At 66.7% G+C, this 903,434-nt stretch carries 830 protein-coding genes, 12 tRNA genes, 3 rRNA genes, 1 other RNA gene and 5 pseudogenes (2 of these 851 running past the window's edge); 462 read left to right on the plus strand and 389 right to left on the minus strand.

Annotation, left to right across the window (positions count from 1 at the left end; all coding sequences use genetic code 11):
- Nucleotides 1-61 (minus strand) — tRNA-Arg (locus ACM1PE_RS18735) (it extends 16 nt beyond the left edge of the window).
- An 82-nt stretch (nt 62-143) separates the two neighbouring features.
- Nucleotides 144-938 (minus strand): IclR family transcriptional regulator domain-containing protein, encoded by a 795-nt coding sequence (locus ACM1PE_RS18740; RefSeq protein ID WP_059372072.1) that lies wholly within the window; start codon nt 936-938, stop codon nt 144-146.
- Between the two features lie 96 nt (nt 939-1,034).
- Here ACM1PE_RS18740 and ACM1PE_RS18745 point away from each other — a divergent pair, with 96 nt between their 5' ends.
- On the plus strand, nt 1,035-1,916 hold the full coding sequence (locus tag ACM1PE_RS18745; RefSeq protein ID WP_059372070.1) for a TauD/TfdA dioxygenase family protein: 882 nt from the start codon (nt 1,035-1,037) through the stop codon (nt 1,914-1,916).
- Between the two features lie 24 nt (nt 1,917-1,940).
- A complete protein-coding gene (locus tag ACM1PE_RS18750; protein WP_059372063.1) occupies nt 1,941-2,903 on the plus strand; it encodes a Bug family tripartite tricarboxylate transporter substrate binding protein in 963 nt (320 codons plus the stop codon).
- A 7-nt stretch (nt 2,904-2,910) separates the two neighbouring features.
- On the opposite strand, the gene mnmH is transcribed toward ACM1PE_RS18750, so the two are convergent.
- The 7 genes from mnmH to cysS all read right to left on the minus strand — a co-directional run bounded on the left by mnmH (nt 2,911) and on the right by cysS (nt 9,958).
- The gene (gene mnmH, locus ACM1PE_RS18755; RefSeq protein ID WP_419340657.1) at nt 2,911-3,972 is read right to left on the minus strand and encodes a tRNA 2-selenouridine(34) synthase MnmH; all 1,062 of its coding nucleotides are present in this window, start codon (nt 3,970-3,972) and stop codon (nt 2,911-2,913) included.
- 152 nt (nt 3,973-4,124) lie between these two features.
- Nucleotides 4,125-4,217, minus strand: a tRNA-Ser gene (locus ACM1PE_RS18760).
- A gap of 86 nt (nt 4,218-4,303) precedes the next feature.
- Nucleotides 4,304-5,569, minus strand: coding sequence for an aspartate kinase (locus tag ACM1PE_RS18765; RefSeq protein ID WP_059372055.1), 1,266 nt, complete (start codon nt 5,567-5,569; stop codon nt 4,304-4,306).
- A gap of 141 nt (nt 5,570-5,710) precedes the next feature.
- Complete coding sequence (gene tilS, locus ACM1PE_RS18770) at nt 5,711-6,685, minus strand: tRNA lysidine(34) synthetase TilS (protein WP_251882089.1); 975 nt, start codon at nt 6,683-6,685, stop codon at nt 5,711-5,713.
- 151 nt (nt 6,686-6,836) lie between these two features.
- Nucleotides 6,837-7,802, minus strand: a complete 966-nt coding sequence (locus tag ACM1PE_RS18775; protein WP_059372051.1) for an acetyl-CoA carboxylase carboxyltransferase subunit alpha — start codon at nt 7,800-7,802, stop codon at nt 6,837-6,839.
- A 36-nt stretch (nt 7,803-7,838) separates the two neighbouring features.
- Nucleotides 7,839-8,483, minus strand: a complete 645-nt coding sequence (locus ACM1PE_RS18780) for a DNA-3-methyladenine glycosylase family protein (protein ID WP_059372813.1) — start codon at nt 8,481-8,483, stop codon at nt 7,839-7,841.
- Between the two features lie 20 nt (nt 8,484-8,503).
- Nucleotides 8,504-9,958 carry a cysteine--tRNA ligase gene (gene cysS / locus ACM1PE_RS18785; protein WP_419340658.1) on the minus strand — a complete coding sequence of 485 codons (1,455 nt, stop codon included), beginning with the start codon at nt 9,956-9,958 and terminating at the stop codon, nt 8,504-8,506.
- 337 nt (nt 9,959-10,295) lie between these two features.
- On the opposite strand from cysS, the gene ACM1PE_RS18790 reads away from it, so the two are divergent.
- The 3 genes from ACM1PE_RS18790 (at nt 10,296) to ACM1PE_RS18800 (ending at nt 12,389) form a co-directional block, all read left to right on the plus strand.
- Nucleotides 10,296-10,979 carry a tetratricopeptide repeat protein gene (locus tag ACM1PE_RS18790; RefSeq protein ID WP_059372045.1) on the plus strand — a complete coding sequence of 228 codons (684 nt, stop codon included), beginning with the start codon at nt 10,296-10,298 and terminating at the stop codon, nt 10,977-10,979.
- A gap of 134 nt (nt 10,980-11,113) precedes the next feature.
- A complete protein-coding gene (locus ACM1PE_RS18795; protein WP_059372043.1) occupies nt 11,114-11,623 on the plus strand; it encodes a peptidylprolyl isomerase in 510 nt (169 codons plus the stop codon).
- Nucleotides 11,616-12,389: a UDP-2,3-diacylglucosamine diphosphatase gene (locus ACM1PE_RS18800; protein WP_059372039.1), complete on the plus strand. Its 774-nt coding sequence runs from the start codon at nt 11,616-11,618 to the stop codon at nt 12,387-12,389. Before ACM1PE_RS18795 ends, ACM1PE_RS18800 begins: the two co-directional genes overlap by 8 nt.
- 87 nt (nt 12,390-12,476) lie before the next feature.
- Here the strand turns inward: ACM1PE_RS18800 and ACM1PE_RS18805 are convergent, their stop codons facing one another.
- The 3 genes from ACM1PE_RS18805 to azu form a co-directional block, all read right to left on the minus strand.
- Nucleotides 12,477-13,340, minus strand: coding sequence for an undecaprenyl-diphosphate phosphatase (locus ACM1PE_RS18805; RefSeq protein WP_059372038.1), 864 nt, complete (start codon nt 13,338-13,340; stop codon nt 12,477-12,479).
- 18 nt (nt 13,341-13,358) lie between these two features.
- Entirely contained in the window at nt 13,359-14,942 is a 1,584-nt protein-coding gene (locus ACM1PE_RS18810; protein ID WP_059372036.1) for a TerC family protein, read from the minus strand.
- Nucleotides 14,943-15,137: 195 nt separating this feature from the next.
- A complete protein-coding gene (gene azu / locus ACM1PE_RS18815; RefSeq protein ID WP_059372035.1) occupies nt 15,138-15,587 on the minus strand; it encodes an azurin in 450 nt (149 codons plus the stop codon).
- Nucleotides 15,588-15,920: 333 nt separating this feature from the next.
- Here azu and ACM1PE_RS18820 point away from each other — a divergent pair, with 333 nt between their 5' ends.
- The 7 genes from ACM1PE_RS18820 to ACM1PE_RS18850 are packed head-to-tail and all read left to right on the plus strand — an operon-like array spanning nt 15,921 to nt 24,650.
- Complete coding sequence (locus ACM1PE_RS18820; protein ID WP_419340659.1) at nt 15,921-18,131, plus strand: 4Fe-4S binding protein; 2,211 nt, start codon at nt 15,921-15,923, stop codon at nt 18,129-18,131.
- 54 nt (nt 18,132-18,185) lie between these two features.
- Nucleotides 18,186-20,102, plus strand: coding sequence for a TAT-dependent nitrous-oxide reductase (gene nosZ / locus ACM1PE_RS18825; RefSeq protein ID WP_059372033.1), 1,917 nt, complete (start codon nt 18,186-18,188; stop codon nt 20,100-20,102).
- A gap of 29 nt (nt 20,103-20,131) precedes the next feature.
- Nucleotides 20,132-21,403 carry a nitrous oxide reductase family maturation protein NosD gene (locus ACM1PE_RS18830; RefSeq protein ID WP_306636515.1) on the plus strand — a complete coding sequence of 424 codons (1,272 nt, stop codon included), beginning with the start codon at nt 20,132-20,134 and terminating at the stop codon, nt 21,401-21,403.
- Complete coding sequence (locus ACM1PE_RS18835) at nt 21,400-22,302, plus strand: ABC transporter ATP-binding protein (RefSeq protein WP_419340660.1); 903 nt, start codon at nt 21,400-21,402, stop codon at nt 22,300-22,302. The genes ACM1PE_RS18830 and ACM1PE_RS18835 overlap by 4 nt, the downstream gene beginning before the upstream one ends.
- Nucleotides 22,299-23,129 carry an ABC transporter permease gene (locus ACM1PE_RS18840; RefSeq protein ID WP_419340661.1) on the plus strand — a complete coding sequence of 277 codons (831 nt, stop codon included), beginning with the start codon at nt 22,299-22,301 and terminating at the stop codon, nt 23,127-23,129. Before ACM1PE_RS18835 ends, ACM1PE_RS18840 begins: the two co-directional genes overlap by 4 nt.
- Nucleotides 23,126-23,626: a nitrous oxide reductase accessory protein NosL gene (locus ACM1PE_RS18845; protein WP_059372025.1), complete on the plus strand. Its 501-nt coding sequence runs from the start codon at nt 23,126-23,128 to the stop codon at nt 23,624-23,626. Before ACM1PE_RS18840 ends, ACM1PE_RS18845 begins: the two co-directional genes overlap by 4 nt.
- Before the next feature lie 25 nt (nt 23,627-23,651).
- On the plus strand, nt 23,652-24,650 hold the full coding sequence (locus ACM1PE_RS18850; protein ID WP_419340662.1) for an FAD:protein FMN transferase: 999 nt from the start codon (nt 23,652-23,654) through the stop codon (nt 24,648-24,650).
- A 67-nt stretch (nt 24,651-24,717) separates the two neighbouring features.
- Here ACM1PE_RS18850 and ACM1PE_RS18855 read toward each other — a convergent pair whose 3' ends face one another.
- Nucleotides 24,718-25,503 (minus strand): inositol monophosphatase family protein, encoded by a 786-nt coding sequence (locus ACM1PE_RS18855; RefSeq protein ID WP_059372021.1) that lies wholly within the window; start codon nt 25,501-25,503, stop codon nt 24,718-24,720.
- A gap of 131 nt (nt 25,504-25,634) precedes the next feature.
- Between ACM1PE_RS18855 and ACM1PE_RS18860 the strand changes: the two genes are divergently transcribed.
- The gene (locus ACM1PE_RS18860) at nt 25,635-26,426 is read left to right on the plus strand and encodes an RNA methyltransferase (RefSeq protein WP_419340663.1); all 792 of its coding nucleotides are present in this window, start codon (nt 25,635-25,637) and stop codon (nt 26,424-26,426) included.
- Between the two features lie 66 nt (nt 26,427-26,492).
- Here the strand turns inward: ACM1PE_RS18860 and ACM1PE_RS18865 are convergent, their stop codons facing one another.
- Nucleotides 26,493-27,482 carry a Bug family tripartite tricarboxylate transporter substrate binding protein gene (locus ACM1PE_RS18865; RefSeq protein ID WP_013395179.1) on the minus strand — a complete coding sequence of 330 codons (990 nt, stop codon included), beginning with the start codon at nt 27,480-27,482 and terminating at the stop codon, nt 26,493-26,495.
- A 159-nt stretch (nt 27,483-27,641) separates the two neighbouring features.
- Between ACM1PE_RS18865 and ACM1PE_RS18870 the strand changes: the two genes are divergently transcribed.
- Nucleotides 27,642-28,403, plus strand: a complete 762-nt coding sequence (locus ACM1PE_RS18870; protein ID WP_059372016.1) for an IclR family transcriptional regulator — start codon at nt 27,642-27,644, stop codon at nt 28,401-28,403.
- A 73-nt stretch (nt 28,404-28,476) separates the two neighbouring features.
- Here the strand turns inward: ACM1PE_RS18870 and ACM1PE_RS18875 are convergent, their stop codons facing one another.
- The 5 genes from ACM1PE_RS18875 to ACM1PE_RS18895 form a co-directional block, all read right to left on the minus strand.
- On the minus strand, nt 28,477-29,310 hold the full coding sequence (locus tag ACM1PE_RS18875) for a mechanosensitive ion channel family protein (protein ID WP_054453202.1): 834 nt from the start codon (nt 29,308-29,310) through the stop codon (nt 28,477-28,479).
- Nucleotides 29,311-29,461: 151 nt separating this feature from the next.
- Entirely contained in the window at nt 29,462-30,577 is a 1,116-nt protein-coding gene (locus ACM1PE_RS18880) for a DUF1513 domain-containing protein (RefSeq protein ID WP_419343849.1), read from the minus strand.
- Nucleotides 30,567-31,655, minus strand: coding sequence for an imelysin family protein (locus tag ACM1PE_RS18885; protein ID WP_419340664.1), 1,089 nt, complete (start codon nt 31,653-31,655; stop codon nt 30,567-30,569). Before ACM1PE_RS18885 ends, ACM1PE_RS18880 begins: the two co-directional genes overlap by 11 nt.
- Nucleotides 31,655-33,163: a di-heme oxidoredictase family protein gene (locus ACM1PE_RS18890; protein WP_419340665.1), complete on the minus strand. Its 1,509-nt coding sequence runs from the start codon at nt 33,161-33,163 to the stop codon at nt 31,655-31,657. Before ACM1PE_RS18890 ends, ACM1PE_RS18885 begins: the two co-directional genes overlap by 1 nt.
- Nucleotides 33,160-34,458, minus strand: coding sequence for an imelysin family protein (locus ACM1PE_RS18895; RefSeq protein WP_059372005.1), 1,299 nt, complete (start codon nt 34,456-34,458; stop codon nt 33,160-33,162). The genes ACM1PE_RS18890 and ACM1PE_RS18895 overlap by 4 nt, the downstream gene beginning before the upstream one ends.
- A gap of 219 nt (nt 34,459-34,677) precedes the next feature.
- Here ACM1PE_RS18895 and ACM1PE_RS18900 point away from each other — a divergent pair, with 219 nt between their 5' ends.
- The 4 genes from ACM1PE_RS18900 to ACM1PE_RS18915 all read left to right on the plus strand — a co-directional run bounded on the left by ACM1PE_RS18900 (nt 34,678) and on the right by ACM1PE_RS18915 (nt 38,559).
- Nucleotides 34,678-35,604, plus strand: a complete 927-nt coding sequence (locus ACM1PE_RS18900; protein ID WP_118934140.1) for a LysR family transcriptional regulator — start codon at nt 34,678-34,680, stop codon at nt 35,602-35,604.
- Nucleotides 35,605-35,711: 107 nt separating this feature from the next.
- Nucleotides 35,712-36,512 (plus strand): class II aldolase/adducin family protein, encoded by an 801-nt coding sequence (locus ACM1PE_RS18905; RefSeq protein ID WP_419340666.1) that lies wholly within the window; start codon nt 35,712-35,714, stop codon nt 36,510-36,512.
- A gap of 81 nt (nt 36,513-36,593) precedes the next feature.
- Nucleotides 36,594-37,553, plus strand: coding sequence for a Bug family tripartite tricarboxylate transporter substrate binding protein (locus ACM1PE_RS18910; protein ID WP_059371999.1), 960 nt, complete (start codon nt 36,594-36,596; stop codon nt 37,551-37,553).
- Nucleotides 37,554-37,563: 10 nt separating this feature from the next.
- Nucleotides 37,564-38,559: a D-2-hydroxyacid dehydrogenase gene (locus ACM1PE_RS18915; RefSeq protein WP_419340667.1), complete on the plus strand. Its 996-nt coding sequence runs from the start codon at nt 37,564-37,566 to the stop codon at nt 38,557-38,559.
- 55 nt (nt 38,560-38,614) lie between these two features.
- Here the strand turns inward: ACM1PE_RS18915 and ACM1PE_RS18920 are convergent, their stop codons facing one another.
- From ACM1PE_RS18920 to ACM1PE_RS18930, 3 genes are all read right to left on the minus strand, one after another.
- Nucleotides 38,615-39,934, minus strand: coding sequence for an MFS transporter (locus ACM1PE_RS18920; protein WP_118934136.1), 1,320 nt, complete (start codon nt 39,932-39,934; stop codon nt 38,615-38,617).
- Between the two features lie 45 nt (nt 39,935-39,979).
- On the minus strand, nt 39,980-40,651 hold the full coding sequence (locus ACM1PE_RS18925; RefSeq protein WP_118934134.1) for a DUF4286 family protein: 672 nt from the start codon (nt 40,649-40,651) through the stop codon (nt 39,980-39,982).
- A 126-nt stretch (nt 40,652-40,777) separates the two neighbouring features.
- On the minus strand, nt 40,778-41,689 hold the full coding sequence (locus ACM1PE_RS18930; RefSeq protein WP_059372806.1) for a LysR family transcriptional regulator: 912 nt from the start codon (nt 41,687-41,689) through the stop codon (nt 40,778-40,780).
- A gap of 293 nt (nt 41,690-41,982) precedes the next feature.
- Between ACM1PE_RS18930 and ACM1PE_RS18935 the strand changes: the two genes are divergently transcribed.
- From ACM1PE_RS18935 to ACM1PE_RS18960, 6 genes are read left to right on the plus strand one after another with little or no spacing between them, the layout of a single operon-like run.
- Complete coding sequence (locus tag ACM1PE_RS18935) at nt 41,983-42,990, plus strand: ABC transporter substrate-binding protein (RefSeq protein ID WP_059371990.1); 1,008 nt, start codon at nt 41,983-41,985, stop codon at nt 42,988-42,990.
- 3 nt (nt 42,991-42,993) lie between these two features.
- On the plus strand, nt 42,994-43,809 hold the full coding sequence (locus ACM1PE_RS18940; protein WP_059371988.1) for an ABC transporter permease: 816 nt from the start codon (nt 42,994-42,996) through the stop codon (nt 43,807-43,809).
- Nucleotides 43,809-44,630, plus strand: coding sequence for an ABC transporter ATP-binding protein (locus tag ACM1PE_RS18945; RefSeq protein ID WP_059371984.1), 822 nt, complete (start codon nt 43,809-43,811; stop codon nt 44,628-44,630). The genes ACM1PE_RS18940 and ACM1PE_RS18945 overlap by 1 nt, the downstream gene beginning before the upstream one ends.
- 24 nt (nt 44,631-44,654) lie before the next feature.
- A complete protein-coding gene (locus ACM1PE_RS18950) occupies nt 44,655-44,837 on the plus strand; it encodes a DUF4089 domain-containing protein (protein WP_059371982.1) in 183 nt (60 codons plus the stop codon).
- Complete coding sequence (locus ACM1PE_RS18955; RefSeq protein WP_251881951.1) at nt 44,834-46,222, plus strand: AtzE family amidohydrolase; 1,389 nt, start codon at nt 44,834-44,836, stop codon at nt 46,220-46,222. The genes ACM1PE_RS18950 and ACM1PE_RS18955 overlap by 4 nt, the downstream gene beginning before the upstream one ends.
- Nucleotides 46,223-46,244: 22 nt before the next feature.
- Nucleotides 46,245-46,952 carry a GntR family transcriptional regulator gene (locus tag ACM1PE_RS18960; protein WP_118934130.1) on the plus strand — a complete coding sequence of 236 codons (708 nt, stop codon included), beginning with the start codon at nt 46,245-46,247 and terminating at the stop codon, nt 46,950-46,952.
- Nucleotides 46,953-46,972: 20 nt separating this feature from the next.
- Here the strand turns inward: ACM1PE_RS18960 and ACM1PE_RS18965 are convergent, their stop codons facing one another.
- Nucleotides 46,973-47,512 (minus strand): antibiotic biosynthesis monooxygenase, encoded by a 540-nt coding sequence (locus ACM1PE_RS18965; protein ID WP_059371977.1) that lies wholly within the window; start codon nt 47,510-47,512, stop codon nt 46,973-46,975.
- 213 nt (nt 47,513-47,725) lie between these two features.
- On the opposite strand from ACM1PE_RS18965, the gene hpxZ reads away from it, so the two are divergent.
- Together hpxZ and ACM1PE_RS18975 are read left to right on the plus strand one after the other, a co-directional pair.
- Nucleotides 47,726-48,100: an oxalurate catabolism protein HpxZ gene (hpxZ, locus tag ACM1PE_RS18970; protein ID WP_419340668.1), complete on the plus strand. Its 375-nt coding sequence runs from the start codon at nt 47,726-47,728 to the stop codon at nt 48,098-48,100.
- 130 nt (nt 48,101-48,230) lie between these two features.
- Complete coding sequence (locus tag ACM1PE_RS18975) at nt 48,231-48,785, plus strand: NADPH-dependent FMN reductase (protein ID WP_059371972.1); 555 nt, start codon at nt 48,231-48,233, stop codon at nt 48,783-48,785.
- An 858-nt stretch (nt 48,786-49,643) separates the two neighbouring features.
- On the opposite strand, the gene ACM1PE_RS18980 is transcribed toward ACM1PE_RS18975, so the two are convergent.
- Complete coding sequence (locus ACM1PE_RS18980; protein WP_042794506.1) at nt 49,644-49,859, minus strand: dodecin; 216 nt, start codon at nt 49,857-49,859, stop codon at nt 49,644-49,646.
- A 188-nt stretch (nt 49,860-50,047) separates the two neighbouring features.
- On the opposite strand from ACM1PE_RS18980, the gene ACM1PE_RS18985 reads away from it, so the two are divergent.
- Nucleotides 50,048-50,554, plus strand: coding sequence for a DUF6496 domain-containing protein (locus tag ACM1PE_RS18985; protein WP_419340669.1), 507 nt, complete (start codon nt 50,048-50,050; stop codon nt 50,552-50,554).
- A gap of 16 nt (nt 50,555-50,570) precedes the next feature.
- Here ACM1PE_RS18985 and ACM1PE_RS18990 read toward each other — a convergent pair whose 3' ends face one another.
- On the minus strand, nt 50,571-51,473 hold the full coding sequence (locus ACM1PE_RS18990; RefSeq protein ID WP_118934129.1) for a LysR family transcriptional regulator: 903 nt from the start codon (nt 51,471-51,473) through the stop codon (nt 50,571-50,573).
- 111 nt (nt 51,474-51,584) lie between these two features.
- Here ACM1PE_RS18990 and ACM1PE_RS18995 point away from each other — a divergent pair, with 111 nt between their 5' ends.
- From ACM1PE_RS18995 to ACM1PE_RS19005, 3 genes are all read left to right on the plus strand, one after another.
- Nucleotides 51,585-52,379, plus strand: coding sequence for an SDR family NAD(P)-dependent oxidoreductase (locus tag ACM1PE_RS18995; RefSeq protein WP_419340670.1), 795 nt, complete (start codon nt 51,585-51,587; stop codon nt 52,377-52,379).
- Between the two features lie 15 nt (nt 52,380-52,394).
- Complete coding sequence (locus ACM1PE_RS19000) at nt 52,395-53,408, plus strand: zinc-binding alcohol dehydrogenase family protein (protein WP_419340671.1); 1,014 nt, start codon at nt 52,395-52,397, stop codon at nt 53,406-53,408.
- 152 nt (nt 53,409-53,560) lie between these two features.
- A complete protein-coding gene (locus tag ACM1PE_RS19005) occupies nt 53,561-53,806 on the plus strand; it encodes a hypothetical protein (RefSeq protein ID WP_280016431.1) in 246 nt (81 codons plus the stop codon).
- 60 nt (nt 53,807-53,866) lie between these two features.
- On the opposite strand, the gene ACM1PE_RS19010 is transcribed toward ACM1PE_RS19005, so the two are convergent.
- The 3 genes from ACM1PE_RS19010 to ACM1PE_RS19020 all read right to left on the minus strand — a co-directional run bounded on the left by ACM1PE_RS19010 (nt 53,867) and on the right by ACM1PE_RS19020 (nt 56,185).
- Nucleotides 53,867-54,223, minus strand: a complete 357-nt coding sequence (locus ACM1PE_RS19010; RefSeq protein ID WP_054453246.1) for a hypothetical protein — start codon at nt 54,221-54,223, stop codon at nt 53,867-53,869.
- A 75-nt stretch (nt 54,224-54,298) separates the two neighbouring features.
- The gene (locus ACM1PE_RS19015; RefSeq protein WP_419340672.1) at nt 54,299-55,207 is read right to left on the minus strand and encodes an aldose 1-epimerase; all 909 of its coding nucleotides are present in this window, start codon (nt 55,205-55,207) and stop codon (nt 54,299-54,301) included.
- An 87-nt stretch (nt 55,208-55,294) separates the two neighbouring features.
- Nucleotides 55,295-56,185 carry a LysR family transcriptional regulator gene (locus tag ACM1PE_RS19020; RefSeq protein WP_059371955.1) on the minus strand — a complete coding sequence of 297 codons (891 nt, stop codon included), beginning with the start codon at nt 56,183-56,185 and terminating at the stop codon, nt 55,295-55,297.
- Nucleotides 56,186-56,315: 130 nt separating this feature from the next.
- Here ACM1PE_RS19020 and ACM1PE_RS19025 point away from each other — a divergent pair, with 130 nt between their 5' ends.
- The 6 genes from ACM1PE_RS19025 to ACM1PE_RS19050 all read left to right on the plus strand — a co-directional run bounded on the left by ACM1PE_RS19025 (nt 56,316) and on the right by ACM1PE_RS19050 (nt 63,900).
- Complete coding sequence (locus ACM1PE_RS19025) at nt 56,316-57,104, plus strand: 3-hydroxybutyrate dehydrogenase (RefSeq protein WP_118934123.1); 789 nt, start codon at nt 56,316-56,318, stop codon at nt 57,102-57,104.
- 84 nt (nt 57,105-57,188) lie between these two features.
- Nucleotides 57,189-58,499 carry a fumarylacetoacetase gene (gene fahA, locus ACM1PE_RS19030; RefSeq protein ID WP_419340673.1) on the plus strand — a complete coding sequence of 437 codons (1,311 nt, stop codon included), beginning with the start codon at nt 57,189-57,191 and terminating at the stop codon, nt 58,497-58,499.
- 71 nt (nt 58,500-58,570) lie between these two features.
- On the plus strand, nt 58,571-59,530 hold the full coding sequence (locus tag ACM1PE_RS19035; protein WP_419340674.1) for a Bug family tripartite tricarboxylate transporter substrate binding protein: 960 nt from the start codon (nt 58,571-58,573) through the stop codon (nt 59,528-59,530).
- Between the two features lie 65 nt (nt 59,531-59,595).
- Entirely contained in the window at nt 59,596-62,265 is a 2,670-nt protein-coding gene (gene mutS, locus ACM1PE_RS19040) for a DNA mismatch repair protein MutS (RefSeq protein WP_347881386.1), read from the plus strand.
- On the plus strand, nt 62,262-63,455 hold the full coding sequence (locus ACM1PE_RS19045; protein ID WP_419340675.1) for a JmjC domain-containing protein: 1,194 nt from the start codon (nt 62,262-62,264) through the stop codon (nt 63,453-63,455). The genes mutS and ACM1PE_RS19045 overlap by 4 nt, the downstream gene beginning before the upstream one ends.
- Before the next feature lie 217 nt (nt 63,456-63,672).
- Nucleotides 63,673-63,900, plus strand: a complete 228-nt coding sequence (locus tag ACM1PE_RS19050; RefSeq protein ID WP_118933176.1) for an endopeptidase — start codon at nt 63,673-63,675, stop codon at nt 63,898-63,900.
- A gap of 239 nt (nt 63,901-64,139) precedes the next feature.
- On the opposite strand, the gene bamC is transcribed toward ACM1PE_RS19050, so the two are convergent.
- The 4 genes from bamC to ACM1PE_RS19070 form a co-directional block, all read right to left on the minus strand.
- Nucleotides 64,140-65,264, minus strand: coding sequence for an outer membrane protein assembly factor BamC (bamC, locus tag ACM1PE_RS19055; RefSeq protein ID WP_059371942.1), 1,125 nt, complete (start codon nt 65,262-65,264; stop codon nt 64,140-64,142).
- 17 nt (nt 65,265-65,281) lie between these two features.
- Nucleotides 65,282-66,187, minus strand: coding sequence for a 4-hydroxy-tetrahydrodipicolinate synthase (dapA, locus tag ACM1PE_RS19060; protein ID WP_059371940.1), 906 nt, complete (start codon nt 66,185-66,187; stop codon nt 65,282-65,284).
- Nucleotides 66,188-66,274: 87 nt separating this feature from the next.
- On the minus strand, nt 66,275-66,922 hold the full coding sequence (locus ACM1PE_RS19065) for a site-2 protease family protein (protein WP_059371937.1): 648 nt from the start codon (nt 66,920-66,922) through the stop codon (nt 66,275-66,277).
- Between the two features lie 69 nt (nt 66,923-66,991).
- Nucleotides 66,992-67,618, minus strand: a complete 627-nt coding sequence (locus ACM1PE_RS19070; RefSeq protein ID WP_059371935.1) for an L-threonylcarbamoyladenylate synthase — start codon at nt 67,616-67,618, stop codon at nt 66,992-66,994.
- A gap of 86 nt (nt 67,619-67,704) precedes the next feature.
- On the opposite strand from ACM1PE_RS19070, the gene ACM1PE_RS19075 reads away from it, so the two are divergent.
- From ACM1PE_RS19075 to ACM1PE_RS19085, 3 genes are all read left to right on the plus strand, one after another.
- A complete protein-coding gene (locus tag ACM1PE_RS19075) occupies nt 67,705-68,559 on the plus strand; it encodes a neutral zinc metallopeptidase (RefSeq protein ID WP_059371933.1) in 855 nt (284 codons plus the stop codon).
- A 183-nt stretch (nt 68,560-68,742) separates the two neighbouring features.
- Nucleotides 68,743-69,279: a hypothetical protein gene (locus tag ACM1PE_RS19080; RefSeq protein WP_054453268.1), complete on the plus strand. Its 537-nt coding sequence runs from the start codon at nt 68,743-68,745 to the stop codon at nt 69,277-69,279.
- The gene (locus ACM1PE_RS19085) at nt 69,276-70,040 is read left to right on the plus strand and encodes a DUF1828 domain-containing protein (RefSeq protein ID WP_419340676.1); all 765 of its coding nucleotides are present in this window, start codon (nt 69,276-69,278) and stop codon (nt 70,038-70,040) included. The genes ACM1PE_RS19080 and ACM1PE_RS19085 overlap by 4 nt, the downstream gene beginning before the upstream one ends.
- A 7-nt stretch (nt 70,041-70,047) precedes the next feature.
- Here the strand turns inward: ACM1PE_RS19085 and ACM1PE_RS19090 are convergent, their stop codons facing one another.
- The gene (locus ACM1PE_RS19090; protein ID WP_054453716.1) at nt 70,048-70,320 is read right to left on the minus strand and encodes a hypothetical protein; all 273 of its coding nucleotides are present in this window, start codon (nt 70,318-70,320) and stop codon (nt 70,048-70,050) included.
- Between the two features lie 271 nt (nt 70,321-70,591).
- The gene (locus ACM1PE_RS19095) at nt 70,592-71,329 is read right to left on the minus strand and encodes an ArsR/SmtB family transcription factor (protein ID WP_419340677.1); all 738 of its coding nucleotides are present in this window, start codon (nt 71,327-71,329) and stop codon (nt 70,592-70,594) included.
- A gap of 88 nt (nt 71,330-71,417) precedes the next feature.
- Between ACM1PE_RS19095 and ACM1PE_RS19100 the strand changes: the two genes are divergently transcribed.
- A complete protein-coding gene (locus ACM1PE_RS19100) occupies nt 71,418-72,686 on the plus strand; it encodes an MFS transporter (RefSeq protein ID WP_419340678.1) in 1,269 nt (422 codons plus the stop codon).
- On the opposite strand, the gene ACM1PE_RS19105 is transcribed toward ACM1PE_RS19100, so the two are convergent.
- The 3 genes from ACM1PE_RS19105 to ACM1PE_RS19115 all read right to left on the minus strand — a co-directional run bounded on the left by ACM1PE_RS19105 (nt 72,646) and on the right by ACM1PE_RS19115 (nt 74,110).
- Nucleotides 72,646-73,278 carry an FMN-binding negative transcriptional regulator gene (locus ACM1PE_RS19105; protein WP_251882136.1) on the minus strand — a complete coding sequence of 211 codons (633 nt, stop codon included), beginning with the start codon at nt 73,276-73,278 and terminating at the stop codon, nt 72,646-72,648. The two genes, ACM1PE_RS19100 and ACM1PE_RS19105, sit on opposite strands and share 41 nt — an antisense overlap.
- Nucleotides 73,279-73,374: 96 nt before the next feature.
- On the minus strand, nt 73,375-73,863 hold the full coding sequence (locus tag ACM1PE_RS19110) for an N-acetyltransferase family protein (protein WP_419340679.1): 489 nt from the start codon (nt 73,861-73,863) through the stop codon (nt 73,375-73,377).
- A gap of 52 nt (nt 73,864-73,915) precedes the next feature.
- Entirely contained in the window at nt 73,916-74,110 is a 195-nt protein-coding gene (locus ACM1PE_RS19115) for a hypothetical protein (RefSeq protein ID WP_054453278.1), read from the minus strand.
- Nucleotides 74,111-74,381: 271 nt separating this feature from the next.
- On the opposite strand from ACM1PE_RS19115, the gene ACM1PE_RS19120 reads away from it, so the two are divergent.
- From ACM1PE_RS19120 to ACM1PE_RS19155, 8 genes are all read left to right on the plus strand, one after another.
- A complete protein-coding gene (locus tag ACM1PE_RS19120) occupies nt 74,382-75,077 on the plus strand; it encodes a DUF3313 domain-containing protein (protein ID WP_059371924.1) in 696 nt (231 codons plus the stop codon).
- A gap of 209 nt (nt 75,078-75,286) precedes the next feature.
- Nucleotides 75,287-75,454 carry a hypothetical protein gene (locus ACM1PE_RS19125; protein WP_165867876.1) on the plus strand — a complete coding sequence of 56 codons (168 nt, stop codon included), beginning with the start codon at nt 75,287-75,289 and terminating at the stop codon, nt 75,452-75,454.
- A gap of 105 nt (nt 75,455-75,559) precedes the next feature.
- Nucleotides 75,560-77,203, plus strand: coding sequence for a hypothetical protein (locus ACM1PE_RS19130; protein WP_419340680.1), 1,644 nt, complete (start codon nt 75,560-75,562; stop codon nt 77,201-77,203).
- 69 nt (nt 77,204-77,272) lie between these two features.
- Entirely contained in the window at nt 77,273-78,175 is a 903-nt protein-coding gene (locus ACM1PE_RS19135; protein ID WP_059371919.1) for a LysR family transcriptional regulator, read from the plus strand.
- A 189-nt stretch (nt 78,176-78,364) separates the two neighbouring features.
- Nucleotides 78,365-79,303, plus strand: coding sequence for a hydroxymethylglutaryl-CoA lyase (locus ACM1PE_RS19140; protein WP_419340681.1), 939 nt, complete (start codon nt 78,365-78,367; stop codon nt 79,301-79,303).
- Between the two features lie 53 nt (nt 79,304-79,356).
- The gene (locus ACM1PE_RS19145) at nt 79,357-80,535 is read left to right on the plus strand and encodes a CaiB/BaiF CoA transferase family protein (RefSeq protein ID WP_419340682.1); all 1,179 of its coding nucleotides are present in this window, start codon (nt 79,357-79,359) and stop codon (nt 80,533-80,535) included.
- 123 nt (nt 80,536-80,658) lie between these two features.
- Entirely contained in the window at nt 80,659-81,621 is a 963-nt protein-coding gene (locus tag ACM1PE_RS19150; protein ID WP_118933184.1) for a Bug family tripartite tricarboxylate transporter substrate binding protein, read from the plus strand.
- A gap of 491 nt (nt 81,622-82,112) precedes the next feature.
- Nucleotides 82,113-82,409: a hypothetical protein gene (locus ACM1PE_RS19155; RefSeq protein ID WP_419340683.1), complete on the plus strand. Its 297-nt coding sequence runs from the start codon at nt 82,113-82,115 to the stop codon at nt 82,407-82,409.
- Nucleotides 82,410-82,541: 132 nt separating this feature from the next.
- Here ACM1PE_RS19155 and ACM1PE_RS19160 read toward each other — a convergent pair whose 3' ends face one another.
- The 21 genes from ACM1PE_RS19160 to ACM1PE_RS19260 all read right to left on the minus strand — a co-directional run bounded on the left by ACM1PE_RS19160 (nt 82,542) and on the right by ACM1PE_RS19260 (nt 96,751).
- Nucleotides 82,542-82,700 carry a hypothetical protein gene (locus tag ACM1PE_RS19160; RefSeq protein ID WP_419343850.1) on the minus strand — a complete coding sequence of 53 codons (159 nt, stop codon included), beginning with the start codon at nt 82,698-82,700 and terminating at the stop codon, nt 82,542-82,544.
- Nucleotides 82,642-83,043 (minus strand): hypothetical protein, encoded by a 402-nt coding sequence (locus ACM1PE_RS19165; protein WP_419340684.1) that lies wholly within the window; start codon nt 83,041-83,043, stop codon nt 82,642-82,644. Before ACM1PE_RS19165 ends, ACM1PE_RS19160 begins: the two co-directional genes overlap by 59 nt.
- Nucleotides 83,040-83,450: a M15 family metallopeptidase gene (locus ACM1PE_RS19170; RefSeq protein ID WP_419340685.1), complete on the minus strand. Its 411-nt coding sequence runs from the start codon at nt 83,448-83,450 to the stop codon at nt 83,040-83,042. The genes ACM1PE_RS19165 and ACM1PE_RS19170 overlap by 4 nt, the downstream gene beginning before the upstream one ends.
- Before the next feature lie 34 nt (nt 83,451-83,484).
- A complete protein-coding gene (locus tag ACM1PE_RS19175; protein ID WP_059371904.1) occupies nt 83,485-83,793 on the minus strand; it encodes a hypothetical protein in 309 nt (102 codons plus the stop codon).
- Between the two features lie 52 nt (nt 83,794-83,845).
- Nucleotides 83,846-84,766, minus strand: a complete 921-nt coding sequence (locus ACM1PE_RS19180; RefSeq protein WP_280015134.1) for a gp53-like domain-containing protein — start codon at nt 84,764-84,766, stop codon at nt 83,846-83,848.
- Nucleotides 84,756-85,430 carry a DUF2612 domain-containing protein gene (locus tag ACM1PE_RS19185; protein WP_059371898.1) on the minus strand — a complete coding sequence of 225 codons (675 nt, stop codon included), beginning with the start codon at nt 85,428-85,430 and terminating at the stop codon, nt 84,756-84,758. Before ACM1PE_RS19185 ends, ACM1PE_RS19180 begins: the two co-directional genes overlap by 11 nt.
- Nucleotides 85,427-86,638 (minus strand): baseplate J/gp47 family protein, encoded by a 1,212-nt coding sequence (locus ACM1PE_RS19190; RefSeq protein WP_419340686.1) that lies wholly within the window; start codon nt 86,636-86,638, stop codon nt 85,427-85,429. The genes ACM1PE_RS19185 and ACM1PE_RS19190 overlap by 4 nt, the downstream gene beginning before the upstream one ends.
- 7 nt (nt 86,639-86,645) lie before the next feature.
- A complete protein-coding gene (locus tag ACM1PE_RS19195; protein WP_419340687.1) occupies nt 86,646-86,996 on the minus strand; it encodes a hypothetical protein in 351 nt (116 codons plus the stop codon).
- Nucleotides 86,993-87,724, minus strand: coding sequence for a hypothetical protein (locus tag ACM1PE_RS19200; RefSeq protein ID WP_059371893.1), 732 nt, complete (start codon nt 87,722-87,724; stop codon nt 86,993-86,995). Before ACM1PE_RS19200 ends, ACM1PE_RS19195 begins: the two co-directional genes overlap by 4 nt.
- Nucleotides 87,717-88,598 (minus strand): baseplate hub protein, encoded by an 882-nt coding sequence (locus ACM1PE_RS19205; RefSeq protein ID WP_419340688.1) that lies wholly within the window; start codon nt 88,596-88,598, stop codon nt 87,717-87,719. The genes ACM1PE_RS19200 and ACM1PE_RS19205 overlap by 8 nt, the downstream gene beginning before the upstream one ends.
- On the minus strand, nt 88,595-88,894 hold the full coding sequence (locus ACM1PE_RS19210) for a phage baseplate plug family protein (RefSeq protein ID WP_419340689.1): 300 nt from the start codon (nt 88,892-88,894) through the stop codon (nt 88,595-88,597). The genes ACM1PE_RS19205 and ACM1PE_RS19210 overlap by 4 nt, the downstream gene beginning before the upstream one ends.
- Nucleotides 88,891-89,535, minus strand: a complete 645-nt coding sequence (locus ACM1PE_RS19215; RefSeq protein WP_118933195.1) for a phage baseplate protein — start codon at nt 89,533-89,535, stop codon at nt 88,891-88,893. The genes ACM1PE_RS19210 and ACM1PE_RS19215 overlap by 4 nt, the downstream gene beginning before the upstream one ends.
- On the minus strand, nt 89,535-91,202 hold the full coding sequence (locus ACM1PE_RS19220; protein WP_419340690.1) for a phage tail tip lysozyme: 1,668 nt from the start codon (nt 91,200-91,202) through the stop codon (nt 89,535-89,537). Before ACM1PE_RS19220 ends, ACM1PE_RS19215 begins: the two co-directional genes overlap by 1 nt.
- 168 nt (nt 91,203-91,370) lie before the next feature.
- Nucleotides 91,371-91,805 carry a hypothetical protein gene (locus ACM1PE_RS19225; RefSeq protein ID WP_118933197.1) on the minus strand — a complete coding sequence of 145 codons (435 nt, stop codon included), beginning with the start codon at nt 91,803-91,805 and terminating at the stop codon, nt 91,371-91,373.
- 1 nt (nt 91,806) lies between these two features.
- Entirely contained in the window at nt 91,807-92,238 is a 432-nt protein-coding gene (locus tag ACM1PE_RS19230) for a phage tail fiber protein (RefSeq protein ID WP_419340691.1), read from the minus strand.
- 9 nt (nt 92,239-92,247) lie between these two features.
- Entirely contained in the window at nt 92,248-93,726 is a 1,479-nt protein-coding gene (locus ACM1PE_RS19235) for a DUF3383 domain-containing protein (protein WP_419340692.1), read from the minus strand.
- Nucleotides 93,727-93,730: 4 nt separating this feature from the next.
- Complete coding sequence (locus tag ACM1PE_RS19240; protein WP_419340693.1) at nt 93,731-94,264, minus strand: phage neck terminator protein; 534 nt, start codon at nt 94,262-94,264, stop codon at nt 93,731-93,733.
- Nucleotides 94,265-94,581: 317 nt separating this feature from the next.
- Nucleotides 94,582-94,842 (minus strand): hypothetical protein, encoded by a 261-nt coding sequence (locus ACM1PE_RS19245; RefSeq protein ID WP_306636456.1) that lies wholly within the window; start codon nt 94,840-94,842, stop codon nt 94,582-94,584.
- Nucleotides 94,839-95,195 (minus strand): hypothetical protein, encoded by a 357-nt coding sequence (locus ACM1PE_RS19250; RefSeq protein WP_118933200.1) that lies wholly within the window; start codon nt 95,193-95,195, stop codon nt 94,839-94,841. The genes ACM1PE_RS19245 and ACM1PE_RS19250 overlap by 4 nt, the downstream gene beginning before the upstream one ends.
- Nucleotides 95,188-95,931, minus strand: coding sequence for a hypothetical protein (locus tag ACM1PE_RS19255; RefSeq protein WP_419340694.1), 744 nt, complete (start codon nt 95,929-95,931; stop codon nt 95,188-95,190). The genes ACM1PE_RS19250 and ACM1PE_RS19255 overlap by 8 nt, the downstream gene beginning before the upstream one ends.
- On the minus strand, nt 95,918-96,751 hold the full coding sequence (locus ACM1PE_RS19260; RefSeq protein ID WP_419340695.1) for a YdaU family protein: 834 nt from the start codon (nt 96,749-96,751) through the stop codon (nt 95,918-95,920). The genes ACM1PE_RS19255 and ACM1PE_RS19260 overlap by 14 nt, the downstream gene beginning before the upstream one ends.
- 109 nt (nt 96,752-96,860) lie before the next feature.
- Between ACM1PE_RS19260 and ACM1PE_RS19265 the strand changes: the two genes are divergently transcribed.
- A complete protein-coding gene (locus ACM1PE_RS19265; protein ID WP_419340696.1) occupies nt 96,861-97,952 on the plus strand; it encodes a S24 family peptidase in 1,092 nt (363 codons plus the stop codon).
- Nucleotides 97,953-98,003: 51 nt separating this feature from the next.
- Here the strand turns inward: ACM1PE_RS19265 and ACM1PE_RS19270 are convergent, their stop codons facing one another.
- The 3 genes from ACM1PE_RS19270 to ACM1PE_RS19280 are packed head-to-tail and all read right to left on the minus strand — an operon-like array spanning nt 98,004 to nt 101,013.
- Nucleotides 98,004-98,621, minus strand: a complete 618-nt coding sequence (locus ACM1PE_RS19270; protein ID WP_280015220.1) for a LamB/YcsF family protein — start codon at nt 98,619-98,621, stop codon at nt 98,004-98,006.
- Entirely contained in the window at nt 98,621-100,012 is a 1,392-nt protein-coding gene (locus ACM1PE_RS19275) for an arylsulfatase (RefSeq protein ID WP_419340697.1), read from the minus strand. Before ACM1PE_RS19275 ends, ACM1PE_RS19270 begins: the two co-directional genes overlap by 1 nt.
- Before the next feature lie 14 nt (nt 100,013-100,026).
- Nucleotides 100,027-101,013 carry a Bug family tripartite tricarboxylate transporter substrate binding protein gene (locus tag ACM1PE_RS19280; RefSeq protein WP_419340698.1) on the minus strand — a complete coding sequence of 329 codons (987 nt, stop codon included), beginning with the start codon at nt 101,011-101,013 and terminating at the stop codon, nt 100,027-100,029.
- Between the two features lie 170 nt (nt 101,014-101,183).
- On the opposite strand from ACM1PE_RS19280, the gene ACM1PE_RS19285 reads away from it, so the two are divergent.
- A complete protein-coding gene (locus tag ACM1PE_RS19285) occupies nt 101,184-102,152 on the plus strand; it encodes a LysR family transcriptional regulator (protein WP_419340699.1) in 969 nt (322 codons plus the stop codon).
- Between the two features lie 44 nt (nt 102,153-102,196).
- On the opposite strand, the pseudogene ACM1PE_RS19290 reads toward ACM1PE_RS19285, so the two are convergent.
- From ACM1PE_RS19290 to ACM1PE_RS19300, 3 genes and pseudogenes are all read right to left on the minus strand, one after another.
- Nucleotides 102,197-102,319 (minus strand): annotated as a pseudogene (locus ACM1PE_RS19290) (type II toxin-antitoxin system Phd/YefM family antitoxin); the annotation flags it as partial.
- A gap of 232 nt (nt 102,320-102,551) precedes the next feature.
- Nucleotides 102,552-103,580: a sensor domain-containing diguanylate cyclase gene (locus tag ACM1PE_RS19295; RefSeq protein WP_306636444.1), complete on the minus strand. Its 1,029-nt coding sequence runs from the start codon at nt 103,578-103,580 to the stop codon at nt 102,552-102,554.
- 258 nt (nt 103,581-103,838) lie between these two features.
- A complete protein-coding gene (locus tag ACM1PE_RS19300; RefSeq protein WP_419343875.1) occupies nt 103,839-104,102 on the minus strand; it encodes a hypothetical protein in 264 nt (87 codons plus the stop codon).
- Between ACM1PE_RS19300 and ACM1PE_RS19305 the strand changes: the two are divergent.
- A pseudogene (locus ACM1PE_RS19305) lies at nt 104,016-105,103 on the plus strand (IS3 family transposase). The gene ACM1PE_RS19300 and the pseudogene ACM1PE_RS19305 overlap by 87 nt on opposite strands.
- A 72-nt stretch (nt 105,104-105,175) precedes the next feature.
- Here the strand turns inward: ACM1PE_RS19305 and ACM1PE_RS19310 are convergent.
- Together ACM1PE_RS19310 and ACM1PE_RS19315 are read right to left on the minus strand one after the other, a co-directional pair.
- Nucleotides 105,176-105,832, minus strand: a complete 657-nt coding sequence (locus tag ACM1PE_RS19310; protein ID WP_419343851.1) for a DUF7424 family protein — start codon at nt 105,830-105,832, stop codon at nt 105,176-105,178.
- 754 nt (nt 105,833-106,586) lie between these two features.
- Nucleotides 106,587-106,662: transfer RNA gene (locus ACM1PE_RS19315), tRNA-His, on the minus strand.
- 184 nt (nt 106,663-106,846) lie between these two features.
- On the opposite strand from ACM1PE_RS19315, the gene cls reads away from it, so the two are divergent.
- Nucleotides 106,847-108,304 carry a cardiolipin synthase gene (cls, locus tag ACM1PE_RS19320; RefSeq protein WP_059372791.1) on the plus strand — a complete coding sequence of 486 codons (1,458 nt, stop codon included), beginning with the start codon at nt 106,847-106,849 and terminating at the stop codon, nt 108,302-108,304.
- A 13-nt stretch (nt 108,305-108,317) separates the two neighbouring features.
- On the opposite strand, the gene ACM1PE_RS19325 is transcribed toward cls, so the two are convergent.
- A complete protein-coding gene (locus ACM1PE_RS19325) occupies nt 108,318-108,746 on the minus strand; it encodes a PaaI family thioesterase (protein WP_059371872.1) in 429 nt (142 codons plus the stop codon).
- A gap of 159 nt (nt 108,747-108,905) precedes the next feature.
- On the opposite strand from ACM1PE_RS19325, the gene ACM1PE_RS19330 reads away from it, so the two are divergent.
- The gene (locus tag ACM1PE_RS19330) at nt 108,906-109,778 is read left to right on the plus strand and encodes an NAD(P)-dependent oxidoreductase (protein ID WP_059371871.1); all 873 of its coding nucleotides are present in this window, start codon (nt 108,906-108,908) and stop codon (nt 109,776-109,778) included.
- An 83-nt stretch (nt 109,779-109,861) separates the two neighbouring features.
- Here ACM1PE_RS19330 and ACM1PE_RS19335 read toward each other — a convergent pair whose 3' ends face one another.
- On the minus strand, nt 109,862-111,124 hold the full coding sequence (locus ACM1PE_RS19335; protein ID WP_419340700.1) for an MFS transporter: 1,263 nt from the start codon (nt 111,122-111,124) through the stop codon (nt 109,862-109,864).
- Nucleotides 111,125-111,395: 271 nt separating this feature from the next.
- Here ACM1PE_RS19335 and ACM1PE_RS19340 point away from each other — a divergent pair, with 271 nt between their 5' ends.
- Entirely contained in the window at nt 111,396-112,280 is an 885-nt protein-coding gene (locus tag ACM1PE_RS19340; RefSeq protein WP_118933215.1) for a DMT family transporter, read from the plus strand.
- On the opposite strand, the gene ACM1PE_RS19345 is transcribed toward ACM1PE_RS19340, so the two are convergent.
- Together ACM1PE_RS19345 and ACM1PE_RS19350 are read right to left on the minus strand one after the other, a co-directional pair.
- On the minus strand, nt 112,277-112,765 hold the full coding sequence (locus ACM1PE_RS19345) for a cupin domain-containing protein (RefSeq protein ID WP_118933216.1): 489 nt from the start codon (nt 112,763-112,765) through the stop codon (nt 112,277-112,279). The two genes, ACM1PE_RS19340 and ACM1PE_RS19345, sit on opposite strands and share 4 nt — an antisense overlap.
- A gap of 52 nt (nt 112,766-112,817) precedes the next feature.
- Nucleotides 112,818-113,474: a GntR family transcriptional regulator gene (locus tag ACM1PE_RS19350; protein WP_059371867.1), complete on the minus strand. Its 657-nt coding sequence runs from the start codon at nt 113,472-113,474 to the stop codon at nt 112,818-112,820.
- Between the two features lie 176 nt (nt 113,475-113,650).
- On the opposite strand from ACM1PE_RS19350, the gene ACM1PE_RS19355 reads away from it, so the two are divergent.
- The 3 genes from ACM1PE_RS19355 to ACM1PE_RS19365 all read left to right on the plus strand — a co-directional run bounded on the left by ACM1PE_RS19355 (nt 113,651) and on the right by ACM1PE_RS19365 (nt 120,091).
- Complete coding sequence (locus ACM1PE_RS19355; protein ID WP_419340701.1) at nt 113,651-114,625, plus strand: Bug family tripartite tricarboxylate transporter substrate binding protein; 975 nt, start codon at nt 113,651-113,653, stop codon at nt 114,623-114,625.
- Nucleotides 114,626-114,650: 25 nt separating this feature from the next.
- Nucleotides 114,651-116,246 carry a gamma-glutamyltransferase gene (gene ggt / locus ACM1PE_RS19360; RefSeq protein WP_419340702.1) on the plus strand — a complete coding sequence of 532 codons (1,596 nt, stop codon included), beginning with the start codon at nt 114,651-114,653 and terminating at the stop codon, nt 116,244-116,246.
- Nucleotides 116,247-116,683: 437 nt separating this feature from the next.
- Nucleotides 116,684-120,091 carry an autotransporter outer membrane beta-barrel domain-containing protein gene (locus tag ACM1PE_RS19365; RefSeq protein ID WP_419340703.1) on the plus strand — a complete coding sequence of 1,136 codons (3,408 nt, stop codon included), beginning with the start codon at nt 116,684-116,686 and terminating at the stop codon, nt 120,089-120,091.
- Here ACM1PE_RS19365 and ACM1PE_RS19370 read toward each other — a convergent pair.
- From ACM1PE_RS19370 to ACM1PE_RS19390, 5 genes are read right to left on the minus strand one after another with little or no spacing between them, the layout of a single operon-like run.
- Nucleotides 120,079-121,569, minus strand: a complete 1,491-nt coding sequence (locus ACM1PE_RS19370; RefSeq protein ID WP_419340704.1) for an ArnT family glycosyltransferase — start codon at nt 121,567-121,569, stop codon at nt 120,079-120,081. The two genes, ACM1PE_RS19365 and ACM1PE_RS19370, sit on opposite strands and share 13 nt — an antisense overlap.
- Nucleotides 121,560-122,585, minus strand: coding sequence for a glycosyltransferase family 2 protein (locus ACM1PE_RS19375; RefSeq protein WP_419340705.1), 1,026 nt, complete (start codon nt 122,583-122,585; stop codon nt 121,560-121,562). The genes ACM1PE_RS19370 and ACM1PE_RS19375 overlap by 10 nt, the downstream gene beginning before the upstream one ends.
- Before the next feature lie 21 nt (nt 122,586-122,606).
- Nucleotides 122,607-125,777 (minus strand): CusA/CzcA family heavy metal efflux RND transporter, encoded by a 3,171-nt coding sequence (locus ACM1PE_RS19380; protein WP_419340706.1) that lies wholly within the window; start codon nt 125,775-125,777, stop codon nt 122,607-122,609.
- Nucleotides 125,778-125,790: 13 nt separating this feature from the next.
- Nucleotides 125,791-126,975 (minus strand): efflux RND transporter periplasmic adaptor subunit, encoded by a 1,185-nt coding sequence (locus ACM1PE_RS19385; protein WP_059371860.1) that lies wholly within the window; start codon nt 126,973-126,975, stop codon nt 125,791-125,793.
- Between the two features lie 15 nt (nt 126,976-126,990).
- Nucleotides 126,991-128,253 (minus strand): TolC family protein, encoded by a 1,263-nt coding sequence (locus tag ACM1PE_RS19390; protein WP_059371859.1) that lies wholly within the window; start codon nt 128,251-128,253, stop codon nt 126,991-126,993.
- A 227-nt stretch (nt 128,254-128,480) separates the two neighbouring features.
- On the opposite strand from ACM1PE_RS19390, the gene ACM1PE_RS19395 reads away from it, so the two are divergent.
- The 4 genes from ACM1PE_RS19395 (at nt 128,481) to ACM1PE_RS19410 (ending at nt 131,445) form a co-directional block, all read left to right on the plus strand.
- Complete coding sequence (locus tag ACM1PE_RS19395) at nt 128,481-128,822, plus strand: DUF4148 domain-containing protein (protein WP_419340707.1); 342 nt, start codon at nt 128,481-128,483, stop codon at nt 128,820-128,822.
- A gap of 153 nt (nt 128,823-128,975) precedes the next feature.
- The gene (locus ACM1PE_RS19400) at nt 128,976-129,665 is read left to right on the plus strand and encodes a heavy metal response regulator transcription factor (protein ID WP_054453490.1); all 690 of its coding nucleotides are present in this window, start codon (nt 128,976-128,978) and stop codon (nt 129,663-129,665) included.
- Entirely contained in the window at nt 129,665-131,014 is a 1,350-nt protein-coding gene (locus ACM1PE_RS19405) for a heavy metal sensor histidine kinase (protein ID WP_419340708.1), read from the plus strand. Before ACM1PE_RS19400 ends, ACM1PE_RS19405 begins: the two co-directional genes overlap by 1 nt.
- Before the next feature lie 71 nt (nt 131,015-131,085).
- Nucleotides 131,086-131,445 carry a DUF4148 domain-containing protein gene (locus tag ACM1PE_RS19410; protein ID WP_419340709.1) on the plus strand — a complete coding sequence of 120 codons (360 nt, stop codon included), beginning with the start codon at nt 131,086-131,088 and terminating at the stop codon, nt 131,443-131,445.
- A 39-nt stretch (nt 131,446-131,484) separates the two neighbouring features.
- Here the strand turns inward: ACM1PE_RS19410 and ACM1PE_RS19415 are convergent, their stop codons facing one another.
- Nucleotides 131,485-132,456, minus strand: a complete 972-nt coding sequence (locus tag ACM1PE_RS19415) for a Bug family tripartite tricarboxylate transporter substrate binding protein (RefSeq protein ID WP_054453494.1) — start codon at nt 132,454-132,456, stop codon at nt 131,485-131,487.
- A 130-nt stretch (nt 132,457-132,586) separates the two neighbouring features.
- On the opposite strand from ACM1PE_RS19415, the gene ACM1PE_RS19420 reads away from it, so the two are divergent.
- The 9 genes from ACM1PE_RS19420 to ACM1PE_RS19460 all read left to right on the plus strand — a co-directional run bounded on the left by ACM1PE_RS19420 (nt 132,587) and on the right by ACM1PE_RS19460 (nt 143,176).
- Nucleotides 132,587-133,531, plus strand: coding sequence for a LysR family transcriptional regulator (locus tag ACM1PE_RS19420; protein ID WP_419340710.1), 945 nt, complete (start codon nt 132,587-132,589; stop codon nt 133,529-133,531).
- Between the two features lie 124 nt (nt 133,532-133,655).
- Nucleotides 133,656-135,731 carry a hydantoinase/oxoprolinase family protein gene (locus tag ACM1PE_RS19425; RefSeq protein WP_419340711.1) on the plus strand — a complete coding sequence of 692 codons (2,076 nt, stop codon included), beginning with the start codon at nt 133,656-133,658 and terminating at the stop codon, nt 135,729-135,731.
- A gap of 10 nt (nt 135,732-135,741) precedes the next feature.
- On the plus strand, nt 135,742-137,478 hold the full coding sequence (locus tag ACM1PE_RS19430; protein WP_419340712.1) for a hydantoinase B/oxoprolinase family protein: 1,737 nt from the start codon (nt 135,742-135,744) through the stop codon (nt 137,476-137,478).
- Entirely contained in the window at nt 137,475-139,160 is a 1,686-nt protein-coding gene (locus ACM1PE_RS19435) for a thiamine pyrophosphate-dependent enzyme (RefSeq protein ID WP_419340713.1), read from the plus strand. The genes ACM1PE_RS19430 and ACM1PE_RS19435 overlap by 4 nt, the downstream gene beginning before the upstream one ends.
- Nucleotides 139,157-139,459: a (2Fe-2S)-binding protein gene (locus tag ACM1PE_RS19440; RefSeq protein ID WP_419340714.1), complete on the plus strand. Its 303-nt coding sequence runs from the start codon at nt 139,157-139,159 to the stop codon at nt 139,457-139,459. The genes ACM1PE_RS19435 and ACM1PE_RS19440 overlap by 4 nt, the downstream gene beginning before the upstream one ends.
- Entirely contained in the window at nt 139,450-140,838 is a 1,389-nt protein-coding gene (locus ACM1PE_RS19445) for an FAD-dependent oxidoreductase (RefSeq protein ID WP_419340715.1), read from the plus strand. The genes ACM1PE_RS19440 and ACM1PE_RS19445 overlap by 10 nt, the downstream gene beginning before the upstream one ends.
- Nucleotides 140,835-141,953 (plus strand): NAD(P)/FAD-dependent oxidoreductase, encoded by a 1,119-nt coding sequence (locus ACM1PE_RS19450; RefSeq protein ID WP_419340716.1) that lies wholly within the window; start codon nt 140,835-140,837, stop codon nt 141,951-141,953. The genes ACM1PE_RS19445 and ACM1PE_RS19450 overlap by 4 nt, the downstream gene beginning before the upstream one ends.
- Nucleotides 141,954-142,287: 334 nt before the next feature.
- Nucleotides 142,288-142,848 (plus strand): DUF4142 domain-containing protein, encoded by a 561-nt coding sequence (locus ACM1PE_RS19455; protein ID WP_419340717.1) that lies wholly within the window; start codon nt 142,288-142,290, stop codon nt 142,846-142,848.
- Between the two features lie 94 nt (nt 142,849-142,942).
- Nucleotides 142,943-143,176 (plus strand): hypothetical protein, encoded by a 234-nt coding sequence (locus ACM1PE_RS19460; protein ID WP_059371848.1) that lies wholly within the window; start codon nt 142,943-142,945, stop codon nt 143,174-143,176.
- A gap of 3 nt (nt 143,177-143,179) precedes the next feature.
- Here ACM1PE_RS19460 and ACM1PE_RS19465 read toward each other — a convergent pair whose 3' ends face one another.
- The 4 genes from ACM1PE_RS19465 to ACM1PE_RS19480 form a co-directional block, all read right to left on the minus strand.
- Complete coding sequence (locus tag ACM1PE_RS19465; RefSeq protein WP_059371847.1) at nt 143,180-143,386, minus strand: hypothetical protein; 207 nt, start codon at nt 143,384-143,386, stop codon at nt 143,180-143,182.
- Nucleotides 143,387-143,428: 42 nt separating this feature from the next.
- Nucleotides 143,429-143,644 carry a hypothetical protein gene (locus ACM1PE_RS19470; protein WP_419340718.1) on the minus strand — a complete coding sequence of 72 codons (216 nt, stop codon included), beginning with the start codon at nt 143,642-143,644 and terminating at the stop codon, nt 143,429-143,431.
- A 5-nt stretch (nt 143,645-143,649) separates the two neighbouring features.
- Nucleotides 143,650-145,461 (minus strand): hypothetical protein, encoded by a 1,812-nt coding sequence (locus ACM1PE_RS19475; protein ID WP_419340719.1) that lies wholly within the window; start codon nt 145,459-145,461, stop codon nt 143,650-143,652.
- 80 nt (nt 145,462-145,541) lie between these two features.
- Nucleotides 145,542-145,940, minus strand: a complete 399-nt coding sequence (locus tag ACM1PE_RS19480; protein WP_059371844.1) for a PRC-barrel domain-containing protein — start codon at nt 145,938-145,940, stop codon at nt 145,542-145,544.
- Nucleotides 145,941-146,201: 261 nt separating this feature from the next.
- Here ACM1PE_RS19480 and ACM1PE_RS19485 point away from each other — a divergent pair, with 261 nt between their 5' ends.
- The 4 genes from ACM1PE_RS19485 to ACM1PE_RS19500 all read left to right on the plus strand — a co-directional run bounded on the left by ACM1PE_RS19485 (nt 146,202) and on the right by ACM1PE_RS19500 (nt 149,455).
- Nucleotides 146,202-146,552 carry a hypothetical protein gene (locus ACM1PE_RS19485; RefSeq protein ID WP_419340720.1) on the plus strand — a complete coding sequence of 117 codons (351 nt, stop codon included), beginning with the start codon at nt 146,202-146,204 and terminating at the stop codon, nt 146,550-146,552.
- A gap of 183 nt (nt 146,553-146,735) precedes the next feature.
- Entirely contained in the window at nt 146,736-147,692 is a 957-nt protein-coding gene (locus tag ACM1PE_RS19490) for a glycosyltransferase family 9 protein (RefSeq protein ID WP_419340721.1), read from the plus strand.
- Nucleotides 147,667-148,785, plus strand: a complete 1,119-nt coding sequence (locus ACM1PE_RS19495; RefSeq protein WP_280015166.1) for a glycosyltransferase family 4 protein — start codon at nt 147,667-147,669, stop codon at nt 148,783-148,785. Before ACM1PE_RS19490 ends, ACM1PE_RS19495 begins: the two co-directional genes overlap by 26 nt.
- A 64-nt stretch (nt 148,786-148,849) precedes the next feature.
- Nucleotides 148,850-149,455, plus strand: coding sequence for a hypothetical protein (locus ACM1PE_RS19500; protein WP_419340722.1), 606 nt, complete (start codon nt 148,850-148,852; stop codon nt 149,453-149,455).
- Nucleotides 149,456-149,506: 51 nt separating this feature from the next.
- On the opposite strand, the gene ACM1PE_RS19505 is transcribed toward ACM1PE_RS19500, so the two are convergent.
- Nucleotides 149,507-149,896, minus strand: a complete 390-nt coding sequence (locus ACM1PE_RS19505) for an OsmC family protein (RefSeq protein ID WP_419340723.1) — start codon at nt 149,894-149,896, stop codon at nt 149,507-149,509.
- A 396-nt stretch (nt 149,897-150,292) separates the two neighbouring features.
- Between ACM1PE_RS19505 and ACM1PE_RS19510 the strand changes: the two genes are divergently transcribed.
- From ACM1PE_RS19510 to ACM1PE_RS19520, 3 genes are read left to right on the plus strand one after another with little or no spacing between them, the layout of a single operon-like run.
- A complete protein-coding gene (locus ACM1PE_RS19510; RefSeq protein ID WP_054453532.1) occupies nt 150,293-150,766 on the plus strand; it encodes a (2Fe-2S)-binding protein in 474 nt (157 codons plus the stop codon).
- Nucleotides 150,763-153,054, plus strand: a complete 2,292-nt coding sequence (locus ACM1PE_RS19515; RefSeq protein WP_419340724.1) for a molybdopterin cofactor-binding domain-containing protein — start codon at nt 150,763-150,765, stop codon at nt 153,052-153,054. Before ACM1PE_RS19510 ends, ACM1PE_RS19515 begins: the two co-directional genes overlap by 4 nt.
- A 2-nt stretch (nt 153,055-153,056) precedes the next feature.
- Nucleotides 153,057-154,097, plus strand: a complete 1,041-nt coding sequence (locus tag ACM1PE_RS19520; protein ID WP_419340725.1) for an XdhC family protein — start codon at nt 153,057-153,059, stop codon at nt 154,095-154,097.
- 304 nt (nt 154,098-154,401) lie between these two features.
- Here the strand turns inward: ACM1PE_RS19520 and ACM1PE_RS19525 are convergent, their stop codons facing one another.
- Entirely contained in the window at nt 154,402-155,367 is a 966-nt protein-coding gene (locus tag ACM1PE_RS19525) for a Bug family tripartite tricarboxylate transporter substrate binding protein (RefSeq protein ID WP_419340726.1), read from the minus strand.
- A 147-nt stretch (nt 155,368-155,514) separates the two neighbouring features.
- Here ACM1PE_RS19525 and ACM1PE_RS19530 point away from each other — a divergent pair, with 147 nt between their 5' ends.
- The 4 genes from ACM1PE_RS19530 to ACM1PE_RS19545 all read left to right on the plus strand — a co-directional run bounded on the left by ACM1PE_RS19530 (nt 155,515) and on the right by ACM1PE_RS19545 (nt 160,429).
- Nucleotides 155,515-156,471: a helix-turn-helix domain-containing protein gene (locus tag ACM1PE_RS19530; RefSeq protein WP_419340727.1), complete on the plus strand. Its 957-nt coding sequence runs from the start codon at nt 155,515-155,517 to the stop codon at nt 156,469-156,471.
- A 107-nt stretch (nt 156,472-156,578) separates the two neighbouring features.
- Nucleotides 156,579-157,946 (plus strand): glycolate oxidase subunit GlcF, encoded by a 1,368-nt coding sequence (gene glcF, locus ACM1PE_RS19535; protein ID WP_419340728.1) that lies wholly within the window; start codon nt 156,579-156,581, stop codon nt 157,944-157,946.
- A 7-nt stretch (nt 157,947-157,953) separates the two neighbouring features.
- Entirely contained in the window at nt 157,954-159,480 is a 1,527-nt protein-coding gene (locus ACM1PE_RS19540) for an FAD-binding oxidoreductase (protein ID WP_419340729.1), read from the plus strand.
- A gap of 448 nt (nt 159,481-159,928) precedes the next feature.
- Nucleotides 159,929-160,429 carry an acyloxyacyl hydrolase gene (locus ACM1PE_RS19545; protein ID WP_373429139.1) on the plus strand — a complete coding sequence of 167 codons (501 nt, stop codon included), beginning with the start codon at nt 159,929-159,931 and terminating at the stop codon, nt 160,427-160,429.
- Nucleotides 160,430-160,637: 208 nt separating this feature from the next.
- Here ACM1PE_RS19545 and ACM1PE_RS19550 read toward each other — a convergent pair.
- The 7 genes from ACM1PE_RS19550 to ACM1PE_RS19580 form a co-directional block, all read right to left on the minus strand.
- Nucleotides 160,638-160,714, minus strand: a tRNA-Arg gene (locus ACM1PE_RS19550).
- A 95-nt stretch (nt 160,715-160,809) separates the two neighbouring features.
- Entirely contained in the window at nt 160,810-161,394 is a 585-nt protein-coding gene (locus ACM1PE_RS19555) for a helix-turn-helix domain-containing protein (protein ID WP_042794587.1), read from the minus strand.
- 12 nt (nt 161,395-161,406) lie between these two features.
- Entirely contained in the window at nt 161,407-162,699 is a 1,293-nt protein-coding gene (locus tag ACM1PE_RS19560; protein ID WP_059372781.1) for an NAD(P)/FAD-dependent oxidoreductase, read from the minus strand.
- A gap of 11 nt (nt 162,700-162,710) precedes the next feature.
- Nucleotides 162,711-163,400 (minus strand): amino acid ABC transporter permease, encoded by a 690-nt coding sequence (locus ACM1PE_RS19565; protein WP_059371832.1) that lies wholly within the window; start codon nt 163,398-163,400, stop codon nt 162,711-162,713.
- 2 nt (nt 163,401-163,402) lie between these two features.
- Nucleotides 163,403-164,095 carry an amino acid ABC transporter permease gene (locus tag ACM1PE_RS19570; protein WP_419340730.1) on the minus strand — a complete coding sequence of 231 codons (693 nt, stop codon included), beginning with the start codon at nt 164,093-164,095 and terminating at the stop codon, nt 163,403-163,405.
- 4 nt (nt 164,096-164,099) lie between these two features.
- Nucleotides 164,100-164,891, minus strand: coding sequence for an ABC transporter substrate-binding protein (locus ACM1PE_RS19575; protein ID WP_059371830.1), 792 nt, complete (start codon nt 164,889-164,891; stop codon nt 164,100-164,102).
- Nucleotides 164,892-165,033: 142 nt separating this feature from the next.
- Nucleotides 165,034-165,783, minus strand: coding sequence for an amino acid ABC transporter ATP-binding protein (locus tag ACM1PE_RS19580; RefSeq protein ID WP_059371829.1), 750 nt, complete (start codon nt 165,781-165,783; stop codon nt 165,034-165,036).
- A gap of 149 nt (nt 165,784-165,932) precedes the next feature.
- Here ACM1PE_RS19580 and ACM1PE_RS19585 point away from each other — a divergent pair, with 149 nt between their 5' ends.
- A complete protein-coding gene (locus tag ACM1PE_RS19585) occupies nt 165,933-167,435 on the plus strand; it encodes an aldehyde dehydrogenase family protein (RefSeq protein WP_118934003.1) in 1,503 nt (500 codons plus the stop codon).
- 137 nt (nt 167,436-167,572) lie between these two features.
- A complete protein-coding gene (locus ACM1PE_RS19590; RefSeq protein ID WP_419340731.1) occupies nt 167,573-168,865 on the plus strand; it encodes a phospholipase A in 1,293 nt (430 codons plus the stop codon).
- Between the two features lie 34 nt (nt 168,866-168,899).
- Here ACM1PE_RS19590 and pdxK read toward each other — a convergent pair whose 3' ends face one another.
- From pdxK to ACM1PE_RS19620, 6 genes are all read right to left on the minus strand, one after another.
- Entirely contained in the window at nt 168,900-169,733 is an 834-nt protein-coding gene (gene pdxK / locus ACM1PE_RS19595; RefSeq protein ID WP_419340732.1) for a pyridoxine/pyridoxal/pyridoxamine kinase, read from the minus strand.
- Nucleotides 169,734-169,768: 35 nt separating this feature from the next.
- Nucleotides 169,769-170,131 carry a cupin domain-containing protein gene (locus ACM1PE_RS19600; RefSeq protein WP_059371825.1) on the minus strand — a complete coding sequence of 121 codons (363 nt, stop codon included), beginning with the start codon at nt 170,129-170,131 and terminating at the stop codon, nt 169,769-169,771.
- A 44-nt stretch (nt 170,132-170,175) separates the two neighbouring features.
- Nucleotides 170,176-170,730: a helix-turn-helix domain-containing protein gene (locus ACM1PE_RS19605; RefSeq protein WP_059371824.1), complete on the minus strand. Its 555-nt coding sequence runs from the start codon at nt 170,728-170,730 to the stop codon at nt 170,176-170,178.
- A 93-nt stretch (nt 170,731-170,823) separates the two neighbouring features.
- The gene (locus tag ACM1PE_RS19610) at nt 170,824-171,606 is read right to left on the minus strand and encodes an aldolase (protein WP_059371823.1); all 783 of its coding nucleotides are present in this window, start codon (nt 171,604-171,606) and stop codon (nt 170,824-170,826) included.
- A gap of 28 nt (nt 171,607-171,634) precedes the next feature.
- Complete coding sequence (locus ACM1PE_RS19615; protein WP_059371822.1) at nt 171,635-172,276, minus strand: glutathione S-transferase family protein; 642 nt, start codon at nt 172,274-172,276, stop codon at nt 171,635-171,637.
- 2 nt (nt 172,277-172,278) lie between these two features.
- Complete coding sequence (locus ACM1PE_RS19620) at nt 172,279-173,247, minus strand: tripartite tricarboxylate transporter substrate binding protein (RefSeq protein ID WP_059371821.1); 969 nt, start codon at nt 173,245-173,247, stop codon at nt 172,279-172,281.
- 589 nt (nt 173,248-173,836) lie between these two features.
- Between ACM1PE_RS19620 and ACM1PE_RS19625 the strand changes: the two genes are divergently transcribed.
- The 3 genes from ACM1PE_RS19625 (at nt 173,837) to ACM1PE_RS19635 (ending at nt 176,758) form a co-directional block, all read left to right on the plus strand.
- Complete coding sequence (locus tag ACM1PE_RS19625; protein WP_419340733.1) at nt 173,837-174,583, plus strand: lysozyme inhibitor LprI family protein; 747 nt, start codon at nt 173,837-173,839, stop codon at nt 174,581-174,583.
- A gap of 182 nt (nt 174,584-174,765) precedes the next feature.
- Nucleotides 174,766-175,047, plus strand: a complete 282-nt coding sequence (locus tag ACM1PE_RS19630) for a hypothetical protein (RefSeq protein ID WP_419340734.1) — start codon at nt 174,766-174,768, stop codon at nt 175,045-175,047.
- Nucleotides 175,048-175,375: 328 nt separating this feature from the next.
- Nucleotides 175,376-176,758, plus strand: coding sequence for an MmgE/PrpD family protein (locus tag ACM1PE_RS19635; RefSeq protein ID WP_419340735.1), 1,383 nt, complete (start codon nt 175,376-175,378; stop codon nt 176,756-176,758).
- A gap of 30 nt (nt 176,759-176,788) precedes the next feature.
- On the opposite strand, the gene ACM1PE_RS19640 is transcribed toward ACM1PE_RS19635, so the two are convergent.
- Nucleotides 176,789-177,517 (minus strand): IclR family transcriptional regulator, encoded by a 729-nt coding sequence (locus tag ACM1PE_RS19640; protein WP_240633390.1) that lies wholly within the window; start codon nt 177,515-177,517, stop codon nt 176,789-176,791.
- 161 nt (nt 177,518-177,678) lie between these two features.
- On the opposite strand from ACM1PE_RS19640, the gene ACM1PE_RS19645 reads away from it, so the two are divergent.
- From ACM1PE_RS19645 to ACM1PE_RS19670, 6 genes are read left to right on the plus strand one after another with little or no spacing between them, the layout of a single operon-like run.
- On the plus strand, nt 177,679-179,121 hold the full coding sequence (locus ACM1PE_RS19645) for an FAD-binding oxidoreductase (protein WP_419340736.1): 1,443 nt from the start codon (nt 177,679-177,681) through the stop codon (nt 179,119-179,121).
- An 18-nt stretch (nt 179,122-179,139) separates the two neighbouring features.
- Entirely contained in the window at nt 179,140-180,504 is a 1,365-nt protein-coding gene (purB, locus tag ACM1PE_RS19650; protein ID WP_419340737.1) for an adenylosuccinate lyase, read from the plus strand.
- Nucleotides 180,505-180,543: 39 nt separating this feature from the next.
- On the plus strand, nt 180,544-181,548 hold the full coding sequence (locus ACM1PE_RS19655) for a tripartite tricarboxylate transporter substrate binding protein (protein WP_306636142.1): 1,005 nt from the start codon (nt 180,544-180,546) through the stop codon (nt 181,546-181,548).
- Nucleotides 181,549-181,585: 37 nt separating this feature from the next.
- Nucleotides 181,586-181,927: a carboxymuconolactone decarboxylase family protein gene (locus ACM1PE_RS19660; protein WP_006391254.1), complete on the plus strand. Its 342-nt coding sequence runs from the start codon at nt 181,586-181,588 to the stop codon at nt 181,925-181,927.
- 13 nt (nt 181,928-181,940) lie between these two features.
- Nucleotides 181,941-182,804: a sulfurtransferase gene (locus ACM1PE_RS19665; RefSeq protein WP_419340738.1), complete on the plus strand. Its 864-nt coding sequence runs from the start codon at nt 181,941-181,943 to the stop codon at nt 182,802-182,804.
- A 7-nt stretch (nt 182,805-182,811) separates the two neighbouring features.
- Nucleotides 182,812-185,148, plus strand: coding sequence for a molybdopterin guanine dinucleotide-containing S/N-oxide reductase (locus tag ACM1PE_RS19670; RefSeq protein WP_059371812.1), 2,337 nt, complete (start codon nt 182,812-182,814; stop codon nt 185,146-185,148).
- Between the two features lie 187 nt (nt 185,149-185,335).
- On the opposite strand, the gene ACM1PE_RS19675 is transcribed toward ACM1PE_RS19670, so the two are convergent.
- Nucleotides 185,336-185,797: a transposase gene (locus ACM1PE_RS19675; protein ID WP_419340739.1), complete on the minus strand. Its 462-nt coding sequence runs from the start codon at nt 185,795-185,797 to the stop codon at nt 185,336-185,338.
- 337 nt (nt 185,798-186,134) lie between these two features.
- Between ACM1PE_RS19675 and ACM1PE_RS19680 the strand changes: the two genes are divergently transcribed.
- From ACM1PE_RS19680 to ACM1PE_RS19690, 3 genes are all read left to right on the plus strand, one after another.
- Nucleotides 186,135-186,290 carry a hypothetical protein gene (locus tag ACM1PE_RS19680; RefSeq protein ID WP_419340740.1) on the plus strand — a complete coding sequence of 52 codons (156 nt, stop codon included), beginning with the start codon at nt 186,135-186,137 and terminating at the stop codon, nt 186,288-186,290.
- The gene (locus ACM1PE_RS19685; protein WP_251881330.1) at nt 186,265-186,438 is read left to right on the plus strand and encodes a hypothetical protein; all 174 of its coding nucleotides are present in this window, start codon (nt 186,265-186,267) and stop codon (nt 186,436-186,438) included. Before ACM1PE_RS19680 ends, ACM1PE_RS19685 begins: the two co-directional genes overlap by 26 nt.
- Nucleotides 186,439-186,724: 286 nt before the next feature.
- Nucleotides 186,725-187,099, plus strand: a complete 375-nt coding sequence (locus tag ACM1PE_RS19690) for a hypothetical protein (RefSeq protein WP_419340741.1) — start codon at nt 186,725-186,727, stop codon at nt 187,097-187,099.
- On the opposite strand, the gene ACM1PE_RS19695 is transcribed toward ACM1PE_RS19690, so the two are convergent.
- Together ACM1PE_RS19695 and ACM1PE_RS19700 are read right to left on the minus strand one after the other, a co-directional pair.
- Entirely contained in the window at nt 187,086-188,093 is a 1,008-nt protein-coding gene (locus tag ACM1PE_RS19695) for an NADPH:quinone reductase (protein WP_419340742.1), read from the minus strand. The two genes, ACM1PE_RS19690 and ACM1PE_RS19695, sit on opposite strands and share 14 nt — an antisense overlap.
- Before the next feature lie 71 nt (nt 188,094-188,164).
- The gene (locus ACM1PE_RS19700) at nt 188,165-189,598 is read right to left on the minus strand and encodes a PLP-dependent aminotransferase family protein (protein ID WP_059372779.1); all 1,434 of its coding nucleotides are present in this window, start codon (nt 189,596-189,598) and stop codon (nt 188,165-188,167) included.
- Nucleotides 189,599-189,992: 394 nt separating this feature from the next.
- Here ACM1PE_RS19700 and ACM1PE_RS19705 point away from each other — a divergent pair, with 394 nt between their 5' ends.
- On the plus strand, nt 189,993-190,409 hold the full coding sequence (locus ACM1PE_RS19705) for a hypothetical protein (RefSeq protein ID WP_059371810.1): 417 nt from the start codon (nt 189,993-189,995) through the stop codon (nt 190,407-190,409).
- Nucleotides 190,410-190,463: 54 nt separating this feature from the next.
- Here ACM1PE_RS19705 and ACM1PE_RS19710 read toward each other — a convergent pair whose 3' ends face one another.
- The 3 genes from ACM1PE_RS19710 to ACM1PE_RS19720 form a co-directional block, all read right to left on the minus strand.
- Complete coding sequence (locus ACM1PE_RS19710; protein WP_059371809.1) at nt 190,464-190,976, minus strand: hypothetical protein; 513 nt, start codon at nt 190,974-190,976, stop codon at nt 190,464-190,466.
- A 213-nt stretch (nt 190,977-191,189) separates the two neighbouring features.
- On the minus strand, nt 191,190-191,879 hold the full coding sequence (locus tag ACM1PE_RS19715; protein WP_059371808.1) for a phosphoribosyltransferase family protein: 690 nt from the start codon (nt 191,877-191,879) through the stop codon (nt 191,190-191,192).
- A gap of 88 nt (nt 191,880-191,967) precedes the next feature.
- Complete coding sequence (locus tag ACM1PE_RS19720) at nt 191,968-193,068, minus strand: NAD(P)-dependent alcohol dehydrogenase (protein ID WP_118933818.1); 1,101 nt, start codon at nt 193,066-193,068, stop codon at nt 191,968-191,970.
- Nucleotides 193,069-193,375: 307 nt separating this feature from the next.
- Here ACM1PE_RS19720 and ACM1PE_RS19725 point away from each other — a divergent pair, with 307 nt between their 5' ends.
- Nucleotides 193,376-193,621: a hypothetical protein gene (locus tag ACM1PE_RS19725; RefSeq protein WP_419340743.1), complete on the plus strand. Its 246-nt coding sequence runs from the start codon at nt 193,376-193,378 to the stop codon at nt 193,619-193,621.
- A 59-nt stretch (nt 193,622-193,680) separates the two neighbouring features.
- On the opposite strand, the gene ACM1PE_RS19730 is transcribed toward ACM1PE_RS19725, so the two are convergent.
- A complete protein-coding gene (locus ACM1PE_RS19730; RefSeq protein ID WP_059371805.1) occupies nt 193,681-194,514 on the minus strand; it encodes a universal stress protein in 834 nt (277 codons plus the stop codon).
- Nucleotides 194,515-194,560: 46 nt separating this feature from the next.
- On the minus strand, nt 194,561-194,986 hold the full coding sequence (locus ACM1PE_RS19735) for an Hsp20/alpha crystallin family protein (RefSeq protein ID WP_059371804.1): 426 nt from the start codon (nt 194,984-194,986) through the stop codon (nt 194,561-194,563).
- A 261-nt stretch (nt 194,987-195,247) separates the two neighbouring features.
- Here ACM1PE_RS19735 and ACM1PE_RS19740 point away from each other — a divergent pair, with 261 nt between their 5' ends.
- From ACM1PE_RS19740 to ACM1PE_RS19795, 12 genes are all read left to right on the plus strand, one after another.
- Entirely contained in the window at nt 195,248-195,673 is a 426-nt protein-coding gene (locus ACM1PE_RS19740; protein ID WP_166738309.1) for a universal stress protein, read from the plus strand.
- A gap of 11 nt (nt 195,674-195,684) precedes the next feature.
- Nucleotides 195,685-198,150, plus strand: a complete 2,466-nt coding sequence (locus tag ACM1PE_RS19745; protein WP_419340744.1) for a cation-translocating P-type ATPase — start codon at nt 195,685-195,687, stop codon at nt 198,148-198,150.
- Nucleotides 198,123-198,971 carry a L,D-transpeptidase gene (locus ACM1PE_RS19750; RefSeq protein ID WP_419340745.1) on the plus strand — a complete coding sequence of 283 codons (849 nt, stop codon included), beginning with the start codon at nt 198,123-198,125 and terminating at the stop codon, nt 198,969-198,971. The genes ACM1PE_RS19745 and ACM1PE_RS19750 overlap by 28 nt, the downstream gene beginning before the upstream one ends.
- Nucleotides 198,972-199,041: 70 nt before the next feature.
- Nucleotides 199,042-199,500 (plus strand): universal stress protein, encoded by a 459-nt coding sequence (locus ACM1PE_RS19755; RefSeq protein ID WP_059371800.1) that lies wholly within the window; start codon nt 199,042-199,044, stop codon nt 199,498-199,500.
- A gap of 15 nt (nt 199,501-199,515) precedes the next feature.
- Nucleotides 199,516-202,062: a magnesium-translocating P-type ATPase gene (gene mgtA, locus ACM1PE_RS19760; RefSeq protein WP_419340746.1), complete on the plus strand. Its 2,547-nt coding sequence runs from the start codon at nt 199,516-199,518 to the stop codon at nt 202,060-202,062.
- 132 nt (nt 202,063-202,194) lie between these two features.
- Nucleotides 202,195-202,632 carry a CBS domain-containing protein gene (locus ACM1PE_RS19765; protein ID WP_240633388.1) on the plus strand — a complete coding sequence of 146 codons (438 nt, stop codon included), beginning with the start codon at nt 202,195-202,197 and terminating at the stop codon, nt 202,630-202,632.
- 19 nt (nt 202,633-202,651) lie between these two features.
- Nucleotides 202,652-203,170 (plus strand): flavodoxin family protein, encoded by a 519-nt coding sequence (locus tag ACM1PE_RS19770; RefSeq protein ID WP_059371798.1) that lies wholly within the window; start codon nt 202,652-202,654, stop codon nt 203,168-203,170.
- 125 nt (nt 203,171-203,295) lie between these two features.
- The gene (locus ACM1PE_RS19775) at nt 203,296-204,384 is read left to right on the plus strand and encodes a PAS domain-containing sensor histidine kinase (protein WP_059371797.1); all 1,089 of its coding nucleotides are present in this window, start codon (nt 203,296-203,298) and stop codon (nt 204,382-204,384) included.
- Complete coding sequence (locus ACM1PE_RS19780) at nt 204,381-205,034, plus strand: response regulator transcription factor (protein WP_059371796.1); 654 nt, start codon at nt 204,381-204,383, stop codon at nt 205,032-205,034. Before ACM1PE_RS19775 ends, ACM1PE_RS19780 begins: the two co-directional genes overlap by 4 nt.
- Before the next feature lie 194 nt (nt 205,035-205,228).
- Nucleotides 205,229-205,963 carry a helix-turn-helix domain-containing protein gene (locus ACM1PE_RS19785; RefSeq protein ID WP_223283457.1) on the plus strand — a complete coding sequence of 245 codons (735 nt, stop codon included), beginning with the start codon at nt 205,229-205,231 and terminating at the stop codon, nt 205,961-205,963.
- 146 nt (nt 205,964-206,109) lie between these two features.
- Nucleotides 206,110-206,523, plus strand: coding sequence for a hypothetical protein (locus ACM1PE_RS19790; protein WP_059371795.1), 414 nt, complete (start codon nt 206,110-206,112; stop codon nt 206,521-206,523).
- Nucleotides 206,516-208,261, plus strand: a complete 1,746-nt coding sequence (locus tag ACM1PE_RS19795; RefSeq protein WP_419340747.1) for a PHA/PHB synthase family protein — start codon at nt 206,516-206,518, stop codon at nt 208,259-208,261. The genes ACM1PE_RS19790 and ACM1PE_RS19795 overlap by 8 nt, the downstream gene beginning before the upstream one ends.
- A 37-nt stretch (nt 208,262-208,298) precedes the next feature.
- Here the strand turns inward: ACM1PE_RS19795 and ACM1PE_RS19800 are convergent, their stop codons facing one another.
- The 4 genes from ACM1PE_RS19800 to ACM1PE_RS19815 form a co-directional block, all read right to left on the minus strand.
- Nucleotides 208,299-208,913, minus strand: a complete 615-nt coding sequence (locus ACM1PE_RS19800; protein ID WP_059371793.1) for a hypothetical protein — start codon at nt 208,911-208,913, stop codon at nt 208,299-208,301.
- A 68-nt stretch (nt 208,914-208,981) separates the two neighbouring features.
- A complete protein-coding gene (locus tag ACM1PE_RS19805; RefSeq protein WP_419340748.1) occupies nt 208,982-209,416 on the minus strand; it encodes a hypothetical protein in 435 nt (144 codons plus the stop codon).
- The gene (locus tag ACM1PE_RS19810) at nt 209,413-210,396 is read right to left on the minus strand and encodes a zinc-dependent alcohol dehydrogenase family protein (protein ID WP_059371792.1); all 984 of its coding nucleotides are present in this window, start codon (nt 210,394-210,396) and stop codon (nt 209,413-209,415) included. Before ACM1PE_RS19810 ends, ACM1PE_RS19805 begins: the two co-directional genes overlap by 4 nt.
- Nucleotides 210,397-210,427: 31 nt before the next feature.
- Complete coding sequence (locus tag ACM1PE_RS19815; RefSeq protein ID WP_125471106.1) at nt 210,428-211,075, minus strand: BON domain-containing protein; 648 nt, start codon at nt 211,073-211,075, stop codon at nt 210,428-210,430.
- Nucleotides 211,076-211,368: 293 nt separating this feature from the next.
- Here ACM1PE_RS19815 and ACM1PE_RS19820 point away from each other — a divergent pair, with 293 nt between their 5' ends.
- Complete coding sequence (locus ACM1PE_RS19820) at nt 211,369-211,827, plus strand: universal stress protein (protein ID WP_118933806.1); 459 nt, start codon at nt 211,369-211,371, stop codon at nt 211,825-211,827.
- Between the two features lie 15 nt (nt 211,828-211,842).
- Entirely contained in the window at nt 211,843-213,639 is a 1,797-nt protein-coding gene (locus ACM1PE_RS19825; protein ID WP_419340749.1) for an adenosylcobalamin-dependent ribonucleoside-diphosphate reductase, read from the plus strand.
- A 122-nt stretch (nt 213,640-213,761) separates the two neighbouring features.
- Here ACM1PE_RS19825 and ACM1PE_RS19830 read toward each other — a convergent pair whose 3' ends face one another.
- The 5 genes from ACM1PE_RS19830 to ACM1PE_RS19850 are packed head-to-tail and all read right to left on the minus strand — an operon-like array spanning nt 213,762 to nt 218,512.
- Nucleotides 213,762-214,859 (minus strand): SDR family oxidoreductase, encoded by a 1,098-nt coding sequence (locus ACM1PE_RS19830; protein ID WP_419340750.1) that lies wholly within the window; start codon nt 214,857-214,859, stop codon nt 213,762-213,764.
- Nucleotides 214,860-214,866: 7 nt separating this feature from the next.
- Nucleotides 214,867-215,838, minus strand: coding sequence for a Bug family tripartite tricarboxylate transporter substrate binding protein (locus ACM1PE_RS19835; RefSeq protein ID WP_419340751.1), 972 nt, complete (start codon nt 215,836-215,838; stop codon nt 214,867-214,869).
- A 57-nt stretch (nt 215,839-215,895) separates the two neighbouring features.
- Complete coding sequence (locus ACM1PE_RS19840; protein ID WP_059371787.1) at nt 215,896-216,813, minus strand: SMP-30/gluconolactonase/LRE family protein; 918 nt, start codon at nt 216,811-216,813, stop codon at nt 215,896-215,898.
- An 11-nt stretch (nt 216,814-216,824) separates the two neighbouring features.
- Nucleotides 216,825-217,151: an AtuA-related protein gene (locus ACM1PE_RS19845; RefSeq protein ID WP_419340752.1), complete on the minus strand. Its 327-nt coding sequence runs from the start codon at nt 217,149-217,151 to the stop codon at nt 216,825-216,827.
- A gap of 2 nt (nt 217,152-217,153) precedes the next feature.
- On the minus strand, nt 217,154-218,512 hold the full coding sequence (locus ACM1PE_RS19850) for an acyclic terpene utilization AtuA family protein (RefSeq protein ID WP_419340753.1): 1,359 nt from the start codon (nt 218,510-218,512) through the stop codon (nt 217,154-217,156).
- Nucleotides 218,513-218,622: 110 nt separating this feature from the next.
- Between ACM1PE_RS19850 and ACM1PE_RS19855 the strand changes: the two genes are divergently transcribed.
- On the plus strand, nt 218,623-219,516 hold the full coding sequence (locus ACM1PE_RS19855; RefSeq protein ID WP_059371784.1) for a LysR family transcriptional regulator: 894 nt from the start codon (nt 218,623-218,625) through the stop codon (nt 219,514-219,516).
- Here ACM1PE_RS19855 and ACM1PE_RS19860 read toward each other — a convergent pair.
- Complete coding sequence (locus tag ACM1PE_RS19860) at nt 219,513-220,208, minus strand: FadR/GntR family transcriptional regulator (protein WP_059371783.1); 696 nt, start codon at nt 220,206-220,208, stop codon at nt 219,513-219,515. The two genes, ACM1PE_RS19855 and ACM1PE_RS19860, sit on opposite strands and share 4 nt — an antisense overlap.
- Nucleotides 220,209-220,528: 320 nt before the next feature.
- Here ACM1PE_RS19860 and ACM1PE_RS19865 point away from each other — a divergent pair, with 320 nt between their 5' ends.
- The 10 genes from ACM1PE_RS19865 (at nt 220,529) to ACM1PE_RS19910 (ending at nt 229,985) form a co-directional block, all read left to right on the plus strand.
- The gene (locus ACM1PE_RS19865; protein WP_306636096.1) at nt 220,529-221,605 is read left to right on the plus strand and encodes a cupin domain-containing protein; all 1,077 of its coding nucleotides are present in this window, start codon (nt 220,529-220,531) and stop codon (nt 221,603-221,605) included.
- Nucleotides 221,606-221,616: 11 nt separating this feature from the next.
- Nucleotides 221,617-222,753, plus strand: a complete 1,137-nt coding sequence (locus tag ACM1PE_RS19870; protein ID WP_419340754.1) for an LVIVD repeat-containing protein — start codon at nt 221,617-221,619, stop codon at nt 222,751-222,753.
- A gap of 1 nt (nt 222,754) precedes the next feature.
- Nucleotides 222,755-223,132 carry a RidA family protein gene (locus ACM1PE_RS19875; RefSeq protein WP_419340755.1) on the plus strand — a complete coding sequence of 126 codons (378 nt, stop codon included), beginning with the start codon at nt 222,755-222,757 and terminating at the stop codon, nt 223,130-223,132.
- A 39-nt stretch (nt 223,133-223,171) separates the two neighbouring features.
- On the plus strand, nt 223,172-223,774 hold the full coding sequence (locus ACM1PE_RS19880) for a glutathione S-transferase family protein (RefSeq protein WP_059371779.1): 603 nt from the start codon (nt 223,172-223,174) through the stop codon (nt 223,772-223,774).
- 20 nt (nt 223,775-223,794) lie between these two features.
- Nucleotides 223,795-224,598, plus strand: coding sequence for an ABC transporter ATP-binding protein (locus ACM1PE_RS19885; protein ID WP_280015199.1), 804 nt, complete (start codon nt 223,795-223,797; stop codon nt 224,596-224,598).
- Between the two features lie 92 nt (nt 224,599-224,690).
- Complete coding sequence (locus tag ACM1PE_RS19890; protein ID WP_223283454.1) at nt 224,691-225,419, plus strand: ABC transporter permease; 729 nt, start codon at nt 224,691-224,693, stop codon at nt 225,417-225,419.
- A gap of 23 nt (nt 225,420-225,442) precedes the next feature.
- Nucleotides 225,443-226,456, plus strand: a complete 1,014-nt coding sequence (locus tag ACM1PE_RS19895; RefSeq protein ID WP_419340756.1) for an ABC transporter substrate-binding protein — start codon at nt 225,443-225,445, stop codon at nt 226,454-226,456.
- 9 nt (nt 226,457-226,465) lie between these two features.
- Nucleotides 226,466-227,962, plus strand: coding sequence for an aldehyde dehydrogenase family protein (locus tag ACM1PE_RS19900; RefSeq protein ID WP_059371776.1), 1,497 nt, complete (start codon nt 226,466-226,468; stop codon nt 227,960-227,962).
- Nucleotides 227,959-229,572: a GMC family oxidoreductase gene (locus ACM1PE_RS19905; RefSeq protein WP_419340757.1), complete on the plus strand. Its 1,614-nt coding sequence runs from the start codon at nt 227,959-227,961 to the stop codon at nt 229,570-229,572. Before ACM1PE_RS19900 ends, ACM1PE_RS19905 begins: the two co-directional genes overlap by 4 nt.
- A complete protein-coding gene (locus tag ACM1PE_RS19910) occupies nt 229,572-229,985 on the plus strand; it encodes a hypothetical protein (RefSeq protein WP_124260416.1) in 414 nt (137 codons plus the stop codon). The genes ACM1PE_RS19905 and ACM1PE_RS19910 overlap by 1 nt, the downstream gene beginning before the upstream one ends.
- Before the next feature lie 64 nt (nt 229,986-230,049).
- On the opposite strand, the gene ACM1PE_RS19915 is transcribed toward ACM1PE_RS19910, so the two are convergent.
- From ACM1PE_RS19915 to ACM1PE_RS19935, 5 genes are all read right to left on the minus strand, one after another.
- On the minus strand, nt 230,050-232,821 hold the full coding sequence (locus tag ACM1PE_RS19915; RefSeq protein WP_419340758.1) for an autotransporter outer membrane beta-barrel domain-containing protein: 2,772 nt from the start codon (nt 232,819-232,821) through the stop codon (nt 230,050-230,052).
- A 119-nt stretch (nt 232,822-232,940) separates the two neighbouring features.
- Nucleotides 232,941-235,631 (minus strand): hypothetical protein, encoded by a 2,691-nt coding sequence (locus tag ACM1PE_RS19920; protein WP_419340759.1) that lies wholly within the window; start codon nt 235,629-235,631, stop codon nt 232,941-232,943.
- A gap of 253 nt (nt 235,632-235,884) precedes the next feature.
- Nucleotides 235,885-236,805, minus strand: a complete 921-nt coding sequence (locus tag ACM1PE_RS19925; RefSeq protein WP_419340760.1) for a bestrophin family protein — start codon at nt 236,803-236,805, stop codon at nt 235,885-235,887.
- A gap of 6 nt (nt 236,806-236,811) precedes the next feature.
- Entirely contained in the window at nt 236,812-239,100 is a 2,289-nt protein-coding gene (locus ACM1PE_RS19930; protein WP_118934984.1) for an FdhF/YdeP family oxidoreductase, read from the minus strand.
- A 96-nt stretch (nt 239,101-239,196) separates the two neighbouring features.
- Nucleotides 239,197-240,117 carry a LysR family transcriptional regulator gene (locus ACM1PE_RS19935; protein ID WP_251881288.1) on the minus strand — a complete coding sequence of 307 codons (921 nt, stop codon included), beginning with the start codon at nt 240,115-240,117 and terminating at the stop codon, nt 239,197-239,199.
- Nucleotides 240,118-240,315: 198 nt separating this feature from the next.
- Here ACM1PE_RS19935 and ACM1PE_RS19940 point away from each other — a divergent pair, with 198 nt between their 5' ends.
- Nucleotides 240,316-241,740, plus strand: a complete 1,425-nt coding sequence (locus ACM1PE_RS19940) for an NfeD family protein (protein ID WP_419340761.1) — start codon at nt 240,316-240,318, stop codon at nt 241,738-241,740.
- Between the two features lie 46 nt (nt 241,741-241,786).
- Nucleotides 241,787-242,596 (plus strand): slipin family protein, encoded by an 810-nt coding sequence (locus tag ACM1PE_RS19945; RefSeq protein WP_059371768.1) that lies wholly within the window; start codon nt 241,787-241,789, stop codon nt 242,594-242,596.
- On the opposite strand, the gene ACM1PE_RS19950 is transcribed toward ACM1PE_RS19945, so the two are convergent.
- The 8 genes from ACM1PE_RS19950 to ACM1PE_RS19985 all read right to left on the minus strand — a co-directional run bounded on the left by ACM1PE_RS19950 (nt 242,593) and on the right by ACM1PE_RS19985 (nt 251,060).
- Entirely contained in the window at nt 242,593-244,254 is a 1,662-nt protein-coding gene (locus tag ACM1PE_RS19950; protein WP_419340762.1) for a long-chain fatty acid--CoA ligase, read from the minus strand. The genes ACM1PE_RS19945 and ACM1PE_RS19950 overlap by 4 nt on opposite strands.
- Before the next feature lie 40 nt (nt 244,255-244,294).
- Entirely contained in the window at nt 244,295-245,449 is a 1,155-nt protein-coding gene (locus tag ACM1PE_RS19955; protein ID WP_419340763.1) for an acyl-CoA dehydrogenase family protein, read from the minus strand.
- A 13-nt stretch (nt 245,450-245,462) separates the two neighbouring features.
- Entirely contained in the window at nt 245,463-246,287 is an 825-nt protein-coding gene (locus ACM1PE_RS19960; protein ID WP_059372763.1) for an SDR family NAD(P)-dependent oxidoreductase, read from the minus strand.
- Between the two features lie 19 nt (nt 246,288-246,306).
- Nucleotides 246,307-246,726, minus strand: a complete 420-nt coding sequence (locus tag ACM1PE_RS19965; protein WP_306636072.1) for a MaoC family dehydratase — start codon at nt 246,724-246,726, stop codon at nt 246,307-246,309.
- 9 nt (nt 246,727-246,735) lie between these two features.
- Entirely contained in the window at nt 246,736-247,179 is a 444-nt protein-coding gene (locus ACM1PE_RS19970; protein WP_306636070.1) for a MaoC family dehydratase N-terminal domain-containing protein, read from the minus strand.
- Nucleotides 247,180-247,189: 10 nt separating this feature from the next.
- A complete protein-coding gene (locus ACM1PE_RS19975; RefSeq protein WP_059371763.1) occupies nt 247,190-248,374 on the minus strand; it encodes a lipid-transfer protein in 1,185 nt (394 codons plus the stop codon).
- On the minus strand, nt 248,371-249,903 hold the full coding sequence (locus ACM1PE_RS19980) for a class I adenylate-forming enzyme family protein (RefSeq protein ID WP_419340764.1): 1,533 nt from the start codon (nt 249,901-249,903) through the stop codon (nt 248,371-248,373). Before ACM1PE_RS19980 ends, ACM1PE_RS19975 begins: the two co-directional genes overlap by 4 nt.
- Before the next feature lie 107 nt (nt 249,904-250,010).
- Nucleotides 250,011-251,060, minus strand: a complete 1,050-nt coding sequence (locus ACM1PE_RS19985; protein ID WP_419340765.1) for an AraC family transcriptional regulator — start codon at nt 251,058-251,060, stop codon at nt 250,011-250,013.
- A 190-nt stretch (nt 251,061-251,250) separates the two neighbouring features.
- Here ACM1PE_RS19985 and ACM1PE_RS19990 point away from each other — a divergent pair, with 190 nt between their 5' ends.
- A complete protein-coding gene (locus ACM1PE_RS19990) occupies nt 251,251-252,420 on the plus strand; it encodes a CaiB/BaiF CoA transferase family protein (protein ID WP_419340766.1) in 1,170 nt (389 codons plus the stop codon).
- A gap of 58 nt (nt 252,421-252,478) precedes the next feature.
- Nucleotides 252,479-253,471 (plus strand): Bug family tripartite tricarboxylate transporter substrate binding protein, encoded by a 993-nt coding sequence (locus ACM1PE_RS19995; protein ID WP_059371760.1) that lies wholly within the window; start codon nt 252,479-252,481, stop codon nt 253,469-253,471.
- Between the two features lie 8 nt (nt 253,472-253,479).
- On the opposite strand, the gene ACM1PE_RS20000 is transcribed toward ACM1PE_RS19995, so the two are convergent.
- Nucleotides 253,480-254,376 (minus strand): LysR family transcriptional regulator, encoded by an 897-nt coding sequence (locus ACM1PE_RS20000; protein ID WP_251881277.1) that lies wholly within the window; start codon nt 254,374-254,376, stop codon nt 253,480-253,482.
- 71 nt (nt 254,377-254,447) lie between these two features.
- Here ACM1PE_RS20000 and ACM1PE_RS20005 point away from each other — a divergent pair, with 71 nt between their 5' ends.
- The 3 genes from ACM1PE_RS20005 to ACM1PE_RS20015 all read left to right on the plus strand — a co-directional run bounded on the left by ACM1PE_RS20005 (nt 254,448) and on the right by ACM1PE_RS20015 (nt 257,221).
- The gene (locus tag ACM1PE_RS20005) at nt 254,448-255,695 is read left to right on the plus strand and encodes a CaiB/BaiF CoA transferase family protein (RefSeq protein ID WP_280015215.1); all 1,248 of its coding nucleotides are present in this window, start codon (nt 254,448-254,450) and stop codon (nt 255,693-255,695) included.
- Entirely contained in the window at nt 255,692-256,168 is a 477-nt protein-coding gene (locus tag ACM1PE_RS20010; protein ID WP_059371758.1) for a MaoC family dehydratase, read from the plus strand. The genes ACM1PE_RS20005 and ACM1PE_RS20010 overlap by 4 nt, the downstream gene beginning before the upstream one ends.
- A gap of 87 nt (nt 256,169-256,255) precedes the next feature.
- A complete protein-coding gene (locus ACM1PE_RS20015; protein WP_419340767.1) occupies nt 256,256-257,221 on the plus strand; it encodes a Bug family tripartite tricarboxylate transporter substrate binding protein in 966 nt (321 codons plus the stop codon).
- 77 nt (nt 257,222-257,298) lie between these two features.
- Here ACM1PE_RS20015 and ACM1PE_RS20020 read toward each other — a convergent pair whose 3' ends face one another.
- From ACM1PE_RS20020 to ACM1PE_RS20040, 5 genes are all read right to left on the minus strand, one after another.
- A complete protein-coding gene (locus ACM1PE_RS20020; RefSeq protein WP_054451217.1) occupies nt 257,299-257,673 on the minus strand; it encodes a tautomerase family protein in 375 nt (124 codons plus the stop codon).
- Nucleotides 257,674-257,793: 120 nt separating this feature from the next.
- On the minus strand, nt 257,794-259,053 hold the full coding sequence (locus tag ACM1PE_RS20025; protein ID WP_059371756.1) for a quaternary amine ABC transporter ATP-binding protein: 1,260 nt from the start codon (nt 259,051-259,053) through the stop codon (nt 257,794-257,796).
- Nucleotides 259,050-259,907, minus strand: coding sequence for an ABC transporter permease (locus ACM1PE_RS20030; protein ID WP_054451215.1), 858 nt, complete (start codon nt 259,905-259,907; stop codon nt 259,050-259,052). The genes ACM1PE_RS20025 and ACM1PE_RS20030 overlap by 4 nt, the downstream gene beginning before the upstream one ends.
- A 235-nt stretch (nt 259,908-260,142) precedes the next feature.
- On the minus strand, nt 260,143-261,144 hold the full coding sequence (locus ACM1PE_RS20035; protein WP_054451214.1) for an ABC transporter substrate-binding protein: 1,002 nt from the start codon (nt 261,142-261,144) through the stop codon (nt 260,143-260,145).
- Nucleotides 261,145-261,660: 516 nt separating this feature from the next.
- Nucleotides 261,661-262,923, minus strand: coding sequence for a class I SAM-dependent methyltransferase (locus ACM1PE_RS20040; protein ID WP_419340768.1), 1,263 nt, complete (start codon nt 262,921-262,923; stop codon nt 261,661-261,663).
- A 155-nt stretch (nt 262,924-263,078) separates the two neighbouring features.
- On the opposite strand from ACM1PE_RS20040, the gene ACM1PE_RS20045 reads away from it, so the two are divergent.
- From ACM1PE_RS20045 to ACM1PE_RS20070, 6 genes are all read left to right on the plus strand, one after another.
- Nucleotides 263,079-264,278, plus strand: coding sequence for a Bcr/CflA family multidrug efflux MFS transporter (locus tag ACM1PE_RS20045; protein WP_262480430.1), 1,200 nt, complete (start codon nt 263,079-263,081; stop codon nt 264,276-264,278).
- A gap of 368 nt (nt 264,279-264,646) precedes the next feature.
- Nucleotides 264,647-264,883, plus strand: a complete 237-nt coding sequence (gene rpmB, locus ACM1PE_RS20050) for a 50S ribosomal protein L28 (protein ID WP_006385639.1) — start codon at nt 264,647-264,649, stop codon at nt 264,881-264,883.
- A gap of 37 nt (nt 264,884-264,920) precedes the next feature.
- Complete coding sequence (gene rpmG, locus ACM1PE_RS20055) at nt 264,921-265,088, plus strand: 50S ribosomal protein L33 (RefSeq protein WP_003810296.1); 168 nt, start codon at nt 264,921-264,923, stop codon at nt 265,086-265,088.
- 180 nt (nt 265,089-265,268) lie between these two features.
- Nucleotides 265,269-266,492: an ABC transporter substrate-binding protein gene (locus tag ACM1PE_RS20060; protein ID WP_419340769.1), complete on the plus strand. Its 1,224-nt coding sequence runs from the start codon at nt 265,269-265,271 to the stop codon at nt 266,490-266,492.
- Nucleotides 266,492-268,381, plus strand: a complete 1,890-nt coding sequence (locus ACM1PE_RS20065; RefSeq protein ID WP_059371753.1) for an ABC transporter permease — start codon at nt 266,492-266,494, stop codon at nt 268,379-268,381. The genes ACM1PE_RS20060 and ACM1PE_RS20065 overlap by 1 nt, the downstream gene beginning before the upstream one ends.
- Nucleotides 268,378-269,142, plus strand: a complete 765-nt coding sequence (locus ACM1PE_RS20070; RefSeq protein ID WP_251881268.1) for an ABC transporter ATP-binding protein — start codon at nt 268,378-268,380, stop codon at nt 269,140-269,142. The genes ACM1PE_RS20065 and ACM1PE_RS20070 overlap by 4 nt, the downstream gene beginning before the upstream one ends.
- A gap of 19 nt (nt 269,143-269,161) precedes the next feature.
- On the opposite strand, the gene ACM1PE_RS20075 is transcribed toward ACM1PE_RS20070, so the two are convergent.
- The 4 genes from ACM1PE_RS20075 to ACM1PE_RS20090 form a co-directional block, all read right to left on the minus strand.
- Complete coding sequence (locus tag ACM1PE_RS20075) at nt 269,162-270,919, minus strand: SulP family inorganic anion transporter (RefSeq protein ID WP_059371751.1); 1,758 nt, start codon at nt 270,917-270,919, stop codon at nt 269,162-269,164.
- Nucleotides 270,920-271,047: 128 nt separating this feature from the next.
- Nucleotides 271,048-271,920: a phosphonopyruvate hydrolase gene (locus ACM1PE_RS20080; RefSeq protein WP_419340770.1), complete on the minus strand. Its 873-nt coding sequence runs from the start codon at nt 271,918-271,920 to the stop codon at nt 271,048-271,050.
- An 81-nt stretch (nt 271,921-272,001) separates the two neighbouring features.
- Nucleotides 272,002-272,550 (minus strand): hemerythrin domain-containing protein, encoded by a 549-nt coding sequence (locus tag ACM1PE_RS20085; protein ID WP_118934666.1) that lies wholly within the window; start codon nt 272,548-272,550, stop codon nt 272,002-272,004.
- 12 nt (nt 272,551-272,562) lie between these two features.
- Nucleotides 272,563-273,723 carry a D-alanyl-D-alanine carboxypeptidase family protein gene (locus tag ACM1PE_RS20090; RefSeq protein WP_118934668.1) on the minus strand — a complete coding sequence of 387 codons (1,161 nt, stop codon included), beginning with the start codon at nt 273,721-273,723 and terminating at the stop codon, nt 272,563-272,565.
- Nucleotides 273,724-274,027: 304 nt separating this feature from the next.
- Here ACM1PE_RS20090 and ACM1PE_RS20095 point away from each other — a divergent pair, with 304 nt between their 5' ends.
- The 9 genes from ACM1PE_RS20095 to ACM1PE_RS20135 all read left to right on the plus strand — a co-directional run bounded on the left by ACM1PE_RS20095 (nt 274,028) and on the right by ACM1PE_RS20135 (nt 283,608).
- Entirely contained in the window at nt 274,028-274,498 is a 471-nt protein-coding gene (locus tag ACM1PE_RS20095; RefSeq protein ID WP_054451206.1) for an HU family DNA-binding protein, read from the plus strand.
- A gap of 156 nt (nt 274,499-274,654) precedes the next feature.
- Nucleotides 274,655-275,167, plus strand: a complete 513-nt coding sequence (locus tag ACM1PE_RS20100) for a MarR family winged helix-turn-helix transcriptional regulator (RefSeq protein ID WP_118934670.1) — start codon at nt 274,655-274,657, stop codon at nt 275,165-275,167.
- A 41-nt stretch (nt 275,168-275,208) separates the two neighbouring features.
- Nucleotides 275,209-276,429, plus strand: a complete 1,221-nt coding sequence (locus ACM1PE_RS20105) for an MFS transporter (RefSeq protein ID WP_419340771.1) — start codon at nt 275,209-275,211, stop codon at nt 276,427-276,429.
- Between the two features lie 85 nt (nt 276,430-276,514).
- A complete protein-coding gene (leuS, locus tag ACM1PE_RS20110) occupies nt 276,515-279,172 on the plus strand; it encodes a leucine--tRNA ligase (protein WP_059371747.1) in 2,658 nt (885 codons plus the stop codon).
- 11 nt (nt 279,173-279,183) lie between these two features.
- Nucleotides 279,184-279,846: an LPS assembly lipoprotein LptE gene (gene lptE, locus ACM1PE_RS20115; protein ID WP_059371746.1), complete on the plus strand. Its 663-nt coding sequence runs from the start codon at nt 279,184-279,186 to the stop codon at nt 279,844-279,846.
- Nucleotides 279,847-280,902 carry a DNA polymerase III subunit delta gene (gene holA, locus ACM1PE_RS20120; RefSeq protein ID WP_059371745.1) on the plus strand — a complete coding sequence of 352 codons (1,056 nt, stop codon included), beginning with the start codon at nt 279,847-279,849 and terminating at the stop codon, nt 280,900-280,902.
- A 115-nt stretch (nt 280,903-281,017) separates the two neighbouring features.
- Entirely contained in the window at nt 281,018-282,298 is a 1,281-nt protein-coding gene (locus ACM1PE_RS20125; RefSeq protein WP_059371744.1) for a glutamate-5-semialdehyde dehydrogenase, read from the plus strand.
- Between the two features lie 139 nt (nt 282,299-282,437).
- A complete protein-coding gene (locus ACM1PE_RS20130; RefSeq protein WP_280016886.1) occupies nt 282,438-282,815 on the plus strand; it encodes a hypothetical protein in 378 nt (125 codons plus the stop codon).
- A gap of 4 nt (nt 282,816-282,819) precedes the next feature.
- On the plus strand, nt 282,820-283,608 hold the full coding sequence (locus ACM1PE_RS20135) for a fumarylacetoacetate hydrolase family protein (protein WP_059371742.1): 789 nt from the start codon (nt 282,820-282,822) through the stop codon (nt 283,606-283,608).
- Nucleotides 283,609-283,661: 53 nt separating this feature from the next.
- Here ACM1PE_RS20135 and ACM1PE_RS20140 read toward each other — a convergent pair whose 3' ends face one another.
- Together ACM1PE_RS20140 and ACM1PE_RS20145 are read right to left on the minus strand one after the other, a co-directional pair.
- Nucleotides 283,662-285,077 (minus strand): amidase family protein, encoded by a 1,416-nt coding sequence (locus ACM1PE_RS20140; protein ID WP_059372748.1) that lies wholly within the window; start codon nt 285,075-285,077, stop codon nt 283,662-283,664.
- A 90-nt stretch (nt 285,078-285,167) separates the two neighbouring features.
- Nucleotides 285,168-286,037 (minus strand): LysR family transcriptional regulator, encoded by an 870-nt coding sequence (locus tag ACM1PE_RS20145; protein WP_059371741.1) that lies wholly within the window; start codon nt 286,035-286,037, stop codon nt 285,168-285,170.
- A gap of 114 nt (nt 286,038-286,151) precedes the next feature.
- On the opposite strand from ACM1PE_RS20145, the gene ACM1PE_RS20150 reads away from it, so the two are divergent.
- The gene (locus ACM1PE_RS20150; protein ID WP_419340772.1) at nt 286,152-287,552 is read left to right on the plus strand and encodes an MFS transporter; all 1,401 of its coding nucleotides are present in this window, start codon (nt 286,152-286,154) and stop codon (nt 287,550-287,552) included.
- Nucleotides 287,553-287,598: 46 nt separating this feature from the next.
- Here ACM1PE_RS20150 and ACM1PE_RS20155 read toward each other — a convergent pair whose 3' ends face one another.
- The gene (locus ACM1PE_RS20155) at nt 287,599-288,231 is read right to left on the minus strand and encodes a hypothetical protein (protein WP_059371739.1); all 633 of its coding nucleotides are present in this window, start codon (nt 288,229-288,231) and stop codon (nt 287,599-287,601) included.
- Nucleotides 288,232-288,350: 119 nt separating this feature from the next.
- On the opposite strand from ACM1PE_RS20155, the gene ACM1PE_RS20160 reads away from it, so the two are divergent.
- The 4 genes from ACM1PE_RS20160 to ACM1PE_RS20175 all read left to right on the plus strand — a co-directional run bounded on the left by ACM1PE_RS20160 (nt 288,351) and on the right by ACM1PE_RS20175 (nt 290,894).
- Nucleotides 288,351-289,301, plus strand: coding sequence for a 3-hydroxyacyl-CoA dehydrogenase NAD-binding domain-containing protein (locus ACM1PE_RS20160; RefSeq protein ID WP_419340773.1), 951 nt, complete (start codon nt 288,351-288,353; stop codon nt 289,299-289,301).
- Nucleotides 289,302-289,396: 95 nt separating this feature from the next.
- Entirely contained in the window at nt 289,397-289,669 is a 273-nt protein-coding gene (locus ACM1PE_RS20165; RefSeq protein WP_059371737.1) for a GNAT family N-acetyltransferase, read from the plus strand.
- 21 nt (nt 289,670-289,690) lie between these two features.
- Nucleotides 289,691-290,095, plus strand: a complete 405-nt coding sequence (locus tag ACM1PE_RS20170; RefSeq protein ID WP_419340774.1) for a YchJ family protein — start codon at nt 289,691-289,693, stop codon at nt 290,093-290,095.
- 58 nt (nt 290,096-290,153) lie between these two features.
- Nucleotides 290,154-290,894, plus strand: a complete 741-nt coding sequence (locus tag ACM1PE_RS20175) for an aldolase (protein ID WP_419340775.1) — start codon at nt 290,154-290,156, stop codon at nt 290,892-290,894.
- A 155-nt stretch (nt 290,895-291,049) separates the two neighbouring features.
- Here ACM1PE_RS20175 and rrf read toward each other — a convergent pair.
- The 4 genes from rrf to ACM1PE_RS20195 all read right to left on the minus strand — a co-directional run bounded on the left by rrf (nt 291,050) and on the right by ACM1PE_RS20195 (nt 297,295).
- Nucleotides 291,050-291,162, minus strand: a 5S ribosomal RNA gene (gene rrf / locus ACM1PE_RS20180).
- 199 nt (nt 291,163-291,361) lie between these two features.
- Nucleotides 291,362-294,244: ribosomal RNA gene (locus ACM1PE_RS20185) — 23S ribosomal RNA — on the minus strand.
- Between the two features lie 342 nt (nt 294,245-294,586).
- Nucleotides 294,587-296,117, minus strand: a 16S ribosomal RNA gene (locus tag ACM1PE_RS20190).
- Together the 16S, 23S and 5S rRNA genes form the textbook arrangement of a ribosomal RNA operon.
- Nucleotides 296,118-296,989: 872 nt before the next feature.
- Nucleotides 296,990-297,295: a hypothetical protein gene (locus ACM1PE_RS20195; RefSeq protein ID WP_419340776.1), complete on the minus strand. Its 306-nt coding sequence runs from the start codon at nt 297,293-297,295 to the stop codon at nt 296,990-296,992.
- Nucleotides 297,296-297,415: 120 nt separating this feature from the next.
- Here ACM1PE_RS20195 and ACM1PE_RS20200 point away from each other — a divergent pair, with 120 nt between their 5' ends.
- Complete coding sequence (locus ACM1PE_RS20200; RefSeq protein WP_059379513.1) at nt 297,416-298,360, plus strand: LysR substrate-binding domain-containing protein; 945 nt, start codon at nt 297,416-297,418, stop codon at nt 298,358-298,360.
- A gap of 130 nt (nt 298,361-298,490) precedes the next feature.
- On the opposite strand, the gene ACM1PE_RS20205 is transcribed toward ACM1PE_RS20200, so the two are convergent.
- The gene (locus tag ACM1PE_RS20205; protein WP_419340777.1) at nt 298,491-300,008 is read right to left on the minus strand and encodes an acetyl-CoA hydrolase/transferase family protein; all 1,518 of its coding nucleotides are present in this window, start codon (nt 300,006-300,008) and stop codon (nt 298,491-298,493) included.
- Nucleotides 300,009-300,248: 240 nt separating this feature from the next.
- Here ACM1PE_RS20205 and ACM1PE_RS20210 point away from each other — a divergent pair, with 240 nt between their 5' ends.
- Both ACM1PE_RS20210 and ACM1PE_RS20215 read left to right on the plus strand, forming a co-directional pair.
- Nucleotides 300,249-301,169 (plus strand): LysR family transcriptional regulator, encoded by a 921-nt coding sequence (locus ACM1PE_RS20210; RefSeq protein ID WP_419340778.1) that lies wholly within the window; start codon nt 300,249-300,251, stop codon nt 301,167-301,169.
- A 233-nt stretch (nt 301,170-301,402) separates the two neighbouring features.
- Nucleotides 301,403-303,811 (plus strand): DUF3772 domain-containing protein, encoded by a 2,409-nt coding sequence (locus tag ACM1PE_RS20215; RefSeq protein WP_419340779.1) that lies wholly within the window; start codon nt 301,403-301,405, stop codon nt 303,809-303,811.
- Nucleotides 303,812-303,866: 55 nt separating this feature from the next.
- Here the strand turns inward: ACM1PE_RS20215 and ACM1PE_RS20220 are convergent, their stop codons facing one another.
- Together ACM1PE_RS20220 and ACM1PE_RS20225 are read right to left on the minus strand one after the other, a co-directional pair.
- On the minus strand, nt 303,867-304,541 hold the full coding sequence (locus tag ACM1PE_RS20220; protein WP_059379517.1) for a hypothetical protein: 675 nt from the start codon (nt 304,539-304,541) through the stop codon (nt 303,867-303,869).
- Between the two features lie 44 nt (nt 304,542-304,585).
- Nucleotides 304,586-305,050, minus strand: coding sequence for a hypothetical protein (locus ACM1PE_RS20225; RefSeq protein ID WP_059379518.1), 465 nt, complete (start codon nt 305,048-305,050; stop codon nt 304,586-304,588).
- Between the two features lie 454 nt (nt 305,051-305,504).
- On the opposite strand from ACM1PE_RS20225, the gene ACM1PE_RS20230 reads away from it, so the two are divergent.
- On the plus strand, nt 305,505-305,795 hold the full coding sequence (locus tag ACM1PE_RS20230) for an antibiotic biosynthesis monooxygenase family protein (protein WP_059379519.1): 291 nt from the start codon (nt 305,505-305,507) through the stop codon (nt 305,793-305,795).
- Between the two features lie 30 nt (nt 305,796-305,825).
- On the opposite strand, the gene ACM1PE_RS20235 is transcribed toward ACM1PE_RS20230, so the two are convergent.
- From ACM1PE_RS20235 to ACM1PE_RS20260, 6 genes are all read right to left on the minus strand, one after another.
- Nucleotides 305,826-306,185: a nucleotide pyrophosphohydrolase gene (locus ACM1PE_RS20235; protein ID WP_059379520.1), complete on the minus strand. Its 360-nt coding sequence runs from the start codon at nt 306,183-306,185 to the stop codon at nt 305,826-305,828.
- A gap of 8 nt (nt 306,186-306,193) precedes the next feature.
- Nucleotides 306,194-306,811 carry a PolC-type DNA polymerase III gene (locus ACM1PE_RS20240; protein WP_373429068.1) on the minus strand — a complete coding sequence of 206 codons (618 nt, stop codon included), beginning with the start codon at nt 306,809-306,811 and terminating at the stop codon, nt 306,194-306,196.
- 4 nt (nt 306,812-306,815) lie between these two features.
- A complete protein-coding gene (locus ACM1PE_RS20245; protein ID WP_059379521.1) occupies nt 306,816-307,040 on the minus strand; it encodes a DUF1653 domain-containing protein in 225 nt (74 codons plus the stop codon).
- A gap of 104 nt (nt 307,041-307,144) precedes the next feature.
- On the minus strand, nt 307,145-308,584 hold the full coding sequence (locus ACM1PE_RS20250; protein WP_306636030.1) for a methyl-accepting chemotaxis protein: 1,440 nt from the start codon (nt 308,582-308,584) through the stop codon (nt 307,145-307,147).
- A 182-nt stretch (nt 308,585-308,766) separates the two neighbouring features.
- Nucleotides 308,767-309,477 carry a glutathione S-transferase gene (locus tag ACM1PE_RS20255; protein ID WP_059379523.1) on the minus strand — a complete coding sequence of 237 codons (711 nt, stop codon included), beginning with the start codon at nt 309,475-309,477 and terminating at the stop codon, nt 308,767-308,769.
- A gap of 62 nt (nt 309,478-309,539) precedes the next feature.
- Complete coding sequence (locus ACM1PE_RS20260) at nt 309,540-310,595, minus strand: GlxA family transcriptional regulator (RefSeq protein WP_280015456.1); 1,056 nt, start codon at nt 310,593-310,595, stop codon at nt 309,540-309,542.
- A 152-nt stretch (nt 310,596-310,747) separates the two neighbouring features.
- Between ACM1PE_RS20260 and ACM1PE_RS20265 the strand changes: the two genes are divergently transcribed.
- Genes ACM1PE_RS20265 through ACM1PE_RS20285 form a run of 5 tightly spaced genes read left to right on the plus strand, consistent with a single transcriptional unit; the run spans nt 310,748 to nt 315,546 of the window.
- Complete coding sequence (locus ACM1PE_RS20265; protein WP_118934482.1) at nt 310,748-311,800, plus strand: ABC transporter substrate-binding protein; 1,053 nt, start codon at nt 310,748-310,750, stop codon at nt 311,798-311,800.
- A 13-nt stretch (nt 311,801-311,813) separates the two neighbouring features.
- Nucleotides 311,814-312,863 (plus strand): ABC transporter ATP-binding protein, encoded by a 1,050-nt coding sequence (locus tag ACM1PE_RS20270; RefSeq protein ID WP_419340780.1) that lies wholly within the window; start codon nt 311,814-311,816, stop codon nt 312,861-312,863.
- Nucleotides 312,860-313,708, plus strand: a complete 849-nt coding sequence (locus ACM1PE_RS20275) for an ABC transporter permease (protein WP_419340781.1) — start codon at nt 312,860-312,862, stop codon at nt 313,706-313,708. The genes ACM1PE_RS20270 and ACM1PE_RS20275 overlap by 4 nt, the downstream gene beginning before the upstream one ends.
- Nucleotides 313,705-314,496: an ABC transporter permease gene (locus tag ACM1PE_RS20280; protein ID WP_419340782.1), complete on the plus strand. Its 792-nt coding sequence runs from the start codon at nt 313,705-313,707 to the stop codon at nt 314,494-314,496. Before ACM1PE_RS20275 ends, ACM1PE_RS20280 begins: the two co-directional genes overlap by 4 nt.
- Nucleotides 314,497-314,532: 36 nt before the next feature.
- Entirely contained in the window at nt 314,533-315,546 is a 1,014-nt protein-coding gene (locus ACM1PE_RS20285; RefSeq protein ID WP_059379528.1) for a proline racemase family protein, read from the plus strand.
- A gap of 112 nt (nt 315,547-315,658) precedes the next feature.
- Here ACM1PE_RS20285 and ACM1PE_RS20290 read toward each other — a convergent pair whose 3' ends face one another.
- The 4 genes from ACM1PE_RS20290 to ACM1PE_RS20305 are packed head-to-tail and all read right to left on the minus strand — an operon-like array spanning nt 315,659 to nt 319,944.
- Entirely contained in the window at nt 315,659-317,257 is a 1,599-nt protein-coding gene (locus tag ACM1PE_RS20290; protein WP_419340783.1) for a GMC family oxidoreductase, read from the minus strand.
- A gap of 5 nt (nt 317,258-317,262) precedes the next feature.
- A complete protein-coding gene (locus ACM1PE_RS20295) occupies nt 317,263-318,084 on the minus strand; it encodes a shikimate dehydrogenase family protein (RefSeq protein ID WP_059379530.1) in 822 nt (273 codons plus the stop codon).
- A gap of 15 nt (nt 318,085-318,099) precedes the next feature.
- Nucleotides 318,100-319,086 carry a transketolase family protein gene (locus tag ACM1PE_RS20300; RefSeq protein ID WP_419340784.1) on the minus strand — a complete coding sequence of 329 codons (987 nt, stop codon included), beginning with the start codon at nt 319,084-319,086 and terminating at the stop codon, nt 318,100-318,102.
- Entirely contained in the window at nt 319,087-319,944 is an 858-nt protein-coding gene (locus ACM1PE_RS20305) for a transketolase (RefSeq protein WP_118934490.1), read from the minus strand.
- A 127-nt stretch (nt 319,945-320,071) separates the two neighbouring features.
- Between ACM1PE_RS20305 and ACM1PE_RS20310 the strand changes: the two genes are divergently transcribed.
- Both ACM1PE_RS20310 and ACM1PE_RS20315 read left to right on the plus strand, forming a co-directional pair.
- On the plus strand, nt 320,072-320,776 hold the full coding sequence (locus tag ACM1PE_RS20310) for a GntR family transcriptional regulator (protein ID WP_059379533.1): 705 nt from the start codon (nt 320,072-320,074) through the stop codon (nt 320,774-320,776).
- A 21-nt stretch (nt 320,777-320,797) separates the two neighbouring features.
- Nucleotides 320,798-321,868 (plus strand): iron-containing alcohol dehydrogenase, encoded by a 1,071-nt coding sequence (locus ACM1PE_RS20315; RefSeq protein ID WP_059379534.1) that lies wholly within the window; start codon nt 320,798-320,800, stop codon nt 321,866-321,868.
- Between the two features lie 39 nt (nt 321,869-321,907).
- On the opposite strand, the gene ACM1PE_RS20320 is transcribed toward ACM1PE_RS20315, so the two are convergent.
- Genes ACM1PE_RS20320 through ACM1PE_RS20330 form a run of 3 tightly spaced genes read right to left on the minus strand, consistent with a single transcriptional unit; the run spans nt 321,908 to nt 324,574 of the window.
- Nucleotides 321,908-322,843, minus strand: coding sequence for a 3-keto-5-aminohexanoate cleavage protein (locus ACM1PE_RS20320; protein ID WP_013395474.1), 936 nt, complete (start codon nt 322,841-322,843; stop codon nt 321,908-321,910).
- Nucleotides 322,836-323,792 carry a 3-hydroxyacyl-CoA dehydrogenase gene (locus ACM1PE_RS20325; RefSeq protein WP_419340785.1) on the minus strand — a complete coding sequence of 319 codons (957 nt, stop codon included), beginning with the start codon at nt 323,790-323,792 and terminating at the stop codon, nt 322,836-322,838. Before ACM1PE_RS20325 ends, ACM1PE_RS20320 begins: the two co-directional genes overlap by 8 nt.
- Complete coding sequence (locus ACM1PE_RS20330) at nt 323,792-324,574, minus strand: SDR family oxidoreductase (protein WP_054457818.1); 783 nt, start codon at nt 324,572-324,574, stop codon at nt 323,792-323,794. Before ACM1PE_RS20330 ends, ACM1PE_RS20325 begins: the two co-directional genes overlap by 1 nt.
- Nucleotides 324,575-324,899: 325 nt before the next feature.
- Here ACM1PE_RS20330 and ACM1PE_RS20335 point away from each other — a divergent pair, with 325 nt between their 5' ends.
- The 6 genes from ACM1PE_RS20335 to ACM1PE_RS20360 all read left to right on the plus strand — a co-directional run bounded on the left by ACM1PE_RS20335 (nt 324,900) and on the right by ACM1PE_RS20360 (nt 331,360).
- The gene (locus ACM1PE_RS20335; RefSeq protein WP_118934496.1) at nt 324,900-326,099 is read left to right on the plus strand and encodes an ABC transporter substrate-binding protein; all 1,200 of its coding nucleotides are present in this window, start codon (nt 324,900-324,902) and stop codon (nt 326,097-326,099) included.
- Between the two features lie 118 nt (nt 326,100-326,217).
- Nucleotides 326,218-327,084, plus strand: a complete 867-nt coding sequence (locus tag ACM1PE_RS20340) for a branched-chain amino acid ABC transporter permease (RefSeq protein WP_054457820.1) — start codon at nt 326,218-326,220, stop codon at nt 327,082-327,084.
- A 22-nt stretch (nt 327,085-327,106) separates the two neighbouring features.
- The gene (locus ACM1PE_RS20345) at nt 327,107-328,888 is read left to right on the plus strand and encodes an ABC transporter permease subunit (RefSeq protein ID WP_419340786.1); all 1,782 of its coding nucleotides are present in this window, start codon (nt 327,107-327,109) and stop codon (nt 328,886-328,888) included.
- Nucleotides 328,881-329,585, plus strand: coding sequence for an ABC transporter ATP-binding protein (locus ACM1PE_RS20350; RefSeq protein ID WP_054457822.1), 705 nt, complete (start codon nt 328,881-328,883; stop codon nt 329,583-329,585). Before ACM1PE_RS20345 ends, ACM1PE_RS20350 begins: the two co-directional genes overlap by 8 nt.
- Nucleotides 329,586-329,600: 15 nt before the next feature.
- Nucleotides 329,601-330,596: an NAD(P)H-quinone oxidoreductase gene (locus ACM1PE_RS20355; RefSeq protein ID WP_059379539.1), complete on the plus strand. Its 996-nt coding sequence runs from the start codon at nt 329,601-329,603 to the stop codon at nt 330,594-330,596.
- Nucleotides 330,593-331,360 (plus strand): SDR family oxidoreductase, encoded by a 768-nt coding sequence (locus ACM1PE_RS20360; protein WP_059379540.1) that lies wholly within the window; start codon nt 330,593-330,595, stop codon nt 331,358-331,360. Before ACM1PE_RS20355 ends, ACM1PE_RS20360 begins: the two co-directional genes overlap by 4 nt.
- Before the next feature lie 45 nt (nt 331,361-331,405).
- Here the strand turns inward: ACM1PE_RS20360 and ACM1PE_RS20365 are convergent, their stop codons facing one another.
- The 3 genes and pseudogenes from ACM1PE_RS20365 to ACM1PE_RS20375 form a co-directional block, all read right to left on the minus strand.
- The gene (locus ACM1PE_RS20365; protein WP_059379541.1) at nt 331,406-332,065 is read right to left on the minus strand and encodes a thiopurine S-methyltransferase; all 660 of its coding nucleotides are present in this window, start codon (nt 332,063-332,065) and stop codon (nt 331,406-331,408) included.
- 91 nt (nt 332,066-332,156) lie between these two features.
- Nucleotides 332,157-332,894 (minus strand): annotated as a pseudogene (locus ACM1PE_RS20370) (YoaK family protein); the annotation flags it as partial.
- 129 nt (nt 332,895-333,023) lie between these two features.
- Entirely contained in the window at nt 333,024-334,070 is a 1,047-nt protein-coding gene (locus ACM1PE_RS20375) for an aldo/keto reductase (RefSeq protein ID WP_059379543.1), read from the minus strand.
- Between the two features lie 320 nt (nt 334,071-334,390).
- Here ACM1PE_RS20375 and ACM1PE_RS20380 point away from each other — a divergent pair, with 320 nt between their 5' ends.
- From ACM1PE_RS20380 to ACM1PE_RS20420, 9 genes are all read left to right on the plus strand, one after another.
- Nucleotides 334,391-335,353 carry an AraC family transcriptional regulator gene (locus ACM1PE_RS20380; RefSeq protein ID WP_059379544.1) on the plus strand — a complete coding sequence of 321 codons (963 nt, stop codon included), beginning with the start codon at nt 334,391-334,393 and terminating at the stop codon, nt 335,351-335,353.
- A 117-nt stretch (nt 335,354-335,470) separates the two neighbouring features.
- The gene (locus ACM1PE_RS20385; RefSeq protein WP_059379545.1) at nt 335,471-336,772 is read left to right on the plus strand and encodes an alanine racemase; all 1,302 of its coding nucleotides are present in this window, start codon (nt 335,471-335,473) and stop codon (nt 336,770-336,772) included.
- Nucleotides 336,773-336,775: 3 nt separating this feature from the next.
- Complete coding sequence (locus ACM1PE_RS20390; RefSeq protein ID WP_419340787.1) at nt 336,776-337,444, plus strand: amino acid ABC transporter permease; 669 nt, start codon at nt 336,776-336,778, stop codon at nt 337,442-337,444.
- An 11-nt stretch (nt 337,445-337,455) separates the two neighbouring features.
- A complete protein-coding gene (locus ACM1PE_RS20395) occupies nt 337,456-338,106 on the plus strand; it encodes an amino acid ABC transporter permease (protein WP_054457830.1) in 651 nt (216 codons plus the stop codon).
- The gene (locus ACM1PE_RS20400) at nt 338,093-338,833 is read left to right on the plus strand and encodes an amino acid ABC transporter ATP-binding protein (protein ID WP_118933730.1); all 741 of its coding nucleotides are present in this window, start codon (nt 338,093-338,095) and stop codon (nt 338,831-338,833) included. Before ACM1PE_RS20395 ends, ACM1PE_RS20400 begins: the two co-directional genes overlap by 14 nt.
- 24 nt (nt 338,834-338,857) lie before the next feature.
- Nucleotides 338,858-339,643 (plus strand): transporter substrate-binding domain-containing protein, encoded by a 786-nt coding sequence (locus tag ACM1PE_RS20405; protein ID WP_419340788.1) that lies wholly within the window; start codon nt 338,858-338,860, stop codon nt 339,641-339,643.
- Nucleotides 339,644-339,665: 22 nt separating this feature from the next.
- Nucleotides 339,666-340,013: a RidA family protein gene (locus ACM1PE_RS20410; RefSeq protein ID WP_059379548.1), complete on the plus strand. Its 348-nt coding sequence runs from the start codon at nt 339,666-339,668 to the stop codon at nt 340,011-340,013.
- A 66-nt stretch (nt 340,014-340,079) separates the two neighbouring features.
- Nucleotides 340,080-341,114: a deacylase gene (locus ACM1PE_RS20415; protein ID WP_419340789.1), complete on the plus strand. Its 1,035-nt coding sequence runs from the start codon at nt 340,080-340,082 to the stop codon at nt 341,112-341,114.
- Between the two features lie 25 nt (nt 341,115-341,139).
- Nucleotides 341,140-342,228, plus strand: a complete 1,089-nt coding sequence (locus ACM1PE_RS20420; protein WP_059379550.1) for a LacI family DNA-binding transcriptional regulator — start codon at nt 341,140-341,142, stop codon at nt 342,226-342,228.
- A gap of 31 nt (nt 342,229-342,259) precedes the next feature.
- Here the strand turns inward: ACM1PE_RS20420 and ACM1PE_RS20425 are convergent, their stop codons facing one another.
- Nucleotides 342,260-343,078, minus strand: a complete 819-nt coding sequence (locus ACM1PE_RS20425) for a 2-keto-4-pentenoate hydratase (RefSeq protein WP_059379551.1) — start codon at nt 343,076-343,078, stop codon at nt 342,260-342,262.
- 107 nt (nt 343,079-343,185) lie between these two features.
- Here ACM1PE_RS20425 and ACM1PE_RS20430 point away from each other — a divergent pair, with 107 nt between their 5' ends.
- From ACM1PE_RS20430 to ycaC, 3 genes are all read left to right on the plus strand, one after another.
- Complete coding sequence (locus tag ACM1PE_RS20430) at nt 343,186-344,133, plus strand: LysR substrate-binding domain-containing protein (protein ID WP_419340790.1); 948 nt, start codon at nt 343,186-343,188, stop codon at nt 344,131-344,133.
- A gap of 115 nt (nt 344,134-344,248) precedes the next feature.
- Nucleotides 344,249-344,926 carry a hydrolase gene (locus tag ACM1PE_RS20435; RefSeq protein WP_054457838.1) on the plus strand — a complete coding sequence of 226 codons (678 nt, stop codon included), beginning with the start codon at nt 344,249-344,251 and terminating at the stop codon, nt 344,924-344,926.
- A 58-nt stretch (nt 344,927-344,984) separates the two neighbouring features.
- Complete coding sequence (gene ycaC, locus ACM1PE_RS20440; protein WP_118933728.1) at nt 344,985-345,611, plus strand: isochorismate family cysteine hydrolase YcaC; 627 nt, start codon at nt 344,985-344,987, stop codon at nt 345,609-345,611.
- 79 nt (nt 345,612-345,690) lie between these two features.
- Here the strand turns inward: ycaC and ACM1PE_RS20445 are convergent, their stop codons facing one another.
- Nucleotides 345,691-346,839: a sterol desaturase family protein gene (locus ACM1PE_RS20445; RefSeq protein ID WP_419340791.1), complete on the minus strand. Its 1,149-nt coding sequence runs from the start codon at nt 346,837-346,839 to the stop codon at nt 345,691-345,693.
- Nucleotides 346,840-347,095: 256 nt separating this feature from the next.
- Between ACM1PE_RS20445 and ACM1PE_RS20450 the strand changes: the two genes are divergently transcribed.
- On the plus strand, nt 347,096-347,320 hold the full coding sequence (locus ACM1PE_RS20450) for a YdcH family protein (protein WP_013395499.1): 225 nt from the start codon (nt 347,096-347,098) through the stop codon (nt 347,318-347,320).
- Nucleotides 347,321-347,487: 167 nt separating this feature from the next.
- Here the strand turns inward: ACM1PE_RS20450 and ACM1PE_RS20455 are convergent, their stop codons facing one another.
- On the minus strand, nt 347,488-348,411 hold the full coding sequence (locus ACM1PE_RS20455; RefSeq protein ID WP_059379555.1) for a LysR substrate-binding domain-containing protein: 924 nt from the start codon (nt 348,409-348,411) through the stop codon (nt 347,488-347,490).
- Between the two features lie 248 nt (nt 348,412-348,659).
- Here ACM1PE_RS20455 and ACM1PE_RS20460 point away from each other — a divergent pair, with 248 nt between their 5' ends.
- The 8 genes from ACM1PE_RS20460 to ACM1PE_RS20495 all read left to right on the plus strand — a co-directional run bounded on the left by ACM1PE_RS20460 (nt 348,660) and on the right by ACM1PE_RS20495 (nt 357,872).
- Complete coding sequence (locus ACM1PE_RS20460; RefSeq protein WP_059379556.1) at nt 348,660-349,634, plus strand: ABC transporter permease; 975 nt, start codon at nt 348,660-348,662, stop codon at nt 349,632-349,634.
- An 11-nt stretch (nt 349,635-349,645) separates the two neighbouring features.
- The gene (locus ACM1PE_RS20465; RefSeq protein WP_223283369.1) at nt 349,646-350,530 is read left to right on the plus strand and encodes an ABC transporter permease; all 885 of its coding nucleotides are present in this window, start codon (nt 349,646-349,648) and stop codon (nt 350,528-350,530) included.
- Nucleotides 350,531-350,538: 8 nt separating this feature from the next.
- On the plus strand, nt 350,539-351,522 hold the full coding sequence (locus ACM1PE_RS20470; protein WP_059379558.1) for an ABC transporter ATP-binding protein: 984 nt from the start codon (nt 350,539-350,541) through the stop codon (nt 351,520-351,522).
- Nucleotides 351,519-352,541, plus strand: a complete 1,023-nt coding sequence (locus tag ACM1PE_RS20475) for an ABC transporter ATP-binding protein (RefSeq protein ID WP_419340792.1) — start codon at nt 351,519-351,521, stop codon at nt 352,539-352,541. Before ACM1PE_RS20470 ends, ACM1PE_RS20475 begins: the two co-directional genes overlap by 4 nt.
- On the plus strand, nt 352,538-354,142 hold the full coding sequence (locus tag ACM1PE_RS20480) for an ABC transporter substrate-binding protein (protein ID WP_118933725.1): 1,605 nt from the start codon (nt 352,538-352,540) through the stop codon (nt 354,140-354,142). Before ACM1PE_RS20475 ends, ACM1PE_RS20480 begins: the two co-directional genes overlap by 4 nt.
- The gene (locus ACM1PE_RS20485; RefSeq protein WP_419340793.1) at nt 354,139-356,019 is read left to right on the plus strand and encodes a CocE/NonD family hydrolase; all 1,881 of its coding nucleotides are present in this window, start codon (nt 354,139-354,141) and stop codon (nt 356,017-356,019) included. The genes ACM1PE_RS20480 and ACM1PE_RS20485 overlap by 4 nt, the downstream gene beginning before the upstream one ends.
- Nucleotides 356,020-356,114: 95 nt before the next feature.
- Nucleotides 356,115-357,131 (plus strand): porin, encoded by a 1,017-nt coding sequence (locus ACM1PE_RS20490; RefSeq protein WP_419340794.1) that lies wholly within the window; start codon nt 356,115-356,117, stop codon nt 357,129-357,131.
- 138 nt (nt 357,132-357,269) lie between these two features.
- On the plus strand, nt 357,270-357,872 hold the full coding sequence (locus ACM1PE_RS20495) for a LysE/ArgO family amino acid transporter (protein ID WP_419340795.1): 603 nt from the start codon (nt 357,270-357,272) through the stop codon (nt 357,870-357,872).
- Between the two features lie 27 nt (nt 357,873-357,899).
- On the opposite strand, the gene ACM1PE_RS20500 is transcribed toward ACM1PE_RS20495, so the two are convergent.
- The 11 genes from ACM1PE_RS20500 to ACM1PE_RS20550 form a co-directional block, all read right to left on the minus strand.
- Entirely contained in the window at nt 357,900-358,214 is a 315-nt protein-coding gene (locus ACM1PE_RS20500; RefSeq protein ID WP_419340796.1) for a hypothetical protein, read from the minus strand.
- Between the two features lie 13 nt (nt 358,215-358,227).
- Nucleotides 358,228-358,938 carry a GntR family transcriptional regulator gene (locus ACM1PE_RS20505; protein ID WP_118933721.1) on the minus strand — a complete coding sequence of 237 codons (711 nt, stop codon included), beginning with the start codon at nt 358,936-358,938 and terminating at the stop codon, nt 358,228-358,230.
- Between the two features lie 188 nt (nt 358,939-359,126).
- Nucleotides 359,127-359,531, minus strand: coding sequence for a PaaI family thioesterase (locus tag ACM1PE_RS20510; protein ID WP_419340797.1), 405 nt, complete (start codon nt 359,529-359,531; stop codon nt 359,127-359,129).
- An 8-nt stretch (nt 359,532-359,539) separates the two neighbouring features.
- On the minus strand, nt 359,540-360,547 hold the full coding sequence (locus tag ACM1PE_RS20515; RefSeq protein ID WP_306635993.1) for a zinc-binding dehydrogenase: 1,008 nt from the start codon (nt 360,545-360,547) through the stop codon (nt 359,540-359,542).
- A complete protein-coding gene (locus ACM1PE_RS20520) occupies nt 360,544-362,088 on the minus strand; it encodes a class I adenylate-forming enzyme family protein (protein ID WP_419340798.1) in 1,545 nt (514 codons plus the stop codon). Before ACM1PE_RS20520 ends, ACM1PE_RS20515 begins: the two co-directional genes overlap by 4 nt.
- Nucleotides 362,085-363,182: a M14 family metallopeptidase gene (locus tag ACM1PE_RS20525; protein ID WP_419340799.1), complete on the minus strand. Its 1,098-nt coding sequence runs from the start codon at nt 363,180-363,182 to the stop codon at nt 362,085-362,087. The genes ACM1PE_RS20520 and ACM1PE_RS20525 overlap by 4 nt, the downstream gene beginning before the upstream one ends.
- Before the next feature lie 20 nt (nt 363,183-363,202).
- On the minus strand, nt 363,203-363,985 hold the full coding sequence (locus tag ACM1PE_RS20530; protein WP_419340800.1) for an ABC transporter permease: 783 nt from the start codon (nt 363,983-363,985) through the stop codon (nt 363,203-363,205).
- 11 nt (nt 363,986-363,996) lie between these two features.
- On the minus strand, nt 363,997-364,830 hold the full coding sequence (locus ACM1PE_RS20535; RefSeq protein WP_118933717.1) for an ABC transporter ATP-binding protein: 834 nt from the start codon (nt 364,828-364,830) through the stop codon (nt 363,997-363,999).
- A gap of 18 nt (nt 364,831-364,848) precedes the next feature.
- Nucleotides 364,849-365,946, minus strand: a complete 1,098-nt coding sequence (locus ACM1PE_RS20540) for an ABC transporter substrate-binding protein (RefSeq protein ID WP_118933716.1) — start codon at nt 365,944-365,946, stop codon at nt 364,849-364,851.
- A 63-nt stretch (nt 365,947-366,009) separates the two neighbouring features.
- Nucleotides 366,010-366,954 carry a VOC family protein gene (locus ACM1PE_RS20545; protein WP_251881195.1) on the minus strand — a complete coding sequence of 315 codons (945 nt, stop codon included), beginning with the start codon at nt 366,952-366,954 and terminating at the stop codon, nt 366,010-366,012.
- A gap of 254 nt (nt 366,955-367,208) precedes the next feature.
- On the minus strand, nt 367,209-368,120 hold the full coding sequence (locus ACM1PE_RS20550; protein WP_118933714.1) for a LysR family transcriptional regulator: 912 nt from the start codon (nt 368,118-368,120) through the stop codon (nt 367,209-367,211).
- Nucleotides 368,121-368,382: 262 nt separating this feature from the next.
- Here ACM1PE_RS20550 and ACM1PE_RS20555 point away from each other — a divergent pair, with 262 nt between their 5' ends.
- From ACM1PE_RS20555 to ACM1PE_RS20585, 7 genes are all read left to right on the plus strand, one after another.
- Nucleotides 368,383-369,159 (plus strand): 5-oxoprolinase subunit PxpA, encoded by a 777-nt coding sequence (locus ACM1PE_RS20555; RefSeq protein ID WP_419340802.1) that lies wholly within the window; start codon nt 368,383-368,385, stop codon nt 369,157-369,159.
- Between the two features lie 38 nt (nt 369,160-369,197).
- A complete protein-coding gene (locus ACM1PE_RS20560; RefSeq protein WP_013395528.1) occupies nt 369,198-369,440 on the plus strand; it encodes an acetyl-CoA carboxylase in 243 nt (80 codons plus the stop codon).
- A gap of 8 nt (nt 369,441-369,448) precedes the next feature.
- Nucleotides 369,449-370,849: an acetyl-CoA carboxylase biotin carboxylase subunit gene (locus ACM1PE_RS20565; protein ID WP_059379574.1), complete on the plus strand. Its 1,401-nt coding sequence runs from the start codon at nt 369,449-369,451 to the stop codon at nt 370,847-370,849.
- Complete coding sequence (locus ACM1PE_RS20570; RefSeq protein WP_419340803.1) at nt 370,846-371,718, plus strand: 5-oxoprolinase subunit B family protein; 873 nt, start codon at nt 370,846-370,848, stop codon at nt 371,716-371,718. Before ACM1PE_RS20565 ends, ACM1PE_RS20570 begins: the two co-directional genes overlap by 4 nt.
- Nucleotides 371,711-372,700 carry a biotin-dependent carboxyltransferase family protein gene (locus ACM1PE_RS20575; protein ID WP_419340804.1) on the plus strand — a complete coding sequence of 330 codons (990 nt, stop codon included), beginning with the start codon at nt 371,711-371,713 and terminating at the stop codon, nt 372,698-372,700. Before ACM1PE_RS20570 ends, ACM1PE_RS20575 begins: the two co-directional genes overlap by 8 nt.
- Nucleotides 372,701-372,835: 135 nt before the next feature.
- Entirely contained in the window at nt 372,836-374,167 is a 1,332-nt protein-coding gene (locus ACM1PE_RS20580; protein WP_118933710.1) for a purine-cytosine permease family protein, read from the plus strand.
- A 90-nt stretch (nt 374,168-374,257) separates the two neighbouring features.
- Nucleotides 374,258-374,908, plus strand: a complete 651-nt coding sequence (locus ACM1PE_RS20585; RefSeq protein ID WP_419340805.1) for an HD domain-containing protein — start codon at nt 374,258-374,260, stop codon at nt 374,906-374,908.
- A 1-nt stretch (nt 374,909) separates the two neighbouring features.
- On the opposite strand, the gene ACM1PE_RS20590 is transcribed toward ACM1PE_RS20585, so the two are convergent.
- The 9 genes and pseudogenes from ACM1PE_RS20590 to ACM1PE_RS20630 all read right to left on the minus strand — a co-directional run bounded on the left by ACM1PE_RS20590 (nt 374,910) and on the right by ACM1PE_RS20630 (nt 417,938).
- Nucleotides 374,910-375,722, minus strand: a complete 813-nt coding sequence (locus ACM1PE_RS20590; protein WP_419340806.1) for an efflux RND transporter periplasmic adaptor subunit — start codon at nt 375,720-375,722, stop codon at nt 374,910-374,912.
- A gap of 1 nt (nt 375,723) precedes the next feature.
- The gene (locus tag ACM1PE_RS20595; protein WP_059379579.1) at nt 375,724-377,706 is read right to left on the minus strand and encodes a preprotein translocase subunit SecA; all 1,983 of its coding nucleotides are present in this window, start codon (nt 377,704-377,706) and stop codon (nt 375,724-375,726) included.
- A 1-nt stretch (nt 377,707) separates the two neighbouring features.
- A complete protein-coding gene (locus tag ACM1PE_RS20600) occupies nt 377,708-379,861 on the minus strand; it encodes a hypothetical protein (RefSeq protein WP_419340807.1) in 2,154 nt (717 codons plus the stop codon).
- A 10-nt stretch (nt 379,862-379,871) separates the two neighbouring features.
- The gene (locus tag ACM1PE_RS20605; RefSeq protein WP_419340808.1) at nt 379,872-381,695 is read right to left on the minus strand and encodes an HlyD family secretion protein; all 1,824 of its coding nucleotides are present in this window, start codon (nt 381,693-381,695) and stop codon (nt 379,872-379,874) included.
- Nucleotides 381,688-413,601, minus strand: a complete 31,914-nt coding sequence (locus ACM1PE_RS20610; RefSeq protein ID WP_419340809.1) for a DUF4347 domain-containing protein — start codon at nt 413,599-413,601, stop codon at nt 381,688-381,690. Before ACM1PE_RS20610 ends, ACM1PE_RS20605 begins: the two co-directional genes overlap by 8 nt.
- 147 nt (nt 413,602-413,748) lie before the next feature.
- Complete coding sequence (locus ACM1PE_RS20615; RefSeq protein ID WP_419340810.1) at nt 413,749-415,410, minus strand: TolC family outer membrane protein; 1,662 nt, start codon at nt 415,408-415,410, stop codon at nt 413,749-413,751.
- A complete protein-coding gene (locus tag ACM1PE_RS20620) occupies nt 415,403-416,272 on the minus strand; it encodes a hypothetical protein (RefSeq protein WP_059380150.1) in 870 nt (289 codons plus the stop codon). Before ACM1PE_RS20620 ends, ACM1PE_RS20615 begins: the two co-directional genes overlap by 8 nt.
- Before the next feature lie 16 nt (nt 416,273-416,288).
- Entirely contained in the window at nt 416,289-417,059 is a 771-nt protein-coding gene (locus ACM1PE_RS20625; protein WP_059380151.1) for a SapC family protein, read from the minus strand.
- 258 nt (nt 417,060-417,317) lie between these two features.
- Nucleotides 417,318-417,938, minus strand: a pseudogene (locus ACM1PE_RS20630) (aldehyde dehydrogenase family protein).
- On the opposite strand from ACM1PE_RS20630, the gene ACM1PE_RS20635 reads away from it, so the two are divergent.
- Complete coding sequence (locus ACM1PE_RS20635; RefSeq protein ID WP_419340812.1) at nt 417,937-418,647, plus strand: TetR/AcrR family transcriptional regulator; 711 nt, start codon at nt 417,937-417,939, stop codon at nt 418,645-418,647. The pseudogene ACM1PE_RS20630 and the gene ACM1PE_RS20635 sit on opposite strands and share 2 nt — an antisense overlap.
- Nucleotides 418,648-418,737: 90 nt before the next feature.
- On the opposite strand, the gene ACM1PE_RS20640 is transcribed toward ACM1PE_RS20635, so the two are convergent.
- The 6 genes from ACM1PE_RS20640 to ppk1 form a co-directional block, all read right to left on the minus strand.
- Nucleotides 418,738-418,814, minus strand: a tRNA-Pro gene (locus ACM1PE_RS20640).
- Nucleotides 418,815-418,901: 87 nt separating this feature from the next.
- The gene (gene pstB, locus ACM1PE_RS20645; protein ID WP_006221056.1) at nt 418,902-419,678 is read right to left on the minus strand and encodes a phosphate ABC transporter ATP-binding protein PstB; all 777 of its coding nucleotides are present in this window, start codon (nt 419,676-419,678) and stop codon (nt 418,902-418,904) included.
- Nucleotides 419,679-419,728: 50 nt separating this feature from the next.
- Nucleotides 419,729-420,583: a phosphate ABC transporter permease PstA gene (pstA, locus tag ACM1PE_RS20650; RefSeq protein WP_118932910.1), complete on the minus strand. Its 855-nt coding sequence runs from the start codon at nt 420,581-420,583 to the stop codon at nt 419,729-419,731.
- 26 nt (nt 420,584-420,609) lie between these two features.
- Nucleotides 420,610-421,626: a phosphate ABC transporter permease subunit PstC gene (pstC, locus tag ACM1PE_RS20655; RefSeq protein WP_059380153.1), complete on the minus strand. Its 1,017-nt coding sequence runs from the start codon at nt 421,624-421,626 to the stop codon at nt 420,610-420,612.
- 155 nt (nt 421,627-421,781) lie between these two features.
- Entirely contained in the window at nt 421,782-422,822 is a 1,041-nt protein-coding gene (gene pstS, locus ACM1PE_RS20660) for a phosphate ABC transporter substrate-binding protein PstS (protein ID WP_419340813.1), read from the minus strand.
- Between the two features lie 287 nt (nt 422,823-423,109).
- Nucleotides 423,110-425,185: a polyphosphate kinase 1 gene (ppk1, locus tag ACM1PE_RS20665; RefSeq protein ID WP_059380154.1), complete on the minus strand. Its 2,076-nt coding sequence runs from the start codon at nt 425,183-425,185 to the stop codon at nt 423,110-423,112.
- A gap of 220 nt (nt 425,186-425,405) precedes the next feature.
- Here ppk1 and ppx point away from each other — a divergent pair, with 220 nt between their 5' ends.
- The gene (ppx, locus tag ACM1PE_RS20670) at nt 425,406-426,893 is read left to right on the plus strand and encodes an exopolyphosphatase (protein ID WP_118932911.1); all 1,488 of its coding nucleotides are present in this window, start codon (nt 425,406-425,408) and stop codon (nt 426,891-426,893) included.
- 182 nt (nt 426,894-427,075) lie between these two features.
- On the opposite strand, the gene ACM1PE_RS20675 is transcribed toward ppx, so the two are convergent.
- From ACM1PE_RS20675 to ACM1PE_RS20695, 5 genes are all read right to left on the minus strand, one after another.
- Complete coding sequence (locus ACM1PE_RS20675; RefSeq protein WP_059380156.1) at nt 427,076-427,882, minus strand: GNAT family N-acetyltransferase; 807 nt, start codon at nt 427,880-427,882, stop codon at nt 427,076-427,078.
- Between the two features lie 211 nt (nt 427,883-428,093).
- On the minus strand, nt 428,094-429,437 hold the full coding sequence (glmM, locus tag ACM1PE_RS20680) for a phosphoglucosamine mutase (RefSeq protein WP_419340814.1): 1,344 nt from the start codon (nt 429,435-429,437) through the stop codon (nt 428,094-428,096).
- Nucleotides 429,434-430,279, minus strand: a complete 846-nt coding sequence (gene folP, locus ACM1PE_RS20685; protein WP_059380158.1) for a dihydropteroate synthase — start codon at nt 430,277-430,279, stop codon at nt 429,434-429,436. The genes glmM and folP overlap by 4 nt, the downstream gene beginning before the upstream one ends.
- 18 nt (nt 430,280-430,297) lie before the next feature.
- Nucleotides 430,298-432,184, minus strand: coding sequence for an ATP-dependent zinc metalloprotease FtsH (gene ftsH / locus ACM1PE_RS20690; protein WP_054451363.1), 1,887 nt, complete (start codon nt 432,182-432,184; stop codon nt 430,298-430,300).
- A 214-nt stretch (nt 432,185-432,398) separates the two neighbouring features.
- A complete protein-coding gene (locus ACM1PE_RS20695; RefSeq protein WP_054451364.1) occupies nt 432,399-433,031 on the minus strand; it encodes an RlmE family RNA methyltransferase in 633 nt (210 codons plus the stop codon).
- Between the two features lie 18 nt (nt 433,032-433,049).
- Between ACM1PE_RS20695 and ACM1PE_RS20700 the strand changes: the two genes are divergently transcribed.
- The gene (locus ACM1PE_RS20700; RefSeq protein ID WP_419340815.1) at nt 433,050-433,649 is read left to right on the plus strand and encodes a YhbY family RNA-binding protein; all 600 of its coding nucleotides are present in this window, start codon (nt 433,050-433,052) and stop codon (nt 433,647-433,649) included.
- Between the two features lie 129 nt (nt 433,650-433,778).
- Here the strand turns inward: ACM1PE_RS20700 and greA are convergent, their stop codons facing one another.
- Nucleotides 433,779-434,255, minus strand: coding sequence for a transcription elongation factor GreA (gene greA, locus ACM1PE_RS20705; RefSeq protein WP_054451366.1), 477 nt, complete (start codon nt 434,253-434,255; stop codon nt 433,779-433,781).
- A gap of 649 nt (nt 434,256-434,904) precedes the next feature.
- On the opposite strand from greA, the gene ACM1PE_RS20710 reads away from it, so the two are divergent.
- Nucleotides 434,905-436,524: a methyl-accepting chemotaxis protein gene (locus ACM1PE_RS20710; protein ID WP_059380160.1), complete on the plus strand. Its 1,620-nt coding sequence runs from the start codon at nt 434,905-434,907 to the stop codon at nt 436,522-436,524.
- A gap of 52 nt (nt 436,525-436,576) precedes the next feature.
- Here the strand turns inward: ACM1PE_RS20710 and ACM1PE_RS20715 are convergent, their stop codons facing one another.
- Complete coding sequence (locus ACM1PE_RS20715) at nt 436,577-437,887, minus strand: solute carrier family 23 protein (RefSeq protein ID WP_059380161.1); 1,311 nt, start codon at nt 437,885-437,887, stop codon at nt 436,577-436,579.
- Nucleotides 437,888-438,025: 138 nt separating this feature from the next.
- On the opposite strand from ACM1PE_RS20715, the gene ACM1PE_RS20720 reads away from it, so the two are divergent.
- The 6 genes from ACM1PE_RS20720 (at nt 438,026) to ACM1PE_RS20745 (ending at nt 444,372) form a co-directional block, all read left to right on the plus strand.
- Nucleotides 438,026-438,454 (plus strand): hypothetical protein, encoded by a 429-nt coding sequence (locus ACM1PE_RS20720; RefSeq protein ID WP_280015489.1) that lies wholly within the window; start codon nt 438,026-438,028, stop codon nt 438,452-438,454.
- A gap of 129 nt (nt 438,455-438,583) precedes the next feature.
- A complete protein-coding gene (locus ACM1PE_RS20725; RefSeq protein WP_419340818.1) occupies nt 438,584-439,909 on the plus strand; it encodes an ABC transporter substrate-binding protein in 1,326 nt (441 codons plus the stop codon).
- An 86-nt stretch (nt 439,910-439,995) separates the two neighbouring features.
- On the plus strand, nt 439,996-441,708 hold the full coding sequence (locus tag ACM1PE_RS20730) for an ABC transporter permease (RefSeq protein WP_059380164.1): 1,713 nt from the start codon (nt 439,996-439,998) through the stop codon (nt 441,706-441,708).
- Nucleotides 441,705-442,790, plus strand: coding sequence for an ABC transporter ATP-binding protein (locus ACM1PE_RS20735; protein WP_059380165.1), 1,086 nt, complete (start codon nt 441,705-441,707; stop codon nt 442,788-442,790). Before ACM1PE_RS20730 ends, ACM1PE_RS20735 begins: the two co-directional genes overlap by 4 nt.
- A gap of 10 nt (nt 442,791-442,800) precedes the next feature.
- Nucleotides 442,801-443,709 (plus strand): LysR family transcriptional regulator, encoded by a 909-nt coding sequence (locus ACM1PE_RS20740; protein WP_059380166.1) that lies wholly within the window; start codon nt 442,801-442,803, stop codon nt 443,707-443,709.
- 18 nt (nt 443,710-443,727) lie between these two features.
- On the plus strand, nt 443,728-444,372 hold the full coding sequence (locus ACM1PE_RS20745) for a histidine phosphatase family protein (protein ID WP_419340820.1): 645 nt from the start codon (nt 443,728-443,730) through the stop codon (nt 444,370-444,372).
- 4 nt (nt 444,373-444,376) lie between these two features.
- On the opposite strand, the gene ACM1PE_RS20750 is transcribed toward ACM1PE_RS20745, so the two are convergent.
- The 3 genes from ACM1PE_RS20750 to carA all read right to left on the minus strand — a co-directional run bounded on the left by ACM1PE_RS20750 (nt 444,377) and on the right by carA (nt 449,635).
- A complete protein-coding gene (locus tag ACM1PE_RS20750) occupies nt 444,377-445,141 on the minus strand; it encodes an SDR family oxidoreductase (protein WP_059380168.1) in 765 nt (254 codons plus the stop codon).
- Nucleotides 445,142-445,230: 89 nt separating this feature from the next.
- Complete coding sequence (gene carB, locus ACM1PE_RS20755) at nt 445,231-448,470, minus strand: carbamoyl-phosphate synthase large subunit (protein ID WP_118932916.1); 3,240 nt, start codon at nt 448,468-448,470, stop codon at nt 445,231-445,233.
- 10 nt (nt 448,471-448,480) lie between these two features.
- On the minus strand, nt 448,481-449,635 hold the full coding sequence (gene carA / locus ACM1PE_RS20760) for a glutamine-hydrolyzing carbamoyl-phosphate synthase small subunit (RefSeq protein ID WP_059380170.1): 1,155 nt from the start codon (nt 449,633-449,635) through the stop codon (nt 448,481-448,483).
- Nucleotides 449,636-449,854: 219 nt separating this feature from the next.
- Here carA and tal point away from each other — a divergent pair, with 219 nt between their 5' ends.
- Entirely contained in the window at nt 449,855-450,808 is a 954-nt protein-coding gene (gene tal, locus ACM1PE_RS20765; RefSeq protein WP_059380171.1) for a transaldolase, read from the plus strand.
- Between the two features lie 65 nt (nt 450,809-450,873).
- Here tal and ACM1PE_RS20770 read toward each other — a convergent pair whose 3' ends face one another.
- The 13 genes from ACM1PE_RS20770 to ACM1PE_RS20830 form a co-directional block, all read right to left on the minus strand.
- Complete coding sequence (locus ACM1PE_RS20770; RefSeq protein ID WP_054451379.1) at nt 450,874-451,401, minus strand: carboxymuconolactone decarboxylase family protein; 528 nt, start codon at nt 451,399-451,401, stop codon at nt 450,874-450,876.
- 12 nt (nt 451,402-451,413) lie between these two features.
- A complete protein-coding gene (locus ACM1PE_RS20775; protein WP_059380173.1) occupies nt 451,414-452,211 on the minus strand; it encodes an ABC transporter permease in 798 nt (265 codons plus the stop codon).
- 150 nt (nt 452,212-452,361) lie between these two features.
- Complete coding sequence (locus ACM1PE_RS20780; RefSeq protein WP_059380174.1) at nt 452,362-453,171, minus strand: ABC transporter ATP-binding protein; 810 nt, start codon at nt 453,169-453,171, stop codon at nt 452,362-452,364.
- The gene (locus ACM1PE_RS20785; protein WP_054451384.1) at nt 453,164-454,204 is read right to left on the minus strand and encodes an ABC transporter substrate-binding protein; all 1,041 of its coding nucleotides are present in this window, start codon (nt 454,202-454,204) and stop codon (nt 453,164-453,166) included. The genes ACM1PE_RS20780 and ACM1PE_RS20785 overlap by 8 nt, the downstream gene beginning before the upstream one ends.
- Before the next feature lie 11 nt (nt 454,205-454,215).
- Nucleotides 454,216-455,475, minus strand: a complete 1,260-nt coding sequence (locus ACM1PE_RS20790) for a CaiB/BaiF CoA transferase family protein (protein ID WP_059380175.1) — start codon at nt 455,473-455,475, stop codon at nt 454,216-454,218.
- Between the two features lie 70 nt (nt 455,476-455,545).
- Nucleotides 455,546-456,154, minus strand: a complete 609-nt coding sequence (recR, locus tag ACM1PE_RS20795; protein ID WP_059380176.1) for a recombination mediator RecR — start codon at nt 456,152-456,154, stop codon at nt 455,546-455,548.
- 19 nt (nt 456,155-456,173) lie between these two features.
- On the minus strand, nt 456,174-456,500 hold the full coding sequence (locus ACM1PE_RS20800) for a YbaB/EbfC family nucleoid-associated protein (protein WP_013395612.1): 327 nt from the start codon (nt 456,498-456,500) through the stop codon (nt 456,174-456,176).
- 45 nt (nt 456,501-456,545) lie between these two features.
- The gene (locus ACM1PE_RS20805) at nt 456,546-458,720 is read right to left on the minus strand and encodes a DNA polymerase III subunit gamma/tau (protein WP_059380177.1); all 2,175 of its coding nucleotides are present in this window, start codon (nt 458,718-458,720) and stop codon (nt 456,546-456,548) included.
- 213 nt (nt 458,721-458,933) lie between these two features.
- Nucleotides 458,934-459,031: signal recognition particle sRNA small type (gene ffs / locus ACM1PE_RS20810), an RNA gene on the minus strand.
- A 238-nt stretch (nt 459,032-459,269) separates the two neighbouring features.
- A complete protein-coding gene (locus tag ACM1PE_RS20815) occupies nt 459,270-462,719 on the minus strand; it encodes a UvrD-helicase domain-containing protein (protein WP_419340824.1) in 3,450 nt (1,149 codons plus the stop codon).
- 3 nt (nt 462,720-462,722) lie between these two features.
- Nucleotides 462,723-465,386 (minus strand): PD-(D/E)XK nuclease family protein, encoded by a 2,664-nt coding sequence (locus tag ACM1PE_RS20820; protein WP_419340826.1) that lies wholly within the window; start codon nt 465,384-465,386, stop codon nt 462,723-462,725.
- 88 nt (nt 465,387-465,474) lie between these two features.
- Entirely contained in the window at nt 465,475-465,639 is a 165-nt protein-coding gene (locus ACM1PE_RS20825; protein ID WP_165867845.1) for a hypothetical protein, read from the minus strand.
- Nucleotides 465,640-465,646: 7 nt separating this feature from the next.
- The gene (locus ACM1PE_RS20830; RefSeq protein WP_419340827.1) at nt 465,647-466,846 is read right to left on the minus strand and encodes an MFS transporter; all 1,200 of its coding nucleotides are present in this window, start codon (nt 466,844-466,846) and stop codon (nt 465,647-465,649) included.
- A gap of 309 nt (nt 466,847-467,155) precedes the next feature.
- On the opposite strand from ACM1PE_RS20830, the gene ACM1PE_RS20835 reads away from it, so the two are divergent.
- Both ACM1PE_RS20835 and pbpG read left to right on the plus strand, forming a co-directional pair.
- Nucleotides 467,156-467,230, plus strand: a tRNA-Arg gene (locus tag ACM1PE_RS20835).
- Nucleotides 467,231-467,604: 374 nt separating this feature from the next.
- Complete coding sequence (gene pbpG, locus ACM1PE_RS20840; protein WP_059380181.1) at nt 467,605-468,801, plus strand: D-alanyl-D-alanine endopeptidase; 1,197 nt, start codon at nt 467,605-467,607, stop codon at nt 468,799-468,801.
- Nucleotides 468,802-468,894: 93 nt separating this feature from the next.
- Here pbpG and ACM1PE_RS20845 read toward each other — a convergent pair whose 3' ends face one another.
- Nucleotides 468,895-469,281, minus strand: a complete 387-nt coding sequence (locus tag ACM1PE_RS20845) for a ribbon-helix-helix domain-containing protein (RefSeq protein ID WP_054451398.1) — start codon at nt 469,279-469,281, stop codon at nt 468,895-468,897.
- Between the two features lie 224 nt (nt 469,282-469,505).
- Between ACM1PE_RS20845 and adhP the strand changes: the two genes are divergently transcribed.
- The gene (gene adhP, locus ACM1PE_RS20850; protein WP_054451403.1) at nt 469,506-470,531 is read left to right on the plus strand and encodes an alcohol dehydrogenase AdhP; all 1,026 of its coding nucleotides are present in this window, start codon (nt 469,506-469,508) and stop codon (nt 470,529-470,531) included.
- Between the two features lie 69 nt (nt 470,532-470,600).
- Here the strand turns inward: adhP and ACM1PE_RS20855 are convergent, their stop codons facing one another.
- The 4 genes from ACM1PE_RS20855 to ACM1PE_RS20870 all read right to left on the minus strand — a co-directional run bounded on the left by ACM1PE_RS20855 (nt 470,601) and on the right by ACM1PE_RS20870 (nt 473,751).
- A complete protein-coding gene (locus tag ACM1PE_RS20855; protein ID WP_054451405.1) occupies nt 470,601-471,179 on the minus strand; it encodes a DJ-1/PfpI family protein in 579 nt (192 codons plus the stop codon).
- Nucleotides 471,180-471,314: 135 nt separating this feature from the next.
- On the minus strand, nt 471,315-471,803 hold the full coding sequence (gene ybaK, locus ACM1PE_RS20860; protein ID WP_118932766.1) for a Cys-tRNA(Pro) deacylase: 489 nt from the start codon (nt 471,801-471,803) through the stop codon (nt 471,315-471,317).
- Nucleotides 471,804-471,845: 42 nt separating this feature from the next.
- Nucleotides 471,846-472,829, minus strand: coding sequence for a site-specific tyrosine recombinase XerD (xerD, locus tag ACM1PE_RS20865; protein WP_251881141.1), 984 nt, complete (start codon nt 472,827-472,829; stop codon nt 471,846-471,848).
- A 16-nt stretch (nt 472,830-472,845) separates the two neighbouring features.
- Nucleotides 472,846-473,751 (minus strand): LysR substrate-binding domain-containing protein, encoded by a 906-nt coding sequence (locus tag ACM1PE_RS20870; protein ID WP_192353351.1) that lies wholly within the window; start codon nt 473,749-473,751, stop codon nt 472,846-472,848.
- A 185-nt stretch (nt 473,752-473,936) separates the two neighbouring features.
- Between ACM1PE_RS20870 and ACM1PE_RS20875 the strand changes: the two genes are divergently transcribed.
- From ACM1PE_RS20875 to ACM1PE_RS20885, 3 genes are all read left to right on the plus strand, one after another.
- The gene (locus ACM1PE_RS20875) at nt 473,937-475,619 is read left to right on the plus strand and encodes a thiamine pyrophosphate-binding protein (RefSeq protein WP_419340828.1); all 1,683 of its coding nucleotides are present in this window, start codon (nt 473,937-473,939) and stop codon (nt 475,617-475,619) included.
- Nucleotides 475,620-475,732: 113 nt separating this feature from the next.
- Nucleotides 475,733-476,926, plus strand: coding sequence for an acyl-CoA dehydrogenase (locus tag ACM1PE_RS20880; RefSeq protein ID WP_054451413.1), 1,194 nt, complete (start codon nt 475,733-475,735; stop codon nt 476,924-476,926).
- A 224-nt stretch (nt 476,927-477,150) separates the two neighbouring features.
- Nucleotides 477,151-478,137: a TRAP transporter substrate-binding protein gene (locus ACM1PE_RS20885; protein ID WP_059380184.1), complete on the plus strand. Its 987-nt coding sequence runs from the start codon at nt 477,151-477,153 to the stop codon at nt 478,135-478,137.
- A 10-nt stretch (nt 478,138-478,147) separates the two neighbouring features.
- Here ACM1PE_RS20885 and ACM1PE_RS20890 read toward each other — a convergent pair whose 3' ends face one another.
- The 5 genes from ACM1PE_RS20890 to ACM1PE_RS20910 form a co-directional block, all read right to left on the minus strand.
- The gene (locus tag ACM1PE_RS20890; RefSeq protein WP_059380185.1) at nt 478,148-478,591 is read right to left on the minus strand and encodes a MaoC family dehydratase; all 444 of its coding nucleotides are present in this window, start codon (nt 478,589-478,591) and stop codon (nt 478,148-478,150) included.
- A gap of 69 nt (nt 478,592-478,660) precedes the next feature.
- Entirely contained in the window at nt 478,661-479,896 is a 1,236-nt protein-coding gene (boxA, locus tag ACM1PE_RS20895; protein WP_419340829.1) for a benzoyl-CoA 2,3-epoxidase subunit BoxA, read from the minus strand.
- 54 nt (nt 479,897-479,950) lie between these two features.
- Nucleotides 479,951-481,378: a benzoyl-CoA 2,3-epoxidase subunit BoxB gene (boxB, locus tag ACM1PE_RS20900; RefSeq protein WP_419340830.1), complete on the minus strand. Its 1,428-nt coding sequence runs from the start codon at nt 481,376-481,378 to the stop codon at nt 479,951-479,953.
- A 57-nt stretch (nt 481,379-481,435) separates the two neighbouring features.
- Nucleotides 481,436-483,094, minus strand: coding sequence for a 2,3-epoxybenzoyl-CoA dihydrolase (gene boxC / locus ACM1PE_RS20905; protein WP_419340831.1), 1,659 nt, complete (start codon nt 483,092-483,094; stop codon nt 481,436-481,438).
- A 143-nt stretch (nt 483,095-483,237) separates the two neighbouring features.
- Nucleotides 483,238-484,146, minus strand: a complete 909-nt coding sequence (locus ACM1PE_RS20910; protein WP_059380188.1) for a helix-turn-helix transcriptional regulator — start codon at nt 484,144-484,146, stop codon at nt 483,238-483,240.
- 176 nt (nt 484,147-484,322) lie between these two features.
- On the opposite strand from ACM1PE_RS20910, the gene ACM1PE_RS20915 reads away from it, so the two are divergent.
- From ACM1PE_RS20915 to ACM1PE_RS20950, 8 genes are all read left to right on the plus strand, one after another.
- Entirely contained in the window at nt 484,323-484,793 is a 471-nt protein-coding gene (locus ACM1PE_RS20915) for a DUF4863 family protein (RefSeq protein WP_059380189.1), read from the plus strand.
- A 68-nt stretch (nt 484,794-484,861) separates the two neighbouring features.
- Entirely contained in the window at nt 484,862-486,421 is a 1,560-nt protein-coding gene (locus tag ACM1PE_RS20920) for a benzoate-CoA ligase family protein (RefSeq protein ID WP_419340832.1), read from the plus strand.
- Nucleotides 486,418-487,242: an alpha/beta fold hydrolase gene (locus ACM1PE_RS20925; RefSeq protein ID WP_419340833.1), complete on the plus strand. Its 825-nt coding sequence runs from the start codon at nt 486,418-486,420 to the stop codon at nt 487,240-487,242. Before ACM1PE_RS20920 ends, ACM1PE_RS20925 begins: the two co-directional genes overlap by 4 nt.
- A 36-nt stretch (nt 487,243-487,278) precedes the next feature.
- Nucleotides 487,279-488,439: an ABC transporter substrate-binding protein gene (locus ACM1PE_RS20930; RefSeq protein WP_419340834.1), complete on the plus strand. Its 1,161-nt coding sequence runs from the start codon at nt 487,279-487,281 to the stop codon at nt 488,437-488,439.
- Nucleotides 488,440-488,464: 25 nt separating this feature from the next.
- Entirely contained in the window at nt 488,465-489,346 is an 882-nt protein-coding gene (locus ACM1PE_RS20935; protein WP_042794742.1) for a branched-chain amino acid ABC transporter permease, read from the plus strand.
- Nucleotides 489,347-489,348: 2 nt separating this feature from the next.
- Nucleotides 489,349-490,425 carry a branched-chain amino acid ABC transporter permease gene (locus ACM1PE_RS20940; RefSeq protein WP_419340836.1) on the plus strand — a complete coding sequence of 359 codons (1,077 nt, stop codon included), beginning with the start codon at nt 489,349-489,351 and terminating at the stop codon, nt 490,423-490,425.
- Nucleotides 490,418-491,182, plus strand: a complete 765-nt coding sequence (locus ACM1PE_RS20945; RefSeq protein ID WP_419340837.1) for an ABC transporter ATP-binding protein — start codon at nt 490,418-490,420, stop codon at nt 491,180-491,182. Before ACM1PE_RS20940 ends, ACM1PE_RS20945 begins: the two co-directional genes overlap by 8 nt.
- The gene (locus tag ACM1PE_RS20950) at nt 491,179-491,889 is read left to right on the plus strand and encodes an ABC transporter ATP-binding protein (protein WP_419340838.1); all 711 of its coding nucleotides are present in this window, start codon (nt 491,179-491,181) and stop codon (nt 491,887-491,889) included. The genes ACM1PE_RS20945 and ACM1PE_RS20950 overlap by 4 nt, the downstream gene beginning before the upstream one ends.
- On the opposite strand, the gene ACM1PE_RS20955 is transcribed toward ACM1PE_RS20950, so the two are convergent.
- The 7 genes from ACM1PE_RS20955 to ACM1PE_RS20985 all read right to left on the minus strand — a co-directional run bounded on the left by ACM1PE_RS20955 (nt 491,886) and on the right by ACM1PE_RS20985 (nt 499,101).
- Nucleotides 491,886-493,442 (minus strand): acetolactate synthase large subunit, encoded by a 1,557-nt coding sequence (locus ACM1PE_RS20955; RefSeq protein WP_059380196.1) that lies wholly within the window; start codon nt 493,440-493,442, stop codon nt 491,886-491,888. The two genes, ACM1PE_RS20950 and ACM1PE_RS20955, sit on opposite strands and share 4 nt — an antisense overlap.
- Before the next feature lie 159 nt (nt 493,443-493,601).
- Nucleotides 493,602-494,354 (minus strand): amino acid ABC transporter ATP-binding protein, encoded by a 753-nt coding sequence (locus tag ACM1PE_RS20960; RefSeq protein ID WP_059380197.1) that lies wholly within the window; start codon nt 494,352-494,354, stop codon nt 493,602-493,604.
- Between the two features lie 4 nt (nt 494,355-494,358).
- Nucleotides 494,359-495,051 (minus strand): amino acid ABC transporter permease, encoded by a 693-nt coding sequence (locus tag ACM1PE_RS20965; protein WP_059380198.1) that lies wholly within the window; start codon nt 495,049-495,051, stop codon nt 494,359-494,361.
- Nucleotides 495,052-495,081: 30 nt separating this feature from the next.
- The gene (locus ACM1PE_RS20970) at nt 495,082-495,870 is read right to left on the minus strand and encodes an ABC transporter substrate-binding protein (protein ID WP_059380199.1); all 789 of its coding nucleotides are present in this window, start codon (nt 495,868-495,870) and stop codon (nt 495,082-495,084) included.
- 42 nt (nt 495,871-495,912) lie between these two features.
- The gene (locus tag ACM1PE_RS20975; RefSeq protein ID WP_059380213.1) at nt 495,913-496,821 is read right to left on the minus strand and encodes an arginase family protein; all 909 of its coding nucleotides are present in this window, start codon (nt 496,819-496,821) and stop codon (nt 495,913-495,915) included.
- A 270-nt stretch (nt 496,822-497,091) separates the two neighbouring features.
- Nucleotides 497,092-497,958, minus strand: coding sequence for an IclR family transcriptional regulator (locus ACM1PE_RS20980; protein ID WP_059380200.1), 867 nt, complete (start codon nt 497,956-497,958; stop codon nt 497,092-497,094).
- 120 nt (nt 497,959-498,078) lie between these two features.
- A complete protein-coding gene (locus ACM1PE_RS20985) occupies nt 498,079-499,101 on the minus strand; it encodes an amino acid ABC transporter substrate-binding protein (protein ID WP_118932778.1) in 1,023 nt (340 codons plus the stop codon).
- Nucleotides 499,102-499,436: 335 nt separating this feature from the next.
- On the opposite strand from ACM1PE_RS20985, the gene ACM1PE_RS20990 reads away from it, so the two are divergent.
- Genes ACM1PE_RS20990 through ACM1PE_RS21005 form a run of 4 tightly spaced genes read left to right on the plus strand, consistent with a single transcriptional unit; the run spans nt 499,437 to nt 502,632 of the window.
- Nucleotides 499,437-500,438: a Bug family tripartite tricarboxylate transporter substrate binding protein gene (locus ACM1PE_RS20990; RefSeq protein WP_059380202.1), complete on the plus strand. Its 1,002-nt coding sequence runs from the start codon at nt 499,437-499,439 to the stop codon at nt 500,436-500,438.
- 18 nt (nt 500,439-500,456) lie between these two features.
- A complete protein-coding gene (locus ACM1PE_RS20995) occupies nt 500,457-501,137 on the plus strand; it encodes a 3-oxoacid CoA-transferase subunit A (RefSeq protein ID WP_059380203.1) in 681 nt (226 codons plus the stop codon).
- 26 nt (nt 501,138-501,163) lie between these two features.
- Nucleotides 501,164-501,805 (plus strand): 3-oxoacid CoA-transferase subunit B, encoded by a 642-nt coding sequence (locus ACM1PE_RS21000; RefSeq protein WP_419340839.1) that lies wholly within the window; start codon nt 501,164-501,166, stop codon nt 501,803-501,805.
- On the plus strand, nt 501,805-502,632 hold the full coding sequence (locus tag ACM1PE_RS21005) for an IclR family transcriptional regulator domain-containing protein (RefSeq protein ID WP_059380205.1): 828 nt from the start codon (nt 501,805-501,807) through the stop codon (nt 502,630-502,632). The genes ACM1PE_RS21000 and ACM1PE_RS21005 overlap by 1 nt, the downstream gene beginning before the upstream one ends.
- A 52-nt stretch (nt 502,633-502,684) precedes the next feature.
- Here ACM1PE_RS21005 and ACM1PE_RS21010 read toward each other — a convergent pair whose 3' ends face one another.
- The 6 genes from ACM1PE_RS21010 to ACM1PE_RS21035 all read right to left on the minus strand — a co-directional run bounded on the left by ACM1PE_RS21010 (nt 502,685) and on the right by ACM1PE_RS21035 (nt 508,001).
- On the minus strand, nt 502,685-503,737 hold the full coding sequence (locus ACM1PE_RS21010; protein WP_419340840.1) for an L-threonylcarbamoyladenylate synthase: 1,053 nt from the start codon (nt 503,735-503,737) through the stop codon (nt 502,685-502,687).
- Between the two features lie 12 nt (nt 503,738-503,749).
- Complete coding sequence (locus ACM1PE_RS21015) at nt 503,750-504,940, minus strand: 5-(carboxyamino)imidazole ribonucleotide synthase (protein WP_118932781.1); 1,191 nt, start codon at nt 504,938-504,940, stop codon at nt 503,750-503,752.
- A gap of 5 nt (nt 504,941-504,945) precedes the next feature.
- The gene (purE, locus tag ACM1PE_RS21020) at nt 504,946-505,467 is read right to left on the minus strand and encodes a 5-(carboxyamino)imidazole ribonucleotide mutase (protein WP_054451468.1); all 522 of its coding nucleotides are present in this window, start codon (nt 505,465-505,467) and stop codon (nt 504,946-504,948) included.
- A gap of 103 nt (nt 505,468-505,570) precedes the next feature.
- Nucleotides 505,571-506,143, minus strand: a complete 573-nt coding sequence (locus ACM1PE_RS21025; RefSeq protein ID WP_059380208.1) for a disulfide bond formation protein B — start codon at nt 506,141-506,143, stop codon at nt 505,571-505,573.
- Nucleotides 506,144-506,153: 10 nt separating this feature from the next.
- Nucleotides 506,154-506,312, minus strand: coding sequence for a DUF5993 family protein (locus ACM1PE_RS21030; RefSeq protein ID WP_013395673.1), 159 nt, complete (start codon nt 506,310-506,312; stop codon nt 506,154-506,156).
- Between the two features lie 807 nt (nt 506,313-507,119).
- The gene (locus ACM1PE_RS21035) at nt 507,120-508,001 is read right to left on the minus strand and encodes a phosphoribosylaminoimidazolesuccinocarboxamide synthase (protein WP_059379453.1); all 882 of its coding nucleotides are present in this window, start codon (nt 507,999-508,001) and stop codon (nt 507,120-507,122) included.
- A 263-nt stretch (nt 508,002-508,264) separates the two neighbouring features.
- Between ACM1PE_RS21035 and ACM1PE_RS21040 the strand changes: the two genes are divergently transcribed.
- The gene (locus tag ACM1PE_RS21040; RefSeq protein WP_419340841.1) at nt 508,265-508,720 is read left to right on the plus strand and encodes a GFA family protein; all 456 of its coding nucleotides are present in this window, start codon (nt 508,265-508,267) and stop codon (nt 508,718-508,720) included.
- 97 nt (nt 508,721-508,817) lie between these two features.
- Here ACM1PE_RS21040 and fba read toward each other — a convergent pair whose 3' ends face one another.
- Nucleotides 508,818-509,882: a class II fructose-bisphosphate aldolase gene (gene fba, locus ACM1PE_RS21045; protein WP_059379455.1), complete on the minus strand. Its 1,065-nt coding sequence runs from the start codon at nt 509,880-509,882 to the stop codon at nt 508,818-508,820.
- A 202-nt stretch (nt 509,883-510,084) separates the two neighbouring features.
- On the minus strand, nt 510,085-510,984 hold the full coding sequence (locus ACM1PE_RS21050) for an SMP-30/gluconolactonase/LRE family protein (protein WP_419340842.1): 900 nt from the start codon (nt 510,982-510,984) through the stop codon (nt 510,085-510,087).
- Nucleotides 510,985-511,338: 354 nt separating this feature from the next.
- On the opposite strand from ACM1PE_RS21050, the gene ACM1PE_RS21055 reads away from it, so the two are divergent.
- Complete coding sequence (locus tag ACM1PE_RS21055; protein WP_419340843.1) at nt 511,339-512,637, plus strand: dicarboxylate/amino acid:cation symporter; 1,299 nt, start codon at nt 511,339-511,341, stop codon at nt 512,635-512,637.
- 150 nt (nt 512,638-512,787) lie between these two features.
- Entirely contained in the window at nt 512,788-513,165 is a 378-nt protein-coding gene (locus ACM1PE_RS21060) for a hypothetical protein (protein WP_419340844.1), read from the plus strand.
- Nucleotides 513,166-513,189: 24 nt separating this feature from the next.
- On the opposite strand, the gene ACM1PE_RS21065 is transcribed toward ACM1PE_RS21060, so the two are convergent.
- The 9 genes from ACM1PE_RS21065 to phnG all read right to left on the minus strand — a co-directional run bounded on the left by ACM1PE_RS21065 (nt 513,190) and on the right by phnG (nt 520,121).
- Entirely contained in the window at nt 513,190-513,624 is a 435-nt protein-coding gene (locus ACM1PE_RS21065) for a hypothetical protein (protein WP_054451475.1), read from the minus strand.
- A gap of 137 nt (nt 513,625-513,761) precedes the next feature.
- Complete coding sequence (locus ACM1PE_RS21070; RefSeq protein WP_059379500.1) at nt 513,762-514,304, minus strand: MOSC domain-containing protein; 543 nt, start codon at nt 514,302-514,304, stop codon at nt 513,762-513,764.
- A gap of 23 nt (nt 514,305-514,327) precedes the next feature.
- Nucleotides 514,328-515,527 carry an alpha-D-ribose 1-methylphosphonate 5-triphosphate diphosphatase gene (locus tag ACM1PE_RS21075; protein ID WP_059379457.1) on the minus strand — a complete coding sequence of 400 codons (1,200 nt, stop codon included), beginning with the start codon at nt 515,525-515,527 and terminating at the stop codon, nt 514,328-514,330.
- Entirely contained in the window at nt 515,527-516,249 is a 723-nt protein-coding gene (gene phnL, locus ACM1PE_RS21080) for a phosphonate C-P lyase system protein PhnL (RefSeq protein ID WP_059379458.1), read from the minus strand. Before phnL ends, ACM1PE_RS21075 begins: the two co-directional genes overlap by 1 nt.
- 2 nt (nt 516,250-516,251) lie before the next feature.
- Nucleotides 516,252-517,028, minus strand: coding sequence for a phosphonate C-P lyase system protein PhnK (gene phnK / locus ACM1PE_RS21085; RefSeq protein ID WP_059379459.1), 777 nt, complete (start codon nt 517,026-517,028; stop codon nt 516,252-516,254).
- A complete protein-coding gene (locus ACM1PE_RS21090) occupies nt 517,025-517,918 on the minus strand; it encodes an alpha-D-ribose 1-methylphosphonate 5-phosphate C-P-lyase PhnJ (RefSeq protein ID WP_059379460.1) in 894 nt (297 codons plus the stop codon). Before ACM1PE_RS21090 ends, phnK begins: the two co-directional genes overlap by 4 nt.
- Nucleotides 517,915-519,030 (minus strand): carbon-phosphorus lyase complex subunit PhnI, encoded by a 1,116-nt coding sequence (locus ACM1PE_RS21095; protein WP_059379461.1) that lies wholly within the window; start codon nt 519,028-519,030, stop codon nt 517,915-517,917. The genes ACM1PE_RS21090 and ACM1PE_RS21095 overlap by 4 nt, the downstream gene beginning before the upstream one ends.
- Before the next feature lies 1 nt (nt 519,031).
- A complete protein-coding gene (gene phnH / locus ACM1PE_RS21100; RefSeq protein WP_059379462.1) occupies nt 519,032-519,649 on the minus strand; it encodes a phosphonate C-P lyase system protein PhnH in 618 nt (205 codons plus the stop codon).
- Between the two features lies 1 nt (nt 519,650).
- A complete protein-coding gene (phnG, locus tag ACM1PE_RS21105) occupies nt 519,651-520,121 on the minus strand; it encodes a phosphonate C-P lyase system protein PhnG (RefSeq protein ID WP_088142251.1) in 471 nt (156 codons plus the stop codon).
- 185 nt (nt 520,122-520,306) lie between these two features.
- Between phnG and phnF the strand changes: the two genes are divergently transcribed.
- From phnF to phnN, 4 genes are all read left to right on the plus strand, one after another.
- Nucleotides 520,307-521,029, plus strand: a complete 723-nt coding sequence (gene phnF, locus ACM1PE_RS21110) for a phosphonate metabolism transcriptional regulator PhnF (protein WP_059379464.1) — start codon at nt 520,307-520,309, stop codon at nt 521,027-521,029.
- A 103-nt stretch (nt 521,030-521,132) separates the two neighbouring features.
- Nucleotides 521,133-522,332: an alpha-D-ribose 1-methylphosphonate 5-triphosphate diphosphatase gene (locus ACM1PE_RS21115; RefSeq protein ID WP_118932790.1), complete on the plus strand. Its 1,200-nt coding sequence runs from the start codon at nt 521,133-521,135 to the stop codon at nt 522,330-522,332.
- Nucleotides 522,333-522,334: 2 nt separating this feature from the next.
- Nucleotides 522,335-523,078, plus strand: coding sequence for a DUF1045 domain-containing protein (locus ACM1PE_RS21120; RefSeq protein ID WP_118932791.1), 744 nt, complete (start codon nt 522,335-522,337; stop codon nt 523,076-523,078).
- On the plus strand, nt 523,075-523,653 hold the full coding sequence (gene phnN, locus ACM1PE_RS21125; protein WP_059379467.1) for a phosphonate metabolism protein/1,5-bisphosphokinase (PRPP-forming) PhnN: 579 nt from the start codon (nt 523,075-523,077) through the stop codon (nt 523,651-523,653). The genes ACM1PE_RS21120 and phnN overlap by 4 nt, the downstream gene beginning before the upstream one ends.
- Nucleotides 523,654-523,662: 9 nt before the next feature.
- On the opposite strand, the gene ACM1PE_RS21130 is transcribed toward phnN, so the two are convergent.
- A complete protein-coding gene (locus tag ACM1PE_RS21130) occupies nt 523,663-524,628 on the minus strand; it encodes a LysR family transcriptional regulator (protein ID WP_419340845.1) in 966 nt (321 codons plus the stop codon).
- A 105-nt stretch (nt 524,629-524,733) separates the two neighbouring features.
- Here ACM1PE_RS21130 and ACM1PE_RS21135 point away from each other — a divergent pair, with 105 nt between their 5' ends.
- Genes ACM1PE_RS21135 through ACM1PE_RS21145 form a run of 3 tightly spaced genes read left to right on the plus strand, consistent with a single transcriptional unit; the run spans nt 524,734 to nt 528,108 of the window.
- Entirely contained in the window at nt 524,734-526,569 is a 1,836-nt protein-coding gene (locus ACM1PE_RS21135; RefSeq protein ID WP_419340847.1) for a gamma-glutamyltransferase family protein, read from the plus strand.
- Nucleotides 526,570-526,624: 55 nt separating this feature from the next.
- Entirely contained in the window at nt 526,625-527,599 is a 975-nt protein-coding gene (locus tag ACM1PE_RS21140; RefSeq protein WP_059379470.1) for a tripartite tricarboxylate transporter substrate binding protein, read from the plus strand.
- Nucleotides 527,596-528,108 carry a GAF domain-containing protein gene (locus tag ACM1PE_RS21145; protein WP_419340848.1) on the plus strand — a complete coding sequence of 171 codons (513 nt, stop codon included), beginning with the start codon at nt 527,596-527,598 and terminating at the stop codon, nt 528,106-528,108. Before ACM1PE_RS21140 ends, ACM1PE_RS21145 begins: the two co-directional genes overlap by 4 nt.
- 33 nt (nt 528,109-528,141) lie before the next feature.
- Here ACM1PE_RS21145 and phnE read toward each other — a convergent pair whose 3' ends face one another.
- The 3 genes from phnE to phnC form a co-directional block, all read right to left on the minus strand.
- On the minus strand, nt 528,142-528,936 hold the full coding sequence (gene phnE, locus ACM1PE_RS21150) for a phosphonate ABC transporter, permease protein PhnE (RefSeq protein ID WP_088142243.1): 795 nt from the start codon (nt 528,934-528,936) through the stop codon (nt 528,142-528,144).
- 81 nt (nt 528,937-529,017) lie between these two features.
- Nucleotides 529,018-529,998, minus strand: a complete 981-nt coding sequence (phnD, locus tag ACM1PE_RS21155; protein ID WP_419340849.1) for a phosphonate ABC transporter substrate-binding protein — start codon at nt 529,996-529,998, stop codon at nt 529,018-529,020.
- A gap of 30 nt (nt 529,999-530,028) precedes the next feature.
- Nucleotides 530,029-530,865, minus strand: coding sequence for a phosphonate ABC transporter ATP-binding protein (gene phnC / locus ACM1PE_RS21160; RefSeq protein WP_059379474.1), 837 nt, complete (start codon nt 530,863-530,865; stop codon nt 530,029-530,031).
- 195 nt (nt 530,866-531,060) lie between these two features.
- Between phnC and ACM1PE_RS21165 the strand changes: the two genes are divergently transcribed.
- The 5 genes from ACM1PE_RS21165 to ACM1PE_RS21185 all read left to right on the plus strand — a co-directional run bounded on the left by ACM1PE_RS21165 (nt 531,061) and on the right by ACM1PE_RS21185 (nt 533,635).
- Nucleotides 531,061-531,492 (plus strand): GFA family protein, encoded by a 432-nt coding sequence (locus ACM1PE_RS21165; RefSeq protein ID WP_059379501.1) that lies wholly within the window; start codon nt 531,061-531,063, stop codon nt 531,490-531,492.
- A 53-nt stretch (nt 531,493-531,545) separates the two neighbouring features.
- Entirely contained in the window at nt 531,546-531,911 is a 366-nt protein-coding gene (locus tag ACM1PE_RS21170) for an ArsR/SmtB family transcription factor (RefSeq protein WP_059379475.1), read from the plus strand.
- On the plus strand, nt 531,904-532,443 hold the full coding sequence (locus tag ACM1PE_RS21175; protein WP_059379476.1) for an SRPBCC family protein: 540 nt from the start codon (nt 531,904-531,906) through the stop codon (nt 532,441-532,443). The genes ACM1PE_RS21170 and ACM1PE_RS21175 overlap by 8 nt, the downstream gene beginning before the upstream one ends.
- A 488-nt stretch (nt 532,444-532,931) precedes the next feature.
- Nucleotides 532,932-533,195, plus strand: a complete 264-nt coding sequence (infA, locus tag ACM1PE_RS21180) for a translation initiation factor IF-1 (RefSeq protein WP_013395703.1) — start codon at nt 532,932-532,934, stop codon at nt 533,193-533,195.
- 152 nt (nt 533,196-533,347) lie between these two features.
- Nucleotides 533,348-533,635: a hypothetical protein gene (locus ACM1PE_RS21185; protein WP_059379477.1), complete on the plus strand. Its 288-nt coding sequence runs from the start codon at nt 533,348-533,350 to the stop codon at nt 533,633-533,635.
- 36 nt (nt 533,636-533,671) lie between these two features.
- On the opposite strand, the gene ACM1PE_RS21190 is transcribed toward ACM1PE_RS21185, so the two are convergent.
- Genes ACM1PE_RS21190 through mog form a run of 3 tightly spaced genes read right to left on the minus strand, consistent with a single transcriptional unit; the run spans nt 533,672 to nt 535,578 of the window.
- Nucleotides 533,672-534,541 (minus strand): peptidoglycan DD-metalloendopeptidase family protein, encoded by an 870-nt coding sequence (locus tag ACM1PE_RS21190; protein WP_059379502.1) that lies wholly within the window; start codon nt 534,539-534,541, stop codon nt 533,672-533,674.
- Between the two features lie 5 nt (nt 534,542-534,546).
- Nucleotides 534,547-534,885: a hypothetical protein gene (locus tag ACM1PE_RS21195; RefSeq protein WP_059379478.1), complete on the minus strand. Its 339-nt coding sequence runs from the start codon at nt 534,883-534,885 to the stop codon at nt 534,547-534,549.
- A gap of 60 nt (nt 534,886-534,945) precedes the next feature.
- Entirely contained in the window at nt 534,946-535,578 is a 633-nt protein-coding gene (gene mog / locus ACM1PE_RS21200) for a molybdopterin adenylyltransferase (protein WP_419343852.1), read from the minus strand.
- A 280-nt stretch (nt 535,579-535,858) separates the two neighbouring features.
- Between mog and ACM1PE_RS21205 the strand changes: the two genes are divergently transcribed.
- The 4 genes from ACM1PE_RS21205 to ACM1PE_RS21220 all read left to right on the plus strand — a co-directional run bounded on the left by ACM1PE_RS21205 (nt 535,859) and on the right by ACM1PE_RS21220 (nt 539,456).
- A complete protein-coding gene (locus ACM1PE_RS21205) occupies nt 535,859-536,986 on the plus strand; it encodes a D-alanyl-lipoteichoic acid biosynthesis protein DltD (RefSeq protein WP_059379479.1) in 1,128 nt (375 codons plus the stop codon).
- A 13-nt stretch (nt 536,987-536,999) separates the two neighbouring features.
- Nucleotides 537,000-537,125, plus strand: coding sequence for a hypothetical protein (locus ACM1PE_RS21210; protein WP_262422096.1), 126 nt, complete (start codon nt 537,000-537,002; stop codon nt 537,123-537,125).
- A 104-nt stretch (nt 537,126-537,229) separates the two neighbouring features.
- Nucleotides 537,230-538,705, plus strand: coding sequence for an inorganic phosphate transporter (locus ACM1PE_RS21215; RefSeq protein ID WP_059379480.1), 1,476 nt, complete (start codon nt 537,230-537,232; stop codon nt 538,703-538,705).
- A 97-nt stretch (nt 538,706-538,802) separates the two neighbouring features.
- Nucleotides 538,803-539,456 (plus strand): DsbA family protein, encoded by a 654-nt coding sequence (locus ACM1PE_RS21220; protein WP_118932799.1) that lies wholly within the window; start codon nt 538,803-538,805, stop codon nt 539,454-539,456.
- 16 nt (nt 539,457-539,472) lie between these two features.
- On the opposite strand, the gene ACM1PE_RS21225 is transcribed toward ACM1PE_RS21220, so the two are convergent.
- From ACM1PE_RS21225 to ACM1PE_RS21245, 5 genes are read right to left on the minus strand one after another with little or no spacing between them, the layout of a single operon-like run.
- Complete coding sequence (locus ACM1PE_RS21225) at nt 539,473-540,087, minus strand: glutathione S-transferase family protein (RefSeq protein WP_059379482.1); 615 nt, start codon at nt 540,085-540,087, stop codon at nt 539,473-539,475.
- A 42-nt stretch (nt 540,088-540,129) separates the two neighbouring features.
- The gene (locus tag ACM1PE_RS21230; RefSeq protein WP_059379483.1) at nt 540,130-540,477 is read right to left on the minus strand and encodes an AzlD domain-containing protein; all 348 of its coding nucleotides are present in this window, start codon (nt 540,475-540,477) and stop codon (nt 540,130-540,132) included.
- The gene (locus ACM1PE_RS21235; protein ID WP_059379484.1) at nt 540,474-541,187 is read right to left on the minus strand and encodes an AzlC family ABC transporter permease; all 714 of its coding nucleotides are present in this window, start codon (nt 541,185-541,187) and stop codon (nt 540,474-540,476) included. The genes ACM1PE_RS21230 and ACM1PE_RS21235 overlap by 4 nt, the downstream gene beginning before the upstream one ends.
- Nucleotides 541,188-541,242: 55 nt before the next feature.
- A complete protein-coding gene (locus ACM1PE_RS21240) occupies nt 541,243-541,560 on the minus strand; it encodes a chaperone modulator CbpM (RefSeq protein ID WP_059379504.1) in 318 nt (105 codons plus the stop codon).
- 2 nt (nt 541,561-541,562) lie between these two features.
- Nucleotides 541,563-542,507: a DnaJ C-terminal domain-containing protein gene (locus ACM1PE_RS21245; RefSeq protein ID WP_059379485.1), complete on the minus strand. Its 945-nt coding sequence runs from the start codon at nt 542,505-542,507 to the stop codon at nt 541,563-541,565.
- 192 nt (nt 542,508-542,699) lie between these two features.
- Between ACM1PE_RS21245 and ACM1PE_RS21250 the strand changes: the two genes are divergently transcribed.
- From ACM1PE_RS21250 to fabI, 8 genes are all read left to right on the plus strand, one after another.
- Entirely contained in the window at nt 542,700-543,191 is a 492-nt protein-coding gene (locus ACM1PE_RS21250; protein ID WP_059379486.1) for a GNAT family N-acetyltransferase, read from the plus strand.
- Between the two features lie 53 nt (nt 543,192-543,244).
- Nucleotides 543,245-543,574 carry a DHCW motif cupin fold protein gene (locus ACM1PE_RS21255; protein WP_419340854.1) on the plus strand — a complete coding sequence of 110 codons (330 nt, stop codon included), beginning with the start codon at nt 543,245-543,247 and terminating at the stop codon, nt 543,572-543,574.
- A gap of 101 nt (nt 543,575-543,675) precedes the next feature.
- A complete protein-coding gene (gene yfcF / locus ACM1PE_RS21260) occupies nt 543,676-544,311 on the plus strand; it encodes a glutathione transferase (RefSeq protein ID WP_059379487.1) in 636 nt (211 codons plus the stop codon).
- 17 nt (nt 544,312-544,328) lie between these two features.
- Nucleotides 544,329-544,724: a VOC family protein gene (locus ACM1PE_RS21265; RefSeq protein ID WP_059379488.1), complete on the plus strand. Its 396-nt coding sequence runs from the start codon at nt 544,329-544,331 to the stop codon at nt 544,722-544,724.
- A gap of 182 nt (nt 544,725-544,906) precedes the next feature.
- On the plus strand, nt 544,907-547,288 hold the full coding sequence (locus ACM1PE_RS21270; protein WP_059379489.1) for a DUF3141 domain-containing protein: 2,382 nt from the start codon (nt 544,907-544,909) through the stop codon (nt 547,286-547,288).
- The gene (locus ACM1PE_RS21275; protein ID WP_059379490.1) at nt 547,285-548,229 is read left to right on the plus strand and encodes a phosphate acetyltransferase; all 945 of its coding nucleotides are present in this window, start codon (nt 547,285-547,287) and stop codon (nt 548,227-548,229) included. The genes ACM1PE_RS21270 and ACM1PE_RS21275 overlap by 4 nt, the downstream gene beginning before the upstream one ends.
- 175 nt (nt 548,230-548,404) lie before the next feature.
- Nucleotides 548,405-549,589, plus strand: a complete 1,185-nt coding sequence (locus ACM1PE_RS21280; RefSeq protein WP_059379491.1) for an acetate/propionate family kinase — start codon at nt 548,405-548,407, stop codon at nt 549,587-549,589.
- Nucleotides 549,586-550,359, plus strand: a complete 774-nt coding sequence (fabI, locus tag ACM1PE_RS21285) for an enoyl-ACP reductase FabI (protein ID WP_306635883.1) — start codon at nt 549,586-549,588, stop codon at nt 550,357-550,359. Before ACM1PE_RS21280 ends, fabI begins: the two co-directional genes overlap by 4 nt.
- 36 nt (nt 550,360-550,395) lie before the next feature.
- Here the strand turns inward: fabI and ACM1PE_RS21290 are convergent, their stop codons facing one another.
- From ACM1PE_RS21290 to tkt, 4 genes are all read right to left on the minus strand, one after another.
- Nucleotides 550,396-552,084 (minus strand): SulP family inorganic anion transporter, encoded by a 1,689-nt coding sequence (locus ACM1PE_RS21290; RefSeq protein WP_251881101.1) that lies wholly within the window; start codon nt 552,082-552,084, stop codon nt 550,396-550,398.
- A 158-nt stretch (nt 552,085-552,242) separates the two neighbouring features.
- Nucleotides 552,243-553,439: a phosphoglycerate kinase gene (locus ACM1PE_RS21295; protein ID WP_118932804.1), complete on the minus strand. Its 1,197-nt coding sequence runs from the start codon at nt 553,437-553,439 to the stop codon at nt 552,243-552,245.
- 95 nt (nt 553,440-553,534) lie between these two features.
- A complete protein-coding gene (gene gap, locus ACM1PE_RS21300) occupies nt 553,535-554,545 on the minus strand; it encodes a type I glyceraldehyde-3-phosphate dehydrogenase (protein WP_013395726.1) in 1,011 nt (336 codons plus the stop codon).
- 14 nt (nt 554,546-554,559) lie between these two features.
- Nucleotides 554,560-556,596, minus strand: coding sequence for a transketolase (gene tkt / locus ACM1PE_RS21305; RefSeq protein ID WP_059379495.1), 2,037 nt, complete (start codon nt 556,594-556,596; stop codon nt 554,560-554,562).
- Nucleotides 556,597-556,758: 162 nt separating this feature from the next.
- Between tkt and ACM1PE_RS21310 the strand changes: the two genes are divergently transcribed.
- Nucleotides 556,759-557,490 carry a 16S rRNA (uracil(1498)-N(3))-methyltransferase gene (locus ACM1PE_RS21310; RefSeq protein ID WP_059379496.1) on the plus strand — a complete coding sequence of 244 codons (732 nt, stop codon included), beginning with the start codon at nt 556,759-556,761 and terminating at the stop codon, nt 557,488-557,490.
- 10 nt (nt 557,491-557,500) lie between these two features.
- On the opposite strand, the gene ACM1PE_RS21315 is transcribed toward ACM1PE_RS21310, so the two are convergent.
- The 4 genes from ACM1PE_RS21315 to ACM1PE_RS21330 all read right to left on the minus strand — a co-directional run bounded on the left by ACM1PE_RS21315 (nt 557,501) and on the right by ACM1PE_RS21330 (nt 562,496).
- Nucleotides 557,501-557,968 (minus strand): barstar family protein, encoded by a 468-nt coding sequence (locus tag ACM1PE_RS21315; RefSeq protein WP_059379497.1) that lies wholly within the window; start codon nt 557,966-557,968, stop codon nt 557,501-557,503.
- Entirely contained in the window at nt 557,965-559,197 is a 1,233-nt protein-coding gene (locus ACM1PE_RS21320) for a patatin-like phospholipase family protein (protein WP_223283379.1), read from the minus strand. Before ACM1PE_RS21320 ends, ACM1PE_RS21315 begins: the two co-directional genes overlap by 4 nt.
- On the minus strand, nt 559,178-561,466 hold the full coding sequence (locus tag ACM1PE_RS21325) for an NADP-dependent malic enzyme (RefSeq protein ID WP_419340857.1): 2,289 nt from the start codon (nt 561,464-561,466) through the stop codon (nt 559,178-559,180). The genes ACM1PE_RS21320 and ACM1PE_RS21325 overlap by 20 nt, the downstream gene beginning before the upstream one ends.
- Before the next feature lie 142 nt (nt 561,467-561,608).
- A complete protein-coding gene (locus ACM1PE_RS21330) occupies nt 561,609-562,496 on the minus strand; it encodes an FAD-binding protein (protein ID WP_280016066.1) in 888 nt (295 codons plus the stop codon).
- A gap of 42 nt (nt 562,497-562,538) precedes the next feature.
- Between ACM1PE_RS21330 and ACM1PE_RS21335 the strand changes: the two genes are divergently transcribed.
- Nucleotides 562,539-563,699, plus strand: coding sequence for a pyridoxal phosphate-dependent aminotransferase (locus ACM1PE_RS21335; RefSeq protein ID WP_118933874.1), 1,161 nt, complete (start codon nt 562,539-562,541; stop codon nt 563,697-563,699).
- Nucleotides 563,700-563,766: 67 nt separating this feature from the next.
- Here the strand turns inward: ACM1PE_RS21335 and ACM1PE_RS21340 are convergent, their stop codons facing one another.
- Nucleotides 563,767-564,585: a lytic transglycosylase domain-containing protein gene (locus ACM1PE_RS21340; protein ID WP_059380216.1), complete on the minus strand. Its 819-nt coding sequence runs from the start codon at nt 564,583-564,585 to the stop codon at nt 563,767-563,769.
- A gap of 82 nt (nt 564,586-564,667) precedes the next feature.
- Here ACM1PE_RS21340 and ubiD point away from each other — a divergent pair, with 82 nt between their 5' ends.
- The gene (gene ubiD / locus ACM1PE_RS21345) at nt 564,668-566,212 is read left to right on the plus strand and encodes a 4-hydroxy-3-polyprenylbenzoate decarboxylase (protein WP_059380217.1); all 1,545 of its coding nucleotides are present in this window, start codon (nt 564,668-564,670) and stop codon (nt 566,210-566,212) included.
- A 45-nt stretch (nt 566,213-566,257) separates the two neighbouring features.
- Here the strand turns inward: ubiD and ACM1PE_RS21350 are convergent, their stop codons facing one another.
- The 10 genes and pseudogenes from ACM1PE_RS21350 to ACM1PE_RS21395 all read right to left on the minus strand — a co-directional run bounded on the left by ACM1PE_RS21350 (nt 566,258) and on the right by ACM1PE_RS21395 (nt 575,535).
- Complete coding sequence (locus ACM1PE_RS21350; protein WP_419340858.1) at nt 566,258-566,419, minus strand: hypothetical protein; 162 nt, start codon at nt 566,417-566,419, stop codon at nt 566,258-566,260.
- A gap of 4 nt (nt 566,420-566,423) precedes the next feature.
- The gene (locus ACM1PE_RS21355; RefSeq protein ID WP_059380219.1) at nt 566,424-566,792 is read right to left on the minus strand and encodes a hypothetical protein; all 369 of its coding nucleotides are present in this window, start codon (nt 566,790-566,792) and stop codon (nt 566,424-566,426) included.
- Nucleotides 566,793-566,795: 3 nt separating this feature from the next.
- The gene (locus ACM1PE_RS21360; RefSeq protein WP_419340859.1) at nt 566,796-567,212 is read right to left on the minus strand and encodes a phage holin family protein; all 417 of its coding nucleotides are present in this window, start codon (nt 567,210-567,212) and stop codon (nt 566,796-566,798) included.
- A 69-nt stretch (nt 567,213-567,281) separates the two neighbouring features.
- Nucleotides 567,282-567,599 carry a DUF883 family protein gene (locus tag ACM1PE_RS21365; protein WP_013395739.1) on the minus strand — a complete coding sequence of 106 codons (318 nt, stop codon included), beginning with the start codon at nt 567,597-567,599 and terminating at the stop codon, nt 567,282-567,284.
- Between the two features lie 83 nt (nt 567,600-567,682).
- Complete coding sequence (locus ACM1PE_RS21370) at nt 567,683-568,408, minus strand: hypothetical protein (RefSeq protein ID WP_373429137.1); 726 nt, start codon at nt 568,406-568,408, stop codon at nt 567,683-567,685.
- Nucleotides 568,409-568,536: 128 nt separating this feature from the next.
- Complete coding sequence (locus ACM1PE_RS21375) at nt 568,537-571,266, minus strand: molybdopterin-dependent oxidoreductase (RefSeq protein WP_419340860.1); 2,730 nt, start codon at nt 571,264-571,266, stop codon at nt 568,537-568,539.
- 21 nt (nt 571,267-571,287) lie between these two features.
- Nucleotides 571,288-572,490 (minus strand): annotated as a pseudogene (locus tag ACM1PE_RS21380) (NAD(P)/FAD-dependent oxidoreductase); the annotation flags it as partial.
- Nucleotides 572,491-572,498: 8 nt separating this feature from the next.
- Complete coding sequence (locus ACM1PE_RS21385) at nt 572,499-573,374, minus strand: ABC transporter ATP-binding protein (protein ID WP_419340861.1); 876 nt, start codon at nt 573,372-573,374, stop codon at nt 572,499-572,501.
- A gap of 4 nt (nt 573,375-573,378) precedes the next feature.
- On the minus strand, nt 573,379-574,209 hold the full coding sequence (gene ntrB / locus ACM1PE_RS21390; RefSeq protein ID WP_059380223.1) for a nitrate ABC transporter permease: 831 nt from the start codon (nt 574,207-574,209) through the stop codon (nt 573,379-573,381).
- A gap of 24 nt (nt 574,210-574,233) precedes the next feature.
- Nucleotides 574,234-575,535 carry a CmpA/NrtA family ABC transporter substrate-binding protein gene (locus ACM1PE_RS21395; protein ID WP_118933869.1) on the minus strand — a complete coding sequence of 434 codons (1,302 nt, stop codon included), beginning with the start codon at nt 575,533-575,535 and terminating at the stop codon, nt 574,234-574,236.
- Between the two features lie 395 nt (nt 575,536-575,930).
- Here ACM1PE_RS21395 and ACM1PE_RS21400 point away from each other — a divergent pair, with 395 nt between their 5' ends.
- Together ACM1PE_RS21400 and cysG are read left to right on the plus strand one after the other, a co-directional pair.
- Nucleotides 575,931-576,515 carry an ANTAR domain-containing response regulator gene (locus ACM1PE_RS21400; RefSeq protein WP_059380225.1) on the plus strand — a complete coding sequence of 195 codons (585 nt, stop codon included), beginning with the start codon at nt 575,931-575,933 and terminating at the stop codon, nt 576,513-576,515.
- A gap of 103 nt (nt 576,516-576,618) precedes the next feature.
- Complete coding sequence (gene cysG, locus ACM1PE_RS21405; protein ID WP_419340862.1) at nt 576,619-578,034, plus strand: siroheme synthase CysG; 1,416 nt, start codon at nt 576,619-576,621, stop codon at nt 578,032-578,034.
- 70 nt (nt 578,035-578,104) lie between these two features.
- Here cysG and upp read toward each other — a convergent pair whose 3' ends face one another.
- The 3 genes from upp to ACM1PE_RS21420 form a co-directional block, all read right to left on the minus strand.
- Nucleotides 578,105-578,743 carry a uracil phosphoribosyltransferase gene (gene upp / locus ACM1PE_RS21410; protein WP_054451547.1) on the minus strand — a complete coding sequence of 213 codons (639 nt, stop codon included), beginning with the start codon at nt 578,741-578,743 and terminating at the stop codon, nt 578,105-578,107.
- 186 nt (nt 578,744-578,929) lie between these two features.
- Nucleotides 578,930-580,378, minus strand: a complete 1,449-nt coding sequence (dacB, locus tag ACM1PE_RS21415) for a D-alanyl-D-alanine carboxypeptidase/D-alanyl-D-alanine-endopeptidase (RefSeq protein ID WP_419340863.1) — start codon at nt 580,376-580,378, stop codon at nt 578,930-578,932.
- Between the two features lie 99 nt (nt 580,379-580,477).
- Complete coding sequence (locus ACM1PE_RS21420; protein ID WP_059380228.1) at nt 580,478-581,635, minus strand: ABC transporter substrate-binding protein; 1,158 nt, start codon at nt 581,633-581,635, stop codon at nt 580,478-580,480.
- A gap of 237 nt (nt 581,636-581,872) precedes the next feature.
- Between ACM1PE_RS21420 and ACM1PE_RS21425 the strand changes: the two genes are divergently transcribed.
- From ACM1PE_RS21425 to tgt, 3 genes are all read left to right on the plus strand, one after another.
- Nucleotides 581,873-582,688 (plus strand): IclR family transcriptional regulator, encoded by an 816-nt coding sequence (locus tag ACM1PE_RS21425; RefSeq protein ID WP_059380229.1) that lies wholly within the window; start codon nt 581,873-581,875, stop codon nt 582,686-582,688.
- Between the two features lie 135 nt (nt 582,689-582,823).
- Complete coding sequence (gene queA / locus ACM1PE_RS21430; protein WP_419340864.1) at nt 582,824-583,882, plus strand: tRNA preQ1(34) S-adenosylmethionine ribosyltransferase-isomerase QueA; 1,059 nt, start codon at nt 582,824-582,826, stop codon at nt 583,880-583,882.
- The gene (tgt, locus tag ACM1PE_RS21435; RefSeq protein ID WP_419340865.1) at nt 583,879-585,015 is read left to right on the plus strand and encodes a tRNA guanosine(34) transglycosylase Tgt; all 1,137 of its coding nucleotides are present in this window, start codon (nt 583,879-583,881) and stop codon (nt 585,013-585,015) included. Before queA ends, tgt begins: the two co-directional genes overlap by 4 nt.
- A gap of 35 nt (nt 585,016-585,050) precedes the next feature.
- On the opposite strand, the gene ACM1PE_RS21440 is transcribed toward tgt, so the two are convergent.
- Nucleotides 585,051-585,845, minus strand: coding sequence for an IclR family transcriptional regulator (locus ACM1PE_RS21440; RefSeq protein WP_419340866.1), 795 nt, complete (start codon nt 585,843-585,845; stop codon nt 585,051-585,053).
- A 174-nt stretch (nt 585,846-586,019) separates the two neighbouring features.
- Here ACM1PE_RS21440 and ACM1PE_RS21445 point away from each other — a divergent pair, with 174 nt between their 5' ends.
- From ACM1PE_RS21445 to secF, 10 genes are all read left to right on the plus strand, one after another.
- A complete protein-coding gene (locus ACM1PE_RS21445) occupies nt 586,020-587,633 on the plus strand; it encodes an acyl-CoA carboxylase subunit beta (protein WP_419340867.1) in 1,614 nt (537 codons plus the stop codon).
- Nucleotides 587,634-587,662: 29 nt separating this feature from the next.
- On the plus strand, nt 587,663-588,826 hold the full coding sequence (locus ACM1PE_RS21450) for an acyl-CoA dehydrogenase family protein (RefSeq protein ID WP_419340868.1): 1,164 nt from the start codon (nt 587,663-587,665) through the stop codon (nt 588,824-588,826).
- A gap of 6 nt (nt 588,827-588,832) precedes the next feature.
- Nucleotides 588,833-589,690 carry an enoyl-CoA hydratase/isomerase family protein gene (locus ACM1PE_RS21455; RefSeq protein ID WP_419340869.1) on the plus strand — a complete coding sequence of 286 codons (858 nt, stop codon included), beginning with the start codon at nt 588,833-588,835 and terminating at the stop codon, nt 589,688-589,690.
- Nucleotides 589,691-589,697: 7 nt separating this feature from the next.
- On the plus strand, nt 589,698-591,728 hold the full coding sequence (locus ACM1PE_RS21460; RefSeq protein WP_419340870.1) for an acetyl/propionyl/methylcrotonyl-CoA carboxylase subunit alpha: 2,031 nt from the start codon (nt 589,698-589,700) through the stop codon (nt 591,726-591,728).
- Entirely contained in the window at nt 591,725-593,524 is a 1,800-nt protein-coding gene (locus ACM1PE_RS21465; RefSeq protein ID WP_419340872.1) for an acyclic terpene utilization AtuA family protein, read from the plus strand. Before ACM1PE_RS21460 ends, ACM1PE_RS21465 begins: the two co-directional genes overlap by 4 nt.
- Before the next feature lie 68 nt (nt 593,525-593,592).
- Nucleotides 593,593-594,567, plus strand: coding sequence for a Bug family tripartite tricarboxylate transporter substrate binding protein (locus tag ACM1PE_RS21470; RefSeq protein WP_419340873.1), 975 nt, complete (start codon nt 593,593-593,595; stop codon nt 594,565-594,567).
- Nucleotides 594,568-594,570: 3 nt separating this feature from the next.
- Nucleotides 594,571-595,791: a CaiB/BaiF CoA transferase family protein gene (locus ACM1PE_RS21475; protein WP_419340874.1), complete on the plus strand. Its 1,221-nt coding sequence runs from the start codon at nt 594,571-594,573 to the stop codon at nt 595,789-595,791.
- A 190-nt stretch (nt 595,792-595,981) separates the two neighbouring features.
- Nucleotides 595,982-596,326: a preprotein translocase subunit YajC gene (gene yajC, locus ACM1PE_RS21480; protein ID WP_054451553.1), complete on the plus strand. Its 345-nt coding sequence runs from the start codon at nt 595,982-595,984 to the stop codon at nt 596,324-596,326.
- A 111-nt stretch (nt 596,327-596,437) separates the two neighbouring features.
- Complete coding sequence (gene secD / locus ACM1PE_RS21485) at nt 596,438-598,318, plus strand: protein translocase subunit SecD (RefSeq protein WP_059380232.1); 1,881 nt, start codon at nt 596,438-596,440, stop codon at nt 598,316-598,318.
- A gap of 53 nt (nt 598,319-598,371) precedes the next feature.
- Nucleotides 598,372-599,307 carry a protein translocase subunit SecF gene (secF, locus tag ACM1PE_RS21490; RefSeq protein WP_054451555.1) on the plus strand — a complete coding sequence of 312 codons (936 nt, stop codon included), beginning with the start codon at nt 598,372-598,374 and terminating at the stop codon, nt 599,305-599,307.
- 45 nt (nt 599,308-599,352) lie between these two features.
- On the opposite strand, the gene ACM1PE_RS21495 is transcribed toward secF, so the two are convergent.
- Nucleotides 599,353-599,688, minus strand: a complete 336-nt coding sequence (locus ACM1PE_RS21495) for a hypothetical protein (protein ID WP_419340875.1) — start codon at nt 599,686-599,688, stop codon at nt 599,353-599,355.
- 120 nt (nt 599,689-599,808) lie between these two features.
- On the opposite strand from ACM1PE_RS21495, the gene ACM1PE_RS21500 reads away from it, so the two are divergent.
- The 5 genes from ACM1PE_RS21500 (at nt 599,809) to ACM1PE_RS21520 (ending at nt 602,638) form a co-directional block, all read left to right on the plus strand.
- Complete coding sequence (locus tag ACM1PE_RS21500; protein WP_118933863.1) at nt 599,809-600,123, plus strand: ArsR/SmtB family transcription factor; 315 nt, start codon at nt 599,809-599,811, stop codon at nt 600,121-600,123.
- The gene (locus tag ACM1PE_RS21505; protein WP_419340876.1) at nt 600,120-600,479 is read left to right on the plus strand and encodes an SRPBCC family protein; all 360 of its coding nucleotides are present in this window, start codon (nt 600,120-600,122) and stop codon (nt 600,477-600,479) included. The genes ACM1PE_RS21500 and ACM1PE_RS21505 overlap by 4 nt, the downstream gene beginning before the upstream one ends.
- A gap of 44 nt (nt 600,480-600,523) precedes the next feature.
- Nucleotides 600,524-601,129, plus strand: coding sequence for an ATP-dependent Clp protease proteolytic subunit (locus tag ACM1PE_RS21510; RefSeq protein ID WP_054451559.1), 606 nt, complete (start codon nt 600,524-600,526; stop codon nt 601,127-601,129).
- A 70-nt stretch (nt 601,130-601,199) separates the two neighbouring features.
- Nucleotides 601,200-601,877 carry a VOC family protein gene (locus ACM1PE_RS21515; protein WP_419340877.1) on the plus strand — a complete coding sequence of 226 codons (678 nt, stop codon included), beginning with the start codon at nt 601,200-601,202 and terminating at the stop codon, nt 601,875-601,877.
- 50 nt (nt 601,878-601,927) lie between these two features.
- A complete protein-coding gene (locus ACM1PE_RS21520) occupies nt 601,928-602,638 on the plus strand; it encodes an alanyl-tRNA editing protein (protein WP_059380237.1) in 711 nt (236 codons plus the stop codon).
- Nucleotides 602,639-602,682: 44 nt separating this feature from the next.
- Here ACM1PE_RS21520 and ACM1PE_RS21525 read toward each other — a convergent pair whose 3' ends face one another.
- Nucleotides 602,683-603,444, minus strand: coding sequence for a phosphatase PAP2 family protein (locus ACM1PE_RS21525; RefSeq protein WP_118933859.1), 762 nt, complete (start codon nt 603,442-603,444; stop codon nt 602,683-602,685).
- Between the two features lie 168 nt (nt 603,445-603,612).
- On the opposite strand from ACM1PE_RS21525, the gene miaB reads away from it, so the two are divergent.
- The 5 genes from miaB (at nt 603,613) to lnt (ending at nt 609,200) form a co-directional block, all read left to right on the plus strand.
- Nucleotides 603,613-605,046 carry a tRNA (N6-isopentenyl adenosine(37)-C2)-methylthiotransferase MiaB gene (miaB, locus tag ACM1PE_RS21530; protein WP_054451562.1) on the plus strand — a complete coding sequence of 478 codons (1,434 nt, stop codon included), beginning with the start codon at nt 603,613-603,615 and terminating at the stop codon, nt 605,044-605,046.
- Nucleotides 605,043-606,068, plus strand: a complete 1,026-nt coding sequence (locus ACM1PE_RS21535) for a PhoH family protein (RefSeq protein ID WP_059380239.1) — start codon at nt 605,043-605,045, stop codon at nt 606,066-606,068. Before miaB ends, ACM1PE_RS21535 begins: the two co-directional genes overlap by 4 nt.
- Nucleotides 606,058-606,531, plus strand: a complete 474-nt coding sequence (gene ybeY, locus ACM1PE_RS21540; RefSeq protein ID WP_059380240.1) for an rRNA maturation RNase YbeY — start codon at nt 606,058-606,060, stop codon at nt 606,529-606,531. The genes ACM1PE_RS21535 and ybeY overlap by 11 nt, the downstream gene beginning before the upstream one ends.
- Before the next feature lie 153 nt (nt 606,532-606,684).
- Nucleotides 606,685-607,575 (plus strand): HlyC/CorC family transporter, encoded by an 891-nt coding sequence (locus tag ACM1PE_RS21545; protein WP_118933857.1) that lies wholly within the window; start codon nt 606,685-606,687, stop codon nt 607,573-607,575.
- Complete coding sequence (gene lnt, locus ACM1PE_RS21550; protein ID WP_419340879.1) at nt 607,572-609,200, plus strand: apolipoprotein N-acyltransferase; 1,629 nt, start codon at nt 607,572-607,574, stop codon at nt 609,198-609,200. The genes ACM1PE_RS21545 and lnt overlap by 4 nt, the downstream gene beginning before the upstream one ends.
- A gap of 7 nt (nt 609,201-609,207) precedes the next feature.
- Here the strand turns inward: lnt and ACM1PE_RS21555 are convergent, their stop codons facing one another.
- Nucleotides 609,208-610,263 (minus strand): aldo/keto reductase, encoded by a 1,056-nt coding sequence (locus tag ACM1PE_RS21555; RefSeq protein WP_118933855.1) that lies wholly within the window; start codon nt 610,261-610,263, stop codon nt 609,208-609,210.
- A 355-nt stretch (nt 610,264-610,618) separates the two neighbouring features.
- Here ACM1PE_RS21555 and ACM1PE_RS21560 point away from each other — a divergent pair.
- From ACM1PE_RS21560 to ACM1PE_RS21600, 9 genes are all read left to right on the plus strand, one after another.
- A tRNA-Ala gene (locus ACM1PE_RS21560) sits at nt 610,619-610,694 on the plus strand.
- Between the two features lie 39 nt (nt 610,695-610,733).
- Nucleotides 610,734-610,809, plus strand: a tRNA-Glu gene (locus tag ACM1PE_RS21565).
- A gap of 64 nt (nt 610,810-610,873) precedes the next feature.
- Nucleotides 610,874-610,950: transfer RNA gene (locus ACM1PE_RS21570), tRNA-Asp, on the plus strand.
- A gap of 103 nt (nt 610,951-611,053) precedes the next feature.
- Nucleotides 611,054-611,129: transfer RNA gene (locus ACM1PE_RS21575), tRNA-Ala, on the plus strand.
- A 39-nt stretch (nt 611,130-611,168) separates the two neighbouring features.
- Nucleotides 611,169-611,244 (plus strand) — tRNA-Glu (locus tag ACM1PE_RS21580).
- A gap of 71 nt (nt 611,245-611,315) precedes the next feature.
- Nucleotides 611,316-611,392 (plus strand) — tRNA-Asp (locus ACM1PE_RS21585).
- A gap of 213 nt (nt 611,393-611,605) precedes the next feature.
- Nucleotides 611,606-613,099 carry a PAS domain S-box protein gene (locus tag ACM1PE_RS21590; RefSeq protein ID WP_059380243.1) on the plus strand — a complete coding sequence of 498 codons (1,494 nt, stop codon included), beginning with the start codon at nt 611,606-611,608 and terminating at the stop codon, nt 613,097-613,099.
- 246 nt (nt 613,100-613,345) lie between these two features.
- Complete coding sequence (gene bioB / locus ACM1PE_RS21595) at nt 613,346-614,365, plus strand: biotin synthase BioB (RefSeq protein ID WP_118933853.1); 1,020 nt, start codon at nt 613,346-613,348, stop codon at nt 614,363-614,365.
- Nucleotides 614,362-615,237, plus strand: a complete 876-nt coding sequence (locus ACM1PE_RS21600) for an EamA family transporter (RefSeq protein WP_165867922.1) — start codon at nt 614,362-614,364, stop codon at nt 615,235-615,237. The genes bioB and ACM1PE_RS21600 overlap by 4 nt, the downstream gene beginning before the upstream one ends.
- A gap of 16 nt (nt 615,238-615,253) precedes the next feature.
- On the opposite strand, the gene ACM1PE_RS21605 is transcribed toward ACM1PE_RS21600, so the two are convergent.
- Together ACM1PE_RS21605 and ACM1PE_RS21610 are read right to left on the minus strand one after the other, a co-directional pair.
- A complete protein-coding gene (locus ACM1PE_RS21605) occupies nt 615,254-616,636 on the minus strand; it encodes an MFS transporter (protein ID WP_059380246.1) in 1,383 nt (460 codons plus the stop codon).
- Nucleotides 616,637-616,722: 86 nt separating this feature from the next.
- Nucleotides 616,723-617,226 (minus strand): peroxiredoxin, encoded by a 504-nt coding sequence (locus tag ACM1PE_RS21610; protein WP_054451571.1) that lies wholly within the window; start codon nt 617,224-617,226, stop codon nt 616,723-616,725.
- A 245-nt stretch (nt 617,227-617,471) separates the two neighbouring features.
- Between ACM1PE_RS21610 and ACM1PE_RS21615 the strand changes: the two genes are divergently transcribed.
- The gene (locus ACM1PE_RS21615) at nt 617,472-617,894 is read left to right on the plus strand and encodes a hypothetical protein (protein ID WP_118933850.1); all 423 of its coding nucleotides are present in this window, start codon (nt 617,472-617,474) and stop codon (nt 617,892-617,894) included.
- A 97-nt stretch (nt 617,895-617,991) separates the two neighbouring features.
- Here the strand turns inward: ACM1PE_RS21615 and ACM1PE_RS21620 are convergent.
- The 3 genes from ACM1PE_RS21620 to ACM1PE_RS21630 form a co-directional block, all read right to left on the minus strand.
- Nucleotides 617,992-619,172 (minus strand): IS3 family transposase gene (locus ACM1PE_RS21620; RefSeq protein WP_419340881.1). Its coding sequence is split into 2 segments (ribosomal slippage): nt 617,992-618,917 and nt 618,917-619,172, totalling 1,182 coding nucleotides; the frame shifts between segments, so codons are not numbered across the junction.
- A 967-nt stretch (nt 619,173-620,139) separates the two neighbouring features.
- Complete coding sequence (locus tag ACM1PE_RS21625; protein WP_419340882.1) at nt 620,140-621,018, minus strand: dienelactone hydrolase family protein; 879 nt, start codon at nt 621,016-621,018, stop codon at nt 620,140-620,142.
- Between the two features lie 63 nt (nt 621,019-621,081).
- A complete protein-coding gene (locus ACM1PE_RS21630; RefSeq protein ID WP_419340883.1) occupies nt 621,082-624,720 on the minus strand; it encodes a DUF748 domain-containing protein in 3,639 nt (1,212 codons plus the stop codon).
- Between the two features lie 170 nt (nt 624,721-624,890).
- Here ACM1PE_RS21630 and moaC point away from each other — a divergent pair, with 170 nt between their 5' ends.
- The 5 genes from moaC to glp are packed head-to-tail and all read left to right on the plus strand — an operon-like array spanning nt 624,891 to nt 627,828.
- Nucleotides 624,891-625,379, plus strand: a complete 489-nt coding sequence (moaC, locus tag ACM1PE_RS21635) for a cyclic pyranopterin monophosphate synthase MoaC (protein WP_042794830.1) — start codon at nt 624,891-624,893, stop codon at nt 625,377-625,379.
- Nucleotides 625,360-625,611 carry a MoaD/ThiS family protein gene (locus ACM1PE_RS21640; protein ID WP_059377940.1) on the plus strand — a complete coding sequence of 84 codons (252 nt, stop codon included), beginning with the start codon at nt 625,360-625,362 and terminating at the stop codon, nt 625,609-625,611. The genes moaC and ACM1PE_RS21640 overlap by 20 nt, the downstream gene beginning before the upstream one ends.
- A 5-nt stretch (nt 625,612-625,616) precedes the next feature.
- Nucleotides 625,617-626,084: a molybdenum cofactor biosynthesis protein MoaE gene (locus ACM1PE_RS21645; protein WP_059377938.1), complete on the plus strand. Its 468-nt coding sequence runs from the start codon at nt 625,617-625,619 to the stop codon at nt 626,082-626,084.
- Nucleotides 626,085-626,097: 13 nt separating this feature from the next.
- A complete protein-coding gene (gene moaB / locus ACM1PE_RS21650; protein ID WP_054451576.1) occupies nt 626,098-626,619 on the plus strand; it encodes a molybdenum cofactor biosynthesis protein B in 522 nt (173 codons plus the stop codon).
- Nucleotides 626,620-626,622: 3 nt separating this feature from the next.
- A complete protein-coding gene (gene glp / locus ACM1PE_RS21655) occupies nt 626,623-627,828 on the plus strand; it encodes a gephyrin-like molybdotransferase Glp (protein WP_419340884.1) in 1,206 nt (401 codons plus the stop codon).
- Here the strand turns inward: glp and mobA are convergent.
- Genes mobA through ACM1PE_RS21670 form a run of 3 tightly spaced genes read right to left on the minus strand, consistent with a single transcriptional unit; the run spans nt 627,813 to nt 630,638 of the window.
- The gene (gene mobA, locus ACM1PE_RS21660; protein ID WP_059377964.1) at nt 627,813-628,361 is read right to left on the minus strand and encodes a molybdenum cofactor guanylyltransferase MobA; all 549 of its coding nucleotides are present in this window, start codon (nt 628,359-628,361) and stop codon (nt 627,813-627,815) included. The genes glp and mobA overlap by 16 nt on opposite strands.
- Nucleotides 628,362-628,419: 58 nt before the next feature.
- Nucleotides 628,420-629,523 carry a GTP 3',8-cyclase MoaA gene (gene moaA / locus ACM1PE_RS21665; RefSeq protein WP_059377934.1) on the minus strand — a complete coding sequence of 368 codons (1,104 nt, stop codon included), beginning with the start codon at nt 629,521-629,523 and terminating at the stop codon, nt 628,420-628,422.
- Nucleotides 629,524-629,558: 35 nt separating this feature from the next.
- A complete protein-coding gene (locus ACM1PE_RS21670) occupies nt 629,559-630,638 on the minus strand; it encodes a substrate-binding domain-containing protein (RefSeq protein WP_059377931.1) in 1,080 nt (359 codons plus the stop codon).
- A gap of 140 nt (nt 630,639-630,778) precedes the next feature.
- On the opposite strand from ACM1PE_RS21670, the gene ACM1PE_RS21675 reads away from it, so the two are divergent.
- The 8 genes from ACM1PE_RS21675 to ACM1PE_RS21710 all read left to right on the plus strand — a co-directional run bounded on the left by ACM1PE_RS21675 (nt 630,779) and on the right by ACM1PE_RS21710 (nt 640,779).
- The gene (locus tag ACM1PE_RS21675; protein ID WP_419340886.1) at nt 630,779-631,336 is read left to right on the plus strand and encodes a formate dehydrogenase subunit gamma; all 558 of its coding nucleotides are present in this window, start codon (nt 630,779-630,781) and stop codon (nt 631,334-631,336) included.
- A complete protein-coding gene (locus ACM1PE_RS21680) occupies nt 631,333-632,904 on the plus strand; it encodes a formate dehydrogenase beta subunit (protein WP_419340888.1) in 1,572 nt (523 codons plus the stop codon). The genes ACM1PE_RS21675 and ACM1PE_RS21680 overlap by 4 nt, the downstream gene beginning before the upstream one ends.
- A gap of 13 nt (nt 632,905-632,917) precedes the next feature.
- A complete protein-coding gene (fdhF, locus tag ACM1PE_RS21685; RefSeq protein WP_059377926.1) occupies nt 632,918-635,794 on the plus strand; it encodes a formate dehydrogenase subunit alpha in 2,877 nt (958 codons plus the stop codon).
- 29 nt (nt 635,795-635,823) lie between these two features.
- Entirely contained in the window at nt 635,824-636,645 is an 822-nt protein-coding gene (fdhD, locus tag ACM1PE_RS21690) for a formate dehydrogenase accessory sulfurtransferase FdhD (protein WP_059377923.1), read from the plus strand.
- Between the two features lie 18 nt (nt 636,646-636,663).
- The gene (locus ACM1PE_RS21695) at nt 636,664-636,921 is read left to right on the plus strand and encodes a formate dehydrogenase subunit delta (protein ID WP_419340889.1); all 258 of its coding nucleotides are present in this window, start codon (nt 636,664-636,666) and stop codon (nt 636,919-636,921) included.
- A 110-nt stretch (nt 636,922-637,031) separates the two neighbouring features.
- The gene (locus tag ACM1PE_RS21700) at nt 637,032-638,699 is read left to right on the plus strand and encodes an OFA family MFS transporter (protein ID WP_059377919.1); all 1,668 of its coding nucleotides are present in this window, start codon (nt 637,032-637,034) and stop codon (nt 638,697-638,699) included.
- Nucleotides 638,700-638,815: 116 nt separating this feature from the next.
- Nucleotides 638,816-639,934 carry a methyltransferase gene (locus tag ACM1PE_RS21705; RefSeq protein ID WP_251881058.1) on the plus strand — a complete coding sequence of 373 codons (1,119 nt, stop codon included), beginning with the start codon at nt 638,816-638,818 and terminating at the stop codon, nt 639,932-639,934.
- Nucleotides 639,935-640,113: 179 nt separating this feature from the next.
- Entirely contained in the window at nt 640,114-640,779 is a 666-nt protein-coding gene (locus ACM1PE_RS21710; protein ID WP_419340890.1) for an imm11 family protein, read from the plus strand.
- Nucleotides 640,780-640,931: 152 nt separating this feature from the next.
- Here the strand turns inward: ACM1PE_RS21710 and ACM1PE_RS21715 are convergent, their stop codons facing one another.
- From ACM1PE_RS21715 to ACM1PE_RS21725, 3 genes are read right to left on the minus strand one after another with little or no spacing between them, the layout of a single operon-like run.
- Nucleotides 640,932-641,618 carry a DUF1345 domain-containing protein gene (locus ACM1PE_RS21715; protein WP_059377911.1) on the minus strand — a complete coding sequence of 229 codons (687 nt, stop codon included), beginning with the start codon at nt 641,616-641,618 and terminating at the stop codon, nt 640,932-640,934.
- A gap of 33 nt (nt 641,619-641,651) precedes the next feature.
- Nucleotides 641,652-642,176: a chromate transporter gene (locus ACM1PE_RS21720; RefSeq protein WP_059377909.1), complete on the minus strand. Its 525-nt coding sequence runs from the start codon at nt 642,174-642,176 to the stop codon at nt 641,652-641,654.
- The gene (locus ACM1PE_RS21725; RefSeq protein ID WP_059377906.1) at nt 642,173-642,751 is read right to left on the minus strand and encodes a chromate transporter; all 579 of its coding nucleotides are present in this window, start codon (nt 642,749-642,751) and stop codon (nt 642,173-642,175) included. Before ACM1PE_RS21725 ends, ACM1PE_RS21720 begins: the two co-directional genes overlap by 4 nt.
- 126 nt (nt 642,752-642,877) lie before the next feature.
- Between ACM1PE_RS21725 and ACM1PE_RS21730 the strand changes: the two genes are divergently transcribed.
- The 4 genes from ACM1PE_RS21730 to ACM1PE_RS21745 all read left to right on the plus strand — a co-directional run bounded on the left by ACM1PE_RS21730 (nt 642,878) and on the right by ACM1PE_RS21745 (nt 645,660).
- Nucleotides 642,878-643,798 carry a LysR substrate-binding domain-containing protein gene (locus tag ACM1PE_RS21730; protein WP_059377903.1) on the plus strand — a complete coding sequence of 307 codons (921 nt, stop codon included), beginning with the start codon at nt 642,878-642,880 and terminating at the stop codon, nt 643,796-643,798.
- Between the two features lie 46 nt (nt 643,799-643,844).
- Nucleotides 643,845-644,648 carry a glutamate racemase gene (gene murI / locus ACM1PE_RS21735; RefSeq protein WP_419340891.1) on the plus strand — a complete coding sequence of 268 codons (804 nt, stop codon included), beginning with the start codon at nt 643,845-643,847 and terminating at the stop codon, nt 644,646-644,648.
- 141 nt (nt 644,649-644,789) lie between these two features.
- Nucleotides 644,790-645,215, plus strand: a complete 426-nt coding sequence (locus ACM1PE_RS21740) for a universal stress protein (RefSeq protein WP_251881048.1) — start codon at nt 644,790-644,792, stop codon at nt 645,213-645,215.
- 16 nt (nt 645,216-645,231) lie between these two features.
- Nucleotides 645,232-645,660 (plus strand): universal stress protein, encoded by a 429-nt coding sequence (locus tag ACM1PE_RS21745; RefSeq protein WP_059377897.1) that lies wholly within the window; start codon nt 645,232-645,234, stop codon nt 645,658-645,660.
- 16 nt (nt 645,661-645,676) lie between these two features.
- Here the strand turns inward: ACM1PE_RS21745 and ACM1PE_RS21750 are convergent, their stop codons facing one another.
- From ACM1PE_RS21750 to ACM1PE_RS21760, 3 genes are read right to left on the minus strand one after another with little or no spacing between them, the layout of a single operon-like run.
- Nucleotides 645,677-647,047 (minus strand): sensor histidine kinase, encoded by a 1,371-nt coding sequence (locus ACM1PE_RS21750; protein WP_280016580.1) that lies wholly within the window; start codon nt 647,045-647,047, stop codon nt 645,677-645,679.
- Nucleotides 647,044-647,706, minus strand: coding sequence for a response regulator transcription factor (locus ACM1PE_RS21755; protein ID WP_059377893.1), 663 nt, complete (start codon nt 647,704-647,706; stop codon nt 647,044-647,046). Before ACM1PE_RS21755 ends, ACM1PE_RS21750 begins: the two co-directional genes overlap by 4 nt.
- Nucleotides 647,706-648,005, minus strand: a complete 300-nt coding sequence (locus ACM1PE_RS21760) for a PepSY domain-containing protein (RefSeq protein WP_223283490.1) — start codon at nt 648,003-648,005, stop codon at nt 647,706-647,708. The genes ACM1PE_RS21755 and ACM1PE_RS21760 overlap by 1 nt, the downstream gene beginning before the upstream one ends.
- Before the next feature lie 220 nt (nt 648,006-648,225).
- Here ACM1PE_RS21760 and ACM1PE_RS21765 point away from each other — a divergent pair, with 220 nt between their 5' ends.
- The 6 genes from ACM1PE_RS21765 to ACM1PE_RS21790 all read left to right on the plus strand — a co-directional run bounded on the left by ACM1PE_RS21765 (nt 648,226) and on the right by ACM1PE_RS21790 (nt 655,130).
- Entirely contained in the window at nt 648,226-648,537 is a 312-nt protein-coding gene (locus tag ACM1PE_RS21765) for a PepSY domain-containing protein (RefSeq protein WP_419340892.1), read from the plus strand.
- Between the two features lie 74 nt (nt 648,538-648,611).
- Nucleotides 648,612-649,955, plus strand: a complete 1,344-nt coding sequence (locus tag ACM1PE_RS21770) for a ferric reductase-like transmembrane domain-containing protein (protein WP_419340893.1) — start codon at nt 648,612-648,614, stop codon at nt 649,953-649,955.
- A gap of 63 nt (nt 649,956-650,018) precedes the next feature.
- Nucleotides 650,019-651,353: a PQQ-dependent sugar dehydrogenase gene (locus ACM1PE_RS21775; protein ID WP_419340895.1), complete on the plus strand. Its 1,335-nt coding sequence runs from the start codon at nt 650,019-650,021 to the stop codon at nt 651,351-651,353.
- 19 nt (nt 651,354-651,372) lie between these two features.
- Entirely contained in the window at nt 651,373-652,077 is a 705-nt protein-coding gene (locus ACM1PE_RS21780) for an SDR family oxidoreductase (RefSeq protein WP_059377879.1), read from the plus strand.
- 99 nt (nt 652,078-652,176) lie between these two features.
- Nucleotides 652,177-653,742 (plus strand): DUF1800 domain-containing protein, encoded by a 1,566-nt coding sequence (locus ACM1PE_RS21785; protein ID WP_419340897.1) that lies wholly within the window; start codon nt 652,177-652,179, stop codon nt 653,740-653,742.
- A complete protein-coding gene (locus ACM1PE_RS21790) occupies nt 653,739-655,130 on the plus strand; it encodes a DUF1501 domain-containing protein (protein ID WP_419340899.1) in 1,392 nt (463 codons plus the stop codon). Before ACM1PE_RS21785 ends, ACM1PE_RS21790 begins: the two co-directional genes overlap by 4 nt.
- Nucleotides 655,131-655,152: 22 nt before the next feature.
- On the opposite strand, the gene ACM1PE_RS21795 is transcribed toward ACM1PE_RS21790, so the two are convergent.
- Together ACM1PE_RS21795 and ACM1PE_RS21800 are read right to left on the minus strand one after the other, a co-directional pair.
- Complete coding sequence (locus tag ACM1PE_RS21795; RefSeq protein WP_059377871.1) at nt 655,153-656,790, minus strand: acyl-CoA synthetase; 1,638 nt, start codon at nt 656,788-656,790, stop codon at nt 655,153-655,155.
- Between the two features lie 36 nt (nt 656,791-656,826).
- On the minus strand, nt 656,827-658,116 hold the full coding sequence (locus ACM1PE_RS21800; protein WP_419340901.1) for a hypothetical protein: 1,290 nt from the start codon (nt 658,114-658,116) through the stop codon (nt 656,827-656,829).
- Between the two features lie 101 nt (nt 658,117-658,217).
- Here ACM1PE_RS21800 and ACM1PE_RS21805 point away from each other — a divergent pair, with 101 nt between their 5' ends.
- The 17 genes from ACM1PE_RS21805 (at nt 658,218) to ACM1PE_RS21885 (ending at nt 672,492) form a co-directional block, all read left to right on the plus strand.
- The gene (locus tag ACM1PE_RS21805; RefSeq protein ID WP_059377868.1) at nt 658,218-659,063 is read left to right on the plus strand and encodes a GntR family transcriptional regulator; all 846 of its coding nucleotides are present in this window, start codon (nt 658,218-658,220) and stop codon (nt 659,061-659,063) included.
- A gap of 73 nt (nt 659,064-659,136) precedes the next feature.
- A complete protein-coding gene (locus ACM1PE_RS21810; RefSeq protein ID WP_059377866.1) occupies nt 659,137-660,318 on the plus strand; it encodes an ABC transporter substrate-binding protein in 1,182 nt (393 codons plus the stop codon).
- A gap of 66 nt (nt 660,319-660,384) precedes the next feature.
- Nucleotides 660,385-661,314, plus strand: a complete 930-nt coding sequence (locus ACM1PE_RS21815) for a ferritin-like domain-containing protein (RefSeq protein WP_059377863.1) — start codon at nt 660,385-660,387, stop codon at nt 661,312-661,314.
- Between the two features lie 15 nt (nt 661,315-661,329).
- A complete protein-coding gene (locus tag ACM1PE_RS21820) occupies nt 661,330-662,235 on the plus strand; it encodes a hypothetical protein (RefSeq protein WP_059377861.1) in 906 nt (301 codons plus the stop codon).
- A 26-nt stretch (nt 662,236-662,261) separates the two neighbouring features.
- Nucleotides 662,262-663,140, plus strand: coding sequence for a branched-chain amino acid ABC transporter permease (locus tag ACM1PE_RS21825; protein WP_251881025.1), 879 nt, complete (start codon nt 662,262-662,264; stop codon nt 663,138-663,140).
- An 11-nt stretch (nt 663,141-663,151) separates the two neighbouring features.
- Nucleotides 663,152-664,168, plus strand: a complete 1,017-nt coding sequence (locus tag ACM1PE_RS21830) for a branched-chain amino acid ABC transporter permease (RefSeq protein ID WP_059377856.1) — start codon at nt 663,152-663,154, stop codon at nt 664,166-664,168.
- The gene (locus tag ACM1PE_RS21835; protein ID WP_059377849.1) at nt 664,161-664,940 is read left to right on the plus strand and encodes an ABC transporter ATP-binding protein; all 780 of its coding nucleotides are present in this window, start codon (nt 664,161-664,163) and stop codon (nt 664,938-664,940) included. The genes ACM1PE_RS21830 and ACM1PE_RS21835 overlap by 8 nt, the downstream gene beginning before the upstream one ends.
- On the plus strand, nt 664,933-665,646 hold the full coding sequence (locus ACM1PE_RS21840; RefSeq protein ID WP_059377847.1) for an ABC transporter ATP-binding protein: 714 nt from the start codon (nt 664,933-664,935) through the stop codon (nt 665,644-665,646). Before ACM1PE_RS21835 ends, ACM1PE_RS21840 begins: the two co-directional genes overlap by 8 nt.
- A gap of 18 nt (nt 665,647-665,664) precedes the next feature.
- Nucleotides 665,665-666,534, plus strand: a complete 870-nt coding sequence (locus ACM1PE_RS21845) for an alpha/beta hydrolase (RefSeq protein ID WP_059377845.1) — start codon at nt 665,665-665,667, stop codon at nt 666,532-666,534.
- Between the two features lie 19 nt (nt 666,535-666,553).
- Complete coding sequence (locus tag ACM1PE_RS21850) at nt 666,554-666,946, plus strand: RidA family protein (RefSeq protein WP_088142360.1); 393 nt, start codon at nt 666,554-666,556, stop codon at nt 666,944-666,946.
- Nucleotides 666,947-666,980: 34 nt separating this feature from the next.
- Nucleotides 666,981-667,742, plus strand: coding sequence for an SDR family NAD(P)-dependent oxidoreductase (locus tag ACM1PE_RS21855; protein WP_306635820.1), 762 nt, complete (start codon nt 666,981-666,983; stop codon nt 667,740-667,742).
- A 14-nt stretch (nt 667,743-667,756) separates the two neighbouring features.
- Nucleotides 667,757-668,980 (plus strand): acyl-CoA dehydrogenase family protein, encoded by a 1,224-nt coding sequence (locus tag ACM1PE_RS21860; RefSeq protein WP_118933790.1) that lies wholly within the window; start codon nt 667,757-667,759, stop codon nt 668,978-668,980.
- On the plus strand, nt 668,977-670,020 hold the full coding sequence (locus ACM1PE_RS21865) for a phosphotransferase (protein WP_059377828.1): 1,044 nt from the start codon (nt 668,977-668,979) through the stop codon (nt 670,018-670,020). Before ACM1PE_RS21860 ends, ACM1PE_RS21865 begins: the two co-directional genes overlap by 4 nt.
- Before the next feature lie 178 nt (nt 670,021-670,198).
- Nucleotides 670,199-670,663 (plus strand): GNAT family N-acetyltransferase, encoded by a 465-nt coding sequence (locus tag ACM1PE_RS21870; RefSeq protein WP_054451612.1) that lies wholly within the window; start codon nt 670,199-670,201, stop codon nt 670,661-670,663.
- A gap of 100 nt (nt 670,664-670,763) precedes the next feature.
- The gene (locus tag ACM1PE_RS21875; RefSeq protein WP_059377825.1) at nt 670,764-671,132 is read left to right on the plus strand and encodes a hypothetical protein; all 369 of its coding nucleotides are present in this window, start codon (nt 670,764-670,766) and stop codon (nt 671,130-671,132) included.
- 30 nt (nt 671,133-671,162) lie between these two features.
- Nucleotides 671,163-671,675, plus strand: a complete 513-nt coding sequence (locus ACM1PE_RS21880) for an RNA polymerase sigma factor (protein WP_419340908.1) — start codon at nt 671,163-671,165, stop codon at nt 671,673-671,675.
- Nucleotide 671,676: 1 nt separating this feature from the next.
- The gene (locus tag ACM1PE_RS21885; protein ID WP_419340910.1) at nt 671,677-672,492 is read left to right on the plus strand and encodes an anti-sigma factor family protein; all 816 of its coding nucleotides are present in this window, start codon (nt 671,677-671,679) and stop codon (nt 672,490-672,492) included.
- Here the strand turns inward: ACM1PE_RS21885 and ACM1PE_RS21890 are convergent.
- The 3 genes from ACM1PE_RS21890 to atzF are packed head-to-tail and all read right to left on the minus strand — an operon-like array spanning nt 672,489 to nt 678,738.
- Complete coding sequence (locus ACM1PE_RS21890; RefSeq protein WP_419340912.1) at nt 672,489-673,238, minus strand: GntR family transcriptional regulator; 750 nt, start codon at nt 673,236-673,238, stop codon at nt 672,489-672,491. The genes ACM1PE_RS21885 and ACM1PE_RS21890 overlap by 4 nt on opposite strands.
- Before the next feature lie 2 nt (nt 673,239-673,240).
- Nucleotides 673,241-676,873, minus strand: a complete 3,633-nt coding sequence (uca, locus tag ACM1PE_RS21895; RefSeq protein ID WP_419340914.1) for an urea carboxylase — start codon at nt 676,871-676,873, stop codon at nt 673,241-673,243.
- Nucleotides 676,874-676,917: 44 nt separating this feature from the next.
- Nucleotides 676,918-678,738: an allophanate hydrolase gene (gene atzF, locus ACM1PE_RS21900; RefSeq protein WP_419340916.1), complete on the minus strand. Its 1,821-nt coding sequence runs from the start codon at nt 678,736-678,738 to the stop codon at nt 676,918-676,920.
- A 368-nt stretch (nt 678,739-679,106) separates the two neighbouring features.
- Between atzF and urtA the strand changes: the two genes are divergently transcribed.
- The 10 genes from urtA (at nt 679,107) to ACM1PE_RS21950 (ending at nt 690,294) form a co-directional block, all read left to right on the plus strand.
- Nucleotides 679,107-680,360, plus strand: a complete 1,254-nt coding sequence (gene urtA / locus ACM1PE_RS21905) for an urea ABC transporter substrate-binding protein (protein ID WP_059377801.1) — start codon at nt 679,107-679,109, stop codon at nt 680,358-680,360.
- 20 nt (nt 680,361-680,380) lie between these two features.
- Nucleotides 680,381-682,012, plus strand: coding sequence for an urea ABC transporter permease subunit UrtB (gene urtB, locus ACM1PE_RS21910; RefSeq protein WP_419340918.1), 1,632 nt, complete (start codon nt 680,381-680,383; stop codon nt 682,010-682,012).
- On the plus strand, nt 682,009-683,136 hold the full coding sequence (gene urtC / locus ACM1PE_RS21915) for an urea ABC transporter permease subunit UrtC (RefSeq protein WP_059377789.1): 1,128 nt from the start codon (nt 682,009-682,011) through the stop codon (nt 683,134-683,136). The genes urtB and urtC overlap by 4 nt, the downstream gene beginning before the upstream one ends.
- A complete protein-coding gene (gene urtD, locus ACM1PE_RS21920; RefSeq protein ID WP_059377787.1) occupies nt 683,133-683,972 on the plus strand; it encodes an urea ABC transporter ATP-binding protein UrtD in 840 nt (279 codons plus the stop codon). Before urtC ends, urtD begins: the two co-directional genes overlap by 4 nt.
- Nucleotide 683,973: 1 nt before the next feature.
- On the plus strand, nt 683,974-684,672 hold the full coding sequence (urtE, locus tag ACM1PE_RS21925) for an urea ABC transporter ATP-binding subunit UrtE (protein ID WP_059377784.1): 699 nt from the start codon (nt 683,974-683,976) through the stop codon (nt 684,670-684,672).
- A gap of 75 nt (nt 684,673-684,747) precedes the next feature.
- Nucleotides 684,748-685,161, plus strand: coding sequence for a DUF2946 domain-containing protein (locus ACM1PE_RS21930; RefSeq protein ID WP_251881010.1), 414 nt, complete (start codon nt 684,748-684,750; stop codon nt 685,159-685,161).
- Between the two features lie 187 nt (nt 685,162-685,348).
- Entirely contained in the window at nt 685,349-687,550 is a 2,202-nt protein-coding gene (locus tag ACM1PE_RS21935) for a TonB-dependent receptor (protein WP_059377781.1), read from the plus strand.
- Between the two features lie 23 nt (nt 687,551-687,573).
- Entirely contained in the window at nt 687,574-689,103 is a 1,530-nt protein-coding gene (locus ACM1PE_RS21940; RefSeq protein WP_419340922.1) for a PepSY domain-containing protein, read from the plus strand.
- Between the two features lie 65 nt (nt 689,104-689,168).
- Nucleotides 689,169-689,597, plus strand: coding sequence for an arsenate reductase (glutaredoxin) (gene arsC, locus ACM1PE_RS21945; protein ID WP_419340924.1), 429 nt, complete (start codon nt 689,169-689,171; stop codon nt 689,595-689,597).
- Nucleotides 689,598-689,688: 91 nt separating this feature from the next.
- Nucleotides 689,689-690,294 carry a phosphatase PAP2 family protein gene (locus ACM1PE_RS21950; RefSeq protein ID WP_059377774.1) on the plus strand — a complete coding sequence of 202 codons (606 nt, stop codon included), beginning with the start codon at nt 689,689-689,691 and terminating at the stop codon, nt 690,292-690,294.
- Between the two features lie 13 nt (nt 690,295-690,307).
- On the opposite strand, the gene ACM1PE_RS21955 is transcribed toward ACM1PE_RS21950, so the two are convergent.
- The 4 genes from ACM1PE_RS21955 to ogt all read right to left on the minus strand — a co-directional run bounded on the left by ACM1PE_RS21955 (nt 690,308) and on the right by ogt (nt 694,283).
- Nucleotides 690,308-691,288, minus strand: coding sequence for a Bug family tripartite tricarboxylate transporter substrate binding protein (locus ACM1PE_RS21955; RefSeq protein ID WP_251881005.1), 981 nt, complete (start codon nt 691,286-691,288; stop codon nt 690,308-690,310).
- A 119-nt stretch (nt 691,289-691,407) separates the two neighbouring features.
- Complete coding sequence (locus tag ACM1PE_RS21960) at nt 691,408-692,493, minus strand: tartrate dehydrogenase (protein ID WP_059377770.1); 1,086 nt, start codon at nt 692,491-692,493, stop codon at nt 691,408-691,410.
- A 202-nt stretch (nt 692,494-692,695) separates the two neighbouring features.
- Nucleotides 692,696-693,661 (minus strand): DUF3829 domain-containing protein, encoded by a 966-nt coding sequence (locus ACM1PE_RS21965; RefSeq protein ID WP_419340927.1) that lies wholly within the window; start codon nt 693,659-693,661, stop codon nt 692,696-692,698.
- A 73-nt stretch (nt 693,662-693,734) separates the two neighbouring features.
- Nucleotides 693,735-694,283, minus strand: coding sequence for a methylated-DNA--[protein]-cysteine S-methyltransferase (gene ogt / locus ACM1PE_RS21970; RefSeq protein WP_118934820.1), 549 nt, complete (start codon nt 694,281-694,283; stop codon nt 693,735-693,737).
- A gap of 147 nt (nt 694,284-694,430) precedes the next feature.
- On the opposite strand from ogt, the gene ACM1PE_RS21975 reads away from it, so the two are divergent.
- On the plus strand, nt 694,431-695,876 hold the full coding sequence (locus tag ACM1PE_RS21975) for an AlkA N-terminal domain-containing protein (protein WP_419340929.1): 1,446 nt from the start codon (nt 694,431-694,433) through the stop codon (nt 695,874-695,876).
- A gap of 13 nt (nt 695,877-695,889) precedes the next feature.
- Here ACM1PE_RS21975 and ACM1PE_RS21980 read toward each other — a convergent pair whose 3' ends face one another.
- The 9 genes from ACM1PE_RS21980 to ACM1PE_RS22020 form a co-directional block, all read right to left on the minus strand.
- Nucleotides 695,890-696,795 carry a LysR family transcriptional regulator gene (locus ACM1PE_RS21980; RefSeq protein WP_059377762.1) on the minus strand — a complete coding sequence of 302 codons (906 nt, stop codon included), beginning with the start codon at nt 696,793-696,795 and terminating at the stop codon, nt 695,890-695,892.
- A 47-nt stretch (nt 696,796-696,842) separates the two neighbouring features.
- Nucleotides 696,843-697,325 carry a YajQ family cyclic di-GMP-binding protein gene (locus tag ACM1PE_RS21985; protein ID WP_059377757.1) on the minus strand — a complete coding sequence of 161 codons (483 nt, stop codon included), beginning with the start codon at nt 697,323-697,325 and terminating at the stop codon, nt 696,843-696,845.
- A 79-nt stretch (nt 697,326-697,404) separates the two neighbouring features.
- Complete coding sequence (locus ACM1PE_RS21990; protein ID WP_059377754.1) at nt 697,405-698,193, minus strand: heme ABC transporter ATP-binding protein; 789 nt, start codon at nt 698,191-698,193, stop codon at nt 697,405-697,407.
- On the minus strand, nt 698,190-699,134 hold the full coding sequence (locus ACM1PE_RS21995; RefSeq protein ID WP_118934840.1) for a FecCD family ABC transporter permease: 945 nt from the start codon (nt 699,132-699,134) through the stop codon (nt 698,190-698,192). The genes ACM1PE_RS21990 and ACM1PE_RS21995 overlap by 4 nt, the downstream gene beginning before the upstream one ends.
- A 37-nt stretch (nt 699,135-699,171) precedes the next feature.
- A complete protein-coding gene (locus ACM1PE_RS22000) occupies nt 699,172-700,005 on the minus strand; it encodes a heme/hemin ABC transporter substrate-binding protein (protein ID WP_059377748.1) in 834 nt (277 codons plus the stop codon).
- An 18-nt stretch (nt 700,006-700,023) separates the two neighbouring features.
- On the minus strand, nt 700,024-701,070 hold the full coding sequence (locus tag ACM1PE_RS22005) for a hemin-degrading factor (protein ID WP_419340932.1): 1,047 nt from the start codon (nt 701,068-701,070) through the stop codon (nt 700,024-700,026).
- A gap of 79 nt (nt 701,071-701,149) precedes the next feature.
- The gene (locus tag ACM1PE_RS22010; RefSeq protein ID WP_419340934.1) at nt 701,150-703,765 is read right to left on the minus strand and encodes a TonB-dependent hemoglobin/transferrin/lactoferrin family receptor; all 2,616 of its coding nucleotides are present in this window, start codon (nt 703,763-703,765) and stop codon (nt 701,150-701,152) included.
- Between the two features lie 112 nt (nt 703,766-703,877).
- The gene (locus tag ACM1PE_RS22015; RefSeq protein WP_419340936.1) at nt 703,878-704,891 is read right to left on the minus strand and encodes a FecR domain-containing protein; all 1,014 of its coding nucleotides are present in this window, start codon (nt 704,889-704,891) and stop codon (nt 703,878-703,880) included.
- Complete coding sequence (locus tag ACM1PE_RS22020; protein WP_118934836.1) at nt 704,870-705,379, minus strand: sigma-70 family RNA polymerase sigma factor; 510 nt, start codon at nt 705,377-705,379, stop codon at nt 704,870-704,872. Before ACM1PE_RS22020 ends, ACM1PE_RS22015 begins: the two co-directional genes overlap by 22 nt.
- Before the next feature lie 136 nt (nt 705,380-705,515).
- On the opposite strand from ACM1PE_RS22020, the gene ACM1PE_RS22025 reads away from it, so the two are divergent.
- Nucleotides 705,516-705,983 carry a CopD family protein gene (locus ACM1PE_RS22025; RefSeq protein ID WP_059377732.1) on the plus strand — a complete coding sequence of 156 codons (468 nt, stop codon included), beginning with the start codon at nt 705,516-705,518 and terminating at the stop codon, nt 705,981-705,983.
- A 143-nt stretch (nt 705,984-706,126) separates the two neighbouring features.
- Nucleotides 706,127-706,987, plus strand: a complete 861-nt coding sequence (locus ACM1PE_RS22030; RefSeq protein WP_059377730.1) for a hypothetical protein — start codon at nt 706,127-706,129, stop codon at nt 706,985-706,987.
- Here ACM1PE_RS22030 and ACM1PE_RS22035 read toward each other — a convergent pair.
- On the minus strand, nt 706,984-707,940 hold the full coding sequence (locus tag ACM1PE_RS22035; protein WP_059377956.1) for a LysR family transcriptional regulator: 957 nt from the start codon (nt 707,938-707,940) through the stop codon (nt 706,984-706,986). The genes ACM1PE_RS22030 and ACM1PE_RS22035 overlap by 4 nt on opposite strands.
- Nucleotides 707,941-708,102: 162 nt before the next feature.
- Between ACM1PE_RS22035 and ACM1PE_RS22040 the strand changes: the two genes are divergently transcribed.
- The 4 genes from ACM1PE_RS22040 (at nt 708,103) to ACM1PE_RS22055 (ending at nt 711,342) form a co-directional block, all read left to right on the plus strand.
- Nucleotides 708,103-709,113, plus strand: a complete 1,011-nt coding sequence (locus ACM1PE_RS22040; protein ID WP_187774082.1) for a tripartite tricarboxylate transporter substrate binding protein — start codon at nt 708,103-708,105, stop codon at nt 709,111-709,113.
- Complete coding sequence (locus tag ACM1PE_RS22045) at nt 709,110-710,081, plus strand: hypothetical protein (RefSeq protein WP_059377728.1); 972 nt, start codon at nt 709,110-709,112, stop codon at nt 710,079-710,081. The genes ACM1PE_RS22040 and ACM1PE_RS22045 overlap by 4 nt, the downstream gene beginning before the upstream one ends.
- Before the next feature lie 76 nt (nt 710,082-710,157).
- Complete coding sequence (locus ACM1PE_RS22050) at nt 710,158-710,850, plus strand: helix-turn-helix transcriptional regulator (RefSeq protein WP_059377724.1); 693 nt, start codon at nt 710,158-710,160, stop codon at nt 710,848-710,850.
- Nucleotides 710,851-710,928: 78 nt separating this feature from the next.
- Nucleotides 710,929-711,342, plus strand: a complete 414-nt coding sequence (locus ACM1PE_RS22055; protein ID WP_059377722.1) for a VOC family protein — start codon at nt 710,929-710,931, stop codon at nt 711,340-711,342.
- 81 nt (nt 711,343-711,423) lie between these two features.
- Here the strand turns inward: ACM1PE_RS22055 and ACM1PE_RS22060 are convergent, their stop codons facing one another.
- Nucleotides 711,424-712,830 carry an amino acid permease gene (locus ACM1PE_RS22060; RefSeq protein ID WP_059377720.1) on the minus strand — a complete coding sequence of 469 codons (1,407 nt, stop codon included), beginning with the start codon at nt 712,828-712,830 and terminating at the stop codon, nt 711,424-711,426.
- Between the two features lie 77 nt (nt 712,831-712,907).
- The gene (gene kynU, locus ACM1PE_RS22065; protein ID WP_059377717.1) at nt 712,908-714,158 is read right to left on the minus strand and encodes a kynureninase; all 1,251 of its coding nucleotides are present in this window, start codon (nt 714,156-714,158) and stop codon (nt 712,908-712,910) included.
- Between the two features lie 138 nt (nt 714,159-714,296).
- Here kynU and ACM1PE_RS22070 point away from each other — a divergent pair, with 138 nt between their 5' ends.
- The gene (locus tag ACM1PE_RS22070; protein WP_419340939.1) at nt 714,297-714,770 is read left to right on the plus strand and encodes an Lrp/AsnC family transcriptional regulator; all 474 of its coding nucleotides are present in this window, start codon (nt 714,297-714,299) and stop codon (nt 714,768-714,770) included.
- A gap of 19 nt (nt 714,771-714,789) precedes the next feature.
- Here ACM1PE_RS22070 and trhA read toward each other — a convergent pair whose 3' ends face one another.
- Both trhA and ACM1PE_RS22080 read right to left on the minus strand, forming a co-directional pair.
- Entirely contained in the window at nt 714,790-715,419 is a 630-nt protein-coding gene (gene trhA, locus ACM1PE_RS22075) for a PAQR family membrane homeostasis protein TrhA (protein WP_059377703.1), read from the minus strand.
- An 85-nt stretch (nt 715,420-715,504) separates the two neighbouring features.
- The gene (locus tag ACM1PE_RS22080) at nt 715,505-716,548 is read right to left on the minus strand and encodes a P1 family peptidase (protein WP_059377950.1); all 1,044 of its coding nucleotides are present in this window, start codon (nt 716,546-716,548) and stop codon (nt 715,505-715,507) included.
- A 236-nt stretch (nt 716,549-716,784) separates the two neighbouring features.
- On the opposite strand from ACM1PE_RS22080, the gene ACM1PE_RS22085 reads away from it, so the two are divergent.
- From ACM1PE_RS22085 to ACM1PE_RS22095, 3 genes are all read left to right on the plus strand, one after another.
- Nucleotides 716,785-717,567 (plus strand): amino acid ABC transporter substrate-binding protein, encoded by a 783-nt coding sequence (locus tag ACM1PE_RS22085; RefSeq protein ID WP_059377702.1) that lies wholly within the window; start codon nt 716,785-716,787, stop codon nt 717,565-717,567.
- Nucleotides 717,568-717,651: 84 nt separating this feature from the next.
- Entirely contained in the window at nt 717,652-718,332 is a 681-nt protein-coding gene (locus ACM1PE_RS22090) for an ABC transporter permease subunit (protein WP_054452260.1), read from the plus strand.
- Nucleotides 718,329-719,084 (plus strand): amino acid ABC transporter ATP-binding protein, encoded by a 756-nt coding sequence (locus ACM1PE_RS22095; RefSeq protein WP_059377700.1) that lies wholly within the window; start codon nt 718,329-718,331, stop codon nt 719,082-719,084. Before ACM1PE_RS22090 ends, ACM1PE_RS22095 begins: the two co-directional genes overlap by 4 nt.
- Before the next feature lie 6 nt (nt 719,085-719,090).
- Here ACM1PE_RS22095 and ACM1PE_RS22100 read toward each other — a convergent pair whose 3' ends face one another.
- A complete protein-coding gene (locus ACM1PE_RS22100) occupies nt 719,091-719,774 on the minus strand; it encodes a M23 family metallopeptidase (protein WP_059377697.1) in 684 nt (227 codons plus the stop codon).
- A gap of 264 nt (nt 719,775-720,038) precedes the next feature.
- On the opposite strand from ACM1PE_RS22100, the gene ACM1PE_RS22105 reads away from it, so the two are divergent.
- The 10 genes from ACM1PE_RS22105 (at nt 720,039) to cyoD (ACM1PE_RS22150) (ending at nt 728,331) form a co-directional block, all read left to right on the plus strand.
- Entirely contained in the window at nt 720,039-720,410 is a 372-nt protein-coding gene (locus tag ACM1PE_RS22105) for a DUF2946 family protein (protein ID WP_262422095.1), read from the plus strand.
- Nucleotides 720,411-720,471: 61 nt separating this feature from the next.
- Complete coding sequence (locus ACM1PE_RS22110; protein ID WP_059377692.1) at nt 720,472-721,095, plus strand: SCO family protein; 624 nt, start codon at nt 720,472-720,474, stop codon at nt 721,093-721,095.
- A 28-nt stretch (nt 721,096-721,123) separates the two neighbouring features.
- Nucleotides 721,124-721,618 (plus strand): copper chaperone PCu(A)C, encoded by a 495-nt coding sequence (locus ACM1PE_RS22115; RefSeq protein WP_419340941.1) that lies wholly within the window; start codon nt 721,124-721,126, stop codon nt 721,616-721,618.
- A 246-nt stretch (nt 721,619-721,864) separates the two neighbouring features.
- Nucleotides 721,865-722,224, plus strand: coding sequence for a DUF4148 domain-containing protein (locus ACM1PE_RS22120; RefSeq protein ID WP_059377687.1), 360 nt, complete (start codon nt 721,865-721,867; stop codon nt 722,222-722,224).
- A gap of 233 nt (nt 722,225-722,457) precedes the next feature.
- Entirely contained in the window at nt 722,458-723,660 is a 1,203-nt protein-coding gene (locus ACM1PE_RS22125) for a HAMP domain-containing histidine kinase (RefSeq protein WP_059377685.1), read from the plus strand.
- A 5-nt stretch (nt 723,661-723,665) separates the two neighbouring features.
- Nucleotides 723,666-724,217 (plus strand): response regulator transcription factor, encoded by a 552-nt coding sequence (locus ACM1PE_RS22130; protein ID WP_042794894.1) that lies wholly within the window; start codon nt 723,666-723,668, stop codon nt 724,215-724,217.
- 258 nt (nt 724,218-724,475) lie between these two features.
- Entirely contained in the window at nt 724,476-725,384 is a 909-nt protein-coding gene (gene cyoA, locus ACM1PE_RS22135) for a ubiquinol oxidase subunit II (RefSeq protein ID WP_054451657.1), read from the plus strand.
- A gap of 2 nt (nt 725,385-725,386) precedes the next feature.
- The gene (gene cyoB / locus ACM1PE_RS22140; RefSeq protein ID WP_054451658.1) at nt 725,387-727,363 is read left to right on the plus strand and encodes a cytochrome o ubiquinol oxidase subunit I; all 1,977 of its coding nucleotides are present in this window, start codon (nt 725,387-725,389) and stop codon (nt 727,361-727,363) included.
- 3 nt (nt 727,364-727,366) lie between these two features.
- On the plus strand, nt 727,367-727,981 hold the full coding sequence (gene cyoC / locus ACM1PE_RS22145; protein ID WP_042794897.1) for a cytochrome o ubiquinol oxidase subunit III: 615 nt from the start codon (nt 727,367-727,369) through the stop codon (nt 727,979-727,981).
- On the plus strand, nt 727,981-728,331 hold the full coding sequence (cyoD, locus tag ACM1PE_RS22150; protein WP_054451659.1) for a cytochrome o ubiquinol oxidase subunit IV: 351 nt from the start codon (nt 727,981-727,983) through the stop codon (nt 728,329-728,331). Before cyoC (ACM1PE_RS22145) ends, cyoD (ACM1PE_RS22150) begins: the two co-directional genes overlap by 1 nt.
- 85 nt (nt 728,332-728,416) lie before the next feature.
- Here the strand turns inward: cyoD (ACM1PE_RS22150) and ACM1PE_RS22155 are convergent, their stop codons facing one another.
- A complete protein-coding gene (locus tag ACM1PE_RS22155) occupies nt 728,417-730,927 on the minus strand; it encodes an ankyrin repeat domain-containing protein (RefSeq protein WP_419340945.1) in 2,511 nt (836 codons plus the stop codon).
- A 170-nt stretch (nt 730,928-731,097) separates the two neighbouring features.
- Here ACM1PE_RS22155 and ACM1PE_RS22160 point away from each other — a divergent pair, with 170 nt between their 5' ends.
- The gene (locus ACM1PE_RS22160; protein ID WP_251879485.1) at nt 731,098-731,730 is read left to right on the plus strand and encodes a nitrogen fixation protein NifQ; all 633 of its coding nucleotides are present in this window, start codon (nt 731,098-731,100) and stop codon (nt 731,728-731,730) included.
- Nucleotides 731,731-731,739: 9 nt separating this feature from the next.
- Here the strand turns inward: ACM1PE_RS22160 and ACM1PE_RS22165 are convergent, their stop codons facing one another.
- The gene (locus ACM1PE_RS22165; RefSeq protein WP_419343853.1) at nt 731,740-733,824 is read right to left on the minus strand and encodes a TonB-dependent receptor domain-containing protein; all 2,085 of its coding nucleotides are present in this window, start codon (nt 733,822-733,824) and stop codon (nt 731,740-731,742) included.
- A 78-nt stretch (nt 733,825-733,902) separates the two neighbouring features.
- Between ACM1PE_RS22165 and ACM1PE_RS22170 the strand changes: the two genes are divergently transcribed.
- The 3 genes from ACM1PE_RS22170 to ACM1PE_RS22180 all read left to right on the plus strand — a co-directional run bounded on the left by ACM1PE_RS22170 (nt 733,903) and on the right by ACM1PE_RS22180 (nt 735,303).
- On the plus strand, nt 733,903-734,118 hold the full coding sequence (locus ACM1PE_RS22170) for a SlyX family protein (protein WP_059377677.1): 216 nt from the start codon (nt 733,903-733,905) through the stop codon (nt 734,116-734,118).
- A 299-nt stretch (nt 734,119-734,417) separates the two neighbouring features.
- The gene (locus tag ACM1PE_RS22175) at nt 734,418-734,774 is read left to right on the plus strand and encodes a DUF4148 domain-containing protein (protein ID WP_042794901.1); all 357 of its coding nucleotides are present in this window, start codon (nt 734,418-734,420) and stop codon (nt 734,772-734,774) included.
- Nucleotides 734,775-734,922: 148 nt separating this feature from the next.
- Nucleotides 734,923-735,303: a hypothetical protein gene (locus ACM1PE_RS22180; RefSeq protein ID WP_118934919.1), complete on the plus strand. Its 381-nt coding sequence runs from the start codon at nt 734,923-734,925 to the stop codon at nt 735,301-735,303.
- Nucleotides 735,304-735,414: 111 nt separating this feature from the next.
- Here the strand turns inward: ACM1PE_RS22180 and ACM1PE_RS22185 are convergent, their stop codons facing one another.
- The gene (locus tag ACM1PE_RS22185; RefSeq protein ID WP_419340947.1) at nt 735,415-737,715 is read right to left on the minus strand and encodes an NADP-dependent malic enzyme; all 2,301 of its coding nucleotides are present in this window, start codon (nt 737,713-737,715) and stop codon (nt 735,415-735,417) included.
- Between the two features lie 107 nt (nt 737,716-737,822).
- Between ACM1PE_RS22185 and ACM1PE_RS22190 the strand changes: the two genes are divergently transcribed.
- The 5 genes from ACM1PE_RS22190 to ACM1PE_RS22210 all read left to right on the plus strand — a co-directional run bounded on the left by ACM1PE_RS22190 (nt 737,823) and on the right by ACM1PE_RS22210 (nt 741,858).
- Nucleotides 737,823-738,791, plus strand: a complete 969-nt coding sequence (locus tag ACM1PE_RS22190) for a LysR substrate-binding domain-containing protein (protein ID WP_419340948.1) — start codon at nt 737,823-737,825, stop codon at nt 738,789-738,791.
- Nucleotides 738,792-738,897: 106 nt separating this feature from the next.
- Complete coding sequence (locus ACM1PE_RS22195; protein ID WP_118932981.1) at nt 738,898-739,446, plus strand: hypothetical protein; 549 nt, start codon at nt 738,898-738,900, stop codon at nt 739,444-739,446.
- Nucleotides 739,443-739,937 carry a hypothetical protein gene (locus tag ACM1PE_RS22200; protein WP_118932980.1) on the plus strand — a complete coding sequence of 165 codons (495 nt, stop codon included), beginning with the start codon at nt 739,443-739,445 and terminating at the stop codon, nt 739,935-739,937. Before ACM1PE_RS22195 ends, ACM1PE_RS22200 begins: the two co-directional genes overlap by 4 nt.
- Before the next feature lie 82 nt (nt 739,938-740,019).
- A complete protein-coding gene (locus tag ACM1PE_RS22205) occupies nt 740,020-740,826 on the plus strand; it encodes an AraC family transcriptional regulator (protein WP_280014657.1) in 807 nt (268 codons plus the stop codon).
- Nucleotides 740,827-740,907: 81 nt separating this feature from the next.
- The gene (locus tag ACM1PE_RS22210) at nt 740,908-741,858 is read left to right on the plus strand and encodes a DMT family transporter (protein WP_251879479.1); all 951 of its coding nucleotides are present in this window, start codon (nt 740,908-740,910) and stop codon (nt 741,856-741,858) included.
- Here ACM1PE_RS22210 and ACM1PE_RS22215 read toward each other — a convergent pair.
- Entirely contained in the window at nt 741,845-742,327 is a 483-nt protein-coding gene (locus tag ACM1PE_RS22215; RefSeq protein WP_059378842.1) for a MarR family winged helix-turn-helix transcriptional regulator, read from the minus strand. The two genes, ACM1PE_RS22210 and ACM1PE_RS22215, sit on opposite strands and share 14 nt — an antisense overlap.
- A gap of 130 nt (nt 742,328-742,457) precedes the next feature.
- Between ACM1PE_RS22215 and ACM1PE_RS22220 the strand changes: the two genes are divergently transcribed.
- Nucleotides 742,458-743,861 carry an MATE family efflux transporter gene (locus ACM1PE_RS22220; RefSeq protein ID WP_059378840.1) on the plus strand — a complete coding sequence of 468 codons (1,404 nt, stop codon included), beginning with the start codon at nt 742,458-742,460 and terminating at the stop codon, nt 743,859-743,861.
- Here ACM1PE_RS22220 and ACM1PE_RS22225 read toward each other — a convergent pair.
- Nucleotides 743,858-744,757 (minus strand): LysR substrate-binding domain-containing protein, encoded by a 900-nt coding sequence (locus tag ACM1PE_RS22225; RefSeq protein ID WP_059378838.1) that lies wholly within the window; start codon nt 744,755-744,757, stop codon nt 743,858-743,860. The genes ACM1PE_RS22220 and ACM1PE_RS22225 overlap by 4 nt on opposite strands.
- A gap of 124 nt (nt 744,758-744,881) precedes the next feature.
- Here ACM1PE_RS22225 and ACM1PE_RS22230 point away from each other — a divergent pair, with 124 nt between their 5' ends.
- Both ACM1PE_RS22230 and ACM1PE_RS22235 read left to right on the plus strand, forming a co-directional pair.
- Entirely contained in the window at nt 744,882-745,295 is a 414-nt protein-coding gene (locus tag ACM1PE_RS22230; RefSeq protein WP_059378836.1) for a tetratricopeptide repeat protein, read from the plus strand.
- Nucleotides 745,292-746,062: a sulfite exporter TauE/SafE family protein gene (locus ACM1PE_RS22235; protein ID WP_419340951.1), complete on the plus strand. Its 771-nt coding sequence runs from the start codon at nt 745,292-745,294 to the stop codon at nt 746,060-746,062. Before ACM1PE_RS22230 ends, ACM1PE_RS22235 begins: the two co-directional genes overlap by 4 nt.
- Nucleotides 746,063-746,083: 21 nt before the next feature.
- Here ACM1PE_RS22235 and ACM1PE_RS22240 read toward each other — a convergent pair whose 3' ends face one another.
- Together ACM1PE_RS22240 and ACM1PE_RS22245 are read right to left on the minus strand one after the other, a co-directional pair.
- The gene (locus ACM1PE_RS22240; RefSeq protein ID WP_419340953.1) at nt 746,084-746,899 is read right to left on the minus strand and encodes an SDR family NAD(P)-dependent oxidoreductase; all 816 of its coding nucleotides are present in this window, start codon (nt 746,897-746,899) and stop codon (nt 746,084-746,086) included.
- Nucleotides 746,900-747,081: 182 nt separating this feature from the next.
- On the minus strand, nt 747,082-747,231 hold the full coding sequence (locus ACM1PE_RS22245; protein ID WP_419340955.1) for a hypothetical protein: 150 nt from the start codon (nt 747,229-747,231) through the stop codon (nt 747,082-747,084).
- A 245-nt stretch (nt 747,232-747,476) separates the two neighbouring features.
- Here ACM1PE_RS22245 and ACM1PE_RS22250 point away from each other — a divergent pair, with 245 nt between their 5' ends.
- Nucleotides 747,477-747,809 carry a hypothetical protein gene (locus ACM1PE_RS22250; protein ID WP_059378829.1) on the plus strand — a complete coding sequence of 111 codons (333 nt, stop codon included), beginning with the start codon at nt 747,477-747,479 and terminating at the stop codon, nt 747,807-747,809.
- 34 nt (nt 747,810-747,843) lie between these two features.
- Here ACM1PE_RS22250 and ACM1PE_RS22255 read toward each other — a convergent pair whose 3' ends face one another.
- Nucleotides 747,844-748,380, minus strand: coding sequence for a GNAT family N-acetyltransferase (locus tag ACM1PE_RS22255; protein ID WP_419340957.1), 537 nt, complete (start codon nt 748,378-748,380; stop codon nt 747,844-747,846).
- 7 nt (nt 748,381-748,387) lie between these two features.
- A complete protein-coding gene (locus ACM1PE_RS22260) occupies nt 748,388-748,960 on the minus strand; it encodes a helix-turn-helix domain-containing protein (protein ID WP_419340959.1) in 573 nt (190 codons plus the stop codon).
- Nucleotides 748,961-749,057: 97 nt separating this feature from the next.
- Here ACM1PE_RS22260 and ACM1PE_RS22265 point away from each other — a divergent pair, with 97 nt between their 5' ends.
- The 6 genes from ACM1PE_RS22265 (at nt 749,058) to ACM1PE_RS22290 (ending at nt 754,413) form a co-directional block, all read left to right on the plus strand.
- Nucleotides 749,058-750,602, plus strand: a complete 1,545-nt coding sequence (locus ACM1PE_RS22265) for a phospholipase D family protein (protein WP_059378826.1) — start codon at nt 749,058-749,060, stop codon at nt 750,600-750,602.
- 6 nt (nt 750,603-750,608) lie between these two features.
- Nucleotides 750,609-751,277, plus strand: coding sequence for a DNA oxidative demethylase AlkB (gene alkB, locus ACM1PE_RS22270; protein WP_059378824.1), 669 nt, complete (start codon nt 750,609-750,611; stop codon nt 751,275-751,277).
- A 95-nt stretch (nt 751,278-751,372) separates the two neighbouring features.
- Nucleotides 751,373-752,365, plus strand: a complete 993-nt coding sequence (locus tag ACM1PE_RS22275; protein WP_059378820.1) for a formylglycine-generating enzyme family protein — start codon at nt 751,373-751,375, stop codon at nt 752,363-752,365.
- Nucleotides 752,362-753,156, plus strand: coding sequence for an AraC family transcriptional regulator (locus tag ACM1PE_RS22280; RefSeq protein ID WP_059378818.1), 795 nt, complete (start codon nt 752,362-752,364; stop codon nt 753,154-753,156). Before ACM1PE_RS22275 ends, ACM1PE_RS22280 begins: the two co-directional genes overlap by 4 nt.
- A gap of 97 nt (nt 753,157-753,253) precedes the next feature.
- A complete protein-coding gene (locus tag ACM1PE_RS22285; protein WP_059378816.1) occupies nt 753,254-753,622 on the plus strand; it encodes a cupin domain-containing protein in 369 nt (122 codons plus the stop codon).
- A 44-nt stretch (nt 753,623-753,666) separates the two neighbouring features.
- Entirely contained in the window at nt 753,667-754,413 is a 747-nt protein-coding gene (locus tag ACM1PE_RS22290) for an SDR family oxidoreductase (RefSeq protein ID WP_419340963.1), read from the plus strand.
- Nucleotides 754,414-754,429: 16 nt separating this feature from the next.
- Here the strand turns inward: ACM1PE_RS22290 and ACM1PE_RS22295 are convergent, their stop codons facing one another.
- The gene (locus tag ACM1PE_RS22295) at nt 754,430-754,948 is read right to left on the minus strand and encodes an MgtC/SapB family protein (RefSeq protein WP_118932967.1); all 519 of its coding nucleotides are present in this window, start codon (nt 754,946-754,948) and stop codon (nt 754,430-754,432) included.
- Nucleotides 754,949-755,087: 139 nt separating this feature from the next.
- Between ACM1PE_RS22295 and ACM1PE_RS22300 the strand changes: the two genes are divergently transcribed.
- The gene (locus ACM1PE_RS22300; RefSeq protein ID WP_419340964.1) at nt 755,088-755,861 is read left to right on the plus strand and encodes an SDR family oxidoreductase; all 774 of its coding nucleotides are present in this window, start codon (nt 755,088-755,090) and stop codon (nt 755,859-755,861) included.
- 23 nt (nt 755,862-755,884) lie between these two features.
- Here the strand turns inward: ACM1PE_RS22300 and ACM1PE_RS22305 are convergent, their stop codons facing one another.
- The 4 genes from ACM1PE_RS22305 to ACM1PE_RS22320 all read right to left on the minus strand — a co-directional run bounded on the left by ACM1PE_RS22305 (nt 755,885) and on the right by ACM1PE_RS22320 (nt 759,548).
- On the minus strand, nt 755,885-756,574 hold the full coding sequence (locus tag ACM1PE_RS22305; RefSeq protein WP_251879455.1) for an HAD family hydrolase: 690 nt from the start codon (nt 756,572-756,574) through the stop codon (nt 755,885-755,887).
- A 79-nt stretch (nt 756,575-756,653) separates the two neighbouring features.
- The gene (locus ACM1PE_RS22310) at nt 756,654-757,589 is read right to left on the minus strand and encodes an alpha/beta hydrolase (RefSeq protein WP_419340965.1); all 936 of its coding nucleotides are present in this window, start codon (nt 757,587-757,589) and stop codon (nt 756,654-756,656) included.
- Nucleotides 757,590-757,591: 2 nt separating this feature from the next.
- Nucleotides 757,592-758,464, minus strand: coding sequence for an alpha/beta fold hydrolase (locus ACM1PE_RS22315; RefSeq protein ID WP_059378805.1), 873 nt, complete (start codon nt 758,462-758,464; stop codon nt 757,592-757,594).
- A 28-nt stretch (nt 758,465-758,492) separates the two neighbouring features.
- The gene (locus ACM1PE_RS22320; RefSeq protein ID WP_251879453.1) at nt 758,493-759,548 is read right to left on the minus strand and encodes a sugar phosphate isomerase/epimerase family protein; all 1,056 of its coding nucleotides are present in this window, start codon (nt 759,546-759,548) and stop codon (nt 758,493-758,495) included.
- A 135-nt stretch (nt 759,549-759,683) separates the two neighbouring features.
- Between ACM1PE_RS22320 and ACM1PE_RS22325 the strand changes: the two genes are divergently transcribed.
- The 3 genes from ACM1PE_RS22325 (at nt 759,684) to ACM1PE_RS22335 (ending at nt 763,911) form a co-directional block, all read left to right on the plus strand.
- Complete coding sequence (locus tag ACM1PE_RS22325; protein WP_419340966.1) at nt 759,684-760,280, plus strand: TetR/AcrR family transcriptional regulator; 597 nt, start codon at nt 759,684-759,686, stop codon at nt 760,278-760,280.
- Between the two features lie 95 nt (nt 760,281-760,375).
- A complete protein-coding gene (gene acnA, locus ACM1PE_RS22330) occupies nt 760,376-763,018 on the plus strand; it encodes an aconitate hydratase AcnA (RefSeq protein ID WP_419340967.1) in 2,643 nt (880 codons plus the stop codon).
- Nucleotides 763,015-763,911, plus strand: coding sequence for a GntR family transcriptional regulator (locus tag ACM1PE_RS22335; RefSeq protein WP_118932963.1), 897 nt, complete (start codon nt 763,015-763,017; stop codon nt 763,909-763,911). The genes acnA and ACM1PE_RS22335 overlap by 4 nt, the downstream gene beginning before the upstream one ends.
- Before the next feature lie 142 nt (nt 763,912-764,053).
- Here the strand turns inward: ACM1PE_RS22335 and fhuE are convergent, their stop codons facing one another.
- The 4 genes from fhuE to ACM1PE_RS22355 form a co-directional block, all read right to left on the minus strand.
- Nucleotides 764,054-766,405 (minus strand): ferric-rhodotorulic acid/ferric-coprogen receptor FhuE, encoded by a 2,352-nt coding sequence (fhuE, locus tag ACM1PE_RS22340; protein ID WP_419340969.1) that lies wholly within the window; start codon nt 766,403-766,405, stop codon nt 764,054-764,056.
- Between the two features lie 211 nt (nt 766,406-766,616).
- Entirely contained in the window at nt 766,617-767,615 is a 999-nt protein-coding gene (locus tag ACM1PE_RS22345) for a FecR family protein (protein ID WP_419340971.1), read from the minus strand.
- A complete protein-coding gene (locus ACM1PE_RS22350; protein WP_059378861.1) occupies nt 767,612-768,115 on the minus strand; it encodes an RNA polymerase sigma factor in 504 nt (167 codons plus the stop codon). Before ACM1PE_RS22350 ends, ACM1PE_RS22345 begins: the two co-directional genes overlap by 4 nt.
- A gap of 103 nt (nt 768,116-768,218) precedes the next feature.
- Complete coding sequence (locus ACM1PE_RS22355) at nt 768,219-768,461, minus strand: hypothetical protein (RefSeq protein ID WP_054451693.1); 243 nt, start codon at nt 768,459-768,461, stop codon at nt 768,219-768,221.
- A gap of 246 nt (nt 768,462-768,707) precedes the next feature.
- On the opposite strand from ACM1PE_RS22355, the gene ACM1PE_RS22360 reads away from it, so the two are divergent.
- Entirely contained in the window at nt 768,708-770,813 is a 2,106-nt protein-coding gene (locus tag ACM1PE_RS22360) for a PTS sugar transporter subunit IIC/EAL domain-containing protein (protein WP_059378793.1), read from the plus strand.
- On the opposite strand, the gene ACM1PE_RS22365 is transcribed toward ACM1PE_RS22360, so the two are convergent.
- The gene (locus ACM1PE_RS22365) at nt 770,806-771,687 is read right to left on the minus strand and encodes a prohibitin family protein (RefSeq protein ID WP_118932958.1); all 882 of its coding nucleotides are present in this window, start codon (nt 771,685-771,687) and stop codon (nt 770,806-770,808) included. The two genes, ACM1PE_RS22360 and ACM1PE_RS22365, sit on opposite strands and share 8 nt — an antisense overlap.
- 292 nt (nt 771,688-771,979) lie before the next feature.
- Here ACM1PE_RS22365 and ACM1PE_RS22370 point away from each other — a divergent pair, with 292 nt between their 5' ends.
- From ACM1PE_RS22370 to ACM1PE_RS22380, 3 genes are all read left to right on the plus strand, one after another.
- Nucleotides 771,980-772,453 (plus strand): anti-virulence regulator CigR family protein, encoded by a 474-nt coding sequence (locus ACM1PE_RS22370; protein ID WP_118932957.1) that lies wholly within the window; start codon nt 771,980-771,982, stop codon nt 772,451-772,453.
- A gap of 148 nt (nt 772,454-772,601) precedes the next feature.
- Nucleotides 772,602-773,666, plus strand: a complete 1,065-nt coding sequence (locus ACM1PE_RS22375) for a M4 family metallopeptidase (RefSeq protein WP_419340973.1) — start codon at nt 772,602-772,604, stop codon at nt 773,664-773,666.
- Complete coding sequence (locus ACM1PE_RS22380) at nt 773,663-773,992, plus strand: protealysin inhibitor emfourin (protein ID WP_059378788.1); 330 nt, start codon at nt 773,663-773,665, stop codon at nt 773,990-773,992. The genes ACM1PE_RS22375 and ACM1PE_RS22380 overlap by 4 nt, the downstream gene beginning before the upstream one ends.
- On the opposite strand, the gene ACM1PE_RS22385 is transcribed toward ACM1PE_RS22380, so the two are convergent.
- Complete coding sequence (locus ACM1PE_RS22385; protein ID WP_419340974.1) at nt 773,916-775,202, minus strand: MFS transporter; 1,287 nt, start codon at nt 775,200-775,202, stop codon at nt 773,916-773,918. The genes ACM1PE_RS22380 and ACM1PE_RS22385 overlap by 77 nt on opposite strands.
- Nucleotides 775,203-775,284: 82 nt before the next feature.
- On the opposite strand from ACM1PE_RS22385, the gene ACM1PE_RS22390 reads away from it, so the two are divergent.
- Nucleotides 775,285-776,082, plus strand: a complete 798-nt coding sequence (locus tag ACM1PE_RS22390) for an AraC family transcriptional regulator (RefSeq protein ID WP_118932953.1) — start codon at nt 775,285-775,287, stop codon at nt 776,080-776,082.
- Here ACM1PE_RS22390 and ACM1PE_RS22395 read toward each other — a convergent pair.
- The gene (locus ACM1PE_RS22395; protein ID WP_419340975.1) at nt 776,075-776,452 is read right to left on the minus strand and encodes a DUF4148 domain-containing protein; all 378 of its coding nucleotides are present in this window, start codon (nt 776,450-776,452) and stop codon (nt 776,075-776,077) included. The two genes, ACM1PE_RS22390 and ACM1PE_RS22395, sit on opposite strands and share 8 nt — an antisense overlap.
- 270 nt (nt 776,453-776,722) lie before the next feature.
- On the opposite strand from ACM1PE_RS22395, the gene ACM1PE_RS22400 reads away from it, so the two are divergent.
- From ACM1PE_RS22400 to ACM1PE_RS22410, 3 genes are read left to right on the plus strand one after another with little or no spacing between them, the layout of a single operon-like run.
- A complete protein-coding gene (locus ACM1PE_RS22400) occupies nt 776,723-778,240 on the plus strand; it encodes an MFS transporter (RefSeq protein WP_419340977.1) in 1,518 nt (505 codons plus the stop codon).
- A 15-nt stretch (nt 778,241-778,255) separates the two neighbouring features.
- A complete protein-coding gene (locus ACM1PE_RS22405; RefSeq protein ID WP_251879426.1) occupies nt 778,256-779,311 on the plus strand; it encodes an HlyD family secretion protein in 1,056 nt (351 codons plus the stop codon).
- Nucleotides 779,308-780,774 carry an efflux transporter outer membrane subunit gene (locus tag ACM1PE_RS22410; protein ID WP_419340979.1) on the plus strand — a complete coding sequence of 489 codons (1,467 nt, stop codon included), beginning with the start codon at nt 779,308-779,310 and terminating at the stop codon, nt 780,772-780,774. Before ACM1PE_RS22405 ends, ACM1PE_RS22410 begins: the two co-directional genes overlap by 4 nt.
- On the opposite strand, the gene tam is transcribed toward ACM1PE_RS22410, so the two are convergent.
- Together tam and ACM1PE_RS22420 are read right to left on the minus strand one after the other, a co-directional pair.
- Nucleotides 780,749-781,522 carry a trans-aconitate 2-methyltransferase gene (gene tam / locus ACM1PE_RS22415; RefSeq protein WP_059378777.1) on the minus strand — a complete coding sequence of 258 codons (774 nt, stop codon included), beginning with the start codon at nt 781,520-781,522 and terminating at the stop codon, nt 780,749-780,751. The genes ACM1PE_RS22410 and tam overlap by 26 nt on opposite strands.
- Nucleotides 781,523-781,648: 126 nt before the next feature.
- Nucleotides 781,649-782,647 carry a TerC family protein gene (locus tag ACM1PE_RS22420; RefSeq protein ID WP_059378776.1) on the minus strand — a complete coding sequence of 333 codons (999 nt, stop codon included), beginning with the start codon at nt 782,645-782,647 and terminating at the stop codon, nt 781,649-781,651.
- 107 nt (nt 782,648-782,754) lie between these two features.
- Between ACM1PE_RS22420 and ACM1PE_RS22425 the strand changes: the two genes are divergently transcribed.
- The 3 genes from ACM1PE_RS22425 (at nt 782,755) to ACM1PE_RS22435 (ending at nt 784,814) form a co-directional block, all read left to right on the plus strand.
- The gene (locus ACM1PE_RS22425) at nt 782,755-783,648 is read left to right on the plus strand and encodes a LysR family transcriptional regulator (protein WP_059378774.1); all 894 of its coding nucleotides are present in this window, start codon (nt 782,755-782,757) and stop codon (nt 783,646-783,648) included.
- Nucleotides 783,649-783,732: 84 nt separating this feature from the next.
- On the plus strand, nt 783,733-784,131 hold the full coding sequence (locus ACM1PE_RS22430; protein ID WP_088142529.1) for a hypothetical protein: 399 nt from the start codon (nt 783,733-783,735) through the stop codon (nt 784,129-784,131).
- Between the two features lie 53 nt (nt 784,132-784,184).
- Complete coding sequence (locus ACM1PE_RS22435; protein ID WP_118932947.1) at nt 784,185-784,814, plus strand: hypothetical protein; 630 nt, start codon at nt 784,185-784,187, stop codon at nt 784,812-784,814.
- Nucleotides 784,815-784,820: 6 nt separating this feature from the next.
- Here the strand turns inward: ACM1PE_RS22435 and ACM1PE_RS22440 are convergent, their stop codons facing one another.
- Entirely contained in the window at nt 784,821-785,222 is a 402-nt protein-coding gene (locus ACM1PE_RS22440) for a hypothetical protein (protein WP_419340982.1), read from the minus strand.
- Between the two features lie 146 nt (nt 785,223-785,368).
- On the opposite strand from ACM1PE_RS22440, the gene ACM1PE_RS22445 reads away from it, so the two are divergent.
- A complete protein-coding gene (locus ACM1PE_RS22445; RefSeq protein WP_059378769.1) occupies nt 785,369-785,950 on the plus strand; it encodes an XAC2610-related protein in 582 nt (193 codons plus the stop codon).
- 109 nt (nt 785,951-786,059) lie between these two features.
- Nucleotides 786,060-787,103 (plus strand): histone deacetylase family protein, encoded by a 1,044-nt coding sequence (locus ACM1PE_RS22450; RefSeq protein ID WP_419340985.1) that lies wholly within the window; start codon nt 786,060-786,062, stop codon nt 787,101-787,103.
- A 12-nt stretch (nt 787,104-787,115) separates the two neighbouring features.
- Here ACM1PE_RS22450 and ACM1PE_RS22455 read toward each other — a convergent pair whose 3' ends face one another.
- Nucleotides 787,116-788,438, minus strand: a complete 1,323-nt coding sequence (locus ACM1PE_RS22455; protein ID WP_059378767.1) for an MFS transporter — start codon at nt 788,436-788,438, stop codon at nt 787,116-787,118.
- A 222-nt stretch (nt 788,439-788,660) separates the two neighbouring features.
- Here ACM1PE_RS22455 and cyoA (ACM1PE_RS22460) point away from each other — a divergent pair, with 222 nt between their 5' ends.
- The 8 genes from cyoA (ACM1PE_RS22460) to ACM1PE_RS22495 all read left to right on the plus strand — a co-directional run bounded on the left by cyoA (ACM1PE_RS22460) (nt 788,661) and on the right by ACM1PE_RS22495 (nt 796,691).
- Complete coding sequence (gene cyoA / locus ACM1PE_RS22460; RefSeq protein ID WP_059378858.1) at nt 788,661-789,701, plus strand: ubiquinol oxidase subunit II; 1,041 nt, start codon at nt 788,661-788,663, stop codon at nt 789,699-789,701.
- A 73-nt stretch (nt 789,702-789,774) separates the two neighbouring features.
- Nucleotides 789,775-791,778 carry a cytochrome o ubiquinol oxidase subunit I gene (gene cyoB / locus ACM1PE_RS22465; RefSeq protein WP_059378766.1) on the plus strand — a complete coding sequence of 668 codons (2,004 nt, stop codon included), beginning with the start codon at nt 789,775-789,777 and terminating at the stop codon, nt 791,776-791,778.
- Nucleotides 791,771-792,412: a cytochrome o ubiquinol oxidase subunit III gene (gene cyoC / locus ACM1PE_RS22470; RefSeq protein WP_059378764.1), complete on the plus strand. Its 642-nt coding sequence runs from the start codon at nt 791,771-791,773 to the stop codon at nt 792,410-792,412. The genes cyoB (ACM1PE_RS22465) and cyoC (ACM1PE_RS22470) overlap by 8 nt, the downstream gene beginning before the upstream one ends.
- On the plus strand, nt 792,409-792,813 hold the full coding sequence (gene cyoD, locus ACM1PE_RS22475; protein ID WP_059378763.1) for a cytochrome o ubiquinol oxidase subunit IV: 405 nt from the start codon (nt 792,409-792,411) through the stop codon (nt 792,811-792,813). Before cyoC (ACM1PE_RS22470) ends, cyoD (ACM1PE_RS22475) begins: the two co-directional genes overlap by 4 nt.
- Nucleotides 792,813-793,592, plus strand: a complete 780-nt coding sequence (locus tag ACM1PE_RS22480) for an SURF1 family protein (protein ID WP_118932944.1) — start codon at nt 792,813-792,815, stop codon at nt 793,590-793,592. Before cyoD (ACM1PE_RS22475) ends, ACM1PE_RS22480 begins: the two co-directional genes overlap by 1 nt.
- 113 nt (nt 793,593-793,705) lie before the next feature.
- Nucleotides 793,706-794,812 carry a porin gene (locus ACM1PE_RS22485; protein ID WP_059378761.1) on the plus strand — a complete coding sequence of 369 codons (1,107 nt, stop codon included), beginning with the start codon at nt 793,706-793,708 and terminating at the stop codon, nt 794,810-794,812.
- A 134-nt stretch (nt 794,813-794,946) separates the two neighbouring features.
- Complete coding sequence (locus tag ACM1PE_RS22490; RefSeq protein WP_059378760.1) at nt 794,947-795,330, plus strand: hypothetical protein; 384 nt, start codon at nt 794,947-794,949, stop codon at nt 795,328-795,330.
- A 35-nt stretch (nt 795,331-795,365) separates the two neighbouring features.
- Nucleotides 795,366-796,691, plus strand: a complete 1,326-nt coding sequence (locus ACM1PE_RS22495; RefSeq protein ID WP_419340988.1) for a ParB/Srx family N-terminal domain-containing protein — start codon at nt 795,366-795,368, stop codon at nt 796,689-796,691.
- Nucleotides 796,692-796,714: 23 nt separating this feature from the next.
- Here the strand turns inward: ACM1PE_RS22495 and ACM1PE_RS22500 are convergent, their stop codons facing one another.
- Nucleotides 796,715-797,320 (minus strand): glutathione S-transferase family protein, encoded by a 606-nt coding sequence (locus ACM1PE_RS22500; protein WP_306635733.1) that lies wholly within the window; start codon nt 797,318-797,320, stop codon nt 796,715-796,717.
- Nucleotides 797,321-797,438: 118 nt separating this feature from the next.
- Here ACM1PE_RS22500 and ACM1PE_RS22505 point away from each other — a divergent pair, with 118 nt between their 5' ends.
- The 4 genes from ACM1PE_RS22505 to ACM1PE_RS22520 all read left to right on the plus strand — a co-directional run bounded on the left by ACM1PE_RS22505 (nt 797,439) and on the right by ACM1PE_RS22520 (nt 800,488).
- Nucleotides 797,439-798,422 (plus strand): helix-turn-helix transcriptional regulator, encoded by a 984-nt coding sequence (locus ACM1PE_RS22505; RefSeq protein WP_059378755.1) that lies wholly within the window; start codon nt 797,439-797,441, stop codon nt 798,420-798,422.
- A 99-nt stretch (nt 798,423-798,521) separates the two neighbouring features.
- Nucleotides 798,522-798,938 (plus strand): gas vesicle accessory protein GvpU, encoded by a 417-nt coding sequence (gvpU, locus tag ACM1PE_RS22510; RefSeq protein WP_187523982.1) that lies wholly within the window; start codon nt 798,522-798,524, stop codon nt 798,936-798,938.
- Between the two features lie 164 nt (nt 798,939-799,102).
- The gene (locus ACM1PE_RS22515) at nt 799,103-799,753 is read left to right on the plus strand and encodes a response regulator (protein ID WP_059378753.1); all 651 of its coding nucleotides are present in this window, start codon (nt 799,103-799,105) and stop codon (nt 799,751-799,753) included.
- A gap of 39 nt (nt 799,754-799,792) precedes the next feature.
- Nucleotides 799,793-800,488 carry a pentapeptide repeat-containing protein gene (locus tag ACM1PE_RS22520; RefSeq protein WP_118932941.1) on the plus strand — a complete coding sequence of 232 codons (696 nt, stop codon included), beginning with the start codon at nt 799,793-799,795 and terminating at the stop codon, nt 800,486-800,488.
- On the opposite strand, the gene ACM1PE_RS22525 is transcribed toward ACM1PE_RS22520, so the two are convergent.
- From ACM1PE_RS22525 to ACM1PE_RS22535, 3 genes are all read right to left on the minus strand, one after another.
- Entirely contained in the window at nt 800,456-801,463 is a 1,008-nt protein-coding gene (locus ACM1PE_RS22525) for a bifunctional helix-turn-helix transcriptional regulator/GNAT family N-acetyltransferase (protein ID WP_419340989.1), read from the minus strand. The two genes, ACM1PE_RS22520 and ACM1PE_RS22525, sit on opposite strands and share 33 nt — an antisense overlap.
- Before the next feature lie 86 nt (nt 801,464-801,549).
- Nucleotides 801,550-802,194 (minus strand): DNA-3-methyladenine glycosylase I, encoded by a 645-nt coding sequence (locus tag ACM1PE_RS22530; protein WP_251879410.1) that lies wholly within the window; start codon nt 802,192-802,194, stop codon nt 801,550-801,552.
- Nucleotides 802,195-802,202: 8 nt separating this feature from the next.
- Complete coding sequence (locus tag ACM1PE_RS22535) at nt 802,203-802,613, minus strand: lysozyme inhibitor LprI family protein (protein ID WP_059378742.1); 411 nt, start codon at nt 802,611-802,613, stop codon at nt 802,203-802,205.
- A gap of 99 nt (nt 802,614-802,712) precedes the next feature.
- Between ACM1PE_RS22535 and ACM1PE_RS22540 the strand changes: the two genes are divergently transcribed.
- Nucleotides 802,713-803,531, plus strand: a complete 819-nt coding sequence (locus ACM1PE_RS22540) for a metallophosphoesterase (protein ID WP_419340990.1) — start codon at nt 802,713-802,715, stop codon at nt 803,529-803,531.
- On the opposite strand, the gene ACM1PE_RS22545 is transcribed toward ACM1PE_RS22540, so the two are convergent.
- The 3 genes from ACM1PE_RS22545 to ACM1PE_RS22555 all read right to left on the minus strand — a co-directional run bounded on the left by ACM1PE_RS22545 (nt 803,521) and on the right by ACM1PE_RS22555 (nt 807,495).
- Nucleotides 803,521-805,710: a TonB-dependent siderophore receptor gene (locus ACM1PE_RS22545; protein WP_419340991.1), complete on the minus strand. Its 2,190-nt coding sequence runs from the start codon at nt 805,708-805,710 to the stop codon at nt 803,521-803,523. The genes ACM1PE_RS22540 and ACM1PE_RS22545 overlap by 11 nt on opposite strands.
- Nucleotides 805,711-805,822: 112 nt before the next feature.
- The gene (locus tag ACM1PE_RS22550) at nt 805,823-806,254 is read right to left on the minus strand and encodes a YciI family protein (RefSeq protein ID WP_059378736.1); all 432 of its coding nucleotides are present in this window, start codon (nt 806,252-806,254) and stop codon (nt 805,823-805,825) included.
- A 191-nt stretch (nt 806,255-806,445) separates the two neighbouring features.
- On the minus strand, nt 806,446-807,495 hold the full coding sequence (locus ACM1PE_RS22555) for an NADP(H)-dependent aldo-keto reductase (RefSeq protein ID WP_059378734.1): 1,050 nt from the start codon (nt 807,493-807,495) through the stop codon (nt 806,446-806,448).
- A 160-nt stretch (nt 807,496-807,655) separates the two neighbouring features.
- Between ACM1PE_RS22555 and ACM1PE_RS22560 the strand changes: the two genes are divergently transcribed.
- Nucleotides 807,656-808,432 carry a hypothetical protein gene (locus tag ACM1PE_RS22560; RefSeq protein ID WP_118932937.1) on the plus strand — a complete coding sequence of 259 codons (777 nt, stop codon included), beginning with the start codon at nt 807,656-807,658 and terminating at the stop codon, nt 808,430-808,432.
- 29 nt (nt 808,433-808,461) lie between these two features.
- Here ACM1PE_RS22560 and ACM1PE_RS22565 read toward each other — a convergent pair whose 3' ends face one another.
- From ACM1PE_RS22565 to ACM1PE_RS22585, 5 genes are all read right to left on the minus strand, one after another.
- Entirely contained in the window at nt 808,462-809,466 is a 1,005-nt protein-coding gene (locus ACM1PE_RS22565; protein ID WP_419340992.1) for a Dyp-type peroxidase, read from the minus strand.
- A 90-nt stretch (nt 809,467-809,556) separates the two neighbouring features.
- Nucleotides 809,557-810,345, minus strand: coding sequence for an alpha/beta fold hydrolase (locus ACM1PE_RS22570; RefSeq protein WP_059378728.1), 789 nt, complete (start codon nt 810,343-810,345; stop codon nt 809,557-809,559).
- 71 nt (nt 810,346-810,416) lie between these two features.
- Nucleotides 810,417-810,725 (minus strand): DUF1634 domain-containing protein, encoded by a 309-nt coding sequence (locus tag ACM1PE_RS22575; protein WP_419340993.1) that lies wholly within the window; start codon nt 810,723-810,725, stop codon nt 810,417-810,419.
- The gene (locus ACM1PE_RS22580) at nt 810,722-811,579 is read right to left on the minus strand and encodes a sulfite exporter TauE/SafE family protein (protein ID WP_419340994.1); all 858 of its coding nucleotides are present in this window, start codon (nt 811,577-811,579) and stop codon (nt 810,722-810,724) included. The genes ACM1PE_RS22575 and ACM1PE_RS22580 overlap by 4 nt, the downstream gene beginning before the upstream one ends.
- Nucleotides 811,580-811,589: 10 nt before the next feature.
- The gene (locus ACM1PE_RS22585; RefSeq protein ID WP_059378721.1) at nt 811,590-812,333 is read right to left on the minus strand and encodes a GntR family transcriptional regulator; all 744 of its coding nucleotides are present in this window, start codon (nt 812,331-812,333) and stop codon (nt 811,590-811,592) included.
- 138 nt (nt 812,334-812,471) lie between these two features.
- Here ACM1PE_RS22585 and ACM1PE_RS22590 point away from each other — a divergent pair, with 138 nt between their 5' ends.
- Nucleotides 812,472-812,981, plus strand: coding sequence for a DUF1993 domain-containing protein (locus tag ACM1PE_RS22590; RefSeq protein ID WP_419340997.1), 510 nt, complete (start codon nt 812,472-812,474; stop codon nt 812,979-812,981).
- Between the two features lie 43 nt (nt 812,982-813,024).
- Here ACM1PE_RS22590 and ACM1PE_RS22595 read toward each other — a convergent pair whose 3' ends face one another.
- The 5 genes from ACM1PE_RS22595 to ACM1PE_RS22615 form a co-directional block, all read right to left on the minus strand.
- The gene (locus ACM1PE_RS22595) at nt 813,025-813,786 is read right to left on the minus strand and encodes a class II aldolase/adducin family protein (RefSeq protein WP_059378717.1); all 762 of its coding nucleotides are present in this window, start codon (nt 813,784-813,786) and stop codon (nt 813,025-813,027) included.
- A gap of 159 nt (nt 813,787-813,945) precedes the next feature.
- Nucleotides 813,946-814,938 (minus strand): Bug family tripartite tricarboxylate transporter substrate binding protein, encoded by a 993-nt coding sequence (locus tag ACM1PE_RS22600; protein ID WP_419340998.1) that lies wholly within the window; start codon nt 814,936-814,938, stop codon nt 813,946-813,948.
- A gap of 114 nt (nt 814,939-815,052) precedes the next feature.
- Nucleotides 815,053-815,964: a LysR family transcriptional regulator gene (locus ACM1PE_RS22605; RefSeq protein WP_059378714.1), complete on the minus strand. Its 912-nt coding sequence runs from the start codon at nt 815,962-815,964 to the stop codon at nt 815,053-815,055.
- A 39-nt stretch (nt 815,965-816,003) separates the two neighbouring features.
- Nucleotides 816,004-817,140, minus strand: a complete 1,137-nt coding sequence (locus tag ACM1PE_RS22610) for a CaiB/BaiF CoA transferase family protein (protein ID WP_419341000.1) — start codon at nt 817,138-817,140, stop codon at nt 816,004-816,006.
- Nucleotides 817,140-817,934 (minus strand): enoyl-CoA hydratase, encoded by a 795-nt coding sequence (locus ACM1PE_RS22615; protein ID WP_059378711.1) that lies wholly within the window; start codon nt 817,932-817,934, stop codon nt 817,140-817,142. The genes ACM1PE_RS22610 and ACM1PE_RS22615 overlap by 1 nt, the downstream gene beginning before the upstream one ends.
- Nucleotides 817,935-818,084: 150 nt before the next feature.
- Here ACM1PE_RS22615 and ACM1PE_RS22620 point away from each other — a divergent pair, with 150 nt between their 5' ends.
- The 11 genes from ACM1PE_RS22620 (at nt 818,085) to ACM1PE_RS22670 (ending at nt 827,824) form a co-directional block, all read left to right on the plus strand.
- Entirely contained in the window at nt 818,085-819,017 is a 933-nt protein-coding gene (locus ACM1PE_RS22620; RefSeq protein WP_419341001.1) for a LysR family transcriptional regulator, read from the plus strand.
- Nucleotides 819,018-819,170: 153 nt separating this feature from the next.
- Entirely contained in the window at nt 819,171-820,133 is a 963-nt protein-coding gene (locus tag ACM1PE_RS22625; RefSeq protein WP_118932931.1) for a tripartite tricarboxylate transporter substrate binding protein, read from the plus strand.
- Nucleotides 820,126-820,500, plus strand: a complete 375-nt coding sequence (locus ACM1PE_RS22630; RefSeq protein WP_118932930.1) for a Zn-ribbon domain-containing OB-fold protein — start codon at nt 820,126-820,128, stop codon at nt 820,498-820,500. Before ACM1PE_RS22625 ends, ACM1PE_RS22630 begins: the two co-directional genes overlap by 8 nt.
- Nucleotides 820,497-821,663 carry an acetyl-CoA acetyltransferase gene (locus ACM1PE_RS22635; protein WP_419341003.1) on the plus strand — a complete coding sequence of 389 codons (1,167 nt, stop codon included), beginning with the start codon at nt 820,497-820,499 and terminating at the stop codon, nt 821,661-821,663. Before ACM1PE_RS22630 ends, ACM1PE_RS22635 begins: the two co-directional genes overlap by 4 nt.
- A 12-nt stretch (nt 821,664-821,675) precedes the next feature.
- A complete protein-coding gene (locus tag ACM1PE_RS22640; RefSeq protein WP_419341004.1) occupies nt 821,676-822,581 on the plus strand; it encodes an SDR family NAD(P)-dependent oxidoreductase in 906 nt (301 codons plus the stop codon).
- A 7-nt stretch (nt 822,582-822,588) separates the two neighbouring features.
- On the plus strand, nt 822,589-823,464 hold the full coding sequence (locus tag ACM1PE_RS22645; protein WP_419341005.1) for a MaoC/PaaZ C-terminal domain-containing protein: 876 nt from the start codon (nt 822,589-822,591) through the stop codon (nt 823,462-823,464).
- The gene (locus tag ACM1PE_RS22650) at nt 823,464-824,132 is read left to right on the plus strand and encodes a 3-oxoacid CoA-transferase subunit A (protein ID WP_118932926.1); all 669 of its coding nucleotides are present in this window, start codon (nt 823,464-823,466) and stop codon (nt 824,130-824,132) included. Before ACM1PE_RS22645 ends, ACM1PE_RS22650 begins: the two co-directional genes overlap by 1 nt.
- On the plus strand, nt 824,129-824,797 hold the full coding sequence (locus ACM1PE_RS22655) for a CoA-transferase (RefSeq protein WP_118932925.1): 669 nt from the start codon (nt 824,129-824,131) through the stop codon (nt 824,795-824,797). The genes ACM1PE_RS22650 and ACM1PE_RS22655 overlap by 4 nt, the downstream gene beginning before the upstream one ends.
- Before the next feature lie 12 nt (nt 824,798-824,809).
- Entirely contained in the window at nt 824,810-825,985 is a 1,176-nt protein-coding gene (locus ACM1PE_RS22660; RefSeq protein WP_419341006.1) for an acyl-CoA dehydrogenase family protein, read from the plus strand.
- Nucleotides 825,978-826,934 carry an acyl-CoA dehydrogenase family protein gene (locus ACM1PE_RS22665; protein ID WP_059378694.1) on the plus strand — a complete coding sequence of 319 codons (957 nt, stop codon included), beginning with the start codon at nt 825,978-825,980 and terminating at the stop codon, nt 826,932-826,934. Before ACM1PE_RS22660 ends, ACM1PE_RS22665 begins: the two co-directional genes overlap by 8 nt.
- Nucleotides 826,935-827,083: 149 nt before the next feature.
- Entirely contained in the window at nt 827,084-827,824 is a 741-nt protein-coding gene (locus tag ACM1PE_RS22670; RefSeq protein WP_419341008.1) for a hypothetical protein, read from the plus strand.
- A gap of 24 nt (nt 827,825-827,848) precedes the next feature.
- Here the strand turns inward: ACM1PE_RS22670 and ACM1PE_RS22675 are convergent, their stop codons facing one another.
- The gene (locus ACM1PE_RS22675; RefSeq protein ID WP_054451758.1) at nt 827,849-828,457 is read right to left on the minus strand and encodes a LysE family translocator; all 609 of its coding nucleotides are present in this window, start codon (nt 828,455-828,457) and stop codon (nt 827,849-827,851) included.
- Nucleotides 828,458-828,594: 137 nt separating this feature from the next.
- A complete protein-coding gene (locus ACM1PE_RS22680) occupies nt 828,595-831,060 on the minus strand; it encodes a carbohydrate-binding family V/XII (RefSeq protein ID WP_251879384.1) in 2,466 nt (821 codons plus the stop codon).
- A 513-nt stretch (nt 831,061-831,573) separates the two neighbouring features.
- On the opposite strand from ACM1PE_RS22680, the gene ACM1PE_RS22685 reads away from it, so the two are divergent.
- The 4 genes from ACM1PE_RS22685 to ACM1PE_RS22700 all read left to right on the plus strand — a co-directional run bounded on the left by ACM1PE_RS22685 (nt 831,574) and on the right by ACM1PE_RS22700 (nt 834,239).
- The gene (locus tag ACM1PE_RS22685; protein ID WP_419341010.1) at nt 831,574-832,752 is read left to right on the plus strand and encodes a phage tail sheath subtilisin-like domain-containing protein; all 1,179 of its coding nucleotides are present in this window, start codon (nt 831,574-831,576) and stop codon (nt 832,750-832,752) included.
- On the plus strand, nt 832,749-833,336 hold the full coding sequence (locus ACM1PE_RS22690) for an AAA family ATPase (RefSeq protein ID WP_419341012.1): 588 nt from the start codon (nt 832,749-832,751) through the stop codon (nt 833,334-833,336). Before ACM1PE_RS22685 ends, ACM1PE_RS22690 begins: the two co-directional genes overlap by 4 nt.
- Nucleotides 833,333-833,539, plus strand: a complete 207-nt coding sequence (locus ACM1PE_RS22695; RefSeq protein WP_251879378.1) for a hypothetical protein — start codon at nt 833,333-833,335, stop codon at nt 833,537-833,539. Before ACM1PE_RS22690 ends, ACM1PE_RS22695 begins: the two co-directional genes overlap by 4 nt.
- A gap of 160 nt (nt 833,540-833,699) precedes the next feature.
- Nucleotides 833,700-834,239 carry a hypothetical protein gene (locus ACM1PE_RS22700; protein WP_059378681.1) on the plus strand — a complete coding sequence of 180 codons (540 nt, stop codon included), beginning with the start codon at nt 833,700-833,702 and terminating at the stop codon, nt 834,237-834,239.
- A 25-nt stretch (nt 834,240-834,264) separates the two neighbouring features.
- On the opposite strand, the gene ACM1PE_RS22705 is transcribed toward ACM1PE_RS22700, so the two are convergent.
- Complete coding sequence (locus ACM1PE_RS22705; RefSeq protein ID WP_059378680.1) at nt 834,265-835,122, minus strand: IclR family transcriptional regulator; 858 nt, start codon at nt 835,120-835,122, stop codon at nt 834,265-834,267.
- Between the two features lie 326 nt (nt 835,123-835,448).
- Between ACM1PE_RS22705 and ACM1PE_RS22710 the strand changes: the two genes are divergently transcribed.
- From ACM1PE_RS22710 to ACM1PE_RS22740, 7 genes are all read left to right on the plus strand, one after another.
- Entirely contained in the window at nt 835,449-836,204 is a 756-nt protein-coding gene (locus ACM1PE_RS22710; protein WP_059378678.1) for a substrate-binding periplasmic protein, read from the plus strand.
- 54 nt (nt 836,205-836,258) lie between these two features.
- Nucleotides 836,259-836,918 carry an amino acid ABC transporter permease gene (locus ACM1PE_RS22715; protein WP_054451769.1) on the plus strand — a complete coding sequence of 220 codons (660 nt, stop codon included), beginning with the start codon at nt 836,259-836,261 and terminating at the stop codon, nt 836,916-836,918.
- Nucleotides 836,915-837,646: an amino acid ABC transporter ATP-binding protein gene (locus ACM1PE_RS22720; RefSeq protein ID WP_419341016.1), complete on the plus strand. Its 732-nt coding sequence runs from the start codon at nt 836,915-836,917 to the stop codon at nt 837,644-837,646. The genes ACM1PE_RS22715 and ACM1PE_RS22720 overlap by 4 nt, the downstream gene beginning before the upstream one ends.
- A gap of 10 nt (nt 837,647-837,656) precedes the next feature.
- Complete coding sequence (locus ACM1PE_RS22725) at nt 837,657-838,955, plus strand: NAD(P)/FAD-dependent oxidoreductase (protein WP_059378676.1); 1,299 nt, start codon at nt 837,657-837,659, stop codon at nt 838,953-838,955.
- Nucleotides 838,956-838,982: 27 nt separating this feature from the next.
- Entirely contained in the window at nt 838,983-840,251 is a 1,269-nt protein-coding gene (locus tag ACM1PE_RS22730) for an NAD(P)/FAD-dependent oxidoreductase (RefSeq protein WP_419341018.1), read from the plus strand.
- 162 nt (nt 840,252-840,413) lie between these two features.
- Entirely contained in the window at nt 840,414-841,397 is a 984-nt protein-coding gene (locus ACM1PE_RS22735; protein ID WP_419341020.1) for a Bug family tripartite tricarboxylate transporter substrate binding protein, read from the plus strand.
- A gap of 22 nt (nt 841,398-841,419) precedes the next feature.
- A complete protein-coding gene (locus ACM1PE_RS22740; RefSeq protein WP_175208776.1) occupies nt 841,420-842,610 on the plus strand; it encodes a M24 family metallopeptidase in 1,191 nt (396 codons plus the stop codon).
- On the opposite strand, the gene ACM1PE_RS22745 is transcribed toward ACM1PE_RS22740, so the two are convergent.
- The gene (locus ACM1PE_RS22745; RefSeq protein WP_059378672.1) at nt 842,603-843,568 is read right to left on the minus strand and encodes a LysR family transcriptional regulator; all 966 of its coding nucleotides are present in this window, start codon (nt 843,566-843,568) and stop codon (nt 842,603-842,605) included. The genes ACM1PE_RS22740 and ACM1PE_RS22745 overlap by 8 nt on opposite strands.
- A gap of 95 nt (nt 843,569-843,663) precedes the next feature.
- Here ACM1PE_RS22745 and ACM1PE_RS22750 point away from each other — a divergent pair, with 95 nt between their 5' ends.
- Together ACM1PE_RS22750 and ACM1PE_RS22755 are read left to right on the plus strand one after the other, a co-directional pair.
- Entirely contained in the window at nt 843,664-844,194 is a 531-nt protein-coding gene (locus ACM1PE_RS22750; RefSeq protein ID WP_059378853.1) for a GAF domain-containing protein, read from the plus strand.
- Nucleotides 844,191-845,162: a Bug family tripartite tricarboxylate transporter substrate binding protein gene (locus tag ACM1PE_RS22755; RefSeq protein WP_419341022.1), complete on the plus strand. Its 972-nt coding sequence runs from the start codon at nt 844,191-844,193 to the stop codon at nt 845,160-845,162. The genes ACM1PE_RS22750 and ACM1PE_RS22755 overlap by 4 nt, the downstream gene beginning before the upstream one ends.
- 49 nt (nt 845,163-845,211) lie before the next feature.
- Here the strand turns inward: ACM1PE_RS22755 and trpA are convergent, their stop codons facing one another.
- The gene (gene trpA / locus ACM1PE_RS22760; RefSeq protein WP_059378669.1) at nt 845,212-846,012 is read right to left on the minus strand and encodes a tryptophan synthase subunit alpha; all 801 of its coding nucleotides are present in this window, start codon (nt 846,010-846,012) and stop codon (nt 845,212-845,214) included.
- Nucleotides 846,009-847,217, minus strand: coding sequence for a tryptophan synthase subunit beta (gene trpB / locus ACM1PE_RS22765; RefSeq protein WP_419341023.1), 1,209 nt, complete (start codon nt 847,215-847,217; stop codon nt 846,009-846,011). The genes trpA and trpB overlap by 4 nt, the downstream gene beginning before the upstream one ends.
- A gap of 110 nt (nt 847,218-847,327) precedes the next feature.
- Here trpB and ACM1PE_RS22770 point away from each other — a divergent pair, with 110 nt between their 5' ends.
- The 7 genes from ACM1PE_RS22770 (at nt 847,328) to ACM1PE_RS22800 (ending at nt 856,297) form a co-directional block, all read left to right on the plus strand.
- On the plus strand, nt 847,328-848,206 hold the full coding sequence (locus ACM1PE_RS22770) for a LysR substrate-binding domain-containing protein (protein WP_419341025.1): 879 nt from the start codon (nt 847,328-847,330) through the stop codon (nt 848,204-848,206).
- Nucleotides 848,207-848,273: 67 nt separating this feature from the next.
- Nucleotides 848,274-849,011: a hypothetical protein gene (locus ACM1PE_RS22775; protein ID WP_419341027.1), complete on the plus strand. Its 738-nt coding sequence runs from the start codon at nt 848,274-848,276 to the stop codon at nt 849,009-849,011.
- A gap of 140 nt (nt 849,012-849,151) precedes the next feature.
- Nucleotides 849,152-851,233 carry a PIG-L family deacetylase gene (locus tag ACM1PE_RS22780; protein WP_419341029.1) on the plus strand — a complete coding sequence of 694 codons (2,082 nt, stop codon included), beginning with the start codon at nt 849,152-849,154 and terminating at the stop codon, nt 851,231-851,233.
- A 108-nt stretch (nt 851,234-851,341) separates the two neighbouring features.
- Nucleotides 851,342-852,259 (plus strand): GAF domain-containing DNA-binding protein, encoded by a 918-nt coding sequence (locus tag ACM1PE_RS22785; RefSeq protein WP_306635688.1) that lies wholly within the window; start codon nt 851,342-851,344, stop codon nt 852,257-852,259.
- Nucleotides 852,260-852,397: 138 nt separating this feature from the next.
- Complete coding sequence (gene ampH, locus ACM1PE_RS22790) at nt 852,398-853,543, plus strand: D-alanyl-D-alanine-carboxypeptidase/endopeptidase AmpH (RefSeq protein ID WP_419341031.1); 1,146 nt, start codon at nt 852,398-852,400, stop codon at nt 853,541-853,543.
- On the plus strand, nt 853,540-854,712 hold the full coding sequence (locus tag ACM1PE_RS22795; RefSeq protein ID WP_240633171.1) for a hypothetical protein: 1,173 nt from the start codon (nt 853,540-853,542) through the stop codon (nt 854,710-854,712). Before ampH ends, ACM1PE_RS22795 begins: the two co-directional genes overlap by 4 nt.
- A 7-nt stretch (nt 854,713-854,719) precedes the next feature.
- Nucleotides 854,720-856,297, plus strand: a complete 1,578-nt coding sequence (locus tag ACM1PE_RS22800; protein WP_419341033.1) for a serine hydrolase — start codon at nt 854,720-854,722, stop codon at nt 856,295-856,297.
- A 26-nt stretch (nt 856,298-856,323) separates the two neighbouring features.
- Here ACM1PE_RS22800 and ACM1PE_RS22805 read toward each other — a convergent pair whose 3' ends face one another.
- Both ACM1PE_RS22805 and ACM1PE_RS22810 read right to left on the minus strand, forming a co-directional pair.
- Entirely contained in the window at nt 856,324-862,488 is a 6,165-nt protein-coding gene (locus ACM1PE_RS22805; RefSeq protein WP_419341034.1) for an autotransporter outer membrane beta-barrel domain-containing protein, read from the minus strand.
- Between the two features lie 113 nt (nt 862,489-862,601).
- Nucleotides 862,602-863,021: a RidA family protein gene (locus ACM1PE_RS22810; RefSeq protein ID WP_118931292.1), complete on the minus strand. Its 420-nt coding sequence runs from the start codon at nt 863,019-863,021 to the stop codon at nt 862,602-862,604.
- A gap of 67 nt (nt 863,022-863,088) precedes the next feature.
- Between ACM1PE_RS22810 and ACM1PE_RS22815 the strand changes: the two genes are divergently transcribed.
- From ACM1PE_RS22815 to ACM1PE_RS22835, 5 genes are all read left to right on the plus strand, one after another.
- A complete protein-coding gene (locus tag ACM1PE_RS22815) occupies nt 863,089-863,697 on the plus strand; it encodes a class I SAM-dependent methyltransferase (RefSeq protein ID WP_059378657.1) in 609 nt (202 codons plus the stop codon).
- Nucleotides 863,698-863,853: 156 nt separating this feature from the next.
- Nucleotides 863,854-864,735 carry a ribose-phosphate pyrophosphokinase gene (locus ACM1PE_RS22820; RefSeq protein ID WP_059378655.1) on the plus strand — a complete coding sequence of 294 codons (882 nt, stop codon included), beginning with the start codon at nt 863,854-863,856 and terminating at the stop codon, nt 864,733-864,735.
- Nucleotides 864,736-864,760: 25 nt separating this feature from the next.
- Entirely contained in the window at nt 864,761-867,124 is a 2,364-nt protein-coding gene (locus ACM1PE_RS22825) for a xylulose 5-phosphate 3-epimerase (protein WP_419341037.1), read from the plus strand.
- Between the two features lie 17 nt (nt 867,125-867,141).
- Nucleotides 867,142-868,500: an MBL fold metallo-hydrolase gene (locus tag ACM1PE_RS22830; protein ID WP_059378850.1), complete on the plus strand. Its 1,359-nt coding sequence runs from the start codon at nt 867,142-867,144 to the stop codon at nt 868,498-868,500.
- Nucleotides 868,497-870,014: a thymidine phosphorylase family protein gene (locus ACM1PE_RS22835; RefSeq protein ID WP_059378652.1), complete on the plus strand. Its 1,518-nt coding sequence runs from the start codon at nt 868,497-868,499 to the stop codon at nt 870,012-870,014. Before ACM1PE_RS22830 ends, ACM1PE_RS22835 begins: the two co-directional genes overlap by 4 nt.
- A 25-nt stretch (nt 870,015-870,039) precedes the next feature.
- On the opposite strand, the gene ACM1PE_RS22840 is transcribed toward ACM1PE_RS22835, so the two are convergent.
- Nucleotides 870,040-871,482 carry a M81 family metallopeptidase gene (locus tag ACM1PE_RS22840; RefSeq protein WP_419341039.1) on the minus strand — a complete coding sequence of 481 codons (1,443 nt, stop codon included), beginning with the start codon at nt 871,480-871,482 and terminating at the stop codon, nt 870,040-870,042.
- Between the two features lie 450 nt (nt 871,483-871,932).
- Between ACM1PE_RS22840 and ACM1PE_RS22845 the strand changes: the two genes are divergently transcribed.
- The 7 genes from ACM1PE_RS22845 to ACM1PE_RS22875 are packed head-to-tail and all read left to right on the plus strand — an operon-like array spanning nt 871,933 to nt 880,369.
- Nucleotides 871,933-873,372 carry a M81 family metallopeptidase gene (locus ACM1PE_RS22845; RefSeq protein WP_118931422.1) on the plus strand — a complete coding sequence of 480 codons (1,440 nt, stop codon included), beginning with the start codon at nt 871,933-871,935 and terminating at the stop codon, nt 873,370-873,372.
- Between the two features lie 57 nt (nt 873,373-873,429).
- Complete coding sequence (locus ACM1PE_RS22850; protein ID WP_059371473.1) at nt 873,430-875,013, plus strand: ABC transporter substrate-binding protein; 1,584 nt, start codon at nt 873,430-873,432, stop codon at nt 875,011-875,013.
- A gap of 34 nt (nt 875,014-875,047) precedes the next feature.
- Entirely contained in the window at nt 875,048-875,983 is a 936-nt protein-coding gene (locus ACM1PE_RS22855; RefSeq protein WP_059371472.1) for an ABC transporter permease, read from the plus strand.
- Nucleotides 875,984-876,002: 19 nt separating this feature from the next.
- Nucleotides 876,003-876,896, plus strand: a complete 894-nt coding sequence (locus ACM1PE_RS22860; RefSeq protein WP_059371471.1) for an ABC transporter permease — start codon at nt 876,003-876,005, stop codon at nt 876,894-876,896.
- 16 nt (nt 876,897-876,912) lie between these two features.
- Nucleotides 876,913-877,983 carry an ABC transporter ATP-binding protein gene (locus tag ACM1PE_RS22865; protein ID WP_059371470.1) on the plus strand — a complete coding sequence of 357 codons (1,071 nt, stop codon included), beginning with the start codon at nt 876,913-876,915 and terminating at the stop codon, nt 877,981-877,983.
- Nucleotides 877,980-878,987 carry an ABC transporter ATP-binding protein gene (locus ACM1PE_RS22870; RefSeq protein WP_306635663.1) on the plus strand — a complete coding sequence of 336 codons (1,008 nt, stop codon included), beginning with the start codon at nt 877,980-877,982 and terminating at the stop codon, nt 878,985-878,987. Before ACM1PE_RS22865 ends, ACM1PE_RS22870 begins: the two co-directional genes overlap by 4 nt.
- Nucleotides 878,984-880,369 (plus strand): amidase, encoded by a 1,386-nt coding sequence (locus tag ACM1PE_RS22875; RefSeq protein WP_306635661.1) that lies wholly within the window; start codon nt 878,984-878,986, stop codon nt 880,367-880,369. The genes ACM1PE_RS22870 and ACM1PE_RS22875 overlap by 4 nt, the downstream gene beginning before the upstream one ends.
- 31 nt (nt 880,370-880,400) lie before the next feature.
- Here the strand turns inward: ACM1PE_RS22875 and ACM1PE_RS22880 are convergent, their stop codons facing one another.
- Nucleotides 880,401-881,264 (minus strand): LysR substrate-binding domain-containing protein, encoded by an 864-nt coding sequence (locus ACM1PE_RS22880; RefSeq protein ID WP_419341043.1) that lies wholly within the window; start codon nt 881,262-881,264, stop codon nt 880,401-880,403.
- A gap of 119 nt (nt 881,265-881,383) precedes the next feature.
- On the opposite strand from ACM1PE_RS22880, the gene ACM1PE_RS22885 reads away from it, so the two are divergent.
- The 3 genes from ACM1PE_RS22885 (at nt 881,384) to ACM1PE_RS22895 (ending at nt 884,334) form a co-directional block, all read left to right on the plus strand.
- Nucleotides 881,384-882,007 carry a glutathione S-transferase family protein gene (locus ACM1PE_RS22885; protein WP_059371506.1) on the plus strand — a complete coding sequence of 208 codons (624 nt, stop codon included), beginning with the start codon at nt 881,384-881,386 and terminating at the stop codon, nt 882,005-882,007.
- 98 nt (nt 882,008-882,105) lie between these two features.
- Nucleotides 882,106-883,065: an LLM class oxidoreductase gene (locus ACM1PE_RS22890; RefSeq protein WP_419343854.1), complete on the plus strand. Its 960-nt coding sequence runs from the start codon at nt 882,106-882,108 to the stop codon at nt 883,063-883,065.
- 51 nt (nt 883,066-883,116) lie between these two features.
- Nucleotides 883,117-884,334 (plus strand): hypothetical protein, encoded by a 1,218-nt coding sequence (locus tag ACM1PE_RS22895; RefSeq protein ID WP_419341045.1) that lies wholly within the window; start codon nt 883,117-883,119, stop codon nt 884,332-884,334.
- 12 nt (nt 884,335-884,346) lie between these two features.
- Here ACM1PE_RS22895 and ACM1PE_RS22900 read toward each other — a convergent pair whose 3' ends face one another.
- The 5 genes from ACM1PE_RS22900 to ACM1PE_RS22920 form a co-directional block, all read right to left on the minus strand.
- Nucleotides 884,347-885,567, minus strand: a complete 1,221-nt coding sequence (locus ACM1PE_RS22900) for a hypothetical protein (protein ID WP_419341047.1) — start codon at nt 885,565-885,567, stop codon at nt 884,347-884,349.
- 125 nt (nt 885,568-885,692) lie between these two features.
- Entirely contained in the window at nt 885,693-886,670 is a 978-nt protein-coding gene (locus ACM1PE_RS22905) for a Bug family tripartite tricarboxylate transporter substrate binding protein (RefSeq protein WP_419341049.1), read from the minus strand.
- A gap of 18 nt (nt 886,671-886,688) precedes the next feature.
- The gene (locus ACM1PE_RS22910) at nt 886,689-888,314 is read right to left on the minus strand and encodes a GMC family oxidoreductase N-terminal domain-containing protein (protein ID WP_059371463.1); all 1,626 of its coding nucleotides are present in this window, start codon (nt 888,312-888,314) and stop codon (nt 886,689-886,691) included.
- Nucleotides 888,311-888,916: a thiamine pyrophosphate-dependent enzyme gene (locus ACM1PE_RS22915; protein ID WP_059371462.1), complete on the minus strand. Its 606-nt coding sequence runs from the start codon at nt 888,914-888,916 to the stop codon at nt 888,311-888,313. The genes ACM1PE_RS22910 and ACM1PE_RS22915 overlap by 4 nt, the downstream gene beginning before the upstream one ends.
- A gap of 2 nt (nt 888,917-888,918) precedes the next feature.
- Nucleotides 888,919-889,437, minus strand: coding sequence for a thiamine pyrophosphate-binding protein (locus ACM1PE_RS22920; protein WP_419343855.1), 519 nt, complete (start codon nt 889,435-889,437; stop codon nt 888,919-888,921).
- Nucleotides 889,438-889,550: 113 nt separating this feature from the next.
- On the opposite strand from ACM1PE_RS22920, the gene ACM1PE_RS22925 reads away from it, so the two are divergent.
- Together ACM1PE_RS22925 and ACM1PE_RS22930 are read left to right on the plus strand one after the other, a co-directional pair.
- A complete protein-coding gene (locus ACM1PE_RS22925; RefSeq protein WP_059371460.1) occupies nt 889,551-890,513 on the plus strand; it encodes a LysR family transcriptional regulator in 963 nt (320 codons plus the stop codon).
- Nucleotides 890,514-890,650: 137 nt separating this feature from the next.
- Nucleotides 890,651-891,310: a glutathione S-transferase family protein gene (locus ACM1PE_RS22930; protein ID WP_059371459.1), complete on the plus strand. Its 660-nt coding sequence runs from the start codon at nt 890,651-890,653 to the stop codon at nt 891,308-891,310.
- A 19-nt stretch (nt 891,311-891,329) separates the two neighbouring features.
- Here ACM1PE_RS22930 and ACM1PE_RS22935 read toward each other — a convergent pair whose 3' ends face one another.
- Genes ACM1PE_RS22935 through ACM1PE_RS22965 form a run of 7 tightly spaced genes read right to left on the minus strand, consistent with a single transcriptional unit; the run spans nt 891,330 to nt 899,221 of the window.
- The gene (locus tag ACM1PE_RS22935) at nt 891,330-892,076 is read right to left on the minus strand and encodes a citryl-CoA lyase (RefSeq protein ID WP_054451836.1); all 747 of its coding nucleotides are present in this window, start codon (nt 892,074-892,076) and stop codon (nt 891,330-891,332) included.
- A gap of 52 nt (nt 892,077-892,128) precedes the next feature.
- A complete protein-coding gene (locus ACM1PE_RS22940; RefSeq protein ID WP_419341053.1) occupies nt 892,129-894,264 on the minus strand; it encodes an acetate--CoA ligase family protein in 2,136 nt (711 codons plus the stop codon).
- Entirely contained in the window at nt 894,261-894,758 is a 498-nt protein-coding gene (locus ACM1PE_RS22945) for a MaoC family dehydratase (RefSeq protein WP_054451838.1), read from the minus strand. The genes ACM1PE_RS22940 and ACM1PE_RS22945 overlap by 4 nt, the downstream gene beginning before the upstream one ends.
- Nucleotides 894,755-895,504, minus strand: coding sequence for an SDR family oxidoreductase (locus tag ACM1PE_RS22950; RefSeq protein ID WP_059371457.1), 750 nt, complete (start codon nt 895,502-895,504; stop codon nt 894,755-894,757). Before ACM1PE_RS22950 ends, ACM1PE_RS22945 begins: the two co-directional genes overlap by 4 nt.
- Before the next feature lie 60 nt (nt 895,505-895,564).
- Nucleotides 895,565-896,530: a Bug family tripartite tricarboxylate transporter substrate binding protein gene (locus tag ACM1PE_RS22955; protein WP_419341056.1), complete on the minus strand. Its 966-nt coding sequence runs from the start codon at nt 896,528-896,530 to the stop codon at nt 895,565-895,567.
- 22 nt (nt 896,531-896,552) lie between these two features.
- Nucleotides 896,553-898,016, minus strand: coding sequence for an aldehyde dehydrogenase family protein (locus ACM1PE_RS22960; RefSeq protein ID WP_419341058.1), 1,464 nt, complete (start codon nt 898,014-898,016; stop codon nt 896,553-896,555).
- Between the two features lie 11 nt (nt 898,017-898,027).
- Nucleotides 898,028-899,221 carry an iron-containing alcohol dehydrogenase family protein gene (locus ACM1PE_RS22965; RefSeq protein WP_059371454.1) on the minus strand — a complete coding sequence of 398 codons (1,194 nt, stop codon included), beginning with the start codon at nt 899,219-899,221 and terminating at the stop codon, nt 898,028-898,030.
- An 80-nt stretch (nt 899,222-899,301) separates the two neighbouring features.
- Here ACM1PE_RS22965 and ACM1PE_RS22970 point away from each other — a divergent pair, with 80 nt between their 5' ends.
- From ACM1PE_RS22970 to ACM1PE_RS22985, 4 genes are all read left to right on the plus strand, one after another.
- Nucleotides 899,302-900,123 carry an IclR family transcriptional regulator gene (locus tag ACM1PE_RS22970; protein WP_251879314.1) on the plus strand — a complete coding sequence of 274 codons (822 nt, stop codon included), beginning with the start codon at nt 899,302-899,304 and terminating at the stop codon, nt 900,121-900,123.
- Nucleotides 900,120-901,139 carry an NAD(P)H-dependent flavin oxidoreductase gene (locus ACM1PE_RS22975; protein ID WP_419341061.1) on the plus strand — a complete coding sequence of 340 codons (1,020 nt, stop codon included), beginning with the start codon at nt 900,120-900,122 and terminating at the stop codon, nt 901,137-901,139. The genes ACM1PE_RS22970 and ACM1PE_RS22975 overlap by 4 nt, the downstream gene beginning before the upstream one ends.
- A gap of 257 nt (nt 901,140-901,396) precedes the next feature.
- A complete protein-coding gene (locus tag ACM1PE_RS22980; protein ID WP_059371451.1) occupies nt 901,397-902,368 on the plus strand; it encodes a Bug family tripartite tricarboxylate transporter substrate binding protein in 972 nt (323 codons plus the stop codon).
- Nucleotides 902,369-902,372: 4 nt separating this feature from the next.
- On the plus strand, nt 902,373-903,434 hold the 5' portion of the coding sequence (locus ACM1PE_RS22985) for an acyl-CoA dehydrogenase family protein (RefSeq protein WP_419341063.1). 90 nt of this gene lie beyond the right edge of the window; the window shows 1,062 of its 1,152 coding nt (coding positions 1-1,062); it begins with the start codon at nt 902,373-902,375; its stop codon lies off the right edge, out of view.

Consider the following 903,434-nt stretch of genomic DNA (forward strand, 5'->3'; position numbering starts at 1 on the left):
ATTCGAACCTACGACCCCCTGGTTCGTAGCCAGGTACTCTATCCAGCTGAGCTACGGGCGCATTTGCGTTTAAAAGCAAGCCTTGAATAATAGCGTTATTTCATGAAGCGCGCAAGTCGAGTGGCTATCCAAAGCATGATGATTCACGCCAATGCCTTGCTGATCTGATCCGCGGTGTCGCGCAGTTGCGGCAGGAACTTGCCGACAATCTCGTCGCGCTCGTGCCTTGCCAGGTTCAGGCTGGTCGTCAAGGCAGCCACCACCCGCCCCCTCTCGTCCTTGATCGGCACCGCCAACCCGCAAATGCCCAGCTCCAGGTGTTCGCTGGCCAATGCGTATCCCGTCCTTGCCGCGTCATCAACTGCCTGACGCAAAGGCGCGGCCTCGACCAAGGTGTATTGCGTATGCCGCGCGAATGGGGCCTTGGCAATGAAGGCTTCGCGCTCCTCGACGCTTACGCCCGCCAACAGCACATGTCCGCTCGACGTGGCATGCGTGGGCAGGCGTTCGCCCACGCCCAGACGCCGTGAAAGCGGGCTCGGCATTTCCGCGCGTGCCACATAGACCACGTCTGCGCCGTCCATCACCGACACCGTGCAGATTTCGCCCGTCTCGCGCATGAACTCCTCGACCGCATACCGCGCGATATCGCGCCAGGACAGCGACGACAGGTAGGCATAGCCCAACTCAAGCACAGCCGGCGCCAGGCTGAACTTGCGCTCGTCGTTGCGCGCATAGCCGAGCGTCACCAGCGTGTACAGCAGCCGCCTGGCGCCCGCCGGCGTTAGGTTCGCGCGTTCCGCCACTTCGCTCAGCGTCAGCGCCTGATGGCCAGGCCCGAACGCTCTGATGACGGCCAGGCCGCGCGCGAAGGCCTCGACGAACTGATCGCTGCCCTTGGGTAAACCCCAGGTTCGTTCGCTCGGATTATTGGGCATGATTATTTCGATATAAGAAATATTTTTCGATAGTCGAAAAATAATAGCACGCCAGTCGGTGCATTTGCATAGATGGCATGCCATCGGAGGAATCGAATGATGGAAATCACCCCCGTCCACGCCGGCTTTGTCGCCGAAGTGGCCAACATCGACTTACGGACTGCCTTGCCGGCAGACGACATCGAGGCGTTGCGCGATGCCCTGGATCAATTTGCAGTGCTCGTGGTGCCAGACCAGCCGCTCGACGAAGCCGGGCAGATGGCCATCGCGCGCCATTTCGGCCCCCTGGAAACGTCGGTAGGCGCGTCGGTTTACAACGCCCATCGTCCCCGCAGGCTGAACCATGCCGAACTCTCCGACATCTCCAACCTCGATGAACGCGGCGGCATTCTCGATCAGGGCGACATCCGCCGCCTGATCAACCTCAGCAACCAGCTCTGGCATACCGACAGCTCCTTCAAGCGCACACCCGCCAGCGTGTCCTTGCTGTCCGCCCAGGAAATTCCGCCCGTCGGCGGCGCCACCGAATTCGCCGACATGCGGGCAGCATGGGATGCCCTGGACGAAGCGCGACAACAACGCCTGTCCCCGCTGATTGCGGTGCACGACTACTTCCACTCTCGCGGCCTGACCGACTTCGACGTGGGATCGGTGCCACCCGCGTGGCGCGAACTCCAGCCGCCGGTGCGACAGGTATTGGTGCGCCAGCACGTCGCCACCGGACGCCGCTCCCTGTACATCGCATCGCATATCAGCGGCATAGAAGGGATGGACGACGACGCCAGCCGCGAACTGATAGACGAGCTCATGGCTTTCGCCACCCAGCCGCAATTCGTCTACCGGCACCGCTGGCGCGCCAACGACCTGGTTCTTTGGGACAACCGCTGCACCATGCACCGCGGCGCCGGCTTCGACGAGAAGTACCGCCGCTCGATGCGCCGCGCAACGGTGCAGGACATCGGCCCGACCGTCGCCTGAACCCACACCAGCGAGACCCCCAAAATGTCCAACACGATGAAGCAACTGGCCGCGGCGTTCGCCATGGCGGCCGCCTGTTTGAACGCCAGCGCCGCATTCCCCGACAAGCCGATCAATATGGTGGTTCCATTCGGCGCCGGCTCGGCAACCGACACGCTGGCGCGCGGCGTCGCCAAAGGCCTGAGCGAAAGGCTGGGCCAACCCGTCACGGTGGAAAACAAGCCCGGCGCCGGCGGCGGCATAGGTGCCGCGTATGTGGCCCGCAGCGCGCCCGACGGCTATACGCTGCTGATGGGCACCAACGGCCCGATGGCGGCCAACGCCAGCCTCTACCAGCATTTGCCTTATGACCCGGTCAAGGACTTCGCGCCCGTCGCGTTGATGGGCCGCCTGCCCATGATCCTGATCGGCAACAACGGCGCGCAGGCAAAGACGCTTCCGGAACTGGTCGCCGCAGCCAAGGCGCAACCCGGCGCGATCAATTTCGGCGCCAGCAACACCACCGCGCGAGTCTGGGTAGAACTGCTCAAGCGCATGGCGGGCATCGACGTGACGACCGTGCTTTACAGCAATGTCGGCGGCATGATGACCGACCTCATGAGCGGACGCATCTCCTACGCCTTCGAGAACGTCGGCCCCTCATTGCCGCAGGTCGCCGCGGGCAAAGTCCGAGCCCTGGCCGTGACCACGCCGCAGCGCGCCCCTTTCGCCGCCGACATTCCAACGGTGGCCGAGAGCGGCCTGGACCAGCATGAGCTGGTGGTGTGGTTCGCGATGTTCGCGCCGCGCGGCACGCCTGCTTCCGTGGTCGAGCGCATCAATGCCGAGGTCAATCAGGTGCTTGCCACCGCCGAACTGCGGCAACTCTCCTCGCAGATCGGAATGACGCCAGCCGGAGGCGGCCCTGCGGATCTCAAGACCTACCAGGAAGACGAGGTCAAGAACTGGCGCAAGCTGGTCGACATGACCGGCGTGCGCATCGATTGAACGCGGCTCAGGCGCTGCCCGCCCCATCCAGCCGCGCCAGCAGCGCCCTTGCCTGCTCCACCACGTCGCCATCATTGGGCCGGAACTCAAGCCGCAGCGCCTGCGGCAGTTGCGTGAAGTGCGCATGGCAGCTGCGCGCGTAGGCCGGATCGTAGTGCCGGTCTATCAGTTCCTGCGCCAGCTCGGCGCGCGCGCCGCTGTCGACCAAGGCCAGCCAGCCGTTCACGCGCTCGCGGCTGTGCAGGCCTATCATGCGTTGCAACTGCGCCTTGAGCGATTCGGGATCGTCGAACAGATGCGCGTAATCCTGCTGCAGAAAGGCAGCGCGATCCTCGCGGCTGGAGCGGACCTCGACACACGGACTGGCGTGCACAGCAGCCAATAACGCGGCGGGCAAGGCGACCGCGCCGATCTTGCGGCTCTCCGCTTCAACAAACACAGGCCGCGACGCGTCGAACGCGCGCAGGCGCTGCGCCAGCCGCGTGTCGAAGCCCTTTTGCGAGGGCTGCGCGACACCGGCCCAGGCGCCCAGCAATGACCCGCGATGCGCGGCCAGTCGCTCCAGGTCCAGCGTCTGCGCGCCGGCCTGCTCCAACGCGCTCAACAAGCGCGTCTTGCCGCTGCCGGTGGGCCCGGCCAGCACGATGTAGCGCAAGCCCGCCGGCAGGCTATCCAGCGCGTCCAGCGTGGCCTGGCGATAGGTCTTGTAGCCGCCGTCCAGTTGCCGCGCGCGCCACCCTATCATGTTGAACATCGTCGTCATGGAGCCGGAGCGCGTGCCGCCGCGCCAGCAATAGATCAACGGCCGCCAACCCTGGCGCCGGTCGGCGAAGGTCGTGTCCAGATGCGCGGCGATGTTGCGCGCCACCAGCGCCGCGCCGACGCGCGAAGCCTCGAAGGGCGAGACCTGCTTGTACAGCGTGCCCACCACCACGCGCTCTTCATTGCTCAGCACAGGCGCGTTGATCGCGCCGGGAATGTGGTCATCGGCGAATTCGAGCGGCGTGCGCACGTCGATGACTTCATCGAAGTCGTGCAGCCGGTCAAGGGGAGCAAGCAGGTGCTTCAAGGGATCTGCGCCACAAAGGGAATCGGGAATTTTCTCATGCGACGCAGGCTCGCTCACGAGCGCGCTTGGCGCCCATGAAAAAACCCGCAATCACTTGCGTGATTGCGGGTTTTTTATCTCCGGTGCTGACCGAAGCCAGATCGGAGAGAATCTGGCGGAGATGGTGGGATTCGAACCCACGATGCAGTTTTTAGCCACATACTCCCTTAGCAGGGGAGCCCCTTCAGCCTCTCGGGCACATCTCCGAAGAGAACGAGATTCTAGCACGACTTTTTTCACTCTTGCCCGTTATCGGGCACTTATTGAAAAAAAATCGTGCCGGAGTCTTGAATCAGGCCTTTTCGGCAGGCGCCTGGTCCAGGCCGAAGGCCTTGTGCAGCGCGCGCACGCCCAGTTCCATGTACTTGTCGTCGATGATCACCGAGGTCTTGATCTCGCTGGTGCTGATCATCTGGATGTTGATGCCTTCTTGCGAAAGCGTCTGGAACATCAGGCTGGCCACGCCCACGTGCGAGCGCATGCCGATGCCGACGATGGAGACCTTGGCGACCTTCTCGTCGGTGGACAGTTCACGCGCGCCCACGGCGGGGATGACTTCGCGCTTGAGCAGATCGACGGCGCGGGCGAACTCGTTGCGGTTGACCGTGAACGAGAAGTCGGTCGTGCCAGCCACGGACTGGTTCTGCACGATCATGTCGACGTCGATGTTGGCGGCGGCGACCGGCCCCAGGATGGAGAAGGCGATGCCGGGCTTGTCCGGAACGGCCAGCAAGGTGATTTTGGCTTCGTCGCGGCTGAAGGCGATGCCGGAGACAACGGCGGCTTCCATTTTTTCGTCTTCCTCAAAAGTAATCAGCGTGCCCGAGACCATTTCTTCTGCGAGCGGGATAAGCGGGTCGGTCAGCGAGGACAGGACCCGGACCGGCACACGGTATTTGCCGGCGAATTCAACCGAACGGATCTGCAGGACCTTGGAGCCCAGCGATGCCATTTCCAGCATTTCCTCGAAGGAAACGACGGCCATGCGGCGCGCTTCGGGCACCACGCGCGGATCGGTCGTATAGACGCCGTCCACGTCGGTGTAGATCAGGCACTCGTCGGCCTTGATGGCGGCCGCCACGGCCACGGCCGAGGTATCGGAACCGCCGCGGCCCAGCGTGGTGATGTGGCCTTCCGGGTCGACGCCCTGGAAGCCCGTAACGATGACCACGCGGCCGGCGTCCAGATCGCCGCGGATGCGCTCGTCGTCGATCGACGTGATGCGCGCCTTGGTGAACGACGAATCGGTGCGCACGGGCACTTGCCAACCGGCATAGCTGCGCGCCGGCACGCCTTCGGCCTGCAGCGCGATGGCCAGCAGGCCGCTGCTGGCCTGTTCGCCGGTGGCGGCGATCATGTCGAGCTCGCGGCTGTCGGGCTGCGGCGTAATCTCGCGCGCCAAGCCGAGCAGGCGATTGGTCTCGCCCGCCATCGCCGACGGAACAACGACAACCTGGTGGCCGGCAGCGTGCCACTTCGCGACGCGACGCGCCACGTTCTTGATGCGCTCGACCGAGCCCATCGAAGTACCGCCATATTTGTGAACGATCAGGGACATCTCGTACTCTGGCTGGGAACCCGCCGCAAAAGGTTGACGGGCAAAGCCGTATATTCTAGCGCGGCGGTAAAAATTTGCGCAGCTTGTGCAAAATTCTGTCCACGCCGCGATTTTTTGGGGACATCGGCGGCGCTGATCCGCCTATTCCCGGGGTTCGACCCAGACCCTGCCCCGGTGGCAGCGGATGACGTGGCCGGCCTGCTCCACCCGCAACTGGCGGTCATGGCCCAGGCTATGCAGCCCGCGCAGCTGCCGCAGCAGATCGCGCATCCTGGCATCCGTCGGCATGCGGGCGCCATTGCGTTCCAGCCAATGGCGCAGCACGTGCGCCTGGCGCGCCTCGGACAGCCCGCGCCACGCCTGCAGCGAAAAGCTGGCGCCGTCCGCGGAAGGATCGAGCGTGGCGAAGTCGTCGCGCGCCACCTCGTCCAGGATCTCGGCCGCCTCGCCCATGTGCCGCGCATGACGCGCGACGATGGCGCGCCACCCGGGCCAGCGGGCATCGAGCGCCGGCGCCAGCAATTCGCGCAGGGCGGCGCGGGTGTAGTGGGGATCGGTGTTGGTGGGGTCCTGCACCGGACGCCAGCCGCTGGCTTGCGCCACGGCGTCCGCCGCATGCAGGATCGCCTCGCGGCCGATTTCCAGCCAGGGTCGCAGGTAGACCAGTCCATCGCGCCGGGACAGCGGCGCCATGGCAGCCATGCCAACCAGCCCGGTGCCGCGCAGCAGACGCAGCAGGACCGTTTCCGCCTGGTCGTTGCGATGATGGGCCAACAGGATATGCGTCACGCCCTGCTCTTGCGCCAATTGCGCCAGCGCCGCGTAGCGGGCGTCGCGCGCGGCCGCCTCGATGCCCTTGCCCGCCGCCTGCGCCACCTGCACGCGCGCGACCGACAGCGGCAGCGCGAGCATGTCCGCCAGCGCACGCGCATGCTGCGTCCATGCGTCGGCCGCGTCCTGCAAGCCGTGGTGCACATGAAACAGCGCCAGATCCATGCCCAGCTCGCGCGCCACGGCGGCCGCGTGCACGGCCAGCATGGCCGAATCGGCGCCGCCGCTCAACGCCACGGCGATGCGCGCCGGACGTTCGGGCAAGGCCTGCAAGGCGCGGCGCAAGGCCGCGGCCAGCTCGGCCGACACGGGAAGGGAATGAACTACGCCCGCCACGGTCCGATGCGGAGTATCGGACGCTGGGCGGGCGTTCATGGTGGGATGGCGCGTGGCGCTAGGCCGCGGCGCCGGCAGGCACGCCGGCGCCCTGCCTGCTTCAGGCGCGCACTTCCTGGTAGGCGCCGTAGGACAGCAGGCGCTGGACGCGCTGCTCCACGAGCTGCTCGGGCGTCATGCCCTGGAGCTGGCGCAGGGCGTCGCCCAGCGCGCGGCGCAGCAGCCGGGCCATGACGCGCGGATCGCGATGGGCGCCGCCCACGGGTTCGTTGACCACGCGGTCCACCAGGCCCAGGTCCTTCAGGCGCGGCGCGATGATGGCCAGGGCTTCGGCGGCTTCAGGCGCCTTGTCGGCGCTGCGCCACAGGATCGAGGCGCAGCCTTCCGGGGAAATCACGGCGTAGGTCGCGTATTGCAGCATCAGCACGGCATTGCCCACGGCGATGGCCAGGGCGCCGCCCGAGCCGCCTTCGCCGATGATGGTGCAGATCACGGGGACCTTGAGCTCGGCCATGGCATAGAGGTTGTGGCCGATGGCTTCGGACTGGCCGCGCTCTTCGGCGCCGATGCCGGGATAGGCGCCCGGAGTGTCCACGAACGTGAACACGGGAATGCCGAACTTCTCGGCCAGGCGCATCAGGCGCAGGGCCTTGCGATAGCCTTCCGGGCGCGGCATGCCGAAATTGCGGGCGGCGCGTTCCTTGGTGTCGCGTCCCTTCTGGTGGCCGATGACCATGCAGGGCGTGCCGTTGAAGCGCGCCAGGCCACCGATGATGGACTGGTCGTCGGCGTACATGCGGTCGCCGTGCAGTTCATGGAAGTCAGTGAACATTTCGCGCACGTAGTCCAGCGTGTAGGGGCGCTGGGGATGGCGGGCGACCAGGGCCGTCTGCCAGGGCGTGAGCTTGGCGTAGATTTCCTTGGCCAAGGTCTGGCTCTTCTGCTGCAGACGTCCGATCTCGTCGGAGATGTCTACGGCCGAATCGGCCTGCACGTAGCGCAGCTGCTCGATCTTGTTCTCAAGCTCGGCGAGCGGTTGTTCGAATTCCAGAAATGTATTGCGCATGTAGTGTGGTTCCGTAGATGGGCTGCCTGGCTTGCGTCAGTATTGGACCGGAGTCGGATCCAGACTGCGCCACAGATACCAGGTGGCCACGGTACGCCAGGGTTGCCACGCCAACGAGACTTCGCGAGCCTCGAAGCGAGAGACAGGCTCGCCGCTGAAATAGTGTAGCGAGATTGCCTTGAGCAACCCAGGATCATCCAGCGGCAGAACATCAGGCCGCTGCAGATTGAAAATCAAAAACATCTCCGCCGTCCAGCGGCCTATGCCCCGGATGGCGGTCAATTCGGAAATGACGGCTTCGTCGTCCATTGCCGCCCATTTCTCGGGATGAACGCGGCGCTCGCCGAAATGCACGGCCAGGTCCAGCACGTACTCGGCCTTGCGCTGCGACAGCCCGGCCGCGCGCAAGCCTTCCAGGCCGACGCGCAGCACGGCGACGGGCGTGGGGCGCTTGCCCACGGCCTCGATGAACTGGGTCCAGACGGTGTCGGCCGCCTTGCTGGACACCTGCTGCCCGATGATCGCCCGCGCCAGCGTCACGAATGGCGTGCCGCGCGAAGTCAGCCAGACTTCGGGATGCTGGGGGATGACCTTCTTCAGGATGCGGTCGCGCCGCATCAGATGGGCTACGGCGGCTTCCCAATACTCGGGCTTGGGAATGTCGAGGTCGGCGGTGGACATGGCGGGCGGGTCCTGCGGGTTCAAGCCCGACGCCATTGCGTCACGCCGCCCGGCTTGTCGTCGAGCTCGATGCCGGCTTCGCGCAGCTCCACGCGGATGCGGTCGGCTTCGGCGAAGTTGCGTGCGGCCTTGGCGGCCGCACGCGCGTCGATCAGGGACTGGATCGCCTCGGCGTCCAGCGCGCGGCGCTCGCCCTGCTCCATGGCTGCCGCCGAATAACGGGTGGGCGATTGGAAATAGGCTGCGGGATCCTGCTGCAGCAGGCCCAACAGGGACGCCAGCGCCTTCAACTGGCCGGCGCTGCGCGCGCTCTTGTTGCGGTTGGCGTGGGAGGCCAGTTCGAACAAGGCCGCGACCGCGCCCGAGCTGTTGAAGTCGTCATCCATGGCCGCCTTGAAGGCCTGGGCCTGCGGCTCGTTCCAATCGATGCCCTGGGTGTCGGCAGGCACGTTCTGCAGCGCCTGGTACAGGCGGTCGAGCGCGTTCTGCGCGTCGATCAGATTGTCCGGCGTGTAGTTCTGCGGGCTGCGGTAGTGGTTGCGCACAATGAAGAAACGCACCATTTCCGCTTCGCGCGGGTTGACGTCATAGACGGCCTGGTCGGCGGTCGGCTCTTGCCGGGCGATGGTCTGGCGGATGGTGCGGAAATTGCCCAGGGACTTGGACATCTTGTCCGAGTCGACCATGAGCGGGCCGCAATGCATCCAGATGTTGGCCAGCACGCCGCCGAAAGCACCCTCGGTCTGGGCGATCTCGTTTTCATGGTGCGGGAACTTCAGGTCCGGACCGCCGCCGTGGATGTCCAGCGGCAGGCCCAGCAGCGACTTGCTCATGGCCGAGCACTCGATGTGCCAGCCCGGACGGCCCAGGCCATACGGCGATTCCCACTTGGTGTCGGCCGGCTCGTCCGCCTTGGCGGACTTCCACAGCACGAAATCCAGCGGATCGCGCTTGGCCGAACCCACCGCCACGCGCTCGCCGGCGCGCAGGTCGTCCAGCGTCTTGCCGGACAGCTTGCCGTAGCCGGGAAAGCCGCGCACGGCGTAGTTCACATCGCCATCGTCGGCCTGGTAGGCCAGGCCGTTCTGCTCGAGCTTGCCGATGATGTCCAGCATCTCGCCGACGTACTCGGTCGCGCGCGGTTCGCGGTCCGGCGTCTGGACGCCCAGCGCGCGCTCGTCGGCGTGCATGGCGTCGATGTAGAACTCGGTGACTTCGCCGATGCGGCGGCCGGTCTCGACGGCGCGGCGGATGATCTTGTCGTCGATGTCCGTGATATTGCGCACATAATCGACCGCCAGGCCGCTGGCGCGCAGCCAGCGCTGCACGATGTCGAACGACACCAGCATGCGGGCGTGGCCCAGATGGCAAAAGTCATAGACGGTCATGCCACACACGTACATGCGCACCTGACCAGCCTGGGCCGGCTTGAACGGTTCTTTGGTACGCGACAACGTGTTGTAGATTTGCAGCATGGCGCTTATAGGCTTTATCTAAGTTTTCCGTGGCGGTTGCGGAAAGTTGCTGCCGAAGGAAAATACCTTCGGCGCGTGCCGCCGGGTCGGATGTCGATCCCGCCGATTTCGATCCTGCGATTTCGATCCCGATCTCGGCTTCGGGCCATAATCTCACTGGCGCCGGCCGTTCCGAACCCGCATTTCGAGCCCGCATTCCATCAACGATATCCTGGGGCTTCGTCCCCGATGTCGAGCCAAAACTCAACCGGGGCTAAAATGGCGGTCGTCAAGTATAGCAAGCGGCCCGGTCGCGCGCGTAAGCGTCGGCCTGCCAAGACTTTTAACGGATGCCCAAGTGACTATCAAGCCGCGCTTTCGCGTCGCCCTGCTCGCCCTGGCCCTTGCGGGCGCGCCGGTTGGAGCCTCTCTGGCCCAGTCGATGGCCGGCGGCGGTGGAACCAACCCCAACGCCAACCGCACCACCCTGGATCCCATCCCGCCCGAGGGCGGCTGGGATAGCCTGGCCAAGCTGCTGGAAGCCGCCAAGCCCAGCGTCGACACCCGCCTGACGCCCTCGGCCTCGCAGATCACGACGCACATCGAGCGCCTGCTGAACCACGGCGACAACGCGGAAGCGCTTGCCATGATCGAAAAGCGCCAGGAGCAGATCAAGGACCAGCGCGGCACCGACGTGCAGCTGATGTTCCAGCACGCCCGCGCGCTGGCGGCCCTGAACCGCACCAGCGAAGCCATCGACGTCTACACCGAGATGACCAACCGCTTTCCGGAGCTGCCGGAACCTTGGAACAACCTGGGCGCTCTATATGCAGGGCGCGGCGAACTCGACCGCGCACAGGACGCCCTGTCGATGGCCCTGCGCGCCGACCCCAACTATGCCGCCGCCCGCGCCAATATGGGCGATCTGCAGCTTCTGCAGGCCTTGAACACCTACAAGAAGGCCGCCGCCGACGGCGTGCCCGGCATGCAGGAAAAGGTCCGAGAAGTCGAAACCATGCTGAAGGATAAACACGGCAAATGATGTCCCGCTACTCCCCCCTACACCTGCTGCGCCTGACGGCGTGCTCGTTCGCGCTGGCTGCATTCGCCCCAGCGCTCGTCAGCGCCGCCCCTGCGGCCAATTCCTCCACCTCCACCTCTGAAGGCACAAAAGCCATGAGCACCAACCCCCGCGTCAAGCTTCAAACGAACCAAGGCGACATGGTCATCACCCTGGATGCCGCCAAGGCTCCCAAGACCGTCGAAAACTTCCTGACCTACGTCAAGGAAGGTTTCTACAACGGCACGGTGTTCCATCGCGTGATCGATGGCTTCATGATCCAGGGCGGCGGCTTTGAGCCCGGCATGAAGCAGAAGCAGACCCATGCCCCCATCGAAAACGAGGCCAACAACGGCCTGAAGAACGACAAGTACACCCTGGCCATGGCCCGCACCAGCGATCCGCACTCGGCCACGGCGCAGTTCTTCATCAACGTGTCCAACAACGACTTCCTGAACTTCACCGCGCCCACGCCCAACGGCTGGGGCTATGCCGTGTTCGGCACCGTGACCGAAGGCACGGACGTGGTCGACAAGATCAAGGGCGTGAAGACCGGCAACAAGGGCTTCCACCAGAACGTGCCGAACGACGACGTGATCATCGAGAAGGCCGAAGTTCTTGAATAAGATCACGCTGTCCGGCCCCATCTGGCTGGCGTCCGACCTGCATCTGGGACCGGCCACGCCGGCCACCTCGGAGGCCTTCCTGGCCTTCCTGGAGGCCGCGCGGGAGGAAGCCGGCGCCCTGCTGCTGCCGGGCGACATCTTCGATGCCTGGATCGGCGACGATGTGATCCGCGCCGCGCCGCCGTGGCTGGCCACGGCGCTGACGGCGCTGCGCGACACCGCCAGCCGGATTCCGGTCTGGCTGGGCCGCGGCAACCGTGACTTCCTCATCGGGGAAGAACTGGCCCAGGCCCTGGGCGCCAAGCTGCTGCCCGAACCGGCGCTGCTGGAAACGGACTATGGGCAAATCCTGCTGACCCATGGCGACGAGTTCTGTACGGACGATGCCGCCTACCAGCAGTTCCGCAAGATGGTCCGCGATCCGCGCTGGCAGGCCGAATTCCTGGCCAAGACGATCCCCGAACGCCTGGCGATGGCACAGCAGGCCCGCGGCGAAAGCCAGGCTGCCAACCAGATGAAGTCCATGGAGATCATGGACGTCAACGCCGCCGCCATTGAATCCGTCTTCCGCGAAACCGGCGTGCGCGTGCTGGTGCATGGCCATACCCATCGCCCCGCCCGCCACGTGCTGGAAGTGGACGGCAAGAAGCGCGAGCGCTGGGTCCTGCCCGACTGGGACTGCGACCATGTCTCGCCCGCCCGCGGCGGCTGGCTGGTCATCGACCAGGACGGCCTGCAGTTCTACGACCTGGAAACGGAAGCGTAGCCCTCGGGCGCGCCGCCACGGAAAACAGCAAGGGCCGCGCAAGCGGCCCTTGTCATTGCTGCAGCCGGCGCCATGCCGGCCGTGCCATCAGCGCGTGAAGATCCAGGCCGCGACGACGCCGCCGAAGATGATCCGGTACCAGGCGAACACGCGGTAGGTATGGTTGGCTACGAAGCGCAGCACGGCGCGCACCACCACCATCGCGCTCAGGAACGCGGCCACGAAGCCCACGGCAATGCCCGCCAGATCGTGCTGCGTGAGCAGATCCATGTTCTTGTACATGTCGTAGACCGCCGCGCCCAACATCGTGGGCATCGCCAGGAAGAACGAGAACTCGGTGGCCGTCTTGCGCTGGATCCCGGCGATCATGCCGCCGATGATGGTGGCGCCCGAACGCGAGGTGCCCGGGATCATCGCCAGACATTGCGCCACGCCCACGCCCAGCGCCTGCTTCCAGGAGATCTGCTCCAGCGTGCGGGCCGTGGCGCGCTCATCCGAGGCGGTATCGTCGGCCGCGCCCGGCATGTCGCCCGGCGTATGGTGCGTCTTGCGCTCCACGTACAGCATGATCAGGCCGCCCAGCACCAGTGTCACGACCACCACGGCCGGGTGGTAGAAGACGCTCTTGATGGCCTTGATGAAGATCGCCCCGATGACGGCGGCCGGCAGGAAGGCGATGATCAGGTTGCGGGTGAAGGCCACCTCGCTGGGCACGCCGGTCAGGGTGCCGCGGATCAGCGTCAGGAGGCGGGCGCGGAACACCCACATCACCGCCAGGATGGAACCCAGCTGGATCACTACCTCGAACACCTTGCCCTGGCTGGATTCGAAATTGATCCAGTCGCCCACCAGGATGAGGTGGCCGGTGCTGGACACGGGAATGAATTCCGTCAGGCCCTCGATGATGCCCAGGACGAAAGCTTTGATCAGGTATAGGGTGTTTTCGGTCACGATGGTAGGTCGGTCCAGTTAGTCGTTGGCTAGGGATTCGTCGTCCGCAAGCATTTCCTGCGGCCGCTTTTCGACGCGCACCAGCGCGATGCGGCGGCCGTCCATTTCCAGGACTTCAAAGCGGAAATGCTCGTGGTGGATTTCGTACTCGCAGACGTCGCCCGGCTTGGGCAGGTGCCCGAAGCGCGACAGCAGGTACCCCGCCAGGGTTGAAAAATCCTGGGCGTCATCGACCAGGCCCTCGGTTTCCAGCACTTGCTCGACATGGTGCAGGTCGGCCGCGCCGTCGATTTTCCAGGTGTTCTCGCCGTCGGCGACGATGTCGGGCAGTTCGTCCTCGTCGGGGAACTCGCCGGCGATCGCCTCGAAGACGTCGATCGGCGTCACCAGGCCCTCGATGGCGCCGAACTCGTCGGCCACCAGCACCAGCTGGCCGCGAGAACGCTTGAGCGTGTCCATCAGGCGCAGGATGCCGATGGACTCGTGCACGATGATGGGGTCGCGCAGACGGTTGCGGCGCACCCTGCCCTCGGTGATCAGGTCGGCCACCAGGTCCTTGGCGCGGCCGATGCCCAGCACCTCGTCCAGGGAACCCCGGCAAACGGGGAAAAAGCTGTGCGGCGCCTCGGTCAGCTGGCGGCGGATGGTTTCCGGGTCGTCGTCGATATTGATCCACGACACATCCGTGCGCGGCGTCATGATCGAACGGATCGACCGCTCGGCCAGCGTCAGCACGCCGCTGACCATATTGCGCTCCTCGACCCCGAAAGCCGGGATGGCCGGACCGTTCGCGCTGGGCAGGTCGGGTTCGTCGGCGGGCGGGCGCTTGCCCAACATGCGCAGCACGGCGGAAGCGGTACGTTCGCGCATCGGCCGGCGCGCATCCAGCTTGAGCAGGTTGCGGCGCGCCACCTGGTTGAGCGCCTCGATGGCGACCGAGAAGCCGATGGCCGCGTACAGGTAGCCCTTGGGCACCTTGAAGCCGAAGGCTTCGGCCAGCAGCGAAAAGCCGATCATGAGCAGGAAGCCCAGGCACAGCACCACCACCGTGGGGTGGGCGTTGACGAAGCGCGTCAGCGGCTTGGACGCCAGCAGCATGATGCCGATGGCGATGACCACGGCGATCATCATGATGGCCAGATGATCCACCATGCCGACGGCGGTGATGACCGAGTCCAGCGAGAACACCGCGTCCAGCACCACGATCTGCGTGACGATCACCCAGAAGCTGGCGTACACGCGCGGCCCCGATGAGCCGCCGTGCTGGGAGCCCTCCAGGCGCTCGTGCAGTTCCATGGTGCCTTTGAACAGCAGGAACAGCCCGCCGATCATCAGGATCAGGTCGCGGCCCGAGAACGACAGCGGGCCAATGGAAAACAGAGGGGCGGTCAGCGTGACCAGCCATGACATGACCGACAAAAGGCCAAGACGCATGATGAGCGCCAGGCTCAGGCCCATGATGCGCGCGCGGTCGCGTTGCGCAGGGGGCAGCTTGTCCGCCAGGATGGCGATGAAAATCAGGTTATCGATCCCCAGGACGATCTCAAGGATGACCAGGGTAAGCAAGCCGACCCACGCAGTAGGGTCCAGCAGCCACTCCATCAGGAGCTCCAGAAGTTACACGACCGGTAATCGTACATGGAAAATCCGTGACACGCCGGTGACGAACCCCGTCCTTATGCCTGAGACGCAGGCGGTTTAGGCCTGTAGAACCAGGACATCCGAGGTCTGGCGCCGCAGTCGGAACGGACGAAAAAAAACCGGCTCCCAGCCGGTTTTCACATCCGGGACAGCCGATCAGTCGCTGAGCTTGAGCGTGCCCTTCATCATGGCCCAGTGACCCGGGAATGAGCAGAAGTAGGCATAAGCCTCGCCCGGGGTGAGCTTGGAGACGTCAAACGTAACCGAATCCGACTCGCCGCCGCCGATGACCTTGGTGTGGGCGATGACGCGGGTGTCGCCCGCCTTGACGTAGTCCTGCGGCAGGCCGGCGTTCATGCCGTCGGTGGCCACGGCCGTCTTGTCGGCCTCCTTGGTCAGCACCCAGTTGTGGCCCATGGCGACCTTGGGCATTTTGCCGACGTGCTTGAGGTGAACGGTGAATTGCTTGCAGCTTTTGTCGACGACCATTTCCTTCAGGTTGTACTGCATGGCGTCGTTGCTTTCTATGGTTGCTTCGCACTGAGCGGCCAACGCGGGCAGGCTGGCTGCGGACAGAGCGATGGCGAGGGTGGCTTTTGCCAGCATGGAGATTCTCCGTAAACGTTGGCGGCTCTTCCGACACGCGTGAGGCACATGCCTCGCGTCGCTGCCGCCACGCACAAGTCTATGGCGCAGCGCAAAGCGCGCTATTGACCGGCATCAATAGCGCCTCGTTCAACCCCTCCAAAACGGGGATATCCCCTACGCCGCATGCGGGTATTGCCCGCCAGCGGTCCGCGCGCGAACGCCGATTGACAAACCGCAATACGACCGATGCCGAGCATTCTTAGGATGCCTGCAAACAAACACAATCAGCAGAGTACGAAAATGCGAGGCAGTAAAGCGGCGGGGCGCGGGTTCAGTCGGTACCAGTGGTTCGTGCATGCAGTCTTTCTAGTCTTGCTGCTGTGCGCACAGGCCTTCAGCGCCGCCCAGGCCCAGCGCCTGCCGGACTTCCTGGGCGGCATCCCCATCGGACAGATCTTCCCCGGCGCCGACCGCGCCGATCCTCCCGCCGGCAAGCCCATGGTTGCCAAGGTCTATGCGGGCACGCGCCAACTGGGCGTGGTCTATCTGACTTCCGACGTCGTCAACACCCGCGGCTACTCCAGCAAGCCCATCGACGTGCTGGTCGGCCTGGCGAACGATGGACGCATTGTCGGCGCCCGGCTGGTGGAACACCACGAACCCATCGTGCTCATCGGCATTCCGCAATCCAAGGTCGACCATTTCATCAGCGGCTATGTGGGGCTGAACTTCGTCGACTCCCCTCCCCGCCATGGCGCCCCGCCGCCGGTGGACATCATCAGCGGCGCGACCGTCACCCTGATGGTGATCGGCGACAGCATCACGCGCTCGGCCATCGCCGTGGCCCGCGCCCACGGCATCGACAAGACCGCCGCAGCGGCGCCGCAGGCCGCGCCCGTTGCCGCCCGCGTCGTGGACGATGCGCGCGATGCCGTCCAGTCCTGGCAGGATCTGCTGGATGCAGGCGCGGTGCGCAACCTGCGGCTGAGCCCGGAGGACGTGAACCAGGCATTCTGCGCATCGGGAAGGAACGACGCCGCGGCCAATACGGAAGGCAGCGCCGACGCAGACGGCTTCATCGACCTGTACGCCGCGCTGGTCAGCGTGCCTGCCATCGGCCGCAGCCTGCTGGGCGACACGGAATGGCAGCGCCTGAAGGAAAGGCTCAAGCCCGGCCAGCAGGCCGTGCTGGTGGCCGGCAACGGCGCCTACTCGTTCAAGGGTTCGGGCTACGTGCGCGGCGGCATCTTCGACCGCATCGAGATCATCCAGGACGAAAGCAGCTTCCGCTTCCGCGACCGCAACCACCAGCGCCTGGCCGACGTGGCCGCGCAGGGCGCGCCCGCGTTCCGCGAGGTAGCCCTGTTCGTCGTGCCCGAGGACGCCACGCTGGATCCGGTCGCGCCCTGGCGCCTGCAGCTGATGGTACAGCGCGTGCTCAGCGTCAGCGACAAGGCCTTCGTGACCTTCGATCTGAGCTATGAACTGCCGGCGGCCTATACCCGGCCGGTGCCAGGCGCGCAGGCATCCGCCGCGCCCTCGCCGGCTGCCGCTCAAGCCGCCCCGGCCCAGGCTGCTCAGGAAGAAGACGCCGCGCCCGCGCTATGGAAACAGATCTGGCGCGGCAAGGCCGGCCAGGTCGCCGTGCTGACGGTGGCGCTGCTGGTGCTGGTGGGCGTCTTCTTCTTCCAGGACCAGCTTGCCAGCCGTCCGCTGCTGCATGACCGCCTGCGGTTGGCGTTCCTGGCGTTCGCGCTGTTCTGGATCGGCTGGTACGGCCAGGCCCAGCTTTCCGTGGTCAACGTGCTGACCTTCTTTTCGGCAATGCGCAGCGACTTCCGCTGGGAGTACTTCCTGATGGACCCGCTGGTGTTCATCCTGTGGTGCGCCACGGCCATCTCCATGGTGTTCTGGAACCGGGGCGCCTTCTGCGGCTGGCTATGCCCCTTCGGCGCGCTGCAGGAACTCAGCAACCGCATCGCCCGCCGCCTGGGTGTGCGCCAGCTCAAGATCAGCCATGGCGTGAACCAGCGCCTGTCGACCCTGAAGTACGTGATCTTCCTGCTGCTATTCGGATTTTCGCTGTACGACCTGGCGCTGGCCGAGCAGCTGTCCGAGGTCGAACCCTTCAAGACCGCGATCATCCTGCGCTTCATGCGCTACTGGCCCTTCGTCGCGTTCGCCGTGGCGCTGCTGGCGGCCGGCCTGTTCGTGGAGCGCTTCTTCTGCCGCTATCTCTGTCCGCTGGGGGCCGCGCTGGCGATCCCTGCGCGGTTGCGCATCTTCAACTGGCTGCGCCGCTACCGCGACTGCGGCAATCCCTGTCAACGCTGCAACCTTGAATGTCCGGTGCAGGCGATCGACCCCACCGGCGAGATCAATCCGAACGAGTGCATCCAGTGCCTGCACTGCCAGATGCTCTACCACCACGAGCAGAAATGTCCGCACCTGATCCAGAAGAAGGCCAAGCGGGAGCGCCGCCGCGCGCCCGCGGCCGAACCCACCGAGCAGGTCATCATCATGCACCGCGCGCCGAATCCGAATAGCGAACCTGGCGCCTGATCCCGCTTTCCGCACCGCGGCGCCCGGGGCGCCGTTCCTACCAAGGAGTTATCCATGTCAGACAAGAATCCCGACAAGGCCGGCCTCACCCGCCGCAGCTTCCTCGGCACCGCAGCCATCACGGGCGCAGCCGGCCTGGTGGCGGGCGCCCAGATCACCACCGCCCACGGCAAGGATGCGAAGGGCGGCGCCAATGGCGTGCTGGGCCACGTCGCGCCCGGCGAACTGGACGAATACTATGCCTTCAACTCCAGCGGCCAGTCGGGCGAGGTGCGCGTGCTGGGGCTGCCCTCCATGCGCGAACTGGTGCGCATCCCCGTCTTCAACCATTGCAGCGCCACCGGCTGGGGCCGCACCAACGAAAGCCGCAAGATCCTGACCGAGGGCCTCACGCCCGAAACCCGCGAGTACCTGAAGGACAAGGGCGGCGTCTTCATCAACGGCGATGCGCATCACCCCCATCTGTCATTCACCGACCGCACCTACGACGGCCGCTACCTGTACATCAACGACAAGGCCAACAACCGCGTCGCCCGCATCCGTCTGGATGTGATGAAGACCGACAAGATCACCGAACTGCCCAACGTCTCCGGCGTGCACGGCCTGCGGCCGCAGCGCTACCCGCGCACGGGCTACGTCTTCGCCAATGGCGAGCACATCATCCCGCTGCCCAACGACGGCAAGGTGACGGACGATCCCAAGAAGAACTTCTTCGCCATCTACACCGCCCTGGACGGCGACACCATGAAGGTCGCCTGGCAGGTGCTGGTCGACGGCAACCTGGACAACGGCGACGCCGACTACCAGGGCAAGTACTCGTTCTCCACCTGCTACAACTCGGAGAAAGGCGTCACCGTGGAGGAAGCCTCGGCCAACGAGCAGGACTGGGTCGTGGTGTTCAACATCAAGCGCATCGAGGAAGCCGTCAAGAATGGCGACTTCAAGATGATGGGCGGCGTGCCTGTGGTCGACGGACGCCATGGTTCCAAGTACACCCGCTACATCCCGGTGCCGAACTCGCCGCACGGCTGCAACGCCGCGCCCGACGGCATCCACCTGGTGCTCAACGGCAAACTGTCGCCCACCGTCACGGTGCTGGACGTGCGCACGCTGGACGATCTGTTCGACGACAAGATCAAGCCGCGCGACTGCGTGGTGGCCGAACCCCAGCTGGGCCTGGGACCGCTGCACACGGCGTTCGACGGCCGCGGCAACGCCTACACCACGCTGTTCATCGACAGCCAGATGGTCAAGTGGAACATCGATAAGGCCAAGCGCGCCTACAAGGGCGAAAAGGTCGATCCCATCATCCAGAAGCTGGACGTGCACTACCAGCCCGGCCACAACCACTCGACCATGGGCGAGACCCGCGAAGCCGACGGCAAATGGCTGGTATCGCTGAACAAGTTCTCGAAGGATCGTTTCCTGAACGTCGGCCCGCTCAAGCCCGAGAACGACCAGTTGATCGACATCTCCGGCGACGAGATGAAGCTGGTGCATGACGGCCCCAGCTTCGCCGAACCGCACGACATGTGCCTGGTGCACCGCTCCAAGGTCCATCCCGTGAGCGTCTGGAAGCGCGACGACCCGATGTGGGAAGACGCCCGCCAGATGGCCAAGAAGGACGGCGTTTCGCTGGACGACGCGGCCAAGGTCGTGCGCGACGGCAACAAGGTGCGCGTGTACATGATGGCGGTCGCGCCCATGTTCAGCCTCAAGAAGTTCGAGGTCAACCAGGGCGACGAGGTCACGGTGGTTGTCACGAACATGGAAGTGATCGAAGACCTGACGCACGGCTTCACGCTCGAAGGCCACGGCATCGCCATGGAGATCGGGCCGCAGGCCACCTCCTCGGTCACCTTCACGGCGGACCGGCCGGGCGTGTACTGGTACTACTGCCAGTGGTTCTGCCACGCGCTGCACATGGAGATGTCCGGCCAGATGGTCGTCCATCCCAAGAAGACCGCGTAGCGCTTATGAAGCTCGCCGCAATCCTTGGGATGAGCGCAAGCAGGGCCGTCGGCGCCGCGCTGCTTGCGGCCGCCGGGCTGGCGCTGCCGGGCGCGGCGCCCGCGGCGACCCTGGAGATCGCCGCGGGCGCCGACCTGGCGGCGGCGATCGCTTCCGCCGCGACCGGCGACCTGCTGCGGCTGGCGCCCGGCTCCTACGCCGGCGGCATCGTCATCGACAAGCCGCTGACGCTGGAGGGTCCGCCCGACCGCTCTGCCATCATCGCCGGCACGCGCCAGGGGCGCACCGTCTGGGTCACGGCCGCGGACGTGTCGCTGCGCAACCTGACTGTCACGCGTTCCGGCCTGAGCCTGTCCGACATGGACGCCGGCATCTTCCTGGACCGCGAGGCGCACCGCGCACTAGTGGAGCGCAACGACGTCCTGGACAACCTCGTGGGCGTGCACGTCTGGGGGCCGGCCGACGCCACCGTCCGCGGCAACCGCATCGTGGGCAACAAGGAGCTGCGCGTGGCCGAGAGAGGCAACGGCGTGACGCTTTGGAACACCCCCGGCACGCGCGTGCTGGACAACGACATATCCGCCGGCCGCGACGGCATCTTCGTCAACACCAGCAAGCTCAACACGTTCAGCGGCAACCGTTTCCACGACCTGCGCTATGCGGTGCACTACATGTACACCAACGACAGCGAGATCAGCGGCAACGTTTCAACCGGCACCGACATCGCCTACGCCATCATGTATTCGCACCGGCTGGTGGTGCGCGACAACGTCGCGCTGGACAGCCATGAGCAGGGCCTGATGCTGAACTATGCCAACCATTCCACCATCGCCAACAACACGGTGGACCGCGCCGGGAAATGCGTGTTCATCTACAACGCCAACCGCAATACCTTCCTGGACAACCGTTTCTCCAACTGCGACATCGGCGTGCATTTCACCGCCGGGTCCGAAGGCAACCGGATCTCGGGCAACGCCTTCATCAACAACCGCAATCAGGTGAAGTACGTGGGCACCCGGACGCTGGACTGGTCGGTGGACGGACGCGGCAATTACTGGAGCGACAACACCGCCTTCGACCTGGACGGCGACGGCATCGCCGACACCGCCTACCGGCCCAACGACGTGGTCGACCAGCTGCTGTGGCGCGCGCCGGCGGCCCGCATCCTGCTCAACAGCCCGTCGATTTCCATCGTGCGCTGGGCCCAGTCGCAGTTTCCCGCCATCCTGCCCGGCGGCGTGATCGACAGCGCCCCGTTGATGCAGCCCCCGGCCACCGCAAGCACCAAGGAATCCCCATGAGCACCGACCTGGTGGCGCTTACCGGCGTCAGCAAGCACTATGGCTCGCAGCGGGCCATCGACGGCCTGGACCTGCAGCTGCGCGAAGGCGAATGCGTCGCGCTTGCCGGACACAATGGCGCCGGCAAGAGCACGATGATCAAGCTCATCCTGGGCCTGATACGCCCCACCCGCGGCCGCGTCGCGATCTTCGGCCAGGACGCCCACAGCCCCGCCGCGGCGCGCCTGCGCGGCCGGATCGGCTACCTGCCCGAGACCGTGGCGCTGCATCCGTCGATGACCGGCGAGGAAACCCTGGCGTTCTACGCCAGGCTCAAGCGCCAGCCGCTGTCGGGCAACGCCGCGCTGCTGGAGAAGGTCGGCATCGCCGGCGCCGCGCGCCGCCGCGTGGGCGGCTATTCCAAGGGCATGCGGCAGCGCCTGGCGCTGGCCCAGGCCCTGCTGGGCCAACCCCGCGTGCTGCTGTTCGACGAGCCCACCACGGGCCTGGACCCCGCCTCGCGCCTGATGTTCTACGACATCGTCCACGAACTGCGCGCGGCCGGCGCCACGATACTGCTGAGCACGCACGCCCTGTCCGAGCTGGCCGGACATGCCGACCGCATCGTCGTGATGAAGGCCGGAAAAAAGATCGCCGACGGCGCCATGTCGGCGCTGCGGAGTTCCACCGGGTTGCCCATCCGCATCCGCCTGACCTTTGCCGATGCCAGCGCGCCGCCTCCCGGCGGCGATTGGCGCCGCATTGATGCCGGACGCTTTGAACTCGCCTGCCCCGAGAGCGGCAAGGTCGAAGCGATCCGCGGCATCGGCGCGCTGTCGCCGGCCATCGCCGACCTCGACATCCAGGTCCCGGGCCTGGACGACATCTATGCACATCTGCTTGAACGGGAAGACGTATGAACGCGGTATGCACCATCATCGGCAAGGAAATCCGCGACGGCCTGCGCAATCGCTGGGTGCTGGCGACCGCCCTGCTGCTGGCCGCGCTGGCGCTGGCGCTGGGTCTTTTGGGCAGCTCGCCCACGGGCACGGTCAAGGCCGAACCGCTGACCGTCACGGTAGTCAGCCTGTCCAGCCTGTCCATCTTCCTGGTGCCGCTCATTGCCATGCTGCTGGCCTATGACGCCGTGGTCGGCGAAGTCGACCGTGGCACGATGGCGCTGCTGCTGAGCTATCCGGTGTCGCGCGGGCAGGTGCTGATCGGCAAATTCATCGGCCACCTGGCCATCCTGGCGCTGGCCACGGGCGCGGGCTACGGTTCGGCAGGCCTGGCACTGCAATGGGCCTACGGCGGCCTGGACGCCAGCGCATGGCAGCCGTTCGCCCTATTGATCGGCGCCAGCGTGCTGCTGGGCGCGAGCTTTCTCGCCATGGGCTATCTGATCAGCTCCCTGGTGCGTGAGCGCGCCACCGCGGCCGGCATTGCCGTCGGCGTCTGGCTGTTCTTCGTGGTGATCTACGACATGGCGCTGCTGGGCGTGCTGGCGGCCGACCAGGGCCGCCACATCAGCCCCGGCCTGCTCAACGCGCTGCTGCTGCTCAACCCGTCCGACGTATACCGCCTGCTCAACCTGACGGGCTTCGAGAATATTTCGCTGTATGCCGGCATGGCGGGCGTGAGCGACCAGGCCAGCCTGCCGCTCGCCGCGCTGGTCGCCGCGCTGCTGCTGTGGATCGCCGTGCCGTTCCTGCTGGCGACCGCGGCCTTCAGGAACAAACCGCTATGAAACGCCTGCGACTCCTCCTGGCTGTCTCCACCTTGCTGCTGACCGCGGCCTGCGGCAGCGGCGCCGCGCCAGAAACCGCGCCCCCGCCGCAGGCCGTGACGACGGAGTCCGTCGGCCATTACTGCGGCATGGCGCTCAACGAGCACAACGGCCCCAAGGGACAGATATTCATCAAGGGACAGGCCGCGCCGGTCTGGTTCTCTTCGATCAAGCAGGTCTTCGCCTACACCCTGCTGCCCGAAGAACCCAAGGGTATCAGCGCCATCTACGTCAACGACATGTCCACCGCGGGCGCGGGCGGCGCGCCGGACCCGTCCGCCTGGATCGACGCGCGGCAGGCTTACTACGTCATCGAAGGCCGCTATATCGGCGGCATGGGCGCCGAAGACGCCATCCCCTTCTCCCGGCGCGATCATGCCCAGGCTTTCGCCGATACCCACGGCGGCCGCGTCGTCACCTTTGCCGACGTGCCGGAAAGCTATGTCTTCGCCCAATAGTCCGCGCCTCTACAGGCCTATCGCCATGAACCCTACCCGCCGCCGTTTCATCGGCATCGCCGCCGCAGCCAGCGCGCTGGCGCTGACGCCCGTCGCCGCGCGCCGCGCCGCCGCCTCGATCGCACCCGCCACCTGGCAAGGCACGGCGCTGGGCGCCGACGCCGAGCTGCGCCTCTACCATCCCGACATCGGCACGGCCCAGCGCCTGATCGCCCAGTCCTTGCAGGAACTGCGGCGGCTGGAAGCCATCTTCAGCCTGTATCGCGACGACAGCGCCCTCTCTGTCTTGAATCGCCAGGGCTTCCTGGACAGTCCGCCGGCCGACCTGCTGCGGCTCCTGAGCGAAAGCCGGCGCTACAGCGAACTGACCTCAGGCATGTTCGATCCCACCGTGCAGCCCTTGTGGCAGCTATATGCCGAACACTTCTCGCAGCCGGACGCTGCTGCTGACGGTCCCCCGCCCCAGGCCATCGCGCAGGCGCTGTCGCGCGTGTCCCATGCCGACGTGATGCTGGATGGCAACCGCATCGAACTGCTGCGGCCCGGCATGGGCATCACGCTCAACGGCATTGCCCAGGGCTACATCACCGACCGCGTCACCGACCTGCTCAGGCGCGGCGGGCTGGAGCGCGCACTGGTGGACATGGGCGAAATACAGGGGCTGGACAGCCGCGCTATCCCGCAAGCGTGGAAGGTCGGCATCGCCGATCCGCGCGACCCGGCGCGCCTGCTGGCAAGCGCAAGCATGACGAACCAGGCCCTGGCGACTTCCGGCGGCTATGGCACCGCCATCGACCCGGCGGGCCGGTACACGCATCTGTTCGATCCCCGCACCGGCCGCGCGCGGCCGCGCTACCAGAGCGTGTCCGTCATGGCGCCTTCCGCCACCATGGCCGATGCCCTGTCGACGGCTTTCTCGCACATGCCGCTGGAAACGACGCAGGCGGTGGTGCGGGAGCTGGGGCTGCGTGCGTGGTTTGTGATGGAGGATGGGCAGTTGGTATTGCAGGGGCAGGCTGGCTGAGCCTACGCCCGCACATGAAAAAACCGGCCAATGGCCGGTTTTTTCATTCTGGCGGCAGCGTTCCGCTTCAAGCCGCCGAAGGCGGATTCAGCGAGGACAGCATCTGCGTGAAGATCTTGGGGCTGGCGGCCAGCACGTTGCCGCTGTCCATCCAGCCTTGCTCGCCGTCGAAGTCGGCGACCAGGCCGCCGGCTTCCAGCACCATCAGGCTGCCTGCAGCCAGGTCCCAGGCCTTCAGGCCCACGCCGCAGAAGCCGTCCAGGCGGCCGCAGGCCACGTAGGCCAGGTCCAGCACGGTGGAACCCAGGCGGCGCACGCCGGTGCTGCCTTCGGCCATCTGGCGGAAACGCGCGGAGCCTTGTTCCGGATCGCCGGAGTTGGGCCAGTGCGCGCCCAGCAGGGCTTCGTGGTAGCGGGTACGGCCCGAGACGCGCACGCGGCGGTCGTTCAGGAAGGTGCCGCTGCCACGGCTGGCCGTGAACAGTTCGTTGCGGCTCGGGTCATAGATGACCGCCTGCGTGACCTGGCCGCGTTGCGTCAGGGCGATGGACACGGCGTAGTTGGGCAGGCCGTGGATGAAGTTCGTGGTGCCGTCCAGGGGATCGATGATCCACTGGAATTCGGCCTGATCGGGGCCTTGCAGGCCGAATTCCTCGCCCAGCACGGCGTGGTCCGGGTAAGCCGCGCGCAGCGTCTCGACGATGGACTCCTCGGCGGCGCGATCGACTTCCGTGACATAATCCCGCGGCCCCTTGCGAGCCACGCTGAGTCGTTCCAAATCCATGCTGGCACGGTTGATAATGGTGCCGGCACGCCGGGCCGCCTTGATGGCGATGTTGAGCATCGGGTGCATAAAATTCCGTACGAATGCGATGAGTTGGCTTGATGATAGGCCGCTTGCCGCCCCCCGGTCCGCCGTTCCCCGACAGGGGGGAGATCGACCCAAAAAACCAGGAAGGCACTAAGCCAAACGTGCCATTTTAAATGACTCAAGCATTTTCACGTGTTCGCTTCGTTATGGTGAACCCCAGCCACCCCGGAAACGTGGGTTCGGCGGCCCGCGCCATCAAGACCATGGGCTTCTCCGAACTGGTCCTGGTCGAGCCTAAATTTCCAGATGTAACAAGCCAGCCGGAGGCCGTGGCGCTTGCCAGCGGCGCGCTGGACGTGCTGGAAAATGCCCGCATTTACGCATCCCTGGAAGAAGCGCTGGCGCCGGTCACCATGGCTTTCGCGCTGACCGCCAGGGTGCGCGACCTGGGCCCCCCGCCCTGCGACATCCGCCAGGCGGCCGAACTGGCCCGCGCCCACCTGGGCGAGACGGCCGAGGGCGTCGCGGCCGTGGTGCTGGGCACCGAACGCGCGGGGCTCACCAACACCCAGATCGCCCTGTGCCAGCGCATCTGCCATATCCCCGCCAACCCCGAGTACAGCTCGCTGAACGTGGCCCAGGCCCTGCAGTTGGCCGCCTGGGAGCTGCGCTACGCGCTGCTGGTGGACCAGGGCGCGGCGCTGCTGCCGGCCTCCACGGCGCAAGAGGCGCCCCGCGGCGCGGCGCCTGCTTCCAGCGAGGCGGTGCAGGCCTTCCTGGCGCACTGGGAAGAAGCGCTGGTCGGCGTGCAGTTCCTGGACCCGGCCCACCCCAAGAAGCTGATGCCGCGCATGCGGCACCTGTACTCGCGCCTTGCGCTGAGCCGCGACGAGGTGGACATGATGCGCGGCGTATGCACCGCCATGCTGGCCACGGCGCGCCGCAACGGCGGGGCAAAAAAATAGGGGCGCAGGCTTACGCCTGTCCCCCAGCAAGGTTTGCCGGGCGGCTTGCCGCCCGGAAATCGAAAATCAGTCCACCTTGGCGCCCGAGGCCTTGACCACCGGGGCCCAGCCTTCCACTTCCGACTTGATGAACTGGCCGAATTCGGCCGGCGTCGTCTTCACGCCCACGGCGCCCAGCTTCTCGAAGCTGAGCTGCACTTCGGGCTTGTCCAGCGCCTTGACCATGGCCGCGTTGAGCTTGTTCACGACTTCCGGCGGCGTGCCGGCGGGCGCGATCAGGCCGAACCACGACGACACGTCGAAGTTGGCGAAACCGGATTCCTTCATGGTCGGCACGTCAGGCGCGCTCTTGGAGCGTTCCGTGGTGGTCACGGCCAGGGCGCGCAGCTTGCCCGATTGCACGTGGGGCCAGGCCGACGGCATGTTGTCGAACATGAACTGCACCTGGCCGCCGATGAGGTCGGTCACGGCCGGCGCGCTGCCCTTGTACGGCACGTGCAGCACGTCGATGCCGGTCTGCATCTTGAAAAGCTCGCCCGCCATGTGGATGGACGTGCCGCTACCGGACGAAGCGAACGCCAGCTTGCCGGGATTCTTCTTGGCGTAGTCCACCAGCTCCTGCACCGACTTCACGGGCACTTGCGGGTTCACCACCAGGATGTTCGGCACCTTGGCGCCCAGCGCCACCGGCGTGAAATCCTTGGTCAGGTCGAAATTGACGTTCTTGTACAGCGTCTGGTTGATGGCGCTGGTCACGGCCACGAACAGCAGCGTGTAGCCGTCGGGGTCTGCGCGCTTTACCTGGTCGGTAGCGATGTTGCTGCCGGCGCCGGGCTTGTTCTCGACCACGAAGGACTGGCCGAGGCTTTCAGTCAGTTCCTTGGCCATGATGCGGGCGATCACGTCAGTAGTGCCGCCGGCGGAAAAACCGACCACGATGCGGACGGGCTTGTCAGGGTAGGCGGCATGGGCCGAGCCCATTGCGAATGCGCTTGCGGCGGTAGCCAGAAGGGTGGCGGCGATACGCCGCAGTCCAGGCTTTTGACCTGTAGTCATAGAGTCTCCGTGCAGGTACTGTCCATCAAGTGGACGATTTGAATTGTTCGATGCAGCATTCTGAGCTATACACATGCACTGCATCAAGGTAGAGTCCACAGTACGGACAGTGGTTTTCCCTTGAATATTCCGTAATAACCCGAGTTTTCAGAGATTTTCATGCAAGATAGCGACGCCGCGGCCGCGGGTCCACGCACATTGCGGCGCGGGCTGGCCGTCCTGGCCGCCCTGCGCGACCAGGGTCCCGATGGCCTGAGCGTGACCGATATCGCCCGCCTCACGGGCATACAGCGCCCCACCATCTACCGTCTGCTGGCCGCCTTGCTGGACGCCGGACTGGTGCTGGCCGTGACCGGCACCAAGAAATACCGCGCCCAGCTGGCGGTGGACCCGGACACGCGCTCGCGCGATCCGCGCGTGCGCCAGTTGCTGCCCGTGCTGCGGCGCCTGGCCGACCGCACCGGCGACGCGGTCTTCCTGGTCGTGCGCGAAGATGACGATTCCATCAGCCTGCATCGCGAGATCGGCAGCTATCCGGTGCAGATCCTGGCCACCTACGCCGGCAAGCGCCAGCCGCTGGGCGTGGGGTCGGGCGGCATGGCCCTGCTGGCCGCCCTGCCCGACGACGTTGCGCGCGGCATCGTCGAGCGCAACTCGGGCCGGCTGGACGAATATGGCGGCATGACACCGCAAGAGATGTACCGCCTGATCGAAAACACCCGCGCCCGCGGCTATTCCGTGGTGGGCAACCACGCGGTGCGCGGCGCGCTGGGCGTGGGCTGCGCGCTGCTGGATGCCCAGGGCGCGCCGATCCTGGCGGTCAGCGTCACGGCCATCATCGACCGCATGCCTGCGCAACGCCAGCGCGAAATCGCCGGCTGGATCAAGAACGAACTCGCGCGCCTGTCGATGCAGGCCTGAGGTCTGCTGCCGCCAGCAAAAAAATGGGCGCCCATCGGGCGCCCATTGTCATTCCAGTGCAGACCGGCCTGCTTCAGGCCGCGGCGCCCGGCTTGGCATTCTGGATCTCGCGCATTGGGATCGGCGGCTGGAAGCCCGCATCTTCCAGCGACTTGCGGATGTCCTGGTACAGGCCCCAGCGCAGGTCCCAGTACTTGGCAGACTCGGTCCATACCCGCACGTTCACGACGACGCCGTTTTCCTTGTAGTCGACCACCTTCACCAGCGGTTCAGGATCCTTCAGCGTTTCCGGACGCGCATCGACGATCGCGCGCAGCTTGGCCACCACGACTTCCAGGTTGTCGCCATAGCGCACCGGCACCGGGATATCCAGGCGACGCGTCTTGTTGCGGCTGTAGTTGGTGATGGTGGCGTTCCACACCGTGCTGTTGGGCAGGGTCAGATGAATGCCGTCGACCTGGATCAGGCGCGTCAGGAAGAGACCGACCTCTTCCACCGTGCCGTCCACGCCGGTGCTCAGCGCCACGTATTCGCCCGCGCGTATCGGGCGCAGGATCAGCAGCATGATGCCGGCGGCGATATTCTGCAGCGTGCCTTGCAAGGCCAGACCCACGGCCAGGCCGGCGGCGCCCAGCACCGCGATCAGGCTGGCCGTCTGCACCCCGAAACGCGCCAGCACCGCAATCACGGTGAAGATGCGCACCGTCCAGACCACTGTGCTGTAGAACATGGGCACGATGGTGGGATCGATCTTCTTGGAGCGCGTGGCGGCGCGGCGCACCCAGCTGCCCAGCAGGGACGACACCCACCAGCCGATGATGAGGATCAGCAGCGCAACCGCCAGATTGAGGCCCAGGTCGACCAGCTTGGGAGCCCAGGCGTTAAATTCTTTCAAGGCTTCTTCCATGGATACTCCTGCGGAAAAGTTGAGGCCGCGCAGCGTCCCGGCAACGGGCGCCTGGCGGCCTGAAAAAAGCAGCCGAAAACTTTATCAGATGGCGCTTGCGATAAGGGCCGCATCGCGGCCCCGTTGTGTCAAGCTTTGTAAGCAAACGGGATCAGACCCGCGCCGGGATCTTGCGGAAATGATTGTCCCAGGACACCTCGCGCGACGGCGCCAGCACGGGCTGCTCCTTGCCGGACGCGTCGATGCGCAGCATCGCTCCCAGGCCGCTGCTCAGCAGGAAGCCGTCTCCGGCGGCCGGCGCCACGCCGCAGCCGTCGGCCAGTTCGGTCGTGCCCAGGCAACGGCCGCTGGCCGCGTCCCAGTAGATCACCTGTCCGCCTACCGGGCTGGACGTGGCGACCACGGCGCCCGCGGTATCCACGGCCACCGAGCCGACGTAGTTGCGCATCTGGCGCAAGGCCTGCGCCGGCCCTTCGAACAGTTCCAGCTGCGCGCCGCGCCTGTGCCGACCCACCAGCGCCGGCCGGTCCGCGGCCGGACCCATGTACTGGCAGCCGAACCAGACGCAGCCGTCGGCAGCCAGCGCGAGGTGGCGGATGGACAGGCGATGCAAAGCGGGCTCCAGCTCCACTCTCTCCAGCAGCTCGCCGCTGGCCGCGTCGATATAGGCCAGCGAGGGCCGCATCGTGTCCAGGTTGAGTTCCAGCTTGCCGTAGTCGGGATGCGTGAGGATGCCGCCATTGGCGACGCATAGCGTCTTGCCGTCGGGCATCAGCACGACCTCGTGCGGACCGATGCCGCCGCTGTCGAATTCGCCGATGCGGCGGTACGCGCCGCCGGGCGAGGCATCGTACAGGCCCAGCACGCCCCGGCCCGCTACAAAATCGTTCTCGGTGGCGGCCAGCAGCCGGCCGCCGTCCACGTAGGCGCCATGGCCGAAGAAGTGGCGCTCTTCGTGCATGGGCAAGGCCTGGGGCTCGCCCCCGCGCAGCGAAAACGCCAGCGCGAAGAAGCCCGGCTGGCGGCCGAAGACGACCGCGCGTTCCCCCGCGGCATCGATGGCGAAGCTGTGGCCGCGCGCGGGCATCGGCACCACCAGCCGATCGTGTCCCGCTTCATCCAGCAGCGCGGTTTCGTCGCGCCCGCCGCGCTTGCGCGCGCTCAGGTACAGGACATCGCCGTCCTTGGGCGCAGCCGCCAACGCAGCCGCCGGGGCCAGGCCCAGCGCGGCCGCGAGCGACAGGAAGCGGCGCCGGTCAATCACCATCGAGTGCATTGAAGCCGATCGTGACGCCCAGGGCCGGCGCCAGATTCTCGTCAACGATGGCCTTGGCGTTCTTGAGGGTCAACGCCGCCAAAGTCAGTTGTTGGCGCCCTTCTTCCTGCGCCAGCGCCTGCTCCAGCGGCTGCTGCACGTCCAGCAGCACGCGCGCCGCGCTCGCCAGTTCACCGCGCACGGACTCGGCCATCCAGGCGTCGCCCTTGGGCAGCGCATAGGCCCCCGCCTGATAGAAAGCCTGCAGCCCGTCCAGATTGGCCGCCAGCAGGCGCGTGGACAGTTGGCTGCGCCAGAATGCAGCGCGCTTGGGCCGCGCCGCTTCCGGCGTATCGCCCAGCACGGGCAGGATCTTCACGTCGCGCGCAAACTGCAGCCCGGTGGATAGGGACTTCATGGCCTCGGCCGCGATTTCCTGTTGATCGCGGTACAGGTCGTTGCCCGCCTTGGGTTGCGCAAACTGCCGGCCGAAATCGCCCTCGGCGCTCCAGGCCTGGGCTACATCGCGCGTGATCTGCCTGACGTTGGCGGCCACCGCCCGGGCGTAATCGCAGGCGTAGGCGTCGACCTGCCCGCCATCCTGCCGCAGCAAGGCCGGCTCGCCGTACAGCACGTATTCCAACGCGGGCAGGCCCTGCACGGCCACGCTGCGTCCCGCCAGGGCGCCGGGCACGAGCAAGGCGCCGTCCTGCGCGGCGATCAGCGCCTGCACCTGCTTCGGCATCACGCCGCGCGTATCGGGCCAGAAGGCCAGGCGCTCGTAGCGGTTGGCCTGCACCAGAGGGCCAAAGCGCAGGAACTCGACGCCCGACCAGGCCAGCGCCAGGTTCTCGAACGCCTGCTTGACGCGCGCCGCGCTGGCCGCGCCGGGCTGCGCGCACCAGCCGCCCAAGGCGCCGTCCAGCGCCGAGGCCGCGTCCGCCATTTTCGCTACCGCCGGCCGCGCGTAATCGCGCGCCAGACGCTCGCCAAGATCCGCGGGCGGCGCGGCCTGCGCGGCCCAGGACGTAATGCCGCCCAGCGCCGCAGCCGCGGCCAGTTTCAATACACGCGGGGCTATTGCAGCCATCACAGCGACTCCAGGAAACGGATGAGATCGGCGCGTTCTTCCGGCGTCATTGCCACCACGCGGTCGCGCGCGGGCTTGGCCTCGCCACCATGCCACAGCACGGCCTCCAGCAAGGTGCGCGCGCGTCCGTCATGCAGCCAGGTGGCATTGGGGTTCACGGTCTTGGTCAGGCCTATGCCCCACAGCGGCGGCGTGCGCCATTCGCGGCCGTTGGCCAGGCCGTCCGACACGCCGTCGGCCAGATCGTCGCCCATGTCGTGCACCAGCATGTCGGTGTAGGGCCAGATCAGCTGGAAGCGGTGCTCGGGCTGCTTGGCGTTGCGGCTGGTGACGTACTTGGGCACGTGGCAGGCGACGCAATTGGCTTCGTAAAACAGCTTCTTGCCGGCCAACACCCGCGCATCGTCGGCGTCACGGCGCTGCGGCACGGCAAGGTTGGTGGAATAGATAGTGACGAAGTCCATCAGCTTTGCCGGCACTTCCTCGGGGCCGAAGCGCGGCTGCGCGCCGTGCGGCATGTCCAGGCACTGCTTCTGCGAGGGCGTGCAGTCGCCGGAATGCCGGGGAAACAAGGGCGTGGACAGCCCCATGTCGTTGGAGAACGCCGCGGCGCTCTGCTGCTCGACCGTGGGTTGGCCGGCCTTCAGGTTGAAGCGCCCCAGCACACGCGCGCCGGTGCGCACGTCGGTGACCCAGTTGGCCTTGCCGACGATGCCGTCGCGCTTGTCCGCGCCCACGTTGGCCAGGATGTCGGTCTCGTGGATGGATTCCAGCAGGCCCAGGCCTATCATGGGTGGCGCCAGGCGCGGCGAGATCTGCGTGTCCGCGCGCATCGGGCCATAGCCGAGATTCTCGATGCGGTAGGCGGGCTTCATCAGCGTGACGGTTTCACCGCCGTTGAGCGCGACCGGGACCGGCTGGTACTCGATCTCCATGCGGCCTTCGGCGGGCAGGCCCGCGACCGCGAAGTTCTGCAGCTGCACGCCGTAAACGGGTTCGGGCAAGGCCGCGATCTCGCCCGGCGCGAGCTTGGGGTGACCGCGATCGGCGCCCTGCGGCACCGCCAGGCGCAGCAACAGCGCCACCGCGTCGGTACGTTCCAAAGGATCGAAGCCCGGCACCGTGCCGCGTCCGTCCTTGGTATGACAGGCCTGGCAGGAACGCGCATTGAACAGCGGCCCCAGGCCGTCCGAGGCTTGCGTGGAAGCCGGCGCCGAGACCCAGTCCTTGCGGAACAGGCCGTTGCCGACCTGGAATTCCTGGCGCCCCTCAAAGCTCATGTTGGCCGACGGTTGCGAAAAAATGTCGGCGTTGATGAGCTTGTTGGTGGTGGCGGCGCCCGCCTGCATGGTCTCGAAGGTCTCGACCTTCGAGAAATCGCGCGTGGGCGCGGTGATGGCGGTCACGCGCTTCAGGTCTTCGGGCGTGAGGTCGTCACGCCCGGTCGGAGCGGCGGCGGCGCCGGCATGGGCCGACGCCGCCAGTACGGCGGCTAAAACGAGTTTCACTTGAATACGGCGTCAGGTTTGTCCAGGCTGTCGGAACCTTCGATGGCGACCTTGCCCAGGTCCAGCAAGGCGATCACGCGCTCCAGGCTGCGGGTCTGGTCGACCAGGCGGTCGATGGCGGCCTGCACCACGGCATTGCCTTCCTTGTTGCCGTCCGAAATCATCTGGTCGTAGGTTTCGACCGTTTCGGCGCGCGTCTTCATCGCCTGCATGGCGGCCACGGTGGCGTCCAGCTTGGCGCGCACTTCGGCGTCCAGCTTGGGATCGCGGGCCTTCACCAGTTCCGACAGGCTGGCGCCCGAGACGGTCTTGCCATCGATACGGGTGTAGCTGCCCAGGTAGACGTTGCGGATGCCGATCTGGTCGTAATAGTGCGAGTTGTGCGTGTTGTCCGAGAAGCAGTCATGCTCTTCTTCGGGATCATGCAGCATCAGGCCCAGCTTCATGCGTTCGCCGGCCAGCTCGCCGTAGGACAGGCTGCCCAGTCCGGTCAGCATGGCGATCAGGCCCGCCTTGGGATCTTCTTCGACGGCCTTGCGCGCGGCGCCGTCCTTCTTCCAGTTGCCGACCATCTCTTCCAGGTCCGTCACCAGCAGGTCGGTCACGGCCTTCAGGAACTGCACGCGGCGCTCGCAATGGCCGCCCGTGCACTGCTTGGGATCGAAATCGGTGTGCGGACGGTTGCCGGCGTGGCGTTCCTGCGGCGTGCCCTTGCGGTCGGCGGGCGCGGGGCCGGTGCCGTTCAGGTCCTGGCCCCACAGCAGGAATTCGATGGCGTGGTAGCCCGTGGCCACGTTGGCTTCGTTGCCGTCGGCTTCGTGCAGCACTTCAGACAGCAGCTGGGGCGTGATCTTGCTGACGTCGACGGTCTTGCCGCCCACCGAGATCTTGGAATTGGCGATGACGTTGACCGCGTAGTAGGCGTTCTCGTCGTTTTCCGTGCCATAGGACGCGTCGACGTAGTCGATCAGGCCTTCGTCCAGCGGCCAGGCGTTCACGCGGCCTTCCCAGTCGTCGACGATGGGGTTGCCGAAGCGGTAGGCCTCGGTCTGCTGGTAAGGCACGCGCGCCGCCAGCCAGGCCTCGCGCGCGGCCTTCAGCGTGTCGGCGCTGGGCTTGGCGATCAGGGCGTCGATGGCGGTGCGCAGGGCCCGGGCGGAAGTCAGCGAGTCTTCGTAGCCAGCCAGCGCCAGATCCGAATACGTGGCGACCACGGCCTTGGGCTCGGCCGCAGCCTGGGCCGTCCCCCCGAACACCGCAGCGGCCAAAACCGCTCCCAACAGCAACTTGCGCATCGACTTTCTCCCGTAACTCGAACGGCACCCGCCCCCACGGCGGTCCGCTCAACCTCGAATTTTGAGGATGAGAGTGTAAACAATTTTCGTTTGTCATTCAGAATAAAGTCAGATACCTGACATTTCTTTGAACCGCCAGCCCCGTTTTCCCGAAGGCGGCAAGGCCGCATGCGCGCGCCGCTGCGACTACTATCCCCTACTCCCCTCCCGTCATGCGCCATGGAACTCCGCCAACTCCGCTACTTCGTCCGCGTCGCTGAACTGGGCAGCATCGGCCGCGCCGCGCGCGAGCTGGAGGTGGTCGCCTCGGCGCTCAGCCAGCAGATCAGCCGTCTGGAAAGCGAGCTGGCCACGCGGCTGCTGGTGCGCACGCCCACTGGCGTAGTGCCGACGCCGGCGGGCACGGCATTCCTGCGGCAGGCGCAACTGACCTTGCGGCACGCGGAAAACGCAGTGACGGCCGCGCGCGAGGCGCGGCTGGCCGGCATGGTCAGCGTCGGCTTCGCACCGACCACCGCATCGGTGCTGGCCAGGCCCTTCTACGCGGCCATGGCCGAACGCTATCCGAACGTGCGGCTGCATCTGGTCGAGGGCTTGTCGGGCAACCTGGGCGAACTGCTGACGGGGCGGCGCCTCGACCTGGCCGTGCTGTTCCAGAACGACAGCAGCCAGGGCCGCAGCGCCATCCCGGTGCTGGACGAACGGCTGTTCCTGCTGGCGCGCCGCGGCATGGTCGCCCTGCCCGACGGCGAGCCCATCACCATGGCGCAACTGGGCAGCCTGCCGCAAGCCGTAACCAGCAAGGCCCACGGCCTGCGGGCCTGGGTCGAGGCCGCCTTCGAACGGGCCGGCGTCGAACCCTGGATCGGCGTCGAGGTCGACGGCCTGACCACGCTGATGGATCTGGTGCAGGCCAACGCGCTGGCCACCATCCAGCCCGGCGCGGCGGTGGCCCGGGTGGAGTCCGGACTGCTGAGCATGCACCCCATCGACGATCCCTTCCTGTTCCGCCGCAACCTGGTGTATTGCATCAACGACGAGGAACTTTCGCCGGCGGCACTGGCCGCGCGGGTGGTGCTGCTGGACGTGATGCGCGCCCTGGTGCGCAACGGCGGCTGGCCGGGGGCAACCCTTCTCGATTCGTGATGCCCCCATGCCTGGGCCGGGGCTAGGCCCGCCCCCATCCCGCCGATAAATTGCCAGGCATGGATGCCGCGGCATGGTGCGGCGGCAATGGAGCTTCACGAATTCCGATGACCACTGACACTCACGCCGGGGGACGCCTGCGTATTGCCTCGATGCGTCCGCATTGCACCGAGGCGGAATGGAAGGCGCGCGTCGACCTGGCGGCCTGCTACCGCCTGGTCGAGATCTACGGCATGGCCGACATGATGGCCAACCACATCTCGGCGCGCGTGCCCGGCGAAGACAACGCCTTCCTGATCAACCCCTACGGCATGATGTACGAGGAGATCACGGCGTCCAGCCTGATCAAGGTGGACCTGGACGGCACCATCCTGGCCCGGCCCGACTTCAGCGAGCTGGACTACGGCATCAACAAGGCCGGCTATGTCATCCACAGCGCGGTCCACGCCCATCGCCACGAAGTGGACTGCGTGATCCACACCCACAGCTGGGCCTCGATGGCCGTGTCCTCGCTGGAATGCGGGCTGCTGCCGCTGACCCAGACCGCCATGCGCTTCCTGAAGATCGGCTATCACGACTACCAGGGCGTTGTGCTGGGCGTCGAGGAACAGGCCTCGCTGCTGGCCGACCTGGGCCAGGGCGAAGCGCTCATCCTGCGCAACCACGGCGCCCTTACCGTGGGACGCACCGTGGGCGAAGCCTTCAACTGGATGCACCGCCTGGAACTGGCCTGCCGTTCGCAGCTGGCGGCCATGGCGACGGGATCGCCGCTGCAGGCCGTGGCCGCGCCGGTTTTGCAGGAAACCTGGAACAACTACCAGCCCGGCACGCGCCGGCCCTATGGAGTGATGGAGTGGCCCGCCTTGCTGCGCAAGCTGGACCGGCAGGACCCGAGCTACCGCGACTGAGTTTTTCGGTTCAACAGGCGCCGGCCGGCGTGGCGGCACGGCGCCATCGAAAACACCACTACGCCCACGCGAGGAGACATCATGAACACTGCACGAGCCCTGCTCGCTTCCGCAGCGCTGGCTGGCGCCTGTACGCTGGCGCCGCCCGCGGCCGCGGACTATCCCGACCGGCCGGTGAAGGTCATCGTGGCGTTCTCGCCCGGCGGCACCACCGACACCCTCACCCGCAGCGTCACCAATACCCTGACCCAAAAGCTGGGCCAGCCTTTCGTGGTCGAGAACAAACCGGGCGCGGGCGGCAACATCGGCACGGAATACGTCGTGCGCGCGGCGGCCGACGGCCACACGCTCATCGTCAACTCCGTGGGGCCCATCGCCGTCAACCCCTCGCTGAACAAGCTGCCCTATAGCCCGCTGACCGATCTGGTGCCCATGGTGCAGATCGCCACGGTGCCCAACGTGCTGGTGGTGCCGCCGGCCTCGCCCGCCAAGGACATCCAGGGATTCCTGAAGTACGTCAAGACCGCGCGCCAGCTCAACTACAGCTCCACTGGAGTCGGCACGTCCTCCCACCTGTCCAGCTACATGCTGATGGACGAGCTGGGCGTCAACGCCACGCACGTGCCGTACAAGGGAGCGGACGCGGTCAACGACCTGCTGGCCGGGCGCATCGACTTCATGTTCGCCACCATCCCTTCCGTGATCGGGCACATCCGTTCCGGCAAGCTGCGCGCGCTGGCGGTCAGCACGTCGCAGCGTTCCGCCACCCTGCCCGAGCTGCCCACCATCGCCGAATCCGGCTACCCCGGGTTTGACGCGGGTTCCTGGTTCGGCTTCTTCGCGCCCAAGGGCACGCCGCAGCAGGTGGTGGACGTCGTCAACCGCGAGGTCAACGCGGCACTGCCGGGGCTCAATGAACAGATGCTGCGCGAAGGCGCCGAACCGGTAGGCGGCACGCCCGCGCAATTCGGCGCCTTCATCAAGCGCGAACATGACAAGTGGGCGCTGCTGGTGCGCAAGTTCGCCCCCGAAGCCCATTGAACCCGCCGCCATGACGCAAGGCTCCGACATCCGCATCCTGTGCTCGCCCGCCGAAGCCGCGCCGCTGCGCCTGGCGCTGGACCGCAGCCCGGCAGCGGGCCGCTATGCGCTGGTCCACCCCGTTGCGGGCCAGCCCATGATGGCCGAGACTGCGTTCGTCTCGCGCGACATCACGGGGCATTCGACCAAGTTCGAGATCCAGCCATCGACCGCGCTGTACTACGAGGCCATGCGAAACGCGCCGGCGCTGCGCTGGGTGCATGTGCACTCGGCCGGCGCCGACCGCGAGATCTACCAGCGCCTGCACGAGCGTGGCGTCGCGGTCACGACCTCGCAAGGCGCCAGCGACCCGGTGGTAGCCCAGAGCGCCGTCGCCGGCGTGCTGGCGCTGGCGCGCCGCCTGCCGCTGCTGGCCGCCGATCAGCGCGACCGCGCCTGGCGGCCGCTGCTGGACGAGCGCACGCCCAGGGACCTGGCCGGCCAGCATGCCGTGGTGGTGGGATGGGGCGGGATAGGACAGCGTATTGGCGCGCTGCTGGCCGCGCTCGGCCTGAAGATATCGGTCGCGCGCCATAGCGGCGCGCCCGTGCCGCAGGCCCGCCACACCGTGGGTTACGGCGAACTGCCGTCCCTGCTGCCCGCGGCCGACTGGCTGGTATTGGCCTGCCCGCTCACGTCCGCCACGCGCAACCTGATCGGCCGCGATGCGCTCGCCGCGCTGCCCGCGCATGCGATGGTGGTCAACGTGGCCCGCGGCCACGTGATCGATGAGCCCGAACTGATCGCGGCGCTGCGTGCCGGCCGCCTGGGCGGCGCCTTCCTGGACGTGTTCCAGCACGAGCCGCTACCGCCGGATTCCGCGCTGTGGGACCTGCCCAACGTCATCGTCACGCCGCACAGCGCCGGGTTCTCGGACGGCAATGCCGCGCGCGTGCGGGCCCTGTTCGTCGACAACCTCAACCGCTGGCTGGCCGGCGAGCCGCTGGCCAATCGCAGCATCGCCTGAATGGCCTGTCGCCGCCCGGCCGCGAGGCCGGACGGCGACAGGCATGCTCCGCGCCTCAGCGCTGCAACGGAGACTTGGCCGTTTCCCTGGCGGCCAGCACCGCCACCGCCGTCACGACCAGCGCCGCCGCCACGTACAGCGATATGGCGAAGGTCGAATTCCAGGACTTGAACAGGCTGGCGATGATCAGCGGCGCGAAGCCGCCGCCGACGATGCCGGCCAGCGTGTAGGCCAGCGAGGAACCCGCATAGCGCACGCGGCCCGGGAACTGCTCGGTGATGAAGGCGGCCTGCGGGCCGTACATCAGCGCGTGGATCAGCAGGCCCACCACGACGGCCGCGCAGATGGCGATGGGATGCGCGGTGTCCATCAGCACGAAGAAAACGAAGGCCCAGATCATGCCCAGCACCGCGCCCGCCAGGTACACCGGACGGCGGCCGATCTTGTCCGACAGATGCCCGCACAGCGGCACCGCGATCGCATTCAGCGCGGCGCCCAGCATGGTTGCGGTGAGCGCCATGGGCCGCGACAGGTGCAGCACCGTGGTGACGTAGGTCAGCGTGAACACGACCACCAGCGCATAGAGCACGTCGGAGCCGATGCGCGAGCCGCCCGCGACCAGCAACTGCCGCCAGTACTGGCCCAGCACTTCCTTGATGGGCGTGGCGGCGGTTTCACGCTTCTGTTCCATTTCCAGGAACACGGGCGTCTCCTCCACGCCGCGGCGCAGCCACAGGCCGAACAGCACCAGCGCCACGCTGGAGACGAAGGGCACGCGCCAGCCCCAGGCCTGGAAGTCCTCGGGGCTCAGAAAGGCCGAGACCACGGCGATGAAGCCCGTGCCTATCAGCGTGCCGCAGGACGGACCGATCTGCGTGAAGGAGGCGTTGCGCCCGCGCTGGTCGGGCTTGCCGTGCTCCATCGACAGCAGCACCGCGCCGGCCCATTCGCCGCCCAGGGCCACGCCCTGCACGAAGCGCAAGGCCACCAGCGCCACGGGCGCCCATACACCCCAGGACGCGTAGGTCGGCAACAGCCCCATCAGGCCGGTGGACACGCCCATGATGACCAGGGTGGCGACCAGGACAAACTTGCGCCCCAGCCGGTCGCCCAGATGGCCGAAGACGAAGCCGCCCAGCGGCCGAGACACATAGCCCACGGCATAGGTGGAGAAGGCCAGGATGGTGCCCGTCAGCGGGTCGAAGGACGGAAAGAAGATGGAATTGAAGACCAACGCCGCCATCAGGTTGTAGATGGTGAAGTCGTACCACTCCAGCGTGGTGCCGACCGAGCTGGCCAGGGCCAGCCTGCGCATCTTGTTGGGCGCGGCCGCGGTCTTCACCGGCGCGGCGCCATATAGCGTTTCTTCAGCCATGGGATTCCCCTTGAATTGGATGTTTGGTGACTGGCCGCGATGGGCTCAGCGCAGGTCGGCTGCCGTCAGTTTCCAGCCCAGTTCCAGCAGCCAGGCCTGTGACGGATCGGTATCGAATGCGCTGCAAGCCCGATCGCGCAGGACGCGCGCGGCGGCCGCGGAACTCGCTTCCACCACGAACAGCGGCGCCAGCACGCGGTTGTCGGCGGACTCGCGCGGCAGCGGCGTGCTGAGCCCCGCGTCCGGCACCAGCAGATAGGACTGCACGAAGCCGTCCGCCTGCGCCAGTTCAGCGCCCAGCGCCTGCGCCCGGGCCACCAGCGCTTCGCTGTCATTCGTCGCCGGCAGAGGCAGGACCGCGATCTCGCTGCCGGAGCCAAAGCCCGTCACGGCCCGCACGGCGCACACGCGGCGCATCGGGTCGCGCATGCGGTCCAGGTTGGTCACCGACCATACGGTCTGGCGCTCGAACGCCTTGCGATAGTCCGCCGTGGTGAAGGCGGCCAGCGATTCGGTGCGGTACAGGCCCAGATACTTGCGGCCGCCTTCCCGCGACAGGTAGCGCGCGCCCGACAGGAAGCCGGGAATGCGCACGCGCTCTTCCACGTGCTCGCGGTCGTACCAGCGGTTGAAATCGGCTTCGTGGGCGGGGTCGGCGTCAGTGGCGACGAACAGCAGGCCGTGCGGCGGGAGGGAGGATTCGGTGTGCGTGCTCATGGGCGGAAGACAGGAAATTCCTTCGATTACGGAAGGCTCCATCTTCAGCCGGCCGGTTGCCCCGGGACAAACGAGTAATTCTTCTGCGCGGCAATAAAATTACTGAAAGACGCCCTAGGGATAACACTATTGCGCCGAACCCAATCGCGGCGCAGCGACCGAGGACGTGAACTGGTCCGACGCGCGGCTGGCAAGTTCGGCCACCAGCCGGATCGCGTCCGAGCCGGCGCTTTCCAGATAGCTCACCACCAGCAGCTGGGGCGGCACCGGAATGTCGCAGCGGATGATCTGTACCTCGCCGCGCGCCACGTATTCGTAGATGGGCGGCAGCGGCACCAGCGCCCGGCCGAAGCCGCTGCGCACCAGCCGCGCCAGCGCGGAGATCGAGCTGACGCAGTGCACCTTGCCTTGCGGCATGCCGACTTCGCGGTACAGGGCCTTGAGCGCTTCGTGAGGCTGCGATCCCGGGCTCATGGTCAGCACCGGTTCGCTCAGCAGTTGCTGCGCGCTCAGCGCCTCCTCGTCGCCGGCCGGCCCGACCCAGCCCATCTCCATGGGCAGGCAGGCGTTGCTGATGATGCCGCTATCGTTCAGCAGGTCCGTCTGCAGCGCGATGTCCAGCGCGCCTTCGCGCAGGCCGCGGTGCAGCGCGCGCGTGGTCTCGGAGGTGAGCTGGACCTCGATGCCCGGATAGGTGGAGCGCAGATTGGTCAGGAAGCCGATCAGCCAGGTGTGCACCACGGTTTCGATGGCGCCGATACGCACCAGGCCAAAGACCTCGTCGCCGCCCTTGCCCAGCGACAGGATCTGCTGGCGGATCTCCAGCAGCCGTTCGCCATAGTCCAGCAGCCGGGTGCCGGTGGCCGTCAGCCTGAGCTCCTTGGCGTCGCGCTCGAACAGGCGCGCGCCTATGTCCTCTTCCAGCGAGGCGATGCGATTGGCCACGGCGGCCTGGGTGATGTGCAGGCGGTCGCTCGCCGCCCGGAAACTGCCCAGGCGCGCCGACCACAGAAAGGCTTCGACAAAACGCGTATTCATCTCGGTATGACGCGGCCAGGCGTCGCGCAAGGGTTCACAAGTCCGGAGCGGCACGCTCCGATCCGCCCACATGCTACCGCCATCGCGCGCAGCGCGACACGGGGGCCGGTTACGTCCCCTTCATTGGTGCGCCGTGCACCAATGTGGTTCAGGCGAGGCACCAGCGCGAGGCCGGCCCGCCAGGCGCACTGGGCGCATGCCGCCCCGGAAGAAGTTGGCACGGCTCTTGCTTGATGCCTGGTATGCCAGCTTGTCTACAAGCGCCACTTTCCTTGCACACCAGGAGTTCCTCCATGATCTACCGCAACGCGCCCCACGCCTTCAACGCCACCCGCCGCCGGCTGATCCAGGGCGCCGCGCTGGGCGCCGCGACGCTGGCCGCGCCGGCGCTGGTTCGGGCGCAAGCGGGACCCGTGATCCGCATCGGCTTCTGGCCCGTGGCGGCCGGCCTGCCGTTCTACGCGGCGCTGGAAAAAGGCTATTTCAAGGAGGCCGGACTGAACGTCGAGCCGCTGAAATTCGCGGGCGCGCAGCAGGTCATGGAAGCCATGCTGGCCGGCCGCGCGGACGGCAGCGCCAACGGCACCGGCTCGGCCAATCTGGCCATCGGCGAGATCGCTTCGCCCGGCCTGTTCAAGATTTTTGCGTCCAATCCCAGCAACGCCAAGCACGTGCTGGACGAGTTCATCGTCGCGAAAGACAGTCCCATCAAATCCATCGCAGACCTCAAGGGGAAAAAGGTCGGATCTGGACCCGGCATCCAGAACGCCACGCTGGCCAAAGCAGTGCTGGAGCGCGCCGGCGCAACCGGGGCGACCGTGGTCGAGCTGGCGATAAGCCAGCACGTCGCCGCGGTCGCCGCCGGCCAGTTGGACGCCTGCTACACGCTGGAGCCCACGGGCACGGTAGGCAGGCTGAATGGCACCACCCGCGTGCTGGAGTCCGGCGTCATCTCCAAGTACGTGCTGGGCGATCCGATGGCGCCGTGGTTCGGCGGGTCGGCATCGCTGACCACCGCCTTCCTGAAGAAGCATCCCGAGGAAAGCAGGAAATTCATCGCCGCCTATGCGCGCGGCATCGAACTGATCCGCAGCAAGCCGGAAGAGGCGCGTCCCTACCTGAAGGGCTACACCGCCATCGAAGGTCCGATGACCGAGGAAGTGCCGCTGGCCGCCTACACCCTCTACAACGAGTTCACGCCCGGCGATATCCAGCACTTCCAGAAGTTCTTCGACCTGTTCGCCGACAAGGGCGTCTTCGCCCAGAAGGTCGACGTCTCGACCATGCTCTACAAGGGCTGAGCCATGACCGCAACCACTGCAACAACCACGGCCGGCCCGGCCGCGACAGCGCGGCCCCCACGCAAATTCGACACAAGCCGCCTGCTGCCGCTGATCGGCCCGCTGGCGCTCTTCGTGGTGTGGGACCTGGTGGTGCGCCTGCAACTGGTCAGCCCCGTGCTGCTGCCCACGCCCAGCGCGGCGCTTGCGGCGCTGGTCAAGGGCATGGCGGGCGGCCCGCTGCTGGCGGACTTCCTGGCGTCGCTGAACCGCACACTGCAGGCCTTCCTCATCGCGGGCGTGATCGGCGTGCCGCTGGGCGTGCTGCTGGGCAGCAACGAAAAGGCGTATCGCAGCGTGGAGTTTCTGATCGACTTCTTCCGCTCCACGCCCTCTTCCGCGCTGATCCCGCTGTTCCTGATGATCTTCGGCGTTACCGACATGAACAAGATCGCCATTGCTGCCTTCGCGGCGGTGCTGGTGATCCTGTTCAACAGCGCCTATGGCGTCATCAACGCCCGCAAGCAGCGGGTCATGGCGGCGCGCGTGATGGGCGCGTCGCGCTGGCGCATCTTCAAGGACGTGCTGATCTGGGAAAGCCTGCAGCCCACCTTCGTAGGCCTGCGCAGCGGCGTGTCGATGGCGCTGGTCATCGTGATCGTGGCCGAGATGTTCATCGGTTCGGACAGCGGCCTGGGCAATCGCATCATCAACGCGCAGCAGGTGCTGAACGTGCGCGACATGTACGCGGCCATTCTTGCCGCCGGCGCGCTCGGCTATGTGTTGAACATACTTTTTCTCGTGCTGGAAAAGCGCGTGGTCCACTGGAGCGGCCGCTGATGTCCACCGTCCTCAATCCCATCATCGCCCCCGGCCCCGCCGCCGCCCCGTTCGAGCCCGGTCCGCTGGGCACCCACATCACCATACGCGGGCTGACCAAGTACTTCGCCGGCTGGCCGTTGTACGAGGACTTCAACCTGGACATTCCCAAGGGCAAGATCGTCTCCGTCTTCGGCCCCAACGGCTGCGGCAAGTCCACGCTGATCAACATGATCGCGGGCCTGATTCCCATCGACTCGGGCGAGATCCTGTTCGACGGCAAGTCGCTGGCGCAGACCAAGATCGGCTACGTCTTCCAGAACTACCGCGAAGCCATGTTCCCGTGGCTGCGCACCATCGACAACATCGCCTATCCGCTGCGCCTGGAAGGCCGCAGCAAGGCCGAGGTGGATGCGCGGGTCGCAGAGCTGGTGGCCTCGTTCGACGTCAAGTTCGACCTGAACCGCTACCCCTACGAACTGTCCGGCGGACAGCAGCAGACCGCATCGATCATGCGCGCGCTGGCGCCTGGCCCCGAGGTGCTGTTCCTGGACGAACCCTTCTCCGCCCTGGACTTCGAGATGACGCTGTTCATCCGCGAAAAGCTGCAGGAGGTCTTCATGCAGACCGGCACCACCATGCTGCTGGTGTCGCACGACCTGGAGGAAGCCGTGTACCTGGCCGACCAGGTGCTGCTGCTGACCAAGCGGCCCACCCGGGTCGCCGAGATCCTGGATTACCGCGACGCGCGTCCGCGCACGGTGGCGACGCTATCGGAGCCCAGCTTCATCGAAATGAAGAAACTCAGCCTGGAAATCTTCCAGCGCGAAGTGCGCAAGTAAATCACCCGTACCGGAGAGTCCGCCATGACCCAGGAAACCATCGACCAATACGTACGCAGCGCCCTGGCGCTGGCCGGCTATGCCTTGCGCGAGCAAACGGTGGCCGACGTCGCGCAGCAATTCGCGCGCATCCAGGACATCGCGGCCGGCTTCGTCGACGAGCCGCTGGCCGTGGAGCTGGAATCGGCCGCGGTGTTCCGTCCGTGAGCGGCCCCGCGCAGGATATCGCGCGCCAGGTCCGCGCCGGCGAACGCAGCGCCATGGCAGTGCTGGACGCCACGCTGGCGCGCGTGCGTGAACGCGACGCACGCTACAACTGCTTTACCGCCGTCACCGAAAGCCGGGCGCGGCAGGAAGCGGCGGCCATCGACGCGCGCCGCGCCCGCGGCGAGCCGCTGCCGCCGCTGGCGGGCGTGCCGTATGCGGTCAAGAACCTGTTCGACATCGCCGACGAAGTCACCCTGGCCGGCGCGCGGGTCAACGCCTCCAACCCGCCCGCGCGGCGCGACGCCAGGCTGGTCGAGCGCATGCGCGAGGCCGGCGCGGTGCTGGTCGGCGCACTGAACATGGACGAACACGCCTACGGATTCACCACGGAAAACAGCCACTACGGCGCCTGCCGCAACCCGCACGACACCACCCGCATCGCCGGCGGCTCCTCCGGCGGCAGCGCCGCCGCGGTCGCGGGCGGCCTGGTGCCGCTGACGCTGGGCTCGGACACCAACGGTTCGATCCGCGTGCCGGCATCGCTGTGCGGCGTGTTCGGCCTGAAACCTACCTTCGGCCGCTTGTCGCGCGCCGGCTCATTTCCGTTCGTCGGCAGCCTCGACCACCTGGGACCGTTCGCGGCCAGCGCCAGCGACCTTGCCGCCGCCTACGACGCGCTGCAGGGCGCGGACGCCGAGGACGTGGCCTGCGCCGGACGTCCCGCCGAAGCCGCGTTGCCGGCGCTGAACGCGGGCATGCGCGGACTGCGGGTGGCGGTGCTGGGCGGCTACTTTTCGGAATGGGCCGGACCGCAGGCCCGCCGCGCCGTCGAGATCGCGGCGCGTGCGCTGGACGCCACGGCCGTGGTCGAACTGGCGGGAGCCGCCCAAGCTCGCGCCGCGGCCTTCGTCATCACGGCGGCGGAAGGCGGCGCCCTGCATCGCCGCAGGCTCGTCACGCACTACGACTACTACGAACCGCTGTCGCGCGACCGGCTGGTCGCAGGCAGCCTCGTGCCCGCGGCCTGGGCGCAGCAGGCGCAGCGCATCCGCCACCGCGTCTATCGCGAAGCGCTGACGCTGTTCGAACACTACGACGTGCTGATCGCCCCTGCCACGCCAGTGCCGGCCACGCCCATCGGTTCGGACTGGCTGACGTTGGCCGGCCAGCGGCTGCCGGCGCGCGCCAGCATGGGGCTCTTGACGCAGCCGGTGTCATGCATCGGCCTGCCCGTCTGCGCCGCGCCGGTCTGGCCCGAAACCGGACAGGACGATCACCTGCCGCTGGGCGTGCAGTTGATCGGCGCGCCATGGCGCGAAGCCGATTGCCTGCGCGCCGCGCACGCGCTGCAGCAGGCCGGCATTGCCCGCCTGCGCCCCCTTTGAACCACCGCTCCGAGGCCACCACATGGAAACCGCCTTCGCCGTCATCGACATACCGCGCACGCTCGCCGACACCGCCTACGGCACGCTGAAGCGCGACATCCTGGACTTCCGGCTGGCGCCGGGCGACCGCTTCACCGAAACCGAGATCGCCGACCGCCTGCAGGTCAGCCGCACGCCCGTGCGCGAGGCCCTGTTCCGCCTGGAGCGGGAAGGCTATCTGGAGGTGCGGCAACGCAATGGCTGGCTGGTCAAGCCGCTGGACTTCAACACGCTGGACCACTTCTACGAACTGCGCAGCGTGCTGGAAGCGGCCGCGGTGCAATCGCTGTGCGCATCGGCCAGCGCCGCCGAGCGGCAGCGCGCGCTGCGCCCGCTGGCCGATATCTGGCTGGTGGACCCAAGCGAACGTTCGGGCGACTGCGAGCGGCTGGCGAATCTGGACGAGCGCTTTCACATCGACCTGGTGACCGCCGCTGGCAATCCGGAGATCGCCCGCGTGCACCGCGCAGCCACCGAACGCATCCGCATCGTGCGGCGGCTGGACTTCACCCTGCCCGAGCGCATCGGCAAGACCTACGAAGAGCACGCGGCCATACTCGAAGCCGCGCTGGCCGGCGATGCGGCGCGCTCGGTGGCGCTGCTGCACGCGCATATCCAGGGCAGCCAGGCCGCGGTGCGCAAGATCACGCTGCACCGGCTGTATTCCTCCCGCGGCGCGCGCGCGGCCTGAACCGGCCGCGCCTGCCTGCTTCAGCCCGCCCGCAGCCAGCGATGCAGCATGCGCGCCACCAGGGGCATGCAGATGAACACCATCACCGGCGTGAGCGCTACGCTGGTGATCAGCACACGCCAGAAAACCGGCAAGAGGCTCAGCGGTTCGCTAGCCAACACGGAGAAAACGAGCAGCACCGGAAAGTAGGCCAGCCAGATGCTGACGGCCTGCTTCCAGCGCGGCGGCGCGCTGGTCCTGGGCGCGAACCAGTCGTCCGTGCCGCTGACGCGGCGCTCGTGGCTGGCGCGCACCAGCGACGCGCCGCGCTCCAGCCACATGCGCCGCGGCAGGGAGTTTTCCCAGCGGGCGAGGCTGGCCGCGTCGGCAAAACGCAGGACGATCTGGTACTGGTCGCCGCCTTCCGCGGGTTGCAGCACGCCGGACCCGAGAAAGCCCGGGAAACCTGCCGCGAGGATTTCCCCCTGGCGCATCCAGGACAGGAAATCGCCATAGCGTTCGGGGGTGATGTGCCGGGTGACCAACATGGTGACCGGGGCGGAAACGGCGGAACTGGACATGGCGGAACTCCTGGGACGGCGCGCAGCTTGTTATGCAGCATCTATGCAGTATTTACCCTAGCAAGCGGCATGCCAGGATCGCCACGCCGCGCTCCTCCCGACGAGGTCGAGAAACCGCCGCTCACGGGACGGAGCCGCCGCACCGCAGGACACACCATATTGGTGATTACCCCTAGATTTCGCACCATAACGGTGCCAACTGGAGCAGCACGCATGGATATCAATCTGCCCGACGTCGTGGCGGAAGTCACCGCCGCCCTGGACCGCTACGAAACCGCCCTGGTGAACAACCAGGTGGAGGTTCTGAATGCGCTGTTCTGGAACAGCCCTCACACGCTGCGCTATGGCGCGGGCGAAAATCTCTACGGCTACGATGCCATCCGCGCCTTCCGCGCGGCGCGTTCACCGCAAGGGCTGGCCCGGCGCGTATTGCGCGCGGTCGTCACCACCTATGGCCAGGATTTCGCAACGGCCAATCTGGAATTCCAGCGCGACGGCAGCGACCGCATCGGCCGGCAAAGCCAAACCTGGATGCGCACGCCTGAGGGATGGCGCGTGGTCGCTGCCCATGTCAGCCTGATGAGCTGACGCGCCAACCCGCGCGCCGCCGACATCAGCGCGTCATGATCATGAATAAACATATCCGCGATCGTGATTGAGCGGGCTTGCGTACAGGTCTACACTGACAATCCCGTCCACCCCTTGGAGCCTGCGCCCCATGAGCACCTACAAGATTGCCGTTTTCGTCGGAAGCCTGCGCGCTGCCTCGTTCAACCTGCGGCTGGCCCGCGCGCTGGAAAAGCTGGTGCCCGCGGACTTCAAGTTCGAATACGTGAGCCTGGGCGACGTGCCGCTCTACAACCAGGACAACGAGAACAACCTGCCCGCCCCCGCCGCCAAGCTCAAGCAGCAGATCGCCGACGCCCAGGGCATCCTGTTCGTGTCGCCCGAGCACAACCGCTCCGTGCCCGCCGCCATCAAGAACGCCATCGACTGGGGTTCGCGTCCCTGGGGCCAGAACTCCTGGACCGGCAAGGCCGTCGGCATCGTCGGCACTTCGCCCAGCGCCGCCGGCACCGCGTTGATGCAGCAGCACCTGCGCAACATCCTGGCCGCCGAGGGCGCCAACGCCCTGACCACGCCGGAAGTCTTCCTGCAATACACCGAAGGCCTGGTCGACGACCAGTACAACATCACCAACGAAGGCACCCGCAAGTTCCTGCAAGGCTGGGTGGACCGCTACGTGGACTGGATCAAGAAGTTCAACCCCTGATCGCCGCCGCTGCCGGCGCGGGCTCCTCCCGGCCGGCAGAGATCGCCCGTCTACCTCCGGGCGATCCAGCCCCCCGATACGTCGGGGGGCTTTTTTTTGCGTGCGACCTCCCATGAATCCCGCATCCTTCCTCGACCGGAGAATGCGGCGGCCATTGTGCGCAGCCAGCGCAGCTCGAGCGCCGGCCCGCCGCCGGGCCGCCCCAAGGCGGGCCAGCCCCCTCGGGGGGCAGCAAGCACGCGCAACGTGCGCGGCGTGGGGGCATTCACTTATCCCCGCCAACTGTGGAGAAGGTTGAGGACAGCCTTGGGGCATAGTGAAATTCCCCTGTCCCGCCAAGCACTTGCGAGGGCCGGTCAAAAATTGCGCAATCATCCTTTTGGATGATTTTTGACGCACTTATCCACTGAAACCACGATGACCGCGCGGACTTGCGCGGCGGCTGCGCCGAAATGTGGATTTGTCCCCGCGTTCTGTGGAGAAGCATGAGGACAGTATGAGGGCAGGTCGAAAATTCCCTTGCATATCAAGCGCCTGGAAGGGGTGGTCAAGAATGGCTCAAACGCCGTATCGAAGCGCCCAGGTTGTCCCCGCCAAATGTGGATAAGCCTGAGGACAGTATGAGGGCAGCATGCAAAAAGCCTTATGCACCAAGCACTTGAAGCAGCCGCTCAAGAAACGCTCAATGCCGGCGGGTTCACGATGCCACCGCGGATCGCGATGACGGCAGGCGCAAGGCAAGCAAGCTTGTCCCCACCGAATGTGGACAAGCCTCTGAACAGTCGGATAACAAGCGGGAAAAATCCTTATCCGACAATCACTTGGAAGGGGTGCTCAATAAAGAAGCAGCAAGCGGACTCACTCGTTCCCTTCCAGCCGCATGCCTATCTTCAAGCCGACCTGCCAGTACGCCACCTTGCCGTCCTTGATGTGGCCGCGCACTTCGGTCACTTCGAACCAATCGAGGTTGCGCAGCGTCTCGGAAGCGCGCGCGATGGCCTGGCTGATGGCGTCGTCGGTGGACTTGGTGGATGAACCCACCAGTTCGATTTGCTTGTAGACATGATTCGACATAGCTCGTCTCCGCTAAGGGGGTGAGTCGTGCATCGTCGGTCTGGCGGCGGTGTTCCGGCGCTTACGACCGGCAATCCATTCGAACACACAGCATACGCCCACGGCGCTAGAGTGGTGTTACGAGTTCCGTCGCACCGGCGTCGGCGTGGCGGAGCGCGTTTTCGCAACGCAAGCAAGGAGGTGTCGTCATGCCTGAACGAAAAACCCTGGAACGAGCGGCGCGCGACAAACGGCAAGGAAAATCCGCATCCACGCAGGCCGGAGAATTCGTGCGCGAGGAAATCGAACACGTGCGCGAAGGCAAGCATGGCGTGCGATCCACCAAGCAGGCCATCGCGATCGGACTGTCCAAGGCGCGCCGCGCCGGCGTGGCCCTGCCCGCGCCGAAGAAGGCCAGCGCGGCGACCAAGCGCCGCGCAAAGCAGGACAGCGACGCAGCCCATGATGGGCATGCCAAGTCCGCCACACGCGCCAAGGCCACCACCACCGCCATGAAGAAGGAAAGCGCCAAGCCCGCTACACGCACCGCGTTGTCGCGGCAGGCCAGCGCATCGGCCTCCAAGCGCAGCGCCGCCGCCCGCTCGGCCGCGGCCAAGAAGGCTGCCGCCACCAAGGGCGCCGCAGGCCGTTCCGCAGCCGCGAAGAAAGCCGCCCGCACGCGCGCGGCAAACCAACGGGCCAGCCACGCGCATTGAAGCGCACAAAGGCCGGCTAGCCCGCCTCGAACGCCTTGAAGCGTTCGTGCAGGAACTCGCGCAGCCGCTTTACCGCCGGCGACAGCAGCATGCGGTGCACGCACAGCAGGTATAGCGGCGACGGTTCGCTGGTGTAGTCGGCCAGGACTTCGATGAGCCTGCCCGCCCGCAGGTCGGCCAGCACGTCAAAGCGCGACTTGTAGGCCAGGCCATGGCCAGCCAGGGCCCAACGGCGCACGAGTTCGCCGTCATCGCCGACGCGGTCGCCCTTGACCGGTATGGTGAGCGCGGCGCCTTCGTGCCGGAAGGCCCAGCGGTCGTGCAGGGTTTCGCCCAGCACGAAGGACAGGCAGTTGTGGCGGCGCAGGTCATCGGGCACCTGCGGCACGCCATGGCGCGCAAGGTATGCGGGCGAGGCGCACACCACGCGGCGGTTGTGCTCGGATAGCGGCAGGGCCACCAGTCCAGAGTCGTTCGGAGTGCCATAACGCACCGCAAGATCCACCGGCTGCCGGTACAGGTCGGCCAGGCGGTCGCTGATGCGCACCTGGAAGTTGACGCGTGGATGCCGTTCCTGGAACTCATCCAGCCATGGCAGCAGCACGTGGCGGCCCAGGTCGGACGGGATCGACAAGGACAGCGTGCCGGAGATCTCCGTCTTGTTGCGCGCCACGGCGTTCCTGCCCGCGTCCAGCGCCGACAGCGCAGCGCGGGCATGCTCCAGATAGCGTGCGCCGTCGCTCGTCAGCCTGAGGCTGCGCGTCGTGCGCACGAAGAGGCGCGCGTCCAGGACCTGCTCCAGCCGCTTGAGCGCGGCGCTGGCGACCGCTGGCGTCAGGTCAAGCTCGCGCGCGGCGGCGGAAAAGCTGCCCTGGTCCGCCGCCGCCATGAATATCCTCAGATCCTCGAACCGCACCATGCCGGCCTCATTTTCAAAAAATTATTGAAACTGACTGCGATGCTAGCCGCTTTTTCGCTGGTTTGGACTGGGTAATCATGGCTCCATTCCCCGACACGCAAGGAGTCCCCCATGAAAATCGAACTGAACGGCACGAAGGCCCTGGTCACCGGATCGTCCGGCGGCATCGGCCTGGCCATAGCCGCGGGCCTGGCCGAGGCCGGCGCCGAAGTCGTGCTGCACGGCCGCAACGCCGACAAGCTGGCGCAGGCGGCCGCGTCGCTTGCCCAGCAGTTTCCCGCCGCGCGCGTGAGCACCGTGCAGGCCGATCTCGCCACCGCCGACGGCGCGGCCTCGATCTCGGCCGCCCATCCCGACGTCGACATCCTGATCAACAACGCCGGCTACTTCGCCCCCAAGTCCTTCACTGAAATCACGGACGACGACTGGCAGTACATGCTGGACATCAACGTCATGAGCGGCGTGCGCCTGTCGCGCTACTACCTGCCGCGCATGCTGGCCGCCGGCTGGGGCCGCATCGTGTTCATATCCAGCGAATCCGGGGTCCAGATCCCCGCGGAGATGATCCACTACGGCGTCAGCAAGACGGCCCTGCTGGGCGTGTCGCGCGGACTGGCCGAGCTGACCGCCGGCACCGGCGTCACCGTCAACGCGGTGCTGCCCGGCCCCACGCGCTCGGAGGGCGTGTCGGACTTCTTTGCCGAAATGGCCAAGGAACAAGGCGTCACGCAGGACCAGATGGAGCGCGACTTCATCGCCCAGCACCGTCCCACTTCGCTGCTGCGCCGCCTGGCCACCGTGGAAGAAGTGGCCAACATGGTCGTCTACGCGAGCTCGACGCAAGCCGCCGCCACCAACGGCGCGGCGCTGCGCGTGGACGGCGGCGTGGTGCGTTCCATCATCTGATCCCGGCAAGCAACCATGAAAGCCATCGCCTATTTCAAGAACCTGCCCGCCGATCACCCGGAGGCGCTGCAGGACATCGACATCGCCGACCCGGTGCCCGGCGACCACGACCTGCTGGTCGAGGTCCGCGCCATTTCGGTCAACCCGGTGGATGTGAAGATCCGCGCCAATCGCAAGCCCAAGGACGGCCAGCCCGAAGTCATAGGCTGGGACGCCGCCGGCGTGGTGCGCGCAGTGGGTGCAAAGACCAGCCTGTTCAAGCCGGGCGACCGCGTCTGGTATGCGGGCGCGCTGAACCGCCCTGGCGCCAACAGCGAGCTGCACGTGGTGGACGAGCGCATCGTCGGCCGCATGCCGGCCAGCCTGGACTACGCCCAGGCCGCGGCGCTGCCGCTGACCACCATCACCGCCTGGGAGCTGCTGTTCGACCGCCTGCGCGTGCTGGACAACGCCGCCCCCAGCCAAGGCAGCCTGCTGGTCATCGGCGCCGCGGGCGGCGTGGGATCCATTCTGGTGCAGTTGGCGCGCCAGTTGACCGGACTCACGGTGATCGGCACCGCCTCGCGCCCGCAAACCCAGGCCTGGGTGCGGGAACTGGGCGCGCATCACGTGATCGACCACAGCCAGCCGCTGGCCGCCGAACTCAAGCGCATCGGCTTCGGACACGTCAGCCACATCGCCGGCCTGACCCAGACCGACCAGCATTTCGCGCAGATGGCCGAAGCGATTGCGCCGCAAGGCAAGATCGCCCTGATCGACGATCCCGCAGCCATCGACGTGCGCCTGCTCAAGTCCAAGTCGGCATCGCTGCATTGGGAGTTTATGTTCGCGCGTCCGCTGCACGGCACGCCCGACATGATCGCGCAGCATGAACTGCTGAACCAGGCCGCCCGCCTGATCGACGAAGGCACGCTGCGCACCACCCTGGGCGCGCACTACGGCAAGATCAACGCCGAAAACCTGCGCCGGGCGCACGCCTTCATTGAAAGCGGCAAGGCGCAGGGCAAGATCGTGCTGGAAGGGTTCTAAGGCGCGTAGGCCATGCCTCGCCGCTCGCGGCGGCGGGGCGTCTCGCAATTGCAGGCAGAAAGCAGTACAAACTCGACTGCGCGCAAACACATGCGCGACACCATCGGGAGTCTCTTCTGCTCGACCACATTCTCAATCAGGCGCTTGAACCCGTGCTCTGGGGGATGGTGGCCTTCACCCTGCTGATGCTGCGGCTGGCTCCCTTGCAAGGATGGAAGGCCGCCATCGTCGCCGGCATCACGGCCGGACTGGTCTTCGACACCGTGCAGTTCCGCGTGGGTCCGCCGCGCCTATGGGACTTGCAGGTACTGGGTTCGGTGCTGGCCGCCCTGCTGGCGGCCGCCGTCTTGGAAGCGCTATTCCTTCTGGTGCGCCGCTCGCGAGCCGAGCGGGCCTGAGGCGTGGGGCCGGCATCCGGTCCGAACTGCGACACATGATGCGCCGGCAATGCGCCCGTTCTAGGCGCGCCCTTCCCGCTTGGCGCGGGCGTGGGGATCATTGATCTCGGCTTCCAGCTCGGCGATCAGCCATTCCAGCCAGCCGTTTTCGCTGCGCGCGTAGACCACCGCGGCGGGCGTCTTGCCCGTGCGCCAGCCAGGCTGGTGCGCATCCATCCACGCGCCCAGGCTTTTGTGCGGCGCCAGCAGGCCTGACAGCCACGACCACAAATAGTCGGGCACGTTGCGGCGGAATCCTTGCGCGCAGGCATAGAGGGTGGGCTCAAGCGGCAAGTTGCCGGCGCGCGCCAGCCTCGCCTGCACGCGGCGCAGCGTCTCGGCCGCAGCCTGCAATTGTTCGGTGCTGAGCTTTTTCATCGAAGGACTCCTGGACTTGGTTTGCCCGGATTATCGCCGCAGGCGGCGGCGCTTTCAAAGCGCCGCTTGCAGGCATCAGGAACGCGCCGTTCGGGGCGGCTCCAGGCCGAACAGCGCGGTCGCGGCAAAGCGCGCGCCGGGCTCGAGCGTCCGCATGCCGGTACGGGCTTCGCCCGCCGCCGCAAGGTTGAACGCATCGGCCACGTTGGTGACCGGCTCGACGCACAGAAAATCCGAACCGCCCGCCGTGTAGACCACCAGATGCGCAAACGCCGGGTCGGCGTGCAGCGACAACTGATGCCCGTCGGGCCAATGCAGGGTGGCTCGCCCTTCCCACTGCGACAGATAGGTATCGCAGCCGCTGGCCGAACGCCGCAGTTCGCGCACATGAACGGCCTTGCTGCCGGTGGGCAGGCCGTCGGCGTCCGCCGCCCACTCGCGGCGCGCATGCAGCGTGACCCGCTCGGCCGTGAAATAGGGATGCAGGCCCAGGCCGCAAGGCATGGGCGTGTCGCCGAGATTGACGATGGCAAGCGCCACGCTCAGGCCGCGCGCGTCCAGCTGATAGCGCTGCACGCATTCGAAGGGCCAGGGCCAGCCCAGCACGCCGGCGGGCTGCTCCAGCACCAGGTCGACGCTGTCCGGACTGTGGCTGCGCACGCGCCACGGCTGATACAGGCCTGCGCCATGGATCGCATGGGGCCGGCCGGGTACGGACTGCAATGCGTGCCTGGCGCCGTTGAAGGTGAACACGCCGTCGCGGATGCGGTTGGAGTAAGGCGCCAGCGGATAGGAGCCCGCCCGCGGCCAGCGTCCGGCGGGCCACTGCGTGTCGGTCAGGGGCACGATCCAGTCATGCGCGCCGGTGGACAACCGGGTCAGGCGGCCGCCGCCGCCCGGCGCGAATTCGGCCTGGTGCGCGCCGCTGGTGATGGTGATGCGCTCGCTGGCGTCCAGCGTGGCCGGGACGGATAGAACCTGCATGGATAAGAGACTCCGGCGGCGGAAACAGGGCCGCGCGCTGCGATTGTGCCGTTTGCGGACGGCCGGGAGCAAGCGCGGACAGGCCCCCTATCCCGCCACGCCCCCGACGCCGCACAACGCCAACAGACGCCCCAACGCCGGATTCTGGTTGGTCTCCAGCCAAGCAATGCCGTGCTGCAGCTTAGGGGCGTCCGCCGGCAACGGGCGGAACATCACGCCCTCCATGTTGAAGGATTCGATGTCGCGCGGAATGATGGCCACGCCGGTGCCAGCCGCGACCAGGCACAGCAGGGTTTGGGACGCCTCCGTTTCCCGCAGCACGCGCGGCAGGAAACCCGCCTCCAGGCAGATCGCATCCATGGCGTCGCGCAAGTGGAAGCCCTTGCCCGAGGGATAGGCGATGAACGGTTCTTGCGCCAGATCCGCGACACGCAATTCGGCCTTGGCGGCCAATGGATGCGCGTCTGCCAGCGCAATGGAAAACTCGCTGAGCATGAACTCGTGCGACGCGATGTGCTTGCCCTCCAGGGGCAGAAAGCACAGCGCAGCATCCAGCGTGCCGTCCAGCAGCTTCAAGCGCAACTCGCCCGTGGGCAGCGGCCCCTGGATGTCCAGCGCGATATCGCTGTAATGGCGCCGGCAATCGCGCACCAGCCCCGGCAGGCGCACATGGCTGGCGCGTCCGGTATAGCCCAGCCGCAGGCTGCCGGTCTCGCCCCGGCCAGCCTTGCGGCAAGCCTCCACGGCGCCGTCGAGCTGCCGGAACATGGGCTGGATGCTGTCCAGGAACACGCGGCCCGCCACCGTCAGCGTCACCTTGCGCGTGCTGCGGTCGAACAGCTTCACGCCCAGCTCGTCTTCGAGTTCGCGGATGCGCTGGCTCAAGGGCGGTTGGGCGATGTGCAGGCGCAAGGCGGCCCGCGTGAAGTTCAGCTCCGTGGCGAGGACCATGAAGCTCTGCAGATGGCGCAATTCCATGAGCGGTTCTGAGGGTGCCGGTTATTAATATCCTACGAATATAAATCATGCATCGATAATAAATTGGACGACTCAATCCCCACGCCCTAACCTGCCACGCATTCCATAACGACACAGCGTGGAGACAAGCATGGCTGATCTTTCGGGGCGGGTGGCCCTGGTAACCGGTTCGACCAGCGGCATCGGCCTGGCGGTAGCGCGGCGCCTGGCGCGCTCCGGCGCGACCCTGGTGCTCAACGGCCTGGCCGACGCTTCGGCGGCCGACGCGCTCTGCGCCGAATTCCGCGATACCTATGGCGTGCCGGTCCGTTTCCAGCCCTGCGACCTGCGCAAGCCGGCCGAGATCGAGGCCATGATGGCCGAGTTGAACCAGGCCTACGGCGCGCTGGACATCCTGGTCAACAACGCCGGCATCCAGCACGTCAGCCAGATCGAAGCCTTTCCGGTCGACAAGTGGGACGACATGATCGCGGTCAACCTGTCCGCCAGCTTCCACACCATACGCACCGCGCTGCCTGCCATGCGCGCACGCAACTGGGGCCGCATCGTCAACATGGCATCCATCAGCGGCTTGCGCGGCCGCGCCGGCAAGACCGGCTACAACGCCACCAAGCACGGCTTGATCGGCCTCACCAAATCGGTGGCGCTGGAAACCGCGCAGACCGCCATCACCTGCAACGCCATCTGCCCCGGCTGGGTACACACGCCGCTGGTCCAGAAGCAGATCGACGCACTGGCCGAACGTGACGGCCTGGACAATGCCGCAGCCACCAACAAGCTGTTGGGCCTGCGCCAGCCTTCGGGCAAGTTCGTCACCCTGGAGCAGATCGCCGGGCTGTGCGAGTTCTTCTGTTCGCCCGACGCCGACGAAGTCCGTGGCGTGGCCTGGGCCATGGACGGCGGCACGACCGCGGCCTGAAGCGGCAACGACGACCTCACGAACATGCGCGCAGGCCGGGCAGCGGCGCGCAGCCATACCGATAATGCCCGCGAGGAGTACACGATGCTGGACCACACCCACGCGCCCACCGCCCAGAGCTGGGTCAACGGCGCCGACGGCCATCCGGATTTCCCGGTGCAGAACCTGCCGATGGGCGTGTTCCGCCGCGATGGCGGCGCACCACGAATCGGCGTCGCCATCGGCGAACAGGTGCTGGATGTCCAGGCCGCCGTGGAACTGGGCCTGCTGGACGGACTGGACCCGGTCGCACGCCAAGCGCTGTCGGCGCGCAGGCTCAACGACTGGATGGCTTTGCCCGGCCCCACCCGCAAGGCTGTGCGGCACGCGCTGTTCGCCCTGCTGGACGCCGCACACCCCGGCCGCGCGCGGCATGAGGCCCATGCCGCGCGCCTGCTGCACCCGCAAGCGCAGTGCGAACTGCTGCTGCCCGCGGACGTGGGCGACTACACCGATTTCTATGCGGGCATCCATCACGCAAACCACGTGGGCAAGCTGTTCCGCCCCAACAACCCGTTGATGCCGAACTACAAGCACGTGCCCATTGCCTACCATGGCCGCGCGTCCTCCATCTGCTCGTCCGACACGCCCGTGCGGCGGCCCCGCGGCCAGGTCAGGATCGCGGCCGGCGTCGATACGCCGGCCTTCCGGCCCTCGGCGCAATTGGACTTCGAACTGGAACTGGCCATCTGGATCGGCCCCGGCAATGCCCTCGGGGAGCCGGTGCCGCTGGAGCTGGCCGCCGGCCACATCGCCGGCTACGGCCTGCTGAACGACTGGTCCGCGCGCGACATCCAGGCCTGGGAATACCAGCCGCTGGGGCCCTTCCAGGGCAAGAACTTCGCGTCCACGGTTTCGCCCTGGATCGTGACCAGCGAGGCGCTGGCCCCGTTCCGCCGCGCCGCGATGGCGCGCGGCGACGCCGATCCCGAACTGCTGCCCTACCTGCGCGACGCCAGGGATGCCGCCACCGGCGGACTGGAGATCGCGCTGCAGGCGTGGCTATCCACGCCGCTCACGCGCGAACGCGCGCAGGCGCCGCGCCAGCTGTCGGCATCCGACGCCCGCCACCTGTACTGGACGCCCGCGCAGATGGTGGCGCAGCACACGCTGGGCGGCTGCAACCTGCGCCCCGGCGACCTGCTGGGCTCGGGCACCATCTCCACGCCCGACGACAGCGGCCACGGCAGCCTGCTCGAACTGACGCACGGCGGCACGCAACCCATTACCCTGCCCTCGGGCGAAACCCGGCTGTTCCTGGAGGCCGGAGACGAAGTCACCCTGACGGCCCATTGCAGCCGCGAGGGTTTCCAGCGCATCGGCTTCGGCGCAAGCCGCGCGCGCATCATCGATTGACGTTCAATACCAGGCATCCCGCTAGACCTGGAGACGGCCGGCAAGCCGGCGGCACACAAAGGAGGAATGACATGAAGAAGATCCTGGCAGCAAGCATGATGGTCCTGACAAGCGCAGGCAGCGCCCCCGCGCTGGCACAGGACTTTCCCAACCATCCGATCCGCCTGATCATCCCGTACTCCGCCGGCGGCGTCACCGACGTGGTCGGGCGCGCCCTGGCCGAGCAGTCCGGCAAGCGCCTCGGCCAGACCGTGGTGGTCGAGAACAAGACTGGCGCCAACGGCACGCTGGGCGCGACCCAGATGCTCAACACCGCGCCCGACGGCTATACCGTCACCATGGTGCCCATCGGCATCTTCCGCATGCCGCACATCACCGGCACGCGCTACGATCCGGTCAAGGACCTGACCTACATCTCGATGATCGCCGGCTACAACTACTACGTCGCCGTCGCCTCGGACTCGCCCTGGAAGACGCTGGACGACCTGGTCGCCTACGCCAAGTCCAAGCCCGACACGATTTCCTACGGCACGCCGGGCGCCTACAGCAGCCAGCACATCGCCATGGTGCAGCTGGGCGAAGCCGCCCAGGCCAAATGGACCCACGTGCCCTACAAGGGCGACGCCGACGCGCTGACCGCCATGCTGGGCGGCCACATCCAGGTGCTGGTCGGCGCCAGCACGATCCTGCCCTACGTCGCCTCGGGCAAGGTCCGCATCCTCGCGTCGCTGGGCGACAAACGTTCCCCCGACCTGCCGGACGTCCCCACCCTGAAGGAAGCCGGCTATCCCGTGGTGCACACCTCGCCCTTCGGCATCGCCGGTCCCAAGGACATGGACCCGGCCGTCATCGCCAAGCTCGACGGCGCCTTCCGCGACACGCTCAAGGACGAAGCCTTCCTGGCCCTGCTGCGCCAGTCCGGCGTATCGCCGCAGTACATGGATACGGCGAGCTACACCAAAGCCGCCCACGCCAGCGCGGAAACCGAACGTGAGGTGATCAAGAAGTTGGGGAATATCATGAACAAGTGAGGTCCGGACAAAACCAGCATCCGTCCCTCCCCGCAGCGGTTCACGCGCCCGATACAATCACGGGCATGAATTCCGCAACGCAAAACACCGCCGCCGACGCCCACCCGGGCCACACCCCCATGATGCAGCAATACCTCCGCCTGAAAGCGGAGGCCGGTCCCTTGCTGCTGTTCTACCGCATGGGGGACTTCTATGAAATGTTCTACGAAGACGCGGAGCGCGGCGCGCGTCTGCTGAACCTGACGCTGACCAAGCGCGGCTCGTCCAACGGCACGCCGATCCCGATGGCCGGGCTGCCGGTGCATGCCATGGAGCAATACCTGGCGCGGCTGGTCGCCATGGGCGAGTCCATCGCCATCTGCGAGCAGATCGGCGACCCGGCGACGTCCAAGGGTCCGGTCGAGCGCCGCATCGTGCGCATCGTCACACCCGGCACGCTGACGGACGATGCGCTGCTGCCGGCCAAGGCGGACCGCGCGCTGGCCGCCGTGTTCGTGGGCGGCACCGCGCGCGCGCCCCGCGCGGGGCTGGCCTGGCTGAACCTGGCCAGTGGCGAATTCCGCGTGACCGAATGTGCGCCGGCGCAGCTGGAATCCGAGCTGCACCGCATCGCGCCGGCCGAGATCGTCTGCGCCGACAGCGCCGAATTCGATTTCCCGTTCGAAGGCGCGCGGGCCCGCGTGCCCGATTGGCACTTCGAAGCGGACAGCGCGCGCGCGCACCTGCTGGCGCATTTCAAGACCGATACGCTGGCGGGCTTCGACATCGAAGACATGCCGGCCGGCATCTGCGCCGCGGGCGCGCTGCTGCGCTACGCCGCCCGCACCCAGTCGCAGGCCCTGGCCCACGTGCAGAGCCTGTCGGCGGAACGCCCCGGCCAGTACGTGCTGCTGGACCCGGTCACGCGCCGCAACCTGGAGCTGACGCAGACGCTGTCGGGCGAAGATTCGCCGACGCTGTTCTCGTTGCTGGACGGCTGCCGCACGCCCATGGGCAGCCGGCTGCTGCGCCGCTGGCTGCACCATCCGCTGCGCGAGAACGAACAGGCGCTGGCGCGCCAGCAAGCCATCTCGGCGCTGTTGGCGGGCCGCATGGACATGGAGCAGACCTTCGGCGCGGCCGGCTTTGGTTCGGCCGGCCTGCTGGAGTCCTTGCGCAGCGCATTGAACGCCTTCCCGGACATCGAGCGCATCGCCGCCCGCCTGGCGCTGCGTTCGGTGCGCCCGCGCGAGCTGGCCAGCCTGCGCGACGCGCTGCAAGCCCTGCCGGCGCTGCGCGACCAGGTCGAGCCGATGGCGGATTCGCCGCGGCTGGGCGAACTGGTCTCGCACCTGTCGGTGGACCCGGCCCTGGCCGCCCTGCTGGTGCGCGCCATTGCCGCCGAGCCTGCTGTCGCCATCCGCGACGGCGGCGTGCTGGCGGCGGGCTTCGACGCCGAACTGGACGAGCTGCGCGGCCTCGCGGCCGACGGCGGCGACTTCCTGGTGCAGCTGGAAGCCCGCGAGCGCGAACGCACCGGCATCAGCAACCTGCGCGTGGAGTTCAACCGCGTGCATGGCTTCTACATCGAAGTCACCAAGGGCCAGACCGCCAAGGTGCCGGAGGACTACCGCCGCCGCCAGACGCTGAAGAACGCCGAACGCTACATCACCCCTGAACTCAAGACCTGGGAAGACAAAGTGCTGTCCGCCCAGGACCGTTCGCTGGCCCGCGAGAAATGGCTGTTCGAGCAATTGCTGGACGTGCTGGCCGAGCACGTGCGGCCGCTGTCGGACTGCGCTGCCGCCTTGGCCGAACTGGACGCGCTGGCCGCCCTGGCCGATCACGCGCGCCGCCACGACTGGATCGCGCCCGAACTGTCCGAACAGGCCGACATCGACATCGATGCCGGCCGCCACCCGGTGGTGGAACACGCCATCGAGCGCTTCACCCCCAACGGCTGCCGTCTGGAGCCGGCGCGCCGCATGCTGCTGATCACCGGCCCGAACATGGGCGGTAAATCGACCTACATGCGGCAGGTGGCGCTGATCGTGCTGCTGGCGCGCATCGGCAGCTTCGTGCCCGCGTCGCGCGCCCGCATCGGCAAGATCGACCGCATCTTCACCCGCATCGGCGCGGCCGACGACCTGGCGGGCGGCCGCTCGACCTTCATGATGGAAATGACCGAGGCGGCCGCCATTCTGTCGGCCAGCACGCCCAACAGCCTGGTGCTGATGGACGAAATCGGCCGCGGCACGTCCACCTATGACGGCTTGGCGCTAGCCTGGGCCATCGCCTGCCGCCTGCTGGCCCACAACCGTGCGCTGACGCTGTTCGCCACCCACTATTTCGAGCTGACCCGCCTGCCGGCGGAACAGCCGGCCTCGGCCAACGTGCACCTGGCTGCGGCCGAATCGGCCGGCGGCATCGTGTTCCTGCACGAAGTGCGCGAAGGCCCGGCCAGCCGCAGCTACGGGATCCAGGTGGCGCAGCGCGCGGGCGTGCCCGCCGCCGTGATCCGCCAGGCCTCGCGCGAGCTGGAGCGCCTGGAGGCCCAAGGCGCACCCACGCCGCAGCTTGGCCTGTTCGCGGCCGCGGCTGACGCCGACGCCCAGGCCTATGCCGAAGCCGACCGTTCCGACGACCTCGACGCCCTGGACGCCCTGCGCGAGGAACTCGCCGCCATCGACCCCGACAGCCTGACCCCGCGCGAAGCGCTGGACGCCCTCTACCGCCTGAAGAAGCACCTGCAATGAACCTCGATCATCCCTTGGCCCTGCTGGGCAACCACAGCCCAAACGACTTCATGCGCCGCTACTGGCAGCGCAAGCCCCTCTTGATCCGCCAGGCCATCCCCGGCTTCAAGCCGCCGGTCACGATCGCCGCCATCAAGAAACTGGCGCGCCGCGACGACGTGGAGTCGCGCCTGATCTGGCGCGAGAACGGCGAATGGCAAATGGAGAACGGCCCGTTCGCGCGCCTGCCCAAGGACAACGAAGGCGATTGGACCTTGCTGGTGCAAAGCGTGGACCTGCACAGCGATGCCGCATCCGAACTGATGCAGCTGTTCCGCTTCATCCCCGACGCGCGTCTGGACGACGTGATGATCAGCATCGCCAGCCATGGCGGCGGCGTGGGTCCGCACTTCGACAGCTACGACGTGTTCCTGCTGCAGGCCGCCGGCGAGCGCGAATGGCGCTATGGCCGCCAGAAGGACCTGTCGCTGGAGCCGGGCCTGCCGCTGAAGATCCTGAGCCGTTTCGAACCCGAAGAGACGGCCGTGCTGGCGCCCGGCGACATGCTCTACCTGCCGCCGCAGGCGGCCCACGACGGCGTCGCGGTGGGCGACGGCTGCATGACCATCTCCATCGGTTTTCGCGCGCCCACGCAGGCAACGCTGGCGCGCGGGCTGCTCGAAGCGGCCGCGGACCAGGTCATGGCGCGCGTCGGCCTCCTGGGCGGCCCCTATGGCGAGCCCGCCCTGCCCGGTCCGAAGCTGTCGGCCGTCTATCGCGACCCCGGCCAGCCCGCGGTCGACACGCCCGCCGCGCTGCCGGACGCGCTGGTGGCCGCCACGCTGGAAACCGTGGAAAAGCTGCGCTTCGACGATGCGCTCGCCTCGCGCTTCCTGGGCTGCTGGCTGACCGAGCCCAGCAATCTCAGCGTGTTCGACGCTCCCGAAGGCATGGACGTGGACCTGGAAGAAGACTGGCCTGCCGCGGGCCGGCTGGTGCTGGACCGGCGCAGCCGCATGCTCTATCGCGGCAAGCAGCTCTTCATCAATGGCGAGACTGCCATGGTGCCCGCGGACGCCGCCCTGCGTACGCTGGCGGACGCGCGCAGCCTGGATTGTTCGGATCCGTCCTGCGCCCGCCTGACCGACGAAGCGCGCTCGTGCCTGGCGGATTGGCTGGATTCCGGCTGGATCCGCTACGTCGCGGCGTAGCATCCCGACACGGCCCCGTATCAGTCCTGTACAGAAGGAAATCAGGTCTGATACGCGGGACACATCAAGAAAGAGATAACACGAAGCTGAAAGGTTTGTTGCCGTTGGGATGCGACCTTTTTAAATTTCATACGCGTTGCGCCCGCGTGTTCCTGTAGCCTGACTTCTGGTTTCCCCTAATGGGGTTTCAAGAGTCGTCATCTACAGGAGTCTAAAAATGATGAGCAAAACCTTGATTATTGCCTCGGTGCTGGCCGTCGCGCTGAGCGCCTGCAACAAGAAGGAAGATGCCCCGGCGCCCGCGACCAACCCCGCTCCGGGCGCAAGCACGCCCGCCCCCTCCACGACGCCCCCGGCCACCTCGCCGGCTCCGGCGCCCACGCCCAACACCACGCCGGGTGGCGGTTCGACCACCCCGGGCGGCTCGACCACGCCCGCGTCCTAATAAAAACTCAGCGACGAACCCCCGCTCTGAGGACGCAAGAAAAAGCCCCGGCTTTGCAGCCGGGGCTTTTTTGCGCCCGGAGGGCATATGCGCAAGGTGCGGCAAACGCACGCCCTCGCGGCGCGAAGCTCGCCCTCCCTGCGGCACGCAAGAGCCTCAAAGCGTGTCCGACAAAAAAAGAGGCCCCCGCAGGGGCCTCTCTTGTGCGGGCCTGCGCGTGAGCGCAGAACCGTCTGGTCTTACATCTTGTCCTTCAGCACGCTCAGCAGACGCTGGGCGGTGGCGCTATTGTCGCGCGCGCCATTGGCATCCAGCACGGTCACCACGGTCTGGTCGCCGCTGGCGGCCAGGTGGATACGATACTGAGGCGCCTCGGCCTTCTTGTCGCCCGAGAACATGCGGCTGAAGAAGCCCGGCTGCTCCATCTTTTCGCCCGTGTCGGTGTCGACATAGCGGACGAAGTAGTCGCCAGCCGAGCGGTCGCGGTCGTCCACGGCGAAGCCGCCGCCATCCAGCGCCACGCCGACACGGCGCCAGGCGCGGTCGTACGATTCGGCAACGAGCAGCGAGGCGCCCTGGGCGCGGACGTCCTGCTGCACGGCGGGTTTCTGCGGCGCGGCCTCGGCCTGCTGCACCAGCTTGCGGGCGTTGTCGACGTCGGAGCCCAGATAGACCATCATGCGCGCCAGCATGGCGGCGTTCAGGCCCGGGTCTTCCTTGCCGTTCTGCCATTGCACCTGCATGCCGTCGGCGCCGACGCGCTTCTCAAGCATCTGGCGATGGCTGACGTAGACCTCGGTGTGGCCGTTCACGCGTTCGACGCGCGTACGGAATTTCTCGCGCTCGCCGCTGTCCCAGGCCGACTCCAGCACCGCGCCCAACGCTTGGCGCAGCCAGCTTTCCGGGATCTTGGCGCGGTTTTCCGCCCAGTCGGTTTCGATCAGGCCTGCGCTCGGGTTGTTGCTTGCCACGGTGAAACCGCTTTCGGTCCAGAAGTCCACCAGACGCGGGAACACGTCTTCGGGAGCACGGTCCACGACCAGCCAGCGCAGGTCGCCGTCACGCTCGACACGCATGTCCTGGCGGCCGGGGAGCACGTTGCTGGTCTTGGGCTGGGAAGCTTGCGCCTGGCCCTGTTGCTGGAACTGCGAATAAGTGGTGGAGCCCGAAGCGGGCGCGCGATAGCGCGGATCGCTGTTGGCCTGGGTCAGGTCGGGGGGAATGCTGAGCGGCTCCCCACGCTGGGTGACGGCGCTCTTGTAGTTGACGGACTCTTCATTGCCCAGGAATTGATTGACCTCACTGCAACCGGCCAACAACACCAGAGACATCAATGCCGACAAACCGGCATGACGCTTGTTCATACGTATCCTCACGATATTTAGAGCAGGCCCGTTTCCTGGAGCGCGGCGCGCACGGTCGCGTGGTGCTGCGCCCCCAGTTCAACCAGCGGCAGCCGGTAGCCCAGTGCGCTGCGGCCCATTTCGGCCAACGCCCACTTGACGGGGATGGGGTTGGCTTCCACGAACAAAGCCTTGTTCAGACGCGCCAGGTACGCGTTAAGTTCACGCACCTTCGGCACATTGCCGGCCAGGGCGGCGGCACAGAGCTCACGCATGAGCTTGGGCGCCACGTTGGCCGTAACGGAAATATTGCCGCGCGCGCCCAGCAGGATCAGGGCGGCGGCGGTGGGGTCATCGCCGCTGAAGACCTGGAAGCTGGCCGGCGCTTCGCGCAGCAGCAGGCCGCCGCGGGCGATATCGCCCGTGGCGTCCTTGATGCCGATGATGCCCGGCACCTGCGCCAGGCGCAGGACCGTTTCGTTGCTCATGTCGGCAACGGTACGGCCCGGCACGTTGTACAGGATGGTGGGCAGATCGACGGCTTCCGCGATGGTGCGGAAGTGACGGTACAAACCTTCTTGCGAGGGCTTGTTGTAATAGGGAACGACCGACAGGCCAGCCTGCGCGCCCACGGCCTTGGCGTGGCGCGTCAGGTGGATGGCTTCGTCGGTGGAGTTGGCGCCCACGCCGGCGATGACCGGAATGCGGCCCGCAGCGTGTTCGACCGCAACGCGGATCAGCTCCGCATGTTCTTCCATGGAGACCGTGGGCGACTCCCCGGTGGTGCCGACCACCACCAGTGCGTCGGTTCCTTCCTGGATATGCCAGTCAATCAGCGACCGGTAGGCCGCGTAGTCCAGACTGCCGTCGGGCTGCATGGGAGTGACCAGAGCCACCATGCTGCCTTGGAAATTAACGCCTGCGGCGGTTGCAGGGGATGCCATAAATGTAGGGCTCCAAAACCCCGTGGCGGGATGCCCCAGGGCCAGAATCAAAGAAACCGTTAAGTTTAACGGATATTGGCTGAAATCCTACAGAAACCACTGGACGATGGTCGTCCCCAGGGAGAGTACCGGCCGCATCAATAGCCAGAGCACATCCGTCACCAGCAAGATGACGACGATCACCAGACCATACGGCTCTATTTTCGAGTATTGCCAGGCCAGGCGGTTGGGCAGCAGGCTGAAGAGGATGCGTCCCCCGTCCAACGGCAGGATGGGCAGCAGGTTCAAGGCCATCAGCACCAGGTTGACGTTCACGCCGGCCACGGCCATTTCGAACCAGAACGACTCCTGCAGGCCGGACTCCAGGAAGATGCGCAGCGAAAACGCCCACAGGACGGCCATGAACAGGTTGGCGGCGGGTCCCGCCAGCGCCACCCACAGCATGTCCTGCTTGGGCCGGCGCAAGCGGCCGAAATCCACCGGCACGGGCTTGGCCCAGCCGAACAGCATGCCCGGACTGCCCAAAAGCTTGGAGGCCAGCAGGATCGCCACCGGCACCAGCAGCGTGCCGACCGGATCGATGTGCCGCGCGGGATTCAGGCTGACGCGTCCAGCCTGATAGGCCGTGGGGTCGCCGAACATCCGCGCGACGTAGCCGTGCGCGGCTTCGTGCAAGGTGATGGCGAAGATGACCGGTATCGCGTAGACCGCAATGGTTTGGATGATGTCATTCATGGCGAACCGGATTGTAGATGAGCCGCGCGCCGGCGCATGCCGGCGTGCAGGTCGGCGCGGCGGGCGCGCTCAGGCAAGACCGAGGGTGGCAGGATCGCCGCGTCCGACGCGCACAACCACCGGGTCGTCGCCGGTGAGGTCGATCACGGTGGTGGGCGATTGCGGGCAAGCGCCCGCGTCGATGATGGCCGCCAGGGAGTGCTCATAGCGTTCGCGGATTTCTTCCGCGTCGTTCAACGCTTCGGTCTCGTCCTTGGGGATGAGCGTGGTGGACAGCAAGGGCGCCCCCACCTGCTCCAGCAGGCCCAGCATGACGGGATGGTCCGGCACCCGGATGCCGATGGTCTTGCGCGACGGATGCGAAACGCGGCGCGGCACTTCCTTGGTGGCTTCCAGGATGAAGGTCCAGGGTCCCGGCGTCGCGGCTTTCAGCAGGCGGTACTGGCGGTTGTCGACGCGCGCGAAGTGGCCGATTTCGGCCAGATCGCGGCACAGCAGCGTGAGATGATGGCGTTCGTCCAGGCCACGCAACCGCCGCAGTCCGTCGGCGGCGTTCTTGTCGTCCAGCCGCGCGACCACGGCATAGCTCGAATCGGTAGGCACCGCGACCAGCCCGCCATCGGCCAGCCATTGGGCCGCCTGCTTCAGCAGGCGCGGTTGCGGATTCGCGGGATGAATATCGAAATACAAGGCCATGGGTTTATCCTAACACTCTTGAAGGCCGCTCAGTACAGAGCGGCGATGCAAAATGGCGGGAACGCCGACCCGCCCGGAGAAACAGTATGCGCCTTGATGACTCGCGCGAAAGCGACAATGTGGAAGACCGCCGCGCAGGCGGCCCACGCATCGGCGGCCGCGGCACCATCGGCATAGGCACGATCGTGCTGGCCCTGGTCGCCATGTATTTCGGCGTGGATCCCAGCGTGGTCCTGCAAATGGCCGAAGGCCCGCCCGTGCAGCAACAGCAGGGCCCCGCCACCCGTCCGCCCGCCAACGACAAGCAGGCAGTGTTCGTCTCGAAGGTGCTGGGCGAAACCGAAGACACCTGGAGCGCCATTTTCCAGAAGGACCTGAACCGCCAATATGTGGCGCCCAAGCTGGTGCTGTTCCGCGGCGCCACGCCCACGGCCTGCGGCACCGGACAGTCGGCCATGGGGCCGTTCTACTGCCCGGGCGACAGCAAGGTGTACATCGACCTGGCGTTCTTCGACGAATTGCAGAACCGCTTCAAGGCGCCGGGCGATTTCGCCCAGGCCTATGTCATCGCGCATGAGGTCGGCCATCACGTCCAGCATCTGCTGGGCATCTCGGACCAGGTGGACAATCTGCGCCGCCGCAATCCTGCGCAGGCCAATGCCCTGTCGGTGCGCATGGAACTGCAGGCCGACTGCTTCGCCGGCCTGTGGGCGCAGCGCGCCAACGCGGCGCGCAACATCCTGGAAAGCGGCGACGTGGAAGAAGCCCTGACCGCCGCCACCGCGATCGGCGACGACCGCCTGCAAAAGCAGAGCCAGGGCTATGTGGTGCCCGACTCCTTCACCCACGGCTCGTCGGCCCAGCGCGTGCGCTGGTTCAAGCGCGGGCTGGAGAGCGGCAGCATCAAGCAGTGCGACACGTTCGGCGCCAGCTCGCTATAGCCGCGTGAACAAGCCCCGATGCGCCGCTGGTTGCGCTGTATATCCATACAGCACAACGAGCGGCGCAGTCTTCATCTTGTAAGATTACGCCCCCTCGCAGTGTTGCGCGTGCGCCCGCCGCCGCGCGGCGTTTGCCAGGCGCGCTGCCCGGCGCGCGCATTTCCAAGACCCTAGATCAGTTCCATGGCCAACAAGTTCGAACCGTTAATCACCGTTGATGAGGTGCAAGAGATTCTTGCCGAACCCAAGGAAACCGTAAAACCGATCGCCTGGGTCCCCAAGCCCGCCGCCAGCAATCTCCAATGGATGGAATTCGCCTGTGCCTGCCGGGTCAAGGGTGAAGTGCGCGAAGACGTGATCTTCCGCGCCACCTATCGCGGCGCGCGCACGGCAGTGCATGGCCAGGCCACCATTTTCCTGGCCGAGGCGTTCTGCGCCAGCCTCTTCGTGGGTCCGCACCGCGTGTTCGGCGTGGACACCGACGACTCCTTCCATACCAGCCTGGTGGGCGAAGGCCGGCCACAGTACCGCAAGCCGCTTGCGGACCGCAGCCATGAACACATCTGGGTGGACGATGGCGAAGGCTACGCCGAGCCCATCGTGCCTGCCCTGCAGAATATCGGCGCGCTGATGCAATACTTCCTGCCGCGGGCGAACCTGACGCTCACCGGCGGATTCGCGCATCCCCTCAAAGGCCGCCAAATCGAACTGATCCTATGAGCACTTTCCTGGAAGCCTCCGGCTGGACCGTCCTGCCGGCGGGCGAGCACGCCATCCGCGCCATATCGCCCATGACCCTGGGCCTGGACGGGCAGCATGCGGCCTTCTTCATCGCGCATCCCGACGAGTCCACGTTCCACCTCACCGACGCCTGTGAGACCGCGATGCACGCGTCCAGCTATGGCATCGACCTGGCGGCCAAGCGCATCGACATCCTGAATGAAACGCCGGGCGTCAGCCTGGCGCACTTCGACCGCGACGGCGCCATCGTCGCCAGCGGCCCCAACGAACAGCTGCAGGAAGCGCTGTGGGACGCGGTCAAGCTGGCGATGGCCCTGTCGTTCCAGTGCGCCAAGTGGATGCCGAAGTTCAGCCAGCTGCGCTTCCGCGCGCAGGTCGGACGGGCATTGACGGCGGGCGTGGGCGTGAACCGCATGGTCAAGGGCGCGCGCGCCAAAGGCAGCAGCGGCCACACGGCCGATTTCGCCTTCGCCGTGCGCGCCGCCAGCAGCACCGCGCTGACGTACATCGAACCGATCGCCCTGAAGGCCGGCAAGAAAATGGACTGGACGCAGGTCTACCAGACCCACGGCAAGATGTCGGACGTGAAGATGGCGGACGCGCGCAACTCGCGCATGGTCATCCTGGAGGACGGCGCCTCGGCCGAGGAATTCAAGAAAGCCGTGACCATCCTGGAACAGTCCGCAACCGTGCAGACGCTGGCCAAGACGCGCGATTGGCGGGAAGTCTTTTCCGGCTAGGACGGCGTCAGGCTGGCAGGTTGGTCAGGCCGTCGACGATTTCGCGGCCGTGCAGGATCGCTGCATGCACCGCTTCGCGCGGACTGTAGACAAAGCCGCCCTCGGCAAAACGCGGAACCGGATATTCGTCGCCGCCTTCGAGCACGGCGCCAGCCTGGACCACCATCACCGACGCTATGAATACGGGGCCGCTGGATTGCGCCTGAACCTCGGCGTCTGCGCCCCGGGACACTTTGGCCGTCAGCCGGTATCCCTTGTAGATCAAGTTGTTCTGATGCACTTCGGATGCCCTCTTTCTGCGACCCAGCATACCCCGCTTGTCCATGACAGTTCGGATATGTTTTGTAACGTGGGCAGAAAATAGAAACACTGTTGCAGCGCAAGAATTGTGTCCCCGTTTTTTGAGGACGCTGCGCGCGAAGCACCTGCGCACCGCATGGCCAGGGTTGGCGCGGCTTGCGGCGCGACGCGGGATGCTGTCGCAACCCGTCGCCGCACAGGTTCACGGGGATTTCCCTAGATCTGTTGCATATGCACACCTTGTTGCGGCTTCAAGCCGCAACATGGCGGTCCTGCCGCGCAGTCGCCGCGGCCGGCTGCTCACCGGCCGGTCCAAAGAAAGCGGGAAACTGCTTTTCGCCCTTTTTCGTGACGCTCAGCGCACGTGAATCCAGATCCTTGCTGATCCACCCCCGGCGCGTCAGCGCCTCCAACAGCGCCGCGCCCAAGGCGCCGCCCAGATGCGAGCGGCGCTCGCTCCAGTCCAGGCAGGAACAGGCGAAGCGCCGCCGGCGTTGGCGCGCCTGCGACACGTCCACGCCTATCTGCGCCAGCGCCGCCTCGCCCAACGGCGTCAGCAGGTAATCGCGCCCGTCCGCCGTAAGCCATTGGCGCGACAGCATGGCGTCATGGATGCGCACGGCCAGCGTGCCCGCCATGTGGTCATAACAGGTGCGCGCCTCCCGCAGCGCCGACGGCGTGCTGGGTTTGAACGGCACGCGTTCCGCGCCAGCCACCACCAGCAAGGCCTCCAACGCGTGTCCGACCTCGCTGTTGGCCAGGCGGTAGTAGCGGTGCTTGCCCTGCACGGCCATTTCCACCAGCCCTTGTTCCCGCAGGCGCAGGAAATGGCTGCTGGCGGTGGAGGCGCCGATGTCGGCGGCAGCCGCCAGTTCGGTCGCGGTGCGCGCGCGGCCGTCCAGCAGCACGCACAGCATGCGGGCGCGGGCCGGATCGGCGATGGCGCCAGCCACGGCGGAAAGATTGATGTCGGCGAACTCGGATTCCATGATTCGTCACAGACCAAAGTGTTGTGTGCAGAGTCAAGCATACTGCGACTCAACACAACAAGACAGCAGCCGGCCTGCCCGGACACCCATGCCCGCATCCCGGAAATTCTTCGGCTGGACAGTGCTTTACGCCACCTTCGTGCTGGCGATCTTCGGCTGGGGCGTCGGCTTCTACGGCCCGCCCGTCTTCCTGCATGCCGTGGCGCAGCGTACCGGCTGGGGCGTGGCCCTGGTATCCGGCGCCGTCACGCTGCACTTTCTTTGCGGCACCGTGGTGGTCGCCAACCTGCCGCGTCTGTACCGGCGCTGCGGCGTGCCGGCAGTCACGCTGGGCGGCGCCGTGCTGCTGGCGTTCGGCGTGGGCGGATGGGCCACGGCCGCGCAGCCCTGGCAGCTCTACGCAGCCGCGCTGTTCTCGGGCATGGGCTGGGTGACGTTGGGAGCCGCCGCCGTCAATGCGTTGATCTCACCCTGGTTCGTGCGCCGCCGCCCCGCCGCGCTGGGCATGGCCTACAACGGCGCCAGCGTCGGCGGCATCGTCTTTTCGCCCTTGTGGGTTTACCTGATCGGCCAGGCGGGATTTGACCAGGCGGCCTTGTGGGTGGGCGCGGCGATGGTGGCGGTGATCGCCGTGCTGTCGCGCCAGGTGTTTGCCCTGACACCGCAACAGCTCGGCCAAGAGCCGGATGGCGCTTGCGCTGCGACTCAGGCGCCGGCGGCTGCGGCAGGCATCGCCCCGCCCGCGCCGGTGGCGGACCTGTGGCGCAACCGCGCCTTTATCACCTTGGCTGCCGGCATGGCGCTGGGCCTGTTCGCCCAGATCGGTCTGATCGCGCATCTGCTGTCCCTGCTGGCGCCGCTGCTGGGTGCGCAGACTGCCGGCCTGGCAATGGGCCTGGCCACGGCCGCGGCCATAGGCGGGCGCACGCTCGTCGGTTGGCTGATGCCTGCCGGCACGGACCGGCGCAAAGTCGCCTGCCTGGCCTACGCCATCCAGATCGCCGGTTCGTTGATTCTGATGTTGGCCGCCGAGCACGCCTGGGCCATCTGGTTGGGCGTTCTGCTGTTCGGCTCAGGCATAGGGAACGCGACCTCGCTGCCGCCGTTGATCGCGCAGACAGAGTTCGCCCGCGAAGACGCGCAACGTGTGGTCCCGCTGATCGTCGCCATGTCGCAAGGCGCCTACGCCTTCGCGCCCGCGTCGTTCGGCATGCTGCGGGCATGGTCCGAACAGGCCGGACAGCCGCTGCTCTGGTTCCTGGCGGCGGCGGCCTGCCTGCAGGCTGCCGCCATCGCCAGTTTCGCGTGGGGGCGGATTACTCCAGCCCGCCGCGGCGGGCAACCAGCCCGGCCATGACCGCATCGCCGTTTTCCGCCGCCAGGCCTTCGGCCACGCCGCGCCTGTCGGCAAGCGTGCGGTTTTGACTGACCTTCCATTTGCCTTCGATGCGCGCAATGGGGATCTCCACGCCGACGATGGCACGCATCTGGGCGGCGATGAAATCCGCAGGCGCGTCGGCCACGCGCCAAGGCTGCGCGCGCGCCCTTTCCTGGCTGTCGGTCAGCGCATCCAGCTGGGCCCGCAGCCAGGCCGGATCATCCTGGATCACCGGCACGCCCCAGGCGTGCACGGCAACGAAGTTCCAGGTGGGCACGACCTTGTGCGTCTCGGCCTTGGTCGGATACCAGGACGGCGTGACGTAAGCCTGCGGCCCATGGAAGACGACCAGGCATTCGCGGCCTGCAGCCAGGTCGGCAAGCTGCGGATTGGCGCGAGCCACGTGCAGGCGCAATACGCCATGCGGCCCCTCGGGATAGAGCAAACAGGGAATGTGGTTCGCCATCAGCCCCCCATCCCCGCTGGTCGTGAGCACGCCCAGGGGGTGGGCGCGGATGAATTCGTGCTGGACTTCGGGCGAGTCTTCGCGAAAGGCGGACGGCAGATACATGGCGGGTTCGGCGGTAGCGGCTGAAAACCACAACATACCGCCATCGTGGCTCCATTTCCAGGACCAGCCAAGGCTATTTTCATGGAGCCAGAAGCATCAGACCGGCAAGGGCTTTTCCAGCAGGACGGTAGTGAAGCCGCTGTTCCATTCCTCGTCAGGATAGGTATCGATCTCGGCGTAGCCGTGCTTGCCATAGAACTGGCGGCTGCGCATGTTGAAAGAATCAGTCTCCAGCCGCGCGCGTGCGAATCCCGCGCCCTGAATCGCCGCTTCCATCCATGCCAGCAAGGCGCCGCCAACGCCCTGCCCTTGTCTTGCGGGATGCACGTGCAAGGCCCAGATGAAGTCGTTCTCCCAATCCGCCATGCCTGCCAGCACGCCGTCGATTTCGCACACCATGAAAAGACTGCCCCTGGCGCTCACATACTGGGCCGTCTTGCCGCTGGCGCGGAACTGCTGGTCCCTTTCCGCCGTCATTTCCGGCATCCATGTGCTTTCGTAGGTGCGCATCAGCAGGTCTTCGAGCATGACTGCGTCCTCAGGCCGGGCCGGCCTGATCATGAATTTCTGTTGTTGGTCCGTCATGCGCGGCAGTGTAGCAATGCCCGCCGCGGCCGCCGGGCAAAGATGCGCGCGCTTATCGTCGCACGCGCTCGTATGCCTGGTTCATGCGATCCCGCGCCCCGGTTTCGTTGGCGTAGGCGCGATCATAGTTGTCCAGGCAATCCTGGGTGGGATTCGGCCACTTGATCGCGGCGATCGCGGCGGTGAGCTCGTCGCGGGCCCGTTGCCAGTCCTTGACGGCGGCATACCATTGCTTGGCAGTGTCCATAGTTGTCTCCCTATGTTCACTCGTCCATCGTAGTCCCGCGGCGGCTTTCCGCGGCAGCTATTACGGCTTACCCGCTATGGAGCCTTCGACGCCCCCTCGATCCTTTGTTTCAGTTTTCCCAAAATGGAATTCTGCTTTGCAACGAAACGGGGTGTCCATCCGAGCCAAAGCGGGAAATCCGGCGCGAAACGGGGCAATAATTGGGCCGCCCGCGGCGCGCGCACGGTCTTTCCATCTGCAGCCCGGGTGCCATTTTCAGGAAGAGAAGAATATGAAGATCCGTCTCGCTCTGGCCGCCTGCTGTGCAGTGATCGGCCTTGCCGGCTGCACCAACCTGCCCAAGCCGCAGAACTATTCCACGTCCCTGGGTGAAAACCAAAGCCGGCTGAAACAGGATCCCGACTGGAGCGCCGGCATGGTCTGGGTTCGCCCCGGCCCGCCCATCGGCAGCCAGTACCCGAAAAAAATCATCCTGGAGCCGGTGCAATACATCCAGGGCGACCGGCCGGACGAGCTGGACCTGAAGGCCGACAGCGCCATGCGCGAGCGTGTGCTGGCCTACCTGAATGAAGCGATACGGCGCGAGTTCGAGCAAGCCGGCTATCAATTGCTGACCCGGCCTGCGCCGCACGCGCTGCGCCTGAGCGCGGCCATCACCGGCACCTTCCGCAACGAGCGCGACCCCAGGATTACCGAGTACATCCCCATCGGTTTCGTGATCGGCCAGACCGTCAAGGCGGCCGGTTACCGCGATCAGTCCGCGCGCCTGCTGCTCGAAGCCGCGCTGCGCGACGCCAACACCAACGAACTTCTGATCACCTCGCTGGGCACCGTCACGGGCGGCAATCTGCCCGCTGACCGCAAGCCCACCGTGGACGACGTGCGCAGCGCCATCGACGATTGGGCGCACCACGCGCGCGAACAGTTCGACCGCATCTGGCTTGAGGACAGGCCCGAAGCTGGCTAGACCGCGCATCAGCACAGGAAGGAGTGTCCTATCAGCTATCAGTGTTGATGGGCCCTGATCCATCAGGGCGGAACAGAACGGGCTAAAGCGGGTCGAATCCATCGCATTTTTCACCTGAAAATCACGATGTGATGAATATTGACGTCAACCCTCACTTACCCAGTGCCACGGCTAATGCTACTGTTCCGCCTGTGCAAGGAGTACATGCAATGGATCAGAAAACCAAGCCCTGGGCTTTTCCCAAGCCGCATCCGGAAAATACCCCGCGGGGCGAACGCAACAAACAGGAGTTCGACGCTCCTGCCCAAGACCCGAAACCCGCGCCCAAGCCGCGCGCGAAGAAGGAGACGCCGGCCGCCAGCCGGGCTCGCACATGAGCCCGGCCGGGCGCCCCGACCCGCTCCTCGAATAAGCTTATCCCGCCTGCCCATGGCCCTGCGCCCGCATTCGCGATCGACGGCGCTCGTATCGCGGAATCCAGCATGGCCATGATCGCCGATACGCCGCTGCGAGGCAGCGGCAAGATTACCGGAGTGTTCTTCGACCCAGCAGGGGAAATCGCGGCCGTGGCCTCCGAGTTTCCCCTGCTCGCGCACCCTCGCGCCCGCGCGGCCTATGGCGGCCAAACGCTGCGCTATCGCGTGGCGCTGTACCGCCGCGGCAGCCCCATCCCGTTCGCGGCGTTCGACGAGCTGCGCCATCCCGTCAACCACGTCGCGTTCCATCCCGACCAATCGGTGGTCGCGATCGGCACCGGCCGTTATGACGGCGGCTATCTGTTCGAAGGCGACCTGCAGGTCTGGGACTGGCGCAGCGGACTCTCCCGCCGGTTCTTCCACGACATCCCCGAAGTTGCGCATTGCGCCTTCGACCCCGCGGGCGACGGGATCGAGGCGTGGGTGCGGCCCTGGGACGAGGAATGGGAAGGCCTGCCCGACGATCCGCCCGACGCCGCGTTCAGCACGCTGTATGTCGTGCGCGCGCCCTACGGCGAAGCAACCTGGTCCGATGCCGGACCGCGCGAACTGGAACTGTCGAGCGACGCCATCGCGCCGGCAGCAGATTCCCCCGCGCCTGCGCCTGAATCCCGCCTCGCGCAATGGCTTGGGCTGCCGCAACTGGCGAGCCGCAACGCCATCCACGATCTTGCGTGGTTGGACGCCAAGCGCATCGCGGTGGCGCATGGCGGCTGCCTGCTGGAAATCCACGGCGTCGAAGACGGCTTGATCGCCGCATACTCCGGCGCCGGCCATGGCGCCGAGATCATCCGGGCGGCAGGCATCCATGTACACGTCGTGGAGCCCTCGACGCGGCCCGACATGAAGTGGCGCCAGGACTCCCGGCTGTATACGCTGACGGACAAAGGACTGGACCTCGTCGGCGAATACGACGGCGAATACACGTTCTCGGCCTCGTCACAAGGCGTAATGCTGGGCCGCAGAAACCGCATCCCCGCTACCAGAGGCGCACGCGACCTGCTGCGCGACCTGGGCTCGGGCGCCGAACTGCGCGTGGACCTGGGCCATTACGACTGCTTCAATCACTACATCCGCATCAGCGGCGCGCCGTCGCCGTTCTGTGTGCAGGGCACGCCTGCAAGCTCCCATGAGGCCAAACGCCTGTGCATGGTCATGCCCGACGGCCAGATCAAACCGCTCTGGCCGGTGCTCAAGGCCAATGGCAAGCCCGACAGCCACGCCATGGAGCTCAGCGGCTGCTATGTCGAAGACGCGCAAGGCGCGGGCCTGGTCATCAGCGGGCGGCACTACTCTCCCGCCGTCAGCGCCGCCTGCGCCGGCTTCATCTATCGCAAGCCGCTGGACCGTGACCGCGAACGCTGGCGGCATCCCACCACCGCCTCGGCCAGCGCGGTCGTCTTCATGCCCGGCCCCGGGCTGGTCGCCGCCTCGTTCCTGGACGGCGGGCTGCTATTGCTGGATGCCGCTTCGGGTGAAATCCAATTGCGCGCCCGGATGCGGCTGGAAGGCCTGCCTACGCTGGTCTTCGCCCTCGATGCCCACGAGGAAAAGCTGGCTCTGGGAACGGCCGATGGCCGGATCGCCGTCATCACGGTCGGCGAACTGCTGGCGCGCGGCGCGGCGCAGGAATGGGTGGAAATCGGCTAAGCGTAATCCCCTAGGCCGGCGGCGCTAGACTGCCGCTATCCTCGCGGACGTGTATCTCCGCGACTCCCCATGACCCCTCGTCTGGATCTGTATACCCTGCAGGTGTTCCTGGCCGTGCTGGAAGAAGGCAGCATCGCCGCCGCCGCCGCGCGCGAACATATCGCGCCATCGGCGCTATCGAAGCGCCTGTCCGAACTCGAACGCGTGCTGGACGTGCCGCTGTTCCAGCGCCATGCGCGCGGCGTGGAACCGACCAGCGCCGCACGCGCATTGGCGCGGCGCGCACGCGCGCTACTGCATCAAACCCAGGACCTGGCCGCCGAAATCCGCGACTACTCCGCCGGCCTGCGCGGCCGGGTGCGCGTCGCGGCCAACCTGTCTTCGATCGCGCAGTTCCTGCCGATGGAACTGCGCCGCTTCCTGACCCAGCACCCCAACGTGCAGATCGACCTGGAAGAATCCGTCAGCGCCGGCGTCACCCGCGCGGTGATCGACAACGCCGCCGACATCGGCGTCTATACCCAATCCGACGACGAAAACGGACTGGACATATTTCCCTACCACCGCGACGTCATGGCGCTGGTGGCGCCATCGGGGCACCCCTTGTCGCGGCGCCGGCGGGTCTCTTTCGCCGATACGCTGGATTACGACCACGTCGGCATGCACCGGGGCAGCGCCGCGAACTATCTGTTCACGCGCGAAGCCGCTTCCATGAACCGTTCCCTGCGGCTGCGCTTCCAGGTCACCTCCTACGACGCGCTGGTGTCCATGGTGCGCGCGGACCTGGGAGTCGGCATCGTGCCCACCGAGGCCCTGTCCGCCTATGTGTGCGACGAGCTCTGCATCATTCCGCTTACCGACGCCTGGGCGCAGCGCCAACTGAAGTTGTGCGTGCGCAGCAATGAATCGCTATCGGGTGCCGCCCGGCTGCTGCTGGATCATCTGATCGCCGAAGCCGCAAAGCAGCAATAGGACGCGCGGGCCGGCCCGGGCGCGACGCCTGGATCCCGAGCCATCGCGTTTCGCGATCCCCCGCCGAAGATTCACGATTTGTCCTGCCTGGGTCCATCGCAGAAGATGGAGGCCGACCACCCATATCCCGGACATCGCCGCGCAAAGCCCTCGCGGGCGCAGGATCCGGATGCCAGGAGACGACCAGCCATGAGCCTTCCAGACCGAGTCGAAATCGTGGAAGTGGGCATGCGCGACGGATTGCAGATCGAATCCGAGTTCGTGCCCACCGACACCAAAATCCAGATCCTGAACGCGCTGATCGACGCAGGCGTGCGGCACTTCGAAGCCACCTCCTTCGTTTCGCCCCGCGCCGTGCCGCAGATGCGCGACGCGCAGGAAGTCCTGCAGGGCGTGCGCAAACGTCCGGGCGTGGTGCTGGGCGCGCTGGCGCCCAACCGCAAGGGCGTCGAACGCGCGCTGCAGTCGCAGGCCGACGAGGTCGTCGTGTTCCTGTCCGCCACGGAAAGCCACAACACCAAGAACCTGAACCGCCCTGTCGAACAGTCGCTGCGCGACATCGAGGACATCGCGCAGCTGCTGAAAGAACACCCCATCAAGCGCAAGGGCGCCATTGCCGTCGCTTTCGGCTGCCCCTTCGAAGGCGACGTGGACCTGGGCCGCATCCGGACCATCTTCGACCACTTCGCGCGCCAGGGCTTCGATGCCGTGACCTTGGGCGACACCACCGGCATGGCCACGCCCCGGCTGGTGCGTCACACGGTCGAGATGCTGCGGGCCGATCATCCCGGCATCAAGATCTCGCTGCACTTCCACAACACGCGCGGCATCGGCCTGGTGAATGTGGTGGAAGGTCTGCGCGCCGGCGTGACGTCCTACGAATCCTCACTGGCGGGGTTGGGCGGCTGCCCGTTCGCGCCGGGCGCCACCGGCAACATCTGCACCGAAGACCTGGTCTACCTGCTGGACGAGATGGGCGTGGACAGCGGCATCGACCTGGGCGCGCTGATCAAGGTGGCCCAACGGCTGGAAGGCATCGTCGGCCGCGGCCTGCCCGGCCAGTTGATGAAGGCGGGGCCGCGCCTGCGCCTGCACGACTACGCCGTGGCCGCCGGCGCGATCGGCTGAGCCAAAACGGGATCTTCGGGATAGCCAGAACAATAACCACGCACCAATACGCCATGCCACTTACCGGAATCCGCATCCTGGACCTGACACGTATCATCTCCGGGCCGTACTGCACATCCATACTGGCCGACATGGGCGCCGAAGTGATCAAGATCGAGGCGCCCGGCGAGGGCGACCCGATCCGCCGCCAAGGCGTGATCCGGGACGGCCTGAGCTGGTATTTCGCCAACTACAACCGCAACAAGCGGTCGGTGACGCTGGACCTGTACAGCGCCGAAGGCAAGGACATCCTGCGCCAGCTGATACCCCACTGCGACGTCGTGATCGAGAACTACCGGCCCGGCATCATGGACAAGATGGGCTTCGGCGACGAGGCGCTGAAAGCGTTGCGGCCGGACATCATCCATTGCAGCATCAACGGCTTCGGCGCGTCCGGCCCCTATCGCGACCGCCCCGCGTTCGACTTCATCGCCCAGGCCATGAGCGGCTTCATGAGCCTGAACGGCGGCGAAGACGATCCGCCCATGCGCGCGGGGCCCCCCATCAGCGACCTGGCCGCAGGCCTGAACGGCGCGCTCGGCGTGGTGGCTGCGCTGCTGCGCCGCGAACGCACCGGCCGCGGCGACTCCATCAGCGTCAGCCTGCTGTCCAGCATGATCGGGCTGCTGAGCTTCCAGGCGTCGAACTACTTCGCCAGCGGCGAGCTGCCTCCCCGCACCGGCAACGACCACGGCATCGTCGCGCCTTATGGGCTGTTCGAGACCGCCGACGGCCAGGTCGCGATCGCGCCGTCCAACGATGCCATGTACGAAAAGCTCCTGGACGCGCTGGAGCTGCCCGAACTGCGCGCGCATCCGGAATTCCAGGCCAACGCCGACCGCATGCTGAACCGCGCATCCATCAAGTCCGCCATCGAAGCCCGCACCCGCCAGAAGGACAGCCACTACTGGATCGAACGCCTGAACCGGTACGGTGTGCCCTGCGGACAGGTGCTGAACCTGCAGGACGTGTTCGACGACCCCCAGGTCGCGGACCAGCAGATGGCCATGGACGTTGCGCATCCCGATGGCCAGCAGGTGCGCATGCTGGGCTTTCCGATCAAGTTCGCCGAGGCGCCCTGCCAGATCCGCAGCCCTGCGCCCGAGCTGGGCGCGGACACCGAATCGGTCCTGGAGGAACTGGGCCTGTCGCACGACCGGATCCGGGAACTCCGCGCGAAAGGAACCGTCTAGCCAACCAGGGACCTGAACCCGCCCGCCGCAACCGAACCCGCAGTACGCGTCAGCAGCATCCGCAGCAACCGACGTCTGGCGATCACGACCGGACGCGCCCACCAAGGAATGGAGACCACAATCATGCTACGTGCCCTAATGTTCTCGGCCTGCGCGCTCGCCGCCTGCGCCCCCGCCGCCGCGCAGCAGTACCCGAACCAGCCCATCCGGGTCATCGTGCCGTTCACCCCCGGCGGCGGCACCGACTTCCTGTCGCGCACCGTCGCCGCCAAGCTGTCCGATTCGGTCAAGTGGAACGTCGTCGCCGAGAACCGGCCGGGCGCCGGCGGCACCATAGGCATCACCACCGCCGCGCGCGCCAAGCCCGATGGCTACGAGATCGTCATGGGCCAGGTCGACAACCTGGCCGTGGCGCCTTCGCTCTACACGAAGCTGGCCTATGACCCGGTCAAGGACTTCGAACCCATCGGCATCGTCGGCGAAGCGCCGCTGGTGGTCGTCGCCAACAAGAACGGCCCGTACAAGTCCCTCAAGGACCTGATCGCCGCCGCCAAGAAGGCGCCCGGCACGATCAACTACGGCTCGCCGGGAGCCGGCACCATCACGCACCTGGCCGCCGAACTGCTGCAACTGCAGGCGGGCATCAAACTCGTGCACGTGCCCTACAAGGGATCGGGTCCGGCCATGGCCGACCTGCTGGGCGGGCAGGTCCCGGTCATCTTCACGTCCATCCCCTCGGCCGCGCCGCAGATCAAGGCCGGCAGCGCCGTGCCGCTGGCCGTGACCTCGCTCAAGCGCAGCCCGGCCATGCCTGACGTGCCCACCATCGCGGAATCCGGCTATCCCGACTTCGACGTGCGCGTCTGGTATGGGCTGCTTGCTCCCGCCAACACGCCCAAGCCCATCATCCAGACGCTGAACACGGAACTGAACAAGATCCTCGCGCTGAAAGACGTCCAGGATGCGCTGGCCGCGCAAGGCGCGACCGCCATGCCGACCACCCCTGCCCAGTTCTCGCAGACCATCGCAGCGGACTACAAGAAGTGGCGGTCGGTCATCCAGTCCGCCAACGTGAAGCTCGAATAGCATCCGATCCAGGCCTTGCGGCTGCCATAAGTACCACTGACCGCCGCTGAATTTCAACGCACGCGCGGCTTTGAGAACAGCCTAGACCAAACGCATGCATCGTCTCATGCGTATGCACGACACTCCCCTCGGAAGCGTCGCGCATACGCTTGGATGATGGACCGCAGCAGCATTGACAGGGAAAGAGCCAGTCGAGACGATGACCTCAGCGCCACAGGTTTCACCATGGCGCAAGTGAAGGAGGCTCATCATGTCAATCTCATGCAGACGACTGGAGGATGTGATTGCGGTCTCGGCAGCAGGAGACCAGTACCGGATCGAGCGACATATCATTCAAGAACCCGCGACGGACGACAGTCCCGATCCGCACATAGTGCTGCAATGCCGCCTGTCCACCGGCGGCGCCGTGATCTGGGAGGGGAAAGACGTGTACAGGCTGAAGTCAGGCGAAATCCTCAGGCCAGTAAATCGGCGGAAGAAGAAGAGTCCATTTGAAGGGTAGCGAAGAAAAGCCCGCGGCTTGCGCCTGCGGGCTTTTGTTTGGGCTACGCCGCCAATGCGGTTTCCGTTTCAGCTTCGAAGATGTTGGTCCAAAAATCGTCCCACGCAGCCTTGCTTCTTTCATAACCTATCCGGATTTCCTGCTCTCATTCCGGCGATTTTCTGATTTCCTCGTCTATGGCTGCGCGCAGGCGCAATCGATGCTGGATATCGACTTCACCGATGAGCATCTCCCAAAAACGCCAGTTGCCGAGATGGTTTACGAGCCGCACGCTCAGCATGACTGAAGCCGGCAAGGGCGCCGCCGCGCCGACAGCGCCGAAATCCACTTGGTCATCAACACTTTTCTACCTGGGTCAAGTAAAAAAAATGGTCTGCCCTTTAAGAATGAACGGGCGCTGAAACATGGTCGAGGCGCGCTAGGTTTTCTCCCATGCCTGCACCACAGCGCGCTGCCTTGCCGCGCACTCCCCATATAGCGCCGCCAGGAAGATATAGCTGCGCGCAAGATCGTCCCAGCTATCGCTCGTCACCTCGGGCACTTGCGGACACTGCTGCGCCAGGTTGGCCGGCAGAATTGGCCAGGCGACCGACTTCGTTGATGTGCCGCAGCCGCTCAGCGTCAATGCGGCAGCCAGCAGGCAAAGGACTCTGGACTTCGACACGGGTGTACCTCTCGATGATCTTCGGGCTGGCGCCGCGCAACGCGGTAAGCGCGCCTTCCAGGGATTCGGATATCCCGCCCAGGCGCGTCGTCTGACGCTGGAACTCGGTGAGCTCGGCCAGCGTGTAGTCGGCATTGGCCTGGTCTATTCCGGCGCGGTACTGAACGGCGCCATACCAGCGCACACACAGGAAGGCGGCGGCCACCAGGACGGCGCCGATCAGATACGGCGCCAACGCGCGCAGCGATGCGTTCATGCGCGTCCCTTCCAGCCGCGCGGGATCTGGAAGTGCGGGCCGTCCTTGAGCGTCTTCCAGTCGCCGCCCCATTCCACCGGAACGCCGAGCTCGGTCGCGCAGGCCTTGACCACCTGCGCCAGGCCGGCGAAGGCCTGCCAGTTGCTCCAGGGAATCACCCCATCAATCAGCGGCGCCAGGTCAACGGCATGGCTCAGGCCGTCCGCCTGCGGCAAGTGGTAGCTGTCCATCGTCTGGCTGGCGCCACGGGCGACGTACTCGCGTTGCCGCTCAAGGGTGCGAACGCCTTCCACCACAGTGAAGTCGACCGTCGTGCGTTGAATCGCCAGTTGGACGATCTCGGCCAGGTCGGGATGCACCCCGACCAGGCGGTCCAGGCTGCGTTGGGATAGTTGGAAAGTACTCACGGATGAAGTCTCCGCATGAATGAAACGATGCGCCTCATGCCCCTCTGCCGCGCACTCGGTCGATCACGGCCTGCCACAACGCGCCGATGGGAACGGTCTGCACAACCTCCCATCCTCGGGAGACGATGGCCATGCCGAACATGCCGGTCAGAAAACCGGCCAGGCCTTCTGGAATCTCCAGCAGCAGCGACAGATAGGGAGCCGCGTAGTACGCCACCAACGAGCCGCTGGCAGCCATGCTCAGCCGGGCTGGCCATGATCCTTGCAGATAGCGCATGGAAACCGCTGCGCCCAGAACGCCGGCGAGCTTTGCGGCAAGGGCGTCGAAATCTTGGATGTTCAATTTCGCCCCTCATAGACAAAGAAAAGCCGCCTTGTTCGGGGTTTCAGTCATGCTAGTTTCCTATGGCGATGAAATAGAATTCCGGCGCCTGGCCCGCTTCGTAGCTGGTGCAGCCCAGTACCTGAAGCGTCGAATTGTTGAACGAGGCGACGCTGATGCTGTCCATCACATTCGGACTGTTTTGGATTTGCGGTATCGCCACCCAGGCGGCCGTCGGAAACGTCAGCGGAAACGAAACAGCGGCAGATCCGTAGTGATAGTTTCCGGCCGCAGTGTTCATATTCACAGTGCCGCGCCCCCACTGAAGAATGACACCGCCAAGCCAGGAAGGCAGCGCCAGGTATCCATTGATACCGAGCGACATCGCCACGCCAAACCTGAGCTTTTTCGGCGTCACGATGGTGGCATCGTCGGCGCCGGCGTTCGTCTGCGACTGCGTGGCAACCTTGGCGACGCCGAGCACGCCTTCTGTGGCCTGCATCACCTTTCTCGCAATAGCCTGGAATACCTTCAACGGCGTCATCGCTTTTTTGTCATCCGTGCCGGTCTCCGCCTCCGCCGTGGACGCAATCCCCGCGGGTAGAGCAATCCAATTCGCACCGCCGCCATCCGGATTCGAGGTGTTGTTTTCGGCAAGATTCAACCAGTAACCGCCACCAGATGATTGCTTCAGCATTGCGCCCTGTGGATACCCGCCAATGGCTGTGCTGAACGCGGCGTCGTAGGGATAGGCGCCCCCAGCCTGTTGCCAGCGCGCGGCAGCACTGAGAAAGTTGAGGATGCCATTGAAGTCGGCGCCATAAGGTGGAACGCCTCCCGCGGCCAACGGCGTCATAGTCAACGGCGGAAATCCATCAGTAAACGACGCCGCCCCCGGCGTCACGCCGATCTGCGACGCAACCGGAATAGTGTTCTTCGTCCCGCTTTCCGCAAACGGGACGGCCGATTTGATAGGTGCATTGCTAGCTTGCATTGATAAGCCCCGAAGAAGTGAAAAGTACGCCCGAGCCGAACGGCTGCATCAGCGCTTCGTTGAATCCGAACGTAGTAGAAAGATCGACCTGCAGGATGTTCGCCAGAACCGCGGCCGGTTTGGGTATCGCGCCTGATTGAGTCAGGATGGCGATTTCATGCGGCGCCAGCGCGAACTCGAACACGTAGCGGAATTCCATCCTCCCTGTGTCCGACACATAGCAACGCCCGCGCCCAGCGAACAGGTTCGACAGCAGCCGGTTCAAACTGGGCGAAGTGCAATCCGAGATGTTGGCCAGCGCCTTGACCAGGATGAGCGTGCGATACGCGTCGTCGGCGAGCCGATACGTCTGCGTGGCCTGCTCGCCTGTGTAGAACGGCGCCTGGTTGAAGGGCTGCCAGTTCAGCGCCTCGTCAAATCCCAGATAGGTGACGTCTCCCGGCACCGTCAGCATCCGGCCGACGTCGACGATCCTGCCCCAGATGTCCAGCCCGAAACCCTGCGCGGTCTCGACGTTCCAGACGAAGTCATGGAAAGCGTCGAAATCGGCGTCGGGGTTGATGTAGTCGTCCATGTTGTTGATCAACTGGACGAGCGTGGGGCTGTTGGCGTACTGGCTGATGAGGGTCCGGGCCGCCAGCCCCGGCTTAGGCACGACGCTCATATCAATGTCACCGCAATATCGCTGGCCGTGATCGTGGGCCGGCGGTTGATCGGTACGGCCAGGCTGGCGCCCGACGGCGTGTCGGAGCCCAGCAGCAAGGACAGGATGGAGACCACCGGGCTCAGCACCGAAATGGGTGCGTAGAAGCGGCTGGCATAAATGGTCGATCCAATCCGCGCGCGCTGCCCGCCATCTCCGCCGTTGAAGGCGTCCATGATCGCCTGCTTGATCAAAGCCACAATGTCCGACGGCAGCGCGGGGTTGTCCGCGAGCTGCACCGCGAAACGCACGGGCAGCGCTGCCGGGGTTTCCCAGGTCACGACATACGACGGGTAGGGATAGGCATATCCCTCCTTGTCCTCCACGGTATAGGAGGTATTGCCGTTGTAGTCGGAGCCATTGCTCTTCTTGCGCCAGATGGCATCTGCGATGTCCGCCGCCTCGCCGCCCGTCACCGCGACCCAAATGGAGTGCGGACGCAGGACGACGCCGCCGACCGTCTTCGGTACGGAGAGATCGTTCTCCGTCACGTAGGCGTCGATGACGCCCTCCACGTTCGCCACGTTGGCGTAGATCGCCGGGATCGAGCCGCGGGCGTTCAGCGCCACCGACTGCCGCCGGCGCTCCTCGAACTCGGCCCGGCTTTCCACATGGCTGCCCACCGTTGCGGCATCGGCGTTCGATACCGAGTCCCAACCGGGAATGGCCTGATAGATCTGGTTCAGTGCGCCTGGCGCGCAATCCACCGGCCCATCGACCGAGCAAGCGAATGGCAGGTCGACGCGTCCGCTGGCCGGTATCGTTCCCGCCTGGGTGCACAGATACAGATTGCCATCCACCGCCTGGGCGCGCGCGCCCACGGGTATCGTCACGCCCGCCAGGCCCGTGCAGGTGGCGATGACAGCGGTAGGCGTACCCGGCTTGCGGTCCAGGAAGTAGATCCGCCCGATGGCGTCCTGCATCCGCCCTTGCGCATACGCCGGGTCGACCTGGTTCACGTAGGTCGCGAACTCGTTGTTCTTGTCGCCGATGATGGCGGTGGTGCTGGAGGCCAGCTGGCCCTGGGGCGTTTCCAGCGCGGGATTCAGCCCGCCACCGAAGGCCGCGTCCATGTCGGACAGGACGCCGGCGAGGATGGCGGATTCGTTGGGCAGCACCAGCCCTTCCGGCGTGAACTGCACGCGCGGCACTTTCGAGTTGTTCGGCATGGTTTCCTCAGAAGCTGACGGTTTGCGTCGTTCCGTCTTGCTGGGTGATTGCGACGTAGCCCGCCAGGGCGCGGTCGGTATAGGAGGTCAGCGTGCAGACCGCGTCGGCCACGTCCGGGACTGTCAGCGCGGCTCGCCGGACGTGCTCCCGCACCAACGCCAGCGGCGGTTGATGGCCCAGGAATTCTTCCCAATACGGAACGCCTGGGGTGGTGTTGTAGAACAGCTCCCCCTTGAACAGCTTGATGGCGCTGGCGACGTCTTGCGCCACGGCGTAGGGCTTGGTCGCCAGCGCGATGTTTCCCGCGGCATCGAGCACCAGGTCCCAAGCCGTCCGGTCTAGCAGCAACGTGTTCAATTGGGCGCTCCTGTGTTTGCCGGCCCGCTCTGCACGCCGGAATGCGTGTGGGTGCTGCCCACGTCCTTGCCGTTGTTGCGCAGCGTACCCAGCGTGTGCATGTCGCCCTGCCAGGTAGACGTGCCGCCGAAGGATCCGCCGCCTTGCTGCACCGTCCCGTTCAGCACGATCCGGGGCGAATTCAATGCGCACTGCGCGCTGGCGTTCAGTTCGATATTGGGCGCGGCCACCGTCACCTTGGAGGGCGACACGACGTTGATGCCGTCCGCCGTGAACTGCACGTACTGCACCGGGGTTCCATTCAACAGACCGCCGAAATACAGCCCGTCCGCCATGTCGTGGGAACGCCAGGAACCAGGGTTGTTCTGCGCCTTCGAGGTCTTCACCAGCGAGATATCCCGATTCGCGAAAGCCGCCATCCCGATATCCCCGACCTTCGGGTCCAGGATGACAGCGTCCGCTCCGCCCTGAAGGCGAAAGTAGGGAAGACGATGCAGGACCCCATGCGGCACGGCATTCCCGGCGCCATCGAGCTGGTTGACGAGCGGCTGCACATCGACGAAACCCACCGGAGACAGTCCGCCTGCATTCGTCACCGACACCACCTTGACCAGCGTCGCCGTACTGACTCGATTCAGGGCCTGGCTGATCAGGAACTGCAAGGCCCCGAACTCGCTGTCGCCCTGGCCGGCTTGCGCCAGCCCTGCGTATCCGTATTGCTTAGCCATTGAGATTCCTTTTGCATACGGCCACCGACTGCCAGACGCCACCAGGCACCTCTGCCTCCAGCTTGTGGGACAGACTCACAATGATCCACTCGCCATGCGCGGGTTCGACGGTGCTGATGACCTGCACTCTTTTTCCCAAGCCGAGGTGCGGGTTGTAGAGCGTCGTCAGTTGCAGTCCCTTGCTCGTAAAAGCCGGATATCCGATCAACCCCGTTTCCGGCGCCACGAGAATCGGATCGCCCTTTCTATATCCACCCTCCGGCCAGACTGACAGGACGCCGCGGTCTATCGTGAAATTGACCCGGGCGGCCTTCGCGCAACTGCGCAATTGGTCCATGTCGGTTCCGGAAAAATAGGGGTCGGCCAACACATAGTCCTCCCCGCTTTTTTCGCCCTTGTATCCCATTGATTTGGCGATATCGCACATGATTTCCTGCGCCTTTTTCGCGCCGGGAAACGACCTGGCGGATGCGGGCTTTACCTGCTTGGCCCCAGCCACCTCGGTCTTGACTGTGAATACGCCCCCCGCGGCCGCTTTGCCCTCTGCCCCCATCCCGTAACCACCCCAGGCCTCGACGATGTCTCCTTCGTAGACCACGCAGGGAACACCCGAGTCTCCCGCTGCCTCGATCCGGACAAGATTCTTTCCCCGGCGCTCCGTCATGACGGGTCCTATCGTCGTCAGTTTGTTCATCAGGTCTTGATTCAGTCCGTGGATCTGCAGGGTCATTGGACTGTTTTCGAATACGGTATGGAGAGGAATATCCACCGTCATCCTGTAGCCGCTGAGCGTCACATCCGGCCCCTGCTCATCGCCGAACTCCCCCTTGCCCAGGCTGATGGTCACGTTCAGCCGGCGTTTGATGAAGCTCATGGTTCCAAAGGCTCCAGGTATGCCAGGACGAAACGCGAACCGAGATGCCGATGCTGCGGGTCGACGTGGCCCTGAGTGTCCACAAAAGCCAGATCGCCGACGAAGCCCAGGTAAGCTGACCGCACCAGCCGTACCCGGTCATGGCAAAGCACCGTGGTCACGATGGGCGCATTGTCGAGTTCAAGATCCAGATAGAGTCCGGTCGACTTCTGGTAGACGGCGATCTGGCAGTTCTGCCCGGACAGCACGACGCTGAGCGTTTGCGCCGGCACGGGTCTTAGGGGAATTCTCTTCATTGGATGGGCTCCAGATCCGCCACCTTGTTCTGGTCGCGCCGGGGATAGGCGTCAATCTCGAACGCCTGCACCTGGCCATTGCTCACTTCATACGCGCCGCTGGGGTCCTGCGTGGCCGGCGATAGTTGGACGGCCGTCTGCCGGACTTCCTGCAGCGTCAGATCGACGATCAGGAGGCTGGAGCCGTTCTTGTCTGCGCGGGTGTACGAGTACTTCACCAGGTTGGCCGACGGATAGACGATCTCGGGCGTCACCACTGAGTACAGTTCCGTGCTGCCGACAATGCGCTCCAGCACGGACAACATGATGTTGCGCGACGCCGGATCACCGCCATGCGCCAGCTTGATGGTCGCCTCGAATGGCGCATCGACCTTGTTGAAGGACGAGAATCCGCCCTGCTCCGAGGGATAGCTGGATATCTGGCTGCCCTGATTGAAAGCAATGCTGAGGAACGTCTCGAAGACCAGCATCTGCCGCCCATCGACGCCATACAGCCCCCAGCGAGGAGGACCGAAGATCCTATCGGTCAGCGCCGCAAGTTCGAAGCTTGCCGGTTCGAAGACCGAAGGAAGCGTCGCCGCGCGGAAGACCGCGGGGACGCCCGGACCGCTCGGGACATCGGGAAAAGGAATAAACGGCATCAGAACATCCCCGTATTGCCTTGTTGGACGAGATTCTGGGAGCGTCCCACACGTCCCAAATCGCGGGCGACTCCCTCGCCATCCGTCGCTTGCGTCATAACCGTAATGGGGCCGTGGATATGAGTTTCGGACGTATTGCTGGTGGTTGCCGTGCTGCTCGGGATGGCGGCAGCGCTGGCTTGGGCTGCCGCGACCGTCGTAGCCGCAGCCGCGGCGCCTCGTTCCTGATCTTCGAGGAAAAGCGTCCCATAGATTGCCGCGGCAGCGGCGGCAAGCTTGCGCTCTTCGCTTGAGCTATCCCCTTCGGACTTGTTCAATCCAAAGTGGCGGTACACGGCCACGCTGGCCTGGGCCGGGGTGGTGGCGGCGGCCAGATGTACTCCCGCCCTACGCCTGGTGCTCTCCAGCTCGCTGGCGACGAAATCCAGCTGTTGTTCAACCGTGGACTCGCGCAGGTCCATGCCATATATGCGCTTGAACTCGGCCTGGCGTCGCGGATTCCATAGTCCGATGCCGGCGGAAGCGCCATCAGCGCCCACGGCCCTGGGGTCCAGGTTGCTTTGGGCCTGCAGGTTGGCCACCAGCCCCACGGCCGCCTCCCGGGTGTAGCCCTTCTTGGACTCGAAGTACCTGACCGCATCGAGAACCTCTTTACTCCTTAGCGCGGGATTGTCCCTTGCTGCCAGGAATTCGGCCTCGCCTACGTTCGTGTCCCTGCTATTGAACAACAATGCGATGCCTGCCGCGACAGGTCCTGCCGCTCTCAACGCCGCAGGACCCAAGCCTCTCAATGCACCCAGTCCACGCGCCGCACCGGCGCCACCAAGTGTTCCGAGAGCCGTAGCCACGGCCCCCAAGGCAGATGCCAGGCTCAGCAGCGAATTCGCCCAGGACAGAATCTTGAGCGTCCCCAACGCCAGCAGGACGTTTTGCCATCCTCCCACCGCCTGCGCCGCCGAATCGACTGCATCGACGAACTTCACGATAACCTGCGCCGCTGCGTCGACCCACTCGACGATCTCGTCGCGGTTCTCAAGCAGATAATCGCCCCAACCCTGGGCTAGCGAGATAAGCCGCTCGAACGCCGGCATGAGCGCCAGCAGCACCTTGACGCTCACCGATTCAAAGGTATCGCGCAGGTCCAGGTAGCGGTCACGCAGCTGCGCGGCCGCTTGCGCATCGTTGCCGGAGATGGCTGCACGTTTCTCCTGGACCTGAAGCATCCGTTCGAGCTCGTCGGGCCCGCGCTTGAACAGATTGAACAGGCCCTCGCTGATGCCCATGTCCTGGGCGGCCAGCGCGGCCTGAGCCCTGTCCTTCTGGTAAAGATCGGCAATGATCCTCGACCTGGCCAGCAGGTAGGTGTTCCCATCCTTGAGGTCGCCGACATTGCCGCCGTTGCGGAAGAACGCGGGTAGCGAGTCCGTGGCGGATCCGCGGTTGAATCTGGCTACCTCGCCCGAGGATTCCCTCAATTGGGCGGAAATGGCTTCCGCGGTTCCGCCAGCCCGCTCGGCCGCCATCTGCCAGGCAGACAGCCGCTCCGTGCTCATGCCCAGGTTCTCGGCCATTTGCCCCAGGCCGGCCGCGCCGGTGATGGTATCCGCCGCGAAACGCTTCGGATCGAAACCCGCAGTCACGAGCAAGGCATCGGTGATGGTGGCCATGCAATTACCTCGGTTCAGCTAGGACGCGCCTGTTGTGTGCGTCCACCGCAATCACCTCAAGCAGGTTGTACAGGTCTTCGGCGCCGTAGGCCGTCTGCAGGTCGTGCAGCAGGCCCGGGTGCCGGGAAATCACCAAGCCAATACTCCGGGGAATATTGGCGTAGCGAATCAGGCGCGTGCCGCCGTTGTGGACTTGGAGCCCGAAGTCGATGGGACGGCGGCCGTAAAAAAATCCAGGTGCAAGCCCAGGACTTTCTTGCGCAGCGCGAACAGGGTCGCCACCTCCTCGACATCGCCAGACATGAGCTCGCGCGTCACACTTGGGCTGGGCTGGATCTGCACGCAATCCATCATCTTGTCCAGCAAGGGCTTGGCGCTGTCGAAAGGCAGCTTGGCGAGAGCCTTCATGCCCATGGCGGCCACGCCGGCCAGTCCTGCCTCGGCGATGTTGTCCGGAATTTCCACCCCGGCGTTCATCAACGAAAACAGCGCCCGGCCGGCCCATTCCTCGGCGTCGTAGGCAGAAAGCTCCGTCAGGATGAACACCTTGCCCTTGTCGCGCCCTTCCGCGCCGATGGTCAGGGTTATCTGCTTTCTGGCCATGTCACACCAGCGCCGGAGAGACGTTCTGCCAGGTGATCTGGAACGCCATGGGTTGGAGCATCGCCTTGGCATCCGGCGCCGGCGGAATCTGCGTCAGCACGCCGCGGGTCAGCGTGTACTTGCGGTCGATCGACGGGATGTTGAGGGTGCCGTTTGCATAGAACACTTCCCGGGCCGTTTCGCTGGCCGCCATCCAGATCTCGAAGATGCGCATGGACGGGGAGTCTGGCTGGATCGTGATGGTCTGCACGCAGGGGACCGGCACGTAGCCGGCCGACATACGGCCGTCCACGCCCATGGTTACCTGCGCAGGCTTGGCAGCGTCGAAGGTGAAGGCGCTGTCGGAAGCGTAGCCCTCGATTTTCTGCGGCACCGGAAAAACGCCGCCCACCGTAAGCATCAGAACCGAGTTGGCACTGGTCAAAGTCGCCATGTTGAATCCTTAAAGAATGGCCAGCGAGGCCAGGGTGATCTGCTGGACGGAACCGCCGTCCAGGTACCAGAACGTCATGGGCGGGGTGCCGCGAGCCTCTCGCACCTGCGGCGTCGCGTCCTTGATCTGCAGATACCAGCCGCGGGTCTGGAGCGTGTCGGAGATATCCACGCCGGCCTGGCTGTTGATCTGCGCCTTCTGCTGGCTCGACAGCGTCACGCCGGCGCGGATGGCGCCGAAGTTGACCGCGGCGTTGATCGGGTCCAGGCAGGCAGCGTCGATCAGCGTGTAGCCGTCGATGTTGTAGGGAATGGCGTTCACCTGGGTCAGCAAGCTCATCAGCGCCTGCTGGAACGCCGCGTTCAGCCAGATCTGGTTGACGTAGGTGTCGACCCATTTCCAGTTGCCGCTGATCTGGCCCGGATACAGGAAGCGGAAGCGGTCGTTGCTGGTGGCGTAGTCGCCATAGAAGTTGTAGCCGTTGTCGATCAGCGTCTGAGCGGTCGTGGCGTCGGTCACCGAGAACTCCAGGCCCGACTGGCCTTTGAACGCCAGCGTGGCGCGGCCGTTGGTGCGTTCGAAGTCCAGCGACGCCACCGCGCCCAGGACAAAGCCTGCATGCAGGATGTCCTTGTAGACAGGCACGGAACCCGAGTACTCGTTGGCGCTTACGACAGCAGCCCAGTTGGACGTATTGCCCTGCTGCGTGGCGGTGACATCGGTGTCCCAGCCGACGTAGGCATAGCGGTCGCCCTGGGCATTGGTCCACGCCGAAAACGCCACCTTGCCGGCCGTATCGGGCTCGAAGGTCGTCATGAACGCCGCCCAGTTCTGGGTCAGGTCGGTAATCCGGCCCATGTCCACCGCCGGGACGCCGGCCGCAGCCCCATGCGACACCAGGGCGCCTGCGGCCTGCGTCAGCTTCAAGCCCGATGCGAGGGTGCCGCTGCCATAGGAGACCGTGCTGGCGGCGCCGTCGGTCGCCGAGGTGATCACGAAAGCGGCGCGCTGCGCGTCATAAGCGCAGGTCGCGCCCATGGCGGTGAACGCCGCTTCGATGATCGAGGCGGCGTTCGAAAAGCCCGTTGCCGTCGACAGGTCGATGCTGGAGGAAGTCTTGGCCACGCCATCCACGCTGACCGTCAGGATGCCGGACAGCGCCTGCAGCTGGGCCAGCGTCACGGCGGCCATCGAGCCGCCACGCAAATAGGCGGAAACCGCTGCCGCCGGATATTGGGCATACAGCAGATTGCCCGGCTTGCGGGTCGAGTTGTCGAAGCCGTTGAAGTAGACGTCGGCCAGGGCGGCTTCGGTCGAGGAGGGACCGAAGAAGCGCTGGACGTCGCGCGCAGTCGCGAAGCTCTGGACGGTGCCGATGGGGACGGCAGTATCGTGGGTCAGGATCAGGCCGTTCAAATCGAGCGCCGATCCGCCGGCGGCGATCACGCCAGGCACGACCTGGACGATTTCACTGGCGGGAATGGACATAGGATTAAGCTCCCGTAGGGTAGGTGGTGTCGGCCTCGATGAGGCCCACGTGAAGGTGGTCCGCAAACTGCTGCGGCACGCTGATGGAAGGGTTGAACTGCAGGACGGCGTCGAACGACCACCGCTCGAAGGTCTGGCTTTCTCCGCTCTCGAAGGGCAATTGCTTGAGCTCGCCCGCGTATAGCGGTTGAGTTCTTCCCAGCTTTCCCAGGAACTCGCACCCGTACTGGCTGCGCAAGGCAATCGACAACGTGAGCGCCAGGTCCAGGGCCCGCGCCCCGTAGCCATCCACCCGGGCAGACCAGTGCGTGGCCTGGGTCATGATTCGTTTCCCCGCCGCAGTCGACGGATCGGCATAGGTCATGACCGGCACGGAAAGGCCCTGCGCCGCCAGCGGAGTAATGACGACGCACTCGCGCGGTGGCGCGGGAACCCAGCCAGGCAAACCGCGGACAACGTCGCAGTCGACCAAGGTCTTGAAGAATGCGGCGAGGTCCTCTACCAGCTGGTTTTCAGTGATGCTGATCTGAACGCTCATGGAGTTGGATTCCTGCTGAAGAAGACAGGCGCCGAAACATCGCGCCCAAATGCAAAAGCCCCGGCACGTGGCCGGGGCTGTATTTCGGGGTTGCATTTGTCAGGGGCGCAATGCCCCGGACCAATTGTGATCGATTGCGTGACCGATGGGGCGAGGTCTTGTGACGGAATCGTCACACGCTGTGCAAAGAAGTTCGCCCCCTGCCCCGCCCATAAAAACCGAAGCCATGCGCCGAAAACAAAAAGCCCCGGCACGTGGCCAGGGCTGCATTTGCTTGGGGCGCAATGCCCCGGACAAATTGTGACCGATTGCGTGACCTATGGGGCGGGGTCTTGTGACGGAACCGTCACACGCCATGCATAGGTACGTCCGTGCCCGCCTTGCTGGGGCTCTTGAATCAGCACGCTGCCGGTATCCTGCAGCGCATCCATGGCGCGCTGGATGCCTCTTTGCAGGCGTGTCTTTTCAGGAACAGAAAGACACCGGCCGCGTGACACATGACGGACCAGCTCCATCAAACGGAATGAGCGGCCGGGATAGCAGGCCATCAGATCCATCACCTCGTGCGCGTACTTCACGCCAGCCTCCTTTCCACCAGGCCGCGAAAAAGGCCCAGGTACAACTTGTATTCGGTTTCGGTCAGGGCCACGCCGGTCGTGTCGGCAATCCAGACCAGCGCCTTCGCGCGGCGCGCCCTGCCGTCCAGCTGGCCGAACATCACGTTCTTCTGCGGATATTCGGCAATGATGATCATGCGCTCATGCCAAGGCAGCGCGGCGTGCATCGCCTCGACCTCCATGGCGTGGTGATGGTTGATGGGCCGGTAGTCCTCCTCTTCGGAGAGATACACCTCCATGTTTCCCACCGTAGCGCCGGACCAGGTCCATCGGGCCCAGTTCCAGATCAGATCGTCACCCGTCAATTTACTCATCAGCCACCTCGCATTGTTTACCTGTCTTGCCGTTGGAACCGTTCTTCAGACGGCCCTCCGTATCCTGGCTTTCGCCCTTGGCGCGCTTGAGCATGTCGGCGATGCCCTTGCTCGGGTGGTCGCCGCGCGCGATGCGCGCCTCCCACTTTTCGATCCAGCTCCGGGGCGGACATCCACGGTCCCTCAGAACCTTCTGCGCGCCCATTTTCTTGAGCGCCGCCTCGGCCTCGGCGCGCGTGGCCAGCGTCTGGCCGGGCGCCGGCAGCGCTGGGCGAGGCAGCGGGATATCCGCCCACACGCCCTTCGCCAGTTCCTCGTTCAGCGTCTTCTCCCAGCGCGCCTTGATGGCCCCGTAGGTGCAGCCCAGCAGATCCACCGTGCTCACGCCCACCGCAGCCCAGTACACCGCCGGATGCGACCAGGCGCCGCGCTCGCCGCGCCTGCGCGCGGACAGGCCGCGCACGGCCTCGTGATACGCCACTTCAGGGACCATCCACGGGCAACATAATTTGATGAACTGCGGCAGCGTCGGCGGCCATTCCTGAGTCAGGCAGGCGACCAGGCCGCGGCGCACGTGCACCTCGTCCAGGCCCGCCAGCTTCTGGTTCCATGAATCCTTCAACTCGCGGGCGGTCAGGCCCTGCCATTGCTGCGCGAACTTGGCGCCGTACATCAGCAGCATTTCGTTCACCACCAACGCACCCATGGTGGCGGAAGGGATGTCAGCGGGTTGCATCGATCGTCCCCATGAACCGCTCGCGCGGCCTGCCATCGTCGGCCAGTACTTCTCGCAGCTCCTCGGTCCAGTCGGCCAGGCGTTGCGCCCTGCCTGCCGGTTGTTGGCCGGCTGTAGCGGATGTCCGCGGCGGGAAGAGGCCCTGATACCCGCCCGCGATGCTGTTTGCGATCACGGCGCCTGGCCGGTGCCCTGCGGCCAGATAGGCGGCAAGCTGTTGCAGCTGGCGCCTGGCGCCCTCCTGCGTCACCGGCTTTTTACGGGCCTTGCGGTCGGCGATCCAGCTGACCCAGTCCTCGCGGTCCAACCAATCCGGCAGTTCGATCACGGAAGCATCGAATCCGCTTCCCCGCTTGCGGGAGGCCTGTTCTGTTGGTTCCTGGTTCTTGGTTCCTGGTTCTTGGTTAGCTTCCGATCCGCCTTCTGCCGGGCCATGGCCGGGTTGCTCGTCGAAACCCATGGGAAACCCGCTGGGTTGTTCCGGATTGCGCCCGCCCTGCCTGGGCCGGCCGCCTCGCCTGCCGTTGGCCTTGGCGGTCTCGGCCTTGACGTGATACGCGGCAATCTCCACGTCCGCCCGCTTGTTGTGCCAATGGCCATCGCGCAGGACGAAGAACTCGGCCAGCACCTGCGCGGCCGCCTCTCTTTCTTCTTCGCTACGGGCGCCCACCCACCGGAATACCTGCTGCAGGTTGTCCACGATGGGCTGCTCTTCGGCGTAGTACCGACGCAGCAGGCGGCTGTAGATGGCATCCTCGAGCAGGCTCAGATGCGCCGTAGCCTGTGCGTAGTCACCGATGTTGTGGCTGTAGTAGTTCATGCGTGTTTTTGCATCCCCGCCAGTCTTACCTCGCTATCATTCTTAAATCTTAGAATGCTAAGATTCTAAATGCAAGCCAACTAAGATTGTTTTTGTTTAGCATCCTAAGATGACCTTTCAGAAGCGAATCACACAGGCGTTCAACGAGGAAGCGGCCCGCCGGGCGGACGCGGCCGAGCCACGCCTTACCAAGACAGACCTATGGAAGGCCGCCGGCGCCTCTTCCGGCGCCGCGACGCATTGGTTCAATGGGTCCAACGGCATGGACATGGCGACCTGCATCAAGGTCGCCCCGCTGCTGCGCGTGAACGCGCAATGGCTGTATGACGGCACCGCCCCGAAACTGCCTGCGCGCGATGGATCCCTGGCCGCAGCGGTGCTGGCCCCCCCTCCGTGGCCCTTCCCGGGCATCCCGGAAGAACAGGTGCGGGCATTGCCCCCGGATCAGCTGAACAAATTGCAAGGCGCGCTTGCGCTGGCGATCGCGCAATTGAAGCTGGGGATTGACGTATCCCCTGGGACTGCCGCGCCGCAAATGCCGACGGTCCTGCGCAGCGATACGCTGGTGGACAGCTATTTGTCCCGCGACGAGTTCCCCATGCGCGTCGATTGCCCGCCCGCGGCCCCCTGGGAAGGCGGCAAGACCACGCGCCAGACAGAGCGCGAAGGCCGGGTCCGGATCAGCACCCAGACAGGCGTGGTCGCCAACGTAGGCGTGGGCGAACCGCCCGCGGCCAACGACAGGTTCGAGAAGGTCCCGGAACTGGCCGACGTGCGGCTGGCGGCGGGCGACCCCATCGAGAACCACGCCGAAGAGCAGACCGGCATGATCCAGTTCCGCAAGTCATTCCTCAGATCGGTAGGCGCGGACAACGGCCGGGGCCGAGTCGTCTACGCGAAGGGCGACAGCATGGAACCCGTCATCCGTGACGGCGCTGCCTTGCTGGTGGTCCCCAACGAAAGCCTGACGCTGCAAGACATCGCCGCCGGCGGCGTCTATGCCATCAACTACGACGGCAAAATGATCGTCAAGACGGTGGCCAGGGAACGGCTTACCGGACAATGGGTGGCGCGCTCGTTCAATTCCTTGCACGATGACATACCGCTGGAGAACGGGGCATCGGTGCGGGTGTTGGGGCGGGTTGTGTGGGCCGGTGCAAGGTTGCGGGATGATGAGGCGGGGCGGTGGCGGGTTGAGTGATGGCCCCTCGGAGCCTCGCTCAGCACATCGCGATGTAGCCCGCCCAAACCATCACGCCGGGGTGAGGGCAAGCGGCGCGCAATACCGCACGCGGTAGCGGTCGACGCGAGACGCTATTGCAACGCCCTCGCAGCGGTACGAAGGGGCGACGACCTCGTCATGCCAGGCTTCGCGAACCGCACGCACGCCGCAGTGATGCGCAACCGCAATGCCGCGACTTCCCGCGGCGACTGCGAGGGAAAGCGCGGCGTCGAAATGCTGCACCGAGCGCGCCACCACCTGCGTCGTGCGCTCGTCGTCGGCCACATCCAGCGCGAGCGCGCCATGACAGCCTACCGTGGACAGCTTCAGGCCCTGGCGCGCAGCTATGGTGGCGAAGGCAGTCAGCCGGAACAGCAACGCTTCCCGCAGCAGCACATCCGCCGGCGCCGCGCCTGACCGGCGCGGATCCAAGCCGTCCGGATAATCCAGGCTAATGCCCAGCATGGCCTGCACGCCACGCATCGCTCGCATGCAGGCTTCGAGGACCGCGGGGTCGGTGTCGACGAGATAGATGACATCGAAACTCGGAAATACCTTCGCCAACCCGGCGGTCGCGTCACCGGCCGTATCGCCGGCAGCGAGAATGGCCGGGTCGATATGGCAGGCGGCTTGCGCCTCGCGTGTCATCAAGATGCACCGCCGGCATTTTCCTGATTCGCGGACGTCATGCCATACGAAGGCACGTAGTCATCCGGCGCGCCCGGCGGTATGGGCGCGTGCGTCTTGAGCGAGTCCTGGAAGGCATTGATCATGCGGCGGATGGGTCCGCGCACCCAGCCTTGCGTGCTGTTGACGTCGGTCTCTTCCTTCGGATCCTGCACCAGGTTGAACACGTAGGGCGTCTCCAGGTGATTGGGGCCGGCGTTGGGTTCGACCTCCCAAACAAAGTGCATCTTCCAGTCGCGCCATTTGGCGGCGCGCAGCTCGGTCTTGATGTAGTAGACGAAGCCCTCGCGCGCCGATTTTTCCTGCTTGCCCAGCAGAAAGCCGGATTGGTCAACGCCGTCGATGGGTCGGTCCGAGGGGACTTCCAGGCCGGCGATGCGGGCCAGGGTGGGAAACAGGTCCACGACGTGCACAATCTCATTGGTCTGGCGGCCGGCCGGCACCTGGCCGGGCCAGCGCACGATCAGTGGCACGCGCAGCGAGCCCTCCATCGAGGTATGGTACGTGCCTGTCCACATGCCGGCGCTTCCGCGCCAAGGGCGCCGGTACTCCGGGCCGTTGTCGCTAGCGAAGATGAACACGGTGTCATCCTCTATGCCGCCATCCCGCACGGCGTCGAGAATCTGCCCGACGCGGGCGTCCATCTCCACCAGCGAATCGGCGAAATCGCCCTTCCCGGTACGGCCTTCGAAGCCGCGGTGAGGAATGGTCGGGAAGTGCAGCTGAGTCAGCGGCACGTAAAGGAAGAAGGGGGTATTGCCGGCGTGGCGGCCGATGAACTCGCAGCTGCGTCGGGTCAGTTCCTCGTCGATGCGGCGGCGCATTTCCAAGTCGTATAGTTCGCGCTTTTCGGCGCGCTGGCCCTTGCGCCCTTCCATGACGTACGGCACTTCGACCTCTTCAGGATCAAAGCCCACGGCGTCTAGAAACATGCTTTCGTTGGTCGTGCGGGGAATGCCGTACCACTCGTCGAAGCCCTTGTCCTTGGGATAGCGTCCCTCCTTGTCGCCAAGATGCCACTTGCCATACATGGCAGTGGCGTATCCTTGCGCCGAGAAGGCCTCCGCCAGCGTGCGTTCCCAGGGAATGAGGCCTTGGGGAAGCCCCGCGGGCACCGACTGCATGGCGCCCGTGCGCACCGGATGGCGACCGGTCATCAAAGCCGAGCGCGTGGGCACGCAGTCGCTTTCAACGTTGAAGTTGAGCAGTTGGGTGCCTTGCGCGGCCAAGGCGTCTATGCGCGGCGTCGGCGCGCCGCGGATGGCGCCGCCGCCGTAGCAGCCCAACTCTCCCCAGCCGAGATTGTCGGCCAGAATCAGGACCACATTGGGCTGTTGTTTCGCTTGCGGCATGTACTGTCTCCGGATCAGTCGAGCTTGATATGCAGTTGGGTGACCAGACTTCCATAGTCGGCCACTTCTTTGTGGATGAAGCCATCGAACGTGGCGCCGTCCATGGGGTTGGGAGTGACGCCAATCTCCATCAGCTTGGCCTGGATGGCCGGCTGGCGAACGATGTCGCCGACTGCGTCAGAGAGGCGCTTCACGATGGCGGGCGGCGTGCCGCGCGGCGTCACTACGCCCACCCACTGGGAACGGGTGATATCGGAGTAGCCAAGCTCCTTGAGCGTCGGCACCTCGGGCGTGGCGGGATTGCGCTCTGCGGTGGTGATCGCGACGATGCGCACGGCGTGGTTGCGCGCCTGCGCCAGCAGCGGCGCGAATCCCAGCACGGCGGCGGGCGTGTTGCCCGCCACCAGGTCAGTGACGGCCTGGCCGCCCCCCTTGTAGGGCACGTGGATCATCTGCACGCCGGCCAGGTGCGCCAGCCATTCGCCGATGATGTGCTGCGAGGTACCCAGGCCAGATGTACCGAAGGCGACGGTGTCGGGCTTGTCCTTGGCGGCCGAGATCAACTGCGCCAGGCTGCGGTATTCGGACCGGGCGGAGACGGCCACGGCCATGGGCTGTACACCGACCAGGGCCACGCCCATCATGTCGCGGTCCAGCCGCCAACCCATCTTGCGCGTGGCGCTGAGGACGGCCGCCGTGTCGGAAGCAATCGCCAGGGTGTAGCCATTGGCCGGCGAGCGCGCCGCGGCTTGCATGCCGATGGCGCCGGACGCGCCGGGCTGGTTTTCCACCACCACGCTTTGACCCAGGGCCTTGCCGAGTTCGACGCCGATCAGCCGGGCGACGGTGTCGTTGGTGCCACCGGCGGCCTGAGGCACGATGACCTTGATGGCCTGGTCCTCGGGCCACGCCGCGTGGACGGCGCCGGCGCCAACCAATCCCGTGCCGAGCAGGATGGCGGCGAGCAGAGTGCGCCTGGCGGCGCGCGAGCGTGAATTCATGACGTTCCCCGTGTGTTGGTCGGTTTCTTGAACCTGTGGGGAAAAGTGTAGTGAGCTGCGTTAAAAGTTAAAATTCAATAATTCCTCTTATGTGATAGGTATTGGTTTTCACATGGGACGGCTTGGGGCCCTTGCTTCGGCCTCCTCCACGCTTCCATGGCGCACTCCTGATGACCCAACGCTCGCGCGCAGCCCTCTCGCACTTGAAATTCCGCCACCTCGCCCTGATCGAGTATCTGCTGCAGGACGGTACCCTGCGCAAGGCGGCGCGGCGCCTGAGCATCAGCCAGCCGGCTGCCACCGCCATGCTTACCGACGTCGAGACCTTGTTGGGAGTGAAGTTGTTCACGCGTGACCGCCAGGGCGTGGCGCCGACGCCGCAGACCCTGGCGCTGGCCCCGCGTTTGCGCGTCCTGCTGAACGACTTTGACGAGCTGGGCGCGATGCTGGACCGGCTCGACACCGGCGAGAACGAGGTGCTGCGGGTGGGAGTCGTGCCGCAGGCGTTCACGGTGCTTCTGCCCCCTGCCGTCGAGCGCTTCCGCCAGGCGGGCGGCTGCTATCTGCGTACCAGCGAGGGCAGCGCGCAGGACCTGCTGGAGCGCCTGCTCGCGGGGGATCTGGACTGCGTGTTGGGCCGTCTGCCGCCGGACATGGCCGCACAGGGGCGCGACGCGGCGTCGCTATCCTTCATCAACCTCTACGAGGACGACGTGTGCGTAGTCTGCGGGCCGGATCATCCGGCGACCCGCTTGAAGAAACCCGGGTATGCCAGCCTGGCGCAGTGCGACTGGGTATTGCAGCGCCCCAGTTCAAGCGTTCGGCGCGCGCTTACCGAGGCGTTCCTGCGCCAGGGCCTGGTATTGCCGCATCCCGTGGTGGAGACGCCCACCTATATCCAGGCCCTGGACATCGTGGCATCGGCGAAGCTGCTGACGGCCGCGCCCAGGCGAACCGCTATGGCGTATGCGGACACGGGTCGCGCGCGGGTGCTGGATCTGGCGCTGCGCGTTGCGCCGATGCAGGTCTGCCTAATCGTGCGCAAGAGCGCGGAACAGCACCCCCAGATCGTGCGCTTCCGCGCGGCTTTCGAAGAGGCGGCCACGCGAACGACAAGGGAGGAGGTGGATCGGACATGAACAGGACTTTTGCCATGACGGCAATCGCACCGGCCGATATCAGGTACCCGCAGCGCGGGCTTACCGTGGTCGGTCACGACGATAGGCTCGCACCTGGCTTCGACCTGCCGAAACAGTTCAAGCCCCCGCGCTTTGAACTCGGATTTCGACACTTGCTGGGGGTGCATAACGCCCTGCTGCGCCTGCACCAGGTGCCTTGAAAATAAAGGTGTCAGACTACAACTCGCTCGCTAAATTGTAGTCAGACACCGTTTTTCTCTAATTTAGATCGGTACTAAAAAACTGGGTTAGGGTCACGTTCTGACCAAGGCGGACGGACTGGACACAGAGTGCGATATGGGTAACAGAGCATGCAATTGCAGCAAGAAGCACTACCTCGTCGCATGCTCTCGACGCATGCTAGCCATTGATTGCGGAGGCCAGCTGAACACGATTCCGCCCATTGGCCTTCGCCTCATACAAGGCTACATCTGCACTTTTGTAAGCTCGATCCATCCCGGCATCTGGGGCCAGTACTAACACAGCGCCAATGCTAGCCGTGACAGATACCTGCCCACTGAGATGGTTGACAACAGATTTGCCTAAGGCAATACGAAATCGTTCAAGCGCACTTCGCATTCCCGCCTCGTCAACATCCTGCATCAAAATACAAAATTCCTCGCCCCCGAACCTGGCGACAAAGTCGTCTCCACGGAAAAAGTCTTTCATCATTTTTCCGACGAATGCCAGAACGACATCTCCCGCATCATGGCCGTGTGAATCGTTGATCTGCTTAAAATGATCGATATCGACCACGGCGAATCCAAATCCGAATCCGGGCCCAACAGCACGACGGCGCCCTTTTGCCCGGCTGGCTTGGAAGTGCTCAGTGAATGCCCTCCGATTCATGATCTGCGTGAGAGGGTCGGTTTGGGAAAGATAGGTCAGCTCTTCCACTTGCAGATGCACTCGGACTAACGCCGCAATCCAAATCGCCAAGGCTTCGAGCTTGCGACGATCGGCATGAGTAAACGCATTCCGACCTATACGGCCGACGTTGATCGTTCCATAGCAGTGCGGACCACAACGCAATGGAGCGTCAAGACAAGAGCCTAGACCCTTAGACGCAAGGATTAGACAATCCAAATCGGCTGACGCAGCAAGGTCATCGCAAATTTCCGCTTGTGCTCGACTGAAGACGCGGCCGACCATAGTTCCGCCAATCGGAACAGTCATATCTAAGTCGATAGCTCGATTGCCATCGAGCGCCACCACGCGAAGTTGAGAATTGTCTTTCGGCAAAGTGATAGATGCACGATCCGCCTCGAACATCTCTTTGAACCACTTTGCCACGACAACAAGGATCTCTTGAAGAGATTCTGTTTTGCCTAGATCATCAATAAACTCGACTGGCAATTGAAGTGACAAGTGCTTTTTCTTAGGTGCCATCAAATTTCCCGCCACTTCATGTTCCCAGTCGCTTCCATTTCTTGGAACTCCGAAGTTCAATGCGCGGGGGAAGACTCGCCTCATTGGTCACCCCCCTTTTTTCCGAGTCAAGATTACCCTTGCACGATCTATGCACAAAGAAAAATCTACTCAGTGTGGCGAAACTAACGCAATGCTTCCCTCCTCATGTAACACATCGTGTGTCCGCTAGCATGCCGACTCTTCCCTGTGCGTGTCTCAAGCCCACTACATCTAAAGCTATCTTGACCATGCATCAACCGTCGCGCGATGCCTGGCGGCACACTCGGCATATTGCAGGGTCAGAGCCGTATAGCTGCGCGCAAGCTCGTCCCAGCTATCGCTCGTCACCTGGTAATCCCCCCGCAAAAGCGATGAGGTCAGTAGCAGAATTTTCTCGTTGAGGAGTTCTACCGCATGAAGAAGTCGGGATTTACGGATAGCCGGATCATTGAAGCCATCAAGCGCGTGGAGGCTGGTCTTGCCGTTCCTGAGCTGTGCCAAGAGCAGGGCATCAGCTCGGCTACGGTCTACAAGTGGCGTTCCAAGCATGGCGGCATGGATGTATCGCTGATGGCGCGCATGACGGAGCTGGAGGCCGAGAACGCCCGGCTGTGCAAGATGTACGTCGAGGAGAAGCTCAAGACCGAGATCGTGACGGAGGCGCTAGAAAAAAAGTGCCGAGGCCCTCTCGCCGCCGCGAGATGGCCCTACGCGCCGTGCAGAATCGCGGCGCATCTATCCGGATGGCCTGCGAGGCGTTCAGGGTCAGCCAGACTTGTTATCGGTACGTCGCCAAGGCGGACGCTGAGAACGAAGAGATCTCCAACTGGCTGCTGCGTCTGACCGACAACCACCGCAACTGGGGCTTCGGTCTGTGCTTCCTGTATCTGCGCAATGTTCGAGGCTTTGGCTGGAACCATAAGCGTGTGTACCGGATCTATCGCGAACTCGAACTGAACCTGCGGATCAAGCCGCGCAAACGGCTGATTCGGCAAACGCCTGAGCCACTGACCGTGCCGACCAACGTGAACCAGGTATGGTCGATGGACTTCATGCATGACCAGATTGCCGATGGGCGCAGCATCCGGGTGTTCAACGTGATCGACGATTTCAATCGCGAGGCACTGGGCATTGAGGTTGACTTCTCGCTGCCGTCCGAGCGCGTGATCCGCACGCTAAAGCAGATCATCGGCTAGAGGGGAAAGCCCTTAGCCATTCGGTGCGATAACGGACCCGAATACTTGAGCGCGGCAATTGTCGAGTGGGCCGGGGCATAGGGCATAAAGCTCGAATATATCCAGCCGGGCAAGCCACAACAGAACGCCTACGTCGAACGGTTCAACAGGACCGTGCGCTACGAATGGCTGTCCCAATATCACTGGGACAATCTGGACCACGTACAGCGCGTCGCCACGCAGTGGATGTGGTCCTACAATCACGAGCGCCCAAATATGGCTCTGGGTGGATTTACCCCAAAACAGCGGTCGGCCATGGCCGCGTAGCGTTCCTACTTCTGGCAATCGCTAAAAATGGGGGGATTACCAACACCGCTTGCGCAAAAACAGAGAGGAGCACTATTCCGACTTGTGCAGCAAAACCAATGCGCCCCCATTGTCAACGGCGGCTTTCGCCGAAACGTCTGATAGCGTCACGACGAACGCCCCTCCCGCCTTGGAGGTCAACGTACTGAACACATGCGGCGCTTGATCAATGAAGACCGCAAGGGCGAAAAACGCGAAGTCTTTACCCGTGTCATTCCTGACCTTGATGGTGAACTTCAAGTCCTGGGCGCCGATCGGAGAATTTTTTTGAGCAGCGACAATCTTGGCCTTGATTTTCTGAGGAACGCCGACCGACAGTAGCCCCTCCTCATTGGATCCCAAGTTGATGTGCGAATCCGACGCGAGCTTTCCGTCCCTGTCTTTGTCGAGAAAAATCGGCAATGAGAATCGTGCGAATGAATTGAACCCCTTCCGGTAACACTCCGCGTACTTGGCATCGGAAAAAATGCCTGGAACGGCTTGCTGCACGTCCAGCAAGACCTCCGAGGGCTGGCGCGAATCCTCAAGACTTTCGCAGGCTGGAACCTCCACCAGTAGATTGCCTGCGAGTTGCTTGGTCGGAGAGGTAAGCAGGTCGGATAGGCTGACCTCAGTCTCAACCGTTGTTTTGCAACCAGCGATCAAAGCCGTGGCAAAGGCTAACAAGGCGGCATTTTTTACTCTCGACATTTTTTCTCCATATGCGATGTCGACGCCCACTTGTGCGTGCAATTGGGGGCAAGCCTTCTCACTTTAACAATCTCCAACGATCTGTATCCGAATCGCTGCAGGTCAGTTGCCCGCCTCGAGCGGGCTTTTTTTGGCAATAGCCGGTCACATGGAGCCGAACCGCTAGGACGCCTCGGCGGCAGACGTTATCGGGTTCAGGATTTCGAGAACTGTTCGTGCCATTGGGACGCTTCTTATGCGCCTTAGTGGACGCGCCTTTGGCGCTCGCTTCGAACAGTTCGGAGACGGCAAGCTTCGCTCAATCGCCTACGGCGACTAAATCGCCCTCGCGCCGTGAAACAGTTCGGCCGTCCGCTGCACGAAACGCAGCGGCATCAACATCGAAAGCAGATGCACTATGCCGTGTCCGGAATTCCTAGGTACAGGCGGGAAAAACGTGGTCGCTAGTGCGCAGTGAGTAGGATGTGAGGAGACCCGACAGGAGATGTGCCAAGGCGCCGGTACGCGCGCATGGGGAAATCGCCCTACTGGCAATCGCGTTCCAATTCGGCATTGAACACGGCTATGCCATAGCGAATCTGGACCGCAAAGCGCGAGACGGAAAGTCGGCAAGCCCCGAATCAATGATCGTCTTCATCAACCGGGACGGACAGTCCTACACCGCGCCCTGCCGCCACCCCGAGTTCTTGCCCCCAAAGAGTAGGCGGCACAAAAGAAAATAGCCGCTTTAAGCGGCTATTTTCCAAGGAAATTTTGGGGTGGCTGATGGGGCTCGAACCCACGACAACCGGAATCACAATCCGGGACTCTACCAACTGAGCTACAGCCACCTCTGATACTGCTTTTCTTCTTTGCCGTGCTGCTTTCGAAAGCTGCTCAACAACGAAGAGGCCGAATTCTAGCACGTTTTTTTAATCCGTGTGAAACCAGCCCCGCCGCCCCTCTTGCCAGCGCGGGCCACCTTGCTATCCTTCGCCATTGATCATCTACGGAGGCCGCGCTTACGCCATCGCCATGGACCGCATACACGCAATCTTGATCGATTATTGGCCCCATCTGGTATTTGCCATCAGCATCGTGGCCGGGACGGGCGCGGCGGTGCATGCCGCGATGACCAAACAGGACGTGCGGGCGGCCATAGGCTGGGTGGGGGTGGCGCTGTTTTCGCCGCTGTTCGGCGCGCTGTTCTATTTTGTGGCGGGCATCAACCGGATCCGCAAGACGCGGCTGTCGCAGCAACGCGACGAGGCGATGGTGGTGGATGCGGAGCAGGTCGAGACCGCGCCGGTGGATGTGGCGCCGATCTCGGGCCAGCAGTTCGCGTCGCTGAAGGTGCTGGGCGACCGCGTCAGCCGTTTCCGCCTGCTGGGCGGCAACGCGGTGCGGCCGCTGGCGGGTGGCGACGAGGCCTATCCGGCGATGCTGCAGGCGATCCGCGAAGCGCGCCACGCGGTGGCGATGCAGAGTTATATCTTCGACAACGACGCGATCGGGCGGGAGATGGCGCAGGCGCTGATCGAGGCGCGCGAGCGCGGGGTCGAGGTGCGGGTGCTGATCGACGCCATCGGCTCCAAGTACTCGCGCCCGCCCATCGTGCGCATGCTGTCGCGCGGCGGGGTGCCGGTGGCGCGCTTCATGACCAATCCGCTGGGCGTGCTGCGCATGCCCTATGCCAATCTGCGCAGCCACCGCAAGGTGCTGGTGGTGGATGGACGCCTGGGCTTTACCGGCGGCATGAACGTGCGCGCGGCCTTCGTCAGCGCGTTGGCAGGCGACGACACCAACCGCGATACGCACTTCCGGGTGGAAGGACCGATCGTGACGCAGCTGATGTCGGTGTTTGCGCACGATTGGAACTTCACGACGCACGAATCGCTGCCGGCCAGGCCCTGGTTCGACCCCGAGGCCTTGCCCCCCACGGGCGACGTGCCGATGCGCTGCGTGCCGTCCGGCCCGGACCGCGCGCTGGGCAGTACGCACAATATGCTGCTGGGCGCGCTGGCGGTGGCGCAGCGCCATGTGCGCATCCAGTCGCCCTATTTCCTGCCCGACCAGACGCTGATCGGCGCGCTGGCCACGGCCGCGCGGCGCGGCGTGGTGGTGGACATCGTGATTCCGGGCAAGAACAACCTGCGGCTGGTGGACTACGCGATGACGGCCCAGCTGGACCAGGTGGTGCGCACGGGCTGCCGGGTCTGGCGCTCGCATGGCGCGTTCGACCACTCCAAGCTGATGACGGTGGACGACGCCTGGGCCTATGTGGGTTCGTCCAACCTGGATCCGCGCAGCCTGCGGCTGAACTTCGAGCTGGACACCGAGATCTACGATCCCGGCGTGGCGCGCTGGATCGGCGCGCGGGTCGACGGCCTGATCGCGCAGGGCCAGCGCGAGACGCTGGAGAACCTGCTGCGCGCGCCGTTCGCCAAGCGCCTGCGCAACAAGGTGATCTGGCTGGCTACGCCTTACTTGTAGCCCCCAAAGAAGCTCAACCGTCGGAAGCCGGCGCGGGCGCGGCGCGCACCGCGAAGACCGCGTTGGCCTTGAGCATGACGCGGCCTTCGACCTGCAGCAGGCAGGTGGCGTAGATCAGCCGGCGGCCTTGCTTGTCGATGCGGACATGGGCTTCGAGCCAATCCCCGGGCTTGACCGGGTTCAAATATTCCACCGACATCTGCACCGTGACCACCGAGGCCTGCGCCTGCTCGGCGATGGTGTGGCCCAGCGCGCTGTCGGCCAGCGTGGCCAGCAGGCCGCCATGGGCGATGGCGTGCATGTTGGTGTGCGCCTGCCCTACGCGCAGCGCCAGGACGCAATCGGCGTCGCGCTTGTAGAGCGCGCCGAGCTCCGCCAAGTGCTCCATGAAGGGGCTGCTGGGGCGCCATGGCGCGAAACCGGAAGGAATGGAGTCTGTCATGCTCAAGCCTGGTTTTTTCACGCGGAATACCTCAAGTATCGCAAAGAAGACCGCGGCCGGCACCGCTACCCGCAAACCTGTGATCGCGGCGCGGACGATCCGCAAGTCAGAGTAAGATTTACGCCATAACAAACCCCTACATGGCAGGAGCAGTGGAAGATGGCGAAAGTCGGCATGGTTGGTATCGGCCTCATGGGCCATGGCATTGCAAGCAATCTGGTCAAGCATGGTCATGCGCTGACCGTGCTGGAACATCCGGGCAACCAGCCCCTGGACGCGTTGAAGGCAGCGGGCGCGACCAGCGTGACCGATGGCGCCACGCTGGCGGCCCAGTCTGACGTGATCATCCTCTGCGTTACCGGCAGCCCGCAGGTCGAAGCCGTGTTGCTGTCCGAAGGCGGCGTGCTGGCGGGCCTGCGTCCGGGCACGGTCATCATCGATTGCTCGACGGCGATCCCCTCTTCCACCGTCAAGGTGGCGCAGGCCGTGACGGAATCCGGCGGCCGCTTCCTCGATGCGCCGATGACGCGCACCCCCAAGGAAGCCGCCGAAGGCCGGCTCAACCTGCTGGTGGGCGGCGACGCCGCGCTGTTCGAGGAATGCAAGCCGCTGCTGGCCTGCTTCGCCGAAAACATCACGCACGCCGGCCCCATCGGCGCCGGCCATCGCATGAAGCTGCTGCACAACTACGTGTCGCTGGGCGTGGTCGCGCTGCTGTCGGAGGCCGCGGCCTGCGCGCTGCGCGCGGATATTGACCCGGCGGTGTTTGCCGAAGTGTTGGCCAAGGGCGGCGGCGGCGGCGTGGCGCTGGAACGCATCAAGCCCTACCTGCTGGAGCAGGACCCGTCCTCGCTGCGGTTCTTCATGTCGAATGCGCAGAAGGATCTTTCCTACTACAACACCATGGCCGCGGAAACGGGCGCGGTGCGGGAAATCGGCGCGGCCGTGCAGCACACGTTCGATCAGGCCGTCACGCAAGGCGGCGGCGACCGCTACGTGCCGGAACTGGTGTCCTTGCTGAAGGACCGCTAGGACGGCCTCAGAGGCCATCGCGTCCGGCGTCACGGACGCGATGGCAGACGCTGCGGGCAGCATCGGCCTGCAGTCCGCGGGGCTCAACGCCCCGCCACCGCCACCCCGCGCGGCAAGCCCCGCGCCGGCAGGCGCAGGGAAATCAAGGCGGCCGCCAGCAGCAGCGTCCCCGACGAGCCAAAGGCCACCCAATGCGTGCCGAAGGTTTCGTAGGCCCAGCCGCCCAGCCATGAGCTGATCATGCCGCCGACCTGATGGCCCAGGTAGACCAGCCCGTAGAGCACGCCCACCAGCCGCACGCCGTAGACGTCCGCAAGAATGGCCGACGACAAGGCGATGCTGCCGGCCCACGCGATGCCGCCCAGGGTAGCCGCGGCGTACAGCTCCCAATGCGCCCCCACCATGACCAGCGCGAAGAAACCCAGCCCGCGCACCAGGTAGATCGCGGCCAGGATGGCGCGCCGTTCGACCTGGTCGGACATGCGCCCCAGGACCAGGGTGCTGAAGATGGCGACCAGGCCGATCAGGCCTATGCCCAGCGAACTGGTGGTGGCGTCAAAGCCATGGTCCATCAGCATGGGCACGCCATGCGTGCCCAGAAGGTTCATGCTGAAACCACAGGCGAACAGGCCCAGCGCCACCTGCCAGAACGGCAGCGAGTTCAGCGCCGCGCGCACATTGGGCGCCGGCTGCTTCGCCGCGGTTTTGGCCCGCCCGGCCTTGTCGATGATCTGGTGCGGTAGCAGATCGGTGTGCTCGGGCGCTTCATCGCGCATGACGAAGAGCGCCATCGGCACGGTCAGCAGCGCGAACAGCGCGGCGAAGCCCAGCAGGGTTTCCCGCCAGCCCACGGCGGAGATCGCAAAGGTCAGTGTCGGCGTCATCAGAGCGATGCCGGCCATGGAACCGGTGGACAGGAAGAACAGCGCCATGCCGCGCTGGCGCGTGAACCAGCGGCTGATCACCGGCGTCAACGCCACCGGGCTGGTGAAGCCCAGGCCGATGGACAGCGCCACGCCGAAGGACAGCAGGAACTCGATGGGCCCGCGCGCGTAGACCGTCCAGATGATCGACAACACGACGATGGCGGTGCCGGTAAGCAGCACGAAGCGGGTGCCGCGCGTTCCGACCAGATACCCCGCCAGCGGCATGGCCAGCCCGTAGCAGAGCATGCCGAGCGCGACGATGCTGGAGAGCGTGCTGCGCGTAAAGCCCAGGGTGTCCGCGATGGGCAGGAAGAACGGCCCAACCCCCATGCGCAGGCCGACCGTCAACAGGGTGAGTACCGTAGCGGCGCCTACGATGTTCCAGCCGAAATACCAGCCGCCCGACTCTTGCTTCTCCACTTGCGCTTCTCCTCGATATCTTCTTGTGGCCGCTATGCGCGCCCAGATTCGCCGTCGCCGCCCAAAAGGCGCGGCGGGAGCGAGAAGAACGAGGCGTGTACCGGCTTGTCGTTACCAGCGGCCTGACGACGCCGGACGCGTCATATTACTCCTGGCTATATGCCTGCTCCGCCCGGAATCCCGGAATCTGTTCGGTGAGCGGTCACCGAAGCGCTGTATAGTGCTCGCCATTTCGTAGCGCCCGAAGCAGACCGTGAAGTCCAAGACCTCGATGTTCGCCCTGTCCCGCCAGGAAATCGCGCTGGTGCTGGTCACCATGCTGTGGGGCAGCACCTTCCTCATCATCCACATCGCCATGCAGCACAGCGGACCGCTGTTCTTCGTGGGCGTGCGTTTCACGATCGCCGGCCTGATGGCGCTGCTGATGTTCCGCAAGCACATGGCCGCCATCACCCGCCAGGAGGTAGGCGCCGGCATCGCCATCGGCTGCGCCCTGTTCCTGGGCTATTTCCTGCAGACCTACGGCTTGCAGACCATTACCAGCAGCCAGTCCGCCTTCATCACGGCGATGTACGTACCCATCGTGCCGCTGCTGCAATGGGCCGTGCTGAAGAAGCCGCCGGGCCTGATGAGCTGGGTGGGCGTGGCGCTGGCATTCGCGGGCCTGATCCTGCTGGCGGGTCCGCAAGCGGGCGCGCTGAATTTCAGCGTGGGCGAAGCGGCGACGCTGGCCGGGGCCGCGGCGATCGCCGCGGAGATCATCCTGATCGGCCACTATGCCAAGAAGGTCGACAGCCGCCGCGTCACCTTCGTGCAGCTCTTGACGGCCGGCCTGGTGTCGTTCGCACTGATGCCGGCGATGGGCGAGGCTGTGCCGGAATTCTCGTGGCTGTGGGCGGGCGCGGCGATCGGCCTGGGACTGGCCAGCGCCATCATCCAGCTGACCATGAACTGGGCGCAAAAATCCGTATCGCCCACCCGGGCCACCGTGATCTATGCGGGCGAGCCCGTGTGGGGCGGCATAGTCGGACGCCTGGCCGGCGACCGGCTGCCGGCGCTGGCGCTGGTGGGCGCCGGCCTGATCGTGGCGGGCGTGCTGGCGAGCGAGGCCAAGTTCACCCGCAGGAAAAAGCCGCAAGCGCAGGGCGCCGATTAGCGGGCCAGGCGCGCGATCAGGCCTGCCTGCGCGGGGTGCAGCCGTTGCAGTTCGGCGGCGTCGGCCAGCTCGAACTCGCTGAACTCGAAGCCCGGCGCCACCGTGCAGCCGGCCAGCGCATAGCTGGCCTGGTCGGCGAGCTCTGCCGCGAACCAACTGCCAGCCGGCACGACCGCCTGGAATGCGGCATCAGGATCCTTCAGCGCGTCGCCCAGCCGCAAGCAGCGGTAGGCGCCATCCGGCGTCAGCACATGGACAAGCAGCGCGTCGCCCGCATGGAAATGCCAGAGTTCGTCGGATCGGATGCGATGCCAGGTCGACCAGGCGCCGTCGCACAACAGGTAGTAAATGGCGGTGCTGGCCGAGCGGCGCGCGCCGTCGCCGCGCGTCACGGCATCGGCGGCGCGATAGGTTTCGCGGTAGTAGCCGCCTTCGGGGTGCGGCAACAGGTCCAGGCGGCGGATGAGGTCGGCGGATGCGGTCATGGCGGGACGGGCGCGTGGAGGATGGCGCCAGTCTAGAGCAAAGCCGCGCGTCCTAGGCCGCCTGTTCCAGAAACGCCTGCAGGGCCGGCACGGTATTCAGCACATGCTGGCGCATGGCCGCTTCGCAGCGCGCCGGGTCGCGCGTCTGCAGCGCGGCGATCAGTTCCTGGTGCGATTCGCGCACGCGCAGGACGCGGCCGGGCTGGGCTACCCACAGGCGCATGTAGGGTTCGACGACGGAATGCAGCTCCGAGATCTGGCGCAGCAGGCGCGGCTGCTGGCAGAAGCTGCACAGGTATTCGTGGAATTCGCGGTGCGCGGTGATCCAGTCCAGATGTTCGCCCGGCCCCTGCTCCAGCTGTTCCAGCAGCAGCGACAGGCGGCGGATGTGTTCGGCGCCCATGTGCTGCACCGCGTTGCGCATGGCCAGGCCTTCCAGTACGGAACGCATTTCGAACACTTCCAGCATTTCCTGCTGGTTCAAGCCGCGCACCACCGCGCCGCGGTTGGCGCGGATCTCGACCAACCCCTCGGAAGCCAGCCGGCGCAGCGCGCCGCGTACCGGCATGCGGCTGGTGCCGATTTCGGCCGCGACCACCTCGGGCACCAGGCGCTGGCCGGGCGCATAGCGGCCCAGGCGGATTTCGCGCTGCAGGTGCAGGTAGGCCTCGTCTTCGGCGCTGATGGCTGTCTTCTGGAATTGCAGCATTGGAGTCCCGGGGGGCTAGGGCCGATGGATAGGCCCACGAAAGCCGCCATGATAGATAACCGCAAAAATAACACAAATTGGATCCAGTGATCCATGGATGCAAATACTAATAGCCCCGCACCGCCCGCTTGCGTCTAATCCCTGCACGCACTCCATAACGCGATCAAGGGGAATTCATGAAGTTTCGTTTCATCCGGGCGCTGGCAGGCGCCGCCGCCGTGGCCTTTGCCGCCCAAGCGAGCGCCCAGGCAACCGACTGGCCGCAGCATCCGGTGCGCATCGTCGTGCCGTTCCAGGCCGGTTCCGCCACCGATCTGATTTCGCGCCAGCTGGGCGCCGCGCTGTCGACGGAACTGGGCCAGCCCTTTGTCGTCGAGGCCCGTCCGGGCGCCGCCGCGGCCATCGGCAGCGCCTCGGTGGCACGCTCGGCCCCCGACGGCTACACGCTGCTGATGGGCGGCCCTGCCGCCATCGTCACCAACCGCTTTCTGCAAAAACGCCTGGCCTACGACCCCGACGCCTTCGCGCTGGTGTCGATGGTGGCGTACACCCCCAACATCCTCCTGGCCAACCCGTCGCAGCCGTTCAAGACCCTGCCGGAAATGGTGGCCTACGCCCGCGCCAACCCGGGCAAGCTGACCTACGCCTCGTTCGGCACCGGCACGACCTCCCACATGGCGGGCGAAATGCTCAAATCCGTGGCCGGCATCGACATCCTGCACGTGCCGTACAAGGGCGCGGGCGAAGCCATCCCCGCCCTGCTCAGCGGTCAGGTCTCGATGTACTTCGACACCATCATGACGGGCCTGCCCCAGGCCAAGAGCGGCGCGCTGCTGGCGCTGGGCATGTCCAATGCCAAGCGCTCGGCGCTGGCGCCCGAGATCCCCACGATTGCGGAACAGGGCTACGCCGGCTACGACATCGCGCCGTGGTACGGTCTGGTCGCCCCCGAAGGCACGCCCGCCCCGGTGCTCGACAAGCTCAACCGCGCCGTCAACAAAGTACTTGCCGATCCGGCGCTGCGCAGTAAGCTCGCGGAAGCCGGCGCAGAGCCCCGCGGCGGCAGCCGCGAGGAATTCGCCGCCTTCATCAAGGCCGAAATCCCGCGCACCAAGCAGCTGATCGATCAGGCCGGCATCACGCCGCAGTAATTTTCACTACGAGTTTCCCGTTTCCATGTCCTTACCCTTCGATTGGTCTTTCCCCTACGCCTCCCGGAAGATGCCGGTCCTGGCCACCAACGCGGTCGCCACCAGCCAGCCGCTGGCGGCCCAAGCCGGGCTGCGCATGCTGCTGGCCGGCGGCAACGCCGTGGACAGCGCCATCGCCACCGCCATCGCGCTGACGGTGGTCGAACCCGTCATGAACGGCATCGGCGGCGACATGTTCGCGCTGGTCTGGCATGACGGCCAGCTGCACGGCCTGAACTCCAGCGGCTGCGCGCCCGCCGCGTGGACGCCGGAGTACTTCGCCGGCCGCGACGCCATGCCCGGCACCGGCTGGGGCACGGTGACCGTGCCGGGCCAGGTCGCGGGCTGGAAGGCGCTGTCGGAACGGTTCGGCAAGCTGCCCTTCGCGCAGCTGTTCGAACCCGCCATCGCCTATGCCGAGGAAGGGTTCGCGGTATCGCCCACCATCGCCCGCCAATGGGCCACGCAGGCGCCCAAGCTGGCGCAGGAGCCGGGCTTTGCCGCCGCCTTCCTGCCAGAGGGCCGTGCACCCCAGGCCGGCGAATGGTGGCGCTTTCCCGCGCAAGGCAAGACGCTGCGCGCCATCGCCGAAAGCGGCGGCGATAGCTTCTACCGTGGCGAGCTCGCCCGCAAGATCGCCGACTTCGCCCGTCAGACCGGCGGCGCGCTCAGCGCCGAGGATCTTGCCGAGCACCGCCCCGAATGGGTCACGCCGATCTCGCAATCGTTCCGCGGCTACGAACTGCACGAGATCCCGCCCAGCGGCCAGGGCATCTCGGCGCTGATGGCGCTGGGCATGCTGGAACAGTTCGACCTGGAAAGCATGGGCCGCGACAGCGCGGACTACTACCACGTCAGCATCGAAGCGATGAAGCTGGCGTTCGCGGACCTGCACCACCACGTCGCCGATCCGCGCCACATGCGCACCAGCGCCGCCGCCCTGCTGGACCGCAGCTACCTGGCCGAGCGCGCGCGCCAGATTTCCATGGACCGCGCCAGCGTGCCGGTCGCGGGCACGCCCGCCACCGGCGGCACCGTTTACCTGACGGCGGCCGACGCCAGCGGCACCATGGTGTCCTTCATCCAGTCCAACTACCACGGCTTCGGTTCCGGCGTGGTGGTGCCCGACACCGGCATCAGCCTGCACAACCGCGGCCTGAACTTCGTGTTGACGCCCGGCCACGCCAATCAGGTCGCGCCGCGCAAGAAGCCGATGCACACCATCATTCCGGCATTCGTCACGCGCGGCGGCCAGCCGCTGATGTCCTTCGGCGTGATGGGCGGATCGATGCAGGCCCAGGGCCATCTGCAGATGGTCACGCGCCTGGCGGCGTTCGGCCAGAACCCGCAGGCCATGAGCGACGCGCCGCGCTTCCGCGTGGAAAAAGGCCCGGTGGTCAACGTGGAATCGCACCTGCCGGCGGACGTGGTCGACGCGCTGCGCGCGCGCGGCCACAACGTCGCGGTGGCGCCTGCCGACAGCCTGGAATTTGGTTCGGCGCAACTGATCTGCCGCCTGCCGCAAGGCGGCTACGTGGCCGCGTCGGATTCGCGCCGCGACGGCCAGGCCGTGGGCTTCTGACCCGCTCCGGCCAGGCGCCACGCCTGGCCGGATTCGACGCTTCAAGCATCGCCGCCGCTTCGGGCGGCGATGCGCTTTTGGCCGCCAGGAACACGTCGGACGACGCCATGTTCAGGCCCGCTACGCGCGTTGCGGCAGCATCAACGCATACTGCCCTACGGCGGAACAAGCGCAGCCGCTGCTGCAAATCGCACCTGACGCACCAACGCGGCTTCTTCAGCCATGATCCAGCACTGTGCCGAAAACGCCAGCGTGATTGCCGAGGCTTGCACGCCCTAGGCCTTTCGAGAAAATTCTCATTCTTTTGCACCTCCCCACCAACCAAGATTGCGGGATCCACAGCAACGCGCCAGCCTCCTCGGCAAACGCCGGTACAACGCCAAGCCCGCGAAGGCGGCATGTATCGGACGCCTCGGCTGCAAGCACGCGAGATCCCCATGAAATTCCGCGTTACCCCACTCGTGGCAAGCCTGCTCACCGCTACGCTGCCCGCCCTCCCAGGAATCAGCCGGGCCGCGGAGCACAGCCAGATCAGGCTGCATGATCCGGACGGCAAGGGCCATATCATTCTGGCGCCCGGCAGTCTCATCCCCCATGCCGGCAACGATCCGGCCATCGATGTCTCCGGCGCGGGCAACATCGTCGAAGGCGACCAGGTCACGATCAGCGCCGAGCCGGCCTCACAATCCGCCAGCGTGCGGGCCAGCGCGGGCGGTCGCGTGACGCTCACAAACAGCACGGTCACGGCCAGGAACAACCCACAGGGGCAAGGCTCCCACGCACTGCATGCCCAGGGAACGGGCAGCATCATCAATGCCAGCGACACCAACCTGTCCTTGAACGCCAGCTACTCTCATGGCGCCTACGCGCAGGATGGCGGCAAGATCGTGCTGAGGGTCGGGACCGTTTCGACCGGGGGCGGCAACGCCTCTGCCCTGCATGCCAACGGGCCGGGCAGCACGATCGAGGCAGGCAGGCTGACAATCGCCACCAGCGGCGATCTCGCTTCCGGAGCCGTGGCGGAACGAGGCGGCTCCATCACGCTGGTGAACACCCAGATCAAGGCCACGGGGGATACCGCCCACGGTGTGCAAACGCGGGAACGCGACGGGTTTGTTTCGGTGCGCGACACCGACATCAGTGCGGCGAACGGCTCGGGCGCCTATCTCGAAGGAGGAAGACTCGAGATGCACGGCGGCACGCTGACCTCGGCCAAGCAGGCCGTTCGACTGACGTCGACATACCAGGGACAGGCAGCGACCGCCAGCATCCGCAACGCCAGGCTGACTACCACGGGCGACTTTCAATATGCAATCGACCTCAGAGCCCCCGGCACCGCGATAGATCTCGAAGACACGACTGTCTTGGCTACCGGTTCGGAGGGCCGCGGCATACAGCTCGTCGGTAAAAACACGGCCTTTTCCGCCAATCGCTTTGCCATCGCCGCCAGCCACGTCGGCATTGACAGCCGGGCCGGCAAAGTCACGCTAAACCAAGGAACGGTCGCAACCCGGATAGCCCACGGCCATGCCTTGTATGTCTCGCGCGAACTCGGCGACTCCGCCACCCTGGAGGCCAACGCAGTCCGGATCGAAACATCGGGCGCCGGGGCCATTGGCGCGCTGGCCCAACGGGCCGGCGCGCAAATCCATTTGCAAGATTCATCGGTGATCACCAATGGCGCAGGCGCCCAGGGCTTGGCCGCCATGGAAGGCGGCGGCAGGCTGTCCGCGCGGAACTCCACGATAACCACCACGGGCGCCAGCGCCGACGGACTGCTTCTGCGCAACGGAGGCGATGCCCTGCTGGACAACACGCAGTTCGACATCACGGGACTCGGAGCATCTGGTATGCGGAGCACGGGCTCCGATCCCGGCATGACCAACAGCGTGATTCTGAAGAACGGCTCACGCATCACCACACGAGACGGCGCCGCCCTGCGGATAGCCGGGGGCAGCCATATATTGACGCTGGAGAACGCCACGGTCACTGCAAGCGCGGGCGGCCAGGAAAACACGGGAATCCTGCTGCATTCAAGTGCGCTCCCCGTCATCGACCTGGGCGGAGGGAGTCCGACTATGGTGGAAGCCCGACAGATTCGGCTCTCCGCGGCCCGCTCGGTGCTGACGGGCGACATCATGATCAATAGCGGCGCCGCAGACGTCTCCCTGCGAGACGGGTCCGTCCTGACCGGCGCGGTCATCCAGCGCGACAAAGGCCGCGTCAACAGCCTGACGCTGGACAAATCCAGCGCCTGGCATGTGCGCAACGACTCCATGCTGCGCGCACTGAACAACGACGGGACAGTGCTGTTCGCAACGCCAGCGCAGAGCGGAGAATTCAAGACCCTGACGGTCAACAACTACTCGGGCGGCGGAACGTTGGTGCTCAAGACCCGGCTGGGCGACGACGCCTCTCCGACCGACCGTCTCGTGATCGACGGCGGCGCCGCATCGGGCGGCACGGCGCTGCGTATCCTCAACGCGGGCGGCGCGGGCGGCCAGACGCAACGGGGCATACGCGTCGTGGCGACCATCAATGGCGCCGTCACGACCCAGGACGCCTTCCGCCTGGATGCCGGCTCCAGCGGCTATCGCGCCAGCTCGGCCACCCTTGCGCTGAACGGCTATGACTACAGCCTGGTCCGTGGCGGTAACGGCGGCGCAGCCTCCGACTGGTACTTGAAATCGGACGGCGGGCCCCAGCCGCCTGTGATTCCGCCTGTGATTCCGCCTGTGGTCCCACCAGTGATTCCGCCCGTGGTCCCGCCTGATCCTCCTCCCAAGCCGCCGGTCACGCCGCCCGAGGTCGTGTTGCCGCCTCCCCCGCCCGAGGTCGTGTTGCCGCCTCCCCCGCCCGACGCCAGGAACGTGTCGCCGGAAAGCGGCGCCTATGCCGGAAATCTGCTCGCCAGCATGCAATTGTTCGCCCACGGCCTGCACGACCGGGCTTCCGACGAAGCCGGCGAACAGCAGGACACGGGGGAGCGCCGGTTGTGGACCCGGATCAGCGGCCGCCACGACAGCGGCCTGCGCATGGCTGAAGGCCGAGTCGACATCGACACCGACGCCGCGGTCCTGCAACTTGGAGCAGGCCTGCTGCGCATGCCGGCGGGCCAGGCCGCAGCCATGTACGCTGGGCTGATGGGCGGCTATGGCGACGCGCGCATCCGCTCCACCTCGTCGCTGAGACTGCCTGGCGCTCTCTCATCGATGCAGGTACGGGCCCGCGGCAAGGTTTCCGGCCATGCTGCCGGCGCATACCTCACCTACTACTCGAACGATGCCACACGCCTGGGAGCCTACGCCGACGTCTGGATGCAATATGGACGCTATTCCAACCAGATCAGCAGCGAACTCGGCACGGCACGGTATCGCTCGGACCTGTGGTCGGCCTCCCTGGAGTCGGGTTACGCGCTGATGCCCTTCCCTGCCGGCTCGCCGCTGCGCGGGCTGGTGGTGGAGCCGGCCGCGCAGCTGGTCTATGGCCGTTATCAGGCCCGCGACGCCACGCTGCAAGGCACTCTGATGCAAAACGACAAAGACAAGACCTGGAACAGCCGCGTGGGCGTGCGCCTGTATCCGCGCGCCGCGGCCGGCGCGGCAACAGCGGCGTTGCAGCCGTTTCTCGAAGCAAACTGGCGGCGCGATGGCGGCAGAGCATCCGTGCGCATGGGAGACAGCACGCTGAATGCGGCATCCGCGCGCAATGCGTTCGAATTGAAGCTGGGCGCGGAGGGCCGGCTCGGCAATGCCTTGTGGCTGTCCGGGCACATCTTTGGCAAGCTCGGCAGCGGCGATCAGCGCGGCTACGGCGGCACGCTGAGGGCGGACTATCGCTGGTAGTCTCCTGCCCTACCAGCCTCACCCTGCGCCGATCCAGCCTGGGGCTGAGCGGCGGAGCCGGCCATCAACAAGGTGTAGCGCCGGCTCGAATAGACGGGCGCCAGCGCTGCCCCCGTCTGCTCGCGCAGCCGCCGCACGTCCGATTTCTCCACCGCCAGCAACACTCTGCCGCCGCGCGGCGGCAGCAACGCGGTTACGCCGTCCAGAGACACCCGCCCAGCCGCGCCCCGCGAGTAAAAGCGCGCCGAGAACGGCAGGCTGTCGACGAAATAGAGCGTTTCGCCGGCAGTCATCAGCGCATCGGCCCGGGCAATCAGGGTTTTTTCCGTTTTCAGCCGTTCCGGATTGGCCAGCTGTAAGCCACAGAAGACGATCACCGCAATCGGCCCCAACGCCATGCAGGCCGTCGCAACGCGGGCTGGCGCCGCGGTGCGGGCGCGGCTCAGGCACGCGCCTATCGCCAAGGCCAGCGGCGGCAAGGCCGGCAGCGCGTAGGTCCACAAGATATTGCCCGACAGGGTGAAGAAGAGCGGCGTAGCCGCGCCCCAGGCCAACAGGTAGGTCCAGCGCGGCCGGCGCAGCCATCTCCCTGCCCGCCGCGCCGGCCCGCGCCAGCGGCGCGCAAGCAGCCAGACGCCGAACACGCCCCAGGGCAGCGATGCCACGATGCCGTCCAGCCAGATGGCGCCGTAGCGCCTGCTGTGCGCCGAGCCGTAAAGGTCTCCGCTCCAGCCCGGATCCACGAAGCGCAAGAAATGCTCGCCAACGATGAAGTACTGGATGAAGCCCGGCGTCTTGAGCTCCGCCGCCACGTACCAAGGCAGCACCAGCGCCGCCAACATCACGCTTCCCGCCGCCCATGGCAGGCGCCACAGGCTGGTCCGGACGTTCCGGTGCCACAGCATCCAGGGCACGATGGCACCCGCCACCAGCACTACGGCCAGTGGTCCTTTGGACAACAGGCCGATCGCCAGCCCCAAAAAGAAGCCGTAGCGCCATCGCCCCGCCCCTGCCCCGCGCGACAGGATGAATGACGCCATGCTCAGCGTGACGCCCAGGGCCAGGAACGGATCGGTCAGCACCGCCCCGGCCGCGACCAGGGGCAGGAACATGGAAGCATAGGCCAGCACGGCCCAGCGGGCCGCCTGCACCGAGTACAGGCGGCGGCCCAGCGCATAAAGAATGGCGAGCGTCGCCGCCGTGGCCAGCAGCGATGGGAATCTGATGCTGAATTCGCTCAGCCCCAGCAGCCGGATCGACAGCGCCTCGGCCCAGAATCCCAGCGGGGGCTTGCCCCAGAACGGCACGCCCGGCGCGAACCAGGGCGTGATCCAGTCGCCCGTTTCCGCCATCAGCCTGGCGATCTCCGCATAGCGCGGCTCGGACGTGTCGGCGAATGGCACCAAGACCATCGCCAAGAGGCGCACGCCCAGTATCGCCGCCAGGGCGGCGGCCATGGTCCGGGCGCTCAGTTGCACGCGGCATCCTCCCCATGGCCGCATGCCGCGCTATCCGCGGGTCCGCTGTGCTGCACGTCGCGCACCAGATAGACCGGCCGCTGCTTGCTTTCCATATAGGTCTTGCCCACGTATTCACCCAACAGGCCGATGGTGATGAGCTGCACGCCGCCCATGAAGGTCATCATCGCCATCAGCGAGGGATAGCCTGCGACGTCATCGCCGAACATCAAGGTCTTGAAGATGATGGCGGCGCCGAACACTGCGCCGCCCAAGGCGGCGACCGCGCCGAGTCCCGTCGCCCAGCGCAGGGGCGCGGTGGAAAACGAGGTGATGCCTTCCATGGCCAGGCGGAACAGCGCCAGGTAGCTCCATTTGGTGGTGCCGGCGGCGCGGGGCTCGCGGTCGTAGTCGACGATGCGCGTCGGCATGCCCACCCAGGCGTACAGGCCCTTCATGTAGCGGCAACGTTCGGGCAGCTGCATCAGCGCCGTCACAGCACGCCGGCTCATCAGCCGGAAGTCGCCGGTATCGGGCGGGATCGCGGCCTTGCTCAGCCGGCTCAACAAGCGGTAATAGGCGTAGGCGGAAAGCCGCTTCAGCACGCTTTCCCCCGCGCGGCTGCGGCGCCGCATGCTGACGACGTCGGCGCCCTCTTTCCAGGCGCGGACCATGGCGGGGATGGCCTCGGGCGGATCCTGCAGATCCGCGTCCAGCAGGATGACGGCGGCCCCGGACGCATGTTCGATCCCCGCCGTCATCGCGGCCTCCTTGCCGAAGTTCCGGCTCAGCCTGACCAGCTTGATGCCGCGTTCCTCGCGCAGCAGCGTCTGCAGGTATTCGGCGCTGCCGTCGCTGCTGCCGTCATCCACGAACACGATCTCGTAGGACAGCCCCAGCGTATTCAATACCCGCCGCAGGCGCTCGTGGCAGGCGGGCAGCACCTCCCTCTCGTTTAGGAACGGAATGATGACGGACAACTGTATCGGGCTGACCGCGCCCAACACAGCGATATCGATATCGGGTCTGGCATTCATCGGATCGGCTCCGTAGGGGACCTACTCCCGGGCCAAGGCCGGTTTCGACAGTTCAAGTTCGTCGGCGTCGTCGTTCCTGTGCGCCAGGCGGTAAAGGGCCGGCAGGACCAGCAGCGTGAGAATGGTGGAAGAAATGATGCCGCCGATCACCACGGTGGCCAGCGGGCGCTGGACCTCGGCGCCCGTGCCGGTGGCGATCGCCATCGGCACGAAGCCCAGCGAGGCCACCAGCGCCGTCATCAGCACCGGACGCAGCCGCGTCAGCGCCCCGATCCGCACGGCCTCGGCCACGGACTTGCCCTCTACGCGCAGGCCGCTGATGAACGACAGCATCACCAGGCCGTTCAGCACCGCCACCCCGCACAGCGCGATGAAGCCCACCGCCGCGGTGATGGACAGGGGGATGCCGCGCATCCACAAGGCGATCACGCCGCCCGTCAGCGCGAAGGGGATGCCGGTGAACACCAGCAGCCCGTCCTTGACGTTGCCGAACATCGCGAACAACAGCGCGAACACCAGCACCAGCGCCGCCGGCACCACGATCTGCAGGCGCTTGGCAGCGGATTGCAGCTGCTCGAAGGTGCCGCCCCAGGAGGTCCAGTAGCCCGCGGGCACCTGCACCTTTTGCCCGATGGCGGCAGTGGCCTCGGACACGAACGAGCCCAGGTCGCGGCCGCGCACGTTGGCGCTGACCACGATGCGGCGCTTGCCGTCCTCGCGCGAGATCTGGTTGGGGCCCGGCGCCAGGTCGAAGGTGGCGACCTCGCTCAGAGGGATGTAGGCGGCCTGCGCCTGCCCGTCCTGTTTGGGCAGGGCTATGGGCAGCTTCTTCAATGCGGACAGGTTCTCGCGCACGGCCTCGGGCAGGCGCACCACGATGTCGAAGCGCCGGTCGCCCTGGAAGAAGGTTCCCGCCTCGCGGCCGCCCACGGCGATGGCCAGGGTGTCCTGCACGTCCGCCATGCTCAGCCCGTAGCGCGCGGCCCGGGCGCGGTCGATGTTGACGGTCAACATCGGCAGCCCAGTGGTCTGCTCGACCTTCACTTCCGAGGCGCCTGGTATCGTCTGCAAGACCTCGGCGATCTCCGCCGCCGTACGGTTCAGCACGTCGTTGTCATCGCCGAACACCTTGACCGCTACGTCGCTGCGCACGCCCGAGATCAGCTCATTGAAGCGTAGCTGGATGGGCTGGGAGAACTCGTAGTTGTTGCCGGGAACCTGGTCGGCTTCCTTCTGGATCGCCGCCAACAGCTCGGCGCGGGTCTTCCTGGGGCTGGGCCACTGGTCCATCGGCTTGAGCATGATGTAGCCATCGGAAATGCTGGGCGGCATGGCATCGGACGCGATCTCGGCTGTGCCGGTGCGGGCGAACACGCGCTCGATCTCCGGGAACTTCTGCTTCAACCGGGTCTCCAGCTGCTTCTGCATCTCGACGGACTGCGTCAGGCTGGTGCCGGGGATCCGCAATGCCTGGATCGCCATGTCGCCTTCGTTCAGGTTGGGAATGAACTCGCTGCCCATGCGCGCCGCCAGCACCCCGCTCAACACTACGAAGACGGTTGCTCCCGCCAGGATCAGCGGCGTACGGCGCAGCGCCACGTCGAGCAGGGGCTCGTAGCGGCGCTTGGCCCAGGCCATCAGGCGATTCTCCTTTTCAGAGACGTTGTTCCCCATGAACAGCGCCACGGCGGCGGGCACGAAGGTCACGGACAGGATCATCGCCCCCAGCAGCGCCAGCACCACGGTCAGCGCCATGGGATGGAACATGCGCCCCTCCACCCCGGTCAGGGCGAAGATCGGCAGGTACACGACCATGATGATCAACTGGCCGAACAGCAACGGCCTGCGGGCCTCGCGCGCGGCCGCGAACACCTCGTGGAAGCGTTCGCTGCGCGTGAGCGGCCTGCCATGGTGCGCCCGCGCGTGGCTCAGGCGCCGCACGCAGTTCTCCACGATGACCACTGCGCCGTCGACGATGATGCCGAAGTCCAGCGCGCCCAGGCTCATCAGATTGGCGCTGACCTTGTAGGTCACCATGCCGGTAAAGGTGAACAGCATGGACAGCGGGATGATCATCGCCGTGATCAACGCCGCGCGGATGTTCCCCAGGAACACGAACAGGATGACGATGACCAGCGCCGCGCCTTCCAGCAGGTTCTTCTTGACGGTGGCGATGGCCTTGTCGATCAGGGTGGTGCGGTCGTAGACCGTCACTGCCTGCACGCCAGCCGGCAAGGACTTGTTGATGGCCTCCAGCTTGACGGCTACCGCTTGGGACACCGAGCGGCTGTTCTCGCCCAACAGCATGAACACGGTGCCCAGCACCACTTCCTCGCCGTTGCTGGTGGCAGCCCCCGTGCGCAGCTCGCGCCCGATGGACACCTCGGCCACGTCGCGTATCCGGATCGCCTGGCCCTCCACGGAGGCCAGCACCACGTCGCGGATGTCGTCCATGGACCGGACCTGCCCGGGCGCCCGGATCAGGTACTGCTCGCCCTTGCGTTCGATGTAGCCTGCGCCGATGTTGGCGTTGTTCCTGTCCAGCGCGGCCATGATGTCGGTCAGCGCCAGTCCGTAGGAGGCCAGCTTCTCGGTGCTGGGCGCCACCTGGTATTCCTTGGCGTAGCCGCCGATGGCATTGATCTCCGTGACGCCTGGAATGTTGCGCAGCTGCGGCTTGATGATCCAATCCTGGATCTCGCGCAGGTCCGTGGGGGTGTAGGGCGAGCCATCCGGCTTCCTCGCGTCGTCCCGCGCCTCCACCGTCCACAGGTAGATCTCGCCCAGGCCCGAGGATATCGGCCCCATCATGGGCGTCACGCCCTCGGGCAGGTTCTCCTTCGCTTCCTGCAGGCGCTGGTTCACGAGTTGGCGGGCGAAATAGATGTCGGTGCCGTCCTTGAAGATGACCGTCACCTGCGACAGGCCGTAGCGCGACACCGAACGCGTCTGCTGCAGCCCCGGCAGGCCGGCCATCACCGTCTCTATCGGATAGGTGACGCGCTGTTCGGTTTCCAGCGGCGAATACCCCGGCGCGCCGGCATTGATCTGGACCTGGACGTTGGTGATGTCCGGCACCGCATCGATGGCGAGCCGGGAATAGTTGTAGACGCCGATGGCGGCCATGCCCAGGGTGACGAACAGCACCAGCCAGCGCTGCTCGATGGCGAAACGGATCAGACGTTCAAACATGTTCCGCTCCGCCTCAGTGCGCGTGCTCGGCGCCGGCCTTGCCCAGCTCCGACTTGAGGACGAAGGTGTTCTCGACCGCATAACGCGTGCCGGGGTCAAGCCCCGACAGCACCTCGACCCGGTCGTTCGAAGCCTTGCCCAGCTTCACCGGCTGCACCACAAAGCCGCCAGGCACCTCCACGAACACGGCAGGCTCGTTGTCGATGGTCTGGACCGCGTCGGATGCCACCGTCACCGCGGCGTCCGACATCCGCGTGACCACGTCGACGGAAACGAAAAGCCCTGGACGCCAGGCCATGTCCGGATTCTCCAACGTGACGCGCGCGGTGGCCGTACGCGTCTGCTGCCCCAGCAGCGAGCCGATGTATGACACCGTGCCCTCGGCCTTGCCGGCGAAGGCGGCGGAGCTCACGCTGGCCGCTTCGCCTACGCGTACATCCTGCAAGTCCTTGGGCGCGATCACGAATTCGGCCCAGACGGTGCGCAGGTCCGACAAGGTGAAGATGCTGGCGTTGTCGGGCAAGGCCTCGCCCAGCGCGATGTGCTTCTCCACCACCACGCCGTCAAAGGGCGCGCGGATCTCCAGGCTGCCCAGGTCCTTGGAGCGCGGCTCGGCGCCCACGGTGCGCAGCTTCTGCTCCGCGTTCTGCACGGCGATTTCCGCCTCCTGCAGCGCGGTGCGCGCCGCCTGGTAGTCCTGTTCGGCGGACACCTTTTCCTGCCACAGGCGCAGTTCGCGCCTGTGGGTCTGGGCGGCCAGGTCGCGCCGCTTGGCCGCCGCCAGCCATTCGCTGCGCAACTCGGACAGCGCGGAGCTGGACAGGACGGCGAGCAGCTCGCCCTTCTTGACCTGCTGGCCCAGGTCCGCCGATACGCTTTGCACCACGCCGGCCATGCGCGGCACCACGTGCGCGGTCCGGTCCGCATTGAACTTGATTTCGCCGGGAAACTGCACCGATGTCGCCAGCGCGGCAGGCGCGGCAACCTCGGACTTGATGCCGGCCACCGCGACCTGCTCGGGCGTGAGCGCGATTTTTTCCTGTTCCTGCGGCGCCTCCGCGCCTTGTTCCGTCTCGGCATGACCATGGTCGGCCTCGCCCGCCGCCTGCGCCGGATACAGGGGCGCCAACAGCAGCGCCGCGCACAGGCCGGCCGCGGTCCACATCTTGGGGGGTTGCTTGTTCTTGTGCTTTGCCATTTTCTTATGCTCGTTTCAACGTCCGAGAATGCGGTCGATATCCGCGGAAGCCTGGTACACGGATGCCAGCACCGCCAGGTAGGCGATGTTTCCGTCGGAGAGGGTGCGCTGCGCGTCCAGCACTTCCAGGAAGCCGAACTTCCCGGCTTCGAAACCCTTGCGCGCGGCGTCATAGGCTTGGGTGGCGCCAGGCAGCACCGCAGTCCGGTACTCGCGCGCCGAACCCACCGCCAGATCGAAGCGGGTCACTGCCTGCAGCAGCTCTCCCATCAAACCGGACTCCAGCTCGCGGTACTGGTCCTGCGCCTTGTAGGCCTGCATGGTGGCGGCGTAGACATTGCCCTGATTGCGGTCGAAGATCGGCAGCGGAATGGACACGCCGAGCTGGGCCTTGTCGCGGCCCGCTTCGTTGTCGCGGGCCACGCCGGCGCTCAACGTAATGTCGGGGTAACGCTTGCTCTTCTCGACCTCCAGCTGCGCCTGACCCAAGTCCACGGCAAGCTTGCCGCCCTGCATCCTGGGCGATGCAGACAGGCCCGCGCGCAGCTCGTCTATCGAGGCTCTTTCCGGCAACGTGTTCAGGTCTGCCCCCACGCTGGCGAAATCCGGCTCCGCCACGCCCCAGAGCAAGCCGAGCTTGCGACGCGCGCCCAGCAGCGCAGCCTCGGCCGCGCGCGCCTCGATGCGCGCATTGGCCAGGGCGACCTGGGCCTTGCTGCCCTCCAGCGGCGGCGCCTTGCCGGCGGCCACGCGCCTCTCCGCCAGCCGCAAGGCGCCGCTGGCGATATCCACGGTGCCGCGCGTCACGCGCACGGACTCCTGCGCCACCGCCACATCGAAATAGGCCGCGATGACTGCCGCCCGCAGGCCGGCCCGCGTGTCCGCCACGCCCTGGCGTGCCATGTCCCTGGACAGCCCCGCCGCCTTGACCCGCGCGGCGCGCTTGCCGCCGGTTTCCAGCGGGACGTTCAACATGGCGGTAGTGGTGCGCGTGGCCGATTGCGTGTCGTCCACGCTCACGTCGATGGAAGGGTTGGGCAGCACGCCCGCCTGCTTGAGCAGGCCCTCGCTCGCCGCGGCCTCATTCTTCGCCGCGGAAAATCCGGGATTGCGCTCGAGCGCCGCGGCCAGGGCGCGCTCCAGCGTCAGCACGCCGCCATTCTGGCTCTGCTGCGCCGGCGCAGGCATTCGGGCCGCGGCCGCGTCCTGGGCGGACGCAGAAGCAGACGCGGCAATCATCAGGGCCGCCAGGGTCAGCGGCAGGACGGATACATGCATGGTTCAACCAAGAAAAGGGCGAGCCGGCAATGTATCCAGGCGGGTTCGTCAATCGAGCGACAGAAAAATGACATTTCCGTAAGGTTCGCGGCCTTACGAAAACGTAATCAGGGCGTCGGCGAATTGACGGGCATGGGTCCGTAGAGTGTCACCGTCGCTACACAAACAGCGTGTATGCGCCTGACGCAACACCGCGACCGGCGCCGCGCTCAACCTGGGAGATATCCATGAAGATCAAAATCGTTTCCGCTGTCCTCGCCCTGGGTTCCGCCCTGGCCCTTCCCTTTGCCGCCAGCGCATCCAGCACCTGGCACCAGACCAACACCGAGATCGGCTACGCCATCGCGCCGGATCACGCCGCCAGCGGCAAGACGCGCGACGAAGTAAAGACCGAACTGGCCGTGGCCAAGTCCGACCCTAAGCAGTGGTTCCTGACCAATCTGAACGCCGCCAAGCCGGGCTGGGCCAAGCAAGGCACCTCCCGCACCCGCGCCGATGCCATGGCGGAGCTGGAAGCCATGACGCCGGCCGAACGCGCCCGCCTGGACGAGATCTATACCCCGGGCTGAGCGCCGGGCCCGTGGCGCACGCGCTCCGCGTGCCCGCCAGCGCTGCGCAGGGCGGCTGGGCCGCCCTGTTTGCGTTTATTCCCGCAGAACGATTCCGCCTAGAATAGACGCAGCATCCGAGGACTTCCGCGCACTCTTTTTATTTCCGCTGACATGAAAGTACTCGTAATCGAAGACGAAAAAAAACTCGCCGAGTACTTGCGGCGAGCGCTGACCGAACACAACTACGTGGTCGATGTGGCCCAGGACGGCGTCACCGGACTGCATCTGGTGCGTGAAAGCCAGTACGACCTGGTCCTGCTGGACGTGATGCTGCCCGCCATGGACGGCTTTTCGGTGCTGGCCGAGATCCGCAAGACCAGCCGCGTCCCGGTCCTGATGCTGACCGCGCGCGATAAGCTCGAAGACCGGGTCAAGGGCCTGCGCGACGGCGCCGACGACTACCTGGCCAAGCCTTTCGCCCTGTCGGAACTGCTGGCTCGCGTGCTGGCGCTGGGCCGACGCAGCGGCCACGGCCAGACCGAGACCATTGCCCAGAACGTGCTGCGCATCGACGGGCTGGAACTGGACCTGCTGCGCCGGCGCGCCAGCCGCGACGGGGTGCGGCTGGACCTGACCGCCAAGGAATTCACCCTGCTGGCCCTGCTGATGCGCAAGCAGGGCGAAGTCCTGTCGCGACTGGAACTGGCCGAACAGGTGTGGGACATCAACTTCAACAGCAACACCAACGTGGTTGAAGTCGCGATCCGCCGCCTGCGCGGAAAGGTCGACGAACCCTTCGACAAGAAACTGCTGCACACCGTGCGCGGCATGGGCTACGTGCTCGAACCGCGGAGCGACTGATGCCCGGGCAGCGCCCCAAATCGCTGCACCGCTGGCTGTCGCGCTGGCTGGCGATCCAGACCTTCATTGCGCTCGGCCTGGTATGCGTGGCGGTCTATTACGCGACCAACCTCAACCTGGCCAGCCGCCAGGAAGCGCTGCTGCAGCAGAAGGTCGAAGTCGTACGGCACCTGGTCGAGGAAAACGCCGCCAGCCAGGACTCCACCCGCCTGCGCCACAAGCTCAGCGACTTCTTCTATGGCCGCCCCGACTTCTCGCTGGTGCTGGAGATCGACGGCGAAAAAGTCTATTACGGCAGCCCCATCGCCGGCGACAACGACTTCACGCATGAGCGGCGCATCGCCTTCACGCTGCCCTTCCCCGGCGGGCCCGGCGACGCCATGAACGCCGAGCTGGTGCTGGACATCTCCAGCGATATCCTCCTGCGCAAGGCGCTGGCCTGGACCCTGTTCGCCTGCGCCCTGGCCGGCGCCATCGTCGTTGCGGCGGTCGGAACCCTGCTGGTGCGCAGAGGGCTGGCGCCACTGGATGCGCTGGGCAAGCAGGCCGCGCAACTGTCTCCTGACCGCATCGGCGAACGGCTGGACGAAAGCGGCCAACCCTGCGAGATCCGGCCCCTGGTGCGCCAGTTCAACGCGGTGCTGCAGCGGCTGGAGCGCGCCTACGTGCAGATGGAGGGATTCAACGCCGACGTGGCCCACGAGATGCGCACGCCGCTGGCAACGCTGATCGGCGAGACCGAGCTGGCGCTGAGCACGCGCCCGTCGCCGCAGGCCTTGCGCGAAACATTGGGTTCCAACCTGGAAGAACTGCAGCGCCTGTCCAGCATCGTCAACGACATGCTGTTCCTGTCGCAGGCCGACCGCGGCGCGCAGGCGCGAGGCAGCTGGCAAGCCAGCCTGGCCGCCATCGTCCAGGAGGTGACGCAGTACCACGAGGCCGAGGCCCTGGACGCGGGGGTCGATATCGCGGTGGTAGGCGATGCGTCGGCGCAGGTCGATCGCACCCTGTTTCAGCGCGCCGTGTCGAACCTGGTCTCGAACGCCGTACGCTATGCCGCTCCGGACAGCGTGATCGAGGTCGAGATCACGCCCGGCAGCGCTAGCGAAATCCTGATCTCGGTGCGCAACGCGGGCGAACCGATACCGGAAGAACATCTGCCGCGGCTTTTCTACCGCTTCTACCGCAGCGACAGCGCGCGCGAGTTCGATGCCAACCATCATGGCCTGGGATTGGCGATCGTCGCCGCGATCGCGCGCATGCACGGCGGCCGCAGCTACGCCAGGTCGGCCAACCGGACCACCACCATAGGCTTCAGCATCGCGGCGGCCGACATTACAGAAACCTAATCCGCCTGCCCGGATTCTGTCGACGCCCCTTGCCTAGAATTTCTCCACGCCCCTCGAAGCATGGAGAGAATATGAACCGTCTGACCCTGTTGATCCTCGCCGTTTCCTTCGCGGCCCCGGCCGTCCAGGCCGAGCCGATGACCCGTGAACAGGTCAGGCTCGAGTTGGCGCAGGCAAAGAACGCCGGCCTCGTCACCTATGGCGACCTGGACTACCCGCCGTCCCCGCCCGCCGCCGCGTCCAAGACCCGCGCGCAAGTGCGCGCCGATCTGGCGCTGTGGAAGCGCTCGGGCATGGCAGATCTCTACCGCGGGTCGCAGAAACCCGATGTCTTCAGCCTCAAGTACCGCCAGCGCCACGCCGAATATGTGAGGATGCGCACGGGCGCGGAATACCGGCAGCAGCTGGAGATCGAGAACGGCAGGCAATAGGCCCTGCGAACGCGCGGCGCAATGCCGCGCGTCCGGAGGTCACATCGGCTTGAGATCGACCTCTTTGGCGATCTTGCCGAAGGTTTCCAAATCGCTCTTTACGCGCGCCGTGGTTTCAGCCGGCGTCGACACGCGCGGGATCATCGCCAGGTCCAGCAGGCGTTGCTTCATTTCCGGCTTGGCGAACTCGCGCGCCAGGGCCTGCTGGATCTTGTCGACAATCTCGTCCGGCGTGCCCTTGGGCGCGGCCAGGCCGAACCAGGCGACCGCGGAGAACCCAGGCAAGCCGGCTTCTGGCGCGGTGGGCACATCGGGCAAGGCCGCCACGCGTTCCGGATTGGTGACGAACAAGGGCCGCACCTTGCCGGCCTTGATGAAGGGCGTTTGTACACCCGTGTTGTCCAGCACGGCATCGATATGGCCGCCCAGCAAATCGTTCATGGCCGGGCTGCTGCCCTTGTAGGGCACGATGTTGACCTGCATGCCGGCGGCACGCGCGAACATGAGCTGGGTCAGGTGCTGCTGGGTGCCCAGGCCGGCATTGCCGAAGGTGATCTTGTTCGGGTTCTTGCGGCCGTAGTCGATGAATTCCTTGAGATTCTTGGCGGGGAATTCATTGTTCGTGACCACCACGAAAGGCAGGTCGACCAGCACCGTGATCTGCTTGAAGTCTTCCAGCGGCTTGTAGCGCAGCTTGTAGACGTAGGGATTGACGGCCATGGTGCCGCTGGCGGTCAGCGCCAGCGTGTAGCCGTCCGGCTCGGCGCGCGAGACGAACTCGGTACCCAGCACGCCGCCCGCGCCCGGCTTGGCCTCGACGATGGCGGGCTTGCCCAGCTCGGTCTGCAGGGCTTGCGCGGCGAAGCGCGCCAGCATGTCGGCCGACCCGCCCGTTGCGTAGGGCAGGACGATCGTGATCGGCTTGCTGGGATAGGCGTCCGCGGCCATCGCGGGCGCGGCGATCCCGGCCGCCAGACAGGCAGCGGCCAGAGTTTTCAGATGCTTGACCATCAATGATTTCCCCTCGTGGTGTATCGACTGCGCTTGCACCGGGGGAAGATTAAGCGGTCCCGCGTTATATGGCTAATCAACAATTAAAATAGATCTCTATCACCAATGTTGATAATCACCTGAGACTGCGATGCTGACCTCGATGGACTTGAACCTGCTACGCATCTTTGATGCGGTCATGACCGAACGCAACGTCACGCGTGCGGCCTCTGCGCTGCACATGACGCAGCCCGCAGTCAGCAATGCCATCAACCGGCTGCGCCTGACTTTGAAGGACCCGCTGTTCCTGAAGATACAGGGCGGCGTGCTGCCCACGCAGCGCGCCGAACTCCTGTGGCCCCCGATCCGCGACGCGCTGGCCCGCATCGCCGACACACTGGAACGCAACGATTTCGATCCGGCGCGTTCCGAGGCCGTGTTCCGCATGGCCATGTCCGACTACGTGGCGGATCAGGTCATCCGGCCGCTGTTCGTGGAGCAGCAGACGGTGGCGCCCAATGTCCGCATCCATCTGCATCCCTACTCGCTGGACAACGCCGGCGTGTTGCTGGAAAAAGGCGAAGTCGATATGGCCGCGGGCGTGTATTCGAACTTCGGCTCGTCCCTGCGCACCCTGCCGCTGGAAACGCTGACCTACGTCTGCGCCATGCGCAAAGGGCATCCGCTGCTGGCGCTGCCGCGCTTCACGCTGGACAGCTTCCTGCGCGCGCGGCACCTGATGGTCAGCCTGCTGGGCACGCCGACCCTGATCGACCATGAACTCGCGCCCCATGGCTACAAGCGCAATGTGGTGCTCACCATCAACCAGTTCGCGCTGGCGCCGCGCTTGCTGGCCGAAACCGACCTGATCTGCGTGGTGCCCCTGAACACCGTGCGCAACAGTCCCTACAGCCATCTACTGGAAGCCGTCGAGGCGCCCTTTCCCTTCGCGCAGCGAACCGTCAACCTGATCTGGCACGAACGCTCGGACAATATTCCGGCGCATCGCTGGCTGCGCGAGGAAATCCTGAAGGTTTGCCAGGCGCAGGGGATGGTGTTCGACCAGGCGCAGCCGGCGGAGTCCCATCCGTACTGATAAATTATTCACGCCAGTGATAATCACTGATACCAATCTTTGATTGGACCGAATGATGGTGCATCAATAGCATTCTGGTCATCCCACTCCCGGCGCCTTGTGCGCCAGCATCCTGGAGACCAGCGTGACCCAGACCGCATCCGCCCCGGGCGCCCGCCGTTTTCGCGTCGGCTTCGACGTAGGCGGCACGTTCACCGATTTCACCCTGCTTGCCGAGCACTCCGGTGAACTGCACTATTTCAAGGTGCCCTCCACGCCGCACGATCCGGCCGAGGCCATCCAGACGGGCCTGGCCCATCTGATCCGCGAACACGAGATCGCCGGCTCCGAACTCGCGCACGTGGGCCACGGCACCACGGTGGCCACCAACATGGTCATCGAGCGCAGGGGTTCGCGCTGCGCTCTGGTCACCACGCGCGGCTTTCGCGACGTGCTGGAGATCGGCCGGCAGACACGCCCCCATCTCTACGACTACAACGTCACCAAGCCGCAGCCGCTGGCGCCGCGCGAGTGGCGCTTCGAAGTGACTGAACGCGTCGGCGCGGATGGTTCGGTGCTGCAGGCGCTGGACGAAGACGAGGTGGTGGCAGTGGCGCGCGAGCTGGCCGCAGCCCGCGTCGAATCGGTCGCCATCTGCTTCATGCACAGCTACCGCAACGATGCGCACGAACGCCGCACCCGCGACATCCTGGCCGAGCACCTGCCGGGCGTCTACCTGAGCGTTTCCAGCGAAATTCTGCCGGAGTTCCGCGAGTACGAGCGCATGTCCACCACTGCGCTCAACGCCTATGTCGGCCCGCGCATGGCCGGCTACATGCGCAGCCTGGTCAGTTCGGTACGCGCCATGGGCGTGGCAGCCGAGCCGACCACGGTGCATTCCAACGGCGGCCTGATGTCCGTGGAATCGGTGCTGACGGCGCCGGTGCGCACCTGCGTGTCGGGCCCGGCCGCTGGCGTGATCGGCGCCACCGAACTCGGCCGCGTGGCGGGCCTGCCCAACCTGATCACCTTCGACGTGGGCGGCACCAGCACCGACGTGTCGCTGGTGGCCGAGCTGCGGCCGCTGTTCACCTCCAGCCGCCTGGTGGCCGACTATCCGGTCAAGACCCAGATGGTGGACGTGCACGTCATCGGCGCGGGCGGAGGCAGCATCGCGCGCATCGACGACGCGGGCGCGCTGAAGGTCGGCCCGCAGAGCGCGGGCGCGGTCCCTGGTCCCATCGCCTACAACCGCGGCGGCCAGGTCGTGACCATCACCGACGCCCACGTCGTGCTGGGCCGACTGAACCCGGTCGCGCTGTTGGAAGGCCGCATGGCCGTGCATGCGCGCCAGGCGCGCGAGGCGCTGGAGGCGCAGATCGCCCGCCCGCTGGGACTGAGCGTGGAGGAAGCCGCCTACGGCATTCTGCGCATCGCCAACTCCAACATGGCGCGCGCGGTGCGCGCGGTCTCCACCGAACGGGGTCACGACATCCGCAAGTTTGCCCTCTGCGCCTTTGGCGGTGCCGGCGGCCTGCATGCCGCCGAACTGGCGCGCGATTGCGGCATCGGCACCCTGCTGATCCCGCAAGAACCCGGCACCATGTGCGCGCGCGGCATCCTGCTGTCCGACATTTCCATGGACTTCGTGCAGACGCTGATGGCGCACGCCACCGCGAACGGCTGGACCGCCGTGCGGCAGGCGCTGGAAGCCCTGGCCGGCAAGGCGCGCGCCTGGCTGTCCAGCGAAGGCGTGGGCGACTCGGAGCAGCGCCTGTCCGCCGTGATCGACGCACGCTACCAGGGCCAGAACTTCGAGATCGCCGTGCCGCTGGACGGCATGCAACTGATGCCGCTGGATGCGTTCGTGGCGGCATTCAGCGCGGCGCACGTGCGCGAGTATGGCTATGACGCCGCCGGCCGTCCGGTGGAGATCGTCAATTGCCGCGTGCGCGCCACCGGCCTGGTGCCGCGCGCGCCCCTGGCCCGCGTGCAAGGCGGCGAAAGCGTGGCCGGCGCCTTGAAGGAACGCCGCAACGTGTACTTCGAAGGGGAGGGCTGGATGGACACGCCCATCCTGCGCCGAGCCCTGCTGCCGGTGGGCGTGCCCCTGGACGGGCCGGCCGTGATCGAGGAAATGAGCTCGACCACCGTCGTGCTGCCGGGCCAGCAGGCGCGCGCCGACGAATACGGCAACCTCGTCGTCAACCTCAACAGCTAAGGCGTACGCCATGACCAATCGATCGACTTCCGCCGCCGGCACGGACACCTTCGACCCCATCGAAATGGAGGTCTTCAGCAACCGCCTGCTGTCCATCACCGAGGAAATGGGCAATACGCTGATCCGCTCGTCCTTTTCCACCAACATCAAGGAACGCAAGGACTGCTCCGTGGCGCTATTCGACGCCGCCGGCCGCCTGGTGGCGCAGGCGGCCCACGTGCCGGTGCATCTGGGATCGCTGTCCGGCGGCATAGACGCCGTGCTGCGGCGCTACGGCGCGGCCGGCGTGCGCCCGGGCGATGCGTTCCTGTGCAACGACGCCTATCTGGCGGGCGGTACGCATGCGCCCGACATCACCGTCATTACCCCCATCTTCCACGAGGGCGTGCTGCGCTTCTTCGCGGCCAACATCGGCCACCACACCGACGTCGGCGGCGCCGTTCCCGGCTCGACCTCGCACCACCTGAAGACGGTGTGGGAGGAAGGCATCCGCCTGCCGGCCATGCGCATCGTGCGCGAGGGCGAGCTGGACATGGACCTGCTGGAGATGATCGCGCACAACACGCGCGAACCAGACAACCGGATGCACGATATCCGCGCCCAGATCGCCACCAACGACAAGGGCGCCAGGCTGATGCTGGAACTGGTGCAGCAGTCCGGTCTGGAGATCCTGCTGTCCGCCATCGACAGCATCATGCTGTATACCGAGAGACGCCTGCGCAACCGCATCGCGCAACTGCCGGCTGGCACCTATACCTTCACCGAGCGCATGGACGACGACGGCATGGGCGGCGATCCCGTCACCATCCAGGCCAACGTCGAGGCGCGCGACGGCCAGCTCCATGTCGATTTCACCGGAACCAGCAGGCAGGCGCGCGGCGCCTTCAACCTGCCCGCCAGCGCCCTGAACGCCAGCGTCTACTTCGCGGTGAAGGCCATGCTCGATCCCGAGCTCATGCCCAACAACGGCCTGTTCCAGCCCATCACCATCACCGCCCCCGAGGGCACCATTACCAACCCGCGCTTTCCGGCGGCGGTGGGCGCGCGCGTCACCACCGCGCAGCGCGTGGCCGGCACGGTGATCGGCGCACTGGGCCAGCTGTTGCCGCCAGACCGCGCCATGGCCTCGTGCAACGACGTCATGCCTTCCATGCTGTTCTCCGTGCCCATGCAGGACGGCAAGGGCACCTTCGTCTACCTGGAAACACTGGGCGGCGGCGCGGGCGGACGCGCGCAGGGCGACGGCATGGACGGCATCCAGGTACACGTGACCAATACCTCCAACCTGCCCGCCGAGGCGCTGGAGATCGAGTACCCGCTGCTGGTCGAGGAGTACGCGCTGGTCAACGACAGCGGCGGCGCGGGCCGCCATCGCGGCGGCATGGGCATCGCGCGCCAGATCCGTTCGCTGCATGACCAGCTGGTCTGCACCATCCGCTGCGACGCCGCGCTGTTCGGCGCGGCCGGCCTGAACGGCGGCCTGACGGGAGGCACCTCGCGCGTGATCCAGAACCCCGGCCGCGCCGACGAGCAGCGCCTGCCCAACAAGATCGCCGGCCACGGCTTGGCCAGCGGCCAGTCCGTGCGCCTGGAAACGCCCGGCGGCGGCGGCTACGGCGCGCCCGCTGACCGTAGCGCGGCCGCCATCCGCAACGACGTGCTGGGCGGCAAGGTCAGCCGGACCGCGGCCGAACGCGACTATGGCGCGGAACGCGTGGCGCTGGCGCTGCGAGGAGACGCGACATGAGCGCGCCGGCCCCGGCCTCCCGCAGCGGCGGCGAACTGCTGGTCGCGCAGCTGCAGGCCTATGGCGTGGAGCGCGTGTTCATGGTGCCGGGCGAGAGCTTCCTGCCTTGCATCGACGCGCTCTATGCCCGGCACGACGCGATCGAAGCGGTGGTCTGCCGCCAGGAAGGCGGCGCCGCCTACATGGCCGAAGCGCATGGCAAGCTGACCGGCCAGCCGGGCATCTGCTTCGTCTCGCGCGGCCCGGGTGCCACCAATGCGGCGATCGGCGTGCATACGGCAAGGGAAGACTCCACGCCCATGATCCTGTTCATCGGCCAGGTCGGCGGCGACACCGCCGACCGCCAGTGCTTCCAGGAGGTGGACTACCGCGCCATGTACGCGCCGCTGGCGAAATGGGTCGCGCAGATCGAGCGGGCCGACCGCATTCCCGAATACCTGGCGCGCGCCTGGGCGATCGCCACGGGCGGACGCCCAGGACCGGTGGTCCTCTCCCTGCCAGAAGACATGTTGTCCGGCGTCGCCGACGTGGCCCTGGCCGCCGCGCCACAGCCGCCCTGCGCCCGTCCGGCCGACGCCGACATGCTGCGCCTGCGTGAATTGCTGGAAGCGGCAGAGCGGCCCTTGCTGCTGCTGGGCGGCTCGCGCTGGCCGCAAGCCTCGCGCGAGGCCATGCGCGACTTCGCCCTGCGCTTCGACCTGCCAGTAGCCACCGCCTGGCGCCGCCTGGAGCTGTTCGACAACGACCATCCCAATTTCGTCGGCCAGGTCAGCGCCAGCATGCCCGCGCACCAGAAGCGCGCCGTCATGGACAGCGACCTCGTCATCGCGCTGGGCACCCGCCTGTGCGAGCCGACAACCATCAACTATGAGTGGCTGGCTTCGCCCACGCCGCGCCAGACGTTGATCCATATCCACCCGGACGCCAACGAGATCGGGCGGCTGTGCACGCCGGCGCTGGGCATGGTCGCCAGTGTGGATGGTTTCGCCCGGGCCGCCGCGGGACTGGAGCCGACGCCGGGCTGGCAGCCGCGCCGCCGCGGCGCTGTAGCGGCCGCCGCGGCGCCTGCGCTGCCGCCCACGCCCGGCCCGCTGGACCTGAACGCGGCGGCGCGCCACGTCGCGGCCACGCTGCCGCGGCATTCCTGCGTCACAGTGGGCGCGGGCAATTACGCGCTCTACGCGCACCGGCACATCGCCTTCAAAGGGCCGGGCAGCCAGCTTGCACCCGCCGTCGGCGCGATGGGCTACGGCCTGCCTGCGGCCATCGCGGCCAAGCTGCGCGACCGCAACGCAGCCGTGGTCTGCTTCGCCGGCGACGGCTGTTTCCAGATGACCATGCAGGAGCTGGCCACCGCGGCCCAGTATCGGTTGGGCATTGTGGTGCTGGTCTTCAACAACGGCCTGTTCGGTACCATCCGCCTGCATCAGGAACGCGCCTATCCCGGACGCGCCCTGGCGACGGAACTGGTCAACCCCGATTTCGCGCGGCTGGCGCAAAGTTATGGCGGCTACGGCGCCGCGGTCGAGCGCACGGAGGATTTCGCGCCGGCCTATGACGCCGCGCTGGCATATGCCCGGGAGCATCGCATGCCGGCCATCGTGGAGCTGCGCTACGACGCAGACATCATCCTGCCAGACCGCACTCTGTCCCAGCTGCGCCGCGCGGAGACCGCCGCATGAAACCGCTGCTGCGCCGCGTCTCGCTACCTGCCTCGGCGCCGTTGCGCCTGACCTGGAACGGCTTGGCGCTGCAAGCCCATGAGGGCGACACCGTGCTGACGGCGTTGCTGCTTGCCGCGCAGCAATTGCGCGTCACCTTGGGCGAAGGCGCGCCGCGCACCGGCTTCTGCCTGATGGGCGCCTGCCAGGATTGCTGGGTGCAGACGGCGGACGGAGCACGCCTGCGCGCCTGCTCCACCGCGGTCGCAGACGGCATGGAACTGGTCAGCGCCCAGCCCGGAGAACTCGCATGCAAGTGAACCCTCCCGGCGCCGATGGCGCGCCGCGCATGGTGGTGGTGGGCGCCGGTCCTGCGGGCGTGCGCGCCGCGCAGACGCTGCTGCGCCACGGCGTGCGCCCGGTGATCGTGGACGAAGCCGCCTTGCCTGGCGGCCAGATCTATCGCCAAGGCGCGGCCCCTCGCGGCTCCGCGCGCCAGCGCTATGGCTTCGAATGGAAACGCGCGCAAGCCATCCACACGGCGGGCGCGGACCTTGCCGCGCGCGCCGACTACCGCGCCGCCACCGCGGTGTGGAATGCCGCCCCGGGCAGCCTGGACCTGGTCCGCCACGGCGAACTGGAAACCCTGCCCTACTCACGGCTGCTGCTTGCCACCGGCGCCACCGACCGCGTCCTGCCCTTCCCGGGCTGGACACTGCCCGGCGTCTATACGCTGGGCGGCGCGCAGATCGCGCTGAAGAGCCAGGGCTGCACGTTTGGGCCGCGCATCGTGTTCGCCGGCACCGGCCCCCTGCTCTACCTGGTCGCCTACCAATATGCGCGCGCCGGCGCCCAGGTGCAGGCGGTGCTGGACTGCGCGCCGCCAGGCAGCCAGGTCCGCGCCGCGCCGGCACTGCTGAGCCAGCCCGGCATGCTGGCCAAGGGCATGTACTACCTGGGCTGGCTGCGCGCCCGCGGCGTGCCGGTGCATCACGGCGCAAGGCTGGATGCGGCCGAGGGCGCAGGCCGCGTCGAGCGCACGCTCGCGACCCTGGGCGGCAAGCAGCGCGCCATTGCTTGCGACGCGCTGGCAATCGGCCACGGACTGCGCGCGGAAACGCAGCTTGCCGACCTGCTGGACTGCGCCTTTGAATTCGACACGGCCCAGCGCGCCTGGCTGCCGCGCCGCGATCCCGAAGGCCGCAGCTCGGAGGCCGGCGTCTACTTGGCCGGCGACGGCGCAGGCATAGGCGGCGCCATCCTGGCCGAGCTTGCGGGCGAACGCGCCGCGCTGGCCATGCTGGCAGACAGCGGCATCGACGTCAGCGCCGCCAGGGTGCAGTGGCTGGCCCGCCGTCAGGCGCGCTGGGCGCAATTCCGGCGCGGCCTGGATCGGGCCTTTCCCCTGCCCGGCGCGGATGGCGCCTGCGACGATTCCGTCATGGTCTGCCGCTGCGAGGAAGTGCGCGCCGGCACGTTGCGCGCCGCAGCCGCGCAATACGCCATCGACGACCTCAACCGCTTGAAGGCGCTAACGCGCATCGGCATGGGCCTGTGCCAGGGACGCATGTGCCAGGCAGGCGCGGCCGAACTGCTGGCCGACTGCCGTGGACTGGCCCTGGCGGACATAGGCCGGCTACGCGGCCAGGCGCCCGTCAAGCCCCTGAATCTGTCCATGCTCGGCAAGGTGGAGCCATGAACCCGCTGCACACGGAAGTCGCCATCATCGGCGCCGGCCTGGTGGGCGCCAGCGCCGCCCTGGCGCTGCGCCGCATGGGCATCGCCACCGCGCTAATCGACAGCGGCGCAAGCGGCGCACGCGCCAGCGGCGTCAACTTCGGCGGCGTGCGCAGGCAGGGACGTTCGATCGAACAGCTGTATCTGGCGCAGCGCGCGCACGGCATCTGGTCCCGCCTGCCGGAACTCATCAGCACCGATGCGGAGTACGTACGCAGCGGCCACCTGAAGCTGGCGCGCTCCGAGGCCGACCTGGACAAGCTTTGTGCCTACCGCGACAAGGTCGGCGACTTCGACCTGGGCCTGGAGATCATCGACGCCGCCGAGCTGCGCCGCCGCTTTCCCGCGCTGGGTCCGGGCATTGCCGGTGGCTCGCTATGTCCGGAAGACGGCCAGGCCAATCCGCGCCTGGTCGCGCCCGCCTTCGCCCATGCCGCCGCGCGCGCCGGCGCCAGCTTGCTCGAACATTGCGCCATCACGCAGGCGGACACCCAGGGTAGCGGCTTCCTTCTGACTGCCGCCGACGGCCGGCGCGTACACGCCGACACCGTCATCAATGCGGCTGGCGCCTGGGGCGCGGCGGTAGCCCGTTGGTTCGGCGACGACCTGCCCCTGCAGGTCAAGTATCCGACCATGCTGGTCACCGAGCCGCTCACACCCCAGATCGGCGTGTCGTTGGGCGTGGAAGGCGGCGGCTTCTACGCCCGCCAGGTCGCGCGCGGCAATGTGGTCATGGGCGGCGGCTACGGCAGCGCGCTGCCGGGAGACCGCAGCCGGCCGGGTCGCGCCGCGCTCGCCGAACTCGGCCGTACCGCTCCATCCCTCTTGCCCGCGCTGGCCTGCGCCAGCGTGATCCGCTGCTGGTCCGGCATCGAAGGCTATTTCAGCGACAAGAACCCGGTCATCGGCTTCAGCCCCAGGGTGCCGCGGCTGTTGCATGCCTTCGGCTTCTCGGGCGGGGGCTTTCAGATCGCGCCCGCGGTGGGCGAAGTCATCGCCGAAATGGCAATGGGGTACGGCAGTTTGATGATGGCGGAGAAGTTCTCGGCCAGCCGCTGGGAGGCAGCGCAGGCGTGATCGCCACCGCCGCGCAGGCGGGAGGCGTTGCTGAAGACGCCCGACTGCGGTCCAACACCATACAGGCTGAAACCTGCCTGGGCGTGATCCAGCACAGCAGCTTTGCCGACAACTACGGGCGTCACCGACGCGGTCGACGATGAGATTCCTGCCGGCACGCAGTGCTATGCCTGGGTCTTCAAGACTGGCCAGGCCGACGCCACGCCGGCGACCTACGCCGAACTGACGGGCAAGCCCAAGCCCTTTGAAGCCGCCGACGGGCGGGAACAGCGATTGCTGCTGGATGCTGGCTTCCCACTCAAATGGCGCCCGGCGCCCCTATCTGGAGGTTTCCATGAAAATCCGCTATCTGACCGCCACGGTCCTCGCCTCGCTGACATGGGCTGCGGCCCCTGCAGCGCAGGCGCAGACGGCGCCCGCCGCGCGCCCCTCGGCCGCGGAAGCGAAATTGGACAGCGCCGACCGCGACTTCCTGGAGAACGCAGCCCAGGCCGGCAATCTCGAAGTCGCCGGCAGCAAGCTCGCCCTGGAGAAAGCCCGCGACCCCGACGTGAAGGCATTTGCCCAGAAAATGATCGATGACCACGGCAAGGCCGGCCAACAGCTGGTCACGCTCGCGCAAGGCAAGGGCTACCAGGCGCCGACCGAGCCATCGCTGGTCCAGCAGGCCAAACTGAAGGCGCTGGGCTTGCGCGACGACAGCTTCGACAAGGCCTATGTGGACGAGATCGGCGTATCCGCGCACCAGGACGCGGTGAAGCTCTTCGAGAAAGCCTCGAACGATGTGAAGGATCCCGACGTCAAGCAATTCGCAATCGAGACCCTGCCGGTGCTACAGCAACACCTGGAAATGGCGACAAGCATGCAGCAACGCATGGACGCCGCCAAGAAGTAGGAGCCATTCCCCGGGTTTTCGATACCCGCGAAGGAACAGATGCGCATACCTGCGGGCACATCTGCAACCAGTACGCTTGCTGCGGAACATGCATATGGATCGCGAGGAACTATTGGCACAAATGATCGCCACGCCAGCGGTCGACCGGGACTTCCATGAATGGCCGGAAGTATTGGCCAACTATGCCGAATGCCTGATCGCGCTGCAGCCCATGCTGCGGCCGGAGGAACTGGAAAGGCTGATACGGGTCGGCGCGGATTTTTACCGCACGCTGGCGCGCGCCGAACAGTATCGGCACACGTCAGTCTGGGACGACCCGCAGCCGTAACGCTCAACCATAGGCGCCGTATGAGCGCCTGTGGTACGCCTGCCTGACGTAGCGCTGGAGTTCCGCCTCAACTGAAGAGACGGCGGCGGCAGGTTCCGCCTGCGGGTCCAGCAAGCGCCGCGCAGCTTCGAGCGTGCGCCGCGCCCTCTGTTCACCTTCACTCAAGATCTCGGCGGGTGCCGCCGTCGTATCGCGGTCGAACTTGTCCATGACGCTGCTCCTGAAGGCGGACGGAATGCCGCCACATCGCCATCAGCAAACCACGTGCCCGCATGCGTGCGGCACGGCAATTGCTGCGTTGCGGCTTTCCTCTGAATCGGCGCCCCACTGTCCTGCAGCGTAAGCAACGCCCAGCATCTTGAGTTCGTGCTGCCGACGCTTCAGCTGGTCCTGCGGCTCGACCGGGCAGTCGAGGTCGGCCTCGATCATGCCCTGGCCGCGCCCGCCCGGCAGGACGGCGACGAGCAAGGCGGCTAGCTGACGTCCGTTGAGACCAACGCGCGGACCAGCAGCGCAGCAAGGCGGGAGAGTCCTGCCTCCACCGGCCCCGCGATGTGTACGCGCAAGCACGGCCGGCCCCGCGAGGCCAACTCCTCCATGTCGCCCAAGGCCTGCGCGCGCTGCATGGCGGCGAAGCCCAGGGCGTGGCCGGGCGCTTGCAGCTCCTCCCCGGCGTCCGCGGTAATGAACAGGAATCGTCCGCCCGCGGGGCCGCCTTTGTGCAACTGGCCTATGGAATGCAGGTAGCGCGGACCGAACCCGACCATGGTTGCAACCCCGGTCGCCTGGCGCAGCCGGCAGCGCATCGCGGCGAGGCGCGCCTCGTGGACCGGATTCCGTGCGACATAGGCCAGCAGCGACACGTAGTCGCCCTGGTCCATTCCCGCAAAGTACGACGCCAGCAGTTCGATCGCGGTCGCCCCCTGGGCCTCGCCATGGAAGGCCAGCGCGCCTTCGACTAGCCGGGGCATAGGATCGGCTCCCCCGATGCCGGCTTCGTGACGCGCCGCCAGGGCCTGCGTGCGCGCCTTGCTGGCTTCGACGTCCGGTTGATCGAACGGGTTGACGCGCAGCACGGCGGCGGCCACGGCGGTGGCCATTTCCCAACGAAAGAACTCCTGGCCCAGCGACTGGGCTGACGGCAGCTCGCAACGCACCACCGGGAATCCCACAGCCGCCAGCCGCCGCATACGCGTGTCCAGGTCCGCGCCAGGCGTATCGCTGTGCGCAAGATGGACGAACATGCGGTCGCGGCCATAATCGCATGCATCCCCGGCCGGCTCGTGGGCTACGGGAATGATGCCCCGCCCATTCTTGCCGGTGGATTCGGCCAGCAGTTGCTCGAGCCAACACGCCACGTACTCCAGCCCGGGCGCGGCCAGGATGGTGAGCTTGTTGCGGCCGTCCAATGCGGCCTCGCCCAGCAGCGCTCCCAGAAGCAACCCCGGATTGACGCGCACTTGGGCCTGCGCCGCGCATGCCCGCACCATGGGGCGGGCGCTGCGCAGGAATGCCGCGGGATCGTGCCCCAGCAGCGCCAGCGCGACCAGTCCGAAGGGCGACAGCACGGAGTAGCGCCCGCCCACGGACGGCTCGCCCTCGAAGACGGCGGCATAACCGTCCGCCCGTGCGCGGTCCAGCATCGGAGACCCAGGATCGGTAATGGCGACAAAGCGCTGCCCCGCTTCCTGCCGTCCAAGCCGCCGCGCCACCTGTTCATGGAAGTAGGCAGCGAGCATGCGCGATTCCAGGGTCGATCCGGACTTGCTGCAGACGATGAACAGGCAACGCGTGAGATCCACCGTGGACTGCACCGCGCGCACCTGGGCTACGTCGGTCGAGTCCAGCACGTGCAGGCGCAAGCCTCCACTGGCCACGCCCAGCGTGCGGGCCAGTGCTTCGGCGCCGAGGCTGGCGCCTCCCATGCCCAGCAACACCGCATCCGAGAACCCGGCCACGCACAACCTGCGGCAGATTGCCGTCATGCGGCCGAGCGCCCGGGGCGTCACGCCCGGCTGCAGCCAGCCCAGCCAGCGATCCTCATCGGTCCCCGTCCACAGCGTGGCGTCGCGTTGCCACAGACGCGCCATCCAGTTTTCGCTTTCCGCCTGGTCGATACGATGCCGGACCCGCGCTGCCAACTCGGCCGGCGCCTGGAAGCTGAATCCGTTGAGCCCCGCCGCCTCGCGGCGCAGGGCAATGGGAGTCCGCCGGCCTGCGTGTTTTCCCGAAAACTTGACCGAGCGTAGCGCCAGGCCGGCATCGTGGCTAAGAGGGGTGTGCATAGGAAAAGCCGGCCGACCGGCATGGAAAGAACGGGATGACTGAAAAAGGGCGGCTCGGGGCCGCCCTTCAAAGCTGCGCGTTACCAGTACGGATCCTGGTTGTAGTACTTGTGCACGCTGAGCGCCCAGCTTTCGTCCGCCATCCTGGGCCAGTCGTCCTTGTCGAACCCCGGCGCGTTCTTCAACACCTCCTTGTCCACGTTCAGGATGAAGCACTTGCGGTCCGTGTCCAGGGTCAATGCCGCCCAGGGAATGGCAAAGAGCTTGTCGCCCATCCCCAGGATGCCGCCGCGCGACAGCACCGCATACGCGACTCGTCCGCGCGGCACGTCGATCATGATGTCCTTGATGGATCCCAGCCCTTCTCCCGCGGCGTTGACGACATCGTTGCCCTCCAGGGTGTCCGCGGCCATGACTTCAGGGCCCGGGCCCGTCGCCGAACTTTTGGGTCCGCCAACAATATTGGTTTGATGCTCCATGCGTTTCTCCTGTGCGGGGCCTATCCCCACGTTGAACTCCGGCAACGGCGGCGTCTCGTGCGCCGATCCGGACTGCCCCATCCAGCAAGCGTCGTGCCCACCGCCCCCTGAACATCTGGCGCGAAGCCAACTGCAGCGCTTGCGCGCAGATATTCCACCGATCGGCATTTTTTTCCGGCTCTTGTGACGCTCTCCCCGGCGGCTCAGCCCGGGCATGGCGCTTGCGGATCGCATCCCGCTATCTCACATAGGAGCGTACTCATGAAATTCCGAGCCTTCACCTACGCACTGGCCTTGTCCGCCGGACTGGCTTCGGCCGGTGCGCTGGCGCAGTCCGCCATGCCCACCTCGCCGTCCAACACGCCGAACGACGGCACCGCCGTGCCCCCCAACCAGCCCGTGCCGCCCGGACAGAAGCCGCCCGCGCCGAATGCGACGCCGAACACGCCGACCACCCCGCCCAATCTGAACAAGGGCGACCACGCCCGGTCCGACATGCACAAGACCGACAAGCAGAGCCGCCACCGCGAGGCCAATGACAACGTGCCCGGCACCAAGGGCGGCGGCGCTACGCCGCCTCCGGGCTATCCGAACTCCGGCGGCTCCAAGTAGCCGCGCAACGACGACGTGAACCAAAACCGCAGAAGGATGTAGTTGTTTAGTTGTGTTAACCACGTCCGGCAGCTTCTTCACATTCCTTAAAAAACCTCGGAAAGATTCATTCGACAGGATCGATACATTGCGCGGCAGCAGTCTGCGGACTCCAAGAAAACTGCCGTGCAAACGAGGTTGCCCATGTCGGAAGTCGTCGTATATGTCAGAAGCCAGCCCCAGCTGGGCGACCAGATCGTCGCCCTGCCGGCGCTCTATCAACTGAAAACCTGGTGGGCCTCGAGGCGGATCCGGGTGGTCGCCCGCGACGACCTCGCCGGCTTCTACCGGGGCGTGCCCTGGGTCGACGAGTTTGTCCGGGCCGCCACGTTCGGCGACTATCTGCGCACGCTCAAGAAGCACACCCCCGTTTGCGTCAGCCTGCACCACAGCAGCGAACGCTTCGGCCTGATCAACCTGCTGCGCCGGCCCGCCTTGCGGTTCGGCTTTCACAACGCGCGAATGAGCGACCTGGCCTGGACGCACTCCCATCGCAAGAGCCTTGCCGAGTACATCGGCTTGGCGAATCTCCGGCTGCTGGCGTCGTACCGGCAGTTCGACGCCGAGACCGCGGCGCGCCGTTGCTTCCAGACGCTAGCCCACCCGCATCGGCACGAGGGACCAGGGGCCGACGTGGTCCTGATCCCTGGCGGCGGCTCCGGCGCGTTCAAACGCTGGAGCCTGCTGAACTATCTGCGCCTGGCCGAAAGGCTAAAGCTGCTGCTGGGCCAGGACACCCGCTTCCTGTTCGTGCTGGGAGAACAGGAGGTCATCGAACGCGACCAGCTCGAAGCCATGCGGCGTCCTGAGTTTTCCATCGCCTACTGCCGCTCGGTGCCGGAGCTCAGCGCCCTCATGCTGCGTGCGCGCCTGATCGTGGCCAACGATTGCGGCCCGTCGCATATCGCTCAGGGCGCCTGCGTGCCCTACGTGGGCGTCTTCAACGAGTCCAACCCGGAATGGTTCTGGGACCGCCCCTACTCCGCCGCGGTCGTGCCCCGCCATCCCCGCGACGGCATCAATTCCGTCACGCCCGACGACGTGCTGGGCGCCTGCCGCAAAGTCCTGGAGCATCATGCGCATCCTGCATACGCTGGCTGAGCGCAGCCTGGGCGGGCTGGAATTCCGCGTCCTCGAGCAATCGGCATGGCTGCAACGCCATGGCTACGAAGTGGCGATCGCCGCTCCGGCGGACAGCGAAATCGGGCGCGAGGCGCGGCAGCGCGGCCTGCGCGCGGTGGACATGGACTTCGACGCCGCCTACTCGCCGGCCACGGTCCTGAAGCTGCGGCGCGCGGTCAAGACGCTGCGCATCGACCTGATCGACAGCCACAGTCGCGCGGACGGCAAGACCGCTGCGCTGTGCCGCGACCTGTGCGCCGTCGTCAGGACGCGCCACTTCGCCAAGCCCATGCCCTCCTCTCCACGGCGGCGGCTGGAATGGAAAATCGGCTGCGACCACGTCATCGCGACCAGCCTGCTGGGCAAGCAGGAAATCGTCGCGGCGCGCCTGGCCCGCGCGCAGCGGATCAGCGTGGTGGGAGAATGGGCCGCCGACGAATTCTTCCAATCCGCCGACACGCCGCAGTCACGCCTGCGCACCCGGCAGGCCTTGGGCATCCGAGCCCCCGACAACGCCTGGGTCATCGCCACCATAGGCATGCTGCGTCCCGAGAAAGGCCAGGCCGACCTGTTGCGCGTGGTGCAGCGGCTGCGCGGCCTGGGCCTGCCCGCCATCGCGCTGGTGGTCGGCATGCCCACGGCCAGCACCAAGCCCTATGCCTATGCGCTGCACCAATTGACCGTCGACCTGGGCATCTCCGAGCATGTGGTGTTCGCTGGTCATCGCAACAATGTTGCGGAGATGATCCGCGCCGCCGACGTGGTGCTGGTGCCTTCGGCCACCGAAGCCTGGTCACGCGTCGTGCCCGAGTCGTTTGCCGCGCGCCGCCCGGTGGTCGCCAGCGATGTCGGCGGATTGCCGGAAATCGTCACGCCGGGCCAGACCGGTTGGCTGGCCGCGCCGGGCGACGTCGCAGGCTACACAGACCGCATCATGCAGATCCGCGGCGATCCCGCGCAAACCGCAGCCGTGATCGACAACGCCCGGACCTACGCCGACGCCAATTTCCGGCTCGCGGGCAAGATGTTCAGCACCTTGGAAGCGTACAAGCGGGCGTTGCGTCCCGCTTGACGCAGGAGCGCCGCGGCGGAAGGGGTATCATGGTGCCCCCGATTTGTTTACCCGATTCAGTACCGTGACCAAGCCCGCCCTATTGCTCGTTCTGGCAATCGCCTTGACGGGTTGCTCCAAGCAGGAAGAAACACCCTGGGAACGGCTTCAAGCCGCCACGCCGCAACTGCAGCTGGCCGCCAACACCCCGGAAGCGGCGGTGAAATCCTGGTGGCAGGTGCGCGACGCGCATGGCCGCTACACCGCCACCGCCTGCAAGGAACTGGTCGAGCTGTACCGCCCGCTCAACGCCGCCGAAGACTCCCTGAGCACCGCGCCGTTGCAAACCTGGCAGAACGCCGACCAGAAATGCAGCGTCGAAACCTACGAGCGCAGCGTCGTCAACGTCGACGTCCAATCCGACACGCGCGCCTTCGTAGTCGCCCAGATCCGCAACACCACGCCCTCCACGCCCGGCTTTCCGGTGGACAACGACGAGCGCGACCGCAAGGAGCGAGGCGTGCGCATGCAGTACCTGCTGGAACGCGCCGACAAGACCCAGGACTGGAAGATCGCCCAGGTGTATGGCCGCAACCGCTATTGCGAAGTGACGCCGGTCAATGGCTGGTGCCCGCTGTACAACCGCGCGGCGGGGTCGGCGAATAGTTATGTGTTTGAGTTCAGCCAGTAGGTAAGGCGCGGGCAGAAGCGCGTTCTGCCCGCCTCCGGACGCGCATCCTCTTCAGGCCGTCAGGATTGCAGCAGGCCGCACCCGCACCGTCTTGCCCAACGTGCGCGCGACTGGCGATGCCTGCACCGCCCCGCGAACCAGATCCTGCTGCGCCGCCGTCAGCGCCGCAGCGAAGCGCAAACTCACCTCGAATCCGGTTTCGTCATCCTGACGATCGATGGCCACCTGCACCGTCGCCTCGGGCAACGCAACGCCGGCGCGGTCCGCGACCATGCCGATGGACATGCAGACACAGGCCGCGAGCGCGCTTTCAAGGAGTTCGTGCGGCCGCATGCCCGCGGCTCCTCCTTTGCCGTCTTTTTGCGTGTCGGAAAGCAGGACATTCCTGCCGTTCGTTACCTCGACGCCATAGGGCTCGCCCAGCCGTTTCGCCTTTACCATGCGGGTCTCCTGTCGAGAATGAAAGAGACGACAGGCTAGGCCTGGATCGGGGACCGGGGAAGGCCAGCGGAGATGCTGGTATGGGATGTGACAGGGTAGACGTCACTGCAACGCAACCGAAAAAATGGGGCTGCACGCGACCTGGCAGCACGGCTACACCGTGCTCACCGACGGGGCGGCCGAAGGCGTAACATCCTCGGGGCTGCCCCTCGGCGATCCGAAGGAGCCGTTCGCGTCGGCTCTTGGCACCAGCTCTGGTTCGTCGCCCTTAAGTTCTGTCTGGAACAATTAGGCAGAATTATTGAATTTTTAGGCAGAATTCCGATTTGAAAAAATGATTCACTCACGGTTCAGGCAAGCTTTCGCCTGCCATGCCCGCCCACCAAGGATTCCTCCATGACCCAACTTCAAATCAATGGCCAGGCCAAGGATATCGACGTCCCCGGCGAAACGCCCCTGCTCTGGACCTTACGGGATGAACTCGGCATGACCGGCACCAAATTCGGGTGCGGCATGGCGTTGTGCGGCGCCTGTACCGTGCACATGGACGGCGCGCCAATCCGGTCCTGTGTCACCCCGCTCTCCGCCGTGGCAGGCCACAGCATCACGACCATCGAAGGGATAGAGGCGGATGCGGTCGGCCGGGCGGTGCAGCAGGCCTGGATAGAACAGAACGTTGCCCAATGCGGCTACTGCCAGGCGGGCCAGATCATGACGGCGGTAAGCCTGCTCAAGGTCTCGGCGCAGCCGACCGACCAAGACATCGAGGACGCCATGAGCGGCAATATCTGCCGTTGCGGCACCTATCCTCGCATCCGCGCAGCCATCCAGCAGGCGGCCAGGCTCCTCGCCCAGGGAGGCAAGCAATGACGCACATCGCTCAACTTTCCCGGCGCGGCTTTCTGCAGGGCGCCCTGGGCGCGCTCACCCTGACGGTCACGGCCAGGGGTTTGATCACGGCAGCCTGGGCCGCCGAGTCCCCCGCCCAGAAGTACGGCGCTGACAGCATGCCCGGCGGCACCGTCGACGACCCGCTGGTTTTCGTCAGCATCGCCGCGGACGGCACCGTCACCATCGTCGCGCACCGCGCCGAAATGGGCACGGGCGTGCGCACCAGCCTGCCCATGGTGGTGGCCGACGAAATGGAAGCGCGCTGGGACCGCGTCAAGGTCATACAGGCGCAGGCCGATGAAGCGCGCTATGGCAACCAGAACGTGGATGGCTCGCGCAGCGTGCGGCACTTCCTGATGCCCATGCGACGCGTCGGTGCGGCCGCCCGCCAGATGCTCGAGGCAGCGGCGGCAGCGCGCTGGTCGGTTCCTGTGGCCGAGGTCAAAGCGGTGCAGCATGAAGTGCTGCACCAGCCCTCCGGGCGCCGGTTGACTTATGGCGAGTTGGCTGCGGACGCGGCCAAACAGCCGGTTCCCGCGGGCGATGCCCTCAAGCTCAAGGATCGGGCCGAGTTCCGCTATATCGGGAAGGAGCACGTGCGCCTGGTGGACCTGGAGGCCATCGGCAAGGGCCAGGCTAGCTACGGCATGGATATGCGCCTGCCCGGCATGGTCTATGCCGTCGTCGCACGTCCTCCTGTCGTCGGCGGCAAGCTGCGCCGTCTCGACAGCGCCAAGGCGCTGGCCGTACCCGGCGTGCTGAAGGTCGTCGAGATTCCACCGATGCAGGGGGCGCCCGCGTTCCAGCCCCTGGGCGGCGTCGCAATCGTCGCGCGCAACACCTGGGCGGCCCGCCAAGGCCGCGACGCGCTGCAAATCGAATGGGACGATGGCCCCAACGGCAGCTACGACTCAAGCGCCTACCGCCAGACGCTGGAATCGGCAGCGCGCAAGCCCGGCAAGACCATGCGCAGCCAGGGCGATGCCGCGCAAGCCTGGGCCAAGGCGCCCGAAGCCGAGCGCGTCGCCGCGGAGTACTACGTTCCCCATCTGGCCCATGCCTCGATGGAACCGCCAACGGCCACCGTCCGGATCAAGGATGGCCGCGCCGAGGTCTGGACGTCGATCCAGAACCCCATCGCCGCGCGCGACGCCGTCGCCGCCCGGCTGAAACTGGAGCCCGCCGACGTCGCGGTCAATGTCTTGCTGCTGGGCGGCGGGTTCGGCCGCAAGTCCAAGCCCGATTTCGTGGACGAGGCAGCCATCGTCGCCCGCGCCATGCCCGAAGGCACGCCAGTCAAGCTGGTGTGGACTCGCGAAGACGACATTCATCATGACTATCTGCATACCGTGTCGGTCGAACGCCTGGAGGCCGTTCTGGACAAGAACGGCCAAGTCCAGTCCTGGCTGCACCGCAGTGCCGCCCCCACCATCGCCTCCCTCTTTTCGGAAGGCGCCAAGGGCCAGCAGCTCTTCGAATCGGCCATGTCGGCCATCAACATGCCGTACCGCATTCCCAACGTCCGGGTGGAAACGGCCGAAGTGGAGGCCCATGCCCGTATTGGCTGGTTCCGCTCGGTAGCCAACATTCCGCACGCCTACGCTGCCCAGTGCTTCATCGCCGAGTTGGCCCACCGCGCGGGCAAGGACCCCAAGGATTTCGCGCTCGACCTCATCGGCCCGGCGCGCAGGATCGACCCGGGCACAATGGCCGACACTTGGAACTACTCAGAATCCCCCGAGCGCTATCCCTACGACACGGGCCGCCTGCGCGGCGTGATCGAAGCGGCCTGTAAAGGCGCGGAATGGGGCAGAACACTGCCCCAGGGCCACGGCCTCGGGCTGGCATTCTGCTACAGCTTCATGAGCTACACCGCCACCGTGGTCGAGGTGGCCGTGGATGCAAAGGGCGAGGTACGCGTGGTGGCCGTGGACATGGCGATGGACTGCGGGCCGCAAATCAACCCCGAACGCATCCGCGCGCAGATGGAAGGCGGCGCCATCATGGGCCTGGGACTTGCCCTTGCCAGCGAGATCACGTTCGAACGCGGCCGCGTGAAGCAGAGCAACTTCCACGACTATGAAGTGCTGCGCCACAATGCCTCGCCACGCGTGATCCGCACGCATCTGGTCAACGACGATCACACCCTGCCTCCTGGCGGCGTGGGCGAGCCCCCGGTGCCGCCCGTGGCGCCCGCGCTGTGCAATGCCATCTTTGCCGCCACCGGCAAGCGGATCCGCAGCCTGCCGGTGCGCAGGGTAGCCTAGGCATGGAGACGGTCGACGTCCGCGTGTTGCGCGAAGCCCGCGCCTGGCTGGCGGACGGGCACAGGCTGCTGCTGGCCACGGTGGTCAAGACCTGGGGCTCCTCCCCGCGTCCCGTCGGCTCCATGATGGCGCTGCGCGAAGACGGACGCTGCGTCGGCTCTGTTTCGGGCGGGTGCATCGAAGACGACCTGATTCATCGATACACCCGCGCCTATGGCACAGGCGCCATCGCGCAAGGCGCGCCTGAACTGGTGCGCTACGGGATCGAAGCCGACGAAGCGCGCCGGTTCGGACTGCCTTGCGGTGGCACGCTGGAGCTGCTGCTGGAGTTCCAGCCGGACTACGAAACGCTGGATGCCCTGGTCCGACGGCTCGAATCCGGCCAGTTGGTCCAGCGCACCGTTGACGTAGCCACCGGAGCGGTGACATTGGCGCCGGCCTCGACGCCCGCCACAGTGCAATTCGACGGCGCGACGCTTTGTTCCACGCTGGGGCCGCAGTACCGGATGCTGCTCATCGGCGCAGGCGCGTTGGCGGAATACCTGGCCACCATGGCCTTGTTCAACGACTTTGCCGTGACGATCTGCGATCCGCGCGGGGAACAAGTAGGCAGCTGGTCCGTGCCCGGCGTGCACATCACCCGGGAAATGCCCGATGACGCCGTGCTGGCCCTCGTCCCCGACACGCGCACCTGCATCGTCGCCTTGAGCCACGATCCCAAGCTGGACGATCTCGCGCTCCTGGAAGCGCTGCACAGCCCGGCGTTTTACGTGGGCGCCATCGGTTCACGCCGCAATACGGGCATCCGCAGGCAACGCTTCATGGAGCATTTCGGCGAAACCGCCGCATCCCTGGAACGGCTGCATGCGCCAGTCGGCATCCATATCGGCAGCAGGACGCCCGCGGAAATCGCGGTGAGCATCATGGCGGAGATACTTGCTGTCAAGAACGGGGTTGTATTGCCTGCCATCGTCGATGGTTCTTGCCGGGGGCTACCTGCAGCACACCGTCCCGTGGCGATGACCCAACCCCTGACGCCATGAGCATCGCGCCCTGGGTAGTGAAAGGGTAAATAAAAAGCTCCGTGCAAGATATAGCTCGGAGCACTCAGGTGTGTATGGCACACACCTGGACAGCAAGGAACTGATCAAATAGCTAGAGCGGTCCGGGTGGAAACTGGGAGGAGGTCAGCACCAGCAGTCCCCATAAGTGCCCCTGTATATCTTGCGGGATCATATAGGTCATCGAGTCAGCACCTATCACTCATAGCCGGCGGACGGCCAGCTTCCGCCTGTCGACAGTTGCAGTAAAGCAAAGGACAAATTCGGACAGGTCGGCTCCGCACACCTACTGCACTGGCGACAGGTTCGCCTCCTTGGCGGCCGCGGCATACATCGGAATCTCCCGGGCCATGGTGTCGGCCAGGACTTGCGGTGCGCTGCCTACGGGATCGATGCCCAGCTCCAGCAAGCGGTCGGCCACGGCGGGCTCTCTCACGGCGGCGGATACGGTGTTCTGCAACTTGTCGATGACGGCCTGCGGCGTGCCTGCCGGGGCGTACAGGGACGACCAGAACGACATTGCGAAATCCGGTGCGCCGGACTCCGCGACGGTGGGCACGTCGGGCAACAACGTAAAACGCTTCGCCCCCGTGACGGCCAGCGCTTTCAGCCGGCCGCTGCGGATCTGGGGCAGCACGGCCGCGGTGTCGATCAGCGCAAAGTCGATCTCATTGGCCAACAAGGCCGCAACCACGGCGGAATTCCCTTTGTAGTTGACCACCTCCGCTTCCAGGCCGACGCGCTTGGCGAAGAGTCCGGTGGCGAGCTGGAAGGAGTTGGCGCCCGAGCCTGCGAACAGCGGCTTGCCGCTATTCTTGCCCTGAGCAACCAGATCGGCCACCGAGCGCGCCGAGCTTTCAGCCTTGACGGTCAGGATCATGGGAATGTCCCCGACAAGGGAGATCGGCGCGAAATCGGCGACCGGGTCGTAGTCCAGGTTGTTGTAGATGGCCGGATTGACGGTCATGCCGCTGCTTGGCCCCACCAGCAAGGTGTAGCCGTCGGCCTCGGCCCGCTTGACGGCGCCGATGGCAATGGCGCCGCTGGCGCCCGGCCGGTTCTCCACGATGAAGGGCTGGCCCAGCCGGCGCTGCAACTGCTCGGCCATCAGGCGGGCCAGGATATCGTTGCCGCCGCCAGGCGCGAAGCCCACCATCATGCGCACGGGCCGCGCCGGATACTCTTGCGCCGCGACACTGAAAGCCGACAACGCGAGCACTGCACCTGCCCACAAAGATAGAAACCGTTTCATGCCACGCTCCATACGTTGAACTCAGTGCGCCGTTACTGGGGAATGCACGGATGGCCCATTCTCCCCTGCCTCGCTACATTGGGCACGACCCAACGTGCCAGCCGATGCCGCTGGCAGCGACAGCACGCAACGGACCCCGGAGCCGAAATGGCGCCTGAATGGCACAACTGGAGCACCCACGATCACGGCCAGCACGCCCTGGCGTTCTGGCAGGATGCGGTCTGCGCCGGTGTGCTCGACTCCGAATTCCGCGCCGAACCCGACGCCGGATTCGCAGGCACCATGTCCAGCCAGAACCGCGCGGGAGTCCGGCTCGTGAACTTCGCGAGTTCCCCGCACATGATCCGGCGTTCCCAGCGGCAAGTCAGCCGTCTCAATGGCGATCACATCATGCTCAGCCTGCAATTGCAGGGCAGCGCCTTGATGTCCCAGGGCGACGAGCAGTTGTGCCTGCGGCCCGGAGAATTCGGGCTGCTCGACACCGGATCCGCGTTCGACATCACGTTCCCGGAAACGACCTCGCGCCGGCTGGTCCTGCTGCCGCGCCACGCCTTGAGCGCGCGCGCCCCGGGCATGCGGCGGCTGCGCGCGCCGGCCAGCCTGCCGGCCGACATGCCATTCGCGCCCGTGCTCACCGAAGCCATGCGCCTGCTGACCGATACGACGGTCAAACTGCAGGACCGCACCGTCGACACGCTGCTGGATGCCGTCATCGAGATCGTCTCGTTGCATTGCGCATCCCTGGCGGACGCCGCGGCGCCCCCGTCCACCGAACTGAGCTTCGTCGGCGTGAAGCGCCACATCGATACGGCGATCGCCAACCCGGACCTGTCGCCCGCGACGGTGGCCACAGCCTGCCGCATATCGGTCCGCACCCTGCACCGCCTGTTCGCGCGGCATGCCGCCTCGTCGTTCGAAGCCTACGTGGTGCAGGCCCGCCTGACGCTCGCGCATGAGCTGCTGGCGGCTGGCAAAACCCGCACGGTCAGCGAGGCGGCCTTCGCCTGCGGCTTCAATAATCTCTCCCACTTCACGCGGCGCTTCTCCGAGCGATACGGCGAGTTGCCCGTACATCTGCTCAAGCAGGGGCAGACCCGCGGCTGACTGACGCCGTGGGCGGCGTCCGCTGACGCGCTGGGCACAGCCCCGCGCAGCGCCTGGCGGCAGAATGAGCTTCATCCCGGCCCTGGCCGGCAAGCTTACGTCGCACCATGCCCAAGACCATCACCATTCACCGCCCCGATGCGGTCCGCGCCGCCGCCGAGAGCTGCGTGCATTTCGGCTTCTGCACCGCGGTCTGTCCTACCTACGTGCTCGATGGCGAAGAGCTGGATTCACCTCGCGGCCGGATCGCCCTGGCGCGCGAGATGCTGGACAGCGGCGCTGCGCCCAGCCCGGCCGCTGTGCGCCACCTGGACCGCTGCCTGTCGTGCCTCTCGTGCGAAACCACCTGCGCGGCCGGCGTCTCGTATCACGCCATCATCGACGGCGCGCGCGAGCATATCGAGAAGAGCAAGGTCCGCCCGTTGACGCAGCGCCTGCTGCGCTCGGCGCTGGCCCGGGTACTGACGACCCCCACGCTGCTGCGCCCCGCCGCGGCCGCGGGCCGGTTGCTGCGCGGCGCCGCCGGCCGCCTGGGCGGGCCGTTGGGCGCGTTGGCCTCCCTATCCAGCGCCCCCGCACTCGCGGCGTTTGCGCCGCGCGCCGAAGCCGCTCCACAGCCGCCCGCCACCCCCACGCGCCGCGTGGCGCTGCTGGACGGCTGCGCCCAGTCGGTGCTCGGCGCCGAGATCAACGCCTCGGCCAAGCGCCTGCTCATACGCGCCGGCATCGCCGTCGTCGACGTGCCCGGCGTGCAATGCTGTGGCGCGCTCGAACTGCACATGGGACGGCGCGAGGCCGCCACGCGGCACATGGAACAGGCCGTCCGCAGCTGGTCGGCCGCGCTGCAGGCCGGGCATATCGACGCCATCATCAGCACCACCTCGGGTTGCGGTTCCGTTATCAAACGCTATGAGGAACTGCTTTCCGACCGCCCCGAACTGTCGGCGCAGGCGCGCCTCGTGGTCGAGGCCACCCAGGACATCGCGCAGATCACCGCCGGCCTGCCGTTGACATCCACCGGCTCGGCGTCAGGCCTGGCCGTTTCCTATCACGACTCCTGTTCACTCAAGCATGGCCTGAAGATCGAACGGCCGCCGCGCCGCGCGCTGGGCAAGCTGGACATGGAGGTGCGCGATATCGCGGAATCGCATCTGTGCTGCGGCTCGGCCGGGACCTACAACATCCTCGAACCAGCCATCTCGGACCGCCTGGGACAACGCAAGGCGGCCCACGCCTCGGCCGGCCGGCCTGACGTGATCGCCGCCGGCAACATGGGATGCCTGGTGCAGATCTCACGCTTCACGCCCGTGCCAGTGGCGCACACGGTGCAGTTGCTGGACTGGGCCACCGGCGGCCCGCCGCCCCGCGGTCTCGAAAACTACCGGCCCAAGCCGCCGCAGGCGGCGGCCGACGCTCCAACGCCGGCGGCCACGCCGGTTCCGACAACCGCCGGCAGCGGCGATCTTCTGTGGTGAAAGACGTATGCCTTCCAATGACCCTATCGTAGATTTCGCCCATGCGGCGGCGGCCGAGCTTGGCGCGGACGCCATCGCGCTGGGTGACGACGTCCTCGGACGCTACGGCGAACATACCCTGCCCTGCGCCGATGTGCGCCCCGGCGCGGTCGCCTATCCGGACTCGACCGAGGCGGTGCAGACGCTGGTGCGCCTGGCCAACCGCTTCCGCGTTCAGCTCTATCCCATCAGCAATGGCCAGAACATCGGCCTGGGCACCCGCTCGCCCATCCGCCCTGGCCAGGTGGTGGTGGACCTGGGGCGGCGCATGAACCGCATCCTGGAAGTGAACGAGACGCTGGGCTATTGCGTGCTCGAGCCCGGCGTGAGCTTTCGCGCCATGCACGACGAGCTGCAGCGCCGGGAAAGCAAGCTGATGATCTCGCCGACCGCAGGCCCGTCGCAGGGCAGCATCCTCGCGAACGCGCTGGACAAGGGCGGCGGCAGCGGCGCCTACGCCGATCATTTCGGCATGAGTTGCGGCATGGAGGTCGTGCTCGGCAATGGCGACGTGATCCGCACCGGCGACGGCAGCCTGGCCGGGTCCTCGCATCCCAACTGGCACGTTTCCAAATACAGCTTCGGCCCTACGCTGGACGGCCTGTTCTCCCAATCGAACTTCGGCATCGTCACCCGCGTAGGCATGTGGCTCATGCCCCGGCCGCCGCATATCGAACCCTTCTTTTTCACGTTTCCCGACGACGAAGATCTGGGGGAGATCGTCGAACGCATCCGTCCGCTGAAGCTCAGCAATTTCGTGCCGACGCTGATCCGCGCCACCAATGACCTGTATCTGCTGTCCTCGGCCGCCACCAACCCGGAATACGCGGCCAGCGGCGGCAAACGCTCGATGTCCGACGAGGGACGCACCGCGCTGCGCAGGCAGTATGACCTGGGATCCTGGACGGTATCAGGCGCCGTGTACGGCGCCAGCCGTGCCGCCGTGCAACCCCACATCGACCGCATCGCCCAGCACTTCCTGGCCTCGGGCAAGGGACGCCAGATTCCCATGGAGGAAGCCGAGGACATCGGCCCCCTGCACATCGCCATCAACTCCAACACCGGCGTGCCGACCGACAGCGAATTGAAGATGCTGGGCTGGCGCCCGGGCGGCGGCGCGATCTGGCTGTCGGCGGGCTCCCCCGTCGCCGGCGACATCGTCAACGCCCTGCAAACACAGGCGCGCCGCATTTGCCACGAGCACGGGCTGGAATACCTGCTGTCGAACGTTTGCGGCGCCCGATTCGCCCGCGCCATCCACGCGATCATCTACAACCGGGAAGACGCCGACGAAACCGCGCGCGCCGACGCCTGCTACCGGGCGCTGGCCAGGCTGTTCGCCGATCGCGGCATTTTCGTGGGACGCGCGCCAACCATGTATCACGAGTTCCACCAGGCCCAGCGCATGCCTGAGCTGGTGCGTGCTTGCGCATCGATCAAGGCCGCCTTGGACCCGAATGGCGTGATCGCGCCAGGGAAGTACGGGATCGAATGAGGAGGGGCGTGTCCGGGGCGGCTGCGCTCCGGACGCCCGTGAGCCGCCGGCCGCGCGGGCTTGGGCGGCGGCTATCTGTAAGACGTTGAATTTTCGTGGGATGTTGGCGCGGCAGGAGGGGCTCGCCCCCCCGACCCTGGGGACACAGATCCGGACCAGGAGTACGCACTTCAGACCCTTCCGAGACGACTCACTCAACAATACTCAAAACTTCACAGAACTTTATATTTCTTATTTGAACGATCTATACAGTGAAAGGGTAATTGGGCAGTACCACTTGAAAATCGGAATTGAGGGCGACTTTCACCCCACTTCTAGGGCATTCGTTCCGACGGACAAACTCTGCTCCTCCTCACCCTTCCTATCTCAGCGCATGAACACCAACAGCAAAAAAACCATTAAGGCACAGTTTCACCTGCAACGGCTCTTGCCGGCGGTGCTCAGTCTAATGCTCGCAGGCATGGCCGACTCAGCACTGGCAGATACCAGTGGAACGCAGGGCGGTATTAGTGTTCACTACGGCGTAGGTAAGCAATACAAGCGCTACACACTGAACTATGAAGCAGCGTCGGTCTGGACTACCAAGTTCAGTGGAAACTGGGGGCGCCTGGATTTAACGCCCGAAATCGGCGTTTCCTACTGGACAGCCGATGGCTCTCGCTCGCCCAGTCAAGCCTGGCAATTTAGCGCGATCCCCATGTTCCGCTGGTGGACTACCGAACGCTTCTACATCGAAGCGGGCATTGGGGTCACAGCGCTTACTCGCACTCGGTTTGCAGACAAGAACATCGGATCTGCCTTCCAGTTTGGTGATCATATCGGTGCGGGTTTTCTACTCACGCGCCACGACCGTATTGGTCTGCGCCTTTCACACTTTTCCAATGCTGGCATCAAGCGACCGAACCCTGGTCTGGACACCTTGCAATTGACATATACGTATCAGTTTTGATCACAACGAAGATCCAAAACCGTGACCACGATGCGTATGATTTCGCCGCGCATGCGAACCCGGCGACGACGCACGAACACTACGACAGACGGGTGGTGAAGAAGGCCATCGCGCCAGAGTAAAGTTCCAACGCAGGCATTTTTATTCTGATAATTGCCTTGTTAACGGCTTTTGGCATTACACAATAGCTTGATTTACTTAGCTATTCTGGCGCGGCAGGAGGGGCTCGAACCCCCGACCTCAGGCTTAGAAGGCCCGTGCTCTATCCAGCTGAGCTACTGCCGCGCGGTGTGGTGATGGCCCGGAAAGGATCCGGGCGCCGCATTTTACCTTGTTGCGGGCGGCTTGGGCGGCCGGCCCGCAACACGGGCCTATAAACCCTACTCTTCGCCTATGTCCGCATGGGTCGACACCCACAGCACCAGGGCGTCGTCCGGACTCAGGCTGATCACGCGATGGCCCATGCGGCTGTCTATGTAGAAGCTTTCCCCGGCCTTCAGGCGGGCGGGTTCGTAGAACTCGGTGTAGAGCTCGACCTCGCCTTCCAGCACATAGACGAATTCCTCGCCGCGGTGGCGGCTCCAGTCGTGGAATTCGTCGAAGGAGCGGGCCTTGACGCGGGTGTGGAAGGGCATCATGCGCTTGTGCGACAGCGCGGTGCACAGCAGGCGGTGGTCGTAGTACGGGGTTTCGTACTGGCGCCCTTCTCCCTGGCGGCTGAGGCTGCGGCGGCCGGTGCCCATGTGGGCGTCGGACGCGGTGAAGAGCTCGGCCACGTCCAGCTCCAGGCCCGCCGCGATCTTGATCAGGTTGTCATAGGTGGGCGACAGCAGGCTGTTTTCGATCTTGGACAACGTGGACGCGGACACGCCGGTGGCCGCGGCCGCCTGCTTCAAGGTCCACGCCCGCGCCTGGCGCAAGGCTCGCAGCCGCTGTGCCAACACGCTTTGTTTGTTGCCTTCCATCTATGCACCCTGTCATGCCCGCGACCGCCGCTCCCGCCACCAGTCGCGCGCCTGGTAAGACCAATAAGTAAGTTGCACCGCTGCCGTGCCGAGACCGCCGCCGTTCCAGGCCAGCCCGAACGGCGCGTACAGCTTGTAGCGCTGGGTGTCGCCGGCGATCCCTTCGGCGACGACCCGGCCGCCGATCGACGCGGTGTTCATGCCGTGTCCGCCGAATGCCGTGCAGTACCAGACATCCGGCGAGAGCTGGCCGATCTGCGGCATCAGATGCCGCGCGTAGGCCATGCGTCCCGACCACGCCGTTTCCACGCGCAGTCCCTGCAATTGGGGATAGACGGAGAGGAGTTCGCGGCGCAGCGACTCCGCCAGATCGGGCGGGTCGTCGACACGGGTGGTGATTCTACTGCCCCAGCCGATGCGCCCGCCATCGAGCACGCGGTAATAGTTGCCGGCGCGCCGGTCGTCGCCGATGGCGGCGGTGGTGCGTATGGCTTCCTGCACCCGGTCGCCCAGCGGCTCGGTCAGCATGATGTAGGTGGCGATGGGCAGCATCGCGCGGCGCAGCGCGGGGACCACTCCCTCGGTATAGCCGCCGGTGGCCAGTACCACGGTGCGGGCGTCGATCTGGCCATGCTCCGTTTTCAGGCGCTTGACCGCGCCGTCCAGCGACGCCTGCACAACAGGCGAGTCTTCGTGGATGCGCACACCCAGGCGCGCGCATTCGCGGGCCAGCGCGCGGGCGTAGTTCAGCGGGTGGAAGTGGAAGGACGTGGGGTCCTCCACGCCCTGGAAGTAAACGTCGGACAGCAGGCGTTCGCGGACCTGGCCGCGGCTCAGCAGACGCACGTCGCGGCCGAAGTCACGTTGCTGGCTGTCGCACCACTGCCGCAGGGCGTCGGTCGCCTCGTAGCGCACCACGCGCAGCCGGCCGTCGACCTTGCGGGCTTCGGTGATGTCCAGGTCGCGGATGTTGTTGCGGATGATCTCCACGCCTTCCATCGACAGGCGGTAGAGCTTGCGGTAGTGGTCTTCGTCGACGTGCTTTCTGATGGCGTCGGCCCCGGCGGAGTATGCCGGCGAGACGGAGCCGCCGTTGCGACCGGACGCGCCCCAGGCGATGCGCCGCCCCTCCAGCAAGATGACGTCGCGGCCGCGGCGGGCCAGTTCCAACGCGGCGGACAAGCCGGCCATTCCGGCCCCGACCACGCAGACGTCGGTGCTGGCCGCGCCTGACAGCGGCGCATAACGGGTGTCGCCGTCGGCCAGCGTGCGCTTGTAGTAGGTGTCGATGTACTCGGAAGCCATGGTGGTCGGCATCAGTTCAGGCCTGCGCCCTGCAAGCCGCCCGTCAAGCGCTTTTCCAGCCAGTTGGCCAGTCGCAGCAGCGGGTAGCAATAGATGAAGTAGATGGCGGCGATCATGCCGTAGATGAACAGCGACTTGGCCGGAAAGGTGATGATGAAGACCTCGCCCTGCCGCGTCAGCTCGGTGATGCCCACCACGGACAGGATGGCCGTGCTTTTGATCAGCATGACGTAGACGCCGCTCATGGGCTGCACGATCAGGCGCATGGCCTGCGGCAGGATGACCAGGCGCAGGATCTGGAACGGCCGCAGACCCAGCGTCATCGCGCCTTCGGTCTGGCCGCGCGGCACGGCCTGGATCGCGCCCATGACGATTTCGGCGACATAGCAGGACGTGTAGACCGACAGCGACACGAAGGCGGCGGTGCCGGAATCCCAATGCAGCATCTCGATGCCCGAGCTGGGCAGCACGAAATAGAAGATGTAGAGCTGCACCAGGAACGGCGTGCCGCGCAGGATGTGGATGTACAGGCCCAGCAGCTGGTGCACGCCGCGGATGCGGTAGCTGCGGATCACGCCGATCACGAAGCCCAGCAGGGACCCCGCGATGATGGCCACGAAGGAGATCTTCAAGGTCTCCCAGAAGCCCTTCAGCAGGAACGGCAGCACCACGCCGGCAGTGGAAATATAGGAATCCAGCATGCTTACCTCGCGTTCCAGGCGGGACCCGCCAGCCAGATTCTCACCCCGCGCGACAGCAGCAGCATGCAGGCATAGATCAGCAGATAGCCGGCCGCGATGGTCAGGAAGCTTTCGTTGGGCACGATGCGGTCGCTGTTCATCTGCACGCCGGCCGCGACCAGTTCGAATACCGTGATCAGCGACAGCAGCGAGGTGTCCTTGATCAGCACGGCGGTCTGGCCCAAGAGCGGCGGCAAGGTATTGGCGAAGGCTTGCGGCAGCACCACGTAGCGCAGCCGCTGGCGGTAGTTCATGCCGCAGGCCTTGGCTCCTTCGATCTGGCCGCGCGGCACGGATTCGATCCCCACGCGGATGATTTCGCTCATGTAGGCCGCATGGTGCAGCGTCATGGCGAGGATGCCCAGCAACATCTCGCTCCAGCCCTTGGCGCCCGGCACCAGCATGGGCACCGCGTAGTAGACCAAGTAGATCTGCACCAGCAAGGGCGTGGAACGGATGAATTGCACATAGGCCGCCACCGGCCGCCAGACGGCGGCGCGGGGCGACATATGGGCAAGCGCCAACGGGATGCCGGCCAGCACCGACAGCACCAGGCTTGCGCCCGCCGCGATCAGGGTGTTGGCCAGGCCGGTGGCGAACTGGCCGGTGTACTGGCTGACGATGCGCCAGTTATAGAAATCGAGCAGCCAGTCCATGGGCTCAGTGGTCTTTCTTCCAGTCGGTGGAGTACCAGTACTTCACCTGTTCTGGCAGCGTGTTGTCGGCCGTCTTCAGCGTCTGCCAGTTGTCCAGCCAGAACTTCAGGCGGAAGGCGTTGGGACCGACGGCGAAGGCCAGCGGTTCGCGCACCATGATGCCGTCCAGCACGCGCAGGTTGCCGAAGTCGACCAGGAACTGGTTGGCCGTGGACAGCGACATGATGCCGGCGTCCAGGCGGCCGCTGGACAGGGCCTGCCCGACCGGCGCGCTGCCGCCGGAGAATTCCTTCATGGTGGCCTTGGGCAGCATCTTCTTGCCCACTTCCGCATAGGTGCTGGCGCCCAGCACGCCCACGGTCACGCCGTCCTTGTTGAGTTCCTCGTACGACTTGTAGGGTGAATCCTTGGGCACCACGGCCACGGTGTCGGCGTAGAACATGGGGGTGGAGAACAGCACCTGCGCGGCGCGCTGCGGGGTCGGCGTCATGTCGGCAGCGACCATGTCGGCCTTGCCGGACAAGAGCGCCGGGATCAGGCCCTTCCACTCGTAATCCTGCAGCACCAGCTTCACGCCCAGGTCGTCGGCCATGCGCTTGGCCACTTCCACGGCCAGGCCGGTGCGCTTGCCGCTCTTGTCCATGAAGCTCATCAGCGGCCCCGAGGTCTGCACCGCGACGCGCAGCTCGCCGCGCTTGAGGATGTCGGCCAGTTCGTCGGCCTGTGCGGGCAAGGCGACGGTGGCGGCCGCCAGGGCGATGCCGGCCACGCCCAGCCATTGTTTGATTTTCAGCATTTCCTACCCCTTGTGGTGAATGGACTCACGTCATTCCGGGCAAAGCACAGTGCGCCGGCAGCGCCCGGATCAGCCGGACCGGCCCTGGTTACCGCCGGGCGCCGCACATGCGGACGACCCGTTGCTTCCTTGCTGCTAGGAACTACAGAATCTTTTCCAGGAAGGCGCGGGTGCGCGCTTCCCTGGGGTGGCCGAACACCTCGTCCGGCGTGCCCATTTCCACGATGCGGCCGGCGTCCATGAAGAGTGCGCGGTCGCCCACATCGCGCGCAAAGCCCATCTCATGGGTCACCACCGCCATGGTCATGCCGTCGCGCGCCAATGCGCGCATCAGTTCGAGTATGCCGCCCACGGTTTCGGGGTCGAGCGCCGACGTGGCCTCGTCGAACAGCATCAATTTGGGGTCCATGGCCAGTGCGCGCGCGATCGCCACACGCTGCTGCTGGCCGCCGGAGAGCTGGCTGGGATAGCGCGCGCCGTATTCGCCCATGCCGACGCGGCCCAGCAATTCGCGGGCATAGCGTTCGGCGTCGGCGCGGGAGCGCCCGCGCACCACGCGCTGGGGTAGCGCGACATTGTCCAGCGCAGTACGGTGTTGGAACAGGTTGAAGTGCTGGAACACCATGCCGACTTCGGTGCGCCAGCGGTTGACGTCGGTGGCCGGGTCGGTGAGCGACACGCCGTCCACGCGGATGGCGCCGCTGTCGATGCTCTCCAGGCCGTTGAGCGTGCGCAGCAAGGTGCTCTTGCCGGATCCGGACGGACCGACCACCACCATGACCTCGCCTCGGCCGAGCTCGCAGTCGATGCCGTCCAACGCCAGATGCGGGGCCTGCCCGTCGCGTTGATAGGTCTTGGTGACTGCCTGGACTACCAGCAGAGGTTCCGCCACGGATCCACCTTCGTATGAGTGCTGCCTTGGTTAAAAAGGTTTCGCAATTCACGCTGGAGTTTCGTATAGTAAATTTTTTTCCAGAATCGCCACTTAGGCATAACCCTTAAGCGAAGACAGGTTCTTCGCAGGCAACCCAAGGAACCGGCATGGACACTCCCCAAGACATCCTGCGCGCGCTCGGGCTGAACCCGGAATCGCTCACGGGCGGCACGCTGCGCGCGCGCAGCCCGATAGACGGCGCCGAACTGGCTCAGGTGCATGAGCACACGGTGGCCCAGGCCCATTCCGCCATCACCCGCGCGCGCCAGGCCAGCCTGGCGTGGCGCGACGTGCCGGCGCCGCGCCGTGGCGAGTTGCTGCGCCTGTTCGGCGAAACGCTGCGCCAGCACAAGCGCGAACTGGGCCGCCTGGTCAGCCTGGAAGCCGGCAAGATCGTCGCCGAAGGCGAAGGCGAAGTGCAGGAAATGATCGACATCTGCGACTTCGCCGTGGGCCTGTCGCGCCAACTGTACGGCCTGACTATCGCTTCCGAGCGCCCCGGCCACCGCATGATGGAAACCTGGCATCCGCTGGGCGTGGTCGGCGTGATCAGCGCGTTCAACTTCCCGGTGGCCGTGTGGTCCTGGAACGCCGCGCTGGCGTTGGTCTGCGGCAATGCCGTGGTCTGGAAGCCGTCGGAAAAAACCCCGCTGACCGCGCTGGCCTGCCAGGCGCTCTTCGCCCAGGCCGCACAGCGCTTCGGCGACGCGCCCGCCGGCCTGTCCGAAGTGTTGATCGGCGGCCGCGACATCGGCGAGGCGCTGGTGGATTCGCACGCCGTGGCCCTGGTGTCGGCCACCGGCTCGACCCGCATGGGCCGCCAGGTCGGCCCGCGCGTGGCGCAGCGCTTCGGCCGCGTGCTGCTGGAGCTGGGCGGCAACAACGCCATCATCGTCGGCCCCACGGCCGATCTGGACATGGCCGCGCGCGGCATCGTGTTCGGCGCCATCGGCACGGCCGGCCAGCGTTGCACCACCACGCGCCGCCTGATCGTGCACGAGAGCGTGGCCGACGACCTGGTGCAGCGCCTGCACAAGGCCTATGCCAGCGCCACCATCGGCAACCCGCTGGACAGCGCCACGCTGGTCGGTCCGCTGATCGACCGCGTGTCCTATGACGCCATGCAGGCGGCGCTGACGGCGGCGCGCGAACAAGGCGGCAAGGTCACGGGCGGTGAACGCGTGCTGGCCGAGCAGTATCCCGATGCCTGGTACGTGCGCCCCGCCATCGCTGAAATGCCGGGCCAGACCGACGTGGTCTGCCACGAGACCTTCGCGCCCATCCTCTACGTGATGCGCTACGCCGACTTCAATCAGGCGCTGGCCTTGCAGAATGGCGTGCCGCAAGGCCTGTCGTCGGCCATCTTCACCAATGACCTGCGCGAAGCCGAGACCTTCCTGTCGGCGGCGGGCTCGGACTGCGGCATCGCCAACGTCAACATCGGCACCTCCGGCGCCGAGATCGGCGGCGCCTTCGGCGGTGAAAAGGAAACCGGCGGCGGCCGCGAATCGGGCTCGGACGCCTGGCGCAACTACATGCGCCGCGCCACCAACACGATCAACTATTCGCGCCAGCTGCCGTTGGCCCAGGGCATCAAGTTCGGCGAATAAGCCCGCACGCCACGCTGTCCACGCAAGCCCCCGCCCTGTGCGGGGGCTTACGCTTTCTACATACGATTAGCCTGCCTTACAAACTGTAGCGGGGGTCGATGCTACATTTCCTGGTCACAAAACTACGTTATGACCCGATGACCATCAGCCGTCCTGCACGATCCGCCCTCCCCCTGCGCACCCTGGTCGCCGCCCTGGCCATGGGCTTGGCGGGCGCAGCCACCGCGGGTGTGTCGTACCGGCTGGATCGCCCCTCGGCCGCCCCCGGCGAAACCGTCACCATCGAGGCGGTGTACTTCAACGAAGGCACTTCCCGCTCCACCTGGGAAGCGCCGCCGGAACTGGTGCTGCAGTGGCGCGGCCAGGACGGCCAGATCGTGCGCAGCCTGGCCAAGCTGCGCGGCGGCCCGGCCAGCTTCAGCGTGCCGGTCAACAATTTCGCGCGCATGGCGTGGACCGCCGTGGTACCCGCCACGGCCCAGGGCCTGCAGGCCGTGTCCATCGAAGGCCAGCCCGCGATGATGGCGCTGGACGCCACCGGCCGCGACAGCGGCACCCTGGCCAGCACGCCCGCGCGCGGCCCGGTGGTGGACGCCAGCAGCGGTGAACCCGTGCCCGCCGCGGCAGTGGCCGCGGTCGGCGCATCGCCCGAAGGCGGTCCCTCGCCCGACGCGTCCGTCGTGCCGACCGTGCAACAGCAAACCGCGTTCGACCGCTTCCGCAGCTCCATCTCGGAGTACAAGCCGGTGTACTTCGACGTCGGCACCCGCGGGCAGACCACCGCGCGCTTTCAGATCAGCGCCAAGTATCGCCTCTTCAGCCCCGCGGGCGACCGCCCCGCGACCTGGGACGAGAATTTCTACCTGGCTTACACGCAGACCTCGCTGTGGGACCTGGAAGGCGATTCCATGCCCTTCATCGACACCACCTTCAATCCCAGCGCGTTCTGGCTGTCCGACAATATCTGGCAGTCCGCCAGCCAGAACTGGCGCTTCGGCATGAACACCGGCGTCGAGCACAACTCCAACGGCAGGGACGGCGCGGATTCGCGCTCGGTCAACGACGGCTATATCGAGCCGCGCTTCCATTACCGCTTCGACGGCGGCAGCACGCTCACCTTTGCGCCGCGGGTCAAGGCCTACTTCGGCGTCGCCAGCGAAAACAGCGACTACGCCGACTACGCCGGACACGTCGACTGGCAATTGCGCTGGGCCCAGGACAACGGCGCGGTGGTGTCCGCCATGTACCGCCAGGGCGATCAGAAGCGCCGCACAACCCAGCTGGATTTCGCCTGGCCGCTGCAGCGCACCTGGCTGAACATGAACGGCTACCTGCATCTGCAGTACTTCAACGGCTACGGCGAAACCCTGCTGGGCTACAACCAGCGCAACGAATCGCAGTTCCGCGTCGGCCTGTCGCTGGTGCCTTGAACGAGGCGCGCCGCCAGGCGCGCGCGTAGGCGCCCTAGCCTTCCACCGCCAGCTCTTCCCAGCCCAGTTCACGGGTGCGCTCCAGCGCCACCGTAACCTGGGCGGCGGCAGAACGCACCGCCTCGACCAACGCCTGCCCATTCAGCAGCCGCGCCGTGACACCGGCCATGAACACGTCGCCGGTGCCGTGCACCGAGGGCGGTATCGCAATCTCCGGATGCGTCACGACGGTGGCCTGGTCCCGCGTCACCACCGCCAGCTGCAAGGTGCCGGCCGCGGCGGCCATGGGCGCCGCGCTGGTCACGACGATCCAGTCCGGACCGCGCGCGATCAGTTCACGCGCCGCCGCCACCACCTCGTCGATCGACGACAAGGCGCGCCCCACCAGCAGTTCCAGTTCGAAATGGTTCGGCGTCATGCCGTCAGCCAGCGGCACCAGCAAGTCCCGGTATTGCTCGACCAGCCCCTCGTTCACGTACAGCCCGTCGTTGCGGTCGCCCATGACTGGGTCGATGTGCACCTTCAGATCGGGCCGCGATGCGCGCAGCGCAGGCAGCCAAGCGGCCAGCAGCCCGGCCTGCCCGGGTTGGCCCAGGTATCCGCAGACCACCGCGCGCGCCGTCCGGGTGACGCCGCGCTCGTCCAGGCCCTGCAGCAGCCCTTCAAACCAGTCCAGCGGCACCGCGCCGCCATGCAAGGTCGGATAGTGCGGCGTGTTGCTCAGGATCACGGTAGGCACCGCGATCGCGTGCAGGCCCGCCTTGCGGAAGACGGGCATGGCGGCGTTGTTGCCGACGCAGCCGTACACGACCAGGGATTGGACGGAAACGATATCCACCTGCGCGGTAACGGCGGGGATTGCGCTCATGGGGCTGCTCCTGGGCTGCCGCGGTCTACGCGGCGCTACATGCGGGTGATGAAATAGATCTTCTTGACGAACTGGTCCACTTCCCAGCGGCCGGTATAGCCTTCGGGCATGACGAAGGCTTCGCCCACGGTCAGTTCATGCACGGTGCCGTCCGGATCGACCAGGCGCGCCGAACCTTCCACGATGTAGCCGAACTCGATGTAGCCCGTGGTGTTGGACTGGAACACGCCCGCGCTGCTTTCCCAGACGCCGGCCTCTGCCTTGCCGCCATTGCCCTCGAACGCGGTCACGGTGCGGAACGCCGCGTCGCCCGAGATCGGGCGGCGGGGCTTTCCTGGCACCGGATTCTTCATGGGGCCTGCATCGATGCGGACGAGCCGCGATTGATCGTTCTTCATGGAAGTTCCTGTATGCGGATAAGGTAATGAGTCCGGCGGCCCACTTAGTGGGCGGCCACCACCAGCACTTCGGCCATGGCCCGGCTGACGGTGCGCATGCGGTGCGGCAGTTCGGAGTCGAAATAGACGGAATCCCCGGTCTCCAGGCGGAACTGGCGTTCGCCCACATGGACCTCGATGGCGCCCTTGAGCACCAGCAGGAATTCCTCGCCGGGGTGCGGAAACACCGCGGTCGCATCGGGAAAGTCGCGGGGCGGATGCACCACGAAAGGCTCCATCGCCTTGACCTTGCGGCGGCCGGCCAGCGACTCGTAGTGATACTCGCTGCCCAGCCCCCGGCGCTGCAAGGCCTCGCGGTCCGCCACCCGCACCACGCTGACCACTTCTTCCTGCGCGGCATCGTCCGTGCCCACCAGTTCCGATACGCCCAGGCCATAGGCTTCCGCCAGCCGCAGCACGGTGGAAATGGAGGGTTCGCTCAGGCCCCGCTCCAGCTTGGAGAGGTAGCTCTTGGTCAATCCGGTGCGCTGCGCCAGCTGTTCCAGGGACAGGGTTTGCTGGCGGCGCAGGGCGCGCAGGCGGTGCGGCAGGTCTATCATGGGCGGGGTTGCGGAAATACAGTCGCGGAATACGACCGGTAAGCATGCCCTAATCCGGCCCCGCCGTCGAGCCGGCCCCGCCCGCGGCCGCCATCAGGCCAACACGTCGGGATGCGCCCGCAGCGCACGCCGCGCATAGTAAGAGAAGCCGACCTGCGACCGCTTGGGCGTCAGGATCCAGTCATGCGCCTCGCGGCCCAGCGCCGGCGGAATGGGCTGGATCTTGCCGGCGGCCATGGCCAGCAGCTGCATGCGGGCGGCGCGCTCGAACTGCAGCGCCAGCACGCAGGCCTCTTCCACCGAACCCGCCGCGATCAGCATGCCGTGGTGCGACAGCAGGATGGCGCGCTTGGAACCCAGCGCGGCCGAGATGATCTCGCCTTCCTCGTTGCCCACCGGCACGCCGGGCCAATCCTTCAGGAAGGCCACGTCGTCGTACAGCGGGCAATTGTCCATGTGCGAGATTTCCAGCGGCACCTCCAGCATCGACAGCGAGGCCGCGTGCAGCGGATGCGTGTGGATGATGCAGTTCACGTCCGGACGCGCGCGGTAGACCCAGGAATGGAAGCGATTGGCCGGATTGGGCATGCCGCCGCCTTCCTGCACCCGCAGATCCTCGTCCACCAGCAGCAGGTTGCTGGCGCTGATCTCGTCAAAGCCCAGGCCCAGGCGTTGCGTGTAGTACCGGTTCGGCTCCGGCGCGCGCGCCGTGATCTGCCCGGCCAGGCCGGAATCATGCCCGCCGTCGAACAGAATGCGGCAGGTCAGCGCCAGGCGTTCGCGCAGGCTCCATTCGGGCGTCTCGAACTGGCGCTGCATTTCGGCTTTCGCCCGCGCGATCAGTTCGTCCTTGCCCAGATGCATCGTATCGGCCATCGTCGTCACTCCTAAGATAGTGTCTCTGTCATGCCGCTTCGAGCAGCGGCGTAAAACCCGGCAAGGCGCGCATGCGCGCCACCCAGGCGTCGATATGGGCGAAGCCGGACAGGTCGTAGCCGCCCTCGGCCGCCATGCTCGTGTAGGGAAACAGCGCGATGTCGGCAATGGTCGGCGCGCTTCCCACCAGATAGTCGCGACCCGCCAGATGCGCATCCATCAGCGCGGCAGCCTTCATGCCGATCTCGCGCCATGCCCGCATCGCCGGGTCATCCACCTGCGCGGTGTTGCGCAGATGGATCAGCAGGCGCGGCTGCGCAAAGGCGTGCATGTGCTGGGTCTGCTCGAAGCTGAGCCAGCTGCTGACCTGCGACTGCTCCAGGCGGCCGCCAGGCAGCCAGGACGTGCCCAGCCCCAGATACCAGAGGATGGCCTGCGACTCGGCCAGCCACTCGCCTTCCGGCGTCAGCAAGGCCGGCACCTGGCGCCACGGATTGATGCGCGCGAACGCGTTCGTCTCCAGGTCGCCCTGCACGATGTCGAAGGTGCGCCGCTTGATCGGCAGGCCCATGTAGCCGCAGGCCAGCCGGATCTTCCAGGCGTTGCCCGAACGCAAGGTATCGGCCAGTTCCAGCGGCTTGCCCGCCAGCGGATGCGGTGTCTGGTTCATCGTCAGTCCATCTTGATGTTGGCGCGTTTCACGATCTCGGTCCACTTGGCTTTCTCGCCGGCGATGAAGCGCTGATACTCGTCCGGCTTGCCCGTATACAACTGCGTACCCTGCGACGCCAGCCGGTCCTTCAGTTCCGGCGACGCCAGGGTCTTCTGCAGCGCCGCGTTCAGCTTTTCCATCACGTCGGGCGGCGTGCCGGCGGGCGCGAAGAACGCGTTCCACGAGCTGATCTGCAGGGCCGCATCGCCCACCTCGCTGCTGGCAGGCACGTCGGGCGCGGAAGGCAGGCGCTTGTCGGCGGCCACCGCCAGCGCGCGCAGCTTGCCGGACGCCGCATGCGGCATGATCACCGGGCTGGCGTCCATCACCACGTCGACCTGCTCGCCGATGGCGGCGTTCACGGCTTCGCTGCCGCTCTTGAACGGCACATGCACGATGTCCACGCCCGCCGTCAGCTTCAACAGCTCCAGGCCCAGGTGCGGCGAACTGGCATTGCCCGCCGAACCGAAGTTCAGCTTGGCCGGGTTGGCCTTGGCATAGGCCACGAACTCGCCAAAGGTCTTGGCCGGCACGCCCGCACGCACGGCCAGCAGATACGGCGATCCCGACACCATGCCCACCGGCGCGAACTTGTCCGCGTCATAACTGAGCTTGCTGTAGATCAGCGGGTTGACCACCTGCGTGCCTACCGTGCCCATGAAGATCGTATAGCCATCGGCCGGCGCGGTGGCGGCCACCTGCGCGGCGATCACCCCGCCCGCGCCCGGCCGGTTCTCGATCACGATGCTCTGTCCCAAGGCGTCGCCCATGCCCTTGCCGACCTGACGCGCCACGATGTCCGTGATACCGCCCGCGCCGAACGGCACCACCAGCCGGATCGGCCGGTCTGGATAGGCCGCCGCCTGGGCGCTACTGGCCGCCATTGCCGCTACCAATGCCAGCGCGCCGGCAATTCCCGAAATCTTCATGTCATCCCCCTACGGGCGCCGCCTATCGGCACCATCATGACACGAAGTGTCCTATAGGAGATTGATTTTCCGCAAGGAAAACCAGATTAGGTAAAACCCTGAGCAGCAGCGTCTACGACGGCGGCGCCGAACCGGCCGCGCTATGCAGTTCTGGGCGGGCCCATATTGGTTTCTGACCATCCCCTTCGGGCTGGTCGCCTTGATCCGCCTGCTGCTCACCATGGCAGGTGGCTTCCTGCGCTGGCTTTCGTATTGATGCAAGCGCCCGGCGCCGTGGCCTGCCGAGGTGCTGGCCAGCATGGGGCCGGTACTTTCAACCACCGAACTGGCCCAGCTTAAAGTAGCGATGGCTCATCCGAGAAGATTGTGATGGAGCCGCCGCTTCAGTTGGTAAAGGCACGGGCGTCAGCTTAGATCTGGTAAAAACTGAGCCGGGTATTGGAATAAGAATGCCTCTGATGCTCCGGCAACAAGATTACAAGACCAGAGACGTGCATTAGCTCGGTTAAGCTGATTTGAGGTGTCACGAGGGAGAGGTGTTGTGCTGTGCGCAAGACATCATCGACATACAACTTGAGAAGATAGGATCATGACCCAGCCGCATTCAACACGCCCACCCGCTTACGCACTGAAGATGCGGTATGCACCTGCGATGAAGCTTCTCTTTACGTTGGGCCTTGCAACTCTATGGGCTGGCGCCCAAGCCGCAAGTTTTGATTGCAACAAGGCCGTGAGCGCTACGGAAAGGTTGATCTGCAGCGATGCCGAGACATCCGCGCTGGATGGAAAATTGCAAGGGGCCTATAAAACAGCACTAGCCGCAACCGATGCCTATGGCAAGAAAGAGTTGGCTAAAGAACAGCGCAACTGGATTAAATACGCTCGTGACATTTGTCAAGACAGCGCCTGCCTGCAGCAAGCATACACAACCCGCATCGCCATGCTGGCGCGCAATGAGAAACGTATTGCCAATGGCGAGGTGTACTCGGACTGCAAGCTGCCGGGCAACCAAACCGTCAGTGGCGAATGCGTTAATGTTGTGTCGATTCGTGATCCCAACTCCCGTGTTGAATCGTTCAACCAATCGTTGGCGCATCAGAAGCAAAACGGCCGAATCATCGGTTGTAGCCGGCTGATTGATCTACCGGTTGGCGTCGCTGGGAGTAATCACAGTTTTGGCGGCTCCTGCGTATTGCAGGAAGGTACGCAGCGCAAGAACGTGAGGATCTGCAACGACGATATGTTCGGGCATTTCCAAGTAGAGCCGTCCACGCCACAGGATGCCTCAGACAAGCGCTTGGTCGACTTTACTTACGCGCAATGCTATGGCGGTTGATGGTAAGCGCCCGGGCCTATCCGTGATTTTGTGTGCGAGGCGGGATTTGGTGCCGAACACATGTTCCACCGTGCGCCGCCGCACCTTCATCGCTTCTGGCATTCGGTCTGGACGGCGCTGCGCCGCCTCATGCACGGCCTCATGTTCCCATCTACCGATGCGCCGATACGCGCCAGGTGTGCATGTATATCGGTACGCGTCATAGTTCCGCAGGCTTGAGCCGCCTGCGCGATCACCTGTTCCAGGTATCTTCGGGCACGAAATCTAAACTTGAAGAGGTCCGCAATATTGTGCGCGCGGGCGCACAGGTCGGCGTAACGCTCATCTTGGTTAAGCCTGAGTCACTGCGCCTTGCGGTGGAAGAGGAATTGCTGCAGGCGAATTCCAGATACATCTGCCAGCTCCCTTGGAATAAAAGAGGTGTAGTCGCACGGCGCAAGCGGTTGGCATTTCCGAAGGCATGATCAAGCGTCGCGAGATGCGGCCTTGCTCCTGCCCATCGGCGCGCCCCCGGCCGGACACGACCTGCCGGCCACGATGCTCATCACGCCCGAGGTGGCTCGAGGCTATCGCGGTTGCCAGCGAAGAGCGCGTTCACGGGCTGGCGACGCTGCGCCGTGACTGGTGGCCGAGTGCTGTGACGCTTGGTGACGATAGGTCCCGCTGCGCCTGGGCGGCACCTCCGACCTGTTAGGCGCGGACGCTGGAACCGCAGCGAGGGATCACCCGCACCACTTGACAAACCCATACAAGTTTCGTTGAATGAAATATATTCCATTCAACGAAACAACAATGACTTCCTCCGCTGAGCACACCCTGGTGACCCACCTGGCCGATCTGCAACGGCGCCAGATCTCCCCGACCACGCGCGCGCGGCTGGCGCAGGCGCTGCTGGACTGGTTCACGGCGGGCTGGTCCGCCGCGGGCACCCCGGCCGCGGCCGGCTATCGGCGCGTGGCGCTGGACTGCCAGCCGGGCGCGGGACCGGCGCCCGTCTTCGGCGGCCCGGTGGTCAACGCCAATGGCGCAGCCTTCGCCAATGCCGCCATCGCCCATATCCGCGAAATCGACGACGCCCACCGTGCCGCCATGCTGCACCCGGGCGTGGTGTCGGTCACGCCAGCGCTTGCTCTCGCGGCGGATGGCGGCATGACGCAGCGGCAGGTCGCGGATGCCATCATCGCCGGCTACGAAGTTTCATTGCGCCTGGGCGAGGCCCTGGGCACGCGCCACGCGGCGGGGTTTCATGCCACCGCGACGGCGGGCGCGGTGGGCGCGGCCGCCGCTGCCGGGGTGGCCCTGGGGCTGGCGCCGGCGCCCCTGCACCACGCGCTCGGCATCGGCGCCACCCAGGCGGCGGGGCTGTGGCAACTGGTGGACGACAACGCGCACGAAGCCAAGTCGCTGCATCCGGCCTTCGCGGTGCGCAACGGCCTGGCCGCGGCCTATGCCGCGCGCGCCGGCCTGCCGGGCGCGCAACGCTTCGCCACCGGCGCGCGCGGGCTGTACGCGCTGCTCGCGGGCGACGGTCCGCTGGACGCGCTGGCGGGCGGCCTCGACGCCAGCGAGCGGCTGAACACCGCCACCATCAAGGCCTGGCCCTGCTGCGCCCAACTCTTCACGCCGCTGGATGCCACCCGCGAGCTGTTGGACGCGCACGCGCCGACGCCCGACGAAATCGAATCGGTCGACATCGAGATATTCACGCATGCGCTGAAGATCGCCGGCGTCGACTGGCCCGCCACGCCCGCGCAGACCTGCTTCTCGCTGCGCTACGTGGTAGCGCGGCTGCTGCTCACCGGCGGGCTGGGCATCGAAGACATGGAGTCCACGGATCTGCAGGCGCCCGACCTGGTGGCGCTGGCGCGCCGCATCACGGTGCGCACCAGCGACGCCTTCCAACGCGAATTTCCGCGCCTGCGGCCATGCCGGGTGACCCTGATATTGAAGGATGGGCGCCGGCTGAGCGCGTTGCGCCAGTTGCGGCGCGGCGATCCCGAAGACCCTTACGACTGGCCCGCGCTGCAGGCGCGCATGCGCGCCTTTGCGCCGGCCATGGATGACGCCACCGCCCGCGCCATCGTGGCCTGGTGCGAACGCTTCACGGACGAGGGCAATGACGCGCGGGCGTGCCTGCCAGAGCCCGCGCTGTTCGGCTGCGCGGCGCCGCGCTAGGCGACGCCGCGAGGCGCCCGCCCGGGCGCCTCATTCGGATGCGGGCGGCGTCCAGGACGCGGGCGGCGCGGTGCGAAAGCCCTGCTGCGCCAGTTCGTGGCGCGCGATCTCGACCGCCTTGCGCTGCGCCGCCTCGTTGTGGCGCGACGCCAGCCCCAGCACCACCAGCGCGCCGACGAAGGTATCGTCGGCATCGAACACCGGCACGGCCACCGACGCCATTTCCGCGACCCGCTCGGAGCGGGTCATGGCATAGCCCTTTTCATGGATGTCGCGCGCCAGCGGCGTGGCGCCGCCGGTGAAGGCGCGCAGCACGTGCGCCGACGAACCGCCGTCCTTCAGGCTGATGCGCGTGCCGACCTCGACGTGGTGGCGCACTTCCTTGGTGGTGTTCTCGCGGTACAGGCAGATGCGGTCGTCGCCGCTGCGCACGTACACGGCCACGGTCTCGCCGGTCTGCGCGACGATGTTGCGCAGCGCCGGCTGCAGGCGCGAGCCCAGGTCGAAGGTATCGCGATACAGCATGCCCATGTGCAGCAACGCCGGTCCCAGCGCGTAGGTGCTGCTGTCGTAGCGATAGATCATGCGCGCCTTGATGAACACGCCCAACAGGCGCAGCAGCGTGGCCTTGTCCAGGCCGGTGCGGTCGGCCAGGTCACGCAGCGAAAGGCGCAGATGGTCTTCGCCAAAGCACTCCAGCACGGAGATGCCGCGTTCGAGCACGCCGACGGGCGGCTTAGGGGAATTCTCGCTTGACACGGTTTCGGATGCTTCCTATAGTTTTGTTCAATAAAACGTATTTTAATCAATGAAACGAAAGACGGCTACCGGACCAGGGAACCGCCGTCCGGGTTTCAACCCAGGAGACAAGCGTCGCGCGACCCGCGAGCCTTACGCCCGCCGCCGCGCACCGTAGCATTATGCCGAATCAGATCGATGCACTCGCCGCCGCGCTGGGCGCCATCGTCGGGCCGTCCCACGTCCTGACCCATGCGGCCGACACGGCCCGCTACACGGCGGACTGGCGCCGCAATTTTCCCGGCGCCGCGCGCGCCGTGGCGCGCCCGGCCGATACGGCCGAAGTCTCGCGAGTGGTGGCGCTGTGCGCGGCGCAGGGCGTGGCGGTGGTGCCGCAAGGCGGCAACACCGGCCTGGTGGGCGGCTCGACCCCCGACGCCTCCGGCCGCGAAGTGGTGCTGAGCCTGGACCGCATGACGGCGGTGCGCCGGGTCGACGCGCTGGACAACAGCATCACGCTGGAAGCCGGCTGCACGGTGCTGGCCGCCCAGCAGGCAGCCGCCGAGGCTGGCCGGCTGTTCGCGTTGTCGCTGGCATCGGAAGGCAGCGCCACCATCGGCGGCGTGGTCTCCACCAACGCCGGCGGCGAACAGGTGCTGCGCTATGGCAATACCCGCGAACTGACGCTGGGGTTGGAAGTGGTGCTGGCCGACGGCAGCGTACTGCCGCAACTGGGCACGCTGCGCAAGGACAACACCGGCTACGACCTCAAGCAGCTCTTCATCGGCGGCGAGGGCACGCTGGGCGTGGTCACCGCGGCGGCCTTCCGGCTCTACGCCCTGCCCCGCAAGGTGGTGACGGCCTGGGCCGCGGTGCCGACGCCGCAGGCGGCGGTGGACCTGTTGGCGCGCCTGACCGACGCGGTCGGCGAGCGCGTCACGGCCTTCGAACTGATCGGTCGCCAGACGCTGGAACAGGTGCTGGCGCACCCGCTGGACGGCATGCGCGATCCGCTGGCGCAGCCCTCGCCCTGGACCGTGCTGTTCGATGTGTCCGAGACGTCGGCCTTGATGGACCCGGAACCGGCCGTCGAGGGCGTGCTCGAGGCCGCGATGGAACACGGCGGCGTGACCGATGCGGTGATCGCCGCCTCCGGCCGCCAGGCGCATGAACTGTGGGCGCTGCGTGAGCACGTGCCGGAGGCGCAGCGGCTGGACGGCCCCTCCATCAAGCACGACATCTCGGTCGCGGTGTCGCGCATTCCCGAATTCATCGCCACCGCCGGCGCCCGCCTGCAGGCCCTGATGCCGGGCATCCGCATCGTCTGCTTCGGCCACGTCGGCGACGGCAACCTGCACTACAACCAGAGCAAGCCGCTGGCGATGGACGACGCCGCCTTCCGGGCCCAAGAGGACGCGGTGCACGACATCGTGCACGACGTCGCCGCGCGGCTGGACGGCTCGATCTCGGCCGAGCACGGCATCGGCCGCCTCAAGCAACACGCCTTCCTGCAATACAAATCCGCCGTCTCGGTGGACGTCATGCAACGCATCAAGCACGCGCTCGACCCGCGCGGCACGTTCAATCCGGGCCGGCTACTGCCCCGCCCGGCCCATCACTCCTAAGCCTCCAGGACCCGCACCATGCCCGTTTCCGTCTTCGACATGCAATCGCTCCAGCACCTGTGGAGCACCGATGAACTGCGCGCCATCTTCTCGGAAGAGAACCGCGTCCAGCAATGGCTGGATTTCGAGGCCGCGCTGGCCGAGGCCCAGGCCGAGCTGGGCATCATCCCGGCCGCCGCCGCCGCGCGGATCCGCGCCCAGGCGACGGTGGCCAATATCGACATCGCCGCGATGTCGGCCGAGATCCGCCGCATCAAGCACTCGCTGGTGCCGGCGCTCAAGCAATTGCAGGCGGGCTGCGGCCCCGACCATGGTGAGTGGCTGCATTACGGCGCCACCACCCAGGACGTGGTCGACACCGGCGTGGCGCTGCAGCTCAAGCAGGCCCATGCCGTCTTCATGCGCGACCTCGCCGCCATCGGCCGCGAGCTGGCGCGCCTGGCGCAAAGCCATCGCGACACGCCCATGGCAGGCCGCACCCATGGCGTGCAGGCGCTGCCCATCACCTTCGGGCACAAGTGCGCGGTGTGGCTGGACGAACTGTCGCGCCATCACGAGCGCCTGAAGGAATGCGAGGCGCGGGTGCTAGTGGGCATGGTGGTCGGCGCGGTCGGCAGCCAGGCCTCGCTGGGCGAACAGGCCGCCGAGGTCGAGCGCCGCACGCTGGCCAAGCTGGAGCTGGAGACGGCGCCGATCAGCTGGGCGCCGGCGCGCGACCGCTTCACCGAATACGCGCTGGTGCTGGCCATGATCGGCGCGACGCTGTCGAAGATCGGCAATGAACTGTTCAACCTGCAACGCAACGAATTCGCCGAAGTCGAGGAAGCCTTCTCGGAAGGCAAGCTGGGCTCGTCGACCATGCCGCACAAGCGCAACCCGACCTCGGCCGAGAACCTCGCCGGCCTGTGCCGGCCGCTGCGCGCCAATGCGACGCTGATGCTCGAAGGCATGGTGCAGGAAGGCGAGCGCGACGGCATTGCCTGGAAGATCGAATGGAAGGCGCTCCCCGAATGCTGCCTGATCGCCGGCGCCATGCTGTTCCAGGCCAAGAACCTGCTGGCCGGACTGCGCGTGGACGCCGACGCCATGGCGCTGAACCTGGACCGTATGCGCGGCTACCTGCTGTCCGAACACGTGATGCTGGACCTGTCCGAGCGCGTCGGCAAACAGACCGCGCACGAATGGATCTACGAAGCCTCGATGCACGGCATCACGCACAAGCTCGATTTCGCCCAGGCGCTGCGCCAGCACAAGGATCTGGCCAACCTGCTGGGCGAGGAAGAAATCCTGCGCCTGACCGATCCCGCGGGTTACCTGGGACAGTGTGCCGCCTCGGTGGACAGGGTGGTGCAGCGACATCAAGCCGGCTGGCTGCAAGCCTGACGGTTCCCCTTGATAAAAAATACACAGGAGACAAACACCATGGGCATTTCCTTCGCAAGCGGCGCCATGCGCCGGCTGGGCCGGCGCGCCGCCCTCGTCGCGGCGCTGGGGCTGGCGGCGCTGGCCGGCGGCCAGGCGCAGGCGGCATTTCCCGAGCGTCCCATCACCCTGGTGGTCGGCTTTCCGCCGGGCGGCGGCGGCGACCTCTATGGCCGCCTGATCGCCACCGCCATGGGCAAGACCCTGGGGCAGACCGTGATCGTCGAGAACCGGCCGGGCGCGGGCGGCAACATCGCCGCCGGCCTGGTTGCCAAGGCCGCGCCCGATGGCTACACCATCCTGCTGGCCATGAGCGGCAACCTGGCGGTCTCGCCGGCGCTCAAGCCGCAGAGCCTGCCGTACAAGGTGCCGGACGACTTTGCCCTGATCGGCCTGATCCTGGAGGCGCCGCACGGCCTGTTCGTGGCCACGCCGTCGCATTTCAAGACGGCGCGCGAAGTGATCGACGCCGCCAAGCAGAAGGAACTGACCTTTGCCTCCACCGGCACCGGCGGCGCCGCCCACATCGGCATGGAGACCATCAAGGAACTGGGCCACCTGAAGCTCCTGCACGTGCCGTACAAGGGCTCCGGCCCCGCCATCACCGACATGCTGGGCGGGCAGATCGACATGTTCTTCGCCACCGCATCGCCGCTGGTGCCGCAGGTGCAGCAGGGCCAGTTGCGCGTGCTGGCCCTGACCGGCCGCCAGCGCAGCCCGATCCTGCCCGACGTGCCGACCTTCAAGGAGCTCGGCATCGACATGACCATGACGCAGTGGTACGGCCTGGCGGCGCCGGCCGGTACGCCGCCCGCGGTGCTCAAGGTGCTGTCCGAGCACCTGTCGCGCGCGCTGGCGGACCCCACGGTGCAGAACACGATCCGCAAGGACGCCGCGATGGAGCGCGACCTGCCGATGGACCAGTTCAAGCAGTACATCCTCGAAGACATCGCCAACTACCGCAAAGCCGCCACCCCCGACCTGCTCAAGCAGATCGGCCAATGACCCAATCCGACTGAACCGATTTTCAGGAGACCCCACCATGTTGCAGAACTGGACCGACACCCTCGCCAACAACCGCAAGGCCGGCGAGGCCCTGGGCAAGCACAACCCGCAGCTGCTGACCGCGTTCCGCGCCCTGAACCAGGCGCAGGGCGCCACCGGCACGCTGGACGCCAAGACGCGCGAGCTGATCGCGCTGGCGGTGGCCGTCACCACGCGCTGCGACGGCTGCATCGCCGCGCACGCCGACGCCGCCCGCAAGGCCGGCGTGACGGAACTGGAGCTGAGCGAGGCCTTGAGCACCGCCATCGCCCTGAACGCGGGCGCCGCCTATGTATATTCGTTGCGCGCGATGGACGCGCTGACGGCGGGTCAGGGTTGAGCGGGAGCCACGCATGTACACCACCCTGATCAGCGCGGACGAACTGGCCCGCGCCCTGCAAGACCCGCAACACCGCGACATCGTGGTGCTGGACTGCGGCTTCGAGCTGACGGATCCGCAGGCGGGCCGCCGCCATTACGATGCCGGCCACCTGCCGGGCGCGTTCCACGTGCATCTGGAAGACACCCTCAGCGGCCCCAAGACCGGCCGCAACGGCCGCCACCCGCTGCCCGACCGCGCCGCGCTGGCGCGGGCCCTGGCGGCGCTGGGCGTGAACGCGGACACCCAGGTGGTCGCCTACGACAATGCCGGCGGCATGTACGCCGCGCGCCTGTGGTGGCTGCTGCGCTGGATCGGCCACGAGGCCGTGGCGGTGCTCGATGGCGGCGAAGGCGCCTGGAAGGCCGCGGGCCAGCCGTTCACGACCGATGCGCCGGCGCCGCGCCCGGCGGGAGCCCTGGCCGTCGGCGAGGGCCGCCAAACCACGCTGGACTACCCCCAGCTGCGCCAGGCGCTGGCCGCCGACGCGCGCCGGGTGCTGGACGCGCGCGCCCCCGACCGCTACCGGGGCGAGAACGAGACCCTGGACGCGGTGGGCGGACACATCCCCGGCGCCCGCAACCGGTTCTTTCGCGACAACCTCGGCGCCGACGGGCGCTTCCTGCCCCCCGCCGCGCTGCGCCAGGCCTTCCTGGCGCAGCTCGATGGCCTGGCGCCGGACGCTGTGGTGTGCCAATGCGGTTCCGGCGTCACCGCGTGCCACAATCTATTGGCCATGGAAATCGCGGGCCTGTCCGGCGCGGCCCTCTACCCCGGCTCGTGGAGTGAATGGAGCGCGCAACCCGACGCGCCCGTCGCCACGGGCGCCAACCCCTGATCCGCCCATGATCGACGCCTCTTCCCACCCTCCCCGTCCCGACAGCGGCCGCCTGTCCCATAGCGCGCACTGGGGCGTGTTCTCGGCCGCCTGGAAAGACGGCGCGCTCGACGTCCGGCCGCATCCGGGCGATCCCGACCCCAACCCGCTGATCCAGAACTTCACCAACGCGCTCGACCATCCGGCGCGCGTCACCACGCCGATGGTGCGGCGCGGCTGGCTGGAACGCGGGCCGGGTCCGGACGCGCGCCGGGGAAGCGACGATTACGTGCCGCTCGGCTGGGACGACGCGCTGGACCTGCTGGCCGCCGAACTGCGCCGGGTGCGCGACCAGCACGGCCCGCAAGCGGTGTTCGGCGGTTCGTATGGCTGGTCCAGCGCCGGCCGCTTCCATCACGCGCAGAGCCAGGTGCACCGCTTCCTGAACACGGCGCTGGGCGGCTACGTGCGCTCGGTCAACAGCTACAGCGCGGGCGCCTCGGCCGTGATCCTGCCGCACATCCTGGGCAGCATGGACGACGTGGCGCGCCGCAACGTCACCTGGGAACAGATCGTGGCGCACACCGACGTGGTGCTGGCCTTCGGCGGCATGGCGCTGAAGAACTCGCGCGTGGCCAGCGGCGGCATCAGCCGGCACATCGAGCGCGACTCGATGCGCCAGGCCGCGCGACGCGGCTGCCGCTTCCTGAACATCAGTCCGCTGGCCTCCGACCTGCCGGCGGACGCGGCGGCGCAGTGGGTGCGCGCCGTGCCCGGCACCGACGTGGCGCTGATGCTGGCGCTGGTGCATGAGCTGGTGGCCAATGGCTGGCATGACCAGCCATTCCTGCGCGACTTCTGCGAAGGCTGGGATGGCTTCGAGGACTACCTGATGGGCCGCGCGGACGGCCAGGCCAAGGATCCGGCCTGGGCCGCGCCGATCTGCGGCGTGCCGGCCGCGGACATCGCGCGGATCGCGCGGTTGCTGCCGGGCAAGCGCGTGCTGGTGACCGTGGCGCATTCGCTGCAACGCGCCGAACATGGCGAACAGCCGGTCTGGATGGGCGCGGTGCTGGCCGCGGCGCTGGGGCAGCTGGGATTGCCGGGCGGCGGCTACGCCTACGCGCTCGGCACGCTGGCGCACTACGGCAAGCGCAGCAACGCGGTGCCGGTGGCGTCGTTGCCGCAGGGCGTGAACGGCGTCAAGGCGTTCATCCCCGTGGCGCGCATCGCCGACATGCTGCTGCATCCTGGCAAGCCGTTCGACTACAACGGCAAGCGCATGGACTACCCGCACATCCGCCTGGCCTATTGGGCGGGCGGCAACCCGTTCCACCATCACCAGGACCTCAAGCGCCTGTCGCGCGCCTTCGCCACGCTCGACACCTTCGTGGTCCACGAGATCGGCTGGACCGCCACCGCGCGTCACGCCGACATCGTGCTGCCCTGCACGATGACGCTGGAACGCGAGGACATCGGCGGCGCGCCCACCGATCCGCTGCTGGTGGCCATGCACCGCATCGCCGCCCCCAACGGCCTGGCGCGCGACGACTACGACATCTTCGCCGACCTGGCCGAACGGCTGGGCACGCGCGAGGCCTTCACCGAAGGCCGCAGCAGCGGCGAATGGCTGCGCCACCTGTATGAAAGAACCCGCGCGGCCCTCGAGGAAAAAGGCCTGGAGGCGCCGGACTTCGACCAGTTCTGGACGCGCGGCGAGTTGACCCTGCCGCAGCAGGACGACGACGGCGGCATCCTGCGCGCGTTCCGCGACGATCCCGCCGGCAAGCCGCTGCCCACGCCCAGCGGCAAAGTCCAGATCAGCTCGCCGACCGTGGCCGGCTTCGGCTACCCCGATTGCCCCGGCCATCCTGCCTGGCTGACGCCACAGGACGCGCCGACGCCGGCGCATCCGCTGTTCCTGGTCGCCAACCAGCCCGCCACCCGCCTGCACAGCCAGCTGGATTTCGGCGCCCACAGCGCGTCGCAAAAGCGTCAGGGGCGAGAAGTGTGCACGCTGCATCCCCGCGACGCCGCGGCCCGCGGCATCGGCGAAGGCGACATCGTGCGGCTGTTCAACGACCGCGGCGCCTGCCTGGCCAGCGCCACGCTCAGCGACCGCATCATGCCCGGCGTGGCGCAACTGCCCACCGGCGCCTGGTACGACCCGGTGCGGGACGAGCGCGGCGAGGTGACGCTATGCGGCCACGGCAATCCCAACATCCTGACGCGCGACGCCGGCACCTCGTCGCTGGCGCAAGGTTGCAGCGGCCAATTGACGACGGTGCAGGTCGAGCTCCATGACGGACCATTGCCGCCGATCCGGGCCTTCGAGCCCCCCCTCACGGCAGCGTCCGCGCGCTGATGCCGCGCCCCCCGGGGCTGGCGAGCGGCACCGCGCCTTCCACTTCGACGCCATGCGCGAACTGTGCGAAGTCATCTGCTCGACCGGGCTATATCCCCATGTCCAGGGCGCCCAGCGCGGCACCTTCCCAAGGCCGGCGCCCCTCCCCCGAGGATGCCCGATAGCGGCTTTGGGTAGCGACCTGGGGTCAAGCCGGCACACCCCGGCTCGCCAGCGCTTGGCGGGGGTCGGCGGAATCTAGTTCTTCACGTAGTACGCCGCGGGCTTGAACAAACAGCGATCGATGGACTGCTTCGCGCGAAACACACATGATCTTTCCGTCAGGAGAATGACGCTTCAGCCATCCTAAAATTTGTTCTGGTGACCAGTCAGCCTCCAACAGGCGTATCACGATACTGCGCAGCTGCGGTTCACGGGACAGCAGGTAAGGCTTCGGTCGCAGACCACGCTTGAGGAACTGCTTTTCAGCATCGTACGCTCGGCACTTCCCTGGTCCACCATTGCGGCCGACCTCTCTCGAGATCGTCGATGCTGAGCGACCTAACTGGCGACCAATAGCTCTACGGGGTGAGTGCTGATGACTGTTATCAGCCTGAAGCGGTCGCTTGGTTAATTCTATTGATGACCGATCATGGCCGAGAACGGCCATAGTCTAGGGCTAGCAAGTCGCCGGCCGACATGCCGCATGGATCGGACGGCGCCGTCAAGAAGGCGAACTTTATTCCTGCCACTCAAACCCTGCGCTGCGGAAACGGGGTTCTCCCTTTTCGTTGAAGTTCGCGTATCGGCGTGGAGATTTGACAACACCAAGAGCCTTAGCCTGCGACAAGAGGTCGCACCCAAGACCTGTTTGCAGCTTGCGCAAGCCAGAATCGCAGTACAAATCGAACAGTTCAACGATTTGCATGAGGCCTGGCGGTAGAATCCGACCGTGCATCGGGAACATGGCGCCCGCCGCGCTGAGCTTGCCGGGACGCGGAGAGTCCATGTTCCACACCCCCACAGCGCAAGGTGAAATCCGGCAGCCCGATCTCACACTCGTCGGAACCGGGCTGATGCGTTTCGTGGCCTTCGCGGCTATCGCTCGTTTGTCTTTGCCCGGCCCACGAGTAGTAAATGAAGCTGCTGAAGCAGCGTTTTGAGGAAATGATGAATTTTTGGGTCCCTGTAGTCTTCGGTACGTTCAAGCTCCTCGTGTTGGGAACAGGCATGTTTCTCGCCATCAAGTCCCATTACGATGGAGAAAAAAAGGAGAAGAAGGAAAAGGAGAAGGAGATGAACGCAACGTAACGGGGACCTCGTTGCTATTGGGGACATCCTGATCGCGGCGCTCGATGCAGCGGGATCGCGATGCCAGATGTTCTCGTCCAGATCGTCGAGCTGCACCGCTCGTGAAGGACCGCTATACGGAACGCGGTCCGGCGAAGCGAAGGATTGCGGGGCCGCAGGGAGCAGTCAGCGCCTATAGACCATGTAGGCAATGCCGAGCATTCCCATTACCGTGCCGCCGACTATGAGCGCGACGCTTTCCGTCAGCTCGGAGCCGTGCACGTACAACAGCAGGCACGTCACCGCGATGAGCGCGATCGATGAAACCAACAAGAACAAGCGCCACTGGGTTCGTATCGCTCGCCATGCTTCACTCAGCGAAAATCCGCAGCTACGCATGGACCGTGACGCCAAACAAAAGCCTGATTCCGATTCCGCCAAAAATTCCGCCCTGCAAAAATCCACTCCGTATATTCCACTGATTTCGCCTGCTCCAAAGGCGACGGCCCCCCGCTGCCGCCTCAATGCGGAGCGCCAGAGGCGTACAGGCGATTCAGGCGAGCAACGACGGAAAGAGGCTGGCGAGGATTACTCGCGTCAGGAAATGAGACTAACAGCGTCGCATGTCATCACGTTGCCCACCCAATCCCCGTCGGACATGGGCAGGGCTACGGTTTTATGATCAGGCGCACCCCTCTTGCCGCCCCGCTCTCGAGGCGGCGATGCGCCTCTGCAACTTCGGACAGTTGCAGTATTTCCAGGTTTCGCGGTTTCAGCGTGCCTTCTGTCAGCAGCTGATTGACATGGTTGGCCGCCATTTGCAGGTCTGCGCTACTGGCGTTGCTGATCGCAAATCCGACCAGGCGCGCATCACGGGTGTACAGCGCCCCGACCGGGAGTTCCGGACGAGCCTTCAACCCGGCCATCAGGACCACTCGTCCACCATGGGCGATCAGGCCAACCGCCTTGTGGAGGTCATGGCGGCCCGATGTGTCGAGATGGACATGGATGCCCTCAGGCGCCGCGGCACGGATTTCGTCCACAAGATGCTCATCGCTATAGTCGAGCACCACGTCCGCGCCCAGCCTGCGGCAATAGGCCTGATCGGCCGCCGCCGCGGAGGTGATGACTCGCGCGCCGGCACGCGCGGCGGTGACGATCGCTGCGCTTCCCACATGGCCAGCGCCGCCCGCGATGTAGACGGTCTCGCCTGCCTGGGCCTGCCCATGCTTGATGATCGCCAAATAGGCTGAGGCCGCGGGGTGGAACGACCCGGCGGCAACTTCAGGCTTCACGTCGTCCGGCAGAGGGTAGAGACGGTCGGCCGCCACTACCGCATACTCGGATGTACAGCCTTGCCGGCCGGCATGCCCCAGACTGTTGGACCAGACGGCGTCGCCAATCTTGAAGGGACTTGCGCTGGAGCCCACCGCCGCGACGGTTCCCACCAGATCCCTGCCGACCACGAACGGGAACGGCAGCGGCGTCATGTATTGGCCAGATCTCACGAATGTGTCGATCGGGTTTACCGCCGCGTACTTCACTTGTACAAGTACGTCCGTGGGACCAGGTTCTGGCACACGGATCGGCTCAATGCGAATTTGCTCCGCGGGGCCACGTTGATCGATCCACGCGGCGCGCATTGTGCTACGAATAGAAGACATGCTTGCGATCATGGACCATTCGCCGGAGGGAAGAAAGGTGCAAGAACTGGCGAAATCAATGGGACATGCTCGCCAGCCCTAGATCAATCATCCAGATCCTGCAGCGCGGCCTTCAGCCGCCGCACCGATGCCAACGCCTCTTCGGGCGTGGCGAAATTGGCAAACCCCATCAACAGGCCACTGTCTTTTCCCTTGCGCATGCGCCAGTTGCTCAATGCGTGAACAGGAAACCCCTGAGCATGCGCGGCGGCGGCCAGCGCCTTGTCGTCTTGCGGGTGTTTAAGACGAGCGAGAACGTGCATGCCGCCCACTTGCGGCTGTACCTGCACGCGGTCGCCGTATGTCTGGACCAGCGCATCGACCAAATAACCGTGCCTTTTGCCGTATAAGGTGCGCATCTTGCGCAGATGCCGGGCAAAATGGCCTTGCTCGATGAAGTCCGCGACCGTGGCTTGACGCAAGATGGAGCCCGGACCCGACAGGTTGTATGCCATGTCCTGAAACTTGCCGACCTGGGAGGCTGGCACGACAAGATACGCGAGGCGCAAGCCTGGAAACAGGACCTTGCTGAACGTGCCGCTGTAGAGTACCCGTTCGTCGCGATCGAGGTATTTCAATGCTGGCAACGGCCGGCCGTGGTAGCGGAATTCGCTGTCGTAGTCGTCTTCAATGATCCACGCCCGGTTGCGCCTGGCCCAATCCAACAGTTCCAGCCGCCGCGACAGCGACAGCGCTACGCTGGTCGGACTTTGATGGGTGGGCGTGACCACCGCAAAACGCGCCAGCGGCGCTCGCCGCTCGCCTGCGCCGACATCCAGACCTTCTTCGTCGACCGGAACCGGTGTCAGACGCATGCCGGCGCACTCCAGGCACCAACGAGCGTTGATGTAACCCGGATCCTCAAACCAGCCCTGGTCCCCTGCGCGCAACAACGTGCGGCACACCAGTTCCAGCGCCCCGCGGTACCCCGTAGTCACGAATACCTGCTGGGGCGAACAGGTGATGCCGCGCGAGATACCCAGATAAGTGGCAATGGCATCCCGCAAAGGCATGTACCCAGCCGGATCGGGGGCGGTCATCGCCGCCGTCTCCAAGGTACGCACGTTGCGCCCCGCCAACCGCGCCCACACCTTGCGCGGAAAAGCATCCAATGCGGGAAGACCTAGTTGAAATGGCAAGGCCACGCCGAGCGACGCGTGCGACGAACGCAAGGACTCGCGCTCAGGGTTTGCCACGACTTTCGCCTTGCCCGGATCCCGCAAATTCCTCAGCCTGGGAGACACGATAGTGCCTGCCGCACCGCGCGCAACGAAGTAGCCTTCGCTGGTCAACATTCCATATGCAGATTCGACAGTGCCTCGCGCCAGGTTCAATTCACTGGCCAGGCTGCGCACCGACGGGACACGATCTCCCGGCTTGAGCTTGCCGCTGGCGATCGCCTCGCGATAACGCCGATACAGCTGTAAATAAACCGAGTCGCCTTTCCCTCGGCTGGGCGTCAGGTATTGAGCCACCATAGCCATGTCCCACTAATTTAAAAAACTCTTGCACCTTCTTGCTAGGGCATGGGTGTCCTACATTCGGATGGACCGACAAAGGAAAGCACGTGTCCCTCTTCGATTCATCCTTCTCGAAAACGACCATGATTTTTCAGGCCGCTTTCGCCGTCACGCGCGAATTGCGTCCACATCCGACAGATGCCGCAGCAATCGCGGCTCCAGTATATCGCCTAGCCAAGTAGGGCTTGCATGCCCAAGGGTATGCACTTAGGCCAGCCGCCATGGCCCGCACGCCTGCGTGCGCGCCGGCAAAACACGCCAGTTCACCCACAGAAGCCGGCCTTTGCGGCATCCCCATCACGTATGCGCGAATGACGCAGGGGCTTCATCAAACGATTCAGGAAGCACAGGAATGGAATGCATCTCCCAAGCAGTTGTGAAAATCTCGGAAGCGAAGGTCAATCGCCATATGGGAGAATGGCGCCGGCAGCACAGGATGGGACTGGACCGCGGCAGACGCCTGGTCATCGGCGGACTGGTCGTCAGTGAATTTCGCTACCTCCTGGCGGATTACAGCGATGGCGAGCTGTCGAGCTTTGAAGATTTCCAGGCGATCGCCGACGCGGCCGATGCTCTGACGGCAGGGTGTGAAGCCGATTTCTTGAATCCACGCCAGTATCAGAATCTCAACATCGGGCTGTCTACCGCGCAAGCCAATCTGAAGGATCTGATGATGATCATCCGGACGATCGCGCAATACGTGCAAGAGTGCCATGAGCAAGGGTGCGAGGAGCGGATTGCGCTGGGACCGCAGTTCAACGGAAAGTAGTTGGCGTCCTTATGAAAGGCCGCGGGCAGCCATGCTGCCGGCGGCGATCCATGTTCACCGGTTCGGGGCGCCGCCGTTGAGTTGCTGCTGCATCATCTGTTCCATCATCCGCTGCTGCATACCCATGTACTGGTCCCTCATGTACTGGCGTTCCCTGATCTGTTCGGGACTCTGATTCGAGTAATTCCCCCGCATGGCGCCCCATCCCATCATTGGACCTCCCTGATGGTGGCGCCCGCCGCCGTCCGCCGCGCAGCACCCCATCGCGCCGCCGTTCCACATCTGACCCATCATGCCCATGGTCTGCTGCATCAACGCCTGATGCTCTCGAAGCAGCTTCTGACGCTCGGCCGGGTCGCTGGTCTTTTGGATCTGGTTCATCTGCTGCTGCATCTTCTCCAGATTTTCCCTGGCTTCGGCAGCCTTCTTGTCAAATTGTTCGATGTTCTCGGTCGATTGCGCAGCCTGCGGCGCAGCAGCGGGTTGCTCCTTCGGGGCCGCGGCGCCCGCCAAGGCGGGAAGCAATGAGGCAAACAATGCGTATAAGGCCAGCTCGCGCATCTTCATGATCGGTCTCCATGTGGTTGGTATCCCCAACGGCTTCGGCGCTGAAAGGATGATCAGAGCCAGCGTATATCGGTCTGTATGATGCACATTGACAATCGTCAACATACTGGCCGAACCTGTCGGCGACACGCCGCGGCACGTGCGTCGCCGATCTTCTCGAGCAAGCATCGCTTGTCGCTTCCATGGTCTGTCTGCCTTGGGCCCGAACGGGCATCAGCCGCGATGCGGCGCAGAAGCCGCGGTCCATGCGGAAAGCGGGTGGCTACGCTCCGCTTCCCGCAGCAGCCGTATGACCTCGTCATCCCCGGTCTGCTCGAAGTCCTCGTACCATTGCCCCACGCCATAGAACGGAACCGGCGTGCCGATGCAGATCATTTCATCCGCTTCGTCCGCAAGCTGCTGCCGGGTCTCGGCAGCGGCGACCGGCACCGCGACCACGATTCTTGCCGGTCCCGCCTTGCGTATGGACCGCAGGGCCACGCGCATGGTCGAGCCGGTCGCAAGGCCATCATCGACCAGTATGGCGATCTTGCCCTGCAACTGCAGCGGCGGTCTCCCCGCGCGATACAAGGCTTCACGGCGCTCGATTTCCTTGCGCTCGCGCAGAACGATAGGTTCTATCGCGCCCGGCGAGATGCCGTAAGCCTCGATGGCCTCGGATTGAAACAGAGTCTGATCGCCGCTTATCGCGCCGATCGCATACTCGGGATACCCGGGCATTCCGATCTTGCGCACCATCACGACATCAAGCGGCGCGTCCAGCGCCGCGGCGACCTGGAACCCCACCGGCACGCCGCCCCGTGGCAACGCCAGCACGATCACGTCTGGACGGCCTGCGTACCGCATCAGCAGGCGCGCCAGCAACACGCCGGCCTCCCGCCGGTTCTTGAAGGAAATATTCATCAGAGCACCTACGCCGCAGACTGCTGCATTCCGGGCCGGCATGCCGTTATCCCGCGGCGTCCGTACCCGGGCCGGGAACGAAGAGCATTCAAGAAGGCTGGATGGCGACCTTCAACACGTTATCGCGCTGGTTTGCGAAGAGATCGTAGGCGTCCGCAATCTGGTCGAGGGTATAGCGGTGCGTGACCATTTTTGCGAGGTCCAGGCGGCCTGATTCCAGAACGCTCATGAGGCGGCGCATGCGCTCCTTTCCGCCGGGGCAGAGCGCGGTGTTGATCCTGTGGTCGCCCAGTCCAGCCGCGAACGCGGACACCGGAATCTTCAGGTCGCTGGAATACACGCCCAGGCTGGACAGCGTTCCTCCCGGCTTCAATACGCGCAAGGCGGATTCAAAGGTGCTCTGCTGTCCCAACGCTTCAATGGCGGAATCCACCCCTTTGCCGCCTGTCAGCCGCAAGATTTCCTCCACGACGTCGCAGTCATGGAAGTTCAGGACGATGTCCGCGCCCCACGAGCGCGATATTTCCAGGCGCTGCGCATTGCCGTCCACGCCGATGACAGTGGTCGCCCCCAGCAGCCGGGCGCCTGCGGCCGCGCAAAGTCCTATCGGGCCTTGCGCGAACACGGCCACCGTGTCGCCTATGCGGATGTTGGCGTTCTCGGCGCCTTTGAATCCGGTGGACATGATGTCCGGGCACATCAGCACCTGCTCGTCGCTCAAGCTGTCCGGCACCGGCGCCAGGTTGGCCTGCGCGTCGGGAACCAGCAGGTACTCGGCCTGGGCGCCATCGATCATGTTGCCGAACCGCCATCCCGCGGTGGCGCGGTATCCGTGGCATCCGCACATGCCGCTGGCCACCAGATAGCTGCCGTCCTGGGAAGGGGCGCCGTCCTGGGCGGCGTATGAATTGAAGTTCGGACAGATTGCGCCGGCGATCACGCGCTGGCCCTCGGCGTAGCCCGTCACGGCGCTTCCCAGTTTCTCGATGACGCCTACTGGTTCGTGGCCGATGGTCAGGCCAGGCTTTACGGGATACTCGCCCTTGACGATATGGATATCGGTGCCGCAAATGGTCGTGGTCGTGATCTTCAGCAGCGCGTCGTTCGGGCCGACGTCCGGAATGCGCTTTTCCCGTATTTCGATGTGATCCTTCCCGGCAAACACGACTGCTTTCATCATGGAGGTCATGGCTTATCTCCTGCTCTGAAACGACGATGGTTCAATTTTCGGCGCGCGCGAGGGTACGCCCCTGTCGCCATCGGACCGCGAGACGTGCTTTCAGCTTAAAAGACGGAACCGGGGGAAACTTGACCGAGGTCAATTTTCCCGCGCATGGGGCATGTATCTTGACGCTGTGCCACTGGCCATGGCCCCTGCAAGGCGGCACTCATATCCCCGCCCGGTCATTGGCGGCCTGCAGCACTCACGGCGACGCGATCCTGGCCTTCCCATCATCGCCTCTGCCAGGAAGCCCCACTCGTTCCAAGGAGAACCCGTGATCACGCCAACCCGCTCCCGAAACGCCATCGCCGTCATCGCCGTTGCCGCGGACGGAACCACCTACAGAATCGAACGACGCAGTCAGCTGCGGCCGCAGGAAGCGCCTGCGAACACGTTCTTTTACTGCTGCCTGCCCGACGGGCAATTGGTCGACCAGATCGGATCCGGAACCTACCAGCTTCCCGACGGAACGATCGTCAGAATGCGCCGGCGCCGCGATCTCCAGGAGAACGGAATCTAGCCCGGCGCCGCTCGCTTCCTGGCCGCTGCCGGGGAGCGCATATGCGTTCCCCGCAAGCCTCAGTGGGAGAACAGGACCGGAACCGTCATGGCGGCGAGCAGCGAACGCGTGGCGCCACCCATCACCCATTGGCGCATGCGGCTGTGTCCATACGCGCCCATGACGATCAGATCCGCGTTGAAATCGGCGGCTGTGCTCAGGATGACGTCACCCACGTCTACCTCGTTCGTGCTGCGGGATTGGTGTTCCGGCAAAGGAAAGCCATGGCAGGCGCAGTACGCCGCCAGGTCTTCGAACGGCACTTGCGCGCCCCCGCTGGCATCCAGGTCGTCCGTCGTCAGGACCGCCAGGGCGTTCGCATTGCGCAGAAGCGGAGCCGCGTCGGCGATCGCACGAGCGGCCTCCCGGCTACGGTTCCAGCAATACAGCACCCGGGCGCCCGCCCCATTGAACTTGCCGGCCGAGGGCAACACGATGACGGGCCGCCCCGCGGACATCAAGACCTGCTCCACGAAGTAATTGCCGACAGCCGCGTCCACGTCGTTTCGATTCTCCTGACTGATGACCAGGACATCGGAACAGCGGGCATGGGTGACGACACATTCCGCAGGCGCGTCCTCGCCCTGCCGCCATGAAGCCGCCACGCCGCTCTCGCGTGCGGCCTGACTGAACGTCAGCTCGACAGCCGTGCGCCCTTTCTCGTTTATCTGCTTGGCCATGTCCATGGAACGGACCCACAGGCCTGCCTCATCGTAGAAATAGCCGGGCGAGATGTAGCTGGCAAATATCCCGGTCAGATGAGCGTCATTGGCGCGGGCGAGTTGCAGGGAGAATTCGACCCGGCGAGAACAATCGAATCCATGGTCTAGATGAACGGCAATTCGGCGATACATGATTACCTCTACGGAAAGCGAAAGGACTTGCCGGGCGAAATGCGCTTCATTCGATCTGCAGCGTCTTGTTCCGGCTTCCAGCCGCCTTGGGCAGGGTCAGGATCAGCACGCCGTTCTCGCAGACCGCCTTGGCCGCCGCCTGGTCTATGGGGCTGGCCAGCGATACCGAGCGTTGGATCCGCCCCCAGAAGCGCTCCTGGCGGACGACGTTCCCCGCCTCTTTCGTTTCGCTGCTCTTTTCCTTGTTGGCCGAGATCATCACGGTGTTTCCATCGATCTCCACCGAAATGTCCTTCTTGTCTATCCCGGGAACCTCTGCCTTCAGGACATACTTGTCGCCCGCCTCGGTGACGTCGATATCCATCCGTGGAGTCTGTTCATCCAGGTTCTGTCGAATCGGCCGCAGGAACGCCTGGAATACGTCCGACAACGGTTCACTCATGAATGGGCTGTATTGCGTCAATCGCGACATGGTTATCTCCTTTCTATGATGATGAGAGGCGGGCTCAGGTACACCCGCCTTTCCATGTTGCTCCAGCGTGCGGCGCCCAAGTTGACCTTTGTCATCCAGAAAACGGGGACAAGAGTTCCGCCCATGGGCAAGCCTCGCCGGCTGCGTTGAAGCAATCGGGCGACAACTTGACCGGCGTCAATTTCAACTGCGGGATGCGCGCGATGATGGCAATAAATGCGGGGCCATGCGGCCCGGGCATCCACTTCTATCGGAGGCGCCGTGAAAAACGTACTTATTCCCGTGGATGGATCGGGCAACTCCCTGCGCGCCGTGCGCTATATGGTCGACCATGTGCGCGAACACGGCCCTTGCTCCATACACCTGCTGAACGTGCAAATGCCCATTGTTTCGGGAACGGTATTGGCCTTTTTTGAGCCGGAGGCGATCCAGGAGTACTACGACGACGAATCGAAGATGGCCCTGGCGGAGTCGGAGGTCCTGCTGGACCGGTCAGGAATCCTCTATCAAAGGGCGACACGGATCGGCAACGTCGCCGAGTCCATCAAGGCCTATGCCACCGAGCAGGGATGCGACCATATCGTCATGGGTTCGCGCGGACTGGGCGCCGCCGGCAGCCTGTTGCTGGGTTCGACCACCTTGAAGGTGCTGCACACGGTTCACATCCCGGTGGTGCTGGTCAATTAGGCCGATGAGCCATGGCCCCGCCGGATCATCAGCGCACGCTGATCTCGATCAGCCTGGACCTGATCAAGGATCCAATGTTCGCCCTGCTGCTTGCGGGGGGAGGGCTTTATGCGATTCTGGGAGCCTGGCATGAAGCCGCCTTGTTGCTCCTCTTCGTGCTGGTCATTTTCGCGCTGACGGTCGGGCAGTCCCTGCGTACGGCGCACGCATTGGAAGCGTTGGGACGCCTGGCGGCGCCTCGCGCCCTTGCGTTGCGCAACGGCAAGCGGTACTGGGTCGCATCGGCGGAACTTGCACGCGGCGACTCTGTGCTGCTGGCGGAAGGGAACCGCGTCCCGGCGGATGGTCAGCTCATCGACGGCGAAGGCCTGCTGGTCGACGAGTCCGCACTCACCGGAGAGTTCCAGCCGGTATTCAAGCGCATACAGGCCACACCCGGAAGCGGCGCCGAAATGCTCTGCGGGGCGTTGGTGCTGTCGGGAACGGGCGTCATGCGCGTGGATGCCGTCGGGGACGACACCAGATTGGGTGCGTTGGGTCAGGCCATGCGGCAGCTGACGCCTGAACGCGCGCCCTTGGAATCGCAGACCCGCCATTTCATCCTGCGGTTCATGTGGGTGGGCTTCATCCTTTCCCTGGCCACATGGGCCTTGTATGTCCACATGCGGGGAGGATGGTTCGAAGGGCTGTTGGCAGGCATCGCGCTGGCGATGAGCCTGCTCCCGCAGGATTTCCCGGTCATCGTGACGATCTTCTCCGCGATGGAAGCCAAGCGCATAGCGGGCGACGGCGTACTCGTCCGGAAGCTGAGCGTGGTCGAAACCCTGGGCAAGACGACTGTGCTGTGCGCCGACAAGACGGGCACCATGACAACGACCACGATGGCCGTGCGCCAGCTGCATGTCGGATCCACGAGCCTGGACACATCCGATCTCGTGGGCGCAACCGGCGCCAACCCAGCACCCGAGGTCTGGAATCTGGCTGAAACGCTGGCGTTGGCGAGCGTGCCCGATTCCGGGGACGCGATGGAGGACGCCTTCCGCAGCTTCGCTGCGGAACTTGCCGTCCGTCCGCCCACGCCAAGCTCCCTCAAACTGACAAAAGCCTATCCATTCTCTTCCGCGCGACTGGCAGTCGTCCACGCCTGGACGGCCGCGCCAGAGAACTTCATCCGGATTGCGTGCAAAGGCGCTCCGGAAGCGGTGTTCAAGCTTTGCCGGCTGACGCCGGACCGCCAGGCGGAACTGGAGGCCGAGGTCCGGCGCATGGCCGGGGAAGGCCTGCGGGTCCTGGCGGCAGCCAGCGCACGCTGGCCGGATTCGCCGCTACCCGATAATCCGGAAGATATACCTCTGCAGTTTGCCGGTCTGGTCGGGCTGGAAAACCCGCTGAAGGAAGGCGTGAGCCGTTCGGTCGCCGCTTGCGATGACGCGGGCGTGCGCGTGCTCATGCTGACGGGCGACCACCCGGCGACCGCCATGGCCATCGCCCGCCAGGCAGGCATACCGGCCGATCTCGTGGCCGAAGGCGATGTCCTGGAGCGGGAAAGCGACGAACGCCTGTCCGAACTGGTCAAGCGCGTATGCGTTTACGCGCGTGTGAAGCCTGAGCAAAAGCTGCGCCTGGTCCAGCTTCTGAAACAGCAGGGGGCCATCGTCGCAATGACCGGCGACGGCGTCAACGACGCGCCCGCCCTGCGCGCGGCGCATGTCGGCATCGCCATGGGCGGGCGCGGCACCGATGTCGCGCGGGAGGCCGCAGACCTGATCCTCACCCGCGATGATTTCTCCGACATCTTGAACGCGATCCGGCAAAGCCGGCGATTGTTCGACAACCTGTCCAAGGCGATCGTCTATATCGTCGCGGCGCATGTCCCGATAGCGGGACTGGTGATTCTGCCCCTGCTGTTCGGCTGGCCGGAACTGCTGCGCCCAGCCCACGTGGCATTCCTGGAGATAGTGATCGGTCCCCTGTGCGGGTTGGCGTTCGAATCGGTCGCGGGAGAGCCGGACCTCATGCACCGCCCTCCTCTGCCCGTGGCGAAGCCGCTCTTTTCATTGAGGACGTTCCTGCTCGGCTTTGCCCAAGGGTTGGCGCTGCTGGCAGCGGTGGGGATGCTCTATGGCGGGCTGCAACAAATGCAATCGCCTGCGGATAGCGCCCGAGCCACCGCCTTCTGCGCCCTGGTGCTGGGCAATCTGGCCTTGATGATCAACAACCGCGCGCCCCACCGGCGCCATACTGGCATGTGGGACGGAGCGACCCGACTGGCGATAGCGTCAACGCTGGCCCTGCTTGTGTTGACTTTGGAATGGCCAGCCCTGCGCCGTCTGTTCGAATTCGGCCCGCTGGACGTCAGAGGCTGGGCCGCCGCCTGGCTCGTGGCGGCAACGGTGTGGCTGGTCGCCCGGGGACTACGTCCGCTGGGCCAGCCGCTAAGGACGCAAAAATGGCTGCACTGCAAGACCGCACGATGATTCCCGGCGCATCCGGACTTGCCGCCCGCGCGGTACGCACCGTCGCAACCACGCTCCTGTGCGCGGCCGCGGCATCCCAGGTGTCGGCCCAGCCCACGCCCGAGGACGTGGCCCGCGCCTTTCGCCTGGAAGTCATGCCCGCGCTCCAGGTGTCCGCCGGCGACCAGGCGCGCTATGGCGGCCTGGCGCTGCAGGCCCTGGCCGATGCCGGCGTCGGTCTGCTTGGCTCGCAGTATGTCCTGCTGGTCGACAGGAACGCCAGGGTCCAGGCCGCGCTGCTCTATTGGCTGCCCGCGGCCGGTCCGCCCGTCTATGTGGGCGCCTCCTCCGTCTCGACCGGAAAGGTCGGCCAGTTCGACCATTTCGAGACGCCCACCGGCGTGTTCGCGCACTCCTTGGCGAACCCCGACTTCCGCGCCCTGGGCACGAAGAACGCGAACGGGATACTGGGCTACGGCGCGAAAGGCATGCGGATCTATGATTTCGGCTGGCAGCAGGCAAACCGGGGATGGGGCAATAGCGGCGCCAGCACGATGCGCCTGCAAATGCACGCGACGGACCCGGTCCTGCTCGAACCCAAGCTGGGAACGCCGCAGTCCAAAGGCTGCATCCGCATACCGGCCACCCTCAACCGCCTGCTGGACAGCTACGGCCTGCTGGACGCCGACTATGAGCTTGCGGCGGACCTGATCTCTCGTCCCTGGGTGCTGCTGCGCGACAGAACCCCGGTCCCTGGCGCCGGGCGCTACCTGATCATCGTGGACACCAAACGCGAGGACCGGCCGGACTGGTCCGCCCCTGGGCGCGCTGTCGCAAAGTGACTTGACTCCGGTCAAGATCCGCCGCTTCCAAAGGCCGATACTTTGCGCATCCCCTCTTCCGGAGACAGTCATGTATCAACGCATATTGGTACCCATCGATGGCAGCGCCACCTCGGACCTGGGTCTGAACGAAGCGATACGCCTGGCCCAGCTCACTCATGGCAGCCTGCGCCTGATTCATGTAATCGATGAGCTGTCGTTCGCCCTGGCTGTGGACTCCTATGGCTACTATGCCGGCGAGTTGCTGGATCTGCTCCGGAAAAGCGGCGCCGAGATCCTTGAAAAAGGCATGGCTGCGGTCCGGGAGCAAGGCATCATCGTGGAAGGCGTGCTCTATGAAAACCTGGACAAGACCGTGCAGCAGCGCGTGATCGCGGAGGCGGAAAGCTGGAAGGCCGATCTGATCGTCATCGGCACGCACGGCCGCCGGGGCGTGCGCCGCATGGTTCTGGGCAGCAGCGCGGAAGGAATCCTGCGGGGAGCCCCCGTGCCCGTCCTGCTGGTGCGAGCCCCCGCCGGCACCGCGTGACCGCGCGGAGGTTCGATGGATGAACGGCCTGACGTCTATCCCTGGTGGAACGAGGACGAGCAGGCGCTCTACGCGCGCCTGGGCTGCACCAGCCAAGGCCTCGACTCCCAGGAGGCATCCCGCCGGCAGGCATTGGCGGCGCCCAAGCCGCGGCTTGCCCGCCTGCGGGAGGGCGCCGTATTTCTTCTGCGCCGATTCGCAAGCCCGCTGGTTCTCATCCTCCTGATCGCCGGCGCCGTCTCGGCGTCCCTGGGAGAACTCGGCAACGCCCTGATAATCGCGGGCATCGTGCTGGTGAGCGTCACGCTCGACGCCTACCAGGAAAGGCGCAGCGCCCAGGCCGAGTTGAAGCTCCAGCAATCCGTCGCGCAAAAGGCCACCGTGCTGCGGGACGGCCGCAGCATTCGCATCCCCGCCACGGCGGTGGTTCCGGGCGATCTGCTCGCGCTCGAGGCCGGGGACATCATCGCAGCGGATGCCTGGCTGGTTTCCAGCCGCCATCTGCAGGTCAATCAGGCCTTGCTGACCGGCGAGTCCTTCCCCGTGGAGAAAAGCGCCGCCACCACCGATATCGAGACGGATCAGGCTATCGATGCGCCGCGCGCTGTCCTGGCCGGCACGGCCATCCACAGCGGCAGCGCGACAGCCATCGCGGTGCTCACCGGCGCGCAAAGCGAACTGGGCAGGATCGGCGCCGACATCTCCAGGCGCGCAAAGCCGACGACGTTCGACCTGGACATACAGCGCTTCGGCTACCTGATCCTGCGCCTGACGGTGTTCCTGGTCCTGTTCGTCCTGCTGATCAACGCTCTGTTCCATCGGCCATGGCTGGAGTCCTTTCTTTTCGCCATCGCCCTGGCCGTGGGACTGACGCCGGAACTGCTGCCCATGGTGGTGTCGGTGACCCTGGCCAGAGGGGCGATCAGACTGGCGCGCAAGCACGTCATCGTCAAGCAGCTTCCGGTCATCCAGAACCTGGGCACCATGGATGTGTTCTGCACGGACAAGACCGGGACGCTCACCGAAGCGCGGATACGCCTGGACCGGACCGTGGATGTGGAGGGCAGGCCCAGCGCAAGCGCGGCTGCCCTGTTGCAGGTGAACAGCCGTTACCTGGCGGGCGCCAAGAACGCCCTGGACGAGGCGGTGCTGTCCGCCAGCGGCGCGCCCCTGGACGCTTGGACCCTGCTGGCCCAGCTGCCGTTCGACTTTGACCGGCGCTGGGCGGGAACGCTGGTGCAAGGGCTGCCCGGCGTCCGCCTGATCGTCAAGGGCGCTCCGCAGGACGTGCTGCGCCTTTGCTCGGCCTATGCGCCCGGCGGCGACGCCGCGCCCGCGCCCTTGACCGAGGCCGTCCGGCAAACGGCCGGACAGACCCTGCACGACATGGAAAGCAATGGATTCCGCGTGCTCGCGATCGCGTCAAAAGCGATGCCGGCCGTCGGGACCTCGGTGGACAACGACGATGCCTCGGACATGGTGCTGCACGGCTACGCCGCGTTCGCGGATCCGCCGAAACGCGGCGCCGCGTCCGCGCTGAAGGCGCTGCGCGCGCGCGGCGTGCAGGTCAAGGTCATTTCGGGCGACAGCGAACTCGTGACCCGGCATGTCTGCGCGCAACTGCAACTGCCCGTCGAGGGCGTCCTGACCGGGACGGAACTTGCCGCCATGGACACGGCGACCCTGCGCGGCCTGGTAGAGAAGACCACGCTCTTCTGCCGCATGACGCCGGCGCAGAAGGAGCGCGTGGTGCTGGCCTGCAAGCAGCTCGGCCACACGGTCGGCTACATGGGCGATGGAATCAATGACGCCCCGGCCCTGCACGCCGCGGACGTCGGGATATCCGTGGAGTCGGCGACGGACGTGGCGCGCGAAGCGGCCCGCGTCATCCTGCTCAGGCGCAGCCTGGGAGTGGTGCATGACGGCGTCATGGAGGGCCGCCGCACCTACATGAACGTGTTCAAGTACATCATGATGGGTACCAGCTCAAACTTCGGAAATATGTTCAGCATGGCCGGCGCGGCGCTGTTCCTGCCCTTTCTTCCCATGCTTCCGGTGCAGATCCTGCTGAACAATATGCTGTACGACCTGTCGGAATTGCCCATTCCCCTGGACAACGTGGACGCGGAGGACATCTCCTCCCCGCGCCGCCTGGATATCGGCCTGATCCGCCAGTTCATGTTCGTCATCGGGCCGGTCAGTTCCGCTTTCGACTTCATCACCTTCTATCTGCTGCTGCATGTGCTCAAGGCCACGGAAGCCGAGTTTCAGACCTGCTGGTTCGTGGAATCGCTTTGCACGCAGGTGCTGGTCATCTTTGTCATCCGGACCCGGCACAATCCGCTGCGCAGCCGGCCGCAGGGCGCGCTGGCGGCAGCCTGCTTCCTGGTCGTGGCCGCGGCGCTGTGGCTGCCACTGGGGCCGCTGGCCGGCTTCTTTTCCTTCGTATCCCCTCCGCCGCTCTTCTACCTCATGCTCGCCCCCCTGGTCGTCTGCTACCTGGCCGCCGTCCATGAGATCAAGCGCCGGTTCTTTCTTGCGCGGTTCGCGCGCCGGGAATAGCGCCGCGACGCAGCGCATGCTTGATCAATGTCAAGGAGCGCCGGCTCGGCAGGCCCAATATGGAAACGTCGGACTCGACCTACGAGTTGCGCCTTTGACGTCCTGGAGAGCAACATGCGCGCGCGGAATCTTATGACCCCAGACCCCTATTGCGTCACGGCGAGAACGCCGGTTTCCCAGATCATGCGCGCGATGCTGGACAAGAACATCAGCGCGGTGATGGTGCTGGGCGACGATGGCAAATTGATCGGGCTGGTCAGCGAAGGCGATCTGGTCAGGCGCCAGGACAGCACGCATCAGAAAAAGGTCGACCACTGGCTGGCCCTGCTCGCCGAAGGCGAGGCCTTGAACCTGGAGTTCCTGCACAGCCTGCAACTGGGTGAGCAGACGGCCGCCTCTGTCATGAGCAGTCCTGTCATCACGGTGGAAGAAGACACGGAACTGGCCCAGATCGCCGACCTGATCCTCAAGCGCGGCATCAAACGCGTCCCGGTTACCCGCAGCGGCAAGCTGGTCGGCGTGGTCAGCCGCAGGGACATCCTGCGCGCGCTGCTGGACCAGGAAGGCTGAGCACCCGAAGGGAGGCATCATGGAGCGCATCGGAATCTTCTTTTATTCGCGCACCGGCACCGCCCGCGCGACGGCCGAGCGCCTGGCCTCCCTGAGCGGTTGGCCGGCCTATGAGATCCGCGATGCCGTCCCCAGATTCGGCCTGAGCGGCGACTGGCGCTGCATCGTCGACAGCCTGCTCAAACGCTGCCCGGACGTGCGCTATGAAGGCCCGGCCCTGGATAGCTTCGACCACGTCATCCTGATTGCGCCGGTCTGGCTGCGGTCGCTGGCGGCGCCCATGCGGGCCTTCCTGAAAATGCAGGGACGCTTGATCAAGGCCTACTCCGTCATCTGCGTCATGTCCGGATTCGGCGGCTTTCGCGCCGTGGACGACATTGCCACCCTGGTCGGGTCCAAGCCGCGCTCGATCCTGCTCCTGAAACAATACGACGTGCTGGCCGAAGAGTGCGACGCGTCCCTTTGCCGCTTCCGGGAGCAAATCCGGGCGGCGGCGCCGGCGGCATGGGACGACCCGGTATTGCCCGCCGTCGATTGATCGCTCCCCTTTTACAAGGGCTAGTGCGTTCGTATTACCTCGCTCTCACCAGTAGCGCGGCGCGGGAATGTGTGCTGCAATAATTTTCTATCCGCCTCAGGGCTGGCTCCTCGCACGTTCCCGCAATGAAGCACACGTTCAGCGCGCCGCCACTGCTCGACATCATCCAATCCGCCACCGAGCCGATTATCACGATAGACGAGCGCCAGCGCATCGTGATGTTCAACCCGGCCGCCGAGCGCGTCTTCCTTTGCCTTGCGGACGACACCATAGGGGCGAACCTCGACACCCTGATTCCCGTGCGGTTTCGCACCGCCCATGCCCGGCACGTCGACCGATTCAAGCTCACTGGAATTTCCGAACGCCAGATGGGTCTGGGCGGACCGCTATGGGGCCTGCGGTCCAACGGCGAAGAATTCCCCATGGAAGCCTCCATTTCCCAGACCAGGACGGAGGCAGGCGTATTCCTCTCCATCTTCCTGCGGGACATCACCGAGCGCCAGCGCGTCGATCAGGCGCTGCGCGCGTCCCGCGACGAACTGACCCGTCTTTCGAACGCCTTGCTGCACGTGCGCGAGCAGGAGAAAAAGCACATTGCCCGGGAGTTGCACGACGATCTGGGGCAGACCCTGACCGCGCTGACCATGGAACTGTCCCAGCTGGAAGCCGGCTTCGCCCCCGACGACAACGACATGCGCGCCCGCGTGCGCGCCATGCGGCGCCTGATCAAGAAAACCTTCGCTTCGTTGCGGCGCATCGCTTCCGACCTGCGCCCGGTCATGCTGGACGATCTGGGGCTTGCCGCCGCGGTCGAATGGCTGGTGGCGAATTTCGTTTCCCGATACGGTATCGACGTGGAAGCGCAAATCGACATCGGGCCGGCCGAGCCCGGCAAGCCGGTGGCCACCACGCTGTTTCGCGTGGTCCAGGAGGCGCTGACCAATATCGCCAAGCATGCCCAGGCCACCAAGGTGCAACTGCGGCTGCGCTGCACGGAATCGACGTGCGAGCTGACCGTCCAGGACAACGGCGTGGGCGCCGCCCCGGAAAGCCTGGCCAAGAAACTGCCCTTGTCGCTGGGACTGCAAGGCATACGCGAACGGGTCCGGCTGCTCAACGGCGAGGTCACGATACACACTCGGAAAAAAGGGGGCTTCCGCCTGCATGCGCAGATGCCCGCGCACCCCCCGGAATCCGGCTGGGAGGCCGCGTGATCACCGTCATTCTGGCCGATGACCACACGCTGCTGCGCGCCGGGCTACGACGCCTGCTGGAACATGCCGGCGACATCTCGGTGGAAGGCGAGGCCGGCAACGGATCAGAAGCCTTGAAGCTGATGGCCCAGCGCCCGTGGGACCTGCTGGTGCTGGACATGTCCATGCCCGGCCGTGACGGCGTGGACCTGATCCGCCAGATCCGGCATGAGTACCCGAAAATCCCGATACTGGTGCTGACCATGCATGGGGAACAGCAGTATGCCGTGCGCGCGATCAAGGCGGGAGCAGCGGGATATCTGACCAAGGACAGCGCCGCCGAGGAGCTTGTGGAAGCGGTGCGCAAGGTTGCGGGTGGAGGCCGGTACCTGAGCCAGTCCCTGGCCGAGAGCATCGCTTTCGAACGGCACGGCGATACAGGCGCCCTGCCCCACCTGTTGCTGTCCGACCGTGAACTGTCGGTATTCCGGCATCTGGCCTCGGGCCTGAACAACTCGGACATCGCCCGGCTGCTGTTCCTGAGCGTCAAGACCATCAGCACCTATAAATGCCGCATCCTGGTCAAGATGCAGCTGCGCAACCAGGCCGACCTGGTGCGCTATGCAATCCGGCACCGGTTGATCGACGACAAGGACAGCCCGGACGCCTGAACCCCCGCTGGGGCGCGGCAGTCAACCCAGGTAGGAATATTCCTACAGCCGTAGGTAAACACCACGCCAATCTGGCGGGATGCGCCGATAGCGCGAAGCGCCACGGCCACGCATACTGGGTCCGTACATCCGCGGGGCATGCGCCCGCCTGCCCCACGCGGATTTCCGGCAGTCCGACTCAGTGAGGCGCCATCATGGATACCCTCTCGCCGTTTTCCGCAACCCGATTGCCATTACGCGCCGAGGTGATGGGCGATTGCGAAGTCTGCCCTCTCGCCCGTATCTGCCACGCCGGCACAGACGCAGGCCTGGCGCCTGCGGCCACGCCCCACGCCCGCCGGCTGGTCCATCAGGGCGAGGCCATCTATCGCGCAGGCGACCCTTTGCAGAATCTGTACCGGCTGCGCTCCGGGTCGGTGAAAATCCGGGCCACCAATCCGTCCGGCCTGGAACAGATCACCGCCTTTCCCGTCGCTGGCGCCGTGCTGGGACTGGACGCGATCGAGACCGGTACGCACACCAGCGATGCGATCGCCCTGGAGGATTCCCTCGTCTGCATCCTGCCCTTCTGCGAACTGATGGGAAACTGCCGGCAGGACTTCATCGCCGCCCAGCAGTTCAACCGGCTGATCTCCCATGACATCAATGAAGGCCGCGAGCTGCTCATGGCCCTGGGGTGCATGACCACCGAGGAACGCGTCGCGCACTTCCTGATAGGCATATCCGAGAGAATGGTGGCAAACGGGTACTCGCCCCGCGAGTTCATTCTGAAGATGACACGCCAGGACATCGCCAATCATCTGGGCATGAAGGTGGAAACGGTGTGCCGGGTCTTCGCACGCATGCAGGATGCAGCCCTGGTCAGCGTGCGTAGAAGGCAACTGGAAATCCGCAACATCGAAGCGCTCCGCAAGATCAGTTGCGGATGAGCGCAGGCGGACGCGCCGCAACCCCGTAAAGTTGGCCGCGAATTGAGTTTCGTCAAGCCGGTCCGGGCAGGAGATCCTATTCTGAACAGGTCGCGCCCGGCGGACGCCGTTGCGGCGCTCCCTCTACCCTCGCGGAGGAACTCGTCATGCAACCGGATTACGAGCCCTATGTGGCACTGTACAAGTATGGCCTGAATACTGCGCTGGCCATGGCCGAGAACTATTTCGACAGCGCCCGGCAGCTACGCGCCCTGCAGCTGAAGACCGACAAGGAAATGCTCGCCTTCGCGCAGCAGGCGCACGCCGAAATGGAATCCATGTCCACGGTAGCCGCAATTTGTTCCTATCAGCAGAAGCTGGCCGCCGATCTGCTGGGGCGTGAACTGGACTACCTGCGCGAGATCGAGAAGATCGCCCGCGCGGCATCCGCCTCTGCGTCCGCCACCTTGAGGGACAGCAAGAATCCGTGGCAGGAGCGGGTCTCGGAGGTCGCGTTCGACGTCGGCCAGTTTCTCGCCAACGGCAACGCGATGAGTTCCGCCGGCGGCAAGAATGCGTAGCGTCAGGAATTGGCAAACTGAAGAAGGTCCGTTCCAGGCGCTGAACCATTGGAAAGAAGCGCTGATCGCGCAGGCTACGGGCGGAGGCTCGCCGGCCGCGTTCGCGCTCGCGCTCGCCGATTGGTGGATGCACCTTTGCACCGCGCCCGGCAAGCAGCTCGAACTGGGGTTGAAATGCGGCACTGAAGCCGCGGCGCTGTGCCGGCACGCCGCCCTGCCCTGGACCGGCGTGAACCTAAGCGCTTCCACGCCCGCGGCCGACAGCGCGCAAGCGCCGCCGGCCTGGCAGCGCGAACCCTTCAGCCTGTGGTGGCACGCATTCCAATCGGCGCGGCTATGGTGGATGGACGCCACCAGGGATGTACCCGGCGTCGCCGCCCACCACGCGGATCTGGTGTCGTTTTGCGCGGCCCAGTGGTGCGATATGTTCTCGCCAGCCAACTTCGCGTGGTCCAATCCCGTCGTGCTGGAACGCTCCCTGGCCGAAGGCGGCCGCAACCTGATTGTCGGCCAGATGAACTTTCTTGCCGATCTGCAGCGCAGGCTGAGCCACGCCCCCGAGGAAGGGACGGAGCGCTTTCAGGTAGGCACGGACGTGGCGGTCACGCCCGGCGCGGTCGTCTTCAGGAATCATCTCATCGAATTGATCCAGTACGAGCCGTCGACCGCCACGGCGCACCCCGAGCCGATACTCATCACCCCTGCGTGGATCATGAAGTACTACGTGCTGGACCTGTCGCCGGGAAACTCCCTGATCCGGCATCTGGTCGCGCAGGGTTACACGGTGTTCTGCATCTCCTGGCGCAATGTGGATTCGCGGGACCGGAACCTGTCCCTGGACGATTACCTCCACATGGGCTTCATGGCTGCGCTGGACGCCGTCTGCCGCATCGTGCCAGGCCGCCGCGTGCACGCCGTGGGCTACTGCCTGGGCGGTACCCTGCTGTGCATCGCCGCCGCCGCGATGGCGGGAAAAAAGGACGACCGCCTGGCCACGCTCACGCTTCTGGCGGCGCAAACCGACTTCACCGAACCGGGCGGACTGGGACTGTACATCGATGCCAGCGAGGTGTACTTGCTGGAAAGCCTGATGTGGGCGCAGGGCTACCTTTCAGCCGGCCAGATGTCCGCCGCGTTCCAGGCGCTGCGGCCCGTCAGCGATACGGCCGCGCGCGCCGTGCGCAGGTATCTGCTGGGCGAGCATACGGCGCCCAATGACCTGATGGCATGGAACGCGGACTCCACCCGCATGCCTTACCGCATGCATGCCGAGTATCTGCGCAAGCTCTTCCTGAACAACGAGCTGGCGGAGGGCCGCTACCAGGTCGACGGCCGCATCATCGCCCTGCGCAACATCCGCGTGCCCATCTACGCCCTGGGCACCGAAAACGACCGGATCGCGCCGTGGCAGTCCATCTACAAGATCCACTACCAGACCGACGCCGACATCCGCTTCGTTCTCGCCAGCGGCGGACATAACGCAGGCGTCGTCAGCGAGCCCGGGCATCCCGGGCGCTGGCACCGCGTAAGGGAAGGCGAAATGGACAGGCTGCGCGTCGGTCCGGACGAATGGGCGGCCGCCAGCACCCTGCGCCCCGGATCTTGGTGGCCCGATTGGCATGCCTGGCTCGATGCCCACTCCGGTCCCGCGCAGCCGGGCCTGCGGCCCCTGGGCGAGCCCGGGGCCATCGGCGCCTCCTTGACGCCTGCCCCAGGGCGCTTCGTGCTTCAGAATTGACCAGCAGGGTTGCCGCGGCGGCGCACGATCAAGATCTTCAGGGCGCGGCGTCGCAAGCCCCGTTCTCCTGTGCGCACATGAAGACAGGCACCTTGATGAAAAGAATGCCTTTCAGCGCGAGCCCCCGCACCAGCCCGGCGTCCGACAGGATAAAACCCGCAATCGGCTCGATGACCAGATTGCGTCCCGCCATGGCGGTCTCGTCCAGGACCTGGATGGTTCCGCTCACGCCCTCCACCCATCCGGGGGCAGCCTGGAACGCCCGCAACGCCTCGTAGTTGGAGAAAAACAGGATCAGCGCCTTTCCGTCCAGCCCAAGCACCGAACCCGGGGGGCTGGCCATGGCGTTGTAATAGCTGCGCCCTCCCACCGCGTCGATCAGCACGCCACGGCCATAGGCCATCCCCAGGATGCCGCCATCCGCATGCAGCGCAGGCACGACCAGCACTCCAAAGGAACGCGCAACCAGCGCCTGCGCTTTGCGCGATTGAAGATAGAGACGCGATAGCGCCGCCTCCGCCTCCTGGTCCACCCGCTTGAGTACGGCGGGAGACACCGACGAGAGCGAATCCGCCGGCTGTCCAAAGGCGATTTCAACCGGCACGATGGCCAGGAGGAGTTGAAGCCATATGGCAAGGACGCGGGTCTTCATGAGTCCTCCAGGGTTGCGGCGCATTCCGGCTCGCGGCTGCGCGGTTCATCACGACGCCCGCCGGCGTTTCAGCGTGCGCCCTTGTGGTCCTTCTGGCCGGTATTCTTGTGCCGCCCCAACAACTCGGCCGTTTCGGCCTTCTGCCGCTGTTGCTCGGCGTTTTCCTTGGCATCCGAACGCGCCTTTTCCTGTTTGGCGGGCGGGGTTTTGGCAGGCTGTTGCATGTTGGTCTCCTGGACATCGGGGCGCGCCGACTGGGCGGCACATTGATAAAGGCGTAGATGAAAACTGCGGACATCGCCGCTAGGCATCCCCCGCCGGCAGGCCGCGGGCATGTATCCCATCTTGAGCCTTCCACCGGCGTTCTTGTTGACCAAAATCACAAACTCGATGCCGACGCGGCGGCGACCGGCCGGACCGCACAGGGTACGGAGCGGGTCGGATCGGCACGCCGCTGAACAGGCGGCAGCTCGCCCAGCGTGATAGGCGTCGAGGCCTTTCAAGGAATCAAGACTGCCGTTGCTTGGATACGACCCATGCGGACATCGTCCAACGCCGCGTTCGCCTCTTCAAGAGGATATATGCGCACGTCGCACTGCACGTCGGAGGCGATGGCAACATCCATGAACTCCCGCCCATCGGCACGGGTCAGGTTGGCCACGGATACAAGCTGGCGCTCCTCCCATAGCAGTCGGTACGGAAAGGACGGAATATCCGACATATGAATGCCGCCGCACACTACGCAACCTCCCTTGCGTACCGCTTTCAGCGCCGCAGGGACGAGATCCCCCACTGGCGCGAAGATGATGGCGGCATCCAGTTGCTCCGGCGGGTCACTCATGCTGTCTCCCGCCCATACGGCGCCGAGCGCGCTGGCCTGCTGTTGGGCAGGAAAATCCCCTGCCCGCGTAAAGGCGTAGACGTGCCGGCGCTGCCAGGCGCAGACTTTCGCCACTATCTGGCCCGCGGACCCGAATCCATAGATGCCAAGCCTCTGCGCTGGCCCCGCTGCCCGCAACGCTCGCCAGCCGATCAGCCCCGCGCACATCCAAGGTGCCATTGAGGCCGCACTCCGGTCCCGAGGCACCGGAAATATGTATCGTGCGTCTGCGATCAGGTGCGAGGCAAAGCCGCCAGCCCGCGTATAGCCGGTGAATTCCGCGAAATCGCAAAGGTTTTCTCGCCCCGACAGGCAATAGCCGCATTGGCCGCAAGTCTTCCCCAGCCACGCGGCGCCTACGCGCAGCCCCACCACGCCCGGGTCGACGCCTGCGCCTGCCTGCTCTATGACGCCGATCACCTCGTGCCCGGGCGTGACCGGATAGCGCAGGCCCGGCAGCTCGCCATCCACCACGTGCAGATCGGTACGGCAGACGGCGCACGCCTCGACCCTCAGCCTCACCTCGCCGCCGCCCGGCTCGGGCGTGGCGCCGTGCTCCAGGGTCAGAGGCTCGCCCGCGGCCCGTTGCACCATGCTTTTCATGGCGGGCGCCCTGGTCGGCCGCGGCGTCGGCCTAGCCGACCGCCAGCTTGTCCTGCACTTCGACCACACCGGGCACCGCCCAGGCCGCCCGCTCCGCGGCGCCACGTTCGACCCAGCTATTGACCCGGCCGCTCAGTACGACCTTATGGTCATGCACGCTGACTTCCACGCGGTTGGCCTCGACCAGCGCACTGTTCAGCAGCGCTTCCTCGATCTTCCGCTTGACGTCGCCCGCGTGCACGGAGGGCGTCACTTCGATCAGGTTCGATATGCCAGTCACGCCTGAAAGCTTGTGGACGGCGTGCGCCGCCGCTTCGCGTTGATAGAACCACTCGACGGAGCCATTCAACGTCACCCAGCCCTTGTGCACGGACACCTGGACCTTGCCATCGGGAATCGTCGAATCCCAGGCAATGATGCTGAGTGCCCGCGAGGCGATCTGGTCGTCCGCAAGCTGCTTGTCCGCAGCCATCCGCACCTCGATCTCCTGAGCGATTCCGCGGACTCCCTTGACGCGTTGAACCGTTTCCTCGGCGGCCAGTTTCTGCGCGAAAGTGCTGACATGCCCCGTCAACGTCACTACGCCGTTCTCCGCCACCACGCCTATGTGCAGATTATTGACGCTGGGCTCGAATTCCAGCGCCCTCTGCACCCTGTCCCGCAGTTCCGCATCGATCATGATGCTCTCCTGAATGCTCGCAGTTGAACCAAGTCCAGCCCAATTCGGAATCGCCGAGCCCGGTTGCGGCCATATGATGATTCCCCATTCTTGGCCTGGGCCTCCCGGACATATTGATCCATGCCCGCGGGCTCTCGTTGATTTTTGTCATGCAAATATGGGGGCAAAACCGCGGCGGCTGCCCGTCCCGGGTCAACACGCCTCGCCTCGCGCCATTCTTGACAACGGTCAATATTCCGGACGCGCACCCTCCGATACTGAGTATCCGTTCCCCCACTACGCGGAGCTCCAGCATGTATCAGAAAATTCTTGTGCCCATAGACGGCAGTCCGACGTCCGAGCTGGGCCTGAAGGAAGCCATACGAATCGCGCGCGCCACGGGCGCCAGCCTACGCTTGATTCATGTCATCGATGAACTCTCGTTCGCCTTTACCGCCGACGCGTACAGCTATCGCGCGGGCGAGCTGTTGGACCTGGTCCGAAAGAACGGCGCAAAGGTGCTCGAAGCGGCGCTGGAGAAAGCCAAGGCAGCGGAGGTGGAAGCAGACACGGTGCTATATGAAAACCTCGACAGGACCGTTAAACAAAGGGTGCTGGACGAAGCCTTGGCGTGGAAGGCGGACTTGATCGTCATCGGCACGCATGGACGCCGGGGACCGAGCCGCCTGGTGCTGGGAAGCAGCGCCGAGGGCATCATGCGCGGCGCCGCCGTACCTGTGCTGCTGGTGCGCGCCCCCGAAGGCGGCGCGTAGGTCCCAGGGGCTCCTGTGCGCTTGCCGCAGGAAATCTGTGCGCGAGTGATGGCCGACCGCTATGCCGGGCCGGACGAGGTCTCGGCGCGGCAGATCTACCGGCGGGTGGCTCGCGCATTGTCCAAGGCCGAGCCTGCGGAGCAGCGCGCCGCCATCGCGCAAGCCTTTCTGCGGAACATGACGCTGGGCGCGATCGGCGCCGGCCGCATCATGGCCAACGCCGGCCGGGACATCCACGCGACCATGGTCAACTGTTTTGTGCAACCGGTCGGCGTCGGCGCACCCGGCCTGTCCTTCGAGGCCGGTCTGGATGAGGCCTGCAAGACACTCGCCATGGGCGGCGGAGTCGGCTATGACTTTTCGGCGTTGCCGCCAGCATCGGCCGATCCAAAGGCCCGGTACTCCACGCCCGGCGTCTGCGCCGCGATCGACAGGTACAACGCGGCCTGCGCTGGCCTGACGTTTCAAGGCAGCAGGCGGGGCGCGCAAATGGCGGTGCTGGCCTGCAATCACCCCGATATTCTCGAATTCGTGCGCGCCAAGCATGGCCGCACACGATGGTCGACATTCAATATTTCAGTCGCAGTGACCGATGCGTTCATGACCGCCGTCCAGCAAGACGAGGCATGGCGCTTGCTGCACCCTGCGCTACCCGATGCGCGCAGCATTTCCTTGGGTGCAGCCAAGCTGGCCTGCGGGCTATGGCGGTATGGCCAGGTACCCGCCCGCACGCTCTGGCGCGCCATCGCCGGTCAGGCCGTGCACAGTTCGGAGCCCGGCATCCTGTACATCGACACCATCAACCGCGCCAACAATCTGCGCGCAATCGAAACCCTACGGGCCACCAACCCCTGTGGTGAACAGCCTCTGCCGGACTATGGCGGCTGCGTGCTGGGTCCGATCAATCTCACCCGCCTGGTCAGGCATCCGTTCGGCCTGGGCGGGCAGCCGACGGTCGACCTGAAACGATTGGGTCAGATGGTTCGGACACAGGTACGCATGCTGGACAATGTGATTGATTTGACCGAATGGCCGCTTCCCGCTCAGGCGGCGCAAGCGCATTCCAAGCGTCGAATTGGGATAGGAGTGACCGGCCTGGCGGATATGCTCGCCATGATGAAACTGCGTTACGACGGCGAACCCGGACGATCGGCAGCGAGAGCCGTCGCACGCTGTATTCGTGACCATGCCTACGCGGCATCTGCTGCGCTGGCCGCGCAGCGAGGGCCATTTCCCCTGTATCGCCCCAACGATTACCTGGCCGCGGACGCGATCGGCAGCGCACTCCCTGTGGCGGTCCGGCAAGCGATTGCCGCGCATGGCTTGCGCAACAGCCACCTGGTTTCATTCGCACCTGCCGGCAGCGTCAGCCTTGCCTTCGCGGATGGCTGCTCCAGCGGCATCGAACCCGCCTTCGACTGGGCATATCGGCGGCGCCTTCAATTGCAAGACGACAACACAGCGGAAATGATCGTGGAGAACCATGCATGGCGGCTTTGGAAAGACTCCCAGCCTCCCGGCTCGCCAATTCCCGAGTACTTCCAAAAAAGCGCGGATATCGCGCCGGCAGACCACCTGCTCATGTTGGCGGGCATGCAACCATTCGTAGATGCCGCCATCTCAAAGACCGTCCCAGTACCCGGCAATTATCGTACGGAGGACGCGCAAGAATTGTTCATGCTGGCTTGGAGAATGGGGTTGAAAGGCCTGACAGTGTTCCGGCCAGATGCGCATTTGGCCGCGGTAATGACCTCCACGGTCAACGTATCAGCATCTGAATGTCCAACGCGTAGTCCCGATACCTGCGGCTAGCGCAGCCACATGGCTCCGTAGACCACGAGCTCGGTCACGCTCGAACCGTGCGCTGGCGGTATTGATCGGCGCATGCAACAGGAGGGCGCGCGCGCCCTCCCCCGCGCAACCCGCCCTTTTCGCTACGCTCCCCCCAGGGAGGATGGAATGATCTTGCGTTCCATCAGCACCCCCAGCCAGTGCTTCACGCATGCCTCGGTGTCATAGGTCTGCGTGAAGCCCGCCTGCTTGATCTTGACCGTACTGACAAATGCGGGCGCGGGTGGGGTCTTCAGGCCATAGCCGAAACGGGCGTCGGCCGAGTAATGGGATTCGCCAAGGATCTGCGCCATGCTCAGGGGCCGCAAGCCATGCTGCTTGACGATCTCGTCCCACAGGGTTGCCCGGCTGGGCAGGTATTCGGCCAGGCGGACAGGCTGGTCCGGGCCGGCTTCGACGCCCAGGAACTCCGCCAGGGACGGCCACAGGTCGTGCCAGCTGAACACTTCGCCGTTGGTAAGGTTGTAGTGCTCGTTCCAGGACGTCGGATGCTCCGCCGCCCAGACGCCCGCATCGCCGATCAGACGCGCATCCACGGCCTCACGCGGATAGGAAATGTGGCCGGGATAGCAGAACGGCTTTCCTTCGGCGCGGCACACCGCCGCGTAGACGCCGATGACCGGCACGGTATTCATCGCCACGCCCACATTGGGGCCCAGCACGATGGTGGGCCGGAAGATCGTCCAGCCAAAGCCGCTCTGTGCGGCCTTTTCCCGGATGTAGTCTTCCTGGAACCAGTATGAGTTCGGATGATCGTCGCGAGGCTGGCGTTCACGCGCCGGCGTGCGGATGGGATGCAGGTGCACGCCATAGGCCTTGGTGCCCTGCAGCACGCTGACATGCCGCAGCGTGCCGCTGGCGGCCAGCGGCTCGATGACGTTCCTGATCATGCTCAGGTTGGTGGCCATCTGCTCCGGGTCCCGCCAGCCGGCGATGAGGCCAGGCTTCTCATAGACGGCCGCATAGAACACGTGCGTGGCTTCTGGCATGTCCCCAAAGGCGCGACGGCACGCCTGCGCGTCCTGCAGATCGACCGGCAGATGGGTGTACGGCCGTTGGCTGATGATCTCCGGACGCCGGCGGGAAACCGCGACGACGTCCCAGCCCGCGTTCAGGAATGAATCGACGGCAGCGGAGCCGACCAGCCCGCTGGCGCCAGTAACGATAACGGTGCGTGACATGATTCCGTCAATCCATGACCAGGTTGATCTGCTTGAACAATTCCTTGAAACGGACGTACTCGTCCGCCATGCGCTTGCCGAAGTCCGCCCGGCTGTCCGCTGAAGGAACGATACCCAGGCCGGCGAATTTCTCCTGCGTTTCCGGGTTGTTCACGGCCTTGACGATCTCATCGTGGAGACGGTCCAGGATCGCTTGCGGCGTGCCGGCGGGCGCGACGATGCCGTACCAGGCGACGCTTTCCGCGCCTGGCAGTCCGGCTTCGGCGACAGTGGGGACGTCCGGCAGCAAGGGCGAACGCTTGGCATCGGCCACGGCCAGGGCGCGCAACTGGCCGGACTTCACGAACGACAGGATGGGCGGCACGCCGCTGATGACCATCTGGGTGCGCCCGCCCAGGGTGTCGGTGATCGCATCGCTGTTGCCCTTGTATGGCACGTGCAGGATTTCGGTCTTGGACAGGTGCTGGAACAGCTCGCCGGCGATATGACCGCTGGTCCCGACGCCAGCCGAGGCGTAGTTGACCTTGTTCGGATTGGCCTTGATGTAGGCAATCAGCTCCTGCAGGTTCGTCACCGGAATCGACGGGTTGACCAGGATGACGTTCGGCCCCGTGGCCACCAGGGCTACCGGCGCCAGATCCTTGAGCGGGTCATAGGGCATTTTGCTGCGGGCATTGGGATTGACCGTGATCGGCCCCGCGGAAGCGAAGCCGATGGTGTAGCCGTCCTTGCCGGACTTGGCGACGATGTCGGTGGCCAGGTCGCCGCCGGCGCCCGGCTTGTTCTCGACGATCACCGGCTGGCCCAGCTGCTCGGCCAGGGGTTTGGCCACCAGGCGCGCGATGATGTCGATGGAACTGCCGGGGCCGAAGGTGGCGATCAGGCGTACGGGGCGCGCGGGGTAGCCATCGGCGGCCTGCGCGCCCGTGACGGCGGCCAGGCTCAGGGCCAGGCCGGCGATCAATCGGAAAGGAATCATGATGTTGTCTCCCATGGATGGTGGTTTTTTATGTGGATCGAATTCGTGGCGCGCGGCTCAGTCTCTGTGCGAGTACATCCGCTTGCCGGGATGCGGCAGCCGGGCGCGCAGAATGACGCCCTGCTCCGCTTCGGTGATGAACAGGGAACGCCCGTCCTCGCCGCCGAAAGCAACGTTGGTGGTGCGCAGGCCCGCGCAGGAACGGATGCGATAAAGGGGTTCGCCCAGCGGGCTGAACAGCCACACGGTGCCCGCCTGTGCGTGGACGATGGCCAGGTTGCCGGCCTCATCCAGGGCCATGCCGTCCGGCCCGGCCGTGCTGCCCGATAGCTGGATGAAACGGCTGGCCTTCTTCATCTGGCCGTCCGGTTCCAGCCGCAGCGCGTAGATAGCGTTGTCGTGCGTGATGGCCACGTAGAGCACGTTCTCGGCCTTGTTCATGACCAGACCGTTGGGGCCCGCCAGACCTTCCATGATGAGGTCCACCGTCTTGCCGTCGGCGCGCAGGCGGAACACGCGGCCGGTGGGGTTTTCCAAGGCGCTTTCACCTTGATCGGTGAAGTACAGGTCGCCGTTGGAGGCGAAGAACAGATCGTTCAGGCCCTTCAAGCCTTCCCGCCGCACATGCTGCAGGTAGGGCCGGATGCTGCGGGTCTCGGGATCCAGAAGCATCAGGCCATGCAGATGGTCAGCGACGAAGATGCGGCCGTCGCGATGGATCTTCAGACCATTGGGTTCGCCTTCGTAGGTGACGACGACCTCGAAATTGCCTGCCGGATCCACGCGCAGGATGCGCCCATGCGCCAGATCGACGCACCAGAGATTGCCCGAGCGATCGAAAGAAGGCCCCTCCAGAAAAGAGTGCATCTTCACGTGGCGCGCGGCGAGCCAGGTCGAGGCCTGGTCGGTCAGGTGCAGGGATTCGGGCAGCCGGGCGTAGACCTCGGTGCCCATGGGTTCAGCGGGAGGGTACATTGCGGTTCCTTTCAGGATTGCGGTGGGCAGGCCGGAAGTTCGATCCCCAGCATCAACGAACTAAGCGACTTGCCATGGGGATCCAGGCGCAGCGAGCGCGTGACGCCGCCCGACAGTACGTTCGGAATGACGAAGTTCAGCGCCCTCAGGCTTTCGACCTCATAGCGCCTCACCTTCCCTGCTCCCAAATGGGCAAAGGCCTGCTCTACGCGTTCGGCCGTGAGCGCCTGGCGCAGCAGGCGCCAGGCGTCCTCGTCGTAGGCAATGACGGCGATGCTCGAGGTATTGCCCTTGTCGCCGGCGCGCGCATGCGCCAGGTCATGAACCAGAATGCGCATGCTCAAGCTCCCACCGTAATGACTTCGGGCGTGACCCAGTCGCGCGGAATCAACAGGGCATCCACGGCTATGACTTCCTTGGCGCCCAGGTTGACTGGACCGCCCGCGCCATAAGGCCCTTGCATGTTCAACTGCCGCACGTGGTCCCCCAACAGGTGGGCGCTCTTTTTGTCTGGACAGCGCGCCGACACGCGCAACCGGACTTCGTAGGGGGGGCTGGCGACGGCCTCCGGATGATCGCCATGCAGGCTGCTGATGCCGATCAGGTCTACCTGGATCTCGCTGGCCGCGCCGCCGTCAAGCCGGAACCGCTCTTTCACCGTGTCGGCTGCCAACCGCGCCCGCGCAATCGCGTTCACGCCCGCATAGGCCACCTCGCCGGTGCCTATCCACCCATCGAAGTAGCCGACCACGACCTTGTAGCGATCGGTCCGCGGCGCGGCGCGTATGCCGCGCACGGCCACCCGGTCCGCGTGCTGCTCCTCAAAATGCAGGCCTTCCAGGCTCAGTACGCAATCTGGCGTCACGTAGGCCGCGGGATCATGGATTTCGTACAGCGCCTGCTCGGTGCAGGTCATGCGGTCGAGGCGGCCGCCCGAGCCAGCCGGCTTGCCTATGTACAACTCGCCGTCGCCGTAAAGATCGGCATAGGGATAAGCCAGTTCGGCCAGGCGGGGAACGTCTTTCTTGCCTGGGTCGGCGAAGTAGCCGCCGGTGATCTGCGCCGAGCACTCCAGCAGATGGCCCATGATGGTGCCCGCCGCCAGCTTGGGCAGGTCCTGGTAGCTCCAGCCGTGATGATGCAAGGCCACGCCCAGAAACAGCGAGGGATCTGCGACCCGGCCCGTCAACACCACGTGCGCGCCGGTGGCGAGCGCATCGCGGACCACGTCGGCGCCCAGGTAGGCATTCGCCGACGCCAGTTGCGGCAGGATCGCCTCCAGCGGCAGATCGCGATCCAGCAGGCGCAGTTCGGGATGCAGGCGCACGCGGTCGGCCACGTCGTCGCCGACTACGGCGGCACACTTGAGATCCTGCCATCCCAAGGCCTGACCGATGTCCAGCGCGGCCTGCGCGGCGCCGGCCGGGTTGGCCGCGCCCATATTGGACACCAGCCGTACGCCTTTCTCCCGGCACGCCGGCAGGAAGGCGCGCATGCGCTCCTCCAGCATCGGGTTGTAGCCGTGAGCGCCGTCATGCTTGCGCGACAGCGTTTCGCGCGCGATGGTCCGTTCGGCCAGGCATTCGCACACCAGGTAGTCGATATCGCAGTCTTCCAGCAGCGGCATGGCCGGACCGATGCGGTCGTCCGCCATGCCGGCCCCTACGCCGATGCGCAGCCGCTTGCGCGGTTCATTCATGTCTGTCTCCATCCGTATTGCTACTTTGCGGCTTAGTATGCTGCGGCCAGTCTGATCTGAAAATTGATATATTTATATCTTCGTAATAACTCAAACGCATCACGCCGGCCATGACCCTGACCATTTCCGAACTGGAGGCGGTGCTGTTGGTGGCGGAAACGCTCAACTTCCGCATGGCCGCCGAACGCGTGCCTATTTCCCAGCCGGCGCTCAGCCGGCGCGTGCAGGCGGCGGAACAGAAGCTCGGCGCCAAGCTGTTCGACCGCGACAAGCATGGCGTGGCGCTGACCTCCGCCGGTGCGGAACTGGTACCGATTGCGATGCGGATGCTGTCGGAGTTCCGCGATTCGCTTAGCGATCTTTCCGAATTCATCGCGGGCCGCCGGGGCAGCATCAACATCTGGGCGCTCCCCTCCGTCGCCTCCGCCCTGCTGCCCGCGGCGACGCGCGCCTTCCAGAAGTCGCACCCTCAGGTGCGCCTGAACATCCATGCGGTTTCCGCGCGCCAGATCACGCAGGCCGTATCGGAAGGCAATGCCGACATCGGCATCTCCATCGAGGTTCCCGACCAGCCGGCCAGCGTGCAATTCACGCAGCTACTGAAAGAGAACTTCGTGCTGATCTGCCCGATAGACGACCCGCTGGCGCAACGCAAGCGCGTGGATTGGAGCGTTTTCGCCGACAGGCCTTATGTGGCGAGCGGCCCCGCCAGCAGCATCCGCCAGGTCACCGACCAGATTCTGGCCGCCTCCGGCCGGCTGCCGGAAATGAACTACGTGTCCGACAATATTTCTGTCGTGGGCGCAATGGTGGCGGCCGGCGTGGGCATAGCGGCGGTGCCGCAGCTGGCCCTGCGCCTGATGGACACCTCGCGGCTGTGCAGCGTGGCGCTGCACTCGCCCACCGCGTCACGCAACATCGGCATATTGCTCAAGAACCAACGGTCCCTGTCGGCGGCGGCGCTGCGCTTCCTGGACACTTTGCGGCGGACGGATCCGAGCTAGGAGCGCGGCGCCAGCTGGGTCTGCACACCCGTTCCGACCGGATTCAAACGATCCGCGATCTCGCGCTGCACACGCCACAGATGGACACGCATGCTCTGCTCGGCCGCATCCGGCGATCGACTCGCAATGGCTTCCGCGATTGCGCGGTGTTCCTGGTCACGCATCTGTATGCGCTCCCGCGTGGTTTGCGTCGTGGCGGGAATATGCAGGCGCTGGTCCGCGCCGACATGGCGCAAGAACGCATAAAGGCTTGCCGCCAGTTGGTTCCCGGAGCTGTCCGCCAGCAATTTGTGGAACGCGATATCCCCGGTCGAGCGCGCAACCCCTGACGGCGTTGTGGCGGCTTCCAGGATTTTGGCGATCTGTACCGGCGAGGCCCGGATTGCGGCCAATCGCGCGATTGCCGGCTCCAGCACCATGCGCAGTTCGATCACCTCAAGCGCATTCGTCTCCTGGACCACGACATCGCCTTTGAGGATGGGCGGATCGTTGCGACGAATGGCCGGCCGCGGCAGTTCGGACGCCTCGCGCATCTTGTCCAGGGCAAGGCGCAAACGATGACGATTGACGTCCAGTTGCCCGGCGAGAACCCGCTCGGAAGGCAGTTCCTCCCCCTTGCCCAACAGCGCTCGAATCTGCGTGATCAACCTGCGTATGTCATTGGAAACCTCGGGTTGGCGGGTGCGTGCCATTGTTCCCTCGCGTCATGTTTTCGCAACCATCTTAGATTCGAAAACGGTTGAATCGCAATAAAAATAAACAACCGGTTGATAATTTTGATAAATCGAATTTTTCCAAATAAGCCATTGTTTTATATAGTTTTTTTATAAATAAAAAGTACGACAAGCGGAGACCTTAGGGGTTTTCCATATCGAACCACAAATACCGTTTACACAACCATTGGTTGTTATTAGATTTGTTCCGCCATGTGGTTAATCAATAACTTTCAAGGGGAACATGTATGCACGGAACCCGTCCCGTCAGCGGCACTCGCGAAGCGGATTTGTTGGCCATGTATGAGCAGATCGAGCGGAGATCGATGTTTCCGTTCTGGGCGCGCGAGAACGAGGCGCACGACGACATCAAACAGCTCGTCAGCGGCCCCAAGGCCGTGCCCTTCCGCTGGTCGTACAAGGAAGACATCCAGCCCCTGCTTGCCGAATCGGCGCGGCTGATCTCGACAGAAAACACCGACCGGCGCTCACTGATCCTGGTCAATCCGGGCCTGGCCCCACGCCGCGCGACTGTGTCGACCCTCTACACCGCGTACCGTCAGAACGATCCCAACGAGATCATGCCCCCGCACTCGCACACTGCGAGCGCCATCCGCTTTGGACTGACAGGCCAGCAGAACTTTACTGGCGTAGAGGGTGAAGACATCACTTTCCTGCCGGGCGACATGGTGCTCACGCCGCGCGACACCTGGCACAACCATGGCAATCTCGGCAACGAGTCCGCCATCAACCTATCGGTGCTTGACTACCCGCTGGTCGAAAACCTCAACGCGCTGAGCTTCAAGCACGACTACCAGGAGAACGGCGCAGTCGTGCGCAAGCAGAGCGCCCGCTTCCAGACCGAGTATTCGCGCACGGTCTATGGCGTGGGAGGCCTGACGCCCCGCTTTATCGACCATCGGCGCGGCGGCGGCGACTCATCGCCCATGTTCGTATATCGCTACGACGCCATGCGCGAGCTGCTCTACCGCTTCCGGGACTGGGACGAATCGCCGCACGAAGGCTTGCTCATTGAATACACGCATCCGTTGCGGGGCGGCCCGGTGTACCGAACGATGACCTTCTTCATGCAAATGGTCCGCCCCGGAGAGCAGACCCTGCCGCTGAAGCAGACGGCCAATCTCCTGGTGGCTCCGTTTTCCGGACAAGGCGCGATGACGATCGGCGACGAGAGCTTCCCGCTCGAGCCCTTTGATACCGTGGCCGTGCCCAGCGACACCTGGGTCCAGTACCGCAACGACCACACCGAACCATTGATCCTCTTCATCGCCAGCGACGAGCCGGCGCTGCGCGCAATGGGGCTTTTCCATCAGTGGGGCCGCACCGCGCAGGGCGACCTCATTGAGTTGGTCTGAGGAGACCCGTCTTGGCTAAAGCTTGGAATACCTCGTTGGTGGCCCATGTGGACTGCGAGGGCGGCGGGCAGGTTTGGGTGGAAGGGAACACGATGTTCGTGTCCCATATGCGGCCACCCTATGGCACCTCCATCTATGACGTGGCGGATCCGCGGCGGCCCCGGCTGCTGGCCTCGCTCGAGGTGCCGATGGGATGGCATTCGCACAAGGTCCGGGCCAAGGACGGCCTGATGATCGTCAACTATGAAAAGTTCCGCACCGGCGCGGACGATTTTGGCGGCGGACTGGGCATCTACGACGTCAGCCGTCCGGACCGCCCCCGCCTCATCAAGCACTGGAAGACGGGAACGGAGGGCGGAGGCGTGCATCGCTACGACTTCGATGGCCGCTATGCCTACATTTCGCCCACGGCTCCCGGCTTCGTCGGCAATATCGTGAAGATACTGGACCTGCAGGAACCATCGCGTCCCGAAGAAGTGGGAAGCTGGTGGATCCCTGGCCAGAACATGCAGGCCGGCGAGGACTATCCGTGGGACAACTATGTTCCGCCCCGCTGCCACCACCCGCTGCGCATGGGGAACCGGCTGTACGTGTCCTATTGGCACCACGGCATGTTCATCCTGGATATCGAGGACTTGTCGCGCCCCAAGCTGGTATCGCAATTCAACACCGGCCCGGCGCATCCTCATCCGACGCACACGGCCCTGCCGATTCCCATGCTGTTGAAAGGCCGGCAGATCCTGGTCGTCGCCGATGAAGACGTCGCCAAGCTGCGCCCGTCTCCACCAGCCTTCACCTGGCTGTTCGACATCACCGACGAACGCCAGCCCATTCCGGTCTCGACGTTCCAGGTCGATGGCGTCGATCCGGACGGCACACCCAAAGAGCCCATGTCGGGCTGTCACCAGCCCGCCGAACGCTTCACGGGCAGCGTCCTGCCCTTTGCGTGGTTCGCGCGCGGCTTGCGGCTGGTCGACATCAGCGATCCCTTCAGGCCCAGGGAGGTCGGCTATTACGAGCCTGACACGCCCGCCGGGTTCGAGCGGGTCTCGTCGAACGACGTTACGACCGACTCGCGCGGCCTGCTCTATCTGCTGGACAGGCAGCGCGGGCTGGACATCATCGAAAGCTCCGTCTACGGAAACTGACATGACATATCTACAGCAAGCCTTCGGCAAGAAGAATCCCAACCTCCCCTTCCATCCAGCCGTGCGTGCGGGTGACTTCGTCTTCGTGTCCGGCCAGGTCGCCAAGGATGAGAACGGAATCATGCAGGAAGGGACCATCGAACAGCTGACTCGCAGCACGATCGAAGCAATGCGCCGCGCCTTGCAGAGCGCCGGCTGCGACCTGGCGGACGTCGTCAAGGTCACGACCTACCTGGAGGATGCGCGCGACTTCGGCCGCTACAACGGCGTCTTCAAGGAGTACTTCCCAGACGGCATGCTGGCGCGCACCACGGTGGAAGCGCGCGCCGTCATCGACACCAAGATAGAGATCGAATGCATGGCCTACAAGCCGCTTTGACCGCAATCGGACAACAAACACACTCAAGGGAGTTGCATCATGTTGGAAGTTCTCGGCCGCGCCACGTCCGGCAATGTTCAGAAAGTACTGTTCCTGCTCGAGGAGCTGAAGGTTCCCTACGTGCGCAAAGACTACGGCAAGACATTCGAAGGCACGACGCTCACTGGGGAATACAAGGCCATCAATCCCACGCAGAAAGTGCCAACGCTGCGCGACGGTGACCTCCACATCTGGGAATCGCACACGATCCTGCGCTACATCGCCAACACGCACGAGGGCGAAACCCTGTACCCCGCCGACCCGGCGGCCCGCAGCCAGGTCGAGCGCTGGATGGACTGGACTTTGGCATCGCTGAACGTCGCGTACCTGGCGGGTTTCAAGGAAGCCAAGCTGCCTCCCGAAGAGCTGACCGAGGCCGCGGCGAAACTGTTGAGCGCGGAACTAACCCTGCTCGATGGCCACCTGGCGGGCAAGACCTGGGTGGCGGGCGACGCGATCTCCCTGGCCGACATCTGCCTGGCCCCGCTGGTCCGGCGCTGCCTGAAGTTCCCGCACGCCAAACCCGAATTGCCCAACCTGAAGGCATGGATGAAACGGGTCGAGGACAGACCGGCCTTTGCCACGGCCGTCGCGGCCGGTTGAGGTCGGCCATGGAGACCGGCATGCACAAACCGCCAGACGCCTCTCAGATCCGGGCGCGCGGACTGACTGTCGACTTCGACACCCGCGCCGGACGTGTGCGGGTGCTCAACGACATTGACGTCGACATCGCGAAGGGATCCTTCACCTCCATCATCGGCCCATCCGGCTGCGGCAAGAGCACCCTGTTGAAGGTCTTTGCCGGATTGGTGCCGCCCACCGGCGGCGACGTCCGCGTGGCCGGCGTCGCGCCCACGGAAGCGGTGCGCCAGCGCCGCGTGGGCATGGTCTTCCAGGAAGCCGCGCTCATGCCCTGGCGCACGGCGCTGGAGAACGTCTGCTCGCTGATGCACCTGGTGCATGCCCGGCCCAGGCAGGAAATTCTCCAGCGCGGGCGCGAAATGCTGCGACTCGTCGGGCTGGAGTATGCGGCCGACCGCTATCCCAAGCAGCTGTCCGGCGGCATGCGCCAGCGGGTTTCCATCGCGCGGGCCTTGGCCCTGGATCCCGAGGTACTGATGATGGACGAGCCGTTCGGCGCACTGGACGCCATCACCCGCGAAACCATGAGCGACTTCCTGCTGGAAATCTGGCAGCGCACCGGCAAGACCATCGTCTTCGTCACCCATTCCATCGATGAAGCCGTTTACCTCTCGGATCGGGTCTATGTCATGGCCACCAATCCCGCTCGCATCGTCGACTGTCTGCCGGTCGCGCTGCCGGGTCCGCGCAGCGAGGCCACGTTCGCCAAGCCCGAATTCCACGAGAAGTCCTATCAGCTTCGCCAGCTGCTCAAAACGGGCCACGCCCAGGGGAGCGCATCATGACGGCGGGTAGCACCATGAAAGCCAAAACACAGCCGCAAGTCCCAGCCGTTCCCCGGTTGCCGGGAAAGATCCGCCAAGCGCTCGGCGCGGCCATGCCCAGCATCGTGCTCGTGCTGATCGTCCTGGCGGCCTGGGAGGCCTGTGTCCGCATTCTGCAGGTGCCCGCGTTCGTCGTGCCCGCGCCGACGGACATCGCGGCCGTCCTGGTGGAACGGCAGGCGGAGCTCTTCCAGGCCTCGCTCGTCACGGGCGCGGAGATCCTGTACGGCTTCCTGTACTCGTGCCTGGTGGGCATCGCGATTGCGCTGCTGGTCGACCGCTACGCCTGGTTTGGCCGCGCAAGCTACCCGCTGATCGTGCTGTTCCAGAACGTGCCGAAGATCGCCCTGGCGCCGCTGCTGATTCTGTGGTTCGGGTACGACCTGCTTCCGAAGATCGCCCTGATCGTGATCATGGCCTTCTTCCCGGTCACGCTCAACATGCTGGTCGGCCTGCGGTCGGCCGATGCCAACCTGGTCGCGCTGCTCAGGTCCATCGGCGCGACGCCGAACCAGATACTGCGCCAGGTGAAGATCCCAGCTTCGCTTCCCGCCCTGATGGCGGGAATGAAGGTGGCCATCACGCTGAGCGTCATCGGAGCGATCGTGGGCGAATTCGTGGGCGCTTCGGCCGGGCTGGGCTACATGATCCAGTTCGCATCGAGCCAGATGGAGACGGCGCTGGTATTTGCCGCCCTGGTCCAGATCTCGGTGCTCGGCGTCTTTTTCTACTACGTCATCGAATTGATCGAGCACAGATTTCTGGGTTGGGCCACTCACTAAGTCGAATCAACAAGGGGAAAAACATGAGATCGAGTTGGAGATTCAGCGCGCTCTTCGGAGTGCTGGCACTGTTCAGCGGCGTCGTCCACGCCAAGGACGCAGTCACCGTGCAACTGGACTGGGTCGTGCGCGGCAATCACGCGCCCTTCTTCGTCGCCAAGGAGAAAGGCTACTTCGCGGACCAAGGCATCGATGTGACGGCGATCCGCAAGGGAACGGGGTCCACCGACGCCTTGCGGCTGGTGGCTAACGGGAACGCCGACTTCGGCTTCTCCGACCTGCCGACCCTGATGGTCGGAAGATCGCAGGGCGTGGCCAATTCGGCGCTGCTGGCGGTAAACCAGAAAACGCCGCTGGCGATCATTTCGCTGAAGAAGAACTTCGATCTGCAGAACGCCAAGCAGCTGAAGGACGCCAACATTGGCGTGCATCCCAGCGGTTCGACCTACATCTTCCTGAAGGCCGCACTGGCCAAGAACGGCCTGGCGCTGGCGGACATCAAGCAGTCGACCGTATCGCCGCCTTACGAAAACCTGTTGCTGCTGAACCGGGTAAACGTGGTGCCGGGCTACATCGACGCCGAGGTTCCCGAGCTCGAACACAAGGCGGGAGGGCCGGGTTCCCTGTCCATCCTGCACGGCGAGGACCTGGGCATCCAGAGCTACGGCTCGGGTGTATTCACGTCGGACAAGAACATTGCTCAGCGCCCGGATCTCGTCCAGAGGTTCGTGACGGCCTATGCCAAGGCCTTCGCCGACGTGATCCAGAACCCGGAAGCGGCCGCCGACACGCTGATCAAGAACAACCCCGAGTACAAGGGCAAGAAGGAAATGCTGGTGGCGCAGTTGCGCGCAGATCTGGACTTCACGTTCTTCAGCGAGCACACCCGGACGCATGGCATCGGCTGGATCGATCCAGCCCTGTGGCGCTCATCCGCGACGCTCTTCAAGGAGCAAGGCGCGCTGTCGCCTTCCTTCGACGAAACCCAGGGCTTCGACACGCGCTTCCTCGAAAAAGCGCAAGCTCTGAAGCAGTGAGGCGAGATCATGGCAGGAAAAACTCATAAGACCGCCTCGGGCGATGTCCAGCTGCCCGCCAACAACGGCGTCTACTATGACGGCGGCTGGCACGCTCCCGTCAACGAACGTTGGACCGACATCACGGCGCCAGGAACCGGCGAACGGCTGATGGCCGTGGCCGATGCGGGCGCCGAAGACGTGGCGCGCGCGGCCCGGGCGGCGCGCGCCGGAGCCCGCGCATGGCGCCGTACGGCCCCGCTGGCCCGGGCCGCCACCTTGCGCAAAATGGCTCAGCGCTTGCGGGACAACGCAAGGGAGCTGGCGCTCCTGGACGCGCTGGACTGCGGCAATCCGGTATCGGAGATGGGGTCCGACGTCATGGTCGCCGCGGCGCTGCTGGATTTCTTCGCTGGCCTCGTGACGGAACTCAAGGGCGACACCATCCCGATGGGACACGACGCGCTGGACTACACCGAGCGGGAGCCCGTCGGCGTCGTGGCGCGCATCGTTGCGTACAACCATCCGCTGCTGTTCGCCATGGGCAAGCTGGCCGCCCCGCTGGCGGCGGGAAATGCCGTGATCATCAAACCGCCGGTGCAGGCGCCTCTGTCTGCCCTGCGTTGCGCGGAGCTGATCGGAGACCTCTTGCCTCCAGGCGTATTTTCGCTGATCCCCGGCGGCGCCGACGCCGGGGCCGCACTGGCCGCCAGTCCGGACGTCGACATGATCGGCCTGGTGGGCAGCATTCCCACCGGGCGCAGGGTGATGCAAGCCGCGGCGACGCGGCTCAAACCCGTGGCGCTGGAACTGGGTGGCAAGAACCCGTTTATCGCCTGCCCGGATGTCGACCCCGCGCTGGCGGCGCGCGCGATCGTCGACGGCATGAACTTTACGTGGTGCGGACAGTCCTGCGGGTCCACCAGCCGGGCCTTCGTGCACCGGTCCATCTATGAGGAAGTCTGCGCCAAGGTGGCGCTGGCTTGCGCCGCGTTCGTGCCGGGAGACCCGACCGATCCCGCCACGACCATGGGCGCGATGATCAGCCGCGAGCACCGCGACCGCGTCAAGCAGGCGATCGACGCTGCCGTGGCGCAAGGCGCCCGCCTGATCGCGGGCGGAGGCATCCCCCGGAACGGCGTCCCCGCAGGCGGCTTCTATCTGGAACCGACCGTCTTTGCGGACGTGGCCGTCGCCTCGCCATTGGCCACCGAGGAATTCTTCGGCCCCGTACTGGCGCTCATTCCGTGGGATGACGAGCAAGAGATGCTTTCAGCAGTGCACAGCCTGGACGTTGGTCTGACCGCCGCAATCTGGACGGCGGACCTGGCGCGCGCCCACCGGCTCGCCCGTGAAATCGATGCGGGATTCGTCTGGATCAATGAAGTCGGCAAGCACTTTCTTGGCGCGCCGTATGGCGGGGTCAAGCAATCAGGCATCGGCCGCGATGAGTGCATCGGCGAGATGATCTCGTTTACCCGGGAAAAGAATGTCCACATCAACTTCAGGCCAGTGAGCCCGACATGAAGGCGGAATACGACTACATCATCGTCGGCGCAGGCTCCGCGGGCTGCGTGCTGGCCAATCGTTTGAGCAAGGACCCGGCAGTCTCGGTGCTGGTCATCGAAGCGGGCCCCTGGGACCGAGACCCGCTCATCCACATTCCCCTGGGATGGGGCAAGATCCTGCAGCAACGTTTGCATGACTGGGGCTACGACGCCGAGCCTGCCCCGCATGCCGATGGCCGCGCCATCGAATGCGCACGCGGCAAGGTTGTAGGCGGAAGTTCATCGACCAATGCGATGGCGTTCGTGCGCGGCCATCCCAAGGATTACGCACGCTGGGCGCGGCATTACGATCTGCCCGAGTGGAGTTTCGAGGAAGTCCTGCCCTATTTCCGCCGCCTGGAGGACTGGGAGGACGGACAGACCGGTGACCGCGGCGCTGACGGCCCCCTGCGGGTGCAGCGCTGCCGCTACCAGGATCCGTTGCTCGACGCCTTCTCCACGGCCGCCCGCCAGGCCGGGCACCCCTGGCTCGACGATTACAACGCCTCGCCGGCAGGCGGCTTCTCGCGCCTGCAGATGTCGATCCGGCGCGGACGCCGATGCAGTGCCGCCACGGCCTATTTGCGCCCCGCATTGCGCCGCCCCAACCTGACCGTGGTCACGCTGGCACATGTCCTTGGGGTGGACTTCGACGGCAGCCGCGCGGTCGGCTTGCGCTTTGCCAGACAGGGCCGCACCACGGCCGTCAGGGCTCGCCATGAGGTGATTCTTGCCGCAGGGGCCATCAACACGCCCGCGATCCTGATGCACTCGGGGATCGGCCCCGCTCAGACATTGCGCGATGCCGGTATAGGCGTCAGGCTGGAGCGCGCCGGAGTGGGTGAAAACCTGCAGGACCATATCTCCGTCATCGTCACAGCACGCCGCCGAGAGCCGGGCCCATTCGTGCACGGCATGCGCCTGGACCGCATCGGCGTCTCCATGGCGCGCGCCTATCTCGGCGGCGAGGGCTTTGCCGGCGACGTTCCAGGCGGCATAGTGGGATTTGTGCAGCCAGACGGCGCGGATACGCCGGACCTGCAATTTCTCCTGACAGCGGCGCCCTTCAACGCTCATCCCTGGCTCAATCCGGTACGCAAGCCTTTCGCCGACGGGTTTGCCGTCCGAACGGTGCTGCTGCACCCCCATAGCCGCGGCAAGATCACCGTATCCAGCGCGGACCCGTTGGCACCGCCCCGGATCAACCAGAACTTTCTGGCGAACGACGCAGACCGGATCAGGGTACGCGAGTCGGTGCGTATCGCGCGGACCTTGCTGGACCAGCCTGCGCTTGGTGATTACGTCGCCACCGAGCTTGCGCCGGGCGGCGGCGTAATCGATGACGCGGCGATCGACGCATTCGTCCGCAAGACTGCCATCACGGTTCACCATCCCGGAGGCACCTGCAGGATGGGAGGCGAAAACGACCCAATGGCAGTCGTCGACAGCCGTATGCGCTGCATCGACGTTCCAGGCCTGCGCATCGTCGATGCCTCGGTCATGCCGGACCTGACCTCGGGCAACATCAACGCGCCCGTGCTCATGCTGGCGGAGCGCGCCTCGGACTGGATACTGGAGGAGGCGCGTTGATGCGACTTTCATTGCAGCGTCATCGCTGCGTCAGCCTGCTGCCGCTGGCACACACCGCCCACCAGCGGCTGGACGATTTCTTTTCCGTCGAGTACTGCAACCCTGCCGACGAGCTCCCCCCCGACACGGCCGCGCTGATCGTCGGCGGGGCAAGCCTGGCATCCCTGCAAGTGGGGCTGCCGGCTCGGATTCAGTCCGTGACCGTGGTGGGCAGCGATGCAGTGCCGCCGCAATTCGTGGAACAGATGAAAGCCAAGCGCGTGCTGGTGACCTGGCCGCGGGTCGCCGGCGCCGAAGACGAGCGGGAAGCGATGGAGATATGTCACGACGTGATGGCGGCATTCGGATTCGGCCGCATGGGGTCGCGGCCGCGCAACGTGGTCAACGATGTCTTGCTTTGCGATTGCTGTTGACTGAGTATCCGCGTGACGGCCCTGGCGCCGGCAGAAGGGGGGTCTGCCGGCCGCCATCATCCCCCTAGAAAGACATCCTGAAACCCGCGGTCGCGGTGACGATATGGCTGCCGGAAAAATCCGTGTCCGCGTCGACCTGGCCGTAGATCGCATAGCGCTCGCCCCAGCCGTAATTCACGCCTGCCCCCACGCTGCCCCAGGTTCGAGCCATGCGACTGGCGATCTGCGTGTCAGCCACGCGTACACGCGTTCCGTCCAGGAATTCATGTTTCACGTTGACGACGCCATAGACGTTCGATTCCCGCTTCACGCCGGCCGTTTGCCAATTGCTTTTGTAGTCCAGCGCGATACCCAAACGGCCCAGCAGGCTGTCGCCCTTGTCGCTGGCGACGCGCGTGCCGAATTTGTCGTTGAAGCTGTCGAAGCGGGTCGATACGTATGTCAGCTGCGCCTGCGGGATCAGGGCCACCCCCTCGGTTAACCCGAAAGCCTTGCCCGCTTCGATACCCAGCCCATAGCTCTGGGCCTTCTGGCCGCCCTTCAACTTGCCGGCCAACCGTGAGTTCAGGTCGCTGTCGAACCAGGTCGCCTGGGCCTGGGCATCGATATAGACGCCATTATTGCCGTACCAGGTCAAAGTCGGCGTCAGGCCATAGGCAGTGGTGTCGATGGTGCCGTCGCCATACACCGACGACAGACGCGTGTCGGCCTTGCCATAGTGAAAGGCCAGGCCGCCCACCAGACGGGAGCCCTCTTCCTGGCCCGCCAGGACGCGGTCAACGCCGAATTGCGCCTTCCAGCTATCGACTTTCTGGCTCACGCCCGTGGTGGACGACGCAGGGTCGAGCCGAGCCGTCGAGCCCTCCACGCGGCTCCATACGCCGTTGCGGCCGGCGTCCGCCGGATCATAGAGGCGATTGCCGACTCGCTGGCGCAGGGTAGGCAGCTGGCTCAGGTGCAGCAGCGTATTGGCATAGGCTTCATAGACAGGCACGCCGGGTTGATAGAGCAAGGGCGGTTCGGCGCCCGGCGTACCGCCGCCGGGCGAGGGTGTGCCGGGATCGGTCGGAGTCGTGCCTGGATCGGTTGGAGTCGTGCCTGGATCGGTTGGAGTGGTGCCGGGATTGGTCAAGGAGGATCGCAAGTACCAGCCGCCATCGGCCGAGTCCTGTTGCAGCACATAGCCATAGGCGCCAGCCACCAAGGCCGGACGCCCCCCGATGACGTAGTCGCCATTGGCCAAATCGAATCTTCCCGCCGACAGGCCATGGACCTGCACGACCTGTATGCCCCGTTGGGTCTGCGCGCCGGCGCCTCCCATGTTCTTCACCGTGACCGGTGTCGTGCCAGCGCTGTCGCCCGTGATCACCAGCTTGTCCGTCGGCGAGTCATCGGCGCCAAGCTGCGTGCGGATCTCCAGGCTGCCGCCCTGCGCCGCATAGTTGCCGGCGATCGTGAGGGTGCCGAAGCCGCTACGCGGCCCCGGTGCGATGGTGCCCTGGTTGACCGTCGCGCCGACGCGTCCCGTGCCGCTCAGCCGTGCCGCCGCAAGCACATTCACCGGCCCGCCGAGGATGCCATCCACCTGCAGCGTTCCTGCCTGGATATCGGTGGTTCCCGTGAACGCCGCGCTGTTGCCTGACAAGGTCAGCGTGCCCGCGCCCTGTTTGTTCAAGCGCGACGTCCCCGAGAACGCGGTGGACACGCCCACGTCGTGGCCGTTCGTGTCGAACCAGGCGCCGCCGCTGCCCACGGCCTGCGTGACGAAGCCATTCAGGAAATTATTCTCGTCACGATTGGCCCGCAGGATGCCGCCGTCCAGGTTGAAGGTGCCGTTGCCCGCGCCCTTGATGACCGAGCCGGTCTCCAGCACGCCGCGGCCGCTGGCATCGCCGGTCAGGTTCAGCGTGCCGGTGGAAGTGCCGGCAGGGGCAAGCCACGTGTCGCGGACGGCGACCGCAACCCCGCCCTTGGTTATGGTCAGCGTGCCCGTGCCTTCCGAACCGATTTCGATGCGGTCGCTCGCGGTGAGCGTCGAGATATCGGCCGTCGCGCTCGATACGGTCACCGTGCCGACGCTGCCCACGCTCTTCCCGATGTAAACCGCTGCCGCGGCGCCAGGCCCGGTCGATCCGACCGTGCTCACGCTGGCGCCATCCAGGACGTGCAATTCGCCGGTTCCTTCAAAACCCACGTATATGTTGTTCAGCGGATCCCAGACCGCCTTCGGGCCTGATACCGTGACGCTCCCCTCGGCGCCGGCGACCCAGCCGATGATCGCCTGGCCGCTGTGCACGACGCCGTTGTCGATCCGCAGCGTGCCCTTGCCGCCCGTGCCGATCTCGAACGCGCCGACGGTGTTGAGATTCCAGGTCGACCCCACCCCGGAAACAAGAACGTTCCCGACGCTGCCATTGTCGACGCCGATTCTGGCCGAATCGCTATTCGCCACGCCGCCGTCCAGGATGCTTAGCGTGCCGCTGCTGCCGGACTCGCCCCCGATCAGCACCGGGCCGGCGCTGGTCCAGGTGGACGCCGTGCCAGTGCCGTCACGGCCCTTCACCGTCACGGCGCCTGGAGCGCCATTGAAACTTCCAACGTAGGCCCAGTCGTTGTTTACCGAACCGCCCGCATCGATGACCAACTCCCCGGCAAGGGTATCTCCGACCGTCAGATCGCCCCCCACCGTCCAATGCGGCGTCTGGACGGAACCCGGCAGGACCTGGCCAGTGACGGAAACCGATTGGGCATTGGCGGGATTGGCGACGTTTGCCGCGTAGAAAACGAGGGCAGCCGATTTCAGCCATCCTGGGCGTAGGCAACTCCTGGCGACCATGAAGAATCCTTTTTTTGAGTAGACGCGACCTACTTTCGATACGGCATGCTACCTGGATTTCTTAATAGGTTATTTCACCTATCCATGGGGTTCCGGCGGTCGTTCGCGAACGTCCATCTTCAGTCGATCCGCAAAGTGATGGCTCTCAGCTTGCCGGCCGCGGTGCGGACTGGCTCCGGCATCGGCGCTTGAGTCAGTCCGGCATTGCGGACACACACGGGGCAGAACCCGTAGCTTCGCGACTCGGACCGATGAAAATAGTTGCTGTAGGACGCTTCCATCGGCGCATGGCCGGGTATGCCGCAAGTAAAGCGAATGCGCGCCTTCGTGGTCGAGAATTCGCCACGCCCTCCAAAGCCTTCGGTGACGAGTGTTGCGGTTGGCGGCTTCATGGCGGCCGGCTTCAGGTGTGGCGGAGTGATCGCCAATACCGTCGCGCGCAGGATTTCCATCCGCGAAACCGTATCTGCCAAGGTTTTCCCGCGATGGTTGGTTGTACCAGCCTCCAGTTTGCAAGACAGGCAGAGGTGCCGATCGCCCAGTTTTTTCGCGTACCTGAGGAGATTGCGAAAAGAGATAGAGAAGGGCGAGTGGGGCGTTCCATCAGGACCGTTTCGTCCACAAGAGAATGTTTCCCTGTTCCAGCCCGTTGCGTCGAAGCCTGCGAGGTAGGAGATCTCCGGGTACATGCCCTCCAGTACGTACAGACGATGGTGCAGGGTTCCCATGAGCTTGAGCGCTTCGGTGACATCGACGCCGGGATATGCGCAGTCCGGGCAAGCCGAGGGTACTACGCTCATATCCGTCAAGCTCGTGTTCTTGCGTATCCGGTGCAACAAGGAACGGTCAATCAATCGCTCGTGGCCAGCGGGACAGCGCACTTGAGCTGTGAGCTGGCCCGCTTCGTACCTGGGTGAACCGAGCACGGCAAACTTGAACCCCGCGAGCGCGTCGGAAAAATCCTTGACATACTCAGGAAACAACGTCGCATGGTTGACCGCGACGCCAGAACGGGCACTGATGCATGCCGGGCAATTGAAGACGCCGGCGCTGACATGCCGCAGGGCGGACGTGCAACTATGCAGGATGGTCAAGTGATCGGCCTCGCAGCGATACAGGTAGCGGTTTGAATCATCGAACTCCATCCGGTCAATCACCGAAGGGGGCAGGCCTTGAGCAACCCATGCGCTGAGCGCCTCAGCCCGGCGTTGTTGGGAAGTGACCGCGTCCTTGCATAGGGGGCAGTACTTGCGCACCCTTCCCGCAACCAGGCCCTTCGCCCGAGCAGTGTTCAGTTCGTTGCAATGGCCGCATTGATATACGACCATGCAGTCCTTGTTCACCTTTGCAATTTCGTGCGAAACCAGCTTGTGATGGCCAAGATTCCTTAGCAACGCCTGCTGAAATTCTTCGAGAGGATTCGCGCAAATCTCATTCCAACGGCTAGTGATCAGCTCCAGGCTTGGATTGGGAACCGTGGGCACGAGTCCTGCCTGGCCGACGAGCTCCTGGATACAGGAAAGGAAGGCTGCTGGAGCCAACGGTCTATCTTTCATCTCGATCAGCGTTACGCCTGCCTCTACGCACCGCGTCCGCTTCTCGGCGTCCCGCTGAACCTGCCCGACATGGGCTGCCAGGTCCTCGGCGCTCTGAGAGCGCGGCTTGTAGTGGTGCATGCCGTGATATTCGAGAGCCAGCTGCTGACTGGGGCTGTAGGCGTCAAGTTCAAGTCGATGCCCGTTATCTCTCAGGAGGAAAGCCGGGCGAGAGGTGCGTAGCCAGTCATGGGCGGGGAACAAGTGGGAAATGACGATGAGAGCGAGTGACTCGCCGCGCCGAAACCCAGATTGCCCCCATGCCTTCTCCTCGGCGCGCCATCGCGTGTCGAGATGATAGAAACCCGTGCGGCTACGGTAGAAAATCAAAAATCCGCCACCTTTTCCTGGACTCCATTCGAACGAGACCTCTGTTGCCATGTGCTGCTTTGCTCGTTCGAGGAGGTGGGCGCGGAGTATCGAATCCTTGTCCTCTTGAAGCACTGCCTTGCGTACTGCTGCACGCGACATGCAGCTATCCTCAAAAGGTGCACGCAGTAGCCGCGGCCCGGTCTTCATGCAGAAGAATGGACCTGGCGACGTGTTCTCTGGATGTTGACGATGGGCGAACCGAAGCGTCCCCAAAGGGAAGGCACGCGTGAATTCTGAATGCAGTTCCACGAAGTCCTGATAACGACCCTGCACCGCCTCATTCGGCAGACGATGTCGCCGCAGCGCGCTCCTGACGGCCGCGATACCGATTGAGGGCATGGTCCACTCGAAATCTTCAGGCAAGGCCCATATCAAGGGCCGCACGTTGAACCTCAATCCAGCGGGGTTGGGAGGACCGCTTTCAGGCGTGCACAACGTCAGCGTGTGGTCGGAGAACGCCGATTTGAATTGGTCGATCAGGCGGTCGACGCTTTTGCAGACTGGGCAGCCTTGCGGCGACAGGCGCACGTTGTCGTAATAAGTAATCCAGCTACCGTCCTGGCCCGCTCCGCAATCCAAGCACTCTACCGACAACCTGCGCTTCGATCCGCGTTCCGCAGGTTCACGGTCATGCAAGCGAAGTCGTCCGGATCTGCCTGGCTTGCCATCGAGTGCGGCGAGGACCCGGTTTCTAGCGTCTCGCCAAGCATCCCAGTTGGCGGGGCTTGAACGAAGCAGGCGCGGCTTTTTCGATGTACATCTCGTGCGCTCGATACTTTCCGGCATTTTTTTATTCGCGGCAAAGGGTCTGTCGAAAGTGCTTTCGGTGCTGAACGAATGCATGACTGTTGGAGCTGCTGATACGCCGCCAGGCGGCGCGGTTGCCCGCGGGAAATTATAGGGATACGGGAAACCACGCCAGCCTCGCAGCTGCAATTATCGCTAGTCGCGCGCAAGCACCGTTGACCGCGGCGTGGCAGCCACGGAGGGCCTTGGGCAAGGGGACTGTCAGCTGGCCACGACGCATTCTTTTCATGCCTGTTCAGCTGTTGCGCGGCCAGCGCCGCACCCCGTACCAGATCGGAAAAGATGACAGCTAGAACAGCACGCCATCCTGCGGCGACAACGGCGGCGGCAGATTCTTGTCGCCCAGCAACTCCCCGACGTTGATCTCGATGCCGCGGCACAGGGCATCCAGGGGCAGGTTGTTGGGCAGGCGGTCGAAGGGTTCCTCGATCTGTTCGCCCAGGGCGTCCAGCCCGAAGAACGTGTAGGACAGCACGCCCACCATGAAGGGCGTCACCCAGCCTATGCTGCCGACCAGGCAGAACGGCAGCAGCAGGCAATAGATGTAGACGGTCCGGTGCAGCAGCAGGATGTAGGCAAAGGGAATCGGCGTGCCGCGTATCCGCTCGCAGCCGCCGCCTATGTATGACAGCCGCGTGATCTGGCCATCGATGTCCGCGAGCAGGATGCTGTCCAGCCGCCCTTCTCGCCGCAACTGGGCATAGGCCTGGCTCAAGTCGCCCAGAAGCACGCTGGGCGGATTCGCCGCATGCATGATGTGGGCCGCAGTAGCGGCGGGCAGCCAGCGCTGCAGGTCTTCCTTGGGATCGCTCTGCCTCAGCATGTGCCGCAAGGCATGGGCATAGGCGATGAGGCCATGCGCCAATTCACGCTGGCGCGCGGCGGGCAGGCCGTCGGGAAAACTCAGCGTCTGCCGCGTCAGGTTGCGGATGACGATGAGCAGCTCGCCCCAGAGCTTGCGCGCCTCCCACCAGCGCTCGTAGGCCACGCTGTTGCGGAACCCCAGGAAGATGGCCAGGGTCAGCCCGACCAGCGTCAAGGGCACGGCGCCCAGCCCGACCCCGCTCAAGGGCAGCCGGTGCTCCGCCAGCACCACGGCGGTGGCCAGCAGCATCATGGCGACGACACGCTTCCAGATGATGGAGACAATGGATCCCTTCAGCGTGAACAGCAGCAGCCAGGGAGAGCGCGAGGCGGGGCGGACGATCATGACGGCTTACGCTTGGGCGCCCCCCTGCGCGGCTTTGCGGATGCGCACCGGTATCGACTTGTAGGAAGGCGTGCCGCATTCCTTGTCGATATAGTCCAGCGGAACCAGGACATTGGCCTCGGGATAGTAGGCCGCGACCGAACCTCGCGCGATGCTGTATTCAATCGCGGTAATGCCTGCCAGCCGCAGCGTCCGGTTCCGCGACACGGTTTCTATGTCCACCAGATCACCGTGTTCCAAGCCCTGCGCGGCCAGGTCTTCCGGATGCATGAAGAGCACGTCGCGGCGGCCGAAGACGCCGCGGTAGCGGTCGTCCAAGCCGTAGATCGTGGTGTTGTACTGGTCGTGGCTGCGTATGGTCACCAGCCGCAACACCTCGTCCGGCCAGGGCTCATAGCGCTCGCGCACGCCGGGGAACACCGAGAACATGGCCTTGCCGGTGGGCGTGTTCCACTTGCGCTCGGTCGGCGGCAAGGGCATGCGAAAGCCGCCGGGCACGCGGATGCGCGCGTTGTAATCGTCGAAGCCCGGAATCGTGCGCTCGATCAGGTCGCGGATGCGATCGTAGTTTTGCACCAGCCCCAGCCAGTCCACCTTGCTGTGGGGCAAGGTCGCCCGGGCCATGGCGGCGACGATGGCCGGTTCCGAGCGCAGCTCGGCGGATGCCGGCTTCAGCTTGCCCGCCGAGGCGTGGACCATGGACATCGAGTCCTCCACCGTCACTGATTGCGGGCCGTCGGCCTGGACGTCCAGCTCGGTGCGCCCCAGCACCGGCAACAGGAAGGTCTCGCGCCCAACCAGCAGGTGCGAGCGGTTGAGCTTGGTGCCCAGATGCACGCTCAGCGTCAGTTCCTTCATGGCCGCGAAACAGAGTTCGGGATCGGGCAAGGCCACGGCGAAGTTTCCGCCCAGGCAGATGAGCGCCCGGGCCGAGCCGTCGACCATCGCTTCCATGGCCTGCACCGCGTCATGGCCGTGGCCCTGAGGCGGCGTGAAGCCGAACTCCGCTTCCAGCTTTGCCAGGAACTCCGGGCTGGGCTTTTCCGTGATGCCGACCGTGCGGTTGCCCTGCACATTGGAGTGACCGCGCAGCGGGCAGATGCCGGCGCCGGGCTTGCCGAAGTTGCCGCGCATGAGCAGCAGGTCGGCGATCAGCTTGACGTTGGCCGTGCCCGTGTTGTGCTGGGTGATCCCCATGCCGTAGGTGACGATGGTGGCGTTGGACTTGGCGTAGGCCTCGGCCACGTGCTCCAGGTCCGCGCGGTGCAGCCCGCTTTCGGTTTCGATGTCGGCCCAGGAGGTTGCCTCCAGGTCCGCGGCCAGCGCGTCAAAGCCCAATGTGTGTTGCGCGATGAACTGGCTGTCCAGGACGTTCCCGCGCTGCGCTTCGAGCGCCAGCAGCGCTTTCATGATGCCCTTGAGCGCGGCCGCGTCGCCGCCCGCCCGGACCTGATAATAGGTCGAGGCGATATTGGTCGAGCTGAAGGTCGCCATTTCCACGATGCTCTGCGGATCGGCGAAGCGTTCCAGCGCGCGTTCGCGCAAGGGATTGAAGACGATGATGGGAACCTTGCGGCGCGCCAGTTCGTGCAGCGTGCCCATCATGCGCGGGTGATTGGTGCCGGGATTGTGGCCAATGGAGAGAATGAGCTCCGCATGGTCGAAGTCCTCCAGCGAGACCGTGCCCTTGCCGATGCCGATGGACTGCGGCAAGCCCACGCTGGTCGCCTCGTGGCACATGTTGGAACAGTCCGGGAAATTATTGGTGCCGAACTCGCGCGCAAACAGCTGAAACAGATAGGCCGCCTCGTTGGAGGCCCGTCCCGAGGTATAGAACTCGGCCTGGTCAGGCGCGTCCAGGCTGCGCAGCGCCTCGCCGATGCGTTCGAACGCGGCATCCCACGACACGGGAACGAATTTGTCGGTGGCCGCGTCGTAGGTCATCGGGTGAGTCAGGCGGCCGAAGTCCTCCAGTTCATAGTCCGACAGCGCCAGCAATGAAGACACCGTGCGCTGGGCGAAGAAATCCGGCGTCACGCGCTTGCTGGTCGCCTCCCAGGTGACCGCCTTGGCGCCGTTCTCGCAGAACTGGAACGTGGAGCGGTGTTCCTTGTCCGGCCACGCACAGCCTGGACAATCGAAACCCGCGGGCTGGTTGGTGCGCAGCAGGACGACGGGCGCCTCCACCACTTCCATCTGTTGCCGCACGGCCTGGGCCGTCGCCTTCAATGCCCCCCAGCCGCCCGCCGGCCCGTCATAGGGACGGATGCCAGGTACTTCACGTCGTTGTTTCATGGCTGGTCTCCTTCAAGCGCCCAATTCCCGCCAGCATGCGGCAACGACAAGAATTGATCTAATTTTTCCTGTGAACCTTTTGATAATCCATGGTTATCAAGGCTTCGTCGCCAGCGATTGGTTGAGGACGGCTTCCAGGTCCAGCTGGCCGGCGATCTGCCAGGCGGCGTTCGACAAGGCAGGCGGCGTGTCGCGCCGCAGCCTGACCAGGCAGACGTCCTCGGCGTGCTCCGGAGTGATGGGGTGCGCCAGCAGCCCGGCCCCTTCGTACTGGGCGGGCAAGGCGCTCAGGGGCATGATGGAGAACGCCCGCCCGCTCTGGCATTCCGCCAGCAGCACGCGGATGTCGTTGCTTTGCAGCACCACGCGCGGCTTGGCTTCCACGCTCTCGAAACATTTGTTCAAGGTCTGGCGGTTCTGCATGTCCGGGCTGAGCAGGCAGAGCGGAAGCTCGCCCACTTCCGACCAATCCAGCTGGCGCGGCAAGGAGGCCTGCTCGTTCGCCACCAGCACGTAGCGCTCTGCGTACAGCGGCATCACGTCGAAATCGGCGCTATCGAGCACGGACCGCTCATAGAGGATGCCCAACTGGATTTCCTGGGCCTTCAGCCGGCGCAGGATTTCCGGCGTGCTGAGCGAGGTGACTTCCAGCGTCAGCTGCGGAAGGATCTCCCGGTACTGGGCGCTGAGCAGCGTCGCCGCATGGTTGGCAGTGGGAATCGCGCCTATCGCCAGGTGGCCTTGCGGCACGCTGCGCACCAGGTTGGCCTCCTGCCGCAGCCCCTCCAGCGAAGCCATCACCTGCCGCACCCACTGGATCACCCGTTCGCCTTCAGGGGTAATGCCTTCGAAGGTCCGGTTGCGCTTGACGATGGTGATTCCGAGTTCGCGCTCCAGTTCGCGGATGCCATTGGACAACGCCGGTTGCGAGACATGGCAGCTTTCCGCCGCCCGTCCGAAATGCCGGTACTTGTCCAGGGCCAGGAGATAGGAGAGCTGACGGATAAACATAGACATCCCTGCATTTCATCGTCCACGGTAACGATCTATTTTGCAGAAAATCCGGGCCATCTCAAAGACATCGCGCACGCCGCCGCCTTGACGCCCGCGCTACCGCGCCGGCAGGTCTCCGAATGCCGCGGCAAAAGTAGTACGCTGGATTCAGCAGCGCCGGCGGCCCGCCGCCACGCGTTGCGTGTCGGAGGAAAGCAGCTCATGACCGCCCCGATCCTGAGCCTGATGTCCGGAACCTGTTCAATGCTGCGCAAGCTGCGCCGCGCGGCGGCGCTGTTGGCGGCCGCGGCGTTCGTCGCGGGCGGCGCAGGCGCGCAGCCGGCCGGGGGCCAGCCGGCCGCCCTCTTGCTGACCCTGGACGGCATCGTCGGCCCCGCCACGGCGGACTACGTGATCCGCGGCCTGGCCGCCGCGCGTGAACAGAATGCCGCGGCGGTGGTGCTGCGCATCGATACGCCGGGCGGACTCGACGCTTCCATGCGCGACATCATCCGCGCGATCCTGGCCTCGCCCATTCCCGTGATTTCCTATGTGGCGCCCAACGGTGCGCGCGCCGCCAGCGCCGGCACCTATATTCTTTACGCCAGCCATGTCGCGGCCATGGCGCCCGCGACGAACCTGGGCGCGGCGACCCCGATTTCGCTGGGCGGCTCCTCCAAGCCGGCAGAGCCGCCAGACAAGCAGCCGCCCCCAGGTCACGAGGGCAGTCCTGGACGAACCGGGCAAGATCCGGCCGAAGCCAAGGCGATCAACGACGCCGTGGCCTACATCCGCGCGCTGGCCGCGCTGCGCGGCCGCAATGCCGACTGGGCGGAACAGGCGGTGCGCGGCGCGGCCAGCCTCACGGCCGGCGAAGCGCACGCGCGGAACGTGATCGACCTGATCGCCGACGACCTGCCGGACCTGCTGGCCAAAGCGGAAGGACGCAGCGTCCGTGTCGGCAACGGCATGGTGACCTTGCACACCAAAGACCTGCGAGTGCTGGCCAGAGACCCCGACTGGCGCACCCAGGTGCTCAGCGTCATCACGAATCCCAATCTGGCGCTGCTGCTGCTGATGGCCGGCATCTATGGACTGATCTTCGAATTCATGACTCCCGGCGCCCTGTTTCCGGGCATCTTCGGCGCCATCTGCCTGTTGGTCGGACTCTACGCCTTGTCGGCGCTGCCGCTGACCTATGCCGGGATCGCGCTGGTCCTGCTGGGCATCTCGCTGATGGTGGCGGAGATATTCGCGCCGACGCTGGGCGTCCTGGGCATTGGAGGCGCGGTGTCCTTCATCTTGGGCGCCCTCCTGCTCATCGACACCGATACGCCCGCCTTTGGCGTTTCCATTCCGCTGATGGCTGGCATCGCCGCGGCCAGCCTGGGAATGACCTTCCTGGTCGGCCGGCTGGCCCTGCGTTCGCGCCAGGCTCCCATCGTCAGCGGCGCCGAGTCGCTGATCGGCCAGCGCATCAAGGTGTTGAGCTGGGCGGACCGGCAGGGCTACGTGGCGGCCGCGGGCGAACGCTGGCGAGCGACGGGTCCGGCGGGCCTGGCTGCCGGCGATGCCGTCGTCATCACCGCCGTCCGCGGCGTGACCTTGCAGGTACGGGCGGACGCCGGCCCGCCGCCGTCGGGATGACGGCGTCCGCGACCTGAGCCCTCGAACCCTCCATGCGGAGCCTGCCATGTTGATGAACCTCGCCTTTTACGCCCCCATCCTGGCGCTGGCCGTCGCGCTGTTCGCCCTGTCGGTCCGAATCCTGCGCGAGTATGAGCGCGGCGTGATCTTTACATTGGGACGTTTTACCGGCGTCAAGGGTCCCGGATTGATCCTGCTGATCCCGCTGGTCCAGCAGATGGTAAGAGTGGACCAGCGCACCGAGGTCTTCGATGTTCCCAGCCAGGATGCCATCTCCCGGGACAACGTGTCCGTCAAAGTAAACGCGGTCATCTACTTCCGCGTGATCGATCCCGAGCGTTCCGTGATCCAGGTCGAAAACTTCCGCCAGGCAACCAGCGAACTGGCGCAGACGACGCTGCGTTCCGTGCTGGGCAAACACGATCTGGATGAACTGCTCTCGGAACGCGACAAGGTGAACAGCGCGGTGCAGGAAATCCTCGACGCGCAGACCGACGCCTGGGGCATCAAGGTGGCGAACGTCGAGATCAAGCACATCGATCTGAATGAAGGCATGGTGCGCGTCATCGCGCGACAGGCCGAGGCGGAACGCGAGCGGCGCGCCAAGATCATCCATGCCGAAGGCGAACAGCAGGCCGCGCAGATGCTGCTGAACGCGGCGCGCACCCTGTCGGAGCAGCCCGAGGCGATGCAGCTGCGCTATCTGAGCACGCTGGCCATGATAGGCGCGCAGAACAGCTCGACCATCGTCTTCCCCTTCCCCGTGGAACTGGGCCGCCTGCTCCAGGGCCTGGCGGGCAAAGGTCAGGAACCGCCTGCGGCCGCCGCCAGCCAAGCCGACCCGGGGACGCGCTAGGCCGCCGCCTTGCCCTCTTCCTGCAACTGCCGCCACAGGATTTTGCCGGTGCTGGATTTGGGCAAGGCGTTCACGAACTCGACGATGCGCGGCGCCTTGTAGGCGGCCATGCGCGTCCGCGCCCAGGCGATCACGTCTTCTTCGCGCACGCTGCCGCGCGCCTCGTCGCGCAAGACCAGCAGGGCCTTCACCGTTTCACCGCGGCTGGCGTCCGGCACGCCGATCACGCAAGCCTCGTGCACCGCGGGGTGCCCGTACAGCGTGTTCTCCACCTCCGCCGGCCAGACCTTGTAGCCGGACACATTGATCATGCGCTTCAAGCGGTCGGTCACGTAGAAGTAGCCCTCTTCGTCCACCCGGCCCAGGTCGCCGGTACGGAAGTAGCGCTGCCCGTCCAGCATGAAGAAGGCTTCGTCGTCGGCCTGCGGATTGTTCCAATACCCCAGCATGACCTGCGCGCCGCGCGTCACGAGTTCGCCGGTTTCGCCTTGGGGCAGTTCAGCCAGCGTGGCCGGGTCCACGATCCGCGTGTCCACGCCGAAGGTGGGGACGCCTATGCATTGGCGCTTGTTGCGGTCCAGCGGATTGCAGTGCAGGAACGATGCGGTTTCCGTCAGGCCGTATGCCTCGTTGTAGGTAATGCCGTAGCGGCTGCCCAGCATGCTCGCGACCGCCTCGGGCATGGGAGCTCCGCCGCCGCACAGCTGCGCCAGGCTGGAAAGGTCCAGCTTCTGGATGCCGGGTTGCGCGAAGAAATCCACGACCATCGCCGGCGGCGCGGCCCAGACGCTGACGCGATGACGCGCCATCAGCCGCCCGGCCGCTTCGCGGTCCCAGCGCGGCAGCACCACCACCGTGGCGCCCAGCAAGATGGGCGTGTTCATGCCGCTCTGCATGCCCAACAGATGGAACATCGGCGCCACGCCCATGATGACCGCCTCGGAGGTCAGGCCGCGCCATAGCTGCGAGCCGGCCAGGGATGCGTTCATGGTGCCGTGGGTGTGGCGGCAGCCCTTGGGCCGGCCGGTGGTGCCCGAGGTGTAGGGCAACAGACAGAGGTCCTTCGCCCCCGCCCGGTGCGGCGACGGCTGTGCGTTGACCGCCAGCGCGCCATACCAAGGCACGCCGCCGCGCACATCAGGTGCGCGCCGCGGCGCGGCGACCCAGTCGGGCGCGTCAGGAGCCGGGCCCTGCAAGTAGTCCGAATAGGTGTGGACGATGACGCGCTCCAGGCGTCCGTCAGCGGCGAAGCCGTCCAGCCGCGCGCACAGTTCCTGGGCCGCGAAGGCCACTCGCGCGCCGCTGTCCGCCAGGTAATGCGCCAGCTCGTCCGGCGTGCTCATCGCGTTGACCGGCACCACCACCGCATCGGCGCGCAGGATCGCGTAGTACGCGATGACGAACTGCGGACAGTTCTGGCTCAGCAACAGGACGCGGTCGCCCGCCTTCACGCCCGCGCTGTGCTGCAGGTAGCCGGCCATGGCATCGACCTCGCGCTTTAAGCGCGCGTAGTCGAGCACGTTGTCGTAGAACACGATGGCGGCCTTGCCCGGATAGCGCGCGGCGGACGCCTCCAGGTTGAAGTACAGGCTGGACTGCGGCGGGCTGATCTCCTTCGGCAAGCCCTTGGGCCAGTACCGATAATGCGCTTGGTGCATCTTGTCTCCTCATCGTTGTTCTGACTGTCTGCCATGCGCTTCAGGCGGTCATGGCGCGCGCGATGATTTCCTTCATGATCTCGTTGGAGCCGCCGTAGATCTTGCCGACCCGCGCATCCGCGTACATCCTGGCTATCGGGTATTCAAGCATGTAGCCGTAGCCACCGTGCAATTGCAGGCACTCGTCGATCACCTGGCAGTTCATCTGCGTGGTCCACCACTTGGCCATGGCTGCGGTGGACAGATCCAGCGTGCCGGCCAGCTGGCGTTCGATGCAATCGTCAACGAAACGCGCCGCAATGGTGGCGACCGTCTCGCACTCGGCCAGCGTGAAGCGCGTGTTCTGGAGTTCGATGAGCGCCTGGCCGAAGACCTGCCGGGCGCTGGCGTAGGCCACGGTTTCCTCGATGGCGCGACGCATGGTGGCCACGGCGCCCACCGCGATCAGCAGCCGTTCGCGCGGCAGCTGCTGCATGAGCTGGGCGAAGCCACAGCCCTCGACGCCGCCCAGGAGGCAGTCCTCGCCCACGCGCGCGCCGTCGAAGAACAGCTCCGCCGTGTCCAGGCTTTTCTGACCCAGCTTCTCCAGCAGCCGCCCGCGCCTGAAGCCCGGCAGGCCCTGCGTTTCCACCATGATCAGCGACACGCCCCTGGCTCCGGCCTGGGTATCGGTCTTGGCGACCACGCAGACCAGGTCCGCGTGCAGGCCGTTGGTGATGAAGGTCTTGGATCCGTTGAGCACGTATTCACCACCTTCCTTGACGGCGGTGGTGCGCACGCTCTTCAGGTCGGACCCCGCTCCCGGTTCACTCATGGCGATGGCGCCCACCAGTTCGCCCGTGGCCATGCGCGGCAGCCAGCGACGCTTCTGCTCTTCCGTGCCGTAGTTCAGGATGTAATGCGCCAGGATGGCGCTGTGCACGTTGTTGCTGAAGCCATGCACCATGGCGCGCGCCTGTTCCGCCGCCACGATGGCCTCGTGGGCGAAGCTGCCTCCGCCTCCGCCATAGGCTTCGGGCATGCTCACGCATAACAGGCCCAGACGGCCGGCCTTGTTCCAGACCTCGCGGTCCGCGTGCTGCTGCTTGCGCCAGCGTTCTTCGTCGGGCACAAACTCCCTTTCGAAAAGACGCCGCGTCGAATCCTGGAACAGCGTCAGGTCTGCGTCCATCCAGCCTTGCCGTGGCGTGTCCATTGCGCTCCCCCTTTTAAGGACGGCCGCCGCCGACGACCAGGACCTGGCCGCTGACGTAGTTGGACTCGGGCAGGCAGAAAAGGTACACCGCACCCGCGGCTTCCGCCGGCGTGCCGGCTCGGCCGATGGGGATCAGGCTTTCGGCGTTCTTCAGCACTTGCGGATTGACGCCCACCTTGATCTGCCGGCCTTCGATGTCCAGCGTGGCATCGCCGTCGGCCGGCGCTTCGGTCAGGCGCGTCTTGATCAGCCCGAAGGCCACGCTGTTGACGTTTACCTTGTAGCGGCCCCATTCCTTGGCCAATGCGCGCGTCAGGCCGTTGATGCCCGCCTTGGCCGCCGAATAGTTGGCCTGCCCGGCATTGCCCATGACGCCGGAAGTCGACGAGATGTTCACGACCTTGCGAAACACTTCCCTGCCTTGCTCCGCCTCGGCCTTGGCCGCCACCCGGATGAAACCGGAGGCCGCCCGCAGGATGCGGAACGGCGCGGACAGGTGCACCGCCAGGATGGCGTCCCATTGTTCGTCCGTCATCTTCTGGATCACGTTGTCCCAGGTGTAGCCGGCATTGTTGACGATGATGTCCAGGCCGCCATAGGTATTCACGGCGGTGCCGACAAAACGTTCGGCGAAGCCCGCTTCGATCACGCTGCCCGCGCAGGCCTGCGCCTGGCCACCCGCCCTGCGGATCAGCGCCACGGTTTCTTCCGCCGGCCCCGCGTCCAGATCGTTCACCACCACGCTGGCGCCTTCGCGCGCAAGCTTCAGCGCGATCTCCTGCCCGATCCCGCGCCCCGCGCCCGAGACCAGCGCGACCTTGCCTTCCAATGTGCCCATCGTCATCTCCTTTCCTGGGTTACTGAATTGCCAGCACCGCCACGCCGCTCAGGCGCGGTTCGCCGGTCTGGCTGCGCGCATGCAGTTCCACCCGCAAGCGGGTTTCTCCCTGCGCTTCAAAGCGTTCCACGACGCTGCCGGAGCAGCGGACCTCATCGCCCACGTGCGTGATCGCCACGAAGCGCACGGCATACTCGCGCAGCGCCGATTGCGGCGCCCAGTTCGTCAGCAGCCGGGCCAGATAGGCGGCCGACAGCATGCCGTGGGCGAAGACGTCGTCCATGCCCGCGGCTCGCGCGAAATCCAGGTCCACGTGTATCGGGTTGTGGTCACCCGAAGCGCCGCAATACAGCGCCAGCCCCAATCGGCTGACCGGCCCCGCGGTAAAGCCGGGCAGCTGGTCGCCGGCCTTGGCGTCATGATTCATGGCCGCAGTCATTCCCGTCTCCTAGGCGTTGCGCACGACGGTCGTCGCGCGCAGTTCGGCGACCAGGCGCCCGGCGGCGTCGGTCACCCGGGTTTCACGGACGACGAACTCCAGCGCGCCGCCTTTCTTGGCGTAGATGTCGGCGATGCGCGGCTCGAAGCGCAATTCGTCGCCTGCGTACGCCATGGCGTGGTAGACGAAGGCCTGTTCGCCGTGCAGCACCCGCGCGATGTCTATGCCCAGCAGTTCACGCATGGCGGCGGGCCGTGGACTGTCCATTTCCAGGCAGAAGAAGAAGGTCGGCGGCACCGGCAGTCCCGGGTAGCCGGCCGCCAGCGCGGCGGCCTCGTCGGTATAGACCGGGTCGTCCTGGCCGGTGGCCTTGGCAAAGAAGCGCAGGCGGCCCGCCTCCACGCTAGCGCTGAACGCGGGCAGGGCGGCGCCGATATGGCTGGTGTCGAGCATTGCGTTCCCCTCAGGCCGCCTGGTACAGCGTCACCACGCAGGCGCCGCCCAGTCCCAGGTTGTGCTGCAGCGCCAGCCTGGCGCCTTCGACCTGGCGCAAGTCCGCCTGGCCTCGCAGCTGCCACACCAGCTCGGTGCATTGCGCCAAGCCGGTCGCGCCCAGAGGGTGGCCCTTGGACAGCAGCCCGCCGGACGGATTGGTCACGACCTTGCCGCCGTAGGTGTTGTCGCCTTCCAGGATGAACTTCTCGGCGCCGCCCTCGGGTGTCAGGCGCAGGCCTTCGTAGGTGATCAGCTCGTTGGCGGTGAAGCAGTCGTGCAGTTCGACCACGTCCACGTCGTCAGGGCCGATACCGGCGGCCTCATAGACTTGGTCGGCCGCGGCTCGCGTCATGTCAAAGCCCACTACTTTGCGCATGTCGCCAGCGCCGAAGGTGGACGGCGTGTCCGTCGTCATGGCCTGCGCGGCAATGCTGACGGCGGGCGCCAGCCGGTGGCGGCGCGCAAACTCGTCCGAGCACAGAATGGCGGCCGCCGCGCCGCAGGTCGGCGGGCAGCATTGCAGGCGCGTCAGCGGATCGAAGATCATGGGCGCGGCCAGCACCTCGTCCAGCGTGACCGGCTGGCGGAACACCGCGTAAGGATTGCGCGCGGCATGCTGGCGCGCCTTGACCGCGATGCGGGCGAAGAGGTCGGCGCCGACGCCGTGCTCCTTCATGTAGTCGCGGCCCGCGCCGCCGAAGAACTGGGCTGCGCGCGGCTTGGCCGTGTCATAGCCCTGCATTTCACTCATCGCCGAGACGAAATCCTGCAGAGGCGACGGGCGGTCTTCGTACACGCCTTTCAGCGCGCCAGGCACCATCTGTTCGAAGCCCACCGCCAGCGCGCACTCCACGGCCCCGCTTTCCACCGCCTGCCGCGCCAGGAACAGGGCCGACGAACCGCTTGCGCAATTGTTGTTGACGTTGAACACCGGAATGCCGCTGAGCCCCACGCCGTAGACCACCGCCTGGCCAGCGGTCGAATCGCCGTAGACATAGCCCGCGTAGGCCTGCTGGACCGCGTCGTATTGCAGTCCGGCGTCCCGCAGAGCCTGGCGCACGGCGCTGGCGCCCATCACGGTATATGCCTCGCTGGCGCCGGGCTTGCTGAAGGGAATCATGCCGACTCCCGCCACCCATACTTTCCGATTCATGTCTGACTCTCCTGATGAGCGGGCGCGGCGACAGCCGCGCGCCTGGATTCATGGTCTTGCCTCAGCACGGACTTCAGCACCTTGCCGGCGGCTGACATGGGCAATTCGCTGAGGAACTCGTAGGTCTTGGGGCACTTGTAGGCGGCAAGCTGCAGGCGGCAATGCCTGTCCAGAGCATCGGCGTCGGCGGCCATGCCCGGACGCGGCACGATTACCGCGTGCACCGCCTCGCCCCACCGCGCATGCGTCACGCCGATGACCGCGCAGCGCGCCACTAGCGCGTGGCGGGCCAACACGCCTTCCACTTCAGCGCCGTAAACGTTTTCGCCACCGCTGACGATCATGTCCTTGAGGCGGTCAACGATATACAGGTATCCGTCCTCGTCCTGGCGGGCCGCGTCGCCTGTCAGCAGCCAGCCCCGGTCGAATGCACGGCGCGTTTCTTCGGGCCGGTTCCAGTAACCCTGCATCACCATGGGTCCGCGCACCAACAACTCGCCGACCGCGCCGGGCGCCGCCTCGCTGCCGTCGGGCGCGAGAATGCGCGTCTCCACGCCTACCGCAGGCGGTCCCGCCGATTCGGTGCGCGCGCCGCCCTGGCGCACGTCTGCATTGATGGCGACCGTGGCGGCGGTTTCGGTCATGCCGTAGGCATGGACGAACTCCGCTTGCGGAAAGGCCACCAGCGCCCGGTCGAGCAAAGCCCGGGAAATCGGCGAGGCGCCCCAGATCACCCGCCTCACGCCGTCCAGCCTGTACTGCGCGAACCCGGGTTCGTCCAGCAGCATCTGGATCATGCTGGGCACCAGCAGTACTTCGGTTACGCCGTCGTCCTGCAGGGCCTGCAATACCGCGCGGGGCTGGAAGCCGCGCTGGACCGCCACCGATGCGCCCGCGACAAACTGTCCGATCAATCGTCCCAAGCCGGCAACATGAAACAGCGGTGCGACCAGCAAGGTGCGGCTGTCGGGCGGCGTGAGGACCGTAGCCATCCTGGCCACCGCAGCGCTCCAGAGATTCGCGTGTGTCAGCATGGCGCCCTTGGGCGCGCCGGTCGTGCCGCCGGTAAAGAGAATCGCGGCCAGCGCGTCGCCGCCCGCACGGATATCCTCCAGCGGCGCAGCCGCGGCGGCGTGCGCTTCCAGCACGTCGGCGGACAGCGGCGCCGTGCTGGCGGGAATGTCCACATCGGCCATGCGTGGCGCCATGGTCTCGTCCACCAACAGCAGGCGCGGACTGCAGTCGGCCAGTGCCTGCGCAAGCTCTGGGCTGCTCCAGCGTGTGTTCAAAGGCAGCACGGCCGCTCCCAGCCACCAGCATGCCAGGATCCACGACACATAGTCTGCGCCGTTGGCGCTCCAGAACGCCACGCGGTCGCCGTGCAGTACTCCATGGCCGCGCAGCACGGCGGCCTTGCGTGCGGTCCAATCGATCAGCGCCGCGTAAGTCCAGCGGCGTACGTCTTCGCATAGCGCGATCTTGCCGGGGTGCAGCCGGCCTGCGCGATGCAGGCCTTGTGTCAGATACATGGTGCTCGTCTCCTGCGGCGCCGCGCTCCTTGCGCGGAGCAGCGTGCGTTCGTCCTCGAGCCCCTAGCTTCCCCCTTGGGGCAGGATCGCGGCAATGGCCGCAGGCGTCAAACCGATAGGCCAAAAGTGTCAGCGGCTTGCCGGCCTTCGGGGCCGCAGACCAGGCGGTTGCGGCGGTATTCTCCCGGCGACACGCCGGTCCATTTCTTGAAGGCGCGGTGGAAGGTGCTGGGTTCGGAAAAACCCAGGCGCTCGGCGATGTCCATCAGGGATAGCTCGTGGCGGCCCAGGTATTCGACCGCGGCATCGCGCCGCAAATCATCCTTCAGGGCCTGGAAGCCCTGCCCCTCTTCACGCAAGTGCCGCCGCAGCGTCTGCGGCGTCATTGCCAATTGCGCGCTGACCTGAATAAGCGACGGCAACTCCTTGGACAGATCGTTGCGCAACAGGCGGCGGATGCGATCAGTCAGGGTGGTGCGGTCCTGGTACTTCACCAACAGGTCGAACGGCGCATTGGCCAGAAACGGCTTTAGCGTCTGTTCGTTCTGCACCACCGGCAAGGCCAGCCAACGCGACTCCAGCCACAGGCCCGTCACCGGCTGGCCATAGCGCACCGGTGCATAGAACAGCCTGTGCGCATCGGCGCTGCGCGCGCCGCTGCTGTAGTCCACGCCCAGAATGGGAATGCGCCGCGCCGCCAGCCAATTGGCCACGCCAAGCGTGAAGAACAGAAAGGAGCGTTCACCATACCAGCGCGCACAGCTGCTGGGCGCGCGCGAGTCGAGCACGATGCGCGCGCGCTCGCCGCTCACGCACAGGCGGGCGGTGAAATCCCGCAGCACGCCGTGGTAGTAGCGGAACGCCGCGCGCAGCGCCTGCCCGACCTTGTCTTCCTGCAAGGCAAGCCGGCAGGCATGGTCGAACGCCCCCATGGGAACCGGATGCTGGCCCATGCCCAGGAAGTCATCGCGGGTGGCCCGGCGCAGCGTCCGCATTATCTGTGCGAGCTGCGCCTGCGATACCCGCGCCATCGGCGCCTGCAACAGGGACGGCGGCACGCCGGCGCGCGTCAGGACCCGGTCCACGTCCACCCCCCGGCTGCGCGCGCCTTGCAGGATTTGGGCGATATGTCCCACGGCAATGGTGTGATGGGTCATGAGGATATCCAGCGGCTGGCGTACGCCGATGGATCGATGGTAGCCAAAGCCTGCGCGCGCAGGAATGGCTGGCGTGAGCATTCTCGCCAAGCGCAATCAGCGAATCCGCCATTGGTCGGCCGGAAAGCCGCGCCTAGACTGGCGCGAGCCCCAGGCGGGCATGCCACTTCGTATTTACGGGAGTCCCTCTTTGGATACACCGAACACCGCTCCGCTCGCGGGCGTCAGGATCCTGGACCTGTCGCGGCTGCTGCCCGGTCCGCTGGGCGCGCAATACCTGGCCGACCTGGGAGCCGACGTCATCAAGATCGAGGATACGCAGGCGGGCGATTATGCGCCGCCGCCCCTGCGCGCCATCTGCAACCGCAACAAGCGCGGGCTGCGGCTGGATCTCAAACATCCCGAGGGACAGGCAGCGCTGGCGGCGCTGGCGCGCGGCGCGGACGTGGTGATCGAGAGTTTCCGTCCGGGCGTGGCCGCGCGGCTGCAGGCCGACTACGCCACCCTGGCGCGCCACAATCCCCGGCTGGTCTACTGCAGCATCACCGGCTACGGCCAGGATGGCCCGCAGCGCGACGCCGCGGGCCACGATCTGAACTACGCGGCCTGCGCCGGAGTCGCCGATCAGATGGGCTGCGGGCCCGATCTGCCGGCGCTGTCGAACCTGCCCGTGGCCGACATCCTTGGAGGCTCGCTTACGGCGGTAATGGGCATCCTGGCCGCGCTGTACGACGCCCAGCGCAGCGGGCTCGGACGGTACATCGATATCGCCATTGCCGACGGCCTGCTGGCTGGCGCCGTCGTGCCGCTGGCCACGCTCAATGCCCGCGGCGACACGCGGCCGGCGGGCGCCGATACCCTGTCCGGCGGGCTGGCCTGCTATGGCCAGTACCGCGCCGCGGACGGACGCTATTTGGCGGTCGCCGCGCTGGAATTGAAATTCTGGGAAACGCTGTGCCGGCGGCTGGATCGTCCCGATCTGGCGCCGCTGCACCGCAACGGCGACGCGGCGCAGCAGGCGCGCGTGCGCCGCGAATTGCAGCAGATCTTCGGATCGCGCCCGCTGGCGCATTGGCTGGAACTGTTTGAAGGCGCCGACTGCTGCGTGTCGCCCGTGCTCAAACTGGCGGAAGGCCTGACGCATCCGCAGTTCGTCGCCCGCGGCATGTCGCTGCAGACCGAGCACCCGGTCTACGGCCGCAACACCCATGTGGCCAGCCCGGTGAAGATGTCGGGCTTCCAGTTCGCCATACATCGCCAGGCCCCGCTGCCCGGCGAACACACCGATCAGATCCTGCGCGAGGCCGGCTACAGCGAGCCGGACGTCGCCAGCCTGATCGGGCGCGGCATTGCGCTGTAGGCACATACGGCCAGCCCCGCCCGCCCCCCAAGCGACCATAACCAGGACGGAGACAATCATGAACGATCCTCATCGCAGCCTTCCCTCGCCCCTGCGCCGCAGCCTGCTCAAGCTGGGCGCGGCCCTGCCCGCCACGCTGGCCTTGCCGCGTCCGGCCAGCGCCACGGGCTTTCCGGCCCGCCCTGTCACGCTCATCGTGCCATTTCCGGCTGGCGGCGCGACCGATACGCAGATGCGCGCGCTGGCGATCGCGGCCTCGCGCGAACTGGGCCAGACGGTCGTCATCGCCAACCGGCCGGGCGCGGGCGGCACACTGGGCCCGGCAGCCATGGCGCAGACCGCCGCACCCGACGGCTATACGGTGTCGGTGGTGGTCGGCACCTTGTTCCGCTACCCCTTTCTGCAGCAGGTCAATTACGACCCGCTCAAGGACTTCACCTACGTCGCCTGCATGACCGCCTATTCCTACGCCATCGTGGTACGCGAGGACGCGCCCTGGCGCACGCTGGACGAGCTGATCGCGGACGCGCGCGCCCATCCCGACAAGATCAGCTACGGCGGCACCGGCACCGGCGGCTCCGGGCGCATCGCGATCGAACGCCTGTCGCGGCTGACGAACACGCGCTTCAATTTCATCCCCTACAAGGGCGCGGCCGAAGAGACCACCGCGCTGCTGGGCGGCCATATCCAGATGATCTCGGACGCGGGTTGGGGGCCGATGATAGACACCGGCAAAGCCCGCTTGCTGGCGGTGCTGGGCGAAGCCCGCGCCAAGCGCGTGCCGGACGCGCCCACGCTGACGGAACTGGGCTATCCCATCGTCGCGGCCAATCCGGTCGGCATCGCCGGACCGAAGGGCATGGATCCCGAGGTCACACGCATCCTGCAGCAAGCCTTCCACCGCGCGTCCCGCGATCCGGAGTACAACCGCGCGCTGGAAACCGCCGACCAGCCCCACATGCTGATGGACAGCGCCGCCTACACCGACTTCGCAGTCCGCCAAGTCGCGGAAGAAAGGAAATTCGTTGCCGAGCTGGGCCTGAAGAACTAGCCGCGCCTTCAGCCTGCGGGACTCAGCATGGAGTCGCGCAGGCGCAGCACCGACGCGCAGGACGTGTCGCGATGCGTCACCAGCGACAGGGACAGCGCATCGTGCGCGTCGGCGTCGGTCAGCGGCACGAAGGCCACGTGCGGGGTCGAATACGCGCGCGTCACGCCCGGCACCAGCGCCAGGCCCATGCCGCTGGCGACCAGGCTGATCAGCGTCTGCACCTGTATCGCCTCCTGGCTGATGCGCGGCGAAAACCCGGCCTTGAGGCATAGCGCCTGCGCCACGCCGTGCAGGCCCGGCACTTTCAGGGGCGAATACAGCACGAAGTTCTCGGCGCGGGCGCGCTCCAGGCTGACCGGCCCGCCCGCGGCCAGCGGATGCCCCGCCGGCACGGCCAGGATGAGGTCGTCGCGCTCCACCACCCAGGAGTCCAGCGCCGCGTCTTCCGCCAGCGGACCGCGCACCAGGCCTGCATCGATATCGTTGGCGCGCAGCATCGCGACCAGGCCGACCGTGCTGTCCTCGCGCAGGTCCAGCTGCACGTCCGGATACTGCGCGCGAAAGACCGGCAGGCAACGCGGCAGCAGCATGTAGGTAGCCGAGCCCACGAATCCCAGCCGCAGCGTACCCCACTCGCCCAGCGCCACGCGGCGGGCAGCCTGGCGCGCCTGGTCGGCGTGGAACAGCGCGCGGCGGGCGTCCGCCATCAGCGCCTGGCCCGCAGGCGTCGGCGTCACGCCCTTGGGGCCCCGCACCAGCAGCGGCGCGCCCACCGCGTGTTCCAGTTTCTGGATCGAGACCGACAGCGCCGGCTGCGCAATATGCAGCGTGTCCGCGGCGCGCCGATAGCTGCCCAGCTCCGCGATGGTGACGAACTGCCGGAGCTGCCGCAAATCGATAGCCATAATAAATTCCATATCGCCCAATACCGACGCCATATTAGACGTGTATGCCGACGGCCGATAGGATTTCCGCCATGACAGCCACTCCCCTATCCCAAGCCAGCGCATTGGGCGGCGTGCGCATCCTGGACCTGACGTCCGTGGTGTTCGGCCCCTACGCCTCGCAGATACTCGCCGACTACGGCGCCGACGTGATCAAGGTGGAATCGCCCGCGGGCGATTCGACGCGGCATACCGGCCCCGCCCAGGAACCCGGGCTGGCCGCCATCTTCCTGGGCCTGAACCGCAACAAGCGCAGCATCGTGCTGGACCTGAAACAGGCCGCGGCGCGCCAGACGCTGTTGACGATGGTGGACCAGGCCGACGTGCTGATGCACAGCATGCGCCCGGCCAAGATGGCCGCGCTGGGACTGGATCCGGACACGCTGTGCGCGCGCAACCCGCGGCTGGTCTACGCCGGCCTGTACGGCTTCGGCGCGGGCGGCGCCTATGACGGCCTGCCGGCGTACGACGACATCATCCAGGGCCTCTCGGGCCTGGCCGACCTGGTGGACCGCCAGACCGGCGCGCCGCGCTACCTGCCCACCGTGGCCGCCGACAAGACTTGCGGGCTGATCGCGGCGCACGCCATCCTGGCCGCGCTGTTCCAGCGCGAGCGCACCGGCGCGGGCCAACAGCTGGAAGTGCCCATGTTCGAAAGCATGGCGTCCTACGCGCTGGTCGAGCATTACTACGGCAGGCACCTGGCCGACGAGCCCGGCGAGGCCGGTTATCCGCGCGTGCTCACGCCCTGGCGCAAACCGTGCAAAACCGCCGACGGCCATGTCTGCCTGATGCCGTATACCGACGCCCACTGGCGCGACTTCTTCATCGCCGCGGACCGCCCCGATCTGGCGCAGGACGCGCGCTTTGCCGACATCGCATCGCGCACGCGGCACATCGAAACGCTCTACGAACTGCAAGCAGGCATCGTGGCCGGGCGCGATACCGCCTACTGGCTGGCGCTGTGCGCGCGCCTGGAAATCCCCGCCGCGCCCATCAACCGCCTGCAGGACCTGGAGGCCGACCCGCACCTGCAAAGCGTGGATTTCTTCGCGCCGCTAGCAAGCGCTTCCGGCAGCCGCTACCGCTTTCCCCGCAACCCGGTACGTCTGCAGCATTCCCATGTGCCGGCCGCGATGCCGCCGCGCCTGGGCGAGCACACGCTGGACGTGCTGCGCCAGGCCGGCCTGGACGACGCGCAAATCGCCGGGCTTCTGGAATCGGGCGCAGCCCGCGACGCGCATCCCTCAACCCCGAACAACCGCAAGGACCCCGCATGACCGCAGACCGCAACGCCGCCGACATCAAGCAGCTTGGCCAGGGCTATTACTGGCAGGACCTGGCCGTGGGCCAGCGCTTTCAGACGTTCCGCCGCACGGTGACCGAAACCGACATCGTCAACTTCATCAGCGTGACCGGCATGCTGGAGACGATCTTCATCGACGCCACCTATGCCCATGGCGCGATCCAGGGACGCCCCGCCCCCGGCGGCCTGACCTACGGCCTGATCGAGGGGCTGATCATGCAGGGCATGGTGCAAGGCACCGGGCTGGCGCTACTGGAAGTCCACAAGAAAATGCTGGCGCCCGTGGTCGCGGGCGACACCATCTGGGCGGAGATCGAAGTCACCAGCATACGCCCCACCTCGCAGCACAACCGGGCAGTGGTCGCCTCGGTGATCGAAGTACGCAACCAGAACGGCAAGCCGGTAATGGCCTACACGGCCACGCGCATGCTGGCCGGCAGGCCCTGAACTTTCATCAGGCGATCAAGCGCCCCATAGAGGGCGCTGGCGCCGGGACGCCATCCGCGTCACAAGAACAGCACAAGGAGACAAGCAATGAAGAAAGCACTGCTGGCAGGCAGCCTCGCCATTCTCGCGCTGGGCGCCGCCGCAAGCGCCCACGCCGCCTGGCCCGAACGCCCCATCACCATGGTGGTGCCCTTCCCGCCTGGAGGGCCGACCGATCTGGTCGCCCGGGTGCTGGCCAAGCAGCTGACCGACCAGTTGGGCCAGACCGTCGTGGTCGAAAACAAGGGCGGCGCCAACGGCAACATCGGCATGCAGTACGCGGCTGCCGCCAAGCCCGATGGCTACACCGTGCTGTACAACACCTCCTCCATCGCGCTCAGCCCCAATCTGTACCGGTCGCTGACCTTCGACCCGGTCAAGGACTTCGCGCCGGTGTCCTCCACGGCGGTGATCCCGCTGGTGCTGCTGGTGCATCCTTCCGTGCCGGCGCCGGACACGCGGACCTTCGTGCAGTATGCGCGCGAGCATCCCGGCAAGCTGTCGTATGGGTCGGCCGGCGCCGGCAACGTCACGCACCTGGGCGCCCTGCTGCTGTTGCGCTCGCTCGAGATCGACGCGGTGCACGTCCCCTATCGCGGCAGCGCCCCGGCCATGACGGATCTGGTCGGCGGGCAGGTGCAGCTCATGACCAATACGCTGAACGATTCGCTGGGCTTCATCCGCGAAGGCAAGCTGCGCGCGCTGGCCGTGACCAGCGGCACGCGCAGCGAGCAATTGCCCGACGTGCCGACGGTGGCGGAAACGGTGGCGCCCGGATTCGAGATGGGCGCCTGGCAAGGCGTGGTGGTACCGGCAGGCACGCCAGCGCCGGTCATCGACAAACTGAACGCCGAAATCCGCCGAGCGCTGCAATCGCCTGAAATGACCAGGCAGCTCAAGGCACAAGGCGCGCAGGCGCTGGGTTCCACGCCGCAGGAATACGCTGCCTACATCAAGAGCGAAATCGCGCGCTGGGGAGAAGTGGTAAAGGCGGCCAATGTGAAGCTGGACTGACGGTTGCTGAAGGCAGGTGCAAAAACGCCCGCGAATCGCGGGCGCTTCTTTCTGAGCTGCCAGGCGGACGGCAAATCTCAGCGGCCGTTGGCCTTGGCTGTGATGCCGTTGGCCGCGCCCATGTCGGTATTGGGCACGTCGCGCAGCAGCACGCGCACGTCCTGGCCGGAGATGCCGATGCTGGCGCACACCGCCTGGTTCAGCGCCGCGATCAGCGCGGCCTTCTTGGCTTCGTCGCGGCCCGAGATCAGCGCGACGTCGACACGCGCCATGGCCTTGCCGATTTCACCGCCCACGATCACATGCGCCGCCGGCACTTCCTGCAGCACGATGCGCACGCTGGGCAGCGGCGCAGCGATGCTTTCAACCACCGCGTTGGATGCGGCCTGCAGCAACGCAGCCTTCTGGGCGGCCGTGTGGCCTTCCATGATCTGGACATTCAAAATTGGCATGACTGATTCCGATGTTCCGAAAAAGGAGAAACCGGCCCAGGCGGCCGGCAAACCATCATATCCGGATCGGGGCGCCGCGGACGGCCGCGCGGCCCCAATCCGGATTAGGGTTTCTCCCTGTCAGGCCGCCTGGTCGCGGCGCTCGGGTTCGGACTGCTCCTGCGCGTCGGCGGCAGCGGCGGCTTCCGCCGCGGGCGCCGTTTCGGCCAGGGCCGGCGTCACCAGCTCCACGACCTTCTTGCGCGACAGCATGCCGATGAACTCATCGTCTTCGCCGGTCACCGCGACCGGCTGGTCGCTGTGCACCAGCTGGGCCAGCACTTCGCCCAGGCCGGCCGTGGCCGGCACGGAAGCCAGATCCTCGACGTAGCGCGAGATATCGCGCGCGCCTTCCTCGATGGCGCGCGTGGCGGCCTCGGCGGTCAGCACGCCGGCCAGCCGCTTGCCGTCCAGCACCGGCGCATATTCGTAGCTCAGGGCGCGCATGCGGTCCATGGCATGGGCGGGACGCGAACGCATGGTCAGGGTCAGGCGCGCCGGGTTCACGGCGTGCGTGGCGTTGAGCACCTTGGTGCGGTTCACGTCCTGCAGGAACGACTGCACGTAGTCGTTGGCCGGGTTCAGCAGGATGTCCTCCGGCGTGCCTTCCTGCACCAGTTCGCCGTCCTTGAGGATGGCGATGCGGTTGCCCAGGCGCAGGGCTTCGTCCAGGTCGTGGGTGATGAAGACGATGGTCTTGTTGAGCTTGGCCTGCAGCTGCAGCAACTGGTCCTGCATCTCGCGGCGGATGAGCGGATCCAGCGCCGAGAAGGCTTCGTCCATCAACAGGATTTCGGCATCGGTGGCCAGCGCCCGGGCCAGGCCGACACGCTGTTGCATGCCGCCCGACAGTTGGTGCGGGTACTGGTTTTCAAAGCCCGACAGGCCCACCTGGTCCAGCCATTCGCGGGCGCGCTTTTCGCGTTCGGCACGGCCCACGCCCTGTACGGTCAGGCCGTAGGCGGCGTTGTCCAGCACGGTGCGGTGCGGGAACAGGCCAAAGCGCTGGAACACCATGCTCATCTTCTTTTGGCGGAAGACTTCCAGGTCGCGCTTATTCAGGCTGACCACATCCACGCCATCGACCAGGATGTGGCCGGCGCTGGGTTCGATCAGGCGGTTGAAGTGGCGGATCAGCGTGGACTTGCCGGAACCCGACAGGCCCATGATGACGTAGATGCTGCCTTCTTCGATCGACAGGCTGATGTCGCGCAGGCCCAGCGTGTGGCCGCTCTCGGCCAGCAGTTGTTCCTTGCTCATGCCGCCCTGGGCGGCTTCCAGCCATTTCTTCGGATGCGGGCCGAAGACCTTGTAGATGTTCTTGACCTCGATCTTGCTCATCGCTGGCCTCCCATGCGCATGCGCTGTCCATACGATTGCGTGATCCGGTCGAACAGCACGGCCAGCACCACGATACCCAAGCCCGCCAGCAGGCCGCGGCCTACTTCAAGACGGTTGATGCCGAGCAACACTTCATAACCCAGGCCGCGCGCGCCGATCATCGAGGCGATCACCACCATCGACAGGGCCATCATCGTGGTCTGGTTGATGCCGGCCATGATGTTGGGCAGCGCCAGCGGCAGCTGCACGCCGAACAGCTGCTGGCGCGGATTGGCGCCGAAGGCGCGCGAGGCTTCCAGCACTTCGCGGTCGACCAGGCGGATGCCCAGGTCGGTCAGGCGGATCAGCGGCGGCACGGCGTAGATCACGGTGGCGATGATGGCCGGGATCTTGCCCAGGCCGAACAGCATGACCACGGGAATCAGGTACACGAAGCTGGGCATGGTCTGCATCACGTCCAGCACCGGCAGCATGATGGAGCGCAGCCAGTTGACCCGCGCCATCAGCACGCCCAGCGGGATGCCGATGATCACCGACAGGCCGGCCGCCATGATCATGAGCGCCAGCGTCTGCATGCCGGCGTCCCACAGGCCCAGCACGCCGATCACGCACAGCAGCGCGCCCATCGCCAGACTCAGGCCGATACGGCGGCTGACGCCCCAGGCGATCGCGATCGTCACCGCGACCACCGCCCACCAGGGCGAATTGCGCAGCAGCTGCTCCAGCCACACCAAGGCATGCAGGACGGGCTGGGACAAGGTCTCCAGCGTGTCGGCATAGTTGGTGACCAAGTGATCGACAAAGCCGTCGATCGCCCCCCGGACCTGCCGGGCGGGAATAATTTCAGGAAACATTCGTTCTACTCCATTCTGGCGCACTCACCGCCCGGACCGCGCCCGCATGCCCAGGAATCGGGCGATGCGGCGCAAGCTTGCGGCTTCCAGCTAGAAAACGGCCGGCCATCCCGGCAGCGCCAGCGCATCTCGGTCCGGGCGCGAGCGCCCGGCCGGCGGCCATCCTGGCAAAGGAAACCGGCCCCATGAAGGGCCGGAGCGCGCCGCGACGGCGCGCAGCCAGGCACATGGCGGGTTACAGCGCGCTTTGGACGCGCCCGGCGACGTCGGCGGGGACCCACTTGGTCCAGACGTCGGGTTTGTTCTTCAGGAACCACTTGGCCACGGCGTTGGCTTCGTCGCCGGACTCTTCCATGTGGGCCAGGGTTTCGTTGATCACCGGCAGCGGCACCGAGACCTTGGACAGGAATTCGGTGAGCTTGGGCGCTTCCTCGGAGAACTTGGTGTTCACCGCCGTGAAGACGGGGTTGTCGGGATAGGCGCTGGGTTCGGGCTTGGCGCACTTGGGCGACGTCAGGCACTTGTGCTTTTCGGCGTCGTAGGGCGGCATGTCCAGCTTGACCAGGTCCATCGAACCCACCAGCGGCGTGGGCGACCAGTAGTAGAAGACCACGTTCTGCTTGCGCTTGTAGGCCGACATCAGGGCCGCCTTCTGCGCCGCGCCCGTGCCGGGCGAATACAGGGTGTAGCTGTCGTCCAGCTTCAGGGCGTGGAACAGGTTATTGCTGGTGATCTCGCAGCCCCAGCCCGCCGGGCAGCCGTAGAAGCGGCCTTTGCCGGGCTCTTCCGGATCCTTGAACTTGTCCTTGAACTTCGGCAGGTCGGCCGCGGACTTCAATTCGGGCAGGCGTTCCGCCGTGTAACGCGGGATGTACCAGCCCTCGGCGCCCATGTAGAGATCGCCGATGCGCTTGACCTTGCCGGTCTTCTCGGCGCGGTCCCAGGGATCGGCAACGCTGTTCAGCCAGATCTCGGTATTGATATCCAGGTCGCCGCGCTCCAGCGCAGCCAGGGCGGGCAGCGTTTCGGTCGGCAGGGTCTCGGTTTTGCAACCGTAGCCCTTTTCCATGATGAAACGTTCGACGTCAACCAGGACCAGATTGGATTCCCAGTTCATCGCGCCGAAATTGACCGGGCGCTTGATTTCGCACTGGACGGCATCGGCGGCTTGGGCCGCGCCGGCGAAGGCGAAGAACACAGCCGCGGCGGCCAGGGTCTTGACAGGGGTAAAACGCATTGGCTTTTGCCTCCATAGGTTCAGGGACACACGCCAGGCTTGGGCCCGGAGGTGCCATGGAGCTAAGGGGGTTGTGCGGAAGACGGGCAGAACCGCCAATACAAACCGACACTAGCAACAAGACGGTCCGCGAGGGTGCGGCATCTTGCAAGACAGGAGCTTCAAAAACGCAGTTTTTGAAAACCCACAGAAAGTGAACAAACTGAACGAAGAAGCCAGCATCTTAAACGAAATTGATGCTCAACCCAACCCCACCCCGGAATGAATCAGATACATTTCCCGAAAAAATGGTCCGGGATTACCCGCAAGCGCAAGGAGTGAAACAGCGACTTTACCTAGGGGATTTTGATTCAGACGAACAGATACATTCAGTAAACAATAAATTCATATCCATACGCTTTAGCCGCTTCAAACGGGCCGGAAATCGCGGTTCCGGCCAGTGGATGGACGCGTTTCGGACAGTTTTCCGTCGCCAATTGCATTGAAACCGACCATCCTGCGGACATCTGCCGGCCGCTACTCGTTCTTGGCGTACATGTAATCCCTGCGCCAGGGGTAGGCAAGGTCCGGCGGATTGTCCAGCTCGTCGGAGCGTCCTGTCGCCGGGTGCTGTCCCAGGATCTGGTGCAGCGCAATCCAGCCGTGCTCGAACGCCATGGCGCAGCCAGCCAGGTACAGCCGGTAGGCGCGCAGCGAACGCTCGCCCTGCTCGCCGCCCAGGATGCGCGCCGCTTCAGGCAGGCGCGCCTCCAGCGCATCGCTCCAGGCCCACAGGGTGCGCGCGTAATGCGGCCGCAGGTTTTCCACGTCCACCTCTTCCAGGCCGCCGTTGGTCAGGGTTTCCATCACCACGCTGACGTGGGTCAGCTCGCCGCCCGGGAAGATGTATTTCTCGATGAATTCGCCCATGCCGTTGCCCAGCTCGGCGTTGTAGACGCCGGCCGCGGTAATGCCATGGTTCATGATCAGTCCGCCCGGCTTGAGCAGGCGGCGCAGCTTGGCGAAATAGCCTTCGAGCTGGGCCCGGCCCACGTGCTCGAACATGCCGACCGACGCGATCTTGTCGTAGGGCGCGGATTCGTCCAGCTTGCGGTAGTCCAGCAGCTCCATGCGGACCCGGCCTGCAAGCCCCTTCTCCTGGATCAGTTTGCTGACATGGGCATGCTGGTTGCGCGACAGGGTGATGCCGGTGGCGTCCACGCCATAATGCTCGGCGGCCCACAGCAGCAGGCCGCCCCAGCCCGCCCCCACGTCCAGGAACCGTTCGCCCGCACGCAGGCGCAGCTTGCGGCAGATGTGGTCCAGCTTGGCCTCCTGGGCCTGGGCCAGCGTCATGCCCGGTTCGCGGTAGTAGGCGCAGGAATAGACCCGGCGCGGGTCCAGCCAGAGGGCGTAGAAGCCATCCGACAGGTCGTAGTGAAATTCGATCTGCTTGGCGTCGCGCTCGACCGAATGGCGCCAGACCGACACCACCTTGCGCACCAGCTCGGTCAGCCAGCCGCCGCGAGCCGCGTCCACCGGCGACCCCGGCAGCAGCGCCGAAGCCGCGGCCATCACATCGCGCATATTGCCCTCGATGTCGATGCGGCCTTCCACATAATCCTGCCCCAGCACGCCCACCGCGCCTTCGGCCAGATGCGCCAGGGCGGTCTTGTCGTGCGTGACGAAACGGACACGGGGTTCGGGCGGCCCCAGCACGGCGCCGTCGGGCAGAACCAGCTGGACCGGGACCGGCAGGGCCTGGAGTTTGCGTTCCACAACAGACAACAAAGGATTCACGACTTCTCCTCTGGAATACGTACGGACCGCAATGACTTTATCGGAAAAAACTTGCAATTTGCTTGTAAGGTTGCCCGTGATACAGTCGTTTACTTGGCCCAAACCGTGCAACAAACCGCATCCGGGCCCTGCCACTGCGCTACCCCGCAATCGACATGCCCCCTTCACAGTCTTTCCGCAGCAGCCTGCCTGGCTGGCTGATACTCATGGGCGCGCTGACCGCGATCGGTCCGTTCGCCATCGACATGTACCTGCCCGCCTTCCCCACGATCGCGGCAAACCTGGGCGTGTCCCGCGGCGACGTCGAACGCACGCTGGCCGCCTACCTGATCGGCCTGGCGATGGTGCAAGTGTTCTATGGCCCGATGGCCGACCGCTACGGCCGCAAGCCGCCGTTGCTCGTCGGCCTGACGCTGTTCATGATCGGTTCGCTGGGGTGCGCGCTGTCCGGATCGGTGGAAGCGTTGACCGGCTGGCGCGTGGTGCAGGCCATGGGCGGCGCCGCCGGCATCGTGATCCCGCGTGCGGTCATCCGCGACCATTACGAAACCCATGAAGCCGCCCGCGCGATGTCGCTGCTGATGCTCATCATGGGCCTCGCCCCCATCCTCGCGCCCTTGGCCGGCGGCCAGTTGCTGGCCATCACCTCGTGGCGCAGCCTGTTCTGGGTCATGCTGGCCGGCGGTGCGATGCTGATGGCCGCCGTCATCCTGATCATGAAGGAATCGCTGGCGCCTGAACGCGTGGTGCCGCTGCGCTGGCACACCATACTGCGCAACTACCGCGACCTGTTCGCGCACCGCGGCTTCATGGCGCACAGCCTGGCCGGCGGCTTCGGCCAGGCTGGCATGTTCGCCTACATCATCGGCTCGCCGCGCGTCTTCATCGAACTCTACGGCGTGCCGCCCCAGTACTACGGCCTGCTGTTCGGCACCAACGCGCTGTCGCTCATCATCTGCTCGCAGATCAGCGCGCGCCTGCTGCGCGCCTACACGCCGCGCCAATTGCAGCGCCGCGCGCTGACCTCGCTGGCCTGCGCCAGCCTGGCGGCGGTCGCGCTGACGCTGGCCGGCTGGATGAGCCTGCCCCTGCTGATGCTGTGCCTCATCTGCTACATGGGCAGCCAGGGCTTCGTCAATCCCAACTCGGCGGCGCTGGCGCTGGCGGACCAGGGCAAGCGGCTGGGCGCGGCTTCCGCACTATTGGGGACGCTGCAATTGTCCTGCGGCGCGCTGGCCGGTTTTGCCGTCAGCGCCTGGCAGACCGACAGCGCCCTGCCCCTGACGACCACGCTGGCGGCCTGCGCCTGCCTGTCCTGGATCTCGGGCCGCGTGGCGCAATCGCACACCACATAGCGTCGCCGCTTGATTTAATTAGGCTTTTCATATTAGAATCTAAGTCTTCACATGAAGTTTCCCGTGCTGAACTACTATGCTTTGTAGTTCAGCACTCTGACCCCAACCGCGCGATGTCTGGCGATTCCCTCCGGGATTTCCAGAAATTCTTACAAGAATTCAGCGGGTGGCAGGCAGCGGGTATAAGCACTGGGGCGGACCAGACTGGGCTTTGATGGCCATTCCGATCCCCCCTCATCCACTAAGACTGGGTGGCCGGCGTAGGCAAGGTACAGCAGCAGCGTACGAAGCCTCTACAGCCCGGCGGCTAAAACCCTGTCTACCCCCCAAGCGATGCGCGCAAAAGAACGACCTAAAGAGGTGCATCCATGGCACGCGTATGCCAAGTGACCGGCAAAGGCCCGATGGTGGGCAACAATGTTTCGCACGCGAACAACAAGACCAAGCGTCGCTTCCTGCCCAACCTGCAATCGCGCCGGTTCTGGGTTGAAAGCGAAAACCGCTGGGTCCGCCTGCGTGTTTCGGCCAAGGCCATCCGCACGATCGACAAGAACGGCATCGACGCCGTGCTGGCCGAAATGCGTGCCCGCGGCGAACTGGCTTAATCAGCCTCCCCGCCAATCTACATACTAGGAGCACGACATGGCCAAAGGTATCCGCGAAAAGATCAAGCTCGAGTCGACTGCCGGCACGGGTCATTTCTACACGACCACCAAGAACAAGCGCAACATGCCCGAGAAGATGCTGATCAAGAAATTTGATCCGGTCGCTCGCAAGCACGTTGACTACAAGGAAACCAAGCTGAAGTAATTCAGCCGGTTTTCCCGCAAGACGAAAAGGCCCTGCACCGCAGGGCCTTTTTTCGTTTCCGGGCGGGCGCTGCGCGCCGCGCCTGTCTATTGCCCCGGGGCGAAGGCCCATGTTCCAATTGGGCCGCTGTCATCCGCCGCGCCTGCTGGCGCCAGATTCCTTCTCCACGCGATACCTGACATGTTCCGTCCCTGCCTCACTCTGTTGCGCCGCGCCGTGGCGCCGGCACTCCTGGCCCTGGCGCTGACTTCCGCCGCCTCGGCCAAGGACAAGGAGCCGCCCATCCGCATCGGCGAGATCAACAGCTACAAGGCCATCCCCGCCTTCCTCGGCCCCTACAAGAAGGGTTGGCAGCTGGCGCTGGAAGAGGTCAATGCAAGCGGCGGCGTGCTGGGCCGAAAGCTGGAAGTGATCTCGCGCGACGACAACGGCAACCCCGGCGATTCGGTGCGCGCGGCCCAGGAATTGCTGGCCAGCGAAAAGGTCGAGCTGCTGTTCGGCGGCTTTCTTTCAAATACCGGCCTGGCGCTGACGGATTTCGCCAAGCAGCAGCAGGTGTTCTTCCTGGCGGCCGAACCCCTCACCGACAAGATCACCTGGCAGGACGGCAACCGCTACACCTACCGCCTGCGCCCCTCCACCTGGATGCACGTGGCGGCGCTAGCCCCCAAGGCGCTGGCCTTGCGCAAGAAGCGCTGGGCCATCGTCTATCCCAACTATGAATATGGCCAGTCCGCCGTGGCCACCTTCAAGGCCATGATGACTTCGTTCCAGTCCGACGTGGAATTCGTCGCCGAGCAGGCCGTGCCGCTGGGCAAGGTCGATGCCGGCGCCGTGGTGCAGGCCCTGGCCGACGCCAAGCCCGACGCGATCTTCAACGTGCTGTTCGCCGCCGACCTGACGCGCTTCGTGCGCGAAGGCAATACCCGCGGCCTGTTCGAGAACCGCGCCGTGGTGTCGGTGCTGTCCGGCGAACCCGAATACCTGGAGCCGCTGGGCGCCGACACGCCCACTGGCTGGATCGTCACCGGCTACCCCTGGTACGCCATCGACACCCCGGCCAATAACGCCTTCGTCGAAGCCTACAAGAAGCGCTACAACGAAACGCCCAAGGTCGGCTCGGTCGTGGGCTACGCGTCCCTCATGTCGATCGCCCAGGGCCTGAAGGCGGCGGGCGAAGTGGACACGGAAAAGCTGGTCGACGCGTTTGCCGGCCTGAAGGTGGACACGCCCTACGGCCCCATCCAGTACCGCAAGATCGACCACCAGTCGACCATGGGCGTGTACGTGGGCGTGACCGCGGTGGAAGACGGCAAGGGCATCATGAAGGATTTCGCCTACATCGACGGCGCCCGCCTGCAGCCGCCTGACGAGCAAGTGCGCAAGATGCGTCCGGCGCACTGATGAGCCTGTCCGGGCTGCTGCTGCAGCTGCTCAATGGGCTAGCGGACGCCAGCGCGCTGTTCCTGGTCGCCGCCGGCCTGTCGCTGATCTTCGGCGTCACGCGCGTGGTGAACTTCGCGCACGGCTCGTTCTACATGCTGGGGGTCTACCTGGCGTGGACCTTCACCAACTACTTCGGCGACGGCGCGGGCTATTGGGCCGGGCTGCTGCTGGCGGCGCTGGCCACGGGCCTCATCGGCGCGGCCGCCGAATGGCTGGTGCTGCGGCGCCTGTACCAGGCGCCCGAACTGTTCCAGCTGCTGGCGACTTTTGCGCTGGTGCTCATCATCGGCGACGCCGCGCTGGCCATCTGGGGGCCGGAGGACCTGTTCGCGGCGCGCGCCCCCGGCCTGTCCGGCGCAGTCCAGATCCTGGGCCGGCGCTATCCCGAGTACGACCTGCTGCTGATCGCCGCCGGCCCCGTGGTGCTGGGCCTGCTGTGGCTGCTGCTGATGCGCACCCGCTGGGGCCGGCTGCTGCGCGCCGCGGCGGAGAACCGCAAGATGCTGGCCGCGCTGGGCGTGAACCAGGCCTGGCTGTTCACCTCGGCATTCACCCTGGGCGCGTTCCTGGCCGGCCTGGGCGGGGCGCTGGCGGCGCCGCGCGTGCCCGCCACCCTGGGCCTGGACCTGGAAATCATCGCCAGCGCCTTCGTGGTGGTGGTGGTGGGTGGCCTGGGTTCGATTCCCGGCGCCTTCCTCGCCGCCCTGCTGATCTGCTCGGTCAAGGCATTGTTCGTGTTCCTGGGGCAGGTGCAGATCGGCCCCTGGCTCTTCAATCTGTCCAAACTCACGCTGCTGGCGGAATTCGCCGTGATGGCCGTGGTGCTGGTCGTGCGGCCCTGGGGCCTGCTGGGCAAGCCGCCCGAGCCCGCGGCGCACGCCGCCGCGCCCGAGCGCCCGATCGCCCCGGCCGGCCGCGGGCTGCGGCTGGCCTATGGCGCGCTGCTGGCGCTCCTGCTGCTGGCGCCGGTGGCGGCCGCGCACAGCCCCTATCTGGGCATCCTGCTGACCGAAATCCTGATCGCCGCGCTGTTTGCCGCCAGCCTGCATTTCCTCACCGGACTGGCCGGCATGACCTCGTTCGGCCATGCTGCCTGGTTCGGCCTGGGCGCCTATGGCGCCGCGCTGCTCCTGAAGCTGGCGGCCGTGCCGATGGAAGCGGCGCTGCTGCTGGGCCCCTTCGCCGCGGCATTCGGCGCCCTGCTGTTCGGCTGGTTCTGCGTGCGCCTGTCCGGCGTGTACCTGGCGATGCTGACCCTGGCGGTGGCGCAGATCCTCTGGGCGCTGGCCTATCAATGGGATGACGTGACGGGCGGCAGCAACGGCCTGATCGGGCTGTGGCCGTCGGCCTGGCTCGCCCAGGGCCCATGGTTCTATTACCTGACGCTGGCGCTGTGCGTGGCCGGCATCGCCTGGCTGCGCCGCCTGGCGTTCTCGCCGCTGGGCTATGCGCTGCGGGGCGTGCGCGATTCGGCGCTGCGCGCCGAGGCGCTGGGCATGGATACCCGGCGCGTGCAATGGGCGGGCTTCGTGGCCGCGTCCTTTGCCGCCGGCCTGGCGGGCTCGCTCTACGCGTTTTCCAAGGGCAGCATCGCGCCCGACACGCTGGCCGTGAGCCGCTCCGTGGACGGACTGGTCATGGTGCTGCTGGGCGGGTTGCAGACGCTGGCCGGCCCGCTCGTAGGCGCGGCGTCCTACACCTGGCTGCAGGATGCCGCCGCGCGCAGCACCGAGTACTGGCACGCGGTGCTGGGGCTGGCCATCCTGGCCCTGGTCATGGCCTTTCCCGAGGGGCTGGCCGGCGCCGCCGCGCGCCTGGCCGCGCGCTGGAACAGGGGGCGCGCATGAATACCGCCCCCTTGCTGCAAGTCCGCGAACTGCGCAAATCGTTCGGCGGCATCGACGCGTTGGCTGGCGTGTCATTCACGCTGGAAGCCGGCCGGATGCTCGCCCTGATCGGCCCCAACGGCGCCGGCAAGTCCACCTGCTTCAACGCGCTGGGCGGGCAACTGCGGCCCGACTCGGGCTCGGTGCTGCTGGACGGCCGCGAACTGGTGGGCTTGTCGGCGGGCAAGATCTGCCGGCTGGGCGTGGGGCGCACCTTCCAGACCGCCGCCACCTTCCGCTCCATGACGGTGCGCGAAAACGTGCAGACGGCGCTGCTGTCGCGCGACCGGCTGCTGCTGAACCCCTGGCGCCGGGCCACCCGGCACGCGGCCGAGGAGGCCATGGCGCTGCTGTCGCAGGTGCAGATGGCGGACAAGGCGCAGGAGCACTGCGGCACGCTGGCCTACGGTGACGTCAAGCGGGTGGAACTGGCGATGGCCCTGGCGCACCAGCCGCGCCTCTTGCTGATGGACGAACCCACGGCGGGCATGGCCACCAATGAACGCCATGCGCTGATGCGGCTGACGCGCACGCTGGCGGACACCCAGCGCATTGCGGTCCTGTTCACCGAGCACAGCCTGGACGTGGTCTTCAAGCATGCCGACCGCATCGCGGTGCTGGTGCGCGGCAGCCTGCTGGCCGAGGGCGAGCCCGCACAGATTGCGGCCGACGAGCGGGTCCGCGCGGCCTATCTGGGCACGGAAGCGCCGCAGCCGGCCTGAGCCGGCCGCGCACGCGGCCTCAGTCGTTCCTCAGCCCGTTGGGCTGGCATTCCCAGAAGATCTTGGCCTGGCATCCCTCGCAGATGCCACGGTCCAGCTTGGCGTAGATCGTATGCAGCGCGGTGGCCTTGTCGGGAAAGACATGGTCTTCGCCCAGACGCTGCAGGAAGCCCGTGCGGCGCCACATGTCCAGCACTTCCGGCCGCGGGCGGTGGAAGTACAGATCGCCGCCCATGGCCCGCCTGGCGGCAAGCTCGTCTTCCCAGACCTGCGCGCCGGCCATGTCGATGAAGTTCATGCTCTTGGCCATTACCAGCAGATGGCGCGGCGCCCCCGGGGCCGCGCGCAGCTCGTGCAGGCGCTGCGCCACGTGCGTGGCGGCGCCGAAATAGACCGAGCCCTCCATGCGCAGCAGCTTCAACTGCGGGCATTCTGGCAAGGCGTCCTGCGCATGCTCCAGCACCACGAAGCGCCGCTCCAGTCCGCGCGTATCGAAGCCCATGGTGCGCATCGCGGGCCGCGAAGTGCGGTGCAGATAGACCATCAGCGACAACACCGTGCCCAGCAGGATCGCCACTTCCATGCGTATGGTGATGGTGGCGGTCAGCGTGGCGGCGGCGATGACCGCTTCGCCGCGCTGGGTCCGGATCAGTTGCCGCCAGCGCGGGATATCGAACAGGGTCCAGGCCACCAGCAGCAGCAGCCCGGAAATCGCGGCGTGCGGGATCATGGCCAGAAGCGGCGCCGACAAGGCCACCAGCGCCACCAGCAGCAGGGCCGAGAACACGGACGCCAACGGCGTCTTGGCGCCAGCCTCGTAGTTGGGAATGGACCGGTTGAGCGACCCGCAGGACAGGTAGCAGGAGAAGAATCCGCCCACGATATTGGACAGCCCCTGCCCCACGAATTCGCGGTTGGCGTCGATGCGCTGGCCCGAACGCGTCGCCACGGCCTTGGCGATGGAGATGGATTGCGCCAACGCCACGATGGTCAGCGCGAAGGCCACGCTCAGCAATTCGGGCAAGGCGCGCCAATCGACGCTGGGAATATGGAAAGGCGGCCAGGGCTGGGCCAGCGCGCCCAGCACGGACACCGGCGCGCCATCGGTCAGCGCGTTGAAGGCGGCGGCCGCCAGCGCCCCCGCCGCCAGGCCCGCGAGCATGTAGGGCTTGCGCTTGTCGAGCCGCCGCACCAGCAGCGCCACGGCCAGGGTGGTCAGCGTCACCAGCAAGGCGCCCCAGTGCACCTGCGCCAGATTCGCGGCCAGGCTGGCCAGCAAGGCGCCCGCGCCATGCGCGTCCGGCGCCGGCATGCCCAGCGCGTCCTTCAGCGCATGCACGGCGATCAGCAGGGCCGCGCCGCTGGTGAAGCCGAACAGTGCCGATGGCGAGATGAAATGCGCCAGCGAGCCCAGCCTGAGCGTGCCCACCAGCCATTGCATCAGCCCGACCAGCACGGTCACGGCCAGCGCCAGCTGGATGTAGCCCTGACTGCCGGCGACCGCCAGCGGCGTCAACACCGCATAGAGCGCCAGCGAGTTGGCATTGGTCGGGCCCGACATGACATGGCGGCTGGACCCGAAGAGCGCCGCGACGATACAGGGCACGATGGCGGAATACAGGCCGTACTCGGGCGGCAGGCCCGCCAGCATGGCGAACGCCACGCCTTGCGGCAGCACCAGCAGCGCGCCCAGCAGGCCCGCCGTCGCATCCGCGCGCAAGGTCCGCGCATTGACCTCGTCCACCCACGAGCCGAACAACCGGCGCGCGACGCTCATCCCCCCCTGCATCATTCTTTCTTGTCCCTCGGCATCTGCTTTCTGATTGGTTCCGCCTGCGGCGCACAGGGCTGGCGGCGGGTCGCCTAGCGTAATCGCTAGCGCCCCTTGCGCGCAACGCGTCCCGCTTACTTCAGGTAACGGCGTTCCAGCTCCCGCATGTGGGCGTCGCCCTGCAGCGCAATGATCTCCTTGACCGCCGGCAGCGCCGCGTCCACCTGGTGGATGCCGCCATCGCGGCGGATGCGGGCGAACACGTCCCGCATCGCCCCCACCGCGGCGCGGATGGCGTGGTTGCCATAGATGACCAGGCCTACCTTGCCCAGCGCCTGGATATCGGCTTCGCGCAATTGGGGATAGGCGGTAGGCACCAGCACCAGCGGCGCGCGCCCTTGCCATGCGGCCACGAACGACAGGATCTCGTCGGGCGTGTTCTGCTTGGAATGAATCAGGATGGCATCCGCTCCGGCGGCTTCATACGCGCGGGCGCGGGCCAGCGCCTCCTGCTCGCCAGCGCCCGCGATCAGGGCCTCGGTCCGGGCGATCACGCAGAAATCCGCATCGCGGCGGGCGCCGCGGGCGGCTTCGATCTTGCCCTGGAATTCCTCGACCCGCACCAGTTCCTGCCTGCCGGCCGCGCGCAGGCTGGTGTCCTTGGGAAAGGTCTTGTCCTCCATCACCACCGCCGACACACCCGCGGCTTCATACTGCGGCACCATGTACGCGACATTGATCGCGTTGCCGAATCCGGTGTCGATGTCGGCGATGACGGGCACGTCCACCGCGGCGGCGATCGCCCGCATCATGTCCAGATGCTGTGAGGGCGAGAGTATGTTGGCGTCGGGCACGGCATAGCTGGCCGACAGCTCGAAGCCGCTGCCCCAGATGGCATCGAACCCGGCCTCCGCCGCCAGCCTGGCGGACAGCGGGTTGTGCGCCGACATGGCGTGCATCAGGCGGGGATCCTGCAATTTCTGGCGGAAACGGGCGTTTCTGTTCATGGCGGGCAGGTAGGCGAAAACCCGGCGCGCCGCGCGCCGGCTGCGGCCATCGTAGCGCCAATCCCCGCGTTGCCCGAAACTTCAGCCGGCCTCGCCGCCGCGTCGCGCCTTCATGGCCTGCCCGATGCCGGCCAGCGCATCGTCCGGGATCAGCCGCGCCGCCATCGGCAGCAGTTCGCTTTCTTCACGCTGGATATGCGCGGCGTAGGCATCGGTGAAGTCCTGCACCTGCCCCGGGGGCAGATCGGCCTGGCGGCCCGCCGCGATCTCGGCGAGCACCCGGCGCAAGGGCTCCCAGCGCTGCGCCAGCTGCCGGTGCTCGGCCACCAGACCGTCCACCAGCGCGTGCAGACAGACGGCGTCGGAGCCGGCCATGGACTCGATCAGGGCCGGGAAGAGGTCCTCTTCCTCGTCCTCGTGGTGGTGCGCGGCCGCGGTATCGAAGTAGCGCATGACGCTGGCCGCCGCGGTTTGCGCCGCGGCGTCGCTGCCATGCACCGGCAGGTGCGCGGCAAGGCGTCCCAAGGTCGCGCACTGGCGGGAAATGCGGCCGTGGCAGGCCGACAGCAATGCCAAGGGATCATCCGCGCCCGGCGCCGGGGCCGGACCTCCAGGAAAGCTCACCGCCATCGCACACCTCCGTTATCCGGCGTGGCCACGCCACCACAAGCGGATGGAATCCCACGCGCGTCCCGCGAATCCGGCCTCGGCCACCGGTTCCAGCGCCACCACCGGAAACTGCATGGCGGGTTTGCCGTCCACCAGCACACGCACCGCGCCGACTGCGGACTGGGCCGCGATCGGCGCAATCAGCGGATCCTGCGGCGTCCAGACCGGTTCGACCTTGGCGCCCGCGGGCACCGTCACGTACGCATCGCGCGCGAATCCGGCCTTCAGGCTGTCCTGCTCGCCCTTCCAGACCTCGGGCGTGGCGACCGCCTGGCCGCGCGCGTACAGCTTGATGGTATTGAACCCCTGAAAGCCCCACTCCAGCAACTCGCGGCTTTCCTGCGTGCGCAGCTTGTCCGACGCCGTGCCCACCACCACCGTGATGAGGCGGCGCTGGTCAGCGCCGTTGGGCCGCTGCGCGGTGGCGACAATGCAAAAGCCGGCCGATTCAGTGTGCCCGGTCTTCAGGCCGTCCACGCTGGGATCCAGCCACAGCAAGCGGTTGCGGTTCGGCTGCGTGATCTTGTTGTACGTGAAATGCTTGGCCGAATCGTAAGTCTTGTAGAGCTGGGGAAAGTCGCGGATGTAGCGCGTGGCCAGCACGGACAGGTCGCTGGCGGTGGAGTAGGTCCCGGGATCCGGCAGGCCGTGCGGGCTGGCGAAATGCGTGGCGTGCAGGCCGAGCCTGGCGGCGGTTTCGTTCATCCGCGCCACGAAGGCCTCGACGCTGCCCGACACGGCCTCGGCCAGCGCGATGGCCGCGTCGTTGCCCGATTGGATCATCAGGCCGCGCAACAGATCGTCCACCGACACTTTCGAGCCCGGCTCCAGGAACATCTTCGAGCTGCCCGCCGGCACCTTCCAGGCGCGGGTCGACACCGTGACCATTTGCGCCGCGGACAGCTCTTTCTTGCTGAGCGCCTCGAACACCACGTAGGCCGTCATGATCTTGGTCAGGGACGCTGGCTCGATGCGGGTCGTCGCCGCATGCGACGCGATCACCTGTCCGCTGGTCTCGTCCAGCAAGAGCCAGGCCTTGGCCGACAAGGCCGGCGCGGGCACCGTTTGCGCCACGGCGCCCGACATGCACGCGGCCGCGACGATCAGGCTCGCCGCCAACTTCTTCATCAACATATAACTGCTTCGCTTCCATGCTTGGTTTTTCCCGCGCGGGTCTCGCGCAGGGCACGCAATTGGAACACGCTCGACGCAGTTGGTTCAGTGCCGCAGGCATTTGAAAAGATGCGCGATGAATGTCACGACATCTTGCTGGAGCCCTTCTACAAAGCACTTTCTGTGTCGAAAACAACAAACAAGGGCCAAAAACCCGCTAGAAAACCGCATTAATCGCCACTCTTCCGCTATCATCGGCCGCGTAGCGTCAAACGCCGATACCCGGCACGCGCTGCTCCATGACCTCAACATACGGATTTTGACCATGGCCACGAAAGCAAAAGCTCCTGCCAAGAAAGTCACCAAGCCCGCCGCCAAGGCGCCCGCAAAGAAGGCAACTGCTGCCAAACCCGCTGTGAAGCCCGCTGCAAAGCCGGCCGTCAAGAAGGTCGTCGCCGCCAAGAAGGTCGCTGCTGCCCCCAAGGCCATCAAGGCTGCTCTGAACAAGACCCAGCTCATCGCCTACATCGTTGAGCAATCCGGCGTTGAAGCCAAGTCGGTCAAGGCCGTCCTGGCCAGCCTGGAAACCTCGGTGCTGGGTTCCGTGGACAAGAAGGGCGCCGGCGAATTCACGCTGCCCGGCCTGTTCAAGGTTGCCGTGCAGAAGGTTCCCGCCAAGGCCAAGCGCTTCGGCAAGGATCCGTTCACCGGTGAAGAGCGCTGGTTCCCCGCCAAGCCGGCTTCGGTCAAGGTGAAGGTTCGCCCGCTCAAGAAGCTGAAGGACGCCGCGCAGTAATTCGCGCGTAGTTCCGGTCAAGCCGGAAGGGCCCGCCTCGCAAGAGGCGGGCCCTTCTTTTTTGGGCTGCGGCCGGCGCGCGTGCGGCGCATGGGCCTGCCCTCTCAATTTATCTTCATGTTAAGATACTTCACGTAAAAATAAATCCCCAAGCCCATGAATGACCTCGTCGATCTGGTGATCTCGCAATGGACTGCCGAATGTCCCGCCCAGGACTTCGCCGCCATGTCCGTCGTCACCCGCGTATTCCGCCTGAACGCGCTGGCGGCACGCAACGTGAACCGCAGCTTCCGCAACTATGACCTGCACCAGGGCGAATTCGACGTGCTGGCCACGCTGTACCGCAGCGGCTCGCCCTACGCGCTGAATCCGCAGAAGCTGGTGGAGGCCCTGCTGCTGACCTCCGGCGCGATGACCAACCGGCTCGACCGCCTGGAGCAGGCCGGCCTGCTCACGCGCAGCCCCAATCCGGAAGACCGGCGCGGCGTCATCGTGTCGCTCACTACCGAGGGCTTGCGCACCATCAAGCTGGTGCTGAAGGACTATCTGAAGGACCTCAACGAACTGCTTGAACCGCTGTCCGCAGCCGAGCGCAAGCAACTGGCCGGCCTCCTCAGGAAGCTGCTGATCAAGCAGGACCAGGAAACGCCTGGCGGCATCGGCGCCTGAGCCGGGCCTTCTTCCGCAGCCATCATCCCCGATCCAGATCCATGACTTCCGCTACCCAGTCCTCCCAGACGCCAGCCCTGACCGCGCCCATCCTCCTGCTGATGTCGGTCGCCACCGGCCTCGCCGTCGCCAGCAACTATTACGCGCAGCCGCTGCTGCATACGATCAGCGAGCAATTCTCGCTGTCCAGCGCCACGGCGGGCAGCATCGTCACCACCGCGCAACTGAGCTATGCGGTGGGCCTGATGCTGCTCGTGCCCCTGGGCGACATGTTCGAGCGGCGCAGCCTGATCGTGCTGATGAACCTGCTGTCCTCGGGCGGACTGCTGATTTCCGCCTTCGCCCCGAACATCGGCGTGCTGATCCTGGGCACGGCGCTGACGGGCATGCTGTCCGTGGTGGCCCAGATCCTGGTGCCTTTCGCCGCGACGCTGGCCGCGCCGCACGAGCGGGGCAAGGCCGTGGGCACCGTCATGAGCGGACTGCTGCTGGGCATCCTGCTGGCCCGCACCGTCGCCGGCGCGCTCGCCGACGTGGGCAGTTGGCGCACCGTGTACTGGGTGGCCGCCATCCTGATGCTGATCATGTCCGCGGCCCTGTGGCGCCTGCTGCCGTGCCACCAGAGTCCGGCCGGGCTGAGCTATCCGCGCCTGCTGGGCTCCATCCTGCGCATGTTCGTCGAGGAACCGCTGTTCCGCGCCCGTTCGCTGCTGGGCGGCCTGCTGTTCGCGGCCTTCAGCATGCTGTGGACTCCGCTGACCTTCCTGCTGGCCAGCCCGCCCTATCAATACAGCAACACCACCATCGGCCTGTTCGGCTTGGCGGGCGCCGCCGGCGCCTACGCCGCCAATCGCTTCGGCCGCCTGGCCGACCGCGGCCTGGGCAACCTGGCCACCCGCGTCGGACTGCTGTTGCTGCTGGGTTCCTGGGGACTGATCGCATTCGGCCAGGTGTCGGTGCTGGCCTTGCTGGCCGGCATCCTGGTGCAGGACTTGGCGATCCAGGGCGTGCACGTCACCAACAGCAGCGCCCTCTACCGGCTGCGCCCCGAAGCGCGCAGCCGGCTGACCGCCGGCTATATGACCAGCTACTTCATCGGCGGCGCATCCGGTTCGCTGGTATCGTCCTGGCTGTACGCCCATTTTGGCTGGCCCGGCGTGGTCACGGCGGGCGCCGTTCTCGGGGTGATTACGCTGGCTTATGGCGCCCTTGCGCCCAGCGCGCGCATCCCCGAAACGGCTCCGTCCCCTGCCCGCGCCTAGCACCTCCTATAATCAGGGGTTTTGGCCGCCTCCGCGCCCGCGCGGCGAGGCGGCTCACCCTTTTTTTGCCATCGTGCACGAGCCCATGCAGGAACGTTACCTCCCCAATACCGTCGAAGCAGCCGCCCACCAAGACTGGCAGGCCCGCGACGTCTACCTGGTCCACGAACACGCCAAGAACGCCGACGGCTCCGAAAAGCCGAAGTTCTACGCCTGCTCCATGCTGCCCTACCCCAGCGGCAAGCTGCACATGGGCCACGTGCGCAACTACACCATCAACGACATGATGGCCCGCCAGCTGCGCATGCGCGGCTATAACGTTCTGATGCCCATGGGCTGGGACGCCTTCGGCATGCCGGCGGAAAACGCCGCCATCAAGTCCAAGGTGCCGCCGGCGAAGTGGACGTACGACAACATCGCCTACATGAAGAAGCAGATGAAGGCGATGGGCTTGGCGATCGACTGGTCGCGCGAAATGTGCGCCTGCGATCCCCAGTATTACAAGTGGAACCAGTGGCTGTTCCTCAAGATGCTGGAAAAGGGCGTCGCCTACCGCAAGACCCAGGTCGTCAACTGGGACCCGGTGGACCAGACCGTGCTGGCCAACGAACAGGTCATCGACGGCCGCGGCTGGCGCTCGGGCGCGCTGGTCGAAAAGCGCGAGATCCCCGGCTACTACCTGCGCATCACCGATTACGCCGACGAACTGCTGGGCGCCGTCCAGAACGACCTGCCCGGCTGGCCCGAGCGCGTGCGCCTGATGCAGGAAAACTGGATCGGCAAGTCCGAGGGGCTGCGCTTCGCCTTCCCGCACCAGATCGCCGGCCAGGACGGCCAGTTGATCCAGGACGGCAAGCTGTACGTCTTCACCACCCGCGCCGACACCATCATGGGCGTGACCTTCTGCGCCGTGGCGCCGGAACACCCCCTGGCCACGCAGGCCGCCCTCTCCAATCCGCAACTGGCCGCGTTCATCGAGCAATGCAAGCTGGGCGGCACGACCGAGGCCGAAATGGCCACGCGCGAAAAGGAAGGCATGCCCACGGGCCTGTACGTCACGCATCCGGTCACGGGCGCCGAAGTCCAGGTCTGGGTCGGCAACTACGTGCTCATGACCTACGGCGATGGCGCCGTGATGGGCGTGCCGGCGCATGACGAGCGCGACTTCGCCTTCGCCAAGAAATATGACCTGCCCATCGTGCAGGTCGTGGACGTGGCGGGCAAGGAATACTCCACCAACGCCTGGCAGGAGTGGTACGGCGACAAGCAGGCCGGCCGCACCATCAATTCCGGCAAGTACGACGGCCTCTCCCACAAGGAAGCGGTCGACGCCATCGCCGTCGACCTGGGCGCGCAAGGGCTGGGCGAAAAGCAAACCACCTGGCGCCTGCGCGACTGGGGCATCTCGCGCCAACGCTATTGGGGCACCCCCATCCCCATCATCCACTGCGCGGATTGCGGCCCGGTCCCGGTGCCGGAAAAGGACCTGCCGGTGGTCCTGCCCGACGACCTCATCCCGGACGGCAGCGGCAACCCGCTGGCCAAGAACGAGGCTTTCCTGTCCTGCTCCTGCCCCAAATGCGGCAAACCGGCGCGCCGTGAAACGGACACGATGGACACCTTCGTGGACTCGTCCTGGTATTTCATGCGCTATACCTCGCCGGGCAACGACCAGGCCATGGTCGACGCGCGCAATGACTACTGGATGCCGATGGACCAGTACATCGGCGGCATCGAGCACGCGGTGCTTCACCTGCTGTACGCCCGCTTCTGGACCAAGGTCATGCGCGACATGGGCTTGCTCAACTTCGACGAGCCCTTCACCAAGCTGCTGTGCCAGGGCATGGTGCTGAACCATATCTACTCGCGCAAGACGCCGCAGGGCGGCATCGAGTACTTCTGGCCGGAAGACGTCGAAAACGTCTACGACGACCGCGGCGCCATCGTCGGCGCCAAGCTGAAGTCGGACGGCTCCGCCATCACCTACGGCGGCGTGGGCACGATGTCCAAGTCCAAGAACAACGGCGTCGATCCGCAATCGCTGATCGACACGCTGGGCGCGGACACGGCTCGCCTGTTCGTCATGTTCGCCAGCCCCCCGGAACAGACCCTCGAATGGTCGGACTCCGGCGTCGAAGGCTCCAACCGCTTCCTGCGCCGTCTCTGGTCCATCAGTTACGGCCAGCGCGAGGCCATCGCGCGCGGCCTGGCCCATGGCGCCGATTGGGCGCAGGCGCCGGCTCCGGTCAAGGATCTGCGCCGCGAAGTCTACGGCCTGCTCAAGCAAGCCGACTACGACTACCAGCGCATCCAGTACAACACCGTCGTGTCGGCGTGCATGAAGATGCTCAACGCCATCGACGACGCCAAGCTGCCCGAAGGCGCGGCCGCGGACGCCGCCTACGCCGAAACGCTGGGCGTGCTGCTGCGCGTGCTGTATCCCGTGGTGCCGCACATCACCTGGCACCTGTGGCGCGACCTGGGCTACGCCCACGAGCTGGGCGACCTGCTCGACGCGCCCTGGCCGCACGTGGACGAGGCGGCGCTTGTCGCCGACGAGATCGAGCTGATGCTCCAGGTCAACGGCAAGCTGCGCGGCTCCATCCGCGTGGCCGCCAAGGCCGCCAAGGAAGACATCGAAAAGCTCGCGGCATCCCAGGAAGAGGTCGCCCGCTTCCTGGAAGGCCGTCCGCCCAAGCGCGTCATCGTGGTTCCGGGCAAACTGGTCAACGTCGTAGGCTGATGAGGTCAAGCATGCACTTCGCCGGGCAACAAACGCATTCCCCCCGCCAGTCCTGGCTGCTGCGCGGCGCCTGCCTGGCGCTGTTCATGCTGCTCTCCGCTTGCGGCTTCGCCTTGCGGGGCGTCACGCCGATGCCGTTCGACACCTTGTATGTCGGCATTCCCGACACCACGCAGTTCGGCGCCGACGTGCGCCGTGCGCTGCGCGCGGCCTCGCCGGACACCAAGATCGTGTCCACGCCCAAGGAGGCGCAGGCCATCCTGCAGCAAGTGGCCGACACCCGCACTCTGCGGGAGGTGTCGCTGAACGCCCAGGGCCGCGTCGAGGAATACGAACTCGGCATCAACTACACGTTCCGCCTCATCGACGCCAAGGGCCGCGCCCTGATCCCGGACACCACGCTGTCGATCTACCGCGAAATGCCCTATGACGACCAGGTCGTGCAGGCCAAGCAAGGCCAGATCGAAACGCTGTACCGGGCCATGCAGCGCGACCTCGTATCCCGCCTGCTGCGCCGCATGACCGCGCCGGAAGTGCGCCACGCATTCGAAAATGCCGAAGAGCGCGCGGAAGACGGCGAGACCCCGCTGTACGACCCGACCACGCCGGATCAAAAGCGCACGCCCACACCGTGGCAGACGCCGTCCACCACCGACCCGGCCATCCTGCGTTAAATGGCACAGCCCCTGGACGCGGATCGCCTGGCCGAGCACCTGCAGCGGCCAGGCAACCGCCTGGCGCCGCTCTATACGGTTTCGGGCGACGAACCCCTGCTCGTGACCGAGGCCGTGGACGCCCTGCGCGCGGCGGCCCGCAACGCGGGCTACACCGACCGCCTGTCCATGGTGATGGACGCGCGCAGCGACTGGAGTTCGGTCACCGCCGCCACGCAAAGCGTGTCGCTGTTCGGCGACCGCCGCATCCTTGAAATCAAGATCCCGACGGGCAAGCCCGGCAAATCCGGCGCCGACACCCTGACCAAGCTGGCCGAACAGGCCGAGAAGCAGGCGGATCCGGACACGCTCGTGCTGATCGCCCTGCCCCGCCTGGACAAGGCCACCCGCGAAAGCCGCTGGGTGCAAGCCCTGAGCCGCGGCGGCATGATGGTCGATATCGCCAACATCGAACGCGGCCGCCTGCCCGCCTGGGTCGGCATGCGGCTGGCGCGCCAGAACCAGCGCGCCGACGGCGCCACCCTGCAATGGATGGCCGACAAGGTGGAAGGCAATCTGCTGGCCGCGCACCAGGAAATCCAGAAACTGGGCCTGCTCTACCCCGAAGGCCAACTGGCCGCGGAGGACGTGGAGCGCGCGGTGCTGAACGTCGCGCGCTACGACGTCTTCGGCTTGCGCGACGCCATGCTCGCCGGCGACACCGGCCGCACCATCCGCATGATCGACGGCCTGCGCGCCGAAGGCGAAGCCCTGCCGCTGGTGCTGTGGGCGGTCGGCGAGGAAATCCGCCTGCTGGCCCGCATCGCCGAAGCGCGCGCCCTGGGCCAGGACGTCAACGGCCTGATGCGCCGTCTGCGCATTTTCGGCGCGCACGAACGGCTGGCGCTGCAGGCGCTGAACCGGGTGCAGCCGAACGTGTGGCCGGCCGCCGTGCAGCATGCCCATGAGGTCGACCGCCTGATCAAGGGCCTGTCGGTGCCGGGACGCCTGTCCGATCCCTGGGAAGAAATGACGCGGCTCGCGCTGCGCGTCGCCGCCGCGGGCGGACGACCGTGAAGGCGGCATAGCCGCCGCCTTCGCCTCTCCCTCCGGCCCTGCGGCTGGAGTTCGCCCGGCCTAGCGGCCGGATATACACTGAATCTCCAGGCGGCGTCCGCGCCGCCCCATTCTCATGATCGACGCTGCCATGTCCACGTCCTCCATCGAACAAGCCATGCTCACCCTGGGCGAAAACGCCCGACGCGCCTCGCGCGCCATGATGCGCGCCACCGGCGCCGCCAAGAACCAGGCCCTGCTGGCCATGGCCGACGCCCTGGCCGCCAGCCACGACGAACTCAAGGCCGCCAACGAGAAAGACCTGGCCGCAGCCCGCAGCAACGGCCTGGAGCCGGCGCTGCTGGACCGCCTGACGCTGTCGGACAAGACGCTGGCGCATATGGCCGAGGGCCTGCGCCAGATCGCCGCCCTGCCTGATCCCATCGGCAGCATCACCGCCACCAGCGTGCGCCCCAACGGCATGCGCGTGGCGCAGATGCGCGTGCCGCTGGGCGTGATCGGCATCATCTACGAATCGCGTCCCAACGTGACCATCGACGCGGCCGCGCTGTGCCTGAAGTCCGGCAACGCCGCCATCCTGCGCGGCGGCAGCGAAGCCCTGCATTCCAACATCGCGCTGGGGCGCATCGTGCAGACTGGCCTGGCCGCCGCGGGCCTGCCGCAAGACGCGGTGCAGGTCGTCGCCACGGCCGACCGGGCCGCCGTCGGCAAGCTCATCACCATGACCGAGCACATCGACGTCATCGTGCCGCGCGGCGGCAAGGGCCTGATCGCCCGCCTGTCGCAGGAGGCCCGCGTGCCGCTCATCAAGCACCTGGACGGCAACTGCCACGTCTATATCGACGCGGCGGCCGATCCGGACAAGGCGCACGCCATCGCCTTCAATGCCAAGACCTATCGCTACGGCATCTGCGGCGCCATGGAAACGCTGCTGGTCGACGCGGTCGCCGCCGTTTCCATCTTGCCCAGCCTGGCCGCGGCCCTCACCGAACATGGCGTCGAATTGCGCGGCTGCCCGCGCACGCTGGCCCTGCTGCCGCACGCCAAGCCGGCCACGGAAGAAGACTGGGCCACCGAATACCTGGGTCCCATCCTGGCGGTGCGCATCGTCGACACGCTGGACGACGCCATCGAACACATCGCGCGCTGGGGCTCCGGCCATACCGACGCGATCGTCACCGAGGACCTGTCCGCCGCGCAACGCTTCCAGCGCGAGGTCGACTCCAGCTCGGTATACGTCAACCTGCCGACCTGCTTTGCGGACGGCTTCGAATACGGCCTGGGCGCCGAGATCGGCATCTCCACGAACCGCCTGCACGCGCGCGGCCCGGTCGGCCTGGAAGGCCTGACCACGCTGAAGTGGGTGCTCAGCGGCGAAGGCCAGGTGCGCGGCTGACCCCAAGGCGCCGCGCTGCGCGCAGACTGACGCGGCCCTGAACACGGGGCCGCGGCAAGCCTTCTACAATACGGTCAGCGATTTTCCGCAGGCTTTCTTTTCATCCGAACGCGGCGCGCCGCGTCTTCCTGAGATCCCCATGTACTCACCCGCGATGGCCATGGCCTTCAGCCTCTTCCTGCTGTGCTTCATCACGTGCACGCTCAGCGGCATCGTGCTGTTCTTCAAGAGCAAGCAGATCAACGCCGCGCTGAAGCACCCGTACCTGCAGCACCGCCCGTTCAACCAGTATCCGCTGGCGATCCAGGCGTCCATCATGCTGGATTATTTCTTCCGCCTGATGTTTCCCGGCACGCGCTTCTGGCTGATCGGCAACGCCAACGACCTGCTTACCCACGTCGATCCGAAGAAGACGCCGCTGTCGCTGAAATGGCCGATCGTCGGCTTCTGGGGTTCGTGCTGGCTCGGCCTGATCGCCATGATCGTCCTTTGGATCATGCTGTTCCTGGGAGCTTGAACCCATGCAGATCAGAATCGAAGACTATCCCGGCAGCCTCGAGGCTGCCCGCTATCTGGTCGCCGCGCGCGAATCCGGCGTCGCCGGCCCGCGCTTGCCCGCCGACTGCCGCCCCCAATCGCTGAACCAGGCCTTCGCCGTGCAGCAACGCACCGCGCAGCTGCTGCTTGAGAAGCATCGGGACGACATCGGCGCCTGGAAGAGCGCGTTGCCCACGCCCGAGAAAAGCGTGGTCGCGCCGATCTACGCCTCGACCGTCGCCTACGCCGAAGCCGGCCCTGTTGCGGCCCCGACCGAGACCGTGCGCATCGAACCCGAGATCGCGTTCGAAATTGCGCGGGACCTGCCCGCCCGCCCCGAGCCCTACACCGAAGCCGACGTGGACGCGGCCATCGGCGGCGCGCGCCTGGCCCTGGAAGTGCTGGGCTGCCGCTATGCAGCCCCGGAACATGCCAGCCTGCCCGAGCTCCTGGCCGACCATATGTTCAATCAGGGCCTGGTGCTGGGTCCGCGCATCGCATCGCCGCACGATGCGCCCGGCGCCTTGAGCATCACGCTGTCCGTGGACGGAGTCGAAACCGAGCAGCACGCGGGCATCCACCCGAACGATCACCCCAAGGCCGGGCTCTACTGGCTGGCCAATTTCCTGCGCGAACAGGGCCTGGGACTGCGCGCCGGCCAGCACGTCATCACCGGCTCCTACGCCGGCTTCCTGGACGTACCCGCCAACCGCGACCTGGAACTCGCCTACGGCGACCTCGGCGTCCTGCGCCTGCGGTTCAGCAAGCCCTAGCCCGGCCGTACGCCGAGCTTGCGTCCCATGCCCGCCTTGTCCGCTCTCGCGGACTAGCGGGCCGCTGGCTGCGCGATATCGATGGGCGCTGCGCCCGCCTCGATGATTTCCCCCACATCCAGACACAGGTCCTCGCGGTAGCGTCCCGCCAGCACCTGCACGCCGACCGGGCTCGCGCCCGCCTCGCTCATCGCGCTCCCCATCGCCACCGACAGGCCCGGCAAACCCATGAACGGCACGCCGATCTGCGTCATCTGCGCGCGCCAGACGCGCGCATACGCGGCATCGCCTTGCAGGTCGAGCTTGTCCGGGAACGGCAGCTCGGCCGACACGGGCAACAACAATACGGGATACTCGGCGAAGAACTGTTCCCACAGGCGGGTCAGCGTGGCGCGCCGCGTCAGCGTGGCCGAAAAACTGGCAAGGTCGGCCCCGGCCGCCCTGTCGCGCTGGCCTGCAAGCGCCACCAGCGCGCCGCGATCCCCTTCTTTCTCGGCGGCGGCCACCATGGCGTCGTAACCATCGGCCAGCCACATGCGGATCTGCAGGTCCGCCGCCTCCTGCATCGGCGGCACCGCATCCAGCGTGTCCACCGTCCAGCCTGCCTCGCTGAGCCGGCGCGCGGCTTCCTGCAAGGCCTTGACCACGGCGGGCTGGGTGTCCATGCCGTCCGGATTCAGGCACAGCGCGGCCCGTCGCGGCGCCTCGGCTCCCACCAGGGGAGCAGGCACCCACCAAGGATCGCGCGCATCCCGCGCCGCCAGCGCGGCCAGGCCCAGCCTCAGGTCGGCGATGCTGCGCCCCAGGGGCCCGGACACCGCGGTCAACTGGCCGCCGATCGAGCGTTCCGGCAGCGCGGCGTTGTAGGCCGCCACGCGTCCCAGGGACGGCCGCAGGCCGTGCACGCCGCAAGCATAGGCCGGATAACGGATGGAGCCGGCGATATCCGTGCCATGCGCCAGATGCCCGATGCCGGCCGCCACCGCGGCTGCCGCGCCTCCCGACGAGCCGCCGGGCGTCAGCGCAGGATTGCGCGGGTTCAAGGTATCGCCATGCAGCGCATTGCCGGTGAACCAGCGCAAGGAAAACGCGGGCGTGTTGGTGCGGCCCAGGATCACGGCCCCCGCGCGCAGCAGATTGTCCACGACAGGGCTGTTCTGCGCCGCGATCAAATCCTTCTGCAGCTTCACGCCATTGGTCGTGGCGTAACCCGCCTGGTCCACGTTGATCTTCACCGTGACAGGCACGCCAGCCAACGGCCCCGGGTCTTCGCCACGCGCAAGCATCGCATCCACTTGCGCCGCTTGGGCCAGCACATCGTCCGGGCGGTGGTCCACCACGGCATTGATCGCGGGATTGACGGCATCCAACCGGCCCAGCGCGCTTTGCGCGGCCTCGCGGGCGGACACCTCGCGCTTGCGGATGCGGGCGGCAAGCTCAACTGCGGACAAACGCCAAAGATCGGACACGCGCGACTCCTGAATCATGGTTGCATTGAAGGATCAGGCAAACCTTAGCGCCTGCCGCGCCTGCCCACAAGCCGCCCCCGGCCAGGAACGCTACTCGTCTTCTTCGAAGACCTCGACTATTGCGTCGGCCACGGCGCGCACGCGGGCCGTGCGGTTCAGGTCGCCGTGCATCACCAGCCACAGGTCGTAGGGTTCGCTGCGCGTCGGCCAGATGCGTACCAGCTCCGGATATCCGGGCGCCATGTGCGTAGGCACCTCGCCGATGCCCAGCCCGGCCGCGACCGCTTCGAGAATCATCAGGCCGGAGTTCAGCTCCATGCCGATGCGGCCGTTGCCCGTGGGTTCGCCGCAGAAGGTATCGGACCATCCCGGCAGCACCGCCTGCTGGTACGTCACCAGCGTGTGGCCCGCGAACGCCGTGCCCGGCCGCGGCTCGCCATGCGCGGCCAGGTAGGCCCGCGAAGCGTACAGGCCGACCTCCTTGCGCGTCAGGTGGCGGTGGATCAGATCCGGATTGTCCGGCTTGATGTTCCGTATCGCCAGGTCGGCTTCGCGGCGCGTCAGGTTGCTGATCTGGATGGCCGTGGACAGCACCACGCGGATGTCGGGGTGTTGGGCATGCACGCGCCGCACCGCTTCCATGATGTAGTAGCTGGCCACGGTTTCCGAGGTCGCCACGCGCACCACGCCGGACAGGCGATGATCCAGCCCCTGCATCTGGCGCTGCAATTGGTCCGCCGCCTGCTCCATGCGTTCCGCAGCCGCGAACGCCAGTTCGCCGGCCGCCGTGGGCACGTATCCGCCCGGCGTGCGCAGGAACAGACGCGCATCCAGCGAGGACTCCAGCGCCGCCAGTCTGCGCCCGGCGGTGGCCTGGTCGATCTGCAGCAGCGCGGCGGCGCCCCGCAAGGTTCCTACCCGGTAGATGGCCAGGAAGATCCTGGCATTGTCCCAGTCCATGGCGATCTCTCCATCTATGCATTTTTGCATCACTGTAAAGCAATTATTCGGCTTTTTTGCATCAAAGCGCAGGTCTAAGCTTCAGTCCTCGACAGCCCTGCCATACCACCAGCCATGAGTTCCGCCTGCCCCAACCTCTCCGCGCCCTCGCTGGCCGCCAGACCCGCCGCGGCCGGCCTGCTGCCGCTTGTCACGCTGGCCATCGGATTCGTCATGGCCATGCTGGACGTCACCGTCGTCAACGTCGCCTTGCCCAGCATCGCGGTGCAGTTCACCGTCCCCCTGACGGACCTGGTCTGGATCGTGGATGGCTACACCCTCACTTTCGCGGCCCTGCTGCTGGTGGCCGGCGCGCTGGCCGACCGCTATGGCGCCAAGACGATCTATCTGGCCGGCTTGGGCGTCTTCACCCTGGCGTCCCTGCTCTGCGGCCTGGCGCCCAACGCCGACATGCTGATCCTGGCCCGCATGCTGCAAGGGCTGGGCGCTGCCCTGTTCATGCCCAGCTCCCTCAGCCTGCTGACCCATGCCTACGACGACGATCAGGTGCGCAACCGCATGCTGGCCGCCTGGTCCGCCATCGTGGCGGTGGCGGGCGCCGCCGGCCCGCTCCTGGGCGGCGTGCTGATCCACCAATTCGGCTGGCGCGGGATCTTCCTCATCAACATCCCGTTGGGGCTGGGCGGCTTGTGGCTGGCGCGCCGCCGCATCCAGGCGGCCCCACGCCGCCCGCGCGCACTCAATCCGCTGAGCCACCTGCTGGGCGTGATCGCCTTGTCCTCGCTGTGCTTCGTGCTGATCCAGGGCAATGCCTATGGCTGGTCCTCCAACCCCATCCTGGTCACGATTGCCCTGTGCGCGGCCGCTGCCCTGTTGCTGGTGCGGCGCGAGCGCCGCCATGCCGACCCCATCATCCCGCGCGTCCTGTTCGCAACCCCGCAATTCGCGGCCGCCAACGGCGTCGGCTTTCTGATCAATCTGGCAGCCTACGGCCAGCTGTTCTTGCTCAGCCTGTTTCTGCAGCATGCGCGCGGCGCGGATGCCCTGGAGACCGGCCTGCAGCTGGTACCCATGCTGGCCGTATTTTCCTTGGGAAATCTGCTGTCCAGCCGGGTGTCGGCGCGCTGGAACGTGTCGACAGCGCTGCTGGGCGGGGTGTCGCTGGCCGCGGCCATGAGCGCCGCGGGGATCGTCATGTTCTCGCCAGACATGGCCTACTGGCCGTTCGCCATCATCGTCGCAGTGGCCAATCTGGGCGTGGGCGTCGCCGTCCCCGCCATGACCAGCGTGGTCATGCAGGTATCGGGCAAGGGCCACGCCAACAGCGCCGCCGCCGCCCTGAATGCCAACCGCCAATCGGGCGCGCTGGTAGGCGTCGCGCTGATGGGTACCATTCTGCATCTGCTGCCGCAGTGGAGCGCCAGCCTGCCCGCCGCCTACGTCGTCATCACCTCAGGCTATCTGCTCGCTGCCGTGCTGGCATGGCGCTATCTGCAACGCGCGCGCAACGCCTGAACGCGGGCGAGGCGGCGGCCGTCACAGGCCATGAAGGCCGCAGCGCTCAAGCGTGCGCGGCCGGGAGTATCGCCACGCCGCGCCCCGCGAAGAATTCGTCGAAGACGGCCAGCGGCAATTCGACATCGGCCTGCGTGCCCGGCTCGCCCGAAGGATTGTGGAAGGTCACCGAGTCCGCCGTTGCACGCGTCACCAGCACCAGGTGCCCGCCCTTCCTGGGCGGTTGCCGCTCGGGCCAGCGTATCCAGGGATGCACGGACGCCATGAAGTAGGCGGCCTGCGCCATCAAGCCAGGCAGTTCTTCCGCGCGCAGATCGACATGCACCCGCGCCGCCAGGCCGAATGCCTCGTCCACGTAGCGCACGAACGGCGCGTAGATCATGCCCTTGATCTGTTCGCCTTCCACGGTATAGGCGCCGTAAGGCAGGCTGCCCCGCGCCAGCTCCAGCGTCGGATAATGCCGCCCGTCGCGCGCAGCCAGCACCATCTTCAGGCAGGCCATGCCGCAGACATGGCTGGCCCAGCGCGCGTACTCATCCACGTCGCGCGCGCCCGAGCCCCGCCAGGCCGGATCATCGGCCAGGGCCAGCTTGCCCTGGATGATTTCGCTGGCCAGATGCGCCGACTCCCATTGGCAAAAATACGGCACGGCGGATCGGGAGGCTGGCGTCGCGTTCATGCTGAACTCCTGGATTCTGCAGGTCGAAGAGAGCCGCTATCTTGCCCGCGCGCCCTGTGCGTGGCAACCAGTCGGCGTTTGCTTCACAATGCTCCTATCCGTGCTCACAGGAGACCCGCATGTCCAGCCCTGCCACGTCCAACCCGCCCGCCATCCGCCGCGTCGCCATTGTCGGCGCAGGCACCATAGGCGCCAGTTGGGCTGCGCTGTTCCTCGCTCGCGGCCTTGAGGTCGTGGTCAGCGATCCCGCCACCGACGCCGAAGCGCTGACGCGCGCCCGCGTGCAAGCGGCATGGCCCGTGCTGGCGGAACTCGGACACGTGCTGCCCGGCGCCTCTGCCGAGGCGCTGCGCTTCGAACCGGACCTGGAGGCTGCGCTGGCCGGCGCAGACTTCGTGCAGGAAAACGCGCCCGAGCGCGAAGACTTCAAGACCACGCTCTTTGCGCGCATGGACGCCGTGCTGCCGCCGCAGGTCATCGTCGCATCCAGCTCGTCCGGCCTCATCATGAGCCGCCTGCAATCGCAGTGCCGCCATGCCTCGCGCTTCGTCATCGGGCATCCGTTCAATCCGCCGCACCTGATTCCGCTGGTCGAAGTGGTAGGCGGCGAACAGACCTCGGCCGACACCATCGATCGTTGCATCGCCTTCTACCGCGGCCTGGGCAAGTACCCCATCCGCTTGAACAAGGAAGTCCCCGGCCACATCGCCAACCGGCTGCAGGCGGCCCTGTGGCGCGAAGCGATACACCTGGCGGCCGAGAACGTCGCCAGCGTGGCCGACATCGACGCCGCCGTGTCGCAAGGCCCGGGCCTGCGCTGGGCGTTGTTCGGCCCGCACATGACCTTCAATCTGGGCGGCGGGGCGGGCGGGCTGGCAAACTTCATGGATCACTTGCTGGGCCCAGTCCAAACCTGGTGGGACGATCTTGGCGCACCTGAAGTCACCCCAGACCTGCAGCAGCGCCTGATCGCAGGCGTCAACGCCGAAGCCGGCGAGCGCAGCATCGCCGACTTGGTGCAGACGCGCGATGCGCAATTGACCGCGCTGCTGAAAGTGCTGCAACGCTGAACCCGGGCTGCAGCCCGGTTCAGGCCAAACGGCCGGCATCCTCCGCAACCGGCAGGCAACGCCGCCTGCCCACTTCCATAGCAGGACTCCTCCGAATGATCTCCGTCACACACGACAGTTCGCTTTCCCGCTACACCGCCACCGTCGATGGCGTTCTATGCGTGCTCGACTACCAGTTGCAAGACAACACCATGGCGATCACGCACACCGGCGTGCCTAGCCAGGTAGGCGGCCGCGGCATCGCCGCGGCGTTGACCCAGTACGCGCTGGACGATGCGCGCGCCCGGGGTTGGAAGGTGCGGCCCTTGTGCTCGTACGCCGACGCGTATATCCGCCGGCACCCTGAATACAACGATCTGCTGGCCTGAGCGTCCTGGGCTTTTCGCATCGTGACCAAACCCTCCAAGCGCCCGGCCTCGGCCTGTCCTTGCGGCAATCCCAAGCCCTACTCCGAATGCTGCGGCCGCTGGCATGAAGGCCCGCAAGCCCTGCAGGCGTCCAGCGCCGAGGCGCTGATGCGCTCGCGCTACAGCGCCTTCGTGCTGGACAAGCTGCCCTATCTGTTGGCGACCTGGCACCCCAGCACCCGCCCCAGCGCGCTCGAACCCAATCCGCCCGACCTGAAGTGGCTGGGTCTGGCGATCAAGCAAACAGCTAGCCAGGACTCTGAACACGCCACCGTGGAATTCGTCGCCCGCAGCCGCCAGGCCGGCCGCGCCCACCGTCTGCACGAACTCAGCCGCTTCGTCCGCGAAGGCGGCCAGTGGTTCTACGTGGACGGCGACCTGTACTGACCAGGTCCGGCACTTTCGGACCTGGCCCTTCCCAACCCACACACAAGAAAAGGCAGACATGAACCAGGATTCTCGCCACGCCGAAGCGCTCTTTCACGCAGACTCTGTCGCGGCACTGCGCGCCGATCTTGCGCTCGCATTGCGAGCCGCCGCAGCGCATGGTCTGGGCGAAGGCGTCTGCAATCACTTCAGCGTGGCCTTGCCGGGCGACTCGGAGCATTTCCTCCTCAATCCTCGCGGGCTGATGTGGCATGAAGTGCAAGCGGACGACATCGTGCTGATCGATGCCCAAGGCAACAAGCTCGCGGGCCGCCATGCAGTCGAACCCACGGCCATGTTCATCCATGCCGCCATTCACCGCATCGCCGGCAAGGCCTGTGTGCTGCACACGCACATGCCCTACGCCACGGCCCTGACACTCACCTCGGATCGCGCGCTCGACACCACGCTGTCGCAGAACGCCATGCGCTTTCACGGCCGCCTGGCGATCGACGAACGCTACAACGGCCTGGCGCTGGACGTCAGCGAAGGCGAACGCATCGCCCATGCAATGCAGGGCGCGGACGTGGTCTTCCTCGGCAACCACGGCGTCGTGGTCTGCGGGGAACGGCTGGACTATGCCTATGACGACCTGTTCTTCCTGGAACGCGCCTGTACCGCCCAGGTGCTTGCGCAATCGACGGGACGCCCGCTAGTGCCAGTCGATCCTGATCTGGCTGCCAAGGTTGCCGCTCAGGTCCAGAGCGAACGCCTGCAATCCGAGTTGTTCTTCGCCGCCTTGCGCCGTCAATTGCCTTAACCGCTGTCTTTGACGGGAAAAACAAAAGCCCTCGCAGGAGCATCCTGCGAGGGCTTTTTCATTGGAGGCTGCGGACCGCATGAGTCTAATCATCGACGCGGCGCCACAAAGACAAAACCCCACAGGGGTTACCTGTGGGGTTTTGCGGAATAAAAGCTTGACGATGACCTACTTTCACAGACGTCCGTCCACTATCATCGGCGCAAAGTCGTTTCACTGTCCTGTTCGGGATGGGAAGGAGTGGGACCAACTCGCTATGGTCGTCAAGCGTAACTGGTTGAGCGGTTGCGGTTGAGGCAACTGCTCCAATCTTGGAAGAAACACAACGCGTGGCGATCAGAGTCAGACTCGATGATCACGCACGATGGGGTGTAATTGGTGTTGGCTGGCTGCCGACGGTGCAGCCAGATTTTGTATTGAACGACACTTGGAACGCTACATCACCAGGTCATAACCATCAGTGTTATAGGATCAAGCCTCACGGGCAATTAGTATCGGTTAGCTTAACGCATTACTGCGCTTCCACACCCGACCTATCAACGTCCTGGTCTCGAACGACCCTTCAGGGGGATCAAGTCCCCGGGATACCTTATCTTCAGACGAGTTTCCCGCTTAGATGCCTTCAGCGGTTATCTCTTCCGTACTTAGCTACCCGGCAATGCCATTGGCATGACAACCGGTACACCAGAGGTACGTCCACTCCGGTCCTCTCGTACTAGGAGCAGGCTCCGTCAAGTATCCAACGCCCACGGCAGATAGGGACCAAACTGTCTCACGACGTTTTAAACCCAGCTCACGTACCTCTTTAAATGGCGAACAGCCATACCCTTGGGACCGGCTACAGCCCCAGGATGAGATGAGCCGACATCGAGGTGCCAAACACCGCCGTCGATATGAACTCTTGGGCGGTATCAGCCTGTTATCCCCAGAGTACCTTTTATCCGTTGAGCGATGGCCCTTCCATTCAGAACCACCGGATCACTATGTCCTGCTTTCGCACCTGTTCGACTTGTCAGTCTCACAGTCAAGCACGCTTATGCCATTGCACTATCAGCACGATTTCCGACCGTACCTAGCGTACCTTCGAACTCCTCCGTTACACTTTGGGAGGAGACCGCCCCAGTCAAACTGCCCACCATGCACTGTCCCCGATCCGGATAACGGACCAAGGTTAGAACCGCAAACAAACCAGGGTGGTATTTCAAGGATGGCTCCACGTAATCTAGCGACTACGCTTCAAAGCCTCCCACCTATCCTACACAGGCCGGTTCACAGATCAATGCAAAGCTACAGTAAAGGTTCATGGGGTCTTTCCGTCTAGCCGCGGGTAGATTGCATCATCACAAACACTTCAACTTCGCTGAGTCTCAGGAGGAGACAGTGTGGCCATCGTTACGCCATTCGTGCAGGTCGGAACTTACCCGACAAGGAATTTCGCTACCTTAGGACCGTTATAGTTACGGCCGCCGTTTACCGGGGCTTCGATCAAGAGCTTGCACCCCATCACTTAACCTTCCGGCACCGGGCAGGCGTCACACCCTATACGTCGACTTTCGTCTTTGCAGAGTGCTGTGTTTTTAATAAACAGTCGCAGCCACCGATTCTCTGCGACCCCATCATGCTAAGCGCGCAGGCGCTTCACACTACCGGGGTATACCTTCTCCCGAAGTTACGGTATCAATTTGCCGAGTTCCTTCTCCTGAGTTCTCTCAAGCGCCTTGGAATATTCATCCCGTCCACCTGTGTCGGTTTGCGGTACGGTCTCGTACAGCTGAAGCTTAGAGGCTTTTCTTGGAACCACTTCCAATCACTTCGCAAGCAATGCTCGCTCGTGCCACACCCTTGATTTACGCGCCCGGATTTGCCTAAGCGCCATCTTCGATGCAGCAACAGGGACATCCAACACCCTGATGATCTTCCGCGATCCGTCCCCCCATCGCACTGTACGACGGTGCTGGAATATTAACCAGCTTCCCATCAGCTACGCATCTCTGCCTCGCCTTAGGGGCCGACTCACCCTGCGCCGATGAACGTTGCGCAGGAAACCTTGGACTTACGGCGAGGGGGCTTTTCACCCCCTTTATCGCTACTCATGTCAGCATTCGCACTTCTGATACCTCCAGCAGCCTTTACAAGCCACCTTCGCAGGCTTACAGAACGCTCTCCTACCGCGTGCACAAAGTGCACACCCGCAGCTTCGGTTTATCGCTTAGCCCCGTTACATCTTCCGCGCAGGACGACTCGATCAGTGAGCTATTACGCTTTCTTTAAAGGATGGCTGCTTCTAAGCCAACCTCCTGACTGTCTATGCCTTCCCACTTCGTTTCCCACTTAGCGATAATTTGGGACCTTAGCTGGCGGTCTGGGTTGTTTCCCTCTTGAGTCCGGACGTTAGCACCCGGTGCTCTGTCTCCCAAGCTGTACTTGCGGGTATTCGGAGTTTGCCATAGTTTGGTAAGTCGCCATGACCCCCTAGCTATAACAGTGCTCTACCCCCCGCAGTAATACTTGAGGCACTACCTAAATAGTTTTCGGAGAGAACCAGCTATTTCCAGATTTGTTTAGCCTTTCACCCCTATCCACAGCTCATCCCCTAATTTTTCAACATTAGTGGGTTCGGTCCTCCAGCACGTGTTACCGTGCCTTCAACCTGGCCATGGATAGATCATCTGGTTTCGGGTCTACACCCAGCGACTGAATCGCCCTATTCGGACTCGCTTTCGCTACGGCTTCCCTATTCGGTTAACCTTGCCACTGAATGTAAGTCGCTGACCCATTATACAAAAGGTACGCAGTCACCCCACAAGGAGGCTCCTACTGTTTGTATGCATACGGTTTCAGGATCTATTTCACTCCCCTTCCGGGGTTCTTTTCGCCTTTCCCTCACGGTACTGGTTCACTATCGGTCGATCACGAGTATTTAGCCTTGGAGGATGGTCCCCCCATCTTCAAACAGGATTTCACGTGTCCCGCCCTACTTTTCTTACGCTTAGTTCCACACACAAGATTTCGCCTACAGGGCTATCACCTGCTACGGCCGGACTTTCCATTCCGTTCGACTATCTTGCATGCTAAAACGTAAAGGCTCTTCCGATTTCGCTCGCCACTACTTTCGGAATCTCGGTTGATTTCTTTTCCTCGAGCTACTGAGATGTTTCAGTTCACCCGGTTCGCCTCCACTGGCCTATGTATTCAGCCAGGGATACCGCATTGCTGCGGTGGGTTTCCCCATTCGGACATCTACGGATCAAAGCTTGTTTGCCAGCTCCCCGTAGCTTTTCGCAGGCTACTACGTCCTTCATCGCCTGTGATCGCCAAGGCATCCACCATATGCACTTAGTCGCTTGATCCTATAACGCTGTAGGCTATAGGACCTGAGTATTAGCGTTTGTGCCGTTCATAAGTTTCAAAGCAGTCTGAGGTTTTCACCCCAGTCTTGAGAACTTGGAACAAAATTAATGCAATCACAACCCGTACTTATCTTCATCGACTTGCGCCGAGTACTTGATAAGTACATTTTCGTTGTGCTTCTTCCAGATTGTTAAAGAACGAATATAGCTGTTGAGTAAAACCCAACTCATAACACTGCGAGCAGCGCTATGAGTTAGCCTCTACACGGCATCAAAAACATTGACACCAGCTACATCAAACAACCGATAAGTGTGGACGCTTAACACGAGCACTAAGCTCTGAAAGGAGGTGATCCAGCCGCACCTTCCGATACGGCTACCTTGTTACGACTTCACCCCAGTCATGAATCCTACCGTGGTAATCGCCCCCCTTACGGTTAGGCTAACTACTTCTGGTAAAACCCACTCCCATGGTGTGACGGGCGGTGTGTACAAGACCCGGGAACGTATTCACCGCGACATGCTGATCCGCGATTACTAGCGATTCCGACTTCACGCAGTCGAGTTGCAGACTGCGATCCGGACTACGATCGGGTTTCTGGGATTGGCTCCCCCTCGCGGGTTGGCGACCCTCTGTCCCGACCATTGTATGACGTGTGAAGCCCTACCCATAAGGGCCATGAGGACTTGACGTCATCCCCACCTTCCTCCGGTTTGTCACCGGCAGTCTCATTAGAGTGCCCTTTCGTAGCAACTAATGACAAGGGTTGCGCTCGTTGCGGGACTTAACCCAACATCTCACGACACGAGCTGACGACAGCCATGCAGCACCTGTGTTCCGGTTCTCTTGCGAGCACTTCCAAATCTCTTCGGAATTCCAGACATGTCAAGGGTAGGTAAGGTTTTTCGCGTTGCATCGAATTAATCCACATCATCCACCGCTTGTGCGGGTCCCCGTCAATTCCTTTGAGTTTTAATCTTGCGACCGTACTCCCCAGGCGGTCAACTTCACGCGTTAGCTGCGCTACCAAGGCCCGAAGGCCCCAACAGCTAGTTGACATCGTTTAGGGCGTGGACTACCAGGGTATCTAATCCTGTTTGCTCCCCACGCTTTCGTGCATGAGCGTCAGTGTTATCCCAGGAGGCTGCCTTCGCCATCGGTGTTCCTCCGCATATCTACGCATTTCACTGCTACACGCGGAATTCCACCTCCCTCTGACACACTCTAGCCCGGTAGTTAAAAATGCAGTTCCAAAGTTAAGCTCTGGGATTTCACATCTTTCTTTCCGAACCGCCTGCGCACGCTTTACGCCCAGTAATTCCGATTAACGCTTGCACCCTACGTATTACCGCGGCTGCTGGCACGTAGTTAGCCGGTGCTTATTCTGCAGGTACCGTCAGTTTCACGGGGTATTAACCCATGACGTTTCTTTCCTGCCAAAAGTGCTTTACAACCCGAAGGCCTTCATCGCACACGCGGGATGGCTGGATCAGGGTTTCCCCCATTGTCCAAAATTCCCCACTGCTGCCTCCCGTAGGAGTCTGGGCCGTGTCTCAGTCCCAGTGTGGCTGGTCGTCCTCTCAAACCAGCTACGGATCGTCGCCTTGGTGAGCCGTTACCCCACCAACTAGCTAATCCGATATCGGCCGCTCCAATAGTGCAAGGTCTTGCGATCCCCTGCTTTCCCCCGTAGGGCGTATGCGGTATTAGCTACGCTTTCGCGTAGTTATCCCCCGCTACTGGGCACGTTCCGATACATTACTCACCCGTTCGCCACTCGCCACCAGACCGAAGTCCGTGCTGCCGTTCGACTTGCATGTGTAAGGCATCCCGCTAGCGTTCAATCTGAGCCAGGATCAAACTCTTCAGTTTAATCTCTGTATTTGTTTCGTATTTCTTAACCCCCGAAAGGGTCGAGCCATACGTCGCTACTCAAAGGAAGTGAGGTATGTTCTTAAACTTGACGTCTAAGGTACTTCACTTCTAGTGAGCACTTGATTTCATTGTGCTTGTGACCGAAGTCACGCTGCACTCGCATCAAGCGCCCACACTTATCGGTTGTTTAATTGTTAAAGAGCGGTACTGCTAAATTCTGTACTACTTACTGCCTGCTCGCTTCGCTACGCCGCTTTCGCTGGCGCCGCGTTGTTTGCAGCAGAGAAACGAGATTATGAAGAAGTTTTTTTCGCTTGTCAAGTCAGCGTCACATACTGCGTTTCGCTTTCTTGCTTGCGACCTCTTCAGGTCCGCCTCTCTTAGCAGCTATCGAAATATCAGGGTTAACCCTAAGTTTTCGGCAACTGCCAAGCCCAAGACTATAACACGATTTTTGCAGATTGTGCAACTGGCTTTTGCCTAACTTGCTGCAATCCTTGCAATAACCGCGCGGCGTTCATTTCTGACTGCTTTGCGGCAGGCCCTGGCTCGAATCTTCTTGCCCGACCTGTTGTGCTTGCTTGGCTTCGCGCTTCAGAACTGTCCGAACTGCGAAGGAGCGAGACTATAGCACAAGTTTTCCGTCTGTCATGCCGTGCGGCCAAATATTTGTTCCAGATGCATCCACCATCTGCGACGCCTCGCCAGCCGCGCACCCTAGCGTCCTCCGCCTCGCTATATATAGAGAGCTAGAGACAGGCCATCTTCCTGGCAAGCGCGCGGCCCCGCTCCTGCCTGATATAGGAGACGGGGCCGCGAAGGGGAATCGGCAAGGACGCCGGGCCGCTTACCAGAGGCCAAAGCCCCACCTACCAGCGCAGGTAGTCCATGTCGCGCAAGCGCGCCAGGTCGCGCTTGACCGCGACCTCGTTCATCAGCCATCCGGGCGCGCCCAGATCCTGCAGCATGTGCTCATCCAGATCGGCAGCCAGTTGGCGCAGGCGCGCTTCATTGCGGCGCTTGCGATAGGCGGCCGCAAGCATCGCGATGAATCCCGCGCGCGGCGCCGCCAGCTCGGCGGGCTGCGCCGCGACCGGCTGTGCGGGGGACTGTTGGCGATCCCTGGCAATGGCGGCCAGGGCGGAAGAAGACGGGGTGCAAAGCTGTGCAGACATGATGGGCTCCAGGTATTTATGCACTTTGGTAAGCGTAGTCGCCCAATACCTCGCTGAAAATCGAATTGTTTTGGGGGTATCGGTAAGCTATGATGACCAATCTCTCCCTAGGTCCCCATCATGCGCCTGCCGCTCAGTACCCTCCCCGCCTTCCGTGCCGTGGCCGAGCTGCAAAATCTGCGCGCGGCCGCCGAACGGCTGCATCTGACCCACAGCGCCGTCAGCCAGCAGATCAAGGTGCTGGAAACCCAACTGGGCTTTCCCCTGTTCGAGCGCAGCGGCCGGGGCATCGTTCTGAATTCGGCCGGCGCCGCGCTCTTGTGCAGTGTGCAGGGCGCCATGGCGCTGCTGGATGAAGGGACGATGGCGGCGTCGGCCGCAGCCTCTGGCAGCGAGCAGCGCTTGCGCGTGTCGGTACTGCCCTCTTTCGCGCAACGCTGGCTGTTGCCGCGCATGGCGCGCTGGCGCGAGCGCAATCCGGGTCTGACACTGGAAATCGAAACGTCGCAGCAGGTGGTGGATCTGTTGCGCGACGGTTTTCACGCCGCGCTGCGTTTTGGGCGCGGCCCCTGGGCGGGCGTGGAATCGGAACCTTTGTTCAACACGCCGCTGCCCCTGATCGCCCTGGCGTCGCCCGAAACCGCGGCGGCGCTTCCAGACTACTCGCCCCAGACGCTGGCGCGCCAACCGTTGCTGGGCGAGCGCGAGCTCTGGCAATCGTGGTTCAGCGCCGCCGGGTTGGACACGCCCGTCACGCCGGTGGCTTCCTTCAACGATGCCGGCATGATGATGCAGGCCGCCGAGCAAGGGCTGGGCATCACGCTGGGACGCCAACTGCTGGCCGCGGACGCGCTGTGCTCAGGCCGGCTGGTGCAGATTTCTCCGATCAGCATCGAGTACGAACAGGCGCAGACCTATCACCTGGTCTACCGGCCCAGCCTGCGCGACTGGGCGCCGCTGGTGGAACTGAAGCAGTGGCTGCGCGACGAGCTGGAGATGTCGCGCGAAAACCTGACCATCCCCAAGTCCGGCCCCGGCAAGAAAACCCAGGCAAAAAAAAGGTAAGACAGCCTCCGCTGCCTTACCTCTACCAAATCGCGACGCCAGCGAAAACCACGATCCGCAAGCCGGGATGCGCTACGCACGCGGACCCGGCAGGCGTCGCGGCGGCGGCAGGCTCGCGTCGCGGCGGACCTCAGGCTACCTTGCGCGCAGCCGGGCTGGCCGGCCGCATCGTGTCGGTTTCATTGAAGCGCTGGTGCCAGGAGAACGCTTCCTCCAGCAGATGCGGCGTCTGGCCGCCGCGTTCGCAGGCACGGTCGAAATAATCCTGCAGGGCGTCGCGGTAGGACGGATGCACGCAGCTCTGGATCACCGCGCGCGCGCGTTCGCGCGGCGCCAGGCCGCGCAGGTCCGCCAGGCCGCATTCCGTGACCAGCACATCGACATCGTGCTCGGTGTGGTCGACATGGGACACCATGGGCACCACGCTGGAGATGTCGCCGTTCTTGGCCATGGACTTGGACACGAAGATCGCCAGGTGCGCGTTGCGCGCGAAGTCGCCCGAACCGCCGATGCCATTCATCATGTGCGTGCCGCCCACGTGGGTGGAATTGACGTTGCCGTAGATGTCGAACTCCAACGCCGTGTTGATGGCGATGATGCCCAGACGGCGCACGATCTCGGGCGCGTTGCTGATCTCTTGCGGGCGCAGCACGATGCGCTCGCGGTAGTGCTCCATGTTGGCCAGGATCTTTTCGTACACGGGCTTGGACACCGTGATCGAAGAGGCCGACGCGAACGCGAGCTTGCCCTGGTCCAGCAGTTCGATGGCGCTGTCCTGCAGCACTTCCGAATACATCGTCAGGTTCTCGAAGCTGGACGACTCGAAGCCGTGCAGCACCGCGTTGGCAATGGTGCCGATGCCGGCCTGCAAGGGCAGCAGCTCGTTGGTCAGGCGGCCGGCGTCGACCTCGCGGCGCAGGAAGTCATTGATGTGGCCGGCGATGGCATTGGTTTCCTCGTCGGGCGGCAAGGCGTTGGACGGACTGTCCGGCTCTTGCGTGATGACGATGGCGGCGATCTTGGCCGGATCCACTTCGATGCAGGACTGGCCGATACGCTGGTCGGGGGAAACCAGGCCGATGGGCTGGCGCGCCGGACGGGCTTCGGGCACGTAGATATCGTGCAGGCCCTCGATGGCGGCGGGCACGCCCATGTTCAATTCAATGATGATGACGTCCGCCTGCTGCGCAAAAGAGGCGGAGTTGCCTACCGACATGGTCGGCACGATGGCGCCGGTCTCGGTGATGGCGGCGGCCTCGATGATGGCGACGTTGATGGGGCCGATGTGGCCCGCGCGCAGCTGTTCGACCGTTTCCGACAGGTGCTGGTCGATGAAGGCGATTTCACCTTGGTTGATCTTGCGGCGCAGGGTCGTGTCGACCTGGAACGGCATGCGGCGCGCCAGCGCGTTGGCCTGCGCCAGCATCTTGTCCGTGTCATGGCCCAGTGATGCGCCGGTGATCAGGGTGATGGAGAGCGGCTCGCGCTCGGCGCGGGCCGCCAACGCCGCCGGCACCGACTTACAGTCGCCTGCGCGGGTGAAGCCGCTCATTCCGACGGTCATGCCGTCCTGAACCAGCAAAGCCGCCTGATCGGCGGAAGTGATCTTGGCGCGCAGCCCAGGGTGGCGGATACGGTCGAGATGCATGGTGTCTCCAGATTCAAGGGCCTACGTGCGGCGGGGCGCGGCGTTGCCGCTGTGCGCCCAGGCGCCGTCTGACGCGGCGTTTCCCGAGGTTCCCGGGCCGACTCGAAGCGGTCCGGGAACGAATTTTCGGCAGTATAGGAAGGCCGGCTCAAATCTCGTAATGACTTAAAATCATCCAAATAAGTCATTTTTTTCATCGTTTGAGAGTTTTGCGCATAACGCGCGAGGGAGTCCCGGTCCATGGACGTGCGCGCATTGCGGTACTTCGTCGAAACCGTCAAGCACGCCAGCTTCACACAGGCGGCCAAGACGCTGTTCGTGACGCAGTCGACGGTAAGCAAGATGATCCGCCAGCTGGAGGAAGAGGCCGGCACGCCGCTGCTGATCCGCGACGGCCACACCGCCCGCCCCACCGACACCGGCCGGGTCATGTACCAGCGCGGCCTGCAGGTGCTGGAAACGATGCGCCAGCTGTCCGAAGAATTGCGCCAGACCGCGGACCTGCGCCGCGGCGCGCTCGAGGTCGGAATTCCGCCCATGATCAACTTGCTGTTCACGCCTGTGGTCAAGCGCTTCCGTGAACTGCATCCGGGCATCCACCTGACCCTGCGCGAAGGCACCGGCCAGGCCGTGGAAGGCCTGGTCGCCAGCGGCGAACTGGAGGTGGGCGCGACCATTCTTCCCATTGCGCCAGACGGCGGCCTGGCCGCCCAGCCCTTCGGCAGCTACCCGATCTGGGTGATCGGCCCGCCCGACGCGCCCTGGGCCGGCAAGACCTCGCTGCCGCTCTCCGCCCTGCGCGATGCGCGCCTCTTGATACCCACGGACGACTTCGCCATCACCCGGCGCTTGCGTCAGGCGTTTGCCGATGCCGGCTTCCAGCCCGGCATCGCGGCCCAGAGCGCGCACTGGGACTTTCTGGTGGCGATGGCCTCGGCGGGCCTGGGCGTGGCGCTGCTGCCGGAGCCCCTGATGCAGCGCATGAAGACGCGCGGCCTGAGCACCACCAAGCTGGCCAAGTCCGGCATGCAATGGGAGGTCGGCCATATCTGGCAGCGGTCCGGCTATTTGTCGTATGCCGCCCACGCCTGGCTGGAGGTATGCGACGCGGTGCTGGGCAAGCCGAAAAAGCGCGCCGCGCCGAGCGCCCGTCCTGATTGAGTTGAATCCAAACGTTGGCCGCGTAAATAGGGTTTGCGGACGCCGCCCGCAGCAGAGCCTGCCCGCGGCGTCCGATCGCCTATCCGGCCCTATTTCTACCCTGGGTCCGCGCCGCCACAACGGCCGTCGGGCGCATCAAAAAAAATAGGGCCGCAGCGCTCGTTTTTGTTGCAACGGATGAGGCGGCGGCTTGCTATGCTCCCGCCTCGAATGCGAGCGACTCGCCCCAGAACATGACACAGACTTCCCTAACCCTGCGCGCGCAACCTCGCCGCGCCCGCGCCTCCATTTTCACTGCGCTGATCGCGGCGCTGCTGCTAGTGCTTGTCCTGCTGCCGGCCCATGCCGCGGCGCCGCCCACGCCGGCGGACACGGAAGCGGCGCTGGCGACCGCTCGCAAGCAGATCGACGACATCCGCAAGCGCGTCGCCGACGAAACCGATGACGCCACCCTGGTGAAACAGCGCAGCGACGCGTTGGACATCCAGTCCAAGGCCGACGCCGCCGCCGAGGCCCTGACGCCTCAGCTGGCCAGCGTGACGGCCCGGCTGAGCGAGCTGGGCACGCCGCCCGAAGGCGTCAAGGAAGCCTCCGACGTCGCCGCCCAGCGCATGCAGCTGGACAAGACCAGCCGGGCGCTGGACGCGCAGATCAAGCTGGCCAGGCTGCTGTCCGTGGACGCCGGGCAAACGGCCGAGCAGATCTCGGCGCAGCGGCGCAAGCAGTTCCAGGCGCGCTTGGGCGAGCGGCGCGATTCCTTCCTGTCCGACCAATTCTGGACCGAGTTCCGCGAGGAGTTCCCGCGCGACCTGGAACGCCTGGAAGCGCTACGCGACGACCTCGCGACCGCGGTCGGACAGACGCCGAAATGGGGCTGGCTGCTTTTGGGCGCGGCGATCGCGCTGACGATCGCCCTGCGTGTCGCCATCGGCCGGGTGCTGCTGCGGATAACCGCCACACGCGTGCCGCCGGGCCGCCTGCGCCGCTCCTTTCTAGCGGTTACGCATGTGGTCCTGGCCGTCGCCACGCCGGGTGTGGTCGCGCTGTTGATCCATATGGGGCTGGACTGGAATTCGCAGCTGAGCGACAACACCTCGTCGCTGCTGGCCAACCTGGTGGGAACGGTGTGCTTCGGCGGCTACGTGTCCGGCCTGGGCTATGCGCTGCTGTCCGCGAACCGGCCGTCGTGGCGCCTGCCGCCCGTCAGCGACATTGTGGCGACGCGGCTGCGCTGGCTGCCCGGCGTGCTGGGCGTGCTGGTGGTGATGATCTGGCTGGCCGAACGCCTGCCAGTGCTGTTGAACGCCAGCCTGACCACCACCATCACGCTGACCGGCATCGTCGCGGTCCTGACCATGGCGACGCTGGGCGCGGTGCTGGCCATCAGCCGCCGGCTGCGACGCCAGGCCATGCAGGAAAACGAGGCGCCGATCCCCTTCTGGGTGTCGCTGCTGCTGGGCGCGGTCTGGACCGTGCTGATCCTGAGCCTGGCCAGCCTGCTGGCGGGCTATGTGGCGTTCGGCAGCTTCATGGTCAAGCAGGTGCTGTGGGTGCTGATCGTGCTGGCCTCGGCCTATCTGCTGTCCACCTTGATCGAGGACGGCTTCAGCACGCTGCTGGGCACCTCGCACCGCGACGGCGGCGAGCACGAAGCGCCCAGCATGCGCGACCAGGCTGCCGTGCTGCTGTCGGGCGTGGGCCGCGTGGCGGTCGGCCTGCTGGCCGTGATCCTGCTGCTGGCGCCCTTCGGCGAAGCGCCGATGGACCTGCTGCAGCGCTTCGATCAGTTGCGCAAGGGGCTCGCCATCGGCGAAGCCCAGATCCGCCCCGGCGCGGTGCTGCAGGCGCTGATGGTGCTGGGGCTGTCGCTGCTGGCCGTGAAGATGCTCAAGCGCTGGCTGTCCAACCGCTACCTGCCCACGACCGAACTGGATCCGGGCATGCAGTTGTCGGCCGCCACGCTGTTCGGCTATGCCGGCTTCGTGATCGCCGTGGCGCTGTCGCTGTCGGCCGCGGGCATAGGACTGGAACGCGTGGCGTGGATCGCGAGCGCACTGTCGGTGGGTATCGGTTTTGGCTTGCAGGCGGTGGTGCAGAACTTCGTGTCCGGCCTGATCCTGCTGGCCGAGCGCCCGGTCAAGGTGGGCGACTGGGTGTCGCTGGGCGGGGTCGAGGGCGACATCCTGCGCATCAACGTGCGCGCCACGGAAATCCAGATGGGCGACCGCTCCACGGTGATCGTGCCGAACTCGGAGTTCGTCACCAAGACCGTGCGCAACGTGACCCGTTCGAATCCGTTGGGGCTGGTGCAGATCAAGCTGCCCTTGCCGCTATCCACCGATGCCGAGCAGGTGCGCGAATTGATTCTACGAGCCTTCTCGGACCACGAGGACGTGCTGGACACGCCCGCTCCCAACGTCTTCCTGGACGGCATCGAAGGCGGCAACCTGATCTTCAACGCCAAGGGCTACGTGTCCTCGCCCCGGGCGGCCTACGGCGTGCGCAGCGCCTTGCTGTTCACCCTGCTCAAGCGCCTGCATGACGCGGGCCTGGAGGTGTCGTCGCCACCCACCATGCTGCTGGCCTCGGCCCCGCTGCCGGCGTCGGCCCCTCTCGCCGTCCCGCCGCCCGCGCAATCCTAGCGTCCACACATCCTGGCTTCGTCCCGCCCCGCGCGGGACGCACAGGACTCCCGCCTCAGCCCGGCGTATACAGATCGGTATAGGTGCGGTTGCGCAGCGGCGGAGACGCCAGCGCGGCGCTCTGCACGCTGCGCACCGGATAGGCCTGCGCCTCGGGCGCGGGAGGCGCGGGCGGCGCAGGCCGGTCGGCCAGCACCGGGCCGCCTGCGGGCGGCGCCGCCTGCGCCACCGCGTTGCTGTCGAAACGGTGATCCGCCGTCGTCAATGCGGGATTGGTGCACAGCCCCTGCGCCACCAGCGCCGCCTTGGTGCGGTCGTCGGTCTGGCACAGGATGTCGATGGCCGCGGTCTCCAGACGGCGCGAACGGTCCGCATCCTTGGTCGAGGCGGCCGCCTGCATGGTCCGCTCGAAGTTGCGCCGCAGGCTGCACTTCTGGTCCTCGATCGGAATCGCAACGTTCATGCCGAAGCCAACCACGGCGCCGCCCCCGCCCGCCGAAACCATGCAGCTGTCGGACGAGAATGAACCGTAGAAACTCTGTCCGCCCAGCGGCGGCACGCTGCGCAGCGTGCTGGTCCCGCTGTTGCTGGAGTTGAGCGTGATGCCCTGATTGTTGCCGGCGTTGGTCGATCCCGAGGACGCCGATGTCGTCGCGCTGGAACTGCTGGTCTGGGCGCCGGCGGACACCGCCGCCAGCGACAGGGAAATGGCAAGCACTATGGTCTTCATGATGTCCCCTCGCCCGGACGGCCGAAGCCGTCCGGATAACTGGGTCAGTGATTGAAACCGCCGACATGGCCCACCGGGCCGATGCCGTGTATCGACCCGAACGCACCCACATTCACCGCATGGAAGGAGCCCGTCGCCGAAGCGCTGGTATCCGTCTTGGCGAACGTGGCGCCGCCATTGGCGATGCTGTCGCCCACCATGATGGGCGCATTGCCCGAGACATGGCCGTACGAATCGCTATTGGCGTACTGTCGCGTGCTGGTGACCACTTGCGTGCCATCGCGGCTGAAGGTACCCCCCACCTCCGCAACGCCGCCCGTCATGCCGAACGACACCTGGGTGGATGAACCGTAGCCATTAATCTGGGTGGCGGCCACGGAACTGCCCGTGGAAATGGATGACGCGGTGCCATTGATTGCCCCCGCGTGACCCGTGATTGAGCCACCAGGGTCCGCATAGGCCGAGACAGCGAACAAGGACAACGCGGCGACTGCCATGAGCTTTTTCATTTCAGCTCCTCCTGCTCCGTGCATGCACGGATTCACGATTACCGGCGACCGACCGGCGCGGACCGTTACCGCTCAGCGCCACGCCTGGACAATGACGAAAGGCGTGGGACTTTCGTATTGGTACGGAATGATTGCGCCGTCCTAGGCAAGTCGATATCGCCTAAACGGGCGACCGGGTCCCGATGGACGACGCCTGGCTGTAAAACAATCGGCCAGATTTGCGGCAATCTTGCGCGGCGCCCGTGCGTATGGACGAGGGAAACCGCGCCTGCCGCGCCGCGCGCGCATGCGGGTTCAACTCTATGGATGGGAATGAGCGTCGCCGCCTCGGGCAATTTCCCTAACGCGCACAACTGAAGCGGCAGGGTCCTGGGCGCGCCCGGTCCGGGAATTTCAGCGATACTACGGCGGCCGGCCGGGCGCTACTCGGCCTCATCTGTTTGGAGACCAGACCATGATCCAGGAGATTGCCAGCATCCATGTCCGCGAAGGACAGGAAGCGCTGTTCGAAGCAGGCGTCGCGCAGGCGAAACCGCTGTTCTTGCGGGCCCGCGGCTGCCACGGCATGGAGCTATACCGCAGCATCGAACAACCGCAGCGCTATACGCTGGTGGTGGACTGGGAAACCGTCGAGAACCACATGGTGGATTTCCGCGAATCCAGCGATTTCCAGGAATGGCGCAAGCTGGTGGCGGGCTTTTTCGTTGAACCGCCGCAGGTGCATCACGAGCAGAAAGTGCTCTGAGGCGGCCGGCCTGGCCGCGCCGCGCGCGAGTCAGGGCTGTTCGGGCGGATCGTCGTACTTGCGCGCGCTGCCGCGAAAACGATCCGCCGGATACTTCCGCGCATTCTTGACCATCTTGCCTGCGACCGCGTCGGCGATATCGATGCCGAGCTGGTCGGCCAGGGCCACCAGGTACATCTGCACATCCGCGATTTCGTCCGCGGCATCCGCCAGTTTCTCCGGCGGCATCTGGCGCGACTCGGCCTCGCTCAGCCACTGGAACAGGGACACGAGTTCGCCCGCCTCTCCGGCCAGCGCCATCGCCAGGTTCTTGGGCGTATGAAAGGGCTGCCACTCCCGCTCTTCGGTAAACCGGCGCACGGCCAGCCGGATCTGTTCCAGGTCGGACATTGAAACTCCTAGCCCGCGGCCAGGCGGGAACTCGCCGCCAACGCCACGGCCACGGTGGTGTGCACGTCGGCCAGCGCGCGGTGGGTGGGATCCGAAGCGCCCACATGGCGCGCCAGGATCTCCAGCTTATGCGAGGGCAGCTCCGGCCATGCGCGCCGCGCCAGCGCCAGCGTGCAATGGGTCGAGTTGGCAAACGGCAGGCCGGTCAAATCCGCCGCCGCGCCCAGGAAACGCCGGTCGAACGAGGCATTGTGGAAGAACACCGGCAGGTCTTCGACGAAATCCAGGAAGGAGGAAAACGCCTGCGCCACCGGCACGCCGTCGCGGTCGACCTCGGCCTGCGTGATGCCGGTCAGGCGGCTGATGAAGGGCGGCACCGGCCCACGCGTGCGCACGACCTGCGTGTATTCCCGCTCAAGCGCGCCTGCCGCGCCCACGCGCACCGCCGCAAACTCCAGGATCTCGCAGGTGGAGGTGGACAGGCCGGTGGTTTCCAGGTCGGCCACGATGAACGGACCGCGCAATGCCTGCAACGCGGCGGCCAACGCCTCGCCGCCCGCCTTGCCGCCCGTCGCGCGGGCAGGCGCAGCGCCGCTTGCGCGCGGCCGCCGGTAGTAGAACGCCACGGCCTTACTCCGCCGGCCGCAAGGGCGCGAAGCGGGGCGTGCCGTCGGGCAGCTGACCGAAGAACATATCGGCCGGCCGCACCCACAAGCCCCGCTCGTGAGGCCAGAGGTGTTCATAGACCACCAGGGATTCCTCGGTTTCGGAGTGGCGGGCGGTGCCCACATAGAGGTAGAGGCCGCCCTTGTAATGGCGGTGCGAGGCGAGAGCCAGTGCTTCGGATTCGGTCATGGACGGTGGCTGCAAATGACGCGGCCCGGGCAGAGGGTCCCTGCCCGGGCCTGCGGGTTCAGATCAATACCGTCTTTATAGCGCATCGGACCGGCGGCGCCGGCTCAGTAGCGCACGTACTGCCGCTCGGCCTGCGGCTGCAGCGGTCCATTGGCGGCCGGCCTGGCCCGCAGCGCTGGCGCCACGGGCCTGACCGCGGCGGCCGCCGGCGCCGCGCCGCGCGCAGCCTCTCCCGCCCGCTGCGTGATGTCCTCGGTGACTTCGCCTAGCCTGGCGGACTGGGCCAGCGACACCTCCACCACCTCCGCCATGATTTCAGTCACGCGGCGCGACGATGCCACGATATCGTCCATGGTAGAGCCTGCCGACTGGACCTGGCGCGCGCCGCTTTCGACCTGCTGCACCGAGGAAGTGATCAGGTCCTTGATCTCCTTGGCTGCCGCCGCGCTGTTCTGCGCCAGGCTGCGGACCTCGGCCGCGACCACGGCGAACCCCTTGCCGTGCGAGCCGGCGCGCGCGGCCTCGACCGCGGCGTTCAGCGCCAGGATGTTGGTCTGGAAGGCGATGCCGTCCATGACTCCGATGATTTCCGAGATGCGGCGCGAGCTCTGGGTGATGCCGCCCATGGTCTGCACCACTTCCTGCACGGTATGGCCGCCCTGCTCGGCCACCCTACAGGCGTCCAGCGCCAGCGTATTGGCCTGGCCCGCGCGCTCGGCGTTTTCGGTCAGGCCCTGGACGGCGACGCGCAAGGTCTGCGCGGCGGTGAAACGCCGCGTGATGTCGGTCGCGTATTTGACGACTTTGACCGGGCGGCCCTCGGCATCGAAGATCGGGTTGTAGCTGGCTTCGATCCAGACCTGGCGACCGCCCTTGCCGATGCGCAGGTACTGCCCGGTGTCATGTTCGCCGTTGCGCAGTCTGCGCCAGAATTCCTTGTATGCCTCGCCGCGCGCCTCTTCAGGCGGGACGAACATGCTGTGGTGGCGCCCTTGGATCTCGTCCGCTCGATAGCCCACCGCGCCCAGGAACAGATCGTTGGCGCGGATGATGGTGCCGTCGAGCTCGAACTCGATGATGGCCTGCACCTTGGAGATCGCGGCCAGCTGGCCTTCCACGTCCGCCTGCCGCTGTTGCTGCGCGGTGATGTCCACGGCGTACTTGACCACTTTCACCAGCCGGCCGCGGCGGTCGTGAATCGGGTTGTAGGACGCTTGCAGCCAGACGTCGCTGCCGTCCTTGCGGATGCGGCGGTAACGCCCCGCATCGCGCCCGCCTTGCCGCAGGCGGCTCCAGAATTCCGCATAGGCGGCCGATGCACGCTCTGCCGGATCGACGAACATGCGGTGGTGCTGCCCCGCGATCTCGTCCAGCGCATAACCCATGGTGTTCAGGAAGTTCGGGTTCGCCGCCAGGACGTGCCCGTCCAGGTCGAACTCGATGACGGCCTGGGCGTTGTGGATTGCCGCGACCTGCCCAAGCATGTCGGCCTTCTGTATGCCACGGTCCATGCGCAGCAGTTGGCTGAGAGTGATCCATTTCATCTTGACGTCTCCTGCCCGGAGTCCGGGTGGTTTGATGCCGTTCGACCTATCTGCCGCGAGACAAATGGAAATATTTATTAAACAATTTGCAAATATTTAATCTTAAAAATGAGCGGGACTCAAGATTTTCAAAAGACCGATCAAAAAAATCGGGATTCAGCAACACCAGGGTTTGTCCGGACTCAAGCCGCGTCCAATTCGCGATATTGGCGAAAGATCCCTTCCCCGAAAGGCAAGCGCCTGCCGCTGTCAAAGTAAGGCTGCAATTCCGCCAGCGCCGCCACGCGCGCATGCAGCGCCATGACGTTCGGATAACGCACGGCCAGGGTCGCCATGCGCTTCGGAAAGGCGTAGAGCAGGCCATCCACAAGGTGGAACAGCGACAGGTCCACGTAGGTCCAGCGCTTGCCGCCCGCCAGCCAGGCCTGCGGCCCGCCCAGCACGCGTTCGAAATAGCCCAGGAACTTGGGCATGCGCTCCTCGCGAAAGCTGCGCGCTCGGCGCGCGGCCTCGACCTTCTGGTCTTCGTAGTATTCGCTGGCGGATATCGGATGATGCGTGTCGTGCGCTTCGGCCACCATGTCGGCGATGGTGAGCTGCAGCTGGTTCACCCACAGCCGCCCTTCCAGCGAGTCCGGCGCCAGGCCGTGCTTTTCGCCCAGGAACAGCAGGATGTTGGCGGTCTGCCCCAGCGTCATTTTGCCCGCGACCAGATACGGCGGCGCGAACGGCGGATGCTTGCGCGCCGAACTCAGGTCCGCGGCCAGCGTGCCTTCATCCGCGCCGGGCTCGCGCGCGCATTCGCGATAGGGAATGCCGCCGGCCTCCAGGGCCAGGCGCACGAACTCGCCGCGCCCGGGGATGCCGTCCCAGTACCAAAGGTCATAGGTCATGTCGTCTCCTTCCGTTGATAAGCCCATGGCTTGCCGGCGCCGGAACGAGCCGTGCAGAAGCCTCAGGCGGGAAACACGCTGACTCCGCCGTCGCGGCCGGCGGCCTGCTGATACTGGCGCGGCGACTGGCCGAAATGCGCGCGGAAATCGCGCGAGAAATGCGCGCCATCCGCAAACCCGCAGTCCAGCGCGATCTGCGTGATGCTGCTGGGATTGTTCAAAAGCAGCCAGCTGCCGTATTCCAGCCGCAACTGCCGCTGGAACGCCATCGGCGACATGCCCGTGGCCATGCGGAAGGCGCGTTCCAGCTGCCTGCGCCCGACGCCGACGTAGCGCGCGATCGCATCCAGCGGTGGCGGATTGTCGATGCGCTGCTCGATGAAGTGCGCGGCCTGGCGCACGCGCAGATCCTGGATGCCCGACAGGTCCGTGTGGAAATGCGCCTGCGGCACGCGCCCCGGGCGCACGCCTTGCAGCATCATGTGCCGCATCGCCTGCTGAGCCTTGTCGCGCCCGCAGTGCCGGGCCACCAGGTACAGCGCCAGGTCGATTGCGGCCGTGGAGCCCGCGCAGGAAATCAGGTCGCCTTCATCCACGAACAGCCGGTCCACCACCGCCCGGGCCTGCGGAAAGCGTTCGCGGAAAGTATCCAGCACGTTCCAGTGCACGCAGACCGTGCGCGGCCCGATGACGTCGGCCTGCGCCAGCGCAAAGGTGCCCGTACAGATGCCCAAGAGCCGCACGCGCTGCGCCGCCGCCAGCCGCAGCCAGTCGCGCAGGGGCTCGGGCAGGCGGCCATTGAAGTAGTCGTTGCCGCCGCAAACCGCCACGTAGTCGAACTGGGTCGGGTCTTCGGGCAGGCCGTCGGCCACGTCTATGGTCAAGCCCGCACTGGAGCAGCGCGGCTTGCCGTCCCAGCTCATGACGCGCCAGGCGGTATGGATCTGGCGGCTGCGTCCGCCGTGGTCGCCCGCCAGCCGCAAGACGTCCACCAATCCGGCAAAGGCGGCCAGCGTGAACTGGTCCAGCAGCACAATACCTACGGTCAGTGCGGGTTTCCCCTGAGGCAGGCCGCTGTACTCATCGTCATAGGAGAAAGACGGTGCAGCGGCGGACATAGCGGTTTCCATGTCGCAATTATTCAAGTTTTTGTCCCAGGCCTTCAAGCTGGTTTTCCCGGGGATCGCCCAAGATGCGCCTATGGCACCGTCCCGCAGCGCCCCCCGGCGCAGGCCGATCGGAGCCGATAAATCGACAAGGGGAATCCGACATGGCAACACCTACCCGCCGCGCCCTGCGCGCCGCATTGCTGGCAGCCGGACTGCTGAGCGCCGGCCAGGCGCTGGCCCAGCAGCAGAAGATCACTGTCGCCTGGTACGGCGGCAACTGGGGCGACGCGTTCCGCGCCTGCGTGGCCGAGCCCTACACCAAGGCCACCGGCGTGACCGTGGTGCCGGAAGTGGGCACCTCCACCACCACGCTGGCCAAGCTGCAGCAGCAGAAGGACGCGCCCACCATGGACGTGGCCTGGATGGACGGCGGCATCAGCGAACTGGCCGCCGCAGCCGGCGTGCTGGACGCGCTGGATCCCGCCGGCATACCCAATCTGAAGAACGTCATCGACCAGGGCGTGTACCGCAATGGCGGCAGCGCCTACGCGGTCAGCACCGGCTACTACTCGCTGGGCATCGCCTACAACACCAAGGAAGTGCCCCAGCCGCCGACCAGCTGGAAGGACTTGTGGAAACCCGAGTACGCCGGCGCCGTGGCCATACCCTCGCCGGCGAACTCGTCGGGCGTGCCGTTCATCTTCTTCCTGGCGCGGGTGTTCGCGGTCGACCCGTCGAACCTGGAGCCGCTGTACGCCAAGCTGGCATCGCTGGACACCGCGCTGTTCTTCGACAGCTCGGGCGCCGCCACCAACGCCTACCAGAGCGGCGAGGCCATCATCGGCGCGCACTTCAACGTGGGCGCCTGGGATCTGATCGACAAGGGACTGCCCATCGGCTTCGCCGTGCCCAAGGAAGGCGCCTGGGCCACGGATGCCCGCCTGCATCTGGTGAAGAACGCGCCGAACAAGGCCGCCGCGCAGAAGTTCATCGACACCGCGCTCACGCCGGATGCCGCCGCCTGCCTGGCCACGCGCCTGTACCTGGGCCCCGCCGTCAAGGATGTGCAGGTGCCGAAGGACGTGGCGCGCAAGCTGCCCTGGGGCGCGGAGGGTTCGGTCAAGAACCTGAGCCTGTTCGACTGGAACCTCATCAACAGCCGCCGCGCCGAGGTCACGGACGCCTGGAACCGCCAGGTTGCCCGCAAGCGCTAGACCGGGATCGAACATGTCCGCTTTGCTTACCATCGAAGGCGTGTCGATGCGCTTTGGCGCCTACCAGGCGCTGGACCGCATCGACCTGGAGATCCAACAGGGAGAGTTCGTGGCCCTGCTTGGTCCCAGCGGCTGCGGCAAGACCACCCTGCTGCGCTCGATCGCCGGATTTCTCAGGCCCGAATCGGGCCGCATCCTGATTGAAGGCCAGGACATCAGCCGCCTGGCCGCGCACCACCGGCCGCTGAACACGGTGTTCCAGAACTATGCGCTGTTTCCGCACATGAGCGTGCTGGAAAACGTGGCCTACGGCCCGCGGCGCCAAGGCGCATCGAAGCAGGCAGCCGCCCAACGCGCCCGATCGGCGCTGGACATGGTGGGCCTGGCGGACTTCGGTACGCGCTATCCTCGCGAAATGTCCGGCGGACAGCAGCAGCGCGTGGCGCTGGCGCGCGCCATCGTGAACCAGCCCAAGCTGCTGTTGCTGGACGAGCCGCTGTCGGCGCTGGACCTCAAGCTGCGCAAGCGCATGCAGCTGGAACTCAAGCACCTGCAGGCCAAGCTGGGCATCGCCTTCATCTTCGTCACGCACGACCAGGAAGAAGCCATGACCATGGCCGACCGGGTGGTGGTCATGCATGCGGGCAAGATCGAACAGGTGGGCGGCGGGACCGAGATCTACCGGCATCCCGCCACCCGCTTCGTGGCCGAGTTCATCGGCGACGCCAACTTCATGCCCTACACGGCCAGCGGCGATGCGCTGCAGCTGGATGCCCAGGGACTGCGCGTGCCGTTCCCCGGCAAGGCCGCGCCCGCGCGCGGCGTGGCGGTGCTGCGGCCCGAGGATTTGCGCCTGGCCGATGAATCGGCGGCGCATGGGTTGAACGGCACGGTCACCGACGTCATCAACGTGGGCAGCCACTGCATGATCCACGTGGACATCGGCGGACAGATCCTGGTGACGCGCCACGGCGGCATTGCGCCATCGGGCCTGGGCCCCGGCTCCGCGGCCCGCCTGGCCTTCGCGCCGGAGCGCCTGCACCTTATCGGTGAATCGTCATGAGTTTGCGCACCTGGCGTTCGCCCTGCCTGCTGCTGGCGGCTCCCGTACTGTTCTTCGCGGCCTTCTTCCTGGCCCCGCTGGCGGTGGTGGCGCTAGCCAGCATCACCGGCGGCCCCGATGGTTTGACCCTTACCCCGCAGCAATACCTGCGCGTGCTGGGCGACCAATACCACTGGGACGTGATCCTGGTCACCTTCCGGCTGGCTTTCTTCACCACGATCGCCTGCGTGATCCTGGGCTATCCGCTGGCCTGGTACCTGGTGCGCGTGGTGCGCTGGCAGGCCTGGCGGCGCTTCTGCGTGATCCTGCTGGTGGTGCCGCTGTTCACCAGCAATATCGTGCGCGCCTTTGGCTGGATGGTGCTGCTGGGCCGCAACGGGCTGGTCAACCAGGCCCTGGTGGGCGCGGGCATCGCCGACCGTCCGATGCGTTTCATCGGCACCGAGCTGGGCATCCTGATCGGCATGGTCTACGTGCTGCTGCCTTTCGTGGTGCTGGCGGTCGGCAATGCGCTGGCGCGGGTCGATCCGGCCTGCGAACAGGCATCCGCCGACCTGGGCGCCAGCCCCGCTGCCACCTTCTTCCACATCACCTGGCCGTTGACGCTGCCCGGCGTGGTGTCGGGCGCCATCATGGTCTTCACCCTGGCCGTCAGCGCCTACGTGACGCCTGCGCTGCTGTCCGGCGGGCGCGTGTCGGTGCTGTCGATGCTGATCTTCCAGCAGTACAGCACGGTGTTCGACTTCCATTACGGTGGCGCGCTGAGCATGGTGCTGCTGGTGTTCACCCTGATCCTGGTGGCGCTTGCCAACCGCGCCGCCGTCCTGCCGGGAGCCGCGCGATGATCGCCCGCAACCTGATCCGCCTGGTCGCCCTGGGAGTGCTGGCCTACCTGGCCCTGCCGCTGGTGGTGATCCTGGGTTCCTCGTTCACGTCCACGCCCTATCTGGCGTTTCCGCCCAAGGGCTTTACGCTGGAGTGGTACCGCACGCTGCTGATCGAGGCCGGCTACGTCGCCGCGTTCACGACCAGCACGGTGCTGGCCCTGGCGGCGACGGCCGCGGCCGTGCTGCTGACGGTGCCGGCCGCGCTGGCGGTGGCGCGCTACGAGTTCCCGGGCAAGGCCGCATTGACTTCGGTGTTGATGTCGCCGCTGGTGCTGCCGCACATCGTGCTGGGCGCGGCGCTGTTGCAGTACGGCGCCTACTTCGGCCTGACGCGCAGCTTCCTGTCCCTGCTGATCGGGCACATCATCATCATCGCGCCCTTCGTGCTGCGGTCCACGCTGACCCTGCTGACGCCCGAACAGCGCGCGCTGGAGGAGGCATCGGCCGACCTGGGCGCGAATCCCTGGACGACCTTCTTCCTGGTGGTGCTGCCTCAGATCCGGCCTGGCATCGTCACCGGTTCGATCTTCGCGTTCATCTCTTCGTGGATCAACGTGGAGCTGTCGATTTTCAACACCACGGCGGACCTGAACACCATCCCCGTGAAGCTCTTCAACTACGTGCAATACACGATAGATCCGACCATCGCAGCCGTATCGGGCGCCACGATCGTGGTTGCGGTGATCGCCATCGTCATCCTGGATTTGACCGTCGGGCTGGACATGCTGTCCGAACGCGGCAAATAACCTTTCTTCCCTACCTTACTGTCTGGAGCCACAGTCATGCGCAAGCAAGACGCGTTCGATGTCATCTATACCCATACCGAAGGCGAGCCCCTGTGCATCGTGCACAGCGGCATCCCCTACCCCGCCGGCTCCACCATCCTGGAGAAGCGCGCCTTTCTGGAACAGAACTACGACTGGCTGCGCAAGGCGCTGATGCGCGAGCCGCGCGGCCACAAGGACATGTTCGGCGTGTTCCTCACGCCGCCGTCCAGCCCCGAGTACGACGCCGGCCTGATCTACATCGACGGCACCGAGTACTCGCACATGTGCGGCCACGGCACCATCGCGGTCAGCATGGCCATGGTGGCCAATGGCCTGGTGCCGCGCGGCAAGGACGGCATCACCAAGATCCGCTTTGAAACCACCGCCGGCCTGGTGGTGTCGGAAGTGGCGTCCGAGGGCGACAACGTGCTGTGGACGCGCTTCGAGAACGTGCCGGCCTACGTGGCCGCGCAAGACATTCCGGTGGAACTGCCCGGCTACGGCAAGCTGTCCGCCGACATCGTCTGGGGCGGCAACTACTTCGGCATCGTCGACCTGTCGGGCTGCGACCTGCGCATCTCGCCGGACAACGGCACCGAGCTGTCGCGCATGGGCCTGATCGTGCGCGAACAGCTCAATGCCCGCCACCGCATCCAGCACCCGACCGAAGCGCACATCAACAACCTGAACTTCATCACCTTCTGGCACCAGCCGACCATCGAAGGCGCGTTCTACAAGAACGTGCACGTGTTCAGCGCCGGCCAGCTGGACCGTTCGCCCGGCGGCACCGGCACCAGCGCGATGATGGCCATGTTCGAAGCGCGCGGCAAGATGGGCTTGAACCAGCCGATCAAGTCGGAAGGCCTGTTGGGTAGCGGCGTGTTCGAAGGCTGCCTGCTGGGCGAGGTGGACCTGAACGGCACCCGCGCCGTGCGTCCCACGGTCAAGGGCACGGCCAGCATCCTGGGCACGGCGCGCTGGGTGATCGACAAGAACGACCCCGTCGGCGCCGGCTTCCTCATCCGCTGAAGGGTGTTGCCCCCCACGCCGCGCGCACTTCGTGCGCTAGCTGCCCCCCAAGGGGGGCTCTTTCGCCTTGGGGCGGCGCGGCGGCGAAAGGCCCCTCGCGCGGCTGGCTTACCTATTGCCGAGCCGCGTCCTCCAGGATCATCTCGGCCCCCCGCTCGGCCACCATCATGACGGCACCCTGCGTATTGCCGGACACCATCTTCGGCATCACCGAGGCATCCACCACGCGCAGGCCGGACAGGCCGTTCACCCGCAAGCGCACGTCGGTGACGGCGGCAGCGTCGGAGCCCATGCGGCAGGTGCCTATGGGATGGTAGATGGTCTGGCCGTTGCGCCGCGCGAAGTCCAGCCATTCGTCGTAGCTGTCCACCGCCGCGCCGGGGCTGATCTCCGATTCGACATAGCGCCGCATGGCCGGCTGGCCGACGATGCGACGGGCCGCCTGCATGCCACCCACCAGGCTGTCGCGGTCCACCTGGGCCGACAGGAAGTTGGGCCGGATCGCCGGTCCGGCCTGCGGATCCGCCGACTTGATGTGGATGGATCCGACCGACTCGGGACGCAGTTGCGCCACGCCTATCGTCATGCCCGGCTGCCGGTCGAGGATACGTTCGGCCGCATTGGCGTAGCTGGCGTGCACGAAGAAGTACTGCACGTCGGGCGCCGGCAGGTCTGGCGCGCTTTTCACGAAGCCGTGCACCAGCCCCGTGCCCAGGGTCAGGATGCCCTTGTGGCTGGCGTAGTAGCGCGCCACCTGCTGCGCCAGGCGCCAGCCGCGCGACATCTCGTTGAGCGTCACCGTGCCTTTCACCCGCCAGTTCATGCGGGTCGCGAAGTGGTCGATGTAGTTTTCGCCGACCTGCGGCTGCGCCAGCACCGGCGCGATGCCGAACGCTTGCAGCAAGGCGGGATTGCCGACGCCGGACAGTTCCAGCAACTGCGGCGACTGCACCGCGCCCATGCACAGCAGCGTCTCGCGCCGCGCGCGCACGATGTGCTCCTGTCCGTTCTTGCGATAGGCCACGCCCACGCAGCGCTTGCCCTCGAACACCAGCCGCGTCACGTGCGCGCCGCATTCCACCGTGAGGTTCTTGCGGCCGGCAGCGGGTTTCAGGTAGCCGTCCACCACGCTCCAACGCCTGCCCCGGTGCTGCAGCACCTGGTAGTAGCCCACGCCCTCCTGGCTGCCGCCGTTGTAGTCGGGATTCAAGGGCTGGCCGTCCTCTTGCGCCGCCTTCAGGAAGGCATCCGATATGGGAAAGCGTTCGGACACCTCTTCCAGATGCATCGGGCCGCTCTTGCCGCGGCTGGCGTCGCCGGGTTCGTAGCATTCGATCTTGCGGAAGATGCGCTCGGCCTGGCTGTAGCCCCAGCCGGTCGCGCCCGCCGCCTCCCAGCCGTCGTAGTCCTGCGGCTGGCCACGGACGTAGATCATGCCGTTGATGAGCGTCGACCCGCCCACGCCCTTGCCGCGCGGCACGGCAATGGTCCTGCCGTGGACGTTATCTTCCGGCTCGGTGGCGAAGCGCCAGTTGTATTCCGGGTTGACCAGCAGTTTGGAAAAGCCCGCCGGGATCGAGATCCACATGCTGCGGGCCTCATGTCCGGCCTCCAGCATCAGCACGCGATACTTGCCGTCGGCGCTCAGGCGGTTGGCCAGGATGCAGCCCGCCGTGCCGCCCCCGGCAATGATGAAGTCGTAGTCGCTCATACGGATCAGCGTCCCGCGTCGGCCGGCTTGTCCGCCGCCACGCCCAGCATTTGCGCCATCAGTTCGATCTGGCAGGCCAGCATCGGCGCGCCATAGTGCACCTTGCAGCCGCGGGCCTGCGCCGCCAGCAGCAAGGCCGTGTCCTTGGGCTGCATGATGACTTCACAGACCAGTTGGTCCGGCGTCAGGCGGCTGGCGTCCAGCGGCAAGGCGTCGTCCGGCTTCATGCCCAGCGAGGTGCCGTTGACCACCAGGTCGTGCCCCGAGGGGTCGGCCGTGCCCACGTCGATCCGGGCGCCGGGATGCAGCGACAGGATGCGCGCCTTCAGATCCTCGGCCTTGGCCGTGGTGCGGTTGGCGATGGTCAGCCGCGACACGCCGGCCTGGACCAGCGCGAAGCCGATTGCATTGGCCGCGCCGCCCGCCCCCGCCAGATAGGCGCTCTTGCCCTGCGGCGACACGCCTGCGCTTTGCAGCCCGCGGACAAAGCCTTCGCCGTCCAGCATGTGCGCCACCAGCTTGCCGTCCGCCTCGCGGCGCACCACGTTGGCTGCGCCGATCTTGCGCGCAACCGGAGTGGCGTCGTCGACCAGCTCCAGTATCGCGGTCTTGTGCGGCACCGTGACGATGACGCCGCCCAGGTTTTCCAGCCGCCGCAGTCCAGCGACCACCTCGGCCAAGTTATCCGGCCGGGCGTGGAACGGCACGCACACGCCGTCGAAGCCAATGGCGGCAAAATGCTCATTCATGCGCTGCGGCGTCTTCACGTGGTGAATGGGATCGGCCAGGATGCCGAACAGGCGCGTGGTGCCGGTGATTTCCTTCATGTTTGTCTCCGTGTCTCAGGGCTGGAGCGTGGCGCGCGCGACGTCGGCGATGCCGTCCGCGTCCAGCTTGTAGTGCGCATACAGGGTGGTGGGCGGCGCGATCAGGCTGTATTCGTCGTAGATGCCATGGCGGCGCAAGCGCGTGCCTGTGCCCGCGTCGGCCAGCACCTCGGCCACGGCCGAACCCAGCCCGCCCAGCACGTTGTGCTCTTCCACCGTCATCAGCACGCGGGACTTGCCTGCCGCGGCCAGCACGGCGTCGCGGTCCAGGGGCTTGATGGTGGGCATGTCGATCACGCCCACCGACAATCCTTCGCCGCGCAGTTGTTCGGCGGCCGCCAGGGCCGCGTGCACAGTGATGCCGCAGGCGACGATGTTCAGGTCCGAGCCGCTGGAATGGACAATGGCGCGGCCGAACTGGAAAGGCGCGCCGTCTTCATAGACCTGCGGGTCGCGGCCGCGGCCGACCCGGAAGTAGATCGGCTCGGGCCAGTCCACCGAGGCCTTGATGGCGGATGCCAGCTGCGGGCCGTCGGCGGGCGAGACCACCGTCAGGCCGGCCAGCGCCCGCATCGTCGAGATATCTTCAGTGGCGTGGTGCGAGGTGCCGTAGAAGCCCAGGCTGATACCGGTGTGGTGGCCGATCAGGCGCACGGGCAGCTTGGTATAGGCCACGTCCATGCGGATCTGTTCGCAGCACAGCAGGCCCAGGAAGGACGCGAAGGTCGCGACGAAGGGCATCATGCCGGTGGTCGCCAGGCCTGCCGCGGCCGACACCATGTTCTGCTCGGAAATGCCGAACTGGACATAGCGGTCGGGATAGGCCTGGGCAAAGCGGTTCAGGCCGTTGGAGTACTGCAGGTCGGCCGAACCGGCGACCACCGGATGGCCGGCCGCAGCCAGCTCGATCAGCGCGTCGGAAAGATAGGACAGCCCGGGGTTCACCGCATTCAGCGCGCGGTACTGCCAGGAATCGGGAGAGAGGACTTGTGCCTGTGCCATTCAGATCTCGCGGGAAAGGATTTCTTCAACGGCGCTTTGCGCGTCTTGCGGCGCCAGGTAGCCCAGATGCCAGCCCGGCTCGGTTTCCATATAGGACACGCCCTTGCCCTTGATGGTCTTTGCGATCACGCAGGCCGGCCTGGCGCGCGACTCGTCCGCGCGCAGGCGGCGCAGCAAAGCGGTCAGTTCCACCAGGTTGTGGCCGTCCACCTCATGCACTTCCCAGCCGAAGGCCAGCCATTTTTCCTTCAACGATTCCACGCCCATGACCTCGTCGACCTTGCCGTCGAGCTGGTAGCCGTTGCGGTCGACGATCGCAACCAGGCGCGACAGGCGGTTGTGGGCGGCGAAGAGCGCCGCCTCCCAAACCTGGCCTTCCTGCATCTCGCCGTCGCCCAGCAGCACGAAGACGTTGAAGTCGCGCCCGCTCATGCGCCCGCCCACCGCCATGCCCACGCCGTTGGACAACGCGTGGCCGATGGAACCCGAGCTGAAGTCCACGCCCGGCACCTTGCTCATGTCGGGATGATCGCCCAGCGGGCTGCCCAGGCGGGTGTAGCCGTCCAGCAGCTCGCGGGCGATGAAGCCATGGTCCGCCAGTACCGGGAAGAGACCCACGGCGGCATGGCCCTTGCCCATCAGGAAGCGGTCGCGGTCGGGCCACTGCGGCTCGCCCGGACGCAGCCGCATCACGTCGTAGTACAGCGCGGCGAAGATTTCCGCGCACGAGAACACCGAGCTGTAGTGCCCGACCTTGGCGATCTCGATCAACCTGATGGTCTCCAGCCGGATATGGCGGGCCTTTTCCCGCAGCAGCCCGACCTCCCCTTCGGTGGGGACCTCCCTGTCACTCCTCATGGCGCTTCCTTTTCGCTGTTAGGATATATGATATATAATATACCCATCGCGCTCGAATTTGCCATGGCGGGATAGAATTCATCCCGAATCCACCCGCCCCCATCAATACAGCAAGCCTGAGCCTGTCATGTCCAGCCTTAAACCGGTAAAGAAAGAGAACCTCTCCGTCAGGGTCTACAACGAAATCCGCAATGCCCTGATCAACGGGCAGTACGAACCCGGCGAACGCCTGATCATTGGCGAACTGGCCCAGGAAATGGGCGTCTCCATCACGCCTGTACGCGAGGCCATCTTCCGGCTGATCAGCGAGCAGGGACTGGAAATGCAGGCGGCCACCGCGGTCTACGTGCCTTACGTCAATTCGGAAAAGCTGCGTGAAATCCAGCAGATCCGCTTCCACCTGGAAGGCATGGGCGCGGCCGAAGCCGCACAGAACATCACGCGCAAACAGCTGGACAACCTGATCGCGCTGCAGCGGGATTTCATCTCCTGCACTTCCAGCGATCCCAAGCGCGCCAGCTACCTCAACCGCAAGTTCCACTTCGGCATCCTGGAAGCCAGCAACAAGCCCATCCTGCGCGCCACGGTGGAATCGTTCTGGGTGATCACCGGCCCCATCCTCAAGGTGTTCCACGTCAAGACCTCGGGGCTGGACTATTCGCAGAACGAGCACCGCCACGAAGCGGTATTGGAAGCCCTGGAAGCGCGCGACTCCGAAGCCGCCAGGCAGGCCATCCAGGCCGATCTGGTCTGGGGCGGCAAGATCATGATCGACTGGCTGGTCGAGCGCGAAAAGGAACTCGACTACCGCCCCCCCGCTGCCCGCAAGTAGGCAAATCCGAAGGAATCCCCCATGCTGAAGATTTTTGGCGCGCCCAGCCGCTACATCCAGGGCGCCGGCGCCCTGGACACTCTGGGACAGTACGCAGCCCTGTTCGGCCGCCGCGCCGCCCTGGTCATAGACAGCTATGTGCATGGCGTGCTGGGGCCAAGAATCGAAGCCTTGTGCGCGGCGCATAACGTGTCGCTCGCGCCGCTGATCGTCGAAGGCGACCTGACGCCCGCGGCGATCACGCAATTGCGCGCGCAGGCCGCGCCTGCCGGCATCGACATGGTGATCGCGGTGGGCGGCGGCAAGGCGCTGGACGCGGGCAAGGCCGTGGCCAAGTCCTCGCACTGCCATCTCATCACCGTGCCGACCGTCGCCTCCAACGACGCGCCCACCAGCAAGAACTACGTCCTGTACGACGCCCATCACAACCTCCTGGCGGTGGAGCACATGCTGTTCAACCCCACCATCGTGCTGGTCGATACCGCCGTCATCGCCACCGCGCCAGCGAATTTCTTTCTCGCAGGGCTGGGCGATGCGGTCTCGAAGAAATTCGAGGCCGAGCAATGCAGCCGCAACAGCGGCCGCAACATGTATGACGGCGCGCCGCCCCTCACCGCCCAGTTCATCGCCGACGGCTGCCTGCGCACCCTGCTGGCCGACGGCGCGGATGCCGTGGCGGTTGCCGGCAGCGGCCAGCCCACGCCGGCCTTCGAACGCGTAGTGGAAGCGATGATCCTCATGAGCGGCCTCGGTTTCGAAAGCGGCGGCCTGTCCATCGCCCACTCGCTGACGCGCGGGCTGCCCAGGATCAGCGGCCTGGCGAGCGCCCCGCATGGCCTGCAGGTGGCGGTCGGACTGCTGGTGCAGCTGGACCTGGAAAACCGGACGGACGGCGTGCTGGCCGAGCTGACCCGCTGGTATGCCCAGGTGGGCCTGCCCACCACCTTGCGCGAACTGGGTGCGGCCGACATGCCGGACGACACGGAACTGCGGCTGGCTGCGGAGCTGAGCCTGAAGGCCCGCCACGCCGCCAACTTCGACCGCGCGCTCGATACCGACACGCTGGCCGCCGCGCTGCGCCGCCGCGCCTGACGCGACAAGGGGCCGGATAGCTGCCGGCCCCTGGCCGCATCAGAACGCCACGTTGTCCTTGCCCTTCAAGTCGAGCTTGGCGCGCGCCTCTTCGGGCGTGGCGATTTCCAGGTTCAGCGCCTCCAGGATGGTGCGGATGCGCTCCACCTGGACCTGATTGGATTGCGCCATCTCGCCCGGCCCGATCCACAACGAATCCTCCAGCCCCACCCGCACGTTCGAGCCCATGGCCGCGCCTATGGTGGCCAGCGGGATCTGGCCGCGGCCGGCGCCCAGGATCGACCATTCATAGTCGTTGCCGAACAGGCGGTCGGCCGTGCGCTTCATGTGCATCAGGTCTTCCGGGTGCGGGCCGATGCCGCCCAGGATGCCAAACACCGATTGGATGAAAGGCGGCGACTTGACCAGGCCGCGGTCCACGAAATGCGCCAGGTTGTACAGATGGCTGATGTCGTAGCACTCGAACTCGAAGCGGGTGCCGTTGGCGTTGCCCAGCGCGAGGATGGACTCGATGTCCTGGTAGGTATTGCGGAACACCAGCGAGCGGCTGTTTTCCAGATGTTCGCGTTCCCAGTCGTGCTTGAACTCCTTGAAGCGGCCCAGCATCGGGTACAGGCCGAAGTTCATGGACCCCATGTTCAGGGACGCCAGCTCCGGCTTGAAGGTGGTGGCCGGACGCATGCGCTCTTCCACCGTCATATGCGGGCTGCCGCCGGTGGTGATGTTGATGATGGCGTCCGTTTCCCGCTTGATCCGCTCCAGAAAGGGCTTGAACAGCGCCGGGTCCTGCGACGGCTTGCCGGTCTGCGGATCGCGCGCATGCAGGTGCAGCACCGCCGCGCCCGCCTTGGCCGCGCCGATGGCCGCTTCGGCGATCTCGTCGGCCGTCACCGGCAGGTGCGGCGACATGCTGGGCGTATGGATGGCGCCCGTCACGGCGCAAGTGATGATGACTTTCTGCTTGGGCTTAGCCATTGTTGTCTCCGTTGTCCTGTTTATGGCGCATGAGGCGCATCAGTTTTTCATCGCGCCAGAAGCGGCGCTTGGCAAGATCTTCCTGCGGCAGCAGGCCGCGGCGTTCCTCCGACAGCGCGTCGACCAGCGCGCCGTCCCAGGCGACGGGTTCGCCCTGGGTCGCGGCGATGGACTGGTACAGCCCGCCGTAGCGCGCGCAATAGTCGGCAATGCCGCCGGGTGCGTTGAGGTCTATGGTTTCGAACGGCCCCATGAACGACCAGCGCAGGCCCAGGCCGTCCTTCACCGTGGCGTCGATGTCCTCGGCGCTGGCGACGCCCGCGCTGGCCAGGCGGAACGCCTCATGCAGCAGCGCGCCTTGCAGGCGATTCAGGATGAAACCTTCGATTTCGCGCCGCACCAGCACGGGTTTCTGGCCGATGCCGGCCATGACGGCGCGGGCGGAATCGACGGCCTGCGGGCTGGTCCAGGGCGCGGGGCACAGTTCCACCACCGGGATCAGGTACGGCGGATTCACCGGGTGCGCCACCAGGCAGCGGTGGCGTCCGGGCAGATGCCCGGTGAATTCGCTGGCGGGGATGCTGGATGTGGAGCTGCCGATGATGGCGTCGGGTTCGGCCGCCGCGTCCAGTTCAGCAAACAGCGCCCGCTTGATTTCCAGATTCTCGGGCGAGTTCTCCTGGATGTAGCGGGCGCCCTTCAAGGCATCGGCCAGGCTGCTTGCCACATGGACGCGTCCGCCTATGGCTTCGGCGTCCGTCAGCAAGCCCTGGGCTTCAAGTTCGCGCAGCTGCCGCAGGATCAGGCCGCGGGCTTCGGCCAGCATCGCGGCATTGACGTCATGCAGGCGCACTTCCCAGCCCATGCGGGCGAACACGATGGCCCAACCCTGGCCTATCAGGCCGGTTCCGATGATGGCGGCGCGCTGCGCCTTGGACCCGGCGTCCATCAGTAGAGCTTCTGCGTGAAGCCGTCCACCACGATGGCCTGCCCCGAAACGCTGCGGGCGGCCTCGCTGGCATTGAACAGCACCATGTTGGCGATATCGCGCGCCGTGACCATGCGGCCCAGCGCGGCCTGGTTCTCGTACTGCGCGGCGATCTCCTCCACCGGCCGGCCCAGCGTATCCGCCTTGGCCGCGATGACGGCGCGGATGCGCGGCCCTTCCACCGCGCCCGGCAGGATGGCGTTGACGCGGATGCCATAGGGACCCAGCTCGATGGCCAGGGACTTGGTAAAGCCGATCACCGCCCACTTCGAGGCGGAATAGACGGAGCGCCCGGCAAAGCCGAGATGGCCGGCCGCGGACGACAGATTGATCATCACGCCGGCCTTGGACTCCTTGAGCAGGCCGATGGCCTGGCGCGCGCACAGGAATTGCCCGGTGATGTTCACGGCCAGCGTGCGGTCCCAGTCCGCCTTGGACAGGGTTTCGACGTAGCCGGTGGGACCGGCCACGCCCGCGTTGTTGACCAGGATGTCCAGGCCGCCCAGCTTGGCGCGGACCTGGTCGAACAGCGCGGCGACGCTGTCTTCGTCCGAGACGTCGGCCAGGGCCGCATGCACGCCGGGCAATTCAGCCGGCAGCGCGGCCAGGCGCTCCTGGTTCACGTCGCATACGAACACGGAGGCGCCGGCATGGCGGAACACCTTCGCCATCTCCAGGCCCAGCCCGTCCGCGCCGGCGGTGATGAGCACCTTTTTCCCGGCGAAATCCACTTCCTCGAACATGCCTCTGTCTCCTGATTCTTATGAAAAACGGCCGATCGATGATATACGATATATGAAAAAAACAGCTATTTTCTAGCGTTTGTTGCAACCGTTGCAGCCACCGGAATGCTTCATCCCAAAGCCGTAAAACCCCCGCCATTTGTTTGATATCAGCCCGCTAAGTCTTTATTCATGCGGCTTTAGGGAATTCCCCGATTCGGCGGGTTACGGCCCCAACTAGAATCCAAGGCGGGGTTTGCTACCCGCCCGGCCGATATATCATATATTTAAAAAAACGGACCAAACAAGAAAGTCCGCATCCCATACCGACAAAGGAGCGTAGACAGTGTTCAAGTTCAACAAAATTGCTTTGGCGCTGGGCCTGTGCGGCGCGCTGGCAAGCGGCACCGCAGCGGCCGACATGAAGGTAGGTGCCCTCTTCCCGTTCAGCGGCGCGCTCGCGCTTCTGGGACAAGAGAGCTATCGCGGCCTGGAACTGGCCGTCAATGAGATCAATGCCGCCGGCGGGGTCAACGGCGAAAAGATCGAGATCATCAAGGCCGACGCCGTCGATCCGACGCAAGCCGTGTCGGAAACCAAGCGCCTGATTTCCTCCAACGTGGTCGGCGTGTTCGGCAGCTACGCTTCCGGCATCTCCTATGCGGCCTCGCCCGTGACCGAGCTGGCCGGCGTGCCCTATTTCGAACTGGGCGCCACCGCGCACAAGATCACCACCCGCGGCTACAAGTACCTGTTCCGCAGCAACCCCAACACCGCGCTGTACGGCGTGTCGGTGGTCAACGCGCTGCACGACACCATCGCGCCGGGCATGGGGCTGAACCCCAAGGACATCAAGATCGGCATCATCCACGAGGACGGCCCCTACGGCACCGACGTGGCCGCCACCGAGAAGAAGCGCGCGCAGGAGCTGGGCTATACGGTCGCGGAAGTGCTGCCGTACTCGGCCAAGACCGTGGACCTGTCCTCGCTGATCCTGCGCCTGAAGGGCGCCAAGGTCGACGTGGTGCTGCAGACGGCCTACCAGAACGACGCCATCCTGTTCTTCAGCCAGGCGCGCGCCGCGGGCTTCAAGCCCAAGGTCGTGATCGGCGCGGGCGGCGGCTATTCGCTGGCGGACACCGCCAAGGCCGTGGGCGCCGACATGAACGGCGTGTTCGACCTGGACTTCCCGCAATCCTCCATCAACCCCGCGGGCGCGCCCGGCCTGGACAAGTTCCTGGAAGCCTACAAAGCCACCTACAAGAGCGACCCCCAATCCGGCCACAGCCTGACCAACTACGTCGGCGCCAAGGCCTTCTTCGAAGCCATCGGCAACGCCAAGTCCACCGACAAGGACAAGATCCGCGCCGCGGTCCTGGCCTACAAGAAGCCGGCCGGCCAGACCGCGAACGGCTGGGCCTTCGACTTCGGCGAAGACGGCCAGAACAACGCATCCACGTTCTACGTGATGCAGTGGCAGGACGGCAAGCTGGTCACCATCGCACCCAGCAACCTCGCACTCGGCAAGCCCGTCTTCAAGAAATAAGCGCCACGCCAGTGCTCAGGCGCTCGGGGGCGCCTGACGTTTCCCGGGGTCCGCGCGCCCCGGTTCGGCCGACGACACGGCCGGGCCGGGGCCGCCACCCGTTCTAAGAGGTTGCAACATGGAACTATTCATTCAACTGGTCATCAACGGCCTGTTGCTAGGCGGCGCGTACACCATCATCAGCCTGGGGCTGACGCTGATCTTCGGCGTGGTGCGCGTCGTGAACTTCGCGCACGGCGAGTTCCTGATGATAGGCATGTACATGGTCTATCTGATCGCGGCGCAATTCGGCGTGCATCCCTATGCCGGCCTGGTACCCGTCGCCGTCATCCTGTTCGCGCTGGGCGCGCTGACGCAGAAGGGCATCATCCAGCCGCTGCTCAACGCCGACCAGCACATCCAGATCTTCGCCACGGTGGGCGTGTCCACCATCCTGCTGAATCTCGCCCTGGTGATCTTCGGCGCCAACGTCTACCGCGCGCCGGTGGAGCTGGGCACCAATGCCATCGACATCGGCCCCTATTCGATGGTGACCGGGCAGCTCGTTACCTTCGTGATCGGCCTGACCCTGGCGGTGCTGCTGCACCTCTTCATGCACCGCACCTACCTGGGCCGCGCGCTGCGGGCCGTGGCGCAGCACCGCTACGCCGCGACCCTGATGGGCGTGAACGTCAACAACGTCTACGCCATCGCCTTCGGCCTGGGCACGGCCTTCGTCGGCATCGCCGCCGGCCTGCTGGCGCCGCAATATCCGGTGTTTCCCACCGTGGGCACGTACTTCGTGCTGACGGCGTTCGTGATCGTGGTGCTGGGCGGCCTGGGCAGCCTGTACGGCGCGGTGGCCGGTTCCATGATCATCGGCATCGTGGACACGCTGGCCGGCTTCTACATCGCCCCCGACCTGAAAGAGGTCGTCTATTTCGGGATCTTCCTCTTGATCCTGGTGCTGCGTCCGAACGGCCTGTTCGGCGTCGGCACAGAGTGATCAGAGCAACAAGGAGCGAGATGTGTTTCCCGATATCCGACACCCCAAGACCTACGTCAGCCTCATCCTGCTGATCGCGATGTTCCTTGTGCCCGTGATCATGGGCACGCCATTCTGGACCAACCTGTTCGTGCTGCTGTTCGTGTTTTCGGCCCTGTCCGTGGCCTGGAACATCGTCGGCGGCTACGCCGGCCAGCTGTCCCTGGGCCACGCCGTGTTCTATGGCATCGGCGGCTATACCGCCACGCTGCTGACGCAGAACTTCGGCATTTCGCCGTGGTTCGGCATGCTGGCGGGCGCGGTGATCTCGGGCGCGGTCGCCATCCTGATCAGCTACCCCACCCTGCGGCTGCGCGGCCCGTTCTTCGCGCTGGCCACCATTGCGATCCTGGAAGTGGTGCGACTCCTGGTGATCCACGAGGAAAGCTGGACGGGCGGCTCCAGCGGCATCAGCCTGCCGCTGAACATAGGCTGGACCTGGATCGTGTTCCGCGAGAAGGTCAATTACGTGATCATCGCCTTTGGCCTGTTCCTGCTGGTGACCTGGGCCTCCTGGTACATCCGCAAGTCGCGCATCGGCCACTACCTGATCGCGATCCGCGAACGCGAGGACGCGGCGCTGGCGGTCGGCATCCATACCGTGCGCATGAAGATCATCGCCGCGGTCGTGTCGGCCATGCTGACCAGCATCATCGGCACCTTCCACATCACCTACCTGACCTTCGTGGACCCCAGCTCGGCGTTTTCGCTGGAACTGTCGATCCAGGTGGCCATGTTCGCGCTGATCGGCGGCCTGGGCACGGTGGCCGGCCCCATCGCCGGCACCTTCCTGGTGCTGCCCATCGCCGAACTGGCGCGCGGCTGGCTCAGCAGCGTGGGCAACGGCATGCACGGGCTGATCTACGGCCTGATCCTGGTCGCGGTGGTGCTGACCATTCCGCGCGGCCTGGCCGGCGCCTTCGGCCCGGCCATCGAACGCTGGCTGTCGCGTCTGCCCTATCTGGGCGCACCTCGCGCCAAGCTCAAGCTGGCCGATGAACTGCGCCTGCACAACGCCGATCGCACGGATCAGCCGGTGCTCAAGGCCGACAAGCTGTTCAAGAGCTTCGGCGGCCTGCGCGCCACCAACGACGTGTCGCTGACGCTGAACCAGAACGAGATCCTGGGCATGATCGGCCCCAACGGCGCGGGCAAGACCACGGTGTTCAACCTGCTGTCGGGCTTCCTGTCGCCGGACAAGGGCGGCATCACCATGCTGGACGCGCAAGGCAAATGGGTCACCTGCAAGACGCCCGACGAGTTCGCGCACCAGGGGCTGGGCCGCACCTTCCAGATCGCCAAGCCGTTCACCGGCCTGACCGTGCTGGAGAACATCATGCTGGGCGCCTTTATCCGCACCTCGAACCGGGACGAGGCCGAACAGATCGCGCTTAAGGTCGCCGAGCAGACCGACCTGGTGAAGTACCTGGACATCGAGGCGCGCAACCTGACCGTGGGCGGCATGAAGCGCCTGGAAGTCGCCCGCGCGCTGGCGATCAAGCCCCGCATCCTGCTGCTGGACGAGGTGATGGCCGGGCTGAACCCCACCGACATCGAGAAGTCGATCCAGATGATCCGGCGCATCCGAGATTCCGGCGTGTCGGTGCTGCTGATCGAGCACATGATGCAGGCCACCATGGCGCTGTCCGACCGCATCATCGTGCTGAACGAAGGCGCGGTGCTGGTCAGCGGCGCGCCCAAGGACGTGGTGGAGAACCCCGCCGTCATCGAGGCCTATTTGGGCAAGGAGTACCAGGATGCTTAAGGTTTCGAATCTGTCCTCGGGCTACGGCAAGAGCCAGGTCCTGAACGGCCTTAACTTCGAGGTCCATGCGGGCGAGATCGTCACGCTGATCGGCGCCAACGGCGCCGGCAAGACCACCACCTTGAAGACGCTGTGCGGCGTCATCGCCGCCATGGAAGGCAAGGTCGAGTTCGAAGGCCAGGACCTGACCAACCGCAAGCCCTACGACATCGTCGACGCGGGCATCACCATGATTCCCGAAGGCCGCCAGCTGTTCCCGCACTTCACGGTGCGCGACAACCTGCTGATGGGTTCGTACAAGCGCGCCGCGCGCCCCATCGTGCAGCGCAAGCTGGACGAGGTGCTGGGCATCTTCCCGCGGGTGCAGGAACGCTTGAACCAGTACGCCGGCTCGCTTTCCGGCGGCGAACAGCAGATGGTGGCAATCGCCCGCGGCATGATGGCCGATCCCAAGCTGCTGGTGTTCGACGAACCCTCGCTGGGCCTGTCGCCGCTGCTGGTGCAACAGATGTTCGACATCATCCGCGGCGTCACCGCGCACGGCGTGACCGTACTGCTGGTGGAGCAGAACGTGTTCCGCACGCTGCGGCTGGCGGACCGCGGCTACGTGCTGGAGAACGGCGCCATCGTGCGCACCGGCACCGGCGCGGAGCTGCTGAGCGACCCGCATGTGAAGAAGGCCTATCTGGGCCATTGATACCAAGGATTCCTTATGTCTTTACGCTGCACATACATCGACCACGGCCAGGGCGGCGCGCCCGACTGCATGCGCCTGGCCGAACGCGACATGGAAGCGCCCGCCGGCCGCCAGGTGCTGATCGAGGTCGCCTACGCCGGGGTCAACCGCCCCGACGTGCTGCAACGCTCGGGCTCCTATCCGCCGCCTCCGGGCGCCTCGCCCCACCTGGGGCTGGAAGTGTCCGGCACCGTCATCGCCGCCGGACCCGACGCCAGCCTCTGGAAAGTCGGCGACCAGGTCTGCGCGCTGACGCCGGGCGGCGGCTACGCCCAATACTGCCTGGCGGACGAACGCCATTGCCTGCCCGTGCCGCGCGGCCTGGACTTGCTGACGGCCGCCGCCATCCCCGAGAACTACTACACCGTCTGGACCAATGTGTTCGACCGCGCCCGTCTGGCGGCCGGCGAGCGCTTCCTGGTGCACGGCGGTTCCAGCGGCATCGGCCTGACCGCGATCCAGCTGGCGCGCGCCTTTGGCGCCGAAGTCTGGACCACGGTGGGCAATCAGGAAAAGGCCGACGCCTGCCTGGCCGCCGGCGCGCACCATGCCGTGCTGTACCGCGAGGCCGACTTCGAGGCAGCGGTGCGCCAGGGCAGCGGCGGCGCGGGCGTGGACGTGATCCTGGACATGGTGGGCGGCGCCTACATGAACAAGAACCTGCGGCTGCTGGCGCTCAATGGCCGGCTGGTGCAGATCGCTTTCCTGGAGGGCAGCAAGGCCGAGATCGACGCCATGCCCATCATGCTCAAGCGCCTGCAATTCACCGGCTCCACATTGCGCCCCCGCTCCGACGAGGACAAGGGTGCGATCACCCGCAAGCTGGCGGAAAAGGTGCTGCCGCTGATGGAACAGGGGCAATGCCTGCCGCGCATCCACAAGGTGTTCCCGCTGGCGGAAGCGGCCCAGGCGCATACGCTGATGGAAAGCAGCAAACACATCGGCAAGATCATGCTGAAGGTGGCCGCATGAGCGGGCGCTTCAAGGACCAGGTCGCCATCGTGACCGGCGCGGTCGGCGGCATAGGTTCGGCCATCGTCGAAGGCTTCCTGGCCGAAGGCGGCCGCGTGGGCCTCATCGATTTCAATGCGCAGGGCGGCCAGGCTTACGAAAAGGAACTGCGCAAGCGCGGCCACGGAGTCTGCTTCGTGCACGCGGACGTCGCGCGCTTCGAGGAGTGCCAGGCGGCCTACGAACGCATCAGCGCGGAGCTGGGTCCGGCCACCATCCTGGTCAACAACGTCGGCATTTCACCGAAGACCGATGGACGCGCGCTGAAGGTCTGGGAGATGCCGCCCAGGGAATGGGAGAACGTGGTCGCCGTCAACCTGAACAGCGTGTTCTACATGACGCACCTGGCCACGCCGCACATGGTGCGCGAGCGCCAGGGCCGCGTGATCAACATGTCGTCGGTGGCCGGCCGCGCCTATTGCGACATCGTGGCGGCGCATTACGCGGCCACCAAGGCTGGCCTGATCGGCCTGACGCGCCACTGGGCCGCCGAACTGGGCGAGCACCAGGTCACGGTCAACGCCCTGGCGCCGGGACGCATCAGCACGCCCTTGCTGAAAACCGTGCCCAAGGAGATCAATGACGCGGTCGCGCAGGTGACCGCGCTGCGCCGCCTGGGCACGCCGGAGGAAGTGGCGGATGCCTGCCTGTTCTTCGCGTCGGACCAGGCCCGCTTCGTCACCGGCCAGGTGCTGGACGTGGCCGGCGGCTGGCTGATGACCTGAGAGCATCGCAGGCAGCGCCCGCCCGAACGCGGGCGGGCGCTTTCTTCACTCCTGCGCGCCCAGGTGGTAGACCACCGTGTCCAGCCGGCTGACGCCGGCTGCCAGGAACTTCGGTTCCTTTTCCAGGATGTCGCGGCGATCGATGATCCTGGCGGGCGACACGCCCGCAAAGATGTTCTGCACTTCGCTGTCCACGACAGAGAACGGCGGCCCCGGCATTTCTTCCTGCGGATAGTCCAGCGTGATCAGCAGTCCCTGGTAGGCGGGCGACAGATTGCCGTAGACGTGGCGCACGTAGTCCGCGCGCATGGTATCGGGCAACGCCACCAGCGCAGCGCGGTCATAGGCGCCCACGCAATGCGACAGCAGTTGCGCGTCCAGTTTGAAGATGTCGCCGCAGATGATTTCGATGCTGCCCGCCACGTAGTGCTTGCCGTAGACGGACACGTGCGTGAGCGGCTTGAGCTCGTTTTCCTCGAAGAACTGTTCGACCGCGAGCTGCGACAGTTCGACGCCCAGCACGGAATGCCCCTGGGCCGCGATCCACACCATGTCCAGCGACTTGCCGCAAAGCGGCACCAGCACCCGGCCGTCCTTGGGTACGCCCAGCGTCGGCCAATACTTCTGCAATAGCGGCGTGACCCGCGATTGATGAAAATGCGTGCGCCCTTCGCGCCAACGCTCCAGCCAGAATTCCGCGTCCATGCCCGGTCTGCCTCCTGTGTATCGGTGCGGGGCATTGTAGTTCGCCGGCGCGGCGGCGGGCGTCCCGGCCCTACATGCGCGGCAGCAGGCTGCGGATGTCGTCCACGATGGGCACCGCGGCCAACGCCATGAGCATCAGCGCCAGCGGCACCGTCGAGCCGAACCCGAAGTTGAAGAAGGAATACGCGCCCGTCACGCCGCCGACGAAGAACAACGACACCAGCACGGTGAGCACGACAAGCTTGCTACGGTCCGCGCGCACCGGCCGCATGGATGCGGGATCCCCCTTGGCCATGTTCCAGTAAAACAGCTTGCCCAGTTCTATGCCGATATCGGTGACCATGCCCGTCACGTGCGTGGTGCGGATCTCGGAGCGCGACAGCTTGGTGATCATGGCGTTCTGCAGACCCATGATGTAGCAAAGCAGCATGACGGTGCCCGGCACATAGAACCAGCGCAGCGTCTCCAGGTTGGCGCCCAGCAAGCCGAAGCCCAGCAGCAGCACGGCTTCGTATAGCAGCGGCATGGCGTATTCGCTGGTCAGGCGCGAGCGGCGCCCGAAGTTGATCAGGAAGGCCGAGCTGGCGGCGCCGGCCAGAAAGGACAGCAGCGCCGCCAGGCCCTGCAGCACCACGATCACCCCGCCCAGCGCCAGGTTATCGGCCATCATGGAGACGATGCCGGACATGTGCGAGGTGTATTGCTGCACGGCCAGGAAGCCGCCGGCGTTGACCGCGCCGGCGGTAAAAGTCAGGACGTAAGCAAGGTGCCTGTTGGCCTGGGGGCTGCGGCTGACGGCCGTCAGGCGGCGTAGATACGGAATGGCCACGCGTGTCCCTTCAAGACAAGAATCCATACACAGCAAAGTGCATGACATTCTAGTCGCCGCGGCACGGCGCGAGGTCCGGCGCGCCGGACGCCAGCCATGCCGGCGGCGGCCCCGCCCGCCTCCGGCGTTTTACACCGCGCCGGATTCGCTCAGCTGCTTGCGCCGGTATTCGCCCTGGCGCACATGCATCCAGCCCGGATACTCCGGCGGCAGGGCGCTGACCTGGTCGAGTTCGGCCAGTTCGTCCGCCGTCAGGCGTATCGCCGTGGCCGCCAGATTGTCGTCCAGCTGCTCCACGCGCTTGGCGCCGATGATGACGCTGGTCACGGCCTGCTGGTGCAGCAGCCAGGCCAGGGCCACCTGCGCCACCGATACGCCGCGCGCGCCGGCGACGCGCCGCAGGACCTCGATGCTGTCATAAGCGCGTTCCTGGTCCACCGGCGGGAAGTCGAAGGCGGCGCGGCGGCTGCCGGCTTCGGCCTGCCCGTCGCGGCTGTACTTGCCGCTGAGCAGGCCGCCCGCCAGCGGACTCCATACCATCAGGCCCACGCCTTCGCTTTGCAGCATGGGCACGATCTCGCGCTCCAGGTCGCGGCCGGCGATCGTGTAATAGGCCTGCAGCGATTCGAAGCGCGCCAGCCCCAGGCGTTCAGCGATGCCCAGCGCCTTCATGATCTGCCAGGCGGCCCAGTTGGACACGCCGACATAGCGCACGTGTCCATGCTGCACCAGATTGTCCAGCGCCCTGACCGTTTCTTCCACCGGCGTGGCGGGATCGAAGCCATGGATCTGGTAGAGGTCGATATGATCCAGCTGCAGGCGCGACAGGCTCTTCTTGACGCCGTCCATGATGTGCGAGCGCGAGTTGCCGCGCGCATTGACGCCGGCGCCCGTCTGTCCGAACACCTTGGTCGCGATCACGACGTCCTCGCGCGCCACCTTCAGGTCGCGCAGCGCCTGCCCGGTGATGACCTCCGAGCGGCCCTCGGAGTACACGTCGGCCGTGTCGATGAAATTGACGCCGGCATCCAATGCGCGGCCCACCAGCCGGTTGGCGTCTTCCTGCTGCAGGCTGCCGATCTTGCTCCACAGTTCGCCTTCGCCGCCGAAGGTCATGGTGCCCAGGCAGAGTTCCGACACGAACAGGCCGGTGCTTCCGAATTTCTTGTACCGCATGGTTGCGCTCCTTCAAGGGCTGGGCGGGAGCCGGCGCTCCGGGATGGAATGGCCGCGGCCCGCCTGCCGGGATGAAGGCAAGTATGCGTCCAGGGGCCGGCGCGGACGCTGCTTGATCCTGCCCTTTTTTTGCCCAATCCTGCAGCGCTGCCCCGCCTGTGGCGCCTGGCCGCTCATTCCTCCGAGTTTTCTGCCCATTTCTCCATGAAAAGCGCCGCCGCCTGGACGCAGGCTCGCTTAGGCATACACTGAAAGCCACCCAATCCTCCGACTTTCCGCCGCCCTATGCCTACCCGGCACGGCGCGCCACGGGAGCCCCCATGACCATCACATCCGCACTTGCCGCCAGCGTCGCCGTCCCGGCCCTGGACGTCGCCTATGAGCCGGCGCGGCGCGAACTGCTCTGCACGCTGGAACGCATGACCGGAGACCTGGAGGGTTCGCTGGACACGCCCATCGAGGGCCTGTTCCTGCACCGCATTTCGCAGCCCACCGGCGCCAAGCCCGGACTGCAGAAAGCCGCCCTGGGCGTCATCGCCCAGGGATCCAAGCGCCTGCTCATCGGCGATGAAGCCTACGAGTACGACCCCTTCCATTACCTGATTTCCTCGGTGGATCTGCCGGTCGTGGCCAAGGTGTCCGTCGCCAGCCCGACCCTGCCCTATCTGGGCTTGCGGCTGGACCTGAACGTAGAGGAGATCACCGCGCTGATCAGCGACGACAGCCTGCCGCCGCAGCCGCCGGCCGAAGCCGCGCGCGCGCTTTGCGTCAATCCGCTGGGCGGCGCGCTGCTGGACGCGGTGCTGCGCCTGTTGCGCCTGCTGGACACGCCGCGCGACATTCCCATCCTGGCGCCCCTGGTCAAGCGCGAACTGCTGTACCGCCTGCTGATGAACGGCCAGGGCGCGGTGCTGCGCCAGTCGGTGCTGCAGGACAGCCAGCTCAACCGCGTGGCCAAGGCCATCCGCATCCTGCGCGACAACTATGCCCTGCCCCTGCGCGTGGAAGAGATCGCGCGCGACGTGCACATGAGCGTGTCCTCGCTGCATCATCATTTCAAGCAGGCCACCGCCATGAGCCCGCTGCAATACCAGAAGCACCTGCGCCTGCAGGAAGCGCGGCGCCTGATGCTGACCGATGACGCCGGCGTGGCGCTGGCGGCCCATTCCGTGGGCTACGAAAGCTCGTCGCAATTCAGCCGCGAATACAGCCGCCTGTTCGGTTCGCCGCCCTTGCGCGACAAGCAGCGCTGGAAGGACGAAACCGCCTCGGCGCCAGCCTGAGCCGCCGGTCCGGCATCCCTAGGGGATTGCCCTAATCCTAATTTGACAACGTTACCATTAGACTGCCGCCATCAAATGACAACGTTGTCATAACCCTGATTTTTCTTCGGCGGCCACATGAATCCCTTCCTGGAAACCCTGCTCGATACTCCACTGGACGACACCTACCGGGGCATTCCTCCGGGCGAACCCGCCGTCCCGCTGCGCGGCGTCGCAGCCCGGGGCTGGCAGCCCAGGAGCGGCAACATGGCCCTGCCCGTCCTGACGCTGGATGAGGCCGCCTTCGCCCACAACGTCGAGCAGATCTTCCAGTACGCCCGCAGCCACGGCGCGGCGCTGGCGCCGCATGCCAAGACGCCGATGTCGCCGCAGATCGTGCAGCGCCTGCTCGACGCAGGCGCCTGGGGCGCCACCGTCGCCAACCTGCAGCAGGCCGCCGTGCTGTTGCGCGCCGGCGTATCCCGCCTGATGCTGGGTAACGAGATCGGCGGCGCGGCCAGCGGCGCCCGCCTGGGCAAGCTGCTTGCAGGCTACCCCGACGCGCGCCTGCTGGCGTTCGCGGACTCCGCCGACACCGTGCGTTCGCTGGCCGCCGCGGCCGCTGAAGCCGGCCGGCCCGTGGAGGTGCTGGTGGAAGTCGGCGGCGGCCGCGCGGGCGCGCGCGACGATGCCGCGGTCGCGGCCATCCTGGCCGCGATCCGCGAGCAGGGCGACAAGCTCGCGCTGGCGGGCGTGGCCACCTACGAAGGCGCCGTCGCGAGCTCGGACGCGGCGCTCACCGCCAGCAATATCGCCGCGCTGATGGAGCGCGCCGCCCGCGCGTTCAAGGCAGTGCGCGCGCTGGCGCCGCACGCGCCGCTGGTGTTCACCGCGGGCGGCTCGGCCTTCTTCGACCATGTCACGCAGGCGGCCAAGGGCTGGCTGGCCGAGGACGGCAATGCCCAGCTGGTGCTGCGCAGCGGCGCCATCTTCTTCCATGACCACGGCACCTACCAGCGCGCGCTGCAGGCCATGGACGCCCGCGCGGGCTTCCAGGTCGACGGCCAGGCGCGCAACGCCGCCGCCGACTTCCGGCCGGCCCTGCGCCTGTGGGGCGAAGTCCTGTCGCGCCCGGAACCGGGCCTGGCGATCTGCGGCTTCGGCATGCGCGACGTGTCCTACGACCAGGACCTGCCCGCGCCGCTGGCCGCCTTCCGCGGCGGCGCGGCCTTGCCCGGCTGGGATATGCAAGCCCGCGTCACGCGGCTCAACGACCAGCACGCCTTCCTCGCCATCGCGCCGGACAGCGAGCTGGCGCCGGGCGACGTGATCGAGTTCGGCATCTCGCATCCCTGCACCTGTCTGGACCGCTGGCGCGTCTTCTTCGGCCTGGACGCGGACGGCCGCGTGCAGTCGGCCTACCGCACGTTCTTCGGATAAGCCATGCAACAGCTGAACTTCCAACAGATCTGGCGCTACCGCGAACAGCTCTGGGACGGCATCCAGGTCACGCTGGAGCTGACCGTCATCGCCGTGGTCGCGGGGCTGGCCATCGGCCTGGCCGGCGCCCTGCTGACGCGCCATGGCCCCAAGCCGGTCAAGCTGGCGCTGCGCGCCTATGTCGAGGTGTTCCGCAACACGCCGTCGCTGATCCAGCTGTTCGTCGTGTTCTTCATCCTGCCGGGGCTGGGCCTGCGCATGCCGCCCTTCGTGGCCGCGGCGCTGGCGCTCAGCCTGTATTTCGGGGCCTACGCCATCGAGATCCTGCGCGCCGGCCTGGACTCCATTCCGCGCAGCCAGATCGAGGCCGGCCATTGCCTGGGTCTGAGCACCTGGCAGGTGTACCGCCACATCGTGCTGGCGCCCGCCTTGCGCAACGTCTACCCCGCGCTGGGCACGCAGCTGGTCATTCTGCTGCTCGGCACCTCGCTGGCCTCGCAGGTATCGGCCGAGGACCTGTTCCATGCCGGCAGCTTCATCGAAAGCCGCACCTACCGCAGCTTCGAGGTCTATGCCGTGATCTGCGGCATCTATTTCACGCTGGTGCTGATCACCAAGGCCTTGCTGGCCCTGGCCGGCAGCCTGGCCTTCACCTGGCCCGTGCGCCGCTAGGAGTCGCGAGCATGCGTACGTTTACCCTGAGTGATTTCGCCTCCCTGCTCAGCGCGCTGCAATGGACCGTGGCCCTGGTGCTGATCGCGCTGGCCATCGGCGCCCCGCTGGGCCTGGGGCTGGCGCTGCTGCGCGGCCACCGCTCGGCGCCGCTGCGCTGGCTGGCCGCGGCCATGCAGCAACTGGTCCAGGGCGTGCCGCTCCTGGGCCTGCTGATGTTCTTCTACTTCGGCATGCCGGTGTTCCTGGGCATCGAGGTGCCCGCGCTGACCGCCGTCAGCGTCGCCTTCATCATCTACACGGCGGCCTTCCTGGGCCAGATCTGGTACGGCGGCATCCAGGCCGTGAAGCACGAGCAATGGGAAGCGGCCGCCTGCCTGGGTCTGTCCAAGTGGCACCAGTTCCGCCACGTGATCGCGCCGCAGGCGTTCCGCCTGTCGCTGCCGCCCACCGTGGGCTTCCTGGTGCAGCTCGTCAAGGGCACCTCGCTGGCCTCGGTGGTGGGCTTTGTCGAACTGGCGCGCGCCGGGCAGATCGCCAGCGCGGCCACCTTCCAGCCCTTGCTGGTCTATTCCTGCGTCGCGTTGCTGTACTTCGCGGCGTGCCTGCCCCTGACGATGTGGGCCCGTAACCTGGAGGGCCGCTTCCATGGCGCTCGTTGAAGTCTCCAACATCCACAAACGCTTCGGCGCCAACGCGGTGCTCAACGGCGTCTCGCTCGAGGTCAACGAAGGCGAGATCGTCACCATCATCGGCCGCTCCGGCTCGGGCAAGTCCACCCTGCTGCGCTGCCTGAACGCGTTGGAGACGGTGGACGACGGCGACATCCGCATCGGCGGCGAACGGATCCACGCCGGCATGCCCGGCCTGCGCCAGTTCCGCCAGCGCGTGGGCATCGTGTTCCAGCAGTTCAACCTGTTCCCGCACCTGAACGTGGAACGCAATATCACGCTGGCGCCCACGCTCAACGGCAAGATCGCCAAGTCGCAGGGCCGCGCGCTGGCGCTGGACGTGCTGCGCCGCGTCGGCCTGGCCGAAAAGATCGACGCCTATCCGGCCCTGCTGTCGGGCGGCCAGCAACAGCGCGTGGCGATCGCGCGCTGCCTGGCCATGGCGCCGCAACTGATGCTGTTCGACGAAGTCACCTCGGCGCTGGACCCCGAGCTGGTGGGCGAGGTGCTGAAGGTCATGGAAGACATGGCGCGCCAGGGCATGACCATGGTGCTGGTGACGCATGAAATGGCCTTCGCCCGCAACGTCGCCTCCAAGGTCGTGTTCATGCACCAGGGCCGCGTCTGGGAACAAGGCCCGCCCGCCGAACTCTTCGCCAACCCCCAAACCCCCGAGCTGCGCCAATTCATCGGCACGGCCGCGCCTTCCTCCCACTAAGTCATCCGCCACTGGAGTCATTGCATGAAACTGTTCGCCAAGCTGGCCGCCGCCGCGGCCGTCTGTCTCTCCCTGGCCGCGCCCGCCTCGGCCGCCGACAAACTGCAGGACGTGCTGGGCGCGGGCAAGCTGCGCGTGGGCGTGCTGATGGACGCCGCGCCCTGGGGCTTCAAGGACGCCAAGGGCGAGGCCGCGGGCCTGGACATCGACCTGGCCAAGCTCATGGCCGCCGACATGGGCGTGAAGCTGGAGCTGGTGCAGGTCACCGGCGCCAGCCGCATTCCCAGCCTGCTGGCCGGCAAGGTCGACGTGCTGATCGCGGCCGCCGGCGCCACCCCGGAACGCGCCCAGCAGGTCATGTTCTCGCAGCCCTATGCCGCAGTGAACCTGGGCGTCTACGGCGGCGCCAGCATGCCGCAGGCCAAGACCGTGGACGAACTGAAGGGCCACAGCATCGCCGTCGCCAAGGGCTCCACGCTGGACATCTGGCTCACCGACAACGCGCCGGGCGCCAAGCTGGTGCGCTTCGAGGACACGCCTTCGGCCGTGGCCGCCTATCTGGCCGGTCAGTCGGAGTCGTTCGCCGAGAACAGCGCCATCGCGCTCAAGGTGGCCGAGGACAACGCCGCGAAGGCGCCCGAACTCAAGTTCCTCATCCGCCAATCGCCCGCCCAAGCCGCCGTGCAGCAAGGGCAGCAGAACCTGCTGAACTGGATCAATACCTTCCTCTTCACCAACCGCCTGAACGGCAAGCTGCCGGCGCTGCAGCAAAAGTGGTTCAAGGAAGCCCAGACCCTGCCGCAGATGTAATCGGCTTCATCAAAGGACTCGCATGATCAAACGCTACAAATCCGGCTCGCGCATGAGCCAGGCCGTCTCGTACAACGGCTTCGTGTTCATCGCCGGCCAGGTGGCCGACAATCGCCAGGGCTCGCTGGAATCGCAGACCCGCGAAGTGCTGGCCAAGATCGAAGCGCTGCTGGCCGAGGCCGGCAGCGACAAATCGCGCCTGCTGGCCGTGGACGTGTTCCTGCCCGCCATCGGCGACTTCGACGCCATGAACAGCGTCTACGACGCCTGGGTCGACCCCGCCAATCCGCCGGCCCGCGCCTGCGTCGAGGCCCGCCTGGCCGACCCCGACCTGCGGGTCGAAATGACCGCGGTCGCCGCGCTGCGCTAAGCGCGCCTTGCTGCGGCCTTCCGATCCCTCTTCGCGCCGCCTCGCGCGGCGCTGTTGTATCTCCCCATGCATACCGGCCTGTTTCACGACATAGATTTCGATGCCGACGGCAAGGCGCTCAGTTTCCTGGGCACCCCCTACTCGGTGGACCGTTCGCCTTACTACCAGATCAAGACGCCCATCTGCCGCATCCGCAACGGCAGCGGCCCGCGCGTGCTGCTCATGGCGGGCAACCATGGCGACGAATACGAAGGCGAAGTCGCCCTGGGCCGGCTGATCCGCCGCCTGGATCCCGCCCGCATGCGCGGCGAAGTCACCATCCTGCCGCTCGCCAACCTGCCTGCTGTGATGGCGGCGCGGCGGCGCTCGCCGCTGGATAACGGCAACCTCAACCGCGCCTTCCCGGGCGTGCCCGGCGGCACCCCGACCGAGCGCCTGGCGCACTTCCTCGAACACGAACTGTTCCCGCGCCACGACGTGGTGTTCGACATCCATTCCGGCGGCACCTCGATGGCGCACCTGCCCACCGCCCTGATCGAGCGCCAGGACTCGCCCGAGCGCATGGCGCGCGCGCTGGACCTGATGGGCTCGCTAGGCATGGGCCACGCCTTCGTCGCCGCCAATGGCCGCGATGCGCCCACCTCCATGGCGGCGGCCGCGCGCGCCGGCGCGATCGGCATCAGCGGCGAGTTCGGCGGCGGCGGCACGCTGACGCCCGCCACACTGGCCGCGACCCAGCGCGCCATCGACAACCTGCTGCAGAAGCTGGGCGTGACCGACGCGCCCGTGCTCGGCCCGCACCAGCCCGGCGCGCCCGCCATGCAGCTGCTGGAACTGGACAGCCACGAACAGAACATCTTCGCCACCCGGCGCGGCTGGTTCGAGCCGGCGGTGGACATCGGAGCCAGCGTGCGCGCGGGCGACGTCGCGGGCTACTACCATGACCTCAACCAGCTGGACGCGGAAGAGGAAGTCCTGCGCTTCCGGGTATCGGGTATCGTGATTTCGCGGCGGCTGCATACCGACTGCGAATCCGGCGACAGCCTGATCCAGGTTGCGCGTCCCGTCGGCCAGGCTGATATCCTGACGCCTGCCGCCTGATCCCGGAACAATCAAAAGAAACCGCATGACCCACCGGCCCGCGCCTCCTTCCGCCCCCACCTACGACGACGTGCTGCGCGTGCGTCCCGAGGGCGCCGCCGCGCCCGCGCGCGCGGCCGCCCCCGCCAAGCCGCCGCGCATCGAGGAAGTGGCCAGGCTGGCGGGCGTATCGCCCATCACGGTGTCGCGGGCCTTGCGCCAGCCCGAGAAAGTGGCTCAGGAAAAGCGCGACCGCATCCTGCAGGTGGTGGCGCAGACCGGCTATGCCTCGAATCCGCACGCGCGCGCCCTGCGTTCCGGGCAGTCCAGCGTGGTGGCGGCGTTCGTCTCCAACATCCTCAGCCAGCAGTTCGCGCTGGCCGTGCAGGGCTGCGCCGAAGTGCTGGAGCCGCAGGGCTATCAATTGATGGTCGGGCAGACCTCGTATTCCTACGCCAAGGAAACCAGCATGATCGCGTCGCTGCGCGCCTTGCGGCCCGCGGCGGTGCTGTTCACCGGCGTTATCGAGCTCGAGGAAAACCGCCAGTCGCTGCGCGAGCTGGGCATCCCCATCATGGAGACCTGGGCCTATCCGCGCGACCCGATCGATATGCTGGTGGGCTTTTCCAACTATGACGGCGGCGTCATGGCCGCGCGCCATCTGGCCGAACGCGGCTATCGCCGCGTCGCCTTCGTGGCGCGCCAAGGCGGCCGCGGCGAACTGCGGCGCCAGGGTTTCAATGCCGCCGCTGCCGAACTGGGCCTGCAGGTGGTGGCGGAACTGGCCGTGGACAATGCGCAAACCATCGCCGACGGACGCGCGGCCCTGGGCCGGTTGCTCGCCATGGGCCAGGCCTTCGACGCCGTGTTCTGCGCCAACGACCTGCTGGCGGTGGGCGCGCTGTTCGAGGCGCGCGACCGCAAGCTGGCGATTCCGCGCGACATCGCCATCCTGGGTTTCGGCGATACCGACATCGCCCGCGAAATCGAGCCCGGCCTGAGCACCATCGGCGTGGACAGCCGCAAGCTGGGCGCCCGCGCTGGAGAACTGCTGCTGCAACGCCTGAATGGCGGCGCGCCCGCCGCGCGCCAGGAAGTGTTCCCGCTGACCTTGAACCAGCGCGCCAGCGCCTAGCGTCCCCTGCGCGTCGGCAACCGGCGCGGGCTCACTCGTCGAACACGATGCGCAGGCCCGGCAAGCCGATGCCGTCGAGCCTGGTGCTCCAGGTTTCGCCCGCGTGCACCGGATAGGCCTTGGTCAACGTGCCGGTCGTGACCAGTTCGCCCGCCTGGATCGCCTCGTCGGCCGGGCGTTCCCCGACCACCTCCAGCAGATGGGCCAGCGCCGCCAGCGGACTGCCCAGCACGTTGGCGCCGGTACCGGTTTCACGGCGGATGCCGTTGCAGGACAGCTCCACCCGGAAGTCCGCCAGCCGTTCGATCAGGCCCGGGCCGAGCTCGGCCGGCTCCATCAGCGGCCCGATGTACAGCGCGCCATGCAAGGCGTTGTCCGCCACGGTATCGGCGGCCTGGAACTGCCAGGCGGGGTAGTGCGACTGCACCAGTTCGAACCCATGGGCGATCCAATCCACGCATTCCAATATGGCGGCCGGCTCCCGCGTGCGCGGCGGTGCACAATGGAAATGCAGCACGATCTCGGGTTCGATGCGCGGCTCGACATAGCGGCCCAAGCGGCAATGGACTTCGCCGGTGTCGTCATAGACCGCGCTGTGTTCATAGACGCGCCCCCACACCGGAAATTCCACGCCCAGCGCCGCCCACATCGCGGCGTTGGTGAAACCTATCTTGCGGCCGACCAGCAGCGCGCCTTCGGCCAGCCGCGCCTGATGGATGCGAGCGGCCACGTCATAGGCGGCATCGAGGTCGAAGCGCGGACGCCGTGCCGTGACCGGCGCAATGTAAGAGGCATGGTCCTGCGCCGCCTTGATTTCGCGGGCAAGCGCCGCGAGGTCGGAAGCTGGCATGGTGGCTCCTGAGGGTACGCTCAAATGTAAAAGAAAACCTGCCCGCACGGCGCCGCAGCCGTTATATGCTCCCCTTGACGTCCTATTTTCAGAACAGCGGGGAAGCAATGCATGACTTGAATGACCTCTATTACTTCGTCCAGGTCGTCAAGAACGGCGGCTTCGCACCCGCAGGGCGAGCGCTGGGCATACCAAAATCCCGCCTGAGCCGGCGCATTGCGCTGCTGGAAGACCGGCTGGGCGTGCGGCTCATCCAGCGTTCCACGCGCAGCTTCGCCGTGACCGAATTGGGTCAGGAATATTACGAGCAATGCCTGTCGATGCTGGCAGGCGCGGAAGCCGCCCAGGAAGTCATCGACCGCACCCGCGCCGAACCTGCCGGCACCATACGCTTGAGCGCGCCGCCTGCGCTGATCTACTACTTCCTGGGCGACCTGGTGGCCCGCTTCATGGTCCGCTGCCCCAAGGTCCACGTTTACCTGAAGAGCTTCAGCCGCCCCGTCGACGTGCTGCGCGAGGGCTTCGATATCGCCGTGCGCGTGCGCTTCGGCCCCATCGAGAGCAGCGACCTCATCATGAAACCGCTGGGCATGAGCTGCCAGTGCCTGGTGGCCAGTCCAGCGCTGGCGCGCAGCATCAAGCTGCCTGCGGATCCGCAAGCCCTGAACGAACTGCCCACGCTGGCCTTGGGCACGGAACAGCGCGAATCCCATTGGCGGCTGGACGGGCCGGACGGCGCGCGCATCGTCGTGCCGTTCACGCCGCGGCTGGTGACGGATGACATGCTGGCGCTGAAGCAGGCCGCCTTGCGCGGCGTGGGCGTGGTCGCCCTGCCCCTGCTGATGATCCGCGAGGAACTGGACGCGGGCACCCTGGTGGACGTAGGCGCCCCCTGGCAGCCGGAAGCCGGCAGTGTGCACGCTGTCTTCCCGTCGCGCCGCGGCCTGCTGCCCGGCGTGCGCGAGCTGCTGGACTTCCTCAGTTCGGAGTACCAGGAAGTGGCCAGGCGCGAACACGACACGCAGGTGCGCCACAAGGTGCCCACCCTGAAGTAGCTGCGGGCGCGCTCGCAGCGTCCGACGAGTGGGACGCAGAAACCCATTTCTCCCGCCTACCCAGCGGCGGGCGTTGCTCCTAGCATGGTTAGCCCCACGTCAACAGGAGCACACCATGAGCGTCCCCGCCAACTTCAATGGCCAGCGCCCCGTCATCGATCCCAACGATGCGGTCATGTTGCTGATCGACCATCAAAGCGGCCTGTTCCAGACGGTTGCCGACATGCCGATGACCGAGCTGCGCTCGCTCGCCGGCGCGCTGGCTTCCATGGCCACCCTGGCGAAGCTGCCTGTCATCACCACGGCCTCAGTGCCGCAGGGCCCCAACGGCCCGCTGATTCCCGAAATTCATGAAAACGCCCCGCACGCGAAATATGTCGCGCGCAAGGGCGAAATCAATGCCTGGGACAATCCTGAATTCGTTGCCGCGGTCAAGGCGACCGGCCGCAAGACCCTGATCATTGCCGGCACCATCACCAGCGTCTGCATGGCGTTCCCCGCCATCAGCGCGGTGGCCGAGGGCTACAAGGTCTTCGTGGTGGTCGACGCCTCGGGCACCTACAGCAAAATGGCCCAGGAAATCACCCTGGCGCGCGTGGTCCAGGCCGGCGTCGTGCCCATGGACACGGGCGCCGTCGCGGCCGAGCTGCAAAAGACCTGGCACCGCGAAGACGCGGCCAAGTGGGCCGAGGTCTACACCAAGATCTTCCCGCCCTACCAGTTGCTGATCGAAAGCTACAACCGGGCCCAGGAAGTCATCAAGAAGGGCGAACAGCTCGACTCGCAACGTTGAGTCCGCCCGGATGTTCCCCGCGCGCCGCAGGGCGCGCAATTCCCTCATGGAGTACGCAATGACCAAGCCCTATGTGAAACTCGACAAGACCCAGGCCGCGGTGCTGCTGGTCGACCACCAGGTGGGCCTGCTGTCCCTGGTCCGGGACTTCCAGCCCGACCAGTTCAAGAACAACGTCCTGGCGCTGGCCGACCTGGCCGACTATTTCAAGCTGCCCACCATCCTGACCACCAGCTTCGAAGACGGCCCCAACGGCCCGCTGGTACAGGAACTGAAGGACAAATTCCCCAAGGCGCCCTACATCGCCCGCCCGGGCAACATCAACGCCTGGGACAACGAAGACTTCGTCAAGGCCGTCAAGGCCACCGGCAAGAAGCAGCTGATCATCGCCGGCGTCGTCACCGAGGTCTGCGTGGCCTTCCCGGCGCTGTCGGCCCTGGAGGAAGGCTTTGAGGTGTTTGTCGTGACCGACGCGTCCGGCACCTTCAACGAGGTGACCCGCAATGCCGCCTGGAGCCGCATGGAACAGGCCGGCGCGCAGCTGATGAGCTGGTTCGGCGTGGCCTGCGAGTTGCACCGCGACTGGCGCAACGACATCGAAGGCCTGGGGACGCTGTTCTCCAACCACATTCCCGACTACCGCAACCTGATGGCGGCCTACTCCACCGTCAAGGGCAGCAGGTAAGGTCCCCGCCGGCCGCGCCCAGGCGCGTGACCGGCTGGCGCGGACTTCCACGGCGGCGCGCACCGGGCGCGCCGCCGTTTCATTTCTTGCGGGCGAACGGGTAGGCCTGCTGCGCCAGGAACGTGCCTGGCATGTCGTTGTCCAGGATGCCGTAGTTCTCGGGCAGGCGCTTGCTCACGCCGCGCACCGCCGTGCCGAACGCGTAATCGATGAACGAGAAGTGGGCGGCGTAGTTGCGGTCGATGGCCTCGGTATCCGAGGAGTGGTGCCAATGGTGGAAGTCCGGCGTCACGATGATGTAGCGCAGCCAGCCCCAGGGCAGCCTCACGTTGGAATGGATCAGCACCGCCTGGAAGCCGACGATGATGATGTAGGCGTCCAGCACCGGCTTGGAAAAGCCCAGCGCGAACAGCACGCCCAGCACCGCGACCCGCGTGATCAGCAATTCGACGATGTGCAGCCGCGAACCGGCCAGCCAGTCCAGGGTGCGGGTGCTGTGGTGCACCGCATGGATGCGCCACAGGAACGGCACCTCGTGATAGGCGCGATGCGCCGCGTACTGCACCAGGTCAGCCACCAGCACGGCCAGGAACAGCTCCACCAGGTAAGGCAACGACACGATGGCCTGTTGCAGCGGCTCGTAGGCCGCCCAGGAAAACAGCCGGTGCACGAAAAAGTTGATGCACAGCAGCACCGCCCCCACCGACAGGTGGTTGAACAGGAAGTGCTTCATGTCCACCTGCCATTCGCCGCGGAACACCGGCTGGCCCGGGTACAGCGGGAACAGCTTCTCGAAAATGATGAAGACGGTGCTGGAAGCCAGCAGGTCCAGGATGAACCAGTCCAGGCCCAGGTAGGGATGGTGGCCGGTGTTGGACGTGGTCACCACCACGTTGCTGCCGCCGCCGGCCACCGCGCCGCACACCAGCACGAAAGCGGCGATGTTCAGCCAGCGCTGCCGGCCCAGCACGGTGTTGGCTAGCGCGATGGTGCCCGAAATCAACAGCGCGGTGAACAGCAGGCCCCGCATCACGTCCACGTTGTAGAAGCTGCGCAGCTCCGGCGTGGTCAGGTAGGCGGGGAAGTGAAACGCCAGGACGCCCAGGACCGCCAGGATCGCCAGGAACAGCGCGATCACGCCGCTCATCATGCCCGTACCCGGGTGGATCCTCCCGTCCTGCTTGAAAAGCTGTAAGACCTGGCGAAGGATGGACGCGCGCTGATTCATTTCAAATTTATGGCAGACCACGGGGAAGCGAGTTTATCGCCGGGGACGGATCTCAATGTAATAAAACGTGATCAGGCGCGACAGAATGGCGTCCCTGCCCCCACTTTGCGCGGTATCAATTCTCAGACGGAAGGCATGCACCCGGATGGTTGACAAGGGCGCGGGGTTGGCGTGTCATGGAATCGAAAGCTTTATGGATCATCAGGTTCCCCGGTTTCCCGCAGTGCCCATCAACCGGTTCTTTAAAGAGGCCCCTATGTTCCCTGAATACCGCCACCTCATTACCCAACTGAAATCCGAAAACGCGCATTTCTCCGCGCTGTTCCAGCGTCACAATGACCTGGACCAGGAAATCAAGAACATGGAGGCCGGTATCCAGCCGGCGTCGGGCAACGAGGTCGAAGTGCTCAAGAAGGAAAAACTGCACCTGAAGGACAAGCTGTACGGCATCCTGCGCGCTGCCGACCAGGGCGGCAGCTGAACTGTTCCACACCGGCGTCAATCCCGCCCCCTTGACGACCGCCGCGTACTTCGCCATTTCTGTCCGGAAGTACGCGACCGTCTGCTCTGGCGGCATCAGGACGATCCTGTTGTTCTGAGCCGCCATCGCCAGCCACACCTCTGGCGAGTTGACTGCGCCCCGCCCGGCTAGGGCTCCACCAGCGTAAAGGCGTCGCTGCCCGCCATGCGCGACATCTCGTCGATAATGCGGCGCGACAATTCCAGCACCAGCGGGCTGCGCGGCTCGCCCGCAATCGTGACCATGCCCAGGCTGTAGCCGATGCGCGGCGCAAAGGGCTTGCAGATCACGCCCATGTCCTGGCACAGGCGCGCGAACAGGCCGTTGACCACCGACACGCCGATGCCGCGCGCCACCAAGCGGCAGGCCATTTCCACCGCATGCACTTCGGCGCGGATCTGCGGCACCATGCCGCCCTGGCGGAACACCTGGTCGATCTGCTGGCGCAAGAGGCGCTGGCGTCCCAGCAGCACCATGTCGACGCCGATGAGATCGCCCGGCCCGACCTCGGACAAGGCTTCCAGCGCATGGCCCGGCGGCACGATGCACACGGCATCCGTGTCCAGGCGCGCCACCGTTTCCAGCCCCGAATTAAGGGTTGGCGAACGCACCAGCGCCAGATCGGCCTCGCGCCCCAGCACCGCGGCCTCGCTGGTTTCGTAGGTGCCGACCAGCACTTCCAGCGCCACATCGGGATGATCGTTCAGAAAGGACTCGGCCACGGCCGGCATGACGGTCTGCGCAACCGAACTGGGCAATTGCACGCGCATCAGCGTGCGCCGCAGTCCGCCCAGGCGCAGCTGGTTGACGTGGCGTTGCAGTGAATTGGCATCGAGGATCATGTTCTGCACATCCGGCAGCAAGGCTTCGGCCTCGCTGCTCGGATGCAGGCGCCCCTTGCGCCGCAGGAACAACGGCAGCCCCAGATCGGACTCGAACTGGCTGAGCAGGCGGCTGACCGCTGGCTGTGACGTTCCCAGCCGCTGCGCGGCCTCTATGGTCGATCCGGTGGTCATGAAGGCCACGAAGGCCTCTAGCTGCTTGAAATTCATTGTTGTCGCGGGCGCGCCGGCGGCGACGCGTTGCCCAATACCTAGGGTTAGCACCAAATTTGGCGAAATTCACATAGACGCATGCCGGCCCGGCATACGGTTGCCAAGGCCCCATGTTGATTGGAACATGCCGGCAACCGCGGATTCTGCCCATACACGAATCCGCAATCAATCCGTATTAGCGCCGAATCGCAAGGAGCCAAAATGCGCGCTGCTGTCCCACGCCCCTCCTGTCGCCGCGCCGCGCCATGACCGCGTTCATTATCCGCCGGCTCTGCCAAAGCGTCGTGATCCTGGCCTTGACGTCGCTCATCGTGTTCGCCGGCGTCTATGCCATCGGCGACCCCATCGAAATCCTGGTGCCGGCCGACGCCTCGCAAGCAGAAATCGCCCAGGCCGTGGCGTCGCTGGGCCTGGATCTGCCGCTCTATCAGCAGTACCTGAAATTCGTCGGCAACGCGCTGCATGGAGACCTGGGCACGTCCTTCGTCTACAACCAGCCCGCCATCCAGCTGATCCTGCAACGGCTGCCCGCCACGCTGGAACTGGCCTTCGTCGCCCTGCTGCTGGCCCTGGCCATCGGCCTGCCGCTGGGCCTGGTCGCGGGCCTGAAGCCTGACTCGGCGCTGGACCGCGGCATCATGACCGGCTCCATCCTGGGCTTTTCGCTGCCCAACTTCTGGCAGGGCATCATGCTGGTGCTGATCTTCTCGGTGACGCTGGGTTGGCTGCCATCCACCGGGCGCGGTCCCACCGGCGAACTGCTGGGCATCCAGACAAGCCTGGCATCCTGGGACGGCATCCGCCACCTGATCCTGCCAGCGCTGAATCTGGCGTTGTTCAAGATCGCTCTCATCGTGCGCCTGACGCGCAGCGGCGTGCGCGAGACCATGCCGCTGGACTACGTGAAATTCGCGCGCGCCAAGGGCCTGCGCGAATCGCGCGTGATCTACATGCACGTGCTGAAGAACATCATGATCCCCATCGTGACCGTCGTCGGCATGGAGTTCGGCTCGATGATCGCGTTCGCCACGGTCACCGAGACCATCTTCGCCTGGCCGGGCGTGGGCAAGCTCATCATCGACAGCATCATGAAGCTGGACCGCCCCGTCGTGGTCGCCTATCTGCTCATCGTGGTGACCATGTTCATCCTGCTCAATCTGCTGGTGGACATCATCTACTCCGTCCTCGATCCCCGTGTCCGCGTGGGGGCCGCCGAATGAAATCCGCCGTCATGAAACTCAACCGCGAAACCACGCTGGGCCAGGCCCTGTACGGCGTGCTCGACAGCCGCGCCGCCAGCATCGCGGCCGCGATCCTCGGCGTGCTGGTCCTGGCCGCGCTGTTCGCCAGCTGGATCGCGCCGCAAAACCCCTACGACCTCGCCGCCATCACCATCCTGGACGGCCGCCTGCCGCCTGGCAGCGTCGGCGTCTACGGCGACACCTACTGGCTGGGCACCGACGCGCAGGGGCGCGACATGCTGTCGGCCATGATGTACGGCTTGCGCACCAGCCTGGGCGTGGGCGTGCTCAGCGGCCTGTTCGCCATGGTGGTCGGCACGGTGCTGGGGCTGGCCGCCGCCTACTTCGGCGGCCGCGTGGACACCCTGATCATGCGTCTGGTCGACCTGATGCTGGGCTTTCCCACCATCCTGGTCGCGCTCATGATGCTGGCGATCCTGGGACAGGGCCTGGACAAGGTCATCTTCGCCCTGGTGGTGGTGCAGTGGGCCTACTTCGCGCGGGCGGTGCGCGCCACCGCCGTGGTCGAACGGCGCAAGGAATACATGGAGGCCGCGCTCTGCCTGGGCCTGAGCCACCGGCGCGCGCTCTTCAGCCAGTTGCTGCCCAACTGCGTACCGCCGGTCATCGTGATCGCCATGATCCAGACTGCCAACGCCATCGCGGCCGAGGCTACGCTCAGCTTCCTCGGCATCGGCCTGCCCGTCACCGAGCCCTCGCTGGGCCTGCTGATCGCCAACGGCTACCAGCAGATGCTGGCCGGCCTGTACTGGATCAGCGTCTATCCGGGCGTCCTGCTGCTGACGGTGGTCTTCACCATGAACATCGTGGGCGATCGCATCCGCGAAGCGCTCAATCCCCGCCTGCAGAAATAGGAAGTCCCATGAATCCGGCAATCCCCACGCTTTCCGTCAGGAACCTGCGCACCTGGTTCCACACCCGAGCGGGTGTGGTGCGCGCGGTCGATGACGTGAGCTTCGACGTCCACCCGGGCGAGATCCTGGGCCTGGTCGGCGAGTCCGGTTCGGGCAAGTCCATCACGGGCTTCTCCGTGCTGGGCCTCATCGACCCGCCAGGACGCATCGACGGCGGCCAGATCCTGTTCAAGGGCCGCGACCTGGCCACGCTGTCGGCCGAGGAACTGCGCGAACTGCGCGGCAACCGCATCGCCATGGTGTTCCAGGACCCCATGATGACCCTGAATCCGGTGTTCCGCATCGAAACCCAGATGGTCGAAACGGTGCAGGCGCACGAGCGCTGCAGCCGCAAGGCCGCCTGGGCCCGCGCCCGCGACACGCTGGCCGCGGTCGGCATCCCCGCGCCCGAAGAACGCCTGAAGGCCTACCCGCACCAGCTCTCCGGCGGCATGCGCCAGCGCGTGGCGATCGCCATCGCCATGCTGCACAAGCCCGACCTCATCATCGCCGACGAGCCGACCACCGCGCTGGACGTAACCATCCAGGCGCAGATCCTGGCCGAGATGCAGAAGCTCTGCGCCGAAACCGGCACCGCCATGGTCTGGGTCAGCCACGACCTGGCCGTGGTCGCCGGCCTGGCTGACCGCGTCTGCGTGATGTATGCGGGCCGGGTGGTGGAGTCCGGCCCCACCGCAGACATTCTCGACCATCCCCGCCATCCCTACACCGTCGGCCTCATCGGCTCGGTGCCCAGCAACGACCAGGGCGGCGCGCGCCTCTATCAGATTCCCGGCATGGCGCCCTCGCCGCTCGCGCTGCCGCAAGGCTGTGCCTTCTCCCCGCGCTGCGCGCACGCCACGCTGCGTTGCCGCGAAGAACAGCCGCAGATCACGGCCGGGCAGGAACGCACGCTGCGCTGCTTTCATCCCCAGACAGGAGCCCTCTCTTGAACACGCCCATCCTGATGCAGGCCCAGCAGGTATCGCGCCTGTTCGTGAAGCGCCCCGACTACGCCGAAAGACTGGCCGGGCTGCTGGGCGCGCGCGTGGCGTCGCACACCGTGCACGCGGTGGACGGCGTGGACCTGGCCATCCATGAAGGCGAAGTGGTGGGCCTGGTCGGCGAGTCCGGCTGCGGAAAATCCACGCTGGGCCGCGTGCTGGCCGGCATCCTGCCGCCCACCTCCGGCACCCTGCTGACGCCGGCCGGCGAGCTGTCCTCCCTGACGGGGCAGGCCGCGCATGCCCAGCGCATGTCCACGCAGATGATCTTCCAGGACCCGATGTCCTCGCTGAATCCGCGCAAGCGCGTGCGCGACATCATCGGCGAAGCGCCGCTGGCCCACGGCATCGTGGCGCGCGCCGACTACGACGACTACGTGGTCGAGGTCATGCGGCAGGTGGGCCTGAACCCGGATTTCCGCAATCGCTTTCCGCACCAGTTCTCCGGAGGCCAGCGCCAGCGCGTGGGCATCGGCCGCGCGCTGGCGGTCAAGCCGCGCTTTCTCATCTGCGACGAATCCATCGCCGCGCTCGACGTCTCGATCCAGGCCCAGATCCTGAATCTCTTCATGGACCTGCGCGAGACGCTGGGACTGACCTATCTCTTCATCAGCCACGACCTGGGCGTCGTGCAGCGCATCAGCGGCCGCACCGTCATCATGTATCTGGGCCGCATCGTCGAATCCGGCCCCACCGCCGAGATCTTCAAGACGCCGCTGCATCCCTACACCCAGGCCCTGCTGGAAGAGGTTCCGCGGCTGACCAACCGCAAGCGGCGCTTTCACGCCATCAAGGGCGAAATCCCCTCGCCGCTGAACCCGCCGCCCGGCTGCCATTTCCATCCGCGCTGCCCCCACGCCATGGCGCGCTGCAAGACCGAGCAGCCCGTGCTGCTGGAGCAGGGCAATGGCCGCCGCGCCGCCTGTCATCTGCTGGATGCGCCAGCACTAGGAACGATCCGCCCATGAAAGCCGCAAGCCTCAAATCCTCCCTGCTGCGCAGCGGCCTGCAGGCCCTGCTCGCCGCTGCGCTGCTGGCGGCGGCCGCGGGCGCCTACGCCCGCCCGCTGCTGACCATCGGCCACTCCAGCGAGCCCTCGTCCATGGACCCGCTGTTCTCGCGCACGGGCAACAACCAGGCCGCGGCTGAAAACATCTTCGAGCGCCTGGTATCGACCGACGAGAACATGCAGATCCGCCCCGGCCTGGCGGTGTCGTGGAAGGCGCTGGAGCCGACGCTCTGGGAAATCCAGCTGCGCCCCGGCGTACGCTTTCATGACGGTACGCCGTTCACGGCCGACGACGTGGTGTTTTCGCTGCAGCGTGCGCCCAAGGTGCCGAACAGTCCCGCGCCCTTCACCGGCGCGGTGCGCTCCATCGCCGGCATCGAGGTCGTGGACCCGCTGACGCTGCGCATCCGCAGCAAGCAACCCACCCCCGACCTGATGGAGCAGATCGGCCTGGTCTACATCCTGTCGCGCCGCGCGGCCGAAGGGCGCAGCTCGGAAGACTTCAATGCCGGCCTGGCCGCCATCGGCACCGGCCCCTACAAGTACAAGCGCTGGCAACCGGGCGACAGCCTGGAACTGGAGCGCAACGAGCAGTATTGGGGCAAGCGGCCGGATTTCGACCGCGTCGTGATCCGCTATATTTCCAACGACGCCGCGCGCCTGGCCGCCTTGCTGTCGGGTTCGGTCGACCTGATCGACAGCGTGCCACCCACCGACACGAAGAAGCTGCGGAGCCGGCCCGGCTATGTCCTGTACCAGTCCGCCTCGGCCCGCCTGATCTACCTGGCGCTGGACTCGGCGCGCGACAAGAGTCCGTACGTCACCGACGCCCAGGGCAAGCCCATGGACGCCAACCCGCTGAAGGACCTGCGGGTGCGCCGCGCCATCTCCATGATGTTCATGCGCGAGCCCATCACCGACCGCCTGCTCAGCGGCGCCGGCGCGCCCGCGGGCCAGATGGTGCCTGAAGGACTCGGCGGCTACTCGCCCGCGCTGGCGCCGCCCGCCTATGACCCGGAAGGCGCGCGCAAGCTGCTGGCCGAGGCCGGCTACCCCAAGGGCTTCGGCCTGACCGTGCATTCCTCCAACGACCGCTTCGCTAGCGACGGCGACCTGGCGCAGGCGCTGGCGCAGATGATGGCGCGCGCCGGCCTGCGCATCAACGGCGTGGTCACCCAGCCCTACAACGTCTATGCCGGCGCCAGCAGCAAGCAGCAGTACAGCGCCTTCATCTTCTCGTACGGCAACAGCACCAGCGATTCGTCCAATGGATTGACCAACGTGCTGGCCACCTATGACAAGGCCGCCGGCACGGGCGCCTTCAACCGCGCGCGCTACTCCAACCCCGAAGTGGACCGCCTGCTGGCGCGCGCTGCCACCGAATTCGACAAGAACGCCCGCAACCAGCTGCTGCGCGAAGCCGCCGAGGCCGCCTTCAACGACGTGGGCATCGTGCCGCTTTATTTCCCGGTGGTCTTCTGGGCCGCCCGCGACGGCATCGTCGTGCGCGCCAACAAGCTGGAACGGACCTCCATGGTCTACATACAGGAAGCAAAATGAGCCCCTCCCGCCCCCTCGCGGACCTGCCCAACCAGAAAGTGCGCATGCGCGACGGCGTGCTGCTGGCCACCGACGTGTACTTCCCCCCGGGCTACCTGCCCGGCACGAGCGCGCCCCTGCCCGTAATTCTTGAGCGCACGCCCTACGGCAAGGCCGATATCTCCCGTTCCGAGCAGATCGACGGCGTGCAAGGCCAGCCGCGCCCCGGCATCGCGCGCTATTTCGCGCAGCACGGCTTCGCCGTCGTGTTCCAGGACTGCCGCGGCCGCTACGATTCCGAGGGCCAGTTCACCAAGTACCTGTCCGAAGGGCCGGACGGCTACGACACGATGGCGTGGATCACCGCCCAGCCCTGGTGCAACGGCAAGGTGGGCACCATGGGCCTTTCCTATGGCGCGCACACGCAGATGGCGCTGGCCTGCATGAACCCGCCGGGCCTGGCCTGCATGGTGCTGGATTCCGGCGGCTTTTCCAACGGCTACCAGTGCGGCATCCGCCAATCCGGCGCCTTCGAGCTAAAGCAGGCGACCTGGGCCTACAAGCAGGCCAAGCTCAGCCCGGCCGCCCAGGAAGACCCGGTGGTGCTCGCCGCGCTCGAAGCCCAGGACATCCGCCAGTGGTTCGCGCGCATGCCCTGGCGCCCAGGCCATTCGCCGCTGTCGGCCGTGCCGGAGTATGAAGACTATCTGTTCGAGCAATGGCGCGCCGAGTCCTTCGACGAATCCTGGCGCCAGCTGGGCATCTATGCCCAGGGCTACTATGACGCCATCCCCGACATTCCGGTGGTGCTGATGTCCAGCTGGTACGACGCCTACGTGCGCACCACCATGGAGAACTTCGAGGGGCTGGGCGCCGGCAGAAACGCGCCGCTACGGCTCATCATGGGCCCCTGGCTGCATGGCGACCGCAACATCACGCATAGCGGCGACGCCGAGTTCGGATCGGCAGCGGCGTTCGACGGCCACATCGCCCGCAACTGGCTGGAGTTCCGCCTGTCCTGGTTCCGCCGCTGGCTGCAGCAGGACGCCAGCCCCGCCGCTTGCGACCCGGTCGCCCGCCTGTTCCTGATGGGCGGCGGCAGCGGCCGGCGCGATGCGGCGGGCCGCTTCGAGCACGGCGGCCAGTGGGTGCAGGCCGAGACCTGGCCGGTGCCGCAGGCCCGCGCCACGCCCTACTTCCTGCATGCGGACGGCAGCTTGCGGCTGGAACCGCCGCAAGCCGCGCACGCCAGCATCCGCTACCAGGCCGATCCGCGGCGTCCCGTGCCCACCATCGGCGGCGCGCTCACGTCCGGCCAGCCGGTGTTCGTGGGCGGCGGCTTCGACCAGCGCGAGGATGCCCGCTTCTTCGGCATCGAGCAGGCTGGCCTGCCGCTGGCCTCGCGCGATGACGTCGTCGTGTTCCAGACCGACCCGCTGGAGCAGGATCTGGCCGTCGTCGGCCCGGTCACGGTCAAGCTCAGCATCTCATCCGATTGCCCCGACACCGACTTCACCGCCAAGCTCATCGACGTCTATCCCGCCAACCCCGACTATCCCGAAGGCTATGCCCTGAACCTGACCGACGGCATCTTTCGCTGCCGCTTCCATGAGTCCTGGGAGAAACCGGCGGCGCTGGTGCCTGGCAAGGTCTATGAAATCAAGATCGAACCCTTCGCCACCTGCAATCTGTTCAAGCGGGGGCACCGGATCCGCCTGGACATATCCAGCAGCAACTTTCCCAAGTACGACGTCAATCCCAATAGCGGGGAAACGGCGGCCGATGCCCGCGAGAAGCGCATCGCCCTCAACGCCCTGCATCTGTCCTCGGTCCATGGTTGCAGCCTCACGCTGCACATCGCCGATCCGCAAGCGCTGACGCCCTTGCCGGCGCCCTGACCCGGCCACCCGTGTTTTACCCCCTGCCATCCGCGCACCGCGCGGGCGGCAGAGGTCGTTCGTCCATCCGCAACACAACATCAATGGGGATCACCTTGAAAAAAAAGCTGAGACAACGCAAATTCCTGGGCGCGGCGCTGGCCCTTTCCTGCATGAGTCCGGCGCAGGCGGCCGAAACCAGCACGGTCACGCTGTACGGTCTGGTCGACCTGGGCATGCTCTATGAGCGCAAGGATGGCGAATCCAGCCTGCGCCAGAAGAGCGGCAACCAATCCGGTTCGCGCTGGGGCCTGCGCGGCAGCGAAGACCTGGGCAACGGCTACAAGGCGGTCTTCCGCCTGGAAAGCGGCTTCAATGCCAACAACGGCACCCAGGCGCAAGGACGCATGTTCGGACGCTGGGCCTACGTCGGCCTGGCGGGCGGCTTCGGTGAAGTGCGCCTGGGCCGCCAGTGGGTCTACGGCTTCGAGTGGGCTGGGGTAGGTTCGCCCTTCGGCACCGGCTGGAGCCAAAGCTCCAACAACGCCGTGCTGGGCTACAACGACGGCGATTTCGGCGCGGGCGGCCGCGTCAACAACGCAGTGTTCTACGCCACGCCGCGGATGAACGGCTGGCAGGCCGGACTGGGTTACAGCTTCGAAGCCAACGACGGCAACGAATTCGCCACGGACAACCACGACCGCGTCCTGACTGCAGGCCTGCGCTACAACAAGGGCCCCATCGTCGCCGCGCTGACCTATGAACGCCTGAACCCCAACGCGCTGCAGCCCAGCAAGAAGAACGCCACCAATTTCCAGGCCGCGGGCTCCTATGACTTCGAGTGGATCACCCTGCACGGCACCTACGGCAATCTGCGCAATGCCAACAGCGGACCCTCGGCCGGCTATGACAACGTCAACTCCTACATCGCCGGCGTGACCGTACCCACGGGCACGGCCGGCAAGGTGATGGCCTCCTACCAGCGCGCCACGACTTCCGACATCACCGGCTGGGCGCTGGGCTACCAGTACGACCTGTCCAAGCGCACCAACCTCTACGCCTACGTGAACCGGCTGGACATCCGGGAATCCCATACGCTGCAGACTTCGGCGGGCATCCGCCACATGTTCTAAAGCCTGAGGGATCAATGCGCCCGGCACCTTCCGGGCGTGTCCACCGGCAAATTAGAAGAACTGAATATGGGTTAGGATAATTAGCTGTCCTAATCATCCAGACAAGGCTAGTCTGTCGCCCTACGTTCAAGGGTATCGATGACCACCGCCTACATTCCCGGATTCCTGCTCGGCCTGAGCCTCATCATGGCGATCGGCGCGCAAAACGCGTTCGTACTGCGCCAAGGCCTGCGCCAGGAACATGTCTTTGCCGTCTGCCTGACCTGCGCCCTGTCCGACGCCATCCTGATCAGCGCCGGCGTGGCCGGCTTTGGCTTGGCGGTAGGCGTCCTGCCCTGGCTCGAGTCCGCGCTGCGCTACGGCGGCGCGCTATTCCTGTTCGTCTACGCCGCGCGCAGCCTGATATCGGCGCTGCGCGCCCGCCACGACAGCCTCACGCCCTCATCCACCCAGACCGCGGGACGCGCCGCCGCGCTGGCGACCTGCCTGGCCCTGACCTGGCTCAATCCGCACGTGTATCTGGACACCGTGGTGTTGCTGGGCTCGGTCTCCAGCCAGTACGACGGCCACAAGACCGCCTTCGCGCTGGGCGCGATATCGGCGTCGTTCGCCTTCTTCTTTGCGCTGGGCTATGGCGCGCGCCTGCTGCGGCCGGTCTTCGCCAATCCCAATGCGTGGCGGGTGCTGGACGGCTGCGTCGCCGCGGCCATGTTCGCGATCGGGCTGAAGCTGGTGCTCTGAACGCAGGGGCCGCGGCCCCTGCGCGGCCTAGCGGCTCTTGCCGGACCCGGCGGACGCGTTCACATAGTCCTTCACCGTGCGGTCCTGGTTGAAGATCACGGTCAGCGTCTGCTGGTTGTCCATCGCGCCATAGGCGCTGTTGTCGAAATAGAACCACGTGGCCGTCGTCAGCCCATCGCGGCCGACGCCCTGCGAGCGGGGCGGGCCGTAGTCCCGCACCATCTCTTCGTAGGTGGTGACGTTGAGCTTGATGTCGGCCACCTTCGATTCGGTCAGCAGGTCGCTGGAACCGCTGGCGCAGCCCGTCACGATGGCGGCCAGGAAAAGCAAGGATGTTCTCATTGTGTGTTCCTTTTCAGGCGTCGTGCAGGTCTTCGACCCCGTCCAGGTAGATCCGGGCCAGCCCTTGCGCGATCGATTCCTTGATCTGTTCGGTACGCTTGGAAATATGGCTGCGCAGGTTCCGCTGCGCGGCGGCGAGATCGCCCGCGCGCAGGGCGGCCAGTATCGCAACATGCTCAGCCTGGGTCTTGTCGCGCCCTATGCGTTCCATGTTGATCCAGCGGATGAAACGGATGCGTTCGTTCACGTTGCCCAACACCCGCTGCAATTCCAGATTGCCCGACATCTCCGCCAGCATCTGGTGGAAAGTTTCGTCCAGGTGCACGAGCTGCGTGACCGGCAGGTCCGGCGACTTGCTGCGGCTGTCCGCCAGGAAAGCCTCCAGCGCATCCAGCTTCTGCGGCGTGGCGCGCTCGAAGGCCAGTTGCAGACAGGCGAGTTCCAGCACCTCGCGGGTCTCGTAGAGATCGATCATTTCCTTGAGATTCAGCTGGCGCCGCACATAGCCGCGTCCGGCTTCCTCCAGGAAACCGTCTCGCGCCAGCAGATGCAAGGCCTCCCGCACCGGCGTGCGGCTGACGCCCAGGCGTTCGGCCAGGGCGACCTCGTTGAGGCGTTCGCCGGGTTTGATTTCATAGGAAATCACCATCTCGCGCAGCTTCTCCAGCACGTGCGAGAAAGCGCGTCGACCTTTTTCCGCCGGTTCAATGCTTGTCATGTTCATTGTTTTCGTCTTGGGCTGCGGAAGCCTGCGCCGGCCGCCGGGCATCACGGCGGGAGACGGCGCGGCGGCGAGCGGATCACGTTCGCCGCGGCTGCGAATTCGGCCTCGATCAGAGGGGGGCAAGCGTTGATGATTGTAATGGCTCCGGACGCATCGCGGCCGGCGGCCCGGCGGGCCGCCGGCCGCGTTCAGGATGGCGTGGCGTAGTTGGCGCGGCCTACCGCCACCAGCTTGTCGGCATCGTCGCGCACCTCCACATCCGACACGCATATGCTCTTGCCCATGCGCAGCACCCGGCCCACGGCGCGCAGGCTGGTGTTGGTGGCCGGACGCAGATAGTCCGTGCGGAAGTTGATGGTCGCCAGCGGCTTGCCCAGCATCATCATCAGCACGTACTGGCCGACCGCGTCTATCATCGCCGCGATCACGCCGCCATGAAATTGCCCGCTGCCCGCCATGCGCTCGAATTCCGGACGCAGCTTCATCTGCATCACGATCTCCTGCCTGTCGTAGTCGGCGGACAGCACGGTAAGCCCCATGAAGCTGTTGAAGGGGGCCCGCTGCAGACGCTGCTGCATTTGTTCGATCGTCATCACTTCGCTCATGGCGTCACCACCACTTTGCCCATGACTTCGCGGTCCTCGATCAGGCGCAGCGCCTCGCCCGCCTCATCCAGGGTCAGCACGCGGTCCACCGGAACCTGCATCTTTCCCGACTGCACCAGCGCCAGCAAGGCATCCAGATCCTCGCGCATCCAGCCGTTGGAGCCGCGGATGTTCAGCTCGAAGGTCCAGATGAAACGCAGATCGGTCTGCGGGTCGTAGCCCGCGGTGGCGCCGCAAGTCAGCAGCCGGCCGCCGCGCCGCAGGCAGCGCATGGACTTGACCCAGGTATCGCCGCCGGTGAAGTTCACGGCGACGTCGACGCCGCCATCGAACTTGCGACGGTGCGGCTTGCCATAGAGTTCGTAGATGGCGCGGGCGAAATCCGCCTGCGAGTAGTTGATGACATGGTCGGCGCCCAGTTCGCGCAGGCGCTGCATCTTGGACTCGCTGCTGGCGCAGGCGACGACCTCGGCACCCGCAATCTTCGCCAGCATCACGCAGCCCACGCCCACGCCGCCGCTGGCGCCCAGCACCAGCACTTTTTCCCCGGCCTGGACCTGTCCTATGGTGTGCATCATCCGGTAGGCCGTGCCGAAGGCCACCGGCAAGGCCGCAGCCTGCTCGTAGCTCACCCCGTCCGGGATGCGGATCAGCTGGTGCACGCGCGCCTTGCACAGCTCCGCCAGGCCGCCGTGGACGGTTTCCCCCATCAGGCCGCCCTCGGCGCGGTTGATGGGATCGACCAGCACCCGGTCGCCCACCGCCCAGCCCTCGACGCCCGGGCCGACCTCGACGATCTCGCCGGCCACGTCCAGGCCCATGATGACCGGAAAATCCAGCTTGATGCCCGGCATGCCCCGGCGCGTGAAGACGTCGTGATAGTTGATCGACGTCGCCTTGACCCGCAGGATCACGTCGCCCTCGCCCGCCTTCGGATCGGGGAACGCGGAGTCATATTGCATGACCTCCGGACCGCCATGTCCGTGAATGACTACTGCCTTCATGGATGCTCCTTGCTCTGATTGAGGATGGTTGGGTTGAACATCAGCTCGGCGGCCAGCTGCGCGGCCGCCTTGCGGTTGACCTTGCCCGTGCTGCTGACGGGCATCTCGTCGACAAAGCGCACCGCCCGCGGGTGCTGATAGGCCGGCCCATGAGCCAGCGCGTGGTCCTTGACCTCCCGTTCGGACAAGACCGCATCGGGACGCAGCACCACCAGCGCAACCGGCTTCATGCCCTTGAGCGCATCGGGCAGCGGCACGACGCAAGCCTGGAAAATGGCGGGATGACGCTCCAGCATCTTCTCGACCTCGCCGGGATAGATGTTTTCGCCGCCGCAAACGAACATGTCATCGGCCCGGCCCACGAAGTAATGGAAGCCGTTCTCGTCGCGACGCATCACATCGCCGGTGATATAGAAGCCGTCCTCCGTCATGGCCGCCGCGGTCTGCTGCGGCAAGGCGTGATAGCCCAGCATCAGGGCCGCGGAGCGGACTTGCAACACGCCTGCCGCGGCGTCGAGGTTGTCGCCGTCGGCCAGCCTCACCTGCACCGCCGGGTGCGGATACCCGACGGACAACACCGGCTGTGCCAGCCCGTCGGGATGCGGGCCGAACACCAGCGCGCCGGTTTCGGTCGCGCCGTAGCCGTTGCCGATGGCCGCGCGCGGGAACATGGCGCGCGCGCTGTCGGCGATGCGTTGCGTAAGCGGCTCGGACCCCAGCCGCACCATGGCCACCGAGGACAGGTCCGCCTGCGCCGCCAGCGCGGTCTCGCGGGCCAGCAACGCGATCATGGTGGGTATCGCGGTCAGCCAGGTGCAGCGGTAGCGCGGTATCGCGTCCAGATAGCCCGCGGGTTCGAACTGCGGCATCAGCACCAGGCTGCCCCGGCCCGCGAGCGCCAGCTTGACGGTGTTGAGCGCATTCATGTGATACAGGGGCGCCGCCACCAGGAAGCGGTGACCTGAGTAATCCGTCGCCGCGATGCGCTGGCGCACCGTCCAAAGGTAGCCAGCGTGCGACAGCATCACGCCCTTGGGACGACCGGTGGACCCGGACGTGTAAAGGAACAAGGCGGCCTGCCCCAGGACCACGGGCTCTGCCTCCCAGGGGCCAGGAACAAGGAACGCGGCATAGCCTTCAGGGCCGTCCGCCCCGAACTCGACCATCGGCAATTGCGCCGTGCAGAGTCCGCGCCGCAACGCGTCGCAGAACACCAGGCTGGCGCCGCAATCCTGCAGGATGAACTCGATGCCTGCCGCTGGCAGCCGGTGGTTCACCGGCACCGCGACCAAGCCGGCGCGCATGATTCCCAGATAGGCAGCCAGGAACTCCATGCGATTGGCCGACAGGATCGCCACCCGCGCGCCCGGGGCCAAACCGCGCGCCCGCAGCCCGCGCGCCACGCCGTCGGCCTGCGCATCAAGCTCGCCATAGGTATAAGTGCGCGGTCCGGCCTCGCCGCCCAGGTCGATCAGGGCGACGGCGCTCGCGTCGTGGTCCGGCGAAAACAGCACGCCCAGGTTGGCGGATGCGGCCATCATGCATCCATCCAGCCCGTCAGCCCCTCCACCGCCTGCCGCGTGATCTCCTGCGAGTGGCGCAGCGTCCCTTCGCGCCAGATCTGGTCCACCGGGCAGAACGAGTCCAGCAGGTCCGCGCGCAGCATCTCGTAGCGCTCGCTCTCCGGGTCCGCCTTGAATTTCAGCCACAGGTCCAGACGCAGCAAGCGGCGCATGTGCCAGCCGCGCGTGCCGAACTCGATCACGGCGCCGCACATCGGCACGTCGCCCAGGAAGGATTGCACGCCATAGAACAACAGGCCTTGATAATTCGGGCGCGACTTGCCGTGCGGCCGCTGGCCGACGATGCGCTCCTTGCCCCACCACTGCACCGCCAGGTCATGCAGCGGCCCGCCCTCCTCGTTGAAGCACAGGAAGAACGGCTCGCCGTATCCGCCTATGCCCGTATGCCAATCGATCAAGGCGACCTTGGCCGCGCCGGCCAGGTGGTCGCGGACAATGCGCTCCAGCGTCAGGTTGGACCATTCCCGTCCCTTGCCGCCGTAGTTCAGGCCGTCCGGATGGGAGTACTGGCCGCGCGCCAGCGTGTCGTACAAGCGATCCTCGCCATGGCTGGCCGCGAAATCCTCCATGGCCTGCTGCGCGGCCGCAACCTCCGCGCGGCTCCATTCGTCGCGCAGCAGCAGCGGATGCAGCAGCGCATAGTCGGGGTTGGCGGGCGGCGCTCCCTCATGTCCGATGAAGTTTCGATTCAGGTCCACGTTGTTTTCAGTGGTGCGGCTCAGGTGCGCGAAGCCCCAGGGGTTGATGGCATGCACCATGACCACCGCCACGTCCGGGTCGAGCGCCGCGGGGCCGCCGCCCAGCATCCACGCGATCTGCGCGGCCGAGCCGAAGAAGCCCTCGAGTCCGTGCGTGCCGCTGATCACCAGCAGGCGGCGCGGCGCGTCGGCGCGGCCGAAGCAGGCCACGTCGGTCACCAGCGCCGTGCCGCCCGGCGCCCGCGCGCCGGCGTGCGTGTACTCGGCCAGGCGTCCGCCTGCGCCCGCGGCTGCCGCCCGGAACTTGTCGCGCGCCCGGCCATAGTCGAGCGCGTAGCATTGATGGAATTCCATGGATGAGTTCTCCTGTGCGCCTACTCGGCCTGCACGGTGGCCGAGGTCGATTTGTCCCAGAACACCAGCTTGCGGTGCAGGTAGCGGATCAGGTTGGTGCCCGTCAGGCCGATGAACACCAGGCTGAACAGGCAGGCGAACATGGTGGCAACGTCCATGTTGACCGAGGCCGACTGGATCAGATAGCCGAGCCCCTTGCTGGACGAGATGAACTCCGACACCACCGCGCCGATCAGGCTGAGAACCACCGAGATCTGCAGGCCGGCGAAAATGTGACCCGAGGCCGCGGGCAGCTTGACGTGGAAGAACACGTGGCTGCGCGAGGCGCCAAAGGCCTTCATCAGATCCAGCATGGCCGGGTCGGCCAGGCGTATACCCACCACCGTGTTGATGAACATCGGGAAAAAGCTCATCAAGGCCACCATCACGACCTTGGAGGCCATGCCGAAGCCGAACCAGACCAGCAGCAAGGGCGCGATCGCCACTTTCGGCGTGGACTGCAGGGCGATGATGTAGGGATAGATGAACTGCTCGAAGGTCTCGGACTCGGCCAGGATGGTTCCCACCACCAGAGCCAGCCCGCAACCTATCAGGTAGCCGTACACGGTGCTTTGCAGCGTGAACAGAAAGTGCGGCCAGTACTGGCCGTCGATATAGCCGGTCTTGAGCGCCAGCAACACGGATTCGGGCGCGGGCAGCAGGTAGTTGGGCACCGAGAACACGCGGATGCTGACGAACCACAGGATCACCAGCAGCACCCCGGTGATCAAGGGATAGAGTATGGATTTGATGGATCGGGACACGAACGCCTCCGCTAGTCGAACTTCACCAACTGATCGAACAGTTCCCGCAGTTCGGCGCACAGGCGCGTGAACTCGGGGTCGTTAAGCGTCGCCAGCGTCCGCGGCCGCGGCAGGTTCACGGAAATCTCGCGGATGATGCGCCCCGGGCGCGCCGACATCACCACGATCCGGTCCGACAGGAACACCGCTTCGGCAATGCTGTGCGTGATGAACAAGGCCGACTTGCGCGTGGCCATCCAGATGCGCTGCAGCTCTATGCTCATGCGGTCGCGGGTCATGGTGTCCAGCGCGGAGAACGGCTCGTCCATCAGCAGCAGCGCGGGGTCATGCACCAGGCCGCGGGCGATGCCGACGCGCTGCTGCATGCCACCCGACAGTTCGCTGGGGTAGTTGCTCGCGAACTTTTCCAGGCCCACCAGCCGCAGCAGTTCCAGCGCCCGGGCGGTGCCCGCCTCGGTATCCTTGCGCAAGGCGCGGATCGGCACCAGCACGTTGTCTAGCACCGTTTTCCAGGGCAGCAGCGTGGGTTGTTGAAACACGATGCCGACGTCGCCGCGCGGCTTGTCGATAGGCGTGCCGCTGAGCAAGGCCTTGCCGCTGGACGGCGTCAGCAGACCGCTGAACACCTTGACCAGCGTGGACTTGCCGCAACCAGACGGCCCCAGCACCGACACGAATTCACCAGCGCCCAGCTGCAGCGACAGATTGTCGACGGCGGTGATCGGTCCTTTGCTACTGCGGTAGACCACGCTCACATTGTCGGCCGTCAGCAAGGGGCGGCCGGCGGCGTCCGAACGCGCTGACGAGCGCCCGCCTTCAACCAGGGATAGATTCAGGGAGTTCATAGGGATTCCGGCTCGCATCTACTTGAGCTGCTGGGCCGCTGCCACCACGGCCGCGGCGTCGAAATCATTGATGTCCTTGACGAACTCGTTGGTGTAGAGCGGCTTGACGTCCACGTTGCCGGTGCTCAGCTGTCCGCCTTCGTGCAAAACCTCTACATAGTCCTTCCAGGACTGCTCGGTGTAGTAGCCCATCTTCCCGGCGCCCTGTTCCGGCAGCATGGTGGCCAGGCGCACCTTCAGGATCTGCACGGCGTCCGCCAGCTTTTTCTCCTCGCTCCCCTCGGCCGGCTTGGTGGCCGGATACAGGGTCCAGAAGTTCTTCACGCAGGCTTCCGGATTGGCGTTGCAGGCGACCACGCCCTTGGCCGCGGCGCGCGCGAACGCCACCACCAGTTGCGGCTTGTCGCGCAGGGTATCCTCGTGCGCGATCCAGCCGCTGGAGAACAGTTCGCGATAGTTCTGGCCCATGGGCAGGCGGCGCAGCTCGACGCCCATCTGTTCGATCTGCACGTGGAAGGTATCGAACAGATTCAGCGCCTGCACCTTGTCATCGCTGACCGCGCGCAACGCCGTCGCGCCCACGCCCACGGGCACGAACTCATAGTCGCGCTGCAGTTCCAGCCCGATCTTCTTCATCATCGCCTTGGTGACCGCCAGGTTGCCCCAGGACATGGCGCCCACGCCGATCTTCTTGCCTTTGAGGTCGGCAAGCGACTGGACCGGACTGTTCTTGGTGACGACGACGTCGAATGGCGACAGGTAGATGCCGTTGTAGAACATCTTGACCGGCAGGGGATCGCGGCCCGGCTGGCGCGAGATCACCAGCGGATCCGGTGTGATCCAGCCGAAAGTGATGTGCTTCTGCGTGACCTGCGGCAGCATCACCGCGGCCCCCTGAAAGAAGGTCGCCTGTACGTCCAGGCCCGCTTCCTTGAAGTAGCCCATGCCCACCGCCATCAGCGTGGGAGCGTTGGAAAGCGAAATGTTGGTGCCGTAGGCGAACGTGACTTTCTCCGCCGCGTTCGCCGCGCCGCCAGCGGCGCTCAGCGTTACCAGCGCTGCGGCTGCCAGGATCCCCCGCCGGACGCGGCGCTTCGGATTTGCGATACCTATCATGCTGCTGCTCCTGTTTTATTTGAAGTACTAGCTGGATATCGGTACTGCAGACTGCCCGCCGGATCAGCGCCCCGCGCAATCCCAGGGCAAGGCCGCGCCGGCGCCGGCGCAGAAAATGAGGCTTGCGCCGCCCGCATGTTCGGCCGCCACCCGCAATTGATCGTTGGCGCGGAGGTAGGGAACGCGATTGGCCTCGAGCACGGCAGCGGTGCGGGACAGGTCGGCCACTTCCACGGCAAGCGCGGCCGGGCGCGGCAGCACCGGAATCTCGCATCCCGGCAGGCGCGAGCGCAGCGCGTCGCGTGTTGTCAGCCCCAACCATCCCGAATGCAGTCGGAACCAGGCCTCGCCCTCGCGCCGCGTGCTGGCCACGCCCAGATAGCGCTCATAGCGCGCCGCCGCCTCGTCCAGATCCTCCACCGCGACGATGGCCGCCGCCAGCGCGCGGGCGCCGTTGGGATGGGACAGGTAGCGTTCCTGCCAGAGCAGTTCGGGAGTCTCGTGGCGCAGGGTCAGGATCAGGCCTTCAGGCATCGCGTCGCGCGACGTGCGCACCTGGCTGAACCGGGCCAGTTTGGGGCCTTGCGGCGTGCCTATGTAGCGTTGCAGCACGCCGGGTTCGGCCGCAAAGCCGGCCTCGCGCAGCGCGGCGATGCGCTGCTCGGGCTGGGCAGTATCGAAGGCGATGATGTGCATGCCCGCATAGCGGGCCAAACCGTCGGGAATACCGCGCAAGTCCAGCGCCGGGTCCACCACCGCGACCAACTCGATGTAGCCGTGGCCGAGCATGGCGCAACGGTTGGCGATGCCGGCCTTGACCACTTCGCGCGTGACGGCGTGGGTGCCGGAGTGCTGTGACAGCGGCGTCAGCTGAAACCCCAGCCGTTCGTACAAGGCGGCGGCCGCCCCCATGTCGTGCGCGTACAGCCCCACGTGATCCAGTCCGACCGGATCCGGGCCTGCCGATTCCGCGTTCGCCCGGATGCGGGCGCCGTGGAGCTGCGTCATGGATATTCCTTCTTCTCTCTGAATGGGCGGGAACCAACTCGGGAAGGCAAGAAGCGGCACGGGCAGGCCCGACTTCTGTTCACATCAATGCATACATTGATATATACATCAGTGAATATTCAAACGGCAATCGTTTTACGGCCTGTCCGCATGAGGGATTTCACGGGGTCGCGCAGGCATGCGCAGCCCCTGCCGCGAGGCGCCGGCGGCCTGGCGGATCGATTTGGAAGATGGTTCGAACCGTTGGCGTGGGCTCAGCCCGCCCCGCCCCGCTGCGCCATGTACGCATGCCGGAAATAGTCCCGCACCGCCTGCATCGCGGGCGATACTTCCGCGCCCCGGCGCCAGGCCAGCCCCACGTTCATGGGCGGGATCGGGTCCTTGAGCTGGACCGTTTCTATGCGCCGGCCTTCCAGCGACCAGGGCCGGTAGACCATGTCCGACAGCAGGGCCACGCCGCTGCCGTTGGCCACCATGCTGCGCACCGCCTCGACGGATGAGGTGCGCAGCCTCACGTCGGGCTTGAAGGGGGTTTCGTTCCAGTAGCGCAAGGCGGTGTAGGCCGCCTCGTCCACGGTCAGCATGATGAAGGGTTCGCGCGAAACGTCCTCCAGCGTCACGGCATCCGCCGCCAGCAAGGGATGCCTGGCCGGCAGCCACAGGCGTCGCGGCGAGCCGAAGAAATGCTCCACCGCCAGATCCGGGTTGGCGACGTTCGAGGTCAGCAGCACCGCCATGTCATAGCGGTTCGCGATCAGGCCTTCCTCGATGGCGCTGCGGTTCAGTTCGTGCAGCTGGATGTCCAAACGGGGATACAGCTGCGACAGCCGCTGCAGGTGATACGGCAGGAAGTAGCCGATCACCGTATAGGACGCCGCCAGCAGCAGGCGGCCCGATACCTCTTCCGCCGCCGCCGGCATGCGCAGGGCTTCGTCGACCGAGGACAGAATGTTGTAGGCGTGGTTCAGGAAGGTGCGGCCGCTGTGGGTCAGCGTCACGCCGTGGGCGCCGCGCTGGAACAGCGCCGTGCCCACCGTTTCCTCCAGTTCGCGGATGGCGCTGGTGATGGCCGACTGGGATATCGCCAGCTGGATCGCCGCCTGCGAAATCTGGCCCAGTTCGGCCGCGGCGATGAAGTATTTGAGCTGGCGTAGGGTAATCGACATGTCTAGCCTTATCTGTTTAATCGATATCTTCCCCTCAGGATATCTGCATATTCTTTGCGCATCCCCATCCGCCCCATCAGGGGTATCCCTTATTTTTCATAGAGAAATCTTCGAAACGCGGCCGCCAACGGGACGGACGCTTATCTAAAAAACAGATATCCATAGATCAATAAAAAGATCTTTTTATCCCCTTGAGGCTTGGCTAATGTTCACGTAACACGCCGCGCCGGATGCGGCGAGCGACAAGAAGGAGCCTCCCGCAATGAGCAAGCGCAGCATCGACCTCAACTCGGACATGGGGGAAGGATTTGGCCCATGGACCATCGGGGACGGCGTGGACGAAGCGATCATGCCCTTGATCAGTTCGGCCAACATCGCCACGGGCTTCCATGCCGGCGACCCGCGGATCATGAACCGCACGGTGCTGCAGGCCCGCGAACACGGCGTCTGCATCGGCGCCCATCCCGGTTTTCGCGACCTGGTCGGCTTCGGCCGGCGCGACATGCGCGAAAGCGCCGAAGCGCTGGTGCACGACATCGTCTATCAGCTGGGCGCGCTGCGCGAATTCGCCCGGCTGCACGGACTGCGCCTGCAACACGTCAAACCGCATGGCGCGCTGTACATGCAGGCCGCCCGCGACGAAGCCCTGTCGCGCCGCCTGATCGAAACGCTGCAGGAACTGGAGCCCACGCTGGCGCTGTACTGCATGGAAAGCTCGGTCACCTACCGCCTGGCGCGCGAACTGAACCAGCCCGTGGTGCGCGAGTTCTACGCCGACCGCGACTACGACTCCAGCGGCTCCATCGTCTTCACCCGCTACACCCAGCCGCTGGACCCCGCCCAGGTCGCCGAAAAGGTGCTGCGCGCCTGCACCGAGGGACGTGTGCGCACGGTCGAAGGCAAGGACATCGCCATCGACTTCGATTCTGTCTGCATACACAGCGACACGCCCGGCGCCCTGTCCCTGGTGCGCGCCACCCGCGAGAAGCTGGAAACCCATGGCATCCGGATCGCGCCGCCCAGCGTGACCGGCCCCTGAACCGCCTGCCGCCCAAACAACATTCCAAGGAGAAACCCATGCCGTTGCACGATATTCCCAGCCCCCTGCCCGGAACCTTCTATCGCCGCCCCAGCCCCGACGCGGCCCCCTTCGTGGAGCCTGGCGCCACGGTCGCCGCCGGCGCCGTGATCGGCATCGTCGAAGTCATGAAGCAGTTCAACCAGATCGAAACGCCCACCGGCGGCGTGGTGGCGGAAATCCTCGTCGAAGACGGCGAACCGGTGGAAGCCGGGCAGCCCCTGCTGCGCATCGAGGGATAGGCCGCGCCATGTCCGATATCCATCTCCCCTACCGGCCGCGCCACATCCACAAGGTGCTGGTCGCCAACCGCGGCGAAATCGCCTTGCGCATCATCCGCGCCGCCCGCGAACTGGGCATGCGCACCGTCGCCGTGTACAGCGAGGCGGACCGCGACGCGTTGGCCACGCGCATGGCCGACGAGGCGGTGCTCATCGGCCCCGCGCACGCGACGCGCAGCTATCTGAATACCGAAGCGCTGCTGGACGCCGCCCGCAGCACCGGCGCCCAGGCGGTACATCCCGGCTACGGCTTCCTGTCGGAAAACGCGGCATTCGCGCAGGCCGTGAGCGAAGCCGGCCTGATCTTCGTCGGGCCCGATGCCGCCACCATCCGCACGATGGGCGACAAGGCTGCAGCGCGCGCCTGCGCCCAGAAGGCCGGCGTGCCGACGGTACCGGGCAGCGAGGGCGTGCTGTCATCGCTGGATGAAGCCCTGACCCATGCCGCCGTCATCGGCTACCCGCTCATGATCAAGGCGGCCGCGGGCGGCGGCGGGCGCGGCATCCGCGTGGTGCGCGACGAAGCCGAACTGCGCGCGCAGATGCCGCAGGCCCAGGCCGAGGCACAGGCGGCCTTCGGCGAAGCCGGCGTGTACCTGGAACGCTATCTGCCGCGCGCCCGCCACATCGAAGTTCAGGTCCTGGGCGACGGCAGCAACGCCGTCCACCTGTACGAACGCGAATGCTCCCTGCAACGGCGCCGGCAGAAGGTGCTGGAAGAAGCGCCCTCGCCCGCCCTGGCCCCCGCCACCCGGCAGAAACTGTGCGAATCGGCGGCGCAACTGGCGCGCTCGGTCGGATACCGTGGCGCAGGCACGCTGGAGTATCTGTATGACGACAGCCGCGGCGCGGGCGAGTTCTATTTCATCGAGATGAATACCCGCATCCAGGTCGAGCACCCCATCACCGAAGCCATCACGGGCGTGGACCTGGTGCGCGAAATGCTGCGCATCGCCGACGGCGAGCCGCTGCGCTGGCGCCAGCAGGACATCGCCATCCGCGGCGCGGCGATCGAATGCCGCATCAACGCCGAAGACCCCACGCGCAACTTCGCGCCCAGCCCGGGCCGGGTCGAACACGTGCGCTGGCCCGGCGGACCCGGCGTGCGCGTGGACTCGATGCTGTATCCGGGCTGCGCCGTGCCGCCCTACTATGACTCGCTGCTGGCCAAGCTGATCGTCTGGGACGAGGACCGCGCGGCGGCGCTGGCGCGCATGGCGCGCGCGCTCGACGAAGTCGAACTCGCCGGTGTGCATTCGACGCTGGCGCTGCACCGCGAGCTGCTGGAGGATGCGGACGTGCTGGCGGGCCGCTACCACACCAATTATCTTGAGGCCTGGATGCAAAGGGACCGGGAGGACAACCAATGAGCTTGCGCTACACCCACGGCGGCGACGAGTTCATCTTCGTCGAGATCAGCGAGGACATGTCGCTGGAATCCTTTTTCAAGGGCATGGCGATCACGCGGGCGCTGCGCGAACGCGCGGTCGACGGCGTGACCGAGATCTGCCCGGCCAATGCGTCCTACCAGGTGCGGTACGACCCCGACCGCATCGCGCCGGACGCCCTGCTGACCTTGCTGCGCGAACTGGAGGCGGGCATGGACCTGGCCAACCTGACGCTGGCGACCCGCATCATCGAAGTGCCGGTGTATTACAACGATCCCTGGACCCACGAGACCCTGATGCGGTTTCGCGAAAGGCATCAGGATCCGGCGTCCACCGATCTGGAATATGCGGCCCGCATCAACGGCCACGACTCGGTGCAGGGCTTCATCGACGCCCATTCCCGCTCGCCCTGGTTCGTGTCCATGGTGGGCTTCGTGGCCGGGCTGCCCTTCATGTACCAGATGGTGGAGCGCGAGCGCCAGCTGCAAGTTCCGAAGTACCTGCGCCCCCGCACCGACACGCCCAAGCACACGGTGGGACACGGCGGCTGCTTCGGCTGCATCTACTCGGTGCGCGGCGCGGGCGGCTACCAGATGTTCGGCGTCACGCCCGCGCCGATCTTCGAGCCGGCCCAGCGCCAGGCGCATCTGCGCGATTCCATGGTGTTCTTTCGCCCGGGCGACATCGTGAAGTTCAAGCCCATCACCCGCGACGAGTACGACCAGGCCGCGGCGCAGGTCGAGGCTGGCAGCTTCGCGCTGCGCATCCGGCCCGTGTCGTTCTCGCAGGCCGAGTTCCAGCGCGCCCCCGATGCCTGCAACGCCCAACTGCTGGAGACGCTCCATGCCTAACGATCCCATCATCGAAGTCATCAAGCCCGGCCTGGCCACTTCGGTGCAGGACACGGGCCGCCAGGGCTACTACCACCTGGGCATACCGCCGTCCGGCGCGCTCGACCAGTACGCGCTGGCGGCCGCCAACCTGCTGGTGGGCAACGCCGCCGACGCCGCCGTACTGGAATGCACGCTGCTCGGCCCCGAATTGATGTTCCACCGCACCGCCGTAATCGCCGTGACGGGCGCCAGCATGATCCCCAAGATCGACGGCGTGGCGCAGGCCTGCAACGTGGCGCTGGCGGTGCAGGCCGGCAGCCGGCTGTCGTTCGACTTCGTGCAGGCCGGCGCCCGCGCCTGCCTCGCGGTCGCCGGCGGCATCGACGTGCCTGTGGTCCTGGGCAGCCGCTCGACCTATGCGCTGGGCGCCATCGGCGGCCATGAAGGCCGCAAGCTGCAGGCCGGCGACTGGCTGGCGGTGGGCCGGGCCTCCATCCGCACGCGCGTGGGCCGCGAACTGCCGGCCGCGCTGGCCGAAGCTCCGCCCAAGACGCAAACGCTGCGCGTGCTGCCGGGCCTGTACGACCACCGGCTGGAGCCCGAGTCCGCCGCCGCCTTCTATGAAGACGTCTGGACCGTGACCTCGGAAGCCGACCGCATCGGCTACCGCTACAAGCAGGGCCGCCCGCTGCGCTTTCGCGCCCGCGAACAGCCTTTCGGCGCGGGCGCCGACCCGTCGAACATCGTCGACGCCTGCTATCCCATCGGCTCCATCCAGGTGCCTGCTGGCGTGGAGCCCATCATCCTGCACCGCGACGCGGTGTCCGGCGGCGGCTACGCCATGATAGGCACGGTCATCAGCGCCGACCTGGACAAGGTCGGCCAGATGCAGCCCAACCAGAGCGCCCATTTCGAGCGGGTGACGCTGGAGCAGGCGGTGGCCGCAAGGCGCGACTACCGCGCCCGCTTCGAGCGGCTGCATCAGGCGCTCAGCGGCTGACACCCGGGGCGCGGCCAGGCCGCGCCCTTCCCCCGTTTTCGTGTATTCCGGCCTCGCCCACTGGCAAGGCCGGTGGGCGACGCGCGCCCGTTCCGCAGTCGAACCGCAGCATCCGATCCCGCCAGGAGATCCGACATGGCCAACATGACCTCACGCAAACCGTCCGATGAGACGGACAACTCGCTGCACGCCGTCGCCGACAGCGACCGCATGCCCCGCTACGCCCTCACCATGGCCTGGTGGGCCGTGTGCAGCGCCGTCTTCTACATCGTCGTCGGCGCCACGCTGGCGCTGAAATACGGCGCCCGCAACGCCATCATCGGCATGGTGCTGTCGGTGATCAGCTACGGGCTGATCAACGGCGTCATCAGCCGCTATGCCATCCGCAGCGGCCTGTCGGTGGCGCTGTTCTCGCGCCGGCTCTTCGGCACCTCGGGCGCGGCGCTGGCCACGCTGATCTTCTTCGCCACCGCCATCTACTACGCGGTGTTCGAAGGCGCGGTGATGTCGGTCGCGGCGCATCATCTCTATCCGGCCGTGCCGTACTGGCTGGTGGCGCTGGTGGTGGTCATCTACAGCGTGCTGCTGATCTTCGGCAGCGTGCAAAGATGGCTCGACAAGTTCAACGGCGTGCTGCTGCCGTTCTATCTGCTGGGCCTGCTGCTGGCCGTGGTGATGGCGACGCAGGAATACGGCTACAGCGACGCCTGGCTGTCGTTCGGCCCGCCCGAAGGGCCCGTCCCGGGCGGGTGGTGGGACGCCTTCGTGTACTACATGGGCGTGTGGGTCCTGATGATGTTCACCTTCGACTACGCCCGCTTCGGCAAGCGCGAGGACCAGACTTACCATAGCCGCTACAACTTCGGCATGCCGTTCTACCTGGTGACCTTTCTGCTCAACGGCGTGGCCGGCATCTATCTGGTCAGCACGATTCCCAGCGACGCCGCGCTGTCGGAAGTGTCGGTGGTGCTGGCGCTGCTCAAGCTGATGGGCCTGGGCGGCTTGCTGTTCGTCTGGATCACGCAGACCCGCATCAACACCGCCAACTACTACCTGGCCACCATCAACATGCAGGCGTTCTTCGCGCGCTGGCCGGGCATGCGCTGGCCCAAGGCGATGTGGGCGGTCATCGTGGGTGCGGTGACCTATGCACTGATGCTGCTGGACGTGTTCTCGTACCTGCTGCAGGCGCTCGCCTACCAGGGCATCTTCGTGGTGTCCTGGGTGGCGGTGGCGCTGGTCCACATCCTGGGCGGCCAGGAATCCGCGGCGCCAAACGAAGGCGGCGCGGCCTTCAACCGCGCCGGCCTGGCCGGCTGGTTCGCGGGCGCGATCTGCGGCCTCGCGCTGATGCATACGGCCGGCTTCGCGGCGACGCTGGCCGCGCCGGCCAGCTTCGTGGTGTCGGCGCTGGTGTACCGGATCTGCTCCACGGCTGCGGGACGGATGCAGGCGCAGGGCGGCTGATGCCGCACCCGGGCCGCGCGGCAAAACCCGCGGCCCGGCCCGAAGTGTCCTGTGTACACTTTCCACTGATCCCCAGGCAGGTGGCAGGAAATGAACATGCGCGTAGATTTGGCGGCATTGCGGCCGCAGCTCATACAGATCGCCCGGAACGCGGATACCGGCGACGGCGCGCATGACCTGAGCCATCTGGAACGCGTATGGAAAGCCGCGGCCGGCATGCTGGCGCACCACCCCGAGGCCGACGCCGTGGTGGTCATGGCCGCCAGTTACCTGCATGACTTGGTCAACCTGCCCAAGAACCATCCTGACCGGGCACGCGCCTCGGCCATGGCGGCTGACCAGGCCGTGCGCGAGCTGCGGGCGGCCGGATATCCCTCAGCCAAGCTCGAAGGCGTCCATCACGCCATCGAGGCCCACAGCTACTCCGCCAACATCCCGCCGCGGACCATCGAGGCCCGCATCGTGCAGGATGCCGACCGCCTGGATGCGCTCGGACCGGTGGGACTGGCCCGCATGTTCCACGTCGGCGGGCAGTTGGGACGGGCGCTGGCGCACCCCGACGATCCCATGGGCGCGCATCGGCAACTGGACGACGGCATCTATACCCTGGATCACATCGAATTGAAGCTCGCCAGCATTGCGGGAACCATGCAGACGGAAGGCGGCCGCGTGCTTGCGGCCACGCGGCTGGACTGGATACGGCGGTTCCGCGACGAGTTCGTGGCGGATTGGTCGGCCTGATTCAGAACTTCACCGAGCAGCGGATGCCCGACGGAATCACATTGCCCTCGTTGGGCACGCGCAGCAGCACGGTAAAAGTGCCGCTGGCCGCGTCCATCACCCGGTCGATGCGCCAGACCTTGGCTTGCAGCGGCTTGTCGGTGATCGCCTGATTGACGCTGACCTGCGCCTGCGCATCGGCCTTGATCTGGCCATACAGGCCTTCCGGCACCACCACCCGCACCAGCAAGGGATTGATCTGCGCCAGCTTGACGATCTTGTTGTCATTGACGCGGTCGCCCGGACCGGCATAGCGCTCGGCGACGACGCCGTCGAAGGGGCTCTTGATGCTGCGTTCGGCCAGAATCGCCTGCTGCAGCGCCACCTGTAGCTGCGCCTGGCGGCTGCGCGAGGTCATTTCGTCGTAATCCCCCGCAGGCAGCAGCTGGCGCTTGAACAGATCGGTGTTGCGGTCGACGACGCGGCTCAGGTAGGCCGCCTCGGCGCGGCGCAGCCCCAGCGTGGCCTCGTCGACGCTGGTGTTCAGTTCGGCCACCACCTGGCCTTTCTTGACCACGTCGCCGCGCTGCACCAGCACGCTGCTCAGCACGCCGGCCGACGCGCTGCCCAATTCGGACACCTGGAAGGGTTCCATCAGGCAGGCCATGGGCGCATGCAGATTGCCGGCCTGCGCGGACAGCGCGGGCTCGGCCAGCACCGGCAGGCGGGCATCGGGCGGCAGCCCCTGCGCGCCTGCGGCAGTGGCGAACAGGCAGGCCAACAGGGCCGGGCGGACAAAGCGATGGCGGGTCGTCATGGGATCGGGTCTTTGCATGTCAGTCGCCCTGCCCCGAGAAGGACAGGGAATTCTCAAGTTCTTCATCCGCGGCCACCATCTGGCGGCGCTCGCGGGCCAGTTTTCGTTCGGTGCGGGCCTGGGCGAAACGCAGCCAGCGCGCCGCCAACCCGTTGCGGTCCTGCCCGCGCCGTGCGCGCAGCAGCCGCGAAAGGGCGGCCCAGACGCCGCTGGCGACACTGTCCAGCACTGAGTCTTCCAGCGACAGGATGGCTTCGACATGGCCGGGATCGCCCTGGCGGCCGCTGCGCCCTTCCAATTGGCGGTCGATGCGGGCGGATTCATGCCGCTCGGTCAGGATGACGTGCAGGCCGCCGGCCTCGCGCGCGGCCTCCGACAAGGGGATATCCGTGCCCCGGCCAGCCATGTTGGTGGCGATCATGATGCTGCCCAATTCACCAGCGCGCGCGATCATATCGGCCTCGTCGGCGTCCTGCTTGGCATTGAGCACCACGGCGGGCAGGCCGGCCTGGGCCAGCACCTGGGCCACCTGCTCGGACGCGGCGACCGAACGCGTGCCAATCAGGATGGGCACCCCTTGCCGATGCAGGGCGCGCGTGCGGTCGCGCACGGCGGCCCACTTTTCTTCCAGAGTGGGGTACACGGCATCCGGCGCATGTCGCCGCCGCGACTTGCGATGGGTGGGAATGCGGACCACCGGCAGGTCGTAGACGCGGCCCAGTTCGGCGCGAATTTCCGCGGCCGTGCCCGTCATGCCGGACAGCAGCAGATAGTGCTTGAAGAAGCGCTGGTAGCTGATGCTCTTGAGGGTGGCGCGCGGTTCGCTCAGTTCCAGCCCCTCTTTGTGTTCCAGCATCTGGTGCAGGCCCTGGCCCCAGGACCGGTCCGGCATCACGCGTCCGGTGAACTCATCGACCACCATGATCTTGCCGTCGCGGATGATGTATTGCTCGTCCAGCCGGTACAGATGCAGCACGGTCAAGGCGCTGAGCATCAGCTCTTCGCGCCGGAACGGGATACTCCACGGCGCCGGCAGCGCGGCGCACAATCCGCGCAGATGCTCGCGCCCCAGTTCGGTCAGGATCGCGCGGCGTTCGCCGCGGTGCAGGCGGTAGTGTTCGGGCGTCAAGCTTGCGGCCAGTTCCATGGCCTGGCGCGTCACGTCGGCGGTGTCGTCCTCCTGCACGCCGGAAATGATGAGCGGCGTGCGCGCCTCGTCGACCAGCACGCTGTCGGCCTCGTCCACGATCGCGTAGCACAGGCCGCGCAGGTACAGCTGGGATAGCCTGCCCTGCTCCCCCCGCAGCCGTTCCAGGCGCAAGGCGTCTTCGTCCTTGTCGCTGTCCAGCACGATCAGGTCGCGCAGGTAGTCGAACACCAGGGTCTTGTTGGAGCAGTACACCACGTCCGCCTGATAGGCCTTGCGCCGCGCGGGTATGTCCATTTCCATGCTGACCCAGGCCACCGACAGGCCCAGCGCTTCGTAGATGGGCCCCATGATCTGCGCATCGCGCTCGACCAGGTAGTCATTGGTGGTGATGACATGCACCGGCAGGCCGGCCATGGCGACCGTGGCGGCCGGCAAGGTCGCCGTCAGCGTCTTGCCTTCGCCCGTGTTCATCTCTGCCACCATGCCTTGCAGCATGGCCCAGCCGCCCAGCAGCTGGACGTCGAAATGCGCCTTGCCCAACGCCAGCCGGCCCGCCTGGCGGATCAGCGCAAAGGCGCGCGCCGCGCTTTCCTGGTTGATGCCGTTGGCGCGCAGGTCGAACGCGATCTCGTCGGCCCGCCGGCGCACGCCCGCCAGGTCGATGTCGCCCAGCGCCTGCGTTTCGCGCCGCACCCGCGCCAGGATGCGGCGGGTGCGCCACAGGGGCTGGCGGCGCTTGCGGCTCAGCCAGCGCAGCGCAGCCGTGCCCCATGCCTCCAGCTTGTTGGCATGGCGCTCGCTCTCCTTTTCAGGATAGAGCGGGTCGGGGTGGAGAGCGTCGAAGGCGCGCATGTCAGAGGCGGAACTGGCGCAGCACCATCTGCCGCACCGCGTCGTAGGCCTGCAACGCCAGCGGCCTGGGCTCGTGCGAGAACTTCACGTAGACCCGGGCGCCAAGATAGGCGCGCGGCGCATCCTGGGGCAGCGCCAGATCCATCACGAACAGGTTCTCCGCGGATTTGGCGCGCCCTTCCTGCGACTTGCGCGGATCCACGCCTATGCTGCCCCCGCCCTGCAGGCTGAGCGCCAGGCTGGGCAGTTCATCGGTAGCGGCCGGCACCTCGCGCGAGATCACCGCCTTGAACTCCTCGCCGCTGTCCTGCACCAGCCGCACGCGCACGTTCTTGAGCGAGCGGTGGATGCGCTCCAGGCTGGATTGCGGCACCACCACGCGCACGGTTTCGGCGTCGGTCAACACATAGCCCAACAGTTCGCCGCGCTGCACGTAGCGGCCCGTCATGTCCTCCGGCTGCGCCGGCACGTAGCGTCCGGCGTGCGGGCTGCGCACCTGCTGCGCCTGGACCTGTTCCTGGATCGCCCGCCGCTCGGTCTGCAGGCTGGTCCATTGATGACGCATGATGGCCGCCTGCACCTGGTTCTGCGCATAGGCCTGCACGTAGCGCGCCTGGTACTCGTCGACCTGGGCGGCCAGCATGGCATCGCGGCGCAGCAGCTCGTCGTTTTCCAGCGTCAGCAGCGGCGCGCCCTGCCCCACCGGCGCATCGTCGGCCGCCTGCCGCGCACGCACGAAGCCGGCCACCGGCGCCCTGACCTGGGCGGAAGGCGGCACCCAGACCACGCCCTCCGTATCGGTGGACGAGGGCAGCGGCAGCGCGCCCGCCAGGCCAACCGCGCCCAGCACGCACAGCCCGCAGATCAGATAGGAGCGCAAGCGGTGCGCCTGAATCTGCGGGTCGGCATAGAACTGCCGGCCCAGGCGCCACAGCGGCATGACGATGGTGTTGAACAGCGCCCACATGGCCAGCAGCACGCCGAAGAAGAAAAACTGCCCCGCCATGATGAAGATGGCCAGGAACATGATGAACATGCGGTAGCAGAAGGACAGCACGGCGTAGCTCGCGAACCAGGCGCGTTCGCCCGGCGTCGCGCGCGGCGCTTCCACGCCGCGCAGGCCCAGCGCATAGCGCTTGAACAGATAGCCCAGATAGCCGTTGGCCCGCTGGCCCAGGTTGGGTATCTCGATGGCGTCCGACAAGACGTAATAGCCGTCATAGCGCAGCAGCGGATTGCCGTTCATGAACAGCGTGGAAACGCCGCACAGGACGATGACGGTATAGGCCAGCGAACGCCCCAGCCCGGGATCCAGCTGGGTCCAGACGATCATCGCCACGGCCGCCAGGAACAACTCGACCAGGATGCCGGCCCCGCCCGCCAGCATGCGCCAGCGCTTGTCGGCAAAGGCCGAGGCCGCCGAGGCATCCACGTAGGGAATGGGCACCAGCAGCAGGAACATCAGGCCGATCTCGTGCACCTCGCCGCCGCGCGCCTTCACGGCGCAGGCGTGGCCGAGTTCGTGGATGGCCTTCACCACCGGATAGACCAGCGCCATCGCCAGCACATTACCCGTGGAGAACACCTGGTCCCAGATATTGTGGGTCAAGGCCTGCCAATGCATGGCGCCCAGCGCCGCGCCCACGCCCACCACGCCCAGCCAGAGCAAGGCGCCCAGCCAGGTGAACAGCCAGCGGTAATACGGCAGCGCCCGCGTCAGCCAGCGGTCCGGATCCAGCAGCGGCATCTTCAGCGCGCTGGGATTGCCGATGTACTGCTTGATCTTCTGCATGCGCTGGCGCTTGCGGCGCTCGACCAGGTCGCGCACGTCCGGCGCGCGGTCGGTGGTCAGCACATCGGCCCGGTGCAGCTGGGCCATCAGGCGGATGACCTCGTCCTGCGGCATGGCGTCGCCCTCCAACTGGCCGCAGGCGATCTCCCAGATCTCCTGCACCGTGCGGCGCCCGTCCATCAGGCTGATCATCAGATTGGCCTCGGGCGTATAGCGGTGGAACTCGCCATTGCTCTGGTCCTGCATCACATACCAGACCTGCCCCCGGTAGACGTGGCGATGGATATGGATGTGCGAGCGCAGCCGCGGGCGCAGCGCGCTGACCCGGTGCCAGGAATTGCTATAGAGCGCGGTACCAGACATCTTCTGCTCTTCAGCCGAACCAGGCCCACCATTTCAGGCGGAGCCAATCGAAAAACCCGTGCGTCCAGATCCAGGCGTAGCGGCGCTCGTCGATATCGATGCGGCCCACGCCTTCCATGCCTGGCCGCAGCGCGGGCGCCGCCTTCTCATCCAGGCTGGCCTCCAGCCGGAACACCGTCTTGCCCTCCTGCACCTGGGCCAGCGGCACGATGCGCGTGACCGTGAAAGGAATCTGCCGGTCGGGCATGGCGGCAAGAGCCACCCGCCCCGTCTGGCCAACTGCCACGTCATCGATCAGCCGGTCTTCCACGTCGAGCCACAGCCGGTAGCCGTCCGGCGGCGACAGCTTGAACAGCTCCTGCCCGCGCTTGACGGCTTCGCCCAACTGTTGGCTCAGGTCGCCGCTGACTATCGTGCCATCGAACGGCGCACGCAGCGTCGAGCGCTGGATCTGTTCACGATGGAACTGCATCTGCGCCATGGCCTGGCGCGCCTGCGCCTGCGCAATCGCGGCCGCCGCGCTATCGCCGCGCGCCGAGGCTTCTTCGGCCTGGCGGCGGTACTGCACCTCCAGATTGCCCGCGCGCAGCAGTTCGAGCTCGGTTTCGCGCGTGTCCAGGGCGGCCAGGGCGTCGCCCTGCTTCACCTCGTCGCCAGCGCGGCGCGTCGCATCGCTGATGTAGCCGTCGAACGGGGCCGCCAGCACGCGCTGCACCACGCCCTGCACGGTGGCGGTCGCGCTGATGCGGTACGGCCCGTGCGCAAACACGCCCAGCGCTACAACGGTCACCAGCGCCAGCGCGGCCAATTTCCGCCCGATGTAGCGCGGTCCCAGCAGACGGCCCGCTTCGCGCAGCGCGCCATCGCGCCACTTGCGCCAGAAGGGGCGCTCCTGCTGCAGGCGCTGGTACAGCACGCGGCCGGCCAGCAGCACCACGCTCTGGCATAGCTCGACGCTTTGCCGGTCGAAGGGATGCTCGTCCGGTCGTTCGAACACCAGGGCGCCGCGCGCCTCGTCCTCGGGCGCGAACGGCACGGTCAGCACATTGCCGTTGCCAAACTCGCGCGCCAGCTTCTGATGCGCGCGCAGCTGGATCGTGCGCGCTTCGTCTTGCGGCAGGCACAGCGTGGTGTTCTGGTCGATGGCCTCGTCCATGGCCTCGGCCACGGCGCGCATCAGATTCATGTTCTGCACCAGCCGGCTGCTGTGCGACAGCGCATACACCTTGGAGCGGCCGTCCTGCCGAAAGCCGATGCTGACGCGGTCGCACTCCAGGCGGGTCGCCAAATCCGTGACCAGCGTCAGCGCCACATCCTTGAACTGCCCTTCCTTGAGCGCTCGCGCCACGCTGTTGATCACCACCATCAGCCGCTCGACCGTCTGCGCGCTGTCGGCTTCCTGCCGCTGCAACAGCCAGAGCTCCAGCACGCCCGCGCCCCAGCGCAACGCCTGCACCAGCGGCTCAGGCGCCTGCATGGCGGTCTCGAATGCGGCCACGCCATGGATGCGTCCATCGAGCACGATGGGATAGGCGACCACCAGTCCGAGCGCGTCGGCCGACACCGCGACCTCCCGTCCCTGCAGCGATTCGTCGACTGCGCCATAGAACGCCGCGCCGGCCCGGCTGCCCGGCGGGTACTGGGACGCCGCCTCGAAGGGGCCGGCATCCGGTTCACCCAGGATCAGCGCCGCATGACGCACACCCGTCAACTGGCCGGCCTGCAAGGCCAGCCAGGCGTCCAGGAAGGACTGGCGGTCGCTGGCGGCCGACAGCGCCGACCACCAGGCCAGGTCCGCGCGCTTCACCTGCGCGGGCACGACTGCATCATTCATCCTCGCTTCCAGTCTCCGTCAGCTCGGGTTCCCGGCGGCGCACGCTCAGTCCGCGCTTGCGGGCTGCCTTGGGTTCCCACGTGTTGGTCTTCGAATTGAACACGACCGTACCCTTGGAGGCCGCGCCCAACGCCCCGCTCAAGCCCAGCAAGCCCACCCCTGCGGCCAGTGCCACCCGCTCGGCCGCTGATGAACCGGACAGCGGCGCTTGCGCATCCGCCCCGGCGTCCGGCTGCTCGGCTTGCGCCGCGCCCTCGGCTGCCGGCGCCGCGTCCGGCGGCACGGCATCCTCGACCGGCGCCGAAGTCGGCGACGCAGCCTGGGCGCCGCCGGCATAGCCTTGGCCCCCGTCCTGCACAGTCTGATCCGTGCGCATCGACACCTGGTGCGGCGCGGCCGACGAAGCATAATCGGAAAGCCCGCCGTCGTGGCGCTCGATTACGATGTCGGGCCGAGCCACGCCCAGGCTGACGCGGGCGGCCAAAGCATGCCCCTGCGCATCCGTCTGGCCATCCGCCGCTCCCCAGCCGGCCAGCGCACCGAACGCGGGCCGCGGCCAATCGCCAAAGTTGCCGTTCCAGGAGAACAGGTTCTCCATGGCGCGCGTGATCAGGTCGGGCGTATTGCCGCCCTGGCCGAAGCGGGTCAGGTTGATGACGCGGCCGCTCGCCGGGTCGATGTAGATCGCCGCGAAGTCGCCCACCATCACATCCTTGGAGAAGTCGCCGCGGAACTTGTCGGCGCCCAGGCCGCCCAGCATGTAGTTGCTGCCGGTCCCCGCCAGCAGGATGTCGTCGCCGCCGAAAGCGATATCGGTGGTTTCGATCAGGCTGACACGGTCGTTGACGAAGGCCACGCGGCCGTTGTCGCCCAGCATGACGTTGTTGCCCGCGCCGCTTTCCAGCTGGTCCGCGCCCATCCCGCCCAGCATCACGCCCTCGCCATTGTTGTAGAGGCTGTCCCGGCCGCCCGTCGACGGGTACGAGGTTTCGAACATGGCGATGCGCCCGGCGGCGGTGTACAGCGCCCGCGCGCCGTCACCGGCGATCAGATTGAAGCCGCCTGCGCCCGTCGCGCGGATGACGTCCTCGCCCATGCCGCCGAACAAGGCATTGCGGCCCGCGCCCACGGTGATGGTATTCAGCCCGCCCGCCGGCAGGTTGATCGTCTCCAGCATCCGCAGTCCGGCGCCCGCCAGATAGCGCGCACCGGCGCTCGGCGCCGCCGTATCGATGAAGTCGCCGCGGTCGCGCAGGTAGTTCACCGGGTCCACGGTCACGATGCGGCCAAAGTTGGCGAACACGATGTTGTTGCCGTCGCCTGCCATGATCGTGTTGCCGCCTGCCGCCAGCCTGTCCGCCGACCCGCCCACGGCCAGGCCTGCGGCCTGCTGCGGCGTCAGCACCAAGGTCAGCGCCGCCAGCGATTGCAGATCCGCCCGCGCCGCGGCGCCCATGTCCATCGGCGCGCCCAGGTCTATGTTCATGCCGGCATTGCCGAACACGATGTTGTTGCCCTGGCCCGCGTCGATGACATTGCTGCCGCCGCCGCCCGCGATCAGGTCGTTGCCCAGGCCGCCCAGGATGCGGTCATTGCCCGCGCCGCCGTACAGGATGACACCCTGCGTGGTCGTGCGCGCATCCAGCACGTTGTTGCCGGCCGCGCCGAAATGCAGCGCCTGGCCCGCCTGGCGCTGGCCGGGCAGTGCGGTGTAGTAGGAGTCGTCCTGGCTGGTCGAGCCGAACAGCAGCACCGGACGGTCGGCGCCGCCCACCGTGCCGCCCTCGGCCACCAGCAGATTGTTGCCGCCGCCGCCCTGCACCAGCGTCACCGTGCCGACCGTGGCGTGACGCACCGTGTAGGTGTCGTCGCCCTGGCCCAGCATGGTGTTGACCGACTGCACGCCATGGAAAATGACGCCGCGGTCGTACACGTGAGTGCCGGCCTGGCCGGACAGCGACACCGTGCCGCCCGCGCCGCCCAGTCCCGGCGTCATGCCCAGCCCGGTGATGCGGCCGAAATCGGCCGCCTGCGCGTTGCCGTACAGACGGCCCAGTCCGCTCAGGTTGTCCACCTGGTCCTGCATGCCCGTCTTGCCCGCCGTGGCGCCGTCGTCGAAGATCCGAATGCGGTCATTGACGGGCGCCGTCGAGACCGCCCCCTGATCGCGCGCGCCCAGGACGCCATCCGACTCGCTCGGCAGGCCCACACCCGCGTGCAACGCACTGTCGTAGCCCGGGCGGTCCAAGGTTGCGCCTTCAATCAGCAAGCTGCCCTGGATGCCCGATACGTCGTGCGGCTGATCGCCATAGTTGGCGTAGCTGACGCCCGTGGCCGGATCCACCGTAATGACGGGCTGATCGGTGGCCCGCGGGCTGCGGACCTTGCCCGGCTCGTTGGCCGCACCGGCATAGGCCGGATCCGCCACCCGCACCAGGATGGGCGGCAGCGCCACATCCTGCAACCCCGGCAGGGTGGTGAAGAGCGAGGCCGACAGATGCAGGTCCAGGCCGGCCAGGCTCACGGGCGGCAGGCCGACGCCGGCTCCGCCCTCGACCTTGATCAACACTTGCTGCGCCGCGCCCCAGGCGTGCGCGCCTGCGCCATTGGCGTCGAAGGCCAGCACCACGCTCTGATGCCAGGTCTGGCCGCCGTCGGTCGACAGCAGCACGCCGCGCCCTTGCAGACCTTGCATGGCCGCAGCCAGCGCATCGGCAGAAGACAGGCCCGCGCCCTGCGACACCGACCCGTACAGCGCGGATGCCACCATGGCGCTGCTCAGGGAAACGTAGGCCTGGCCGGATGCTGGGCGCGGCAGCACGCTGGCGTCCAGGCTCACCGACAACGACAGGGTATTGCCGCCATCGGCGTCCAGTTCGCCCGGCTGCGCCGTGATACTGACCGGCTGCGCGCCATCGAACACGTCGCGCGAACCGCCGCGGCCCGTGACGATGGTATTGCCCGCCACATCTCCCGACAGATCGAAGGTATCGCTGCCGCTGCCACCGATCAGCGTCGTGATGACGTTGCTGCGGGTCGACAACACGTAGATGTGGTCATTGCCTTCGCGCGCATCCAGGTTGACGCGCTGGATGTTCTGGTAGCTGGTGTTCAGCCCCGCGCCGCGTATGCCTTCCTGCGTCAGCGCAAACGCGTCGGCGTCCTCGGAACCCAGCATGGTGTAGGTATTCAGGCCCGCACCGCCGTCGATGGCAACCGGCCCGTTCACGACATAGCCGCGCCCGCCGTCCGCCTGCGCCTGCGCTTGCTTGAAGGCATAGACCATGAACTCGTCGTCGCGCTTGCCGCCATGCAGGGCCAGCGGCGCGGCGTTGCTGTAGACGCGGAACACGTTGCTGCTGTTCTCCGCGCCGTACAGCGTCATGCCGTAACTGTTGCCGCGCGACAGATAGCCCTGCGTCGTCAGCACCGTGCCGATCTGGTCGCCGGCAGCCACTTGCGGCAGTTGGCGGTCCAGCGCGTACAGTTGTCCGACCTGGTACTCGTTGTGCTTGGCCGGATCGCTGCCCAGGCCGCCGTCGATGACCACGTGGGTGCCGGTGTCGTCGATATAGAAGCGGTTGCCGCCATCCACCGCATTCAGGCGCAGTCCGCCCGTCATGCTGCGGTCGTAGTTCACGCGCTGGACCGAATCGGCATAGCCCGCGCCTTGCGGCGTGATCTTGGCGACATGGTTGGCGCGGACCAGGAAGCTCTCGTCCTGAGCCGTGCCGTTGATGGTCAGCTTGTTGACGTCGGCCAGATTTTCGCGGCCGTGGTCGTCGGAATCGTGAACGTTGACGATGATGGAGGTCAGCGCCGCGTTCAGGTTCACGACGATGTGATCGGCGCCGCGGCCCCCATCCACGTCCACCCGGTCCGTCACGCCTGGCGAGCCTTGCTGGCTGGTCAAGGAAGGCAGTTGATCCAGCACGATGAGATCGTTGCCGTCGTTGCCGCGCAGCGAAATCCCGCCCGCCAGCGCGCGCGCCGACAGGTAGATGTAGTCGTCGCCCTCTCCGCCCTGCACGGCGGCGCCCCGCGCCAGCAGGATGCGGGACATCCAGATCTTGTCGTCGCCCGCGCCGGCATCCACGGCCAGATGGCCCAGGAAGTCCGACTCGGATAGGGTGATCAGGTCGGCGCCGGAACCGGTCGTGATGACGGTATTGCCGCCCACGGTCGCGCGGTCCAGCAGAACGCTGTTGCCGCCATCGCCTGCGTCCACCGTCAGTTCGCCGGTCAAGCCGCTGGCCAGCACCGTGATCTGGTCGGCACCGGAACCGGTCGTGATGACGGTATTGCTACCCACGGTCGCGGTGTCCAGCAGAACGCTATTGCCACCATCGCCTGCGTCCACCGTCAGTGCGCCGGCCAAGCCGCTGGCCAACACCGTGATCTGGTCGGCACCGGAACCAGTCGTGATGACGGTATTGCCGCCCACGGTAGCGCGGTCCAGCAGAACGCTGTTGCCGCCATCGCCTGCGTCCACCGTCAGTGCGCCGGCCAAGCCGCTGGCCAGCACGGTGATCTGGTCGACGCCGGAACCGGTCGTAATGACGGTGTTACCGCCCACGGTCGCGCGGTCCAGCAGAACGCTATTGCCGCCATCGCCTGCCTCCACCGTCAGTGCGCCGGTCAAGCCGCTGGCCAGCACCGTGATCAGGTCGGCACCGGAACCGGTCGTGATGACGGTATCGCCGCCCACGGTCGCGCGCTCCAGCACAACGACGTTGCCGCCATCGCCTGCGTCCACCGTCAGTCCGCCGGCCAAGCCGCTGGCCAGCATGGTGATCTGATCAAAACCAGAACCGGTCGTGATGACGGTATCGCCGCCCACGGCTGCCGCTTCCAGCAGCACCGTGTTGTCGCCAGCGTCTGCCAGCACGGTCAACGCGCCCGCGATCCGCGTATTCAACACGGACACCGCATCGTCGCCCAACCCGGTCTGCACCAGGGCGTTGCCGCGCAGATCGGATGCATCGAACACCACCGCGTCGTCGCCGTCCAGGGTGCGCACGACGGTGTCCTGCTGGTCGATCAACTGCGCCCGCAGCGTTACGCGGTCCCGGCCAGAACCGCCGGTGACGTCCAGCAAGAGGCCTTGGACCAAGGCCCCATTGCCATCCACCCCGCCGCCGATCTCGGCGCTGGCGCCGAACGTGATGGCGTTGTCGCCCGTTGCACTGCCGTAGACATGCACCTGCGGCGCCAGCAGGCGGCCATTGATGTCCGCCACCGCGGCTTTGCCGTAGCCCGCCTGGCCACGGTCATCGCGGTCCACGCGCAGATTCATACGCTGGCCCGCCTGGATCAGCGCGCCCGGCATGAGGCCGCTGCGGCCCGCCACCGACAGGTTGTTGCCCGCCAGCAGGCTGAGCGCGCCCATGACGCTGATCACGGAGTCCGCCGCCAGGACGATGTCGCCCGAGGCCGCCGTCTGTCCGCCTTCGTGGCGCGCCACCAGCCATGCGTTGTTCGCCTCGATGCGGCCGATGTTCATGGACAACGCCTGCGACACGCCTTGCGCGTCAGTGGCAGCACCCGCCTGCACCAGCGCCACGTCGCCGCCCGCCAGGGCGTTGATCGTCGCCTGCGGCCCGACTGCCGCCACGATCAGGGCATCGTTGACCTGCACGCCGGCGACGTCGGACTGCGCATAGCCGCCAACCGAGCCGCCCGCCGTGAAGTACAGGCTGCCGCCCGTCACGACCGCGTCCGTCCGGCCGCTGGAAACTCCCGGATGCGCCGTCTTGTCGTTGACGATGCTGGCCTGGCTGGCCAGATGCACCTCATCGCGCGAGCGCGACTCCACACGAGACAGCGTCAAGTCATGGACGCCCAACTGACTGAGCGATATCGAGCCTTGAGCCGAGGCCACCAGATGGCCCGACAGGTCCGTCAACAGCGGCGAGCCCAGCTCGCCTATCGTGCCGGACAGGGTTTCCAGCCACACGTTGCGCGCCGTGACGGCGGCCTGGCCGGACGGCGTGCCGTTCAGGATCGAATCCAGCGCATAGATGCGCGCATCCCCGCGAACCCCGTTGGTATCGACCACGTCGATGCCGCCCAGGCGCAGGCTGTGCATGCCGTACAGATTGACGCCTTGCGCCGCCGAGGCGCGCACCACCGCCTGCGCGTCGCTCTGCGAGATGCTGATCAGCAGCGGTGTGCCCTGCTGCGACAGGTCCGCGCCCAGCTGGCCCACGGACTGGCCGGCGATCAGGACCACCTCCCGCGTGTAGCCCAAGGCGGCGAGGTCCGCCGCGCCCAGATCCGACAGCACCACGTTCGCATACTGCCGCTGCCCTTGGGCCGTGGCGTTCAGGATCGATTGCCCCGCCTGCAGCGTCACGCTGCCGGCCGACACCACCTGGCCGACCAGCAGATTGGCGTCCGCCTGGTAGGACGAACCTCCTGCCGCCGTGCCCTTGGTGTGCGCCAGGACCAGGTTCAGGTCCTGCGCGCCCACCTGCGACACCCGCGCCACGCCGCCCGCTTCCACGTACAGGGAATGGCCGGCGGCGAGATTCAGCTGCAGGTGCTTGGCGCCATCGTATTGATAGATGCCGTTGGCGTCGCGCGTGCTGCCCACGACGTCCTTGTCCGCCACCAGGCTGACCTGGCCGGCGCTTTCCAGCGTGCCGGCGTCGGTGCCGATGATGGAGCCGCCCTGCGCGCTGACCGTGATGGTGATGCCTTCCTTGGCATGGATGTCGCCCAGGCGGATGCTGCCCTGCGGCGAGTCCAGGCCCACCGTGGTGTCGCTGTATGCGGACACCACGCCGTTGACAGCTTGCACGGCGAGCGAGCGCGTCAATTTCAGCGTCAGATAGCGCGGGTCGCGCATATCGCCCACCAGCATGCCGGCGCTCAGCGCCTGCGGGCTGGCGCCATCCTGCGCCATGTACGGCACGCTGATCTGGCTCCAGACCGGATCCAGGAAGCCGCTGCCGATATCCACCACCTGCACGCCGCTGGCGCGCGCGGCATCGATATTGGCCTGCAACTGGCTGCGCTGGCCCGCCGTTGCGCCTTCCAGCATCTTGCTGTTGTAGATGAAGACGTCGCGGCTGTTCTGGTACAGGTCGAAACGCTCGGCAAACAGGAACTGCACGGCGCTGTTGGCCGCCAGCGTCCTGCCCAGCATCAGCGAGGCATCGTTGGAGAACAGCGGTTCAAAGCGCTGCCACAGCGACGTATCGGAGAAATCGACGCTGGCGCGGTCCAGCGGCATGGTGCCGGCCGGGCCGATGTAGCGGTAAAGCGTGTGGTATACGCCCGCCAGGTTGACCGCGTTGGCGCGCGACAGGATGGCCTTGTCGGCCTCCGGCAGCGAGTCGAACACGTTGGCGCGGTCGGCTTCCGACAGTCCGCCCAGGTTGGGCAACTGCAAGGTGTAGTCGCCGAGTTCGGCGCCGATCGAGCCCTGGCCGGAAGTTCGCAGCACGATGTCCGCGCCCGCCTTCACGTTCAGGAAGCGGTCGGCGGGCGGCGCGCCCTCGCCGCTGACCTCCAGGTCGAAGACCTGTTCGTTGATGGCCGCCGACACCGGATACAGCAGGTTGTTCTCGATATTGCGCAGCGTCGCCGTCGAGAAGTAGAAGAAATGGCCCGCGTCATAGGTCTGGCCGTACAGGGCGATCTCCTGCGCGGTCTGCGGCGGCGCGTCGGCGCGCACCGAGTAGACGCGCGTATACGCCTCCACCCCTGCCCCATTCAGGCTGGACGCGTCGAACGCCAGCGTGATGGCCTGGCCCAGGTTCGGGTACAGGGCCAGCAAGCCGTCATTCTGCCCTGCGCCGGTCTGGTAGAGCATGGCGTCGGCCAGCGATGCCGCCAACCGGATCGTGCCGTCCGCGCCCACGATGGCGTAGTAGGCCGTATCGGCCCGCACGTCGCCCACGGAGTGCCGGAAGTAGATCTCGTCGCCGGTGCGCAAGGCGCGCAATTGCCCGCTGCCGTCGTCGACGATGTTCATGTCGGCCAGCTTGAAACTGCCATCGGCCACGGCCGTCAATCCGGAGACCGCGGTTCCGGCAACGGATTCCAGCCTATCGCGCCAGTAGTTGTGATACTCGGCCGTCTGCGCCAATTCCTTGTCGACCACGTAGTCGTAGACGACCTGGTTGCGCGTCGACTTGACCAGGTCCTTGGCCGCGGCAATGTCCAGCGCGGCCGGCAGGTAGTTGGGGTCGAAGCCCTGGTTGCGCAACTGTTCATGCAACGCTTGCAGCTGGGCGCTCAAGCCTTCGGTGGAGCCCGCCGCCTGCGTCTGGAACAGGTGCGTGGAGACGGTGAACATGCCGCGCACGTCCGCCGCCGCGAAGCCGCGCAGCAGTTCGCCGGTTATGCCGGCATCCGTGAACAGCGCCTTGGCCAGCGCCTGTCCCTCCGCCGTCTGGTTCAGCGCCTGGATCTGCTGGTACAGCACCGCCTGTTCCTTGGAGGCGAACAGCTGGATCGTATTGTTGGCGCCGACCAGCACGTAGTAGGCCACGTTGGTCTGCAGGCTGGACACCTTGCCCGTCTGCAGGCGCACGTCGTTCAGGTACACGCGGTCGAAGTCCTGCAAGGCGCGATAGCCCGTCACCTGGCCGCTTGCGTCAGTGACCGGCACGATGTTCATGTCGGTCAACGTAATGACGTTGTCGGCCTGTACCGAAGCGCCGCTGGCGGCTGCGTCCAGCAGCCTGACGGTGACCGCTCCAGGAGAATTGCCCGCGAGCGCAAGGATCTTGCCGACGGTGACAGGGTCGCCGCCATTGAAGGCGCCGTCGACGCTGTCGGACAGGGTCACCACGCGGCCGTTCACGCTCTGCACGTAATAGATGACCGTCTGCGTCGAATTCGCGAAGCTCAGCTCGATGCGCTGGCCCTGCACCAGGCGGTCGGTCCCCGGCAATGTCAGCGTGGCCACGCCGAACTGCGTCAGGGACTGTTGCGCGAAGCCCGAGTCGACCAGGCGGATGCCGGCGTTGACGGTCTTGCCCTGCAAGGTCGGCGTATAGGCGCCGGTGGCAACCGGGTCGTGGACGTTGGTGTTCTTGTAGACGTCCAGGTCCATCAATTGCGACTTCTGCGCGTAGACCTTGCCGCTGAAGGTGATGCGGCCGGTCAGCCAGTCGCTGTCGGAGCTGGCGGCCGTCAGCGGATTGCCGTTGGCATCGACGATGGTCAGGATGTGCAGCGTGCCGTTGTCGTAGACGCCCAGCTCATGGCCCTGCAAGGCGCCGTTCTGGTTCGTCATGTACAGTTCCAGGCCCGCCAGCGAGATCGATTGCCCGCTCTGCAACAGCGCCTTGATGCTGTTGGCCAGCTGCGTGCGCGCGCTGTCGCTCAAGCCCGCGCCGGTCAGATCCCAGCTGAAGCTGTTGCCCATGTCCACGTACTCGGCGTAGCCCGCGCCGGCGCCCGACTTCTCCGTGTAGGTGTGGAAGGGCAACAGGTTGCTGCCGTACCAGCCCCAGTAGGACGTCGGGGTGTCCGACGTCAGCACGCCCTGCTTGAGCGCCGACGCGCCGAAGCCGCGCTGCACCGTGTACGCCACGGCCAGCGTAGCCGCACCCGAACTCGCGCCCTTGCCCAGGCCGGTCAAGCCGTACGCCAGTTCCGTCGGCAAGCGGGTCGAGACCACCGTACCCGCGCCGTTGCGGATGTAATAGTTCTTCGTCTCCACCGCCGTGCCCGAGAAAGTCACGGACACGTGGTTCTGCGAGTTGTACAGGCTGGTGGCGGGCGAACCGTCCGCCTGGACCAGGCTCAGGGACTCGATGCGGCGCGTGTAGCTCACGCCGTCTATCGTGAAGGTGATCTCGCTGCCGATCAGCCCGTTGCCGGCATTGTTCATCCACTGGTTGTAGGCTGCCACCGAGGAGACGCCGCCTGGCATGCTCCAGCCCAGCTGCGTGCCGGAAAGCAGCAGCTGATTGGAGACAACGGAGCGTTCGATGACGGACCATGCGCTATTCGGCGCGGTGGAGGTCAGGTTCGCGTACAGCGAGCCCGCGCCCGTGGCGATCTGGTCGTTCGGGTTCGCCAGGTTGTGCTGCAGGATCGCGTTGACGATGGCCGAGCTGATGTCCTGATCGCCCGCTTGCGGCGTGCCCACGGCGCCCGCGGCCGGCACAGCGGGCCGCACCGTGTCGGTGGTTCCGGTGTAGCTGGCGGCCCCGGCCGTATCGGCGCCATTGCTCAGCACGATGTTCAGTTCGCGATGGCCATTGGGATCGGCGGTGGTCAGATCGCCCACATACGGCGACTTGAGCCGGATGAGGACGGTATCGAAGCTGTTCGACCCCCACCACGATTCCGTGGGCAGGATCTGATCGATCGCCAGCACCTGCCCGCCCACCAGTATGCTGGTGTAGCTGCGCATTCCCGCCAGCACGCGCTGGGCGTAGTCGACGATGGACGGATCCGCCTTGGCGGCGAACTGCGTCATCTGATCGGCGGTGAGCTGCAGGCGCAGCGTATCGGAACCCTGCTGCGTGGTCAGGGCGCCCGTGGGCAGCGTGAAGCTGATCGGCAGATTGGCGTTGGACTGCTCCGTTGCGCCCGCAAGCGCATACGACGGTCCGTACAGCACGCCCTGGCTGCCGGCGGTATAGCCCAGCGAGGCCAGCGACACCGGGCCCGCGCCCGGGTTGGACGGATCGTACAGCGTGAAGCTGAACCGATAGACGCCATTCGCGCCGCTACCCGCCACCAGCCCCAGATATCCCAGGATCTCGGTGCGGGCGTTGCCGTTCAGGCTGTTGTTGTACGCCAGGCGCACCAGGCGATGGCCGTCGACCGCCGCCTGCAAGACCGCGGCATACTCATCGGCCGTCATGCCGATCGCCAGATACTGGCCGCCCTCGGCCTGCGTGCTCAGGTAGGTGCCCGCGCCGCCCAGCGTCACGGTGGCGGTTTGCAGCGAGCGCACTCCCGACCAATAACTGTCGTACTGCGCCAGTTGCGCGCTCAGTTCGGCCAGGATCTTGGCCGTGACCGTGGGGTAGGCCTTTTCCGTCGCGGTGCGCGTGTCCGCCAGTTCGCCGTCCAGCAGCGAACCGCCGTTCAGGCTGATGTGCACGCCACCCAATTCCGCGTACACGGCGGCCTGCGGGTTGCTCCAATTCACCGGCTTGACCAGGGTCAGGTCGGCGTTCAGGACGTTCTGCGCCAGATAGATGCTCTTGTCGGCGCCAGCGGGTCCGCCCGCCAGGCCCGCCTGGGCCGCGAAGCCCTGGCGCGCATGGATGACCAGCGCCTTGGACGCCGTGCCAATGGCGCCGTAGCCTGCGTTCAGCTCGATCCGGTTACCCGAGACCACCGTGTCGTTGCCCGCGGACGCGTGGCTGAAGATGCCGTTGAGCGCTTCGATGTAGACCGTGCCCGCGGACGAGGCGACCTTCTTCAAGGAAGCCCAGGAGCTGGCGCCGCCATCCGAGAAGTAGTTCAGGCGGATGTCGTTGCGCGCCTCGGCCCGGGTGTAGCCGCTGGAACCCATGATGTTCAGGTTGATCGCGCCACCCAGCGCGATGGCGTCGACATTGACCACGGCGGATGCGCCGGACGGCATCTGGCCGTTGGCATCGCGCGCCATGATGCCGACCTCGCCCTGCATCGTGATGGAGGTCGGCGTGGAGGCCGACACGGCCTCGATACGCACGGTCTTGCCATTGCCGACGATCAGGTTGCCAGCCAGCGTCACGTTGCCGTTGCTGCGGATGTAGATGGCGTTATCGCTGTTGCTGGAGCCCATGAAGCTCAGCGTGATCTCCTGCGATGCCGGCACATAGAAGGTGAACAGCTCCTGCTGCTTCTTCTCGACCACTTGCGTGAGCGTGGTGGTCTTGGTGCGCAGCCAGCCGCCCCCGCTGGTGTGCGGGCCGTCGTTGCGCACGATCACGCCGGTATTGAACTTGCGGTAGGCCACGCTGAACGCGGACGTGTCCAGCGCCGTGCCGCCCGACGATTCCAGGCGGTAGTGCTTGCCGTCGGGGCCGACTATGTCGCCGTTGGCGTCCTCGACCAGGCTCTGCGTGCCGCTGCCCTCGATCGTGGACGGCAGCAGCGCTTCGTTCAGCTTGCCGCTGGCCGCCAGCTGCTGCTTGAGCGCATCCGGCACCGAATTGATGCCGTCGTAGGCAAGCACCGTGGATACCAGCACCGGGCGCGGCGTCTCGTAGACCGTCACGGGGCCGGACTTGGTGGTGTCGTTGTCGGTCAGCCAGCCCAGCGGATCCCAATCCCCGAACAGGTTGAAGCGCTTGGTGGTGTAGACCGTGGTGGTGGTCTCTCCCGAGGTCCAGCCCATGACCCACACCATCATCTGGCCAGTCTGCGGCTTGTATGAAAGGGTCAGCGTGCGGCCGTCCTGCAGCGTGCCGGCGGAATTGCTCAATCCGCCAGCATCGCGCTGGCCGGCGGCGTTCTCGTAGACCCAGATCCAGCTCAGCGCCAGCGGATCCGCCGGGTCCGGCGTGACCTGCACGAACTTGTTCCAGACCGTGTGCACGACATTGTTCAGGCCCTGCAGTTCATACAAGTCCTTCTGCCCGCGCGACGTATCGATGATTTCGATGCGGCCGCGGCGATAGGTGCTGACGTCGATATCGTGCGTCACCAGCGCGTAGGTGGTCTGGTTGTCGATATGGACCGAGGCGTAGCCGTTGGCCACGACCAGGTTGCCGTTGCCCACCGACACGATCTGCCCGGTCAGCGAAATGCTGCCGCCCGCCAGCCTGACCGGATCCAGGATGATGGTCTGCGTGGCGTAATCGAAACGGCCCGTGATGGCGCCATAGCGGTTCAGGGAACCGTCCGCGCTGAACGACACGCCGTTGATGGCGTAGCCGTTGCCATCCTGCAAGGCCTTGTCCTGATCGCCGCGGAAAGAGCTGTCGATCTTGATGTAGGCATCCGTGACGCCGCTCTGGATCTTGCCGTCGATGTTCAGCGTCAAGGCTGAAATGCTGATCGCGCCCAGGGCGAAAATGCGCGAATCCCGCGCCGCCGGGTTGTCGTTCAGGTATTTCGAGAAAGGCTCAAGCTTGGTATAGCCCCACTTCAGCAGCACGTTCTGCATCGTGTCGTCGATGCCGGTGCTGGCGCCACTGTTCTTCAGCGCGTTGATGACGTTCTGCCACTTGTCGTTCAGGAAGGTGGGATCGGCGCCCGAGTTGTACCAGCCCTCGCTCTGCAGGCTGAAGTTGCCCTTGGCCACGATGTCCAGGCTGAGCGCCTGGATGGTTCCCGACACATTGATGCTGCCCAGCGCGTTGATCACCGACACCTTGCCCAGCGGGTTGACCACCGCGCCCATCAGGCTCAGGTCGACCGGCGCGTTCGCAATCATCTTCGCCACGCTGTTGGTCGGATCGTCTGGGTCGTTCAAGGCGCCGCCGAACGGGTCCGCGGCCCAGCCGTTCTTGATCTGGCTGATGCTGACCTCGGCCGTGTCGGCGCCCGACGCGCCCTTCACGGACACGTCGTTGACGTACAGGTGTCCGGTCTTGAAGACCTTGAGCTGGCCGTCGGATCCCGGGCGGATAATGGTGCCGTCCAGCACCACCGCGTCCCGGACGTTCATCAGCATCGGCGAATCGTTGACGATATTGATCTGGGTGTTGGCGCGGGCATCGATGCCCGACCGGTACACGCCGCCGGTATCGGTCGCGTTCACATAGACCGAGCCGCCGGACGCGTACATGTCCGGCATGTCGATGAAGAAGGTACTGAAGGAATCCAGGTAGCGGATCTGGCCATTCTGCAGCTTCACGCCCATCTGGATGCTTTGCAGCTGCTGCTGCAAGGCGGCGATATTGGCCTGATAGCGCGCCACGGCCTGCGGATTCGACGCATGCTCGGCCTGCATCCGCGTCAACGTGCGGATCTGCTCGCTGATGACGTTCTGCTGGCTGGCATAGCGCAGCGTGGGCTGGGCAATGTCCACCGTCTTCAGTACGAAGTACAGCTTGCCGACGTTGCCGGCGGCAAAGCTCCCGAAGTTCGACTTCATGGCATCGCCGACCTGGGCGGCCGTCGGATTGCCCAAGTACATCCAATAGCTGCTGTTGGCGTAGTCCTCCGCCGCCAGGTCCAGGTCGCGGCTGTTGGGACTGTTGTAGCGGTAGTAGCTGCCGTTGTGCTCAATGATCATCCCGGCCGTGACGTTGACCTTGATGTCGCTGGCGCTGAACGCGGTCAGTTCATAGCGCACGTCGATGTTGACCGTGCCTGGCGCTCCGTCCAGGCTGGTCTTGCCCGCGCCCAGCAGCTTCTCCAGGATCGCCCTGACCGCGGGTGAATTCGAGTCGAACCGCAGCGGCGCTCCCGCAGCGGGCAGCGTGGCGCTGGTGTAGCCCAGTTCCTCCAGCAGTTCGGCCGGGATAACGAACAGGTTGGCCGCATTGTTCACGCCCGCGATGATGCGCGTGGCGGCGCCCGTGGCCACCTTGCTCGACGTGGTATCCACCACGCCCTCGGCCAGCTTGACCGTGGGATTCAGGTTCAGGCCGATCACCTGCACCGAACCGTTCACGCGCGCCTGGTCCAGCTTCGACGGATTGGTCTCCAGCCGCACGTTGCGCTGCGCCTTGAGCACCGAACCGTTGGCCGCCACCCCGTCGATCAGCACGGTGTTGATCTGGCGCGCCTTGGCGCCGCTGTCCACCGCCGGCACCTGGGCGATGCCCACCAGGGTGAACGACACGTTGTCGTTGGCCAGCAGATAACCGGTCGACAAAGGATCGGTCGCCTTGCCGTTGCCCGCCAGCGCCAGGATGTTGTCGCCTTCAATCGAGGCGTTGTCGATCTGGATGGCGTTGCGCACCGTCAGATTGTTGTTGCTGTCCGACTTGCTGAAGCTGGACACGGAAACCACCAGCAGATCGCTGATCGTGGTCGTCACGCCGCGCGTGTTGGCGGCCATGACCACGTCGCCGAAGGCATTGCGCAGGAACGCGCCGTTCACCTTGACCTGGGCCAGCGCGCCGTCGGTGCTGAGCTTGTTGGTCGACAGCGTCACGGACACGCCCGCCACGCCGGTGATCTTGTTGCGCTGGGTGTAGATGATGTCGTTGGTCGCGACCAGGTCCAGCATGCCTGGCGTATCGAAATTGCCCCGCGCCTGCACCACGGTCATGCCGGCCGTATCGAGGGTGCTGTTGGCCTGCCGCGCGCCGGTAACGGTGATGCTCGACTCCGGCTTGATCGTGACCGTGTGCTTGCTGACGTCGGCGCCCGCCACCCTGACCGAATAGCCGCTCAGGGTAGAGGTGCCGCGCACGGTATTGTTGCTGCGGATATCCAGCTTGTTCCCGATCACGTGCGCGCCGCCGCCGATCTCGATGGCGGACTTGCCGCCCAGATCGACGTCTATCTTGCCTTGCCGTCCCGCCACCAGCGCGATCGTGCCGGCGTCCATCTTGACGTCCACGGACTGCACCTGGTCCGCCGTGATGCTCAGCAGGGTGCCGTCGATGCGGGCGTTGTTGCCGATCTGTACGCGCGTGTCCAGCGAGGTCGTCAGCGAGGCGCTATCTATCGATACCGTCACGCCGCCCACTTCCAGCGAACGGGCCTCGGCCAGCAGGCCGGCCTCGCCATTGCGCTCCGTGGTTCCCTTCGCGGTCACGCCGATGATGGCGCCCTGCAGCGTCGCGTTGTCCACCGATGCCTTGAGCGAGCCGCCCAGGCGGGTTTCGGCGTTCATCACGCCCACGCCGATCACGCCGCCGGTGATCGCCTTGGAATAGGCCCGGCCGTAGTACGTGCCCTGGGCATTGATATTGACCATGCCCGGGGTTTCGCCCAGGCCCGGCGTGGTAACCGACAGGCCCTGCAAGACCGCGCCGTTGCGCGCTTCGGCCAGCGTCGTCGTGGCAATGTCCACCAGCGCCTTGTTCACGTTGACGGCCAGCCCGGTGGTGGCCGCTACGCCGGCCGTCTGGGTCTGGCTGAAGTCCACGCTGACCAGCGCGTTCAGGTCCACCAGCGGCGCGCTGACGGTCGTGGCGTCCACGGTCGCCGTGGTCGTGTCGCGCGCGATGTTTTCGGCAATGCCCACGCCGATCGCCGCGCCCACCATGCCCACCGCCACGCTGACTTGCGTCAGGTCGATATCGGCGCGGACCTGGGTATCGGCCTTGACCTCTACCTTGCCCAGCGCCCCCACCTTGCCTGCGCCCGAGACCCGGGCGCTGACGGTATTGCGGGTGTTGTTGGTCACGCGCACTCCCGCGCCCGACGCCGCGATACCGCCGCCGACCGCCACGGAGGCTGTGACCGCGTCCAGACCCTTGAATTCGGTTTTCTCGACCGCCACGACCGAGACTGCATCCTGCGCGCCGACGTTCTTGCCGTTGGCCGTATTGATATAGGCGCTGACCTCGTTGGCCGCCACGCTATCCACCAGCGTCACGGCCAGGGCCAGATTCAATCCAAAATTTCCCGGCACGGGCAGCGACGCCGCCACGGCCACGCCATAGGCGCCGGACTTCAGGATGGTGCTGCTGTCCTGGGCGCGCACGTTCACCGAGCCCGCCCCGCCGATGATGCCGGCGATGGCTTCCGAGCCCTGGATGTAGGCGGAGGTGGCCGTCGCAAAGCGGTTGCTGACCTGCACTCCGGATCCGGCGGCCGACCCGCCGAAGCCCGCCACCGCCACGCTGCCGGCGAAGTTGACGCTGGTCAGCGTTTCGCTGGACGTGGCCAGCACGTCCACATTGCCCTTGGCGACCGAGATCGTGCTGTTGTCGATATAGGCCAGCGCCCGGTTGGCGCGGTTGACGCCGTCGTCCGAATGGACGCCGAACGTGTTCTTGGCGATTGTCACGCCGATGCTGGCGCCCAGGCCCGCGCCCGTGGCGCTGACCGACACCGCGCCAGCCACGGCCGAGATGCTGGAGGTATTGTCCGCCTTGACCGACACGCCGGTACCCGCCGTGACCGTCGAGCCGCTGATGTAGCCGCCCACGTCGTTGGCGACAGTCTGCGTGCTCTCCGCCCCCGCTCCCGACACCGCCACGCCCCCAAAGCCCGCGGCAACCGAGGCCGCGACCGACACGCCGTCCAGCGTCGCGGTTTCCTTGGCCGACACCGCCACGGCGTCCGACACGTTCAGCGTCGATCCGGTCACGGACGACTGCACGCTCATGGCTGCCACGTTGCGCGCCACCGACGCGCCCACGGACAGGGATCCGCCCTGCATTGCGAACGCCAGCGACGCGCCGATGGCCTTGGCCTCCAGCGTCGTCGTGTCTTCGGCCGTAACCGTCGCCCGCGTCATCTGCACGCCTGCGCCGGCGCTCAACACCGAGTTCGACAGCGCCGCCTCGACCGCGCCCAGCGCCTTGTTGCTGGCCAGGGCCACGCCGACCGACAGCGCCAGCCCCTGGGAGGTACCCGCCAGACTCGCGCCCGCGGCGGTCGCCTTGAGCGTGGACTTATTCGACGCCTTGATGTTCAGGCTGGCCGCGCCCCGCACATTGGGGTCGATCTGCGTCAGGCCGTTGACCTCGGCGCGCGTGACGGCGCGCGAGGTGTTGTAGGCCGACGACCCGGCGGCCGCCAGCGCCAGCCCCTGGTAGGCGATGCCCACCGCGCCCGCCACCACCACCGCTTCCAGCGTCTGCACGGTATCGGCGGTGACGTTGATGGCGCCCAGGTTGGACACCTGCGTATTGGCGAGGCTGGCGCGCGCGCCCGCCGCCTGCGTAATCTCGTTGTCGGCCAGCGAGGCGCCGATGGCCAGCGAGCCGCCCGCGGCCGTGAAGGCCACGCTGGCGACCACTACCGTGGCCTTGATGGTGCCGCTCATGTCGGCGTCTATCGTCAGCGCGTTGGCGCCGTTGCCGCTGACGCGCGAGTTTTCCATGATCGCCACCGCGGACGAGCCGATCACGTTGCGCGCATCGGCGCCTCCGCCCGCCAGCGAAACCCCGCCCAGGCTGACGCCCGCCGCGATCGACACCGCCACCGCCACGGTGTGGATGTCGGCCTTGCTGTCGGCCTTGACGGTTATGACCGGCGCACCGGTGAAGTTCACGCCATCCACCTTGGCCAGCGTGTCGTTGGCGACTTCGTTCTGCGCCAGCGATACGGCCACCGACAGCGACGCGGTCGCACCCAGCGACACCGCCACCGAGATCGCCACGGCGGCGATCGTGCTGTCTATGCGTGACTGGTCTGTCGCCGTAACGGACACGCTGCCCGCATCCCAGGCATGCGCCTGGCCCTGGTCCGTAATGCTGGCGGTGATGGAGGTCTTGATCTTGTTGACCGCCCTGGCGCCGGCGCCGGCGCCCGAGACCGCCAGGCTGGCGCCGTCGACGATGGGCGGCGCATAGGCCACCGACACCGCCACCGCGCCCGCCACCACCACGGCGTCTATGCTTTGCTGCTGGTCGACGCTGCCGTCGGCCTTGAATTTCACATTGCTCGCATCCACCGTGACCGCGCCCGCGATGACGGCGCTGCGGTCGATCGACGCCGCGATCTCGTTGACCGGCCTGCCCACGCCCAGCGCAACCACCTGGCCGGCGCTATTGACGTCGTAGCCGATGACGTTCTCGGCCATGGCCACGCCCACGGATGCCGACGCGGCCGCGTAATGGCTGACAGAGACCGACGCCGACATGCCCAACACCACCGCATCGATCTGCGACAAGCCCAGCGCCCGCACATCGAGCGCGCCGCGCGCCCCGCCCGCGTCCCGCGTATCGATGACGGCATCGGCAATACCCGCCTTCACGCTGGCCGATATGACGTTGCGCGCCAGCGCGCCGCCGCCGCCAATGGCGGCGTTGGCGCTATCGCCCACCGACACCGCCACCGAAGCGCCCAGCACCACCGACAGGATGTCGGCCTGCTGGATCGCGCTGACCGACAGCCTGGCGCCGCCAGTCTCGATGCGCCCGCCCCGGATCTCGGCCTGCACCGTGTTGAAAACCTTGTTGACCGCGACGCTGGTGCCGACCGCGATCGCCACGCCGGCGCTGCCGGCCTGCACGCTGACCGCGCCACCCACCGCGATGGCGGTGATGGCGGCGCGATCCGACGCCGACACCGTCACGCCCTGGCTGCCGCCGCGCGTGCGGAGGATGGAATCGTCGACCCGCGCGCGCACCGTCGTGCTGATTTCGCTGATGGCCACCGATACGCCCACCGAGGCGCCGGCGCCCATGCCGCCCGCGGATACCGCCACCGCCAGCGCGCCCGCCACGGTCACGATGGTTCCCGTGTTCTCGGCGTTGACGCGCACATCGCCGTCCAGATAGCCATTGTTCAGCGGCGACACGTTCTTCAACGTGGCTTCCACCGACCCGCCTATGGTGTTGCCGCTGCCCGCGCCGGCGCCCGCGCCGGCAAAGCCCTGCCCCACCGCGACCGCCGCCGCCACGCCGATCGATACCGACACGATGCGCGAGTCATTGATCGCGTCCACCGCCAGGCCATTAGCCGAACCGATCTCCGTACGCAGGCTGCCATTGCTGGCGCTGCTGCCGTCGATATAGGCCCGGGTCTGGTTGTTGACGGTGTTGTGGGTGGCCGACACGCCGGCCGCAATGCCCGCGCCGCTGCCCGGCGACACCGCCACACCCAGCCCGCCCGCCACGGCCAGCACGTAGCCGTCGTCGCGCGCCTGCACGGCCACGCCCGGCGCGCCGCCCGCCGACAGCGCCTCGACCAGGCGCGCGTTGCGGATGCCGGCCTCGTTCTTGCTGTTCAGCCGGTTCACCGACACCGCGCCGCCCACCGACACCGCCGCCGTGCCCACGGCCACGCTGCCCGCCACGGTCACGTTATGAATCTGCCCCTTGAAGAGCGAAGCCACCTGCACGTGCGCGCCGCGCACGGCGCCCTGCGTATCGCGGATCTGCGCCGAGATCGAGTGTTCGCGCGCGTTGCCCGCGGGCGCGCCGCCCAGGTAGTTATAGGACAGGCTGGCGCCCACCGCGACGCTCGCGCCCTGCGATCCCAGCCCCAGCGCCACTGCGCCCGCCAGGCTGTTGATCGTGGATTCATCGCTGGCCCGGACCACGATATCGCCGCCCGCCGTCACGTCCTGCCCGGCCGCGGTCTCGCCGATCTCGGCCTTGATGCTGTTGGCGATCCAGTTCAGGACTGCCGATCCACCAAAGCCCACATTGGCCCCAGACCCGCCGGCCGCGACCGCGCCGCTGACCGCCATGGCCGAAATCTGCGCGTTCAACCCGGGCGACAGGTCATCGGGCTTGGCAAAACTGGCCAGCACCACGATATCGCCCGTGGCGGACAGGGACGAACGCAATGCGCCCGCGTACACCGTGTCGAATATCTGGTTGACCGCGAATGCCATGCCCGCGGCCACGCGGCCGCCCACGGAGACCGCCACATTGCCGGCCAAGGCCGCGATGCTGGCCACGTCGCGCGCGGCGATGCGGATATCGCCCGAGGTCGCCGTCACCGACGAATCGCGGATCTGCGCATGCACGGTGTTCTTGATCGTGTTGACGGCCAGCGATCCGCTCACCGCCACGCCCGCGCCGCCGGCCAGGCCGACCGACACGTTGTAGATGCTGGCGCGCTCCTCGGCGCGCACTTGCACGGCCTGGGCCTCCACGGTCGCTTGCGCGATCGCCGCGCGCACGTCGTTGCGCATGTCCGCCACGCTCACGGACGCGCCAATGGCGGCCGATGCGCCCTGGGTAGTGGAGATGCCCAGCGCCCCCGTGGCCGTCACGATGCGGCTGGCATCCTGTGCCGATACCGACACCGCGCCGGCCTCGGCGCGCACTTTCTGTCCCGCCGCCGCACCCGTGTTGTCGATGATGGCGCTGACCTCGGAACGCGAGATATTCACGCCGACGGCGCCCGCGCCGCCCAGCGACTTGCCGCCCGCGCCCGCCACCGTGATGCTCAACATGCTGTTGCTCAGCGCATGGCCTTGCGTCAGCGTACCGATATCCAGCGAGATCAGCCCTCCGGACGTAATGCGGTCCACCGCCTTCTGCAGGCTGATGCCACCCGTACCCGTGGCCGCGCCCAGCTTCATGGCGATGCCGTCGCGGGCGTTGTCCAGCGAGCTCGCCAGCTGGTAGCGGAAGGCGCCGCCTTGCGAGGCGTTGATCACGTAGTAGCGCTGGCCGTCCACCAGGCCGGCGATGTTCGCGCCCTGGCTGCGGTAGATGACCACGTCGCCCGTCGCCAGGCCAGCATCGCTGGCGAAGGAGAAGCTGTTTTCGCCGATGACCTGGCTCTGGGCCGACGAAGCCGACAGCGTCGCATCGGTCGGCGTACCCTGGGTGATGCTGGTGTTCTGGGTGCCGTCGCTGCCCGTGCTGGTCGAGGTCTGCGAAGTCTGGCGCACCAAGGCAACCTGCGTGAACGCGATCATCGCGTCCGGGTTGACCGAGATCGGCTTGTTCTGCGCGTCCAGCAGCTTGACGCCGTTGGCGTCCGCCAGGAAGTACTCGTAGCGCTTGGTGCCCGCATTGAACTCCGACACGTAGCCCAGCGTCCCCAGCGCCACCGGCGTGCCGTTCACGTCCTTGAAGCGCAGCGTGGTGCTGTTGACCACTTCAACCACATAGACGTGGTCATTGGACAAGCCAGTCAGCACGCCGTTTGCCGCCAGATTGACGACCACCTTGTCGCCCGTGGCCAGGCCATGGGCCTTGGGCAGCGTCAGGCTGCCGTCCGGGTTCAGGGCTGCGCCTGCGGGATTGTTGACGCTGAAGCGCTGCAAGGCGCCGCCCACGGCCGCGCCGCTGAAGTCGACCAGATTGCCCTGGCCGTCGCGCAGCTGGAACGAGCGCTGGTCGGCGCTCAGGTTGAACACGTAATAGGTGACGCCGACCTTCAGCACGTCCTTGCCTTGGGCCAGGATGCGGTTGGCCAGCACGTCCTCGATCTGGCCGTTGCCGCCGACAGAGCCGCTGTAGACGATGGCCGAGCCCTCCTGCACGCCCGCGAACGGCTGCGTCAGGGTCAGCGTATGGGTGGCGGCATTCACCGTCACGCCAGCGTCCACGCCGTGGAAGGGCTGCAGGTTGACGCTGGTGGCCTCCTGCATGCGCACGTGCGCAAAGCCGATGGCCGCCAGGTTGGCGACGCTGCCGAATTGCAGCGCCTTGCCGCGCAGCGCGTCTTCCTGGGTATCCGCCAGCTGGATGATGGCCTGGCCGTCGGGGGCCGCGCGCCGGATCACGTAATACACGCGGTCGTTGCGCAGGGCGGAGCCGTCGGCCAGCGTGATGTTGCCCGCGCCCGAGCTCAGGTAGACGCCGTCGCCGGTCTGCCAGCCTGAAAACTCGCCGCCCGCAGCGCCGGTTTGCGCCGGCATGCCGGCGTTGCCGCTGTCGTCCTTGGCGCCGTTGATGACGGCCGCCGCATCGCCCGTGAAGGTCAGCGTGCTGCCGCCCTGGTCCACGCGGATGTCGCCGTCGCCCACCGGCAACTGGCTGCCGCCGTTGAGCTGGGCATTGCCTCCCGCGGCCATCGGGTCCACCAGGCCGGCAAATACGTTGACGTTGCCCTGCACCGCATGCACGTCGCTGCGCAGGATGGCAGCCGCGACCTTGGGATTGGCGGCCGCGCCGCCGTTGTCGGCCACGCCCACCGTGGTGACGGCCGCGCCCGAATCGGCCAGCGTGGTGTTGTCGAAGGCCAGCAGATTGCGGTCGAAAGCCGTGTTGCCGCCCATGATGTTGACGGCCACGGCCAGTCCTACCGCCGCGCCCTGGGTCGCGATCGCGCCCGCCACCGTAATGGCATAGAGCGCCGAGGCGTCCGAGGCATTGACGCGCACGGCGTCGCCCGTGAAGCCTGCCCGGCTGCCCGCCTTGACGGTGCTGTCGCTGATGCGGGCCTCGGTGGCCGCGCGCATCATGTTGACATTGACCGCGCCGGCCAGCGCGAACTTCTTGGACAGCGCGCCCGCCGCCCCCACCGACACCAGCAGCGGCGACGAATGCGCCGACACGTCCACCTTGCCGCTAACGTCCACATCCGCGTACTCGATCAGCGCGCTGGTGCGAGAGCTGAATTCGTTGACGCTGACCGACGCGCCCACGGCCACCGAACCGCCCGCCGTAACCGCGACGCCGCCCGTCACCGCGACCAGCGTATTGTTCTCTGTCGCCTCGACCGTCAGCGACGTGGCGTCGATGCGGCTGCGCGCCGTGACCGCGCCGTTGCCGTCGCGGCTGGGCAGCACATAGGCAGCCACCGCGGAGCCGACGCGGTTGACCTGCACCGAGCCCGCGCCCGCGAACTTCGCCTCGCCCATGCCCACGCCCACGCCGACCGCCCCGCCGCCCAGGGACGAGGTATCTTTGGCGCTGACCTTGACCGCGCCATGCCCGCCAGTATCCACGGTCGAACCCTGGATGCCGGCCATGACGGCGTTGCCGATCTCGTTGTAGCTGACGGCGATGCCCACGCCCGCCTTCTTGCCTACGCCCGCGGCGCCGGTCACCGCAACCAGCGTGGTCTTGTCCTGCGCCCGCACAGTCACGTCGTGGCTGCCGCTGGCGGCGCCGTTGTAGACGATCTTGCTGTTGACCAGATAGCTTTCGATGCGGTTGGACATGACATTGACGGATACCGATCCGCCCGCGCCCGTCCCATCGCGCGCCGCGCCCAGCGCGCCCGCGAAGCCCACCGCGACCTGGGTGGATTCCGCCGACACGTCGACACGGCCCGTGTACAGCAGCTCGGTCACCTGGCGGATGCCCGCCTCGACCTTGCTGCTGCTGACATTGACCGCGACCGCCGCGCCCACCCCCGCCTTGCCGTCGGAACTGGCGACCGCGCCCGCCACGGTGGCCAGCACGCTCAGGTCGCGGGCCTCCAGCGTCACGTCGCGCGCGCTCACCTTGGCCGCATTGCCCAGCAAGGCAATGTTGGCGTAGTCCGCCACGCCGACGGCGGCCGAACCGGCCACCGCCACGCCCTTCTGCCCCTTGGCGCCGGCCATCCCTGCGGCGATGGTCACGGCCACGCCGGTGCGCCGCGCCGCCAGCGCAAGATCCGCAGCCACCAACAGCTCGCCCACGGCCAGCACCTGGGCGCGCGCCTCGCCGCCCATCATGTTCATGCTGTAGGCGCCCGCCACGGCCACATTCGACTTGGCCGTATCCGATTGCGCCAGCGCGGCCGAGCCCGACAGCGCCAGGCTGTGGGTGCCGTTCAACGCCTCGATCTTGGCGTCGCCGCCGATCGTGATGTTCATGCCGGCCGCGTTGATGTAGCCCTGCGCGAAGTCATTGACCATGTTCACGGCCACCGCGCCGGAAATCGCCACGCCCGCCTTGGACTGCTGGCTGGCGCCGCCTGCCGGCGCCGGACTGCCTGGCGCCGCGCCCGCGTCCTGGGTCAGTTGCGTGGCTTGGCCGCTCAGGCCTTCCAGCTTGGAGCCCAGGCTCGTGGCCGGCGCAGGCGCGGGATCGTTCGCCCCCGGAGCCGCGTCGCCCTGGCCGGTGGGCAGCTTGATGTCATCGATGCTGGTGCCCGTGCCTCCCGCGCCGCCCGTGCCGCCGGCGCCCGTGCCGCCGGCGCCCGCGCCGGTGCCGCCGCCCGCGCCCGCCACCGGGCTGGACACGCGCGAACCCGCCACGGCCAGATTGCCGACGAAGCCCTTGTTCTCTGCGCGGATCGTCAAGGAAGCGGCCGAGAACGAGCCTACCGGCAAGCCGGTGGGTGCGCCATCGGCCACGCGCAGCGTGTCGCCGATCAGCGCCTGCGTCCAGCGGTTGACGTCATTGATGGACACGCTCATGCCCACGCCCACCGCCTGCGATCCGGCGGCGGCGCCCGCCACCGTGCCGACCCAGGTCGCGTCCGTCGCCTGGATGTCCGCCGCGCCCGCGGCCGCGATCCGCGCGCCCCGGCCGACCTGGGCCAGGGTGGTCGCGCTGGTGGAGTTGACCAGCACCACGCCGTTGAGCGCCAGGCTCTTGGCCTGGCCGCCCGATGCGCCCAGCGTGACCGAGATCAGTTCATTGTCCGCAGCGACCGTCAGCTTGCCCGAGTTGATCTCGGCGGTGTCGCTGACCACGGCGCGCGTATCGTGCTTGGCCGCGTTCACGTACACCGACACGCCGATGGCCGAGCCTTCCTTGGAGCTGCTGCCGTAGTCGAAGCCCTGGAATTTCGGTGTCAGGAATCCCTTTACCCGGTCCTTGCCATAGCTGTAGCGGCTCTCGGCCGCGCCGCGCGGCGCGGCCTGCTGGAGCGACTTGGCGCCGCCCAGGGAAATCGACGGCAGGATGATGTTGCCCACCAGGTTCAGGCGCTGCGAGGAGTTCTCCGCCTGGACGGTCACATCGCCCGCCGTGCCGCCGGACAAGGTCGTATTGATCTTGCCCGCCACCTGCGCCTGCGTCTTGGTGTCCTGCACCAGCACCGTGAATGCGCCCGACAGGGCCAGTTTCTTGCTCTTGGCCGTGGCGCTGGCCCAGCTGCTGAAGCTGGACGAGATGCCGCCCGTGCTGGTCAGCGTGGCCTGCAGATTGTTGAGGAAGGACGCGGCCGCCTTGCCGGCAACCTCGGCCTTGGCCTTGGTGCCGTCGGCGTCATTCCACTTGGCGTTGATGCCGTCGAAGGGCGCGTACAGATTGACCAGCCACAGCTTCATCGGGTCGATCTGGTTCAGGGTGCTGGCGGTAACCGCCACGTCGCCGCCCTGGGTATTGATCGCGGCCAGCTGGCTGACGGTCGCTCGCGTCGCAACGTCGTCGATGCCAATGACCACGGCCGCAGCCGCGCCAAAATCGGAACCGTCCGGCCCGGGCGCTCGCTCGGGCTGATTGGTCGTCAGGTTGTTCTTCTTGTTCAGGAACGCCTGCTTGTCCGCAATCGCCTGATCGTCCACCCCGCTCATGATGGTGAGCCGGGTGTTGTATTGCGTCTGTGCCTTGACGGTGACGTCGCCGCCCGCGGTGTTGACCGTGGCCGCCACCACGCCGTTGCCGATGCGGGCGGTCGTGGTGATGTTGTTCATCGCCATGCCCAGCGCCGCGCCCACCTGGAACTCGGTGGAGGGATTGTCGATTTCCTTCTGGATGTCCGAATCGTACTTGGCGCGATCCTCGAAATCCTTCTCTTGCTTGATTTCCTTGATCTTGGCGCCGAACTTGCCGCCCCGGCTTTCCGACACCAGCGCGCTGAAGAAACTCTTGACGTACTGCACGCCCGTCCCGAGGCCGCCCAGGGCGCCGCCCACGATGGGGCTGACGGTCTTGGCGATGGCCGCGTTCTTGGCTTCGGTCTGCGCCGACGTCAGGAAATCGCTGCCGGTGGCCGCGCGGCCGCCCAGGATGGTCTTGACGGCAATGGCGCTGCCGGCGTCCTGCGCCTTTGCCTCGACCGTCACCTTGCCCGCATTGCGCGTCACCACCGTGCCGTCCATATAGGCCTCGGTGGTCAGCTGGTTGTACGCGAATCCCACCGCCACGCCGACCTTGGCGTAGCCAGCCTTGTACTTGCCCGTCTCCTTGGACGGATCGATCTTGCCGTCGGCCCCGGTCACCGGCTTGGTGTCGTCGCTTTCGGCCATGGCACCCGCGGCCGATATCGAAATCGTGCTCTTGTGGCTGGTCAGCGCCTGGATCGTGACGTCGCCGCCCACGCCGCTGACGGTGCCGGTATCCGGATTGGCGGTATGCTGCAGCCCCGTTTCCAGCCTCGCGCCCGTGCCTATGTGCACGCTGGATTCGCTGATCACCACCGCCACGCCCACGCCTATCACCGCCGGAACCGCGCCTATTTGGCCCGGCAGCAACGCGATCTCCATCTCGTTGGTGAGGTCGGACTTGATCGTGATCGAGCGGGACGCGATCACCGTGCCCTGCACGTCGATAGTGGACTTGTTCTGCAGGACGCCCACGGCAATGCCGGCGATCTTGGCTACCAGCGGACTGAGCTTGACCGTGGCCGACGTGGTGGACGTGATGGTCACGTCGCCGTTGGACACCAGGCGTGCCTGCGCGCCGACCTTGATCGACGAGTTGTATTCAATGCCGGCCCAGGCCGCCATAGCGCCGGCGCCGTCCAGGAACTTCATCAGGGCGTCGAAGGCCGAGTTCACGCCGCCCGCCAGCGTGCCCAGCACGCCGCCCTGGTTCGCGCCGTTCTTGATCAGCGGATCCAGGTCGTAGTCCTTGCTGTCGATCTTGCTGCTCAGGCTGACGCCGGATCCGCCCGTGTCCTTGGCCCACAGGGTCGCGTTGTTGATCGTGATGGCGGCGTCCAGCTTGTAGATCTGGGCCACCGCGCTACGCCACGGACGGTAGCGCTGCGCCGCCAGCTCGACCGCTCCCGCGGCCAGCACGATGTTGGCGCCGCTCGTGGCGCCGACGGTGATCTTCTCGCCTTCCAGACGCAGGGCGTAGCCCGCATCCAGCGTGATGTTGTGCAGCACCGAATACGACTGGCCGCGGATGATCACGTTGCGGCCGCTGACCGTCAACGCCTGATCGAGTGCGCCGCTGCCGATGTCCAGCACATAGTCCAGCTTGTTCGTATTCGCGCCCAGCGTCACGCCGGCGATCGTGCCGGTGGTGGAGATGAGGTTGGACAAGGCGGCGCTGCCGCCCAGCGCCATCACCTGCAGGCTGTTGCCGCTGCCGCTATTGGACGCCAGCGTTACGGTCACGGTGCCGCCGGCGGTGTCCGCCGGTTGCGTCACCATGAAGGAAACGTTGTTGGTGTTGCCCTTGAGCGTGTCGTAACCGCCGCTGCTGCCCAGGGTGACGGCCTGGGTCCAGGCGCTGGCATCCAGCGTGGTCGCGCCGGTGGAGCTGGTGGAGATGACGGTGGCGTCCGCGAACACGCCGCCGTTGAGCGCCACCTGGCTTGCGGCCGAGCCGCCGCTGACGAAGTGGACGTTGGTATTCGACAGCACTGCGCCGACGCTGGTGTTGACCACCAGGCTGTTGCGCGCGCCGGCCTGCGCGGCGATGCTGTTGCCTGCGCCGGTGTTCAGCCCGCCCTGGCCGTAATTCACGACGAAGGTGTTGTCGCCGCCGCCGGAGCGGATCGTCGAGTTGGACCCCGCCAGCACGAACTGCGTCTGATGGCCGATCGCCAGCGCCGCGCCGGTCAGCACGCCCGCGCCATCAGAGCTGCTTTGCACCTGTCCGGCCGCGATCAGGCCCAGCTTGTAGGCCGCATCCGACAGGCTGACCGTGGAGTTCGACACCGTGCCGTCGGCGTTCAGCGCCGCCTGCATGCCGGGCGCCAGCGAGAACGCGCCGGAATAGCCCGCCGCGATCGCGTCCTGGCTGTACCGGATCTGCAGGCGGCCCTGCGCGTCCAGGCTCGCCGTCAACGCATAGAGATAATCCCAGGGCGTGGTGCTGTCGCTGGCCGGAATCAGCTTGCCGGCATTGGGGCCGCCGACCGCAATGCGCAGCGGCTCGCCCGCCGCGTTGACCATGATGCCGGCGCCGATGGCGTCCAGCAGATCCTGGATGGTGCGCACGCCTTCCAGGCCGACGTCGACCCGCGCATTGCCGTGATTGGGAAACACGAACGCCAGCGCAGGCCCTTCCGCCGGCGTGTAGCCCGAGGTCAGATCCGACAGATAGGTCCGCGTGGTCACGCCCGTGTAGGCCGTGGTATCCACGGTATTGGCGCTGCTGCCCTGCACCACGAAGCGGAAGTCCTTGACGTTGGTGTGGACGCTGCTGATCTGCGCCCCGCCCGAACCGATCTTCACCTGGCTGTTGTCCAGCGCCACGCTCTTGCCGCCCGTGGACAGCTCTATCGTGTTCGACCCGGCGGACCCGATCACCTGGGTGGCATAGGCATTGCTGATGATGAAATAGTTGGACAGGCCGGCAATGCCGTCCAGCACCGCCGTCCCGGCAAAGCGAGAGGTATCGATCCAGTTGCCATACTCGCCGCTGATCACGCGCACGCTGGAGATGCCGGCATAGGTGGAAGCGGTGGCCTGGGTCTCGTTGGCCGTGCGCTGGATCCAGCCCGTGGCGCCCGTCTGCTGGAATGACACATAGCCCACGCCGCCGCTGGCCGCCATCTGCGACTGGTAGCCTGCGCCGTCCGTGCCGGTCAGGCCGTCCGCCGCCACCACCAGTTCGGTGGCCGCATTGGCGCCCGTGCCGCCATACAGGTTGTAGCGCCCGCCCAGCAGCATGAGCTGGTGCCGGGTGTTGTCGCCCGAGCCCGCGCGGATCACGCCGCCCGCCATGAGCCCGCTGACCAGCACCGTGTTGCCGCTGAAGGCCGAGGCGTCGATCAGGGTGGAACCCAGGCCGCCGTTCAGGCGCGCGTCGCTGAAAGCGCCGTTCAGCGTGTTGCTCAGGGTCGGGACCGGCACCCCGGCGCCCAGCGGAGTGCCGTCGGAGGCGTAGCTTGCCGACAGCTGATTGTTGGTGAGCGTGAAATTCCACTGGCCGTTTTCGTCCAGCGTGTTGCTCTGCGCGCCCGCCTGCGCCCACAGCTGGTTCGCGCCCTGGTAGCCGGTAAAGGTATTGTGGCCCAGGCCGCCCAGCAGGACGTTGGCGCCCGCGCTGCCGATCAAGGTCAGGTCGCCGCGGTAATTCGTGCCGTCCAGCGTGACGCTGGTGGCGGCGTGATAGGCGCTGCCCGCCGCAGCGGCGGCGTCGATGGTGCGATAGTCCTGCAAGGTCACGGCGTTCACGCCGCGCAGGGTCACCGTGCTTGCGGCGCCCGCGCCCAGAGGCGTGTTCGTCAACGTGGCCGAGGTCTTGTCGCCACTGAGCGAGGCGTTGCTTTCCACGCCCGCGATGTATTCGGTTGCGCCGCCCGCGGCCAGGTTGCCGATCACCAGATCGTTGCCGCCGCCGCCGCTGATGCGGTTCTGTCCGCGGCTATTGGCCACGGTGATGATGTTGTCGCCCAGGCTGCCGACGATGTCGTTGCCATAATCGCCGCCCGCGCCGATGACGTTGCTGATGTTCAGCACTCCGCCCAAGCCGCTGGCATCGTAAAGGCCGGTATTGCCGTCCTGGAAGTTCAGGTTGACGGTGACGTTGTCTTCATAGGCCGAGTAATCCAGCGTGGTCCTGCCCGCCACGCCGAAGAACATCTGCACGTCGAGATTGCTGACCAGCGCGGCCGCCAGGCCGTTGACGCTGCCGTCGGCCGCCACGCCCGCGCCCATGTATACGCTGATGCCCCCGCCGGTCTGCACGCGGGCCGTGACGTCTGCGCCGAATTGGGAAAGGTCCAGTGTGTTGCCGCTCTGGCCGGCCTGCTGGGTCAGGTTGAAACCGAGGGTGCCGGCGGCGGCGATGTAGGTGTTGCCGCCGCCGCTGCCCTTGATGATGTCTTGCGAGCTGTTGATCGTGACCGTGGTGTCGCCCACCACCGTGATCCTGTTGCCGCCCTGCGTGGAACCCTTGACGCCGCTGATCGCCCGCACATAGCCGAACCCGGTCGGCGGCGGCGGCGGAATCTCTTCGCCATTGGCGTCCGCCGTGGGGCCGGACAGGTCCACCGTCACGCCGGTGGCGTAGCCGCTGTAGTCCAGTATGGTCTTGCCGCTTTGCGCCGTGCCGATCAGGTTGAAGGTCTTGTCGCCGATCTTCAGGCTTTGCGAGCCGTCGGCGGACTTGAACACCACGTTGACGACGCGCTGGGTCCAGTTGTTGCCGGCGTCCACCGTCGAGTACGTGATCTGATAGGCGTCGTTGTTGCTGATGATGGCCGTGACGTTGCCGCGGATGCCCGAGAAATCCAGCGTGTTGTTGCTGTTGTCGTCGTCCTCGTTGCGCACCCAGACGCCGTTATCCAGCTTCATGCCCTGGCGCACTTCGATCGTCGTCACCGCCGCGGTCGAATTGTTGTCGAACACGAAAGTGTTATTGCTGCCGTAGCCGATCAAATGATCATTGACCGCCACGCCCTGCAGGGTCGAACCGCCGCTTTGCAGGCCGGTGGCGCTGGCCATCACGCCGTTCCAGCTGGCGACCGTCACCGTGCCGGCCTCGATCGCGCCGTGACGGTAGTCCAGCACCCAGTCGCCGCCCAGCGCGGCGCTGCCCACGGTATGGGTGGCCGCCGCCACGTCGGCGCGCGTAATCGCCGCGAGGCTATCGACGAAGGCGATGCCGCCGCGGCCGGCCGCCACGTTGCAGCCATAGAGCAGGATGTCGCCGTCTTCCGACATGGCGTCGCCCCAGGCGCGCAGCTGGTCCTTGTAGGCATCCAGCTGGCCCGAACCCAGGGTGGCCGTGCCCAGCTTCAGGGATCCCACGCTGCCGTGGCTCATGATCTGCACCGCCGCCAGATCCTGGTGCTGGCCCAGCACCTGCGTAATCTGGTCCACGCCGTCGTAGCGGCCGTCCAGCACGATGATCTCGGTGTCGTGGCTGCGCAGCACCTGCAATTGCGGGCCGTCGCCTGTGGGCCTGGCCAACCCGTCCAGGCCTTCGGTCTTGCCGCTGATCAAGCCATACAGGCCCTGGACGATCTGCTCGGCATTGTCCACCGCCGGATCCACGAAGATGATCTGGCGCACCGGCGTCTGTTCAGAGTTTGTGGTGTAGCCGGGGATGTTGGCGGCCGGCTTGGGCTGGCTGGCTTCCTGCCCGGGCAGCCAGGCCTTGGCGTCGCCCTGGCGCGTGGCGTTGGCCTTGGCGTACTGCTCCAGCGTCAGCATCTCGCTGTGCTGCGTGACGGCCTTGAAGGCCGCCCGTTCCACCAGGTACGGATGCGAGCCGGGCGCGCTGGGTTTCTTGCCTTGAGCGCCGGCGGCGGGATCGGCGGGCGCCACCACGGGAGCCTGATCGCTTGCGGGCGGCGGCGGCGGCACCAGCAGTTCGGCCGACATGAGATAACGGCGCTCCAGCGCCTCGAAGAGCGGCCGCCTGCGGAACAGGGACTGCTGCACCTCGCGGGAGGAACGGCCGGTCCAGAGTTTGCGCGCCAGTTTCTTCATGCTCATATCGTCGCTCGACATTTCTTGTGCGGGCGCTGGAAACGCCCTGATTTAAACGATTCCGAGCCATCCGGCTGATCGCCGGATAGCTCCGCTGTGGTCTTGCCTGCGTACTGCCCGGCCTGCGCGTCGTGGCGCAGGCCCCCTCCGGTCCTACAGCATCTGCTGGCTGATCGCCGCGATGTCCGCCGCGTTCAGCGTGCCGGCAGCCTGCTTGAGCTTCAGGCCGTCCAGCAAAAAGTTGTATCCAGCCTCGGCCTGCTGGCGCTTGGCGTTGTACAGGTTGCGCGTCGCGTCCAGCACGCTGACGATGTCGTTCAGCCCTGCCTGGAAGCCCTCTTCCTTGAGCTTCAATGCCAGTTCGAACGACTCCACCGAGCTGTTCAGCGCCTTGATCCGATCCATGCCGATCACGATGTTCTGGAACGACGAGAACACCTGGCGCTGCACCTTGCGCCGCGTCAGGCTCAGGTCGGACGAGGCCGCGCTCAGGCGGCTGGCCGCCGCGTGACTCATGCCGTAGGTGTAGCCGCCCTGGAAGATCGGCACCGACAGGTTCACCGTGAAGCGGGTATCGGCCACCGTGCTGCCGCCGCCGAACAGGCTGCCGCCCGTCTCGTTGCGGCCGGTAGAGGCGCGCAGATTGACGCTGGGGTAGTAGCCCGCCTTCTGCACCGACACTTCCTTTTCCGCCACCGCCACGCCGGCCGAAGCCGCGCGGATCGACCAGTTCTGGTCCAGCGCGGTGCGCAGCCAGGCCTGGGGATCGTTGGGCACGGGCAGCGTCATGGGCAGGTCCTTGCGCACCGGACGCAGCTTCAGGTTGCCGTAGCCGACGATCTCCTGCACAGCCTGTTGCTTGTCCAGGTAGTCGTTCTTTGCCAGCAGCGTATTGGCATCCTGGATATCCAGGCGCGCCTGCACTTCGCTCAGGCCCACGCGGGTTTCCTGGCCGCTGTGAAAACGCGCCTGCACCAGTTCCTGCTGCTTCCGCGTGGTGCGGCGCTCGGCCTCGGTCAGCTCGATCTGATCCTGCGCCGCCAGCACGCTGAGATAGGCGGTTGCCGTGCGCAGCATCAGGTCTTGCTGCGCGTAGGCGTAGCTGGCCACTTCCTTGCGCTCGGCCTCCTGCGACTGGCGCCACTTGTGATACGCGCCCAGTTCGAAGATCGGTTGGTTCAGGGTCAGCGCCCAGCCGTTCTCGGCCCAGTTGGCGCGGCCGGTCTGGTAGACGGTGTTTTCGCTGTCGACCACGTTCTGGCGGACGCGGCTGCGATTCATTTCGCCGCTCACGCTGGGCAGCAGGCCCGCGCGCGCGGAGATCACGCCATAGCCCACGGCCTGCAGTTCCTGGTAAGCGCCTTGCATCTGCGGATCGTTCTGCAGCGCCATCATGTAGACCTGGTCCAGCGTCATCGGATCGCTCTGGTCCGGCAACTGTGCGCCGTTGTACGCCGGCATGTCTTGCGCCAGATAGGACGCCGGCGCCGGAAACACGGTGTTCTCGTCAAAGCGCGGCGCGGGCGCGGGGGCCACGTCGTCCATCTGGGCGCTGGGCGTGGTCTTGCCGAAGCCGGAATCCTCCTGGGGAGTGGACTGCCCCAGCTTGAGCGGGCCGCTTTCGGTTTGCGGCGCCGTCGCGGCAGCGGCCGGCGTGGAGGCGGCCGGCGTGGAGGAAGCCGACACGGACGTGGCCGGCGTCCCCTGGCTGGACGAGGCGCAGCCCGCCACGTTCAATGCGGCCATAACCGCCGCCGCCAGCATGCCCTTGCGCGCGAACGCCGGAGGAAAGTGAAGCTTGTTGTAGTCAGTCATAGTAGACAGTCAGGAACTCGTGCCCGTCCCGCGCTGCGCCCGCAGCCAGGCTATAGAGGCTGCGGGGTTCGTCGGGCAACAGGAAACCAAGAACATCGCTTTCCGCCAAAGCGAGACTGGCGGCCAGACGCAGAAGATCGGGGATGAACGCCCGCAACGGCAGTTCGGCCCCACGAAAAGTCACCGTGAACGAATCGCGCCGGGTGTCGGCCTCGTCCACTTCCAGGAACATGAAGCCGGCCGGATCGGCCTGCCCGCAAGCCTGCGCCACGATGCGCTGCGCAACCTGCCGCAACACCGGGTTGCCGAGCCGGGCCAGATAAGGCTCCAGGTGCGCATCGAACGCCGCGCGGTCTTGCAGATGACGCATGCGGTAAGCCGTCACCGCCGCCTCGCGCTGCGTCGCCGGGTGCCATTTGTAGCCGCAGCCCAGGGGCAGCACGCCATGCTGGCGCAGTGCCTCCGGCGTGGGCATGAACTCCAGATAGACGCGGTACGTGCCGGCCGCGCCATCGGGTTCATAGGCGAAGAACATGGCGCGCGCATGCTCCATGTCCTGCGCCACCCGCATCCATAGCGCCTGCGGCATGGCAAGCGCGCGCGACAAGGTGGCCAAATCCAGCTGACGCCAGTTTTCGCGCTGTATGCCCAGCATGAAGCGGTTGCCGACCAGGCCTGCGGCCGAGAACTTCATCGACCATTCGACCCCGTCGATCTGCCGGTTCTTGAAGACCGACAGCAAACGGTCTGCCCAGATCCGTTGCTCCCCCCGCAGCGTGTGCAGGGGGATATGGATCTCGGGTTCGGCGCCGGCTTGGCTGGGGGCCTGGCCGATCGCGGGAGTCAAGGTTGCGGTCAGCATGGCCCTGCGGCGGGAATCAGGCCGCGGACTCGGCGGGCGCGGCGTCCTGCTGCAGCGCCTTCAGGCGGCGCTGCTCGTCCAGCTGCATGGCCAGGCGCTGGACGTTACCCAGCGACGCGCGATGCAGTTCGATCAGGCGCAGAATGCCGGCGCGATGCAGTTCGAGCACGCGGGCATCATCGATGCCGGCGAACTTCTGCTCGTCCACGACCCAGAAGCCGCTCAGATAGCGGTCGCCGTCGGCCTGCGAAATCGTGATCGTCTTGGCCGTGAGCAAGCCCAGCTCGTTCAGGCGCTGGGCCATGTTCTTGGTCAGTTCCATTTCGCCCTGGAACACGCGCAGGAATTCCATCATCTGCGTCAGATAGCCGGTTTCCTTGCCGTCCTCGAACAAGGCCACGCCCTCCGCGGCATTGACGCCGGGATAGGACTCGTCGATGCACACGGCCAACCGGTCGGCCTCGGCCGTGGTGCCCAGCACGAAGGGATAGCGGCGGGCAAAGGCGGGAACGTAGGTATCGGCCTTCCAGGTGCCCAGCTCGGTCACGAACAGATTGGACTTGTCTTCCAGTCCCAGCAGCACCGCCACGTGGAAGTTGCCAGCGTCGTCGCCCACGAACACGATCGGATAGTGGCGGCCGGCATCGGCGAATTCGCTGGCGGCGATAGGCAGAGCATTCGTGTCCTGCGCAAATGCGTAATGATCCGGCTGAATCTGGATCTTGGTGTCCTGGTGCGCTGCCCGATCCAGCGCCACAGCCCGTTCATAAAACACAGTCGCTGACATGCCTCTAGCCCTCCTTGCCTTTTTCCAGTTACGGACCCGAGCATCATGTAAAGCTTGCACACACTGTTGCTGATATGCCGGCTTTTTCGCTCAAGTCAATGCATCATTTTGTCTATTGACTGCAAGCATTAGACGATGATTGAAACTCTTCGTCTATACCTGAAACTAGGTATATCTTCTTATGGCGAAAGGGAATTTTCTGGGTTACAACTGATAACATCGCAATAAATTGATGTATTTCGCATTAATGCGAAGGCTTCACGGCGGACCGATAGCTGCCAGGCGGTGCCCCTGGCTGCGCGTACCCTCAAACAAGCGCTTCAGCCGCTTGAACTGACGGCGATTCCGCACGGGGCCGAGCTGGATGCCCTCGACGTTGCCGGCCCCGAGCCGGGTTTCACGCGCCAGCCTCGCCAGCGCCTGCGCCATCCGGTCGTAAGCATCTTCATGGATGTACAAGCGCTTGATGGCCAGGCAGCACTGCGCGCTGTTGGTGAATGCCCCCCCAGAATATAAGGGGCGCAATCAGGTCGATATCGGCATCGGCCATGACGATGGCCGCGTCGTTTCCGCCGAGAACTCAAGTATCAGCCGCTTCAGATTGCCTGCCGCGCTAGCCATCACGACGCGACCGGTTTGGATCGATCCGGCGAAGCTGATCTTGTCGATGCCCGGATGCTCAGACATCAGCGGACCCAGCGCGTCGAACCCGCTGACGACGTTCAGCACACCCGCGCCAGGCAAAGCGCCCGTTACGGCCGTTCCTTCGACAACCGGCGTCAGCCATAAGAAAGAGAGCAGTGACCCCGCTTGATTGTTAAGAGAGATATCGCCTGCTACCGCATAATGTTGCGCTTCAGGTTGGATAGATGTTGCCATGGCCACCTCTCGATCACAGAAAGCAATTACCAAGACGACACGCGCCTCCGGGGAGCGCAAGGCTCCCCGCGCGGCTCCGAAATCACCAGCCGCTCCCCGCCCTCCCCAGCAATTGCGCAGCGAGGAGTCGCTGGCCAAGATGATTCGCGCTGGCAGAGAGTTGATAGAACGACATGCGAACCTGGACCTGGTGCTGATCAATGACGTAATACGTCTGGCGGGCACATCCATCGGCGCGTTCTATGGCCGCTTCCAAGACAAGGAAACCTTTCTTGCGGCAGTCCTGGACGCCGCGGTCGCGGAAACCCAGGCGGAAGCCGACAACCTGGTCTGGCAGGACGCCGTCTGGACCGAAGGCACCGCCTCCGATATTGTCGCGGCCCTAGTCGATTACTACGTCCGCGGCTGCCGCCAAAACCGGGGAATCTTCCAGGCTCTGCTAAAGGTTTTTTCGATGGACCGCCGGGAATCGAGTCCGCTGGTCGCCCTGAATCGCCATATGAGTGCCCTGTTCATACCCGCTCTGGCGCGAAAAATGCCGGTCCGGGCAGGCGAGGATGTCGAATTGGATATCAAGATCGCCATGCAGATGCTGTCGGGAACGCTCAGCGTCATGATGCTGACGGACCCGGGGCCGCTGCACCTCGCGGACGATGCAATCAAGCAGCAATTGACGGAAAGGATGCGGCGGATACTGCGCTTGGCCTGAAGACGGCCGCTTCGTGCGGCAGCCCCGCCGCACGCCTGCGCCAGCAGCAAAAAGGCCGTCAGCGACATGTCGTTGACGGCCTTTCTTTATTGGTCGGGGCGGTGGGATTCGAACTCACGACCCTCTGCTCCCAAAGCAGATGCGCTACCAGGCTGCGCTACGCCCCGAAGGGTGGCAACTATACCAGATCTCGGCCCGCCTGGCCTATGCCTGTCTCTGGCCGTGCGTCCGGCGACGGCCCGTCTCGCTGGCGATCAGCCGAAACGGCCCGTGATGTAGTCTTCCGTTTCCTTGCGCGAAGGCTTCACGAAGATCTGGTCGGTCTGGCCGAATTCCATCAGCTCGCCCAGGTACATGTAGGCGGTGTAGTCCGAGCAGCGCGCGGCCTGCTGCATGTTGTGCGTCACGATGACGACGGTGTAGTCGTTCTTCAGTTCGGCGATCAGCTCTTCGATCTTGGCGGTCGAAATCGGGTCCAGCGCCGAGCACGGCTCGTCCAGCAGCAGCACTTCGGGCTTGATGGCCACGCCGCGCGCGATGCACAGGCGCTGTTGCTGGCCGCCCGACAGGCTGTTGCCGCTCTGGTGCAACTTGTCCTTCACTTCGTTCCACAGCGCGGCCTTGCTCAGGGCCCATTCCACGCGCTCGTCCATTTCACCCTTGGACAGGCGCTCGAACAGGCGCACGCCGAAGGCAATGTTGTCGTAGATGCTCATGGGGAACGGCGTGGGCTTCTGGAACACCATGCCGACCTTGGCGCGGATCAGCGAGATGTCGGTCTTGGCCGTCAGCAGGTTTTCGCCGTCCAGGATGATTTCGCCCTCGGCGCGCTGGCCGGGGTAGAGCTCGAACATGCGGTTGAAGGTGCGCAGCAGCGTGGACTTGCCGCAGCCCGACGGGCCGATGAAGGCGGTGACCTTCTTCTCCTGGATCGACATGTTCACATTGCGGATCGCATGGAACTTGCCGTAGTAGAAGTTCAGGTTCTTGACCTCGATCTTGTTCTTGACGGCGGTAGCGGTGTTTTCCATTTGGTTTCCCTTGGCTCCGGCGCGCCCCAGGCGCGCCGGCAAAGCGATCTTTACTTGCGGAACATGTTGCGGGCGATGATGTTGATGCCCAGCACCAGCAGCGTAATCAGCGTGGCGCCGGCCCATGCCAGGTTGTTCCAGTCCTTGAAGGGGCTGGCGGCGTACTGGTAGATCACGACCGGCAGGTTGGCCATCGGGCCGTTCATGTTCAGGGACATGAACTGGTTCGACAGCGCGGTGAACAGCAGCGGCGCGGTTTCACCCGAGATCCGGGCAATGGCCAGCAGCACGCCGGTGATGATGCCGGTCTTGGCGGCGCGATAGCACACCATGGTGATCATGCGCCACTTGGGGCAACCCAGCGCGGCAGCCGCTTCGCGCAGGCTGTTGGGCACCAGCAGCAGCATGTTGTCGGTGGTGCGCACCACCACCGGGATCACCAGGATGGACAGCGCGATGGCGCCGGCCCAGCCCGAGTAGTGCCCGACCTGGGCCACGTACACGGCATAGATGAACAGGCCGATGATGATGGACGGGGCCGACAGCAGCACGTCGTTCAGGAAGCGCGTGGCCGGCGCCAGCCAGCCGCGCTGGCCGTATTCGGCCAGGTAGGTGCCGGCCAGGATGCCGACGGGCGTGCCGATGAGCGTGCCCACGCCAGCCATCATCACGCTGCCGAAAATGGCGTTGATGAGACCGCCGGTCTGTCCGGGCGGCGGCGTGATCTCGGTGAAGAGCGTGTACGACAGCGCGGGCGCGCCCTTCATCAGCAGCGTCAGAATGATCCAGAACAGCCAGAACAGCCCGAATACCAGGGTGCCCAGCGAAATGGTCAGCATGATGCGGTTGACCACGCGGCGCCGGCGATAGGTGCCGTTCTGCATATTGAGTACGGATACAGCCATGATGTTTTCCTTGTGCTCGCGGCGCGTCAGGTTTTCTTGCCTTCACTGGCGGACAAGCGGACCAGCAGCATCTTGGCCAGGGCGAGCACGATGGTCGTGATCAGGAACAGGATCAGGCCCAGTTCCAGCAGCGCCGACTTCTGTATGCCGCCCGCCTCATTGAATTCGTTGGCCAGAGCGGAAGCGATCGAGTTGCCCGGCGAGAACAGCGAACCGGACCACTTGAAGGCGTTGCCGATGACGAAGGTCACGGCCATGGTTTCGCCAAGCGCGCGGCCCAGGCCCAGCATGATGCCGCCGATGACGCCCGACTTGGTGTAGGGCAGCACCACGCGCCACATCACTTCCCAGGTCGTGCTGCCCAGGCCGTAGGCGGACTCCTTGAGCATCGCCGGCACCAGTTCGAACACGTCGCGCATGACCGCGGCGATGAACGGGATGATCATGATCGAGAGGATCAGGCCGGCGGTGAAGATGCCGATGCCGAAAGGCGGCCCCGCGAAGATGCCGCCGATCACGGGCAGGCTGCCCAGCGTCGCGATCAGGAAAGGCTGCACATACTGCTGGAACACGGGGACGAAGACGAACAGGCCCCACATGCCGTAGATAATGGACGGAATCGCCGCCAGCATTTCGACCGCGGTGCCCAGCGGGCGGCGCAGCCAGGTGGGCGACAGTTCGGTCAGGAAGATGGCGATGCCGAAGGACACGGGCACCGCGATGATCAGGGCGATGGCCGAGGTCAGCAGCGTGCCGATGATGGGCACCACCGCGCCGTAGTTGGAATTGACCGGATCCCAGTCGTTGAGCCAGAGGAACGACAGGCCGTACTTGGCCAGCGATTCGCGGCTGCCGTAGATCAGGGAAACAAGAATCGCCGCCAGCAGGATGAACACCAGGAAGGCGAACAGGCGGGTCAGGTTCTTGAATAGCGCATCCATCAGCGCGTTTTTATTTTGCTTCATAGGCGAAGGCGTGCCGGTAGTCACGGAGTCCGCCACGCTGGGCGAAAGCGGCACACTATTATCCATTACCGCGCTCATGGATGGACTTTCCTTAGGAAACCAGGGGAGAAACTGCGAAGGTCTTGCGGCGGACCGCCGCCGGCATTCCGTACCCGGAACGCCAGCGGCGGCCGCTGTGGATTGCGCGCGACGGAGATTGGCATTGTCAGCCGGCCTCCCTCGCGCTCAAGCCTTTATTGCCAGACGGCCTTGCCGTCGGCGGCCTTGACTTCGCCCCAGGCGGCGCGGATTTCCTTGGTCACGGCTTCCGGCAGCGGCACGTAGTCCATGGCTTCAGCCGACTTGGCGCCGTTCTTGAAGGCCCAGTCGAAGAATTCCAGCACGGCCTTGCCTTGCGCCGGCTTGTCTTGCGACTTGTGGATCAGGATGAAGGTGGCGGCGGTGACGGGCCAGGAATCGGCGCCCGGCTCGTCGGTCAGGACCACGCCCATGCCCGGCGCGCTCTTCCAGTCGGCGTTGGCGGCCGCGGCGGCGAAAGCCTTCTGTTCCGGCTGGACGAACTTGCCGTCCTTGTTCTGCAGCTGCGTCCAGGCCAGCTTGTTCTGCTTGGCGTAGGCGTATTCCACGTAGCCGATCGAGTTCTTCAGCTGGCCGACGTAGGCGGCGACGCCTTCGTTGCCCTTGCCGCCCTGGCCCACGGGCCACTTGACGGCCTTGCCTTCGCCCACGGTCGACTTCCAGTCCGGCGACACCTTGGACAGGTAGTTGGTCCAGCCGAAGGTGGTGCCCGAGCCGTCCGAACGGTGCACGACGATGATGTCGGCGGCCGGCAGCTTCAGGTCGGGGTTCAGCGCCTTGATGGCGGCGTCGTCCCACTTCTTGATCTTGCCCAGGAAGATGTCGGCCAGGACCTTGCCCGACAGCTTCAGCTTGCCGGGTTCGACGCCGTCGATGTTCACCACGGCAACCGTGCCGCCGATGACGGCCGGGAATTGCAGCAGGCCGTTCTTTTCCAGATCGGCAGCCTTCATGGGATCGTCGGAAGCGCCGAAATCAACCGTCTTGGCGATGATCTGTTGCTGACCGCCGCCCGAACCGATGGACTGGTAGTTGACGGCGCTATTGGTGGCGGCCTTGTAGTCGGAGGCCCACTTGGCGTAGATCGGGTACGGGAACGAAGCGCCGGCGCCGGTCACGTCGGCGGCCTGGACGGCAAACACGGCGGCGCTCAGCGCGACGCCCAGGGAAACTTGTTTGAAGACACGTTTGAACATCAGGGTTCCTTCTGTGCTCGTTGGAGGAGTCTGGCAGGCTTGGAAAACTGCCTGTCTTTCAGCGACCCTCGAATATTAGAAGCCCTACATGACAGGATAGTGACAGTCATGATCCCGCCCCGAGGCGCTGCGCGCCTCCCCCCAGGGGGCGCCGGTGGCGGACCGGCGGAGCCGGATCCGCGCGGCCTGGATCTGGGGAGGATTTGCCTCGAACGCCGCCTTCTTAAAGGGGGCGGAACATACAGGAGGCCTTGCTTCCGAAGCCGCCCCGGGCGGGGCGGCGGACGTTACACGCCCAGCTTCTGCATCAGGTACTGATGCACGTTGAAAGGCTCGCGGCGGCTCTTGACCCGGGTGTAGTCGCCGTCGGGAAGCTGTTGCCAGGCCAGCTGGTTGTCGCGCAGGGCGTAGGTGAAGGCTTCGTCGATGACGCGCTTCTTCAGGGTCTTGTCGTAGATCGGGAAGGCGATCTCGACCCGGCGGAAGAAGTTGCGGTCCATCCAGTCGGCGGACGACAGGTAGACGGTCTCTTCGCCCTCGGCATAGAAGTAGAAGACCCGCGAATGCTCCAGGAAGCGGCCGACGATGGAACGCACCCTGATGTTCTCGGACAATCCCGGCACGCCGGCGCGCAGCGCGCATACGCCGCGCACGATCAGGTCGATCTTCACGCCAGCCTGGCCCGCCTTGTAAAGCTCTTCGATGATCTGCTCTTCCAAGAGCGAGTTCATCTTAGCCATGATGCGCGCACGCTTGCCGGCCTTGGCCGCGCGGGCCTCGGCGCGGATCAGCGCCACCATGCCGTCGTGCATGGTGAAGGGCGACTGCATCAGCGCCTTGAGCGAGCGGCGCGCGCCCAGCCCGGTCAGCTGCGCGAACACCTTGTCCATGTCCTCGCACAGCTTGGGATCGGCCGTGAGCAGCCCGAAATCGGTGTACAGCCGCGCCGTGCGCGGGTGGTAGTTGCCGGTGCCCAGGTGGGCATAGCGGCGCAGGCGCCCTTTTTCGCGGCGCAGCACTACGGCCATCTTGGCGTGCGTCTTGTGCGCCACCACGCCGTACACCACGTGCGCGCCCACCTCTTCCAGCTTGGAGGCCCAGTTGATGTTGGTCTGCTCGTCAAAGCGCGCCATCAGTTCCACCACCACCGTCACTTCCTTGCCGGCGCGCGCCGCGGCCAGCAGGATCTTCATCAGCTCGGAGTCCTCGCCGGTGCGGTAGATGGTCTGTTTGATCGCCATGACGTCCGGATCCAGCGCGGCGGCGGTCAGGAAGTCGATAACGGGTTGAAACGACTGGTAGGGATGGTGCAGCAGGCGGTCCTGCTCGGCCACGGCCTCGAACAGCTCGGCCGGCTTGTCGCCCACACGGTCGAACGGCGCCGGCACGGGGGCGCGGTAATCCGGGAACAGCAGGTCCGGCCGCGAGTCCGAATTGCACAGCTGCATCAGGCGCGACAGGTTCACCGGCCCCGGCACGCGGTAGGTGTCCTCCGCCTTGAGCGAGAACTCGCGCTGCAGGAAGTGTTCCAGTTCGACCGGCGTCAGCTTGTCGATCTCCAGGCGCACGGCAGCGCCGAAGTTGCGCTGCGACAGCTCGCCCTGCAAGGCATGGCGCAGGTTGGTGACTTCTTCCTCGTCCACGAACAGGTCGCTGTTGCGCGTGACCCGCCACTGGTAGCAGCCCAGCATTTCCAGCCCCGGAAACAGTTCACCCACGAAGGCCCGCAGCAGCGAGGTCAGCAGGATGTAGCCCTCGGGCTGGCCCGACAGCTCCTGCGGCATCTTGATCAGGCGCGGCAAGGCGCGCGGCGCCTGCACCACGGCGATCGAGGCCTGGCGGCCGAAGGCATCGGCGCCCGACAGCGACACGATGAAATTCAGGCTCTTGTTGTAGACCCGCGGAAACGGATGCGCCGGATCCAGCCCGATCGGGGTCAGAAGCGGCATCACGTCGCGGTTGAAGACCTCGCGCGCCCATTCCTGCTGCTGCGGATTCCATTCCGATGCATGGTGCAGCGAGATGCCCTCGGCGTGCATGGCCGGCAGGATCTCGTCGTTGAGCAGGTTGTACTGGCGATATACCAGCGCATGCACCGCCTGCTGCACGTTGTCGAACGCCTGGTCCGGCGTCATGCCATCGGGTCCCACCAGATTCGGCGACTGGCGCTGCTGCTCCTTCAGGCTGGAAATCCGGATCTCGAAGAACTCATCCAGGTTGGAACTGACGATACAGACGTAGCGCAGGCGTTCCAGCAAGGGAGTCTTGGGATTCTCCGCCATCGCCAGCACGCGTTCGTTGAATTTCAGCAGCGACAACTCGCGGTTCAGAAGCAAAGGCTCGGCAGGAGGGCGTGAGGGCATACCGGGTTCCATACGTAGGGAGAGCGTGGAGTTTTACTGCAAAAAGGTGACGGTTCCATGACACGGCAGCAAATACGTAGCGTACGCCAAAACCGGGACGCATAGCAGGCCGATCAGATGCCGCAAACCCCTGTTCCATAAGAAAAAAAGCGCGCGCGGAAGCGCTGTCACATGGGATCTCTATAATCGGGCCACCTCTCAGACAATATTTACGAGCCGCATGGATCAACTTCTGGCCGCGGTGGACCTCGGGTCCAACAGCTTCCGCCTCTCCATCGGACGCATCGTTCAACAGGACGGTACGCCCCAGATCTATCAGATTGACCGCCTCAAGGAAACCGTCCGGCTTGCGGCCGGCCTGGACTCCGAAAAAAGGCTGGGCGACGAGGCCATCGACCGCGCCATCGCCGTGCTGGAACGCTTCGGCGACCGTCTGCGCAGCTTCCACCCCAACCGGGTCCGCGCCGTCGCCACCAACACTTTCCGTGTCGCCCGCAACACCCGCGACTTCCTGCCGCGAGCCGAAGCCGCCCTGGGCTTTCCCATCGAAGTCATCGCCGGCCGCGAAGAGGCCCGCCTGATCTTCTCGGGCGTGGTCCACACCCTGCCCCCTTCGCCCAACAAGCGCCTGGTCATCGACATCGGCGGCGGCTCCACCGAAGTCATCATCGGCAAGAGCCATGAGCCCGGCCTGATGTCCTCGCTGTACATGGGCTGCGTCAGCTACAGCCGCCAGTTCTTCTCGGACGGCGTGGTGGACGCGCACCAGATGAAGCAGGCCGAGCTGGCCGCGCGCCGCGAGATCGAAGTCATCGCCAAGCAGTACCGCAAGATGGGCTGGAAGGAAGCCTACGGCTCTTCCGGCACGGCCAAGGCGCTGTTCGCCATCCTGACCGAATGCCGCTTCTCGGACCGCGGCATCACGCGCGCCGGCCTGAACAAGCTGAAAGACCGCATCATCCGCTCGGGCCGCGTGATTCCGTCCGAACTGCCCGGCATCAAGATCGAACGCTCGGACGTCCTGCCGGGCGGCCTGGCCATCATGAGCGCCCTGTTCGACGAGCTGGGCATCGACGTCATGCACACCGGCGACGGCGCGCTGCGCCTGGGCGTGCTGTACGACCTGCTGGGCCGCGACGACGAGCATGACAAGCGCGATGAATCGGTGCGCCAGTTCATGAAGCGCTACCACGTCGACGTCAACCAGGCGCGCCGCGTACACCACGCCGCGCTGACCCTGTTCGACGCCATGTTCCCGGACGGCCCGGAACGCGCCGAGCTGCGTCCCGCGCTGGGCTGGGCGGCCGACCTGCACGAAGTGGGCCTGTCCATCGCCCACAACGCGTACCACAAGCACACCGCCTACGTGCTGGAAAACGCCGACATGCCGGGCTTCTCGCGCGCCGACCAGCAACTACTGGCGCTGCTCGCGCTCGGCCACCAGGGCAAGCTGACCAAGCTGGAACCCCTGGTACGTTCGCGCGCTCAATGGAAGGCCATCCTCAGCCTGCGCCTGGCGGTGCTGCTGTTCCGCCGCCGCAATGAAATCGAACCGCTGCCGCTGACCGCGTCGGTGCGCGACAACTCCATCGTGGTGCGGGTCAACCGCGAATGGCTGGCGCAGCACCCCCTGAGCGACTTCACGCTGCGCGCGGAAGAAGCTGAGTGGAACAAGGTGGGCTTTTCATTCGAACTGCTGGAGTTCTGAGGAACCAGCCGGGCGGCGCGAGCGTGCCCGCCCTGTTCCGGCCCCGCGCTGCGGGGCCGCTGCACTAAAACGGCGACAGATCGGTCTCGCGATCCAGCCGCTTTAGCTCCATGCGCAAAGGCCTGGTGGCCCGCCGTATCAACCTGATCTTCATGCGGCGGAACAGGCGGCGCATGGTGGCCTCAGCGCTGGGCAGTGGCGGTTGCGGGCTGATCCAGCCCGAAATGGCGGCGGTAGCGCTCGTCCATGCGGTCCATTTTCAGCAGGACCGGGAAATCCGCGGCGTTGAAATCCGGGTCCCAGGCGGGCTCGCCACAGACCTTGGCGCCCAGCTTCAGGTAACCCTTGATCAGCGGCGGCACGCGCGCCGGCAAGGTGCTGTTGAGCTTCTCCACCGGATAGCGATGCAGCGGCGTCACGCGCGGCTCGTCGCCCTGCGGCAGCTGCTTGGAGATGGTGCGCCACACTTCGGCGGCGGTAACGCCGTCGTCGCGCAGGCTGACGCTGGCGCAACCCAGCACGTACTGATAGCCGCCGCGGCGCAGGTATTCGGCCAGGCCCGACCACAGCAGCATGATGACGCCGCCGCTGCGGTAGTCGGGGTGCGTGCAAGAGCGGCCGACTTCGACCAGCTCGTCCTGGATCGCTCCCAGCCCGGACAGGTCGAACTCGGACTGCGAGTAGTAGCCGCCAGCCTCCCGCGCCTTTTCCGGCGTCAGGATCCGGTAGGTGCCGACCACGCGGCCCGTGTCCAGCTCGCGGACCATCAGATGTTCGCAGTACGGATCGAAGCGGTCATGCTCGATGCCGTCCTGGGCGTCGGGAAACACCGCGCCCATGTCCTCGGTGAAGACGTCGTAGCGCAGGCGTTGAATCTGCTCGATTTCTTCAGCGGTGCGCGCCAAGCCCACCACCAGCACCTTGGCGGCGGCGCCGGTCCAAGGTTCTGCGGCATTACGGCTCGGATTGATGCGTGCTAATTCCAGCATTGCGCGAAGCTCCTAGAGAGTCCAGCCAGTGTGGACGCCCTGTATGTCAAAGACTTGACCAATATGTTACGTGACTATGAAGTTTAGTCCGGAGCGGATAAATCAATCTTCCGCCCAAATCGACAAAACTTTACAAATCTATACAACCCTTGAACAAACAAGGCCACCCGTCACGCGCCGGGTGGCCTTGTTCGAAATCGCAGGTCCGCGTTTATCCCAGGCTGGCCGCAAGCTTCTCGGCGCAGGATACGGCCAGGGCTTCATCTTCGGCTTCGACCATGAGGCGCAGCTTCGGCTCAGTGCCCGAGGCGCGGATCAGGATGCGGCCGCGGCCGTCCAGCTCGGCTTCGACGGCCTTGCGCGCGGCGCTCAGGCCGGCGTGCGTCTTCCAGTCCTGGCCCGGGGTCAGCGGCACGTTGATCATCTTCTGCGGATACATGCGCAGATCGCTCACCCACTCCGACAGCCCGACCGAGTTGCGGCGCAGCGCGGTCAGGACCTGCAGCGCGGCGACGATGCCATCGCCGGTCGAATGGCAATCCAGGCACAACAGGTGGCCAGAGCTTTCGCCGCCGTACAGCCAGCCGCGCGCCTGCATCTGCTCCAGCACATAGCGGTCGCCGACATTGGCGCGCTCGAAGCCCACGCCCAGGCGCTGCATTTCGCGTTCGAAGCCGAAGTTGGTCATCAGCGTGCCGACCACGCCGTCCACCTTGCCGCGCTGCATGCGTTCGCGGACGATGGCGTACATGAGTTCGTCGCCGTTGTAGATGCGGCCTTCGCCATCCACCATCTGCAGGCGGTCAGCGTCGCCGTCCAGCGCGATGCCCAACTGGGCGCCGCGGGCGTGCACTTCCTTGGCCAGCAGCTCGGGATGCAGCGCACCCACGCCCTTGTTGATGTTGAAGCCGTCCGGATTGACGCCGATGGCGTGCACTTCGGCGCCCAGCTCGCGGAACACGTGCGGCGCGATGTTGTAGGCGGCGCCGTGGGCGGCGTCCACCACGATCGTCATGCCATTCAGGTCCAGATCGTTGGGGAAGGTGCTCTTGCAGAATTCGATGTAGCGGCCCTGCGCGTCGCCCATGCGGCGCGCGCGCCCCAGGGCCTCCGACGCGACACAACCCAGCGGTTCGTCGAGGGCGGCTTCGATGGCGGCCTCGATCTCGTCGGGCAGCTTCATGCCTTGCGCCGAGAAGAACTTGATGCCGTTGTCTTGGTACGGATTGTGCGAAGCGCTGATGACGATGCCCGCCACCAGACGCAGCGCGCGGGTCAGGTAGGCCACCGCGGGGGTGGGCACCGGCCCTGCCAGCAGCACGTCGATGCCTGCCGCCGACAGGCCGGCTTCCAGCGCCGACTCCAGCATGTAGCCGGAGATCCGCGTGTCCTTGCCGATCACGACCTGCGGGCGGCTGCCGCCGCGTACGGCGTGCTCACGCGCCAGGACGCGGCCGGCCGCGTAACCCAGACGCAGCGCGAATTCGGCGTTGATCACCGGACCGCCGACTTCGCCGCGGACCCCGTCGGTACCGAAATATTTACGTCGAATCATGAACTGAGTGCTCCTTGTTCTGCCGCGTGCCATACCTTGAGCGCGTCGACCGTGGCCGCCACATCGTGCACCCGCACGATGGAAGCGCCACGCGCCACGCAGGCAAGCGCCGCGGCGATGCTGCCGGGCAACCTGCCGTCCACGGGCCGGCCGGTAGCCTGGCCGATCATGGTTTTGCGCGACAGGCCGATCAGCAATGGATAACCGGCGCTGCGCAGGCTCGACAGCCGGCGCAGCAGTTGGAAGTTCTGGTCGCCCGTCTTGCCGAAGCCGAAGCCCGGGTCCAGCACGATGCGGCGAGGATCGATCCAGGCCGCGCGCAGCTTGTGCGCGCGAGCCCCCAGGAAAAGCCCGATTTCACCGATCAGGTCGGTGTACTCGGGCGGGGCGGCCTGCATGGTGCGAGGCTCGCCCTTCATGTGCATCACGCACAGCCCGCAGCGCGTATGGGCCACCGCCTCGACGGCGCCCGGCTGCCTGAAGCCATAGATGTCGTTGATCATGTCCGCGCCGGCATCCAGCACGGCGCGCATGACTTCCGGCTTGAAGGTGTCGATGGACAGGGGCACGCCGCAATCGCGCAGCGCCTCCACCACCGGCAGCAACCGGGCCAGTTCGTCGGCCACTGAGACCGGGTCGGCCCCGGGACGCGTGGACTCGCCGCCCAGGTCCAGGATCTGGGCGCCTTCGGCGATCAATTGGCGCGCATGCGCCACTGCGGAATCCGTATCGTCATGCTGGCCGCCGTCGGAAAACGAGTCCGGCGTGACATTGACGATACCCATGACAAGCGGGCGCTCGAGATCAAACTCGAAGCGCCCGCAAAGGAAGTTATTTGCCATAACTCAGGATGAGCAGCCTCAGACAGCGGCAGCCGTATTGCCACCTGCCGCCAGGCCCGTGGGCGGCGTGTCGGACGTATCCGACGGCCCCTGAGGCGTCTTCGGGGGACGCGGAGGACGGCCCTCGATGATGTCGTTGATCTGGTCGGCGTCGATGGTTTCCCATTCGAGCAGCGCGGAGGTCATTACTTCGACCTTGTCGCGGTTGTCTTCCAGGATCTTGCGGGCAACGCTGTACTGCTCGTCGATGATGCGGCGGATCTCGGTGTCCACCTTCTGCATGGTGGCTTCCGACATGTGCGTGGTCTTGGTGACGCTGCGGCCCAGGAACACTTCGCCTTCGTTCTCGGCATAGACCATGGGACCCAGCTCGTCGGTCATGCCGTAGCGCGTGACGATGTCGCGGGCGATGGCGGTGGCGCGTTCGAAGTCGTTCGAGGCGCCCGTCGTCATCTGGTCCATGAAGATTTCTTCGGCGATGCGGCCGCCGAACAGCACGGCAATGGTGGACAGCAGACGGCCCTTGTCCATGCTGTAGCGGTCGGTCTCAGGCAGTTGCATGGTCACGCCCAGCGCGCGGCCGCGCGGGATGATGGTGACCTTGTGGACCGGGTCGGTCTTGGGCAACAGGCGGGCGACGATCGCGTGGCCGGACTCGTGGTACGCGGTGTTCTTGCGTTCCTCTTCGGGCATCACGATGGAGCGGCGTTCCGCGCCCATGATGATCTTGTCCTTGGCCTTTTCGAAGTCGGACATGTCGACCGTGCGGCCATTGCGGCGGGCGGCGAACAGCGCGGCTTCGTTGACCAGGTTGGCCAGGTCGGCGCCGGAGAAGCCCGGGGTGCCGCGCGCCAGCACGGTCGCATCGACGTTGGGCGACAGCGGAACCTTGCGCATGTGGACCTTCAGGATCTGCTCGCGGCCGCGGATGTCGGGCAGAGGCACCACGACCTGACGGTCGAAGCGGCCCGGGCGCAGCAGCGCAGGATCCAGCACGTCGGGACGGTTGGTCGCGGCGATGACGATGACGCCCTGGCCGGACTCGAAGCCGTCCATTTCCACCAGCATCTGGTTCAGCGTCTGCTCGCGTTCGTCGTTGCCGCCGCCCAGGCCGGCGCCACGCTGGCGGCCGACCGCATCGATTTCGTCGATGAAGATGATGCAGGGAGCGTGCTTCTTGGCGTTTTCGAACATGTCGCGCACGCGGGCCGCGCCCACGCCGACGAACATTTCAACGAAGTCGGAACCCGAGATGCTGAAGAACGGCACCTTGGCTTCGCCCGCGATGGCCTTGGCCAGCAGCGTCTTGCCGGTACCCGGCGAGCCGACCATCAGCACGCCGCGGGGGATGCGGCCGCCCAGCTTCTGGAACTTGCTGGGGTCGCGCAGGAAATCGACCAGTTCCTGGACGTCTTCCTTGGCTTCGTCGCAGCCGGCAACGTCGGCGAAGGTGATCTGGTTGGTGTTCTCGTCGAGCATGCGGGCGCGCGATTTGCCGAAGCTGAACGCCCCGCCCCTGCCGCCTCCCTGCATCTGGCGCATGAAGAACACCCAGACGCCGATCAGCAACAGCATGGGGAACCACGACACGAAGATGCTCATCAGCAGCGACTGCTCTTCGCGCGGCTTGCCCGACACCTGGACGCCGTACTTCAGCAGATCGGAGACCATCCAGAGGTCGCCCGGCGAAGTCAGCGTGTAGGCGCGGCCCGCGTCAGGGGTGACGTACAGCACGTCGCCCTGGACGTCGACCTTGCGGATACGTCCCGCCTTGGCGTCGTCCATGAACTGCGTGTAGGTCACGCCGTCCTGGGTCTGAGCGCGTCCGTCGAACTGTTTGAAGACGGTGAACAGCACGAGGGCTATCACCATCCAGACAGCGACTTTCGAAAATGAATTATTCAAGGTCGATCTCCTGCTTTCGATTCCGACCGGCGACCGCGCACCCGCATATGGCACAGTCACAAGTATGTCAATAGCTCATTCTACCCTGTCAGACCAGATTGCGTCCCGGGATGCCTGAGCCCCTCTGAGTTTTGTCTTATTCGCGAATTTTCTGGTCGTTGTCCCGGCAGGCTGTAGGTTTTTCGAATCCGAGGCGGCGCGCCCCGGACCCGGGCTACTTCAGATCGCGCGCAACCAGAAAGGTTTCGGAGGATTTGTCCCGCGATGCCTTCGGCTTGCGTTCGACCACCCGCTTGAAGCGCTGCTTGAAGGATTCCACGATCTGCGAAAAGCCGCTGCCGTGGAAAGCCTTGACGATCAGCGCCCCGTTGGGCTTGAGATGGGCGCAGGAGAATTCCATCGCCAACTCACACACATGCTGGATGCGCGCGGAGTCGGCAATACCCACCCCTGACAAGTTGGGGGCCATGTCGGAAATAACAAGATCCACCGCGCGCGATCCGACCATGTCTTCCAATTGTTTCAAAACTTCATCTTCGCGGAAGTCGCCCTGGATGAATTCAACGCCCGCCACGGGCTCCATGGGCAGGATATCGAGCGCGATGATGCGTCCGTCCACGACCCCGCCCGGCCCCGCCAGGCGCTCGCGCGCCACTTGGGACCAACTGCCGGGCGCCGACCCCAGGTCGACCACGAGGTCGCCCCGGCGCATCAGCTTCTCGGTATCCAGGATCTCGATCAGCTTGAAGGCGGCGCGGGCCCTGTAGCCCTTCTGTTGCGCCAGCTTCACATAGGGATCGTTGATGTGCTGGTGAATCCAGTCTTTGGAGAATTTATTCTTGGCCATTACCGTACAATTCCACGCATGCCTATATTAGAACTTACCTCTCGTGAGCGCAGCGACCTTCGGTCCGCCGCTCACCCTCTGCGCCCCGTCGTCCTGATCGGCGACAACGGCCTGACCGAAGCCGTGCTCAAGGAAATCGACCTGGCGCTGACTTCGCACGGCCTCATCAAGGTGCGCGCCGGCGGCGATAACCGCGAGGCCCGCGACGCAATGCTGTCGACCATCTGCGACACGCTTTCCTGCGCCCCCGTGCACCATCTGGGCAAAACCCTGATCCTGTTCCGCCCGCTGGCCGGCAATATCAAGCCCGCCGCGCTGGCCGCCATGGAACCTGAACGCCCCGCCAAGCGCCGCGCCTCCGAGCCGCACACGCCCAAGAAGCTGGCCGCCGAAGGCAAGACCCTGGCCAAGCGTCCGCGCCGCAGCGAATCCGAAGAGCCCAAGCCGAAGACGCGCTTCGTGCCCCAGGACCAGCTCAACAAGAACGGCAAGCCCATGCGCCCTGGCACCAGGAAGACCACCGCCAGCGGTCACGGCATTCCCCGCCGCGCCGGCAGCGCGCTCAGCCTGCGGGCCGGAGCACGCAGCGGCACCAGCCGCAAGACGACGAAAAGGTAAGTGCGGGCACAAAAACGGGCGCTTTACGCGCCCGGTCCACCATAGCGATCCGCATTAAACCGCGGAATTCAGTCGAACGCACGGTTCGGACTATGGTGTTTTGACAACTTCCAGCTTACTACGTCGGCGTCAGATGTAGCGCACGCCCAGGACTTCATACTCGCGAACGCCAGCCGGGGCCTTGACCTCGACCACGTCGCCTTCGCTCTTGCCGATCAGCGCGCGGGCCACCGGGCTCGACACGGAAATCAGGTTCGACTTGATGTCGGCTTCAACGTCGCCGACGATTTGGTACGTCACACGATCGCCCGAATCCAGGTCCTCGATGTCGACGGTGGCGCCAAACACGGCGCGGCCTTCGGCATCCAGGGCGGTAGGATCGATCAGGTGGGCGTTGGAAAGCGTGCCTTCAAGCTCGGCAATCCGGCCCTCGATAAAGCCTTGGCGCTCGCGAGCAGCATCGTACTCGGCATTTTCCGACAGATCACCCTGCGCACGCGCTTCAGCGATCGCGTTGATAACGGCAGGACGTTCCACGGTTTTCAGCCGCTGGAGCTCTTCTTGCAAGCGCTCGGCCCCGCGCACGGTCAAAGGAATGGCAGACATGTCGTTTCCCAAACAAAAGTAGAAAACGCCCCGGACGGAGCGTTCTCGGTGAAGGTCGGAATCCTGGCGCGCGCAGGCAGCCGAGTGAAAGCAAAACTGGCAAGCGGCGCGGACGACCAAAACAAAACCCCGGCTCGGGTCGGAACCGGGGCAATCAAGGTCATATTGTGGTCAAAGTCCACGGGAATTGCAAGCCGCCGGAGAAACCGCCGTTTTCGCCGCATTTCGCCGCTGTAACCCGCTAAAACCCGTCATTTTTTCCAATTTTTCCGATCCGATCTTGGACCGGATCGCGCAGGCCCGTCGCCGCGATTCCTTGGCGCACGTGTGGCATAAAAACTACTCTTCGATAGTTTTTTGCAACAACCAGGGATTACCTCCAAAAAACGCCAGCAAAAACGGACTGAATCAGTATAAAACAACAAATTGTGTCATTCATGACAATTTAATACATTCAACCGGATACCGTTTGGCTGCAGCTTGCAGACCGCAAGCACTGGCCACGCGCAGGAGTCTTGTTTTTGCGGGTAGTTGCAGAGGAGGCGGACGCATCGCAGCCACCCGGCGCGACGTTCGCCGTTCCGCCGCGCAGCGGGCGGCCTGGGCCGTTCCCAACACGGCGGATCGCGTTCAAGAACGAGGAGCTCTCATGCTGGAAAAATTGAAAGTCCGTACTGGAATGCTGTTGGTGCTGGGCTGCTTCGTCATCGCCCTGGCGCTGGCTTGCGGCTTGAGTTGGATGAACGCCGAGAAAAGCGTGACCGAGATCAAGGATCTGAACAATGTCGCGGTCCACCAGGTCGACCCGCTCTACGAAGCCAACGCCGCCCTGCTGCGCGCGCGGCTGGCGCTCGGTGCGGGCATGGCTGCCATGCAGGCCGGCGGCATGGACCAAGCCGGGCTGGCCGGCGAGGAAGCCGCCAGCCATCTGAAGCAGGCGCGCGAGCGTTTCGCCCGCTACATGGCCGTGCCCAAAAGCCCGCGCGGCCAGGAGCTGGCCCAGACGCTACAGGGCCGCTTCACCGAATACGCCGCCATCCTGGACAGGCTGGAAGCCGACCTCAAGGAACGCGCGCCTGCCAAGTTCCGCCAGGACGAGGGGCGGCTGCCCCAGGCCGACGCCTACTTCATGAAAGACATGCAAGCCTTCCTGGCCCGGGTCCAGGAGCGCAGCGACGGCGTGCTGGCAAGCTCGGAGCAAACCTACTCCACCGCCCGGATCTCGGCGGTCGCGCTGATATCGGCTGCGCTGCTGCTGACGGCGCTGTGCTGGACCTTCATCCGGCGCGCCGTGCTCCGTCCGCTGCAGGAGGCTGGCAGGCACTTCGACCGCATCGCGGCGGGCGACCTGACGAACCGCGTGGAAACCCGCTCCAACAATGAGATCGGCGTCCTCTTTGCCTCGCTCAAGCGCATGCAGGAAGGTTTGACCCGCACCGTCACGTCCGTGCGCCAGGGGGTGGATGAAATCAACGTGGGCGCGGCGGAAATCGCTGCCGGCAACTCCAACCTGTCAGTACGTACCGAAGAACAGGCCGCGGCGCTGGAGGAAACCGCATCCACGATGGAAGAGCTGGCGGTGACCGTCAAGCAGAATGCGGAAAACGCCGCCCAGGCCAATCAGTTGGCCTCGGTCAGCATGGACGTGGCGCAGCGTGGCGGCCAGAACGTGGAACAGGTGGTAGCCACCATGCACGGCATCTCGGACAGCTCGCGGCGCATCTCCGACATCGTTTCGGTGATCGACAGCATCGCTTTCCAGACCAACATCCTCGCGCTGAATGCCGCCGTCGAAGCCGCGCGCGCTGGCGAACAGGGCAAGGGCTTTGCCGTGGTCGCGGGCGAAGTCCGTTCGCTGGCCCAGCGCGCGGCCCAAGCCGCCAAGGAGATCAAGACGCTGATCGAGGCCTCGGTGGACACCGTGGCGGCGGGATCGGCCCAGGTGGCTGCCGCCGGGCAGACCATGCAGGAGATCGTGGATTCCGTGCAGCGGGTGGCGGCGATCATGGCCGAGATCTCAGCCGCCTCGGCACAGCAGGCCGGCGGCATAGACCAGGTCAGCCTGGCGATCTCGCAGATGGATGAGGTGACGCAGCAGAACGCCGCGCTGGTCGAGGAAGCTTCGGCCGCGGCGGCCGCGATGGAAGAACAGGCGCGGCGCCTGGCCGAAGCCACCTCGGTATTCAAGACGCAATCAGGACAGGTGATCGAGGCGGCGCCGGTGGCGCTGACCGGCACGGCCGCAACCTCGCGGCTGTCGCGCACCTAGGCGCGCCAGCCGGCCATGCGCGCGACGCCAGGTCCGCGCATGGCCGCGCCGCTTACTTCCTGCGGCGCAGCAAGGCGTACAGGATGATGGCGCCGAAGGTAGCGGTGCCGATGCCGCCCAGCGTGAAGTTACCCAGCTTGACCGTGAAGTCTCCCGCGCCCAGCACCAGCGTGACCGCAGCCACGATGAGGTTGCGGTTGTCGCTGAAGTCCACCTGGTTGACCACCCAGATACGGGCGCCGGCGATGGCGATCAGGCCGAACACCACCACCGACATGCCGCCCAGCACGGGCGCCGGGATCATCTGGATCAGCGCGCCGAACTTGGGCGAAAAGCCCAGCACGATGGCAATCAGGGCGGCCACCACGAATACCAGGGTGGAATAGATGCGCGTGACGGCCATCACGCCGATGTTCTCGGCGTAGGTGGTGACGCCCGTGCCACCCACGGCGCCGGACACCATGGTAGCGACCCCGTCGCCGACGAAGGCGCGGCCCAGATAACGGTCCAGGTCCTGCCCGGTCATGGCGCTGACAGCCTTCACGTGCCCCAGGTTCTCGGCCACCAGGATGATGGCGACAGGCACGATCAAGCCCATGGCCTCGGCCTTGAACACCGGCGCGGCGAAATGCGGCAGGCCGAACCAGGCTGCGGCCGCCACGCCGGAGAAGTCGATGGGTTTGCCCAGCCCCATGCCGTTGGCGAGGATGCCGTACACCACGCAGGCCAGGATCATGCCGACCAGGATCAGCAGGCGCTGCACCATGCCCTTGGTGAACACGGCGATGCCGCCCACGCAGAGGATGGTGACCATGGACATCACGCTGTCGAAGCCCGACGCGCCCATCGCGCCCTTGGCCGCGATAGGCGCCAGATTCAGGCCGATGACCGCCACCACCGCGCCGGTGACGACGGGCGGCATCAGCGTGTCGATCCAGTTCGCGCCGCCCCCGGCGCGCGCGTTGACGAACCAGACAATCAGCCCGATCAACGTGTAGGCCAGGCCGCAGGCGATGATGGCGCCCAGCGCCACGCCGATATTGGCGTTCGCCCCGCCGCCGGCATAGCCGGTCACGGCGATCACGCCGCCGATGAAGGCGAAGCTGGAACCCAGGTAGCTGGGGACCCTGCCGCCCACGAACAGGAAGAAGATCAGCGTGCCGATGCCCGACATGAGGATGGCGACGTTGGGGTCGAAGCCCATGAGCAACGGGGCCAGCACGGTGGAGCCGAACATGGCGACCACGTGCTGGGCGCCCATGGCCACGTTCTTGGGCCAGGACAGCCTTTCGTCGGGCGCGATGATGACGCCGGGCTCGGCGTCGTCCGCCAGGCGCCAGCGCGGAAAGTAGGAATTGGACATGGATATCCCAAAGTAGGTGTCGGGTGTGAGCGGGCGCCAGTGTAAAGGGGGCTGCAAACGGGGAGCAATGCTTAAGTTCGCCGTCAGAATGCCGTACTAGTGAAAACCCCGAAATCCTCATAGGCGGCAGGAGCAATCATGGCGATCGATCCCATCAGCGGCAATTCCCGAATCAACAGCCTGGCCGACCTCTGGGCGCAGAAGATCCGCGCCAACAAGGAAGCCAAAAGCGCCTCGGACGCGGAAACGAGCACGGTGTCCGCGGACGGCAAGATCCGCGTCAACAACCCCGGCGGCCTGAAAATGGGCAAGGTGCAGGAAGCCAAGGAAACCGAAGACTCCAGCAACGACGACGCCTACACGCGCCAGATCAAGGAACTGCAGAAGCAACTCAAGCGCGTGATGGACCAGATCGCCAAGGTCAAGGCCAGCGGCATGCCGGCCGAAATGAAGGCCCAGCAACTGATGGCGCTCAATGCCCAGGCGATGCAGATCCAGCAGCAGATCACTGCAGTGATGGAGAAGCAGGCCCAGGCCATGAAACGCGGCGTATCCGCCACGGCCTAGCGGGCAAGGCACGGCGCCCCGCCCGGCCGGGGCGCCCGCATTGATGGCGCGCATCAAAATTTGTGATTGGACGCTGCCTGGACCGGCCAGTACTGTCTCCGAACAAATCTAAAACTACGGAGACAAACCATGCATGCAATGCGCACAGCTCTTGCAGGTGCGGTGCTGGCCGTTTGCGCGGCCCCTGCCCTGGCAGGCACCGTCACGGTGATCACGTCGTTCCCCAAAGACCTCACCCAGGCCTACAAGACGGCCTTCGAAAAGGCCAACCCCGGCATCACGCTGGAAATCCTGAACAAGAACACCGTATCGGGCATCGCCTACGTGCGCGAAACGCCCGCCGGCCAGCGTCCCGAGGTGTTCTGGGCCAGCGCGCCCGACGCCTTTGAAGTGCTGGGCCGCGACAAGCTGCTGGCGAACTCCGCCGACGTGGCCAACAAGCAGGTACCGGACAAGATCGGCAACTACCCCATCAACGATCCCGGCGGCATGTACCTGGGCCAGGCCCTGGCCGGCTACGGCATCATCTACAACACCCGCTACATCGCGGCGCACAAGATCCCCGCGCCGGTGGAATGGAAGGACCTGCTGTCGCCGCAATGGTTCGGCCATGTCGGCATCACCTCGCCGTCGCGCTCGGGCACCATGCACCTGACGGTGGAAACCATCCTCCAGGGCGAAGGCAGGGACGAAGGCTGGAGCACCTTGCTGCGCATGTCGGGCAACAGCAGCGCCGTCACCGAGCGTTCTTTCGGCGTGCCGGACGGCGTGAACAACGGCCAGTTCGGCGCCGGCCCGGTGATCGACTTCTTCGGCCTGTCCAGCAAGTATTCCAAGTTCCCGGTCGAGTTCGTCTACCCCTCCGAAACCGCCATCGTGCCGGCCAATATCGCGCTGATCGAAGGCGCGAAGAACACCGAGGAAGGCAAGAAGTTCATCGCCTTCACCCTCAGCCAGGCCGGCCAGGAACTGCTGCTGGAACCCAAGATCTCGCGCCTGCCGGTGCTGCCCTACACGGCGCTGGCCGGCAAGATTCCCCAGGGCTACCCCGACCCCGCCGAGATCGCCAAGCGCAGCAAGGTGCAATTCAACGCCGACCTGTCGCAGTCGCGCTACTACGTCGTGCAGTCGCTGTATGACCAGACGGTCACGTTCCGCCTGAAGGAACTGCAGGCCGCCACCAAGGCCATCTACGAGGCCGAAGCCAAGTTGGGCGACAAGGCCAAGAGCGGCAAGGCTGCCGAGCTGCTGGCGCAGGCCCGCAAGCTGACCTGGGCGCCGCTCGTGGACGGCAAGAAGGCCTCCGACCCGGCCTTCCTGGCGATCTTCGCCGGCAACAAGAAGGACGCCGCCGTGAACCAGCAAATCACCCAGCTGGAAGGCGAATGGAACGGCCGTTCCAAGGCGAACTACGAAGAAGCCGTGAAGCTCGCCAAGCAGGCCGCCGCGCTCTAGGCCGCTACACCCGCAGGACGCGAGGCGGACGGGCCGGTCCCGTCCGCCGCCGCGGCTTTCCCCTGGCAACGATTTCGGGAATCTCGATGAATTCTTCGGGCCACTCGCGCCTGCCCGTCGGCCCCCTGCTGACGGCGCTACTGGTGTTCGGTTTTCTGCTGCTGTTCCTGGCCGTGCCGGTCGGCACGGTGTTCTACACCGCCTTCGTGAACGCCGACGGCAGCTTCACCATGGGCCACTTCGGCGCCTTCTTCAACCAGCCGCTGATGAAGGAAGCCTTCTTCAACAGCCTGTACGTGGCGGGCTGGTCGGCGCTGCTGGCGTCGCTCATCGCCGTGCCGCTGGCGTACTTCACGGTGCGCTTCGATTTCCGCGGCGCGCTGCTGATCCAGACCCTGGGCGTGCTGCCGCTGATCATGCCGCCCTTCGTCGGCGCGGTTGCGATGCAGCTGATCTTCGGCCGCTCGGGCAGCGTGAACCTGCTGCTCAACGACTGGTTCGGCTTCACCATCCCGTTCATGGAAGGCTTGAACGGCGTCATCTTCGTGGAATCGCTGCACTACTTCCCCTTCATCCTGATGAACCTGGTGGTGGCGCTGCGCAACATCGACGGCGCCATGGAAGAGGCGGCCTTCAACCTGGGCTCGCGGGGCTTCCGTCTGTTCCGCCGCGTGATCTTTCCGCTGGCCCTGCCCGGTTATGTGGCCGGCACGTCGCTGGTGTTCGTCAAGGTGTTCGACGACCTGGGCACGCCGCTGGTGCTAGGCACCACCAACATGCTGGCGCCGCAGGCCTATCTGCGCATCACGCAAGTGGGCCTGGAGGATCCGCTGGGCTATGTGATCAGCGTGATCATGGTGGGCTTTTCGATACTGGCGTTGTGGCTGTCGGCGCGGGTGCTCAAGGGCCGCGATTACTCCACCCTGCAGAAGGGCGGCAGCTCCATCCAGAAGCGCAAGCTGCGCCCGGTGGAGAGCGTACTGGCCTATGGCTGGATCATCCTGGTGCTGCTGCTGGTGCTGTCGCCGCATATGGGCGTGCTGCTGCTGTCGCTGGCCAGCGTCTGGAGCTTCGCGCCGCTGCCCGACGGCTACACGCTGGCGCATTACGCCGCGGTGTTCTCCGAATCGCAAGGCATGATCGCCAACACCCTGCTCTATTGCGGCCTGGCCGCGGGCGTGGACGTGATCCTGGGTACCGCCATCGCCTATCTGATGTTGCGCACCCGGCTGCCGGCGCGCCAGTGGCTGGACTTCCTGGCCTCCGCCGCGCTGGCGATTCCAGGTATCGTGCTGGCCATCGGCTTTCTGCGCACCTTCCGCGGCATCGAGCTGCCCGGCACCGGCACGCTGCTGACCTCGTCGTGGATCATCATCATGATCGCGTACTCGGTGCGGCGGCTGCCCTACGCCCTGCGATCCTGCGTGGCCTCGCTGCAGCAGATCAACATCTCGCTGGAAGAGGCGGCGCAATCGCTGGGCGCGACCCGCATGAGCACGATACGCCGCGTGGTGGTGCCGCTCATGGCGGGCGGCATGCTGGCCGGCTTCGTGACCAGCTTCGTGACGGCGGCCGTGGAACTGTCGGCCACCATCATGCTGGTGACCAAGGACAGCCAGGCGCCCATGAGCTACGGCATTTATCTGTACATGCAGAGCGCGGCGGGCCGGGGTCCCGGCGCCGCGCTCGGCGTCCTGGCGGTGGCCGCGGTGGCCATCGGCACGTATGTCTCGCACCTGCTGGTGGAGCGCGCCCAGTCGCGCCAACAGCCGGCCCGCAATGAAGGGGAATCCGCATGAAGAAAGTCAGCGTCGAATGCCGCAACATCCGGTTGTCCTACGGCAAGACGGAAGTGCTCAAGGACGTCAACATCAGCATCGAGCCCGGCGAGTTTTTTGCGCTGCTCGGACCGTCCGGCTCCGGCAAATCCACCTTGTTGCGGCTGATCGCCGGCTTCAACCGGCACAGCGCCGGGCAGCTGCTGGTGGACGGCAAGGACATCAGCGGCACGCCGCCCTGGAACCGCAACATCGGCATGGTGTTCCAGAACTACGCCCTGTGGCCGCACATGACGGTCTGGGACAATGTGGCCTTCGGCCTGGTCGAACGCAAGCTGCCGCGCGCCGAGATCCACGCCAAGGTGGAGGCCGCGCTCGATCTGGTCGGCCTGTCCCAGTACGGCAAGCGCCGCCCCAACCAGCTTTCCGGCGGGCAGCAGCAGCGCGTGGCCCTGGCCCGCACCATCGTGATCGAGCCGCAGGTGCTGCTGCTGGACGAGCCTCTGTCCAATCTGGACAAGAAGCTGCGCGTGCAGATGCGCCAGGATCTGCTCAGCCTGCAGCGCCGGCTTGGCATCACCACCATCTTCGTCACCCATGACCAGGAAGAGGCCATGACCACCGCCGACCGCATGGCGGTGCTGGACCACGGCGTGGTCCAGCAGATCGGCGCGCCCAGCACCTTGTTCGACTATCCGGTCAATCGCTTCGTCGCCAACTTCGTGGGCACGATGAACGTGCTGGAAGGCGACGTGCGCGAACGCACCAGCGGCAGCGTGGTGCTGGCGGTGGAAGGCGTGGGCGACCTGCAGCTGCCGCTCACGGGCGAAGCGCCCGCCGCTTCCCGGCTGGCGGCCAGCTTCCGCCCGCACACGGTGCAGATCGAAATGGCGGACGGGCTGGGCGACGCACGCTATGTCTGGCTGCCCGGCATCGTGGAAAGCAGCGAGTTCCTGGGCGAATTCACCCGCTATCAGGTGCTGATCGGCGAGCAGCGGCTGACCGCGGACCAATCGCATCTGGCCGGGCTGTCGCCCTTCCCCGTCGGCGCTCCGGTTTCCATCGGCCTCGAACCTACCCAAGTGCGGCTCCTGGCGGCCTAAACTCGGGGCCATGGAAATCTATCAGATCCGCGCCTTCGTCACGGTCGCCCGGCTGGGCAACCTGACGAAGGCGGCCGAGGCGCTGTCGCTGACCCAACCCGCCGTGACCGCGCAGATCAAGGCGCTGGAACAAAGCCTGGGCGTGGCCTTGTTCGACCGCAGCGGCGGCCGGCTGGCGCTGACCAAGGCCGGCGAGGTGCTGCTGCCCACCGCCGAGTCGCTGCTGGTGCTGGGCGCGCAGTTCAAATCCGAGGCCCAGCAGCTGCAAGGCAGCCTGCATGGCGCGGTCGAGCTGGGCGTGCCCAGCGAAAAACCGGATTTCCTGCGCCTGGGCGAACTGGCCTCGGCCGTCACCCAGCGCCTGCCGCTGGTCGAGCTGAAGACCCAGACCCTGCCTGCCGCCGCGCTGGCCGAACAGGTCAGCACCGGCCGCCTGCCTGCGGCGCTGATCATTGCCGCCAATCCGCCGCGCGGCGTGCTTTGGCAGCCCCTGCGCAGCGTGCGCTACCGCATCGCCATGCCCCGCGAGCATGCCGCCGTGCTCAAACGCGGCGGCTGGCGCGAGGTGGCGCAATTGCCTTGGCTGGACGGTCCTTCCGGCAGCCACACGCACCTGCTGTTGCGCGACATGTTCGAACGCCATGGCCTGTCGCCGCGCGTCGTGATGCAGAACGACGACCAGGCCAACCTGGACGCGCTGGTGCGCGCGGGCGCAGGCTGCGCCCTGTTGCGCGAGGAAGCCGCGCTGGCGGGCGCGGCCTCGAACGACTTCATCGTCTGGGGCCAGGCGCGCGTGGACGCGATGCTGGGATTCATCCTGCCCTACGAGCGCGCTAGCGAGCCCGCGCTGGTCGCGTTAAGCTCGATCATTCAAACCATCTGGAAACCGCGCGCGCCCATCGCGTCCGCCCAGCTCTAAACCCGCATCAAGATCGTAATGACTGAAATCTGGTTCATCCGCCACGGCGAAACCGACTGGAACCGCCAGCGGCGCCTGCAAGGCTGGCAAGACATCCCTCTGAACGAATTCGGCGCCAACCAGGCTGGCCTGCTGGCCGCGCGCTTGCGCGAGGAGGCCCGCCATACGCCCATCCACGCCATCTACAGCAGCGACCTGCAGCGCGCCCACGCCACCGCCCTGCCCGTGTCCGAACAGCTGGGCTTGCGCGTGCGCGTGGAGCCCGGCATCCGCGAGCGCGGCTTCGGCGTGCTGGAAGGCCTGGACCACGAGCGCATCGACGTGCTGGCCCCCGAAGCCGCTGCCGCCTGGAAGAGCCGCGACCCGCTGCGTCCGCTGGACGGCGGCGAAACGCTGGGCCAATTCCAGTCCCGCGTCATTTCGACCGTGGACGACATTGCCAGCCGCCACGACGACGAACGCATCCTGATGTTCACGCACGGCGGCGTGCTGGACATCATCTGGCGCCATGCCTCCGGCGTGCCGCTGAACGGGCCGCGCGACGCTTCGCTGCTGAACGTCAGCATCAACCGCGTCGGCGTGCAAGGCCGCCAGTGGCAGGTGCTGGACTGGGGCGACGTAGGCCACGTGACCGACGAAGTCGGCAACGACGTGGTGCCTTGAGCGCTTAGCGCGCGCGGCGCGGCTTGCGCGGCGCGTTGCGCGCCAGCCTGTCGTAGACGGCGTTGGGCAACAGGCGCATCAGCTTGGCCACGATGCCCATCTGCCACGGAATCACCACATAGGACGCGCCCCGCCCGATCGCGCTGCGCGCGCGGCGGGCGAAGGCGTCCGCTTCCATCAGGAAAGGCATGGAATACGGATTGTGGGCCGTCATCGCCGTCTTGATATAGCCGGGCGCGATCGTCACCACGTCTATGCCTTCGGCGGCCAGTTCCAGCCGCAGGCTTTCGCAATAAGTCACCACCGCGGATTTCGACGCGCTGTAGGCGCCCGCGCCTGGCAGGCCCCTGACTCCCGCCACGCTGGCGATGCCCACCAGCCGGCCCGACCCAGCCTGGCGCATGGATGCGATGAAGGGTTCGAAGGTCGCCACGGTGGCCAGCAGATTGGTGTCGACGATGGCCTTGAAGACGTCGTAGTCCTCGCCGTGCTCGGTCAGGGTGCCGGCGCTGATGCCGGCGCTGGCGATGACCACGTCCACCCGCCCCTGGCAGAACCCGATGAAATCCAGGGCCGCGGCATGCAGCGCCTGGCGGTCGCGTACGTCCACCGCATAGCAGCGGTGCTCGCCGGGCAGGCTGCCGGCCAGCTCGCGCAGCGCGTCTTCGCGCCGGCCCAGCAGGCCCAGCGTGGCGCCCGTGGACGCGTATTGCTGCGCCAGGGCGCGTCCCAGGCCGCTGCTGGCGCCGGTGATGAAGACTCTTTCCATGTGTGCCTGTTGCCTGTGGTGACGTTGCGGAATCGCGTTGCAAAAAAATAGGGCACGCTTTCGCGTGCCCTATTGTGTCGCTTGCCGGCTTAGGCTTGCAAGGAAGCGTGCAGATCCTGCAGCGGATAGACCTGCAGGCCCAGGCCTTGGCGCAGGTATTGCATGCCTTCGACCGCGGCGCGGGCGCCGGCGATGGTCGTGAAGAAGGTCACGCGGGCGGCCAGCGCCTGGGTGCGGATGGTGCGCGAGTCCGCGATGGCGTTGCGGCGCTCTTCGACGGTGTTGATGACCAGCGAGATCTCGCCGTTCTTCACCATGTCGACGATATGCGGACGGCCTTCGGTGACCTTGTTCACCAGCTGCACCGGGATGCCGGCGGCTTCGATCTCGGCGGCCGTGCCGCGCGTGGCGACCAGCTTGAAGCCGAGCGCGTGCAGGCCGCGCGCCACTTCCACCGCCAGGGGCTTGTCCTGGTTCTTGACGCTGATGAACACCGTGCCGGATTCCGGCAGGCGCACGCCGGCGGCCAGCTGCGACTTGACGAAGGCTTCGCCGAAGCTCGTGCCCACGCCCATCACTTCACCGGTCGACTTCATTTCCGGACCCAGGATGGTGTCCACGCCCGGGAACTTCACGAACGGGAACACGGCTTCCTTGACCGAGAAGTAAGGCGGCACGACTTCCTTGGTGATGCCTTGCGCGGCCAGGGTCTGGCCGGCCATGGCGCGCGCGGCGATCTTGGCCAGCTGCAGGCCGGTGGCCTTGGAAACGTAGGGCACCGTGCGCGAGGCGCGCGGGTTCACTTCCAGCACGTAGACATCGCCGCCCTGGATGGCGAACTGCACGTTCATCAGGCCGCTGACGTTCAGCGCCTTGGCCATCATGGTGGTCTGGCGCTTGATCTCGGCGATGACTTCCGCCGACAGCGAGTACGGCGGCAGGCTGCAAGCCGAGTCGCCCGAGTGCACGCCGGCCTGCTCGATGTGTTCCATGACGCCGCCGATGAAGACGGTTTCGCCGTCGGCCAGGCAGTCCACGTCCACTTCGGTGGCGTTGTTCAGGAAGCGGTCCAGCAGCACGGGCGAGTCATTGCTGACCTTCACGGCCTCGCGCATGTAGCGCTCGAGGTCCTGCTGCTCGTGCACGATTTCCATGGCGCGGCCGCCCAGCACGTAGCTGGGGCGAACGACCAGGGGATAGCCGATTTCGGCGGCGTGTGCCAGGGCCTCGCCTTCGGTGCGCGCGGTGCGGTTGGGCGGCTGGCGCAGGCCGAGCTTGTTGAGCAGCTTCTGGAAGCGCTCGCGGTCTTCGGCCACGTCGATGGATTCGGGGCTGGTGCCGATGATGGGCACGCCGTTGGCCTCCAGGGCGCGCGCCAGCTTCAGCGGGGTCTGGCCGCCGTACTGGACGATCATGCCGACCGGGTTTTCCTTGTGGACGATCTCGAGCACGTCTTCGAGCGTCAGCGGCTCGAAGTACAGGCGGTCCGAGGTGTCGTAGTCGGTGGACACGGTTTCCGGGTTGCAGTTGACCATGATGGTCTCGTACCCGTCGTCGCGCAGCGCCAGCGCGGCATGCACGCAGCAGTAGTCGAATTCAATGCCCTGGCCGATGCGGTTCGGACCGCCGCCCAGCACCACGATCTTCTTGCGGTCGGTGGGCGCGGCTTCGCACTCTTCCTCGTAGGTCGAGTACATGTAGGCCGTGCGGGTGGCGAATTCGGCGGCGCAGGTGTCGACGCGCTTGTAGACCGGACGCACGTTCAGCTGGTGACGCAGCTTGCGCACCTCGGATTCCGAGGAATCCAGCAGGAAGGCCAGGCGGCGGTCGGAGAAACCGCGGCGCTTGAGTTCCCACAGCGTGGCGTAGTCCAGGTCGGCCAGCGTCTTCTGTTCCAGCGCCAGTTCGATGTCGACGATTTCCTTGATCTGCGACAGGAACCACGGGTCGATGTGCGTGATGTTGTGCACTTCGTCCAGCGTGAAGCCTTGCGCGAAGGCATCGCCCACGTACCAGATGCGTTCCGGACCGGGCTCGCCCAGTTCGACCTGCAGCTTTTCGCGGTCGGTGGTCTTCTGGTTCAGGCCGTCCACGCCCACTTCCAGGCCGCGCAGCGCCTTCTGGAAGGATTCCTGGAAGGTGCGGCCGATGGCCATGACTTCGCCCACCGACTTCATCTGGGTGGTCAGGCGCGCGTCGGCGGTGGGGAATTTCTCGAAGGCGAAACGCGGCACCTTGGTGACCACGTAGTCGATCGAGGGTTCGAACGAGGCAGGCGTGGCGCCGCCGGTGATTTCGTTCTTGAGCTCGTCCAGCGTGTAGCCCACGGCCAGGCGCGCGGCGACCTTGGCGATGGGGAAGCCGGTGGCCTTGGACGCCAGCGCCGACGAACGCGACACGCGCGGGTTCATCTCGATGACGATCATGCGGCCGTTCTTGGGATTGACGGCGAACTGCACGTTCGAACCGCCCGTATCCACGCCGATCTCGCGCAACACCGCGATCGATGCGTTACGCATGATCTGGTATTCCTTGTCGGTCAGCGTCTGGGCCGGCGCCACGGTGATCGAGTCGCCCGTGTGCACGCCCATCGGGTCCAGGTTTTCGATGGAGCAGACGATGATGCAGTTGTCCGCCTTGTCGCGGACCACTTCCATCTCGAATTCCTTCCAGCCCAGCAGCGACTCTTCGATCAGCAGTTCGCTGGTGGGCGAAGCTTCCAGGCCGCGGCGGCAGATGGTTTCGAATTCTTCGGCGTTGTAGGCGATGCCGCCGCCCGAACCGCCCATGGTGAAGCTGGGGCGGATCACGGCGGGGAAGCCGGAGGTGCCGACTTCGGCCGCAATGCGGCGCTGCACTTCCCAGGCTTCGTCCATGCTGTGGGCGACGCCCGACTTGGCCGATTCCAGGCCAATGTCGGTCATGGCCTGCTTGAACTTCTGGCGGTCCTCGGCCTTTTCGATGGCGTGCTCGTTGGCGCCGATCAGTTCGACGTTGTGCTTCTTCAGCACGCCGTGGTGGGCCAGGTCCAGGGCGCAGTTCAGCGCGGTCTGGCCGCCCATGGTGGGCAGCAGCGCATCGGGCTTTTCACGCTCGATGATCTTTTCGACGGCTTGCCAGGTGATGGGCTCGATGTAGGTGACGTCGGCCGTTTCCGGGTCCGTCATGATCGTGGCCGGGTTGCTGTTCACCAGGATGGTGCGGTAGCCCTCGGCCTTGAGCGCCTTGCACGCCTGTGCGCCGGAATAGTCGAATTCGCAGGCCTGCCCGATGATGATGGGGCCGGCGCCGATGATGAGTATGCTTTTTAGGTCTGTACGCTTGGGCATGATGCAATCTTTACTTTTGGCCGGACATCAGGGCGATGAACTTGTCGAACAGTTCAAGGATGTCGTGCGGACCCGGGCTGGCTTCGGGGTGACCCTGGAAGCAGAAGGCCGGGCGGTCGGTGAGCTCGAAGCCCTGCAGCGTGCCGTCGAACAGCGAGACGTGCGTCACGCGCGCGTTGGCCGGCAGGCTGGCCGCGTCGACCGCGAAACCGTGGTTCTGGCTGGTGATGAACACGCGCTTGGACTGGAGGTCCTGCACGGGGTGGTTGGCGCCATGGTGGCCGGTCTTCATCTTGAGCGTCTTGCCGCCCAGCGCCAGGCCCATGATCTGGTGGCCCAGGCAGATGCCGAACACCGGCAGCTTCTTGTCCAGGAAGGCGCGCGTGGCCTCGATGGCGTAGTCGCAGGGCTCGGGGTCGCCGGGGCCGTTGGACAGGAACACGCCGTCGGGGTTGAGCTTGAGGACTTCCTCGGCGCTGGTCTGGGCCGGCACCACCGTCAGGCGGCAGCCGCGGTCGGCCAGCAGGCGCAGGATGTTGGTCTTGATGCCGAAGTCGTAGGCCACGACGTGGAACTTGGACTGGTCGGGCTTGGAGAAGCCCTCGCCCAGCTGCCAGGTGCCTTCGGTCCATTCGGCGCGATCCTTGAGCGACACCACCTTGGCCAGGTCCTGGCCGGCCATGCCGGCAAAGCCGCGGGCCAGTTCGACGGCGCGCTCGGCGTCGGTGCCGACGAAGATGCAGGCGCCCTGAGCGCCCTTTTCACGCAGGATGCGGGTGAGCTTGCGGGTGTCGATGCCGGAAATGGCGACGACGCCTTGCTCGGAGAGGTACTCAGGCAACGATTGCGTGGAACGGAAGTTCGACACGCGGGCGGGACAGTCACGGACCACCAGGCCGGCGGCAAAGACGCGCTTGGCTTCCACGTCTTCGGCGTTGACGCCGGTATTGCCGATGTGCGGATAGGTCAGCGTGACGATCTGGCCGCTATAGCTGGGATCGGTGAGAATTTCCTGGTACCCGGTCATCGCGGTGTTGAACACCACTTCGGCAACGGTATGCCCAGGCGCACCGATCGACACGCCTCGAAAAATGGTACCGTCCGCCAGAGCCAGAATTGCAGGAGGGAAGCGGTTGATCCCCTCGGGAAAGAGTTGCGGCAGCACAGTAAACCCCGGTTTTAGAATCGATAATCAAACCTTCGGATTATACCTTGAGCGGCCGTTTTTCTCGGGGAACCGCGCCAAATAAGGCCGGAAACGGGGTTTTGGGCTGTTTTTCCGCGTCCCGCCGCCCCCCTCCACCGTCCGGCCGGCAGCGCGCCTGCGGCCTCAGTGATACGCTAGGACACCTTCAACCCTAGCCTGCAGCGAGCCGTACCGTCCATGTCCAGCCAACTTGACGCCCTGCGCAACCACACCACCGTCGTCGCCGACACGGGGGATTTCGAAGCGATGAAGGCGTTGCGTCCGACCGACGCCACCACAAACCCGTCCCTGATTCTCAAGGCCGTCCAGCAAGACGCCTACCGCCCCCTGCTGGAAAAGACCGCGCGCGAACACCGCGGCGCGCCCACCGCCGAACTGATGGACCGCCTGTTGGTGGCCTTCGGCCGCGCCATCCTGGACATCGTGCCCGGCCGCGTATCGACCGAGGTGGATGCCCGCCTGTCCTTTGACACCCGCGCCACCATCGAGCGCGCCCGCAGCCTGATCGCCCTGTACGAAGCCGCCGGCGTGCCGCGCGAGCGCGTGCTGATCAAGATCGCCTCGACCTGGGAAGGCATCCAGGCCGCCCGCGCCCTGCAATCGGAAGGCGTGCGCTGCAACCTGACCCTGCTGTTCTCGCTGCCGCAGGCCGTGGCCTGCGCCGATGCCCGCGTGCAGCTGATCTCGCCTTTCGTCGGCCGCATCTACGACTGGCACAAGAAGTCCGCCGGCGCCAGCTGGGTCGAGGCCGACAATGCCGGCGCGCGCGACCCCGGCGTGCTGTCCGTCACGCGGATCTACCAGTACTACAAGCACTTCGACATCCCCACCGAAATCATGGGCGCGAGCTTCCGCAACGTGGGCCAGATCCTGGCGCTGTCGGGCTGCGACCTGCTGACCATCAGCCCCGAGCTGCTGACCAAGCTGGCCGGCACCGAGGGCGACGCGCCCGCGCAATTGCGCGCCGACGACGTGCCCGCCAACCTCGCCCGCATCGGCGCGGACGAAGTCACCTTCCGCACCCTGCTCAACGAGGACGCGATGGCCAGCGAGAAGCTGTCGGAGGGCATCCGCCTGTTCGTGGCGGACGCGGTCAAGCTGGATACGTTGATCGAGGCGCAACGCGCCTGATCAGGGCGGGCGCCGCGGCGCCCGCGCAGGCAAGGGAATGCGCGGCCCGCGGCCGCGCGCCTGCCTCAACGATGATCGTGAGAGTGCACCTGCAGCGCTTCCAGGAAGCGCGACACCATGTTGTAGGCCGCCACCGTCGCGGTCAGCTCCACGATGAGCTTTTCGGAACCCATCGCCGCCTTCGCCGCCTGGAACACGGGTTCCGGCACCTGCACCTGGCGCGTCATGGCGTCGGTATAGGCCAGCACCGCCCTTTCGCGTTCATCGAACAGGTCTGACGCCTCCCAGTCATTCAGCGCGTCCAGCTGCGCCTGCGAAACGCCTTCTTTCAGCGCGATCGGCGCGTGCTGGTCAGCCTCGTAGGGCGCGCCGTTGATGGCCGCCACGCGCATGATGACCAGCTCGCGCAGATCCCCCGGCAAGGTGCTGAGCTGGCGGATCGAGGTCAGGTAATTGAGCCAACCGCCCGCCACCGCGGGACTGTGCAGCAGCATCTGGTACAGGTGCAGGACGCTGCCGCGTTCGGCGACGATGCGGTCGACCAGGGGCTTGGCTTCGGGATGGGTCAGGTCGGCGTAGGGGAGACGGGCCATGGAAAACTCCGGTCAGATCTTTTCGGTTTCGCCGGACCTGGGCTGCCATTTCATCAGCCGCTTTTCGCCCATGCCGACGATGGCGTCCAGCACCAGCGCAAAAGCCGTGAGCACGATGATGCCCGCGAACACGGTGTTGACGTCGAACGTGCCTTCGGCCTGCAGGATCAGATAGCCCACGCCGCTGGCAGAGCCCAGGTACTCGCCCACCACCGCGCCCACGAAGGCCAGGCCCACCGAGGTATGCAGGCTGGAGAACACCCAGCTGGTGGCAGACGGCAGGTACACGTGACGCAACAGCTGGCGGCGGCGCGCGCCCAGCATCCTGGCGTTGTCCAGCAAGGTGGGACTGACTTCGCGCACGCCCTGGTAGACGTTGAAGAACACGATGAAGAACACCAGCGTCACGGCCAGCGCCACCTTGGACCAGATGCCCAGGCCGAACCACATGCCGAAGATGGGCGCCAGGATGACGCGCGGCATCGAGTTGGCGGCTTTGATGTAGGGATCGAGGATCGCGCTTGCGCCGGGCGACAGGCCCAGCCACAGGCCGAAGGCCAGACCGGCGATGGTGCCGATGAAAAACGCCAGCACGGTCTCGGTCAGCGTCACGCCCAGGTGGGTATAGATGTCCGCATTGGTGACGAACCAGGCCCAGATGCGGCCCCACACCTTCAAGGGCTCGCCGAAGAAGAAGGCCACCTTGGGATCGCGCGACGCGAAGTGCCAAACGAGCAGAATGATGACGAGCAGCAGCAACTGCCAGAAGCGCAGGCTGGCCGAACCGGGTTTGATCAAAGACTTCGACATCTCACCACTCCAGGGCGCTTGCACGCCTCGTTCTGCTTAGACAGCAGGCATACGCCAAGCCCGGCCGCCGCGGATCCGGCTTCGCCGGTCCGCCTGCGGCGCCCCCTTGAGGGGGAAGCGCCAAAGGCGCTTCGGGGGTGGGCCTCATCTTTAGGCTCGCTTCTGTTGGGCGTAGCCCTTTAGGACTTCTTCGCGCAACACTCCCCAGATGGCGGAGTGCAATTCAACGAAGCGCGGATGCGTGCGCACTTCGGCCACGTCGCGCGGACGCGGCAGGTCGATGGCGAATTCGCCGATGGGGTGCGTGCCCGGCCCGGCCGACAGCACCACCACGCGATCGCTCATGGCGATGGCCTCGTCCAGGTCATGCGTGATGAAGAGCACGGCCTTGCGCTTGGCCATCCACAGGTCCAGGACCTCGTTCTCCATGAGCTGGCGCGTCTGGATATCCAGCGCCGAGAACGGCTCGTCCATCAGGATGATGTCGGGATCGCGGATCAGCGTCTGCGCCAGCATCGTGCGTTTGCGCATGCCGCCGGACATCTGGTGCGGATAGCGGCTTTCGAAGCCGCCCAGGCCCACGCGGCGCATCCATTCGCGGCCGCGCTCCAGCGCCTGCTGCCGAGGCACGCCGGCAAAGTCCAGGCCCGCCACCACGTTGTCCAGCGCGCTGCGCCAGGGCAGCAGGGCCTCGCCCTGGAACATGTAGCCGGCGCGCTCATTGATGCCGGATAGCGGCTGTCCGAACACCTTCACGCTGCCCGAGGACGGCGCCAACAGGCCGGCGCTGACGTTGAGCAGGGTGGACTTGCCGCATCCGGTCGGGCCCACCACCGACACGAACTCCCCTGGCGCGATGGCCAGGGTCGTGTCGCTGACGGCGGTGTAGCGCTGCGAGCGGTCGTCGCGGGAGACAAAGGTGCAGCTGATGCTTTCCAGCGACAGCGCAGCTTCAGCCATTGGGGTACTTCTCGTTGGCGCGGCGCGCGTAGTCGTTGGTCCAGACCTTGGACGGGTCGATCTTGGAACCGTCGAAGTCCGCCTGGTAGGCGGCCAGCGCCTTGAGCGCGGTGGCCGCGCCATCCTCGGGGATCAGGCCGTCCGGCGACAGGCCTTCCAGGCTCTTGGCGATGGCGGCCTTGTAGACGGCCGGATCGCCCAGCAGATAGGTTTCCGGCACGACCTTGGCGATTTCGTCGGCGCCAGCCTTCTGGATCCACTTGTCGGCGCGCACCAGCGCATTGGCCAGGGCCTGGGTGGTGTTGGGGTTGGCATCGAGGAAGGCTTGCGGAGCATACAGGCAGCCCGCCGGCATGTTGCCGCCGAAGATTTCCTTGGTGTCCTTGAGCGTGCGCGTGTCGACGATGATCTGGATGTCGCCCGGCATTTCCAGCATCGACACCACGGGGTCGGTGTTGGAGATGGCGTCGATCTGGCCGCTGCGCAGCGCGGTCACGGCGCCCGCGCCGGCGCCTACGCCGATGATGGACACGTCCGAGGCCTTCAGGCCGTGCTTGGCCAGGAAGAAGCTGACCACCATGTTGGTGGACGAACCCGGCGCGGTCACGCCGATCTTCTTGCCCTTCAGGTCAGCGGCGCTCTTGTAGTTGGGCAGGTTCTTCTTGGACACGCCCACGCCTATCATCGGCGCGCGGCCCTGCAGCACGAAGGCGCGGTAGGCCTGGCCCTTGGACTGCATGGACAAGGTGTGTTCGAACGCGCCCGACACAATGTCGGCGCTGCCGCCCACCACGGCCTGCAGGGCCTTGGAGCCACCCGCGAAGTCGGCGATGCTGACGTCCAGCCCTTCGTCCTTGAAGTAGCCGCGGGCTTCCGCGATGGACAGGGGGAGATAGTAGATCAGCGGCTTGCCGCCGACTGCGATCTGGACCTTGGTCTTCTCCAGCTTCTGCGCGCGCACGATGGCGGGCGCCATGCCCATGACGCCGGCGGCGCCGGCCATCTTGAGCAGATCACGGCGAGTGACTGACATGTGCTTGTCTCCTAGTTGTCGGGCAGACCGATAGCGCCGGTCTTTGCCAGCTCTTCTATAGCCGCTGAATCATACCCCAGCGATTTCAGGACTTCCTCGGTATGTTCCCCTAATACGGGGCCCACCCAGCGCGTCTCGCCAGGCGTCTCCGACAGCTTGGGCACGACGGCCGGCAGCTTGACCGGCGTGCCGTCCGGGAAGCGGTGCTGCTCTATCATGCGGCGCGCCAGGAACTGCGGATCGCTGAACATGTCGGCCACGCTGTAGATCTTGCCCACCGGCACGTCCGCGCCCTTCAGTGCGCCCAGCGCCTCTTCGATGCCGCGCGCGCCGCACCATTGCTGGATGGCGCCGTCGATCTCGTCGACGCGTTTGGCGCGGCCGTCGTTGCGCACCAGTCCCGGATCCGTGGCCAGGTCGTCGCGGCCGATGGCGCGCATCAGCCGATGGAAGATCGCGTCGCCGTTGCCGGCGATGACGATGTTCTGCCCATCGCGGGTGGTGTAGGTATTCGAAGGCACGATGCCGGGCAGCGCGCCGCCGGTGCGCTCGCGCACCACGCCGGCCACGTCGTACTCGGGCACCAGGCTTTCCATCATGTTGAACACGGCCTCGTACAGCGCCACGTCCACCATCTGGCCCTGCCCCGCCTGGCACTCCGCGCCCTGCTTGCCGTTCCAGCGCCCGCCGGTGGCGTCGCGGTGCCGCAGCGCCATCATCGCGCCGATCACGCCGTGCAGCGCGGCGATCGAATCGCCGATGGAGATGCCCACGCGCAGGGGCGGCCGGTCGGGATGGCCCGACACGTAACGCAGCCCGCCCATGGATTCGCCGATGGCGCCGAAGCCCGGCTGGTCCTTCATGGGCCCGGTCTGCCCATAGCCGGACAGGCGCACCATGATGAGCGCGGGGTTGATCGCGCGCAGCTGCTCGTAGCCCAGGCCCCACTTTTCCAGCACGCCGGGCCGGTAGTTCTCGACCACCACGTCGGCGTCCAGCGCCAGCTTGCGGGCGATGTCGCGTGCGCGCGGATCTTTCAGGTTGAGAGCGATGGATTGCTTGTTGCGGGCCTGCACCGTCCACCAGAGAGAGTTGCCCTCGCGCAGATGGCGCCAGCTGCGGATGGGGTCGCCGCCGCCCGTGCCGTCAGGCCCGTGGGGCGTTTCCACCTTGATGACGTCGGCGCCGAATTCGCCGAAGATGCGCGCGGCGAACGGGCCGGCTATGAGCGTGCCGAGTTCCAGGACCTTCAGTCCGGTCAGCGCTGACATGGTTTGTCTACCTCACTGTTTTGCCGTTGCCGATACATTGCCGGCAAGGCGTTCTGGTACTACTGCGGAATCAGGTGGTCTTGCGCTCCATCAGGGCCCAGGCGATGGTGCCGGCGTCGACGTATTCCAGCTCGCTGCCGGCGGGCACGCCGCGCGCCAGCCGCGTGACCCGCAGACCGCGCTCGCCCAGCGCTTCGCCCAGGAAGTGGGCGGTGGTTTCGCCTTCGGCGGTGAAGTTGGTGGCCAGGATGACCTCCTGCACCACGCCGTCGGTCGCGCGCTTGATCACCCGCTCGAAATCCAGCTCGCGCGGACCGATCCCTTCGAGCGGCGCGACGCGGCCCATCAGCACGTAATACAGGCCGCGATAGCCGTGGCTGGACTCGATCATGTTCTGATCGGCCGGCGTCTCGACGATGCACAGCAGCGAGGGATCGCGCTTGGGATTGACGCAGGTGCCGCAGACTTCCTCTTCCGAGAAGCTGTTGCAGCGGGCGCAATGCTTCAGGTCCCGCACGGCACCCGCCAGCGCCTGCCCCAGCATGTCCGCGCCTTGCGGGTCATGCTGCAACAGGTGATAGGCCATGCGCCGGGCAGAGCGCACGCCCACGCCGGGCAGGCGCCTCAGCGCCTCGATCAGCGAGACGAGCGGCTCGGGTTCAGGCAGTAGCGGGTCCATTGCGGCCTTGGGGCTGCGTTCAGAACGGCAGCTTCATGCCCGGGGGCAGCGGCATGCCGGCGGTGACCGAGGCCATCTTTTCCTGCGAGGTGGCTTCGGCCTTGCGCAGCGCGTCGTTGAACGCGGCGGCGACCAGGTCTTCCAGCATGTCCTTGTCGTCGCCCAGCAGCGACGGATCGATGGCCACGCGCTTGACGTCGTGGCGGCAGGTCATGGTGACCTTGACCAGGCCGCCGCCGGAGGCGCCTTCGACCTGGATGTCGGCCAGCGCGTCCTGCGCCTTCTTCATGTTTTCCTGCATTTGCTGCGCCTGGCGCATCAGGCCGGCCAGTTGTCCTTTCATCATGATCGATGCTTCCTTGAACGAGGGGAATGAGAGATGGCCGCCGCTTCAGGCAGCGGCGGCCGGGGAATCGACATGGCGGATCGAGCCGGCGACGACCTGGCCGCCGAAATCGGCGACGAGCGCCTGTACGAACGGGTCGACCGCGACCGCCTCTTCGGCGGCCTGCTGGCGGGCGGCGCGTTCGGCCTGGGCCACGGCATGCGCCGTCGCCTCGCCCGTCACGCCGACCTCGACGTCCAGCCGTATGCCCTGGCCGAAATGTTCGCACAACACCGTCTGCAGACGGACGCGGCTTTCGCTTTCGGCCAGCGTCTTGACGGCCACGCGCAGGATGACGGCATCGCCCTGCACGCCGGCCCATGCGCTCTGGCGCGCCAGTTCCGCCGCCAGGCCGGTGACCGGCAGGCGGGCGGCCAGCTCGGGCCAGGTTTCCGACGTCATGTCCGTCAGGCGGGCGCGCGACGACTGCCGCTTGCGCGCGGGCGCCGGACCTTCGCGGCGGGCCGCGGGGGGCGGCGCGGCCGAAGGCGCGCTGGCCAGGGTTTCGAAATCATCGTCGTCGGGGTCCGACGTAAAACCATTGTCCGGTGCGAAGCCGCCTTCGGCTTCGAACGGGATTTCTTCGTCGACCCAGGCGGGCGGGCCGTCGCCGTCATCGGCTTGCGGCGCGGGCGCGATGGCTGCGGCGGTGGCGGGCGTGACGGCCAGCGCAGCCGAGCCAGCGGTCTTGCCTGCTTCGGCTTCAGACACGGCCGGCGCAGCGGCCGGCAGGTCTTCCCAAGGCGGCACGCTGCCTGGCTGAGCGGCTTGCGGAGCTTGTTCCGGCGCAACCGGTTCGGGTTCCGCAGCGGCCGGAGCCGGTTCGGACGCCTGCGCGACGGCTGCAGGCGCGGCGGGTTCGACCGGCTCGGATGCCTGCGCGGCCACGGGCGGCGCGGGCATCGCGGCGGCGGGGGCGAGCTGCGCGGCGGGCGCCGCAACCGGTGCGGCTGCGGCAGCCATCTGAACGGCTGCGGGGGCGGGCTGGGGCTGCGCCGCGGCGGGCGCAGGCGCGGCGACTGCCGCCGGCGCTGCGGCCGCATCGGCCGTCTGGCGGGCCGGCGCGGCGGGCGCTTCGAGCGCGGTCTGCGGGCCGGCGTCGCCATTGAGCGCCAGCATGCGCAGGCAGGCCATGATGAAACCCGCGTATTCGTCGGGCGCCAGGGTCAGTTCGCTGCGGCTGTGCACCGCCACGGAATAGAACAGTTGCACGGCGTCCGGGTGCAGGGCCAGCGCCAGCCGGGCGATATCGCCGGCCAGCGGATCCTCGGCGGGCGTCACGCCGCGCACGCGCTGCTCGATGGCCACGCGCGACAGCAGCACGGCCAGGTCGGCCAAGGCGCCGGCATAGGACAGGCCGCGGATGGCCAGTTCATCCGCCACCGCCAGCACGCCCTTGGCGTCGCCGGCGGACAGCGCATCCAGCAGGCGCACCAGATGCCGCTGGTCGATGGTGCCGAGCATGCCGCGCACGGCGTCCTCGGTCAGGTTGCCGGCGCTGTAGGCGATGGCCTGGTCGGTCAGTGACAGCGCGTCGCGCATGGAACCCGCGGCCGCCTGCCCGATCAGCCGCAGGGCCGGCACGTCGAAGCCCACCGCTTCCTGGCCGAGCACGGCCTGCAGGTGGCCGACGATGGAGTCGGCCGGCATCTGCTTCAGATTGAACTGCAGGCAGCGCGACAGCACCGTCACCGGAATCTTCTGCGGGTCGGTGGTCGCGAGGATGAATTTGACGTGCGGCGGCGGCTCTTCCAGCGTCTTGAGCATGGCGTTGAACGCATGCCCGGTCAGCATGTGGACTTCGTCGATCATGTAGACCTTGAAGCGCCCCGCTCCCGGCGCGTACACCGCCTGTTCCAGCAGCTGCGTCATTTCCTCGACGCCGCGGTTCGAAGCCGCATCCAGTTCGAGGTAGTCGACGAAACGTCCGGCATCGATCTCCGTGCAGGCGCGACAGACGCCGCAAGGCTTGGAGGTGATGCCGGTTTCGCAGTTGAGCGACTTCGCCAGGATGCGCGACAGCGTGGTCTTGCCGACGCCGCGGGTTCCCGTGAACAGCCAGGCGTGATGCAGGCGTTGGGTGTCGAGCGCATGCGTCAGCGCGCGCACCACGTGATCCTGTCCCACGAGGGTATCGAACGATCTCGGCCGCCACTTGCGGGCCAGTACCAGATAAGTCATGGGTGGATTGTAGAGCCTGTTTCGCAAGCTGGCCCGAAATGGCCGGTCCAGCTGCCGGGGTTCGGCGCGGCGCATGGCATCCATGCTCCGCGCGGCCTGAAACGCAAAGGGGACGGGCTTATTCCCGTGGAACGTATCCTTGGAAAATAACCCCGTCCCCCTTGAAAGCGACGACATCATGGATAGTCATGACGCGTTGCTTTGAAGAATCCGGTTGGCGAGCCTTACTCCGGCACTGACCCTAAACGACTATGGCTGCTTCGTTCCCGACCTGACCAGGTTCACCGCCGAACCATGCGGAGGGGCCCGCCAGCCGAGATTCTAGCAGAGCTGCGCTTCGCTTGCTTGCTAGCCTCTCGGCTGGCGGGCCCCGGGGGGCTGAATGTGCGCCCCCTCCCCGGCCCTCCCCCCGAGGGGGAGGGGGTGAGGACGTCGCTTCGCTGGTCCTGTCGGCTCGCTTCGCTTTGCCTTGCTGGGCTGGCTCGCTGCGCTTTGCTTGCTGGAATTTCTTACTGATTTGAAGGCCTTGGGGTTTGCGTTACCTCCGTGCTATTCCTTTAGGTCGATCCAGGCGCGTGCTCTTGGGAAGTAGAGGGCGGCGCGGGCGGTGCGGCCGTCCAGGGCGGTGACTTGGGCGCAGTAGCGCAGCAGTTGGTCGCCGTGGCGTTGGCGCATGCGGGCGGCGAAGGCGGTGGGGGGTTCGCCGGGATGCGGGCGGCCGGTTTTGTAGTCGACGATGAGCCAGCCGTCCTCGGTGCTGAGGGCCAGGTCGATGACGGATACCTTGCCGGCGGCGTCGATCAGGGGCCATTCGCGGCGGGCGCCGGATTGGGACAGCAGCCACAGGCCGCGCTCGTCGGCGAGGGTGGCTTGCAGGGTTTCGAGCACGGCTTCGGAGGCGGCGTCGGCCTGGCTGGCCGGGATGCCTGCACGCGTCAGCTGGCGCCGCATGGCGGGCAGGCGTTCGGCCAGCGCGTCGGCGGACCAGGCCTGCACGCCGTCCTGGCCGATGCGCGCCAGCCAGGCATGCGACAAGGTGCCGATGGCGGCGTCGTAGCCGGCCTCCAATTGCCAGGCGGGATGTTCACCGCCATCGCCCCAGGCGCCGCGCGCCGCGGCGCCGAAGCCGGGGCTGACCGCTACGTCCGCCACCCGCGCCAGTTGAGCCAGGCCGGCGCGGTCCACGCGCCGCAAGGGTTCGCCTTGCCACTCGGGGCCGTCGGCCTCCTGCACTACCGCCGCGCCATCCAACGATGGCGGCGTCGGTATGGCCAGGCAAGGCCACAAGCGGCCCAGCAGGCTGGCGGAGGACGGCGTCTTGACCTGGCCGCTGGCTTCGTCCACCGACACGTGGCCCACGAGGTGCAGGCGCTTGCGCGCCCGCGTCGCGGCCACGTACAGCAGGCGGTCGATTTCGTAGGAGGCGCGGCGCGCCTCGCGTGCGCCCAGGTAGCGCGACAGGGGATCTGCCTCGGTTTCGGCGCGCGGCTTGACCGGGCCGAACAGCACGCGGCCGCCGCTCTGCTCAAAACGCACCAGCGGCGCCTGGTCGCCGCGCGGCGCGCGGTGCAGGCCGTACAGGATGACGGTTTCGAACTGCAGGCCCTTGGACTTGTGCATGGTCATGATTTCGACCGCGCCCGTGTCTTCGTCCGCCGCGTCCGGCGCCGCGAACAAGCGCGCGATGCCGGTGTCCAGCGCCGCGACGTCAATGGCGCCGTGCGGCGCCAGGCGCTCGACCAGTTGGAACAGGCTTTCCGCGTCGTTGGCGACAGAGAGGCCGGCATACAGAGCCGGGCCGCCCAGGCGGCGCCACAACGACTCCACCCAGGCCGCGAAAGGCATGGCGCCCGAGGCATTGCGCTTGTCGAGCAGGATGCCCGCCACCTGACGCAAGCGCTCGAACTCGTCGGCACCAAGCACGCTCTGCGCCGACGGCGTGTCCGGCGCTTCGGGCGCCGCATCGAACAATGAGCCCTGCGGCGCGTTGGCCGAGGCCACCGGCATGGTCTGCGGCGGGATCCGCAACGCGCGTTCCAGCAGCACCGGAACCGGCGTGATGTGGTCGTCGCCGAACAGGCGCTGCAAAGAGGTCAGCGTCAAGCCGCAGTACGGCGCGCGCAGCACCGACAGCCAGGCCAGACGATCGCCGGCGTGCGACAAGGCCCGCACCAGCTGCACCAGGTCCGCCACCACCGGCCGCAGGGCCAGCGGCACCAGGTCCACCGCGCGGCAGCGTATGCCTTCCTGCGCCAGGCGGCGGGTCAGGTTGCCCAGATGGCTGCGCGCCCGCACCAGCACGGCGACGGGGTGCTTGGCGCCCTTGTGGTCGATCAGCGCCTGGCGCACCAGGTCCACCGCAATGTCTTCGGCCTGCGTTTCCGCGGGAGCCGCGCCCTCGCGCGACCAGGCCGGGTGAAAACGCACGGCGGGTTCCGGCAGCGCTTCATGGAAAGCGGTGGACGGGCTGTAGGCGATGGCGCCCGCCGCCGCGTCGCTGCGCCGGGGCAGCAATTGCGCAAACGACTGGTTGACCCATTCGACGATACCCGCCTGCGAGCGGAAGTTGTCGGTGAGATTGAGAAAGTCCGGCTGCAGTTCGCCCACGCCGATGTCGGCGACTTCCAGGAACAGGCCCACTTCCGCCTTGCGGAAACGGTAGATGGACTGCATCGGATCGCCCACCAGGAACAGGCTGCGGCCGTCGCCCTGCTGCCAGCCCGAGGTCAGCGTGCGCAGCAGGTCCAGTTGGGTCTGGCTGGTGTCCTGGAATTCGTCGATGAGCAGATGGCGGATCGAGGCGTCCAGCTTCAGCAGCAGTTCGCCCGGATCGTCGGCGCTGCCCAGCGCGGCCGCGGCGCGCTGCGCGATTTCGATGAAATCGACCTCGCCCGTATCGGCAAAGCGCAGCCGCAATTGCGCCACCGCCAGCGCCAGCGTCATCAGCTGCGCGCCCAGCACTTCCCATTGCGCATCGGTGAAATGCGGCGCGGGCACGTCCCGCACCGCATGCAGGCGGCGCACCCAGACTGCATCCGGGTCGGCGGCTTCCAGCCACGCCACGAACGGTTCCTTATGCGCGCACTTGGCGGGAAAGCCCTGGTTCTTGTTGACGGTCTTGCGCAAGGTGCCGGTGCCTGTCAGCAGCAGATGCGCCACGGCTTGCCAGAGTTCCAGCGCTTCGGCGTCAGGCGGCGGCTCTTCCGTCCAGTCCAGCAAGGCCAGCAGCTTGTTTTCCGCCTCTCCATCCTGCAGATTGGCGGCAGCCAGCCGCGCCGGGCCGCACAGCGCGTCGGCCCAGCCATAGGGCATGGCCTCGCTGAGCGCGTCCAGGTCTTCGCCGATGGCCTCGGCCAGCATGGCTTCCATGCCCTCGCGGTCGGAGCCGTGGCGCAGCAGCGGCAGCCACTGGTCGCGTTGGCCCAGCATGTCGGCGATGGCTTCCTTGGCGGCCTGCACGTCCACGTCCAAATGCTTGAGCAGGATGCGCACGGCCTCGTAGTCGTCGGCGAGGTCCAGGGTGGCGCGCGCCGCCGCCTCGTAGTGGGTGCGCGCATCATCCGTGATCTCGGGCATGCCGCCCAGCTCAGACAGCCATGGCATGCTGCGCACCAGACCCGCGCAGAACGAGTCGATGGTGCGGATGGCCAGCCGCGCGGGATGGTCCAGCAGATGCCAGCCCTGCTCGTCGTTGCGCGCCAGCGCGGCGCGCGCAAGTTGCCAGCTGCGGCGCTCGTGCATGGCTTCCGGCGGCGCGTCCAGTCCGCGGCGCAGCTTGCTCAGCACGCGCGCATGCATCTCGGACGCGGCCTTGCGCGTGAAGGTGATGGCGACGATTTCTTCCGGACGGTTCACCGTGGCCAGCAGCGCCAGGATGCGGTCCGTCAGCAGCTCGGTCTTGCCGGAGCCAGCCGGCGCCTGCACCAGGAACGAACGGGTCGGATCCAGCGCCTCGGCGCGCGCCATGTGGTCGTGCGGCAAGCGTTCTTGTTCAGCCATGGCTCATGCGTCCTCGTCGTCCAGATGCAAACGCAGGAACGGCAGTGCATCGCAATATTTCAGGTCATCGCGGCGATACGCGACGTTGGCCGCGTAGCCCGCGGCGTACTCGTCGGCCAGCGCTTCGATGGCCGTGCGCCAGCGCTGCCGGATATCCGGCCAGGACAGCCCGTCGAAGTACTTGCTGTCGCTGGCCAGCGTGACGCCGGGCACGCCCAGGTCTTCGTCGGCCAGGCCCTGCGCGGCGACCTGCCGCGCATGGATCTGCGCCAGCACCAGGCCCGCCACTTCGCCGCCCGCGGCGTCCGCCAGCACCGAGGCATAGAACGGCAGCTGCACGTTCACGGGGCGGCTGCGCGACCAGTCCGGTTCGGGCTTGGCCGCCGCCACGCCGGTCTTGTAGTCGACGATGACGTTGCGGCCATCGCCGAGGGTGTCGATGCGGTCCAGCCGCAGCTTCAGGTTGAGCGCGCCGCGCTGCCATTGATGGTTCTTTTCCACCTGGGCCACCGCGAAAGGCAGGCGCTGCGCTTCCATGTCCAGCCAGGACGCCAGCACGGTCTGGGCGCGCTGGCATTCCAGCGTGCGCAAGGCGGGCGCGTAATCTTTCAGTTCCTCGTCCGCGGCTTGCGCCACCGCCTGTTCCAGCAAGGCAGGCAGGCGGCCCTCGGCCATGATTTCGTGCAGCGCGTCCTGGTCGGGCATCATGCCCCACACCAGTTCCAGCGCCTTGTGCAGAAACTGGCCGCGCACGTTGACCGTGGCCGCATCCGCATAGGGCGCCATTTCGCGGCCGCCCAGGCGATGCCGCACGAAGGCCCACAGCGGATTGCGCGCCTGCGTGTCCAGCACGTCCAGGCCGCCGCCGCCACGATTGCCGGCCGCCAACGCGGGTCCTTGCGCATCGTCCAGCGATTCCTGCGGCAAAGCCGGCAGCGCTTGCGCCGAGGCGGGCGCCCAGTCCGTCAGCGCTGCCGCCGCGATCAGCGGCGACGGACGCAGCTCGCGCTCGCCGTCCATGTGCGCATGGCTGACGATGATCTCGGGCGCGCAACGGCACAACGCCGCGTACATGCCCTCGGCCCATTCGCGTTCGCGCTCGGGCGTGGCGCGCGGCGCCTTGGCCTGGCGCAACACGGCCAGCGGCAACAGCGGATTGGGCTTGGGCGAGGCCGGCAACACGTCGTCGGTCAAGCCCAACACCCAGACGCCGTCCCAATAGCCGCCCTCGGCTTCCAGCAAACCCAGCACGTCCAGGCGCGCCTGCGGATCGCGTTGCGGCTGAAACGAGGCGGAACGCGCCACGCTTTCCAGCAGGTTCACGGCGGCCACGCCGCCCAGGCGCCCGGCGGCCGGCGCCAGCGCCGAAAAACTGCCCAGCGCATCGCCCAACGCCCCCATCACCTGATAGCCAACGCTGTCCAGCACGCCTTCGCCGGGAAAGCCCAACGCCATCAGCGCGGCCTTCATGCGCAACATCCACACGTCGCAAGTGGCCTGGCGGCCGCCCTGCGTCCAGATTTCCATGGCCTGATTCCAGGCCTGCGCCAACGCGGGCAGGTCCGCCAGCAGCTTGCGCCAATCCTGCGGAGTGACGTGCAGCTGGGCTTGGCGACGCCAGCGCGCGTCGATCGAGGCCAGCCGAGCGCGGTCGCGCACGTCGCCCGCGCAATGCCCGCCCAGCAGGGCCGCGCCCAGCACCTCGACGCCGCAGCCCTTGCCCGGCGCGCATTCGGCCAGGGCGCGCAACCAGGCAAGCGCGGCGCGCGCCATCGGCCATTCGTTCAACGGACGTCCCACGGCCACGTTGAAGGCGTACGCGGCTTCGCCGCCGCGCCCGGCCAGGGCCTGGCTCAACACCCGCCGCGCGAAAGGCGATTCCGCCTCCAGCTGGGGCGAGACGATGGCGTAGCGGCCCTGCGGATGCGCCTTCAGGCGCTCGGCCGCCCAGGCCGCGGCGGCGCGCCACTCCGCGCCTTGATCCGCAGCCTCGAATCTGCGCGCCGGCGTTTCAACGCGCTGCGCGTCGCGCCACTGCGCGACGGCCGCGCCCTGCTCTTCAAACGCCTGCAAGAGCCGACGAAAGCGCGGCGACATATCCGTGAATCCGGCCAGCACCAGTTGGCGCGGCACGGGCAGGCGTCCGTCCTCCAGCGCCCGCAGCACGCGCGCGTAGCCCTGGTTGGCGTCCTCGGCGTCGATGCCGGCCAGCGCCTGACGGTAACGCACCCGCCATTTCGCAAAGCCGCGATATTCGTCGGTATCCGCGCCCGAAGGCACATGCAGCTGCCATTCGTCCATCAGCAGGTCCGCGTCCATCGACAAACGCGCGGCCTGGCTCGCATCCAGCAGCACGCGCTCGGCTTCTTCAGCGCGGATCGCCTCGGTCCACACCAGCTGCGTGGCGAAACTGTCCAGCCGATAGGCAGGCACATCGCCATCCGTCTCGAACGCGAGTTCATTGGCGGCATCGGCCAGCCAGGCGGACAGCGGCAATATGCGCGGCAATTCGCTGACCTGGCGTTCCTGGCGCAGCAGGCCCGCCAGCTCCAGCGTGAGCCGGCGCGACAGGCGGTTGTTCACCGTCAGCACCAGCGTATCGGCGGCAGGCATGCCGCCGATGTCCGGCAGCGATAGATCGGGATAGGAGGGCGATGAGTCCTGCATGGGCATCCGTGGCGCCCGCCCGCGGGCGGCGCGCGATGAGGGAAGAAATACCGCCGTAGGATACCGCGAGGCCGAGCGGAAGAAGCGCCTAGAAGCCGCAGAGCGCGGCCAGGTTTTCCCAGTGGATCTGCATTTCCGGCGTGGTGTAGCCCCAGAACGCCAGGCCCAGGACGGCAACCAGGGCCAGCGCGCCAGCCGCGCGCCAACCGCGATGGCGGCGGGCGGCGGATGCGGAGCGAGTCGCAGGGTTCATGGACGTCTCAGGCCGTGGCCGGCTGGGCAACCGGCTGCTCGCGCACCGGCAGGCACAGCAGCGCCGCGATAATGGCCAGCGCCACGCCCAGCCACCAGACGGCATCGTAGTTGCCGGTCTTGGCGTAGGCATATCCACCCAGCCACACGCCGATGAAACTGCCCAGCTGGTGTCCCAGGAAGACGATGCCGGACAGCGTGGCCGCATAGCGCAGGCCGTAGATCTGGCCGATCAGGCCCTGCGTGAGCGGCACGGTCCCAAGCCAGAACAAGCCCATCCACGCGGCGAAGGCGTACAGCACCCAGGGCGACAGCGGCATCCAGAGCAACAGCAGGATGCCGAAGGCGCGCATGCCGTACACCACGGCAAGGAGCCGCTTCTTGCTGTACTTGCCGCCCAGCTTGCCGGCATAGAACGAGCCCAGCACGTTGAACAGGCCGATCAGCGCAATGGCGGTCGCGCCCTGCCCCGCGCTCAGGCCGCCGTCCGTGACGTAGGCGGGCAGGTGCAGCGTGATGAAGGCGGTGTGGAAGCCGCAGACGAAATAGCTCCAGAACAGGAAATGGAACGAGGGGTGGCGCACCGCCTGCTTGACCGCCGAGGCCAGCGACTGCTGCGACCCGGTATGGGCTTGCGGACGACCGCGCAGGAAATACGCCAGGGGCGCGCCGCAAGCGACGAACAGCGACAGCACCCACAATGCGCCCGGCCAGTCCAGGCCGCTGATCAGCACCTGCCCCGTGGGCACCACGGCGAACTGCCCCAGGGAGCCGCCAGCGCTGGCGATGCCCATCGCCGTGCTGCGGTAGGCGGGCGGCACCGCGCGCGCCACCACGGGCAGGATCACCGGAAAGGTCGTGCCGGCCTGTCCCAGCCCGACCAGCACGCCGGCGGTCAGATAGAGCGTGGCTTCATCGGTGGCGAAGCGCGTGCCTATCATGCCCAGCATGTACAGCACCGCGCCCAGGGCGATGGTGCGGCCCGAACCGTAACGGTCGGCCAGGATGCCCATGAAGATACAGGCCACGCCCCACACCAGGTTCTGCAGCGCGAAGGCCATGGAGAACACTTCGCGTCCCCAGCCCTGCGCCAGCCCCATCGGCTGCATGAAGAGCCCGAAGGTGGCGCGCACCCCCATCGCGAGCAGCACCACCAGCGTGCCCACGATCAGGGTACGGGTGAAATTCGTATCGGTTTGGTTAGACATGAAACCCGTTTTTCGTTGTTTTGGTTCGCCGCCCCCTCCACGGGACGGTCCGGCGCGCAGCGCAGGACCCGGACATCATATACAAATAGCCTCCGCGCTCCGGCAATAGCCCCGTTGGGCGCCGGGTCCGGCGGGCCGGGTTGCGGACAGCGGATTTGGGGCTTGCGCCGGCTGCTGATAGACTTGCGTCCTGCGCCGAAGCCCGTGCCCCCAGTGATAAACTCAGGGCCGAAAGATTCGTAGCGATATCAAGGCCTTAGCAAGCAAACGCGGTCACTCGACCGGCCTTGCCGCCTGATCAGCAATAGTCTCGCCGTAGTTAAATGGATATAACCGGCCCCTCCTAAGGGTCAATTGGTGGTTCGATTCCACCCGGCGAGGCCATCTCTGGCGTCGGTTCCGACGCCTTCCTTCCCAGCCCCCCCTATTCGCCCGAAGCCTTGCCCTTTGTGAGCACGTCTTGTCCTGATCTGCCCATGGACAAAAACCTCGCGCGTTCAGCCAGATGAGGGTTAATCCGGGCTACGCTCACGCGCGGCCTGCCGTTAGCTTCTCGAACTTGTCTTGTGACGAATTGAAGCTGCGTCAATACGTCACCATTATTTTTTTGGACGATGATAGCAAATCGCCTTGCGCACAACTTGAAATTGCTGTTTAAATTCGACGCGTAAGCCTCTAATTCATCTGGACTTTTTCTGGCCCGACGAAACGCCGGCTTAAGAAACATTTACTGACAGACTGACAAGCCAGCTCAAACCATGGCATTTCCCTGGAAACGTGCGATTGCGAACGCGATAGCGCCTGTGGCGCTGGCGGTGTGCGCGCTCCTGCCCCCCGCCGCGCAAGCCGCGAAGAATACGGACCCTTGCAAGACCAACGCCAAATCGTCGGCCTGCAAGGCGCAACAAGCGAAGAAGGCTCCGGCCCCCAAGGCCAGCTCCGGCAAGAGCGCCTCGGGCAAACAAGCCGCCTCCTCCGCGAAAACTCCCCCCAAATCCTCCTCCGGCAAGAAAGCCGCCGCCCCCAAGGGCGGCAAGCAGGTCGCCGCCAAGGGCACGCCGCCCAAGAAGGGCGCGGCCGCCGGCAAGAGCGGCAAGCCGAACAAGCCGTCGCGCGCGCAACGCGCCGCCGCTGCTGCCGCGGTCGGTTCGGCCGCCATGCCGCCGCCCGCCTCCTCGGTGCGCGCCGAAGCCGCCGCCCTGCGTTCCACTACCGCCTATGTGCAGGATCTGGAAACGTCCACGGTCATCTTCGCCAAGAACGAAAACGTGGTGCGCCCCATCGCTTCGATCTCGAAGCTGATGACCGCGGTCGTCGTGGTCGACGCCAACCTGCCCATGAACGAAATGCTGGAGATCACCGACGAAGACGTCGACGGCCTCAAGCACACCACCTCGCGTCTGCGCGTGGGCACCAAGCTGTCGCGCGGCGACATGCTGCACCTGGCGCTGATGTCGTCCGAAAACCGCGCCGCCAACGCGCTGGGCCGCCACTATCCGGGCGGCCTGCCCGCCTTCGTGGCCGCCATGAACGCCAAGGCGCAGGCGCTGGGCATGACCAGCACCCGCTTCATCGAGCCCACCGGCCTGTCCAGCGACAACGTCTCGTCGCCGCACGATCTGGCCCGACTGCTGCGCGCCGCCTCCCAGCGCCCGTTGATCCACCGCTACTCCACCGATACCGAGTACGACGTCGAGGTCAACAACCGCACGCAGACCTTCCGCAACACCAACCTGCTGGTGCGCAAGCCCGACTGGGACATCAAGGTGTCCAAGACCGGCTACATCAACGAAGCGGGCGAATGCCTGGTCATGCTGGCCCGCATCAACGGCCGCGACCTGGCCATCGTGCTGCTGGATTCGCAGGGCAAGCTCTCCCGCATCGGCGATGCGGTGCGCATCCGCCGCATCGTGCAGAACGAAGTGGCGATGGCGTCGATCCAGTCTGGCGGCTGAACACCCGCCGCGCTACGCTGCCACATGAGCAAAGGGCCCGAAAAATTCGGGCCCTTTGTTTTTTGGCGCCGCGGCGGCGTCAGTGTTGGCGGCCTACGCGGCCTTGCGTTTGGGGCGCAGGGGCTGGGCGTCGTACAGCGTGGGCGGCAGGCCTTCCAGCACTGCTTGCGGGTTGAGCGAACGGATCGGCACGGCCGCGTCCAAGGGGATTCGGCCCTCTGCCTGCAGCAGTTGGTAGCGCAGGCAGCACACGCGCAGAAATGAGGTGAAATTGGCGGCCTCGCCGCGATACTCGATCAGTTCGTCGTACAGACGTTCGATCAGCTGCGTCACGCGCATGCCGTCGCGGCCGGCGATTTCTTCCAATACTTGCCAGAACAGCTGTTCCAGCCTCAGGCTGGTAGCCACGCCATGCAGCCGCAGCGAACGGGTTTCGGGCGCGTAGGACTGCTCGCTGGCGCGGATGAAGATTTCACACATGGGAGCTCCTGGAACTCGGGACTGGGCCTGGGGCCTGGGCCGGGATGCCTACGGCTGACTGTACGCCGTTTGCCGCGGCCCGGGCAAGCTGCGGGAGGCCGGCCTCTTTCTGCAACCACACGTTTCCGGCATCGGCGGGCAGCCCCCTCGGTTGATATAAATCATGGTCGGGAAAGCGTCCACGTTCGAGCATAAGGAATCTTGATCAGACTTCGGAGGCAGTGATGGATAAAACCATGAAAGCAGCGGTTGCACGAGCATTCGGCAAGCCCCTGGCAATCGAAGAAGTCGCGGTGCCGCGCCCGGGTCCGGGCGAATTGCTGGTAAAGATTGAAGCCTGCGGGGTCTGCCACACCGACCTGCACGCGGTCGAAGGCGACTGGCCCGTCAAGCCCAACCCGCCCTTCATTCCCGGCCACGAAGGCGTCGGCCACGTGGTTGCGGTGGGCGCGGGCGTGACCCATGTGAAGGAAGGCGACCGCGTCGGCATTCCCTGGCTGTATTCCGCCTGCGGGCATTGCGAGCATTGCCTGGGCGGCTGGGAAACGCTGTGCGAAACGCAGAAGAACGCCGGCTACTCCGTGAACGGCGGCTTTGCCGAATACGCGCTGGCTGATGCCAACTACGTGGGCCTGCTGCCCAAGAACGTCGGTTTCGTCGAGGTAGCGCCCGTGCTGTGCGCCGGCGTGACCGTGTACAAGGGCCTGAAGATGACGGACACCCGTCCGGGCAACTGGGTGGTGATTTCCGGCATCGGCGGATTGGGCCACATGGCGGTGCAGTACGCCAAGGCCATGGGCCTGAACGTCGCGGCTGTGGACATCGACGACGCCAAGCTGGACTTCGCCCGCCGCTTGGGCGCCGAGGTCACCGTCAACGCCAAGACCACCGACCCGGCCGCCTACCTCAAGCGCGAGATCGGCGGCGCGCACGGCGCGCTGATCACGGCGGTATCGCCCAAGGCCTTCGAGCAGGCGCTGGGCATGGTGCGCCGCGGCGGCACCGTGGCGCTTAACGGTCTGCCGCCGGGCGACTTCCCGCTGTCGATCTTCGACATGGTGCTCAATGGCGTCACCGTGCGCGGCTCCATCGTGGGCTCGCGCCTGGACCTGCAGGAATCGCTGCAGTTTGCCGAAGAGGGCAAGGTGCACGCCACCGTCGCCACCGAAAGCCTGGAGAACATCAACGACGTGTTCGACCGCATGCGGCGCGGCCAGATCGAAGGCCGCATCGTGCTCGATTTCGCCTGATATCCAAGCCGCAAGGAAAAAGCGCCAGGGCCGCAAGCTTGCGGCCCTGGCGCTTTGTGGCTTGGAAGATCAGGGCGTGATCTTCGTGCCCAGCACCGCCAGGAATTGCGACATCCAGGCCGGGTGCGCGGGCCAGGCCGGCGCCGTCACCAGATTGCCGTCGGTGTAGGCCTGGTCGATGCCGATCTCGGCATAGGTGCCGCCCGCCAGGCGCACTTCCGGGGCGCACGCCGGATAGGCGGAGCAGGTGCGGCCCTTCAGGATCCCGGCCGCGGCCAGCAGTTGCGCGCCGTGGCAGACCGCCGCGATGGGCTTGCCGGCCTTGTCGAAGGCGCGCACGATGTCCAGCACCTTTTCGTTCAGCCGCAGATACTCCGGCGCGCGGCCGCCCGGAATCACCAGGCCGTCGTAGGACGACGGCTCGACGCGGTCAAAGTCATAGTTCAGCGCGAAATTGTGGCCGCGCTTTTCGGTGTAGGTCTGTGCGCCTTCGAAGTCATGGATCGCGGTGGCGATGGTGTCGCCCGCTTTCTTGTCCGGGCATACCGCGTGCACCGTGTGCCCCACCGTCAGCAGGGTCTGGTACGGCACCATGGTCTCGTAGTCTTCGGCGTAGTCGCCGACCAGCATCAACAGTCGCTTGCTCATGTTTGTCTCCCAGGGATGGCGGAAAGCCGGTTCGGGCCACGTGGCCGGGTTCCGGTTCTTGATCTACGCCCCTATTGTGACGCCGCCATCGGCCAGGGTGGTGGTATGGGAATACCACGCCCACGCAAGCCCGCCTTACTCCAGAGCGACGGACACGCCCTTGGCGCCCAGCAGCGTGACCAGCACCTTGGGATCTATGCCGATCAGATACCCGCGCCGCCCGCCGTTGATGTAGACCACCGGGTAGTCCAGCACTTCGGCCTCGACCCACACCGGCATCTTCTTGCGCGTGCCGAAGGGCGAGGTGCCGCCCACCTGATAGCCCGAATGGCGCTGCGCCACCTCGGGCTTGCAGGGCTCCACCCGCTTCAAACCGGCTTGGCGCGCCAGGTTCTTGGTGGAGACTTCGCGGTCGCCGTGCATGACCACGATCAGGGGCTTGGCGGACTCGTCCTCCATCACCAGGGTCTTGACCACCGCATGCGGATCCAGGCCCAACTGGCGCGCGGCTTCGCCCGCGCCGCCATGGTCGACGTAGTCATAGGTGTGCTCCGTGTACGCCACCTTGTTCTGCTTGAGGAACTGGGTGGCGGGCGTCTCGGAAACGTGGCGGGCTTTGCTCATGGTTATGCGTGAAAGAGGAATTTCGAAGCGGCGCGTGCAGCGCTAGCCGCGAGGATGGTGCGTCGCGTGCAGCGCCTTCAGGCGTTCGCGCGCGACGTGCGTGTAGATCTGCGTGGTGGAAATGTCGGCGTGGCCCAGCAGCATCTGCACCACGCGCAGGTCGGCGCCGTGGTTCAGCAGATGCGTGGCGAAGGCGTGCCGCAGCACGTGCGGCGACAGCGGCGCGCGCACGTCCGCCAGCAGGGCATATTTCTTCACCAGTTGCCAGAACGCCTGGCGCGACATGGCTTCGGCCCGGCCAGTGATGAAGAGCGCATCGCTCACGCGTCCAGCCGCCAGCTCCGGCCGCGCGGACTTCAGGTAGCGGTCGATCCAATGGGCCGCCTCGGCGCCCAGCGGCACCAGCCGGTCCTTGCCGCCCTTGCCCAGCACCACCCGCACCACGCCTTCGTTCAGGCTCACGTCCAGCGTGCGCATGCCCACCAGCTCGGATACCCGCAAGCCCGTGGCGTACAGCGTTTCCAGCATGGCGCGGTCGCGCAGGCCGCGGGCCTCCTCCAGGTCGGGCGCGCGCAACAAGGCGTCCACCTGCTGCTCGGACAGAGTCTTGGGCATGCGCGGCGGCTGCTTGGCGGCGATCAGCGTCAGGCAGGGATCGCGCTCGGCGCGGTGTTCGCGCAGCGCCCAGGCGTAAAAGCGGCGCAACGCGGCCAGCCTGCGGTTGGCGGTGGTGGCGCGGGTTTCTTCGTGGCGGAAGGCGAACCAGGCTTCGATGTCGGCCTTGCCGGCATCGCGCAGAGCTTTGGCGGGTCCGGCGGGCAGGACGTGGGCCTGCGCCGCATCGCCGTGGCGGTCGGCCATTTCGCGCGCGTAGGCTTCGGGATCTTCCAGCCAGCGGGCAAAGCCCGTCAGATCGCGCCGGTAGGCCGCCAGGGTGTTGGCCGACAGGCCGTCTTCCAGCCAGACGGCATCGATGAAGGCGTCGATATCGGCCTGGGATTCAAGCGGGGGGCGGATTGCGGACATGGCTGGATTCTACGGCTCAGCGTCCGCCCACGCCTGCGGCGGCGGACTTCAGCCAGCTCTCGAAGAGCTTGAGCGCCTCGGAGCGTTCGCTGCGCTGCGGATAGCCGAAGTAATAGCCCTGGCTGACCGATAGCGATTGCGGCACAGGCATCGCCAGCGTGCCTTGGTCGAGCGCGGGCTGGGCCAGGAAACGCGGCATCAGCCCGACTCCCAGGCCGGCCTGCACCGCCGCCATCACCATGGTGAAAAGCTCGTAGCGCGGCCCGCCGGCGGCGTGCGGACCATAAAGATGGCTGTTGGCCGCGTACCACTGGCGCCAGGCGTCCGGCCGCGAAGCCAGGTGTAGATGGGTCATGCCGGACAAGGCGCTGGCCCCCGGTTCCGCCGCCCGCGCCGCCAGCTCTGGCGCGCAAACCGGCACCAGTTCGCGCTCGGGGAACAGCAGCACGCCCTGGGTGCCTGGCCACAATCCGTCCCCGTGATACAGCGCGCCGTCGAAGGGCTGGTCCTTGAACTGGAACGGCAGCGTGCGCACGGACAGGCTGACCGTGATGTCGCCGTGCTCGCGCTGGAAATCCGCCAGGCGCGGGATCAACCAGGTCGTCGCCAGGGTGGGCACCACGGCGATATGGATGCTGCGGCCCATGCCCGTGCGGCTGACCAGGCCGAAAGTGTCTTTTTCGATCTGGTCCAAATGGTGGCGGATGCGGCCGGCGTACTCCGCTCCGTGATCGGTCAGCACGATGCGCCGGCGCACCCGCGTGAACAGCTGCACGCCCAGGCGCGCCTCCAGGCTGGCCACTTGGCGGTAGACGGCGCTATGCGTCAGGGACAATTCCTCGGCGGCGCGGGAAAAGCTGCCCAGCCGGGCCGACGCTTCAAACGCCTGCAGGGCGCTCAGGTTGGGAATGCCGTTTCTCATATCGCGGGAACCGCCAGGTGCCGGCGGGCGCCGCCGCTGCTGCGCCGCTCGGATCTTGCCGCGGCGCAGCATGGCAGGTCGTGCCGGTGGGTCAATAGATTGTGCAATTTTATCAATTGCATTGTGCGATCAAGGAACATTATGCTCGGATGTCCTAACCTCGGCTCATCATGACTACCACCCCCATGTCCCAGCAAGAATCCCGCCTTGGCGGTCACATCCTGGTCGACCAGCTGGTTGCGCAGGGCGTCAAACATGTTTTCTGTGTTCCCGGTGAAAGCTATCTGGCGGTGCTGGACGGCCTGCACGATGCGGACATCAAGGTCACGGTGTGCCGCCAGGAAGGCGGCGCGGCCATGATGGCCGACGCCCATGGCAAGCTGACCGGCGAACCTGGCATCTGCATGGTGACCCGCGGCCCGGGCGCGTCCAACGCGCTGGCGGGCGTGCACATCGCCAAGCAGGACTCCACCCCCCTGATCCTCTTCGTCGGCCAGATCGAGCGCGGCATGCGCGAACGCGAAGCCTTCCAGGAAATGGATTACCGCGCCGTGTTCGGCACGCAGGCCAAGTGGGTCACCGAGATCGACCAGGTCGAACGCATCCCCGAACTGGTTTCGCGCGCCTTCCACATCGCCACCTCGGGCCGTCCCGGCCCGGTCGTGATCGCGCTGCCCGAAGACATGCTGGTCGAAGCCGCCAAGGTCGCCGACGCGCCACGCTACGAAGTCATCGATTCCGCCCCCACCGCCGGCCAGCTGGCCGACCTGGAAAAGCTGCTGGCCGAGGCCAAAAATCCGGTCGCCATCCTGGGCGGCACGCGCTGGGACGCCCGCGCGGTGCAGCAGTTCGCCGATTTTGCGCAGCGCCACGCGCTGCCCACGGCCGTGTCCTTCCGCCGCCAGATGCTGTTCCCGGCCGACCACCCCTGCTTCATCGGCGACGTGGGTCTGGGCATCAACCCCGCGCTGCTCAAGCGCGTCGCCGATGCGGACCTGATCCTGCTGGTCGGCGGCCGCATGTCGGAAAACCCCAGCCAGGCGTACACCCTGCTGGACATCCCGGTACCCAAGCAGAAACTGGTGCACGTGCACCCCGACACCGCCGAGCTGGGCCGCGTCTACCGCCCCACCCTGGCCATCAATACTTCGCCCGCCGCCTTTGCGCAGGCGCTGGGCGGCCTGAAGGCGCCGGCCCAGCCCGCCTGGGCCGCCGACACGCAGGCCATGCGCGAGTCGTATCTGAAATGGAGCGATCCCAGCGCCATCACGACGCCGGGCGCGCTGCAAATGGGCCAGGTGATGGCCTATCTGGAAAAGACGCTGCCGGCCGATGCCATCATGACCAACGGCGCCGGCAACTACGCCACCTGGCTGCACCGCTTCCACCGCTTTACGCGCTACGGCACGCAGCTGGCGCCGACGTCGGGCTCCATGGGCTACGGCCTGCCCGCCGCCGTGGGCGCCAAGCGCGTGTCGCCCGACAAGACCGTGGTCTGCTTCGCTGGCGACGGCTGCTTCCTGATGCACGGCCAGGAATTCGCGACCGCGGTGCAATACGACCTGCCCATCGTCGTGGTGCTGGTGGACAACGGCATGTACGGCACGATCCGCATGCACCAGGAAAAGCACTACCCCGGCCGCATTTCCGCGACCGATCTGAAGAATCCGGATTTCGCCGACTATGCGCGCGCCTTTGGCGGCCACGGCGAACGCGTCGAGACCACCGAGCAGTTCGGCCCGGCCTTCGAACGCGCCCTGGCCAGCGGCAAGCCGGCCATCCTGCACTGCTTCATCGATCCGGAAACCATCACCCCGGGCACGACCCTGGAAAAGATCCGCGACGCAGCGCTCAAGGCGCAGCACTGAAGGCGGGACGGAACGGCGGCGCCGCGCGCCGGCCGTTCCATTCGCCGCTTGCCGCCCGAATTATTTTAGGTTTAAACTTTCTAGCATTCCGAAATCCATAGCGGAGACCCAGCATGTCCTCGAATCCTTCCTTTCACTGGCAAGACCCCCTGTTGCTGGACCAGCAACTGACCGAAGAAGAACGCATGGTGCGTGACGCAGCCTACGCCTATGCGCAGGACAAGCTCGCCCCGCGCGTGCTGAACGCGTTCCGCAACGAACAGACCGACCCGGCCATCTTCTCCGAAATGGGCGAACTGGGCCTGCTGGGCGCCACCATCCCCGTCGAATACGGCGGCGCCGGCCTGAACTACGTCAGCTACGGCCTGATCGCCCGCGAAGTCGAACGCATCGACTCCGGCTACCGCTCCATGATGAGCGTGCAGTCGTCCCTGGTGATGGTGCCGATCAACGAATTCGGCAGCGAAGCGCAGAAGCAGAAATACCTGCCCAAGCTGGCCCGCGGCGAATGGATCGGCTGCTTCGGCCTGACCGAACCCAACCACGGCTCCGACCCCGGCGGCATGGAAACCCGCGCCGTCAAGACGTCCGACGGCTACAAGATTTCCGGCAACAAGATGTGGATCACCAACTCCCCCATCGCCGACGTCTTCGTGGTGTGGGCCAAGTGCGTCGGCGGCGACTTCGACGGCAAGATCCGCGGCTTCATCCTGGAAAAGGGCATGAAGGGCCTGTCGGCCCCCGCCATCCACGGCAAGGTCGGCCTGCGCGCCTCGATCACCGGTGAAATCGTCATGGACGAAGTGGAAGTGTCCGCCGACCAGATGATGCCCGGCGTGTCCGGCCTGAAGGGTCCGTTCACCTGCCTGAACTCGGCCCGCTACGGCATCGCCTGGGGCGCCGTGGGCGCCGCCGAAGCTTGCTGGCACACCGCCCGCCAGTACACGCTGGACCGCAAGCAGTTCGGCCGCCCCCTGGCCGCCAACCAGCTGATCCAGAAGAAGCTGGCCGACATGCAGACCGAAATCACGCTGGCCCTGCAAGGCTGCCTGCGTCTGGGCCGCATGAAGGACGAAGGCACCGCCGCCGTCGAAATCACCTCCATCATGAAGCGCAATTCCTGCGGCAAGGCGCTGGACATCGCCCGCCTGGCGCGCGACATGCTCGGCGGCAACGGCATCTCCGACGAATTCGGCGTGGCCCGCCACCTGGTGAACCTGGAAGTGGTCAACACCTACGAAGGCACCCACGACGTGCACGCCCTGATCCTGGGCCGCGCGCAGACCGGCATCCAGGCGTTCTATTGATCGTCTGACTGGTTGCAAGCCCCAAAAGGCCGCCCCTCGGGGCGGCCTTTTTATTCGCCGGCGCCACATGGCCGCCGATACGCCCCGCGCATTGCCGAAAGCCCGTATAGGCGAGCCGTGGTACTCGCCGTACGCTTTGCGGCATCGGCCAGGCACCGGGCCGGGCGCTCCCGCGCCTTGTCGCGTGTCCCGACCAGGTTTCCCCCCAAGCCCAGGAGCCGCGCATGCAAAGCTGTCCCACCCTCCGCCTGATGACGGGCATCGCCATGGCGTTCATGGCCCATGGCGCCTACGCCGTCACCACCCTCACGATGACCACCGAGTACCCGGCCACCTCCATGCCCGGACAAGGCGTATCCACCTTTGCCGAGCTGGTCCGCGCCAAGACGGCGGGCAATGTCGTCATCGACGCCAGCTACGACGCGTCCAAGGGGATCAAGTCGGCCGACATGATCGATGCGGTGCAAGCGCGCAAGGTGGATGCGGGCGACGCCTTCGCCGGCGCGCTGGCGGCCAAGTATCCCTTGTTCGGCGTGTCGTCCCTGCCCTTTCTGGCGGACTCGCTGTCCAAGGCCCGCAACCTGAACAAGGCCGCCCGCCCCGCCTATGAGAAGCTGTTGGCGGCGCATGGGCAGAAGCTGCTCTACACCACGCCGTGGCCCGCGTCCGGCATCTGGTCCAAGCAGAAACTGGACAGCGTCGCGGCCTTGAAGAAGCTGAGCATCCGCACCTACGACGCCACGTCGCAGGACGTCATGCAGAAGGCCGGCGCACGCGCGCAGAACATCTCCTTCGCGGACGCGATGCCGCTGATCGCCTCGGGCGAGGTCAACGCGGTGCTGTCCTCAGGCGACGGCGGCGCGGGCCGCAAGCTCTGGGAGCACCTGCCCAACTTCGCGGAGATCAACTACGCCATGCCGATCTCGGTGGCGACGATGAACCTGCAGGCTTACCAGGCGCTGGATGCGCGCACGCGCCGCGCCATCGACCAGGCCGCGGCGCAGACCGAAACCGAACAATGGAAGCGCATCGACGGCCGCCTGCAGCAGAACTACGCCAACATGCGCAAGAACGGCGTGGCAATCAATACGTCGGTGCCCCTGCCCGTGCAGCGCGCGCTGAAGGATGCAGCGGCGGACTCGGTCAAGAACTGGAAGGCAGCGGCCGGTCCTGAAGCCGCCGCCATCCTGAAGCAGACAGGCAAGCGCTAGACGGCCATCCTCAGTTTTCGCCGGACAGATCGAACAGGCTGGTCGCGTCCAGTTCCAGCACGCCTTCGTCGTGCTGGTTCAGGACCGTCCAGGCCCAGGTGATGATGCCCAGGTCCGGACGCGACGACGAGGTGCGCACGCCCTGCACGCGCGCTTCCAGGCGCAGGGTGTCGCCCGGACGCACCGGCGTGCGCCAGCGCACCTCGCCCAGGCCGGGCGAACCAAAGGATTCGGAATCGTGCAGCGCCGCGTCCACGGCCATGCGCATGGCCAGCGCGCAGGTATGCCAGCCGCTGGCGATCAGCCCGCCCCAACGGCCTTCGGAGGCGCGCTTGGGATCCGTGTGGAACCACTGGGGATCGTACTTGCGTGCGAACTCCAGGATTTCGGCTTCCGTCAGGGTGACCGGACCGCCCTTGATGACCATGCCGTCCTTGAACTCGGCGAACTTCATTTTGTGGATTCCCCCCGCAAATGCAATCGGCGCGCCAGCGCGCGCCGATTGCCACGCATGTTTGTGGATTCAGTACGTTTCGAAATGCAGGCGCCCTTCGCGGCGCAATGCATCATGCAGGATAGACCAATCCTGGCCCGCCTGCATCGTCACGTCGCGCAGGGCGTCCAGCACGCCCACTTCCATGCCCTTCAAGCCGCACACGTAGATGCAGGTATTGCGGTCCGCCAGCAGTTCGCGCACCACGCCCGCGCGGTCGCGGATCAGGTCCTGCACGTAACGCTTGGGTTGCCCGGCTTCGCGCGACAGCGCCAGATTGATGTCGATGAAATCGCGCGGCAGCTTCATCAACGGCCCGAAATACGGCAGCTCGCGCTCGGTGCGCGCGCCGAAGAACAGCAGCAGCCTGCCGTTCTCGCCGGTCTCGATGCGGCGGCGGTAGCGTTCCGTCATGGCGCGCATGGGCGCCGAACCCGTGCCGGTGCAAATCATGATGAGATTGGCACGGGGGTGGTTGGGCATCAGGAAAGTATGGCCGAACGGTCCGATCACCTGCACCTTGTCGTTCTTGGCCAGGTCGCACAGGTAATTCGAACATACGCCGTGCGCGGCGGCGCCCGCATGATCCTCCGTGACGCGTTTCACCGTCAGCGAGAGATTGTTATAGCCGGCCCGTTCGCCGTCGCGCGGACTGGCCAAAGAATACTGGCGCGCGTGATGCGCCCGGCCCTGCGCATCCACACCCGGCGGCAGGATGCCGATGGACTGCCCTTCCAGCACGGGAAACGGCAGGTCGCCGAAGTCGAGCACGATATGGTGGATATCGCTTTCCGTGTCGGCGCCGGTCACGCGGTAGTTGCCGACCACGGTGGCAGTCATGGGCGTCTTGTGCGTGTACAGGTTGACGTAGGGATGGGCGGCGGACCACGGCGGGACCGTCGCACCGGGCGCGGTTGACGGCGCGGGCGCGACAGGCTGCTGCGCATCAGGCTCGCCGCCGGCGGGCGCGGCGGCGGCCGTTTCCGGCAATGCCTTCTCTCCCGGCAGTTCTTCCCAGCCCAGCTGTTCCTGCACGCCGTAGGCTTCGGCGCGCACCATCAGCCGCCAGTTGTCGATGGCCCCGGTGGGGCAAGGCGGCACGCAGGCCATGCAGCCGTTGCAGATCTCGGGATCCACCACGTAGTTGTTCGAGTCGTGGGTGATCGCCTTGATAGGACAGGTTTCTTCGCAGGTGTTGCAGCGGATGCAGATCTCGGGATCGATCAGGTGCTGCTTCAGGACTTCTGCTGGTAAGGGAGCGTTCATCTCGGTCTTCCCCATGCTCCGGTAGGCGGCCGCGAATGCGGCCGCCGCCCCGCTTTAGTTGAAACGGACGTACTCGAAATTCACCGGCTGGCGGTTGACGCCCATGACGGGCGGCGCGATCCAGTTGGCGAACTTGCCCGGCTCGGTGACGCGGCCCATCAACGACGCGACGAAGGCGCGGTCCTCGGGCGTGGGCAGCCATTTGTGGCTGTTGGCCTGCCATTGCGATTCGGACAGGATCTCGCCTTCGGGCGACATGCGGATGCCGGCCAGCGTGCCGATCTGGCGGTTGAAGGCCTTGTGCGGCACTTGCAGGCGGAACGGCAAGCCGCTCTTTTCGATGACCTTGTTCCAGCGGCCGATGCCAGCGACCGAGTCGCGGATGAAGTCGTCGCGCAGCACTTCGTTCAGGGCGTTCAGCATCGGCACCTCGATCTCGCGCAGCTTGCCGTTTTCCACGGTCAGCACGCGGTAGGTGTCGTTCTTCAGCTGATGGTCGTCGGTGCGCTTGCTCTCTTCATAGCGGCCCTTCAGGCCCGAGCCGTAGAAGATGGCGGCGTTGGACGACTGGTCCGCGCCGAACAGGTCGATGGTAACGCTGTAGTGGAAGTTCAGGTAGCGTTGGATGGTGGGCAGGTCGATCACGCCAGCCGCGCGCACGCTGGCCGGATCATCGGTCTTCAACTGGTTCATGACCTCGCAGGTGCGCTGGATGACGCGAGAAATGCCGGATTCGCCCACGAACATGTGGTGCGCCTCCTCGGTCAGCATGAACTTGGTGGTGCGCGCCAGCGGATCGAAGCTGGACTCCGCCAGCGCGCACAGCTGGAACTTGCCGTCGCGGTCGGTGAAGTAGGTAAACATGTAGAAGGCCAGCCAATCAGGCGTCTTCTCGTTAAACGCGCCCAGGATGCGCGGGTTGTCGGAATCCCCCGAGCTGCGCTGCAACAGCGCGTCCGCCTCTTCGCGGCCATCCCGGCCGAAATAGCGATGCAGCAGGTAGACCATGGCCCACAGGTGGCGGCCTTCCTCGACGTTGATCTGGAACAGGTTGCGCAAGTCGTACTGCGAGGGCGCGGTCAGGCCCAGGTGGCGCTGCTGTTCGATCGAGGCCGGCTCGGTATCGCCCTGCGTGACGATGATGCGGCGCAGGTTGGCGCGGTGCTCGCCGGGCACGTCCTGCCAGACGTCGCGGCCCATGTTCTCGCCGAAGTGGATCTTGCGCTGGCCGTCCTGCGGCGCCAGGAAGATACCCCAACGGTAGTCCGGCATCTTGACGTGGTCGAAGTGCGCCCAGCCGTCGGGCTGCACGCTGACCGCCGTGCGCAGGTAGACGTCGAAACCATGGGAGCCGTCTGGCCCCATGTCCTGCCACCACTGCAGGTAGTTGGGCTGCCAGTGTTCCAGCGCGCGCTGCAAGGTGCGGTCGCCGGACAGATTGACGTTGTTGGGGATCTTATCGGTGTAGTTGATGCCAGACATGTCTCGCTCCTGTTCTTTGGGATGGCCGCGGTCGCGCGGCGCGGTGTCGCGGGGCCGTCAGACCCGGTTCCAGTCGAATGCGGCTTGCTCGCCCTTGCCGTAGAGCTTGAGCGCGCCCTTGTCGCCGGCGGCGTTGGGGCGATTGAAGATCCAGTTCTGCCAGGCGGTGAGGCGGCCGAAGATGCGGGTCTCCATCGTCTCCTGTCCGCCGAAGCGCAGGTTGGCTTCCAGTCCGGTCAGGGCGTCGGGCGACAGCGCGCGGCGCTCCTCCAGCATCATGCGCACCTCGTCGTCCCAATCGATGTTGTCCGGCGCATAGGTGATCAGGCCCAGATCCAGCGCATCGGTGGCCGACAGCGGCTGGCCGGCGCGCGCGCGCACCGCTTCCAAGGGCGCTTCTTCTTCGTAGAAGCGGCGCTGCAGGCGGCTCTGGCCGTTGACCAGCGGATAGGCGCCGAAATTGCGTTCGCCCACCACGATCTGCGCGGGCGCGGATTCGTCTTCGTTGTCCAGCATGTAGCTGCGGTCGGCGGCCAGCGCCAGTTCGAGCAGGGTGCCGGCAAAGCAGGAACCCGGCTCGATCAGCGCGAACAGGCTGCGCGAGGTCACGTCCAGGCGCGCCAGCGTGCGGCGCAGCATGCCGGCGGTTTCGCGCACGAACCAGTGGTCAGCATGCTGCTGCAGAGCGGCATCGGCAGCCAGCACCAGCGCGGCATCGCCCTCGGTCTTGATGATCCAGGTGCCGATGTCCAGCTCGTTGGTGCGCATCGACAGGATGGCGTCGTCCAGTTCGCGCGCCATCTGTAGCGGCCACCAGGCCGCGCCGGCCGCGACTATGTCCTGCAGTTCGGTCTGCACCGCGCCCTCGGGCGCGCGCACCGTCCAGGTGGCCTGGCGCCTGTCGCGGTCCAGTTGGATATCCACATAGCGGTAGGACAGGCCGTCGGCGCTTTCCGTGCGCTGCACCGGCGTCAGCGCGATGCCCTGCTCGCCCGCCGGGCGGTCGCTGCCCTGCGCCAGCGCCTGCGCGCGTTCGCGCACGGCCTCCTCGAAGCGGGCCGGCTTGACCACGTCGTCCACCAGGCGCCAGTCCTTGGCGCGCTGGCCGCGCACGCCTTCGACCAGGGTGCAGAAGATGTCGGCGTGGTCGTGGCGCACGCGGCGCTTGTCGGTCACGCGGGTCAGGCCGCCGGTGCCGGGCAGCACGCCCAGCAGCGGCACCTCGGGCAGCGCGACCGCGGACGAGCGGTCGTCGATCAGCATGATCTCGTCGCAGGCCAGCGCCAGCTCGTAGCCGCCCCCGGCGCAGGCGCCGTTGAGCGCGGCGATGAACTTCAGGCCGCTGTGGCGGCTGGAATCTTCAATGCCGTTGCGGGTTTCGTTGGTGAACTTGCAGAAGTTCACCTTCCAGGCGTGCGAGGACAGGCCCAGCATGAAAATATTGGCGCCGGAACAGAAGATCCGGTCCTTCATGCTGGTGACGACCACGGTGCGCACTTCCGGGTGTTCGAAGCGGATACGCTGCAAGGCGTCATGCAATTCGATGTCCACGCCCAGGTCGTAGGAATTCAGCTTGAGCTTGTAGCCGGGACGCAGTCCGCCGTCCTCGGCAACATCCATGGCCAGCGTGGCGACCGAGCCGTCGAAGCTCAGGCGCCAGTGGCGGTACTGCTCGGGGTCGGTCCGGAAATCAACCCGGTTGAGGGTGCTGCTCATAGTGTGTCTCCTCGAACGCCTGCCAAAACAGGAAAAATACTGCGCTACATGAATTATTGTGCAGATTAGAGGACAAAAAAAGCCCCGTCAAGCGGGGCATGCATAAAAATGCATATTGCCGGTCTGGCCAGCATCGAATCCGCCTATAGCGGCAGGCCGCAGGCCTTGCGTACCTGGGTGCGCAGGCCGGCAAAGCTTTCCTGCACGTCCAGGTTGCTGGTGACCCACGTGAGATCGGCTTTGGCGTAGAAGGCTTCGCGCCCGGCCAGGATGCGCTTGAGGTCGGCCATGGCCTCGTTGTTACCCGACATGGGACGGAAATCGCCCTGCGCCATGACCCGGCCCATGTGCTCCTCGGGGGTGGCGCGCAGCCATACCGTGTAGCAATGCGCCAGCAACAGGTTCAGGGTGGCGGGCTCGGACACCAGCCCGCCCGGCGTGGCCAGCACCATTTCCGGGTAGATCTGCACGGCCTCTTCCAGCGCCCGCCGTTCGTAGCGGCGGTAGGCGTTGGGGCCGTACAGATTGTGGATCTCCAGGATGCTGCACCCGGCCACGCGCTCGATCTCGCGGTTCAGCTCCACGAAGGGGTAGCCCAGGTCATCGGCCAGCATCTGGCCCAGCGTGGACTTGCCCGCGCCGCGCAAGCCGATCAGCGCCACGCGCTGCGTGCGGTTGGGACGCTGCGCCCCCGCCCCTACGCCGAACAGCTGGGTCAGGGCCTCGCGCGCGCGCTGCAGGTCGGATTCCGTGCGGCCGCTGAGCAGCTCGCGGATCAGCAGCCAGTCGGGCGATTCGGTGGTGACGTCGCCCACCAGTTCGGCCAGTGCGCAGTTGAAGGCTCGGGCAATCTGCAGCAGCACCAGGATGGACGCATTGCCCACCCCATGTTCCAGATTGGCCAGGTGGCGTTCCGATACGCCTGTCACCTGCGACAGGCCTTTGCGGGTCATGCCGCGTATGGCCCGCAGGCGGCGCACCCGCTCGCCCAAGGCCACCAGGAACGCTTCCCGCCTGGGTTCGGATGGCGCCGCGTCTAGCGCTTGATTCATGTTTACGTGACTCCGCAAAAACCCTGATTACCACGTTTTATGCACTATAGTGCTTGACCATAATCAATGGAAGCACTATTTTTCCATTCAATCAGTCCAAAGCGCCTCATGTGCAAAAAAGCAGCAGTCGATTTCATGTCGATTCTGAAGCGCCGACAGTGTAAAGGAGGAGCCCGGTGAGTACGCCTGATCAATTCCATGCCCTGATGCGCGAGGTCACGCGCCTGACGCAAGGCCAGCCGCTGGACGCGGCGCTGCAGGAAAGCCTGAACCGCGAGGCCGGTCCGCAAAGCGCCCTGTTCCAGGAGATATACGCCACCTGCAGGCAGGGCGTGGCCGAGGGCTGGATGTGCAGCCGGGAAGGCGGCGGCATCCGCTACGGCCGCGTCATCAAGCCGGCGCCCGACCTGGCGGACTGCTCGGTGGACGTGGTGGACATGAACGATCTTGCCGGTCCGCACCACGCGCACCCCAATGGCGAGATCGACATGATCATGCCGCTGACCGAAGGCGCCAGCTTCGACGGCCACGGCGCCGGCTGGCTGGTCTACGGCCCCGGCAGCGCACACAGCCCAACCGTGAGCGGCGGCCGCGCGCTGGTGCTGTACCTGCTGCCGGGCGGCGCCATCGATTTCACGCGGTCCTAGCGCCCGCCCCGCCGCCAGAAAAAAACACATAGCGCGGCTTCCACCCCACAGGACATCAGGAGACAACCGTGAACGCCTGTCCCGCCGAACTCAACTTCGCCAGCCACCTGGCGGCGCTGAATGCGCCGCGCGCAGCCAAGCCAGCCTACATCGACGACACGCGCCAGATCAGCTACGGCGAACTGGCGGAACGGGTGGCGCGCATGGCCGGCATGCTGCGCCAACTGGGCCTGCGGCGCGAGGAGCGCATCCTGCTGCTGATGCAGGACACCGTCGATTGGCCGGTAGTGTTTCTAGGCGCGCTGCATGCGGGCGTGGTGCCGGTGGCCGTGAACACCCTGCTCACCGCCGACGACTACGCCTACATCATCGGCCACAGCCGCGTACGCGCCGTGTTCGCATCGGGCGCCTTGCTGCCCGTGGTGCAGGCCGCGCTGGCGCAGGCCCCCGCCGACGTCGAGCACCTGGTGGTGTCGCAGCCCGCCGGCCCCTTGCCCGAGGGCGCGCGCGAATTCGAAGCGCTGCTGGCCGCCGCGCCCCTGGCGCCGGCGGCGCGCACCCTGTCCGACGAGATTGCGTTCTGGCTGTATTCGTCCGGCTCCACCGGCAAGCCCAAGGGCGTGGTCCACACCCACGGCAATCTCTGGCACACGGCCGAACTCTATGCCAAGCCCGTGCTCGGCATACGCGAGGACGACGTGGTGTTCTCGGCCGCCAAGCTGTTCTTCGCCTACGGCCTGGGCAACGGCCTGACCTTCCCGCTGTCGGTGGGCGCGACCGTGATCCTGATGGGCGAACGCCCCACGCCGCAGGCGGTCTTCAAGCGCCTGACGCAGCACCGGCCCACCGTGTTCTACGGCGTGCCCACGCTGTATGCCAGCATGCTGGCCTCGCCCGACCTGCCGGCGCGCGAACGGGTCGCCATGCGCATCTGCACGTCCGCCGGCGAAGCGCTGCCGCGCGACATCGGCGAACGCTACACGCGCCACTTCGGCTGCGAGATCCTGGACGGCATCGGCTCCACCGAGATGCTGCACATCTTCATTTCCAACCAGACCGGGCAGCTGCGCTACGGCACCACCGGCAAGCCCGTGCCGGGCTATGAGGTGCAGCTGCGCGACGAGAACGGCGCCCTGGTGCCGCCCGGCGCCATCGGCGACCTCTACATCAAGGGTCCCAGCGCGGCGCTGATGTACTGGAACAACCGCGACAAGACGCGCCAGTGCTTCCTGGGCGATTGGCTCAAGAGCGGCGACAAATACACCTGCGACGCGGACGGCTACTACACCTACGCCGGGCGCAGCGACGACATGATCAAGGTCAGCGGCCAGTACGTGTCGCCGGTGGAGGTCGAGAACATCCTGGTGCAGCACGAGGCCGTGCTGGAAGCGGCCGTGATCGGCGTGCCGGACCACGACGGGCTGGTCAAGACCAAGGCCTATGTGGTGCTGCGCCCCGGCTTCGAGCCCAACGCGCAGACCGGGGCCGCGCTGCAGAACTACGTGAAGCAGCATCTGGCGCCGTTCAAGTATCCGCGCCAGATCAATTTCACGGAAGAACTGCCCAAGACGGCCACCGGGAAGATACAGCGCTTCCGCCTGCGTCAGCTGGAAGAGGCCACGCTATGAACGCCTGTGCCGTGGCCGAGACCGTGTTCGCCGAATTCCATGCCGGCGGACGAGACCTGCGGCTGGAATGCCAGTGGATCGGGGCCGATCGCCCCGGCGCCCCGCTGCTGATATTTCTGCACGAAGGGCTGGGCTCCGTGTCCATGTGGAAGGACTGGCCACTACGCGTCTGCGAGGCAGCCGGTTGCCGCGGACTGGTGTACTCGCGCTACGGCTATGGACTGTCGACACCGCGGCCGCACGCAGAAAAGCGGCCGGCGGACTTCATGCACACCGAGGCGCGCGACGTGCTGCCCGCGCTGCTGCGCGCACTGAGCGTGGACGCCAGGCGCGACAAGCCGGCGCTGTTCGGCCACAGCGACGGCGGCTCGATCGCCCTGCTGTATGCGGCGATGCATCCGGACGCCGTCGCCGGCGTGGTCGCCGCCGCGCCCCATATCCTGGTCGAAGACGTATCGGTCGCCAGCATCGCGCAGGCGCGTCAAGCCTACCTGGACACGGACCTGCGCGCCCGGCTGGGGCGCTATCACGCGGACCCGGATTCGGCGTTCTGGGGCTGGAACGACATCTGGCTGGATCCGGCTTTCCGCCGCTGGAATCTGGACGACTACCTGTCCCGCATCGCCTGTCCGGTGCTGGCCATCCAGGGCGTGGACGACGAATACGGCACCTTGGCGCAGATCCGCGGCATACGCCGGCTCGCGCCCCAGACCGAACTGCTGGAACTGCCCGACTGCGGCCACTCGGCGCACAAGGATCAGCCGGCCCGCGTTATCCAGGCCGTCGCCGGTTTCGTCGGCGGCCTGGCACAACCCCGCTGACCCCGCGTCGGCCCATAACAAGCACGGAGACTAACCATGAACCACGCCCTGACCCGGGCTGCGCTCGCCGCGGCTCTGACGCTCGCCGCCACCGGCGCCCAGGCCGCCGACAAGATCAAGGTCGGCTTCATGCTGCCCTACAGCGGCACCTATGCCGCGCTGGGCAACGCCATCGAGAACGGCTTCAAGCTGTATGTCGCGGAGCAAGGCGGCAAGCTGGGCGGACGCGAGATCGAATACTTCAAGGTGGACGACGAGTCCAACCCCGCCAAGGCCGCCGAAAACGCCAACCGCCTGATCAAGCGCGACCAGGTGGACGTGCTGATCGGCACCGTGCACTCGGGCGTGGCGATGGCGCTGGCCAAGGCCGCCAAGGATGCCGACACCACGCTGATCGTGACCAACGCGGGCGCCAACGCCATCACCGGCCCGCTGTGCGGCCCGGGCATCTTCCGCACCTCGTTCACCAATTGGCAGCCTGCGTACGCCATGGGTCCGGTGGCCTTTGCCAAGGGCCACAAGACGGCCGTCACCATCACCTGGAAATATGCGGCCGGCGACGAGGCCATCGGCGGCTTCAAGGAGGGCTTCGAGAAGGCCGGCGGCAAGGTCGTGAAGGAACTGAGCCTGCCGTTTCCCAACGTGGAATTCCAGCCGCTGCTGACCGAGATCGCGGCGCTCAAGCCCGACATGGTGTTCACGTTCTTTGCGGGCGGCGGCGCCGTGAAGTTCGTGCAGGACTACCATGCCGCGGGCCTGGGCAAGACCATCCCGCTGTATGGCTCGGGCTTCCTGACCGACGGCACGCTGGAGGCCCAGGGCGCTTCGGCGCAAGGCCTGCTGACCACGCTGCATTATGCCGACGGCCTGAACACGCCGCGCGACAACGCCTTCCGCGCCGACTACAGCAAGGCCTACAAGGCGCAGCCGGATGTCTACGCGGTGCAGGGCTATGACGCGGCGCAGCTGATGCAGTCGGGCCTGGCCGCGGTGAAGGGCGACTTCGCCAAGAAGGAAGACTTCCGCAAGTCCATGCGCGGCGCCACGGTGGACAGCCCGCGCGGCCCCTTCACGCTGTCCAGCGCGGGCAACCCCGTGCAGGACATCTACCTGCGCCGCGTCGACGGATTGGAAAACAAGGTCGTGGATGTCGCCGTGAAGAAGCTGGCCGATCCGGCCCGCGGCTGCAAGCTCTGACCACAATCCGCCACAGGGAGGCCCCATGGACATCAGCATCCTGCTCATCCAGAGCCTGAACGCTTTCCAGTACGGCTTGCTGCTGTTCCTGGTGGCCAGCGGACTCACGCTGATCTTCGGCATCATGGGCATCATCAATCTTGCCCACGGCAGTTTCTACATGATCGGCGCGTACATGGCGTTTGCGCTGGGACCGGCCGTCGACCGCTGGCTGGGCGGCGGCTTCCTGGCCACGCTGGCGGTCTGCGTGCTGGCGGCCGGCGCCCTGGGCTACCTGCTGGAAGCCGCGTTCTTCAGCTACCTGTACAAGCGCAACCACTTGCAGCAGGTGCTGATGACCTACGGCCTGATCCTGGTGTTCGAAGAGCTGCGCAGCATCCTGGTGGGCAATGACGTGCACGGCGTACCCCTGCCCGCCTGGCTGCAGGGCAGCATCGCGCTGGGCGACGTCATGACCTATCCGGTCTACCGGCTGTTCATCTCGGCCGTCGGCATCGCGGTGGCGCTGCTGCTGTACTGGGTCATCACGCGCACGCGGCTGGGCATGATGCTGCGGGCCGGCGCCAGCAACCGCGAGATGATCGGATCGCTGGGCATAGACATCAACAAGCTCTACCGCCTGGTGTTCGCGGCGGGCGTGGCGCTGGCGGCCCTGGCGGGCAGCATCGCCGCGCCGGTGTCCTCGGTCTACCCCGGCATGGGCAACGGCGTGCTCATCATCTGCTTCGTGGTGGTGGTGATCGGCGGCATCGGCTCGATCCGCGGCGCCTTCCTGGCCGCGATGCTGGTGGGCGTGGTGGAAACCTTCGGCCAGGTGCTGTTCCCGTCCGCGGCGGGCGTGCTGGTGTACCTGCTGATGGCCTTCATACTTCTTTGCAAGCCCGAAGGGCTGTTCAAGCAGGGCTGACCATGTTGAACCGACTCTTGCCCATTGCGGCGCTGCTGGCTTTGGCCGCCTTTTCCTGGAGCGGCAGCGACTACTACACCGGCCTGGCGATCAAGATCATGATCTATGCGATCTTCGCGCTCAGCCTGCAGCTGCTGGTGGGCGGCGCGGGACTGGTCAGCCTGGGCCACGCCGCCTTCTTCGGCATCGGCGCCTACGTGGCGGCGCTGCTGTCGCCGGAATCGGAGGCCGCCGGCCTGTGGTGGCTGCTGCCGGCCGCCCTGCTCGCCGCCGCAGCCTATGCGCTGGCGACCGGCGCGCTGGCGCTGCGCACCCGCGGCGTGTACTTCATCATGGTGACGCTGGCCTTCTCGCAGATGGCCTACTACGTGTTCCACGACACCAAGATCGGCGGCGGCAGCGACGGCATCTACCTGTACTTCCGGCCCGAGCTGTCCCTGGGCGGCTGGCTGCCGTTCGACCTGGGCGATGCCCGGACCTTCTACTTCTTCGTGCTGGCCTGCCTGGCGCTGACCTGGGGCTTCCTGGCGCTGCTGCGGCGTTCGCCCTTCGGCGCCGCGCTGGCCGGCATCCGCATCAACGAACAGCGCATGCGCGCGGCCGGCTACTCCACCTATCCGTACAAGCTGGCCGCCTATGTCATCGGCGCCACGCTGGCCAGCCTGGCGGGCTTTCTGTTCGCCCTGAAGGACGGCTTCGTCACGCCCGAGCTGCTGGCCTGGGAACAATCCGGCCTGGTGCTGCTGATGGTGATCCTGGGCGGCATGGGCAGCCTGGGCGGGGCGGTGCTGGGCACCGTGGCGCTGGTGCTGCTGCAGGAACTGTTCCAGTCGCAGGAGATTTTCGGCGAGTACGCGCGCCACTGGCACCTGCCGCTGGGCATCGCCATCATCGCGCTGGTGGCCTTGCTGCCCAATGGCCTGGCGGGACTGCCGGCGCAACTGCGCCAACGGCGCGCGGCGCGCCTACCCGGCGCTGGCGTCGACGCCGCCCGCGCCGCGCCCAAACCGGACGCTGCCCATGCCGGCCGCCAGCCCGCCTCCGCCCGCCTGCCCATCCAGGGAGAGCCCCATGTCTGACGTCCTGCTTGCCGCAAGCGCGGTCACGCGCCGCTTCGGCGGCCTGATGGCGGTGAACGGCGTGTCGCTGCAATTGCAGCGCGGCCAGGTCCACGCCGTCATCGGCACCAACGGCGCGGGCAAGTCCACGCTGATCAACATCCTTTCGGGCGAACTCGCGCCCAGCAGCGGCCAGGTCATGCTGGGCGGGCGCGACATCACGGCCTGGCGCCAGCCCGACCGGGCGCGCGCGGGCCTGGGCCGCAGCTACCAGCGGTCCACCATCTTTCCCGAACTGAGCGTGTTCGAAAACTGCAGATTGGCCGCGCAGGCGCGCCGCCAGCGCTTCTGGCACTGGTGGCGCTCGGCCACGGAATGCCGCCACAGCGCCGAGCTGGCGCGCCACGCGCTGGAACGCACCGGCCTGGCCGATGACGCCACGCGCGAGGCCGGGCTGCTGCCGCATGGCCGCAAGCGCCAGTTGGAGATCGCCATGTGCCTGGCGGGCGAGCCGCAAGTGCTGCTGCTGGACGAACCCCTGGCCGGCATGGGTCCCGAGGAAACCGACCGCATCCTGGAGCTGCTGGACGCGCTCAAGCCCGGCCACGCCATCCTGCTGGTGGAGCATGACATGGACGCGGTCTTCCGCGTTGCCGAGACCATTACCGTCATGGTCAACGGCGCCGCCATCGCCAGCGGCACGCCCGCCGCGATCCGCGCCAACCCGGACGTGCGCACCGCCTACCTGGGCGAAGACAGCCATGGAGCCAGCGTATGACCGCATTGATCGAAACGGGCGGCCTGCACGTCTATTACGGCGCCAGCCACGTGCTGCGCGGCATAGACATGCATATCGCGCCAGGAGAATCCGTAGGCCTGGTGGGCCGCAACGGCATGGGCAAGACCACGCTGATCCGCAGCCTGATGGGCCACGTCAGAAGCGCCCATGGCATCGTGCGCGTGGACGGCCGCGACTGCACCCGCGCGCAGCCGCACTCCATCGCCCGCATGGGCCTGGCCTACGTGCCCGAAGGGCGCGGCATCTTTCCCAACCTGAACGTGCGAGAGAACCTGCAGGTGGCCGCGCGTGCCGGCCGCGACGGCCGCCAGGACTGGACCTACGCCCGCGTGCTGGAAGTATTTCCGCGCCTGCGGGAACGTCTGGGGCATGGCGGCCAGCAGCTATCGGGGGGCGAACAGCAAATGCTGGCCATCGGCCGGGCCCTGATGACCAATCCCGAACTCCTGATCCTGGACGAGGCCACCGAGGGGCTGGCGCCGCTGATCGTGGCCGAAATCTGGAAAATCATCCGGCAGATCCGCGCCAGCGGCATGTCCACGCTGATCGTGGACCGCAATTACCGGGCGGTGCTGGAACACACCGACCGCTGCCTGGTGATGGAAAAAGGCCAGATCGTGCAAGACGGCGACAGCGCGTCGCTGGCCCGGCAGCCCGAGCAGCTGACGCGCTATCTGGGGGTTTAGATCACCGCTTCGATCAGGAACGGGCCGCGGCGCTTCAGGCCTTCCTGCAGCGCGCGCGCGAATCCTTCCACCGTATCCACGCTGACCGCTTCCACGCCCATGCCGCGCGCCAGATGCGTCCAGTCCAGGTACGGTTCCTCCAGGTCCAGCATGCGGCGGGCGTTGCGTCCGGGTTCCTGCACGCCCACGTTCTTCATTTCGCCGTGCAGCGTGGCATAGGAACGGTTGGCCAGGATCACCGTCAGGCAATCCAGGTTCTCGCGCGCTTGCGTCCACAGCGCCTGCAAGGTGTACATGCCGCTGCCGTCGGCTTGCAGGGTGACGACCTTGCGGTCCGGGCAGGCGACGGCGGCGCCGGTCGCCAGGGGCAGGCCGATGCCGATGGCGCCGCCCGTCAGCATGAGCCAATCGTGCGGCGCGCTGTTGACGCTGTAGAGGGGGAATTCGCGGCCTTGGGTGATGGACTCGTCGCAGACGATGGCCTGCTCCGGCAGATGGTGTGCGACCAGGATGTTGACGGCGGCGCCGGTCAGCTTGCCGGACTGCGGCACCTCGTAGCTGGCGGGAGCGGCGGCCAGGCGCGGCGCGTCCTGGGCGATGCCGAGCTCGTCGGCCAGCCACTCCAGCGCATGCGCCAGGTCCTGCTCGGGCGTGCCCAGCACCACCTGCTGGCAGTCGGGCGGCGCCAACAGGCTGGGCTTGCCGGGATAGGCGAAAAAGCCGACAGGCGCTTTCGCCCCGACCAGCACCAGATGGCGTACGTCCTTCAGCTTGGCCACCGCCAGGTCGATCGGATACGGCAGGCGGTCCACCGGCGTCCGCGAGCCGCCGCGTTCGATGCGGCGGTTTGAGGTTTCCGACACCAGCCGCACGCCGGTGGCGCGCGCGATGCGGCCGGCGGCGTTCAGCGCGCGCTCGCGCAACGCGGAACCGCCCAGCATCAACGTCGTGACTTCACCCGAGCGGATCGCGGCAACCGCCGCGCGCACCGCCTCGGCCGAGGTCTGGGCCAGGGCCTCGCTCTTGGCCAGCACCGGCGCAGTGTTGTCGGGCAGGTCCGTCCAGGCCGCGTCGGCGGGCAGGATCAGCGTGGCGATGTTGCCCGGCGAGCGGCGCGCCACGCCCACGGCTTCGGCGGCGTCGGCGGACAGGTCGGCGGCCTTGGTGGTGCGCTTGACCCAATGCGACATCGGACGCGCGACGCCTTCGACGTCGCTGGTCAGCGGCGCGTCGTATTGGACGTGATAGGTGGCGTGGTCGCCCACGATGTTGACCATGGGCGTGCGGGCGCGTTTGGCGTTGTGCAGGTTGGCCAGGCCGTTGCCCAACCCCGGCCCCAGGTGCAGCAGCGTGGCCGCGGGCTTGTCAGCCATGCGCGCATAGCCGTCGGCCGCGCCCGTCACCACGCCTTCGAACAAGCCCAGCACGCAACGCATCTTCGGTTTGCGATCCAATGCCGCGACAAAGTGCATTTCCGATGTGCCGGGGTTCGCGAAGCAAACGTCCACATCGTTGGCCAGCAAGGTATCGCAAAGACTATCAGCGCCGTTCATCGTTTTTCCCTGATCATTTTCCATTGGCGGTGCATGGGCGCATGCGCGCCCGCGTGACATGCATGATAGGTAGCGTAGCCGAAACCGGCTAGAGCCATTTCAGGCCGCCGTCATGGAACCATTCCACAGGTTCCGCCAAACGGAATTTGAAGGACCCGGTCAACCCAGTATCTGCCCCAGGAAGGCCTGCGCGCGTTCGGTGCGCGGCGCGCGGAAGAAATTGTCCGGCGTGTCGGCCTCGACGATGGCGCCCTGGTCCATGAAGACCACGCGGTCGCCGACTTCGCGCGCGAAACCCATTTCATGCGTCACACAGACCATGGTCATGCCGTCGCGGGCCAGCGCCACCATGGTGTCCAGCACTTCCTTGACCATTTCGGGATCCAGCGCCGAGGTGGGCTCGTCGAACAGCATGATCTTGGGCCGCATGCACAGCGCCCGCGCGATCGCCACGCGCTGCTTCTGGCCGCCGGACAACTGGCCCGGATACTTGGCGGCGTGTTGCGGGATCTTGACGCGCTCCAGGTATTCCATGGCGCGGGCCTCGGCTTCCTCGCGCGGCACGCCCTTCACCAGCATCGGCGCCAGCGTGCAGTTGTCCAGCACGGTCAGGTGCGGAAACAGGTTGAAGTGCTGGAACACCATGCCGACCTCGGCGCGGATGCGCTCGATGTTCTTCAGGTCGTCGTTCAGTTCGATGCCGTCGACCACGATGCGGCCTTGCTGGTGTTCCTCGAGCCGGTTCAAGAGCCGGATGGTGGTCGACTTGCCGGAACCGGACGGCCCGCACAGGATCAGCTTTTCTCCCGGCAGCACCTCCAGCGCCAGTTCGTCCAGCACCTTGAAGTCGCCATACCATTTGCAAACGCCCTGCATCGTGATGATAGGGGCGGCATAGTTCAATCCATCCATCGCATCAGGCCTTGGAAATGTCATGGTTTTCGCCCGCGCCGCTCCAGTAGCCCGGCACAGTCAGGCGCTTTTCGGAACGGCGGAACACGTAGGACAGCACGCTGCACATGGCGAAGTAGATGACGCCCACCATGGTGTAGACGGTCAGCGCCTGGAAGGTGGCGCCCGCCAGCATTTCGCCCGCGCGCATCAGCTCGTAGACACTGATGACGGCCACCAGCGAGGTCTCCTTGATCAGCACCAGCGCGTAGTTGCCCAGCGCCGGGAACACGGTGCGCAGCGCCTGCGGCAATACGATGCGGCGCAGCCGCTGCACTTTGCCCAGGCCCAGCGCGCGCGCCGCCTCGTACTGGCCGCTGTCGACCGACTGGATGCCGCTGCGGAACAGTTCGGCCAGATAGGCGCCGAAGTTCAGCGTCAGCCCCAGCACGCCGGCGACGAAGCCATTGATGACCACGCCCATCTCGGGCAGGCCGTAGTAGATGTAGAACAGCTGCAGCAGCAGCGGCGTGCCTCGTATCACATCGATGTAGAAACGCGCGCCGCGGCTGAGCAGCCGCGACGGCGACAGGCGGCACAGACAGACGACCAGGCCCAGGGCCACCGCCAGGAATGCCGAACAGAAAAACAGCGCCAGGGTCCAGACGGTGCCCTCGGCCAGGGGGGTCAGGTACATGCGCAGGGTCGCGAGATCCAAGTCGTACTCCTTATCCGTGCCGGTGCGGCGTCATTTGCTCATCAGGTCGGCCACGCCCCACTTCTGCCCGATGGCGGCAAGCTCGCCGTTCTGCTTCATCTGCGCCAGCGCGCCGTTGACCGCCTCCAGCAGCGCGGCGTTGCCCTTCTGCACCGCCATGCCCACCTGCCACTTGCGTTGCGGCTGGTAGCCCGTGTCCAGCTTCACGCCCGGGATGTTCTTGGTCTTGATCTGGTAGATGATGCTGGGCGGGTCGACGATGCCCAGGTCGATGCGGCCGGCGCGCACGTCGGCCAGCAGCGTGGAATAGTCCTGGTACGTGGACACCTTGGTGCCGGGCATGTCCTTGATCATGTTGAACTGCACCGAGTCCACCAGCACGCCCACACGCTGGCCCTTCATGTCTTCGAACTTGGCGTATTTCTTGTCTGCCTTGTCGCTGACCACGACGCCCTCGCCCCATTCATAGACCGGCGCCGAAAAATCGATGGCGCGGGCGCGTTCCTCTGTGATGAAGAGCGGCGCGGACATCACGTCGGCGCGGCCCGAGGTCAGCGTGGGAATCAGGCCGGAGAACGGCACATCGGACAGCTTGTCCGACACCTTCAAGTGCTTGGCCACGGCCGCGGCCACGTCCACCATGATGCCCTCCAGCTGGTTCGACTTCGGATTCTTGAAGCCGTGCGGCGGCGCGGACGCCGTGGTGACTACATTCAGGCTCTGATCCGCGCGGATCTCGTCCAGCGTGCGCGCCTGCGCGCCGCCCTGAGCCAGCAGGCCGGCGACAGCCAGGCCCAGCAGAATGGATTTGAGTTTCATCGTTTTCCCCTTGGATGAAGTTGTCGGCGTGGTGAACCCGGCTCAGGCCGGACGCCCCTGCGGATACTGCTGCACCGCGACCGCCGCCAGCGCGCAGAATTCCTGCATGACGGTGGCTGCCAGGAAGGCCGTGGCCCCCTGCACGTCTTGCGGCGGCGACACGGTGTTCACGTCGAATGCCACGAAGTTCAGGCCCGCGAGCTGGCGCAACAGCGCCAGCCCTTCCTTGGCCGTGAGCCCACCCCACTCCGGCGTGCACACGCCCGGCGCGCAGGAGGGATCGAAGATGTCCATGTCGAAGCACAGGTACACCGGACGCTCGCCGATGCGCTGCTTGATGTCGGCCAGCGCGCCCTTCTGGTCCTGGTCGAAGTCGTCATAAGGCAGGATCGTGTAGCCGACCTCGCGGCCGAACTCCAGCACGCCCGGCATGAAGGAGCTGCCGCGCGTGCCGACGTGAAAGCTGGAGGCCACGTCCAGCAGCCCTTCTTCGGCGGCGCGCGTGAACGTGGTGGCGGTGTTGTAGCCGGGGATGGGATAGGTGTCGGTGTGCGAATCGAAATGCAGCACAACGAAATCCGGATGGCGGCGCGCCACGGCGCGCAGCTGCGGCAAGGTGACCGCGCCGTCGCCTCCCATGGAGATCGGAATCGCGCCCGAGTCCAGGATGGCGCCGATGCCGGCCTCGATCAGCGGATAGGACGCGTCCGGATCGCCCGGATGGCAGGCCACGTTGCCCACGTCGATGGCGCGCAGGAATTCCGGCGGGTTGTCGATGCCGTGGCGCCGGAAGATGTCCACCGGCCGCAGCAGCCTGGACTGCTCCCGTATCGCGTCCGGCCCCTGGCGCGAACCGACGCGGAACGGATGCGTGCCGCAATCGAATGGAATGCCGACCACGCAGGCGCGCGCCGCGCCCGTGCCGGCGGCGCGGACGGCGGGCAGGCCCATGAACCCGGCGACGGGATGAAAACAGACTTCGGCTGGCTGCTGCACAACTCGGCTCCTGTGTGACGACCGCTGCCATGAACTAGGCCGGGATCACTATTTAGATTCGATCAAATCGCTGTGCGATATTATCGTGTCGAAATAAGAGTAGCGTGCGTACAAGCAACCGGCCAATTAGGGAGTTTCCCCTAATCGGCGGTTTTATATCCGACTAAATTAGTAAGAATAGCAAGCACGCTAGCCTGGCGCGCCTGCGCCCCGCGTGCACTGGAATCAGGCCTCGTCGCCCGCGAGCGGCATCGCGTCGCGCAGGGCGCCGCCCGGCGGCTCCATTTCATAAAAGGGGCGGGACCGCCCCAAGGTGCGCGACGCGCTGATGGCGTGCGCCGTTTCCACCACTTGCGGACCGAACACCGCCTGCGCCTGCTCGAACGACCAGCGGCTGGACGGCACCGACACGTTGACGGCCCCTACTGGCGTGCCGCCGGCATCCAGCACCGCGGCGCTGACCGTGATGTCGCCCGGATAGAACTCGCCGTTGGAGCGCGCATACCCGTGACGCCGGGCAAACTCCAGCTCGCCCTGGAGCTCGTCCATGCCGGTGATGGTGGCGGCCGTGTAGGCCTTGCGGTCGCAGCGTTCCAGGAGATCGCGCGCGACTGCGGGATCCAGCCTGGCCAGCACCGCCCGGCCCGCCGCCGTGCAGTACAGCGGCAGGCGCATGCCCACCGGCATGTTCACGAACATTTCCTTGTGGGTGGCAAAGCGCGCCACGTACACCATATCCAGGCCGTCGGGCTCGGCCAGGCTGCAGGTCTCCTGGCTGTTGCGGTTGAGCGTGTGCAGGAAGGGATTGCCGCCCAGCACCAGCGGGCTGGTCTGCACGTACTTCATGCCCAGCTCCAGCGACCAGGGTCCCAGCGAGAACTTCTTGCTCAAGGGATCCTTGCGCAGGTAGCCCAGGGTCCACAGCGTGTGGGTGAAGCGCTGCACCGAACTCTTGCTCAGCCCGGTCGCTTCGGCCAGCTCTGGCAAGGTCATGGCGGGCTGCCCCTCGCTGAAGGCGCGCAGGACGGAGACGCCGCGCGCCAGCGCGGCGATGAACAGTGGGGAATCCTCGGCGTTTCGGGTCTGCGTCATGGCGCGTTGGGGCGTCCAGTGGAAAGCGCATAGCGTACCGTAATACGGTGCGAACGTATCGCGTGGCGATGCCATAAAAAAACGGCCCGGAAATCCGGGCCGCCCTGGCTGGCGGGAACCTCAGCGGATCGGCCAGGGATACATGGCGCCGCCCTTGTTCCACAACGCATTGGTGCCGCGTTGCAGGCCAAGCTTGCTGTCCTTGCCCACGTTGCGCTCGAACACTTCGCTGTAATTGCCCACTGCCTTGATGGCGTTGTAGGCCCACTTCTCATCCAGCCCCATGTTCTTGCCCGCGCCCGGCGTCACGCCCAGGATGCGGGCGATGTTGGGGTTGTTGCTCTTGAGCATTTCATCCACGTTCTTCTGCGTGATGCCGTATTCCTCGGCTTCCATCAGCGCGAACAGCGTCCAGCGCACGATGCCCAGCCAGTTCTCGTCGCCCTGGCGCACCATGGGACCCAGCGGCTCCTTGGAGAAACGTTCCGGCAGGATTTCGTAGTCGTCCGGCTTGGCGACCTGCGTGGCGCGCACCGCGGCCAGTTGCGAGGCGTCGTCGGTGAAGGCGTCGCAACGGCCCGACTCGAAGGCGCGCACGACCTCGGTCACCTTGTCGATCACCACCGGCTTGAACTCGATGTTGTTGGTGCGGAACCAGTCGGCCAGGTTGAGCTCCGTGGTGGTGCCGGGCTGCACGCAGACCGTGGCGCCGTTGAGTTCCTTGGCGCTTTTGACGCCCAGCTTCTTGTTCACCAGGATGCCCTGGCCGTCGTAGAAGCTGGCCGCCACGGCTGCCAGGCCCAGCGAGGTGTCGCGGGTCTGCGTCAGCGTGACGGTGCGCAGCAGCACATCCACCTCGCCCGATTGCAACGCCGTGAAGCGCTGCTGGGTGGACAGCGGCGTGCCCTTGAATTTGGTCGGATCACCGAACACCGCCGCCGCGACCGCGCGACAGATGTCCACGTCCATGCCTTCCCATTCGCCCTTGCTGTTGGTGGCCGAAAAGCCGGATACGCCGTCGGTCAGGCCGCACTGCACGAATCCTTTTTTCTTCACGGCATCGAGGGTGGGCCCCGCCACCGCCGCCTGGGATGCGCAAGCCAGGGCAATGGCGCCGGCTGCAAACAAGATGGACCGCTTCATGATCGCTTCTCCTGAGATGGATGCCGCGCTGGCTTGTAAGCCGGCTGCGGTTGAAACCGAGCCCTGCCTTACTGGGCCGGCCGCCAGATTAAGGCATGTCCACGGCGTGAACAACGCGAAGAAGCCTAGTGGAAACCCGGGGTACCGGCCGCGATTCCAGAAGGTTGCAGACCTGTCCGGTGAACGAACTTTATCCGCCTGCCAGCCCGCGATGGCCGCTTGCCTTGGTGCCATACTTTTTTCGCGTCCCGGGCCCGCCGCTGCCGGCGCCGCGATCTCTCAAAAATAACGGCCGCGACTACGCCAGCGGCCGACTCATGGAGGAGACTCAACCCATGACCCGTGCAAGCCTCTTGCAGTCCCGCCGCAGCATCCTCAAATCCCTGCTGGGCACGGCCCTGACGGCCGCCGGCCTGGCCGCCGGCGCCGGCGTCCACGCAGCGGATGACTGGCCCAGCAAGCCGATCAAGATCATCGTGCCGTACACGCCGGGCGGCTCGACCGACATCGTCACGCGCATCGTGATGGACAAGCTCGGCCCGCGCCTGAAGCAAACCATCATCATCGAGAACCGCCCCGGCGCCAACAGCAGCGTGGGCGCCGCCATCGCCGCGAAGGCGGAGCCGGACGGCTACACCTTTCTTTCCATCCTTCCGGCCTACATCATCAATTTCCATCTATACAAGCTGGGCTACAAGCCCGCCGACCTGACGCCCGTGGTGCAGATGGCGGACCTGCCCCTGTTCCTGTTCGTGGCCGAAGACATACCCGTGAAGACGGTGGCCGAACTGGTCGACTATGGCCGCAAGAATCCGGACAAGCTCACCTATGCCTCCAGCGGCAACGGTTCCAGCGCGCACCTGACCGGCGCCGACTTCGCGCTGCAAAGCAAGATCACCATGACGCACGTGGCCTACAAAGGCAGCGCCCCCATCCTGGCCGACCTGCTGGGCGGCCGCGTATCGATGGTCTTCGACCCGATCCTCGTGCCCATGCAGTACGTCAAGCAGAACCGGCTGAAGGCGCTGGCGTTCACCGGCAAGCAGCGCTGGCCGACCGAGCCCTCGATCCCGACCATGGAAGAAGCCGGCCTGCCCGGCTTCGTCACCGGTTCGTGGGCGGGCCTGATGGCGCCGGCCGGCACGCCTGCGCCGGTCATCGAGCGCATGGCGCGCGAGATCAGCGAGATCGTCAAGGAACCCGACGTCAGGCAGAAATTCCTGGACGCGGGCTTCCTGCCGGCCAGCGGCACCACCGCGCAATTCGCGGAGCTGATGAAGACGGACTCGACGCGCTACGCCGGAATCATCAAGCAGGCCCGCATCACCTTGGACTGAAGGCGCAGGAGCCCCGCCATGATCGACAAGTTCTACGACACTCCCGAAACCGCCGTTGCGGACGTCCACGATGGCGCGACCGTGCTGATCAGCGGCTTCGGCGGCGCCGGCATGCCCACCGAACTGATCCACGCGCTGATCGCGCAGGGCGCGCGCGAACTCACCGTGGTCAGCAACAACGCCGGCAACCACGAAACCGGCCTGGCCGCGCTGATCAAGGCCGGGCGCGTGCGCAAGGTGATCTGCTCGTTTCCCAAGGCCTCGCACTCCTGGGTCTTCGACGAGTTCTACCGCCAGGGCCGCATCGAACTGGAATGCGTGCCGCAAGGCACCATCGCCGAACGCCTGCGGGCGGCCGGCGCCGGCCTGGGTGGGTTCTACACGCCCACGGCCTATGGCACCGAACTGGCGCGCGGCAAGGAAACGCGCATGATCGACGGCCGCGGCCACGTCTTCGAACATCCCTTGCATGGCGACTTTGCACTGGTGAAGGCCGACCTGGCCGACCGCTGGGGCAATCTCACCTACAACAAGAGCGCGCGCAACTTCGGTCCCGTCATGTGCATGGCGGCCAAGACCGCCATCGTGCAGGTGCGCGCCAAGGTCGCGCTGGGCGAGCTCTCGCCCGAGGCCGTGGTGACGCCGGGCATCTTCGTCAAGCGCGTCACCCAGGTGGCCAACGCCGCCTTTTCCAGCTAGGGCTGGGCGAATCCAAAGGAGTCCGCATGTTCCAACCCCTGACCCGCGAGGCCATGGCGCGCCGCCTGGCCCAGGACATCCCCGACGGCAGCTATGTCAACCTGGGCATCGGCATGCCGGTGCTGGTGGCCGCCCACCTGCCCGCCGGCCGCGAGATCGTGCTGCACAGCGAGAACGGCATCCTGGGCATGGGCCCGCCGCCCGCCGAGGCCGACATCAACCTGGACCTGATCAACGCCGGCAAGCAGCCCGTGACCCTGCTCGAAGGCGGCGCTTATTTCCATCATGCGGATTCGTTCGCGATGATGCGCGGCGGCCATCTGGATATCTGCGTCATGGGCGGCATGCAGGTCGCCGGCAACGGCGACCTGGCCAACTGGTCGCTGGCCAAACCCGGGGAGGCGCCGGCCGTGGGCGGCGCGATGGACCTGGCGGTGGGCGCGCGCAGCGTCTACATCATGATGGAACACAACAGCAAGAGCGGCGAACCCAAGATCGTCGAACGCTGCACGTATCCGCTGACGGGCGCCGGCGTGGTGGACCGCATCTATACCGACCTCGCCGTCATCGAGATCACGCCGGACGGGCTGCTGGTTCGGGATATGATCGACGGCATGACCCTCTCAGCCCTCCAGGCGCGCACTGGCGCGCCATTGCGCGCAGCCTGATGCGGCCCAACCTTCCCCCGCCCGGCTATGCCGCGCCGCTCGCGGCGGAAGATCATCCGGACCAGTTGCGCGGCGATCCGGACTACATGCTGACGCTGGCGCGCGGCCTGCATGTGATCCGCGCCTTCGGCACCCGCCGCCATCCGCAGACCGCGGCCGAACTGAGCCGCCGCGCCGGCCTGCCGCGCGCCGTGGTGCAGCGCTGCCTGCACACGCTGATCCTGTTGGGCATCGCCGAACAACACGGCAGGCTCTATGTGCTGACGCCGCGCATCCTGGGCCTGGGCTACGCCTATTTCTCGTCCACGCCCTTCGTCTCGCTGGCGCAGCCGGTACTGGAAGAACTCAGCGCCACGATCAACGAGACCTGCGCCCTGGCCATCATGGAAGGCCACGAAATGCTGTACCTGGCGCGTTCCGAGGTCACTCGCCTGCTGGCCACCTCGATGGGGCTGGGCAGCAGGCTGCCGGCGTACTGCACCTCCATCGGGCGGGTGCTGCTGGCGCAATTGCCGGAGCCCGCGCTGGCCCGCTACTTCGCCGCGACCGAGCTGCAGCCATACACGGAATTCACGCTGGTCACCGAGGAAAAACTGCGCGCCGAACTCGCGCGCATCCGCGCACAGGATTACGCCGTCGTCGACCAGGAGCTGGAATTGAACGTGCGCGCCATCTCGGTGGCGGTGCGCTCGGCCAGCGGCAAGGCCTGCGGCGCGGTCAACGTCAGCGTCAAGGCGGCGCGGGTGCCGTTGAACCGGCTGACGGAGGAGTTCCTGCCGCCGTTGCGGCAGGCGGTGGAAAGGATCGGCGAATTTCTGGCGGCGTAGGATGGGTGAAGCACGCGAGTCCTTACTCAAGAACTACCGCGCTTCACTCATCCTACAAGTCCGTCGTGTCCAAGACGAAAGCCGCTGCGGCGCGGCCGATGCGGTCGTTGACGGCGTGCCAGTCATCGGTAGCCGGCGGCGCCTGCACGATGATGCGCGCATAACCCTGCTTGTCCAGATCGCGCAGCAGGCCATAGAGCGCCTGGGCGTAACGCGCCGGATCGGCGGGCACGGCCTGCCACTGCACCCGGGCGTCGAGCGCGGCCGGACGATCGCCGTAGGCGACCACCACGACCTTGCCCTCGGGCAGGCCCTGCCCCTGCACCACGTCGCGCAGCCGCGCGTCCGAGGCCAGCTCCAGCGCCGTGCGCGGCGCGTAGTGCGCCTTCAGCGTGCCCGATGCCCTGGGCGCGGCGGCGTCGGGCGCGAAGACCTGCACGCCCAGCACGGCTTCGATCTGCGCGGCGCTGATGTGGCCGGGACGCAGTAGCACGGGACCGGCGCCGCGGTCCAGGCGCGACAGGTCGAGGATGGTGGACTCGATGCCCACCTCCGACGCGCCGCCCTCCAGCACCGGCATGCCGGCCGCGACTTCCTCGGGGAACTCGCTGCGCACGTGCTCGGCGCGCGTGGGCGACACCTGGCCGAACTTGTTGGCCGACGGCGCCGCGACGCCGCCCTGCCCGTTGGGCTTGCCCCCGGCAAAAGCCGCCAGCAGCGCCTGCGCCACCGGATGCGAGGGACAGCGGATGCCGATGCTGTCCTGGCCGCCGCTGACCGTATCGGCGATGTGCGGCGCGCGCTTGAGGATCAGCGTGAGCGGACCGGGCCAGAAGGCGTCGATCAGCAGGCGCGCCTCTTGCGGCACTTCCGCCGCCCAGTACGACAAATCGCCTTGCGGCGCGATGTGCACAATGACGGGATGGTTGGAAGGCCGGCCCTTGGCGGCATAGATCTTGGCGACCGCTTGCGGGTTTTCCGCGTCGGCGCCCAGGCCGTAGACGGTCTCGGTCGGAAACGCGGCCAGCTCGCCGTCCAGCATGCGCTGCGCGGCGTGGGCGATCTCCGCGGCGCTGGCGGACGCTGACGGGGGCAAGGAAGTCATGGAATCCGCGCTTTACTCGGGAGCCTGCATGCCCAGCGCCGCCGCCACGCGGGCGGCGTCGTCACGAGCCTGCTGCAAGGTCGGCGCCACGATCGTGATGTGGCCCATCTTGCGGCCGCGGCGCGCTTCGCGCTTGCCGTACAGATGCAGCTTGGCAGTTGGCACGGCCAGCGCGGCGGCCCAATCGGGTTCGCGCTGCGCCGTGGCGGTGGCCGACGGATACCAGATGTCGCCCAGGATGTTCAACATGACGGCAGGCGCCAGCAGGTCGGAGCCGCCCAGCGGCAGGCCGGCCATGGCGCGCGCCTGCTGCTCGAACTGGCTGGTCAGGCAGGCGTCCATGGTGTAGTGGCCGCTGTTATGCGGGCGCGGCGCGATCTCATTGACGATCAGGCTGCCGTCCTTGAGCACGAAGAATTCCACGCACAGCACGCCGTGGTAGCCCAGGCCTTGCGCGATGGCTTGCGCGGCCTGCGTGGCGCGGGCCTGGCGTTCTGCGTGGGCTGCGTCCTGCTGCACCGGCGCGGCGGTCGACACCGCCAGGATGCCGTCGCGGTGCACGTTGCGCGCCACCGGGAACACCACGCTCGCGCCGTCGAAACCGCGCGCCAGCACCACGGAAATTTCGTAGTCCAGCGGCATCAGCGCTTCCAGCACGCAGGCCACGCCGCCGAATTCGGCGAAGGCGGCCAGCGCCTCCTCGCGCGTGCTGATGCGGGCCTGGCCCTTGCCGTCGTAACCCAGGCGGGCGACTTTCAGGATGCCCGGAAACAGCCCTTGGGGCGCAGCGCGCAGGTCGGCTTCGCTGCGGATCGCGGCGTGCGGCGCGACAGCAATGCCCTGCGAGGCAATGAAGGTCTTTTCGGCGATGCGGTCCTGCACGATGGCGACGGCATCTCCGGCCGGGCTGACGCGGCAGCGCGTGGCCAGGGTGCGCAGGCTGTCCGCGGGCACGTTCTCGAATTCGGTAGTGACGGCCTGACAGGTCTGGGCCAGGCGCTCGAGGCCGGCTTCGTCGTCATAGGCCGCCTGGATGTGCAGGTCGGCCACCATGCCCGCCGGGCATTCGGCGGCCGGATCCAGCACCGCGACCTTGTAGCCCAGGCTCTGGGCCGCGTGGCAGAACATGCGGCCCAGTTGGCCCCCGCCCAGCAATCCCAGCCAGCCGCCGGGAGCAATCATGAAAGCAGTCGATTGAGTCATTCTGATCAGGCCTCGGGCGGAACCTTCATGTCGCGCGCGGCTTGCGTCTGGCGGGCGCGGAACGCCACCAGCTTCTTGTGCAAGCCCGCGTCCGTGCCAGCCAGGGTGGCGATCAGGTGCAGCGCGGCATTGGCCGCGCCGGCTTCGCCGATCGCGAAGGTGGCCACCGGCACGCCCTTGGGCATTTGCACGATGGACAGCAGCGAATCCTCGCCGCGCAGGTACTTGGACGGCACCGGCACGCCGAACACCGGCACTTCGGTCAGCGCGGCCATCATGCCCGGCAGGTGCGCCGCGCCGCCGGCGCCGGCGATGATGCCGCGCAGGCCGCGGGCATGCGCCGCCGCGCCGTACTCGGCCATGTCCTGCGGCATGCGATGTGCGGAGATCACGCGCGCCTCATGGGGAACGCCAAAATCCTCCAGCATCGTGACCGCGTGCTTCATGACCTCCCAATCGCTGGAAGAACCCATAATCACGCCCACCACGGGGGTGGCCTCTGCCGCTGCGGAAGTCTTGGCTGTCATAACCGGTGTCGTAGAGTTGAGACCGCGGCGCAGGGCCGCGGAAAGTCAAAGGACCGCGGACGGATGCCGCGAAACCCGGTATTTTACCCGGCGCCGGCAAGGGCTATGTCGCGGAGGCGGAATCCAGCCATTGGTAGCTGGCGGGGTTGTCCGGACAAGGCCCGAAACCGCACTCCAGCGTGGTGCTGCCCACATTGGCCAGCGCCACCAGGAAAAACAGGGCCATGACCAGCACGCCCAGCACCGACACCGGCTTGCGCAACATGTTGTCGCCCCATTTGCGGTCGACCGCCAGCATCACGGCGCAGAACACGATGATGGCGGCAAAGGCGATGAACGCCCAGGTGTAGAAGTGCAGGCCCAGCAGGGGCGAACCGTAGCCCGGATCGCCCGGCGCGATGTGCAGCAGCACTTGCCGGCCGGCGGCCAGCATGCCGCCCAACGCGGCCGCGATGCTCATCGCATAGTGCATGGGCGAAGGCCCCAGCCGCATGTTCAGCAAAAAGCCCACGCCCGCTAGCAACAGCGCCACGCGCTGCAACAGGCACAGCGGACAAGGCAGTTCGTCGTAGGCGATCTGCCAGAAGAAGGCCATGCCCAGGGCGCCGGTGACGCCCAGCAGCGCCAGGCCATTGAGGACGCGCGAGCCGCGCGCGGGATTGCGGGAGAAGATCATCGCCCCGCCCTCAGAACGACAAGGCCAGCGGGCTGGTCATGTGGTACTGGCACCAGGCGGCGAACAGCGCCAGCGTCAACAGCCAGAAAGTCACGCAGGGGCGGCGCCTGCCTAGCATGCCAAACCACACCGCGATCAGGCCAGTCAGGAAAGGCAACATCATTACCATGCTGGGAGCTCCTTTCTGGGGAACGTCCCCATGCAAGCAGCCGGGAATTATAACGTCACAATTCGCAATAAATCTTATCGAAAGCCCTGATAACCCTTGCAGGGCAGGCGCTTTCAGGTCGAAAAAGCCGCTCCATCTGAACCGTCCCGCGGAAATTGCATGTAAGGGCAACTTCCGGGGGGGAGCGGCAGGGCTTCTAGCTTGCGGATGTCAGGGTTCTTTAGCCGCCGAGGCTGCCCTGCGCCATTCCGATGCTCGCCCCAATGGGGCTGCGCTTCGGATGGCTCCGGGTCCTCGGCTGGCAGTCGCCTAATGCGTAGGTTTCGGACTCCGCTCACGGGCAGATGTCGTGAGCCGGTGGCCGGGCGGAGGGATCCGAAGCGCAGCCCCACCGGGGCGAGCATCGGAATCCCGCAGTCCAGACGCCGGCGGCTCAAGAACCCTGCTTCACCAAACCGAAGTACGGTGCGGCAGGGCTTCGAGCTTGCGGATGTCAGGGTTCTTTAGCCGCCGAGGCAGCCCTGCGCCATTCCGATGCTCGCCCCAGTGGGGCTGCGCTTCGGACGGCTCCGGACCACCTCGGCTGGCAGTCGCCCAATGCGTTGGTTTCGGCCCCCGCTCACGGGCAGATGCCGTGAGCCGGTGGCCGGGCGGAGGGATCCGAAGCGCAGCCCCACCGGGGCGAGCATCGGAATCCCGCAGTCGGGACGCCGGCGGCTCAAGAACCCTGCTTCACAACACCGAAGTGCGATCCGGATTTTCGTCATCCGGACGCCCTAGGAGCGGGTTTTCCTTGGCCGTAAGCGTTCAGGCGACCAGGCGGTCCAGGGCTTCGCGGTACTTGGCGGCGGTCTTTTCCAGCACGTCCTGCGGCAGGCGCGGCGCGGGCGGGGTCTTGTCCCAGGTCTGGGTTTCCAGCCAGTCGCGAACGAACTGCTTGTCGAACGACGGGGGGCTGATGCCCACGCGGTAGCCGTCGGCCGGCCAGAAGCGCGAGGAATCCGGCGTCAGCACTTCGTCCATCAGGTACAGCGTGCCATCGTCGTCCAGCCCGAATTCGAACTTGGTGTCGGCGATGATGATGCCCTTGGTGGCCGCGAACTTGGCCGCTTCGGCGTACAGCTTGAGGGTCACGTCGCGGATGCGCTCGGCCATTTCCTGGCCGACTTCCTTGACCACGTGGGCAAAGTCCACGTTCTCGTCGTGCATGCCGAATTCGGCCTTGGCGGCGGGCGTGAAAATGGGTTCGGGCAGCTGGCTGGCCTGTTGCAGGCCGGCGGGCAGCTTGATGCCGCAGACGGCGCCGGTGGCCTGGTAGTCCTTCCAGCCCGAGCCGATCAGGTAGCCGCGGGCCACCGCTTCCACCAGGATGGGCTTCAAGCGCTTGACCACCACGGCGCGGCCGCGCACCTGGTCGATTTCGTCCGGCGCGACCACGTCTTCGGGCTTGATGCCGGTGGAGTGGTTCGGCAGGATGTGGGCCAGCTTCTGCAGCCAGAACTCGGTCAGTTCGGTCAGCACCTGTCCCTTGCCGGGGATGGGGTCGTCAAGAATCACGTCAAATGCGGAGATGCGATCCGATGCGACGATCAGCAACTTGTCGTCGCCCACCGCGTACATGTCGCGCACCTTACCGCGGCCCAGCAGCGGCAAGGACTTGATGCTGGATTGATGCAAAGCAGAAGTCACGGGAATGGCCTATGGCAATAATGAAGATTCCCGCCTCGGGCAGGCGCCAGGGCGGGAAGTAGAACGGAATCCGGGAACCGCGTGCAAGGCCGGCGCGACGCGCGTGGGTCTTGCGAAGCGCATAGGTTACTGCAAATGGACAGGTTTTGCCGGGCCTCCCCTCGACGCCGCCCGGCGGCCGGGTTAGGCTCTTGCCTCCCCTATGATGCGCGCCGGCCGCCTCTGGCGTCACGGCGCTGACCCCAAGCTGGAGACAGAGCCGTATGCAGGATGCTTCCCCCAAACGCAGCGCCCACGCCGACGCGCAAGTGCACCTGACTGGCGGTTGCCAATGCGGCGCCATCCGCTACGCCATCACCGATGAACCGATCATGGCGGCGACCTGTCATTGCCGGGACTGCCAATATTCCAGCGGCGGCGCCCCGGCCCATGCCCTGATCTTCCCCTCCGGCTCCATCACGCTCCTGCGCGGCAACCCCAAAGAGCACCGCTACCGCGGCGAATCCGGCCATACCGTGATGCGCAGCTTCTGCGCGGACTGCGGCACTCCGCTGTTCGGCAATTCGGCGGGCATGGGCTATGACATCGTGCGGGCCGGTTCGCTGGACGATCCGGAAGCCTTCCGCGCCCGTGCCAGCCTCTGGACCGACTCGGCTCCGTCCTGGCACCACGTCGACCGGACCGTGCCGCACTTTCCCCGCAACTCGCCTGCGCCCTAGCGGCGGCGCAGGCAAAAAAAAGCGGTCCGCATGCGCGGACCGCTTTTCATTGCGCCCGGGCGCCGGACGCCTCAAGCGTCCAGCCCCGCAGCTTTGCTTACTGCACCACTTGAGCCAGCTTGCCCGACGCGTATTGCGCGGCAATTTCGGTCAGCGGCAGGGCCTTGATCTTGCTGGCGTTGCCGGCGGTGCCGAATTCGGTGTAGCGAGCCACACAGATCGCCTTGGCGGCGGCGCGGGCCGGCTTCAGGTATTCGCGCGGGTCGAACTTTTCCGGGTTTTCAGCGAAGAAGCGGCGGATCGCGCCGGTCATGGCCAGACGGATATCGGTGTCGATATTGATCTTGCGCACGCCGTACTTGATGGCTTCCTGGATTTCCTCGACGGGCACGCCGTAGGTTTCCTTCATGTTGCCGCCGAATTCACGGATCTCGGCCAGCAGTTCCTGCGGCACGCTGGAGCTGCCATGCATCACCAGGTGGGTGTTGGGCAGGCGAGCGTGGATTTCCTTGATGCGGGAGATCGACAGAATGTCGCCGGTGGGCTTGCGCGTGAACTTGTAGGCGCCGTGGCTGGTGCCGATGGCGATGGCCAGGGCGTCCAGTTGCGTGCGGCGCACGAAGTCGGCCGCTTGTTCCGGATCGGTCAGCAGCTGATCCATGGTCAGCTTGCCGTCGGCGCCGTGGCCGTCTTCCTTGTCGCCTTCCATGGTTTCCAGGGAACCCAGGCAGCCCAGTTCGCCTTCGACCGTCACGCCCAGCTTGTGGGCGGTGTCCACGACCTTCTTGGTGACTTCGACGTTGTAGTCGTAGTCGGCGATGGTCTTGCCGTCTTCCTTGAGCGAACCGTCCATCATGACGCTGGAGAAGCCCAGGTCGATGGCGCCTTGGCAGATCTTGGGCGACTGGCCGTGATCCTGGTGCATGACCACGGGGATGTGGGGATAGGATTCCACGGCGGCCTGGATCAGGTGCTTCAGGAAGCCTTCGCCCGCGTATTTGCGCGCGCCGGCCGAGGCCTGCATGATCACCGGGCTGTCGGTCTCCGCAGCGGCTTCCATGATGGCCTGGACCTGTTCCAGGTTGTTGACGTTGAAAGCGGGAATGCCGTAGCCGTGCTCGGCGGCGTGGTCGAGCAACTGGCGCATGGAGACTAGGGCCATGAGTGGTCCTCCTTAGGTACTGTCTATTGAAAGATGATTGAAGACTTGCTGAATGGGGTGATTTTACGGGGGATTCGACGAAAGGTCTTGCAACCGCCCGTATCCGGTCCATTCAGATGAGCACGAAAGGCTCAGGCCAGCCTTCGACTCGCCCGAAGGACCGATGGCGCGGCGGGGCGCGCCGCGCCAGAAGCCGCGGCGTCTACGGCCGGCCGGCGTGCGGCACGTCCACCCGGGTCATCAGGATGCAGCCTTGGTGCTTGGCGCGCCGGTTGGCCTCGATGAAGTCGGGCGCGGCCGCCATGAACAGGGTCCGCCCATCCGGCCCGCCCAGGGCGGCGGCGAAGATGCCGAATTCGCCGGTGTCGATCTGCTCCAGGATCTTGCCGCCGCGCGCCACGCGCACGATGCGCTTGCCGATGGCGTCTGCCACCCACAAGGCGCCTTCCGCGTCCAGCGCGCCGCCGTCGGGCCCGATGGCGGAGGCGGCGATCAGCACGCCCAGGTCGTCGCTGGCCGGCAAGGGGCCGAAATCGGCCCAGTCGCGGCGCGGCCCCAGCCCGCCATCGGCCAGGACGTCGAACTCGGAAATGCGGTTGCCGAAGGTTTCGTTGACGATCATGGTCTTGCCGTCCGGCGTGATGAACGAGCCGTTGGGAAAGCAGAGCCCTTCGGCCACCTGGCGCGCCGAGCCGTCGGGATCGACGCGCACGATGCCGGTATTGCGGACCGGCTCGCCCGCCATCAGGTCGAAACCGAAATTGCCCACATAGGCCCGGCCTTGCGCATCCACCACCATGTCGTTGACCGGGCCACCGGTGTACGCCGACAGGTCGGCGTGCACGGCCAACGTGCCGTCCGTCTCGCGCCGCAGCAGCTTGCGGTCCTTCATGGACGCAATCAGCAGGCGGCCGTCCGGCAGCCAGCCCAGCCCGGAAGGCTGCTGCGGCACCTTGCAGATCTGCTCGACCTTGCCCTCCAGGTCCACGGCGATGACCTGCTCGGTATAGAAGTCCGACGCCCACAGGCGGTTTTCGTGCCAGCGCAGCCCCTCCAGATAGGTGTATCCGGACGCCAGCACGGACAGTTCGCGTTTCGGCATTGCCTAGTCTCCTCATGCGGCCCCGCGCAGGGGCCTGTTGTTCGTGTGTTGCCCCGGGCTCGCGGGCGCTGGGGCTGAACCATTCTGGCATGGCGGCGAGCGATAGCGCAGCCGTTCCAAATTGATACATCTTCGCTATCGCCTGCTATTTGCCGTCGCCCCAGGAAGCGGCGCCATCCGTCCCCAACCTGACAACTGCGTGTCAGGTGCGCGGCGTTAAGATCGCGCCCCAAGGGTAAACCCGGGCCTCGCGGCCTACCCTGGCATCCCCTCTCCGGATCCTCTTGCCCGCCCTCATGCCGGCGCGCCCGCCCTGCCGGGCCAGGCAAACGATCCCTGTTTTCCGTTTTGATCATGAACACTAAGAAGCTGACGCGTTACATCGGCATCGCCATGGTGCTGGGCATCGTGGTGGGCTATTTCTGCCACAACTACGCGCAGAATGAGAAAGAGGCGTTGCAGATCGCCTCGTACTTCAGTCTCGTCACCGACATCTTCCTGCGCATGATCAAGATGATCATCGCCCCGCTGGTCTTCGCCACCCTGGTGACCGGCCTGGCCAGCATGAGCGACGCCAGCGCCGTGGGCCGCATCGGCATGCGCGCCATGGTCTGGTTCATCGCCGCATCGGCCCTGTCGCTGCTGCTGGGCCTGGCACTGGTCAACATCTTCCAGCCAGGCGCGCACATGAACCTGGCGCTGCCGGACGCGGGCCTGACCTCGGGCCTGAAGACGGGCGACTTCACGCTCAAGGCCTTCATCACGCACGTGTTCCCGCGCAGCATCGCAGAGGCCATGGCCAACAACGAGATCCTGCAGATCCTGGTGTTCTCGCTGTTCTTCGGCGCCGCCCTGTCCTTCATCCGCGGCAAGGGCCACAACGCGATCTACAACCTGATCGACGAACTGGCCAAGATCATGTTCCGGGTGACGGACTACGTGATGCGCTTCGCGCCCCTGGGCGTGTTCGCCGCCATGGCCGCCGCCATCACCACCGAGGGCCTGGGCGTGCTGGTCAGCTACGGCAAGCTGATAGGCGAGTTCTACCTGGGCCTGGCGCTGCTGTGGGCCATTCTGTTCGCCGTGGGCTACCTGTTCCTGGGCAAGTCGACCTTCCGCCTGGGCGGTTTGATCAAAGAGCCCACGCTGCTGGCGTTCTCCACGGCCAGCAGCGAATCCGCCTACCCCAAGACCATCGAGGCGCTGACCCGTTTCGGGGTGCCCAAGCGCATCTCGGGCTTCGTGCTGCCGCTGGGCTACTCCTTCAACCTGGACGGCTCGATGATGTACCAGTCCTTCGCGGTACTGTTCATCGCCCAGGCCTACAACATCCAGATGAGCTTTACGCAGCAGCTGACCCTGCTGCTGGTGCTGATGGTCACCAGCAAAGGCATGGCCGGCGTGGCGCGCGCCTCGCTCGTGGTGGTGGCCGCGACCCTGCCGATGTTCCACCTGCCGGAAGCAGGCCTGTTGCTGATCATGGGCATCGACCAGTTCTTCGACATGGGCCGCACCGCCACCAACGTGGTCGGCAACAGCCTGGCCACCGCCGTGATCTCCAAGCTGGAAGGCAATCGCGAGGACACGGCCGATACCGAGTCCGTCGCAGCCGGGGAAGCCTCCCCGGGACAGGCCGCAAACCAGAACGCCTGAAACAGCAGGCAATGAAAAACGGGCCGCATGGCCCGTTTTTTTCATGGCTTGCGCCAGCTTGACCGGCGCCATGGCCGGGAGCAACATATAAAACCCTTCGCTCCCCATCCCGGCGCGGCACGCATGGGCGCCGCGCTCAGTTCTCATGCCATGAAACGCCTTAGCCTGCGCTGCGCCCTGGCAGCCGCGGCCCTGATGTCCGCCGCGCCCGCCTCCTACGCCTGGACCCGCATTTCCTGCGAGCTGGGCGGCACCGTGGCCAACCTGCCCGTGGTGATGCGCCAGTACCGCACCGACGGCACGCAACTGACGCAACTGATGTTTCGCTTGAAGGTCAGGAACGCGGACATCCCCGATGGCGCCCGCGCCGATACCGACTGCACCGAATTCGTCGGCCGCGAGATCGACGTGGTGCTTGAGAACACCGCGGCCGACACTGTGCGCAAGGGCAAGTCCCTGAAGATGCTGTACCGCTACGACGATTCGCTGGGCCAGAGCCAGGCGACGAAGTTCGAGCTGGATCGATAAGCACGCCCCTGGGGCCTGCGCGCCTCAGTCGTTGACCGAGCACGAGACGGGCGCGCCGTCCTCGAATTCCACGTCGTAGGTATGCACCGGATCCCAGGGCAGCGTGAACCACAGTTCATAGCCGTCGCCGTCTTCGTCGAACAGCCACAGCGCGCGCAGCACGGCATGCTGGGCCATGGCTTCGGGGGTTTCTTCCTGCAGCAGCTGGTTGTCGTCCAGGCCGAGCTTCTTGTAGTGCTCGTAGGAGTAGTTTTCCAGCAGGAACTCGGCCGCGGCCAGGATCTGGTCGTCGAGATCGTCGATGATGGCCTTGACCACCTTGGACGCGCTGCTGTCGGGCTCTTCGCCGTCAGTCTGGATCATCACGTGGATGGGCGGGCGGCCCTTGCCTGCGGCGACGTTCTCCGCGGCCCACAGATCGGGTTCCTCGGGATCCTGGGTGAAATTGAATCGTGCCATCGCAAACTCCGGAAAAAGGGCCGGCGCGCCGCGGAAATCGCGGCCGCGCCTTTCCCGTCATTTAACCAGATGCGCGGCCTCCCGGCTGCGCATGCCGGCGATGTTTTTGCGACAGGCCGGGCCTGCGCAGAAGGTGTTCAGACACGCTCCAGCGGCAGGTGCGGCAATTCGGGCAGCGCCACGCGGATCGGATCGCCCGCGCTCACCGCCCCGCCCTCGATCACGATGCCCATGATGCCGGCGCGGCGCATCAGGCTGCCGTCCGGATGGCGGCCCAGCACCGCGGCGGTCAGACCCTGCTGGTAGTTGTCGAGCTGGGAACACGGATTGCGCAGGCCGGTGATCTCGACCACCGCCTGCGCGCCGATATGCAGGCGCGCCCCGCGCGGCAGGCCCAGCAGGTCGATGCCGCGGGTGGTGATGTTTTCGCCCATGGTGCCTTCGGCCACGTTGAAGCCGGCAAGCTGCAGCTCGTCGTGCAGCTCGCCGTGGATCAGGTGGATCTGCCGCAGATTGGGTTGCGTCGGGTCCGCCTTGACGCGGGAGCGGTGCTTGACCGTGACGCCCATGTGGGCGTCGCCTTCCACGCCCAGCCCCTTCAACAACATGATGGCCGGCACCACCGGCTTGCTGAACCCGTGCGTCGGGCTGCAGGCCACGGCTGTCACGATGGGATGCAACACATCTCTCTCCAGGAACCGGTTCAGGCCGCCACGGCCTGCGTTTCGGACGCCCGTTGCTCGCTCGCGCGCACAGACGGATAGTGCGCCGAGAATACCAGCCGCCCCGCCGACCAGGTATGGCTGATCAGCGGCTGCGTGCCCACTTGCGCCACCGCCACCAGGTCCGCGCGCAGCCCCGGCGCGATGCGCCCGCGGTCGGACAGGCCGCAAGCCTGCGCCGGATTCAGCGTCACCAGCGCGACCGCCTGCGGCAGCGTCAGGTCCGTCTGCGCGGCCACCGTGTAGGCCGCCGCGATCAACGCCGACGGCTGGTAGTCGGAGCACAGGCAGCTGGCCACGCCCGCGCGGATGGCGTCGATGGCGCGCATGGAGCCGCTCTGGCTCTGGCCGCGCAACACGTTGGGCGCGCCCAGGATGGTAGGCAGCCCGCAGGACACCGCGGCGCGCGCGGTATCCAGGGTGATCGGGAATTCGCTCATGGCCACGCCCAGGTTGCGCATGGTGGCGATGCGATGGATCGAATCGTCGTCATGGCTGGCTGTCGGTATGCCCAGCCCCTGCGCATGCGACAGCAACGCCTCCACCCGCGCTACCGCGCCGTCCTTGGCGCGCGTCTTGGCCTGCGCGGCCTCCTCGGCCTGTTCGCGGCTCATCGCATGGTTGCCCATCATGTATTGCAGATAGGACTCCAGCGTCTTGAACTGGCCCTGGCCGGGCGAATGGTCCATGACCGACAGCAGGTCCACCGCGCCCTCGTCCATCAGCGCGCGCAGCACATCGACCGAGGTCGCGTCGGTCACTTCGTAGCGGCAATGGACGCGGTTGTCCACCAGGCTGTGCTGGCCGAAGGCGCGCACCGTGCGCACCACTTCCGCCGCCGTCTGGTTGTTGCGCACGCCCCACTCGCTGTTGGCGAAGGACAGCGCGTGATACGGCGTGGTGATACCGGCCGCGGCATTGCGGCGGTCCACCTGAGCCACCGCGAAATCCAGCGGAAACAGCACCCGCGAACGCGGCTCGGCTTCCTTTTCGATGGCGTCGCAGTGCAGGTCGATCAATCCCGGCAGCAAGGTCTGGCCGCGCAGGTCGATCTCGTAGTCCGCGCGTGCCCCGGCAGGTTCGATGGCGACGATGCGGCCATCGTCGATCAGCACGGCGCTGTCCTCCAGGACGCGGTCCTGCAGCACCACGCGGGCATGGGTGAGATAGGTGCTCTGCATCATTGCTCCAGGTCGGCCAGGGCGGGTTGGGCGGGACGCAAGGCCAGGGTCTGCGTGGCGACGGCATCGCGCACTTCGGCATCGTGGAAGATGCCCAGCAGGCAGCGGCCTTCGGCCATTGCCTCGCGGATCAGCGCGATCACGACCTGGCGGTTGTCGGCATCCAGCGAGGCGGTGGGTTCGTCCAGCAACAGGACAGGATGGCGCGCGATGAAGCCGCGCGCGATGTTCACGCGCTGCTGTTCGCCGCCCGAGAACGTGGCGGGCGCCAGACCCCACAGGCGCGGCGGCACGTTCAGGCGCTGCAGCAGGGCCGCTGCGCGGGAACGGGCCTCATCGGCCTCCACGCCCGCCGCGCGCAGTGGCTCGGCCACCACGTCCAGCGCCGACACGCGCGGAATCACGCGCAGAAACTGGCTGACGTAGCCGATCACCTCGCGCCGCAACGCCAGGATGCGCTGCTCGGGAGCGCCGGCCAGCTCCACCCATTCGTCGTTCCAGCGCACCCGGATGCTGCCCTCGGTCGCCAGATAGTTGCCGTAAAGGCAGCGCAGCAAGGTGCTCTTGCCGGTGCCGGACGGTCCCGCCAGCACCAGGCAGTCACCGGCGGCCGCGTCGAAGTCGACCGACTCCAGCACGGGCAGGCGCATGCCGCCCTGGTTATGCAGGGTGAACATCTTTCCGAGGCCCCGCACCTCAATCATGGGAGTCTTTTCAGGCATGGTCAGCTCTGCAAAATGGAAGACACCAGCAACTGGGTGTAGGGATGCTGCGGATCGTCGAGGATCTGGTCGGTCAGGCCGCTTTCGACGACTTCGCCGCCGCGCATGACCAGGGTCCGGTGCGCCAGCAGGCGTGCCACGGCCAGGTCGTGGGTCACGACGATGGCGGCCAGGCCCAGGTCGGCCACCAGCTGGCGCAGCAGGTCCAGCAGGCGCGCCTGCACCGACACGTCGAGCGAAGCCGTGGGTTCGTCCATGAACACCAGGCGCGGATGGGTCACCAGGTTGCGGGCGATCTGCAGGCGCTGCTGCATGCCGCCCGAGAACGAGGTGGGCCTGTCGTCCAGCCGGCCCGCGTCGATTTCCATCTTTTGCAGCCAATTGCCGGCGGCCTGGCGCAGGTCGCCATAGTGCCTGTCACCCACCGCCATCAGCCGCTCGGCGATGTTGGCGCCCGCGCTGACCTGCATGCGCAAGCCATCCCTGGCGTTCTGCCGCACGAAGCCCCAATCGGTGCGCGACAGCAGGCGCAGGCGCGCCCCGGGCAGCGCGGCCAAATCGGTAAAGCCCTGGTCGCGGGTGTCGTACCAGACGCTGCCCGCGTCCGGCCGGGTCTGGTACGACACGGCCGACAGCAGCGTGCTCTTGCCGGAGCCGGACTCGCCGACCACGCACAGGACTTCGCCCGGATACAGATCGAAGTTGACGTTGCGGCAGCCATGCACGCCGTCCCAGGTGCGCGTCATGTTGCGCACCGAAAGCAAGGGTTGGACGTTCATGCCGCGGTCTCCTGGTTGGCTTGTTGCGCACCCTGCTGCGCCTGGCGGTCGTTGCAGTACTCGGTGTCGGAGCAGACGAAGCGGCGCGTGCCGGCGTCGTCCAGAATGATTTCATCCAGATAGCTATCGCGCGATCCGCACAGGTCGCAGCACTCGCTCCAGGTCTCCACCCGGAACGGATGGTCCTCGAAGTCCAGGCTCTTCACCTGGGTGTAGGGTGGCACCGCGTAGACCCGCTTTTCTCGGCCCGCGCCGAACAGCATCAGCGCGGGACTGCGGTCCAGCTTGGGGTTGTCGAACTTGGGGATGGGCGACGGCCGCATCATGTAGCGCCCGTTCACGATGACCGGGTAGTCATAGGTGGTGGCGATATGGCCGTGCTGCGCGATGTCTTCGTACAGCTTGACGTGCATGCCGCCGTATTCGGCCAGCGCGTGCATGGTGCGCGTCTCGGTTTCGGAAGGCTCCAGCCAGCGCAGCGGTTCAGGGATGGGCACCTGGAACACCATGATCTGCCCCTCCGCCAGCGGCGTCTCGGGGATGCGATGGCGGGTCTGCACGATGGTGGCGGCAGAAGTGGATTCCGTCGTCGCCACGCCCGTGACCCGGCCGAAGAAGCGGCGGATGTTGATCGCGTTGGTGGTGTCGTCCGAACCCTGGTCGATCACCTTGAGCACGTCGTTCGCGCCGATGATGGACGCCGTCACCTGGATGCCGCCGGTGCCCCAGCCATAGGGCAGCGGCATTTCGCGGCTGCCGAAAGGCACCTGGTAGCCGGGGATGGCGACGGCCTTGAGCAAGGCGCGGCGCAGCATGCGCTTGGTGGATTCGTCCAGATAGGCGAAGTTGTAGTGGTCGTCGCGTTCGACCGTTGCGTATTGCGTCGTCATGGGGAAACCGCCTCGTCCATCAGATCGTTGCGCGCGGCCTCTGGCGCGGCGCGTTCGGCGCGCATGCGCCGCAACAGTTCCAGGTTGGCCTGGAAGTCCACGTAGTGCGGCAGCTTCAAATGCTGCACGAAACCGGAGGCTTCGACGTTGTCGCTGTGATAGAGCACAAACTCGTGGTCGTTGGCCGGGGAATCGGCGCGTTCGCCCAGGTCGCGCGCCTTCAGCGCGCGGTCCACCAGCGCCATCGACATGGACTTGCGTTCGCCATAGCCGAAGGTCAGGCCGTAGCCCCGGGTGAACTTCGGGCCTTCCTCGGCGCTGCCGGCGAACTGGCTGACCATCTGGCATTCGGTGATCTCGATTTCGCCCACGGTGACGGCGAATCCCAGTTCCTCGATATGCATTTCCACCTCCAGCGCGCCGTAGCGGATCTCGGCGGCGAAGGGGTGGGTGTTGCCATAGCCGCGCTGGGTCGAATAACCCATGGACAACAGAAAGCCTTCGTCCGCGCGCGCCAGGTTCTGCAGGCGGGCCGCGCGCGAGGCCGGGAAATCCAGCGGCTGCCGGGTCAGGTCGAAAGGTTCGGGATCGCCTTCGGGCACGGCTTCCGCGTCGATCAGGTCGTCATGCGCCAGCAGGTCGGTAACGCGCGGCATGGCGCTGTCCAGCGCCTCGCCGCCCGGCGGCAAGGCGTCGGCCTCGCGCTGCGCTTGTAGCGAAAAGTCCAGCAGGCGTTGGGTGTAGTCGTAGGTCGGCCCCAGGATCTGCCCGCCAGGCACGTCCTTGAAGGTGGACGAGATGCGACGCTGCAGGCGCATGCGGCCGGTGTCGATGGGCTGGGTATAGCCAAAGCGCGACAAGGTGGTGCGGTAGGCGCGCAGCAGGAACACCGCTTCGATCAGGTCACCCGCCGCCTGCTTGATGGCCAGCGCCGCCAGTTGCGGATCGTAAAGCGAGCCCTCGGCCATGACCCGCGACACCGCCAGCGGCATCTGTTCGCGGATCTGGTCCAGGCTCAGCTCGGGTACTTCGCGGTCGCCGCGCCGGTAGTCGTCCAGCATGCGGTAGGAATTGAGGATGGCGCGTTCGCCCCCTTTCACGGCTACGTACATGTCAGCTCTCCTTGCGCGTGCTGCGCGGCAGCGCGCAGATCCGCCGCTCCTGCGTCAACAACACATCGACGCCAAGCGGAAACCGTTGATGATTGAGGCGCCATTCGCGCCAGAAGCCCTCGGGCAGCCCTGCCGCATGCAGGAGCTGCTGGCTCTTGATCCCCGGACCGCTGAGGATGGCGGGTTCCCCGCCCGACAGGGATTCGACCTCGATCAGCAAGGTGGTCGACAGATCGGGATAGGCCGGATCACCCTGGTGGCAAGCCGAAAGCGCCGGCGCCTTGCTGCCAGCCGGCACCGCGGCGAAACGCGCCAGCGAGGGCGACGGCACGATGGGGCAGGCGCAATGAAATCGCAGGAAGGCGATCGCGTCCGCGCTAACGGTTTCGGGCAGCCACAGCGGCGTGTCCACGTCCACCAGCGTCAGCAGCAACGCGGTCATGGCGGGCGACAGGCCCGTCGGCACGCCGGTTTCGATCAGGATTTCATGGATGCGCCCGGGGTGGGCCATCGCGTCGAGCGCGGCGCGGAACGTGGTCTGCGCGTCGCCGACGGGATCCGCGAATCCGGGGAGCAGCGCCCGGCCCGAGGCCGCGGCGGCTTGTATCTGTTGCTGCATGTCAGTCCTCGCCTCGCACCATCGTGAAGAATTCCACCTTGGTCTGCGCCGCCACGCGGGCCTGGCGCTCGACCCGTTCGGCATGCAGGCGGGCCAGCGGCTGGATCAGCTGGGCCTGCACCGTGTCATGCCATTCCGGCAGTTGCAGCAGGGCGTCGGCCACGGCGGCCTGCTCGGCATGGCGCTGCGAGCGGCCCTGCACGTAGGCCACGCCGACCACGCCCTCGCCCATCGTCACCGCGCAACGTGTCACGCTCATTTCGCCCAGATTGAAGCGGGCCCCGGTGCCGCCGCTGCGGGCGCGCACCATGGCCATGCCGGTCTGCGCGGGGCGCAATGTCTGGTGTTCCGGCTTGCCCGCCAGCGCGCAAAAGGCGCCATCCAGCGCGGCCGGATCGGCCAGCGCCAGCACGCGCATCCAGGCGGCGCGTTGGGCGCCCGCCGCATCCTGCCCTGTCTTGGGGTGATCCATCTTTTTCCTCTAAACGTCTAGACGACCGGATGGAGTATGATCGCTCTGAAAACGAAGTTCAACAGCCTGGCGTGAATTTTTGATGACAGTTGCAGCGTGCCCGCAGCGCCTTTGCGGCTGCCGTCGCATGGTGCACAATCACTGCCATTCTTCATTAAGCTGATGTGACAGCACGAGCACACCCTATGGTCGAAAGAGGTTCCGGCATCGCCGTCTGGCGGCAAATCGGCGAAGCGCTGGCGGACGATATCCGCAACAAGCTCTATGCGGCAGGCGAACAGCTGCCGTCCGAGCCCGAGCTGGCCGCCAAGTTTTCCGTCAACCGCCACACCATCCGCCGCGCGATGGGCGAACTCGAACAAGGCGGCCTGGTCCGCATCGAACAAGGCCGCGGTACCTTCGTCCAGGAACACGCGATCGACTACGCCATCGGCAAGCGCACGCGCTTTTCCGAGAACCTGCGCAGCCAGGGCATGCTGGGCCACCAGGAAGTCCTGGGCAGCCAGAGCCTGCGCGCCGGCGACATCGCCAAGCACCTGGGCCTGAGCCGCGCCGCGCCGCTGCTGCGCGTGCAGATCGTGGGCAAAGCCGAGAACCGCCCCATCAGCGTCTCGGAACATTTCTTCGACGAAAAGCGCTTCCCCGACTTCGCCGACCGCCTGGCGTCCCTGCGCTCGATCTCCAAGGTCTATGCCCACTATGGCATCGGCGATTACACGCGCAAGTGGTCGCGCATCACCGCCGCCCTGCCCACGCCCGAAATCGCCCGCCTGCTGGGCCAGCCCAAGACCCGCCCCATTCTTCAGGTGGAGGCCTTAAATGTGGACCAGGAAGGCTCGCCGCTGCAATATAGCGTGGCGCGCTTCGTGGGCGACATGGTCCAGCTGATGGTGACGGACGACAGCTGACGCCAGGCCGCCGCCTGCGCGCGCAGGCGGCGCGGAAGGCTCCGACTAATGGATTAACTCATCTAGACATCTGGTTGTAATGCAATCCCACTAACGTCACGCCATGAACACACACACGCACGCCCCCTCGCCCCTGGCCGGTGTCACAGGCCAACGCATCCTGACGCCGCGCGGCGTCGAACAGGCCAGCTTGCGGTTCCATGGCGGACTGATCGAAGGCTCCGCCGCCGCGGCGCCGCGGGGCGCGCCCTGGTTCGACGCCGGCAATCTGCTGGTGCTGCCCGGCATCGTGGACCTGCACGGCGACGCCTTCGAGCGCGCCGTCATGCCGCGGCCCAGCGTGACGTTTCCCTACGACAGCGCCCTGTTCGACGTGGACCGCCAACTGCTGGCCAACGGCATCACCACCGAGTTCCATGGCGTGACCCTGTCCTGGGAAGGCGGGCTGCGCGGCGAGGCTTACGCCGAACGCATGTTCGACGCGCTGGAAAGAATGCGCCATCTCATGGGCGCGCGGCACTATGTGCACCTGCGCTTCGAAACCCATCACGTGGGCGGCCTGGAGATTGCCCAGCAATGGATACGCGACGGCCGCGTGCGTTTCCTGGCCCTGAACGACCACCTGCCCAGCATGGCGCGCCGTCTGGGCGACGAGCGCAAGCTGATGCAGTACGCCAACCGCGCCGAGTGCGACCTCGACGTCTTCCAGGACCGCATCCGCGCCGCCATGGCTGCCGCCGACGCGGTGGCCGATGCCATGCGCGAGCTGACCGGCTGCGCGCAGGAAGCGGGCCTGAAGGTGGCCTCGCACGACGATCCGGATGCCGCCACCCGCCGCTACTACCACCAGCTGGGCTGCGGCGTGGCGGAGTTTCCGCTGACCCGCGAGGCCGCCGGCGTGGCCCGCGACCTGGGTGATTCGGTGGTCTTCGGCGCGCCCAACGTCGTGCGCGGCGGCAGCCACACTGGCGCACCCGGCGCCACCGAAATGATCCGTGCGGGCCTGTGCGACATTCTGACGTCCGACTATTACTACCCTGCCCCGCTGGCCGCCGTGATGAAGCTGGCCAACGACGGCGTGCTGCCGCTGGCGCAGGCCTGGGATCTGGTGTCGCTGAATCCTGCCCGAGCCGCCGGCCTGAAGGACCGCGGCGCACTGGCGCCGGGGCTGATCGCCGACGCCATCGTGGTGGACGACCAGGTGCCGGGCCTGCCCCGCGTCTGCGCCGCGATCGTGGGCGGCGAACTGCGCTATGCCACGCGCGCCTTCGGCGACAGCCATAGCCAGCGCATGGCGGCCTGACCATGCCGCTCGCCCATCGCTACGCCCTGTACCTGGCGCCCACCGGCCCCTGGCGCGAACACGGCAGCCGCTGGCTGGGCCGCTGCGCCGACACCGGCCTGGCGCTGCCGCCGCTGCCGGGCCAGAACGCGGCGTCGCGCGGCTGGACCGAAGCGCCGCGCCACTATGGCTTGCATGCGACGCTGAAGCCGCCCTTCCGGCTGAATCCGGGCGCCAGCCCCGAACAAGTCGACGCGGCCGCCCGCCAGTTGGCCGCAGGCGGCACGCCATTCTCGCTGGAACTGGAGTGCGAACCGCTGCGCGGCTTCCTGGCCTGGCGCATCGCTGCATCCGACACGCAGGGACGCGCGCGCATCCAGGCCCTGGCCGAAGCCGCCGTGCGCGACCTGGACTCCTTGCGCGCACCGCCCACGCCTGAGGAAACCGCGCGCCGCCAACCGCAATCGCTCAGTCCGCCGCAGCAATCCATGCTGGCGCGCTGGGGCTATCCGTACGTATTCGATACCTACGTCTTCCACATCACGTTGACCGGCAAGCTGCACGGCGAGGCGCTGTCGCAAGCGCAGGCTGAAATCGCCGCGTTCGCCGATCCCTTGCGCGGACAGCCCATGGCCGTTCCCGGAGTCAGCGTCTACGTGCAGCCCGCGCCAGGCGCGGACTTTGTCGCGGCACGGCACTACGGCTTTGACGGCACCAGCGCCGATGCGGCCGGGGCCGGCTATCTGCAAGGGCCGGCGGCAGCATGAGCACCTCGGTTCCCGCCGACGGCACCAGGCTGATCTACCTGATGGGCGCATCGGGCAGCGGCAAGGACACCTTGCTGCGCCTGCTGCGCGCGGAACTGCGCGGCGACGAGCCCGTGCTGGTCGCGCATCGCTACATCACGCGCGACAGCGGCGCCACCGAAGACGCGCTATGCCTGACCGAAGACGAGTTCGGACGCCGCGCCGCGCTGGGCTGCTTCGCCCTGCGCTGGGCCAGCCATGGCTTGCATTACGGCATCGGCATCGAAATAGACGCCTGGCTCTCCTGCGGCGCCGCGGTCATCATCAACGGCTCGCGCGCGCACCTGGAACAGGCGCACTCGCGCTACCCGGCCTTGACCGCCGTGGAGGTCACGGTCGATCCCGGCCAGCTCGTCCGCCGCCTGGCGGGACGCGGCCGGGAAAGCGCGGAACAGATCGCGCAGCGCCTGGCGCGCGCGATGCAGGCATTCCCCGTGCCGCAACAATGCCGGCTGCTGCGCGTCAGCAACGATGCTGCCCCGGAAACCGCTGCCGCCGCACTGTTGAACATCGCCCGCGACAAGCTCAACGCCTAGCGCCGCCGGTCAACGCGGATCGCCCTGGCCCCAGGGCGCGGCGGCGTCGCCGCACAGATCCAGCAGGATCTCCGAAAAGCATTCCTCCGCCGCCAGCGGCTGTTCGCGCTTGCGCCGTATCAGGTTGATGGGCGGCAATTCCCAGCCGAAGTCCCAAGGCACCATGCCCAGCTTGCCGCGCTGGCAGAGTTCGCGCGCGATGTCCTCCGGCACCACGGAGATGAGGGTCTCGTTCACCGTCAGCATGCCTTCGATCACGTCGGTGGAGTACGCCTCCAACACTGGCGATGGCGGCTGCAATTCGGCGCGGATGAAGTGCTCCACGATCAGTTGCCGCGTCGGCGTGTTGGCCGCCGGCAGGACCCAGTCCATTGCCGCGACGGCGGCCCAGTCCGGCTTGCGCCGCGCCAGCCGCTGCGCAAGCCGGCCATGCGCAATCAGGCGCGGCCGTTGGCGGTACAGCACGCGGTGGATCAGATCCTCCGGCGCCACGGTCGAAGTGGCGCGGCTGATGATGCAATCCAGTTCATGCTGGCGCAGCATGGGCACCAGATGGTCGGTGGTGGCGCGGTGCAGGCTGAGCGTCACGCCGTGGCGCTGGTGCAGGCGGCTGATGGCCGCCGTCAGCAAGGCGCTGGACACGTAGGGCACCACGCCCACCTGCAGATGCGCGGAACGGCCGGCGTGCAGGGCCTCGACCTCGCGCGCCCACAGGTCCAGGTCGCTGAGCATGTGGCGCGCGCGCACCAGGGCCAGGTTGCCCAGCGGCGTGGGTTGCAGGCCGCGCCCGGTGCGCGTGAACAACGGCGCGCCGAAGATGTCCTCGATCTCCGTGAGCGCCTTGGTGACGGCGGGCTGGCTGATGCCGGCCGCGGCGGCCACGCGCGTGAGCGAGCCGTGCCTGGCGATTTCGATCAGCAGCGCCAGGTGGCGATGCTTGAGGCGGTTGGCGAGACGGGCTGCATCCCAGGTCACGATCTTTCCTATAACCAATTGGTTATTCAATTATGCCAACAAAGGAAAAAACAGTTATTTCATGACCCTATACTGCAACCATCCCCTGCTGCCCGGACCGGCCTCATGAGCGCATCCTTCACTACCCGCCCCGAAATACGCGGCACTTTTGGCGTGGTTTCCTCCACCCATTGGCTGGCCTCGCAAGTGGCCATGAGCGTGCTGGAGCGCGGCGGCAATGCCTATGACGCGGCGGTCGCGGGCGGCTTCACGCTGCAGATCGTGGAACCGCACCTGAACGGCCCCGGCGGCGAAGTGCCCATCCTGTTCTGGAGCGAGCGGGAACAGCGCATGCGCGCGCTCTGCGGCCAGGGCCCCGCGCCCGCGCTGGCCACGCCCGCCTATTTCCACAGCCTGGGCCTGGAACTGGTGCCCGGCATCGGTCTGCTGCCCGCCACGGTACCCGGCGCTTTCGGCGCCTGGCTGACCCTGCTGCGCGACTACGGCACCTGGGAACTGGCCGACGTGCTGCGCCCGGCGATCGACTATGCGCGCAACGGCTTTCCGCTGGTGCCGCGCATCTCGCAGGCCATTCTGGCGGTACAAGCGCTGTTCCGCGACGAATGGACCAGTTCGCGCGACGTCTGGCTGCCCAGCGGCCGCGTGCCTGCGCCTGACGAACTGTTCCGCACGCCCGCCATCGCCGCCACCTACACCCGCATCCTGGACGAAGCGCATGCCAGCAGCACCGACCGGCGCGGCCGCATCGACGCCGCGCTGGAGCTCTGGTACCGCGGCTTCGTGGCCGACGCGATCGACGACTACTACACCCGGGCCGAGGTGCGCGACACCACGGGCCAGCGCAACCGCGGCCTGCTGCGCAAGTCCGACCTGGCCGATTGGCGCGCCACCTACGACGAGCCCCTCACCGTGCAGTACGGCCGCTACACGGTGGCCAAGTGCGGGGTCTGGTCGCAAGGCCCGGTCCACCTGCAGCAACTGGCGATACTGCGGCACCTGGGCCTGACCGGACTGGAACCGACCTCGCCTCAATTCGTGCACTACGTGGCCGAAGCCGCCAAGCTGGCCTTCGCCGACCGCACGGCCTGGTACGGAGACCCTGACCACACGCAAGTACCGCTGGCCGCTTTGCTCAGCGATGAATACGCCCGCTCCCGCGCGGCAGGCATCGGCGCGCGCGCGTCGTCCGAGTTCCTGCCTGGCTGCCCGGGCGGCCAGGCGCCGCGCCTGCCCGACCTGGACGCAGCCGTGCGCACCCTGGCTGCCTCCGACCCCCGCTTCGGCGTGGGCGAACCGACCTTCGCCGCGCTGCCGCCGGTAGCCGAATGGGCGGCGCGCGAGATATTCGTGGGCGACACCTGCCAGATCGACGTCATCGACCGCGACGGCAATATGGTGGCCGCCACGCCGTCGGGCGGCTGGCTGTCATCCAGCCCCGTCGTGCCCGGCCTGGGCTTCCCGCTGACCACCCGCCTGCAGATGACCTGGCTGGACGAAGGCGTGCCGGGCCAGCTGCAGCCGGGCAAGCGTCCCTGCACCACGCTGTCGCCGGGTCTCGCGCTGCGCGACGGCCAGCCTTACATGGCATTCGGCACGCCAGGCGGCGACCAGCAGGACCAATGGACGGTGGCGTTCTTCCTGCGCCATGTCATGGGCATGAACCTGCAGGAGGCGATCGAAGCGCCCTCCTGGCATATCGATCACTTCCCGGGCTCGTTCTGGCCGCGCAGCCTGACCTTGAACCGGCTGACCGTGGAATCGCGCATGCCGGCCGCCACGCTGGAGGCGCTGCGCGCGGCGGGCCACGAGGTCAAGGTGGGGCCGGACTGGTCCGAAGGCCGCATCAGCGCCTGCACCCGCGAGCCTGCCGCGGGCGGCGGCCTGCTGCTGCGCGCCGGCGCCAACCCGCGCGGCATGCAGGGCTATGCCGCCGGCCGCTGAACCTGTTTCATTCAACCGGCACACAGACCGGACATCAAGCAAAGGGGTAAACACCATGAAACTGCAATTCAAACGACTGCTGCGCACGTGCGCGCTGGGACTGGCGCTGGCCGCGCCCGCGCTCACCCACGCCGCGTGGCCCGAAAAACCCATCACGCTGATCGTGCCGTGGGCCGCGGGCGGCTCCACCGACATCCTGGCGCGCGTGCTGTCCGAAGGATTGACCCAATCGCTGGGCCAGCCCGTGATCGTGGAAAACCGCTCGGGCGCGTCCGGCAACATCGGCACCACCTTCGTGGCGCGTGCCAAGCCCGACGGCTACACCTTGCTGGTCGGCTCGATGAGCACGCACACGATGAACCAGGCGCTCTACTCCAGCATGCCGTTCGACGGCGTGAAGGACTTCACGCCCATCGCCGAACTCGCGCTGGTCACCAACACCCTGGTGGTGAACCCGTCGGTCCCTGCGTCCAACGTGAAGGAATTCATCACCTACCTGAAGGCCAATCCCGGCACCGTGGCCTATGCCTCCGCCGGCCAGGGCTCCACCAACCACCTGAGCGCCGCGCTGTTCGAGAAGGCCGCCGGCGTGAAGATGATGCACATCCCCTACCGCGGCGGCGCGCCCGCGGTGCTGGACACCGTGGCCGGCCGCACGCAGGTGCTGTTCAGCGCCGGCACGCAGACCCTGCCGCACGTGCAGAACAACAAGCTGAAGCTGCTGGCCGTCACCGAGGAAGCGCGTTCGCCGCTGCTGCCCGAGGTGCCCACGGTGGCCGAGACCTTGCCGGGCTACGAGCTGTCGGTCTGGTACGGCGCCTTCGGCCCGGCAGGCATGCCGCCCGAACTGACCGCGCGCCTGAACCGCGAGATCAACCTGATCCTCAAGCGTCCCGAAGTCATCAAGAAAATGGGCGACATGGGCGTGCTGCTGACCGAGACCACGCCGGAGCAATTCGGCCAGATCCTGGCGCGCGATGCCGACAAGTACGGCAAGCTGATCAAAGAACTGGGAATCACCGCCGAATGACCGTAAGCATCCGTTCCGCTGCGCCGACGCAGGCCGGCGTGGCCGCCATTGTCCAGGCATACGCCGCCGCCGATTCCACGGCGGCCTTCCGGGCCATCGACGCCCATGCGCATGCCGCGCTGGCGCACACGCTGTGCACGGTCAACCGCTATGACGCGCAGGCCATGCGGGTGCTGCGGCTGTATAGCTCCAACCCCGAAGCCTATCCGCCCGGCGGCAGCAAGGACAAGAGCGGCACGGCCTGGGGCCGCCACGTCCTGCTGGAAAAAAAAGTGTTCGTAGGTGAAGGCGAAGAGGCGATCCGCGAGTTCTTCAACGACCATGACGCGATCCAGCGCCTGGGCCTGCGCTCCGTCATCAACGTGCCGGTGGTGTACGGCGAGGTCTGCCTGGGCACCGTCAACTTCCTGATGCCGCGCGCGGTGGTGTCGGAAGCCGATGTGCAGGCCGCGCAGCTGGCGGGCCTGCTGGCGCTGCCTGCGTTCCAGGCGCTGCTTCCGCAGGCCTGAGGCCGGCGGGGCCCGCCCGGGCCCCGCGCAGGCTCAGATGAGCGCGCGCCGGATACGCGCCGACGCCATGTCGATGATGACCACGAAAGCCACGATGATGATCATCACGGCGCAGGTTTCGGCGTAGCGGAAACTGCGGATGATTTCCCACAGCACGGTGCCGATGCCGCCCGCGCCGACGATGCCGACCACCGAGGCCGAGCGCACGTTGGATTCGAAGCGGTACAACGAATACGAGATCCACAGCGGCAGCACCTGCGGAATCACGCCGTAGACGATTTCCTCCAGCGCATTCGCGCCAGTGGCGCGCACGCCTTCCACCGGACGCGGATCGATGGCCTCGACCGCTTCCGAGAACAGCTTGGCCAGCACGCCGGTGGTGTGCACCCACAGCGCCAGCACGCCGGCGAACGGGCCCAGCCCGACCGCCACGATGAACAGCATGGCGAACACCATTTCATTGATGGCGCGGCACGCGTCCATCAGGCGCCGCATGGGCTGGTACACCCAGGCCGGCACCATGTTCGACGAACACAGCAGCCCCAGCGGCACCGCCACCACGATGGCCAGGAAGGTGCCCCAGACCGCGATCTGCACGGTGACGATCATCTCGTCCAGGTACATGCGCCAGTCGCGGAAATTCGGCGGAAAGAAGTCGGCGGCAAACTGGGCCATGTTGCCCGAATCGCGCAGCAGGTCCAGGGGCCGCATGTCGGCGCCCTGCCACGACATGACCAGCAGCGCCAGCACGACGGCCCATACGAGCAGGACTGGCAGCGACGAGCGCGGCGCGGCGGAAAGGCGGGAGGTCTGCATGGCTACGTTCATAGGAAAAGGCGATCCGCTGGTTGGGTTTCAGTTGCGGGCAAGCCGGCGCGCCCGCGGCGCACCGGCTTGCCGCTTGCAGGCTTATTGCTTGGCGGCAGGCTGGCCCAGGCTGGCCAGCTTGCTGTCCAGTTCGGCCAGCTGTTTCTGCTTTTCGGCCTGGCCCAGCGTGGCGTCGGCTTCGACCTTGGCCTTCTCGCGCGCCAGCTCGATCTGACGGATCGGCACCAGCTGCTGGTTGTCGGAGACGCGGAAGCCCTGATAGGTCAGCGCCTTCAGATTGGCCATTTCACGCTCGGCGTCCTTGCCCTTGCCGTAGTTGACGAAGAAGTCGCGGATGCGGGCCTTCAGGTCGGCCGGCAGGTCGCTGCGCATGACCAGCGGGTCGGCGGGGATCAGCGGCGACTTCCACAGCACGCGCACGCTGTCGTTGGCGTCCTTGCCCGTGTTCAGGCGATAACGCTCCAGCGCCTCGGTGTTGTTGACGGCCACGTCGACCTGCTTGTTGATGACCGACAGCAGATTGGTTTCGTGATTGCTGGCGCGCACCGTCTTGAAGAAGGTCTTGGGTTCGATCTTGTTGGCGGTCCACAGGTAATAGCCGGGCACGGCCGTGCCCGAGGTCGAGTTGGGATCGCCCGCGCCGTAGCTCAGCGTGCCGCCGCGCTTGAGCACGTCGTCCAGGGTCTTCAGGTTGCTGTCCTTGTTGACGATCAGCAGCGACCAGTAGCCGGGGTTGCCGTCCTTGTCGATGACGGAAGCGAACACTTCGCCCTTGGCGCGGTCCACCGCCTCGATTGCGGACTTGTTGCCGAACCAGCCCATCTGCACCTTGTTGAAGCGCATGCCTTCGATGATGCCGGCGTAGTCGGACGCGAAGAAGGGCTTGACCGGCACGCCGATCGCGCGGCTCAGGTCGTCGATGACGGGCTGCCACACGGACTTCAGGTTGGTCGACGATTCCGTCGAGATGATGCCGAAATTCAGGGTTTTGGCGTCTTGCGCGTAGGCCTGCGTGGACAGGGCCGCGGCGGCGATCAGGGTGACAAAGGTTCTGCGTAGCATGGAAGGCTCCGGGGAAAATGGGTCGGGGTATCAGGCGGCTTGCGCCAGGCGGGACAGCGGCGCCATGCCGGGCATGGCCGGCGCTTGCGGCGCATATTCGGGAAGCAGCTCGCTCAGTTCGGAGCCGTACAGGTCGCTCAGCATGGCAGGCGTGAGCGCGGCGGAGGGGCCGTCGTAGACCACCTTGCCGTGGCGCAGCGCCACCACCCGCGGGCAATAGCGCAAAGCCACGTCCACCTGGTGCAGCGACACCACCACGGCTACCTTGCGGCTGCGGTTGATCTGGGCCAGCGTGTCCATCACGCGGCGCGAGGATTCCGGATCCAACGAGGCAATGGGTTCGTCGGCCAGGATGACGCGGGCGTTCTGCACCAGCGTGCGGGCGATGGCCGCGCGCTGCTGCTGGCCGCCGGACAGCGTCGAGGCGCGCTGAAATGCGTAGTCGTCTATACCAACCTGGGCAAGCGCTTCAAGGCCCTGCTGCACTTCGCCGCGCAGGAACCAGCGCGTCAGGCTGCGCCACAGCGGCACGCGCGGCAGCAGGCCGGTCAGCACGTTGGTGATGACGGGCAGGCGGCCCACCAGATTGAATTGCTGGAACACGAAGCCGATGCCGGCGCGCGCGGAGCGCACGTCGCGGCTCAGGCGGCCGTCGCGCTGGATCATGCGGCCGTTGACGGCCACGCTGCCCGCGTCGCCGGCCACGAAACCCGACAGATGACGCAGCAGCGTCGACTTGCCCGAACCCGAGGCGCCGAGCAAGGCAACCATCTCGCCGTCGGCCACTTGCAGGTTCACGCCGTCCAGCGCCTTGGCGCCGGCGTGGAAGCTCTTGCTGAGCCCTTGTACTTCGATGGCGTAGGTCATCGTTGAGTCCCCTTGGATGTGTTCATGGCGGCATTCTGTTTTCGCGGCATGACAACACGATGACCCGGGAATCGATTCATTTGGCTGAAAATAGGGACACTGGAACGATCTGAAAGACGTTCGTCACAAAGGCCGCCTCCAGCCCGGCGCGCCACAGGTATATTGGGGATATTCCCCACCAGCCTGGCGTTCATCATGATCAAAGGTTCCTGCCTGTGCAGCCGCGTCGCCTACGAGATCACGGGTCCGCTCACCGACGCCCTCAACTGCCATTGCACGATCTGCCGCAAGGCGCATGGCGCGGCATTCCGCAGCCGGGCGACGGTCCAGGCCAAGGACTTCGCCTGGACCCGCGGAGAAAACCACGTCACCTGGTACTGCTCGTCTCCGGGCAGCTACCGCGGCTTCTGCGAAGCCTGCGGCACGCCCCTTCTGACCCGCTTCGACCAGACGCCGGACGTCTACGGCTTGCCTCTGGGTCCGCTGGACGACGACCCGGGCATCAAGCCGGCGGCCCACTGCCACGTGGCCAGCAAGGCGCCCTGGTTCGACATCACCGACGGCCTGCCGCAGTACCCCGATGCATATGGGGCGATGGAAGAAGATCATCCGCAGGCGGTTACATAAAAATTCAACCAACTAGTTGAATTAATTCGCGAGGCAGGACTATATTCAACCTCATGGTTGAATCGATCCCCTCCCCCGCCCTCGATGCCGTCTTTCGCGCGCTGGCCGACCCCACGCGCCGCGACATGCTGCGCAGCCTGGCCCGGGGCGAACAGACCATCGGCGAACTGGCGGCGCCCCACAGCATGAGTTTCGCGGGCGCCTCCAAACACGTGCAGGCCCTGGAACGCGCCGGTCTGGTGCGGCGCTCCATCCGCGGCCGCACGCATGTATGCAGCCTCAATCCCGAACCCATGGCCGAGGCCATGCAATGGCTGCGCTTCTATGAACAATTCTGGTCGGGCAAGCTGGGCGCGCTGGAAGCCGCGCTCGCCGCCAGCCGGTCCCCGGCCGCGTCTTCTGGAGAACCACATGAGTGATCACGGCGTCGTTCTGGACCCCACCTCCATCCGCTTTACGCGGATACTGCCCGCCAGCGTCGACGAGGTCTGGGCTTTTCTCACCGAATCCGAAAAACGCGGCCGCTGGCTGGCATCCGGCGACATGGAGCTGCGCGAAGGCGGCGGCGTGACGCTGCGCTTCATGCACGCGGACCTGTCCTCGGTGGCCGAACCGGTGCCTGATGCCTACAAGCCGTACGAAGGCGGCGTCACCACGCAAGGCGTCATCACACGCTGCGAACCGCCGCATTTGCTGGCTTTCACCTGGGGCGGCTCCCCCGGCCATCCTTCCGAGGTCACCTTCGAGCTGTCGCCGGAAGGCAAGGAAACGCGCCTGGTGCTGACCCACCGCAAACTGTCCTCGCGCGACGGCATGGTGGACGTGGCCGGCGGCTGGCATGTGCACCTGGGCGTGCTCGAAGCCCGCCTGGCCGGCCGCGCCCCGGGTCCGTTCTGGTCCGTGCTCGGCCGGGTGGAAGCTGAATACCGTGAGCGGATACCGGCACGCTAGAGTCGTTGAACAGCAACTATCGCAGCGCGGCCACAGATAAATACTGGCTAAATATTGCGCTTTGCAGTACCATAAGTCCGTGATTTTTCCGCAAAAACCGGGCTTCGGTCACTCTGCGTGCCAACCTGTACCGCCTGCGGGCAATGCTCGGGGCAACCCAGGACGTGCTTGGTTTTTCCGGAAAAACCCCTCCGCCACCGGGCGCGCCTCCACCTCCATCGTTGCGCGGCCTGGCAGCACAAGCTCCACCCCGCTTCTTCCGGCGATTTGCGCAAAAGGCGCCGCCGCGACCAAGCCGCACACTGCCCACGCGGCGCGAGTATCCGTCATTTCAGACATCCGCTTCGGATGCCGTGGCCCTTACCCGCGCTTGCCCGGACGTTTTACGTTCAAACCGCTGGACCCGCCCGTTCGGGTCCGACGCGCTTGCCGCTACGCGCGGCGCGCCATGCCGTCGGTATGGCTGCGCGTTTTGATAGGAGAAAAGAATGGCTAAAGAAGAACTCATCGAACTGGACGGCATCGTTGACGAAGTGCTGCCCGATAGCCGCTACCGTGTGAAGCTGGACAACGGCATCGAAGTCGGCGCCTACGCCTCCGGCCGCATCCGCAAGCACCGCATCCGCATCCTGGCTGGCGACCGCGTCACCCTGGAAATGTCGCCGTATGACCTGACCAAGGGCCGCATCAACTTCCGCCACAAGGACGAGCGCGGTCCCGCGCCGCAGCGTCCCCAGCAATTCCGCCGCTAAGCCAGGGCGACAGGGCCGGCCCCGCGCCGGCTCCCTTTTCGCGCCAGCCTTAAACCTGGGCCGCGCGATGCCGTAATGCGTGGAGCGCCCGTTCATGAAAGAATGGCGCCCTCTGCCCGGCGCGACGCCCGGCAGGACGAGCATGAAGCAAGATGGACCTGACACAAGATCTGCAAGCCGCCGCTGACCAGCTTGCCCTGGCGCGAAGAAAATTCGTCAAGGGCGAGGAAGGCCTGCGCCTGCTGCATCAGTCGCGCGAGTCCTTCATCAACAGCCTGCGCAATACCGGCCTGACCTACGCCGAGGCCAAGACCAAGTACGACAACTGCCTGGACGAGCAGGAAGCCGAGCAGTTCAACGTGCGGCAGCATATGGACTATGCCGAACGCGTGCACCAGCATGTGCTGCAACTGATCGCGCAGCAGGCCGCCACGGCCTGAGGGCGCGGTTCCGCGCCCCCAAATCCCGGGACAGGATCAGGGCTTGAACGCCCCGATGAAGATGGCCGGATCGACGCGCGCGTCGTTCAGGCTGACGTTCCAGTGCAGGTGCGGGCCGGTCGCGCGGCCGGTCGCGCCGACCTTGCCCACCAGTCCGCCGCGCGGCACTTCGTCGCCGACCTTCACGTCGATGGCCGACATGTGGCAGAACATGCTGACGAAGCCCTGGCCATGGTCCAGGAACACCGTCTTGCCATTGAAGAAATAATCCCCCACCAGTACGACCACGCCAGCGGCCGGCGCCTTGATCGGCGTGCCCGACGGCACGGCGAAATCCAGTCCCGAATGCGGATTGCGCTCCTCGCCATTGAAGAAACGGCGCAGGCCGAAGGGGCTGGACAGGCGGCCGCCGTTCACCGGGCGGTCCAGCAGCAGGTTGCTGGGCGTGACGCCTGCGCGGTAGGCGCGGTTGGCGGCGGCCTGCTCGGCCTGCTCGCGTTCGATGCGCTTCATGTCATCCGGATCCGGATTGACCTGGCGCGGATTCTTCAGCGTGATGTGCTGGGCCTTGTATTCCTTGGCGCCGACCTTGAAGGACTGTGAGCGCTTGCCTTGCGCATCCTTGATTTCCACCTGCTGCTCGCCCGGCTTCACGCTGAGCGGGATGCCGACCACGGCGATCCACTGCTTGCCCTCTTCTCGCACGACCAGCACGCGCCGGCCCAGGAAGCTGACCTCGGGCGCGCGTTCGGCATTGCCCAGGCCCAGGACGGCGACGCCGCCTGGCACGGGGACGTTGAGCTTGCGGCTGATGAAGCCGCTCTGCTGCTGCGCGCGGGCCGGCAGGCCCAGGCAGAGGGCGGCCGCGGCCAGGCCCAGCCGCAGGACGTCGCGACGGTGCTGCATGGCGTTCACAGGCACAGGTTGGCGGGCTCGATGATGCTCTGGTCGCGGCGCGCGATGCGCGTGGACAGGCGCGCTTCGGTCTTGCCCTTCCAGTGCGTGGTCGTCAGCACGGCTTCAACGCCCAGGCTGTCTTCCTGGATCAGTTCAAAGCCGTTGCGCACAGCCTTCTGTTGGAAATTGACGCCCAGGTTCTTCCAGGATTCCGCCACGCAGGCCGTGTAGTCCTCGGGTGTGCGCTGGGTGGAGCCGTAGAAGACCGGATCGCGGTCGCGCACGTCTTTGACGTTGGCGCAGGCCGACAAGGCTGCCAGGACAGTAAGGGACAAAGCGGTGCGAACCTTCATGGCGATGGAACTCTCAAGCGGTTGGAGGTGGATGGGCGGCCAATATAACGCAGCGCCGGATCAGGCCTGCGGCGCGCGGCGGGCCGATTTGGGGCGGAAGGCCGCGATGACTTCCGGCCGGGTTTCGGCGTACGGGCCGCCGATAAGATCGATGCAATAGGGAATGGCGGCGAAGATGCCCGGCACCAGCACGGATCCGTCCTCGCCCTTCAGCCCTTCCAGCGTTTCGCGGATGGATTTGGGCTGGCCGGGCAGGTTCACGATCAGGGCGGCGTGGGCGGGCGTTTCCCGGATGACGGCCACCTGGCGCGACAGGATCGCCGTGGGCACGAAGCGCAGGCTGATCTGGCGCATCTGTTCGCCGAAGCCGGGCATTTCCTTGGTGCCGACGGCGAGCGTGGCTTCGGGCGTGACGTCGCGGCGCGCCGGACCGGTGCCGCCGGTGGTCAGGACCAGGTCGCAGCCGCAGCCGTCCACCAGTTCGATCAGCGTCTCGGAAATGCGCGCGGGTTCGTCGGGGATCAGGCGGTCCACCGCCTGCCAGGGCGAGGCCAGGGCGCCGCCCAGCCATTCGCGCAGCGCGGGCAGCCCCTGGTCCTGATAGGTGCCGCTGGAGGCGCGATCGGAAACGGACACCAGGCCCACGACCAATTCGTCGGGGTGCTTGCGGGCGATACGGGTAGTGGCGGTCATGGGCTGCGCAATCTTGGTGAGGAACATTCGGGCGGCGCGGATGCGGCCGCGGGCGGGGTCAATCATGGAAATCCAGAAGAGGCCCGCCAGAGCGATGCTATCGCATTCCTTCCCTGCGGGATTGGCGGCGGCGGGCGGCGCGCGAGCCGCGGACCCTGTGGCAAAAAGGCGAATTGCGCTCTGGCCCCGCTTTCCCGCGCTTGTTCCGGCCATGCCCGCTCGATAACATCCGCTAACAAACCTGTCCAATAGAGAGGGCCCCGCGCGGCATTGGTTCCCCATGTTCAAACGCACACTACGGCAGCATGCGCTGGCGGCGGCGCTGGCCCTGGCCGCGGCGGCCGCCGCCGGATGGGGCGCGCTGCACTCCCTGGCGCTGAAAACAGAACCCGTGCCGGCGGCCGCGCCAGGCATCTACATCCCAAACCTGGGCAACACGCTGCAGGAACAGACGCGCAACCTCTCCCGCATGAGCCAGGCCCTGCGCACGGGCGACCGGCTGGTGATCCTGGGTTCGTCGGAGCTGACCAGCAACGACCTGCGCTTCGTGCCCTACCGCTACCTGGCCGACGAATTGCAGATGCCGGTCCTGGCCTATGGCCATTCGGGCTTCCAGTCGCTGGGCATGCAGCTGGTGCTGGCGGCGATGGCCGAGGACCTGTCGCCGGCCTCGCGCGTGGTGGTGATGCTGTCGCCGGGCTGGTTCGACGGTGAAGGCGGACTGGGACCCGACGAGTTCAAGGAGCACGCCAATCCGCTGCTGCCGCGCCTGCTGCGGCAGCCCGAAGGCCGGGCGGAGGTGGTCCGCTGGCTGCAGGCCAAGGGCGACGCGGGCGTCGCCTGGTCCATGGCGGCGGAACAGGCCTACGTCTTCCGCCAGCGCCTGGTCGACCTGTGGGCGCCCGCTGCCCATGCAGCGCCTGCCCCCGAACGTGAACGCGAGGGGCCGCCCGCGGCCGCCCGCGTGGTGGATTGGGAAGCGCTGGCCGCCGAGGCCCAGGGCGCCGAACAGGCCCTGATGGGCGGCAACCGCTATGCCGTGCGCGACGAGTTCTTCAATAAGTACCTGCGCAGCATCCCCGAAGGCGGCAAGACCGCCTATCTGCCCCAGCCGCTGACCGGCCGCGACGAGCTGCGCGAGCTGGACGCGCTGATGGCGCTGCTGCGGCAGCGCGGGGTCAACGCCTTTTTCGTCATGCAACCGCTGCATCCCCTGGTGTTCAAGGACCTGGACCGGTTCGGCCCCGTGCAGCGGGAAGTGGCGGCGCTGTGCCAGCGCTACGCCATGCGCTGCATGGACATGTACAGCGCGCCCTTCGAAGTGGGGACGCTGCGGGACGTGCAGCACCTGGGCGAACTGGGCTGGCTGCGCGTGAACCAGAAGATCGCGGAAGTTTTCTACCCATGAAGGAGGGCCGGCAATGAAACGAACCCTATGGCTGTGCCTGCTCTATCTGGGCGTCCTGGCGGTGATGATGATCCAGGCGGATACCTCGGCGAACCTGGGCAAACCGATGGAAATCGAGTTCCAGTATTCGAAATTCTGACCCCGGGCGGGGTTGGCTGGCCGCACTTGGTAGCCGCAAGCAACCAGTGACAGGTCACAAATCTGCAATAATCGGCTCCTCTCGCCGGAACCTCCCCCGCCTCCATGTTCGACCTCTTCCACGGCCTAGACCTCTGGGTTGGCCTCAGCCTTGCGCTGGCCCTGACATTCGTCCTGGCCTTCGAATTCATCAACGGATTCCATGACACGGCGAACGCCGTGGCCACGGTCATCTACACCAAGGCCATGCCGCCGCATCTGGCGGTGGTGCTTTCCGGCATATTCAACTTCCTGGGCGTGCTGCTGGGCGGCGTGGGCGTAGCCTATGCCATCGTGCATCTGCTGCCGGTGGAACTGCTGATCAACGTGGATACCGGCCGCGGGCTGGCCATGGTGTTCGCCATGCTGGCCGCGGCCATCGCCTGGAACCTGGGCACCTGGTACTTCGGCATTCCGGCGTCCAGCTCGCACACGCTGATCGGCTCGATCCTGGGCGTGGGCCTGGCCAACGCCCTGATCACCGACCTGCCGCTGGCGGACGGCGTCAACTGGGGCAAGGCCATCGACATCGGTCTGTCGCTGGTGGTGTCGCCGGTGGCCGGCTTCCTGGTGGCGGGCGGCCTGCTGCTGGCGCTCAAGCGCTGGCTGCCGCTGTCGAAGATGCACAAGACGCCGGAACAGCGCCGCGCCATCGACAACAAGAAGCATCCGCCCTTCTGGAACCGTCTGGTGCTGGTGCTGTCCGCCATGGGCGTGAGCTTCGTGCACGGCTCCAATGACGGCCAGAAAGGGATCGGCCTGATCATGCTGGTGCTGATCGGCATCGTGCCCGCCAACTTCGTGCTGGACACCAACAGCACCACCTACCAGATCGAGCGCACCCGCGACGCCGCCAACCACCTGAACGTGTTCTACCAGCGCAATGAAGCCATGCTGGGCGAATACCTGGCGCTCAAGCGCGTGGACGCGACCACCGAGCTGCCGCGCAACTTCCGCTGCGATCCCGAACTGACCATGCCGACCATCGCCGCGCTGCAGGCCGATCTGCACGGCGTGTCCAACTACGCCGACCTGCCGGCCGAGAAGCGCATCTCCGTGCGCCGCTACCTGCTCTGCCTGGACGACACGGCCAAGAAGGTCGCGCGCATCGAAGGGCTGCCGGCCCGCGAACGCGCCGACCTGCAACGCCTGCGCGCCGACCTGACGGCCACCACCGAATACGCTCCCTTCTGGGTGATCGTGGCAGTCGCCCTGGCGCTGGGCGCGGGCACCATGGTCGGCTGGCGCCGCGTGGTGCTGACGGTGGGCGAGAAGATCGGCAAGCAGGGCATGACCTATGCGCAGGGCATGTCCGCGCAAGTCACCGCGATGGGCGCCATCGGCATCGCCAACGTCTTCAGCCTGCCGGTGTCCACCACCCACGTGCTGTCCTCGGGCGTGGCCGGGACCATGATCGCCAACAAGAGCGGCCTGCAGGGCAGCACCGTGCGCAACATCCTGATGGCCTGGGTGCTGACCCTGCCCGCCTCGATGCTGCTGGCCGCCGGCCTGTTCTGGGTCGGCGTGCAGATCGCCGGTTGATATTGAGCGGCCGTGCAGGCAATCTGCACGGCCGATGCAACACTCTGGCTACCCCGCCAGGCTTTCTCCGGGGCAGGCCCGCGTCTACCATGACGCCATGGCTACCTCAAATCCCACCCTGCATTACATTTTCGACCCGCTCTGCGGCTGGTGCTATGGCGCCGCGCCGCTGGTGGAGGCGGCTCGCGCCGTCCCCGGCCTGGACATCGCGCTGCATGGCGGCGGCATGATGACGGGCGGCAACCGCCAGCCGGTCACCGACAGGCTGCGCCGCTACGTCATGCCGCATGACGAACGCATCGCCGGCCTGACCGGCCAGCCCTTCGGCGACGACTACTACAACGGCCTGTTGCGCGATGAGGGCGCGGTATTCGATTCCGAGCCGCCCACCACCGCCATCCTGGCCGCGCAGACGCTGGCCGGCCGCGGGCTGGACCTGCTCAAGCGCATCCAGCGCGCGCACTACGTGCAGGGACTGCGCATCGCCGATCCCGCGGTGCTGGCCTCCCTGGCCGCCGATATCGGCCTGGACCCGGAAGCCTTCCGCGCTGCCTACGCCGCGGCGCAGGGCGCCGAAACCGCCGCGCACATCGCCGCCAGCCGCAGGCTGCTGGCGCAGGTCGGCGGCAGCGGTTTTCCCACCCTGGCGCTGGAACGCGATGGCATCTGCGAAATGCTGGAGCCCAGCCGCTACCTGGGCCGTCCCAAGGAATGGCAGGCAGACCTCAACGCCCGCATCGGGCGCGGTTGAAGCCTGAAGCGCCGCTTCAGGCTTCCTCGATGTCCCCGTCGCGCTGCAGGGCGCGATGCATGGCTGGCCGGTCGCCCAGCCGTTCCGCATAGGCGGTGAACACGGGCGTCTCGGGCATGACCTTCACCTGCATCATGTATTGCAGGGTGCCGCCCAGCACGATGTCCGCCGCCGAGAACCGGTCGCCCAGGAAGAACGGCCGCGCCTGCAAGACCCGGGTCAGCACCTGTTCGACCTCCTCGGCCGAACCCCAACCCAGCGCGCCGCCCGGATGCGGCGTCTTGAAGGCGCGCTCGGCCATGGCGGGCTCGAATACGCCGGTGGAATACGCCAGCCAGGTCAGGTAGGGACCGCGCAGCGGATCTCCCACCACCGGACCCAGCCCCGCTTGCGGGAACAGATCGGTCAGATAGAGGGCGATGGCGGGCGTCTCGAACACGGGCACGCCGTCATGCACCAGGGCTGGCACCTTGCGGTGCGGGTGGATGTCGATGTAGTCCGAGGGCATGTGGCCCGCGCTGTCGGTGCCGCGGATGGACACCATTTCGGTGTCGTAAGGCACGCCCAGTTCTTCGAGCAGCCAGAGTATCCGGAACGAGCGCGAGCGCGGCGCATGATAAAGCGTAAGCATGGTCGGCCTCCGTGGAAGTCCGACCATTTTGCCCCGCTGGCCTTACGCCGCCAAGGCCAGCAACACCCCGTATCCCGCCATGCCCAGCAACACCGCGACGCCAGCATTGCTGACCAGGCGGGCCGCCACGGCGGTCACGACCAGACCGCCCACATAGGGACCGAGGTTCGCCGCCTGGTCGCCGGCGGCCAGGAGATCAGGCACGATCACCGCCGCCGCGATTCCCGCCAGCAGCGATGGCCCCAGGGCCGCCAGCGCCGAGCCTTCGCGCGACAGGTGGCGCAGCAGGCGGCTGCGCTCGGACAGCATGAAGGGCAAGGCGCGCGTCAAATAAGTGATGGCCGCCATGGCGATCACCGCGCCCCAGAAACCCAGTCCGTCAGTGTTCATGCGGACCTCCTCAGCCGATACGCCGCGCAGCCGATGACCGCGCCGGCCAGGATCGCCAGGCTGGTATGGCCCAGCGCGGCCACGGCCCCGGCTCCGGCTACTGCCGCGACGATGGGCAGGCCCATGCCGCGCTTCGCGCTTTGGCATACCAGGGCCATGAACAGCGCGGGCAGCGCAAAGCGCATCACCTGGGACAGCATGGGGTAGTGGCGCTCCAGGCCGTCTCCCGCGTAGACGCCGACGGCCGTGCCGGCGATCCAGGTCAGCCACGCGCCCAGCCCCAGCGCGATCATCCAGCGCTGGCGGCCCGCGGGCTCCACGGTCTGCAAACGGTTGAAAGCCGTGGCGAAGACTTCATCGGTGAGCAGGAAGGCGACCTTCAGGCGCTCATTCAGCCCCGCCGGCAGGAATCGCGACAACAGCGGGCCGTACAGCAGATGGCGGGCATTGAGCAGCGAACACAGCGCCACCACCCACAGCCACGGGGTGCCGGCCTTGATGGAAGCGAGCAGCAGGAACTGGCTGGCGCCGGCATAGACCAGCACGGAAATCAGTACCACTTGCAGGGGCGACAGGCCCGCGGCCACGCCCGCGATGCCGAAAGTCACGGCCACCGGGAAGTAGCCGATCATGACGGGCAGGCAGGATTTCAGGCCGTCGATGCGGGCGCTGCCCGCAAGCGCGGGCGCGGGGGCTGGAGGGGTCTGCAAGATGTTCCGCTGGGCTTCTTCAACAACCAGCTAGTTTACCTACCCGTGCGCAGCCCTACTTGTCCTCCAGGCCCAGCGCGCGCAGTTGCGCCTTCAGGCGGCGGACTTCCTGGCTCAGGTCCAGGATCAGCGCGGCGGCGTCCAGCCCGGCGCCGTAATCCCGCACCAGGCGGCGCGCGTCCAGCGCCCGCTGCAGGTCGGTGCTGTAGAAGCGCCATTCGGCGGGGCCCTGGCCGCTGGCGCTGACGATGCCCACTTCGACCAGCCGCACGACCCATTCGACTTCCTCGCCGCAGGCGCGGGCCAGGTCGTCGGCGGAAAGCGGCCGGGACTTGCCCACGACCGTGGCGGTGGTGACGACTATTTTTTTCATGGTCATACCCCCAGGTGGCGCCGCGGATTGAAGGGCAGGTCCTGCCGCAGCTTGCGGTAGGCCTCCTTGGCCGCTTCGCTATCGGCGGGCGGCAACACCAGGTCCAGCACCAGGTAGAGATCTCCGGGGGGATCGCCCGGAATGCCGCGGCCGCGCAGGCGCAGCTTGCGGCCGTTGGCGGACCCCGCGGGGATCGACACTTCGACCGTGCCGCCGGGCGTGGGCGCATGCGCGCTGGCGCCCAGCGCGGCTTCCCATGGCGCCACCGGCAGCGTCATGTAGAGGTCGCGGCCGTCGACGCGGTAGCGCGGATGCGGCTTGAAGCGGACTTCCAGATAGAGGTCTCCGTTCTCGCCGCCGCCATAGCCAGGCATGCCCTGCCCGGCCAGCCGGATGTACTGGCCTTCGCGCACGCCGGCAGGAATGCGCACGCTGAGCGTGCGGGTCTGCATGTGGGGACGGCCCTGCTCGTCCATCTGCATGGAACGCAGGCTGATGTCGCGCGTGGCGCCCTTGAGCGCGTCCTCGAGGTCCACCTCGATCGCGGCGTGGTGGTCCTCGCCGCGCGCGCGGAATTCCTGTTGCCGCTGCGCCCCGCCGCGCCGGTTGCGGCCGCCGAACAGCGAAGAGAAGAACTCGCTGAACTGCGCCTCGTCGCCGGGCGCGGCGCCGCGGTGGAACTCGAAGCCTTCGTCCCAGCCGGGGGGCGGCTGGAAGCTGCCCTCGGGCGAGACGCCAGCGGCCAGATTGTCGTAGGCCTGGCGCTTTTCCTTGTCGCGCAGCACGTCATAGGCTTCGTTGACGTCGCGCATGCGCGTTTCGGCGTCGCTTTCCTTGCTGACGTCGGGATGGTACTTGCGAGCGAGCTTGCGGTAGGCGCGCCGGATGTCGTCTTCTGAGGCGTCCCGCTCCACGCCCAGCATGCTGTAGTAGTCCTTGAACTCCATGTGCAGCCCTTGGCAAAGCGTTGCGGCCGCCTCCGGTTGCGCCGGGTCCGGCCTGGGATATCAAGAAGATAGGGGTTATGGCGCGATTTTTCAATGCGCCTTGTCAGGCGTCCGGCATCGCGCATAATGTCCGGTTGCCGGCGCTTGCAGGCGCCCGCCCCGATCACGGCTAGCCCACAGGAACAAGAGATCGTGCTGGAAATCATCGACGCAGACTTCAACGACCCCGAACACGGCCGCCAGGTGCTGGCCATGCTGAACGAGTACGCCAGCGGCCCCATGGGCGGCAACGCCCCCCTGCCCGCCTACGCGCAGCAGAACCTGATCGCCGAGCTGGCTCGCCGCCCCACAGCAAGGGCGCTGCTGGCCCGCATCGACGGCGAAGCCGCGGGCGTGGCAATCTACCTCGAGGGCTTCTCCACTTTCGCCTGCCGCCCGCTGCTCAATCTGCACGACCTGGGCGTGGCGGAAAAATTCCAGGGCCGGGGCGTGGGCAAGGCCCTGCTGTCGGCGCTGGAAGAGCGGGCGCGTGATCTGGGCTGCTGCAAGATCACCCTGGAAGTGCTGGAAGGCAACGCGGTCGCCCAGGGGCTGTACCGCAAGCTGGGGTTCGAAGGCTATGCCCTGGACGAAACCACCGGCCGCGCCATGTTCTGGCAGAAGAAGCTGCCAGCCCTGGCGTAGTCTCTGTTCCTTACCGGACGCCATCGCGTCCGCACCACCACGCAGGAATCACCATGAAGATGAGCAACATTCCCTTCGGCACCACCGACTGGTCCGAGGTCGAGCGCACCGAGCACGCCGGCGAGACCGGCATGGCCTATTGGCGCACCCGGCAGTTCGGCGACCTGCGCGTGCGCATGGTCGAGTACACGGCCGGCTACCTGGCCGACCACTGGTGCAGCAAGGGCCACATCCTGTTCTGCCTGGAAGGCGAACTGCACACCGAACTGGAAGACGGCCGGCAATTCGTGCTGACGCCCGGCATGAGCTACCAGGTCGCCGACCAGGCCGAGCCGCACCGCTCCTCCACCACCACCGGCGCCAAGCTCTTCATCGTCGACTGAGGCCCCGCCGCGACAGGCCGGCCGCAGATGCGTTACGCTTTGACGTATCCGCGGCCTGCTGCCGCGGCGCATGTTGTTACTGTCAGACCGGAGACTAGATTTTGGGCGCCCCGCTTACGCTATTCGTCGATTCCCTGTTCCTCAGCCCCTACGCCATGTCGGCCTATGTGGCGTTGACTGAAAAACAGCTGCCGTTCGAGGTGCGCCCCATCGACCTGGAAGCCGGCGAGCAACGCATGCAGCCCTACCAGAGCCGCGCGCTGACTTCCCGGGTGCCGGCATTGACGCATGCGGATTTCAGCCTGACCGAATCGACCGCCATCACCGAATACCTGGAAGACGCCTTTCCCGCCCCGGCGCACGCCGCGCTGTATCCGCGCGACCTGCGCCAGCGCGCCCGCGCCCGCCAGTTGCAGGCCTGGCTGCGCAGCGACCTGGGCGCGCTGCGCCAGGAACGTCCCACCGAAACCGTGTTCTACGGCGCCGCCGGCCTGCCGCTGTCGGATGCCGCCCATGCCGCCGCGGCCAAGCTGATCCACGTGGGCACCCATCTGCTGGGCGCGGGCCAGACCTCGCTGTTCGATGAATGGTGTATCGCCGACACCGACCTCGCGGTCATGATCAAGCGCCTGTTCCAGGACGACCTGCCCGACGCCCTGCGCGCCTACGCCGAGGCCCAGTGGCAGCGTCCCTCCGTCCAGAAATGGCTGGAGCACAACACCGCCGCGCGCTCCTGAACCGCCCGGGAGGCGCGATGCAACTGCTGGATCACGTCTCCATCGCCGTTTCCCGCCTGGACGCCGCCCGGCCCTTCTATGACGCCGTCATGCTGGCCCTGGGCGCGGCCAAGGTCTATGACCGCCCCGACGCGCTCGGCTATGGCGAACGCTGCCGTGCCGGCAGCAGCCAGCACAGCTATCTCTCCGTATTCGCCGACGACGCAGCCGCCCCTGCGGCGCGCCGGCACTGGTGCTTCAAGGCGCCCAGCCGCGCCGCCGTCGACGCCTTCCATGCCGCCGGCTTGGCGCACGGCGGACGCGACGACGGCGCCCCGGGCTTGCGCGAGCACTACCATCCGCAGTACTACGCCGCCTTCCTGCTGGACCCTTGCGGCAACCGCATCGAAGCAGTCTGCCACCACCCTGATTGAACCGCTGCCCGGCTGACCGGTCCTAAAGGGGACGGATAAATCGGCCATGGGTTGACCTGCATCAAGACGCTTGATGTTGCACCGCAACAACCGTTGCGGTGTAATGGGGAGGTCAACTCGGCCGGTTCCACTCTGAATCGGCGCGGCGGTCCGCCGCCGCAAGCAACCTACAGGAGATCGCCATGGCCGGATCCGGCAACGATCGCGTACCCGCCCCACCCTTCAACCCCTGGACGGCCGCCTACGAATATGCGGTGGACGCCTGGCAGCGCGGCGTGCTTTACGCCGATGTGATGCGCCAGCGCGGCAACCAGTACCACGAGCACATGGCCAAGCGCGCGCCCAACGTGCTGAGCATGGAGTCCGAACTGGTGATGGACGGCCGCTGTCTGCCGCGCCCCGTCAACTACGGCCTGCTGCGCATCAAGCCGCCGGAAGGCGTGGAAACCGACCCGATCAAGCGCCCCTTCCTGGTGGTCGATCCGCGCGCCGGACACGGCCCCGGCATCGGCGGCTTCAAGCCCGAAAGCGAGATCGGCGTGGCGCTACGCGCCGGCCATCCCTGCTACTTCGCCACCTTCCTGCCGCAGCCCATGCCGACCCAGACCGTCGAGGACGTGATGATGGCCGAGGCGCGCTTCCTGGAAGAGATCATCGCGCTGCACCCCAACGCCGAAGGCAAGCCGGTGGTGGTAGCCAATTGCCAGGCCGGCTGGCAGATCATGATGACCGCCGCGGTCCGCCCCGAACTGTTCGGCCCCATCATCGTGGCGGGCGCGCCACTGTCCTACTGGGCGGGCTGGCGCGGCATGAACCCCATGCGCTACGCCGGCGGCCTGCTGGGCGGCAGCTGGCTCACCGCCCTGACCAGCGACCTGGGCGACGGCAAATTCGACGGCGCCTGGCTGGTGCAGAACTTCGAGAACCTGAATCCGGCCAACACTCTGTGGTCCAAGCAGTACAACCTGTACTCCAACGTCGACACCGAGGCCAAGCGCTACCTCAGCTTCGAAAAATGGTGGGGCGGCCACGTCTTCCTGAACGGCCCGGAAATCCAGTACATCGTCGACAACCTGTTCGTCGGCAACCGCCTGGCCACCGCCGGCCTGGTGACCTCGGACGGCATCCGCATCGACCTGCGCAACATCCGTTCGCCCATCGTGGTGTTCTGCTCCAAGGGCGACAACATCACGCCCCCGCCGCAGGCGCTGGGCTGGATCCCCGACCTGTACCAGAACGAATCCGAAGTGCTGGCGCACGGCCAGACCATCGTCTATGCCGTGCATGAAAGCATCGGCCACCTGGGCATCTTCGTGTCCGGCAGCGTGGCGCGCAAGGAGCACCAGGAGTTCACCTCCAACATCGACATGATCGACGTGCTGCCGCCGGGCATCTACCAGGCGGAGATCGCCGACAAGACGCCCGACACGCCCAACGCCGACCTGGCCTATGGCAACTACGTGCTGTCGTTCGAGCAGCGCAGCCTGGACGACGTGCGCGCCATCGTCGATCGCAACGAAGAGGACGACCGCCGCTTCGCCGCCGTCGCCCGCATTTCCGACATCAACCTGGGCATGTACCGCAGCTTCGTGCAGCCCTGGCTGCGCGCCCTGGTAACGCCGCAGTCGGCGGAATGGTCGCAGCGCCTGCATCCGCTGCGCCTGCCCTATGAGCTGATCTCCGACCGCAATCCTGCCATCGCGCCGATTGCGCAAGTCGCCGAACAGGTACGCGAACACCGCCAGCCGGTATCGGCCGACAACCCATTCCTGATGGCCCAGGAAATGTTCTCGAACCTGATCGAGACCAGCCTGAACATCTGGCAGGAGCTGCGCGATTCCGCCGACGAACGCACCTTCATGGGCGTTTACGGTTCGCCGCTGGTGCAGGACCTGGCCGGCCTGGGCGCGCGTTCCGGCCCGCCGCGCAAGCATCCGGGCGTATCGCCCGAGCACCGCCGCTTCATGGAAGAGCGCGCCGCCGAGCTGCGTTCGCTGATGCTGGAAGGCGGCCTGCGCGTGGCCGCGATCCGCATGCTGCTGTATGTGTCGGGCGCCGAAGGCGGCCTGGACGAACGCAGCTATGCGCTGATCCGCAAGATGCGCGCCGAATCCGACACCGCGCTGTCGTTGCAGGAGTTCAAGGACATCATCCGCGATCAGGCCTTGATGATGACGCTGGACGCGGCCGGCGCCATCCAGGCCATACCGCATCTGCTGGAAGGCGCGCCAGCCTCCGCGATCCGCGAAACGCTGGACACCATGAAGCACGTGCTGGAGGCTGCCGAGCCCCTGAGCGAGGCCGCCCGCATCAGCCTGGACGAAATGGAACGCATCTTCGAGTACGCCGAGCGCCGTGCGCAGAAGCGTGACGAGGCTCAGCAGCCCGCGCCCAGGAAAACGCCGGCCGTTGCGCGCAAACCGGTGCGTGCGGCGGCGGCCAGGCACGAAGCGCCCTCGGCCGCGGCCGAGCCGGCCGTCCCGGTGCGCGCCAAGAAGCGTAGCGCCTCCGCCAAACCCGCCGCGCGTCCCGCGCGCAAATCCGCCAAGGCGAAATCCGCATGACGCTGCCCCCCACCACCCATTACGACAGGCTCATCGCGCGCGCGCAGACGCTGACGCCCGCGCATTGCGCCATTGCACATCCCTGCGACGAACCCTCGCTGTCGGCCGCGCTCGAAGCGCGCGACCTGGGCCTGCTCAAGCCCATCCTGGTGGGCCCGGAGCAGAAGATCCGCGCCGTCGCCGCCGAGCACAAGCTCGACCTGGGCGATGCGCGCATCGTCGACGTGCCGCACAGCCACGCGGCGGCCGAATGCGCCGTCGCCCTGGTGCGCAGCGGCGAGGCCGAATTGCTGATGAAGGGCAGCCTGCACACGGACGAACTCATGCATGAAGTGGTGGCGCGCAACACCGGGCTGCGCAGCAGCCGGCGCATCAGCCACGTCTTCATCATGGAAGTGCCGACCTACGCCGAACCGCTCTTCATCACCGACGCGGCCATCAACATCTTCCCGGACCTGGAAACCAAGGCCGACATCATCCGCAACGTCATCGACCTGCACCACGGCCTGGGCCTGGGCGAGCCGCGCGTGGCGATCCTGTCCGCGGTCGAACAGGTCAATCCCAGCATCCCCAGCACCATCGAAGCCGCCGCGCTGTGCAAGATGGCCGACCGCGGCCAGATCGAGGGCGGCCTGCTGGACGGCCCGCTGGCGCTGGACAACGCCATCAGCCCGGACGCCGCGCGCATCAAGGGCATACGTTCGCCGGTGGCCGGCGTGGCCCAGGTGCTGGTGGTGCCCGACCTGGAGGCCGGCAACATGCTGGCCAAGAACCTGACCTTTCTGGCCAACGCCGAGGCCGCCGGCATCGTGCTGGGCGCGCGCGTACCCATCATCCTGACCAGCCGCGCCGACAGCCCCCGCTCGCGCCTTGCGTCCTGCGCGGTTGCGGCGATCTACGCGCACCACCTGGCCCAACAGCAGGCCCGCCCGCTGGTGTAATGGAACCCACCCCCTACCCGCTTGCGCGGGCCCCCTCAAGGGGGCGGCGCAGGCGGACCGGCGGAGCCGGATCCGCGGCGCCCCGGATCAAGACCGGCACACATAGCGCGGGCTGCGGCATTCTTCTCGCCGTTAAGTACGCGTACAACTTGCCTCAACACGGAATCACAGCGACATGAGCGACACCATCCTCGTCATCAACGCCGGCAGTTCCAGCATCAAGTTCTATCTGTACGACATCGACGGCGCGCAGGAGCTGGCCCCGCGCCTGGGCGGCCAGCTCGAAGGCATAGGCACCTCGCACCCGAAGCTGAAAGTGCGCGACGCCGCCGGCCAGACCCTGGTCGAACGCGAGATCGCGCCCAGCCACGCGCCCGACGTGCCCAACGGCCAGGAAGTCGTCGGCACCTGGCTTAGCGGCCACCTGGGCGGCGCCCCGCTGGCGGTAGGCCACCGCGTGGTGCACGGCGGCCCCGATCTGTCCGAGCCGGTGCTGATCGACGACGCCATCCTGGCCAAGCTCGACACCTTCACGCCGCTGGCGCCGCTGCACCAGCCGAACAACCTGGCGCCGATCCGCGTGATCCGCGAGCGCCGGCCCTGGATTCCGCAGGTCGCCTGCTTCGACACCGCGTTCCACCGCAGCCACTCCGACGTGGCCGACCGCTACGCCCTGCCGGAACGGCTGTACCAGGAAGGCGTGCGCCGCTACGGCTTCCATGGCCTGTCCTACGAATACATCGCGCAGCGCCTGAAGAAAGCGCTGCCGGACATCGCCGACGGCAAGATCATCGCGGCCCATCTGGGCTCGGGCGTTTCGGCCTGCGCCATGCAGCACGGCAAGAGCGTGGACAGCACCATGGGCTTCACCGCGCTGGAAGGCCTGCCCATGGGCACCCGCCCCGGCCGCCTGGACCCGGGCGTGGTGCTGTGGATGATGGAACGCGGCATGACCCACGACGAGATCGAGCATCTGCTCTATCACGACTGCGGCATGAAGGGCCTGTCCGGCATCAGCAACGACATGCGCGAACTGCTGGCCAGCGACGCGCCCTCGGCAAAGCTGGCGCTGCAGTATTTCGCCTGGCGTGTGGCCGAAGGCATGATAGGCCTGGCCTGCGCCATGAACGGCGTGGACGGCATCGTCTTCACCGCCGGCGTGGGCGAGAACTCCGCCGAGATCCGCCAGGCCATCAGCGAGCACTGGGGCTGGCTGGGCATCAAGCTGGACCCGGAACGCAACGCCCGCCATGGCCCCCGCATCTCCGCCGACGACAGCCGCATCGGCGTCTACGTGGTGCGCACCAACGAGGAACTCATCATCGCCCAGCACACGCTGGAACTGGTGAGGCAGCGATGAGCGCGCTCCTGCCGCTGGCGGGCAAGCGCGGCCTGGTGACGGGTATCGCCAATGCGGATTCGATCGCCTGGGGCTGCGCCAAGGCGTTTCACGCCCTGGGCGCGGAATTGGCCGTGACCTACCTGAACGACAAGGCCTTGCGGCATGTGGAGCCGCTGGCCCGCCAGGTGGCAGCGCCCCTGCTCTTGCCGCTGGACCTGATGCGCGAAGGCCAGCTGGAGGCCGTGTTCGACAGCGTGGCCGCCGAATGGGGTCAGCTGGATTTCGTGCTGCATTCCATCGCCTTCGCCCCGCGCGACGATCTGCACGGCCGCGTGACCGACTGCTCGCGCGAAGGCTTCCTGCAGGCCATGGACGTGTCCTGCTGGTCCTTCATCCGCATGGCCAAGCTGGCCGAGCCGCTGATGCGCAACGGCGGCGCGTTGTTCTGCATGAGCTACTACGGCTCGCAGATGGTGGTCGAGCACTACAACATGATGGGGCCGGTAAAGGCGGCGCTGGAGTCCGCCACCCGCTACCTGGCGGCGGAACTGGGCCCGCAGGGCATACGCGTGCACGCGATATCGCCGGGGCCGCTGAAGACGCGCGCCGCTTCGGGCATCGCCGAATTCGACGCGCTGCTGGACCGCGCCCAGGCCAAGGCGCCCACGCGCAGCCTGGTGTCCATCGACGATGTGGGCGAAGCCACCGCCTGGCTCGCCACCGATGCCGCCCGCCGCATGACCGGCCAGACGATCTATATCGACGGCGGCTATCACATCATCGATTAAGGGGGGCGCCTGCCCGGGGCGCCTTGGCTGGGCGCGCTAGCCCAGCGCCGCGGGCGGCGCCTGGCGCCAGCGTTCGATCGCTTCCACGGCCTGCTCGGGGCTGCCGAAGATCTTGTCGCGACCGATCTTCTTGACCAGGCCGGAGCGCTCCAGCGCGGTGCGGAACTGGCCATGTCCGCCCGCCACCAGCAGCGTGATGCCGCGCTCGTCCAGCTCGTGCTTCAGTTCATACAGCGCCTCGACCGCGTCGGCGTCGGCCTGGGTCATGGCTTCGGCGTCCAGCACGAACCAGCGCACGTCGCCCGCCTGCTCGATGACCTCGCGCGCGCGGCGGCGGAAGGCGTCGGCGTTGAAGAACCACACCGAGGACTCGAACAGCCAGATCACCGTACCCGGCACCGGCTGGGCTTCGGGATTCAGGTGCAGCTTGCCCAGCACCGTTTCCCCGGGCAGCCGGCCCAGCAAGGCATCGCGCGGATTGCCCGACACATACATCGCATACAGCAGCGTGGCGCCGACCGACACCGCCACGCCCTGCAGCACGCCAAAGCCCACCACGCCCACCGCGGCCAGGATGCCGAAGGCCAGCTCGATGCGCGAAATGCGTGCCAGGCGCATGAAGGCATGGCCGTCGAACAGGCTGATGGCGGCCAGCAGCAGGATGGCCGACAGCACGGCCTGCGGCAGCCAGAACAGCGGCCCGCTCAAAAGGCTCACCACCACTGCGAGCGCCACCGCCGCGGTGACGCTGACCAGCGGCGAGGAACCGCCCGCCACCAGCCCCACCGCCGTGCGCGAGTCCGCGCCCGTCACCACGAAGCCCTGGAACAGGCCCGCCGCCATGTTGGCCGCGCCAAAGCCCACCAGCTCGCGGTTGGGATCCACGTGTTCGCCCGTGCGCGCGGCAAAGCTGCGCGCCGTCACGATGCCGCTGGAAAAGCTGACAACGAGCACCCCCGCTGCGCCCAGCAGGATGCCGTCCACGCCCTCCAGGCGCACCGGCAGGCTCAGGGCCGGCAAGCCCGCAGGCACCTCGCCCACGACGGCGATGCCCAGGCCAGGGAAGTTGAACAGCCAGGACAGCACGCAGGCCAGCACCACCAGCAGGATGGGACCGGGCCAGTTCGGCCGCCAGCGCTTGACCGCCACCAGCAGCGCGCAGGACGTCAGGCCCAGGATCAGGGTCGGGATCTGGATTTCGGGCAGGCGCCGCGACAGCTCCAGAAAGGGATGCACCAGGCCGCTGTTGCGCAGGCCCACGCCGGTCAGGCCGCTCAACTGCGACAGCGCCAGCGTGATCGCCACGCCCGCCATGTAGCCGATCAGCACCGGCCGCGACAGCAGGTTGGCCAGCACGCCCAGCCGCAGCGCGCGCGCGATCAGGCAGCCCACGCCCACCGTCAGGGCGATGCCGGTGGCGGCCACCAGCCGCTCTTCCGGCGTGGTCAGCGCCATGCCGGTCAGGGTGGCGGCGATCAGGGTGCAGGTGGCCGTATCCGGCCCGACGATCAAGGTGCGCGACGAGCCGAACAAGGCGTAGCCCAGCATCCCGGCGATGGCCGCCCACAGGCCCGCCACCGGCGGCACGCCCATCATGGCGGCATAGGCCAGGCCCACCGGCAGCGCCACCGCCGCCACGCTCAGGCCGGCGGTGATGTCGCGCCGCGCCGATTCCCGGGTGATGCCGCGGAAATTGTTGAGGCCGGGAATGAAGCGTAGGTTCATGGTGCTGCGGAGAAATCGGGGATGAAGCGAGCGCGGGGCGCGCCAGATTGCGCCAAGGCTACACCAAGCCAGCCGAACCGGGGCGGCCGGGATCAAGGCGCCGGCATAAAAAAAAGCCGCCCCATCGGGGCGGCTTCGGTCTTGCATGGCTAGCCGTATTACTTGGCGTAGCGCGCTTCCAGCACGGCCACGGCGGGCAGGGTCTTGCCTTCCAGGAATTCCAGGAAAGCGCCGCCGCCGGTCGAGATGTAGCCGACCTGCTCGCCGATGCCGTACTTGGCAATGGCGGCCAGGGTGTCGCCGCCACCGGCGATCGAGAAGCCTTCCGATTCGGCGATCGCGCGCGCCACTACCTCGGTGCCGTTGGCGAACTGGTCGAACTCGAACACGCCCACCGGGCCGTTCCAGACGATGGTGCCGGCCTGCTTCAGGATATCGGCCAGTTGCGCCGCGGTCTTGGGGCCGATGTCCAGGATCATGTCGTCGTCGGCCACGTCTTGCGCCGCCTTGACGGTGGCTTCGGCGTCGGCGCCAAAGGACTTGGCGCACACCACGTCCACCGGAATCGGCACGGCGGCGCCGCGCTGCTTCATGATGTCGATCACGGCGCGCGCCTGGTCGACCTGATCGGGTTCAGCCAGCGACTTGCCGATGGACAGGCCGGCAGCCAGCATGAAGGTGTTGGCGATGCCGCCGCCCACGACCAGCTGGTCGACCTTGTCGGCCAGCGACTGCAGGATCGACAGCTTGGTCGATACCTTGGAGCCGCCAACGATGGCGACCAGCGGACGCTTGGGTTCGTGCAGCGCGCGGCCCAGGGCTTCCAGTTCGGCGGCCAGCAGCGGACCGGCGCAGGCCACGGGCGCAAAGCGCGCGATGCCGTGGGTGGTGGCTTCGGCGCGATGGGCGGTGCCAAACGCGTCGTTGACGTAGACGTCGCACAGCGCGGCCATCTTCTTGGCCAGCGTTTCGTCGTCTTTCTTTTCGCCGACGTTGACGCGGCAGTTTTCCAGCAGCACGACTTGGCCATGATCGACCTGGACGCCGTCGACCCAGTCGCGCACCAGCTGCACCGGCATGCCCAGCAGTTCGGACAGGCGCTGGCCGACCTTGGCCAGCGAATCGGCTTCGGTCAGCACGCCTTCCTTGGGACGGCCCAGGTGGGAGGTGACCATGACGGCGGCGCCGGCGTCCAGCGCCATGCGGATGCCAGGCACCGAGGCGCGGATGCGGGTGTCTTCGCTGATGCGGCCGGCGTCGTCGAACGGCACGTTCAGATCGGCGCGGATGAACACGCGCTTGCCGGACAGGGCGCCGGACTTGGCCAGCGCGGACAGAGTGTTGACCTTGGACATATTTGGATTCCTACGATGGGCGTACAAAGGGGACGAACCCATTTTCCGCGTACGCGGAAAACAAATCCGTCCCCTCTATGGACTAGCCGTGTTGCTTACTTGGCCGACATCAGCGCGACGGTGGTGTCGAGCATGCGGTTCGAGAAGCCCCACTCGTTGTCGTACCAGGACGAGACCTTGACCAGGCGGCCCGAAACCTTGGTCAGCGACGCGTCAACGGTGCTGGAGGCCGGGTTGTGGTTGTAGTCCACCGAAACCAGGGGCTCGGTGTTGTAGTCCAGGATGCCCTTGAGCTCGCCTTCCGAGGCGGCCTTCAGGATGCCGTTCACTTCTTCGGCGGTCGTGTCGCGGCTGGCCACGAACGACAGGTCGACCAGCGACACGTTGATGGTCGGGACGCGGATGGCGTAGCCGTCCAGCTTGCCGTTCAGTTCCGGCAGCACCAGGCCCACGGCGGCGGCAGCGCCGGTCTTGGTGGGGATCATGCTCATGGTGGCCGAACGCGCGCGGCGCAGGTCTTCGTGGTAGACGTCGGTCAGGACCTGGTCGTTGGTGTAGGCGTGGACGGTGGTCATCAGGCCGTTTTCCAGGCCCAGCTTGTCGTTCAGCGGCTTGACCAGGGGGGCCAGGCAGTTGGTGGTGCACGAAGCGTTGGAGATGACGGTGTCGGTAGCCTTCAGCACGCCGTGGTTCACGCCGTACACGATGGTGGCGTCGACATCCTTGCCGCCGGGGGCCGAGATGATGACTTTCTTGGCGCCGCCCTTGATATGCGCGCCGGCCTTTTCCTTGGTCGTGAAGAAGCCCGTGCACTCCAGCACCACGTCGACCTTCAGCTCGCCCCAGGGCAGCTCGGCCGGATTGCGGTTGGCCAGCACGCGGATCTTGTCGCCGTTGACGACCATGAAGTCGCCGTCGACTTCGACGGTGCCCGGGAACTTGCCGTGGGCGGTGTCGTAGCGCGTCAGGTGAGCGTTGGTCTTGGGATCGCCCAGGTCATTGATGGCGACGATTTCGATATCGTGCTTCTTGCCACCTTCGTAGTGGGCACGCAGGATGTTGCGGCCGATGCGACCGTAACCGTTGATGGCGACGCGAATGGTCATGACTAAGCTCCTTTTTACAAAACTTGCTTGACGGTCTCGGCCACCTTGTCGGCGGTCAGCCCGAAGAACTTGAACAGTGCGCCGGCCGGCGCGGATTCACCGTAGCGGTCGATGCCGACGACGGCGCCTTCCAGGCCCACGTACTTGTGCCAGAAGGCGGTAACCCCGGCTTCGACAGCCACCCGCGGCAGGCCCTTGGGCAGCACGGATTGCTTCCAGGCGGCGTCCTGGCGGTCGAACACGTCGGTGCTGGGCATGGAGACCACGCGCACGGCGATGCCTTCCTTGGCCAGCTGCGCCTGCGCGTCCAGCGCGATGGCGACTTCCGAACCGGTGGCGATGATGACGGCGCGGGCGCCTTCGGCATCGCGCAGCACATAGCCGCCGCGGGCGATGGCGTCCACGGTGGCGGCGTCGCGCGGCACGAACGGCAGGTTCTGGCGCGACAGCAACAGGGCCGTGGGGCCGCCGTCGTGCACGTCCATGCCGATGCTGGTCGGGCGCGTCACGGCCGCGTTCCAGGCCACGGCGGTTTCAGCCGTATCGCAAGGACGCCACAGCGACAGGTTGGGGATCAGGCGCAGGCTGGCCGCGTGCTCGATGGACTGGTGGGTCGGGCCGTCTTCGCCCAGGCCGATGGAGTCGTGGGTGAACACGTGGACCACGCGCTGCTTCATCAGCGCGGCCATGCGGATGGCGTTGCGCGAGTAGTCGGAGAACGTCAGGAAGGTGCCGCCGAACGGCAGGTAGCCGCCGTGCAGGGCCACGCCGTTCATGATGGCGGCCATGCCGAATTCGCGCACGCCGTAGTTGATGTGGCGGCCGAACTGGATGCCCTTATCGCCGGCGCGGACGGCGGCAACGCCCTTCCAGTCGGTGAAGTTGGAGCCGGTCAGGTCGGCCGAGCCGCCCAGCATTTCCGGCAGCAGCGGCGCCAACGCGGTGATGGCGAACTGCGACGCCTTGCGGGTGGCGACGGTTTCGGCCTTTTCCAGCGTGGCGTCCAGGAACGCCTTGAACTGTTCGGCGTAGCCGGCGGGCATTTCGCCCTTCATGCGGCGCTTGAATTCAGCGGCTTCGGCGGGGAACTCGGCGGCGTAGGCGTCGAACGCGGACTGCCATTCAGCCTGGGCGGCGGCGCCCTGCTTGCGGCCATCCCAGCCGTCGTAGATGTCTTGCGGAATCTGGAACGGTTCCGACGACCAGCCCAGCGCGGCGCGGGTGGCGGCAATCTCGTCCTTGCCCAGCGGCGCGCCGTGCACGTTGTGCGTGCCGGCCATGTTGGGCGAACCCTTGCCGATGACGGTGCGGCAGACGATCAGCGTGGGCTTTTCCGATTGCGAGCGCGCGGCCTTGATGGCGGCGTCCACGGCGGCGACGTCATGGCCGTCGATGCCGCGGATCACGTTCCAGCCGTAGCCTTCGAAGCGCTTGGCGGTGTCGTCGGCGAACCAGTGTTCGACGTGGCCGTCGATGGAAATGCCGTTGTCGTCATACAGCACGACCAGCTTGCCCAGCTTCAGCGTGCCGGCCAGCGAGCAGACTTCGTGCGAGATGCCTTCCATCAGGCAGCCGTCGCCGGTGAAGGCGTAGGTGTGGTGGTCGACGATGGCGTGGCCGGGCTTGTTGAATTCAGCAGCCAGCAGCGCTTCGGCCAGCGCCATGCCCACGGCATTGCCCAGGCCCTGGCCCAGCGGGCCGGTGGTCGTTTCCACGCCCGGGGTGATGCCCACTTCGGGGTGGCCCGGCGTCTTGGAATGCAGCTGGCGGAAATTCTTCAGCTCTTCGATCGGCAGGTCGTAGCCGGTCAGGTGCAGCAAGGCGTAGATCAGCATCGAGCCGTGGCCGTTGGACAGCACGAAGCGGTCGCGGTTGGCCCAGGCGGGATCCTTGGGATTGTGACGCAGGTTGCCGGCCCACAGGGCTTGGGCGATTTCCGCCATGCCCATGGGAGCACCCGGATGCCCGGAGTTCGCTTGTTGCACGGCGTCCATCGCGAGGGCGCGGATGGCATCCGCCAAGGCAAGTTTAGGGGCGGTCGGATTGCTCATTCGGAAGGCTCTTTGAAGCTGGCGGGCCTACGGTCAAAATAGGGGCCAGTTGAGTAGGTTGCGAAGCATGGGATTTTAGCATCCAGGGGTTTCCCCGACGCCATCGGCCATAAGGCGGCCCGTGCTAGGCTAGCTTTCTGAATAAAAGAACCATAGATGTCCATGTCAGCCCCCCGCTTCTTCTGCGATATCCCCCTGAGTACCGGCGCCCGCGTGGCGCTTCCCGAAGCCCTGGCGCACCATGCGCTGCGCGTGCTGCGCCTGCGAGCGGGCGAGGCCGTGGCGCTGTTCAACGGCCGGGGCGGCGAGTATCCCGCCACGCTCGAAGTGGAAGGCAAGGCTGGTTTTGCCCAGTTGGGCGAATTCCTGCCGCGCGAGGCCGAACTGGGCGGACGCGTCACCCTGGTGCAGGGCCTGCCTTCCGGGGACAAGATGGACTGGGTGGTGGAAAAGGCCGTGGAGCTGGGCGCCGCGCGCGTCAGCCCCATCGCCGCCCAGCGCAGCGTGCTGCAGCTGTCCGGCGCCCGGCTGGACAAGCGCGTGGCGCATTGGCAGCGCATCGCGCAGTCCGCCAGCGAACAATGCGGCCGCAACCGGCTGATGGCGGTGGACGCGCCGGTCACCCTGGCCGAATGGCTGCAGCAGCCCACGGACGGCCTGCGCCTGCTGTGCCACCCGGAAGCGCAGGACGATCTTGCCGGCGCGCTGCGGGCCGCGCCCGGCCTGCAGGCGCTGACCCTGCTGGTGGGACCGGAGGGAGGATGGTCGGACAAGGAATTGGCCCAGGCCCGCGAGGCGGGCGTGCAGGCGGTGCGATTCGGCCCCCGGGTGCTGCGCACCGAGACCGCGGGGCTGGCGCTGCTGTCGGCGGCCAGCGCGCTGCTGGCCTGGTAAAACAACCGGATCAGTGGTCTTCGCCGTAGGGCGCTGCCGCCACCCCGGGCTCGGGGTCCGGATGGCGTCCGGCGTGTTCGATGACATACGCAAAAACGCGGCCGTTTTCGCGGGCGAAATCGGCCGCGTCGGAGCAGACGGTTTCAATGCGGCCCGAGTCTTCTTCCAGCGCCGGGTCGCCCGAATGCAGCTTGTACAGCCACAGCACCACGCCGGTCTTGTGGTCCAGCACGGTATCGCACAGGCAGTCGTAGAGGGCGTCGAGGTTGCCGCCGAAGTATTCGGGGAAATCCACTGCCTTGACGATGGCGCGCAGCACGGCGGAACGGCTGCGGGCAGGATCGCAATTGGCGACGAACAGGGCCAGGCCAAGCTCATGGGCGGCGTCCACCACGGCCTTCTTGTCCAGCCCGTCATGGGCCAGCGCACCGCCGCGCATCAGCTGCCGCTGCAGAGTAGATTGGCCATTGCGCGTCATGCCTGAGCCCCCTTGAAAAAGGCGATCACTTCGTCGTTACGCTGCATCGTATCGGCATAACCCAGTTCAATCAATCGCTTGGTGTAGCTGGATTCAAATAAGAGGTAGGACATCAGCGAACCGCCGCCGGGACGGTCTGGATCGGACGATACACCGAGTACGCGGAAAAGAGCACGGGCCTGGGTCGGCATATCCTGCAAATGTTCCAGCGCCATGACGTCCAGCGACTGGCTGGGCGTAATCGTCAGGACCTCGATGCGGCGCGCATGCCCGTGCTGCGCCCCTTCCGGGCCGGACTGATCCATCAGGAAGTTGATGCGCTCCAGGCGCTCGACGTCCGCCGACAGGCCGTCCAGGAAGATGCTGGCCAGCGCATGTCCGCCGACCTGGGCCAGCGAGGGGTAAGGCGGCGAATCCTCGCGGTTTTCCGGGTGGGTTTCGTCGCGGAAACCCGTGCCGATTACCAGCACGCGATGCGCGCCCAGGTGGATGGCAGGACTGATGGGCGCAAGCTGGCGCATCGAGCCATCGCCGCACCACTCCCCCTTGCCGTGCACCTGCACCTGCCGGGCCGGAAAGACGAACGGAATGGCGGACGAAGCCATCAGGTGGTCGATGCCGATGGGCGTGGGCAGCGCCAGGCGCAGATAGCGGTGCCAGGGCTCGATGGGCGTGTGCGCCTGGTAGAAGGTCAAGTGCTCGCCGCTGGTATAGCCCGAGGCCGTGATCGCCAGCGCCGACAGCGCGCCGGTTTCCAGGTTGGTGCGCAGATGCTGGAAGTCCAGCACCCGCTCCAGCAGAGCCTGCATGGGGCTGTTGTCCAGCAGCGAATGGGGCCGCTTGCGCGTCAGGCCCGAATACATCCACCCCAGCGACAGCAGCCCCAGCCAGCGCACGCCGGTGCGGATCAGGCCGGGCGCGTCGGCCCGGTAGATCATGTCGGTATTCAGTGAAGACCACAGCCGGCGGATGCGGCGCACGCCCAGATGGGGCCGGTCGGCGCGGCAGGCCAGCGCGGCGGCGTTGATGGCGCCGGCGGACGTGCCGCAGATGATGTGAAAGGGATTCTGGAAACGCGAATGCCAGTCAGGATCCAGCAATTCCATGATGGCGCTGAGCACGCCCACCTGATAGGCGGCGCGGGCGCCGCCACCGGTCAGGACCAGGCCGGTCGGCGTGCGCGGGCACGCCGGACCGGGTGGCGTCACGTCAACGCGGTGTATTGACATCGACCACCGTCATCGCGGTCATGTTGACGATGCGGCGCACGGTGGAGCTGGAGGTCAGGATGTGCACCGGTGCGTTGGCGCCCAGCAGGAACGGACCCACCGCGACGTTGCTGCCGGCGGCGGTCTTCAACAGGTTGTAGGCGATGTTGCCCGAGTCCACGTTCGGGCACACCAGCAGATTGGCCTGGCCCTTGAGCGTGGAGGACGGCAGGATGCGCATGCGCAGCGCCTCGTCCAGCGCGCAGTCGCCGTGCATTTCACCGTCGATCTCAAGTTCCGGCGCGGCCTCGCGCACCAGTTCCAGCGCGCGGCGCATCTTCGCGCCCGAGGCCGAACTGCCCGAACCGAAGTTCGAACGCGACAGCAGCGCGACCTTGGGCGCCAGATACATGCGGCGCATCTCGTTGGCGGCGGCGATGGTGAATTCGGCGATCTGCTCGGCCGAGGGTTCATCGTTGACGTGCGTGTCCACCAGCACCACCGTGCGCTCGTTGAGCAGCAGGATGTTCATGGCGGCGTACACGTTGTGGCCAGGACGGCGGCCGATGACCTCGTCCACGAAGCGCAGGTGGTCGTGATACGCGCCCACCGAACCGCAGACCATGCCGTCGGCGTCACCCAGGCGCACCATCATCGCGCCGATCAAGGTCATGCGGCGGCGCATTTCCACGCGCGCCATTTCCTTGGTGATGCCGCGGCGGCACATCAGCTCCCAATACGTGGTCCAGTACTGGTGGAAGCGCTCGTCATATTCGGGATTGGTGACTTCGACGTCTTCCCCGAGGCGCAGCCGCAGGCCCAGTTTTTCGATACGGGTCAGCAGCACCGACGGACGGCCCACCAGGATGGGACGGGCCAGGCCTTCATCGACGATCACCTGCACCGCGCGCAGCACGCGCTCGTCCTCGCCTTCGGCGAACACGATGCGGGCCGGACCGCCTTCGCGCACGATGCGCTTGGACGCCGAGAACAGCGGCTTCATGAAGGCGCCCGAGTGGTACACGAACTGCTGCAGCTGCTCTTCGTAGGCTTCCAGGTCCGCCAGCGGGCGCGTGGCCACGCCGCCTTCCATTGCGGCCTTGGCCACCGCCGGGGCGATGCGCACGATCAGGCGCGGATCGAAGGGCTTGGGGATCAGGTATTCGGGGCCGAACGAAATGTCAAAGGTGCCGTAGGCCGCGGCCACCACTTCGTTCTGCTCTTCCTCGGCCAGCTCGGCAATGGCATACACCGCCGCCTTTTCCATTTCGCGGGTGATGGTGGTGGCGCCCACGTCCAGCGCGCCGCGGAAGATGTAGGGGAAGCACAGCACGTTGTTGACCTGGTTCGGGTAGTCCGAACGGCCGGTCGCCATGACCACGTCATCGCGCACCGATTGCGCCAGTTCCGGCAGGATCTCGGGCGTGGGGTTGGCCAGCGCCAGGATCAGCGGGCGCGGACCCATGGCCGCAACCATTTCCGGCTTGAGCACGCCGCCGGCCGACAGGCCCAGGAACACGTCGGCGTCCTGGATCACTTCGGCCAGCTTGCGCGCGTCGGTCTTCTGCGCGAAGCGCGCCTTGTCCGGGTCCATCAGCACGGTGCGGCCTTCGTAGACCACGCCTTCGATGTCGGTGACCCAGACGTTTTCCAGCGGCAGGCCCAGGTCCACCATCAGGTCCAGGCAGGCCAGCGCGGCGGCGCCTGCGCCCGAAGTCACCACCTTGACCTGCTTGATGTCCTTGCCCACGACCTTCAGGCCGTTGATGAAGGCGGCGGACACACAGATCGCGGTGCCGTGCTGGTCGTCGTGGAAGACCGGAATCTTCATGCGCTCGCGCAGCTTGCGTTCGACCGTGAAGCACTCCGGAGCCTTGATGTCTTCAAGGTTGATGCCGCCGAAAGTGGCTTCCAGGCCGGCGATGATCTCGACCAGCTTGTCCGGGTCGGTCTCGTTGATCTCGATGTCGAAAACGTCCAGGCCGGCAAACTTCTTGAACAGCACCGCCTTGCCTTCCATCACCGGCTTGGAGGCCAATGCGCCGATATTGCCCAGGCCCAGCACCGCGGTGCCGTTGGTGATCACGCCCACCAGGTTGCCGCGCGCCGTGTAGCGGTACACATTGGCCGGATCGGCCACGATTTCTTCGCAGGCCGCCGCCACGCCGGGCGAGTACGCCAGGGCCAGGTCGCGCTGGTTGGTGAGCTGCTTGGTCGGCGTGACCGAGATTTTGCCGGGGCGTCCAAGCTCATGGTATTCAAGGGCGGCTTTGCGGAGATTGGCATCCATAGTGGCGGCTACTGGCTAGAGTGTGTGACACGAAAGGGGGGAATTCTATTCCGATGACGGACGCCGCGATACCTCGGCAATGCCCGCCTGCCCGTTGGATAAGCAGACGCGTCCCATGTTAGCGCCAGCTTACAAATTGTCGCTATTCCGCGATGTGGAATAAGGGGAAACGTCCATCCGGGTCGAACAGGGCCTTCACCCGGGAGTCCAGCCGGGTGGTGGCCAGACCAGGCGGCTCCTCCCGCTCCGCCCGCGGCTGCGGCGCCGGCGCAGCGTCGGCCAGCGTCACCGACTGCACCCAGGCCAGCGTGCCGCCATGCCCCAGCAGCAGATGCGCCAGGTTGACGGTGGCGGGCGCGTCGGGCTTGAGCGCGTCCAGCCGGTAGCGGCCCAGCCAGCGCTCCCCGTCCCGAGTGGCGAAGGCATCGCCGCCCGAAGCCAGCTGGAACAGCGCCGGCACCAGACGCTGCACGGTGGCGGAACGCAGCGGCTGGACGTCCGACTCGCCGAACGGCCCCAGCGTTTCCTCTATGCCGTCGGCCAGCATCACCTCCAGCGCCAGCACGCCGGAGTCGGCGCAGCGCCCGGCGGGCCAGTTGGCCTTGGCCGCCAGCCACTCGGCCAGCGTCATGTTCCCGGGCAGGCCGGCGAACTGCCGCAGCCCTGCCTGGGCCAGCGCCGCTACCGGCGTGCCCGGCTGCGCGCGCCAGCGCCCGCTATCGCCGGACAGGCGCACCAGGCCGGTCAGGGCGGATGGGTCCACCCTGAGGACTGGTCCATGAGCGGTCTCGAAAGGTCCTTCAGCCCCGTGCAGCGCCAGCGTCACGCGATATTCGGCACACAGCGTGCGCGCATGCGCCACATCCGCGTCGCGCGCCGGCGTCAGCAGGCCCCGCGGGCCGCCCTCTCCCGCCTCGCCCAGATCTCGAACGGAACCCTGGCAGAGCAGGCCCAGCCGCTCGATGAAGGCCGACCACGGGCTGCGGACCGGACGACGGCCCATGAGGAAAGCGCGCCGGGATGGCTGCATGACTACAATTCCTTTTTCGCTACAAACGCCTTCGAGAATCCGATGCCCCGCCTTGCCCATCGCACCAACGACTTCCTGACCTTCCAGGTAATGGAACTATTCAAGCAGGCGCAAGCGCTGCAGGCGGCTGGCAAGGACATTATCAGCCTGGGCATCGGCGAACCGGACTTTACCGCGCCCCCCCAGGTCGTGGAAGCGCTGGAGCGCGCAGCCCGCGCCGGCCTCAGCGGCTACAGCCCCTCGGCCGGCCTGACGCCGCTGCGCGAGGCCATCGCCCGGTTCTACCACGAACAGTTCGGCGCCCGGATCAATCCGGCCCGCGTCATCGTCACCGCGGGCGCCTCCGGCGCCCTGACGCTGGCCTGCGCGGCGCTGGTCAACCAGGGCGGCGAAGTGCTGATGCCGGATCCCTCCTACCCCGCCAATAGCAACTTCGTGCTGGCGGCGGGCGGTGTGCCGCGTCTGATCCCGAGCACGGCGGCCAAGCGCTTTCAGCTGTCGGCGCAGGATGTGGCCAGCCACTGGACGCCCGCCACCCAGGGCGTGCTGGTCGCCTCGCCCAGCAACCCCACCGGCACCTCGATCGACCACGGCGAGCTGGCCGAGCTGCTGGCTCAGGTCCGCGCCCGCGACGGCTTCGCCATCGTCGACGAAATCTACCTGGGGCTGTCCTATGAAGGCCAGCCCCGCTCGGCCCTGACGCTGGACGACGACGTCATCGTCATCAACAGCTTCTCGAAGTACTTCCACATGACGGGCTGGCGCCTGGGCTGGATGATCGTGCCCGAGGACATGGTGGCGCCGGTGGAGAAAATCGCCGCCAGCCTGGCGATCTGCGCGCCCACGCTGGCGCAGCACGCCGCGCTGGCCTGCTTCGAGCCGGGCGCGATGAAGACCTTCGAGCACCGCCGCGAGGCCTTCAAGCAGCGCCGCGACTACCTGCTGCCGGAATTCGAGCGCATGGGCATCCAGGTGCCGGTGAAGCCCGACGGCGCCTTCTATATTTATGCCGACATCGCCAACCTGGGCATGGATAGCGCCGCGTTCTCGCAGCGCCTGCTGCTGGAGGCCGGCGTGGCGGCCGTGCCGGGCCTGGACTTCGGGCCGGCCCATGGCAGCCACACCATGCGCTTTTCCTATGCCACCGGCCTGGACCGCCTGGAAGAGGCGGTCGCCCGCATCGGCCGGCTGCTGCAGGGCTGATCTTGAACACCCCAAAAAACAAAGCGCGTCCCAAGGGACGCGCTTTGCATTCGGGCCATTACGGCGATCAATCGCGCGCCAGCGCGATCCCGGAAGCCAGCGCCAGGCGGCGGCGTTCCGCCTGCACCTTGGCGCCGTAGCCATTGTCGTCCGGTCCCGTGGCGCCGACGTAGCATGCCAGGCCGCCATCGATCGAACCGCGGCGATTGATGCAATCGCGCAGGATCGTGGCTCCGACCCCGATATTTGCGGCCGGGTCTAGCGCGGTCTTGCCGACCGCGTCGAATTTTTCCTGGTGCACGCTGGTCATCACCTGCATCAGCCCCTGCGCGCCCACGTGGCTTTCGGCCAGCGGGTTGTAGCGGGACTCGATGGCGATCACGGCCAGCACCAACAACGGATCCAGCTGCTTTTCGCGGCTGACCTTGTACACCACGTTCAGCAGCGGGCCGGTGGCGTCATAGGCGACCTTGTACTTGCGCGAAATATAGTTGCGCAAGGCTTCCGCCTGCGGACCGGTGGCGGTCATGGCGACAGGCTTGGGCGCCGGAGGGGCGACGCGGGCTGGCCCCAGCATGCCGGTGGCGTTGCTGGCGGGGGCGTTGGGAACGGCCATGGCAATTGCCGACGACATGTCGGAACCCAGTTCGGAACCGGCTTCGGATTCGGTGCCGGTTTGCATGGATGAAGGCGCTAGGGCGGTCAACAAGGCTTTGTGCACTTGCAATGCCTGGTCGCGCAAACCAGGCAGGGCGAATCCCATGCTTACCGTCACAATGACCGCAATGCCCAGATAAACGGAGCAAATGCGCAGGGACTCGGCAAGATATTGGTGCACTCCTTGGGCCAGGCTTCGGAACAGGCTGGCCACTGACGCATCGGGCATAAAACCTCCTGCGTTAAAAAAGAGGGAGTCAATGTTAACCTCTCTGTCTACCCAATATGTAACCAAATAGCTGGGATCTGTAGTGAAATACCGCGACCTTAGAGACTTCATCGCCCAACTTGAACGCATGGGCGAGCTCCGACGCATCGCTGCGCCGGTGTCCACCCGGCTGGAAATGACTGAAATATCCGACCGAGTCCTGCGCGCGGAAGGGCCTGCCCTGCTGTTCGAAAACGCGCGGCACAATGGCCAGCCGGCGCAGATGCCGGTGCTGGCCAACCTGTTCGGCACCCCGGCCCGCGTGGCCCGCGGCATGGGGGCCGACGACGTCAGCGCCCTGCGCGACATCGGCGAACTGCTCGCCTCGCTGCGCGAGCCCGAAGCGCCCAAAGGCCTGCGCGACGCGCTGGCCAAGGTCTCGATGCTGAAGTCCGCGCTGTGGGACATGAGCCCCAAGAACGTCAAAAGTCCCGCCTGCCAGGAAATCGTCTGGGAAGGCAAGGACGTGGACCTGAACCGCCTGCCGATCCAGACCTGCTGGCCCGGCGACGTGGCGCCGCTCCTGACCTGGGGCCTGGTGATCACGCGCGGCCCCAACGCCCGCCGCCAGAACCTGGGCATCTACCGGCAGCAATTGCTGGGCCCCAACAAGCTGATCATGCGCTGGCTGTCGCACCGCGGCGGCGCGCTGGATTTCCGCGACCACGCCCTGGCGCATCCCGGCACGCCCTTCCCCATCGCCGTGGCCTTGGGCGCCGACCCGGCCACCACGCTGGGCGCGGTCACGCCGGTGCCCGACAGCCTGTCCGAATACCAGTTCGCCGGCCTCTTGCGCGGCTCCCGCACCGAGGTCGCGAAAGCGCTGGGCAGCGATCTGTCCGTGCCGGCCTGGGCCGAAATCGTGCTGGAAGGCCATCTGCTGCCGTCCTCCGACCCGCGCGCCATCGCGCCCGTCGTGCCCGAAGGCGTCAACCCGCCGCCGAACACCGATTACGAAATGGCGCTGGAAGGCCCCTACGGCGACCACACCGGCTACTACAACGAGCAGGACTGGTTCCCCGTCTTCACGGTGGAGCGGATCACGATGCGGCGCAATCCCATCTACCACTCCACCTACACTGGCAAACCGCCCGACGAACCGGCCGTGCTGGGCGTGGCGCTCAACGAAGTCTTCGTGCCGCTGCTGCGCCGCCAACTGCCCGAGATCGTGGACTTCTACCTGCCGCCGGAAGGCTGCAGCTACCGCCTGGCGGTGGTGTCGATCCGCAAGCAGTACGCCGGCCACGCCAAGCGCGTCATGTTCGGCCTGTGGAGCATCCTGCGCCAGTTCATGTACACCAAGTTCATCGTGGTGGTGGACGAGGACATCAATCCGCGCGACTGGAAGGAAGTGGTGTGGGCGATGACCACCCGCATGGACCCGGTGCGCGACACCTTGCTGGTGGAAAACACGCCCATCGACTATCTGGATTTCGCCTCGCCGGTCTCCGGCCTGGGCGGCAAGATGGGCATGGACGCCACCAACAAGTGGCCCGGCGAAACCAATCGGGAATGGGGCACTCCCATCACCATGGATGCGGACGTCAAGAAGCGCGTGGATGAGATGTGGGGGCAGTTGGGCTTGTAATCCTGCCCAGCCTCTCGTATCGGGACCGGCGTTATCGCGGCAGGATCAGGAAGCGCTGATGAGCGCGTCGATCAATAGCGGGCGGTACTGCAATGTGTGGGGCATGGTGCCAGGCTCGGCCTGGCTCGAACAGCACAGCGTAGCGCTGAATCCAGGCATAAAAAAACCTGCCTTTTTCAAGGCAGGCTTCTTGTTGGGCAACGCCATAGCTTCAGCGCCTGTCATCTGGCGGATCATCATCGCGGCGCGAGTTCTGCCAGGCTTTGAACAGTTGCCAGCCGACAAAGGCGCCGCCGGCGATCTTCAAAAGCTTGGAGCGCTTGCCGCCGCGCATGATCATGGCGGACAGCGATGAACTGACGATGGGATAGCGGCGCGCCAGGCTGATCGCCTGCAAGGCCCAGCGCGATGCGCCGCCCGAAGCCAGGCCGGGCAAGAGCCCCTTGAGGAGCGCGGCCGGTTCCAGCTTGCGTCCGGTGGCCGCGATGCTCTGCGCCAGCGATTCGCGTTCGATGGCGGCGCGGGCGCGCAGCAGCTCGATGCGCACGGCGCGGTCGACGGTGGGAGACCTTTTCGTCATGTTTCAGCCCTCCTCGCGCCGGCGCGCCTGCGCTTCGTCGTCGTCTTGCGCGTCGCGCACCTGCTCCAGCAATTCGGCGTCGCGCCCGAGTTCCTCGAGCGTGGCGGCGAATGGCGGCGCGCCGTAGACCAGCCCGCGGCGCACTGCAACCAGCAAGGCCACACCGACCAGGCCATAGAAGCCCGCCAACAGGCCCAGGGCCAGGTAGCGGTCTTCAGTGGGCCAGAACGCCACCGCGACCGTGACGGTGAAGACCAGCACCGCCAGCGTCAGGAACAGCAGCGCAGCAAACGCCATGCCCAAAAGCTTGAGCAAGCGCGCTTTTTCATCCGCCGCTTCCAGCGCCAGCAGTTCCAGGCGCGTGCGCAACAGCCCGACCACGCTGGAGGCAACGCCGAAAACAGATTTTCGTAGACCCATGGCTGAAAAGGACGCCGGGCGGGAAGCGCGGTCTTGCGCCCGCGCCGCCCGCCCGGATGTCCTGCCCTATCAGCGGCGGCTGATCAGCAAGCCGAGCAGCAGGCCGGTCACGCCTGCGATGCCGATGGCTTGCCAGGGATTGTCGTGCACGTAGTCGTCGGTCGCGCGGGCAGCCTTGCGGCCGCGTTCCAGCACGGCGTCCTGCGCTTCGTACAGCGCTTCGCGCGTGCGCTTCAAGGACGTCAGCGCGCGGTCGCGCAATTCGTTGGCCTTGTCGCCGGTGCTGCTGGCGGCTTCGCGCAGCAGGCTTTCGGCGTCATTCAGGCTGGACTTGACACTGTCGATGAGTTTTTCTTTTGCGACTTCTTCGGATTTTCTCGTGGCCATTATTTGAGCTCCTGTTGTGTGTCAATGACGGAACCATCATACCAGCCGCCATGCGGGAGACACGGCGCGCTTGCTACGGTGTGCTACTTGATTTGCGTAATCTCAACGGCGGATTTGACGCCGCCCTGATCGATGTCCTGCTTCATCACCAGATTGATCGCCGGACAGTACCAGTCCGTCACGGTGGTGTTCATGCCCGGGATGGGGATCGTCAGGCCCTGAAACGTGGCCATGGTGGGATCGGAATTGCGGGTGTAGGTGATCGGATGGCAAGACTGCGAGCCCAGCGCGGTATTCACCGCAGCCTTCTGCCCCACGGTCTTCTCACCGATGCGCACCGTGGTGCTGGGCTGGCCGCCGACGGGCGCTTCCTTGCCGATCTTCAGGCGGAACGACGAGCCAGGCAATTTTTGGCCGGCGCTGAGCTTGCCGTCATAGGCGAAGAGACCCAGCATGCGCAGGTCGAACTGGCCTTCGGAAGGCTTGGGGGCCTCGCCCGCGGTGGCATAGCGCAGGAAGGTGGCCTGGCCGCCCTTGACCGTCATCAGGTAATCCAGCTTGGACTTTCCCGGGGGCAGGCCCGCATAGCTGAACGTGGCCACGCCCTGCACGCGCGCGCGGCAGTTGTCGCCATTGCTTTTTGTAACTTCGGCGAAAGACAGGTCGGCGCCCAGCGCCAGATTGCCGGTGCCGGTCAGTTGCACCGTGCCGCCGTCATGCATGAACTGCGCATCGCACACGCCGGCCTGCGCCGCGGCGGCCGCGCCCAGCGCGCCCGCCGTAAAAATCAGGGATGCCATTTTTCGCATCGTCACAAGCCACTCCATGAATCCGGATGAAAACCGCCCGCGCCTGGCGCATGGCTGGCTTGATACTACACCGGTTGCGAGACGCGGCGCGTGTCGGAACGTGTCGGCCGCGACCACGCTGGCAGCGGCTACGCCGGCGCGGCGGCGGGCGCGGCACGGCCGATCAGGACCTGGATCTCCGGCACGCAGGAACCGCAGCCAGTGCCGCAGCCCAGCGCAGTCTTCAAGGCCGCCAGATCGCAGCCCCGGGCGATACCGGCAAGAATCGCGGCCTCGCTCACGCCGTTGCAGACGCAGACCGCGCGCGAGCGGACCGCGCCCGCAATCCGTCCGGTCAGCAGCGCCGCCACGCTGGCCGGCGCGTCGCCGCCGCCGGCCCAGGACAACAGCGCATCCTGCGCCCGCAGATCACCTGTCAGCAGAAAGCCGCGCAAAGCGCCTTGCTCCACCCTCACCCTGCGCATCTGGCCGCGCGCGGGATCGTCGAAAGCCACGTCGGGCAGGTGCAGGTCCAGCGCATCCGCCATCGCATCCAGGACCTCTGCTGGCGGCGCGGCGCAGGCCGCCAGGCGCATCCGCACGCCACCCGCGCCCGCCGGCAGGACCACCGCGTAATCGAAGCGTCCCAGCCAGGGCGCCAGCCGCGCGCGCAACATGGCGTTGTCGCCCTGCAGCCAGCCCGCGGCCTGCCATGGCAGGCCTGCCGGTACGGCCGACACGGCGCTGTGCTTGAGTTCCGGCTGGCGCGAAATGGGATCGGCGGCCGGGTTGGTCAACGCGTTCACTCCCAGCCCCGCCATGTAGGCGCTGCCCCAATGCATGGGCAGGAACACCTGTCCCGGCGTCAGCGTATCGTCCGCCTGCACGGGTAGCACCACACTACCCCGGCGCGACGCCAGCCTGGCCAGCGCGCCCGGGTCCAGCTTGAGCCGGCGCATGTCCTCGGGATGCATGGACACCCAGGGTTCCTCGACATGCTGCGTCAGCACGCGGGCCAGCGAAGTGCGCGCCATGGTGTGCCAATGGTCGCGCAGGCGGCCGGTGGTGAGCCGCAGCGGATATTCCGGGGTAGCGGCTTCGGCGACCGGACGGTAATCCACGTCGCAGAAACGGGCGCGTCCGCTGGCCGTGGGAAACACGCCATCGGCATACAGGCGCGCCGTGCCCTGTCCTTGCCGATACGGCCATTGCTGCGGTCCGTGCGCATGCAGCGTTTCGTAATCCAGCCCGCTGTAGTCCAGGTCCCGGCCCGCCGTGGTGCGGGCATGCTCGGCAAAGACCTCGCTTTCATCCCGGTAGTCGAACAGCGCCGCCTTGTGCGGGGCCATGCGGGCAGCCAGGCGCAGCGCGACCGCCTGCGCCAACCGCCAATCCGGCTGCGCGTCGCCGGGCGGATCGATCGCCGCGCGCACCCGGCTGATGCGGCGCTCCGAGTTGGTCACGGTGCCGGACTTCTCGGGCCAGGTGGCAGCGGGCAGCACCAGATCGGCGTAGGCCAGGGTTTCGGTGCCCGCGTACGCCTCCTGCACGATGACAAACTCGGCGCGCTCCAGCGCAGCGCGCACCCGGGCCTGATCCGGCAGGGACTGCGCCGGGTTGGTGGCCGCGATCCACAGCACCTTGATGCGACCTTCGCGCGCCGCGTCGAACATATCCAGCGCGGTGGCGCCCGGCGCCCGCGGCACGGCGTCCACGCCCCACAGCGCGGCGGCCGCCTCGCGGTCGGCCGCCGACGCGGGATCGCGATGGCCCGGCAGCAGCGTGGCCATGCCGCCCGCCTCGCGCCCGCCCATCGCGTTGGGCTGCCCCGTCAGCGAAAACGGCCCCGCGCCCGGCTTGCCGATCTGCCCGGTCGCCAAATGCAGATGTATCAGGGCGGCGTTCTTGTCGGTGCCGCTGGCCGACTGGTTCAAGCCCATGGTGTAGAGCGACAGCGCCGCGCCGGCCGCGCCGAACCAGCGCGCCGCCTGGACGATGTCCTCCGCCGGCACGCCGCAGATCTCCTGCGCGGCTTGCGGGGTGTACCGCCGAGCGCGCGCCATCAGGGGCTCGAAGCCTTCCGTATGCCGCTCGATGTAGCCGTGGTCCAGCAGCCCCTCCTGCTCCATGACATTGAGCATGGCGTGGAACATGGCCACATCCGTGCCCGGCGCCAATTGCAGGTGCAGGTCGGCGAAGGCCGCGGTGTCGGTACGCCGAGGATCCGCGACAATGACCTTCATGCCTGGACGCCGCGCCCGCGCGGCCTCCAGCCGCCGGAACAGCACGGGATGCGCATAGGCCATGTTGGAGCCAGCGATCAGCACCGTGTCGGCCAGGTCCAAGTCCTCGTAGCAGGCCGGCGGCGCGTCCGCGCCCAGCGTGCGCTTGTAGCCCGAGACCGCGCTGGACATGCACAGGCGTGAATTGGTGTCGATGTTGTTGGTGCCGGCCAGCGCGCGGGCCAGCTTGTTGAAGACCGCGTAATCCTCGGTCAGCAACTGCCCCGACAGGTAGAAGCCCACGGCGTCCGGGCCATGCCGCGCAATGGTGTCGGCCAGCTTGGCCGCCGCGATATCCAGCGCCTGGTCCAGCGCGATGGCGCGCTGGGGGTGGGCGCGCGTCTCGCGCCATTGCGCCGACAGCACGCGCGCGCCGTCGCGCCGCACCGTGTCCGCCAGCGCCAGGCCCTTGCTGCAGAGCTTGCCATGGTTGGCCGGATGCTGCTCGTCGCCGCGCACGCGGAGCACCGCGCCATCGCGCGTTTGCACCCGCACGCCGCAGCCGGTGCCGCAATAGCAGCACACCGACGCCACTTCGCGCACGCCTTGCGGCGCCGCGTCCACGCTATCGATCAGGCGAGCCATGGGCGCATCCATTTCCTATTCCTCCGCGGCGCCTTCGCCGTGCATGAGCCGCTCGCGCAATGCGCCGATGCGCCGGCCCTCGCGGATCAGGCGCACATACCAGGCGCTATCCGCCGTGTCGCCGTACAGGCAGGCGCCCACCAGCTTGTCGTCGCGGATCACCAGTTTCTTGTAGACGCCGCCTGGCGTATCGGCCAGCGTGATCGACTCGGTCTGCTGCCCGCCGACAAAATCGCCAGCGGAAAACAGATCGATGCCGGTGACCTTGAGCCGCGTCGACGTCACGCTGCCTTCGTAGCGGCCGATGCCGTGCAGCGCCAGATGGTTGGCCGCCACCTTCGCCTGTTCGTACAGGGGCGCGACCAGGCCGTAGGCGGTGCCGCGATGGCTGACGCATTCGCCCACCGCGTAGATGCGCGGGTCATAGGTCTGCAAGGTGTCGCTGACCACCACGCCGCGGTCCACATGCAGGCCGCAGCGCTCGGCCAGTTCAGTGTCGGGCCTGACGCCCACCGCCATCACCACCAGGTCCGCCGCAATCTCTTCCCCGTCCGCGAAGCGCAGCGCGCGCACCCGCCCGTCGGCCCCGCCCAGGATCTCGCGGGTCTGGCGCCCCAGCAGGAACTTCAGGCCGCGCGCCTCCAGCCCGCGGCGCAGCATGGCCGCGGCGCCGCCGTCCAGCTGCCGGTCCAGCAGCGATGCCCCCAAATGCACCACGGCCACATCCATGCCGCGCGCAGCCAGGCCGTTGGCGGCCTCCAGGCCCAACAGGCCACCGCCTATCACCACCGCGTGCCGGTAGCGCGAGGACGCCTCTATCATCTGGTTCACGTCGCCGATATCGCGAAAGGCGACGACGCCGTCCAGGTCGCTGCCCGGCACAGGCAGGATGAACGGCTTCGAGCCGGTGGCCAACAGCAGCCGGTCGTAGGGCGTCTCGGACCCATCGTCCGCCAGCACGATGCGCCGGGCGCGGTTGACGCCCACGACCTTGCGGTTCAACAACAGGCGGATGCCGTGGCGGAGGTACCAGTCCTCATCGTTGAGCACGATATCCCGCAAGCTCTGTTCGCCGCTCAGCACTGGCGACAGCAGGATGCGGTTGTAGTTCGGATGCGGCTCGGCGCCGAATACCGTGATCTCGTACAGATCGGGCGTCAGCTTCAGCAGTTCTTCCAGCGTGCGTATGCCCGCCATGCCGTTGCCGACCACCACCAGCTTCTGCTTCGCCTCCATGACGGCCCCTACGCAGCTGCGCGCGATGCCCCGGCCTCGGCCAGCGGCTGCGGGTCGGCATCCAGCGCCGCGTTGGCCTGGAGCGCCGCCTGCGAGCGCTCGGGGTTGCCATGGCGGCGGTGCAGGAAGTCCACCACCGCGGCCCGGCACGCCAGATAGGCCGCGTCATTGGCCAGCCGCACGCGGTCGCGCGGACGGGACAACGGCACGGGCAGGATTTCGCCGATGGTCGCGGCCGGACCGTTGGTCAGCATCACGATGCGGTCGGACAACAGCACGGCTTCATCGACGTCGTGCGTGACCATGACGGTGGTGGTGCGCGTCTTGGCGACGATCTTCAGCAGTTCGTCCTGCAGGTGCGCGCGGGTCAGCGCGTCGAGCGCGCCGAAGGGCTCGTCCATCAGCAGCACGCCCGGCTCGATCGCCAGGGCGCGCGCAATGCCCACGCGCTGCTTCATGCCGCCGGAAATCTCGCGCGGCAGCTTGTTCTGCGCCGGCAACAGGCCCACCAGGTCCAGCGCCGCGCGTGTGCGCTCGACCAACTGCGAGCGCTTCTCCTTGGCGCCGAACACCCGCTCCACCGCCAGATATACGTTCTGGAAGCAGCTCAGCCAGGGCAGCAGCGAATGGTTCTGGAACACCACGGCGCGGTCCGGGCCGGGGCCGGTGATCTCGCGCTCCGCGCACAGCAGCACGCCGCTGGTGGGACGGGTCAGGCCGGCGATGAGATTGAGCAGGGTCGATTTGCCGCAGCCGGAATGGCCGATCAGCGTGATGAACTCGCCCTGCTCCACGGTCAGGTCTATGTCGCGCAGCGCCACGAAGGCGCCCTTGCGGGTATTGAACGTCTGGCCCACGCGCTCGATGCGTACGTATTTCTTCATGGCGCTATTCCTCGGTGTAGGTGTAGCGGCGGGCCAGGGCAACCAATAGAGTTTCCAACAGCAGCCCGACGATGCCGATCACGAAAATGGCGATGACGATGTGCTCCACCTTCAGGTTGTTCCACTCGTCCCAAAGCCAGAAGCCGATGCCCGTGCCGCCCGTCAGCATCTCCGCGGCCACGATCACCAGCCACGCAGTGCCGATCGACAGGCGCACCCCGGTCAGCATGTAGGGCAGCACGGCAGGCAGCAGCACCTTGGTGGTCACCTTCCATTCCGACAGGTTCAGCACCCGCGCCACGTTCAGATAGTCCTGCGGCACGCGCGCCACGCCGACCGCGGTGTTGATGATCATCGGCCAAATCGAACAGATGAAGATGGCCCAGATGGCGGCCGGGTTGGCCGCCTTGAACAGCAGCAGCCCGAGCGGCAGCCAGGCCAGCGGCGACACCGGCCGCAGCAGGCTGACGATGGGCGAGAACATCGCCCGCACCGCCGCATAGCGGCCGATGGCGAAACCCGCCGGGATGCCAACCAGCGCGGCCAGGCCGAAGCCGAGCGCCACGCGCTGCAGCGATGCCAGCAGGTTCCAGCCTATGCCTTTGTCATTGGGGCCGTTGTCGTAGAACGGATCGGAAAACAGTTCCACGGCGGCGCGCCAGGTCACGCCCGGCGTGGGGATTTCCGGTATCCGCATCGCCACCACCTGCCACACCAGCACAAACAGCGCGAAGCCCGCCACGGGCCCCACCACGGCCCGCAGCGCGGACTCCAGACGTTCGCGCCAGAGGGCGAGGAGTTCATCGCCGCGGCTCATACTCGTTGCGTCAGACATTGCATGCCCCTTTTGTATCGGCGCTCAGGCCCGGACCTTGAATCCGTCGGCGTAGGCGGCAGGATTGCTGCCGTCCCAGACCACGCCGTCGATGAGTTTCGAAGTGCGCATCTCGCTGGGCGGCAACGCCGCGCCGGCGGCCTGCGCGGCCTGCTTGTAGAGGTCGATCCGGTTGATCTGTTTCGCCATCGCCAGATAATCGGGATGTTCCTTCAGCAGCCCCCAGCGCTTGTGCTGCGTCAGGAACCACATGCCGTCGCTCAGGTATGGGAAATTGGCGGCGCCGTCGGCGTAAAAGCGCATGGCGTGCTCGTCCGTCCAGCTTTTCCCCAGCCCATCGTCGTAGCGGCCCAGCATGCGGTCGACGATGCCGCTGGCGTCCGTATTGACATAGGACTTGGCCGCGATGGTCTCGGCGGTTTTCTGGCGGTTGGCGGGCGAGGCGTCTATCCACTTGCCGGCCTCAAGAATGGCGGCGGTCACCGCGCGCGCCGTGTTCGGGTGGCGCGATACGAAGTCGGCGCTCGTGCCCAGCACCTTCTCGGGGTGGTCGGTCCAGATGCCCTGCGAAGTGACGGCGGTGTAGCCGATCTTGTCCAGGATGGCGCGCGCGCCCCAGGGCTCGCCCACGCAATAGCCGTCCATGTTGCCCACGCGCATGTTGGCGACCATCTGCGGCGGCGGCACGGTGATGACCTTGGCGTCCTTCATGGGATGGATGCCGTAGGTCGCCAGCCAGTAGTACAGCCACATCGCGTGCGTGCCGGTGGGAAAGGTCTGGGCAAAGGTGTATTCGCGCTTGTCGGACGCCATCAGCTTGGCCAGCGATTCACCGTCGCGCACGCCCGCCGCCAGCAGCTTGTTCGACAGCGTGATGGCCTGGCCGTTCTGGTTCAGGCTCATCAGCACGGCCATGTCCTTCTTCGGCCCGCCTATGCCCAGGTGCACGCCGTAGACCAGGCCGTACAGCACGTGGGCCATGTCCAGCTCGCCGTTCATGAGCTTGTCGCGCACGGCGGCCCAGGACGCTTCCTTGGACGGCGTGATCGTCACGCCGTGCTTCTTGTCCAGGCCCAGTACCGAGGCCATCACGACCGAAGCGCAATCGGTCAGCGGAATGAAGCCGATCTTGACCTCGGTCTTCTCGGGCGCGTCGGTGCCGGCGGCCCAGGCGCCGGCCCGCACCAGCGGATCGACCAGCGACAGCAGGCTGGCGCCGGCCACCGCGCGCGCCGTGCCGCAAAGCCACTTGCGGCGTGCGGCGTTGGCGCTGAGATCCCCGCCCGCGGCGGCGTCGGTGGAGGGGCTATGGGTCGATGGCGTCATGCATGGCTCCTGGCAAAAAAAAACGTCCCGCGCGCCATGGATTTCCATCCAGTGGCGCTGCGGAACGTCGTTGTCCCTTGCCGCTGATTGCGGCGCGTTGCGTGGGCCGACCTTCGTTGGCCGCCCGCTTCCACTGAAGCAAATGGCGTGCCAGAAAGAATGGGATATTGCCTGGCTCGCCGCCAGGCCGCGCCTGCACTAGCGCTGCTCCGCATCGCGCCGGGCCAGCGGGCAAGGCATGAAACGGGGTGCGAACCAACTTGGTGCACCGTCGGTTGCGGCAGCGCACCATCCATGTGCCAGGCGCGCTCCGGCGCTGTGCGCACCGACTGGCCGTCGTCGAAGAATGCGATGGCATGGAACTTGCATGACAGGAAGCATCAGAGGGGAATCTCATGCTCAAGGTCATGCTGCTCAACGATGGCGAAGGACGCGCGGCGTCGCTGCGGCAGACGCTGGCCGCAGCGGGCGTACATGTCGTGGCCGAAATGGCGCCGGACATGGATCTGGCCGCCGCCATCGCGCAGGCCGCGCCCGACGTGGTGCTGATAGACAGCGACGCCCCCGGCCGCGACACGCTGGAGAACGTGTGCGTCGCCAGCGAACACAGCGACCGCCCGGTCGTGATGTTCACCGACAACGGCAACCGCGAAACCATACGCAGCGCCTTGCGCGCCGGGGTCGCCGCCTACGTGGTGGGCGACGTGCCTGCCGGACGCATCGAGCCGCTGCTGACGGTGGCGATCGAGCGCTTCGCCATGGAGAAGTCGCGGCGCGAAGAACTGCGCGACGCGCAATTGCGCCTGGCCGACCGCCAATGGGTGGAAAAGGCCAAGGGCATCCTGATGAAGGCGCGGTCGATTTCCGAGGATGAGGCCCACGGCCTGTTGCGCCAGCGCGCCATGCAAAGCCAGAAGCGGCTGGGCGAGGTCGCCCGGGAGGTCGTGGAGATGAGCGCCTGGCTGGGCAAATCCACTTAATAAGCTTTGGTTATATGGAACAAAGAAATCAAAAGTTGTGGGGATGAAGCCCCCTTCCTATGATCCAACGACACTATGCCGGGTACGCCCGAGGCGGGCATTCATGAAGCTTTTCCCGATTTTTGCCGATCTGAAAGACAGGCTGGTCCTGGTGGTGGGCGGCGGCGCCGTCGCCGAACGCAAGACGCTGTCGCTGCTGGAAGCCTCCGCCGAGGTGCTGGTGGGCGCGCCGGAACTGACGCCCGCCCTGGCCGCGCTGGCCGCCGAAGGCCGCATCCGCCATTTGTCCGGCCGCTTCGATCCCGCCTGGCTCGACGAAGTCTGGCTGGCGGTCGCGGCCACCGACGACCGCGAGACCAACGCCGCCGTCTCGGAGGCCGCCGCCGTCCGGCGCATCTTCAGCAACGTGGTGGACGATCCCGAACTGTCGTCCTTCCAGGTGCCGTCCATCGTCGACCGCTCGCCGGTCATCGTCGCGATTTCCTCGTCCGGCGTGGCGCCGGTGCTGGCGCGGCGCATCCGGGAACGCATCGAATCACTGTTCGACCACACCCTGGGCCAGTTGGCCGGGCTGGCCGCCAGCTATCGCAAGCGCATCCGCGCCAGTCATCCCGACCTGGGCGCGCGCCGCCGCTTCTACGACTGGCTGCTGGATGGCCCGGTGGCCGGCTTCCTGCGCCAGCAGCAGCCGGCCCAGGCCGAAGCCGCGCTGGCGGCGGCATTGGCGGCGCCGCGGGCGCCCGACGCCGGCAGCGTGGTGCTGGTGGGCGCTGGCCCCGGCGACCCCGGCCTGCTGACGCTGAAGGCATTGCGCGCGCTGAACGAGGCCGACGTGATCCTGCATGACCGCCTGGTAAGCGCCGACGTCATGTCGCTGGCGCGCCGCGACGCCGAGCGCGTATCGGTCGGCAAGCTGCCCGGCGAGGACCACAACGCCACCCAGGCCCGCATCCACAGGCTGATGGTCGAGCACGCGCGCGCCGGCCGCCGCGTCGTGCGGCTCAAGGGGGGCGATGCCTTCATCTTCGGGCGCGGCGGTGAAGAACTGGAATACCTGCGCGCGCACGGCGTGCGCTATGAAGTAGTGCCCGGCATCACCGCCGCGCTGGCCTGTGCCGCCTATGCCGGCGTTCCGCTGACGCACCGGGAACACGCCCAGTCCGTGCGCCTGGTCACCGCGCATTGCCGCGAAGACGAGGACAACCTGGACTGGCCCGCGCTGGCCCGTGAAAAACAGACCCTGGCCTTCTACATGGGCGTGGGGCAGCTGGATCTGCTGACCAGCCGCCTGCTGGCCCACGGCCGCTCGGCGGACACGCCGTTCGCGCTGATCGAGAACGGCAGCCGGCCCGAGCAACGGGTGTTGTCTGGCGCGCTGGATCAATTGCCGGCGTTGGCCGCCGAGCACGCGATCCGTTCGCCGGCGCTCTTGATCGTGGGCGAGGTGGCGGGATTGGCTTCGCAATTGCAGTGGTTCGGCCAGCACCTGGACGGACGCATGGAGCGTCTGGCGGCCTGAGGGGCCGTGGGCCCGATGCAAAACGCCAGCCTGCGGGCTGGCGTTTTTGTTCGTGGCCGTACCCCGGCCGCTATTCCGTCTTCTGCGTCGTGCCGAAAATGCGGTCGCCGGCGTCGCCCAGGCCCGGCATGATGTAGCCGTGCTCGTTGAGGCCGTCGTCGATGGACGCGGTGTAGATGTGCACGTCGGGATGCTTGGCCAGAACCGTATCGATACCGACCGGCGCCGCTACCAGCACCAGGGCGCGGATTTCCTTGCAACCGGCGCGCTTGAGCAGATCAATGGCGGCGACCATGGAGCCGCCGGTGGCCAGCATCGGGTCGACGATCAGGGCCAGGCGCTGGTCCAGTTCACCCACCAGGCGTTCCAGGTAGGTATGCGCTTCCAGCGTTTCTTCGTTGCGGGCCACGCCCACCACGCTGACCTTGGCGCCCGGAATCAGGCTGAGCACGCCGTCCAGCATGCCGATGCCGGCGCGCAGGATGGGCACCACGGTGACTTTCTTGCCGGCGATCTTTTCGACCTGCACCGAGCCGCACCAGCCCTCGACGGTGGCGGGCGCCAGCGGCAGGTCCTTGGACGCTTCGTACGTGAGCAGCGCGCCCACTTCCTGCGACAGCTCACGGAAGCTCTTGGTGCTGAGGTCGGCGCGACGCATGATCCCGAGCTTGTGGCGGATCAGCGGATGGCGGATTTCGTGCACGGGCATGTGCGTAACTCTCCAGAGTATTGATAGACAGGGTATTCGCCTCAGGCGGAACCATGACGGCGCGGCGCGCTTTGCATCGCCCCGCCGTCGAGCCACATTTGAGGATCGTAAACGGTTTGGAAGGGAATTGTTATTGACCGCCCGCAGGATGATCCGAAGATTCGCGCCGGCGAGGCGCAGGCATGGTCATTGTTCAGCGAGCCAGGCGATCAGGGCGTCGTCGAAGGCGCGCACGGCGCCGGCCTGTTCGTGGTTGACAATGCTGACCACCACGTAGCGCTTGCCGCTGGCGCCCAGCACGTAGCCTGCGATGGAACGCACGTCGCGCAGCGACCCGGTCTTCAGGTGGGCCATGCCCAGGGTGCCATCGCCCTTGAGGCGGCGGCGCACCGTGCCATCCACCCCCGCGATCGCAAAGGATGAAATGTACTCGGGCATGACCGGCGAGTTCCAGGCCACAGTCAGCATCGACGCCAGGCTGTCGGCCGACACCCGCGCGTCGCGCGACAAGCCGGCGCCGTTGTCGATGACCAGCTCGGGCATATCCAGGCCCTGCTTGGCCAGCAGCCCCTTGGCCACGGCCTCGCTGCTGGCGACGGTGGCGGGCCGACGGCCGCGCTCGGCGCCCAGGGTCAGCAGCAAGGTGCGCGCCATGACGTTGTTGCTGCGCTTGTTGATCTGGCGGATCGCCTCGGCCAGCGTGGGCGAATCGTGCGAGGCCAGCACCACCGCGTCAGGCGGCACCATGCCGGAACGGACCTGGCCCTTGAAAGTGCCGCCCAGCTCCTTCCAGAGCATGCGGAACACTTCGGTGGCGTAGTCGGGCTGCGACAGCGCCAGGCGGTACAGGCTGAATTCGCCGCAGGAGCCGGCCACCTTGCCGTTCACGCGGATCGTGACGCCCTGCTGGGTGATCAAGGGTTCGGTCGTCACCACGGGAGGCCCGGGGCAGCGGGCATCGCTCCATTCGACGCGGCCCTCGATCTTCAGGCCCGGCAGCGGCGGATCGATCAGCGACACCCATTTGTTGGCGGCGGGGTCCGGCGTGAACAGCAACCGCATTGCGCCAAAACCCACCATCAGGGCATCCGGGCTGGCGTTGTAGGCCCGGTCCGGGGCGCCGTCGAAGGCGCCTGGGTCGGTCGCGACCTGGCCGAAGATGCTGCGGTCGATGACCAGGTCGTTGATCTGCTTGACGCCGCGCAGTCGCAGTTCGCGCAGCAGCACCCACAAGTCCTGCAGCAGGAATTGCGGATCGCCGCCAGCCCGCAGGTATAGCGGGCCGCTCAGCACGCCCTTGGCATCGGGCCGCGCGCCGGGCGCCGTCATGAATTCGGTGCGCCAGACGTAGTTGGGTCCCAGCTCGGACAGCGCGGCCCAGGTCGTGACCAGCTTCATCACCGAGGCGGGATTGCGCGAGTCCTTGGCATTCAGCGCCACCAGGCGCGGCCCGCCCACTTCCTGCACCACCAGGGACAGGGAGCTGTCGGGCAGCTTGCTGGCTTTCCAGGCGTTCACCACGTTGGGCGGCAGGCCGGGCACCTGCGCCCAGGCCGCGCCCGCCACCGCGGCCAGCAGCCCGCCGGCCAGCCATCGCTTCAGCCCGCCCCTACGCTTATATGCTTGTCCCGTCATGCCACGCCCACCCGGTTGCTCGTCCTGCAAAACCGAGAGCATACAAAACCTGGGGCGCTTGCGGGCGGCGCGGGCCCGCAAGCGCTCCCGTGGAGCGCTTTATTTTTGAAGGCGCCACTTGCCGGAAGCCACGGTCGCCATCACCAGCGCCCGCTCGTCCAGCCCGTTGTGGTCTGTGGGACTCATATTGACCACGCCTGTCGCGGTGGGCAGGTTTTTGACGTTCTCCAGCGCGTCGCGCAGCGCCGCCCGGAATTCGGGCGTGCCGGGCTTGGCCGTCTTCAGCGCCACCGGGATGGCCTGCTGCAGCAGGAGGCCGACGTCCCAGGTGTAGGCGGCGAACAGGGACACGCTGCCCGCGCCGTTGGCCGCCTCATACTTCTTGGCGAAGGCCTGGGCGGTGGACTTGACCGGGTTGGTATCCGGCAGCAGGTCGGCGACCATTACCGGCCCCACCGGCACCCAGGCGCCCTCGCAGGCGTCGCCACAGACCCGCAGGAAGTCGTTGTTGGCCACGCCGTGGTTGAAGTAGATCTTGCCCTTGTAGCCGCGTTCGCGCAGCGCCCGCGCCGGCATCGCGGCGGGCGTGCCGGAGGCCCCGACCACCACGGCGTCCGGCGCCGCGCCGATCACCTTCAGGGTCTGGGCCACGGCGGACGTGTCGGTGGGCGCGAAGGCTTCCTTGCCCACCACCTCGATGCCGTGCTTCTTGGCCGCCTTCTCGATTTCCACCCAGAAGGTCTCGCCCAGCGCGTTGTTGAAGCCGATGAAGGCCAGCTTCTTCACGCCATTGGCCGCCGCGTGGCGCGCGATGCCCTCGGCCATCAGCGAATCGGAGTGCGGCGTCTTGAACACCCAGCGGCGCTTGTCGTCGACCGGCTCGATCAGCCGCGCCGAAGAAGCCAGCGTGATCACCGGGGTGGCGCCGCTGGCCACCGTGTCCAGCATGGCCATGGTGTTGGGCGTGGTAGTGGACCCGACGATCAGGTCCACCTTGTTCTCCGAGATCAGCTTGTGGGAATTGCTGACGGCGCGGGTGGTGTCGGAAGCGTCGTCCAGCACCACGTACTCGACCTTGACGCCCCCGATCTCGGTGGGCAGCAGGCTGATCGTGTTGCGTTCGGGGATGCCCAGCGAGGCCTGGGGACCGGTGGTGGACAGCGTGGCGCCGATTTTCACCTGGGCCAGCGCGGGCGTGGCGCCCGCTGCCAGCAGGGCGGCCAGCGCGGCGGCCATGAGGGTACGACGAGGGGTCATGCGGAGTCTCCTTGGATACGCGGATGTCTTATGCTTTGCGCCGATCCGCTACGGCGTGGAACTCTTGTTTATACGGCGGGGAACCCGGCGGGCGGGCACCTCGGGGGGCCCGCTGCGGGTTTGTCCGCACGGCCTCGCAGCGCGGCGCGGCTGCGTTCTTGCTGGTCTCCACGTTGCCAGTGACTGGCAAGCACTGTATTTTTTAGTGATACACGTATTCTAATAAGAGACAAACTCATGTCAACAGATAGCAGCACGGGGATCCAATCAGCCGAAATCGCCCTGGACGTGCTGACCCGGCTGGCCGAACTGGGCGGCGCCCTGTCCGTGTCCGAGCTGGGTCGCAGCCTGGACATGCCGCGCGCCAAGGTGCACCGCTACCTGGTGTCTCTGGAGCGGCGCGGCTATGTGGAACAGGACGCGGCCAGCGCCCGCTACCGGCTGGGCCCGCAGGCGCTGCACACCGGACTGGCGGCGCTGGCCGAAGTGGATTTCGTGAAACTGGCGGCCGGCAGCCTGGACGGCCTGAGCGCCGCCATCGGCCAGACCGTGTTCATCGCGGTATGGGGCCAGCACGGCCCCACCATCGTGCAATGGCGCGACGCGCGACTGCCGGTGACGGTCAACGTGCGGGTGGGCTCGGTGCTGCCGCTGCTCAACAGCGCCACCGGCCGGGTCTTCGCCGCCTGGCTGCCCGAGGCCCTGGCCCTGCCGCGGGCACTGTCCGAATGGGAGGCGCTGCAGGCGCATGATCCCGAGGCCGCCCGCATGCTGGATGCGGCGGAACCGCCCGCCGATCTGGCCGCCGCGCTGCGCCGCCAGTGGCAGGCGACCCGCAAGCGCGGTTACGCCAGCGTCAGCGGCCACCTGCTGCACGGCATCAATTCGGCCTCGGTGCCGGTGCTGGATGCGCAGGGCCATCTGGCCGGCGCGATCACCAGCCTGGGACTGCACGGGGGATTCGACCTGTCGGCCGACGGCGAACCGGTGCGGGCGCTGACGGCGGCGGCGGCGGATTGCTCGCGCCGGCTGGGCTGGAGCCCGGCGCGCTGAACGCAGCCGGAGCGGCCATCCGTCCCCGGGGCCGGGCAGCCCGATCCTGCGGCCGCTTTACAATACAGGGTTGCCCCGGGCCCGCCTGGCCCGTTTTCGCCCTCTTTTTGCCGCCCTTGCCGGACGGATAGCCGCGTGACCCAGTCCCTCACCGTTGCCGATTTCAATTACGAACTGCCGCCCGAGCTCATCGCCCAGGCGCCCGCCGCCGAACGCACCGGCAGCCGCCTGCTGCACCTGGACGGCGCCGGCCAGCTGCACGACCGGCAGTTCGCCGACTTGGCCTCGCTGCTGCGTCCGCAAGACCTGCTGATCTTCAACGACACCCGCGTCATCAAGGCGCGCCTGAACGGCCACAAGATCACCGGCGGCAAGATCGAAGTGCTGGTCGAACGCATCACCGAACCCGACCGCGTCCTGGCCCACGCGCGCGCCAGCAAGTCGCCCGGTCCGGGCATGGTGCTGCGCCTGGCCGACGCCTTCGACGCCACCGTGCTGGGCCGCGAGGGCGAACTCTTCGACATCCGCTTTCCCGGCCCCGTGCTGGATCTGCTGGACGCGCACGGCGCGACGCCGCTGCCGCCCTACATCACGCACGAGGCCGACAGCGGCGACGACGAACGCTATCAAACCGTCTACGCGCGCGAACCCGGCGCGGTGGCCGCGCCCACCGCCGGCCTGCACTTCGACCAGCCCACGCTGGATCGCCTGGCGGCGATGGGCGTGGAACGCGCCTTCGTCACGCTGCACGTGGGCGCGGGTACCTTCCAGCCGGTGCGCGTGGACAATCTGGCCGATCACATCATGCACGCCGAATGGTTCACCGTGCCGCAAGCCACGGTCGACGCGATCGCCGCCGCCCGCAGCCGCGGCGGCCGGGTCATCGCCGTCGGCACCACCAGCGTGCGCGCCCTGGAATCCGCCGCCGCCCAGACCGAAGGGCGCACCGCCCCCGGCCTGCCGCTGGCCGCCGCCCAGGGCGACACCCGCCTCTTCATCACCCCCGGTTACCGGTACCGCGTCGTCGACGCCCTGGTCACCAACTTCCACCTGCCCCAGTCGACCCTGCTGATGCTGGTGTCGGCGCTGGCCGGCGTAGAACCGATACGCCGCGCCTACGCCCACGCCGTCGCCGAGCGCTACCGCTTCTTCAGCTATGGCGACGCCATGTTTATCGAGTCCCCCGCCCCATGACCGGACTGAATTTCGAACTGCTCGCCACCGACGGCGGCGCCCGCCGCGGCCGCATCACGCTGAACCACGGCGTGGTCGAGACGCCCATCTTCATGCCTGTCGGCACCTATGGCAGCGTCAAGGCCATGATGCCGCACGAACTGAAGGAGATCGGTTCGCAGATCGTGCTGGGCAACACCTTCCACCTGTGGCTGCGCCCAGGCACGGAAATCATGGAAAAGCACGGCGGCCTGCATGGCTTCATGCAGTGGGACAAGCCCATCCTGACCGACTCCGGCGGCTTCCAGGTGTTCAGCCTGCAAGGCATGCGCAAGATCACCGAGGAAGGCGTCAAGTTCGCTTCCCCGATCGACGGCACGCGGCTGTTCCTGACGCCGGAAGAATCCATGCGCATCCAGCGCTCGCTGAATTCCGACATCGTCATGGTGTTCGACGAGTGCACGCCCTATGAAATCGACGGCCGCCCCGCCACCGTCGAAGAAGCGGCCCGCTCCATGCGCATGTCGCTGCGCTGGGCCCGCCGCTCGCGCGAGGAATTCGACCGCCTGCAGAACCCCAACGCCCTGTTCGGCATCGTCCAGGGCGGCATGTACGAAGCCCTGCGCGACGAATCCCTGGCCGGGCTGCAGGACATCGGCTTCCACGGCTACGCCATCGGCGGCCTGTCGGTCGGCGAGCCCAAGGAAGACATGATGCGCATCCTGGCGCACGTCACGCCCAAGCTGCCGGCCCAGGCGCCGCGCTACCTGATGGGCGTGGGCACGCCGGAAGACCTGGTCGAAGGCGTGAGCCGCGGCGTGGACATGTTCGACTGCGTCATGCCGACCCGCAACGCCCGCAATGGCTGGCTGTTCACGCGCTTTGGCGACGTCAAGATCCGCAACGCCAAGTACCGCGACGACACCCGCCCGCTGGACCCCAGCTGCAGCTGCCATACCTGCGCGAATTTCTCGCGGGCCTACCTGCACCACCTGCAGCGCGCCAACGAAATCACCGGCGCGCGCCTGAACACCCTGCACAACCTGCATTTCTATCTGACCATCATGAAGGAAATGCGCGAAGCCATCGCCGAAGGCCGCTTCGACGCCTGGCGCGCGCAGTTCGCGGCAGACCGGGCGCGGGGGGTGGATTAAAGCCCGAGCAGGGTTATTTTCGAGGTGATCAGCCCCTAACGCCGGGGGCCGACCTCGAATCGCCGCAGCTCCTCGTCGATGGCCCGGGCCAATTCCGCGCCGCGGCTGCGCGGCATGCGGTGCGTCGGCGCAACAATCCCCAACGCGGCGGTGCCGCTGGCGCCGACCGCAAACGCCACGCCCACGCCTCCGACTCCCTGGCCGCTCACCTGGGTATAGCCTTGCGTTCGCGCCTGGCGTACCCAGCGCAGCAGTTTCGACAGCGACAGGTCTTTCGCCTGGTACTGCCGGCGGTGGCGTTCGAAATGCTCGCCGATCCTGAGATCGTCCCATTGCGCCAGCAATGCGAAGCTGGGAATGCCCAGGCCCAGCAGGCGCGCCCCGCCGACGTAATCCGCGTAGGACCGTATCGGGCGCGAACCTTCCTCCAGATGCAGGCAGTGGCTGTAGTCGCCACTGCGCACCACCAGGAACGTGTGCTCATCCGAGCGCCGCGCCAAGGCCTTCATGACGGGCAGGCATATCTGCGTCAGCGGCGCCTGCGCCAGCGCCGCCAAGCCCATCCCCATTGACTCCAATCCCAGGCAATAGGCGCCGCTGACCGCATCGCGTCTTGCATAGCCAGCGGATACGAGCACCGACAGCATGCGGTACGCCGTCGTCCGATCCAGCCCCGAACGCGCCACCAGATCACGCAGCGCCATGCCGCCCGGCTGTTCGACGCTCAATAGCCGCAGCAGGTCCAATGCCCGGCCGATGCTCTGCCCTCCGCGCACGGAGCGGGAAGTCGTAACGGAGGAAGAGGATCGTGTAGCGGTTGCTCGCGGCATGGTCGGTATTCCAGGGAGTCTCGTCCGGATGCGCCGATCATAGCGAGATTGCCGGCGGGTCAAAGATGTGTACATGGTGCACACACCAGCAAATAGTCGTTGCCGTGCTTGCCTGGCTGGCCTGGAATGTCTCCACAACGGCCTGCGGCCACGAAAAAACAACCGCGACGAGACATGACTCCCTACGAATCCCGCCTTCCCGCTGGTTCCCCTGCCTTCATCGAACAACGCTCCGGCATGCTGGCCCTGATCGCGGAAATGCGTGCGCTCGAACAACGCGCCCGCGACGCGTCCGAGCGCGCCGCGCCTGCCTTCGCCCGGCGCGGCGCGCTGCTGCCGCGCGCGCGCCTAGACCGCCTGCTGGACCCGGGCCGTCCCTTCCTGCCTCTGGCGACGCTGGCGGGATACGGCATGGACGGCGCCGATCCGCACGCCTGCATTCCGGGCGGATCGCAGATCGCCGGCATAGGTTATGTCAGCGGCGTACGCTGCATGGTCATTGCCACGGATTCGGGCATAGAGGCCGGCGCCCTGACGGAAGCCGGCAACCTGAAGCTCATGCGCTGCCAGGAGATAGCGCTCGAGAATCGCCTGCCCTTCGTGCACCTGGTGGAGTCCGCCGGCGCCAACCTGCGCAAGTACCGGGTCGACAAGTTCATCCGCGGCGGCGGCATGTTCTACAACCTGGCGCGGCTGTCGGCCGCGGGCCTGCCGGTCATCACCGTGGTGCATGGTTCCTCGACCGCGGGCGGCGCCTACATGCCGGGCCTGTCCGACTATGTGGTCATGGTGCGGGGACAGGCCAAGGCATTCCTCGCCGGGCCGCCGCTGCTCAAGGCGGCGACAGGCGAAGTGGCCAGCGCCGAAGAGCTGGGCGGCGCGGACATGCACGCCCGCATCAGCGGCCTGGCCGAGTACGTAGCGGAGGACGACGCGCACGCCATCGCCATCGCCCGTTCGGTCCTGGACGCCCTGCCCTGGCCGCGCGCCGCGGCGGCACCCGCCGCCTCGCCGCCTCGCCTCGATCCGGACGAGCTGGCCGGCGTCATGGTGCTGGAGCACCGCCGGCCCATCGACATGCGGGAAATCATCGCCAGGCTGGTGGACGATTCGCGTTGGCTCGACTTCAAGCCGGACTATGGGGAACAGACGGTCTGCGGACATGCCCGCATCGACGGCCACGCGGTAGGAATCATCAGCAACAACGGCCCCATCGATCCCGCCGGTGCGGCCAAGGCCACGCAATTCATCCATCTCTGCAACCAATCGGGCACGCCGCTGCTGTTCCTGCAGAACACCACCGGCTTCATCGTGGGCCGCGCCTCGGAGGAGGCCGGCATGATCAAGCATGGCTCGAAGATGATCCAGGCCTTGTCCAACTCCCGCGTGCCGCAGATCACCATTTATTGCGGCGCCTCTTTCGGCGCGGGCAACTACGGCATGTGCGGACGCGCGTTCCGGCCTCGATTCTGCTTCTCATGGCCCAATGCGCGCACCGCGGTCATGGGCGGAGAACAGGCGGCGGGCACGCTGGAGATCATCACCCGCCAACAGGCCGAACGTACTGGCCGCCCGGTGGACGAGACCGCCCTGGCCGCGCAGAAGGCCGAGGTCATCGAGAACTTCGAACGCCAGGCCCGCGCGTTCTACACCAGCGGCCACTTGCTCGACGACGGCGTGATCGACCCGCGCGACACCCGCGCGGTGCTCGCATTCGTGCTCGCCACCATCGCCGAAGGCCAGGCGCGCTCGCCGCAATCAATGCAATTCGGCGTGCCCCGCTTCTAAAAAAAGACAACCAGACCCACGGAGACGACATGCTCTACACCCAGGAACACCGCGAACTGATGGACAGCCTCAGGCGTTTCATCGCCGCCGAGATCGACCCCTACGTGGACGAATGGGAAGCGGCCGAAATCTTTCCCGCGCGCGAACTGTTCAAGAAGATGGGGCCATTGGGATTCCTCGGCATCACCAAACCCGAGGCCTACGGCGGCCAGGGGCTGGACTTCTCATACGCAATGGCGGCCTCCGAAGCCATGGGATACGCCCGTGCCCAGGGCGTCGCCATGGGGATCGGCGTGCAAACCAACATGGCCACCCCGGCGCTGGCCGCGTTCGGATCCGATGCGCTGCGCCGGGAGTTTCTGGCGCCGGCGGTTGCCGGCTTGGCGGTCGCGTCCATCGGCGTGTCCGAACAGGGCGCGGGCTCGGACGTGGCGTCCCTCAAGACCCGGGCGCGCCGCGACGGCGACGACTATGTCATCAGCGGCTCGAAGATGTGGATCACCAACGGCACCCAGGCCGACTGGATCTGCCTGTTGTGCAATACCTCGGAGGGCAATCCGCACAAGAACAAGTCGCTCATCGTGGTGCCGCTGCGGGAGAACGGCAAACAGGCGCGCGGCGTACAGGTGCAGAAAATCCGCAAATTCGGCATGTGGAGTTCGGATACCGCGCAGATCTTCCTGGATGAGGTCCGCGTGCCCGTGCGCAACCGCATCGGCGAGGAGGGCATGGGTTTCATCTATCAGATGAAGCAATTCCAGGAAGAACGCCTGGACGGCGCGGCGCGGCGCCTGGCCGCCATCATGTGGATCCAGGAAACCGTGGATTATCTGCGGCAACGCCAGGCCTTCGGCCGCCCGCTATTGGACAACCAATACATCCAGTTCAAACTGGCCGAACTAAAGACCGAACTGGAGGCGCTGCGCGGGCTGATCTATCTCGCAACCCAGACCTACATCGAAGGCGGCGACGTGGTCGAACTGGCATCCATGGCCAAGCTGAAGGCCGGACGCCTGTCGCGCGAAATCACCGACTGGTGCATGCAGTTCCAAGGCGGCATGGGCTACACCTGGGACAACCCGGTTTCACGCGCCTATCGCGACTACCGCCTGTGCTCCATCGGCGGAGGCGCCGATGAAGTCATGCTGATGGTCATCGCCCGCCACATGGGCCTCATGGCCAAGAACGCCTGAGGCCCCATGGAACCCGTCTACCAGCATCTCATCGTCGCGCGCCTGCGCGGCCTGCTGTTCGTGACGCTCAACCGTCCTGAAACGCGCAACGCGCTGGGCGCCGAGGTCGTGGCCGAAATGGACCGCGCCATCGCCGGCACACCTGGCGCACCGCCGCCCCGGGCCCTGATCCTGCGCGGCAACGGCGGTTTCTTCAGCGCCGGCGGCAACGTCGGCGGCTTCGCCGCAGACCTTGGCGAGCCCGCCCCCCACCCCGATCCCGTGGCCGCGCGCAACCGCGAATTCGGCCGTTTCATGGAACGCCTGGCGGCGCTGCCCATGCCTGTCGTCGCCGCCGTGGAAGGCGCGGCGATGGGAGGCGGCATGGGCCTGGCCTGCGCGGCGGACATCGTACTGGCGACGCGCGATGCACGCTTCGCCCTGAGCGAAACACGGCTGGGCCTGATTCCCGCGCAGATTGCCCCCTTTGTCGTCGCGCGGCTGGGTCTGCGCGTCGCGCGCCGCCTGGGACTCAGCGGCGAACGGATTCATGGCGACACGGCCCTGCATCTAGGCATGGCCGATGAGCTGGCCGACGACAGCGCAACGCTCGACGCGTTGCTGGCCCGCTGGCTGACCGCCATCTGCGCCTGCGCGCCGCGCGCCAACGCGCTGATCAAGCCCCTGCTGGCTGAATGCGCCGCCCCGTCCAAGGCCACGGGCGACGCCCTCGACCGCGCAGCCGCGCTGTTTTCGCGCTGTCTGCGCGACGAAGGCGCGGCAGGCATCGATGCGTTCCGCCAGCGTCAGCCCGCAGGCTGGGTGACAGCCATCAGCGCCAACGACGTGCGCCAGGCTTGCGCCGGCCTGTCGGCCCCATTGTGAGAACCCCATGACCTCCTCCAAGCTTGTCCGCCCATTCCACACCCTGTTGATCGCCAACCGCGGCGAGATTGCCCGCCGCATCATGCGCGGCGCTCGCAAGCTGGGCTACCGCGCCGTGGCCGTCTACTCGGACGCCGACGCCGACAGCCTGCATGTGCGCGAAGCCGACCTCGCCGTGCGGATCGGTGGACCCGCGCCCGCCGACTCCTACCTGAACATCGACGCGCTGCTGGCGGCGGCGCGCGCCAGCGGCGCGGACGCGGTGCACCCCGGCTACGGCTTTCTGGCCGAGAACGAGGCATTCGCGGCCGCCGCCGAGCAGGCCGGGCTGGTCTTCGTCGGCCCGCCGGCCGCGGCCATCGGCGCCATGGGCAACAAGGCGCGGGCCAAGGCGGCGATGGGGCGGGCGGATGTGCCATGCATTCCCGGCTACCAGGGAACCGAACAGGGCAACGAAGCCTTCGTCCGCGCCGCCAGCGAAATCGGATTTCCCGTCATGGTGAAGGCGGCGGCCGGCGGCGGCGGACGGGGCATGCGTCTGGTGCGGAGCCCGGACGCGCTGCCGGCGGCGCTGGCCTCCGCACGCTCGGAAGCCGCGACCGCGTTTGGCTCCGACGAGCTGATACTCGAAAAGGCCATCGAGCGCCCCCGCCATGTCGAAATCCAGGTATTGGCCGACAGCCACGGCAATGTCATCCACCTGGGCGAACGCGATTGCTCCGTGCAGCGCCGCCATCAAAAGATCATCGAAGAGGCTCCCTCCCCCGCGGTGGACGCGGCCCTGCGCGCATCGATGGGACAAGCAGCCGTGCGCAGCGCGCGCGCGCTCGGCTACCAGGGCGCGGGCACGATGGAATTCCTGCTTGCGCCCGACGGCCGCTATTACTTCATGGAGATGAACACCCGCCTGCAGGTCGAGCACGCCGTGACCGAGGCAGTCACCGGCCTGGATCTGGTCGAATGGCAACTGCGCGTGGCAGCGGGCGAAATGCTGGACATTGCGCAGGCAGCAGTGCGCATCGACGGCCACGCCATGGAACTGCGCCTGACCGCCGAGGACGTGCCCGCCGGCTTTCTGCCGCAGACTGGCGTCATGCGGCGCTGGCGTCCTCCCCAGCACATGCCGGGATTGCGGGTCGATCACGGCTTGATGGAAGGCGGCGCCATCCTTCCCTACTACGATTCGATGATCGCCAAGCTGGTCGCCCACGGCCGCACCCGCGAAGAAGCCTGCCGCAAGCTGAGGCGGGCCCTGGAACAATGCGTCGCCCTGGGTGTCCCGACCAACCAGTCGTTCCTGGCGGATTGCCTGAACGACCCGGTCTTCGCCGCCGCTTCGGGCGTGCATACCGGGTTTGTCGAAGAACGCTTCGGCGCCAGCCTGACCGCGCGCCCGGTCCCCGACGCGGCGGCCGTGGCCTGGGCCGCCTTCGCCGTCCATGCCTGCATGATGCAAGCGGCCGGCGCGGCCCTCGCGCCGCCTCAGCCCGCGCCGCGCCCCTGGCACGTCGTCCTGGCGTTGGACGCAGGCCGCTGGGAAGTTGCGCTGACAGCTCACGCCGATGCCTGGCTGATCGACGTGACGCCCTCCCAAGGCGACACGGGACCGGCACGGTTCGAGATGCGCCGGGCCTATTGGGCAGGCCCGGACCACGGCAGCCTGGAAGCCGAATTGGACGGTATCCGGGAAAACGTCTCGATCTCCCCCGGCCCGAACGCGATGGGCCTGTTCCACCGCGGACGGCCCTGGGAATTCCAGCTGCCGCCGGCGCACCGGTCGCGGGCCGGCGCACTGGCCAGCGGCACGGTCACCGCCCCCTTCACGGGACGCATCCTGCATATCTCGGTGGCTGCCGACGCCCACGTCAACGCGGGCGATCCGCTGATCATCATGGAGGCCATGAAAATGGAACACACCCTGTACGCGCCAGTTGCGGGCCGTGTCGCCGATCTGGCGGCCCTGCCCGGCAGCCAGGCATCCAAGGACCAGCCTCTGCTGCGCATCGCCCAGGAAGCGGCCTTGGAGACCGCGCCATGAGCGCCGTGCGCATCGGCAGCGCCAGCGGATTCTGGGGCGACTCCGCAACCGCCACACCGCAACTGCTGAAGGTGCCGGGCATGCAGTACCTGGTGTACGACTACCTGGCCGAAACCACCATGTCGATCCTGGCTCGCGCGCGCAACAAGGATCCCGCCTTGGGATATGCCACGGACTTCGTCCATGCCGCGATGGCGCCGCACATGGGCGCCCTCCTCGAACGCGGCATACGCGTAGTGGCCAACGCCGGCGGACTGAACCCCGTGGCCTGCCGCGACGCCCTGGCGCAGGCCGCGGCGCGCCTGGGCCTGGCGCCGCGCATTGCCGTCGTCAGCGGCGACGACATCCTGCCCTTGCTGCCCCGACTGCGCGAATCTGGCATCGCCGGCTTGCCCGAAGCGCCGTATTCCGCCAACGCCTACACAGGGGCGCGCGGCATCGCGCAAGCGCTGGCCCAAGGCGCTCAGATCGTCATCACCGGCCGATGCGTCGATAGCGCCATGGTACTGGGCGTGCTGGCCCATGAGCACGGCTGGGCCTGGAATGATTGGGACAAGCTTGCCGCTGGCACGCTTGCCGGCCACGTCATCGAATGCGGCGCGCAGGCGACCGGCGGCCTGTATACCGATTGGCAGTCGGTGCCGGGTTGGGACGACATGGGCTACCCCGTGATCGATTGCGCGGCGGACGGCAGCTTCGTTCTTTCCAAGCCCGCCGGAACTGGCGGCCTGATTGCCGCCGGCTGCGTCGCCGAGCAGGTTCTATATGAAATCGGCGATCCCGCCAGCTACCTCATGCCCGATGTCACCTGCGATTTCCGGCAGGTTAGCGTGGCACAGCTCGACGCAGACCGCGTCTGCGTCCGCGGCGCCCGCGGCCGCGCCCCCACTGACACATACAAAGCCAACGCGACCTGGCGCGATGGCTACCAGCTCGCCACCATGCTGGCCATCCGTGGTTCCCAAGCCCACGCCAAGGCCGACAAGACCGCCGCGGCGCTACTGGACCGGACCCGGCGAATGCTGCGTGAAAATGGCCTTGCGGACTATCGGGAAACCTGCGTGGAAATGCTGGGTTGCGAGGCCCTCTATGGACCTCATGCCCGGCCGCTCCCCACGCGCGAGATCATCCTGCGCATCGTCGTCCGGCATGAATCGGCCGCAGGCCTGGGCTTCCTGCAACGCGAGTGCGCTTCCGCCGGCACTTCCATGGGGCCGGGCACCCGCTCATCATTCCAGGGGCGCTCGGACATACAACCGGTAGTGCGGGTCCACTCCTTCCTGTTGCCCAAGTCGCTCGTCCGCGAGCAAGTGCTGCTGGAAGAAGTCGTCACCCCGGTGCCGGCCCCGGCCGCCGAAGCGCCGGCCGGCCCGCCATTGCGCGCCTGCGCCGCGCCGGAAACCGGACAGGAAGAAGATGGCCCGCCGCAGCATGACGGCCCTCTGGCGGTCGTGACGCTGCAGGCGCTGGCCTGGGCGCGCAGCGGCGACAAGGGCGACACAGAGAATATCGGCGTCATCGCGCGCCGTCCCGAGTTCCTTCCATTGATCCGCCGGCAATTGGGCGCGAAGCAGGTTCAGGCGTACTTCGCACATTTGGCGCATGGCCCGGTCGAGCGATTCGACGTGCCGGGCCTGCACGCGGTGAATTTTGTGCTGCATGACGCGCTGGGCGGCGGAGGCATGTCCAGTTTGCGTTCCGACCCTTTGGGAAAGTCCTATGCCCAAATGTTGCTGGACCATCCCGTGCAAGTCCCGCGGAGCTGGGTCGAGCGCGGCTGGATCGCCCCGCCCTAGCGTCGCAACCTGGCCCTGACCCAGCCGCAAATCACGCATCCCCATAAAAAGCAGAGGAGACACACAGCATGAGCCGGATCATCAGTAGGAGCATTGCCGCGCTTGCCATGGCGGGCATACTTGCAGGCACGGGCAGCGCGGACGCCGCATACCCGGAAAAGCCGCTGCGGGTCGTGGTGCCATATACCGCGGGCGGCGTATCGGACGCAGTCGCGCGGCTGGTCACCCGCAAGCTGAGCGAGGAGATCGGGCAACCGATAGTCGTCGAAAACCTGGGCGGCGCCAACGGCCAGATCGGCTCGGCCGCCGTCGCCCGGTCCGCGCCCGACGGCTATACCTTCCTGGTCGTCGTCATGGCGCACGCCATCAATCCCAGCCTCTACAAGAACATGGCCTACGATCCGCTGCGCGACTTGCGCGGGGTCAGCCTGTTCGGCCGAATCCCTTTGCTGCTGGTTTCAAGCGCCCGGCTACCGCCGCGCAACCTGGAGGAATTCCTGCTCTGGGCGCGGGCCAATCCGGACAACGCGACGTTCGCCTCCAGCGGCGCGGGTTCAGGCGCGCATCTGGCTGCGGCCGAGTTCGCCCAAGTCAGCGGCCTGCGCATCACCCATGTGCCTTACAAGGGTGTGAGTCCTGCACTGCCTGATCTCTATTCGGGACAAGTCGCCGCCATCTTCGACTCGGTACAGACCATGATGCCGCAGGTCAAGGCGGGTAAATTGCGTGCGCTTGCCATGACCAGCGCACGCCGCTGGCCTGGCGCTCCCGACGTACCGACCATGGCGGAAGCCGGGGTGCCCGATTTCGTGGCGGGCAGCTGGATCGGCATGCTGGCGCCCGCCAAGGTGCCGGACGAATTCGCCGAACGGATTTCCGCAGCCGTCCAACGGGTCCTGGACCAACCCGACGTGCGCGCCCAATTGATCGACTACGGCATCGACCCGGTTGGCGGCAAGCCCGCGGAATTCGACCGTTTCATCGCCGACGAAGCCCGGCGCTGGGCCGACGTCATCGCCAAAGCCGGTATCCGCCTGGAGTAAGCCATGAGCCCCCGCATTCTGGAAGGCGTCAAGGTACTGGACCTGACACGCGTGATCGCCGGACCGCTCTGCACGCAGATACTGGCCGACATGGGCGCCACGGTCTACAAGATAGAGCGTCCGGGCGAAGGCGACGATACCCGCCGCATGGGCCCATTCCTGCCCGATGGACAGGGCGGCGACAGCAACGACTCCGCGCTGTATCTGGCCTACAACCGAGGCAAGCACTCCGTGACCGTGGACATCTCCACACCCGAGGGCGCGGAACTGGTGCGGGACCTGGCGCTGCGTTGCGACGTGTTCATGGAAAACTACAAGGTCGGAACGCTGGCCAAGTACGGACTGGACCACGCCGCGCTGGCCGCGGCCAAGCCTGCGCTGGTCTACTGCTCGCTGACCGGCTTCGGGCAGGACGGCCCGTATGCGCGGCGGCCCGCCTACGATTTCATCCTGCAAGGGCTGGCTGGCGTGATGAGCACCTGCGGACATGCCGAGGGCGAGCCCGGCGGCGAACCCATGCGCACGGCCATCCCCATCACGGACGTCGTCACCGGCCTCTACGCGGCCATCGCCATCCTGGGCGCGGTGCTGCATCAACGGCAATCCGGCATGGGCCAGTTTGTGGACGCTTCCATGCTGGACGCTTCCGTCGCTCTCAACGGCCACCTGGCGGTGGGCTACCTGATGTCGGGACGGTTGCCCGGCAGACAGGGCAACACCAATCCCATCGCGGCGCCTTCCGAAGTGTTTGCCTGCACAGACGGCCGCATGATACTCGCGGCCGGCAACGACACGCAGTTCCGGGCCCTGTGCGAGATCCTGGAACGGCCGGGGCTGGCAAGCGATCCTCGTTTTCTTACCAACGCCTCACGGGTGGCGCACCGAATCGAATTGAGGGATCTGCTGGCGCCGTTGCTGGCCGGACGGCGGCGCGCCGACCTGTTTCCCATGTTCGACCGGGCCGGCGTGCCGTCCGGCCCGATCAATGACCTGTCCCAGGTTTTCGAAGACCCACAGACTCGCCACCGCCAGTTGGTCCTGTCGCAGCCGCACGCCCGCGGCTGCGATGCCCCCATGCTGCGCAGCCCGCTGGATTTCTCGGCCACCCCTGTACGCTACGGCCCGGCCCCCATGCTGGGCCAACACAGCCTGGACGTCCTTGGGCGCGAACTGGGCCTGGACGACGCGCGGCTGGCCGATCTGCGCGCCCGCGCTATCATCTGAGGAAAGCGGAGCGGCCCGGCGCTGGTCTTGCCGCGCGCCGCCCCTTGTCTTTTTCCGAATGGCCCTTAGTTAGGGCTCGCGCATAACCTCGCTACAATAGTCGGCTTGCCCTATCCATGGCTCGCGCGGGGATGGGCGCATAAAAACACTAGATACAAACACCCAAACAGACTAAACGCAGGAGAATTCAATGTCCGTTATCGATACCGCCAGCCTCGTCGTGGCTCAGGCCGCCGCCCCCGAGGGTAACGCGCTGATGGGCATGCTGCCCATCATCCTGATGTTCGTGATCCTCTACTTCCTGATGATCCGTCCCCAGATGAAGCGCCAGAAGGAACACCGCAACCTGATCGCCGCCCTGGCCAAGGGCGACGAAGTGGTCACCGCCGGCGGCATGCTCGGCAAGGTCACCAAGGTCAACGACAGCTACGTCACCGTCGAAGTCTCCGAACTGGCCGACAAGCCCGTCGAAGTGATCATGCAGAAGTCCTCGGTCTCGACCGTGCTGCCCAAGGGAACCATCAAGGCCCTGTAAGCGTCCCACAGGAGCCCCCATCGGGCTCCTGTTGCTTGATGGCCCTGTCGCCGCCCGCCGCGCTTGTCGCCCGGGCGGCCCTTTCATCACTTTTACATGAAGTAGCCGGCAATGAACCGCTATCCCCTTTGGAAGTACATTACGGTCCTGGTCGCGGTCATCATCGGCCTGCTGTACACGCTTCCCAACTTCTACGGCGAATCCCCGGCCGTCCAGGTTTCCAGCGCCAAGGCCACGATCAAGGTCGATCCCGCCATGCTGAGCCGGGTCGAACAGATCCTGACCGACGCCAAGATCCCCAATGAAGGGGTCTATTACGAACAGAACGGCACGCTCGGCACCGTGCGCGCCCGCTTCACGTCGACCGACCTGCAGTTGCAGGCGCGCGACCTGATCGACAAATCCCTCAACACCGTCGCCGGCGACCCCCACTACACGGTCGCGCTGAACCTGCTGCCCGCCTCGCCCGCCTGGATGCGCGCCCTGGGTTGGTTCGCGCCCAAGCCGATGTACCTGGGCCTGGACCTGCGCGGCGGCGTGCACTTCCTGCTGCAAGTGGACATGCAGGGCGCCCTGACCGCCCGCTACGACTCCCTGGCCGCCGACGTGCGCTCCGTGCTGCGCGACCAGAAGGTCAACGTGGCCGGCGTCGAACGCTCGGGCCTGGCCATTGCCGCCACCTTCGCCGACACCGACGACCGCGACCGCGCCATCTCCACCCTGCGCAGCCGCCTGCCCGACCTGGAGTTCACCGAGCGCACGGAAAACGGCAAGCCGTTGCTGATGGCCGCGCTGAACCCGGCCGCCGTCACCCGCGTGCAGGATTCCGCGCTCAAGCAGAACATCAACACGCTGCATAACCGGATCAACGAACTGGGCGTGGCCGAACCGGTCATCCAGCAGCAAGGCGCCGACCGCATCGTGGTGCAGCTGCCCGGCGTGCAGGACGTGGCCAAGGCCAAGGAACTGCTGGGCCGCACCGCCACGCTGGAAATCCGCATGGTCGACGACTCCCCCGCCGCGCAGGCCGCGCTGCTGGGCGGCAGCGTGCCTTTCGGCCTTGAACGCTACAACGACCGCGACGGCCGTCCCATCCTGGTCCGCCGCCAGGTCATCCTGACCGGCGAAAACCTGCAGGACGCCCAGCCCGGCCGCGACTCGCAGACCCAGCAGGCCGCGGTCCACCTGACGCTGGACTCCAAGGGCGCCCGCATCTTCCGCGACGTCACCCGCGACAACATCGGCAAGCGCATGGCCATCCTGCTGTTCGAAAACGGCAAGGGCGAAGTGGTCACGGCTCCGGTCATCCGCGGCGAAATCGCCGGCGGCCAGGTGCAGATCTCGGGCAGCATGAGCTCCGAAGAGGCCGCCGACACCGCGCTGCTGCTGCGCGCCGGCGCCCTGGCTGCGCCCATGTCCATCATCGAGGAACGCACCATCGGCCCGAGCCTGGGCGCGGACAACATCGCCAAGGGCTTCTACTCGACGCTGTACGGCTTCCTGGCCATCGCTGCCTTCATCATCCTGTACTACCACCTGTTCGGCGTGTTCTCCACGATCGGCCTGACCATGAACGTGCTGCTGCTGCTGGCGCTGCTGTCCATGCTGCAGGCCACGCTGACCCTGCCGGGCATCGCGGCAATCGCGCTGACGCTGGGCATGGCCATCGACTCGAACGTGCTGATCAACGAACGGATACGGGAAGAGTTGCGCGCCGGCGCCAGTCCGCAACAGGCCATCCATCATGGCTTCGAGCGCGCCTGGGGCACCATTCTCGACTCGAACCTCACCACGCTGATCGTGGGCCTGGCGCTGCTGGCCTTCGGTTCGGGCCCGATCCGGGGCTTCGCGGTGGTGCACGTGCTGGGCATCCTGACCTCGATGTTCTCGTCGGTGGTGGGCGTGCGCGCGCTGGCCAACCTCTGGTACGGCCGCAAGAAGAAGCTCACGTCGATCTCCATCGGTGAAGTCTGGAAACCGAAGACCAACTGAACATGAGCGCGGGCGGCCCGGCCGCCCGCCACAGATAAAGCCTAAGGCGAAAAATGGAATTTTTCCGTATTCACCGCACCATCCCGTTCATGCGCCACGCGCTGGTGCTGAACATCATCAGTCTCGTCACGTTCCTGGCGGCTGTTTTCTTCATCGTCACGCGCGGCTTCCACCTGTCGATCGAATTCACCGGCGGCACGGTCATGGAAGTCAACTACGCTCAGACGGCGCAGCTTGAAAACGTGCGCGGCGTGGTCTCCAAGCTGGGCTACACCGACTTCCAGGTGCAGAACTTCGGCACCTCGCACGACGTCATGATCCGCCTGCCGCTGCAGGAAGGCCAGACCTCGGCCACCCAGAGCGAAACCGTCATGGCCGCGCTGAAGACCGCCGATTCCGGCGTCGAGCTGCGCCGTGTCGAGTTCGTGGGCCCGCAAGTGGGCCAGGAGCTGCTGCACAACGGCCTGATGGCCCTGCTGGTCGTGGTCATCGGCATCATGGTCTACCTGGGCTTCCGCTTCGAATGGAAGTTCGCCGTCGCCGGCGTGATCGCCAACCTCCACGACGTGGTGATCATCCTGGGCTTCTTCGCCTTCTTCCAGTGGGAATTCTCGCTGTCGGTGCTGGCGGGCGTGCTGGCGGTGCTGGGCTACTCCGTGAACGAATCCGTGGTCATCATGGACCGGATCCGCGAAAACTTCCGCAAGTACCGCAAGGCGGACGTGCACGAAGTCATCAACAGCGCCATCACGCAGACCATCTCGCGGACCATCATCACCCACGGTTCCACGCAGATGATGGTGCTGGCCATGCTGTTCTTCGGCGGCCCCACCCTGCACTACTTCGCCATGGCCCTGACCATCGGCATCTGGTTCGGCATCTACTCGTCGGTGTTCGTGGCCGCGGCCCTGGCCATGTGGCTGGGCGTCAAGCGCGAAGACCTGGTCAAGCCGGTCAAGAAGGAAGGCGAGGAAGGCGAAGCCGCCTGATCCGTTTCCGCTTGAAGAGAAACCCGCCGCATTGCGGCGGGTTTTTTATTGCGCGGCGCTTGCCGCCTTGCGCCTGGCCAGGAACCGCAGGGCCAGACCGCCGGGAACCACGGCGAACTGGAGCAAGCCGGCGTAGAGCCAGGCCCAGGTCCAGCGGAAACGCCACGGAATGAATTCAGGCACCCCGTTGTCGTCGAAATACGGGTCATGAATGACCAGCGCCAGGCCGCCCAGATACGAAAGCACAAGACATCCCGCCACGAACAGCCATCGCCGCGTGGCCAGGGCCGTCCAACCATGACGGCGGCCGTGCACGGCGCTGGCCGCCAGGCTGATCAGCAGGCTGGCCGCGAACAAGACGGGGAATAAAAGAAAAGCCACGGCATCGCTCCCGGCTGCAGGTCCGGCGCCATTGTGCCAGCCGCGATCGCAAACGGCTCGCGGACGCGCACAGGATGCCTTCCGCTTGACCAATACATAAGTATTTACTAATGTATTGTCATGCTCGAAAACGACATCTTCAAGGCGCTGGCCGATCCGACCCGCCGCGCCATCTTCGAAAAGCTCGCCACCGGCGGCATGAACGCCAGCGCCCTGCGCGTGGGCATGGAGATCAGCCAGCCAGCCATGTCGCAGCACCTTTCCGTGCTGCGCAAGGCGCGCCTGGTGCGCGAGGAAAAACAAGGCCGTTTCGTGAACTATGAAGTCGACCCCGACGGACTCGCGCTCATTGCCGGATGGCTGGCGAAGTACCGCGCCTACTGGCCGGCCCGCATCGAAGCCCTGAACGCCCTGCTCAAGGACATGGACCAATGAAGCCGACCGCGCCGCAAGACCCGCCCCAGGACATCGTGCTCGAATACGAACTCGACGCGCCGCCCGAAAAAGTCTGGCGCGCCATCAGCATCCCCGAATTCCGCGAACAATGGCTGCCTGGACGGGCGCTGGCCAGCGCCGAACCCGCGGACGCGACGCCAGCTGAAGAAATCCGATACCGCATGCGCGACGAGGAACCGCCTTTCCTCGAAAGCCTGGTGACCTTCCAGATCCGGCCCGTCGCCGACGGCCGCACGCTCCTGCGCATCATCCACGTGCTGGACGACGCGCGGCTGGAGCGCCGAGGGCGCCTCGCCGCCAACGACGCCAGCCCCTTCCTCATGCGCGCCGCCTGAACCCGGCCCAAGCGCAAGGCAATCCCAACCCAGGAGATTCGTCCATGCAGGACGTGATGCAATACGTACCCATGGTGGTCGAGCAATCCGGCCGCGGCGAGCGGTCCTTCGACATCTATTCGCGGCTGCTGCGCGACCGCATCATCTTCCTGAACGGCGAAGTCAACGACTCGGTGTCGGCGCTGGTCTGCGCCCAGCTGCTGTTCCTGGAATCCGAGAACCCGACCAAGCCCATCCATCTCTACATCAACTCTCCTGGCGGGGTCATCACCAGCGGCCTGGCCATGTACGACACCATGCAGTTCATCACCGCGCCGGTGCACACGCTGTGCATGGGTACGGCGCGCTCCATGGGCTCGTTCCTGCTGATGGCGGGTGAACCCGGCGAACGATGCGCGCTGGCCAATGCCAGCGTGCACGTGCATCAGCCTTTGGGCGGCTTCCAGGGCCAGGCCTCGGACGTGCTCATCCACGCCGAGGAAATGCGCAGGACCAAGGACCGCGTCACGCGCGTCTACGCCCAGCACTGCGGACGCAGCTACGAAGACGTCGAGCGCACACTGGACCGCGACTGCTACATGAGCGCAGAAGAAGCGCTGGAATGGGGCTTGATAGACCGGGTGCTGAAGCGCCGGGACCTGGGCGTCTGACACTGTACCGCCGCCCCCCGTCGCGCTGTACGGGTACGGATCCGCGCGGATTCGCTACCATAGCCGCACCATGAAACTCGTCATCGATCACCTCGTCATCGCCGCCGCGGACCTGGACAGCGGCGCCGAATACGTCGCCAGACTGCTCGGCATGGCCCCCTCGGGCGGCGGCGCGCATCCGCGCATGGGCACCCACAACCGGGTGCTGGGCATGGCCGGCGGCATCTACCTTGAAGTCATTGCCATCGATCCGCAGGCCCCAACGCCTGCGCGGCCGCGCTGGTTCGGGCTCGATCAGGACGCCGTCCGCGCCCGCATCGCCCAGGGTCCCTACCTGGCGCATTGGGCGGCACGGGTCGAAGCGCCGCACGATCTGACCCGCATGCAGGCCGAGCATCCCGCGCGCATTCCGCCCGCCATCCCCATGGAGCGCGGCCATTTGCGCTGGCGGCTGACGGTGCCGGACGATGGCAGCCTGCCCGCCTGGCGCGAAGCCGGCCACGCGGCTGGCGACGGCCTGCTGCCCACGCTGATCCAGTGGGACGTGGCCGACTACCCTGGCGTCAGCCTGCCGCGCCAGGACCTCGTCCTCAAGCAACTTTCCGGCAGCCACCCGCAGGCCGGACTGCTGCGCCAGGGGCTGGTCTGGCTGGGCGCGGATCACCTGATCCAGCTGGAACAGACTGACGGCCCGCCGCGCCTGAGCGCGCAGATCGAAACAGCCGACGGCCTGAAGATCCTGGCCTGACTGTCCGCCCCGCCTTGCAAAAAAACCCAGAACATCCGGAGACCCTTTACATGCATTCCACCCGCAAGCGTTTCGACGAAGACCCTTATCTGGACCGGTGCGAGGCCACCGTGATCGCGGTCAGCCCCGAGGGCGTCGAACTGGACGAGACCGTCTGCTACGCGCGCAGCGGCGGCCAGGCGGGCGACAGCGGCACGCTGACATTGGCCGACGGCCGCGCACTGACGCTCACCGACACCGTCTACGCCGAAGACCGCAAGCGCATCCTGCACGTGCTGGAAGGCGACATCGCGCCGCAAGTGGGCGAGCGCATTTCGGTGGCCATCGACTGGCCGCGGCGCCACCGCCTCATGCGCCTGCATACCTGCCTGCACCTGCTGGGCTCGCTGGTGCCCGCGCCGGTGACCGGCTGCAATATTTCGCCCGATTCCGCCCGCATCGACTTCGACCTGCCCGAATCCACGCTGGACAAGGCCGACCTGACCGAACGCCTGAACGCCCTGATCGACGCCCGTACCGGCGTCAGCATCAACTGCATCACGCCCGAGGAACTGGCCGCGCAACCCGATCTGGTGCGCACCATCGGCGCCGCGCCCCCGGCAGGCACGGCCAGCATACGCATCGTCGAGATCCCCGGCGTGGACCGCCAGCCCTGTGGCGGCACGCACGTGGCCAACACGGGCGAAATCGGCGCCGTAGCAGTCACCAAGATCGAAAAGAAAAGCCGCACGAACCGGCGCGTGGTGGTGAACTTCGCGTAAGCCGCCGCCTGAAGCCGGCTCATGGCCGGCCGCCTGGACCAGGCTTACTTCTTCCACCAGCGCCAGGGCGCGCGCAGAGGCCATTGGTAGCTGGCGCCCAGCACCCGGGGCGCCAATACGTGCCCGACCAGCACCGCGATACCCGCGGCCGTCATCACGTCCGACAGATAGTGGTCCAGGTTGACCAGCCGGCTCATCGCCACCAGCGCCGCCAGCAGCAGGAAGACCCAGCGCCAGCGCGGCGCCAGGATGCCCAGCACCACCGCCACGGCAAATGCCGCATAGGTGTGGCTGGAAGGGAAGGAGTTGTACAGCTGGGCACGGGAGAAAGACTCGCCCAGCCCGTAGATGCCCTTCTCGAAGAAGAGCTCGGGGCGCGCCCGCGCCACCGAACGCTTGAGTACCAGCACCACCAGCCCGCCGACCGCCATGGTCGACAGCATCAGCAGGCTGCCGCGCGCCATGCTGGCGTAGCTCATGCGCACCGGGTTGCGCCAGCCGCGCGCCAGGCCGACCAGGCCGATCACGTAGAAGGCCAGCGCCACGCCGATATAGGGGCCGCTTTCGCCGAGTTCGCCGATCCATTCGAAGGATTCGTTCACGCCTTCGGACACCGACTGCTTGATCCACACCGCCAACGGCAGGTCCACCCATAACGCGCAGGCGCTGGCGGCCAGCGCCAGCGCGCAGCCCAGCAGCACCCAGGTCAAAGCGGAAAACGGGTTGCGGAACTGGTCGGGCGCGGAACCGGCCGCGGCGTCGGATACGGGAGCGGCCGCCGAAGGCGTCAGGGGGTTGCTGTTCATCGGTACCGCTGTCGGGAAATGAGAAATATTCTGGACTGTGGAATCAGCCCGGCACGCTATCGTAACGGCCAGCGCGCGCCAGACCAAGAAGCAAATTCGGGCAAGGGTTAAAATCCCGGGTTTCCTACCATTCTGCCCCCGGGATCTACACCCGTCACGGCGACCATCATGCAAGAAACCACCCTCAAGCGCGCCGACGCCGCGCCCGACGGCGCCAGCGCCGCCCTTCCCGCCGCCGACGCCGGCTCCCCCCGCAAGCTGTACATCCGCACCTTCGGCTGCCAGATGAACGAGTACGACTCGGACAAGATGGCCGACGTGCTGCGCGGCGACCAGGGCCTGGAGCTGACCGACAACCCCGAAGACGCCGACGTCATCCTCTTCAACACCTGTTCGGTGCGCGAGAAGGCGCAGGAAAAGGTCTTCTCGGACCTGGGCCGGGTGCAGCACCTGAAGAAAACCAATCCCAACCTGGTGATCGGCGTGGGCGGCTGCGTGGCCAGCCAGGAAGGCGAAGCCATCGTCAAGCGCGCGCCCTACGTGGACGTGGTGTTCGGTCCGCAGACGCTGCACCGCCTGCCGGACCTGATCAAGCGCCGCCGCGACGAAGGCCGCTCGCAGGTGGACATCAGCTTCCCCGAGATCGAAAAGTTCGACAACATGCCGCCGCCCCGCGTGGACGGCGCCACGGCGTTCGTCTCCATCATGGAAGGCTGTAGCAAGTACTGCAGCTTCTGCGTCGTGCCCTACACGCGCGGCGAGGAAGTCTCGCGCCCCTTCGAGGACGTGCTGGTGGAAGTCGCCGACCTGGCCGACCAGGGCGTGAAGGAAGTGACGCTGCTGGGCCAGAACGTCAACGCCTACCGCGGCCGCATGACGGACAGCGACGAGATCGCCGACTTCGCCATGCTGCTGGAATACGTGCACGAAATCCCGGGCATCGAGCGCATCCGCTACACCACCTCGCACCCCAAGGAAATGACCCAGCGCATGGTGGACGCCTACGCCCGCCTGCCCAAGCTGGTGTCCTTCCTGCACCTGCCGGTGCAGGCCGGCAGCGACCGCGTGCTGGCGGCCATGAAGCGCGGCTACACCACCCTGGAATTCAAGTCCGTGGTGCGCCGCCTGCGCGCCGCCCGCCCGGACCTGACGCTGTCCTCGGACTTCATCGTGGGCTTCCCCGGCGAAACCGAGGAAGACTTCGAAAAGACCATGAAGCTGATCGAGGACGTCGGTTTCGACACCTCCTTCTCGTTCGTGTATTCGCGCCGCCCGGGCACGCCCGCCGCCGACCTGCACGACGACACGCCGCAGGACGTGAAGTTGCGCCGCCTGCAGCGCCTGCAGGCGCTGATCAACGAGCAGGCGGCCACGATCGCCCGCAACATGGTCGGCACGCGCCAGCGCCTGCTGGTCGAAGGCCCCTCGCGCCGCGACCCGAACGAGCTGATGGGCCGCACCGAGAACAACCGCATCGTGAACTTCGCCGCGCCCGCGCGGCTCATCGGACAAATGGTCGACGTCATCATCACCGAAGCGCACACCAATTCGCTGCGCGCCCGGGTCGCCGACGTGGACCGCACTCCCCAAGAGGCCGAATGACCACTCCCCGCTCCCGCGCCCGTCGCAGCATGCCCATCGTCGTCACCCTGGACGGCGACAACACCCATCTGGCCAACCTCTGCGGCCCGCTGGACGAAAACCTGCGGCAGCTGGCCGACGGCATGAACGTCAAGCTCTCGCGCCGCGGCAGCCGCGTCACCATCGAAGGCGAACTGGCGGAGCTGGCCGGCCGGATACTGCGCCGCTTCCACGAGCAGGCCGTGCACCGCGCCCTGTCGGTCGACGACATCCAGCTCGGGCTGGTGGAGATCGGCGTCGGGCGCCAGGAACAGGAACTGAAGGAAGAGCAGGCCCGCGAGGCCGACCCGCTGCCCGCCCTGGACGACGAAAGCGACAGCATCGCCCTGCGCACCAAGCGCAGCGACCTGCGTCCGCGCACGCCGCGCCAGCGCGACTACCTGAACAACATCCTCAAGCACGACATCACCTTTGGCGTCGGCCCCGCCGGCACCGGCAAGACCTGGCTGGCCGTGGCCTGCGCCATCGACGCGATGGAGCGCGACACGGTGCAGCGCCTGGTGCTGACGCGTCCCGCGGTCGAAGCCGGCGAGCGCCTGGGCTTTCTGCCCGGCGACCTGGCGCAGAAGGTCGACCCGTACCTGCGCCCGCTGTACGACGCGCTGTACGACCTGATGGGCTTCGAGAAGGTGCAGCGCCTGTTCGAAAAGCAAACCATCGAAATCGCGCCGCTGGCCTATATGCGCGGCCGCACGCTCAACCATGCCTTCGTCATCCTGGACGAAGCGCAGAACACCACGCCGGAACAGATGAAGATGTTCCTGACGCGGATCGGCTTCGGCAGCAAGGCGGTCATCACCGGCGACCCGTCGCAGGTGGACCTGCCGCGCGGCCAGGATAGCGGCCTGGCGCATGCGGTGAAGGTGCTGCACGACGTGCAAGGCATCGCCACCACCCGATTCACCAGCCGAGACGTCGTGCGCCATCCCTTGGTCGCCCGCATCGTCGACGCCTACGACCGCGCCGCCGAAGATGAAGCCTGAACTGTCCCTGTCCGTGCAATACGGCGTCGAGGAAGCCCGCCTGCCCCGCTGGCGCCTGCGCCGCTGGGCCGAACGCGCGCTGGCGGGCGCGGCCGAGGACGGCCTGGTCACGTTTTCGGCCGCGGAACTGAGCCTGCGGCTGGTCGGCGCGGCCGAAGGCCGGCGCCTGAACCGCGACTTTCGCGGCCGCGACTACGCCACCAATGTGCTGACCTTCGAATACGGCGTGGATCCGCTGGGCGTTGCGCGCGGCGACATCGTCATGTGCGTGCCGGTGCTGGTGCGCGAGGCCCGCGAACAGCGCAAGGCGCTGCTGGACCACGCCGCCCACCTCACCATCCACGGCGTGCTGCACGCGCTGGGCTACGACCACATCAAGGCCCGCGACGCCAAGCGCATGGAAGCCCTGGAGACCGCCACGCTGGCCGCCATGCGCATCGCCGATCCTTACGTCGAGGCATGACGCGCGGACTCGGGTCAACCCTGAGAAATTGGCTGAAAATGGCGTCCAGCAAGGCGCAGATGGCGGCGGTTCCCCTCATTTTGGGGACCGCCGTTACAAATTGCAGGCCAGTATCGGTTATGCTGGCCCCTCCATAACTTGTCCTCCCGGACGATGTCTGACCCTTACCCTGCTCCCGAAGCGACGCCTGCTCGCTCCTCCAAACCCGCCGCCAAATCCCTTCTAGACCGCCTGCTTTCCCTCGTGCGCCGCGAGCCCGAGGACCGCGAAGGCATCAAGGCCGTTCTGGAAGCCGCGCACGAACGCCAGCTGCTCGACGCGGAATCCTACAAGATGATCAAGGGCGCGCTCGCCGTGTCCGAAGGCACCGTGGGCGACATCATGGTCCCGCGTTCGCGCATGGATCTGCTGGACGTCACGCAGCCCATCCCCTACCTGGTGGCCTCGGTCATCGAGACCGCCCACTCGCGCTTCCCCGTCTACGAGGGCGACCGCGACAACATCATCGGCATCCTGCTGGCCAAGGATCTGCTGCGCTGCATGCTGGAACCCGGCATCGAAGTGCGCACGCTGGTGCGGCCCGCCGTGTTCATCCCCGAATCCAAGCGCCTGAACGTGCTGCTGCACGAGTTCCGCGCCAGCCGCAACCACCAGGCCATCGTCATCGATGAGCATGGCGGCATTTCCGGCCTGGTCACGATGGAAGACGTGCTGGAACAGATCGTTGGCGACATCGAAGACGAATTCGACGAAACCGAGGAAGACTCGATCTTCCCCGAAGGCGAGAACCAGTGGCGCGTCCTGGCCGCCACCGACATCTCGCACTTCAATGAAGTGTTCGGCTGCCAGTTGCCCGACGACGAGTACGACAGCGTCGGCGGCTGGATGGGCGGACAGCTGGGCCGCATCCCGCGCCGCGGCGACACCGCCGAATTCGACGGCCTGCGCCTGGAAGTGGCCCGCGGCGACGCGCGCCGCGCCATCTGGCTGCGCGTCAAGCGCAACGCCCCGTCCCAAGCCTCCCGCCCCTCCGACGAAGCATGACCCAAACCCCGCGCAGCCGTAATCTGCGCGGCGCCGCCGGCCTGGTGCTGGCGGGCGCCGCGCACGCCTTGACGTTCTCGCCCGGCCCCCTGCCGGATTGGGCGTTGGCGGTGACCCAGGTCCTGATGCTGGCCATCGCCGCGCGCGTCACCCTGTACGCCCCTTCGGCCAAGCAGGCCTGGCTGCGCGGCTGGCTGTTCAGCTTCGCTAGCTACTCGTTGGGCTTGTACTGGATTTTCATCAGCCTGCACCGCTACGGCGACCTGGCCGCGCCGCTGGCCGTGGCCGCGGTGCTGGCGCTGTCGGCCTTCCTGGCCCTGTTCCCGGCCGCCGCCAGCGCGCTGGCGCGCCGCTACGCGCCGCTGGAGCCGGGCTCTCCGCCCTCCCGCATCCTGTCGGGCACGCTGGCCTGGGCCGCGATGTGGGCCGCATTCGAATGGCTGCGCGCCGTGCTGCTGACCGGCTTTCCCTGGCTCAACATCGGTTACGCGCAGGTCGATAGTCCCATCGCCGGCTGGGCGCCGCTGCTCGGCGTGCATGGCATGGCTTTCCTGGCCGCCTTCGTCGCCGCGGCCCTCGCCAGCTTGTGGCAGCCCTCGCGCAAGAGCGGCACCGGCTCGCGCCACGCCCTGGCCGCCGGCATCGCGCTGGCCCTGGCCGCCGCCGGCTGGCCGCTGTCCCGCATCGACTGGTCCACGCCGTCCGGCGATCCGCTGAACGTGCGCCTGGTCCAGGGCAACATCGGACAATCCCAGAAATTCGACCCTGCCCTGCTCGACCAGAGCCTGACGCGCCACCTGGACCTGGCCGCCATGCCGCCGGCGCCGGGCGTGCCCGCGCCGCAGCTGATCATCCTGCCGGAAACCGTACTGCCGATTTTCCAGGACCAATTGGATCCGCGCGTCTGGGCGGTCTGGCGCGACCTGGCCGCCCAGCGCAACGCCACCATCGCCATGGGCGTGCCGCTGCACGACCGCGTCAACGGCCGCGACCGCTACACCAACAGCGTCATGGGCTTTGACGGCAATACCCCGGTCGAACAGCTCGTGGCCGGCAGCACCGCCATGCGCTACGACAAGCGCCACCTGGTGCCCTGGGGCGAATACGTGCCGCCCGGCTTCCACTGGTTCGTGGACATGCTGAACATTCCGCTGGGCGACTTCGACCGCGGCGCGGTGCGGCAGACGCCCTTCGCCGTCGGCGGCCAGCACATCGCATTCAACATCTGCTACGAAGACCTGTTCGGACCCGACCTGCTGCCCGCGCTGCAGCCCGGCCCCAACGGCGAACCGGGCGCGACCATACTGGTGAACGTCAGCAACCTGGGCTGGTTCGGCGACTCCTGGGCCTTGCGCCAGCATCTGCAGATCGGCCGCCTGCGCACCAAGGAAACGGCGCGGCCGATGCTGACCTCCACCAACACCGGCATCACCGCCGCCATTGACGCCAAGGGCCGCGTCGCGGCCCAGCTCGCGCCGCTGCAGGCCGGCGTGCTGCCGGTGGCCGTGCAAGGCATGACGGGGCTGACGCCCTACGCGCGCTTCGGCGACAAGACGGCGCTGGCCCTGATCGGCCTGGCGCTCATCGCCGCGTTCGGCAGCGGCCGCAAGACGCGCCGCGCCTGAGGCGTCTTCAGGCGAACAGATTGGCCGGCAGCGCGCCGCTCTCCTCCGGCGGGCGCAGCGGCCCGCTGCCGGCGCCGGTGCGCTCGATCGCGTCCGCGATGGCGTCCATATCCTCGCCATCCAGTTCCAGCGACGCCGCGCCCAGCAATCCATTCACCTGGGCCGCGTTGCGGGCGCCCACGATCGCGCCCGTCACGCCCGGCCAGGCCAGGGTCCAGGCCGCTGCTACCGCCGCAACCGTTGCGCCGTGGCGTTCGGCGATGGGCTTGAACGCATCGGCCAGCGCCAGGTTGCGTTCGATGCCCGGAGAGGCGAATTCCGCGTTGCGCGCGCGCCAATCATCCGCCGGCAAGGCGCGGGCGCGTTCCACGCTGAAGGCGCCGGTCAATAGGCCGGACCCCATCGGGCTGTAGACGATCACGCCCGTGCCATTGCGCTCGCACCACGGAATCAGCTCCGCGCCCGCGGCGCGCTGAATGGCCGAAAACGGCGGCTGCAGCGTATCCACGTGGCCCAGCATTTCGGCCTGCTGCAGTTGCGCGAGATTGTGGTTGGACAGCCCCACCGCCCTGACCTTGCCCTCTTGCTTCAGATCCAGCAGTTCCTGCCAGTACACCTCCAGGGGCGTGCCGTCGCCCGCCGGCCAGTGCATCTGATAGAGATCGATGCGCTCGACGCCCAGCCGGCGCAACGAGTCCTCGACTTCGCGCCGGATGCTGGCTGGCGCGCCGGTGCGCCGCGGCATCGCCTGGGGCTGCTCCGCCGACCAGGTCAGGCCGCATTTGGTGAACACGTAAGGCCGGGCGTCCGGCGTCATCTGCGCCAGCGCCCGGCGCACGATTTCCTCGGAATGCCCCAACCCGTACACCGCGGCGGTGTCGATCCAGTTGATGCCGCGCTCGACGGCGCGGCGGATCGCCGCCACCGAATCAGCATCGTCCTGCGGCCCCCAGCCCACCGCCCAACCGCTGCCGCCGATGGCCCAGGCGCCCAGCCCGATCCGGGTGATGTCCATGCCGCTCTGGCCCAGCGGCCGTGTGGGGAACGAAGTCTTGCTGCTCATGGCGATGTCCGTGCGTGCGGGTCCGGCGCAGAAAATTCTCCGGATCGGCGAAAAAATTTTTCGCTCACGATACCATTCTCACAAGTCTTTGATTTACTTGATTTCTGCATCAATCATGCTGGCCCACTCTGAGCAAAAAAAGAGCAAAATCGGGAGAAAATCGCCTTCCACCCCCCTTTTTTTCCCGACTTTTTTGCTTTTTGCCGCCAAGCGACTTGCACACCAAATTTAGTTCGTGCATAATCTCGTTTCTTCGCCAACGGCACTAAACAAAACCGGCAACGAACTACGAAAAAGCACTCGGTAAAACGTGTGTTCGATTTCGTAAAACGTTGAACGGGTTGATTAGAAAGACGGGGGTATAGCTCAGCTGGGAGAGCGCTTGCATGGCATGCAAGAGGTCAGCGGTTCGATCCCGCTTACCTCCACCAGTCAACGGCGAAGGATGCAGTACCAGTTTGCAAGTCCAAGTCCCCTTCGTCTAGAGGCCTAGGACATCACCCTTTCACGGTGAGTACAGGGGTTCGAATCCCCTAGGGGACGCCAGTTCTTCTGGCAGCAGTATGTAGTGATGCAGTTGAAGTGACAATGTAGTTGAGTACGCCGCTGCGGAGCGGTAGTTCAGTTGGTTAGAATACCGGCCTGTCACGCCGGGGGTCGCGGGTTCGAGCCCCGTCCGCTCCGCCAAAAGCTCTCGCTCAGAGTCTTTCAAGAGCTCCGTTTTCGGGGCTTTTTTGCTTTATATAGTGTGAGACCTTGTTGTCTGAAGTTTGGGACATCGAGGATCCTGGGGGGTATAGCTCAGCTGGGAGAGCGCTTGCATGGCATGCAAGAGGTCAGCGGTTCGATCCCGCTTACCTCCACCAGTAAGCAGTACGGTAGTAAAGTTGTTCTGTTTTGTTCAGGTCCCCTTCGTCTAGAGGCCTAGGACATCACCCTTTCACGGTGAGTACAGGGGTTCGAATCCCCTAGGGGACGCCAGTCTTTCTGGCATGTAGTACCAAACTGCCTTGACACCGCAGTGCATTGAAGAAGTCAGAGTAAACCGCTGCGGAGCGGTAGTTCAGTTGGTTAGAATACCGGCCTGTCACGCCGGGGGTCGCGGGTTCGAGCCCCGTCCGCTCCGCCAAGCACATCACGCAGTTCGCAAGCGCGCTAGCCTTGCCAGCCATAGAAAGCTCCGGTTTCCGGAGCTTTTTGCATTTCTGCCCGCATCATCTGGCGGCAGCCATCTTCCCCCCCATCCCCCCTACGCTCAGACTCGTCCATTTCGCCATCTGGACAGGCTTTCAGTGCGCCTTCATTCTCTTTGCGTCGTGCCCAGCGAAAAGAAGAGGACTACGTGACCGCGAACGCCGCCGCTCCCCATCCGCACCGCCAGCATCTGCAACGCATCATCGCAGGCCTGAACGAAGGCATCATCCTGCTCGAAGCGGACGGCGCCATCGCCTGGGCCAATGCCAGCGCGCTCAGGCTGCATGGCGCCGATAAGCTGGATGAACTCGGCGGCACGCCAGCCGGCTACCGCAAGCGCTACAGCCTCAGCTACCGCAACCATCAACGCGTGCCCGCGCGCCAATATCCGCTGGATCTGCTGGCTGCGGCCGAGCCGTTCGACGAACTGCTGCTGGACCTGGAACGCAAGGACGACGACGCGTTCCTGCGCAATGTGCGCGCCAGCGGCCTGAACCTGGACGGTAGCGACGGCGCCGACTACCGCGTCCTGATCCTGCATGACCAGACCGAGCAGATCAACGCCGAAGTACGCTTCGAGCGCACCTTCGGCGCCAACCCCGCGCCCGCCCTCATCTGCCGCCTGTCCGACCTGCGCTATGTGAAGGTGAACCAGGGCTTCCTGGAGATGACCGGCTATGCGCGCGACGTCATCGTGGGCAAGTCAGCCTATGAACTGGACGTGCTGGACGGCGGCGACGACAAGGACAACGCGGTCGCCAGCCTCAACGAAGGACAGACCATTGCGCAACGCGAGGGCGTGTTGAAACTTGCAGACGGCAGCGTGAAATTCGTCATCGTCGCGGGCCAGCCCATCGACATGCAGGGCGAACCATGCATGCTGTTCACCTTCATCGACCTCGAAGCCCGCAAGCGCACGGAGCTGGCCTTGCGCGAAAGCGAGGAACGATTTTCCAAGACGTTCCGTCTGGCGCCCGTTCCCATGGCGGTCTGCGAGGGCGAGACCCTGCTCGCGCTGGACCTGAACGACGCCTTCGCCACGGCCGCGGGCGCCTCTGCGCAGGACGGCATAGGCCGGACGCTGACCGGATTGGGGCTCCAGCTCTCCGATGAACTGGAGGCCAGCCTCAAGCGCGGCGAAAGCGCCCGCAGCCGCGAGGTGGCATTGGCGGCCACGGACGGCAGCCGGCTGGATTGCCTGTTGTCGGCCGACCCCGTGACCCTCGGCGGCCAGCAACGCGTGCTGCTGGCGATCCAGGACATCACGGAACGCAAGCGCTCCGAGGGGGAATTGCTGACCGCGATCGAGGCTGTCATGCAGGACACCTCCTGGTTCAGCCGCAGCGTCATCGAGAAGCTGGCGCAATTGCGCGAGCCCGCGCCCGCGACGCGCGACGTGGCCGAACTGGCGCAGCTCACCTCGCGTGAACGCGAGGTGCTGAGCCTGATGTGCCAAGGCCACGACGACGAGGGCATCGCCCGGCAACTGAAGCTGTCGCGCAACACGGTGCGCAACCACGTGGCCACCATTTACAGCAAGATCGGCGTGCACCGCCGCAGCGCGGCCATCGTGTGGGCGCGGGACCGCGGCATTACCGGGCACGAGCGCGTGCGGACGCGGGACAAGCTGGCCAAGGGCTGATCCCCCTCTAAAAATTTACAATTAGATGCAAAATAATCAACACCTCGGCGTCCCCGAAGATGTCCGCCACTTAGTAGCCCGCAACCCCAAAAATCTTTCATTTCCCATAAAAACCACCGTAACAGGCTGCTAATTTCTGCCTGGCGGCCTGCATTGCGCAAACCCTGCGCAGCTTCTTACGATCCGCCGATCCTGCCCTTGCCCGACAAGCGGCGCGATCCCCGCAAGACCGAAAGGAGCCCATCCATGCAGACCGCCTACGTCCCCGTCCCGACCATCGCCAAGCCGGCCGCCGCCCCCGCCTGGAGCGCCGCCGACATCATGGCGCTCTACGAGCTGCCGTTCATGGATCTGGTGTTCCGGGCGCAGCAGACGCACCGCGCCCACTTCGATCCGAACGCCATCCAGCTGTCCAGCCTGCTGTCGATCAAGACTGGCGGCTGTCCCGAAGACTGCGCCTATTGCCCGCAGTCCTCGCACTACGACACCGGCCTGGACGCCGACAAGCTGATGCCCCTGGCGGACGTGGTGGCCGCGGCCCGCAAGGCCCAGGAGGGCGGCGCGCAGCGCTTCTGCATGGGCGCCGCCTGGCGCAGCCCCAAGCCGCACCACCTGGAGGCGGTGGCCGAGATGGTCAGCGCGGTGAAGGCCCTGGGCCTGGAGACCTGCGTCACGCTGGGCATGCTGCGCGAAGGCCAGGCCGAACAGCTCAAGAGCGCCGGCCTGGACTACTACAACCACAACCTGGACACCTCGCCCGAGTTCTACGGCAAGATCATTTCCACCCGTACCTACCAGGACCGGCTGGACACGCTGGACCGGGTGCGCGACGCCGGCATCAACGTGTGCTGCGGCGGCATCGTCGGCATGGGTGAATCGCGCCGCGAACGCGCCGGCCTGATTGCCCAGCTGGCCAACATGGAGCCTTATCCCGAATCCGTGCCGATCAACAACCTGGTGCAGGTGGAAGGCACGCCGCTGGCCGGCGTGGAAGCCCTGGACCCGTTCGAATTCGTGCGCACCATCGCCGTGGCCCGGATCGCCATGCCGCGCGCCGCCGTGCGTCTGTCCGCCGGCCGCGAAGCCATGGATGACGCGCTGCAGGCCCTGTGCTTCATGGCGGGCGCCAACTCGATGTTCTACGGCGACGCCCTGCTGACGACCGCCAATCCGCAGATGGAAGCCGACCAGCGCCTGCTGCAGCGCCTGGGCATGCGCATCGACGCAGCCCAGCACACGCACCACGACGCCACGGCATGCCGTTGACGCCCGGCCTCCTCTACCTGCTGGCCAGCGTCGCCTGCAGCGTCACCGTGGCCGTGCTGCTGAAACTGGCGCGGCGCTACCAAGTGGACGTGCGCCAGGCTATCGCCATGAACTATGCGGTGGCCGCCCTGCTCTGCTGGGCCGTGCTGCGCCCGGACCCGGCGACGCTGCTGACCCCGCAAACGCCGTGGCTGGTGCTGGCCGCGCTGGGCGTGCTGCTGCCCAGCGTGTTCCTGGCGATGGCCGCGGCCGTGCGCCATGCCGGCATCGTGCGCAGCGACGCGGCGCAGCGCCTGTCCCTGTTCATCCCGCTGCTGGCGGCCTTCCTGCTGTTCGGCGAACCGGTAAGCGGCCGCAAGCTGGCCGCGACGCTGCTGGCCGCCAGCGCCTTGTATTGCCTGCTGCGCCGTGCGCCCCGCGTGCAGGCGCCGGGCGAGGACACGGTGGCCAACAGCCGCGCCATGTGGCTGTGGCCGCTGGTCGTCTGGGTGGGCTATGGCGTCATCGACATCCTGTTCAAGCAGATGGCGCGCGCCGGCACGGCTTTCGCGGGCGGGCTGCTGCTGGCCTTCCTCATCGCCGGGGTGTTGATGCTCTGCTACCTGCTGTGGCGGCGGGTGCGCTGCCAGCTTCGGCACCTGGCCGCGGGCGCGGCGCTGGGACTGGCGAACTTCGGCAACATCCTGACCTACATCCGCGCGCACCAGTCGCTGCCCGAACATCCCGCGCTGGTATTCGCGTCCATGAACATGGGCGTGATCACGCTGGGCACGCTGGTCGGCGCGCTGGCTTTCCGCGAACCGCTGACCCGGCTGAACCTGCTGGGCATCGCGCTGGCCCTGGCGGCCATCGTGCTGATGGCGCCCTGGTAAGGGCGCCATCCCGGCCTCAGGTGCCGGTGCGCATCTGGCGTTCGTCTTCTGCGGCGTCGTCCGCCGTATCCTTGGCGGCGTCGCCTGGCGGTTCCGCGGCGGGCGGTTCGGCCGCCGCCACGGGCGCAACTTCGGGCTGCACCATTTCCATGGCGATGTCGGTGGCCGGATCCACGCGCGGATCCAGCACCGCCGCGGCGGGCGAGCTCTGCAGCGTGTCCGGCATGGGCACGAAATGCGTGGGCGCCTCTTCCACCTGATGCGCGCCGGTGACGCGGGTGGGACGCACCTGCCAGACCAGGATCAGGGCGCAGGCGGAAATGAAGACGTAGTACATGCTGGGGCCGGCCAGGGACATCAGCACCCCGGCGATCATCGGCCCGACACATGCCCCCACGCCGTAGGTCATGAGCAGCACGGCCGACAGGCTGACCCGGCGCTCGGATTCCACGTGATCGTTGGCGAACGCCGCGCCCAGCGGGTACAGCGTGAACTGCAGCACGCCGAAGACACAGGACATGGCGACCAGCGCCCAGTACGGCAGCACGATCCAGCCCCACATCACCACCGGCAGCAGCACCAGCAGCAGCGCGTTGAAGCGGATCAGCCCGGCGCGGTTGATGCGGTCGGACAGCCAGCCCATGGGCCATTGCGACAGCAGGCCCGCGGTCACCGCGGCGGCCACGAAGATCGCCGCCTGCGAGGTCGACAGGCCATGCTTGGCGCCGTAGACGGCCGCCAGGCCGTAGAAAGCGCCGGAAAGGTTGCCGGCCACGAACAGCACCGTCATGGACAGCGGCACGCGCCGCATGAAGAAGCGTATATCCAGCGGCGCCGGGAGCGGCGTGGGCGGGTGCGAACGCGCCGTGACGGCGATCGGCACCAGGCACAGCACCAGGCACATGGCCACCAGCGTCAGGGGCCGCAGGTCCAGCGTGGCATAGGCCGTCAGGGCCAGTTGACCCAGCACGGTGCCCAGGCCGGACACAACCATATAGACCGAGAAGACGCGCCCGCGCTGGTGGTTTTCGGTCTGCTCGTTGAGCCAGCTTTCGATGACCATGAATTCGGTCACCATCACGATGCCCGAAATGACGCGGAACACCAGCCACAGCGGCATGGAGTCGACCAGCGTCTGGGCCAGGATCATGCTGGTGGCCACCGCCGCACAGGCGACGAACGCCCGGATGTGGCCCACCCGGATGATGAGTTTGTGCCCAAGGCGGGCGCCGCACACCAGGCCCAGGTAGTAGCCGGCGATCAGGGCGCCGATCCATACCTCGCTGACAGACTGCGCTGTCAGCCTGAGCCCCATATAGGTGTTGAACAGACCCGTGCCGATGAGCATCAGCAAGGTCGCGAAGTAAAGCGACGAAAAAGAGGAGATGGTGGCGAGCATGGCGTCGGCAACCGCTGCTGGCGGCAACGCAACAGGCCGCGAAAGCGGCCCGCTGCGCTAAGCGGTAAAACAGGAACTGCGTGGGATCAGACTTGCGACAGCATCGTGGCGGCGTCGCTGACTTCGAACTTGCCGGGGCCCTCGACGTTCAGCTGCTTGACCACGCCATCGACGATCAGGGCAGAGTAGCGCTGCGAGCGCACGCCCATGCCGCGCTGGATCAGGTCCAGCTCCAGGCCCAGTTCCTTGGTCCACAGGGCGGAACCGTCGGCCAGCATGCGGACCTTGCCTTCGGTCTTCTGCTCGCGGCCCCAGGCGCCCATGACGAACGCGTCATTGACCGACACGCACCAGATTTCATCGACGCCCTTGGCCTTCAGGGCCGCGGCCTGTTCCACATAGCCCGGCAGATGCTTGGCCGAGCAGGTGGGCGTGAAGGCGCCCGGCAGGGCGAACAACGCGATGGTCTTGCCGCGGGTCAGGTCGGCGACCTGGAACGCGTTGGGACCCAGCGAGCAGCCGGCGGTTTCGGTTTCGATGAATTCGGTCAGGGTGCCGTCCGGCACGCGATCGCCGACTTTGATCGTCATGTAGATCTCCAGGAGGAATAGGGACAATGCACTGGGGCAGGAGCGCCCCACAGGCTCCATCATAGTTCCTGCGCGGCCGCCTTGCTGGCCAGCCGGCGTCCGGGAAAGAAAGATGCACAGTCTGAAACGACTCCACACCATGGCTACACGGGCTCGAAACGGCTGATTGCCATAATGTTGTGGTTGCAATCACCGCCCGCGCACGCCGCGCTGCCGGCTGGCGGGCATCTAGCGGAGATTCATCGATGCGCAAGATCTTGACCGGCCTGGCCCTGACGCTGGCCTCGGCCACCACGGCCTGGGCGGCTCCCGATGCCGCCGAACAGGCCCAATACGACTCCTTCGTCATCGCCGCCGGCGCCTCCAACGGCGCCGCCCGCGCCTGCGGGGCGTCCGAACCCGACCTGGCCCAGCACCAGGCCACGGCCCGCAAGAACCTGCTGCAGTATGCGCAGGAATATGGCTTTTCTTCGGGCGGGTATGACGGGCTGTTCCAGAAAGGACAGGGCCAGGGGACGGCGATGATGGAAGAGATGAAGCGCTCGGGAGTGGATGGGTGCCGGGGGGTGCTGGGCGGGTTTCAGAACGAGAGGGTGATGGAGTATGAGGAGATGAAGAGGGCGTTGGCTGAGGTTAGTGATGGGTTGCCGGGGGAGAAGGCGCAGTAGGTTTTGATGGGTGATGGCTTGATGGGCGACCGTTGTGTTCTTGAGACGCCTGACGCGGCGCGGGCCTGGGGCGCGCGGGGCAACGATTGTGTAGTGGTCAAGTTTTAGTGGACACCTGCATAGGTAGTTTTGGGGCTTGGCTGCGTTCATACGCAGCCGGCGCCCGATAGCCCAACTTGGAGTGCAGCCGCTGGGGGTTGTAGAAGTTCTCTATGTAGTCCTGGATGTCGTGCTGTGCTTCGGCACGAGTGGCATAACGGTTCTTCCACAGGCATTCGACTTTCAGGCTGAGGAAGAAGCGTTCCATGACGGCGTTATCCCAGCAGTCACCTTTGCGGCTCATGCTGCATTGGATACCGTGCTGCGTTAGCACGGCTTGATACTCCGCGCTGGCGTATTGGAAGCCCCGATCCGAGTGGAGTAACAGCCCTCGGGCGGGATGACGCTGGCGGATCGCCATCTCCAGGGCCTGCCTAACCAGAGGCGTATGCGTGGTGGGTGCCGTTGCCCAGCCGACCACGCGGCGTGAGTAAAGGTCCAGGACGGCTGCCAAGTAAAGCCAGCCCTGGGTCGTCTGGATATAGGTCACATAGGACACCCAGGCGAGATTGGGTTGGTCCACGTCAAACTGCCGGTCCAGGACATTCTTGAACACCGGCTTACCTAGGCCAGCCACAGTGGTCACGACGAACCGGCGCTTCCATACTGGACGCAGTTGCGCTTGGCGCATCAGAGTGCGCACCCGATGCCGTCCAACTATGATTCCTTGGGCTCGTAGCGCATGGGAGATACGACGGCTGCCATAAGTGGATCCGCTAGCCCTAAAGGCCGCTGCCACATGAATCTGTTCACGCAACGCCTTCGGTTGCACCCGCCTGGTGCACCGGGCGTAGTAGCCAGAGCGGCTTACGCCGAGCACCCGGCAGATGTGGCTAACGTGATAGGCCTTCCGTTGCAAATGCGCCACCAGGGCAAAGCTCACTTGAGCTCGCGGGCAAAGAAGGCCGAGGCTTTTTTTAAGAGTTCGTTGTCCAACTTCGCTTGCCGAAGCTCGATCTCTAGCTCTCGGATGCGCTGTTGCTCAGGGGTGATTGGCTTGCCTGGTCCCCGCTTGCCCAGTAGGTCCGCCTCGTACTGAACCAGCCAGCGCCGTAACGCTGTCTCGCCAATCCCCACTGAGGCGCAGACCTCGGGCACGCTGAAACCCTTGTCCTTGACCATCCGAACAGCTTCCAGCTTGAACTCGGCGGTAAACACGCGTCTTCTAATCTTGGTCATGACCCACCTCCTAGGTTCAACCTATCTGGGTGTCTACCAAAATTAGACCACTACATTGCGGTCCGGAGCGTTCGCTCCGGACTTCCCCGTCCTCATCCTCGTTGCCGCCTACGGCGGCTGCCTTCGGATTCCGTCGGGCTTATCGACGCCCCGCGCACCCCAGGCCCGCGCCGCGCCAGGCTCCGTCATTTGAAACTTGACGTCAGCTGGGACGAACGGTGTGCTTAGGGTTCTCGCCGCCGTTGGGGTATGGCGATGGATCTTGCGGGGCCCGCCCCCGGCCGGCCGCGCGGGCGGCCTCTGGGGGCTTACGCGGTGTCTTGCGATTCCCGATGGCGCTGCGCGCTGGTGAGGAGCGCTCTTGGATGTCACGGGCAATTTTTCGTGACGGCCCATCAAAGCGCGTTGGCAGGTCAATCGCCACTTGAACTCCAATGCCGGATGGGTGGCGCGCGTACTGGTCTTCATGCGCAAACAGCTGCCCGCCGCGCGCCACCCATCACCACCCCTCCCCCCTTGACGGCGACGCCAGAAGAAATCCAATCGGCGCATGCGCTCCAGCGATCACCATCACACTTAAAACGATGACGTATGTATTAATCGGCCGCCCGCGCGGCCGATTAATACGGGCGCCCAAAACTCGCCCCCGACCACGGCTCCAGCAGCGCAACAAGCCAAGACGCACGTAGCCCGTCGGCGCGGGCGGCGTGGCGGCTCGCAACCTCGATGCGCCCGAGGGAATCTGAAGGAAAGGCCGCAGGCCTTGACGAAGATGACGACGGGGGGGGGGCCGCCGAGGCCAGTCCGGAGCGAACGCTCCGGACCGCAATCGTGGGCGCGAGCCGCCACGCCGCCCGCGACGACGGGTGACCTACGAAGACTCGGGCGACCTACGAAGACTCGGGGAACCTACGAAGACTCGTGCGAACCCATAGCGTCCAAGAAGACCCAAACGAACCTACGAAGATCAAAGCCCGTTCTGCTTGAACCAATCCAACATCCGCGTCCAAGCCTGCTCCGCCTCAGCCTTCCGATAAGAAGGCCGATAATCCGCATGAAACGCATGCGGCGCGTCCGGATACACATCGATCCGTGAAGCCTTCGCCGCCGCCGGCCCCTGCGCCAGCTCCAGCCGCATCTTGTCCACGTCGGCCATCGAAATCCCGGCGTCCTTGCCGCCATAAGCCCCCAGCACCTTCGCCTTCAGGTCATTCACCTGGCTCAGCACCGATTTGGGCTTCAGTTCCGAAGGCTGCCCGCCCAGTTGGCCGTACCAGGCCGCGCCGGCCTTGAGCTTCGGGTTGTGGGCCGCGTACAGCCATACCTGGCGACCGCCCCAGCAGAAACCCACGATGCCCAGCCGGTCCGGATTGCCGCCGTTGGACGTGGCCCAGGCCGCGGTCGAATCCAGGTCGGTCATCACCTGAGCGTCCGGGACCTTGCCGATGATTTCCGCCTGCAGCTTGGGGATCTCGGTGTATTTGGACGGATCGCCCTGGCGCGCGAAAAGTTCGGGCGCAATGGCCAGATAGCCCTGGTGGGCCAGCCGCCGGCACACGTCCTGGATGTACTCGTGCACCCCGAAAATCTCCGACACCACCAGCACCGTGGGCAAGTCCTTCTTGCCCTTGGGCGCCGCGCGGTATGCCGGCATCTTGCCGTCCTTGACCGGGATGTCCACCTTGCCGGCCACGAGGCCGCTGGCGTCCGTGGTGATCGTCGTCTGCGCCACGGCCTGGCCGGCCGCCAGCGAAAACCCCGTCGCCACCGTGGTGGCCATGAAACCCCGCCGGTTCAGCCGCAAGGGCGGAAGCAGGCTGTCGAAGTGCGCGTCCTGGTCATTCATCGAGAATCTCCTGGCAAAAAGCTGGCAGGGGCGGCTGGGCGCCGCCTCCCGGACCAGCCTGGTTCACTTCAGGGAGAAGTCCACGCGCGAGGGTTGCCCCTCGTCCTTGATGCCATCCGCGTCCAGTTGCGGCGCAACGATGAACACGCGATCCGCGAGTCCTTCCTGGGCTTGCAGCTTCTCATACACCGCCTGCGCGCGCGCATCGGCCAGTTGGCGCAACTGCTCGTCGCCCACCGGCGCCACGCTGCGCAGCATCTCCTCCATCTGCGCCGCCGGCACTGACTTGGACATGCCGATGAAATTGCGAGGCTTGTCCTTGATGTCCGTGTCGTCGTAGACCTCTTCCAGATACTTGGCACGCTCCGCGCCAGAGACCTCGACGCCCGCCGGGTTCGGCTTCTTGCCGCGCGGCGTGGTGGCGGCGGCCTTGGCGGCGCGGATCTTGGCGTCGACCCAGGCCTGGCGCAGGCCTTCCATGTCGGTCTTGGGATCGGCGCGGCCGCTGATGTCCATCTTCAGCGCCGGACGGTCCGTCAACGCCTTGGTCAGCGTGTCGATGCGTTGCAGGCTGTCCTCGGTCAGCGCCGCGCTGCCCGGCGCGAATTCCACGTACGACAGCTCCTCGCCGCCGCCAAAGGCCGAGGCCAGCAGGCTGAAGGGCGACGTAACCGCCTTGACCACCAGGTTCAGCAGCACGCGCACCACGATGCCGCCCACCGAGAACTCCGGATCGTCCAGCGAGCCGGAAATCGGCAGGTTGATGTCGATGTTGCCGCGCGAGTCCTTCAGCAAGGCCACGGCCAGCAGCACCGGCAGCTTGGTCGCGTCGGGGCTGTTGGTCTTGTCGCCGAAAGTCAGCTGGTTCAGCACCACGTGGTTGGTGGCCTGTAGCGCACGGTCCTTGATCTTGTATTCCAGGTCCACCGAGAGCTTGCCGCGCTTGATCGGGTAGCCCACGTACTTGGCCGAATAGGTGTTGAAGCGCGGCAGGTCCACGCCCTTGGCCGAGGCCTTCAGGTCCAGCGACAGGTACTTGGCGAAAGGCTGCACCACGCCGCTGATCGACAGCGGCGCGGTGGTGTAGACGCGGCCGGTGACCTTGACCTTGGCGGGCTGGGGATTGGTGGACGACACCGCCGTGATCGAGCCTTCGATGCTGGACAGCTCGGCCACGTAGTTGGGCTTGACGAAGCGGTCCGTGAAGGTCATGCGGCCGCGGTTCAAGGTGACGCTGTTCACCGAGATGTCCGGCATGCCCCCGCCCCCCTTGGCGGCGGGCGCCGCGGGTGGCGGCGCGGCGCTGCGGCCGGGGGTCTGCGTGTCCTGGGTGATGGAGCCGCCGGCCTGGCCGGGAGCCGCCACCAGGTCCATGACGTTCAGGCGGCCTTGCGCATTGAGCAGCACGCGGCCGTAGAAATCCTCGAGCGCGATATCGCCCAGCTTGGCGCCGATCTTGTCGCCGGCCACCGAGATATCCATGCCGGTAAAGCCCAGGCGCTTCCAGTTCAGGAAGTCATCCTTGTTGACGCGGTCCTGCAGGTCCACGCCGGTGACTTCGACGCCGCCCTTCCAGCTGGCCTTCATCGGCGCCGAGCCAGCCGCGGCGGCAAACTCCGCATTGCCCTTGGCGCCCAGCGTGATGGCGCGCACCGTGGCATTCAGGCTGGAGGCCGCATAGGGCGCAAAGGACGCGACATTCAGTTCCGACAGGTCCACCGAGGTTTTCACCGTCAGCGGCTGCGGCGTGAATGCGCCCTTGAGATCGAGCTTGCCATTGCCCTGGATGCCGGCGGCGGCCAAGGTGAAATTGCTCTGGCCCGGACCCATGGCCAGGCGGTCCGCGGTCACGCGCAGGCTTTGCAGCGCGATGTCCAGGGCGGGCTTGAGGGATTCGTCGCGGGCCTTGAATTGCGTCAGGTCGGCCTGCACGGCGCTGGCCGATGCGTCCACCGCGCCGTTCGTTTCCTTCACGTGGACCTGCGCGCTGGCGGCCAGGCGGCCGTCCAGCAACGTGATCGGCGCCGCATTGCGCACGGCCGGCGCCAGGGGCGCCAGCGCGATGTTGCCCAGGCGCACGCCCAGTTCCAGCGACAGCGGCTTCAGGACCAGCGGCCCCTTGGCGCGCAGCCAGCCGCCGTCGGTGCTGTTGTCCATGGTCAGCCACAAATTGATGGGCTGGCCGGACACCTGCGGCAGGGCCACGCCCTCGACCGTCGCGGCCAGGCCGGTCATCACGTAGTCCAGCTTGCTGACCGCGTCGGTGACATAGACCTCGCCTTCGTGCAGATTGAAGGCGTCCAGCTCGACCTTCCATTCGGCGGGCGCGGGTGCAGGCGCAGGCTGGGGCGCGGCGGCGTCCGCGGCTGGCGTTCCTGCCGCAGCAGCCGTGGCGGAAGGGGCGGCGGGCGACCCCGCGGCGGGCGATCCCGCGGCGGGCGATCCCGCGGCGACAGGGGCCGCGGCGGCTGCCGCTGGCGCAGCGCCCTTGGCGGCGGCGTCCGCCGTTGCAGCCGGCGCGCCCTGGGCCGGCGCAGCGGCCGTGCCAGCCTTGCCGTCCGCTTTGGCGGGATTCAGGCCGCTGGCCTTGCGCAGCTTGTCGGCCACCGGCGTGGCGGTCGGCTCCACGCCGCCCAATCGTTTCAACCCGGCAACCACGTCCAGCCAGTTCAGGTTGGCATTGGCGTAGCGGCGCACGTGGATCTGCGGCGCCCACAGGCCCACCTCGCCCACATAGGCGTGGCGCGCAATGGGTTCCAGCTCCAGGCGGGTGACGGTCAGCGCGCTCCAGGCGGCGAGATTTGCCCCGGCGGTGTCGCGCAGGTCCAGCCGCCGCAGGCCCAGGTCGCCGACCACGCGGATCTTGGGCGGCGCGTCCTTGGGCTGCTCGAACACCACTTGCAGGTTGGAATCCAGCAGCGCGCTTTCCACCTTGAACGGCAGCGGCATGGGCCAGACGTCCGCCCACTTTTCCAGCTGCAGGCCATTGAAGGCCACCCGCAGCGTGGACGAAGGCACCTTGTCGAAGGGGCGCGCCACGCCGTTCAGATCGAAGGGGCTGCCGTTGATGCGCAGATGCACGCGCGGCTGCACGTCGATGTCGGTGGCGTAGCCGAAGGTGGAGATGAACGGCACGCCCACGCCCAGCTCGTCGACCACCTGCTTGCGGCCGGTGACCTTGTCATCCAGCGTGATCGTGCCGTTCTCGATCACCATGTTATTCAGCGAGAAGCGCGGCAGCCCTGCGTCCGGCTTGGGCGGTTCCTCGGGCTGGGCGGCCGTCAATTCGGCCACTCGTTGCTGAATATCAGAAAAATTGAAGCGCGTGACGTCCTCGCGGACGATGGCGATGTTAGGCTCGCGCAGCGTCATTCGATCGACGACCGGCGCAAACCAGAACAGGGAGGTCCAGGCCGCGCTGACGTCCAGCTCGGCCAGCGTCAAGAGCGGCGTCTGCGAATCGGGCTGGGCCACGGCCAGGTCGCGCGCGCGGACCGTCAGCGTGAAAGGATTGAAGCTGATGTCGCCGACGGAAACGTCCCGCCCGATCATCTTGGAGACGTCCTGCACCAAGACGTTGTGCAGCACTTTGGGGACTTGCCAGGCGGCAACCCCGAAAAGGACCAGTACGAATGCCGCAATACCCAGAAGAATCTTGCCGACCCGGCGGGTTAACCGAAGTTTGGGCATCCGCAAGGGCATTGCGCGTCTCCTGATACGTGTGAAGGACGAGCGTTTCCGTCCTTCTAATGACTACAGGCGCGATTATCGCGCCCCCTGCACCGCTCGTCTATCATAGGCGTATCGATGGGCCGATCCGGCCAGCCGGGACCGCCCTTTTCAATCATTAACAATTATCGCTCCCGATTCCCATGTCCACGCCCACCCCAACCTTGAGCCACCTGGATGAAGCCGGGCAGGTCCGCATGGTCGACGTCATCGCCAAGACGGACACCGAGCGCGTGGCGATCGCCACCGCCAGCGTGCGCATGAACGCCGTCGCCTATGGCCTCCTGACCCAGCCGGGCCAGGGCAAGGGCGAAGTCCTCAACACCGCCCGCGTCGCCGCCATCCTGGCCGCCAAGCGCTGCGCCGACACCATTCCGCTGTGCCACAGCCTGCCGCTGGCCTTCGTCGGCGTCGAGTTCGCGCTGGACGACGCCGAACACCGCATCGACGTGCTGGCCACCTGCCGCACCAGCTACAAGACCGGCGTGGAAATGGAAGCCATGATGGCCTGCAGCGTCGCCGCGCTGACCATCTACGACATGTGCAAGGCTGCCGACAAGGGCATCGTCATCGAGCAAGTTCGCCTTAAGTACAAGGCAGGAGGAAAAAGCGGTGAATGGCGCAACGATTAATCTTCTCTACTTCGCGCGCGTGGCCGAACTGGTCGGCAAGCGCTCCGAAGCCTGGCCCCTGGAAGGCGAGTCCACCGGCGCGCAGCTGCTTGCCGCGCTGGGCGAACGCTACCCCCAGCTGGCGCCCTCCGCGCGCCTGAAGCTGGCCATCAACCAGACCCACGCCAAGCCGTCCGCGCCCATCCGGGCGGGCGACGAGGTCGCGGTATTCGAACCCGTCACCGGAGGTTGAACGCCATGATCAGCGTCCAGGAAGCCGACTTCGACGGCGCCGCGCTCACGGCCGCGCTGCGTGAGAGCGCCGGCCCGGGCGTGGGCGGCATCGTCACGTTCGTGGGCTATGTGCGCGACTACGCGCCCGACACGCCCACCGATACGCTCTTTCTCGAACACTATCCGGGCATGTGCGAACGCGAGCTGGAAGAGATCGCCGCGACCGCCCGCGCGCGCTGGAACCTGGCCGGCACGGTCATCGTGCACCGGGTGGGCGCGCTGCATCGCAACGCCCAGATCGTCTTCGTGGCGGCGGCCAGCGCCCATCGCGGCGACGCCTTCCGCGGCTGCGAATACATCATCGACGCGCTCAAGACGCGCGCGCCCTTCTGGAAGCGCGAGACCCTCGCGGGCGGCAGCAGCTTCTGGGTGGAGCAACGCCAATCCGACCAGGACCGCACGCAGTCCTGGGATGAAGACACCACCGTCTAGAAGAGGAGAATCCATGAGCGACGAAAGCCTTGTTTCGCTGGCCTGCGCCGTACTGACGGTCAGCGACACCCGCAGCGCGGGCGACGACACTTCCGGCAATCTGCTGGCCCACAGCCTTGCGCATGCCGGCCACCAGTGCGTGCGCCGCGACATCGTCAAGGACGACATCTACCAGATCCGCCGCATCATGAGCGACTGGATCGCCGATCCCGAAGTGCAGGTGATCCTGACCACGGGCGGCACGGGCTTCTCGCATCGCGACCACACGCCCGAGGCCATCATGCCCCTGCTGGACCGTGAAATCCCCGGCTTCGGCGAACTGTTCCGCCAGATCTCCTACACCGAAATCGGCAGCTCCACCATCCAGTCGCGCGCCTTTGCCGGCTCGGCCAACCAGACGCTGATCTTCTGCCTGCCCGGTTCCAACAACGCCTGCGAAACCGCTTGGGCGCAGATCATCCGCGAGCAGCTGGACAGCAGCCACCGCCCCTGCAATTTCGCCACCCATTTCAAGCAACGCGAAGAAGACAACTGACCCATGCTGGATTTTGATCAAGCCCAGACCCTGCTGGCCAATGCCGCAGGGCCGCTGCAACGCAGCGAAGAGGTGAGCCTGGCCGATGCCGCCGACCGCGTGCTGGCCGCCGATCTCACCGCCACCGTGGACATACCGCCCGCCGACAACAGCGCCATGGACGGCTACGCGTTGCGCGTGGCCGACTGGGGCGCCGGCGTGCGCCTGCCCATCCAGCAGCGCTGCTACGCGGGGGAAATGCCGGAACCGCTCAAGCCCGGCCACGCCATCCGCCTGTTCACCGGCAGCCTGATCCCGGAAGGCGCGGATACGGTTGTGATGCAGGAAGACACCGCCGAAGCCGACGGCCAGGTGGAAATCTCGCGCGCGCCCAAGCCCGGTCAGCACATCCGCCGCCGCGGCGAAGACACCATGGCCGGCGCGCCGCTGCTGGCCGCGGGCACCGTACTTGAAGCCGCCCACGTGGCGCTGATGGCTTCGCAAGGCCTGGCCCGCGTGCGGGTCGTCGGCCAGTTGCGCGTGGGCATCCTGACCACCGGCGATGAGCTGGTGCTGCCCGGCCAGCCGCGCGCGGCCGAGCAGATCTACAACTCCAACGGCCCCATGCTGGCCGCGCTGGCGCGCGGCATGGGCGCCCTGCCTGTGCACGTGCTGCACGCCCGCGACACCGAGGCCGACCTGCAGGCCGCCTTCAAGACGCTGCTGGCCGATTGCGACCTGGTGGTGAGCGTGGGCGGCGTGTCGGTGGGCGAACGCGATCTGGTCAAGCCCGCGCTGGCCTCGCTGGGCGGCGAACTGGCGCTATGGAAGGTGCGCATGAAGCCGGGCAAGCCGGTGGCGCTGGCGCAGATCGACGGCAAGCCCGTGGTCGGCCTGCCCGGCAACCCCGTATCGGCCTACGCCGTGTTCACCCTGCTGGTGACGCCGCTGATGCGCCGCATGCAGGGCCGCGACACGCTGTTCCCGCCGACCAGCCTGCTGCCCCTGCGCACCGAGCATCCGCGCCAGGACGGCCGCGAGGAATTCCTGCGCGTGCAGCGCCGCCTGGCCGAGGACGGCAGCGCGGAACTGGTGCCCTACGGCCATCAGGGTTCCGGCGTGATCAGCTCGCTGCCCTGGGCGACGGGTCTGGCGCGCCTGCCGGCCGACGTGCAAGTGCAGGACAAGGACCGGGTCGCCTACTACGACCTGCGTCACTGGCTGGCGTAGCGCTCGGCCCGCGCCAGTTCATCTGGCGTGTTGACGTTCATGAAGGCATCGGGCGCGTCATCGAAGCAGGCTTCGACCGCGCCCGTTCTCGCCTGCCACAGCCCCACCTTGCGGTCCCCGGCCCGCAGGTACGCCAGCAGATCGGGCAATAGCGACGTGCGCAAGGCCATGCAGGCCGAATGGCGCTGTCCGTCCGCCACCGCATAGGCCATGGGCGCATTGGCCGACTCGGCCGCGCGCACCAGGCGCGCCGCCAGATCCGCGGGCAGGAACGGCGTGTCGCAAGGCGCCACCACCAGCCAGGCCTCCCGCTGCGCGGCCGCCAAGCCCGCGGCTATGCCCAGCAGCGGCCCTTGCCAGGCGCCCAGATCGGCTTCGCCGTCCCGCACGACGTCGCCGTAGCGGGCATAAAGATCCAGATGACGGTTGGCGCTGACGATCAGGCGCGACACCTGCGGCGCCAGGCGGCGCGCCACGTGCGCCACCATGGGTTCGCCGCGCAGCACGACCAGGCCCTTGTCCTGCCCGTGCATGCGCGCGCCCTGGCCGCCCGCCAGGATCAGCCCCGCAATTCCCTTGCTGGCAGGCGCTTCAGCCACCGATGTAGCTCATCTCGATCTTGCGCGCAGGATCAGCCATGTTGCGGCCGCGCAGCTCGGAATAATGGTCGTTGCGCCCCGCCCAGATGCCCGCGATGATGGCGGCGAGCTCGGCATCGCTGGCGCCGTCGCGCAGCGGCGCGCGCAGGTCGTAGCCGTCGTGCGCGAACAGGCACAGGAAGAGCTTGCCTTCCGGCGACAGGCGCGCGCGCGTACAGCCGCCGCAGAAGGCGTGCGTGACGCTGGAGATGACGCCGATCTCGCCGCCGCCGTCCAGGTAGCGCCAGCGTTCGGCCACGCGGCCCATTTCGCCGCTGGCCACGGGTTCCAGCGGATAGGCCGCGCCGATGCGGTCCAGCACTTCCTGGCTGGGCACCACTTCGGCAAGATTCCAGCCGTTGGTATTGCCCACGTCCATGTATTCGATGAAGCGCAGGATGTGGCCGGAATGGCGGAAGCGTTCGGCCATGGGCAGGATCTGCCCGTCGTTCAGGCCGCGCCGCACCACCATGTTGACCTTGACCGGCGCAAGTCCGGCCTCGGCCGCGGCGTCCACGCCTTGCAGCACGTCGTCGGGCGTGAAGCCGCTGTCGCTCATGCCCTGGAACATGGCCGGGTCCAGCGCGTCCAGGCTGACGGTGACGCGCGTAAGGCCGGCGCTCTTGAGGGCCGCGGCCTTGCGCGCCAGCATGCTGCCGTTGGTGGTCAGGGTCAGGTCCAGCGGACGGCCGGCGGGGGTGCGCAGGTCGGCCAACTGGCCCACCAGGTTCTCGATATGCTTGCGCAGCAGCGGCTCGCCGCCGGTCAGGCGGATCTTCTCCACGCCCAGTTGCGTGAAGATGCCGGCCAGGCGGCTGATTTCCTCGAACGACAGCAGCGCCGAATGCGGCATGAAGGTGTAGCTGCTGTCGAAGACCTCGCGCGGCATGCAGTAGGTGCAGCGGAAGTTGCAGCGGTCCGTGACCGAGATCCGCAAGTCGCGCAGGGGACGCGCGCGCTGATCCAGCGCGGGCTGTCCGTGCGGCGGCAGTTCGCCGGGCGCCAGCGGGGCCAGCGGCCCGCTGCGGCGATCGGCAAGAAAGATCACTTTGCTCATGGGAGCATCATATCCCGGCGCATCGCGTTTCGCGCTCATGGAAAGGCCTCCTGCAACGACTGCAACCGGCCGGTGTCGCGGGCGTCGTAGCCCGCCAGCTGGCCGACGTAGCCGACGTAGTCCGGGCTGCGCATGATGGACAGCAGGTCGCGCATGGCCGGCGTCTCCAGCGAGGACTTGCGGATGGCGAAGAAATAGCGCTCCCGCACCAGCGGAATGAAGTCCAGTCCGAAGCGGCAGGCGGCCGTTTCCACCCCCACGCCCGTATCGGCCATGCCGCTGGCGATGTGCGCGGCGATGGCCATATGGGTGAATTCATTGGTTTCGTAGCCCTGGACCTCGCTGATCGAGACCCCCGCCCGCTGCAGCATCAGGCCTACCAGATAGCGCGTGCTGGAGCCGATCTGGCGGTTGACGAAACGCACGTCGGGCCGCGCCAGATCAGCCATGCCGCGTATGTGCTTGGGATTGCCGGCGGTGACGAACAGGCCGGCATTGCGCACCGCCAGATGGATCAGCATGTACTCGTCCGCATGCAGCCATTGGGCGTAGCGCTCCATGATGGGCGCTTCGAAATCGCCCAGCGGCACCTGGAAGCCCGCCAGGTCGCACTCGCGCCGCTCCAGCGAGGCCAGCGCCTCGATGGCGGTGCGGTAGCGCAGTTCCAGGCCCGGCTTGCGGTTGCCCATGTGCTGCATCAGCGACTCCACCGCGAAGCCGTGGCTGGCGTGCAGCCGCAGATGCGGGCCGCTCTCGGGCAGCAGGCGCTCCAGCTCTTCCTGCAGTTCCGAAGCCATGCTGTCCAGCGTGGGCATCAGCCGGGCCTCGATGCGGCGGTTGGCCCACAGCAGGCGCTGCGCGAACGGCGCCAACTGCGTGCCTTGCCGGCGGTTGGTGATGAGCAACTGCGTGCCGAAGATGGCCTCGAAACGGCGCAGCACGCCCCAGGCATGCCGGTACGACAAGCCACAGGCGCGGCAGGCCCCGGCAATATTGCCAGTGGCGTCAATGGCCGACAGCAGCGCCAGCATGTCCTGCAATGGCACCGGCGCCTGGTCGTCGTCTCCGCCCAGAGTCCATTGCGGCCGCAGGCCGATACGGAACTTATATGTCATTTATTTCTTATTGAAGACGGTGAATTACCCCGTTAGAGTACACAAATAATGCGGCTGGAGGGGTTTTTATATGCTGTTAAAAACATATAAACCCAAATAGCATCCAGCCCGGTACAACAGCAACGCAGGAGGAGACCGACGTGCATCAGCGCGAGGCAACATCCGATCTGGCATCCAGCGGCGGCGCCCGCGGCGGCCAGATGGCCCTGGACGCGGCCCAAGCGTCCCCCACCCCGGCCATCGCGGCCACCGCCCGCATACTCGCCCGGCTGAAGGACCAGCCCGGGCCCCTACTGCCCGTGCTGCATGCGGTCCAGCATGAACTGGGCTGTATTCCGGCCGCGGCGGTGCAGACCATCGCCGAGGCCCTGAACCTGTCCCGCGCCGAGGTCCACGGCGTCATCACCTTCTACCCCCATTTCCGCAACGAACCCGCGGCGCGCCACACCCTGGAGGTCTGCCGCGCCGAAGCCTGTCAGGCCATGGGCGGCGAACGCCTCGCCGCCCATGCGCGCACGGCGCTGGGCTGTGATTTCCACGCCAACAGCAAGAACGGCGATTTCACCCTGGAACCGGTGTATTGCCTGGGCCTGTGCGCCCAGTCGCCGGCGGTGATGATCGACGGCCTGCCCCATGCCCGCGTCACGCCGGAAAAACTGGACCGCCTGCTGGCCCGCACGCTGGAGGGTCAATCATGAGTTCCCCCATCGTCATCTACGTGCCGCGCGACGCCGCGGCGCTGGCCATGGACGCCGACACGGTGGCGCGCGACATCGAACGCGCCGCCGACGCCCGCCGCCTGTCGGTGCAGATCGTGCGCAATGGCTCGCGCGGGCTGCTGTGGCTGGAACCCATGGTCGAAATCACTACCCCGCAGGGCCGCGTCGCCTACGGGCCGGTGCAGCCCGAGGACGTCGCCGCGCTGTTCGACGCCGGCTGGCTAAGTGGCGGCGAGCATCCGCTGCGCCTGGGCCTGACCGAAGAAATCCCCTACCTGAAGCACCAGGAACGCCTGACCTTCGCCCGCGTCGGCGTGACCGATCCGCTGTCCCTGCAGGACTACGCCGCCCATGGCGGCCTGCAGGGCCTGCAACGCGCCCTGGCCATGGAGCCGGGGCAGATCGTCGACGAAATGGTGGCCTCGGGCCTGCGCGGCCGCGGCGGCGCGGCATTCCCGACCGGCATCAAGTGGAAGACGGTGGCAGGCACCCCCGGCGACCAGAAGTACATCGTCTGCAACGCCGACGAGGGCGACTCCGGCACCTTCGCCGACCGCCTGCTGATGGAAGGCGACCCCTATGTGCTGATCGAAGGCATGACCATTGCCGGCCTGGCGGTGGGCGCCACCTACGGCTATATCTACGTCCGCTCGGAATATCCGCAAGCCATCGACACCCTGGAAGCCGCCATCGCGCGGGCGCGCAGCGTGGGCTGGCTGGGCGATGACGTGCACGGCAGCGGCCGCCGCTTCGACATGGAAGTGCGCAAGGGCGCGGGCGCCTACATCTGCGGCGAGGAAACCTCGCTGCTGGAAAGCATCGAGGGCAAGCGCGGCGTGGTCCGCGCCAAGCCGCCGCTGCCGGCGATCTCCGGCCTGTTCGGCAAGCCCACGGTCATCAACAACGTGATTTCGCTGGCCACCGTACCCATCATCCTGGCCAAGGGCGCTGCCTATTACCGCGACTACGGCGTGGGCCGCTCGCACGGCACGCTGCCGTTCCAGCTGGCCGGCAACCTCAAGCACGGCGGCCTGGTCGAGAAGGCCTTCGGCCTGAGCCTGCGCGACCTGCTCTACGGCTTCGGCGGCGGCAGCGCTTCCGGCCGGCCGCTGCGCGCGGTGCAGGTGGGCGGCCCGCTGGGCGCCTACCTGCCGGAATCGCAATGGGACGTGCCGCTGGACTACGAAGCCTACATCCAGATATCCGCCATGGTCGGCCACGGCGGGTTGGTGGCCTTCGACGACACCGTGGACATGGCGCGCATGGCGCGTTACGCGATGGAGTTCTGCGCCATCGAATCCTGCGGCAAATGCACGCCCTGCCGCATCGGCTCCACCCGCGGCGTGGAAACCATAGACAAGATCGTCGCGGGCGGCCCCGGCCGCGAGCAGCAGGTACATCTGCTGCGCGACCTGTGCGACACGATGCTGGGCGGATCGCTGTGCGCGCTGGGGGGCATGGCGCCCTACCCGGTGCTGTCCGCGCTGAACCACTTCCCGCAGGACTTCGGCATCGAGTCCTCCCAGTCTGCCGCGCACGCGGCCTGAACCCGAGACCGACATGCTAGAAACCGTCATCAAGCGCGATCGCGACCTGGGCACGCCGGCGCGCGAGTCCGCCGTAACCGTCACCCTGACCATAGACGGCCAGGAAATCACGGTGCCCGAAGGCACCTCGCTGATGCGCGCGGCCGCCGAGGCCGGCATCAACATTCCCAAGCTGTGCGCCACCGACAGCCTGGAGCCCTTCGGTTCGTGCCGGCTGTGCCTGGTCCAGATCGAAGGCCGCCGCGGCTATCCCGCGTCGTGCACCACCCCGGCCGAGAACGGCATGGTGGTCTACACCGAAACCCCCAAGCTGCACGACCTGCGCCGCGGCGTGATGGAGCTGTACATCTCCGACCACCCGCTGGACTGCCTGACCTGCCCGGCCAACGGCGACTGCGAACTGCAGGACATGGCCGGCGTGGTGGGCCTGCGCAACGTGCGCTACGGCTACGACGGCGCCAACCACCTGAAGAGCGAAAAGGACGAGTCCAATCCGTACTTCACCTATGACGCCTCCAAGTGCATCGTCTGCAACCGCTGCGTGCGCGCCTGCGAGGAAACGCAGGGCACCTTCGCCCTGACGATCTCCGGCAAGGGCTTCGAATCGCGCGTGTCGCCGGGGCAGGACCAGCCCTTCCTGGATAGCGAATGCGTGTCCTGCGGCGCCTGCGTGCAGGCCTGTCCGACCTCCACCCTGCAGGAAAAGACCGTCATCATGATGGGCCAGGCCGAACACTCGGTCGTGACCACCTGCGCCTACTGCGGCGTGGGCTGCGGCTTCAAGGCCGAGATGAAGGGCCAGGAAGTGGTGCGCATGGTGCCCTGGAAGGACGGCCAGGCCAACCGCGGCCATTCCTGCGTCAAGGGCCGCTTCGCCTGGGGCTACGCCACGCACAAGGAACGCGTGCTCAAGCCCATGATCCGCAAGCACATCACCGACTCCTGGAAGGAAGTGTCCTGGGACGAGGCGATCAACTATGCGGCCTCCGAATTCCGCCGCATCCAGGGCCAGTACGGCCGCGATGCGGTCGGCGGCATCACCTCCTCGCGCTGCACCAACGAAGAAACCTGGCTGGTGCAAAAGCTGGTACGCGCCGCCTTCGGCACCAACAACGTCGACACCTGCGCGCGGGTCTGCCACTCGCCCACCGGTTACGGCCTGAAGCAGACGCTGGGCGAATCCGCCGGCACCCAGACCTTCGATTCCGTCATGCACACCGACGTGGTCATCGTGATGGGCGCCAACCCCAGCAGCGGCCATCCGGTGTTCGCCTCGCGCCTGAAGCGCCGCCTGCGCCAGGGCGCGCGCCTGATCGTGATCGATCCGCGCCGCATCGAACTGGTCAGTTCGCCGCACATCAAGGCCGACTTCCACCTGCAGGTGCGCCCCGGCACCAACACCGCCCTGCTGTCCTCGTTGGCCCATGTGATCGCCACCGAAAACCTGATCGCCGAGGACTTCGTGGCCGAGCGCTGCGAAGCCAAGGCCTTCAAGGAATGGCGTGACTTCGTCTCGCTGCCTGAGAACTCGCCGGAAGCCATGGAAGAAATCACCGGCGTGCCGGCGCAGGCCGTGCGCGGCGCGGCGCGCCTGTATGCCACCGGCGGCAACGGCTCGATCTACTACGGCCTGGGCGTGACCGAACACAGCCAGGGCTCCACCACCGTCATGGCCATCGCCAACCTGGCCATGGCCACCGGCAACATCGGCCGCGAAGGCGTGGGCGTGAACCCGCTGCGCGGGCAGAACAACGTGCAGGGCTCGTGCGACATGGGCTCGTTCCCGCATGAGCTGCCGGGTTACCGCCACATTTCCGACAACACGGTGCGCGCGCAGTTCGAGCAGGACTGGGGCGTGACCCTGCAGCCGGAACCCGGCCTGCGCATCCCCAACATGTTCGAGGCCGCGCTGGGCGGTTCGTTCAAGGGCCTGTACTGCCAGGGCGAGGACATCGTGCAGTCGGACCCCAACACGCAGCACGTGGCGGCGTCCCTTGCGGCCATGGAATGCATCGTGGTGCAGGACCTGTTCCTGAACGAAACCGCCAAGTACGCCCACGTGTTCCTGCCCGGCTCCTCGTTCCTGGAAAAAGACGGCACCTTCACCAACGCCGAACGCCGCATCTCGCGCGTGCGCAAGGTGATGGAACCCAAGAATGGCAAGTCCGACTGGGAAGTGACGGTGGCGCTGTCCAACGCGCTGGGCTACCCCATGAATTACAAGCATCCCAGCGAGATCATGGACGAGATCGCGCGCCTGACGCCGACCTTCACCGGCGTCAGCTATGAAAAGCTGGACAAGCAGGGCAGCCTGCAATGGCCCTGCAACGACGAAGCGCCCGATGGCACGCCCATCATGCACATCGACGAATTCGTGCGCGGCAAGGGCAAGTTCATGATCACCAAGTACGTGCCCACGGACGAGCGCAGCACGCGCCGCTTCCCGCTGCTGCTGACCACGGGCCGCATCCTGTCGCAGTACAACGTGGGCGCGCAGACCCGGCGCACGCCCAACGTCATGTGGCATGGCGAGGACGTGCTGGAACTGCATCCGCAGGACGCCGAGGACCGCGGCGTGAAGGATGGCGACTGGGTCGGCATCCAGAGCCGCGCGGGCGAGACCGTGTTGCGGGCCACGCTGACCGACCGGGTGCAGCCGGGCGTGGTATACACCACCTTCCATTTCCCCGAGTCCGGCGCCAACGTCGTCACCACCGACAGCTCCGACTGGGCCACCAACTGCCCCGAGTACAAGGTGACGGCCGTGCAGGTCACGCGCGTGTCCCAGCCTTCGGAGTGGCAGCGCCAGTGGTCGCGCTTTGCAGACATCCAGCAAAAGCTGCTGCGCGAGCGTTCGCGCGAAAGCGAGGCGGCGCTGACCGGGAAATAACCCTCAGCCCGAACCGCCAGGACGCCGCCATGCCCACGCCCCCGCCTTCCCGCCCCGACTGCACGCAGGTACAGGTCACCCGCGTGCGGGGCGGCGCCCTGGTCCCCGGGGTCGAAGCCGACTCCGTGGCCGAGGAAACGCCGGTCGCGCTGGAGTTCAACGGCATCAGCCACGCCACCATGCTGGCCACGCCGGCCGACCTGGAAGACTTCGCGGTGGGCTTCGCACTGTCCGAGGGCATCATCGACGGCGTCAGCGACGTGCGCGGCATCGACCTGCTGCCGCAATGCGACGGCATCGTGGTCCAGCTGGAAATTTCCACCGCCTGTGAAGTGCGGCTGAAGTCGCGCCGCCGGGCCATGGCCGGGCGCACCGGCTGCGGCCTGTGCGGCGTGGAAACGCTACCCGAAGTGCTGCGGCCGGTGGCGCCCGTCACCAACGGCTCGCCCGTGCGCATCCAGGCCGTGCTGGCCGCCATGCGCGAAATGCGGGCGCGCCAGGCGCTGCACGACATCACCGGCGCCACCCACGCCGCGGGCTGGGCCGGCGCCGACGGTACCGTCGCGCTGGTGCGCGAGGACGTGGGGCGCCATAACGCCCTGGACAAGCTGGTCGGCGCCCTGGCGCGCCAGGCCATGCATGCCGGCGACGGCATCGTCGTGGTGTCCAGCCGTGCCAGTTTCGAAATGGTGCAGAAAACCGCGGCGGCCGGCGTGGCCGTGCTGGCCTCGGTGTCCGCGCCCACGGCGCTCGCCATCCGCCTGGCCCAGGACGCCAATGTCAGCCTGCTGGGCTTTCTGCGCGGCGACGACGCCACGCTGTACACCCACCCATCACGCATCATCCCCTGAACCGGACCTGACCCAAGCATGGAAATCGGCAATCTGATCCGCATGGCCAACCGCATCGGCCAATTCTTCGAAGCCATGCCCGACCGGCCCGAGGCCCTGGAAGGCGTGGCCAACCATATCCACAAGTTCTGGGAGCCGCGCATGCGCAATGAGCTTCTGAACTTTCTCGAAAGAAGTCCGGACGGCAATGCTGGCGAGGAACGCCTGCACCCGCTGGTGCTGGAAGCGGTCACGCAGCACCGCAAGCGCCTCACGCCGCTCGCCCGTGTGGCGTAACGCCATAGCGCCCGGCAAGACGACAGAAACACCACAAGAGAGAAAGGCGGCGGGACCGGCCGGATGCCGGACCACGCACGCCAATGAGCGGCGCCAAAAGAGGAGACAACATGCAAAGCACTGCCACGCTGGACCTCCCCGGTTCAAAGCCGGGATTTTTCGATAAGGAACGCACCATCGCCGGCCCGGGTTTCTCGCGCTGGCTGGTTCCCCCTGCCGCCCTTGCCATCCACCTGTGCATCGGCATGGCCTATGGCTTCTCGGTGTTCTGGCTGCCGCTGTCCAAGGTGGTGGGCGGCGCCAAGCCGCTGGCCTGCCCCGCGGACATGAGCCTCGTCGCCGAGCTGTTCGCCACCAATTGCGACTGGAAGATTTCGACCATGGGGTGGATGTACACCCTGTTCTTCGTGCTGCTGGGCTGCTCGGCCGCGCTGTGGGGCGGCTGGCTGGAACGCGCGGGCCCGCGCAAGGCGGGCGTGGTGTCGGCCCTGTGCTGGTGCGGCGGCCTGGTCATCTCCGCCATGGGCGTGTACCTGCACCAGATGTGGATGCTGTGGCTGGGCTCGGGCGTCATCGGCGGCATCGGCCTGGGGCTGGGCTACATCTCGCCCGTGAGCACGCTGATCAAGTGGTTCCCCGACCGCCGCGGCATGGCCACGGGCATGGCCATCATGGGCTTTGGCGGTGGCGCCATGATAGGCGCGCCGCTGGCCGACCTGCTGATGCGCCACTTTGCCACGCCTGAATCGCCGGGCGTCTGGCAGACCTTCCTGACCATGGCCGCGGTGTACTTCGTCTTCATGATGTCGGGCGCGCTGGGCTACCGCGTGCCGCCGACCGGCTGGAAGCCCGAGGGCTGGACCGCGCCGGCCAAGCATGCCGGCAACGCCATGATCACCAAGGGCCACGTCCATGTGCAGCGCGTCTGGGGCGTGCCGCAGTTCTGGCTGGTGTGGTGGGCGCTGTGCCTGAACGTCACGGCCGGCATCGGCATCCTCGGCATGGCCTCGCCGCTGCTGCAGGAAGTGTTCGGCGGCGGCCTGATCAACCAGCCTGAGCTGGGTTACTCGCAGCTGGACAAGAACCAGCTGGCGGCCATCGCCGCCATCGCCGCCGGCTTCACCGGCCTGCTCAGCCTGTTCAATATCGGCGGCCGCTTTTTCTGGGCCAGCCTGTCCGACAAGCTGGGCCGCAAGACCACCTACTTCATCTTCTTCGTGCTGGGTTTCGCGCTGTATTCGGCCATCCCCTGGACCGCGCACATCGGCGCGCTGGCTCTGTTCGTGGCCGCTTTCTGCATCATCCTGTCCATGTACGGCGGCGGCTTCTCCACTGTGCCGGCGTACCTGGCCGACCTGTTCGGCACGCAGATGGTGGGCGCCATCCATGGCCGGCTGCTGACGGCCTGGTCGGCGGCGGGCATCTTCGGGCCGGTGCTGGTGAACTACATCCGCGAATACCAGCTGTCCATCGGCGTGCCGCGCGCCCAGGTGTACGACATCACCATGTACATCCTGGCGGGCATGCTGGTGCTGGGTTTCCTGTGCAACCTGGCGATCCGGCCCGTGAATCCCAAGTACTTCATGAATGACGAAGAACTGGCGCGCGAGAAGGCGCTGGCCCACGAACGCGCGGTCGCCACGGAAACGCACGGAGTCGGAACATCCGCGTTCCGCACGCCGGCGGCGCTGGTGGTGTTCGCCTGGGCCTGCGTGGGTATCCCCCTGGCCTGGGGCATCTGGATCACGCTGCAGAAGGCGGTGGTGCTGTTCCACTGAGCCAGGCGGGTGCCGCGACGGGGCGCGAAGCTGCTACATTGGCAGCCCGCGCCCCTTCTTTTTGCTTTCTCCATGACCACCCTGCCCCGCGCGCCCCGCCTTGCTGGAGCGACACGTTGACCGTCCCTGAAATCCGCTGGGAAGAAAACCAGACCCCGCACGCCGCCCGCTGGCGCTCCGAATCCGGCGCCGCGCCGCCCAAGCGCGTGGTGGTGGCGGACGACACCATGACCGCCGACATGGCCTACCGCCAGGCCTGCGAAGGCGTCGGCCTGCTGTGGCGCGGCGATTTCCAGAATGCGCGGCAATTGCTGCAAGCCATCACGCGGCGGGTCGACAAGCGTCCCCGCAAACCCGTGGACAGCCTGCTGGACGCCTTCAACCAGCACCGCCAGATCCAGTCGCAGCGCGCCCGCATCCTGGGCATGCTGCTGATTCCGTTCGACGCCGGTCACGGCATTCCGCTGCGCCGCGCGCCCGACGCGCGCCTGGCCTGCGAGGAAGCCCACGGTCCCGCCGCCGAGCCCTACGTCGCGTCGCTGCGCGAACTGCTGGGCCTGATCGGCGCCTTCGAATGGCGCAAGAAAGGCGTGGAGATTCCCGCGCTGAATGCCCGCATCCATCCGCACTACGGCGTGTTCTCGCCGCTGCGCGGCGAGTACGTTGACCTGGTGGCGCGCACCCCGATGCCGCGCGGCAGCGTGGCCTTCGACATCGGCACCGGCACCGGCGTGCTGGCTGCCGTGATCGCGCGCCGCGGCGGCAAGCGCGTCATCGCCACCGATATGGATCCGCGCGCGCTGGCCTGCGCCCGTGAAAACCTGGAGCGCCTGGGCCTGTCCAAGCAGGTCGACGTCGAACAGACCGACCTGTTCCCCGAAGGCCGGGTGTCGCTGATCGTCTGCAACCCGCCCTGGCTGCCCGCCCGCCCCAGCTCGCCCGTGGAGCATGCCGTCTACGACCCCGACAGCCGCATGCTGCGCGGCTTCCTGAATGGACTGGCGGCGCATCTGACGCCCAACGGCGAAGGCTGGCTGATCCTGTCGGACCTGGCCGAGCATCTGGGCCTGCGCAGCCGCGAAGCGCTGCTGGAGATGATCAGCCAGGCCGGCTTGCGCGTGATCGAGCGCATCGACACGCGTCCCACTCACGGCCGCGCGCAAGACGCGAGCGACCCGCTGCATGCGGCGCGTTCGAAGGAAGTCACGTCCTTGTGGCGCCTGGGCGCGGCCTGACGCGGCCCGACCTGACGCAAGACCCAGGGGCGCGGCCCCAGCGCGTGCTATGAACTTTGGAGTAGGTCGGCAGCATTTCCCAGCATCGGCATGCTGAAGACCACTTCGACGGAACTTGTGGCTGCGCCCAAGCCCCGCCAGCATCGGCTCAACCGCATTCCCGTTCTGCCCCCGCATCCGTGATGGAAGCCACCGTGACCGAACCGACCGCCATTGAAGTTTCAGCCGAAGCCGCATCTCATAAGGGCGAATTTTTCCTGATCGACACCAGCTTCTTGGGAAACGGCAGCGTTCCCGGCATCGAGATCGCCAACGAAGAGAAGCTGATCGATCCGGGGATGAATGTCATCTCGCGTCCTGATGGCATGCCGGATCAGTATCCGGAGCGTCCCCGCCTGGTTCATGTACCGGAGAAGGGCGGAATGCCACGCGATCTGGAAGAGCTCGCTGGCATATGGATTGTGTCGGAGCCGTTGAAGCAACTGTTTGAGCAGTTGGACGCCGAGGCGTTTGCATTTGTGGCATGCGACTTCAGCCTTGCTGACGGCAGCCCCGCCCCTCAGTACTACCTAGGCAATGTGCTGCGCAGACTCGATGCCCTGGATGAAGCCTCTTCTCGCGTGAGGATCAAGCTCGACCACAATTATCAGACCGGCGAGGACGAGAAACTTTATAGCCTCGTCGGCGGAGCCAGCTTGGTGTTCAAACAGGATGTTGTGGGAGATGCCCATATCTTCCGCCAGGATCGCATGGGAGCACCTCCCATCTGCGACCGCGCGATGTTTGACGCATTGAGTGCGGCCAACTTCTCCGGCGTACGGCTGCGCGATGTAGCCCATATTTAGAGCGTGTTATGAACTGTGGAGCAGGTTGGCAGCATTTCCCGGCATCAGCATGCTGAAGACCACGAAGCGAAGCCCCGCCAGTCTGTTGGCTAAGGGCGGCAGGCTGTCACCCAACTACGGTCGGGCGATCGCGGCAAAGTTCATGACACGCTCTAGGCCCGCCCCGCCGCCACGTTGACGCTGATGGCGATGATGAAGACGTTGAAGAAAAAGGCGATGACGCTGTGCGTCAGCGCCGTGCGGCGCAGGCGCCGGTTCACGATCTGCACGTCCGACACCTGGAACGTCATGCCCAGCACCAGCGCGAAATAGGCGAAGTCCCAGTAGTCCGGATCTTCCGTGCCGGGAAAATCCAGCCCCTTGTGCATGGCGTTGCGATGGCCGTAATAGCCATGCGCGTAGTGCAGGGCGAAGATCATGTTCATGTAGAGCCACGACAGGATGATGGTCGCGGCGGCCGCCAGCATGGCCAGCACGCTGCCCACGCCGCTCTCCCCCCGCAGCTCCACCCACAACGCCATCATCACCATGCAGGACAGCGCCACGCTGCTCCACAGCACGCCGGTGCGCCCCACGTCCTGCTGCTGCGCATGCTGGCGCATGGCCGCCGCGCTGGTTCGGCCGAACACCCGCGCCGTCATCAGCAGGAACACCAGCGCCCCCGCATCGAATCCCAGCAATAGCGCCAGGACCCAGGTCACGCCCAGGGCATACAGGCCGCCCGCCGTGACCAGCAGCAGCGCGGCGCAGCCGACCAGGCGGCGATGCGCATGGAAGAACGGCAGGGCGGCGCCGGCAGCGGAATCGTCCTCGGGCTCGAAATCCTTGAGCGGCGGCATGCGGCGCTCCTTTTGGTGTGAGCAGCCCTAACGCTAACCGATGCCGAGCAAACCGACCAGTGCGCCGCCGAACAGCAGCCACAGCGGATGGATGCGGGTGAGGCTGCCCAGCAGCGCCACCACCGCGGTAATGACGCCCAACAGCCAGGTATGCACCGAGGCCTCGGTGATAAGCGCCGCGCTGGCCGCCACCAAGCCCACCGTCATCGGAAAGATGCCCGCCTGAATGACGCCGCGCCAGGGACGGTCCTTGAAGCGTTCCCACAGGCCCAGCGCGATCACGGTAATGATGGACGACGGGCCGAACTTGGCGATGGTGGTGACCAGCATGCCCAGGCCGCCCGCCACATGCCAGCCGACCAGCGTGACCACCATCAGGTTGGGGCCCGGGGCGGCCTGTCCCAGGGCGAACAGCGCGGAGAAATCCGCCGCGCTCATCCAGCCGTGCACTTCCACCACCTGGCGCTGCATCTCGGGCAGGATGGTATTGCCCCCGCCGAACGCCAGCACGGACAGCTCGGAGAAGATCAGGGCCAGGGCGATCAATGTATGGATCATCGACGTTGCCTCCAGACCATCAGGATGCTCAGCGGCGTCAGCACCGCCATGGTGGGCAGAAGCGGAATGCGCAGCACGGCGATGGCGATGAAGCAAGCCGTGGCCACCACGCCGGCCAGCCAGTCGCGGCGCTTGACCACCGGCAACCCGATCTTCACCGCCATGGAAATCAACAAGCCCGCGGCGGCGGCGGCCAGCCCGGCAAACAGGTGCTGGATGTGGGGATCGTTCTGGAAGCGGTCGTACACCATGCCCAGCAGCACCACGATGGCGGACGGCGCCAGGATCAGGCCCATCAGCGCCGCGAACGCGCCGCGTGGGCCGCGGAACTTCATGCCCAGCGCCACCGACAGGTTGATGATATTGCCGCCGGGCAGGAACTGGCACAGGCCCAGCAGGTCGGTGAACTCGGCGCCGCTGAGCCAGCGGTGCTTTTCGACGACCATGCGGCGCGCCAGCGGCAAGGCGCCGCCGAAGGCCGTCAGGCCGAGCATCAGGAAGCCATAGAACAATTGCCCGCAAGTGGGCGCGGGCCGCAAATCGGCCTCGGAGATGGAAGGTGCCGCATTCATCATTTTCATGCCGGCGCCGGGGAAGCGGCGCGGAGTGGGACCGGGGGGAAGGACAACGAGATTGCAGCCTACTCTCCGCCTTGGATAATGTCTAATATATGACTAACTATATATTCATATCGGTTGAATATGGCATCCGTAGATTTAAGACTGCTGCGCTACTTCCTGGCCGTGGCCGAGGAATCCCATCTGACCAAGGCCGCGGCGCGGCTGGGCATCCGCCAGCCCCCGCTCAGCCAGCAGATCCGCGTACTGGAGCAGGAGCTGGGGGTGACGCTGTTCCACCGTCTGCCGCGCGGCATGGAGCTGACCGAAAGCGGCCGCGCGCTGCTGGACGACGCGCGCAACATCGTGGCCCTGGTGGACCAGGCCGTGGAAGGCGTGCGGCGCGTGTCGCAGGGCGAGGCTGGACGCCTGACCGTGGGCTTCACCGGATCGGCGGCCTTCCATCCCTTTGTGCCCTCCGTCATCCGCCGCTTCCGCGAAGCGGCGCCCAACGTGCGGCTGGTGCTGGAGGAAAGCAGCACCGGCGAACTCATGGAGGGCGTGGCCGCGGGCCGCGTGGACGTCGCCTTCATCCGCGGCCCCTATGGCCTGGACCCCGGCGTGGTGGTGGAAACCGTGCTGGAAGAACCCATGCTGGCCGCGTTTCCGGCCGACCACCCTGCCGTCAAGGGCCGTGCGCGCAAGCGCATTGCGCTGGCCGAACTGGCCGATGAATCCCTGATCCTCTACCGCCGCCACAGCGGGCCGGGCCTGTACGACGCCATCATCGCCGCCTGCGGCGCCGCCGGCTTCAGCCCGCGCGTGGCGCAAGAAGCGCCGCGCATGCTGTCCACCCTGAGCCTGGTCGCGGCCGGCCTGGGCGTGTCGCTGGTGCCGGCGTCGTTACGCCGCGTGAACATCGAAGGCGTGGCCTACGTCAACCTGGCCCATCCGGCGGAACTGCGCGCGCCGCTGAACCTGATCTGGCGCGACGAAGCGCTCTCCGGCGCAGCCCGCAAACTGATCGGCGAGGCGCGGCGGCAGCGCGAGGAATCCCTGGCCTGAGCGCGCGGCGCTACACTGCCCGGCACCCGCACTCCGCATTGCAGCCATGACTCCAGATTCACCCATAGGCATCTACGACTCCGGCGTCGGCGGCCTGAGCGTGCTGCGCGCCATCCGCGACGCCCTGCCCCACGAATCCCTGCTGTACGTAGCCGACTCCGCCCACGTGCCCTATGGCGAAAAAACGCAGGACTACGTCGAGCAGCGCGCCAGCACGATCGCCGATTACTTCGTGTCGCGCCAGGCCAAGGCCATGGTGGTGGCCTGCAATACGGCCACCGCGGCCGCCATCGCCCAGCTGCGCCTGCGCCATCCGCAGCTGATCATCATCGGCGTGGAGCCGGCCATCAAGCCCGCCGCGCACCTGACCACGAGCGGCGTGGTCGGCGTGTTCGCCACCACCGGCACCCTGGCCAGCCCCAAATTCGCCGCCCTGGTCCAGCGCGAGGCGCCCGAAGTCCGCATCCTGTTCAGGCCTTGCCCCGAGTGGGTGCGGCTGGTGGAGCAAGGCGCGCTCAGCGGCCCCCAGGCCGAGGCCGCGGTGCGCGCGCCCGTGGCGGAATTGCGCGGGGCCGGCGCCGACGTGCTGGTGCTGGGCTGCACCCACTTTCCCTTCCTGCGCGACGCGATCCAGGCGGCCGCCGGCGCCGATGTGCCGTTGCTGGAAACGGGCGCCCCGGTGGCGCGCCGGCTGCGCCACCAGCTGCAGGAGCGCGGCCTGCTGCGCGCCAGCGGCCCGGGCGGACTGCGGCTGGAGACCAGCGGCTCGGCCGAGGCGCTGGGCGCGCTGGCCGTCCGCCTGCTCGGGCAGGCTGCCGACGCGCACGTCCTGGAGCCGCGCTGGCGCTGACTTTGCGTCGGGTCCGCCGCCCGGTGGCGCGGGCTGATTGCGCCTGGTTTGATCCCGCGCATGACGCGCCTGTCCGAATCGGCGAATAATTCGGATACAGTGGACTACAACGCCGCCCGCGGCGCACACAAGGAGACGCTCATGAAACGCATCCTGATTCCCGTGGACGGCTCGCAGCCCGCCGTCCATGCGGTCCAAGCCCTGCTCGACGCCCGCAGCTACGATCCCGTCGAACGCGTGGAGCTCCTGACGGTCCAGATCCCCCTGAAAGCCGGCAAGATCGGCCGCGGCCTGTCGCAGGCCGAGATCGACGCCTATCACGAGGAAGAAGGCCGCAACGCGCTGCAAGCCGCCAGCGAATTGCTGACCCGGGCCGGCGTGCCCTTCCAGACCCACATCGAAGTAGGCGCCGCCGCCGAGACCATCGTGCGCGTGGCCGACGAATCCGACGCGGATGAAATCTACATGGGCTCGCGCGGGCTGGGCTCGGTGTCGTCCTGGTTCCTGGGCTCGGTCGCGACCCGCGTCCTGCATCTGACGGAGTTGCCCGTCACCCTGGTCAAGTAACCGTCAAGGAGCATCCATGCTGAACATCCTGGTCCCTGTCGACGGCTCCGACAACGCCAACCGCGCCGTCCTGTACGCCCGCCAGCTCGCCCAAGGCGCTGGCGCCGCGCGCATCCATCTGCTCAACGTCCAGACGCCCGTGCAAGGCCGCGCCGGCCTGTCGCGCCTGATCACGCAGGACATGATCGACGAGTTCTACCTGCGCGAAGGCCAGGAAGCCGCGGACGAGGCGCGCAAGCTGCTGGATGTGACCGGCGCCGACTACACCAGCCACGTGGCATTTGGCCATACGGCCACGGAAATCGCCGGATACGCCCACGATCATGGCTGCGTCCGCATCGTCATGGGCACGCGCGGCAATGGCTCGCTGACGAACATCCTGATCGGCTCGGTCGCCAATCAGGTGCTGCAACTGGCCGAAGTGCCGGTCACGCTGGTCAAGTAAGCCCCGGAGGCCGGCCTCAGGCGGCCGGCAGCCATAACGACACCCTCAAGCCGCCCAGCGGCGAGCGCTCGGCGCGCGCCTGGCCGCCATAGGTGCTGGCCAGGTCGCGCACGATATCCAGGCCCAGGCCCGATCCGGGACGCTGTTCATCCATGCGCACGCCGCGCAGGAAGATGCGTTCGCGCTCGTCGTCGGCAATGCCGGGGCCGTCATCGTCGATCTGGATGAGCAACTGACCCGGCCCGGCGGCGCTGGCGCTCACCTGCACGTGGCGCTCGGCCCATTTGCAGGCATTGTCCAGCAGGTTGCCGACCATCTCCTGCAGATCCTGTTCTTCGCCGCGGAACACCAGGCCGTCGGCGAACGCCGGCATTTCCAGTTGCAGGCCGCGCTGCGCATACAAGCGCTGCATGACCCGCAGCAGCCCCTCGATGGGCTTGCGCAGCGGCGTGCGGCTGTCTGCCGCGCCGGACGCGGCGGCGGCGCGGGCGCGCGCCAGGTGATAGTCGATCTGGCGGCGCGCCATGCCGACCTGCTCCTGCACCAGCGCCGCCAGCGGCCCTTCCTCGCGCGCCGCGGCATTGCCCAGGATCGTCAGCGGCGTTTTCACCGCGTGCGCCAGATTGCCGGCCTGCGTGCGCGCACGCTGCACCATGTCGGCATTGACGGCCAGGACGCGGTTGAAGTCGTCGACCAGCGGCTGGATTTCGCTGGGAAAACGGCCTTCGATGCGCACGCTGGCGCCCCCTTGCTGCCCGGCGAGCTGCCGCCTGAGCTTGGCCAGCGGCCGCAACCCGACCAGGACCTGGACCACGGCCGCCAGCGTCAAGCCTGCAGCCAGCGCACCCAGCGAAATCAACAGCATATGGTTGAAGCGTTCGATCGGCTCGGCCAACACCTGGCTGTCGGCCGCCACGATCAGGCGCAGCGGCGCTGCCTCGGTCTCGGCCGGTTCCAGCGTGCGCGTCAGGGCCGTCAGGCTATGCTTTTCCGGCCCCGCGATTTCATACGCCCCGTCGGCGCTGTCCGCGGCGGGCAGCGCCAGCACCTGGTCCCAGAGCGACCGCGAGCGCGCCGCGCCCACGGCCACCGCGCGGCCCTGTTCGTCGAGCCGGTCGATCTGCCAGTACAGGCCGGACAGCGGCTGTTCCAGCCGCGGGTCGCTCAAGGGCGGCGACACCACCAGGCGGCCATCCGGGCTGGTGTTTACCGCGGCTGTCAGCTGGTTCAGGTGCAGGGTCAGTTCGGCGCGCAATTGTTCGGTAATGTGCTGGCGGAACAGGCTGCCCAGGCCCCATCCGGCCAGCACCACCGTGACCAGGATCCAGGCCAGCGTGCCGGCCAGCAAGCGCCAGCGCAGCGAGCCCGGCGCGCGCTGCGGCATCATGCGCCGCCGGCCAGGCGGTAGCCCAGGCCGCGCACGGTTTCGATGGTGTCGGGCGGCAGCTTCTTGCGCAGCCGCGCGATGAACACATCGATGGTGTTGGAATCGCGGTCGTGGTCCTGGGCGTAGACATGCTCGGTCAGCTCGCTGCGCGAAATCACTTCGCCCGCGCGCTGCATCAGCACGGCCAGCACTTTGAATTCATGGCTGGTAAGGGACAGCGCCTGCCCGTCCACCGTGACCTTGGCCAGGCGCGTGTCCAGCATCAGCGGGCCGCAGCGCCATTGCGCGCTGGCGTGGCTGCTGGAGCGGCGCAACAGCGCCCGCACCCGCGCCAGCAACTCTTCCATGTGGAAGGGCTTGGTCAGGTAATCGTCCGCCCCGGCATCGATGCCGGCAACCTTCTCGTGCCAGTTGTCGCGCGCCGTGAGGATCAGCACCGGCATGCCCTGGCCGCCGGCTCGCCACTGCTTGAGCACCGTCAGGCCGTCCATCACCGGCAGGCCCAGGTCCAGCACCACCACGTCGTAGGCCTCGACCGCGCCCATGTACTGGGCCGTTCCGCCGTCCGCGGCGGTGTCGACGGTATAGCCGGCCTGGCGCAAGGCGTCGGCCAGTTGCGTCGCCAGCGTCGGTTCGTCTTCCACTACGAGTATGCGCATCAGTGCTTGTCCCGGAATTGGATGTCGCGTCCCTTCACGCCCAGCACCTTGCCGTCGCGCGCGTCGATCTTCAGCTTGACCAGCCGGCCGCCGCTCTGCAGCAGCCGGATCTCGTAGATGAACTCGCCGTCGTCCTCTTCGAATTCGACCTTGACCACCTGCCCCGGATAATCGCGCTCGACGATGTCCAGCACCGAGCGCAGGGGCAGCACCTTGCCGGCCTGCAAGGCCTGGCGCGCCTGTTCATGGTCGCTTTCATCGGCCAGCCCCGCGTTGGGGCCCGCGGCCAGCGCCAGCATCAGCGCGCCGCAGGACAGCCAGATTCGGGTACGCGTTGCTCGGGTCATGTTTCCTTTCGCAATTCGGAGTTCGCCATGAGCGGCGATTGTCCGCCCATTTATAGCGCCTGGAAAATGAACGGCACGTGAACGGCAGCTTCAGAATTGGTTCATCCGCACACCCGAATAATGCGGTCATGGTCGCCATTCCGGCAACCCGCAACAACCTAGGAGCCATTCCATGACCGCAATCCGCAACACCCTGGCCGCCCTGGCGCTTGGCGCCGCAACCCTGACCGGCACCGCCGCCGTGCACGCCCAGACGCCCGCCCCGGCGCCGGTCCAGCCCGCCGCCACGGCGCCCGCCAACGCGACGCTGACCGTGCGCCAGATCTACGACACGCTGACCGCCGCCGGCTATCGCAACATCACCGAGATCGAGCTCGAGCACGGCCGCTACGACGTCAAGGCCGACAACGCCCAAGGCCAGCGCGTGAAGCTGCGGGTCGATGCCCAGAGCGGCGCCGTCCTGCGCAGCCGCATCAAGGACTGAAGCGCCGGCGCCCGCGCGCCTTTCCACGCTCCGCCCGCATCCGGCGGGCCGAGCGCCCCAACACGGATGCCATCATGAAACCGATAGGAACCGGCGCCGCCGTAGGCGGCTTCTTGCTAGTCCTCACCCTGGCCTGGGGCCTGGACGCGTTCATCCTGCAGCCGCCGGCCGCCGGCGCCTGGTACTGGGTGGCGCGCCAGCAAGGCCTCTACCTCACCGGCGTCTGGTCCATCGGCCTGATGGCCTTGATCATGCTGCTGGCGCTGCGGCCCGCGTGGCTGGAGCGTCCGCTGGGCGGCATGGACAAGATCTACCGGCTGCATAAATGGGCCGGCATCCTCGCCGTGTCAGCAGGCGCCGCGCATTGGTTGCTGAAGCTGGCCAGCGGCCCGTTGAAAAGCCTGGCGGACGCGGGCAACCGCCCCGCCCGCGACGTCGTGCTGACGCTCTTTGAAAGCTCGCGCGGCCTGGCCAAGGACCTGGGCGAATGGTCGATCTACCTGCTGCTCGCGATGCTCGCAATCACCTTGTGGCGGCGCTTTCCCTACCGCGGATGGCGTCTCCTGCACCGCGCAATGCCTGTGCTGTTCCTGGCGTTGGCGTTCCACACGGCGGCGCTGGCGCCCGCGCGCTACTGGAGCGGCCCCGTCGGCCTGCTGCTGATTCCGCTGCTGGTCGCCGGTTCCTATGCCGCGCTGGTGGCGCTGCTGGGACGCGTGGGCAGCGGCCGCCGCGCGCAAGGCAGGATCGTGTCGCTGACGCACCAGCCAGGCGGCATCCTGGAGGTCAGCTGCGAACTCGACGGCAACTGGCGGGAGCATCAGGCGGGACAGTTCGCCTTCGTCACGTTCGACCGCAAGGAAGGCGCCCATCCCTACACCATCGCCAGCGCCCCGCATCAGGGCGAACGCCGCGTCACGTTCCAGATCAAGGCGCTGGGCGACTACACCCGCAGCCTGGCGCGCACGCTGCGCATCGGCCAGCCGGTAACTGTCGAAGGCCCATACGGGCGCTTTCAATTGACCCCGGACGCGGCCTCGACGTCGCAGGTCTGGGTGGCGGGCGGTATCGGTGTCACGCCGTTTCTCGCATGGTTGGAGGCGCTGCAGGACCGGCAGGCCCCAACGCCGCGCGTGTGGCTGCACTACTGCGTGCGCGACGCTGCAACCGATCCCTTCGTGCCGTTGCTCAAGGAACGCTGCGCAGCGCTGGACGGCGTGACGCTCGCCATCCACAGCGCGCGCGACGGCGACACGCTGACGGCCGGTACGCTGGCGCAGGGCGAGGTGGCGGCGGGCCGCGTCGCCGACGTCTGGTTCTGCGGGCCCGCCGGCCTGGCCGACGCGCTCAGGCGCGGCCTGCGCAAGCTGGGCGCCCAGCCCGTGCGCTGGCATCAGGAAGCGTTCCAGATGCGCTGATCGCCCCAGGGTCCGCGGAGGTCCAAGCGTATGATGGACCTCACCGCCCCCGGAACATGCGTCATGCCTACACCCCGCATCCTGCTGGCCGCCGTGATGGCCGCCGCCACGCTCAACGCCTGCGGCGAAATGGCCACGCTGCCGGTCGAAGCCGGCATGGGTCCGTCGCCCCAGCTGCCCGCCCCCAATCCCACCGCCATCCCCACCGTGAAGACCGCCAAGGCCGTCGGCTGGCCCGCGGGTGCGCATCCGGTGGCAGCCAGCGGCCTGGCGGTGACGCAGTTCGCCAGCGGCCTGGACCACCCACGCTGGCTGTACGTCCTGCCCAACGGCGACGTGCTGGTGGCCGAGACCAATGCGCCGCCCAAGCCCGAATCGGCTTCCGGCGGCCTCAAGGCCTGGGTCGCCGGCCTGGTGATGAAACGCGCCGGCGCCCGGACCCCGAGCGCAAACCGCATCACCCTGCTGCGCGATGCCGACCACGACGGCGTCGCCGAAACGCGCAGCGTCTTGCTCGACGGCCTGAACTCGCCCTTCGGCATGGCCTTGATCGGCAACCAGCTGTATGTCGCCAATGCCGACGCCGTGCTGCGCTTTCCCTACGAAAACGGCCAAGAACGCATCAGCGCCCCCGGCGTCAAGGTCACCGACCTGCCGGCGGGCCTGAATCATCACTGGACCAAGAACCTGCTGGCCAGCCCCGACGGCCGCAAACTGTATGTGTCCGTGGGATCCAACAGCAATGTCGGCGAAAACGGCATGGACATCGAAGAGGGCCGCGCCGCCATCTGGGAAATCGACGTGGCCAGCGGCAACAAGCGCCTGTACGCCACCGGTCTGCGCAACCCCGTGGGCATGGCCTGGGCGCCCGACGGCAAGACGCTGTGGACGGCCGTCAACGAGCGCGACGAACTGGGTAGCGACCTGGTGCCCGACTACATGACCTCGGTGCAGGACGGCGGCTTCTACGGCTGGCCCTACAGCTATTTCGGCCAGCACGTCGACACCCGGGTCCAGCCGCCGCGCCCCGACCTGGTGGCGCGCGCCATCGTGCCCGACTACGCGCTGGGTCCGCACACCGCCTCGCTGGGGCTGGCCTGGTCGGGCGGGTCGCGCCTGCCCGCGCCCTACACGGACGGCATGTTCGTGGGCCAGCACGGCTCATGGAACCGCGATCCGCGCAGCGGCTACAAGGTCATCTTCGTGCCCTTTCGCGACGGCAAGCCCGACGGGCCGGCGCGCGACGTGCTGACGGGCTTTCTGAACGAAAGCGGCGAAGCCCAGGGCCGGCCGGTAGGGGTGGCGATAGACCGCCAGGGCGGCCTGCTGACCGCCGACGACGTCGGCAATGTGGTGTGGCGGGTCGCTCCCGCTTCTACAATGGCCGCTCCCAAATAATTCAAGACCAGGAGTGAGCATGAGCACGGAAAAAGTGGCGATCGTCACCGCCGGCGGCAGCGGCATGGGCGCGGCGGCGGCGCGCAAACTGGCGGCCGACGGCTGGCGCGTGGCCATCCTGTCCTCCTCCGGCAAGGGCGCAGCCCTGGCGCAGGAACTGGGCGGCCTGGGCGTCACGGGGTCCAACCGCTCGCCCGAGGACCTGGCGCGGCTGGTGGACGCCACCCAGCAGAAATGGGGCAGGATCGATGCCGTGGTCAACAGCGCCGGCCACGGCCCCAAGGGCCCGCTGCTGGAGATCAGCGACGAGGACTGGCACCTGGGCATGGAGTTCTATCTGCTGAACGTGGTGCGCATCGCGCGCCTGGTCGCGCCGGTGATGAAACAGCAGAAGTCCGGCGCCATCGTCAATATTTCGACCTACGCCACCTTCGAACCCGAAGCGCTGTTCCCGACGTCGGGCGTGTTCCGCGCCGGACTGGCCGCCTTCACCAAGGTGTTCGCCGACGAGTACGCCGCACACAATGTGCGGATGAACAACGTGCTGCCCGGCTTCATCGACAGCCTGCCGGAAAAGGAAGACCGCCGCGCGCGCATTCCGATGGGCCGCTACGGCACCGCCGAAGAAGTCGCCGACCTGATCGCGTTCCTCGCTTCCGACGCTTCTTCCTACATCACCGGCCAGAACATCCGCATCGACGGCGGCATCACGCGCTCGGTCTGAAGCTCATGCTTTAGGACTAGTCTCTCGTCCGAATGACGGTATTGAAGCCCGCCCGGGGCTTCAGTACCGTAGGTTTTCGCATTCGACGAGGTGCCGCGCATGTCCGCTACGCCGTCAGCGGCTGCGCCGCAGTCCGCCGATACTTCCCCTGCAAAGCCGACCCCGGGCCAGGCTTCCCGCTTCCTGGCGCAGGCCACGTTCGGCCCCACGCCCGCCGACATCGACGCAGTGGTGCGCGACGGCTACGCGGCCTGGCTGGACGCGCAGCTGGCCATGCCGCCGTCGCAGACCCATTTCGACTGGCTGCTGCAGCAGCGCAAGAACACCGAGGAATTCAAGGGCAACGGCATCAACGCGCCGCTGGAATCCACGCTGTGGCGCAAGTTCATCTCCGCCCCGGATCAGGTCCGCACGCGGGTGGCGTTCGCGCTGTCGGAGATCTTCGTGGTGGGCGTATCGTCCATCACCGCGTCCTGGCCGCTGTTCGGCGCCGCGGGTTTCATGGACCTGCTGGCGGAACATGCCCTGGGCAATTACCGGCAGCTGCTGACGGCCGTCACCCAAAACCTGTCGATGGGCTGCATGCTGACCTATCGCGGCAACCGCAAGGAAGATCCCAAGACCGGCCGTCATCCGGACGAGAACTACGCCCGCGAGGTCATGCAGTTGTTCAGCATCGGCCTGTTGGAGCTGCAGGCGGACGGGTCCGTCCGGATGGTCAACGGCGCACCCGTCGAGACCTACACCAACGCCGACGTGCAGGGACTGGCCAAGGTGTTCACCGGCTGGGACATCAACGGCCCGGAAACCGACGTCGAATTCCACCGGCGCCCCATGGCCCTGAACAACGCGCTGCACTCGCTGGCTGAAAAGCGCTTTCTGGGCGCGGTGGTGCCGGCGGGGACCGACGGCCACCTGTCGCTCAAGCGCGCCATGGAGGTGATCTGCGCCCATCCCAACGTGGGGCCCTTCATCGGCACACAGTTGATCCAGCGGCTGGTCACCAGCAATCCCAGCCGCGCCTATGTCGCGCGCGTGTCGGCCGCCTTCGACGACGACGGCAGCGGCACGCGCGGCAACCTGAAAGCCGTGGTGCGCGCCGTCCTGCTGGACCCCGAGGCGCGCAACCCGGACCTGGCCGCGCCCGGCTGGGGCAAGGTGCGCGAGCCCATCGTGCGCTTCGCGGCCTGGGCGCGCGCCTTCGGCGCCACCTCCAACAACGGCGCCTGGGCCATGCCGGACACCACCGACAACACGATCCGGCTGGCCCAGAGCCCGATGCGGTCGGCCAACGTCTTCAATTTCTTCCGCCCGCGCTACGTGCCGCCTGTGACCGAGCTGGCGCGCCGGCATCTGGTCGCGCCGGAACTGCAGATCACCGACGAAACCAGCATTGCCGGCTACCTGAACTTCCTGGCCATCTATGTGGACCGGGGCTGGGAGGATCTGCAGACGCCCTACGCCGCCGAGATCGCGCTGGCGCAGGATCCGGCCGCCCTGGTGGCGCGGGTGGCGCTGCTGCTGGCGGGCGATGCCTATTCCGCCGAGACCGCCGGCAGCATCGCGCGCGCCGTAGCCACGATACCCGCGGGCCGGCCGCGCGACCGCGTGCGCGCCGCCATCATGCTGGTGGCCGCCAGCCCCGAATACCTGGTGCAGAAATGAAGAATTCCCGCCACGACGCGCAAACCAGCCGCCGCGAATTCCTGCTGCGCGCCTGCGCGCTGGGCGCCACGGGCGCCGCCGCGCCGCTGGCGCTGAACCTGGCTGCCCTGGGCGCGGCCGCGGCGCAATCGGCGCCGGCCTCCTCGTACAAGGCGCTGGTCTGCGTGTTCCTGTACGGCGGCAACGACCCCTACAACTCGCTGGTGCCCTATGACACGGCCGCCTACAAGGCCTACGCCCAGGCGCGCACCGACATCGCCTTGCCGCGCAACACCCTGCAGGCCACGGCGCTGCGCGGCAAGGAGCCCGCGCCCGGCGGCGCCCAGTTCGCGCTGGCGCCATCGCTGGCGCCGCTCAAGCCCTTGTATGAAAGCGGCGACATGGCGGTGCTGCTGAACATAGGCCCGCTGGTTGTACCCACATCCAAGCAGGAATACATAGGCGCGCGTGTCCCCCTGCCGCCCAAGCTGTTTTCGCACAACGACCAGCAGTCGTACTGGCAGGCGCTGGCGCCGGAAGGCGCGGCGTCGGGCTGGGCCGGAAGGCTGACCGATCTGTTCGCCGACGCCAACGCGCAGCGCACCTTCACGGGCATCACCGCGGGCGGCAGCAGCGTGCTGCTGGCCGGACGCAAGATCGCCGGATACCGCGTAGGCATCCACGGCTCCACGCAGATAGACCTGCTGGGCCGCGACATGTATGGATCCAGCGCCTGCACGGCCTTGCTGCGCCAGCTGATCACGCAGCCGCGCGAACACCTGATGGAGCGCGAGATGTCGCGCATCGCCGCCCAGTCCATCGACGCCGACGGCCGCCTGCGCGCAGCGCTCGCGGATGTAGCCGTGCCGGGCGACTTCTCGTCGCCCCTGGCGCAACAGCTGAAGATCGTCGCCCGCATCATCGCGGCCAGGCAGGCGCTGGGCGCGCGCCGCCAGGTTTTCTTCGTCTCGCAGAACGGCTACGACAACCACTCCGGCTTGAACGACACCCACCCGGCGTTGCTGAAGGAACTGGGCCAGGCACTGGCCGCGTTCCAGCAGGCCTTGTCCGCGATAGGCGTGGCGGACAAGGTGACCACCTTCACCGCCTCCGAGTTCGGCCGCACCCTGGGTTCCAACGGCAACGGCTCCGACCATGGCTGGGGCTCGCACCACTTCGTGCTGGGCGGGGCGGTCAAGGGCGGACGCTACTACGGCAGCCACCCCGAAATCGCCCTGGACGGCCCCGGCTTCGTCGACAACGGCCGCCTGTTGCCTACCTTGGCCGTGGATCAGCTCGGCGCGTCACTGGGCGGCTGGTTCGGCGCCAGCCGCGAGGACCTGGGGCTGGTGTTCCCGAACCTGCGGCGCTTTGATGCGCATGCGCTGGATTTGCTGCAGCGCGCGTAAAGCCACGCCGGCGGCGACGAATTCACAGCTGTCGCGCCTGTTCGCGCAGCAGATACTTCTGGATCTTGCCCGTGGCGGTCTTGGGCAACGGGCCGAACACGAAAGTGCGCGGCACCTTGAAGCCGGCCAGGCGGCCCCGGCAGAAGCTGGCCAGCTCCTCTGCCGTCGCCGCGCCGCCCTCCTTCAGCGTGACGAAGGCGCAAGGCGTCTCGCCCCACTTGGCGTCCGGCCGCGCCACCACGGCGGCTTCCAGTACGGCGGGATGCGCGTACAACGCATCCTCGACCTCGACGGTCGATATGTTCTCGCCGCCTGATATCACGATGTCCTTGGCGCGGTCCTTGATCTGCATGTAGCCGTCGGGGTGCACCACGCCCAGATCGCCGGTGTGAAACCAGCCTCCCGCGAAGGCCTCGGCCGTGGCCTGCGGATTCTTCAGATAACCCTTCATGAGCGTATTGCCGCGCATCATGATCTCGCCCACGGTAACGCCGTCCGGCGGCACCGGTTCCATCGTGGCGGGATCCAGCACGCGGACCTGTTCCATCGTGTGCTTGCGCACGCCGATGCGGGCCTTGAGCGCCGCCTGTTCATCCAGCGGCAGGTCGCTCCAGGCTTCATGCCAGGCGCAACTGATCGACGGACCGTAGCTCTCCGTGAGGCCGTACAGGTGCGTGACGTCTATGCCCAGTTCGTCCATCGCCGCGATGACGGCGGCCGGAGGCGGAGAGCCGCCGGTGAGCACCTGCACCGGCCGGATCGCGCGCCGCTTGATTTCGGGCGGGCTGTTGATGAGCATGCCCAGCACCACCGGCGCGGCGCAGAAATAATCGACCCCATGCGCCTGGATGGCGTCGAAGATGGCGCCGGCCTCGACCCGCCGCAGGCAGACATTGGTTCCCGCCAGCAGCGCGATGGTCCAGGGAAAGCTCCAGCCGTTGCAGTGGAACATCGGCAGGGTCCAGAGGTACACGGCATGCTGGCGCATATCGCAGGCCAAGGCGTTGCCCATCGCATTCAGATAGGCGCCGCGATGGTGGTACAGCACGCCCTTTGGGCTGCCAGTGGTGCCGGAGGTGTAGTTCAGGCACAGCGATTGCCATTCGTCCTCCGGCCACGCAAATTCGGCCGCCGCGTCGCCCATCTCCAGCAGCGCTTCGTAGTTCATTTCGCCGATCGGCTCGCCAGGCCCGCCGTATTCGGGATCGTCGATGTCCACCACGCGGATCCGCCTGCGGGTCTTGGCCAAGGCCTGCGCCATGACGGGCGCGTACTCGCGGTCCGTCAGCAGCACCGCCGCCGCGCCATGCTCCAGGATGAAGGACAGCGTCTCCGCGTCCAGCCGGGTGTTCAGGGCGTTGAGCACCGCGCCCGCCATGGCGACGCCGAAATGGGCCTCGTACAGCGCCGGGATGTTGGGCGCCATCACGGCCACCGTATCGCCGGGCCGCACGCCCAGGCGCGCCAGCCCGCTGGCCAGGCGGCGGCAGCGCGCATAGGTTTCGCGCCAGCTCTGGCGCAGCGCGCCGTGGACGATGGCGGTGCGTTCCGGATAGACCTTCGCCGCGCGCTCGATGAAGGTCAGCGGCGAAAGCGCCAGATGGTTGGCGCTGTTGCGTTCGATATCCTGCGCATGATGGTCGTGGGTGTCGGCGGGCATCGGAGTCTCACAGAAGCGAAACGCTCACCGCGCCCTTCAGGCGTCGGCTAGCGGGGTCAGGCCGCGCAGCGTCGCGCGCAGCAGGGAATCGCTCAGGTCCGCGTCCGCCTGCATCAAGCGCTGCAGCAGGCGGTCGGGACTGTCGCCGGAAGTTTCCAGATGCCAGCCATACAGGTGCAGCCCGTTCAGCACATAGGCATCGTCCAGGCCCTCCAGCACGGCATGCCGGCGCGGCGCGCGCGCGGACGGCGGCAAGGCGTTGTCGGCGCAGTCCGCGACCAGGATGGACGTGGGCCGGGAAAAGTAATCCGCCACCCGCACGCGGGCGTCTTCCAGCCGGCGCAGCGCCGCGGCGTCCAGCGGCTCGTCCGCCAGGCGCACTTTGAGCAGCAGGTTGCGCTGATCGAGTTCGACGATGTGCAGGTCTTTCTCTACCCAGTCCGCATGCACTGGCGCGCTCTTGCGGCGGAAGACTTCCGCGGCCGCCAGCCCCGCTCCCAGGCCTTCGCCGGCAAGCAGCTGCTTGAAGAAGTCCCGTTCGGCCATGGCGCGGTCCAGTTCCTGCAATTCCAGGTCGAGCGCATGGCGCTCGCGCAGGCATTGCGCGCGGCGGGCGTGCAATTGCTCGTCTGCCGGGCCGCGCTGCAGGTCCAGCCACCCCGCCAGACGCACGCCGCTGCGCTGGCCCAGGCGTTCGATGCAGCGGCGCAACTCCTGCAGGAACAGCGCCGAGCCGGCCTCGTCCTGCGCCAGATCGGAGGCCAGCGCCGGGAGCAGCAGCAGGCGGCCCGGCGGTTCGCTGGCATAGCTCGCCAGCGTCATGCCCTGGCCATCCTCGAGGATGCTTGCGCCCGGCGCCTCGGCCAGTGTCGCGCAGGGCTGGAAACAGCGCGCGGCTTCGGTGAAGAGCGTGCGGAAAGGCTCGCCCGCCTGGCGCGGCAGCGCATCGCCATCTATCGGCTGGCTGCGCACCGTCCGCGGCCAGAGCGGATCGGACCAGTCGTAGGGAAGGATGTCCTGCAAGGTGTGCACGCCCACCGTGCGCGGCGCGGGCACCAGCACCGCCAGCGTGCCGCCCGCGGCCAGCAGGCGCTTGAATTGCTCGCGCCAGTGGCGGCTGGTGGCCAGCAGCCATTCCGACGCACCCACGCCCAGCACCGGCGGATCGGCGCGTTCGCAGGCCGCCACCAGCACGGGGTACAGGCCGGCGGGATTCCATATGAGTACGTCCGCCCGGTCCAGCGAGGCGGGCTGATCAAAGGACAGAACGGCATCCAGGCTATGCGGCGCAAGCGCCAGCGCAAGGTCGAGCGTAGAAATATTCATATCGCTAATCCGTACTTGACTTTCGAAATCAATATATCATAAAGTCTAGTTAACTAGACAAATATACAAATCCTATATACATATTCCGGAAACCAGCTGTCATGTCCACTCTTACGAACGTCCGCAGCGAGTCCCCCGTCTCCAGCAGCCCCGTGGCGCTGGACCGCGACTCCCCTCTGCCGCTCTATGTGCAGATCAAGCGGCGCGTGCTGATGATGATCCTGAACTGGCAGCAGGAAAGCGACCGCTTCCACACCGATCACGAACTGAGCGAACAATTCAACGTCAGCCGCATGACGGTGCGCCAAGCCATCCAGGAACTGGTGGACGAAGGCTATCTGCGGCGGGTGCGCGGCTCCGGCACCTTTGTCTGCGCCCCCAAGATCGACGAGCAGTTCAGCCCGGCCATGGATTTCATCGACCAATGGTCCGCCCATGGCCGCCCCCTCAGCCTGCGGGTGCTGCATTGCGCGCAGGAACCTGCCTCGGCCGCCGTGGCGCGCGAACTGGACGTGGCGCCCGGCACGCCGGTCTGGAGCATCCTGCGCCTGCGCACGGTCCAACAGGTGCCGATCTCGATCGACTACCGCTATGTGCGCACCGACCGCATCCCGCACATCGACGCCCGCCAGGCCGAAGCCGGCTCCCTGCTCGAGCTGATCGGCCGTCAGGTCGAACTGGCCTACGGCAACCTCAAGATCGAGGGCGGCGCGGTGCAGGCCGAACATGCCGATTACCTCAGTCTCTTGCCCGGCGATCCGGTCCTGACGCGGCACCTGGTGTATTTCGATAAACAGGACCGGCCGGTCATGTCCGGCCTGTCGCATTACCGCGCGGACCAGGTCCGGTACTCGGTGCGCGTGCCGCTGCTGAACGGCGCAGGCAAGACGGACCAGGTGTCGGACTCGCTCGAGTTCCGCAACCCACCCGGCGCGACGGAGAACTAGACCGCCGACGTTTTCGCTGTTCGTGGAAGTTGCTGCACCCCTCTAATCCCGCATCAGGCACAGGAGTAGCACCATGACTTGCATTAAGACGTTTCTGGAGTTCTCGCGCCGCGCGGCCATTGCGCTGCCGGCCGCCGCGCTGATGCTGGGCATGCACGCCGCCAGCGCGCAGGATACGGTGCGAATAGGATCCATCCTGTCCGTGACCGGTCCCGCCGCCTTTTTGGGCGAAGACATGAAGGCCGGCATGGAAATGGCCATCGACGATATCAACGCCGCCGGCGGCATCGGCGGCAAGAAGGTCGAATGGGTGTTCTACGACGCCGAAAGCCAGACCGCCAAGGCCATCAACGCCACCAAGCGGCTGCTGTCCCAGGACAAGGTGGACATCATCGTCGGCGGCGGCAACATGAGCGGCATCGCCATGGCCATGGTGCCGATGGTGGACAAGGCCGCCACGCCCTTCATCTCCACCGAAGGCTCGATGCAGATCGTGATGCCGGTGGCGGAACGCAAGTATGTGTTCAAGAGCACCGTGGACGACGACCAGGTCATCGACCGGGTGCTGGACTACTTCGACAAAAAGGGCATCAAGCGCGCCGCCCTGCTGGCCGACAACAGCGGCTTCGGCCAGAGCGCCGTCGAACAGATGAAGCGGCTTGCCGCCAAGCGCGGCATCGACATCACGTATGAATCCTTCAACCCCGCCGACACCGACCTGACCCCGCAGCTCACGCGCATCAAGAATGCATCGGTGCAGGCCATCATCTGCTGGACCGTCACCCCGGCTGGCGTGGTGTTCATCAAGCAGGCGCAGCAGCTGGGCCTGGACAAGCTCACGCTGGTGCACAGCTACGGCTTCGTCGACCAGCGCTACATGAAGCTGGCCGGCGACTCGGTCAAGGACCTGCTGCTGGTCAGCGTCAAGTTCCCGGTGGGCCAGGACCTGCCCGACGCCGATCCGATCAAGACGCGCATCATGGATCTCAGCAAGCGCTTCGAGGCCCGCTACAAGCGCAAGCCCAACCAGTTCGTGGCCCAGACCTACGACGCCATCATGCTGGCGCGCGCCGCCCTGGACAAGAGCGGCGGCGACAAGGAAAAGACCCGCGAACAGCTGACCGCCATCACCGGCTACCAGGGCGTGGGCGGGGTCTTCAATTTCTCGCCCCAGCGCCACTCGGGCCTGGATAAGGACGACATCGTCATGCTCGGCTACCGGGACGGGCAGTTCCGGCTGGCCGACTACAAGTAAAGCAGTTCCATCTCCGCAACCTCCACTCACGCGCGCCGCGGGCGCTGCAAACCAGGGAGTGCAGTCATGAACGTAGCAAGCGCCGAGCCGCGTACGATCCTCGACGATCCAGAGAGCATCTTTCCGCTGGATCTGGACACCCGGATCCCCAAGATCCGCGATCTCTACCACCTGGCAACGGTCAAGCAGTGGGACCCGCGCACCGACATCGACTGGCATCTGTTCGACGCTACGCAGTACACGCCCGAGCAGCGCTACGCGGCCCGCCAGTACTGGAGCCGCCGCGCCTGGAGCGAATACGGCGCCATCTCGGAAAGCCCGGCCCTGCAGATCCGCTTCTGCCACGACAAGTGCGAACCCGACCTGCGGCTGTTCTTCACCATCCGCTCGCAAGAGGAAAGCCGTCACGCCGAAGCCTGCTACCGCATGGCCGAAGCGCTGGGCGGCTACATGGAGCAGCCTGCCCAAGCCGCATACCAAGGTTCCGTCGCCACTCATGGCGTGCGCAAGATGGCGCTGGACCCCGAAGTGTCGGTCGAGGCGATCCTTGCCGCGCTGGTCTGCGCCGCCGAGGAAATCGCGTTCGACGTCTTCCGCCACCTGGTCGAGATCACCCGCGACCCCGTCGCCAAGCAGATCTGCGCCCGCATCATGCGCGACGAGGTGCGGCACTGCGCGTTCGGCTGGCGCTTTCTCGACCACCGCATTCCGCAGATGTCCGCCGCCGAAATCAAGGTGGTGGAAAACGCGGTGATCAACATGATGGAAAAGGTCGAGCTCAACGGCTATCACAGCGCCTGGCTGGCGCCCGACAACCCGGCCTCCCGCGCCGAAATGGAAGTGGACCGGCTCACCTGGGAAGCCGGCCTGGGCTCCACGGTTGAAGAACTGGAAAAACCCCTGTTCGTTGAAACGGTGCAGCGCGTGCGCCGCCAGATGGAGCCCTGGGGCGTGCACCTGCCCCTGCTGCACCACCCGAAGATCGGCGAATTCTGAATCCGAGGACCCGTCATGAACGCAGCTACGACCAGAATTCCCGTTGAGCGCCGCTTCCCGCTGACGCTCAAGCAGTCCATTACCTCGATCCGCGAACTGTACGAAACCGGCAAGCAGCAGCGCTGGGCGCCGGAGACCGATATTCCCTGGGCCAGCCTGGACCTCGGCGCGCTCGATGCGCGGGTTCGCGACGCGGCCCGCCTGACCTGGAGCCGCCGCGCCTGGGTGGAATACGCGGGCCTGAGCGAAACGCCGGCACTCCTGGTGCGCCTGTGCCTGGAGAGCGGCCGCGAGTCCGACCCCAAGTACTTCCTCACCGTGCGCAACACCGAGGAAGCCTGGCAGATCGAGTGCTTCCACCGCTACGCCACGCTACTGGGCGGCTACCTGAACCGCCCGCCCAGTCCGCAGCAGGAAGCCATCTTCAACCAGTGCCGGCATCGCCAGGTGCTGGATGCCGCCTGCAATGCCGACGCCTTCTTCGCCACGCACGCCGCGGTGGAAGACGGCTTGGAGCTGGAACTGTTCCGGGCCTACCTGGAGAACGCCCGGGAACCGGTTGCGCGCCGCATCCTGGAACAGTGCGTCCAGGCGAAGGAGCGCCATGCCACCTTCGGCTGGCTCTATGTGGCCGAGCGCGCGGCAGCCTGGTCAGACGCTGACCGCGCCGCCGTGGCCCAGGCCGTGTCGGGCTATCTGAACGATATCGAACTGCGTGGCTATCACTGCCCCTGGCTGGCGGAACCCGACGGCCCCGAAAGCCAAGCCAGCGCGCTGACGGCCGAGGCCGGCCTGGGCGCCGCGTCCGCCGACCGGGAGTACGAGGTCCTGTGGTCGTATCTGGAGACGGTGACGCGGCGCCTGGCCGAGTTCGGCGTCGAACTGCCGGGCATCGCGCTTTCCACGCGCCGTCCCAACTGAGCCGGCGCCGGGGCCTTGCCATGGACATGTCCGCGCAAATCATCCAACTGCTGGTCGCCGGAATCACCACCGGCAGCATCTACGCCATCGTGGCGGTGGGATTCAACGTCATCTTCAAGAGCACCGACGCCATCAACTTCGCCCAGGGCGAATGGGTCATGATGGGTGGCATGGTGGCGGCGGCCTGTTACGCGGTCGCCGAACTGCCGTTATGGCTGTCCTGCCTCGCGGCGGTGGCCCTGGTGGCCTTGGCGGGCGGCCTGTCCGAACGCCTGGTGATCCATCCGCTGAAAAAACCCGCGCCCTTGCTGGTGACGCTGCTCAGCATCGGCCTGGCCATCTGTACCAAAAGCCTGGTGATGCTGGGGCTGGGCAAGACCCCCATGGGCTATCCCGCATTTTCCGGCGACGCTCCGGTGCCGTTGGCCGGCGCGCAGATTCCGCCGCAGAGTTTCTGGGTGATGGGGGTGGCGCTGCTCTTCATGCTGGGCACGCACTTCTTCTTCGAGCGCACGCTGCTGGGGAAGACCCTGCGCGCCACGGCCATCGACCGCGATGCAGCCGCCCTGGTCGGCATCAACGTGCGGCGCTCGGTGACGGTGGCCTTCGTGCTGGCGGCGTTGGCCGGCGGCATCGCGGGCGTGATCATCGCGCCGCTGACCTTCACGTCCTATGACCACGGCACCATGCTCGGCTTCAAGGGCTTCAGCGCGGCGATGCTGGGCGGCCTGGGCAGCCTGCAAGGCGCCTTGCTGGGCGGCGTGCTGCTGGGCGTGATCGAAGCGCTGGGCGGCGGCCTGATTTCCTCGCAGTACAAGGACGCGCTGTCTTTCATCGTGCTGCTTCTGGTGCTGTTCTACCGTCCCCAGGGCTTGCTGGGCAAAGCCGAAATCAACAAGGTCTGAAGGGGGTGACGATGAAATCCGAAATCCATCCGCCCGGGGACGGCGCGCGCCACGATCTGCGCATCCTGCTGGCGCTGTGGGGCCTGTTCCTCCTGTTTCCGCTGGTGGCGCCGAACAGCTATGCCGTGGGTCTGGCGGTGACGTTCAGCATCAACCTGATGCTGATCGCCAGCCTCAACCTGTTGATGGGCTACTGCGGACAAATCTCCATGTGCCAGGCCGGCTTCTTCGGCCTGGGCGCCTATGTCAGCGGCGCCTTGTCGGCCAAGTACGGCCTTCCCGCGCTCGCCTCCATCCCGGCCGCGCTGGCGATCGCAAGCACGGCGGCGCTGTTGATCGCCCTGCCCGTGCTGCGGCTGCGGGGGCACTACCTGGCAATGGCAACGCTGGGATTCAACGCCATCCTGTCCGTGCTGTTCGTCGAATTGGTGGACTTCACGGGCGGCCCCAACGGCCTGTCGGGGGTTGAGCCCATCACCATCGCGGGCTATGCCTTCGATACCGACCGGCGCTTCTTCTACCTGGCCTGGGCCGCGGGCCTCTTGCTGATGTGGGGCTTCCTCAACCTGACCCGCTCGCGCATCGGCCGCGCCATGATCAGCGTAGCCGGCAGCGAGGTCGGCGCGGCCAGCCTGGGCATCAACACCTATGCGCTCAAGGTGGCGGTATTCGTGCTCTGCGCCGCGGTCGCGGCCCTGGCGGGCACGTTTTATGTCCACTTCAACCAGTTCGCGTCGCCGGAAACCTTCAGTTTCTCCGCGTCGGTGCTGCTGCTGGTCATGGTCGCGGTCGGAGGCTGGGGCAAGTACTGGGGACCGCTGTTCGGCGCGCTGGTCTACACCGCGGTGCCGGAACTGCTGCGCGCCTTCCACGACGTGGAGCTGCTGCTGTTCGGGCTGGGCATGATCCTGGTCCTGATGTTCTTCCCGGGCGGGCTGGCGGGGCTGGCGCAGCGGCTGTGCCGGCGCTCCGCAAGCCTGCCGGCTTCCCCTGTTGCGGCAACGAAGGGAAAGGTGCGCCATGGCTGATCACGATTTCCTGTCGGTGCGGGACCTGGGCATCAATTTCGGCGGACTGGCCGCGCTTGCCGACCTGTCCTTCGACCTGAAACAAGGGCAGATCAAGGGCCTCATCGGCCCCAATGGCGCGGGCAAGAGCACCTTGTTCAACATCGTCGCGGGCCTGCTGCTGCCGGGGAGCGGCGACGTACGCTTTCGCGGCCGCTCGGTGCGGGGCCTGCCGCCGCACCAGCGCGTCAGGCTGGGCATCGCCCGCACTTTCCAGAACCTGCAGATCTTCAAGGACTTGACGGTGCTGGAGAACGTCATGGTGGGCTGCCATGCGCGCTTCGGCTCCGGCCTGTGGGCCTGCATGCTGCGCACGCCGCGCCAGCGCCGCGACGAACGGCAGATGCGCGACATCGCGATGCAGCGGCTGGAACAGCTGCATCTGGCCCGCCACGCCGATGTGCTGGCCGCGGACCTGAGCTTCGGCCAGGCCAAGATCCTGGAAATCGCCCGCGCCCTGGCCGCCGATCCCACCTTGCTGCTGCTGGACGAACCGGTCGCGGGCGTGCCGCATGCCGAAGTGGCGCAGGTGGCCCAGGTCATACGCGAAGTGAACGCGAGCGGGGTGACCGTGCTGCTGGTCGAGCACAACATGAGCTTCGTCATGCAGCTGTGCGACGACATCCTGGTCCTGAACTACGGCCGCAAGATCGCCGAAGGCCAGGCCGACGCGGTGCGCGTCGATCCCCTGGTCCTGAAGGCCTATCTCGGGGAGGACATGCCCGATGCTTGAAATCACCAACCTGTGCGCCTCGTATGGCGCCGGCGACGTCTTGCGGGAAACCAGCCTGGAGATTCCCGCCGGGCAGATAGGCTGCCTGCTCGGCGCCAACGGCGCCGGCAAGACCACCGTCATGCGCAGCCTGAGCGGCCTGCTGCGCCCCCTGCGCGGCAGTGTGCGCTTCGAAGGCGAAGCGATAGAGACGCTGTCGGCGGACCGCATCGTCGACCGCGGCATCGTCCTGGTGCCCGAAGGCCGGCGCGTGTTCGCGCCGCTGTCGGTCAGCGAAAACCTGGAAATGGGCGGCTACAAGCTGCTGAAGCAACGCCGTCAGTCGGAATTCCGCCGCAATCTGGACTTCGTCCTGGACCTGTTCCCGCGGCTGTCCGAACGCGCCCGCCAGGCTGCGGGAACGCTGTCCGGCGGCGAACAGCAGATGGTCGCGATCGGCCGGGCCCTGATGAGCAGCCCGCGCCTGCTGATGCTGGACGAACCTTCCATGGGCCTGGCGCCCCTGGTCGTGAAGGACATCTTCCTGTCGCTGCGGCGGCTCAAGCAGGAAGGGCTGACACTGTTCATCGCCGAACAGAACGCCAGGCTGACCTTGAGCGCCGCGGACTACGGCTACGTGCTGCAGGAAGGCCGGGTGGCGTATTCGGGCAGCGCCCAGGCGCTGCGCGACGATACACGGGTACAGGCTGCCTATCTGGGCGCCTGACAGGAGACAGGTGAAGCGATGACATGTTCTTCCCAGGAGCAGGCGATCGATCCGGAGCAGGAAGCGCAGTACAACCTGCGCGCCCGGCATCCCGAACGCGAGGAGATCTACTTTACCTATGCGCGCCGCAGCGCGGACACGCGCCGCCGGCGCGAGGCGCGCCTGGACCTGCGCTTCGGCGAACGGCCCTCGAGCGTGCTGGACCTGTTCGTTCCCGACGTGCCAGCGCCGCCGCTGCTGGTCTTCATCCATGGCGGCTATTGGCGCGCGCTGGACAAGCACGGCTTTTCATTCATCGCCGACGAGTACCTGGCGCGCGGCGTCGCGGTGGCGCTGCCCAACTACACGCTGGCGCCGCACGCAAGCGTCTCCGCGATCGTCGACGAAGCCTGTACCGCCGTCTCCTGGCTGACCGCGCAGGGCGAACGCCACGGCTACGACGCCAGCCGCATCGTGCTGTCCGGCCACTCCGCGGGCGGGCACATGGCCGCCCGCGCGCTGTGCCGCGACCTGGTTCCCGCACTGGCGGGCAGGATACGCGGCTATGTGGGCCTGAGCGGCCTGTTCGATCTTGAGCCGCTGCTGCGCACTTCCATCAACCGCGATCTCCACATGAGCGCGGCCGAAGCCCGCAGCCTTGGGCTGTACCAGCGCGCCGCGCTGTACGAAGTGCCCATGGTGTTCGCGGCCGGCGCCCTGGAAACCGAGGGCTTTCGCGGGCAAAGCCGGGACTTCTCGCAGCATTGCGCCAGCCATGGCTACGCGGTCGAAAACCTGGTGGTGCCGCAGCGCAACCATTTCGATCTGTTGACCGATTTCGCGGGCGGAAGCTATCCGCTGTTCAACAAGACGCTCGATCTGCTGCTGCCCGGCGCGGGCCGGGCCTGATCTTTCACGAGGAGTCCTTATGGCAGGCCAACCACTCAATCCCGCGGGCGTCTGCGCCCCGCTGGGCCCCTATAGCCAGGGCGTGCTGACCGAAGGCGCCGGACGCTGGCTGCACATTGCCGGCCAGGTGGGAGTATCGTCCGAAGGCGCGCTCGCCCAGGGCTTCGAAGCCCAGGCCCATGCCGCCTGGCGCAACATCCAGGCCATGCTGGAGGCCGCGGGAATGCATGCGGGCGATCTGGTCAAGGTCGTGACCTACATCACGGACGAGAGCCAGCTGCCGCTGCTCGGCCCCGTCAGGCTGGCCTATCTGGGCGAGGCCCGCCCCGCCGCGACGCTGGTCGTGGTGCGCGCCCTGGCCCGGCCCGAGTGGCTGATCGAAGTGGAAGCGTCGGCGTACAAGCCTGCCTGACCCGCGCGGCGGCATCGCCCGAAGGAGAACAAGCATGTTCGAGGACCTACGCAACAAGCGGGCCCTGGTGACCGGCGCCTTCGGCGGCCTGGGCGCGGAGTTCGCGCGCACCCTGTCCGCGGCGGGCGCGCATGTGGCCCTGGCCGGACGCAGGCTGCAGGCCGGCGAGCAACTGGCCGCGGAGCTGGCCGCCCCCGACCGGCGGGCATGCGCCATCGCGCTGGACGTGACCCGGCCCGACAGCGTCGCCAGCCTGTTCGATGCCGCATCCGAGCGCCTGGACGGCGCCATCGACATCCTGGTCAACAACGCCGGCGTCACGGCCACACGGCCGGCGCTGGAACACACCGAAGCCGATTGGATGGACGTGATCGACGTCAATCTCAACGGCACCTGGCGCGTGGCGCAGGCAGCCGGGCGCCACATGCAGGCGCACGGCGGCGGCAGCATCATCAACATCGCCTCCATCCTCGGGCTGCGGGTGGCCCAGCAGGTGCCCGCCTACGCCGCCTCCAAGGCCGCCCTGATCCAGCTGACGCAGGCCCTGGCGCTGGAATGGGCGCGCCACGGCATCCGCGTCAATGCGCTGGCGCCGGGCTACATCGAAACCGACCTGAACCGCGAATTCTTCGCCAGCGACGCGGGGCAGGCGCTGATCCGGCGCGTGCCGCAGCGCCGGCTCGGGCAGGCGCGGGAGCTGTCGGCTCCCCTGCTGCTGCTGGCTTCCGACGCCTCTTCCTTCATGACCGGGTCGGTCCTGGTGGTGGACGGCGGACATCTCATTTCCACGCTTTGACTCCGGGACGCAACATGGACTTCAGCCTCACGCCAGAAATCGAAAGCTATCGCCGGCGCATCAAGGACTTTGTCGAGACGCATATCCTGCCGGTGGAGGCGGACCCGTCCTCCTACGACGAACACGAGAACATCCGCGAGGAAGTCTTGCAGCCGCTGCGCCGCCGCGCGCGCGAAGCCGGGCTGTGGGCCCTGCAGATGCCGCGCGAACGCGGCGGCCAGGGCCTGTCGCGCGTCGGCATGGCGGCCTGCTATGAAGAAATGAACGTGTCGATCTTCGGGCCGGTGGTGTTCAATAGCGCGGCGCCCGACGACGGCAACATGATGGTGCTGGAAAAAGTCGCCACCGAGGCGCAGAAGGCGCGCTGGCTGCAGCCCATCGTGGATGGCAAGGTGCGCTCCTCGTTCGCCATGACCGAACCGCATCCGGGCAGCGGCTCCGACCCGTCCATGATGCGCACCACCGCCACCCTGCAGGACGGCAAGTGGCGGGTGCATGGCAAGAAGTGGTTCATCACCGGCGCGGGCGTGGCGCAACACTTCATCCTGATGGCCAAGACCTCGGACGATCCGCGCAAGGGCCTGACGGCCTTTCTCTTCGACGCGGACCAGCCCGGTTGGCGCATCGAACGGCGCATCCCCATCATGGGTCCGGAGGAACACGGCGGCCATTGCGAACTGGTGTTCGACGGGCTGGAGATCCCCGACGAGAACCGCCTGCTCGGCGTGGGCGACGGCCTGAAGGTCACGCAGATCCGGCTGGGGCCCGCGCGGCTGACGCATTGCATGCGCTGGCTGGGGCTGGCCCGCCGCTCCCTGGCGATCGCGCGCGACTACGTCGCAACCCGCCAGAGCTTCGGCACCGCGCTGGCCGAACGCGAAGGCGTGCAATGGATGCTGGGCGAATGCGCCATGGCGATCGAGATCGGCCGCCTGCTGACGATGCGCGCCGCGGTCGCCTTGGACCAGGGCAGCTACGCGCGCAAGGAGGTCTCGATGGCGAAGATCGTCGTCTCCGAAACGCTGCACAAGGCGGTCGACACCGCCATCCAGCTGACCGGCGCGCGCGGCTATTCGCGCGATACGGCGCTGGCCTGGATCTACCGCTACGCGCGCCAGGCACGGCTGGTCGACGGCGCCTCGGAAGTGCACAAGATGGTGCTGGCGCGGTTCCTGATGGACGAAGGCGACGACTTCTGGCATTGGCAGGCGCAGGACCCGGCCGGGGCGCAATCGTGACGGGCGCGGCAGCGGACGTCCTCGACGGCCAGGACGCGCTGGCCGCCTATCTGGTGCGCGCGGGGTATGCGGGGCGGGCGGAGGAAGTGGCGTTGCGCCGCCTGGCCGGCGGCCAGTCGAATCCGACCTACGTCGTAACCACAGGTGGCGGCCAGTACGTGTTGCGCAAGCAGCCCGCGGGCAAGCTGCTGCCCTCGGCGCACGCCATCGACCGCGAGTTCCAGGTCATGCGGGCGCTGGCGCGCAGCGAGGTGCCCGTGCCGCGCATGCTGGACTATTGCGCCGACGGCAGCCTGCTCGGCACGCCGTTTTACCTGATGGACTACGTGCAAGGCCGCAGCTTCGTCGACCCGAGCCTGCCGGGGCTGGACCGGGCCGAACGCGGCGCCATCTACGCGGAAACCAGCCGCGTGCTCGCCGCCCTGCACGAGTTGGACTACGCGGCGCTGGGCCTCGAAAGCTATGGCCGTCCCGGCAACTATTACGCCCGCCAGATCTCGCGCTGGACGCGGCAATACCGCGAAAGCCGGCCGGCGGCCGACCTGCCCGCCATGGAATCGCTGATCGACTGGTTGCCCCGCAACATTCCCGCCAGCGACGAGACCCGCCTGGTGCATGGCGATTTCCGGCTGGACAACCTGATCTTCCATCCCACCGAGCCCCGCGCGCTGGCCCTGCTGGACTGGGAGCTTTCCACCCTGGGACACCCGCTGGCGGACCTGGCCTATTACTGCATGTGCTGGCGCGTATCGCCGCAGCTATGGCGCGGCGTGGCCGGATCCGATCTCGGCGCGCTGGGCATCCCCACCGAAAGCGAGGCCGTGGCCGCGTATTGCCAGGCGCGCGGGCTGGCGGGCGTGTCCGACTGGGGCTTCTACCTGGGCTACAGTTTCTTCCGCATGGCCGCCATCCTGCAGGGCGTTGCCGCGCGCGCCTCGGGCGGCAACGCCGCGGCCGACGACGCCCAGAGCATGGGCGCCAAGGTGGAACCGCTGGCCGAGCTGGGGTGGGAGTGCGCGCGCAACGGCGGCGCGGCCTGAAAGGCCGGTTCAAAGGGCCGGTTCAAAGGGCTGGCTTGAAGGACCAGCTTGAAGGACCGGGTCGAGAGGCCTGGTCAACGCGGCGGGCGCCAGCGGGCTGGCGTCCGCCGCGCAACCGCTCTATAACCTGATAATCGCGTCGGCGCGGCAGCCGGACGCCCCTACCTCCTCCGCTTCCATGACCCAGACCTGCTCCCTGGCGTTGCAACCCGCCACCGAAGACGACCTGCCCTTCCTGCTTACCCTGCGCAAGACCACCATGCAGGAACACCTGCAGCGCGCGGGCGCGCCGCTGGATGACGACCACCACCTGGCCCGCATCCGTTACCGCTTCGAGGACGCCCGCATCGTCTGGCTGGACGGCCGGCCCGCCGGTCTGTTCAAGCACGGCCGCGACCCGGCCGGCTGGCGCATCGTGCAGATCCAGATCGACCCCGCCTTCCAGGGCCGCGGGCTGGGCCGCCGCCTGCTGGAAGGCGTGCTGGACGAAGCCGACGCCGAAGGCGTCCCCGTCACCCTGAGCGTGCTCAAAGGCAACCCTGCCCGGCGTCTCTACGAAGCGCTGGGCTTCATCCCCGTGGAGGAGACCGACCTGGAATATGAAATGCGTCACGAGCCCGGCGCGGTCCGGCCGGCCGGCTGACCCTTTGCAACTTCTTTCAGCCCGGCTGGAATAAAGCCGGGACCGGCAGCGTCTGTAGGGGGCAGTCTCCCAATTTCCCTATCTACGTACGAGGCACACCATGCGCAAACACATCGCCGCAGCCCTGGCCATCTCCGCCGCCGCCCTGTTTTCGGCCGGCGCCCAGGCCCAGGCCGTCAAGACCCAGGACGGCGTGCTGGTCAACAGCGCCGGCATGACGCTTTACACCTTCGACAAGGATGCCGGCGGCAAGAGCGCCTGCAATGACCAGTGCGCCAAGATCTGGCCGCCCGTCATGGCCAGCGCCGACGCCAAGCCCATGGGCGACCTGACCATCATCACCCGCGACGACGGCACCAAGCAGTGGGCCAGCAAGGGCAAGCCGCTGTACACGTTCTCCAAGGACGCCAAGGCGGGCGACAAGACGGGCGACAACTTCAAGGAAATCTGGCACGCCGCCAAGCCCTGATCCGGTGTCCGCCATCCAACGCAGCAATCCATGCGCGCCGAAGACGAAGCCCTGATCCTGGCCTGCATCCCCAGCCTGCGGCGTTACGCCCGCGGGCTGACGGGCGACCCCCATCGGGCCGACGACCTGGTCCAGGACACGCTGGAGCGCGCATGGAGCCGCTATTCGCGATGGCAGCGGCGCGGCGAGTTGCGCGCCTGGATGTTCGGCATCATGCATAACCATTTCATCGACGGCGTGCGCGCCAGCAGCCGGCGGCCCGAACAGACCGCCCCGGGCGACCTGCCCGACGCCCCGGTGCGCGCCACGCAGACCGACCACCTGGAGGTGCGCGACCTGGACCGCTGCCTGCAAGCCCTGCCCGCCGAACAGCGGGAAGTGCTGTTGCTGATATGCGTGGAAGACCTGTCCTATCAGGAAACCGCCCGGATACTGGACGTGCCGATGGGCACGGTCATGTCGCGCCTGTCGCGCGCGCGCGAGAAGCTGGGCGCGCAGATGCAGGCGCGCGACACCGTCAGCAGGCTCCATCGCGTGAAATGACATGAACGAGAAACGCCTCCATGCGGTGCCCGGCGCGGGCACCCCGATTACCGAAGCCGACCTGCATGCCTATGCGGACGGCCAGTTGCCGCCCACGCGCCATGCCGAGGTCGAGGCCTTCCTGGCCGCGCATCCGCAAGACCAGGCCCGCGTCGACGAATGGCGCGAGCAACGGCGCCTGCTGCACGCCATGCTGGACCCGGTGCTGGACGAACCTCTGCCGCTGCGCCTGCCCCTGGCGCGGCCCGCGAACCCCTGGCCCTGGCGCGCCCTGGCCGCCTGCGTGGCCATCGCCGCCGTCAGCGCCAGCGCCGCCTGGATCACCCGCGGCGCCATGGACGCCCGCCAACTGCAGGCGACGCTTGCGACTGCCGCGCCCGAGCGCATCGCGGGCGGCTATGCCCAGCGCGCCGCCATCGCCCACGCGGTCTACGCGCCCGACATGGGCCGGCCCGTGGAAGTCGGCGCCGACAACGAAAAAGGCCTGGTCACCTGGCTGACCAAGCGCATGGGCGCGACCATGCGCCCGCCGTCGCTGTCGCAGGCCGGCTATGAGCTGGTGGGCGGCCGCCTGCTGCCCGGCGGCGCGGGACCTGTCGCGCTCTTCATGTACGGCGCGGCCGACGGCCAGCGCCTGACGCTGTACGTCACCCGCGAAGCCGCGGGCGGGCAGACCGCGTTCCAGTTCACCCAGGAAGGCCCGGTGCGGGTGTTCTACTGGGTCGAAGGACAGTTCGGCTACGCGCTGTCCGGCGCGGTCAGCCGCGACGAGCTGCTGCGCGTGTCGCAGGAGGTCTACCAGCAGTTGCAGGACTAGTCCGGCGACGCCACGCCTTGCCCGCCAGCGTGCTCGCGCGCCTGGTGCAGCATGTGCAGCGTGATCTTGCGGACCTCGGCGCGGCTCATGCCGATGTGCGAACGCAGCATGCGCGCCGCCTCGTCGGCGCGGCGGGCCAGCACGGCCCGCAGGATCGCCGCGTGTTCGTCGTAGGTGGCGTCCACGCGGAAATCCTTGGTGAAGTCCAGCCGCCGCACGATGCGTATCTTCTCGGTCACGTCGCGATGGATCTGCGCCAGCTCCGGGTTCCCGGCCGCCGCCACCAGCGAACAATGAAAGGCCTCGTCCAGCTGCGCCACCAGCCGGCCGTCCAGGACCCGCTGCCGCGGCGGCGTCAGCCACACGTCTTTCAGTGCGCCCAGGATGCCGGCCTGGTCCATGTGCTCGCGCGCGCACAGCCGTTCCACGGCAGCCTGTTCCAGCACCACGCGCACGTCGTACAGCGCCTCGAAGCGTTCGAAGTCGAAGGGCCGCGCCTGCCAGCCGCTGCGCGGACGCGGCAGCACGTAACCTTCGCGCTCCAGCCGCGCCAGCCCCAACCGCACCGGCGTGCGGCTGACGCCCAGCCGCGCCGCCACCTCGGCCTCGGTGAAGCGCTCGCCCGGCAGCAGGCGGAAGTCGAACAAGTCGTCTTTCAGGCGCTGATAGACCTGATCGGCCAGCGAGCCGGCCAGGGCCGGCGCCTGGCGGATGGCCGGAGCGGCCTGTGCGGATTCCAGGCGCATGCTCAGGCCACGGGGCAGGTCGCGTCTTCGGCCAGCACGATGAGCGGATCGCCCGCGTTCACCGGTTTGCCGGGCATGCAGCGGATCGCAACCACCGTCCCCGAGGCCGGCGCGATGACGGACAGCTCCATCTTCATGGCCTCGACCACCACCAGCGTATCCCCGGCCGATACGCTCTGGCCCACCTGCACCGGGATCTTCCAGATGTTGCCGCACATGTCGGCGCTGACCAGGCTTTCGCCTTCGCGCAACGCCGCCTCGGCTTCGGGTTCGCGCCCAGCGGCCGCTTGCTCCACCGCCGCGTCCTCGCTTTTCCACAAGGCCACCTCGGCGTCGAAGGCGCTCTTCTGGCGCGTCTGGAACGCGGCGATGCTGTCGGCCTCTTCATCCAGGAAACGCTGGTGCGCGGCGAAATCGAACACCTCTTCCTCGATGCGGACCGTGGCCCGGCCTTCGCGGAAGTCCTCGCGCAGCACATCGAGTTCGGCTTCCGTCACCGGATAGAAGCGCACCTGATCGAAAAAGCGCAGCAGCCAAGGCTTGCCGTCCTGGAACACCGGATTCTTCAGGAACTTGTTCCAGATGGGCAAGGTGCGTCCGACCAGCTGATAGCCGCCGGGCGAATCCATGCCGTAGATGCACATGTAGACCCCGCCTATGCCTACCGTGCCTTCCGCCGTGTAGGTGCGCGCCGGGTTGTACTTGGAGGTCAGCAGACGGTGGCGCGGATCTATCGGCACCGCGCAGGGCGCGCCCAGATACACGTCGCCCAGCCCCATGATCAGATAGCTGGCGTCGAACACGATGTCGCGGACCTGCTTGCGGCTGGCCAGGCCGTTGATGCGCTGGATGAAGTCCACATTGTTCGGCAGCCACGGCGCACTGGCGCGCACGGTTTCCTGGTAGCGCTGCACCGCGCCCAGCGTGGCCGAGTCCTCGAATGCCATGGGCAGATGGACCACGCGCGTAGGCACCTTGAGCGTGGCCACGTCGGCCAGGCCCGCCTCGATTCGCAACAGCCGTTCTATCAGCGCGCCCTGCAGGATGACGCGGCTGTCGTAGCGGATCTGCAGCGAGCGCACGCCCGGGGACAGCTCCAGCACGCCGGCGATGGGATCGGCGTCGAGCGCACCCATCAGCAGATGGATGCGCATGCGCAGCGCCAGGTCCAGCACGTTGTCGCCGTATTCCAGCAGCAGGTAGCCGTCGCCCGCCTGGCGGTACGAGACCGCGGGCCGCGCGCCCTGCGCCGGCAGCGCCGCCACGATGGGTTCCGCCACGGCGGCTGGCGCCGCGGCTTGCGCGGGCTGCGCGGGCGCCGCCAGTTCGGCCACGCAACGGTCCTGCGCCGCCTCCAGCGCCACCGCCTGCTGATAATCGATGCGCACGAAGCGGATCCGGTCGCCCGGCTTGACCTGCCCGACCTTCCACAGTTCCGCGCGGGCGATGGTGACGGGGCAGACGAAGCCACCCAGGCTGGGACCGTCGCGCGTCAGGATGACGGGGCTGTCGCCGGTGAAGTTGATGCTGCCGATGGCGTATTCGCAATCGTGGATGTTGGACGGATGCAGGCCGGCCTCGCCGCCGTCCTCGCGCGCCCAGGTGGGCTTGGGGCCGATCAGGCGCACGCCCAGCCGGTTGGAGTTGTAGTGCACTTCCCAGTCCGCGGCGAAGAAGGCTTCGATGGCTTCGGGCCGGAAGAAGTCCGGCGCGCCATGCGGGCCGTAGAGCACGCCGATTTCCCAGGTGTTGCCGTAGGCTGGAATCAGCGCGGCGGGCGCCGCCTGCGGCTCGGACTCGGGCGCGGCGGCGTCATCGGCAAGCTCGGGCCGGATCAACGGCAGCATGTCGCCCACGCGCAGCGTGCGGCCCGCATGGCCGCCGAACTGGCCCAGCGCGAAGGTGGAACGGCTGCCCAGGTAGACCGGCACGTCCAGGCCGTGGCGCACCGCCAGGTAGCTGCGGCAGCCCGACAGCGCGCGGCCGGTGGCCAGCACCTGGCCCGAACGCACCGCCACCGGCGTCCACATGGGCACGGGTTCTCCGTCCAGCGTGGCGGCGCAGGTCGCGCCCGTCAGCGCCACGACGGCATCGCCATGAAAGCGCAAGGTCGGGCCGACCAGCGTGGCCTCGATGCCCGCGGCGTCGGACGCGTTGCCGACGATGCGGTTGGCCATGCGGAAGGCATAGTCGTCCATCGGCCCCGAGGGCGGCACGCCGATGTCCCAATAGCCCACCCGCCCCGGATAGTCCTGCACGCTGGTGTAGGTGCCGGCGGCCAGCACCTCGATCGCCGCGGGCCGGTAGGCGAAACTCTCCAGAAAGCGCGTAGACAGGTCGCCTGCGCGAAAACGCGCGTCACCCACGATCTGTCGCAGATAGTCCAGGTTGGTGGCAATGCCGTGCAGGCGTGTGCGGGCCAGCGCGTGCGCCAGCTTGTCCAGCGCGGCCTCGCGCGTATCCGCATGCACGATCAGCTTGGCCAGCATGGGGTCGTAGAACGCCGGCACCTCGGTGCCGGTCGCGACCCAGCCGTCCACCCTCACCCCTTCCGGAAAGAACACCTCGGTCAGCACGCCCGGCGAAGGTTGGAACTGGCGCAACGGATCTTCGGCATACAGGCGCACCTCGATCGAAGCGCCTTGCGGCGCGCGCGACATCGCGGCGTAGTCCAGCGGTGCGCCCGCGGCCACGCGCAGCATGCACTCCACCAGATCCAGGCCGGTGACGGCTTCCGTCACGGGGTGCTCGACCTGCAGGCGGGTATTGACCTCCAGGAAATAAAAGCTGTCGCGCGCCGGGTCGTAAATGAATTCCACCGTGCCAGCCGAACGGTAGTTGACCGACTCGCCCAGCCGCACGGCGGCGGCGTGCAGCGCCTGGCGCGTGGCGGCGGGCAGCAGCGGCGCGGGCGTCTCTTCGATGACCTTCTGGTTGCGGCGCTGCACCGAGCAATCGCGCTCGCCCAAGGCCAGCACGCGGCCGGCGCCATCGCCGAAGATCTGCACCTCGACGTGGCGCGCGTTGTCGACGTAGCGCTCGATAAAGGCGCCGCCGTCGCTGAAGAAATGCTCGCCCATGCGCTGCACGCTATCGAAGGCCGCGGTCAGCTCGGCCTCGTTGTCGCAGCGCGAAAGTCCGATGCCGCCGCCGCCCGCCGTGCTCTTCAGCATCACCGGATAGCCGATGCGTTCGGCCTGCGACAGCGCGGCGCCCAGGCTGTCCAGCAGGCCGGTGCCGGGCGTCATCGGCACGCCGGCCTCGGCCGCCAGTTCGCGCGAACGGTGCTTCAGGCCGAACTCGCGGATCTGCAGGGGCGTAGGGCCGACGAACGCGATGCCGGCGTCCTCGCAGGCCTGCGCGAACTCGGCGCTTTCGGACAGGAAGCCGTAGCCGGGATAGATGGCCTGCGCGCCATGCTTGCGGGCGGCCGCCAGCAACAGGTCCATGCGCAGGTAGCTGTCGGCGGCCTTTTCGCCGCCCAGCGCCACGGCCACGTCGGCCGCGCGCACGTGCGCGGCATTGCGGTCCGGGTCGGAGTAAACGGCCACGCTGCGGATGCCCAGCCGCTTGAGGGTGCGGATGGCGCGGACGGCGATCTCGCCGCGGTTGGCAATCAGAACGGTATCGAACACGGTGCGACTCCCTGGTGTCTTGCGGGGGTTATCGAAAGCGGAGATCAAGCCAGGCTGGCCAGATAGGCGCGCCAGCCGCCAAACTCCGTGATGTCGCGCGCGCCCTCCAGCCCGCGCGGCTCGCAAATGAAGCCCTTGACCTGGCGGCCATCCGCCAGCTCCAGCGTGCCGATGCCCAGCGGCGCGGGGATCTCGGCCACGAAGGCGCCGAAGGCAGCCAGCGGCACATCCCAGAGTTCGACCTCGATGGGCGCGCCGCTCGCGGACTTCACCAGGCCGGGCTTGGGCGGCGTGGTATTGGCCAGGGCATACAGGCGGTAGTCGTCCGAGGTGCGCGCCGCCTCGACGAACACGGCGCGGCGCGAGGTCAGTTGGTGGTTCAACGGCATGCCGCGCAAGTGCGCGCCCACCACCGACACCCGCACCGTGTCGCGCGCGGGCGGGGCCGCATGCCCGGCCGTGGGCAGCGGCGCGCCGGTGGCGCCCAGCGGCAGCGCCAGGCGCGCCTGCCACTGGCGTCCGAACTGCGCCAGCGCGTGGTCCTGCCAGGCCATGCCGATCAGCGTGATGCCTGCGGGCAGGCCGTCGCCGCGCATGCCCGCAGGCAGCGCCAGCGCCGACAGGTCGGCCAGGTTGGTGAAGTTGGTGTAGGTCCCCAGCCGCGAATTCAGCGTCACCGGATCGGCTTCGAGCTGGGCGATGGTGTAGATCGAAGGCGTCGTCGGCACGACCAGCGCATCAAAGCCCGCCAGCGCCTGATGGATGCTGCGCGTCAGCTCGGCGCGCCGGTACTCGGCCTTGAACGCGTCCAGCGCGCTGTAGTTGGCGGCCTGTTCGACGATGCCGCGCACCACCGGATGGATGGCGTCAGGGCTCTGCTTCCACAACGCTTCCACGGCGGCAAAGCGCTCGGCCACCCAAGGCCCTTGATACAGCAGCGCCGCCAGCTCGTTGAACGGCGTGAAGTCGATGGGTTCGACCGTTGCGCCGCCCGCCTTAAGGTCGCTCACGGCCTGGTCGAACGCCGCCGCTGCCTGCGCATCGCCAAAGAACTCCAACTGCGCGGGAATCGCCAGCCTGGGTTGCGCCGGCCAGGGATGTCCGCTGCCCACAGGCTGGGCGCGCGAATAGGGATCGCGCGCATCCCAGCCTGCCGCAATGTCGGCCACCAGTTCGGCGTCGTCCACCGTCAACGCGAACACCGACACGCAGTCCTGCGTGCGGCAGGCCGGCACCACGCCTGCCGCGCTGAGCCTGCCCTTGGTGGGCTTGAGGCCGACGATGTTGTTGAAGCCTGCCGGCACGCGGCCCGAGCCCGCCGTGTCGGTGCCCAAGGAGAAAGCGGCCAGGCCGCGCGCCACCACGGATGCGGAGCCCGAACTGGAGCCGCCGCTGACGTAGTCCGGATTGAACGTATTAGGCACGGCGCCCAGCGGCGAACGCGTACCCACCAGTCCGGTGGCGAACTGGTCCAGGTTGGTCTTGCCCACCAGGATGGCGCCGGCCGCGCGCAGGCGGCGGACCACGGTCGCATCTTCCTCGGGCGTATACGCGAACTCAGGGCAGGCCGCCGTGGTGGGCCAGCCGGCGGCGTCGATGTTGTCCTTGATGGCGAACGGCACGCCGTACAGCGGCAGCCGCGTCAGGTCGCCGTTGGCCGCTTCCAGCAGCCCCTGCAGGGCATCGAGCTGCCGCACCAGCAGGGCGCCGTCCACGCGCTTGATCCAGGCCGTGTCCGGCGGGCTGCCGCGTTCGGCCCAGGCCGCCAACAAGGTCTCGGGCGTGGCGCCCTCGTTGCGATAGGCGGCCTGCCACTGCGCGATCGTCCAGGCGACGGGGCCTTTGTGCGTTGCTACGGCGTTCATGCTGGAATCCTTTCTTGTATACAAGTACGGATTCCCAAGCAATCGGCGTGCCATGTTGGCCGCCGCTGCGCGCACGCCCCTGTTCCCTGCGGCAACGCGCCGCTTGCGGCCTGAAGCCATCACGGCGGCGCGGCACGCGCGCACCGCCAGCGGGCGGCGCCCGCACCCATGTTGTGCATACGGCACCAGATCGGCCCCAGCCCGCTCCCGCGCTGTTATCGCCGGCGTCCGTCTTGTTTTCCCCCCTTCATATAGCGAACCGCGCGTAGGCGCGCAGCTGGCATGCCTTTTGCTTTTAGGTCTTCGTTGTCGTGTGTTTTCAGATCGTTCTCGCCGGCACGGCCGGCCCATTCCATTCAGGAGTCACCATGAAACGCAGACTAGCCCTTAAGCAACTGACCGCCGTGAGCCTGTTGGCCATGTCCGGATGGATGCCGCAGGTATACGCCGCCGAGGACACCATCAAGGTCGGCATCCTGCATTCGCTGTCAGGCACGATGGCGATCTCGGAAACGTCGCTCAAGGACGTGGCCCTGATGACCATCGACGAAATCAACGCCAATGGCGGCGTGATGGGCAAGAAGCTCGAAGCCGTGGTGGTGGACCCCGCGTCGAACTGGCCGCTGTTTGCCGAGAAGTCGCGCCAGCTGCTGTCCCAGGACAAGGTGGCGGTTGTCTTCGGCTGCTGGACCTCGGTGTCGCGCAAGTCCGTGCTGCCGGTGTTCAAGGAACTCAACGGCCTGCTCTTCTACCCCGTGCAATACGAGGGCGAGGAACTGGAGAAGAACGTGTTCTATACCGGCGCCGCGCCCAACCAGCAGGCAATACCCGCCGTCGAATACCTGATGAGCGAAGACGGCGGCGGCGCCAAGCGCTTCGTGCTGCTGGGCACCGACTATGTCTACCCGCGCACCACCAACAAGATCCTGCGCGCCTTCCTGCATTCCAAGGGCGTCAAGGACAGCGACATCGACGAGGTCTATACGCCCTTCGGCCATTCCGACTACCAGACCATCGTCGCCAACATCAAGAAGTTCGCCACCGGCGGCAAGACCGCCGTCATCTCCACCATCAACGGCGACTCCAACGTGCCCTTCTACAAGGAGCTGGGCAATGCCGGCCTGAAGGCCACCGACGTACCGGTGGTGGCATTCTCGGTGGGCGAAGAGGAACTGCGCGGCGTGGACGCCAAGCCGCTGGTGGGCCACCTGGCGGCGTGGAACTACTTCCAGTCGGTCAAGAACCCCGTCAACGACGCCTTCATTCAGAAATGGAAGGCCTATGCCAAGGCCAAGAACCTGCCCAACGCGAATACGGTGGTGACCAACGACCCGATGGAAGCCACCTACATCGGCATCCACATGTGGAAGCAGGCGGTGGAACAGGCCAAGACCACGGACGTGGACAAGGTGATCGCAGCCATGGGCGGCCAGAAATTCAACGCGCCCGACGGCTACACCATCGAAATGGACAAGACCAACCACCACCTGCACAAGCCGGTCTACATCGGCGAGATCAAGGCGGACGGCCAGTTCAGCGTGGTGTGGAAGAGCAAGGGTCCGATCCGCGCCCAGCCCTGGAGCCCGTACATCCCGGGCAACGAAGGCAAGCAAGGTCTCTAACGCACCGGGAACAAGCAGCCATGCGCATCGCGGCATTCGCACTCTACTTGCGTCGTTTCCTGCTGGCATGGCTGGTGTCCCTGCCGCTCGCGGCCGCCCCGGCGGCGGCAAGCGGCGTGGACCCAGCCCTGCTGGCGCCGCTGGCCGGCGACGACACGGACGCCAAGCTCCAGGCGATTGCCGCGCTGGGCCAGTTGCCCGAACCCGAAGCGGCAGCGGTGCTGCAGGCGCTGGGCGAGGACCGGCTCTATGCCGCCAATGACGGCCGCGTGCTGATCGGCAAAGGCGGCACGCGCGCCATCGATGCGGCGACGGGCGCCGCCGCGGAGCTGCCCGCGGACGCGGGCGCCATCGGCATCAACAACCGCCTGCGCCGCGCCATCGAGGCCGCGCTGGCGGGTTCGCGCCTGTATTCCGAGCAGCCCGCCGAGCGCCTGGCTGCGGCGCGCCGCCTGCAGCAGACCGGCGACCCGGCGCGCCTGCCCATGCTGGAAAAAGCATTGGCATCGGAAAGGAACGAAGCCGTGCGCGACGCGTTGCTGATCGCGCAGGCCAACCTGGAGTTGAAAAGCAGCGATCCCGCCAAGCGCCGCCATGCGGTCGAGGTGCTGGGCGCCACCCGCAACGCCGCGTTTCGTCCCACCCTGGCCGCGCTGGCCGAGGCGCGCGACGGCGTTTACGCCGAACCCGATGCCGGCGTGCGTGAAGCTGCCGGCCGCGCGCTCAAGCAGATCGACCGCCACCTGGCCACCATCGAATGGGCCGGCAATCTGTTCTACGGCATCAGCCTGGGCAGCGTGCTGCTGCTGGCGGCGCTGGGCCTGGCCATCACCTTCGGCCTGATGGGCGTCATCAACATGGCGCATGGCGAACTGCTGATGATAGGCGCCTACGTGACCTACGTCGTGCAGACGGCGTTCCGCGCCTGGCTGCCGGGCTGGCTGGACTGGTATGTGCTGGCGGCGCTGCCGCTGGCCTTTGCCGTGACTGCGCTGGTCGGCATGGCGCTGGAGCGCACCGTCATACGCTGGCTCTATGGCCGGCCGCTGGAAACGCTGCTGGCCACCTGGGGCATCAGCCTGATCCTGATGCAGGGCGTGCGCACGCTGTTCGGCGCGCAGAACGTGGAGGTGGGCAATCCCGGCTGGATGTCCGGCGGTGTCACGGTGCTGGGCGGACTGGTGCTGAGCTACAACCGCCTCGTCATCATCGGCTTCGCCTTCTTCGTGGTGTTCCTGGTCTGGGCGCTGCTGAACCATACCCGCCTGGGCCTGTTCGTGCGCGCCATCACGCAGAACCGCCGCATGGCCGACTGCGTGGGCGTGCCCACCGGCCGCGTCGATATGCTGGCCTTCGGCCTGGGCTCCGGCATCGCCGGGTTGGCCGGAGTGGCGCTGTCCCAGCTGGGCAATGTGGGGCCGGACCTGGGCCGCGGCTACATCGTCGATTCATTCATGGTGGTGGTGCTGGGCGGCGTGGGCCAGTTGGCCGGCACCGTCATCGCCGCGCTGGGCCTGGGCGGCGTCAACAAATTCCTGGAGCCTTACGCGGGAGCCGTCATGGCCAAGATCACCATCCTCGCGCTCATCGTGCTGTTCGTCCAAAAGCGGCCGCAAGGCCTGTTCGCCCCCCGCGGCCGGAGCGTCGAATGAAACAGAACGCGCTGACTGACCTGAATCTGCTGACCCGCCGCCCGCTGTACTCGGGCCGGGTCTGGGCGGCCCTGGCCGCGGCCGTGGCGCTGCTGGCGCTGCTGCCCCTGCTGAATCTCGCTTTCCCGCCTGGCCATGCGCTGCATGTGTCGGCCTATGCCGTGGCGCTGCTGGGCAAGTTCATGTGCTACGCCATGGCGGCGCTGGCGCTGGACCTGGTGTGGGGCTATGCCGGCATCCTGTCGCTGGGACACGGCCTGTTCTTCGCGCTGGGCGGCTATGCGCATGGCATGTACCTGATGCGCGCCATCGGCCGCGACGGCGTCTACCAGAGCGACCTGCCCGACTTCATGGTGTTCCTGGACTGGAAGAGCTACCCCTGGTACTGGTCCTTTACCGAGCACTTCTGGTACGCCATGCTGCTGGTCGTGCTGGCGCCTGGCGTGCTGGCCTTCGTGTTCGGCTACTTCGCCTTCCGCTCGCGCATCAAGGGCGTGTACTTTTCCATCATCACGCAGGCGCTGACCTTCGCTGCGATGCTGCTGTTCTTCCGCAACGACACCGGCTTTGGCGGCAACAACGGCTTCACCGACTTCAAGCGCATCCTGGGCTTCGACATTACCGCGCCCGGCACGCGCGCGGCGCTGTACTGGATCACGCTGGCCGCGCTGGCGGGCGCGCTGGTCCTGGCGCGCGCGGTCACGCAGAGCAAGCTGGGCCGCGTGCTCACCGCCGTGCGCGACGCCGAGAGCCGGCTGCGCTTCATCGGCTACGACCCGCTGGGCTTCAAGCTCTTCGTCTGGACCCTGTCCGCGGTGCTCTGCGGCATCGCCGGCGCGCTCTACGTGCCGCAGGTCGGCATCATCAACCCCAGCGAGATGTCCACCGAGACCTCGATTGAAATGGTGATCTGGGTCGCCACCGGCGGACGCGGCACGCTGGTCGGCCCCATCATCGGCGCGGGCGCCGTCAACGGCCTGAAGACCTGGTTCACCAGCGTGCTGCCGGAATTCTGGCTGTACGCGCTGGGCCTCATCTTCGTGCTGGTGACGCTGTTCCTGCCCACCGGCATCGTCGGCCTGGCGCGCCGCATCTCCGCCCGCATCCAGGGGAACAAGGCATGAGCAGCACGCACATCGAATCCGCCGCGCTCGACGGCGGCCCCAGCGGCGATGCCGGCTACGGCCGCGTCAGCCCCAAGGGCCTGGACACCAGCCACGGCGCCATCCTCTACCTGGAAGGCATCACCGTCAGCTTCGACGGCTTCAAGGCCTTGAACGACCTGACGCTGGACATAGGCGTGGGCGAGCTGCGCTGCATCATCGGCCCCAACGGCGCGGGCAAGACCACGATGATGGACGTCATCACCGGCAAGACCCGGCCCACGGCGGGAACCGCCTACTTCGGCCAGAGCATAGATCTCACCACCCTGAACGAAGCCCAGATCGCGCATGCCGGCATCGGCCGCAAGTTCCAGCGGCCCACGGTGTTCGAGCAGCACAGCGTGTTCGAAAACCTGGAGCTGGCGATGAAGACCGACAAGCGCGTGCGGCCCACGCTGTTCGCGCGGTTGAGCGGCGAACAGATCGATAAGATCGGCGAGACGCTGGACCTGATCCGGCTGCGGCCCGAGGCGGCGTTGCCCGCCGGGCTGCTGTCACACGGACAGAAACAGTGGCTGGAGATCGGCATGCTGCTGATGCAGGAGCCGCAACTGTTGCTGCTGGACGAGCCGGTGGCGGGCATGACCGACGCCGAGACCGAACGTACCGGCGAGCTGCTCAACGAACTGCGCGGACGCCATTCGCTGATGGTGGTGGAACACGACATGGACTTCGTCAACCAGATCGCGGGCGACGGCAAGGTCACGGTGCTGCACGAAGGCTCGGTGCTGGCCGAAGGACCGATGAGCAAGGTGCAGGCCGATCCGCGTGTCATCGAAGTCTATCTGGGGCGCTGAGATGCTGGACGTGAACGCGATCGACCAATACTACGGCGGCAGCCACACGCTGCGCGGCGTCTCGCTGTCCTTGCGCCAGGGCGAATGCCTGGCGCTCTTGGGGCGCAACGGCGTGGGCAAGACCACCCTGCTCAAATGCGTGATGGGCGTGCTGCCGGTGGCGCACGGCAACATTGCCTTCGACGGCGCGGACGTCACGCGCCTGGCGCCGCACCAGCGCGCCGCGCGCGGCATGGCCTATGTGCCGCAGGGCCGCGACATCTTCGCCCGGCTGACGGTGGAAGAGAACATCCTGATGGGCATGGCGACCAAGCCGGCGGCGCGCGCCCGCCGCATCAAGGAAGAGGTGTACGAACTGTTCCCGGTGCTGCGGACCATGCTGTCGCGCCGCGGCGGCGACCTGTCCGGCGGCCAGCAGCAACAGCTGGCCATCGCCCGCGCCCTGGTGGCCGAGCCCAAGCTCATCATCCTGGACGAGCCCACCGAAGGCATACAGCCGTCCATCATCAAGGACATCGCCCGCGTCATCCACATGCTGCGCCAGCGCGGCGACATCGCCATCCTGCTGTGCGAGCAGTACTTCGACTTCGCGCGCGAACTGGCGGACCATTTCGTGGTGCTGTCGCGTGGCGTCGTGGTGGCGCGTGGAGACCGCGCCGCCATCGACGGCGAGGACGTGCGGCGGCATCTGTCGGTCTAGGACGGATACGAAATCGCATTTTTCACCGAGGGTCTCTGGACGGCGGCCCCAACTGCTCCGATATAATCGGGCGCCATGTGCTCCGCTGCCTACCTGACCCGCCCCGCCGTGTGGATCGCGCTCGTCGCGATCCTGTGGGCGTCGTTGGCGCCGTCGCTGGCGAATGCGCTGAGCCTGTCTCCGGCCAGCCACAACGCCCATCGCATCAGCGTCGACTTCTGCACCAGCGAAGGCGCGGGGCAAGCCTCCCTGACCCTGGAGGTGCCGGGCGGCAACGATAACGGCACCCAGGCGGACAGTCACGGCGACAGCCATCACTGCCCGCTGTGCCGCAACCCCAATGCCGACGTGGGCATACTGCCCACGCCTGTTCCCGTCGTGCCTGCTCCTCTCGGGCGCGCCATCACCTATCCGCCGCTGTTCTTCCTTGCGGCGCATCCTCTTCATGCCTGGAGCGCGGCCCAGCCGCGCGCACCGCCAGCGGTCTGAGCCTGCGCGCCCCGTCGCCTGATGGCGATCGCTGCGCGCCGGTACGCCGTCACCCCATCGCCACGTTGCGTCCGCGCCTCCCGCGCGTGCGCACGCGTGCCGCCATTCAGGCTCATGCGCTCCGGCCAGTCCCGTCCGTTCCAGGCGGGGACTTCCTGGCGCGCGGGCCGGACCACCGGTTCCAGACATGAAAAAAACCACGACCTACACCCTGCTGCTGGGCGCGCTCGCCAGCGGCTCCGCCCAGGCCCTGACCACGGAACCCGCCGTGCCCACCCTGGCGCCCACCACCGTGCACGGCGCCGCCGCCGAAGAGCCCGCGCCCAACGGCCCCATCGACCTGAACGTACGCGACAGCACCGGCAGCCGCCTGGGCCTGACCCTGCGTGAAACGCCGGCCAGCGTCACCGTAATCTCGCGCGAACAGATCGAGGCGCGCGGATCCTTGAACACGCAGGAGATCGCCCGTGGCATCCCTGGCGTGGACAATGCCTCGCCGCCCGGCAACGCGGGCGCGGTCAGCTACCGCGGCTTCGCTGGCGGCCAGGTCTCGCAGCTGTTCAACGGCATTTCCGTGCAGTACGACTCCATCGCCGCGCGGCCGGTGGACAGTTGGATCTACGACCGGGTCGAAGCCATCGGCGGCCCCTCTACCTTCCTGTTCGGCGCGGGCGCGGTGGGCGGCGCCATCAACTACGTCACCAAGCTGCCCGAGCGCGACACCTTCTACGACGGCCAGCTGCGGGTGGGATCGTTCGACAGCCGCCAACTGTCGGTGGGGCTAAACCAGCAACTGGCGGGCGAACCCGGCGGCCGCGGCCACTATCTGCGCATCGACGCCAACACCGGTTCCAGCCACGGCTGGGTCGATGGCAACCATTCCCGCGCCAGCCAGGTCGCCGCCTCGCTGCTGTCCGACCTGGGCGCGGACGTGACCCAGACCTTCGCCTTCGAGTACCAGCGCGAACAGGTCGACCGCCCCTACTGGGGCACGCCGCTGAAAACCGACGCCAACGGCGTGGTGCAGGGCACGGGTCGCATCCTCGATGGCACGCGCTTCAAGAACTACAACGTCAACGACGGCCTGTACGAGCAGTCGGTGCTGTGGGCGCGGTCGCTGACCGAATGGCGCGCCGGCTCCAATCTGACCTTCAAGAACACGCTCTACTACTACCGCGCCGAACGCGATTACCGCAACCTGGAAAACTACCGGCTGAACGCCGGCAACAGCCTGGTGCTGCGGTCCGGGGCGCTGTTGCAGCGCCACGAACAAAGCCTGATCGGCAACCGCGTGGAAGGCCTGTACCGCTCCACCCTGGCCGGCCTGCCCAGCGACTGGTCCTTCGGCGTGGACGTCAGCCAGAACAAGATCACGCGCTATCCCACCAGCCTGCCCGGCCAGGTCGACGCGGTCGATCCCTACGACTTTTCGCCCGGCGATTTCTACGACATCCCCGGCATGAAGCGCGGCCACGTCGCCGACCGCGACAACCGCATCCGCACGCTGGCGCTGACCATGGAAAACCGCACCACGGTGCTGCCGGGCGTGGCCATCGTATCGGCATTGCGCAAGGACTTCATCGACCTGGACCTGACCAATCGCCGCGCCGTCACCGCGGCCTCGCCCGCCAGCGCGCAGCGCAGCTACTCGCCGCTGACCGGGCGGCTGGGCGTGAACTGGGAGCTGAGCCCGGAGGCCTCGCTGTATGCGCAGTACGCCACCGCGGCCGATCCCCCCTCGGGCATCCTGGCCACCGCCTCGTTCGCCGACGTGCTGAACAATGACAAACTCACCACCGGCAGGCAGGCGGAAGTCGGCGGCAAGTTCAACTTCTGGGACGGCCGCGGTTCGGCCACCGTGGCGCTCTACGAGATCAAGCGCAAGAACATGGCGACCTCGGACCCGAACAACCCCGGCGTGAGCGTGCCCGTGGGCGCGCAATCGGCGCGCGGCATCGAACTGGCCGGCGGCCTGCAGCTGACGTCCCAGCTGTCCTTGCAGGGCAACGTCGCCTTCGTCGATCCCAAGTACGACGATTTCTCGCAATCCGTGGGCGGCGTGGCGGTCTCGCGCAATGGCAACGTGCCCACCAATACGCCGCGCCGCCTGGCCAACGTCTGGCTGGACTATGCCTTCCTGCCCGACTGGACCGCCAGCATGGCCGCGCGCTACGTGGGCCGCATGTACGCCGACGCCGCCAACAGCGTCTGGACGCCGTCCTACACCGTGTTCGACGCGGCGCTGTCGCACCGCATCAACCGCAACCTCAGCGTAACGGCCCGCGTGCGCAACCTGACCGACAAGGTCTACGCCGCGAACGCGACGCCGACCATGTACTACCTGGGCGCGCCCCGCTCGTTCGAGCTCACCTTGCAGGCCCGCTTCTGAGCGGCGTGCCAGGACAGACCGCCATGAACACGACGCTCCCCCCCTCGACCCGCCATCGCGCCGGGCCGCCGCTGTCGGCGCGCGCCAAGCGCTGGCTGTACCTGATCCATCGCTGGGCAGGCATCGTGCTGTGCCTGTTCTTTGCCATGTGGTTCATCTCTGGCGTGGTGATGATGTACGTGGGCTATCCCAAGCTCACGCCGCAGGAACGCCTGGCGCACCTGCCCGCGCTGGATTCCGCGGCGATCACCGTCACGCCCGCGCAGGCGCTGGCGGCGGCGGGCGCCAAGGACGCCGCCGGCATGGTGCTGGCCGCCGCGCGCGGCGGCGCGCCGGTCTACGTGATTCCCGGCGAGGCGCGGCGCGCACCCAGGATGGTGGACGCCGCCAGCGGCGCGCTGTTGCCCCCGGCCGACGCCGCCACCGCGCTGGCCACGGCGCAGGCCTGGTCCGGCGGACAGCACGCCGCCCGCTATCTGGGCACGGTGGACGAAGACGCCTACACCCATTCGCGCGCGCTGGGTCCGGACCGGCCGCTGCACCGGGTGGACCTGGACGATCCCGGGCATACGCGGCTCTACATCTCGTCCGCCACGGGCATGGTGGTGCTGGACGCCACCCGCGCCGAGCGCATCTGGAACTACGCCGGCGCCTGGATCCACTGGCTGTATCCATTCCGCGGCAATGCGCTGGACGGCTGGTGGCACGACATCGTGGTGTGGCTGTCGGTCGCCGGGGTGCTGCTGGCCTTGACGGGCACGGTGGTCGGCATCCTGCGCTGGCGCTTCTCGCGGCCCTATGCCAGCGGCAGCCGCTCGCCCTACCGCGAAAACATGATGCGCTGGCATCATTTGAGCGGCCTGCTGTTCGCGGTCATCACCATCACCTGGATCTTCAGCGGACTGATGTCCATGAATCCGTGGAAGCTGTTCAGCACGGGCGCGCCGCCCTTGGCGCAGGCGGCCTATGCCGGCGCGCCGGGGGACACGCTGGCCGCGCCCGGTGAGCTGATCGCCGCCCTGCCGGCGGCGCCGCGCGAATTGCGCTGGGCCCGCGCCGATGGCCAGGACGTAGTGCTGGCGCGCAGCGCCGCTGGCGCCCCGCTGGTGCTGTCGGCCGGCAACGCGCAGCCCCATGCGTTCGACCCGGCGGCCTTGCGCGCCGCCGCCGCCCGGCTGGTCCCCGGCGCCCGGCTCGCCAGCGCCGAAACGCTGCAGGCCTACGACTTCTATTACTACGCCCGCGACGAACACGCGATGCTGGGCCATGTCGAGAAGCCGCTTCCCGTCTGGCGGCTGGCCTATGACGATCCCCAGGCGACCTGGGTCTATCTGGACCCGCGCACGGGACAGATCGTGAGCCGGCAGGACAGCGGCGCGCGCACCAGCCGCTGGCTGTTCGCCTTCCTGCATAGCTGGGACTGGACCGGCCTCCTGGCGCGCCGCCCGCTGTGGGACGTCCTGCTGGTGTTCCTGAGCCTGGGCGGCGCGGCGCTCAGCCTGACAGGCGCGGTGATAGGCTGGCGGCGGCTGGGCAAGAAGCTGCGCGCCTGAAGCGCGGGCGCGGATGCACTATGCTCACAGCCTTGCATGACGATCTACCGGAAAGAGGAGCTTCCATGTCCGACGTAACCATCTATCACAACCCCAAGTGCGGCACCTCGCGCAACACCCTGGCCATGATCCGCAACGCCGGCATCGAGCCGGAAGTCGTGCTGTATCTGGAAACGCCGCCCTCGCGCGCCACCCTGAAGGCGCTGTTCAAGAAGGCCGGCGTCAGCGTGCGCGAGGCCCTGCGTGAAAAGGGCACGCCCTATCAGGAACTGGGCCTGGACGACACGTCGCTCTCGGACGATGCGCTGCTGGACGCGATCGAGCAGCACCCCATCCTGCTGAACCGTCCCTTTGTCACGACGCCGCTGGGCGCGCGCCTGTGCCGCCCGTCGGAACTGGTGCTGGACATTCTGCCGGCCCCGCAGCAAGGCGCCTTCGCCAAGGAAGACGGCGAAGCCGTGATCGACGCGCAGGGCAAACGCATCCAGAAGTAAAAGGACGCGGTCCGCGGCCTTTTGTAAGCGGACTGACGGCTGGGATCATTACCATCGCGGCAATCGTTTCATTACGCCGCGATGACAATTCATGAATTCCCTTGAAAGCCTCAACCAGTCCCTTTTTCTTTCGATCAACGCCGACCCGGCCACCCCGATCTGGCAGATCCACGCCGCCATGCTGGTGGCGAACCGGCTGATCCTGCTGGTGCCGGCCGTACTGGCCGCCCTGTGGCTGTGGGGCGGCCGGCCGCAGCGCGACATGGCGCTGAAGGCGTTGGCCAGCATCGCCTTGGCGCTGTTCGCAAGCTACCTGTGCGGCGCGCTCTGGCCGCACGCGCGCCCCTTCGTCCTCGGCCTGGGACATGCGTTCTTCCCGCACAAGGCGACGTCCTCGTTTCCCAGCAATCACACCATCATCATCGCCACGCTGGCGTTCGCGCTGATCTACGACCGGCGCTGGGCCGGATGGGGCTGGCTGGCGCTGGCCGCGGCCGTCCTGGTCGGTGCCTCGCGCGTCTACCTGGGCGTGCACTTCCCGCTGGACATCCTGGGCGGACTCCTGCTGGCGCCGCTGGCCGCCGGGCTGACCGCCATGGCATGGCGCCGCTGCGGCGAGCCCCTGACAGGCGCGGCGCAGGGCCTGTACCGCAAGGCGCTGGCCCTGCCGATCGCGCGCGGCTGGATCCGCGCCTGAAGGCGCGCCGCGCTCAGTTGATCGCGACCTTGGCGTCCTTTACCAGCTTGGCGTAGTTCTCGGTATCCGCGCCGATGCGCGCCTTCATCTCGGCAGGCGTATCACCGATAGGCACCGCGCCTATTTCCGCCATCCGCCGCGAGAAGTCGGGCGAACGGATGATCTTGACCATCTCGGCATTCAGGCGCCCGACCACGTCCGCCGGCGTGGCCGCCGGCGCCAGCACGCCGAACCAGGTCCCCATGTTGAAGGGTTTGAGGCCGGCTTCCTCCATGGTCGGCACATCGGGCAGCGCGGCCGAACGCTGATTGGTGGTGACCGCCAGCGCGCGCAGCTTGCCGCTCTGGATGTGCGCCAGCACCGGCGTCACGGTGTCGAAGGACATGTCGATCTGGCCGCCCAGCAGGTCGGTCGTCAGCGGGCCGCTACCCTTGTAGGGCACATGCAGCAACTGCACATGCCCTTCCTTTTCGAACTGCGCGCCGATCAGGTGTTGTCCCGTGCCCATGCCGTTCGAGCCATAGGTCAGCTTGCCCGGCTGGCCTTGCGCCAGTTTCAGCAGCGACTTCACGTCCTGCGCCGGCAGCTTGGGATTGACCACCAGCACGTTGGGCACCAGGGCCACGGTAGTCACCGGCGCGAAATCCTTCTGGAAGTCGTAATGCAGGCTCTTGTAGACGCTGGTGGCGATGGTGTGATGCACGGCGCCCATCAGCAGCGTATAGCCGTCGGGCGCAGCCTTGGCCACGTAATCCGCGCCCAGGGTGGAACCCGCGCCCGGCTTGTTCTCCACCACCACGGGCTGGCCCAGGCTCTTGGCGAGCTCCTGGCCCAGCGCGCGCGCCAGCACGTCGGTGGTGCCGCCGGCCGGAAACGGCACCACCAGGTTCACCGGCCGGGCCGGATAGCCCTGCGCCTGCGCGCCGCCGGCGATGGTCAGGCCCGCCAGGCAGGCCAGCGCCAGGACGCGCGCGGGTATCGTTCTCTTGTGCATGCTTGTCTCCTCGGTACGAATGGAATTCGCTTGTTGTCGTGGATCCCACGGCGGGCCTGGGGTCTCGCGCCCCGGTCCCGCTGCGGGTCTGCTTCGGGTCTGCTGCGGGTCTGCTACGCCTATGCGGCCTTGGCCCTGCCCGCAGCCGCCAGCTTCGCGCACACGGCTGCCGTGACCTGCTCCGTGGTGGCGGTTCCGCCCAGGTCGCCCGTATGCAGAGAGGGATCGGCGGTCACGCTTTCGATCGCCTGCATCAGCCGCGCCGCGGCCTGCGTCTCGCCCAGGTGCTCCAGCAGCATGACCACGGACCAGAAGGTGCCGACCGGGTTCGCCAGGCCCTTGCCCATGATGTCGAAGGCCGACCCGTGGATGGGTTCGAACATGGAGGGATAGCGGCGTTCCGGGTCGATGTTGCCGGTGGGCGCGATGCCCAGGCTGCCGGCCAGCGCCGCCGCCAGGTCGCTCAGGATGTCGGCGTGCAGATTGGTGGCGACGATGGTGTCCAGCGATGCCGGGCGGTTCACCATGCGGGCGGTGGCCGCGTCGACCAGTTCCTTGTCCCAGGCCACGTCCGGAAACTCGCGGCTCACCTCCAGGGCGATCTCGTCCCACATGACCATGGCGTGGCGCTGCGCGTTGGACTTGGTGACCACCGTCAGCAGCTTGCGCGGACGGGATTGCGCCAGCTTGAAGGCGAAGCGCAGGATGCGTTCGACGCCCGCGCGGGTCATGATGGACACGTCGGTCGCGGCTTCCAGCGGATGGCCCTGGTGCACCCGGCCGCCCACGCCGGAATATTCGCCCTCGGAGTTCTCGCGCACGATGACCCAGTCCAGCTGGCCCGGCGCGCAGCGCTTGAGCGGCGCGTCGATGCCGGGCAGGATGCGCGTCGGGCGCACATTGGCGTACTGGTCGAAGCCCTGGCAGATCTTCAGCCGCAAGCCCCACAGAGTGATGTGGTCGGGAATGTGCGGATCGCCGGCCGAACCGAACAGGATGGCGTCCTTGCCGCGCAGCGCGTCCAGGCCGTCGGCCGGCATCATCACGCCGTGCTTGCGGTAATAGTCGCCGCCCCAGTCGAAATCCTCGAACTCGAAGCTCAGGCCGCCGTCCCGGGCCAGTTCCTGCATGATGCGCTGTCCGGCCGGAATCACTTCCTTGCCGATGCCGTCGCCGGGGATGGTTGCGATGCGATAGGTCTTCATATGCCGACTGGGCTCCTTGCTGGTGGGATGCTGTCGGCACTGTACTGACGCCCGCGAGCGGCGGGCGCAATGGAATTCAAAACATCTTTTACCTGGAGTTGAAGGTGGCGCACGGGCGGGAAAAGCGAACGCGCAAAAAAACAGCGCCCGCATGTGGCGCTGTTCCAGGTAGCGGCCATGACCGGCCGCAGGCATGCAGCAATCAGCAGCGGCCGATGTTCAGGTCGGAGATCAGGTTGTTGAAATTCTGGCGCAGACTGTTGGCGTCGTCCTCGATGGTGGGACGCATCATCTTGAACGCACCGGTGCGCGCCGCGTCTTCCTTGTAGCGGCCATTGTTGGTGTGCTCCAGAATCTTGCGGCCGGAGGCCAGGAAGCCGTTGACGTTCATCATCATGCCGGTGCAGCCCTTGGCATCGGCCTCGCGCGTCTTCTTGTCGAAGCCCAGCGCCATTTCGTTCATCTTGTCCAGCTCCTGCTTGAAGGCCTCCTGGTCGGCGCCCAGGCCCTTGCCCTCGAACACGCCCGACGCCTTGTCCATCGTAGCCTTGCCGTAATAGACCATGCCGGCGCGGTAATAGGCGACCGTGTCCTTCTTGGCCTTTTCAAAGGCTTCCTTGGTGTTGGCCGTGTCCTTGATGGAGATGCCGCGGTAGAAGCCGTTTTCCGCCTTCACGACTTCGGTCAGCGCCGCGACGTAGGCCGGGCTCTTCTCGCGCGCCAGCGCGCCGTTGTCGGACAGGAAGGTCTTGGTTGCAGCATAGTTCTGCAGTTCATGGCTCAGCGGCGCCAGCTTGCCCAGCGCATCCGAGAACGCCTTGGCGGGCGCGTCAATCTCGGCGATAGGCGTCGACATCGCCAGCGCGCGATCGAGCTTCTCCTTGGTGCGCTGGATCGTCGAGTCGTTGCTGATGACGAAATCCTTGAGCGGCTTGCCTTCCTTCAGCGCCGGGACGGCGTAGGCCTCGTAGCGTTCCAGCGCCTGCTCGAACGTCGTGGAAATGCTGTTGGCGGTGTCGACGTACTGGTTGTACTTGATGATCTCGGACTGAGCGGTAGTCGGCTCGGACGCTTTCGCTTCCTTCTTGGCGCTGTCGTCGCCGCACGCGGCGAGCGCCAGCGTGACGGCCAGAACTGCGAACATGCGCAAGGGGCGCGGCATAAACATCTTTGATTCCTGTTGCGGGTTGCTCTGAAGGGGACGCATGATATGCCCTCCAGATGCTTAACACGCTACAAATCTATTCAACCCTGTCACAAGAATTTTCAAGCCATCTCTGCTCGTGATCCAGCAACCAGCGCTTGCGGTGCAAACCGCCGCCGTAACCGGTCAGGGCAGCGTCCGCGCCCACGATGCGGTGGCAAGGCACGACGATGCCGATGGGATTCGCCCCGTTGGCCGCGCCCACCGCGCGCACGGCGGCGGGACGCGCGATGCGGTGCGCCAGCGCGCCGTAGCTGATCGACTGGCCGCCCGATACTTCCCGCAATGCCCGCCACACCGCGCGCTGGAAATCGGTGCCGCCGGTGGCCACGTCCAGCGCGTCGATGGCGCGCACGTCGCCGTCGAAGTAGTCCAGCAGCGCGCGCCGCGCGGGCGACGCCTGGACCGCATCGCGCAATTCGACCTGCTGCTTGCGGTACTGCCTGCGCAACAGCAGGTGCATGCGCGCTTCGTAGTCTTCCCAATCGACCGCCCGCAGGCGCCGCTGCTCGTCGCTCAGGACCAGCATCAGGCCGATGGGCGTGGGAACGCGCTCAAGAAAGAAAGCCTGGGTTTGGACGGGCATGGCGGACTCCAGCGTAGGTGATCGACCGAAGCACTATAGGCGTTGACGCGGGCTCTGCGCTGGCGGTTTTCGGACAAGAATGCCGCATCCACAACACTGTCCGAAAACCGCTAGATCCAACGCTCGCCGCGGCGTTAGCATGATCTCATGGACCTGAACCACGACGCCTGCTACAGCGCCATCCAAGTGCGCGACTCCCGTTACGACGGCCGCTTCTTCACCGCCGTGAAGACCACGCGCATCTATTGCCGTCCGGTCTGTCCGGCACGCACCCCATTGTCGAAGAACGTCACGTTCTATGCCACGGCGGCAGCGGCGCAAGAGGCCGGCTACCACCCCTGCCTGCGCTGCCGGCCAGAGACCGCGCCGGAGGTCGGGCCGGGGCATGAGCTGCCCGATGGCGTGGCCCGCGCGCTACAGCTGATCGAACTGGGCGCGCTGGACGAGGACGGCGTGGACGTGCTGGCGCAGCGCCTGGGCGTGGGCGAACGCCAGTTGCGGCGCCAGTTCCGCCAGCACCTGGGCGCCTCGCCCGTGGCCGTGGCACAAACGCGGCGCGTGCTGCTGGCCAAGCAGCTGATCCACGAGACCCGGCTGCCGATGGCGGAGATCGCCTTCGCATCGGGCTTTGGCAGCATCCGCCGCTTCAACGAGATCTTCCACGACCTGTTCGCGCGCGCCCCAGGCGACCTGCGGCGCTCCGGCAAGCCGGAAGTGTCGGCGGCGCAAGAAGGCGAGATCAAGCTGCTGCTGCGCTACCGCCCGCCCTATGACTGGGACGCCATGCTGGCCTTCCTGCGGCTGCGCGCGATTCCCGGCATCGAGCAGGTCACGGACGACAGCTACGCGCGCACCGTCCTGCTGGACGGCTGCCAAGGCACGGTGACGGTGCGCCCGGGCCGCGGCGATGCGCTCGAGGCCACGGTGCGCTTTCCCCGGCTGCAGGCGCTGCCGGCCATCATCGCGCGCCTGCGCCGCGTCTTCGACCTGGCCAGCGATCCGGTCGCCATCGCCGCGCAGTTCGCCAGCGATCCCGTGATGACCGAGCTGATCAGCGCGCGGCCTGGCCTGCGCGTGCCCGGCGCCTGGGACGGCTTCGAGCTGGCCATGCGCGCCGTGCTGGGCCAGCAGATCACGGTGGCCGCGGCCATACGCCTGGCCGGCAAGCTGGTGGCCGCGCACGGCGCGGCCATGGCGCGTCCAGAAGGCGCGCTGACGCATGTATTCCCCTTGCCTGAAGCCGTGGCGGCGGCCGAGCTGGCCTCGCTGGGCATGCCGCGCAGCCGCGCAGCAACCTTGTCGGCGGTCGCCGCGGCGGCGGTGGCGGACAGGCATCTGTTCGATGCCGCCGGCGGCCTGGAGGATGCGGTCCGCCGGCTGCGCACAATACGGGGCGTGGGCGAATGGACGGCGCAATACATCGCGCTGCGCCAGTTGCGCGAGCCGGACGCGTTTCCGTCCGCCGACATCGGCCTGATCCGGGCCTTGGAAAGGCTGGAAGTGCGGACCTATACGCCCGCGCAATTGCTGGCCCGCGCCGAAACCTGGCGGCCCTGGCGCGCCTACGCGGCGCAGCACCTGTGGACGGCCTGAGCGAAGGCCGGGCTTACCACCGGTCTTCCGCGCCCTTCCTGAAATACGCCACCAGGAAGTCCACGAACACGCGCACCTTGGCCGACAGATGGTGCCGTTCCGGAAAGACCGCGTAGATGTCGGCTTGCGGCAAGGCGTAGTCCTCCAGCACCTGCACCAGCCTGCCGCTGCGCAGATAGCGCGCCAGGTCCCATTCGGCGCGCTGCAGGATGCCCAGGCCGGCCAGGCCCCAGGTCAGCGTCACTTCGCCGTCATTGCTGCTGAGGTTGCCGCGCACCTTCACGGTTTCGCTGCGGCGTCCCTTGGTGAAGCGCCACAGGCCGTACGCGGCTTCATTCTGCCGCAGCACGATGCACTGGTGCCGCGCCAGGTCGTGCGGCGTGGCGGGAATGCCGTGGCTCTTCAGGTAGCCCGGCGACGCGCAGACCAGGCGCCGGTTGGGCGCGATCTTGCGGGCGATGAGGCGGGTGTCGGGCAGGTCGCCGAAGCGCACGGCCACGTCGACGGCGTCCTGCACGAAGTCGGCCGGGCTGTCGGTCAGCTGTAATTGCAGCGACACCTCGGGATATTTCTGGGCGAATTCCGCAATCGCGGGCGCGATGTAGCTGCGGCCGAAACCCAGCGGCGCGTTGACCTTGAGCAGGCCGCGCGGGCTGTCCTGGCGGCTGGCGATCAGCTGGTCCAGGTCTTCGATCTCGCCCAGGATGCGGCGGGCGTTTTCCAGGTAGACCTCGCCTTCCGCGGTCAGGCTCAGGCGCCGCGTGCTGCGGTTGACCAGCCGCACGCCCAGCCGCGCCTCGATCTGGGCCAGCCGCTTGCTGACCGCGGCCGGCGTGACGCCCAGCTCGCGGGCGGCGGCGGACATGCCGCCGGCGCGCACCAGTTCGACGACCAGCTGCAACTCGTTGGAATGTCCCATGGCCCCTCCAGGTCCGCAGGGTGCGCGGCACCCTGGCGCGGGGCGGATCAGTCGCGGAAGTTTTCGAACTGCAGCGGCAGGTCGACGTCGGTCTTCTTCAGCAGCGCGATGGCGGTCTGCAGGTCGTCGCGCTTCTTGCCGCTGATGCGCAGCTTGTCGCCGTTGATCTGCGATTCCACCTTGAGCTTGGCGTTCTTGATGGCGGCGATGAGCTTCTTGGCCACCGGCTGCTCGATGCCCTGCTTGATGGTGACCTTCTGGCGGGCGCCGCCCAGGTTTTCGAGGGGATCGGCCACGTCCAGGCAGCGCACGTCGATGCCGCGGGCCGACAGGCGGCCGCGCAGGATGTCCAGCATCTGCTTGAGCTGGAAGGCGCTGGAAGCGACCTGCGTTACGACAAACTCGTCGAGCTCGAACTTGGCGTCGCTGCCCTTGAAATCGAAGCGGGTGGCCAGTTCGCGGTTGGCCTGGTCGACGGCGTTGGAGAGTTCGTGTTTGTCGACTTCGGAGACGACGTCAAAAGTAGGCATGACACGGGGTCCTGTTGGGTAAATGTTGAAAAAGGCGAATACCGGGGTATCGCCTATTTTACCGGCCCCGCGGCCCGAGTCACGCCGTCAGCACCAGCAGGCGGCCGGCTTGCAGGGGATGCGCAATCACCTGCGCGTCGATGCCGTAGGCCAGATACAGATTGGCCGGCGTCAGGACCTCTGCCGGCGTCCCCTGCGCGATGCCGCGTCCGCCGCAGAGCAGCAGCAGGCGGTCGCACCAGCGCGCGGCCAGATTCATATCGTGCAGGATCACCAGTACGCCCGTATTGCCGGCATGGGCCAGCTCCCAGGAGCGCCGCAGCAGGTCGCCCTGATGCTTGGGGTCCAGGCTGGCGGTGGGTTCGTCCAGCAACAGGTAGCGCGGCTCGTCGCGTTCGCGCGCGGCATGGCATTGAACCAATACGCGGGCGAACTGGACGCGCTGCTGTTCGCCGCCGGACAGCTCGGGATAGCGCCGCCCGGCAAGATGCGCCGCGTCGGCCTCTGCCAGCGTTTGCGTCACCAGCGCGTCCACCACGGATGGCGCCAACTCCGGGAACGGATAGGCGCCCATGGCGACCACCTCGCGCACGCTCAGGTCGAAGCTCAGCCCCGGCTTTTGCGGCAGCACGGCGCGGCGGCGCGCCTGTTGCCGGTGCGGCATGGCGGCAAGCGGGGTCTCGCCCAAACTCAGCTGGCCCGCATCGGCAGCCAATTCCGCTGACAACGCGCCCAGCAGGGTGGATTTGCCAGCGCCGTTGGCCCCCAGCAAGCCCACCACTTCTCCGGGGCGGATATCCAGCGATACATCGGTGAGAATGCGCGCTGCGCCGCGGTTCACGGTCACGTTTTGCGCGGAAAGCGTCATCCTATCCTCCGTCCGCGCGCCAGCAGCCACAAGAAGAACGGCCCGCCCACCAGGCCGGTCACCAGGCCGATGGGCAGTTCGGCCGGCACCACCACGGTACGCGCCAGCCAATCCGCGAGGATCAGCGCCAGGCCGCCGGCCAGGACGGTCGCGGGCAGCAGCCAGCGGTGATTGGCGCCCAGCGTCATGCGCACCAGGTGCGGCACCACCAGGCCGACGAAGACGATGGTGCCCGTGGCGGCGACCAGCGGTCCCACGATGAGCGCGCTGGCCAGCACCAGCCTGGCCCGCACGCGCTTGAGCGTGTAGCCCAGGTGCTGGGCTTCGCGTTCGCCCAGCAGCAGCGCGTTCATGACGCGCCACTGACTCATCAGCCACAGGCTCACCAGCAGCACCCACGGCCCCAGGAACGACAACACCTTCCAGTTCGCGCCGCCCAGGCTGCCCATGTTCCAGAACGTCAGGTCGCGCAGTTGCGCATCGGTGGCGACGAAGGTGAACAGGCCGATCAAGCTGAACGCCATGGCCGTGATGGCCACGCCCGCCAGCAACAGCCCCGCCACGCCCGGCACGCGCCGGCCCACCGCGTAGGCGCAGAGCGTGGCCAGCAGGCTGCCGGCGAAGGCGGCAGGCGCGGTGACCCAGAAACCGCCGGACGTCAGCACGATGGCGGCCACCGCCCCCAGCGCGCCGCCCGCCGATATGCCGATCAGGCCGGGCTCGGCCAGCGGATTGCGGAACAGCGCCTGCATGGCCGCGCCGGCCACCGCCAGGCCGGCGCCCGCCACCAGCGCGAACAGCACGCGCGGCAAGCGGATGTCGATCAGCACATTGCGCCACAAGGCAGTCTCGGGCGTGGGCGCGCCCCACAACAAGGACGGCAGTTCGCGCAGGGGGATCGCCACCGCGCCGTTGGCGGTGGCGGCCACCACCGCCAGCATCAGGGCCGCTGCCAGCAGGCCCAACGCCAGCGGCGCGCTAACGCGCCATGACATGCGCAACCTCCTGCTTGAGCTGGGTCAGCGCCAGCGGCAGGCGCGGTCCCATGCCCAGGATGAGCAGGTCGTCCATCACCACGATGCGCCGCTTCGCGGCCGCCTGGGTGGACGCGATGCCGGGCATGCGCAGGAAGGCGTCCATGCCGCCGCCGGCGTCCAGCGATGCCTGCGTCACGATGATCAGGTCAGGCGCCAGCGCGCCCATGGCCTCGGCGGACAAGGGCTTATAGCCATGCTGATCTTGCAGCACGTTCACCAGCCCCGCCAGGTGCATGACTTCGTTGGCGGCGGTGTCGCGGCCGGCGCCTTGCGGCGAGCCCGTGCGGTTGATCAGCAGCAGCGCCCGCGCGCGCGTCGCGGGCACAGCCTCGGCGCGCGCGAGCTCGCGCGTGACGTCTTCCACCATGCGTTCGCCCGCCGGCGCCACGCCCAGCGCGTCCGCAATGCCGCGGATGCGCGACTTGAGCGAATCCACCGACGGCGCGTCCGACACGGTGACGACGCGCACGCCGACGTCCGCCAGCCGCTTGAGCGAGTCCGGCGGGCCGGCCTGCTCAGAGGCCAGCACCAGATCCGGCTTTAGCGACAAGACGCCTTCCACGGGTACCGAACGGTAGTAGCCGACGCGCGGCAGCTTGGTCGCGGCCTCGGGATAGAGGCTGGAGAGATCGTCTCCCACCAGCTTGCCGCCCTGCCCCAGCTGATACACGATTTCGGTCACGGTGCCTCCCAAGGTCACTACCCGGGCGGGCGGCGCCGCGTACGCGCCGAGCGCGATTGCCCAGCCCGCCGCCATTGCCAACCATTTTTTCATCGCTACGTCCTTATGGGCTCAGGCGGCCAGCGGCACGCTGCACAGGCTGATCATCAGTTCGCGCCATTGCGTCAGTTCCGGCTTGCCGGGCTTGCGCTCGCCGAAGAACTGCGCAATCAGGTCGCCCGTCGAGGCATACAGCTCCAGCGAGGTGACCCAACCGTCCGAGGTCGGCTTGTTCACCACCCAGGCCGAGGCAATGGCGGTGGTATCCAGGTGCAGGTTGAACTTCGGGTCCAGCACGTTGTACCAGGGGCCGGTGCGGCGCAATTGCTGCACCGGGCCGGTATGGATCTGGATCATGCCGCGGTTGCCCACGAAGCACATGATGGACAGGCCGGACTGCGCCGCGGATTCGAGCATGCGTTCGACGGCATCGGCCGGTACCTGCTGCGCCAGATCCTCGCCCGCGCCCGCCAGGGCGGCCAGGCGCGACACCTTGAACTTGCGCAGCAGGGGAAAGAACTCGTGCGTGTCCTGCATGCCCAGCCAGGCTTCGCGCCACTGCGCGCTGTTCTCGACCCGGTCGGCGTCGGCGGCGGGCGCATAGGGCTGGGTCTCGGGCCATTGCGCCTCGCCCGCGAACTTGGCGACCAGAGCATCGTAGGCGGCGGCGTCGGTAGCGTCGGTGCGGTAGACCTTGTGCACCGCCACGCCCGCGCCATCGAAGAACTGCAGGCTGTGGCGGCCGTCCTGTTCGACTGCCCAGGTCGACTTCCAGGTCGTGAAGAACACGCGCAGGTCGATGTCCGGTCCGAGCACCAGGCCTACCGGACCTTCGGCCTGGATATCCTCATACACGCCATGGCGCTCGTGCACACACCAGTCGTTGCGGGTAAGCGCCATGACCGGGCCCAGCGTGCCCAGTTCGCGGAAGATTTCCTGAGGCGTGCCGTGCAGGGCCGTGGCCTTCAGGCCGCCGCATTGCGCCGCCACCCATTCGGCTTCGGACACTCCCAGCGCCTGCGCCAGATTGCGGGCGCGCAGCTTGGGTTGCGAGGCGGCCAGGGCCTCGTTGCGGGCGCGCAGTTCCTGGGCGCGGGACGTGAAATCGGTGTTGCTCATCGTGGGCCCTCCGGCCGTTGCTAAGGTTTGCGTAAACCACCGCCGCCCCGGTATGGTCCGGACCGGCGGCGGGTCTGGATCAATACTGGTATGTCAGTGAGACGCGCAGGCTGCGTCCCGGTTCCGTGTACCAATCGACCGGCCGCGGAATGGCGATGGCGCCGGCGGTCGGCACGTTGATGGCCTCCCAATACTTCTTGTCGAACAGGTTGAAAACGCCCGCCTGCACCTGCAGGCCCTTCACCGCGGCCGGACGCCAATAGCCCATCAGGTCCACCACGCCGTAGCCGGGCGCCTGGAAATCGGGATTGCGGGCCGTGGCCGTGGCATCGGGGTACTCGACCTTGTCGCGCTTCAGGGCGGTGGTCAGCATGGCGTCCACGCCCCACGCATCGCGGCTATAGCCCAGGCCCAGCACCGCCTTCAGCGGCGCCACCGAGTTCAGGTACTGCCCCGTGCTTTCGTCCTTGCCCACGGCCCACGCCAGCGAACCCCAGGTGCGCCAGCCGGGCGAAAACTTCCAGTGCGCGCTGGCTTCGGCGCCGTAGATGCGCACCTTGGCGCGGTTGACGTTGCCGGTCACGCCCAAGGGGTACTGTCCGGCCCAGCCCGGCTGCCACTGGGGCGAGGACGCGTTCAGCGGCACGTCGCCGTCGATGAAGTTCTGGTAGCGGTTGTCGAACAACGATACCGCGCCGCCCAGGGAATCGGAACCGATCTTGGCGCCCAGCTCCCAGCCCTTGCTGGTTTCAGGCTTCAGATAGGGATTGCCCACGCGCAGGTAGGTGCCGGGGCCGCCATAGTTGGTGTAGAGCTGCGTCGGGCTGGGCGCCTTGAAGCCGTATGCGTATTGGGCATAGAGGCTGAGTTCGTCCGCGGCCTTCCAGGTGGCCAGCAGCTTGGGCGAAAAACGGCTGCCGCTGTTGGACGGCGGCAGCGCGCCCGCGTTCGGGTTGCTTTCGTAGCTGGCCGTGGACTGCGGCTTCTGTTCGTAGTGGTCGTAGCGCAGCGCCGGCATGATGGTGTAGCGGCCGTCGGCGAAGCTGAATTCGTCCTGCACCCACAGAGCCCACTGGTTGCCCTTGGACTGCGGCACGTCGGCCTGGTTGGTGTGCAGCATGTCGCACAGGCGCGGACCCATCGGCGCCCGCGTGCCTGCCGGGATCGCCGGGCAATTGTCGTAGCCGCCGGAGTACTGCTCGGTCTTGTTGCCGTACCATTCCCCGCCCACGGTCCACAACTGCGACACCGACGCGCCTGCCAGACGCTTGGTGATCTCGGCATTGGCGCCGAACATGGTCTGACGGATGGAGTTGCTGCGGCCATATGGCCCGCTGGGATAGCCGTAACGGAACGGATCGCCCGGTATGGCGTAGGCCCGGGAATCGACGCTGCGCACGCCGCTCAGCGAGCTGTCCAGCTGCAGGCGCTGCCAATAGACGACCGCGCTGGCCGTGTCGATCAGGCTGTCCGCGCCGGGCGCCTTGTACGAGTAATCGAAGGACACGCGCTGGCGCTCGGTTTCCTTGCGGGTGCTGTTTTCGCCGTACAGATAGCTGGTGCCCGCGCCCTGCTCGAACATGCTGTCGATGTCGGCGTTGCGCTTGAAGTATTCGCCGGTCAGGCCGAAGCGGTGGCCGCCTTCGACGCGCTGCTGCAGCTTCAGAAGGAAGCTGCGCTGGTCGTAGTCTTCCGGGCTGGGTTCGCTGCGCTTGGGTCCATAGCCGCCGACGTCGCCGCGATTGTCCAGGGCATGGCCGTTGCGTACGCCCGCCTGCACCAGCCAGAACGTGTTGCTGTGGATCTGGCCCGCCAGCGCGGCGTTGGCGCCCCAGCTGCTGTCGGCCGTGTCGTAGTCGGTCTTGGCCAGCGCGCCGAAGGTCTTGCCGTCGGTCAGCAGGTCAGACGGTTGCAGCGTGTGCAGGTCGGCAGTGCCGGAAATCGCGCCAGAGCCGCCGCCGCTGGCGTCGGCGCCGCGCACGATGTCCAATCGCGACAGGCTGTTGAAATCCACCGCTTCCAGGCCGCCCTTCAGGCCCCGCGCGCCGTCGTCCAGCCATGGCAGGCGGATACCGTCCACGCGCGTCAGCACACGGTCCTGGTCCAGGCCGCGGATATTGATGCTGTTGGTCGTGCGGTTGAAACTCACGCCGGGCTCGGCGCGCTTGCCGAAATCGCTCCAGTTCTTGACCTGCAGTTCGTCCAGGCGCTTGCGGTCGGTGCTGGTTTCCCAGGCCGGTGCGACCGGCGCGCCCTCGCCTTCCACCTGGACCGGCGCCAACTGCGTCACGTCCGCGGACAATGCCTGCAACACGTAAACGCGGGCGCTGCGCTCCTGCACGCCCAGGCCGCTGCCCGCCAGCAAGCGCGCAAAGCCTTCATTCACGGAATAGACCCCATCGAGTCCCGCCGTGCGGCGCTGGCCCACCAGCGCCGCGTCGAACAGCACCGTCACGCCCGCGCTGTCGGCAAAGCGCGGCAGCGCCTCGGCCAGCGCACCCGCCGGAATGCGATAGCCGCGCGCCTGCGTCTGCTGCGCGGACTGCGCCCACGCGGCGCTTGCGGGCAGCAAGGCGGCGGACACGGCAGCCAGCGCCAGGGCGGCATGCACGGCGGCGGCCAGGCGGGTCATGCGGCATTGCAGGCCTCGGGCGGGTCGGGAGCCGCTTGCGCGGCCGGCGGGAAGATAAGCCATGGTCGTCCTTTCGATCCAAAAGGTGTCGGCATTCGTTTGCCTCTACAGACCATGACCCTCGTGAAATCGGAATCGGACAGCTGGCCCTCCCCTTTTTTGTAACAGCGCGGATTCAGGCCTCGGCAGCCGCGCGCAAGGTGATCGTCACCCAGTACGGCGTGCGATAGCGCACCCGCACCGGCAAGGTCGCGGGCAAGGCCGCCAGGACCGCATCGGTATCGCGCACCTGGAACGCGCCCGAGATGCGCAGATGCGCGGCCTCGGGATCGCAACGCAGGATGCCGGAACGGTAGCGGCCCAGTTCGGCCGCGAAGGCGTCCAGCCGCATGCGGTTGGCATACAGCACGCCACGTTGCCAGTCGCTGGCATGCGGATCCGCAGGGGATGGCGGCGACGCGCCCGCGTCCGTCAGGCTGCTCTGCTGGCCGGCCTCCAGGCTGACCAGGCTGCGCGGATGCGCGGCGCTGCCGACGCGGATCCGCCCTTCCTGCACGCTGACGCGGCACACGCCGCCTTCTTGGCGCACGCAGAATCGCGAGGACCGCGCCTCGATGTCTCCCAGGCTCGTGCGCACCACGAAGGGCCGCGGCGCAGGCGCCGTGTCGGCCACGGCATGCACCGCGATCTCGCCGGCGCGCAGGCGCAGCAGGCGCGCCGTGGAGCTGTACATCACGTCGACGGCGCTGGCCGTGTTCAGCAGCAGCGTGGAGCCATCCGCCAGCGCCACTTCGCGCCGTTCGCCCGGCGCGCTGCGGTAGTCCGCGGTCCAGTCCAGCGGATCGGCGCGCCAGGCTGCCCAACCGACGGGCCCGGCCGCCACCAGCGCAATCAGCGTCTTGAGCGCGGCACGGCGGCTTCCGAGTCCGGGGCGGTTCAAGGTGGCCATGCCCAGCGCCGCCGGGATCAGGCCGAAGCGCTCATTCACGCGCTGCGCGCGCTGCCAGGCGTGCTCGTGCTCGGCCTTGCTGGCGCGCCACAGTTCACAGGCCCGCTGGTCGGCGTCGGTGGCGCGGCCCGAACTCAGCCGCAGCAGCCAGCGCGCGGCCTCGCGCGCCACGCTGCGTTCGACGGCGGGCAGCTCGGGCGCCGCCTCGGCCTGCGGGTTCAGATCGACGCCATGATGCATTGTTCGAATCCCTTGGCGATGTAGCGATGCACGGTGCGCAGCGACACGTTCAGGCGGGCGGCGATTTCGCCATGGCTCAGTCCTTCCAGCTGCGCCATCAGGAAGGCCTGGCGGGCCGGCAGCGACAGGCCGGCCAGCATCTCGTCGATTTCCTGCAGCGTTTCCAGGATGATCAGGCGCTGCTCGGCCGAGGGCGCCAGCGCCTCCGGCATCAAGGCCAGGGCTTCCAGATAGGCCTGCTCCACCGAGCGCCGCCGATGGTGGTTCAGCAGCAGGCGCTTGGCGATGGTGGTGAGATAGGCGCGCGGCTCGCGCAAGGCGTCCAGTTCGTGGCGGTGGCGCAGCACCCGCACGAAGGTGTCCTGCGCCAGGTCGGCGGCGTCGAAGCTGTTGCCCAGCTTGGCGCGCAGCCAGCCATGCAGCCATCCATGATGAGCGCGGTACAGCAGATGGACGTTGTCGCCGGCGGCGACCGCGGGATTCGGCACGGGTGGCTCCCTGAACTTTCAATCACAAATAGAAATCAATCTCATTCTAAATGCAAAACCATGATTCCGGTCAAGCCCGCGCGCCGAGCTTGACGGCGATATGATGGGGACGGATTCCTCCCTACAGGCCTGCCCCATGCTCTATGCCGCGCTCAAATTCATCCACCTGATGGCCGTGATCCTCTGGGTCGGGGGCATGCTTTTCGCGCACTGTTTCCTGCGGCCGGCGGCCGCGCAGCTGGAACCGCCGGTCCGGCTGCGGCTGATGGCGGCGGTGCTGGGGCCGTTCCTGAATGCAGTGCTGGCGGCCATTCTTCTGATCCTGGCGACGGGCGCGATCATGATCGGCCAGGAAGCCAGCCAGGCGGCGCAGACGGGCGGCGCCTTCTTCATGCCGCGCAGCTGGACCCTCATGGCCTCGGGCGGCCTGGTCATGACGGCCATCTACGCCTACATCCGCTTCGTGCTCTACCCGCAGCTGCGGGCGGCGGTCGCCGCGTCCGACTGGCCCCAGGGCGGCCAGGCCATGGGCGGCATACGCCGCTGGGTGGGCATCAACCTGCTGCTGGGCATCGCCATCGTGGCCATCGTCTTTCTGGGGTAGCTGGATATCAGCCGGCGCCCGCGAGCTATCGGGCATGTGCAGGCTGGTATCGGAATTCTTTTGCTTGGTGCAATACGCATTACATCCGCGCTGGCCACACTGCGGATGACTCTCGCGGGCTCACACAAACAAAAGGAATCTCCATGATCAAGCGTGTCTTCCAGCTGGCCGCCCTCGGCCTGTTCGTTTCCGCCTCGGCCGCGCATGCCGCCGCTCCCATCGACAACAGCGCCCTGGACCAGACCGGGTTCCGCGAACACAAGGCGACCTACGGCGTGGTCTACCGCCTGCCCCAGGACGTCAACGCCATCCTGGACGCCAAGATCAACGGCACGCTGAAGGCCGACCTGCTCCAGCTGGGCCTGAAGACCGAGGCCGAAACACCCAACATGCCGCACGTGACGGTGGTGCACATCCACAGCGCCGACCCTGAAACGCCCGCCCGCATGCTCAAGGCCCTGCCCAAGCCGCCGGCCCCGCTGCAGGTCACGCTGAAGAACTTCTATCCCACCGAAGCCGCCAAGGGCGCGGGCCATCCGTGGTGGCTGGACCTGGGCGTGGTCAAGAGCGGCCAGGGCTTCGAGGACATGATGCGCTACAACACCGTCGCAACCGCCGCGCTGGCGCCGCTGCGCGATGGCCCGCTGCCGCGCGTCACCGGTCCGGTCTACGCCAAGATGGGCGACGCCGGAAAAGACCTGGTCAAGACCATGGGCGTGAGCGGCGTGAACATCATGCAGGACGGCAAGGAAGTGCGCGCGCACAATCCGCACACCACGCTGGTCTACAGCATGGCGCTGTACGACACGCGCCTGCAGGACGCCATGAAGCAGGAGTCCGACAAGTTCAACGCCGTGCTGCCGGACGGCATCAACACCACCTTCAAGGACGTGTCCATCGTCGAGATCGGCTTCGCCGGCAACGTGGTGCGCGAGATCTACCGCGTCAGCCTGGAAGACGGCTCTGCCATCGACGTGGCGACGGGCAAGAAGGTCGGTTCCTAAGCCGCACCGGCTGCGGGAGCGTCCACGCGTTCCCGCAGCACCTCGCGGATCTGCCCGCGCAGCCAGGCCTGCAGCGGCGACGTATGCAGGCGCCGCGGCCACACCATCACCAGTTCGATCTTGCGCAGGCTGGCAGGCAGTTCCAGCGTCGCCAGGGGGAAATGCCGGGCGTGCACCCGCGCCACGCTGGCCGGCATGGTGGTGGCGTAATCAGTGTCCAGCAGCACATAGGGCGTGATGCCGAAGCCGGACAGGTAGGCCGAAAATTCCAGCCGGCTGGCATCCGGCTTGAGCGCGCGGTCGAAGTTGGTTTCGCGGCCATACATGTGCGCGAAGGCGAACCACTTGATGGACGGCAGATCGGCCAGCGCCAGCGCCCGCTTGCCTGCCCAGGGATGCCGCGCCGACACCACGCACACGCGCCGGTCCTTCAGCAGCGTATCGCGATGGAAACGCGCCGGCACCTTGCCGAACAGGCCGATGGCCATGTCCAACCGTTCCGCGTCCAGATCGTCCGGCACGAAGTCTCCGTGCACCGACTGGAAACGCAGCGTGATGCCCGGCGCGGCGCGGTGCAGCCGTTCGATCAGCGGCGCTGCCAGCAGGATCTCGCTGTGCGCGCCGGTGCCGATGTTGACCACGCCGCTGGCCTTGGCCGGATCGAAAGCCTCGGCCGGACGCAGCGCCGCTTCGATCTGCGCCAGCGCGTCATGCACCGCCGAATGCAGTTCCAGCGCCCGCTCCGTTGGAATGAATCGGCCCTTCACCACCACCAGCAAGGGATCTTCCAGCCGGCGGCGCAGGCGCGCCAGGTCACGGCTGATGGCGGGCTGCGTCTTATGCAGCAGGGCTGAACTGGCGGTGGCGCTGCGAGTGCGCATCAGGACGTCGAACGTCAGCAGCAGGTTCATGTCCAGCCGGCGCAGATAGGGCAAGGATTGGGCGTCGCTCATGCCGCCCATACTATGCCTGAAATGCATGCTTTGAAAATTCCATACCATTTTCGACATATATGGCTTGCGCAGCCAGCATTGGGCAAGGCCGCCGGCCTTGGCTACAGTCCGCGGCAGATCGGGGCCTTCCGCACCCGACCCGACTTTCCGGAGACTGCCGCAATGAACCCCTTGGGCCCGACCGCCGCGCGCTGGCGCGCTTCCCCCCGCCGCTGGATGGCGGCCGCGCTGGCCGGCGCAGCGCTGCTGGCGGGCGCAGCCCAACCGGCCGCCGCCGCCTTCCCCGAACGCCCCGTGACGCTGGTGGTGCCCTTCCCCGCCGGCGGCACGCCCGACATCCTGGCCCGCATCCTCAGCGACAGCCTGGCCAAGCGCCTCGGCCAGCCCCTGATCGTGGAAAACCGCGCCGGCGCCGGCGGCAACATCGGCGCGCAGGCGGTGGCGCGCGCCGCGCCCGACGGCTACACCTTGCTGATGTGCGCCTTCGGCTGCACGGTCGCGCCCTCGCTCTACCAGCCCGCGCCCTACGACATCGTCAAGGACTTCGCGCCCGTCGCCATGGTCGGCACGGTGCCCAGCGTGCTGGTCGTCAATCCCAAGGTGCCGGCGCAGACCGTGGCCGAGCTGCTGGCCTACGCCCGCGCCCATCCGGGCAAGCTGAACTCGGCCTCGTCGGGCGTGGGCGGCTCGGCCCACCTGGCCACCGAACTGCTGAAGCTGCGCACCGGCATCGACGTGGCGCACATCCCCTACAAGGGCGCCGGACAGGTCGCGGCCGATCTGCTGGGCGGCCAGGTCGACATGTATTTCGACAACCTGCCGGCATCGCTGGCGAACATCCGCGCGGGCAAGCTGCGGGCCCTGGCCGTGGCCAGCGCCAAGCGCGCGCCGGCCATTCCGGACGTGCCGACCTTCGCGGAGGCCGGCGTGGCCGATTTCCTGATCACGCCCTGGTTCGGCATCATGGCGCCGGCCGGCACGCCGGACGCCACGCTGGCCGCGCTGCACCAAGCCTTCAACGACGCCTTGCAGGCGCCCGAGGTCGCCGCCAAGATGCGCGAACTGGGCGTGGAAACCGCCGCCGGCCCGCGCCAGGCGCTGGGCGACTTCGTGCTGGCCGAGACCGCGCGCTGGAAGGACGTGATCCAGGCCAACCACATCCGGGCGGAATGATGGCGGACGAACCCGGCCGCGCCGCATCGGACGCGCTCGCGCCGATCCGTCTGCGCGACATGGGCGCCTTCCATGTCGGCGGGCGCGAGGTCAGCTTATCCGGTCTGCCGCGGCGCGAAGTCGTCATGGCCGAGGGCGGCCAGCCCGTCGCGCTGGACCCCAACGGCACCTACCGCGTCGAGCAGATGTACGCGCAGTACTTCCTGGCCGAGCCGGCCAGCGGCCGCCCGCCCCTGGCCTTCTGGCATGGCGGCGGCATGACCGGCGCGGCGTGGGAGACCACGCCCGACGGCCGCCAGGGCTGGCTCCATGCCTTCCTGCGGCGCGGCTGGGACGCCTATCTCTGCGATGCCGTGGAACGCGGCCGCTCGGGCTACGCGCCGGTCCCCGAGATCTGGCCGGAAGGCCCCATCGTGCAGGCGCAGGAAGACTGCTACACGCGTTTTCGCATCGGCCGCCCGGGCGCCCGCCCCGGCCCCGGCAGCGCCTATGGCAACACGCAGTTCCCGGTGGAAGCCTTCGGCGAGCTGGCCGCGCAGATGGTGCCGCGCTGGGTGCATACCGACGCCGCCGTCCTGCGCGGCTATCTGGCCTTGCTGGAGCGGGTCGGCCGCATGATCGTCATCTGCCATTCGCAGGCGGGCGTATTCGGCATCCGCGCGGCCGCCGCCCGGCCCGATCTGGTGCGCGCCGTGGTGGCGCTGGAGCCGGCCAGCATCCCGGAACTGGACGCCGGCTACCGCACGCCCACGCTGATCCTCATGGGCGACAACATGGACACGGACCCGCGCTGGCCGCGCATGCGCGAGCGGGTGCGCGATTTCGCGCGGCGGCACGCTTGCGTCACCCTGCTGCCGCTGCCCGAACTGGGCATCGCCGGCAATTCGCACATGCTGATGATGGACCGCAACAGCCTGGACCTGGCCGCCCGCGTGCACGACTGGCTGATGGCCCTGCCGCCCGCCTGACATCCCCGCTGCGGACGGGCCCCGCCTGCTGCCATTTCGTGGCAGCATTATGGATCCGTCATCCCCGTCCGCCCCCATGTCCCGCACCGAACGCCTCCTGGGCCTGATGCAGACCTTGCGCTGCCATCGCCGCCCCGTCAGCGGCCGCCAACTGGCCGCCGACCTCGGCGTCAGCATCCGCACGCTGTACCGCGACATCGCCACCCTGCAATCGCAGGGCGCCGAGATCGAGGGCGAACCGGGCGTGGGCTACGTGCTGAGGCCGGGCTTCATGCTGCCGCCGCTGATGTTCAGCACCGAGGAGATCGAGGCGCTGGTGCTAGGCACCCGCTGGGTGGCGGACCGCGCCGACCCGCGCCTGGCGCAGGCCGCGAGCAACGCGCTGGCCAAGATCGGCGCCGTGCTGCCGGGCGAACTGCGCGACGGGCTGGACGCGATACCGCTGCTGGTCGGTCCCAGTTCGATGCAGGTGGTGGACCGCGTGGACCTGTCGCTGATCCGCCAGGCCATACGCTGCGAACAGAAGATCGACATCACCTACCGCGACGACAAGGGCGCCGATTCCACGCGGGTGATCTGGCCGTTCGCGCTGGGTTTTTTCGACAGCGTGCGCATCGTCATGGCCTGGTGCGAACTGCGGCAGGATTTCCGCCATTTCCGCACCGACCGCATCGCCACGCTGACGCCCGGTGAGCGTTATCCCAAGCGCCGCCATGCGCTGCTGAAGGAGTGGCGCGCGATCGATCGCACGCCGAAGAATTGCGGCTGAAAACGCGGCTGAAAGCTACTGCCAAAAACTGACAGTACCCCTGTCTAAGATGAGCGCGTCTACCACCCGGAGCGCATCATGTCAGACACCAATTTCGTGATTTTCTACGTTGAAAAGCCCGCCGCCAGCGCCGCGTTCTACAGCGCCCTGCTGCAGCGTCCACCCACGGAAAGCTCCCCCACCTTCGCGCTGTTCAGGCTGGATTCCGGCCTGATGCTGGGCCTGTGGTCGCGCTACACGGTGGAACCTGCCGCCGCCGGCCGCGGCGGCGCGACCGAACTCGCCTTCACCGTTGCTGACGCGCAGGCGCTGGACCGCCGCCACCTGGACTGGAGCCTGCGCGGCCTGCCCATCCTGCAAGCGCCCACCGACATGGATTTCGGCCGCACCTTCGTGGCGCTGGACCCCGACGGCCACCGGTTGCGCGTGTTCGCGCCGGCGCCTCAGGAACAAGCTGCGGAGCAGCCCGCGCCGGCCATGGCCAGCGCTTGAAGCGCAGTCATGCCGCGCGCTCATGAAATACGGGCCTGAGGCGCTGGCCCCAGGCCCGTGGCTGAACCGGGCGTAGCAATATCAGGAACGCTGGCCGCGCGGGGTCAGCGCCACCGTTTCGCCACGCCTGCGGAACAGCAGCTGGTACAGCACGGCCAGCACCACCAGGAAGGGCACGCCGAACACCAGCGTCATCTTGAAAACGCTGGTGAAGTAGGTGGTGGCCAAAATGGCCAGCATCGCGCCCGCGCCCAGCAGCGTCAGCACCGGAAAGCCCGGCATGCGGAACGACAGCTTGCCGCCGCCTTCGCGCGCCCAGCGGCGGCGAAAGCAGTAGTGGGTCACGAAAATCATCATCCACGTAAACAGCGCGCCAAACATCGAAATCGCCATCATCAGCGTGAACGAGGTCTCGGGGTACAGCACGTTCAGCACCGCGGCGATGGCAATGCCGCTGGTGGACAGCAGCAACGCGTTCAGCGGCGTGCCGCTGCGCGTCAGCTTGCCGAACGCGGACGGCGCATGGCCGGCGCGCGACAGGCTGAACATCATGCGCGTGGTGATGTAGAGCTGGCTGTTCATGGCCGACAGCGCCGCCACCAGCACGATGAAGTTGATGACGCCTGCCGCGCCCGGGATCTCAAGCGCCTGCATCACCTTGACGAAGGGGCTGCCGCCCTTGCCGGCCTCGTCCCAGGGCACGATGGCCAGGATCAGCGCCAGCGTCAGCAGGTAGAACACCACCAGCCGGACGATGGTGGCGCGGAACGCCTGCTTGACCGCGCGCTCGGGGTCTTCGGCCTCGCCCGCCGCCACCGCGATCATCTCCACGCTGAGATAGCTGAAGATCGAGATGACCACGGCGATCCACATGCCCCAGACGCCATTCGGGAAGAACCCGCCATGCGAGGTGTACAGCGCTGTGCCGTACTGCGGATTGCCCCAGACCACGTAGGCGCCCAGGATGATGAAGGCCACGATGGCGGTGATCTTGATCGTGGAGAACCAGTATTCGACCGTGCCGAAGGTCTTGACGCTCATGGCGTTGATGAAGATCAGCACTGCCGAGAACAGGCAGACCCACTGCCAGCCGGGCACGTCCGGGAACCAGAACTTCATGTATTCCGCCACGGCCGTGACTTCGGTGCCTACCGCCAGCACCACGCAGGACCAGTACGCGTAGCGCACCAGAAACCCCGCCAGCGGGCCGACGTAGTGTTCGGCATAGGCGCCGAAGGAGCCCGAGGTGGAATGCGCCACCGTCATTTCCGCCAGGCAGCCCATCAGCAGCAACGTGATCAAGCCGCCGATGGCATAGCTGATGATCACGCTGGGTCCGGCAAAGCCGATGGCGAACTTGCTGCCCAGGAACAGGCCCGTGCCGATGGCGCCGCCGATGGCGATCATGCTCATCTGCCCCGACGTCAGCCGCCGCTTAAGGCCCTGCTCGCGTTCGGCGATCTGGCCGAATCCTTTTTGTTGTTGCATTGTCTCCTCCAGGTCCCGCGCTCTCTTTGTGGATACAGGGCCGGTTTGGCCCGCGCAATGGGGTTATGTTGCGGCGCTCAGGTCACGGCGGCGCGGTGCTTGAATTCCGGCTTGTCCCAGGAACGCGTGTCCAGCACGTCCTTCAGGATGTCGACGGCGTCCCAGACATCGGCATAGCCGAAATACAGCGGCGTCAGGCCGAAGCGCAGCACCTCGGGTTCGCGATAGTCGCCGATCACGCCGCGCGCGATCAGGGCCTGCATCACCTCGAAGCCGTTGGGATGGCGGAAGCTGACATGGCTGCCGCGGTCGGCGTGCTTGCGCGGCGTCACCAGCGTGAGAGGATGGCCGGCGCAGCGCTCTTCGACCAGCGCGATGAACAGGTCGCCCAGCGCCAGCGATTTCTTGCGCACCTCGGCCATGTCGGCGGCATGCGCCACGTCCAGGCCACATTCCACCAGCGACAGCGACACGATAGGCTGGGTGCCGCACAAATAGCGGCGCACGCCGCCGGCGGGCTCGTAGGCCACGGTCATGTCGAACGGCCGCGTGTGGCCCCACCAGCCGGACAGCGGCTGCCAGAAGTCCTTGGTGTGGCGCGGCGCCACCCAGATGAAGGCGGGCGAGCCCGGGCCGCCGTTCAGGTATTTATAGGTGCAACCCACGGCGAAGTCGGCGTCCGCGCCGTTCAGGTCCACCGGCACCGCGCCCGCGGCGTGAGCCAGGTCCCAGATCGCCAGCGCGCCGCGCTCGTGCGCCAGCGCGGTCACCGCGGCCATGTCGTGCATCTGGCCGCTGCGGTAATTCACGTGCGACAGCAGCATCACCGCCACGGACTCGTCCAGCGCCTTTTCCAGCGGCAGTTCGTCGTCGATCAGGCGCATTTCGTAGCCCTGCTGCAGCAGGTCGATCATGCCCTGGATCATGTAGAGATCGGTCGGAAAGTTGTCGCGTTCGGACAGGATGACGCGGCGCTTGGGGTGCTGGTGCTGCTGGATGCGCAAGGCGGCGGCCAGCGCCTTGAAGATGTTCAGCGAGGTCGTGTCGGTCACGACCAGCTCGCCTTCGCGCGCGCCCAGCAGGCGGCCCAGCTTGTCGCCCAGGCGGGTGGGCAGTTCGAACCAGCCCGCGGTATTCCAGCTGCGGATCAGGCCCGAACCCCATTCCTGGCCGATCACGGCGGCGGCGCGGCCGGCGGCCTCCTTGGGCAGCACGCCCAGGGAATTGCCGTCCATGTAGAGGACGCCGGGCGGCAGGTCGAAACGGTCCTTCAGGGGCGCCAGGGGATCCTGGCGGTCGGCATTTACGCAGGCTTCACGGGTGTTCATTTTGTGCTCCGGGGGGCTATATTCTGGCTACATACTATCAGCGCGATCAGGCTGATAAATTGCAAATTCAGGCGCGGATTACCCTAGGTTTCCGCATTGAATTGCACATAATCCACTTTTTTGGAATTTGATTGCACCATGCAGATCGACGCCATAGACCAGCGCATTCTTTACCGGCTGCAAGAGAACGGCCACCTCAGCAACCAGGACCTGGCCGAGCAGGTGGCGCTGTCGCCCTCGGCCTGTCTGCGGCGGGTGCGCGCGCTGGAAGGAAGCGGGCTGATCCGCCACTATCGCGCCGTGCTGGACGCCGAAAAACTGGGTTTCGAGCTGGAGGCCATCGTCCATGTATCGCTGGACCAGTCGCGTCCCGGCTGGCACGAGGAATTCCTGGCCGGCATCGCCCTGCATGACGAGATCACCGAGGCCAGCATCGTGACGGGCGCGTCCAACTACATCCTGACGGTGTGCACGCGCAACCTGAAGGCGTTCTCACAGTTCGTCGAAGACAAGCTCAGCAAGATCCCGGGCGTGCGGAACCTGTCCTCGCATATCGTCATGCGCAAAGTGAAGGACCGCGGCGGCATGCTGCCGCTGGCAAGCTGGCGCTAGCGGCCCGCTGAAACCCCGCTCAGGCCGGGCTCAGCCGCAGGAAGCCGAACACCGTCACGAAGTGGCAGGCGGTGCCGCCCATGACGAACAGGTGCCAGATGCCGTGGGCATGCGGCCAGCGCTGGTCGTTGGCGTAGAACAGCGTACCGGCGGTATAGACCGTCGCGCCCGCCAGCAGCCAGGCCAGCCCAGCCGCGGACAAGGCGCCCGCGATCGGCGCGGCGAACATCACGCCCAGCCAGCCCATCGCCAGATAAAGCGGCAGGGCCGGCGCCGCGCCCCGCGCCCACCACAGCTCGCGGCTGATGCCGACCGCCGCCAGCAGCCAGATCGCCACACCCATGGCCGCGCCCCAGCCATGCTCCACCGGCCCGTAGGCCAGCGGCGTGTACGTGCCGGCGATCAGCAGGTAGATCGCGCAATGGTCGGCCTTGGCCCACCAGGCCTTGCGGCGGCCGCGCGAGCAATGGAACAGTACAGAAGAGGCATAGACGGCGATCATCGACGCGGCGAACACGGTGCAGGCAACCACCTGCCGCGTGTCCACCTTGAGTTCGGCGGCGCGGGCGATCAGGGCGCCCGAAGCGGCCACCGCCAGCGCCAGGCCGGCCAGGTGCGTCGCGCCGTTGAATCGTTCGCCCTTGTACATGCACGCCCTCCGCCCGCCGGCCACGCGCCGGCGCCATCCATGATGGCGCCCTTGTGTGACAGGCCGAGGTCAGGACGCGCGGCCATCAGGAAACGAAGTCCACCGCCGCCGGATAGCCTTCCAGCGCGCGCGCCGACAGGATCGCGCGCTGCACCGCGATCGCCATCGCCTCGGCCGCCATCACGCCCAGCAGCATCACGTTGCCCGGCTTGCCGGACGTGCCCGTGCCCAGCGCGAAGATGGTGTCGCCATCCAGCATGGTGTGGATGGGATTGATGGTGCGGGCCAGGCCGTCATGCGCCATGCCGGCGATCTTCTGCGCCTGCGCCTTGGTGAGCTTGGCGTCGGTGGCGACCAGCCCTATGGTGGTGGCGGTGCCTGGGCGCATGGACTTGGGCAAATCGCCCGCCAGGATCGCGGCGCGGGTATCCAGCAGCATCTTGCCGTCGGCGGTGCGCGCGCCTGCCAGGACGCGCCCGGTGGCCGGATCCACCACGTCGCCCACCGCATTGACCGCGACGATGGCGCCCACCGTCACGCCCGCCACGGTCAGCGAGGCGCTGCCGATGCCGCCCTTCATGGCGCGCTTGGGACCGTACAGCTTGCCCACCGTCGCGCCCGCCCCCGCGCCCACATTGCCTTCCTGCGGCGCGGCGTCCGTGGCCGACTTGCAGGCCTGGTAGCCCGCGGCCGCGTCGGGCCGGATCGAGGCGTCGCCCACGCCCAGGTCGAACAGGATGGCCGAAGGCACGATGGGCACGTGCGCCACGCCCACGTCGAAGCCGATCTTCTTTTCTTCCAGATAGCGCATGACGCCCGAAGCCGCATCCAGGCCGAAGGCGCTGCCGCCGGACAGCACCACGGCGTGCACTTTCTCCACCATGTTGACGGGATTGAGCAGGTCGGTCTCGCGCGTGCCCGGCGCCGCGCCGCGCACGTCGACCCCGGCGGTCGCGCCGGCCTCGGCGATGATGACGGTGCAGCCCGTGGGCCGGCGCGTGTCGGTGTAGTGCCCCACCCGCAAACCCGCCACCTGCGTGATGCTGCCGCTGCCCGGCATCAGCCGCGTGCCGTCCGCGGCCTGGGCGGGCATTGCGCTTGCTGCTGCCGCGCCTGCGGCCGCGATCATGAAAGCCCGCCTGTTCCATTGCTGTTCCACACCGATCTCCACTGAAGTCCTGCCTGGATGAACCCCGGCGGCAACGCGCCGGAGCATGGGTATCGCCATATGACTTGCCGCTATATTTTTACTATTCCTTATGCTTTGTGGAAAAATAGACGCGTTGTTAGAGTGCGGCTACGCCGGAGGGCATTGCAGGCACGGATGCTCTCCACCGAGATATCTGCCATCCGTGGAGCACCGCCATGAAACTCTTCCGTACGCTGTTCGTCGCCGGCCTCGTCCAGGTCGCCGCCTTGTCCGCGGCCCATGCCCAATCCGGACTGGACCAGATCAAATCCGCCGGCGTGTTCAAGATCGGCACCGAAGGCACCTACGCCCCCTTCACTTTCCATGACGCATCCGGCCAGCTTACCGGGTTTGACGTGGACATCGGCCGCGCCATCGCGGAACGCCTGGGCGTCAAGGCGCAATTCGTCGAAGGCAAGTGGGACGGCCTGATCGCCGGCCTGGACGCCAAGCGCTACGACGCGGTGATCAACCAGGTCGGCATCACCGACGCGCGCCGCGCCAAGTACGACTTCTCGGATCCCTACATCTCGTCCGCCGCCGTGCTGATCGTGCGCGACGACAACACCAGCATCAAGTCCTTCGACGACCTGAAGGGCAAGAAATCCGCCAACACGCTGACCAGCAACTTCGGCAAGCTGGCCCAAAAGCATGGCGCGGAAGTGATCGCGGTGCAGGGCTTCAATGAAGCCATCGACCTGCTGACCTCGGGCCGCGTCGAAGCCACGGTGAACGACAACCTGTCGTTCCTGGACTTCAAGAAGCAGAAGCCCAATGCCAAGGTAAAGATCGCCGCCACCGACAAGACCGCCGAGTTCAGCAATTCGGGCGTGCTGATCCGCAAGGGCAATCCCGAACTGCAGGCCGCCATCAACAAGGCGCTGGCCGACATCAAGGCGGACGGCACCTACAAGACCATCTCGGTCAAGTATTTCGGCACGGACCTGTCGGCGCAATAAGCGAGCGGAGCGCATATGACGCTACCCCCCTGGCTGCAATCCGTCCTGCCCGACTGGCTGCTGGCGCAACTCGGCAACTGGGCGGTGCCGGCCTGGGTGCAGCTGATGCTGGACTCGTTCTGGCCCCTGCTGCACGCGGGGCTGATGTTCACGGTTCCGCTGACGCTGATGTCGTTCGCGCTGGGCCTGGCGCTGGCCTTCGTGGTGGCGCTGATCCGGCTGTTCGGCCCGGCGCCGCTGGTGGCCGTGGTGCGCTTCTACGTCTGGCTGATCCGCGGCACGCCGCTGCTGGTGCAGCTGTTCGTGATCTTCTACGGCCTGCCCAGCGTCGGCATCGTGCTGGATCCGCTGCCGGCCGCGCTGATCGGCTTCACCCTCAACGTGGGCGCGTACAACTCGGAAGTGATCCGCGGCGCCATCGAGTCCATCACCAAGGGCCAATGGGAAGCGGCGTACTCGCTGAGCATGACGCGGGCGCAGGCGCTGCGCCGGACCATCCTGCCGCAGGCGGCGCGGGTGGCCGTGCCGCCCCTGTCCAATTCCTTCATCGCGCTGGTCAAGGACACCTCGCTGGCGGCGGTGCTGACCGTGCCCGAGATCTTCCAGGCGGCGCAGCGCATTGCCGCCGTCACCTATGAACCGCTGATCCTGTACACCGAGGCGGCGCTGATCTACCTGGTGTTCAGTTCCGTCCTGTCCGCCGCGCAGGTGCGCCTGGAACGGCGCTTCGGCCAGCACGCGGTCTTTACCGAGAAAAACCGATGATTCGCCTGGAAAAGATAGAAAAGGCGTTCGGCGGCAATCCCGTGCTCAAGCAGGTGGACGTGAGCATCGCCGAAGGCAGCGTCACCGCCCTGATCGGCCCGTCCGGCAGCGGCAAGAGCACCTTGCTGCGCTGCGTGAACCTGCTGGAAGTGCCGGACCGAGGCACGCTGGAGATCGGCCCGGAAACGGTGCATTTCGAACCCGGCCGCAAGCTCTCGCGCGACCAGGTCCAGCGCGTGCGCAAGCAGACCGGCATGGTGTTCCAGAACTTCCAGCTGTTCCCGCACCAGACCGTGATCGGCAATGTCATGGAAGGCCTGCTGACCGTGCAGAAGTGGCCGCTGGACCGCGCGCGCGCCCGCGCCGAGGAATTGCTGCGCAAGGTCGGCATGCTGGAAAAGCGCGACGCCTGGCCCGCCAACCTGTCGGGCGGACAGCAGCAGCGCGTGGCCATCGCCCGCGCGCTGGCGCCCGCGCCGCGCGTGCTGCTGTGCGACGAGCCGACCTCGGCGCTGGATCCGGGCCTGGCCGCCGAAGTGGTGGACGTGCTGCGCCAGCTCGCCGCCGAAGGCATGACCATGCTGATGGCCACCCACGACCTGCGCCTGGCGGCCAGCGTATCGCGCGAAGTGGTGTTCCTGCTGGATGGCACGGTGGTCGAATCCGGCGACTCGCGCACGCTGTTCAGCCAGCCGGCGGACCCGCGCACGGCGGCGTTCATATCGACGCTGACGCAGGAAGCGGCGCTGTAGATCAGCCTACTTCGGCGGCAGGGATCCCGCCGGATCGACCGCCTGGCCGTCGTAGCGCAGCTCGAAATACAGCCCGACCTGCTTGCTGTCGCTATTGCCCATTTCAGCGATCTTCTGCCCCTGGCTGACGCGCTGCCCTTCCTTGACCAGCAGCTTGCTGTTGTGGGCGTAGATGCTCAGGAAGCTGGCGTTGTGCTTGACGATGACCAGGTGGCCATAGCCGCGCAGGCCGCTGCCGGAATAGGCCACGGTGCCTTGCGCCGCCGCCACCACCGGCGTGCCGGAGGAATTGCTGATGACGATGCCGTTGGAACCCGAACCGTCATAGCCGCGCGTGACCTTGCCCTGGGCGGGCCAGACCAGCGAGATCGCCCCCGGCGGGGCGGTGCGGCGCTTGGCGGTCGAGGTCGACGACTTGGGCGAAGGGGCAGGCTTGCCGCGCGCCTTGCTGGGCGCGGTGGACGTGCTGGCCTGCCCTGCCGGCGGCGCCACCCGCAACAATTGCCCGACTTCGATGGCATTGGAATTCGACAGATTGTTCCAGCGCACCAGATTGCTCACGCTGGTGCCCTGCTTGCGCGCGATCTGGGTCAGCGTGTCGCCCGACTGCACACGGTAGTAGCCGGGCTGGACCTTGGTGGTGCCGCAAGCGGACAGCAGGGCCAGCAGCGCCACGGCCAGCACGCACATCCACAAGCGGAAGGACGGCCTGCCCCGGCGTACGGCAGCGGGCAACGTGGAAAGAGGCAGGGTCTGGGCGGACGAGGAAAGCACTGAAACCTGAGGCACTGAGTGGGATGTCGGGAGATATTTGAGTGCGTTCAAGGGTACCAAGATTTTGGCGGGCCATGGGCGCCGGCGTCAGATGCTTGCGCCGGTCGCGCGGGATAGAATGCCGCCATGACCCGCCTGATCCGCCTCCAGCACCTCGGCAGCGCCGCACGCGCGCGGGGCGTGCTGTGGCTGGCGCTTCTGGCCCTGGCGCTGCGCGCGCTGGTGCCGGCGGGCTACATGCCCGACGCCCGGGCGCTGCACGACGGCCGGCTTGAAGTCACGTTCTGCTCGGCCGCGGGCGACGTCTCCGCGCTGACGCTGGCGTTGTCGCCCGGCGACAAGAACAAGGCCGGCCACGATGCCGCCGATGCCGGCGCGCTCTGCCCCTTCGGCCTGCTGGCGCACGTCGCGCCCGCTCCGGCCCCCGCGCTCACCCCCCTGCTGCTGGCCGCCGGCCGGCACGCACTGCCCGCGCCTGCCAGCGCCGCCCCGCCCGCGTCCACCGCCGCGGGACCGCCGCTGGGTTCCCGCGCTCCTCCACGCCTCGCCTGACTCCGCCTGCACGCGCGGCCCCGCCGCGCCCCTGGACGAACCGTCAACCGACGAGGTTTTCATGCATTCCCCCTTTCTGCGCGCGCCATCCGGCGCGGCGCGCTCCCATGCGCCCGATCCGCGGCGCCGCCTGCTGCTGTCCTCTTTCGCCCTGCTGGCCTTGGCAGGCTGCGGCCCCGATGCGCCCAAGCTGCACGGCATGGATTTGTCCGGCATGCCGTCCGGCGACTTCCAGCTGCAGGACACCGAGGGCCGCGAGCGCAAGCTGGCCGACTACGCCGGCCAGCCGATCATGCTGTTCTTCGGCTTCACGCAATGCCCGGACATCTGCCCCACGGCGCTGACCCGCGCCGTCGAGATCAAGAGCCTGCTGGGCGCGGACGCCAAGAAGCTGCGCGTCCTCTTCATCACCGTCGATCCCGAACGCGACACGCCGGAAATCCTGCGCGCCTATACCCAGGCCTTCGATCCCGACTTCGTCGGCCTGCGCGGCAATGCCGAGCAGACGCGCGCCGCCGCGCAATCGTTCAAGGTCTTCTACCAGAAGGTCGCGACCGGCTCGTCCTACACCATGGACCATACCGCGCTGACCTACGTCATCGACGCCAGCGGCAAGCTGCGCATCGCCCTGCGCCATCAGCAAAGCGCGCAGGAGTGCGTGGACGACCTGCGCACCGTGCTCTGACCAGAATCTATATATAGAGGCAACCCTCATGAAAAAAACCACGATCAAATCCCTGGCGGCCGCCACCTTCGCCTTCTGCGCCCTGGCCGGCGCCAGCCCTTCCGCGTTGGCCCAGGATGCCGCCCTGAAGGTGGACGACGCCTGGGTGCGCTCCACCGTGCCCAGCCAGCACGCCACCGGCGTCTTCATGCGCCTGACCTCCGCCTCCGGCGGCCGCCTGGTCGGCGTGGAATCGCAGGCCGCCAAGCACGTCGAAATCCATGAAATGGCGATGCAGGACAACGTCATGAAGATGCGCCAGGTGCCGGGCATCGCGCTGCCCGCGAACCAGACCGTGGAGCTCAAGCCCGGCGGTTATCACGTGATGCTGATCGATCTGGCCGGCCAGATCTCGCCCGGCGAGCACGTTGCCCTGACGCTCATCGTCGAGGATTCCGACAAACGCCAGCGCCGCGTGCCGGTGGACGCGGTGGCGCGTCCGCTGAACGCGGCAGCCGCCCCGGCCGCCGGCCACGGCCACTGAGCCCGCAGCGTCCCCTGAAAGTGGCTTGACAGCTATGCTGCACGCCTGAAACAGCTTCATTGCAACAAGGCCGTCCTGCGTGCAACGCCGCGCCGCGCGCCGGGTCGAATTGGAAAAGGTCCGGCGCGCGCCATCGCGGCGCGCCCGGCCAGGCTTTCCCGCATCCAGGAATCGCCCGCAGGCAGCATCGCGGACGTCGGCGCGGCCGGCACGATGGCCGCAAGCTTTGATTGCCAGGAGCGTTTCATGAAGACCCTCAGCAAGACCTTATTGCTATGCGCCGGCTTGGCAGCCGCCGGGGCCGTGCAGGCCCAGACCACGCAGTACACCCACGACCTCTACGGCGACTGGCGCGTCACCTACGCCGCCCCCGCCGCCAAGACGGCGGACCAGGTCAGCGCCGAACTGGCCCAGGCCAAGGCCAACGGCCAGTACACCTTCGGCGACGAAGACTATCCTCCCCCGGTCATGTCGCACCAGTCTGAAACCCGCGCCCAGGTTGAGCAGGAATTGCAGCAGGCGCAGATCCAGGGCCAGATGGCGTCCGACGAGGAAGACTACCCGCCGCCCGCGATGGCCCATAGCGGCACCTCTGATATCCATTGAGACAGAGGCCGGAACGGTGGCAGGTCCGGGCGTCACGCAGGCATATCAGGGACACATTGATTGCCCGCTGACCGGCGGCGGCGCCTGATTCGCCATACAATGCCAGCACATCCACCGCCGGCCTGCCTGAAGGCGCGGCGGCAGCCGGCCCAGCCGCCGCGCGCCGGATGCCAGCGTTCCGCGCAGCCGGGCGCGTGCCCGCCGGCAGCCTGCCGGCACCTCTGTGTCTGGATATGCCCGGTAGTTCCGCCTTTTCATTCCTGCGTACCCTCTGCAGCCTGCGCTGGCTCGCCATCGCGGGCCAAGCCGCCACCATTCTGCTGGCCAGCAGCGTCCTGGGCCTGGCCCTGCCGCTGGAGCCGCTGTGGATCGGCGTCGGCGCGCTGATCGGCTTCAACGCCTACGCCAGCCTGCGCCTGCGCCACCGCCGCGACCTGTCCCACGCCACCGCCTTCGGCCACCTGTTCGTGGACATGGCGGTGCTGGCCTGGATGGTGGGCTGGAGCGGCGGCATCAGCAATCCCTTCGGCATGATGTTCCTGATCCTGACCGCGCTGGCGGCCCTGGCGCTGCCGCGCAACTGGGCGCTGGCCGCGGCCGTGGCGGGCATCTCGGGCTACGCGGCGGCCGCGATCTTCGGCCAGCCCCTGCGCGGCGACGTCGACACCCACACCCTGCTGCTCTGGGGCATGGGCGCCAACTTCCTGATTTCGGTGGTGGTGGTGCTGGTGTTTTCGACCCGCCTGGCCTCGGACCTGCGCGACCGCGAGCGCGAACTGGCGCGGCTGCGCGAACGCTTCACCCGCAACGAAGGCATCGTCGCCCTGGCCACCCACGCGGCGGCGATGGCGCATGAATTGAACACCCCGCTGGCAACCATGACCCTGCTGGCCGACGAGATCGCCGCCGAGGTCAAGGACGAAGACCTGCGCGCCGACGTCTCCACGCTCAGCCAGCTGCTGGCCCTGTGCCGGGAACGTATCCGCAATCTGGCGGTCCCAACCGCGGTGGACCTGGTCCGCGTGGTGGGGCAATGGCGCCTGATCCGGCCGACCATCGATCTGCAGCGCTCGGGCACCCTGCCCGGCAGCCTGCGGGTCGATCCGGCCATCGCCCACCTGCTGCAGGCCCTGCTGAACAACGCGGCGGACGCCGGCGAAGCCGCCGACGCGCCCCGCGTGGACCTGCATCTGGAGTACGGTTATGGCGCCTTGCGCGGCGAAGTCAGGGACTACGGACGGGGCTTCGATCCCGACCAGACCCTGCTGCCGGCGACCAGCCTGTTCAACAGCGGCAAGCCGGGAGGGCTGGGCGTGGGCCTGGCGCTGTCGCACGCCACGGTGGAACAGATGGGCGGCGAAATGACCATGACCGCCGCCGAAGACGGCGGCACGCGTATCCGCTTTTACCTCCCGCTGGGGAGTACCGGGACTTGAGTGCAATGAACCCAACCGATCTTGGCTTGCTGATCGACGACGACGAACTGTATGTGCGCACCCTGCAGCGCAGCCTGTCGCGCCGCGGCCTGGAAACCCGAACCGCCACCGGCATCGCCGAGGCGCTGCGCGTGGCCGAGGAAATCCGCCCCGCCTTCGCCCTGGTCGACCTGCGCCTGGGCGAAGACTCCGGCCTGACCCTGATCCGCCCGCTGCGCGCCCTGCGCGCCGACATGCGCATCCTGCTGGTCACCGGCTATGCCAGCGTGGCCACCGCCGTCGAGGCCATCAAGCGCGGCGCCGACGACTACCTGCCCAAGCCCGCCACCGCGCCGATGATCCTGCGCACCCTGGGCCTGGTGAAGCCGGAAAACGTTACGATCGAAACCACCATGACACCGTTGCACCGCCTAGAATGGGAGCACATCCACCAGGCCCTGCACGAAACCGGCGGCAACGTTTCGGCGGCGGCGCGCCTGTTGGGCATGCACCGGCGCTCCCTGCAGCGCAAACTGGCCAAGAAACCGGGGCCGGAACGCGAAGTGCTCATCGATTGATTTGTGCGGATGCGACAAATTGTCGCAGACCCCACATGTGCGGGTGCGACATATCGTCGCACCCGGGAACCTGGCAGCAAGCCCCTGCTCCCCTAGGAAAACCCTGAATCTGTTCCCCTTGGGGCGGAATCCTCCCAGGCAATGCGACCATTCGTCGCATGCTTGACCCATATCAAGCCGATAGGATGGACGTTGCTGCCTGGCAGCATTCCAGTCTGCTGCTATGCAGCATTTTCCACCTTCCATCCAAGGCTGTACGTGAAACACCCCCTCCTTGCGACCCTTACGCGCATTCTCAGCGTCGGCGCGGTCATGCTGCTTGGCGGCTGCAACATGGAAATCCTCTCCCCCAAGGGAGATATCGGCATTCAGGAAAGGACTTTGCTGTTCACGACGACCGGGCTCATGCTCATCGTCGTGATTCCGGTCATCGTCATGATCCTGGTTTTTGCCTGGAAATACCGCGCATCCAACACCAAAGCTGACTACCAGCCCAAGTGGGCCCACTCCACGGCGATCGAAATCGTGGTCTGGACCGTCCCTTGTATCATCGTGGCCATCCTGGCCGTGATCACCTGGCGCTCGACGCATGCGCTGGATCCCTACAAGCCGCTCGTGTCCGAACACAAGCCGGTGACCATCGAGGTGGTTTCGCTGGATTGGAAGTGGCTGTTCATCTACCCCGAGTACGACATCGCCACGGTCAACGAGATCGCCTTCCCGGTCGATGTTCCGGTCAATTTCCGGATCACCTCGGCCACCGTCATGAACTCGTTCTTCATCCCCCAGCTGGGCAGCCAGATCTACTCGATGGCTGGCATGGAGACCAAGCTGCACCTGAACGCGCGCGAAGCCGGCACCTACGCTGGCATCTCGGCCAACTACAGCGGCGCCGGCTTCTCCGGCATGCGCTTCAAGGCCATCGCGATGTCCCAGGACGGGTTCGACAACTGGGTCAAGGAAGCCAAGGCCGCCCCGACCGCACTGACCCCCGAGGTCTATGCAGAGCTGACCAAGCGCAGCGAGCACAACCCGGTCGTCAAGTACTCCTCGGCGCCCCCCGCCATGTTTGATTTCATTCTTGGCAGCACCATGACCAAGATGGCCGGCGTGGACTCCGCCACGTGCACCCCCACGTCGAACAATCTGATCGCAGGAATTAACTAACAATGCTCGGGAAACTCACCCTCGAGGCCATTCCGTACCATGAACCCATCGTCATGGTTACGCTGGCCGCCGTGTGCCTGGGAGGCCTAGCGGTCTTCGGCGCCATCACCTACTTCCAGAAGTGGAAGTACCTCTGGACGGAATGGCTGACCACCGTCGACCACAAGCGCATTGGCGTGATGTACATCATCGTCGCCCTGATCATGCTGCTGCGCGGCTTCGCCGACGCCATCATGATGCGTACCCAGCTGGCGGTCGCGTCCGCCGACTCGGCCGGCTTCCTGCCGCCGCACCACTACGACCAGATCTTCACCGCCCACGGCGTCATCATGATTTTCTTCATGGCGATGCCCTTCATCACCGGGCTGATGAACCTCGTGGTGCCGCTGCAGATCGGCGCCCGCGACGTGGCCTACCCGTTCCTGAACTCGCTGAGCTTCTGGCTGTTCGGCGCCGGCGTCGCGCTGATGATGATCTCGCTGTTCGTGGGCGAATTCGCCGCGACCGGCTGGCTCGCCTATCCGCCGCTCTCCGGACTGGACTACAGCCCGAGCGTGGGGGTGGACTACTACATCTGGGCGCTGCAGATATCCGGGCTGGGCACCACGCTTAGCGGCATCAACTTCATCGTGACCATCCTGCGCATGCGCGCGCCGGGCATGAGCCTGATGAAGATGCCGATCTTCACCTGGACCTCGCTGGTCACCAACGTCCTGATCGTCGCCGCCTTCCCCGTGCTGGCTGCAACGCTCGCGCTGCTGACGATGGACCGCTACCTGGGCACGCACTTCTTCACGAACGACATGGGCGGCAACGTCATGATGTACGTGAACCTGATCTGGATCTGGGGCCACCCCGAGGTCTACATCCTGGTGCTGCCGGCGTTCGGCGTGTATTCGGAAATCGTCGCCACCTTCGCCCGCAAGACCCTGTTCGGCTACAAGTCCATGGTCTACGCCACGGCCGCCATCGGCGTGCTGTCGTTCCTGGTCTGGCTGCACCACTTCTTCACCATGGGCGCGGGAGCCAACGTCAATGCCTTCTTCGGCATAGCGACAATGATCATCTCGATCCCGACGGGCGCGAAGATCTTCAACTGGCTGTTCACCATCTACCGCGGCCGCCTGCGCATCACGACGCCGGTGCTGTGGACGCTGGGCTTCATGATCGTGTTCGTCATCGGCGGCATGACCGGCGTGATGCTGGCTATCCCCGGCGTGTCGTTCGTGCTGCACAACAGCCTGTTCCTGATCGCCCACTTCCACAACACCATCATCGGTGGCGTGGTGTTCGGCTGCATCGCCGGCATGACCTACTGGTTCCCCAAGGCCTTCGGCTTCAAGCTGAATGAGCGCCTGGGCCGCTACTCGTTCTACTGCTGGTTCGTCGGCTTCTTCCTGGCCTTCATGCCCCTGTACATCCTGGGCTTCAAGGGCATGACCCGCCGCCTGAACCACTACGACAACCCCGAATGGCAGCCGTACCTCCTGGTCGCCCTGGCTGGCGCCGCGCTGATCATGCTGGGCATCTGGTTCCTGCTGCAGCAAGTGTTCGTCTCGATCCGCCAGCGCAAGCAGAACCAGGACATCACGGGCGACCCCTGGGATGGCCGTACGCTGGAATGGGCCATTTCTTCGCCCGCTCCTTTCTACAATTTCGCCCACGTGCCGCACGTTGACTCGCTGGACCAGTTCTGGGAAGACAAGCAGAACGGCAAGGCCTACAAGCGCCCGGCCAAGTACGAAGACATCCACATGCCGAAGAACACCGCCGCCGGCGTATTCATCGGCGCCTTTGGCCTGGTCATGTGCTTTGCGCTGATCTGGCACATCTGGTGGCTGTCCATCGTCGGTTTCGTCGGCATGATCGGTTCGTTCATCGTCCGCGCCTATGACCGCGACGTCGACTACTGGGTCCCGGCCGCGGAAGTCGAACGCATCGAAAACGCTCACTTTGACAAAATGCAGAAGGCCGCCTGAGCCATGATTCAAGCCGTAGCCACTCACCCCCACGCGGGTCACGACGATCACGCGCATCATGATGATGGATCCAAGACCGTATTCGGTTTCTGGGTCTATCTGATGAGCGACTTGCTGATCTTCTCGGTGCTGTTCGCCACGTTCGCGGTGTTGTTCAACGCCACCGCGGGCGGCCCGACGGGCAAGGAACTGTTCGATCTGAAGTTCGTGCTGGTCGAAACGCTGTTGCTGCTGTTCTCCAGCTTCACCTTCGGCATGGCCAACCTGAACGTGCACGCCAACAACAAGAGCCGCGCCATGGGCTGGTTGATGGTGACGTTCCTGTTCGGCGCGGGCTTCATCGCGATGGAAGTCTATGAATTCCATCACCTGATCTCGATCGGCGCCGGCCCGGGCCGCAGCGCGTACCTGTCGGCGTTCTTCACGCTGATCGGCACGCACGGCCTGCACGTCACCTTCGGCCTGATCTGGATCATCGTCCTGCTGGACATGATCCGCCGCCATGGCCTGGACTCGATCAACAAGCGTCGTCTGGCGTGCCTGAGCCTGTTCTGGCACTTCCTGGACATCGTCTGGATCTGCGTCTTCACCTTCGTCTATCTCATGGGAGCCATCTGATGTCGCACTCCGCTGCGGCCGCACACGGCCACGACGATCACGCCGCCGACCACGGCAGCCTGAAGTCCTACATCATCGGTTTCGTGCTTTCGCTGCTTCTCACCTTCGGCTCCTTCGGCCTGGTGATGAACGGCGGACTGTCCCACGCCATCACCATCGCCGGCGTGGTTGCGCTGTGCGTGCTCCAGTTGCTGGTGCAACTGGTGTACTTCCTGCACATGGGCGCATCGAAGTCGGCCCGCGACAACCTGGCCACGTTTGTCTTCACCGTCATGATCATCGCCATCATCGTCGGCGGTTCGGCATGGGTGCTGTACAACATGAACGTCAACATGGGCCACGCCATGTAATGACGGCTCGCCGTTGAAGCAAAAAAAACAGGCGCCTGCGGGCGCCTGTTTTTTTTTGCGCGGCGATCCTGCGATCGCGTCGGCCTCAGCCGGCCGGCCGCAAGCTCAGCGTCACATTGGCGCGGCGCGCCAGTTCGCTTGCGCTGACCCCCACGAAAGGCTGCACCCGAGAGCGCTGGTTCAGGTCGCAGGCGGGCGCGGCCTCGGCGCCATCCAGCACCTGCTTCACCGCGCGCGCGCCTGCCGGCCCCAGCGGGCCGCCGTCCTGGCTCGCTTGCCAGGCCAGCATGTCGGCCACCGCCGCGCCGCAGCGCCAGGGCGTGCGGTACAGGCCGGCGTCGTGTTCCAGCAGCATTTTTGCCTTGGCCTCCTGGCCCAGCCTCAGCATGATGACCAGCGGCAGCGCGTCGGGGTCGGCCACGCCCTGGATGCGGATGCCTTGATCGGTGCGATCCGACACATCGGCGCCCGCCTGCAGCCATTGCAGGTACAAGTCGTCCGGCAGCCACGGCAGGCTCAGCGGCGCGATCCGGTTGGCCAGCACGCCGGTCGCGTCGGAGGCCTGCGTCAGCGGCACGCCGGCCGCCAGCAAACGCGCCGCCGTGGCGCGCAGCCGGGCGCGCAGTTCGTCCCAATCCGGGCCGTTCTGTTTGATCGCCGCACGGACCTCGACCTGGTTCCACACGCTCAACAGGCTGGACAGCGATTCCGGCGTCAGCGGCGCCTGCGGCTTGCCTGCGGCCTGGACCAACTGGTCCACCAGCGCCGGCTGCATATAGCGCGCCGCCAGGCTCAGCGCTTCGTTCAGGCCGTTGCGCTCCAGCGCCCTGCCCTCGCCGTAGCCGCCCACGGCCGGATCCGCGCCATGGGCCAGCGCGAAGCTCACCCGCTCGGGAATCGGATAGGCCACCCCAGGCGCCAGCTCGCCGCCGGGGGATTCACGCAGGGCTTCCAGCAGCGGCGTTTCCCACATCGCTCGGTTGCCGTAGTACATGCGCACGTAGGCGGCGTTGATGTCCGCGCCCTTGTCCAACAGCTTTTCGGCGTACCAGAAGTTCTTCGTGCTCTGCATGGCGGCATGCAGCAGCGAGCGCCCGTTCTTCTCGCGGGCGTTCGGATTGGCCCCCTTGTCCAGAAGATAGAGCAGATTGTCCTTGTCGCCGCTGTAGTAGGAAATGCGCCGCATCAGCAGCGGCGTGCCGCCGCTGTCCACGGCATCCACTGGCGCGCCTGCGGCGATCAGCGTGTCGGCCAACGCATAGCGCTCGGCGTCCGGCCGCGAGTCCTGACCGTCCGGCAGCGCGCTGGCCAATAGCGGGTAGCCGTTGTTGGAGCCGTCAGCCCGGGCGCCTGCCGCAAGCAATATACGCACGATCTCCAGCTGCTTGCGCGCTACCGCGGCGGCCAGCGCCGGCGTGCCGTTTTCGTTGACGCCGTTGGGGTCTTGCCCGCGCGCCAATTCAGCCTGCACCGCGGCGACATCGCCGGCCTGAATCGCCTGGAAGATGGCCAGGCGCGGCCGGCAGGCCGCCGCGTCCAGGGCCGGCACGCCGAGCGCCGCGCCGATGCGGCCGGCGATGTTGCCGGGAATGGGTTCCTGCGCGGCCAGCCGGCGCGAGCAATACTGCCGGTAATCCTCGCGCGCCAAGGCCTCGAAATGGCCGCGCTTGTCGCCCGCCTTTCCTGCCTGCTGCCAGCGTGCATCGGCGCGGTTCAGGTACGCCGCCGTGCGCGCCGGATCGCGCCGCAACACCTCGCCGAGAAAGAGGTCGGCTTCCTGCGCCTCGCCCGATTCGGCCAGCCAGAAGCCGTAGTCGTTGAAGGCCGTCAACACCTCGGGATCCTTGCCGGCGGGATCGACATCCCGATAATCGTTGCGCCAGAAGAAGCTGCGCAGCTCTCCCAGCGCGCGCCGGAACTCGGCGGCCTGCGCACGCGGAATGCCGCGGACATGCCGGTGCACGTCCAGCAGCCCGGCCTTCAGGTCCGGCCGCGGCCGATGCTCGAAGCTGATGGATTCGGGAAACGTCTTCAACAAGTCCGCGTAGTCGGCCAGCGGCGGCCGCAACGCCGCCAGGATCCGGGCTTTGCGCGCATCATCCCAGGGCTGGTCGCTGCTCACGATCGCGGCGGAATTATCCGCGGTCACCTCGTAGGCACTGCCCTCCTCGTCCACCAGAAAGCCGGTCACCCACAGATCGCCATCGTAGGAATAGCCCACCCAATAATGGCTTTCCCCGTCGCGAGGCATCCTGACCCTTACGCTCTCCTTGTCGGTCTTGATTCCGGTGGGCGAGTACATCACCAACGGTCCGGAACGAAAATCCGGCCTGAATTTCCCGCCCGGCTCCCGCACATAGCGGTACAGGTACAGCCGGCTCTGCAACTCTCCGACCAGCACCGCGTCCTTGACGTTCTCGGTACCCCACACGCGCTTCTCGGGTTCCCGCAGCGGATAGCGCGACAGGCGGGCGGACTCGATGACGGCGCCGATATCGGAAGCCATCGCCCACTGCGGCGCGGCGGCCAGGCCGGCCAGCGCCAACGCGACGGCGCCGAACAGGCGGGAGACTGCGGGACGGAACGGACGCGGCATGCGGAAGCTTCTGGGGACGGATGGAAAGAGGCCGATGATACGCGCCTTCCCGGCCGCGCCGCGCCGAGCGTGCGATACCGCAAAGACTGCGGACAGCTTTCGTTATATATTGAACAACATAACGACTTCATTAACAGTTTAATAATCCCGCGGACGACGCAACCCCGACCATGCACGCCGTTTCCATCGCCCCCGCACCAGCCCCGGCCGACAGCGCCGGTCCCACCTTGCGGTTCGCTGGCGCGCTGCTGCGCCATGCGCCGCCCGGCCATCCCGACGCGGGATTCTTCGCCACGGTCATCGGCAAGAGCCTGGCCTGCGGCGACCTGGGACGCTGCGGCCTGTCGTCCCGGGAACTGGAAGGCCTGATCGCGCGCCTCTTCCCCGGCGCGCTGACGGGCCATGATCCCGCGCTGGCGGACTTGCGCGAGCAAGCCGCCATCTACCCGGCCCGCGGCATGGATGCCGCTCAAACCGAATTCACGCGTCTGTTGCGCGCGCTGCTGGACACCTGGGCCGCCCCCGGCGCGGGCACCACGCCCTGGGTCAGCAGCGTGCTGACCCAGGCCTGTCTGCGGCCCGACCATCTGTGGCGGGACCTGGGCCTGTCGGGCCGCGAGGACGTGACTTTCCTGCTGGCGCGCCACTATCCAGGACTGGTGGTGCGCAATGTGCGCAACCTGCGCTGGAAGCAGTTCCTGGCCTATTCCGCCTGTGAGCAGGCGGGCCTGCCGCCGGCCGCGGCGCCAGGCTGTCCGGCCTGCGAGGACTATGGCTTCTGCTATCCGGACATGCCGGACTGAGGCCCGGCTTCAGAACCGGTACGTTGCCCCCAGGCCCGCTCCCAGACTGCGCCCGGCTGCCGGTTCGTAGTAGCGCCCATTGGTCTCGTTGACGATCACGGACCCGGCGTAGCGGCGGTCGAACAGATTGTCCACGCGACCATAAGCGTTCAGTTCCCAGGCCCCCGCCTTGAATACATAGCCCGCGCTCAAGGCCGCCACGAAATAGGCGGGCGCATCGCCGTCGTTGGCGTCGTTCACGTAGATCTTGCTGAGGAAACGCCCTTCCACCGTGGCCTGCCAACCTTCGGGCGGCGCCCAGGCCAGCGAGGCGAAGGCGGCCTGGCGCGCGATGCCGGGGATCTTGTTGCCGGCGCGGATGTCGCCGGGTCCGTCATCGGCATAACGCGCATTCAGCCAGGTATAGGCGAGCTGCGCGCGGCCGTGGCGGGCGAATTCGCCGGACCAGCCCAGTTCCACGCCGTCGCGCCGCGTGCGGCCGGCGTTCTGGTACGTGGTCCGTCCGCCCGAGCTGCCCGCGGAGACGATCTCATCTTCGGTGCCCGTATGGAACACGGCGGCCGTCAGCAGGCCGCCTGCCAGGTTCGCCTTCACGCCGGCTTCCAGGTTGGTGCTGAGCGCGGGGGCCAGCCCGAAATTCAAGCCGGGCTGGCCCCCGGGCCGATACGAGATCTCGTTGAGCGTCGGCGTCTCGAAGCCCCGGCCATATGACGCGTAGAAGCTCAGATCGGTGTCCGGCGCATAGCGGATGGCCGCCACCGGCAAAGCCTTGCGATAGCGCGCGTCGCCGCTGTCGTCGACGTTGCCCGGCGCGAGGTAGTGGTCGTTGGAATCGAAGCTGACGGTGCTGAAGCGCAAGCCCGCGTCCAGCGTCCAGCGCGGCGACACCTGCCAGGAAGCCTGCAGATAAGGATCGGCGTTGTAGACGGTATTGGTCTCGTCGCGCCGCAGCGCCCCCTGCACGCCCAGTTGGCGGCTGGCGCCTGCGCCGGTGTAGTTCTGGTAGCCCTTGCGGTCTTCGCGCATGGAATCGTAGGAAAAGCCGCCGATCAGGGTCAGCGGCCGGCCCGCCATCGTCAGCTCGGAGGTCCAGCGCAGGTCCGCCCCGCCGTATTGCCGCTTCAGGTCGATGACGCCGCCGGCCTGGGTGGGCGCCGTCTGCGCAGCAGGAGGAATGGCTTGGTACTGCGTGGTGTCGCGCTGGCCGTAATAGACCATCACCCGCAAGGTATTGCGGCTGTCGACCTGGCGCTCGTAGATCGCCCCGCCCTGGGTCTGCCTGACCGTCTTACGGCTGTCGTACTGCTCGGCCAGCGGCGCCGCGCGCGGATCGTCCTGGAACTGTTGATAGGTCAGGCCCAGCGGATCCTGGGCCTTGAGATCCACGCTGTTGGCCACGAGGGTCAGGCGGCTGGCGTCGTCCAGCTGCAGGCCCAGCTTGGCGTTGCCCAGGTTCTTGCGGGCGGCGCTGTGGTCGCGGTAGCCGTCGGTGGTGAAACGGGTCAGGTCCAGCACGTAGTCCAGTCCGCCGCTGGCGCCGTTGGCGCGGGCGCCGTAGCGCCAGGTGCCGTAGCTGGCGCCCCAGCCGCTGGCCGTGAGCGACGGCGGCGCCACGCCATCCTCGGTCGACACCTGGATCACGCCGCCCGAGGAATTGCCGTACAGCGCCGAAAATGGCCCCCGCAGCACTTCGACGCTGCCGATGGAGCCTATGTCGATGTTCGAGGTCTGCCCTTGCCCGTCCGGCATGGTGGCCGGGATGCCGTCCACGTACAGGCGCACGCCGCGCACGCCGAAGGTGGAGCGCGCACCAAAGCCGCGGCTGGAGATCTGCAGGTCCTGCGCGTAGTTCTGGCGGTTCTGGATCTGCAGGCCGGGTACGCCGGCCAGACCCTCGGACAGGTTGATGCCCGGCTGCTGCAGGCGCATGGCCGCACCCTCCACCACGTTGACCGAAGCGGGGGTATCCAGCACCGCGGTACCCAGGCGCGTGCCCGTCACCACCACCGCGGGCAGGAGCGGTTCGGCTTCCTGCGCCCAGGCGATTCCGGCCGGCAACGACGCCAGCAGGCCATGCACGGCCCAATGCCCCACGCCCGTACGCCACCACTGCCGCTGCGCCAAACACGTCTCCTGTAGGGGCCGCGGCGGGAATCGGTTCTAATACCCGCCATGGATAACTTGCAAGACATCGAACGCCGCCTGCTGGAGCTGGAGGTCAAGGCCAGCTTCTCGGACGATATGCTGGAACAGCTCAACCAGATCATCGTGCGCCAGCAACAGCAGATAGACCGGCTGATGCGCGAAGTGGCCGACCTGCGCCAGCAGGCGCCCGAGGGCGGCGCCCCCTTCCGCAGCCTGCGCGACGAAATACCGCCGCACTACTGACGCTGCGCCTGCGGTACGGGCGGCGCGTCCGCGCTGCCTTCCCCCTATCAACGCCCCAAACCGCATGGAATCGCCGCATTCCAGGCTTGCTCACGCCTGAAAATCCGTCCCCGATTCCATCAGTGGAAAATATATCCTAATAAATTAGCTATCTTTCCACTGATGGGAATATCTTTTACCGATATGCGGGTTTATCCCTAGTCCGATTCAGCGCACTATTGAGCCATCGGGAAACAGCAACGAACCAGACGGATAGGCCGCCGATTCGCTCCCAAAGCTCTTGAAATCGGAGATTTACCATGAAGACCCTCGCTACCGCTTTGATGATGTCCCTGGCCGCGCTAAGCGCCGGCGCCTACGCCGCCTCGCCCAACATCGAACCCAACAACGTCCCGTTCCAGGGCGTCTACGGCACCCCTTATGAAGGCCCGACCCGCGCCCAGGTGCAGGCCGAACTGGCCGCTGCCAAGGCTGCCGGCCAGATGGCTGAAGTGGAACCGAACAACGTGCCCTTCCAAGGCGTCTACGGCACGCCCCACACCGGCAAGACCCGCGCTGAAGTGCGCGCCGAACTGGCCGCCGCCCGCGCTGCCGGCCAGATGGCCGATGTGGAACCGAACAACGTGCCCTTCCAAGGCGTCTACCACGCCAACTGAGCGCACGCGGATTTACCCCTCCCCTTGTTGTACCTTGGCCGCCAGCTTCTGGCGGCCTTTTTTCGCCTGCGCAAGGCATTGTTCCATCCGTTCGCGTACTATCGCCCCAAGATCAGGCATAACACTACGACTCAACAGGGAGCCCATCTTGAAACACACTCGCGTTCTCGCCTCTTTGCTGGTGGCTTGCGGCATCGCCGCGCCGGCCTTTGCCGCGCCTCCGGTGATGCTGAACAATGCCATCATCACGCAGATCCCCAAGGCCGATCAGCCCTCCTACCGTGACGCCGTGGTGCAGGCGCTGAACAACTCGGCCGACGGCCAGCGCACCCAGTGGAGCAGCACGCACCAGCCGCGCAAGGCGCCGCCCATCACGGTGCAGCTGACCCCCACGCAGACCAGCAAACTCAAGGACGACCGCGTCTGCCGCTTCCTGGTTGGCGATTTCGCCCGCGGCGCCACCACCGAAAAGTGGCAGTTCTGGTTCTGCAAGCAGCCGGACGGCACCTGGAAGGCCAGCAGCAACTAAGCGCGCCGGACTCCAGCGCCCGAGCGCATAAAAAACGCGCCGCTCCATCCAGGGATGGGGCGGCGCGTTTTTTTCGCCTGGTCCGCGCGCCGCAAGGGCGCGCAAGCAGGATCAGGCCGAGGCTTCGACGCGGTTGGCGTCCAGCACCGTCATCGCGGTCATGTTGATGATGCGGCGCACGGTGGAGCTGGAGGTCAGGATGTGCACCGGGGCGTTGGCGCCCAGCAGGAACGGACCCACTGCCACGTTGCCGCCTGCGGCCGTCTTCAACAGGTTGTAGGCGATGTTGCCCGAGTCCACGTTCGGGCACACCAGCAGATTGGCCTCGCCCTTGAGCGAAGACGAGGGCAGGATGCGCATGCGCAGCGCTTCGTCCAGCGCGCAATCGCCGTGCATTTCACCGTCGATCTCAAGTTCCGGCGCGGCCTGACGCACCAGTTCCAGCGCGCGGCGCATCTTCGCGCCCGAGGCCGAACTGCCCGAACCGAAGTTCGAACGCGACAGCAGCGCGACCTTGGGCGCCAGGTTCATGCGCGCCATTTCCTGCGCCGCCATCACCGTGAACTCTGCGATCTGCTCGGCCGAGGGTTCATCGTTGACGTGCGTGTCCACCAGCACCACCGTGCGCTCGTTGAGCAGCAGGATGTTCATGGCGGCGTACACGTTGTGGCCAGGACGGCGGCCGATGACCTCGTCTACGAAGCGCAGGTGGTCGTGGTACGCGCCCACCGTGCCGCAAACCATGCCGTCGGCGTCGCCCAGGTGCACCATCATCGCGCCGATCAGGGTCAGGCGGCGGCGCATTTCCACGCGCGCCATTTCCTTGGTGATGCCGCGGCGGCACATCAGCTCCCAGTACGTGGTCCAGTACTGGTGGAAGCGTTCGTCATATTCCGGGTTGGTAACTTCGACGTCCTCGCCCAGACGCAGGCGCAGGCCGAACTTCTCGATGCGCGACAGCAGGACGGCGGGACGGCCCACCAGGATGGGACGGGCCAGGCCTTCGTCCACGATCACCTGCACCGCGCGCAGCACGCGCTCGTCTTCGCCTTCCGTGAACACGATACGAGACTTGCCGCCTTCGCGCACGATGCGCTTGGCCGCCGAGAACAGCGGCTTCATGAAGGCGCCCGAGTGGTACACGAACTGCTGCAGCTGCTCTTCGTAGGCTTCCAGGTCCGCCAGCGGACGCGTCGCCACGCCGCCTTCCATTGCGGCCTTGGCCACCGCCGGGGCGATGCGCACGATCAGGCGCGGATCGAAGGGCTTGGGAATCAGGTATTCAGGACCGAACGAAATGTCGTAGGTGCCATAGGCCGCGGCCACCACTTCGTTCTGCTCTTCCTCGGCCAGCTCGGCAATGGCGTACACCGCCGCCTTTTCCATTTCGCGGGTGATGGTGGTGGCGCCCACGTCCAGCGCGCCGCGGAAGATGTAGGGGAAGCACAGCACGTTGTTGACCTGGTTCGGATAGTCCGAACGGCCAGTCGCCATGACCACGTCGTCGCGCACCGACTGCGCCACTTCCGGCAGGATCTCGGGCGTGGGGTTGGCCAGCGCCAGGATCAGCGGGCGCGGACCCATGGCCGCGACCATTTCCGGCTTGAGCACGCCGCCGGCCGACAGGCCCAGGAACACGTCGGCGTCCTGGATCACTTCGGCCAGCTTGCGGGCGTCGGTCTTCTGCGCGAAGCGCGCCTTGTCCGGGTCCATCAGCACGGTGCGGCCTTCGTAGACCACGCCTTCGATGTCGGTGACCCAGACGTTTTCCAGCGGCAGGCCCAGGTCCACCATCAGGTCCAGGCAGGCCAGCGCGGCGGCGCCTGCGCCCGAAGTCACCACCTTGACCTGCTTGATGTCCTTGCCCACGACCTTCAGGCCGTTGATGAAGGCGGCCGAAACGGTGATGGCCGTGCCGTGCTGGTCGTCATGGAAAACGGGGATCTTCATCCGCTCGCGCAGCTTGCGCTCGACGGTGAAGCACTCCGGAGCCTTGATGTCTTCGAGGTTGATGCCGCCGAAGGTGGCTTCCAGGCCGGCGATGATCTCGACCAGCTTGTCCGGGTCGGTCTCGTTGATTTCGATGTCGTACACGTCCAGGCCGGCGAACTTCTTGAACAGCACCGCCTTGCCTTCCATCACCGGCTTGGAGGCCAGCGCGCCGATGTTGCCCAGGCCCAGCACCGCGGTGCCGTTGGTGATCACGCCCACCAGGTTGCCGCGGCCGGTGTACCGGTACACATTGGCCGGATCGGCCACGATTTCTTCACAGGCCGCCGCCACGCCGGGCGAGTACGCCAGGGCCAGGTCACGCTGGTTGACCAGCGGCTTGGACGCCACGACGGAGATCTTCCCCGGGGTGGGGAACTCGTGATAGTCCAGTGCTGCCTGGCGATCCGATTGCGTATTCATGGGGCTGAGCCTCCTAGTCTTGATATAGGAAAAATTCTAGGCTCCAATACATAAGCAGATCATTCAACTTTAATATCGTCCCATAATCTTTACCTTATGCATCGCCTATGACAGCCTTTAATCCGGACCTGGTTATCCGGAAATTGACCTCGCGGCTGAAGATGCGCCACCTGGTGCTGCTGCTGCAGATCGAGCAGCACGGCTCGCTGACCCGGGTGGCCGAACACATGGCCACCAGCCAGCCGGCCGTGACCAATGCCCTAGCCGAACTGGAAAGCATGTTCGACGTGCCCCTGTTCGAACGCTCGGCGCGCGGCATGACGCCCACGCCCCTGGGCGCGGTGGTGCTGGCGCGGGCCCGCGCCCTGGTCCACGACCTGGGCCATCTGGTCCAGGAAATGGAGGCCGTGGCGGCCGGCCATGCCGCCCATCTGCACATCGGCGTCATCCCCTTCGTGTCCGGCCAGATGCTGTCGTCCGCCATCAGCCGCACCCTGCCCCAGGGCCGCCGCATCACCGCCACCATCCACGAAGGCCAGGGGCCGGCGCTGCTGCGGCAGCTGCGCGACCACACGCTGGACCTGGTGGTGGGCTGGGCCACGCCTTCGGTGGACATGGACAACCTGGGCTTCGAGGTGCTGTACCACCAGCAGCCGCGCCTGATTGCCAGCCGTCGGCTGGCCGCCCGCCTGGGCCGCTCGCGGCTGGAATGGAACCGGCTGGCCGACCTGGACTGGATCCTGGGCACGCCGGACAGCCCGATCCGCGAACAGGTGTCCGAGATCTTCCTGCGCGCCGGGCTGGCGCCCCCGACGCCGTCGGTGCAAAGCGACTCGTCCAAGCTGATCGGCGAAATGATCGTGGCCAGCGACCGCGCCGTCGCCATCCTGCCCGCCGACATCGCCGACGAGCTGGTGCGCATCGCGGGCGCGGCCATCGTGCCGTATTCCTTCGACTGGACCCTGCCGCCGATCGCGCTGTTCACGCGCGCCGACGGTCTGCGCCGCAACGTCGACGCGCTGTTCGCCGCCGCGCTGCGCGAGGCCTATACCAAAGGTGCGCGGCCGCCCGCCTGATCCGCGTCCAGCGGGAAAATTGCCAACAAATGCAAATACGCTCGCGCCGCGGCGGCGCGCCCTCCTATACTTCCCGCGCCAAGCAACAAGCAGGAGGGCACGCAGTTTGTTCACACTTCCGCCTATCAACCCGGGCCGCGGCGCAATCGCCCTCCTCACCCTCGCCGCGCTTGCCGGATTGTCCGGCTGCAATTCGCTGCTGAACGAAGGCACGGGCGCCGCGGCCGGTATCGCCGGCACCGCCATCGCCAACAAGGTCACTGACAACGCCACCGTCGCCACCGGCATCGGCCTGGGCGTGCAGGCCGGCGCCAAGGCCGCGCTGGCCTACGCCCAGCGCAAGACCCGCGGCGAAGAACAGGACGCCATCGCCATGGCCGCCGGCCCGCTGGCGGTCGGCAAAGTGGCCAACTGGCAGGTCAAGCACGAGCTGCCCATCGAAAGCGACGCGCAAGGCCAGGTCACGGTCAGCCGCCTGATCGGCGGCGTGGACCTGGAATGCAAGGAAGTGGTCTTCTCCATCGACACGCCGGCCGACAAGGCCGGCGCCGATCCGCAACGCGAGTTCTACGTCACCACCGTGTGCCGCGACGGCAAGCACTGGCGCTGGGCCAGCGCCGAACCCGCCACGGCCCGCTGGGGCTCGCTGCAGTGAGGCGCGCCGCAAGCCTGCTGGCGCTGGCCGCCTGCCTGGGCCTGGCCGGTTGCCAGAGTTCCTCCATCGGCGGCGCGGCGGGCGCCGTGGTCGGCACCGTCAGCGGCGCAGCCACCGCCAATCCGGTCGCGGGCTACGCCATCGGCGTCACGGTGCAGGCGGCGGTGGATGCCACTGTGAAATACGTGCTGCGCGAGTGGAAGAACGACCAGCAGAACGTCATGGCCAATGCGGCGGGCGCCCTGCCCATCGGCCAGGTGCGCCAGTGGGAAATCCGCCATGCGCTGCCGGTGGGCAGCGAGCGCGGCGGCATCCAGGTGGTGCGCGACATCGCCACGCCCTTGACCCACTGCCGCGAAGTGCTGTTCACGGTGGAGCAAAAGGACGCCCCCGCGCCCGCCTACTCCAGCATGATCTGCCAGCAGCCGGGCGGCCAGTGGAAGTGGGCCGCGGCCGAACCCGCGGTAGCGCGCTGGAACGGCCTGCAATAGCCTGAACGCGGGGCGCCGGCCCCTTGATCGCGCCCGGGCGGGCGGGTGATACTGCCTGCAAGCCCCTTATCCCAGACTCCCCATGAACGCAGGCCAGTTCGTCATGCAGCGCAGCGCCCTCGCCGGCGTGCAGGCCGTGGCCGCGCACAGCCGGCATGCGTTCGCGCGCCACACGCACGAGCAGTTCGGCATCGGCGTCATGCGCCAGGGCGCCCAGGTCTCGCACAGCGGCCGCGGCCAGGTCGAGGCCGGCCCCGGGCACGTGATCACGGTGAACCCGGGCGAAGTGCATGACGGCGCCCCCATCGGCGATGGCGAACGCGCCTGGCAGATGCTGTATCTGGATCCCGAGGTGGTGGCGCAGGCCGCGGCCGAACTGGGCGCAAGCAGGCTCGGCTACGAATTCGAGCACCCCGCGCAGGACCGCCCCGCGCTGGCGCGCGACGTGCTGGCACTGTATGCCCAGGCCACCGCCGGCGCAGCGCCGCTGGCCTGCGATGCGCTGCTGCTGCGCATCCTGGCGCAGGCGCGCGACCGCGATGCCGAGCGCCTGGCCCGGCCTGCGCGCGCCACCCCCGACGCCATCCGCCATGCCCGCGCGCTGATCGACGACGACCCGGCGGCCTCGCTGTCGCTGGCCGACCTGGCCACGGCCAGCGGCCTGAGCCGCTACCAGGTGCTGCGGGCCTTTGCCCGCGACACCGGCCTCACGCCCCACGCCTACCAGGTGCAGCGGCGCCTGCTGCTCGCGCGCAGCCTGATCCGGCAGGGCTCGGCGCTGGCCGATGCCGCCGCCGCGGTCGGCTTTGCCGATCAGAGCCACATGACCCGGCTGTTCGTGCGCGCCTACGGCGTATCGCCGCGGCGCTACGCGCGGGCCGCGGCCTGATCCCTGCAATTTCGTTCAAGACCCGGCCGCGCCCGGCCGCTTAGCCTGTGCGCTTCTCTCTGAAAGAGCGCGGATCGGATCATGAACAATCGAATGCGGGGCTATTGCTATCTGGCGGCCGCCATGGCGCTGGTGGGCAGCACGGTAGCCGCCAGCAAGATCATCGGCACGGGCTTGCCGCCCTTCACCGCGACGGCCTTGCGCTTCGCCATCGCCTTGCCCTGCTTCGCGCTGCTAATGGCGTTGACCGGCGCGCGCCTGCCGCGGCTGGAGCGGCGCGACTGGCTGCTGCTGGCCGTCCAGGCCATAGCCGGCAGCGTCGGCTACACCGCGCTGCTGATCGCCGGGCTGCAGCGCGCGTCGGCGGTGGACGGCGGCATCATCCTCGGCACCTTGCCGCTGGTCTCGGCCGCCATTGCCATCCTGCTGCTGGGCGAACGCCCGGGCAAGGCCACGCTGGCCGCCATCGTCGCCGCGGCCTTTGGCGTCTGGCTAATGATGCGCCATTCGGCCGGCCAAGGCGGCGCGCGCTCGCTGGCGGGCAACGCGCTGATCCTGGGCGCGGTGCTGTGCGAAGGACTATTCATCCTGTTGAACAAACGGCTGCGCCAGCCGGTGGCGCCGCTCGCGCTATCGACGCTCATGACGGGCTTCGGCCTGGCGTTCTCGGCCGTGGCGAGCGTGGCGGAAGCGCCCTGGAACCTGGACTTGCCCGCGCCGGCGGTGGCCGCGGTGGCCTACTACGCGCTGGTGCCCACCGTGGGCGGCTTCCTGCTCTGGTATGCGGGCGCGGCCCGCGTCAACGGCGCCGAAGCCGCCTTGTTCACCGCGCTGGCGCCGGTGTCGGCGGTAGCGCTTGCCGCCGGACTGCTGGGCGAGTCCCTGGCTCCCGCGCAGTTGGCCGGCATGGCTTGCGTGCTGGGCGCGGTGCTGATGTTGGGCGGGTCCGGGCTGCGCTCGCGCGGCCGGCGGCTACGCGCCGAGCCCGCAGCCGCTGGCGACGAAGCACCCAGCGGCCCTAGCCGCGGCTGAAGGCCAGCGCAAACTCGTCGGAAAAAATATCGGCCAGCGAACGCCGCAACGCGGCCGCGCGCTCGGCGCCATAGGCCGCCTCGAAGCGGCGCTGCGCATCCTTCCACAGCCGCTTGGATTCCGCCAGCTTGGCGCGTCCCGCATCCGTCAGCGCCACGCGGCGGCTGCGGCCGTCCAGCGGGTCGCGCGACATCTGCACGTAGCCGTCGCGCTCCAGCGGCTTGAGGTTGTGCGCCAGCGCCGACCGGTCCAGCACCATGATGCGCGCCAGGTCCGTCATCGACGGCGTGCCCGCGCGCGCGATGTGCACCAGGATGGAATGCTGCGACACCTTCAGGCCGCAGGGAGCCAGCACCGTGTCGTACAGCTGCGACACGCGCCGGGTCGCCTTGCGCAGCGCGGCGCCGTTGCAGACTAACGGATCGGGTGCAACGGAAGCGGCGGAAACGGAGGGCTGTTCGTCGGACATGACAGGCGCAGGAAGAGGAGGACGGCGAGGACTCAACGCTACCGCCGGCATGGACTCGAGTCTAGCTCAATCTTGACTTTTATTGGCATATGCACGTAAATATTCGAACGCCACCCAAGGGTTCCTTCCGATGTCCGCGCCCCCGCCGCCCCGTCCCGCCAACGCGCGCCTGCAGGCCATGCTGCACGCGCCCATCGGCCCCACGCTGGCGCGCCTGGCGTGGCCGAACATCCTGATGATGCTGGCGCAGTCTTCCACGGGATTGATCGAGACCTGGTTCCTGGCGCGCCTGGGCACGCCGGTACTGGCGGGCGTGGCCTTGGTGGTGCCGGTGTTGATGCTGATGCAGAACATGTCGCAAGGCGCGATGGGCGGAGGCATCTCGGCCGCGGTGGCAAGATCGCTGGGCGGCGGCCGGCAGCGCGAGGCGGACCAGCTGGTACTGCATGCCGTGGTGCTCAACGGCCTGCTGGGCCTGGCGTTCTGCGCACTGCTGCTGCTTGGCGGTCCGTGGCTGTACCGCGCACTGGGCGCCGAGGGAGAGGCGCTCGAGGCCGCCCTGGCCTACTCCGACGTCATCTTCGGCGGCATCGTCCTGATGTGGCTGATGAACGCGTTCGCCAGCGCCATCCGCGGCACCGGCAACATGCTGGTGCCCGGCGCCGTGATCTGCGGCGGCGCCCTGCTGCTGATCCCGCTGTCGCCGTGCCTGATCTTCGGCTGGGGGCCTTTTCCCGCGCTGGGCGTGGCCGGCGGCGGCTGGGCGCTGGTGATCTACTACGCCCTGGGCGCGCTGATCCTGGGCCTGTACTGCGCCAGCGGACGCAATGCCGCGCGGCTGGTGCCCAGCCGCCTGTATCCGGGCCTGATGCGCAACATCCTCAGCGTGGGCGCGCTGGCCACCATCAACCCGCTCCTGACCAACGCCCTGGTGGCGCTGACGGCGGCCCTGGTCGGCGCCTATGCCGGTACCGCGGCGGTCGCCGGCTACGGCATCGCGGTGCGCCTGGAATACCTGCTGATGCCCATCGCCTTCGGCTTGGGCGCGCCCATGGTGGCGATGGTCGGGTCCAACATCGGCGCGGGCCAGCCCGAACGCGCGCTGCGCATCGCCCTGACCGGCGGCGCGATGGCCTTTGTGCTGGCCGAGACCATCGGACTGGCGGCGGCGTTCTTCCCCGAGGCCTGGCTGCGCCTGTTCGGCGCGCAGGATCACATGCTGGAAGCCGGCGCCAGCTACCTGCGCACGGTCGGCCCGGTCTACGGCTTCTTCGCCCTGGGATTCTCGATGTACTTCGCCTCGCAGGGCGCCGGCCGCCTGAAATGGCCGCTGATTGCAGGCTTCCTGCGCCTGCTGCTCGGCATCGGCGCCGGCGCCATTGCCTTGCGCCTGACGGGATCGCTGGGCCTGTTCTTCGCCATCGCGGCGCTGGCGATGTGCGTCTATGGCCTGGTCATCCTGGGCGCCGTCGCGTCGGGCTCCTGGTTCGACCGCCCGGCCCAGGGCTGGCGCCGGCTGTTCGCGCGCTCCTAGCGGTCCGGACGCGCAGGCGCGTCGCGCAGCGCGTATTCCACCAGCGCTGCCGCGTAGGCCGGCAGCGTGTCGCGCACGCACAGCACCAGGTCGCGCGCGGCCCAATCGTCGGCCAGCGCCACGCGCCGCACGCCCGCGGCCCGGCCATAGCGCGCCGCCGCCACGCGCGGCACGATGGCAATGCCCACGCCCTGCCCCACCATCCGGCACACGGCATCGAAACTGCGCAACCGCACGCGGTACGACAAGGCCTTGCCGCCGCGGCGCGCGTGATGCGCGATGTGTTCCTGCAAGGCGCTGCCCTCGACCAGCCCGACGAACTCCTGGTCGGCCACGTCGGCCAGCAGCACCGACTGACGGCCGGCCAGCGCGTGCTCCGGCGGCACGATCAGCGTCAGGGGATCATGCCGGAAGGTCTGCGTGCGCAAGCCCTGCAGGTCAGCGGAATCCGCCAGCACGCCGATATCGCAGGTGCCTGCCCGCAACGCATCGGCGATCTCGTGGCTCAAGCGTTCCTCCAGGTCCACCGAGACGCGGGGATGGTCCTTGAGAAACGCGCCCAGCACCGGCGGCAGGTATTCGCTCAAGGCCGTGGTGTTGCACAGCACGCGCACCAGCCCCTTCAATCCCAGGCCGTAATGGTCCAGCTCGCCGCGCATGCGGTCCATCTGCGCCAGCACCACGCGCGCATGGTGCGCCAGCGTGCGGCCCGCCGGCGTGGGCTCGACCCCGCGCGGCTCGCGCAGCAGCAGCGGCACGCCCAGCGTGTCCTCCATGCCGCGGATACGCTCGCTGGCCGATGCCAGCGTCATGTGGGAGCGCTTGGCTCCCGCGGTGATGGAGCCGGTTTCCTGTACGTTGAGGAATAGCCGCAGATCGGTGAGATCGAATCGCATGCGAAAAGCGTAGCACGGCAACCCTCAGGCTGTGCCATAGGCCAACTACGCAAGATCCCGATACCGGTTCCAGGGCGCCGCGGATGACAATCAAGTCTCGCCCCTTCCAATCCAGGGAAATTCCATGAAAACCATCACACCGCAGCGCCCCCGGGTCCATTGGCCCGCTCTTGTCCTGCTGGCCCTGAGCCTGCACGGCTCAGGCCTGGCCGTAGCCGGCAGCCTGGACCCGCACACCACGCCCGCGCAGAAATACGCGCTGGCGCTGGAAGCCCAGACCCAGGGCGACTACGCCGCCATGACACAGTGGCTGCGCGCGGCCGCCAGCGACGGTCACGCGCCTGCGCAGCGCATGCTGGGCATCGCGCTGCTGGGCGGTCCGGCGCTCTACGGAGAGTCCCTGCGCGCCGACCTGTGCGAGGGACGGCGGTGGCTGCTGCGCGCGGCCCGCCAGGACGGCAAGGGCGCGGACGATGTTGCCTACGCCCTGTTCGGCCGTCCGCGCGACGGCCTGACCGTCCCCTGCGAGCCCGCATGAACCTCCTGGACCTGTTTCCCGGCGGCACGCCGACGCTGCTTGCCGTCACCGTATCGGTATTCATCCTGGCCGGCGTGGTCAAGGGCGTCGTGGGGCTGGGACTGCCCACCATCTCCATGGCCATGCTGGCGCTGGTCATGGCCCCGGCCCAGGCCGCGGCATTGCTGATCGTGCCGTCCCTCATCACCAACCTCTGGCAGGCCCGGCCTTGGGCCACGCTGCCCCAGGTGCTGCGCCGCATCGGCGCCATGCAGGCCGGCGTCTGCGCCGGCACGATAGGCGGTGCGCTGTGGCTCGGTCCGCCTTCGGGGCATTGGGCCAGCGTATGCCTGGGGCTGGCGCTGGTGGCTTATGCCGCCTGGGGCCTGTTCGGCTCGCCGCCCAGGGCGCCGCGGCGCCATCAAGGGCTGGTGGGCCTATCGGTCGGCGCCATTACCGGGGTCATCACCGCGGCGACCGGCGTGTTCGTCATCCCCGCGGTGCCTTATCTGCAAGCCCTGAACCTTGGCAAGGACGGCCTGATCCAGGCCATGGGCATCTCGTTCACGGTGTCCACGGTGGCGCTGGCGATCGGCCTGGGCGTCAACGGCGGCTACGCGCCCGAAGCCGCCGGCGCGTCCTTGCTGATGCTGCTGCCCGCGCTGGCCGGCATGGCGCTGGGCACATGGCTGCGTGGCAGGATGTCGGCGCAGGCCTTCAAGCGCTGCTTCATGGTGAGCCTGGCACTTTTGGGCGCCTACCAGGCGGTGCAAGGCTGGACGGCCTGAGGCCGGCCGTCGGACGGAAAGTCAGGCGGCCATCCGCCTTTCGTCCACGAAGCCAATCGACACGGACATCTCGCGCCAGCGCGCCAACTCCTGCTGCACGGTCTGGATCTTGGCGCGCGCCTGGTCGAAGGCGTCGCGCCCCAGGAACAGGTGCAGGGGCGCATATTGCGCCTGGGCCGCGTTGATCAGCGTGCGCGCCATCTTGGCCGGATCTCCGTCCGCGTCGCGCGCCTGCGCATTGCGCGCCGCCCGCTCGGGCGCCTGCTCGCCGTCCGCGATGCGCAGCGCGCCTGGGTAGACCAGCGACACCCGGATGCCGAACGGCGCGGCCTCGGCGGCCAGGGCTTCGGTCAGGCCGCTGACGGCGAACTTGGCGGCGCTATAGGCGCCCCATTCGGCCCGGCCGCCATCAAAGCCCAGGATCGACGAGATATTGAACACGTGGCCGCTGCGCTGCGCGCGCATGCGCGGCAGGGCCGCGCGGATCACGTTCAGCGTGGCGAACACATTGATGTCGAAGGTGCCGCGCAAGTCCTCGTCCGGCAGGCTGTCCAGCGCGCCGCGCAGGCCATGGCCCGCGTTGTTCACCACCACGTCCAGCCCGCCGAAGGCAGTCACCGCGGCATCCACCGCGCGTTGCACCTTGCGCTCATCGGCCAGGTCCACCGTCAGGGGCAGGAACCGCCCCTCCAGCTTGGCGCCCACCGCGTCCAGCAGCGCATCGCCGTCCTGCGAGGTCGCCGCGACCTTGTGGCCCAAGTCCAGCAACATCTTCACCAGGACCAGGCCCAGCCCCGCGGATGCGTCCGTCACCAACCAGATTTTTTCGGTATTCATGCGATTCCCTTCCCTTGCGTGCGCTGCCGGCAACGCGCCCGGCAGCGTGGCGGAGCCAGCGCATCCGCAATGGACGCGCCGCCCCGACCCTGGAAGAGATGGTAAGAATCGCCAGCCTGCGCGTACAGGCTCGTTCTTGCGTGAAACCTGCCTATTCCTGCAATGCTGTGTTCCGCTCGCGCTCAGCCCAACGCGCTGCGGTAGTGCTCGCTATCGAATGCGGGCGCGCTTGCCGCTTGCGGCGCGGCTGACGGTTCCTGCGCCACGCCGGGCGTCTCGACGCCGAAGAGAGAGAGTTCCGCGTTGACCAATGCCAGTATGAAATTTGCCATGATGACTCCTAGGATTTTGCGTCCGGACCGGCACGGGCCGTGCAGGTCTTATAGAGGACATGGGTGCCATGGTGCGGGCCTGGCCGCGCGCCGTCCATTTGCTTTACTCAATGGCGCCGATTGACGGGATGCAAGCCGGGAGACGTCCGGGCCTGGAATGACGGATAATTCGGGGTGTTTGCCGCAGCGCTGCGGGAAACAGCACTTTTCTTGGGCCTAGCGCCCGCCCGCATTCGGAGTCAGTCATGCATCGCGGTATCGAGGCGATCGAAAAATTCATGGAATCTGTCGGCCTGGCCTGGCGCCCCGGCTCGACCGCGCGCGCCGAACTCAAGGTCAGCTACCGCATCGGCAATACCCGTCCGCTGGGCATAGACCGCACGCTGGTCGAATTCCACTGCGATGCCAAGCGCGCCAAGGTCTGGGTGCCGGAATTCTCGCGCACCAGCTTTCATCAATGGTTCGAAGTGCCCTACCAGGAGTTCGAATTCACCCCTGGCGGCTCGATGCTGAAGATCAAGGCCCCGGCGCGCGGCAACGCCCCGCCGTACAGCGTGGGCATCAAGCCCCTGGCCTGAGGCCTGCCGCTGCCGCCCGCGGCGGCAGCGTCCATTACAGCTGCTTGTACATGATGGTGGTGCCGTCCAGCTTGGCGGCATCATGCGGATCGCGGCTGAAACCCGGTATCACTCCCACCGTCTGGTAGCCCTGCGACGCATACAGCGGCTCGGCGCTATCGCCCGTGCGCGTGTCCAGCGTGATCAGGCTGCGGCCCTGACGCACTGCCATGGCTTCCGCCTCGACCAGCAGGGCGCGGGCGATGCCGCGGCGGCGGAAATCCGGATGCACCAGCAGCTTGCGCACCTCGGCGCGGTGGGGTTGATTGGGCGGCGTGTCCCAATCCAGCTGCACCGACCCCGCGACGCGTCCGTCCTGGCGCGCCACCCACAGCGCGGACTTGCCGCCGGCGACCGCCGGCAATACCTTGGCGCGCCAGAAGGCCTGCGCCTCGTCCGACGAATACGGCAGTACGAAGCTCACGCTGGCGCCGCCCTGCACGCAGGCGAGCAGCAGCTCGGCCAGCTCGGGCACGAGAACGTCGGCGGCATCCGCCGACAGCAGGGTCAATTCAGGATTCGGATGGGACATGATGGACTCAGACGATGAAGAGCAGATAACGGGCGCCGCAATGCGGCGGGGTTGAGAATTCGCTGGCGCCAAACAGCTGGTAGCGCAGGCAGTCGCCCTGCGACAAGTCATGCGCCTGCCCGTCGACGGTGATGGCCAGTTCGCCTTCCAGCATCAGCAGATGGTGTTCAAGCCCCGGCCGGGGCGACCGCTCGTAGGCGATGCGCGTGCCGGGCTCCAGTTCGCACGCCAGCACCTCGCCCGCCAATTGCTGCGCGGGCGGTGACACCGAGCGGCGGCGGAATCCCGCACTGGCGTCCACCCACACGGCCTGCGCCTGCTGCGGCACCAGCGGCACGAAATCGTCCTCGACCATGAGCATCAGGCGCGACATGGTCATGCCATAGGCCGCGCACAGCTTGCCCAGCGCGCTGGCGGTCGGGCTGACCTCGGCGTTCTCCAGGCGGGACAGGGTGGCGCGGCTGAGACCGGCGCGGGCGGCCAGCTCGTCCAGCGACCAGTTGCGCTCCTGGCGCAACGCCTTGAGCCGGCCGGCGATGCGCCGGTCCAGATCGGCGTCGGGTTCGTTTGAATTTTCCATATTAGAGAATTTCTCTCAAATACGGAAATACGTCAAGCGCCGCGGACGAACCGCCGCCGCAACCAACCCGCGCCGCGATTTCGGCACAATACGGGTCATGCACCTGGCCAAACCCCTGATGATGACCGCCCTTTGCCTGAGCCTCCTGAGCGGCTGCGGCTTGCCACCGCTGGACAACCGCAGCGTATCCCACGCCCTGACGCCCGAGACGTCGCAGGACACCGCCCTGGGCCGGGCCATCGCGCCGCTGGCCGCCGAACATCCCGGCAAATCGGGCATCCACCCCCTGCCCGACGCCTACGACGCCTTCGCCGCCCGCATGCTGCTGGCGCGCGCCGCCGAACGCAGCCTGGACGTGCAGTACTACATCTGGCACAAGGACATGACCGGCACCATGCTGCTGGAAGCCCTGCACGTCGCGGCCGACCGCGGCGTGCGCGTGCGGCTGCTGCTGGACGACAACGGCACCTCCGGGCTGGACGAGGAACTGGCCGCCCTGGACGCGCATCCCAACATCGAGGTGCGGCTGTACAACCCCTTCGTGCTGCGCTGGCCCAAGTCCCTGGGCTACGTGACGGACTTCAGCCGCCTGAACCGCCGCATGCACAACAAGTCCTTCACCGCGGACAACCAGGCCACCATCATCGGCGGGCGCAACATCGGCGATGAGTACTTCGGCGCGGCCAGCGGCGTGCTCTTCACCGACCTGGACGTGCTGGCCATCGGCGCCGCGGTCAATGACGTGTCGACGGATTTCGATCGCTACTGGGCCAGCGACTCAGCCTACCCGGTAGACCGGCTGCTGAAGAAGACCAGCCCCGGCGAACTCGACGAACTGGAACAGGCCGCCACCCGGGTCGAGCGCTCTCCCGAAGCCGCCGCCTATGCCGACGCCATGCGCAAGCTGCCCTTCATCCAGCAACTGCTGCAAGGCCAGCTGACACTGGAGTGGGCCGACACGCGCATGGTCAGCGACGATCCGCGCAAGACGCTGGGCACCGCGCCACCCGAGGCGATGCTGCCGCATCAGCTGCATGAGATCATCGGCACCCCCACCACCGATCTCGAACTGGTGTCGCCCTATTTCGTGCCTACCGCCGTCGGCACCGAGTCCTTCGGACAAATGGCGCGCAGCGGCATCAAGGTCAAGGTCCTCACCAATGCGCTCGAAGCCACGGACGTCGCCGTGGTGCATTCCGGCTACGCCAAGCGCCGCAAGGACCTGCTGGCCAGCGGCGTGGAACTCTACGAGATGAAGCGCATGGGCGCCGAAGTCGAACGCAACAAGAGCATGGGCCCCTTCGGCAGCTCGGGCTCCAGCCTGCATGCCAAGACCTTCGCCGTCGACGGCCAGCGCATCTTCGTCGGCTCCTTCAACTTCGACCCGCGCTCGGCCAAGCTCAACACCGAACTGGGCTTCGTCATAGACAGCCCCACGCTGGCGCGCCGCATCGCCGACGCGTTCGACAATGACCTGCCCAAGTCCGCCTACCGCGTCTGCCTGGACGACAAGGGCCAGCTCTATTGGCTGGAGCAACGCAACGGCGACACCATACGGCACGACACCGAACCCGGCACCACGGTGTGGCAGCGCCTGTCGGTCTGGTTCGTGTCGCTGCTGCCGCTGGAACCGCTGCTGTAGGCTGACATGGCTGCCAACCTGGACCTGTTTGGCGAGGACGGCGACGATGGCGCCGCGCACGGCGGGCGCGTCGTGCTCGGCCCGCAATCCGTGGTGCTGCGCGGTTTTGCCCTGCCCGTGATGGACGCCCTGCTCGCCGGGGTCGATGCCGTGACCGCCCAGGCGCCCTTCCGGCACATGGAAACGCCCGGCGGCTACACCATGTCGGTGGCGCTGACCAATTGCGGACAGCTGGGCTGGACCAGCGACGCGCGCGGCTATCGCTATGCGCGCATCGATCCGCTTTCCGGCCAGCCCTGGCCCGCCATGCCGCTGGCCTTTCTGCAGCTGGCGCAAGCCGCCGCGGCCGAGGCCGGCTTTCCCGGCTTCGAGCCCGACGCCTGCCTGGTCAACCGCTATGAGCCCGGCTCGCGCCTGTCGCTGCACCAGGACAGGAACGAACGCGACTACGGCGCACCCATCGTCTCCGTGTCGCTGGGCATGCCCGCCATGTTCCTCTTCGGCGGCGACCAGCGCGCCGACAAGGCCAGCCGCACGCCGCTGTTCCATGGCGACGTGGCCGTATGGGGCGGCGTCGACCGGCTGCGCTACCACGGCATCATGCCCATCAAGGACCTGCCGCATCCGCGGCTGGGCAGCCAGCGCATCAACTTCACCATCCGCCGCGCCGGCTGAGCCCCCGCCGCGACATGAGGGTTCCCCGCGTCTGGCCGGCCGCGAGCGGCGGCTCTACTATTGCGCACCCCTCATGCTCCGCCTACCGGATTCCCATGCGCACACGCACCGCCCTGGCTTTGCTCTGCACCCTCGTATCGGCGCCTTGCTGGTCGGGCGAACCGCCCGCCCTGATCGAAAATTCACTGGGCATGACCTTTGTCCGCGTGCCGGCCGGCAGCTTCCAGATGGGCAGCGACGAAGCGCCCGAGGCGCTGGCGCGCGACTATCCGCTGTATCCGCCGGACCGCTACGCCCAGCTGTCCGATGAAGCGCCGGTGCATACGGTGCGCATCACCCGCCCGTTCTACCTGGAACGCACGGAAGTCACCGTGGGCCAGTTCCGCCGCTTCATCGAAGCTTCCGGGTACGTGCCGGAGTCGGAGGCCGACGGCACCGGCGGCTATGGCTACAACCCGCAGTACGACCCGGATAAGTCCGAGCGCGGCGACGCCTTCGAAGGCCGCGACCGCCGCTACTCCTGGCGCAATCCGGGCTTTGCCCAAGGCGACGACCATCCCGTCGTCAACATCAGCTGGAACGACGCCACGGCGCTGGCCCGCTGGCTGACCCAGACCGAGGGCAAGGTCTACCGCCTGCCCACCGAGGCCGAATGGGAATACGCCTGCCGCGCCGGCACGCGCACCCGCTACCAGAACGGCGACGATCCCGCCGCCATGCCCGACGTCGGCAACGGCTTCGACGCCGACGCCGCGCCGCTCTGGCCCAAATGGCAGGCGCACGCTTCCGCCCGCGCCGACGGCCACGCTTTCACCGCCCCGGTCGCCAGCTACGCGCCCAATGCCTTCGGCCTGTACGACATGCACGGCAACGCCTGGGAATGGGTCTCGGACTGGTACGGCGAGGACTACTACGCGCATTCGCCGACGGACGACCCGCAAGGCCCCGCCAGCGGCAACGTGCGCGTGCGCCGCGGCGGCTCCTGGCATACCTGGGCGCTGTACACGCGCGCCTCCTACCGCAACTGGAACACGCAGGAAACGCGCTATCCTCTGGTGGGACTGAGGCTGCTGCGGGAGGCGGATTGAAGCAAGACTGGATACTGCGCGCAGCGCCCTCGGGCCAGCTGGAGCGCATCGAGGCCTACTTCGGCGGTCCCGGCTACGGCATGCACCGCCACGACACCTACGCCATCGGCCGCACGCTGTCGGGCGTACAGAGCTTCCACTACCGCCGCGGGCTGCGGCACAGCCTGCCCGGCGGCACCATCGTGCTGCATCCCGACGAAGTCCACGACGGACAGGCCGGCACCGAGGCCGGTTTCCATTACCGCATGATCTACGTCGAGCCTGCGCTTATCCAGCAGATCCTGGGCGGACGGCCGCTGCCGTTCATCCCCGGCGGCATCTCGGCCGATCCGCGGCTGTACGCCGCCAGCGCCAGCCTGCTGCAGGACACGCATGAGCCCATCGACCCGCTGCAGGAAGACGACGCGCTGTACGAGCTGAGCCATGCCCTGTGCGCCGCGGCCGGCGGCAAGCCCGCGCGCCGCAGCGTCGACTACGCCGCCGCCGAGCGCGCGCGCCAGTACATCCACGCCTCGCTCGAACAGTCCATCACCCTGGAACAGCTGTCAGCGGCCGCAGGCACGGACCGCTGGAGCCTGTCGCGCGACTTCCGCGCGCTGTTCGGCACCAGTCCCTACCGCTACGTAATGCTGCGCCGCCTGGACCAGGCCCGGCGCCTGATCGCCGCGGGCATGCCGCTGGCGCAAGCGGCCGCCGCGGCGGGCTTCACCGACCAGAGCCACCTGACGCGCCGCCACGCCCAGACCTACGGCATGGCGCCCGACCGCTGGCGCCGCATGCTGCGCCGCTGAGCCACGGGCCTGCGCGCAAGGCTGCACGATCGTACAAGACGGCGCCCGCCCGGCCTTCTATCCTTGGGTCTGCTCAACCCCGCCCGCAGGCCGTCCCATGCCCGATATCCTTCCCATCAATTTCGCCGAAAAACTGACGCTGTTTTCCGAACACTGGATGCCCAAGGTCGTCGCCGAGATGAACGACTACCAGTTCAAGCTGGTGAAAATACAGGGCGAATTCGTGTGGCACAGCCACGCCGACACCGACGAGACCTTCATCGTCATCGAGGGCCGCTTGCGCATCGAACTGCGCGACGGCCACATCGACCTCGGTCCAGGCGAAATGGCCGTGGTCCCCAAGGGCGTGGAGCACAAGCCCTGTGCGCTCGAAGAAGTCCAAATGCTGCTGATCGAACCGCGCGGCGTGCGCAACACCGGCGACCAGGGCGGCGAGCGCAGCGCCCCCAACGACGTCTGGATCTGAGCCCGCCGCCATCTGCTAAGGTGTAAGTCCACCAGGAGCAAGCCATGTCCAAAATCATGCTCGTCACGGGCGGTGGCCGCGGCATCGGCGCCGCCGTCGCCAAGCTGGCCGCCCGCCGCGGCTACGCGGTAGGCGTCAACTACCATGCCAACGCCGACACCGCGCACGCGGTGGTCGCCGCAATCGTGCAGGGCGGCGGCCGCGCCGTTGCCCTGCAGGCCGATGTCTCGCAAGAGGACCAGGTGCTGCGCATGTACGGCGAACTGGATCGGCAACTGGGCCGCATCGACGCGCTGGTCAACAACGCCGGCATCCTCGAACAGCAGATGCGCGTGGACCAGATGAGCGCCGAGCGCCTGCTGCGCGTGCTGTCCACCAATGTGATCGGCGCCTTCCTGTGCGCCCGCGAGGCGGTGCGCCGCATGTCGACGCGCCATGGCGGCCAGGGCGGCGCCATCGTCAACGTCTCGTCCGCGGCCGCCCGGCTGGGCTCGCCCAACGAATACGTGGACTACGCCGCCTCCAAGGGCGCCATGGACACGATGACCATCGGCCTGTCCAAGGAAGTCGCGCCGGAAGGCATCCGCGTCAACGGCGTGCGTCCCGGCACCATCTACACCGACATGCACGCCAGCGGCGGCGAACCCGGCCGCGTGGACCGCCTGAAGGGCGTGATTCCGCTGCGCCGCGGCGGCACCGTCGAAGAAGTGGCGGGCGCCGTGATGTGGCTGTTCTCGGACGAGGCCGGCTACACCAGCGGTTCGTTCATCGACGTGTCCGGCGGCAACTGAAACGCCTGCGCCGGGTCTACTTGGCGTCGGTAGAGATGAGGCCGCGTTCCTTGCGGGCGGCGATGCGCGCCTCGACCCGCCGCAGCACCGCCAGCACGAAAAGGGCCATCAGCGTGCTGACCACGGCGGTGGCCTCGCGCCCCATGCCCGCCGCGGCGCCGATGGCCGCCGTCATCCAGATGCCGGCCGCGGTGGTCAACCCGCGGATCTCGCGCTCGCCGCTCAGTTTAATGATGGCGCCCGCGCCCAGGAAACCAATGCCGGCGATCACGCCCTGCAGCACGCGGCTCAGGTCGCCGACTTCCATGCCGCCCTGCAGCGGCACCAGCACGAAGATCGCCGCTCCCAGCGCCACCAGCATGTGGGTGCGCAAGCCCGCATCCTTGCCGCTGCGCTCGCGCTCGTAGCCCAGCAGGCCGCCCAGCAGCATCGCCATGCTCAGGCGCAGCACGATGCGGGTCGCCTCGCCCACATCGGGGATGTCGGCGAACTCGCTGCGCGCGGTGGACCAGATTTCCAGCCAGATTTCCGTCATCGCCGCCCCCCCTTTTTTGATGGGAAATGGTCCGGCCAGCATAGCAGGCGCCGAGCCCCGCTGGCACTAGCGGGTGCGACTGGGGTACAAACTTCGAGGCGTCGCGCACGACTGCGCACGAAACCAACCGGAGGGTTATATGGATTTGCAGCTGGACGGTAAACGCGTGCTCATCACGGGCGCATCCAAGGGCATAGGCTTGGCCTGCGCGCTCGCCTTCGCCCGCGAGGGCGCCGATCCGATACTGGTGTCGCGCGACGGGGCGGCGCTGCGCGCGGCGGCCGAGGCCATACGCGAACAAACCAGCAAGCAGCCCCGGACCATTGCGCTAGACCTCGCCCAACCCGGCGCGGTGCAACACCTGAGCCAGGAAGCGGGCGATATCGACATCCTGGTGAACAATGCCGGCGCGGTGCCCGGCGGGGCGCTGGACCAGGTGCAGGACGAACGCTGGCGCGCGGGGTGGGAACTGAAGGTCTACGGCTACATCGATCTGGCCCGGCACTACTATCCGCGCATGCGCGAAGCCGGCGCCGGCGTCATCGCCAACATCATCGGCATGGGCGGGGCGGCGCCGCGCGCCGACTACATCTGCGGCGCGGCGGCCAATGCCTCGCTGATCGGCTTCACCCGCGCCCTGGGCGGGGATGCGCCGCGCCATGGCGTGCGCGTCTTCGGCGTGAATCCCTCGCGTACCCGCACCGACCGCGTGCTGACGCTGGCCAAACAGCGCGCCCAGGCGCGCTGGGGCGACGAAAGCCGCTGGCAGGAAACGTTGTCGGACCTGCCTTTCGGACGCCTGATGGAACCCGGCGAAGTCGCCGACATGATCGTGTTCGGCGCTTCGCCGCGCGCGGGCTACCTGAGCGGCACGGTGATAGACCTGGACGGCGGCGAGCAATACGCGGGTTAAAGACCGTTCGGCGCGCCAGCCCCCTAGGCGGTCTGGCGCCACCCCGCCAACAACCCTGGCAGGGCGCCCATGTCGGTAAACACGTGGGCCACGCCCACGCCGCGCAAGGCCTCTGCGCCGCTATGGCCGTTGGCGTCCGGGCTATAGCCGAACACCGTGGCGCCGGCGGCCACCCCGGCCGTGGCGCCGGTCACCGTGTCTTCCACGATGGCGCAACGCCGGGGGTCCACGCCCAGCGCCTGCGCGGCCGCCAGGTACACGTCCGGATAAGGCTTGCTGCGCGGCATTTCATGGCCGCTGAAGACGCGTTCGCGAAAGCACTCCGCAATGCCGACCTTGGCGAGCTGCAGCTCCACCTTGCGCCGGTCCGCGCCCGAAGCCACGGCAATGCGGCCGTCCAAGGCCACATGCAGCGCCCGCACCGCGTCCGGCGCGCCGGGGATCTCGACCAGATCCCGATCCAGCGCGGCGTTGCGGCGCTGGCGGAATTGATCGAACCAGTCCGGCGTGATCGTGGCGCCCGTGCGCGACTCGATCAGCGGCAGCTCATCCCTGACGGCCTTGCCCGTGAAGATCTGCATGGTTTCCGCATGCGTGATGCCCCAGCCCAGTTCATTGAGCATTTCGGTCAGCACGCGGCTGGTGATGGGTTCGGAATCGACCAGGACGCCGTCGCAGTCGAACAGCACGGCATCGAAGGGGAAATCAGTCATTGCAGCAAGGTCGGGAATGTTCTGGAAGCCGGTAAGCATACTGCAAGCCTCCTGCACAACGCAGGAGGCTTGCGCGGCATTAGGCCCCGAAGGCCGACCGCAAAGCCTGCCCGGCCAGGTCGAATAGCCGCCGGGCCGCGGGGGTCAGGCCCAGCATGTGGATGCAGGCATGCACCATGCCTTCCAGCCTGTGGGCGCCGACCGGAACGCCGGCTTCGCGCAGGCGCCGCACATAAGCCTCGGCCTCGTCGCGCACGGGGTCGTATTCGCAGGCCAGCAGCGTCGCGGGCGGCAGGCCTGCCAGCGATTCCGCCCGCGCCGGCGAGGCGTAGGGCGAGGCGCCGTCGCTCTCGTTGAGCAGATAGGTGAACCAGCAATACCGCATGACCTCCTCGGTCAGGAAGAAGTTCTGCCCATAGGTCCTGTACGACTCGGTCGAGAACGAATAGTCGAGCACCGGGTACAGCAGCAACTGATGGGCGATGGCCGGACCGCCCCGGTCCCGCGCCATCAGCGCCACCGTGGCCGCAAGGTTGCCGCCCGCGCTGTCGCCCCCCACCGCGATGCGGGCGGCATCGATGCGCAGGCTTTCGGCGTTGTCGCACACCCATTGCACGCCGCGGTAGAAATCCTCGACCGGCACGGGGAACTTGTGCTCCGGCGCCAGGCGGTAATCCACCGAAAACACCTTGCATTGGGTGGCGTTGGCCAGCGCCCGGCAAGGATTGTCATAGAGTTCCAGCGAACACTGGAACCAGCCGCCGCCATGCGCGTACACCAGGGCAGGCAGACCGGTTTCGTGTTCCCTGCCGGCCGGCGTATAGGACCTGATCCGCAACGGCTGGCCTTGCCCGAAAACGGCCTGGTGCAACTCCGTTGCCCCTACTTCTTCGTCCGGGCCCTGCAGCTTGCGCAGACTGATTTCAGTCTCTGCCCGGATCTCTTCGAGCACCATGGGCCCCGACACCGCGGACAGACGGCTCAGATAGGCATTGATGCGAGGGTCGAGCGCCACCTTCAGCCCTCCCGCGACAGGAACGGGAGCAGGTGCTCCAGGAAGGCTTCGGGGCATTCCTCGGTGACGAAATGCCCGCAGTCGGCAATGATCGCCCCCTGCAGATTCCGGGCATTCTCGCGCATGGTGACGAGCGGCGCGTCGCGGGTCGCATGCTCGGCGCCGATGGCCAGCGTGGGCATTTCCAGCATGCGCTTGGCGCGCAGCGCGTTCTGCCTGATGGTCTCCGGAATGGCGCGGTAGTATGCGAATCCGCCGCGCAGTCCGCCGGGCGCCGCATAGGCGTCGATGTAGACCTCGGCCGCGACCCGGTCGCGGCGATGCGACCACTTGTCGAAGATGAAGGTCAGGTAGGCCTTTTCCCTGCCCGCGATCAGCGTCTCGGGCAGATCGTGCAACTGATTGAACATGAAATGCCACAGGAAGATGTTCTCCTGCGGCGGCGCGAAGATCGTGGGCGCGGGCGCCAGGCCGGGTATGACGGCTTCCGTCAGCGCCAGCCGGCTCACCGCCGCCGGGAAATCGCTGGCCAGCGCGTAGGCCACCCACATGCCGATATCGTGGCCCACCACCTGGTAGCGCGCGTGGCCCAGCTGCGCCATCAACTGGTGCAGCGTGGCGGCTATGGCACCGGTGTCATAGCCCGATGCCGGACGGTCGGAATCGCCGGTGCCGGGCGGATCCACCGCGATCGCCTGGTAACCGGCCTGCGCCAGCGCCGCCATGACGTGGCGCCACGTGTACCAGGTCTGGGGCCAGCCCGGAATCAGCAGCACGGGCGTGCCGGAGCCCGCCGTGGCGCAATGGATGCGGTGTCCGCCGACATGGACGTACTGGTGCGAAAAGGCGTCGAAGGAAAAGTTCTGGTGTGTCATGGATGATTTCCGATGCGGCGCGGGCCGTTCATGCGATGCCCAGCAGGGCGTTGATCTGTTGCTTGTCGATGGCCGCGCCAGCGAAGTCGTCAAAGACCTTGGAGGTAACCGGAATGATGTGGCGGTTGATGAACTCCACGCCCTCGCGCGCGCCGGTCTCCTGGTCCTTCAGGCAGCATTCCCATTCCAGCGTGGCCCAGCCCTGGTAGTCGTAATGCGCCAGCTTCGAGAAGATCGCCTTGAAGTCCACCTGCCCGTCTCCCAGCGAGCGGAAGCGCCCGGCCCGGTTGATCCAGGACTGGTATCCGCCATAGATGCCCTGCCGGCCGGTCGGATTGAACTCCGCGTCCTTCACATGGAACATGCGGATGTGGTCCTTGTAGATGTCCAGGTATTCCAGGTAATTCAGCTGTTGCAGCACGAAGTGGCTGGGGTCGAACAGAATGGCGCAACGCGCATGGCCGCCCACGCGCTCGCGGAACATCTCGAAAGAAATGCCATCGTGCAGGTCTTCGCTGGGATGAATCTCGAAGCACAGGTTCACGCCCTGCTCTTCGCACTCGTCCAGCACCGGCAGCCAGCGCTTGGCGAGTTCATCGAACGCCGCTTCGATCAGGCCTTCCGGACGCTGCGGAAACGGGAACAGATAGGGCCAGGCCAGTGAACCCGAGAACGTGCCCATATCGGTCAGGCCCAGCCTGCGCGATGCGCGCGCCGTATCCAGCAGGCCTTGCCGCGCCCACGCCGTCCTGGCTTGCGGATTGCCCCGCGCCTTAAGCGGCGCAAAGCTGTCGACCATGGCGTCGTAGGCCGGATGCACCGCCAGCGACTGGCCGTAGATATGGCTGGTCAGTTCGCTGATCACCAGGCCATGGGCGGCCAGCGTTCCCTTGATCTCGTCGCAATAGTCCTGGCTGACGGCCGCCGTCGCGCTGTCGAAAAAGCGCTGGTCCCAGGCGGGAATCTGCAAGGCCTTGAAGCCTACGCCCGCCGCCCATTCCGCGATGGCGGGCAGGCTGTTGAAGGGCGCGACGGCGTCGCTGAACTGGGCCAGGTGCAGGCTGGGTCCTTTGATCGTTTGCATGATTCTTAAACCTAATTGTTTGTCGAACGACAAAGAATAGACGATGCGAAGAATCGGCGCAAGCGCAGGCTACGCACGCCAGGCAGCGCACATGCGGCGTTACACTGCGCCTCAGTTCATTTCAACGAGACCGTCATGGCAGGCAGACCCAGAGAATTCGACCGCGACCTGGCGCTTCAGCAAGCAATGCTTGCGTTCTGGAAGCAGGGTTACGAAGGCACTTCGATGGCGGACCTGGTGGCCGCGACGGGACTGGCTTCCGCACGGCTCTATGCCGCTTTCGGCTCCAAGCAGGATCTGTTCCGCGAAGCGGTAGCGCGTTACGAAGCCGGCGACGGCGCCTTCGCCGAAAAGGCGTTGGAAGGCACGGAAAGCGTGCGCGAGGCCATCGCCAAGCTGCTGGCTGACGCAGTGGCCACCTATACCCGGCGCGGCCGTCCGCAAGGCTGCATGGTGGTGTCGGCCGCCACCAATTACGCCGCCGAAAACGAAGCGGTCATGGCGTGGCTCACCACCCATCGCAAGGCGCGCACGCAGTCCATCATCGACCGGCTCGAAGCCGCGCTGGAGGCGGGCGAACTCAAGCCCGGCACCGATGTGCAGGCCTTGGGCGACTACTACGCCGTCGTGCTGCACGGCCTGTCGGTGCAAGCCAGGGACGGCGTGGGCAAGGCCCGCCTGCTGGCCATGATTCCGCCGGCCCTGAGCGCGCTGGACTCCGTCATGCGCTAAGCCCGTGGCCGCGGTATCCGGGCTACGTCGGGACGAATTACAGGCTATCCGCCCCCAATTTTCTTAAATTGCATTTTTACAATGCAATATGCAAAATGACGGCCATGCACATCCATGCCGTCACGCCTCGCCACGCCGTCTTCACCCTCAATGGCGTCCGCCATACCTGCCTGGACCTGCCCGGCATGTACGGCGCCCAATATTTCCGCCTGCCCGTGGTCTTGCGGCTGCTACTGGAAAACGCGCTGCGCAATATGCAGGACGCGGAGCGCGACGCGGCCGCCGCGGCCCTGTTCCGCTGGCTGGAGCACGGCACCAGCGAAGCCGAGATCGCCTTCCAGCCCGGGCGCGTGCTGATGCACGACACCACCAGCACCCCGGCCCTGGTCGACATCGCCGCGATGCGCGATGCGCTGGCCGAGGCCGGCGTGGATCCTTCCGCGCTGAATCCCGTATTGCCCGTGGACGTGTCGGTGGACCATTCGCTGGCGGTGCAGTCCTATGCGCGCGCCGATGCCGCGGCCTTGAACCTGGACCTGGAGCTGCGCCGCAACGCCGAGCGCTACCGCTTCCTGCGCTGGGCCTCCAAGGCCCTGTCCAATGTGCGCATCCATCCGCCGGGCACCGGCATCATGCACACCATCAATCTGGAGCAACTCGCGACAGTGGTCTGCGAGCGGGAAAACGCCGACGGCATCGCCCTGCATCCGGACATGATGATAGGCACCGACAGCCACACGCCCATGGTCAACGGCATCGGCGTGCTGGGCTGGGGCGTGGGCGGCCTGGAGGCGCAGACAGTGATGTTCGGCATGCCCACGCTGCTGCGCATTCCCGACGTGATCGGCGTGCGCCTGACCGGCGCGCTGGGCGCGGGAGTCAGCGCGACCGACCTGGCCTTGACCGTGACGCAGCGCCTGCGCGAGATCCGGGTGTCCGGAGAGTTCGTGGAATTCTTCGGACCGGGCGTGGCCACGCTGCCGGCCGGCAGCCGCTGCGTGGTGGCCAACATGGCGCCCGAGTACGGCGCCACCACGGGCTACTTTCCCATCGACGGGCAGACGCTGGCCTATCTGCGCCAGACGGGCCGGCCCGAAACGCTGATCGCGCAGGTACAGGCCTATGCCGAGCGCACCGGCATCGCCTACGACCCCGCTGCCGAGCCGCGTTACACGCGCGTGGTCGATATCGCGCTGGACCGCGTGCAGGTGCATGTGGCCGGTCCGCGGCGGCCGCAGGACCTGCATCCCTACGGACACGCCAAGGCCATCCTGGCCGGGTTGGCGGGTGCCCCTGCGGTCCCTGCGCACGGCCTGCCCCGCTACGCCGTGGCGATCGCCGCCATCACCAGTTGCACCAATACCTCGGATCCACGGCTGCTTACCGCGGCCGGCCTGCTGGCCCGCAAGGCGCGCCAGGCCGGCCTGCGCGTGCCCGCCTGGGTGAAGACCTCGTTGGCTCCCGGCTCGCCCGCGGCGGCGGCGTATCTCGCGCGCGCCGGGCTATTGGAAGATCTGTCCGCCGTGGGCTTCGACATCGTGGGCTACGGCTGCACCACCTGCATCGGCAATTCCGGGCCCCTGCCCGAGTCCGTGCGCGCGGCCATGGCGGCGGGCGCGGTCCATCCCGTGGCGGTGCTGTCCGGCAACCGCAATTTCGCCGGCCGCATCCATCCGGACCTGGATCAGGGCTTTCTCATGTCGCCGGCGCTGGTCATCGCCTACGCGCTGGCGGGCGACGCCGAACGCGATCTGAGCTGCGAACCCGTGCAGGCCGCGCCCGACGGCCGCGCCGTCCATCTGCGCGAGCTCTGGCCTGACGACGCGGAGATAGACGCCGCGCTTGCCGCCGGCCAGCAGCCCGCCGATTACCGCCAGGCCTTCCGGATCGCCAGCGCCAACCCGGCATGGCATGCGCTGCAAGCGCCGGACTCGGCGCGCTTCCCCTGGGACCCCGCCTCCACCGCGCTGCGCCGTCCGCCTTTCGCCAGCACCGAAGCGGCCGGCCAGTTGGGCCGCTACACCGCGCATCCCCTGCTGGTGCTGGGCGACGACGTGACCACCGATCACCTGTCGCCCGCCAGCGCCATTCCGCCGGACAGCCTGATCGCCGACTTCCTGGTCGAACGCGGCGACGACCGCAACGACCTGAACGTCTTCGCATCGCGCCGCGGCAACTGGCAGGTGATGCTGCGCGCCGCCTTCTACAGCAAGAGCCTCGTCAATCTGCTCATACCCGAAGCGCCGGTAGGCCACACGCTGCATGCGCCCAGCGGCCGGGTGGAGCCGATCTGGGAGGCCGCCGGCCGCTACGCCCGGGCCGACCAGCCCGTGGTCCTGGTGGCAGGCGAGCGCTATGGCACCGGCTCCTCGCGCGACTGGGCCGTCAAGGGGCAACGCCTGCTGGGCATCCGCTGCGTGCTGGCGGTCAGCTTCGAACGCATCCATCGCTCCAACCTGATCGGCATGGGCATTCTGCCCTTGCGCCTGCCCGACGGCCTCACGCCGGCAACGCTGCGGATCCGGCCCGGCGACCGGATCGAGATCGATGCCCCGGCCGCGGCGCTGACGCCGCGCATGCCCGTGGCGGTCCGCATCCTGCGCGCCGGCGGCGCCGAAGAGACGCTGCAGGCCACGGCGGCGGTCGAGACCCGGCTGGAAGTCAGGCTGCTGCGCATGGGCGGCGTCATTCCCGCTATTCTCTCGGACACCATCCATTCCGCCGTCCGCAACGCATGAGCGCCCAATCCAATACCGCCGCGAAAATCCTGGCGCTGATCCAGGCAGACCGCCTGCCCGCGGGCGCGCACCTGACGGCGCAGAAGATCGCCGACCGGCTGCGCCTGTCGCGCTCGCCGGTCAACGACGCGCTGGGCATCCTGGAGCAACGCGGCGTCGTCTCGCGCAAGCCCAACCGCGGCTATTTCCTGGAACGGGATCACGCCGCGCTGGCGCACATGCAAGGGGACCTGGCGCCGCCCTCCGTTGACGACATCGTCACGCACAGCTACTTCAAGCTGGCCGACGAACTGCTGCGCGGCGAACTGCCCATGCAATGCAGCGAAGCGCTGCTGCGCGCGCGCTATGGCCTGACGGCGGCGCAGACCCAAGCCCTGTTGGGCCGCATCGCGCAGGAAGGCTGGGCAGAGCGGCGGCCCGGCTATGGCTGGGAATTCTCATCCATGATGACCACGCCCGACAGCCTGCTGCAGTCCTACCGCCTGCGGCTGGCGCTGGAGCCGGCCGCGCTGCTGGAGCCGGGCTTTCACATCGACAAGCAAGTGCTGGCGCGTTGCCGCGCCGCCGAAAAGCACCTGCTGGACGGCGGCATCGCCACCGACACCGCCGACCAGCTGCACGAACGCGGCGTGCGCTTCCATGAATCGCTGGTGGAGGCCTCGGGCAATCCCTTCTTCATCGACGCCATCAAGCGCGTGAACCGCGTGCGCCGGCTGCTCTCGTACCGCTCCATGCAGGACCGCAGCCGCTACCGCCAGCATTGCGACCAGCACCTGGCCATCCTGGAACTGCTGGAACACGAACGCAACGAAGAGGCCGCAGCCGAACTGGCGGAGCACCTGCGCAGCACGCTGGACAACCTGGCCCGCATCAGCGGGCTGCTGGCCTCCTAGCGCCGGTCAGAAGTCCATAGACGCGGACAGCATCAGCGTGCGCGGCACCCCTTGGGAAATCGTGCCATACGAGGCTACGCCCGACCAGTAGGCCCGGTTGAACGCGTTGACCACCAGCGTCGACCCGGCGCTGCGTCGCCAATCAGAACTTGGCGGTCAGGTTGACGAACACGCTTCTGGGCTCGCCGTAGTAGACCTGGTTGCCCACGCCGCCCAGGTAGTACTTCTTGTCGAACAGGTTGTTCAGGTTCATCTGCGCCGACAGGCGCGAATTGAACTCATAACGCGCCATCAGGTTGTAGATCGCGTAGGCCTTCTGCTTGACCGTGACCGTGGCGTCGCCGGCGCTGACTTCGGAGTAGCTCGACAGCTGCCAATTGACGCCGCCGCCCACCGTCAGGCGGTTCCATGAACCCGGCAGCCGATAGGTGGTGAACAGCTTGGCCACCGCGCGCGGACGCTCGGGATTGACCGACACGCCCTGCGCATCGCGGCTGGTGTAGTACGTGCCACCGGCATAGGCGTTCCAGCCCTCCGACAACAGCCCGCTCACTTCCAGCTCGATGCCCTTGGTGGTGACGCCGTCGGCGGTCTTGTAGGCCTGGTCGGGCGTGCCGGGCACCAGTTTGTCTCCGTCCAGCACCGCGACCTTGCTTTGCCTGACCTTGAACAGCGCGACGGAAGTATTCAACCTGCCGTCCAGGTACTCGCCCTTCAGGCCCACTTCATAGTTCTGGCCCTGCACCGGATCCAGATAATTGCCGCTGCTGTCCCGATTGTCCTGGGGCTGGAAGATGTCGGTATAGCTGACGTAGGCGGAGTAGGTGTCGTTCAGGTCGACCACCACGCCGGCGTACGGAATGAACTGGGAATCCTTCTGGTCGCGCGTGGGCGATTTCGATTCCCAGCTCGCGTAACGGCCGCCCGTGATGACGGTCAGATTGTCGGCCAGCGACCACCGCGCCGCGGCATAGACGCCGCGTTGGTGCGTCACCGTGTCCCGCAAGCTGGCCTCGGTCCAGGTCGGCTGCGCGTACGAGCCGTCCCACTGGTAGAAGTTGCCGGTATCCGCCAGCGTGGCGCGGTCGAAGCCGTAGCGGTAGAAGTCCTCGCCGTAGCGGCTGCGCATGGCGCCCACCACCAGCTCGTGCTTGCGGCCGAGCAGGTTGAACGGCCCCGTGGCCTGCAAGTCCAGCGAGGTCTGCTGCGCGTAGGAATTCCAGTATCCCGGCAGCGCCGCCAAGCCGGTTCCGGTTGCACGGTCCAGGTCGCCGTACAGGTACAAAAGCTTGGCGTCGTACTTGCTCTTGCGTTGCGACCAATCGGCCTTGACCGCCCAATCGTTGGCGAAGCGATGTTCCAGCGTGGCGAATACGGTCTGGTTGGTCGTATGCCAGTAGGTCCAGTCCGCCGCGGTGGTCTTGGAACGCCGCCAGTCGGTCGGCGTGCCGTCGCTGAACACCACCGGCAGGCTGCCCCAGGTGGATCCGCGCGGACGCTTGTCCTGGTAGTCCGCGCCCAGGCTCAACCGGGTCGATGGCGTCAGGTCCGCATCGATGACGCCATAGAACACCTGCTTGTTGGCATGGTACAGATCGATGTAGGAATCGCGCCCCTGGTACATCGCCACCATGCGCGCACGCACGGTGCCTTCCTGGTTCAATGGCGTGGACATGTCCACCGCGCCGCGATATTGATTCCACGACCCCGCGCCGGCGCTCACCGTTCCGGTGAATTCGCGGCTATTGGCATGCTTGCGCACCAGGTTGATCGAAGCGCCCGGATTGCCCGCGCCCGTCATCAGGCCGGTCGCGCCACGCACGACTTCGATGCGGTCGTAGATGAATGAATCGTTGTCGGATTCGCCATACATCGACAGGCCGATGGTGGTGGGAACGCCGTCGTACTGCAGGCTGTCGATGTAGAAGCCGCGCGACCAGAAGTCCGTGCGATCGGTGTCCTCGCTGACCACCTGCACGCCCACCACGCTGCCCATGACCTCGTCCAGCGACCGCAGGTTCTGGTCGTCGATGCGCTGGCGTGTCACCACGCTGACGGACTGCGGCGTTTCGCGCAGCGACAAGGTCAGGCCCGTGGCGGCGGCCGATGCCGGAGTCGTGTAGGAGCCGGTGCCTTCGGTCACCGCCGGATTCATACTGCCCAGCACCGTCACTGGCGCAAGGCTGGCCACGCCGCCATCGCGCGACAAGATGATGCTGTCGCCCTGCCAACGGTACGTCACGCCCGTGCCTTGCAAGAGGCTGCGCAAGGCCTCCTCGGGCGATAGCCGGCCGCGCAGGCCGTTGCTGCTTACACCGGCCACCACTTCAGGCGCGTAGAACACGCGCACCTTGACCTGCGCCGCCCATTGCATCACGGCATCGCCCAAGGGCTGTGCCGCGATGTCGATAGGCACGGCGGACGCTTGCGGCTGAGCAATCGCCGGCGTGCCCGCCGTCGCCAAGGCCACTGCCAACAGCAGGGAAGAAAACATGAACCGGGAAGATGCGCACGCAAGGCGCGCAACGGCGGGGAAATGCCGGGCTGCTGGAATAGTCACAAGTACCTGCTGTTCTGTTCGACGATACGGGGAACGTTTCCCGAGATGGAAACGCGGCGGCTGCCGCCTTCCTTCGTAGAACGAATCAGCCCAAGATAAACCTGAATCCCATTCTCATTTATTTTGTAACCGCGCCTCGATGAAACTACTTTGCGCTGATGTCGATGGCGCCGTCCGGGCGCGGCGTCAGGCGCACCGGCGCCACCGCCGGCAAGGCGTCGACCAGGGCTTCGGGCCGATCCAGGCTGAATGACGCCGATACCCGCAAGCGCCCCGCCCTGTCGTCCGCCAGCCGCAACGGCGTGGGCAAATAGCGGTTCATATCCCGCACCACCTCGGCCAGCGGCGCGTTCTTGAACACCACCCGCCCTTCGCGCCACGCGATCGCGCTCTGGACGTCGGCGGGCGCTGGCACGCCGATCGCGCCGCTGGCTGGCACGCGGATGCCGTCCCCCCCGCGCAGCACGGCATGACCCATGTTCCACCAGCGGCCGCCCGACACCTCCACGGTGCCGGACGCCACCAGCACCGCGACCTGATCCTCGTCGCGCCGCACATCGAAGACGGTGCCGGTCACGCGCACCACGCCGCTGCCTGCGCGCACGATGAATGGCCGCGCCGCATCGGCGCTGACGGTGAACAGGATCTCGCCGCCGTCCAGCGCCACTTCCCGGCGTCCGGTGTACAAACGCACGTCGGCGCGCGTCGCGCCATTGAGTGCCAGCACGGAACCATCGGGCAAGGTCACTTGCCGGCGTTCGCCGCGCTCCGCGACCAGCGTCGCGGAGTATCCCGGAATCTCCGCCGGCAGGTTCCACCACGCCACCATGGCGGCCGCAGCCAATGCCGCACAGCCCGCGGCCATGCGCAGCGCAAGGCGGCGCTGCCGTTGCGGCCGGGGCCGGGCCGGAATCTCTCCGCCCAGCAAGGTCCGCACTTGATCGCGGGACATTCCGGCGGCGGCCTTGCCCAGTTGCTGCATGCGGTCGAACTCGCGCGCGGCCTCGGGATGATCGCGCCGCCAGCGGGCAAACTCGCGTCGCTGGCGGCGCGTCAGGTCGCCCGAATGCCAACGCCCGAACCACTGCGCCGCCGTATCGGGCGCGCCCTGCTCATCGCGGTCGTTGGTGGAAGGCATCGTCATGGATTGTGTTCACGCATGCGGTCGCGGACGAATTCGATTGCCCGCATGACGTAGCGTTCGATCATGTTCTTGGACAGGCCCATATGCTGCGCCACCTCGGCCTGCGTCCAGCCTTCGATGCGATTCAGGACAAAGGCCTCGCGGCACTTGGGCGGCAATTCTGCCAGGACTTGCGCAAGATCGTCCGCCAGACGCGACGCGCGCACCGGCGACTCGGGGTCGGTCCAGGCGGGCTGATCAGCCTCGTCCAGCAGGTCCAGCGGCACATGCTCGGTCCGTTCCTGCCGGCGCCAGCGGTCGATCAAGCGATGTCCGGCGGCCTGGAACAGGTAGCTGCGCGCCTTCAACGCGACGCTGGCGTCGGCCTTCAGCAGGCGTTCGATGGCATCGTGCGCCGCGTCCTCAGCATCATGCCGGTTGCCGACTCTACGGCTCCATACCCCTACCAGCTCGTCGTAGTAGGCGAGCCAGCCGGAACGGGGCGGAGGGGAACGGGACATGGACCGATCGGACAACGGAGATGGCGACGCCGCGAATTTTACAAATAATTCTCATTATCGCAACTGCCTGCCACTGTCCTTGCGGCCCCTCCCGCGCGCCGCCTCAGTAATCCATGGGAACGTGGCTTTGCGCTTCTCGCAGTTCCTGGATGTGGCGCTCGGCTTCCTGTCTTTCGACGGCGGGCGGCAACGGGCGCCAGCTCACCATGTTGCCGGGCGTTTTCACCGGCATCCAACCCAGCACGCTGTAAAGCGTGATGGCCGTGCATCCTGTGTCGTACCGCGTTTCGTAGTATCCCTGCCGGTCCGGCTTGGTATCGCCGGACGTCCAATCCAACTGAGACATCCACGTCTCCTCTTTCTGAAGCTTGTAGTCCCGCCACCGGGCGAACGACGCTTGATCGTATAGCGGCCCCGTGCGCCTGTGCTGCCACCTTGCGCCCGCTTTGCAATTCTTGATAGAGGGGAATCCCTGACATTCTGATAGGCGTCGATTGCTTAACCTGGAAAAGCGGGGCTAGGATGTAGCAAAATATTCTTACAAACACGGGAGCGGGGATCTTCGCTTGCACGGACTCTTGAGCGAACCGCCATGTCGAAACTGGCGTTGATGCGTTATCCAAAGGATCGGCTGGCCGCGCTGGCGGGCGCAAGCGCCCTGCGCGCCATACGCGAGGGTCTGCTCTGGACCTTGCCGTGCCTGCTGGTCACGGCGTTGTTCCTGGTGCTGACCGTCATCGCCCGGCAACTGGGCCTGCCAGCCACCGTCGTGGAACTGTTGACCGCCGTCCACGACAAGCTGACGAACCTCATGCCTATCCTGGCCGGCACGTCCATCGGCTACATGCTGTCGTTCCGCCATCGGGTGCCGCATCTGCCCACCGCGTTCCTGTGCCTGTCCTACGTGATGATCGCCGACGGCCTGATGGCGCCCTACCCCCAGGCCGCCGCCACCCTGGTACTGTTCATCGCCATCGTTTCGCCCTTGCTGACCGTGCCGTTGATGGCGTGGCTGCACCGTCGCCGCTGGACCCAGCTGGCGCCCGACGGCGTTATCAGCGATAACGTCCGCGACACGCTGAACATGGTCGTGCCCGGCCTGCTGACGGCCGGCCTGGTCGTGCTGACGCTCTCCGCCGCGCTCCAGATCCCCGCCGTGGCGCAGTTCAACATACCCTTGAGTCTGGCCTCGCTGGACAGCCCCTTCACCTCGGGCGCGTTGATCGCCGGCCTGAATTCGCTGCTGTGGTTCTTCGGCATACACGGCTACCACGCCCTGGCCCCGCTGATGAGCGTCATGGACCAGGCGGCCATGCTGAATTCCGCCACCCAGTCCGCCGGCTACGAAGGCATGTATGCCTTGAACAGCACCCTCCTGGGCGCTTTCGTCTTCATCGGCGGATCGGGCGCGACGCTGTCGTTGGCCGTGGCCATGCTGGTGTTTGCGCGCACCGAATCGCTGCGGCTGCTGGCGCTGGCCAGCCTGCCGGTGGCGCTCCTGAACGTGAATGAAATCCTGCTGTTCGGGCTGCCGCTGATCCTGAATCCGCGCCTGCTGGCGCCGTTCATCCTGGCGCCGGTGACCAACGCCATCCTCGCGCTGGCCGTCGTGCAACTGGGCTGGCTGCCTTCCGCGGCGACGACCTTGCCGCTGACCTCGCCGGTACTGTTCAACGCCTACATTGCCGCCGGCGGCAGCCTGGGCGGCGTGGCGCTGCAGCTCGTGCTGGTGGCGCTGGGCGCGTGTCTGTACGCGCCCTTTGTCGTCGCACTGGAGCGGCAGCGCCAGGAAAGCGCCACCGTCTACTTCAAATCGCTGGACACGACCTTCACGCGACTGCAAGAGGAATCGCTGCTGTACGCGCACGATCCGGTGGTGCAGACCTATGCCGACCGTGCACGCCGCAACGCCGAAAACACGCGCATCCGCGCCATCAGCCAGTACGACTTCCATCTGGAATTCCAGCCGCAGGTGTCATTGCGCAGCGGCCTGTGCACCGGCTGCGAAGCGCTGCTGCGCGCCACCGGACCCGACGGCGCGCGGCAAACGCCGGTGGAATTCCTGCGCTGGCTGGCGCAGGCCGACCTGATGCGGGAGGTGGACCTGTGGGTGGCCAGACAGGCCGTGCAGCAATGTCTGCAATGGCGCAAGCGCGACTTCCGCTTGCCGATGACCATCAACGTCACGGCCGGCACGCTGACGTCCGGCGACTACCTCGAAAAACTGATCAAGGTGCTGGCGCAGGCCGGCGGACAGATCTCGGTCGAGTTGACCGAAGACGCGCTGGTGGAGGACACCCAGGCGCTGCACACCGCCTTCGACCGTCTGCATGCGATAGGCGCCCGCATCTACATCGATGATTTCGGCACCGGCTATTCCGCCCTGAGCTATCTGCACCAGTTCGAAATCGATGCGGTCAAGATCGACCGCAGCTTCGTCGTGGCGCAAGACAGTCCCCGAGGCGCGCTGGTCCTGAACGGCTTGCTGCGCTTTTGCGAAGCGCTGAACCTGCAGATCGTGGTGGAAGGCGTGGAAACGGACCAGCAGCTGATGGCGCTGGAATCCCCCGCCGAGATCATCGTGCAGGGGTGGTACTACAGCAAGGCTTTGTCGGGCGACAGCCTCATGGACTACGCGCGCCGGCGTCAGGCTGCGCCGCCGCTGCGGGCACAGCCTGCGCCCGCGGCGCCTACTTGATGCCGATGAACGGCAGGGCCGCGTTCGGCACCTGCGTGGTCGGCAGCACGCCGTCCCACTTCTCCACCGCGTTCAGGCTCACCAGATTGGTGTTGGCGGCCAAGGCCTCGGCCTTGGCGCGGATCGCGGCCGCCTCGGCGTCGCCGCGCATGCGGATGCCGTCGGCCTCGGCCGTGAACTGCTGGCGGCGCGCGTCGGCTTCCGCCTTGGCCTTGACCACCTGGATCTCGGCGGTGATCATCGCCGTTTCCTTCTGTTGGCGGGTCGTCTCGATCTGCACCTGCGCCAACATGCGCTGTTCGATCGAGTGCTCATAGGCCTGCGAAAAACCGACTTCCTCGATCTGCACGCCCACCACCTGCACCGGTGCGCCTTCCATCGTCTTGAGCACGGCAGCATTCACGTCCTGGCCCAGCTTCTGGCGTTCCTGGATGGCGCGCACCGCCGTGTATTGGCCGAACACGTTCTTCACCGAATCCGGGGTCTTGCGCTCCAGCACGCGCATCTGCAGATTGCTGATGGTGCCGTATTCCGAGTACAGCTCGGCCACGTGCTCGGACGGCACGCGGTAGGTCACCGACACGCGCAGCGTGGCCGGTTGCTGGTCATAGCTGTAGGCTTCCAGCTTTTCAAACACGAACGTGTGGTCGCGCACCGACACCGTCATCACGTTGTCGATGAACGGGGTCTTGAAGTCCAGGCCCGGTTCCGACACGCGCACCAGCTTGCCGTTGCGCAACACCACGCCGCGCTCGCCCTGGTCGACCTGGAACCAGGAATCGAAGGCCAGGAACAGAATCAGCAAAAACAACACCGCCGTGATCACCGCGATCTTGAAACTACGCGGCTTTACGGCACCAATCGTCTTGACCATCTGGATATCTGTCGGCTTCACTTCGAATCCCTTTCTGATTTTGAACGTTTACGGTCCGAGAGCACGGCGGCGATGCCGCGCGCCAGCAAATAGGCGACCACGGCCGCCCCAACCAAGATCAGGAAATACCTCATCGTGCGTTCCCCCCCGGAAAATAAGCAGGGGATTCTATCGCGACTGGAACGCCAGGCGAATTGTGGCGATTGTTGCGACGGCATCGGCGAAGGACAGTGGCACGAACCCAACGACAGCGCTACGCTAGGCAACTCTCTACACTGCAGGAGCCACAACCATGCGCCGCACACCTTCAATGATCATCGCCATCCTTGCCTGTGCCGCCACGCTTGGCGCGCCGGCACAGGCCGCGCCGCCCGAGGGCAAAGGCAAGCCAGACCACGCGGGCCAAGGCAATGGCAATGGCAATGGCGGCGGTAACGGCAATGGCAAGAACAAGGGCCAGCAGAGCCAGGACAGCGGCGTCAGCGTCACGCTCAGCACCGCGGGCATCACCGTGTCCACCGCACGCAGCTATGCCGTGCAGGCCGGGGCGACGGGCTACGGCTCGCTGCCGCCGGGCATACGCAAGAACCTGGCGCGCGGCAAGCCCCTGCCTCCGGGCATCGCCAAGAAGATGGTGCCTGGCCCCATGCTGGCGCGCCTGCCCGTGCATCCGGGCTACGAATGGCGCGTCGCGGGCAGCGACCTGATCCTCGTCGCCATCGCCACCGCCGTCGTCGCGGACGTCCTCACGGGCGTGTTCAACTAGGCGCCGCGCGCCATGGACGCCGCCACGCGGCGTCCATAGTTCCTAGCATCAGGCCGCACACTGTTACGTCCCTGCCGCGGATCTATCTGCTACCGTTGAATCGCCTCGCGCCGCGGCCCTGGCCCGGCGCCCACGACGGAGACCGCGCATGCCACGTCCTTCCGAGTCCGCGCCGCTGATCGGCGTGATCCCCCCCTACATGCTGGATCGGCTGGCGCAGCACGCCGATGCGCGGGTCAGCATGCCCGCGGTCAAGACGCTGATCATCGACCAGCAGCAGCGCAGCCTGCGCGAAATGGCGGCGCAGCCGCCGCGCGCCAAGTCCGCCCGCCCCAAGAAGGCAGCGCCCGCCGGCACGCCGCAGCGCGCCGTGCACGACGCCGCCAACACCACCACCCTGCCCGGCAAGCTGGTGCGCGCCGAAGGCGCCTCCGCCAGCGGCGACGTGGCGGTGGACGAGGCCTATGAGCATCTGGGCTCGACCTACAAGCTGTTCTGGGACGTCTACCAGCGCCACTCCATCGACGGCCAGGGCCTGCCGCTGGTCGGCACCGTGCATTACGGCGAAGACTACGACAACGCCTTCTGGAACGGCGCACAGATGGTGTTCGGCGACGGCGACGGCGAAGTGTTCAACCGTTTCACGGTGGCCGTGGACATCATCGGCCACGAACTCACGCACGGCGTGATCGACGCCGAGGCCGCCTTGCTCTACCAGGGCCAGTCCGGCGCCCTGAACGAATCCCTGTGCGATGTGTTCGGCGCGCTGGTCAAGCAGCACACGCTGGGCCAGGACGCGCGCCAGGCCGATTGGCTGGTGGGCGCCGGGCTGTTCAAGCCCAAGATCCGCGCCCGCGCGCTGCGCTCCATGGCGGAACCCGGCAGCGCTTACGACGACCCTCTGCTGGGCAAGGATCCGCAGCCCGCGCACATGCGCGACTACGTGGACACGCCGAACGACAATGGCGGCGTGCACATCAACTCCGGCATCCCCAACCGAGCCTTTTATCTGGCGGCCACTTCGATGGAAGGCCCCGCATGGGCCAGCGCGGGCCGCGTCTGGTACGACGCGTTGTGCGACAAGCGCCTGCGCCACGATGCCGACTTCGTGCAGTTCGCGAAACTGACGCTGGCCGTCGCGGCGGAACGCCATGACACCGCCGTGCGCGATGCCGTCGCCCGCGCCTGGGCCGGCGTGGGAGTCCAGACATGATCGAGCTGCCATCCCTGGACCTTGCCATGCTGGTGCGCCTGACCCGCGAAGGCGGGCTGGCCTATATGCCGGCATTGGCGCAGCCGCGCAGCATCGACCTCGCCACCTGCCCGCCGGACCTGCGGCAGGAGGTTTGCGACGCCCTGCAACGCGCCGCGCCGGTGGCCGTTCCGCGCTGCGCGCCGGCAGGCGGCGATCAGCGCTATTTCCACGTCGAAGTCGTGTACAAAGGCGACGACGTCGCGGACATCAGCTTCGACGTGCCGGAGACCGACGCGCCCGAGCCACTGGTGCGCTTGTGGAAAAGCCGGGCCGGACAGACTTGAGCGCGGCATCCCGGTATTGCCCGATCTGGATGGCGCGGCCCGCGTAAAGACCGGTGGCCGCCATCGCCAGGCACAAGACCGCGCACAGGGCCAGCGCCAGGGTCCAGTCTCCCTGCGTGTCGTGCAGCGTGCCCGCTAGCGCAGGGCCGCTGGCCGCGAACAGATAGCCCACGCACTGCGCCATGCCCGACAGCGCCGCCGCCTGCTGCGCATGACTGGCGCGCAAGCCCACGAATGCAAGGCCCAGAATGATGCCGCCGCCCGTGCCCAGGCCCATCAGGACGATCCACAGCGTCGCCCAGCCGGGCGCGACGATCAAGCCGGCAAACGCGACGAACGAAGCGGCGGCCGCGCAGAACGCCGCGCCGCGCTGGTCCTTCAGGCGCCGCACCAGGGGAGCCAGGAACAGGGCCGGGACGGCCGACATGAGCTGCAGCAAGCCATGCAACGTGCCGGCGCGTTCGGCCGTATAGCCAGCATCGCGCAGGATGGCCGGCAGCCAGCTCACGCCCACATAGAACACGAAGGAATTGATGCCCAGGAACAGCGTCACCTGCCACGCCAGCGCGGAGCGCCACAGCCTGGGACCGTGCGGCGCATGCGCCGTGGATGCCGCGGGCGCGGTGTGATTGGCCAGCTGCGGCAGCCATAGCAAAGCGCTGAGCACGGGTAGCACCAACAGGCAGCCCGAGGAAAAGCGCCAGGCCGCGTCGGACAGACCCGCCAGCGGGATGGCAATGGCGGACGCCAGCCCCGCGGCCAGGCTCATGGTCAGCACATAGGCCGAAGTCAGGCCCGCGAGCTGCTGCGGAAAATCGCGCTTCAGAAGGCTGGGCAACAACACATTGCCGATGGCGATGCCGGCGCCGATGACAACCGTGCCCAGGAACAGGCTCCAGGCCGGCCCCAGCGTGCGCACGACGATGCCAGCCGCGATCAGCAGCATGGCGGCAAACAAGCTGCGCTCCAGTCCGTGGCGGCGAGCCAGGCCCGCCGCAAACAGCGACACCACGGCAAAGGCCAGCAAGGGCAAGGTGATCAGCATGCCCGCGGCGGTGGCGCTCAGCCCCAACTGCTCGCGGATCATGCCGGTCAGCGGCGGCACGCCGGTAATCGGCGCGCGCAGCGCCATGGACATGCAAAGAATGCCGGCGATCAGCAACACGGGATGGCCGGCGGGACGTTTGGAAGTAGGGATATGCGAATTCATGCCGCCAGCTTAAGCATCGCCGCCTTCGCCGAATTTCGCCATAATGACAAATTATCCCTAAATTCGGTCAAGGTGAAATTCAATGCACCGTCTGGACGACCCGGCCCCGTTCTTCAATCCCGATATCGACACGCAACAGGCCTATGCCATGCGCGTGCATGCGGACGAGAACGACCAGGAGTCTCCGCCACACCGGCACGCAATGGGCCAGCTGGTGCTGTCCTTGCAGGGCGGCGTGACCTGCTCCGTGCCGCAGGGTCTGTGGATGGTGCCGCCGCAATATGGCGTCTGGATTCCTGGCGGCGTGCCGCACAGCAATCGCGTCACGCAGAACGGCCGGGTGTGTTTCCTGTTCGTGCCGCCCGACGCCACGGGCCTGCCTGGACAGTGCTGCACGCTGGCGATCTCGCCGCTGGTGCGAGAATTGGTCGCCTATCTGGCGGACCTGGCTCCGCAGGACACGGCCACGCCTGCCAACCGGAAGCTGGCCGAAGTGCTGGTCGAGCAGTTGGCACGCATGCCGACCGAACAACTGCACCTGCCCATTTCGGACCACCCGCGCCTGCGCGAAATCGCCGATGCCCTGCACGCCGACCCCGCCGACCGCAGCACGGTGGCGCAATGGGGCAGGCGCGTCGCCATGAGCGAACGCACGCTGGCGCGGCTGGTGCAGCAAGAGCTCGGCATGAGCTTCGGCCGCTGGCGCCAGCAGATGCACATCATCCAGGCCCTGCAGCGCCTGGCCGCCGGCGTCTCGGTGCAGCGCACTGCCGAAGACCTGGGCTACGAATCCGTCAGCGCCTTCATCACCATGTTCCGCAAGGCGCTGGGCAAGACGCCTGCCCGCTACTTCGCGGACAAGGCCGACGGTATCAATTGACGGTGGGCGGGTAGTCCAGTTCGCCCGATTTCATCTGGCCGCGCAGGCGCGCCTCGCGCAGTTCCGCGACCGTCTGGTCCCGGGTCTGGTGCGATTGCGACGGTAGCGCAGGCGGATAGTCCTGTTCGCCGTACGTGACCAGGCCGGCCGCGCGCGCGGCGTCGAGTTCTTCGCGCACCTGCTGGCGGGTCTTGGTGCTGACATGAGGCAGATCCACGGGATATTGCTGTTCGCCGTAGGTCACCAGGCCGGCGGCCTTGGCTTCCATCAGTTCCGCGCGCACCTGTTCGCGGGTCTTGCCTTCGGCATGCGCTGCGGCGCCAACCAGCGCCATGCTCAGCGCCAGGATGGAGAGTCGGTATGTATTCATGAAATCCTCTGCGGTTAACGAGTGCCGCATTATTCGTTCGCATGCCCGCCGGGATAAATCCCGCGTGGCGCAATCGAAGGTTGCCCGCCGTGCAAGCCTCGCTGCACGCCCGCGCAGCGACCCGCGCACCCTTGCGCCGGGCGCAAGGGTGGGTTGATCCAGGAATGGTTTTTCCGCCCCCCGCATCTACCTAGACTGAATAGCTCCTGTTATCCAAGGACGCTATTCCATGTTGTCTTCCTCATCCCCGGGCAGGGGCGGCCCACGATCATGACGGCCGCCTCTCCCTCCGCCCCGCCCGCCGCGGCGGCCTTCGGCTGGCGCATCCTGACCGGATTGCTCGGCGTGCTGCTGGCGGTGATCCTCGCCGGGCTCAACGAAAACGTGACCAAGATGGCGCTGCCCGACATCCGCGGCGCGCTGGGCATCAGCTACGACCAGGGCACCTGGTTCGTGGCCGTCTACGCCGCGGCGTCGGTATGCGCCATGGCATTCGCGCCCTGGTGCTCGGTCACGTTTTCATTGCGCCGCTTCACGGTCACGGCGCTGGCCGCCTTTGCGCTGTTCGGCGCGCTCTGCCCATTTGCGCCCAACCTGCCCGTGCTGCTGTTCCTGCGCACGCTGCAAGGCCTCGCGGGCGGCGCGCTGCCGCCCATGCTCATGACGGTGGCGCTGCGCTTCCTGCCGCCTGGCATCAAGCTCTATGGCCTGGGCGGCTACGCCCTCACCGCCACCTTCGCGCCCAGCCTGGGCATACCGCTGGCGGCCTTCTGCACCGAGGTGCTGGGCTGGCGCTGGACCTTCTGGCTGATCGTCGCTCCCGCGGCGCTCGCGGCCTGGGCCGTCTGGCGCGGGCTGCCCCAGGATCCGCTCAAGCTCGAACGGCTGCGCCTGTTCGACTGGCGCGGCCTGTTGCTGGGCGCCCCGGCGCTGTCCATGCTGGTCATCGGCCTGTTGCAGGGCGACCGGCTGGACTGGCTTAACTCGCCGCTGATCTCCGTCCTGCTGGGCGGAGGCGGTGTGCTGATGGTGCTGTTCATGATCAACGAATGGTCGCATCCCCTGCCGTTCTTCAAGATCCAGCTCTTGCGCAACCGCAACCTCAGCCATGCCTTGCTGACACTGGGCGGCGTGCTGATCGTGCTGTTGGGCGTGATCCTGATTCCCTCGTCATTCCTGGCGCAATTGCGCGGCTACCGGCCGCTGGAAACAGCGCCGGTGCTGCTCACCATGGGCCTGCCGCAACTGATCGCGCTGCCGCTGGTCGCGGCGCTGTGCAACCTGCGCCAGGTGGATTGCCGCTGGGTGCTGGCCTCCGGCCTCGGCCTGCTGGCCCTGTCCTGCCTGCTGGGGTCGCAACTGACGCCCGTCTGGTCGCGCGAGCAGTTCTACCTGCTCGAAGCCGTACAGATCTTCGCCCAGCCCATGGCCGTGATCCCGCTGCTGATGCTGGCCACCGGCGGCCTGGCGCCGCAGGACGGCCCCTGGGCGTCATCGTGGTTCAACACCATCAAGGGCTTTGCCGCGGTAGCCGCCACCGGCCTGCTGGACGCGCTGACCACCTCGCGCCGCAATTACCACTCCAGCATGCTGGCCGACCAGCTGGGCAACTTTCCGCTGAGCACGGCCGGCGACAACGCGGCCGCGCTGTCCCGCCGCATCCAGGAACAGGCCGCCGTGCTGACCTCAGCCGACCTCTATCTGTGCATGGCCGGCGTGGCCGTGCTCCTCATCCTGCTCATCCCCTTCGTCGCGACCCGCATCTATCCACCGCGCGCCGCGACCTGAAATCGAGTCCATAACATGCCTTTCTCTCTCTTGACCTCTCCCCTTCCCCGCGCCGGCGCCTTGGGCGCCCTGGTCCTGCTGGCCTATGCAGGCTGGTCATGGTCCGCCACCGGCGCCGCCGAATCCACCGATGACGCCACTGTCGTCGCCGACCACACCATCGTCGCCCCGCAAGTGTCCGGCTTCATCGACGCCGTGCTGGTCGAAGACAACCAGGCCGTCAAGCAAGGCCAGCTGCTCGCCCGCATCGATGACCGCGACCATCAGGCCGCGCTGGCGGCCGCAAGCGCCGAACTCGCAGTCGCCAGCGCGCGCCTGTCGGACGCGGCCGCAACCCTGGAACGCCAGCAAGCCGTGATCGAGCAGGCCGTCGCCGTCACGCGCGCCGACCTGGCGGATATCCGCTATGCCGAAAGCGAGGCCCAGCGCCACCGCAGGCTGGCCAGCGAGGGCGCGGGCACCCAGCAGGCCTATGAACAGGCCCGCAGCCGGCTGGACATGGCGCAGGCGCGGCAGGCCGAACACACGGCCACACTGCAGGCCGCGCGCAAGCAGCGCGACGTGCTGGAAGCCAACCGCGAGGCCGCGCAGGCCGGGCTGCTGCGCGCACAGGCGCTGAAGGACCGCGCGGAACTCAACCTGTCGCATACCCAGGTCGTCTCTCCCATCGATGGCATCGTCGGCCGGCGCTCGCTGCGCGTGGGCGCCTATGTCAGCCCGGGCACGCCGATTCTGGCGGTGGTGCCGCTGCAACAAGCCTATGTGGTGGCCAACTTCCGGGAAAAGCAGTTGACCCGCATGCGCCCGGGCCAGCCCGCAACCATCACGGTCGACGCCTATCCGGATACGCCGCTGCGCGGCCGCGTCCAAAGCATCGCACCGGCCACGGGCCTGAGCTTTTCGCCGGTAGTCCCGAGCAATGCCACCGGCAACTTCACCAAGGTCGCGCAGCGCCTGCCCGTCAAGATCGTGCTGGACGCGCCGGCCGAAGGCGCGCCGCCGCTGCGCGCCGGCATGTCCGTCGAAGCCGTGGTTGATACCGGCGCCGCGGCAGAGGAGTCCATGCAATGACCCCGCGCCGCTTGATCAATGCCACGCTGGCCTGCACGCTTTCCGCCTTGGCAGGCTGCGCAGTGGGCCCCGACTTTCAGGCTCCCCAGGCGCCATTGCCCGTGCAATGGCGGATGCCTGACGCCTCCGCCGCAGACAGCGTCCCCGTGCCGCAAGATGTGAACACATCCTGGTGGGACAGCTTCGGCGATCCCACCCTGAGCGCCTTGATCGCCGAAGCGACCGCGGCCAACCTGGACATACGCATCGCCCACGAACGCCTGCTGCAAAGCCGCGCGGCCTTGCGCGTGACCGAAGCCGACGGCCTGCCCGCCGTAGGCTCAAGCGCGAGCTACAAGCGCGGCCAGAACAGCGAGGTCGGCCTGGCCGACCCTTCGGGCCACGGAGGCAAGTCCTCATTCAACCTGTGGCAAGCGGGCGTGGACGCCAGTTGGGAACTGGACCTGTGGGGCCGCGTGCGGCGCGAAGTCGAACAGGCCGGCGCCCAGTCCCAGGCGGCGCTGGAGGCGCAGCGCGGCGTGGTCCTGGCCATCCGCGCCGAAACGGCGCGCAACTACATCCTGCTGCGCGGCACGCAGAACCAACTGGACGTGCTGCGCCAAACGCTTGCCAATGCCGAGCGCAACCTGGCGCTGACCCGTTTGCGCCAACGCGAAGGCGTCGCCACCGAACTGGACGTTTCGCAAGCCGATGCGCAGGCCGCCGCCATAGAAGCCGGCGTGCCGCCGCTCGTGCTGCGCGTCGAACAGCTGATGAATGCGCTGGCGCTGCTGCTGGAGCAGCCGCCCGGCGCGCTGCAACCGCGTCTGGCGGCGGTGGGTCCGATACCCGGCGGTCCGCTCCAGGTTCCCGTCGGACTGCCGAGCGAACTGGCCGAGCGCAGGCCCGACATCCGCCGCGCTCAGGCCAATCTGCACGCGGCCGTCGCGGCGATCGGCGTAGCGGAGGGCGATTTCTATCCGCGCATCACGCTGTCAGGCAACCTCGGCCTGCAGGCTCTGCAATTGCGGGACCTCGACACCGACAACGCCGGGGTGTTCGGCGTCGGCCCCGCGTTGCAGATTCCCATCTTCCAGGGCGGCCGGTTGCGAGGCCGGCTGCGGCTGCGCGAATCGCAGGCTCAGGAAGCCGCGCTGCTGTACCAAAAAACCGTGCTGAATGCCTGGCATGAAGTCGACAATGCCATGACCGCCTACCAGGCGCAGCAACTGACCCGGGCCAGCCTGGAGCGCGCCTCCGCGAGCGCCCGCCAGGCGCTGCTGAACGCACAGCGGCAATATGCCGCGGGCGCTTCGGACTTCGTGAACGTGCTCAGCGCGCAGAACGCGGTGCTGGCCAGCGACCAGGCCCGCGTGTCGACCCAGGCCTCGGTGTCGCTGGTGCTGGTGGATCTGTACCGCTCGTTGGGCGGCGGCTGGGAAGCGCCCGCCGCCAACCTCAACCCTGCTTCGGCCCCGCAATGATGAACAGACGCGGGAACGGCAGCAGCACCGTGCCGTCGGCCAGCGCCGGATAGGCTTCTTCGATCAGCGACTGGTAGCGGGCCAGGAAACTGGCCTGCCCGGCGGCGTCCAGCCGGTCCAGATAGGGCCGCAGCGCCGTGCCCTTGAACCACTCCACCACCGCCGCTGCGCCTGCCAGCGGGTGATGGTAGGTCGTGCGCCACACGTCCAGCAGGCCGCAATGCGGCTTGAGCAGCTCGTAGTACCAGGCGGCGCTGTGGCGCGGCGGATGCTTGAAGCCGCCGATGGCGGCGGCCCACGGCGCCTCGCCTGCCACCTGGCGCGCCAGGCGGTGGGCCGGCTCCTCCAGGTTGTCCGGGGTCTGCACCGCCAGGCTCCCGCCCGGCGCCAGCTTGCCGACCAGGCGGGGATATAGGGTCGCGTGGTCCGGCACCCATTGCAGCGCGGCGTTCGCCAGAATCACGTCGTAGGTCCCGGGCGGATCCCACGTGGCGATGTCGGCCAATTCGAATCGCAGCCCCGGCAGACGTTTCCTGGCCGACTGCAGCATGTCCTCCGAGCTGTCCATGCCGCTGATTTCGGCATCGGGGTAGCGGCTGGCCAGCACCTCGGTGGAGTTGCCAGGACCGCAGCCCAGGTCCACGGCGCGCTTCACATCCTGATTGGGCAAGGCGGCGACCAGGTCCCGCACCGGACGGGTGCGTTCGTTTTCAAAGGCGGAATACTGTTTGGCGGACCAACTGGTCATGACGGCTCCTTGCGGCATTTGGACTGTCCAGCACTCTACGCCCGCCGCACCGGCGCGACAAATCCCAAAAAAAGCGCCCGCCATATCCGTTGGATATGGCGGGCGTCTTGCGTCACGCCGCGGGGCTTATTCCGCCGCGAGTTCCTGCTTGGAGGCGTCCGAGCGGGTTTTCCACAGCGAGAACAACACGCCGCCAGCGATCAGACCGAAGGTCACCGACAGGGACAAGGCAGCCGGCACCTTGCCGATGAAGCCGACCAGGAAGATCTTGCCGCCAATGAAGACCAGGACCAGAGCCAAGGCGTACTTCAGGTAATGGAAGCGGTGGATCATCGCCGCCAGCGCAAAGTACAGCGCACGCAGGCCCAGGATGGCGAAGATGTTGCTGGTGTAGACGATGAACGGGTCGGTGGTGATGGCGAAGATCGCCGGCACGGAGTCCACCGCGAACAACAGGTCTACGAACTCGATCAACACCAGCGCCAGCAGCAGCGGCGTAGCCCAGCGCACCTTCTTCGACGTGGCGGGATCGGTCTCCATCACCCAGAACGCGTTGCCGCGCAGCCCTTCCGTGACGCGCATGCGGCGCTTCAGGAACTTCAGGATCGGGTTGGACGCGATATCCGGCGTCTGGTCCGCAATCATCCACATCTTGATGCCGGTGAACACCAGGAAGGCGCCGAACAGATACAGCAGCCAGCCAAAGTTGCTGACCAGCGCCGCGCCCAGGCCTATCATGATGGCGCGCAGCACGATCACGCCGAGGATGCCCCAGAACAGCACGCGGTGCTGGTACTGGCGCGGAATCGCGAAGAAACTGAAGATCAGCGCGATCACAAAGACGTTGTCCATCGACAGCGACTTCTCGATCATGAAGCCCGTGTAGTAGGCCATGCCGCTGGCGGAACCCATCTGCCACCAGACCCAGGCGCCGAACAGCAGCGCCGCGCTGATGTAGCCGGCGGAAAGCAGCAGGCTCTCGCGCACGCCGATCTCGCGGTCTTCCTTGTGCAGCACGCCCAGGTCAAAGGCCAGCAAGGCGACCACGATGCCGATGAATAGCAGCCAGCTCCAGGCCGGGGTGCCGAAGAAATCGGCGGAGAGTAAGGTGAGCAAGGTGTCCATGATGTTCCCGCTTGTGTTCGAAGGGGCTCATGATCCAGATCCTGGCCGAATGGAGAAATCAGCCTGAAAGTGAGTTAAGGTTCGAAAAAACCGAAGTTATTCCTGCCATGCTCAATTACCGACACCTGTATTACTTCTGGATGGTCGCCAAGGAAGGCGGCTTTTCCCGTGCCGCCGAAAGGCTGGACATGGCCATCCAGACCATCAGCGCGCAAGTGCGCGAACTGGAAAAAAACCTGGGCCACCAATTGCTCAAGCCGGCCGGGCGCGGCGTGGCGCTGACCGACGCGGGCGAAGCCGCCTTCGCCCGCGCCGAAGAGATCTTCCAGATCGGCCAAATGCTGCCCCAGGAGGTCCGCGCCGCCGCCACCAAGCCCGTCATACGTCTGTCGGTGGGCCTGTCGGACGGTATTTCCAAGCTGGCCGCGCAGGCCCTGCTGGGACCGGTGCTGCACACGCCGGACCTGCGCCTGACCTGCCACGAAGGCGAGGTCGAGGAACTGCTGGGCGAACTTGCCCAGCATCACCTGGACCTGGTGCTGGCCGGCCAGGGCGCACCCGCCAACCCCAACCTGCGCCTCACCAGCGACCGCCTGGTTTCATCGCCAGTGGACTGGTACGGCCCCGCCAAACTGGTGCGCAAGGCCGACACCCTGGACTTTCCGCGCTGCCTGGAACGCCTGCCGGTACTGCTGCCCACCGGCCATTCCGTGCTGCGCCAGACGCTGGACCGCTGGTTCGCCGAACAAGGCATCTACCCCAATGTCGTCGGCGAATTCGAAGACAGCGCCCTGATGTCGGTGTTCGCGGCCCGCGGCCTGGGCGTATTTCCGCTCAGCCGACTGGGCGGCGGCGACATCGGCGTGCTGCGGGGCTTGCGCCCCCTGGCCCGCTGCGACGACGTGCACGAGGAAATCCACGCCATCCGCAACCGCCGCGGACAGCACCATCCGCTGGTCCAGATCGTGCTCGCCAAGGCAAAAACTTCGGTTTTTTCTTAATGTTTGTCACAACCACGCTGGTTTTTCAGAAATAGAATCCGCCTTATCGTGGACCCTCTTTTGAAACATCGGAGTACCACCTCAATGAAAAAGATCATCTGGCTCGCCTTCGCCGTGCTTGCAGCACTCTGGACCGGGCTGGTTGCGCTGACACTGCAGCTGACCAACTGGGTCCTGTCGACCATCGCCACGACCCAGGTGCCCGGCACGGCGCTGGATACCTCGCAATGGGTTCCCCCCGCCTGGGCGGCGGCCTGGGTCGACCCCGCCTGGCTGCAGACGCTGCAGGGCGGCCTGGTCTGGGCCGCGCAAGGCCTGAATCAGGTACTGCCCTTCGCCGGCAGCCTCGGCACGCTGATCTCGGTGCTGGCCTGGATCTTCTGGGGCTTCATCATCGTCGGCCTGCTGGTGCTGGCGCTGATCCTCCACTGGCTGGCCGGCAAGCGCGAGCAAGCCGCGGCGCCCGGCCGCCAAGTGGTGTAATAGGGCAGGCAACGCGGCAATCCGGCGCGCTGCCCCTTTAAGAGGAGCGTGCCGTGCCCACCGTCAATTCCCCTGCCCGCAAGCTGTTGCTGGCGGCCCTGCTGGCCATGGCCGCCACGGCGGCGCAGGCGCACCCTGTGCGCCCCGCCTACGGCATCGAGGTCTGCACGGTCACGGGCACTTCCGGGGAATACAGCGTGCGCGTGCGCAACACCGGCACGGCGCCCCTGGCTCGCGCCGAAGTCAACGGCGTCAGGCTGGATGCCAGCGGCCACGCGGCGGATCCTCTTACCGTAAACCTGACCGACATCCCTGCCGGCAAGTACAAGACCGCCGTGCTGGGACGCCCCGGCAATGGCGCCTCGCTGGTCAGCATCGCCACCTATGTGACCGCCAATGGCATGGAAACCCATCAGCAGGATTTGTTCGCCGGCAAGGTGGCGCACGTTTCGCCGGGCTCGGCGCTGCAATACACCCTGGCGCCGCTGGCCGTGCGCGGCTGGACGGTGGCCTATGGCACCAAACAGGACCCCAAGCTGGAAGCCGGCAGCGCCGTGCTGTTGATCTACCCCGTCACCCTGGGCAAGAAGCGGGACGCGACGCGTCCGGACGCCGGCCGCACACCGGCCGACGTGGTGCCGCTGGCGCCCTGCGGCACGGCCGCCGGGGCAAAGCAATCCTGAACGCGTTCAGGTGCCGCTGAGCAGGTCGCGCTCGTTCAGAAGCGCGTAGACGATCTCGGGCCGGTTGTCGAAACCGCGGCGGATAGCGACGGGAATCGCCGTGCGCGTCTTGCGGCACAGCCCGAGCTGGTCCTCCAGCTGGATCGCGATGCCGCGCGAGGTGCGCACCTCGTTTTCGCTGGGCGTGATGTGAATCACGATGCCCAGCTGCGCATGGATGCGTCCCTGCATGGCGCGCAGGTCTTCCAGGCTGGAGATGTTCTCCAGCCGCGCCACCAGGCGCTTTTCCTCTTCCTTGGTCAGCCGCAACACGCGGAAGTCGGCGGCGGGATCGGCCAACAGCCGGTCGCGGTCGCACACGCAGGCGCCCGGCGGACATTCTTGGCGGATGGGAAACGGAAAATTCATGGCGGGCGGAGCGCGTCGCGGCAATCCTGCATATCTTGGAATTCTACCCAGGATCCCCCGCCGCCCGCCCGGCGGCAAGTCCTGGTTTCCCCGCAAGCCGCTGCGGCATAATGCCTCACCGAGTTCACGGCGCGGAGGGCGCCCGCATGAAAGGATTCCTGTCCATGGCGGCCTTGGCCGCGCTGTCCGCGCTCTGCAACGGCGCCGTTGCCCGCGACTACGCCTATGCCATCCGGCCGGGCCTGTCCTCGGTGGTGACGGTTTCCGAACTGCCCCAGCAGCGCCTCGGCGCACGCGTGGGCAACGGCCCGGAACAGGAAATCGCGAGCATCGGCGGCGACGAGGAAGTCGACCAATTCCAGGACGTGGACGTGGACCATGACGGCTACCGCGACTTCGTCATCGGCCAGACCGGCGGCAGCACGCAAGCGATTTCGCGCATCTTCCTGTACCGCCCCAAGGACGGGCGCTACCACGAGATCCCGTATCCCGATGCGGCGGCCAGCCCCTGCCGCGGCTTCGTCAATCCCGAGTTCGACGCGGCCAAGCCCATTATTTCCGTGGCGTGCCGCTACAGCGCCGACACCTATGGCTTCGAACAGTACCGGGTGTGCCCGGACGGCTCGGCGCGGGTCATCTCCTGGACCCGGCGCGAGGGCGAATCGGAGCGCAAGATTCCGCACCCCGGCGCCAAGGGCGGCACATGCGCCGCGAAGACTGGCCCGTAAGGCGCCGTCCCGCCGCGCGCGTCCCGCCTTCGCCATGGCGCTGCAAACGCCGCGGCCGCTATAGTTGCGCTTCCGCCCACCAGGCTCTACGTCCGAGGACACCCCCGCCGTGCTGATTTTCCACAACCCTGTCCACGAAAAACACGCTGGCCGACAGGAAATGTTCCGCGGCAAGCTGGTGCCCTGCCACGAAACCCCCGCGCGCCTGGAGTTCGTCCTGCAGGCGCTGAGCCAGCGTGGCATCGGCGCATTGCGCACACCGTCGGCGGCGGACCTGGGCTTGGTCAAGCGCGTGCACACCCCGCGCTACGTGGACTTCCTGGAAACAGCCTGGCGCGATTGGGTGGCGCTGGACCCGGCCAATGCCGGACTGGACATCCTGCCTTCGGTCTGGCCCGTGCGCGGATTCCGTCACGACATCGAACCGACCAACTTCGCCGCGCGGGTCGGCCTGTTCTCGTTCGACAGCGGCTGCCCGCTGACCGCGGGCACTTGGGAGGCCGCCACCGCAGGCGCGGCCTGCGCCATCGACGCCGCGCGCGCGGTATCCGCGGCGGGCGGGCCTCGCGTCGCCATGGCGCTCACGCGTCCGCCCGGCCACCACGCGGGCCCCGATTTCTTCGGCGGCTACTGCTTCCTGAACAACGCGGCGCTGGCCGCGCAGGCGCTACGCGAAGCTGGCACCCAACGCGTGGCCATCGTGGACGTCGACTACCACCACGGCAACGGCACGCAGAGCATCTTCTATGAACGCGCCGACGTGCTGACCGTGTCGGTGCACGGCGATCCGACCACCGAGTACCCCTTCTACCTGGGCTACGCCGATGAGCGCGGCGCAGGCGCGGGCCTGGACGCCAACCTGAACCTGCCGCTGCCCGCCGGCACCGGTTTCGCCGCCTGGACGCAGGCGTTGGAACAAGGGCTGGCCGCCGTGCGCGCCTTCAAGGCTGACGCGGTGGTTATCGCGCTGGGCGTGGACACCTACGAAGGCGATCCCATCTCCAAGTTCCAGCTCAAGAGCGCCGATTACCTGCATGTGGGCCGCCTGCTGGCAGGCCTGGGCCTGCCGGCGGTGTTCACGATGGAAGGCGGCTACGCCGTGGCGGACGTGGGCATCAACGTCGCCAACGTGCTGGAAGGCTACGCGGGCTGAACAGCAGGCCCATCAGTCCCGCGTTTCGAGCACCTTGTTGATGCGCAGCGCCAGCAGCGTGCAGGCAGCGCCCGACAACAGGTAGACGCTGACCGCCACCAGCCCGAAACGCGCGGACAGGCCCAGCGCGACCAATGGCGCGAATGCCGCGCCGATCAGCCAGGCCATGTCGGAGGTCAGCGCCGCGCCCGTGTAGCGGAAGCGCCGCGTGAAGTTCGCGGTGACGGTCCCCGAGGCCTGGCCGTAGGACAGCCCCAGCAGCACGAAGCCCACCAGGATGAACGCATCCTGCGCCTTGGGTCCGCCGCCCAGCAGCCAGGGCGTGAACAGCGCGAACACGGCGATCAGAAGGGCCAGCAGGCCCAGCGTGGTGCGCCGGCCGATGCGGTCGGCCAGCCAGCCCGATGCGATGGTGCCCAGGATGCCCAGCACCGCGCCAATGATCTGCACGATCAGCACGTCCTGGATCTGCTGGGTGGCGCTGACCGCGATCCACGACAGCGGAAACACCGTGACCAGGTGGAACAAGGCATAACTGGCAAGCGCCGCGAATGCGCCGATGAACAGGTTGTAGCCTTGCTCGCGCACCATCTGCGCGACGCTGATCGGTTCCAGCTCGCCCTCTTCCAGCAGCTGCGTGTATTCCTCGGTGACGACCAGGCGCAGCCGCGCAAACAGCGCCACCACGTTGATGGCGAACGCCACGAAGAAGGGATAGCGCCAGCCCCATTCCAGGAAATCGGCTTCGGTCAGGGTCACGTGCAGGAACAGGAACAGCGCGCTGGCCACCATGAAGCCCACGGGCGCGCCCAGCTGCCCCAGCATCGCATACCAGCCGCGGCGGTTGGGCGGCGCATTCAGCGCCAACAGCGACGGCAAGCCGTCCCACGACCCGCCCAGCGCCAGCCCTTGCAGGCAGCGGAATACCGCCAGCAGCGTGATCGCATGCGCGCCGATGACGTTGTAGCCCGGCAGAAAGGCCATGCCCACCGTGGCCGTTCCCAGTAGGAACAGAGCGATGGTGAGCTTGGTCGCGCGCCCCCAGCGCCGCTGCGCGGCCATCGAGAGCGCCGTGCCGATGGGCCGCATGATGAATGCGAACGAGAAGATGACGAAGGACCAGAGGGTGCCTTCCAGCCGCGGTTCGAAGGGGAAGAAAACCTGCGGAAAAACCAGCACGCAGGCGATGCCGAAGACGAAGAAATCGAAGTATTCGGAAGCGCGCCCCACCACCACGCCCACCGCGATTTCCCCTGGCGCAACCTTGGCGTGACTGCCGCCGCCGGCCGCGGGGAGTGAAGGAGCATGACCGGGATATTGCGTGGTGGTCGCCATGTGAATGCTCGCTGAAAGGAGGTTCGGAACAGCCTTGCCTACGATCCTGAAACACACCCGCGCGCCTGCAGCCCATATCGCGCAGAGCCGCTCCGTTATTGGGATGCAGCCCTGGTCTGCGCGCGTCGTCCTGCGCATTTTTGTTCTTTTTACCCTAGATTTTTCGCGGCTTCCAGCGTAGTGTTGCGTTTACTTCCCACGGTTACGTTTCGGGGTATGGTCATGCCGTCCTTCCCAAGGTTCCGCGGATTGGTCCTGGTTGCCGCGCTGCCATTGCTCGCCGGATGCAATGCAGTCCTGCTCTCGCCCTCGGGCGACATCGCTTTGCAGCAGCGCAACCTGATCATCATTTCCACCGGCTTGATGCTGCTCATCATCGTGCCGGTGATCCTCCTGACTTTCGTGTTCGCATGGCGCTACCGGGCCAGCAACAAGGAAGCGCACTATGACCCCGAATGGAATCACTCCACCATGCTGGAGCTCCTGATCTGGGCCGCGCCGCTGCTGATCATCATCGCGCTGGGCGCGCTCACCTGGGTCAGCACGCACCAACTGGATCCCTACCGCCCGCTTGTGCGCCTGTCCGAAGGCCGCGAAGTGCCAGCCGGCACCAAACCGCTGGTGGTGGAAGTGGTGGCGCTGGACTGGAAGTGGCTGTTCATCTATCCCGAACAAGGCATCGCGGCGGTAAACGAAATGGCGGCGCCGGTCGACCGCCCCATCCAGTTCAAGATCACCTCGTCGACGGTGATGAATTCCTTCTTCGTGCCCGCGCTGGCGGGGCAGATCTATGCCATGCCGGGCATGCAGACCACCCTGCACGCGGTGATCAACCATCCCGGCGAATACGAAGGCCTGTCCGCCAATTACAGCGGCTCGGGCTTTTCCGGCATGCGCTTCAAGTTCCACGGCGTGGACCAGCAGGGCTTCGACAAATGGGTGGCTGACGCCCGCGCCTCCGACGCCACGCTCAGCCGCGAAACCTACCTGAAGCTGGAGCAACCCAGCGAACGCAACCCGGTGCAGCGCTATGCGTCCAGCGCGCCCGGCCTGTTCGAGGCGATCGTCAACCGCTGCGTGGAACCCAACCGCATGTGCATGCGCGACGCGATGGCGATCGACGCGCAAGGCGGCATGGGCATACCCGGCGCGCTCAACGTCACCACCCTGGACGCCGGAACGCGCGAGCGCCTGGGCCTGACCGGCGCGCCGCGCAAATACGTGGGCGCGATGTGCACCGCCACCGAAGGATTGCTCCTGTAGCGGATCGCTGGCGCACGGCGATCCGGATGATGCAAGGGCTACGTGAAATTGCGGTCTTTTTGCTGGAATCGAGATGCCTGACCAACCAGACCTCACCAAGCTGATCTTCGGTAAGTTGACCTGGGAAGCCATTCCCTACCATGAACCGATCCTGCTCTTCACCTTCATCGCGGTCGCCATCGGCGGCATCGCGGTGGTGGGCGCCATCACCTACTTCGGCAAATGGGGCTATCTGTGGCGCGAGTGGTTCACCAGCATCGACCACAAGAAGATCGGCATCATGTACGTCATCCTGGGCATCGTGATGCTGCTGCGCGGCTTCGCCGACGCCATCATGATGCGCCTGCAGCAGGCGGTGGCGTTCGGCGATTCGATGGGCTACCTGCCGCCGCACCACTACGACCAGATCTTCACCGCGCACGGCGTGATCATGATCTTCTTCGTGGCCATGCCGCTGGTCACGGGCCTGATGAACTACATCGTGCCCTTGCAGATCGGCGCGCGCGACGTGGCCTTTCCTTTCCTGAACAACTTCAGCTTCTGGATGACCACGGGCGGGGTGATCCTGGTCATGATGTCGCTGTTCGTCGGCGAGTTCGCGCGCACCGGCTGGCTGGCGTATCCACCGTTATCGGGGATCCTCCAGAGTCCCGACGTGGGCGTCGATTACTACATATGGGCCCTGCAGATAGCGGGGGTAGGCACGCTGCTCTCGGGCGTCAACCTGCTGGTCACCATCGTCAAGATGCGCGCGCCCGGCATGACCATGATGCGCATGCCCATCTTCACCTGGACCGCGCTGTGCACCAACGTGCTGATCGTGGCCGCTTTTCCGGTGCTGACCGCGGTGCTGGCGCTGCTGTCCATGGACCGCTACGTGGGCACCAACTTCTTCACCGCGGACTTCGGCGGCAACGCCATGATGTACGTGAACCTGATCTGGATCTGGGGCCACCCCGAGGTCTACATCCTGATCCTGCCGGCCTTCGGCATCTTCTCCGAAGTGGTCTCCACCTTCTGCCGCAAGCGCCTCTTCGGCTACGCATCCATGGTGTATGCCACGGTCGTGATCACGGTGCTGTCGTACCTGGTATGGCTGCACCATTTCTTCACCATGGGGTCAGGGGCGAGCGTGAACTCGTTCTTCGGGATCACCACCATGATCATTTCGATCCCGACCGGAGCAAAGATCTTCAACTGGCTGTTCACCATGTACCACGGGCGCATCCGCTTCGAGGTCCCCATGCTGTGGACGCTGGGTTTCATGGTGACCTTCGTGATCGGCGGCATGACGGGCGTGCTGCTGGCCGTTCCGCCCGCCGACTTCGTGCTGCACAACAGCCTGTTCCTGATCGCGCACTTCCATAACGTGATCATCGGCGGCGTGCTGTTCGGGCTGATGGCCGGCATCACGTACTGGTTTCCCAAGGCCTTCGGCTACAAGCTCGATCCGTTCTGGGGCAAGTGCTCGTTCTGGTTCTGGCTGGTGGGCTTCTACGTCGCCTTCATGCCGCTGTACGTGCTGGGGCTGATGGGCGTGACGCGGCGTGTGAACCACTTCGAGGACATGTCCCTGCAGATCTGGTTCCAGGTGGCGGCCTTCGGCGCCCTGCTGATCGCCTGCGGCATCGCCAGCTTCCTGATCCAGCTGGTGGTCAGCTACCGCCGCCGCGAATCGCTGCGCGACGACACCGGCGACCCCTGGGACGGCCGCACGCTGGAATGGTCGACCTCGTCGCCCCCGCCCAACTACAACTTCGCCTTCACGCCGCGCGTGCATGACCAGGACGCCTGGTGGCAGATGAAGCAGCACGGCTACCTGCGGCCGCAGCAGGGCTTCATTCCCATCCACATGCCCAAGAACACCTGGGCGGGCATCGTGCTGGCGGGTATCAGCGTGGTGATGGGTTTCGCCTTGATCTGGCATATGTGGCCGCTGGTCGTGCTGTCGTTCGCGGCGCTGATCCTGGTGTCCATCATTCACACCTTCAACTACAAGCGCGACTACTACGTGCCGGCCGAAGAGGTCGTGCGCGCCGAAGACGCCCGCACAAGGTTGCTAGCGAAAAATGTCTGATACCCTGGCCCCCAACCTGCCCGGCGGCACGGCGCCGCCCGCCGAACCCGTGTTCCACGTCCCGGGCGAACACCATCCCAAGAACGGCACCCTGCTGGGGTTCTGGGTCTACCTGATGAGCGATTGCCTCATCTTCGCCTGCCTGTTCGCCACCTATGGCGTGCTGGGACGCAACTATGCGGCAGGCCCGTCCGGCGCGGACCTGTTCGATCTGGAACTGGTGGCGGTGAATACCGCGTTGCTGCTGCTGTCTTCCATCACCTACGGTTTCGCGATGCTGGAAATGCGGCGCAACCGCGTCGGCGCCACCCAGCTGTGGCTGGCCGTGACCGGCATCCTGGGGCTGGGCTTTCTGTCCCTGGAACTGTACGAATTCGCGCACCTGATCCACCAGGGCGCAGGTCCCCAGCGCAGCGCCTTCCTGTCGTCCTTCTTCACCCTGGTCGGCACCCACGGGCTGCACGTCACCTTCGGCATCGTGTGGCTGGTGACGATGATGATCCAGGTCCAGATGCACGGCTTGATCCCCGAAAACCGCCGCCGCCTGATGTGCCTGTCGATGTTCTGGCACTTCCTGGACCTGATCTGGGTGGGCGTCTTCACCTTCGTGTACCTGATGGGAGTGCTGCCATGACCGCGCACCTGGATCATCCGGCCGATCACGGCCATGGCGGCCATGACCACCACGACGACGATGACGGCGCCGCCCACGGCACCTTCAAGAGCTACATGACCGGCTTTGTGCTGGCAGCCATCCTGACGGCCATTCCGTTCTGGCTGGTCATGAATCGGGTTTTCTCCGAATCCCGCACCACTGCGTTGATCATCCTGGCCTTCGCCGCCGTGCAGATCGTGGTCCACATCATCTACTTCCTGCACATGGACACCAAGTCCGAAAGCGGCTGGAACATGTTGGCGTTAATATTCACGCTGGTGCTGGTCGTAATCACGCTCAGCGGATCCATCTGGATCATGTATCACCTCGACTCCAATATGATGCCCATGTCCACTCACGACATGCGGAAAATGCCCTGATGGCCGCAGTAAACGACTCCACTACCCGCGACACCTCCTCCCGCAATCCGCGCAGCAAAATCACCCTGGTCATCCTGGGGGTGCTTGCTGTCGCCATTTTCGCGGGGCTTTGCGCCCTGGGCACCTGGCAGGTGCACCGGCTGGCCTGGAAGCGCACCCTGATCGCACAGGTCGAACAGCGCGCCCATGCGGCGCCCACGCCGGCGCCGGCCCAGGCCGAATGGCCCGCGCTGACCTCCGACAACGCCGAATACCGCCGTGTCACCGCCAAGGGCACCTATCTGTACGACCGCCAGACCCTGGTGCAGGCCGCGACCGAGCTGGGCAGCGGCTACTGGGTCATGACGCCGCTGCAGTTGCCCGAGGGCGGCACGGTGCTGGTCAACCGCGGCTTCGTGCTGCCCGAATGGCGCAAGAGCAAGTCGGCCATACAACAAACGCCCGAAGAAGCCAGCGTCACCGGCCTGCTGCGCATGGGCGAACCCGCCCATGGTTTCCTGCGCAACAACGATCCGGCGACCAACCTCTGGTACTCGCGCGACCTGCCCGCCATCGCCGCGGCGCGCGGCTTGAGCGACGTAGCGCCCTACTTCATCGACGCCGATGCGACGGGCAAGGACGGCAGCGGACGCACTGCCCCGGTCGGCGGCCTGACGGTGCTGAACTTCCCCAACAATCACCTGAGCTACGCCATCACCTGGTACGCCCTGGCGGCCATGGTGCTGGTCGGCGTTTTCATCTTTGTGCGCGAGGAAAAGCGCGCACGCCGCAAGGACTGATCCAGCCGGCTGCGGCCGGTGTCCTACAATGAGGGCTGGGAACAGCGCTGGGCTACATGCTCGCGTGCTGTTCCCTTTTGTTTTTTCCACCCCTCTACAAGGAGTCCCCAAGGATGAAAAAGACGCTGCTCGCCGCCGCAATGTTCACGACTTTTGCAGGCGTTGCTCAGGCAGAATCGTCGGTAACTCTCTATGGTGTCATCGACACCGGCATTGGTTACAACAAGATCAAAGGCGATGGATACGACGGTAGCAAGATAGGCATGATCAACGGCATCCAGGCCGGCTCGCGCTGGGGACTGCGCGGCGCCGAAGATCTGGGCGACGGTCTGCGCGCCGTGTTCACGCTGGAAAGCGGATTCGACTCGGCCAACGGCCAGCGCGGTCAATCCGGCCGCCTGTTCGGCCGCCAGGCCACCATCGGCCTGGCCAACGACGCCTGGGGCACGCTGGAGTTCGGCCGCCAGGCCACGGTGGGCTCGAACTACCTTGCCGACATCGACCCCTTCTACACCAGCTACACGCAGTCCAACATGGGCCTGGGTTTCAGCGCCGCCAACACCATGCGCTGGGACAACATGGTGATGTACAAGACGCCTTCGGTGAACGGCTTCGAGCTCGGCGTCGGCTACTCGTTCAATGCGGACGACACGAACGCCGACCAGACGGGCTTTCGCACCGCCGACAATACCCGCGGCATCACCGCCGGCCTGCGCTACGTGCAAGGTCCGCTGAACGTAGCGCTGACCTACGACCAGCTCAACGGCTCCAACCGCGGCGCCATCGACCATGACGCCACGCCGCGCCAGTACGCGCTGGGCGTGTCCTACGACCTGGAAGTCGTGAAGCTCGCCGCCGCCTACGGCCGCACCACCGACGGCTGGTTCGTCGGCCAGGACCTGCCCGCGGGCACGCCCTTCAGCGACGAATTCGGCACCAACCGTTTCGTGGACGGCTTCAAGGCCAACTCCTACATGCTGGGCGCCACCCTGCCCCTGGGCAGCGCGAGCAGCCTGTTCGCGTCGTGGCAGCACGTATCGCCGAACAATGACAAGCTGACCGGCGGCGACACCAACATGAACGTCTGGAGCGTGGGCTACACCTACGACCTGTCCAAGCGCACCAACCTGTACGCCTATGGTTCGTACGGCAAGGACTATGCCTTCATCGACGGCCTGAAGAGCACGGCCGCCGGCGTCGGCGTGCGCCACACGTTCTAAGCAAGTCAGCGGAGCGGCTGCGGGGCCGCTTCCGTTCCTGACGAATCGGTCCGATTACCTGCCCCCTGGTATCGGACCTTTTTAATATCGCCCGGGAGCCTGACGTCATCAGCATGTACGCCTAGGAGGCTCTCATGCATAAACCGCTCCCTCATACTTCCGCCTTTCCCGCCGCGGGTACGCTCGCCGTGTACGCCGCGCTTGCGCCGAACCACCGCCAGCTCATCAAGGACACCATGACCCAGGATCTCGATGCGCTGGAACAGGCCGCCGAAAAACCCGATGCCGTCGCTACGGCCCAAATGCTGCATCGCATACAGGGCGCGCTGCTGGCCTTGCAGATGCGAGCGCCTGCCTCGCACTTCGAAGCCCTGGAAGAGGAGCTGGCGGCGGGCCTGTCGGCATGCGCTGCCGCCCGCATCCACGATCAGGCCGCCGTCGTGCGCGACCTCATGGACCGGCTGCATGCGTGGCAACCCGCTCCGGTGCAATCTGCAGGAAACACGCGTCCCTCATGATCGGCTATCTTTGAAACCAGATCCTGAAGCGGACCATGCCCTCTATCTCCCGTCCTGCGCGCCGCGCTCTTCCCGCCCGCCGGCCACGTCTGTTGCACGCCGTGGCCGCGGCCTTGCTGCCGCTGGCCCTTGCAGCCTGCAACGGCGGCGGCGACGATCATGACGACGAACCCGTCGCCGTCGCGCCGCCTCCCGTCGAAGAAACGCCCCCCGCCGAAACCCAGCCGCCGCGCAACACGGCCTACCTGCAGGCCAAGCCGGGCGACGTCATCCAGGTCCGCATCGAAGAGCTGCGCCCCACCCAGGCCGCCATCGGCTACGACCAGATCTACTACAAGCTCGGCCGCTGGCAAGGGGACTTCGAACGTCCGACCTGGGCGGACAAGCCGGCACAGCAGCTGGACTACCTGAACCGCACGGTCGGCAAGAAGTTCGACGACTACTGCGAAGACATGGGTGGCGCCGAGCGCGCGCAGGAATTCCAGAGCGTCGCCGAGGCGCGCGCCGCGCGCCTGGATCAGCCCGCCACCTACACCTGCAAGAACGCCCCCGGCACCGACACCGCCAACCTCAAGACGGTGGTGGTCGGCTGGGACGGCAACCTGTATCTGACCGATGGCCACCACACCTTCTCGTCGCTGCGCGAAATCGCCGATGGCGGGCCCAAGCTGCCGGTCTGGGTCAAGGTCGACGCCAACTACAGCACCCTGCCCAATGCGGCGGCGTTCTGGCAGCGCATGGTCGACGAACGCCGCGCCTGGCTGCGCGACGGCCAGAACCAGCCCATCACCGTGGACCAGTTGCCCGCCCGCCTGGGGCTGGCCAGCACCCAGGAGGCCGGCGGCATGCAGGAGGACCGCTACCGCTCGCTGGTGTACTTCACCCGCGACATCGCCTACAGCAACGGCAACCTGCCGGAGTTCGCGGAGTTCCTGTGGGGCGACTGGCTGCGCCGCCAAGCCGCGGGCGGCCAGTTGCCGGGCCTGGACCAGTACAAGATGATGGCACCCGCCGCGCCGGCGCAGATCCTCGCCGTCAGCACCCTCGACAAGAGCCTGGCCCCTGCCGGCGCCAACGACAGCTATGCCGCCGCGGTGCGCGACGCCTCCCTGAAGATGAGCGCATTGAAGGACACCGACATCGTCTTCGATGACCGCGACGCTGCCGGCCTGGGACGTATCGCGCTGGCGCCCGACGCCGCCAGCGGCTCGCCCACCAAAAAGGCGCGCGACACCCTGGAAGAGCTGCCGCGCAACGACGCCAAGACCGATGGCAGTCCGCGGGGCGCTGGCAAGCTGTGGTTCGCCGTGAACTACCGCAACTGCGGCAAGCCCGCGGCCGGCACCTGCTGGGGCTGGTAAGCCGCGGCGCCTGCCCACACGCGCTAAGCGTCGATCTGCATGGCGGGCCGGGCCTGGACCTGGTCCATCCACGCCCGCACATGCGGATGCGACGCCACCCTGGCGCCCAGATAGGCGCTATAGCCGATCACCGAACCGACCACCAGGTCGGCCAGCGAGTAGGCCGCGCCCAAAATCCAGGGTTGCCGCGACAGATGGCCGTCCAGCACGGCCAGCAACGCGTCCGCGTCGTCCAGTACGCGTTCGGCCTCGGCGCCGCCGGGCGCGTCTGCGCCCTGCGTGGCGAGATACAGGCGCGTCACCGCCGCACCGTAGCTGACATAGGACCAGGCGCACCACGACATCGCCAGCAGGCGTTCGGGCGTGTCGGCGGCGGGCCACAGGCCGCGTTCCACGCCGTAGCGCTCTCCCAGCCATAGCTGTATCGCCAAGGTTTCGAACAAGGGAGCGCCGTCCACCGTCAGCGTGGGGACCTTGCCGTTCGGATTGAGCGCCAGGAATTCGGGACGATGCTGTTCCCCCGTCCTGATGTCCACCTTCACGCGTTCGTGCGGCACGGCCAGTTCGGCAAGCGCGCAAGCCACCGGGGTTGCGCTGGACATGGGGTGCCAATAGAAAACGATAGACATGGGCGAATCTCCAATTCAATCAAGGGATGTGCGTCGCGGCCCCTGCCGCTGACTACGGGAGCCAATGTAGAATCCATTGAGGACAGATTCCGCCCTCGATACGCGTTATCGTGCCGCCATGCTTACTTCCAGCAACCGCCTCCTGCGCCTGCTGTCGCTGCTGCAGACCCGCCGCCATTGGGCCGGAACCGAGCTGGCCGCGACGCTGGCGATTCACCCCCGCACCCTGCGGCGCGACATCGACAAGCTGCGCGAACTGGGCTACCCCGTCCATGCCAGCAGCGGCGTGGCCGGCGGCTATGCCTTTCGCGCGGGGAAGGCGCTGCCGCCCCTGCTGCTGGACGACGATGAAGCGCTGGCCGTGGCGCTCACCCTGCGCACGGCCGCCACGGGCACGGTGGGCGGCATCGAGGAAACCGCGCTGCGGGCGCTTGTGAAGCTGGAGCAGGTCATGCCTCAGCGCCTGCGCCACCGGGTCGACGCCCTGCGCTCGGCCATCGTGCCGATCCCGCGCGACGGCGCTGCCGTCGACGCCACCCTGCTGGCCACGCTGGCAGCCGCCTGCCGCGACCAATTGCGAGTCGGCTTCGACTATGCGGACGGCAAGGGCCGGGCCAGCACCCGGCTGGTGGAGCCGCAAGGCTTGGCGCATACCGGATACCGTTGGTATCTGGTGGCCTGGGATCCCGCGCGCGAGGACTGGCGCACCTTCCGTATCGACCGCATCGCGGGCGCCCCGGAAGTCGGCGCGCATTTCGCCCCGCGCCCGCCGCCCGAAGGCGGCGACCTGCGCGCCTATGTCTCGCGCTCGGTCAACATGGCGCCGCATCCGGAACCGGCGCGCGTGGTCCTGCATGCGCCGCGCGCCGTCATGGCTGCGCGCATCCCGCCGGGCGCCGGCCAGATCGACGCGCTGGACGAAGCGCGCTGCGTGCTGCAATGCGCCGTGCCCAGCCTGGACGCGCTGGTTTACTGGCTGATGGCGCTGGACGTCGAATTCGAGGTGCTGGCGCCTGCGGCGCTGCAGGACCGCCTGCGGCTGGCCAGCGAACGGCTGGGGCGCAGCCTGGAAAAAATGACAGCTCCCAAAGCGGGGAGATAGCGGTCGGATTTGGTTGTTTTTCGGCCTATCCCATTCTGTGTATTTCGCCCGCGATTCGAGTATCTTGATTGCTTTCCAAACATTTCCAAGAATCACGCCATGAGCAACGTTCCCGACGCCGACGCCTTCCTGCAATTTCTCGTCAACCTGGTGAACAACGGCAGCCAGATCGAGAGCATCGGCGTGACCCTGCAGATGGGCGGCATGCTGGTGTCGGGTTCCATCGTGTCCGGCGCGGAGTACTTCGACAGCTTCGCCGCCAGCTTCACGGACTCGCTGGACAAGGTGGACGACGCCACCCGCAAGGCCGTGCATGCCTCGCTGGCGGAACTGGGCGACGTCTTCCGCGTGCCCCAACCCGCCGACCCGCTGCCGAACTACATCCATCTCGCCGACGCGCTGTTCTTCACTGCCGACGGCACCCCCATCGCCGGACAGCCCACGCTGTGGCGCGGCCGCACCAGCGCTGTCGACGGCTTCGTCCTGGGCCGCCTGCAAGAAGAAGCGGCCGGCTGAGGCCGCCGATCTCCCTGTTGCGCGCGTTCCCCGCCCCGGTTCTCGGGCGCGGGGCGCGCCGCTACGCAAAAACCACTACGCTATCGGTTTGCCTCCCCCCAACCATGAGTCCGACCGCCATCTCCCCAGTTGCAGCAAGGGCTCGCTTGAAGTCACTCCCCCGCATGGAAAGACTCCGTATCGTCCTGGTTGACGACCATCCCCTGGTCTTGATGGGGATGCGCGACCTGCTGGAAAAGGACCTCAATTTCGAGGTCACGGCCACCCTGTCCGGGCCGACCGCGCTGGTCCAGCACCTGCAACGCGATATGCCGCACGTGGTGATCACCGACTATTCCATGCCCGGCGACGACACCTACGGTGACGGCATCCGCCTGGTCAAATACCTGACGCGGCATTACCCGGAAGTCCAGATCGTGGTGCTGACCATGGTGTCGAATTCCATGATCATCTCGGCGCTCTACGACGCCGGCGTGGCCGCGGTGGTGCTCAAGCGCGACAACCTCACCGAGATCATGACCGCGCTGGAAACGCTGCATGCCGGCCGCAAGTACTATCCGCCCGGCTTCCAGCGCGACGGCGCCGCCGATGAGCGCAGCAAGTTCATCGGTGAACGCATCAACAGCCTGTCGCCCAAGGAATTCGAAGTGCTGCGCCACTTCATCCGCGGCGAATCCATGATGCAGGTGGCCGACGCCTTGAAGCGCAGCGTCAAGACAGTCAGCGGCCAGAAGATCTCGGCCATGCGCAAGCTCAACGTCCGCACCGACCAGGAACTGATCGCCTTCTGCGTCGAAAGCGAAATCTTCCAGTAGGCTGTCCCCTTTCCAGAAATTCAGGCAGGAACTTGCGACATGACGCAAGAATCAATCGAGACGGTGACGGGCCAGGAAGTGGACCGCAAGCTGATGCAGGCCATGATCGAACGCTCGGCGGGCCGCCCGCTCTCGTTCCAAGACTGCGACTTCCAGGACGCGGATTTCTCGCGCCTGGATTTGCGCGGCCTGCAATTGACGGCCTGCGCGATCGCTGGCGCCTCCTTTCAGGGCGCCACGCTGGCGGACGCCGTCTGGCTGCGCTGCCGCGGCGGCCAGGTGGATTTCGCCTCGTGCGACGCCAGCGATGCCGTCTTTGAAAACTGCGATCTCAACAATGCCAACTGGCGCCGCGCCCGGCTGGCCGCTGCCCGTTTCCAGGGCTGCAAGCTCACCGGCAGCGACTTCGACGGCATCGCCTGCCTGGGCTGGTCGCTGGAGGAATGCCTGCTGGTCGGCGCGCTGCTGCGCGGCGTGTCGTTTCGCAAGACCGATGTGCGGCACCTGGACTGCTCCGATGCCGACCTGACCGGCAGCGATTTCCGCGACACCGTGTTCCATGGCGGCAGCCTGCGCAACGCCATCCTGAAGAATGTCCGCTTCGAAGGCGCCGACCTGCGCGAAGCCGACCTGGGCGGCCTCGACCTGAATTCGGCCGCGCGCCTGGCAGGCGCCACCATATCCAAGACTCAGGCGGCAGCCCTACTGGCCGAGCTGCGCATCAGCGTGATCTGAGGCGCGCCGCCCGCGGCGGACAAAGCGCTGTTCGACCACCACGCTGCCCCACTGGCGGCCTTCGGACTCCTCGGCCAGCGTGAAGCCGGCTGCCTCGTAGAGATGCCTGGCCGCATCCAGCCCCTTGAAGGTCCACAGGTAGGTCTCGTCGTAGTGAGCGTCGACAAACGCCATGGCCCGCTCCAGCAGGGCGCGGCCCACGCCCATGCCGCGCAGCGACTCGTCGACGATGAACCAGCGCAGGTGCGCTTCGCGGGCGGCAAGGTCGCCATCGATGACGATGGAGGCCAGCGTCCTGCCGTTGTCCGCGTAGAGCCAGATGTTCTTGCCGGCGGCGGGCAGGCCTTCGGCGAACTCGGCCAGCTCGGTCGCCACCTTGCGTTCGAAGTACACGCCGAATCCCGAGGCCTGCGCGTAATAGCGCGCATGCAGGCTGGCCACGTCGCCGATGCAGCCGGGCAGGTAGCCGGCGTGGATCTGCTCGGCGATGCCGCCCGTGACGGCGGACGCGGTGTTGGGGTTCTCGTGCGACAGGGCGTCGGCATACAGGGAAAGAAAGCGGATCAGCGACTGCTGGTCCTCGGGCGCCAGTTGACGCAATGCCCGCGAAACCTGGTCGGTGGCGAACTGGTCGATCTGCGTACGCAGCCGGGCTCCCTCCGCGCTCAGGTACAGCCGCGACGAGCGCGCGTCTTCACTGTCGGCCTCGCGCGTCAACAGCCCGGCGGATTCCAGCTTGGCGACCTGCCGGCTGGTATTGGACTTGTCCAGCCTGAGGATGGCCGCCAGGTCGCGCGCCTGGATGCCCGGCTGCAGGCCGATCTCGATGATGGCGTGCACGGCGGACGGCGCCAGCTCGCTGCCGGCCAGCGAGCTGCGCATGAAGCCCAGCTCGCGCACCAGTTTGCGGGAGAACTCCCGCAGATCCCGGATGGTCTGATCGCGAGATTGGATGGGGGTGTCGATCAAGTCCATGGCGCGCCCTTAAAGTTGCGGTTCGCAACCAATATACTTGCGAATCGCAACCAACTCAACTTGTTTTGCGCCAGCCCTGCCGCGGCCTATTTCGGCCGTTTGAACCCCGCCCGCGCCGCCTCGACCGCCTGGCGGCAGACGCAGCCGCTCATGTGATCGTTGACCATGCCCACGGCCTGCATGAAGGCGTACATGGTCGTCGGGCCCACGAAGGTCCAGCCGCGCTTCTTCAGGTCGCGCGACAGCGCCGCCGACGCCGGCGAGGTCGGATTGCCGTTCCAGTAATCCAGGTCCACGGTCGCGGGGCGGTCCTGGGCCGGCGGCTCATGGCTCCAGAGCCAAGCCGACAATGAACCCGTTTCGTCGGCCAGGGCGCGTGCGCGCTTGGCGTTGTTGATGGCGGACACGATCTTGCTACGGTTGCGCACGATGCCCGCGTCGCCCATCAGGCGCTCGACGTCGCGCTCCGTGTAGCGCGCCACCCGCTCGAAGTCGAAGTCGTCGAAGGCCGCGCGGAACGCCTCGCGCTTGCGCAGGATCGTGATCCACGCCATGCCGGCCTGAAAGCCCTCCAGGCAGATCTTCTCGTACAGGCGGCGGTCATCCGCCACCGGCCTGCCCCATTCGTGGTCGTGATAGTCGGGCATGGACGGCTGCCAGAAGCAGCGCGCCACGCCCTGCTCGTCGGTGATCAGGCCCGGATCGCTCTTGCTCATCTCATCGGTCTTCATGCGGCGGCTTACTGCTTGCCCGGCACCGGGCAGCTCAGGTCGCCTTCCTCGCACTTCAGGTAGGCCTGCAACTCCTTGGTACGCGCCTGCGTCAGCTTGTCCAGGCACAGGCTCAGCGTCATGGGATAGGCGCTGCCGCCGGACGTGCTGCTGGACGCGAAGGCGCACTCCGCATCGCGAAAGAACAGCCAGGCCTTCTGGGCGGCATGCAGCTGGGTCGTCGCGGCCCTGTCGTTCTTCAGGCGCGCGGTCACTTCCTTGTAGGCAGCGTTCAGGGCGGCGTCGGACTTGCGGTACGCCTGGTCGGCGCACAGGCTCATGTCCGTCTGCGTGGCCGCGTTGCCGCAATCCAGCGGCTGCGCCTGCGCGCTTGCGGCCAACGCAAGCGCGGCAGCGGCCGTCATGATGGCGATACGCATGGAATTCCTCCTGTATGGCTGGTGAACCCGGAAAGTGTCGCATGGAACAAAGACCCCTCGCAGCGGCGGCTGGGCCGCCGGTGGCCTAAGATGGCGGCTATGAAGATCCAATTGCTCTCCGACCTGCACCTTGAAACCGATCCTGATTTCCTGGCCCGGCCCGCGCCCGGCGCCGATCTGCTGGTGCTGGCCGGAGACGTCGGCTCGTACCGCCGCGGCTCGCTCATGACCGTCGACGACTTCGGCCTGGGCAGCTATGCGCCGAACAAGGGCTGGCCCACGCCCGTAGTCTATGTCCCCGGCAATCACGAATACGACAACGTCGATTTCGATGAGACCCACGCGCGGCTGCGCGAGCTTTGCGGCGAACTCGGCATCCACTGGCTGGAGCGCGAGACGCTGGTCATCGATGGCGTGCGCTTTGTCGGCACCACGCTGTGGACGGACTTCGACGCGCTGGCCGCGCCCGGCGACACCGTCGGCGGGGCATTGAAGAAGCGCGAAAAAGCTTTCCGCGCGGCGGACTTCTATCTGGAAAAGGCCGAGATGCGCCGCAACGGCGCGCCCTTCATGGCCGAGCAGATGCGCGAACAGGGGCTGCTCTGCCAGCAATGGCTGCAAGACGCGCTGCGCACGCCGCACGACGGCCCCACCGTGGCCATTACCCACTTCGCCCCCACCTTGGCGAGCGCGGATCCGCGTTACGGCGTCACCCCCGGCACAGCGGGGTTCTGCAATGCGCTGGACGCCCTGCTGCCCCTGGCCGACGTCTGGATGCACGGCCATCTCCACTGTCCGCAGGACTATGTGAAGAATGGCTGCCGCATCGTGGCCAATCCGCTGGGCTACGCCAAGAAGGGCGAACAGCAGGACTTTGCGCCTGACCGCCTGTGGGACGTGACGGCGCCTAGAACTTGAGGCTGGCGCTCAAGGCATAGGTGCGCGGGTCGCCCGCCTTCACGTAGTCCGGCGACTGGTATAGCCAGTAACGCTTGTCGGCCAGATTGTTGATGCCCGCGCGGAACGTGGTTTCGTAGCCGTAGATGCGCGTGTCGTAGGTGGCGCCGATGTTAACGATGGCGTAGTCGGGTACCTGGACCGCGTTCGAAGCGCCCAACATGGTGCTGCCGGTGTACTTCACGTCGGCCCTGAGCTTAAGGCCCGGCAATTGCGACACCGAATACGCAACCTGGGCGGCGGCGACGAACTTGGGCGCGCCCGCGACGCGGTTGCCGGTGAAGCTGGAGCCCTTCTTGTATTCCGAGTCCAGGAACATCAGGCTGCCGCCCACGTTCCAATTCGTCGCAATGCGCGTGGAGGCGCCCAGCTCCAGGCCTTGGTAGATCGACTTGCCGTCCTGCACCAGCTCATTGGCGGCGTTGGTGTATTCCGCCTTCTTCTCGATGCGGAACAGCGCCGCCGTGGCGGCCCAGCCGTCCTGGTTGGTCTTGATGCCCAGTTCATACTGCTTGCTCTTGAGCGGGTCCAGCAGCGCGCCGAAGTTGGCGTAGGTATTGCCCACCGACGAACCCGGCTCCAGCGACTCGATGTAGCTGGCATAGGCCATGGTCTGCGGCGTAATGTTGTACATCAGCGCCACCGTCGGCGTCAGCACGCCGTTCTTTTCGTAGCGCGAATTGCGCACGCCCGCCGCATTGAAGCCGACCTGTTCGTAGTCGGTGTAGCGCAGGCCGCCCAGCACGGACCAGCCGCCGGTCAGATCGATGGTGTCGCTCGCGAACAGCGCCTTCTGCGTGATCTCGGCGGCGCGGTACAGATCCAGGCCGCCCTGGCTGTAATAGGTGTTGGTGTTCTGCGTGCGCAGGTTGCCCGTGCCTTGCAGCTGGTACACGCCGTCGACGCTGTAGTCGTTCTTCTGCTTTTGCCACGACGCGCCCGCCACCACCAGGTGTTTCAGCGGGCCGGTGCTGAACCGGCCTTCGAGCATGCCTTGCCATTGGTTGTAGGCATAGGCCTCGCCGTAGTCCGAGCGGTAGTCCTGGTAGTCGCCCGCCTGGTTCTGCAGGAACAGCACCGATTCATTGCGCCGGGTACGGGTGGAGCTGTAGCTGTAGTCGGTGCGCACCGACCAATCGGAAGACAGCTGGTACTTCAGTCCGGTCGAGTAGAAGCGGAATTTATTGTCCGCATACGGCCCCTCGCCCACCATCCTGCCGTTGTCGTTGCGCACCGGCGACGGCAGCTCCGAGCCCGCCATCTGCCCGGCGTAGATGGTCGGCTCCTGGCCGATCGCCTTGCGGTTCTGGTAGATGGACTGGAAGTCCCAGCTCAGCTTGTCGGTCAGGCGGGCGTCCAGCGCCAGCGACACCGAATCCCGGTACAACGAGCCGCCGTTGTAGGTATTGCCTTCTTCGTGCGTGGCGTTCAGGCGATAGCCGAACCGGCCGTCGCCGCCCACGCGTCCGCCCAAGTCGACATGTTCGCGCAAAAGTCCCTTGGACACATAACCCAGTTCGATGCTGCGCACCGGCTCGTCGGTCGGCTTCTTGGTGACGTAGTTGATCAAGCCGCCCGGCGATCCGAAGCCGTACATGAAACCGGATGCGCCCTTGAGCAGGTCGATCTGCTCGAAGTGCTCGTAAGGCAAGGTCGTGACGTAACTAAGGAAGGGCTTGCCGTCGATGCGGTAGGAATTCTGCCAATCCAGCGGCAGGCCGCGTACGCTCAAGTAGCTTGCCCAGGCCCCGTAGGAGGCGCTGTTGTCGGTGACGGATGCGTCCAGGGCAAACACGTCGCCCAGCTTGTTGACCTGCCGCTCCTCGATATCCGCGGCAGTGACCACGGTCGTGGAAAACGGCGTCTCCAGCTGGCTGCGGTTGCCCAACGCCCCGCTGTTCACCGGCGCGGACAGATGTTCCAGCGTGTCGTCCACCGAGGTCGCGTTGACGGTCACCGCCGGCAACTGAGCCACGCCTTGCGCATCCCCCGCGTCCTTGGGCGGCGGCGCCGTGGCGCCCTGGGCATGGACGCCCGCAGGATGAACGATGCCCAGGGTCAGGGCTAGGGCATAGGGCGCAACTGCATGCCGCGCGTGCTTGCGCGCGCGGCACTTCCTGGCGGAAGCGGGACGGACCACGTTGAATTCTCCAGAGCGGGAGGGGAAGAAATGGCAATTTCTTATAAATACGACTGATTCGCAATTATATTATCAACTGCGAACTTTCCCCATGCCGCTCTGGCCCTGCGGTTCACTGCTTGGACGCTTTCTCCAACTGATCGCGCAGCCGCTCCTCCTGGGCGCGCAGCTCCGCCGTGAACTCCTCGCCGAAGTCATCGGCCTCGTACAGCGGGCGGATCTCGATATCGGACGGGCCGGGCATCGGATTGGGGCAGCGCTTGACCCATTCGATCGCCTCCTGCAGCGAGGCGCACTCCCAGAGCCAGTAGCCGGCGATCAGCTCCTTGGTTTCCGCGAAGGGGCCGTCTATCACCTGCCGGCTGCTGCCGGAAAAATGCACCCGCGCGCCCTTGGAGCTGGGTTTCAGGCCGTCGCCCGCCAGCATCACGCCCGCCTTGACCAGCTCCTCGTTGTACCGCCCCATGTCGGCCAGCAGTTGCTGGGTGGGCATTACCCCTGCCTCGCTATCGGCGGTGGCCCTGACTTGAACCATGAATCGCATCTCGGTCTCCTTGTGTGGATGGTGGAACTTGCATGCTCCATCGACACGACGAACCGCGCCAGACGAAATCGACAGCCGCCAGGAAAAAAAGTGTATCCGTGGCCGGATCGGCATCCTCCATGAAAAAACCCATGACGCCCCGGAAAGCGTCATGGGTTCTGGCCGCCATGGAGGACGGGGCGGTCAGCGCATCACGGGGCGGGATTCGGCTGGCGCGCGTGGATCTTGTCGATTGCCTCCAGCGCCTCGGTCGAGAGGGTCACATCCACGCTGTCGATGTTCTCCTTCAGCTGTTCCAGCGTGGTGGCGCCGATCAGGTTGCTGGTGACGAAGGGGCGCTGGTTGACCCAGGCCAGCGCCAGGTGCGTGGGCGAAATGCCGTGCGCGCGCGCCAGTTCGACGTAGGCGCGGGTGGCGATCTCGGCCTGCTCGTTGCTGTAGCGGGTGAAGCGCGTATAGAGCGTCAGGCGGGCGCCGGCCGGGCGCGCGCCGTCCAGATACTTGCCGCAAAGCATGCCCATCGCCAGCGGCGAGTAGGCCAGCAAGCCCACGCCTTCGTGGTGCGAGTACTCGGACAAACCGATCTCGTAGACGCGGTTCAGCAGGCTGTAGGCGTTCTGGATGGTTGCAATACGCGGCAAGCCCTTGTTCTCGGCATGACGCAGGAACTGCCCCACGCCCCAGGGCGTTTCATTGGACACGCCGATGTGGCGTACCTTGCCGGCCCGCACGAAGTCCTGCAGCACTTCCAGGGTTTCCTCGATCGGCACGGTGTATTCGTCCTGGACCCAGGGATAGGACAGCTTGCCGAAGGTGGCCGTCGTGCGGTCGGGCCAATGCAGCTGATACAGGTCCAGGTAGTCCGTCTGCAGGCGCTTCAGGCTGGCGTCCAGCGCCGCGGTGAGGTTCTTGCGGTCCAGGTGGGTCTTGCCGTCGCGGATGTGACCAGGGCGCTTCGCGTCGCGCACGGGGCCCGCCACCTTGCTGGCCAGCACGATGTCCTGGCGGCGCTTGCTGCGCGCCAGCCAGGTGCCGATATAGGTTTCGGTCAGGCCCTGCGTTTCGGGCTTGGGCGGCACGGGATACATTTCGGCGACGTCAACCAGATTGATGCCACGCTCCAGGGCGTAGTCGAGCTGCTGGTGCGCCTCGGCTTCGGTGTTCTGCTCGCCCCAGGTCATGGTGCCCAGTCCGATCAGGCTGACATCCAGGTCGGTACGGCCGAGTTTGCGGTATTTCAATTTCTGCTCCGTGCTGTGTCGCTTACAAGGGAAGCGACACCTTACTCCAAGACGCTTTTCAAATACCTGGCAAGGTTCCGCGGCTGCGGGTTATTCGCCCCTTGCCCGCCGCGCCGCACTCGGCATACGCTCTATCCGCAAATAACCACCGGAAATCAACGTGCTGCGCGAAATTGATGAAACCTACGTGTTTTTCATCTGCGTCATCGTTTGCCTGGCCATCATCGAGCTGGGCTTCCGGTTGGGGCGCAAGCGCCGCCGCGCATCCGACGACGCCGCCAAGACCCATATCGGCGCGCTCCAGACCGCCTTGCTGGGCCTGTTGGCGCTGCTGCTGGGCTTTACCTTCGCGATGTCGGTGACGCGTTTCGAGACGCGCAAGAACCTGGTGCTGGAAGAGGCCAACGCCATCGGCAATGCCTACTGGCGCTCGCAGCTGCTGCCTGCGGCCGCGCGCGAACCCATCGCCAAGCTCTTGCTGGAGTACACGACGACGGCGCTGGAGTTCAGCGACGCCGACAATGACAAGGAGCGCCTGGCGGCAGCCGGCGCGGCCTCGCGGCGCATCGAGCGCCAGATCCGGAGCACGGCTGCGAGCGTCCTGGAGAATCCGCCCTCGATATCCACGGTCATGTTCATCCAGGCTATCAACGAAATGGCGCAGGTCAACGAAAAGCGCCGCGTCGCGCTGGAAAACCACGTACCCGAGCCCGTCTTCTATCTGCTCTTCATCGTCACCGGCGGCGCAATGGGTTTCATCGCCTACGGCACCGGGCTGCACAAGCGCAGGCGGCTGATCTCGACCGGCCTGTTCGCCACGCTGATTTCCCTGGTGCTGACCTTCATCCTGGACATCGACCAGCCAGCCAGCGGCGTCATCATGGTCAGCCAGGAAAGCATGGTGCGGATGAAGGCGACGCTGGAGCAGGAGCGGTAGGCAGCGCCCCTGCGCCAGGCTCTGGAGCTTCAGTTCGCCTTGCTGGCCAGGGCAGCGGCCGCAGGCTCGCCCGCGTCCGCACAGGCCGCCGGGCTGCGCTCGGCAAGCGCTTCCAGCAACTCTGACGACGGCACGAAGAACAGGCCGCCCGTGACCGCGTGGCTGAAGTCGAGCAGGCGGTCGTAATTGCCGGGCGGACGTCCGACGAACATGTTCTCCAGCATCAGCTCGATGGGACGCGGCGAACGCGCGTAGCCGATGAAGTAGGTGCCGAATTCCCCGGATCCCGGCCGGCCGAACGGCATGTTGTCGCGCAGGATTTTCAGTTCCTGGCCGTTTTCCTCGATGGTCGTCAGGGCGCTGTGCGAGGACGAGGGCTTGATGTCGTCGTCGAGTTCCACGTTGGACCACTTGTGGCGGCCGATGACCCCTTCCTGGCCTTCGACCGTCAGCGCATTCCAGGCCTTCATGTCGTGCAGGTACTTCTGCACCAGCACGTAGCTGCCGCCGGCGAACTCGGCATCTTCGTCGCCGATGACGGTGAAGTCGACCGCCTCCTGCCCTTCCGGATTCTCGGTCCCGTCCACGAAGCCGATGATGGCGCGCCGGTCGAAGTAGCGAAAGCCATGGACTTCATCCACGACCGTCACGGCATCGCCCAGGCCGCCCAGCAGCAAGGTGGCCAGTTCGAAACAGAAATCCATCGAGTCGGCGCGGATATGCAGCAGCAGGTCACCCGGCGTCGCGACGGCCAGTCGTTCGCCCGAACCAAACTCGCGGAAAGGATGCAGCGCGGTGGGGCGCGGCGCGCCGAAAAGCGTGTCCCAGGCCGTGGAGCCGAAGGCGGTGACACAGGAAAGATTCTGCTCGGGCGCGCGCGTGCCCACGGTGCGGACGAGGCCGCCGACATCGGCGCACCAGCCGCGCACGGTTTCGGCGGCAGCGGCGCCCTCGTTGAGCGTGGCCACAATGAAAATCGCGTGGCGGGTAGTCGTGTTGTGGACGGCTTGGGATACGGGTTGACGGTCAGACATCGGATCGGGGACCTCAAGAAAGCGAGCGCGGCGGCGCGGAAGGGCTAGTCTGATTCTAAGCGCGGACTGTGTATGGGCGCACCCGATTGGTTACGGCACCGCCCTCAACCACTCGCTCACCACATCCAGCACGATGCGGCTTTGCTCGCGGTGCGGCACATGCCCGCAGTTCTCCAGCAGCACGGGGCGGCCGCCGGCCAGCGCCGCGATCTTTTCCTGGTGCTTGGGGGAACCGTACTCGTCGATTTCGCCATGCAGGGCAAGCACGGGGCAACGCACCTGGCGCAATTGCTCGTCCAGGTTCCAGGCGGCAAACTCGGGCGACAGCCAGGTGTTGATCCACGCGCCCAGCACCCATTCGGCTTTCTCGCCGTGGTACTTCTTCAGGCGGTCCAGCTGGCCGGGTTCGGCGAAGTTCCGCTTGGCGGCACGGATGCCTTCCAGCGTGCGGTCTTCGGCAAACATCTGCGCGGACTCGGTGATCAGCGCCCGGCAATCTTCTGCATACACGCCAGCGCTGCAGACGGCCATGCCGCCGCCCACGCTGTGACCGAACCCCACATAGGGGCCGACGCCCAGCGCTGCGCGCAGGCTGCGGAATCCGTCCTGCGCTTCGTCTTGCACAAAGCCGGGTTCGAACACGGCGGTATTGGGATCGGAGCGGCCAAAGCCCAGGCGGTCATAGGCGATGACGCTGCGCCCGGTGGCCTGCGCCAGTTGTTCGGGAAAATCCCGCCACAACTCCACGCAACCCAGCGAATCATGGAACAGCACGATGGGCGCTGCGGCGGCGGCCTCCCCGGCGGGGTCCCAGCGCCGCGCGAAAAGGCGGCCCTGGCTGGTGTGCACGTAGACATCCTGGCTGGTAATGGCAAGCATGAAAAGTCCTGGCGAAAGTATGCGGCGATGCGCCACCGCACCGCGCTCCGATTATAGGAAAGCCGGCAGCCTCACCGCAGTCCGGACACGACGCCTGCGGCGATGATAAGCAGGACCAGCGCGGAAATCGCCGTGTAGGCGTAGTCGCGCTCGCGCAGAAAGATGGCCAGCATCAGCGCCACCCGCGCCACCGGCAGCACGATGAACAGGGCCACCCCGGCCTTGACGAGTTCAAGGTCCCGCAGGCCGCCATGCGCCGGCAACAGGAAATCCACAGCCATGCCGGCGGCGATGAGGGCCGAGGCGAGCCAGGTTCCGTACCACAGCAAGCCGGCGATGACGCGGTCGCGCCGCGCCTGTTTGTCCGCCGCCTGCGTCATGCCGGGCCTCCCGGAATATGCACGCCCAACGCGCTCAGCAGCATCTGCACCGCCAGCAAGGACAGCACGATCACGAAGAAGAGCCGCAGCTTGTCCGCCGGCAGGCCCATCAGCAGGCGGGCGCCGAGCAAGGCGCCCGCGACCGAGCCCAGCGCGACCGGTCCGGCGATGCCGATGTCGATGTCGCCGCGCACGAAATAGGCGCCCGCGCTGGCGGCGGCGGTCACGCCGATCATGAAGTTGGACGTCGCCGACGAGACCTTGATGGGCAGCTTCAGCGCGGCGTCCATGGCCGGGATCTTGAGCACGCCCGAGCCTATGCCGAGCAAGGCCGAAATCAGGCCCGCGCCGTACATCAGCGACAAGCCCAGCGGTACCCGGTCCACCTGGTAGTGCACCTCGCGGCCCAGCGCGCGGTCGGGAAAGCTTGCGTGCAGGCGCAGCGCGGTGGCCCAGCTGGCGGCGCCTGGCGCGCTGGCGACGGCCTCGCGCCGGCGCGCCAGCATCTGCTGCGCGGACAGCGCCAGGATGGCCGCGAACAGGCCGTAGAGAAATCCGGTCGAGACGATGCCGATAAGGAACACGCCGGTCAGCGCCCCCAGCGTGGTGGCCGTTTCCAGGACGATGGCCAGCCTGACGTTGGTCAGCCGCCCTTTCAGGAACGGCGCGGCGCTGCCGCAGGAACAGGCGATTACCGAGATGATGCTGGCCCCGATGGCCACATGGATGTCCACGCCGAACAGCAACGTCAGGATGGGCACGATGAAGATGCCGCTGGCCATCCCCAGCACCCCGCCCAGCGCGCTGGCGCCGAAGGCGGCGGCGAACAGCCAGAGGATCGTCGAGGTTTCCATGGCCGCCGGTTCAGGTCGGCTTGCGCGGCTGGCGCGACAGCCGGGTGCTGAAGCGGATCAGGTCGCCGCGGTAGTACAGCTTTTCGTAGTCCACCGGCCGCTGCGCCTCGGTGTAGGACGTGCGCTCGATGAGGAAAATCGGGCTTCCCGCCGCTACGCCCAGCGCTTGCGCGACGCGTTCGTCCGCCGTGACCGCTTCCAGCTGGTACTCGGCCTCGATCAGAGGCAGGTCGTAGCGCAGCTCCAGCAGGTCGAAGATGGGCTCGGCCTCCAGGTCGTTGCTGGCGACTTTTTCGCCCACGTCCAGCGGCAGATAGGTTTCATCGAACGACATGGCCACGCCGTCCGCCAGCCGCACGCGCTCGATGCGATAGACCATCGCGCCGCGCGCCACGCCCAGTTGGCGCGCGACGTCTTCCGTGGCCGGCACCGGCCGCTTGTCCAGCAGGCGTGCCGTCGCCCGGCGGCCGAGCGCGGTCATGTCCTCGACAAATCCGCTCAGGGCCGTCAGCGTCTGCGTCAGCTTGGGTTCCGTGACGAACGTGCCTTTGCCGCGCCGGATCTCCGCCAGCCCGCGCGCGACCAGGTTTTCCACCGCCTTGCGCACCGTGCTGCGGCTGACCGCGAAGCGCTCGATCAGCTGGTCTTCCGTCGGCAGCCGGTCGCCAGGCGACAGGCTGCCGGACGAGATTTCCGCGGCCAAGGCCATTTCCACCCGGGCATAAAGAGGAGCATATTCGGCGTCGTTTTTCATGAAGCCATCATAACATCATGATGTCATGATGGCTCAAGCATCAACACGCGTTACGGATGACAACGCCGGCAACTGGTAGTCTTCGCAAGCCTGCCCGGCGCCTCCCGCGCCGGCGCCCACTCTCAAGCGAGACACGATATGAGCAATTTCATGCACAGCGCCTCCGTTCCCGTCCTGACGCAAATGCTGTCGGCCCTGTCCGACGTGCTGAAGAAAGCGGAAGCCCACGCCACGGAGAAGAACATCGATGCGGACGCCTACCTGGGCGCCCGCCTGTTCCCCGACATGTTCCCGCTGGCGCGCCAGGTGCAGATCGCTGCGGATTTCGCCAAGGGCATCGCCTCGCGCCTGGCTGGCGCGGAAGTGCCTTCGTGGCCTGATAGCGAAACCAGCTTCGCGGGCCTGCAAGCCTTGATCGCCAAGACGCTGGAACACCTGGGTTCGTTCGGCCCCGAACAATTCGCGCAAAGCGAAGCGCGCGAAATCGTGCTGCGCCCGGGCACGCCCAAGGAAAAGAAGCTGAGCGGCAGCGCCTATCTGCTGCACTATGGGCTGCCGCAGTTCTTCTTCCACGTGACCACGGCCTACGACATCCTGCGCCACAACGGCGTGGAAATCGGCAAGCGCGATTACATGGGCAAGTACTGATCCGTTTCAGCGGGCCCCAGCCCTTGGGGCCCGCGCCCGGCTGCTACTCCGCGTAGCCCGGGTTGCGGCGGTCCAGGCGGCGCAGCAGTCCCGGCCAGGCCAGCATGGCCTTGTGCGCGCGGTCGGCCTGCGATTCCACCGTGGCGTTCTTCAGGATGTCCGGCGGGATGTAGGTCAGTTCGCCGCCGGCCTGGGCCCGCACCTGCACCATGCAGGCGGCCTCCAGCCGGTGCATGGCCTGGAAGGCTTCGGCCATGCTTTGCCCCACGGTCAACAGGCCATGGTTGCGCAGGATGAGATAGGTGTTGCTGCCCAGGTCCCGCACCAGGCGCGGCTGTTCCTCGGGATTGAGCGCCAGGCCTTCGTAGTCGTGGTAGCCGAGCGACCGCAGCACGATGAACGCGAACTGCGACAGCGGCAGCAGCCCGGCCTTCTGCGCCGACACAGCCACGCCGTTGATGGAATGCGTATGCAGCACGCACATCGCGTCCTTGCGGGCAGCGTGGATACAGCTATGGATGGTGAAACCGGCGGGATTGATGTCGTACTCCGACTCCATCACCTTGCGTCCGTCCAGGTCGATCTTGACCAGGCTCGATGCCGTGATTTCGTCGAACATCATGCCGTAGGGGTTGATCAGGAAATGTTCGGTCCCCGGCACCTTGGCCGTGATATGGGTGAAGATCAGATCGTCCCAGCCGAACAGCGCCACCAACCGATATAGCGCCGCCAGATCCTTGCGGACCTCCCATTCCGTTGCGCTGACCTGTTCGCGCACGCTGGCGCCCTTGCCTACGGTATCCATGTCGTCTCCGTGTTTTGATGATTGCCCGCCGTGATGGGGCGGACACTGCCTGGCACTTTATTCGTTTTGGTGGCGGCAAGCACGGGACGCGGCCAGGGAGCGGTCACCGCGCCCCATGAAAAAAGCGCCCGCCCGGGCGCCCTCCTCGTTTCCCGCCGCTTACTGCGGTTCGATCTTCGCGTCGACCGCGCGCTGGGTCCAGACCTGGCGCTGCGACTGTGCGAAGGCCTGGTGCTCGGCCACGGTGTTGGGCGAGACCTGCATGCCCAGGGATTCGAAGCGTTGCAGCACGTCCGGCTCGCGCAGGATGGCGGCGACTTCCTGGTTCAGCTTCTGCACGATGGCGTCGGGCGTCTTGGCCGGCACGGCCACGCCGACCCACACGACCAGGTCGAACTTCTGGTAGCCCAGTTCGGCCAGCGTCGGCACGCTGGGAAATTCCTTGGCGCGTTCATGGCCCGTGTAGGCCAGTCCGCGCAGCTTGCCTGCCTGCATGAACGAGGTCACGACAGAGAGGTCGGCGAACAGGTAGTCGACGTGGCCGCCCAGCAGGTCGGTCACGGCCGGCGGCTGGCTCTTGTACGGCACGCCGTTGGCCGCGGCGCCCGCCACGGTGTTGAAGGTGGCGCCGGCGATCTGGCTGGTGGGCGAACCATACGCGTAGTTCAGGGGCTTGGCCTGCGTGGCCTTGACCAGTTCCTGCAGCGACTTGTAGGGCGCGTCCTCGCGCACCACCAGCATCATCGGGATGGTCGCGATACGCACGACGTGGGTGAAATCGCCGGTGGGATCGAACGGCAGCTGGCGGAACAGCGCCGGCGTGGCCGAGTGCGTCGAGCTGCTGGTGAGGATCAGCGTGTAGCCGTCGGGCTGGGCGCGCGCGACGAACGAGGCGCCGATGGTGCCGGACGCGCCGGGCTTGTTCTCGATGACGACGGGCACGTTCAAGCGCGGACCGAGCTTCTCCGCGATGATGCGCGCGCTGGTGTCGGTGGCGCTGCCCGGCGAGAACGGCACGACGATGGTGATGGGCTTGTCGGGATACGCGCCCTGCGCCAGCGCGGTGGACGGCAGCGCGCCCGCAAGGGCGGTCAGGACGGTGAGGCTGCCGGCGGCCAGCAGGCGGCGGCGGACGCCGAACGGTCGGATCATGCTTGTCTCCTGTGAGGGGCCGCGGGTCGGCCTCTTGAACTCTGACCGTATGATGCTTGCGACCCGCTTATCCCAACAAGGGACTAATTTTCATAGACTTATTCCAAACCAGGATTAATTCTCTGAAGCCTGACGCTGCCGCAGATATTCCTCGGTCGCCTGCAGGAAGGCCGAAGCCGCCAGCGACAGCCGCGCGTTGCGCCGCTGGATCAGCCAGAGTTCATGTCCGTGCTTGCGCGCGCCGTCGATGGCGAGGATGCGCAGGCCCAGCTGCCGCGCCAGGTCGCAGGCATAGCCGGGCACGACCGTTATCCCCAGTCCCGCGCCGACCAGCTTCAGCGCCGAGGTCAGCATGCCGGCCTCGATGCGGTAGCGGAACTCCAGGTTCAGGTCGGCCGCCACGCGGTCCAGGCTGCGTCGCACGCTGTACACATTGCGCAGCATGATGTGATCGTGAGCGGCCACGTCGGCCCACGACACCGAACGCTTGCGCGTCAGCGCATGGCGCGGCGCGCACACCGCGTACATGGTGTCGCGATAGATGACTCGCGTGGCCAGCTCTTCCGAAGGGGTTTCGACCGAGACGATGCCGAAGTCGGCGCGGCCGTTGCGCACATGCTCGATGGTGTCGTCGGTGGAGAGCTCGAACAGGTCCAGCTTCACGCTGGGATGCGCGCGGTGATAGTCGGCCACCACCTCGCCCAACAGGCCGACCATCATCAGCGGCGAAGTGGCCACGCCCACCGTGCCGCGCTCCAGCGTGCGCAGGCCGGACATGCTGCGCTCGGCGGCGCGCACGGTGCCCAGGATTTCCTGGGCGTAGGCGTAGAAATCCGCCGCGCCGTCGCAGGGAGTGACGCTGCGTGTGGAGCGCTCGAACAACGGTTGGCCGACCTCGGCCTCGAGTTCGGCGCAGAGCTTGCTGACGGCCGATTGGGTCACGAAGGCCGCGCGCGCGGCCGCCGTGAAACTGCGCAGTTCGTATAGCGCGCAAAACACGCGCAATTGCTTGAGAGTGATGTTCATGGTCGAAGTCGCCGCTAGGCGCCGCCGGCCATGCCGGCCTCAGCGCGCAGGCTCGAGCATATCGCGATCGGCGTCCTGGCGCGGGGCCTGGCGCCTGATCTCGCCCGGGGTGCGCGAGAAGCGCACCGGGATGCCGGCGGCCATCAGCGGCCCTTCGGTCGGATGTTCCACGCGTTGGAAAAATCCCGTCGCCTTCAAATGCGGATCCTCGAACAGGGCTTCCGGCGTGTTCACGCGCGAATGCGGAATGTCCGCGTCCGCCAGCAGCGCCAGCCATTCCCCGGTGCCGCGCAAGGCGACGATGTCCGCCAGGTCCTGATAGAGCTCGTCGAAGTGCCGCGCGCGCGAGGACGCGTCGACATAGCGCGCGTCCGCCGCCAGGTCGGGGCGTTCGGCCAGGGCGAAGAAGCGCCGCCACTGCGCGTCGGTGTATGGCAGCAGCGCCAGGTAGCCGTCGCGCGTGCGGTAGGGACGCCGCTGCGGCGACAGCACGCGGCTGTAGCCCATGGGTCCGCGCGGCGGCACGAAGCTGTGGCCGCTCATGTGCTCGATCAGCGTGAAGGACACCAGGGTCTCGAACATGGGGACTTCGACGGCCTGCCCCTGCCCCGAACGCTCGCGCTCGTACAGCGCCATGGGTATGGCGTAGGCCAGCGTCAGCCCCGCCACCTTGTCGGCGAGGATGGTGTTGACGTAGGCAGGCGCGCCGCTGTTGCGGCCCTGCAGGTCGGCCAGGCCGCTCATGGCCTGGATGATGTCATCGAAGGCCGGGCGCGCCGCATAGGGGCCGTCCTGGCCGAAACCCACGGCCGAGCAATGGATCAGGCGCGGGTTGCGCGCGCGCAGCGTATCCGCGTCCAGGCCCAGGCGCGCCAGGGCCGCCGGGCGCACGTTGGACACGAACACGTCGGCGCCGTCGATCAGGCGCAGCAGGCTGTCGCGGTCGGCCGGCGTCTTGGCGTCCAGCGTCACGCTGTACTTGTTGCGGTTGAGATTCAGGTAGGCCGGCCCCATGCCCGGGCTCGCGGCCGGGGCGGAGGTTCGGAACACGTCGCCTTCGGGCGCTTCGACCTTGATGACCTCGGCGCCCATGTCTGCCAGGATCTGCGTGCCGTACGGCCCCATGGCCACCGACGTCATGTCGATGACGCGCACGCCCGCGAGCGGGCCGGCCATTACTTGGCCTCCTGCTGCTTCTTGCGGTTGACGAAGGGCGCCATGTAGCGGCGCGGCTCGTCGCTGGTGAAGGCCTCGCCGAACGCCGCCACGCTGCGGTCCAGGCCGGCTTCGACGCTGGACTCGCTCCAGTAGCGCAGCAGCGCCTTCTGCGAACGCACGGCGCGCGGGCCGCTTTCGGCGATGGGCGTCACGGTGCGTTCGACCAGGGCGTCCAGCGCGCCGGTTTCGCTGACGAATTCCAGGAAGCCCCACTGGCGGGCCTGGGCCGCGTCCACGGTCTCGCCGGTCAACAGCAGCCAGTTGGTGGGGCCAGGGCCGATGATGGCCGGCAGCAGCACGGCATGGATCACGGACGGAATGCCCACGCGCACTTCGGGCATGCCGAAGACCGCGTCGGTCGATCCCAGGCGGATGTCGCAGGCCGCGGCCAGCTCCATGCCGGCGCCCAGGCAGAAGCCCGGAATGCGGGCAATGGTGGGAACGGGGATCGCGGCCACGGCGTCGCACAGGTCGCGCAGCCGGGTGATGAACTCGCGCGCGCCTTGCGGATCGAGCTCGGCCATTTCATAGATGTTGGCGCCGCCCACGAAGGCGCGCTCGCCCGTACCGCGGATGACGACCGCGCGGGCGTCGTCCTGGGCCGCAATCCAGCGGGCGGCCTCGGTCAGGCTCAGCGTGACCGCCGAGGCCAGGATGTTCAGGCTCTTGGCGTCGTGGATCTGCAGGGTATAGACGCCACGCGCGTCGCGGGTCACGAGGGCATGGGAAAAGGCGGGAATAGGCGCAGTCATGGAAACTCCAGCTAGGGTCATGTCACCGATGCTAAGGGCGAGGTTTCATCACAACAAACGAGTAATTTTCATGAAATAAGTCTGGAATGGAATAAATACCTAACCGCTGGCGGCTTGGGTACGATAGCCGCCTCTTGCGGGAGTCGCACCATGGGTATCACGCTGCGCCAGCTCCGGGCCTTTTGCGCCGTGTACGAGCTGAAGAACTTCACCCGCGCCGCCGAGGCGCTCAACCTGACGCAGTCCACCGTCAGCAAGCTGTGCTCCGAACTGGAGAAGGCGATAGGCATGGCGCTGTTCGAGCGCTCCGCGCGTGGCGTCGAGCTGCTGGAAGGCGCAGCAGAGCTGTATGCCTACGCGCAGGAAACCTTCGGATCGCTGCGCGCGGCCGAACGCAGCCTGAGCAGCCTGGCCGGACTGGAGCGCGGCGAGGTCTCCGTCGCGGCCTCGCCCATCATGATGCACACGCTGATCGCGCCCGTGGTGGCGCAATTCCATGCGCGTCATCCCAACATCGTCTTCGACCTGCACGAACTCACCGGCGACGAGGCCACCGAGCATGTCCTGCACGGCAAGGCCGACCTGGGGCTGGTGGCGCTGGAAAGCCAGGATCCGCGGCTGGACTGCCGCGTCGTCTACCGCGGCCCCATGTATGCCGTGGTGCCGGCCGACCACCCGCTGGCGCTATACGAAGAGGCGCGTTGGCGCCAACTGGCGCGCTACCCGCACATCCTGCTGCGCGGCACCTACACCGTGCGCCGCAAGATGGACCAGATCCTGCAGGACCAGGGACTGACGGTGCGCAGCGTGGCGCAGACCGGCAGCCTGACCACCGCCTTCGCCATGATCCGCGGCGGCATGGGCATCACGGTCATGCCGGGCTACGTGCGCCATGTCTGCCAGGAAATGGGGCTGAAGGCGCTGTGCATCGCCGACCGGCCCCAGGCCCTGCATGAGCTGTCCGTCCTGCGCCGTGCCGACTACCGGCTGTCGCGCGCCGCGGCCGCATTTCTCGCCGCTTTCGAAGCCCATCTTGCAGAACAGGGGCAGCCCGCGGCGGCTGGCGATTCATCTCTTTCTTGAATGCCTTCATGATAATTAATCAATTGTTTGCATGATGGACCGCTTCCATTATTAGCGCGTCGAGGCCCCCCGCCCTATGCGCCATCCGGAAGGTCACCTCGACGCCATAACCAAGCAGGGCAAACCAGCCCGCAGGACGAGGAGACCTCCGACATGAAACTCAAGCCTGGCCTGAAGCAGCTGCTGACGCTGCTGGCCGCCCTTCCCGCCATTGCCGCCGCCGACACCTATCCGGCCAAGCCCGTCACCCTGGTGGTGGCCTATGCCCCGGGCGGCATGACCGACATCCTGACGCGTCGCATCGCGGCCGATCTGCAGACCCGCCTGGGCAAGCCCTTCGTGGTCGAGAACAAGCCGGGCGCAACCGGCCAGATCGCCACCGAGTACGTGTCGCGGCAGAAGCCGGACGGCTACACCATCCTGGTGGGCGCGACCAGCCACGTGATCAACCCCGCCATGAAGAAGCTGCCGTACAACGCCCGCAAGGACTTCGCTCCCGTGGCGCTGTTGGCCGTCAGCCCCAACTTCCTGCTGGTCAACGCCAACCAGGGCATCAAGACTTTCGCCGACTTCAAGGCCTATGCGCAAAAGCAGGCCTCGGTGCCCTATGGCACGGCCGGCGCCGGCGGCGCGCCGCACATCGTGGGCGAACTGCTGCGCGCGCAGAGCGGGCTGCCGCTGATGCACGTGTCCTACCGCGGCGCGGGTCCGGCCATGACCGACCTGGTGTCGGGCCAGGTGCCGTTCGGCATGGCCGAGTCCGTGACCGCCAACGCCTATCTGCAGTCCGGCAAGATCGTGCCGCTGGCCATCGCGTCGGCGCAGCGCCAGCCACGCTACCCGGATGTACCCACCCTCAACGAGCTGGGCTACAAGGGTTTCGACCTCAGCACCTGGGTAGGCGTCTATGCCCCAGCCGGCACGCCCGCCGACATCGTGCAGACCCTGAACAGCGAGATCCGCAAGTCGGTGATGCAGCCGGCCACGCAGGACTACATCCGCTCCACCGGCTCGGAGCCCGGCGACATGGATCTGGCCCAGTACCAGAAGTTCGTCAGCGACGAAATGGATAAATGGCAGGCCGTCATCAGCCAGGCCGGGGTCAAGGATGAGTGAGGTCCGCATCGGCTCGCTGTCGCCGGAAGCCTATTTTGCAGAGGCGCTGCGTGCGGGACGCCTGGAGGTCCAGGTGTGCCGCAGCTGCGGGCTCTCGTTCTTCTTTCCGCGCACGCACTGCACCCACTGCCGCTCGCAGGAATATGCCTGGCGACCCATGCGCGCCGGCGCCACGCTCTATTCCTATTCGGAAATTCCGGCCACGCCGCAGGCGGCCGCGCGCAACGTGATCCTGGCCGACATGGACGAAGGCTTCCGCATGATGTCCACGCTGCTGGACGAAGGCGAGCTGCGCATCGGCATGCGGCTGACGGCGCGGCCCGACCCGCAGCGCGCCCGCGTGGTGTTCGGAAAGGAAGCGCCATGACGGACTGGAACAAGAACCTGCGCGGCGCCATCGCCATCACCGGCTGCGCCACGGCCGGCATCGGCGACGCGGGCGGTCTGAACGACCTGGAGATCAGCTCGCTCGCGGTGCATGCCGCAGTACGCGACGCCGGGCTGCGCATGGAGGACATCGACGGCCTGATGAGCGCCAGTCTGTCCTCGTCGATGTGGCTGAACAAGCTGTCCGAATACCTGGGCCTGTACCCGCGCTTCATGGACAGCACCCAGATCGGCGGCGCTTCCTTCGTTGGCCACCTGCTGACCGCTGCGGCGGCGATCCAGGCCGGCCTGTGCCGCAATATCGTGATCGCATACGGCGCCTCCCCGCGTGGCGGCAACGGTGTCTCGGCGACCTCCGGCGCCCGCGCGCGGCTGGACCCGTTTCCGTACGAAGAGCCGTTCCAGCCCTTCAACCCGCCGACCAGCTACGCGCTGGCGACACGCCGCCACATGCATGAATACGGCACCACCCGCGAACAACTTGCCGAGGTCGCCGTGGCCGCGCGCGCCTGGGCGCGGCTGAACCCGGAAGCCTATAAGCGCGAGCCCTTGTCCATCGACGACGTGCTGGGTGCGCGCGTGATCTCCTCGCCGCTGACCGCGCGCGACTGCTGTCTGGTGACCGACGGCGCGGGCGCCATCGTGGTGACGGCCGCGGAACGCGCCGATGCCGCCCGACCGGTGTACGTCCAAGGCACAGCCATGGCGCACTCGCATCGCCAGATCGCCTGCATGGCCGACCTGACGCGCACCGTGGCCGGACAAAGCGCCGACCTGGCGCGCGAACGGGCCGGCGTGGCGCTGGCCGACATCGACCTGGTGCAGCTCTATGACGCCTTCACCATCAATCCCATCCTGTTCCTGGAAGACATGGGGTTCTGCGCCAAAGGGGAAGGCGGCGCCTTCGTGTCGGGCGGACGCATCGCTCCCGGCGGCGAACTGCCGGTGAACACCAACGGCGGCGGGCTGTCCTGCGTCCATCCCGGCATGTACAGCATGTTCGGCCTGGTGGAAGCGGTGCGCCAGCTGCGCGGCGACTGCGGCGAGCGGCAAGTGAAACAGGCGCGCACGGCGCTGGTGCATGGCAATGGCGGGGTGTTGAGCGCCCAGGCCACCACCGTGCTGACCAATTGGATGGATTGAAGGAGATTCGACATGCTGGAAGGAAAAGTAGTGATCGTCACCGGCGCGGCCAACGGCATCGGCCGCGCCGCGGCCGTGGTCCTGGCCGCGCAAGGCGCGCGCGTGGTGGTCAATGATCTGAACGTGTCGCTGGACGGCACTAGCGCCTCGCAAAGCACGGCGGCGCAGGTGGTCGAGGATATCCGCGCCGCCGGCGGCGAGGCCATCGCCAATGGCGACTCGGTGGCCGAATACGCCAGCGCGCAACGCATCATCGAGGCCGCCGCCGACACCTACGGCCGGGTGGACGCGGTCGTGAACAACGCCGGCATCGTGCGCGACAAGATGTTCCACAAGCTCACGCCCGAGGACTTCGACGCCGTGGTCAAGGTGCACCTTTACGGCTGCTTCAACCTCAGCCACGCGGCCGCGCGGCACTTCCGCGAACAGGGCGGCGGCAGCCTGATCAACATGACTTCCAACTCGGCGGTCATCGGCAACCGCGGCCAGGCCAACTATTGCGCCGCCAAGCTCGGCATCGTCGGCCTGTCCAAGGCCATGGCGCTGGACATGGCTGCCTTCAACGTGCGCTCGAACTGCATCGCCCCGCTGGCCTGGAGCCGCATGACCGAAACCATCCCGGCCAAGACCGAGGAGCAGGCGCGCCACGTCGAGAAGATCCGCCGCATGGGACCCGAGACCATCGCGCCCCTGATCTGCTACCTGGCTTCGGACGCTTCCGCCGACGTGTCCGGCCAGGTGTTCGCCATCCGCCTGAACGAGATCTTCCTGATGAGCCAGTCGCGTCCGGTGCGCTCGGTGCACCGCTCGGACGGTTGGACCACGGAGAGCATCGCCGAACACGGCATGGCTACGCTGCGCGCCTCCTTCATGCCGCTGGACACCTCCGCCCAGGTGTTCGCCTGGGATCCGGTCTGAGGTTCCCATGGCGTTGGACTACCGCAGCCTGAAGACCCACGTCTTCGCGCCCGAACGCCAGGCCTACGGCGCAGATGACTGCATCCTCTATGCCCTGGGCGTGGGCGCGGGCCTGGCCGCAGACGACCCTGTCGGCGACGAAACCCGGTTCATCTACGAACAGGGCCTGCGCGCCCTGCCCGCCATGGCCTGCGTGCTGGCCTACCCCGGGTTCTGGATGCGCGACCCGCGCCACGGCCTGGACTGGAGCCAGGTCGTGCACGGCGAGCAGCGCATGCGCTTCCCGCGGCGCCTGCCGGCGCGCGGCGAGGTCTTGTGCCAGATGGAGGTCACGCGCATCGCCGACAAAAGTCCGGGCGCCTTCGTCGTGACGCGACGCACGCTGCGCGACGCGGCCACCGGACAGGAATTCGCCGTCATCGAGCAACTGAACATCTGCCGCGGCGACGGCGGCTACTCGGGCGGCGACGCCGCGCTCAGCGACGCGCTGGCCGTCCCCATCCCCGCGCCCCCCGCCACGGCGCCGGACAGCGTCATCGTCCTGCCCACCAGCCGCAACCAGGGCGCGCTGTATCGCCTGAACGCCGACCGCAATCCGCTGCATGTGGATCCGGCCAGCGCGCGGCGGGCGGGCTACGAACGCCCCATCCTGCACGGCGCGGCGCTGCTGGGCATGGTCAACCGCGCGCTCGAAGCCTGCCTGCGGCAGCTGCCCGACCTGCGGCTGGGTGAACTGGACCTGCGCTTCATGGCGCCGGTCTATCCCGGCCTGGACGTGGCGGTATCGCTCTGGCCCCAGTCCGATGGCATCGCACTGGCCTGCCGCCAGGCCGGCGCCCTGTGCGCCCAAGGCCGCGCGGCGTGGGCCAAGGAGGAACAATGATGAAAGACAAGACTTGCGCAAACGTGGAAGAAGCCCTGCGCGGCATCGAGTCCGGCGCCGTGATCTTCGTCGGCGGCTTTGGCGGCTCGGGCATACCCGCGCGCCTGCTGGCCGGCCTGCTGGCCAAGCAGGACGTGGACGACCTGACCCTGATCAACAACAACGCCGGCGCGGGCGAGGCCAGCTTCCTGGCCCTGGTGGCCTCGGGGCGCGTCAGCCGCATCGTCTGCTCCTATCCGCGCATGCCGGGCAATGACGTGATCCGTGAGCGGGCGCAGGCGGGCAGCCTGGCCGTGGAGGTCATGCCCCAAGGCACCCTGGTCGAACGCATCCGGGCGGGCGGCGCGGGCATGGGGCCGTTCTACTCGCCCACGGGCTATGGCACGCCGCTGGCCGACGGCCGCGAAACGCGAGTGTTCGGCGGCCGCGGCTACGTGCTGGAAGAGCCGCTGCGCGCGGACTACGCCTTCATCCGCGCCCATCGGGCAGATCAGTTGGGCAATCTGGTCTATCGCCGCGCCCAACGCAACTTCGGGCCGGTCATGTGCATGGCGGCCCGCAACACCATCGTCGAAGTCGAAGAGATCCTGCCCTGCGGCGCGCTCGATCCCGACGCCATCGTCACGCCCAGCCTGTTCGTGCACCGCCTGTTGGGGAGTCCGCAATGAAACGACTGTCACGCGAGCAACTCGCCGCCCTGGTGGCCGCCGACCTGCCGGCGGGCGCCGTGGTCAACCTGGGCATCGGCATGCCCACCATGGTCACCGACCGCCTCGACCCCGCGCGCGGCGTGCAGCTGCACAGCGAGAACGGCATTCTCGGCATGCGCCTGCTGCAAGACCACGAAATCGCCGACGGCGATCTCATCAACGCCAGCAAGCAGTCGATCGCGCTCACCGAAGGCGCTGCCATCTTCGATCACGTCTATTCCTTTTCCATCATGCGCGGCGGCCACATCGACATCACGGTGCTGGGCGCCTTCGAGGTCTCCTGCCAGGGCGACCTGGCCAACTGGTCGCTGGGCGCGGACGACCCCATGCCGTCCGTGGGCGGGGCCATGGACCTGGCCGTGGGCGCGCGCAACGTCTGGGTCATGATGGAAGCGCTGACCCGCGAGGGCGCGCCGCGCCTGCGCGGCCGCTGCACCCTGCCCCTGACCGGCGCCGGCGTGGTCGGGCGCGTCTATGCCGACATCGGCATCTTCGACGTGCGCGACGGGGCCTTCGTGCCGCTGGCCCTGGTGGACGGCCTGCCGCCCGCCGAACTGCACCGCTGGATCGACGCGCCCGTGCGCATCGCGCACGCGCCGCGCGTCCTGCATCCCAACTCCTGATTGCTCTCAACCATGATACGCACCGAACATTTTCTCGAAGACGCCGAGGCCTGGCTGCGCACCGCGCTGGCCCAGCTGCGCGAGCAGTATCCGGTCACCGCCTCGCACACCCAGGAATGCCGCCAGGCCTGGAACCGCATGCTGTGCGAGGCCGACCTCATTGCGCTTACCTGGCCACGCGAGTACGGCGGGCGCGAACTCAGCACCGCCACGCTGATCGCCTTCCATGAACTGTGCGCGCGCCTGCATGCGCCGCAGCCCATCAACAGCATCGCGCACGCCATCCTCGCGCCCACTTTGCTACGCTTCGGTACGCCCGCGCAAAAAGCGCAATTCCTGCCCGGCATCCGCGACGGCAGCGAGATCTGGTGCCAGGGCTACTCCGAGCCCCAGACCGGTTCCGATCTCTCTTCGGTGCGCACACGCGCCAAGCCGGATGCCGCCGGCTGGCGCGTCAGCGGCCGCAAGATCTGGACCACCCAGGCGCATCTGGCCAAGTGGTGCTTCGCGCTGGTGCGTACCGATCCCGACAGCCAGGCCCACCGCGGCCTGAGCTTCATGCTCATCGACATGCAGGCCGAAGGCGTGCGGGTCGAGCCCATACGTCAGATGACGGGCGAGGCCGACTACAACGAAGTGCTGTTCGACGCGACGCCGGTGCCGGAAGGACGCATCCTGGGAGAGTGCGGCGAAGGCTGGCGCATCGCCATGGCCGCCGCCGAGTACGAGCGCGGCATCTACTTCATGCCGCGCGTCGTCCAGCTGGAAGACGAACTGCGGCAACTGACCGAGGCGCTGGCGCACACCGCGCTGGTCGCGGACGAACGCGCCGTACAGGCACGGCGCGTGCGCGACCTGGCGGACCTGTGCCAGGTCATACGCTGGCGCGTGGACCGCGTGCTGCGCCAGGTCGCCGCGGGCGATACGCCCGGCATCGACGGCGCCATGCTCAAGCTGCTGTGGAGCGAAACCCGTCAGCGCATCTGGGAACAGCGCCTGGAACTGCTGGACGAAGCCGCCATCCTCGGCCCGCAGGCGGCGGCGCCCCATACCGCCACGGCCTGCGTGCTGCGCGAATTCCTGTGGTCGCGCGCCGAGACCATCGTGGCCGGCACCTCGGAAATCCAACGCAATATCGTGGGCGAACGCCTGCTCGGCCTGCCCAAGGACAGGGGACAACATGCATAGCGAAATCAGGACACTGCTGTCCTCCACTTTCGGCCGCCTGCTGGAACAGCAGCATCCCGCCGCCTACGCCCGCCGCGCCCTGCCCGCGGACGACGCCGCCCAGCGCGCCCTGTGGAAGGAACTGGCCGAAGGCGGCTGGCTGGAAGCCGGATCGGAAGCCTTCCAGGCCGAATACGGCCCAGGCACACAGCTGATGGGCGAATGGGCCGGACGCGCGCTGCTCACGCTTCCGTATGGCGCGTCGGCGTTCCTGGCCAGCGCGCTGCTGGAGCAAACGCCTGCCCTGTCGGAAGTCGTGCTGGACCTGGCGGCGCATCCTGCCAGTGTCCGCTGCGACCGAGCCGGCGACGAACAGGGCTGGATCGACGCCTATGGACTTACGGCCCAATACCTGCGTCTGAGCCGTCAGGACGATGGCTGGCTGCTTGCGCGCTACGACCCGGCGATGCTCGAATCCGTGCAGGGCCTGGATCCCACCGTGGCGCTGGCCCGCCTGCGCGGACCTGCGGTCGCGCAAGCCGAACTGCCTTCGGCGCAGGCCTTGTCCGCGCTGCAGAACCATGTGGCCTTCCTGCTGGCGCAGCTGGTCGGCACCGCCAGCGCCTCGCTGGACCTGGCCATCGCCTACGCCAAGGAACGCGAACAATTCGGCCGGCCCATCGGGCAATTCCAGGCGATCAAGCACGCCCTGGTTGACGCCTGGACCGGGCTGGACAACAGCCGCTACGCCGTGGAGGCCTTGCTGGCCGAGCGTGGCTCGGCCGATGCCGGGCTTGCCGCATTGGCCGCCCGTCTGGCAGCGAGCGCGGCGCGGCGCGCGGTGAAGCTCTCCATCCAGGTGCATGGCGGCATAGGCTTCTCCTGGGAGCACGACGCCCAGCTTTACCTGAAGCGCGCCTACCGCCTGGCGGTCGAGGTCGAACGGCTGGCCGCGCTGATGCGGGACTAGCGCCCCCGTCATGCGCCGAGCGGACGGGACGCCGAGGATGGGCGGTTGGATATGGGGCCGTTAACTATGAGACCGTTAACATAGCGGCTTGCCGCCGCCGCTTCCCCTGCGGGTCCCGGCCCGGCGCCCCGCCCCGATCCTCCAGCCCGATGCACCACGTTCCGCGCCCGCGCCGCACGCCCGGCCCCCTGACTTCCTTTTACTGGAGCGGCGATGCCATGCGCAGCCGCAGCGTCAGCGGCACGGTGCTGGCCGCCACGCTGGACGTGCCCGCGCCGCCCGCGCGGCTGCAGTCGGACTGGGAGCGCGAGATGGCCACGCGCCTGCGCCTGGAACCCGGGGACGTCGAGCAGATGCCGCTGGCCCGCACGCAGGCGCGCTGGCCCGAGTACGGGCTATGCCTGCAAGCCATGCGCGACTGGACGCAAGAGCTAGGACTGCCCGGCGTGCTGGCCAACGCCGACATCGCCCTGATGGCTTGCCGCGGCGCCCGCTATCACCATGACGGCGGGCAATATGGCGGCGCCGCCTTCTGCAATCTGTTCCTGAGCGAAGACCGGGGCCTGGACGTGCATTTTCCGGCCGCCGGCCTGCGCGTTCCGCTCGTGCGCGGCACCGCCATGATCTTCGATACCTGCCAGCCGCATGCCGTCATCCCGCGCGGCACCACCGGCTTTCGCGAGGCCGACTTCGCGGCCGGCCTGGAACTGGCGCAATTGTTCCTGACCTGGGAACTGCCGGTCGAGGACTCTCGCGTCGCAAGCGCGCTCGGCCTCGCCTTCGATGTCGATCCGGCTACCGCCGCGCGGCTGGATGAGGAACAAGTGCGGATGGATGGCGCTCGGGCGGCGATCGATCCGGAATGCGGGCGCTGGCTTGCTGAGGGCTGAAGCGGCAACGCGGCCCGCCGGGGATCAAGACCCCGGCAGCGCCGCGCCCATGGCGGCAAACAAACCGCCGCACACCTTGTTGAAACGCCGGCCGGCGCGCTCCAGCCAGGGGCGCACGCGATGCGCCAGGCGCGCCAGCACGTACTCGACCAGGAACTCCACCACCACGAAGGTGCCGGCCATGATCGCGAACTGCGTGTACAGGCTGCGGGCAGGATCGATGAACTGCGGCAGGAAGGCGCCGTAGAACAGCAGGGCCTTGGGATTGGAGATCGCCGACAGCAGGCCCTGGCTGAACATGCGCATGCCGCGTATGCGGGGCATGTCCGGGGCAGGCTGCAACTGCACGCCCGGCGCGCGCCAGAGTTGGATGCCGAGCCAGATCAGGTAGGCCCCGCCCGCCCACTTCAAGACGGTCAGTGCGGGACCCCAGGCCTTGAGCAAGGCGCTGATGCCCAGCATCGACAAGGCGATGAGCGCCACAAAGCCCACTGCGCCGCCCGCGATGGTGCACAACGCCTTGCGGTGCCCATGCAACGCGCCATGCGTGAGCGCAAGCAGCGTGTTCGGTCCGGGAGTTATCGAGAGCCCAATGACCGCGACCAGGTAGATGAGCCAGCTATGCAGCGCCATGGCGGAGTGCGTGAAAAATAAGAAGCAGCCAGTCTAGACCGCCGTGACAGAGCTGTGCAAATGCGGCCGGAATGAAAGGCGGAGCCGCATGCGCGCGGCGCCCGCCTTGCGTGCCGCCCGATGCGGCGGCCTACGGCTCAGCGACGGAAGCCTCCGCCGTGGAATCCGCCGAAGCCGCCGCCCCAGCCGCCCCGGCCACCCCCGCCACGGCCCTGCCAGCCGCCGCCTTCCGCGCCGCCCATGCCGCGGTCGCGCCAACCGCCGCCCTGCATTCCGCGATCCTGCCAGCCGCCGCCCTCCGCGCCGCCCATGCGGTCGTCGGAATAGTCGCGCGCCTGGCGCTGGCCGTTCAGGTAATTGCCGCCGGATTGCGCACTGGGCTGCACCGGTTGCCAGCCCGAACTCGTGTGCTGTTGCCAGCCGTTGTCGTTGTGCTCGTAGACATTGCCGTTGTGGTCCGCGTACACATTGCCGTTGTTCCACGCCATGCCGCTATTCGTGTTGCGGTCGTACGTGGCGCCGCGCCGATCCACGCTGCTGACGCCGTCGCCCGCCGTGCCGGTCGCCGTGGCGGAAGAGATGGTGCTGCGGCCGGTGTTCGTGTTGGTGCGCACGTCCTGGCGGCCGGCAGCCCATTGGCCGTCGTCGTTGGCGACCACGCCCGCGCGCCCGGCGCCCGATGCCCCCGTTGTCGGGTTGGTGTAGGCATCGCGCCGCCCAGCAGCCGCATTGCCGGTGTACTCGTTGTAGGCCGCGCCGCGCGTGCCTTCGAACGCTGCGCCGGTCTGCGGGTTGTAGCCCTCGGCGTGGGTGCCTTGCCATTCGGTGCCGGTCCAGCCGTTCCAGCCGGCCGCGTGCGTGACCACGCCGGAGCCGCCCCAAGCGCCATAGACGTCGACCTGGTTGACGTTGACGCCGCCCCAATAAGGCGCCCCCCAATAAGGCCCCCAATAAGGCGCGGCGCCCCCCCAGGTCTCGCCAGCGACGAAGCCAAAGGCAAAACCGGTCGCGGTGGCGAAAGCCGCGTCGTAGCCATAGCTGGGCGGATAGCCGACCCAGGTGTCCTGCACGATGACCGGCGGATACGCGTAACCCGTGCCGTACACCACGGTGCCGTCAGGACTGGCCACCACGCCCATGTAGCCTGGCGTGTAGCCGAACACCACGCTCTGCGGGGTGGAGCCGTACACCTGCACGTAGGTGACGTAGTGCAGCGGCGAGCTGACGGGTATGGCGTAGATGATCGCCGGCACATGGTCGGCCACGCGCCACGGGCCAAGGGGCGAATCCGCCACGAACCAGACCGCACGCGACAAGGCGTAGTAGCGGCCTTCGGCCTGTATCACCGGCACCTGCGAGTTGGCGGCGTAATACAGCGCCGTCCCCTCGATGGGTCGCAGCGTCGGGGAGCCGCCGGCATACTCCACCTGCAGTTTCGCCGCGCTGCGCGACACCGTGGCGGTCTGCGGAATGGTCGAGGCGATCAGCGCCTCCTTGGCCTGCGGCGTGCCCGGCACCGATGCCAGCACGCCCGACTGTGGATCCTTGGACGGAATCCGGGCGAAATCGCGCGGCAGTTGCTTGCCCGGCACGTAGGACCATGGACCGTCGAGGCTGGCGCCGCGGAACCAGCGGCCGGACACCAGCACGTAGTAGCGGTTGTCGCCCGGATTCATGAACAGGGCGTGATCGGCATTGGCCACCGACAGCAGCGAAGTCCCTGGCACCGGCCGCATTTCAGGCTGGCCGACGGTCACCAGCAACTCGGCCGGCGCGGTGGACACCGCGATGGCGGGCGCCCGGTGCGGGGCCTTGCCGCCATGCGGCAGCATCGGGTCCGGTTCGGTCTTGCGGCGCGCCGCGTCGGCGGCGGCCAGCAGGGCGGCGGGCGGCTGCGGCAGATCCGTCCACGGCCCGGTGGCGTTGCCCGCTTCGTACCAATGGCCGGCGGCCTGCAGGAAATAACGGCCCGCGTTGTTCGCCAGCATGAGCGCGCGCGTGTTGACCACCCGGCGCCAGCCTGCCGCGTCGGGCACTTCCGCCAAAACGGGTTCGCCGTCGATCAGCACCAGCACGGTCGGCACCGTGCGGTAGATGATGCGCGGCGGCGCGTTGTCCACCGGGACGGTTTTCGTGGCCGGGTTGTTCTGGGACAGCGTATAGCTCAGTTGCAGTGCATCAAGCCGCGTGACCACGCCCTTGGCGGGCAGGCGCGCTTCAAGCTGGCTGCGCAGCTTGGCGGCGGCTTCCGGCGAGGTGGGCACCTGCACGCGTTCGATCCGGATGTCCGACAGATGCACCAGGCCCGCCGGCTTGTTGACCTCGGCACGGGCGGAAAAGTCTGCCACGCCGTAGGTGGGATTTCCCTTGGCGGCGCCGACCGCCACCGCCATGCGGCCCGTAATACGGTCGGCAGTCCAGGTATCGATCTGCGGCTGATAGAGCTCCACCCGCGTGCCGTCGGCGGCCTCGAAACTGCGCGGCCATTGCAGCGAACGCGCGGCCTCTTCCTGGGCATCGGATTGGGCGGGCGCGGTTTGCGCCGGCGTCTGTCCCTGGGCTTGCGCCGCGCCGGTCGGCGTCAGGCCCGCGCCGGCAGCCATGCCGGCCACGGCTAGAGCGAGAGCGAGGCGAGACAGGCGCCCGGGCGGGCTCGCGGGCGCTGACGACGTTGCCGGGAAAACATGCATGCGCCACAGTCGGGTCAGGCTACACATCTCGCGCTCCTCGTTGAGGGCCGCGACCGCCATTCCGGCCTTCGGCCACTCTGATTTCCCGCAGCGCCGCCGCTACGGGCCAAGCCTCGGCCGGCCTCTCTGCAAGGCGTCCTGCAAGGGCCGGCTTCTGAATAAGCAACAGAACGTTAACACCGCTGAAAAGCTATTGCCCGCTTTTATCAGACCTTCTATAAAACATCTCACCAGGGCTGCTACTTTTGCCCGATAGCCTTTCCGCTGCAATCCAACTAGAAGCGCGGCGCAACGCCCGCCAAACGCCCGCGCGCTACGGCGTGTCGCGCCCCCGCCCGGCTCTCTGTCCGCGGCGCTTCGGCCGTCCCGCGAAGACTCTCCTGCTGCAAGTTCACGCCATCAAGTCGCCGTGGAAAGGAGCAGTTCATGGTCCCTGCCCTGACGCATCCCGGGGTGTATGTCCAGGAAATTCCCGCAGGCGTGCGCACCATTGCCGGCGCGCCGACCTCGGTTGCCGCTTTCCTGGGGACGGCCATGCGCGGACCGCTCAACCAGCCGGTCCACATCCAGGACTTCGCCGACTACGAACGCGAGTTCGGTGGGCTGGCCGAAGGCTGCGAACTCGGCTACGCGGTGCTTCAGTTCTTCCTGAACGGCGGGGCCAGAGCCTGGATCGTGCGCGTGGCGCAACCCGCGCGGAACGATCCGCTGGACGCGCATGCCGCTTTCATCAGCCAGCGCGCGCAGCGCCGGGGCCTCTACGCGCTGGACGATGTCGATTCCTTCAACCTGCTATGCCTGCCCGGCATCACGTACAGCATCGTGCTCGCCGATGCCGTGTCCTACTGCAAAGAGCGGCACGCCTTCATGATCATCGATGCGCCGCCCGCGGCGGCCGACGCGGCTTCCATGGCGGCCGCGGTCATGGGTGCGGCGCTGCCCAGATCCGATCATGCCGCGCTGTATTTCCCCTGGACCCGGGCGGCCGACCCGCTGAAGAACGGCCTGCCGCGCCTGACCGCGCCTTGCGGCACGATCGCGGGCCTGTATGCGCGCACCGACGGCGACCGCGGCGTCTGGAAAGCGCCAGCCGGCATCGACGCGGGCCTCGCTGGCGTCCTGTCGCTGGCCGCCGCAGTGAGCGACGACGAGAGCCGCAACCTGAATACCCTGGGCGTCAATTGCCTGCGCACCTTTGCCGGACGCGGCGCGGTCTGCTGGGGCGCGCGGACCCTTCAAGGCACGGACCATTTCGCCTCGGAATACAAGTACGTGCCGGTGCGCCGCCTGGCGCTCCACCTGGAACAATCGCTCTTGCGCGGCACGCAGTGGGCCGCGTTCGAGTCCAACGACGAGCCGCTCTGGGCGCAGATCAGGATGAACGTCAGCGCCTTCATGAATGCGCTGTTCCGCCAGGGCGCCTTCCAGGGCGGCACGCCGCGCGATGCCTATCTGGTCAAGTGCGATGGCGAAACCACCACGCAACAGGACAGGGATCGCGGCATGGTCAACATCCTGGTGGGATTCGCTCCACTCAAGCCGGCCGAATTCGTGGTCATCCGGGTCCAGCAACGAGCCGGACAAACGGAAGGAAATCCGCCATGAACCCGCTCGCGGAACCGCGCATCCTCGCGTTTTGGGACACCGGCACCCAGCACAGCCCGCGGGCGCGGGCGCAGGCGCTCGAGGCTGCCGGGGAACTGGCGCGCGAGACGGGACTGGCTCTGCATCGCATCGACCTGTCCAGGATCGTCAGCAAATACATCGCCGAAACCGAGGAAAACCTGAACCGCCTGTTCGAGTCGGTCGAGCAGCGCGGCGCGGTCCTGTTCTTCGACGAAGCCGACGCCCTCTTCGGCAAGCGCACGAACGTCAAGGACAGCCATGACCGCTACGCCAATATCGAGGTCAGCTACCTGCTGCAACCCATGCAGTCGTACCGCGGCCTGGCGTCGCGGGCCGCCAGCATGAAGTCCAACCTGGACAGCGCATTCCTGAGGCGGCTGCGCCTTGTGGTCCAGTTTCCGGCCGCCGCGCCGGATCAGCGCGCGCGCCGCTGGAGCCGCGCGTTCCCTACCGCCGGCACCGGCGCCGAAGTCACCATGGCGCGCCTGCTGCAAGCCGTCCGCGCCGACCCAAGCCCACACGCCCGGCCCCTGCCTGGCCTCAAGACGAGAGAACATCCATGAAACCCGTGATCAACGAATACGTACGCGAACTCAGCCACCCTGGTTACGACGCGGCCCAACGCAATGCCTTCGTCGCCGCCATGGTGAGCAAGCGGCTGATGCGGCGCACGGAGCAACAGCGCAAGGCGGACGAAACAGCCCCCGCGCTGGCCAGCTCGCTGAACGGCAGCGCCGACGCGCGCGCCGACAACGACCAGACTTGAGCGCCGTGCCGCTGCAGGATGGCGCTGCGTCCGGTGCGGGCGCGGCGCATGCAGGAAAACCGGGCCGGCCGCCACGGTATCATCAGGCCTGTTGCGTCGGCTTGCCGCGTCCCAGCGGCAAGCCGGCCACGCCACTCCCGCCCACATTCTGCATGACGCGATGACCCCCTATATCTCGGCCGGCATTCTGCTTCTAGGCGCTCTCGCCGCCATCGCTTACCGCCGCAAGCGGCAACGCACGATGGACACTGCCGGCCGGCGCCTGGGCAGCGACCTGGTCGCGGGCGGCTCGCTCTACGGCGTGGCCGCGCCGCCCATTGGCGGCGCAGCCGTCATCATCGCGCTGACGGCCGCGACCCGGGATCCCGAGAACCTGCTCATGCTGGTCTATGCCCTGCCCTGGTTCTACATCTTTGGCTTCGTGCCCGCCCTGCTGTGCGGCATCGTGGCCGGCGCGTTGCGGCCGGCGCATCCGTCCTGGCGCGCCTATGCCGCAATGGGGCTGGTCGGCGCCGTCTACGGCTTCGTTTTCCTGGTGGGCTTTATCTCCCAGGGCAGGCCATGGCAGGAAGAACTCGGCTTCCCCTTGACCATCGGCGCGGCGCCCGGCGCGCTCAGCGCATTCCTGTGCGCGCGCCTGCTGTACGGCAAGCCCGGCCGCCGCGGCGAGCCGGGCGAAAAAGCGCCGCAGGCGGCCTGAAGGCGCCGCTGCCTGGCCGCCTGCCCTAAGCCTTGCGCCCGCTGGCGCGCCCTGGCGGCTCGGCGTGCAGATCGCGCGCGGCACCGCCGCCAAACGCCGTCAGCGCGCGAGGCGTGGGCGGCGACGTGGAAATCTGCCGGGCGGTTTCCAGCATCATCGGGACAAAGCGCGACACCGCGCGCTTGACCGTCCACTTGGCCGCCGACACGGACAACTGCAGGCCCGCCACCACGCGCTGGTTCAGGTCGTAGACCGGCACCGCCAGCGCCAGATCCCCGCGGTAGTACTCCTCTTTGCAGCAGGCATAACCCTGCTCGCGCGACAAACGGATCTGCGCCATCAGCTCGTCCAGGTCGGTCAGCGTGTTGGCCGTGTACTTCACGCGCTCGCTGGCCTCCAGGGCCTCGAGAGCCTGCTCGTCGCTCATGCCGGCGAGGTACACGCGCCCGGTCGAGGAACAGTACATGGGGATACGCCGGCCCACGGGCATGTGCACCAATAGCCGCAAAGGGCTGGGAAAGCGGCCGATATAGATCATGTCCTGCCCGGCCGGCTCCGCCAGGTTCACGGTTTCTCCGGCATTGCGGTTGAGTTCCAGCAGGAAGGGATTGGCGCGGTCCAGCAGCGGATGCGATTCCAGGTAGCGGCAACCTGCGTCCAGCGTGCGCGACGACAGTGAATAACGCTTGCTGACAGGGTCCTTGTTGAGCAACCCCAGCGCCTCCAGCGTGAACGCGAAACGCTGCGCGGCGCTGCGGGTGATGCCCGCCGCCGCGGCAATGTCCGGCAGGCTCATGGAGGTGTGTTCGGCGTCAAACGCATCGAGCACGGCGATGCCGGTGGCCAGCGATTGGACGTACAGCGTGGAGGATTCCGGATTCATGGCTGGGCTGGGCGGCGCGGGCCGCCAGTCTATTAGTGTTCGATAGGCAGAGATTGCATTCCAATTCAAATGAATGCAAGAAAAAGCCGTGGTTCTTTTGACATATTCTACCTTTACCGCATCAGGTAATCCCGGGAAAACCCTTAAATAAAAAGCGCTTAGCCGAAACCGGAGTTGATTGACAGGCTTTCCTTGGCCAGATTATAAAATCTACATGCGATATATGCTTATCGCTATTCGATACGATAATGCGCACCTGACAAGGACGAAATCGGACGTCCGATACACCGTGCAGGCGCGCGATTCCAGCTTCCAAGGGGATTCCGATGCTGCACAAAGTGTTGAAAACGTTGTTGGCGACGGCGCTGTGCGCCGCCGCGCTGTCGGGCGCGCACGCCCAGACCGTCAAGGTAGGCGCCACGCCCACCGCGGTGCCGTTCAACTTCCTGGACCCGAAGACCAATACCCTGCAAGGCGTGATGATCGACATCGCCCACGCCGTGGGCAAGCAGGCCGGCTTTACGGCGGAAGTGATGCCGATTCCGTTCGCCTCGCTGGTACCTGCCCTGCAGACCAATAAGATCGACATCATCGCCTCGGCCTTCGCCAAGACGCCGCAGCGCGCCGAAGTGGTGGATTTCACGCAGCTGGTGGTGGAGTACGGCGAGGCCCTGATCGTGCCGGAGAAGGACAAGAGCGACTACAAGAGCATCGCCGACCTGAAGGGCAAGACCGTCGGCGTGCAGATCGGCACGCTCTATGTCGAGCCGCTGAAGGCCGCGCCCGGCCTCAAGGAAATCAAGATGTACGAAACCATGTCCGACCTGGTGCGCGACGTGGCGCTGGGACGCCTGGACGCGGCCTTCGGCGACGGGCCGGTGATCTCCTACCAGGTACGCACCCAGGGCGTGCGCAACGTGCGCTACGTCGACAGCTATCAGCCAGCCATGCCCACCAACATCGCACTGGCCGTGCGTAAGGGCGACGCCGAACGCGTCAAGCAGCTCAATGCGGCCATCGATGCGCTGCGCCAGGACGGCACCCTCGCCGCCATCATGAAGAAGTGGGGCGTCACGCCCTGATCCCGAGCGCCGCGGCCCGATCCGCCGCGGCGCGCCGCCTAACAGGTATCCAAGATGTTCCAGTCATTTTTCAGTGACGCCGCGGAGTTCTTCCCGGTGCTGATGCAGGGGGTGCTGACGACCATCGCCATCACTGCGGCGGCGCTGGTCATCGCCACGGCGCTCGGTCTGTTCTGGGCCCTGCTGCGGGTCAGCGGCGTGGCGCCGCTGTCGCACGCCAGTCGCATCCTCACCAACATCATCCGCGGCGTTCCCATCATCGTCGTGCTCTTCTACATGTACTTCGTGCTGCCGGAGATCGGCATCAGCCTGACCGCCTTCCAGGCAGGCGCGCTGGGCCTGGGCATCGCGTACTCCTCGTATATGTCGGAGGTGTTCCGCTCGGGTATCGACGCGGTCGATCCCGGCCAGTTCGAGGCAGCCCAGTCGCTGGGCATGTCGCGCGCCAAGCTGATGCGCCGCGTGGTGCTGCCGCAGGCCTTCAAGGTCGCGCTGCCGCCATATGGCAACAACGTGGTCATGATGCTCAAGGACTCCTCGCAGACGGCCGTCATCACGGTGGTCGAGCTGTCCATGCAGAGCAAGCTGATCGCATCCTCCACCTTCAAGAGCGCCACCATCTTCACGCTGGTCGCCCTCATGTACCTGGCCATGAGCCTGCCCATGATGTACTTCATCGGCAAACTTGAACGCCGACTGGGGCGCCGCCAATGATCAAGATCGAAAACCTCAGCAAGTCGTTCGGCGCCCACCGCGTGCTGGAAGGCATCGACGCCGAAATCCAGCAAGGCGAAGTGGTCTGCCTGATCGGGCCGTCGGGCTCCGGCAAGTCCACGCTCCTGCGCTGCATCAACGGCCTGGAGCGCTACGACGGCGGCCGCATCACGATCGACGGCGTCACCGTGGACGCGCGCCGCAAGGACATCCAGAACATCCGCCAGCGCGTGGCCATGGTGTTCCAGCGCTTCAACCTGTTCCCGCACCGCACCGCGCTGGAGAATGTCATCGAAGGCCCGGTGCACGTCAAGGGCGAGAGCATCGAGTCCGCCACCGCGCGCGGCCGCGAGATCCTGGCGTCGGTCGGCCTGGCCGAAAAGATGAGCCACTATCCGCAACAGCTCTCCGGCGGCCAGCAGCAGCGCGTGGCCATTGCCCGCGCGCTGGCGATGGAGCCCGATGCCATCCTGTTCGACGAGCCGACCTCGGCGCTGGATCCTGAGCTTGTGGGCGAAGTGCTGTCCGTGATGCGCACGCTGGCCGAAAAGGGCATGACCATGGTCATCGTCACGCACGAAATGGACTTCGCGCGCAACGTCTCCGACCGCGTTCTGTTCCTGGAAAACGGCCGCATCGCCGAACAAGGCCCCTCGCGCGAAGTGCTGACCAATCCCCACAACGAACGCATGCGCGATTTCCTCAAGCGCGTCACCCACGCCCAGTAGCTCCGGCACCATGAACAACGATCTTTTTTCGCCCGCAGCCACCCTGTGGGCAGCGACCGCGCCTGCGCGCGCCGCCTCGCCGGCGCTGGCCGGTCCGCTGCACGTCGACGCCGCCGTGGTCGGCGGCGGCTTCACCGGCCTGTCGGCCGCCTTGCATCTGGCCGAGGCCGGCTTCAAGGTGGCGCTGTTCGAGTCCCACGAAGTGGCCCACCGCGCCTCCGGACGCAACGGCGGGCAGGTGGTGCCGGGCTTCAAGCCTGGCCCGGCCGCGCTGATCCGCCGCTTCGGCGCGGACACGGCGGCGCGCATGATGCGCTTTGCCTACGGCAATGCCGACTATCTTTTCGAACTGGCCGAACGCCTGCGCATCGATTGCTCTCCCACCCGCAACGGCTGGATCCAGGGCGCGTTCTCGGCGGCATCGGGCAGCTATCTCAAAAGCCGCGCGCGGGAATTGAACGCGCATGGCGGTGAGGTCGAATACCTGGACGCCGATGCGATGCGCGCGGCCACCGGATCCTCTTTCTGGCCCGCGGGCCTGCGCGAGAAGCGCGCGGGCGCGGTACAGCCACTGGCCTTTGCGCGCGGGCTGGCACGCGCGGCGCAGGACGCCGGCGCAGCGGTGCACGACCACTCGCCGGTGTCCGCCATCGCGCCCAAGCCTGACGGCGGCGCGACGCTGAGCGTCAACGGCTTTGCCGTCCACGCGCGCCATGTGGTGCTGGCGACCGATGCCTACACCGACCGCCTATGGCCGGCAGTCGCGCAGTCGTATGTCAACGTATCCAGCGCGCAGATCGCCACCGATCCCCTGCCGCAAGCGCTGCAGGAGCAGTTGCTGCCGCTGCGCGCCGGCATCTCCGAGACGCGCAAGATCACCTACTACTGCCGCATCGACCCCGAGGGGCGCTTCGTCATCGGCGGCCGCGGGCACTCGTCCGAGCGCCTGGATCCGTCAACCGGCGAGCAGCTGCGCCGCGCCGCGGTCGCGCGTTTCCCGCAGCTGGCCGACGCCGCCTGGCGCCACGGCTGGGCCTGCCGCGTAGGCATGACCATGGACGACCTGCCGCGCGTGCATCGCCTGGCGCCAGGCGTCTGGACCGCTTACGGTTACTGCGGACGCGGCGTGGCCATGGGCACCGCGCTGGGGCGCGTGCTGACCGACGCCATCCGCGGCGTGCCGGCGGACGAACTCGACTTTCCCGTCACGCCCATCGGACGCATGCCTTTCTACCCGGCGCGGCAATTCGGCGCCTCGCTGGCCATCAACTGGTATCGCCTGCGCGACGCGCTGGGCTATCCCGCCTGACCCTTGCCCTGGCGCTTTCACTTTGCCATGACGACACAAACGCAATTTCCGGCCACGGTGGACGTGGCCATCATCGGCGGCGGCATCATAGGCGTGAGCACGGCGCTCGCGCTGGCGCGCGCGGGCGTGCGCTGCGCGCTGTTCGAGAAAGGCACGCTGGCCTGCGAGCAATCCTCTCGCAACTGGGGCTGGGTGCGTACCTTGGGCCGCGACCTGCCCGAAGTGCCGCTGGCGCTGCGCGCCAACCAGCTCTGGCGCGACATCCAGGCCCAGGTCGAAGTCGGCTACCGCCGCAACGGCCTGGTCTACCTGCAGGAAAACGACACTGACGCCGCCGAGCACGAAAGCTGGCTGAGCAAGGCCCGCGCCTATGGCGTAGAGGCCGACATGCTGGGCCGCGACGCGGCGCTGCGCCTGCTGCCCAGTTCCGGCCGCGCGTGGACGGGCGCGCTCTACAGCGCCGCCGACGGCGTGGCCGAGCCACAGATCGCGACCCATGGCGTGGCGGCGCTGGCGCGCCAGGCCGGCGCGCTGATATACGAAAACTGCGCCGTGCGCGGCCTGGAGACCAGCGCCGGCCGCGTCGACACGGTCATCACCGAACGCGGCACGCTGCGCGCGCAGGCGGTGCTGGTGGCCGCCGGCGGCTGGTCGCGCCTGTTCTGCGGCAATCTGGGCGTGGACTTCCCGCAGCTGAAGGTGCGCGGTTCGGTGCTGCGCACCGAGCCCTTCGACGCCGGCGTTTCGCTGGCCATCAATGGCAAGGACTTCACCTGCCGCAAACGCGCCGACGGCGGCTATACCGTCTCGCAATTCTCGGCCTCGCTGGCCGAGCTGGTGCCGGACAGCTTCCGCCTGATGAGCAAGTTCCTGCGCGCCTGGATCGCCAATAATTCCCTGGTCCGGATCCGCTTCAGCAAGCGCTTCTTCGAAGAGCTGGCGACGCCGCGCCGCTTTCCGGCCGACCGCGAGACGCCTTACGAACGCTGCCGCGTGCTCGACCCCGCGCCCTACAAACGCGGCATAGACCAGGCCTGGGAACGCCTGCTGCGCGCCTTCCCGGTGTTCCAGCAGGCGCGCATCGCGCATTCCTGGGGCGGGTACATCGACGTGACGCCGGACGCCATGCCGGTCATCGCCCCCATCGCCCAGGCGCCCGGACTCTATCTGGCCTCAGGCTTCTCGGGCCATGGCTTCGGCATCGGCCCGGCGGTGGGCGAAACCATGGCCGCCCTGATCCAGGGCAAGGAAACGCCGGTAGATATACGGCCGTTCCGCTTGGAGCGCTACGCCTAGCCTACGGCCATCGCGCTGGTGGGCACCTATGCAATAACGCTAATGGTGCCCTCAGCTTTTTTCATTGGGCACTCATAGGCCCCTTCCCCATAATCGCCTGGATGCCATCTCGGCAGGCCGCCACCCGGCGGCGCCTATCCAACGAATCCATGGGGAATGCATATGTTGCGTACCAAGCTGGCCCGCTGCCTGCGCGCAGCCGGGCTTGCCTGCGGCCTGCTGGCGGCCTGCACCGCCGCGGCGGCCGCCTATCCGGACAAGCCGCTGAAGCTCGTCGTGCCGCAAGCGGCGGGCGGCGGCACCGATGTCATCGGCCGCCTTTGGGCCGACTACATGTCGCGGCATCTCAATGTGCCGGTGGTGGTCGAGAACCGCCCGGGCGCCAACGGCATCCTGGCCTCCAGCCATGTCGCCAAGCAACCCGCCGACGGCTACACCGTTCTGATCAGCGGCATCTCGTACCTGGCGTTCAACCCCTACATGTACAAGAACCTGCCCTACGACCCGGGCAAGGACTTCGACGGCGTCAGCCTGCTGGTCAACACGCCCTTCCTGCTCGTCGCCAATCCGCAGACCGGTATACGTTCATTCAAGGACCTGGTCGAAAAAGCCAAGGCCGCCCCCGATAGCCTTAACTTCGCTTCGGCAGGCAAAGGCAACTCCACGCATCTGGTCGTGGAAATGCTCGAACAGCGCCTGGGGTTGCGCCTGACCCACGTGCCCTACAACGGCGCCGCCGCGGGGCTGACCAGCGTCATGGCCAACCAGACGCAGCTCATGGCGGACGTGCTGAATACCGCCGCCGTGCAGGCCAAGGCGGGCAAGGTCGTGCCGCTTGCGGTGGTGGGTTCGCGGCGCGCGGCCAGCGTGCCGGACGTGCCCACGCTGGCCGAGTTGGGCATCGCCGATTTCCCGCTGCCGGGCTGGTATGCCCTGGTCGCCCCCAAGGGCACGCCTTCGGCCGCCATCGACCGCCTCAATGCCGAAACCCGGCGCTTCTTCGAAGACCCGGCCGTCAAGACGCGCTTGCAGGAGCTCCAACTCGAACCCCTGCCGTCCACGCCGCAGGCGGTCGCGGAATCGGTCGCGCGCGACAGCGCGGCCTGGGGACCGCTGATACGCCAGCTCGGCCTGAACAACGACTGACCGCAACCCTGAAAGGAAAGACATGCCCAAGCTCAGCAATGCCGTCTGGCGCTATCGCCACGAAAAAATGACGGCACTGATGGACGACCTGGCCGTCGATGCCATCGTGTTCACCTCGGCGGATTTCTTCCAGTTCGCCACCAACTTCCACACCGACGTCCTGCCCTGGGAACGCCCCATCTTCGCGGTGGTGCCGCGCAATGGCACACCCTTCCTGGTGATGAACGAACTGTCGACGCATCACATGCGCTTCTCGCAAGAGCAAGGCAAGGTCTGGATCACCGACATCACCTACTACGCGGAACACCCGCGCGTCACCGACCGCCTGCCCTTGATCACCCAGCTGCCGGAAGTGCTGGCGGAACGCCTGCGGCAGGCCGGGCTGGCGCGTTCGCGCATCGCGGTCGAAGGCGGCAGCCCCGTGCTGGCGCAGCTGGGCCGCCTATTGCCCGATCTGACGCTGCGCGCGGCCACGGCGGAATGCCGTTCGCTGCGCTGGCAGAAGCACGAGGAAGAGATTGCCGTGATGGCGGCGGCCGCGTCGATCTCCGACTGGATACAGGACCGGTACCGCGAGAACATCCGTCCCGGCAGGCTGGTCCAGGAACTGGATTTCGCCATGGCCTCGCTGTTCGTGCAGGAAGCCGCCGAACGCTTTCCGGGCGAGCAATTCGAAGTCATCCGCTGCTGGACGCTGAGCGGCCCGGCGTCCGCCTCGCCGCATGGCGACGGCGCCTCCTGCGGCGCGCGGATCAAGGAAGGCGACGTGCTGGTCAACATCGTCATCCCGCGCCTGAACGGGCTGACCATCGAGAATGAGCGCACCTGGTTTTGCGGCGCGCCCTCCGCGGAGCAAACCCGGCTCTGGTCCGCGGCCAAGGCCGCCAACGAAGCGGCCATCGCCGCGGCCCGCACCGGCAACCCGGTGTGCATGATGGACGCGGCCGCGCAGGCCGAAATCGAAAAGGCCGGCTACGCCAACTTCATCCGCCATCGCACCGGGCATGCCGTCGGCATCATCCACCACGAATACCCGGAAGACATGGCCTTCTGCCAGCGTCCGCTGCTGGCCAACGAGGTGTATTCCGCGGAGCCTGGCATCTACGCCTATGGCATAGGCGGATTCCGCCTGGACGACACGGTGGTGGTGGGCGATACGCCGCGCGTGCTGACCGGCACGCCCAAGACGCTGGAATACGCCACCGTCAGGTAGGCTGGCCGGCCCCGGGCGCTTCCTGCGCGAGATCCTGCGCCTCGTCGCGCAGGATCTCGCGCAACCAGGGCAGCACGATGCTGGGCGAATCCGCGGCCCACAGCATGCCTATGGGGCCGAACTCCAGACAAGTCGGCGCCTGCACGATGCTGATGAGGTTCAGCCTTTCGTACATGTGGGCCACGGAGCTGGCCAGCGTCGCGACGTACTCCCTGTCCTGCAGCAGCGATAGCAGGGCCACCAGCGAACTGGTTTCCACCGCGGGCTTGGGCGGCGTCAGACCCGCGTCCACCAGCGCCTGGTCCAGCCTGACGCGCGACAGCACGCCCGGCGGCGGCAGGATCCAGGGATAGCCCTGCGTGTCCGCCCACTGCGGCGCAGCCATGCCGGCCAGCGGATGTCCGCGCCGCGCCACCAGGCTGAAGCTGTCCGTCATCAGCCACTGTGCGCACAAGCCGGAGCGGCTGGCGCGCAGATCCAGAGGCCCGATGATGAGATCGATCTCGTGGCGCGCCACCCGTTCGATCAGCGGATCCAGCAGGCCTTCGACCAGTTCGATCTGCACGTCCGGCGCGCGCTGGTGCAGCGTGGCGATGGCGCGCGGCAACAGCACTGGCGCGGCCGACAGGATGGTGCCGATGTGCAGGCGGCCGGCGACGCCGGCCTTGACCGCCTCGATCTCCTCGCCCGTGCGCGCGGTGTCGCCCAGCACGCGGCAGGCGTAGCGCCACAACGAGCGCCCCGCTTCGGTCAACGCCAGCGTCCTGCCGCGCGCGAACAGCGGCGTGCCCACCATGTCTTCCATATCGCTCAGCCAGTGCGACAGCGCGGGCTGCGTCATGTGCATGGCCTTGGCCGCGGCCGTGACGGTTCCGGCCTTTTCCAGGGCGATCAGCACTTCCAGGTGGCGCAGCTTCAGGCGCCGCGTCCAGAGCAATTCGGAGAGGGGGGCAATCATGCGGAAATGGTAATGGATATCTCAGGTTTATTCATTGGCCGTCTATGGGCTTCATGCCCAAAATGGGCACCTCCCGAATCGCCCCAGATGGCCCCATGACCGCAGTCTCCATTTCCTCCGAATCGTCCCTGCAAGCCGTGGCCTGCGGCCTGGCGCTGGACGGCCAGCCCGGCGCCGGCCTGCGCGCGCTGGGCCAGGCGTTGCAGCAGCGCATCGGCTACCGCCTGTTCACCGTGCTGGTGCTGGACTGGGAGGCGGGACTGAACCGTCGCTACTACTCCAGCCAGCCCGCGGCCTATCCCGCCGGCGGCAGCAAGCCCATGCGCCACGACAGCGAGTTCTTCGCCACCGTGGTGCAGCAAGGCGAGGCGCGCCTGTGCATGGATCGCGGCGACTGCGAACGGGCCTTTCCCGACCATGAACTGATCGCCTCGCTGGGCTGCGCCAGCGCCGTCAACGTGCCGGTGCGCTGGAACGGGCGGACGCTGGGCTCATTGAATCTGCTGCACCAGGCCGGCTGGTACCGGCGCGACATGCTCGCGGAACTGGGCTGGTATGCGGCGCTGGCCATACCCGTAGTACAGGACATCATCCGAACCTCCCAAAACCACAAGGGGAAATCATGAAGCGCCTACGCAGCCATATCGCCGCCCTGCTGTTGTGCCTGGGCCCCGCCGCCGCCCAGGCGGCGCCGGACGCCTACCCGGCCAAGCCGATCACCATCGTCTATCCCTACGCGCCCGGCTCCGCTTCCGACACGCTGACGCGCCTGATCGCGGAGTCGCTGCAAAAGCAGCTGGGCCAGCCCGTCATCGTCGAAAGCCGGCCGGGCGCCGGCGGTTCGATCGCCACCGAGCACGTGGTGCGCGCGGCGCCCGACGGCTATACGCTGCTGCTGTCGGCCAGCGGCACCATCGCCGTCAATCCGCACATCTACACGCTGCGCTACCAGCCGGTGGACGACCTGGCGCATATCTCCATCGCGGTGGAAGTGCCCTTCGTCTTCGTGGTCAACAAGGATTTCCCCGCGCAGGACTACACCGCCTTCCAGGCGCTGGCGCGGCAAAAGCCCGCCGGCCTGACCTCGGCCAACGCCGGTCTGGGCACGCAGGCCCACCTGACGCAGGCCGCCTTCGCCAAGCAGGCTGGCCTGAACCTGAACATCGTCGCGTACAAGGGAGCCGCGCCCGCCGTCAACGACCTGCTGGGCGGCCACATCGATTCGATGATGGACAACGCGGCCTCGCAGATTCCCTACGTCAGCGCGGGCAAGACCACGGCCCTGTTCGTCACCAGCGACTATCGATTCGACGGTTATCCCAAAGTCCCCACGGCCAAGGAACTGGGCATTACCGGCCTGGTGCCGGCGGGCTGGTTCGGATTGGCCGCGCCCAAGGGCACGCCCGATGCCGTGATCGAAAAGCTGCACGGCGCTCTGGTCGCCGGACTGAGAGGCGCGGACACCGAACGCAAGCTCAAGGATCTGGGCTGGGTCATCGTCGCCAATACGCCGCAACAGGCCAGGGAACGCGCGCAGGCGGATTTCACCCGCCTGGGAGAGGTCGCGCGGGACATCGAACTCAAGGTGCAGTGACATCCCTCGGGCTGACATGCGCCGGACCGACACCCGCCGGGCGGCCTGACTATGCGGCGGCGCCTCGCTGGCGCAACGCTGCCGCCAGCCCGCGCACCTCGTCCAGGGCGCCCGCCACGCCCTGCTCGGCCAGCACTTGCGCCAGCCGCGAACCCACCACGACGAGATCGGCATGCCTGGCGACGAGCCGGGCTTCGTCGGGCGAGCGCACGCCGAAGCCCGCGGCCACCGGCAGCCGGGTATGCGAACGCAGCCGCTCCAAGTCCTGGGCGATGCGGCGCTCGTCGGGCAGGTCCGCACCCGTCGTGCCGGCCAGCATGATGTGATAGACGAAGCCGCTGGCGTCGCGCAGCAAGCCCGCCAGCCGCGCGTTCTCGGACGTCGGCGCGGACATGCGGATCAGATGCAGGCCATGCGCGCGCGCCGCGCCGCCGATCTCGTCAGCGTGTTCAAGCGGCAGGTCGATGATGATCAGGCCATCCACGCCCGCCGCGGCCGCGTCCTCGATAAAGCCGTCAACGCCACGCCGCAGGATGGGATTCAGATAGCCCATCAGCACCACGGGCGTATGCGCGTCCGCCTCGCGGAAATCGCGCACCAGGGCCAGCGTGCGCCTCAGGGTCTGGCCGCCGGCCAGCGCGCGCACGTTGGCCTGTTGCAGCACGGGACCGTCCGCGACCGGATCGCTGAACGGCATGCCGAGTTCGATCACGTCCGCGCCCGCCGCGCCCAAGCCGCGCAGCAGCTCCAGGCATGCGGCGGGATCGGGATCGCCCGCCGCAAAATAGGTCACCAGCCCACTGCGGCCGGATTGGCGCAGCGCTGCCAGGGTTCGATCAAGCCGGGTCATGCCGCCACCTCGCCAAATTGAGTCACCGTGTCCATGTCCTTGTCGCCGCGTCCGCTCAGGCATACGACGAGAATCTCGTCACGCCCCATCCGCGGCGCCATCTTGCGCACGTAGGCCAGCGCATGCGCGCTTTCCAGCGCGGGCAGGATGCCTTCCTTGCGCGTCAGCCAATGGAAGGCCGATACGGCCTCGGCGTCCGTGACCGACACGTAGTCCACGCGTTTGCGATCATGCAGCAAGGCGTGCTCGGGACCGACGCCGGGATAGTCGAGGCCGGCCGATATCGAATGCGCGTTGACGATCTGGCCGTCTTCGTCCTGCAGGTAATAGCTGCGACAGCCGTGCAGCACGCCCTCGTAGCCCGCGCTGATGCTGGCCGCGTGGGCCCCGCTGGCCAGACCCAGCCCGCCGGCTTCCACGCCGTACAGGCGCACGTCCGCACGCTCCAGGAAGGGATAGAAGAAACCCATCGCGTTGGAGCCTCCGCCCACGCAAGCCACCATGGCGTCGGGCATGCGGCCGGTCTTGGCCGCGATCTGCTGGCGCGTCTCCTCCCCGATCACCTTCTGGAACTCGCGCACCAGCCAGGGATAGGGGTGCGGTCCGGCGCCGGTACCCAGCAGGTAGTACGTGTCGGCCGGGTGGGCGATCCAGTCGCGCAAGGCCTCGTTCATGGCGTCCTTCAGCGTGGCGGTGCCGGCATGCACCGCGCGCACCTCGGCGCCCAGCATGCGCATGCGGCGCACGTTGACGGACTGGCGCTCCATGTCCTCGGCGCCCATGTAGACCACGCACTGCAGGCCGAACAGGGCGCAGACCGTGGCGGTGGCCACGCCATGCTGTCCCGCGCCGGTTTCAGCAATGATGCGGCGCTTGCCCATGCGGCGAGCCAGCAGGATCTGCCCCAGGCAATTGTTGATCTTGTGCGCGCCGGTGTGGTTGAGGTCTTCGCGCTTGAGGTAGACCTGCGCGCCGCCCAGCTCCTCGGAAACGCCGCGGGCCAGGAACAGCGGGCTCGGCCGGCCCACATAGTCGGCCAGCAGGCCGCGGTAGGTCTGCCAGAAGGCTTCGTCCGCCAAAGCCGCCTTGAACTGGCGTTCGAGTTCGTCCAGGGCGGGGACCAGCGTTTCGGGCATGTAGCGGCCGCCGTAGGGGCCGAATTGGCCTCGGCTGTCGGGCGCGGCCGGATGGATGGCGGATGGCATGGGCAAGTTTTCCGTGACGGGATAGAGATAACTTGCCTTATGCTATCTTCACAAAATATTTATTTGAATCAATGATTTATTTCCCATATATGTAAGGTCAGCTAACAGTTATGCGACGCCTGCCGTCCCTCAATGCCCTGCGCTTCTTCGACAGCGCGGCTCGCCAGGCAAGCTTCACGCTGGCCGCCAAGGAACTCTGCGTAACCCACAGCGCGGTCAGCCAGCAGATCCGGCAGCTGGAAGACTGGCTGGGCTGCGCCTTGTTCGAGCGCCGCGCCGGGCGCGTCCACCTGACCGCGGCGGGCCTGGACCTGCAGCGCGCCGCGCATGATGCCTTCGACCTGCTGGAACGCCGCTGCGATGAACTCAGGCGCGGCACGCAGCCAGCGGAACTGGCGGTGGGCGCGCCCGCCAGCTTTCTTTCCAACTGGCTGATCCCGCGGCTTGACCGGTTCGAAGCCCAGCATCCGGACATCCGCATCAGGCTGCAGACAGCCGCCGACGCCGCCCTGCTGAACACACAGCGCGTGGACGCGCTGATCCTGGCCGGACGCGCCTGGCCGCAAGAATGGGATGTCACGCCGCTCTTCGCCGAAACCATAGGTCCGGTCTGCACCCCGGCCCTGGCCGCGCGTATCCGCAGCGCGGCCGACGTGCAGGGCATGCCGCTGCTGCACACCAGTTCGCGGCCCGACGCCTGGAAGGATTGGGCGGCGCGCCAGGGCATCGCGCTGACGCCACGGCAAGCCGGGCGCGAGTTCGACCATCTGGGCCACATGCTGGAAGCCGCCGCGGCCGGGCTGGGCGTGGCCATCGCGCCGGCGGTGCTGGTGGAGGCCGAACTGCACCGAGGCAGGCTGGCCGCGCCGCTGGGCTTCGTCGAAAGCGGCGCGGCCTTCAGCCTGTGCCTGCGCAAGGATGCGGTCCGCGCCGACGCCGCGCACGAACGCCTGCGCGACTGGCTGCTGGCCAGCGCCGGCGCGAACTGATGCCATCCACGCAACGCGCGCAAACCGGTTACGCTTGCGCGCCGAACCACACCGCCGAAACATATCCATGAAAAAGCTCTGCGCGATATTGGGCCTGGTGGTCCCCACGCTGGCCAGCGCCGCCTACAGTCTTTCCGCCACCGAGGCGGCGGTGCTGGAAGCGGTGCTGCGCGACGAGCTCGACACCTACCTGCAAGGCGGCAACAGCCTTATCGGAGCAAGGCTCGGCCTGCCCGCGGCGACCGCCGAAACCGTGTCCCGGGCCTATGCCAACGGCCCGACCGCGCGCTTTCCCGCGTCGCTGGATATGAACATGCTGATCGCCGGCCCGATCGATGCCGGCAAGCGTAGGGACGGACAGGCCGTATCGTTCGCCACCGCCGGATCGCCGACGGTCCGGGCGCATCTGCCCGCCGGCCTCACGCCGTCCGCGCACCTGGCCCTGGCATGCCGCCGCATGCAGTGGGTCGACCATTCCCCCACCTTCATGGACTGCCGCGACGCGGCCCCTGCCGGCAAAGCGGAAGCCGCCCGCCTGAAGCGCGACCTGGACGACTTCTACCTGGGCAAGCCGACCGACATCCAAGTGTCCCAGCTGGCCGTCAATATATCGGTGTACGCCAGCCTGCTGGAGCCCGGCCACGGCTGTCCGAAGAACATCGAGACGTGCCGCCAGGCCATCCAGGGCGTCGACGGCGCAAGCCAGAGCAAGCAACTGCCGGCAATCGTGCGGCGCTTCCAGCAGGCGGGGCTGGATCTCAGCCCGTACCGGGGCGACAAGGCGGCAACCGCGCCGGATCGCTAGCGCGCGCAGTGGGCCGTGCCGGGCCGCGACCGAGCTTACGAAGCGGCCTGTACCGCCCCCATTTATTGCAATTCCGCGCCGCTATACTGATCTCACCTCAATACCCTTTACGCGCCGCGCCTTTTCTGCTGCGCCCCGTTATGCACGTCTTGTTGGCCATGCTGCGCCCCGTTGGCCGGGCGCTATTCTGTACCGTCGCCACCCTGCTCTGCGCCCAGGTCTACGCCGCACCACCGACGCTGGCGCAATGCCATGGCATCAAGGATATGGCTTTCGTCGCCCACCTGGACGACGACCTGCTGTTCATGAACCCGGACATTGCCTCCAACATCCAGGCAGGGGGCTGCGTGCGGCTGGTCTACCTGACCGCCAGCGATGCCGGTGAAGGCGAAAGCTACATGCTGGGACGCGAACGCGGCGTGCGCTCCGCCTATGCCTACATGGCGCATCAACCGGACGAATGGAAGGAAGACTCCGGCACCGCGGGCGGACGGCGCATCGCGCGCTTTACCCTCAAGGGCAATCCGCGCGTGCAGCTTTGGCACATGCGCCTGAAGGATCCGTGGCTGGGCAAGGGCTGGGGCAGCCTGACGCCGCTGAGCCGCACCGAATCCGTACCCGGACAGAACGTCGACACGCTGGGCCCCTATGCCGAGTCCTACACGCGCGAACAGTTGATCGACACCCTGGCCGACCTGATCCGCCAGTACGCGCCGACCACGGTGCGCCACCTCGACGACACCATCGCCGTGCCTTACACGCAGCTGTGCTGGCGCTGCGCCGGCCACGGCCATCCCGACCATATCGCCAGCGCCCGGCTGGCGCGCGAAGCCATGCTGCGCGCGCCCGGCAACTACGCCGAGATGGGCTATGTCGATTACCCCAGCCAGGAACGCGCCACCAACCTGACCCAGGCGGAGATCGCCAGCAAGTCGCTGATCTTCCAGCACTACGCCTGGAACGACTACCACTATTGCGCCGGCCCCACCGGCTGCAAGGAACCCGCCGGCCCGGCGGCCGCCTGGGTGCAGCGCGCCTATTACGTGTCGCGCCAGGACATCGCGCCGCAGCTCTACCCGGACGGGCGCGGCGGCATGGTGGTGTTCGCCGCTGGCGAAACCAATGGCGCGGTGAACCGTTGGGACACCGGCGAGCGCCGCTGGCAAAGCCTGGGCGGGCGCACCAGCGGGCCGCTGGTCTCGTTCAGCCATACCGATGGCACGGCCGGCCTGATGGCGCGCGACCCGCTGGGCGGCGTATGGGCCAACAAGCAGCGCCATGACGGCACCTGGCAGGGCTGGCAGGCGCTGGGCGGCCTGCGCGTGACCCAGATCCCGGCCGTGGCGCCGCGCGGCGAGGCCGCCGCCGTGGCGCTGGGCTACGACGGGCTGCTGCACTGGATAACCCCGTCCGGCATCGACGGCAGCTGGGGCGCCTGGCAGGACCTGCCGCCGCTGGAAGGCGTGACCGGCTCCCCGGCCGCGGCGCTGGGTGGCGACGGACGCTACATCATCTTCGCGATCACCGGGACTGGCGAGCTCTACTACACCCGCCAACTGCCTGCCGCCAAGAGCCAGCTCCCCGAATGGCAGGACTGGCGCCGCGTGCCCGCGCCCCAGGCCGCTGGCGGCCTGGCGGCGATCCGCAATCACCAGAACCGCGTCGAACTCTATTTCCGCCAGCGCGGCAACAACCACCTGACCCGGTTGATGGAGACCGGCGACACCACCGATCTCGACATGGACTGGGGCTCTCCGACCGACATGGGCGTGCCCTACATCGGCCGCCCGGCCATCAGCGCCGATGCCAGCGGCAACGTCATGGTCGCGCTATTGGAACGCGCCGGCGGACAGCTCTGGCTGGTGGAGCACGGCAGGCCGTCCAAGCTGGACGCCCAGGCGGCCTCACCGCCCGCGCTCAATCTGGTCAACGGCACGCTTTACATCGTCGCCCGCGCCACCGGCGGCCCGCAGCGCTACGAGGTGCTGTCGCGCCACGATGGCAACTGGACCCGCGGCGTCACCCTGGAGGGCGTGCCATCCGCTGGCGGCGGCCCCTTTGAAACCGTGGCCGCGCGCCCCATCGACCTGCCCAAGCTCGGCGCCAATGACGCCAACAAGGCGGCGGTAGTGCGCCCCTCTGCCGAGGATCCCGGCACGCTCAGCGTAGGCCGCATGCCGACGCAAGCGTCCCAGGCGGCGACGCCGACCACGGTGCGGTGATGATTTCGGTTCTTGTCATCCCTCGTTACCGGAGGGAAAATCCCGCCTAGCCGCGGGGTCCGGCCCGCGCGCGCCAAGCGCCATGTCGCCGCAAGGGGGGAACCGCAAGTGAAGGATGCAGTCCAGTACCAGACTCACACCCCCACCCTGCTCGAACCCAACCCCTCGTCGGACTGGCTCTACCACTGCGCGATGAGCCTGCTCAAGCTCCCCGCCGACGACGCGATCTCCGAACAGCTGGCCTACATGGGCGAGACCTCGGACGTGGACCGGTCCTGGATGATCGAATACCGCCCGGACATGCTGCGCCTGCGCAATACCCATGAATGGTGCCGCGGAAAGACCGAGCCCTTCGTCGCCGAACTCCAGGACGTGCCGACCACGCTGATCGCCTGGCTGCACAAGTTCATGGTCAAAGGCCAGGCGGTCGCGATCCACGACGTCAACGACCTGCCCCGCACCGCCCGCGCCATCCAGGTCGAGTTCCAGCGCCAGGGCAACAAGAGCGTACTGAGCGTGCCGGTTTTCCACGACAAGAAGCTCTACGGCATCATCGGCTTCGACACCACCGTGCGGCACCGGACCTGGTCCGCCGACGAGGTCCGCGCCCTCTACCAATGCGCCAACCTGATCGGCCAGGCCAAGTACGGCAACAGCCGCGAACGCGGACGCACGCCACGCTACGACAGCGCCACGTCCGTGATCTATCTCAGCATGCGCGGCGTGGTCCGCGGCGTGCAGCCCGAAACCATCGTGGGCGTGCGCTCGGCGGGCAACTACAGCGAGATCTGGCTGGAAGACGGGTCGATGGTGCTGGACTCGCGCGCGCTCGGCATATGGTCGACCCTGCTGCCGGAACAGACCTTCTTCCGTGTACACCGCACCGCCATTGCAAACGCATTGCATGTCATGGACGTGGACCGCCGCAGCGTCGACAAGTGGTTGATCCGGATGCGCGCCGTGGACGAGACCTGGCCGGTGTCGCGCTCATACCGCAAACCGCTGCGCGAACGCATGGGAATCTGAACCGGGCGGGCCTGCGAAATATGCAGTTCGTCATGCCGGCATGTTGTTTCGTCCTGCCGCAAGTGGCCGCGCAACGGGTTTTTGGGATCATCGCAGGCAAAGGAACAGCCGTTCCCACAGTCCCGCAAAGAGAACCGCATGCTGACATCCCGCATCCTGCCGCGCATCACTTCCCTAGCATTGAGCGCCGCCTGCGCACTGGGCGCCAGCCAGGCCCGCGCGGCCGACCTGGCGCTGCAGGATGCCGTCTCCATGGCCGGCATGCAGCTGTACCTGAACTCGGGCGCGCCGGGACTGATCATCGCGGCCGTGCGCGGCGATGAGGTCGTGATTCAGGGCTATGGCGAAACCGCGCCAGGCAGCGGCGTCGAACCCGACGGCCGCTCCATTTTCAGGATCGCTTCTGTATCCAAGGTGTTCGCCGGCGACGTATTGGCGGCGCTGGCGGCCAAGGACAAGCTGAAGCTGACGGATCCCCTGGCCAACTATGCGCCGGAAAACGCCAAGGTCCAAGTCAACGGCCGTCCGCTGACCCTGCTGGACCTGGCCACGCATTCGGCCGGCCTGCCGCGTGAACTGCCCAACCCCGACGCCAAGCCCTCCGACAATCCGTTCGCCGCGTTCGACCGCGCCTATTACTGGAAGTGGGTCGGCAGCCACCAGCCGGCCTACGTGCCCGGCACCACCACGCTGTATTCCAACCTGGGCTTCGGCCTGCTGGGCGATGCGCTGGCCAAGGCCAGCGGCGCGGACTATTCGACCGTGTTGGCCGACGAAGTCCTGAAACCCGCCGGCATGACCGACACCACCAATGCGCTGAGCGACGCGCAGAAAAAGCGCCTGATGACCGGCCTGGATCCCTTCGACAAGCCCGATCCCAATGCCCCTGTGCCTGACGTGATGTACGCCAGCGCCGGCATCTACTCCACCGCCGACGACATGGCGCGCTGGATGCGCTGGCACCTGGACGGCGCCAAACAATCGAAGCAGGCGTCGTTGCTGGCGCACACGATGTGGCTGCCCTATGACGGACTGAAGTCCGTCGTAGGCACGGAAGTCACCGATGCCGACGGCATGGGCCTGGGCTGGGTGGTGACCCTGCCGCGCAACGGCACGCCCTTGCTGCTGGGCAAGAGCGGCGGCCTGGGCGGCTTCATGTCCTACGCCGTGCTGTCGCCCAACCGCGGGCTGGGCGTGTTCGTCGTCGCCAGCCGCGTGAACTTCGCCATGTTCAACAACATCCATTCCCAGGTGCGTGAACTGGCGGCCGAGTTGGCGCGGTGAACGGACCCCGCCGGCCGCTGCGCCAGGCCGCAGCGGCCGCGCTGCTGGCCGTGGCCGCGCAAGGCGCGTGCGCGCAGGAAGCCCGGGATATCTTCAAGACGGAGATCTTCCTCACGCCCTACAGCGAGCTGGGCGAGGGCGGCGAAACCTATCCGCGGCTCAACGGCCGCTTCCTGCTGATGACCGGCTATACCGGTTTCTTCGGCGTGCAGGACGACAACGGCCAGCTTCCCCGCTCGCACTGGAGCAGCGTGCAGCCCACGGCGGAGGCGGCCCTGGTGCTGCAGCTGACGCGGCAGTTTTCGATCCGCACCAAGGCGACGTTCAACTCGTCCACCAACGACACCAAGGACAATGCGTTTTCCGACCTGGGCGTGAATCTGGACAACCTGTTCGCCGCCTATACCGCGGACAACTACGCGCTGTACGGCGGCAAGATGGACCTGGGCTTTGGCGACGCCTGGCACGTGATCGATGGCTTATACACGGGCTTCAACGAGAACTCGGAATTCCGCGGCTCGATCGGGCTAGGCGGGCGCTACACCCTGGATACCTCGGGCCGCGGAACGCACTCCGTGGCCGCCATGCTGTTCAAGCGCGACAACACCGCGATGAACCGACGCTTCAGCCTAGACGGCGGCCTCATCGGGCCCGATCAGCCGCCGATGTTCAGCGACCAGTTGAAGTCCTTCATCCTTTCCTACGATTTCCGCGATCTGCCCGGACTGGAAGGACTGTCGGGCGGGCTGGACGCGGGCCGGCTGCATCTGGATCCGGATCAAGGGAAAAGCGCCAACACGGTGTCGGCCCGGCTGCGCTACGACGCGCCGCTGGCCAACTCGTGGAATCTCAGCTGGTTCAACGAAGCCACTTATTCCAGCGCCTTTCGCGGCGCCCCCGTGTCCAACGGCAACGGCGTGACCTCGGTCTCGTTGTCGCGCGACCGCTGGCAGCTGACCGCGACGGCCGCCGTGCGCAAGCTTTCCGGCAACGGCCAGAAGCTGGCGCAGCATGGCCTGCAAGACGACACGGATTGGGGCATTTCAGGCGCGGTCACCTACGTCACCCCCATGGGATTCATCGTGCAGGCCGGACTCACGCATCAGCGCGACCAGGCCCTGCGCATCAACCAGGGCGTTTTCCGCATCGCTTACCAAGCAGGATTCTGAGGCCATCATGAACCGCAAACACACGCTCGTCACCGGAGTCATCCTTCTTGCGCTGGGCGGCGGCACGGCCGTCTGGTCGCAGCCCGTGCCCATCGCCAACGCGCCGAATCCGCCCGCGGACGCCGTCGCCATCCCGCCTGGCAGCAAGGAACGCGCCGTGCAGGAACTGCCGCAAATCGTCGCGGACATCATGCGGCGCAGCCAGGTGCCGGGCATGGCCGTGGCAGTGGTCATCGACGGCAAGACCGTGCTGGCGCAGGGATACGGCACGCGCGAGGCCGGCAAGCAGGCGCCGGTGGATGCGCAGACCGTGTTCCAGATCGCATCGATCTCCAAGTCGCTGTCGGCAACAGTGGCGGCGATTGAAGTATCCAAGGGCCGCGCCTCCTGGGACGATCCGGTCTCGCGCTATCTGCCGGACTTCAGGCTGAGCAACGCCTATGTGTCCGAACGCGCCACGATCGGCGATTTCTTCGCGCACCGTTCCGGCCTGCCGGGCACGGCGGGCGACGATCTCGAAGACCTGGGCTTCAGCCGCGGCGACGTGATCGCCCGCCTGCGCCTGCTGCCGCTGGACGCCTTCCGCACGTCCTACCACTATGCCAACTTCAGCACCACCATCGGCGCCGAAGCGGTGGCCAAGGCCGCCGGACGCCCCTGGGAGCAACTGGCCGACGACCAGCTTTTCAAGCCCTTGGGCATGAAGTCGACCAGCTACCGTTACGGCGACTTCGAGGCGCGCGGCAATCGCGCCGTGCTGCACGCCTACCAGCACGGCCGCTTCGTGCCCGCGGGCCAGCGCAACGCCGATCAGCAGGCGCCCGCGGGCGGCGTGTCCTCCACCGTCGTCGACCTGGCGGAATGGCTGAAGCTGCTGCTCGCGGACGGGCAATATCAAGGCAAGGCCTTGATCGCCCCCGGCGCGCTATTGCCCGCGCTCTCCCCCCAGGCATTCAGCGCCCGCGCGCATGACCTGGACTCGCGCTCCGGCTTCTACGGCTATGGCTTCAACGTCAACACGGAACTGGGCGGACGCCCTTCAATGGGGCATTCCGGCGCCTTCCTGATGGGAACGGGAACGACCTTCCGCATCGTCCCTTCGGCCGGCATCGGCATCGTGGTGCTGACCAATGGCGCGCCGGTGGGCGCGGCCGAATCCGTCGCGGCATCGTTCACCGACACCGCCTTGTACGGCAAACCCACGCGCGACTGGTTCGCGGCCTACAACGGCGCGATGAAGGCGTTCTTCGAACCCCAGGCCGATCTGTCCGGACAGGCCGATCCCGCCAAGCCCGCAGCTTCGAAAGCACTGTCGCAATACACCGGCAGGTTCGACAACCCCTACTACGGCCCCGCCGAGATCCAGGAGGCCAACGGCGCCCTGACCCTGGTGCTGGGACCCAAGGGCATGCGCATCCCCTTGCGGCACTGGGACGGCGACACCTACGCTTTCGCGCCCGTGGGCGAAGCCGAACTGGTCGCCTCGCTGGCGTCCATCGACTTCAGGATGGACCAGGGACGGGCCCAGGGCTTCGACATCAAGTTCTACGACGACAGCGGCCAGGGCCGCTGGGTTCGCAAGTAGCCGCCGCGCCCCGCCGCGCCGCCGGCTCAGAAGCGGTAGGCGGCGCGCAGGGTCAGGGACTGGTCGCGGTATTCCCCATTGCCGCGCAAGGCATATTCCGTCTTCAGCTCCACGCCCTTGGGCGTGACGTATTCCAGGCCGGCCGCCAGGTTGCCATAGGTCCTGGGCATGCCGGAGCGCAGCGTGAAGGGCGTCGCGCCCGCGCCGCTGAGCTGCATGGTGGTCACGACGTCGCCGCCGCTCAGAAAGCTCATCCCGCCGGCCACGTACGAGCGCAAGGTCGCGCCGCTGGCCAGGTCCTTGCGCCCGCCCAGCTCCACCATGGGCGAGGCCATGAACGAGGTCGTGTCGTTGCCGCGCACCTTCAGGTTCAAGGCGCCCGCGCCCTGTTCGCTGTAGCCCTCCTGCCGGATGTGGTTCACGTCCAGATCCACATAGGGCCGCAAGTACCAGGACGGCTGGCTGAATTCGTAGGCGGTGCGCAGCCTGGCCGCCAGAAATGACGATTCCGGCTTGCTCTTGGCCGTGCCGTCCAGCGTGCCGCGCGACATCCTGCTCTTCTCCACGCCGCCATGCACGGCAAGCGAGACCTGCCACGGCGCATTGTTGTACTTCAAGGCCAGGCCGCCCGCGTAGGTGTCGCTATTGCCCGAGAAGTCGGCGGCCGACGTGGTCTTGCCGTAGGCATAGCTCAACGAACCGCCCAGGAACCAATTGGTGGCGATCTCGCGCTGCGCGCCCAGCGTGAGCGTGCTCTGGCGCACGCGGTAACCCTCGTCGTCCGAGGTGGACTTGCGTTCGGTCCAGTTCGTGTCCAGGCGGGTCCAGACGCAATCGCCTTCGCGCAGGATCGTGCTTTCGCCGACGAACGCCGGGCAGCTCATCATCCGGTTCATCGACGCGTAGGAGGCATGCATCTGGTTGGCGGCGCGGGCGAACTGGCCGTCGTGGGCGATGCGGTTCAGGGCGTCGCGGTACTGGTCCGCGCTCTGAACGCCCGTGAACTTGTCGAAGGTGGAGGCGTCGCTTGCTTTCCCCTGGTTCCACAGCGCCTGCAGGGAATTCGCGATCCTCGCGCGATCCGCGGTGAGCGGAAACGCCGCAGGCGTGAAGTTGGCGTCGACGGAAATGAGCGGGTCGCGCAGGCCGCCCGCGCCATTGTTCTTCAGCGCGTAGCTGAACAGGGGGCTGTCGCTTGCGGTCGCGGGAACGCTGGTTTGCGCGGCGTCGAAATGGCCTATCCCCAGCCATACGTTCTTCACGGGATTGCGCAGCACCGGCTTGACGGTGCCCGCGAAGGTCGAAGCGCCCGCTACCGAAATGAAGTCGCTGTCGTGGCCGCCGAAATTCAAGTCGGGCCGGTAGGTTCCCGTATGGTTCAGCGCGCCCGTAATGCGCGTGGTCGTGTACACGCCCGGTCCGCCCGGATTCAGGATGCCGGCGCTGTCCAGGTCGCCCTGGAAGCGGGCGCCGCTGTACAAAGTGCCGCCGGTGTTGTTGTGAAAGATGCTGCCGCTGCCCAGGAGCACGTCGCCCGCCACGATCCCATTGTTGTTGACGACGGCCGCGCCGGCCACCTCCATGGCCGTCCTGGCCTGGATGACGCCGGCGTTGGTGATGGTGGCGCTGGCAAGTGGCGTGATCGCCAGGATGCCCGTGCCGGATGCGCCGCTGGCGCTGACCAGGGCGTTCTGGCCCAGGTTGATCGAGATGGCCCTGCCTCCGCCATAGGCGCCATTGCTGATGGCAACCACGGCCGGAGAATTGGCGCCGGTGGCGACCACCTGCGCCGCGTGGCCGATGTCCACGCTCACCGGCCCGCCATAGGCCAGTTCGTTGCCGGGAGTGCTGTACTGGTAGAGGTTGCCGTCCTTGAACACGCCGCCCCCGCCCACGCTCATCGCCAGGATCGCAGGCGCGTTCGCGCCCGAGGTCTGGACGGTGCCGCCCGTGCCGATAGCCACGTTGACCGCGCCGCCATTGCCCTTGCCGCCGGTCAGGCCGGCGTTCTGGATCAGGCCGGTCGTGTATTGCGCGGATGACTGGTCGCCCGCCAGCCCCCCGCCGCCGCCCACGCTCTGCGCCAGTATCCCGGCGGCGCCCTTGCCCGAGGTCGCGATCAGCCCCGCGATGGACAGGTTGACGGCGTTGCCGTCTCCGCCTTGCGCGGGAGACGAGACGGGCTTCAGCGTCACCAGGCCGGGCTGCGTTGCCAAGCCGGCGATGCCGCCCCCGCCGCCTATGCTTTGCGCGACGACGCCGTGCGAATTGACGCCGGCCGTAACGATGCGTCCGCCCACGTCCTGCGTCACGCTGACCGCGCCGCCCGGTCCCTGCATCGGCGAACTGGCGCCGAACGTGATGTTCACGGCATTCGCAGCCGGCCCCGTGCCGCCATCCAGCGTGACCAACCCGCCGCCTCCGCCGATACTCTGCGCCAATATGCCGAAAGACAGCGCGCCGCTCGTGGCGATGCTGCCGCCCGTGTTCGTGACGTTGACGTTGCCCCCGGCGCCGGTGGCGTTGCCCAGGAAGGCCCCCATGCCGGTTTTCGCGGTGCTGCCCAACTGGATATCGACGCCGCCAAGGGACGCGCTGGACGACGCCGCCGCCATGCCGCCGCCTCCGCCCACGCTCTGCGCCATGATCCCCGGCGCCCACCAGCCCTGCGTGGCGACGCGGCCGGTATTGTTCGCCACGCTCACCGCGCCGCCGGATACCTGGACCAGGTTGAATCCGTTGGTGTTGGACGGATACTCGCCGCCCAGGACGACCGCCAAGGTAGCCTGCTGCTGGATGGCGGCAAGGCTGGCCTTGCGCAGGGCGAGCATGCTGACGCCGCCCCCGCCACCCACGCTTTGCGCCACGATACCGGCGGAGCCGCCCGCGTCCGTCGAGAGAACGCCGCCATGAACGACGCCAACCGCCCCGCCCGTGCTGGTCGACACGCCCTCCCCGGGGTCGCCGCCCAGCGCGACGGTCGCGGCGGTCTGGCTCCACAGGAACAAGGGCTGATCGACCACCGATATGCCGCCGCCCCCGCCCACGCTCTGGGCCAGGATGCCGGGCGCCTGACGGCCCTGCGTGCCGATGCGGCTGGTGGCGGCGCTGGCGTCCACCGTCACTGCGCCGCCCTCGCCGCTGGCCCCGTCCACGCCGCCGTTGCGCACGTTGATCAGGGACCCCAGCAGCGATCCGCCCTTGGTTCCCAGGATGCCGACGATGCGGGTGATCTTGTCGATGATCTCGGGGGCCTGGCTGCCGGCGCCGGCCGAGACCACCGCCTGCAGGTCCTGGCCGCTGGCCGCGCTTCTGCCCCCGCCACCGCCTATGCTCTGGGCAATGATGCCTGCCGAACCGTTGCCTTGCGTGGCGATCGTTCCCGTGTTGGTGACGATGGCCGGATCGGACCCGCTCCCCCCGCCCATGCCGGCCGCGCCGCCGTTGCCGCCGGTCTGGTGGGTGATGCTGGTCTGAGGCAGCGCCACCGTATAGAGGTCCTGCGCGCCGGACGCGGCGGCATTGATCAGCGCATCGATGCTGGACAGCAGGGTGGATGCCCCGGCCGAATCTATCGCCCCGCCATTGCCGCCACCGCCGCCGATGCTCTGCGCCAGGATGCCCGGCGCCTGGTCTCCCGCCGTCGCGATGGCGCCGTCGTTGCGCACGTCGAATGCGCTTGCGGCGTTCCCCGCGCCACCGCTGCCGCCGGTCGCGACCCCGACGGACAGGCTGACGGCCTTTTTGAAGGCCAGTTCCGGACCCTTCTCCAGCCAGTCCGCCGCCTTCTCCAACAGGCCGGCCAGGCTGCCCGGCGCGCCCAGGATGTCATTGAAACTGGCGGCGTCGTGCATCTGGACGATGCCCCCATTCCCCCCGCCGCCGCCTATGCTTTGCGCGACGATCCCTGCCGCCCCCGCCCCCGCCGTTGCGATGACGCCAGTCGCCGCATTGCCGACCTGCGCGCGGCCGCCGCTGCCGCCTTGCCCACCCTGCCCGCCATGCCGCACGGACAGTTGCAGATCGATTCGCGTGTTGCCTATGACCGGCGTCTTGACTGGCGCCAGGACTCCGCCGCCATTGCCTCCGCCGCCGCCAATGCTCTGCGCCACCACGCCGTTGCCTTGCGCGCCCGAGGTGCGGATGCCGCCTTCATTCGTGATCCGCGCCGTGCCGCCATCGCCGCCTCCTTGTCCCGCGCCGCCGTTGGACACCGCGACCGTGACGGCGCCGCTCGGGTTGTCGCCCAATTGCGGCGCGATCGTGACGACGCGGGAATTCGCCAGTCCGCCGCTGCCGCCCCCGCCGCCTATGCTTTGCGCCAACACGCCATTGCTGTGCGCGCCCACGGTCGTGATCGTGCCCTGGCGGGCCTGCGTGAATAACACAGTGCCGCCGGAGCCGCCGCTGCCGCCCTTGCCCCCGGTAGCCACCGTCACGTTCAGCCCCACGCCCACGCCGACCGCATTGGCCGATCCGCCGCTGCCGCCTCCGCCGCCTATGCTCTGGAGTATCAAGCCGGATGCGTTACCGGCCCGGGTCTGGATCCTGCCTTGCGAGGAAAACTGGATCAGGCCGCCGTTGCCCGCCGCGCCGCCCGTGCCGCCGATGGCGACCGACGCGATCACGCCGGTGCTGTTGGCGTCGCCGCCCACGCCGCCACCGCCGCCTATGCTTTGCAGCAGCACCGCGGCGCTGTTGTCGCCCGAGGTATCGATGCCGCCGCTGTTGGCCATGGCGATGCCGCCGCCCGAACCGCCCGTGCCGCCATGCCCGCCGCCCACGGCGATGATGCCGTTGCTGGAAGAGGCCAGCCCGCCGCCGCCGCCCGCGCTGTTGGCGATCACGGCGGCGGCGTCGTTGCCAAGGGTGCTGATGGCGCCTGCGTTCGTGATGGTGATCGCCTGGCCCGCAAGCGCGCCCGCGCCACCGTTGCCGCCTTGTCCGAACGCGCCGCTGGCGCCGGCCGGACCGCCTTCCCCGCCCAGCACGCTGGCCACGATGCCCTTTGCGCCGACGGTGCCGGCGGTTCCGGTCGTGATCTTGCCGGTATTGGTGATCGTAACCGCGCCAGGCGATCCGCCCGCGCCGCCATTGTGTCCCTCGGCCCATGAGCCATGGCCGCCATTGCCGCCGTTGCCGCCCTGGGTCAGCACGTAGATGCCAATGCCGCGATTGCCGTTGGCCTTGATGGTCCCGCCGTTGGCAATGGTGACCGAGCCCGCGTTGCCGCCTGCGGCGGCTTTGGTGTCGGTGCCGTTGGCGGTCGACGCATTCCCGCCGATGGAGCGGGCGATCACGCCATAAACGCCGTCGCCCAGCCCGGTGACGGAAGACCCTGCCGACGCGGTAAAGACGACGCTGGAAGCATCCCCGCCGCGGCCTGAATCGCTATGTCCGCCAAAGTCGCCCGTGTGTTCGGCGGCGCCGCCGTTGCCGCCCGACGATATCAGGCCCACCGCCGCGCTGACGTCGGCCGGGCCCGGCCCGCGCGCGGTCACCGATGTCGCGCCCTGCAGGATCACGGACACGGCGCCGCCATTGCCGCCGTGGCCGGACGTGTACGCGCTGCTGAAGCCCTTTGCGAGGGCGCTGTCAGTCCCCGATCCTCCCCAGGATTGGACGGCGACACCGAAACCGGCGCCGACCACGTTGGCGTTGTTCAACGTGGCTCGCGCCTGGTGTCCGTCGCCGCCTATCCCGTAGCCGCCATTGGGCCCGTCAGCGTTGCCCCACAGGCCGCCATTGCCCCCCGCGGAGTACAGATCGATCCCGCGGCCGGCGGCATTGACCGTGCTGGCTGCCAAGGTGTAGTCGATGATCCGCCCGCCGCCGCCATTACCGCCCCAATGGTTGGGGTCCGCGTCCCTGCCGTTGCCGCCCTTGCCGCCGCTGACGTCGATCAGGATGCCGGTCTGGCCGGGCGCATTGGCGCTGATGCGCTGATTGCTGTCCGTCTGCACGAAGTCGCGCTGCCCCCACTGGCCGTCATGGCCGTTGTCGGGGTGGTCGCCGCTGGAACAGCAGGTGCCGTCGGCGCCGCGCAGTTCATAGGACAACGGCGCCGTCTGCGCCCAGGCCGGGCGTCCGAATACGTAAACGGTGGCAATCCCCGTCTGCAGCAGCAGGGCCAGCCAGGTAAGCCGCAAGCCGTGGCGGACTGGCTTGGAAGTATCTTGCGGGGAGATCATGGCGGCGGCTGCGGCGAAATTGGGCAAATTGAGAAATTCGCCGTTCGCCACGCGCCGTACAAGTCCCGGATGACGAATCAACCATCCGGGCTGATGAGTCGCCGCTCCCGGCCCTATTTCGAATCCCGCACCGCCGCGACCATCTTGATCTCCACCGCCAGCCCGGGCCGCGCCAGCGCCGCAACGCCCAATATGGTCCAGGCCGGGAAGTCGGAACGTATGTACTTTTCCTTCACCGCGCGGAAGCCGGCAAGGTCGGCGCCGACGTCGACGTGATACGAGACCAGTTCGACCGCATCGGTAAAATCCAGGCCCAGATGGCCGAGCACCGCGGCGATGCGCTGGAACGCCAGGTCCGCCTGCTCCACAGCCGATTCGGGCAGCGAGCCGTCGGCGCGCAAGCCGATCTGCCCGGCGATGAAAACCAGCCCGTTGGCCGTGACCGCAGGCGAATACTGGAACAGGTCGAAAATGCGGTTGCCGCCAAAGACGGGATCGTCATCGGGAAGGCGCAGACGCTCGATCTTGCTCATGGAAGTCCTTGTGCAACGCGGGCGTTGCTTATTGATCGGATTTGCAACTCTACTAGGGAACGTCGCGATGTCCACCTCCCCCGCCGACAACGTGATCGCGCTGTATCGCGAACATGCCGACGCCTTCGAGAAACTGCGCGGCACGCAGCTGGTCGAACGCGCCTGGCTGGAAGCGTTCCTGGACCTGCTGCCCGGCCCCGCTCCCGAAGTGCTGGACATAGGCTGCGGCACCGGCGTCCCCATCGCCCGCCACCTGATCGAACGCGGCTGCAGGCTGACCGGTGTGGATGCCTCGGACGCCATGCTTGCGCGGGCAAGAGCCTCGTTCCCTGATCACAGCTGGATTGAAGCGGATATGCGCCACCTGCCACCCTTGGGTCCCTTCCACGGGCTGATCGCCTGGCACAGCTTCTTTCACCTGCGGCCCGAAGACCAGCGGCCCATGTTCAAGACCTTTGAACGCCTCGCCGCGCCGGGTGCCGCGCTGATGTACACCAGCGGAACGTGTCTGGGGGAGGCCATTGGCCAATTCGAAGGCCAGCCGCTCTATCACGGCAGCCTGGACACCACGGAGTACCGCGAGTTGTTGCGGCAGGCCGGCTTTGAAGTGGTACGCCACGTGGAAGGCGATACGACCTGCGGCGGCGCGAACATCTGGCTGGCGCGGCGGCGCTGATAAAACCTTTGAGTTACATCAAGGTTTGACCGGCGTACGACGTCGAAAAACCCCGCCCCTGCGCCATAATCAGAATGCCGCGGCCCGTCCAGGGCCGCGCGGGGCCCACCCGGCCTCTTCGGTTTCCCCAACCTCGATCAGGCGGACCCGGCATTCATGCAAAGACTTATCCTCCCGCTACCCGGCAACGAAGGATTCGCCAAGCGCCTTGCCGCCCTGTGCCAAGGCGAACTCGGCGCTGTCGAAACCCGCCGCTTTCCCGACGGCGAAAGCTATGTGCGGCTGCATGGCGACCCGCAAGGGCGCGCCGTCGACATCGTCTGCACGCTGGCCCGGCCGGATCCCTGCTTTCTCAGCCTGATCTTCGCGGCCGACACTGCGCGCGAACTGGGCGCCACCGAGGTCAACCTGATCGCGCCGTATCTGGCCTACATGCGCCAGGACAAACGCTTCCAGGACGGCGAAAGCGTCAGTTCGCTGTCGTTCGCGCGCCTGGTGTCCGCGACCTTCGACCGCCTGCTGACGGTCGATCCGCATCTGCACCGGCATCCGTCGCTGTCGGCGCTGTACACCATCCCGACCACCACGCTGCATGCGGCGCCGCGGCTGGCCTGCTGGATTGCCGGCAATGTGCAAGCGCCGCTGATCGTCGGCCCCGACGAGGAAAGCGAGCAATGGGCCAGCTCGATCGCCGCGCGCATCGGCGCGCCGCACGTGGTGCTGCGCAAGACCCGCCGCGGCGACCGGCAGGTCGACATCGAAGCTCCCGATCTCTCCGCCTGGCGCGACTACACGCCGGTGCTGGTGGACGACATCGCCTCTTCCGGCCGCACCCTGGTGGTGGCTGCCGGCAAGCTGGCGGGCATGCGGCCGCCGCAATGCGTGGTGGTGCATGCGCTCTTCGCCGAAGACGCCTGGGCGCAGGTATCCGCCTGTTTTGAACGCGTCGTTTCCACCGACGCCGTGCCTCATCCCAGCAACCGCATCGAACTCGCGTCCCTGCTGGCCAACGCGCTGCTGCGCAATCTGCGCGATTGATCACCCGATTTGAAAGGAACCCGCGATGACGCTCCGCCAGCATTGGCTATCCGGCCACGGCCCCATCCAGCACCGCGCTGACACCGTCGAACGCGTCGACGCGCTGGTGCGGCGCCTGACGGCCAGCGGCCGCGTCGCCAGCGCGGACGATGCCTACCGCATGCTGGCCGCGGCCGACCGCCTCAGCTGCGCCGCCATGAACGTGGTGGCCCACATGACCTACGCGCGCCGCATCGACCTGAACGGCGGGCCGTTGGCAGCCGACGACTTCAAACCCAATCCCGAAGGCCACACCGGCGGATCGCTGAACATGGCGCCCGCCTTCGTCGCCTACCTGCTGGCCAATGCGCTGAGCGGCAAGACCCGCGGCTGGCTGATGGGCCAAGGCCATTGCGTGGCCGCCATCGAAGCCGTCAACGCCTTGACCGGCGACGTGTCGCCCGCGCAGCGCGGCCGCTATGACCGCAGCGAAGCCGGGCTGGGACGCCTGATCACGGACTTCTACTCCTACGCCATCGACGCCCGCGGATTGCCTGCCGTGCCGCTGGGCAGCCACGCCGGCCCCAACACGGCGGGCGCCGTGTCGGAAGGCGGCTACCTGGGCTTTGCCGGCCTGCAATACGTGCATATGCCGCTGCCGGGCGAAAGCCTGGTGGCATTCCTGAGCGACGGCGCGTTCGAAGAACAGCGCGGCTCCGACTGGGCCACGCGCTGGTGGCGGGCCGAGGATTGCGGCCAGGCCGTGCCGGTCATGATCCTCAACGGCCGCCGCATCGAGCAGCGCACGCAGATCGTGCAGGAAGGCGGCGCGCATTGGCTGGCCGAGGACCTGCGCCACAACGGCTTCGATCCGCTCATCGTCGACGGCCGCGATCCGGCAGCCATCGCCTGGGCCATCCTGGCGGCGGAAGACGCGCTGGCCGCAAGCCTGGCGGCGCCAGGCTTCCAGTACCCTGCCCGGCTGCCCTACGTCATCGCCGAAACCGAAAAGGGATTCGGCTTTCCCGGCGCCGGCACCAACGCCGCGCACAACCTGCCGCTGGGCGGCAACCCGCACACCGACAGCGCGGCCCGCGATGCTTTCAACGCCAGCGCCGCCCGGCTGTTCGTCCCGGGGCCTGAACTGGACGCGGCGCTGGCCGCGCTGGCCAATCACGATGCGCAGCGCCGCCCGCTGGAAAGCAGGCACCCCATGGCGCACCGGCATCCCGACGCGCCTGCGCTGCCCGAGCCCGCCTGGGAAGCCGCTGGCGTCCAGGGCAGCGCTATGGCGGCGCTGGACCGCTGGTTCGTCGAACTGGTGCGGGCCAATCCGCGCCTGCGCGTGCGCATCGGCAATCCGGACGAACTGGCCAGCAACAAGATGGGCGGCGCGCTGGCCTTGCTGAAGCACCGCGTCGACCATCCAGAGGCCGGCGTGGCCGAAGACCAGCACGGCGCCGTCATCACCGCCCTGAACGAGGAAGCGGTGGCCGCCGCCGCGCTGGCGAACAAGGGCGGCCTGAACCTCATCGTCAGCTACGAGGCCTTCGCGGTGAAGATGCTGGGGCTGCTGCGCCAGGAGATCATCTTCGCGCGCCGCCAGAAGGAACTGGGACAAACCCCGGGCTGGCTGTCCGTACCGCTGGTGGTCACCTCCCATACCTGGGAAAACGCCAAGAACGAGCAATCGCACCAGGACCCCACCATAGGCGAAGCCTTGCTGGGTGAAATGTCCGACACCTCGCGCGTGCTCTTCCCGGTGGACGGCAACAGCGCCGCGGCGGCGCTGCGCGCGGTCTATGCGCAGCGCGCGCAGGTCGCCTGCCTGGTCGTGTCCAAGCGCGACGGCAAGCAGCGCTTCGACGCCCAGGCGGCGCAGGCATTGGTGGAGCAAGGCGCGGCCCACGTCGCCGGCGACCCGCAAGCCTGCGCCCTGCAATTCGTCGCCATCGGCGCCTACCAGCTCGAAGAAGCCCTGAAGGCGCGCGCCCATCTGGCCGCGCTGGGCCACGAGTGCTGCGTGTCCGTGGTGCTGGAGCCGGGCCGCCTGCGCGCCCCGCGCGACGAACTCGAAGCGGCATTCACGCTACCTGACGCCGCCCTCCACGCCCTATTCCCGCCCGGCCTGCCGCGCGTGCTGCTGTGCCATACGCGCCCCGAACCCATGCTGGGCGTGCTGCGCCGGCTGGACGGCGGCCCGGCCCGCACCCGCGCGCTGGGCTACATCAGCCGCGGCGGCACGCTGGACGTGCCAGGCATGCTGTACGCCAACCGCTGCACCTGGGCGCACGCCGTCGATGCCGCCGCTGCCGTGGCGGGCTGGCGCCGGGCAGACGTGCTGGACGCGCCGCGCCTGCAAGCCCTGGACGGCAAGGGCAATCCTGCCGACCTCGCCTACCCCTTCTGATGCTGCACAAGGAAACCATGCTCACACTGACCTGCCTGGGCGGAGCCGGCACCGTCACCGGCTCCAAGCACCTCCTGAGCCACGCGGACACGCGCCTGCTGATCGACTGCGGCCTGTTCCAGGGCCTGAAGAACCTGCGCGAACTCAATTGGCAGCGGCTGCCGCTCTCGCCCGCCGATATCGATGCGGTAGTGCTCACGCACGCGCATCTGGATCATTGCGGCTACCTGCCGCGGCTGGTGGCCGAAGGTTTCAAAGGCAAGATCCACGCCACGCCCGCGACCCGCGACGTCGCCGAACTGATCCTGTTGGACAGCGCCAACCTGCAGGAAAAGGACGCCGACTTCGCCAACCGCAAGGGCTTTTCCAAGCACAAGCCCGCGTTGCCGCTTTATCGCGTGGTCGACGCCGAACGCGCAATGACGCATTTTTCCGATGTAGCGCTGCACCAGGAAACCGCCTTGCCCGGCGGCGCGAAGCTGACCTTGCGCCGCGCCGGCCACATCCTGGGCGCAACCACCGCGCAGATCGATATCGGCGGCATGCGCGTGGTGTTCTCGGGCGACCTGGGCCGCTACAACGATCCGGTGATGCATGATCCCGAACCCGTGCCACGGGCCGACTATATCGTCATCGAGTCCACCTACGGCAACCGGCGCCACGACCCGGCCGATCCCGTCGAAGCCCTGGGCGCCGTGATCGAACGCACGGTGCAACGCGGCGGCACTGTCGTCATTCCCGCCTTCGCCGTCGGGCGGGCGCAGACCCTGATCCATGCGCTGTGGAAACTGAGCCAGGCCGGCCGGCTGCCGAACGTCCCGGTCTACCTGGACAGCCCCATGGCGACCAGCGCCACCGAGTTGCTGGACCGCCATGCCGGCGATCACAAGCTATCCCCGCGCGAGTACGAGGCCGCCTGCTCGGCTGTGACCTACGTGCGCGACGTCGAGGAATCCAAGGCGCTGTCGGCCAACCGCTATCCCAAGGTCATCATCTCGGCCAGCGGCATGGCCACCGGCGGGCGGGTGCTGCACCACATCGCCGCCTTCGGCAGCGACCACCGCAACACCCTGCTGTTCTCGGGTTTCCAGGCCGCCGGCACGCGCGGCCGCAAGCTGCTCAACGGCGCGACCGAGACCAAGATCTACGGCCAGTGGACGCCCATCAACGCCGAGATCGCCGAGCTGCCCATGCTGTCGGCGCACGCCGACAGCGACGAGCTGATGCGCTGGCTGTCCGGTTTTCAGGAAGCGCCGCGCCGGGTCTTCATCGTCCATGGCGAGCCCGAGGCCTCCGAGGCGCTGCGCGAACGCATCCAGCGCGAACTCAGCTGGCATGTCACCGTCCCGCTGCAGGACCAGAGGTACGAGCTGTGAGCAGCGTTACGGAACTCAAACCGCCCGCGCTGCGCGCAACGCGCATGCGCCTGCACGCGCAGCATCAGCCGATAGCGCTGATGCGCGCGGACTGCCACGTCTGCCGTTCCGAAGGCCTGGCGTCGCGCTCGCAGGTGCTGATCACCTCGAACGGCCACGAAGTGCAGGCCCAGCTCTACCAGATCGACAGCGACCTGCTCGCGCTCGACGAAGTGGCGCTGTCCGAGGAAGCCTGGGACGCGCTGGCAATACGCGACGGCGACAGCGTGCAGGTCCGCCACCCGCCGGTGCTGGAATCCCTGGCCGGCGTGCGCCAACGCATCTATGGCCGCCGCCTGGGCGAAGAGGATCTTGCCGCCATCGTCCGCGACGTGGTGCGCGGCCGCTACACCGACGTGCACCTGTCGGCCTTCCTCACCGCCACGGCCACGCTGCCGCTGAGCATCGATGAAACCATCTTCCTGACCAAGGCCATGGTCGACGTCGGCGACCGCCTGGGCTGGCAGGCGCCGATCGTGGTCGACAAGCATTGCGTGGGCGGCCTGCCCGGCAACCGCACCACCCCGCTGGTGGTCGCCATCGCCGCGGCCAACGGCCTGGTCATGCCCAAGACCTCATCGCGCGCGATCACCTCACCCGCGGGTACCGCCGACACCATGGAAATGCTGGCGCCGGTGGACCTGGGCATCGAACAGCTGCAGCGGGTCGTCCAGACCGAGGGCGGCTGTATCGCCTGGGGCGGCGCCATGCACCTGAGCCCGGCCGACGATATCTTCGTGCGCGTCGAACGAGAGCTGGACATCGACACCGAAGGCCAGTTGATCGCCTCGGTGCTGTCCAAGAAGATCGCAGCGGGCGCCACGCACGTGGTGATCGACATTCCGGTCGGCCCCACCGCCAAGATACGCAGCCACGAGACCGCCGAGCGCCTGGCCGGCCATCTGATAGAAACGGCCGCGCATTTCGGTCTGACCCTGCGCTGCCTGTACACCGACGGCAGCCAGCCCGTCGGCCGCGGCATCGGCCCCGCACTGGAGGCCCGCGACGTGCTGGCGGTACTGCGCAACGCCCCCGATCAGCCGCAGGACCTGCGCGAACGCGCCGCGCTGGTCGCGGGCGCCGTGCTGGAAATCGGCGGCGCTGCGCCGCCGGGACAGGGCATCGCGCTGGCCCTGCAAACCCTGGACAGCGGCCGGGCCTGGGAGAAGTTCGCCCGCATCTGCGCCGCCCAGGGCGGGCTGCGCGAACCGCCTCAGGCCGCGCACGTCGAACCTCTGGTCTCGCTGCAAGCCGGCCGCGTGACCCATATCGACAACCGCAAGCTGTCGCGCCTGGCCAAGCTGGCCGGCGCGCCGGAACGGCCCGCCGCCGGCGTGTCGCTGCACGCGCGGCTGGGCGACGAAGTCGCGCGCGGGCAGCCCTGGCTCTATCTCCATGCGCAGACTCGCAGCGAAATGGCCTATGCGCTGGAGTATGCGCGGCACGCCGGGGATATCGTGACCATCGAAGCCTGACGCAGGCGGAGCTGGTCTCAAGCCGCTACGCGATCGGCCACTTCGGCAGCCTGGCCTTGCGGTACGGCAGGCTGCGCCAGTCCGGGCTGGCGGAACCGGGCGCGGCCACATACAGCACCGCCTTGGCCAGCGGCGCGTACTTGGCGTGGAAGTGATGCGCGGACTTCACCACGATCAGGCGCTGCGCCGTCAGGTCGCAGCCCAGTTGGGTAAAGAGGTCCGTGTGATAGGCCTGGGTGCGCAGCGAGACCAGGGCGACCAGGATGCCGTCCACGTCGACCAGCGCGCAGTCGCCCAGGGCGATGCGGGTGTTGGAGTTGCCCGTCATGGTCATGTCCGCATGCGTGGCCACGACCCGGCAGCGCGCGTCCACGGGACTGCCGGACAAGGGGCCGACCTTGCCGCCGATACGCAGGTCCAGCTCCGCGCCAGGGCCGGCGTCGAAGGCGATGCGGGCGGCAACCGGATCCCACAGGGGGCCGATGGCGGCATTGCGTATGCCCCGTTCGCGCATCCTGGCCAGCAGATAGGTAGAGTCGCCGGCCGCGCCGCTGCCGGGATTGTCCGAACGGTCCGCGAGCACGATGGGACCGCCGCCGAAGGCCAGGGCTTCATCCAGCGCCTGGTCCACGCTGCGGTAGGGCACCATCAACTGTTCGCGCATCGCGATGAGTTCGTCGGCCAATTGGCGCGCCAGCATTCGTGCGCGGGCGGCATCGCCATCGGCGTAGACCAGCACCTTGGTGCCCATTTCCGGCACATCGCCGGTGGCGAAGCCTTGCGCCGCCGAGATCGACAGGATGCCGTCGCGGCCTTCCAGCGCCTTGATGCGGCTGACGAACCCCTGCGCCGGTTCGCGGGTGGTGTGCATGGGCACGATCATGTCGCAATCGACCAGCGCGGCCACCGGCCGCGTGCGGCCGGCCTGCGCGTCCAGGCACAAGGCCAGCAGGTCTTCGGCGCGCTCCAGCACATCGGTATGGGGATACTCCTTGAACAAGACCAGCACCGTGGCCTGCTCCACCATCAGGGGCGTGAGATGCGCGTGCGGGTCCAGTTCGGCGCCCACCACCACATCGGGGCCGACGATCTCGCGCACGCGGCGCAGGATGTCGCCCTCGCAGTCGTCGTAGCCGTGGGCCACCATGGCGCCATGCAGGCCCAGCAGCACCATGTCCACCGGCAGCGCCGCGCGCAGGTCGGCCAGCAACTCGTCGCGCAAGGTTTCGTAGGCCGCGCGCGTAGTGGTGCCGCCCGGCTGGGCCGAAGCGACCAGCCCTTCGACCAGCGTCCAGCCGCCCGCGCTTGCGCCCTGGCGCGCGGCCCACAGCGGCCCGGCGTAGAACGTCATGTGGTCGGGATGCGTGCCGCCGGGCAGGTATTCGCGCGACTTGAAGGCCGCCAGACCGGTAGGCAGGGGCGAGAACGTATTGGTTTCGGTGGCGAGGGCGCCGGTGAATATGCGCATGGGCTACTCCAGGGCGCGGCGCGCCGCTAGCGGTTTGAAGGCGACAGGCCTTGCGGCATGTCCGCCGGCCAGGAACAGCTGCAAATTCTGAGCGCCGCCTGCCCGGCCCACAAATTCCAAATCATGAACTGTCCATAACCTTTCATATGCGCCCGGAAAGGCTTTCGGCCGGCCTATCGTTTTCCCTTAAAAGCAGCCGATCTGCGCGCTTTTCGCCGCGATTTTCCCCGAAAAACCGCACACCATAACCTTGGGTTATCCATGGGAACACGTTAGCTATTTGTGCCGCGCTGGTGTGCCGCCGATCATCCGCGATACGGAACGCAGTGCCCCCCTTTTGGTGTGGCGGCAATGACGGACATCCGATCCATACAAGGGGAAAACTATGTCGTCGACCTGGACCGCCGCGCGCGCCGCGGCGCATGCGGCAGCCTGTCCGGAGGCCCGGCCATGAAGATCTTCAGCGCCGGCCTGGGCACGGAAACCAACACCTTCGCGCCCATGCCCACCAGCCTCGCCTCCTTCCAGGACCGCGACTACTACCCGGCGGGCACGCATCCGGACACGGTGACCTTCGCTGGCGCGCCGCTATACGTGGCGCGCCAACGCGGCCGCGAGGCCGGGTGGACGCTGGCCGAAGGCCTGGTCACTTCCGCGCAGCCGGGCGGCACCACCACCCGCGCCGCCTACGAGACGCTGCGCGACCAGATCCTGGCCGACCTGCGCGCGGCGCTGCCGGTGGACATGGTGCTGCTGGGCCTGCACGGCGCCATGGTGGCCGACGGCTACGACGACTGCGAGGGCGACATCCTGCGCCGCGTGCGCGAGATCGTCGGCCCCGATGTGGTGGTGGGCGCCGAACTGGATCCCCATGCGCACCTGAGTCCGTTGATGGTGGAACAGGCCACGGTGCTGGTGCTGTTCAAGGAATATCCCCACACCGATATCCGTGAACGCGCGGAAGACCTGCTGGCCTTGTGCCTGGACGCTCAAGCCGGCCGCACACGGCCCGTCGCGGCGTTGATCGATTGCGAAATGATCGTGCCCATGCATACCACCCGCGAACCGGCGCAGGGGTTCGTCAGCCGCATCAAGGCGCTGGAAGGCCGCGACGGCATCCTGTCGATCTCGGCGGCGCAAGGCTTCGCCACCGGCGACGTGCCGGAAATGGGCACCAAGGTGCTGGTCTATGCCGACGGCGATGCCGCTCTTGCGCAAACACTGGCGCGCCGTCTGGCCGACGAGCTCATCGGCATGCGCGAACAGTTGATGGTGCCCTATCGCAGCGTGGACCAGGCGCTGGATGAAGCCCTGGCCTTCGGCGATGGTCCGGTGGTGCTGGCCGACCGGCCCGACAACCCCGGCAGCGGCGCCCCTGGCGACGCCACCTTTGTGCTGAGCCGCATGCTGGAACGCGGCGTGACGAACGCGGCGCTGGGCCCCATGTGGGATCCGGTGTCGGCGCGCATCGCCTTCGACGCCGGCCCCGGCGCGGTGCTGGACCTGCGCATCGGCGGCAAGGTCGGCCCGCTGTCCGGCGATCCGCTGGACCTGCGCTGCACGGTCAAGGCGATCCAGGCCGACATGATCATGACGGGCCTGTCCGGCGCGCCGGCGGCCATGGGCGACTGCGCGCTGGTCGAGACCCAGGGCATCGAGATCGTGCTGACCTCGCTGCGCAACCAGGCCATCAACATGGACCTGTTCACGCAGCTGGGCTGCGATCTTTCTTCCAAGAAGATCGTGGTGGTCAAGTCCGCCCAGCACTTCCATGCCTCGTTCTCGAAAGTCGCGCGCCACATCATCTATGTCGGCGGCAAAGGCGTCGCCACGCCCGACTGGAAAACGCTCACGTACCGCAATATCCGGCTGCCCAAGTGGCCGCTCTAAGAACCTGCCGGCGCGTGGACGCCGGCGCATCCACCAACAAGATGGGAGCCTAGCGCGATGAAAAAACGCCTGCTTTGCCTGTTCTCGACGGCCACCCTCGGCCTGGCCTTCACCCTGGGCGCCGCACCGGCGCACGCGCAGCAGGCCAAGACCCTGCGCATCGTGCCGCACGCCGACCTGAAGGTGCTGGATCCGACCTTCACCACCGCCTACATCACGCGCAACTTCGGCTACATGGTGTACGACACGCTGTTCGCGATGGATTCGCACAGCAAGCCGCAGCCGCAGATGGTCGAGAAGTATTCGGCCAGCGACGACAAGAAGACCTGGACCTTCACGCTGCTGCCCGGCCTGAAGTTCAGCGATGGCCAGGCCCTGACCACCGCCGACGTGATCGCGTCGCTGCAGCGCTGGTCCGCGCGCGACAACATCGGCCAGGCCATCACGCGCGCCGGCGGCAAGTGGGAAGCCGTGGACGCCAGCACCTTCAAGCTGACGCTGGACCAGCCGTTCGACCTGGTGCTGGAAGGCCTGGCGAAAGTGTCCAGTTATCCCGCCTTCATCCTGCCCCAGCGCCTGGCCTCGCAGCCGGCCGACCGGCCGCTGACCGAGGTCGTGGGCTCCGGCCCCTACGTCTTCAAGCGCGCCGAATGGGTGCCCGGCAGCAAGATCGTGTTCGAGCAGAATCCGAACTACGTCGGCCCCAAGGCCCAGGCCGACGGCCTGGCCGGCAACAAGACCCCGAAAATTCCGCGCGTGGAATGGCGCGTGCTGCCCGACTCCAACAGCGCCACGGCCGCGCTGACCAACGGCGAAGTCGACATGATCGAACAGGCGCCGGCGGACTATATCGACGCCTTGCGCGGCAACAAGAACGTCAAGATCGGCGTGATGGAGCGCGCCCAGGGCTACATCATCCTGAACCAGTCCATGCCGCCGTTCAACAACGAGAAGGCGCGCCAGGCCGTGGCCCATCTGGTGGACCAGGACAAGTTCACCGCCGCCATGGGTTATCCCGACGACCTGCGCATGAAGTACTGCGCCACGGTCTTCATCTGCGGCGGCCCCAACGACACCGCCGCCGGCGCGGCGCCCTACGCCAAGCCCGATCCCGCGTTGGCCAAGAAGCTGCTGGCCGAGGCCGGATACAAGGGCGAGAAGGTCGCGATCCTGCTGCCCACCGACCTGGCCTACCTGAACTCCGCCACACTGGTAGCCATCCAGGCGCTGCAGGACATCGGCGTCAACCTCGACATCCAGTCCATGGACTGGGCCACGCTGACCGCCCGCCGCGCCCGCAAGGAACCCATCGACAAGGGCGGCTGGAACATCTTCCTGTCGGCCGCGTCCGAGTTCAACGTCGACTCGCCCATCAGCAACACCTACCTGGGCGCGGTGTGCGGCAACAGCCTGCCCGGCTGGCCTTGCGACAAGAAGCTGGACGAACTGCGCGCCCAATGGATCGCGGCCACCAGCTCGGACGAGCGCAAGCGTGTGCTCGACCTGTTCCAGGAGCGCGCCTATGAAGCCTTCCCCGCGATCTCGGTGGGCCAGTATTCGCGGGCATTCGCTTCGCACAACAGCCTGAAGAACGCGGAGAAGATCTGGAGCCTGCCGAACCTGTGGGTGCTGGACAAGTAGTCCGCAGCCAGCCTAATCGATACGCGAGACGACCATGGGTTACATCCTCCGGCGAGTGCTGGCCATCGTGCCTGTCATGGCAGTGGTGGCGGTGATCGTCTTCCTGCTGATCCACCTGTCGCCGGGAGACCCGGCGGCGCTCATCGCCGGGGATTTCGCCTCCGCCGACGACATCGCCAAGCTGCGCGTGGCGCTGGGCCTGGACGAGCCGCTGTGGCGGCAGTTCGGGCTGTGGGCGGGCAAACTGCTGCAAGGCGACCTGGGCACGTCCATCTTCACCCACGTGCCCGTGACGCAGCTGCTGGCGCAGCGGGTGGAACCCACGTTGTCCATTGCCGCGCTCACGATGCTGGTCTCCATCATCGTGGCCGTGCCGCTGGGCGTGCTGGCCGCCTACCGCGCCGGCACCTGGATCGACCGCCTGGTGATGCTGTTCGCCGTGCTGGCGTTCTCGGTGCCGGTGTTCCTGGTCGGCTACCTGCTGATCTACGGCTTCGCCATCAAGCTGCAATGGCTGCCGGTGCAGGGCTATGTCAGCCTGTCCGAGGGCGTGGGCCCCTGGCTGCGCAACCTGACCCTGCCCTGCATCAACCTGGCGCTGGTGTACATCGCGCTGATCACCCGCATGACCCGCGCAACCGTGGTGGAAGTGCTGCACGAGGACTACATCCGCACGGCGCGCGCCAAGGGCCTGGCGGTGCTGCCCGTGCTGGAGCACGCGCTGCGCAACGCCGCCATTCCCATCGCGACCACCGTGGGCGTGGGCATCGCGCTGCTGATCGGCGGCGTGGTCGTGACCGAGACGGTCTTCGCCATTCCCGGCATCGGCCGCCTGGTCATCGACGCGGTCCAGCACCACGACTATCCGGTCATCCAGAGCGTGCTGCTGCTATCGGCCGGCACCTACGTGGTGATCAATCTGCTGATCGACCTCAGCTACCGGCTGTTCGATCCTCGCATCCGTTACTGAGCCGCCGCAGGAAAGAAACATGTCAGAAAGTTCGATTTCCGCCAGCCCGCCCGTGGTGCTGCACGAGGCGCTCAGCGCCAGCGGGCGCCGCTGGCGCTGGGTACGCAAGCACCCCACCCTGATCCTGGGCCTGGCGCTGCTGCTGATCGTGGCGGGCCTGGCCATCGCCGCGCCCTGGATCGCCACGCACAACCCCATCAGCATCAATCCGCTGCAACGCATGAAGCCGCCGTCGGCCGAGCATTACTTCGGCACCGACGCGCTGGGCCGCGACGTGTTCAGCCGCGTGGTCTGGGGTGGCCGCGTGTCGCTCGTGGTGGCCATCGTGGTGGCGCTGATCGCCACCGCGGTCGGCGTGGTGCTGGGCCTGCTGGCGGGCTTCGTGCGCTGGGCCGACGCCATCATCATGCGCATCATGGACGGCATGATGGCCATTCCCGACATCCTGCTGGCCATCGCCCTGATGGCGGTGATCCGCGCCAGCCTGACCACGGTGATCATCGCCATCGCGATCCCGCAGGTGCCGCGCGTGGTGCGTCTGGTGCGTTCGCTCGCGCTGACGCTGCGCGAACAGCTCTACGTCGAAGCCGCCCACGCCGTGGGCACGCGCCTGCCGGTGATTCTGCGCCGCCACGTGCTGCCCAACATGGTCACGCCGCTGGTGGTGCAGGCCACGTTCATCGCCGCCACCGCGGTGCTGACCGAAGCGGTGCTGTCGTTCCTGGGCGTAGGCGTGCCGGCCCAGGTGCCCAGCTGGGGCAACATGATGGCCGACGCCCGCAACTACGTGGCGGTGGCGTTCTACACCATCCTGTACCCGGGCATCCTGCTGGCCATCACCGTGCTGGCGATCAACCTGATGGGCGACGGCCTGCGCGACGCGCTCGACCCCCGCCTGGCCAATCAACGCTAAGACCCGGGAGCACGCCATGGCTATATCCCCCGCCGCCGTCGCCCCGGGCGACGTGCTGCTAGAAGTCGACAACCTGCGCACCTACTTCGACACCGTGTCCGGCACCGTGCGTTCGGTGGACGGCGTGTCCTACCAGGTGCGGGCAGGCCGCACGCTGGGCGTGGTCGGCGAGTCCGGCTGCGGCAAGAGCGTCACCGCGCTGTCCATCCTGCGGCTGATCCCGACGCCGCCCGGGCGCTATGCCGGCGGCCAGATCCGCTACCGCGGCACCGACCTGCTGGGCCTGACCGAAAAGCAGATGCGCCAGATTCGCGGCAACCGGATCTCGATGATCTTCCAGGAGCCGATGACCTCGCTGAACCCGGTGCTGACGGTAGGCCGGCAGATCGCGGAAACGGTGATGCTGCACCAGAAGCTCGGCCGCCGCGAGGCCTACCGCCGCGCCGAGGAAATGCTGCGCCTGGTGCAGATCGCCGAACCCGAACGGCGCGTGCACGAGTACCCCTACCAGCTATCCGGCGGCATGCGGCAGCGCGTGATGATTGCGCTGGCCCTGGCCTGCAATCCCGAAGTGCTGATCGCCGACGAACCGACCACGGCGCTGGACGTGACCATCCAGGCGCAAATCGTGGACCTGCTGCGCAGCCTGCAGCAGAGCCTGGGCATGGGCATCGTGCTGATCACCCACGACCTGGGCGTGGTGGCCGAATGCTGTGACCGCGTGGCGGTGATGTACGCAGGCCGCAAGGTGGAAGAAGCGCCCGTCACCGAACTGTTCGACCGCCCCCTGCATCCGTACACGCGGGCATTGATGGCGTCGATGCCATCGATGAACGCGTCGACACAGCGCCTGGCCGAGATTCCCGGCATGGTGCCCGCGCCCAGCGAACTGGGCAAAGGCTGCAGCTTCGCCCCGCGCTGCGCCTACGCCACCGACCGCTGCCGTGCCGAAGCGCCGCAGCTGCTGGAACATGGCAGCGACCACGTGGTGGCCTGCCATGAAGCGGCGCGCGTCGCCGCGCAACCCGCCCCGCAGGCGGCGGCTTCCGCGACGCCCGGCGCCGCCCTGACTGGAGTCCAAGCATGAGCGCCCGCAACCCGCCCGCCACACCGGCCACGCCCTTGCTGGAAGTGCGCGACCTGAAGATGCACTACCCCGGCGCGGGCGGCTGGTTCAAGCCGCGCCGCAAGGTCATCCAGGCCGTGGACGGCGTGACCTTCTCCGTGGCCAGGGGCGAGACCCTGGCCTTGGTGGGCGAGTCCGGCTGCGGCAAGACCACCACCGGCAAGTCCGTGCTGCGGCTGATCCAGCCTACCTCGGGATCCGTGCGGCTGGAAGGCGAGGAAATCCTGGCGCTGTCGGCCGAGCAGATGCGCAGCCGCCGGCGCGACATGCAGATCATCTTCCAGGATCCGTACGCGTCGCTGAACCCCCGGCTGACGGCAGGCGACATCGTCGGCGAGCCGCTGCAGAACTTCCCGGCCTCGGGCGGCCGGTCGCGCGCCGACGAGATCGCCTGGCTGTTCTCCAAGGTCGGCCTGCGTCCGGAAGCGATGAAGAAGTTTCCCCACGAGTTCTCCGGCGGCCAGCGGCAGCGCCTGGGCATTGCGCGCGCGCTGGCGTTGCGGCCCAAGCTGATCGTGTGCGACGAGCCGGTGTCCGCGCTGGACGTGTCGGTGCAGGCGCAGGTGATCAACCTGCTGATGGACCTGCAGGAAGAGATGGGCATCGCCTACCTGTTCGTGGCGCATGACCTTGCGGTGGTGCGCCACATCAGCCATCGCGTGGCGGTGATGTACCTGGGCCGCATCGTCGAGGTCGCCGACCGCGACACGCTGTTCTCGCGCCCGCTGCACCCCTACACCGAGATCCTGCTGTCGGCCGTCCCGGTTCCCGATCCGCACAAGCCCGCGCAGCGCAAGCTGCTGCAGGGCGATCCGCCCAGCCCGGCGAATCCGCCCAGCGGCTGCCGCTTCCACACGCGCTGCCCGCTGGCGCAGCCAGTGTGCAAGGAGAAGCAGCCGGTCCTGACGCAGCGGCCCGATAGCTCGAACGGCGGGCAGCAATGGGTGGCGTGCCACTTCCGATGAGCGCGCCGCGCCTGCTGGCGGGTCCTCTGCCGGGCGACGACCCGGTCTTTGGCCGCGGCATCGCCGAGTTGCGGGCCGCCATGGCGGCAGGCACGCTCAACGCCGTGGACCTGGTGCGCGCCTACCTGGCGCGCATCGCGGCGCATGACCAGGCGGGACCAGCGCTCAACGCGGTCATCGCGCTGAACGGCGCGGCGCTGGCCGAGGCCGCCGATCGGGATAGGGAGAGGCTGCGCGGGGCGGCGCTGGGGCCGCTGCATGGCATTCCCCTTCTGCTCAAGGACAACATCGATACCGCGGACATGCCCGCCACCGCAGGCTCGCTGGCGCTGGCCGGCCGCCGCCCGCAACGCGACGCCGACGTCGTGCGCAGGCTGCGCGAAGCCGGCGCCGTGATGCTGGGCAAGACCACGCTGCACGAACTGGCTTGCGGCATCACCAACGTTTCTTCACTATCCGGCCGCACGCGCAACGCCTACGACGCCGCGCGCGTGCCAGGCGGATCCAGCGGCGGCAGCGCGGTCGCGGCGGCGTCCAGCTTCGCGGCGGCCGCAATCGGCACCGACACCAGCGGCTCGATCCGCATCCCCGCTGCCTTCAACCAGGTCTGGGGCCTGCGGCCCACGGCCGGGCGCTACAGCAACGCCGGCGTAGTGCCGCTGTCGCCGACGCTGGACACGGTCGGTCCGCTGGCCCGCAGCCTTGCGGATATCTCGGCCCTGTGGTCGGTGTTGGCGGGACAACGCGAAGACGCGCGCGGCGCGGACCGGGCTTGGCGCATAGGCACGCTGGAGGCATTCTTCGGCCCAGCCGAAGCGGAACTGGAGGTATCGCGCCACGTCCGCGCGGCGCTCGCCGGCTGGCAAGCCGACGGCGCACACGTCCAGCCCGTCGCGCTAGCGCTGGGAGACGCGCGCCTGACGGCCGCCAACGTCACCGGCTACGAATTCCGCGACGCGCTGGCCCTCTGCCTGCGTGATGCGGGTCTGCCCGTGCGCAGCCTGACCGACATCCTGGACGGCGGCTATCCCCACCCGGAAGTCGCGCCGCTGCTGCGCGAGCGCGATGCGCTGCGCGATCCTGATGGCAGCGCGCGCCTCGCGGCGCTGGCCCGCGCCCAGGCGCTGCGCGACGACGTGTTGGCTGCCATGGCGCATGGCCAGTTGGACCTGCTCGCCTATCCCAGCGTGCGTGGCGCGCCGGTGCTGCTGGGCCAAGCCCAGCGCGGCGGCAATGGCCTGCTCGCGGCGGTGACGGGACTGCCGGCCTTGAGCGTACCCATCGGCTTCACGGAAAGCGGCATACCCGTCGGGCTGGAACTGCTGGGCCGCGCGGGCAGCGAGCACCTGCTGCTGCAGGCGGCGCGGCGTTTCGAAGCCTGAAGACTCCTGGCCGCGCAAACGGCCGTAGCGGTCACGCCCCGGCCTCCTCGACGATCCAGTCGATGAAGGCTCGGACTTCCGGACGCCGGACTGCGCCGGGCCTGCTTACGGCGTAGTAGGCGAATCGCGCGGGCCAGGGCTTGTCCAGCGTCTGCACCAGACGTCCGGCCGCGATCTCTTCCTGCGCATGCGCGGCGGGCACCAGCGCAAGTCCCTGGCCTGCTTCCGCCGCGCGGATCAGCAGGAAGTCGTCATCGAACGCATTGCCGCGCTGCGCCCGGGGATCCGGGGCCACGCCATGCGCGCTTAACCACAATGGCCAGTCGGCGCGGTCCGCGTCGTGCAGCAGCGGGTAATCCAGGCAGTCTGCCGCTTCGACCAGCGCTGCGGCGTAGCCTGGCGCGGCCACCGGCGCCATCAGCGGCACCACATCCAGTCCCGGGTAATCGCCCAGTCCGTGGCGCAGGGCGACATCGACGTGGTCGCGGCGCAGATCGACCAGGGCAGGCGTCGCCTCCACCCGGATTTCGATGTGCGGATGCCGTTCCTTGAAGCGCCCCAGGCGGGGAACCAGCCACGATGCCGCGAACGTCGCCACGGTGCTGACGGTCAGGCTTTGCCGCGCCTGCTTCGCGGCCAGCAAGTCCACCGCCTTGTCGATCTGCGCGAATGCCGCGCTAAGCATCGGATACGCCTCGGCGCCCGCCTCCGTCATGCGCATGCCATGGCGTTCGCGCACCAGCAGGGCGATGCCAAGCCGGTCCTCCAGCAGCCGGATCTGCTGGCTGACGGCGCCGGGCGTGACATGCAAAGCCTGCGCCGCCGCGGTGATGCTGCCGCGCTGGCTTACCTCGACAAAGGTACGCAGCGCCTGCAGGGGAAGCGTTGCCGTCATTTTAGTTTTCCTAAATTCAAAAGTGAGAAATCATCGCTGTACCCGATCTCGCTCAAGACAGAGAATTTCACTGCCGCCGCGCAACCGCAATATTTAGCCAATCTTAAATGAGCAAGCCCATGCTGAATCTATACACCGATAGTTCTCCCAATGGCTACAAGGCCACCATCGCGCTGGAAGAACTGGAACTGCCCTACCGCCTGCACCATGTGCGCATCGCGCAGGGCGAGCACCGCCAGCCCGACTTTCTGGCCCTGAATCCGCATGGCCGTATTCCGGTATTGACCGACGATGAAACCGGCGTGGCGTTGTTCGAATCGGCGGCCATCCTGCTGTATCTCGCGGAAAAGACCGGGAGGCTGCTGCCCGCGGACACCCGGGGCCGTTGGGAAACCATCAAGTGGCTGCAATTCCATTCCAGCAGCGTCGGTCCCATCATCGGACAGCGCGTCAACTTCGAGGTCTTCGACAAGGCGCGCAACGCCGCCGCGCTTGAACGCTACCAGCGCCTGACCGAGGACGCGCTCGCGGTGCTGGACCGCAGGCTGGCCGATCAGCCCTATCTTGCCGGCGACGCCTACTCCATCGCCGACATCGCGCATTTCGGCTGGAGCCACATCGCGCGGATCATCGATTTCGATTTCAGCCATCACCGGCACCTGAGCGCGTGGCACGAACGCGTGGCTGCGCGGCCCGCGGTCGCCAAAGGTATCACCCTGCCCGCGCCGGCAACGGGCGCTTGAAGGAAGCGAGGACAGTCGGAATGGACACCACCCACTCTCTCCACGGCGCGGCGGGCGCGTCATACTTCGCCTTTTCCGCGCACCCCGGCTATCGGCGGATGTTCGCGCCCGAGCGCCTGACGCTGGGCATCTTCCTGCCGCTGCGCTTCTATGAAGGCAGCATGGCGGTCCTTGCGGGGCAAGCCGAACTTGTGCGGCAAATCGACCGGCAGGAGTTTGCCGCCGTCTGGGTGCGCGATGTGCCCTTGTACTCCCCTTCCTTCGGCGATGCAGGCCAGGTCTTCGATCCGTTTACCTACCTGGCGTTTCTGGCGGCGCAAACGAAGAAGATCGCCCTCGCGACGGGCAGCGCAATCTTTTCCCTGCGCCACCCCATCGATCTGGCCAAGGCGGCCAGCACCATCGACCAATTGTCGGGCGGCCGGCTGGTGCTGGGAATCGCCTCGGGAGACCGGCCTGCCGAGTTTCCCGCTTATGGGCTGCGGCATGACGAACGCGGACCGCGGTTCGCAGAAGCCGTCTCGTACTTCCGCCAGCTGATGCGCCCAGGACATCTGGAGATCGATTCGCCGCTGGGACGCTTCAGCCGCGCGGAGTTCCTGCCCAAGCCGGCCGCGGGCAACATACCGCTGATCGTCACCGGTTCCTCGGGCCAGTCGCTGCGATGGATCGCCGAACATGCCGATGGCTGGCTGACCTATCCTGACGCCACGCATACCCCGATGGGACCGCAACGCCTGGCGGAAAAAATCCGCGCCTGGCGCGCCATGATCCCCGACGGCGGCTTCCGTCCGCACATGACCAATGAATGGCTGGATTTGGTCGACGACCCCGATCATCCGCGTACGCCCTTGCGCAACGGGTTCGTGCTGCGCACAGGCAGAAAGGGTTTGATCGCGTTGCTGGAGGAATGGCGGACGGCCGGCGTCAATCACGCCGCGCTCGGCATCCAGTTCTCGCAACGGCCCGCGGCGGACGTGTTGCAGGAACTGGCGGAAGAAGTGCTGCCGTATTTCCCCACCCATGAAGGGCCTGGCACTTTGCCGGACGCTTGGTAACCCACGCAGGCCGCTACGCTATCCTTGACGGTTTCCACCCCCCATCCCGTCATGGCGCAGCCCTCCGCCCGCATACTCGAAGGAACCATCGATCAGATCCGCCTCGCGGTGCCGCTCGTGCGGCACGATGCGTACCTGCGCGTAGGAACAGAAAGCGTGATCGCCGCCGGGCTGCAGGCGCCGCAGATCAACCAGCTGCAGCGCCTGCATCAGCAGGGCATCCCGGCGCGCCTGGGCGTGATGGACGGCGCAGAAGGACTGGCGGTCTACTCCTGGGCGGTTCCGGCGCGCGGAGAGCCCATCCCGCCGCGCTACTACCAGACCTTGAAGCGGCGCGGCTGGCGCGAGGTTGCCATCGGCGGCGCGATCGGCGCGGCGTTCGTGTGGCTGGCCTGGCTGCTTGGCATCGCCAGTCTGACGCGCGTGTTCCTGATGGTCTTCTCGCTGGTCGTCGCGCTGGTGGCGCTGGTGGTGGCGGGGTCGGCCCTGCACGGCCTCTGGCACAACCGCCGCCACCGCCCCCTGATCCTGGCGAGCGAAGCGCTGTTCGATCCCAAGCAAAGGCCGGCTGCCGGCACGCCTGCGCCGCCGCCCAAGCCGCCGCGCCTGGAGCCGCTATCGACTCAGGACGAGGGCGAGCCGCCCATCGGGCATGTGCGAGGCCATCTCGTCGGCCTCACGCATGAGATGCGCCAGGTCCACAAGGGACCGAACTATGGCATCTACCGCTACGCCGTCAACGGCGTGGACTACGCGATGATCGCCCAGGAAGCGTTCGGCGACGCGCTGCCCTTCCTGGCCGAGGACGACCGCGTCGAATTGGCCGTGCGCGCGGCCCCTGTCCACCAGGATGGCCGGCGCGCCGTCTACGCGCTGCGCAATCTGGAAGACGGCCGCTGCTATATGTGCCACCGCTACTACGGCGGTGAGCAAGGCAGGGACACGCCTATCCGCGTGGGCATGAGCCAGCGCGCGCGCCTGCTCAAGCTGATAGGCGCGCTGTTGCTGACGGCCTGGCTGTTCGTGGTCGGCCTGCAGTTTTTCGCCGGCTCGGACGACGCTTCTTTCCGGGACCTTCCCGAACTGGCGGTCTTCCTGCTGGCGCTCTTCCTCATCGTGTGGCTGGGCTTCGCCCTGCCCCTGCTATGGCTGGACACGCGCTGGCGCATGGGCAGGCCCACGCGGCGGCAGCGCTTCACGCAGCGGATCTACGCCATGCTGGACCTAGGCACGCCCCTTGCGCCCTCGCAGCGCGTCGAAGACGTGTAGCCCGCGCAGGCTTCAGTTGCCCAGCAGCTTCACGGTTTGCGGGTTGTAGCCGGAATACGCGCCGCCGCAGCCCGTATAGGCTTGCGCGGCGGCGGGCAGCCCGGTGGCGCGGACGGAAAGTTCGCCGCGCGCGCGGATCTCCCTGTAGCGTTCGGCGGCCACCGTCTCATCGGGCAGGAAGTACAGCCGCACGCGCTGCAGGCCCTTGCCCGGATCCTTGCTGCTCGCGGCGCTGAAGGCCGGCACGTTCACTGTGGCCTCGCGCCAGGTCCCGGGCTCTTCCAGCGTCTGCCAACGCACTCGCAAGGGTTGCTCCAGATCGAGCAATACCGGGCTGCCGCCACGCGCCAGATCGCAAGGCCGCGGCAGCACGCTGCGCGCCGCCTCCGAGCCCATGTCGTAGGCCTGGCCATTGATCTCCACCCGGGCGATGGTCTGCGGCGTCAGGTTCTGCAGGCCGAATATCGCCACCCCGGGCATCCCGGCCGCCTCCATCCGGTCGTCGGTCGTGCCAGCGAAGCGCGCGATGCCCGGCGCCACCTCGACGTGATCGGCATAGTGGTAATAGTGATAAACCACCAGCTCCGCCTCGCCCTGCGAGGACGCCGAGGGCAGCTTGCCCAGATCGGGATACGGCGCGCGTTTCAGCGGCACGGACGCGCCGGGCGTTCCGTCCTGGCTGGAGTACACGTAGCGATCCACGCCATCCTTCAGGCGCGCGCCCTCGTAGGGAAAAGCCTCGCTGGCCGCCGGCCCCTGGTTCGGATAGCGGCTGAAACGCGAAAACATGGAGTGCGCCGCCGACCCGGACTCCAGGTACGGCGACGCGCCCGAAGACACGCTTCCGCCGCGCCTGTCCGTCCAGATGGTGCGCCCGCTCAGATTGACGTGCGCTTCCTGGATCGCAGGGTGCGACGCCTGGAAGCGGTCCCACTTGCCCTGCTCGATGGAGTCGCTGACGGGCACGATGGCCAGCGCCAGCACGGTGGGCAGGAACATCCACGCGTGGACGCGCCCGGGCACCTGGCCCTTGTCGCGCACCATGTAGACGATCCAGCACAGCGCCAGCACCACGGCCAGCGGTCCGCCGAACAGCACGCCATAGCTCAGCAGCGCCTGCGCGCCCCAGCCGAGATTGGGGGTGGAGACAAACACGATGCCCAGGAATGCCATCAGTCCCGCCAGCAGGAGGGAAACGATGATGCCAAACAGATAGTGCCGGATTTGCTTCAAGTGCGCAGTCCTCGCCGGTTGCGGCATCGGCGCCATCCCGGTAGGCATGGCAGCCGACGATCTAGTCTGGCGGCAGGATAACGCTAATTCCAGTTCGGTTCTGGATCAGGGAGCGGCTTTGCCGGCTAGCGAGGCTTGATGCCCGCCGCGGAAATCTCCTTGCCCCAAACCTCATAGTCGTTCTTGATGCGTTGCTGTAGCTCTGCCGCAGTGGACGACTGTGGCTGCATCCCCATCGATTTCAGGCTCGCCGCGACCGATTCCTGGCCGACTGCTCGTTCCACCGACGCCTGCAGGCGTTCAATGATCGGCGCGGGTACGCCTGCGGGCGCAACCACGCCATACCAGGAATTAAGGCCGAACGGTATGCCGAGTTCCTGGAACGTCGGGGCATCGGGGAACATGCCGGCCCGCTCGGGAGACGTCACGGCCAGGATCCGGACAGCCCCTGCCTTCGCCTGCGCGGAGGCCAGCGCCCAGCCGCCAAACGTCGCGTCCAGATCGCCGCCCAGCATGCCCATCAGCGCTTCGCTCGATCCCTTGTAGGCGACGTGCTGCATGCTGATGTTGGCGTGCCGCTTCATGATCTCACCGCTGATGTGTCCGGCGCTGCCATCCCCCCAGGAGCCGAAATTCATCGTTCCCGGGTTGGCCCGGGCGCGCTGTACCAGGTCTGCATAGGAAGATATGGGCGACTTCGCGGGAACCATCAACGCATTGCCGGAAACCGAAATCAGCCCGATCCCTGCAATGTCCTTCAAGGGGTCGAAGAGCTTCTTCAAGAGCAGGTGCGGCGACAACGACAAGGCCGCCTGGTACGAAACGCCTATCGTGTAGCCATCCGGCTTGGAATTGGCCAGGGCGGCGATGCCTATCAATCCGCCAGCGCCTGCCTTGTTCTCGACGATGACGGGCTGCCGCAGATCGGCGCTCATCTGCTGGGCGACCAGTCTTGCCAGCGTGTCAGGCTCCCCGCCGGCGGGCGATGGGACGATCAACCTGATCGGCTTCGTGGGATACGCGGCATCGCCTTGCGCCCATGCAGGTAACGTGACGCCGCAAAGTGACGCAAGAACTATCAGTCCTCTGATGTGCTTTTTCATGGCTTGTCTCAAAGATTTTTATGGGTGTACTGCATCTTCCAGAATCATGTCCGCCGCTTTCTCCCCGATGGCGATCGAGGGAGCATTGGTGTTTGCCGACGGCATGGTCGGCATGACCGAGGCATCCGCCACGCGCAGGCAGGAAACGCCCCGCACGCGCAACCGCTCATCCACGACGGATGCGGCATCGGTTCCCATGCGGCAAGAGCCTATGGGGTGATACGAGGTCTGGCCCAGCGAGCCGACGTAATCCAGCCAGGCTTCGTCCGAAGTGCAGTCAGGCCCGGGCCTCGTCTCCCGCACGACGAACTCCGACAGCGCCGGCTGCGCGGCCACCTGGCGCGCGAGCCTCAACGCGCCGAGCGTCGCGCGCACATCGTCGGGATGGTCGAGATAGTTGCCATGGATGGCGGGAGCCGCGTCGGGATTTTTCGAAGTAATGTGCACCGAGCCTTGCGACTGCGGCCGCAATGCAAAGGTGCCGATCGAGAATCCGGGAAAGTCGTCGAGCACCAGTTTGCCCGCGGTCCTGGCATCTACGCTGGAAAGATAGTGCAACTGCAGCTTGGCGTCGGGCTGCGCGAGGCTTGGATCGGTACGGACCAAGGCGTGAGCGACGGCGCTCGCGCTGCTCATCAGCCCATCCCCGCAGGCGGCCAGGCGCAGGGCCATCAGCGCTTTGCGCCACGTGCTGGGCACGATCTGATTGAGCGTACGCGCGTTGCGGCATTCGTAGGTCAGCCGCACATGCAGATGATCGCGCAAGCCCTCGCCAACGGCCGGCGCATGATGCCGGACGGATATGCCCAAGCCGGAGAGACGCTGCGAATCGCCTACGCCGGAAAGCTCCAGCAACTGCGGCGATTGCAGGGCGCCCGCCGACAGGATGACTTCCTTGGCGGCCATGACACGGCCGCGCGCTCCGCCCCTGCGGTACTCGACGCCACATGCGCGACTGCCTTCGAACAGAATCTTCTCCGCCGGCGCGTCCGTGATCACCTGCAATGCGCTCCGGCGCGGCAGCGACGCAAGATACGCGTCGCGGGCGCTGACCCGGAGACCTCGCCGGGTGTTCATCTGCAGGTAGCCGACGCCCTCGTAGTGCAAGCCGTTGTAGTCGGCGTTCGCCGGAATGCCAGCCTGCACGCAGGCGGCCACGAACGCATCCATGAGCGGCTGGCGCGGGCCATATTCACTCACGACAACCGGCCCTTGCCGGCCGCGGCTGGCGGAATCTCCCGCCTGAAATCGCTCGACTCGCCGCAAGTAGGCCTTGAAGGACTGGTTGTCCCAGCCAGACAGGCCATACTCATCGCGCCAGCGGTCGTACTCCTGCGGATCGCCATGCACCCAGATCATGCCGTTGACGGTGGACGAGCCGCCTAGCACGCGGCCCCGCGGCCAATAGATCGGACGATCCTTGAGACGGGCTTCAGGTTGCGTGTAGAACTTCCTCACGACACGTTCGTCGCGAATCAGATATGCAACCCCTGCGGGCACTCTTGTCCAGATGCTGCGCTCGGCCCGGCCCGCCTCGAGCAATACGACGCTGTGCTTGCCCGACCTGGCCAGTCCAGCCGCCACCGCGCAACCCGCCGACCCGCCGCCGATCACGACATAATCCACGATTTCGGGCGAGTTCATTGTGCCGTTCCCAGCGCGCGCATCAACCGTCGCGCTTCCATTCCCATGCGCGCGAAACGCGCATCGCCTTGTTCCGGCTGCGCAAGTTGCGGACCGAATCGCGCCGGAGTCGGTTCAATCTCAAGCTCGATCAGCGCGGGCGCAGGCGCGGCAAGCCATGTGCCTATGCCCGCACGAAACTCGTGGGCCTGCGTGAACCGGGCCGCGCCCGCGTAGCCCGAGGCCAGCGCCGCCGCGCTGAAATCGACACGCCCGTCCCCCGCCACCGCCAGATTCGCGCCGCCATTGAACTGCACGCCATTGGCGAACACGAAATGGTAGAAGTTCGACGGACGCATGCCTGCCACCGTGGCAAGTACACCCAGCTCCATCAGCAAGCTGGCATCACCGTCAAGAATGATGACTTTGCGCTCCGGAAAGGAAAGCGCCAAGCCCAGCCCAAGTCCGGCCGCGCCTCCCATCAGCGGAACCGATGAAAGGCCGAAGGCATAGTCGGGGGCAATCTGGTCCATGCTGTGCATGGCGGACATGGTGCTGATCACGATAGCGTCGCCCCGGACTTCTTGAATGATCTTGCAAGCGTCTTGCGTCGAAATGCTCATGGCTAGTTCCAGGCGGTGTAGTGGCCGATCAATACTGCTGCAGGTCCCGACCGCGCGGCGCAGGAGTCGATTGCCGTGTCGATGTTCGGCAAATCTTGCGGGCCGTCCAGGCGCCAATGGTCGATACCCATGACGTCCAGGACAGGTTCCACCAGATTGACTACGCGGCGCTGCGACCGGGCTGGGTCGTTTCCCACATTGGCAAACTCCCTGCCGAATTGGCCGATCATCAGCAACATGGGCAAGCCCGCGTCCAGGCCCACGGCCCGCAGGCTGTTCAGGCAATTGAGCAAACCCTGGTTCTGAATCAGCACGGCGACTTTGTGTCCGCCGATATGCAGCCCCCCCGCGACGTGGATGGCCTGGTTCTCGTCCGAGCACCGGACGACCTGAAAACGCGGCGTCCTGTCGATCAGGTCATGGACCGAGAGCTGGACGAAGTCCGGCACGGTCACGATTTTGTGGAAGCCGCGCGCGTCGAGCCGTTCGACGATGGCGGTGGCGGGTATGGAGGCAGGCATGGCGGTCACGGTGTCGTCTCATTTACGCGGTGATCCAAATTCTAGGAATCCGATCAATAATTCACCATTCATATAAATTGATTTATCGATACGAAAAACGGATCGGAAAAATAATGGAAAACGCTGATTCCAACCTGCTCAAACGCCTGAGGATCCGTCACTTGGAATTGCTCGGCCATTTGCGGGAAGTTTCCACGGTGCACGCCGCTGCCGAGCGCATGCATCTGTCCCAGCCAGCCGTGACGCGCATGATCAAGGAGATCGAGGAGGTCTTTGGCGGTCCGCTCTTTGACCGCATGGCGCGCGGCATCGCCGCGAACCACATCGGCGCTGAACTGATGCGCCGTTCGGATGTCTTGATGGCGGGGCTGGGCGCGGCCCAGGAAGAAGCGGCCATCATGAGATCCGGCGGGTCGGGCCTGATCCGGATCGGAACGTTCTCGGGATCCAACATGCTGCCCTCCGGCATCGTGGAACTGCGCCGGCGCCTGCCCAGACTGGCCGTGCAGATCCGCGAGTTCCAGATCGATCTGTTGATCGCGGAGCTGCTGCGAGGAGAGCTCGACTGCATCGTCGGCGCGCTCGCGCCGGACGAGTTCAACAATGAACGGCTGGACAGGCTGCAGGTCCACCTGCTGGCCAGCGACCGCCTTAGCGTGGTGGCGACCCGTACCCACCCGCTTGCACGCCGCAAGAAAATATCCTGGGCCCGTCTTGCCAACGAAGACTGGATCCTGCCGCCGCGCGGATCGCTGCTGCGACGCGCAGTCATAGCGGCCTGCCTGACCGAGGGCGTGACGCCCCCTCACCCCAGCATCGAATGTCTTTCCACGCTAACGGTGTTGACGTTTCTTCGTTTGGATCCAGGCAGCATCGGACCGATGCGGGAACAACATGCATTGGAGGAAACCAGACTGAACAAGGACATGGTCATTCTTGACGTAAGGCCAGGCGCCACCATGCCGCCATTGGCGTTGATTACGCGCAGCGGCCCGGAAGCCATGCGTCATCCTGTCAAGGAATTGCTCGATATCCTCAGGGGCCTGTCTTCACCCCCCAAAGGGGCCATCGACTAATCCGCCCGCGACTGGAACACCGTCACTGTGGGCGCTTCGATGGTTGACACAAAAGGTTTGAAGTTACTTGTTGCGGTTGTTTCTCGTCTCGGCGATGCTAGGCATCGTCTGTCGCCATCCCGCCAGGAGACCCCGCCATGCCGCTCGCGCTTTACGGCCATCCGTTCTCTTCCTACACGCAAAAGGTATTGATCGCGCTGTACGAAAACGGCACTCCATTCGAGTTCCGCTGCATCGGTCCCGACACGCCAGAGCACGCGGCCGAATGGCTGCGGCGCTGGCCCTTGCACAAGTTCCCGCTGCTGGAAGACGGCGGCCGCAACATTGCCGAGACCAGCATCATCATCGAACATCTGCAGCTGGAGCATCCCGGGCCGCAGCGCCTGCTGCCCGCCGATCCCAGGGCGGCGCTGCAGGTGCGCTTCCTGGACCGGTTCTTCGACCTGCACGTCATGAACTGGACGCAGCATGCCGTCGGCGGCGCGTTGTCGGGCGACGAGGCCAAGCGCCGGGAAGCGCTGGCGCTGGCCGTGGAAAAGCTGGAAATCGCCTACGCCTGGCTGGAGGGACATCTGGCCGGCGGAACCTGGGCCGCTGGCGCGGACTTCACGCTGGCGGACTGCGCCGCCGCACCCTCACTGTTCTATGGCGACTGGACGCACCGTATCGCCGAATCGTATCCGGCGCTGCGCGCCTACCGGGCGCGGCTGCTTGCGCGCCCCTCGTTCGCGCGAGCCGTGGAAGAAGCGCGGCCCTACCGGCCGCTGTTCCCGCTGGGCGCGCCGGACCGGGACTGAATCCGGCCCGGCAGACGCATCACTCGTTGCCGGCAGCCATGTCCCACACTTTCTGGGCGATGGGGTTTTTCTGTTCCTCGATGATGTGCGCCATCAGGCCCACCGAACGTCCGATCATCGTCAAGGCCTTGCCCAATTCAGGCGTCAGGCCCATGTCGAGCACGATGGCGCCCTTGGCCCCGGTGGCGTTCAGCGGAATCTTGCGGCCGGACTGGCGCGCCGCGGCGGCGGCCAGCTCCACGGCAAAGCGCGAATAATTGCCGTAATAGCCGCAGTCCCTGGCGATCTCGAACATCTTTTCACAACGGGGATCGCCATCCACGTGTATCGGATGCCCCACGCCGGGAATCTTGCGCTTGGCCGCCTTGTTGGCCGCGACGCATTCCTCGGCATAGCGGCGCAGTTCCTCGTCCGTGTAGCTGTCCTGCTTGGGCAGGGCGTCGCGCAGAAAGCGCGCGGCGTATTCGATCACGCCCAGGAAGCGGCTGCCGGCGCCCAGCAATCCCGCAGCCAGGGCGCCCTGCATGGCCTCGGGCGCGCCGTGCAGAGTCAGCCGCGCCGACAGGGCGCTGGGCGTGAGGCCGTGGTCGGTCGCGCTCACCAGGAACAGGTTGAGCATGGTCTTGAGCTGGGGCGTGGGAAACTCGCCCAGTAGCTCCAGGGCCAGCACGTCGATGAAATCGCGCTGGAACAGGTCCTGCACCAGGTCATGGCCTCGCACCAGGATGGTATGGGCGTCGCCGCCTCCGATCTTGCTGTCGAACATCTGAAATCTCCGTGTTTTTTCCCGGGCAGCGGACGGCCGCTGCGCCGGCTTGCTATTCGATGACGGCGTCCAGCGCCACCACGCCGCGTCCTTCGTCCAACACCACCAGCGGATTGACCTCCAGCGATTGCACGCCGTCGCCCAGGGCCGTGAACAAGGCCGCGATGCGCTGCACGGCGTCCACCAGGGCCGCCCTGTCGCGCGCCGGCAGGCCGCGATGGCTGGCCAGGCGGCGCGCGATGCGCGTCTGATCCAGCGCGCGTTCGATCCGCTTGCGGCTGGCAGGCAGATGGCAGCGCGCCACGTCGGCCTCGACCTCCACCCACACGCCGCCCGCGCCCACGCTCAGCACCGGGCCGAAGACCTCGTCGCGATGCAGGCCCACCAGCATCTCCACGCCGTCGACCACCATTTCCGACACCAGCACACCGCGGATGGCCGCGGCCGGCACCTGATGCCGCGCCGCGTTCGCGGCGATGTTCTCGAAGGCCTGCCGCACTTCGGCTTCATCGCGCAGCCGCAGTTGCACGCCGCCGATCTCACTCTTGTGCAGCACGCCGTCGGCCACCAGCTTGAGCGCCACCGGAAAACCGATGGCGCAGGCCACTGCCGCCGCCTCTTGCGCCGTGGCCGCCTGGGATTCGCGGGGCGCGCGCACGCCGTACTGCGCCAGCAGCGCCTTGGCCTGCGATTCATTGCAGGGCAGTTGCATGGCAGGCGCGGCCGAAGGCAGGCCGGCTAGCGGGGTTTCCGGCGCCTCATCAGTGGTCTGGTCCGCGTACGCGCTGACGCGCTTGAGCGCCTGCATGGCGTTGCGCAGGCTGTAGACAGGCGCGAATCCTTCCTGGATCAGCAGGTCGTGCGCCGGACCGCGCCGGCTGCTCATCCAGACCGGCACGAACGCCTTGGCGCCGCCCTGCGCCACCGCCAGCATGTTGCGCACCAGCCCTTCGGTGCTGGCCGAATAATTGGAGGTGATGGGGTAGAGCACCGCGTCCACGCCCGGGTCCGCGAACAGCGGCGCCAGGCAGCGCCGCGCCAGGTCCGGATCGGTCAGCGCCTTGGTGGTCAGGTCCACGGGGTTGGTCAGGGCCGCGTAGGCGGGCGCGTGCCGCGCCATCTCGGCCACGGTCTCGTCGGCCAACACAGCCATTGCCAACCCGGCTTCGCCCACCTTGTCGGCCGACAGCACGCCCGCGCCGCCCGACGACGAATACACGCAGATGTTGCGCAGGCTGCGCACGCCCACGCGCGATATCAGGCTGGCGACGTCCAGCAGTTCGTCCAGGTCTTCCACCCGGATGACCCCGTACTGCGAGAACACCGCGTCGTTGACGGCGTCCTCGCCGGCCAGCGACGCGGTGTGCGATTGCGCCGCCTTCTTGCCAAAATCCGAGCGGCCGATCTTCAGCGCGATCAGCGGCTTGCCCGCGCGGCGCGCGGCAGCCGCCGCCGCGATGAAACGCGGGCCGCTGCGTATGCCCTCCATCACGGTGCAGATCAGGTCGGTGCCCGGGTCGTGCGCCAGCCAGTTGATGAAGTCCGCGCTGTCCAGGTCCAGTTCGTTGCCGGTGGAGAACCAGCGCGAAAAGCACACGCCGCGCTCGTTGCCCTGCATGAGCGAACGGCCCAGGCCGCCGCCCTGCGTCACCAGGCCGATGCGCGAGAGCTTGCCGGTCCTGCCGTCGTTGCGGAATTCGGTGGAAAAGGTCAGGCCCAGGCGCGGCGCCAGCATGGTCATGCCGGCGCAGTTGGGGCCGTACAGCCTCATGCCGCTGCGCTGCGCCAGCGCCAGCATCTCGGCCTCGACCGTGCGCCCGGCCTCGCCCAGTTCCGCGAAGCCGCCGGTGAACACGATGACGTAGCGCACGCCCTTGCCGGCGCAGGCCTGCAACGTGGCGACGGCGGATTCGGCCGGCACCAGCAGCAGCGCCACGTCGATGCCTTGCGCCGGCACCGCGTCCACGCTGGCGTGCAAGGGCTTGCCGAAGAGTTCGCCGCCCTTGGGGTTGACCAGGTACACCTCGCCGTCGAAATCCGAGTGCTCCAACACATTGACCACGGTGGTGTGGCCCAGCGTTCCCGGCTTGCTGGAAGCGCCCACGATCATGACTGAACGCGGCCGCGTCAGCTCCACCAGGTCATCGAAGCGGACATTGGGATCGAACTGGGAAGGACTGGCGCTCATGCGGCCTCCGGTCGGCATTTCATCAGGGTGGTCCATTCCGACTCCACCACGACCTCGCCATTCTGGTTCTTCACCGTGCGCAGCATGGTCACGCGGCCCGTGCCGGGGCGCTTCTGCGACAGCGTCTTCTCGCCTATGCTGAGTTCGACGTGGATGGTGTCGCCGATGAGCACCGGCTTGCGCCACACGCAGCGCAGTTCGGTCAGCGCCAGCCGAGTGCCGTCCATCAGCCGGTACACGGGCATGCGGGTGGTCAGGCCCGACGCGATGGCCAGGGTCAGCATGCCGTGCGCGGCGCGCTGGCCAAAAGGATGGCTGGCGGCGAATACGGCATCCGTGTGCAGCGCGTTGTAGTCGCCGGACAGCCCGGCGAACTGCACCACATCCGCTTCGGTGACCGTGCGGCGCGGACTTTCCCAGGACTGCCCGGACGCCAGGTCCTCGAAGTACAGGCGCCGGCCCAGGTGTTCGTCCAGATCGAATGGCGTGCTCATGCGTAGCGCCCTCCCGTCACGTGCACGGTCTCGCCCGTGGTGAAGCCGGCCAGGCGCGAGGCCAGGAAGGCTACTGTCGCGGCCACGTCGGCCGGGTCGCCCAGGCGGCCGACCGGCGTGTTGGTCTTGGCGCGTTCGGTCAGCTCTTGGTAGTCGGGGCGCTGCTGCATGCGCGGCGTCGAAATGACGCCCGGGGCGACCGCGTTGGCGGTGATGCCGAACTTGCCGGACTCCAGCGCCAGCGAGCGCGTGAAGCCGATCAGTCCGGCCTTGGCGGCCGAGTAGTTGGTCTGCCCCGGATTTCCCAAATGGGCGCGCGAGGCGATGTTGATGACGCGGCCGAAGCGCTGTTCCATCATCAGCGGCAGCACGGCGCGCGAGCAATGGAATGCTCCCTGCAGCGTCACGTCCAGCACCGCGTGCCAATCCTCCTCGGACATCTTGGTCAGGTAACGGTCGCGCGCAAAGCCCGCGTTGTTGACCAGTATGTCCACCTTCTTCCAGCGCTCGACCGCCAGCTGCACGGCGCGGCCCACCTCGTCCTTGTTGGTCACGTCGGCGCGCGCACCCAGGACGTTGCCGCCCAATTCCGACAGTTCCGCGCAGGCGGATTCGATCGCCGCTTCGTTGGCGTCGCACACCACCACGTTGCAGCCTTCCTGCACGAAGCGCCTGGCCATTGCCATGCCCAGCGTGCCCGCGCCGCCCGTGATGAAAGCGGTGCAACCATTCAGTTCCAGATCCATGATGCCATTCCATTCGAGTTTCAATGTTCCCGCCGCGCCGGGCCCGCCCGGGCCCGGCGTTCAATCGACCTGCAGGCGCGCCTGTTCCACCAGCGTCTTGGCGGCGGCTCTTTCCTTGGCCCAGAACGCCGCGAAGGCTTCGGGCGTGCTGCCCACCAGCGGCGTGTAGATGCGCGCGAAGCGTTCCTGCACTTCCGGCATCTGCAAGGTTTCGCGCAGCGCGCCGGAGAACTTGTCGACGATGGGCTGCGGCGTGCCGGCAGGCATGACCACCGCCTGCCAGGTCGTCACCTTGAAGCCGGGCACGCCGGACTCGGCCACCGTGGGCACGTCGGGCATGTCCGCCACGCGCTGGTCGCCGCTGACGGCGAGCGCGCGCAGCGTGCCTTCCTTGATGAAGGGCGCGGTGGTGGAGCGGCTGTCCACCATGAAGGACAAGCGCCCGGCGATCAGGTCCTGCAGCGCCGGCGCGCTGCCCTTGTAAGGCACGTGCGTCATGGGCGCGTTCAGAGCCAGCGACAACGCGGCTCCCGCCACGTGCATGGAACTACCATGCCCGGCGGACCCGTACGACAGCCCTGCGTCGGGCTTCTTCGCCGCCTGCACCAGGTCCTGCATGGTCTGGAACGGCGAAGACTTCGGCACCACCACCACCAGCGGCGAATCGGTCAATTGCGTGACCGGCACAAAGGCCTTGCCCGGATCGACCTGCACGCCCTTGTAGAGGTAGGTGTTGATGGCCAACGGCCCGACGTTGGCCCACAGCGCCGTGTAGCCGTCGGGTTCGGCCGTGGCGACTGCCTGGTTGGCGATGTTGCCGTTGGCGCCGGGCTTGTAGATCGGCACCACGGGCTGCCCGAGCTTTTTGGACAGCTCGTCCTGCACCATCTTGAAAGCGATGTCCGAAGCGCCCCCGGGCGCAAAGCCGATGACCATGCGGATGGGCCGGTCGGGCCATTCCGCGTGCGCGCCGGCCGCCAGCATGCAGGCGGCCAGGCCCGAGGCCAGCTTGACGATGAACTTCATGTTGTCTCCTGTGGGCGCCACGCTAGATCGTGGTGTCGTACTTGATGTTCTTGAGCTGCGTGTTTTCGTAGATGGCTTCCAGCCCGCGTTCCTTGCCGATGCCGGACTGCTTGTAGCCGCCGAACGGCGCATCGAACGACGTCCGCAGGCCGGTGTTGATGGCCACGCTGCCCGACTGCAGCCCGCGCGCCATGCGCAGGGCGCGGCCGCCGTCGCGCGTGTACAGCACCGCGGCCAGGCCGTAGCGCGTGTCGTTGGCCATGCGCAGGGCGTCGGCCTCATCGCGAAAGCCGATCACGGATTGCACCGGACCGAAGATCTCGTCCTGCGCGCTCTCCATGCGGGCATGGGAGTTCAGCAGCAGCGTGGGCGGCACGAAGTAGCCCTTGGCCGTATCGCCTTCCAGCTTCATGTTGCCGAAATGGGCGGGCTGCGCGCCCTCTGCCTGTGCCAGCGCCACGTACTTCTCGACACGCTGCTTCTGGGCCGCGCTGACCAGGGGGCCCATCTCGGTCGCCGGATCTGCCGGCGAGCCGATGCGCACGGTGTCCAGGCGCTGCTGCAGCAGGCCAAGGAACTCCTCGCGCACGGATTCCTGCACCAGCAGGCGCGTGCAGGCGATGCAGACCTGGCCGGAATTCTTGATGATGTCGCCCGCAGCCACGGCCGCGGCCTTGTCCAGCGGCGCGTCCTCGAACACGATCAGCGGCGACTTTCCGCCCAGCTCCAGCGTGACGCGCTTGACGTCGGCGGCCGCGGCCGCCTGGATGCGCGCACCCGTCACGGTGCCGCCAGTGAACGACACCCGTGATACCAGCGGATGGGTGACCAGCCGTTCGCCCACCGTGGCGCCCGGGCCGTTGACCACGTTGATCACGCCGGGCGGAAAGCCGGCTTCCTCGAACAATCGCGCCAGCGCCATGGTGGACAGCGGCGTCACTTCGGAGGGTTTGAGGATCACCGTGTTGCCCGCGGCCAGCGCCGGACCAAGCTTGTTGACGGTGAGCGTCATCGGGTAATTCCACGGCATGATGAGCGCGCACACGCCCAGCGGCTCGCGTAGCGTGAAATTGAGCACGTCGGCATTGCCCACCGGTATGGTCTCGCCGCGCAGGGCCGGAATGATGCCCGCGAAGTACTCCAGCGACGCCGGCATGCCCTTGAGCGAATCCAGCGAATGCGTGATGGGCTTGCCCACGTTCAGCGTTTCGATCCAGGCGAGCTTTTCGCGGTCGCGCTCGAACAATTCGGCCAGGCGCCGCAGCAGCTTGCCGCGCTGGGCCGGCGTGGTCTTGCGCCAATGCGTTTCAAAGGCGGTGTGCGCGGCCTGCACGGCGGCGTCGACGTCGGCCGCCGATGCCGCGTGCACGCTGGCAAGCACCTGCGCCGTGGCCGGATTGTAGGTATCGAACGTGCTGCCTTCGGCGCCTGCGCGCCAGTTTTCCCCAATCAGCAGTTCATAGGGGCGGGAATCGATGACATCCATGCGGGCGCTCCTTATGCGGCCATTTGCAGGTATAGGGATTGAATTTCTTCCGGCGCGAGGACGCGCGGATTGACGGGCATGGACGCGCTCAGCATGGCCTGGCTGGCCAGCTGCGCGGCATCCTGCTCAGACAGCGCCAAGCCGGTAAAGCGCAGAGGAATGCCCGCCAGCCGCGCCAGCGACTCGACCGCTACGATCAGGGCCAGGGCGTCCTGCTGCTCGTCGCCCGTTGCGGCCATGCCCAGCGCGCGTGCGGCCTCGGCATAGGGCGCGGCGGCGGTCTGCGCCGTGTGGCGCGCCACCACGCTGAAGATCGGACCCAGCACTTCCGCATGCGCCATGTGGACGCGCGACTCCAGCGGCGTGCACATGGCGTGCACGGCGTCCACCTTGCTCATGCCGATGGCCAGGCCCGCCATATAGGCGCCCATCTGCATGTCGGCGCGCGCGCGCAGGCTGTCCGGCGCGCGCAGCACGTCGGGCAGCGCCCGCATGCACAGGCGCAAGGCCTGCAAGGCCATGGCCTTGCCGACGGGCGAAGGATCGGTGTTGATCCAGGCGCCCAGCGCATGCAGCACGGCATCGAAGCCGCCCTGCGCGGTGGGGCGCGGCGGCAGGCTGAGCGTGAGTTCGGGCTGCAGCGCCACCAGCGCCGGACGGGCGCGCAGGGAGCGGTACAGGCGCTTGCGCCCATCGTCGCCCTGGATCAGCGCGGCCGAGCTGCTTTCGCTGCCGGTGCCCGAAGTCGTGGGCACGGCGATGAAAAGCGGATCGGCGGCCTCGGCGGCGGCGTTCAGCCAGGCTTGCCCTCGCGGCGCCTGCAATTCGTCGGCATCGAACCCGCCCGCCAGGCAGGCGTAGACCGCCTTGGCCACGTCGATGGCGCTGCCCCCGCCCACCGCCAGCACACTGGCGCAGCCCTGTTCGCGCGCCACGCGCAACGCGGCGCGCACCTGATCCATGGCGGGATTGGGCACCACGCCGTCATAGACACGCCATTGCAATCCCGGCGCGGCGGCAAGCGCCGCTTCGACGGCGGAGCCCACCGCGCCCCAGGTGCCGGCGTCGGTCACCACCAGCGGCAGGCGCAGGCGCGCGCCCGCGGCCGCCAAGGTTCTGGCCAGGGCGTCCCCGCCCCAATGGCAAACGCCGGGCCAGGCCATCACGCCCTGGGCCTGTAGCGCACAATCCTGCTGACCGCTCATTCGTCCTCCTGATCTTGCATAATTTGCTATGCGAATTTATAATTCATTTAGTGAATTGATCATAAAAAAGGAGCTTGCCCATGTCAAGAGCCTCGCCTCGTGCGCCCAAGAACGACGCCACCGAAGATTCCGCGGAACCCGACCGCCAATTCGTCACCGCGCTGGCCCGCGGGCTCGACATCCTGCGCTGCTTCAGCGCCGAACGGCGCATGCTGGGCACGACGGAGCTGGCCCATCTGACCGGTCTGGCCCAGCCCACCGTATGGCGCCTGTGCCACACCCTGCAAAAGACGGGATTCCTGGCCGCCGTGCCGGGCAAGGACAAGCTGCAACTGGGCATCGCCGCCATCGCGCTGGGCGGCGCGGCGCTGGCGGGGCAGGAAGCGCTGGACGTCATCCGGCCGATGTTGCAGGCGCTGGCCGACCGCTATCAGGTCGCGGTGGCGCTGGGGCGGCGCGACGGCGACAGCATCGTCTACCTGCTGCGCTGCCAGGGGAATTCACCGCTGCTGATGAACCTGCGCGTGGGTTCGCGCATACCGCTGTTCCACAGCGCAATCGGCTGGGCCTATCTGGCCTGCTGCTCGGCCGAGGAACGCGAGGCCCTGCTGCAAGAAGCCCGCGCATCCGGCAAGGCCGGCGACGCCGCGGAGCAGCAGGCCATTGCCGACGCCATCGCCCGGTATCCGGAACGCGGCTTCGTCTATCACGAGCGTCCCGCCTATCAGATCAACACCGTCGCCGCCGCCATCGAACTGCCCGCCGGCGAACGTTACGTGGTCAGCTGCGGCGGCCCGGCGGCGCTGTTGCCGCGGCAACTGATGCTCGATGAAGCCGGCCCCACGCTGCGGCAGCTGGCGCACGAACTGCAGCCCATCCTGCTGATGGGGAGGCACGTGTGAACCAGCCTCTTGCTCCGGCCGTTCCGCAACGCTGGCCCACCCGCATCACCGAACTGATGGGCATACGCTGGCCGCTGCTGCTCGGCGGAATGATGTGGCTGTCGGATGCTCGCCTGGTGGCGGCCATGGTGCGCGCAGGCGGCATGGGATTCATCACCGCGCGCAGCTCGCGCACGGATCAGGACTTCCGCCAGGCGCTGCGCGATTGCGGCGAACTGACGGGCGGCCTGCCATTCGGCGTCAACCTCACGCTGTCTCGCCGCGCGGCCAATAACGAGCCCATGCTGACGCGGCTGCGCATCGCGCTCGACGCAGGCGTGCGCCTGTTCGAAACGGCGGGCCTGCCGCCCACGCCGCTGCTGCCCGCCCTGCGCGAAGCCGGTGCCATCGTCATCCACAAGTGCGCGCACGTGCGCCATGCCGTCGCGGCGCAGAACATGGGCGTGGACGCAGTCACCCTGGTCGGCATGGAAGAAGGCGGCCACCCCGGCAGCAATCAGCTGCCCACGTTCCTCAACGGCGCCTATGCCCTGGAGCAGCTGCGCATTCCGCTGGCGCTGGGCGGCGGCATCGGCCACGGCCGGCAGATCGCCGCGGCGCTGGCGCTGGGCGCCGACGCCGTGGTGATGGGCAGCGTCTTCACGCCGGCGCAGGAAACCCCGGCGCACGCGGCGTACAAGCAGCGCGTGGTCTACACCAGCGAGCACGGCACCCGCGCCGTGCTCGGCAGCCTGGGCGACACCTGGCGCATCCTGGACAATGAAAACGCCCGCAAGGTCGCCGCCCTGGAACTGGCGGGCGCCAACAGCTACGCCGACTTCGGCGAACTGATCAGCGGCGAGCGCACCCAGGCCCTTGCCTACCAGGCGGGCCAGCACGAAGAAGGCATGTTGTCCATGGGCCCGGCGGTGGGCTTCGCCCGCAACATCGAACCCGTGGAAAGCATCGTCCTGAGGTTGCAGCGGGAATGCATGCAGGCCAGCGCACGCTTCAAGCACATGGTCGATTCCGCCTGAATCCGGTCCCGCGCCAGCGGGCCGTTACATACCCCCGCATCCCTGCCACGCCCCGCGCGCGGCAGGGATTTTTCATGCGCGTGCGCGGCCGCATCCGGCTGCAGATCGAAAACCCGTTATTGCAGCGCCCCGACGGCCGCAGTATCATCAATTCATTAAACGAATTATTAATTCGCAATGCGAATAATAAAACGGATCACTCAAGAATCCGTCCGCGCAACGCAAGCGCGCTCAACCCAGAAAAACAGGAGACAGGAATGAAGTTCAGCAAGATGGTGGCGGCAGCCCTGCTGGCCGCGGGCTTCGCGACGGCGGCTTCGGCCGCGGAATGGCCGGACAAGCCGATACGCGCCGTGATCGGATTTGCGCCGGGGGGACCTTCCGACATCGCGTTCAAGATGATGCAGGACGAGCTGAGCAAGAAGCTCGGCCAGCCCGTCATCCCGGAATACAAGCCTGGCGCCAACGGCAACCTCTCGCTGCTGGCCGCGGCCAGCGCGCCCGCCGACGGCTACACCATCCTATGGACCAACGCGGCCACCATCGCCGTCAACCAGTACCTGTACAAGGATCTGAAGATCGACCCGGCCCAGGCCTTCGCCCCCGTCGCGCAATTGACCGATTCGCCGCTGGTGGTGGTGGTGCCCAAGGATTCGCCCTACCAGACCATGGCTGACCTGATCAAGGCGATCAAGGCGGACAAGCAGGCGACCATCACCTACGGATCGCCGGGCTACGGCAGTTCGGCGCACACCGCGGCCTCCTCGCTCGCGCTGGCCTTGAACACCAAGCTCACGCACGTGCCGTACAAAGGCAGCGCGCCCGCGCTGCAAGACCTGATCGCCGGACGGCTGACCTTCATGATCGACAGCCGTTCCAGCTCCCTGCCCTACATCAAGGACGGCATGCTGCGCCCCCTGGCGGTCAGCGGCGCCGCCCGCGTCAAGGATCTGCCGGACCTGCCGACCATCGCCGAATCCGGCGTTCCGGGCTTCAAGGTCACCACCTGGCAGGCCGTGGTCGTCCCCGCCGGCACCCCCAAGCCCATCATCGACAAGCTGGCCCGCGCGCTGGAAGAAACCGCCGCCATGCCCATCGTGCAGGAACGCTTCGAACGCATCGCCACTCCGCTGGTCAGCAGCTCGCCCGAGGCGTTCGCCAAATTCTGGGCGGAGCACCGCGAGGCCACCCGCGACCTGGTGGAACGCGCCAACCTGAAGCTGGAGTAAACGCATGAGCAACATCGACCTGACGCCCGAACAACAGGAGCTGCAGCACAGCATCCGCCGCTTCATGCTGGCGGAAGTGGCGCCCATCGTCGCGCAGCACGAAAAGGCGCGGACCTTTCCGTTCGAACTGATGCCCAAGCTGGCGGAGCTGGGCTACCTCGGCGGCAACCTGCCGGAAGACCAGGGCGGACACGGCATCGACATGCCCACCTGGGCCATGATGATGGAAGAACTGGGCTACCACTGGCTGTCGCTGCGCACCATCGTCAATATCACCAACGGTTCCATCAAGCGCCTGGCCACCCACGGTTCGCCGGCGCAGAAAGAGAAGTACCTCAAGCCGCTCATGGCCGGCCGCCTCAAGGCCTGCACCGGCCTGACGGAGCCGAACACCGGCTCCAACATCGCCGGCATCCAGACGCGGGCCGACCTGGTCGGCGACGAGTGGGTGCTGAATGGCCGCAAGCTGTGGATCACCAACGGCTGCGACGCGGACTTCGCCATGGTGGTGGCGCGCACCTACAGCCCCACCTGCGAAGGCAAGCTGTCGACCTTCATCGTCGAACGCGCCCTGGCCAACTATGACGTGCGCAAGCTCGACACCATGGTGCTGCGCTGCACCGGCACGGCCGAACTAGGCTTCGCCGATGTGCGCATCCCCAAGGAAAACCTGGTCGGCGTGGAAGGCGCGGCGCTCGCCGGCACGCTCAAGGGCCTGGACGCCGCGCGCCTGAACATCGCCATGGGCGCCGTCGGCGCCGCGCAGGCGGCCCTGGACATGTCCATCGACTATGCCAAGCAGCGCGAGCAGTTCGGCCGTCCCATCGGCAGCTTCCAGCTGGTGCAGAAGCACATCGTCGACATGACGGTCCGCGTCGAAGCGGCGCGCGCGCTAGGCATGCGCGCGGCCCATGCCCTGGAAGCGGGCAAGGACGTGCGCCAGGCCTGCTCCATCGCCAAGCTCTACGCCACCGAGGCCGCCCACGAAGTGGCCAACATGGCGCTGCAAGTGCATGGCGGGCTGGGCTACTCGGAGGAATATCCGATCGAGCGCATCTTCCGCGAT

The sequence above is a fragment of the Achromobacter sp. PD1 genome, assembly GCF_048541815.1.
Taxonomy (GTDB): domain Bacteria; phylum Pseudomonadota; class Gammaproteobacteria; order Burkholderiales; family Burkholderiaceae_B; genus Achromobacter; species Achromobacter bronchisepticus_A.

Coding starts and splice junctions, on each gene's coding strand:
- ACM1PE_RS22725 (WP_059378676.1), top strand. CDS start 837,657: ATGAACAACGATCTTTTTTCGCCCGCAGCCACCCTGTGGGCAGCGACC.
- ACM1PE_RS20525 (WP_419340799.1), bottom strand. CDS start 363,182: ATGGAATTCCATCAATGCTACGCGCTCGACTATGGCCGGGCGCGCGAC.
- ACM1PE_RS22925 (WP_059371460.1), top strand. CDS start 889,551: ATGGAAAACGCTGATTCCAACCTGCTCAAACGCCTGAGGATCCGTCAC.
- ACM1PE_RS20695 (WP_054451364.1), bottom strand. CDS start 433,031: ATGGCCAAGAATAAATTCTCCAAAGACTGGATTCACCAGCACATCAAC.
- secD (WP_059380232.1), top strand. CDS start 596,438: ATGAACCGCTATCCCCTTTGGAAGTACATTACGGTCCTGGTCGCGGTC.
- ACM1PE_RS22705 (WP_059378680.1), bottom strand. CDS start 835,122: ATGAATCCGGAATCCTCCACGCTGTACGTCCAATCGCTGGCCACCGGC.
- ACM1PE_RS22050 (WP_059377724.1), top strand. CDS start 710,158: ATGTCCCGCACCGAACGCCTCCTGGGCCTGATGCAGACCTTGCGCTGC.
- azu (WP_059372035.1), bottom strand. CDS start 15,587: ATGCTGGCAAAAGCCACCCTCGCCATCGCTCTGTCCGCAGCCAGCCTG.
- phnD (WP_419340849.1), bottom strand. CDS start 529,998: ATGCTACGCAGAACCTTTGTCACCCTGATCGCCGCCGCGGCCCTGTCC.
- ACM1PE_RS19655 (WP_306636142.1), top strand. CDS start 180,544: ATGGGCATTTCCTTCGCAAGCGGCGCCATGCGCCGGCTGGGCCGGCGC.
- ACM1PE_RS22425 (WP_059378774.1), top strand. CDS start 782,755: ATGCTCAATTACCGACACCTGTATTACTTCTGGATGGTCGCCAAGGAA.
- ACM1PE_RS19840 (WP_059371787.1), bottom strand. CDS start 216,813: ATGTACCCTCCCGCTGAACCCATGGGCACCGAGGTCTACGCCCGGCTG.
- ACM1PE_RS22030 (WP_059377730.1), top strand. CDS start 706,127: ATGATCAAGCGTGTCTTCCAGCTGGCCGCCCTCGGCCTGTTCGTTTCC.
- ACM1PE_RS22130 (WP_042794894.1), top strand. CDS start 723,666: ATGAACCCAACCGATCTTGGCTTGCTGATCGACGACGACGAACTGTAT.
- ACM1PE_RS21350 (WP_419340858.1), bottom strand. CDS start 566,419: ATGGCGTTGCCCAACAAGAAGCCTGCCTTGAAAAAGGCAGGTTTTTTT.
- ACM1PE_RS20775 (WP_059380173.1), bottom strand. CDS start 452,211: ATGTCGAAGTCTTTGATCAAACCCGGTTCGGCCAGCCTGCGCTTCTGG.
- fba (WP_059379455.1), bottom strand. CDS start 509,882: ATGGCCCTAGTCTCCATGCGCCAGTTGCTCGACCACGCCGCCGAGCAC.
- ACM1PE_RS22335 (WP_118932963.1), top strand. CDS start 763,015: ATGAGCGCCCAATCCAATACCGCCGCGAAAATCCTGGCGCTGATCCAG.
- ACM1PE_RS20070 (WP_251881268.1), top strand. CDS start 268,378: ATGAATACCGCCCCCTTGCTGCAAGTCCGCGAACTGCGCAAATCGTTC.
- ACM1PE_RS22115 (WP_419340941.1), top strand. CDS start 721,124: ATGAAAAAAACCACGATCAAATCCCTGGCGGCCGCCACCTTCGCCTTC.
- ACM1PE_RS20595 (WP_059379579.1), bottom strand. CDS start 377,706: ATGCGCGCCTTCGACGCTCTCCACCCCGACCCGCTCTATCCTGAAAAG.
- ACM1PE_RS22255 (WP_419340957.1), bottom strand. CDS start 748,380: ATGTCCCATCCGAATCCTGAATTGACCCTGCTGTCGGCGGATGCCGCC.
- ACM1PE_RS21140 (WP_059379470.1), top strand. CDS start 526,625: ATGAAACTGCAATTCAAACGACTGCTGCGCACGTGCGCGCTGGGACTG.
- ACM1PE_RS20285 (WP_059379528.1), top strand. CDS start 314,533: ATGCGCAAGCAAGACGCGTTCGATGTCATCTATACCCATACCGAAGGC.
- ACM1PE_RS19750 (WP_419340745.1), top strand. CDS start 198,123: ATGGCTGCACTGCAAGACCGCACGATGATTCCCGGCGCATCCGGACTT.
- ACM1PE_RS20815 (WP_419340824.1), bottom strand. CDS start 462,719: ATGGCTGAACAAGAACGCTTGCCGCACGACCACATGGCGCGCGCCGAG.
- ACM1PE_RS20320 (WP_013395474.1), bottom strand. CDS start 322,843: ATGGCTAAGCCCAAGCAGAAAGTCATCATCACTTGCGCCGTGACGGGC.
- ACM1PE_RS22750 (WP_059378853.1), top strand. CDS start 843,664: ATGACCGCAGTCTCCATTTCCTCCGAATCGTCCCTGCAAGCCGTGGCC.
- ACM1PE_RS18740 (WP_059372072.1), bottom strand. CDS start 938: ATGCCCAATAATCCGAGCGAACGAACCTGGGGTTTACCCAAGGGCAGC.
- ACM1PE_RS19710 (WP_059371809.1), bottom strand. CDS start 190,976: ATGAAGATGCGCGAGCTGGCCTTATACGCATTGTTTGCCTCATTGCTT.
- ACM1PE_RS20975 (WP_059380213.1), bottom strand. CDS start 496,821: ATGGGCCTGCCCGCCGTCCGCGCCGCCGGCACGGGCGCGGCGCGCGCC.
- ACM1PE_RS22400 (WP_419340977.1), top strand. CDS start 776,723: ATGACGGCCGCCTCTCCCTCCGCCCCGCCCGCCGCGGCGGCCTTCGGC.
- ACM1PE_RS21955 (WP_251881005.1), bottom strand. CDS start 691,288: ATGCACAAGAGAACGATACCCGCGCGCGTCCTGGCGCTGGCCTGCCTG.
- ACM1PE_RS22525 (WP_419340989.1), bottom strand. CDS start 801,463: ATGGACTTGATCGACACCCCCATCCAATCTCGCGATCAGACCATCCGG.
- ACM1PE_RS22895 (WP_419341045.1), top strand. CDS start 883,117: ATGGCGCAGCCCTCCGCCCGCATACTCGAAGGAACCATCGATCAGATC.
- ACM1PE_RS18830 (WP_306636515.1), top strand. CDS start 20,132: ATGAGCGCAAGCAGGGCCGTCGGCGCCGCGCTGCTTGCGGCCGCCGGG.
- ACM1PE_RS22815 (WP_059378657.1), top strand. CDS start 863,089: ATGTCCACCTCCCCCGCCGACAACGTGATCGCGCTGTATCGCGAACAT.
- gap (WP_013395726.1), bottom strand. CDS start 554,545: ATGACCATTCGCGTCGCCATCAACGGTTACGGTCGCATCGGCCGCAAC.
- ACM1PE_RS21975 (WP_419340929.1), top strand. CDS start 694,431: ATGGACCTGAACCACGACGCCTGCTACAGCGCCATCCAAGTGCGCGAC.
- ACM1PE_RS19560 (WP_059372781.1), bottom strand. CDS start 162,699: ATGGCTTCCGAGTACATCGACACCTACTACAAGCGCACGCTGGCCGAC.
- ACM1PE_RS22660 (WP_419341006.1), top strand. CDS start 824,810: ATGATACGCACCGAACATTTTCTCGAAGACGCCGAGGCCTGGCTGCGC.
- ACM1PE_RS22315 (WP_059378805.1), bottom strand. CDS start 758,464: ATGACACACCAGAACTTTTCCTTCGACGCCTTTTCGCACCAGTACGTC.
- ACM1PE_RS22100 (WP_059377697.1), bottom strand. CDS start 719,774: ATGTGCGTGCTGGCCGTGGCGCTGCTGGCCCTGCTGTCCGCTTGCGGC.
- ACM1PE_RS19220 (WP_419340690.1), bottom strand. CDS start 91,202: ATGGCCACCATCACCGATGCCTTGCTCGTGACTGCGGGTTTCGATCCG.
- ACM1PE_RS21050 (WP_419340842.1), bottom strand. CDS start 510,984: ATGCCGAAACGCGAACTGTCCGTGCTGGCGTCCGGATACACCTATCTG.
- ACM1PE_RS19790 (WP_059371795.1), top strand. CDS start 206,110: ATGCAACCGGATTACGAGCCCTATGTGGCACTGTACAAGTATGGCCTG.
- ACM1PE_RS19510 (WP_054453532.1), top strand. CDS start 150,293: ATGACCCAACTTCAAATCAATGGCCAGGCCAAGGATATCGACGTCCCC.
- ACM1PE_RS19855 (WP_059371784.1), top strand. CDS start 218,623: ATGACCCTGACCATTTCCGAACTGGAGGCGGTGCTGTTGGTGGCGGAA.
- ACM1PE_RS19885 (WP_280015199.1), top strand. CDS start 223,795: ATGCACAAACCGCCAGACGCCTCTCAGATCCGGGCGCGCGGACTGACT.
- ACM1PE_RS21515 (WP_419340877.1), top strand. CDS start 601,200: ATGAAACTCGTCATCGATCACCTCGTCATCGCCGCCGCGGACCTGGAC.
- ACM1PE_RS18840 (WP_419340661.1), top strand. CDS start 22,299: ATGAACGCGGTATGCACCATCATCGGCAAGGAAATCCGCGACGGCCTG.
- ACM1PE_RS19345 (WP_118933216.1), bottom strand. CDS start 112,765: ATGACCGCATCCGCCGACCTCATCCGCCGCCTGGACCTGTTGCCGCAC.
- ACM1PE_RS19660 (WP_006391254.1), top strand. CDS start 181,586: ATGTTGCAGAACTGGACCGACACCCTCGCCAACAACCGCAAGGCCGGC.
- ACM1PE_RS21830 (WP_059377856.1), top strand. CDS start 663,152: ATGAAATCCGAAATCCATCCGCCCGGGGACGGCGCGCGCCACGATCTG.
- ACM1PE_RS20740 (WP_059380166.1), top strand. CDS start 442,801: ATGGAAATCTATCAGATCCGCGCCTTCGTCACGGTCGCCCGGCTGGGC.
- ACM1PE_RS22250 (WP_059378829.1), top strand. CDS start 747,477: ATGCATCGCGGTATCGAGGCGATCGAAAAATTCATGGAATCTGTCGGC.
- ACM1PE_RS22870 (WP_306635663.1), top strand. CDS start 877,980: ATGAGCGCCCGCAACCCGCCCGCCACACCGGCCACGCCCTTGCTGGAA.
- ACM1PE_RS18900 (WP_118934140.1), top strand. CDS start 34,678: ATGGAACTCCGCCAACTCCGCTACTTCGTCCGCGTCGCTGAACTGGGC.
- ACM1PE_RS21210 (WP_262422096.1), top strand. CDS start 537,000: ATGAAACGAACCCTATGGCTGTGCCTGCTCTATCTGGGCGTCCTGGCG.
- ACM1PE_RS21245 (WP_059379485.1), bottom strand. CDS start 542,507: ATGGAGTTCAAGGACTACTACAGCATGCTGGGCGTGGAGCGGGACGCC.
- ACM1PE_RS22860 (WP_059371471.1), top strand. CDS start 876,003: ATGTCAGAAAGTTCGATTTCCGCCAGCCCGCCCGTGGTGCTGCACGAG.
- urtA (WP_059377801.1), top strand. CDS start 679,107: ATGAAACGCAGACTAGCCCTTAAGCAACTGACCGCCGTGAGCCTGTTG.
- ACM1PE_RS20545 (WP_251881195.1), bottom strand. CDS start 366,954: ATGACGCAGCTCCACGGCGCCCGCATCCGGGCGAACGCGGAATCGGCA.
- ACM1PE_RS22515 (WP_059378753.1), top strand. CDS start 799,103: ATGGAAAGACTCCGTATCGTCCTGGTTGACGACCATCCCCTGGTCTTG.
- ACM1PE_RS18780 (WP_059372813.1), bottom strand. CDS start 8,483: ATGTCCACCGCCGACCTCGACATTCCCAAGCCCGAGTATTGGGAAGCC.
- urtE (WP_059377784.1), top strand. CDS start 683,974: ATGCTGGACGTGAACGCGATCGACCAATACTACGGCGGCAGCCACACG.
- yajC (WP_054451553.1), top strand. CDS start 595,982: ATGTCCGTTATCGATACCGCCAGCCTCGTCGTGGCTCAGGCCGCCGCC.
- ACM1PE_RS19460 (WP_059371848.1), top strand. CDS start 142,943: ATGGATCGCGAGGAACTATTGGCACAAATGATCGCCACGCCAGCGGTC.
- ACM1PE_RS21500 (WP_118933863.1), top strand. CDS start 599,809: ATGCTCGAAAACGACATCTTCAAGGCGCTGGCCGATCCGACCCGCCGC.
- ACM1PE_RS19465 (WP_059371847.1), bottom strand. CDS start 143,386: ATGGACAAGTTCGACCGCGATACGACGGCGGCACCCGCCGAGATCTTG.
- ACM1PE_RS20725 (WP_419340818.1), top strand. CDS start 438,584: ATGCATGCAATGCGCACAGCTCTTGCAGGTGCGGTGCTGGCCGTTTGC.
- ACM1PE_RS19530 (WP_419340727.1), top strand. CDS start 155,515: ATGGCGCCTGAATGGCACAACTGGAGCACCCACGATCACGGCCAGCAC.
- ACM1PE_RS21810 (WP_059377866.1), top strand. CDS start 659,137: ATGACTTGCATTAAGACGTTTCTGGAGTTCTCGCGCCGCGCGGCCATT.
- ACM1PE_RS20130 (WP_280016886.1), top strand. CDS start 282,438: ATGTACTCACCCGCGATGGCCATGGCCTTCAGCCTCTTCCTGCTGTGC.
- ACM1PE_RS21875 (WP_059377825.1), top strand. CDS start 670,764: ATGCGCAAACACATCGCCGCAGCCCTGGCCATCTCCGCCGCCGCCCTG.
- ACM1PE_RS21845 (WP_059377845.1), top strand. CDS start 665,665: ATGACATGTTCTTCCCAGGAGCAGGCGATCGATCCGGAGCAGGAAGCG.
- ACM1PE_RS20005 (WP_280015215.1), top strand. CDS start 254,448: ATGACAGCCACTCCCCTATCCCAAGCCAGCGCATTGGGCGGCGTGCGC.
- holA (WP_059371745.1), top strand. CDS start 279,847: ATGGCACAGCCCCTGGACGCGGATCGCCTGGCCGAGCACCTGCAGCGG.
- cyoA (WP_059378858.1), top strand. CDS start 788,661: ATGCCGTCCTTCCCAAGGTTCCGCGGATTGGTCCTGGTTGCCGCGCTG.
- ACM1PE_RS20210 (WP_419340778.1), top strand. CDS start 300,249: ATGGACGTGCGCGCATTGCGGTACTTCGTCGAAACCGTCAAGCACGCC.
- ACM1PE_RS19635 (WP_419340735.1), top strand. CDS start 175,376: ATGACTTCCTCCGCTGAGCACACCCTGGTGACCCACCTGGCCGATCTG.
- ACM1PE_RS20780 (WP_059380174.1), bottom strand. CDS start 453,171: ATGGCTGAAGCTGCGCTGTCGCTGGAAAGCATCAGCTGCACCTTTGTC.
- ACM1PE_RS21270 (WP_059379489.1), top strand. CDS start 544,907: ATGGCCGGATCCGGCAACGATCGCGTACCCGCCCCACCCTTCAACCCC.
- ACM1PE_RS22970 (WP_251879314.1), top strand. CDS start 899,302: ATGTCAAGAGCCTCGCCTCGTGCGCCCAAGAACGACGCCACCGAAGAT.
- ACM1PE_RS20090 (WP_118934668.1), bottom strand. CDS start 273,723: ATGTTGATGAAGAAGTTGGCGGCGAGCCTGATCGTCGCGGCCGCGTGC.
- ACM1PE_RS20940 (WP_419340836.1), top strand. CDS start 489,349: ATGTTGAACCGACTCTTGCCCATTGCGGCGCTGCTGGCTTTGGCCGCC.
- ACM1PE_RS20330 (WP_054457818.1), bottom strand. CDS start 324,574: ATGTTCGAGGAAGTGGATTTCGCCGGGAAAAAGGTGCTCATCACCGCC.
- ACM1PE_RS20295 (WP_059379530.1), bottom strand. CDS start 318,084: ATGAAGGAAATCACCGGCACCACGCGCCTGTTCGGCATCCTGGCCGAT.
- ACM1PE_RS22920 (WP_419343855.1), bottom strand. CDS start 889,437: ATGCCTGCCTCCATACCCGCCACCGCCATCGTCGAACGGCTCGACGCG.
- ACM1PE_RS22620 (WP_419341001.1), top strand. CDS start 818,085: ATGGGTATCACGCTGCGCCAGCTCCGGGCCTTTTGCGCCGTGTACGAG.
- ACM1PE_RS22720 (WP_419341016.1), top strand. CDS start 836,915: ATGATCAAGATCGAAAACCTCAGCAAGTCGTTCGGCGCCCACCGCGTG.
- xerD (WP_251881141.1), bottom strand. CDS start 472,829: ATGTCCGCAATCCGCCCCCCGCTTGAATCCCAGGCCGATATCGACGCC.
- folP (WP_059380158.1), bottom strand. CDS start 430,279: ATGGCAAATAACTTCCTTTGCGGGCGCTTCGAGTTTGATCTCGAGCGC.
- ACM1PE_RS21790 (WP_419340899.1), top strand. CDS start 653,739: ATGAAGAATTCCCGCCACGACGCGCAAACCAGCCGCCGCGAATTCCTG.
- ACM1PE_RS18850 (WP_419340662.1), top strand. CDS start 23,652: ATGAACCCTACCCGCCGCCGTTTCATCGGCATCGCCGCCGCAGCCAGC.
- ACM1PE_RS19555 (WP_042794587.1), bottom strand. CDS start 161,394: ATGGAAGGCAACAAACAAAGCGTGTTGGCACAGCGGCTGCGAGCCTTG.
- ybaK (WP_118932766.1), bottom strand. CDS start 471,803: ATGAGCAAAGCCCGCCACGTTTCCGAGACGCCCGCCACCCAGTTCCTC.
- ACM1PE_RS22405 (WP_251879426.1), top strand. CDS start 778,256: ATGCCTTTCTCTCTCTTGACCTCTCCCCTTCCCCGCGCCGGCGCCTTG.
- ACM1PE_RS19255 (WP_419340694.1), bottom strand. CDS start 95,931: ATGCAACCCGCTGACATCCCTTCCGCCACCATGGGTGCGTTGGTGGTG.
- ACM1PE_RS21680 (WP_419340888.1), top strand. CDS start 631,333: ATGAGTTCCCCCATCGTCATCTACGTGCCGCGCGACGCCGCGGCGCTG.
- greA (WP_054451366.1), bottom strand. CDS start 434,255: ATGTCTGCCATTCCTTTGACCGTGCGCGGGGCCGAGCGCTTGCAAGAA.
- ACM1PE_RS21725 (WP_059377906.1), bottom strand. CDS start 642,751: ATGATGAATGCGGCACCTTCCATCTCCGAGGCCGATTTGCGGCCCGCG.
- ACM1PE_RS22675 (WP_054451758.1), bottom strand. CDS start 828,457: ATGGCGCTGCATAGCTGGCTCATCTACCTGGTCGCGGTCATTGGGCTC.
- ACM1PE_RS19950 (WP_419340762.1), bottom strand. CDS start 244,254: ATGCACCAAGCGCATTATCGGTACTGGCCCAAGGGCTTGCCGAAGGAG.
- ACM1PE_RS19135 (WP_059371919.1), top strand. CDS start 77,273: ATGACCCCTCGTCTGGATCTGTATACCCTGCAGGTGTTCCTGGCCGTG.
- ACM1PE_RS22960 (WP_419341058.1), bottom strand. CDS start 898,016: ATGGATGTCATCGATTCCCGCCCCTATGAACTGCTGATTGGGGAAAAC.
- ACM1PE_RS22910 (WP_059371463.1), bottom strand. CDS start 888,314: ATGAACTCGCCCGAAATCGTGGATTATGTCGTGATCGGCGGCGGGTCG.
- ACM1PE_RS19385 (WP_059371860.1), bottom strand. CDS start 126,975: ATGGCAAAGCACAAGAACAAGCAACCCCCCAAGATGTGGACCGCGGCC.
- ACM1PE_RS20275 (WP_419340781.1), top strand. CDS start 312,860: ATGAGTTTGCGCACCTGGCGTTCGCCCTGCCTGCTGCTGGCGGCTCCC.
- ACM1PE_RS22945 (WP_054451838.1), bottom strand. CDS start 894,758: ATGAGCACGCCATTCGATCTGGACGAACACCTGGGCCGGCGCCTGTAC.
- ACM1PE_RS21465 (WP_419340872.1), top strand. CDS start 591,725: ATGAGCGCCGTGCGCATCGGCAGCGCCAGCGGATTCTGGGGCGACTCC.
- ACM1PE_RS21850 (WP_088142360.1), top strand. CDS start 666,554: ATGGCAGGCCAACCACTCAATCCCGCGGGCGTCTGCGCCCCGCTGGGC.
- ACM1PE_RS18995 (WP_419340670.1), top strand. CDS start 51,585: ATGAAAATCGAACTGAACGGCACGAAGGCCCTGGTCACCGGATCGTCC.
- ACM1PE_RS19680 (WP_419340740.1), top strand. CDS start 186,135: ATGTTCCACACCCCCACAGCGCAAGGTGAAATCCGGCAGCCCGATCTC.
- ACM1PE_RS19330 (WP_059371871.1), top strand. CDS start 108,906: ATGGCGAAAGTCGGCATGGTTGGTATCGGCCTCATGGGCCATGGCATT.
- ACM1PE_RS21450 (WP_419340868.1), top strand. CDS start 587,663: ATGCTCTACACCCAGGAACACCGCGAACTGATGGACAGCCTCAGGCGT.
- ACM1PE_RS21475 (WP_419340874.1), top strand. CDS start 594,571: ATGAGCCCCCGCATTCTGGAAGGCGTCAAGGTACTGGACCTGACACGC.
- ACM1PE_RS20715 (WP_059380161.1), bottom strand. CDS start 437,887: ATGTCCAATTCCTACTTTCCGCGCTGGCGCCTGGCGGACGACGCCGAG.
- ACM1PE_RS20355 (WP_059379539.1), top strand. CDS start 329,601: ATGTCTTTACGCTGCACATACATCGACCACGGCCAGGGCGGCGCGCCC.
- ACM1PE_RS20160 (WP_419340773.1), top strand. CDS start 288,351: ATGTCCAGCCCTGCCACGTCCAACCCGCCCGCCATCCGCCGCGTCGCC.
- ACM1PE_RS20825 (WP_165867845.1), bottom strand. CDS start 465,639: ATGAACCCTGCGACTCGCTCCGCATCCGCCGCCCGCCGCCATCGCGGT.
- ACM1PE_RS20300 (WP_419340784.1), bottom strand. CDS start 319,086: ATGGCACAGGCACAAGTCCTCTCTCCCGATTCCTGGCAGTACCGCGCG.
- ACM1PE_RS20750 (WP_059380168.1), bottom strand. CDS start 445,141: ATGGAAAGAGTCTTCATCACCGGCGCCAGCAGCGGCCTGGGACGCGCC.
- ACM1PE_RS22230 (WP_059378836.1), top strand. CDS start 744,882: ATGAAAACCATCACACCGCAGCGCCCCCGGGTCCATTGGCCCGCTCTT.
- ACM1PE_RS21525 (WP_118933859.1), bottom strand. CDS start 603,444: ATGAACAGCAACCCCCTGACGCCTTCGGCGGCCGCTCCCGTATCCGAC.
- ACM1PE_RS22120 (WP_059377687.1), top strand. CDS start 721,865: ATGAAGACCCTCAGCAAGACCTTATTGCTATGCGCCGGCTTGGCAGCC.
- ACM1PE_RS19355 (WP_419340701.1), top strand. CDS start 113,651: ATGAAGTTTCGTTTCATCCGGGCGCTGGCAGGCGCCGCCGCCGTGGCC.
- ACM1PE_RS22775 (WP_419341027.1), top strand. CDS start 848,274: ATGAAAAAGCTCTGCGCGATATTGGGCCTGGTGGTCCCCACGCTGGCC.
- ACM1PE_RS21990 (WP_059377754.1), bottom strand. CDS start 698,193: ATGACGCTTTCCGCGCAAAACGTGACCGTGAACCGCGGCGCAGCGCGC.
- ACM1PE_RS22740 (WP_175208776.1), top strand. CDS start 841,420: ATGCCCAAGCTCAGCAATGCCGTCTGGCGCTATCGCCACGAAAAAATG.
- ACM1PE_RS20565 (WP_059379574.1), top strand. CDS start 369,449: ATGTCCGATATCCATCTCCCCTACCGGCCGCGCCACATCCACAAGGTG.
- ACM1PE_RS18920 (WP_118934136.1), bottom strand. CDS start 39,934: ATGGCTGAAGAAACGCTATATGGCGCCGCGCCGGTGAAGACCGCGGCC.
- ACM1PE_RS21985 (WP_059377757.1), bottom strand. CDS start 697,325: ATGCCTACTTTTGACGTCGTCTCCGAAGTCGACAAACACGAACTCTCC.
- ACM1PE_RS21625 (WP_419340882.1), bottom strand. CDS start 621,018: ATGAATGACCAGGACGCGCACTTCGACAGCCTGCTTCCGCCCTTGCGG.
- ACM1PE_RS22570 (WP_059378728.1), bottom strand. CDS start 810,345: ATGCTTGCCATTACCAGCCAGGATGTCTACGTGCACACCAGCCAGGGC.
- ACM1PE_RS22110 (WP_059377692.1), top strand. CDS start 720,472: ATGCATTCCCCCTTTCTGCGCGCGCCATCCGGCGCGGCGCGCTCCCAT.
- ACM1PE_RS19935 (WP_251881288.1), bottom strand. CDS start 240,117: ATGTCTATGTTTATCCGTCAGCTCTCCTATCTCCTGGCCCTGGACAAG.
- cysS (WP_419340658.1), bottom strand. CDS start 9,958: ATGCTGCAAATCTACAACACGTTGTCGCGTACCAAAGAACCGTTCAAG.
- ACM1PE_RS21295 (WP_118932804.1), bottom strand. CDS start 553,439: ATGTCCAAGGTCAACACTCTGTCCGCGCTGGCCAAGTCCGGCGCCCTG.
- ACM1PE_RS19505 (WP_419340723.1), bottom strand. CDS start 149,896: ATGGTAAAGGCGAAACGGCTGGGCGAGCCCTATGGCGTCGAGGTAACG.
- ACM1PE_RS21025 (WP_059380208.1), bottom strand. CDS start 506,143: ATGATCTTCTCCCGCAATCCCGCGCGCGGCTCGCGCGTCCTCAATGGC.
- ACM1PE_RS20555 (WP_419340802.1), top strand. CDS start 368,383: ATGAGCAAGCGCAGCATCGACCTCAACTCGGACATGGGGGAAGGATTT.
- ACM1PE_RS19765 (WP_240633388.1), top strand. CDS start 202,195: ATGACCCCAGACCCCTATTGCGTCACGGCGAGAACGCCGGTTTCCCAG.
- ACM1PE_RS21145 (WP_419340848.1), top strand. CDS start 527,596: ATGACCGTAAGCATCCGTTCCGCTGCGCCGACGCAGGCCGGCGTGGCC.
- ACM1PE_RS20520 (WP_419340798.1), bottom strand. CDS start 362,088: ATGATGGCCGCATCCGCCAACCTGGGCGTGCTGTTTTCGCCGGACCAC.
- ACM1PE_RS20205 (WP_419340777.1), bottom strand. CDS start 300,008: ATGCATCTCGACCGTATCCGCCACCCTGGGCTGCGCGCCAAGATCACT.
- ACM1PE_RS21395 (WP_118933869.1), bottom strand. CDS start 575,535: ATGACGCCATCGACCCATAGCCCCTCCACCGACGCCGCCGCGGGCGGG.
- ACM1PE_RS20015 (WP_419340767.1), top strand. CDS start 256,256: ATGAAGAAAGCACTGCTGGCAGGCAGCCTCGCCATTCTCGCGCTGGGC.
- ACM1PE_RS21545 (WP_118933857.1), top strand. CDS start 606,685: ATGTCTGACCCTTACCCTGCTCCCGAAGCGACGCCTGCTCGCTCCTCC.
- tal (WP_059380171.1), top strand. CDS start 449,855: ATGTCCAGCCAACTTGACGCCCTGCGCAACCACACCACCGTCGTCGCC.
- ACM1PE_RS20200 (WP_059379513.1), top strand. CDS start 297,416: ATGCGCCTGCCGCTCAGTACCCTCCCCGCCTTCCGTGCCGTGGCCGAG.
- ACM1PE_RS19865 (WP_306636096.1), top strand. CDS start 220,529: ATGTATGAGCAGATCGAGCGGAGATCGATGTTTCCGTTCTGGGCGCGC.
- ACM1PE_RS22080 (WP_059377950.1), bottom strand. CDS start 716,548: ATGATCGCGGCCGCAGGCGCGGCAGCAGCAAGCGCAATGCCCGCCCAG.
- ACM1PE_RS20045 (WP_262480430.1), top strand. CDS start 263,079: ATGCCCCCTTCACAGTCTTTCCGCAGCAGCCTGCCTGGCTGGCTGATA.
- ACM1PE_RS22625 (WP_118932931.1), top strand. CDS start 819,171: ATGAAACTCAAGCCTGGCCTGAAGCAGCTGCTGACGCTGCTGGCCGCC.
- ACM1PE_RS19890 (WP_223283454.1), top strand. CDS start 224,691: ATGCCCAGCATCGTGCTCGTGCTGATCGTCCTGGCGGCCTGGGAGGCC.
- ACM1PE_RS19815 (WP_125471106.1), bottom strand. CDS start 211,075: ATGATCGATGCGGAACTGCGGGACAGGGTGCAGAGGGCGCTGGAATTC.
- ACM1PE_RS19145 (WP_419340682.1), top strand. CDS start 79,357: ATGCCACTTACCGGAATCCGCATCCTGGACCTGACACGTATCATCTCC.
- ACM1PE_RS19085 (WP_419340676.1), top strand. CDS start 69,276: ATGAGCACTTTCCTGGAAGCCTCCGGCTGGACCGTCCTGCCGGCGGGC.
- ACM1PE_RS19130 (WP_419340680.1), top strand. CDS start 75,560: ATGGCCATGATCGCCGATACGCCGCTGCGAGGCAGCGGCAAGATTACC.
- ACM1PE_RS20990 (WP_059380202.1), top strand. CDS start 499,437: ATGACCCGTGCAAGCCTCTTGCAGTCCCGCCGCAGCATCCTCAAATCC.
- ACM1PE_RS19585 (WP_118934003.1), top strand. CDS start 165,933: ATGGACACTCCCCAAGACATCCTGCGCGCGCTCGGGCTGAACCCGGAA.
- ACM1PE_RS22800 (WP_419341033.1), top strand. CDS start 854,720: ATGAACCGCAAACACACGCTCGTCACCGGAGTCATCCTTCTTGCGCTG.
- ACM1PE_RS22600 (WP_419340998.1), bottom strand. CDS start 814,938: ATGATCCGACCGTTCGGCGTCCGCCGCCGCCTGCTGGCCGCCGGCAGC.
- ACM1PE_RS18885 (WP_419340664.1), bottom strand. CDS start 31,655: ATGGCTGCAATAGCCCCGCGTGTATTGAAACTGGCCGCGGCTGCGGCG.
- ACM1PE_RS19755 (WP_059371800.1), top strand. CDS start 199,042: ATGTATCAACGCATATTGGTACCCATCGATGGCAGCGCCACCTCGGAC.
- cyoB (WP_059378766.1), top strand. CDS start 789,775: ATGCCTGACCAACCAGACCTCACCAAGCTGATCTTCGGTAAGTTGACC.
- ACM1PE_RS19310 (WP_419343851.1), bottom strand. CDS start 105,832: ATGTCGAGAGTAAAAAATGCCGCCTTGTTAGCCTTTGCCACGGCTTTG.
- ACM1PE_RS18875 (WP_054453202.1), bottom strand. CDS start 29,310: ATGGAAGAAGCCTTGAAAGAATTTAACGCCTGGGCTCCCAAGCTGGTC.
- ACM1PE_RS20770 (WP_054451379.1), bottom strand. CDS start 451,401: ATGGCCCGTCTCCCCTACGCCGACCTGACCCATCCCGAAGCCAAGCCC.
- ACM1PE_RS21820 (WP_059377861.1), top strand. CDS start 661,330: ATGAACGCAGCTACGACCAGAATTCCCGTTGAGCGCCGCTTCCCGCTG.
- ACM1PE_RS19350 (WP_059371867.1), bottom strand. CDS start 113,474: ATGCTGCAATTCCAGAAGACAGCCATCAGCGCCGAAGACGAGGCCTAC.
- cyoD (WP_059378763.1), top strand. CDS start 792,409: ATGACCGCGCACCTGGATCATCCGGCCGATCACGGCCATGGCGGCCAT.
- ACM1PE_RS22495 (WP_419340988.1), top strand. CDS start 795,366: ATGCCCTCTATCTCCCGTCCTGCGCGCCGCGCTCTTCCCGCCCGCCGG.
- moaA (WP_059377934.1), bottom strand. CDS start 629,523: ATGAGCAAAGTGATCTTTCTTGCCGATCGCCGCAGCGGGCCGCTGGCC.
- ACM1PE_RS22665 (WP_059378694.1), top strand. CDS start 825,978: ATGCATAGCGAAATCAGGACACTGCTGTCCTCCACTTTCGGCCGCCTG.
- cyoC (WP_042794897.1), top strand. CDS start 727,367: ATGATTCAAGCCGTAGCCACTCACCCCCACGCGGGTCACGACGATCAC.
- purE (WP_054451468.1), bottom strand. CDS start 505,467: ATGACAGCCAAGACTTCCGCAGCGGCAGAGGCCACCCCCGTGGTGGGC.
- ACM1PE_RS22445 (WP_059378769.1), top strand. CDS start 785,369: ATGAAAGGATTCCTGTCCATGGCGGCCTTGGCCGCGCTGTCCGCGCTC.
- ACM1PE_RS19800 (WP_059371793.1), bottom strand. CDS start 208,913: ATGAAGACCCGCGTCCTTGCCATATGGCTTCAACTCCTCCTGGCCATC.
- ACM1PE_RS21630 (WP_419340883.1), bottom strand. CDS start 624,720: ATGCCCTTGCGGATGCCCAAACTTCGGTTAACCCGCCGGGTCGGCAAG.
- ACM1PE_RS22670 (WP_419341008.1), top strand. CDS start 827,084: ATGCACCACGTTCCGCGCCCGCGCCGCACGCCCGGCCCCCTGACTTCC.
- ACM1PE_RS19850 (WP_419340753.1), bottom strand. CDS start 218,512: ATGAATGAACCGCGCAAGCGGCTGCGCATCGGCGTAGGGGCCGGCATG.
- ACM1PE_RS22000 (WP_059377748.1), bottom strand. CDS start 700,005: ATGAAAAAATGGTTGGCAATGGCGGCGGGCTGGGCAATCGCGCTCGGC.
- ACM1PE_RS20855 (WP_054451405.1), bottom strand. CDS start 471,179: ATGAGCAAGCGACTGTTGATGCTGGTCGGCGACTACGCCGAAGACTAC.
- ACM1PE_RS19490 (WP_419340721.1), top strand. CDS start 146,736: ATGTCGGAAGTCGTCGTATATGTCAGAAGCCAGCCCCAGCTGGGCGAC.
- ACM1PE_RS19115 (WP_054453278.1), bottom strand. CDS start 74,110: ATGGACACTGCCAAGCAATGGTATGCCGCCGTCAAGGACTGGCAACGG.
- ACM1PE_RS20675 (WP_059380156.1), bottom strand. CDS start 427,882: ATGCTGGAATTAGCACGCATCAATCCGAGCCGTAATGCCGCAGAACCT.
- ACM1PE_RS21360 (WP_419340859.1), bottom strand. CDS start 567,212: ATGGGTCTACGAAAATCTGTTTTCGGCGTTGCCTCCAGCGTGGTCGGG.
- lptE (WP_059371746.1), top strand. CDS start 279,184: ATGCACTTCGCCGGGCAACAAACGCATTCCCCCCGCCAGTCCTGGCTG.
- ACM1PE_RS18980 (WP_042794506.1), bottom strand. CDS start 49,859: ATGTCGAATCATGTCTACAAGCAAATCGAACTGGTGGGTTCATCCACC.
- ACM1PE_RS20350 (WP_054457822.1), top strand. CDS start 328,881: ATGCTTAAGGTTTCGAATCTGTCCTCGGGCTACGGCAAGAGCCAGGTC.
- fhuE (WP_419340969.1), bottom strand. CDS start 766,405: ATGTTTTCTTCCCTGCTGTTGGCAGTGGCCTTGGCGACGGCGGGCACG.
- ACM1PE_RS22565 (WP_419340992.1), bottom strand. CDS start 809,466: ATGTCTGACCGTCAACCCGTATCCCAAGCCGTCCACAACACGACTACC.
- ACM1PE_RS20265 (WP_118934482.1), top strand. CDS start 310,748: ATGGCAACACCTACCCGCCGCGCCCTGCGCGCCGCATTGCTGGCAGCC.
- ACM1PE_RS22440 (WP_419340982.1), bottom strand. CDS start 785,222: ATGAATTTTCCGTTTCCCATCCGCCAAGAATGTCCGCCGGGCGCCTGC.
- ACM1PE_RS20215 (WP_419340779.1), top strand. CDS start 301,403: ATGACACAGACTTCCCTAACCCTGCGCGCGCAACCTCGCCGCGCCCGC.
- bioB (WP_118933853.1), top strand. CDS start 613,346: ATGCAGACCGCCTACGTCCCCGTCCCGACCATCGCCAAGCCGGCCGCC.
- ACM1PE_RS19735 (WP_059371804.1), bottom strand. CDS start 194,986: ATGTCGCGATTGACGCAATACAGCCCATTCATGAGTGAACCGTTGTCG.
- ACM1PE_RS19820 (WP_118933806.1), top strand. CDS start 211,369: ATGTATCAGAAAATTCTTGTGCCCATAGACGGCAGTCCGACGTCCGAG.
- ACM1PE_RS22205 (WP_280014657.1), top strand. CDS start 740,020: ATGAACGCAGGCCAGTTCGTCATGCAGCGCAGCGCCCTCGCCGGCGTG.
- ACM1PE_RS19410 (WP_419340709.1), top strand. CDS start 131,086: ATGAACCGTCTGACCCTGTTGATCCTCGCCGTTTCCTTCGCGGCCCCG.
- ACM1PE_RS21315 (WP_059379497.1), bottom strand. CDS start 557,968: ATGACGCGCAATGGCCAATCTACTCTGCAGCGGCAGCTGATGCGCGGC.
- atzF (WP_419340916.1), bottom strand. CDS start 678,738: ATGAACGCCGTAGCAACGCACAAAGGCCCCGTCGCCTGGACGATCGCG.
- ACM1PE_RS22095 (WP_059377700.1), top strand. CDS start 718,329: ATGATTCGCCTGGAAAAGATAGAAAAGGCGTTCGGCGGCAATCCCGTG.
- recR (WP_059380176.1), bottom strand. CDS start 456,154: ATGGACCCGCTACTGCCTGAACCCGAGCCGCTCGTCTCGCTGATCGAG.
- ACM1PE_RS21870 (WP_054451612.1), top strand. CDS start 670,199: ATGACCCAGACCTGCTCCCTGGCGTTGCAACCCGCCACCGAAGACGAC.
- ACM1PE_RS20455 (WP_059379555.1), bottom strand. CDS start 348,411: ATGAATTTCAAGCAGCTAGAGGCCTTCGTGGCCTTCATGACCACCGGA.
- ACM1PE_RS22955 (WP_419341056.1), bottom strand. CDS start 896,530: ATGAAGTTCATCGTCAAGCTGGCCTCGGGCCTGGCCGCCTGCATGCTG.
- ACM1PE_RS20105 (WP_419340771.1), top strand. CDS start 275,209: ATGACTTCCGCTACCCAGTCCTCCCAGACGCCAGCCCTGACCGCGCCC.
- ACM1PE_RS22685 (WP_419341010.1), top strand. CDS start 831,574: ATGGTCCCTGCCCTGACGCATCCCGGGGTGTATGTCCAGGAAATTCCC.
- ACM1PE_RS20225 (WP_059379518.1), bottom strand. CDS start 305,050: ATGAAAAAGCTCATGGCAGTCGCCGCGTTGTCCTTGTTCGCTGTCTCG.
- ACM1PE_RS19250 (WP_118933200.1), bottom strand. CDS start 95,195: ATGAGTAAATTGACGGGTGACGATCTGATCTGGAACTGGGCCCGATGG.
- ACM1PE_RS22880 (WP_419341043.1), bottom strand. CDS start 881,264: ATGACGGCAACGCTTCCCCTGCAGGCGCTGCGTACCTTTGTCGAGGTA.
- kynU (WP_059377717.1), bottom strand. CDS start 714,158: ATGAACACCCGTGAAGCCTGCGTAAATGCCGACCGCCAGGATCCCCTG.
- ACM1PE_RS20875 (WP_419340828.1), top strand. CDS start 473,937: ATGTCCCAGCAAGAATCCCGCCTTGGCGGTCACATCCTGGTCGACCAG.
- ACM1PE_RS20415 (WP_419340789.1), top strand. CDS start 340,080: ATGCATACCGGCCTGTTTCACGACATAGATTTCGATGCCGACGGCAAG.
- ACM1PE_RS22820 (WP_059378655.1), top strand. CDS start 863,854: ATGCAAAGACTTATCCTCCCGCTACCCGGCAACGAAGGATTCGCCAAG.
- ACM1PE_RS19235 (WP_419340692.1), bottom strand. CDS start 93,726: ATGTCCATTCCCGCCAGTGAAATCGTCCAGGTCGTGCCTGGCGTGATC.
- ACM1PE_RS22295 (WP_118932967.1), bottom strand. CDS start 754,948: ATGACGGAAATCTGGCTGGAAATCTGGTCCACCGCGCGCAGCGAGTTC.
- ACM1PE_RS20805 (WP_059380177.1), bottom strand. CDS start 458,720: ATGACTTATCTGGTACTGGCCCGCAAGTGGCGGCCGAGATCGTTCGAT.
- ACM1PE_RS18775 (WP_059372051.1), bottom strand. CDS start 7,802: ATGCGCAATACATTTCTGGAATTCGAACAACCGCTCGCCGAGCTTGAG.
- ACM1PE_RS20010 (WP_059371758.1), top strand. CDS start 255,692: ATGACCGCAGACCGCAACGCCGCCGACATCAAGCAGCTTGGCCAGGGC.
- ACM1PE_RS20790 (WP_059380175.1), bottom strand. CDS start 455,475: ATGTCAGCGCTGACCGGACTGAAGGTCCTGGAACTCGGCACGCTCATA.
- ACM1PE_RS21860 (WP_118933790.1), top strand. CDS start 667,757: ATGGACTTCAGCCTCACGCCAGAAATCGAAAGCTATCGCCGGCGCATC.
- ACM1PE_RS18860 (WP_419340663.1), top strand. CDS start 25,635: ATGACTCAAGCATTTTCACGTGTTCGCTTCGTTATGGTGAACCCCAGC.
- ACM1PE_RS20445 (WP_419340791.1), bottom strand. CDS start 346,839: ATGAATCAGCGCGCGTCCATCCTTCGCCAGGTCTTACAGCTTTTCAAG.
- ACM1PE_RS20985 (WP_118932778.1), bottom strand. CDS start 499,101: ATGAAGCGGTCCATCTTGTTTGCAGCCGGCGCCATTGCCCTGGCTTGC.
- ACM1PE_RS19985 (WP_419340765.1), bottom strand. CDS start 251,060: ATGACCCATCACACCATTGCCGTGGGACATATCGCCCAAATCCTGCAA.
- ACM1PE_RS19230 (WP_419340691.1), bottom strand. CDS start 92,238: ATGGCGACTTTGACCAGTGCCAACTCGGTTCTGATGCTTACGGTGGGC.
- ACM1PE_RS21855 (WP_306635820.1), top strand. CDS start 666,981: ATGTTCGAGGACCTACGCAACAAGCGGGCCCTGGTGACCGGCGCCTTC.
- ACM1PE_RS19860 (WP_059371783.1), bottom strand. CDS start 220,208: ATGGCACGCACCCGCCAACCCGAGGTTTCCAATGACATACGCAGGTTG.
- ACM1PE_RS19745 (WP_419340744.1), top strand. CDS start 195,685: ATGGCCCCGCCGGATCATCAGCGCACGCTGATCTCGATCAGCCTGGAC.
- ACM1PE_RS19925 (WP_419340760.1), bottom strand. CDS start 236,805: ATGATCGTCCGCCCCGCCTCGCGCTCTCCCTGGCTGCTGCTGTTCACG.
- ACM1PE_RS20600 (WP_419340807.1), bottom strand. CDS start 379,861: ATGTCTGGTACCGCGCTCTATAGCAATTCCTGGCACCGGGTCAGCGCG.
- ACM1PE_RS21400 (WP_059380225.1), top strand. CDS start 575,931: ATGCTCAAGGTCATGCTGCTCAACGATGGCGAAGGACGCGCGGCGTCG.
- phnC (WP_059379474.1), bottom strand. CDS start 530,865: ATGACCTACGCCATCGAAGTACAAGGGCTCAGCAAGAGCTTCCACGCC.
- ACM1PE_RS20450 (WP_013395499.1), top strand. CDS start 347,096: ATGTTCCCTGAATACCGCCACCTCATTACCCAACTGAAATCCGAAAAC.
- infA (WP_013395703.1), top strand. CDS start 532,932: ATGGCTAAAGAAGAACTCATCGAACTGGACGGCATCGTTGACGAAGTG.
- ACM1PE_RS18880 (WP_419343849.1), bottom strand. CDS start 30,577: ATGGTGATTGACCGGCGCCGCTTCCTGTCGCTCGCGGCCGCGCTGGGC.
- ACM1PE_RS20385 (WP_059379545.1), top strand. CDS start 335,471: ATGAATCCCTTCCTGGAAACCCTGCTCGATACTCCACTGGACGACACC.
- ACM1PE_RS22055 (WP_059377722.1), top strand. CDS start 710,929: ATGTCAGACACCAATTTCGTGATTTTCTACGTTGAAAAGCCCGCCGCC.
- ACM1PE_RS21195 (WP_059379478.1), bottom strand. CDS start 534,885: ATGAAGGTTCGCACCGCTTTGTCCCTTACTGTCCTGGCAGCCTTGTCG.
- ACM1PE_RS19420 (WP_419340710.1), top strand. CDS start 132,587: ATGCTGACCTCGATGGACTTGAACCTGCTACGCATCTTTGATGCGGTC.
- ACM1PE_RS21275 (WP_059379490.1), top strand. CDS start 547,285: ATGACGCTGCCCCCCACCACCCATTACGACAGGCTCATCGCGCGCGCG.
- ACM1PE_RS20000 (WP_251881277.1), bottom strand. CDS start 254,376: ATGGCTATCGATTTGCGGCAGCTCCGGCAGTTCGTCACCATCGCGGAG.
- ACM1PE_RS21805 (WP_059377868.1), top strand. CDS start 658,218: ATGTCCACTCTTACGAACGTCCGCAGCGAGTCCCCCGTCTCCAGCAGC.
- ACM1PE_RS19665 (WP_419340738.1), top strand. CDS start 181,941: ATGTACACCACCCTGATCAGCGCGGACGAACTGGCCCGCGCCCTGCAA.
- ACM1PE_RS18990 (WP_118934129.1), bottom strand. CDS start 51,473: ATGGTGCGGTTCGAGGATCTGAGGATATTCATGGCGGCGGCGGACCAG.
- ACM1PE_RS22015 (WP_419340936.1), bottom strand. CDS start 704,891: ATGCATCATGGCGTCGATCTGAACCCGCAGGCCGAGGCGGCGCCCGAG.
- ACM1PE_RS19515 (WP_419340724.1), top strand. CDS start 150,763: ATGACGCACATCGCTCAACTTTCCCGGCGCGGCTTTCTGCAGGGCGCC.
- phnE (WP_088142243.1), bottom strand. CDS start 528,936: ATGAACGTAGCCATGCAGACCTCCCGCCTTTCCGCCGCGCCGCGCTCG.
- ACM1PE_RS20435 (WP_054457838.1), top strand. CDS start 344,249: ATGAGCGTCCCCGCCAACTTCAATGGCCAGCGCCCCGTCATCGATCCC.
- ACM1PE_RS19010 (WP_054453246.1), bottom strand. CDS start 54,223: ATGAAAAAGCTCAGCACCGAACAATTGCAGGCTGCGGCCGAGACGCTG.
- ACM1PE_RS20430 (WP_419340790.1), top strand. CDS start 343,186: ATGCATGACTTGAATGACCTCTATTACTTCGTCCAGGTCGTCAAGAAC.
- ACM1PE_RS22275 (WP_059378820.1), top strand. CDS start 751,373: ATGCGCACACGCACCGCCCTGGCTTTGCTCTGCACCCTCGTATCGGCG.
- ACM1PE_RS21885 (WP_419340910.1), top strand. CDS start 671,677: ATGAACGAGAAACGCCTCCATGCGGTGCCCGGCGCGGGCACCCCGATT.
- ACM1PE_RS22810 (WP_118931292.1), bottom strand. CDS start 863,021: ATGAGCAAGATCGAGCGTCTGCGCCTTCCCGATGACGATCCCGTCTTT.
- ACM1PE_RS20550 (WP_118933714.1), bottom strand. CDS start 368,120: ATGTCGATTACCCTACGCCAGCTCAAATACTTCATCGCCGCGGCCGAA.
- ACM1PE_RS20480 (WP_118933725.1), top strand. CDS start 352,538: ATGAAAGCCGCAAGCCTCAAATCCTCCCTGCTGCGCAGCGGCCTGCAG.
- ACM1PE_RS22355 (WP_054451693.1), bottom strand. CDS start 768,461: ATGTCTCAGTTGGATTGGACGTCCGGCGATACCAAGCCGGACCGGCAG.
- ACM1PE_RS22865 (WP_059371470.1), top strand. CDS start 876,913: ATGGCTATATCCCCCGCCGCCGTCGCCCCGGGCGACGTGCTGCTAGAA.
- ACM1PE_RS20970 (WP_059380199.1), bottom strand. CDS start 495,870: ATGAAACTCAAATCCATTCTGCTGGGCCTGGCTGTCGCCGGCCTGCTG.
- ACM1PE_RS20500 (WP_419340796.1), bottom strand. CDS start 358,214: ATGAGAACATCCTTGCTTTTCCTGGCCGCCATCGTGACGGGCTGCGCC.
- ggt (WP_419340702.1), top strand. CDS start 114,651: ATGTCCTTACCCTTCGATTGGTCTTTCCCCTACGCCTCCCGGAAGATG.
- phnK (WP_059379459.1), bottom strand. CDS start 517,028: ATGAACGTCCAACCCTTGCTTTCGGTGCGCAACATGACGCGCACCTGG.
- ACM1PE_RS19045 (WP_419340675.1), top strand. CDS start 62,262: ATGAACCTCGATCATCCCTTGGCCCTGCTGGGCAACCACAGCCCAAAC.
- ACM1PE_RS21005 (WP_059380205.1), top strand. CDS start 501,805: ATGCGGCCCAACCTTCCCCCGCCCGGCTATGCCGCGCCGCTCGCGGCG.
- ACM1PE_RS19705 (WP_059371810.1), top strand. CDS start 189,993: ATGGAATGCATCTCCCAAGCAGTTGTGAAAATCTCGGAAGCGAAGGTC.
- ACM1PE_RS20730 (WP_059380164.1), top strand. CDS start 439,996: ATGAATTCTTCGGGCCACTCGCGCCTGCCCGTCGGCCCCCTGCTGACG.
- ACM1PE_RS21370 (WP_373429137.1), bottom strand. CDS start 568,408: ATGCGAAAAATGGCATCCCTGATTTTTACGGCGGGCGCGCTGGGCGCG.
- ACM1PE_RS20360 (WP_059379540.1), top strand. CDS start 330,593: ATGAGCGGGCGCTTCAAGGACCAGGTCGCCATCGTGACCGGCGCGGTC.
- ACM1PE_RS19540 (WP_419340729.1), top strand. CDS start 157,954: ATGCCTTCCAATGACCCTATCGTAGATTTCGCCCATGCGGCGGCGGCC.
- ACM1PE_RS20960 (WP_059380197.1), bottom strand. CDS start 494,354: ATGGATGGATTGAACTATGCCGCCCCTATCATCACGATGCAGGGCGTT.
- ACM1PE_RS18835 (WP_419340660.1), top strand. CDS start 21,400: ATGAGCACCGACCTGGTGGCGCTTACCGGCGTCAGCAAGCACTATGGC.
- ACM1PE_RS18810 (WP_059372036.1), bottom strand. CDS start 14,942: ATGGAGTGGCTGCTGGACCCTACTGCGTGGGTCGGCTTGCTTACCCTG.
- ACM1PE_RS22650 (WP_118932926.1), top strand. CDS start 823,464: ATGAAAGACAAGACTTGCGCAAACGTGGAAGAAGCCCTGCGCGGCATC.
- ACM1PE_RS20085 (WP_118934666.1), bottom strand. CDS start 272,550: ATGGCGGTGAGCTTTCCTGGAGGTCCGGCCCCGGCGCCGGGCGCGGAT.
- ACM1PE_RS21225 (WP_059379482.1), bottom strand. CDS start 540,087: ATGCTTACGCTTTATCATGCGCCGCGCTCGCGCTCGTTCCGGATACTC.
- ACM1PE_RS21520 (WP_059380237.1), top strand. CDS start 601,928: ATGCATTCCACCCGCAAGCGTTTCGACGAAGACCCTTATCTGGACCGG.
- ACM1PE_RS22245 (WP_419340955.1), bottom strand. CDS start 747,231: ATGGCAAATTTCATACTGGCATTGGTCAACGCGGAACTCTCTCTCTTC.
- ACM1PE_RS21175 (WP_059379476.1), top strand. CDS start 531,904: ATGAGTGATCACGGCGTCGTTCTGGACCCCACCTCCATCCGCTTTACG.
- ACM1PE_RS21555 (WP_118933855.1), bottom strand. CDS start 610,263: ATGAGCAGCAAGACTTCGTTCCCCACACGGCCGCTGGGCCAGAGCGGC.
- ACM1PE_RS20080 (WP_419340770.1), bottom strand. CDS start 271,920: ATGAACAGAAACGCCCGTTTCCGCCAGAAATTGCAGGATCCCCGCCTG.
- ACM1PE_RS22840 (WP_419341039.1), bottom strand. CDS start 871,482: ATGCGCATATTCACCGGCGCCCTCGCCACCGAAACCAATACGTTCTCG.
- ACM1PE_RS22730 (WP_419341018.1), top strand. CDS start 838,983: ATGACGACACAAACGCAATTTCCGGCCACGGTGGACGTGGCCATCATC.
- ACM1PE_RS22940 (WP_419341053.1), bottom strand. CDS start 894,264: ATGAGCGCCAGTCCTTCCCAGTTCGATCCCAATGTCCGCTTCGATGAC.
- ACM1PE_RS22655 (WP_118932925.1), top strand. CDS start 824,129: ATGAAACGACTGTCACGCGAGCAACTCGCCGCCCTGGTGGCCGCCGAC.
- ACM1PE_RS22395 (WP_419340975.1), bottom strand. CDS start 776,452: ATGAATACATACCGACTCTCCATCCTGGCGCTGAGCATGGCGCTGGTT.
- dapA (WP_059371940.1), bottom strand. CDS start 66,187: ATGGCATCCCCTGCAACCGCCGCAGGCGTTAATTTCCAAGGCAGCATG.
- ACM1PE_RS22305 (WP_251879455.1), bottom strand. CDS start 756,574: ATGACTGATTTCCCCTTCGATGCCGTGCTGTTCGACTGCGACGGCGTC.
- pstC (WP_059380153.1), bottom strand. CDS start 421,626: ATGAGCGCGGTAATGGATAATAGTGTGCCGCTTTCGCCCAGCGTGGCG.
- ACM1PE_RS22595 (WP_059378717.1), bottom strand. CDS start 813,786: ATGGATACCGTAGGCAAGGGCGCCAGCGTGCGCGAACAGGTCAGCGCA.
- ACM1PE_RS19275 (WP_419340697.1), bottom strand. CDS start 100,012: ATGCCGCAAGCGAAACAACAGCCCAATGTGGTCCTGATTCTGGCCGAC.
- ACM1PE_RS18795 (WP_059372043.1), top strand. CDS start 11,114: ATGAGCACCAACCCCCGCGTCAAGCTTCAAACGAACCAAGGCGACATG.
- ACM1PE_RS20880 (WP_054451413.1), top strand. CDS start 475,733: ATGTCCTCGAATCCTTCCTTTCACTGGCAAGACCCCCTGTTGCTGGAC.
- ACM1PE_RS19915 (WP_419340758.1), bottom strand. CDS start 232,821: ATGGTCGCCAGGAGTTGCCTACGCCCAGGATGGCTGAAATCGGCTGCC.
- murI (WP_419340891.1), top strand. CDS start 643,845: ATGACTCCAGATTCACCCATAGGCATCTACGACTCCGGCGTCGGCGGC.
- ACM1PE_RS20955 (WP_059380196.1), bottom strand. CDS start 493,442: ATGAACGGCGCTGATAGTCTTTGCGATACCTTGCTGGCCAACGATGTG.
- ACM1PE_RS19965 (WP_306636072.1), bottom strand. CDS start 246,726: ATGACTGCGGCCATGAATCATGACGCCAAGGCCGGCGACCAGCTGCCC.
- ACM1PE_RS18930 (WP_059372806.1), bottom strand. CDS start 41,689: ATGAATACGCGTTTTGTCGAAGCCTTTCTGTGGTCGGCGCGCCTGGGC.
- ACM1PE_RS22325 (WP_419340966.1), top strand. CDS start 759,684: ATGGCAGGCAGACCCAGAGAATTCGACCGCGACCTGGCGCTTCAGCAA.
- ACM1PE_RS22005 (WP_419340932.1), bottom strand. CDS start 701,070: ATGAGCAACACCGATTTCACGTCCCGCGCCCAGGAACTGCGCGCCCGC.
- ACM1PE_RS19945 (WP_059371768.1), top strand. CDS start 241,787: ATGTTGATGAACCTCGCCTTTTACGCCCCCATCCTGGCGCTGGCCGTC.
- ACM1PE_RS19880 (WP_059371779.1), top strand. CDS start 223,172: ATGTTGGAAGTTCTCGGCCGCGCCACGTCCGGCAATGTTCAGAAAGTA.
- ACM1PE_RS22370 (WP_118932957.1), top strand. CDS start 771,980: ATGCGCCGCACACCTTCAATGATCATCGCCATCCTTGCCTGTGCCGCC.
- ACM1PE_RS22680 (WP_251879384.1), bottom strand. CDS start 831,060: ATGGCTGCCGGCGCGGGCCTGACGCCGACCGGCGCGGCGCAAGCCCAG.
- ACM1PE_RS18975 (WP_059371972.1), top strand. CDS start 48,231: ATGAGCACCTACAAGATTGCCGTTTTCGTCGGAAGCCTGCGCGCTGCC.
- ACM1PE_RS20930 (WP_419340834.1), top strand. CDS start 487,279: ATGAACCACGCCCTGACCCGGGCTGCGCTCGCCGCGGCTCTGACGCTC.
- ACM1PE_RS21960 (WP_059377770.1), bottom strand. CDS start 692,493: ATGAAGACCTATCGCATCGCAACCATCCCCGGCGACGGCATCGGCAAG.
- ACM1PE_RS22505 (WP_059378755.1), top strand. CDS start 797,439: ATGCTTACTTCCAGCAACCGCCTCCTGCGCCTGCTGTCGCTGCTGCAG.
- ACM1PE_RS21965 (WP_419340927.1), bottom strand. CDS start 693,661: ATGTTTATGCCGCGCCCCTTGCGCATGTTCGCAGTTCTGGCCGTCACG.
- ACM1PE_RS22225 (WP_059378838.1), bottom strand. CDS start 744,757: ATGCGATTCGATCTCACCGATCTGCGGCTATTCCTCAACGTACAGGAA.
- ACM1PE_RS20575 (WP_419340804.1), top strand. CDS start 371,711: ATGCCTAACGATCCCATCATCGAAGTCATCAAGCCCGGCCTGGCCACT.
- ACM1PE_RS22455 (WP_059378767.1), bottom strand. CDS start 788,438: ATGGCGACCACCACGCAATATCCCGGTCATGCTCCTTCACTCCCCGCG.
- ACM1PE_RS21930 (WP_251881010.1), top strand. CDS start 684,748: ATGTGCTCCGCTGCCTACCTGACCCGCCCCGCCGTGTGGATCGCGCTC.
- ACM1PE_RS19375 (WP_419340705.1), bottom strand. CDS start 122,585: ATGAATGCCAGACCCGATATCGATATCGCTGTGTTGGGCGCGGTCAGC.
- ACM1PE_RS22025 (WP_059377732.1), top strand. CDS start 705,516: ATGCTCTATGCCGCGCTCAAATTCATCCACCTGATGGCCGTGATCCTC.
- ACM1PE_RS22755 (WP_419341022.1), top strand. CDS start 844,191: ATGAAGCGCCTACGCAGCCATATCGCCGCCCTGCTGTTGTGCCTGGGC.
- ACM1PE_RS21835 (WP_059377849.1), top strand. CDS start 664,161: ATGGCTGATCACGATTTCCTGTCGGTGCGGGACCTGGGCATCAATTTC.
- ACM1PE_RS21000 (WP_419340839.1), top strand. CDS start 501,164: ATGTTCCAACCCCTGACCCGCGAGGCCATGGCGCGCCGCCTGGCCCAG.
- ACM1PE_RS22520 (WP_118932941.1), top strand. CDS start 799,793: ATGACGCAAGAATCAATCGAGACGGTGACGGGCCAGGAAGTGGACCGC.
- ACM1PE_RS22645 (WP_419341005.1), top strand. CDS start 822,589: ATGGCGTTGGACTACCGCAGCCTGAAGACCCACGTCTTCGCGCCCGAA.
- ACM1PE_RS19225 (WP_118933197.1), bottom strand. CDS start 91,805: ATGGCCAGAAAGCAGATAACCCTGACCATCGGCGCGGAAGGGCGCGAC.
- ACM1PE_RS20950 (WP_419340838.1), top strand. CDS start 491,179: ATGACCGCATTGATCGAAACGGGCGGCCTGCACGTCTATTACGGCGCC.
- moaB (WP_054451576.1), top strand. CDS start 626,098: ATGAGCGACGAAAGCCTTGTTTCGCTGGCCTGCGCCGTACTGACGGTC.
- ACM1PE_RS18895 (WP_059372005.1), bottom strand. CDS start 34,458: ATGCGCAAGTTGCTGTTGGGAGCGGTTTTGGCCGCTGCGGTGTTCGGG.
- ppk1 (WP_059380154.1), bottom strand. CDS start 425,185: ATGCCCTCACGCCCTCCTGCCGAGCCTTTGCTTCTGAACCGCGAGTTG.
- ACM1PE_RS21330 (WP_280016066.1), bottom strand. CDS start 562,496: ATGCAGCCATCCCGGCGCGCTTTCCTCATGGGCCGTCGTCCGGTCCGC.
- ACM1PE_RS21840 (WP_059377847.1), top strand. CDS start 664,933: ATGCTTGAAATCACCAACCTGTGCGCCTCGTATGGCGCCGGCGACGTC.
- ACM1PE_RS20145 (WP_059371741.1), bottom strand. CDS start 286,037: ATGGACTGGGACAATGCCAGGATCTTCCTGGCCATCTACCGGGTAGGA.
- ACM1PE_RS21075 (WP_059379457.1), bottom strand. CDS start 515,527: ATGCAGAGCACCTATCTCACCCATGCCCGCGTGGTGCTGCAGGACCGC.
- ACM1PE_RS20615 (WP_419340810.1), bottom strand. CDS start 415,410: ATGACTGACTACAACAAGCTTCACTTTCCTCCGGCGTTCGCGCGCAAG.
- ACM1PE_RS21815 (WP_059377863.1), top strand. CDS start 660,385: ATGAACGTAGCAAGCGCCGAGCCGCGTACGATCCTCGACGATCCAGAG.
- ACM1PE_RS21015 (WP_118932781.1), bottom strand. CDS start 504,940: ATGACTCAATCGACTGCTTTCATGATTGCTCCCGGCGGCTGGCTGGGA.
- ACM1PE_RS21615 (WP_118933850.1), top strand. CDS start 617,472: ATGCGCAAGATCTTGACCGGCCTGGCCCTGACGCTGGCCTCGGCCACC.
- ACM1PE_RS20065 (WP_059371753.1), top strand. CDS start 266,492: ATGAGCCTGTCCGGGCTGCTGCTGCAGCTGCTCAATGGGCTAGCGGAC.
- mgtA (WP_419340746.1), top strand. CDS start 199,516: ATGGATGAACGGCCTGACGTCTATCCCTGGTGGAACGAGGACGAGCAG.
- ACM1PE_RS19365 (WP_419340703.1), top strand. CDS start 116,684: ATGAAATTCCGCGTTACCCCACTCGTGGCAAGCCTGCTCACCGCTACG.
- ACM1PE_RS21440 (WP_419340866.1), bottom strand. CDS start 585,845: ATGCCGCGAGCAACCGCTACACGATCCTCTTCCTCCGTTACGACTTCC.
- ACM1PE_RS22175 (WP_042794901.1), top strand. CDS start 734,418: ATGAAGACCCTCGCTACCGCTTTGATGATGTCCCTGGCCGCGCTAAGC.
- phnH (WP_059379462.1), bottom strand. CDS start 519,649: ATGCAGCAACAGATACAAGCCGCCGCGGCCTCGGGCCGGGCGCTGCTC.
- boxC (WP_419340831.1), bottom strand. CDS start 483,094: ATGAGCAGCACCCTCAACCGGGTTGATTTCCGGACCGACCCCGAGCAG.
- ACM1PE_RS19415 (WP_054453494.1), bottom strand. CDS start 132,456: ATGGTCAAGCATCTGAAAACTCTGGCCGCTGCCTGTCTGGCGGCCGGG.
- ACM1PE_RS22085 (WP_059377702.1), top strand. CDS start 716,785: ATGAAACTCTTCCGTACGCTGTTCGTCGCCGGCCTCGTCCAGGTCGCC.
- ACM1PE_RS18750 (WP_059372063.1), top strand. CDS start 1,941: ATGTCCAACACGATGAAGCAACTGGCCGCGGCGTTCGCCATGGCGGCC.
- ACM1PE_RS21795 (WP_059377871.1), bottom strand. CDS start 656,790: ATGCCCGCCGACACCCACGACCATCATGCGCAGGATATCGAACGCAAC.
- urtB (WP_419340918.1), top strand. CDS start 680,381: ATGCGCATCGCGGCATTCGCACTCTACTTGCGTCGTTTCCTGCTGGCA.
- ACM1PE_RS20510 (WP_419340797.1), bottom strand. CDS start 359,531: ATGACGATCGAACAAATGCAGCAGCGTCTGCAGCGGGCCCCCTTCAAC.
- ACM1PE_RS21065 (WP_054451475.1), bottom strand. CDS start 513,624: ATGGCACGATTCAATTTCACCCAGGATCCCGAGGAACCCGATCTGTGG.
- ACM1PE_RS19995 (WP_059371760.1), top strand. CDS start 252,479: ATGAACGATCCTCATCGCAGCCTTCCCTCGCCCCTGCGCCGCAGCCTG.
- ACM1PE_RS22170 (WP_059377677.1), top strand. CDS start 733,903: ATGGATAACTTGCAAGACATCGAACGCCGCCTGCTGGAGCTGGAGGTC.
- alkB (WP_059378824.1), top strand. CDS start 750,609: ATGGCTGCCAACCTGGACCTGTTTGGCGAGGACGGCGACGATGGCGCC.
- ACM1PE_RS20025 (WP_059371756.1), bottom strand. CDS start 259,053: ATGAGCAAGATCGAGGTCAAGAACATCTACAAGGTCTTCGGCCCGCAT.
- ACM1PE_RS20605 (WP_419340808.1), bottom strand. CDS start 381,695: ATGAATGATGCAGTCGTGCCCGCGCAGGTGAAGCGCGCGGACCTGGCC.
- ACM1PE_RS20395 (WP_054457830.1), top strand. CDS start 337,456: ATGCGTACGTTTACCCTGAGTGATTTCGCCTCCCTGCTCAGCGCGCTG.
- ACM1PE_RS20155 (WP_059371739.1), bottom strand. CDS start 288,231: ATGAACGCGACGCCAGCCTCCCGATCCGCCGTGCCGTATTTTTGCCAA.
- ACM1PE_RS19690 (WP_419340741.1), top strand. CDS start 186,725: ATGAGCGCGATCGATGAAACCAACAAGAACAAGCGCCACTGGGTTCGT.
- ACM1PE_RS20075 (WP_059371751.1), bottom strand. CDS start 270,919: ATGAGCGTCGCGCGCCGGTTGTTCGGCTCGTGGGTGGACGAGGTCAAT.
- ACM1PE_RS18870 (WP_059372016.1), top strand. CDS start 27,642: ATGCAAGATAGCGACGCCGCGGCCGCGGGTCCACGCACATTGCGGCGC.
- ACM1PE_RS19525 (WP_419340726.1), bottom strand. CDS start 155,367: ATGAAACGGTTTCTATCTTTGTGGGCAGGTGCAGTGCTCGCGTTGTCG.
- ACM1PE_RS22885 (WP_059371506.1), top strand. CDS start 881,384: ATGCTGAATCTATACACCGATAGTTCTCCCAATGGCTACAAGGCCACC.
- ACM1PE_RS22125 (WP_059377685.1), top strand. CDS start 722,458: ATGCCCGGTAGTTCCGCCTTTTCATTCCTGCGTACCCTCTGCAGCCTG.
- miaB (WP_054451562.1), top strand. CDS start 603,613: ATGCAAGAAACCACCCTCAAGCGCGCCGACGCCGCGCCCGACGGCGCC.
- ACM1PE_RS19795 (WP_419340747.1), top strand. CDS start 206,516: ATGCGTAGCGTCAGGAATTGGCAAACTGAAGAAGGTCCGTTCCAGGCG.
- ACM1PE_RS20935 (WP_042794742.1), top strand. CDS start 488,465: ATGGACATCAGCATCCTGCTCATCCAGAGCCTGAACGCTTTCCAGTAC.
- ACM1PE_RS18965 (WP_059371977.1), bottom strand. CDS start 47,512: ATGTCCAGTTCCGCCGTTTCCGCCCCGGTCACCATGTTGGTCACCCGG.
- ACM1PE_RS19075 (WP_059371933.1), top strand. CDS start 67,705: ATGCGCCTTGATGACTCGCGCGAAAGCGACAATGTGGAAGACCGCCGC.
- ACM1PE_RS21060 (WP_419340844.1), top strand. CDS start 512,788: ATGAAACGCCTTAGCCTGCGCTGCGCCCTGGCAGCCGCGGCCCTGATG.
- ACM1PE_RS21040 (WP_419340841.1), top strand. CDS start 508,265: ATGCAGGATGCTTCCCCCAAACGCAGCGCCCACGCCGACGCGCAAGTG.
- ACM1PE_RS22290 (WP_419340963.1), top strand. CDS start 753,667: ATGTCCAAAATCATGCTCGTCACGGGCGGTGGCCGCGGCATCGGCGCC.
- ACM1PE_RS19020 (WP_059371955.1), bottom strand. CDS start 56,185: ATGGAATTGCGCCATCTGCAGAGCTTCATGGTCCTCGCCACGGAGCTG.
- ACM1PE_RS19280 (WP_419340698.1), bottom strand. CDS start 101,013: ATGAATTCACGCTCGCGCGCCGCCAGGCGCACTCTGCTCGCCGCCATC.
- ACM1PE_RS22710 (WP_059378678.1), top strand. CDS start 835,449: ATGCTGCACAAAGTGTTGAAAACGTTGTTGGCGACGGCGCTGTGCGCC.
- ycaC (WP_118933728.1), top strand. CDS start 344,985: ATGACCAAGCCCTATGTGAAACTCGACAAGACCCAGGCCGCGGTGCTG.
- ACM1PE_RS20195 (WP_419340776.1), bottom strand. CDS start 297,295: ATGTCTGCACAGCTTTGCACCCCGTCTTCTTCCGCCCTGGCCGCCATT.
- ACM1PE_RS19205 (WP_419340688.1), bottom strand. CDS start 88,598: ATGAGCTTCATCAAACGCCGGCTGAACGTGACCATCAGCCTGGGCAAG.
- phnL (WP_059379458.1), bottom strand. CDS start 516,249: ATGCCTGAAAAGACTCCCATGATTGAGGTGCGGGGCCTCGGAAAGATG.
- ACM1PE_RS21785 (WP_419340897.1), top strand. CDS start 652,177: ATGTCCGCTACGCCGTCAGCGGCTGCGCCGCAGTCCGCCGATACTTCC.
- ACM1PE_RS22220 (WP_059378840.1), top strand. CDS start 742,458: ATGTCCGCGCCCCCGCCGCCCCGTCCCGCCAACGCGCGCCTGCAGGCC.
- ACM1PE_RS20135 (WP_059371742.1), top strand. CDS start 282,820: ATGCAGATCAGAATCGAAGACTATCCCGGCAGCCTCGAGGCTGCCCGC.
- ACM1PE_RS22285 (WP_059378816.1), top strand. CDS start 753,254: ATGCCCGATATCCTTCCCATCAATTTCGCCGAAAAACTGACGCTGTTT.
- ACM1PE_RS19675 (WP_419340739.1), bottom strand. CDS start 185,797: ATGGCCGTTCTCGGCCATGATCGGTCATCAATAGAATTAACCAAGCGA.
- ACM1PE_RS19180 (WP_280015134.1), bottom strand. CDS start 84,766: ATGCAAGCTAGCAATGCACCTATCAAATCGGCCGTCCCGTTTGCGGAA.
- ACM1PE_RS19150 (WP_118933184.1), top strand. CDS start 80,659: ATGCTACGTGCCCTAATGTTCTCGGCCTGCGCGCTCGCCGCCTGCGCC.
- ntrB (WP_059380223.1), bottom strand. CDS start 574,209: ATGTCTGACGCAACGAGTATGAGCCGCGGCGATGAACTCCTCGCCCTC.
- ACM1PE_RS21645 (WP_059377938.1), top strand. CDS start 625,617: ATGATCAGCGTCCAGGAAGCCGACTTCGACGGCGCCGCGCTCACGGCC.
- arsC (WP_419340924.1), top strand. CDS start 689,169: ATGTCCGACGTAACCATCTATCACAACCCCAAGTGCGGCACCTCGCGC.
- ACM1PE_RS21745 (WP_059377897.1), top strand. CDS start 645,232: ATGCTGAACATCCTGGTCCCTGTCGACGGCTCCGACAACGCCAACCGC.
- ACM1PE_RS18865 (WP_013395179.1), bottom strand. CDS start 27,482: ATGACTACAGGTCAAAAGCCTGGACTGCGGCGTATCGCCGCCACCCTT.
- ACM1PE_RS22420 (WP_059378776.1), bottom strand. CDS start 782,647: ATGGACACCTTGCTCACCTTACTCTCCGCCGATTTCTTCGGCACCCCG.
- ACM1PE_RS19105 (WP_251882136.1), bottom strand. CDS start 73,278: ATGTATCTGCCGTCCGCCTTTCGCGAAGACTCGCCCGAAGTCCAGCAC.
- ACM1PE_RS20390 (WP_419340787.1), top strand. CDS start 336,776: ATGCAACAGCTGAACTTCCAACAGATCTGGCGCTACCGCGAACAGCTC.
- ACM1PE_RS22930 (WP_059371459.1), top strand. CDS start 890,651: ATGCCGCTCGCGCTTTACGGCCATCCGTTCTCTTCCTACACGCAAAAG.
- ACM1PE_RS21365 (WP_013395739.1), bottom strand. CDS start 567,599: ATGGCCACGAGAAAATCCGAAGAAGTCGCAAAAGAAAAACTCATCGAC.
- ACM1PE_RS22540 (WP_419340990.1), top strand. CDS start 802,713: ATGAAGATCCAATTGCTCTCCGACCTGCACCTTGAAACCGATCCTGAT.
- ACM1PE_RS19835 (WP_419340751.1), bottom strand. CDS start 215,838: ATGATTCCTTTCCGATTGATCGCCGGCCTGGCCCTGAGCCTGGCCGCC.
- boxB (WP_419340830.1), bottom strand. CDS start 481,378: ATGTCTGGCATCAACTACACCGATAAGATCCCCAACAACGTCAATCTG.
- secF (WP_054451555.1), top strand. CDS start 598,372: ATGGAATTTTTCCGTATTCACCGCACCATCCCGTTCATGCGCCACGCG.
- ACM1PE_RS21890 (WP_419340912.1), bottom strand. CDS start 673,238: ATGCGCCTGGAATCCGCACAGGCCGCTCCGGCCATCCGCCAGGCGCCG.
- ACM1PE_RS21095 (WP_059379461.1), bottom strand. CDS start 519,030: ATGTACGTAGCCGTGAAAGGGGGCGAACGCGCCATCCTCAATTCCTAC.
- ACM1PE_RS19200 (WP_059371893.1), bottom strand. CDS start 87,724: ATGGCTAAGCAATACGGATACGCAGGGCTGGCGCAAGCCGGCCAGGGC.
- ACM1PE_RS21720 (WP_059377909.1), bottom strand. CDS start 642,176: ATGATCCATACATTGATCGCCCTGGCCCTGATCTTCTCCGAGCTGTCC.
- mobA (WP_059377964.1), bottom strand. CDS start 628,361: ATGCACGGGCAGGACAAGGGCCTGGTCGTGCTGCGCGGCGAACCCATG.
- ACM1PE_RS22630 (WP_118932930.1), top strand. CDS start 820,126: ATGAGTGAGGTCCGCATCGGCTCGCTGTCGCCGGAAGCCTATTTTGCA.
- fdhD (WP_059377923.1), top strand. CDS start 635,824: ATGCCCACGCCCCCGCCTTCCCGCCCCGACTGCACGCAGGTACAGGTC.
- ACM1PE_RS19405 (WP_419340708.1), top strand. CDS start 129,665: ATGCCCGGGCAGCGCCCCAAATCGCTGCACCGCTGGCTGTCGCGCTGG.
- ACM1PE_RS19050 (WP_118933176.1), top strand. CDS start 63,673: ATGATGAGCAAAACCTTGATTATTGCCTCGGTGCTGGCCGTCGCGCTG.
- ACM1PE_RS19185 (WP_059371898.1), bottom strand. CDS start 85,430: ATGAGCGTCGTGCCTAAGCCGGGGCTGGCGGCCCGGACCCTCATCAGC.
- ACM1PE_RS22850 (WP_059371473.1), top strand. CDS start 873,430: ATGAAAAAACGCCTGCTTTGCCTGTTCTCGACGGCCACCCTCGGCCTG.
- ACM1PE_RS20570 (WP_419340803.1), top strand. CDS start 370,846: ATGAGCTTGCGCTACACCCACGGCGGCGACGAGTTCATCTTCGTCGAG.
- ACM1PE_RS19380 (WP_419340706.1), bottom strand. CDS start 125,777: ATGTTTGAACGTCTGATCCGTTTCGCCATCGAGCAGCGCTGGCTGGTG.
- ACM1PE_RS21310 (WP_059379496.1), top strand. CDS start 556,759: ATGTCAGCCCCCCGCTTCTTCTGCGATATCCCCCTGAGTACCGGCGCC.
- ACM1PE_RS22530 (WP_251879410.1), bottom strand. CDS start 802,194: ATGAAGACCGATGAGATGAGCAAGAGCGATCCGGGCCTGATCACCGAC.
- ACM1PE_RS20625 (WP_059380151.1), bottom strand. CDS start 417,059: ATGTCAGCGACTGTGTTTTATGAACGGGCTGTGGCGCTGGATCGGGCA.
- ACM1PE_RS21325 (WP_419340857.1), bottom strand. CDS start 561,466: ATGGATGCCAATCTCCGCAAAGCCGCCCTTGAATACCATGAGCTTGGA.
- ACM1PE_RS20465 (WP_223283369.1), top strand. CDS start 349,646: ATGAAACTCAACCGCGAAACCACGCTGGGCCAGGCCCTGTACGGCGTG.
- ACM1PE_RS20620 (WP_059380150.1), bottom strand. CDS start 416,272: ATGCTGACCGCAACCTTGACTCCCGCGATCGGCCAGGCCCCCAGCCAA.
- ACM1PE_RS19775 (WP_059371797.1), top strand. CDS start 203,296: ATGAAGCACACGTTCAGCGCGCCGCCACTGCTCGACATCATCCAATCC.
- trhA (WP_059377703.1), bottom strand. CDS start 715,419: ATGTACAAGGGCGAACGATTCAACGGCGCGACGCACCTGGCCGGCCTG.
- ACM1PE_RS21215 (WP_059379480.1), top strand. CDS start 537,230: ATGTTCGACCTCTTCCACGGCCTAGACCTCTGGGTTGGCCTCAGCCTT.
- ACM1PE_RS19430 (WP_419340712.1), top strand. CDS start 135,742: ATGACCAATCGATCGACTTCCGCCGCCGGCACGGACACCTTCGACCCC.
- ACM1PE_RS22350 (WP_059378861.1), bottom strand. CDS start 768,115: ATGTCCCGTTCCCCTCCGCCCCGTTCCGGCTGGCTCGCCTACTACGAC.
- ACM1PE_RS19000 (WP_419340671.1), top strand. CDS start 52,395: ATGAAAGCCATCGCCTATTTCAAGAACCTGCCCGCCGATCACCCGGAG.
- ACM1PE_RS19900 (WP_059371776.1), top strand. CDS start 226,466: ATGGCAGGAAAAACTCATAAGACCGCCTCGGGCGATGTCCAGCTGCCC.
- purB (WP_419340737.1), top strand. CDS start 179,140: ATGCCCGTTTCCGTCTTCGACATGCAATCGCTCCAGCACCTGTGGAGC.
- ACM1PE_RS20845 (WP_054451398.1), bottom strand. CDS start 469,281: ATGTGTGAAATCTTCATCCGCGCCAGCGAGCAGTCCTACGCGCCCGAA.
- ACM1PE_RS20425 (WP_059379551.1), bottom strand. CDS start 343,078: ATGCCAGCTTCCGACCTCGCGGCGCTTGCCCGCGAAATCAAGGCGGCG.
- ACM1PE_RS19445 (WP_419340715.1), top strand. CDS start 139,450: ATGCAAGTGAACCCTCCCGGCGCCGATGGCGCGCCGCGCATGGTGGTG.
- ACM1PE_RS20560 (WP_013395528.1), top strand. CDS start 369,198: ATGCCGTTGCACGATATTCCCAGCCCCCTGCCCGGAACCTTCTATCGC.
- ACM1PE_RS22590 (WP_419340997.1), top strand. CDS start 812,472: ATGAGCAATTTCATGCACAGCGCCTCCGTTCCCGTCCTGACGCAAATG.
- ACM1PE_RS19295 (WP_306636444.1), bottom strand. CDS start 103,580: ATGGCACCTAAGAAAAAGCACTTGTCACTTCAATTGCCAGTCGAGTTT.
- ACM1PE_RS21695 (WP_419340889.1), top strand. CDS start 636,664: ATGGAAATCGGCAATCTGATCCGCATGGCCAACCGCATCGGCCAATTC.
- ACM1PE_RS22690 (WP_419341012.1), top strand. CDS start 832,749: ATGAACCCGCTCGCGGAACCGCGCATCCTCGCGTTTTGGGACACCGGC.
- ACM1PE_RS22410 (WP_419340979.1), top strand. CDS start 779,308: ATGACCCCGCGCCGCTTGATCAATGCCACGCTGGCCTGCACGCTTTCC.
- ACM1PE_RS19610 (WP_059371823.1), bottom strand. CDS start 171,606: ATGGCCGATACGATGCATCTGGGCAAGGACGAACTGATCGCGCGGGCG.
- ACM1PE_RS21290 (WP_251881101.1), bottom strand. CDS start 552,084: ATGAACCTACGCTTCATTCCCGGCCTCAACAATTTCCGCGGCATCACC.
- ACM1PE_RS22360 (WP_059378793.1), top strand. CDS start 768,708: ATGTCGAAACTGGCGTTGATGCGTTATCCAAAGGATCGGCTGGCCGCG.
- pstS (WP_419340813.1), bottom strand. CDS start 422,822: ATGTTCAAACGTGTCTTCAAACAAGTTTCCCTGGGCGTCGCGCTGAGC.
- ACM1PE_RS21165 (WP_059379501.1), top strand. CDS start 531,061: ATGATCAAAGGTTCCTGCCTGTGCAGCCGCGTCGCCTACGAGATCACG.
- cyoB (WP_054451658.1), top strand. CDS start 725,387: ATGCTCGGGAAACTCACCCTCGAGGCCATTCCGTACCATGAACCCATC.
- ACM1PE_RS18745 (WP_059372070.1), top strand. CDS start 1,035: ATGATGGAAATCACCCCCGTCCACGCCGGCTTTGTCGCCGAAGTGGCC.
- ACM1PE_RS22345 (WP_419340971.1), bottom strand. CDS start 767,615: ATGACGATGCCTTCCACCAACGACCGCGATGAGCAGGGCGCGCCCGAT.
- ACM1PE_RS19955 (WP_419340763.1), bottom strand. CDS start 245,449: ATGGACACGCCACGGCAAGGCTGGATGGACGCAGACCTGACGCTGTTC.
- ACM1PE_RS22805 (WP_419341034.1), bottom strand. CDS start 862,488: ATGATCTCCCCGCAAGATACTTCCAAGCCAGTCCGCCACGGCTTGCGG.
- ACM1PE_RS19440 (WP_419340714.1), top strand. CDS start 139,157: ATGAAACCGCTGCTGCGCCGCGTCTCGCTACCTGCCTCGGCGCCGTTG.
- ACM1PE_RS22500 (WP_306635733.1), bottom strand. CDS start 797,320: ATGTCTATCGTTTTCTATTGGCACCCCATGTCCAGCGCAACCCCGGTG.
- ACM1PE_RS20910 (WP_059380188.1), bottom strand. CDS start 484,146: ATGAATCAAGCGCTAGACGCGGCGCCATCCGAACCCAGGCGGGAAGCG.
- ACM1PE_RS22610 (WP_419341000.1), bottom strand. CDS start 817,140: ATGGCCGGCCCGCTCGCGGGCGTGCGCGTCATCGACATGACGTCGGTG.
- ACM1PE_RS20580 (WP_118933710.1), top strand. CDS start 372,836: ATGGCCAACATGACCTCACGCAAACCGTCCGATGAGACGGACAACTCG.
- ACM1PE_RS19980 (WP_419340764.1), bottom strand. CDS start 249,903: ATGTATCTGACACAAGGCCTGCATCGCGCAGGCCGGCTGCACCCCGGC.
- ACM1PE_RS20540 (WP_118933716.1), bottom strand. CDS start 365,946: ATGATAGGTATCGCAAATCCGAAGCGCCGCGTCCGGCGGGGGATCCTG.
- ACM1PE_RS21205 (WP_059379479.1), top strand. CDS start 535,859: ATGTTCAAACGCACACTACGGCAGCATGCGCTGGCGGCGGCGCTGGCC.
- ACM1PE_RS21535 (WP_059380239.1), top strand. CDS start 605,043: ATGACCACTCCCCGCTCCCGCGCCCGTCGCAGCATGCCCATCGTCGTC.
- ACM1PE_RS22845 (WP_118931422.1), top strand. CDS start 871,933: ATGAAGATCTTCAGCGCCGGCCTGGGCACGGAAACCAACACCTTCGCG.
- ACM1PE_RS19095 (WP_419340677.1), bottom strand. CDS start 71,329: ATGGAATCCGAGTTCGCCGACATCAATCTTTCCGCCGTGGCTGGCGCC.
- ACM1PE_RS22265 (WP_059378826.1), top strand. CDS start 749,058: ATGCACCTGGCCAAACCCCTGATGATGACCGCCCTTTGCCTGAGCCTC.
- ACM1PE_RS19125 (WP_165867876.1), top strand. CDS start 75,287: ATGGATCAGAAAACCAAGCCCTGGGCTTTTCCCAAGCCGCATCCGGAA.
- ACM1PE_RS19630 (WP_419340734.1), top strand. CDS start 174,766: ATGTATATCGGTACGCGTCATAGTTCCGCAGGCTTGAGCCGCCTGCGC.
- moaC (WP_042794830.1), top strand. CDS start 624,891: ATGTCCACGCCCACCCCAACCTTGAGCCACCTGGATGAAGCCGGGCAG.
- ACM1PE_RS20340 (WP_054457820.1), top strand. CDS start 326,218: ATGGAACTATTCATTCAACTGGTCATCAACGGCCTGTTGCTAGGCGGC.
- ACM1PE_RS19960 (WP_059372763.1), bottom strand. CDS start 246,287: ATGGGCACATTGGAAGGCAAGGTCGCGCTGGTCTCGGGCGCGGGGCGC.
- ACM1PE_RS20635 (WP_419340812.1), top strand. CDS start 417,937: ATGGCCACCTCTCGATCACAGAAAGCAATTACCAAGACGACACGCGCC.
- ACM1PE_RS19810 (WP_059371792.1), bottom strand. CDS start 210,396: ATGAAAAGCATGGTGCAACGGGCCGCGGGCGAGCCTCTGACCCTGGAG.
- phnF (WP_059379464.1), top strand. CDS start 520,307: ATGGTCGAAAGAGGTTCCGGCATCGCCGTCTGGCGGCAAATCGGCGAA.
- ACM1PE_RS22240 (WP_419340953.1), bottom strand. CDS start 746,899: ATGAATACCGAAAAAATCTGGTTGGTGACGGACGCATCCGCGGGGCTG.
- ACM1PE_RS21055 (WP_419340843.1), top strand. CDS start 511,339: ATGAACACTAAGAAGCTGACGCGTTACATCGGCATCGCCATGGTGCTG.
- mutS (WP_347881386.1), top strand. CDS start 59,596: ATGAATTCCGCAACGCAAAACACCGCCGCCGACGCCCACCCGGGCCAC.
- ACM1PE_RS18985 (WP_419340669.1), top strand. CDS start 50,048: ATGCCTGAACGAAAAACCCTGGAACGAGCGGCGCGCGACAAACGGCAA.
- ACM1PE_RS19265 (WP_419340696.1), top strand. CDS start 96,861: ATGACCTTTCAGAAGCGAATCACACAGGCGTTCAACGAGGAAGCGGCC.
- ACM1PE_RS18855 (WP_059372021.1), bottom strand. CDS start 25,503: ATGCACCCGATGCTCAACATCGCCATCAAGGCGGCCCGGCGTGCCGGC.
- ACM1PE_RS22770 (WP_419341025.1), top strand. CDS start 847,328: ATGCGACGCCTGCCGTCCCTCAATGCCCTGCGCTTCTTCGACAGCGCG.
- ACM1PE_RS20515 (WP_306635993.1), bottom strand. CDS start 360,547: ATGAAGGCAGTAGTCATTCACGGACATGGCGGTCCGGAGGTCATGCAA.
- hpxZ (WP_419340668.1), top strand. CDS start 47,726: ATGGATATCAATCTGCCCGACGTCGTGGCGGAAGTCACCGCCGCCCTG.
- ACM1PE_RS21780 (WP_059377879.1), top strand. CDS start 651,373: ATGAGCACGGAAAAAGTGGCGATCGTCACCGCCGGCGGCAGCGGCATG.
- ACM1PE_RS21740 (WP_251881048.1), top strand. CDS start 644,790: ATGAAACGCATCCTGATTCCCGTGGACGGCTCGCAGCCCGCCGTCCAT.
- ACM1PE_RS20020 (WP_054451217.1), bottom strand. CDS start 257,673: ATGCCAATTTTGAATGTCCAGATCATGGAAGGCCACACGGCCGCCCAG.
- pbpG (WP_059380181.1), top strand. CDS start 467,605: ATGGCATTTCCCTGGAAACGTGCGATTGCGAACGCGATAGCGCCTGTG.
- ACM1PE_RS18765 (WP_059372055.1), bottom strand. CDS start 5,569: ATGTCCCTGATCGTTCACAAATATGGCGGTACTTCGATGGGCTCGGTC.
- ACM1PE_RS19210 (WP_419340689.1), bottom strand. CDS start 88,894: ATGAAGAGAATTCCCCTAAGACCCGTGCCGGCGCAAACGCTCAGCGTC.
- fahA (WP_419340673.1), top strand. CDS start 57,189: ATGCTGGACCACACCCACGCGCCCACCGCCCAGAGCTGGGTCAACGGC.
- ACM1PE_RS20590 (WP_419340806.1), bottom strand. CDS start 375,722: ATGCAAAGACCCGATCCCATGACGACCCGCCATCGCTTTGTCCGCCCG.
- phnG (WP_088142251.1), bottom strand. CDS start 520,121: ATGGATCACCCCAAGACAGGGCAGGATGCGGCGGGCGCCCAACGCGCC.
- ACM1PE_RS21980 (WP_059377762.1), bottom strand. CDS start 696,795: ATGGGACATTCCAACGAGTTGCAGCTGGTCGTCGAACTGGTGCGCGCC.
- ACM1PE_RS19080 (WP_054453268.1), top strand. CDS start 68,743: ATGGCCAACAAGTTCGAACCGTTAATCACCGTTGATGAGGTGCAAGAG.
- ACM1PE_RS19975 (WP_059371763.1), bottom strand. CDS start 248,374: ATGAATCGGAAAGTATGGGTGGCGGGAGTCGGCATGATTCCCTTCAGC.
- ACM1PE_RS19970 (WP_306636070.1), bottom strand. CDS start 247,179: ATGCTCGACACCAGCCATATCGGCGCCGCCCTGCCCGCGTTCAGCGCT.
- ACM1PE_RS22060 (WP_059377720.1), bottom strand. CDS start 712,830: ATGCAACAACAAAAAGGATTCGGCCAGATCGCCGAACGCGAGCAGGGC.
- trpA (WP_059378669.1), bottom strand. CDS start 846,012: ATGACCCGGCTTGATCGAACCCTGGCAGCGCTGCGCCAATCCGGCCGC.
- ACM1PE_RS18940 (WP_059371988.1), top strand. CDS start 42,994: ATGACCGCAACCACTGCAACAACCACGGCCGGCCCGGCCGCGACAGCG.
- ACM1PE_RS19270 (WP_280015220.1), bottom strand. CDS start 98,621: ATGACACGCGAGGCGCAAGCCGCCTGCCATATCGACCCGGCCATTCTC.
- ACM1PE_RS20380 (WP_059379544.1), top strand. CDS start 334,391: ATGACCATCACATCCGCACTTGCCGCCAGCGTCGCCGTCCCGGCCCTG.
- ACM1PE_RS21420 (WP_059380228.1), bottom strand. CDS start 581,635: ATGACCCCTCGTCGTACCCTCATGGCCGCCGCGCTGGCCGCCCTGCTG.
- ACM1PE_RS20890 (WP_059380185.1), bottom strand. CDS start 478,591: ATGAAGTTCGCCGAGTTCAAGGACGGCATGGTCATCAAGGGCGGTCCG.
- ACM1PE_RS22935 (WP_054451836.1), bottom strand. CDS start 892,076: ATGTTCGACAGCAAGATCGGAGGCGGCGACGCCCATACCATCCTGGTG.
- ACM1PE_RS19100 (WP_419340678.1), top strand. CDS start 71,418: ATGCCCGCATCCCGGAAATTCTTCGGCTGGACAGTGCTTTACGCCACC.
- ACM1PE_RS19495 (WP_280015166.1), top strand. CDS start 147,667: ATGCGCATCCTGCATACGCTGGCTGAGCGCAGCCTGGGCGGGCTGGAA.
- ACM1PE_RS22980 (WP_059371451.1), top strand. CDS start 901,397: ATGAAGTTCAGCAAGATGGTGGCGGCAGCCCTGCTGGCCGCGGGCTTC.
- ACM1PE_RS19905 (WP_419340757.1), top strand. CDS start 227,959: ATGAAGGCGGAATACGACTACATCATCGTCGGCGCAGGCTCCGCGGGC.
- ACM1PE_RS19605 (WP_059371824.1), bottom strand. CDS start 170,730: ATGATAGACCTGCCGCACCGCCTGCGCGCCCTGCGCCGCCAGCAAACC.
- ACM1PE_RS22575 (WP_419340993.1), bottom strand. CDS start 810,725: ATGACGCAGGCGGCGGACAAACAGGCGCGGCGCGACCGCGTCATCGCC.
- ACM1PE_RS19700 (WP_059372779.1), bottom strand. CDS start 189,598: ATGGTGGCTCAATACCTGACGCCCAGCCGAGGGAAAGGCGACTCGGTT.
- ACM1PE_RS21760 (WP_223283490.1), bottom strand. CDS start 648,005: ATGCTGGCGCTGGCCGCGGGCCCCAACGCGGGGCTGGCCGATGAAAGC.
- ACM1PE_RS21715 (WP_059377911.1), bottom strand. CDS start 641,618: ATGCCGCCGCTCAAGGATTTCGAGCCCGAGGACGATTCCGCTGCCGGC.
- ACM1PE_RS21610 (WP_054451571.1), bottom strand. CDS start 617,226: ATGACGATCAAAGTCGGCGATCGCGTGCCGGACGGCACCCTGACCGAA.
- ACM1PE_RS19215 (WP_118933195.1), bottom strand. CDS start 89,535: ATGCCGTTTATTCCTTTTCCCGATGTCCCGAGCGGTCCGGGCGTCCCC.
- ACM1PE_RS19565 (WP_059371832.1), bottom strand. CDS start 163,400: ATGCTGGATTCCTATATTTCCACTGCCGGCGTGGTGCTGCCGTTCCTG.
- ACM1PE_RS20470 (WP_059379558.1), top strand. CDS start 350,539: ATGAATCCGGCAATCCCCACGCTTTCCGTCAGGAACCTGCGCACCTGG.
- ACM1PE_RS19545 (WP_373429139.1), top strand. CDS start 159,929: ATGCTCGCAGGCATGGCCGACTCAGCACTGGCAGATACCAGTGGAACG.
- ACM1PE_RS19720 (WP_118933818.1), bottom strand. CDS start 193,068: ATGACCTCCATGATGAAAGCAGTCGTGTTTGCCGGGAAGGATCACATC.
- rpmB (WP_006385639.1), top strand. CDS start 264,647: ATGGCACGCGTATGCCAAGTGACCGGCAAAGGCCCGATGGTGGGCAAC.
- ACM1PE_RS22480 (WP_118932944.1), top strand. CDS start 792,813: ATGGCCGCAGTAAACGACTCCACTACCCGCGACACCTCCTCCCGCAAT.
- ACM1PE_RS22965 (WP_059371454.1), bottom strand. CDS start 899,221: ATGAGCGGTCAGCAGGATTGTGCGCTACAGGCCCAGGGCGTGATGGCC.
- adhP (WP_054451403.1), top strand. CDS start 469,506: ATGGATAAAACCATGAAAGCAGCGGTTGCACGAGCATTCGGCAAGCCC.
- fabI (WP_306635883.1), top strand. CDS start 549,586: ATGAGCGCGCTCCTGCCGCTGGCGGGCAAGCGCGGCCTGGTGACGGGT.
- ACM1PE_RS21775 (WP_419340895.1), top strand. CDS start 650,019: ATGCCTACACCCCGCATCCTGCTGGCCGCCGTGATGGCCGCCGCCACG.
- ACM1PE_RS19070 (WP_059371935.1), bottom strand. CDS start 67,618: ATGGCCTTGTATTTCGATATTCATCCCGCGAATCCGCAACCGCGCCTG.
- ACM1PE_RS19830 (WP_419340750.1), bottom strand. CDS start 214,859: ATGTCACGCACCGTTATCGTTACTGGCGCCAGCGGGCTGGTCGGCTCC.
- ACM1PE_RS21460 (WP_419340870.1), top strand. CDS start 589,698: ATGACCTCCTCCAAGCTTGTCCGCCCATTCCACACCCTGTTGATCGCC.
- ACM1PE_RS22260 (WP_419340959.1), bottom strand. CDS start 748,960: ATGGAAAATTCAAACGAACCCGACGCCGATCTGGACCGGCGCATCGCC.
- carB (WP_118932916.1), bottom strand. CDS start 448,470: ATGCCCAAGCGTACAGACCTAAAAAGCATACTCATCATCGGCGCCGGC.
- ACM1PE_RS19520 (WP_419340725.1), top strand. CDS start 153,057: ATGGAGACGGTCGACGTCCGCGTGTTGCGCGAAGCCCGCGCCTGGCTG.
- boxA (WP_419340829.1), bottom strand. CDS start 479,896: ATGAACGCTCCCTTACCAGCAGAAGTCCTGAAGCAGCACCTGATCGAT.
- ACM1PE_RS20800 (WP_013395612.1), bottom strand. CDS start 456,500: ATGATGAAAGGACAACTGGCCGGCCTGATGCGCCAGGCGCAGCAAATG.
- ACM1PE_RS20175 (WP_419340775.1), top strand. CDS start 290,154: ATGAACCAGGATTCTCGCCACGCCGAAGCGCTCTTTCACGCAGACTCT.
- ACM1PE_RS20400 (WP_118933730.1), top strand. CDS start 338,093: ATGGCGCTCGTTGAAGTCTCCAACATCCACAAACGCTTCGGCGCCAAC.
- ACM1PE_RS21995 (WP_118934840.1), bottom strand. CDS start 699,134: ATGCTGGCGGTGGTGGCCGCCACCGCCAACGGCGCGGTGGCGATCCCC.
- ACM1PE_RS19615 (WP_059371822.1), bottom strand. CDS start 172,276: ATGAACCAGACACCGCATCCGCTGGCGGGCAAGCCGCTGGAACTGGCC.
- ACM1PE_RS22430 (WP_088142529.1), top strand. CDS start 783,733: ATGAAAAAGATCATCTGGCTCGCCTTCGCCGTGCTTGCAGCACTCTGG.
- ACM1PE_RS21750 (WP_280016580.1), bottom strand. CDS start 647,047: ATGATGCCGCAGCGCGCGCCGGGCTCGCTGCGCTGGCGCTTGCTGGCC.
- ACM1PE_RS22735 (WP_419341020.1), top strand. CDS start 840,414: ATGTTGCGTACCAAGCTGGCCCGCTGCCTGCGCGCAGCCGGGCTTGCC.
- ACM1PE_RS22905 (WP_419341049.1), bottom strand. CDS start 886,670: ATGAAAAAGCACATCAGAGGACTGATAGTTCTTGCGTCACTTTGCGGC.
- dacB (WP_419340863.1), bottom strand. CDS start 580,378: ATGACGGGACAAGCATATAAGCGTAGGGGCGGGCTGAAGCGATGGCTG.
- ACM1PE_RS19625 (WP_419340733.1), top strand. CDS start 173,837: ATGACCCAGCCGCATTCAACACGCCCACCCGCTTACGCACTGAAGATG.
- ogt (WP_118934820.1), bottom strand. CDS start 694,283: ATGCCCGTCCAAACCCAGGCTTTCTTTCTTGAGCGCGTTCCCACGCCC.
- ACM1PE_RS20095 (WP_054451206.1), top strand. CDS start 274,028: ATGGCCACGAAAGCAAAAGCTCCTGCCAAGAAAGTCACCAAGCCCGCC.
- ACM1PE_RS22485 (WP_059378761.1), top strand. CDS start 793,706: ATGAAAAAGACGCTGCTCGCCGCCGCAATGTTCACGACTTTTGCAGGC.
- ACM1PE_RS19600 (WP_059371825.1), bottom strand. CDS start 170,131: ATGAAGAACGATCAATCGCGGCTCGTCCGCATCGATGCAGGCCCCATG.
- ACM1PE_RS19770 (WP_059371798.1), top strand. CDS start 202,652: ATGGAGCGCATCGGAATCTTCTTTTATTCGCGCACCGGCACCGCCCGC.
- ppx (WP_118932911.1), top strand. CDS start 425,406: ATGGATCAACTTCTGGCCGCGGTGGACCTCGGGTCCAACAGCTTCCGC.
- ACM1PE_RS19875 (WP_419340755.1), top strand. CDS start 222,755: ATGACATATCTACAGCAAGCCTTCGGCAAGAAGAATCCCAACCTCCCC.
- ACM1PE_RS20410 (WP_059379548.1), top strand. CDS start 339,666: ATGATCAAACGCTACAAATCCGGCTCGCGCATGAGCCAGGCCGTCTCG.
- ACM1PE_RS19110 (WP_419340679.1), bottom strand. CDS start 73,863: ATGACGGACCAACAACAGAAATTCATGATCAGGCCGGCCCGGCCTGAG.
- ACM1PE_RS22915 (WP_059371462.1), bottom strand. CDS start 888,916: ATGAGCATTTCGACGCAAGACGCTTGCAAGATCATTCAAGAAGTCCGG.
- ACM1PE_RS20870 (WP_192353351.1), bottom strand. CDS start 473,751: ATGAGAAACGGCATTCCCAACCTGAGCGCCCTGCAGGCGTTTGAAGCG.
- ACM1PE_RS22035 (WP_059377956.1), bottom strand. CDS start 707,940: ATGAGCGACGCCCAATCCTTGCCCTATCTGCGCCGGCTGGACATGAAC.
- ACM1PE_RS21335 (WP_118933874.1), top strand. CDS start 562,539: ATGCCCCGCCTTGCCCATCGCACCAACGACTTCCTGACCTTCCAGGTA.
- ACM1PE_RS19785 (WP_223283457.1), top strand. CDS start 205,229: ATGGATACCCTCTCGCCGTTTTCCGCAACCCGATTGCCATTACGCGCC.
- ACM1PE_RS22235 (WP_419340951.1), top strand. CDS start 745,292: ATGAACCTCCTGGACCTGTTTCCCGGCGGCACGCCGACGCTGCTTGCC.
- ACM1PE_RS22825 (WP_419341037.1), top strand. CDS start 864,761: ATGACGCTCCGCCAGCATTGGCTATCCGGCCACGGCCCCATCCAGCAC.
- ACM1PE_RS22605 (WP_059378714.1), bottom strand. CDS start 815,964: ATGAACATCACTCTCAAGCAATTGCGCGTGTTTTGCGCGCTATACGAA.
- ybeY (WP_059380240.1), top strand. CDS start 606,058: ATGAAGCCTGAACTGTCCCTGTCCGTGCAATACGGCGTCGAGGAAGCC.
- ACM1PE_RS19240 (WP_419340693.1), bottom strand. CDS start 94,264: ATGAGCGTTCAGATCAGCATCACTGAAAACCAGCTGGTAGAGGACCTC.
- ACM1PE_RS22615 (WP_059378711.1), bottom strand. CDS start 817,934: ATGACTGCGCCTATTCCCGCCTTTTCCCATGCCCTCGTGACCCGCGAC.
- ACM1PE_RS20365 (WP_059379541.1), bottom strand. CDS start 332,065: ATGGACGCGGAATTCTGGCTGGAGCGTTGGCGCGAAGGGCGCACGCAT.
- ACM1PE_RS21880 (WP_419340908.1), top strand. CDS start 671,163: ATGCGCGCCGAAGACGAAGCCCTGATCCTGGCCTGCATCCCCAGCCTG.
- ACM1PE_RS20820 (WP_419340826.1), bottom strand. CDS start 465,386: ATGCAGGACTCATCGCCCTCCTATCCCGATCTATCGCTGCCGGACATC.
- ACM1PE_RS19120 (WP_059371924.1), top strand. CDS start 74,382: ATGAAGATCCGTCTCGCTCTGGCCGCCTGCTGTGCAGTGATCGGCCTT.
- ACM1PE_RS21755 (WP_059377893.1), bottom strand. CDS start 647,706: ATGCGCATACTCGTAGTGGAAGACGAACCGACGCTGGCGACGCAACTG.
- ACM1PE_RS22215 (WP_059378842.1), bottom strand. CDS start 742,327: ATGTCCGACGAACAGCCCTCCGTTTCCGCCGCTTCCGTTGCACCCGAT.
- ACM1PE_RS20315 (WP_059379534.1), top strand. CDS start 320,798: ATGCTGAAGATTTTTGGCGCGCCCAGCCGCTACATCCAGGGCGCCGGC.
- mog (WP_419343852.1), bottom strand. CDS start 535,578: ATGACCGCCACTACCCGTATCGCCCGCAAGCACCCCGACGAATTGGTC.
- ACM1PE_RS21355 (WP_059380219.1), bottom strand. CDS start 566,792: ATGACGAAAAGGTCTCCCACCGTCGACCGCGCCGTGCGCATCGAGCTG.
- ACM1PE_RS20290 (WP_419340783.1), bottom strand. CDS start 317,257: ATGAGCGACTACGACTTCATCATTGCCGGGGGCGGCACGGCGGGCTGC.
- glcF (WP_419340728.1), top strand. CDS start 156,579: ATGCCCAAGACCATCACCATTCACCGCCCCGATGCGGTCCGCGCCGCC.
- ACM1PE_RS21455 (WP_419340869.1), top strand. CDS start 588,833: ATGGAACCCGTCTACCAGCATCTCATCGTCGCGCGCCTGCGCGGCCTG.
- ACM1PE_RS21935 (WP_059377781.1), top strand. CDS start 685,349: ATGAAAAAAACCACGACCTACACCCTGCTGCTGGGCGCGCTCGCCAGC.
- ACM1PE_RS21190 (WP_059379502.1), bottom strand. CDS start 534,541: ATGCAGCACCGTCGCGACGTCCTGCGGCTGGGCCTGGCCGCGGCCGCC.
- ACM1PE_RS20100 (WP_118934670.1), top strand. CDS start 274,655: ATGAATGACCTCGTCGATCTGGTGATCTCGCAATGGACTGCCGAATGT.
- trpB (WP_419341023.1), bottom strand. CDS start 847,217: ATGCCATCCGCCATCCATCCGGCCGCGCCCGACAGCCGAGGCCAATTC.
- ACM1PE_RS20830 (WP_419340827.1), bottom strand. CDS start 466,846: ATGTCTAACCAAACCGATACGAATTTCACCCGTACCCTGATCGTGGGC.
- ACM1PE_RS20375 (WP_059379543.1), bottom strand. CDS start 334,070: ATGCGGTACAAGAAATTCGGAAGCACCGGCCTGTTCGTGTCGGAACTC.
- ACM1PE_RS22890 (WP_419343854.1), top strand. CDS start 882,106: ATGTTCGCGCCCGAGCGCCTGACGCTGGGCATCTTCCTGCCGCTGCGC.
- ACM1PE_RS22365 (WP_118932958.1), bottom strand. CDS start 771,687: ATGGTCAAGACGATTGGTGCCGTAAAGCCGCGTAGTTTCAAGATCGCG.
- ACM1PE_RS19025 (WP_118934123.1), top strand. CDS start 56,316: ATGGCTGATCTTTCGGGGCGGGTGGCCCTGGTAACCGGTTCGACCAGC.
- ACM1PE_RS20125 (WP_059371744.1), top strand. CDS start 281,018: ATGATCGACGCTGCCATGTCCACGTCCTCCATCGAACAAGCCATGCTC.
- ACM1PE_RS22780 (WP_419341029.1), top strand. CDS start 849,152: ATGCACGTCTTGTTGGCCATGCTGCGCCCCGTTGGCCGGGCGCTATTC.
- ACM1PE_RS21825 (WP_251881025.1), top strand. CDS start 662,262: ATGTCCGCGCAAATCATCCAACTGCTGGTCGCCGGAATCACCACCGGC.
- ACM1PE_RS20925 (WP_419340833.1), top strand. CDS start 486,418: ATGAACGCCTGTGCCGTGGCCGAGACCGTGTTCGCCGAATTCCATGCC.
- ACM1PE_RS21265 (WP_059379488.1), top strand. CDS start 544,329: ATGCAACTGCTGGATCACGTCTCCATCGCCGTTTCCCGCCTGGACGCC.
- ACM1PE_RS22635 (WP_419341003.1), top strand. CDS start 820,497: ATGACGGACTGGAACAAGAACCTGCGCGGCGCCATCGCCATCACCGGC.
- lnt (WP_419340879.1), top strand. CDS start 607,572: ATGACCCAAACCCCGCGCAGCCGTAATCTGCGCGGCGCCGCCGGCCTG.
- ACM1PE_RS22375 (WP_419340973.1), top strand. CDS start 772,602: ATGCCACGTCCTTCCGAGTCCGCGCCGCTGATCGGCGTGATCCCCCCC.
- ACM1PE_RS21230 (WP_059379483.1), bottom strand. CDS start 540,477: ATGAACACTGACGGACTGGGTTTCTGGGGCGCGGTGATCGCCATGGCG.
- ACM1PE_RS21700 (WP_059377919.1), top strand. CDS start 637,032: ATGCAAAGCACTGCCACGCTGGACCTCCCCGGTTCAAAGCCGGGATTT.
- ACM1PE_RS22585 (WP_059378721.1), bottom strand. CDS start 812,333: ATGAAAAACGACGCCGAATATGCTCCTCTTTATGCCCGGGTGGAAATG.
- ACM1PE_RS21765 (WP_419340892.1), top strand. CDS start 648,226: ATGACCGCAATCCGCAACACCCTGGCCGCCCTGGCGCTTGGCGCCGCA.
- ACM1PE_RS21445 (WP_419340867.1), top strand. CDS start 586,020: ATGACTCCCTACGAATCCCGCCTTCCCGCTGGTTCCCCTGCCTTCATC.
- ACM1PE_RS20735 (WP_059380165.1), top strand. CDS start 441,705: ATGAAGAAAGTCAGCGTCGAATGCCGCAACATCCGGTTGTCCTACGGC.
- glmM (WP_419340814.1), bottom strand. CDS start 429,437: ATGATTCGACGTAAATATTTCGGTACCGACGGGGTCCGCGGCGAAGTC.
- ACM1PE_RS22700 (WP_059378681.1), top strand. CDS start 833,700: ATGACCCCCTATATCTCGGCCGGCATTCTGCTTCTAGGCGCTCTCGCC.
- gvpU (WP_187523982.1), top strand. CDS start 798,522: ATGAGCAACGTTCCCGACGCCGACGCCTTCCTGCAATTTCTCGTCAAC.
- ACM1PE_RS20310 (WP_059379533.1), top strand. CDS start 320,072: ATGTCCAGCCTTAAACCGGTAAAGAAAGAGAACCTCTCCGTCAGGGTC.
- ACM1PE_RS22380 (WP_059378788.1), top strand. CDS start 773,663: ATGATCGAGCTGCCATCCCTGGACCTTGCCATGCTGGTGCGCCTGACC.
- ACM1PE_RS22490 (WP_059378760.1), top strand. CDS start 794,947: ATGCATAAACCGCTCCCTCATACTTCCGCCTTTCCCGCCGCGGGTACG.
- ACM1PE_RS22640 (WP_419341004.1), top strand. CDS start 821,676: ATGCTGGAAGGAAAAGTAGTGATCGTCACCGGCGCGGCCAACGGCATC.
- ACM1PE_RS20885 (WP_059380184.1), top strand. CDS start 477,151: ATGCAAAGCTGTCCCACCCTCCGCCTGATGACGGGCATCGCCATGGCG.
- bamC (WP_059371942.1), bottom strand. CDS start 65,264: ATGAACAAGCGTCATGCCGGTTTGTCGGCATTGATGTCTCTGGTGTTG.
- ACM1PE_RS22535 (WP_059378742.1), bottom strand. CDS start 802,613: ATGCGTATCGCCATCATGACGGCCGCTGCCGCGCTTGCGTTGGCCGCA.
- ACM1PE_RS20305 (WP_118934490.1), bottom strand. CDS start 319,944: ATGAGGAGTGACAGGGAGGTCCCCACCGAAGGGGAGGTCGGGCTGCTG.
- ACM1PE_RS18910 (WP_059371999.1), top strand. CDS start 36,594: ATGAACACTGCACGAGCCCTGCTCGCTTCCGCAGCGCTGGCTGGCGCC.
- ACM1PE_RS20060 (WP_419340769.1), top strand. CDS start 265,269: ATGTTCCGTCCCTGCCTCACTCTGTTGCGCCGCGCCGTGGCGCCGGCA.
- ACM1PE_RS21670 (WP_059377931.1), bottom strand. CDS start 630,638: ATGACATATAAGTTCCGTATCGGCCTGCGGCCGCAATGGACTCTGGGC.
- ACM1PE_RS20720 (WP_280015489.1), top strand. CDS start 438,026: ATGGCGATCGATCCCATCAGCGGCAATTCCCGAATCAACAGCCTGGCC.
- ACM1PE_RS20980 (WP_059380200.1), bottom strand. CDS start 497,958: ATGACGCAGACCCGAAACGCCGAGGATTCCCCACTGTTCATCGCCGCG.
- ACM1PE_RS19165 (WP_419340684.1), bottom strand. CDS start 83,043: ATGAACGCATCGCTGCGCGCGTTGGCGCCGTATCTGATCGGCGCCGTC.
- ACM1PE_RS19480 (WP_059371844.1), bottom strand. CDS start 145,940: ATGGAGCATCAAACCAATATTGTTGGCGGACCCAAAAGTTCGGCGACG.
- ACM1PE_RS20420 (WP_059379550.1), top strand. CDS start 341,140: ATGACCCACCGGCCCGCGCCTCCTTCCGCCCCCACCTACGACGACGTG.
- ACM1PE_RS20150 (WP_419340772.1), top strand. CDS start 286,152: ATGAGTTCCGCCTGCCCCAACCTCTCCGCGCCCTCGCTGGCCGCCAGA.
- ACM1PE_RS21135 (WP_419340847.1), top strand. CDS start 524,734: ATGAGCGCATCCTTCACTACCCGCCCCGAAATACGCGGCACTTTTGGC.
- ACM1PE_RS20250 (WP_306636030.1), bottom strand. CDS start 308,584: ATGAAATGGATCACTCTCAGCCAACTGCTGCGCATGGACCGTGGCATA.
- rpmG (WP_003810296.1), top strand. CDS start 264,921: ATGGCCAAAGGTATCCGCGAAAAGATCAAGCTCGAGTCGACTGCCGGC.
- ACM1PE_RS22950 (WP_059371457.1), bottom strand. CDS start 895,504: ATGGATCTGGAACTGAATGGTTGCACCGCTTTCATCACGGGCGGCGCG.
- upp (WP_054451547.1), bottom strand. CDS start 578,743: ATGCCCGTGCACGAAATCCGCCATCCGCTGATCCGCCACAAGCTCGGG.
- tkt (WP_059379495.1), bottom strand. CDS start 556,596: ATGAGCAATCCGACCGCCCCTAAACTTGCCTTGGCGGATGCCATCCGC.
- ACM1PE_RS20030 (WP_054451215.1), bottom strand. CDS start 259,907: ATGTTTCCTGAAATTATTCCCGCCCGGCAGGTCCGGGGGGCGATCGAC.
- ACM1PE_RS19455 (WP_419340717.1), top strand. CDS start 142,288: ATGAAAATCCGCTATCTGACCGCCACGGTCCTCGCCTCGCTGACATGG.
- ACM1PE_RS22045 (WP_059377728.1), top strand. CDS start 709,110: ATGATGGCGGACGAACCCGGCCGCGCCGCATCGGACGCGCTCGCGCCG.
- ACM1PE_RS19485 (WP_419340720.1), top strand. CDS start 146,202: ATGAAATTCCGAGCCTTCACCTACGCACTGGCCTTGTCCGCCGGACTG.
- ACM1PE_RS18950 (WP_059371982.1), top strand. CDS start 44,655: ATGACCCAGGAAACCATCGACCAATACGTACGCAGCGCCCTGGCGCTG.
- urtC (WP_059377789.1), top strand. CDS start 682,009: ATGAAACAGAACGCGCTGACTGACCTGAATCTGCTGACCCGCCGCCCG.
- ACM1PE_RS22040 (WP_187774082.1), top strand. CDS start 708,103: ATGAACCCCTTGGGCCCGACCGCCGCGCGCTGGCGCGCTTCCCCCCGC.
- ACM1PE_RS20235 (WP_059379520.1), bottom strand. CDS start 306,185: ATGTCCGACCTGGAACAGATCCGGCTGGCCGTGCGCCGGTTTACCGAA.
- ACM1PE_RS19285 (WP_419340699.1), top strand. CDS start 101,184: ATGACCCAACGCTCGCGCGCAGCCCTCTCGCACTTGAAATTCCGCCAC.
- ACM1PE_RS21340 (WP_059380216.1), bottom strand. CDS start 564,585: ATGCCCGATGCGTCAGTGGCCAGCCTGTTCCGAAGCCTGGCCCAAGGA.
- cyoD (WP_054451659.1), top strand. CDS start 727,981: ATGTCGCACTCCGCTGCGGCCGCACACGGCCACGACGATCACGCCGCC.
- ACM1PE_RS20710 (WP_059380160.1), top strand. CDS start 434,905: ATGCTGGAAAAATTGAAAGTCCGTACTGGAATGCTGTTGGTGCTGGGC.
- ACM1PE_RS19325 (WP_059371872.1), bottom strand. CDS start 108,746: ATGACAGACTCCATTCCTTCCGGTTTCGCGCCATGGCGCCCCAGCAGC.
- ACM1PE_RS20610 (WP_419340809.1), bottom strand. CDS start 413,601: ATGAGCATGAAGAAACTGGCGCGCAAACTCTGGACCGGCCGTTCCTCC.
- fdhF (WP_059377926.1), top strand. CDS start 632,918: ATGCTAGAAACCGTCATCAAGCGCGATCGCGACCTGGGCACGCCGGCG.
- cysG (WP_419340862.1), top strand. CDS start 576,619: ATGAAGCTTTTCCCGATTTTTGCCGATCTGAAAGACAGGCTGGTCCTG.
- ACM1PE_RS19695 (WP_419340742.1), bottom strand. CDS start 188,093: ATGATCGCAAGCATGTCTTCTATTCGTAGCACAATGCGCGCCGCGTGG.
- ACM1PE_RS19590 (WP_419340731.1), top strand. CDS start 167,573: ATGACCATCAGCCGTCCTGCACGATCCGCCCTCCCCCTGCGCACCCTG.
- pdxK (WP_419340732.1), bottom strand. CDS start 169,733: ATGAGCGCAATCCCCGCCGTTACCGCGCAGGTGGATATCGTTTCCGTC.
- ACM1PE_RS21375 (WP_419340860.1), bottom strand. CDS start 571,266: ATGGATGCGCCCATGGCTCGCCTGATCGATAGCGTGGACGCGGCGCCG.
- ACM1PE_RS22390 (WP_118932953.1), top strand. CDS start 775,285: ATGCACCGTCTGGACGACCCGGCCCCGTTCTTCAATCCCGATATCGAC.
- ACM1PE_RS19140 (WP_419340681.1), top strand. CDS start 78,365: ATGAGCCTTCCAGACCGAGTCGAAATCGTGGAAGTGGGCATGCGCGAC.
- ACM1PE_RS19670 (WP_059371812.1), top strand. CDS start 182,812: ATGATCGACGCCTCTTCCCACCCTCCCCGTCCCGACAGCGGCCGCCTG.
- ACM1PE_RS22715 (WP_054451769.1), top strand. CDS start 836,259: ATGTTCCAGTCATTTTTCAGTGACGCCGCGGAGTTCTTCCCGGTGCTG.
- ACM1PE_RS21185 (WP_059379477.1), top strand. CDS start 533,348: ATGGACCTGACACAAGATCTGCAAGCCGCCGCTGACCAGCTTGCCCTG.
- ACM1PE_RS19035 (WP_419340674.1), top strand. CDS start 58,571: ATGAAGAAGATCCTGGCAGCAAGCATGATGGTCCTGACAAGCGCAGGC.
- ACM1PE_RS21170 (WP_059379475.1), top strand. CDS start 531,546: ATGGTTGAATCGATCCCCTCCCCCGCCCTCGATGCCGTCTTTCGCGCG.
- ACM1PE_RS22580 (WP_419340994.1), bottom strand. CDS start 811,579: ATGGAAACCTCGACGATCCTCTGGCTGTTCGCCGCCGCCTTCGGCGCC.
- ACM1PE_RS21030 (WP_013395673.1), bottom strand. CDS start 506,312: ATGGTAATGATGTTGCCTTTCCTGACTGGCCTGATCGCGGTGTGGTTT.
- ACM1PE_RS22070 (WP_419340939.1), top strand. CDS start 714,297: ATGCAGATCGACGCCATAGACCAGCGCATTCTTTACCGGCTGCAAGAG.
- ACM1PE_RS21940 (WP_419340922.1), top strand. CDS start 687,574: ATGAACACGACGCTCCCCCCCTCGACCCGCCATCGCGCCGGGCCGCCG.
- ACM1PE_RS21800 (WP_419340901.1), bottom strand. CDS start 658,116: ATGAATATTTCTACGCTCGACCTTGCGCTGGCGCTTGCGCCGCATAGC.
- ACM1PE_RS20995 (WP_059380203.1), top strand. CDS start 500,457: ATGATCGACAAGTTCTACGACACTCCCGAAACCGCCGTTGCGGACGTC.
- ACM1PE_RS19065 (WP_059371937.1), bottom strand. CDS start 66,922: ATGAATGACATCATCCAAACCATTGCGGTCTACGCGATACCGGTCATC.
- ACM1PE_RS22010 (WP_419340934.1), bottom strand. CDS start 703,765: ATGGCTTATCTTCCCGCCGGCCGCGCAAGCGGCTCCCGACCCGCCCGA.
- ACM1PE_RS19475 (WP_419340719.1), bottom strand. CDS start 145,461: ATGCACACCCCTCTTAGCCACGATGCCGGCCTGGCGCTACGCTCGGTC.
- ACM1PE_RS18915 (WP_419340667.1), top strand. CDS start 37,564: ATGACGCAAGGCTCCGACATCCGCATCCTGTGCTCGCCCGCCGAAGCC.
- ACM1PE_RS20255 (WP_059379523.1), bottom strand. CDS start 309,477: ATGACCTATGACCTTTGGTACTGGGACGGCATCCCCGGGCGCGGCGAG.
- tgt (WP_419340865.1), top strand. CDS start 583,879: ATGACCGGACTGAATTTCGAACTGCTCGCCACCGACGGCGGCGCCCGC.
- ACM1PE_RS21950 (WP_059377774.1), top strand. CDS start 689,689: ATGAATTCCCTTGAAAGCCTCAACCAGTCCCTTTTTCTTTCGATCAAC.
- ACM1PE_RS20485 (WP_419340793.1), top strand. CDS start 354,139: ATGAGCCCCTCCCGCCCCCTCGCGGACCTGCCCAACCAGAAAGTGCGC.
- ACM1PE_RS18905 (WP_419340666.1), top strand. CDS start 35,712: ATGACCACTGACACTCACGCCGGGGGACGCCTGCGTATTGCCTCGATG.
- ampH (WP_419341031.1), top strand. CDS start 852,398: ATGCTGACATCCCGCATCCTGCCGCGCATCACTTCCCTAGCATTGAGC.
- ACM1PE_RS20505 (WP_118933721.1), bottom strand. CDS start 358,938: ATGAACATGACAAGCATTGAACCGGCGGAAAAAGGTCGACGCGCTTTC.
- ACM1PE_RS20460 (WP_059379556.1), top strand. CDS start 348,660: ATGACCGCGTTCATTATCCGCCGGCTCTGCCAAAGCGTCGTGATCCTG.
- ACM1PE_RS20325 (WP_419340785.1), bottom strand. CDS start 323,792: ATGGACGCCGGGTCCAAGGCGCAGCGCGCCGCCATCATCGGAACCGGC.
- ACM1PE_RS19400 (WP_054453490.1), top strand. CDS start 128,976: ATGAAAGTACTCGTAATCGAAGACGAAAAAAAACTCGCCGAGTACTTG.
- ACM1PE_RS21385 (WP_419340861.1), bottom strand. CDS start 573,374: ATGAAGAAATACGTACGCATCGAGCGCGTGGGCCAGACGTTCAATACC.
- ACM1PE_RS22320 (WP_251879453.1), bottom strand. CDS start 759,548: ATGCAAACGATCAAAGGACCCAGCCTGCACCTGGCCCAGTTCAGCGAC.
- ACM1PE_RS19570 (WP_419340730.1), bottom strand. CDS start 164,095: ATGGACTGGCTGCTCGATTTCTATAACTGGCGCATCGTCAGCCAGTAC.
- ACM1PE_RS19845 (WP_419340752.1), bottom strand. CDS start 217,151: ATGCGCATTCTGGTTCATGACCTGGCGCATGCGCGCGCCGGCGACAAG.
- ACM1PE_RS19620 (WP_059371821.1), bottom strand. CDS start 173,247: ATGAAGATTTCGGGAATTGCCGGCGCGCTGGCATTGGTAGCGGCAATG.
- ACM1PE_RS20945 (WP_419340837.1), top strand. CDS start 490,418: ATGTCTGACGTCCTGCTTGCCGCAAGCGCGGTCACGCGCCGCTTCGGC.
- ACM1PE_RS19920 (WP_419340759.1), bottom strand. CDS start 235,631: ATGCATTCGTTCAGCACCGAAAGCACTTTCGACAGACCCTTTGCCGCG.
- ACM1PE_RS18935 (WP_059371990.1), top strand. CDS start 41,983: ATGATCTACCGCAACGCGCCCCACGCCTTCAACGCCACCCGCCGCCGG.
- ACM1PE_RS19435 (WP_419340713.1), top strand. CDS start 137,475: ATGAGCGCGCCGGCCCCGGCCTCCCGCAGCGGCGGCGAACTGCTGGTC.
- ACM1PE_RS22210 (WP_251879479.1), top strand. CDS start 740,908: ATGAACAATCGAATGCGGGGCTATTGCTATCTGGCGGCCGCCATGGCG.
- ACM1PE_RS20260 (WP_280015456.1), bottom strand. CDS start 310,595: ATGTCCGCCGCTGCACCGTCTTTCTCCTATGACGATGAGTACAGCGGC.
- phnN (WP_059379467.1), top strand. CDS start 523,075: ATGAGCACCTCGGTTCCCGCCGACGGCACCAGGCTGATCTACCTGATG.
- urtD (WP_059377787.1), top strand. CDS start 683,133: ATGAGCAGCACGCACATCGAATCCGCCGCGCTCGACGGCGGCCCCAGC.
- ACM1PE_RS22695 (WP_251879378.1), top strand. CDS start 833,333: ATGAAACCCGTGATCAACGAATACGTACGCGAACTCAGCCACCCTGGT.
- leuS (WP_059371747.1), top strand. CDS start 276,515: ATGCAGGAACGTTACCTCCCCAATACCGTCGAAGCAGCCGCCCACCAA.
- ACM1PE_RS21425 (WP_059380229.1), top strand. CDS start 581,873: ATGTCAACAGATAGCAGCACGGGGATCCAATCAGCCGAAATCGCCCTG.
- ACM1PE_RS20165 (WP_059371737.1), top strand. CDS start 289,397: ATGATCTCCGTCACACACGACAGTTCGCTTTCCCGCTACACCGCCACC.
- ACM1PE_RS20220 (WP_059379517.1), bottom strand. CDS start 304,541: ATGAAGACCATAGTGCTTGCCATTTCCCTGTCGCTGGCGGCGGTGTCC.
- ACM1PE_RS21120 (WP_118932791.1), top strand. CDS start 522,335: ATGCCGCTCGCCCATCGCTACGCCCTGTACCTGGCGCCCACCGGCCCC.
- ACM1PE_RS20035 (WP_054451214.1), bottom strand. CDS start 261,144: ATGCGTTTTACCCCTGTCAAGACCCTGGCCGCCGCGGCTGTGTTCTTC.
- ACM1PE_RS18945 (WP_059371984.1), top strand. CDS start 43,809: ATGTCCACCGTCCTCAATCCCATCATCGCCCCCGGCCCCGCCGCCGCC.
- ACM1PE_RS19685 (WP_251881330.1), top strand. CDS start 186,265: ATGAAGCTGCTGAAGCAGCGTTTTGAGGAAATGATGAATTTTTGGGTC.
- ACM1PE_RS19730 (WP_059371805.1), bottom strand. CDS start 194,514: ATGTATCGCCGAATTGCCGTTCATCTAGACCATGGATTCGATTGTTCT.
- ACM1PE_RS21320 (WP_223283379.1), bottom strand. CDS start 559,197: ATGTCAATACACCGCGTTGACGTGACGCCACCCGGTCCGGCGTGCCCG.
- ACM1PE_RS22190 (WP_419340948.1), top strand. CDS start 737,823: ATGACAGCCTTTAATCCGGACCTGGTTATCCGGAAATTGACCTCGCGG.
- ACM1PE_RS22745 (WP_059378672.1), bottom strand. CDS start 843,568: ATGATTGCCCCCCTCTCCGAATTGCTCTGGACGCGGCGCCTGAAGCTG.
- ACM1PE_RS21770 (WP_419340893.1), top strand. CDS start 648,612: ATGAAACCGATAGGAACCGGCGCCGCCGTAGGCGGCTTCTTGCTAGTC.
- ACM1PE_RS21280 (WP_059379491.1), top strand. CDS start 548,405: ATGAGCGACACCATCCTCGTCATCAACGCCGGCAGTTCCAGCATCAAG.
- ACM1PE_RS20745 (WP_419340820.1), top strand. CDS start 443,728: ATGACTGAAATCTGGTTCATCCGCCACGGCGAAACCGACTGGAACCGC.
- ACM1PE_RS18845 (WP_059372025.1), top strand. CDS start 23,126: ATGAAACGCCTGCGACTCCTCCTGGCTGTCTCCACCTTGCTGCTGACC.
- ACM1PE_RS19190 (WP_419340686.1), bottom strand. CDS start 86,638: ATGCCGAACAACTCGAAAGTGCCGCGCGTGCAGTTCACGCCGGAAGGG.
- ACM1PE_RS22875 (WP_306635661.1), top strand. CDS start 878,984: ATGAGCGCGCCGCGCCTGCTGGCGGGTCCTCTGCCGGGCGACGACCCG.
- ACM1PE_RS21255 (WP_419340854.1), top strand. CDS start 543,245: ATGAAGATGAGCAACATTCCCTTCGGCACCACCGACTGGTCCGAGGTC.
- ACM1PE_RS18925 (WP_118934134.1), bottom strand. CDS start 40,651: ATGAGCACGCACACCGAATCCTCCCTCCCGCCGCACGGCCTGCTGTTC.
- ACM1PE_RS19260 (WP_419340695.1), bottom strand. CDS start 96,751: ATGAACTACTACAGCCACAACATCGGTGACTACGCACAGGCTACGGCG.
- ACM1PE_RS19645 (WP_419340736.1), top strand. CDS start 177,679: ATGCCGAATCAGATCGATGCACTCGCCGCCGCGCTGGGCGCCATCGTC.
- ACM1PE_RS21115 (WP_118932790.1), top strand. CDS start 521,133: ATGAACACACACACGCACGCCCCCTCGCCCCTGGCCGGTGTCACAGGC.
- ACM1PE_RS21240 (WP_059379504.1), bottom strand. CDS start 541,560: ATGAAAAAAATAGTCGTCACCACCGCCACGGTCGTGGGCAAGTCCCGG.
- ACM1PE_RS18960 (WP_118934130.1), top strand. CDS start 46,245: ATGGAAACCGCCTTCGCCGTCATCGACATACCGCGCACGCTCGCCGAC.
- ACM1PE_RS22185 (WP_419340947.1), bottom strand. CDS start 737,715: ATGAATACGCAATCGGATCGCCAGGCAGCACTGGACTATCACGAGTTC.
- ACM1PE_RS20270 (WP_419340780.1), top strand. CDS start 311,814: ATGTCCGCTTTGCTTACCATCGAAGGCGTGTCGATGCGCTTTGGCGCC.
- ACM1PE_RS20245 (WP_059379521.1), bottom strand. CDS start 307,040: ATGACCGAATCCGAAGCACTGGCTCTCGCCTCGCACCGCCATTACAAG.
- nosZ (WP_059372033.1), top strand. CDS start 18,186: ATGTCAGACAAGAATCCCGACAAGGCCGGCCTCACCCGCCGCAGCTTC.
- ACM1PE_RS19390 (WP_059371859.1), bottom strand. CDS start 128,253: ATGCATGTATCCGTCCTGCCGCTGACCCTGGCGGCCCTGATGATTGCC.
- ACM1PE_RS21220 (WP_118932799.1), top strand. CDS start 538,803: ATGGCTACCTCAAATCCCACCCTGCATTACATTTTCGACCCGCTCTGC.
- ACM1PE_RS21010 (WP_419340840.1), bottom strand. CDS start 503,737: ATGACTTCCTTGCCCCCGTCAGCGTCCGCCAGCGCCGCGGAGATCGCC.
- ACM1PE_RS21090 (WP_059379460.1), bottom strand. CDS start 517,918: ATGACGACGCAATACGCAACGGTCGAACGCGACGACCACTACAACTTC.
- ACM1PE_RS21505 (WP_419340876.1), top strand. CDS start 600,120: ATGAAGCCGACCGCGCCGCAAGACCCGCCCCAGGACATCGTGCTCGAA.
- ACM1PE_RS20785 (WP_054451384.1), bottom strand. CDS start 454,204: ATGTCAGTCACTCGCCGTGATCTGCTCAAGATGGCCGGCGCCGCCGGC.
- acnA (WP_419340967.1), top strand. CDS start 760,376: ATGACGGCCATGCACATCCATGCCGTCACGCCTCGCCACGCCGTCTTC.
- ACM1PE_RS21605 (WP_059380246.1), bottom strand. CDS start 616,636: ATGCTCGCCACCATCTCCTCTTTTTCGTCGCTTTACTTCGCGACCTTG.
- ACM1PE_RS19395 (WP_419340707.1), top strand. CDS start 128,481: ATGAAGATCAAAATCGTTTCCGCTGTCCTCGCCCTGGGTTCCGCCCTG.
- ACM1PE_RS19715 (WP_059371808.1), bottom strand. CDS start 191,879: ATGAATATTTCCTTCAAGAACCGGCGGGAGGCCGGCGTGTTGCTGGCG.
- ACM1PE_RS19015 (WP_419340672.1), bottom strand. CDS start 55,207: ATGCAGGTTCTATCCGTCCCGGCCACGCTGGACGCCAGCGAGCGCATC.
- ACM1PE_RS19450 (WP_419340716.1), top strand. CDS start 140,835: ATGAACCCGCTGCACACGGAAGTCGCCATCATCGGCGCCGGCCTGGTG.
- ACM1PE_RS19895 (WP_419340756.1), top strand. CDS start 225,443: ATGAGATCGAGTTGGAGATTCAGCGCGCTCTTCGGAGTGCTGGCACTG.
- ACM1PE_RS19340 (WP_118933215.1), top strand. CDS start 111,396: ATGTTCGCCCTGTCCCGCCAGGAAATCGCGCTGGTGCTGGTCACCATG.
- cyoC (WP_059378764.1), top strand. CDS start 791,771: ATGTCTGATACCCTGGCCCCCAACCTGCCCGGCGGCACGGCGCCGCCC.
- ACM1PE_RS20405 (WP_419340788.1), top strand. CDS start 338,858: ATGAAACTGTTCGCCAAGCTGGCCGCCGCCGCGGCCGTCTGTCTCTCC.
- ACM1PE_RS20585 (WP_419340805.1), top strand. CDS start 374,258: ATGAACATGCGCGTAGATTTGGCGGCATTGCGGCCGCAGCTCATACAG.
- ACM1PE_RS19930 (WP_118934984.1), bottom strand. CDS start 239,100: ATGAAACAACGACGTGAAGTACCTGGCATCCGTCCCTATGACGGGCCG.
- pstB (WP_006221056.1), bottom strand. CDS start 419,678: ATGGAAAACACCGCTACCGCCGTCAAGAACAAGATCGAGGTCAAGAAC.
- cls (WP_059372791.1), top strand. CDS start 106,847: ATGGACCGCATACACGCAATCTTGATCGATTATTGGCCCCATCTGGTA.
- glp (WP_419340884.1), top strand. CDS start 626,623: ATGCTGGATTTTGATCAAGCCCAGACCCTGCTGGCCAATGCCGCAGGG.
- ACM1PE_RS21470 (WP_419340873.1), top strand. CDS start 593,593: ATGAGCCGGATCATCAGTAGGAGCATTGCCGCGCTTGCCATGGCGGGC.
- ACM1PE_RS21510 (WP_054451559.1), top strand. CDS start 600,524: ATGCAGGACGTGATGCAATACGTACCCATGGTGGTCGAGCAATCCGGC.
- ACM1PE_RS19575 (WP_059371830.1), bottom strand. CDS start 164,891: ATGCTGAAAATCAAACAATGGCTGGGCGTGGCCGGCATCGCCCTGGCG.
- ACM1PE_RS22855 (WP_059371472.1), top strand. CDS start 875,048: ATGGGTTACATCCTCCGGCGAGTGCTGGCCATCGTGCCTGTCATGGCA.
- tam (WP_059378777.1), bottom strand. CDS start 781,522: ATGACCAGTTGGTCCGCCAAACAGTATTCCGCCTTTGAAAACGAACGC.
- ACM1PE_RS20230 (WP_059379519.1), top strand. CDS start 305,505: ATGATCCAGGAGATTGCCAGCATCCATGTCCGCGAAGGACAGGAAGCG.
- ACM1PE_RS21730 (WP_059377903.1), top strand. CDS start 642,878: ATGGCATCCGTAGATTTAAGACTGCTGCGCTACTTCCTGGCCGTGGCC.
- ACM1PE_RS20495 (WP_419340795.1), top strand. CDS start 357,270: ATGACCACCGCCTACATTCCCGGATTCCTGCTCGGCCTGAGCCTCATC.
- ACM1PE_RS22830 (WP_059378850.1), top strand. CDS start 867,142: ATGCTCACACTGACCTGCCTGGGCGGAGCCGGCACCGTCACCGGCTCC.
- ACM1PE_RS22385 (WP_419340974.1), bottom strand. CDS start 775,202: ATGAATTCGCATATCCCTACTTCCAAACGTCCCGCCGGCCATCCCGTG.
- ACM1PE_RS22300 (WP_419340964.1), top strand. CDS start 755,088: ATGGATTTGCAGCTGGACGGTAAACGCGTGCTCATCACGGGCGCATCC.
- ACM1PE_RS20535 (WP_118933717.1), bottom strand. CDS start 364,830: ATGAACTCCCTGAATCTATCCCTGGTTGAAGGCGGGCGCTCGTCAGCG.
- pstA (WP_118932910.1), bottom strand. CDS start 420,583: ATGGCTGTATCCGTACTCAATATGCAGAACGGCACCTATCGCCGGCGC.
- ACM1PE_RS22155 (WP_419340945.1), bottom strand. CDS start 730,927: ATGCCGCGTCCGTTCCGTCCCGCAGTCTCCCGCCTGTTCGGCGCCGTC.
- ACM1PE_RS22160 (WP_251879485.1), top strand. CDS start 731,098: ATGCACGCCGTTTCCATCGCCCCCGCACCAGCCCCGGCCGACAGCGCC.
- ACM1PE_RS20700 (WP_419340815.1), top strand. CDS start 433,050: ATGCCTATATTAGAACTTACCTCTCGTGAGCGCAGCGACCTTCGGTCC.
- ACM1PE_RS19910 (WP_124260416.1), top strand. CDS start 229,572: ATGCGACTTTCATTGCAGCGTCATCGCTGCGTCAGCCTGCTGCCGCTG.
- ACM1PE_RS22550 (WP_059378736.1), bottom strand. CDS start 806,254: ATGCGATTCATGGTTCAAGTCAGGGCCACCGCCGATAGCGAGGCAGGG.
- ACM1PE_RS20280 (WP_419340782.1), top strand. CDS start 313,705: ATGATCGCCCGCAACCTGATCCGCCTGGTCGCCCTGGGAGTGCTGGCC.
- ACM1PE_RS19940 (WP_419340761.1), top strand. CDS start 240,316: ATGACCGCCCCGATCCTGAGCCTGATGTCCGGAACCTGTTCAATGCTG.